Source organism: Opitutia bacterium ISCC 52, assembly GCA_014529675.2.
Classification (GTDB): Bacteria; Verrucomicrobiota; Verrucomicrobiia; order Opitutales; family UBA2995; genus UBA2995.
In genome coordinates this window covers 2,249,186-3,171,931 of the sequence record CP076040.1, presented here as the reverse complement: position 1 = coordinate 3,171,931, position 922,746 = coordinate 2,249,186, and the positions used below count along the sequence as shown (strand labels likewise).

At 47.9% G+C, this 922,746-nt stretch carries 776 protein-coding genes, 4 tRNA genes, 1 other RNA gene and 16 pseudogenes (1 of these 797 running past the window's edge); 391 read left to right on the top strand and 406 right to left on the bottom strand.

Translation table 11 applies throughout. From position 1 onward, the window contains the following. From hemE to xseB, 5 genes are all read right to left on the bottom strand, one after another. A protein-coding gene (gene hemE / locus GA003_13515; protein ID QXD30434.1) for a uroporphyrinogen decarboxylase crosses the window boundary here: on the bottom strand, window positions 1–999 show its 5' portion. 27 nt of this gene lie to the left of the window's left edge; the window shows 999 of its 1,026 coding nt (coding positions 1–999); the start codon lies at window positions 997–999; its stop codon lies off the left edge, out of view. 70 nt (window positions 1,000–1,069) lie between these two features. Continuing rightward, on the bottom strand, window positions 1,070–1,999 hold the full coding sequence (gene hemF, locus GA003_13510; protein QXD27041.1) for an oxygen-dependent coproporphyrinogen oxidase: 930 nt from the start codon (window positions 1,997–1,999) through the stop codon (window positions 1,070–1,072). 136 nt (window positions 2,000–2,135) lie between these two features. Next, window positions 2,136–2,597: a helix-turn-helix transcriptional regulator gene (locus tag GA003_13505; GenBank protein ID QXD27040.1), complete on the bottom strand. Its 462-nt coding sequence runs from the start codon at window positions 2,595–2,597 to the stop codon at window positions 2,136–2,138. Between the two features lie 186 nt (window positions 2,598–2,783). Next, the gene (gene dxs / locus GA003_13500) at window positions 2,784–4,721 is read right to left on the bottom strand and encodes a 1-deoxy-D-xylulose-5-phosphate synthase (protein QXD27039.1); all 1,938 of its coding nucleotides are present in this window, start codon (window positions 4,719–4,721) and stop codon (window positions 2,784–2,786) included. Between the two features lie 44 nt (window positions 4,722–4,765). After that, entirely contained in the window at window positions 4,766–5,002 is a 237-nt protein-coding gene (xseB, locus tag GA003_13495) for an exodeoxyribonuclease VII small subunit (GenBank protein ID QXD27038.1), read from the bottom strand. Window positions 5,003–5,151: 149 nt separating this feature from the next. Here xseB and GA003_13490 point away from each other — a divergent pair, with 149 nt between their 5' ends. The 4 genes from GA003_13490 (at window position 5,152) to GA003_13475 (ending at window position 9,758) form a co-directional block, all read left to right on the top strand. Next, window positions 5,152–6,399, top strand: coding sequence for a M48 family metallopeptidase (locus GA003_13490; protein ID QXD27037.1), 1,248 nt, complete (start codon window positions 5,152–5,154; stop codon window positions 6,397–6,399). A gap of 6 nt (window positions 6,400–6,405) precedes the next feature. After that, window positions 6,406–7,305, top strand: a complete 900-nt coding sequence (locus GA003_13485; protein ID QXD27036.1) for an endonuclease/exonuclease/phosphatase family protein — start codon at window positions 6,406–6,408, stop codon at window positions 7,303–7,305. Further along, a complete protein-coding gene (gene hemW / locus GA003_13480) occupies window positions 7,302–8,447 on the top strand; it encodes a radical SAM family heme chaperone HemW (GenBank protein ID QXD27035.1) in 1,146 nt (381 codons plus the stop codon). Before GA003_13485 ends, hemW begins: the two co-directional genes overlap by 4 nt. A gap of 66 nt (window positions 8,448–8,513) precedes the next feature. Further along, entirely contained in the window at window positions 8,514–9,758 is a 1,245-nt protein-coding gene (locus GA003_13475) for a mechanosensitive ion channel family protein (protein QXD27034.1), read from the top strand. A gap of 8 nt (window positions 9,759–9,766) precedes the next feature. Here the strand turns inward: GA003_13475 and GA003_13470 are convergent. Then, a pseudogene (locus GA003_13470) lies at window positions 9,767–10,426 on the bottom strand (YceH family protein). A gap of 110 nt (window positions 10,427–10,536) precedes the next feature. Here GA003_13470 and GA003_13465 point away from each other — a divergent pair. Beyond that, a complete protein-coding gene (locus GA003_13465) occupies window positions 10,537–11,154 on the top strand; it encodes a DUF445 family protein (protein ID QXD27033.1) in 618 nt (205 codons plus the stop codon). Between the two features lie 7 nt (window positions 11,155–11,161). Here GA003_13465 and GA003_13460 read toward each other — a convergent pair whose 3' ends face one another. Then, window positions 11,162–11,596 (bottom strand): hypothetical protein, encoded by a 435-nt coding sequence (locus GA003_13460; GenBank protein QXD27032.1) that lies wholly within the window; start codon window positions 11,594–11,596, stop codon window positions 11,162–11,164. Between the two features lie 4 nt (window positions 11,597–11,600). Continuing rightward, window positions 11,601–12,158 carry a DUF456 domain-containing protein gene (locus GA003_13455; GenBank protein ID QXD27031.1) on the bottom strand — a complete coding sequence of 186 codons (558 nt, stop codon included), beginning with the start codon at window positions 12,156–12,158 and terminating at the stop codon, window positions 11,601–11,603. A 90-nt stretch (window positions 12,159–12,248) separates the two neighbouring features. On the opposite strand from GA003_13455, the gene GA003_13450 reads away from it, so the two are divergent. Continuing rightward, complete coding sequence (locus GA003_13450; GenBank protein ID QXD27030.1) at window positions 12,249–13,655, top strand: DUF839 domain-containing protein; 1,407 nt, start codon at window positions 12,249–12,251, stop codon at window positions 13,653–13,655. 7 nt (window positions 13,656–13,662) lie between these two features. Here GA003_13450 and GA003_13445 read toward each other — a convergent pair whose 3' ends face one another. Next, window positions 13,663–14,541: a polyprenyl synthetase family protein gene (locus GA003_13445; protein QXD27029.1), complete on the bottom strand. Its 879-nt coding sequence runs from the start codon at window positions 14,539–14,541 to the stop codon at window positions 13,663–13,665. A 36-nt stretch (window positions 14,542–14,577) separates the two neighbouring features. On the opposite strand from GA003_13445, the gene GA003_13440 reads away from it, so the two are divergent. Genes GA003_13440 through GA003_13420 form a run of 5 tightly spaced genes read left to right on the top strand, consistent with a single transcriptional unit; the run spans window position 14,578 to window position 17,251 of the window. Next, window positions 14,578–15,165 (top strand): DUF4013 domain-containing protein, encoded by a 588-nt coding sequence (locus tag GA003_13440; protein ID QXD27028.1) that lies wholly within the window; start codon window positions 14,578–14,580, stop codon window positions 15,163–15,165. Window positions 15,166–15,213: 48 nt separating this feature from the next. Then, on the top strand, window positions 15,214–15,498 hold the full coding sequence (locus GA003_13435; GenBank protein ID QXD27027.1) for a zinc ribbon domain-containing protein: 285 nt from the start codon (window positions 15,214–15,216) through the stop codon (window positions 15,496–15,498). A gap of 11 nt (window positions 15,499–15,509) precedes the next feature. Continuing rightward, complete coding sequence (locus GA003_13430; GenBank protein QXD27026.1) at window positions 15,510–16,151, top strand: hypothetical protein; 642 nt, start codon at window positions 15,510–15,512, stop codon at window positions 16,149–16,151. Window positions 16,152–16,180: 29 nt separating this feature from the next. Beyond that, window positions 16,181–16,771: a hypothetical protein gene (locus GA003_13425; GenBank protein QXD27025.1), complete on the top strand. Its 591-nt coding sequence runs from the start codon at window positions 16,181–16,183 to the stop codon at window positions 16,769–16,771. 30 nt (window positions 16,772–16,801) lie between these two features. After that, window positions 16,802–17,251 (top strand): hypothetical protein, encoded by a 450-nt coding sequence (locus GA003_13420; protein QXD27024.1) that lies wholly within the window; start codon window positions 16,802–16,804, stop codon window positions 17,249–17,251. Here GA003_13420 and GA003_13415 read toward each other — a convergent pair. Both GA003_13415 and GA003_13410 read right to left on the bottom strand, forming a co-directional pair. Further along, window positions 17,248–18,420 carry an AAA family ATPase gene (locus GA003_13415; protein ID QXD27023.1) on the bottom strand — a complete coding sequence of 391 codons (1,173 nt, stop codon included), beginning with the start codon at window positions 18,418–18,420 and terminating at the stop codon, window positions 17,248–17,250. The genes GA003_13420 and GA003_13415 overlap by 4 nt on opposite strands. A 4-nt stretch (window positions 18,421–18,424) precedes the next feature. Beyond that, entirely contained in the window at window positions 18,425–19,456 is a 1,032-nt protein-coding gene (locus GA003_13410) for a phosphate acetyltransferase (protein ID QXD30433.1), read from the bottom strand. Between the two features lie 137 nt (window positions 19,457–19,593). Here GA003_13410 and murJ point away from each other — a divergent pair, with 137 nt between their 5' ends. Both murJ and GA003_13400 read left to right on the top strand, forming a co-directional pair. Next, a complete protein-coding gene (gene murJ / locus GA003_13405) occupies window positions 19,594–21,159 on the top strand; it encodes a murein biosynthesis integral membrane protein MurJ (GenBank protein ID QXD27022.1) in 1,566 nt (521 codons plus the stop codon). Beyond that, window positions 21,159–22,145, top strand: coding sequence for a bile acid:sodium symporter (locus GA003_13400; GenBank protein ID QXD27021.1), 987 nt, complete (start codon window positions 21,159–21,161; stop codon window positions 22,143–22,145). Before murJ ends, GA003_13400 begins: the two co-directional genes overlap by 1 nt. A gap of 72 nt (window positions 22,146–22,217) precedes the next feature. Here GA003_13400 and rpmB read toward each other — a convergent pair whose 3' ends face one another. The 5 genes from rpmB to GA003_13375 form a co-directional block, all read right to left on the bottom strand. Further along, on the bottom strand, window positions 22,218–22,448 hold the full coding sequence (gene rpmB, locus GA003_13395; GenBank protein QXD27020.1) for a 50S ribosomal protein L28: 231 nt from the start codon (window positions 22,446–22,448) through the stop codon (window positions 22,218–22,220). A 101-nt stretch (window positions 22,449–22,549) separates the two neighbouring features. Further along, window positions 22,550–22,912: a cupin domain-containing protein gene (locus GA003_13390; GenBank protein QXD27019.1), complete on the bottom strand. Its 363-nt coding sequence runs from the start codon at window positions 22,910–22,912 to the stop codon at window positions 22,550–22,552. 10 nt (window positions 22,913–22,922) lie between these two features. Then, on the bottom strand, window positions 22,923–23,252 hold the full coding sequence (locus GA003_13385; protein QXD27018.1) for a rhodanese-like domain-containing protein: 330 nt from the start codon (window positions 23,250–23,252) through the stop codon (window positions 22,923–22,925). A gap of 9 nt (window positions 23,253–23,261) precedes the next feature. Further along, entirely contained in the window at window positions 23,262–24,059 is a 798-nt protein-coding gene (locus GA003_13380; GenBank protein ID QXD27017.1) for an ABC transporter permease, read from the bottom strand. Beyond that, on the bottom strand, window positions 24,056–24,817 hold the full coding sequence (locus GA003_13375) for an ABC transporter ATP-binding protein (GenBank protein ID QXD27016.1): 762 nt from the start codon (window positions 24,815–24,817) through the stop codon (window positions 24,056–24,058). The genes GA003_13380 and GA003_13375 overlap by 4 nt, the downstream gene beginning before the upstream one ends. Before the next feature lie 147 nt (window positions 24,818–24,964). On the opposite strand from GA003_13375, the gene GA003_13370 reads away from it, so the two are divergent. Together GA003_13370 and GA003_13365 are read left to right on the top strand one after the other, a co-directional pair. Beyond that, window positions 24,965–25,237, top strand: coding sequence for an HU family DNA-binding protein (locus GA003_13370; GenBank protein ID QXD27015.1), 273 nt, complete (start codon window positions 24,965–24,967; stop codon window positions 25,235–25,237). Between the two features lie 62 nt (window positions 25,238–25,299). After that, window positions 25,300–25,800, top strand: coding sequence for a hypothetical protein (locus GA003_13365; GenBank protein ID QXD27014.1), 501 nt, complete (start codon window positions 25,300–25,302; stop codon window positions 25,798–25,800). A 50-nt stretch (window positions 25,801–25,850) separates the two neighbouring features. Here GA003_13365 and GA003_13360 read toward each other — a convergent pair whose 3' ends face one another. From GA003_13360 to GA003_13330, 7 genes are all read right to left on the bottom strand, one after another. Beyond that, window positions 25,851–26,765: a glycosyltransferase gene (locus GA003_13360; GenBank protein QXD27013.1), complete on the bottom strand. Its 915-nt coding sequence runs from the start codon at window positions 26,763–26,765 to the stop codon at window positions 25,851–25,853. A gap of 231 nt (window positions 26,766–26,996) precedes the next feature. Continuing rightward, the gene (locus tag GA003_13355; protein QXD27012.1) at window positions 26,997–27,434 is read right to left on the bottom strand and encodes a transposase; all 438 of its coding nucleotides are present in this window, start codon (window positions 27,432–27,434) and stop codon (window positions 26,997–26,999) included. Window positions 27,435–27,597: 163 nt separating this feature from the next. Next, window positions 27,598–28,317, bottom strand: coding sequence for a class I SAM-dependent methyltransferase (locus tag GA003_13350; protein ID QXD27011.1), 720 nt, complete (start codon window positions 28,315–28,317; stop codon window positions 27,598–27,600). A 94-nt stretch (window positions 28,318–28,411) separates the two neighbouring features. Continuing rightward, window positions 28,412–30,280, bottom strand: coding sequence for a hypothetical protein (locus tag GA003_13345; protein QXD27010.1), 1,869 nt, complete (start codon window positions 30,278–30,280; stop codon window positions 28,412–28,414). After that, a complete protein-coding gene (locus GA003_13340) occupies window positions 30,277–33,450 on the bottom strand; it encodes a glycosyltransferase family 2 protein (GenBank protein ID QXD27009.1) in 3,174 nt (1,057 codons plus the stop codon). Before GA003_13340 ends, GA003_13345 begins: the two co-directional genes overlap by 4 nt. Further along, window positions 33,447–35,639 (bottom strand): glycosyltransferase family 2 protein, encoded by a 2,193-nt coding sequence (locus tag GA003_13335; GenBank protein QXD27008.1) that lies wholly within the window; start codon window positions 35,637–35,639, stop codon window positions 33,447–33,449. The genes GA003_13340 and GA003_13335 overlap by 4 nt, the downstream gene beginning before the upstream one ends. 313 nt (window positions 35,640–35,952) lie before the next feature. Further along, entirely contained in the window at window positions 35,953–37,815 is a 1,863-nt protein-coding gene (locus GA003_13330; GenBank protein QXD27007.1) for a glycosyltransferase family 4 protein, read from the bottom strand. A 212-nt stretch (window positions 37,816–38,027) separates the two neighbouring features. On the opposite strand from GA003_13330, the gene cysC reads away from it, so the two are divergent. The 16 genes from cysC to GA003_13250 all read left to right on the top strand — a co-directional run bounded on the left by cysC (window position 38,028) and on the right by GA003_13250 (window position 56,309). Continuing rightward, on the top strand, window positions 38,028–38,639 hold the full coding sequence (gene cysC / locus GA003_13325; protein ID QXD27006.1) for an adenylyl-sulfate kinase: 612 nt from the start codon (window positions 38,028–38,030) through the stop codon (window positions 38,637–38,639). A 22-nt stretch (window positions 38,640–38,661) separates the two neighbouring features. Continuing rightward, entirely contained in the window at window positions 38,662–39,564 is a 903-nt protein-coding gene (gene cysD, locus GA003_13320) for a sulfate adenylyltransferase subunit CysD (protein QXD27005.1), read from the top strand. Between the two features lie 137 nt (window positions 39,565–39,701). After that, the gene (gene cysN / locus GA003_13315) at window positions 39,702–40,946 is read left to right on the top strand and encodes a sulfate adenylyltransferase subunit CysN (GenBank protein QXD30432.1); all 1,245 of its coding nucleotides are present in this window, start codon (window positions 39,702–39,704) and stop codon (window positions 40,944–40,946) included. A gap of 90 nt (window positions 40,947–41,036) precedes the next feature. Then, entirely contained in the window at window positions 41,037–41,807 is a 771-nt protein-coding gene (locus GA003_13310; GenBank protein QXD27004.1) for a 2,4-dihydroxyhept-2-ene-1,7-dioic acid aldolase, read from the top strand. A gap of 59 nt (window positions 41,808–41,866) precedes the next feature. Further along, complete coding sequence (locus GA003_13305) at window positions 41,867–42,541, top strand: acylneuraminate cytidylyltransferase family protein (GenBank protein QXD30431.1); 675 nt, start codon at window positions 41,867–41,869, stop codon at window positions 42,539–42,541. 8 nt (window positions 42,542–42,549) lie between these two features. Beyond that, window positions 42,550–43,389 carry a DUF115 domain-containing protein gene (locus tag GA003_13300; GenBank protein ID QXD27003.1) on the top strand — a complete coding sequence of 280 codons (840 nt, stop codon included), beginning with the start codon at window positions 42,550–42,552 and terminating at the stop codon, window positions 43,387–43,389. 382 nt (window positions 43,390–43,771) lie between these two features. Then, window positions 43,772–44,617, top strand: coding sequence for an ABC transporter permease (locus tag GA003_13295; GenBank protein QXD27002.1), 846 nt, complete (start codon window positions 43,772–43,774; stop codon window positions 44,615–44,617). 7 nt (window positions 44,618–44,624) lie between these two features. Then, complete coding sequence (locus tag GA003_13290) at window positions 44,625–46,016, top strand: ATP-binding cassette domain-containing protein (GenBank protein QXD27001.1); 1,392 nt, start codon at window positions 44,625–44,627, stop codon at window positions 46,014–46,016. Next, complete coding sequence (locus GA003_13285; protein ID QXD27000.1) at window positions 46,013–49,180, top strand: DUF115 domain-containing protein; 3,168 nt, start codon at window positions 46,013–46,015, stop codon at window positions 49,178–49,180. Before GA003_13290 ends, GA003_13285 begins: the two co-directional genes overlap by 4 nt. Window position 49,181: 1 nt before the next feature. Continuing rightward, window positions 49,182–51,395, top strand: coding sequence for a class I SAM-dependent methyltransferase (locus GA003_13280; GenBank protein ID QXD26999.1), 2,214 nt, complete (start codon window positions 49,182–49,184; stop codon window positions 51,393–51,395). Further along, window positions 51,392–52,054 carry a class I SAM-dependent methyltransferase gene (locus tag GA003_13275; protein ID QXD26998.1) on the top strand — a complete coding sequence of 221 codons (663 nt, stop codon included), beginning with the start codon at window positions 51,392–51,394 and terminating at the stop codon, window positions 52,052–52,054. The genes GA003_13280 and GA003_13275 overlap by 4 nt, the downstream gene beginning before the upstream one ends. Before the next feature lie 240 nt (window positions 52,055–52,294). Then, a complete protein-coding gene (locus GA003_13270) occupies window positions 52,295–53,206 on the top strand; it encodes an SUMF1/EgtB/PvdO family nonheme iron enzyme (protein ID QXD26997.1) in 912 nt (303 codons plus the stop codon). A gap of 45 nt (window positions 53,207–53,251) precedes the next feature. Further along, on the top strand, window positions 53,252–53,578 hold the full coding sequence (locus GA003_13265; protein QXD26996.1) for an SUMF1/EgtB/PvdO family nonheme iron enzyme: 327 nt from the start codon (window positions 53,252–53,254) through the stop codon (window positions 53,576–53,578). A 220-nt stretch (window positions 53,579–53,798) separates the two neighbouring features. After that, window positions 53,799–54,755, top strand: a complete 957-nt coding sequence (locus GA003_13260; protein ID QXD26995.1) for a glycosyltransferase family 2 protein — start codon at window positions 53,799–53,801, stop codon at window positions 54,753–54,755. Between the two features lie 3 nt (window positions 54,756–54,758). Beyond that, the gene (locus GA003_13255) at window positions 54,759–55,682 is read left to right on the top strand and encodes a flippase-like domain-containing protein (GenBank protein QXD26994.1); all 924 of its coding nucleotides are present in this window, start codon (window positions 54,759–54,761) and stop codon (window positions 55,680–55,682) included. Further along, on the top strand, window positions 55,683–56,309 hold the full coding sequence (locus GA003_13250; protein ID QXD26993.1) for a class I SAM-dependent methyltransferase: 627 nt from the start codon (window positions 55,683–55,685) through the stop codon (window positions 56,307–56,309). On the opposite strand, the gene GA003_13245 is transcribed toward GA003_13250, so the two are convergent. From GA003_13245 to GA003_13235, 3 genes are read right to left on the bottom strand one after another with little or no spacing between them, the layout of a single operon-like run. Next, window positions 56,295–57,098: a glycosyltransferase family 2 protein gene (locus GA003_13245; GenBank protein QXD26992.1), complete on the bottom strand. Its 804-nt coding sequence runs from the start codon at window positions 57,096–57,098 to the stop codon at window positions 56,295–56,297. The two genes, GA003_13250 and GA003_13245, sit on opposite strands and share 15 nt — an antisense overlap. 43 nt (window positions 57,099–57,141) lie before the next feature. After that, window positions 57,142–58,161 (bottom strand): dTDP-glucose 4,6-dehydratase, encoded by a 1,020-nt coding sequence (gene rfbB / locus GA003_13240; protein QXD26991.1) that lies wholly within the window; start codon window positions 58,159–58,161, stop codon window positions 57,142–57,144. A 12-nt stretch (window positions 58,162–58,173) separates the two neighbouring features. Beyond that, window positions 58,174–59,046 (bottom strand): sugar nucleotide-binding protein, encoded by an 873-nt coding sequence (locus GA003_13235; GenBank protein ID QXD26990.1) that lies wholly within the window; start codon window positions 59,044–59,046, stop codon window positions 58,174–58,176. Window positions 59,047–59,288: 242 nt separating this feature from the next. Here GA003_13235 and GA003_13230 point away from each other — a divergent pair, with 242 nt between their 5' ends. The 14 genes from GA003_13230 to GA003_13165 all read left to right on the top strand — a co-directional run bounded on the left by GA003_13230 (window position 59,289) and on the right by GA003_13165 (window position 74,971). Beyond that, window positions 59,289–60,560 carry a TolC family protein gene (locus GA003_13230; protein QXD26989.1) on the top strand — a complete coding sequence of 424 codons (1,272 nt, stop codon included), beginning with the start codon at window positions 59,289–59,291 and terminating at the stop codon, window positions 60,558–60,560. Then, a complete protein-coding gene (locus GA003_13225; protein ID QXD26988.1) occupies window positions 60,557–61,684 on the top strand; it encodes an efflux RND transporter periplasmic adaptor subunit in 1,128 nt (375 codons plus the stop codon). Before GA003_13230 ends, GA003_13225 begins: the two co-directional genes overlap by 4 nt. Before the next feature lie 27 nt (window positions 61,685–61,711). After that, on the top strand, window positions 61,712–62,968 hold the full coding sequence (locus tag GA003_13220; protein QXD26987.1) for an ABC transporter permease: 1,257 nt from the start codon (window positions 61,712–61,714) through the stop codon (window positions 62,966–62,968). Further along, the gene (locus GA003_13215; GenBank protein ID QXD26986.1) at window positions 62,965–63,675 is read left to right on the top strand and encodes an ABC transporter ATP-binding protein; all 711 of its coding nucleotides are present in this window, start codon (window positions 62,965–62,967) and stop codon (window positions 63,673–63,675) included. The genes GA003_13220 and GA003_13215 overlap by 4 nt, the downstream gene beginning before the upstream one ends. 407 nt (window positions 63,676–64,082) lie before the next feature. Then, window positions 64,083–64,736: a cytochrome c family protein gene (locus GA003_13210; GenBank protein QXD26985.1), complete on the top strand. Its 654-nt coding sequence runs from the start codon at window positions 64,083–64,085 to the stop codon at window positions 64,734–64,736. After that, the gene (locus GA003_13205; GenBank protein QXD26984.1) at window positions 64,733–68,086 is read left to right on the top strand and encodes a TAT-variant-translocated molybdopterin oxidoreductase; all 3,354 of its coding nucleotides are present in this window, start codon (window positions 64,733–64,735) and stop codon (window positions 68,084–68,086) included. Before GA003_13210 ends, GA003_13205 begins: the two co-directional genes overlap by 4 nt. A 19-nt stretch (window positions 68,087–68,105) precedes the next feature. Next, entirely contained in the window at window positions 68,106–69,545 is a 1,440-nt protein-coding gene (gene nrfD / locus GA003_13200) for a polysulfide reductase NrfD (protein QXD26983.1), read from the top strand. Between the two features lie 15 nt (window positions 69,546–69,560). Continuing rightward, window positions 69,561–70,097 carry a DUF3341 domain-containing protein gene (locus GA003_13195; GenBank protein QXD26982.1) on the top strand — a complete coding sequence of 179 codons (537 nt, stop codon included), beginning with the start codon at window positions 69,561–69,563 and terminating at the stop codon, window positions 70,095–70,097. A 2-nt stretch (window positions 70,098–70,099) separates the two neighbouring features. Beyond that, window positions 70,100–70,708 carry a cytochrome c gene (locus tag GA003_13190; GenBank protein QXD26981.1) on the top strand — a complete coding sequence of 203 codons (609 nt, stop codon included), beginning with the start codon at window positions 70,100–70,102 and terminating at the stop codon, window positions 70,706–70,708. Beyond that, on the top strand, window positions 70,705–71,952 hold the full coding sequence (locus GA003_13185) for a hypothetical protein (GenBank protein QXD26980.1): 1,248 nt from the start codon (window positions 70,705–70,707) through the stop codon (window positions 71,950–71,952). The genes GA003_13190 and GA003_13185 overlap by 4 nt, the downstream gene beginning before the upstream one ends. Beyond that, a complete protein-coding gene (locus GA003_13180) occupies window positions 71,942–72,235 on the top strand; it encodes a hypothetical protein (protein QXD26979.1) in 294 nt (97 codons plus the stop codon). The genes GA003_13185 and GA003_13180 overlap by 11 nt, the downstream gene beginning before the upstream one ends. Window positions 72,236–72,243: 8 nt before the next feature. Beyond that, window positions 72,244–73,686 (top strand): cbb3-type cytochrome c oxidase subunit I, encoded by a 1,443-nt coding sequence (locus GA003_13175; protein ID QXD26978.1) that lies wholly within the window; start codon window positions 72,244–72,246, stop codon window positions 73,684–73,686. Then, window positions 73,683–74,315 carry a cbb3-type cytochrome c oxidase subunit II gene (locus tag GA003_13170; GenBank protein QXD26977.1) on the top strand — a complete coding sequence of 211 codons (633 nt, stop codon included), beginning with the start codon at window positions 73,683–73,685 and terminating at the stop codon, window positions 74,313–74,315. The genes GA003_13175 and GA003_13170 overlap by 4 nt, the downstream gene beginning before the upstream one ends. Next, complete coding sequence (locus GA003_13165) at window positions 74,315–74,971, top strand: cytochrome c (protein QXD26976.1); 657 nt, start codon at window positions 74,315–74,317, stop codon at window positions 74,969–74,971. Before GA003_13170 ends, GA003_13165 begins: the two co-directional genes overlap by 1 nt. 53 nt (window positions 74,972–75,024) lie before the next feature. Here GA003_13165 and GA003_13160 read toward each other — a convergent pair whose 3' ends face one another. From GA003_13160 to GA003_13135, 6 genes and pseudogenes are all read right to left on the bottom strand, one after another. Beyond that, window positions 75,025–75,837, bottom strand: a complete 813-nt coding sequence (locus GA003_13160; protein ID QXD26975.1) for a pyrroline-5-carboxylate reductase — start codon at window positions 75,835–75,837, stop codon at window positions 75,025–75,027. Then, a pseudogene (locus GA003_13155) lies at window positions 75,821–76,924 on the bottom strand (hybrid sensor histidine kinase/response regulator). The gene GA003_13160 and the pseudogene GA003_13155 overlap by 17 nt, the downstream one beginning before the upstream one ends. A 120-nt stretch (window positions 76,925–77,044) precedes the next feature. After that, entirely contained in the window at window positions 77,045–77,554 is a 510-nt protein-coding gene (locus GA003_13150; GenBank protein ID QXD26974.1) for an RDD family protein, read from the bottom strand. A gap of 61 nt (window positions 77,555–77,615) precedes the next feature. Further along, complete coding sequence (gene folD / locus GA003_13145; GenBank protein QXD26973.1) at window positions 77,616–78,488, bottom strand: bifunctional methylenetetrahydrofolate dehydrogenase/methenyltetrahydrofolate cyclohydrolase FolD; 873 nt, start codon at window positions 78,486–78,488, stop codon at window positions 77,616–77,618. Window positions 78,489–78,494: 6 nt separating this feature from the next. After that, complete coding sequence (locus GA003_13140) at window positions 78,495–79,328, bottom strand: hypothetical protein (GenBank protein ID QXD26972.1); 834 nt, start codon at window positions 79,326–79,328, stop codon at window positions 78,495–78,497. Window positions 79,329–79,365: 37 nt separating this feature from the next. Then, complete coding sequence (locus tag GA003_13135; GenBank protein QXD26971.1) at window positions 79,366–80,091, bottom strand: rRNA pseudouridine synthase; 726 nt, start codon at window positions 80,089–80,091, stop codon at window positions 79,366–79,368. A gap of 88 nt (window positions 80,092–80,179) precedes the next feature. On the opposite strand from GA003_13135, the pseudogene GA003_13130 reads away from it, so the two are divergent. From GA003_13130 to fabF, 4 genes and pseudogenes are all read left to right on the top strand, one after another. Beyond that, a pseudogene (locus GA003_13130) lies at window positions 80,180–81,340 on the top strand (sulfite reductase subunit alpha). A 91-nt stretch (window positions 81,341–81,431) separates the two neighbouring features. Further along, window positions 81,432–82,181 (top strand): 3-oxoacyl-[acyl-carrier-protein] reductase, encoded by a 750-nt coding sequence (gene fabG, locus GA003_13125; GenBank protein QXD26970.1) that lies wholly within the window; start codon window positions 81,432–81,434, stop codon window positions 82,179–82,181. Between the two features lie 34 nt (window positions 82,182–82,215). Beyond that, window positions 82,216–82,470, top strand: a complete 255-nt coding sequence (locus tag GA003_13120) for an acyl carrier protein (protein ID QXD26969.1) — start codon at window positions 82,216–82,218, stop codon at window positions 82,468–82,470. A gap of 39 nt (window positions 82,471–82,509) precedes the next feature. Continuing rightward, a complete protein-coding gene (fabF, locus tag GA003_13115; protein QXD26968.1) occupies window positions 82,510–83,766 on the top strand; it encodes a beta-ketoacyl-ACP synthase II in 1,257 nt (418 codons plus the stop codon). Window positions 83,767–83,854: 88 nt separating this feature from the next. On the opposite strand, the gene lpdA is transcribed toward fabF, so the two are convergent. Genes lpdA through GA003_13100 form a run of 3 tightly spaced genes read right to left on the bottom strand, consistent with a single transcriptional unit; the run spans window position 83,855 to window position 89,217 of the window. Next, window positions 83,855–85,255: a dihydrolipoyl dehydrogenase gene (gene lpdA / locus GA003_13110; protein QXD26967.1), complete on the bottom strand. Its 1,401-nt coding sequence runs from the start codon at window positions 85,253–85,255 to the stop codon at window positions 83,855–83,857. 2 nt (window positions 85,256–85,257) lie between these two features. Then, a complete protein-coding gene (gene odhB, locus GA003_13105) occupies window positions 85,258–86,445 on the bottom strand; it encodes a 2-oxoglutarate dehydrogenase complex dihydrolipoyllysine-residue succinyltransferase (GenBank protein ID QXD26966.1) in 1,188 nt (395 codons plus the stop codon). A gap of 18 nt (window positions 86,446–86,463) precedes the next feature. Continuing rightward, complete coding sequence (locus tag GA003_13100; protein QXD26965.1) at window positions 86,464–89,217, bottom strand: 2-oxoglutarate dehydrogenase E1 component; 2,754 nt, start codon at window positions 89,215–89,217, stop codon at window positions 86,464–86,466. Between the two features lie 128 nt (window positions 89,218–89,345). Between GA003_13100 and GA003_13095 the strand changes: the two genes are divergently transcribed. Both GA003_13095 and GA003_13090 read left to right on the top strand, forming a co-directional pair. Then, a complete protein-coding gene (locus GA003_13095) occupies window positions 89,346–89,552 on the top strand; it encodes a hypothetical protein (protein ID QXD26964.1) in 207 nt (68 codons plus the stop codon). A gap of 10 nt (window positions 89,553–89,562) precedes the next feature. Further along, complete coding sequence (locus GA003_13090; GenBank protein QXD26963.1) at window positions 89,563–89,955, top strand: translation initiation factor; 393 nt, start codon at window positions 89,563–89,565, stop codon at window positions 89,953–89,955. Window positions 89,956–90,055: 100 nt separating this feature from the next. Here GA003_13090 and metF read toward each other — a convergent pair whose 3' ends face one another. Continuing rightward, window positions 90,056–90,937 (bottom strand): methylenetetrahydrofolate reductase [NAD(P)H], encoded by an 882-nt coding sequence (gene metF, locus GA003_13085; protein ID QXD26962.1) that lies wholly within the window; start codon window positions 90,935–90,937, stop codon window positions 90,056–90,058. Window positions 90,938–90,990: 53 nt separating this feature from the next. Continuing rightward, window positions 90,991–92,121: a 23S rRNA (adenine(2503)-C(2))-methyltransferase RlmN gene (gene rlmN / locus GA003_13080; GenBank protein QXD26961.1), complete on the bottom strand. Its 1,131-nt coding sequence runs from the start codon at window positions 92,119–92,121 to the stop codon at window positions 90,991–90,993. A gap of 168 nt (window positions 92,122–92,289) precedes the next feature. Here rlmN and GA003_13075 point away from each other — a divergent pair, with 168 nt between their 5' ends. From GA003_13075 to GA003_13035, 9 genes are all read left to right on the top strand, one after another. Next, on the top strand, window positions 92,290–93,375 hold the full coding sequence (locus tag GA003_13075) for an LptF/LptG family permease (protein QXD26960.1): 1,086 nt from the start codon (window positions 92,290–92,292) through the stop codon (window positions 93,373–93,375). Window positions 93,376–93,452: 77 nt separating this feature from the next. Next, window positions 93,453–97,181, top strand: coding sequence for a chromosome segregation protein SMC (smc, locus tag GA003_13070; GenBank protein QXD26959.1), 3,729 nt, complete (start codon window positions 93,453–93,455; stop codon window positions 97,179–97,181). Window positions 97,182–97,773: 592 nt separating this feature from the next. Next, window positions 97,774–97,995 (top strand): hypothetical protein, encoded by a 222-nt coding sequence (locus GA003_13065; GenBank protein ID QXD26958.1) that lies wholly within the window; start codon window positions 97,774–97,776, stop codon window positions 97,993–97,995. Next, window positions 97,992–98,618 (top strand): ankyrin repeat domain-containing protein, encoded by a 627-nt coding sequence (locus tag GA003_13060; GenBank protein ID QXD26957.1) that lies wholly within the window; start codon window positions 97,992–97,994, stop codon window positions 98,616–98,618. The genes GA003_13065 and GA003_13060 overlap by 4 nt, the downstream gene beginning before the upstream one ends. Window positions 98,619–98,661: 43 nt before the next feature. Next, the gene (locus tag GA003_13055) at window positions 98,662–99,705 is read left to right on the top strand and encodes a TonB family protein (protein QXD26956.1); all 1,044 of its coding nucleotides are present in this window, start codon (window positions 98,662–98,664) and stop codon (window positions 99,703–99,705) included. A gap of 5 nt (window positions 99,706–99,710) precedes the next feature. Continuing rightward, on the top strand, window positions 99,711–100,121 hold the full coding sequence (locus GA003_13050; protein ID QXD26955.1) for a YccF domain-containing protein: 411 nt from the start codon (window positions 99,711–99,713) through the stop codon (window positions 100,119–100,121). An 8-nt stretch (window positions 100,122–100,129) separates the two neighbouring features. Beyond that, entirely contained in the window at window positions 100,130–100,354 is a 225-nt protein-coding gene (locus GA003_13045) for a YraN family protein (protein QXD26954.1), read from the top strand. 291 nt (window positions 100,355–100,645) lie between these two features. Further along, a complete protein-coding gene (zwf, locus tag GA003_13040; protein QXD26953.1) occupies window positions 100,646–102,193 on the top strand; it encodes a glucose-6-phosphate dehydrogenase in 1,548 nt (515 codons plus the stop codon). Further along, the gene (locus tag GA003_13035; GenBank protein ID QXD26952.1) at window positions 102,193–103,194 is read left to right on the top strand and encodes a glucose-6-phosphate dehydrogenase assembly protein OpcA; all 1,002 of its coding nucleotides are present in this window, start codon (window positions 102,193–102,195) and stop codon (window positions 103,192–103,194) included. Before zwf ends, GA003_13035 begins: the two co-directional genes overlap by 1 nt. 322 nt (window positions 103,195–103,516) lie before the next feature. On the opposite strand, the gene GA003_13030 is transcribed toward GA003_13035, so the two are convergent. Further along, complete coding sequence (locus GA003_13030) at window positions 103,517–104,695, bottom strand: tyrosine--tRNA ligase (GenBank protein QXD26951.1); 1,179 nt, start codon at window positions 104,693–104,695, stop codon at window positions 103,517–103,519. Between the two features lie 179 nt (window positions 104,696–104,874). Between GA003_13030 and GA003_13025 the strand changes: the two genes are divergently transcribed. The 5 genes from GA003_13025 to GA003_13005 all read left to right on the top strand — a co-directional run bounded on the left by GA003_13025 (window position 104,875) and on the right by GA003_13005 (window position 110,831). Next, window positions 104,875–105,345, top strand: coding sequence for a redoxin domain-containing protein (locus GA003_13025; GenBank protein ID QXD26950.1), 471 nt, complete (start codon window positions 104,875–104,877; stop codon window positions 105,343–105,345). A gap of 56 nt (window positions 105,346–105,401) precedes the next feature. Further along, window positions 105,402–108,128 carry an aconitate hydratase AcnA gene (acnA, locus tag GA003_13020; protein ID QXD26949.1) on the top strand — a complete coding sequence of 909 codons (2,727 nt, stop codon included), beginning with the start codon at window positions 105,402–105,404 and terminating at the stop codon, window positions 108,126–108,128. Between the two features lie 11 nt (window positions 108,129–108,139). Beyond that, entirely contained in the window at window positions 108,140–108,646 is a 507-nt protein-coding gene (locus tag GA003_13015) for an STAS domain-containing protein (protein ID QXD26948.1), read from the top strand. A gap of 92 nt (window positions 108,647–108,738) precedes the next feature. Continuing rightward, window positions 108,739–109,959: a tryptophan synthase subunit beta gene (trpB, locus tag GA003_13010; GenBank protein QXD26947.1), complete on the top strand. Its 1,221-nt coding sequence runs from the start codon at window positions 108,739–108,741 to the stop codon at window positions 109,957–109,959. Between the two features lie 8 nt (window positions 109,960–109,967). Then, window positions 109,968–110,831, top strand: coding sequence for a YicC family protein (locus GA003_13005; protein QXD26946.1), 864 nt, complete (start codon window positions 109,968–109,970; stop codon window positions 110,829–110,831). 11 nt (window positions 110,832–110,842) lie between these two features. Here the strand turns inward: GA003_13005 and lspA are convergent, their stop codons facing one another. From lspA to ileS, 3 genes are read right to left on the bottom strand one after another with little or no spacing between them, the layout of a single operon-like run. Next, entirely contained in the window at window positions 110,843–111,391 is a 549-nt protein-coding gene (gene lspA / locus GA003_13000; protein ID QXD26945.1) for a signal peptidase II, read from the bottom strand. Then, the gene (locus GA003_12995; protein QXD26944.1) at window positions 111,381–112,157 is read right to left on the bottom strand and encodes a TraR/DksA C4-type zinc finger protein; all 777 of its coding nucleotides are present in this window, start codon (window positions 112,155–112,157) and stop codon (window positions 111,381–111,383) included. The genes lspA and GA003_12995 overlap by 11 nt, the downstream gene beginning before the upstream one ends. A 21-nt stretch (window positions 112,158–112,178) precedes the next feature. Continuing rightward, a complete protein-coding gene (ileS, locus tag GA003_12990) occupies window positions 112,179–114,974 on the bottom strand; it encodes an isoleucine--tRNA ligase (protein QXD26943.1) in 2,796 nt (931 codons plus the stop codon). A 296-nt stretch (window positions 114,975–115,270) separates the two neighbouring features. Between ileS and gpmI the strand changes: the two genes are divergently transcribed. From gpmI to GA003_12960, 6 genes are all read left to right on the top strand, one after another. Further along, complete coding sequence (gene gpmI / locus GA003_12985; GenBank protein QXD26942.1) at window positions 115,271–116,848, top strand: 2,3-bisphosphoglycerate-independent phosphoglycerate mutase; 1,578 nt, start codon at window positions 115,271–115,273, stop codon at window positions 116,846–116,848. Window positions 116,849–116,856: 8 nt separating this feature from the next. Beyond that, window positions 116,857–118,611 (top strand): hypothetical protein, encoded by a 1,755-nt coding sequence (locus tag GA003_12980; protein QXD26941.1) that lies wholly within the window; start codon window positions 116,857–116,859, stop codon window positions 118,609–118,611. Between the two features lies 1 nt (window position 118,612). Next, window positions 118,613–120,823, top strand: a complete 2,211-nt coding sequence (locus tag GA003_12975) for a hypothetical protein (protein QXD26940.1) — start codon at window positions 118,613–118,615, stop codon at window positions 120,821–120,823. A 158-nt stretch (window positions 120,824–120,981) separates the two neighbouring features. Next, entirely contained in the window at window positions 120,982–122,778 is a 1,797-nt protein-coding gene (aspS, locus tag GA003_12970; protein ID QXD26939.1) for an aspartate--tRNA ligase, read from the top strand. 373 nt (window positions 122,779–123,151) lie between these two features. Continuing rightward, the gene (locus GA003_12965; protein QXD26938.1) at window positions 123,152–124,552 is read left to right on the top strand and encodes an ammonium transporter; all 1,401 of its coding nucleotides are present in this window, start codon (window positions 123,152–123,154) and stop codon (window positions 124,550–124,552) included. Between the two features lie 50 nt (window positions 124,553–124,602). Then, entirely contained in the window at window positions 124,603–124,941 is a 339-nt protein-coding gene (locus GA003_12960) for a P-II family nitrogen regulator (protein QXD26937.1), read from the top strand. Window positions 124,942–125,202: 261 nt separating this feature from the next. On the opposite strand, the gene thrS is transcribed toward GA003_12960, so the two are convergent. Together thrS and cysS are read right to left on the bottom strand one after the other, a co-directional pair. Beyond that, window positions 125,203–127,032, bottom strand: coding sequence for a threonine--tRNA ligase (gene thrS, locus GA003_12955; GenBank protein QXD26936.1), 1,830 nt, complete (start codon window positions 127,030–127,032; stop codon window positions 125,203–125,205). Window positions 127,033–127,066: 34 nt separating this feature from the next. After that, window positions 127,067–128,506: a cysteine--tRNA ligase gene (gene cysS, locus GA003_12950; GenBank protein ID QXD30430.1), complete on the bottom strand. Its 1,440-nt coding sequence runs from the start codon at window positions 128,504–128,506 to the stop codon at window positions 127,067–127,069. Between the two features lie 110 nt (window positions 128,507–128,616). Between cysS and hemB the strand changes: the two genes are divergently transcribed. Together hemB and GA003_12940 are read left to right on the top strand one after the other, a co-directional pair. Continuing rightward, window positions 128,617–129,624: a porphobilinogen synthase gene (gene hemB, locus GA003_12945; GenBank protein QXD30429.1), complete on the top strand. Its 1,008-nt coding sequence runs from the start codon at window positions 128,617–128,619 to the stop codon at window positions 129,622–129,624. Between the two features lie 103 nt (window positions 129,625–129,727). Continuing rightward, window positions 129,728–130,162, top strand: a complete 435-nt coding sequence (locus tag GA003_12940; protein QXD26935.1) for a four helix bundle protein — start codon at window positions 129,728–129,730, stop codon at window positions 130,160–130,162. 46 nt (window positions 130,163–130,208) lie between these two features. Here the strand turns inward: GA003_12940 and GA003_12935 are convergent, their stop codons facing one another. Continuing rightward, the gene (locus tag GA003_12935; protein QXD26934.1) at window positions 130,209–130,955 is read right to left on the bottom strand and encodes a hypothetical protein; all 747 of its coding nucleotides are present in this window, start codon (window positions 130,953–130,955) and stop codon (window positions 130,209–130,211) included. A gap of 187 nt (window positions 130,956–131,142) precedes the next feature. On the opposite strand from GA003_12935, the gene GA003_12930 reads away from it, so the two are divergent. Then, on the top strand, window positions 131,143–132,210 hold the full coding sequence (locus GA003_12930) for a quinone-dependent dihydroorotate dehydrogenase (protein ID QXD26933.1): 1,068 nt from the start codon (window positions 131,143–131,145) through the stop codon (window positions 132,208–132,210). A gap of 194 nt (window positions 132,211–132,404) precedes the next feature. Here GA003_12930 and dapF read toward each other — a convergent pair whose 3' ends face one another. After that, window positions 132,405–133,217 carry a diaminopimelate epimerase gene (dapF, locus tag GA003_12925; protein ID QXD26932.1) on the bottom strand — a complete coding sequence of 271 codons (813 nt, stop codon included), beginning with the start codon at window positions 133,215–133,217 and terminating at the stop codon, window positions 132,405–132,407. A gap of 232 nt (window positions 133,218–133,449) precedes the next feature. On the opposite strand from dapF, the gene GA003_12920 reads away from it, so the two are divergent. From GA003_12920 to GA003_12890, 7 genes are all read left to right on the top strand, one after another. Further along, window positions 133,450–134,484, top strand: coding sequence for a sugar phosphate isomerase/epimerase (locus GA003_12920; protein ID QXD26931.1), 1,035 nt, complete (start codon window positions 133,450–133,452; stop codon window positions 134,482–134,484). Window positions 134,485–134,562: 78 nt separating this feature from the next. Further along, window positions 134,563–135,339, top strand: coding sequence for a sugar phosphate isomerase/epimerase (locus GA003_12915; GenBank protein ID QXD30428.1), 777 nt, complete (start codon window positions 134,563–134,565; stop codon window positions 135,337–135,339). Window positions 135,340–135,375: 36 nt separating this feature from the next. Beyond that, entirely contained in the window at window positions 135,376–136,371 is a 996-nt protein-coding gene (locus tag GA003_12910; protein QXD26930.1) for a dihydroxyacetone kinase subunit DhaK, read from the top strand. 142 nt (window positions 136,372–136,513) lie between these two features. Continuing rightward, a complete protein-coding gene (gene dhaL, locus GA003_12905) occupies window positions 136,514–137,140 on the top strand; it encodes a dihydroxyacetone kinase subunit L (protein ID QXD26929.1) in 627 nt (208 codons plus the stop codon). Between the two features lie 201 nt (window positions 137,141–137,341). Beyond that, on the top strand, window positions 137,342–138,379 hold the full coding sequence (locus GA003_12900) for an NAD-dependent epimerase/dehydratase family protein (GenBank protein ID QXD26928.1): 1,038 nt from the start codon (window positions 137,342–137,344) through the stop codon (window positions 138,377–138,379). Between the two features lie 250 nt (window positions 138,380–138,629). Then, entirely contained in the window at window positions 138,630–139,694 is a 1,065-nt protein-coding gene (locus GA003_12895; protein ID QXD26927.1) for a dihydrodipicolinate synthase family protein, read from the top strand. Window positions 139,695–139,823: 129 nt separating this feature from the next. Continuing rightward, window positions 139,824–140,678: a GNAT family N-acetyltransferase gene (locus tag GA003_12890; protein QXD26926.1), complete on the top strand. Its 855-nt coding sequence runs from the start codon at window positions 139,824–139,826 to the stop codon at window positions 140,676–140,678. Window positions 140,679–140,757: 79 nt separating this feature from the next. Here GA003_12890 and GA003_12885 read toward each other — a convergent pair whose 3' ends face one another. Both GA003_12885 and GA003_12880 read right to left on the bottom strand, forming a co-directional pair. Further along, window positions 140,758–142,131, bottom strand: a complete 1,374-nt coding sequence (locus tag GA003_12885) for a Gfo/Idh/MocA family oxidoreductase (GenBank protein QXD26925.1) — start codon at window positions 142,129–142,131, stop codon at window positions 140,758–140,760. Between the two features lie 205 nt (window positions 142,132–142,336). Beyond that, entirely contained in the window at window positions 142,337–143,410 is a 1,074-nt protein-coding gene (locus GA003_12880; protein ID QXD26924.1) for a LacI family transcriptional regulator, read from the bottom strand. A gap of 335 nt (window positions 143,411–143,745) precedes the next feature. Between GA003_12880 and GA003_12875 the strand changes: the two genes are divergently transcribed. The 7 genes from GA003_12875 (at window position 143,746) to GA003_12845 (ending at window position 158,695) form a co-directional block, all read left to right on the top strand. After that, window positions 143,746–147,177 (top strand): TonB-dependent receptor plug domain-containing protein, encoded by a 3,432-nt coding sequence (locus GA003_12875; protein ID QXD26923.1) that lies wholly within the window; start codon window positions 143,746–143,748, stop codon window positions 147,175–147,177. Between the two features lie 56 nt (window positions 147,178–147,233). After that, the gene (locus GA003_12870; protein ID QXD26922.1) at window positions 147,234–150,137 is read left to right on the top strand and encodes a hypothetical protein; all 2,904 of its coding nucleotides are present in this window, start codon (window positions 147,234–147,236) and stop codon (window positions 150,135–150,137) included. A 148-nt stretch (window positions 150,138–150,285) separates the two neighbouring features. Further along, on the top strand, window positions 150,286–152,142 hold the full coding sequence (locus GA003_12865) for a PQQ-dependent sugar dehydrogenase (GenBank protein ID QXD26921.1): 1,857 nt from the start codon (window positions 150,286–150,288) through the stop codon (window positions 152,140–152,142). 6 nt (window positions 152,143–152,148) lie between these two features. Beyond that, window positions 152,149–153,270 carry a class I mannose-6-phosphate isomerase gene (locus GA003_12860; GenBank protein ID QXD26920.1) on the top strand — a complete coding sequence of 374 codons (1,122 nt, stop codon included), beginning with the start codon at window positions 152,149–152,151 and terminating at the stop codon, window positions 153,268–153,270. Between the two features lie 22 nt (window positions 153,271–153,292). Further along, on the top strand, window positions 153,293–154,300 hold the full coding sequence (locus GA003_12855) for a hydroxyacid dehydrogenase (GenBank protein QXD26919.1): 1,008 nt from the start codon (window positions 153,293–153,295) through the stop codon (window positions 154,298–154,300). Window position 154,301: 1 nt separating this feature from the next. Beyond that, window positions 154,302–156,218, top strand: coding sequence for a DUF2264 domain-containing protein (locus tag GA003_12850; protein ID QXD26918.1), 1,917 nt, complete (start codon window positions 154,302–154,304; stop codon window positions 156,216–156,218). Window positions 156,219–156,229: 11 nt separating this feature from the next. After that, complete coding sequence (locus GA003_12845; protein QXD26917.1) at window positions 156,230–158,695, top strand: right-handed parallel beta-helix repeat-containing protein; 2,466 nt, start codon at window positions 156,230–156,232, stop codon at window positions 158,693–158,695. 84 nt (window positions 158,696–158,779) lie between these two features. Here GA003_12845 and GA003_12840 read toward each other — a convergent pair whose 3' ends face one another. From GA003_12840 to GA003_12825, 4 genes are all read right to left on the bottom strand, one after another. Further along, entirely contained in the window at window positions 158,780–160,324 is a 1,545-nt protein-coding gene (locus tag GA003_12840; protein ID QXD26916.1) for a glycoside hydrolase family 88 protein, read from the bottom strand. Between the two features lie 81 nt (window positions 160,325–160,405). Then, window positions 160,406–162,826: a heparinase II/III-family protein gene (locus GA003_12835; GenBank protein ID QXD26915.1), complete on the bottom strand. Its 2,421-nt coding sequence runs from the start codon at window positions 162,824–162,826 to the stop codon at window positions 160,406–160,408. A 5-nt stretch (window positions 162,827–162,831) separates the two neighbouring features. Further along, on the bottom strand, window positions 162,832–163,596 hold the full coding sequence (locus GA003_12830) for an SDR family oxidoreductase (protein ID QXD26914.1): 765 nt from the start codon (window positions 163,594–163,596) through the stop codon (window positions 162,832–162,834). An 11-nt stretch (window positions 163,597–163,607) separates the two neighbouring features. Continuing rightward, window positions 163,608–164,441 carry a sugar phosphate isomerase/epimerase gene (locus GA003_12825; protein ID QXD26913.1) on the bottom strand — a complete coding sequence of 278 codons (834 nt, stop codon included), beginning with the start codon at window positions 164,439–164,441 and terminating at the stop codon, window positions 163,608–163,610. Between the two features lie 296 nt (window positions 164,442–164,737). On the opposite strand from GA003_12825, the gene GA003_12820 reads away from it, so the two are divergent. From GA003_12820 to GA003_12795, 6 genes are all read left to right on the top strand, one after another. Continuing rightward, a complete protein-coding gene (locus GA003_12820) occupies window positions 164,738–168,859 on the top strand; it encodes a hypothetical protein (protein ID QXD26912.1) in 4,122 nt (1,373 codons plus the stop codon). Window positions 168,860–168,881: 22 nt separating this feature from the next. Then, window positions 168,882–169,712 (top strand): sugar phosphate isomerase/epimerase, encoded by an 831-nt coding sequence (locus tag GA003_12815; GenBank protein ID QXD26911.1) that lies wholly within the window; start codon window positions 168,882–168,884, stop codon window positions 169,710–169,712. A gap of 26 nt (window positions 169,713–169,738) precedes the next feature. Further along, the gene (locus GA003_12810) at window positions 169,739–170,836 is read left to right on the top strand and encodes a zinc-binding alcohol dehydrogenase (protein ID QXD26910.1); all 1,098 of its coding nucleotides are present in this window, start codon (window positions 169,739–169,741) and stop codon (window positions 170,834–170,836) included. Between the two features lie 92 nt (window positions 170,837–170,928). Further along, on the top strand, window positions 170,929–172,005 hold the full coding sequence (locus GA003_12805) for a substrate-binding domain-containing protein (protein QXD26909.1): 1,077 nt from the start codon (window positions 170,929–170,931) through the stop codon (window positions 172,003–172,005). Window positions 172,006–172,027: 22 nt separating this feature from the next. Next, complete coding sequence (locus tag GA003_12800; GenBank protein ID QXD26908.1) at window positions 172,028–173,131, top strand: hypothetical protein; 1,104 nt, start codon at window positions 172,028–172,030, stop codon at window positions 173,129–173,131. A 65-nt stretch (window positions 173,132–173,196) separates the two neighbouring features. Next, window positions 173,197–174,960 carry a transporter gene (locus GA003_12795; GenBank protein ID QXD26907.1) on the top strand — a complete coding sequence of 588 codons (1,764 nt, stop codon included), beginning with the start codon at window positions 173,197–173,199 and terminating at the stop codon, window positions 174,958–174,960. Between the two features lie 17 nt (window positions 174,961–174,977). On the opposite strand, the gene GA003_12790 is transcribed toward GA003_12795, so the two are convergent. From GA003_12790 to GA003_12780, 3 genes are all read right to left on the bottom strand, one after another. Continuing rightward, window positions 174,978–178,640, bottom strand: coding sequence for a hypothetical protein (locus tag GA003_12790; protein ID QXD26906.1), 3,663 nt, complete (start codon window positions 178,638–178,640; stop codon window positions 174,978–174,980). Between the two features lie 107 nt (window positions 178,641–178,747). After that, window positions 178,748–178,837: transfer RNA gene (locus tag GA003_12785), tRNA-Ser, on the bottom strand. Between the two features lie 67 nt (window positions 178,838–178,904). Then, window positions 178,905–180,506, bottom strand: coding sequence for a solute:sodium symporter family transporter (locus GA003_12780; protein QXD26905.1), 1,602 nt, complete (start codon window positions 180,504–180,506; stop codon window positions 178,905–178,907). A 337-nt stretch (window positions 180,507–180,843) separates the two neighbouring features. Between GA003_12780 and GA003_12775 the strand changes: the two genes are divergently transcribed. Next, entirely contained in the window at window positions 180,844–181,170 is a 327-nt protein-coding gene (locus GA003_12775) for an efflux RND transporter permease subunit (protein QXD26904.1), read from the top strand. A gap of 19 nt (window positions 181,171–181,189) precedes the next feature. Here the strand turns inward: GA003_12775 and GA003_12770 are convergent, their stop codons facing one another. Then, window positions 181,190–181,837, bottom strand: coding sequence for a hypothetical protein (locus GA003_12770; protein QXD26903.1), 648 nt, complete (start codon window positions 181,835–181,837; stop codon window positions 181,190–181,192). Between the two features lie 351 nt (window positions 181,838–182,188). Here GA003_12770 and GA003_12765 point away from each other — a divergent pair, with 351 nt between their 5' ends. Further along, window positions 182,189–182,596: a DUF393 domain-containing protein gene (locus GA003_12765; GenBank protein QXD26902.1), complete on the top strand. Its 408-nt coding sequence runs from the start codon at window positions 182,189–182,191 to the stop codon at window positions 182,594–182,596. Window positions 182,597–182,598: 2 nt separating this feature from the next. Here the strand turns inward: GA003_12765 and GA003_12760 are convergent, their stop codons facing one another. From GA003_12760 to GA003_12735, 6 genes are all read right to left on the bottom strand, one after another. After that, the gene (locus GA003_12760) at window positions 182,599–183,873 is read right to left on the bottom strand and encodes a hypothetical protein (protein ID QXD26901.1); all 1,275 of its coding nucleotides are present in this window, start codon (window positions 183,871–183,873) and stop codon (window positions 182,599–182,601) included. 431 nt (window positions 183,874–184,304) lie between these two features. Continuing rightward, window positions 184,305–185,108 carry an alpha/beta hydrolase gene (locus GA003_12755; protein ID QXD26900.1) on the bottom strand — a complete coding sequence of 268 codons (804 nt, stop codon included), beginning with the start codon at window positions 185,106–185,108 and terminating at the stop codon, window positions 184,305–184,307. Window positions 185,109–185,156: 48 nt separating this feature from the next. Beyond that, window positions 185,157–185,966 (bottom strand): alpha/beta hydrolase, encoded by an 810-nt coding sequence (locus GA003_12750; protein ID QXD26899.1) that lies wholly within the window; start codon window positions 185,964–185,966, stop codon window positions 185,157–185,159. A gap of 83 nt (window positions 185,967–186,049) precedes the next feature. Next, on the bottom strand, window positions 186,050–186,673 hold the full coding sequence (locus GA003_12745) for a hypothetical protein (protein QXD26898.1): 624 nt from the start codon (window positions 186,671–186,673) through the stop codon (window positions 186,050–186,052). Window positions 186,674–186,986: 313 nt separating this feature from the next. Then, window positions 186,987–187,922 (bottom strand): DUF5050 domain-containing protein, encoded by a 936-nt coding sequence (locus GA003_12740; GenBank protein QXD26897.1) that lies wholly within the window; start codon window positions 187,920–187,922, stop codon window positions 186,987–186,989. Window positions 187,923–187,924: 2 nt separating this feature from the next. Further along, window positions 187,925–188,257 (bottom strand): hypothetical protein, encoded by a 333-nt coding sequence (locus GA003_12735; GenBank protein ID QXD26896.1) that lies wholly within the window; start codon window positions 188,255–188,257, stop codon window positions 187,925–187,927. Between the two features lie 71 nt (window positions 188,258–188,328). On the opposite strand from GA003_12735, the gene GA003_12730 reads away from it, so the two are divergent. The 6 genes and pseudogenes from GA003_12730 (at window position 188,329) to GA003_12705 (ending at window position 195,677) form a co-directional block, all read left to right on the top strand. Continuing rightward, on the top strand, window positions 188,329–189,174 hold the full coding sequence (locus GA003_12730) for an alpha/beta hydrolase (GenBank protein ID QXD26895.1): 846 nt from the start codon (window positions 188,329–188,331) through the stop codon (window positions 189,172–189,174). A gap of 132 nt (window positions 189,175–189,306) precedes the next feature. Then, window positions 189,307–190,611, top strand: a complete 1,305-nt coding sequence (locus GA003_12725) for an ammonium transporter (GenBank protein ID QXD26894.1) — start codon at window positions 189,307–189,309, stop codon at window positions 190,609–190,611. 55 nt (window positions 190,612–190,666) lie between these two features. Further along, window positions 190,667–191,005, top strand: coding sequence for a P-II family nitrogen regulator (locus GA003_12720; protein ID QXD26893.1), 339 nt, complete (start codon window positions 190,667–190,669; stop codon window positions 191,003–191,005). Between the two features lie 498 nt (window positions 191,006–191,503). After that, window positions 191,504–193,863: pseudogene (locus GA003_12715) on the top strand (CehA/McbA family metallohydrolase). A gap of 323 nt (window positions 193,864–194,186) precedes the next feature. After that, a complete protein-coding gene (locus GA003_12710) occupies window positions 194,187–194,648 on the top strand; it encodes a hypothetical protein (protein QXD26892.1) in 462 nt (153 codons plus the stop codon). Between the two features lie 258 nt (window positions 194,649–194,906). Beyond that, window positions 194,907–195,677, top strand: a complete 771-nt coding sequence (locus tag GA003_12705) for an NIPSNAP family protein (protein ID QXD26891.1) — start codon at window positions 194,907–194,909, stop codon at window positions 195,675–195,677. A 14-nt stretch (window positions 195,678–195,691) separates the two neighbouring features. Here GA003_12705 and GA003_12700 read toward each other — a convergent pair whose 3' ends face one another. Next, on the bottom strand, window positions 195,692–196,981 hold the full coding sequence (locus tag GA003_12700) for an amidohydrolase (protein ID QXD26890.1): 1,290 nt from the start codon (window positions 196,979–196,981) through the stop codon (window positions 195,692–195,694). 134 nt (window positions 196,982–197,115) lie between these two features. Here GA003_12700 and GA003_12695 point away from each other — a divergent pair, with 134 nt between their 5' ends. Next, entirely contained in the window at window positions 197,116–198,456 is a 1,341-nt protein-coding gene (locus tag GA003_12695) for an arylsulfatase (protein ID QXD26889.1), read from the top strand. A gap of 4 nt (window positions 198,457–198,460) precedes the next feature. Here the strand turns inward: GA003_12695 and GA003_12690 are convergent, their stop codons facing one another. The 3 genes from GA003_12690 to GA003_12680 all read right to left on the bottom strand — a co-directional run bounded on the left by GA003_12690 (window position 198,461) and on the right by GA003_12680 (window position 201,088). Next, a complete protein-coding gene (locus GA003_12690) occupies window positions 198,461–199,174 on the bottom strand; it encodes a hypothetical protein (protein ID QXD26888.1) in 714 nt (237 codons plus the stop codon). Window positions 199,175–199,204: 30 nt separating this feature from the next. Further along, complete coding sequence (locus GA003_12685; protein ID QXD26887.1) at window positions 199,205–199,831, bottom strand: DUF1080 domain-containing protein; 627 nt, start codon at window positions 199,829–199,831, stop codon at window positions 199,205–199,207. 390 nt (window positions 199,832–200,221) lie between these two features. Beyond that, a complete protein-coding gene (locus tag GA003_12680; protein ID QXD30427.1) occupies window positions 200,222–201,088 on the bottom strand; it encodes a DUF4097 domain-containing protein in 867 nt (288 codons plus the stop codon). A 263-nt stretch (window positions 201,089–201,351) separates the two neighbouring features. On the opposite strand from GA003_12680, the gene GA003_12675 reads away from it, so the two are divergent. Beyond that, on the top strand, window positions 201,352–201,885 hold the full coding sequence (locus GA003_12675) for an SRPBCC family protein (GenBank protein ID QXD26886.1): 534 nt from the start codon (window positions 201,352–201,354) through the stop codon (window positions 201,883–201,885). Here GA003_12675 and GA003_12670 read toward each other — a convergent pair whose 3' ends face one another. From GA003_12670 to pyrF, 5 genes are all read right to left on the bottom strand, one after another. Further along, window positions 201,886–202,269: a hypothetical protein gene (locus GA003_12670; protein ID QXD26885.1), complete on the bottom strand. Its 384-nt coding sequence runs from the start codon at window positions 202,267–202,269 to the stop codon at window positions 201,886–201,888. Window positions 202,270–202,596: 327 nt separating this feature from the next. Beyond that, window positions 202,597–204,327, bottom strand: coding sequence for an ABC transporter ATP-binding protein/permease (locus tag GA003_12665; GenBank protein ID QXD26884.1), 1,731 nt, complete (start codon window positions 204,325–204,327; stop codon window positions 202,597–202,599). Window positions 204,328–204,392: 65 nt separating this feature from the next. Next, window positions 204,393–204,881 (bottom strand): 2-C-methyl-D-erythritol 2,4-cyclodiphosphate synthase, encoded by a 489-nt coding sequence (gene ispF, locus GA003_12660; GenBank protein QXD26883.1) that lies wholly within the window; start codon window positions 204,879–204,881, stop codon window positions 204,393–204,395. 71 nt (window positions 204,882–204,952) lie between these two features. Next, a complete protein-coding gene (ispD, locus tag GA003_12655; protein QXD26882.1) occupies window positions 204,953–205,666 on the bottom strand; it encodes a 2-C-methyl-D-erythritol 4-phosphate cytidylyltransferase in 714 nt (237 codons plus the stop codon). 5 nt (window positions 205,667–205,671) lie between these two features. Beyond that, on the bottom strand, window positions 205,672–206,367 hold the full coding sequence (pyrF, locus tag GA003_12650) for an orotidine-5'-phosphate decarboxylase (GenBank protein QXD26881.1): 696 nt from the start codon (window positions 206,365–206,367) through the stop codon (window positions 205,672–205,674). 86 nt (window positions 206,368–206,453) lie between these two features. On the opposite strand from pyrF, the gene ispE reads away from it, so the two are divergent. Both ispE and ptsP read left to right on the top strand, forming a co-directional pair. Continuing rightward, window positions 206,454–207,338 carry a 4-(cytidine 5'-diphospho)-2-C-methyl-D-erythritol kinase gene (gene ispE / locus GA003_12645; GenBank protein QXD26880.1) on the top strand — a complete coding sequence of 295 codons (885 nt, stop codon included), beginning with the start codon at window positions 206,454–206,456 and terminating at the stop codon, window positions 207,336–207,338. Window positions 207,339–207,452: 114 nt separating this feature from the next. Beyond that, the gene (ptsP, locus tag GA003_12640) at window positions 207,453–209,204 is read left to right on the top strand and encodes a phosphoenolpyruvate--protein phosphotransferase (protein ID QXD26879.1); all 1,752 of its coding nucleotides are present in this window, start codon (window positions 207,453–207,455) and stop codon (window positions 209,202–209,204) included. 1 nt (window position 209,205) lies between these two features. Here ptsP and GA003_12635 read toward each other — a convergent pair whose 3' ends face one another. The 4 genes and pseudogenes from GA003_12635 to GA003_12620 form a co-directional block, all read right to left on the bottom strand. After that, window positions 209,206–209,676, bottom strand: coding sequence for an MEKHLA domain-containing protein (locus GA003_12635; protein QXD26878.1), 471 nt, complete (start codon window positions 209,674–209,676; stop codon window positions 209,206–209,208). A gap of 73 nt (window positions 209,677–209,749) precedes the next feature. After that, window positions 209,750–209,977, bottom strand: a pseudogene (locus GA003_12630) (DUF3303 domain-containing protein). Between the two features lie 128 nt (window positions 209,978–210,105). After that, window positions 210,106–211,311, bottom strand: coding sequence for a DUF3500 domain-containing protein (locus tag GA003_12625; GenBank protein ID QXD26877.1), 1,206 nt, complete (start codon window positions 211,309–211,311; stop codon window positions 210,106–210,108). Window positions 211,312–211,327: 16 nt separating this feature from the next. Continuing rightward, window positions 211,328–212,527 (bottom strand): aldo/keto reductase, encoded by a 1,200-nt coding sequence (locus GA003_12620; protein ID QXD26876.1) that lies wholly within the window; start codon window positions 212,525–212,527, stop codon window positions 211,328–211,330. On the opposite strand from GA003_12620, the gene GA003_12615 reads away from it, so the two are divergent. Beyond that, complete coding sequence (locus tag GA003_12615; protein QXD26875.1) at window positions 212,508–213,260, top strand: hypothetical protein; 753 nt, start codon at window positions 212,508–212,510, stop codon at window positions 213,258–213,260. The two genes, GA003_12620 and GA003_12615, sit on opposite strands and share 20 nt — an antisense overlap. Window positions 213,261–213,281: 21 nt before the next feature. On the opposite strand, the gene GA003_12610 is transcribed toward GA003_12615, so the two are convergent. Beyond that, on the bottom strand, window positions 213,282–214,001 hold the full coding sequence (locus GA003_12610) for a hypothetical protein (protein ID QXD26874.1): 720 nt from the start codon (window positions 213,999–214,001) through the stop codon (window positions 213,282–213,284). Between the two features lie 347 nt (window positions 214,002–214,348). Here GA003_12610 and GA003_12605 point away from each other — a divergent pair, with 347 nt between their 5' ends. Then, window positions 214,349–215,014 carry a hypothetical protein gene (locus GA003_12605; GenBank protein ID QXD26873.1) on the top strand — a complete coding sequence of 222 codons (666 nt, stop codon included), beginning with the start codon at window positions 214,349–214,351 and terminating at the stop codon, window positions 215,012–215,014. On the opposite strand, the gene ubiE is transcribed toward GA003_12605, so the two are convergent. After that, window positions 214,993–215,691, bottom strand: a complete 699-nt coding sequence (gene ubiE / locus GA003_12600) for a bifunctional demethylmenaquinone methyltransferase/2-methoxy-6-polyprenyl-1,4-benzoquinol methylase UbiE (GenBank protein QXD26872.1) — start codon at window positions 215,689–215,691, stop codon at window positions 214,993–214,995. The two genes, GA003_12605 and ubiE, sit on opposite strands and share 22 nt — an antisense overlap. A gap of 2 nt (window positions 215,692–215,693) precedes the next feature. Beyond that, window positions 215,694–217,319: an AAA family ATPase gene (locus GA003_12595; GenBank protein ID QXD26871.1), complete on the bottom strand. Its 1,626-nt coding sequence runs from the start codon at window positions 217,317–217,319 to the stop codon at window positions 215,694–215,696. A gap of 103 nt (window positions 217,320–217,422) precedes the next feature. On the opposite strand from GA003_12595, the gene GA003_12590 reads away from it, so the two are divergent. The 10 genes from GA003_12590 (at window position 217,423) to GA003_12545 (ending at window position 229,945) form a co-directional block, all read left to right on the top strand. Beyond that, window positions 217,423–217,734 carry an integration host factor subunit beta gene (locus GA003_12590; GenBank protein ID QXD26870.1) on the top strand — a complete coding sequence of 104 codons (312 nt, stop codon included), beginning with the start codon at window positions 217,423–217,425 and terminating at the stop codon, window positions 217,732–217,734. Between the two features lie 36 nt (window positions 217,735–217,770). After that, window positions 217,771–219,093, top strand: a complete 1,323-nt coding sequence (hisS, locus tag GA003_12585; GenBank protein ID QXD26869.1) for a histidine--tRNA ligase — start codon at window positions 217,771–217,773, stop codon at window positions 219,091–219,093. A gap of 94 nt (window positions 219,094–219,187) precedes the next feature. Beyond that, the gene (gene serA, locus GA003_12580; protein ID QXD26868.1) at window positions 219,188–220,777 is read left to right on the top strand and encodes a phosphoglycerate dehydrogenase; all 1,590 of its coding nucleotides are present in this window, start codon (window positions 219,188–219,190) and stop codon (window positions 220,775–220,777) included. 30 nt (window positions 220,778–220,807) lie between these two features. Beyond that, complete coding sequence (plsY, locus tag GA003_12575; protein QXD26867.1) at window positions 220,808–221,413, top strand: glycerol-3-phosphate 1-O-acyltransferase PlsY; 606 nt, start codon at window positions 220,808–220,810, stop codon at window positions 221,411–221,413. Between the two features lie 16 nt (window positions 221,414–221,429). Then, window positions 221,430–222,779: a homoserine dehydrogenase gene (locus tag GA003_12570; GenBank protein QXD26866.1), complete on the top strand. Its 1,350-nt coding sequence runs from the start codon at window positions 221,430–221,432 to the stop codon at window positions 222,777–222,779. Window positions 222,780–222,784: 5 nt separating this feature from the next. Then, entirely contained in the window at window positions 222,785–224,002 is a 1,218-nt protein-coding gene (locus GA003_12565; protein QXD26865.1) for an aspartate kinase, read from the top strand. Further along, window positions 224,002–225,357, top strand: coding sequence for a threonine synthase (locus GA003_12560; protein ID QXD26864.1), 1,356 nt, complete (start codon window positions 224,002–224,004; stop codon window positions 225,355–225,357). Before GA003_12565 ends, GA003_12560 begins: the two co-directional genes overlap by 1 nt. Window positions 225,358–225,374: 17 nt before the next feature. Then, window positions 225,375–226,958, top strand: a complete 1,584-nt coding sequence (gene cimA / locus GA003_12555; GenBank protein QXD26863.1) for a citramalate synthase — start codon at window positions 225,375–225,377, stop codon at window positions 226,956–226,958. A 212-nt stretch (window positions 226,959–227,170) separates the two neighbouring features. Then, window positions 227,171–228,202, top strand: a complete 1,032-nt coding sequence (locus GA003_12550) for a TIGR02597 family protein (protein QXD26862.1) — start codon at window positions 227,171–227,173, stop codon at window positions 228,200–228,202. A gap of 60 nt (window positions 228,203–228,262) precedes the next feature. Then, complete coding sequence (locus tag GA003_12545) at window positions 228,263–229,945, top strand: fibronectin type III domain-containing protein (GenBank protein ID QXD26861.1); 1,683 nt, start codon at window positions 228,263–228,265, stop codon at window positions 229,943–229,945. Window positions 229,946–230,016: 71 nt separating this feature from the next. Here GA003_12545 and GA003_12540 read toward each other — a convergent pair whose 3' ends face one another. From GA003_12540 to GA003_12530, 3 genes are read right to left on the bottom strand one after another with little or no spacing between them, the layout of a single operon-like run. Then, window positions 230,017–230,811, bottom strand: a complete 795-nt coding sequence (locus GA003_12540; protein QXD26860.1) for a class I SAM-dependent methyltransferase — start codon at window positions 230,809–230,811, stop codon at window positions 230,017–230,019. An 18-nt stretch (window positions 230,812–230,829) separates the two neighbouring features. After that, complete coding sequence (locus tag GA003_12535) at window positions 230,830–232,011, bottom strand: hypothetical protein (protein QXD26859.1); 1,182 nt, start codon at window positions 232,009–232,011, stop codon at window positions 230,830–230,832. Between the two features lie 37 nt (window positions 232,012–232,048). After that, the gene (locus tag GA003_12530; GenBank protein QXD26858.1) at window positions 232,049–232,849 is read right to left on the bottom strand and encodes a 1-acyl-sn-glycerol-3-phosphate acyltransferase; all 801 of its coding nucleotides are present in this window, start codon (window positions 232,847–232,849) and stop codon (window positions 232,049–232,051) included. 135 nt (window positions 232,850–232,984) lie between these two features. Here GA003_12530 and GA003_12525 point away from each other — a divergent pair, with 135 nt between their 5' ends. Together GA003_12525 and GA003_12520 are read left to right on the top strand one after the other, a co-directional pair. Then, the gene (locus GA003_12525) at window positions 232,985–234,196 is read left to right on the top strand and encodes a peptide ABC transporter substrate-binding protein (protein QXD26857.1); all 1,212 of its coding nucleotides are present in this window, start codon (window positions 232,985–232,987) and stop codon (window positions 234,194–234,196) included. Next, window positions 234,183–234,530 carry a hypothetical protein gene (locus tag GA003_12520; protein ID QXD26856.1) on the top strand — a complete coding sequence of 116 codons (348 nt, stop codon included), beginning with the start codon at window positions 234,183–234,185 and terminating at the stop codon, window positions 234,528–234,530. The genes GA003_12525 and GA003_12520 overlap by 14 nt, the downstream gene beginning before the upstream one ends. 520 nt (window positions 234,531–235,050) lie before the next feature. Here GA003_12520 and rph read toward each other — a convergent pair. From rph to uppS, 6 genes are read right to left on the bottom strand one after another with little or no spacing between them, the layout of a single operon-like run. Then, the gene (rph, locus tag GA003_12515; GenBank protein ID QXD26855.1) at window positions 235,051–235,794 is read right to left on the bottom strand and encodes a ribonuclease PH; all 744 of its coding nucleotides are present in this window, start codon (window positions 235,792–235,794) and stop codon (window positions 235,051–235,053) included. A gap of 50 nt (window positions 235,795–235,844) precedes the next feature. Continuing rightward, on the bottom strand, window positions 235,845–237,878 hold the full coding sequence (ispG, locus tag GA003_12510) for a (E)-4-hydroxy-3-methylbut-2-enyl-diphosphate synthase (GenBank protein ID QXD26854.1): 2,034 nt from the start codon (window positions 237,876–237,878) through the stop codon (window positions 235,845–235,847). Then, the gene (locus GA003_12505; protein ID QXD26853.1) at window positions 237,875–239,338 is read right to left on the bottom strand and encodes a site-2 protease family protein; all 1,464 of its coding nucleotides are present in this window, start codon (window positions 239,336–239,338) and stop codon (window positions 237,875–237,877) included. The genes ispG and GA003_12505 overlap by 4 nt, the downstream gene beginning before the upstream one ends. 6 nt (window positions 239,339–239,344) lie before the next feature. Further along, the gene (locus tag GA003_12500; protein QXD26852.1) at window positions 239,345–240,511 is read right to left on the bottom strand and encodes a 1-deoxy-D-xylulose-5-phosphate reductoisomerase; all 1,167 of its coding nucleotides are present in this window, start codon (window positions 240,509–240,511) and stop codon (window positions 239,345–239,347) included. Continuing rightward, window positions 240,511–241,353 carry a phosphatidate cytidylyltransferase gene (locus GA003_12495; protein QXD26851.1) on the bottom strand — a complete coding sequence of 281 codons (843 nt, stop codon included), beginning with the start codon at window positions 241,351–241,353 and terminating at the stop codon, window positions 240,511–240,513. Before GA003_12495 ends, GA003_12500 begins: the two co-directional genes overlap by 1 nt. 6 nt (window positions 241,354–241,359) lie before the next feature. Then, window positions 241,360–242,079 carry a di-trans,poly-cis-decaprenylcistransferase gene (gene uppS / locus GA003_12490; protein QXD26850.1) on the bottom strand — a complete coding sequence of 240 codons (720 nt, stop codon included), beginning with the start codon at window positions 242,077–242,079 and terminating at the stop codon, window positions 241,360–241,362. 274 nt (window positions 242,080–242,353) lie between these two features. Between uppS and GA003_12485 the strand changes: the two genes are divergently transcribed. Then, window positions 242,354–242,629 carry a SelT/SelW/SelH family protein gene (locus tag GA003_12485; GenBank protein ID QXD26849.1) on the top strand — a complete coding sequence of 92 codons (276 nt, stop codon included), beginning with the start codon at window positions 242,354–242,356 and terminating at the stop codon, window positions 242,627–242,629. Here GA003_12485 and metA read toward each other — a convergent pair. The 4 genes from metA to upp form a co-directional block, all read right to left on the bottom strand. Next, window positions 242,626–243,543, bottom strand: a complete 918-nt coding sequence (metA, locus tag GA003_12480) for a homoserine O-succinyltransferase (GenBank protein ID QXD26848.1) — start codon at window positions 243,541–243,543, stop codon at window positions 242,626–242,628. The genes GA003_12485 and metA overlap by 4 nt on opposite strands. 192 nt (window positions 243,544–243,735) lie before the next feature. Then, a complete protein-coding gene (locus GA003_12475; protein QXD26847.1) occupies window positions 243,736–244,458 on the bottom strand; it encodes an energy transducer TonB in 723 nt (240 codons plus the stop codon). 155 nt (window positions 244,459–244,613) lie between these two features. Beyond that, entirely contained in the window at window positions 244,614–246,146 is a 1,533-nt protein-coding gene (locus GA003_12470; protein ID QXD26846.1) for a hypothetical protein, read from the bottom strand. A 42-nt stretch (window positions 246,147–246,188) separates the two neighbouring features. After that, window positions 246,189–246,806, bottom strand: a complete 618-nt coding sequence (upp, locus tag GA003_12465; protein QXD26845.1) for a uracil phosphoribosyltransferase — start codon at window positions 246,804–246,806, stop codon at window positions 246,189–246,191. Between the two features lie 216 nt (window positions 246,807–247,022). Here upp and GA003_12460 point away from each other — a divergent pair, with 216 nt between their 5' ends. Next, window positions 247,023–247,922: a response regulator gene (locus GA003_12460; GenBank protein QXD26844.1), complete on the top strand. Its 900-nt coding sequence runs from the start codon at window positions 247,023–247,025 to the stop codon at window positions 247,920–247,922. Here GA003_12460 and GA003_12455 read toward each other — a convergent pair. Both GA003_12455 and GA003_12450 read right to left on the bottom strand, forming a co-directional pair. Continuing rightward, the gene (locus GA003_12455; protein ID QXD26843.1) at window positions 247,869–248,489 is read right to left on the bottom strand and encodes a LysE family translocator; all 621 of its coding nucleotides are present in this window, start codon (window positions 248,487–248,489) and stop codon (window positions 247,869–247,871) included. The genes GA003_12460 and GA003_12455 overlap by 54 nt on opposite strands. Window positions 248,490–248,665: 176 nt before the next feature. Further along, window positions 248,666–248,965: a Dabb family protein gene (locus tag GA003_12450; protein QXD26842.1), complete on the bottom strand. Its 300-nt coding sequence runs from the start codon at window positions 248,963–248,965 to the stop codon at window positions 248,666–248,668. A gap of 180 nt (window positions 248,966–249,145) precedes the next feature. On the opposite strand from GA003_12450, the gene GA003_12445 reads away from it, so the two are divergent. From GA003_12445 to GA003_12430, 4 genes are all read left to right on the top strand, one after another. Beyond that, entirely contained in the window at window positions 249,146–250,309 is a 1,164-nt protein-coding gene (locus tag GA003_12445) for a hypothetical protein (protein ID QXD26841.1), read from the top strand. A gap of 21 nt (window positions 250,310–250,330) precedes the next feature. Continuing rightward, window positions 250,331–251,113 carry an RluA family pseudouridine synthase gene (locus GA003_12440; protein QXD26840.1) on the top strand — a complete coding sequence of 261 codons (783 nt, stop codon included), beginning with the start codon at window positions 250,331–250,333 and terminating at the stop codon, window positions 251,111–251,113. 182 nt (window positions 251,114–251,295) lie between these two features. After that, complete coding sequence (locus tag GA003_12435) at window positions 251,296–251,835, top strand: transglycosylase SLT domain-containing protein (protein QXD26839.1); 540 nt, start codon at window positions 251,296–251,298, stop codon at window positions 251,833–251,835. A gap of 17 nt (window positions 251,836–251,852) precedes the next feature. Then, a complete protein-coding gene (locus GA003_12430) occupies window positions 251,853–253,091 on the top strand; it encodes a VCBS repeat-containing protein (protein ID QXD26838.1) in 1,239 nt (412 codons plus the stop codon). A 79-nt stretch (window positions 253,092–253,170) separates the two neighbouring features. On the opposite strand, the gene GA003_12425 is transcribed toward GA003_12430, so the two are convergent. Then, window positions 253,171–254,121, bottom strand: coding sequence for a PmoA family protein (locus GA003_12425; GenBank protein QXD26837.1), 951 nt, complete (start codon window positions 254,119–254,121; stop codon window positions 253,171–253,173). A gap of 121 nt (window positions 254,122–254,242) precedes the next feature. On the opposite strand from GA003_12425, the gene GA003_12420 reads away from it, so the two are divergent. Next, window positions 254,243–255,328: a DUF21 domain-containing protein gene (locus GA003_12420; protein ID QXD26836.1), complete on the top strand. Its 1,086-nt coding sequence runs from the start codon at window positions 254,243–254,245 to the stop codon at window positions 255,326–255,328. An 11-nt stretch (window positions 255,329–255,339) separates the two neighbouring features. Here the strand turns inward: GA003_12420 and GA003_12415 are convergent, their stop codons facing one another. Continuing rightward, on the bottom strand, window positions 255,340–255,543 hold the full coding sequence (locus GA003_12415; GenBank protein ID QXD26835.1) for a 4-oxalocrotonate tautomerase family protein: 204 nt from the start codon (window positions 255,541–255,543) through the stop codon (window positions 255,340–255,342). Between the two features lie 78 nt (window positions 255,544–255,621). On the opposite strand from GA003_12415, the gene GA003_12410 reads away from it, so the two are divergent. From GA003_12410 to GA003_12380, 7 genes are all read left to right on the top strand, one after another. Then, the gene (locus GA003_12410) at window positions 255,622–256,620 is read left to right on the top strand and encodes a zinc-binding dehydrogenase (GenBank protein ID QXD26834.1); all 999 of its coding nucleotides are present in this window, start codon (window positions 255,622–255,624) and stop codon (window positions 256,618–256,620) included. Between the two features lie 51 nt (window positions 256,621–256,671). Further along, window positions 256,672–257,268, top strand: a complete 597-nt coding sequence (locus GA003_12405) for a DUF1552 domain-containing protein (protein ID QXD26833.1) — start codon at window positions 256,672–256,674, stop codon at window positions 257,266–257,268. Between the two features lie 173 nt (window positions 257,269–257,441). Then, window positions 257,442–259,316 carry a sulfatase gene (locus tag GA003_12400; protein QXD26832.1) on the top strand — a complete coding sequence of 625 codons (1,875 nt, stop codon included), beginning with the start codon at window positions 257,442–257,444 and terminating at the stop codon, window positions 259,314–259,316. 28 nt (window positions 259,317–259,344) lie between these two features. Beyond that, the gene (locus tag GA003_12395; GenBank protein QXD26831.1) at window positions 259,345–260,835 is read left to right on the top strand and encodes a sulfatase; all 1,491 of its coding nucleotides are present in this window, start codon (window positions 259,345–259,347) and stop codon (window positions 260,833–260,835) included. A 102-nt stretch (window positions 260,836–260,937) separates the two neighbouring features. After that, window positions 260,938–262,587 carry a sialate O-acetylesterase gene (locus GA003_12390; protein ID QXD26830.1) on the top strand — a complete coding sequence of 550 codons (1,650 nt, stop codon included), beginning with the start codon at window positions 260,938–260,940 and terminating at the stop codon, window positions 262,585–262,587. Between the two features lie 51 nt (window positions 262,588–262,638). Beyond that, window positions 262,639–263,559, top strand: a complete 921-nt coding sequence (locus GA003_12385) for an SRPBCC family protein (GenBank protein QXD26829.1) — start codon at window positions 262,639–262,641, stop codon at window positions 263,557–263,559. A 55-nt stretch (window positions 263,560–263,614) separates the two neighbouring features. Next, window positions 263,615–264,436 (top strand): alpha/beta hydrolase, encoded by an 822-nt coding sequence (locus GA003_12380; GenBank protein ID QXD26828.1) that lies wholly within the window; start codon window positions 263,615–263,617, stop codon window positions 264,434–264,436. A gap of 182 nt (window positions 264,437–264,618) precedes the next feature. On the opposite strand, the gene GA003_12375 is transcribed toward GA003_12380, so the two are convergent. The 4 genes from GA003_12375 to GA003_12360 form a co-directional block, all read right to left on the bottom strand. Beyond that, window positions 264,619–266,058 carry a DUF1501 domain-containing protein gene (locus tag GA003_12375; GenBank protein ID QXD26827.1) on the bottom strand — a complete coding sequence of 480 codons (1,440 nt, stop codon included), beginning with the start codon at window positions 266,056–266,058 and terminating at the stop codon, window positions 264,619–264,621. A gap of 5 nt (window positions 266,059–266,063) precedes the next feature. After that, window positions 266,064–269,327, bottom strand: coding sequence for a DUF1553 domain-containing protein (locus tag GA003_12370; protein QXD26826.1), 3,264 nt, complete (start codon window positions 269,325–269,327; stop codon window positions 266,064–266,066). Between the two features lie 19 nt (window positions 269,328–269,346). Further along, window positions 269,347–270,321: a ThuA domain-containing protein gene (locus GA003_12365; protein ID QXD26825.1), complete on the bottom strand. Its 975-nt coding sequence runs from the start codon at window positions 270,319–270,321 to the stop codon at window positions 269,347–269,349. A gap of 281 nt (window positions 270,322–270,602) precedes the next feature. Next, on the bottom strand, window positions 270,603–272,117 hold the full coding sequence (locus tag GA003_12360; protein QXD26824.1) for an SLC13 family permease: 1,515 nt from the start codon (window positions 272,115–272,117) through the stop codon (window positions 270,603–270,605). 252 nt (window positions 272,118–272,369) lie between these two features. Between GA003_12360 and GA003_12355 the strand changes: the two are divergent. Beyond that, window positions 272,370–272,756, top strand: a pseudogene (locus GA003_12355) (GxxExxY protein). A gap of 41 nt (window positions 272,757–272,797) precedes the next feature. Here GA003_12355 and GA003_12350 read toward each other — a convergent pair. The 6 genes from GA003_12350 to GA003_12325 all read right to left on the bottom strand — a co-directional run bounded on the left by GA003_12350 (window position 272,798) and on the right by GA003_12325 (window position 276,984). Further along, window positions 272,798–273,685 (bottom strand): sugar phosphate isomerase/epimerase, encoded by an 888-nt coding sequence (locus tag GA003_12350; protein ID QXD26823.1) that lies wholly within the window; start codon window positions 273,683–273,685, stop codon window positions 272,798–272,800. Window positions 273,686–273,699: 14 nt separating this feature from the next. Further along, window positions 273,700–274,503 (bottom strand): SDR family oxidoreductase, encoded by an 804-nt coding sequence (locus GA003_12345; GenBank protein ID QXD26822.1) that lies wholly within the window; start codon window positions 274,501–274,503, stop codon window positions 273,700–273,702. A gap of 3 nt (window positions 274,504–274,506) precedes the next feature. Beyond that, complete coding sequence (locus GA003_12340) at window positions 274,507–275,535, bottom strand: zinc-binding dehydrogenase (GenBank protein ID QXD26821.1); 1,029 nt, start codon at window positions 275,533–275,535, stop codon at window positions 274,507–274,509. A gap of 39 nt (window positions 275,536–275,574) precedes the next feature. Continuing rightward, window positions 275,575–276,276 carry an orotidine 5'-phosphate decarboxylase gene (locus GA003_12335; GenBank protein QXD26820.1) on the bottom strand — a complete coding sequence of 234 codons (702 nt, stop codon included), beginning with the start codon at window positions 276,274–276,276 and terminating at the stop codon, window positions 275,575–275,577. Window positions 276,277–276,281: 5 nt separating this feature from the next. Beyond that, on the bottom strand, window positions 276,282–276,650 hold the full coding sequence (locus GA003_12330; GenBank protein ID QXD26819.1) for a hypothetical protein: 369 nt from the start codon (window positions 276,648–276,650) through the stop codon (window positions 276,282–276,284). A gap of 115 nt (window positions 276,651–276,765) precedes the next feature. Further along, the gene (locus GA003_12325; GenBank protein ID QXD26818.1) at window positions 276,766–276,984 is read right to left on the bottom strand and encodes a type II secretion system GspH family protein; all 219 of its coding nucleotides are present in this window, start codon (window positions 276,982–276,984) and stop codon (window positions 276,766–276,768) included. A gap of 303 nt (window positions 276,985–277,287) precedes the next feature. Here GA003_12325 and metG point away from each other — a divergent pair, with 303 nt between their 5' ends. Genes metG through menB form a run of 4 tightly spaced genes read left to right on the top strand, consistent with a single transcriptional unit; the run spans window position 277,288 to window position 282,801 of the window. Beyond that, window positions 277,288–278,820 (top strand): methionine--tRNA ligase, encoded by a 1,533-nt coding sequence (gene metG, locus GA003_12320; protein QXD26817.1) that lies wholly within the window; start codon window positions 277,288–277,290, stop codon window positions 278,818–278,820. Between the two features lie 7 nt (window positions 278,821–278,827). Beyond that, window positions 278,828–280,252 carry an isochorismate synthase gene (locus tag GA003_12315; protein ID QXD26816.1) on the top strand — a complete coding sequence of 475 codons (1,425 nt, stop codon included), beginning with the start codon at window positions 278,828–278,830 and terminating at the stop codon, window positions 280,250–280,252. Between the two features lie 3 nt (window positions 280,253–280,255). Next, a complete protein-coding gene (menD, locus tag GA003_12310) occupies window positions 280,256–281,977 on the top strand; it encodes a 2-succinyl-5-enolpyruvyl-6-hydroxy-3-cyclohexene-1-carboxylic-acid synthase (protein ID QXD26815.1) in 1,722 nt (573 codons plus the stop codon). Further along, entirely contained in the window at window positions 281,974–282,801 is an 828-nt protein-coding gene (gene menB, locus GA003_12305) for a 1,4-dihydroxy-2-naphthoyl-CoA synthase (GenBank protein QXD26814.1), read from the top strand. The genes menD and menB overlap by 4 nt, the downstream gene beginning before the upstream one ends. A gap of 163 nt (window positions 282,802–282,964) precedes the next feature. On the opposite strand, the gene GA003_12300 is transcribed toward menB, so the two are convergent. After that, on the bottom strand, window positions 282,965–283,126 hold the full coding sequence (locus GA003_12300; GenBank protein QXD26813.1) for a prepilin-type N-terminal cleavage/methylation domain-containing protein: 162 nt from the start codon (window positions 283,124–283,126) through the stop codon (window positions 282,965–282,967). 287 nt (window positions 283,127–283,413) lie between these two features. Here GA003_12300 and GA003_12295 point away from each other — a divergent pair, with 287 nt between their 5' ends. Together GA003_12295 and GA003_12290 are read left to right on the top strand one after the other, a co-directional pair. Continuing rightward, complete coding sequence (locus GA003_12295; GenBank protein ID QXD26812.1) at window positions 283,414–283,920, top strand: hypothetical protein; 507 nt, start codon at window positions 283,414–283,416, stop codon at window positions 283,918–283,920. 12 nt (window positions 283,921–283,932) lie between these two features. Then, entirely contained in the window at window positions 283,933–285,684 is a 1,752-nt protein-coding gene (locus GA003_12290) for a GspE/PulE family protein (GenBank protein QXD26811.1), read from the top strand. Here GA003_12290 and mnmA read toward each other — a convergent pair. The 3 genes from mnmA to GA003_12275 all read right to left on the bottom strand — a co-directional run bounded on the left by mnmA (window position 285,681) and on the right by GA003_12275 (window position 288,740). Beyond that, window positions 285,681–286,757, bottom strand: coding sequence for a tRNA 2-thiouridine(34) synthase MnmA (mnmA, locus tag GA003_12285; protein ID QXD26810.1), 1,077 nt, complete (start codon window positions 286,755–286,757; stop codon window positions 285,681–285,683). The genes GA003_12290 and mnmA overlap by 4 nt on opposite strands. Window positions 286,758–287,085: 328 nt before the next feature. Beyond that, a complete protein-coding gene (locus GA003_12280; protein QXD26809.1) occupies window positions 287,086–287,841 on the bottom strand; it encodes a hypothetical protein in 756 nt (251 codons plus the stop codon). A 104-nt stretch (window positions 287,842–287,945) separates the two neighbouring features. Beyond that, window positions 287,946–288,740: a hypothetical protein gene (locus GA003_12275; GenBank protein QXD26808.1), complete on the bottom strand. Its 795-nt coding sequence runs from the start codon at window positions 288,738–288,740 to the stop codon at window positions 287,946–287,948. 133 nt (window positions 288,741–288,873) lie between these two features. Between GA003_12275 and GA003_12270 the strand changes: the two genes are divergently transcribed. The 4 genes from GA003_12270 to tpiA all read left to right on the top strand — a co-directional run bounded on the left by GA003_12270 (window position 288,874) and on the right by tpiA (window position 294,678). After that, window positions 288,874–291,324 carry a glycoside hydrolase family 1 gene (locus GA003_12270; protein ID QXD26807.1) on the top strand — a complete coding sequence of 817 codons (2,451 nt, stop codon included), beginning with the start codon at window positions 288,874–288,876 and terminating at the stop codon, window positions 291,322–291,324. 213 nt (window positions 291,325–291,537) lie between these two features. Then, window positions 291,538–292,557 carry a type I glyceraldehyde-3-phosphate dehydrogenase gene (gene gap, locus GA003_12265; GenBank protein QXD26806.1) on the top strand — a complete coding sequence of 340 codons (1,020 nt, stop codon included), beginning with the start codon at window positions 291,538–291,540 and terminating at the stop codon, window positions 292,555–292,557. Between the two features lie 114 nt (window positions 292,558–292,671). Beyond that, window positions 292,672–293,874 carry a phosphoglycerate kinase gene (locus GA003_12260; GenBank protein QXD26805.1) on the top strand — a complete coding sequence of 401 codons (1,203 nt, stop codon included), beginning with the start codon at window positions 292,672–292,674 and terminating at the stop codon, window positions 293,872–293,874. 21 nt (window positions 293,875–293,895) lie between these two features. After that, window positions 293,896–294,678, top strand: a complete 783-nt coding sequence (tpiA, locus tag GA003_12255; protein ID QXD26804.1) for a triose-phosphate isomerase — start codon at window positions 293,896–293,898, stop codon at window positions 294,676–294,678. 98 nt (window positions 294,679–294,776) lie between these two features. On the opposite strand, the gene GA003_12250 is transcribed toward tpiA, so the two are convergent. Beyond that, a complete protein-coding gene (locus GA003_12250) occupies window positions 294,777–295,580 on the bottom strand; it encodes an AraC family transcriptional regulator (GenBank protein ID QXD26803.1) in 804 nt (267 codons plus the stop codon). A 292-nt stretch (window positions 295,581–295,872) separates the two neighbouring features. Between GA003_12250 and GA003_12245 the strand changes: the two genes are divergently transcribed. The 4 genes and pseudogenes from GA003_12245 to GA003_12230 all read left to right on the top strand — a co-directional run bounded on the left by GA003_12245 (window position 295,873) and on the right by GA003_12230 (window position 300,515). After that, window positions 295,873–297,423 carry an alpha-glucosidase/alpha-galactosidase gene (locus GA003_12245; protein QXD30426.1) on the top strand — a complete coding sequence of 517 codons (1,551 nt, stop codon included), beginning with the start codon at window positions 295,873–295,875 and terminating at the stop codon, window positions 297,421–297,423. Window positions 297,424–297,490: 67 nt separating this feature from the next. Further along, a pseudogene (locus GA003_12240) lies at window positions 297,491–298,005 on the top strand (shikimate kinase). Between the two features lie 63 nt (window positions 298,006–298,068). Next, window positions 298,069–299,442, top strand: coding sequence for a sulfatase-like hydrolase/transferase (locus GA003_12235; GenBank protein QXD26802.1), 1,374 nt, complete (start codon window positions 298,069–298,071; stop codon window positions 299,440–299,442). A 29-nt stretch (window positions 299,443–299,471) separates the two neighbouring features. Continuing rightward, entirely contained in the window at window positions 299,472–300,515 is a 1,044-nt protein-coding gene (locus GA003_12230; GenBank protein ID QXD26801.1) for a beta/gamma crystallin family protein, read from the top strand. Between the two features lie 11 nt (window positions 300,516–300,526). On the opposite strand, the gene GA003_12225 is transcribed toward GA003_12230, so the two are convergent. Further along, on the bottom strand, window positions 300,527–301,444 hold the full coding sequence (locus GA003_12225) for a sugar phosphate isomerase/epimerase (protein ID QXD26800.1): 918 nt from the start codon (window positions 301,442–301,444) through the stop codon (window positions 300,527–300,529). 62 nt (window positions 301,445–301,506) lie between these two features. On the opposite strand from GA003_12225, the gene GA003_12220 reads away from it, so the two are divergent. The 4 genes from GA003_12220 to GA003_12205 all read left to right on the top strand — a co-directional run bounded on the left by GA003_12220 (window position 301,507) and on the right by GA003_12205 (window position 307,271). Then, on the top strand, window positions 301,507–302,889 hold the full coding sequence (locus tag GA003_12220) for a sulfatase-like hydrolase/transferase (protein ID QXD26799.1): 1,383 nt from the start codon (window positions 301,507–301,509) through the stop codon (window positions 302,887–302,889). A 211-nt stretch (window positions 302,890–303,100) separates the two neighbouring features. After that, window positions 303,101–304,033 carry a U32 family peptidase gene (locus tag GA003_12215; protein ID QXD26798.1) on the top strand — a complete coding sequence of 311 codons (933 nt, stop codon included), beginning with the start codon at window positions 303,101–303,103 and terminating at the stop codon, window positions 304,031–304,033. A 25-nt stretch (window positions 304,034–304,058) separates the two neighbouring features. Then, complete coding sequence (locus GA003_12210; protein QXD26797.1) at window positions 304,059–305,636, top strand: aldehyde dehydrogenase (NADP(+)); 1,578 nt, start codon at window positions 304,059–304,061, stop codon at window positions 305,634–305,636. A 114-nt stretch (window positions 305,637–305,750) separates the two neighbouring features. Further along, on the top strand, window positions 305,751–307,271 hold the full coding sequence (locus tag GA003_12205; protein ID QXD26796.1) for a sulfatase: 1,521 nt from the start codon (window positions 305,751–305,753) through the stop codon (window positions 307,269–307,271). 11 nt (window positions 307,272–307,282) lie between these two features. On the opposite strand, the gene GA003_12200 is transcribed toward GA003_12205, so the two are convergent. From GA003_12200 to GA003_12170, 7 genes are all read right to left on the bottom strand, one after another. Then, window positions 307,283–307,429, bottom strand: coding sequence for a DUF2141 domain-containing protein (locus GA003_12200; protein QXD30425.1), 147 nt, complete (start codon window positions 307,427–307,429; stop codon window positions 307,283–307,285). A 9-nt stretch (window positions 307,430–307,438) separates the two neighbouring features. After that, window positions 307,439–307,723: a DUF2141 domain-containing protein gene (locus GA003_12195; GenBank protein ID QXD26795.1), complete on the bottom strand. Its 285-nt coding sequence runs from the start codon at window positions 307,721–307,723 to the stop codon at window positions 307,439–307,441. Beyond that, a complete protein-coding gene (locus GA003_12190; protein QXD26794.1) occupies window positions 307,710–307,955 on the bottom strand; it encodes a hypothetical protein in 246 nt (81 codons plus the stop codon). Before GA003_12190 ends, GA003_12195 begins: the two co-directional genes overlap by 14 nt. A gap of 19 nt (window positions 307,956–307,974) precedes the next feature. Beyond that, window positions 307,975–309,009 carry an aldo/keto reductase gene (locus tag GA003_12185; protein QXD26793.1) on the bottom strand — a complete coding sequence of 345 codons (1,035 nt, stop codon included), beginning with the start codon at window positions 309,007–309,009 and terminating at the stop codon, window positions 307,975–307,977. 138 nt (window positions 309,010–309,147) lie between these two features. Further along, the gene (locus GA003_12180; GenBank protein QXD26792.1) at window positions 309,148–310,803 is read right to left on the bottom strand and encodes a fumarate hydratase; all 1,656 of its coding nucleotides are present in this window, start codon (window positions 310,801–310,803) and stop codon (window positions 309,148–309,150) included. Window positions 310,804–311,086: 283 nt separating this feature from the next. Beyond that, window positions 311,087–312,517, bottom strand: coding sequence for an alkaline phosphatase D family protein (locus GA003_12175; GenBank protein ID QXD26791.1), 1,431 nt, complete (start codon window positions 312,515–312,517; stop codon window positions 311,087–311,089). A 7-nt stretch (window positions 312,518–312,524) separates the two neighbouring features. Beyond that, window positions 312,525–312,974 (bottom strand): nucleoside deaminase, encoded by a 450-nt coding sequence (locus tag GA003_12170; GenBank protein QXD26790.1) that lies wholly within the window; start codon window positions 312,972–312,974, stop codon window positions 312,525–312,527. Window positions 312,975–313,096: 122 nt separating this feature from the next. On the opposite strand from GA003_12170, the gene GA003_12165 reads away from it, so the two are divergent. From GA003_12165 to GA003_12145, 5 genes are read left to right on the top strand one after another with little or no spacing between them, the layout of a single operon-like run. Further along, window positions 313,097–313,729: a TetR family transcriptional regulator gene (locus GA003_12165; protein ID QXD26789.1), complete on the top strand. Its 633-nt coding sequence runs from the start codon at window positions 313,097–313,099 to the stop codon at window positions 313,727–313,729. Beyond that, window positions 313,726–315,126, top strand: a complete 1,401-nt coding sequence (locus GA003_12160; GenBank protein QXD26788.1) for an efflux transporter outer membrane subunit — start codon at window positions 313,726–313,728, stop codon at window positions 315,124–315,126. Before GA003_12165 ends, GA003_12160 begins: the two co-directional genes overlap by 4 nt. Window positions 315,127–315,129: 3 nt before the next feature. Further along, window positions 315,130–316,344 carry an efflux RND transporter periplasmic adaptor subunit gene (locus GA003_12155; GenBank protein QXD26787.1) on the top strand — a complete coding sequence of 405 codons (1,215 nt, stop codon included), beginning with the start codon at window positions 315,130–315,132 and terminating at the stop codon, window positions 316,342–316,344. Then, window positions 316,341–319,619, top strand: a complete 3,279-nt coding sequence (locus tag GA003_12150) for an efflux RND transporter permease subunit (protein QXD26786.1) — start codon at window positions 316,341–316,343, stop codon at window positions 319,617–319,619. The genes GA003_12155 and GA003_12150 overlap by 4 nt, the downstream gene beginning before the upstream one ends. Continuing rightward, complete coding sequence (locus tag GA003_12145; protein ID QXD26785.1) at window positions 319,612–320,316, top strand: SDR family NAD(P)-dependent oxidoreductase; 705 nt, start codon at window positions 319,612–319,614, stop codon at window positions 320,314–320,316. The genes GA003_12150 and GA003_12145 overlap by 8 nt, the downstream gene beginning before the upstream one ends. 69 nt (window positions 320,317–320,385) lie before the next feature. Here the strand turns inward: GA003_12145 and GA003_12140 are convergent, their stop codons facing one another. Together GA003_12140 and GA003_12135 are read right to left on the bottom strand one after the other, a co-directional pair. Further along, window positions 320,386–321,105 carry a PEGA domain-containing protein gene (locus tag GA003_12140; protein QXD26784.1) on the bottom strand — a complete coding sequence of 240 codons (720 nt, stop codon included), beginning with the start codon at window positions 321,103–321,105 and terminating at the stop codon, window positions 320,386–320,388. Window positions 321,106–321,190: 85 nt separating this feature from the next. Beyond that, the gene (locus tag GA003_12135; GenBank protein ID QXD26783.1) at window positions 321,191–321,676 is read right to left on the bottom strand and encodes a cupin domain-containing protein; all 486 of its coding nucleotides are present in this window, start codon (window positions 321,674–321,676) and stop codon (window positions 321,191–321,193) included. Between the two features lie 83 nt (window positions 321,677–321,759). Here GA003_12135 and GA003_12130 point away from each other — a divergent pair, with 83 nt between their 5' ends. Further along, window positions 321,760–322,470 carry a hypothetical protein gene (locus GA003_12130; GenBank protein QXD26782.1) on the top strand — a complete coding sequence of 237 codons (711 nt, stop codon included), beginning with the start codon at window positions 321,760–321,762 and terminating at the stop codon, window positions 322,468–322,470. A gap of 117 nt (window positions 322,471–322,587) precedes the next feature. On the opposite strand, the gene GA003_12125 is transcribed toward GA003_12130, so the two are convergent. Then, entirely contained in the window at window positions 322,588–323,604 is a 1,017-nt protein-coding gene (locus GA003_12125) for an SMP-30/gluconolactonase/LRE family protein (protein ID QXD26781.1), read from the bottom strand. A 127-nt stretch (window positions 323,605–323,731) separates the two neighbouring features. Between GA003_12125 and nhaC the strand changes: the two genes are divergently transcribed. Together nhaC and GA003_12115 are read left to right on the top strand one after the other, a co-directional pair. Further along, on the top strand, window positions 323,732–325,156 hold the full coding sequence (nhaC, locus tag GA003_12120) for a Na+/H+ antiporter NhaC (GenBank protein ID QXD26780.1): 1,425 nt from the start codon (window positions 323,732–323,734) through the stop codon (window positions 325,154–325,156). Between the two features lie 80 nt (window positions 325,157–325,236). Beyond that, window positions 325,237–325,671, top strand: coding sequence for a universal stress protein (locus GA003_12115; protein QXD26779.1), 435 nt, complete (start codon window positions 325,237–325,239; stop codon window positions 325,669–325,671). On the opposite strand, the gene GA003_12110 is transcribed toward GA003_12115, so the two are convergent. Then, entirely contained in the window at window positions 325,622–326,269 is a 648-nt protein-coding gene (locus tag GA003_12110) for a hypothetical protein (protein ID QXD26778.1), read from the bottom strand. The genes GA003_12115 and GA003_12110 overlap by 50 nt on opposite strands. Between GA003_12110 and GA003_12105 the strand changes: the two genes are divergently transcribed. Further along, entirely contained in the window at window positions 326,209–326,445 is a 237-nt protein-coding gene (locus GA003_12105; GenBank protein QXD30424.1) for a hypothetical protein, read from the top strand. The two genes, GA003_12110 and GA003_12105, sit on opposite strands and share 61 nt — an antisense overlap. On the opposite strand, the gene GA003_12100 is transcribed toward GA003_12105, so the two are convergent. After that, a complete protein-coding gene (locus tag GA003_12100) occupies window positions 326,378–326,683 on the bottom strand; it encodes a gamma-glutamyltransferase (protein QXD30423.1) in 306 nt (101 codons plus the stop codon). The genes GA003_12105 and GA003_12100 overlap by 68 nt on opposite strands. A 166-nt stretch (window positions 326,684–326,849) precedes the next feature. Between GA003_12100 and GA003_12095 the strand changes: the two genes are divergently transcribed. Both GA003_12095 and GA003_12090 read left to right on the top strand, forming a co-directional pair. Beyond that, a complete protein-coding gene (locus tag GA003_12095; GenBank protein QXD26777.1) occupies window positions 326,850–327,806 on the top strand; it encodes a hypothetical protein in 957 nt (318 codons plus the stop codon). A 187-nt stretch (window positions 327,807–327,993) separates the two neighbouring features. Then, window positions 327,994–328,857, top strand: coding sequence for a hypothetical protein (locus GA003_12090; GenBank protein ID QXD26776.1), 864 nt, complete (start codon window positions 327,994–327,996; stop codon window positions 328,855–328,857). A gap of 39 nt (window positions 328,858–328,896) precedes the next feature. Here GA003_12090 and GA003_12085 read toward each other — a convergent pair whose 3' ends face one another. Both GA003_12085 and GA003_12080 read right to left on the bottom strand, forming a co-directional pair. Beyond that, window positions 328,897–330,390, bottom strand: a complete 1,494-nt coding sequence (locus GA003_12085; protein ID QXD26775.1) for a sulfatase-like hydrolase/transferase — start codon at window positions 330,388–330,390, stop codon at window positions 328,897–328,899. Between the two features lie 300 nt (window positions 330,391–330,690). Continuing rightward, window positions 330,691–332,652 (bottom strand): hypothetical protein, encoded by a 1,962-nt coding sequence (locus GA003_12080; protein QXD26774.1) that lies wholly within the window; start codon window positions 332,650–332,652, stop codon window positions 330,691–330,693. A 242-nt stretch (window positions 332,653–332,894) separates the two neighbouring features. Here GA003_12080 and GA003_12075 point away from each other — a divergent pair, with 242 nt between their 5' ends. From GA003_12075 to GA003_12065, 3 genes are all read left to right on the top strand, one after another. Beyond that, the gene (locus tag GA003_12075; protein QXD26773.1) at window positions 332,895–335,321 is read left to right on the top strand and encodes a DUF1592 domain-containing protein; all 2,427 of its coding nucleotides are present in this window, start codon (window positions 332,895–332,897) and stop codon (window positions 335,319–335,321) included. Window positions 335,322–335,593: 272 nt separating this feature from the next. Next, window positions 335,594–336,946 carry a DUF1552 domain-containing protein gene (locus GA003_12070; protein QXD26772.1) on the top strand — a complete coding sequence of 451 codons (1,353 nt, stop codon included), beginning with the start codon at window positions 335,594–335,596 and terminating at the stop codon, window positions 336,944–336,946. A 317-nt stretch (window positions 336,947–337,263) separates the two neighbouring features. Further along, window positions 337,264–339,894, top strand: coding sequence for a HEAT repeat domain-containing protein (locus GA003_12065; GenBank protein ID QXD26771.1), 2,631 nt, complete (start codon window positions 337,264–337,266; stop codon window positions 339,892–339,894). Window positions 339,895–340,571: 677 nt separating this feature from the next. Here the strand turns inward: GA003_12065 and GA003_12060 are convergent. From GA003_12060 to GA003_12040, 5 genes and pseudogenes are all read right to left on the bottom strand, one after another. After that, window positions 340,572–340,886: a hypothetical protein gene (locus tag GA003_12060; protein ID QXD26770.1), complete on the bottom strand. Its 315-nt coding sequence runs from the start codon at window positions 340,884–340,886 to the stop codon at window positions 340,572–340,574. Window positions 340,887–340,955: 69 nt separating this feature from the next. Next, complete coding sequence (locus GA003_12055) at window positions 340,956–342,041, bottom strand: beta-lactamase family protein (GenBank protein ID QXD26769.1); 1,086 nt, start codon at window positions 342,039–342,041, stop codon at window positions 340,956–340,958. A gap of 86 nt (window positions 342,042–342,127) precedes the next feature. Then, window positions 342,128–342,456 (bottom strand): annotated as a pseudogene (locus tag GA003_12050) (hypothetical protein). A gap of 11 nt (window positions 342,457–342,467) precedes the next feature. After that, window positions 342,468–343,373 carry a prolyl oligopeptidase family serine peptidase gene (locus GA003_12045; GenBank protein ID QXD26768.1) on the bottom strand — a complete coding sequence of 302 codons (906 nt, stop codon included), beginning with the start codon at window positions 343,371–343,373 and terminating at the stop codon, window positions 342,468–342,470. 10 nt (window positions 343,374–343,383) lie between these two features. Beyond that, window positions 343,384–343,545, bottom strand: coding sequence for a hypothetical protein (locus tag GA003_12040; GenBank protein ID QXD26767.1), 162 nt, complete (start codon window positions 343,543–343,545; stop codon window positions 343,384–343,386). Between the two features lie 174 nt (window positions 343,546–343,719). Between GA003_12040 and GA003_12035 the strand changes: the two genes are divergently transcribed. From GA003_12035 to GA003_12025, 3 genes are read left to right on the top strand one after another with little or no spacing between them, the layout of a single operon-like run. Further along, window positions 343,720–344,727, top strand: coding sequence for an SMP-30/gluconolactonase/LRE family protein (locus GA003_12035; protein ID QXD26766.1), 1,008 nt, complete (start codon window positions 343,720–343,722; stop codon window positions 344,725–344,727). A 44-nt stretch (window positions 344,728–344,771) separates the two neighbouring features. Next, entirely contained in the window at window positions 344,772–345,674 is a 903-nt protein-coding gene (locus tag GA003_12030; GenBank protein ID QXD26765.1) for an NAD(P)-dependent oxidoreductase, read from the top strand. Window positions 345,675–345,728: 54 nt separating this feature from the next. Further along, window positions 345,729–346,037, top strand: a complete 309-nt coding sequence (locus GA003_12025; protein QXD26764.1) for a hypothetical protein — start codon at window positions 345,729–345,731, stop codon at window positions 346,035–346,037. A 106-nt stretch (window positions 346,038–346,143) separates the two neighbouring features. On the opposite strand, the gene GA003_12020 is transcribed toward GA003_12025, so the two are convergent. Beyond that, a complete protein-coding gene (locus GA003_12020; protein ID QXD26763.1) occupies window positions 346,144–347,586 on the bottom strand; it encodes a Gfo/Idh/MocA family oxidoreductase in 1,443 nt (480 codons plus the stop codon). Between the two features lie 364 nt (window positions 347,587–347,950). On the opposite strand from GA003_12020, the gene GA003_12015 reads away from it, so the two are divergent. Next, window positions 347,951–349,684: a SpoIIE family protein phosphatase gene (locus GA003_12015; protein QXD26762.1), complete on the top strand. Its 1,734-nt coding sequence runs from the start codon at window positions 347,951–347,953 to the stop codon at window positions 349,682–349,684. 71 nt (window positions 349,685–349,755) lie between these two features. Then, entirely contained in the window at window positions 349,756–351,246 is a 1,491-nt protein-coding gene (locus GA003_12010) for an aldehyde dehydrogenase family protein (protein QXD26761.1), read from the top strand. Window positions 351,247–351,275: 29 nt separating this feature from the next. Here GA003_12010 and GA003_12005 read toward each other — a convergent pair whose 3' ends face one another. After that, window positions 351,276–353,609 carry a serine protease gene (locus GA003_12005; protein ID QXD26760.1) on the bottom strand — a complete coding sequence of 778 codons (2,334 nt, stop codon included), beginning with the start codon at window positions 353,607–353,609 and terminating at the stop codon, window positions 351,276–351,278. 193 nt (window positions 353,610–353,802) lie between these two features. Between GA003_12005 and GA003_12000 the strand changes: the two genes are divergently transcribed. Both GA003_12000 and GA003_11995 read left to right on the top strand, forming a co-directional pair. Continuing rightward, window positions 353,803–355,536 (top strand): SMP-30/gluconolactonase/LRE family protein, encoded by a 1,734-nt coding sequence (locus GA003_12000; GenBank protein QXD26759.1) that lies wholly within the window; start codon window positions 353,803–353,805, stop codon window positions 355,534–355,536. Between the two features lie 374 nt (window positions 355,537–355,910). Beyond that, a complete protein-coding gene (locus GA003_11995) occupies window positions 355,911–356,879 on the top strand; it encodes an aldo/keto reductase (GenBank protein QXD26758.1) in 969 nt (322 codons plus the stop codon). A gap of 53 nt (window positions 356,880–356,932) precedes the next feature. Here the strand turns inward: GA003_11995 and GA003_11990 are convergent, their stop codons facing one another. From GA003_11990 to GA003_11970, 5 genes are all read right to left on the bottom strand, one after another. Next, window positions 356,933–357,697 (bottom strand): class I SAM-dependent methyltransferase, encoded by a 765-nt coding sequence (locus tag GA003_11990; protein ID QXD26757.1) that lies wholly within the window; start codon window positions 357,695–357,697, stop codon window positions 356,933–356,935. Next, on the bottom strand, window positions 357,664–358,650 hold the full coding sequence (locus GA003_11985) for a hypothetical protein (GenBank protein ID QXD26756.1): 987 nt from the start codon (window positions 358,648–358,650) through the stop codon (window positions 357,664–357,666). The genes GA003_11990 and GA003_11985 overlap by 34 nt, the downstream gene beginning before the upstream one ends. 15 nt (window positions 358,651–358,665) lie before the next feature. Then, the gene (locus tag GA003_11980; GenBank protein ID QXD26755.1) at window positions 358,666–359,451 is read right to left on the bottom strand and encodes a zinc-dependent peptidase; all 786 of its coding nucleotides are present in this window, start codon (window positions 359,449–359,451) and stop codon (window positions 358,666–358,668) included. Between the two features lie 112 nt (window positions 359,452–359,563). Next, window positions 359,564–359,809: a hypothetical protein gene (locus GA003_11975; protein ID QXD26754.1), complete on the bottom strand. Its 246-nt coding sequence runs from the start codon at window positions 359,807–359,809 to the stop codon at window positions 359,564–359,566. A 49-nt stretch (window positions 359,810–359,858) separates the two neighbouring features. After that, window positions 359,859–360,035 (bottom strand): hypothetical protein, encoded by a 177-nt coding sequence (locus GA003_11970; protein ID QXD26753.1) that lies wholly within the window; start codon window positions 360,033–360,035, stop codon window positions 359,859–359,861. A 157-nt stretch (window positions 360,036–360,192) separates the two neighbouring features. Between GA003_11970 and GA003_11965 the strand changes: the two genes are divergently transcribed. Next, window positions 360,193–361,746 carry a sulfatase gene (locus GA003_11965; GenBank protein QXD26752.1) on the top strand — a complete coding sequence of 518 codons (1,554 nt, stop codon included), beginning with the start codon at window positions 360,193–360,195 and terminating at the stop codon, window positions 361,744–361,746. Window positions 361,747–361,764: 18 nt separating this feature from the next. Then, window positions 361,765–362,550 carry a class I SAM-dependent methyltransferase gene (locus GA003_11960; GenBank protein QXD26751.1) on the top strand — a complete coding sequence of 262 codons (786 nt, stop codon included), beginning with the start codon at window positions 361,765–361,767 and terminating at the stop codon, window positions 362,548–362,550. A gap of 66 nt (window positions 362,551–362,616) precedes the next feature. Here GA003_11960 and GA003_11955 read toward each other — a convergent pair whose 3' ends face one another. From GA003_11955 to GA003_11935, 5 genes are all read right to left on the bottom strand, one after another. Further along, window positions 362,617–363,123, bottom strand: a complete 507-nt coding sequence (locus tag GA003_11955; GenBank protein ID QXD26750.1) for a DUF4197 domain-containing protein — start codon at window positions 363,121–363,123, stop codon at window positions 362,617–362,619. An 84-nt stretch (window positions 363,124–363,207) separates the two neighbouring features. After that, window positions 363,208–363,405: a hypothetical protein gene (locus GA003_11950; protein QXD26749.1), complete on the bottom strand. Its 198-nt coding sequence runs from the start codon at window positions 363,403–363,405 to the stop codon at window positions 363,208–363,210. A 72-nt stretch (window positions 363,406–363,477) separates the two neighbouring features. Then, window positions 363,478–365,037: an arylsulfatase gene (locus tag GA003_11945; protein ID QXD26748.1), complete on the bottom strand. Its 1,560-nt coding sequence runs from the start codon at window positions 365,035–365,037 to the stop codon at window positions 363,478–363,480. A 49-nt stretch (window positions 365,038–365,086) separates the two neighbouring features. Then, window positions 365,087–366,157 carry a sugar phosphate isomerase/epimerase gene (locus tag GA003_11940; protein QXD26747.1) on the bottom strand — a complete coding sequence of 357 codons (1,071 nt, stop codon included), beginning with the start codon at window positions 366,155–366,157 and terminating at the stop codon, window positions 365,087–365,089. Window positions 366,158–367,602: 1,445 nt separating this feature from the next. After that, complete coding sequence (locus GA003_11935; protein ID QXD26746.1) at window positions 367,603–368,775, bottom strand: VCBS repeat-containing protein; 1,173 nt, start codon at window positions 368,773–368,775, stop codon at window positions 367,603–367,605. Window positions 368,776–368,913: 138 nt separating this feature from the next. Here GA003_11935 and GA003_11930 point away from each other — a divergent pair, with 138 nt between their 5' ends. Together GA003_11930 and GA003_11925 are read left to right on the top strand one after the other, a co-directional pair. After that, a complete protein-coding gene (locus GA003_11930; protein ID QXD26745.1) occupies window positions 368,914–369,501 on the top strand; it encodes a carbonic anhydrase in 588 nt (195 codons plus the stop codon). 4 nt (window positions 369,502–369,505) lie between these two features. Next, window positions 369,506–370,054 (top strand): hypothetical protein, encoded by a 549-nt coding sequence (locus GA003_11925; protein QXD26744.1) that lies wholly within the window; start codon window positions 369,506–369,508, stop codon window positions 370,052–370,054. 1 nt (window position 370,055) lies between these two features. On the opposite strand, the gene GA003_11920 is transcribed toward GA003_11925, so the two are convergent. The 3 genes and pseudogenes from GA003_11920 to mutS form a co-directional block, all read right to left on the bottom strand. After that, window positions 370,056–371,693, bottom strand: coding sequence for an aryl-sulfate sulfotransferase (locus GA003_11920; GenBank protein QXD26743.1), 1,638 nt, complete (start codon window positions 371,691–371,693; stop codon window positions 370,056–370,058). Window positions 371,694–371,968: 275 nt separating this feature from the next. Continuing rightward, a pseudogene (locus GA003_11915) lies at window positions 371,969–373,531 on the bottom strand (hypothetical protein). A gap of 243 nt (window positions 373,532–373,774) precedes the next feature. Continuing rightward, window positions 373,775–376,357: a DNA mismatch repair protein MutS gene (gene mutS / locus GA003_11910; protein QXD26742.1), complete on the bottom strand. Its 2,583-nt coding sequence runs from the start codon at window positions 376,355–376,357 to the stop codon at window positions 373,775–373,777. A gap of 311 nt (window positions 376,358–376,668) precedes the next feature. Between mutS and GA003_11905 the strand changes: the two genes are divergently transcribed. The 7 genes from GA003_11905 to GA003_11875 all read left to right on the top strand — a co-directional run bounded on the left by GA003_11905 (window position 376,669) and on the right by GA003_11875 (window position 385,572). Continuing rightward, the gene (locus GA003_11905; protein ID QXD26741.1) at window positions 376,669–377,442 is read left to right on the top strand and encodes an alpha/beta fold hydrolase; all 774 of its coding nucleotides are present in this window, start codon (window positions 376,669–376,671) and stop codon (window positions 377,440–377,442) included. Between the two features lie 214 nt (window positions 377,443–377,656). Beyond that, window positions 377,657–378,979 carry an amidohydrolase family protein gene (locus tag GA003_11900; protein ID QXD26740.1) on the top strand — a complete coding sequence of 441 codons (1,323 nt, stop codon included), beginning with the start codon at window positions 377,657–377,659 and terminating at the stop codon, window positions 378,977–378,979. Continuing rightward, window positions 378,973–379,935: an XdhC family protein gene (locus tag GA003_11895; GenBank protein ID QXD26739.1), complete on the top strand. Its 963-nt coding sequence runs from the start codon at window positions 378,973–378,975 to the stop codon at window positions 379,933–379,935. The genes GA003_11900 and GA003_11895 overlap by 7 nt, the downstream gene beginning before the upstream one ends. Continuing rightward, entirely contained in the window at window positions 379,932–381,371 is a 1,440-nt protein-coding gene (locus tag GA003_11890) for an FAD binding domain-containing protein (protein QXD26738.1), read from the top strand. The genes GA003_11895 and GA003_11890 overlap by 4 nt, the downstream gene beginning before the upstream one ends. Then, window positions 381,358–383,643, top strand: a complete 2,286-nt coding sequence (locus GA003_11885; GenBank protein ID QXD26737.1) for a molybdopterin-dependent oxidoreductase — start codon at window positions 381,358–381,360, stop codon at window positions 383,641–383,643. Before GA003_11890 ends, GA003_11885 begins: the two co-directional genes overlap by 14 nt. 116 nt (window positions 383,644–383,759) lie before the next feature. Continuing rightward, window positions 383,760–384,986, top strand: a complete 1,227-nt coding sequence (locus GA003_11880) for a urate hydroxylase PuuD (GenBank protein ID QXD26736.1) — start codon at window positions 383,760–383,762, stop codon at window positions 384,984–384,986. Between the two features lie 25 nt (window positions 384,987–385,011). Continuing rightward, window positions 385,012–385,572, top strand: coding sequence for a hypothetical protein (locus tag GA003_11875; GenBank protein ID QXD26735.1), 561 nt, complete (start codon window positions 385,012–385,014; stop codon window positions 385,570–385,572). 121 nt (window positions 385,573–385,693) lie between these two features. Here the strand turns inward: GA003_11875 and GA003_11870 are convergent, their stop codons facing one another. The 4 genes from GA003_11870 to GA003_11855 all read right to left on the bottom strand — a co-directional run bounded on the left by GA003_11870 (window position 385,694) and on the right by GA003_11855 (window position 389,076). After that, the gene (locus GA003_11870) at window positions 385,694–386,236 is read right to left on the bottom strand and encodes an MOSC domain-containing protein (protein ID QXD26734.1); all 543 of its coding nucleotides are present in this window, start codon (window positions 386,234–386,236) and stop codon (window positions 385,694–385,696) included. Window positions 386,237–386,358: 122 nt separating this feature from the next. Continuing rightward, window positions 386,359–387,342: a DNA polymerase III subunit gamma/tau gene (locus GA003_11865; GenBank protein QXD26733.1), complete on the bottom strand. Its 984-nt coding sequence runs from the start codon at window positions 387,340–387,342 to the stop codon at window positions 386,359–386,361. Further along, the gene (gene tmk, locus GA003_11860; protein QXD26732.1) at window positions 387,317–387,958 is read right to left on the bottom strand and encodes a dTMP kinase; all 642 of its coding nucleotides are present in this window, start codon (window positions 387,956–387,958) and stop codon (window positions 387,317–387,319) included. Before tmk ends, GA003_11865 begins: the two co-directional genes overlap by 26 nt. Further along, window positions 387,958–389,076 carry a carbohydrate kinase family protein gene (locus GA003_11855; GenBank protein QXD26731.1) on the bottom strand — a complete coding sequence of 373 codons (1,119 nt, stop codon included), beginning with the start codon at window positions 389,074–389,076 and terminating at the stop codon, window positions 387,958–387,960. Before GA003_11855 ends, tmk begins: the two co-directional genes overlap by 1 nt. A gap of 187 nt (window positions 389,077–389,263) precedes the next feature. Here GA003_11855 and GA003_11850 point away from each other — a divergent pair, with 187 nt between their 5' ends. The 4 genes from GA003_11850 to GA003_11835 all read left to right on the top strand — a co-directional run bounded on the left by GA003_11850 (window position 389,264) and on the right by GA003_11835 (window position 392,766). Next, window positions 389,264–389,959 (top strand): MotA/TolQ/ExbB proton channel family protein, encoded by a 696-nt coding sequence (locus GA003_11850; GenBank protein QXD26730.1) that lies wholly within the window; start codon window positions 389,264–389,266, stop codon window positions 389,957–389,959. Between the two features lie 2 nt (window positions 389,960–389,961). Continuing rightward, window positions 389,962–390,378, top strand: a complete 417-nt coding sequence (locus GA003_11845; protein ID QXD26729.1) for a biopolymer transporter ExbD — start codon at window positions 389,962–389,964, stop codon at window positions 390,376–390,378. Between the two features lie 4 nt (window positions 390,379–390,382). Further along, complete coding sequence (locus tag GA003_11840; GenBank protein QXD26728.1) at window positions 390,383–391,249, top strand: TonB family protein; 867 nt, start codon at window positions 390,383–390,385, stop codon at window positions 391,247–391,249. An 86-nt stretch (window positions 391,250–391,335) separates the two neighbouring features. Further along, complete coding sequence (locus GA003_11835; protein ID QXD26727.1) at window positions 391,336–392,766, top strand: sulfatase; 1,431 nt, start codon at window positions 391,336–391,338, stop codon at window positions 392,764–392,766. A gap of 100 nt (window positions 392,767–392,866) precedes the next feature. Here GA003_11835 and GA003_11830 read toward each other — a convergent pair whose 3' ends face one another. Next, window positions 392,867–393,838: a DUF3500 domain-containing protein gene (locus tag GA003_11830; GenBank protein ID QXD30422.1), complete on the bottom strand. Its 972-nt coding sequence runs from the start codon at window positions 393,836–393,838 to the stop codon at window positions 392,867–392,869. Between the two features lie 423 nt (window positions 393,839–394,261). Here GA003_11830 and GA003_11825 point away from each other — a divergent pair, with 423 nt between their 5' ends. The 4 genes from GA003_11825 to GA003_11810 all read left to right on the top strand — a co-directional run bounded on the left by GA003_11825 (window position 394,262) and on the right by GA003_11810 (window position 399,216). Beyond that, window positions 394,262–394,432, top strand: coding sequence for a hypothetical protein (locus tag GA003_11825; protein ID QXD26726.1), 171 nt, complete (start codon window positions 394,262–394,264; stop codon window positions 394,430–394,432). 227 nt (window positions 394,433–394,659) lie between these two features. Next, window positions 394,660–395,919, top strand: a complete 1,260-nt coding sequence (locus GA003_11820; GenBank protein ID QXD26725.1) for a DUF1552 domain-containing protein — start codon at window positions 394,660–394,662, stop codon at window positions 395,917–395,919. Window positions 395,920–395,923: 4 nt separating this feature from the next. After that, window positions 395,924–398,395, top strand: coding sequence for a DUF1592 domain-containing protein (locus tag GA003_11815; GenBank protein ID QXD26724.1), 2,472 nt, complete (start codon window positions 395,924–395,926; stop codon window positions 398,393–398,395). A gap of 14 nt (window positions 398,396–398,409) precedes the next feature. Continuing rightward, window positions 398,410–399,216 carry a hypothetical protein gene (locus GA003_11810; GenBank protein QXD26723.1) on the top strand — a complete coding sequence of 269 codons (807 nt, stop codon included), beginning with the start codon at window positions 398,410–398,412 and terminating at the stop codon, window positions 399,214–399,216. Between the two features lie 53 nt (window positions 399,217–399,269). Here GA003_11810 and GA003_11805 read toward each other — a convergent pair whose 3' ends face one another. Then, window positions 399,270–400,604: a sulfatase-like hydrolase/transferase gene (locus tag GA003_11805; protein QXD26722.1), complete on the bottom strand. Its 1,335-nt coding sequence runs from the start codon at window positions 400,602–400,604 to the stop codon at window positions 399,270–399,272. 116 nt (window positions 400,605–400,720) lie between these two features. Here GA003_11805 and GA003_11800 point away from each other — a divergent pair. Beyond that, window positions 400,721–401,261: pseudogene (locus tag GA003_11800) on the top strand (hypothetical protein). A gap of 508 nt (window positions 401,262–401,769) precedes the next feature. Here GA003_11800 and GA003_11795 read toward each other — a convergent pair. The 6 genes from GA003_11795 to GA003_11770 form a co-directional block, all read right to left on the bottom strand. Beyond that, the gene (locus GA003_11795) at window positions 401,770–404,259 is read right to left on the bottom strand and encodes a DUF1592 domain-containing protein (protein QXD26721.1); all 2,490 of its coding nucleotides are present in this window, start codon (window positions 404,257–404,259) and stop codon (window positions 401,770–401,772) included. Next, the gene (locus GA003_11790; GenBank protein QXD26720.1) at window positions 404,256–405,539 is read right to left on the bottom strand and encodes a DUF1552 domain-containing protein; all 1,284 of its coding nucleotides are present in this window, start codon (window positions 405,537–405,539) and stop codon (window positions 404,256–404,258) included. Before GA003_11790 ends, GA003_11795 begins: the two co-directional genes overlap by 4 nt. Window positions 405,540–405,851: 312 nt before the next feature. Further along, window positions 405,852–406,916 carry a putative sulfate exporter family transporter gene (locus GA003_11785; protein ID QXD26719.1) on the bottom strand — a complete coding sequence of 355 codons (1,065 nt, stop codon included), beginning with the start codon at window positions 406,914–406,916 and terminating at the stop codon, window positions 405,852–405,854. An 11-nt stretch (window positions 406,917–406,927) separates the two neighbouring features. Continuing rightward, complete coding sequence (locus tag GA003_11780) at window positions 406,928–408,184, bottom strand: threonine synthase (GenBank protein ID QXD26718.1); 1,257 nt, start codon at window positions 408,182–408,184, stop codon at window positions 406,928–406,930. A 43-nt stretch (window positions 408,185–408,227) separates the two neighbouring features. Further along, window positions 408,228–409,595, bottom strand: coding sequence for an L-fucose/L-arabinose isomerase family protein (locus GA003_11775; protein ID QXD26717.1), 1,368 nt, complete (start codon window positions 409,593–409,595; stop codon window positions 408,228–408,230). 36 nt (window positions 409,596–409,631) lie between these two features. After that, window positions 409,632–410,294 (bottom strand): transaldolase, encoded by a 663-nt coding sequence (locus GA003_11770; GenBank protein ID QXD26716.1) that lies wholly within the window; start codon window positions 410,292–410,294, stop codon window positions 409,632–409,634. A gap of 127 nt (window positions 410,295–410,421) precedes the next feature. Here GA003_11770 and GA003_11765 point away from each other — a divergent pair, with 127 nt between their 5' ends. The 4 genes from GA003_11765 to GA003_11750 are packed head-to-tail and all read left to right on the top strand — an operon-like array spanning window position 410,422 to window position 415,969. Continuing rightward, window positions 410,422–411,846, top strand: a complete 1,425-nt coding sequence (locus GA003_11765) for an NAD-dependent succinate-semialdehyde dehydrogenase (protein QXD26715.1) — start codon at window positions 410,422–410,424, stop codon at window positions 411,844–411,846. Between the two features lie 21 nt (window positions 411,847–411,867). Beyond that, window positions 411,868–413,040, top strand: coding sequence for a pyridoxal phosphate-dependent aminotransferase (locus GA003_11760; GenBank protein QXD26714.1), 1,173 nt, complete (start codon window positions 411,868–411,870; stop codon window positions 413,038–413,040). A gap of 51 nt (window positions 413,041–413,091) precedes the next feature. Further along, a complete protein-coding gene (locus GA003_11755; GenBank protein ID QXD26713.1) occupies window positions 413,092–414,303 on the top strand; it encodes a hypothetical protein in 1,212 nt (403 codons plus the stop codon). 19 nt (window positions 414,304–414,322) lie between these two features. After that, on the top strand, window positions 414,323–415,969 hold the full coding sequence (locus tag GA003_11750) for an arylsulfatase (GenBank protein ID QXD26712.1): 1,647 nt from the start codon (window positions 414,323–414,325) through the stop codon (window positions 415,967–415,969). A gap of 26 nt (window positions 415,970–415,995) precedes the next feature. Here GA003_11750 and GA003_11745 read toward each other — a convergent pair whose 3' ends face one another. The 3 genes from GA003_11745 to GA003_11735 all read right to left on the bottom strand — a co-directional run bounded on the left by GA003_11745 (window position 415,996) and on the right by GA003_11735 (window position 419,016). After that, a complete protein-coding gene (locus GA003_11745) occupies window positions 415,996–417,501 on the bottom strand; it encodes a sulfatase-like hydrolase/transferase (GenBank protein QXD26711.1) in 1,506 nt (501 codons plus the stop codon). 45 nt (window positions 417,502–417,546) lie between these two features. Beyond that, window positions 417,547–417,903: a hypothetical protein gene (locus GA003_11740; protein ID QXD26710.1), complete on the bottom strand. Its 357-nt coding sequence runs from the start codon at window positions 417,901–417,903 to the stop codon at window positions 417,547–417,549. A gap of 306 nt (window positions 417,904–418,209) precedes the next feature. Beyond that, window positions 418,210–419,016, bottom strand: coding sequence for a class II aldolase/adducin family protein (locus GA003_11735; GenBank protein ID QXD26709.1), 807 nt, complete (start codon window positions 419,014–419,016; stop codon window positions 418,210–418,212). Window positions 419,017–419,152: 136 nt separating this feature from the next. Here GA003_11735 and GA003_11730 point away from each other — a divergent pair, with 136 nt between their 5' ends. The 3 genes from GA003_11730 to GA003_11720 all read left to right on the top strand — a co-directional run bounded on the left by GA003_11730 (window position 419,153) and on the right by GA003_11720 (window position 423,328). Further along, window positions 419,153–420,289 (top strand): hypothetical protein, encoded by a 1,137-nt coding sequence (locus tag GA003_11730; protein ID QXD26708.1) that lies wholly within the window; start codon window positions 419,153–419,155, stop codon window positions 420,287–420,289. A 250-nt stretch (window positions 420,290–420,539) separates the two neighbouring features. Then, window positions 420,540–421,211 (top strand): hypothetical protein, encoded by a 672-nt coding sequence (locus GA003_11725; protein ID QXD26707.1) that lies wholly within the window; start codon window positions 420,540–420,542, stop codon window positions 421,209–421,211. 104 nt (window positions 421,212–421,315) lie between these two features. Further along, on the top strand, window positions 421,316–423,328 hold the full coding sequence (locus GA003_11720; GenBank protein ID QXD26706.1) for a sulfatase-like hydrolase/transferase: 2,013 nt from the start codon (window positions 421,316–421,318) through the stop codon (window positions 423,326–423,328). Here the strand turns inward: GA003_11720 and GA003_11715 are convergent. The 3 genes from GA003_11715 to GA003_11705 are packed head-to-tail and all read right to left on the bottom strand — an operon-like array spanning window position 423,315 to window position 425,852. Next, entirely contained in the window at window positions 423,315–424,817 is a 1,503-nt protein-coding gene (locus GA003_11715) for a sulfatase-like hydrolase/transferase (protein QXD26705.1), read from the bottom strand. The genes GA003_11720 and GA003_11715 overlap by 14 nt on opposite strands. Window positions 424,818–424,848: 31 nt before the next feature. After that, the gene (locus GA003_11710) at window positions 424,849–425,373 is read right to left on the bottom strand and encodes a CBS domain-containing protein (protein ID QXD26704.1); all 525 of its coding nucleotides are present in this window, start codon (window positions 425,371–425,373) and stop codon (window positions 424,849–424,851) included. 11 nt (window positions 425,374–425,384) lie between these two features. Continuing rightward, entirely contained in the window at window positions 425,385–425,852 is a 468-nt protein-coding gene (locus GA003_11705) for a CBS domain-containing protein (GenBank protein QXD26703.1), read from the bottom strand. A gap of 118 nt (window positions 425,853–425,970) precedes the next feature. Here GA003_11705 and GA003_11700 point away from each other — a divergent pair, with 118 nt between their 5' ends. Then, complete coding sequence (locus tag GA003_11700) at window positions 425,971–427,128, top strand: mandelate racemase/muconate lactonizing enzyme family protein (GenBank protein QXD26702.1); 1,158 nt, start codon at window positions 425,971–425,973, stop codon at window positions 427,126–427,128. Window positions 427,129–427,180: 52 nt separating this feature from the next. On the opposite strand, the gene GA003_11695 is transcribed toward GA003_11700, so the two are convergent. Beyond that, window positions 427,181–428,677, bottom strand: a complete 1,497-nt coding sequence (locus GA003_11695; GenBank protein QXD26701.1) for a PQQ-binding-like beta-propeller repeat protein — start codon at window positions 428,675–428,677, stop codon at window positions 427,181–427,183. 154 nt (window positions 428,678–428,831) lie between these two features. On the opposite strand from GA003_11695, the gene GA003_11690 reads away from it, so the two are divergent. Continuing rightward, window positions 428,832–431,744, top strand: a complete 2,913-nt coding sequence (locus GA003_11690; protein QXD26700.1) for a HEAT repeat domain-containing protein — start codon at window positions 428,832–428,834, stop codon at window positions 431,742–431,744. 107 nt (window positions 431,745–431,851) lie between these two features. Beyond that, window positions 431,852–431,927, top strand: a tRNA-Ala gene (locus GA003_11685). A gap of 37 nt (window positions 431,928–431,964) precedes the next feature. Here the strand turns inward: GA003_11685 and GA003_11680 are convergent. Continuing rightward, entirely contained in the window at window positions 431,965–432,591 is a 627-nt protein-coding gene (locus GA003_11680) for a VTT domain-containing protein (GenBank protein QXD26699.1), read from the bottom strand. 81 nt (window positions 432,592–432,672) lie between these two features. Here GA003_11680 and GA003_11675 point away from each other — a divergent pair, with 81 nt between their 5' ends. Next, window positions 432,673–433,122 (top strand): pyridoxamine 5'-phosphate oxidase family protein, encoded by a 450-nt coding sequence (locus GA003_11675; protein ID QXD26698.1) that lies wholly within the window; start codon window positions 432,673–432,675, stop codon window positions 433,120–433,122. 224 nt (window positions 433,123–433,346) lie between these two features. Here GA003_11675 and GA003_11670 read toward each other — a convergent pair whose 3' ends face one another. Both GA003_11670 and GA003_11665 read right to left on the bottom strand, forming a co-directional pair. After that, complete coding sequence (locus GA003_11670) at window positions 433,347–434,162, bottom strand: hypothetical protein (protein ID QXD26697.1); 816 nt, start codon at window positions 434,160–434,162, stop codon at window positions 433,347–433,349. 32 nt (window positions 434,163–434,194) lie between these two features. Beyond that, window positions 434,195–434,902: a hypothetical protein gene (locus GA003_11665; GenBank protein QXD26696.1), complete on the bottom strand. Its 708-nt coding sequence runs from the start codon at window positions 434,900–434,902 to the stop codon at window positions 434,195–434,197. Window positions 434,903–435,078: 176 nt separating this feature from the next. On the opposite strand from GA003_11665, the gene GA003_11660 reads away from it, so the two are divergent. The 5 genes from GA003_11660 to GA003_11640 all read left to right on the top strand — a co-directional run bounded on the left by GA003_11660 (window position 435,079) and on the right by GA003_11640 (window position 438,420). Then, window positions 435,079–435,357 carry an acylphosphatase gene (locus GA003_11660; protein ID QXD26695.1) on the top strand — a complete coding sequence of 93 codons (279 nt, stop codon included), beginning with the start codon at window positions 435,079–435,081 and terminating at the stop codon, window positions 435,355–435,357. Between the two features lie 8 nt (window positions 435,358–435,365). Beyond that, a complete protein-coding gene (locus GA003_11655) occupies window positions 435,366–436,100 on the top strand; it encodes an ABC transporter ATP-binding protein (protein ID QXD26694.1) in 735 nt (244 codons plus the stop codon). After that, entirely contained in the window at window positions 436,093–436,908 is an 816-nt protein-coding gene (locus tag GA003_11650; GenBank protein ID QXD26693.1) for a hypothetical protein, read from the top strand. The genes GA003_11655 and GA003_11650 overlap by 8 nt, the downstream gene beginning before the upstream one ends. Before the next feature lie 110 nt (window positions 436,909–437,018). After that, entirely contained in the window at window positions 437,019–437,546 is a 528-nt protein-coding gene (locus GA003_11645) for a hypothetical protein (protein ID QXD26692.1), read from the top strand. 1 nt (window position 437,547) lies between these two features. Beyond that, window positions 437,548–438,420 carry a 1,4-dihydroxy-2-naphthoate polyprenyltransferase gene (locus GA003_11640; GenBank protein ID QXD26691.1) on the top strand — a complete coding sequence of 291 codons (873 nt, stop codon included), beginning with the start codon at window positions 437,548–437,550 and terminating at the stop codon, window positions 438,418–438,420. 52 nt (window positions 438,421–438,472) lie between these two features. Here the strand turns inward: GA003_11640 and trxA are convergent, their stop codons facing one another. The 5 genes from trxA to GA003_11615 are packed head-to-tail and all read right to left on the bottom strand — an operon-like array spanning window position 438,473 to window position 442,425. Further along, window positions 438,473–438,787 (bottom strand): thioredoxin, encoded by a 315-nt coding sequence (gene trxA / locus GA003_11635; GenBank protein ID QXD26690.1) that lies wholly within the window; start codon window positions 438,785–438,787, stop codon window positions 438,473–438,475. A 2-nt stretch (window positions 438,788–438,789) separates the two neighbouring features. After that, the gene (locus GA003_11630) at window positions 438,790–439,062 is read right to left on the bottom strand and encodes a hypothetical protein (protein ID QXD26689.1); all 273 of its coding nucleotides are present in this window, start codon (window positions 439,060–439,062) and stop codon (window positions 438,790–438,792) included. Between the two features lie 9 nt (window positions 439,063–439,071). Further along, on the bottom strand, window positions 439,072–439,317 hold the full coding sequence (locus GA003_11625; protein ID QXD26688.1) for a hypothetical protein: 246 nt from the start codon (window positions 439,315–439,317) through the stop codon (window positions 439,072–439,074). Further along, on the bottom strand, window positions 439,304–440,098 hold the full coding sequence (locus GA003_11620; GenBank protein QXD30421.1) for a segregation/condensation protein A: 795 nt from the start codon (window positions 440,096–440,098) through the stop codon (window positions 439,304–439,306). Before GA003_11620 ends, GA003_11625 begins: the two co-directional genes overlap by 14 nt. A 20-nt stretch (window positions 440,099–440,118) precedes the next feature. Beyond that, the gene (locus tag GA003_11615; GenBank protein ID QXD26687.1) at window positions 440,119–442,425 is read right to left on the bottom strand and encodes a hypothetical protein; all 2,307 of its coding nucleotides are present in this window, start codon (window positions 442,423–442,425) and stop codon (window positions 440,119–440,121) included. Between the two features lie 200 nt (window positions 442,426–442,625). Between GA003_11615 and glgB the strand changes: the two genes are divergently transcribed. Next, window positions 442,626–444,845: a 1,4-alpha-glucan branching protein GlgB gene (gene glgB / locus GA003_11610; GenBank protein ID QXD26686.1), complete on the top strand. Its 2,220-nt coding sequence runs from the start codon at window positions 442,626–442,628 to the stop codon at window positions 444,843–444,845. A 162-nt stretch (window positions 444,846–445,007) separates the two neighbouring features. On the opposite strand, the gene GA003_11605 is transcribed toward glgB, so the two are convergent. The 3 genes from GA003_11605 to GA003_11595 form a co-directional block, all read right to left on the bottom strand. Next, the gene (locus tag GA003_11605; protein QXD26685.1) at window positions 445,008–445,622 is read right to left on the bottom strand and encodes a hypothetical protein; all 615 of its coding nucleotides are present in this window, start codon (window positions 445,620–445,622) and stop codon (window positions 445,008–445,010) included. 157 nt (window positions 445,623–445,779) lie between these two features. Next, a complete protein-coding gene (locus tag GA003_11600; protein ID QXD26684.1) occupies window positions 445,780–446,289 on the bottom strand; it encodes a hypothetical protein in 510 nt (169 codons plus the stop codon). Between the two features lie 45 nt (window positions 446,290–446,334). After that, window positions 446,335–446,559: a hypothetical protein gene (locus GA003_11595; protein QXD26683.1), complete on the bottom strand. Its 225-nt coding sequence runs from the start codon at window positions 446,557–446,559 to the stop codon at window positions 446,335–446,337. A gap of 123 nt (window positions 446,560–446,682) precedes the next feature. On the opposite strand from GA003_11595, the gene GA003_11590 reads away from it, so the two are divergent. Further along, complete coding sequence (locus tag GA003_11590) at window positions 446,683–448,056, top strand: glutamate--tRNA ligase (protein QXD26682.1); 1,374 nt, start codon at window positions 446,683–446,685, stop codon at window positions 448,054–448,056. 3 nt (window positions 448,057–448,059) lie between these two features. Here GA003_11590 and GA003_11585 read toward each other — a convergent pair whose 3' ends face one another. After that, window positions 448,060–448,614 carry a DUF4136 domain-containing protein gene (locus tag GA003_11585; protein QXD26681.1) on the bottom strand — a complete coding sequence of 185 codons (555 nt, stop codon included), beginning with the start codon at window positions 448,612–448,614 and terminating at the stop codon, window positions 448,060–448,062. Window positions 448,615–448,738: 124 nt separating this feature from the next. Between GA003_11585 and GA003_11580 the strand changes: the two genes are divergently transcribed. Beyond that, window positions 448,739–450,415 carry a glutamine--tRNA ligase/YqeY domain fusion protein gene (locus GA003_11580; GenBank protein ID QXD26680.1) on the top strand — a complete coding sequence of 559 codons (1,677 nt, stop codon included), beginning with the start codon at window positions 448,739–448,741 and terminating at the stop codon, window positions 450,413–450,415. A gap of 226 nt (window positions 450,416–450,641) precedes the next feature. Here the strand turns inward: GA003_11580 and GA003_11575 are convergent. After that, window positions 450,642–451,625 (bottom strand): annotated as a pseudogene (locus tag GA003_11575) (aldo/keto reductase). A 154-nt stretch (window positions 451,626–451,779) separates the two neighbouring features. Between GA003_11575 and leuC the strand changes: the two are divergent. From leuC to GA003_11555, 4 genes are all read left to right on the top strand, one after another. Then, window positions 451,780–453,204, top strand: a complete 1,425-nt coding sequence (gene leuC / locus GA003_11570; GenBank protein QXD26679.1) for a 3-isopropylmalate dehydratase large subunit — start codon at window positions 451,780–451,782, stop codon at window positions 453,202–453,204. 20 nt (window positions 453,205–453,224) lie between these two features. Continuing rightward, window positions 453,225–453,821 carry a 3-isopropylmalate dehydratase small subunit gene (gene leuD / locus GA003_11565; GenBank protein ID QXD26678.1) on the top strand — a complete coding sequence of 199 codons (597 nt, stop codon included), beginning with the start codon at window positions 453,225–453,227 and terminating at the stop codon, window positions 453,819–453,821. A gap of 39 nt (window positions 453,822–453,860) precedes the next feature. After that, window positions 453,861–454,436 carry a MotA/TolQ/ExbB proton channel family protein gene (locus GA003_11560; protein QXD26677.1) on the top strand — a complete coding sequence of 192 codons (576 nt, stop codon included), beginning with the start codon at window positions 453,861–453,863 and terminating at the stop codon, window positions 454,434–454,436. A 120-nt stretch (window positions 454,437–454,556) separates the two neighbouring features. Then, window positions 454,557–454,955 carry a biopolymer transporter ExbD gene (locus tag GA003_11555; protein ID QXD26676.1) on the top strand — a complete coding sequence of 133 codons (399 nt, stop codon included), beginning with the start codon at window positions 454,557–454,559 and terminating at the stop codon, window positions 454,953–454,955. 40 nt (window positions 454,956–454,995) lie between these two features. On the opposite strand, the gene GA003_11550 is transcribed toward GA003_11555, so the two are convergent. The 8 genes from GA003_11550 to GA003_11515 form a co-directional block, all read right to left on the bottom strand. Further along, entirely contained in the window at window positions 454,996–455,820 is an 825-nt protein-coding gene (locus GA003_11550) for a hypothetical protein (GenBank protein ID QXD26675.1), read from the bottom strand. Between the two features lie 107 nt (window positions 455,821–455,927). Continuing rightward, on the bottom strand, window positions 455,928–458,111 hold the full coding sequence (locus GA003_11545; protein ID QXD26674.1) for a malate synthase G: 2,184 nt from the start codon (window positions 458,109–458,111) through the stop codon (window positions 455,928–455,930). Between the two features lie 122 nt (window positions 458,112–458,233). Next, window positions 458,234–459,514 carry a hypothetical protein gene (locus GA003_11540; protein ID QXD26673.1) on the bottom strand — a complete coding sequence of 427 codons (1,281 nt, stop codon included), beginning with the start codon at window positions 459,512–459,514 and terminating at the stop codon, window positions 458,234–458,236. 130 nt (window positions 459,515–459,644) lie between these two features. Continuing rightward, window positions 459,645–459,932 (bottom strand): DUF1330 domain-containing protein, encoded by a 288-nt coding sequence (locus tag GA003_11535; GenBank protein QXD26672.1) that lies wholly within the window; start codon window positions 459,930–459,932, stop codon window positions 459,645–459,647. 17 nt (window positions 459,933–459,949) lie between these two features. Beyond that, window positions 459,950–460,207 carry a GlsB/YeaQ/YmgE family stress response membrane protein gene (locus GA003_11530; GenBank protein QXD26671.1) on the bottom strand — a complete coding sequence of 86 codons (258 nt, stop codon included), beginning with the start codon at window positions 460,205–460,207 and terminating at the stop codon, window positions 459,950–459,952. A 91-nt stretch (window positions 460,208–460,298) separates the two neighbouring features. Beyond that, the gene (locus GA003_11525; protein QXD26670.1) at window positions 460,299–461,201 is read right to left on the bottom strand and encodes an ABC transporter permease subunit; all 903 of its coding nucleotides are present in this window, start codon (window positions 461,199–461,201) and stop codon (window positions 460,299–460,301) included. Between the two features lie 265 nt (window positions 461,202–461,466). Beyond that, a complete protein-coding gene (locus GA003_11520) occupies window positions 461,467–462,465 on the bottom strand; it encodes an ABC transporter permease subunit (GenBank protein ID QXD30420.1) in 999 nt (332 codons plus the stop codon). A gap of 58 nt (window positions 462,466–462,523) precedes the next feature. Beyond that, window positions 462,524–464,185 (bottom strand): peptide ABC transporter substrate-binding protein, encoded by a 1,662-nt coding sequence (locus GA003_11515; protein QXD26669.1) that lies wholly within the window; start codon window positions 464,183–464,185, stop codon window positions 462,524–462,526. Between the two features lie 408 nt (window positions 464,186–464,593). On the opposite strand from GA003_11515, the gene GA003_11510 reads away from it, so the two are divergent. From GA003_11510 to GA003_11490, 5 genes are all read left to right on the top strand, one after another. After that, on the top strand, window positions 464,594–465,364 hold the full coding sequence (locus GA003_11510) for an ATP-binding cassette domain-containing protein (GenBank protein ID QXD26668.1): 771 nt from the start codon (window positions 464,594–464,596) through the stop codon (window positions 465,362–465,364). Next, window positions 465,361–466,551, top strand: coding sequence for an ABC transporter permease (locus tag GA003_11505; protein QXD26667.1), 1,191 nt, complete (start codon window positions 465,361–465,363; stop codon window positions 466,549–466,551). Before GA003_11510 ends, GA003_11505 begins: the two co-directional genes overlap by 4 nt. A gap of 294 nt (window positions 466,552–466,845) precedes the next feature. Further along, window positions 466,846–467,280, top strand: coding sequence for a DUF5069 domain-containing protein (locus GA003_11500; protein ID QXD26666.1), 435 nt, complete (start codon window positions 466,846–466,848; stop codon window positions 467,278–467,280). Window positions 467,281–467,883: 603 nt separating this feature from the next. After that, entirely contained in the window at window positions 467,884–469,683 is a 1,800-nt protein-coding gene (locus GA003_11495; GenBank protein ID QXD26665.1) for a dihydroxy-acid dehydratase, read from the top strand. Between the two features lie 199 nt (window positions 469,684–469,882). After that, complete coding sequence (locus GA003_11490; protein QXD26664.1) at window positions 469,883–470,632, top strand: endonuclease/exonuclease/phosphatase family protein; 750 nt, start codon at window positions 469,883–469,885, stop codon at window positions 470,630–470,632. A gap of 147 nt (window positions 470,633–470,779) precedes the next feature. Here the strand turns inward: GA003_11490 and GA003_11485 are convergent, their stop codons facing one another. Next, the gene (locus tag GA003_11485; protein QXD26663.1) at window positions 470,780–471,274 is read right to left on the bottom strand and encodes a histidine phosphatase family protein; all 495 of its coding nucleotides are present in this window, start codon (window positions 471,272–471,274) and stop codon (window positions 470,780–470,782) included. Window positions 471,275–471,541: 267 nt separating this feature from the next. On the opposite strand from GA003_11485, the gene GA003_11480 reads away from it, so the two are divergent. From GA003_11480 to GA003_11470, 3 genes are all read left to right on the top strand, one after another. Further along, complete coding sequence (locus tag GA003_11480; GenBank protein QXD26662.1) at window positions 471,542–473,272, top strand: hypothetical protein; 1,731 nt, start codon at window positions 471,542–471,544, stop codon at window positions 473,270–473,272. 47 nt (window positions 473,273–473,319) lie between these two features. Then, window positions 473,320–474,483, top strand: coding sequence for a hypothetical protein (locus GA003_11475; protein ID QXD26661.1), 1,164 nt, complete (start codon window positions 473,320–473,322; stop codon window positions 474,481–474,483). A 144-nt stretch (window positions 474,484–474,627) separates the two neighbouring features. After that, window positions 474,628–474,819 (top strand): hypothetical protein, encoded by a 192-nt coding sequence (locus GA003_11470; protein QXD26660.1) that lies wholly within the window; start codon window positions 474,628–474,630, stop codon window positions 474,817–474,819. 114 nt (window positions 474,820–474,933) lie between these two features. Here the strand turns inward: GA003_11470 and GA003_11465 are convergent, their stop codons facing one another. After that, on the bottom strand, window positions 474,934–475,041 hold the full coding sequence (locus tag GA003_11465) for an SWIM zinc finger family protein (GenBank protein ID QXD26659.1): 108 nt from the start codon (window positions 475,039–475,041) through the stop codon (window positions 474,934–474,936). A 38-nt stretch (window positions 475,042–475,079) separates the two neighbouring features. Here GA003_11465 and GA003_11460 point away from each other — a divergent pair, with 38 nt between their 5' ends. Next, window positions 475,080–477,869 carry a hypothetical protein gene (locus GA003_11460; GenBank protein ID QXD26658.1) on the top strand — a complete coding sequence of 930 codons (2,790 nt, stop codon included), beginning with the start codon at window positions 475,080–475,082 and terminating at the stop codon, window positions 477,867–477,869. On the opposite strand, the gene GA003_11455 is transcribed toward GA003_11460, so the two are convergent. The 6 genes from GA003_11455 to GA003_11430 form a co-directional block, all read right to left on the bottom strand. Then, a complete protein-coding gene (locus GA003_11455; protein QXD26657.1) occupies window positions 477,863–478,711 on the bottom strand; it encodes a fructosamine kinase family protein in 849 nt (282 codons plus the stop codon). The two genes, GA003_11460 and GA003_11455, sit on opposite strands and share 7 nt — an antisense overlap. A 28-nt stretch (window positions 478,712–478,739) precedes the next feature. Next, window positions 478,740–479,213, bottom strand: a complete 474-nt coding sequence (locus tag GA003_11450) for a low molecular weight phosphotyrosine protein phosphatase (protein QXD26656.1) — start codon at window positions 479,211–479,213, stop codon at window positions 478,740–478,742. 287 nt (window positions 479,214–479,500) lie between these two features. Next, window positions 479,501–480,382, bottom strand: coding sequence for an alpha/beta hydrolase (locus GA003_11445; protein QXD26655.1), 882 nt, complete (start codon window positions 480,380–480,382; stop codon window positions 479,501–479,503). A 5-nt stretch (window positions 480,383–480,387) separates the two neighbouring features. Continuing rightward, the gene (locus GA003_11440) at window positions 480,388–481,815 is read right to left on the bottom strand and encodes a DUF1501 domain-containing protein (protein ID QXD26654.1); all 1,428 of its coding nucleotides are present in this window, start codon (window positions 481,813–481,815) and stop codon (window positions 480,388–480,390) included. A 5-nt stretch (window positions 481,816–481,820) separates the two neighbouring features. After that, entirely contained in the window at window positions 481,821–484,919 is a 3,099-nt protein-coding gene (locus tag GA003_11435; protein QXD26653.1) for a PSD1 and planctomycete cytochrome C domain-containing protein, read from the bottom strand. A gap of 114 nt (window positions 484,920–485,033) precedes the next feature. Then, window positions 485,034–485,195, bottom strand: a complete 162-nt coding sequence (locus tag GA003_11430) for a DUF1501 domain-containing protein (GenBank protein ID QXD30419.1) — start codon at window positions 485,193–485,195, stop codon at window positions 485,034–485,036. 149 nt (window positions 485,196–485,344) lie between these two features. Here GA003_11430 and GA003_11425 point away from each other — a divergent pair, with 149 nt between their 5' ends. The 6 genes from GA003_11425 (at window position 485,345) to GA003_11400 (ending at window position 494,543) form a co-directional block, all read left to right on the top strand. After that, window positions 485,345–487,225 carry a glycoside hydrolase family 2 gene (locus tag GA003_11425; GenBank protein ID QXD26652.1) on the top strand — a complete coding sequence of 627 codons (1,881 nt, stop codon included), beginning with the start codon at window positions 485,345–485,347 and terminating at the stop codon, window positions 487,223–487,225. Window positions 487,226–487,267: 42 nt separating this feature from the next. Further along, complete coding sequence (locus tag GA003_11420) at window positions 487,268–488,485, top strand: family 43 glycosylhydrolase (GenBank protein QXD26651.1); 1,218 nt, start codon at window positions 487,268–487,270, stop codon at window positions 488,483–488,485. Window positions 488,486–488,502: 17 nt separating this feature from the next. Continuing rightward, complete coding sequence (locus tag GA003_11415; GenBank protein QXD26650.1) at window positions 488,503–489,945, top strand: sulfatase; 1,443 nt, start codon at window positions 488,503–488,505, stop codon at window positions 489,943–489,945. A 4-nt stretch (window positions 489,946–489,949) separates the two neighbouring features. After that, window positions 489,950–491,389, top strand: coding sequence for a sulfatase (locus GA003_11410; GenBank protein QXD26649.1), 1,440 nt, complete (start codon window positions 489,950–489,952; stop codon window positions 491,387–491,389). A gap of 127 nt (window positions 491,390–491,516) precedes the next feature. After that, window positions 491,517–492,917: a sulfatase gene (locus GA003_11405; GenBank protein ID QXD26648.1), complete on the top strand. Its 1,401-nt coding sequence runs from the start codon at window positions 491,517–491,519 to the stop codon at window positions 492,915–492,917. An 18-nt stretch (window positions 492,918–492,935) separates the two neighbouring features. After that, window positions 492,936–494,543 carry an arylsulfatase gene (locus GA003_11400; GenBank protein ID QXD30418.1) on the top strand — a complete coding sequence of 536 codons (1,608 nt, stop codon included), beginning with the start codon at window positions 492,936–492,938 and terminating at the stop codon, window positions 494,541–494,543. 9 nt (window positions 494,544–494,552) lie between these two features. On the opposite strand, the gene GA003_11395 is transcribed toward GA003_11400, so the two are convergent. From GA003_11395 to GA003_11385, 3 genes are all read right to left on the bottom strand, one after another. After that, complete coding sequence (locus GA003_11395) at window positions 494,553–495,095, bottom strand: PRC-barrel domain-containing protein (GenBank protein QXD26647.1); 543 nt, start codon at window positions 495,093–495,095, stop codon at window positions 494,553–494,555. A gap of 510 nt (window positions 495,096–495,605) precedes the next feature. Further along, window positions 495,606–496,520 (bottom strand): sialate O-acetylesterase, encoded by a 915-nt coding sequence (locus tag GA003_11390; protein ID QXD26646.1) that lies wholly within the window; start codon window positions 496,518–496,520, stop codon window positions 495,606–495,608. Window positions 496,521–496,686: 166 nt separating this feature from the next. Continuing rightward, window positions 496,687–497,769, bottom strand: a complete 1,083-nt coding sequence (locus GA003_11385; GenBank protein QXD26645.1) for a c-type cytochrome — start codon at window positions 497,767–497,769, stop codon at window positions 496,687–496,689. A 134-nt stretch (window positions 497,770–497,903) separates the two neighbouring features. Here GA003_11385 and GA003_11380 point away from each other — a divergent pair, with 134 nt between their 5' ends. Together GA003_11380 and GA003_11375 are read left to right on the top strand one after the other, a co-directional pair. After that, window positions 497,904–499,394 (top strand): sulfatase, encoded by a 1,491-nt coding sequence (locus GA003_11380; protein QXD26644.1) that lies wholly within the window; start codon window positions 497,904–497,906, stop codon window positions 499,392–499,394. A gap of 16 nt (window positions 499,395–499,410) precedes the next feature. Beyond that, window positions 499,411–501,018, top strand: coding sequence for a sulfatase (locus GA003_11375; protein ID QXD26643.1), 1,608 nt, complete (start codon window positions 499,411–499,413; stop codon window positions 501,016–501,018). 449 nt (window positions 501,019–501,467) lie between these two features. Here the strand turns inward: GA003_11375 and GA003_11370 are convergent, their stop codons facing one another. The 6 genes from GA003_11370 to aroC form a co-directional block, all read right to left on the bottom strand. Continuing rightward, window positions 501,468–501,821 (bottom strand): transposase, encoded by a 354-nt coding sequence (locus GA003_11370; GenBank protein QXD26642.1) that lies wholly within the window; start codon window positions 501,819–501,821, stop codon window positions 501,468–501,470. Window positions 501,822–501,963: 142 nt separating this feature from the next. After that, complete coding sequence (locus GA003_11365) at window positions 501,964–502,848, bottom strand: sugar phosphate isomerase/epimerase (protein QXD26641.1); 885 nt, start codon at window positions 502,846–502,848, stop codon at window positions 501,964–501,966. 81 nt (window positions 502,849–502,929) lie between these two features. Continuing rightward, a complete protein-coding gene (locus GA003_11360) occupies window positions 502,930–504,366 on the bottom strand; it encodes an MFS transporter (GenBank protein QXD26640.1) in 1,437 nt (478 codons plus the stop codon). A gap of 828 nt (window positions 504,367–505,194) precedes the next feature. Next, a tRNA-Leu gene (locus GA003_11355) sits at window positions 505,195–505,279 on the bottom strand. Between the two features lie 170 nt (window positions 505,280–505,449). After that, window positions 505,450–506,178, bottom strand: a complete 729-nt coding sequence (locus GA003_11350) for a hypothetical protein (protein ID QXD26639.1) — start codon at window positions 506,176–506,178, stop codon at window positions 505,450–505,452. Next, window positions 506,178–507,278, bottom strand: coding sequence for a chorismate synthase (gene aroC, locus GA003_11345; protein QXD26638.1), 1,101 nt, complete (start codon window positions 507,276–507,278; stop codon window positions 506,178–506,180). The genes GA003_11350 and aroC overlap by 1 nt, the downstream gene beginning before the upstream one ends. A gap of 109 nt (window positions 507,279–507,387) precedes the next feature. Between aroC and GA003_11340 the strand changes: the two genes are divergently transcribed. From GA003_11340 to GA003_11330, 3 genes are all read left to right on the top strand, one after another. Then, on the top strand, window positions 507,388–508,152 hold the full coding sequence (locus GA003_11340; protein ID QXD26637.1) for an RNA methyltransferase: 765 nt from the start codon (window positions 507,388–507,390) through the stop codon (window positions 508,150–508,152). Between the two features lie 147 nt (window positions 508,153–508,299). Then, a complete protein-coding gene (locus GA003_11335) occupies window positions 508,300–509,886 on the top strand; it encodes a PAS domain-containing protein (protein ID QXD26636.1) in 1,587 nt (528 codons plus the stop codon). A 135-nt stretch (window positions 509,887–510,021) separates the two neighbouring features. Next, window positions 510,022–510,423: a GxxExxY protein gene (locus tag GA003_11330; GenBank protein ID QXD26635.1), complete on the top strand. Its 402-nt coding sequence runs from the start codon at window positions 510,022–510,024 to the stop codon at window positions 510,421–510,423. A 93-nt stretch (window positions 510,424–510,516) separates the two neighbouring features. On the opposite strand, the gene GA003_11325 is transcribed toward GA003_11330, so the two are convergent. Together GA003_11325 and GA003_11320 are read right to left on the bottom strand one after the other, a co-directional pair. Beyond that, window positions 510,517–511,308, bottom strand: a complete 792-nt coding sequence (locus tag GA003_11325) for a glycerophosphodiester phosphodiesterase (protein ID QXD26634.1) — start codon at window positions 511,306–511,308, stop codon at window positions 510,517–510,519. Between the two features lie 619 nt (window positions 511,309–511,927). After that, window positions 511,928–512,003, bottom strand: a tRNA-Arg gene (locus tag GA003_11320). A 196-nt stretch (window positions 512,004–512,199) separates the two neighbouring features. Here GA003_11320 and GA003_11315 point away from each other — a divergent pair. Together GA003_11315 and GA003_11310 are read left to right on the top strand one after the other, a co-directional pair. Beyond that, window positions 512,200–513,153, top strand: coding sequence for a lipoate--protein ligase (locus GA003_11315; GenBank protein QXD26633.1), 954 nt, complete (start codon window positions 512,200–512,202; stop codon window positions 513,151–513,153). After that, the gene (locus GA003_11310) at window positions 513,154–513,564 is read left to right on the top strand and encodes an RNA-binding S4 domain-containing protein (protein ID QXD26632.1); all 411 of its coding nucleotides are present in this window, start codon (window positions 513,154–513,156) and stop codon (window positions 513,562–513,564) included. A gap of 133 nt (window positions 513,565–513,697) precedes the next feature. Here the strand turns inward: GA003_11310 and GA003_11305 are convergent, their stop codons facing one another. Then, the gene (locus GA003_11305; protein QXD26631.1) at window positions 513,698–514,228 is read right to left on the bottom strand and encodes a hypothetical protein; all 531 of its coding nucleotides are present in this window, start codon (window positions 514,226–514,228) and stop codon (window positions 513,698–513,700) included. Between the two features lie 93 nt (window positions 514,229–514,321). Further along, window positions 514,322–514,660 (bottom strand): MmcQ/YjbR family DNA-binding protein, encoded by a 339-nt coding sequence (locus GA003_11300; protein QXD26630.1) that lies wholly within the window; start codon window positions 514,658–514,660, stop codon window positions 514,322–514,324. Between the two features lie 286 nt (window positions 514,661–514,946). Here GA003_11300 and GA003_11295 point away from each other — a divergent pair, with 286 nt between their 5' ends. Beyond that, on the top strand, window positions 514,947–515,678 hold the full coding sequence (locus tag GA003_11295) for an ROK family protein (protein ID QXD26629.1): 732 nt from the start codon (window positions 514,947–514,949) through the stop codon (window positions 515,676–515,678). A gap of 18 nt (window positions 515,679–515,696) precedes the next feature. Here the strand turns inward: GA003_11295 and GA003_11290 are convergent, their stop codons facing one another. The 4 genes from GA003_11290 to GA003_11275 form a co-directional block, all read right to left on the bottom strand. Beyond that, on the bottom strand, window positions 515,697–516,824 hold the full coding sequence (locus tag GA003_11290; GenBank protein ID QXD26628.1) for a PAS domain-containing protein: 1,128 nt from the start codon (window positions 516,822–516,824) through the stop codon (window positions 515,697–515,699). Window positions 516,825–516,907: 83 nt separating this feature from the next. Further along, entirely contained in the window at window positions 516,908–518,464 is a 1,557-nt protein-coding gene (locus tag GA003_11285) for a response regulator (GenBank protein ID QXD26627.1), read from the bottom strand. A 61-nt stretch (window positions 518,465–518,525) separates the two neighbouring features. Next, window positions 518,526–519,374 carry an LOG family protein gene (locus GA003_11280; protein ID QXD26626.1) on the bottom strand — a complete coding sequence of 283 codons (849 nt, stop codon included), beginning with the start codon at window positions 519,372–519,374 and terminating at the stop codon, window positions 518,526–518,528. A 101-nt stretch (window positions 519,375–519,475) separates the two neighbouring features. Further along, the gene (locus GA003_11275; protein ID QXD26625.1) at window positions 519,476–519,679 is read right to left on the bottom strand and encodes a hypothetical protein; all 204 of its coding nucleotides are present in this window, start codon (window positions 519,677–519,679) and stop codon (window positions 519,476–519,478) included. Window positions 519,680–520,142: 463 nt separating this feature from the next. Between GA003_11275 and GA003_11270 the strand changes: the two genes are divergently transcribed. The 4 genes from GA003_11270 (at window position 520,143) to GA003_11255 (ending at window position 522,337) form a co-directional block, all read left to right on the top strand. Beyond that, window positions 520,143–520,658, top strand: a complete 516-nt coding sequence (locus GA003_11270; GenBank protein QXD26624.1) for an NAD(P)-binding domain-containing protein — start codon at window positions 520,143–520,145, stop codon at window positions 520,656–520,658. 135 nt (window positions 520,659–520,793) lie between these two features. Further along, window positions 520,794–521,351, top strand: a complete 558-nt coding sequence (locus GA003_11265; GenBank protein ID QXD26623.1) for an SET domain-containing protein-lysine N-methyltransferase — start codon at window positions 520,794–520,796, stop codon at window positions 521,349–521,351. Then, window positions 521,351–521,806, top strand: coding sequence for a D-tyrosyl-tRNA(Tyr) deacylase (gene dtd / locus GA003_11260; GenBank protein QXD26622.1), 456 nt, complete (start codon window positions 521,351–521,353; stop codon window positions 521,804–521,806). Before GA003_11265 ends, dtd begins: the two co-directional genes overlap by 1 nt. A gap of 72 nt (window positions 521,807–521,878) precedes the next feature. Continuing rightward, on the top strand, window positions 521,879–522,337 hold the full coding sequence (locus tag GA003_11255; protein ID QXD30417.1) for a DNA-3-methyladenine glycosylase: 459 nt from the start codon (window positions 521,879–521,881) through the stop codon (window positions 522,335–522,337). 190 nt (window positions 522,338–522,527) lie between these two features. Here the strand turns inward: GA003_11255 and GA003_11250 are convergent, their stop codons facing one another. From GA003_11250 to GA003_11235, 4 genes are read right to left on the bottom strand one after another with little or no spacing between them, the layout of a single operon-like run. Beyond that, complete coding sequence (locus GA003_11250) at window positions 522,528–523,763, bottom strand: DUF1501 domain-containing protein (protein ID QXD26621.1); 1,236 nt, start codon at window positions 523,761–523,763, stop codon at window positions 522,528–522,530. Between the two features lie 10 nt (window positions 523,764–523,773). Beyond that, a complete protein-coding gene (locus GA003_11245) occupies window positions 523,774–525,264 on the bottom strand; it encodes a DUF1800 domain-containing protein (GenBank protein QXD26620.1) in 1,491 nt (496 codons plus the stop codon). A gap of 60 nt (window positions 525,265–525,324) precedes the next feature. Beyond that, complete coding sequence (alr, locus tag GA003_11240; GenBank protein QXD26619.1) at window positions 525,325–526,464, bottom strand: alanine racemase; 1,140 nt, start codon at window positions 526,462–526,464, stop codon at window positions 525,325–525,327. Between the two features lie 9 nt (window positions 526,465–526,473). Further along, a complete protein-coding gene (locus GA003_11235; protein QXD26618.1) occupies window positions 526,474–527,142 on the bottom strand; it encodes a hypothetical protein in 669 nt (222 codons plus the stop codon). 164 nt (window positions 527,143–527,306) lie between these two features. Here GA003_11235 and tig point away from each other — a divergent pair, with 164 nt between their 5' ends. Genes tig through clpX form a run of 3 tightly spaced genes read left to right on the top strand, consistent with a single transcriptional unit; the run spans window position 527,307 to window position 530,582 of the window. Continuing rightward, window positions 527,307–528,638, top strand: a complete 1,332-nt coding sequence (gene tig, locus GA003_11230; protein ID QXD26617.1) for a trigger factor — start codon at window positions 527,307–527,309, stop codon at window positions 528,636–528,638. Further along, on the top strand, window positions 528,639–529,244 hold the full coding sequence (locus tag GA003_11225; GenBank protein QXD26616.1) for an ATP-dependent Clp protease proteolytic subunit: 606 nt from the start codon (window positions 528,639–528,641) through the stop codon (window positions 529,242–529,244). 6 nt (window positions 529,245–529,250) lie between these two features. Continuing rightward, window positions 529,251–530,582, top strand: a complete 1,332-nt coding sequence (gene clpX, locus GA003_11220) for an ATP-dependent Clp protease ATP-binding subunit ClpX (protein ID QXD26615.1) — start codon at window positions 529,251–529,253, stop codon at window positions 530,580–530,582. A gap of 11 nt (window positions 530,583–530,593) precedes the next feature. Here the strand turns inward: clpX and GA003_11215 are convergent, their stop codons facing one another. Beyond that, on the bottom strand, window positions 530,594–531,664 hold the full coding sequence (locus tag GA003_11215) for a M20/M25/M40 family metallo-hydrolase (GenBank protein QXD26614.1): 1,071 nt from the start codon (window positions 531,662–531,664) through the stop codon (window positions 530,594–530,596). Between the two features lie 174 nt (window positions 531,665–531,838). On the opposite strand from GA003_11215, the gene hisA reads away from it, so the two are divergent. The 3 genes from hisA to GA003_11200 all read left to right on the top strand — a co-directional run bounded on the left by hisA (window position 531,839) and on the right by GA003_11200 (window position 536,839). Further along, complete coding sequence (gene hisA, locus GA003_11210; GenBank protein ID QXD26613.1) at window positions 531,839–532,573, top strand: 1-(5-phosphoribosyl)-5-[(5-phosphoribosylamino)methylideneamino]imidazole-4-carboxamide isomerase; 735 nt, start codon at window positions 531,839–531,841, stop codon at window positions 532,571–532,573. 50 nt (window positions 532,574–532,623) lie between these two features. Then, window positions 532,624–534,270 carry a peptide ABC transporter substrate-binding protein gene (locus GA003_11205; GenBank protein ID QXD26612.1) on the top strand — a complete coding sequence of 549 codons (1,647 nt, stop codon included), beginning with the start codon at window positions 532,624–532,626 and terminating at the stop codon, window positions 534,268–534,270. Window positions 534,271–534,364: 94 nt separating this feature from the next. Next, window positions 534,365–536,839, top strand: coding sequence for a hypothetical protein (locus tag GA003_11200; protein QXD26611.1), 2,475 nt, complete (start codon window positions 534,365–534,367; stop codon window positions 536,837–536,839). 9 nt (window positions 536,840–536,848) lie between these two features. Here the strand turns inward: GA003_11200 and GA003_11195 are convergent, their stop codons facing one another. The 4 genes from GA003_11195 to GA003_11180 form a co-directional block, all read right to left on the bottom strand. Continuing rightward, window positions 536,849–538,243, bottom strand: a complete 1,395-nt coding sequence (locus tag GA003_11195) for an FAD-dependent oxidoreductase (protein QXD26610.1) — start codon at window positions 538,241–538,243, stop codon at window positions 536,849–536,851. 184 nt (window positions 538,244–538,427) lie between these two features. Next, window positions 538,428–538,931 (bottom strand): hypothetical protein, encoded by a 504-nt coding sequence (locus GA003_11190; GenBank protein QXD26609.1) that lies wholly within the window; start codon window positions 538,929–538,931, stop codon window positions 538,428–538,430. Window positions 538,932–539,361: 430 nt separating this feature from the next. Continuing rightward, entirely contained in the window at window positions 539,362–539,928 is a 567-nt protein-coding gene (locus tag GA003_11185) for a prepilin-type N-terminal cleavage/methylation domain-containing protein (GenBank protein ID QXD26608.1), read from the bottom strand. Next, complete coding sequence (locus GA003_11180) at window positions 539,925–540,488, bottom strand: DJ-1/PfpI family protein (GenBank protein QXD26607.1); 564 nt, start codon at window positions 540,486–540,488, stop codon at window positions 539,925–539,927. Before GA003_11180 ends, GA003_11185 begins: the two co-directional genes overlap by 4 nt. Before the next feature lie 94 nt (window positions 540,489–540,582). Here GA003_11180 and GA003_11175 point away from each other — a divergent pair, with 94 nt between their 5' ends. Then, window positions 540,583–541,479: an NAD-dependent epimerase/dehydratase family protein gene (locus tag GA003_11175; GenBank protein ID QXD26606.1), complete on the top strand. Its 897-nt coding sequence runs from the start codon at window positions 540,583–540,585 to the stop codon at window positions 541,477–541,479. 28 nt (window positions 541,480–541,507) lie between these two features. Here the strand turns inward: GA003_11175 and GA003_11170 are convergent, their stop codons facing one another. The 4 genes from GA003_11170 to pap are packed head-to-tail and all read right to left on the bottom strand — an operon-like array spanning window position 541,508 to window position 548,060. Beyond that, the gene (locus tag GA003_11170) at window positions 541,508–543,796 is read right to left on the bottom strand and encodes a VCBS repeat-containing protein (GenBank protein ID QXD26605.1); all 2,289 of its coding nucleotides are present in this window, start codon (window positions 543,794–543,796) and stop codon (window positions 541,508–541,510) included. A 1-nt stretch (window position 543,797) separates the two neighbouring features. Beyond that, window positions 543,798–545,594 carry a hypothetical protein gene (locus GA003_11165; GenBank protein QXD26604.1) on the bottom strand — a complete coding sequence of 599 codons (1,797 nt, stop codon included), beginning with the start codon at window positions 545,592–545,594 and terminating at the stop codon, window positions 543,798–543,800. Then, window positions 545,581–546,534 carry a trypsin-like peptidase domain-containing protein gene (locus GA003_11160; protein QXD26603.1) on the bottom strand — a complete coding sequence of 318 codons (954 nt, stop codon included), beginning with the start codon at window positions 546,532–546,534 and terminating at the stop codon, window positions 545,581–545,583. The genes GA003_11165 and GA003_11160 overlap by 14 nt, the downstream gene beginning before the upstream one ends. Before the next feature lie 59 nt (window positions 546,535–546,593). Continuing rightward, entirely contained in the window at window positions 546,594–548,060 is a 1,467-nt protein-coding gene (pap, locus tag GA003_11155; GenBank protein QXD26602.1) for a polyphosphate:AMP phosphotransferase, read from the bottom strand. Window positions 548,061–548,630: 570 nt separating this feature from the next. Here pap and GA003_11150 point away from each other — a divergent pair. Continuing rightward, window positions 548,631–548,969 (top strand): DnaJ domain-containing protein, encoded by a 339-nt coding sequence (locus tag GA003_11150; protein ID QXD30416.1) that lies wholly within the window; start codon window positions 548,631–548,633, stop codon window positions 548,967–548,969. Here the strand turns inward: GA003_11150 and GA003_11145 are convergent. The 4 genes from GA003_11145 to lpxI form a co-directional block, all read right to left on the bottom strand. Then, complete coding sequence (locus tag GA003_11145; GenBank protein ID QXD26601.1) at window positions 548,964–549,302, bottom strand: tRNA-binding protein; 339 nt, start codon at window positions 549,300–549,302, stop codon at window positions 548,964–548,966. The genes GA003_11150 and GA003_11145 overlap by 6 nt on opposite strands. Before the next feature lie 9 nt (window positions 549,303–549,311). Further along, the gene (locus GA003_11140) at window positions 549,312–551,072 is read right to left on the bottom strand and encodes a DUF5060 domain-containing protein (GenBank protein ID QXD26600.1); all 1,761 of its coding nucleotides are present in this window, start codon (window positions 551,070–551,072) and stop codon (window positions 549,312–549,314) included. 104 nt (window positions 551,073–551,176) lie between these two features. Beyond that, complete coding sequence (locus GA003_11135; protein QXD26599.1) at window positions 551,177–551,389, bottom strand: DUF1272 domain-containing protein; 213 nt, start codon at window positions 551,387–551,389, stop codon at window positions 551,177–551,179. A gap of 89 nt (window positions 551,390–551,478) precedes the next feature. Continuing rightward, complete coding sequence (lpxI, locus tag GA003_11130; protein ID QXD30415.1) at window positions 551,479–552,327, bottom strand: UDP-2,3-diacylglucosamine diphosphatase LpxI; 849 nt, start codon at window positions 552,325–552,327, stop codon at window positions 551,479–551,481. 110 nt (window positions 552,328–552,437) lie between these two features. On the opposite strand from lpxI, the gene GA003_11125 reads away from it, so the two are divergent. Beyond that, window positions 552,438–553,232, top strand: coding sequence for a TatD family hydrolase (locus tag GA003_11125; protein QXD26598.1), 795 nt, complete (start codon window positions 552,438–552,440; stop codon window positions 553,230–553,232). Between the two features lie 21 nt (window positions 553,233–553,253). Here the strand turns inward: GA003_11125 and tcdA are convergent, their stop codons facing one another. Continuing rightward, a complete protein-coding gene (gene tcdA / locus GA003_11120) occupies window positions 553,254–554,042 on the bottom strand; it encodes a tRNA cyclic N6-threonylcarbamoyladenosine(37) synthase TcdA (GenBank protein ID QXD26597.1) in 789 nt (262 codons plus the stop codon). Between the two features lie 570 nt (window positions 554,043–554,612). Between tcdA and rmuC the strand changes: the two genes are divergently transcribed. Then, window positions 554,613–555,998, top strand: coding sequence for a DNA recombination protein RmuC (rmuC, locus tag GA003_11115; GenBank protein QXD26596.1), 1,386 nt, complete (start codon window positions 554,613–554,615; stop codon window positions 555,996–555,998). A 142-nt stretch (window positions 555,999–556,140) separates the two neighbouring features. Further along, window positions 556,141–558,615 (top strand): prolyl oligopeptidase family serine peptidase, encoded by a 2,475-nt coding sequence (locus tag GA003_11110; protein ID QXD26595.1) that lies wholly within the window; start codon window positions 556,141–556,143, stop codon window positions 558,613–558,615. 10 nt (window positions 558,616–558,625) lie between these two features. Here the strand turns inward: GA003_11110 and GA003_11105 are convergent, their stop codons facing one another. From GA003_11105 to ilvD, 6 genes are all read right to left on the bottom strand, one after another. Next, window positions 558,626–559,054 carry a SufE family protein gene (locus tag GA003_11105; GenBank protein QXD26594.1) on the bottom strand — a complete coding sequence of 143 codons (429 nt, stop codon included), beginning with the start codon at window positions 559,052–559,054 and terminating at the stop codon, window positions 558,626–558,628. Window positions 559,055–559,152: 98 nt separating this feature from the next. After that, on the bottom strand, window positions 559,153–560,112 hold the full coding sequence (locus GA003_11100; protein ID QXD26593.1) for a hypothetical protein: 960 nt from the start codon (window positions 560,110–560,112) through the stop codon (window positions 559,153–559,155). 1 nt (window position 560,113) lies between these two features. Continuing rightward, window positions 560,114–560,830: a 16S rRNA (cytidine(1402)-2'-O)-methyltransferase gene (rsmI, locus tag GA003_11095; GenBank protein ID QXD26592.1), complete on the bottom strand. Its 717-nt coding sequence runs from the start codon at window positions 560,828–560,830 to the stop codon at window positions 560,114–560,116. A 181-nt stretch (window positions 560,831–561,011) separates the two neighbouring features. Continuing rightward, window positions 561,012–561,800 (bottom strand): hypothetical protein, encoded by a 789-nt coding sequence (locus GA003_11090; protein ID QXD26591.1) that lies wholly within the window; start codon window positions 561,798–561,800, stop codon window positions 561,012–561,014. Window positions 561,801–561,825: 25 nt separating this feature from the next. Then, a complete protein-coding gene (locus GA003_11085) occupies window positions 561,826–563,397 on the bottom strand; it encodes a glucose-6-phosphate isomerase (protein QXD26590.1) in 1,572 nt (523 codons plus the stop codon). Between the two features lie 45 nt (window positions 563,398–563,442). Next, entirely contained in the window at window positions 563,443–565,194 is a 1,752-nt protein-coding gene (gene ilvD / locus GA003_11080; protein QXD26589.1) for a dihydroxy-acid dehydratase, read from the bottom strand. 81 nt (window positions 565,195–565,275) lie between these two features. Here ilvD and scpB point away from each other — a divergent pair, with 81 nt between their 5' ends. Genes scpB through GA003_11060 form a run of 4 tightly spaced genes read left to right on the top strand, consistent with a single transcriptional unit; the run spans window position 565,276 to window position 568,598 of the window. Further along, window positions 565,276–566,181: an SMC-Scp complex subunit ScpB gene (gene scpB, locus GA003_11075; protein QXD26588.1), complete on the top strand. Its 906-nt coding sequence runs from the start codon at window positions 565,276–565,278 to the stop codon at window positions 566,179–566,181. 14 nt (window positions 566,182–566,195) lie between these two features. Next, the gene (gene pheA / locus GA003_11070; GenBank protein ID QXD26587.1) at window positions 566,196–567,278 is read left to right on the top strand and encodes a prephenate dehydratase; all 1,083 of its coding nucleotides are present in this window, start codon (window positions 566,196–566,198) and stop codon (window positions 567,276–567,278) included. Further along, entirely contained in the window at window positions 567,248–567,562 is a 315-nt protein-coding gene (locus GA003_11065) for a YggU family protein (GenBank protein QXD26586.1), read from the top strand. Before pheA ends, GA003_11065 begins: the two co-directional genes overlap by 31 nt. Further along, complete coding sequence (locus tag GA003_11060) at window positions 567,555–568,598, top strand: Gfo/Idh/MocA family oxidoreductase (GenBank protein QXD26585.1); 1,044 nt, start codon at window positions 567,555–567,557, stop codon at window positions 568,596–568,598. Before GA003_11065 ends, GA003_11060 begins: the two co-directional genes overlap by 8 nt. 67 nt (window positions 568,599–568,665) lie before the next feature. Here the strand turns inward: GA003_11060 and GA003_11055 are convergent, their stop codons facing one another. The 3 genes from GA003_11055 to rplU form a co-directional block, all read right to left on the bottom strand. Beyond that, entirely contained in the window at window positions 568,666–568,983 is a 318-nt protein-coding gene (locus GA003_11055; protein ID QXD26584.1) for a hypothetical protein, read from the bottom strand. 130 nt (window positions 568,984–569,113) lie between these two features. Beyond that, window positions 569,114–569,365: a 50S ribosomal protein L27 gene (gene rpmA / locus GA003_11050; GenBank protein QXD26583.1), complete on the bottom strand. Its 252-nt coding sequence runs from the start codon at window positions 569,363–569,365 to the stop codon at window positions 569,114–569,116. A 2-nt stretch (window positions 569,366–569,367) separates the two neighbouring features. Further along, complete coding sequence (gene rplU / locus GA003_11045; protein QXD30414.1) at window positions 569,368–569,685, bottom strand: 50S ribosomal protein L21; 318 nt, start codon at window positions 569,683–569,685, stop codon at window positions 569,368–569,370. A gap of 88 nt (window positions 569,686–569,773) precedes the next feature. Here rplU and GA003_11040 point away from each other — a divergent pair, with 88 nt between their 5' ends. Further along, complete coding sequence (locus tag GA003_11040; GenBank protein ID QXD26582.1) at window positions 569,774–570,526, top strand: class I SAM-dependent methyltransferase; 753 nt, start codon at window positions 569,774–569,776, stop codon at window positions 570,524–570,526. A 70-nt stretch (window positions 570,527–570,596) separates the two neighbouring features. Here the strand turns inward: GA003_11040 and GA003_11035 are convergent, their stop codons facing one another. Next, entirely contained in the window at window positions 570,597–570,917 is a 321-nt protein-coding gene (locus GA003_11035; GenBank protein ID QXD30413.1) for a DUF4870 domain-containing protein, read from the bottom strand. A 399-nt stretch (window positions 570,918–571,316) separates the two neighbouring features. On the opposite strand from GA003_11035, the gene GA003_11030 reads away from it, so the two are divergent. Further along, window positions 571,317–571,856: a cyclic nucleotide-binding domain-containing protein gene (locus GA003_11030; GenBank protein QXD26581.1), complete on the top strand. Its 540-nt coding sequence runs from the start codon at window positions 571,317–571,319 to the stop codon at window positions 571,854–571,856. A 569-nt stretch (window positions 571,857–572,425) separates the two neighbouring features. Beyond that, complete coding sequence (locus tag GA003_11025; protein ID QXD26580.1) at window positions 572,426–573,013, top strand: hypothetical protein; 588 nt, start codon at window positions 572,426–572,428, stop codon at window positions 573,011–573,013. Between the two features lie 57 nt (window positions 573,014–573,070). Here the strand turns inward: GA003_11025 and GA003_11020 are convergent, their stop codons facing one another. Beyond that, window positions 573,071–573,685 (bottom strand): YceI family protein, encoded by a 615-nt coding sequence (locus GA003_11020; GenBank protein QXD26579.1) that lies wholly within the window; start codon window positions 573,683–573,685, stop codon window positions 573,071–573,073. Further along, entirely contained in the window at window positions 573,682–573,954 is a 273-nt protein-coding gene (locus GA003_11015; protein QXD26578.1) for a hypothetical protein, read from the bottom strand. Before GA003_11015 ends, GA003_11020 begins: the two co-directional genes overlap by 4 nt. A gap of 92 nt (window positions 573,955–574,046) precedes the next feature. Between GA003_11015 and GA003_11010 the strand changes: the two genes are divergently transcribed. Next, window positions 574,047–574,442, top strand: coding sequence for a VOC family protein (locus GA003_11010; protein QXD26577.1), 396 nt, complete (start codon window positions 574,047–574,049; stop codon window positions 574,440–574,442). A 76-nt stretch (window positions 574,443–574,518) separates the two neighbouring features. Here the strand turns inward: GA003_11010 and sucD are convergent, their stop codons facing one another. Then, complete coding sequence (gene sucD / locus GA003_11005) at window positions 574,519–575,394, bottom strand: succinate--CoA ligase subunit alpha (GenBank protein ID QXD26576.1); 876 nt, start codon at window positions 575,392–575,394, stop codon at window positions 574,519–574,521. 2 nt (window positions 575,395–575,396) lie between these two features. After that, window positions 575,397–576,587, bottom strand: coding sequence for an ADP-forming succinate--CoA ligase subunit beta (gene sucC / locus GA003_11000; GenBank protein ID QXD26575.1), 1,191 nt, complete (start codon window positions 576,585–576,587; stop codon window positions 575,397–575,399). A gap of 176 nt (window positions 576,588–576,763) precedes the next feature. On the opposite strand from sucC, the gene GA003_10995 reads away from it, so the two are divergent. Further along, window positions 576,764–577,465 carry a YjjG family noncanonical pyrimidine nucleotidase gene (locus GA003_10995; protein QXD26574.1) on the top strand — a complete coding sequence of 234 codons (702 nt, stop codon included), beginning with the start codon at window positions 576,764–576,766 and terminating at the stop codon, window positions 577,463–577,465. Here GA003_10995 and GA003_10990 read toward each other — a convergent pair. Together GA003_10990 and GA003_10985 are read right to left on the bottom strand one after the other, a co-directional pair. After that, window positions 577,454–578,392 carry a rhomboid family intramembrane serine protease gene (locus tag GA003_10990; GenBank protein ID QXD26573.1) on the bottom strand — a complete coding sequence of 313 codons (939 nt, stop codon included), beginning with the start codon at window positions 578,390–578,392 and terminating at the stop codon, window positions 577,454–577,456. The genes GA003_10995 and GA003_10990 overlap by 12 nt on opposite strands. After that, on the bottom strand, window positions 578,367–579,260 hold the full coding sequence (locus GA003_10985) for an amidohydrolase family protein (GenBank protein ID QXD26572.1): 894 nt from the start codon (window positions 579,258–579,260) through the stop codon (window positions 578,367–578,369). The genes GA003_10990 and GA003_10985 overlap by 26 nt, the downstream gene beginning before the upstream one ends. Before the next feature lie 137 nt (window positions 579,261–579,397). Between GA003_10985 and GA003_10980 the strand changes: the two genes are divergently transcribed. Both GA003_10980 and GA003_10975 read left to right on the top strand, forming a co-directional pair. Next, window positions 579,398–580,489 (top strand): cyclic nucleotide-binding domain-containing protein, encoded by a 1,092-nt coding sequence (locus GA003_10980; protein ID QXD26571.1) that lies wholly within the window; start codon window positions 579,398–579,400, stop codon window positions 580,487–580,489. A gap of 133 nt (window positions 580,490–580,622) precedes the next feature. After that, window positions 580,623–581,843: a pyrophosphate--fructose-6-phosphate 1-phosphotransferase gene (locus GA003_10975; GenBank protein QXD26570.1), complete on the top strand. Its 1,221-nt coding sequence runs from the start codon at window positions 580,623–580,625 to the stop codon at window positions 581,841–581,843. Window positions 581,844–581,850: 7 nt separating this feature from the next. On the opposite strand, the gene GA003_10970 is transcribed toward GA003_10975, so the two are convergent. Beyond that, entirely contained in the window at window positions 581,851–582,351 is a 501-nt protein-coding gene (locus tag GA003_10970; protein ID QXD26569.1) for a GNAT family N-acetyltransferase, read from the bottom strand. Window positions 582,352–582,650: 299 nt separating this feature from the next. On the opposite strand from GA003_10970, the gene GA003_10965 reads away from it, so the two are divergent. Further along, window positions 582,651–583,001 carry a hypothetical protein gene (locus GA003_10965; GenBank protein ID QXD26568.1) on the top strand — a complete coding sequence of 117 codons (351 nt, stop codon included), beginning with the start codon at window positions 582,651–582,653 and terminating at the stop codon, window positions 582,999–583,001. A 2-nt stretch (window positions 583,002–583,003) separates the two neighbouring features. Here the strand turns inward: GA003_10965 and recD are convergent, their stop codons facing one another. Genes recD through recC form a run of 3 tightly spaced genes read right to left on the bottom strand, consistent with a single transcriptional unit; the run spans window position 583,004 to window position 591,426 of the window. Beyond that, window positions 583,004–584,707, bottom strand: coding sequence for an exodeoxyribonuclease V subunit alpha (gene recD / locus GA003_10960; GenBank protein ID QXD26567.1), 1,704 nt, complete (start codon window positions 584,705–584,707; stop codon window positions 583,004–583,006). A 3-nt stretch (window positions 584,708–584,710) separates the two neighbouring features. Further along, window positions 584,711–588,199, bottom strand: a complete 3,489-nt coding sequence (gene recB, locus GA003_10955) for an exodeoxyribonuclease V subunit beta (GenBank protein QXD26566.1) — start codon at window positions 588,197–588,199, stop codon at window positions 584,711–584,713. After that, the gene (recC, locus tag GA003_10950) at window positions 588,196–591,426 is read right to left on the bottom strand and encodes an exodeoxyribonuclease V subunit gamma (GenBank protein QXD26565.1); all 3,231 of its coding nucleotides are present in this window, start codon (window positions 591,424–591,426) and stop codon (window positions 588,196–588,198) included. Before recC ends, recB begins: the two co-directional genes overlap by 4 nt. 212 nt (window positions 591,427–591,638) lie before the next feature. Between recC and GA003_10945 the strand changes: the two genes are divergently transcribed. After that, window positions 591,639–592,022 carry an Hpt domain-containing protein gene (locus GA003_10945; GenBank protein ID QXD26564.1) on the top strand — a complete coding sequence of 128 codons (384 nt, stop codon included), beginning with the start codon at window positions 591,639–591,641 and terminating at the stop codon, window positions 592,020–592,022. Window positions 592,023–592,053: 31 nt separating this feature from the next. Here GA003_10945 and GA003_10940 read toward each other — a convergent pair whose 3' ends face one another. The 12 genes from GA003_10940 to ffh all read right to left on the bottom strand — a co-directional run bounded on the left by GA003_10940 (window position 592,054) and on the right by ffh (window position 607,540). Further along, window positions 592,054–592,821, bottom strand: a complete 768-nt coding sequence (locus GA003_10940) for an AsmA family protein (protein ID QXD26563.1) — start codon at window positions 592,819–592,821, stop codon at window positions 592,054–592,056. Window positions 592,822–592,934: 113 nt separating this feature from the next. Beyond that, the gene (locus tag GA003_10935) at window positions 592,935–595,325 is read right to left on the bottom strand and encodes a hypothetical protein (protein ID QXD26562.1); all 2,391 of its coding nucleotides are present in this window, start codon (window positions 595,323–595,325) and stop codon (window positions 592,935–592,937) included. Continuing rightward, window positions 595,322–595,801, bottom strand: coding sequence for a GNAT family N-acetyltransferase (locus GA003_10930; protein QXD26561.1), 480 nt, complete (start codon window positions 595,799–595,801; stop codon window positions 595,322–595,324). The genes GA003_10935 and GA003_10930 overlap by 4 nt, the downstream gene beginning before the upstream one ends. A 54-nt stretch (window positions 595,802–595,855) precedes the next feature. Continuing rightward, window positions 595,856–596,476: a phosphoribosylglycinamide formyltransferase gene (gene purN / locus GA003_10925; protein ID QXD26560.1), complete on the bottom strand. Its 621-nt coding sequence runs from the start codon at window positions 596,474–596,476 to the stop codon at window positions 595,856–595,858. Then, window positions 596,477–597,802, bottom strand: coding sequence for a phosphoribosylamine--glycine ligase (gene purD / locus GA003_10920; GenBank protein ID QXD26559.1), 1,326 nt, complete (start codon window positions 597,800–597,802; stop codon window positions 596,477–596,479). Window positions 597,803–597,807: 5 nt separating this feature from the next. Continuing rightward, the gene (locus GA003_10915) at window positions 597,808–599,724 is read right to left on the bottom strand and encodes an amidophosphoribosyltransferase (GenBank protein ID QXD26558.1); all 1,917 of its coding nucleotides are present in this window, start codon (window positions 599,722–599,724) and stop codon (window positions 597,808–597,810) included. Beyond that, window positions 599,721–600,686: a phosphoribosylaminoimidazolesuccinocarboxamide synthase gene (locus GA003_10910; GenBank protein QXD26557.1), complete on the bottom strand. Its 966-nt coding sequence runs from the start codon at window positions 600,684–600,686 to the stop codon at window positions 599,721–599,723. Before GA003_10910 ends, GA003_10915 begins: the two co-directional genes overlap by 4 nt. A gap of 4 nt (window positions 600,687–600,690) precedes the next feature. Further along, entirely contained in the window at window positions 600,691–601,947 is a 1,257-nt protein-coding gene (gene purQ / locus GA003_10905; GenBank protein ID QXD30412.1) for a phosphoribosylformylglycinamidine synthase I, read from the bottom strand. After that, entirely contained in the window at window positions 601,947–602,993 is a 1,047-nt protein-coding gene (purM, locus tag GA003_10900; GenBank protein QXD26556.1) for a phosphoribosylformylglycinamidine cyclo-ligase, read from the bottom strand. The genes purQ and purM overlap by 1 nt, the downstream gene beginning before the upstream one ends. Further along, window positions 602,990–605,329 carry a phosphoribosylformylglycinamidine synthase subunit PurL gene (gene purL / locus GA003_10895; protein ID QXD26555.1) on the bottom strand — a complete coding sequence of 780 codons (2,340 nt, stop codon included), beginning with the start codon at window positions 605,327–605,329 and terminating at the stop codon, window positions 602,990–602,992. The genes purM and purL overlap by 4 nt, the downstream gene beginning before the upstream one ends. Window positions 605,330–605,462: 133 nt before the next feature. Further along, complete coding sequence (locus GA003_10890) at window positions 605,463–606,149, bottom strand: HAD family hydrolase (GenBank protein ID QXD26554.1); 687 nt, start codon at window positions 606,147–606,149, stop codon at window positions 605,463–605,465. Window positions 606,150–606,178: 29 nt separating this feature from the next. Beyond that, window positions 606,179–607,540: a signal recognition particle protein gene (gene ffh, locus GA003_10885; GenBank protein QXD26553.1), complete on the bottom strand. Its 1,362-nt coding sequence runs from the start codon at window positions 607,538–607,540 to the stop codon at window positions 606,179–606,181. A 125-nt stretch (window positions 607,541–607,665) separates the two neighbouring features. On the opposite strand from ffh, the gene tsaD reads away from it, so the two are divergent. Together tsaD and GA003_10875 are read left to right on the top strand one after the other, a co-directional pair. Beyond that, complete coding sequence (gene tsaD / locus GA003_10880) at window positions 607,666–608,694, top strand: tRNA (adenosine(37)-N6)-threonylcarbamoyltransferase complex transferase subunit TsaD (protein QXD26552.1); 1,029 nt, start codon at window positions 607,666–607,668, stop codon at window positions 608,692–608,694. A gap of 125 nt (window positions 608,695–608,819) precedes the next feature. Beyond that, window positions 608,820–609,623 carry a transglutaminase-like domain-containing protein gene (locus GA003_10875; GenBank protein ID QXD30411.1) on the top strand — a complete coding sequence of 268 codons (804 nt, stop codon included), beginning with the start codon at window positions 608,820–608,822 and terminating at the stop codon, window positions 609,621–609,623. Here GA003_10875 and mrdA read toward each other — a convergent pair. The 8 genes from mrdA to GA003_10835 form a co-directional block, all read right to left on the bottom strand. Further along, window positions 609,620–611,506 (bottom strand): penicillin-binding protein 2, encoded by a 1,887-nt coding sequence (gene mrdA / locus GA003_10870; GenBank protein QXD26551.1) that lies wholly within the window; start codon window positions 611,504–611,506, stop codon window positions 609,620–609,622. The genes GA003_10875 and mrdA overlap by 4 nt on opposite strands. After that, complete coding sequence (locus GA003_10865) at window positions 611,503–612,042, bottom strand: hypothetical protein (GenBank protein QXD26550.1); 540 nt, start codon at window positions 612,040–612,042, stop codon at window positions 611,503–611,505. Before GA003_10865 ends, mrdA begins: the two co-directional genes overlap by 4 nt. Next, window positions 612,035–612,685 carry a rod shape-determining protein MreC gene (locus tag GA003_10860; GenBank protein ID QXD26549.1) on the bottom strand — a complete coding sequence of 217 codons (651 nt, stop codon included), beginning with the start codon at window positions 612,683–612,685 and terminating at the stop codon, window positions 612,035–612,037. Before GA003_10860 ends, GA003_10865 begins: the two co-directional genes overlap by 8 nt. A 212-nt stretch (window positions 612,686–612,897) precedes the next feature. Continuing rightward, window positions 612,898–613,926 carry a rod shape-determining protein gene (locus tag GA003_10855; GenBank protein QXD26548.1) on the bottom strand — a complete coding sequence of 343 codons (1,029 nt, stop codon included), beginning with the start codon at window positions 613,924–613,926 and terminating at the stop codon, window positions 612,898–612,900. Between the two features lie 60 nt (window positions 613,927–613,986). After that, window positions 613,987–614,256 carry a twin-arginine translocase TatA/TatE family subunit gene (locus GA003_10850; protein QXD26547.1) on the bottom strand — a complete coding sequence of 90 codons (270 nt, stop codon included), beginning with the start codon at window positions 614,254–614,256 and terminating at the stop codon, window positions 613,987–613,989. Between the two features lie 509 nt (window positions 614,257–614,765). Next, window positions 614,766–616,808 carry an RNA polymerase sigma factor RpoD gene (rpoD, locus tag GA003_10845; GenBank protein ID QXD26546.1) on the bottom strand — a complete coding sequence of 681 codons (2,043 nt, stop codon included), beginning with the start codon at window positions 616,806–616,808 and terminating at the stop codon, window positions 614,766–614,768. An 11-nt stretch (window positions 616,809–616,819) separates the two neighbouring features. Beyond that, window positions 616,820–618,685: a DNA primase gene (dnaG, locus tag GA003_10840; protein QXD26545.1), complete on the bottom strand. Its 1,866-nt coding sequence runs from the start codon at window positions 618,683–618,685 to the stop codon at window positions 616,820–616,822. A gap of 32 nt (window positions 618,686–618,717) precedes the next feature. Beyond that, entirely contained in the window at window positions 618,718–620,217 is a 1,500-nt protein-coding gene (locus GA003_10835; GenBank protein QXD26544.1) for a hypothetical protein, read from the bottom strand. Between the two features lie 30 nt (window positions 620,218–620,247). Here GA003_10835 and GA003_10830 point away from each other — a divergent pair, with 30 nt between their 5' ends. The 4 genes from GA003_10830 (at window position 620,248) to rpmG (ending at window position 623,346) form a co-directional block, all read left to right on the top strand. Continuing rightward, window positions 620,248–621,243, top strand: coding sequence for a DUF362 domain-containing protein (locus tag GA003_10830; protein ID QXD26543.1), 996 nt, complete (start codon window positions 620,248–620,250; stop codon window positions 621,241–621,243). A gap of 81 nt (window positions 621,244–621,324) precedes the next feature. After that, the gene (locus tag GA003_10825; protein QXD26542.1) at window positions 621,325–621,702 is read left to right on the top strand and encodes an NADH-quinone oxidoreductase subunit A; all 378 of its coding nucleotides are present in this window, start codon (window positions 621,325–621,327) and stop codon (window positions 621,700–621,702) included. Between the two features lie 59 nt (window positions 621,703–621,761). After that, a complete protein-coding gene (locus tag GA003_10820) occupies window positions 621,762–623,114 on the top strand; it encodes a PTS sugar transporter subunit IIA (protein ID QXD26541.1) in 1,353 nt (450 codons plus the stop codon). Window positions 623,115–623,178: 64 nt separating this feature from the next. After that, window positions 623,179–623,346 carry a 50S ribosomal protein L33 gene (gene rpmG / locus GA003_10815; protein ID QXD26540.1) on the top strand — a complete coding sequence of 56 codons (168 nt, stop codon included), beginning with the start codon at window positions 623,179–623,181 and terminating at the stop codon, window positions 623,344–623,346. 54 nt (window positions 623,347–623,400) lie between these two features. On the opposite strand, the gene GA003_10810 is transcribed toward rpmG, so the two are convergent. Beyond that, the gene (locus GA003_10810) at window positions 623,401–623,589 is read right to left on the bottom strand and encodes a DUF4032 domain-containing protein (GenBank protein ID QXD30410.1); all 189 of its coding nucleotides are present in this window, start codon (window positions 623,587–623,589) and stop codon (window positions 623,401–623,403) included. A 156-nt stretch (window positions 623,590–623,745) separates the two neighbouring features. Next, a complete protein-coding gene (locus GA003_10805; protein QXD26539.1) occupies window positions 623,746–624,822 on the bottom strand; it encodes an Mrp/NBP35 family ATP-binding protein in 1,077 nt (358 codons plus the stop codon). A 138-nt stretch (window positions 624,823–624,960) separates the two neighbouring features. Here GA003_10805 and GA003_10800 point away from each other — a divergent pair, with 138 nt between their 5' ends. Further along, window positions 624,961–626,154, top strand: coding sequence for a PD40 domain-containing protein (locus GA003_10800; protein QXD26538.1), 1,194 nt, complete (start codon window positions 624,961–624,963; stop codon window positions 626,152–626,154). 250 nt (window positions 626,155–626,404) lie between these two features. Here the strand turns inward: GA003_10800 and GA003_10795 are convergent, their stop codons facing one another. Then, complete coding sequence (locus tag GA003_10795) at window positions 626,405–627,016, bottom strand: superoxide dismutase (GenBank protein ID QXD26537.1); 612 nt, start codon at window positions 627,014–627,016, stop codon at window positions 626,405–626,407. Between the two features lie 112 nt (window positions 627,017–627,128). Next, complete coding sequence (locus tag GA003_10790) at window positions 627,129–627,563, bottom strand: nucleoside deaminase (protein QXD30409.1); 435 nt, start codon at window positions 627,561–627,563, stop codon at window positions 627,129–627,131. A 200-nt stretch (window positions 627,564–627,763) separates the two neighbouring features. Here GA003_10790 and infA point away from each other — a divergent pair, with 200 nt between their 5' ends. From infA to GA003_10760, 6 genes are all read left to right on the top strand, one after another. Further along, entirely contained in the window at window positions 627,764–628,039 is a 276-nt protein-coding gene (gene infA / locus GA003_10785) for a translation initiation factor IF-1 (GenBank protein QXD26536.1), read from the top strand. A 111-nt stretch (window positions 628,040–628,150) separates the two neighbouring features. Continuing rightward, window positions 628,151–629,098 carry a cysteine synthase A gene (gene cysK, locus GA003_10780; GenBank protein ID QXD26535.1) on the top strand — a complete coding sequence of 316 codons (948 nt, stop codon included), beginning with the start codon at window positions 628,151–628,153 and terminating at the stop codon, window positions 629,096–629,098. A gap of 93 nt (window positions 629,099–629,191) precedes the next feature. Beyond that, complete coding sequence (locus tag GA003_10775; GenBank protein ID QXD26534.1) at window positions 629,192–630,571, top strand: TIGR01777 family oxidoreductase; 1,380 nt, start codon at window positions 629,192–629,194, stop codon at window positions 630,569–630,571. Between the two features lie 82 nt (window positions 630,572–630,653). Next, window positions 630,654–631,727 (top strand): TRAP transporter substrate-binding protein, encoded by a 1,074-nt coding sequence (locus tag GA003_10770; GenBank protein ID QXD26533.1) that lies wholly within the window; start codon window positions 630,654–630,656, stop codon window positions 631,725–631,727. Window positions 631,728–631,755: 28 nt separating this feature from the next. Beyond that, on the top strand, window positions 631,756–632,274 hold the full coding sequence (locus GA003_10765) for a TRAP transporter small permease subunit (GenBank protein ID QXD26532.1): 519 nt from the start codon (window positions 631,756–631,758) through the stop codon (window positions 632,272–632,274). Next, window positions 632,264–633,658: a TRAP transporter large permease subunit gene (locus GA003_10760; protein ID QXD26531.1), complete on the top strand. Its 1,395-nt coding sequence runs from the start codon at window positions 632,264–632,266 to the stop codon at window positions 633,656–633,658. The genes GA003_10765 and GA003_10760 overlap by 11 nt, the downstream gene beginning before the upstream one ends. 14 nt (window positions 633,659–633,672) lie before the next feature. Here GA003_10760 and GA003_10755 read toward each other — a convergent pair whose 3' ends face one another. The 3 genes from GA003_10755 to GA003_10745 all read right to left on the bottom strand — a co-directional run bounded on the left by GA003_10755 (window position 633,673) and on the right by GA003_10745 (window position 638,349). Continuing rightward, window positions 633,673–635,055: a DUF1501 domain-containing protein gene (locus tag GA003_10755; protein QXD26530.1), complete on the bottom strand. Its 1,383-nt coding sequence runs from the start codon at window positions 635,053–635,055 to the stop codon at window positions 633,673–633,675. An 8-nt stretch (window positions 635,056–635,063) separates the two neighbouring features. Beyond that, complete coding sequence (locus GA003_10750; GenBank protein QXD26529.1) at window positions 635,064–637,022, bottom strand: DUF1800 domain-containing protein; 1,959 nt, start codon at window positions 637,020–637,022, stop codon at window positions 635,064–635,066. Window positions 637,023–637,554: 532 nt separating this feature from the next. Then, the gene (locus tag GA003_10745) at window positions 637,555–638,349 is read right to left on the bottom strand and encodes a methyltransferase domain-containing protein (protein ID QXD26528.1); all 795 of its coding nucleotides are present in this window, start codon (window positions 638,347–638,349) and stop codon (window positions 637,555–637,557) included. Between the two features lie 307 nt (window positions 638,350–638,656). On the opposite strand from GA003_10745, the gene GA003_10740 reads away from it, so the two are divergent. Both GA003_10740 and GA003_10735 read left to right on the top strand, forming a co-directional pair. Beyond that, the gene (locus tag GA003_10740; GenBank protein ID QXD26527.1) at window positions 638,657–640,432 is read left to right on the top strand and encodes an L-lactate permease; all 1,776 of its coding nucleotides are present in this window, start codon (window positions 638,657–638,659) and stop codon (window positions 640,430–640,432) included. 300 nt (window positions 640,433–640,732) lie between these two features. After that, on the top strand, window positions 640,733–641,686 hold the full coding sequence (locus GA003_10735; protein QXD26526.1) for an immunoglobulin domain-containing protein: 954 nt from the start codon (window positions 640,733–640,735) through the stop codon (window positions 641,684–641,686). A 15-nt stretch (window positions 641,687–641,701) separates the two neighbouring features. Here the strand turns inward: GA003_10735 and GA003_10730 are convergent, their stop codons facing one another. Genes GA003_10730 through GA003_10715 form a run of 4 tightly spaced genes read right to left on the bottom strand, consistent with a single transcriptional unit; the run spans window position 641,702 to window position 645,466 of the window. Beyond that, window positions 641,702–642,745, bottom strand: a complete 1,044-nt coding sequence (locus GA003_10730; GenBank protein ID QXD26525.1) for an HD domain-containing protein — start codon at window positions 642,743–642,745, stop codon at window positions 641,702–641,704. Window positions 642,746–642,752: 7 nt separating this feature from the next. Further along, window positions 642,753–644,129: a magnesium transporter gene (gene mgtE / locus GA003_10725; GenBank protein ID QXD26524.1), complete on the bottom strand. Its 1,377-nt coding sequence runs from the start codon at window positions 644,127–644,129 to the stop codon at window positions 642,753–642,755. Between the two features lie 41 nt (window positions 644,130–644,170). Continuing rightward, window positions 644,171–644,740 carry an isochorismatase family protein gene (locus GA003_10720; protein ID QXD26523.1) on the bottom strand — a complete coding sequence of 190 codons (570 nt, stop codon included), beginning with the start codon at window positions 644,738–644,740 and terminating at the stop codon, window positions 644,171–644,173. Window positions 644,741–644,761: 21 nt separating this feature from the next. Further along, complete coding sequence (locus GA003_10715; GenBank protein QXD30408.1) at window positions 644,762–645,466, bottom strand: metallophosphoesterase; 705 nt, start codon at window positions 645,464–645,466, stop codon at window positions 644,762–644,764. A gap of 42 nt (window positions 645,467–645,508) precedes the next feature. Here GA003_10715 and GA003_10710 point away from each other — a divergent pair, with 42 nt between their 5' ends. Further along, window positions 645,509–646,003, top strand: a complete 495-nt coding sequence (locus GA003_10710) for a hypothetical protein (GenBank protein QXD26522.1) — start codon at window positions 645,509–645,511, stop codon at window positions 646,001–646,003. A 30-nt stretch (window positions 646,004–646,033) separates the two neighbouring features. Here the strand turns inward: GA003_10710 and rpoN are convergent, their stop codons facing one another. Both rpoN and GA003_10700 read right to left on the bottom strand, forming a co-directional pair. Beyond that, the gene (gene rpoN / locus GA003_10705; protein ID QXD26521.1) at window positions 646,034–647,479 is read right to left on the bottom strand and encodes an RNA polymerase factor sigma-54; all 1,446 of its coding nucleotides are present in this window, start codon (window positions 647,477–647,479) and stop codon (window positions 646,034–646,036) included. Between the two features lie 13 nt (window positions 647,480–647,492). After that, complete coding sequence (locus GA003_10700; protein QXD26520.1) at window positions 647,493–648,503, bottom strand: serine/threonine protein kinase; 1,011 nt, start codon at window positions 648,501–648,503, stop codon at window positions 647,493–647,495. Between the two features lie 136 nt (window positions 648,504–648,639). Here GA003_10700 and erpA point away from each other — a divergent pair, with 136 nt between their 5' ends. Then, window positions 648,640–648,957, top strand: a complete 318-nt coding sequence (gene erpA / locus GA003_10695) for an iron-sulfur cluster insertion protein ErpA (GenBank protein QXD26519.1) — start codon at window positions 648,640–648,642, stop codon at window positions 648,955–648,957. 13 nt (window positions 648,958–648,970) lie between these two features. On the opposite strand, the gene GA003_10690 is transcribed toward erpA, so the two are convergent. The 3 genes from GA003_10690 to GA003_10680 all read right to left on the bottom strand — a co-directional run bounded on the left by GA003_10690 (window position 648,971) and on the right by GA003_10680 (window position 653,224). Further along, window positions 648,971–650,155: a trans-2-enoyl-CoA reductase family protein gene (locus GA003_10690; protein QXD26518.1), complete on the bottom strand. Its 1,185-nt coding sequence runs from the start codon at window positions 650,153–650,155 to the stop codon at window positions 648,971–648,973. A gap of 85 nt (window positions 650,156–650,240) precedes the next feature. After that, window positions 650,241–652,064 carry a translational GTPase TypA gene (gene typA / locus GA003_10685; protein QXD26517.1) on the bottom strand — a complete coding sequence of 608 codons (1,824 nt, stop codon included), beginning with the start codon at window positions 652,062–652,064 and terminating at the stop codon, window positions 650,241–650,243. Between the two features lie 137 nt (window positions 652,065–652,201). After that, window positions 652,202–653,224, bottom strand: coding sequence for an energy transducer TonB (locus GA003_10680; GenBank protein ID QXD26516.1), 1,023 nt, complete (start codon window positions 653,222–653,224; stop codon window positions 652,202–652,204). 282 nt (window positions 653,225–653,506) lie between these two features. On the opposite strand from GA003_10680, the gene GA003_10675 reads away from it, so the two are divergent. The 3 genes from GA003_10675 to GA003_10665 are packed head-to-tail and all read left to right on the top strand — an operon-like array spanning window position 653,507 to window position 659,079. Further along, window positions 653,507–654,619: an efflux RND transporter periplasmic adaptor subunit gene (locus tag GA003_10675; protein QXD26515.1), complete on the top strand. Its 1,113-nt coding sequence runs from the start codon at window positions 653,507–653,509 to the stop codon at window positions 654,617–654,619. 27 nt (window positions 654,620–654,646) lie between these two features. Then, window positions 654,647–657,751, top strand: coding sequence for an efflux RND transporter permease subunit (locus GA003_10670; GenBank protein QXD26514.1), 3,105 nt, complete (start codon window positions 654,647–654,649; stop codon window positions 657,749–657,751). Continuing rightward, the gene (locus GA003_10665) at window positions 657,748–659,079 is read left to right on the top strand and encodes a TolC family protein (GenBank protein ID QXD26513.1); all 1,332 of its coding nucleotides are present in this window, start codon (window positions 657,748–657,750) and stop codon (window positions 659,077–659,079) included. The genes GA003_10670 and GA003_10665 overlap by 4 nt, the downstream gene beginning before the upstream one ends. A 2-nt stretch (window positions 659,080–659,081) precedes the next feature. Here GA003_10665 and GA003_10660 read toward each other — a convergent pair whose 3' ends face one another. From GA003_10660 to GA003_10625, 8 genes are all read right to left on the bottom strand, one after another. After that, the gene (locus GA003_10660) at window positions 659,082–660,626 is read right to left on the bottom strand and encodes a DUF4173 domain-containing protein (protein ID QXD26512.1); all 1,545 of its coding nucleotides are present in this window, start codon (window positions 660,624–660,626) and stop codon (window positions 659,082–659,084) included. 133 nt (window positions 660,627–660,759) lie between these two features. Beyond that, window positions 660,760–661,482, bottom strand: coding sequence for a hypothetical protein (locus GA003_10655; GenBank protein QXD26511.1), 723 nt, complete (start codon window positions 661,480–661,482; stop codon window positions 660,760–660,762). Beyond that, window positions 661,479–663,035 carry an arylsulfatase gene (locus GA003_10650; GenBank protein QXD26510.1) on the bottom strand — a complete coding sequence of 519 codons (1,557 nt, stop codon included), beginning with the start codon at window positions 663,033–663,035 and terminating at the stop codon, window positions 661,479–661,481. Before GA003_10650 ends, GA003_10655 begins: the two co-directional genes overlap by 4 nt. Window positions 663,036–663,109: 74 nt before the next feature. After that, the gene (locus tag GA003_10645; GenBank protein QXD26509.1) at window positions 663,110–664,006 is read right to left on the bottom strand and encodes an NERD domain-containing protein; all 897 of its coding nucleotides are present in this window, start codon (window positions 664,004–664,006) and stop codon (window positions 663,110–663,112) included. A 148-nt stretch (window positions 664,007–664,154) separates the two neighbouring features. Then, on the bottom strand, window positions 664,155–667,343 hold the full coding sequence (locus GA003_10640; GenBank protein ID QXD26508.1) for an efflux RND transporter permease subunit: 3,189 nt from the start codon (window positions 667,341–667,343) through the stop codon (window positions 664,155–664,157). A 1-nt stretch (window position 667,344) separates the two neighbouring features. After that, window positions 667,345–668,442 carry an efflux RND transporter periplasmic adaptor subunit gene (locus GA003_10635; protein QXD26507.1) on the bottom strand — a complete coding sequence of 366 codons (1,098 nt, stop codon included), beginning with the start codon at window positions 668,440–668,442 and terminating at the stop codon, window positions 667,345–667,347. Between the two features lie 21 nt (window positions 668,443–668,463). Then, window positions 668,464–669,873, bottom strand: a complete 1,410-nt coding sequence (locus tag GA003_10630) for an efflux transporter outer membrane subunit (GenBank protein QXD26506.1) — start codon at window positions 669,871–669,873, stop codon at window positions 668,464–668,466. Between the two features lie 366 nt (window positions 669,874–670,239). Further along, window positions 670,240–670,548, bottom strand: a complete 309-nt coding sequence (locus GA003_10625; protein ID QXD26505.1) for a metalloregulator ArsR/SmtB family transcription factor — start codon at window positions 670,546–670,548, stop codon at window positions 670,240–670,242. Window positions 670,549–670,640: 92 nt separating this feature from the next. On the opposite strand from GA003_10625, the gene GA003_10620 reads away from it, so the two are divergent. Beyond that, on the top strand, window positions 670,641–671,198 hold the full coding sequence (locus GA003_10620) for a peroxidase-related enzyme (protein ID QXD26504.1): 558 nt from the start codon (window positions 670,641–670,643) through the stop codon (window positions 671,196–671,198). A 21-nt stretch (window positions 671,199–671,219) separates the two neighbouring features. Here GA003_10620 and GA003_10615 read toward each other — a convergent pair whose 3' ends face one another. Continuing rightward, window positions 671,220–671,768, bottom strand: a complete 549-nt coding sequence (locus GA003_10615; GenBank protein ID QXD26503.1) for a hypothetical protein — start codon at window positions 671,766–671,768, stop codon at window positions 671,220–671,222. A 224-nt stretch (window positions 671,769–671,992) separates the two neighbouring features. Here GA003_10615 and GA003_10610 point away from each other — a divergent pair, with 224 nt between their 5' ends. From GA003_10610 to GA003_10600, 3 genes are all read left to right on the top strand, one after another. After that, window positions 671,993–672,484 carry a DUF4440 domain-containing protein gene (locus GA003_10610; GenBank protein ID QXD26502.1) on the top strand — a complete coding sequence of 164 codons (492 nt, stop codon included), beginning with the start codon at window positions 671,993–671,995 and terminating at the stop codon, window positions 672,482–672,484. 120 nt (window positions 672,485–672,604) lie between these two features. Further along, window positions 672,605–674,266 carry a sulfatase gene (locus GA003_10605; protein ID QXD26501.1) on the top strand — a complete coding sequence of 554 codons (1,662 nt, stop codon included), beginning with the start codon at window positions 672,605–672,607 and terminating at the stop codon, window positions 674,264–674,266. Between the two features lie 77 nt (window positions 674,267–674,343). Beyond that, window positions 674,344–675,108 (top strand): SDR family oxidoreductase, encoded by a 765-nt coding sequence (locus GA003_10600; protein QXD26500.1) that lies wholly within the window; start codon window positions 674,344–674,346, stop codon window positions 675,106–675,108. Window positions 675,109–675,274: 166 nt separating this feature from the next. On the opposite strand, the gene GA003_10595 is transcribed toward GA003_10600, so the two are convergent. The 6 genes from GA003_10595 to rnr form a co-directional block, all read right to left on the bottom strand. After that, entirely contained in the window at window positions 675,275–676,285 is a 1,011-nt protein-coding gene (locus GA003_10595) for a hypothetical protein (protein ID QXD26499.1), read from the bottom strand. Window positions 676,286–676,370: 85 nt separating this feature from the next. Continuing rightward, the gene (locus GA003_10590; protein QXD26498.1) at window positions 676,371–677,045 is read right to left on the bottom strand and encodes a rhomboid family intramembrane serine protease; all 675 of its coding nucleotides are present in this window, start codon (window positions 677,043–677,045) and stop codon (window positions 676,371–676,373) included. A gap of 24 nt (window positions 677,046–677,069) precedes the next feature. Then, window positions 677,070–678,077 carry a tRNA-dihydrouridine synthase family protein gene (locus GA003_10585; protein QXD30407.1) on the bottom strand — a complete coding sequence of 336 codons (1,008 nt, stop codon included), beginning with the start codon at window positions 678,075–678,077 and terminating at the stop codon, window positions 677,070–677,072. Window positions 678,078–678,151: 74 nt separating this feature from the next. Then, on the bottom strand, window positions 678,152–678,622 hold the full coding sequence (locus GA003_10580) for a bifunctional nuclease family protein (GenBank protein ID QXD26497.1): 471 nt from the start codon (window positions 678,620–678,622) through the stop codon (window positions 678,152–678,154). A gap of 42 nt (window positions 678,623–678,664) precedes the next feature. Beyond that, complete coding sequence (locus GA003_10575) at window positions 678,665–679,201, bottom strand: hypothetical protein (GenBank protein QXD26496.1); 537 nt, start codon at window positions 679,199–679,201, stop codon at window positions 678,665–678,667. A 266-nt stretch (window positions 679,202–679,467) separates the two neighbouring features. Then, window positions 679,468–681,891, bottom strand: a complete 2,424-nt coding sequence (gene rnr / locus GA003_10570) for a ribonuclease R (protein ID QXD26495.1) — start codon at window positions 681,889–681,891, stop codon at window positions 679,468–679,470. Between the two features lie 55 nt (window positions 681,892–681,946). Between rnr and glgA the strand changes: the two genes are divergently transcribed. Further along, window positions 681,947–683,425 carry a glycogen synthase GlgA gene (glgA, locus tag GA003_10565; GenBank protein ID QXD26494.1) on the top strand — a complete coding sequence of 493 codons (1,479 nt, stop codon included), beginning with the start codon at window positions 681,947–681,949 and terminating at the stop codon, window positions 683,423–683,425. 32 nt (window positions 683,426–683,457) lie between these two features. On the opposite strand, the gene GA003_10560 is transcribed toward glgA, so the two are convergent. From GA003_10560 to GA003_10545, 4 genes are all read right to left on the bottom strand, one after another. Continuing rightward, window positions 683,458–685,125 carry a putative manganese-dependent inorganic diphosphatase gene (locus GA003_10560; protein ID QXD26493.1) on the bottom strand — a complete coding sequence of 556 codons (1,668 nt, stop codon included), beginning with the start codon at window positions 685,123–685,125 and terminating at the stop codon, window positions 683,458–683,460. Window positions 685,126–685,173: 48 nt separating this feature from the next. Beyond that, the gene (locus tag GA003_10555; protein ID QXD26492.1) at window positions 685,174–685,944 is read right to left on the bottom strand and encodes a prepilin-type N-terminal cleavage/methylation domain-containing protein; all 771 of its coding nucleotides are present in this window, start codon (window positions 685,942–685,944) and stop codon (window positions 685,174–685,176) included. Window positions 685,945–686,030: 86 nt separating this feature from the next. Next, window positions 686,031–686,477, bottom strand: a complete 447-nt coding sequence (rpiB, locus tag GA003_10550; GenBank protein QXD26491.1) for a ribose 5-phosphate isomerase B — start codon at window positions 686,475–686,477, stop codon at window positions 686,031–686,033. Beyond that, window positions 686,474–686,959, bottom strand: coding sequence for a low molecular weight protein arginine phosphatase (locus tag GA003_10545; protein QXD26490.1), 486 nt, complete (start codon window positions 686,957–686,959; stop codon window positions 686,474–686,476). The genes rpiB and GA003_10545 overlap by 4 nt, the downstream gene beginning before the upstream one ends. 168 nt (window positions 686,960–687,127) lie before the next feature. Between GA003_10545 and GA003_10540 the strand changes: the two genes are divergently transcribed. Continuing rightward, window positions 687,128–688,549, top strand: a complete 1,422-nt coding sequence (locus GA003_10540; protein ID QXD26489.1) for a Mur ligase — start codon at window positions 687,128–687,130, stop codon at window positions 688,547–688,549. Window positions 688,550–688,686: 137 nt separating this feature from the next. On the opposite strand, the gene argA is transcribed toward GA003_10540, so the two are convergent. Both argA and GA003_10530 read right to left on the bottom strand, forming a co-directional pair. Then, window positions 688,687–690,000 (bottom strand): amino-acid N-acetyltransferase, encoded by a 1,314-nt coding sequence (argA, locus tag GA003_10535; GenBank protein ID QXD26488.1) that lies wholly within the window; start codon window positions 689,998–690,000, stop codon window positions 688,687–688,689. Window position 690,001: 1 nt separating this feature from the next. After that, window positions 690,002–690,142 carry a hypothetical protein gene (locus tag GA003_10530; GenBank protein QXD26487.1) on the bottom strand — a complete coding sequence of 47 codons (141 nt, stop codon included), beginning with the start codon at window positions 690,140–690,142 and terminating at the stop codon, window positions 690,002–690,004. A gap of 165 nt (window positions 690,143–690,307) precedes the next feature. Between GA003_10530 and ssrS the strand changes: the two genes are divergently transcribed. Then, a non-coding RNA gene (gene ssrS, locus GA003_10525) (6S RNA) lies at window positions 690,308–690,490 on the top strand. A 355-nt stretch (window positions 690,491–690,845) separates the two neighbouring features. Here the strand turns inward: ssrS and GA003_10520 are convergent. After that, window positions 690,846–691,409 (bottom strand): annotated as a pseudogene (locus tag GA003_10520) (GNAT family N-acetyltransferase). A 164-nt stretch (window positions 691,410–691,573) separates the two neighbouring features. Here GA003_10520 and rapA point away from each other — a divergent pair. From rapA to GA003_10500, 4 genes are all read left to right on the top strand, one after another. Then, window positions 691,574–694,429: an RNA polymerase-associated protein RapA gene (rapA, locus tag GA003_10515; GenBank protein QXD26486.1), complete on the top strand. Its 2,856-nt coding sequence runs from the start codon at window positions 691,574–691,576 to the stop codon at window positions 694,427–694,429. Between the two features lie 72 nt (window positions 694,430–694,501). Then, window positions 694,502–695,968, top strand: coding sequence for a sulfatase-like hydrolase/transferase (locus GA003_10510; GenBank protein QXD26485.1), 1,467 nt, complete (start codon window positions 694,502–694,504; stop codon window positions 695,966–695,968). Between the two features lie 97 nt (window positions 695,969–696,065). Further along, a complete protein-coding gene (locus GA003_10505) occupies window positions 696,066–696,938 on the top strand; it encodes an MYG1 family protein (protein QXD26484.1) in 873 nt (290 codons plus the stop codon). A 25-nt stretch (window positions 696,939–696,963) separates the two neighbouring features. Continuing rightward, window positions 696,964–698,568 carry a sulfatase gene (locus GA003_10500; GenBank protein ID QXD26483.1) on the top strand — a complete coding sequence of 535 codons (1,605 nt, stop codon included), beginning with the start codon at window positions 696,964–696,966 and terminating at the stop codon, window positions 698,566–698,568. Window positions 698,569–698,738: 170 nt separating this feature from the next. Here GA003_10500 and GA003_10495 read toward each other — a convergent pair whose 3' ends face one another. Then, complete coding sequence (locus GA003_10495; protein ID QXD26482.1) at window positions 698,739–699,428, bottom strand: DUF1080 domain-containing protein; 690 nt, start codon at window positions 699,426–699,428, stop codon at window positions 698,739–698,741. 162 nt (window positions 699,429–699,590) lie between these two features. On the opposite strand from GA003_10495, the gene GA003_10490 reads away from it, so the two are divergent. From GA003_10490 to GA003_10475, 4 genes are all read left to right on the top strand, one after another. Then, window positions 699,591–701,786: a tetratricopeptide repeat protein gene (locus GA003_10490; GenBank protein ID QXD26481.1), complete on the top strand. Its 2,196-nt coding sequence runs from the start codon at window positions 699,591–699,593 to the stop codon at window positions 701,784–701,786. A gap of 116 nt (window positions 701,787–701,902) precedes the next feature. Continuing rightward, on the top strand, window positions 701,903–702,655 hold the full coding sequence (locus GA003_10485; protein ID QXD26480.1) for an SDR family oxidoreductase: 753 nt from the start codon (window positions 701,903–701,905) through the stop codon (window positions 702,653–702,655). A 38-nt stretch (window positions 702,656–702,693) separates the two neighbouring features. Beyond that, entirely contained in the window at window positions 702,694–703,494 is an 801-nt protein-coding gene (locus GA003_10480) for an alpha/beta hydrolase (protein QXD26479.1), read from the top strand. A 73-nt stretch (window positions 703,495–703,567) separates the two neighbouring features. Beyond that, complete coding sequence (locus tag GA003_10475) at window positions 703,568–705,022, top strand: sulfatase-like hydrolase/transferase (GenBank protein ID QXD26478.1); 1,455 nt, start codon at window positions 703,568–703,570, stop codon at window positions 705,020–705,022. 436 nt (window positions 705,023–705,458) lie between these two features. On the opposite strand, the gene GA003_10470 is transcribed toward GA003_10475, so the two are convergent. Continuing rightward, window positions 705,459–705,905: a sulfatase-like hydrolase/transferase gene (locus GA003_10470; protein ID QXD26477.1), complete on the bottom strand. Its 447-nt coding sequence runs from the start codon at window positions 705,903–705,905 to the stop codon at window positions 705,459–705,461. 96 nt (window positions 705,906–706,001) lie between these two features. On the opposite strand from GA003_10470, the gene GA003_10465 reads away from it, so the two are divergent. The 3 genes from GA003_10465 (at window position 706,002) to GA003_10455 (ending at window position 709,632) form a co-directional block, all read left to right on the top strand. Beyond that, window positions 706,002–707,021, top strand: a complete 1,020-nt coding sequence (locus GA003_10465; protein ID QXD26476.1) for a hypothetical protein — start codon at window positions 706,002–706,004, stop codon at window positions 707,019–707,021. 75 nt (window positions 707,022–707,096) lie between these two features. Continuing rightward, on the top strand, window positions 707,097–708,110 hold the full coding sequence (locus GA003_10460; protein ID QXD26475.1) for a transposase: 1,014 nt from the start codon (window positions 707,097–707,099) through the stop codon (window positions 708,108–708,110). Window positions 708,111–708,648: 538 nt separating this feature from the next. Next, window positions 708,649–709,632 (top strand): ankyrin repeat domain-containing protein, encoded by a 984-nt coding sequence (locus GA003_10455; GenBank protein ID QXD26474.1) that lies wholly within the window; start codon window positions 708,649–708,651, stop codon window positions 709,630–709,632. Window positions 709,633–710,251: 619 nt separating this feature from the next. On the opposite strand, the gene GA003_10450 is transcribed toward GA003_10455, so the two are convergent. The 8 genes from GA003_10450 to GA003_10415 all read right to left on the bottom strand — a co-directional run bounded on the left by GA003_10450 (window position 710,252) and on the right by GA003_10415 (window position 715,979). Next, window positions 710,252–710,623, bottom strand: a complete 372-nt coding sequence (locus GA003_10450) for a nuclear transport factor 2 family protein (protein QXD30406.1) — start codon at window positions 710,621–710,623, stop codon at window positions 710,252–710,254. A gap of 544 nt (window positions 710,624–711,167) precedes the next feature. Then, entirely contained in the window at window positions 711,168–711,392 is a 225-nt protein-coding gene (locus tag GA003_10445; GenBank protein QXD26473.1) for a hypothetical protein, read from the bottom strand. Window positions 711,393–712,211: 819 nt separating this feature from the next. Continuing rightward, window positions 712,212–712,844, bottom strand: a complete 633-nt coding sequence (locus GA003_10440; protein ID QXD30405.1) for an SDR family NAD(P)-dependent oxidoreductase — start codon at window positions 712,842–712,844, stop codon at window positions 712,212–712,214. Beyond that, a complete protein-coding gene (locus tag GA003_10435; protein ID QXD26472.1) occupies window positions 712,845–713,009 on the bottom strand; it encodes an SDR family NAD(P)-dependent oxidoreductase in 165 nt (54 codons plus the stop codon). Window positions 713,010–713,195: 186 nt separating this feature from the next. Next, entirely contained in the window at window positions 713,196–713,387 is a 192-nt protein-coding gene (locus GA003_10430; protein ID QXD26471.1) for a hypothetical protein, read from the bottom strand. A 56-nt stretch (window positions 713,388–713,443) separates the two neighbouring features. After that, the gene (locus GA003_10425) at window positions 713,444–714,496 is read right to left on the bottom strand and encodes an SMP-30/gluconolactonase/LRE family protein (GenBank protein QXD26470.1); all 1,053 of its coding nucleotides are present in this window, start codon (window positions 714,494–714,496) and stop codon (window positions 713,444–713,446) included. A 28-nt stretch (window positions 714,497–714,524) separates the two neighbouring features. Then, window positions 714,525–714,830 (bottom strand): antibiotic biosynthesis monooxygenase, encoded by a 306-nt coding sequence (locus GA003_10420; protein ID QXD26469.1) that lies wholly within the window; start codon window positions 714,828–714,830, stop codon window positions 714,525–714,527. A gap of 9 nt (window positions 714,831–714,839) precedes the next feature. Then, on the bottom strand, window positions 714,840–715,979 hold the full coding sequence (locus GA003_10415; GenBank protein QXD26468.1) for a hypothetical protein: 1,140 nt from the start codon (window positions 715,977–715,979) through the stop codon (window positions 714,840–714,842). Between the two features lie 688 nt (window positions 715,980–716,667). On the opposite strand from GA003_10415, the gene GA003_10410 reads away from it, so the two are divergent. Further along, complete coding sequence (locus GA003_10410) at window positions 716,668–717,726, top strand: alcohol dehydrogenase catalytic domain-containing protein (protein QXD30404.1); 1,059 nt, start codon at window positions 716,668–716,670, stop codon at window positions 717,724–717,726. A gap of 64 nt (window positions 717,727–717,790) precedes the next feature. Here GA003_10410 and GA003_10405 read toward each other — a convergent pair whose 3' ends face one another. Then, a complete protein-coding gene (locus GA003_10405; protein QXD26467.1) occupies window positions 717,791–717,949 on the bottom strand; it encodes a small basic protein in 159 nt (52 codons plus the stop codon). A 65-nt stretch (window positions 717,950–718,014) separates the two neighbouring features. Continuing rightward, window positions 718,015–718,323: a divalent-cation tolerance protein CutA gene (locus GA003_10400; GenBank protein QXD26466.1), complete on the bottom strand. Its 309-nt coding sequence runs from the start codon at window positions 718,321–718,323 to the stop codon at window positions 718,015–718,017. 163 nt (window positions 718,324–718,486) lie between these two features. Between GA003_10400 and GA003_10395 the strand changes: the two genes are divergently transcribed. The 4 genes from GA003_10395 to GA003_10380 all read left to right on the top strand — a co-directional run bounded on the left by GA003_10395 (window position 718,487) and on the right by GA003_10380 (window position 720,616). Further along, a complete protein-coding gene (locus tag GA003_10395; protein ID QXD26465.1) occupies window positions 718,487–718,687 on the top strand; it encodes a DNA-directed RNA polymerase subunit omega in 201 nt (66 codons plus the stop codon). Between the two features lie 69 nt (window positions 718,688–718,756). Further along, window positions 718,757–719,227, top strand: coding sequence for an SsrA-binding protein SmpB (gene smpB, locus GA003_10390; protein QXD26464.1), 471 nt, complete (start codon window positions 718,757–718,759; stop codon window positions 719,225–719,227). Between the two features lie 15 nt (window positions 719,228–719,242). Next, window positions 719,243–720,154 carry a homoserine kinase gene (thrB, locus tag GA003_10385; GenBank protein QXD26463.1) on the top strand — a complete coding sequence of 304 codons (912 nt, stop codon included), beginning with the start codon at window positions 719,243–719,245 and terminating at the stop codon, window positions 720,152–720,154. A gap of 6 nt (window positions 720,155–720,160) precedes the next feature. Continuing rightward, the gene (locus GA003_10380) at window positions 720,161–720,616 is read left to right on the top strand and encodes a tRNA (cytidine(34)-2'-O)-methyltransferase (GenBank protein QXD26462.1); all 456 of its coding nucleotides are present in this window, start codon (window positions 720,161–720,163) and stop codon (window positions 720,614–720,616) included. A 12-nt stretch (window positions 720,617–720,628) separates the two neighbouring features. Here GA003_10380 and GA003_10375 read toward each other — a convergent pair whose 3' ends face one another. After that, on the bottom strand, window positions 720,629–722,248 hold the full coding sequence (locus tag GA003_10375; protein QXD26461.1) for a peptide ABC transporter substrate-binding protein: 1,620 nt from the start codon (window positions 722,246–722,248) through the stop codon (window positions 720,629–720,631). A gap of 65 nt (window positions 722,249–722,313) precedes the next feature. Then, a complete protein-coding gene (locus tag GA003_10370) occupies window positions 722,314–722,865 on the bottom strand; it encodes an ATP-binding protein (protein QXD30403.1) in 552 nt (183 codons plus the stop codon). Between the two features lie 324 nt (window positions 722,866–723,189). Here GA003_10370 and GA003_10365 point away from each other — a divergent pair, with 324 nt between their 5' ends. The 5 genes from GA003_10365 (at window position 723,190) to GA003_10345 (ending at window position 730,194) form a co-directional block, all read left to right on the top strand. Next, window positions 723,190–723,366 (top strand): hypothetical protein, encoded by a 177-nt coding sequence (locus GA003_10365; GenBank protein QXD26460.1) that lies wholly within the window; start codon window positions 723,190–723,192, stop codon window positions 723,364–723,366. Between the two features lie 294 nt (window positions 723,367–723,660). Then, the gene (locus tag GA003_10360; protein QXD26459.1) at window positions 723,661–724,947 is read left to right on the top strand and encodes a TolC family protein; all 1,287 of its coding nucleotides are present in this window, start codon (window positions 723,661–723,663) and stop codon (window positions 724,945–724,947) included. 19 nt (window positions 724,948–724,966) lie between these two features. Further along, window positions 724,967–726,562 (top strand): efflux RND transporter periplasmic adaptor subunit, encoded by a 1,596-nt coding sequence (locus tag GA003_10355; GenBank protein ID QXD26458.1) that lies wholly within the window; start codon window positions 724,967–724,969, stop codon window positions 726,560–726,562. A gap of 11 nt (window positions 726,563–726,573) precedes the next feature. Beyond that, window positions 726,574–729,678: a CusA/CzcA family heavy metal efflux RND transporter gene (locus tag GA003_10350; protein QXD26457.1), complete on the top strand. Its 3,105-nt coding sequence runs from the start codon at window positions 726,574–726,576 to the stop codon at window positions 729,676–729,678. Window positions 729,679–729,732: 54 nt separating this feature from the next. Continuing rightward, window positions 729,733–730,194 (top strand): hypothetical protein, encoded by a 462-nt coding sequence (locus GA003_10345; protein QXD26456.1) that lies wholly within the window; start codon window positions 729,733–729,735, stop codon window positions 730,192–730,194. A 214-nt stretch (window positions 730,195–730,408) separates the two neighbouring features. On the opposite strand, the gene GA003_10340 is transcribed toward GA003_10345, so the two are convergent. Next, window positions 730,409–731,524, bottom strand: a complete 1,116-nt coding sequence (locus GA003_10340) for a YifB family Mg chelatase-like AAA ATPase (GenBank protein ID QXD26455.1) — start codon at window positions 731,522–731,524, stop codon at window positions 730,409–730,411. Window positions 731,525–731,628: 104 nt separating this feature from the next. Between GA003_10340 and coaE the strand changes: the two genes are divergently transcribed. From coaE to tadA, 4 genes and pseudogenes are all read left to right on the top strand, one after another. Next, on the top strand, window positions 731,629–732,207 hold the full coding sequence (gene coaE, locus GA003_10335) for a dephospho-CoA kinase (protein QXD26454.1): 579 nt from the start codon (window positions 731,629–731,631) through the stop codon (window positions 732,205–732,207). A gap of 129 nt (window positions 732,208–732,336) precedes the next feature. Next, the gene (gene rho, locus GA003_10330) at window positions 732,337–734,199 is read left to right on the top strand and encodes a transcription termination factor Rho (GenBank protein QXD26453.1); all 1,863 of its coding nucleotides are present in this window, start codon (window positions 732,337–732,339) and stop codon (window positions 734,197–734,199) included. Window positions 734,200–734,331: 132 nt separating this feature from the next. Further along, window positions 734,332–734,646: pseudogene (locus tag GA003_10325) on the top strand (hypothetical protein). A 51-nt stretch (window positions 734,647–734,697) separates the two neighbouring features. After that, window positions 734,698–736,050 carry a Flp pilus assembly complex ATPase component TadA gene (gene tadA, locus GA003_10320; GenBank protein QXD26452.1) on the top strand — a complete coding sequence of 451 codons (1,353 nt, stop codon included), beginning with the start codon at window positions 734,698–734,700 and terminating at the stop codon, window positions 736,048–736,050. A gap of 16 nt (window positions 736,051–736,066) precedes the next feature. Here tadA and GA003_10315 read toward each other — a convergent pair whose 3' ends face one another. The 4 genes from GA003_10315 to GA003_10300 all read right to left on the bottom strand — a co-directional run bounded on the left by GA003_10315 (window position 736,067) and on the right by GA003_10300 (window position 741,650). Beyond that, entirely contained in the window at window positions 736,067–736,858 is a 792-nt protein-coding gene (locus GA003_10315) for an ABC transporter ATP-binding protein (protein ID QXD26451.1), read from the bottom strand. A gap of 90 nt (window positions 736,859–736,948) precedes the next feature. Continuing rightward, entirely contained in the window at window positions 736,949–737,983 is a 1,035-nt protein-coding gene (gene fbaA, locus GA003_10310) for a class II fructose-bisphosphate aldolase (GenBank protein QXD26450.1), read from the bottom strand. Between the two features lie 122 nt (window positions 737,984–738,105). After that, complete coding sequence (locus GA003_10305) at window positions 738,106–740,607, bottom strand: DNA topoisomerase III (GenBank protein ID QXD26449.1); 2,502 nt, start codon at window positions 740,605–740,607, stop codon at window positions 738,106–738,108. A 20-nt stretch (window positions 740,608–740,627) separates the two neighbouring features. Next, window positions 740,628–741,650, bottom strand: coding sequence for an alanine--glyoxylate aminotransferase family protein (locus GA003_10300; GenBank protein QXD30402.1), 1,023 nt, complete (start codon window positions 741,648–741,650; stop codon window positions 740,628–740,630). Window positions 741,651–741,976: 326 nt separating this feature from the next. On the opposite strand from GA003_10300, the gene lpxK reads away from it, so the two are divergent. The 5 genes from lpxK (at window position 741,977) to GA003_10275 (ending at window position 747,585) form a co-directional block, all read left to right on the top strand. Next, window positions 741,977–743,206 (top strand): tetraacyldisaccharide 4'-kinase, encoded by a 1,230-nt coding sequence (gene lpxK / locus GA003_10295; protein ID QXD26448.1) that lies wholly within the window; start codon window positions 741,977–741,979, stop codon window positions 743,204–743,206. Window positions 743,207–743,285: 79 nt separating this feature from the next. Then, on the top strand, window positions 743,286–744,479 hold the full coding sequence (locus GA003_10290; protein QXD26447.1) for a nucleoside monophosphate kinase: 1,194 nt from the start codon (window positions 743,286–743,288) through the stop codon (window positions 744,477–744,479). 26 nt (window positions 744,480–744,505) lie between these two features. Beyond that, window positions 744,506–745,621, top strand: coding sequence for an aminopeptidase (locus tag GA003_10285; protein ID QXD26446.1), 1,116 nt, complete (start codon window positions 744,506–744,508; stop codon window positions 745,619–745,621). Window positions 745,622–745,627: 6 nt separating this feature from the next. Beyond that, window positions 745,628–746,632, top strand: coding sequence for an adenosine deaminase (locus tag GA003_10280; protein QXD26445.1), 1,005 nt, complete (start codon window positions 745,628–745,630; stop codon window positions 746,630–746,632). An 11-nt stretch (window positions 746,633–746,643) separates the two neighbouring features. Further along, on the top strand, window positions 746,644–747,585 hold the full coding sequence (locus GA003_10275; GenBank protein QXD26444.1) for an RluA family pseudouridine synthase: 942 nt from the start codon (window positions 746,644–746,646) through the stop codon (window positions 747,583–747,585). A 421-nt stretch (window positions 747,586–748,006) separates the two neighbouring features. Here the strand turns inward: GA003_10275 and GA003_10270 are convergent, their stop codons facing one another. The 3 genes from GA003_10270 to GA003_10260 form a co-directional block, all read right to left on the bottom strand. Then, entirely contained in the window at window positions 748,007–748,432 is a 426-nt protein-coding gene (locus tag GA003_10270) for a hypothetical protein (protein QXD26443.1), read from the bottom strand. A gap of 240 nt (window positions 748,433–748,672) precedes the next feature. After that, window positions 748,673–750,370, bottom strand: coding sequence for a divalent metal cation transporter (locus GA003_10265; protein ID QXD26442.1), 1,698 nt, complete (start codon window positions 750,368–750,370; stop codon window positions 748,673–748,675). Between the two features lie 93 nt (window positions 750,371–750,463). Beyond that, the gene (locus GA003_10260; GenBank protein QXD26441.1) at window positions 750,464–751,855 is read right to left on the bottom strand and encodes a sulfatase; all 1,392 of its coding nucleotides are present in this window, start codon (window positions 751,853–751,855) and stop codon (window positions 750,464–750,466) included. A gap of 238 nt (window positions 751,856–752,093) precedes the next feature. On the opposite strand from GA003_10260, the gene GA003_10255 reads away from it, so the two are divergent. Both GA003_10255 and GA003_10250 read left to right on the top strand, forming a co-directional pair. Further along, complete coding sequence (locus GA003_10255) at window positions 752,094–753,779, top strand: CehA/McbA family metallohydrolase (GenBank protein QXD26440.1); 1,686 nt, start codon at window positions 752,094–752,096, stop codon at window positions 753,777–753,779. A gap of 73 nt (window positions 753,780–753,852) precedes the next feature. Beyond that, window positions 753,853–754,257: pseudogene (locus GA003_10250) on the top strand (group III truncated hemoglobin). 99 nt (window positions 754,258–754,356) lie between these two features. Here the strand turns inward: GA003_10250 and GA003_10245 are convergent. The 6 genes and pseudogenes from GA003_10245 to GA003_10220 all read right to left on the bottom strand — a co-directional run bounded on the left by GA003_10245 (window position 754,357) and on the right by GA003_10220 (window position 764,174). Further along, a pseudogene (locus GA003_10245) lies at window positions 754,357–754,773 on the bottom strand (DoxX family protein). Between the two features lie 687 nt (window positions 754,774–755,460). After that, window positions 755,461–756,930, bottom strand: a complete 1,470-nt coding sequence (locus tag GA003_10240) for a sulfatase (GenBank protein QXD26439.1) — start codon at window positions 756,928–756,930, stop codon at window positions 755,461–755,463. A 78-nt stretch (window positions 756,931–757,008) separates the two neighbouring features. Then, window positions 757,009–759,096, bottom strand: coding sequence for a prolyl oligopeptidase family serine peptidase (locus tag GA003_10235; protein ID QXD26438.1), 2,088 nt, complete (start codon window positions 759,094–759,096; stop codon window positions 757,009–757,011). Between the two features lie 62 nt (window positions 759,097–759,158). Further along, entirely contained in the window at window positions 759,159–759,521 is a 363-nt protein-coding gene (locus GA003_10230; protein ID QXD26437.1) for a DUF2237 domain-containing protein, read from the bottom strand. Between the two features lie 80 nt (window positions 759,522–759,601). Beyond that, window positions 759,602–761,878 (bottom strand): PQQ-dependent sugar dehydrogenase, encoded by a 2,277-nt coding sequence (locus GA003_10225; GenBank protein QXD26436.1) that lies wholly within the window; start codon window positions 761,876–761,878, stop codon window positions 759,602–759,604. 10 nt (window positions 761,879–761,888) lie between these two features. Beyond that, window positions 761,889–764,174, bottom strand: a complete 2,286-nt coding sequence (locus GA003_10220) for a PQQ-dependent sugar dehydrogenase (GenBank protein ID QXD30299.1) — start codon at window positions 764,172–764,174, stop codon at window positions 761,889–761,891. A 55-nt stretch (window positions 764,175–764,229) separates the two neighbouring features. Between GA003_10220 and GA003_10215 the strand changes: the two genes are divergently transcribed. Further along, entirely contained in the window at window positions 764,230–765,471 is a 1,242-nt protein-coding gene (locus GA003_10215; protein QXD30298.1) for an NAD(P)-binding domain-containing protein, read from the top strand. A gap of 3 nt (window positions 765,472–765,474) precedes the next feature. On the opposite strand, the gene GA003_10210 is transcribed toward GA003_10215, so the two are convergent. The 3 genes from GA003_10210 to GA003_10200 all read right to left on the bottom strand — a co-directional run bounded on the left by GA003_10210 (window position 765,475) and on the right by GA003_10200 (window position 770,139). Then, window positions 765,475–767,094 carry a hypothetical protein gene (locus GA003_10210; GenBank protein QXD30297.1) on the bottom strand — a complete coding sequence of 540 codons (1,620 nt, stop codon included), beginning with the start codon at window positions 767,092–767,094 and terminating at the stop codon, window positions 765,475–765,477. Window positions 767,095–767,138: 44 nt separating this feature from the next. Continuing rightward, window positions 767,139–768,620: a hypothetical protein gene (locus tag GA003_10205; protein QXD30296.1), complete on the bottom strand. Its 1,482-nt coding sequence runs from the start codon at window positions 768,618–768,620 to the stop codon at window positions 767,139–767,141. 409 nt (window positions 768,621–769,029) lie between these two features. Continuing rightward, window positions 769,030–770,139 (bottom strand): lactonase family protein, encoded by a 1,110-nt coding sequence (locus GA003_10200; protein ID QXD30295.1) that lies wholly within the window; start codon window positions 770,137–770,139, stop codon window positions 769,030–769,032. Window positions 770,140–770,255: 116 nt separating this feature from the next. Here GA003_10200 and GA003_10195 point away from each other — a divergent pair, with 116 nt between their 5' ends. The 3 genes from GA003_10195 to GA003_10185 are packed head-to-tail and all read left to right on the top strand — an operon-like array spanning window position 770,256 to window position 772,941. Beyond that, entirely contained in the window at window positions 770,256–771,086 is an 831-nt protein-coding gene (locus GA003_10195; GenBank protein QXD30294.1) for an ADP-ribosylglycohydrolase family protein, read from the top strand. Between the two features lie 6 nt (window positions 771,087–771,092). Beyond that, entirely contained in the window at window positions 771,093–771,569 is a 477-nt protein-coding gene (locus GA003_10190) for an ADP-ribosylglycohydrolase family protein (GenBank protein ID QXD30293.1), read from the top strand. A gap of 19 nt (window positions 771,570–771,588) precedes the next feature. Next, on the top strand, window positions 771,589–772,941 hold the full coding sequence (locus GA003_10185; protein ID QXD30292.1) for a sulfatase: 1,353 nt from the start codon (window positions 771,589–771,591) through the stop codon (window positions 772,939–772,941). Window positions 772,942–773,207: 266 nt separating this feature from the next. On the opposite strand, the gene GA003_10180 is transcribed toward GA003_10185, so the two are convergent. After that, window positions 773,208–773,396 carry a putative zinc-binding protein gene (locus tag GA003_10180; protein QXD30291.1) on the bottom strand — a complete coding sequence of 63 codons (189 nt, stop codon included), beginning with the start codon at window positions 773,394–773,396 and terminating at the stop codon, window positions 773,208–773,210. Between the two features lie 9 nt (window positions 773,397–773,405). Beyond that, window positions 773,406–773,579 (bottom strand): hypothetical protein, encoded by a 174-nt coding sequence (locus GA003_10175; GenBank protein QXD30290.1) that lies wholly within the window; start codon window positions 773,577–773,579, stop codon window positions 773,406–773,408. 146 nt (window positions 773,580–773,725) lie between these two features. On the opposite strand from GA003_10175, the gene GA003_10170 reads away from it, so the two are divergent. The 7 genes and pseudogenes from GA003_10170 to GA003_10140 all read left to right on the top strand — a co-directional run bounded on the left by GA003_10170 (window position 773,726) and on the right by GA003_10140 (window position 781,411). Then, entirely contained in the window at window positions 773,726–775,231 is a 1,506-nt protein-coding gene (locus GA003_10170; GenBank protein QXD30289.1) for a sugar ABC transporter ATP-binding protein, read from the top strand. Window positions 775,232–775,236: 5 nt separating this feature from the next. Further along, on the top strand, window positions 775,237–777,342 hold the full coding sequence (locus GA003_10165; protein ID QXD30288.1) for a substrate-binding domain-containing protein: 2,106 nt from the start codon (window positions 775,237–775,239) through the stop codon (window positions 777,340–777,342). Window positions 777,343–777,603: 261 nt separating this feature from the next. Next, entirely contained in the window at window positions 777,604–778,533 is a 930-nt protein-coding gene (locus GA003_10160) for a glycosyltransferase (GenBank protein ID QXD30287.1), read from the top strand. A 297-nt stretch (window positions 778,534–778,830) separates the two neighbouring features. Further along, window positions 778,831–779,580 (top strand): SMP-30/gluconolactonase/LRE family protein, encoded by a 750-nt coding sequence (locus GA003_10155; GenBank protein ID QXD30401.1) that lies wholly within the window; start codon window positions 778,831–778,833, stop codon window positions 779,578–779,580. A gap of 21 nt (window positions 779,581–779,601) precedes the next feature. Continuing rightward, window positions 779,602–780,480, top strand: a pseudogene (locus GA003_10150) (esterase family protein). A gap of 9 nt (window positions 780,481–780,489) precedes the next feature. Further along, entirely contained in the window at window positions 780,490–781,134 is a 645-nt protein-coding gene (locus tag GA003_10145) for a hypothetical protein (protein ID QXD30286.1), read from the top strand. Window positions 781,135–781,183: 49 nt separating this feature from the next. Continuing rightward, entirely contained in the window at window positions 781,184–781,411 is a 228-nt protein-coding gene (locus tag GA003_10140) for a hypothetical protein (GenBank protein QXD30285.1), read from the top strand. A 15-nt stretch (window positions 781,412–781,426) separates the two neighbouring features. On the opposite strand, the gene GA003_10135 is transcribed toward GA003_10140, so the two are convergent. Then, window positions 781,427–783,661: an NADP-dependent isocitrate dehydrogenase gene (locus GA003_10135; GenBank protein QXD30284.1), complete on the bottom strand. Its 2,235-nt coding sequence runs from the start codon at window positions 783,659–783,661 to the stop codon at window positions 781,427–781,429. Between the two features lie 110 nt (window positions 783,662–783,771). Further along, window positions 783,772–784,707 (bottom strand): esterase family protein, encoded by a 936-nt coding sequence (locus GA003_10130; protein ID QXD30283.1) that lies wholly within the window; start codon window positions 784,705–784,707, stop codon window positions 783,772–783,774. A 94-nt stretch (window positions 784,708–784,801) separates the two neighbouring features. Between GA003_10130 and GA003_10125 the strand changes: the two genes are divergently transcribed. Next, the gene (locus tag GA003_10125; protein QXD30282.1) at window positions 784,802–785,167 is read left to right on the top strand and encodes a hypothetical protein; all 366 of its coding nucleotides are present in this window, start codon (window positions 784,802–784,804) and stop codon (window positions 785,165–785,167) included. Between the two features lie 128 nt (window positions 785,168–785,295). Beyond that, window positions 785,296–786,102, top strand: coding sequence for a hypothetical protein (locus GA003_10120; GenBank protein QXD30281.1), 807 nt, complete (start codon window positions 785,296–785,298; stop codon window positions 786,100–786,102). A 65-nt stretch (window positions 786,103–786,167) separates the two neighbouring features. Here the strand turns inward: GA003_10120 and GA003_10115 are convergent, their stop codons facing one another. The 5 genes from GA003_10115 to GA003_10095 all read right to left on the bottom strand — a co-directional run bounded on the left by GA003_10115 (window position 786,168) and on the right by GA003_10095 (window position 795,982). Next, entirely contained in the window at window positions 786,168–787,646 is a 1,479-nt protein-coding gene (locus tag GA003_10115; GenBank protein ID QXD30280.1) for a sodium/solute symporter, read from the bottom strand. Window positions 787,647–787,779: 133 nt separating this feature from the next. Beyond that, window positions 787,780–788,937, bottom strand: a complete 1,158-nt coding sequence (locus GA003_10110) for a beta-lactamase family protein (protein ID QXD30279.1) — start codon at window positions 788,935–788,937, stop codon at window positions 787,780–787,782. Between the two features lie 373 nt (window positions 788,938–789,310). Beyond that, window positions 789,311–791,890, bottom strand: coding sequence for a c-type cytochrome (locus GA003_10105; protein QXD30400.1), 2,580 nt, complete (start codon window positions 791,888–791,890; stop codon window positions 789,311–789,313). Window positions 791,891–792,101: 211 nt separating this feature from the next. Beyond that, window positions 792,102–794,684 carry a DUF1592 domain-containing protein gene (locus GA003_10100; protein QXD30278.1) on the bottom strand — a complete coding sequence of 861 codons (2,583 nt, stop codon included), beginning with the start codon at window positions 794,682–794,684 and terminating at the stop codon, window positions 792,102–792,104. After that, window positions 794,681–795,982: a DUF1552 domain-containing protein gene (locus tag GA003_10095; protein ID QXD30277.1), complete on the bottom strand. Its 1,302-nt coding sequence runs from the start codon at window positions 795,980–795,982 to the stop codon at window positions 794,681–794,683. Before GA003_10095 ends, GA003_10100 begins: the two co-directional genes overlap by 4 nt. A gap of 161 nt (window positions 795,983–796,143) precedes the next feature. Between GA003_10095 and GA003_10090 the strand changes: the two genes are divergently transcribed. Next, on the top strand, window positions 796,144–797,307 hold the full coding sequence (locus tag GA003_10090) for a pyridoxal phosphate-dependent aminotransferase (GenBank protein ID QXD30276.1): 1,164 nt from the start codon (window positions 796,144–796,146) through the stop codon (window positions 797,305–797,307). 120 nt (window positions 797,308–797,427) lie between these two features. Further along, window positions 797,428–797,670 (top strand): hypothetical protein, encoded by a 243-nt coding sequence (locus GA003_10085; protein ID QXD30275.1) that lies wholly within the window; start codon window positions 797,428–797,430, stop codon window positions 797,668–797,670. 33 nt (window positions 797,671–797,703) lie between these two features. Here the strand turns inward: GA003_10085 and GA003_10080 are convergent, their stop codons facing one another. The 4 genes from GA003_10080 to GA003_10065 form a co-directional block, all read right to left on the bottom strand. Next, the gene (locus GA003_10080) at window positions 797,704–798,504 is read right to left on the bottom strand and encodes a GNAT family N-acetyltransferase (GenBank protein QXD30274.1); all 801 of its coding nucleotides are present in this window, start codon (window positions 798,502–798,504) and stop codon (window positions 797,704–797,706) included. 23 nt (window positions 798,505–798,527) lie between these two features. Then, window positions 798,528–799,001 (bottom strand): GreA/GreB family elongation factor, encoded by a 474-nt coding sequence (locus GA003_10075; GenBank protein QXD30273.1) that lies wholly within the window; start codon window positions 798,999–799,001, stop codon window positions 798,528–798,530. Between the two features lie 165 nt (window positions 799,002–799,166). Continuing rightward, entirely contained in the window at window positions 799,167–800,522 is a 1,356-nt protein-coding gene (locus GA003_10070) for an MBL fold metallo-hydrolase (protein QXD30272.1), read from the bottom strand. Then, window positions 800,519–800,926 (bottom strand): ApaG domain, encoded by a 408-nt coding sequence (locus GA003_10065; protein ID QXD30271.1) that lies wholly within the window; start codon window positions 800,924–800,926, stop codon window positions 800,519–800,521. Before GA003_10065 ends, GA003_10070 begins: the two co-directional genes overlap by 4 nt. A 54-nt stretch (window positions 800,927–800,980) precedes the next feature. On the opposite strand from GA003_10065, the gene GA003_10060 reads away from it, so the two are divergent. Further along, entirely contained in the window at window positions 800,981–801,649 is a 669-nt protein-coding gene (locus GA003_10060) for a class I SAM-dependent methyltransferase (protein QXD30270.1), read from the top strand. A 52-nt stretch (window positions 801,650–801,701) separates the two neighbouring features. Beyond that, window positions 801,702–802,412 (top strand): sulfite exporter TauE/SafE family protein, encoded by a 711-nt coding sequence (locus GA003_10055; GenBank protein ID QXD30269.1) that lies wholly within the window; start codon window positions 801,702–801,704, stop codon window positions 802,410–802,412. A 42-nt stretch (window positions 802,413–802,454) separates the two neighbouring features. Here GA003_10055 and GA003_10050 read toward each other — a convergent pair whose 3' ends face one another. Next, the gene (locus tag GA003_10050) at window positions 802,455–803,816 is read right to left on the bottom strand and encodes a PQQ-binding-like beta-propeller repeat protein (protein QXD30268.1); all 1,362 of its coding nucleotides are present in this window, start codon (window positions 803,814–803,816) and stop codon (window positions 802,455–802,457) included. A 123-nt stretch (window positions 803,817–803,939) separates the two neighbouring features. Further along, window positions 803,940–804,767 (bottom strand): aldolase, encoded by an 828-nt coding sequence (locus GA003_10045; GenBank protein QXD30267.1) that lies wholly within the window; start codon window positions 804,765–804,767, stop codon window positions 803,940–803,942. A 140-nt stretch (window positions 804,768–804,907) separates the two neighbouring features. Here GA003_10045 and GA003_10040 point away from each other — a divergent pair, with 140 nt between their 5' ends. Together GA003_10040 and GA003_10035 are read left to right on the top strand one after the other, a co-directional pair. After that, window positions 804,908–805,657, top strand: coding sequence for an RraA family protein (locus GA003_10040; protein ID QXD30266.1), 750 nt, complete (start codon window positions 804,908–804,910; stop codon window positions 805,655–805,657). Window positions 805,658–805,659: 2 nt separating this feature from the next. After that, on the top strand, window positions 805,660–806,613 hold the full coding sequence (locus GA003_10035; protein QXD30265.1) for a D-2-hydroxyacid dehydrogenase: 954 nt from the start codon (window positions 805,660–805,662) through the stop codon (window positions 806,611–806,613). Here the strand turns inward: GA003_10035 and GA003_10030 are convergent. The 4 genes from GA003_10030 to GA003_10015 are packed head-to-tail and all read right to left on the bottom strand — an operon-like array spanning window position 806,610 to window position 810,702. Then, entirely contained in the window at window positions 806,610–807,209 is a 600-nt protein-coding gene (locus tag GA003_10030) for a c-type cytochrome (protein QXD30264.1), read from the bottom strand. The two genes, GA003_10035 and GA003_10030, sit on opposite strands and share 4 nt — an antisense overlap. Beyond that, window positions 807,206–807,604, bottom strand: a complete 399-nt coding sequence (locus GA003_10025) for a HEAT repeat domain-containing protein (protein QXD30263.1) — start codon at window positions 807,602–807,604, stop codon at window positions 807,206–807,208. Before GA003_10025 ends, GA003_10030 begins: the two co-directional genes overlap by 4 nt. A 57-nt stretch (window positions 807,605–807,661) precedes the next feature. Beyond that, window positions 807,662–809,164 carry a hypothetical protein gene (locus GA003_10020; GenBank protein ID QXD30262.1) on the bottom strand — a complete coding sequence of 501 codons (1,503 nt, stop codon included), beginning with the start codon at window positions 809,162–809,164 and terminating at the stop codon, window positions 807,662–807,664. Between the two features lie 8 nt (window positions 809,165–809,172). After that, window positions 809,173–810,702, bottom strand: coding sequence for an MFS transporter (locus tag GA003_10015; GenBank protein ID QXD30261.1), 1,530 nt, complete (start codon window positions 810,700–810,702; stop codon window positions 809,173–809,175). A gap of 214 nt (window positions 810,703–810,916) precedes the next feature. Here GA003_10015 and GA003_10010 point away from each other — a divergent pair, with 214 nt between their 5' ends. The 3 genes from GA003_10010 to GA003_10000 all read left to right on the top strand — a co-directional run bounded on the left by GA003_10010 (window position 810,917) and on the right by GA003_10000 (window position 814,553). Beyond that, the gene (locus GA003_10010; GenBank protein ID QXD30260.1) at window positions 810,917–811,930 is read left to right on the top strand and encodes a substrate-binding domain-containing protein; all 1,014 of its coding nucleotides are present in this window, start codon (window positions 810,917–810,919) and stop codon (window positions 811,928–811,930) included. Window positions 811,931–811,995: 65 nt separating this feature from the next. Beyond that, window positions 811,996–813,483, top strand: a complete 1,488-nt coding sequence (locus GA003_10005; protein ID QXD30399.1) for a sugar ABC transporter ATP-binding protein — start codon at window positions 811,996–811,998, stop codon at window positions 813,481–813,483. Window positions 813,484–813,497: 14 nt separating this feature from the next. Next, window positions 813,498–814,553, top strand: a complete 1,056-nt coding sequence (locus GA003_10000) for an ABC transporter permease (GenBank protein QXD30259.1) — start codon at window positions 813,498–813,500, stop codon at window positions 814,551–814,553. A 12-nt stretch (window positions 814,554–814,565) separates the two neighbouring features. On the opposite strand, the gene GA003_09995 is transcribed toward GA003_10000, so the two are convergent. Continuing rightward, window positions 814,566–815,948 (bottom strand): sulfatase-like hydrolase/transferase, encoded by a 1,383-nt coding sequence (locus GA003_09995; GenBank protein ID QXD30258.1) that lies wholly within the window; start codon window positions 815,946–815,948, stop codon window positions 814,566–814,568. A 133-nt stretch (window positions 815,949–816,081) separates the two neighbouring features. Between GA003_09995 and GA003_09990 the strand changes: the two genes are divergently transcribed. The 15 genes from GA003_09990 to GA003_09920 all read left to right on the top strand — a co-directional run bounded on the left by GA003_09990 (window position 816,082) and on the right by GA003_09920 (window position 831,524). Next, window positions 816,082–816,825: an alpha/beta fold hydrolase gene (locus GA003_09990; protein ID QXD30257.1), complete on the top strand. Its 744-nt coding sequence runs from the start codon at window positions 816,082–816,084 to the stop codon at window positions 816,823–816,825. Window positions 816,826–816,833: 8 nt separating this feature from the next. Beyond that, complete coding sequence (gene rhaM / locus GA003_09985) at window positions 816,834–817,148, top strand: L-rhamnose mutarotase (protein ID QXD30256.1); 315 nt, start codon at window positions 816,834–816,836, stop codon at window positions 817,146–817,148. A 12-nt stretch (window positions 817,149–817,160) separates the two neighbouring features. Continuing rightward, window positions 817,161–818,795, top strand: coding sequence for a sodium/solute symporter (locus GA003_09980; protein ID QXD30255.1), 1,635 nt, complete (start codon window positions 817,161–817,163; stop codon window positions 818,793–818,795). Between the two features lie 146 nt (window positions 818,796–818,941). Beyond that, window positions 818,942–819,391 carry a hypothetical protein gene (locus GA003_09975; GenBank protein ID QXD30254.1) on the top strand — a complete coding sequence of 150 codons (450 nt, stop codon included), beginning with the start codon at window positions 818,942–818,944 and terminating at the stop codon, window positions 819,389–819,391. Between the two features lie 140 nt (window positions 819,392–819,531). Next, on the top strand, window positions 819,532–820,218 hold the full coding sequence (locus GA003_09970; GenBank protein QXD30253.1) for a DUF4956 domain-containing protein: 687 nt from the start codon (window positions 819,532–819,534) through the stop codon (window positions 820,216–820,218). Between the two features lie 11 nt (window positions 820,219–820,229). Continuing rightward, a complete protein-coding gene (locus tag GA003_09965; GenBank protein ID QXD30252.1) occupies window positions 820,230–820,928 on the top strand; it encodes a VTC domain-containing protein in 699 nt (232 codons plus the stop codon). A gap of 26 nt (window positions 820,929–820,954) precedes the next feature. After that, window positions 820,955–823,192: a CotH kinase family protein gene (locus tag GA003_09960; protein QXD30251.1), complete on the top strand. Its 2,238-nt coding sequence runs from the start codon at window positions 820,955–820,957 to the stop codon at window positions 823,190–823,192. Between the two features lie 257 nt (window positions 823,193–823,449). Next, window positions 823,450–825,036, top strand: a complete 1,587-nt coding sequence (locus GA003_09955) for an arylsulfatase (GenBank protein ID QXD30250.1) — start codon at window positions 823,450–823,452, stop codon at window positions 825,034–825,036. Between the two features lie 221 nt (window positions 825,037–825,257). Continuing rightward, window positions 825,258–826,331 (top strand): C4-dicarboxylate TRAP transporter substrate-binding protein, encoded by a 1,074-nt coding sequence (locus GA003_09950; protein ID QXD30249.1) that lies wholly within the window; start codon window positions 825,258–825,260, stop codon window positions 826,329–826,331. A gap of 6 nt (window positions 826,332–826,337) precedes the next feature. Then, the gene (locus GA003_09945; GenBank protein QXD30248.1) at window positions 826,338–826,895 is read left to right on the top strand and encodes a TRAP transporter small permease; all 558 of its coding nucleotides are present in this window, start codon (window positions 826,338–826,340) and stop codon (window positions 826,893–826,895) included. A 4-nt stretch (window positions 826,896–826,899) separates the two neighbouring features. Continuing rightward, window positions 826,900–828,216, top strand: a complete 1,317-nt coding sequence (locus tag GA003_09940; GenBank protein QXD30247.1) for a TRAP transporter large permease — start codon at window positions 826,900–826,902, stop codon at window positions 828,214–828,216. 31 nt (window positions 828,217–828,247) lie between these two features. Next, window positions 828,248–829,105, top strand: coding sequence for a hydroxyquinol 1,2-dioxygenase (locus tag GA003_09935; protein QXD30246.1), 858 nt, complete (start codon window positions 828,248–828,250; stop codon window positions 829,103–829,105). 118 nt (window positions 829,106–829,223) lie between these two features. Beyond that, window positions 829,224–829,517, top strand: coding sequence for a hypothetical protein (locus tag GA003_09930; protein ID QXD30398.1), 294 nt, complete (start codon window positions 829,224–829,226; stop codon window positions 829,515–829,517). Between the two features lie 80 nt (window positions 829,518–829,597). Continuing rightward, window positions 829,598–830,809 carry a 2-isopropylmalate synthase gene (locus GA003_09925; GenBank protein QXD30245.1) on the top strand — a complete coding sequence of 404 codons (1,212 nt, stop codon included), beginning with the start codon at window positions 829,598–829,600 and terminating at the stop codon, window positions 830,807–830,809. Between the two features lie 76 nt (window positions 830,810–830,885). Further along, complete coding sequence (locus GA003_09920) at window positions 830,886–831,524, top strand: malonic semialdehyde reductase (GenBank protein ID QXD30244.1); 639 nt, start codon at window positions 830,886–830,888, stop codon at window positions 831,522–831,524. Window positions 831,525–831,541: 17 nt separating this feature from the next. On the opposite strand, the gene GA003_09915 is transcribed toward GA003_09920, so the two are convergent. Further along, a complete protein-coding gene (locus GA003_09915; GenBank protein QXD30243.1) occupies window positions 831,542–833,317 on the bottom strand; it encodes an arylsulfatase in 1,776 nt (591 codons plus the stop codon). A 485-nt stretch (window positions 833,318–833,802) separates the two neighbouring features. Between GA003_09915 and GA003_09910 the strand changes: the two genes are divergently transcribed. From GA003_09910 to GA003_09875, 8 genes are all read left to right on the top strand, one after another. Next, window positions 833,803–835,014 (top strand): hypothetical protein, encoded by a 1,212-nt coding sequence (locus GA003_09910; protein QXD30242.1) that lies wholly within the window; start codon window positions 833,803–833,805, stop codon window positions 835,012–835,014. A 100-nt stretch (window positions 835,015–835,114) separates the two neighbouring features. Then, window positions 835,115–836,356 (top strand): hypothetical protein, encoded by a 1,242-nt coding sequence (locus GA003_09905; protein ID QXD30241.1) that lies wholly within the window; start codon window positions 835,115–835,117, stop codon window positions 836,354–836,356. A 43-nt stretch (window positions 836,357–836,399) separates the two neighbouring features. Then, a complete protein-coding gene (locus GA003_09900) occupies window positions 836,400–837,563 on the top strand; it encodes a hypothetical protein (protein QXD30240.1) in 1,164 nt (387 codons plus the stop codon). A 64-nt stretch (window positions 837,564–837,627) separates the two neighbouring features. Further along, window positions 837,628–838,089 carry a hypothetical protein gene (locus GA003_09895; protein ID QXD30239.1) on the top strand — a complete coding sequence of 154 codons (462 nt, stop codon included), beginning with the start codon at window positions 837,628–837,630 and terminating at the stop codon, window positions 838,087–838,089. Window positions 838,090–838,100: 11 nt separating this feature from the next. Continuing rightward, on the top strand, window positions 838,101–838,583 hold the full coding sequence (locus tag GA003_09890) for a hypothetical protein (GenBank protein ID QXD30238.1): 483 nt from the start codon (window positions 838,101–838,103) through the stop codon (window positions 838,581–838,583). Continuing rightward, the gene (locus GA003_09885; GenBank protein ID QXD30237.1) at window positions 838,570–839,265 is read left to right on the top strand and encodes a HupE/UreJ family protein; all 696 of its coding nucleotides are present in this window, start codon (window positions 838,570–838,572) and stop codon (window positions 839,263–839,265) included. Before GA003_09890 ends, GA003_09885 begins: the two co-directional genes overlap by 14 nt. Before the next feature lie 9 nt (window positions 839,266–839,274). Then, window positions 839,275–839,937, top strand: coding sequence for a hypothetical protein (locus tag GA003_09880; protein ID QXD30236.1), 663 nt, complete (start codon window positions 839,275–839,277; stop codon window positions 839,935–839,937). Between the two features lie 60 nt (window positions 839,938–839,997). Beyond that, window positions 839,998–841,590: a sulfatase gene (locus GA003_09875; GenBank protein ID QXD30235.1), complete on the top strand. Its 1,593-nt coding sequence runs from the start codon at window positions 839,998–840,000 to the stop codon at window positions 841,588–841,590. Here the strand turns inward: GA003_09875 and GA003_09870 are convergent. From GA003_09870 to GA003_09860, 3 genes are all read right to left on the bottom strand, one after another. Continuing rightward, a complete protein-coding gene (locus tag GA003_09870) occupies window positions 841,587–843,074 on the bottom strand; it encodes an acyl-CoA synthetase (protein QXD30234.1) in 1,488 nt (495 codons plus the stop codon). The two genes, GA003_09875 and GA003_09870, sit on opposite strands and share 4 nt — an antisense overlap. A 63-nt stretch (window positions 843,075–843,137) precedes the next feature. Then, window positions 843,138–844,688: a sulfatase-like hydrolase/transferase gene (locus GA003_09865; protein QXD30233.1), complete on the bottom strand. Its 1,551-nt coding sequence runs from the start codon at window positions 844,686–844,688 to the stop codon at window positions 843,138–843,140. Window positions 844,689–844,758: 70 nt separating this feature from the next. Further along, window positions 844,759–846,114: a sulfatase-like hydrolase/transferase gene (locus tag GA003_09860; GenBank protein ID QXD30232.1), complete on the bottom strand. Its 1,356-nt coding sequence runs from the start codon at window positions 846,112–846,114 to the stop codon at window positions 844,759–844,761. Window positions 846,115–846,271: 157 nt separating this feature from the next. Between GA003_09860 and GA003_09855 the strand changes: the two genes are divergently transcribed. Then, window positions 846,272–847,219 (top strand): nitrilase family protein, encoded by a 948-nt coding sequence (locus tag GA003_09855; GenBank protein QXD30231.1) that lies wholly within the window; start codon window positions 846,272–846,274, stop codon window positions 847,217–847,219. Here GA003_09855 and GA003_09850 read toward each other — a convergent pair. After that, window positions 847,178–847,498: a hypothetical protein gene (locus GA003_09850; protein ID QXD30230.1), complete on the bottom strand. Its 321-nt coding sequence runs from the start codon at window positions 847,496–847,498 to the stop codon at window positions 847,178–847,180. The two genes, GA003_09855 and GA003_09850, sit on opposite strands and share 42 nt — an antisense overlap. Before the next feature lie 65 nt (window positions 847,499–847,563). Next, a complete protein-coding gene (locus GA003_09845; GenBank protein ID QXD30229.1) occupies window positions 847,564–848,997 on the bottom strand; it encodes a sulfatase in 1,434 nt (477 codons plus the stop codon). 65 nt (window positions 848,998–849,062) lie between these two features. Here GA003_09845 and GA003_09840 point away from each other — a divergent pair, with 65 nt between their 5' ends. Continuing rightward, the gene (locus GA003_09840; protein QXD30228.1) at window positions 849,063–849,551 is read left to right on the top strand and encodes a hypothetical protein; all 489 of its coding nucleotides are present in this window, start codon (window positions 849,063–849,065) and stop codon (window positions 849,549–849,551) included. A 270-nt stretch (window positions 849,552–849,821) separates the two neighbouring features. Here the strand turns inward: GA003_09840 and GA003_09835 are convergent, their stop codons facing one another. From GA003_09835 to GA003_09820, 4 genes are read right to left on the bottom strand one after another with little or no spacing between them, the layout of a single operon-like run. Then, on the bottom strand, window positions 849,822–850,706 hold the full coding sequence (locus GA003_09835; protein ID QXD30227.1) for an alpha/beta hydrolase: 885 nt from the start codon (window positions 850,704–850,706) through the stop codon (window positions 849,822–849,824). After that, the gene (locus GA003_09830; protein QXD30226.1) at window positions 850,703–851,956 is read right to left on the bottom strand and encodes a hypothetical protein; all 1,254 of its coding nucleotides are present in this window, start codon (window positions 851,954–851,956) and stop codon (window positions 850,703–850,705) included. Before GA003_09830 ends, GA003_09835 begins: the two co-directional genes overlap by 4 nt. After that, the gene (locus tag GA003_09825) at window positions 851,953–853,317 is read right to left on the bottom strand and encodes a sulfatase-like hydrolase/transferase (GenBank protein ID QXD30225.1); all 1,365 of its coding nucleotides are present in this window, start codon (window positions 853,315–853,317) and stop codon (window positions 851,953–851,955) included. Before GA003_09825 ends, GA003_09830 begins: the two co-directional genes overlap by 4 nt. Before the next feature lie 10 nt (window positions 853,318–853,327). Beyond that, window positions 853,328–854,680 carry a sulfatase gene (locus tag GA003_09820; GenBank protein ID QXD30224.1) on the bottom strand — a complete coding sequence of 451 codons (1,353 nt, stop codon included), beginning with the start codon at window positions 854,678–854,680 and terminating at the stop codon, window positions 853,328–853,330. 123 nt (window positions 854,681–854,803) lie between these two features. Here GA003_09820 and GA003_09815 point away from each other — a divergent pair, with 123 nt between their 5' ends. Next, window positions 854,804–856,219: a sulfatase gene (locus GA003_09815; protein ID QXD30223.1), complete on the top strand. Its 1,416-nt coding sequence runs from the start codon at window positions 854,804–854,806 to the stop codon at window positions 856,217–856,219. A 41-nt stretch (window positions 856,220–856,260) separates the two neighbouring features. Then, window positions 856,261–857,499, top strand: coding sequence for a glycoside hydrolase (locus tag GA003_09810; protein ID QXD30397.1), 1,239 nt, complete (start codon window positions 856,261–856,263; stop codon window positions 857,497–857,499). 132 nt (window positions 857,500–857,631) lie between these two features. Here GA003_09810 and GA003_09805 read toward each other — a convergent pair whose 3' ends face one another. Beyond that, complete coding sequence (locus GA003_09805) at window positions 857,632–858,660, bottom strand: DUF1080 domain-containing protein (GenBank protein ID QXD30222.1); 1,029 nt, start codon at window positions 858,658–858,660, stop codon at window positions 857,632–857,634. Window positions 858,661–858,771: 111 nt separating this feature from the next. Here GA003_09805 and GA003_09800 point away from each other — a divergent pair, with 111 nt between their 5' ends. Continuing rightward, window positions 858,772–860,100, top strand: a complete 1,329-nt coding sequence (locus GA003_09800) for a Gfo/Idh/MocA family oxidoreductase (GenBank protein ID QXD30221.1) — start codon at window positions 858,772–858,774, stop codon at window positions 860,098–860,100. Between the two features lie 323 nt (window positions 860,101–860,423). On the opposite strand, the gene GA003_09795 is transcribed toward GA003_09800, so the two are convergent. The 11 genes from GA003_09795 to GA003_09745 form a co-directional block, all read right to left on the bottom strand. Continuing rightward, entirely contained in the window at window positions 860,424–861,767 is a 1,344-nt protein-coding gene (locus tag GA003_09795) for an MATE family efflux transporter (GenBank protein ID QXD30220.1), read from the bottom strand. A gap of 17 nt (window positions 861,768–861,784) precedes the next feature. Continuing rightward, window positions 861,785–863,875: a fused MFS/spermidine synthase gene (locus GA003_09790; GenBank protein QXD30219.1), complete on the bottom strand. Its 2,091-nt coding sequence runs from the start codon at window positions 863,873–863,875 to the stop codon at window positions 861,785–861,787. Between the two features lie 144 nt (window positions 863,876–864,019). Continuing rightward, window positions 864,020–864,472 (bottom strand): cupin domain-containing protein, encoded by a 453-nt coding sequence (locus tag GA003_09785; GenBank protein QXD30218.1) that lies wholly within the window; start codon window positions 864,470–864,472, stop codon window positions 864,020–864,022. Between the two features lie 30 nt (window positions 864,473–864,502). Continuing rightward, window positions 864,503–865,426, bottom strand: a complete 924-nt coding sequence (locus tag GA003_09780; protein QXD30217.1) for a lysophospholipase — start codon at window positions 865,424–865,426, stop codon at window positions 864,503–864,505. A gap of 267 nt (window positions 865,427–865,693) precedes the next feature. Continuing rightward, a complete protein-coding gene (gene gpt / locus GA003_09775) occupies window positions 865,694–866,167 on the bottom strand; it encodes a xanthine phosphoribosyltransferase (GenBank protein ID QXD30216.1) in 474 nt (157 codons plus the stop codon). A gap of 85 nt (window positions 866,168–866,252) precedes the next feature. Continuing rightward, window positions 866,253–866,558, bottom strand: a complete 306-nt coding sequence (locus GA003_09770; GenBank protein ID QXD30215.1) for a pyrimidine/purine nucleoside phosphorylase — start codon at window positions 866,556–866,558, stop codon at window positions 866,253–866,255. Window positions 866,559–866,643: 85 nt separating this feature from the next. Beyond that, window positions 866,644–867,720, bottom strand: coding sequence for a hypothetical protein (locus tag GA003_09765; protein QXD30214.1), 1,077 nt, complete (start codon window positions 867,718–867,720; stop codon window positions 866,644–866,646). Window positions 867,721–867,753: 33 nt separating this feature from the next. Then, window positions 867,754–868,500 (bottom strand): ribonuclease activity regulator RraA, encoded by a 747-nt coding sequence (locus tag GA003_09760; GenBank protein QXD30213.1) that lies wholly within the window; start codon window positions 868,498–868,500, stop codon window positions 867,754–867,756. A 31-nt stretch (window positions 868,501–868,531) separates the two neighbouring features. Then, window positions 868,532–869,188, bottom strand: coding sequence for a cytochrome c (locus tag GA003_09755; protein ID QXD30212.1), 657 nt, complete (start codon window positions 869,186–869,188; stop codon window positions 868,532–868,534). A 6-nt stretch (window positions 869,189–869,194) separates the two neighbouring features. Further along, complete coding sequence (locus GA003_09750; GenBank protein ID QXD30211.1) at window positions 869,195–869,566, bottom strand: hypothetical protein; 372 nt, start codon at window positions 869,564–869,566, stop codon at window positions 869,195–869,197. Between the two features lie 90 nt (window positions 869,567–869,656). Further along, a complete protein-coding gene (locus tag GA003_09745; GenBank protein QXD30210.1) occupies window positions 869,657–869,983 on the bottom strand; it encodes a hypothetical protein in 327 nt (108 codons plus the stop codon). Window positions 869,984–870,158: 175 nt separating this feature from the next. Here GA003_09745 and GA003_09740 point away from each other — a divergent pair, with 175 nt between their 5' ends. Continuing rightward, window positions 870,159–870,545 carry a Dabb family protein gene (locus tag GA003_09740; GenBank protein ID QXD30209.1) on the top strand — a complete coding sequence of 129 codons (387 nt, stop codon included), beginning with the start codon at window positions 870,159–870,161 and terminating at the stop codon, window positions 870,543–870,545. Between the two features lie 353 nt (window positions 870,546–870,898). Beyond that, the gene (locus GA003_09735) at window positions 870,899–871,981 is read left to right on the top strand and encodes an amidohydrolase family protein (GenBank protein ID QXD30208.1); all 1,083 of its coding nucleotides are present in this window, start codon (window positions 870,899–870,901) and stop codon (window positions 871,979–871,981) included. Between the two features lie 3 nt (window positions 871,982–871,984). Here GA003_09735 and GA003_09730 read toward each other — a convergent pair whose 3' ends face one another. Together GA003_09730 and GA003_09725 are read right to left on the bottom strand one after the other, a co-directional pair. Beyond that, the gene (locus GA003_09730; GenBank protein QXD30207.1) at window positions 871,985–872,749 is read right to left on the bottom strand and encodes a rhomboid family intramembrane serine protease; all 765 of its coding nucleotides are present in this window, start codon (window positions 872,747–872,749) and stop codon (window positions 871,985–871,987) included. A 90-nt stretch (window positions 872,750–872,839) separates the two neighbouring features. After that, window positions 872,840–873,949, bottom strand: coding sequence for a sugar phosphate isomerase/epimerase (locus tag GA003_09725; protein QXD30206.1), 1,110 nt, complete (start codon window positions 873,947–873,949; stop codon window positions 872,840–872,842). Between the two features lie 174 nt (window positions 873,950–874,123). Here GA003_09725 and GA003_09720 point away from each other — a divergent pair, with 174 nt between their 5' ends. Then, window positions 874,124–875,203 carry a hypothetical protein gene (locus GA003_09720; GenBank protein ID QXD30205.1) on the top strand — a complete coding sequence of 360 codons (1,080 nt, stop codon included), beginning with the start codon at window positions 874,124–874,126 and terminating at the stop codon, window positions 875,201–875,203. Between the two features lie 156 nt (window positions 875,204–875,359). Further along, window positions 875,360–875,869 (top strand): hypothetical protein, encoded by a 510-nt coding sequence (locus GA003_09715; protein QXD30204.1) that lies wholly within the window; start codon window positions 875,360–875,362, stop codon window positions 875,867–875,869. A 32-nt stretch (window positions 875,870–875,901) separates the two neighbouring features. Here the strand turns inward: GA003_09715 and GA003_09710 are convergent, their stop codons facing one another. From GA003_09710 to GA003_09645, 14 genes are all read right to left on the bottom strand, one after another. Next, window positions 875,902–877,365: a sulfatase gene (locus GA003_09710; GenBank protein ID QXD30203.1), complete on the bottom strand. Its 1,464-nt coding sequence runs from the start codon at window positions 877,363–877,365 to the stop codon at window positions 875,902–875,904. A gap of 75 nt (window positions 877,366–877,440) precedes the next feature. Beyond that, entirely contained in the window at window positions 877,441–878,544 is a 1,104-nt protein-coding gene (locus GA003_09705) for a glycoside hydrolase (protein ID QXD30202.1), read from the bottom strand. An 81-nt stretch (window positions 878,545–878,625) separates the two neighbouring features. Next, a complete protein-coding gene (locus GA003_09700; protein QXD30201.1) occupies window positions 878,626–880,083 on the bottom strand; it encodes a sulfatase in 1,458 nt (485 codons plus the stop codon). An 88-nt stretch (window positions 880,084–880,171) separates the two neighbouring features. Further along, window positions 880,172–881,629, bottom strand: a complete 1,458-nt coding sequence (locus GA003_09695; protein ID QXD30200.1) for a sulfatase — start codon at window positions 881,627–881,629, stop codon at window positions 880,172–880,174. 109 nt (window positions 881,630–881,738) lie between these two features. Next, entirely contained in the window at window positions 881,739–883,166 is a 1,428-nt protein-coding gene (locus GA003_09690; GenBank protein QXD30199.1) for a sulfatase, read from the bottom strand. After that, window positions 883,159–885,675: a sodium/solute symporter gene (locus tag GA003_09685; GenBank protein QXD30198.1), complete on the bottom strand. Its 2,517-nt coding sequence runs from the start codon at window positions 885,673–885,675 to the stop codon at window positions 883,159–883,161. The genes GA003_09690 and GA003_09685 overlap by 8 nt, the downstream gene beginning before the upstream one ends. Continuing rightward, window positions 885,676–886,443: an aldolase gene (locus GA003_09680; protein QXD30197.1), complete on the bottom strand. Its 768-nt coding sequence runs from the start codon at window positions 886,441–886,443 to the stop codon at window positions 885,676–885,678. 88 nt (window positions 886,444–886,531) lie between these two features. After that, entirely contained in the window at window positions 886,532–887,611 is a 1,080-nt protein-coding gene (locus tag GA003_09675; GenBank protein ID QXD30196.1) for a substrate-binding domain-containing protein, read from the bottom strand. A gap of 92 nt (window positions 887,612–887,703) precedes the next feature. Continuing rightward, on the bottom strand, window positions 887,704–888,279 hold the full coding sequence (locus GA003_09670; protein QXD30195.1) for an FAD-dependent oxidoreductase: 576 nt from the start codon (window positions 888,277–888,279) through the stop codon (window positions 887,704–887,706). A 15-nt stretch (window positions 888,280–888,294) separates the two neighbouring features. Then, window positions 888,295–889,233, bottom strand: a complete 939-nt coding sequence (locus GA003_09665) for an FAD-dependent oxidoreductase (protein QXD30194.1) — start codon at window positions 889,231–889,233, stop codon at window positions 888,295–888,297. Between the two features lie 45 nt (window positions 889,234–889,278). Continuing rightward, window positions 889,279–889,434, bottom strand: coding sequence for a hypothetical protein (locus GA003_09660; protein QXD30193.1), 156 nt, complete (start codon window positions 889,432–889,434; stop codon window positions 889,279–889,281). Further along, complete coding sequence (locus tag GA003_09655; GenBank protein ID QXD30192.1) at window positions 889,431–890,954, bottom strand: sulfatase; 1,524 nt, start codon at window positions 890,952–890,954, stop codon at window positions 889,431–889,433. The genes GA003_09660 and GA003_09655 overlap by 4 nt, the downstream gene beginning before the upstream one ends. A gap of 186 nt (window positions 890,955–891,140) precedes the next feature. Continuing rightward, window positions 891,141–891,479 carry a cupin domain-containing protein gene (locus GA003_09650; protein ID QXD30191.1) on the bottom strand — a complete coding sequence of 113 codons (339 nt, stop codon included), beginning with the start codon at window positions 891,477–891,479 and terminating at the stop codon, window positions 891,141–891,143. After that, the gene (locus GA003_09645; GenBank protein QXD30190.1) at window positions 891,463–892,710 is read right to left on the bottom strand and encodes a glycosyltransferase; all 1,248 of its coding nucleotides are present in this window, start codon (window positions 892,708–892,710) and stop codon (window positions 891,463–891,465) included. The genes GA003_09650 and GA003_09645 overlap by 17 nt, the downstream gene beginning before the upstream one ends. 491 nt (window positions 892,711–893,201) lie before the next feature. Between GA003_09645 and GA003_09640 the strand changes: the two genes are divergently transcribed. Next, window positions 893,202–893,639, top strand: coding sequence for a DUF5069 domain-containing protein (locus GA003_09640; protein QXD30189.1), 438 nt, complete (start codon window positions 893,202–893,204; stop codon window positions 893,637–893,639). A 160-nt stretch (window positions 893,640–893,799) separates the two neighbouring features. Then, complete coding sequence (locus GA003_09635; GenBank protein ID QXD30188.1) at window positions 893,800–895,110, top strand: Gfo/Idh/MocA family oxidoreductase; 1,311 nt, start codon at window positions 893,800–893,802, stop codon at window positions 895,108–895,110. Window positions 895,111–895,155: 45 nt separating this feature from the next. On the opposite strand, the gene GA003_09630 is transcribed toward GA003_09635, so the two are convergent. Next, on the bottom strand, window positions 895,156–895,689 hold the full coding sequence (locus GA003_09630; GenBank protein QXD30187.1) for a dihydrofolate reductase family protein: 534 nt from the start codon (window positions 895,687–895,689) through the stop codon (window positions 895,156–895,158). A 115-nt stretch (window positions 895,690–895,804) separates the two neighbouring features. Between GA003_09630 and GA003_09625 the strand changes: the two genes are divergently transcribed. Then, window positions 895,805–897,340 carry a sulfatase gene (locus GA003_09625; protein ID QXD30186.1) on the top strand — a complete coding sequence of 512 codons (1,536 nt, stop codon included), beginning with the start codon at window positions 895,805–895,807 and terminating at the stop codon, window positions 897,338–897,340. A 108-nt stretch (window positions 897,341–897,448) separates the two neighbouring features. Next, complete coding sequence (locus GA003_09620) at window positions 897,449–898,702, top strand: starvation-sensing protein RspA (GenBank protein QXD30185.1); 1,254 nt, start codon at window positions 897,449–897,451, stop codon at window positions 898,700–898,702. Here GA003_09620 and GA003_09615 read toward each other — a convergent pair. Together GA003_09615 and GA003_09610 are read right to left on the bottom strand one after the other, a co-directional pair. After that, window positions 898,692–899,126 (bottom strand): VOC family protein, encoded by a 435-nt coding sequence (locus GA003_09615; protein QXD30184.1) that lies wholly within the window; start codon window positions 899,124–899,126, stop codon window positions 898,692–898,694. The genes GA003_09620 and GA003_09615 overlap by 11 nt on opposite strands. Before the next feature lie 103 nt (window positions 899,127–899,229). Beyond that, window positions 899,230–900,993: a CehA/McbA family metallohydrolase gene (locus GA003_09610; protein ID QXD30183.1), complete on the bottom strand. Its 1,764-nt coding sequence runs from the start codon at window positions 900,991–900,993 to the stop codon at window positions 899,230–899,232. 108 nt (window positions 900,994–901,101) lie between these two features. Between GA003_09610 and GA003_09605 the strand changes: the two genes are divergently transcribed. Both GA003_09605 and GA003_09600 read left to right on the top strand, forming a co-directional pair. Continuing rightward, window positions 901,102–902,337 (top strand): glycoside hydrolase, encoded by a 1,236-nt coding sequence (locus tag GA003_09605; GenBank protein ID QXD30182.1) that lies wholly within the window; start codon window positions 901,102–901,104, stop codon window positions 902,335–902,337. Between the two features lies 1 nt (window position 902,338). Further along, window positions 902,339–903,268 carry a DUF4350 domain-containing protein gene (locus tag GA003_09600; protein ID QXD30181.1) on the top strand — a complete coding sequence of 310 codons (930 nt, stop codon included), beginning with the start codon at window positions 902,339–902,341 and terminating at the stop codon, window positions 903,266–903,268. Between the two features lie 20 nt (window positions 903,269–903,288). Here the strand turns inward: GA003_09600 and GA003_09595 are convergent, their stop codons facing one another. Next, window positions 903,289–904,299, bottom strand: coding sequence for a DUF1152 domain-containing protein (locus GA003_09595; GenBank protein ID QXD30180.1), 1,011 nt, complete (start codon window positions 904,297–904,299; stop codon window positions 903,289–903,291). A gap of 111 nt (window positions 904,300–904,410) precedes the next feature. Between GA003_09595 and GA003_09590 the strand changes: the two genes are divergently transcribed. Further along, the gene (locus GA003_09590) at window positions 904,411–905,424 is read left to right on the top strand and encodes an aldo/keto reductase (protein ID QXD30179.1); all 1,014 of its coding nucleotides are present in this window, start codon (window positions 904,411–904,413) and stop codon (window positions 905,422–905,424) included. Between the two features lie 399 nt (window positions 905,425–905,823). Here the strand turns inward: GA003_09590 and GA003_09585 are convergent, their stop codons facing one another. The 6 genes from GA003_09585 to GA003_09560 all read right to left on the bottom strand — a co-directional run bounded on the left by GA003_09585 (window position 905,824) and on the right by GA003_09560 (window position 912,065). Beyond that, window positions 905,824–906,072 (bottom strand): hypothetical protein, encoded by a 249-nt coding sequence (locus GA003_09585; protein QXD30178.1) that lies wholly within the window; start codon window positions 906,070–906,072, stop codon window positions 905,824–905,826. Between the two features lie 130 nt (window positions 906,073–906,202). Further along, a complete protein-coding gene (locus GA003_09580; GenBank protein ID QXD30177.1) occupies window positions 906,203–907,546 on the bottom strand; it encodes a glycosyltransferase family 39 protein in 1,344 nt (447 codons plus the stop codon). Window positions 907,547–907,732: 186 nt separating this feature from the next. After that, entirely contained in the window at window positions 907,733–908,092 is a 360-nt protein-coding gene (locus GA003_09575) for a class I SAM-dependent methyltransferase (protein QXD30176.1), read from the bottom strand. Between the two features lie 3 nt (window positions 908,093–908,095). Then, window positions 908,096–909,409 carry a cytochrome P450 gene (locus GA003_09570; GenBank protein QXD30175.1) on the bottom strand — a complete coding sequence of 438 codons (1,314 nt, stop codon included), beginning with the start codon at window positions 909,407–909,409 and terminating at the stop codon, window positions 908,096–908,098. 5 nt (window positions 909,410–909,414) lie between these two features. Continuing rightward, the gene (locus GA003_09565) at window positions 909,415–910,464 is read right to left on the bottom strand and encodes an adenosine deaminase (protein ID QXD30174.1); all 1,050 of its coding nucleotides are present in this window, start codon (window positions 910,462–910,464) and stop codon (window positions 909,415–909,417) included. A gap of 11 nt (window positions 910,465–910,475) precedes the next feature. After that, window positions 910,476–912,065: an NCS2 family permease gene (locus tag GA003_09560; protein QXD30173.1), complete on the bottom strand. Its 1,590-nt coding sequence runs from the start codon at window positions 912,063–912,065 to the stop codon at window positions 910,476–910,478. A 90-nt stretch (window positions 912,066–912,155) separates the two neighbouring features. Between GA003_09560 and GA003_09555 the strand changes: the two genes are divergently transcribed. The 3 genes from GA003_09555 (at window position 912,156) to GA003_09545 (ending at window position 920,526) form a co-directional block, all read left to right on the top strand. Further along, a complete protein-coding gene (locus GA003_09555) occupies window positions 912,156–913,769 on the top strand; it encodes an NCS2 family permease (GenBank protein QXD30172.1) in 1,614 nt (537 codons plus the stop codon). 625 nt (window positions 913,770–914,394) lie between these two features. After that, complete coding sequence (gltB, locus tag GA003_09550) at window positions 914,395–918,999, top strand: glutamate synthase large subunit (GenBank protein ID QXD30171.1); 4,605 nt, start codon at window positions 914,395–914,397, stop codon at window positions 918,997–918,999. A 36-nt stretch (window positions 919,000–919,035) separates the two neighbouring features. Next, the gene (locus tag GA003_09545; GenBank protein QXD30170.1) at window positions 919,036–920,526 is read left to right on the top strand and encodes a glutamate synthase subunit beta; all 1,491 of its coding nucleotides are present in this window, start codon (window positions 919,036–919,038) and stop codon (window positions 920,524–920,526) included. Between the two features lie 55 nt (window positions 920,527–920,581). Here GA003_09545 and GA003_09540 read toward each other — a convergent pair whose 3' ends face one another. Both GA003_09540 and GA003_09535 read right to left on the bottom strand, forming a co-directional pair. Continuing rightward, on the bottom strand, window positions 920,582–921,217 hold the full coding sequence (locus GA003_09540) for a PepSY-associated TM helix domain-containing protein (protein QXD30169.1): 636 nt from the start codon (window positions 921,215–921,217) through the stop codon (window positions 920,582–920,584). Window positions 921,218–921,332: 115 nt separating this feature from the next. Continuing rightward, window positions 921,333–922,715, bottom strand: a complete 1,383-nt coding sequence (locus tag GA003_09535) for a DUF2271 domain-containing protein (GenBank protein QXD30168.1) — start codon at window positions 922,713–922,715, stop codon at window positions 921,333–921,335. Window positions 922,716–922,746: the final 31 nt, after the last annotated feature.

The window sequence follows — 922,746 nt, the reverse complement described above, 5'->3', positions numbered from 1 at the left end:
GAGAGCTTCTACACAATCCAACTTTGCGTCTTTATCAATCCCATGCCCCAAATTAAAAATGTGGCCGGGGCGATCTCTCATTCCATCCAGGATTTTTTGTGCCTCGATCCGTGTTTTATCGGGTGAGCTATTTAGGATCATGGGATCCAGGTTTCCTTGTATGGCGATGTTTGCCGGGATGGTTTTTCCCATAGCGCCAATGTCTACGGTCCAGTCTAGACCAATGATTTGAGCGCCTGTATCGCACAGGGCTGTCATTTCGTCTGCACAGCCTTTTGCAAATAGAATTACCGGGATATCATCTTTTATGGCATCGATGATTTTTCTCATCCATTTGAGAGATCCTTCATGATAATACTTCCCTTTCAGGATGCCACCCCATGAATCGAATAGCTGGACCGCATCTACTCCGGCCTCAATTTGCATTTTGAAATAGGCGACTAAGGCGTCCGTTACTTTTTCCATGAGCAGTTCAAAATCCGCTCGGTTATGGTTAAACAGATCCAGCACCAATTGATAATCATTGGAGGAGCCTCCCTCGATCATATAGGTTCCCAAGGTCCATGGTGATCCCGCAAATCCGAGTAGCGCTCGTTCGTCGGAAAGCTCTTTGCGCAATAGTTCAAGCGCTTTTCTGACATAATCCAATCGATCTATGACCGACTCCGAGGAGAGCTTTTGAATGTCGGCCCGGTTTTGGATAGCGAACTCCATTTGAATACCACCCTTTTCTCGAAAGGAGTAGGGTTGTCCCATGGCTTCTGGAATGACCAAAATGTCGCTAAACAGGATGGCCGCATCATAATCGAATCTTTGAATGGGCTGAAGGGTCACTTCAACCGCGAGCTCGGGAGTCTGGGCAAGCTCGAGGAAAGAGTATTTCTCCTTCAAAGCTCTATACTCAGGTAGAGATCGACCTGCTTGCCGCATAAGCCACACGGGAGTGCGATCCACGGTTTGGCAATGGGCCGCTGCTAGAAATCGTTGCCGGTAGTTCATGCTGTTTGCTTGCTTCATGGTAGCGAGTCAGGAAAGGACGCTATAATCCTTATGCCAAACAAATTGTTATCTAGGAATCCAAATTCAACCAGTCACGTGGTTTTAGATAATAATCGTAAAGCTCGGCTTCTGCTGTTCCTGGATCCGGCTGCCAGTTGTATTTCCAACTTACAAGCGGTGGGAGTGACATGAGAATAGATTCCGTCCGTCCGCCTGACTGAATCCCAAACTTGGTTCCTCGATCCCATAGTAGATTAAATTCCACGTATCGCCCACGCCGATATAATTGAAATTCCCGCTGAGCTTCCGTCCAGGGATCATTCAAACGTCTCTTTACGATCGGAAGGTATGCGGGGATAAAGTGGTCACCTACGCTGCGCATTAATTCGAAGCTGAAACTGAAATCTTGCTCAGAAAAGTCATCAAAGAAGAGCCCTCCGATTCCCCGTTGTTCCTCCCTGTGGGGCAGTGAGAAATACTTGTCACACCAATGCTTGAATTTCGAGTAATATACTTCTCCAAACGGATCGCAGGCCGCTTTAGCCGTTTGGTGCCAGTGAATAGCATCTTCTTTTCTGCCGTAGTAAGGGGTGAGATCAAAGCCTCCTCCAAACCACCAGATAGGCTCGGCGTCTTTCTTTTCTGCGTGAAAAAAGCGCACGTTGGCATGGGTGGTTGGTATGTGTGGATTGGTAGGATGAATAACCAGGCTGACTCCCATCGCCCTAAACTTTCTGCCGGCTAGCTCGGGTCGACTGGCCGTTGCTGATTTGGGCAATTCAGAACCCTGTACATCGGAGAAATTTACACCTGCTTTTTCGAAGATCTTTCCCCCCATTGCCCGGCTTCGCCCTCCACCACCTTCGCTTCGGCTCCAACTATCCTCGTGAATGGACAGGTCCGGGTCCTCTTGCTTCAAAGCTTCGCAAATACCATCCTGCAGACCCAAGAGATAAGTCTTCACTGAGCTGGGATTGGGTGCGTCTTTGGCCATGGTCATGATTTATAGATTGAGCGAATGATTTCCCACAAAATCCATACCATCGCCAAATGCAATCCTTCGCTCTGATTGTTTTTGGGCAAAAAAACGGAGTGACTACTAAGCCACACCGCTTTTTGACAAAATAGATCTTAGGTTAGCCCTTTACCTTTCTATTGGGTAGATATTGGGGCTTATTTTGTAGAACGGCCAAGCTCGAAGTGAAGTCCTTCGTGAAGTCCCTCGCTTGAGCAGATTCGGCACACATTTTGTAGAGCTTTTCAAATTCCTGCTTAAAACCAGCAGGAAGTCGCTCCATCTCAAAAAACCAATCATCATTTTTGTTCGGTTTTTCAAGCGGCGTAATTTCGAGATAATTACGAACAGAATCAGGTATTACATCTAATAAGTAGCACTTTGCCAATTCAGCTCTTTCTGCGATATCTTCCGAACATTCTTGGATAATAGCAGCCAAATGATCTTTTGTGATAGCTCGAAAGTTCTGATGGAGATAATTGTGTACTTGCGAGGGCGTTAAGTTGGTGCGCTTGGCCAACTCAACCTGATTGATACGATTCTTTTCGAGAATGATGCGCAGACGAGTAGAGAATAGACTCATTTACGGTGCAGTTTATATTTCCCAGTATATATTAGGTAACCCACTCACATTAAGTGATATAGGAATGTATTCTTTATTTGTACATTTGAATACGTTTTCTGACAATTACAAATTACAGATAAAAGAACACTAAAATCTGCATCGTCAAAAATACAGTATATCTGAATTACCCTTAGGGTATTCCCTTTAGACCTGTGGCAGCTGTTTATGAGTCGCTAAACCGAAAATGGGGCGTAATTTGGCCATTATACGCTCTTTAATCGCCTCATTGCTTAACTCATTTTCCAAGCGGAGTTGATCAACCGAGGAGCCATGCTCAACGAACTGATCAGGCCAGCCGATTCTTAAAACGGACGTTTCCAGGCTGTAGTCGCTGACAAATTCAAGAACTCCGCTACCAAAACCACCTTGGACTACGTTGTCTTCAAAAGTGACAATTAGTCGGCTTTTTGAGGCTTGTTCGGTGAGTAGAGCTTCATCCAGAGGTTTGGCAAAGCGTGCATTAACTATTCCGATGGTGATTCCGGTCTCCTTTGAAATTTCATCGGCCAGCACTTGGCAGTCAGCTACCCAGGGGCCCAGTGCCCAAAACTGAACATCGTCACCGGATTTCACAACTTCCGCTTTTCCAAGCTCCAATAGTGCAGGATTTTTCTTAATCGGTGTTCCTTGAGCAGCACCTCGTGGCCAGCGGATGAATACGGGACGATTATATTCGACTGCAGAATAAAGCATATCAACTTGCTCATCCTCGTTTGCTGGTTGCATCACTACGGCTTCAGGCACACATCGCAGATACGATAGATCAAATAAGCCGTGGTGGGTGGGTCCGTCATTCGGTGAAAGACCGGCACGGTCCATCGTAAATACGACTGGCAACTTTTGGAGGCAAACGTCGTGAATGATTGGATCGTAGGCGCGTTGTAGGAACGTTGAGTAGATGGCGACGACAGGCTTTTTGCCTTTTGTAGCCAGACCTGCGGCAAACAGCACTGCATGCTCTTCCGCAATTCCAACATCGAAAAACTGATCCGGCAACTCGTCATGGAATACACTCAATCCAGTCCCAGACGGCATAGCTGCGGTAATCGCGATAATATCTTTATCTCTTTTCGCCAGCTTGGTCAGGTGTTTGCCGAAAACATCCTGATAGTTGGGAGGAGTATCGGGTTTTGACGGAAGTGGCTTTCCTGTATCGGGATCAAACGGGCTGGCTCCGTGAAAGCGTTCTGGTTGTTTGATGGCGATATCATAACCGCGTCCCTTTTGAGTAATTACGTGAAGAATTACAGATTCCGGAGATGTTTGGGCAAACTTTAGATATTTTTCCAGGAGCTCAAAGTCGTGACCATCGATAGGACCCAAATAACGGAGTCCTAGTTTTTCAAAGAGAGAGGAGGGGACAAAGAAATCTTTGGCCTCCTTTTTCATCTTCCCTCCGAGCTGGATAATCGAATCTCCCCCGGGAATTTTTTTCAGAAAACCTTCTAGGTCGTTATGGAGACGGTTGTAAGTCGGATTGGTGATTAATTCTCCGAGGTATTTCGAGATAGCCCCCACGTTCTTGGCAATGGACCATTCGTTGTCATTTAGAATGACCACCATTTTCTTGGTGGATTGCACAATATTGTTAAGTGCTTCGAGCGATATACCACAGGTGAGTGTGGCATCTCCAATCACGGCGACCACATTTTCGTCGCCGTCATCCTGGTCTCGTGCGGCTGCCATGCCCAGTGCAGCGGAAAGGGCGGTGCCTGCGTGGCCGGCTCCGTAGCTGTCGTATTCACTTTCTGCTCGATTGAGGAAACCGCTCAAGCCTCCCGTTTTGCGAAGCTTTTCAAATGCTGGACCTTGGCGCCCAGTGAGTAATTTGTGGACGTATCCTTGGTGAGCTACATCAAATACAAAGGGATCTTTTGGACTATTAAAGACTCTGTGGAGCATGATTGTCAGCTCAACTACGCCCAGATTGGGGCCGATATGACCACCGTTGACTGCTGTAACTTCGATGATCTGGTCCCTGATTTCCTGAGCCAGTTGACTCAATTGATCGGGCGTAAGTGCCTTTACATCGGCCGGACTCTTAATGGTCGGCAATAATGGATTTTCTTGAGAATTGGACATTCGGTGGACGATACAGGAGGGAATGAGTGTCGATCTAAGGGTGCTTACTCGTCTGGGTCAAAGTTTTCGAACAGTGGTTGGTCGGACTTTTCCCGTAGTTTTTCAATCTTCAGTTCTGCTTCATTTAGCCGTTCGTGGCAAATTTTTAAGAGCTTTGTTCCTTGCTCATATTGTTCAACCAGATCTGACAACGGAACCTCACCGGTCTCCAGGTTTTCAATGATTCCCTCGAGATCTTTGAGAGCTCCTTCAAATGACTGTTCCTTCTTAGATTTACTCACAAAAACCAAACTTGGTGGTTCTGCCGCGTATTTCAATGAATTCCTTCAACTCTTTTGCATGTAGAACGAATGTAGGAACAGGGTGTCAGGAAGGGAATTTGAAACCTTGCCTAGTGGGCAGGCGTCACCTACAACGGCGGTTTTCCATCATGCATTGGCTACTTACCATTTTTATTATTCTGCTGGTTCTCAACAGCATTAAAGCACTCGTTCTGGATATCCTTAATGCCAAGAATATTCGAGCCAACAAGACTCGTATTCCTGAAGCCTACCGTGGGGTGATGGACGACGAGACTTATGCGAAGAGCGTGGACTACTCATTGGAGAAATTGCGTTTCAGTATTATTACCTCTGTTTATGGTGCGATTGTCTTGGCTGTAGTTGTTCTCTGCGGTTTTCTTCCATGGCTTTGGTATGCCTTGGAAGGTTTCTGGGGAAGCTCATTGTGGGCTCAGGCTGGCTATCTCATGGCTGTCACCATTATTCTTAGTATTCCAGACTTACCTTTCGACTGGTACAGTACCTTCAAGTTAGAGGAGAAATATGGATTCAACAAGAGTACGCTTGGCCTTTGGATCTCCGATAAATTTAAAGGTGGGCTGGTTGGGTTTATCATCGGGTTCCCCATTATCTGTCTTTTACTTAAACTCGTCGATTGGCTTGGGGCTTATTGGTGGGTTTGGGGGTTCGTGATCGTGTTTGTATTTCAATTGGCCATCATGGTTTTATATCCGAAGTTGATCATGCCCTTGTTTAACAAGTTGGAACCGTTGGAAGCTGGCGAGCTGAAGGATGAGCTTATGTCTCTGTCTGATAAATCAGGTTTTGCAGCAAAGACCATCGAGGTGATGGATGGGAGTAAGCGCTCAGGGCACTCAAACGCTTTCTTTACTGGGTTCGGGAAATTCCGCCGGATCGTTCTATACGATACCTTGATGGAGCAATTGGAAGTTAATGAATTGAAGGCGGTGTTGGCCCATGAGATTGGCCATTACAAGAAGGGGCACATCCCGAAGATGATTGCTATCTCGGCCGGAGGAATGTTGTTGGCCTTTTGGATGATCGCGTTCCTTGCCAACAGCCCTTGGTTTTATGAGGGTTTCGGTTTTTCTGGAGTGGCAAGTATTGCTCCGGCATTTCTACTGTTTTCGATTCTTAGTGGATTAGTGACCTCTTGGTTGACTCCTGTTTTTAGCATCCTGTCGCGAAAACATGAATACGAGGCGGATGCGTTTGCTCGAGATGCCATGGAGGAGCCAGATTCATTGATCGCCTCATTACGGAAGCTCAATGAGAAGAATTTAAGTAATCTGACACCACATCCCCTTTACAGTGCTTTTTACTATTCACATCCGACACTGCTTGAGCGTGAGTCGGCGTTGAGGGGAGAGTCCTAGTTTCAAATGCCGCTTAAGTCGCTTGGCTTGCTTCTCCTATTCATGGGGATCTCTGAAGTTCTCCAAGCGGAGGTTCTTCGGGTTGCGACTTACAATGTTCAGAATTACCTGGAAGTCGATCGATGGGTGGATGGGCGTTATCGTCCCCAATTTCCAAAGCCAGAAAAAGAGAAAACGGCTTTGCGAAATATCCTTATCGAAGTTCAACCGGATGTTTTGATTCTGCAGGAAATGGGATCGGGTCCTTATTTGGGAGAACTGCAAGCGGATCTGAAGGAAGAAGGATTGGATTTTTCTTACAGGTATGTGGCCGAAGGTTCTGATGAGGAAAGGCACGTAGCATTGCTGAGTCGTATTCAGCCCATGGAAGTACTAACCCATAGCGATTTGGAGTTTGAATATTTTGAACAAACGATACCAGTGAAGCGTGGCATGCTTGAAGCTGTTTTTGAAACCGGTGGTCGCCAGTGGAAGGTGTATGGTCTACATCTGAAAAGTAAGTGGAGCGATTTCAAAGAAGACCCTTCCTCGAATGATCGTCGGAGGTCCGAGGCCTTGGCATGTCGGAAACGTATTCTTGAGCGTCAAAAAAAGGATGAGTTGCCCTCTTTAGTTTTGGGTGATCTGAACGATACCAAATCGACCGCACCTGTACGGTTATTGCAGTTTCGAGGTAAGCAGGGAGTTGCAGCCGCCATAGAGGCTTTTGACTCAAGAGGCGATCGATGGACTCATTTTTATAAAAAAGAAGATAGCTATTCCAGGATTGATTACATTCTTAAGAGCCCTGATTTCCCGGCTGAAGTCGTAGGTGAACAGGCTCACATTTACGAAGGCTCTGATACCTTAAAAGCAAGCGACCATCGACTTCTGTGGGTTGATTTTAACTGGGTGATTAACGAATGAATGCTCTGGAAACAGGTCTAGGTTTATACCTGCATGTCCCATTTTGTGCGAGCACCTGTGATTTCTGTGCCTTCTATCAGGCAAAGCCCCATAGGAAAGATTTGGATCGCTACTTCGATGGTATCGAAAAGGAGCTTGAGTGGATACGGATGGATCGTCCCGTTGATACCGTTTTCTGGGGGGGAGGCACACCGGGTCTTTTGCTGGCAGGTGATTTACAGCGCCTGGGGGAAGCCGTTTTAACTGCAGCTGGTCAGCCACCGATCGAGTGGACGGTCGAAATGGCGCCCAGCTCGGTGAAGGATGATAAGCTTCAGGTTTTAAAAGACTTGGGGGTGAACCGAATTTCGATGGGTCTGCAAAGTTTTGATGAGAAGTCTCTGGAGGGGTTGGGACGATTGCACAGGCCCAACCAGATTTACCAGGCGTACGACCGGATTCGTGATGCAGGATTTGACAACGTAAACCTGGATCTGATGATTGCCCTTCCTGGCCAAGAGAAAAAAGAGCTGGAGAAAGACTTGAGAGAAGCCTGCCGTTTAGATCCCGAACATCTATCTACTTACTGCCTCACCTTTGAAGAAGATACCGCACTCTGGGTGAAGTTGTCTGAGGGGAAGATCAAGCAGGACCTGGAACTGGATGCCGAGTTGTATGAATCAACCTGGGACCAACTTACTGCTGCCGGTTACGAACACTACGAGATCAGTAATTTCTCTAAGGCCGGTAGAGAATGCCTTCACAATATTAATACCTGGAAGATGAAAGAATGGATCGGAGTAGGCCCGTCCGCCGCCTCTCAGTTTCAAAATATTCGCTACAGCAATGCGGCCGACATGGATACCTGGTTAGAGCAGGTTGATTCCAAAGTAGAAAGTCGCTGTGACGTCGTTAAGCTCTCTGATGAGGATTTATTAGAAGATGCGGTGATTTTCGGACTGCGAATGGGGCAGGGGATTTCCATTGAATCCCTGTCGCGTCGGTTCAGTAGCGAGTCCTTGGGTAGTCTCACTTCGTTTTTCGATTCCTTGAATGAGGAGGGGCTTGTGACTATTTCCCATGGCGATAAGGTTTGCCTGACGATGAAGGGGAAACTGTTGGCTGATCGCATCGCGATTGAGCTGCTGAAAGCCGCCTTTTAAGCCGCCTAAATTGTGCATTGCAACTATCGAGTTCTGACACAAAGTGCATAACTTTCAAATATAGCTATGATAGGAAATCTCAAAACTTGGTTGTTGAATGCCGGAGTTGAATCAACCTGGGTCGATGCGCTTGTGATCAGTATTGGTGTGATATCGATCATACTTGTCGCCATCTTGTTCCATTTTATAGCCAAGCAGATTATTCTGCGGACGGTCATAGCTGTCATTCGTAGAAGTAAGACTCATTGGGATGACGTATTGATCGAGCAAAAAGTATTGGCCCGTTTCGCACACTTTGCTCCGGCGATTGTGGTCAATTGGTTGGCCCCGGTCTTTTTCGCTGAGATGGAAGAAGTTCTTCTCGTGATGAAGATGGGTGTGAATATCTACCTCATTCTGATTTTTCTCTGGGTCATTGATTCATTTCTCAATGCCGTTCTCAGCCTTTACAATCGAACGGAAAAGACGCGCCGGATTCCGCTCAAAGGATTTCTTCAAGCGGTTAAGCTGGTCGTTAATCTGATCGGATTGATTATCATTCTTTCAATCGCATTCGGCAAATCGCCCATCTACTTTTTCTCAGGCCTGGGAGCTGTGACGGCAGTTCTGTTGTTGGTGTTTAAAGATGCCATCCTCGGTTTTGTCGCCGGTATTCAGATATCCGTAAACAACATGGTGCAGGTCGGTGATTGGATTGAGATGCCCAAATACAGTGCCGATGGAGATGTGCTTGATGTCACCCTAACGACGGTAAAAGTTCAGAATTGGGATAAGACCATCACTACGATTCCAACCTATGCTTTGATATCTGATTCGTTTAAGAATTGGCGAGGCATGTCTGATGCAGGAGGACGCAGAATCAAACGCTCTATCAATATCGATATGAGTAGTGTGCAGTTTGCGGATGAGGCTTTGCTGGAAAAATTTAAGCGCTTTGAAATCCTGAAGCCTTATATCGAAGCGAAGCTAAAGGATGTGCATGAGCATAATTCCAGCCGGGAAGCCGATATGTCGGAGCTCATAAATGGTCGTCACTTGACCAACGTGGGAACCTTCCGTGCCTATTGTCTCGCCTATCTTCGTAGCCACGAACTTTTGCATCAGGATATGACACTATTGGTCAGGCAGCTTCAGCCTAGCCCAGAGGGGCTACCCATTCAGATATACGTATTTACAAAAGATACACGTTGGGCTTATTATGAGGATATCCAGGCAGATATCTTCGATCACCTATTGGCTGTCATTCCTCAGTTTAATCTCAAGGTTTTTCAAAAACCGAGCGGTAAGGATTTAGAGGGTCTTAAAGGCTGATTTTGAGTTTACTCAAATTGCTCTTTAAATTGAGCCAAGGCAGACTTCAAGGATTCGACTTCTGCTCTTAGGAAAGCCACTTCTTCTTCAAGTTCTGAAACCCGATCATTTCGTGAAGGGCCAGAAGAAATAACCACCGGTTGAGATTCGGTGGGCTCAACAATTTCTAATTCCCCTCCGAGTAGTTGCGCAAAACGCGCCTCCTTTTTTCCAGGAAGTATAGGCAGCTTCTGCACAAACAGTCCTTCCTCCTGTTCCTTTAGAAATTCCAGTGCAACATCGACTTCATTCAAATCCAGGAAGGAATACATGCGTTCGCCTCGAGTTCGCAATTCACCAGGCGTTTGAGGGCCTCGAATCAGTAGCTCGCATACAATCGCGAGATGCTTGCCTGTGAATTCCCATTTCTCTGGCAAATTTTAACTGAATTTGGGTACGCGTGAGCCGGTGACATCTACGCGGAAGCAGAGGTGCTGATTACGAAGTTCATCCAAGGCCTCCAATACCTCTGATTCGTCAATGTCCATGACTGGTAATCGATTGGACTTCTGATTACAGGCATTGGTCAGGCTGTTGAGGGAGAGAGGATAATTTTCAGGAGTGGTAATCGACTTCTCAATCAAGCATCCGAGAACACGACATTCGATAGGAGTGAGTTCAATATCCATAGACCTCGTCACACTTCAGGCTTTTCATGGGCTGTCAAAGCCTGGGTAGCAGGTTCCGTACTTTTGATCTCGCCCCAACTCAGTAATCTTTCTTTAAAGCTCTCTCTTTCATGGATAAGCTCGTTGTATATTCTCTTCCCTTGGTAACCGCTCTTATCGGTTGGTTTACAAACAAGGTGGCCGTTTGGATGCTATTTCACCCCAAACAGCCTGTGTCGATTTTAGGGTTTCGCTGGCAGGGGCTTATTCCACGAAGGCAGAATGAAATAGCCGAGCAAACGGGTGAAGTCATTGAACAGGAGATCCTACAAAAGCACCTGCTCTCCCAATCGTTGAAGGAGATGGATTTGCAGCCTCACTTTTATGAGTTTATCGACGAACTCATCGGAAAAGCGCTCGTCACCAAGCTGAAAGCCATGCCGTTTATCGGTAATTTCTTAAACGACGGGATGGTTCAGCAGTTTACTGATATGGCAAAAGCAGAGGTAGATACCCACGCAGTTCCCTTCGTCGAAAAAGTGGCGGCCGATGTAGAGCACAAGATTCACGTGAAAGAGCTCGTAGAGAAACGTATCAAGAGCCTGGATCTCGATGATCTTGAACGCCTGGTCCACAAAATCGCTTCCAAAGAGTTTCGGCGTATTGAGCTTCTTGGTGGAGTCCTGGGATTTATAATAGGGCTGATCCAGTTACTTTTGCTCTACTGGACCGGTCATATTGTTCTCTAGACCTGTTTTAGTCCGTCGGTATTTTATTATCCGTTGTCATCATTAACACAGGCTCCTTGGTTTTTATCCAAGTGTTGTGCTCTTTGAAGATGCGCGCTTGAACCACTTCGCACGCCTCGCCAATGGTCTGAACAGGAATGCGGCGACCCTTTGGAGTAACATTGTAATCGTAGGCTGCCTTGATGATCCGCTCTTGCACGGTAGCGGGTGAATCTTCTTCCGGGATCTGGACTACCCAACCGGTGTGGTCTTTCCCCTGTAGATTCCCTTGAGGATCTGAAATTAGAATACACCATTGTTTTTTCACCGGAGGGGGGCGTTCCTCCTCAACGAGGTTTTTCATCTCGATCTGGATATCATCCATGATGCGGGATACGACTCGAAGATCGAGTTCATTGCGTTGAAGAATCATTTTTACCAACTCTGTGTCTACTTTTGCCATTTGCTTAATTGTATGAAAAGTATGAGATTAGAACGTTAGCCATGAAGAAACCAATCACCAAAAAACAAATGGTGAGTTTTGATACATACGCGGCGATGGTTCCGAGAAAGCTGCCCCAGCCAACTCGACTCGCTCGCTGCAGGGTTTCGCCGCTTATGAGCTCGCCAATCAATGCTCCCACAAACGGTCCAACAATGAGCCATATTAGGAATGGAGGGATGATAAACCCGATGAAACCTCCGGCAATGGCGCCAATGGCTCCGGCTCTCGAAGCACCAAACTTTTTTGCTCCCAACATGGCCAGAATATAATCGAGTAAGAAGGTAAGCGCGACAAAGACCCCGGCAACCAGTATAAGCCACCAGCTTGCAGAGGAATCAGGAACCCAAAGCTTATGAATGACCATGCCTGACCAGACAATTACTGGCCCTGGCACGATGGGGAGTATACACCCGACCAGTCCTACTCCGAAAAATAGGAATAGGACAGTGAAAGCGATGATGGGCTGTGAAGTGCCCCACCAGTCGCCGGCTTGGGAAATAAATGATGACCACCAATCCATGGATAAACTATTTGCGTGACGAAATGGCTAATACCTTTACCAATCTTAAGTAAACCCGCAGGCTTCACCCTAAGTCGCAACTATCTTTTTATGAGTACAGTCCATTCAACCCGTCGTTCCTTTCTCAAATCTGCCGGTCTTGTTTCTGCAGGATTTCTTACGATGCGAAATGCGGTCGCAGCGGCTGAGTCTGGTGAGGAGGCCCTGCCGCTTGAAACTGCTTATGGCCCGCTCATTCCTGATCGAGCGAATGTATTGGATCTGCCCCGAGGTTTTAAATACCAGGTGCTTTCTCGTGCGGGACGCAAGATGAGTGACGGTTTTTACACTCCTGGCGCTCACGACGGTATGGCGGTCTTTCCCGGATCTTGGGGGAGATTGATCTTGGTATGTAACCACGAGATCAATCCAGATCAGGGTATCTGGAGTCCTTTTGGTATTCAGAATCAACTTTTAGACAAAATCCCGAAGAGCAAATTATATGACTACGGTCGCGGCGTTTTTCCAGGGCTTGGTGGAACGACTACACTTGTTTACAATCCCAATACCCAAAAGGTGGAGCGCGAGTTCTTGAGCTTGGCCGGAACGATCCGAAATTGTGCGGGCGGGCCCACACCTTGGAATTCCTGGGTGACTTGTGAAGAAACTTTGGTTCGGGCTGGCGAGGAACTTGAACAGGATCACGGTTACAATTTCGAAGTCCCTGCTTCAAAACGCGTAGGACTGGTCGATCCAGTCCCATTGAAGGAGATGGGGCGCTTTAATCATGAAGCTGTGGCAGTTGATCCTGCCTCTGGAGCTGTTTATGAAACCGAGGACCGACCAGATGGATTGATTTATCGTTACCTGCCTCATGTTCCAGGCAAGTTAGAGAAAGGTGGAAAACTACAAGCCTTGGCTATCAAAGGGTGGAAGGGCTGTGATACACGCAATTGGAAGGACCTCGCTTCTCAGCGATTTGAGCTAGGCCAATCTTATGACGTGGAGTGGATCGATGTGAACGATGTTGAGTCTCCCTTGGACGACCTTCGTTACCGTGGATTCGAATCGGGCGCCGCACGTTTTGCCAGAGGTGAAGGCATGTTCTTCAGTCACGACAGAATTTATTGGGCTTGCACCAATGGAGGGACGATTCTTAAGGGGCAAGTATTTGCTTACAAGCCGAGTCCTTATGAAGGCACGGACCGTGAGTCGGAAGCTCCCGGAAAGCTGGAACTCTATCTAGAGCCCAATAACTCTGAATTGGTTGAAATGTGCGACAATCTTGATGTGACTCCCGATGGTGGCTTACTCCTCTGCGAGGATGGAGCCGAAGATCAGTATTTGGTCGGAGTGACTCCGGAAGGAAAATATTTCAAATTAGCACGCAATGCCACTGGCCCTACGGAATTGGCTGGAGTGTGTCACTCTCCTGACGGAAAAATTATCTTTGTCAATTTGCAGAAACCGGGACTGATGTTGGCCATCACCGGGCCTTTCCAGTGGTTGAATTCCTAGGTGTAGCCTAGTTGATTCTGTGCTCAAGGTATTCGATCAGGGCTTCTAGAAATGCTGTGTCTTGGTTGAGACTTGCGCAGATTTCCGAAGCTAGTGCCGTGTGTTTGCGTGCTTCTTGCCGCGCACCCTCCAAACCAAATAGTTTGATGTAAGTCGTTTTTTCGTTCTCGGCGTCAGCCCCTGTTGGTTTGCCCATGGTGTCGGAGTCAGATGTAGCATCCAAAATATCATCCGTAATTTGGAAAGCTAACCCGACTTCCGTCCCGATAGTGCGGATATTCTTAAGCTCCTCTTCGCTCGCTTGCCCGAGATGGGCACCCATGGTCATGGCGACAGCTATTAAAGCAGCCGTCTTATTCAGATGAATATAATCCAATTGCTCTTTGGAGTAATCGGAGTTTTCGCCTAAAATGTCTTCCATCTGACCGCCGATTAACTTTTGGCTGCCTGAGGCAGTACTCAGCTCCAGGACCAACTGATTTGCGAGAACTGGATGTTTCTGATAGGCACGGGATAGGATCTCAAACGCAATGGTGAGCAGTGCGTCTCCTGCCAGGAGTGCAGTCGGTTCGTCGAATTGCTTATGACAAGTGGGTTTCCCGCGACGCAAATCGCTGTTGTCGATGCTCGGGAGATCGTCGTGAATGAGCGAGTAAGTGTGGATGCACTCTATGGCTATTGCTGCGGGTAGGGGATCCAACTCAACTTCAAAAAGTTCTGCAACCGCGAGAATAAGTACCGGTCGAAGCCTTTTACCTCCCGCTTCCAAACTATAAAGCATGGCTTCATGCAGGTGGGGGGGAGCCGTTTCCGATGACGGCACCCATTGTTTTATTCCGTCTTCTATACGGCCCTGATAAGACTTGAGCGTTGCTTTAAAATCCATACAGATCAAATTCCTGAAAATCAGATAACATGCATTATGGCCTCTATTGAGCAAGTTTGGCGTAAAGTTTTCAACACTCCAGGGTGTTGGCCTAAATTATTGGTGGGTACGGCACTCAGTTTGATACCTATTGTGCATATTTTTGCTATGGGGTATCTTTATAGAGCTACCGTCTTGGTAAAGTCAGGAGCGCCAGCTTTGTATCCTGAGTGGGACGACTGGCGAGACCTGTTTCTAGATGGCCTGAAGTTTTTCGTCTTATCCCTTATCTGGATAGCCATTCCTGTTTTCTTTGGATGGTTTATCTCTTTGCTGGTTGGGGTTGTCTGGGACGAATTGGCAAGAATCCCTCTTATGATTAGCTTCCCAATTGGCTTGCAGCTCTTTTCTGCCAGTTTGTACCGCTACCAGAACTTTGAATCATTTAAGGATGCTCTAGATTTACCTTTGATTCTCCGAGTTTACCTAAGAACTGTTGGATATGGTTTATTGCCGTTGCTTGGATTCTGCGGAATAATTTGGATTTTGGGGCCGTTTTCCATCCTCGTGGTTTTCATCATAAGTCTTGTCATCTTGGTGTATTTCACCTCCCTATACCGCGCTATCGAGTACGGAAACCTTTAAAAAGGAACCTCACTTGGGGAATATCCAGTAAAAAATATTTTAAGAATTATGCCTAATTACGATTATGTGTGTGCCTCCTGCGAAGGGGAATTTGAGTTCTTTCAGTCAATGAAAGACGCTCCACTCGAGCAATGTCCTTCTTGTGAAGAGCTTACGCTGAAACGCAAAATTGGAACGGGTGCTGGAATTATCTTCAAAGGCAGCGGTTTCTATGAGACCGACTACAAAAAGTCTGCGAAGGAGCCTGCTAAATCTGAGCCAAAGAAAGAATCAAGCGAAAGTGCTTCGAAAGGAGGATCTAGTCATTCGGGTGGGTGCGGTTGTGCATCTTAACCCAATTATCTATGTCCTCTGAAGAAACTCCCGATATCAAAACTTCCCTCAACCTTTTGCTAGGTGCCTTTGTCGGTATCCTGATAGGAGCTTTCTTAGGTGCTATATACCTGATTACTCATCCGGTGAAACTGGTGACGGATGTGCCTGATAAATTCGAACCGGAGATGCATTACGTTCTGAAGGGCCGTATTAATGGTGGTGATGCTTGGAAATTTAAAGCAACTGAACTTCAGGATGGGAATGGAGAGGTCACTTTCCTGGAGACGGAGCTTAATCGTTGGGCTGCCTCGTTTAAGACTAATTATCCTGCCGAGAAGGCATCCCTTTACATGGAACCGCAACGTCCAGTCTTCCGCTTGGAAGGTGATAAGTTGTTGGTTTCTGCTCCCGCTGAAACAGCTTTTGGCGCTTGGAAGAAAACGATTACCTTATCCTTGGAAGGGGAGTTTGTTCCTGATCAATCCACACTTCGAATTGAGCCTGAAAAACTTTATATTGGCTCCTTTCGAGTTCCTGGACCAGCTAAAGATTTCATTTGGAAACACATCTCAGCATCCTATACGGTAGATGAAGAATTTGAGTCTTTGTGGTCTACAGTAGGAACAGCCAATATTCACGAATCGCAATTAGTACTTACCGCCAAACGGTAAGAGCCATTTGTTTTAGTGGGCTTTTAGGCTTGGTCCTGATTGCCTCTAGTTTTTCCCGGGTACTCGCTCAGGAGAAAACGAAGCTCCAATGGATTAAAAGTCCATTCATTGACTTTTTCGGGACTGATGTTGCACAACTACAATCCCTGGAGCTCAGCAGTCAGGAGTTAGTTGATGGCTGCATATCCAGTTTAGATTGGCCGGATTCTTTTCCGAAGCCTCTGACTGTAATCCTCTCGGGTGTTACAGATCCGCTAGTCAGTACAGGTGTCTCAGGAATTGTTAGGGTAGAACTCAATCCAGCATTTAGTGAAGAAATTAAAGCCGAATGGATGGTCCGTGGATTACTTGCACATTTTGCAGCCTGGAAAGGAATTAGGACAACGCCTCCAGATTGGTTGATTCGTTCGATTCGCTTAAGGGGAGCCATACGTTATAAACCTCAGGTGAGGGTATTGCTATTGCGCCAATTGCAACAAAAGCCCCCGCCTCCGTTATCAGAGATTATCCAAGGCAATGATAGGTCCTTGCATGTTGGATGGAACTATCTCATCTATCAGTTTCTTGAGTCTGGTGGATTAGAAAAAAAACAATTCGAACAAAGACTCGAGCAGTACTAGAGCAACGGCTACGATTGGACTCAGTTGGCGTTGTTTTTTAATGACCGATATCCAGGACTGAATGGAGCAGAGTTGGAGTTACTCTGGAAGACGTTCTGTTCGGAAAGTCTATATACTGACTCCAGTGTATGTTTGTCTGAAGCTGAGTCGTTGAACTCACTTGAACGGATCGCTCGATTGGAGATTTTAAAAAATAGGGAACTTGCAGCCTTAAATACAGATGTCTGGTTCTTGCACCGTTCAGATCCGGTAGCGCTGAGGGAGTTCTCGAAAAAGCAGTCCGAGTTAGAGATTTTGGCCGTATCTATACACCCTTATTACTTCAATGCCTGTCATTCACTCGATCGGATTTTCTTGGCTATTGAGAGCAATGACTTGGAAGGGTTCCGTACGGCTGCCCGTCAATTCAGCCAGGATATGCTCGATGCCCAACAACTGAGTTTTGAGACGGATAAGCTAATGGAGCGACTTTGCTCCTAAAAGGCATTGATGATTTGTTCGATATCTACGCTGTCCATGACCATCTCCTTGATCAGAGGGATTTTATCCAAATCTTGAGGCTCAGTTTTTACCGTCATGTTGTTGATCATAGAGGCGACTTCGTAGCTGTCTTTTTCCACCGTCATAATGGGGATATCGGTTTCAGAAAGCATACTGAGGATTTTGGAGTGTGGCTTTAGATCGCGTGTTAGTATGATTCCCGCTATGGAACGTGCACCTGGCATACCTGCACTGGCGATAGCCCATAGAAGTATATCCTCCCGGTCTCCTGGGGTAATGATCAGAGTCCCAGTCGAAAGATAGTCGATTATATGCTTTGCTGTCATGGCTCCAATTACTACGCGAGTGATTCGTTGCTTCATTCCATGAAGCTGACCATTGATCCACTTAGCTTTAATCTCCTTGCCAATTTGAGACAAATTTGGAGCGCTTAATACTTTCTCTTTTGGAAGCACTCCCAATAAGGGGACGCCAAGTTTTTTAAGACCTTTACCAGCGTACTCTTTGACCATCTCTGCTTTGGAGGGTTCGACTTTATTAAGAATCGCGCCCACAACTTCTAGTCCCGCTTTGTCAAAGAGCGCTTTGTTGAGTGAGATTTCATCGATAGGTCGACCAATACCCCCTTGAGCTACTATGACGACCTTGGCATCTAATAGTTTGGCTACCTGGGCATTCGATAAATCGAATACTGAACCAACTCCTGCATGACCCGTACCCTCAATGAGGATACAATCCTTTTCCCAAGCTGCTCTATCGAATGCTACGCAAATATCATTAACGATTTGATCAAGTGCCGGTTTTGGGTTGTCTAAATAACGTCGCGTAAATTCTCCATCGACCGCAATAGGGGACATTGCTGAGATGGGTGTTGAAACATTAAATATGGAGTCGAGGAGGAATGAGTCTTCATCGATATCCAATCCCTCAACTTTCAGAAATCGCTGCCCAATGGGTTTAATAAATCCTACGTTTGAGAATCGAGCGAGGAGGGACGCAAACAATCCGAGGCAAGTCGTCGTTTTGCCATCGTTCATTCTCGTGGCTGCCACGAAGATACGTTTGGTTTCCTTATTGGTCGGGCGAGTCAACAAAGCTTCCTTAGAAGTATTGTTTTTCGATGGTTTTGTTGGAGATGATTTGCTCATACGCTTAAGACATCAACAAATGACGATCTGTGGCTTGTGCTCCCACAATGACCGCTGTGGCATAAATATCATGTGCACTGGCTCCTCGGCTTACCTGTGCTGCTGGTTTACTTAGACCCGTCATGATCTGCCCATAACCGTCACCGCCGGCGAGAATCGTAATCATTTTGGCCGCTATATTACTGCTGTGAAGATTCGGGAAAATGAGGACATTTGCGCCGCCCGCAACATCGCCGCTTACATCTTTTTGTTTGGCGGCATATTTATCCAAAGCAACGTCGGCTTGAATTTCCCCATCTATTTGGATTGGGAAATCAAGAAGCTTTGCCTTTCCCGAAGCAATCTTAGCTGCTTCAGCCATTTTGTTTACGGAGGAATCAGATGAGATTTCACTGTGAGTTGTGTAACTCAACAATGCGACCTTGGGAGTTTGCCCGGTCAAATGATAGGCAAGAGATGCGGTTGTCATGGCAATGTCTGCCAATTGTTCTGCATTAGGATCCGGAAGCACTGCGCAATCCGAGAGAAAGAGGCTGCCATCTATACCGAATTCTGGTTTTTCTTCCAGATCTACGACTAAAACACTAGAAGCTGTTTGGACTGATTCACGCATTGGTATGCAGCGAAAGAGGGATGGTAAGGCTTCGCTAGCTGGTGTCCCCGCACCAAATACCAGGCCATCTGCCTGTGAATTGGCTAACATCATGGAAGCAAAGTAGTTCGGTTTGCTGACGGTGGCCAATGACTCCTTTTCGCTAATCCCTTTGCTTTTTCTGGCTTCGTAGTATTGAGAGGCGAAGGACTCCAGCTCCTCACTTCTTAGAGGATTGATCAAACGAATTTTATCCAGGCTGATATCGAGTCGGAAGGCGGTTTCTTTGATTTTCTGGCGTTCACCGATCAAAATAGGAGCTCCCAATCGCTTGGTCGCTAACTGCCGTGCCGCCTGCATTACTCGGTGGTCCATACCGTCGGGAAACAGGATGCGCTTGGGGTGGCGTTGTAGTTGGCCAGCCAATTTGTTGATGAGTTTCATCATGGGTGAATTAAAATGGAATGGATAGAACTAGGTTTAAAAGCGCTAAGCTCAATAAAAATGGGATCGAAAGGGTTCACGAACCATTTTTGGGTTCAACTCGACCGAGCTTTGTTCCATAGTGGTGTTATATTTATATGCCTTCTCGTTTCTTGAATGTACTCACCGTATCTTTGTCCACAGTAGGATCGCGTATACTTGGATTGTTCCGGGACATTCTGGTGTTCTCCATCTTTGGCAGCTCGGTGTTGAATTCGGCTTTTATCCTGGCAAATACGTTTCCAAATCTATTCCGACGACTTCTTGGTGAAGGGGCGTTGACCGCGGCTCTGTTACCTCTTCTGACCGAGGAAAAAGAAAAACACGGAAAGGAGCGATTGTTTTGGCTCTACAACAAAATACTCTGCCGGGTCATGACCCTGTTGTTTGCCCTCGTTGCCCTCGTGAGTTTTGTCATGATTGTGGTAGGGCAATTTCCTGGAATTTCCCAACGTTGGGATCTAGCGCTGCTCCTTGGGGTGTTATTATTTCCCTATATGGCCCTGATTTGTTTGGCGGCCACTTTTGCTGCTGCCTTGAATGCTCTGCAACGATTTGCAATTCCAGCTTTGACGGCCGTGTGGCTCAACCTATCGATCATTCTTTTTCTTGGAGGGTTGGGCTATTTCGCAACGGAAGTTCCGCTCTATCGGATGTATTGGTTGTGTTGTGGAGTACTGGTTGGAGGTATTTTTCAATTAATGATCCCTTGGATGGCCTTGCGCCGGGAAGGGTGGCGTTTCGACCTTGATTTTAAGCCAAGTAATGAAGTGAAAGAGTTTGGGCGCTTGTTACTTCCCGGTATTCTAGGCGCTTCTGTTATTCAAATTAATATTTTGGTCTCCCGCTCATTAGCGCACTTCATCGACGAATCAGCGGTCTCCATTTATTATTTAGCCAATCGATTGGTCGAGTTGCCTCTAGGTATTTTTACCATTGCGATTGCTACGGTATATTTCCCCACCTTTTCGGAATGTGCTTCCCGCGGTGACAAAAAAGAATTTGGTAATACATTCCGACAATCTATCCGGCTCATGTTTGCGATTACGGTTCCGGCAATGGTTGGATTCCTGGTGATGGGCGAGCCGATTATCGCCTTTCTGTTTGAGTGGGGAGCTTTTCGGGCGACGGATACTGCACTGACGATACCACTATTGTGGACGTTTGCCCTAGGGCTACCATTTTACTCAATGGTCGTTTTATTGGTCCGTGGTTTTTATGCCTTCAAGGATACTCAGACTCCGATGAAAATTTCGATTTTCGCTTTTGTACTAAACCTTATCTTAAGTTTAGTGCTCATGCAAATTTTGGGTGTGGTCGGGTTGGCCTTGGCTAATGTTTTGGCAATCCTTGGGCAGACCATTCTATTAACGGGCATGCTGTCGAGTAAGTTGAAGTTAAGTTTGGTTAAAGACCTTACGATCGATGTGCTGAAGATTGCCATTTCTTCTGTTGTAATGGTATTGGCCATTCTAGGCTGTCGCCCCTTAGTAGAAGCGATGCCACTGACAGCCAAGGGGGAAGTAGCTGTTCTGGTACTAATCGTAATTCCGGTTGTCGTCGTGGTTTACTTCGGGACTCTTTGGCTTTTTAGGTTCAGCGAGATGGAACAGTTACGGCAATTGCTTCAGCGTTTTGTCAGGAGGAACTCCTCCGTAGATTGATGATATCACTCATTAAAAAGCAGTGGTTTGTCATTGGATTGTTTGTCGCGGTTTTGTTTGCGTTCCAATTCCCTGAGGTCGGCGCCAACGGAGGACCTCTTCGTCCAGAAATAACAACAAACCTTGCCATCATTCTGGTGTTTTTAATCCAGGGATGGATGTTGCCCACGGAAGTGCTGGCAAAGGGTATGTTAAGAATGCGTGCCCATGTTTTTACTCAGTTATTCATTTTTTTCCTCTTCCCGATGGTCATCGTTTTGGGTGATTTATTTTGGGGGGAATTTATGAGTACACCTTTACGTTATGGGTTCTTTTTTCTGGGAGCTTTGCCCACAACCGTGACTTCGGCGATAATCTATACTTCTCAATCGAATGGAAGTGTTCCGGTTTCGCTAATCAACACGACTGTATCAAATATGGTCGGTATTCTAATAACCCCAATATGGATGCTGTTGCTTACTATAGCGGGAGGTGGGGAAATGGGGGATTTGAGCGCCGTACTCCTGAAACTCTCTAAGCTGATTCTAGCTCCACTCGTCATCGGCCAGATTTGCCATATCTTATGGAAAGACCTGGTGAAGCATCTCAAAGGGTTCTTTGGCTATTTCAATCAATCCGTTATCATTTTTATTGTACTCGCGGTATTCTCGAACTCGGTAGTAGGTGGAGCCTGGGTAGGGCAGGGGCGAAGTATTATTCTAATGACCTTGGGACTGTGTGTAGTCCTGTTCTTAATTCTTACTGTTATCTGCGGTGGATTGCTATTCTTAACAAAAATTCCTCGAGATGAGCAGGTAGCCGTTTACTTTTGTAGTACTCAGAAAACCCTGGCAGCTGGAATTCCATTAGGAATCTCATTGTTCGGCTCAGATCCATCCTTTGGGGTCATCTTATTGCCCGTAATGCTGTTCCACCCAGTACAGCTAATTCTGGGTGCCTTTCTTATTGTACCGCTCAGAAAATATCAGTCTGAGGGAGCCTCCTAAATTCCGACTTGTTTAGATAACAAAAAACCCGGCCGTATGAGCCGGGTTTTGAAAATTTTCTGAGTAAGGTCTCTAAACGATCTCAACCTTACCGGATTTCATAGCTTTTACTGAAATCCAGATACGCTTTACGCTGCCATCGGGCATACGAACGCGTTTGCGTTGCAGATTGGGGCGGAATACGCGTTTGTTGGACTTGGTCACGTGAGTACCAATACCGCCGCTTTTCTTACTTTGACCCTTGCGAGAAATAGATCCTCCGGTGACGGGTCGTTTACCTGTAATTGCACAAATTCTGGACATTGCTCTTCTCGAGTTTTGAAGTGAAGGGCACGAAGGTAGGTCTGAAAGACCCAATTGCAAGCGTTATTTCGGCCACAAATGGCAGAAAAATGACCCCTCTCCTAATCGAACCATTCGTCCTCTGGATCGAAGGCCGGAACCGCGAAATTGACGATTTTCATTTTTCCAACCGCCCGATGGCGGCAACCGGGCTTAATCATGACCGTACTCATTGGTTTTATGGGATATTGATGGCCGTCCAGCTCCATGTAAGCGTCAGCTTCACACTCCAAGATGAGGTAAAACTCAGTCAGTTTCTTGTGATAATGCGTTTTCGCATTCACTGAAATGTCTACCCGATGAACCGTCGCAGTTTGGTTTTCGGGAGAAAAAAATGCACGCTTGGAGGTGCCACAGGGGCAGGGGACTCCGTCGATTTCACTGAAATCTTCTATTTCGAAGTTTTGTTCTTTTACGATGCTCATAAGTATCAGCCTAATTTTCCTGCCTGCTCTTTACGATATCTTCGTAGCCCCCATCATTCATTACATTCTTGAATCCGATGGCTTCCAGCGCGGATTTGGCTCTTCCTGCACGTCCACCACTTCTGCAGTATAAGTGGATCGTGGCATCCTTATTAGATGTTATCTCACTGATTCTAGCGGCAATTTCCTCGTGTGGGATATGAATAGCTTCTTCCAAGTGTCCGGAATCCCATTCCTCCTGTGTTCTTACATCGATCCAAATGTCTTCAGTGGATTCTGTGCATGCTGAAAAAAACAGGCTACAGAATGCCAGTATGATTATAGGGCTTAATTGTTTCATGATCATTTTCTACTGAGTTGCTATTTTGGTCAGTAAACCGAGCTTTCTAGCTTTGGCAAACATCCAGATGAATATGGCAGCTGCCATGGCCAAGTATACCACATTTAAGGCAGCGGATATAACGATGGCGTTCCAATCCATGACCCCGGTACGGATAAATTCTCGCATGCCTTCAAAAATATAAGTGCTGGGAAAACACCAGGCCACTGTCTGCATAAACGATGGTAGAGTATCTACGGAGTAGAAAACTGCCGAGAAGGGCTGAATCATAAATGGAATCGCCCAGGCGAGTGATTCTGCTGCCTGACCCCATCGGAGTATGAGAGCTACTGATAGGATTCCCAAGCTGAACCCAAAAACCATCAGCATTATAAAGAAGGGAATTAAATTCCAACTGAAGGCATAGAGATTGAAGGCATATAGTACCCAAGCCATCAAAGACATGACGAGGACTACGATACTTACCCTCAAGACGCCCATACAAAACATCGCTGCCAGGTATTCCCGAATTCGTATAGGTGCTACGAAGATGTTTAACAGGTTGCGGGTCCACATATCTTCAAGGAAGGAAATAGATACGCCCATTTGTGACCTGAATAATACATCCCAAAAAATAGTGGCTCCTATGAGGAAACGAATGAAAGTAGAAAAATCTCCAGAGGTTTGCTTCTGGATATACATAGAAAGAAATCCCCAAAGTAACAATTCCATCGCTGGCCAAAACACAAGTTCCAGGCCGCGGATGGGGTTGCGGGTGTAGAGAAAACTATAACGCTTTATCAGCGCAATGATGACTCTGAAATTCATGAGCTGGCCTCCTGGTCGGCATCAATCACTTCACCATCCCGAGCAATATGTATGAATACATCTTCAAGTGACTTCTCTTTGAAATGTTCTTTTATTTCATCTCGGGTTCCCTCCACGATAATCTTTCCTTTGTGCAGAAATATGATTTGGTCGCAGATGGTCTCAATATCGCGCATGTTGTGTGAGGTATAGAGAATCGACAAATTGCGCTCATGCCGAAGTCGATTGATTTGATTACGAACTTTGTCGGCTATATCTGGATCAAGACTCGCAGTCGGTTCGTCGAGCAGGAGGAGCGAAGGATCATTTAAAAAGGCTTTGCAAAGATTGAGACGCGTGGATTCGCCGGAAGAAAGTTGACCCGTCACGCGTTTCTTCAAGTCAGCGATCTCGAATAGCTCCAGTAGATCGGTGATCTTTTGCTTCGGATTTTTAAACTGATAAAGTCCCGCAAAAACTTTCAGGTTTTGTTCCACCGTTAAGTTGGAAGGTAGATTGGCATAGGTGGAACAAAAGTTCATGCGTTTGAGAATCTCGATGCGATCTTTCTCGAGATCCTTGCCGAAGACCTCGATGACGCCGGAGGTCGGTTTGATTAGGCCCAAGAGCATTTGCATCGTGGTTGATTTTCCTGCCCCATTTGCACCCAACAATCCCAAGATTTCCCCTGTGTTTATCGACAATGATACGCGATCGACAGCCGTGGTCTCTCCGAAGGTTTTAGTGAGGTTTTTGATGTTTAGGGCTGGATTCGGCATAAAAATAGGTATTTTTCAGCATTTTTTGCCTCCAACAAGCCGAAACCCCTTAAATACCGCTTGTAATCAGGGAAAAATGGGTCTTTGCTCAACCCCTTAGCTTACCATTAAACAATCCAAACCTCAAATAATCGAAAGGTACCAAAAATGAATAAAGCTGAACTTGTAGACGCTATCTCCGAAGGCGCTGGAATATCAAAAGCCGACGCCGGCAAAGCCCTGGACACTACTCTTGAAGCAGTGACCAAATCGCTCTCAGGGGGAAATGCTGTCTCCTTAGTTGGATTCGGTAACTTTTCTGTGTCTCGCCGCAATGCGCGCACAGGCCGTAATCCACAAACAGGCGCTGAAATTCAGATTCCTGCTCGCAACGCGGTTAAATTCTCCGCTGGCAAAGCCCTTAAAGATGCGGTCCAATAGACCCCACTTAAGATAAACTTTGAAAAGGCCGGCTTGTCCGGCCTTTTTTATTTCCTGCGCTTGTGAAAATTACCCCAATTGGCTTTGAGGATGACGGATCCATTCCGAATAATTCGCTGCCCCTGTTAATCTACTCTCAGGTATTTGATTTAAATGGATCTGATCCAGGAGGAACCATTGAGGATCGGTTTGCTTCAAATGGTTGGGCAAATATGTGGCGTAATGGTATCTACACCTTTCATCATTATCACAGTACTGCGCATGAGGTCCTTGGATGTTTTCGAGGATCCGCCAAAGTCTTGTTTGGTGGGCAGCAAGGTAAGCTTCTCACTTTAAAGGCCGGTGATGTGGTTCTAATTCCAGCTGGAGTCGGTCATTTCAATAAAGGTTCAAGTTCGGACTTTGGAGTGATTGGAGCTTATCCGCGCGGATTCGATTGGGATATGCAATATGGCCGCCCGGGTGAAAGGCCAAAAGTGTTGGAGAATATTGCGGCACTGCCAATACCGCCAGTGGATCCTCTTTTAGGAGATGATGATGGATTAAAGAAGTATTGGACTTAAGGGTTTCACTGAACCTGTAATCCATCATTGAGTTGCCTGAGGAATTTAGATCACATTGAAGGCGTATTCAGGATCTTATTACGCTTATCTTTAGCCCATTGCGAGTCGCCGCCCTTGAGTCTCATGATTCTGAAAATCGCATCCAGAAACTTGGTCCCATTATAAAGCCAGGGTGTTTTCCAATACCGCATGAGGTATTGGAATGGCCAGTTTCGTTGTCCATGTCGTTGCATCGATTCCCCCCAAGTCTTTAACAACTTTTGATTGTTTCGAGTATCATTATCCCGCCGACCTGGAGATGCACTTACATGATGAAAAATCTGACTTCGTCCAGCGACGAAATTTCGGTAGCCTTTCTCGCCCAATCGTAGGCAAAGATCGACATCTTCACATCCGTTTAAATAGCCCTCATCGAATCCATTCATATCATTGAACAAATCTCGTTTTATAAGCATGCAGGCTGCTGTAACCGCGGGGAATTCTTTGTAATCAAATGGAAAGATGAAGGGGTAGTTCTTCCCGTAGTGATCGGGCAATCCCAGGAGGTCAAAAATAATGCCAGCATGATCGATGCGTTTGGTTTCAATATTGCGTTGTATATTGCCAATTGCTCCGACCTTTAAACGTTCATTATAGCATTCTAGCATAGGCTCCAACCATCCATCTGTTAGACCCAGATCATTGTTGAGTAAGCCCAAGATGTTACCTCGAGATTGTTGAATTCCTCGATTGACTGATATCGCGTACCCCGACCAGGTATCATTGTGTATGACTTTGATCCTGGGATCCGTGAGTCCATCCAGGAACTCACGTGTGCCATCCTCGCTTTTGTCATTTACTAGGATGAGTTCAAAGTTCTGAGAGCTGGCAGTTTGAAGGAGGCTCGGTACGATGGTTTCCGTGCAGTCGAGCCGGTTGTGTAATGGGACTATGAAGGATATATCGGGCGAGTCAGAATTGGGCATTTTTCGTATGCTCTTTGACTGGGATACAGGCGCAATCCTTTTATCTGTGTGCTTCCTGGTTTTAGGGGTAACGAAAGTGTCAAAATATTTTATTGATTTGAGAGAGTTACCAGCACATTCCAAGGTACTCTCTTTCTCTGCGGATCCGTTGAAAGATTTCCTCCATGCATTAAGACTCATTGTTCCGGTTGGCCTTACCCTTTTGGCCTCCGGCCTTTCCCTTTGATCGAGTTACCCAAACTGGGCCACCTGCTTTGTTAGTCTGGAGGTTATAATCATGTGGTTCAGGTTGTAGAGGAAGTTAAGGTTCTGGAGGAAGGAGGCCGTAGGCCGAGTGGAGCCAGAGCCTTGTTCAGAGTTCTCTTGAGTTAATTGTTGAGCGAACTTGATTGGACTGATGTAGCCAAGGGACCTGTGCGGTCGGATGTGATTATACTTCCAACGCCAGTCACCGATTACCACTCGTGCTTCGGTCAAGGTCCATAGTTGTTCGCGGTTTAGGCACTCTTCACGCAAGCGGGCATGGAAGCTCTCGATGTATCCATTCTGCCAGGGGCTGCCCAGCTCGATGTAGAGCGTCTTGATCTTCTCACGAGTGAGCCATTCACGAAAGATTCTTTTCGATAAACTCCGATCCATTATCGCTGCGGATGTGTTCAGGAGCGCCATACTCTTCGAACAGGCGGGCCATCACCCGCTGGACCTTCCCGGCATTGCTTTGATTGAAATCTACGAAGTCAACTAATAGAACTTCTTCACTTAATTTAGCAAAGCGGGGTAATCCTTTGAAGGGTACCCCGCTTTTTGTAAAAGTGATTCCGGTTGTTTCAGGCTATGCTTTTGAGAGTACGCAGACTCCTTGGCCGAGTGAACCCAGATCTCGGAAATGGGCTCCGCTTTCCAGGATAATTTCTTTTTCAAGTGGTATAAAGGGCGTGGATCCCGTTTCAAGCCGGTCAATTTTGAACCCTAATTTATCAGCCCAGATTTCAATCTGGCTATTGGTCATGAACTGGTTGTGATGTGTGGGTTTCTCGTATTCGACCATGCGATCAAACAGCGCCCAATGTTCATCTTCATCAAAGGTTAGAAATGAAAATGCGATCTTCCCCGTTTCCTTGAGGATTGATTTAGCGCTGATTAGGTACTTGTAAGAGTCCTCGTGAAACAGGTGAGTAAATACTGAGAAAAAGCAGACTAAGTCCACAGAGTTTTCAGGAAGAGGAATGTGAGTGTCCTCGATTTTTTTGAACTTAAAGCTGGATTTAGAACATTGGCTTTTAGCAAAGGAAAGCAGGTCTGGGACAACATCGAAGCCGGTGTAGTCAGAGAATCCATTCTTGGCTAATTGGTGTGCTAAGCGTCCTGATCCGCACCCCACGTCCACGATGCGCTGGTCGGGTTGAATACCGATCATCTTCAAGAGTTGCATCTGAATATACCCCATCTCTTCGTAGTCACCGCCGACAGCATCAGAATAGACCTTGTTTTTGGAGCCCTTATTCTTTTTCAGTTTCTTGAAGAACTTGTTGTAGCTGGCTGAGTAGTCCATGGTGTCGATGGGTCGCTTGAGGAGGCTGAGGAATCCGATGGAAGAAAATGAAGAGGGGAGTGGATGCCGATTTTAGTTCTTGTTTCTTTTTAGCCTATTGATGAGTGGATAATTCCAATAGCTCGATACTAATCTCTTTTGTCGGGAATGGGTTCATGCCGGCGTCTGAATGAATGCTGAACTGGCTGACCTTCTCATCCAATTGACCAGTCTTAAGGAATGATTCCATGGACTCTATTGAATTCAAGGTAGGATTAAGTAAGAATCCATGTTTCAGGTTTTGTCCGATTAAGCGATAGTGCTTTGTCTCGTTCGAGGGAGTGGTTATTTTGATGATCAGGATTTCTGGTTTGTAGAGAAATGAGGCGGCTTTGTGTAGGAGGCTGGGATTGTACCCAATCTTTAACCACAGTGCTTTGTTTGTGTGATCAGAGAGATCGACTTCCTCTCCCATAATAATCTTCTTATCATCGATAATAGTTATATCGGTGAAAGGGGTTGGCTCGTTGTTTCTTTCTAGTAGCAACCAATCCTCCTCTTTTAGTACAGGTGAGTAGTTTTCGAAAACCTCCCTTAGGAAAAGGTTGTCTGCGGTCGTTGGGTATCGAGCATCAATTTCGCCATCCTTACATAATATGAACTGAGGAGGGGTGTCTCTCAAATGCTGCAAATTCCATTGGGTCAAATGTTCGTTGTAGGCGGCATAGTTTTGAATGGTCGGTCGGGGAACATAGTTTAACTCATTCAATAGTAAGATTCCATGGTGATAATATAAGACGTCCACTGTCTCCTCGCCAATGCGTTCTTTGATCTGGTGCAACGTATGACTCATCTTCACGTAAGGGACCAACTCTGAAAACTTCTTTACCTCGTTCCCTGCTGAGATAATGAACTTCAGTCCGAACGTTCCCTGTGCTTTTGCCCGTTGTATCAATGTGTTCGAATTGGTTGGAAGGAGCCAGAAATTTGACCAAAAGAACAAGGCCGAGCAACAAGCGATCCATAAATAGCCATTTCGTTTGTTCTCAACAAAGGTCAAAACAAGGACAGGTATTAATATCGCCACCTGAATGAAGTAGAAGACATGGGTGCCGTATCTTGTAATGCCTGTCTTCCAGGATACAAACATACCAAGCGCGGCCACTAGTAGAATAGCCCAGGCTTTGCGGTCTTTGCGAATCAACGTCCAAATAAAAATGGGGATGCTTGAACTCAGGAGGATTAGCATCAGGAATTTGAAGATTCCTCCTGGTTCGTGGAGATGCATGCCCCAGGCATACCCCTGGGATAGATTCCATGAATGGTAGATGTAAGCCGGTAAATTCAAAATCGATTGTCCGATAACCATCCATAGGATGATTACCGTGCCCAGATATGTGCCAAGAATTTGGAGAGCCTCACTTGTTTTTCTGTCCCAGAGTTTGAGGCCGACGACTACGAGGAGTGAGGTGAACCCGAGCATTCCGATGGTAAATTTCATCAGACCCAAACAAGCTGCCAACGAAACACAGGCTAATAACTTTGGTTTTGATATCGAGTTTTGGAGGGCGAGAAAAGCAATGGCCGTTGCAGATATCAGGTAGACACCATCCCTTGAAGTAGCAGCACCACATGCGAGGACTGCAAAGGTGAGTATGCGGATGACGATGTGCTCTTTCCTGACGGCTAGTTGAACAACAAAGATAGTTGCAAAGAGAAGACTCGCTTCCAGAAGCACCTGAAGTTTTGGTATATATCCTATGGATGTAGGACCATACAAAAAACTAAGAGGGCCTCCTGTGAAGATAATGTCTTTCCCGAATTGCCAGTTGTTAAAGAGTCCAAACTCCAAAACCGCCTGCCAAGTTGCATCCAATTCAGCCACGGTATGGTAGGGATTCGGAAACATCGCTAGAAGCGCCAGGAAGGAAAGACTGATGTCTATCCAATTAAACTTCTTAATGGCATTCAGGATAGTCTTCATTCTTTAGGTAATCGAGGAGGCCAAGCCAAAGAGAAATCTTCAAACTCTAGAGTCAAGTTCGGGTTGTAGGTGGGGTCGGATTGAAGCAGGTCTCCCCAGCGCTTGCGCATATATTCGATTTCAGAATCGACCCTCACTTTGCGAGACTGATCATTGTCATCTCCGCGTGAGACTGACTCATGGTGGTAGAGTTGTGCATGGGGTGTCCAAATGTTTGCATAACCCGCTTCCTTAATACGAAGGCAGAGATCAATGTCGTTAAATGCAACTCCCAGGTTGTCCTCTTCGAAGCCTTCGACTTCTTCAAATATGGTTTTCCTTACTACCAGACATGCAGCCGTGACAGCCGAAAACTGTTGCACCAAGTTAAGCCGATTGCGTTGGCCCGGCTCACCTCTCACGGCATATTTAAAGCAATGTCCGGCCACACCGTTAATACCCAGGATGACGCCCGCATGTTGGATGCAATCTTCAGGGAAGTAAAGTTTTGCACCCACGGCCCCGACGTGGTCCTTACAGGCGTGGCTGATCATTTCTTCAAGCCACTCTCCGTTAATGATGGTTACGTCGTTATTCACGAAGGCCAGGAATTCGCCATTGGCATGCTCCGCTGCAAAATTGTTTATCGCAGAAAAGTTAAATGGTTTCGGGTAGTCGAGAACTTGGATGTTTCGTTCCTTTAGCTCTTCGAAGAGTTCCTGAGTCTCGGCTTCTTCAGACTGGTTATCAACGACGATAATTTCGTAATTGGGGTAAATGGTACTATTGGAAATACTGTCTATACAGGCCCTGAGGATAGGGGCTTGGTCTTTGGTCGGGATGATAATAGAAACTAACGGTGCAGGTTGGGGGACGTTGTATTTCAGGCGCCAATGTCCATGAGCGATCGGCATGATCTCGACTCCCGGTCGGGCTCGTTCGCAATGTCCCTCCAGAGTCTTGTGAGATGATTCACGAATGTAGCCCTTTTCTTCCAATGCCAGTGCAGTGGAACCCGCAATCGCTCGCCAATGGTAGAGGAGATATGGGATGTGGACGACTTGGTGAGTTTCAAGAAGCTCTGTGATTTTAAGAAACAGATCCCAATCTTGGCTGCCCTCCAGTCCCGGTTGGAACTTCCCGACTTTCTCCACCAGATTGCGTTTCGTAACTGTCAGGTGGCAGAGGTAGTTCTGCCCTTCCAATAATTCCGGATTCCACTCCGGTTTAAAGTATGGATCATGTCGGTTATCATCCTCATCCAGTTTGTCTTCGTCGGAGTAAAATAAACCTGCATCCGGATATTTATTTATAAACTGCACCGCACGCTGCAGTGCGTCTTTTGGGTAGGCATCGTCGTGGTCGAGAAAGGCACACCACTCGCCGGTAGACAATTCAAGCGCTGAATTCGAAGCTGCGCAAATGTGTCCGTTTTGTTCTCTCCGAACGATTTTTATCCGCTCATCTTTCTGGGCAAATGATTCCAGGAGTTCCCAAACGGAATCGTCAGGAGATGCATCGTCAGCAATGCAAAGTTCCCAATGCGGGTAGTATTGGTCGATGACTGAATCGATGGCTCGTTTTAAGTAATTCCCCGGAGTATTATAGACCGGCATTATGACCGATATGAGTGGCTTGTTTTCTAGAGAATCTAAAAGTGCAGTGGCTTTGTCTTTGGGTATGGATAATTGACCATCGTATTTTTTAAGCCACTTCTTGTAGTCGCGCTTTTCTTCTGATTGCGAAGCGAAATGTGAGACAGGAAATCGTGAGAATTCTTCGAGAGCGAAAAGCTTCCACTTTCCTTTTGGGCTTTTGTATTCGAATTTTAACTTCGCTATTTTTGGGATATCGTCGAGCGGGATCTCGAAACCAGAATTCAGGCTGTTGGGGTAGCTTTCTCGGTTCTCCTCATAAACGTCCTTTCGTTTTAAACCAGCCTTTCCAATAAAGGTCTGTTTACCTGTACGTATTCGGACTTCTTCAACCGGTTCACCACTGATACTGAAGCACCAACCTACAAACATGAATTGGTGGCCGTATCGTCTGCCAATCTGTGCGTTTTCTACATTTCCTTGAACGCCACTTTTGCTAGAAGAGATTTTCCTGTCCGTATAGTAGGTCTTCGAGATTTGTGAGGGTTTCCGTTGGTCAAATTCAATCCAGGAACCGCCTTCGGGTTTGAATTGAAATACCAGATTGGGATTCCCTGGGATATCTTCTGTTTTAACTTCGAAGCCGCAATTACTTGCATTCTTATGTCCTGGGAACTCACCTTGCACGTCTCCTCTCATCAGACCGTAGCGGCACAGGAGCTCCTTATCTCTATATAGGATTTGGACGTCCGAAATGGGAGGGCCGTCTTCAAGGAATATCCAGCCAAGGACCTTCGTCTTTATCTTCTTTTGCTGCTCTATGAAAATCGTGTCTACATTGTAAACAGGCCGGGCGGTTCGTATGGGAGTTTCGTTTTTCTCCACAGCCTCCACGCGAGCGGTTTTTACTTCATAGGTGGATAATGTGGTCTGGCTCAACTCAATCAAGGCATCGTTGTTGAGTTGGCATTCGAGTGTGAGGATTCCATCGGGCTTATCATTAGGTACCTCAAATTCGAAGCCACATTTGGCGGCGTCCTTCTCATATTCAAAAGATGCGGCGACATCTTTCCTCGGCAGAGGAAATTCGACATTGAGTGGGATGTGATCGAGGCGCGCTTGCACTTTCTTGACCACCATTGGATCGAGTGCAAAGCACCAGCCGTAGAGAATGTGTGTGTCCGTGTTCTCGGCTTCTAAGATACCATCAATGGAATGAATGATGGGAAGTTTCAGGTTGGTCGCCTGAATCTCTCCTACCGGGATTTGGAATACCGGGATTTCATAATTTTTGTCGGGGGGAGAAAACAGCACCGTAAATGTGGCTGCCTTATCTATGGATTCGAAAGTGGTTTCCAGAAAGTGAGTTTCCTCTTTCGGGCTGCATTCATAGATCTCTTCTTCATCAGGCAGCGGATTATGAGCCAGCTCGGTTTTGTTAATCCGGATGATCGGTCTACCGTTTTGTGGGATTCGGATGGCGACTGTTATGGTGAGTCGTTCCACTTGAAGCCACTTGCTGGCTTCTACAATTTCCCCGGCTATCTTGGCTGTCCAAGGGAGCTTATAATAGAGCTCTGCTAGTTTGGCCATCATAAGTCTCTACCCCCTTCATCCTGTTTCTCCCATGGCTTTTCGTACCGTGGAGGTTTTGCCAAACTGAAATCTTCACTGACTAACGAAAGAGCAGGGTTGTAGTAAGGATCCCGTTCAATAACGGAGCTCCATTTGTCTTTCATGGTGTCCGCTTCTTTATTCCAACGGGCCTTCTTCTCGGAATTGTTTTCCAACCCTCTGGATGCAGATTCGTGATGATAGAGTAGGGCGTGGGGAGTGTATACGGTACGATATCCAAGCTCCCATGCTCTGAGGCAAAGATCAGCATCATTATAGGCAGTTGCAAAGCTTACTGCATCGAAACCTCCAAGCTCGTTAAACACAGATCGTTTTATGGCCAGGCATGCTGCCGTTACAGCGGAGTAGTTTTGAATAATGCCTGCCCGACCAATGTGCCCCGGATTTTGTCTATGAAGAAATTTGAATGCATGCCCCGCCAATCCGGCAATTCCCATGATCATGCCTGCATGTTGTATGTAATCATCGGGATACAGAAGCTTTGTGCCAACCGGCCCGACTTTTTCGCGAAGTGCATGGCTAACCAGTTCTCTCAGCCAGTCTTCTTCAATGATCTCCATGTCATTGTTTAGGAAGATTAACACTTCTCCCTTGGCCGATTCGGCGGCACGATTGTTTAACTCCGAAAAGTTAAAGGGTATTGGATGATTCAATACTTGGATGCCTTTTTGGTTACTTAGGTCTTTTAGATATTCGATGGCTTCCGTTTCGTCGCTCCCGTTGTCTACAATAATGAGTTCAAAATTGGAGTACCCCGTTTTTTTCAGTATCGAATCTACACAGCGTCGAAGTAGCTCCGCGTTGTTTTTCGTAAGAATGATAATCGATGCGAGTGGATCCTCTGGAGTACTATAACGAATACGAAAGGATCCCACGGTTGGACCATCTTCGACTTGTCCGCTTGGCTCATGTTTATCCAAATATTCCTGCAAGGCTTTTCGTCCTGCTGTGACTGCGTAGTCCTTATTGCCCACACTAGCGCTAGTGGACTCATTCGAGAGTCGCCAATGGTAAAGAATTCGAGGGATGTGCCTGATCTCGTCGGCCGAAATATGATCCAGGCAGCGGAGGACCAGATCCCAGTCTTGGGATCCTACAAAATCTTTGCGAAAGCCATTGATCTTTTCGAGCAATGATTTCCGGTAGACGCCTAGATGAGATACAAAATTGTGTGAGCAAAGAAGGTCATATCCAAAATCGGGTTTGAAGTAAGGATCGGTTCGATAGCCATCGGGAGTGATTTTGTCTTCGTCGGAAAAAATAATCTGAGCTGAAGGATGCTCCCTTATTTCATTCACCACATAATATAGTGCGTGAGCCGGTAGCTCGTCATCGTGGTCTACCAGTGCGATGTAGTCGCCCTGTGTTGTCTCAATGGCTGTGTTTGTGCACTCTGAAATATGACCATTTTCCGTTCTGAAGGAAACGTGGATCCGTTCGTCTTTCTCCTGCCAATACTCCAGGCGCTTGCGGGTCTTCTTGTTGGTGGAATTGTCGTCGGCGATACAGAGTTCCCAATTTTCGTAGAGCTGTCCGCGGATACTCTGAATCATCTCATCCAACAGTTTGACAGATGTATTGTAAGTTGGAACTACGACTGAGATGAGCGGCTGGGATTCCCAGGATTGAATATGGGATCTGATTTTTTGGTGATCCTCTTTACTGAGTGTATCGTACTCTTTTACCCATTGAGAGTAGGGGTGTTTGGCTTTGATCGAGTTTTCCGGGTCGAAAGTCTTTAGCCTCGGGCGGACCAAATGCTCGGTCACCAACGGTAGCCATTCGCCATTGGCATACTTGTACTCTAACTGAAACTTTGTAGAACCTCGTGGAACCTTCAAAGGAACTTCAAATCCAGAATAGAGCACGTTTTCATTGCGCGTGTTAAACGCCTCCAATAGATCATGTCGCTCGATGCCAAAGCGTGCAAGCTGAGTTCCTTTTCGGGTGGTGATCCTTATGGATTCAATGGGCTTTCTTTCGTTGAAACACCAGCCACGGAGTAGGAATTCGCGTTGTTTAGGGCTTAGCCACCGTGGACCATCGATTGAGAATCGAACTCCATCTTTTGTTTCGGAGATGTCGTGTCGGTACGTGATGATCGGCACGTACTCACTAAACACTCGAAGAAACGATTTCAGCAGCGGCATCTAAGTATACCCAAGTGTTTCAAAAAATCGACCTGTGATGAAGAGCAAGGCGCAGTTTTGAAATAAGCGAGGGAGCGTAGATAGCTACGTGACCAAGTTCTTTGCTGGCTGCAACGCAGCTATGCGTGCATGTCGGTTTTAGCCTTCGGAAGTGCATCGTTGAACTTAACTGTTAGTGAGAATATTAAAGTCTAAACTCATTTTCATTCCTTGCTATTTCCACCTATTTTAAATCCTGTGCTTATGAAGGCGGTTGAAAAGTTTGGGAAGAAAAGATCGTATTGAGAGTTCTTCGTTGGGAATGATCAACCCTTTATCTGTTTCGAATTCTATCTATAAACCTAAGCACTAGTGAGTGCCTTCTTTCTAGCTTGTTTAGAAGTATGTCCATGCGAGCGTTTCTCTTGGCTTCTTCTTCGCCTTGTTGGTCGATTGATTTGCGCCGCAATTTGAGCTGGGTGGTGAGGGGGGATTCCACTTCCTTGGCTGAAAACTCCAGACGAAGCCAGCGGATTTTTGCCGTTTCAATCTTAGGTAACGGAGCAAACAAAAGCTGAGGGTCGTGGGTGAGACTCCAGATTTCTTGTCCTTCATCGGAAATGGGTCCAAGGGTGGCACCATTGGCTTGGCAGAGAATCTTATAAGCCGATTGGGGTGTCCAAACCAAGAGGGGCTTCTGATGTTCGTCCAACAAAGCCCAGGATTTAATCAGATAAGTTCCAGGATATTGGCCCGGGTCGATTCTCAGCCAATCCATGCTTTCTTTGGGGCTGAAAGGGATCATGCAATGTTGCTCCGTTTTCAGACCATGCGATCGCCGAATAGATGAAAACTCCAATTTGTCGGGGTCGTGAGGGTAATATACCTGCAGCTCTATGGTAATGGGCGGAGGCTTTGAGAGCTTCAGTTGCTTGGTATCGCGGTTCAGGCATACCTCTTGGAGGTAGCCTCGTATCTGTAGTACCTCTTCACTCGGCTTTTGGATGGTCGATAATTCGCTTTCCAAGAGTTCGAGTGCCTTATCAATCTGATTCCCTGGAGGTTCCGAGAGTGGATTTTGAGGGGTTTCCAAAATCCGTTGATAATACTCCACCAAAGATTCCGTGTTCTTACTGAGGTTGAACCAATCGCGCCCTTTCTCCTTACCTCCTTTGGCGAGGTTCTGAGCTAGGTCTGGATTGGAAAACAATTCCTGGCAACGAGCTGCAATCTCTTCGGCGGTGGATTCTTCCAGGAGGAGGGCTTCCTCGCCGTCCTTCAATTTGCGGCCAAGGTTTGTGGTACTCGTGACGAGGGGTTTTCCGATACAAAGGAAATCAGGCAATTTTGAAGGGAGCCGGTATTCGTTGTAATCATTTTGCCTGCCGGGCTGAACCACGACATCTGCGAGTTCAATCAGACGCCACATTTGTTCACGCGGGAGATAGCCTACATCCCGAATCCAGTTCTCAGCTCCCTCAGGTAGTTGTTTGCGGACGCGAATGTCTGGAAACCCTGTCTTTAATAAAACACAGGGCGTACCATGTTCGTTGAGCAGATGAATTGCCGTGAAAAGATCTAGCAGGTCCTCGCTATTGGCACCTGAGGCTGCACCAGGGTAGGAAATGATTTTAAAGTTGTCCGGGATTGAAAAAGTTTCGCGCGAAAGTGCTGGTTCAGGATTACGGCGGAAGGCCTGAAGGTCGAAGCCTGGGTATAGCGTCTGAAACAGTTTTTCAGGAGGTAGATCGCGTGCCAGGCGATCTAGAATAAGGGTGTAGCCATCTGCAAACTCCATGAACCAGGGACCGTGGAGTGGGTCGGTGCGGTGAAGTACGTCCTCGCGGCTCATCTCAGTTGCTTCTCGGACCGCGGACTCGTCGTCCTCGAGATGGATAATCCAACGCGATTCGATACGTTGCCACAATTGTTCACAGAATTGCCTGACAATTTCTCTGGGCGTCCAGGCATGAACGATATCCGGCGGTGACCCTTCGAAACAACAGGGGCTTTTTAGCAGTTCTTCGAAGGATTGAAGTTTGATCCGAGGATAGGGAAAAAACTTCAGGGTAGGGTCCAGTTCTGGAACGGCCACAATCGTTTGGTGCCCCTGTTTGTCTAATTCGTCGGCAAAGGGACCGATGTGGTTCATGCTATTGGCAGTTATGGCGCCGTGGTGGACAAACAGGATATTCATGCAGGTAGCTAAACGGTGGGAAGGAAATCCGCTGGCACAATGGAAAAATCGAGTCTGGTCATCAAATTAAAGATGTGTTTCTGGTAAATCCTTTCTGTGCCGGACCTACAGTTTTTGGTTTATCAATCTCTTGATCACCATTTTTATGCTGGGCGGTCTCATTTATGGCTGGATTAATTTGAAAAGGCACTCAACGTCCTTAATTTAGGTTTATGACCCAAGAAACTAAAGAAATACATCCGGATTTCTCCGGACTACTTCCACGAGAAGTGAAGGAAGGCCGCTTAAACCAGCGCGGGCACGTGTTTTGGTTCTACGGATTATCGGGTTCGGGGAAGAGCACTTTGGCCTATGCATTGGAGAAAAGGCTCTTTGCTGAAGGGTATTTTGTGCAAATTTTGGACGGAGATAACGTTCGCACCGGACTGAATAGCAATTTGGGGTTCTCCGACGAAGATCGATCCGAAAACATTCGGAGGATTTCTGAGGTGGCCAAGCTGTTCGCTCAATCGGGTATTGTGACCCTGGTTTCCTTTATTACTCCCAAAATAGAACTGCGAGAGCAGGCCCGCTCTATTATTGGTACTGACGATTTCACGGAGATTTATGTGGAAGCCTCCTTCGAGACTTGTGCGGAGCGCGACGTTAAGGGCTTGTATGCCAAAGCAAAAGCGGGAGAGCTAAAACAATTCACCGGTAAGGATTCTGCATTCGAACCACCGGAAGGTGATTCTGCGATAATTGTAAATACCGAAGCAAAAACTGTCCTGGAATGCTCAAACAGCCTTTACGATCAGCTCTCAGGCTCCATAAAGAGCACCTGAAATTTTAATTTCAAAAAAACGAATGGACTATCGATTAAGCCATATCAAACAACTGGAATCCGAAGCGATCTTCGTCATGCGCGAAGTAGCCGCTCAATTTGAGAATCCAGTTTTACTATTTTCGGGCGGTAAAGACTCGATCGTGATGCTTCACCTCGCGCTCAAGGCCTTTCACCCTGCCAAATTGCCTTTCCCGCTTATGCACGTGGATACGGGGCACAATTTCCCGGAGACGATTCAGTTCCGCGATGAGCTGGTGGAGCGTTTGGGTGAACGATTGATCGTACGACTCGTCCAGGATTCGATCGACCAGGGCAAGGTTGCGGAAGAGAAGGGGATCAATGCCAGCAGAAATCGTCTGCAGATCACGACCTTACTGGATGCGATTGAGGAGCACAACTTCGACGCCTGCTTGGGTGGAGCTCGACGAGATGAGGAAAAGGCGCGAGCTAAAGAACGTTTCTTTTCTCATCGGGATGAATTTGGACAATGGGATCCAAAGAACCAACGCCCTGAGCTTTGGAATATATTTAATGGCAATAAGCATTTTGGCGAAAATTTCCGCGTGTTCCCTTTGAGCAACTGGACGGAATTGGATATCTGGCAATACATCCTCTGGGAGAATATTGAGCTGCCGCCCATTTACTTTTCTCACAAAAGAAATGTCTTTAGCAGGCAGGGAGTTTTACTGGCCGAGTCAGAATTCGTTACCTTGTCAGATGATGAAGCATCGGAAGAACGCGTGGTTCGCTTCCGCACCGTAGGGGATATGACCAATACTGGTGCTGTTGAGTCTCCGGCCAACTCCGTTGAGGACATCGTCCGAGAAGTGGCCGCTGCTCGTGTGACCGAACGCGGAGCCCGTGCGGATGACAAACGTTCCGAAACAGCGATGGAAGATCGGAAGAAGGAAGGGTACTTTTAAGTTATAAGGTCGGGGTCATTCCTTGCAATCTTGACGAAGCTTTGCCTAGTCAACGGATTCAAGGTTTGACCTCTTAAACGAGTAACCGAAAAACGAAATTTGCATTTAGGATGGAATCAGAAATAAAAGAAAACGAAATGGACCTGCTTCGCTTCACTACGGCGGGGAGTGTCGATGATGGAAAAAGCACCCTGATTGGGCGCCTTCTTTATGATAGTAAATCCATCTTTGAGGATCAATGGGATGCTGTTGAAACCTCCTCCAAAAAACGAGGCGATGAAAACGTAAACCTCGCTTTGCTGACTGACGGACTGAAAGCCGAACGAGAGCAGGGAATTACCATTGATGTAGCCTACCGCTACCATGCTACTCCTCGACGGAAATTTATCATCGCGGATACTCCGGGGCATATTCAATACACCCGGAATATGGTGACTGGAGCGTCTACCGCCAACTTGGCTATTCTATTGGTAGACGCTCGTAACGGGGTAGTGGAGCAAACCTGCCGCCACGCATTTATCGCCACCTTACTGAAGATTCAGCACTTGGTCGTCTGTGTAAACAAGATGGACTTGGTGGACTACGATGAAGCGGCCTTCCGCAAAGTAGAAGCCGATTTCCGAAGCTTTGCCTCACGCTTGGATGTCGCGGACGTTCGGTTCATTCCTATCAGTGCATTATTGGGGGACAATGTAGTCGATTGCTCCGAAAATATGCCTTGGTACGGAGGAGCACCTCTTCTGGAAACCCTGGAAACAGTTTATATAGGAGATGCCCAAAATCATGTAGATGCTCGATTCCCCGTGCAATGGGTTATCCGGCCTCAATCGTCAGAGCACCATGATTTCCGTGGTTATGCGGGACGAGTTGCCAGTGGCGTTTTTAAGCCAGGTGATGAAGTCACGGTATTGCCTTCCGGATTTACCAGTCGCATCAAAGCTATCCACACCATGGATGGTGAGCTTGACGAAGCCTTTGCTCCACAGTCGGTATCCATGACTCTCTACGACGAGATTGATATCAGTCGTGGAGACATGATCGTGAAGCCCAACAACAAACCGAAAGTGGGGCAGGATATTGAAGCTATGATCTGTTGGTTCTCTGAAAGCTCATCGCTCAGAGTTGGAGGCCGCTACCTCCTCAAGCACACCACCAAGGAAGTTAAAGCCATCGTTCGGGAAACTCGTTACAAGGTAAACGTCAACACCCTCCACAAAATCGAAGGTGAACCCGAAATTAGTCTCAACGAGATTGGCCGCATCTGCCTCCGTGTTTCAGCTCCACTTTTTCACGATAGCTACAAAAATAATCGTAGCACCGGTAGCTTCATTTTAGTCGATCCAAATACCAATGTAACCGTTGGAGCAGGGATGATTATTTAGGCTGTTAGACGGTATTATTGCTTCGTCAACTTAATCGCTTGATTTCTTCTTCTGCTTGGTCATGGGTAAGTGCTCGACTTACTTATCCTTATGGAAGCTATCAGAAAACGGCTGAAAGCCGGAGAAACGCTTATTGGCAGTTGGATTAATTCGGGTAGCCCGGCGATAGCCGAGCTCATGGCCACGACAGGATTTGATTTCCTGTGCATTGATGCAGAACATTCGGCTGTGGATTTGCCGCAAGTTCAGCAAATGTTCCAGGCCATGCACTCTGGAAATCCCAACTGCGCTAATGTCATCCGATTACATGGAGTAGACTACTCACTGGTTAAACGATACCTAGATGCTGGAGCTCAGGGGATTATCGCACCCTTGGTGATGAACCGCGCCGATGCGGAATTGCTAATACAGGCTACCAAGTATCCTCCCATGGGCAATCGAGGAGTCGGGTTTTGCCGAGCAAATCAATATGGTGCGAATCTCGAGACCAACGTGGCATCGGCCAATGATGACATCTTTGTGGCTGTTCAAATTGAACATATAGATGCGGTCGAATGCATTGATGACATTCTGGAAGTGGAAGGAATTGATGCGGTGTTTGTTGGGCCTTATGACCTTTCTGCGTCCATGGGATTGACGGCTCAGTTTGACCATCCTGACTACATCGAGGCCAGGACTCGGGTGCTGAATGCATGCAAAGCAAAGGGCATTGCCCCTGGGATTCATGTGGTGCCACCCGATGCGGATTTATTCATTGAACAGAATCAAGAGGGCTACCAACTCATGGCCTACAGTTTGGATATTACCATGGTGCTGGAATCTTGTCGGAATGCCTTGTCTAAGATTCGATCTTCACTTTAGCGCAACGTTCTAAATCTGATATTATGTCTGAATCCTACAAAACGGTGGCCTTGCTACCCATGAAAGCCCATAGTGCTCGCGTCAAAGGAAAGAACTTTCGGATCTTTGCTGGTAAGCCGCTATTTCGCTGGATCCTGGATACGCTTCTCTTTGTTGAGGAAATTGAGAAAATTGTAATCAACACGGATGCTCGCGAGATTCTAAAAGAGAATGGTCTTGTGGACACCGATCGAGTTCTTATCCGAGACCGTAAGCCTGAGATTTGTGGTGATCATGTGAGTATGAACCTTGTCATTGAAGACGATCTTGAAGCCATCGATGCTGAGACGTTCGTCATGACTCATACCACGAATCCTCTCCTAAGTGGACCTACTCTTCAGGAAGCTCTCCAGGCCTATAACAAAGGTGTGGCGGAGGATGGAAAAGATAGCCTTTTTACCGTCAACGAGTACCAAACTCGGTTCTATCGCGATGATGGTTCGGCAGTGAATCATGATCCAAATGTGTTGCTCCCCACTCAGGAGTTGGAGCCTTGGTATGAGGAAAACTCGAACCTATACATATTCACTAAGAATTCGTTCAAAGCGACGAATGCACGGATAGGGGAAGCACCCATTCTTTTTCCTACCCCCACTTTAGAGTCAGCGGATATCGATAATGCAACCCAATGGCGTATAGCTGAAATAATTGCATTGGCTGAGATGTTGGTGCAGACAGCACACCCACCTGCTTAGTCCTTGGGATGAGTTTCTTTGAGTCGATTAAGTCCTTATGGGGGAGCGAAGGCTCACTGTCTCAGTCACGGCCGAATCTCAAGAAGTTTAAACGATTTAGAAATAGATACAAAGGGCAGCGCTGTTTTGTAATGGGAAATGGTCCCAGTCTGAATCAGACGCCGTTGGAGAAACTGAAGGATGAAGTAGTCTGGGGGGTTAACCGGTGTCATTTATTTTATGACCGTATCGATTGGCGTCCTAAGTTTTATTGCGCCGTCGACCATCGGGTGACTCCGAGTATCTCTCCCGAAATTGACGCTCAGACCTTGGAGCTAACTGATACAACCTTTTTTATGCCGGAACAGTATGCCGGATTGCGAGACTGGGAAGACCGTGAGAATATTGTATGGACCAGGGAACAATTGCAGGACCCATCCCTGGGACCAGATGGCTACTTTGCCACCAACCCACCTGATTTCCTGAGAACCCCCAATACGGTTACTATCACCTGTATTCAGTTAGCTGTATTTATGGGCTTTAATCCTATCTATTTGATTGGTACCGATGCCAAGTGGATGATGCCCGAAGGGCTGGCCAAAGGTGCTGGCGAGGTACGTGATCCAGGCACTGGGGAGCTTATAAAAAACTTTGCTCTCACAATGGAAGGGGAGTCTGATCCCAATCATTTTCATCCGGATTACTTTAAGAAGGGGGATCCCTGGACAGCGCCAAACGTCGGAGGGCAGCTTTATGGTTACGGCAGGGTTAAGGAAAAATGTGATGAGCTCGGGGTCCAGCTGTTAAATGCGACTGTAGGTGGTGAGTTAGAGGTCTTTCCGCGAGTTACCTTTACCGGGTTGTTTTAGCCTTGGATCCAGGTTGAAGAACCAAAGGATCTGATTGCCCAATCTCGGTAGGAAAAAGTTTGCGTTGATTACCATTCTCGTCGCATCTTTCGTCATCCTTTAACCTATCAACCAAACCTGTCAAAACACTGCCGCTGAGACTGATTGTTCACCGGCTACCTTCTAAGATGACAATTAGCTCTGCTGTTTGCCACCCGTTCTTCAATTTAGGGTGTCTCGCTTTGTTCCTATCAGGATTTCTTCGTTTCTTCGTCTGTGCAGAGAATTCAATCCATTTCCGTCTTATTCAACTTGAGTTGAAGCATATGCGGATCCGGTTTGGCGACCAACCTATCTCAGGCCGCTTTCGATTGGCCCCCAGCTCTCCACCTGTCTTTCTTTAATGAAAGTAAACGAAATGGCGGCCGGAAAGCAAAAGCAGAAAAGGGTAGGGCCGCTGGCTTCGTTCGGCCGATTTTTCTTTGAGTGGAAAAATGGGAGGATCGTGATTCTGAGTCTTTATTCAAAGAATTACCTTCATAAATATGAAGATACTGCATTGGGTAAGGTCTGGGTCATTGTAACACCTATAGTTCCGGTTGTTCTCTATAACTTTTTGCAGTTAGCTGGCTTATTCGGCGATCCACAAGGAGGGATTCCGCGGTCTGTTTTTCTAACCTATGGACTGACTCTCTACTACAGTTTCTCGGAAGCACTCGTTACTACAACTGGTATTATTACGAACAACCGGAGTGTCATCATTTCTAGTGGTACGTCCAAGATATTACTGAGTTTATCTGAGATTCTTGGGACGCTTACTAATTTTGTAGTTCGAAGTATTCTATTCTGGATTATTGTTCAAAGCATGGGTGTGGAAATCGGAATAAGAGGAGTTAGTATTCTTTTTTGGTCTGCGATGATGATGAGCCTTGGCTGGGTTGTAGGGCTTATGCTTAGCCTCTTTGCTGTTATTTATAAGGACATTACTAACCTGGTACAGATCATTTCTTTTTATTTGTTATTTGCATCTGGTGTATTCAGGCAGATCGAGGCAGAGGGGAAAGTATGGGACTTATTGAGAGCGAGCCCATTATACCAGATAATTGGAAGAACAAGAGATTACGTATTTGGTGGCGTGGATGCCATCGCTCCCTTTACTGCCACATCCTGTATTGTTATTTTCCTGTTGTTTGTTTTTTCCATAACCATCTTTTATCGAGGGGAGCGTTACGTAGATAAGATTTTGTAGGATGTCTTTGGACTTTGCCATTCGGGTCAGTAGCGTCTCCAAAAAGTATACCATCGACGCAGAGGAGGGAAGAAAGCGTCGGCTTGTACGTTTATTGAGAGAGATTATCGGTATGCCCGCTCCCGAGCGAGAAGCCCGCTCTGGAGAATTTTGGGCGCTTCGTGATATCAGCTTTGAAATAAAGCCTGGAAAGTCTCTTGGGATTGTTGGTTTGAATGGTGCTGGGAAAAGTACCTTGCTCAAAGTGATATTGGGGCGGATTGCACAAAATCACGGTGAGGTAGAAATTAATGGTCAAGCGGGAGGACTCATAGAGCTTAACGCAGGTTTTCATCCTGAATTGGATGGTGTTCGGAATATATATAATAAGGGTGTCTTGTTGGGTAAAAGCAAAGCCGAGATTGATTCCAAACTGGAGGAAATTGTGAAGTTTGCGGACTTGGGTGATTTTATAAATTCACCGGTTAAAACTTACAGTAGTGGCATGCAGGTGAGACTCGGTTTTTCGATTGTGGTACATTTCTTACCTGAGATAATTATCTGCGACGAGATACTTGCAGTAGGTGATTTTGATTTTAGACAAAAGTGCTTTGAAAAGATCATCGAATTAAAAAATCAAAGCAGCTTCATTCTGGTATCCCATAGCAACGCAAACATTCTGCAGTTTTGCGATGTGGCTATTCTTCTGCATAAGGGGGAAATGATAAGTATCGGTGATCCTAAACAGGTCCTGAAGCACTATTCTTTTTGTAATGCAAAGCTGAATACGTTCGAGGTGAGGGAGAAGATAAGGGGCTCTGAAGAGGAGTCACCGGAAACGGTGGTTGTTTCAAAGGAAAAGGAATCCGATGAAAAAGCCAAAGTGGTTGAGACTGATTTTTCAAAGTATGGTCTCGATGCGAAAACCATTGAAAGCCTTTTTGGCCCCGAATACCAAGCAGAGGAAACTATAACAGACGTTGAGTTCTTTTTGAATATGGAACGCGATGAAAATGGATTCTATATGCATTTTGCGGGTGAGCCTCTCGTTGGTTTTCTAAGTTTTAGGCTGCTAAAGGAGTGCAAGAATCTGCGAATTGGTCTCCCTTTTTTTGATGATACGGGTAAAATGGTCATGGGCCCTGATAGTCGAGATTTTGAACCCGCATGGTCAATTAAAGGTGTTGGGCATCACGTGATGAAGATTGAATTGAAGGCTCTTCCTGTAAACTCGGGAAGATACTGGCTTACAGTTGCAATAAAGAATGATCCTGCCTTTGTATACCGAAGACATTGCGGATTTGTCTCCGTTAAGAATCACCTAGGATACTACGGTGAAGTGTTTGTTGGGTCCACATGGTCCAAAATCAAAAGTTTGAACAAAATGGAAAAGAAATTTTATCAAGTGTTTTCTAAATGAATGTATTAGTATTTACCGATAGTCGTGGGCAACACACCGCTCAGGGGACTGAGCACCTTGTTTTCGGAGACATGCTTGCCAAATTAGATGGGCTCAAAGTGGATGGCTTTTACTGTCCCTATAAGTGGACCACTACTCTAGATTTCTTATCTTCTTTTGATCGGGATCAATTGAAAGCTTACGACTTGATTGTGTTGCAGACTGGTATTGTGGATTTCTCTCCGCGACCTTTCAGTAACGCCGTTCATGATTTGTACGATTGTAAGACGGAAGAGAATTCTGAAAATCTTTCATTAAATACCAGGGATTATTCTCGCAAAGTCCGTAATTGGAAAAAGCCGATCTTCGACCGAATCTTCGGTGAGGAGACCATGAGTGAACATTTTGATGCTCCGTTTGATTCATTCTACAACGGAGAGAAAACCATTAATATGTATGGATTGGATATGGCCAGGCTCCGGTTGATCCCACTTTTGAATGATCTCCCAAATTTGCTCTATATTAATACCAATCGAATGGCAGCGGATTGGAATGGCGATTACCCGCGTGAACGCCCACGGAACATGCCTATTATCCACGATTTTTCTGAGCTCTACAGTAAGGAGATTAAGCAACAGGTGGATTTGTCTTCGTGGACAGATCGAGAAATAAAACTTTATACCACAGACAACATACATCTTACCGAAGAGGGAAATAATTTTATCTTCAACCGAGTCTTGGACCACATCGATCGTAAGGAAGATCAAGTTGAAGAGAAGTGTGTTACTCGCTATTTTCCTGGATTCTGGAAAATTGACACACCGGTCAGCCCCTTTACTCCACCGGAGGTAATCACAGCTGAAAAACGAGATAAAATTCTTCAATCCTATGGCTTAGGAGAGGGACCAGTTGCTTCGCTTGTGATCGGTTTCCGGCTCAAGGAAGGAGATCCTAGTCGATTGGACAATATGGTGTGTCTGCTGGATTGGGTGAACAAATATTTTCCGAATCTATTTGAGGTCATTTTGTTAGAGCAAGATTCGGAAAAGAGGTTTGATCAGAGCCTTCTCAAGCATGGGGAGCGCTATGAATTCATTTTTAATCCCGATAGCTACAACCGTGGATGGGCATACAATGTTGCTGTTAAGCATTTTGTAACGACTCCAGTGGTGGCCACTTGTGATACAGATGTGCTGCTTGGGAATTCATTTCTTTCTTCCGTGCTTCAATGTTACAAGGGAAAAGAGTTCGTTTCACCCTATCGAAATGTTGTCTATACTTCAGAGGAAGAGGCTAGTGATATCAGGGCTTCGCTTTCTTTGAAAAAGTTGAATTTTGATGAGAACAGCCTGAAAAATCCGGTATCAATTACGGGGGGTATATTCATTGCTACCTGTGAAGCTTACGAGCGTCTCGCTGGGTATGAACAGTATATGGGATATGCCTGTGAAGATCGTGCATTTGATGCCACTATTTGTGAATTAGCTGACCCTGAAACCGTTCTGATTCAGAATGAATCATACATCCATCTCTGGCATCCTCTCGATAATGTGGAAAAGAAGAATTTCGATGAAATCTACCAACATTTAGTAGCCAACTATGGCTGTAAATACCATTCCGAACTGACCTATCGAAGTTACATTCACCAGTATTGCCATCACGAGAATGCTCCCAAAATTAGAGAGTTAGTTCAATTTAGGAGGCAGAGTGAGGAATGGGGAGATGCCTGTTTATACAACAAGGAAAGCCTGGAAATAAACGGACTGAAACCGAAGCCAGAATGCGTTGGAAGCTTCCCCGCAGTAGTGGACTCGAAGGATACAATCTACCCGGATGAGTTTACTAATTTGGATGAATACTCTGCTCGCGAAGAATATGCGGATACGAGGGAGCCATCTGCGGAGTTGAAACACTTTTACAACAAGTACAAAGGAGAACGGTGTGTCATAATCGGCAACGGTCCCAGCCTTAACAATATTGACCTGGGTAAAATTCAAAGTGAGTACACCTTTGGAGTTAATTCACTTTACTACAAAACGAGAGAAAGTGGCTTCATGCCCACATTCTTTGTGGTAGAAGATTCTTCGGTTATGAAAGAAAACTTGGCCGCGATTAAAAAGTACCGCCCTCAATATAAGTTTTTTCCGACCATTTACCGCAATCTGCATGGAGATGCCCACAATACTTTCTTTTTCAAGATGAACCGTGGCTTTTATGAGAAATCGAGTCCCAATTATTGTGTCCCTCGGTTTTCTACAGATTTCTCCAAAATTGCCTACTGTGGACAGTCTGTAACACACATTAATTTGCAGCTAGCTTTTTTCATGGGTTTCTCGGAAGTCTATTTGGTCGGTATGGATTTTTCTTATATCATCCCCGAGAGTCACAGTCGGAAAGGGGACGTGTTGGTCTCTGATACCGATGATCCTAACCACTTCCATAAAGATTATTTTGGTAAGGGGAAATCATGGAAAGATCCCAAGCTTGACCGAGTACTGATGAACTACAAGCAGGCCAAACTTGCCTATGAAGGATGTGGCCGAAAGGTCTACAATGCTACTCATGGTGGTAAACTTGAAATATTTCCAAGAGTGAATTTTGACTCTGTCTTCCGATATCAATTACCTCCGGCATACAGTGAAGTTGAACCGAACACTGATCCCGCCGTCACGGCCCAAAACAACAATCACGAATCCTTGGTCTATCTTCCCAACCATGGTTTGGTGAATTTGGGAGAAAATTCATTTCAATTCGGCTTGGATCATCGGATCAAAGCTGTGCGCTTAAGATCGTTAAACACGGATGTACCCATGAAGTCCATCGATGTGGATATTGAAACACAGCAGGTTAATGTGAATGAATTAATGGACTTTTCCGGAAGTGAAAAACAATTTCTTCTCGATGTAATGCCGGAAGGTGAAAATTGGATCTCTCTCGGGAAGCTTGGCCAAAGCCGTAAGCATATCTTTGGTAAGTCCGCTTACCAGATCTCTGGTGGATTCCCTTGTCGATCTTGTCAGCCCAATGCCAATCATGTCGCCGCTGTATTTAGAAATGGGAACAAACGGATCATGCTGAATCTCCTAACAAACAATAGATCAATTGAAGTTCAGAATAATGGACATAAATTGATTTCCCCTATTCAAGTCGGATCATTGAATGTGATCGGATATAACAACGGATAAAATGATAGTTGATATAATCATTGTAGCTGCCTTGTTGGTGTTAGCTGCTTCTCACATCATTCTTTTAACGAAGCCAAAAGAGGAAGATCACTCTGACGAGTTATGGTTAAGCACAAACGTAGCTATCAAAGATCTCGAAAAGCATCTGATCACAATTGATCAAACCATAAACGCTCGCATGGGAGCTTTGGATTCACGATTGGATATTCAAAACCGTGTGACTGGTGATATCGGGAAACAGGTGATTTATGTGGAAGAAGAATTGATGAAATCACTCGAGGAGTATTCTTCTACGTTAGTTAATCGAGTCGATTTGTTTGAGCAGCACTTGGTGAATGAGCTCTCGAAAGCTAATGAAAATCATGCGGCATCGCTAAAGAAGTTGTCTGAAGAAACTTGGTCTGCGTTTCTTTCCACGGACAAACGTATTAAGGAGGCTGATTCGGCAAGGAAGGACTTGAAGCGCTCACTTGATCGCTTTGAAACGAAGTATGGGAAGCAAACTTTAAAGTTTCAAACGCTCATCGATGCAAATGTAGATGCGTTCAAAAAAGCAAATAAAGAATTTACTGGCCGATTCAAGGAACTGACTTCTTTGATGGAGTCCTCACGAAAGACGATCGAAAAGGATTTACAGAAAACAAACTCTCAGGTGGAAAAGGTCGGTAACAAGTTAGCTACTTCATCTGGATCATTGAATGAGAAATTATTATCCAGTAATCAGAAGAGTAAGAAGCTGATTGCCGAGACTAAGCAGAGTCTTCAAAAGTCTATTTCAGATAATCGAACTCGCTTAGAAAAGAAAACGGCTCAAGACCTTGAGAAGGTCGATTCCCATTTGGAGAAAATGGCGGATAAATTTAGTAAAGACGCTGAATCATTGAATGAGAAATTATTATCCAGTAATCAGAAGAGTAAGAAGCTGATTGCCGAGACTAAGCAGAGTCTTCAAAAGTCTATTTCAGATAATCGAACTCGCTTAGAAAAGAAAACGGCTCAAGACCTTGAGAAGGTCGATTCCCATTTGGAGAAAATGGCGGATAAATTTAGTAAAGACGCTGAATCATTGAATGAGAAATTATTATCCAGTAATCAGAAGAGTAAGAAGCTGATTGCCGAGACTAAGCAGAGTCTTCAAAAGTCTATTTCAGATAATCGAACTCGCTTAGAAAAGAAAACGGCTCAAGACCTTGAGAAGGTCGATTCCCATTTGGAGAAAATGGCGGATAAATTTAGTAAAGACGCTGAAAAGATTAACTCTCGTCTAGATAAGGAAGCGGCAAGGATTGACCAGGAGTTGATGGATCTTTTGAAAAACGATAAAGGTCTTCAGTCTGACCAAGAGCAAAGCGGGGATAGGATTAATACGATTCAAACTGATCTTGTGAGTATCAAGGAAAACGAGGACTCCTTCATGCGTCATGTCCAAAGACAGAATCAAATTACCAAAAACATAGAAAACCTCGTTAACCGTAGTAACACTTTTAACTACAATACATTTCAAGTTTTTGATCGCCGATTCGTTCGTAAAGACTACGAGGAAACGCTTAAGCCCATGTTGGAACTATTTGGGCTTAGTATGTCCTTTAATACCATGGGATATCTTGCGCACAAGATTTGCAAAATTGAAGAGGATTGCGTGGGGCGTTTAGCTACTAATATTCAAGATGCACTCATCCGATTGATCAGTGTATTTGGCCTTAAAAGAAAGCAGTGTAGAATTTTAGAAATTGGAACACTATTTGGGATCAATTTGTGTATCGTCGAAGAGTTAAGTGCTGCATATGGAAAAGAGCTGAAATACCAAGTTATTGATCCTCTGGATGGCTATTATAAACACGGCCAGCTCGACATTGTTACTAAGCAGGAAGTAAACAGTCGCAACTTTTGGTACAACATAAATAAGTGCGGATTGGATGCCGAAAAATTTGAATTAATCAAGGGGTTTAGCCACCACAAGCGTATCGTTAGGCAGGTAAAGAAACGTTCAGTAGATTTAATTTTTGTGGATGGAGATCATACTCGGAAAGGAGTTGCTTTAGATATTCGGAATTATGCCGACACTTTGAAGAAAGGTGGATTGTTTATGTTTGACGATTATGGGTCACGACAGTGGCCAGAAGTTAAAGAAGCGGTAGATGCCAGTCGCATTATCAAGAGCCAATTTACATTTATCGGGCATGCTTTTCGCACAGCTATTTACGCTAAAAAATGACCCCACGATTCTACAGAAAATTTGATTACGACAAGATGCTGCTTCCCAACCCTCTTCTTCGGCAAAGAGAAGAGGAGGTAGTAGATTTGGCTTCCGCCCAGAAACGTACTGGAAAAACCGTGGGATATCCCGGTTGGAATTTATTGTATTATTGCTGTTTGTGTTCCTTGGATCCAGACCAAGAGCACACTATAATTGAAACGGGTACCAACTGGGGTTATTCTACCATTATTCTGGCCCAGGCATTAAGAGATTCCGGCGCAAAAGGAAAGGTTCATACGATTGAGCTGGAAGAGGAGAATCTACAAATTGCTCGAAAGAATTTTGAGGAAGCTGGAGTATCTGATTTGATAAATACCTATCAGGGAGATAGCTTAAGATTGTTAGCAGAAGTCCTGGAAGGCAAAACGCCATCGTTCGTGTTTTTAGATGGCAATCACTCTATGCCTCATGTGTTACACGAATTTGGGTTGGTCGAACCTACTCTTGTTGTTGGCGGCAAGGTCTATTTTGATAATACCGAGGACATTGGCCAAAAAGAGGATCTCCTCGTTTTTGGTGCGTTGAAAGAGATTGAAAAAGAATATCAAGGCAACCTCGTCAGATTTCCTTTTTGCTCTTGGTATACTCCGGGGCAGGCAATTTGGGAAAAGTCTTAACGGATTTTCCTCATCCATTCGAGATCGGTTTGGTTCGTGCCTTAACGCCTCATTTGAGCCATAAATCTTTATGGGAGCAATTTACGGGCTCCCTACATTGATACTGCGTTACATTCATTAGAGATAAAACAAGCCTCCCTATGTGTGATTCCATCAAGTCAATTTGACGCTCATGATTAATATAGTTAGATTTTTCATGGCATTAGCATCATCAATTTTGATTTAAGGTAACGATTTTAAATGAAGGATTTTGGTAAATTATTTCGGCTATCCTTCTTTATCTTTCTTCTTTGTCCTGCCCTAAGCTTGGGCGGAGAAAGTTGGCCGGAGTGGCTTGAGATGCATTTTAGTGCAGAACATCGCAATATCGCCAATTATGTTGCTGATACTGCTGACCCTGATGGAGATGGTTTTTCCAACCGATTTGAGTTCATCGCTAAGTTGGATCCCACCGATCCGAAATCGCGCGTTCTTTTTTCTGTAGAGGATAACTCCCCCAATAGGTTGCTAATTGGACCGATTACCGAAGGAGTGCGCTATGAAATTGATTCTAGTACTGACCTTCTTGTTTGGAAACCATTGCAGACAGAGAATTTCCAATTCGAAGGTAGCAATTTGATTTTCGAAATGGGTTCGACTCCGGATAAACGATTCTACAGACTTTCCATCTCTTCAGAAGTGCTAGTTTCCGATGAATTTTCTGAAATACCGTCTGATACTTTTTGGATGGGTCCGTTGCCAACTGAGAAGGGGAAGTACTCCAATGAGGTTCGACGTGAAATTACTCTTACAAGAAGTTTCTTTATGGGAAGGACTGAAGTCAGTAAGGCAGAATGGGATCGTGTCCGCTCATGGGGTATGGAGCATGGCTATTCGGATTTAGCTGAAGGGAGAAGAGGTTTTAAGGAGGACTCCACGGATCAGCACCCTGTTGCAGAAGTCAATTGGTATGATGTGGTTAAGTGGCTGAATGCCAGAAGTGAAATGGAGGAGGGATTAGTGCCTTGCTACTCGGTGGATGGTTTAGTGTATCGTACCGGAGAATTAGAACCAGATTGTAACTTCTTGAATAATGGTTACCGGCTTCCGACCGAGGCAGAATGGGAGTACAGTTGTAGGGCTGGCTCCATCTATGCATTCTACTCCGGATAGATATTATTCATTGATGCAGATCCTCCAGACCCAAGTCTAGATAAGGTGGGTTGGTATGTCGCCAATAGCAAATGGCCAGGTGGAGGTTGGAACACGAGGCCTGTGGGTGATCCGCGGAAGGATTCAAATGCATGGGGATTAAGAGATACTCATGGCAATGTGATGGAGTGGTGCTGGGATTGGTGGCAAAACAACATCATTAAAGCAACCGATCCGCTGGGACCATCTGTAGGCTCCTATCGAGTAGTGCGTGGCGGTCACTTCTATGCAACTGCAAGAGACTGTCGATCTAGTAGTCGGGGATCTTCAATTCCGAATGGCGATCCGCATTGGTTAGCCTACACAGGGTTTAGAATGGCACGCAGCCGGTGAGGGTGGTTCGACGAGTTATTTAAGGTAAATGCAAGGTTGGAAGCTCTGAACTTATTCCCATTTTATGTTCAAATTAGTCATAAGGCTAAATTGTCTAGCCATTCAGTTGGCGATTTCGGTATCAATTGCTTGGTTCACTTAATTAGAACTGAACCTTAGGTCGAATCTTTCTATTGTGCTTGGTTACTAAACAGGTGCTTATTCGTTTATAAAAATATTTTTGAAACTAATTATCCAAATCCCCTGCTTCAATGAAGCGGATTATATCACAGCAGTAGTTCAATCTCTACCTCGGGCTGTGGAGGGATTCGATGTGGTTGAGTGGCTCGTGATTGACGATGGGAGTTGGGACCGAACCGTCGATGTCGCGCGGAAGGGTGGTGTAGACCACATCGTGCGGCTTTCGCAAAACCAAGGCCTTGCCAAAGCATTTTCAGCTGGACTGGAAGCGTGTTTGAAATTGGGCGCTGATGTGATTGTGAACACCGATGCCGATAACCAATACAACGCGGACGACATTCCCTTGTTGGTGGCACCTATTCTTGAAGGGCAGGCAGAAATGGTTGTGGGCGAGCGTCCCATATCGAGCATCAAACATTTCTCTTTTATCAAGAAGCTGTTGCAAAAGTGGGGGAGTGCTGTGGTTCGATCGATTAGTCGGACGGACGTTCGGGATGCGCCGAGCGGATTCAGGGCTTATAGTCGGGAGGCGGCAATGAGGCTCAATGTCTTCAGTAATTACACTTACACGCTCGAGACGATCATTCAGGCGGGCCAGATGGGGATGGCTGTCAAATCAGTCCCGATTCGGGTGAATGGAGAAACACGGCCATCCCGCCTTGTGAAGAGCATTCCTTCCTATGTGAAACGGTCCATCGTGACCATGTTCAGGGTCTTTGTTGTTTATCGTCCGATGCGTTTTTTTGGCTATTTAGCTGCTTTGGCCTTTGTGCCTGGATTTGCTCTGGCCCTTCGTTTTTTGTACTTCTACTTAAATGGTCTTGGGGATGGACATATCCAGTCTGTGATTTTATCTGCCTTGCTGATGGGGTCGGGGCTGTTACTTGCCATTGTAGCCGTAATTACGGACCTAATCTCAGTGAATCGACGGCTGTTGCAAAAGATTCAATGGCAGGTTCGAAAACTTGAAGACGAGCTCTCTCGAGAAGACTCCTAGCCTGTGCTTAATATACAGACAGGACTATCTAAGGGGAAGCGTTCAAATTCCATACCGCGTGCATTGGGATTCTCGCTAAGCCTCGTTTGCTGTCTTTATGTGTTTCGAGAACTGATTTACGATGATTCCAAGTTGACCCATGGTGTACCCATTCAGTTTCTGTGGCCTCTTGTTGGGGCTACCGGTTGTTGGGTTTTGGTGAACACGGTCCTTGGAGTTGGTTGGGCTTTGATGGTTCGCGCTTTGGGAAGTGAGGTCGGATTCATGGCTTCAATCATTTTATCATTTCGCACACAGTTTGCTAAGTACTTACCTGGAAATGTGTTTCATCATATCGGGCGGGTCGTCCTGGCAAAACAACTCGGAATAAAAGCTGCCATTGCGGGAACCGCTACGATTATGGAGTCCATTGCATTGGTGCTTGTCGCTGGACTCATTGGACTCTCTTTTTTGTTCACACAAGGCTATGGGATTCCTGCTTTGGTTGTTGTTGGGAGCGGGGTGTTTGTTCTGGTGATTGCACTCATAAACCCAACGCTGAGGAGGAAAATTGGGATCACCGAGTCTCTGAAAGCTCAACATTTGCATTGGGGCTTAATCGGATCTTTGTCCTATGTTTGTGTGTTTTTTCTACAGGCAGCCATGTTCGCCCTGTATGCAGGTGTGTTAGCAGAGCCACTTCAGTTGGGCTTCGTTCGAATCCTTGAAATGGTTTCGGTGACTTGGGCTGCCGGCTTTTTAGTGATTGGAGCACCCGGCGGGCTAGGGGTCAGGGAGGCAACCTATGCATTATTTTCTATGTCACCTGAGATGAATGTGAACTTGCTATTTGTCGCTTCCTGGATGCGCATTAGCTCAGTTTTGGGCGATCTATTTTGTTTTGGACTCAGTGTGATTTTTCTGAAACGTCCCCAGAAGAGTAACTGAATGGACAATCACGATAAGCAATTAGAAGAGGGCATTTACATCGGAAATCAGGTGGATAAATCCAACCTGAATAACCCCATTTCCAGAAAGCTTGTTTCTGGATTCGATAGTAAGTTGTTCCGGGTATTGGATGCCCTCCAACCGAAAACCTTGCATGAAGTGGGTTGTGGAGAGGGGCGGCTTACGCGGCTTATTCGTGATCGCTACAAGATCCAGATATTGGCGAGTGATTTCTCAGAGGCGCTTATCGACGAGAATCTTAAACGCGATTGTGACTCGATCGACTTCAAGCACCTTAGCATCTACGATATAAATCCCGAAGAACATGCCAGATCGGTGGTGGTGTGCTGCGAGGTGTTGGAGCATTTGGAGGATCCGGTGCGTGGGCTTCAGGCTCTTAGGAGTCTAAATGCTGACCACTATGTCTTCTCTGTTCCTCGTGAACCCATCTGGCGTATTTTGAATATGGCTCGCTTCAAGTATCTTGGTGATTGGGGAAACACGCCGGGGCATCTCAATCATTGGAGCCCGAACTCCTTTACTAAAGCTGTAACTGAAAACGGATTTGAAATCGTTGAGGTCTTAAATCCATTTCCATGGATTATGGTAAGCCTAAGGGCTGTCTGAGACCTCAGTGGTTTCAACCTCATCCTTATCTGTTTTATAGTCGCCTCTGCTGAAGGACTTTTCGAGCCACACGTAAGCGCAGATAAAGAAATAACGGCTCCCCATTTCTTTTATCTTCAACTTGGCTTGTCCGGTGCGTCGATTGGTCCAGGTGATGGGCATTACCGTCCAAGAGAAACCTCGAACGATTGCTTTTAAAGGAATCTCCACTGTTAGATTGAAATGAGGAGATAAGAAGGGCTGACAGCCATCGATAACCGTTTTGCGGTAGGCTTTGAAAGCGTTGGTTGTATCGTTAAGTTTGATCTTAAAAAGGATACGTATAAAGAAGTTGGCCAATCGATTTACGCGGAGTTTTAGCCAGGGGTAGTCGATTACGCCTCCACCTTTGGAAAAACGACTGCCAAAGACACAATCCCAGCCTTCGTTCAGTAGCTCCCAATATCTGACAACGTCTCTGACGTCATCCGATTGGTCTGCCATCATGATAACAACGGCATCCCCTTTCATTTTGTTGAGACCCAAAATTATGGCGCGACCAAATCCGTTTTCTCCCTTATTCTTAATTGGTCTAAGAGTTGAAACTTTTTCTTTGGTTTCGTTTAGAATGTCCCAGGTCTTGTCAGTGCTTCCGTCGTCTACGACGAGGATCTCGTGGGGGACTTTTTGAAGCTCTAATTCCAGGTGCAAGTGTTCAACAGTTGCGGCGATGCAACCTTCCTCATCCCTCGCCGGGACGACGATACTGAGCAGTGTCAGGTCGTTGGGTGCATTATCGGAGCTGTCCATAGAGGTTGATCGTTGTTTTAAATGTATCGCGAATCAATCCTGATTAATTGCTTCGATTGATTTGAGTTAAATACCATCGGATGGTTTTTTGTATCCCTGTCTCGAAGGTCTCTGCTGGAGTCCAGCCTAACTCACTCTCGATTTTTCGGCAATCAATGGCGTAGCGTCGGTCGTGTCCCTTCCGATCGGTAACAAACGTTTTCTGGCTTAAGTAACTGCTGTCGTTTGTCTTCGGCTGCTGGTTGTCAAGAATGGAGCATATGGTATCTACGATCTGGATATTCGTTTTCTCGCAGTTGCCTCCTATATTATAGGTCTCTCCCAATCTTCCGATTTTCAATACCTTGTGTATGCCAGCGCAGTGATCCGTCACATAGAGCCAATCTCGAACGTTTAAACCGTCTCCATATATAGGGAGGCTTTTGCCATCCAACGCATTGTGGATCATTAGCGGGATCAGTTTTTCCGGAAACTGTCTTGGCCCATAGTTGTTGGAGCAATTGGTAATGAGCGTCGGCAAACCAAAGGTGTGGTGATAAGCTCGAACCAGGTGGTCACTTGCCGCCTTTGAAGCAGAGTAGGGGCTATTCGGCAGGTATTGGTTTTCTTCTGTAAAGGCTGCCTCATCGGATGTAAGCGTTCCATACACTTCATCGGTGGATACGTGTAAGAATCGAAAGTTACTTTTTTGCTCGGGGTTCAACTCGGAGAAATACGCAAGACTTGCCTTCAGCAGCTCGTGAGTGCCAACCACATTGGTTTGAATAAACGCGTCAGGACCTTCGATGGAGCGATCCACATGGGTTTCTGCCGCAAAGTTGACTACCCAGTCGATCTGATGACTATTTAATAACTGGCCTACCAATCCCTGGTCTCCAATGTCACCTATGATAAAGCTGAAGTTTGGCTTATCTTCATGGTGAGCAAAATTCTCTTCGCGACCAGCATAAGTGAGCAGGTCGAGGCAGATGATCTTGTTTGTTGAGCTGTCTGCTTCTGCAAGTAACAGATCTAGAAAATGAGAACCAATAAATCCGGCTCCTCCGGTGACTAATACGTTCATCTTGGTATGTATCTATTCAATCCAATTTTTGCAGGCTCTATCCACAGCTTCATGAACCTCGGTTAATTGGATATCATGACAGCTAAGTTTTTCTGAAGACATGATGCAATTGGAGCGTGGAGCTCGCACAACCTTAGACATGAAGGCTTCCTCGCTTTCAAAAAATTTGAGCTCCTTCTTCACCAGACCATGTGTTTTCATGATTTCGGTGATCTCTCTCGCAGAAATCGCTCCAGGGTTGGTCACATTGTAAACACCACTGGGTATACCTTTTTCAAAACATTTGAGGCAGGCATCGATAAATTCGAATCGTTGTGAGACTGAGTTTTCAGCATCCAAGAGCCATTCATAGGTGAGTAGCTTGGTTAGATAGTTTCTCGGATTGTTTCTTTCATCGAATGGAATCCGAAGTCGCCAGATGTAGCAATCCTCAGCTCCTTTCAGAGTTTCTTCCCCTAGTGCTTTAGTTCCACTGTAGAAACTACAGTTATTGTGCCTGAAATCGAAATTAGGAGTATCGTCTTCAATGAAGCCCGTACCATCCGGGCGGTTCCCGGTGTAAATACAGCCGGAGGATACATGCCCCCAAGGAAGTTTAAGTGACTCGCAGACCTCACGGATGATTCCCGGTAACACGGCGTTTCCCATCAAGCAGTTTGCTTTGTCATCTTCGCAAGCATCCACATTGGGTTTTCCTGTGTAGCCGGCCGCATTGATCAGGCAATCAGGCGCTTCTGCCTGAAGGGCTTCTTTGAGCTTGGCTGGATTATAGTAATTTAAATCTGCCCGGGAAAAGTTCCGGAAAGAAATGTTTCGATTGCTGAGGACCTCTTGGAACGTTTTGCCAACGTACCCGCTGCCGCCTAGTAGAACTACGTGCTTCATTTTCAAAGATCGTTATGAAGGCTGCAAAATTACTTTCTGACAAGAAGGAACCTTATCCATGAATTTTTGCTCGATAAGTGTTAACAAGCTCCCATGCTCTGCCTTTTAAAATCGACCACAACTGCTCATCCCAACTCGTGACACCGCTACGCTTTATTCCAAAAACGTTAAGCTTTCTGGTTTCAGCTATTCTGCTGTTAGGGAATTTTTCACGCCTGTCGGCTCAAACGAACCCAACCGGAGTGTTACCAAATCCACTTGACGAAATTAATCCGGCACTACGACCGCTCATACAATCTGCGGCGGCTAATTCCTGGAAGATGGACATGCAGGATATCTTGCTCAGGCGAGCGGAAGCAGTGTCCATGCGGTACTCGTCTTCAAATGCAGTCAAGGTAAGTGCATCTGCTAACGTTGGATTCCAAATCCAGGACACCGGGGCAGAAACTTCCGATGGATGGAAATACAAATTTGATGTTTATGCACGGAAGCCACTTTATACTTGGGGCGCTGCCGAAGCAGATCATCGGTACGGATTGCTCGAAGTCGAACGAGTTAAGCAGGACCGACAACTGGCATTTCTGGCGATTTACCGGGATGTGGTGAATCGCTTTATCGATTACGCGATTCTAAAGCAGCGGGTACTATATAGTAGTCTTGCTGAAGAAATTTATCGAGCGGACATTGAGCTAAGACGCGAGCAGCTGGAACGAGGTGAGTTTCCCGCCACTCAATTCGCAACCATGGAATTAAACTATAAAACTGAGCTCTTAAAGCACGAGGCCTTGGAAAATAGTCTTCAGCGAGCAGCCGATGATTTGCATGAAGTGATTGGCTCGGAAGAGACCACCTCGATTAATATGGGCGGAGGTATTCCTGCTGTTGCCGACGATTTGTCGATTGTGGAAGCAAAAATGCAGAGTTTCTTCTCTTCCATGGATGCAACATCTTTGAAGGTAGCCTCTAAGCAGACTCGACTGACCCAGGAACTGGAGCGCTTGAATAATTATGAGGTAAACCAGAAGCCCAAGCTCAATGGATTGGTCCAGTTAAGACGGGATTCCGACAACGTAATTACAGGTAATCGTCAAAATTTGGAATACACCGAGGGTTTTGCGGGTCTTGAAGTTAGGTGGAATGTCTACGACGGTAAGTATTCAGCCGCTTTTATTAAAGACGCTTTGCAAACGCGTCGACAATTGGAAAGAGAACTGGCCGACATTAAGAAAAATCTGAAAGACGATATTGGCTTCTACTTCAAGGACCTAGAAATTAAACGGGAGCAAAGCCTGCTTAGCGATCAGACATTTTATTGGGAAGAAGGTCGTTATCGCCAGATGGAGGAAGATGTAAAGGCGGGGCGTTCGCCCGAGAAAGATTTGAAAGCAGTCAAGCGGGACTTGGAGCGTGCGCGGATTGTCCTGCTTGATACGCGGGGTCGCTATTATAAGTCATTGACCAATCTTTATGTGATGTTGGAGTACCCCTCAATCTTGGCTTATCTCGAAGAATGATTCGTTATATATTTCTCATCTTATTTCTAGCAGTCGTTGGTTTTGCCGGCTGGATTTTCAGCAAAAAAATCATCAGTCGCGAAGTGGTGGTCCAACCGGTTGTCATTGATACGGCTCGCTCGGTTGTCCTTGGTACCGTCACTGTGAATGCGGATTATTCGACCGAAATTCGAGCCGGTGAAGGGGGAAGGCTTTTGGATGTGCTCATCGAGGAAGGTGATGAAGTCATTGAAGGCGATGTGGTTGCTCAAGTCGATCCAAGGGATCTCGAGTTGGAATTGGAAGCTCGTCAGATAGATCTAGATCTTGCGCAAAGGCAGCTCGAAGTTGTTAATCCCAAGCAATTTAGTGTGGAGGTGGCCGAGGAGAGCCTGGATGAGATGAAGCGACTGTTCGATTTGGGACAGAGATCAGACCGCCAAGTTAAGGAGGCCGAAAGAAACCTCAGAAAGGCACAGGGAGATCTTGAGCTCTCAGAGTTGACTGCGAATACGAATATCAAGCGTCTGGAAAATGGGATCCAAGTGATGAAACGACGCATGGAAAAGATGAATATTCGCAGTTCCATCGACGGTATTATTGAAGACGTTCTTTCTGAAAAAGGAGACCTGATTGGATCCGGTGCTCCCATTGCTTCCATCATTTCCAAAAAACGAGTGGTCGTAGCTGAAGTGAGTGAAGAACAATTTGCAGGCATCCGGCTAGGGCAGAAAGCCGTCGTTCGATTTCTCTCGTTGGGCGGGGAGCTTTATGATGCCGAGGTGGCCAAGATTTTTCCTTCTGCGGATCCAGATACTCAACGCTATTCGGTTCAGCTCGAAGTTGAGATTTCCCAGGATCTGCTGGTTCCAGGTCTTACCGGTGAAGTCACGATCACGATTGGTGAACGTGCCAATGCCCGCATCATCCCGACTCGAGCCTTAGTAGGAGATTATGTTTTCGTCTTTAATGATGGACGTCTCGATTTCCGCCAGATTGTTTACGGTTACCGGAGTTTGATCCAAGTTGAGATTCTTGAAGGCCTCGAAGAAGGAGACCTCGTGGTTACTGAAGGTCTTGATATTTTAAAGCCTGGAGATCGGGTTACGATCAAGGAAAAGGATGACAAGCTTTCGATTCGTTAGCGAGCGAGCTGTGGCAGATTCATAGTTATGTCCCCAAACATCCGTATAGCGCTGCGATTTCTGACCGCCAATAAACGGGCGATGGCAATGAGCCTGACGGGTATCATCTTTGGAGTCGGATTCTTCATTTTTGGACAGGCGCAAACGACGGGATTCCAACAGTTTTTCGTAAAGACCATTTTAGGGACTGATGGTGCCATTCGTGTACAGGACCGCATTCGAATTACCTTCAAGACCATGGAGCTCGCAGATGAGGAGGACGATAGCGACTCACCTTGGGTGATTGAGAACACTGAAAACTACAAATATATTGAAGGAATTGAGCAGCCACTCGAAGTGATTGATGCGCTCAAGGAATTTGAAAGTGTCACCGGAATTGCGGAGGTACTCACCGGTAGCGTCCTGGTCAGTAGTAATTATCGAAGCTACACCGGACGGTTGTTTGGGGTTGATATCGATGATTACATTGCCGTGTCTGATCTGGAGAAACAGATAATCTTTGGATCCTTAGAGGACTTTCGGTCAAAACCCACTGGGATTTTGATCGGTTCCAAATTTGCTCGCCTGCTTCAAGTGAGTATCGGCGACACCGTGGTTATTAAGTCTTTAGATAAAAACTCCAGATACACGGTGGCTGGCATTTTTGAAACTGGAGTCTCTGATATCGACCGGGAACGTATCTATATGAAGTTGTCAGAGACCCGCAGTGTGCTTCAGCGGGCTCATGGTGCATCTTTCCTTCAAGTCAATCTGATCGACCCCCACCGGGCCAGAGAAGAGGCCTTCCACATGATGAATACTATCTATTACCATGTGGCCAGTTGGCAGGAGAGGCAGAAATCCTGGCTGGATGCCTTTTTAGTTTTAAGCGTTTCGACCGGGCTCACGGTATCGACCATCATTCTTTTATCGGGCCTCGGTATGTTTAATACGCTCGCCATGATGGTCATGGAAAAAACCAAAGAAATAGCGATTCTCAGGTCAATGGGCTATACACGACGCGACATCACCAGCATCTTTCTCTGGCAAGGTGTGTTTGTACTGGTGGCAGGAAATGTCCTTGGTTGGATAGTCGCGGTACTTATGACCTACGGTGTCTCAAAGCTGCCGTTTCGCGTTACTGGAATTTTTACTACTGACTCGTTTGTCGTGAATTGGTCCATCTGGCACTACGTCTCAGCCACGATTATTGCCTCTGTGATTGTAATGATCGCCTCCTACATCCCAGCTCGTCGTGCGGCTAAACTCGAACCCGGCGATGTCATTCGCGGAACTTCCCAATGAGTGTGCCTAATTCCAGTTCATCTAATAGTGATCGCATCGCTCTGCGCTGTGAGAACATTCATCGCCACCTAGGCGAAGGAGAGGGTAGGGTTCACGTACTTCGGGGTGTCTCGCTTGAGTTGGAGCGTGGCAAGGTATACGCCGTGGTGGGTCCTTCAGGTTGTGGGAAATCTACTTTGCTATACCTACTGGGGTTACTTGACCAACCAGACGAGGGAGAAATTTACCTGAGCGGTGAGCCAATGACCCAAATGGGAGATCAGGAACGTACAGCTGCACGCAACCAGCATTTGGGCTTCGTGTTCCAGTTTCATTTCCTTCTTAAGGAATTCAGCGCCCTGGATAATGTGATGATTCCCATGCGCAAGCAGGGAGTGCTGTCTTCTGAAGAAATGGAGGAGCGAGCTACCTCCTACCTCAAGGATGTGGGCCTCGGCGACAAACTGCACCGCTTGGCCACTCAATTATCAGGAGGCGAGCAACAACGTGTGGCCATTGCACGGTCATTGTCTAATATACCCTCAGTCATTTTGGCAGATGAGCCCACAGGTAATTTGGACGTCCATAACTCCAATATCGTTTTCGATCTACTGACTCGTTTGGCACGCGAAAATGACCAGGCTGTGCTCATCGTGACGCACAACCCAGACATCGCTCAAAAGTGCGACCATATTTTGCAAATGGAAGATGGCGAATTTATCAACTGAGACCCCCTCACGTATAAGTTTTTCGCATAAGTCAAATTGCAGCCTCTAATTTTTAGAAAAAGTTATTGCCATAGGAAATCGGGCACATTCTATAGCGTAGTTTTTGCAACCGTCCGTATAATCTCTTTTCTCCACCATCCATGGCAGACAACAAGGAAAACCTTTCACGTCCGAGATTTTTGAAAGGCTTTTTGGGCGCCGGGTTTGCGTCGATTCTCCTAGGAAAATCCGCAACCGGCTCAACGAAAGATAACCAGGATGCATCGTCTAAGAACGTGCGCCTCAAAGTTCGCCAGGATCCTCGCGCTATTTCGCGCGATAGCTAATCAGGGTGCAATCGAACAATGCTACTCAACCGCTTTCCTGCTCCTTCTAACTAACGAGCGGCTCAAAGGGATACTTTTACTATGTCTACAATCTTTCCGAAAGAAGCTAACAAAGCCCCGCTTCAGGTAGTCATCGCACTACTGATCGTCATCGGGACCATCACGGCCGGAGCGACCTATTATCTTACTCCCAAGTATTCTAGAGTAGGTTATCAGCCAGTTCAGCCTGTTCCTTTTGAACACTCACTCCACGTAGGTGAGTTGGGCCTGGATTGCCGCTACTGCCACAATCAGGTGGAGAAATCCGGACATTCCAACGTTCCGGCCACCAGCACCTGTATGAACTGCCACAACCAGGTTCAGGTCCTGAGTGAGAAGCTAGAGCCGGTTCGTGACAGTTTTGCGAGTGGGGAATCCATTCCCTGGGTGCAGGTACATAAGGTGCCTGACTATGTATATTTCAATCACTCTGTTCACGTGAATCGCGGCATCAGTTGTTTCGAATGCCACGGCCAAGTGAATGAAATGGATGAAGTCCGCCATGAAAAATCCTTTAGCATGGGCTTCTGCTTGGAATGTCACCGCAATCCAGAAGAAAAACTTCGCCCTCTCGATCAAATTACCAACCTCGATTGGCGTCCTGAGAGCAAGGAAGCGCAACTTGAGTTTGGAAATGAAATGAAAGAGCACTGGAAAATCAATCCGCCAACCAGCTGCTCAGGATGTCACCGATGAATAAATTCTTAAAACATCCCGAACCTTCCGAGTCGGATCTTAAGGGACCTCACTACTGGAGAAGCCTCGACGAACTGGCCGAGACCGAAGGTTTCAAAGACTATTTGCACCGGGAATTTCCCGAAGGGGCTTCTGAGTTGGACGGCGTAAATCGCCGCCAGTTCATGAAAGTCATGTCAGCTTCTTTTGCCTTTGCAGGCGTTGGATTGACGGGTTGCCGTCGTCCGGAGAAGCATGTCATGCCTTACAGCAAGCAGCCCGAGGAGATCGTGCACGGTAAGCCACTGTTCTATGCAACGGCCATGCCACACCGCAATGATCCGGTAGCTTTGGTGGCTGAGACCCATGAAGGTCGTCCCACCAAGCTTGAAGGCAATGCCCTGGTCCCAGGAAGCAATGGTAGCACCAACCAATATGCTCAAGCTTCTATTCTAGACCTCTATGATCCCGATCGTTCAAAGAAAACCGTCCAAGGCGGTCGCACCCTGACCGAGGATCAGCGTGCGGATTATCTGGCTTCTGTTTCTAAGCAGTATGCTGAAAATGGTGGAGAAGGCCTTGCCTTCCTCGCTGAGGGAACTCCTTCTGTGACTCGCCAAGCTCAGTTGAAGCAGCTCAAAGCCAAACTCCCCAATGCAGTTTGGGCCGAGTATGATGCGATCGACACTTCCAATTTCGAAAAGGCGGCTGCCCAAGTATTAGGTAAAAGCGTTCGCGCCATTTATGACTATTCTAAGGCGGAACGAGTTCTGTCCCTGGAAGCTGACTTCCTATACAGCGACCCGAATCACCTGGCTGATACCCTGGCGTTCTCAAAAGCACGCAAGGTGGACGACGATCATCCTGAAATGAACCGCCTCTATGCGGCTGAGTCTTACTACTCCATCACGGGTGGTATGGCTGATCACCGTTTACGCATCGCTTCAGGTGATATCCCAGCGTTTACTGCGTTAGTTGCTGCAGCTGTTTTAGAACAAGCTGGCATCACTGGAGGGCAGGCCATTCTATTCTTGAAGTCTGCTGGTGAAGGCCTGGACGTAGATCCTCATTGGATTGAAGAATGCGCCAAGGATCTTGTCAGTCATCGCGGAAAAGCGCTCGTGGTTGCAGGACCACACCAGTCCCAAAGTGTTCATGCGCTTACCATCGCCTTAAACGAAGTTTTACAGGCTCAAGGTAATACCGTGAATTACGTGAGCATTCCTGAAAATACAGCGAGCGCCATTTCTGAACTGGCCGAATCCATCAACGGAGGCTCTGTGAAGACCCTTTTCGTTCTCGGTGGAAATCCGGTTTACAACGCTCCAGCTGACCTGAACTGGTCGGACGTTCAAGCTAAGGTAGACGAGGTGATTCGCCTCGGAGCCACCTTTGACGAGACGTCAGAGATTTCAGATTGCCACATCAACGCGGCTCACTTCCTCGAAAGCTGGGGAGATGCGATCGCTTATAACGGCACTGTCTTGGCCATCCAGCCAATGATTCTCCCACTTTTCCAAGGACTTACTGAAAGTGAAATCTTGGAGATCATCATCAACGGAGCAGCAAAGGATGGTTACCAGATCGTATCCGAAGCTTTGATCGGTTCTTTGAGCGGAGGTCAAAAAGCATTCGAAAAATTCCTGCACGATGGATACTGGAGTGGCACAGCTAGCCAAACGACTTCGGTAAGTTTCAACCAAGGTGCCGCTCAGCAATTGCTGACATCAGAAGGAATCGGGCTCGCCAATACCTCGTCTAGCAACCTCGAAATTCGTTTCCTCCAAGACCCAAGTCTCGACGACGGTCGGTTTAATAATAACGGATGGCTGCAAGAATGTCCGGACCCTGTCACCAAATTGACCTGGGACAATGCGTTCCTCGTTTCTCCAAAATTGGGCGCAGAGCTTGGCGTGATTGCAGGTAATACTTTAGTGAAGGTGGTTCGCAAAAACCCGAACGCCCACAAACGTGGAAAAGAGCAAGGTCATATCATTGAAGTTACCGTCGACGGTAAAACATTGACCGGACCTGCTCACGTGCAGCCAGGTCTGCCAGACTACACGGTTGTTGTTTCTCTAGGTTACGGTCGCACAGTGACCGGAAACGTAGGAGAGGGTAGTGGCTTTAATGCTTACACACTGCGAACGGTGGCTGGATGTTCTTCCGTTACCGGTGCTTCAGCGAAAAACGTTGGTGGTGTTCAGCAACTTGCTGATACGCAAGAGCACTGGTCCATGGAAGGCCGTGCGATTATTCGCGAAGCCAACCTCGACTTTTATAAAGAGCACTCCGACTTCGTGGACCATATGGGAATGGAGTCGCATTCACCTGCGATTCTCGGCCTGGATGGAAACGGTGGTAATCGCCGCGATACGGTCGCTCTCCAAGAGCTGGTCAAATCGGGTGATAACAACCGTGGTAACTCGGCTTACGTATCACCAGAGTTCACTGGCACCCACCAATGGGGAATGTCCATCGACTTGAATACCTGCACGGGTTGTAACGCCTGTGTGATTGCGTGTCAGTCTGAGAATAACATTCCAGTGGTCGGTCGCGAACAAGTGCTTCGTGGACGTGAGATGCACTGGATCCGCCTCGATCGTTACTATTCTGCAGGTCCAGGAAAAGACACCAATGAGATCCCCACCGATCCACAGGTTTCTTTGCAACCGATGACTTGTCAGCACTGCGAAACGGCACCTTGTGAGTCTGTTTGTCCAGTGAACGCAACCGTTCACGATGATGAAGGTCTGAACGTGATGGCTTACAATCGTTGTGTAGGAACGCGTTATTGCGCCAACAACTGCCCATACAAAGTGCGCCGGTTTAACTTTTTCGATTGGAACGACCGCGAAATGGGTCGTGACTACGAAGGCCCTCTTGGCCCCAAGGGAATGGATGAGCTTAAGAAGATGAGCAAGAATCCCGAGGTTTCCATTCGTATGCGTGGAGTTATGGAGAAGTGCACCTACTGTCTCCAGAGAATCCAGGCAGCGAAGATCGACCAGAAGGTTGAAGCCCGCGATTCCGACAACATCAAAGTTCCTGATGGCACTATCAAAACCGCTTGCGAGCAAGTGTGCCCGGCTGACGCGATTGTATTCGGAGACGTTTCCGATCCTGAATCTCGCGTTTCCAAGCTCAAGGAATCCAACCGCGATTACGGTGTGTTGGCTTACTTGAACACACGTCCGCGCACCACTTACCTCGCCAAGTTGCGTAACCCGAATCCGCTCATGCCGGACTTCTACGATAACCCACTCAGTCATTTGGAATACAATGAGGCGAGTGGACACGGAGATGGCCATGGAGATTCCCACGGCGATGAAGCACACGCTACAGAGGATAGCGGCCACAACGGTCATTAATTAATAGCATTTCGAGATTATGACATTTTCTGATCAATTCTCTCTAGATGGAAAAGCGGCAGCTTCTCCAGAAGTGCTGGCCGAAGTAAAGCCCGCGCACAAACCAAGACCCAAGCTCGTTGAAAACGATCGCAGCTTCAGTTGGATTACCAACAAAGTGTGTGGCATCGTTGAGGAGAAGACACCGACCTGGTGGTGGGTAGCATTTAGTTGTGCGGTTTTCCTAGCATCCTTTACCGCAATCGGTCTGACCTACCTGGTATCAACCGGGGTAGGTGTTTGGGGCCTGGCCAATCCGATCAACTGGGGTTGGGCGATTGTAAACTTCGTATTCTGGATTGGTATCGGTCACGCCGGTACCCTGATTTCCGCGATTCTCTGTTTATTAAAACAGCCGTGGCGGACCACCATAAACCGTGCAGCTGAGGCGATGACTATTTTCGCGGTGGCTTGTGCGGGTATCTTCCCGGTGTTTCACGTGGGTCGTGTCTGGTTTGCCTGGTGGTTGTTCCCACTTCCAAACGCCAATGCGATCTGGCCTAACTTCCGCAGTCCGCTCCTCTGGGACGTGTTTGCGGTATCCACTTACGCTACGGTTTCTGTCGCGTTCTGGTATGTCGGACTACTTCCTGACTTGGCCACAGTTCGAGATCGTGCGAAGACCAAGATTCGCAAGTTTGCCTATGGCTTTTTTGCTATGGGTTGGCGCGGATCGAATCGCAACTGGAGCAACTACGAGATGGCCTACCTGCTGCTCGCGGGTCTGTCTACGCCGCTGGTTCTTTCGGTTCATACGATCGTATCCTTCGACTTCGCCGTGTCTCTGGTTCCCGGATGGCACACCACCATTTTTCCACCTTACTTCGTTGCCGGTGCTATCTTTTCCGGATTCGGGATGGTGCTTACCTTGATGTTGCCGCTTCGCGCGATCTACGGTCTGCACGATCTGATTACCCAGCACCACATCGACTGTATGTGTAAGATCACCTTAGCGACTGGAACCATTGTCGGCTACGCCTACACGATGGAGTTCTTCATCGCAGCTTATGGAGCCAATCCGTTTGAGATTTTTGCGTTTATCAACCGTGCGTTCGGAATCTACGCCTGGTCCTACATTGCCATGTTCTCTTGTAACGTGATTTGCCCGCAGCTGTTCTGGTTCAAGGCCATCCGTGAACGTCCTCACGTCGTTTGGATCATTTCGATCTTCGTGAACGTAGGTATGTGGTTCGAGCGTTTCGTTATTACGGTTACTTCTTTGGCTCGTGACTTCCTGCCATCCAGTTGGGGTTACTACTCACCGACTTGGGTCGATATTTTCACTTTCTTCGGAACCTTTGGAGTGTTCTCCACGCTGTTCCTTCTATTCCTGCGCTTTCTGCCACTTATTGCTATTGCCGAGGTAAAAGCAGTGACACCACAAGCGGATCCGCATCACTACGAAGGAGGGCACCATTAATCGGAGGAATTAAGTATGTCTGATAACACCACATACGGCCTTGCAGCCGATTTTGAAAATCCACTGGCCTTGATGAAGGCAGCGGAAAAGTGCCGCGACGAAGGATTTAAGTCCTGGGACTGCATCACTCCCTTTCCCGTTCACGGATTGGACGATGCCATGGGACTCAAACGTTCCAAAGTTCCCTTCTTTACCTTTATCGGCGGAAGTATCGGTTTTTGCACCGGAACGTTCATCGCCTGGTATATGAATGCCTTTGACTACCCATTGATTGTTGGAGGTAAGCCTTTCTTCAGTCCGGTCTTTCCATTCCCGGTCATGTATGAGCTGACCATTCTTTTGGCCGCTCTTTCGACGATTGCTGGAATGTTCATTCTGAATGGCCTGCCTCGTCACTATCATCCTGTGATGAAAGCCAAGAATTTTGCCGGCACCACCGATGATATCTTGCGTATCACGATCGAAGCTTCGGATCCATTATACGACTCCGATAAAACCAAGGCCTTCCTTCAGGAAATTGGCGGAATCAACATCCAGGAGCTCGAAGACTGATCATGAAATATTTTCTCTTCATATACGCCTTGGCGGTTATTTCCGTTGTTTCCATTCTTGGATTCCGTGGGACGACCTTTACCGAGCCACCTCTGGAAGTATTCCCAGACATGGATGACCAATCCAAATACAAGCCTCAAGGAACGTCTGCATTCTTTGCGGATGGTCGCACCGATCGCATTCCAGTTACTGGAACGATCGCTCGGGGTAACCTTAAGGACGACGAGTTTCTTCACTTCGGAAAAGACGGCGACGCTTGGGCAAAAGGATTTCCAATGCCTGTTACGAGTGAGCTGATAGAACTAGGTGCTGCTAAATACCAAATTTATTGCACCCCTTGTCACGGAGGAACCGGAGATGGTAACGGCGTGACTAAGTTCCGCGGCATGGTTGTCACTCCCACTTACCACGACGATCGTCTGCGCGATATGCCAGAAGGTGAGATTTTTAACACTGTGAGCAATGGCATCCGTCTTATGGGAGGATATGCAGATAAGTTGTCTACGGAAGAACGATGGGCAGTCATTGCCTACATGCGTGTATTACAACGCGCACAAAATGCTTCCGTCGAAGACGTGCCTCAGGCCAACAGAAAGGATTTGGGACTATGAGCAGCGAAGTAACAACTCCAGGAGCGGTAGCCGCTTCTTTAGGTAAAAAGAACTGGTCGAATATCTGTCTTATTGGCGGTGTGATTTTTCTTTTAGTCGCCATCTTCGGAGCCGTCTCCGGTGCTATGGACCATAACGCACGTCCGGCTTACGGATTGCTTATCATGTTCACCTTCTACCTGAGCATCGGTTTGGGGATGTTGTTGTTGAACTTGATTCACCATGTATTTGGTGCCGGTTGGTCAACGGTTCCTCGGCGTCAAGTTGAGCATGCTACTTCTATCTTCCCGGTACTAGCGGGAGTCTTTGCAGTTTTTCTAATCATGACCTATTTCATAGACAATGGTCTGATCTGGAAATGGATTGATTTTGAAAAAGTCAAAGACGATGTGCTTTATACCAAAAAGAGTTGGTATCTCAACGATGCTCGTTTTCTGATTGGTGTGATTGTCTGTTTCGGCGGGTGGATTTTTCTTTCTCACAAGATGCGCAGCTACAGTGCTGCTCAGGACAAGGACGGCGATGTCAAGTGGACGAACAAGCTGGTATGGTGGTCTGCCGTTGGAGTGATCTTCACTGCATTGACCCTGTCCATGGCTGCGATTGACTGGATCAAATCTATCGAATTCCACTGGTTCTCTACCATGTTTGGCGTCTGGTTCTTTGCCGCCAGTATGCGGGCTGCTCTGGCGGTAACGGCTTTAGTTTGTTTGTATCAGGTTTATAAGAACGGACCCCTAACCGGTCTGTTCAAACGGGGCCACCTCTACGACCTTGGCTGCCTTATGTTGGCCTTCACCGTATTCTGGGCTTACATCAGCTTCTCCCAATATTTCCTGATCTATAACGCCAATATTCCCGAAGAAACCTTCTGGTACAACATGCGTGAGCAGGGAGCCTGGTGGTGGGTCAGCATGGGCCTCATTTTTGGCCACTTCCTGTTTACCTTCATCTACTTGCTGTTTTACGGAAACAAGGTGAAGGCGAGCCGCATGATCTTTATTTCCGTGTGGATCCTTTGTTTCCACATGTTGGATCTCTATTTCAACATTCTACCGTCCAAGCGGGAAAACTATGAGATGTTTATCTCATATCCCTTCTACATCTCTCTTTGGGATATCGCTGCGTTCCTCGGAATCGGTGGACTCTGCGCCTGGTCTTTCATGAGAAGCTGGGCAAAAACACAAGTCATCCCAGTGAAGGATCCAAGAATCTCAGAATCTTTGCATCACCATGGCCGCTAATTCATCCCAATCAAACGGATCTTCGATCTTGCCTTCAGTTTTTGTAGGCCTCGTTACCATTGTCGTATTCGCTTTGCTCGTTCTCTTAGTAAGTAAACTAAGCGATGGGGGTAAAGTTGAGGTAGCACAACAATCGGGTGATCAACCACCATCAGCAGCTGACTTGCGTGTGCAAGAAGCGGAAACACTTAGCACTTACGGTTGGGTCGACCAGGAAAAGGGTACGGTTCGTATCCCTGTCGAGCGGGCGACCGAGTTGGTAATCGAAGAACTGAACCAGTAATTTACACCATGTCTGATACGGATACATCGCTCAATCCTTCGGGAATTTCGGCCATCGATCAGTCGCTGAAAGCTCCGGTATTGGTCTTTTTGCTCTCAAGTGCCAAGTGGTTGGTTTTTGCAACCATCTTCGGATACCTGGCTGCATGGAAATCACATAACCAAGCTTTTCTCGATTCATTTTCCTTCTTAACAACCGGTCTTGTCCAAGCCGCTTACACCGCGATATTGGTTTACGGTTTTGCCTGTAACCTGGCATTTGGTGTCGCTATCTGGATGATGGCTCGACTCAGTGGTTCAGAAGTGCGCGCAGGATTAACACTTATTATAGCCGGCGCTTTCTGGAACATCGCTCTGACCGTAGGAGTTGTTGGGATTTTGATAGGTGACTTAAGAGCCTTTGAGTTCCTTGAACTTCCCGCATACATTGCAGCACCTATGGCTATGGCCTCCACCCTCATTTCCATTTGGGGAATTATGTTATTTACGAACCGCACGAACAAGGACGTTTATGCCTCTCAGTGGTTCATCATTGCAGCCCTCTTTGTGTTTCCCTGGATCCAGATCGTGGCGAAAATCATGCTCGGTTCGGATGCGAGCTCTGGAGTCAGTCAAGCTTTGGTAGCTAGCTGGTTCGCAGGGAATTTGACCTGGCTCTGGTTTGGCGCGATTGCAGTTGCGGGCCTCTACTATCTGATTCCAAAGCTGTCGGGATCACGTCTCCTGTCATACAGTCTGTCCCATATTGGGTTCTTTGCGCTGATATTTGCAGGTAGCTGGGCAGGAGTTGCTCGCCTTGTCGGTGGACCTTTCCCTTCCTGGATTATCACTGCTGGCATCGTAGCTAGCATCCTGATGCTTATCTTTTTTGCCATCACAGGTATCAATTTCGTGGGTACCCTCTGGCAGAGTGGAGCGAATAGTGAAAACAACGATGTGTTGCTTTTCGCAAAATTTGCTTCCTATGCATTATTGATCTCTGGAATTGGGGCCACGCTACTATCCTTGCGTGGCATAGCTGAAGTGACACAATTCACAATACTCCTGGATGCTCACCGCTTCCTGGTTATTTATGGTGTGTTCAGCATGACTGCGTTTGGCTTGGTCTATTATCTTGTCCCTCAATTCATGGGGAGAGACTGGCCGATGCGCTTTCTCATATCATCACACTTCTGGATATCCTTTATCGGAATCCTTCTGATTGTTGTTCCATTAGCCATTGGTGGTTGGAAACAGGGTTCTGCCATGATGGATGCTTCCATTCCATTCTCAGAAGTCGTCCGTAAAACGTCCTACTACATGGCTGCCCGTTCTATGGGTTGGATCTTCCTGGGGGTCGGTCATTGTGCCTTTATTCTTAATTTGTTTTCTATTCTCAAACCGGACTGCGACAGCTGCATCGAAGAGTTGACCCGAACCGAAACCGAACCGGTGGGAGGAGTTGAATCATGAAAAATTTCGCATCTTTATTCGCCTTTATTTTTTGTGCCATGGCCGTCTCTTGGCTGTGCCTACTCGTTGTTGGCGCCAGCGATGTTAACAACGAGGCTATAAAATCGCTTCAAGCTGAAGCCGATGCTGGAAAGATCATCATTGGTTCTGAAGGTCTGGCCGCAGCTGGAGCTGATGTTTATCGGGAAATGGCCTGTGCTGCTTGCCACACTCAACAAGTCCGTCGCCCGGGATACGGAGGAGACTTTGATCGCGATTGGGGAGGACGTCAGTCCGTAGCTCCTGATTATGCGTTGCATGATAATGCAATGATCGGCTCTCGTCGTTTGGGTCCCGATCTTTCCAATGTCGGTGCTCGCCGCGAAGCGGACTGGTTATTCATGCATCTCTACAAGCCTAGCTTACATGCAGATGCTACGACCATGCCGGCTTATCCCCATCTCTTCCAAGAGAAAGAATTTAGTGGTACTCCTGCGGTGAATGCCCTTGATCTGCCAGGTAACGATACACCTGCGGAAGGAACCGAAGTGGTTCCTACAGCTAAAGGTGTGGCTTTAGTTGCTTATTTGCAGAGCCTCAACCTCGACTACGATCTAACTGAATCAACTGTATCGAAACGGTTAAAGTAATGAGTGACGATCCATCAATTTCTAATAACTCCGGAACTGTAGAAGATGCAGATCTGGTTTCGCTAAACGATAAAAAGTCACTGGGGCTTCCCCAGATGATTGGATACTTTTGTATAGTCATTTCTGTTGCCCTGGCAGGACTCTATATCTCCAAATTTTCTGGTGGTTTTGATTCCAGTGAATATCTGGAGAAAGATTCCATAAATGCTGAGTTTGAGACTATCGCTGCAGAATTGAAAGAGCAGGGTGGAGGAATCGTTGAAGTGGCTACGGATGATCCTATTGCGCTAGGTGAAAAAATCTATATGTCTAATTGCATGGCTTGTCACCAAGTGACGGGTCAAGGAATGCCGGGTGCATTTCCACCTTTGGCTGGATCAGACTGGACAGGAAAAGATCCAGATATGTTGGCCCGTATAGTCATCGCAGGTATGCAAGGTCCTATCATGGTTAATGGTACTGAATATAACTCTATCATGGCGCCACTGGGAGCCGTTTTATCTGACGAAGACATCGCCAATGTGCTGACCTATGTTCGCCAAACTTGGGGTAACGATTATCCTGCGGTTGACGCTTCAGTCGTTGCCGAAGCCCGTGCCGCTACAGGTGCACGAAGCATGTGGACAGTTCCAGAGCTTGAAGCCTCGATGGAGTAGTAAAAGCTACTCCCATTAACTTTCATTCTAAAGGCCGGACGATGTTCCGGCCTTTAATCTTTCCCCATCTCGATGGAACGCTCTTTAGCGGCCCGAACAGTGTTGTGAATGAGAGTACGAAAGTTTTCTGCAGCCATGGTTTCCAGGCCAGCTTGTGTAGTGCCGCCTTTGGATGTGACTTGGTTTCGCAGTTCTTCCGGATGTTCATCGGCTTGCTTTGCGAGTGCGGCTGAACCGAAAACGGTTTGCTTGGCGATTTGTAGGGCCATGTCTTCTGAGAGCCCTTCGGCCTGACCTGCTTCTGCCAGGGCAGCGATAAATTCGAATACATAGGCGGGACCACTTCCGGCGACTGCGGTATGGACATCCATAAGTGTTTCGTTGATCTCAACGACTTCGCCCAGACTACCTAAGACAGCATGGAGGATTGTTTTATGGTCTTCTGAAAGTTCGTTGTCCGAACAAAACCCCGTCATGCCTTCGCCGATACGACCGGGAGTATTGGGCATGGTGCGTACGATCGTCCCGGCATTGGGGATCGAAGTATTCAGTTTTTTCAGATTCGTGCCGGCCAGGATTGAAAGCACTAGTCGGTTGTTGATGGAGGCAACGGCTTCCGCCTGGGTGTCCAATTGTTGAGGCTTAAATGCGAGAACGAGTATGTCGCTGGCTTCAATCAGGTCCTCATAAGAGTTACCGCATGAATGGGCTCCCGTTTCCTTGGCAAAGGCTCCGGCGCCTCGGCCGAATTCGCTGATGCAGTAAATTTGTTCTGGTGGGACAACGTTTTTCGAAATGAGGCCGCGCATCATGGCACTGGCCATGTTACCGCTGCCCCAGAAACCGATCCTAAAACTGTGAGTCATTGGGCGCGTGAATAGGGTGGTACAAAGTGGATACAGTTCCCTGACCATCTGGGTTGGGCTGTACGTCAATTTCGCCGCGCAAAGATCGAGCCGAGTGTCTGGCCACGGTCAATCCCATGCCACAACCTATCCCAGCTTTTATGGTTACGAATGGTTCGAAGATGTTATCCCGAATATTATCGGGAACACCTTTGCCATTATCGGTAACTCTTAAGCGCAACATTTCTACACGTTCACGGATTATTTCGTCTGTTTCAACCCGTATAATGGGGTCGTCGCAATCAAATCGATGGTAACTCTCCATGGCATTTTCCATAAGTCTGGAAACGACATCCTCAAATGTTTCACGGTTGGCCTGGAGTTTGAGTTCTGGATTGCTCATGTGGAGTTCCACATACTCAATCTCGTGTTCTTCTTTGAACCGGTCGACCGCTCTTTCGAGAAGCTCGTCGAGAATCAACTCCCCAACAGCGATTTGTGTCTCACTGTCAAGGCGGCTGAGTTGTTTTACAATACCGGTCATTTTGGCCACCGTTTTGTCGATGACTCCTATGCCCCGATGAACAAGTTCTTCGTTGGTAAGATCGGTTTTGATCAGATCCAAGTAACCTACGACTACTCCCAGCATATTGTTTACATTGTGGGCGATCCCCTGGGTAATTGCTCCTATGGCTGCATTACGGCGAGCTTCTCCCAAGCGTTTGGTTTCGCGGTTCACTTCAAGGAAGCGGAGCTGCGTATTTACCCGAGCCACGGTTTCCTCTAGATCTATGGGTTTTGTGATATAATCAACTGCGCCGGCACTTAGGCCTTCCAGCTTTCCCTCTTTTGAGGAGTTAGCCGTAATAAAAATAATAGGAATCGAACGAGTATCCTCGCTTTCTTGCAGTCGTTCGCACACCTCACGGCCATCCATATTGGGCATCATGACGTCCAGAAGGATGACATCGGGTTGATGCTCTTTCACCAGCGACAGGCATGTTTCACCATCGTTGGCAGTCCACACATCCATATCTTCGCGGATGAGCTTCTTTTCTAGGAGCTTTACGTTCACGGGTTGATCATCAACCACTAAAATTTTAGGTTTTATCTTCACCTTGGATGCAGAGTTTTTATAAAGGAGGCCTAAGGGTAAACCTTAGGGTATGGTTTTTGTCTAACAAAAAACCGAAGTTTAAAAGACTACTTACATTCTAGGGAATTTTTCCTAATCAATTACCCAGGTACCCGTAATTAAATCGTGTACCGATCGCCTATCCTTCTGGAATACCGCCCAAATAAAGGTGATCCAAAGAATTGGGTGAAAAAGTAAAAATAGTGTTTTGAGCCAGGCTCTTAGAAACAAGGTGTTGGGCGATAGTGCCTCTTCCGGGTTCCGTCTGACTGTTTTGATTCCAAATATCTTTTTGCCAAATGAGCTTCCTCGAAGGATCCATTCATTGAGGAGGTAATAAAAGAAGAAGAGCGAATAATTGATAATCTGGCTCGCGAACACCATGTTTCGAACGGCGGTGTTCTCAAGTAGTTGTCGAGCAAGCTCAGTATTTCCGGTGAGTGATTCGGTGGCTTGTTCGGTATATTCGTACAGTATGGTCTGAGTCTCTGGGTAAAACACGGGAATCAGGAAAAAGATGATGATAGCCAGAGAAAACAAACCTGCCACAATGGCATCTGCTGCTCCGGCAAGTAACCGTACCCACGCCGGGGCTGGTTTCATGCTTATTCCTATTTCAATCTCTGCCGATGATGGAAGCTCCGGTGGCTGATCCATACCGTGTCTATGAGTGCAATGTCTTAAACGCGCTCAACGTGTTTTGCATTAGCATAGCAACTGTCATGGGTCCAACTCCGCCAGGTACCGGCGTAATAGCGGACACAATTGCGCTAGCCGCTTCAAAATCCACATCTCCAACCAATCGATATCCACTTTTGCGTGAGCTATCTTCAATTCGGTTGATACCCACATCAATAACGACTGCTCCTGGTTTCAGCATATCAGCTGTTACAAAATGAGCACGGCCGATGGCAGCAACTACGATGTCTGCTTGCTTTATCACAGAAGCAATATCCTGAGTACGTGAATGGCACACCGTAACGGTGGCATTGCCAAAAGCACCTTTCTGCAAGAAGAGCAGGGCGGCGGGTTTTCCGACGATCAAACTGCGACCCAGCACAACGACATGTTTGCCTTCAGCTGGAATGTCCGAACGTCTCAAAAGCTCTATGATCCCTGCTGGAGTGCAGGCAACGGAACCGGTGGGATCTTCCTGGCAAAGTTTTCCAATGTTCACCGTATGAAATCCATCTACATCTTTCTCTGGAAGCACGGCTCTGAAGATGGTGCCTTCATCTATATGCTTTGGGAGAGGCGCCTGCACGAGTATCCCATGAACGGATGCATCGTTATTGAGAGCTTCGACTTCTGCCAGAAGTTCATCCTGGGTAATAGATTCAGGAAAAACTTTCAGTTCACTTCGGATGCCGGTCTTGGCAGCAGCTCGTTCTTTGTTTCGGACATAGGAAACGGAGGCTGGATCTTCTCCAACTCGGATAAACGTGACGGCTGGTTTTTCTTCACCCAGTTGGGCGACTTCTTCAGCTATTTCTTCAAGGATAGTGGCGGCGATTTGCTTGCCGTCGATCAGCTTCATAGAATGTTACTGCAGGGTCAGTTGGTTAGCTACTATTACCAGGTCGCGGCCTTTGTTGATTTGGTAGATACTTCCGGAAAGGCTCACTTGTCTGCCTTCATAGGATTCAAGGGGGCGATCCACGATCAGGTTCCGCGGGTCAACGAAAGCAATCCGTTTTTTCCGTCGGTTTAAAATCTCCCACTGATAGCCTTCTTGTTTGAAGGGGTTGGAGAAGACAGGTTTGTAGGCGGCTAATTTACCTTCAAGGATGCGGTCAATAGGCTCACCTGGGTAGGGAGCTCCATTATCTACGTCTGCGGGAACGGCGGCTGCCAAGTCGTCTTCTACGACAGCCGATTGGGGTTCAAAATCATCGATAGGGGCTGCCGCGATGGGTTCTTCCGGAATAGGAGGAGCTGCAGCGGGTGTATCAGATTCAAAAAATACCGGGATGGATGCGGATATGGAGACTTTCATATAGTCCCCAGCTGCTTCAATCACTTCAGCGGTTCCATTTTCCTGATGGATTGCTAGAAAGGTATTTTCATTTCCTGCAACCAAGTAGACGGGCGCACCTACTTGAAGGGTGAGTCCCTTGGTAACATAAGACTTACGCACGTAACCTTCGAAAGTGTCTTCGAACTCGATGAACTTCCATAGGTTTGCGTTACCGGGCTCTGCTGGAAGATCGACCGCGGATGCGAGTCGAGCATCGTCAGATGGAATATTGGTCACCAGGTGGGAGGTGGGATCGGCTTGTAAATATAGCGAAATGACGCCTTGTGCTTCTGCTCCTCGAATACCTGTAATTAGAAAAAGGGAGAGAAGGGCAGTTCTCAAAATTTTGGATCGGATCATGATTTTTTTGCGTGTGAACGGTGAAGCTAAGGTCTCTTTAGGACAACAACAACTCCTTTTCTGCTTCTGTGAGCCTTTTTACGGACCCAGAACGTAGGCCTTGGATCCCGTATTTTCCAATTTTGAAACGTTCTAGCTGGAGAACGTCAAACCCAAGTTGCTTTAGAAGCCGTCGGATCTCTCGTTTTTTGCCATGATTAAGGGTGACATCCAACTCCCGGGGCTTGCCGGGGTTAGGCAACACCGCTTCCGCTCGGAGAAGTTCGCCCTCATCTCGAACACCCTTGATCATGTCTCCTACTAGGTGGAATGGAAACTCCTTATCAACGACTACCCGGTAGTGTTTCAGGACTTTCTGGGAAGGGTGAGTGAGTGAATAGGTGAGATCGCCATCATTCGTGATAACAATCAGGCCTTGGCTGTCACGATCCAAGCGACCCGCGCAGTGAAGGGTACTATCTGCCTGAAAGTTTTTCGGCAGCAACTCATAAATAGTCCTCTTTGCATAGGGATCCGCATGGGTACAGGTGTATCCCGTTGGTTTGTTTAGAACCAAAACGACTTTGGGTGTCCCAGACTTTTGTATACGGCGACCGTCGAAGAAGATATGATCTACCTCACCATTCACCTTTTGACCGATCTGGGCGACCTGTCCGTTCACGGTTACGCGGCCTTCTTCTATGAGCCTTTCGGCTTTACGTCGAGAAGCCACGCCAGCCTGGGCAAGGAATTTTTGAAGTCTTTCTGTATTGTGCTCAGACATTCTGAAGGTGGTGTGATTATTAAATTTTCTAATTTCGAGATTGAAATTGGTGTGTATGGCCTAGTGATTAGGCGCGACTATTAAAAGTATGGCTTCTGAAGTAGAATCTCAATACAACAAAAATAATCCGTTTTTGGCTCGGCTCACCGAAAACACCCAACTTAACAAAGTCGGCTCTGCCAAGAATACTCGTCATTTCGTCGTGAGTATTGATGGGAGTGACTTGGGGTATAGCTGTGGAGATTCACTGGGAGTTTTCCCTTCGAATTCGAAGGAGGAGGTAGATGCTATCCTTCGCGCACTCCACGCCAGTGGCGATGAGTCGGTCATTCTCCCACGCACCGAGAATGAAATTCGATTAGAAGAAGCGCTGACCCGGAAGCTATCCCTGGCATCTCCCACTCGCAAATCCCTTCGGGCGTTTGCCGAACGAGCTGAAGATGCTGCTGAGAAAGCTCAGCTACTTAAACTCCTGGAGGATGAGAATAAGGAAAGTACAGCCCTCTTTTTGTCAGAACGGGAATTTATTGACCTGTTAGAGGAGTTTCCGTCGGTTCGATTTTCTCCACAAGACTTTGTCCAATGATTGAGGAAGTTGATGCCCCGGTTATACTCAATAGCGTCCTCATCTGTGGTCCATGCGCGCGAGATTCACTTAACGGTAGCTGTCGTTCGTTATGAAACCAATCACCGCGAGCGTAGTGGAGTATGTAGTACCTATCTCTCAGACCGTGTTGCCTTAAACGAAGCGATTCTGCCTGTATTCGTCACCAAGTCCCATTTTGGGTTACCTGAAGATAATTCGACTCCGATTATTATGGTGGGGCCAGGGACAGGAATTGCACCTTTTAGAGCATTTCTTCAAGAGCGCATCGCAACCAAGGCAAGTGGTAAAAACTGGTTGTTTTTTGGAGATCAGCATGCAGCAACCGATTACCTCTATGGTGAGCAATTTGAGGCAATGAAAGAGGCTAACCATCTCGAGCGCCTCGATTTGGCATGGTCGCGTGACCAAGACGAGAAAGTATATGTACAGGACAAAATGATCGAATCCGGGGCTACACTGTGGGAATGGCTCGAATCGGGAGCTTCATTTTATGTCTGTGGAGATGCAAAGCGTATGGCAAAGGATGTAGATGCCGCTCTGCACCAGATTGCGCAGGAGCATGGTGGACTGAGCGAGGAGGCCGCGGTCGCATTTTTTAAGCAATTAAAGAAAGATAAACGCTACCAGCGTGATGTTTATTGAGGTTGCTAACTATTTTGACTGAAATACTCGTCTAATTCGCTGTTTAATTTCACTTGATAGGGCATAGAAATTGTGTCCCACTTTCCGTTTTATGAACCTGACTTTTAATGATCGAATAGCGGTTGTAACCGGTGCCGGAAGAGGCATCGGAAAAGCAATTGCTGAATCCTTGGCCGCTGAAGGAGTTCATGTGGTTTGTGTGAGTGTGAATCCCGCGAGTTGTGGATCCGCTGCAGAGGCCATTCTGGCCAATGGTGGCAAAGCCTCTTCTCTGGCCGTGGATGTGGGGGACTCCAGTGCTGTTGGGGAAGCCTGCAAACAACTGATCGAGGAACATGGTGGGATCGATATCCTGGTAAATAACGCCGGAATCACAAAAGATAATCTTCTGATACGTATGTCCGAGGAGGACTGGCAGGCTGTCATTGATACCAACCTCAGTAGCTGTTTTTACTGGGCTAAAGGCCTGGTTCGTCCCATGACCCGCAAGCGGTGGGGTCGCATTATTAATGTGTCCTCTGTAAGTGGTATCATTGGAAATCCCGGGCAGCTCAATTATGCGAGCGCTAAAGCGGGCATGATTGCCTTTGCTAAGACTTTGGCGAAAGAGTTGGCCACTCGCTCCATTACCTCGAATGTGGTTGCTCCTGGTTTTATTGCGACCGACATGACCAGCTCTTTTCAGGAAGGGGATTTATCAGAGCAGGTTTTGGCGCAAATTCCTTTAAAACGATTCGGAGACCCCAAAGACATCGCCAATATGGTAACCTACCTGGCTTCTGAGGAAGCGAATTATATTACTGGTCAGGTTTTTACTGTTGACGGCGGTATGACGATTTAAACTCTCAAATAATCTTAAACATCTAGTTCCTACCATGGCAGATAAAACAACTGAAGAACGCGTTACTGAAATCATCGTTAATCAGCTCAACGTAAACGAAGAGCAAGTTACTCCTGAGGCATCCTTCTTGGATGATTTAGGTGCCGACTCTCTCGACACCGTAGAGCTGATCATGGCGTTTGAAGAAGAGTTCAAAGACGAGATCGATGGGGAGATTCCTGAGTCCGACGCTGAAAAGCTACAGACTGTAGGAAATGTAATTTCCTACATCAAAGAAGAGTCTCAATAGCTCAACCTTTGAGTAGTCACGCGTACTACTCATCTTTCTATGACTAGCTTCCTAAATGACAGACGGGTCGTTGTTACCGGTATGGGTGTACTCACATCTTTGGGTGACACTCCGGATGCCTTTTACGACAATCTGTTGAATGGAGTCAGTGGGATCGATTCGGTTAAGGCATTTGATACCACCGATTACCCCTGTAAGATTGGGGCGGAGATACAAGATTGGGACCCGACCAGGGTCATGGACATAAAAGAGTCCCGCCGTAACGATCGATATACTCAATTTGCACTCTATGCTGCTTTGGAAGCCTTTAAGGATTCCGGCATCGATATCAGCCAGGAAGATCCTTACCGTGTAGGTGTCTTCGTGGGTTCTGGAATCGGAGGGATGGACACGATTGAGAAACAATCGTTTACCCTTTTCGACCGTGGGCCTCGTAGAGTTTCTCCATTTATGATTCCTATGCTCATTGCGAACATGGGTTGCGGTAAGGTTGCGATCGATCTTGGCGCAAAAGGACCCAACTTCGGAATCGTCAGTGCCTGCACAACAGGAACCAATTCCATTGGAGAAGCACTACGACATATACGTTATGGTGATGCCGATGTGATGGTCGCTGGGGGCAGTGAAGCCAGTGTCACAAAGTTGGCTTATGCGGGCTTTTGTCAGATGAAGGCCATGAGTACTCAGAATGATAATCCTCAGAAAGCGAGCCAACCTTTCAATGCTGGCCGTGATGGATTTGTCATGGGTGAGGGAGCTGGCGTGATTGTGATTGAATCATTGGAGCACGCTCTAAACCGTGGAGCCAATATTTTGTGTGAGATTTCCGGATACGGGGGCACTTGTGATGCTTATCATATTACAGCTCCTGATACTTCAGGTGAAGGTTTGGAGAATGCGATGCGTATCGCATTGAAGGATGCTGGAATTGCTCCGGAAGAAGTAGACTATGTAAATGCTCATGGCACTTCTACTCCCTACAACGACAAGATTGAGACTCAATCGATTAAAAATTGCCTGGGTGATCACGCTAAGAAAGTTGCGATCAGTTCCACCAAATCAATGACCGGACACTTGTTGGGTGCTGCGGGAGGGATTGAAGCAGTTGCTTGTGTGAAATCAATTATGACTGGGGAAATTCCACCTACGATTAACTTGGACGATCAAGATCCGGAGTGCGACCTCGACTACACCCCCAACACCAAAGAAACGTTAGATGTTCGGGTAGCCATGAGTAACAATCTTGGGTTTGGCGGCCATAACGGATCGCTCGTATTCAAGCGTTACGAAGCCTAGTTGGTTTCCAGAGGGGTTGCCCCTGACTTCGGAATTTGGCTCTATCCAAAATCTTGGTTCGGCAAATCAACACCCATCGGTATCTGTTTTAAATGCTATGAATTCCCCGCCCATCGGCTGAGAGGGCTGCTTCTTTGAGTGATTCCGATAGCGTAGGGTGAGCATGAATGGTTCGAGCTAAATCCTCCGCGCTTCCCCCATATTCCATGTGCGTCACTGCGGCTGCAATGAGCTCAGATGCGTTGTGGGCGAGAATCTGCACGCCAAGAAGCTTATCGCTTTTTGCATCGGCAATGACTTTTACCATGCCTTCTGTTACGTCCGATGCTATGGCACGTCCATTGGCAGATAAATTGAACTTGCCGGTATTCACTTCAATTCCGGATTCCTGTGCTTGTTGCTCTGTTATGCCAACCGAAGCGATTTCCGGGTCAGTGTAGATGACTCCAGGAATCACGTCGTAATTAACGTGACCCGCTTTGCCAGCGATGATTTCGGCAACTGCGACGCCTTCTTCTTCTGCCTTGTGTGCGAGCATGGGGCCGGCAACGACGTCCCCAATTGCATAGATACCCGGTATGTTGGATTGAAAGTGATGATCGATTTCAATGCGTCCCTTTTCATCCGTCTTCACTCCAGCTTCTTCAACGCCAGTGTTCAGGGTGTTGGGTTTTCTGCCTACCGCTACGAGGACTTTGTCTGCTTCAATGCTGACTTCTTTTCCTTTTCTCTGGGCTTTTAGAACGACTTTGTCCTCGGAGGTATCTGCGCTCGTTACTTTTGTGGCGGTAAGAAATTTAAGTCCTTGTCGTTTAAATACGCGTTCAGAGAGTTTGCGTAGGTCGTCGTCAAATCCAGGAGCAATTTTTGGCAAGTATTCAACGATGGTCACTTCAGATCCGAGGCGTGCCCATACCGAGCCCAGTTCGAGCCCGATGGCACTCGCACCAATCACCGCCAATTTTTCTGGAATTGAATCAAACGCGATCGCCTGATCACTCGAAACGATTTTTTCACTATCGTATGGGAGGAAGGGGAGCTCGATCGGCGTCGAGCCGGTTGCTATAATTATGTGCTTTGTCTGAAGCGTTGTTTCACCGTCCTCCTGTTTTACCAATACGGTATTAGGAGATTGGATAACACCCAATCCTTTAAAGATCGTGCCTCCCTTTTTAATGACGAGCATTTCTACGCCACCCTTGAGCGTATTCACCACGGTGTCTTTGCGTTTCATGAGCTGGCTCAGATCCACAGAAACACCGTCCACTTGAATCCCATGATTGGCGGCTTTGTCTTTTGTGAAATGAAGCATCTCGGTTGAGTGCAGTAACGCCTTGCTTGGAATGCAGCCGACATTCAGGCAAGTGCCTCCTGGATTTCCTTTTTCAATCAAGGCCGTTTTCAAGCCTAATTGAGACGCTCTTATGGCTGCGACATAACCGCCAGGGCCTGACCCAATGACTACGACATCAAAATTGTCTGCGCTCATAACTAAATTTCGAAAAGGAGTGTGGTGGGATCTTCAATCGCTTCCTTCACTTTAATAAGGAAGGTAACGGCTTCTTTTCCATCGACCAAGCGGTGGTCGTATGAGAGCGCCAAATACATCATCGGCTTTATAACGACTTCACCATTAACAGCCATGGGGCGCTCCTGGATGGAATGCATTCCGAGGATTCCACTTTGCGGTCGATTCAAAATGGGAGTTGATAACATGGAGCCATAAATACCGCCGTTAGTGATTGTAAATACGCCACCTTGAAGATCTTCAATGGCCAGTTTTCCATCGCGCGCTTTACCGGCATATTGAAGGATGTCTGCCTCGATACCTGAGAATGATTTTTTGTCGCAATCTCTCACGACCGGAACAATCAGACCTTTTTCAGTCCCAACCGCGATACCGATGTCGTAGTAGTGGTTGGTGACGATCTCGTTTCCGTCTATCTGGGCATTTACCCCGGGGACTTCCTTCAAGGCAATCACAACCGCTTTAACGAAAAAAGACATGAAACCGAGTTTATGACCGTACTTGGCTACAAACTTTTCCTGATGCTGTTTTCTCAACTGCATGACCGCACTCATATCAACTTCGTTGAAGGTCGTGAGTATAGCCGCTTCCTGTTGTGCTTGGACTAGTCGATCAGCAATTTTGCTGCGCAGTCCCGACATTTTTTTCCGCGAAGTTCTTTCTAGGTTTTGCGTAGGAGCTGCTGCCGGTGCTTCTTGTTTTTCAGTAGAGTCCGCGCTGGCTTCGAGCATGTCGCCTTTGGTGACACGGCCTCCTTTTCCAGAGCCTTCAATATTGGCTGGGTCGACCCCTGTTTCTGCAGCTATTCGTCGAACAGCAGGTGAAACGGGTGCATCTTCTTGTGCCTCAGCTTGGGCTGCAGTTTCGGACGTCGTGGTAGGTTCAGGCGCTTCAGTTTCTCCTTCGTCCTCCGCTTCTGATTCTTCGATGACCGCTACCACCTGGCCTATATCTACTTCTTCACCTTCCTCTGTCTTGATGGAAATAATACCGCTTACTTCCGCCAAGCCTTCTGATGTAATCTTGTCGGTTTCTAACTCAAACAGTAATTGGTCTCGTTTGACGTGATCACCTTCTTTGACATGCCAGACAGCCAGGATACCTGAGCTGATCGATTCTCCAACGGGTGGAACTTTTACTTCTGTGGCCATAATAAATTCGGTTTCTTTTTAAAGGCTGAATGCTTGGGAAATGAGTTCGCTTTGTTCGTATTTATGAAGTGCCAAGGAACCTACCGCGGTACTGGCACTGCTGCTTCGTCCGGCATAAGCTGGCGTTTTCCCAAATAAGGTTTCCAGTCGAGGCGCAATGAAGGTCCAGGCTCCCATGTTTTGAGGCTCTTCCTGACACCAAACGATAGACGACGCATCACTATGCTTGTCGGCCAGTTCTTTCAACCGTTCCTTATTCAATGGGTATAGTTGTTCCACTCGCAGAATTACGGTGTCGTCGATGGCGTTATCTTTGCGATGATTGTATAGATCCCAATACACCTTGCCTGAACAAAGAACGATGCGCTTTGGTTTCTTGGGGGCTTCATCGTCTTCCATTATTTCATGGAATCGCCCGGTCTCTAATTCGCTGAATGGGCTTACCGCATCTTTATTTCGCAGCATACTTTTTGGAGCCATGATCACCAGCGGTTTGCGAAAGTCGCGTCGCATTTGTCTGCGGAGAACATGGAAATATTGAGCCGGTGTGGACAGGTTGCAGACCTGGATATTATTTTCCGCACAGGCTTGAAGAAAGCGTTCAAGGCGCGCTGAGGAGTGTTCCGGACCCTGTCCTTCGTAGCCGTGAGGCAGAAGCATCACGATTCCGGATATTCGTTGCCACTTGGTTTCACTGCTTGAAATAAACTGGTCGATGATGACCTGGGCACCGTTCACAAAATCACCAAATTGTGCCTCCCAGAGACAAAGCATCTTTGGGTAATCCAAGGAGTAACCATAATCGAATCCGAGTATGGCTGCTTCGGAGAGCGTTGAGTTGTAAACGCAGAATTGTGCCTGCTCATCGTCGATGTTCTTAAGCGGGATGTAGCGGTCTCGATCCTGGATGTCGTAGAATACCGAATGCCGTTGGCTGAACGTTCCGCGGCGCGAGTCCTGTCCACTCAAACGAACCGGAGTGCCCTCCGCTAGTAAGGTTCCAAAGGCGAGCGATTCGGCATAAGCCCAATCAATCGGCAGGTTATCGTCGAAGGCTTTTTTACGGCCGGCTATGAGGCGCTTGATCTTAGGGTTGGCGTTGAAGCCGTCTGGAGTCGTCGTGAGTTTAGTGATGACTTTCTCTAATAGGTTTCGATCTACGGCTGTCGTTATCGGATCAAAAGAGTAGTGCGTACCTTGTTGCTTCAGCCGTTTGCGTTCCGACTTCATCGCGTTCAGCTCAGCTTCCTTATCTGGATCCTGCTCCAGTTTTTCCTGTTTGCTCTTAACGGATGTGAATGCGGCCTCCAGCGTTGCCTTAAATTTTTTCTCAATCTGTTGATATGTTTCCCGGTTCAACGTACCTGCTTCTACCAGTTGCTCCGATAGGATTTGAGAAATACTCTTATGGTTGCGGATCTCTTTGTAGAGTGTGGGTTGGGTAAACGCTGGTTCATCCGTCTCGTTGTGTCCTTGTTTGCGATAGCAATACATATCAATCACCACGTCTCTTTGAAACTTCTGTCGAAATTCAAGAGCGAGCTCTGTGATCATCACAACTGAAAGTGGGTCGTCTCCATTTACATGGAAGATAGGAGCCTCGATCATCTTCGCTACATCAGTGGCATACTGACTGGAACGTGCATCGTGTGGTAGTGTGGTGAAGCCAATCTGGTTATTCACAATGATGTGAACGGTTCCTCCAGTGCGATAGCCTTGCAATTGTGAGAAATTTAAGGTCTCTGCCACCACTCCTTGTCCGGCAAATGCCGCATCTCCGTGTATCAAGATTGGCAATACTCGCCTTCTTTCTTTATCTCCACGAATCCGTTGTCTTGCTCTGACTTTTCCTTGCACGACCGGATCCACCGCTTCCAGGTGGCTGGGATTGGCAGCGATCTGTAGCTCGACTTGTGGCCCGGCATTGGTAGTGATCATGGAGTGAAATCCGAGGTGGTATTTCACATCTCCATCTCCAAATGCCGTGTTGGGCATGTAGTTCTCGGAGAACTCCTGAAATACAAATTCATAGGACTTTCGTAGGATATTCGCCAATACGTTTAGGCGTCCTCTATGAGCCATGCCCACTACTGCCTCCTCAACACCTGCTTCCGGGGCATGTTGGATGATGCCGTCCAAGGCAGCGATCAACGTTTCAGCTCCTTCAAGCGAGAAACGCTTTTGTCCTAAATACCGAGTATGGAGAAATTGTTCGAACGTTTCGGCTTCGAGAATCTTGGTAAGGATGCGGATTTTTTTCTCGTTATCGAATTGCGGCGTATTTTCGGAAGGTTCTATCCGATTCTGTATCCAGCGGCGAACTTCTGTCTCTTGAATGTGAACATACTCGACTCCGATTGATCCGCAATAGATGCGCTTCAGCAGGGCGATGATGTCCTTGAGCTTCATCGTTTGTTGTTTGAGCAAGTGGCCGGTCTGGAATGTGTCCTCTAAATCTGCTTCGGTGAGATCGAAATGTTCGATATCCAATCGCGGTTGGTCATCCCTCGGGCGCCCTAAAGGATCCAAATTGGCCAGAGTGTGGCCCAGCGAACGATACGCGTAGATCAAACTGTCGACATTGGTCTGTTTGACCCCCTGCTGGTTATTCCCTGTGTTGGCCGTGCTTGGAGCACGATTTTCACCCAGCTCGAACCCTTCAAAGAAGGCCTGCCAATGCGAATCCACGGAATTGGCATCCTTTTGCCAATCCTGGTAATATTGTTCTATGAGCTCGGCATTCCACTGCGTCGCAAAGGTCGGTGTTTTCATTTCTATAGAAACGGAGATAAAAAGGTTTGAAAGCTATGTAGAAGGGAGTGACCCTGCAAGCCCACCTCCATTAATGGCTCGGATATAAGATTCGATTCATTAATACCCACATCAGATAATTAGAGATAATGATCGAAGAAGAAATTGCCTCCCATATTAGGGATCTTTTATCAGCGACTGAAAATGCTGACTCAGAAGGAATCCTTAACGCGACCTTGGCTCTGGATACCCTCCATAAGGAGCGCGCTTCAGACATTAAAGGTCACTTGAATCACTACCTCGAAAATCGAAGCTATCAAAAGGCACTGGCATTTATTGAAGGTCAACCCGAGTAACGTCTGAGCAATGGGCAAAAGAAAAGAACGCATGTCGACCAGTGGAGGTGATTCCTTGGGACAAAATCCCTTCGACGCACTCTCATCAGACGGTCTCCGCTCCGCTCCTGAGCCAGAACCGGTTTCCTCAGCTCCTACTCCAGCAGTGAAAAAGAAGTCACGAGGTCGGGTAGATGTGAAACGGGAGAAGGCCGGTCGAGGTGGCAAAACCGTAACCGTGGTCAACGGCATGCAAAATATTGAAATGCGTGAACGGGAGCAACTACTCAAAAAGATGAAGAGTTCCTGTGGAGTCGGGGGAACTATCAAAGGTGGTAATCTTGAAGTCCAGGGAGACAACCGGGACGCCGTAAAACGTATTTTGGAAGAGGCGAGATTTCAGGTGGTTTTCGCCGGTGGCTGATAGCTAGGGTCAGGTCGCCCAGCTGACCGAATGCAGTGGAAGAGCCGAACTCAATGAGCGGTTCACGGTAAGGTCACTCTACCCATTTAGCGAATCCAGCTTAATCGAGGAAATAACCTCTGGCTTGCAGTCGCTCGAGAATTCCGAGGGCGGACTTACTCATGTTCATAATGTAGAGATGGACACCGGGTGCACCTCGATCGATAAGATCGGCAATTTGATCGGTGGCCCAATCGACTCCCACTTCCCGTTGAGCTGCTTTGTCTTCACCGGCCGCTTCCAATTGCTTGGTAAGTGCTTCTGGCAATACGGTTCCGAAGCGTTGGACCTGAGCGATACTTAATACTGGAAGGATTCCAGGGAGAACCGGAACGGTGATGTCCATGGCTCGAAGGCGATCCACGTAGTCGAAATAAAGCTGGTTGTCGTAAAACAACTGCGTGGTGATGAAATCTCCACCTTGATCGACCTTGTACTTCAGGTTTTTAAGATCTTCCTCCATCGAGGGAGCTTCTGGGTGTTTTTCGGGATAACCGGCTACGCCCATGCCGATATCGGGAAAGTTTTCACGAATGAATCCAACTAGATCACTCGCGTATCGAAATCCCTCCTGAGTCGCGACAAATTTATTCGATCCCTTTGGCGGATCGCCACGCAACGTCATGATGTTGCGGAATCCTTCGTCGTGAAATCCTTGAATAATCTCCCCCAATTCATCGCGGGTAGAGCCTACACAGGTGAGATGCGGCATCATGAGCCATCCCAACTCAATTTGCAGGCGCGCGGTGATCTCCTGTGTAAAGTGACGCGTGGATCCACCGGCTCCGTAAGTGACCGAGACAAAATCGGGTGCGAATGCCTGTAGGCGAGAGGCAGCTAAAAATAGACGCCGACTGGCATTTTCGTCCTTAGGAGGAAAGAACTCGAGGGATTTTATCGGTTTGCCCGATTGGAGAAGGGCTGAAATAGGCTGGCTTTTCATTTAATATATCAACGTATCATGATATGATGATATGTAAAGTGTATTTTGAGGGCTTAATTCTCGAAAAGCCGCTCTCCATCCAGGTTTTCTGGGGTTTCTTCTTTAAGGCGCAGTTGACCGCATGCCGCGTCTATATCGTGACCTTTCTCCCTCCGGATGGTGTAGGAAACCTTCGCTTTTTTCAAAATATCACCAAACCGGTTCTGCCGCATATGCCCTGGTCGTTTCCAGTCCAGGCCTTCGACCCGATTGTAAGGAATCAAATTTACGTGTGCGTGAAGTTGGCGGGCGATTTCCACAAGCGCGGTGGCTTGATCCAATGAATCATTGACCTCCTGAATTAAGATGTACTCCAGGGTGAGCATACGACCATGTGTTTTCGCAAACGTCTTGGCTGCTGGCACCAGCTCTTCCAGTGGGTATTTCCTGTTAACTGGCATTATTTTGGTGCGCACATGATTGGTGGCTCCATGCAAGCTGATAGCCAATCGAAATTGAATGGGCTCTTCCGCCAGTTTTTTAATCTGAGGGACAAGTCCCGACGTCGATACGGTGATTCGGCGCGCACCAAACTTGAGACCCCAATCAGCATTCACAATCCGGAGTGCTTTCATCAGGTGGTCGTAGTTGGCCAGTGGTTCTCCCATGCCCATAATCACAATATTATCGAATGAGGGTATTTCCGGTTTAGCTCTCTCAGTTCGGCCGTCCTCAATTTGGCACACCTGCATCAACTGCGCCACTATTTCTCCTGCCAACAAGTCTCGTCTCCATCCCATGAGGCCCGATGCACAAAACTTGCAGCCATAGGCACAGCCCACTTGCGTAGAAATACAGACGGTGGTGCGCGAGGACTTCTGCCCCACGCCTTCCATGGGAGCTCGGATCAATACCGTCTCGATCATGGTGTCATCTCCCAGCTTCATCAGCACTTTATTGGTCACATCTTGGGACTGCTGGTTGAAGAGTGGGGTGGCGGGGCTGAGGATGAACTGCTCTTCGAGTTGCTCTCGCCACTTGGCCGGAAGATTGCTCATTTCCTCCCAAGACTGGACCCTTTTCTTATAAAGCCACTCAGTCAGCTGCTTCGCCCGAAATTTCGGTTGCCCGCTTTCTTTGGCGAATGCTTCCAGCTCCTCCAGTGTTTGACCGTAGATGAGCTCCTGGTTGGGTTCGTATTTCATAGGTTAGAAAAGAGCGAGAAGTGGAAACCGTTGTGGATTGTCGTTGTCAAGTTGAAGCAGTGTGGTTTTTGGTGGGGTTCTATTTGGTTAATAACTGACTGATCGCAACAGGATAGGGTGAAAACGCTTAATTTTTATATATTCCGCCGGGTATCCATATCCTGTATCATGGCGCTGACGCTTTTCACGCTGGTTCTTTTGTCAGGACGAGTCGTTAAGGACGTCTTAGTTCTCTTGAGCTTGGGATATCTGAGTTGGAGCCAATTCTTGACCATGCTGGTCACCCTCATTCCTTTGGTGGTTTCTTGGGCCCTCCCTTTAGGTATGCTTACTGGGATTCTCTTGGTTCTGGGCAAACTCTCTGCTCAAAACGAAATCACGGCCATGCGCTGCGCAGGCATTGGTATCTGGCGGATTGCCGCTCCTATCCTGGCGATTTCAGTCGTCGGTGTAGCTGGCTCGGCCATGATCAATAATTACTATGCGCCGAACTCCAAGGCCAAGAACCGTGCCCAGATGCGAGACGCGATCAGTAACGATCCGATGCGGCTCATCGTGCCCAAAACCTTCATCCGAGAATTTCCCCGCCGGGTACTCTTTATAGGAGAGGAAACAGAAACCGAGTTGCGCGACTTCTGGATTTGGGAATTGGATGAGAACCGCAATGTCAATCAACTGGTACGGGCACAGCGGGGTGAGTTTCACTATGACCAGGAAGAGGATGCCATGATGCTTACCATTTACGATGGCTATGCTGAAAACAGGAATTCCAAAGATCCGGATGGCCTAGACAAGCCGCTCATGGCGGGTTCTTTCAAAAAGGCCGGGATCAAGCTCCCTCTGAATCGTTTCCTCGGACGTTCCACCGTGAATCGCAAATTGTCTGCCTTGAATTTTAATGAGTTGTTGAGAGAGCGGAAACGCATTCAAAATGATCCAGAGATCGATCCTGACGAAAAAAAGATGCAGGTCGTTCGAGTGCAGACCCAGGTTCAGAAGAATTTTGCGATGGCCTACTCGGTGCTGGCTTTCGCCTTCTTGGCGATCCCCCTTGGAATCAAAGTGGGGCGTGGAGAAAATTACGCCAACATACTCGTAGCTCTTGGATTGGCCTTCGTTTGGTACTTTGCCACGGTGATCGTAGAGTGGCTGGAAAAGACGCCGGAGTTGAGACCCGACCTTCTCATCTGGGTGCCCAATATTGCTTTTCAAGTGCTGGGAATTATTCTCTTCAAGCGCATTTCTGGGCGCTAATTCGGAGGGATGTTTTTTTCCTGAAATTAAGGGTTGCTGAAACGTCAGTCGCTTACAAATCTTCCCGTCTTCTATCCATGTACCTGAAGGAAGTCAGAATTAACGGCTTCAAGAGTTTCGCCGATTTTACCCAACTATCGCTCGAACCTGGAGTAACCGCTATCGTAGGCCCGAATGGCTGCGGCAAAAGTAATATTGCCGACTGCATTCGCTGGGTTCTTGGTGAGCAGAGTGCTAAGGCTTTGCGTGGGGGTAAGATGCAGGACGTCATTTTTGAAGGTACGGATAAGCGCAAGCCGCACTCCATTTGCGAAGTCAGCCTCATCTTCTCTGATTGCGAAAAAGAACTGGGTGAAGGATTCCACGAAGTGGAAATTAAGCGGAGTGTAGTAAGGGATGGTGGAAGCAGTTATTTTATCAATGGGAAGTCCTGTCGCTTAAAGGATATTGGTAAGCTCTTCATGGACACGGGGGTCGGGCAAGTTTCCTACTCGTTCATGGTGCAAGGGCAGATTGACCAGATCCTATCTTCAAATCCTTCAGAACGTCGGACGATCTTTGAGGAGGCCGCAGGCATCACCCGTTACAAAGCGCAACGTAAGGAAGCGCTTAATAAGCTCTCTCACGTGGACGCCAACCTGGCTCGGGTAACCGACGTGATCGAGGAAGTAACGCGGCAAATCGGATCCCTGCGCCGCCAAGCCAGTAAAGCATTAAGATACAAACGGATCTCTCATCGCTTGAAGCACCTGGATCTGGCTCTGAGCAGTCATCAATTTTCGCAAATCGAATCCAACCTGAACTCCGCCAGTCAGCACAGTAAGGAATTTACCAGTAAGGTTGAAGAGCTACGAAGCTCCGTGTCTTCCAAGGAAGAAGCACTCGAAGCTCAGCGAGAATCTCGGACGCAGCTTTACACAAATCTGGAATTATCCCAGCAAGGGATTTTTGATCTGCGATCCAAGCGTGATCAGGCAGAAAACCAAGCCAAGTTTGCCAAGTCGCGGATTGAAGATGTGACTCATCGCCTGGAGCAAATCGATCAAGAGCTCCAGAACATGGCCAAGCGTCAGGATGATGTGAAGAATCGGTCCGAGGATGATGTTGAAGTTCGTCAACAACAGCTCGATCTGGTTGGCAACTCTGATGAAATTCATCAGGAAAAGTCGGATCAACTTACTGAAGTTCAAACACTCATCGCTACTGCTGAGGCAAATTTGCTAAATGAACGTCGCTTAATTGGTGAGCAGGAAGTTTCGATCACACGCTTACGTACAGACGTATCTCACCTCGAGGTAGCTTTGAAGACCGATGAGGTGAAGCAGTCTTCCATGAACGAAGATATTCATTGTTTAACGGAAGAGACCACGCATTTGGAGAAGGACCTCGTCGATATTGAAAAACGGTCCACGATTTTTGAGACAGAAAAGGAAGAGGTAAAGAAAGGCTTGGAAGTTGGAGAGGCATCTTCTGATAAATTGCTATCTCATTTCCGTGACTTACAGGTGGAAATCCAAGACATGGATCGCCAGTTGGCTCGCATGGCCGCTCACCTGAATGTGCTGAACGACCTCAATAAGAAATTCGAAGGTTTCAGTGAAGGAGCCAAGGCACTCATGCAGGGGCGAATTGATGCCATCGTTGATGCCAGCGAATTCAGTCTCTTGGCTAAGAGCATCGAGGTGAGTACTAAAAACACACGAGCGATTGAAGCTTTGCTCGGTGCCTCTTTGGATGCGCTCCTTGTCGATTCAGCTGAGGTGGCCCAAACGGTGGTTAAGCAGTTGGAAATCCGTAAGCTGGGAAAAGCATGCCTCCAATTTCCCGTTGAACCACTCAAGGTAGGTGACGTTAAGGATGTAGCTGAATTTTTGACACCTGCAGATTCAGTAGTGGATTCCGATGAGTTTAGAACCTCTGAAGCGCTCAAGCGTGTGCTTGCTGGTTGCTACGTCTGCGACGACTTGGATGCCTTCTTGGCTTTTTGGAAAGACAACCCAAATTTTGCATTCTCTCGTATTGCTTCTCGATCTGGTGATTTAGTGGACCGACGCGGCTGGTTTGTCGGCGGTCATAGTAAGAATGAACCTGATAGTATCCTGGAGCGCAGTAATCAAATACGTGAACTCAAATCCAAGATTGAGAAATGCGAAACTGAATTAGAGGCCAAACGTGCTACTGCTCGCGGTGTCGATGAAGAATTAACCAAGGCCAAGGAGGGCATTGAATCCCTCAAAGGCCGCATGCAGGAAATTCAGCGTGAGGAGTCTGTTCTCGCATCTGAGCAACGTGCTGCCGCAGCGTCACTTGAGAAAGGGCGTGAGCGATTGGAGCTCATGCAGTCGAATATCAAGGAGATTGAAGCGACGCACGGTCAGTACGCAGAGCAGCTGAAGCAGGCGAATGAGCAGTTGGGTGAGGCGGAAAGCACAATGGATGCTAAGCGCAGTACAGTCACTCAACTGGAAGAGTCTTTACAGTCATTACGTGAAGAGCGTGAACAGAAACGAGAAGCGCTTTCTGAAGTGCGAGTAGAGTTAGCCGCTAAAAAGCAGCAACTGGAAAGTCTGGAACGTAGCCTTCAGGAAATGAAGGATCAGCTGGTTGAAATTGAAAGTGCTCGACTGCAGCGCACCGAAGAAAAGGAATCTCTCCACGCTCAGAGCAATCAACTGCTAAAGCAAGTTGAGGAAAATGAAGCGGCTATGGTCGAAGTTTCTGAAGAACTAGAAACTGCTCAGGCTGCGTCGAATGAAGTGCGCGAGACTCTGATGGCTCAAGAGAAAGAAATTGCTGCCCAGGAAAGTAGTTTGGGTGAAGTTCGCAAAGAACTTCAGACGTATGAGGCTTCTCTTAATAAAGAGGCAATCGTCCTGGCAGAAAAGAAGTCACAGATGCGCTACCTCTCAGAAGAGATCATGCGCGAATACGATCTCGAACTCGGCGATATCGAATGGCGGCGTGAGTATTTCTTAGCCAATCAGAAACTGGTTGAGAAACTGGCATTGGATTTGGAAGAAGAGGATGCTGAGGCACCCGACCCGGATTCAGCCCCTCAGATCCAGGAACCAAGTGCTGAAGATCTGGAAGGATTGGAAGAACCCGATTGGGAACCCATCAAAAGCGAAGTCGATAAGTTGCGGAAGCGACTGCACTCGATGGGACCTGTTAACTTGGTGGCGATCGAAGAATACGGTGAATTAAAGGAACGTGACGAGTTCCTGAAAACGCAAAGCCAGGATCTTTGGAATTCCAAAGAAGAATTGTTGGCTGCCATCGACGACATCAATCAGACTTCACTGGCGCAATTCAAGGAGACCTTCAAGCAGGTCCGTGAGAATTTCATTTTCACCTTCGATAAGTTGTTTGGAGGAGGAAAGGCAGACCTCGCTTTGCAAGACGCTGAAGATCCCCTCGAATCAGGTATTGAGATTGTAGCGCAACCCCCTGGAACCCGTTTGAAGTCCATCTCACTTCTGTCAGGTGGACAAAAGACTATGACCGCCGTGGCTCTGCTATTTGCGATCTACATGGTTAAGCCGAGTCCATTCTGTCTTCTTGATGAGCTGGATGCTCCATTGGATGAAGCCAACATTGGTCGTTTCGTGGACATCCTCCGTCAGTTCACCAAGCATTCACAGTTCCTGATCATCACTCACAACAAGCGCACCATCTCTAGCGCTGATACCATTTATGGTGTGACTATGCAGGAACGGGGTGTGAGTAAGGTGCTTTCTATGCGCTTCAATCGTGAGTCTGGCTCTACGGAAGAGGTTGAGTTGGCTACTGCCGGAGTAAACACTTAGGTTTTAATACACGCATTTGCGGTTGAGCAATGGGTGGAGGGAAAAGGAGTTTGCCTTGGTCGAACGATTGTAATTAGCATAACCGTTCTTCCAATCTCGGTGAAACCCTGTTGAATCCCTCATGAAAAGTGGTTGGTCCATTGCCCTTCTTTTTTTTCTACCCTTTCAGTTCTCTGTGGTCAGGCTCGCTTGGTTTACCATCACGAGGGTAATTCCTTCGCGGTAGATGGGTTTGATTTTACTCGTCCCTATTATCAAGAGGATGGCGAAAATCGATATTTACCTATCGAAGGAGAGTGGGGGTTGGAGATCGAAAATGAGTCGTTCTGGGAAAACTGCCATTTTCCACGATCTTACTTCCTCAACAAAATTCACCGTGTCCATGCTGTGCGGGAAGGGGAAGGTCTGCTGTCCATTGGATTAGATGGGGATACTTTGCCGGTTGTAGCTAGTCTGAGTTCCAAGGAGAAAAGCAGTTAGCTGGAGTTCTTCCGGTTTCAAGTCAACGGTCGTTGTGCTCGGCTGGTACTATGACGGTGAGGTTACATCGGTCGAATTATTCAGAACGAATAAACCTATCCACGCCGGGCTTATGGATTCTCTGTTTAAGGATTTTCGGATCAAGGAAAGTCATATGGATGGATTTCCATTTTTCTGTGTAATTGGACAGGATGATTTGGAGGTGAGAATCCCCCAAAAGGATTTTGCGAACGACAATCCAGATTATCTCTATCGCTTAGCTTGCACAGGAACTGCTGAGGATTTCAAAGGACTGGAAATTTCGGCAAAAATCTGGCTCGAATACAAGTTATGAATAAATACTCACTCATGCATGGTGCCGCATTGTATGGGAACGTGGGTGTCCTACAGTATTTGAATCAGATCAAAGCGGATAAGATTAAGCGCAACAAAGAAGCCTCGATCATAAGGCAGGCTATATACGGCGGTAGACTAAATTCGGTAAAAGAACTGATCGAGCAGGGCCACGATCCTTTAGAAAAATCGAAACTGATTTATACCCAGTATCAATATGTCATACAGCGGGGAGACTTTCGAATGGTGGACTACCTCAGTGGTATGAATCGATACTTGAAGCATGAGAGCCCGAAGGGTGGAAATTCCTTAGATGTAGCAGTTAGTTCATTACGCCCTGCCATCTTCGATATGATTGCTCAGAAAACAAAGGATGCTGGAGTGAAGTTGAAGGTAGATAAGATTCGGCCGAAGACTGGTACCTACGCAAATTTGTTTTATTCAAATTGTGCTATGGGAAACTTGGAGTTGGCCCGTGCGATGTTGAGGGAAGATTTAAATATCAACACAAGCATAAGAGGAAACGCTGCCATCAAAGCGGCTGTTCAATCAGGCAATGCGGAGCTGGTTCAGTTCTTAATCGAACAGGGGGGCAAATTTTCCAAAAATATTTGGGAGCAATAAATACACCTGCCTTCACTACGCAGCCCAAAGCGGTCATGCTTCTGTGATAAAAGTCTTGGTCGAGGCTGGACTGGACATTAACAGCTTGGATGCCAGAGGGAATACTCCCTTTTACCTCGCGGTATTGGCGAAGAAGGTGAGTTCGGTTCATGAGCTGCTAGGTCTGGGGGCGGATCCCAATGTTCGTCCTGAGAAGAGGCCGGCAGCTGTGTGGATGGCGGTTGTTCAGGATGAACGAGAGAGTATTCAATCCTTAATCCAGTATGGAGCTGAATGTGAGTTGGATGACAAACTGGCTATGCAACTTATGGACTACGCATTGGCCTTTGACATTCCAGAGGTTGTGCAGATTTCCTTGGAGCAATGTTTGACCTCTGACTGCAGCTTTCGTGGGCATGTGCCGGGAACTTGGGTGGCTGATTATTACAATGCTGAACTTTGCAAAGAGGTTTTTCTCAAGGATGGGACTGACCTGTCAAAACGACCTAACTGGAAATTTGAAAAGCCTTCAGAATCGTTTGTAGAGTCGATGACCAAGGAGCATTTGTCGGTTCAGTACCCTAAGCACTTACGAGAGAAATATGGAGATCTGAAGGTAAAGATCGAAATGGTGATTGATCCTGTGGGGAAAGTCAGGTTTCCAAAGTTCCTGGAACCTCTTCCATGGGATTTGAGATTATTTTTGAGAGAGAGCATTCGGAGTTGGACTGTGGATTTGCCTCATTCCGATGAATTGAATACTGCTTATAAGGTAAGGCTTCCGATAGAACTTAAATCTAAAGATTTTGGAGTTAAGGTCTTTGAGGTCGGTGAACTTGATCAGGCACCTGTTCCAGTAAAAAGATACGCACCTGTTTATCCTCCTGAATTAAAGAAAAAATGGGTTCAGGGATTTGCTGACGTTGTATTTGTTGTCAACGAGCAAGGCAAAGTAGTGGATGCCAAAATCGAGAAATCCTCTCATTCGGAATTTGGAAAGAACGCCTTGTCTGCTGTAAAACAATGGGAGTTTAAGCCTGGATTTATGGATGGCTCTCCGGTAAAAACCCGGGTTCGTATTCCATTATCATTTACTTTGAAGAGGTAATAACAGTGACCACGCTTTTAAATATTCTTTGGTTTATTTTTCTTGGACTAGTGACCGGGCTCGGATGGTTCCTTGTGGGGCTCATTATGTATGTATCCATTATCGGGATACCTTGGGGACGTGCTTGTTTTACTACAGGGGTGTTTGTACTGTGGCCGTTTGGTCGTGAGGCAGTTGATAGGCGAGTGTCTCAAGGCAAGTCGGATATTGGAACGGGCACCTTGTGCACAATCGGTAATATTATTTGGTTTGTCTTTGGAGGCATATGGTTAGCGATCGGGCATTTCACCTCAGCCATACTGTGCTTCATTACGATCATTGGGATACCATTTGGCGTACAGCATTTGAAAATTGCTAGTCTGGCGCTTTTTCCCATCGGGAAAGAGATTGTGAACGTCAACGCGGCTACCAAATAAGAGCTCGGATGTTTGATGGCTTAAAACGGCTAATCGGGGTGCAGGCGCCGTCTACCGGTGCTGCTGGTGAAAAAGCTGCAGAACAGTTTCTCAAAAAAGAAAAGGACTTTAAGATTCTCGAACGCAACTGGAGACATGGAAGAGACGAAATCGATTTGATTACCACCGAGGATGATATACTCGTCTTTGTGGAAGTGAAGACGCGTCGAGCGGGTGGCCTGGTTCCTGGGTAATACTCAGTTGATAAACGAAAAAAACGAGCACTCAAACGCGCCCTCAGGCCTACATGAAAACGCTCAAAAAGAAGCCACTGACCTTTCGCTTGGACGTGGTGGAAGTAAACCATCAGGAGGAAAAAGAATGGGAGATTCTCCATTTTTCAAATGTCGAGTGGTTTTCATGAGGTGTATTGAGTATTTTTAGCGATAATCATTTTGATGAAATGAATTATTTCTTCGTGCTACTAATGGTATTGCATTCGGGTCTCTAGTGAGGCCATCTAATCACTGCTTTCCTTTTTCATTATGTCATCAGAAAACAGACATCCATTTCTCAACGGTCTCAGTAAGCATCGAGGCGCCCCGCCTACGGTTGTGGTCATCTTTGGCGCTTCGGGGGATCTAACCAAGCGGAAGCTTGTTCCTGCGATCTATAATTTGGGTCTCGATAACTTGCTTCCTTCTGACTTTTTTCTCATTGGATTTGGGCGAAACCCCATCCCGAATGACGAGTTTCGTCAGCTTGCACACGATTCACTGGTTGAGTTTTCCCGCCGTGATCTGGATGAGAAGATCTGGAAGCGGTTTGAGGCTAATACTTGCTATGTCGATGGACCTTATGACGATTCAGCCGGTTACAAGAAGCTGAAAGATCAAATTGACTCCTATGAGAAACAGGTGGGGCGTGATCTTCAGGTGATGTTCTATATTTCTACTCCACCCAGTGTCTTTACTGCCGTTGTGTCCGAGCTTGGGGCATGTGGGCTAGCCTCAAGAAATATAGGTACACCCTTGGCCTCCAAAGTCGTAGTTGAAAAACCTTTCGGTAAAGATTTGGAGTCGGCTCGTTCGCTCAATGCCACGATCAATCAACATTTTGAAGAAAACCAGATTTATCGCATCGATCATTATTTAGGGAAAGAGACCGTTCAGGATCTTCTGGTGCAGCGGTTTGCTAACTCCATATTTGAACCACTCTGGAACCGTAATTTTGTCGAATGTGTTCAAATTACTGTTTCTGAGGATTTGGGTGTGGGTTCTCGTGGTGGTTACTACGATCAAAGTGGTGCTCTCCGGGATATTATCCAGAATCATACGATGCAACTGCTCAGTTTGACCGCTATGGAGCCTCCGGTATCGCTGGATCCGGAATCGATTCGCGATGAGAAGGTAAAGCTCCTGAAGGCCATTCAACCGCTGGAATTGAGTTCGCCCAGGGGTGATGTTGTTCGTGCGCGCTATGGGGAAGGCCTGATTGATGGAAATAAAGTGCCAGCTTACATGGAAGAGTCTGGGATTCCGGAGGATTCTTCTACCGAGACGTACGCTGCTCTCCGGCTTTCCATCAACAACTGGCGTTGGGAAGGCGTTCCGTTTTATCTAAGATCGGGTAAACGTATGGCACGTCGAGTGAGTGAGATCGCCATTCAATTTAAAACTCCCCCAGGAATTTTATTCAGTAGCAGTAACGTTTTCGATCTCTCTCCGAATACCATGGTCATTCAAATTCAACCAGATGAGGGAGTCTCGCTGGTCATGAATTCCAAAATCCCTGGATTAGAAACACGGACTCAACCGGTTCGTATGAATTTCCGCTATAAAACCACTTATGGCTCGAATACGCCTGAGGCATACGAACGTTTGATTCTCGATGCCATGATTGGGGACAGTACGCTCTTTATTCGTGGAGATGAAACGGAAGCTTCCTGGAAGATTGTGACTCCGATCCTCGAATTCTGGAAATCTTGTGGAAATCAGGGCATGGCCGAGTATCAATCTGGATCATGGGGGCCTCTTGAGGCGGATCAGCTTGCTTGGGAAAATAATCATCAATGGAGAAAGCCGGGACCGTAATGGCTTCTGTATTCAGCGTAATCCCTGGAATTGAGCTTCCAGTATCTGAGGTGGTCGACACCATGGCTAAGCTATGGGAAGCGGACGAACCGAAGCGCGGACACGCCGCCCCTTCGGAGTTTCGCGCTTCGCAGATGAATCTTATTTTGCATCTCGGTTACGGAACCACCAATGAGGAAGCAAAGCAGTTGTTCAAAACAGCCAACGAGTTTGCGCATGCGTATCCCAGTCGAATTATCATTCTTTGCCCAACGCCGGCTGAAGATGCAAATACGCTACTGACCGGAAAGCTCTATTCTGGGTGTTATATCGGTTCGAGTCGGCGAGATATGAGATGCTTCGAGATATTGACCCTCGGGTATGATGTAAATGCACCCAAATACCTGGAAAACCAGGTTTCCGTATGGCTCGAGAGTGATTTACCCACCTATTATTGGACCCATCGACTTCCGCCTGACCGAATCAATACCATCTACAAAAGCTTTATTAGTTTCTGCAAACAGAAGGTCTACGACTCATCGATTGAGGGTAGGGAGTTTCGGAGTAAATTAGATGAGCCAAATGCATTCCGAAATCTTAGTTATGCACGGCTATTACCAATGCGGCAGTCAATTGGGCAGGGGCTCAGTGGTTTTGAGCCATCGCTCCTGACTGATAAGCTCGAAATCGCCGCTTTGATCTGCTCCCCGGACTTTTTCTTGGAGGGGGGAGCCCTTTCTCATTGGATTTTCAACTGCTTGAAGGCTTGCGCGGAAGTGTCTGGTATCAAGTTGCCCTTTGACCTTCTCGATGTTGAAACGTCGGAAACGGAGGGGGGGAGCGACTTTGATCTCCAATTTAACTATTCCGATGGCAAAACGCTAAGATTTCAGGCTGATATTGCGACAGGCACGGCTTCCTTAGTCGGAAATATGGGACGCGCAGATTTTAATTACTCTCTGCGAGCCGGACTATTGTCTCCTGAAAATACCTTGGCTGAAGCGATTTTCTTCAATAGCTAGGCGGCTTAAGCACGGTTTTCCCAAAAAACCGTTAGGTCTGTACGGAAGCAGAGGGCATGAAACCTTCTTCATACCCTCTACAATCCCAACTTATCCTTTTAACCTGCTACCAAAAGTCTGGAAAGTGATGAGCGCTAGGGTTAAACGCGGGGTTTTGAGTTAAAAGGAGAGTTTTCGCTAACTAGAGCTGACTTCTTAACAATTACTAAAAGACCTCTTGATGAGGAAGTAAATAAAAATTCTTAGATTTTTGTTATGAGTGTATCTTTTTACCAAATACACGGGCTTCAGCCCTGAAATATCGTTCTTTAGAGGCCGAATACTAAGGTAACACCTTGAAAAACAAGCGTTTGCCAGCCTGAACTACGAGTTCTCCTTCAGGCTTTTGCAGCTCCAGGTCGAAGCCCGCTTTTTCACCATCTACCTTAACTGCGCCTTGTTGAAGCATACGCTTGGCTTCTTTTCGGCTAGGGAATTTCCCGGAATTCCCTAGTAAATTCAGGATGCCTACGGAATCTGCGCCTTCTGAGACAGTTTCCCAGGCAACTTCGTCCATGGTTTCTGGCAGTTTACCCTTCGAGAACACCTGTTCGAACTGTTGGAGCTCATATTCTCCGGCTTTTGGGTCGTGCAACCGGGCGGTGACTGCGACTGCAAGGGTCTTCTTGATCGACATTGGGTGATCCTGCTTCATCGCCTCGATCTCCTCATCGGACTTGTAGAAAAGCACGGTCCAGTAATTCCACATCAAATCGTCGCTGATGGACATGACTTTACCGAACACCTCTTTGGCTGAGTCATTGAGGCCTATGTAGTTGCCTAAGCTCTTGGACATCTTGTTTACCCCATCCAAGCCTACCAATAGGGGTAGGGTGATGACGACCTGTTCTTCCTGGCCATCATCTTTTTGGAGCTGTCGACCTACCAGAAGGTTAAATAGTTGATCGGTTCCTCCCAATTCTACGTCTGACTTCAATACGACTGAATCATAGCCTTGGGAGAGGGGGTAAACGAATTCCACCACTGAGATGGGTGTCTGAGACTTGAATCGCTTGGAAAAATCGTCTCGCTCCAGCATTCTTGCCACGGTCATTTTGCGCAGCAGTCCCAAAGTGTCTTCGAAGCTCATCGAAGCCAGCCACTTACTATTGTAATGAATTTCGGTTTTTTCTGGATCCAGGATCTTGTAGACTTGGTCGATGTAGGTTTTTGCGTTTTCGGCTATTTCTTCTTTAGATAACTCGGGTCGAGTAGCGGATTTTCCGGAGGGATCACCAATACGGGCCGTGAAATCACCAATAATCAGTACCGCAGTGTGCCCCAGGTCCTGGAATTGTCGCAATTTCTGCAAGACTACGGTATGACCCAGCGTGAGATCAGGTTTTGTAGGGTCAGCTCCTAGCTTTATGCGGAGCGGCCTGTTCTTCTGTAGCTTTTTTTCGAGCTCCTCTTCACTTAAAATGGTGTCGGTTCCCCGGCGGATCTGTTCAATGACGTTCATAGGAAAAGGCTTATAAATTCCGTGTTCCTCTTCTAGTTTCAATAGAAAAGCTCATAATCTCTTATAGGAACGAAAATTGTCTTTTTTGCGAAGGGAAAGCATTGCCATGGTTGATTTTCCCTCCATTGTTTTAACTCTTTCTGTCTCAATAAAATTAAAAACTTAAAAATACACCATCCATGGCCTTAGAAGTTGGAACCAAAGCACCCGATTTTACCTTGAAAACCAAGACTGCAGGCGGTCTTGAAGACGTCACTCTGAGTGACCATTTTGCAAAGGGAAAAACTATCCTTCTCTTTTTCCCTCTCTCCTTTGCTCCCCCTTGCACGAACGAAATGTGTTCTATGCGTGACAGCATTCAGGAATTTAATGACCTCAATGCCAATGTCATCGGAGTGAGCGTAGATAGTCCGTTTACTCAGGAAGCATTCGCTGAGAAGAATGAGCTTAATTTTACCTTGGTAAGCGATTTTAACAAGGAAACCGCTACCGCTTACGACGTTCTCTACGAAGACCTTCTAGGTCTAAAAGGCGTGGCCAAGCGATCTGTTTTCATCATCGATTCTGATGGAGTTATTCAATACAGCACCAGCAACGACGATCCTATGGTGATACCAGATTTTGAAGCGGTCAAAGCAGCACTTAACTAAATTTCATTTTTAACAGGAGCCCTCCCAATAGGGGGCTCCTTTTTGTAAACCCTATAATGAGTGATTTGAACAATCCACTTAACACCTTAACTGCACTTAACGAAGCAGAAGGAAAATATTACTATTCCCTCCCGTCCTTAGAATCCGCTGGTATCGGACCTGTATCCAAATTGCCCATTAGTATTCGGGTCGTACTCGAATCTGTTCTTCGCAATTGCGATGGGAAGAATATTACCGAGGACGAGGTGAAGACCTTAGCCAATTGGAATGCCAAGTCTCCTTCCAAAAGTGAGATCCCTTTTGTGGTATCTCGCATTGTCTTACAGGACTTTACGGGCGTTCCGTTGTTAGTAGATCTTGCTGCTATGCGCTCAGCCGTGGATCGTCTCGGTCAGGATGCCAAATGCATCGAGCCTCTTGTACCAGTAGACTTGGTTGTCGATCACTCGGTACAAGTCGACCGAAGTGGCACGGTAGATGCCTTTAAAGAAAACTTGTCCATTGAGTTCGAGCGGAACCGTGAGCGCTATGAATTCCTCAAATGGGGGCAGCAGGCCTTTGATACCTTTCAAGTCGTGCCACCTAGTATTGGGATTGTTCACCAGGTGAACTTGGAGTATCTGGCAAGAGTCGTTTTTGAGAAGGCTGAAGTTGATTCCACCGTTCTTTATCCGGACACCTTAGTGGGAACGGATTCCCACACGACCATGATCAATGGCCTCGGCGTTGTAGGTTGGGGTGTAGGTGGTATCGAAGCGGAGGCAGGAATGCTTGGCCAACCGGTTTACTTTCAGACTCCTGAGGTCATTGGAGTTAACTTGTCTGGCAGTTTGCGCGAAGGTGTGACGGCTACAGACCTCGCTCTCCACGTCACGGAATTGCTGCGTAAAGAGCAGGTAGTGGGAAAGTTCGTCGAGTTTTATGGCGATGGAGCTGAGAAACTTACTTTAGCAGACCGCGCTACCGTCGCAAATATGGCTCCCGAGTACGGAGCAACCATGGGATTCTTCCCCATTGATGATAAGACGCTCGATTACCTGCGTCTAACCGGACGTGACGAAGCTTCTATCAACCAGGTCCGTGACTACTACGTGGCTCAAGGAATGTTTGGAATTCCTAAGGCTGGTGAAGTTGAATACACCAAGTCTTTAGACCTAGATTTGGCAGATGTCGTACCTGGTGTTGCCGGACCTAAGCGACCACAAGATCGCATCAATGTACCTGATCTCAAGGAACGATTTCGTTCCTTGTTCGAGATGCCCGTAGCTGAAGGTGGTTTTGGAAAATCTGTTGAAGACTTTTCTACTACCGTAGCCGTTCGATCTGGAGATGGAGCCGTTGCAGTTGCCGAACCTGAGATTGGACATGGTAGTGTGTTAATTGCCGCTATCACTAGTTGCACCAATACGTCGAATCCGAACGTCATGATTGCTGCTGGCTTGGTAGCCAAGAAAGCGGTTGAGAAAGGTCTGACGATTGACCCAACTGTCAAAACAAGTTTGGCCCCTGGGTCTCGCGTTGTTACCGAGTATCTAGAAGCAACAGGACTTCAGGTATACCTCGATAAAATTGGCTTCAACCTAGTGGGTTACGGATGCACTACTTGTATCGGTAATAGTGGCCCATTGGCAGATCCTATCGAAAATGCTATCCGCGAAGGTGATTTAGTCGCTGCAAGTGTGCTGTCTGGTAACCGGAATTTTGAAGCTCGTGTTCATGGATCCATTCGCTCCAATTTCTTGATGTCACCTCCTTTAGTAGTTGCTTATGCCTTAGCAGGTACGGTGGATATTAATCTCGATACCGATGTGATCGGCAATGATTCGGATGGAAATCCCGTTTATCTGAAAGACATCTGGCCAAGTCAGGAAGAAGTTCAAGAAAACGTAGCATCCGGCATCACATCCTCCATGTTCACCGAACAATATGCCAAGATCATGGACGCATCACCTGAATGGCAATCAGTGGAATCATCAACGGGTGACATATACAACTGGAAGGACGAAAGTACTTATATTCAGGAACCACCCTTTTTTGACGGATTCGGAATGGATCCTAACCAAATTAACAATCTGAATGATTTGCGCCCATTGGCGATCTTGGGAGATTCCGTAACTACGGACCACATTTCCCCTGCAGGTGCGTTCAAATCCGAAACGCCAGCTGGAAAATTCCTGATCTCAAAAGGAGTAGAGCAAAAGGATTTCAATTCCTATGGCTCTCGTCGTGGTAATGATCGAATCATGACCCGGGGAACCTTTGCCAATGTGCGAATCAAGAACCGCATGGCGGATGGTAAAGAAGGTGGATATACCCAACTGATGCCAGAAGGTGAGCTCATGGCTATTCATGACGCGTGCCAGGAATACAAAAAACGTGGCATTGGAACTATCGTGTTCGGCGGCGTTGACTACGGTATGGGAAGTTCTCGTGACTGGGCCGCCAAAGGCACCAATCTATTAGGTGTGAAGGCCGTAGTTGCCAAAAGCTTTGAGAGAATTCACCGCAGTAATTTGATTGGAATGGGTGTGCTTCCGCTGGAGTTCGTAGAGGGCGAGAGTGTTGATTCTCTCCAGTTGGATGGTTCAGAAGAAGTTTCAATTAGTGGTCTTTCCAATGATCTACAGCCAGGGATTCTCCTGGATATGGAAGTCAAACGGGCAGACGGAAGCAGCTTTAACACTCAGGTAAGATTGCGCATCGATACTGGGATTGAAGTAGAATACTATCGTCATGGAGGTATTCTTCCCTACGTTCTTCGCAATATTATCGCATCACAATAATTCCCTAAAATATGGCTGATGATACCGAGCCTACCTTCCGGGTAGAAGTGTCGAGCCGACCCATTCTGGTTCATATTTGTGCCCGGGCCAATTTTCTGAATTGCAGCCCCTTACGCACCTTTTTTCGAAATATGGTAGCGAAGGGAAACCATGAGTTCTCCTTGGACTTTGCCCAATGTGAAGGAATGGACAGTACGTTCTTGGGGATTTTGGCTGGACTGGCGATTGATACGCAACGGTCTGAACCACAAGGCTCTGTTACTTTGACAGGGCTTGGGGAAAGAAATCTAGAATTGGTCAAAAATTTGGGTCTGCACCGTATCGTCAACATTGTTGAGAACAGCTCTGATCAGACAGAGAAAATCTCTGATGGTGCTGAAGGGCTCTCTTGCGAGGCTCAGACTGAAGAGGAAAAGAAGGAGATGCTTATTGGTGCTCATGAGGATCTGGTGAAGATCGATGAGACTAACCTGGCCAAATTCCAGGATCTGCTAACTTTCCTGAAAAACGAAGAATGATTAAGCTTTGGCGCAGGTCGGCTAGGAATATTCATTCAGTCGACTCGACATTTTTCTGGTGCAATTCTACTGAGTAAGTCTTTTATAGCGAAATGAGTACAGATACATCCGTTAATCCGTCAATGTTGCCCGACGAGGCTGGACACTTCGGTCCCTATGGTGGCGTTTATGTGCCGGAAACACTCATGACTGCCTTGCAGGAAATAGGAGAAGTATATGCCGAAGCCCGCAAGGATCCTGAATATGAGAAGCAGCTCAAATGGCATCTTAAAGAATTTGCCGGCCGTCCGACGGAATTGTATTTTGCCGAACGTCTAACCGAGGAGCTCGGTGGCGCCAAAATTTATTTCAAACGCGAAGATTTGCTTCATACCGGAGCTCACAAGATCAATAATGTGATCGGTCAGGCCCTCCTTGCATTGCGAATGGGCAAGAAGCGTATTATCGCTGAAACAGGTGCAGGGCAGCATGGTATAGCGACTGCTGCAGCCTGTGCGAAGTTTGGTTTGGAATGCGTCATCTACATGGGGCGTGTGGATATGGAGCGCCAAGCGCTTAACGTCTATCGCATGCGCTTGTGTGGCGCGGAGGTTGTTCCCGTAGATGCTGGACAAAAGACCCTGAAAGAAGCGGTGAGCGAGGCCATGCGCGATTGGGTGACTAATGTGCGAAGTACGCACTACATCCTTGGTTCTGCTTTGGGTTCCCACCCATACCCGATGATGGTGCGCGATTTCCACCGAGTGATTGGTCAGGAAGCCAAGGAACAAATCCTCGAAAGGGAAGGGCGCTTGCCCGATGAGCTGTGTGCCTGTGTCGGTGGAGGTAGTAATGCGATAGGACTCTTTTACGATTTCCTGGAAGATGAATCCGTTCGCATGGTCGGCGTCGAAGCAGGGGGGCATGGTATTCAGCAAGGTGAACATGCAGCCCGTTTCCAGGGAGGAAAGCTGGGAGTTCTTCAGGGAACCAAGACCTACGTACTTCAGGATCCTGACGGCCAAATCGAACTGACTCATTCTGTTTCAGCTGGATTAGACTACGCTGCTATCGGACCAGAGCATGCATACTATCGTGATGAAGGTCGTATTGATTACACCTATGCTACCGACGAAGACGTGCTGGAAGCATTTCAGAAATGTAGCCAGACCGAAGGTATTATTCCTGCTTTGGAATCCTCGCATGCTATAGCTTATGCTTTGAAACGTGCCCCTGAAATGCCCAAGGGTTCGATCTTATTAGTCAACTTGAGTGGCCGTGGAGATAAGGATGTTCAGCAGGCCGCACGCATACTTGGAGAGGGAGAACTTTAATGTATTCAATGACTGGATATGGGGGTGGATCTGCGCTCTATGAGAATCTGGAGATTTCTATAGAAGTTCATTCTGTGAATCGCAAGGCGTTCGATGCCAATGTTTTGATTCCTCGGGAATGGCAGCTTCTTGAGGGAAGCCTTTTGTCAATCCTGAAGGAGCACATTCAACGCGGCCGTGTCGTTGTTAATATCCAAGCTCAGTTTTCGAGCGAAGGAGGTAGTGGGGATTTTGATACGAAAGGTGTTTCGGAAATCTTTGGTCAGTTCAAAAAATTATCGAAGGACCTGGAGGTCCCATTTGAATCAACCCCGGATCTGTTATTCCAGCTAGCCCTCTATGCAAAAAAAAATCAGGTGCTTCCTGATGCCGAGGATGTGAAAGAGAGCGTTTGCGATGCGTTTACTGAAGCAGTAAAAGCATTGGTTGCCATGCGCCAAAGCGAAGGGGTGAAGTTGAAGGAAGACTTGCAGGATCGCCTTGAATTGCTGGGATCGAGTGTTAAGGAGGTCGAGCGGTATGCTGGGGATAGTGTCTCGCATTACCGGGACTTGCTCTTTCAACGTCTACGCCAGGCTGACCTCGAATTGGACCTTGATGACGAACGTGTTTTGAAAGAGATCTCTTTGTTCGCCGATCGAAGTGATATCTCAGAAGAGATTACCCGTCTTGGAAGTCACATGGATCAGTTGGCAGAATTTTTAGATGCTTCTGGACCGGTTGGACGCAAGATCGACTTCCTGCTTCAGGAAATGAATCGAGAGATCAATACGATTGGTAGTAAGTCAAATGACATTCGCATTTCGCGACATGTGATTGACTTCAAAAACGAGCTTGAACGCTTCCGCGAACAGATCGCGAATATCGAGTAAGCGTTTGGAGCTTATTGCTGTTCCTGCACCTTGCGGGTCGCTTCTTCTTTGAAACTGTAATAACAGAAGAGTAGGACACCAATCAATATGGCTGAGTCTGCGACATTGAAAGCCGGCCACCTGTAGAACCCTAGATGAACATCCAGGAAATCTACCACGTGGTTGAAGACTAAGCGGTCGTACAGGTTTCCCAGTATTCCCCCTGTTACCAGGCCTAGGGAGAACTGAACGAAAATGTTTCTCAGCCCCAGGCTGTTCCGGAAGAAGTAGAGTAGGGCGAGAGCGACTAAGGAAAACAAGGCTAGCAGAAAGCTTTTGCCGTGAAACATTCCCCAGGCCGCACCTGTATTGCCGATATGGCAAATGTAGAAAAAATTGGGGATGACCTCAATCATCGAGGAGGGATCATAGGTACCATAAGGAATCGTCTTTTGAACAATCCATTTGGAACCACGATCCAGAACCGTGGCTGTTGCCGCGACTATGAAAAACAAGCGGTAGTAGATTATGCGATCAAACCGAGATACTTTATCTTCTACGGATAAAGGTTTAATCGCCATCGTCGTTTGCTAGAAACTGAGTCGAATCTTCTATACCAGTGCTATAAACTCCACCGGAATTTTGCACCGAATGGCGTTTGTTCTTTTCGAGCTTTTTTTGTCCTTCCAATGAATGTTTGGTGAATGGGACAGCAAGAAGGCGTTCCTTGTTGATGGGTTCACCTGTGATTTCACAAACCCCGTAGGTTCCATCAAAAATGCGTCCAATCGCATCTTCAATTTCGGCCAGTGCTTCTTGCTCGTTTGATACCAGGCTCAACGCAAAATCGCGGTCAAAGTTGTCTGTGCCTTCATCAGCCATGTGCTGGCTGTAGCTTGCGATGTCGCCGAAATCTTCCTTGTTGGATTTTTTCAGTGTTTCTCGGGTATGAAGGTCGAGCTCGTCATTTACGTGATTCCGCAACTCAATGAGCAGGTCGTAATAGCGCTTAAACTTCTTGGGCACTTTCGTTTCGTCCTTCTGTTGGGGGCTTGAAGCAGCTGGGTCGAAGCCCAGGATATCAGCTAGAGAAGCAGCGCCCAAGCTTTGAGCTTCATGGGGAACGTCTTCGACTTCTTCTACGACCTTTTTCTTAGCCGCTTTCTTGGCTACTTTCTTTTCGGTGGCGGTGTCGTCCTTCTTTTTGGTTTTTAGAAGGCTTTGCACATCATCCAAAGTGAAGGCAGCAACTTTTCCATTGCTGGCTTTTGATTTGGCGTGTGTTTTTTTCTCAGCAGCAGGTTTCGCTTTGGTAGCTTTTTTTGCGGCGGTTTTTTTAGGAGGCATGACAATTGGAATAGTTTGGTATTAAGCGTTCAATGCCTCCTTACAGCGGGGGCATAAGTTGTCTTGGATAGTGGTTTCTAAAAGTGATTCTACAGTTCTCCAGCATCTTGGGCAGCGTTCCCCGTTTGCTGGTTGGATGGTTACAGATACAGCTTCAATTTCAGTTGGTTCCAAAGAGACTTGGGAAGTAATAAATATTTCCGGTAGCTTGGGTTCGTATTTTTGAAGAGTTTGAAAGAGAGGATCGTTGTTTGAACCTGTAATGCTGACGACGGCGTCGAGAGATTTTCCAATTTCTTTGCCTTGTCGAGCCTTTTCAAGAAGTTCATTCACCCTGGTTCTGAATTTTAATATATTTTCAAATTCTTCAACATTCTCAGGCCATTTCCAGCTCTCGGGAGCTTCTGGCCAATCCTCTAGATGTATTGAACTTGAGCTGTATTCCTCGCCATTTTTGAAGTAACTCCAGGCCTCATCGGTCGTAAACGCCACAATGGGGGCCAATAAGCGAGAAACGGTCTTAAATATTTGATAAATAGCGGTTTGAGAGGATCGGCGTAAGGCTGAATCGGGCGCCAGTGTATAAAGGCGATCCTTCAGCATGTCGTGATACATCGCAGACAATGTAACCGAGAAAAATTGATTAATCAGCTGATAGACGCGGTGGAATTCGTATTTATCGTAGGCCTCGGTAACAGGACCGATTAGTTCAGCTGTTTTACTTAAGGCCCAGCGGTCGATGACGTCCAGATCCTCAATGGCAACTGCATCTGATTCAGCGTTAAAGTCGAACAAGTTGGATAGCTGGAACCGAAGGGTATTTCTAACTAGACGATAGCTATCAACAATACGTTTGATGATGTCGTCGGATACGGGGATGTCGTTGCGATAATCCTGAGATGCAATCCACAGTCGGATCACATCTGCGCCATATTGTTTGATGTAGGCGTCTGATGTTTGAGGTTTTCCTCCCTTATTATCACTTTTGCTAATCTTCGTGCCGTCACCCCGCACAATAAATCCGTGGGTTACGATTTCCTTGTAAGGTGGTTTTCCCTCTGCCGCCATGGAAGTCCATAGAGACGATTGAAACCATCCGCGATGTTGGTCACTACCTTCGAGATAGAGATCTGCTGGAAATTGTAATGCATCTCTTCGCTTAAGAACCGCTTGGTGGCTGGATCCTGAATCGATCCAAACATCCAGAGTGTCTTTCCCACAGCTTAAGGATTTGCCCTGCCAGGATTCTGGGAGATCAATACCGTCTAAAATGGTCGCAGCATCATTTTCGAACCAGTAATTGGTTCCTTCTTTTTCAATTTTTGCAGCAATGGCTCTCACCACCTCTGCATCGACGTAGGCTTCGCCTTCTTCGTCGTAGAATGCGGGAATCGGAACTCCCCAGCTCCGTTGACGACTGACGCACCAATCCGGTCGACCCTCTACTGCGCCGCGGATTCGGTTTTCGCCCCAGCTTGGAACAAAGTCCACTTTGCTGATAGCTTCCAGGGCTTGTTCACGGAACCCGTTTGTATCCATGGAAACAAACCACTGGGGCGTAGCACGGAAAATTACGGGAGTCTTTGAGCGCCAGCAGTGTGGGTAGCTGTGCTCAAATTTTTCGAATTTAAGCAGATTACCCGAGTCTTCAAGTAACTTTAAGACTTCGACGTTGGCCTGGCTTCGTCCTTTCTTTTCCAGGACGGATACTCCGACCAATTCAGCTGGAATCTGCCCGTCGTCGATGTACTTACTTTCGTTGTCCAGCGGACAGTAAATTTCCAAACCGTATTTCAGCCCGGACATATAATCCTCCAAACCATGACCCGGCGCGGTGTGAACTGCGCCGGTTCCAGTTTCCGTGGTTACATAGTCAGCCAAAAGAATGGGGCTATCGCGGTCGATGAACGGGTGTTTACTGATTAGACCGTCCAGTGCTTCGCCTTTGAACTCCTTCTCAATCGTGTATTCACCGAGCTCTACATTTTTGGCTACGGATTCAGCCAAGTCCTTGGCCACAATCAGTTTTTGGTCCCCGGCGACCATGACCACGTAGTGTACTCGTGGATGAAGCGCTAAGGCCAAGTTGGCAGGGATGGTCCAGGGAGTCGTGGTCCATATAACGATGGATACATCCCCTTCAATCGCGAGTGCACCCGTGTCGGGTAGTTTGAATTTTACCCAGATGGAAGGACTAACGTGGTCCTTATACTCAATTTCCGCTTCGGCCAGGGCCGTTCTGTAGGGGATGGACCAGTAAACCGGCTTTTTGCTGCGATAGACGAGGCCTTTATCGATAAAGGAGGAAAAGGTGCGCAGAATGTCTGCCTCATACTCGGGGTCGAGAGTCCGGTATTCTTGTTCCCAGTCGGCGAGAATTCCCAGGCGGACAAACTGTTCCCGCTGGATATCCATGAATCTCATGGAAAATTCGGAGCAGGCATTGCGGATTTCTGAGGAAGGCAGGTCTTTTCCCTGCTCCCGCATTTCGCGGGTTACGCGTTGCTCAATGGGTAGGCCGTGACAGTCCCAGCCAGGAATGTAAGGTGCGCGAAATCCCTTCATCGACTTGTAGCGGATGATGGATTCCTTGAGGCATTTGTTTAAAGCTGTGCCAATGTGCACATCCCCACTCGTGAAGGGAGGCCCGTCATGCAGGATGAAAGATGGATTATCGGCGTTTTTCTCCTGAATTTTCTCATACAATCCTTCCTTTTCCCAATGCTTAATGCGCTCGGGCTCACGTTGAACGAGATTCGCCCGCATGGGGAACTCGGTCGATGGAAGCGTAAGAGTATCTTTCAGTTTGGTGGGCATAACAGTAAAAGGATTCTAGGTTTCCTAGTAAACAGGTCGCCGATAAGCGCCGGAAGAAACCTATATAATCCCTTCAAGTCAAGCGTTCAGGTAGGTAATTTATTTGGCGTTTCTTCGTCAGTTCTTGGTCGAGCAGAAACCGTTGGATTTGCAGGCTTTCCCGTGACTAAGGGTACAGTGCGCGGAGTCGCAGATTTTTTAGATAAGTTCTAGACTTGGGACGGTTATTTCCCGATTCTTTGCGATTCTCTGTCCCGGGATGGGGCAGCATTTGGACCTAAGATATTTGCCAATTTATGAAAGAGGGAAAACGCCCGGTACTTCTGGTTATTCGTGACGGTTGGGGAGCCAACCACAACTCGGACCAGGATTCCTTTAATGCCATTAAACGCGCTCCAACGGCCGTTTCTGACAATTTGACGGAGAATTGGCCCCGAACGGAGCTTGCAGCCTGTGGGCTCGATGTAGGAGTGCCGGTCGGTGTGATGGGAAACAGTGAGGTGGGCCATCAGAATATCGGTGCTGGACGGATCGTTGATCAGGAAGTTGTTCGGATCACCAAGGCCTTCGATACGGGCACAATCCGCAGCAATGAAACGCTTCAGGGAGCATTTAACCGAGCCAAGAGTGGGGGAAAGCTCCATTTGTTGGGCATCGTGTCGGATGCAGGAGTCCATGGATTGCTGGAGCATCTTTATGGGGTGTTGATCGAAGCGAAAGCGGCTGGAGTAGAAGAGGCCTATATCCATGCATTCACGGATGGTCGGGACACCTCGCCCAAAAGCGGACTGGGCTACATTCAACAAGTCGAAGCCAAATGTGCCGAGCTTGGTATCGGAAAAATTGCCTCTGTATGTGGACGATTTTGGAGTATGGACCGTGACAACCGATGGGAGCGCGTTTCCAAAGGCTACAATCTGTTGACAGGCAAAGAAGCGGATCATTCCGCCAGTTCTGCCGCAGAGGCCGTCCAGCATTACTATGACCATCCCCTCGATAGTTCCCGGCAGGGTGATGAGTTCGTCGTGCCTACCTGGATTACTGGAGAAAGTGGTGAGCCCATTGCCACGATTGGAAATGGCGATGCGGTTGTCTTCTACAATTATCGGGGGGACCGGCCTCGTGAAATTACCCGCGCTTTTATTGAAGACGATTTTGATGACTTCGATCGCGGAGAGAAGTTGGATCTCTATTACGCCGGTATGACGGAATACAAGAAGGGCATGCTCGATCACATCGTTTTTCCACGGGCTGAGAAAATGGCCAATATTCTAGGAGGCTATTTGGCCGATCAGGGCAAGACTCAGTTCAGGTGTGCCGAAACTGAAAAGTATCCGCATGTGACTTTTTTCTTTAACGACTACCGAGAAGAACCGTTTCCTGGTGAGGACTGGGCCATGGCACCCAGTCCGAAAGTAAACACCTACGATCTCGCTCCCGAAATGTCGGCTGAGGAGGTAAAGGAATTTACCAAAGACGCCATTCTTTCCGGGAAGTATGATTTTATCTTAGTCAATTTCGCCAATCCCGATATGGTTGGGCACACCGGTTCGATGGAAGCAGTTGAGAAAGCTTGTATCAAAGTAGACGCTTGTTTGGGTGAATTACTGAATGCGATCGATGAAGTAGACGGCGTTGCCTTGGTAACTGCCGACCATGGAAATTGCGATCAGATGTGGGATCCCGCAGTGGATGGTCCCCATACCGCGCATACTTTGAATCCGGTTGAACTGGCCATTTATGGAAAAGGGTGCGAAAGTTTTAAACTAAATCAGTCAGATAGACGTCTAGCTGATATAGCCCCGACCGTTCTTCATTTGTTAGGCTTGGAACAGCCCGAAGAAATGACCGGACAAAACCTAATTATCGAATAGTTACTTCAATGCGCCTCGCTTTAAACACAGCCCTCACCCTGGTGAGCTTCTTCATAGCAGGAGGTCTGTGTGCTCAATTAAACAGTGCTTACGAACTGATGCCCCTTGAGGAAGTAAAGCCGGGCATGGAAGGGGAGTGGCGTACTGTAATGTCTGGTACGGAGGTGGAGACGTTTCCGCTTCGGGTAATCGGCATTGCTGAGCACTTTATTGGGCCGAACGAATCGGTGATCATCTGCGAAGCCATCGACGATCGAAACATTCTATCTGGCCCTGTTGCTGGAATGAGCGGTAGTCCGGTCTTCATTGATGGAAAATTGGTGGGTGCTTATGCATACGGATACACCTGGCCCAAGGAACAGGCTATCATTGGAGTAACTCCCATTCACAACATGTTGCCGGTGTTGGAGGATCGCGGTGGAGAAGTAGCCGCAAGTGGTTCTATCAATTCCTATTGGAAGTCCGTTGAGCCTGCCAGTCGTAGTCGACTGAATGATTTTCAAACGGTTCTTCAGCCATTACCCGCACCTTTGATTGCTGCTGGTATATCTGACCGCACCCTCGAGGCATTTAGCGAAACATTAGATGAGCTGGGCGTGAAGGTCATGAATGGTCCCGGTGGATCTGCTTCATCTGAGCTTACCGGTGAGATCGAGGCGGGCTCAGCAGTGGCTGCGGTTTTGATGCATGGAGATTTCAGTTTTGGTGCTACCGGAACAGTGACCTATGTTGAAGGCGATCAGCTGCTGGCTTTTGGCCATCCTTTCTTTCAGTGGGGATCTGTAGAGATGCCCCTGGCTCAGGCTGAAGTGTTAACCATTGTTCGCTCCATGCCTTCTTCCTTTAAGTTATCCAATACAGGTGATTTCGTCGGACGCGTTTACCAGGATCGATTGACCGGCATTGCGGCCGAATTGGGTCCGATCTCTCCCATGTCGGATTTGTCCATTTTAGTAACGTATACGGATTTCGAATACAAAGCGTTCTCAGCTAAAATGTTTCGCCATCCACGTTTAAGTCCAGTGGTGGGCGCCATGGCTACTATGGAGGCACTTCAAGGTGGAATTGAATATTCGGAAGAGCAGACGCTTCGTATAAAAACCAAAATCCATTTGGATGGTTACGATCCCGTCGAGGTGAGAGACATTTTTTCAGGAGCCGGAGTGGCTGCGTCGGCGGCCTTTCAACAAATGGCAATCCACCAATTGCTGACAGATAATACCTTCGAATCGCCCGTCGTTGAATCCTTGGAGGTAGAGATTGAAGCGCGACCGGTGACGGACATCACCTACCTTGAAGCGGTTTATTTGCATGAAGAGAAAGTGAGCGCTGGAGGTTCGGTTAACCTGACGCTCCAGATGAAGACTCACCAGGGAGAGCGATTTTCAAAACAAGTATCCTTTGTGTTGCCGGAAGAAATACGCAAAGAGCGTGTTGAAGTATTAGTAGCTGATGCGATAGCGGTTGATAAGGTTGAGTTTGAAGGCTTTTACACAGCCACTAAATTCGAGCATCTATTGAAGCGTATTGAGGAGCTTAAGAGCCGAGATCACATTTACATCAAACTGATGAGGCGCTCTCCCGGGATCAGTCTGGAGGGGCAGCACCTGGCAGGACTACCTCCTTCCACGCTTATGCTACTTAAGAACGCAAAGGGCTTAAAAATTGATAAGGATACCAGCAAGCAAAGCGGATTTGAGATGCGCATACCTGTGGACTCGGAATTTAGAGGCAGTGCTTTGCTACCCCTAACTGTTGAATGATATGAGACTTTTTTCTACCGCACTGGTTTTTGTTATTACTACCGCCTTCTTGGGGGCGCGAACTCACGAGACGACTCATCAATCATTTGATGACTTCAGTAAGGGTGAGATGAATGAGATATCCCTGCACACCGACGGATATCTTTTAGCTGCTCCAGCTTTGGAAACCTTGGCTGAGTTGGATGCTCCCATCCTCTGGGATGCGGTAGTCGATTCAAAGGGAAACCTTTACGTTGGCACGGGGAATCAAGGTGCCGTCTTTAAAGTGACACCGGAAGGTGAGAGTGAAACCGTTTTTGAACCTAACCGTCTCATGACGCGGGCGATTGCTCTCGATAGTCGTGACCAATTGTATGTGGCTGTGTCTCCGGACGGAACCTTATACCGAGTCAATCGGGATGGAGGCGTAGAAATATTTCTGAAGCTTGAGGACGAATATGTTTGGGACATGGTTTTTGGCGAAGACGGAAATCTCTACCTTGCAACCGGGTCGAAAGGTAAAATTTATCGGATCGATACCGGAGATAAAGATCCCGAGGCAGAAGTGTTCTTTGACTCTGAGGAAACACATATTACGGCGCTCGCATTTGAGGCCGATGGAAACTTGTTGGCGGGAAGTGCAACGCATGGCCTCCTGTATCGTATTGATTCTGAGGGAGAGGGGAATGTGATTTATTCTACCGGAGAACGGGAAGTTCGCTCTATTCTTCCTCAGGAAGACGGAACCATCTTTTTCAGCTCCTTTAATCAGCCGGGTCGTTCCTCCAGTTTGAAGAAGCCGACTTCTTCCTCTTCTTCCAGTAGCCAATCGAGCAATTCCTCTGGTAGTTCATTTTTTGCCGATACAGACACACCGAGTAACGGTGACCAGAAACCGACCCCTTTTTACGCAATGACAGTTTCTGCCCGAGGAAGTGATTCAGGATCCTTATATTGGATGGACACCGAAGGCTTCGTTACCAATTGGTGGCTGGAGAATAACATTTCAATCTACTCACTGGCTCAAATGCCGAATGGTCATATGATTCTGGGCACCGGCAGCAAAGGGCATTTATACGAAGTTTCAAATCCTGGCGATTGGTCGCTGCTTCACACGCTAGAAGCGGGTAGTGAAATAACAGGCGTTATTCCGGCTGGAGATGAGGGAGTATACTATCTTATCTGTAGCAATCCAGGACGCATCCTGAAACTTGATACTAACGAATCATCGGAAGGCTATTTTCAATCTGAGGTTGTAGATTTCGACCACGTCTCGAAATTTGGAAGTTTCCAGGTTTACAGCAATCCCGGCGAAGGGTCGCAGATCGGAGTTGAAGTTCGTGGAGGAAACCTTGAAAGCCCAGACCGCACGTGGACTGAGTGGACCGAGCTGGCAGGAGAAAATGGTGTATTCCTGAATTCACTTCCACCTTCGCGTTTCATGCAATATCGCTTACTTTTTGGGGATGGGGCTGTGCCACCCGTTCATCAGGTCCGCTTTTTCTCAAGGACCCAAAATCTGGCCCCGCTCATTACCACTATCAAAATTCTCGATTCAGGATACGAAACGCGCACCTTTACGACTCAGTCGACCAATCCGAGCGTAGATCTTGCCCGGAGCCTGAATAGCGGGGTGGAAGCAGAATTTGCCAAACTGGCAAACAAACCGCGGCAGGTTAAATTGTTTCCTAAGCCTGGCTCTCAAACGGTTGCGTGGCGATCGATTGACGGGAATGGGGATGACCTCAGCTACTCGGTGAAACTATCAGCTCTCGGAGAGGATACCTGGGTCACCTTGGCTGAAGATCTTGAAGAAACCTATTTGTCTTATACCACTCAGGGATTCGCGGACGGCTATTACCGGTTGAAAGTTACTGTGACTGACGACCCCTCAAATCCCGCTTCTGAAGCAAAAACCGGTGAACAGGTGAGTGAAGTGTTTCTCATTGATAATACACCTCCAGTTATTCTCTTAAGCAGCTACGATCGTGATGGAGATGAAGTGACCCTTGAGATAACTGCATCTGATAGCACGAGTCTCATTCGTTCGGCGACTTATCGGCTCAATGGCAACGATATGGATTCTATTCATCCAGAAGACGGGATCTTGGACGAAAGCCTGGAAACCTTTATCCTAAAGCTGGATTCGCCCAAGGATTCTGGGCAAAGTCTGCTCATGGAAGTGGAAGATGAAGTGGGGAATGTGACTGCTTTGACCCGTCGGATGGACTAGGCCATCGAGGCTGACAGTCCTCTGTTGAGAATACCTACTTATAATATTACCTGCAGAGAGCGCAAAATTGGTGTTGATTTCTGGTCTCTTCTATCGGTTTATAGCCAGCTTTTCATTTTCCCACTGAGGAAAAACCATTCGAAACGAAAGATTATCACATGAAACGTACGCATCATTGCGGAGAACTCAGAACATCTGACGTTGGTACACAAGCAGTTCTGACTGGCTGGATTGACAACGTTCGTGACCTAGGAGGCGTATTATTCGTCGACTTGCGCGATCGTGAAGGCATTACACAAGTTGTTTTCAATCCCAATACCAATGATGAAGTCTCGAAGATTCTTCATCACCTAAAGTCTGAAAGTGTGATCGCTGTCGCCGGTGAAGTTTTGAACCGGGAAGATGAAACGGTCAACGAGCGGTTGGCGACTGGTAAAGTGGAAGTTCACGGTGCTGAATTTGAGATTCTCAATGCGTCTGAGACGCCTCCATTTCCAATCGATGATGAAAAAGGTGATAAGGTGAATGAAGACCTGCGTCTTACCTATCGCTATCTCGATCTTCGCCGCCCCAAGAATTTAAACACTCTGAAAACCCGACACCGTGCATCCAAGGTCATCCGCGACTATCTGGATGACGAAGGCTTTCTTGAAGTAGAAACGCCCATGCTCTTTAAAAGTACTCCCGAGGGAGCGCGTGAGTATCTGGTGCCGAGTAGAGTGAATCCAGGTGAGTTCTATGCCCTGGCTCAATCACCTCAGCAGTACAAGCAAATGCTGATGGTCGCCGGAGTGGAGCGTTATTTCCAATTGGCTCGTTGTTTTCGCGATGAAGATGGACGTGCTGATCGTCAGCCCGAGTTTACTCAGGTTGATCTGGAGATGTCCTTCATTGATCGGGAAGACATGTATGCTCTGATCGAAGGCATGATGAAGCGCCTCTGGAAGGAAACACTCGATGTCGACATTCAGACTCCTTTCGAGCGCATGCCCTATGAGGATGCCATGAATAACTTCGGAAGTGACCGGCCTGACCGTCGCTTTGACATGAAGTTGAACGACCTGAATGACTTATTCGAAAATTCGGAGTTCAAGGTATTCAATTCCGTCATCAAAGGCGGCGGTAGTGTAAAGGCCATTAACGCCAAAGGGCTATCCGACCTCACTGAAGGTGAGCTGAAATACTTGACCGATATGGCCGTGGCGATGGGAGCCAAAGGGCTTGCTTTCATTCGTGCCCGTGAAAGTGGAGAATGGAAGTCACCTATTTTGAAGTTCTTTAGTGACGAAGAGAAGGCTGCGATCAAAGAGCGCCTCAATGTTGAGGACGGAGATATCGTTTTCTTCATGGCGGCTGAGTGGGAGCGTAGCTGCTCTATCCTCGGTAAGGTTCGCCTCGAAGCGGCAGAGCTTTTGAAAAAGCGTGGACGTCTCGCAATTGACAAAGATCAGTGGGACTTCTTTTGGGTAATCGAATTTCCACTCATGGTCTATGATGATGAGGAAGGTCGTTTTGTATCAGCTCACCACCCATTTACCGCACCGGTAGTCGAAGATGCCAAATACCTGGATGAAGATCCTCGTAAGGTTCGGGGTCAGCATTACGACCTCGTATTGAACGGGATGGAACTTGGTGGTGGAAGTATTCGTATTCACCAACCCGAACTTCAGCAGAAAGTATTCGAAGAAGTCCTCAAGTTACCCAAGGAGGTGATCGAAGATCGCTTTGGGTATATGGTACAGGCATTTCGTTACGGTGCACCCCCGCATGGTGGTATTGCTTTGGGACTTGATCGTATTGTAGGTCTCCTCACAGGGTCGCCCAGTATTCGCGATGTCATAGCTTTTCCAAAGACTCAGAAGGGACAATGTTTGATGTCTCAGAGTCCGGGCCCAGCCACCGAGCGTCAGCTGCTTGACTTGCATATCCAGACCATTGTTGTGGATAAGCAGTAGTAGATTTTAAATTCTAATATCAGGCCTCACCTTGAACGGGTGGGGCCTTTTTGTTATCCGCCTTATAAAGGGCATTGTACATTTTTGTACAGGGCCCGGTCTAGGACCAAAAGGGATCGGTCAATTCGAATACTATTTAGCACAGGGATGCTTCATTCATTGAATTCGAAGAGGGGATTTTTTCACTATCCGCTTGGAAGGGATTTTTACCTTATATCTTTTTTAGAATCTTAAGTGATTGAAGAATAAAGGATTAGGGGAACGCAGATGGAGTTTTCCGCAAATTCATCCAGCCATTGGCACACCGGTTGCTTAAAGAGGGCTAAATATCGGCATATAACCACTCTTATCTCGATAGCTAACCGATCTAATTATGAAGTTAAAAAAATCACTATTATTCACCGCTCTTGTGTTGTTGGGGGTCTTCGGACCTGCAATTCACGGATTTGCTCAGGAAGAGGCTGTTGCTGCCGCCGTTGAGGCCGCTGCTCCCGACGAAGATTACTTGGCGCTCAAAGCGCAGTATGGAGAAACCTTTGATTTCTTCACTACTAGTGTGCTTTGGACATTAATTGCAGCTGGCCTCGTGTTTATCATGCACTTGGGATTTGCTACTCTTGAAGCGGGTCTGACCCAGTCTAAAAATACTGTCAACATACTCTTCAAGAACGTCTTTATTATTTGTATGGGTCTCTTGACCTATGCGGTTTGGGGATTCAATGCCATGTATCCGGGCTGGGATGGCTCTGGTTTTTTTGCAATGGGTTCGCCACTCACCATGGAGGCCTATGGAAATACGGACTTTTCTTATGGTGGAACTGCACTGGCCATGACCGGTTGGGCTGACTTTATTTTCCAAGCCATGTTTGCTGCTACCGCTGCGACTATCGTTTCTGGTGCTGTTGCTGAGCGTATCAAGCTCGGTAGTTTTATGGTCGTTGGAACGCTTTTGGTATTGTTCTTATATCCAATATCCGGTTCCTGGAAATGGGGAGCAGGCTGGTTGGACGGCATGGGTTTCTATGACTTTGCCGGTTCTACACTTGTTCATGCATTTGGTGGTTTTGCTGCCTTGGCCGCGGTCATAGTTTTAGGGCCACGTAGGGGTAAATATTTGGAAGGAGGACGCATCCGTCCAATCCTGGGGCACAGCATGCCTCTCGCTACGATTGGTGTATTCTTACTTTTCCTCGGATGGTTCGGATTTAACGGTGGTTCGGTCTTAAGTGCTGCTCCTGAAGGAGTATCCTTTGTCTTTGTAACAACTGCACTCGCAGCCGCTGCTGGTGGATTCTCTTCCATCTTCTTTTCCTGGATGCTGCTTAAAAAGCCTGATCTTTCCATGGCCCTCAATGGTATTTTGGCCGGTCTCGTTGGTATCACCGCTGGAGCCGACTCGGTAACACTTTGGTCCTCCGTTGTCATTGGTCTTATTGCAGGTATCCTGGTAGTTGTTTCGATTCTGTTCTTCGACAAAATCAAAATTGACGATCCCGTAGGTGCCATCTCTGTGCATGGTATTTGTGGAATCTGGGGAACCTTGGCTGTTGGACTTCCATTCTTTAATGGTGGAAACGAAGACCTCAGTTTCTTCACACAGTTGATTGGAACCCTCTCGGTTGCCATATTCGCTTTCGTTGGAACTTTCATTATTTGCCTGATTGTGAAGGCAGCCATGGGAATCCGCGTTTCTGCTGAAGAAGAAGACGAAGGTCTGGACATTGGTGAACATGGTCAGGAAGCTTATCCCGACTTCGCCCCTGCCAGTCGTTGAATCTAGTTCACATAAACAATCACTAAATAATTTAAAATAAAGGTATTACAATGAAGCTCATTTCAGCCATCATTAAGCCCTTCAAATTGGAGGAAGTTAAAGAAGCCCTTGCCGAGATCGGCATCGAAGGTATGACCGTCACCGAAGTGAAAGGCTTCGGTCGTCAAAAAGGCCACACCGAGATCTATCGCGGCAGTGAATATACCGTAGACTTTCTACCGAAAGTTAAAGTCGAGATCGCTGTAGGCGGTGAGATTGCAGAAAAGGTAGTCGAGACCATCGTCAACGCAGCCAAGACGGGTAAGATCGGAGATGGAAAAATCTTCGTCCTGCCAATCGAAGAGGCAGTTCGTATCCGCACTGATGAGCGCGGTGAAGGTGCCATCTGATTGATCGCTTAATATCAAAGCATTTAAAGAGCCCTGCCTCTCGAGGCAGGGCTTTTTTGTGTCCAGGGAACGCCCGAGCCCCAGCTCGCCAAAGGTAGGAAGGGAGCTTGCTCCCAAACTGGAACTGCTCATCACCTACAGTTAGGTTTCGATAGTTATTCTGTAGGAGCAACTTTCGTGTCCTCCATAGCCTTTCGGCGAAGGACGGAAGTCGCGACTGAATCCACTTGGAGTAAAAGCAGGCTGGAAGCCTGTTCTGCTTTACCCCTCAGGCAGGGTCTTGTTCGCAATTTCGCTGAGTATAAGATCCAAGTATTCGGCGACCGGGTACGTGCCTTCCTTGCTCTTGGCTACACGCGAGCGAACCGTTACATTGCCTTCTTCTGCTTCGCGCCCTCCGATGACTCCGACGAAAGGAACCTTATCGATTTCAGCACGGCGGATCTTGGCTCCCAGCTTTTCGGAAGCGCCATCAATCGTTACGCGGACCTTGGCTACCTTGAGTTTTGAAGCAACTTCTTCGGCAAACGGTAGAACCGCATCATTGATAGGAAGTAGACGAACCTGTTCAGGAGCCAACCAGGTTGGAAAGTTGCCGGCAAAGTGTTCAATCAATACACCACAAAAACGTTCCATGGATCCGAAGGGAGCGCGGTGGACCATCACAGGTCGGTGTGGTTTGTTGTCAGAGCCGATGTAGCTAAGGTCGAAGCGCTCAGGTAGATTGTAGTCCACTTGAACGGTTCCCAATTGCCATTCGCGGCCGATGACGTCTTTTACAACAAAGTCGATCTTTGGGCCATAGAAGGCGGCTTCTCCTTCCTCTTCTGAGAAGGGGACACCTAACGTTTCTGCGGCGACTCGTAGTGCGGCTTCTGCTTTCTCCCAGTTCTCGGGTGATCCGACATACTTGTCCGAATTGGGATCACGCAAGCTTACTCGAACTCGGTAGTCTTCTATGCCAAGTACGCTGAACACAGTTTTCACAAGGCCTAGGCATCCGTTGATCTCATCCTGAAGTTGCTCGTCGGTGCAAAAGAGGTGGGCATCATCTTGAGTGAACCCACGCACGCGAGTCATGCCACTCAGTTCTCCTGATTGTTCCCAACGATAAACCGTTCCAAACTCTGCAAAGCGAACCGGCAGGTCACGGTAAGAGTGATGTTGCGAGTCGAAGAGTTTGATGTGCATGGGGCAATTCATTGGCTTGAGCAAGTAGCCTTCGATTTGTCCTTCTTCGAGCAGGTTCGTAAGGTCGGAGCAGGTCTTGTCCTCCTCCGCCAGATCAGCTAATGACTGGCGATCGATTACAGGTGGATACTGAGAATCCTGGTAGTAGGGGAAGTGACCAGAAGTCTTGTAGAGATCCAACTTGCCGATGTGCGGAGTGTAGACCTGGTCGTAGCCTTGTTTACGAAGTTCTTCTGAAATGAAATTCTGTAGCTCGTTACGAATGATCGAACCTTTGGCTGTCCAGAGAACGAGGCCTTGTCCCACATGCTCATCGATATGGAAAAGCTCCATGTCCTTGCCGATTTTGCGGTGATCACGTTTCCGGGCTTCCTCCTGCTGATCAAGATACTGCTGTAGCTCATCTTTGGTAGCGAAGGCGGTACCGTAGATACGTTGTAGTTGCTTATTGTTCTCGTCACCACGGTGATAGGCACCAGCCACACTCAACAGCTTAAACGCTTTGATCTTCTTACTGTAGTTTACATGCGTGCCTGCACACAGGTCTACAAACTCACCGTTTCGGTAAAAGCTGATGGTGTCACCTTCGGGAATATCCTCCAAGCGGCCCAACTTGTACTCGTCCTGACCGATTTCCTTGACCAATTCGATGGCTTCTTCCCGTGTCTTCTCGAAACGTTCGAACCGTTGATTCTCATTAATGACCTTCTTCATCTCCGCCTCGATGGCTTCCAGGTCATCCGCGGTGAACTTGTGTGCGATATCAAAATCGTAATAAAAGCCGGTATCCGTCGGAGGGCCAATGTCGAGTTTGGCTTCTGGGAATAACCGCAATACGGCTGTCGCGAGTATATGAGCCGACGAATGTCGGATTTCTTCGAGTGGAGACATGTCTTTCATCGTCTAATAAAGCGTGGTGTCAGCAAGATAAGTTCTAATAGATGGGAGTCAGATCGTAGCCGTCCTTCCGGTCAAGGCTTTGCCATCCTGCTTCCTGAAGCTGGTTGCGGAGAGCATCCGCTTTTTCCCAGTCGCGGGCTTGTTTGGCCTGCCAACGTTCCTGGCCCAGGACTTGTACCTCATCCGGGATTTCAATGATAGTTTCTTCAACCTTCTGGAAAAGTTGAATACCAATGGCATAAAGCACGTTCGCTAGCGCCTTGAGTTCTTTTAGAATCGAGTCCGCATCGAGTTTTACTTTTTCCAACTGGGCGAAACCTGCAAATATGCCGCCGGTAGCCTGGGAAACATTGAGGTCATTGGCGATTCCGTCCCAAGCTCGTTGGAAGTAACCAAACTCTGTAGGGTAGGGGGCCTGAGCGAATGCGAGGAAATCTTCTTCGGTCAGTCCAGCCTGTTCCAGATACTTCGTGACCGCCTTCTCCATTTTCTTCATGGCGCTTCTGCCGGCCTTTAAGGACGCAAAGGTGAAATTTAACTGCTGCTTGTAATGGCCGGAAATGAGTGTGTAACGCACCTCCATAGGTGTGAACCCTTTGTCCTTTAAGTCTTCTAAGGTATAAAGGTTGCCAAGGCTCTTACTCATCTTTTGTCCTTCGACCATCAGGTGAGCATTGTGAAACCAGTGCCGGGCGAATGGTTTGCCGGTTGCACCCTCACTTTGTGCGATCTCGTTTTCGTGATGCGGGAAGCAAAGGTCGATGCCTCCGCCGTGGAGGTCGAAGCTGTCACCCAGGTATTCCTGACTCATGGCCGAGCATTCGAGGTGCCAGCCAGGACGGCCTTCACCCCAGGGGCTTTCCCAGAAATTATCACCATCATCCGGCTTGCGAGATTTCCACAAAGCGAAGTCCGCTACGGATTCGCGATCATACTCGTCCGCATCGTTTTGTTCACCGGAACTGGTGGTGGACTGAGTGGAAATCTCCCGTTCTTTGAGGCGACTCAGTTTCCCATAGGGTTCGTAGGCTGAAACTTTGAAGTAGACGGAGCCATCATTGGCCGCATAGGCCAGACCCTTTGCAGCCAGTCGCTCCACAAGCAGGATCTGTTGTGGGATGTGTTCCGTGGCCTTGGGTTCTTTGTGAGGAGGGAGAATATTGAGGGCCTCCGAGTCTTCATGGAATTTTTCTGTCCAGAAGCGGGTAAATTCGCCCAGGGATTTTCCTTCCGCTTGGGACGTCCGAATGGTCTTATCGTCTACATCGGTAAGATTGCGGACGTGGTAGGGGTTCAATCCAGCTACCTCGAGAGCTCTCCGGAGGACATCTTGCACCAGAAACGCGCGAAAGTTTCCGATATGTGCCGGTCCATAAACGGTAGGCCCGCAACAATAGAATCTAAATTGTTTTCCGTCTTCAGCTTTTAAAGGCTGAATACTGCGGGTCATAGTGTCGTGAAGATGAAGTGATATTTCCATGCTTGGGAATGAGTCCTGAGCAGATTTTCAATTGCGGCGATTTAGAAAACGGAGCACTATCAGGATTTGCATTCTGTGAATCAATCCCATTGTTTAGCGATCGAATGGAAACCGAATTTGAATTAAACCTGCAACGCAGACCTCGTCGACTACGCCGTTCTGCTGGAATCCGCAATATGATCCAGGAGACCACTCTGGGTGTGAACGACCTAATCGCCCCACTTTTTGTCAAAGAAGGGGTAGGAGAGCCCGAGCCGGTTGAATCTATGCCAGGCGTGTTTCGTCACAATTTGTCCGACTTGGTCAGGGAGTGCGAAGAATTACTCAAGTTGGGCGTACCCGCGGTGGCCCTGTTTCCTCAGGTGGATCCCTCTTTTAAAAATGATCAGGCCACGGAAGCTACACAGGAAAACAATTTGGTGCTTCGTACCGTTCGGAAGCTGAAGGAAGCTCTGCCTGAGCTCATCGTCATCACGGATGTAGCCCTCGATCCTTATACGACCCATGGTCATGATGGACTTCTAGATGAATCAGGGCAGGTAATTCTTAACGATCCCACCGTTGAGGTGCTTTGTCGCATGGCACAACAGCAAGCCGAAGCAGGGGTAGACTTGGTCGCTCCTTCCGATATGATGGATGGTCGAGTGGGGGCTATGCGTGAGGCTCTGGATGAAACAGGATTTTCCGAAACCGGAATCATGGCTTACTCCGCGAAGTTTGCATCGGCTTACTATGGTCCTTTCCGTGAAGCGGTGGGCAGTGCCCAAGCTGCTGGAACCACTGGCTTGGACAAGAAGACCTATCAACTGAACCCCGCCAATCGGAATGAGGCTTCTATGGAAGCTCAGCTGGATGTGGTTGAAGGGGCAGACATCTTGATGGTCAAACCCGCCGGACCCTACCTCGATATAATCCGGGATTTACGAAACAATACAGAGCTTCCCATCGCAGCATACCAGGTTTCCGGAGAATACGCACAGATCCATGCCGCCGCCCAGTTAGGTTGGCTCGATCTCGAAAAGACGCGGGACGAGTCCCTCCTCGGCATCAAACGCGCCGGAGCTGACATGATCCTGACCTATTTCGCCAAGGACATCGCGAAGGCTCTTTGAGAGTGGTCAGTAATCGGTGGCCAGTATTCAGTGTCGGTAATTAGTAGTTGGCGACCAGTAATTGGTGACAAAGGGTGTTACTGGCTGCTAGTAATAAGTTACCATGAGCAGTTATGTGGAGCACTTTCGAGATTTAGAGGTTTATAAAAAGCAACGGGAGGTCTCAATAGAAGTCTTTCGGCTTTCAAAGAATTTTCCTTATGAGGAGAAATTCGCTCTTATAGATCAAATCCGTCGGTCTTCGAGATCTGTCGGTGCACAAATTGCGGAAGCGTGGGCGAAGCGTCTTTATCCAAAGCACTTCATTAGCAAACTCACGGATGCTGATGGCGAGCAACTTGAAACTCAACATTGGCTCAATGAAGCCCTTGATTGCAATTACCTTTCCCGAAATGAATCCGAAGATCTGACTAAAAAATGTGAAGAAATTGGCCGGATGCTAGGTGCTATGATTCGAAGGGCCGATACATTCGCATCCCCGGGCTACCGAATAAAGGAGGATTCAATAGAATACACGGCAACCATCACCGACGACTAACTACAGATCACTGATCACCGACCACTCAGGTTTTGGCACTGCGTGCCTAAACCTTAGGGTCCATATCCTCTTCCGCTAGATCAGGCGGAGCAGTGGGTTCCTCAAGGTCTTCTTCCTCTTCCTCCTCTTCCCACTTCATGGTATCATCTTCTTTGATGACTTCATTGGCTTCTTCGAGGTCCGGAATGTCTTCTACCACTTCCTCATCATTGTCAGATGATTTTTCGTCGTCGTCATCGACATCATCGTCCAGGCTGTAGCCAGCGGGAGTGTAATCCAGGATGGAGGTAATTTCGGTGAAGTAGTGAAGGTTTTTACCTTCGAAATGCATATTGTTCAACTCGTCTCGCAAGTCTTCTTCCAGTTCGCTGGTAGACATGCTTTGCTCAAAATCGATTAGATCGTTCAGCAACTTCACGCGGAGAGTCGTGATGTGGTCTAGGAAATCGGCATAGGGTCCGGTTTCATCATCATCCAGAACATCTGGGAGTACGAATATGATTTCTTCTGTTTCAAAGAGCGACTCAGTGTTTGGGACCATGCGGATCTTTTGGTCACCGAGATCCTTATCGATTCCATAAGAAACAAATGCATCCTCTACTATATCAATGTCTAATCCGTATTCTCGGAGTGGATCCAGGAGGTCGACTAAAAAGGACCATTGTTTGGGATCGATAATGCCTAGGCCGTCGAGGTCCCAAGGGATGTCTTTACTAACTTCGATCACCCACCAGTTCATATCGTCTTGGAGGGAAGCGACGAGCCATTCTAACTTACTGGATTTGGATGCCATGAGCTTTGGATGAGTGGAATCTGGTTGTATATGAGGTGGAGGATTTTTACCTTTGTATTATTAAGTATCTTTCAATTTGTTCGTCCCCCAATAAAGACAAGTTTTTTTTGAAACTTTCTTCCATATTTTGCAAAAACATTCTCCGCGGTAAAGTGCTGAGAGTATTATGATCATGAATCAATATTAGATGGGTAAGTTCTACGAGTCGGTAATTCGGCCGACATTATTTCGACAAGATGCCGAAACTGCACATGAACAAGGTGTAGCTTTCATGCGGTTTATGGGTAGGTTGCCCTGGTTTTGCCGTTTGATGGAATCACGCAATTTGCGACCTCCACATTCAGAGCCTATCAAATTGTTTGGTTTAGAGTTTCCAAACCGTGTGGGTCTAGCCGCAGGAATGGATAAGAACGCAGCCTGTTGGCCTGCAGCAGCAGCCTTTGGTTTTGGCCATGTAGAGATCGGGACTATCACTTATCATCGCCAACCTGGAAATCCTCGACCTCGAGTCTTTCGATACCCAGAGCATGAAGCGGTCATCAATCGGATGGGTTTCAATAATGAAGGGGCCGAGTTTGTTGCCGCCCGATTGGCAAAACAAAACAAAGGCCTCAAGCGGAGAATCCCTTTAGGTATTAATATCGGAAAGTCGAAGAAGACTTCGATTGAAGATGCGGCCGACGATTATTTGAAATCATTTAACTTACTCGCCGAGTATGCGGACTATTTCACGATCAATGTAAGTAGTCCAAATACTCCTGACTTAAGAAAGCTTCAGGGATCGGAGCATTTGCCGACTTTACTCAAGGTTTTGGCCGATGCCAACAATGACCGCAGTGAAAGGCTGGGGGTTGGTCGACTGCCGATTCTATTAAAGATCGCACCTGACCTGAGCTACCGCGAGATTGATGGCATTTTAGAAACCATGTTGGCGCTAGGTTACGATGGTATCATTGCAACGAATACAACTCTCGCTCGTCCTGGACCATTTGCAGATGTAGATCAGGCTGGCGGGCTTAGCGGAAGGCCAGTGGATAAGAAGTCGACCGACATCATTCGATACATCAGCCGATCTACCGAATCTAAATTACCCATCATTGGAGTAGGAGGAATCATGGATGCTAAATCGGCAGGCGACAAAATCGCAGCTGGAGCATCACTCGTCCAGATTTACACCGGCTTCATATATAGAGGGCCCTTGTTTCCACGTGATGTCGCCATGGCACTGTCCCATGGTCACCGTGAGTGGTTCTGATTTTGGAGTGTTCAGGTTTCAGCGTTCGGTGTTCAGCTACCTATGCGATGATCGAACACCCTTGGTGATAGTAGGACACTCTTACTCTTCCTCTGCCATTCATGTTCCTTGGCCTCCAGGCCCATAAATCGGGGCCAAGCTCCCATTCTGCCATTATTATTCGAATGTGTACTGTAGGAAGAACGGCGAAACACTTACGGCAGCTCAATACTTCCGGTATAAACAACCTTCGCGGGCCCTGTCAGGGTTACTTGGTCTATCTCATCTCCGTCGACATTGAAGTCCACGCCGAGCGTATCTCCACCTGCTACCTTAAGGTTGATCGGCTTTTCTACACCGTTAACCAAATGAGATAGGATGGCAACCGCTGTGACTCCGGTGCCACAGGCCAGGGTTTCATCTTCAACACCGCGTTCGTAGGTGCGGACCAAAACTTGATCCCCATCTAGCTGGGCAAAATTGACGTTCGCTCCTCGAGGTTGGAACGCATCGTGGAAACGCAGCTCGGAACCTTCTGGTTTGATATCAACAGTCGAGATGTCGTCGACGAACTTTACGACGTGTGGAACTCCCGTATCGGTATAGTGAACAGTAGAAGGTCCATCGTTCAGATTGACTCGCAAACTCAATTGGGTGTCCAAGGCAGGAGTCATTTGTACGGTTATATGACCGTTTTCTGCAACGCCTTCCATATCCCCAGCGTCGGTGCGGAACTTGAGGCGACCATCCAGACCCAATTGATGGGCGAGAGCAAAAGAGATAAAGCAGCGTGCACCATTACCGCACATTTCCGCGCGTGATCCATCGGCGTTGTAATAGAGCATTTGTGCATCCAGGTTCTCCGTGGGACCTTTTTCGAGAAGTAAAAGCCCGTCCGCTCCGACTCCAAATCGGCGGTCACATAAATAGGCGATTTGCTCGGTGGTCAGGTCATATTGTCCGTCGAGATTATCTATCACTACAAAGTCGTTTCCGGCTCCGTGCATCTTTGTAAATGGAATGGTCATTTGGATGGACGATAAAAATGGAATCCCGATTAATTTCAAGGAGATCCTTCGATTCGCTATTCCTTAGTAGGATTATTGTGAGGAAACATACAACCAGACGGAAAATGATCACAAAAAAATGCCTGAATTGTCATTTTAGTCTGGGCCATTCTGCGAAAAGTAAAATACTACATATCTTCTGCGCCCCTGACGGCGTTTCGCATAATCCATTAACCCTTCTCATTTTCCTTCTATGAGCAATTCTTACCCTAAACTTCACAACGCAATGTGGCCCGGTCTCGTCGGCAAAGGAACCGACGAAGGTCAGGAACCGCCCATCAGCCTTGAAAAGATGCTCGACCTCACCGCTGCTGCGGAAGTGAACGGTCAGAAATTCGACGGCATCGACTACTTTCTCTTCCTGCCCCACACGAATCCAGAGGCCAGTGACAATGAATTGAAAGAGATCGCCGATCTGATCGCTAGCAAAGGATTCGATGTTGGATCTTTGGTGGCCCCCGTTTGGCCAGGCACCATTGGTGATTCCGCTATGGGCACCGACGAGCAGGTGGAAAAATTCCTCAGCGCCGTCAAGATGGCCTGCCGTGTCGCTAAAGTCTTTAACGAGCACGGTGTTCGCAAATATGGCGCCATTCGTATCGATTCAGCTGAATTCGGTGTGGAAAAGTGGCGTGAAGACAAGAGCGCAGGCACCGCCCGTATTGTAGACACTTTCAAAAAGGCCTCCCAGATCGCTGCTGACCACGGCGAACGGCTGGCTGCAGAGGGTGAAATCTGTTGGGCGGGCATGCATTCCTGGAAGGACATGCTGGACTTACTTGAAGGTGTTGGTATGCCAGAAACTTTCGGGTTTCAAGCTGACCTTGCCCACACCTATCTTTACACCCTCGGTTATAACGCTCCGGAACACGCCCTGCTCAAGGAGGGCTATTCCGAAGACGAGTTCTGGGCCGCCTACGAGCAAATGACTGACAAACTACGCCCCTGGACCATCGATTTCCACGTCGCCCAAAACGATGGCGAAGTGCATGGCGCCGGTTCGCACGATAAGACGGGCAAACATTGTCCCGCAGACGATCCCAACGGCAAACTGGACATCACCCGTTGTTCGGGCTACTGGCTGAAGGATTACCAAAGCCGCGGCATCAAGCACATCTGCTGGGATGGTTGCATGTTTCCGAATGCTACGCTGGAAAACCCGGACACTTGGAACACGATTCTAAGTTCCATGATCGATGTTCAACAAGCACACGGCGCGTCTGAATAATTACTTTCAACCCTTAATCATTCAATAGTTACCACCATGGCAAATATATCCCTAGGAGCAGAAGTTTACACCTGGTTCATGCGCGAATCAGGAGCCGCTTACGAAAATCAACTCGGTCACATGATTGAGATGTGCAACAAATCTGGATTCACCGGCATTGAGCCGATGCATTTCTGGATGGGCGACCTCACCGATCCTGGCCTCTTGAAAGAGAGTTTAGATAAAAACAATGTTCAGCTGTCCGGCATCGCGCTGGTTCATGACTGGAATAATCCTGAGGAAACCGTCGAGGAAGTCGCGGGAGCAAATGCATGTATTGAACTCCTGACGCAATTTCCAGGGTCCAAGCTCTGCACCGTGCAAATGCCAACCGGACGTCACGATCTCGAGCAACGTCGCTTGAATTTGGTCTCTTGCGTCAATGCCGTTTCTAAGCGCGCAGTCGATGCAGGTGTGGAATGTTCGTTTCACCCCAATTCTCCCCATGAGTCGATCAACCGCACCGCTGAAGATTATGATGTCATCCTAAACGGTCTGGACGCATCCGTCACTGGTTGGACTCCTGATGTGGGTCACATCCGCAACGGGGGTATGAATATCTTGGAAAAGATGGCTGAGTTCCGTCCGCTTATTAATCACATTCACTATAAAGATTGGGATGGAAATCCAGAGTGGGCACTTATGGGCGAAGGTAAAATTGATTTCATTGAGATCACTCAATGGCTGGTCGACGAAGGTTTCGAAGGTTGGATCATGTGCGAAGACGAAGCCGATGCCGCGATTGAAGATCCAGATGGTGTGACTCTACACGATGGAGAATACTGCAAAGAGAAGTTGGTCCCTATTATTTCATAACTAAGCTTTTCTGACCGGATGCTTCCGGAACATTCTATGAAGAAAATTATAAACGATCCCAATACGGTAGCTACAGAGCTATTGGGTGGATTGGTGGATTACTATAACGGTGATGCTTCTTTGGTATCTCCTGGTGTAATCGCCATGAATGACATTCCTGACGATAAAGTGACACTGCTCGTTGCCGGTGGCGCGGGCCATGAACCCATTTATCATGGGTTGGTTGGTAAGAACTTTGCTGATGGTGCTGCCTGTGGAGATATCTTTGCTGCTCCGCCGCCCAACATTATGTTGGATGCCACTCGTGCTGTAAATAAAGGCAATGGAGTTATGTATCTCTACGGCAATTACGCAGGTGATGTGATGAACTTCAATATCGCCGAGCAATTGGCTCGTGCAGAAGGAATCAATGTTGAGACCGTTTTGATCTATGATGATGTGGCTTCCGCGCCGCCCGACGAAAAAGAAAAGCGTCGTGGTATTGCTGGGCTCATTCCTATCGTAAAGCTAGCTGGTGCTGCTTCGAATGCGGTTGATACGCTCGAGGAGCTTGTTCGTCTTACAACCAAGGCTCGTGATAACACACGCTCTATTGGTGTGGCATTGGCTCCCGGTTCGATTCCTGCCTCAGGGCTACCTACATTCGAGCTCGATGAAGATTCCATCGGAATTGGTATGGGTATTCATGGTGAGCAGGGCGTCGGTGTTGAGCCAATGATGTCTGCCGACGATTTGACCGTCAAAATGATGGATCTGATTTTCGGTGATGATCTTTCTTTCGAATCGGGCGATGAAGTTGTCGTCTTGGTCAATAGTCTTGGATCTACCACATTGATGGAATGCCTCATCGTACTGAAGAAAGTGAAGCAGATCCTCAGTGAGCGTGGCGTAAAAATTCACGACATCATCGCCGGTAATTTAGTGACCTGTCAGGAAATGGCCGGGCTCTCAATCAGTCTTACGAAATTGGACGACGAATTAAAACCCCTCTGGGACATGCCTTGTTCATCCTTGGGATACACCAAGCTATAGTTTTATTGAATCTCATTTTCTAATTGATCCAAACCAACGAACGGCAGAGTAGGGATGCTCTTGCCCTACCATTTCTGATTAGAGGGTAGGGCTACTGCGTCCTCGCAGTGCCGCAATGATACTCAAGTTTTAAGAAAGAATTATGCTAAACGCAGAAGAAGTTAAAGCTATGCTTATTGCCGTAGCAGATACGGTGATTGCAAATGAAGATATTCTTGGTGAAGCCGATCGCCAACTCGGTGATGGAGATCATGGTATTGGAATGACCAAAGGATTCACTGCCGCCAAAGCGCAATTGGAAGCACTTGAGCCCACATCGGTGAGCCAGGTATTCACCACGACGGGTATGGCGCTTATGAGTACCATGGGTGGTGCCTCGGGTGCGGTCTTTGGTATGATGTTTCAGAGTGGAGGCATGGCCATCGCTTCAGCTGAAGGATTGGCCGCTGCCTCGCTTGCTACATTCCTGGAAGCTTCTGCTCAAGGGGTAATGAATATCGGCAAAGCAAAACCAGGTGACAAAACCATGGTGGATGCGCTTGTTCCGGCCCAGGAAGCTGCTGCCAATGCCAAAGATGGAACCATAGCAGAAGCGCTTGCCGCAGCTGCGGAAGGAGCCCGCGTAGGCATGGAAAAGAGCAAAGACATGATTGCTCAACATGGCCGTGCCCGAACCTTAGGTGAAAAGTGTATTGGTCATCCCGATGCCGGAGCGGTATCTGTTTCCATCATCTTTAAAAGGATGAGCGAGTTTGCGACTGGGAAGTAGGCTTGATCGCTGACTTCCACGGTCTCACGACCGTGGCTACAAAAAAGTAGCGACGCTGGTGACAGCGTCGACTCCAACCAAGCTCCCTCTCTGCCTCTGTTCTCTAGTCTCTCGCCTGTAGAATTCTACCTGTTTACAGTAGAGCCGATTCTCAATTGTCTTGGTGTTGCGCTTTGGTAGAAGCCATAGCAATTTATCGTTATGGAGTCGTACCCTACAGCTTTTGAAAATGAGGAAACGCTTGAGGAAGCGTTGTCTCGACCTACTCCTGAGCTTGTTGAATTCATGGAGCGCTTGGATGGTGATATTCTATTTCTGGGTGTATCCGGGAAGATGGGTATCTCTATGGCTAGTATGGCCAAACGAGCCTGCCAGCAAGCTGGGGTAGAGAAACGAGTGATCGGTGTGTCCAGGTTCAGTAATGCTGCGAATCGTGAATACCTCGAAGGTCTCGAAATCGAGACGATCGCTGGCGATCTACTGGACCAGCAATTCTTATCTTCGCTTCCGGAATGTGAGAATATGGTTTATTTAGCTGGAACGAAATTTGGAACTCAGGGGAATGAAGCCTACACCTGGGCTATGAATGCCTATCTGCCGGGTCTGATAGCGGAACGGTTCAAGTCCGCTCGGATAGTCGCTTTGTCTACAGGATGTGTGTATCCGCTCGTGAATATGGAATCTGGAGGATCTGTCGAAAGTGATGAGGTGGGACCGATAGGAGAGTATGCCCAGTCTTGTTTAGGCCGTGAGCGCATGTTCGAATTCGGAAGTACCTCTCATGATGCTCCCGTGGTTTTAATCAGGCTAAACTACGCTGTGGAAATGCGTTATGGGGTGCTGGCCGACATAGCTACGAAAGTTTGGGGGGACGAAACCATCGACGTAACAATGGGTTACGCGAATGTCATTTGGCAGGGAGATGCGAATGCACTCATCCTAAGAGCTTTCGATTTATGCAGGAGTCCTGCCCGGCATCTGAATGTGACGGGACCGGAAACTCTATCCATCCGATCTGTAGCTGAACGGTTTGGTCGGCTTCTCGGGAAAGAGCCAAAGCTTGTTGGAGAAGAAGCTCCCTCTGCGCTGCTTTCTAATGCTTCTCTTATGTTTGAGAGAATGGGAAAGCCATCCATCCCCGTTGAGCAAGTCATAGAGTGGACCGCTCAATGGATTCGCGATGGAGGTAGGCAGTTGGGAAAGCCCACGCATTTTGAAGTGAGGGACGGACAATACTAATCTGCATTTTCAACAGATGGGTGCTAAGAAGGAGATTTTTAAAAGTAGAATGTTACAATATGCGATTAGATCATTGCTGGTGCATATGGGTATGCATCAAGCCTTTGAATATCTAAGAGCACCCATCTTCGGGCTGACATGCCGAGTGTTCCTCCTTCTTGTTTCGGTTACGCACAGACGTGCGTGCCCTCACCATTCGTTCGTCATCCTCAACATCTCAACTCCGTGAAAATGCAGATTGGCACATTAAATGAGTAAAATCTTAACATACAAAATTCGAACACATCTGAATGACGGAACCGTTATTCCTGCGCACCCGTTGGCGGTGGATCAAAACCGCAAGCTCGACGAAAGACGACAACGCGCACTCTCTCGCTATTATCTGGACTCTGGAGTGGGTGGATTAGCTGTGGGTGTGCACACCACACAGTTTGAGATTCGGAAACCTGAGATCGGGCTCTATAAGCCAGTCCTAACTCTGGCAAAGGAAGAGCTTGATGCCTACCATGAAACCAATGGCCGTCCAGTTGTGCGCGTAGCCGGGGTGGTTGGTCAAACTGCACAAGCCGTTTCCGAGGCAGAGGTCGCAGCTGAGCTTGGATACGATGTTGTGCTACTGAGTTTAACAGCGTTGAAAGATGCAACGAACAAAGAGCTCATCCAGCATTGTCGTGCGGTGGCCGAGGTGATGCCGATCTTTGGCTTCTATCTTCAGACGGTTATTGGTGGCCCAAATCTCGATGTGGATTTCTGGCGTGAGTTTGCTCAGATCGAAAATGTGGTCGCCATAAAAACGGCTCCCTTTGATCGTTACAAAACCTTGGATGTGGTTCGTGGAGTTGTGGAGTCGGGACGAGCTTCCGAAATCGCTTTGTACACTGGGAACGATGATAATATCCTGGTCGATCTACTGAGTGAATATAGAATCGAACACGAGGGCGACTATGTTACCAAGCGCATTGCGGGTGGATTGCTCGGGCATTGGGCTGTTTGGGCTAAGAGTGCGGTTGAATTGGTTGAGCAGGTAAAATCTGGAGCATTCGCATCCAACACCGTTGAGGCACTCGCCGTGGCCAACCAAATTACCGACTCCAACGCTGCATTCTTTGATGCGGCCAACAACTTTGCTGGTTGCATTGTTGGTCTGCACGAAGTCCTGAGAAGGCAAGGATTGCTAGAAGGGGTTTGGACCTTGAATGAAAAGGAAGTGCTTAAACCGCAGCAAAGAGCTGAGATCGATCGTGTTTACCAAGCCTATCCAGAATTGAACGATGATTCGTTTGTTAGTGAAAACCTCCACCGGTGGTTGAGCTAAGCAGGACTTTTAAACGAATTCGAAAAACGGCACTGCGAGGACGCTGTAGCCCTACCATCTAAGATATTGTGTCAACGGTAGGGCGAGAGCATCCTTGCTCCGCCGCCTAAAAACTCTCAAAAACACCTTATGGATTTCTCAATCAGGCAAATGCGCGAGACAGATCTTCCGGCTGCTATGCGCCTGAAGAATGCCGAGGGCTGGAATCAAAAGGTGGCCGATTGGGCCTTCTACTTAAAGCACGATCCTGGTCTTTGTCTAGTTGCCGAAGTAGATGACCAAGTGGTGGGTACGGTCATGGCGATCAACTACAACAACCAAGTCGCTTGGATTGGTATGATGATTGTGGAGAAACCGTACCGTAAATACGGAGTCAGCACTGCTTTGTTGAATGAAGTCATCACTCGATTAAAAGACTGCCAATCCATCAAACTCGATGCTTCCCCCGCCGGAAGTCATGTATATGAGAAACTCGGGTTTGTTGTGGAGTTGGAACTCCAACGGATGATTGCAACTTCGCTCAGTGCGCCCGTCGGGTCTCCTTCCAAGGATTTAATCCAGCGTATCCAGGAATCGGATATACCGGATCTCATTGAATTTGATTCGCAAACGTTTGGAGCGAGTAGGGTAGGCCTGATTCATTATTTGGCCGGAAGTCGCCTGGATGTTGGATGGATTGCCAGATGCCAGGGTGAGGTCACAGGCTTCTTACTCATTCGTGAAGGAACGCTCTATCACCAAGTTGGGCCGCTCTTTGCTCAATCGGAGGCGCTCGCGTGCCAGCTCTTTTCACTGACAGCTAAACACCTGGAGGATAACCCGGTAACAGTGGATATCCACACCAGTAAATCGGCGTTCAGGGAATTCCTCCTGTCACTCGGTTTCGAAACTCAGCGTCCGTTCTATCGGATGTATTTAAATAAGAATCCATTTCCGGGTTTGCCAGACTGTCAATTCACTCTCGCCAGTCCCGAAGTCGGGTAGGGGATTAGAGTGACTGAATCAACATCGCTGGAAATCAATATTCCGGCAATCACAAGGGTAGTAGACTGAAAGCCACAGCCTACCTTAGGCGCCAATTACCTCGAATCGGTTTGCTTAGGTACTGGCTAGCTTCTTTATCACCAATGATCTTTTCTCGCTTTGGATTCCACTTGAGCGTTTTGCGACCAAGGCGGATAGCGATGTTGGCCAGGTGGCAGATGGAAATGGTGCGGTGAGCAGCTTCCACAGGAGCAACGGTTTGTTTCCCGCTTTTGATACAATCAATGAAATTGCCGACATGATCGCTGCTTTTGTAAGCATGCCATTCATTGTTTTGGATGCGCTCACGACGGAGGACTACCGGATCCATTGTGATGCTTCCACGGCGAACCATGATTTTCTTTCCGTTATCGCCTTCAAAGGTGATTCCATTGGGGTCACCTCGGTTATCTTGGACGATCATTTGAACGCCGCTTTCATAGGTGCAGGTAAACTTGAAGGCAGTTGCGGTATTGTAGAGGTCGTCTTCATCGGGTAGTTTTGCGTGATCAATGTCGATTTGCGTGGGACCACTCTTATCCATGCCCATGGCCCATTGTGAAATGTCCACATGATGAGCACCCCAATCGGTGATCATGCCGCCCGAGTAATCGAAATTGTGACGCCAATTGAGGGGGAGAGTTGCGGGTCGATACTCACGGTGCGGAGCTGGGCCTTCCCATAGGTCGTAGTTGAGGCCAACTGGAATCTCCTCTGGTTTTTTGCGCTTCCCCATCTGATTCCAATTGGAGTGTCCACCTGGGATTTTGATATGGATCTTCTTTAGGTTTCCGATGCGACCATTACGGACAAATTCCACCGCTTCTCTAAATTGGGATTCGGAGCGTTGTTGGCTGCCGGTTTGAAAGGTTACTCCATTTTTAGCAATGGCATTAGCCATGGCGCGCCCTTCTTCAACAGTCACTGATAATGGTTTTTGGCCATATACGTGGATCTTTTTGTTGGCGCAGTAGATAGCCATGACGGCGTGCCAATGATCAGGGGTAGAGATGTTAACCGCATCGACATCCTCATTATCCAGAAGCTCACGAAAATCTTCATAGGCCCGACAACCCTGATAATTAAGCATCCCCGTAGATTTAGCATAGTGCTCATTGACCATCTGCATGCCAGCCAAACGGCCACCCATTTTCTCGCCCTGGTATCCATAATTGCCTGAATGACGGTTGGCATCGGCCATGGCTACGACCTGAACACTGTCGTTATTCAGAAAATTGGGCACCGTCGTATAGGCAATCGTTCCAAAGCCCAAGCAAGCCACATTGATGCGATTAGATGGAGCCAGCTTATCGCCTGCCCCAAGAGCACTAGAAGGGATGATAGTCGGAAAGGCGACTGTGGCTGCGGAAGCAGCCAGGAACTTGCGGCGAGAAAAAATGGCTTTCTTATTCATGGTGGTAACGAGGAAGAATCGTTTGAATCGAATGTCCTATTATAGGCCCGTGGATGTCACTAATACCGCTAAATGGAATCCTTGCCCATGCAAGATTCTTCTCGATTTATGAGAAATATTTCTGCTCTAAGCGTCATGAGCAGAGGAGAAAGGGGGTCGAATTAATACGAATTCGCCTAGAATTGGGGGCTTTTGCCCTAAACTGTTAGGCTTCTTCCTTGACTACCGAATTCGATACTGGGCCGGTCGAGTCGAGCACTCGGAGCTGAGAGGGGAGGGTCACGTCCATTAGAGAACGAACAGATCCATTGATAGAATCTAGTAAGATTCTGGCCGCTTCGGATCCCATGTCCTCTGGGAGAGCACTTGCACTGGTGATTTGTGGATTTTCTTCCGTGCAGACGTTGGTCATATCAATGGCGGCTAGGCTCACATCTTCAGGAATGCGATAACCATGTTGAAAGAGATAGCTGATTGCGCCGCGTGCCATAAGGCTGTTGAGGCAAATCCATGCCGTTGGGAGATTGTCTTTATTGGCTTCAATAATTTGTTTGGCTGCATTCGAGCCCTCCATGCGGTCCGCACCTTTGAGGCGGGCGATTGCATCAGGGTCTATCGAAAGATCGTATCCGGTCAATGCCTCTACAACCCCTTCGAAACGTTCCTTGTGGCGACCCATAAATTTGTTTCCTCCGAGCCAAGCGAATTTTCTATGGCCCAATTCGTAGAGGTGGTCTACGAGCATGGAACCGCTTTCTTGTTCGTTGGAAAGGACTGAATGGCATTTGCCGGTCGCCCTCGCCGAAGTGTAGGTGATGGGAAGATCCAGTTTTCGCACTTCTTCCAGGAAGGCAGGTTGAACTTCTCCCATGATGACGATACCTTTCACGGTATTGGTCATGGCCTTGAACTCAGGAAGTTTATCAATTTCGATGTCATCCTCAGAACCGAGAAACACCATCTTGATTCCATGTTGGTCGAGCTGGTTATACATGCCCTGGTGTACGTGACTGAAAAAGTTACTCTTGGTTGCCAGTTTAAGAGGAGATCTTAAAATGTAGCCAACGGTGGTCGTTGAGGCTGATTCCCGAACGGTATCAATATTCATACCGCGTGGAGAGTAGCCATGGGTAATAGCGTAATCCCAGATGCGCTTATAGGCTTCCTCGGAAATGCCTTGTTTGCGCCCATTGAGAACCATCGATACCAAAGCCTGGGAATAGCCTAATTCCCTAGCAATTTGGGTCTGCGAAATCCGCTTCGAGGGTTGGGAGGACATGTAGAGTTGATCCTATAAAAGAGTAAGTTATAATTTAAAATTTATAATACTTATTAATCAAGTTCGAACTCAGTCTTTAAGGATTATTAATAAGTAGATGTTTACCATTGTTGGTGGCATGATAACTATCAGGAATGACGATGGTTAATAATTGAGAATAATGAAAAATATGCAGATTTTTTTCTTGAGTGCAATTAATAATTATTAATTAATCGTTGTTAATTATTTAATATCAGTACATAAACCCCATTCTAGAACCACTCTCTAAACACTGTCTTCCTATGGTTAGGGAGACGTTTCGAACAGCGTTAAATAAGCGCAACGAAGCATTTTCTATGCAAAATCCTATTCTACCTCCCCGATTCCGAACTACTTGCTTGGCGGCAGTTGGAGCTTATTTGTTGTTTGGACTGACTCACTCCGCATTCGCTCAGAATGAGGATGAAGAAGTTGAAGGTGATATTTACCAGTTATCACCCTTCACAGTGGATGTATCCACGGATGATGGTTACCGGTCCACGAACTCAACTTCTGGAACCAGTCTCAATACCGCTATAAAGGATATACCCATGGCGATTGAGGTTCTTAATGCGGAATTTATTGAGGATACCGGTGCCACAAACTTTGACGAAGCGCTGGCTTATTCAGCAGGTGTTTTCCTACAAGAATTTTCTGCTGGCGATGGTGTGAGCACAGATGGAGCTAACACGCCAGGTGCCAATGAAGTGGATAGTGCTGACCGATCTCCTTCATCTCGTGGGGGCACAGGAGGTCGCTTTGCCAATGTAACAATCATTCGTGGATTTAATGTTCCTTTTCAAAACCGGGATGGTTTTCGCTACGGTGGACTTATTGCGCAGTACGGAACGATCCTTGGGGGAATCATTGATACGGCCAATGTTGAGCGCATGGAAGTGGTCCGCGGCCCGAACTCACTCTTATATGGTATTGGTGTATTGTCCGGTATCGTAAACGTGATTCCGAAGCGTCCCCTTTCTGCACCGGTACAAGAGGTTACCTTTGGGATCGGCAGCGAAGGCTATCTTAGAAGCACGATCGATGTGACCGGTCCGTTGGCAGAAAATTTTCTGGGTGGTCAGCTCAACTACCGATTTGCGACTGCTTATGAAGAACGCGATCATTGGACTGACTGGAGAGGTAAGGAGCTAGAGTACTATGTAGGACAGCTGACCTGGCAGACCGAAAAGCTCTCATTGTTTCTGGAAGGTCAATACGCTGACCAGATTGAGACCGGTATTGGTGACCAGTTTATCTATGATAATGTGAATGCAGCCATCGATCAGAATTTCCGTAACGAATTTGGTGAACAAATCAGCTGGACCAAGAATCAAGCATACGGGGGGTTGCCTCAAACTTATCGTATCACTGGACCGGATACCTATCACCAACGTCGTGAATCGAATTTCATGGCCAACCTCGACATCACTCCGATTGAGAATTTGACGATCTCAGCCGGAATGTTCATGACGGATGCACGTGAAGATCAGTTCGATGTAAACATTTCAACACTGGTTAACACGGAGCGCGCTCTGCAATTAAAAGGTGTGCTTACTGAGCGTCCGAATGATCCCAATACGGAGAATCCGCAGGCGATCATCGACTGGTTAGACGAGAACGTGACAATATTTCAAAACGAGCATGTTCCTTCTCCTGAAGGCGATCGTCGTGATCTAAGGGACTATCGAATGGTTCGCTACTGGTGGGAGAATGATCCTGAGGATACGACCACTGAACAGTATCGTTTGCGTGCAACCTACAATTTCGAAACAGAGTTGTTTGGTAAAAATCACAAACACACCTTCCTGGTTGGTCGGCATGATATTAAAGACGAAGCTGACTTTACGATCGGGAATCCTCGCATTAATTGGCAATACGCGGATAAACTCGAAATTGCTGACAATGACCAATTGCAAGTACGCAACATCAATGACCAAAGCGTAATCCGTTATAATGGCGAGCCACTCGGAATGCCTGGTAGACAGTACCGCAATGCGGAGGTGTGGTTCACAGGCCACTACGCTCTCTATCAAGGGCAAATATGGGACGAAAAAATTGGTATTATCGCCGGTGCTCGGCATGATCGCTTTCACTCTAGAGATCGTTTGTGGGATCGATTCGATGAGTTTGCTGAGTTTGGTCCGGACTACGATGGTCCAGCTTTGGAGATCGCACCTGCCAGTGATATTGTAAGCAATCCAAATAATGAAACATTTGGTTTCTTCCCCTTACCTGATGGTGTGAGTGAATATATTCCAAATGCTGATGAGGCTGAGAAAACGACTACCAAGACATTAGCTCTTAATTACCGTCTTACGGATGATATTACCATTTACGGAGTTCGTGCAGAGGGCCTGACACCCAACACAGGTGCTCGCGATGGAAACCTGCTCGGCCTTCCTTCTGAAACCAGTACAAGTGAAGAGATCGGTATCAAGTTTGATATCAACGACGGAAAATTTAGCGGAACGATATCTGCCTACAGGATTGAGCGTGAAAATGCGGTTTGGAGATTTCAGGGAGCACCAGCCCCTGCTCGCTGGGTTGGTGGCGTCAATGCAATCGACGAAGAAGCCAACGAAGATACAGGGTTTGATCCGAGACTCATCACAGATGATGTGGCGCCGTTGTCTTATTCAATCGATCGTCACTATTTCGACGAAGATGGTATCGAAATTCAAAAGGTCTTACAGTTTATCCGGGATGATGAAGGAAATATTGTTGGTCGTCAGTTTGACTGGCCAGAAGGCTTACTTGGCATTGAAGGAACATTCTCGGATACGACTAATCCCAGAAACGCGGTTTATCTACAGTATGATAAACTGGACATGCCCGCTATTGACAAGAATGGGGATCCTACGGGACAGCCATGGCGCTATTACTTGGAAAAGGCTTTTGCTGATCGCGAAAGAAGTTCCTCAGTTTTTAATGCACAGGCAGGACCGGATGATTTTGACCCCATGCTTTGGGGTAGAACACGAGGAACTCTGCTCGGATTAAATACTTCGATCAATAATTCCAGAGGAGCGAATGTCACCTATACCGATGAGGCAACGGGTTATGACATGCAGTTTATTTATTCTCCTCTTGAAAATTGGCAGTTGATATTTGCTTATGCTCATACGGAGAGGGAAGCCACCGGTTCTTTCAATCTGGTTGATGTCGTTGACCCAGAAACAGGGGTTGCTTTTGGCACTGAGTACGATGTCTGGGTGCGTACCTTTGGTCGTGAAGCATTTGGCTTGGAAGAAACCGATACCAACGGCGATGGAGTGATTGATACCGTGACTAAGGATGGTCAACCCATCTCTATGGGTGATGTGAGTCCTCTTGACCTGATAGGAGGCCTGCAAGGTGCCAGCTTATATACGGGATCCGAGGACGCTGCTTCGATGTGGAGCAATTACCGGTTTACTGAAGGAGTTTTTGATGGGCTGGGTGCGGGGCTCGGAGTTATCTATACAGGACCTGCTGCTACATCCATTCCTATTGGAGGCACTGATTTAGCGGCGAACCGATTTGGTACACCTGAGACGGAAGAACGCTGGAATATGAATGCTTCTCTTCGCTACAGCTGGACTATCAACGACCTCTACCTGACTGCGCGTCTGAATATCTACAATGTATTAGATGATACAGAAGGTCTGAGCATTGCTCACTATGTAGATGATGGCGTTCCTCTCAAACGCCGCACAGAGAACTTCTACGCACCCCGCAGTTACCGACTTTCGTTCGGCATCGATTTCTAATTTTCATCGCAAGGGATATAACTAAGCGAAATCACGAAAAACACATCAGTTACATTATGAAAAAAATACTACTAACATTGAGTTCGATCTTTGTTGTTGGTTCGCTATCCGCGACTTTCCAGAAGATCGATGACTTTGAGTCGGGATTATCCGATTCAATTACGGTCATTCAGGAGGAGGGTAATTTTGCTACTTCCCCGAGTACGACCATTGTTGCCGATCCATTTGATGCTGGCCAAGGAAACGTGCTGGCAATCAACCCTGGAGTTCCTTCTACAACCGATGCATTGAACCAGACGGTTGAATATGCTTTGGCAGAGGGCCTACAAGTTACCGACCCTATTACCGAATCGAAGCCGGTCACTTTTTACTTTAGAATGGCACGACCAACGGTCGAAGGCGTTCCGGGTGAAGCTGACATTACTTGGGGAATGGCTGACTCGACTGCTCGTTCCGAGTCAACTGCACCATTGGGCTATGGCACCTATTCTGTATTAGGTCGTATTGAAACCAATGGTATTCCCGACATCCGTGATGGCGGTGACTATATCGACCTGACGACCGAAGCTATCGAAACACAGACTTGGTATGAGTTCTGGTTCGTTGTCGATCACTTCACCAGTACGTTCACTCAGTACGTCAAAGGTGGAAGCGATTTTCCTACCCAAACCATGGTGTATGAAAATGCCAACTACCGTAATGTAACCGTAAATCCACTTGATACGGTTCTCTTCATTACTTCCGCAGGAACTGTTGATGAAGTTAAAGGAAAAGATGATACCTACATTGATGACCTTTATATCGATTTAGATGGCATCAATTTGGATTCGCCCTCTGCTGGTGATCCTGCTGATTGGGCTGAAATCGTAGACCTCGATAGTGGAACTGAACTTCCTGCTGGATTCACCGTAATCCAAGAAGAAGGTAATTTTGCGACCTCACCAAGCACCACTGTGGTTGCTGATCCATTTGGCGACGGCGGCAATGCATTGGCAATCAATCCTGGTGTTCCTTCTACTACGGATGCTTTGAATCAAACCATTGAGTTTACCATTCCAGAAGCTCTGCAAGTAACGGATCCCATCACGGAATCCATGCCGGTGACCTTCTATTTCCAGTTGGCACGGCCAACGGTTGAAGGCGTTCCTGGTGAAGCCGATATCACTTGGGGCTTGGCAGATTCAACTGCTCGCTCCGAGCCGACTGCTCCTTTGGGCTACGGCACCTATTCTGTATTGGGCCGTATTGAAACAAACGGAATTCCCGACATCCGCGACGGAGGTAATTATATCGACCTCACTACGGAAGCCATCGAAACTCAGACTTGGTATGAGATTTGGTTCGTAGTGGATCATTTCACTAATACCTTTACTCAGTATATCAAAGGTGGATCTGACTTTCCGGGTCAGACTATGGTTTATGAAACGGCGGATTACCGTAACGCGACGGTGAACAATCTTGATACGATGCTGTTTATTACATCAGCTGGTACCGTTGATGAAGTTAAAGGTAAGGATGATACCTTCGTGCGTAATTTCCAAATGTCTCCAGGTGTAAACCTGAGCTCACCACCGCCGCCGGCTGCAGCTGAGTGGGAAGAGATTGTAGACCTCGATAGTGATACGGAACTTCCCGCTGGATTCACCGTAATTCAGGAAGAAGGCAACTTTGCCACTTCACCAAGCACGACTGTAGTTGCTGATCCATTTGGAAGCGGAGGAAATGCACTGGCCATCAATCCTGGTGTTCCATCTACCACCGATGCTTTGAACCAGACAGTTGAATTCGCTATTCCAGAAGCTCTACAGATTAGTGATCCGCTTACGGAATCTGATCCCGTCACCTTCTACTTCCAAATGGCTCGCCCAACGGTTGAAGGTGTTCCTGGAGAAGCTGACATCACTTGGGGCTTGGCTGATTCTACGGCACGTTCTGAGCCTACCGCTCCTTTGGGGTATGGCACTTACTCTGTATTAGGTCGTATTGAAACCAACGGTATCATCGATATTCGTGATGGCGGTGATTACATCGATCTGGCTGCTTCAGCCATCGATACACAAACCTGGTATGAATTCTGGTTTGTAGTGGATCACTTCAACAACACTTTCACACAATACGTCAAAGGTGGTGGAGATTTCCCAACACAGACCATGGTCTATCAGGATGCAAACTACCGTAACCAGACTTTAAACAATCTGGATACGATGCTGTTCATCACTTCTGCCGGAACCATTGATGAAGTAAAAGGTAAGGATGATACTTACCTGCGTTCCTTCTACATAGCACAAGGTGTAAATCTGACTTCACCGGGTGCTCCTATTGTGGATACGACGCCTCGCTCCGAAGCCGCAGATGCTGGAGTTACTATGATTACCATGACTATGGATCCAGGACCTGAAGTTGAAGCTGGAAAACTGGTTTTCCTGAACGATGGAACTGAACTCGGTAAAATCGCCTCTATTGCTGGGCGCGTTATTACTTTTGAAGCTCCAACATCAGCTGCGGTCCCTGCGAATAGTCAGTTGACGTTCGTAGAAGACAATACAGTCGACATCACACTTGGTCAGCTCGTCAACCTATCGACTCGTAGTCAGGTAGGCATTGGAGACGATGTATTGATCGGTGGTTTTGTGGTTGGTAATGCTACGCAAGAAGTGCTTATCCAAGCAGTGGGTCCTGAGTTGGAAAACTCTGGCGTTTCCGGGCCTCTACTCGATCCGCTTCTGACAATTACCAATACCACAGGAGGTGTTAACACCGTTATTATGACCAATGATAATTGGCAGGATTCCCAAGGTCAGTTGATTACTGATTTGTGGGGAGGTGCTCCACCATTGGCTGACCAAAGCTTAAGTGCTGCGGCCGTAGTCACACTGGAACCGGGAACCTACACTGCTACCATTTCAGGTGTCGGTGATACAACCGGTGTAGCACTCATCGAAGTTTACGAGTTAGACTAAGTCTAACCTTTAGCACTCATAGAATTTCAACATTTGTTTGATTTCTAAATGATAGCTGGGTGGGCGGAATCCCGCCCAGCTATTTCATTTTTAGCTATAAAAGGTCCGTTTAATTTGGACGACTTAATTACCTATGCCCACTCATACTATGTCCTCTCCCCTAGCTTTGAACGCATCCAAGCACTCTCTTAAGACCGCTTTTTGGATTTCTATATCTGCACTGATTGCCTCTGTCGGCAATGCTCAGGTCAATAACCCTGTTCCGGATATTCCAGAGCCAAGTGGTATCACGCTTAAGATTGAGTCTTTTGTGCGAATACCCGCGAGTTCAGGTTCAGTTCCTTTGGCGCGAATTAATCACCTGAAGCCAATGCACGATGCTGCAGGTCGACTTATGGTCAATGACTTGAATGGACCTCTCCACGTGATCGATGGTCAGCAAGTCGCCTTGTATCTTGATTTAGATACTGAGGTTCCTGCATTTACTACCACTCCCGGTCTTGGAACCGGTTTTGGTTCTTTTGATTTTCATCCTGACTTTGCCAATAACGGCAAATTTTATACCGCTCACTCAGAAGGTCCAGGTTCGGGCACGGCCGATTTTACTAGACCTGTAAATTCTCCAGTTGCTCTACAGGGTGTTGTTATGGAATGGACAGCGACAGATCCTGCCGCTGCGACCTTTTCAGGAACAAGCCGGGAAATTATGCGGGTGGACCTCGTGCATACGATTCATGGGATGCAAGAAATCTCTTTTAATCCAAACTCAGTTTCTACCGATGATGACTACGGGTACCTTTACATTTGTATTGGCGATGGCGGTACAACGATTGAAGGCTATCCAGGAAATACTCAGTTACTGAACTCTGTTTTAGGAACCATTTTAAGAATCGATACCGCAGGTAATAATAGTCCAAACGGGCAATATGGCGTTCCTGCAGACAACCCATTTGCTGATGATGGCGATCCTGACACTTTCGACGAAATTTGGGCTTACGGTTTTCGTAATCCACACCGTATCAGTTGGGATACAGCAGGTGATGGGAAAATGCTTTCTGGTGATATTGGAGAGAAACAAATTGAAGAGCTCAATTTGATCGAACCTGGAAATAATTACGGTTGGAATGTTCGGGAAGGAACCTTCCGAATTAATCCAAATTTTGAAAATGATCCCAACAGTGGTGATAGAGAAGAGGTCTTTGAGCTACCGGCAAACGATGCAGAATTAGGCTATACTTACCCTGTCGCTCAGTTTGGACGTCACGTAGGTGTGGCCATCGTGAGTGGTTATGTTTACCGAGGATCTGATCTACCTGCGATGGCGGGAAAATTTATTTTTGGCGATATCAAGTTTGGGGATCTTTGGATCGTCGATGCTGATTCTCTATCTCAGGGAACGCAGTCCGACATCGAAGTGCTCAATCTAGAGCTCGATGGTCAACCCACTACGATGTTTGAATTGGCTGGGAATAATGAACGAGCGGACATCCGTTTCGGCATCGATGATGACCAAGAGCTATACTTGTTAGAAAAACGAAAAGGTATGATCTACAAAGTGGTTGAAGCGGTTGATGAGAACAATAACGGAGGAAGGGATCCTGCCACCGGTGGAAAACTCGTTAATCTTTCGACACGTAGTCAAGTTGGAACAGGGGATGATGTTCTGATTGGTGGATTTGTAATTGGGCACAATTCTCAAAAAGTTCTCATACAAGCAATCGGTCCTGAGTTGACGAACAACGGTGTTACAGGAGCTCTTGCTGATCCTGTTCTTGAAGTTTTCGATGCAGGAAATGCTTCTTTGGGAACGAATGATGACTGGGAGGACGATGCTGAATCCGCAACCAAGATTAGGGATTTGTGGGGTGGAGCCTTACCTTTTGCTGACGGAAGCTCGAGCTCTGGAATTATTCTTATGCTCAACCAAGGAAGTTACACGGCTGTAATTTCAGGAAAAGGGGACACGACCGGTGTCGCATTAATTGAAGTTTACGAGGTCGAGTAATGGTGTATGGAATTGGGGACCTTTCAAATTGATCCAAAATCAGTCGTGAACACGAAAACTGGCATACTAAAGTTTGAGCCTAATCGTGTTTGGCGTACTTATCAGGGAGGTAAGGTCCTGGATCAGATTGAAGGAAAAGAAACCGTTGAAGATTCACATTTTCCGGAAGACTGGATTGGTTCTGTTACCGAAGCTAGAAATCCGGGCCGAGAAGAGCAGGATGAAGGCTTGTCTTTGGTGAAGAGCGACTCTGGAGAAGTTTTCACATTCCGCGATATGGTATCAGCATCGCCAGAATTCCATATTGAAGAGGGAGCAAGTTCGGAGGACTTAGACCGACTACCATTGGTCAAATACCTTGATAGTGCTACCCGCTTGCACTTCCAGGTTCATCCCACTGCTGCATTTGCTCGTGAACGTTTGAATGCCAATCGTGGTAAGACGGAAGCGTATGTCATCTTGGCTGTCCGTGAGGGCATTGATAATCCCTACATATACGCCGGATTTCAACGACCACCCGAACGCGAGCAATTGAAGCAATGGATTCTTGATCAGAATATCGAGGCCATTGAACGTTGTTTTACTCCAATCCAAGTAAAGCCTGGAGATGTATTCTTCATTCCTGGAGGTAGACCTCATGCGCTGGGAGAAGGCATTCTCATGCTGGAGATCATGGAAGCATCCGATCTCGCTGTTCGATTTGAGTTTGAACGGGGTGGCTTTGTGATTCCTGAGGAAGCGCGATTCATGGGGAGAGATATCGAAACTTCGCTCGACGTATTTAACTTTGAGGTGGTTGGAGATGACGCTATCGATTCGTGTTTTCGATGTGAGCCGAGCGTGATTCACGATGCGGGTAGCGCGGGACGAGTAGAAGAACTCATTGGTGCTAAGCAGACCTCTTGCTTTAGAGTGGAAAGAAGTATCGCTCATGGGCAGATGAGAAAAACGTTAATCCAAGGATTTATTGGTGTGGTTGCTGCTGGGAAGGGCAGTGTCTCTATCGATGGCCTTGAGGCGCCTTTGGATCAATGGGATCGTTTTTTCTGCCCCGCTGGAGTCAAAGAAATCATTTATGATAGTGAGGATGAGCTTGTCGTCCTCGAATGCTATCCAGGTTCAAACTGAAATTTTAAATCAAATATTTATCATGGAGAATATAGTCTGCTTAACTGAAAGAGAGATAGAGACTTTCTTTCCTAACGGGCAATTGAACGATGCTATGTCGCTCATGCAAACATCTGAGTCGTTCGATCCTCTCGCTTTTGAAAACGAAGACGAATGGTTGAATTTGCTGCGTGATCGAAATCCAGAAGTTTTGATGGCCGGATGGAAAACGCCGCCACTACCTGAGAATTTATCAGAAGTTGCTCCTCGACTAAAGTATGTATGCTACTTGCCGGGATCGATTCGAAAACTCGTGCCTCGAAAAGCCATTGAAGAAGGTCTCTTGGTAACCAGTTGGAGTTCATCAGTGAGTCGCACTATTTCTGAATGTGCATTGTTGCTCGCGCTCACCTGCATGCGTCGTGTGCGCTATTGGACGGAAGAGATGCATTTCAATGGCGGGTGGAAGGATCAAAGTACGGAGACACAGTCTTTGTTCGAGCGCCGAGTAGGACTACATGGTCTGGGGTTAATCTCTCAAAAATTAGTCGATCTGCTAAAACCGTTTACCAATAATATCACTGCCTTTTCTCCCAGCGTTCCTGACTCCATTTATGAATCGTTAGGAGTTGGTCGGAGTAACTCTCTGGAAGAACTGTTTTCCGAGAACGATGTGATCATAGAACTGGCTGCGCTGACTCCCAAGACCACGGGCATGGTTACGGAAGCGCATTTACGCATGATGCCCCAAGGAGCTGCCTTTGTGAACGTAGGTCGTGGGGCCGTGGTTGATGAAGATGCGTTGGCCAGAGTGGCTACTGAGCGAGAAGATATTCAAGTGGCTCTGGATGTGTATGGCATCGAGCCGCTGCCCAAGGATTCTCCATTCAGGGGGATGAAGAATGTGATGCTTTTGCCTCACTTAGGCGGTCCAACCATCGATAGAAGGTGTGATGCCGGAGAGCATGGATTGGCTAATTTGCGGCGCTATCTCGCCGGTGAGGAATTGGTCGATCCTTACGACCTAGGCATGTACGATCGGGCATCTTGATATGAGCCGCTCACCTGTTGTTGAGAATTCGTCGGCACTCGCCGCGTACCGTGGTTGGCAAGATCGTGCCTGGAAATTACTGGCTCCCTTGGAGAATCTTATGGAGTCCGGGCGGGCCGATCTTCCTATCGAAGGCAAAGCCAGTGATCATGATCTGAATGCAGACCGAGTTGAATCCTTTGCTCGTCCTCTGCTTTTATTCGCGCACTGGCGTTACTCATTGAGTCAAAACACGGAAGAAGGAGATCTTGAAAAAGCAGAACGGATGGGGCAATGGTTCCGTCAGGCTCTACTTCTAGGAACTGATAGTAGCTCGGAACACTTTTGGGGATGGTCCTCAAACTTTCATCAGCACTCCGTTGAAATGGGATTGATGGTAATAGGATTGGAGCTGAGTCGCGATTGGTTGTGGGATTCGATTAGTCAGGCTGATCAACAACAAGTGCTATCTTGGTTGGAGTCGGATATTGGGAATGGGCACCATTGGAACAATCATATGTTCTTTGGGATTTTTGTAATGGAATTCTTGGTAAGGGAGGGACGAGGCTTTCCGTCTTACCGAGCTGTGATCGATCGCTATTACGGTGATCTTGAGGATATGTATTCGGGGGAAGGTTGGTTTATGGACGGTATGAATCAATCCGTAGATTTTTATAACGCCTATGCCTGGCACTACTACAGTCTTTGGTGGATTCGTCTCTATGGCGAGGCCAGTCCCGAGCGTTGCGAATGGTGGAAGGACAAAACTAAGCTGTTTCTGGAAAACTATGAATTGTTTTTCAGCTCCCAAGGTGAGCAAGCAGCCTTTGGTCGATCGATTACATATCGTTTCAACGCCACCGCTCCTTTTGGCATGGCTCAGTTGCTTGGGATAAGTCCGACAATGCCTGGGTTGGCTCGAACGATCTGCGAACGGAATATGGATTTCTTTTTGGAGAAACCAATATACCAATCACAGGGCTGCCTTTCTATGGGTTGGTATGATATATTTGAGGATATGGTGGAATCCTACAGTTGTGGTGGTTCTCCTTACTGGGCGGCTAAAGCATTTTCTCCACTTTTAATACCTTTGGACGATCCTTTTTGGACGGCTTCTTCTGAAGCTATTCCGGCGGAATCTTCAGATCAGGTGGTCGCTTTCGCATCTCCAGGGTTGATTGTTCGAACCGTTGGAGGCGAATCGGAGATTATCAACGTTGGTTCACAGATTGCTTCTTGTAATATTCGTTTTGGAACTTGGAAGTGGGGTAAGCTAAGTTACTGCTCCAGTATAGGTTTCTTAATCTCAAGGGATCCAAATCAATATCCTTTGGACGCAGGTCTGACCGCGACGAATTCTAGTGGAAATCTAATTCTTGGGCGTCACTATACCGCACCGGTTAAAATGGAGGAGGATGGAATGGCCTGTTTGTACAGCCTGGGCCACAAAACTGAACAATCACAAGTTTCCGTCGAGACCCGCCTGTGGTGGAAGTCAGGGTGGCAGTTGATTTTACATCGATATATTTCTCATCAAGACTGTCTCTTGCGGCATGGGACATACGCGCTGTCCGTTGATGAGGCGGGTGATCTTGTAGAAAATAAAATCGATGACTTCTATGTGAGCATTTTTGAGTCTGGTAAAGGTATAGCTGTGCAGGCCTTGCATGGATTTCAGGGAATTTTCAGCCATGACCGTTTGTCGGAAGAGGATGGTCCTAGGGAACACATCCAAGGTCCATTCCATGTTCTGCGGACTCTTGATAGGAGCGTGGGCCGCGAACAAGGTTACCTGGCTTGCTTAAGTTGGGCAGGTAGTAATCAATCCGAATCCATCGCATGGGAGGTGATCTCTCTCGAGAGCGGCCGGTGGGAGCTCGAGCATTGTAAATTGGGCGCTTGGGTTATCGAAGATGAATCACTGCCAAAATTAGCATAGAAAGTTATCGGATGTTGAGAGGTCTGTTTAAAGGATGCTTAGTTGCCGCTTTATGGGGTTCGGCTTCTCACTTACTTCTCGGTGAAGCGCTATTTGTCGAACGCTTTGATTATGAAAACGGCGAGTTGAATGAAGCTTCGGATAATCGTTGGTTGCCTACGACATCCGATTCCAGAAATCCCAACCTGTTTGTCGTGGATAATCAGCTAAAGTGGGATTTTACGGGACCGATTCCTGACCCGGTAAATAATGGCTATTATGGTGCCATCTTTGATAACTCGGGTATCAGTTCCGGTGTATTGTTTAGTTACTTTGATTTGGAAGTGATAAAAGCCCCCATTGGCGGGGAGAATACGGCTGGTATCTTTTTCACTATGTGGAATGGTAGCGGCGGTAATCGCTCGCGAACCTTTATTGCTGCGGTTCCAAATGGTAACGGAGGAATTATTCCCGGACGGTTTCGCCTAGGTATAACTAAGCAATCGGGCAGTCGTTTTGATGCGGTCTACTATCCTGAGGATTGGGCAGAGGGAACTAAGCTCACCGTTCTCGTAAAAAGTGATTTTGATGGAGAGACCGTTTCTTTATACATTAATCCGGAAACGGAAGAGGACACGCATGTAGTGGCCGATGACGGAAGTTTTCTCGGAATAAAAGGAGTGGCTGTTCGCCATCGCGATGAATCAGAAGAAGGGGTAAATATCGGGATTTTTCGTATCGATAATATGGCAGTTACCCGAACCTTTGGAGATTTTGAAGCACCTCCTGATTTACCACCCTCCGGATTGACTGTGTCTGGAGTGCCAGGAGCCGGTGTATCCGTCAACTGGGAAGATAATTCGGATAGCGAAACGGGGTTTCGTATCGAACGACGCCTGTCTGGTGGCACGGAGTTCGAAGATCTAGGAACGGTGTCCTCGAATCGTACCCATTTTTTGGATGCTACCGGAACGCTTGCTACGCTTTATGAGTACCGCGTTGTAGCCTTGGGCGGTGATGAACTGCTCTCGGATGTGAGTTCTGCTACTCAAGCTTATGCTGATCCGCTGCCTTTGTCGGCTCCTGCTATTGAATCAAGTCGCCAGGGTAATGCGCTCCGCCTGAGCTTTACTGGTGAGCAAGCGGCGAGCTATGAAGTTCAATCGTCTAACGATCTCGCGGATTGGAAGCATTTCGAGCAGTTTCATCAGACCGAAGCAGGTGACTTGAGTGTCCTGATTGAGCCCGATGAGTCAGGGCGAAATTTCGCTCGTGTGATTGGCAGTCGCTTTTCGCTGCCACCGATACCCATTGGGCTGTCAGAATCGTTCCAGATGCCGGTCAATGGAACGGGAGCTTCTCTAAATTTATCAGACTTTAGTGTGACTCCGGGAAATCCGGACGACAACGATTCGCCAGGTTTGCAAACAGCTATCAATTCCTTGACGGAAGGTGGTATCTTGAATGTGGAAGGCGGGGTTTATCATTTGAAAACGACTATCAGCGTACCTTCAGGAGTAAGCATCCGAGCTGCTGAGGGCGAAGCTGTTGAGTTTGAGACGGTTGGAATAGCAGCAGGATTCCGCTTAGCTCCGGGGGTTACAGATGTGACCTTGGATGGCTTAGCCATTGTTGGTAGTGACACAGCGCTCAACTACGGAGTTGAGGTGGGTGCGACTAATTCTACGAGCCCTGAACGGATTTGGTTGAAGGACCTTAGAATCGAAGGATTTGCGCGTCAGGGAATTCGACTCCGCTCCACGAAATATGTAAAGGTGGAAGGATGTAGAATTCTTAACGCCACTGATCTGGGGGGTGGAGGCCGTGGTTATGCGGTTGAATTACACGGTGCTGCATGCGAACAAAACTGGATTACCGGGAACGTGATTGGTCCAGTCATACGGCATGGAGTGTTATTGCAATTTTCTGCGCACAATAATTTGGTCGAAAAAAACACCTGTTTCGAAACAACGGAGGATGCTTATGACCTGCACGGAGAGGATGAGTATGCCAACGAACTTCGCTTCAACTTGGCTTATTGGGATGACGATTCTGCACCCTTTGGATCTCCATCTGGGTTTGGTGTAGGCAATACCGGAGCGACCCATGATCGCTCAGGTCCAGGAAATTGGATTCATCATAATGAAGTAATGGGTTATCAACTCGGGATAGAAGTCGTTCAACAGTCTCACATTGTGTTCCTCGATGCCAACAAGCTCTACGATAATCCAGTTGCTGGAATCAGGCTGCACAATGGCAGTGGAAACAGTGTTTGGATTCGCTGTAATACGATTTCTGGAAGTGGGGTAGGCGTGGATGCTGAACGAGGATCCGCCGGATTGTTCGTGGATGGAAACTTTATTAATGGAAATGAGATAGGTGTTCGTACGTCGGGTGACTTGTTAGACTATCGGATTATTAATAACGATCTTAGGGGGAACGAATCTCCTGTAGATTTAGGAGATGAATCCGGAGATTACCTGGATAACCGGGAGTAACTTAGTCGACTTCATAGACTTCTACCAACGCAACACCTTGGGTGTTGCTGGACCCATTGATCACTGCGGTGTACCTTCCGGGGGCTAGGGTAATCGCGATAGCCTATTGCTGTCTGGATCCATGGGAGGTGAACCATTCCAAAGGTCACTGATGATGATTACTTGCTTATCATCGTCTTCCCAGTTGTCATTGGTAGCTAATGCTTCCTCGTTTGCATCAAAGATGGTTAGCGCCGGGTCTGATAGAAAGTTATCAATGCCTTCCGTCGAAAGCTCTGGGCCCAATGCCTGAACAATAACTTGTTGTGCTCCTTTTGAGATGACAAAGCCAGCTATGAGAATTTGATCTCCTGTTCCAACGTGACCTCTTGTTGAAATATTGACTGGCTTTCCAGTAGTCGGATCCAAGGGAAACATTTCCAGGTAGCGAAGGCCGGCTTCTACAAAGAAATAGTCGGCGAAAATGGCAGCCGTTTCAGGGTCGCCCCATTTGCTAGATGCCTTTCGGAGAATGGATTCGTAGTTCGTGCCTCTTGAAAGGTATTCCGTGCTGGCTAGTGAATTTAGAATGGCGGAGGCCCGAATTAGGTATTTTTCATCTTCGGTCATATCGTACAGTTCAAGGGCAGCTGATGCGACAATGGCCGCAGCGGATGAATCTCGAGGGTTTTGCGAGTTGAGTGCCGCATCAAAGTCAGAGTAGGGGATAGCATCTGAGCTTTGAATATCAGTTGCAGTAACAAAGTAGTCGAAACAGGCTTCTGCGCGATCCAGCATACGCAGCAATTGTGTATAGCGATAAACCATCGTATAGCCATAGACGGCCCATGCCTGACCCCGTGACCAGGTGGAATCCGTTATCCATCCCTGATGGGTACGTTTGTAGTCCACCGATCCATCAGGTTTGTATCCAACTACGTGGTACGTGCTTCCGTCTTCTCGCACTAGATCCCTCCAGGATATGTCCGCATGAGAAATCGATTCATCAATATAGTTCTGGTTTGAGTCTCGGTATCCAATAAATAGCGGGAGCTCCAAGTTCATCAGCATGTCGATGTTGACCTCAAATACCATGTCGTTCGGATTTGTGGTGCTAGCTGTGATGCTCGGGTTTGTAACAGGATTTGAGGAGTGGTTGGTCCACGCTCTGTAGCAACCGATGATTGGGTTATATCGTTGAGTTGAAAACGTGTTGGTTGCTGTTCGCATAACGTTAAGGTAATCCTCGTTTGACTCTCCCAGAATCAAATACCCGAGTCCAAAACTGTCGAATATTTGGAATCCAGTATCGTTGTCAGCAGCAGTAGACCGGGACCTCACACCATTAGTCCAAAGGCGAGCGCGTTGTGACCAGACCAGTTCTCCGGTGTGGTCGTACATATACCAGAACAGACCCGGAACGAATCCACTGCACCAAGTGCTACTGTTTTTGACATTCCATTGTCCGGCAGTGTTAGAGTAGTCTACGAATTGATTAGTGTTATCGAGGACTTCTTCAGCGAGGCCAGTCAGGGGTTGCTCTGCAAACTCGAGTGCATCGTTTAGTTTTATTGCGAGCTCATCATTTGCCCAGGTGTTTACGGTGATTAGTGCAGCAATCAGTCCAACAGAGAGATGTTTCGTGTTCATCAAAGTAGTATCCTCCAGTTATGCTGGGATAGTACTTCGATTGATTGTTGAAGCAAAGAAGCAGGCAGGAAATAAGGCCCCCTAATTCAGTAAATAATTACCGTCTTCTTCGAATCGAATAATAAGCCCTGAGTCAGTTGATTTGAATGGGACCTTTCTGCCATCAAGCATGACCGACTGAATCTTCTTGGGTAATTTTAAGTGGACTTCGGTTGGCTTTTCAATATCGATAGCGAGGCTGATGGTTTTGCCCATTTCGAGAGCAAAGGTGAGGCGCTCGTCCGCTGTAAGGAAACTCGAATTTTCTATGTTAACTAGTTTGACGGATTGGCCAACCACTTGAGTCAATTTACCTGACTCGTGTCTCGTCCAAGAAAAGTCACCATCAAGCTGAATGCCTTCCTTGGAACTCTTCTTGTCGGAATGTGATTTTAGAAAAAGGTCCGTGGTATTGCCTTGTGTGATTTTTGCTCCCAGGAGTTTCTCACTGGAAATGTCTTCTATGATCGGAGCCTTCTCGCTCTCACCAAGAGGAAAAAGAATTTGTCCAAACAATGCACTGCTGCCGGCCTTTGATGTTTGAAGGGAGGGGAAGGAGTCGCAGTCGGCCTTGATATAAGTGCTCTCGGTGTTGTTGATTATGGTCTCAGATCCTGGAGTGAGTTGATAGCTGATTAATTTTGCTGCATCACCGTACCGATCTTTCTCATACGACCATGTGAATTGATTTCCCTCGCGATGAACCGAGCTGCGTCCACCGTGAAAATAGACGTCGAATTTTCCGTCCAGCTTCTGTCCATTGTCGTGCCCCTTTGCTTCATCCAGAATGAGGAAGTAGTCACCTTGGATAAAGGCTATGGTTCGGTTGGCTGAACCCTGTATCTCTCCGAGGTAGCGACGGAAAGGTGCCGTCTTTTTTTCGAGATCAAAGAAGGACGTGTTTAGTTTATCCTCTGATGGATTGGGTGTGTTTTCCACGAAGTCTCCTAAGGGAATATCGTCAAAAGTGAGGGTGTTGTGCGCCTGTGGGCGACGGTAGTAAGTATAGCGAATGTCTTCTCCGTAGCTAGAGCGCGTATAACCACTATCAGAGGCCATCATCTGATTTTTTGAGTAGAGAATGAAGCTCAGTGTATCATTGTGGTCGTGGTTGTCAGCTTGTGGTACGCTATGAAAAAGCAAGTAAGATTGATTTTTTTCTCCATGAGTCCAGCGATCGCGGAAGAAGGTCTGTCCTCCATCCATAAAAATGGTTGGATCAGTCGTTGGAGCACGCGCTTGGATGTCTGGATCGTAAGAAATCAGTTCGTAGAGTTCCTTCGGATAATCCCAAGTGGCTCCGGTGTAGTTGAAGCCGCTGATCTTTTCAATGTCGCGGTAGGGTTGATAGTCGGTGGTTTGAAAATTCCATTGGAGTATCTGCGAGAATGGAACATCGGGGGCGAGGAAAGAACGATGATCGGCAAAGGCCTTGGCTACCATCTGGGTAGGAACGGGACGAATGAATGAGTCTTCCACGTTCATGATCCAGCCCTTAGCATTTCTTCCTATGACTCCCCACTCAAAAGACTCTTTGAAATCTTCAAAGTAATCTACGCCCGAAACATTTTTGTAGTGATAGAGGAAAGGTACGTAATTCAGCCATGAGAAGATATAATACATGCCGCCTTCACGATAAATTCCATCGGCACTGAAGTGGTAATGCGTGTTCCTGTTGGCTGCCTCCATGGCATTTTGAAACCAATCAGCTGCATCGGGATCGTCTGTAAAGGTCAGCGCATAGGCAGCTAATCCCCAAGCCGGTTTGGACAGATGGTTATGAGGTCCACTCGCCCAAGAATCAAGGTTCTCATGAGTGTAGCGAGCCACTTTGAGTAGGCGTGCTCGGATGATCTTATCTTCCTCCTTACTGAGAAAGGGTTGCACAAAGTCGTAGGCGGCACAGATGGATTGCGACCAGATGCCTTGGTAAATTTCGTCCACCGATTTGTCGACGCCAGAGCCTCTGGGATCGAGATCGAAGAACGGTCCATCGAAGGCTCGCATTAATGCCGCTTTTGCCCGGTCGATGTAGGCTTGTTTCTCTTGCGGATCATCCGTCATCCACGCCATGAACCCAGCGTAGAGTGGGATCTGGGTCATTTCGCCGTAGTACTTGTGAATTCGCTTGTTATTGGCACTTGCGAGTTCGGGGATCCAGAGCTCTTCATCTGGGATAACTTCTGGGAAGGGGGCGGTAAGCAATGGGTGATTCTTAACTTTGGTCCAATATTCGCGAATGGTGGCATCGGCATTCAGTTGGGTTTTAAATGCCGCCAGACCTTCTTCGCTGAACCAAAGGGAAGGATGGATCTCCTTTTCGGGAAGTACGGCTTCAGTGGAGACTCGGAATCCGGAATGGGATTCCCAATTGGCGTTGAGAAAATCCTTGCCAGCCTGGAGAGTGGCGGCACTCGCCAGACTGATCGCAAGGATTGTTACTCTGTGAAAAAGCTGTGTCATTTTATTTAGGCGGAGTAGACTCCACCATTTATGTCTATCGTGGCACCGGTGACAAAACCATCGTATTCTGAAGCCAGGTACTCAACCACTCGAGCTACGTCGTCAGGATTTCCGGCACGTCCCAGAGGTATGCCTTTGATCGTTTCGTTGGCGGATTCCTCGCTTGTGTGTGTGCTGTGAAATGATGTGCCAAGGATGAGTCCCGGGGCAACCGCATTTACGCGAGTGCCTTGTGGAGCGAGTTCAACGGCGAGTGCACGGGTGAAGGTGAGAATGGCTCCTTTGGTAGTCGAATAAACTAAGGATCCTGGGTGTCCGCCTTTGCGACCAGCTAGTGATGCCAGGTTTACCATGCTGCTGGTTTCGTTTTTCGCCAGATGTGCGGCTGCTGCCTGGGAAACAAACATCATGGAGCTCATGTTGATGTCGATGACCTTACGCCAGAATTCGGCGTCGATCTCTCCCACCCATTTTCGGTCTACCAGTGAGCCGGCGTTATTGATCAAGATGTCCAGCCCACCCAAATGGGCGACTGCGTTCTCGACGGTTTCCTTTGCTTTGTCTGCATCGGTCAAGTCACCGCCAAGGGTGTATACCGTTTGACCCTTGCCGTTGGCATCTTCAGCAATTTTTTCAGCATTGGCTGAACTGGAAAAGTAGTGAATGGCTACATGTGCTCCGGCTTCGAGAAGCGTCCTTGAAATGGCTTCGCCAATTCCCTGGGCTCCGGCTGTTACTAGTACGCGTTTGTTTTTTAATTTTTCGTTCATCCGATGGAGATTTAAAACCAGTTGAGTTCTCTGGCTCTTGTGAAAGCTTCTTTAAGTTCAGGTAGGTAGGGATGCCACATGCGTTCCCACTCGATAGTCACAAACCCTTGATAGTGGTTGTCTTTTAAGAGGTCGAGGGTCGTAGCTAGAGGGAACTCTCCATCACCCAGGTTGACATAAGTGAATGGGTGGCGTGCGGACGGTTCCGAAATACTGTCTTTTACGTGAACGCTACAAGTGTTTTGAGAGAGTTGATCCCAACTGGCTTCAACGGCCACATTCCCTTTCTTCCAGGTGTGGTGTGTATCCCAAATGATCTTAAGCTCCGGGTATTTCGCTGCGAGACGTTGATGAGATTCGATATGAACCAGGCAGTCGTGCGTCTCAATGGCGATGTCGGCTTTCCAGCCGCTCTTGTCTCTTTCCTCTAACCACCATTCGATGGTATCGCAGGCGATTCCGTAAGCGATGTCATTGAGCGCCGTATCCACCGTTCCACCATCAAAAACACGTAGAAATTGAGTGCCCGTAGCTTCAGCCCAAGGAAGAAATTCCAGGAAGGCGATTCGATCTTCGGTGGAATTGCCAACCATTTTCAGGGAGGTGTCGAAGCAACTGATACCGATTTTCTGATCCTTGAGATAGCTGGCTAATGATTCCGGTGAATCAAACTGCTCCTGAAAGAGAGTAGGCAAGTCCACTCGTTGCTCCGTGGCGCGGAGTTCCGCATATGGAAGGCCAAAGGTACGAGCTAGTTCACAGATTTCATCCAGCGTCATTTCTGGACAACCGAGCGTAGAAAAAGACCATTTGAATCCCGGATAGAGCAAATTGTTTGATTGCATTGTGGGTAAATTAATAAATATAAATTTATTATCAACCTCATATTTTAGAAAATAGCAGGTGATGTAGGAGAAACTTAGACTTTTGTAGTTAGATACTGTTCCTATCCTTTGCTTCTGACAGCATCTCTAATAATAATGAACGTAAGGGGAAAGTAGGTTTTTCACGAGTGATTATTTAAAGTTTCATTGTGTTGTGAAGCGATTTTTCCATTGACCCGATTAGAAATAAGAACCTGTCTAAAATGACTTATAAATATAAATAAAGCCCGATATATTCCCTTTATACGACTTCGACAATGAGCCCATTTAAAACGTTTGGATTTCTACTATTGCTGTTGAGCTCATGCTGTGTGGTGCATTCAGAAATTTTGGTCAATTTGGACTTTGAAACGGATACGGTTGGCGAACAGCCGGAATTAGCAGGTATCGACAACGTAAAGTTCTCGCCCAGCTCGAATGATTCCACGAATGGAGCCGTTGTGATTGATGGAGGGGCAAATCCAGCTAATCCTTTGGGCGGTAAGAGTCTTTATGTGTATGATTTGAATGGTGATCTCACTAATGGGAATCCCACTCATATGCGATTTCCATTCAATGAGGAAACGAATCGAACTGAAGTTCGCTTGGGGTTTGATTTTCAGCGGGCGTTCGCGTCTGAAGAATTGGATACCGACATGCGTGTGCATGTTGCACTGGGACGTGTTGATGATTCTTTGAATAATTCAGACTTTCGCCCATTCGAGCTTCGGATTCATAACAATGGAGATCTGATTCTGAATTCGCTTAGTGGATCGTCCACAGTTGCTTCTTATGATACCGACAACCGCAACAGAATAGATATTCTGGCAAATTCTCACGACACTAACTCGGTTGCTTATGATCTGCCTGGGTTGGGAGTGGGTGCGATTAGCCCGAATACACTCCATCTCTTTTTGGATGAGGTGAAATTAGGTGAGTATGACTTTCATATTACTCCAGATCCGGCAAACGCACCTCAGGTAAAATTTAACGAGCAGGATGATGACTTGGGGCAAATTGCCTTTTATCAGGATTCCAAGCGTCAAGGCGGTATTGTATTCGATAATATAATACTTGCCCCTATAAATGAAATTTTCGGCCCGTCGGTGGCGCCCAATACATTGGCCTTGGTTGAGGCCTTTCCCTTGTCAGTTGAACTTTCCTGGGTCGATGCTTCGGACGACGAGATCGGTTTCATCATTGAGCGAAAGGCTGGAGCAGAAGGACCATTTGAAATGTTGGTCAACGTGACCTCGAATGTAACTAGCTACTTGGACGAGTCGGTGGAGCCGGAAAATAGCTATACCTACCGGGTGATTGCTGACAACGGGTTCAAGTCAGATCCAAGTAATGAGCTTGAAGTAACGACTCCTGAGCAGGTGCTGCCTATTATTCTAAGTTCAGAGGGAGACTCCATTGCGGTGACTGGGAACACGGCGTCCTTTGCAGTGGAGGCACTGGGACGCGACCCCTTAACCTTCCAGTGGTATGAGGGCAATGCGGGGGATGTTTCAAAACCCATAGCAGGTGCTACCGATACTTCCTATGTGAGCAGTCCTTTAACGGTGGATATCAGTTTTTGGGTTCGAGTTTCCAATAATGAAGGAGAGGTAGACAGTGACAGCTTTGCTGTGGATGTAAGGGATGGAATCACAACGAATGTGACCACTTCCAACGAAGTCGAGGATGCTCTGGAAACAGCCCTGCCTGGCGATACGCTGGTAATTCCAAACGGTATCTATTCAGATTTGGTGATTCGATTGGAGGGCCACGGCCTTGAGAATGCACCCATAACGCTCAAGGCTGAAGCACCAGGGGAGGTCATTCTTACCGAAGAATCCCGAGTGCAGATGGGGGGGAGCTGGCTGATATTGGAAGGATTGATATTTGCCGGACCTTATTCTGGAAACGACGATGAAATTATTCAGTTCAGATCCGGAGGAGAAGATGCGGTCGACTGTAGGGTGACGAATGTATCCATTATCGACTACGTTCCTGAGGACGGTGCCAAGACGATGTGGGTTTCTCTTAGAGGGATGCGCAACCGGGTGGATCATTGTTACTTTTCGGGCCATAATGTGGAAGGAGTCACTTTGGTTGCCTGGTTAGACGGAGAACCGGATTATCACCGAATTGATCACAATCATTTTGCCAATCGTATAGATAGTGGTGGTCAAAATGGTTGGGAAACGATCCGTATCGGGACGAGTGATACGTCTCTCTCGAACTCTCGTACTACCGTAGAGTATAACCTTTTCTCCGAGGTGGATGGAGAGATTGAAATTATTTCTAACAAGTCAGGTGAGAATATCTATCGCTATAACACATTCCTGGAGTGTCGAGGCACCCTCACCCTGCGTCATGGTCACCGCTGTGTGGTTGAGGGGAATTATTTTATTGGCAACTTTCAGGCGGAATCCGGTGGGGTCCGGGTCATTGGTGAGGATCACCGCGTCATAAATAATTATTTTGAGAGTACTACAGCCCGAGATGATGCAGTAATTACACTCTACGCCGGTGTGCCTGGCGCCAAGTTGAACGAGTATGATGCTGCCCACAACGCTGTGGTTGCTTTCAACACTTTTTATAATAACTCGGGGCCACTCATCAGTGTGGGAAGAGGGTTTGGCTCTCGCGACCGAACGATTGTGCCTACGGGAATCACAGTAGCTAACAACATCTTACATGCTGGATCGAAAACCAGCGGCAGCTTTATTTCAGGTGAAAACCCAACGGCTCAAACTTGGGCAGGAAACCTGATTTTTGGTAGGCCTATGGGCGGAGAGGTGACCGAAGGTTTCACGATTCTTAATCCAGAGTTCATGTTCGATCCGGATGCAGGGATCCAAAGGCTTTCTGAAAATAGTCCCGCGGTGAATGCGTCTTCAAATGTAGTGGCTGATGTTCTACTGGATATTGATGGACAAATACGCGAAGGTATTTCCGACACAGGGGCTGATGAGTATTCAGAGGCAGCTGCGTTTACAAATGGTCCACTCGAAGCAGGTGATGTGGGTCCGAGTTATGCCCCGGGACGACGACCCCTAAACTACACTCTGAATGTACCGTTCGCCGTGGATGGGTGGCCGAATTTGTTGAGTGAAACGGGTGCTTTCCAGGATTTGCAGTCCCTACAACCCGAGGGCGGTATTTGGTCTTATGAACCCGCCATCAGTTTTTGGTCAGACTATGCGAAGAAGAGCCGTTGGTTTTATATTCCAATGGGTTCAAATATGGGATTCTCTGATACAGAAAACTGGACGTTTCCTAAGGGTTCAGTGTGGGTAAAGCACTTTGATATTGAGTTGGAGCGTGGTAATCCTGACACAGCTATACGACTTGAAACGCGCTTCTTGGTGAAAACGGAATTCAGTACCTATGGAGTCGCTTATCGTTGGAACGAAGCTGGGACAGAAGCCACCTTGGTTGGTGAAGATGGAGTATCATTCGATTTGAGTATTACCGATGGGGGAGAGCAGAAGACTCAGACTTGGTCGATTCCTAGCCGAGCGGATTGTCTGGCTTGTCACACTATAAGCGGGGGCTTTGCACTCAGCTTCAACACTTATCAATTAAACCACTCGGTCAACGTGGGTGGTGAGGAAGTGAATTATTTGGAATACTTGAGTAAGCACCAGTTCTTCGAAGAAGAAGTTGAAGATGCACGCACCATGCCTCGCTTTGCCAAATTGGATGATCCCAATGCGAGTATTGATTTCAAGGCGCGCTCTTATTTGGCGGCCAATTGCGTGAATTGCCATCAAGCGGGTGGAACCGAAACGGATCCTTTTGATATCCGGCCTAAGCGAATCTTGGGCCGGACGCGATTGATCGATGGTACCTCCTCGGATCCGGAAAAGGATTTGGTGACACGAGGCGACGCAGACAATTCAGTATTACTACTGCGGATGCTTGCAGAAGTAGGGGAGACACGGATGCCTCCGCTGGGCTCCAGTGAAATTGATCCCGAAGGAACTGAGTTGATCCGGCGTTGGATTGAAGAAGGACTCGCTGTATATCTGAGCTACGACGAATGGCAGGAGACGCAATTTGGTGAACTGAAGGATTCGATTGGAGGCAGGGATGATGACCCGGATTTGGATGGGAATACCAATGAGGTCGAATTTATTAATCGAACCAATCCTCTGTCCGGAAATGAAACGGGTCGAGTGCACTTGGCGCACGCAAATGGTGTCTTGAATTTGAAAGTCCCTGGTGGGCCTTTTGCAAATTACTGGATTGAGACCAGTGAAAACTTAGAGAATTGGCGTCCTTTAGCTGGTGAGCACGGACAAATGCTCACCGTCCCGGGAGGGAAGGATACCCTCGATGTATTACTCGATGTGGCTTCAGGGTCCGGAGCGAGCCAATTTTATAGGGTTCTAGGTGAAGAGCGATAATCGAGAATGACCAAAACTATTTATGACCCAAGCTAACGACACTCCACCGATTACGGTATTTACGAAGCCTTGGAAAGATTTAGAAATTTCGGCACTGGCAGACCTGATCGCTGAGCTGGGATTTGATGGTATAGAATTACCGGTTCGTCCGGGGTTCCAGGTTGAGCCGGATACGATTGAGGAAACCTTGGGTCATGCCGTTGATGTTTTCAAAGCTTGTGGGTTGACTATCTACAGCGTGGCTGGAGACATGGATGTAAAAACAGCTCGAGCCTGCGCCCAGGCCGGAGTTCCTGTTCTGAGAACCATGCTTAAGATTACGCCTGAAAAATCTTACCAAGAGCACGTTGAAGAATTTCGTACACTTTGTTTGGAACTGGGAGAAGCTCTTGCTGGGTCAGCAACAACCATTGGTCTGCAAAACCACTGCGATGAGTTTGTTACCAGCTCTATTGGAATGATGCATGCCATCGAGGGGCTTCCCAATGAGGAAGTGACTGCCGTGCTGGACCTGGGGCATACGGGATTGGATGGCGAGGTTGAGGAAATCGCCATCGATATTGCCTGGTCTCGCCTTTCGCTCGTCAATTTGAAGAATGCTATCCGTTACCCCGATGGGAAAGATGATTTTGGAGCGACTATTTGGAACCGTACCTGGGTTCCTGGTAGGGAAGGGTATACCTCCTGGAATAAAGCAATCGCTGAGCTTGGGCGCCGTTCTTACTCATTGCCGATTTGCATTACCTGTGAGTACAAAGATGAGGCGAGGAAAGGACTGTCTGGGAATGACGTCATTCTACATCTAAAAGACGATTTGAAATTCTTAAAGGAGTTGATCGATCAACATTACTAAACGGAAACTATAGCCGTATCAAAATTATGAGTACAAAAATCCCTACTAGTAGGACCGTATTAACTCTTCATGGCGATGGTAGTTTCCGTCGGATGGAAAGCGACATGCCAGAACTCGGTCCGGGCATGGTGTTAATCAAGGCCAAGGCCTCACTGGTTAGTCCGGGGACGGAACTCAAGGGACCCGTTTCCCGTGGAAGCAAAGCTGCAGGTGGTTGGAGAGGGCTTCGTGAACTTCAACTGAATCCTGATGAGTCATTAAAGCCGAAACCGTTCGGCTATGCTAATGCGGGCATAGTTGGAGCTGTAGGTGCAGAGGTGCATGGATTGAAGGAGGGCGATCGAGTAGCTTCGATTGGAGCAGGGTATGCCCAGCATTCGGATTACTCTGTCGTTCCTCAGAATCTGGTCGTATCACTACCTGAGGAAGCCAGCTATGAGCAGGGCGCCTATGGCATGTTGCTTGCGACCGGAATGCAGGCCTTACGCCGGGGAGATCCGAAGATGGGTGAATATGTAGCAGTGGCCGGTATGGGCATTGTGGGTTTTTTGACCGCACGCTTATTTCAGATCGCTGGTTGCTATGCTATAGGTTGGGATACGATCGATAGTCGATTGCAGTTGGCCAAGGATTTGGGAATCGACGAGACAGCTCAAGTCCTTGTCGAAGATGAAATTGAGAGAACGAAGGCGTTTACCCGCGGTCGTGGACTGGATATCAGTGTGGTTGCGTTGGGTGGAGATGCTACCAGACCAGCCCATGCATTGGAGAAGTGCATGAAGGTGACGGGGGATGGCCATGCTATGGGAACGATGGTTATTGTTGGCGGGGCAGAGTTTCCTTTTACCCGATCGCTCACGAATATGGATGTGCGCCGTTCATCAAGAACAGGTGCTGGTTATCATGATAAGGCCTGGGAGCGAGGGAGAAACCATGATGACGTTTTCGTGCGCTGGGACACCAAGAGTAACTTGGAGCTTTGTTTGCGTTTAGTAGCCGAAGGAAAAATTGCTGTGGAGAAACTCACAACTCATCGCGTGCCATTTGGTCAGCTCGAGGAGGAAACCAAGCAAATAACCCAGGATCCGGACTCTATTTTAGGCATGATTTTCGAGTACGAATAATCTCTATCTTCTTGAAGGTTAGTTGTTAGAGAAATAATTTACCGGTGTTAATTGACAACTCCTATATAGGAGTTAATGTGTGCCCTTTCTCAATGAAAGTTACCCTGTCAGATGCTCCGAAATATAAGCAGATCATGCGTATTTTGGTGTCCGAAATGGAGGAGCGCCGTATGGAGCCTCATGCGCGTTTTTACTCCGAAAGTGAGCTGAAAGAGCGGTTTCGCGTCAGTGTTCCTACGATTCGTATGGCGCTTAAGGAGCTCATTCAGGATGGGAGGATTTACCGTGAGCATGGCAAGGGAACCTTTATTTCTCCTCCAACCGTCCGGCATCAGGTATTGATTGTGGGTCGGTTCCAAGAGTCGTTGCCTTCGCGCGAATTCGGAATCGTGAGTTTTGCCCAGAGTCTGATCGGCGACTCAGCAGCCTATGCGCAGCCCTTGATGCCCGTTCCGATGAACTCGCAAAACTTTACTGAAATTGCTGCTGATCTAAAACACTACTACCCAAACGCAAAGGGTGTATTATTCTTTAGGGATTACGGGGTTGTTAGGTCGACTTACCAGTATCTTGAAGATGAAGGCATCCCTTATGTGTTCTATGGCTCTGATTCCATTCGCGATCAAGTCGAAGGAAGACCTTCTTGCTTCTATCCTGAGGCCAAAATAATTGATATTGGGTTAAGGCATCTAAGGGAACTATACGGAGATAATATAGCCTTCGTATTTAATCCTCATATTCGAGTCTTTGAAAATCGGGTACGCCTTTATCGAGAATGGATGGAAGAGCATGAGCTTCATCCTGAAGTTATAGAATTATCTGATGCCAGTAATCTGTACGATGCGACCTTGCATGTGGAAGCTTTCAGTTATGTCCAGCAGATTAAAGGACAAGCAAGATCCATTTTCTGTGTGGATGATAGATTCGCACTGCTGTTTCACAATGCTGCGCTGCGTGCCGGAATTGGAATACCCGACGAATTGGCTATATTGGGGATTAATGATTATCCGTTTTGTAACATGGTGTACCCAAATATATCTTCTATATCCATTCCACTCTTTGAAGACGGTCGCAGGTGTTTGGATGCTCTGTTGAACCAATCTCAATCAGGTGAAGTTACCAATCCTGGCGATAGCCGTGTAAGACTTATCTCAAGACACTCAACTTGATGTCCATTTCGTCCCATACCCTATGAAACATTATACATTTTATCAACTTCTGGACCGTGAGCTGCCTCGGGCGATTGTTGGTGCTTCTCAGCAACTAACTAAGCGTGATATAAGTGAAGATGTGAGCTCACTCTTTAGCGAAGGAGTCGAGCAAAGCTTATCATATCACATGGAGAAGGCTAATCGAAAGTCCTCTGTTCAAAATATTTATCCTATGGCAGGAAGTAGGAGTGGTCACGCCGACAGTTGTTCTCGTACTCATGCTATCAAGGAAGTGAGGGACTCTTTAGGGCAAATGAGTTTGGCTTATGTAATTTCAAATTATGAGCCTTTCGCAGAATTCGCCGAGCAGTTGGTGGGGCAGGAGATCATTGCTAATGGGCTTCTATCTATAGATGAGCTGAATGGCTCATTCAGTCTTCAGGGGATATCTTCCACAGAACATGAAACTCACAGTCTTATGGCTGAAGTTATCCTGGGTCTTGAAATGATTCAAGGACTTGGGTTACTCGGCAGTAAACTAACGAAGGAATTATCTTATGCTCTAAGCAGGCGATTAAGAGCCTTAGAAAGAAAAAGTGTGGGTAGCTTAAGCCTGCTGGAGCAGCTAGGCTGTCTGCTTGAAAGAATCCTAATCTCCCTATTTTTGGCTGAAAACGAAACTTTTGATAAAGCCAGTTACCAATTTCAAAAGGGTCATCTAGCTCATTTGGCAGGAGAAGAATCGATTAGTTGTTTGGAGGTTTACTTTGCTCTTTGTTATTGGATTGACCAAGGCCAGGGGGGTGAAGGTCAACTTCTGACAAATACTTTCAACAAATTACAATCCAAGCTGTGTGATCACAGCTCGGCTAGCATTCCCAGAGGTGCCTGGGTTCAACCCAGAAAAGAGTCTAAATTCGAGACAATACTTAGAGATACCTCCTTATTACTTTTACTGGGAGAGGAAATGGACAAACCCGATATCATTGATTGCTGGATTGAAGGCTTGGAAGGCCGGTCCAATAGCAGACCTTTTGAATCGCATGTTCTTACGCGCCCCTTATTGTGGATTGGTTCCGAAGAGTGGGCCTATAGACCCTTCGTGCGAACTCGAATGAGGACCTCCATCCCTGATCGCTTATAATCGGATTTTATCATCCAGTACTGGGCATCAGTCGGATGCCTGTATTTGCTTAATTACTACAAACTATGGATACTGTATTTGGAACTAACCTGACCATGTGGGATTTGGCCGTTTTGGCCTTCTACGTGGTGTTTATGTTCGCCATCGGATTCGTCTACAAAAGTTTCAGTAGCGACTCGAGTGATTACTTTCGCGGTGGTGGAAGCATGCTCTGGTGGATGGTCGGTGCATCTGCATTCATGACGCAGTTTAGCGCCTGGACTTTCACGGGCGCGGCAGGCAAGGCCTACACGGACGGCGCACTGGTATCGATGATCTTTTTTGGCAATGCCGTCGGGTACTTCCTAAACTACTTGGTGACCAGCTATCGGTTTAGGAGAATGCGTGTGGTAACGCCCATCGATTCTGTCTTGAAGCGGTTTGGGGCTCTGAATGAACAATTGTTTACATGGACGCAGATACCTTCTCGCGTTTTGTATGGGGGCATCTGGTTGAACGGACTGGCTATTGTCGTTTCCAGTATTTTCAAGATCGATCCCGTAATTACCGTTTGGGTCGTTGGCATTTCAGTATTAGTGATGTCTGTGGCAGGAGGAGCTTGGGCCGTAATCGCTTCGGATTTTATTCAAGTGTTACTGCTTATGTGTATCAGTATCGTCACTTGCGTTCTAGCGCTGTCGCATCCAGCCATCGGTGGTTTTAGCGGGTTGATCGATAAAGTTCCTGATCATCATTTCTCTTTTAGTTTGGCGGAGAATTCTCGCTTTGTGTATATTTGGATATTCACGGCGTTTGTGGTGCAGGCATTTAAGCTCAACAACATGTTTGATTCTTACCGTTACCTGTGTGTGAAGGATGATAAACAGGCGAAGAAGGCGAGTTTGATGGCCTGTTTTCTAATGTTTGTCGGTCCCGTCATCTGGTTTATCCCGCCTATGGCTGCGCGTGTTCTTCAACCGGACATGGGTTCTGTATTTCCGGACTTAGCGAACCCAGCCGAGGGTGCCTTTGTTTACATGGGTATGGAAGTGCTTCCGGTTGGAATGATTGGGCTACTTGTCTGTAGTTTATTTGCTGCTACCATGTCTTCCATGGACAGCGGATTGAATGTAAATGCTGGGATCATTGTTAGTAATTTCTACAAACCAATCTTGCGCAAAAATGCAGGGGATAAGGAGCTTCTCCTGGTCGGCAAAATCATGTCCGCTGTTTTTGGGGTTCTCATTATTTTGGCGGGTTTACTTTGGCTGAATCTCAAAGACTGGGATTTGTTCGAGATCATGACTGTATTCGGTTCGATGATCGCCATACCGATTGCTATGCCGCTGGTATGGGGACTGTTTATAAAGGGAGCACCGCGTTGGTCAGCTTGGAGTACCGTATTGGTCGGTTTTGCCTTCTCGATATTTTCCAAGCTTGTTGAACAGTATGGTTGGTTTGGATTAGGAGAACTTGCAGGTCGTGAAAAGTCCGACTTCCTATATTTCTTCTCCGGTCTCGGAAACATAGTCATTTGTAGCATCTGGTTTTTTATTACTGTCTGGATTGGCCGTTTGAATAACTACCAACCCGAGGAACATGTGGAGGAGTTTTTCAGAAATCAGAACCGTCCTGTAGACCACGATGGTGAAGGTGGGAAAGACAGCGACAATAACCAGGGTAAAGCCATGGGCATACTTTGCCTGATCTACGGAATCTTTATCGGACTACTTGGAGTTATTATTCCAAACAGTATGTCGGGTCGAATCAGCTTCCTCTTTTGTGGCTTGGTGATCGGCGGCATCGGCTATTTTCTGCGCCGAATGGGAACGAATAAAACTGCGAGCTAGTTCAATATGTGGTCTACTTATTCCGAAGAGATTCTTATGAACCGAGGGCGTTCGCTGAGGGTAATGACTCTCTCGTTCTCGGGGGGTGTTGACTCGATTCCTGAATCAATAAGATGCCAGCCGTTTTCGTCCAAAGAACTATTTCGGTAGATGCTGTAGGATTTGCCCAGTTTGGATTTCCAGTGCAGTTTGAGCTGATTGGTATCCGTTAGATCGGTACGGATGATCCGTGTGACTGAAGTGCCATCTAGCGGGTTAGTCCCGAACTGGTACTCTTCCCATACGCGGAGTCCATCTCCATCCGAGTCGGAAAGTTCTGCTATTGCGTAATCTTCGTCCGCGTCCAGTCCGCTATAGTATAGCTCTAGGTAGCTGTGCGGTGTTCCTTGAGCCGTGAAAGTGGGTTCTTCGTCAAAGACCTCGGTAATGAGAAGAGTGATTGTCTCTATGGAGAGGATCGCTCCGCCAGCACCGGTGCGGTTCCAACTGAAATCAAGTCCTTCGCCGGGAGAGAATGGAAGCCTTGGCGTTGTGGGATCGTAATTGATTGGGTCGAAATTAGTTTCTTCTACCAGTACCGTCCCTGAACTATCGGTAATCGTGTAGTCACGTTGATCGTTGTTTGTTCTGCCTTTGTAGCTGAAATCGAGCATCTGAAACATGCCGCTGTGCGCGGGCTGTTCACCACGTTTGACTTGCAAGTCAAAGTGAAGACTTTCACCGACGCCGAGATCGTTAAGGTTCCCATCGACAACCACCAGTCCATTGGCTGCAACTCCTGACGGAACTTTACGAATATTGGCTTCGCTACCATCGCTGGATCCCGTGATATGTAATTCGACTGTATGGGCACCGGTTGCTACCAGAATATTGTCCGAAATTGCTGTATGCGAAGAAACGCCTTCCGCCGCCGAAGTGGCGCCAGATCCAAGGTTGAGGGTCACAAGGGTCGCGAGTTCAAAAAATGCGGGTGTGGAGGTCTTGAATCTCCACACATCTCCTAGGGTTGTTCCGGTGGAGTTCTCTGAGTCTACCCGCCAGAAATAGGTGGTGTTGGTCTCCAGGTTGGTTGGAAAAATACGGTTGGTCGTTGATTCCCCGATGTAGCTTGGAGCGTTCGTATCTGCGGTGGCAATTTCTACGGGATCCTTTCCTAGGTAAATGTGATATTTGTCTGCGCCTACAGCGGCCCACCAGGTGAGCTCCTGATTGGTCGGCACGTTGATCGAACCATCAATGAGGGAATCCATGTCCGGCATTGCCCTTAGTTGTGCACGGGAAGGCAATTCTTCAGGCGGATCCATGAATTGAGCTTCAAGGTCCGGAATAGACGCCACCAGGGCAGTGGGCGTGCCGAAAATCCAAAAGAACTCCTGTCGGAGCCTTTCGTATACGTCGATAGGAGTATGGTCCGGGCTTAGAATCCCCCCATAATTTAATCCGAGTTGCCGACGTGTAAATTCTCCTGAAATTTCATCATTTGGGCCTATCCATCCCCCTCGCACGGTTTGGATCGCGCTTGCTACTACTTGGTCGAGTCGATCTTCCTGATAGACAATTTCACCGGTTTGCCGATCAATACCTTGAATGGGGTATTGATTAAGTTCCGACCAGGACGGGTAATACAAGGCGATCGCCTGGGCAGTTTCTGCGTCTGTCGGATTTGGGCTGTTGGCTATTATGCTGAAAAAGGAATCATTGGAGGCTGGAATAGTACCCTCTTCGTTTACCAGGTCGGTCACTGTCCATTGTTGGCTATTGGATTCCCAATTCCAAAGGTACCGGAAATTGGCGGCCAGCACATCCAGGCGATCTGACCAACGGTAAGGAACTTCGGTCATGTCCGTAGCTGTTGTCGCCTGAGCACCCGGTAGAACGGATGAAAGGTCTGCGGATGTACGGTTTTCGTCAATAAGTGGCTCCTCGGTCTCGGGACTGCGCCTCGTGTCAAAGATGATAGCCTCCTCGTTAAACTGCAGTGTGTTATGGGTGAGTCGGGGAAAATTCTGATACAAATTAAACCGGATGGCCAAAACATCTTGGTCTGTAGATGAGGAAACATCTTCAACAAAACCCCCTTGGTCGAAATCGGATATCACTTCGTCTGCCTGGCTTCGATCGCTTTCATCAATAAAGTCATCGTCCGTATAAGACGGTCGGTCTCTCCAGCCAAATATATGGTTGTAGGGACTTCCCAATGTCAGGTCCTCGTTTTCTACAAAATCGAAATGTCCATCTCCATGCCAATTGGACATCGGGGTGGGTCCCCATTCATAGCGGGGGCCGTCACCCAGGCTGGAGATACTTGTTCTTACCGGAGTGGGCATACCATAGAATTCGTCGTAGCCAGCTTGGGTCGGGTTCCAACGTCCGTTGTGATGGAAGGAACGAAAGGCATACTGTGCTTGTCGTCCGTTTTGCGAAGCGATGATGTTGGTATCGGTATTCCAATACATTTCATTGAATGCTGCTCCCGACATATCGGAGAGACCTACCCTCAGGTTGTTCGGGCCCTCGAACCAATGTGACGCCCTGGCGGGGTGGTAGTAAATGAGGGGTTCGTATTCGCTCAGTCGAAGTGCGCTAATAAAAAGGGAATTAATTCCATCGCCTTGAGAAACATAAATTCCGTACCCACTTACCTGCGACAGATCGGGTGTTGCGGACTCTCCCGTTTCCAGAGCGGTTCCGTTTTCGCCAAGTGCATTGAGCGCATCGCCATTGGTTACCAATTGCCAATCATTCCTTGCTGCGGGGAACGCAGTCATATGGCGTTCGTTTTCCGTCGTCGAAAGGGTCGGTTCCCAGGTTTCATCAGATAAGAACCATTTATGGGACTCATCCCTGACCAGCCACCTGAGCTTTTGATTCGATGCGACTTGGGTGGCCCGGATCTTAAACGTAGATTCATGATTGCTAAGATCTATGGCGTCAGTCCCTTCGGGAAATATCGTGTAAATATAGGATCCGGGAGTATTGGCTGCACCCGCGAAAGCAATCTGACCTCCGAGAGTCCTAATGAAGTTGTTTCCTGCCGTATAACCGCCCCATGGATGACCGGTGGTTAAGGAGGATTGGAAGACTTGGCTCCCCGTGTTGGAAGCGATGAGTCCCGCGCTTGGGAAGTTGAAGTCCTCGTAGATGAACTTCTTGGACGGTTGGTAGATGGTTTCTTGGACCAGAGGTACAATAGTCAGTCCGATAGATTGAATGTGAAAAGGTGCCTCGGTGTTTTGGTTGAGTACTGAGAATACTTGATCCGCATAAACCGTGTATGCATTCCAAAGGGATGTGCTCGTTGAGTCTTTGCTGAGTGAAATCTCCGCGAGACCGTCCTTTTCTCCATCGAGGAGTAGGGCGTTGTCAGCTACCTCTGTCTGAATTGAGTGACCCATCTGAAAGAGTTTGAAACCATAACCAGTTAGTATTTCTCCTTGTTGATCTCTCAGGGAAAGCTGAAGCACTAACTTTTCACCCTGATCCAAAGAGTCCTCATTGTTCCCATCGATAGCTAGACCCAGGTTATTTGGATTCCATAATGCCACCGCTTCATCCTCAGCATTTTTCGCCGTTAGGGATACTTGGATACTTGTCGCTCCAGGAGGATAGTTAACGGGAACTAGGAAGCTTTTCTCGAACTCCAATTCGGTCGAAACATTATCAGAATCTGTAAAATCCATTAGGGCCCAATTGGTTACAGCGTTTAGGGACGCATTCAAAAGGACAAAGGCTAAGAAGAGGTAGGGGCCACTTTTAAACTTCCTATATAATGGCACGACTAGGCAAATGGCGGAGAGAGGGGGATTCGAACCCCCGGTAGAGTTTCCCCTACACCTGCTTTCCAAGCAGGCCCGATCGACCACTCTGGCATCTCTCCAATAATAGCAGAAGGCATCGAAGATGCGTTTCTCTAACTCCAGGTCAAGTATTCTGTTTGGCTTGATTTAGAACCAATGCAGAAAGGCATACATGGCTACCACTGACAGCAACACAGCTGAACCGGCAATTTTTGTGCCCGACCAATATTCGGAGGTACCTTCCCCATGAAGCGTGCCCCAGAAAGAGGGAATATCTATCTTGGGCTCTGACGGTTGAGTTTTGCTCATCACCATCATAATGATGATAAGAAGAGCGAAAGTCATACCCGTGACATGGAGCCAGTGAACCAGCTGAACACCCATACCTGGGAGGATCATGTTGAACAGTATATAGAGACTGATGCCTACGAAAATGATGATTTTGGCTCCGAGCGCTGGTGAGCGACGGATCATGATACCTGAGACGACCAGTGCAAAAACCGGCACACTGAAGGTGGCACCAATTTTCTTCATCAGATTAAACAGGCCATCGGGTGCGTGCACGATGAAAGGGGCCACGATCATCGCAAACAAGGCTAAGCAGATACCAAATATCTTGCCCGCTTTTACCACCTGTTTGTCGGTGGCATCCTTGTTTATCAGGTTCTTATAGATATCGAGACCGAAGAGCGTCGTCGAGCTGTGGAGGCAGCTGTTGAATGAGCTCAATATGGCTCCAAACATCACGGCACTAAAGAACCCGACTAACCAGGTCGGAAGTACTGCCTTTACGAGCATAGGGTAGGCGAGGTCGCCGTTTTGTAGCTCAGGTCCAAATAGCTCGAGTGCGATTACCCCGGGAAGCACGAGGTAGAGAGGTCCTAAGAGTTTTAGAAACGCAGCTCCCAATACTCCTTTTTGTCCTTCCTTAAGCGACTTAGCACCGAAGGTCCGTTGAATGATGAATTGGTTGGTGCACCAATAAAACATATTCACCATGAGCATGCCGGTGAAGAGTACTCCAAAGGGAATATCTGAATCGCTGTCACCCACCGGGTCGAGCATGGGGCGTTGATTGTCAACGATGCGATCAATACCTCCCAACATGCTTCCATCACCCAGGGCCATCAAACCCAGGAAGGGGATGAGGAGTCCGCCAATCAGTAATCCTGCTCCGTTGATGGTATCTGAGATCGCGACGGCTTCAAGTCCGCCCAGGATGGCGTAGAGCGCTCCAATGATGCCAATAGCCCAGACCATGATGAACACGGATTGTTGTTCTGAAATTCCGAACACTTCGGAAACGCCGAACAAGCCGTTCATGGCGAGTGCACCTGAGTATAGAATGAAAGGCAGGAAGCTTAGGGCCAGGGCTAAAAGAAACAACACACTCACGTAAGTACGTGTCTGCCTATCGAAGCGTTTTTCCAGGAATTCTGGAATGGTTGTGATTTGACCAGACCAGTAAATGGGGAGGAATTTCCAAGCCATCATAACCAAGGCCGCCGCGGCGATAACCTCCCAGGCGATGACGACAAATCCGTTCATGTAGGCACCACCGTTAAGGCCCACTAATTGTTCGGTAGACAAATTAGTCAGCATTAAGGAACCCGCTACGACAAACCAGGGAAGGCTGCGGCCTGCCAGGAAATAATTGCTTCCAATACTTTGATCATCATTACGGGTTTTCCACCACGAGATGACCGCTACAAAGATGGTAAAAGCAAGGAAGGAGACAAATGCGAACATAGAGAAGCTAGATTGAGTTCAAGAAATTAAGCCTGAATTATATACCAGTCGTAGAGCACTCACAAAATGAATACAAGGTGGAATATTCGCGGTTGATTCCTGTAAGGATTCGAGTGTTGAGATTAAGCGATGTAAGAATCAATTCCCCCTGTCTTTTCTTGACCTTCTTGAAATCGGTTCCTTTTGTTCCAGTTGTCCCTATGAAACTTTTGCTTGCTTGTTTTATTGCTGCATCCCTGGCGGTCCCCGCTGCGGATGTTATTCAGTTATGCAAGCATCAGTCTGGGGATGTTCATTTTTTTGCGGAAAGTTTTTGTGATGGAACCGTCTCGCATCATTGGTGGGCTTCATAACGCTCTTTGGTATCGCCGCTCGAAATGGCATCTTGCTCATTTCTCACATTCGAACACTGATGAATGAAGGAAAGCCGTTGCAGGATGCGGTCAGGCAGGGATCGCTTGAAAGGCTTAATCCTATTCTCATGACGGCCCTGACAGCTGCATTAGCACTCATTCCACTTGCCTTGGGGGTAGGAGAAGCCGGTAAGGAGTTGGAGGCGCCGATGGCGATCGTTATTCTCGGTGGCCTCATTACATCGACCTTCTTGAATATGATAGTTATCCCCAGTCTCTATTCGTGGTTTGGGAAAGCGGACCCGGTATAAATTGGATGGCCGAACTGTCTTAATTTCCCCAGCCGAGATTTACACCGACCCAGAATATATCGTCCAGTGACTCGCCTGCTTTTTCATCCAAACCAATTGTGTAGGCTATATACCCGCCTAATTCTACGCTGTCATTTAACGGGGTTGAGATCTCTAAACCCATCTGAAGGTTGTTTAAGCCATCGTGCTCATCTGCCACGTAACCTTCATTGATACCAATCAGCAGGTAGGGAGTCCAGCTAACGGAGGAGTCTTCGAAGGATCGTGATACTACGAGTTCGATAAAGGTTCCTCCTGCTTCGTCGGAGTAGACAAATGCCGCTCCGAAATCCAGGTCATTAAAAGCAGTGGTTCCCAGCACAAGTACGAATTCGTTATCGGATTCATTGTCTTCAGCAAAATCCAGCCAGGTATAACCAATAGCAATATCCAAATTTTCGAGTGACCATCCGTAGGCTGCAGCGAGATTTAGCTCAGAGTAATCTACGCTCGTTCCTTCTGCATACCACCCGGCGAGAATCATTTCGCCACCGTTTTCGAAATGTTGGTTCCACTCCAGGGCAACAGAGCCAAGGCCTCCATCTTCCAAATTGTCTCGGCCTTCCGAAATGTATTTGCTGTCCCACATGGCAGATGTGAACCAGTTGGAGCTATGTTCGTAGCTCAAATCATGGTGCGTTGGATGCGAAGGGTGCTCCACTTGGGCTATAAGAGCAGACTGAACGCAAGCTACCAAAAATAGGTGCGTTACCCATTTGAAGAATAGACTTTTAGAATGGTTGGCGAGCATCGGAATGTTGATGGTTTGAGGGCGTTGTTGGAATTGGCTGATTGCCTAAAAGTAACTGTGTCTATTAAATGCAATTTTGATTACTCAAAATCAAGTCCTAGCATCAAGGATTGATTCATTTTTACGCCCTAAAATCGAAAGACATTATTCAAAATTCGTCCAAAACATGAATATTGTGAGGAAATAGGGTTTGCCCAAGACGAAGTAGCCAAAGAGAAGACAAGGAGGATGAGAGACAAACCGATACTATTTTACGATGGAGACTGTGGCCTGTGTCACCGGTTTGTGCTGTTTGTACTGAAACGTGAACAAGAGCCACTCTTTAGGTTTGCTCCATTGGGTGGGGAAACATTCCTTGCCTCTTTCAATGAAGGGGAGGCAGAGGCATTTCCAGATAGTTTGATCATCAAGACAAGTGAGGGGGATATTCTGACTCTATCCGATGCAGCTGTATATGCACTCAAGACACTTTCGCCGGGCTGGAGTAGAATGGGTAAGTTTGTCGGAATTCTGCCAAAGTCCGTACGTGATTTTGGCTACCGTTGTGTGGCAGCGGTCCGAAGGAAGTTATTTAAAAAGCCGGAGGGTGTATGTCCCATCGTAAGACCCGAGCTGAGAAATCGATTGCTACCGTAGGTTTACGGTTTGTCGGTTGTTTTGGGAAACACTCCCGCTTGATCGGCTTCATTCAGGATCAATTTAGCATCCCTGGCATTAAGGTATTCTTGGATGGGGTTTCCAGAATGCCACCGCTGTTTGTCAGCGATAAGACGTTGTTTGATCTTGTTGAGGTTGTTGAGGTTCACGAACAGCGAGATGCTATAGAATGAAATCGAACCTGCGAATAGCAGAGGGAGTATCCACGATTTGATTCTCCACTCTTTCCAATACAATTTGGCATAGCCGAGGTAGACGCAACAGAGCAACAGTGTGCTGTAGATGCGATAGCGTGATGCCAGTCCTTGTTTCGCACCCAGGTCAGTCCTTGCCACAGTAGTCATAACCGCTGACAACAATAGATAGACAACAAAGAAAAATAATACCGGGTGTTTTTTTAGTAGGCCGTTCTTGATGAGCAATGCGAGAAGGGCCACCATCAAAACCGCTAGCAGATTTAGCCAAGGTGATCCAAGGAAATGAAAGCAAGAGCCTATGAAATTAGTGAAAAAATGTAGGTATTCAATCGGGGTGTTCCCTTCCATGTTTGCCTGGAGGTGAGTTCGTCCAAGAAAAAACCTAAACGCGATCCAGACGACTGTCAGTGAGATTAGGCTAATGAGGGCTTTTTTTGAATAGCTGGCGGAACCCTTTCGCAGATTCCAATATTTGTAAAGCTCCCAAAGTATCAGTGTTCCCAATACAGCCATCCCGAAGCCGTTTGTGAGGAGAGCCAAGCTCGTAAACAGCAGTGCCAGCCATTTGTCATTCTCGCGTGTCGAGCTCCAGAGACGGATGGTTGCCAAGGAAAACAACAGTCCGGGGAAATTATGTAGGCTCGTGGTGCTCCAAGTGATGGTGCCCCAATAGGATGGCTGAAAGAGTAAGAAGGGTAGAGGAGCAAGCCAGATCCAGGGAATATTCTCGTTGGCCTGAGTCCTTAGAAGCACCCCATAAAATAATAGAAATACAAAACCGCCTAACCATTGGTGCCTCACCAGGTTAACGTCTCCGAATATCCAAAGGTCGAAACTAGCGGTTGCTTTCAGGATGAGATGGATGTGTTCGTTGTGAGGAACAAACCAGCCTTTGAGTTGCTCTGCCGCCGGCTGAAGCGCATGGACTAGCACCGTTGTATAGTCGTCTAGAAACGGAAAGTTGTAGGCATAGATCCAGATGAGGATGAAATAGATGAAGACAGGAAATATGAGGAGGCAGGCAATGCTCCAACTAGGCCTGGACGATTGGGATTCCATAAATACCGATTAAGGACCTTTTGTTTATAGATTCCTCTGCAAATGGAAACAAAACAATGTCCTGTCTTGGGAGCGAGGACTTCTAGCAAGCTACTTACTTGGTGTTATGTTGATCATCAAACATTCGATTCAGGGGGAGGCATAGGTGCTGTCCTCCCTTATATCAGCTTCGGCGTTCAGGTAGTTTTTTGAAATAGCGATTGTGGTTATCGCCAGAAAAATTCTTTGATAGGTTGATTCATTTTAGGGGATGGCTCTAGTCATCAGCCAAAATTCGCCCGTCGACTGTAATGCTGCCCCATTTAACCGCTTTCCTGAAGTTGATGAGGTCTTTGCCCCTTAGATTTATGGGACCGTAATCTACGCGATAAAACAGCTAAAGGAAACTTGCTGGGATGTGGGAGTTTTTCGAAGCCGTAGGGGATTTAGCTCTACGGCCTATTGATATAACCCTGCTGTTCCAAGAAGAGGATCATGTCTCCCACGGTTTTGTAGTAATATGGATTCGATCCCTCGCGGTAGTTGAAGAAGCCGTGCGTCTGGCCTTCATAAGAGAAAATATGGCATTCGCTTCCGGCTTTGTCCAAGGCTCGTTGGTAAGCGTAGGCACCAGCAAGTGGAGTCGTTGTATCTGCAGTGCCCTGAAAAATGACTGCTGGTGGAGCGCCTTCTTTAATGTGTTTAATAGGAGATAGATGTTCTGGGTTATTCAGTCCTAGCCCAGGATTGAATAGGATCTGGAGACTTGGCTTGAGCGGGATATCGGTGTCATCCGTTTCCGCATCGTAGCCGGGAAGGTTCGCAATCACAGTGGATAGGAACCCGCCAGATGATCCGCCGCCCACCGCAATGCGTTCCGGGTCCAATTTGAATTCCTCAGTGTGCGCTCGCACCCAGCGGAAAGCTGATTTCGCATCCTCAATACAACGAATGGCGATGCTCTCGTCTCTTTCTTCTCCTTCAACCCTCCCACGGATGTTGGTATAAACAGAGGTAATTCCCATCTTGGCCAGGATCTTGCCGTGTTCGAAAAATTGGTCCGGCATATCTCGTTTGTTAAGTCCACTTCCATAATACCAGACGATGGCTGGAGATGGGCCATCTGTTTTCTCGGAATGGGTCACATACAATTCGATTTCCGTGTCACCCACGGTTTTGTAGATGAACTTCTCCCGTTCTCCTGCGGCTAGGATAAACGGAATCAAAAGTAGACAAACAGAACTTAGGATTTTCATAGATACTGGGTTTTAATGGCTAAAAAATGTACGTTTCCAGTGGGCAGACTATTTCGAAAAGTAACCGTGCTTTTCCAGGTAGACGAGCATATCTCCAACTGTCTTATAATAATGAGGCATGCTTCCCGGTCGGTGATTAAAGAATCCATGGGATTGGCCTGCGTAGGCAAATAGGGTGCATTCACTTCCCACCTTATCCATGGCGCGTTGATAGTCGTAGGCTTGCGTAATGGGAACGGTGGTGTCGGCTTTGCCGTGGAAAATAACGGCGGGAGAAATACCTTTTTTAACGGTGTGAAGGGGTGAGTATCCATCTCCGGTTACTTTACTTGGATCGACGGCAGGGTTGAATAGAAGTTGAAGGCTTGGATTGATCTCGATACTCAAGTCGTCCTTGGGATCATCGTAGCCTGGGAGGGTAGCTACGGCCGCGGCAAGATGGCCACCAGCAGATCCACCGCCTACCGCAATTCGCGTGGTATCGATATTGAGTTCCTTCGCATGTGCTTTTACCCAACGGAAAGCGGATTTAGCGTCTGCAATACAATTGGAGATGTCCCGGTTTTGGGCAGTGCCTTCATATCCACGGTAGTCGACTGAGACGGATACAACCCCTAATCCTGCGAGTATCTTTCCATGTTCAAAAAACTGACCCGCTCTACCTCTAGGATTCCAACCTCCACCATGATACCAAACTACGGCCGGGGAAGGAGCATCCTGTTTTTCCGGTTTGAAGATATGAACAGCCAGCTCGCGATCTCCGACTTTTTTGTAAATGCGGACCTCGGGGTCATTACCAAGGATGAAGGCTGAAGGAAGAAGAATGAAGACCAGACTCAGGAGTAGTAGTTTTTTCATAGGGTAATGGGTAGGGCGACCTCGCCGACCGTGTCAGGTCGTAGCCTCGTGCGAAGACTGAGGGCGCCGTTTCGTTATAATCATTATTTCAACGTCACTTCCACATCACTGAACCATAGCCCCATACCTTCAGGGTTACGGTGCTCTGTAGAAATAAGGATACCATTAAAGTCCTGGTTTCCCTTCCACACGGTGGGCCGACCTTCGCCTTCACCACCACGGATAAAGCTCCAGGCAGTCACGGTAAAGTCCGCAGTGTAAAACAGCTCGTAGACATCTCCGGGCGTATAGCCATCTTCATTATTATAAATGCACCGCAGTTTATGAACGGTTTCCCCGCTGATCGGATCCTTCACGTTTTCCTCCTCCTCAAAAGTCAGGGTTGGATCCCACACCACCTGAAACGGAAACAAAAGCCAGAACACATCGTTTATGAATCCTTTATCAATCTCCGCATCCATCCCTTCCCCACGTGTGTAGGTCACATCCTTGTCGTGTGCCTTGACCTTATCTTCATGTGGCCACCACGTCCAGGTCCGTCCAAAGGACCGGCGAGGACTCTTCACGTTGAAGGTATAGGTGATCGACTCTACCTTCTCCCAGTTTTGATAACCGTACGTTTCGGCGATCAAGCTGGCTGCGTCGTTAGCGGAGGAAATCGAGGTCGATGCAAAGAGAAGAATGAGGAATGCGAATTTTTGTTTCATATTATAGCTCTGGCTTTCAACTTCGTTTTTGTAAACAAATTATAGCTCTTCTAAATCCTGTGTCAGACCGATAGTTGCGATACAGAGTATCAGCGGTTTCTTCACGGCGTTCAATTTGAAGGCTATGCGAGCTTCCATATAAAATCCCCATTCAGAAAAAATTTGGTGAGTTAAACTCTGGTATGTTTGGAAGCAGGGTAAAGAAGTTGGGATTCTTATGGGTTTAATCTAACTCTCAATCGCTATTAAATTCAAGATTCTATTCTAAACTCTAAAATATTGGTTCGTACGGCTATATTCCAAGTAAGGACTACTACACGACTACCCGGAAGAAACGCCCCGTGATGAGAGTCGATTCCGGAGCATTAACTTCCTCGGTGTAGGAGGTCGTGGTCTCATTTGCCCGAGCAGCGACGGTGGCAAGGACTTCCCAATTGTTCATGTCAATGCTGCGTTCGACCGAGTAACTGTTACCGGGAACCGAATACCATTCAATAGTGAGTGACCAGATTCTATCTGGCCCCTGTGTGCGGAGATCCCAGTCGAATCCGGAAGCAGAACCTTCTTGCGGTGTGTAAGGAATTGGATCTGGAACAATGGCCAGATGAGAGCCTCCGAATACGGTCGACTTGTTTGCATCAAGAGTGATGCCGGATTTATTAGCCCAGTGTAAATCGTCACGGGCTAGCCAATAAATTTTGGTTGAGTCGTGTACGATTCCGGCTGGATCCCAATTGATATTTTGGTCGAAGTTGGCGTGACCATCCACCCATATTTCAGGATTGGATCCGTCTCTGTTGACCCGGTAAATCGCCTCTTGAGCTGCATCCGACCAAAAGAGGTGATCGTCGTCGATCGTCATGCCGAATGCTCGAAAGCCAGCGTCATTTCTAGGGGCGGTTCCTAGGCTATTGGTTGCTGGATCGTATTCTAGGGCCAGAGGCGCAGTGGTAAGATCTAAAAACAGTTCTGGGTTTCCCCCATCCAGGTCGCAGCGATAGATGCCTTCATTGTTGTTGTCACACCAGTAGACCTGTCCATCTGCGGTGGCGATGGTGGAAATGTTCACACTAGATAGCTCAGGAAAAGAGACATTAGGGACTTGGATGATCAGAGGATTTCCTCCATCTATGTCGCAGCGCATGAGGGCTCTATCTATGGCAAAGAAGAAGTATTGCCCATCCGTAACGAGTTCTGAATTGAGCGGAAATCCTTCGTCGCCTGCTTCGAATGTGCTTTCTAAGCGCATGTCTAGGACCCGTTCGATTTCTGCGCTCGCAGTGACGGAATTTCTAGGCGCTCGGCAGATAGCCTTTCCAATCCATCAATCCAGTATATGAAATTGCCCACGATGGTAATTCCACTTGGCAGAAAGGTGCTACTATCAGGAGTAGCGACTGAGCGTTCGTAGATATTCAGGTAGACCTCTTGTGCTATGAGATCCTCTGATTTATAGACGTATGCATTCTGGGAGTTCCCAAATGAAAGATAGATTTCAAGGCTGAATAGCTTTATCGGAAGTAATAAGGCTATAGATACGACGGCTAATTTCTGACACATATAGAGAAGGGTTAGTTTCTCCATACATAAAATCTTATCTGGATACCAGTAAAGTTTGTAGTAATTTCTATTTTCTTAATTCTTTGTTTAAACTTATGAGACTAATTATTTATAGAGCAGTATCGCTCATCATTGTTGTTTTCTTTATCGGATCTTCGAATTCAACTGTCGCTGTGGGAGCCCCAGTAGATTCCACGAGAGTGATTCATGGTCAGCTCAGCAATGGTACTACTGATCCCTCACCCAAAATCGAAGTGTACTTGCCCGTGGAAAAGGGCCGCACGGATATCGGTGTGATCATCTTTCCCGGTGGTGGTTACCGTGGATTAGCCGAACACGAGGGACCAGGTTACGCGCATTTCTTTCAATCAAAAGGGATCGCTGCTTTTGTAGTCGAGTATCGTCTTGCACCGGGTGGGCATAAGCACCCCGCCATGCTGGAGGATGCTTTGGCTGCGATTGAGACCGTGCGTTCGCGAGCCACAGAGTTCGGAATTGATCCAGGCAAAGTGGGAGTGATGGGTTCGTCGGCTGGTGGGCATCTAAGCGCGCACACCGTGACCAGCTACAGCGAATATTCGGATAATCTTCGTCCAGCTTTTGGCATTCTCTGTTATCCGGTGGTTGAGATGGACGGAGCCTACACCCATGCAGGATCACGTAGGAATCTCCTTGGTGAAAATCCGTCTAAGGAATTGCGGCGCTCGGTTTCGCCTGAATTGAAGGTGACTGCTGAGACGCCTCCCTGCTTTATTTGGCATACGGTGGAAGATCCGTTGGTGCCAGTTGAGAACAGCTTACTGTTTGCTTCGGCTCTGCAGGCGAAAGGCGTACCTTTCGAATTGCACGTGTATCCAAAGGGCCGACACGGGTTGGGTCTTATCACGGATTTTGGTTGGGAGGATTCCCTCATTCGGTGGCTCCACGAGTTGTTTGAGTAGTCTCTCGAGAGTAACTTTTAGTATGAATTTTATTCATCAAAATGATAAATAAAATAAAATAGTACTTGTGAGAGAGCTTTGGTGAGGGGTAGAGTTAGATGGTTATCTCTCTAAATCGTTTATTCTCCAATTATGCTCTTCCGATTCGTTAAAAAAATTGTCTCCGCATGTCTGCTGCTCTCGATAGCTCCCGCAATAGCTTCTGCAGCCGGACATGAAAGTTCTGCTCTCAATTCGGGCGATACCGCCTGGATGTTAACCGCCACGGTGCTGGTCTTGTTTATGACCCTGCCCGGTTTGGCTCTTTTCTACGGTGGTCTCGTTCGTTCCAGAAATGTGCTGTCCGTACTCATGCATTGTTTTGCGGTCGCCTGTTTGGCCTCCGTGCTTTGGGTCGTCTGCCTTTACAGCCTGGCATTCTCCGATGGCAATGCCTGGATTGGAAACCTCGACCACATATTCCTCAAAGGAATCACGGTGGGTGAGCTGAACGGGGGCACGTTCCCGGAAACGGTCTTCATTATGTTCCAGATGACTTTCGCCATCATCACCCCTGGTTTGATTGTCGGAGCTTTTGTTGAACGGATGAAATTTTCTGCCATCCTCCTGTTTACTACGCTTTGGTTGTTTCTTGTATATGCTCCAGTCTGTCACTGGGTTTGGAGTGGCAATGGTTGGATGTTCAATAACGGCACGATTGATCTCGCTGGAGGAATCGTCGTTCACGCGACGGCTGGTATTTCCGCTTTAGTCCTTGCCAAAATGTTAGGACCTCGGTCTGACTTCCCCAAACGCATTCGTCCTCCACACCATCCTGCAATGGTCATGATTGGTGCCTCCATGCTCTGGGTGGGATGGTTCGGCTTCAACGCCGGATCCCAGGTGGCCGCCAATGAAGCGGCTGGCATGACTATGCTGGTCACTCACATCTCCGCTGCGGTAGCGAGTTTGACCTGGATGGTCGTAGAATGGCTCAAGACTGGTAAGCCGGGTCTCGTCGGTATCGTTACTGGTATGGTCGCTGGTCTTGCTACGATCACACCTGCTTCAGGTGCGGTTGGCCCTATGGGTGCCGTATGCATCGGCTTCCTGGCCGGTCTCATTTGCTACTTCGCCTGCGGCATTGTGAAGAATTCATTGGGTATCGACGATTCTCTGGATGTGTTTGCTGTTCACGGAGTGGGAGGCATCATGGGCACCATTCTGGTTGCCCTTTTTGGTGTTGCCGCTTTCGGAGGGCTGAGCGACCACGGCATCGGAGCGCAACTGGTCACCCAAGTGAAGGGTGTTGGTGTTACCGTTATTTGGTCCGCTGTGGCTACCGCAATCATCGTATTTATTTGTAAAGCTGTCACAGGATTGCGAGTCTCTGAAGAAGTCGAACACACTGGCCTCGATCAAGAGGAACACGGTGAAACTTCTTACAACTATGAATAAATATGGTTTCTAACTATAATCACTTTATTTTCACCAACAAACTTAAGCTCTTAGCATGAAATTAATTAAAGCTATTATTAAGCCCTTTAAACTCGAAGACGTAAAAGACGCCCTGTCTGAAATCGGGGTCGTAGGAATGACCGTTACGGAAGTAAAAGGCTTCGGTCGCCAAAAAGGTCACACCGAGATTTATCGCGGAAGTGAATACACGGTCGATTTTCTGCCAAAGACTCAGCTTGAGATTGTGGTGGACGAAGGCATTGTTAAACAAGCGGTCGAAGTCATTATCAAAACGGCCAACACCGGTAAGATCGGTGACGGTAAGGTCTTTGTCATTCCGGTTGAAACCGCCGTTCGCATTCGGACGGGTGAGACCGATTCAGAAGCGCTTTAAGTCTACGCTTATTTTTCACGGGGTCCAATTCGTTGGGCCCCGTTTCTTTTGTACGGACCGGCTTGTGCTGGAGTTGGACCCCACTATTACTAGTGACTGCATTATGGAAGAGTCCGAATATGATGAAGATAAGAAGGTAAAGATTACCTCACAGCCCATTTTCTGGGTAGCGATGCTGTTAGTTGTATTTAATGTATGTCTATATTTCTGGTCGGTGAATCGAAGTTCGGAGTCAGAGAACGATCAGGCTGTGGAGCAGTTAGAAAAAGAGTAGGCCAAGAGCGTCCCTGCTCCGCCGTTGCGGATGATAAGGAATCGGCACGGCAGGATGCCGTGTTATTCAGCGCTTCGCTTGTAGATGTGTCCTCCCTTCGTTCATCGGTAGCCCTACCAAAAAGGCCAAGCTGGTGCTTGGCGTTCCCAGGTCCCTAAGCTGCAAGCTTTATCTTTTTTCGCCTTCGGCTTTAGATGGGATTTCCAAACCCCGTCTATTGCCCTATGAAAAAACTTCTTCTCTTCGGTACTCTTTTATTTACGCTGCTCAATCCCTTGTATGCTCAGGATTTTCTTCCGGTGTATGAAGTTGAGCACCAACCCTTAATCTCGGCAACTCAACGCTTATTGGATGCACTGGACTATGTCGGAGCACCGCTTAGTGAAGAGGACGAAGCGCAAATCAAAGCGTTATTTCGAGACGACGATGGAGAGCGTGCTGTAGATGGGATTCAGGAGATCCTAGATCGCTACTGCGTAGCTGGCGTCCATATCAGTGATGAGAGTCGGGTGAAAGTAGACATGGGCTCCGTGGATAAGAAACTGGTCCAGCAAAGGTGGCGGACCTTCCTGGTCAAAGTACACAATGAGGCTGAAATAACACCTACATTGGTCGCCGAAAGTCCGAATGCAGCTCCCCAATACCGTAGAAGCACCGGTTCGAAATCCCCGTCGCTCGATATCACTTTTTCCGACGTGGCGCAACGTTGGCTCGACTTGACCATGTATGATAAGCGGCCGATGAATCCTCGACTTTCCGGACTCGAACTGGAGTATCGCATCATTCAACTCTACAGCCGCGACGTAGGTCGTAGGGAAGCGACCCTGGCTTTCAATGTGGGGCAGGGGACCCAAGATATCGGCTTCAGAAATGGCGTGGGGATTTTATTTCAATGTGTTCCTGCAGTGGATGTAGTGCTGGGAGTGAAGGATCACGATGGTGAACCGACGAGTGCTGCTTTTGTTGTTAAAGATCAAGACGGACGCGTTTACCCAAATCCCGCTCGTCGCTTGGCGCCTGACTTCTTTTTTCACGACCAGGTTTACCGGGCCGATGGAGAATCGATTCTTCTACCACCTGGAAAATACTCGATGACTATTTCTCGTGGCCCTGAATATTATCCGGAAACCCGTGAGCTTGTAGTTGGAACTGGATACGTGAGTCAACGCGTCGACTTTAAACTCAAACGTTGGATTCACCCTGCGGCCATTGGTTGGTATTCAGGTGATCATCATGTGCATGCAGCCGGCTGTGCTCATTACGAAAACCCAACGGAGGGAGTTTCTCCTTCGGATATGATGAGGCATATTCTTGGTGAAGATTTAAATGTAGGCTGCGTGCTTACCTGGGGACCCTGCTGGTATGCGCAAAAGGAGTATTTCGAAGGTAAGGTTTCCGCCTTATCCAGAGAGAACTATGTAATGCGTTACGATGTCGAGGTCAGCGGTTTTCCCTCTTCTCATGCCGGGCACCTCTGTCTTTTGCGCTTAAAAGAAGATGACTCCCAGGAACGACCAAAGTTGAAGAGTGGCCTAGTTGGACGCTTCCCGTTTTGAAATGGGAAAAAAGCAGGGGGGGTGTGGTTGGCTATAGCCATTCTGGTTGGGGGCTTGGATTACCCGATATTGGTCCTAATGGACAACGAATGCAAACCATGCCCTATCGAACCCGATTCAATGCTCGATCAGGACGGGCTGCCGATAAGTTGCCTGACTATGAGATGCCTCCTTTCGATGGTATCGGGGCTAATGAATATGTGGTGGCTGCAGCTCACAATGTGTGCGACTTTATCTCGACGGTTGATACACCTGTTATTTGGGAACTCAATGTCTGGTACTACACATTGAATTGTGGATTTCGTACGCGCATATCTGGCGAAACTGACTTTCCATGCATATACGGAGACAAAGTGGGTCTAGGTCGAGTCTATGTGAAGTTGGACGAAGGCCAGCCGCTCGACTTCGATACCTGGATTCAGGGCGTGAAATTGGGCCGCAGTTACGTAGGCGACGGCATGAGTCACTTAATTGATTTTAAAGTGAATGAGGTAGCTGTGGGAGAAGCAGGTTCGGGTGGCGAAATCAGTCAGCTAGATTTGAAGGCACCAGGAAAAGTAAAAGTGAGTGTGGATGTTGCTGCGATGCTGGAGCCAGAACCTACTGAATGGACCGAGAGCATTAGAAACTCCCGTTTAGATAATAAGCCCTATTGGCATGATGAGCGTAGTCGGATTGGCAATACACGAAAAGTGCCGATTGAACTGATCGTTAATGGAGAAGTGGCGGCGATAAAGGAAGTTTATGCGGATGGAGCTATGAGCCGCATGGAGTTTGATCTGGATATTGAAAAGTCCAGTTGGGTGGCCTTACGGATATTGCCGACTGCGCACACCAATCCCGTTTTTATTGAGGTGGATGGACAACCTATTCGCGCGAATAAACGCAGTGCTCAGTGGTGCATGGACGCGGTGGATACCTGTTGGGAATCAAAGAAAGGGCAAATCGAAGACCGTGATATTGAAGCCGCTAAACTAGCTTACGACCAAGCGAAAGAAATCTACCGGAAAATCCGGGAAGAATCCTGAATTAGCTCCCTCGGTCTAACATACGGCCTTTCGAGGGCTTCCTGGTGAGTGATTTCATGTTATCCGTGTGGCTAAGGGGGATCATTCGTGCGGAAGCGATTGGGAAGAGGGAATCCAAAATACCTTGGGGCAAATGACAGAAATGCAGCCGATTGGACTACAAAGAGGGGTAGATTCAGGGTATTTCTGCTGAAGATTCTGCGTTTTTTGTAACTTTCTGCTATCTTAGGCAGTTAAATCTGTGTTGAATGAAACTTGAACTGTCTCCACTTTTTTGCGTCTCTAGCGGAACACTTTTACATCAAACCAATCAATACACCTTAATGAAAACACGTTTACTCGCTTCAATAATTGCCCTCGTGATCGCATTTGGCGGTCTTAACCTCTCTGTCCTCAATGCCGCGTCTCACGGTGGAGGCGGCCATGACCATACTCCTCTCGGCGAAGAGATGGAAACTATCAGCAAGGCGTTTCGTACATTGCGTCGCCAAGCAAAAGACCCTGCCAAGAACGCTTCTTCAGCCGCACTCGCGGGTAAGATGCTAGCTGCAGCCCAAAAATCTCTCGAATTCGAACCTGCCTGGAAAGAAGACCAGCCTAAGGGTGAACAAGCCGACTTCGTTAAGGGATACAAAAAGGGCATGGAGCAAATGGTTGCTCATTTGACCGCTCTTGAGAAAGCATTCAAAGGTGGCGACAATGCAAAAGCTGAAGCCATCATTGCTAAGTTGCGTGATGCCCAAAAGAAAGGTCACAAGGCTTACAAAAAGCCTGATGAAGATTAATCTTTAGCTTCCAAACAATTTATAAAGGCCAACCCAGATCGGGTTGGCCTTTTTCTTTGTAGATTATGTCTGTGAAATGTATCCACTCCGCTCCAGATTCACGAGCGGCAAGGAACCGGAAGACTCGCTTCATTTTATGGAGCTGAAACCGGCATGCCAGGCTGGTAATTATCAACTTAGGGGGTGACTGAATAATCGGATCTATCAATTTTTGATATTTTGGGTGACTGCCGCCCTGAATTTCCTCAATTTGGGCGAATGAAAATTCGTTCTTCACTGATAGTCACCCTGATTGTTACCCAACTTTTATCATTTGCTGCTACCCAAGCGCACGATACCCGGAGCTTTGAGATCCGTACTTACTACGCTGCTGAAGGGAAGTTAGACGATCTTATCGCCCGATTTCGTGACCACACCTGCGCGTTATTCGAAAAGCACGGGATTGAGAATATCGGTTACTGGGTTCCGAAGGATAATACGGACAACAAATTGGTCTACATCATCGCTTTTCCTGATCGCGTAGAGCAAAAAACCATGTGGCGCGCCTTTCAAGATGACCCAGCTTGGAAAGCAGCAGCAAAGGCTTCTTCTGTGAATGGAAGACTGATTACCAAGATCGACAGCGTATTCCTGGATGCGACCGAATACTCTCCTCGAGTTGTGAGACGCCAGGATTCTCCCAATCGTTTGTTTGAGATCCGCACTTACAAAGCAGCTGAAGGTCGTTTGCCTCATTTGCATGCCCGCTTCCGTGACCACACCATTGGTCTTTTTGAGAAGCATGGTATCGAGAATGTTATCTATATGCAGCCGCAAGCTGATCAGGAAGGAGCGGCCGACACGCTTATTTATCTGATTACTCACGACAGTGAAGAGGCGCGCAAAGCTTCCTTTGGAGCGTTTGGACAGGATCCCGATTGGAAGTCTGCTCGCAAAGCCTCTGAAGAAAGAGCCGGAGGTGGATTGACGGTCAAAGGTGGAGTGACCTACGAGTTTCTTGAGCCGACCGACTTCTCTCGCATGAAGTAAATCTGGGATCGGTCTTACTGATTCTGTAACATATAGTCCACCGCGAGGTGCGACATGGTTCGTATGCCATTGAGCATCGCACCATCATCGACCATAAACAGTGGGGAGTGATTGACCGGTGTGTCCTCTGTGAGTTGGCCATCTGGAGTCACGCCTAGAAAGTAGAACATACCGGGAACTTCTTTTTGAAAGAAGGAGAAATCTTCGGCTCCCGTGGTCATGGTGCTCTCGAATAATTTGTCGGCGCCCACCACTCTTTCGAGGGTTGGAGTCATCGCTTCGGTCAGCTCCGGATGGTTGATGGTCGGTGAATAACCGGTGTCAGCACCGATGTAAACGTCTGCCTTTGCCCCAGCGCTTTCGGCAATCTTTTCAGCGGTTCGTTTAACTTTCTCGTGGTAGGCCGATCGGACATCGTGATCAAAGGTTCGTATGGTACCGGTCATGACCACTTCGTCGGGAATGATGTTGTTTCGTTCTCCAGCTTGTATGGTACCGATGGATACAATCGATGGGCTGCCCAATATCGGCACCTGGCGACTGGCCACGGTTTGAACACCCAGGATGATTTGGGCTGATACGGTGATCGGATCGATGCCCCCCCAAGGTATGGCTGCATGCGTTTGTTTCCCGGTTACCGTGATTCTTAGGAAATCGGAACTCGCCATGAGTGGGCCTGGTTTTACGAGAACCGAACCCGATATACCGGGACGGACGTGCAGACCGAAAATCGCATCTACTTTTGGATGTTCTAAAACCCCTTCCTGGATCATTTGTTGGGCTCCCCAAACCGAGGCCGGCCAGGCACCTTCTTCCGCAGGCTGAAAGATCATCTTAATGGTGCCGGGCAGCTCATCTCTCATCTTGGCAAATACCTCGGCAGCTCCCATGGCGATCGCGACATGAGCGTCATGACCACAAGCGTGCATGACTCCCACTTCTTTGCCTCCATACTCAGCTTTCACTTTCGATGCATAGGGTAGGCCGGTTTCTTCCGTAACGGGTAGGGCATCCATATCGGCTCGCAAGGCCACCACGGGTCCGGGCTTACCGCCTTTGAGAACACCAACTACGCCGGTGACGGCGACTCCGGTTTGCACTTCATACCCCAGGCTGCTGAGGTGATCGGTCACCAGGGCGGCGGTTCTGAACTCCTGGTTCGAAAGTTCAGGGTGCTGGTGGATGTCGTGTCTCCACGCTATCACTTTTGGTTCGACGGTTGAGGCCAGCTTATCGACGGTTTTGCCTAAATCTGCCACCACAAACGTGGGAAGTAGCAAAAGGAGTAAGGAAAGTTTCTTCATGGGTTCTATTGTTGAATTCCAATGATAGACTCACAAACAGAAAATGGATCGAATGCGGTCCATCCCTTTTTAATCGCATGAATCTTTGCAGGCATGACTTGTCAATTCATCCAGCGGTATCTTTATTCAAGCTTATGTCTACCTCTAGCTTCTCAAAACTAATTGTCTTTTTACTGTTAGCTCTGCCTCTGGGTATATGTGGAAAACCCAACTTAATTTACATCATGGTCGATGATCTTGGGTATGGTGACCTGAGTTGCTTCGGTCAGACCGGGTTTGCGACGCCTCACATTGATCGTCTGGCTGCGGAAGGTATGAAGTTTACCGACTACCACTCGGGGAATACCGTTTGCCGTCCATCACGCTTAGCGCTTTGGACAGGCCTTGATCCCAGGCATGCACCCATTACTGGGAATGCGGCCTACGCCTTGCAGGACTCGGATGTCACCGTGGGAGAGTTGTTGCAGGATGCAGGTTATGTAACGGGCGGTGTTGGCAAGTGGGCATTGTTTGACGGTGAGGATGGGCATCCCAATGACCATGGTTACGATTTCTGGATGGGGTTTTTAAACCAAAGTAACGCACACAATTTTTATCCTCCTTATCTTTGGCGCAATCGAGAGCAGGTGCCTCTCAAAGGAAATCTACCTGGGCCAGCGCATGAACCGTATCGTGGGCGCGTGGCTAATGGACGTGAGACCTACTCGCATGATGTGATGACCGATGAGGCGTTGGGTTTCATTCGTCGCAATGCCGAGAACCCGTTCCTGCTTCACGTGCACTGGACCATTCCCCACGCCAACAACGAAGGGGGTCGTGCCTGGATGGATGGTATGGAAGTGCCAAGCTATCGTGAGTTTGCCGATAAAGACTGGCCCAATCCGGAAAAGGGTTTCGCCGCCATGATCACGCACATGGATCGCGATGTTGGAAAGATCATGACCTTGCTTAAGGAGCTGAAAATCGATGATAACACGCTCGTCATTTTCACCTCCGACAACGGCCCTCACCATGAGGGCAATCACGATCATGAATTCTTCAATTCCAATGGTCCTTTGAAAGGCTATAAACGCGACCTCTACGAAGGCGGCATTCGCGTGCCCATGATTGCCCGCTGGCCTGCCAGGATCGAGCAGGGGACCACCTCGGCGTTCACTTCCGCATTCTGGGATTGGTTACCCACGGCTTGCGAACTGGCAGGGATAGAAACGCCCGACCATGTGGATGGCAGTTCCCTCTTACCTGCCTTCCTGGGTAAAGAGGAGAAACGTATGGACCCCCTGTTCTGGTTGTATGAGGAACGTCGTGGTCGCAAAGCGGCCGTCCGCTTGGGTAATTGGAAAGCCATTCAAAACAGCGAGGATGCGGACTGGGAACTCTACGACCTCTCCAAGGACATTGGCGAAGAAAAAAACCTGGCCCCTGATAACCCTGAGCTGCTCGCCGGGCTGGTTCAGTTATTGGAAGCAGAGTAGAGGGCTAACTAGCCCTTCCATCTTCCAGCCGCCCTGCGAAATATTCGCTTACATCCTGATGCAAGGCGGGTTTTTCGGATGCCCATGTCCACACTCCGTTAGCGTCCAGGGCGATATCGTGTTGAGGGGTGTAATCATGCCTGGGAAGAATGTTCAGTCGACTGACGTAGCGTCGGTTTTTGGTCTCTCCATGCCAGAGGTGAACCAGGCTGCCATCGATGTATCCCACCTGTCCCTGGACGGATTGGTGAAAGGCCTGCGCCCAGGCGAAGTAATGATCCCTCCTCGCTCCAAACATTCTGTGGTAATCGGCAGTGAGCTCCAGCCAACCCATGGCAGATCCCAGAATGACACGGTCACCACCCCCGACTATACAGGCATCATACAGACCGTGGGTCTGAAGCAATTCCCGGCGACAACCCCAGGCCAGTCCCGTGGTTGACTTGGCTTCTCCTGATACGCGCTGGTAATCTTCCTGCACTGAGTCACCCAGGACAATGCGGTAGCCGGTTGAAGGCCTCGTGTCTACAGCGGAAGAATGTGCGTCACCCTGTAAAACCATCGCAAGGTCAGCGTCTATGGGTAGGTCTTTGCGCTCTTGAAACAGATGCACCAGATTGAAGCTTTTCAAAGCCTCCATCGCTGCCTCAGCCCAATCCGGTTTTTCAAAGATCACATCGCAATCAATCCAGGCGATGTATTCACATTCATCAGGCAACGAATCGACAGCGAGATTGAGGAGCCGCTCCTACAGTTGAGTCACTTCAATCTTACGAAACTCCAGATGACCGAGTTCACCTTGAATGCCAATATGGCCGGTCAAATTCTTGATGCTTGTGCAAGTGGTGATCACCGTTCCATTGAGTTTTACCTCCATGGTTTCTCCTAGGCAGGTGATTTCGTAAGTGTGCCATTCCAAAGCTGGCTTGTAGACGCTCTTCAATGCATCGAGGCTGGACTCGGATTGAAATTCAGGAGCGCCGTAGGGAATAATAAAGCCAAGTGGATATTGATGTTCGATTTCATCGAGACATTGCACTTGGTAGCCATTATTGGGCCAGCCGTTCTCGTCGTCGTTGCTGGTGGGGCCGGTTCGGACAAAGATACCGCTATTAGCGCCTTTTTCCATAAAACGAAATTCCATGGTCAGCGTAAAATCGCCAAAGGTATCGGCTGACCTGAGCCATCCCGTGCCCTTGTTGATCGTGAGCACTCCGTCAGCAACGGAGAATTGACCCCCATTCTGAATTTCCCAGCCGTCAAGGTTTTCACCATTGAACAGGGAAAGGGTGTTTGAACTTTCTTCGGTGGCTGAGCCGCAGCCAACTAAGAGAGAAGCGATGAGTGAGAGTGTGAGATAGGGGAGTATTTTCATATGATTGAACAAAGAGTCGTTAATGGCCTGACCTTTATTCAAGTGAGAAATGAAAGCAAGCTGATAGAATGGGTGAGCCGATGAAGTGTGAAAGTGTAGGAGCGGATCAAATTTAAACAGAAGGCAACAAAGGGAACGAAGGTTAGGATGTACGTTTGTGTCTTCGTTGCCTTCTGTTCAATGAAACATGAGGATTAGTTTGTCCGCTTTGGTTGTATGGAAGGCACTGGTATCCTTGCCCTGCCACCTAGTGGGGCGTACGATTCGGCATTGCGAGGACGCAATTGCCCTACCATTTTTTGAGTATCGAGTTTATTTGCCGAGCCAGCCTACGCACAAAGCTTCGAGCGGTACAACTGGTGCCCCGCGTTCCCAGGAAAGGGCAGCGTTCTAAATCGAGTTGAGATGGATGCTGCCGCCCGAGGTTCTTGTCTTCAGAAGTGGACCGCCCGCGTTCAAAGTTCCTTTTAAGGAAGAGCGTTTCACATGCGATGTTGAAAGGAGCAGTTGTGTTGACACTCCACCTCCTGATGTGGATGCGTCGATGGCCAAATTGGCTTCTCGGTTGATGGCTACGGTGATACTTCCACCGGAAGTTTTAAGATAGCAGTCTTGGGTTGGCTGACTCGCGATTGAAGCCGTGATACCTCCACCTGAGGTGGTTGCTTCCAAGTTTCCTTGGACAATGCCCAGGCGAATAGAGCCACCGGAGGTCGAGACGTTTGCATCTCCATGAACGTCGTTGATGACAATGTTACCCCCTGAAGTACGTCCCTGCAATTTACCAGTGATCGTCTCTGACTTGATGGATCCTCCAGAGGTTCTCATTTCCACATCTCCGTTCAAATTGTTGGCTCGAATACCTCCACCGGAAGTTCTTGCGATCACATTTCCGTCCACAGACTCCATGACGATTCCCCCACCTGAGGTGCGTAGTTCGGCATCGCCTTCCAGATATGATAGGTTGATCCCGCCGCCAGAGGTTTTGGTAATTACGTCAAATGACTTTGGTAATCGGACCGCAGCCTTGAAATTGAGACGTTTGCTAGATCCAAACAAACTCCACCCTGTAAGCTTGTTGTCGTAGGTCATGATACAACGGATGTCGTTTCCTGATTGCTCGAAAGTAAGATCGAGTTTCTCCAGCTCCTTGTCGAAATCGTCTTGGTCACCCCGTTTGAGAGTGCGAGTAATCTCAATACTCACTTCTGAGCCATTGTAAGTGTCGATATCGACTCCAGCTGATTGGAGCTCCAGGGAGAGTAGCCCTGAGCCACTGGTGGTGAACGTTTCTTTTACAGTGTCTTCGACTTTGGCGGAAAGTTGAGTCGAGGCTACTAGTGAGAGGAGAAAGGGAGCTCAGAGGCCCAGATTTTCGAGTTTTCTGATATTCATATATGAAAGGTTGTTTATCTTATTACCCGGCTGATTGCTATAAGTTACAGTATTTCAAAAAAATGATCCTTGAAGCGATCGCTTGTCAAAGGGGTGTGGATTACTCACAGTCCCAAAGCTTTCCTATGAAGATATTAAAGATCTTATCGGCTGTTGTGGCTGTTGTTTTTTTAGTGGTGTTTGCTGGTTCCCTGGTACTGCCCAAGTCATACCAATACGAGAGGTCTTTTGTTATTAACGCTCCGGCTCAGGCCATCTTTCCCTTAGTCGGGGAGTTACGAAATTGGCCTGAATGGTCTCCCTGGATTGAAATGGATCCGGAAATGAGAGTCACTTATGGCACCACTACCACGGGAATGGGAGGAAACTACCATTGGGCGGGAGAAACAGCAGGCAGCGGAATAATTACCATTTCTGAGTTTGATCCACCGAAGGGCGCTACGTTCGAAATGCAATTTAAGGGGTGGGAGGATAGCCCGTCCTTTGCCTCGTTCACTCTAAGTCCTGAAGAAAATTCGACACACGTCACCTGGAGCTTCGCGGGTGAGTTTCACGGAAACCCCATCAAGCGGTATTATGGTATCCTAATGGAGAAGATGGTGGGCGAAAACTACGAAAAGGGCTTGGCTAATCTCAAGCAGCTCGCCGAAAAGGAGTAGCTACTTTCCGCGCGGTCCTGGTCGGCGTTGGATATTATTGGCTGGTGTCGTATCCAGATCGTATTTGGGAATGTCTTTCATGAGCGACTTTTCGTAAGCACCCAGAATGAAACTTGAAAGTATGCCAAAGGAGACCACGCCCAGGCAGAAGGCGAGTTTGAATTTGGGTCTGAGTTGTAGTTTGGTTTCCTGCTTTGCCAAATAGGTGACAAGGACGATCGAACCGATCCATGCGATGGGCCAGGCAAGTCCAACGCTTCTGAATGTAGAACGGATTTCTCCAAATACCGAGAAGCCAATGAATCCGAGGGCTATAATGAGGGAGAATAACAGGCTGTTCCCTTTTAGGACCTTGATGAGGAATCTGAGGTAAAAGAAGTCCATGAAAAACCTAGCGCAATTTTCTCACAGAGTTGTTCCGAAGAATGGAGTGGTGACATGACCGAACGCGAAGCGAATCGGTCCAATGTTGAGGCTGACGACGGAGAAGCGCGGGCGCACACTTCTGTGCTTAACTAAGCTGTGATGGAGTTCCGAGAAGCGAAGCTTCGACAAGACCGGATGCGGAGCAGACCGGAACAACACTCGGCATGTCGGCCTGAAAATACGTGGAATAGGCATAATGCCGGAGAGAATCCTGATCATTGATTGCAACTCTTCTCCATAATAATTGTTAGCTAATAATTGTGCGTATTTGATGAGAAGTTTGGGCTAGAGTTGTTTTGTGTATAGTGCTGTATACAATGGATCAGTCTGATACAATGTTTCGTGCGATCCGGATGCAACTAGTTCGCCATTTTCAAACACCATGATGTCATCTGCCAGTCGAATGGTGCTGAACCTGTGAGCGATGATGATCACCGTTTTCCCTACCACGAGTGAGGCGAGGGCTTTTTGAATTTCTTCTTCACTGTGCGAATCGAGGGCCGAAGTAGCTTCGTCTAGAATTAGAATAGGAGAGTTACGTAGGAATGCACGTGCAATGGCTATGCGCTGTATTTGGCCACCTGAAAGTTGTCCTCCACGTTCTCCGGCCATGGTATCGTAACCCTTTTCAAACGCATCAATAAATTCGTGAGCGTGAGCGTCTCTAGCAGCTTGGATGACTTCCTCTCGGGTAGCGTCTGGGCGGCCAATCAGGATATTGTTGAACAGGCTGTCGTCGAACAATACGGGATGTTGGGAGACGACCGCAATTTTGTCCCGCAAGTGTTTCTTTGTGAAATGTCGAATGTCCGTACCGTCTATTTGGATACTGCCATTAGTAATCTCATAAAGTCGTGGTATCAGCTTCGCGAAAGTCGATTTGCCTGCTCCACTCGGGCCGACCAAAGCTACCACTGATCCGGGTTCAATAGTGGCTGAAAGGTGTTTTATGACCGGTACGTCTGCATATCCGAAGGACACATCCTCAAAGGTAATTCTTCCTTCCGGAATATCGCATTGCACAGGTCTGTCAGGGTCTTGCATCGAATCAGGCTCCTCGAGGCTTTCGTTGATGCGATTAATGGCGCCCTGGCATTTCTGGATATTCCCATAAAGTCGAAATACTCTTTTTAGCGGATCGTAGGTCATGAACATGACACCGCCCAATGCTAAGAACGTGGAGAGTTTGACTTCATTCAAGTAGCAGAAAATGAAAGTAACCGAGACGAGGGCAGAGGCGAGGAACTCAATCAAGGGTTGGGCCATCCGTTCATATTTGACGACCTTCATTTGCTTTCTGAACAGTTTCTGCAGGAAGCGATCGAAAATGGAAATCTGCTGATCCTGAAGATTGAAGGTTCTTACCTCGGTGGCGCTGTCCAGATTTTCGCTAAGTCCCTCAGTCATTTCTCCTTGGGACTCCTGCATGTCGATACCGTGTTTCTTAAGTCGACGGCCAATCAGAAGAACGGGGACGACTGCTAAGGGTGCGGTTAAAATAATGAAGAGAATAAAAACGACTTCCTTTTGCTGGATGGACAAGAATACCAAGTAGCTGAATGCACCTATCACTTGAAGGGGATAGGCGAAGATGCCGTTGGCGGTTTCCTGTAGGGTATGTTGCAGCAGCGTGGTATCCGAAAGGATTCGTGATAGCAGGTCCCCGCTTTTGGTTCTGTCGTGGTAAGCAAGCGGCAGGTGCTGGATTTTGGCAAAAAGATCAGCGCGGATACCCTTCAGAATAGTCAGTCCGCAGTGGTTCATCCATAGCTGATTAAAATACCCGGAAATGCCCCGGATGAGGAATACTCCAGGCAATTGAGCCGCAATGAAGAAAATTTCGAAACCACTGTATGTTTCAGATGCCGATTCGAACACATTGGCGAATACAACCTGTATGTAATAGGGGACGCCGAATCCACTGCTTACGCCCATGATTAATCCAGCAGCAATTCCTAGGAGGAATCGGCCTTTGCAGGAACGGAGATAACGGCGAAATGCGAAAAATTTATCCAAAGTAGAGAGAGTTTGAGATACTAAAAGAGACTGATGCTAGTTGAAGGCGTTCAAAGATTTCAAAATCAAAGCTTGTACAACATGCATACTGCATGAGCTGCAATGCCTTCTCCTGCGCCCAGAGACCCCAGTTTTTCCTGAGTGGTAGCCTTTATTCCGATGCAATCCCCCGGAAGGTCCAGTGTTTTCCCAATGATCTTCTTTATATCGTCAATATAGGGCGCAATTTTGGGTTTTTCTGCGATGAGGCAGCTGTCGATATTGCCAATTCGATAGCCTTTTTCGGCTGCCAATGCAGCGGATTTCGCCAATATGATTTGAGAATCAATGCCTTCAATCTCTGGATCTGTGTTGGGGAATTGGTGACCAATATCGGGAAGGCTACAGGCGCCCAGGATAGCATCGGCAATGGCATGCGTGAGGCAATCGGCATCTGAATGGCCGTCCAGTCCAAATTCTGAAGGGATTTCTACACCTCCTAATACTAGTTTGCGGTCTGCCACCAGGCGGTGGATGTCATAGCCAAATCCGATTCGGTAGGGAAGGTGGGTCATAAATGAAGTCGGTTAGTATCTATCTCACATTCCAAAATGCGCATTATTTTTTATTTTGAGATAGGTTCCTATTAGGATAGCTGCGACCTTTGTTGCAACATCAGTTCCGCAATGGCCAAATCCTCTGGGTGTGTAATTTTGGGATTAGCCAGATTATTTTCTACAATGGATACAGGATAGCCATATTCAATGACGGCTGCCGTATCGTCAGTGGCTTGAATGTTATCTTCTTTCAATTTACGGTAGGCGCCTAAAATTAATTTCCAGGAAAATGCCTGGGGAGTTTCCATGGCCCAGAGATTTCTACGATCCAGGTTGTTTAGTTTAGCTTGGCGTATTTGGCTCGATTCGGAACTGAGCTGTTTGATGGTGTCTACCACGCGATGAGCAAGTACTGCTGCCTTGTCCTTAACCATGGTTTCATGAAGCTCAATCAGGGCTTCCTTGGTAACCAGAGGGCGAGCGCAATCATGAATCATGACGAAGTTCGTATCTTCGGGAACCGCTTCCAGAGCTTTTAATACGGAGTCCTGCCGTTCAGCACCACCACTTACCCATTGAATGTGTTTTGAGGAGCAGGCTTTGAAATGCTCCTCCAGCTGGGAACGTTGTGCAGCGTCTCGAAACACGCCGATAAAGCTAGAAACAAAGTTTGATTGTTCGAATGCTACTACGCTGTGCTCGAATACAATGCGGCCGTTTAGCTCGGCCAAAATTTTGTCCTCAACCTTGCCCTGCATACGGTTTCCCGATCCAGCGCAAAGCAGTATAGCGACTGTACTCATTTTCCTTAACTTGCCAATTCAGCGTTGATGGCCTGGACGGCCTCGCGAGGTGAGTCGGCTTTGTAAACTGGACGTCCGACGACAATGTAGTTGGAACCATTGACCGCTGCTTGAGCTGGAGTTACAATTCGCTTTTGGTCGTCTGCTGAGCTTCCAACCGGTCGTATGCCGGGTGTAACAAACTGCAAGTCGTTGGAAAATTTGGGTGCAAGTGTGTCGAGCTCTTTAGCGGAGCATACCAATCCCTTGACTCCGGATTCGACTACCGCGCTTGCTAAGTTGTGGACTTGATCGGGTGGGGTGGCTGGAATGCCCACTCGCCGAAGTTGAGTTTCGTCCATTGAGGTGAGCACGGTCACGCCTAATAAAAGAAGCTCTGGTTTTAGTTCCTGTCTGACTTGGTCAGCGGCACGCATCATTTCCACGCCGCCACTACTGTGAATCGTCAGCATTCCAATGGGTAGCTGGCTTAAGCTTTGAACCGTTTTAGCGACCGTATTGGGGATGTCGTGGAGCTTGAGGTCGAGGAATACATTGAAGCCCAGACCTGCAACTTCCTTAACCCACTCAGGTCCGTGAGCAGTAAACATCTGCAAGCCGATTTTGACCCATTTTAGTTCTGGGCCGATGTCATTGAGAAGTTTGCGTGCTTCTTCTCGAGACTCAATGTCGAGCGCTAGTATCATTTCACAGGATTTCATGAATACGGTTCAGGTAGTAGGAAGATTTTTCAGTTGTAGCAATCGGACTGAATGACAGCGTGATGCGTGTGAAAACCAACAGCACAATGCGATTATTTTCCCCTGCCAAGGTTAATCTGCTTTTGGCCGTGACGGGTAAACGAGACGACGGTTTTCATGATTTGGTATCTTTGGTCACTCCCCTTGATGTTGGAGATTTCTTGGAAGTAGCGGTTTCTGGTGAGGCAGGCTCCGTTCAATTCACTTGTAGCGAATCTTCTGTGCCTCTTGGAGCCGAGAACCTCGTCGTGCAGGCGGTTGAGGCTTTCAGGCGAGTTACCGGTTGTAACTGGGGTCTGACTATTCATCTGGAAAAACATATTCCAATGGAAGCTGGACTCGGGGGCGGAAGCAGTAATGCCGCCACTACTTTATTAGCCCTCAATGAGCTGACTGAAAAGCCTCTGGACATGGAGGCTCTTTCTGAACTGGCAGCTACACTGGGGTCAGATTGTCCCCTGTTCCTGCATCGGACGCCCCTGATCATGCGTGGGCGAGGAGAGCAGATAGAGCCTCTTTCTGCTGAAGCTTCCGAATCGTTGAAAGGCCAGGCGATTGCTGTATTCAAGCCAAGTATTGGTATTTCAACCCCTTGGGCATATGGTGTGTTGGCCGAGCACCCCAGCTATTATGCTGATAGTGTGGCAGTTGAGAAACGCCTGGAGTCATGGAAGAAGTGTGAGCTTCCGCTTGAAAAGCTGCTCTATAATAGCTTCGAGCGGCCTGTATTTGAGAAGTTTGTCGCATTTCCGACCCTTTTTGATCGCATTCGTTCAGAATTGGGACTTCGCCCTTTAATGAGCGGTAGCGGGGCGAGTTGTTTCTGTTTATTACCCGATCTGGCCATGCAGGAGTCGTTGGAAGTCCTTGTAAAGGATGCCTTTAGCGATTCGGTGTTCTTCAAGGTCTGCCGATTGGGAGCCCATGTGTAACAAAGGAGTTATAATTCCTGCTGCGGCCCTTCATCAAAGATAAAAACCTTTGCTCTCAGGCACAATTGCTGCTGAAGTTTTGTCTTAATTAGAGCTACTACAGTTAGAAAGTGCATGTCATCGGGTATAGGAAAAGAACAGATATTTAAAGGTATTGCCGCTGCGCCAGGCGTTGCTTTTGGCAAGGCTTTCGTGCACGTCGAAAACGAGCTCTACATCCCTCATTATCTGGTGGATGCCGAAGAGATTGATGGCGAAATAAAGCGATTCGAACTGGCTCTGCTTAAGACCCGCCACGAAATCTCGGAGATTCGCCACCAGGTGGCTGATCGCCTTGGGGAAGAGGAGGCTCAGATTTTTGATGCCCATTTGATGGTTCTTGAGGATCCAGCGTTGATTGATGAGACGATCACTGAGCTGAAAACAAATCGTCAGAATGTTGAGTCCTGTTTTCATAAGATTTCGCAGAAGTACATCGAGGCTTTTCAGAGAATAGACGACGAGTTTATTAAGGAGCGCTTGAATGATATTAAGGACGTCTCTCGAAGAATCCTCTACAATTTATCGGGAGAAACGCTTGAGAGTCTCGAATCGATAGATAAGGAACAGATTGTCGTTTCCCACGATTTCACTCCTTCTGATGCCGCAGCGATTCAAACCGAATATTTGCAAGGATTTATCACTGAAGCAGGTAGTCGTACGAGTCATGTAGTAATTATGGCCAAGGCTGCGAGCGTGCCTGCTGTAGTCGGAGTACACAACATTCTTAAAGTACTGCAGAATGGCGATGATATTATCATCGATGGGTTTGAAGGCGTGGTTATTCTTAATCCAACTGAGGCCACATTGTTCCAGTATGGTGAAAGTAAGAAACTTCGCGACTCTCAGGAACTCGAATTCCTCAAGCATTCAGGCGAACCTGCAATTACGACCGATGGTGTTGAAATCAGCGTCATGGCCAATATTGAAGGGAATAATGAAATACCTCGCGTGCTCGAGACGGGGGCTGATGGAATTGGGCTGTATCGAACGGAATACCTATTTTTGAAGTCAGGCAATTTCCCTACCGAGGAAGTACAGTTTACTGCCTACAAGGAAGTCGTCGAGTCGATGAAGGGAACCCCGGTTATCCTTCGGACCTATGATTTAGGTGGCGATAAAGTACTTCAACGAAAAGACCTTATCGGTAAAGAGGATAATCCTTTCTTGGGGTGTCGGGCGATTCGGTTCAGTTTGCTTTATCCTGAAGTATTCAAAGATCAATTACGTGCGATGCTGCGGGCGAGTGCCTATGGCAATCTAAAGATCATGTTCCCTATGATCAGCAACCTTGAGGAACTCAATCAGGCGAACGCCTTGGTTAAGGAAGTGAAGAAGGAGCTGCAGGCAGACAAGGTGAAGTTTGATAAGTCAACGGAAGTGGGGATTATGATCGAGATTCCCTCCGCTGCTCTGGTAAGTGATATCCTGTCCGACTATTGCGATTTTTTCAGTATAGGAACCAATGACTTGATGCAGTACATGCTTGCAGTCGATCGTGGGAATGAGCGAGTGGCTCATCTTTACGAGCCAGGTCATCCGGCTCTGCATCGTGTCCTTAAATTAGTTGTCGAAAATTCGAAGGAGAAAGAACAACCTGTCAGTATCTGCGGTGAGCTGGCTGGAGATGCCTATTTTATTCCATTACTTATTGGTTTGGGACTTCGCAGTTTGAGCGTCTCGCCTAATTTTGTACCCTCGATTAAGCACTTCTTAAGAAATGTATCATTGGAAGAAGTAGAAGCGGTGGCCGAAGAGGTGTTGGGTATGAGCGATGCCGATGCGATTATAGAACGCTTGAAAGGCTTCTACGATTCCAAGAAATAAGTCATTTGACTCGTACCCAATCGGAGCAGGTGGCGGCTTGACCTCGATAATCTCCGCTTTCATCGATTAAGTTCCACACGGTGGCTTGTTCTATAAAAAAGCGTTTTCCCGTTTTGGATATACGCGTGCCTGAATAGTCGTCGATATATCCGTTTTCAGTGACACGCTTCATCAGGGCCGCTCGTTCCTCACGAAGCATGGCTTCTGCCGTATCGGTCGACGGCATGGATGTCCACTCATCCCAAGTCATCTCAAAGAGCTCTAGCCCAGCCTGATTAGCATAATTGAGGATGGGGTTCGAGGCCGTATCATGGGAAAGCACTGGGAATGGAGCTTCGAATATCAATTGCGCGGTTTCAGTCTCCGGGTGGTTTCCGGGTAGCAGAGGCTTTCCTGTCCAATGTTGATAACTGGAGCAGAGCAATTGCACGTGTTCTTTTTGAAAGTTGTTGGTCGATGAAGGGAATTTCATTTCTGCAACTCTCACAAAAAAGAAAGCTCAGGGATGATGTCCATCCCTGAGCCTATAAAAGTCTGAAATAAATTTACGAAGCTGATAAGACTCGGGCAGCTCCTTCATCTTCGATCACAGGTGAGATATCAAAGCTGATTACATCGGTCCAACCCTGGGTCCATGTCATGAGTGCTTCCGCATTGTCCGATTCGGCCATCATCCATCCCTTTCTGCCAGCGACACTATGCCAACGACCCAACATGGTCACACCTTCGGGTGGAAGTGCTCCGGTAGAGGTAAAACGATCTTGGGCAGTATTTCGCTGGTTGAGATCAACTTCTTAGGTGATATGGAATAACATAAGACTATTATAATTTAAGGTTAGATTGATTGAGTGCCTCTATACTTGCTCAGGTTCCCAGTAGGTCAATACTCTGTGAGATTGAATTAATGGCTGTGGTGCTTTTCGCGATGCTGCCTGAGTAGGTCCTTGCCATAATCGTTTCCGTTGGGGGTTCGGATAACGGCATGCACGTGTTGGCGAATGGGCTTCCGCTCAGGGAACTGTCGTCTTAGACCGACTGGATTCTGATGGTCAAATTCAATTAATGCAACCGGGCTGTGTATCCGGTAATAAAATACCGCATTTTCATCGGTGGGGCCTTTCCATGCAAAATAGGTGTCGTCCCAATGATCTTTAATTTCGCTCATGCGGACTCTTGCATGGCCGTCTTTCATGTAGCCAGCATAGAGGCCGATTACTTCGAGCAGCGCTTGGGTTTGTTTCTTGTTTAACTCCTTAACCGGTATGCCTTGATAAGGCATGACGACATTATCTTTGAATGCCTCCGTTTTATTATCGTTGCCTGGTTTGCTATGTCGAATAATCGCCTTCGATTGTTGCTTTGGAGTCAGGCTTTGGGCAAATGCGAGAGCTTTGTTTTGCTCGTCCTGCATAATGGCGATTCCCTTGAATTTCCCGTCCTCAGCGATCATGGGTTCGGAACCTACAAAAGTTGGAGTGGCGACTACTTGGTCTCCAAGGATGAAGAAATTAATGATCAGATGATGTCCATCGATCTGCCAGCCCCAGGGTTCTGTCTGAGAAGGGGTGCCCATGATTGTTATGTGGTAAGCCCATTCTCCGAGCATGAATTGGTTGCCCTGCATTTCGCCCAGCGTGTGATTGAGCTTCATAATGTTTCTGGCGAGTTCAAAACCGCGGGGACTGAGTGATGCTCGGAGTAAATCAAAGCCAGCTTCCTTTTGCGCCTCGGTCATTTCTTCAAAGCTGATCCCCCAACGGTCATAAAAGTGCTGGTTCATCCACTGTCGCCATTCTGGGCTATCCACCGGATGCAAGGTGTCCTTTTTTTGGCTGTCGCTTAGAGTCGCAATAAAGGCCTCGGCCGCTTGCTGGATGGAGGCGGCTGAAACACCCGTGAATTCAATTTTAAAGAGTCCCTTTTGGACGGAACCATCTTCTGTTATTCCTACAAAGGGATTGTCTTCGAGGGTAGCTTCTTGTTGGCGTGATCGTTCCGCCGCTCGTCTCAATTGCTGTACTTCGGAGCCCCGTTGTGCCTGAAGATGGAAACTCCCAGTTGAAATGATGCCTAAAACTGTGAGTGCGAAGGATAAGGTGATTTTCATAGTGCTATGATTGCGATTAGGCTGGTTTGAGTTCAACTTTCTTCCCCACAATGGCAAAGTTGTCGATCATCATGTCTTGGTCATACATCTCTGAGATGACGGCGGAGATGTGAGGATTCTGAAGAGCCCATAAATAGGCTCTGGCGGGAAGGGAGTAATTGCCGGGAACGGTTGTCTCCAGTTTTTTGATACGCCATTCGGGGATGGGTTTCAGTGGCTCAAAACGGGTTTGAACTGCTGCTGCGACCTTCATGGCGATAAAGCCCATACCATTCTTGTGCGCCCGTTCGATCGGTCCTTCCATGCTGCCCTGGTTTGCAATGTTATAGGTCGACATAGCGAGGTCACGAGAACGTTGAACGACTGCCTTTTCCAAGATTCGAGGCGCATCGGTGTGGCAGGAATAGCTGGTGAAACGTATCTTCCCTTGACGTTTTACGGTTTCAAAAAACTCGTCGATTATTTCATCCTCCAGTTCTTCGGGGAGTCGAATTCCGTGTGGGCAGTGGCAGATATCAACGTGGTCGGTTTTTAATCTTCGAAGGCTCGTTTCCAGCGTTTCGAACATGTCCTTCTTTATCCGCTGCTTCCACGCTCGTTTATAGCCGTATTCCTGTTTAATGACCAATCCTAAGTAATCGCGCTCCACACTTTCGTAGTGCCCACCGAAGTAGGGATAGAAATACCCTGGCTTTCGAACCCCTCGCTCATTCAGCATATCCAGAGCTTTCTTTTTTAGGGCGCTTTGCTTTTCTCCGGGCAGTCCTTTGAAGATTTCATTGCAGATGGTATTCGTTGTAGCGGTGTAACTGGCTACTTTGGTGGAGACGAATACTTTGTCTCTCACGCCCGGCTGGCTGAGGAGCATGCCCAAGACTTCCTCGCTCTTTCCGCCACTGTAACGGGAGCTGGTGTCAAAATAATTGAGTCCCCGTTCGATCGCGTAATTAAAGCGATGATACGTTTCGGGCAACATCGGGCCGCTGCCTCCTTGGATCACTTCAGAAATCATCAAGCCCGTCGAACCCAACTGACGATAGGCCATGTCTGCTTGTTTGTTTCTCCACTCGATGGGATGTTGCTTGCGAGCTATCTTGGCGGTTTCGGTATTTGCTGATGCAGCGGGTCCAGCGGCGGCGAGTACCCCGGCTGAGATTACGGCTCCTTTCAGAAAAGATCTCCTAGAATGTGGAGTTTTGTTAGGGGTAATATCCATACCATCAACCATTGAGTATACGGATATAAGAATCAATGTTGAAGAGAACGAAACTGCATTGACAACGGTCACCGCCTCTGATCCGGACCTTCCAGGTGACACTTTGTCCTTTGCTATTAATGGTGGTGCAGACGCTGCACTTTTCGACATCGTTGCGAGTACCGGTGTTTTGACTTTTAAAACAGCACCGGTTGTTGCGACACCTACTGACGCCAATACGGACAATGTTTATGAAGTTACCGTTGAAGTATCTGATGCAGGTGATCCTGTCGGAATGGACAGTCAGTGTATTTCAGTAACTGTCATCGAACATATCGTAGACGAGCAAGACTATGAGGATTTTGCTAACAGTCCTGGAACATTTCCTTCTACTGCGTCTGCTGATGACAAAAAGGCTGATACCGATTTCGATGGAGATGGCATGACGAATGAGGAAGAATTTGCAGCTGGAACAGATCCAAAAGACCCTTACGACTATTTCTGGTCCTTGGTTAGTTTCGATCCTGTTGAAGGATTTAAAATTGTCTTTTGTCCCTACATTCCAGAATTGAATGATTACACTCTAATGAGTGCTTTTGGAGGGTCCAACAACCATGAGGCTACGAATTTAAATTACTCCGCTCAACCATTTGAAGATGATGCGACTATGGGCTGTTTTATTGTCCCGCCATTATCAGGTGGAGCATTGGAGTCACTCTTCCTAATGGTTAATACATTAAAGCATTCTTTATAGGAATTATCGTTCAACAAACACCTAAAACCTTGCGTCGGGACCGTTGAAGCGCAGATCGTCGTTCTTGTGATTGAAGTTGTACTGCGACTTGGTGTCGTTCAGTAGCGTTTTGATCTCCTTGGACCTAGCTGGGTCCAAGCTCTCCAATCCACTAATGGTAGTTGAAACATCACCAAGGAAACTTTCATACTGCTGCTGTCGATACCGTTCCTGTGCAAGCTGCTCCTGGGACTTTCCGATGAGTGGGATGTGGTAGCGGTTTAGCCAACGGTTTTCAAAATTAGAGAAATACTCATCACTTAAGTAGGCGCCACCTGATGCAGGATCGAGTGTGTCCAGATCCTTTATCTCCGACATACGCATCAAAGGGGAGTAGAGTTCGTTGACCTGGAATTCCCTTAATTCAACGGTATCGAGACCAAGTTCATCCAAAGGAATGTCCTCGGGAGAGTTCTCCTTTGCGGGGTCGTCGATATCCAGGGTGGGTTGAAGCCGTGCTTTTATCTCTTCGTTTCGTTCGGCCAGTCGTTGGTCCAAGGGTTTATAAGGAGTCTTATTATCGACTACACTCTCAGATTCTTCTCCCTCTTTCTTCGGAGCTTCCCAGGTATACTTGGATTTTAGAAAATCTGAAACGGTGGAGGTTTTGAATCCTTCCTCGTTGAGCTCGGCTTCGTCGACTTGAGCGAAAAGCGGGCTTAAAATGAGTGAAAGGAAAAGAGTCAGGTAATACAGTTTCATATAAAAATGATTATCAGGCTTTGCTGGGGAACTTAGAAAAGCAAAAATGTAAGATGTTTCAAGACCATGTTTTCATTCCCGAAATTTTTATGGATGGGAAATATCATCCATTTGAATCAACCTCCGCCTCAGCAAAATGCAGATATCCATCAGATTTGGATGTATTCCGGCATATTTTATTAGGTGTTTATAGTAAATTGGCTCTCCAAAGAGTCTGAGAACGTGGGCCGATTGACATGGGTCAAGTGCGACATCTACAGTTTTAAACTATACTCCTCCATCAATCTCCTCACACATCTCGCAGTCTAAAACAGGTCTGTGGATGGTTCTTAATCCTCAGCTTAGCCATGGGAGGCCTTTCAAGTGCTCTGTCTGGCCAGACGCTTCTCGAGCAGATCTACAACCCCAAGAATAATCAATTCAGCATTCGCTTATCGTTGCCGGTTAGCTTGCAGGATTCCATCGCCAAAGGAGATCAGGATTATAGTATTCAATTTGGGTTTCTCATGCCCGATGGATCTAAAATACTGCCTGGAGGCAGTAGTACGACCATATTACAAAGTAACTGTGGTTTCGTATTGGATGAACAGACCGGAATAAAGACCTACGAGATCTTCTGGCAGTTTCACTTGGGGCTGCTGGTCCCCAGCTTGGTTAATTTGCAGCCATGTCTGACTGTTTCCAATGTTTATGGGAAAACAGTTTGGGATAACCATTTGGGCCAGGTATTCCAGCGGGCTGACGACGGTGTAGCCAATGAAGATCGTCCCAGAGCTGTCATTCAGCCATCCGCCTTAGATCCTTTTGTCGGTGGAGCTGCACTCCTCAATCTCGTTGTAAAAGTCTATAATTATGCGCTTTTAGGATTTGGAGATTACATGGATCTGAGGCGCCGAGGTGGTTCAACGGATTTCGGTTTTAAGCGCTCTTTGATCGCAGCAACCATTATCGCGACGGAGTTGAACTGCATTATCTGGAATACCGAATCAGCTCAAGGAGCTACCGCTTCGTGAATCGCTACGATCCCGAGAGTCATGCGAGTTGCCTTCATGTCCTGGAAGCCAGCAACGTCCAACTCATCGATGAGTTTTTGCGTACTGGGGAAGCCTTCTATTGAGTTCCCTAAGTAATCGTAAGCTTCTGGCTTTTTCGTTACCCAACCGGCGATTGTCGGTAGTATGTATTTCAGGTAACTATAATAGAGAGGGCGAAACCAATTGTAAGGCTGGGAAAACTCGAGAATGAAAAGTTTGCCGCCTGGACGCAGGCAACGGCGGATGTCTTTGAGGCCTTGATTTCGATTTTCCAGGTTTCGAACGCCGAATGCGACCGTGATGGCATCTGCCGAATTATCAGCGAGAGGTAGATTTAATATGTCGCCGATCCCAAATCTGATGTCGGGGGAGGGGGTGCGTTCTAGACGCTTTTTTTCTGCTTCGTCGAGCATGGGCTGGCAGAAGTCGAGCCCTGACACACTCACCTGATCGCCCAATTTGTTTTTCAGTGAGAATGCGACGTCTCCACTTCCGGTTGCTAAATCAACTACGACGGAAGGATTCATTTGCTTCACCTTCTTTACGAGTACTCGTCGCCACCAGTAATCCATACCGCCACTCAGTAGGTGATTAGCTAGATCGTAGCGTTTGGCAATCCCACCAAACATGGAGCGTACTGCTTCCGCTTCTGGCATACTTAGGCTTTCTCTTCCTCAGGTTCTGCTTCCGGCTTTTCCTCGGCTACGGCATCTTTTCCCTTGATGCTTTCAACGACCCATTTGGAAAGTTCACCATCGGGATTGTCGACCGCATCGGCTGTTATGAGGAAGCGAGTCTTCCCTGAGTTTCGGCTGACAATTTTTAAGCCGTGCTCATAGTCCTTGAAAAGCTGTTCGCAGATGGAGCTCGTAGAGCGGTCTTCATTGACGGCAAGTTCGACAATCTTGGCGCAGGCATCTTCGGAGAATTCCAAGTCGAGACCGTGCTTCTCTTTGAAGTCTGATATGAACTCTGCCACGCGCTTGAAAAGAAAATCGTTCAATGCGGCCTGATTGTTTAGCAAAATGTCCTTTAGCGCTTCCTGTGGGTTTTCCACTGTATCGCTGGTTACTTCAAAGTTTTGAATGAGGGTAGAGGAGAGCTCGAACTTAAACTCACGAAAGGTTTTTTCCAAAACCGTCATTAGACCTCGAGCGCCTGTCTTTTCTTTAGAGGCGCGATCAGCGATTGCAAGAATGGCTTCATCGGTGATCGAGAAGTCGATGTCGTAACCTTTGAAATCTCGATGGTATTGATCGAGGATACTGCCTTCAGAGTTTTTTAGAATCTGTGCCAAGTCTTCTTTCGAAAGCGCTTCACAAGCAACTCGGACCGGAAGTCGACCAATGAATTCTGGTTCGAATCCGTAGTCCATAAAATCACGCGTCTCGGTCAACTTGAGGAAGTGAGAATCGTCGGCCTCTTCGCCATTCCGTTGGGATGAGAAACCAATTTGTCCTTGATCGAGACGTTTGCGGACATTTTCGGCCAATTTGTCGAACGCACCGGAAACGATGAAGAGAATATTTTTGGTGCTTAGTGTACGTTTCTGTTTTTTACCGCCTTGCCCCATGCTCATCATGGCCTGCATCTGGCTCATCATGTCCTGTGGGTTGACCAAGTTTACATCGGCGTCCTCCATGAGCTTTAACAAATTGATCTGCACGCCTCGACCAGAGACGTCTTTGCCTCCCATTTCCGAGGAGCCGGCTATCTTGTCGATCTCATCTATGTATATAATACCATATTGTGCTAACTCTGCATTTTGGTCTGACAGTTTGTAGAGATCTCGAACCAAATCCTCGACATCGCTGCCCACATAGCCTGTTTCGCTGAACTTTGTCGCATCCGCTTTGACAAAGGGAACGCCGATCAGTTTGGCGATATTGCGCATCAGGTAAGTTTTACCGACACCGGTCGGGCCGAGGAGGAGGATGTTCTGCTTGTTATACTCTTTCTTCGTCAAGGAAGGATCTTCTATGCACTGCCGTACGTGGTTGTAGTGATCGCAAATAGCAACGGATAGAACTTTCTTGGCCTCATCCTGACGAATTACAAATCGATCCAAATAGTCGCGAATTTCCTTCGGCTTCCTTTTAAACGCCTGAATCTGTTTTAAAACTTCATCTGATTCCTTCGGCTCTTCTGGCGTAGAAGAGGTGGGTGGCGCTTGCTGCGGCGGAACGAAAGGGTTTACCGTGACGTTGGGATTATTGGTTTTTAAAAGTTCCTGAAGTTGTTTCTGGATTTCTTCGAAGGGATTTTTTGTGTCTTTGTCACTCATATACTTGGAAAATTCGGAGGCAAATATTTGTTTGCCATTGACGTAAGGAAATTCGGATTTTTTTGTATGTATTTAATTAAGTCTAAAAGGAGCTACAGACAGTATGTCAGACAATTTAACTAAGCGAGATATCGTTCTGGATATCTACCAGAAAACCAATTATCCGCAAAAGGAAGTCAAGGAGGTTGTTCAACTTACCTTGGACGCCATCGCAAACGCATTGAGCTCCGGTCAAAATGTTGAGTTGAGGAATTTTGGTGTGTTTGAAATTCAGGTTCGAAAGGCCCGGATTGGACGTAACCCTAATAAACCGGAGAAGGATGTAATTATTCCAACTCGTGCAGTGGTAAAGTTCAAAGCCGGAAAAGAATTGAAAGCCAACCTGAAAGACCTGGAGCTGGATAACTTGGCGTAACCCGGTCAGGCCGTAGAATTAACATGGCCACTTCAGATGTTTAAGACCCTTCCAGGCTTTCGGGATTTTTATCCTGAAGATTGTGCCCTACGAAACCACCTCTTCCAGATTTGGCGAAAGACAGCCCAGTCTTTTAGTTTTAAAGAGTATGATGGGCCGATCCTTGAATCGCTCGATTTGTTTAAGCAAAAGTCGGGCGATGAGATTGTAAGCCAACTCTTTGCATTTGAGGATCAAGGTGGACGGGCTGTGGCTCTCCGTCCCGAGATGACTCCCAGCTTGGCTCGTATGATTGGGGCTCGTGCCAATGCACTTAAACGACCCATCAAGTGGTTCACGATCGAAGAAAATTTTCGATACGAGCGGAAGCAGAAGGGCCGCCTCCGTTCATTCTATCAATTTAATGCAGATATCTTTGGCGAGGCGGGAGCCGGTGCTGATGCGGAAATCATAGCCATTCTCATTCACAGCCTCTGCGTGATGGGGCTCAATTCAGATGACTTTGTTATCCGAGTCAGCGATCGCCATCTTTGGGTCCTTTATCTACAGAGCCTCGGTCTAGAGGAAGAGGCGGTGTTTGCCGTTCTTGGTCTGGTGGATAAAATGGAGCGGATGCCGCGCGAAGTTCTCTTGGAGAAGCTGGGGCCTTATTTCAACGAAGCGTCCGAAGACTTCTTGGTAAAAGTAGAGACTTTGACCCAAATTCGTGAGCTCGCTGATCTAAATTCTTTTTTCAAAGCCCATGTTGCGGCTGGAGAATTGGCCGATGCGGTCGTTGAGCGTCTTGATGCTTGGGAGGCACTTATCCAACGACTCGATGGCATGGGCATGAAATCCTTCATTCGCATCGATTTGGGAATTGTCCGTGGTTTAGCTTATTATACTGGATTTGTATTCGAGGCTTTCGATATCCAAGGAGAACACCGGGCAATTGCTGGAGGAGGTCGTTACGATCATCTCGTTAAAAAACTGGGTGGGCCTGATATGCCGGCGGTTGGATTCGCCATGGGTGATGTCGTGATTAAGGATTTGCTCGAAGAAAAAGGCCTTCTACCAACCTACATTCAAGCGCCAGACGTCTATGTTGTCTTAGGGGGTGATGAGGTGCTCACCGCAGCTCTTCAACAAATTCAGGCCCTGCGCTTGGCTGGGTATTCAGTTGATTATCCCATCAAACGGGTTGGTTTCGGTAAGCAATTTAAGTCCGCCAATGAATCTGGAGCTCGTTGGGCTGCCGTTTTTGGCGAGGAGGAAGTATCTCAGGGGCAGGTGAAATTGAAAAACTTGGCCTCTGGAGAGGAGATTGAAATCCCTCTGAATCGACTGGTTGAAGCATTGCGGGAATTGGACGAAAGCTGATTTTTTAGGCTACTCGGTGAATTAGGCCTGATTTCGTCGTTGCAATTAAAAAATCCGGTTCTTGTATTCATCGCTTTTTCCGACATTCCAGCTGATGAAAATACTCGTCGCAGACAAGATCGCCGCTAGTGGCGTCGAATTCCTCAAGAACCAAAATAATTTCGAAGTCATCGAGGCTTACGGATCTTCACCAGAGCAAATTCTGGAACTCGTCAAAGACGTTTCCGGAATCATTGTGCGAAGTGATACTAAGATTACCCGTGAGGTAATTGAAGCAGCACCTCAATTAAAAGCCGTCGGCCGCGCCGGGGTAGGGGTCGACAATATCGACATCGAGGCTGCTACTGAAAACGGAGTTGTGGTGATGAACACCCCTGGCGGAAACACCATCGCGACCGCTGAGCTGACTTTTACCCACTTGCTTTGTACCACGCGTCAGATCGCCCAGGCAAATGCCTCAATGACGGCAGGTCGTTGGGACCGCAAAGTTTACGGGGGTGCTGAAGTGTTTAGAAAAACACTCGGTATTCTTGGCTTGGGTCGAATCGGTGCTGAAGTTGCCTCCCGTGCTCAAGCATTTGGAATGCGTGTGCTGGCTTATGATCCGTTTCTGGTCGAGAGCCGGGCTAAACAAATGGGAGTTGAGGCCATGACATTGGAAGATGTTTTGAAGGAGGCTGACTTTATAACCGTTCACATGCCGCTTACAGATTCGACGCGCAATATGATCGATAAAACGTCGATTGCTACCATGAAGGACGGAGTCCGGTTGGTCAATTGTGCTCGTGGTGGAATCATTAATCAGGACGACCTCGTTGAAGCGATTGAGTCTGGCAAGGTCGCATACGCTGGTCTGGATGTTTATGAAAGCGAGCCACTCGCTGAGGATCACCCCATGCGACAGGTTCATAATCTAGTGCTAACGCCACACTTGGGTGCATCTACTAAAGAAGCGCAGGAAAGTGTGGGGATTGAGATCGCTGAAAACGTAGCAAAAGCCGTTGCGGGTGGAGTCATTCAGAATGCACTCAACATGCCTTCAGTTGATAGCAAGACCTTGGATGCTCTGTCGCCTTACCTTAATTTGGGTGCCAACCTTGGCAACTTTCTCCAGCAGATAACGCCTGACCAGGTGAACAAGCTTAAGATCACTTACTTCGGCAAGATCGTAGATATTGATGCAGATCCTCTTACTCGAAGCATTCTCCAAGGCTACTTGACCAACATCAGTGGAGATAATGTGAATTCGGTCAATGCTCCCATTCTTCTCAAGCAATTGGGCATTGAGAACGAGGTGGTGAAGTCGAGTGAAGAAAGCGACTACAATGAACTGATTGTTTTGGAAGCAACAGCCAGTGATGGAGAAATATATTCCGTCCAAGGCACTTTAATAGGGAAAGCGGGTCATCCTCGTATGGTTCACATCAATGGGCGTGACGTTGAAGCTTCTCCAGAAGGAGTCATGTTGGTTGTAGAGAATCAAGATGTTCCAGGAATTGTCGGAGTTCTTGGAACCACCCTTGCTAAGTCCGGTGTGAATATTGCATCCATGTCTTTAAGTCGAAATCATGTGGGTGGTCTGGCATTGAACGTTGTGAACCTGGATACGGCTCCCAACGATGATGCCTTTCAAGAAATTGTTTCCAGCGAGAACATCAAGTCGGCTATCGTAGTTTCTCTTTAATTCTTCCTTTCTATCTAGCGATTACCATTCATGCATCTGATCTGGAAAATTGTGCTGGCATGTACGCTCGGGTATCTCCTCGGCTCAGTCTCATTTGCTGTCCTAATCGCAAAACAAAACGGCGTAGACATTTTTAAGGAGGGAAGTGGCAACCCTGGAGCTACCAATGTAAAACGTGTCATTGGAAAGAAAGCAGGTAATACCGTTTTCTTTTTTGATTTCCTTAAAGGATTCGTGGCTGCCTTGGTTCCTCTACTGATTGCCTCTGTTGAATACCGTGAGTTGCTTTCCATATGCGCAGTGATAGCAGCCATTGGAGGGCACAGCTTTTCTGTGTTTTTAAAATTCCGAGGAGGAAAGGGAGTTGCGACAACCATGGGTGGTTTTCTAGCGCTTGCTCCTTGGGTACTCTTAATAGGGGCAGTTGTGTGGATTATTACTTTCTACAGCCTGCGGTATGTATCGTTGGCCTCCATGTTATTTGGAGTCAGCTTGCCCATCTCTTCATATTTCCTCGGCATGTCGCAATGGATATTGGGCTTTTGCGCCTTGATTGCGTGCTTGCTGATTGTTCTTCACCGGTCGAACATCATCCGGCTTTTAAATGGAACCGAAAATCGATCTGTCAAAAAATAGATCGGTCAATTTTAGTATGGCTAACAAACCAACAGTAAATTTAGGAATTCTAGGCCTTGGGGTCGTGGGGCAAGGTGTGTTGAAACACCTGAACCGTAATCGAAAGATTCTCGAATCACGATTAGGAGTTCGGCTCAAGGTTTCCAAGATTGCCGTTCGAAACAAACGGCTTAAGCGAAACGTAAAGGTAAATCCGAACTTATTAACTGAAGATGGTTTTGAAGTGGTTAATGATCCTTCCATTCAGGTTGTCTGCGAGCTCATCGGTGGCACCACCTTGGCGAAGCAATTGACCTTACAAGCGCTCAAGAACGGTAAGATTGTTGTTACCGCAAATAAGGCACTATTGTGCGAGCACGGTAATCAGGTGATCAGGGCTGCTAAGAAAAGTGAAGGTCATATCTTTTTTGAAGCGAGTGTGGCTGGAGGAATCCCGATTATTAAATCCATCCGAGAAGGGCTGGTCGCGAATCGCTTCCCTGGGATTCACGGTATACTGAATGGAACCTGTAACTATATCCTAACTAGAATGCAGGCGGAGGGTAAACCTTTCGGTGAAATCCTAGCTGAAGCAAAAGCCCTGGGATATGCCGAAGCGGATGAGAGCTTAGATGTTGATGGAATTGATGCCGCTCACAAGGCGGGTATTCTAGCTTACCTTGCTCATGGAAAATGGATCCCCATGAACAAGATGCTGATTGAAGGTATCCGCGAGATAACTACGTCCGATATTTTGGCCGCTGATGCAATGGGCTACCGGATTAAGCATCTTGCCTCTGTCGTAAGTGATGTGAAGAAAAATTCTCTCTTTGTCGGTGTTTATCCTGCGCTTATTCCGAAAACTCATATCCTGGGTCGGGTCGATGATGTATATAATGCAGTATGCGTCAGTGGTGATGTAGTCGGATCCACCATTCATATCGGGCGAGGGGCAGGGCAAGATGCTACTGCCAGTGCAGTTATCAGTGATATCGCTGATGCCGTATTTACGACTCAAGGTGCTGGGCTCATGAATCTGATTGATGAAAAGAATGATCCCCTAACCTCGACGCTTGAGGAGCTTCAGATCGCTTCCATGGAAGAAGTGAAGTCGAGCTTCTACCTCCGTCTATCTGTAATCGATCAGCCTGGTGTGCTCTCAAAAGTAACGGCTCTTATGGCAAAGGAGAAAATTAGCATTGCTCGGGTCGTCCAACAATTGGATAGCAAGCCATCCCATAAAAAGACGAAGGCTTCTGCTGTTTTAACTTTAACTACTCATCAATGCTCTGAGTCAGCTATTGCACGAGCTTTTCGTTCATTAAAGCGTTCAAGTCCTGTTCTCTCCAAACCCTTCCTTTTGAGGATTGCTAATTTTAACGATTAAGCTCGATGGCAAGGATAGTACAAAAATATGGAGGCACATCTGTTGGCACCGTTGAAAGAATTCAAGCGGTAGCTGAGCGTATCAAGGAGACTTACGACAACGGAAATGAAGTTGTGGTAGTCGTTTCCGCACGTTCCGGGGTTACCAATGAATTAGTTTCAAGGGCTAAAAGTATCAATCCGGAACCTAACGAGCGCGAAATGGACATGCTGCTTGCCGTAGGCGAACAGGAGACGATTGCCCTCATGGCGATGGCTTTGCATGCGTTGGGCATTCCAGCTGAGTCCCGAACTGGGCCTCAAGCTGGCGTGATCACTGACGATTCTCATACTAAGGCTCGAATCGTTCGTGTTGAAGGTGGCGGTATTCCCGATCTTTTAGCCGCTGGCAAGGTGGTGATTGTTGCCGGATTCCAAGGCATAAACAGTGTAGGCCAAATTAGCACTCTTGGTCGGGGTGGGTCGGATTTGAGTGCGGTTGCTATGGCGGCCGGATTAGAGGCTGATCTCTGCCAGATCTTTACGGATGTCGAAGGAGTTTTTACGGCTGATCCGAGGATTGTAAAAGATGCGGTGAAGTTAGATGAAGTCAGTTACGACGAAATGCTCGAGCTCGCCAGTATGGGCACTAAGGTTATGCAAGCTCGTGCTGTTGAATTTGCGAAAAAGTACAAAGTCACCTTTGAGGTGCGATCCAGTTTTAACAATGAACCCGGTACAATTGTGAAAGAAGAAGTTTCCTCGATGGAAGAAGTATTGGTGCGTGGCGTTGCCGTGGACAAAAGCCAAACTCAAGTTGTCGTCAGTGATCTCCCCGATGAACCTGGCACAGCCGGTAAGTTGTTCACTGCGCTTGCTGAGTCAAATATTCTGGTCGATATGATCGTGCAAAATATCGGTCGTGAAGGAAAAGCGAATATGACCTTCACTATTCCCAAAGATGATACCTTGAAGGCTGAGGGAGTAGTGAATCAAGTATTTCAAGACATTGGTGGAACCCTAACCAGCTCAACCGACATTGCGAAATTATCCGTCGTCGGAGTCGGGATGCGGAGTCATTCGGGAGTAGCTGCAAAGTTGTTTAAGACGCTGGCGGATGGTGGTATAAATATTAAGTTGATTGGTACCTCTGAAATTAAAATTTCGGTGGCCATCAATTTGGAGCACGCAGACTTGGCAGCTCAATTAGCTCATACCGCTTTCGATTTGAAAACAGCTGGCTGATGAAGTTTGTTAGTACTAGAGGTCAAACACCGGCTGTTTCATTTTCAGAAGCGGTTGCCCTTGGACTGGCTCCGGATGGTGGACTGTTTGTTCCCGAGGCAATGCCAGATCTAAGTAAGCATTTTTCGAAATGGAAAGATCTAGGATATGAAGAACTCTGTTTCGAATTCCTGAGGCATTTTGCTACGGATATTGAGCCTTCGGTTCTTAGAGAGATCGTCGCCAAATCTTATGGGAAGTTTGATCATGAAGAGATTGCTCCCTTGAAGCAACTGAGCCCAGACTTATTTATTCTAGAGTTGTTTCACGGTCCTACTCTGGCTTTTAAAGATTTCGCCCTTCAGCTTCTGGGGAACCTTTATGAATACCAAATAGAGAAGACCAGACGACCTATCACGGTCCTTGGGGCTACCTCGGGCGATACGGGGGCTGCTGCCATTCATGGACTGCTTGGCAAATCGGGTGTTCGCATTTTTATTTTATATCCAGACGGACGGATCTCTCCGCTGCAGGAAAGGCAGATGGCCTGCACGGGTGAAGGAAACGTTTACCCATTGGCTGTTGAGGGAAGTTTCGATGACACGCAGAAGGTATTAAAAGAAGCTTTTGGTGACCGAGCTTTTCGTGAGGAAGTCAACCTATCGGCTGTTAACTCAATTAACCTGGCCCGTGTTTTGGCTCAATGTGTCTATTATATACATGGATACTGGCGGCTTCCAGAATCTGTACGTGCGTCAACAGAGTTTGTGGTGCCTACCGGAAACTTTGGAAACATACTCGCTGGTTGGATGGTTCAGCAGATGGGATTGCCCATTGGTTCTTTCCGTGTCGCAACCAATCAGAATGACATTTTGCACCGGTTGTTTTCATCTGGAAACTATGTCGTTCATGATGTGAGTCCCAGTTTGGCTCCATCGATGGATATCCAGGTGGCTTCAAATTTTGAACGATTTATCTATTTTGCGGAGGGTGAGAACCCAGAAAAAGTCCGAAACATAATGGATGCTTTTAAGGCGTCCGGTGAATACGAATTCGTTGATTTTGATTCGAGCACCTTCACCAGCAGTCGGACTACGGATACGGAAATTAGAGATATCATTACTAAACTTCATCAGGCACATGGCTATGTAGCTGATCCGCATACTGCATGTGGTCTCACTGGCTTTGATTCTGGGAATCCGAAAGTTGTGCTATCCACTGCACATCCGGCAAAGTTTCCAGAAACAATTATTGAGTGTATAGGTTCTCAGCCGAAGCACCCCTCCTTGGAGGTATTGAAAACTATGCCTCTAGTGAAACATAAGGTTGCATCCGATGTAGATGCCGTAAAAACCTTCATCCGTCAGTCAATCTAGTTAACTAACGATATTTTATGAGTGGAAACAATTCGGTTCTTATCTACGACACGACCCTGAGAGATGGAACTCAGGGAGAAGGCATTTCATTTTCTGCTACTGATAAAATCCTAATTACGCAGAAATTGGATCAATTTGGCGTGGATTATATCGAAGGGGGATGGCCTGGATCTAATCCAAGAGATATGGCATTCTTTGAAGAAATCAAAGGGGTTAAACTCAAGCATGCCAAAGTTGCCGCTTTTGGTTCTACCAGGCGTGCAAAGCTAGAGGCTAAAGATGATCCTCAAATTCAGCTATTATTAGATGCTGAAACTGAGGTTGTGACCATTTTTGGGAAAACCTGGTTACTCCATGTAACTGATGTCTTACGTACCACGGCCGAAGAGAATTTGGCTATGATTGAAGATTCGGTCCGATATCTGAAAGAGTCGGGAAGGGAAGTGATTTATGATGCTGAACACTTCTACGATGGATACGTCGACAGTTCAGACTATGCATTGAAAACGCTCGAAGCTGCTGAACGAGGGGGTGCGGATTTTATTGTTCTGTGCGATACGAATGGCGGAAAGCTGGTATCAGAGGTGGAATCAATCACCAAGGTAGTAGTTGATAAGTTTGGTAGTGAAAAGGTCGGCGTCCATTGCCACAACGATGCTGGGGTTGGCGTAGCTGTAAGTCTCGCTGGAATTGATATCGGTGCTACCATGGTTCAGGGAACTATGAATGGGTATGGTGAGCGTAATGGGAATGCCAACCTGACATCAATCATTCCAAACCTGGTATTGAAGATGGATCGAGATATGAATTGTCGATCCAGATTGAATGAGCTTCGTGACCTTTCTCTCTACATTGATGATCTTGCCAACGTTCGATCTGACAACAGGGCTCCTTTTGTTGGAGCTTCTTCCTTTGCCCATAAAGGTGGAGTTCATGCGAATGCAGCCTTGAAGGTCGCTCGGAGTTACGAGCACATACGTCCGGAGGAAGTGGGGAACCGTCAGCGAATCCTCGTCTCCGACATGTCTGGAAGGAGTAGCCTGATGATGAAGGCAAAAGAGCTCGGGATGGAAGTTGAGGAAAAATCGCCTGAGATGAAGGCATTTCTAGATCAACTGAAAGCACTCGAGCATAAAGGCTATGAGTACGAAGCCGCTGATGCCTCATTTAAACTCCTGCTTTCAAAGTTCTTGAAGCACCACAGTCCCTTCTTCGTTTTGAAAGGATTCCGAGTGATTGAGGGTCACCGCGATGATTCTCAGTCTGTCGTCTCTGAGGCTACGGTGAAAGTCGAAGTTAATGGACAGGTAAATCATTGCGTCGCAGAGTCTACGGGCCCGGTGAGTGCTTTGTATAAAGCCATACGGTCAGCTCTTGCTGTGGATTTCCCGGCCATTATGGAAGTAGAGCTTCGAGATTTCAAAGTGAGAATCCTTGAGTCCGAGAATGGAGTAGACGCTCAAACCCGTGTTTTTATCGAATCCACCGACGGAGACGAGATCTGGGGCACGGTTGGAGCCAGCGATAATATTGTGGCTGCAAGTCTGGAAGCTTTGCTTGATGCCGCCGAATACAAGCTCCTTAAGGACGAAAACGCCTGAAAGGGGTAAAAAGAACGTCAAGATTGTTCTCGCATTCGGCAAAAATCGTGCTGCCTAATGTTTTTTGATTCCTAGGGGTCGTTTATCGAAAACTGACAGGAATATTTTAGAAATTACAGAGTCTAATTCTGACAGAAATTTAATAAAAAAGATTTTGCGCTTATTAAGTAAATTGTTGCACACTAATTATAGTAATTCTAATTAATTAAACTATGAGATTAGCTAAGTTGTCCCGCCTCCCCCTCTTGATCGCAATATTGGGGTCATTTTCTATAAATGCCTTTGCCATTGATGCCACTACGAACCCGGTAGGAGTTATTCAAGTAACTGCTCTTGGAGATTCTGATACGATCCTTTCTATACCTTTGAAGCAGCCAGCTGTATTCAATGGTGTGGTCAATTCCGCTAGTGGTGCTACCCTTACTGCGGAAGGAAGTCCTGGTTGGGATGTCGACGAATGGGCGGGCACTCACTACGGATTTTTCCGTTCGGGAGCAGCAGCAGGCAATTATGCAGGTATCAGTTCAAATACCGCTAACGCAATCACTTTTGACGTTGAGGAGGATATTTCAGACCTGGTTCAAGGCGTCAGCTTCTCAATTCATCCATTCTGGACACTTGATCTTCTTTTTCCTGAAGGAGCAGGAGTTAACGCGTCTACGTCTCATGCAATGCGTGACAGTGAAATCTTTATTCCTTCCTTTGGTGAAGGCATCAATTTGGCTGCGGACTCAACCTATTATTATTATGATGGTAGTTGGCGCAAAATCGGGGGAGACCTTAGCGGTGACTTCGGTGGAACAGTTTTACTCCCTGACTCTTACTTTGTTTTGCGTAATGATTTAACGTCTACGACAGTGACATTTACTGGTGAAGTGGTTATGGGTGATCTCGGTTTGCCTTTGGTTTTCCAAGACTCCTCACAACAAGACAATTTAGTCGGTCTTCAACGTCCTATTGAAATGTCACTAGATGAATCAGGACTAGCTGCTAGTGGTGTATTTGCAACAGGAGATGAGCTTCTTGTATGGGACAATGCCCAAGCTCAGCAGAATCGACTCGCAGCCGATGCTACCGTATACACTTGGGACGGTGCTAAATGGGTAAAAGATGGCGGAAGCGAAGATGTGGGCGCCGAATTAGTGTTTACTCCTGGAACTGGATTCATCATCCGAAAAGCTACTGGAGCAGAGGTTAATGAAGTTAATTGGGTTAATAATCCAAATTACGTCAACCAACCTTGACCCCTCACGATAAAGTTATCTCAAACCTCTGACCAAATTTTGGAAATGATAAGACAGTTTATGAGCCAAAAAATTAGCAAAGTCGCATGCCTCTCGATTCTGGGAATCGGACTTGCAGTAAGTCAGCTTCAGGCAGCTGTTAATATTAATATTTCTGCTGAGAAGTTGAAAGACCCTGGAGGATTTTCAATGGCAGTCGATGGAGTGCTTATTCTCGTAGCAGATGCTGCTGCGGATGGATTTGGCGGTCCTTCTGACACGGCACCTGTTCAGGCTGACGATGTTTTGCTGGCAGCTTGGGATATCTCAACCGGAGGCGGTGGAACTCCAGGAGCTTTCCTGGGATCTACTGGAAGTCTAAGTTTCTCAGGCGACTGGGGAGCGGGGGATCCGCTCGCCATAATGTGGTTTCCAACATCGACGACTGCAGCTGAGACACCTGGTGCTGCAGTTCCTTATGGAATGTATACAGTTACAACAGGTAATCCAAATGGAACAGATGATTGGGCCACGCCTGCTGATGGTGTTTCTGGACACAATTTGATCTTTCTGACAACCGACGCTACTATTTTAAATCCCGGAGGTGAGGCGGATGCCGCTGATGGAATTTCCGCAAACGTAACTCCAGGAGCTGGCCCTGCTGCTCCTTCTGGAATTGCGGGTGTTGCTGATGGCTTGGCGATTACTGTTACTTGGACTGATAACGCTTCAGACGAAACCGGATATCGAGTTGAAAGATCTTTGGATGGATCTGGTAACTGGTCTATCTTGGGTGAAGTTGGAGCCGGAGTGACTTCTTATAATGATGATTCAGTAGAAGGAAGTACTTCATATCAATATAGAGTCCTCGCTCTGAGAGGTCCTTCTCAATCAGATTATGATACTTCTACTGCCGTAGAATCTTCTGCTGCTAGTGCAAGATTCACAAATCTTTCCACGCGTGCTTTGGTTGAAACCGGTGACAATATCCTGATCGCTTCATTCCAGCTTTCTGGAGGTCCACTTCGTGTGTATTCAAGAGTTGCAGGTCCGGACCTTGCGGGTGCGGGTATCACCAATTTCCTATCTGATCCAATTATGGAGTTTAGGAGAGTTAGTGATAATGCTCTTATCGCGTCTAACGATAACTGGAAGGTTAATGCAGTTGACCAGTCCAGCCAGCAAGCAGATATCGAATCAACTTTTATTCCTCCTGCAGATGATGCGGAATCCGCTCTGATTGCTAATTTGGATACTCCAGGCCTATATTCCATTGTGGTTCGAGGAGTAAACGACGTGACCGGATTCGCAAATGTTGAGCTATATGAATTTCCAGATCCAGGTGAAGCAAATCCAGGCAAGCTTACCAATCTTTCAACTCGGGCAAGAGTTGGCACTGGTGATGATATCTTGATTGCTTCATTCCAGGTCTCTGGTGATGCGCCTCAGAGAATCTATTCTCGGGTAGCAGGACCTGCGTTAGAGGGTGCGGGGATTACAGAGTTTTTAGCTGATCCTGATCTGGAGCTAAGACGCTTTAGTGATAATGCACTGCTTTCCTCGAATGATAATTGGAAAGTAAATGCGGCCGACAATTCTAGCCAAGAGGCTGAAATTACAGCTACCTTTATTCCACCTGCCAACGATGTTGAATCAGCATTGGTTGCTACATTAGCACAAAATGCACTCTACTCTCTCATTGTAAGAGGAGTAAGTGACGGGGTAGGTTTCGCAAACGCTGAAGTTTACGACTATCCTGAGTAAATCGACAGCTGCATAAGAAATTTAAAAAGACTCCGGTATTACCGGAGTCTTTTTTTTAATGGAATGCTAGTTTATTGAGGCTTGTTAGCTATTAAAGCTACAGCTGGTCCATTTGGGTGATGGGGATGATCAAATCCGTAGGCTGAAATATTGAATCCATTAGTTTCTAAAACCAATTTAATATCTGATTTTTCAAGCCAGATGCTGTTGGAGGCCAGTCCACCGCAAAATGCATCCTTTGAAGCCTCCTCTTCATAGGAGAACGGATAATGGGTGACTTTTAAATCCTTGTAGTCAATCGAGTATGGTTCCTGAAACCGTTGTAATAGCTCAGCCCCGTGCTTCACAATTGCTTCTTTATCAAAATAGTGAGTCCACAAAATGATCGTGCTGCAGCAGCTGCATATCTGATCCAGCAAGTTTGTTGGATTTGTTGAGTGGTATAGAACCCCACTAGCGAGGCAGATATCAAACTGCTGCTTATTTGTAGACAGGTATTCATCGAAGTTTCCGTGAAGAAACCTAGCCGAGGTAATCTTACCAATTTCCTTAACGACCAGACATTTTAAATAGGCCCTTTCATGCGCTTCAATTGCAAGTATTTCTCGCGCACCTCGTTGGTCCATCATCCAGGTATGGCCCGCTTCTAGCGGTCCTAGCTCGAGAATGGTTTTATCCTCGAAACTGACTCCTTCCTGTTCAGCCCAAATAATCCTTTGGTCATTAAATAGGTCAGCAACGGCGCCTGAATCTATACCGAATGATTCTGGGAATTTTGAGGACCATTCGGATTTGAATATATCGATAGCATGCTGATCCGTTGGATAAGTTTGAATATAGTTTTGAGATGGGCTGCTTTTAGGCATCAATGTAGTGAATCAAATCTAGAACGAGGCCGTTGTCTCTAAGGTTGTATTGGGCTCGATTGTAAGATTTTCTGTGTCTGTCCATTGTTCGTCATTGATCAGGACTTTGCATTGAATGGCAGCGCTTGCGGCGTATGTCTTCCATTCCCATTTGCCTATCCCTACTAATTCCATGGGTGTGCCTTTGTCCCAATCTAGTCCTGGTCCATCTCCGCGTATATAGAGTTTATTGGAAATGCCTATAAAGGCGCCAACAATGAGTCTCGTAGCCCCATCTTCGTTGGGTTGAGAATTAAAGTCTTGGGTGATTTGGGATAGGTCTTCTTCTGTTTGGAGAATAGAATCTTCTGCTTCAGTTGGGTCATCGATTAGATTAATTTCTTCAGATTCGGGGAAATCTTCCTGTTTAGACAGTGACTCGGTCTCAGCTTCCTCTTCTGGAATGCTTTTTATTATTTCTAAATCCTTTTCTTCCGATGTCGTTGATTCGTCAGAGTCATCCTCTGAGTCAATTTCGGTATCTGGGCTGGATTCGGCCTCAACTTCTTCGATTTTTGTCTCGGTTAGTTTGTTGTCCTCAATTTCTGACAGTTTTTCGATTACTTCATTCCGAATTTGTTCAAGCTTTGTCTCCAGGGTTTCCGATATCTCATTATAGTCAGGTGTAGGTATGTTTGAGATGGCCTTATGCAAATTTCTAAATTGCTCCTCAGATTGGTCGGCTTTCTCCGTTTCATCCTGATGGGTGAAGGGTTGGGATTCTAATCTGTTTAGTAGGTCTCCTAGCTCCGTGAGCGAGGCGGCGAGTTTTTCTGAATCTACGATTTCCAGTAGTTCTTCAGTTTTTTCCTCTAGTATCGCTGGGACTTGCTTAACGTTTAATACACCTTTCATTAGCTCCGCATGGATTGATTCGGTGCGATTCAGTAAATCAGAAGCAAGTTCAACGGCCTTTAAGAGAGTCTCTTCTGCTTTGGCTTGTTTGAGCTTGATCCGTTGCTGCTGAGTGAGGTGTTCAATAATGTATGGAGTTACGTATACCAGCATTCCTAATATGACGCTTAGGGCACAGGCGAAGATTCCCATACCTGACATGGGCTTCGGTGAAGCAACTACAATAAAGCATGCAAGTAGGATTAATACGATGTCTCCTGTAAGAAACGGCCATTTGGGTAAATTGGTGTTTGGATTCTCGGACATGAATATATGGCTGTGTTGGTGCGTTGAGCTTTTGGAATTAATCTTTATTGTTTGTCCTCCAACCTTGGAGGCAAATTTCAATATGAGAAATTACGGTTTCATGTTGGTCTCTTCCATTCCCTTGAATTTCTAAGGGTTTTCCGAAGTCGAAATGAATGGCATTGGATGGATCGATGCTTCCAAAATCCTTTATAAGAGTTCCGTTGCCCCAGCAATCGGTTTTAAGGGCTAGTGGAACGACCGGAACTTTGGCTTTCTTAGCTAGTTTAATGCCTATGGAGTTAAATTGAGTCTTATCAAAGTCTATCATGCGAGTTGTTTGGGGGAATACGACAACACTGTATCCATTTTGGATTCTATCCAATCCTTCGTTTAGGACTGTTAGGAAATCCTTTTTGGGATTGCTCCTGCCAACAACGACCGGATTTCTGGAAATCATTATGTGTTTGAATACAGGGTAGGTTGTGAGCGCTTCCTTGATGACGAATGTTAAGCTCTTCTTGGGGCAGATCAGGTAGGGAAGCAGGAATGTTTCCAGGGTGCTCATGTGGTTTCCGATGATTACACATGGCTGCTGGAGCTTGGTCAGATTCTCTAAATGTTGGATGTCTATCTTGGTTCCAAGCCGCTCAAGCGCTTTTAGGATATCGTAGCTGCTTTTACACCAGCTTTGATCATCGTATTGCCCTTTTTTTGCTAATCTGGAGGCCTTCCACACCACTCCCATCATTCTGCGGTAGAACGATAGGGAAGGGAATTTCTTTGAAAACCAAGGTATACTTTTATTTTCAGCCCGGTATTGATCTTCTATTATTGGGAAATCCAGCTCGAATCTCATGATTTATTGCTTAATTGTGTTTGGATGAGTCTTTTTAGGGTCACATCTATTATTGGGAGTCGCTTAGTCGTAATGCTGACTATTGTTGCATTTTCTGTGATACCAATGGGATGTGAAAAATCATCCCGTTCAAGGGTGGATTTATCGACTAAAAAATCTAAGACTCTTTCAATCGGTAATGGACGTGAGCCTGTTACGCTAGATCCGCATAAAGCTTCTTCATGGGCTGATTTGCGGGTGATTGAAGGATTGTTTGAAGGACTCGTTCTATTGGACCCCGTTTCAAAGGAGCCAGTGGGAGGTGTGGCTGATTCTTGGGAATCATGGAGCCAAGGGAGGAACTGGAGATTTAAGATTAGGAAAGGTGCAAATTGGTCTGATGGTTCACGGATTACAGCTCATGATTTTGTGAAGTCTGCTCAGCGTATGCTGGGTCCAAGTTTTGGGTCAGATATTGTCGTGCACTTTCTGTATCCCCTGCGAAATGCCCAAGCTTTTCATCGGGGGCAGATAAATGACTTCGAGCGGGTAGGGATAGTTGCGGAATCCGATGATTCCCTTCTCTTTGAGTTAGAGTATTCGAGTTTGGCCTTCCTTACGCAGTTGAGTTACTTCTTCCCGGTCAAAGAAAAAGGTTCAATTGAAGGTCACTATTTTGATGGCGCGTATCAATGGGGCAGGGGAGATGTGAGGGTTTCGAATGGTCCATATTTGTTGGACTCGTGGACTACAAACGAGCAGGTTGTGCTTCGGAGAAATACAAATTATTGGGATTCTTCGAATGTTTCAGTTGATCGGATTGTTTTTTATCCCATTGAGAATTCACTAGCTGAAGAACGCGCATTTAGAAGTGGTCAGATACAGGTTACTTCCAAGGTTCCTTCTGCCAGAATGCCCTGGTACGTAGAAAATCATCCAGAGCTACTTCGTGTTGAACCTCGTGTGGGGCTATTCTTTATTCAATTAAATCATTCGGTTGCGCCGCTTGATAATATTTATGTTAGGCGGGCACTGGCAAAGTCGATTGATCGAAAGTTGATTGTTGGATCTGTATTGAAGGATGGTAAAAAACTGGCCCCAAGAATTGCTCCGTCTGAGGTGTTGGACCGGTCCGATGATTCAGATCCGCTTGGTTATAATCCTAAGCAAGCGCAAGAATTTCTGCATCTTGCTGGTTTTCCGGATGGGAGCGGATTTCCTCGGTTGCAATTTGCGATCAATACTTCAGTGGCTTATCAGGCCCTGGCTGAGGTTGTTCAGTTTGGCTGGAAAGAGAACCTCGGTATTGAAGTTGAAATTGTAAATCAAGAATGGAAGGCACTTTTTAAGTGCGGTGGAATCGGGTGATTACCAGATCGCTCGTTATGGTTACGTTCCTCTTTATCCTGATCCTTACCCGCTTTTTCAGATATTCACCACAGAAGGTACTGAGAACTTCACTGGGTGGAGTAATCCTAAATACGATCAATTGGTAGAGAGGGCGAAGGTAGAGGTTGATCCCAGGAAAAGGGACAACTTATTTATGGAGGCAGAAGATGTTCTTCTTGGTGATGCGCCCATTATCCCTGTATTTTATTATAATAGCGTATATCTGATTGATTCGAAAGTATCAGGGTGGTTTTCGGATCTGATGGATCGTCATCCCTTCAAATTCTTAGATTATCTTCAGGAGATTAACTAACGATCAAGGGGAGTCATTATAATGTATGAAATATTCACTATAAAGAGTATTAAATAATTAAAAAATAGGAAAATATTACATGAAAAATGCAATCCTATTATTTTTAAGGTTTAGATCTATTTAATTAACCCTATATATTATTGATTATCAGTGGTTTGAGTTTTTACATCTTAGATTGGCACGAGTGTAGCTATTAACTCCATGGAAACAGTTTTGTTTTCCCGACCCAAGCTAACTGCATGGCTCAGAGATGGCGGGTGAGGAATCATGAGGGGGTTCTCGCCCGCCTTTTATTATACAAATACCAAGGATTCCTCGTCCTTAACGCTCAGATTTCCTATGTATCTATATTAGGTATCAGTAGCTAGAAACAATCCGTTTGGTTGTTTCTCAATCTATCGATGAATCAGCCCGTACGTTATCAAATACAGTGAACCTCTAATTTGAGTAAGAATGGTGGTGAAGAAACTCGCTGAGAGTTTCAAGGGCGGCGGCTATTCCTTATTTCTGGCGATATATCCTACGCGTTTAGGACTGCTTGTTGTGATGAAGAAATGTGAGTACAGCCAATTTTGGCTAACTTGAGAAGGTTCTGAAGCTGTTGTTCGCTAAAAACGGCTTCTTCCCCGGTTCCTTGCACTTCGACGAAATTCCCCTTCCCGGTCATAACCACATTAAAATCTACTGAAGCGTCACGGTCTTCTAGATAGTTGAGGTCCAAAATTTCTTGATCTTTGAATACGCCAACGGATACCGCTGCAATGGTATCGTTGAAAGGATCTTCTTGGATGTCTCCGTTAGCCAGTAATTTGGCGATGGCCATCCGACATGCGACATAGGCTCCGGTAATGGAAGCGGTTCGTGTCCCTCCATCTGCTTGTAGTACATCGCAATCAATCCACAGTGTGCGTTCCCCGAGTTTTTGGAGATCGAGTACTGCTCTTAATGACCGACCAATTAATCGTTGAATTTCAACTGTGCGCCCATCTTGTTTTCCTCTGGATATGTCCCGTGATTTTCGGTCAAGAGTTGAATAGGGGAGCATGGAATATTCCGCCGTCGACCAACCTCCTTTTACACCCTGGGCTTTCATCCATCGAGGGACATTATTATCAATGGATGCTGCGCAAATAACCTTAGTATTTCCAAATGCACAAAGCACTGATCCGTCAGCATTTGGAGCAAAATCGGGAGTGAAGGTAAGTTCTCTCAGTTGATCTATCGCCCTTCCGTCAGGCCGTTCAAAATCCTCGTTCGTATCCATAATCACAAGCAAGCGATTGTGAACTTTTAATGCGAGTAAATTATATTGAATTATTTTAGTTCAGGATCGGGGTCGACCCACTTGCCTTCGGTCCGGATTAGATCAATTAAATGACTGACAGCTTTGTCTTCTTGAACATGGTATTCAACGCAATCTTTCCCTATATATAGGTTTACCTTTCCCGGAGCGCCGCCCACATATCCGAAATCAGCATCGGCCATTTCTCCTGGGCCATTTACTATGCAACCCATTACTGCAATTTTGACTCCTTTGAGGTGATCAGTGGCTTCTCTTATTTTTTGTGTCGTTTTCTGAAGATCGAACAAAGTTCTGCCGCAACTAGGGCAGGCAACGTATTCTGTTTTTGAAATGCGTGCACCAGCTCCTTGAAGTGTGTTGTATGCCAGGGAGAGCGCCTTCCTTGGATCTCCTACTGACTCAATGCTGAGAATATCTCCGATCCCATCTGCAAGAAGCCCGCCTGAAATTAAGGATGCTTCGAGTAGATCATTCAGAAAGCCTGCGTCCTGGCTGATATAGGTATCTGATTTGCATCGAATCCAGATAGAGGCTTTAAGATGGATGGATTCCAGTACTGAAGACAGAAGCCGATGTTCCCCTAGATTATGCACTTTCGAGTCTTGGTAATCTGCCCAAACAATGAGGTCTGGTAGATCGTTAGATAAAAATAAGTGACTGTTTTTGGCCAGCAAACCGGCATTTATTCCTAGGGCTAAGGGAATTGAATGTTTGAAGGTCCATTTGATCCACGCCTCTATTGTGGAAACCCTATTGTTGTGGAGTGAAATCGCTGGGATAATAGAAAGGTCTGACTTTAGTAGCGGATCTAGGGACTCTGGGTCAAAAGCCAGCTTGCCTTCTATTTCTAGAATAAGGCCCGTGTTGCTGTCAGGGAGATTCTCTTCGCTTAAAACTGCTTTAATATCTTCTGTATTTTTCAGTTCTATCAGCCAACCTTCTAGGGGAGTGTCTTTGGTGCTTCTTGAGCGAGCTATTTGGCTTAGTTGAACGAATGATTCTGCGATATTTAAGTTACCTGGGGCCTTAATAAATACGCTTGGAGGTATGTTCGAGCCTGTGGAGACAGATTCTGAGATCTTAATGGGTGAAATGGCGCGCCTTGTGAAATCAAAAGGATCGATAGTTTCTGTTGCATCGAGCGCGTCTTTAGTGGACCGCCACAATGTTCTGGTTTTTTCGGCAAGTGCCTTTGCAACGGGGATTTCATAGACGGGGTCTTCTGTTAAAGATACCCTTATAGTATCGCCTAGTCCGTCCATGAGTAGGCTTCCTATTCCTATGGCACTTTTAATTCTACCATCCTCACCGTCTCCCGCTTCAGTTACTCCTAGGTGAAGTGGATAGTTCATGTCCTCTTCATCCATCTTTGCTACAACTAATCGATAGGCTTGGATCATCACCTTCGGATTACTGGCCTTCATGGACAGGATGATATCTTTGTAATTGTGAGATTCCGCGATTCGAATGAATTCCAGCGCAGATTCGACCATTCCTAATGGGGAATCTCCAAACCGATTCATGATTCGATCGGATAGTGAGCCGTGGTTGGTTCCAATTCTCATGGATCGCCCCAGCTCTTTGCATCTAAGCACTAAGGGAGTAAATACTTCGTAAAGGCGCTCTATTTCGATATCGTATTCGTTGTCTGAATACTCCCGAATGGCGAACTTCTTTTTGTCTGCATAGTTGCCAGGATTGATTCTGACTTTCTCAACATGTTCGACCGCCTCCATGGCCGCTGAGGGTAGAAAATGAATGTCGGCTACTAAAGGGACTTGGATTTTGTCTTTGCGCAAGGCATCTCGGATAGGGCCCAGCGCTTCTGCTGCGGTTACATTCGGGGCCGTAATTCTGACAATCTCGCAGCCAGCTTCTACAAGTGCTCTGGCTTGTTTTACGGTTGCCGCCACGTCGGTCGTCAATGTTGTAGTCATCGACTGAATCCGTATGGGATTTGATCCGCCTACGCCTACACTACCGACTTTTACCTCTCGGGTGTTTCTTCGTACGGAAGTGAATCTGGAGGAGCAGTACTGGGTCATGGCTGACCAGTCGGAGAATCTTCTTCTGTTACAAGTTGAGGCTGTGTAGAATCAGTCGAGCTTGCTTTCACATCTGCCCGTTCTCGTGATATACGTTTCCCATCAAATACAGTTACATAAAGCATAAGAGAAAGAAGCAGTATTACGAAGGAGCCTTGCAGGCTCATCATAACGTTTTCTGGCAATGCTCGTCCTCGGAATTTCTCAATCGTCGCAAATGTGATATGTCCACCATCCAGTACAGGAATCGGGAGTAGATTAATAATGGCCAAATTTACATTGATGATGATTACGATGAACAGAACCCACCTAAAATCTCGTTTTGCGGTTTGGTAGATGATGTTCCCCATACCGACGGGTCCGCTCATGTGGCTCAACCTTATGTCGGATCTTGGGTTAATTAGTTTTTGCAGTGTTTCTAAGGTCTCACTCACCGCTGATTTGACTAATGCCACCGGCGATTCTTTAACTAGAATGTCTGGAAGTCCCCAGCCCACACCGATCATGGGTGAGGGAGCTTCTCCTTTTCTTGGGACTGCTAGTTTTGGAGTTACTGTTGTGGAAAACGTCTCACCTTCGCGAGAAACTTCAAGTGCGATGGGTTGGTCGAGTCTATCGCGAATATAGCTGGCGATTTGATCTCTGGAGTCTACTGGATTTCCATCGAAGCTAACGATTTCATCTCCAGGAAGAATATTTGCGATATCAGCAGGGAATCCTTCGTAGGTATAGTGTATCAAGGCAGGTAGTTTTTCTGGCAGTTGGGGGCTAATTCCCACCATTCTCATATTCTCAGGACCTCCGACAACTGGATAGACTTCAAATTCAAGAACTTCTGAACCTCTTTGGACTTTAAATTGCGATAGAGGTCTCCCGTCGTCTGAGCGAAGGGTTCCAAAAACGATTCTTTTTGCTACATTCTTCCAAAGTGAAACTGATGTCCCATCAATGGAGAGAATCTTATCGCCCTGGCGAAGTCCGGCTTGGTAGGCAGGATTAGGAACGATTTCATCTTCTGAGATAGCGATGGATTCACTAATTGCCCCCAGTTCTGTGACGTCATAGTAAACGGGTTCTGGTCTACCGCCTAACTGGAACAGCCAGAGTCCTAGGCATAAGGCGAACAGAACGTTGAAAAAGGCACCTGCTACGAGAACGATGACCTTAGAGCTCCAGGAAATTTTAACGGGATCTACTTCTTCAGCCTCTCCTTCGATGATTTCCATGTGGCCGAGCTGGGGGAGCGCGACGTATCCGCCGATCGGAAGTGCGGCGACTATGTATTCGACTCCGTTTCGTGTCCAACTAAAGAGTTTCGGGCCAAAGCCGATTGAAAAGCGGGTTACTTTTAGTCCTCGCCAACGAGCAGCCAGAAAGTGGCCTAATTCATGGACGAATATGGAGGCTCCAAAGAAAAGGAACACCATTGCGAGCGCTTTGAAATTTGTGAGTATTTCCATGTATACTTAAAAGTCGTTCAGATAACGGGTAGCTAGACTGCGAGCTTCCTGGTCAGCTTGAATGACTTCTTGTAAGCTTTCAGGTTCACGGTTTCGCGTTTTTTCTAAAGTTTTCTCAATGATTTTGGAAATTGTAGTGAAGCCAATCTCCTTTTTCAGAAATGCATCAACCCCTATTTCGTTAGCGGCATTAAAGGTAGTAGGTGAAATGCCACTGCTTTCAAGGCTCTCGTATGCCAGGCGAAGGCAGGGGTAGCGTTCGAGGTCAGGTGGGCTTAAATCCAGGTTTATTCGTTCCTCAAAGTCCAAACTCGGCTCTGTCCTATGGGTCCGAAGTGGATAGAGGAGCGCGTGTTGGATGGCGAAAGTCATAGAAGGTGGGCTTAGTTGTGCGAGGATGGAGCCATCCACAAATTCCACCAAGGAGTGAATAATACTTTCTGGGTGGATCATTACCTTGATCTTATTGCCCGGTAAATTGAATAGCCAGTGAGCTTCAATGACTTCCAAGCCTTTGTTGGCCATCGTTGCTGAATCGACGGTAATTTTTCTGCCCATACTCCAATTTGGATGCTGGGTGGCTTCTTCGGGTGTAATGCTATCGAATGATTTTAGATCACGGTCTCGAAACATACCCCCCGAAGCGGTAAGGATGATGCGGTCGAGGGAAGCAGTGGATTCACCATGGAGACATTGAAATATGGCATTGTGTTCACTGTCTACGGGCAGAAGTCGAACATGGGCCTCCTTGACTGCCTCTGTGAAAAATTTCCCGGCCATGACTAGGATTTCCTTGCTTGCAAGTGCCAGGTCTTTCCCGTGTTGAACTGCTTTCAAGGCGGGTTGTAATCCCAGCGTTCCAACGACGGCTACCAGCACGGTATCGACTTCCTTCATGCACGACAGTTGGACTAAGCCTTCAAGACCGCAAAGAAGGTTTTTATTATGAAAACGATCGGATTTCTCTGCTTCGTCGAATGCTTCTTCGTTGAAAATGGCCGCGTTTTGAACATCGAATTCGTCGCAAATGGCCGCTAATTTTTGGTAGGACCGATCGCATGCAACGCCCACAATCTGGATTTTATCTCGGTGCTGTCGAACCACATTGAGTGTATTCTCACCTATGGATCCTGTTGCCCCCAGGATAACAATTTTCTTCAGAGCTTCACTCATCAGTATGCAAAAAACGACAGAAGTATGAACGCGACGGGTGCGCTCAATAGGAGGCTATCTACCAGATCGAAGGCACCTCCGATTCCCGGTATGGATTTCCCGCTGTCTTTGACCTCGGCTTGTCGTTTGATAACGGACTCAATAAGGTCGGAAAGGACTGCCATTGCCGCGATCGGCAATGCGCAAATGGCAGCAATCCAAGGCTTAAATCCTGTGGGGAAATAGTCCGGAAAGAGAAATACGGCTAGAAAGCCTAAAGTCGCGGATGTGAATATTCCGCCGAGGAAGCCTTCCCAGGTTTTGGCAGGACTGATTTTGGGTGCCATTTTGTTTTTTCCCAGCCAACTGCCAAATAACAATCCACCGACATCTGAGAACTTTCCAACTATAACTACCCAGATGCCTGCTGCCAGTCCCATGGATTCGTGAGGAAACAGCTCCACTATCCTTATGAAGAAGGTTAGCATGTAGGGGATTAGTAGGATTCCAAAAAAGGTACCGCCAATTCGTTGAAAGTTGTCCTTGATTTCACGATTCCTGATACTGGCGAGGGCACAAACGGTAAATCCTACTGCCATTACCGTAGCATCATCCACGACCCCCCCCGTGTAATTGTGCAAAAATTCTTCGTAGTAAGTGGCAAGTGGCAAGCAGCCACCGATGATCAGTCCCAAAACTCGGTAGGCCTTCCATCCCAGATTCCTGGCCATATTGTAGACCTCATTTTGAGCAACCACGGCGAGGACGGTAATCAGCCAGACTGCGGCCGTCAGTCTCCAAAAATAGAGAAGGCACGCGAGCAGGCTCCAGAGAGCAACGGTACTGATGATTCTTTTGCCCACGGTTTGTTAAGAGCTCGATTTAGCAGAGAGCAGTTTTTCCTGCTCAATTTGTGCTCCGGTTTTACCAAAGCGGCGTTCTCTGTTTTTGTATTCTAATAGTGCTTCCTCGAACAAATCGGGTCCAAAGTCGGGCCAGCACACGGGGCTAAACAAGTATTCGGAGTATGCGCTCTGCATGAGAAGGAAATTACTTATCCGCTGCTCGCCCGAAGTTCTAATGACAAGCTCGGGGTCAGGAATTCCTGAAGTATCCAAGTATTTGCTGAAGCTCTCCCATTGAAGATCTCCTTCATGGTCTTCGGTGCCGTTTTGGATAGCAGCGGTGTACCGTTCTACTGCATCTAGCACTTCATTCCTTGCACCGTAATTCAAGGCCAGTACGAGGTGATTTTCTTCAAAATGTGAAGTATCAGATTTTACTTGGTTTAATAAATTAACAACTGAAGGTGGTAGCTCTTCTACACGGCCAATGGTATGTAATCGGATTTTCTGCTTCAGAAGCTGTTTTCTTTGTTTTTTCAGAAACGACTCTAGGAGTCCCATGAGAGCGTTGACTTCCGCTTTGGGCCGTTTCCAGTTTTCCGCAGAAAACGCGTATAGTGTGAGGTATCGAATGCCCAGCTCACCCGATTTTTCAACTATCTTTTCAACATTCTCTACGCCTTTTAGGTGCCCCTCATTTCTTGCTAATCCCCGGCGATTGGCCCAGCGGCCATTTCCATCCATGATTACCGCTACATGTTGGATATTTGGTTGATTTTCGGATGCGCTTTCCAAGGTAAAAATGGATGGTGAGTCGAGTAGCCTCTTGCGGCAATAGTTGGGAACTTTATAAAATTCGGTTTATGGGCCAATATTACGGTTTATACAACTGGATTTTTTGAGAATGAGTTCTATTAAAAAGGCTTGTTGGAGAGTAAGTAAAGTTGTTGCTTCAACCTGGGTTGGGTAATCAGCTGGCAAAGACTTCTGGCAGATCGAACCTCATCATTATTGTGCTATGGAATACAAGATTCGCATCCTCTATTGCAGTCAGTGCCGGTTCGTTCTTCGAGCGACTTGGTTGAGTCAGGAAATACTTTTCACTTTTGGGCAGGATTTGAAGGAAGTCTCTCTTGAGCCTGGAAGTGGGGGAGCATTTGTTGTCAGTTTGAACAACGAAGTCATTTTTGATAGATCCGAAGAGGGACGTTTCCCTGAATCCAAAGAGCTCAAGCAGTTAATTCGTGATCGGATTGCTCCAGGAAGAGATTTAGGGCACAGCGATCGGCCTTAATCTATTTCATCAAGGTCAAAGGGCGTCGACTGATAGACGTAATAATTAAGCCAATTATTATAAAGCAAATTGGAGTGTGCTCTCCAGCAGAGTACTGGAGTTTGCGTCGGATCATCGTCAGGGTAGTAGTTTTTGGGAACTTCGATGGGGACATTCTTTGCTACGTCCCTGTCATACTCCTTCTTCAGTGAATCTGCCTCATACTCGGAGTGATTGAATACGTAAAGGCGACGCGTTGATTTATCTCGGACTATGTATAATCCTGATTCATATGATTCTGAGAGCACATCTAAGTCGGAAACTGCTTCAACTTCTTCCTTGCGGACTTCTGTGTGTCGGCTGACTGGAACCATGAATTCTTCGTCGAATCCCCTAAGTAGGATAGAGTCCTTCTTGATGCGTTTGTGGTTAAATACTCCAAACTTTTTCTCAGGAAGGTCATACTTTTCTATCCCATAAAAATGATGAAGAGCTGCTTGGGCCCCCCAGCATATGAAAAAGCAGGACCACACATGGGTTTCACTCCATTCTAAAATACGTGTAAGTTCTTTCCAGTAGGCAACTTCCTCCCAGGGCATTTGCTCAATGGGAGCCCCTGTTACGATCAGGCCGTCAAATTTGCGGTGCTTTATTTGATCCCAGGTGTGATAGAAATTAAGAAGATGTTCCTTGCTGGTATTCTTCGATTCATAAGAAGCCGTTGTCAGCAGGGTAATGTTTATCTGTAAGGGAGTATTGCCCAGTAAGCGCATGAGTTGCGTTTCTGTATCGATCTTGTTCGGCATTAGATTCAACACCACGACCTCCAGGGCACGGATGTCCTGCTGAACAGCCCGATTTTCGGGCATTACAAAAATATTTTCCTGCTCTAAACGTTGTTTGGCGGGCAGGTTGTTGGGGATTCTTATAGGCATCGGAACTCGAAAACGCCTAGGTATATGTAAATCGATTTCTCAGTGAAAGCTTAAATTCTGAAGCTTCTGCGTCCTTACGGCACCAAAAAAGGCAAGCCCCTGGGGGCTTGCCTTTTGTTTGGGTAAGTCCGATCGCTCGGACTTGATGCTCTATGGATAGTTGGTTGGAAATATTTTTTGGAATCCTCGGGATTAGTCCTGATCGGAATCAACCTGGGCTAATTCAACTGATTCGGGCCTCATCGGATTAACCGAAATAGATCTGGCAGCTGCATTTATCACTTGGTTGTCCTTATATTTGGTGTTTTTACCAAATGTGAAGGGCTGTATCTGCTTGGATGCAATAGAGCGACCTTTGCGTCTTGCTGGCTCGTATTGCCACTGGCGAATGGCCTTTAGAACTGGCAGGTTTAGTCTTTGATCGCTTGAATAAAGCACTTTTACGCGTGTCACAAAACCTGCTGAGTCAACGGAGACGGCCACGCCAACTTCACCTTCTACTTCCTGTAGCTTTTTTGCCAGTGCTGGCTTGGGGCTGTATAATGGAACTGCCTTAGTATCGATGGCGGTCAGATGGTATGAACCAAAAGTCAAAGGCTGAATGATTTTGCAAGATACAGGCTTTCCATTCCTGAAGGCTGGTTCGAACTCCCATTTGCGTACCGCTCTCAAGGTCGGTTTTTCAAGATCTGGATGAGAAGAGTTTCTTACAATGGCGTTACTGACATTACCCTTGGCATCGATCTCAATGGCAAGGTTGACATAAGCATCTGAAGTGATGATCTGACCAAAGAAAGTAGGATTCGGCGTTTTAATAGGGCGAGGAGCAATATCGACTGATGCTGCATTCAGGAAAACCTGACTGAGAAGCATGAATGCGCCGAGAATGGCTAAGGTAAGCTTTTTAGAGTTCATGAGTTGCATGGGTTTGAAATTAATCAAAGATCCCAAAACTCTTTCATAGAGTGGGCCTTACATTCCAGTAGACAGGGTTTTAATGGCCTATTTTAACAACCCCGTTACAACTACCCTATAGTCTCTGAAATCCTCAGTGCAGCGGAGTAAATTACCTAGCCGATGTCGAGTTCTTCTAAAAGCCGTAAAACAATGGCTTCATCGTTGGACAACTGGTCTTTCACAGCGAAGAGCTTTCTGGAAACTGCTTCATAGTTCGGTTTTGGTGCTCCTCTCAATTCAGCTAATCTTTGCACATACCGAATGGTTCGGTCGATTAGTTTGAAATTGGTAGGTTTTACGTAGGTCATTAAATTGCTCTCAAACCTGTTCAGTCGCCCCATAATAAGCGTTGAATGAATGTTAAGGATGAGCTTCAGGAGCAAGTTGACTTCGAAAAACTCTAGCTCGGAAGCGCAGATACTCCAATTGTGTCCTCTGTATCTAAGTTCAAATCCCCGGGGCGTATCCTTGATCTCGAAGATGTGGTGAGGAGTTTTTTGGGTCTTCTTGCTACGTTTATTTCGGCAACTTTGGTCGATGTAAAACCCTCTCAGGTAATCGACTTCTGTGTTTGCCTCGATTCCTTTCCAATCGAGGCAGCGAGGCGCCCGTTCCAGGACTTTTTTCCAGGCTGATTGTGAATCAATGGTCGATGGGATAGATAGGTAGCACCAGGCCGGGGGATCGTCAGGATCCGTTTCGTTTTCAAAGGGAGGTAGGCTAAAAGTAGGGGATCGTTCGGTCGTGTCCGTTAAAACGGTTACTGCATAGCTTTCTGTCTCATAAATAACGAATTCATTTTGTGAATACGTGTCGGCTTCAGACTCTATGAAGGAGGTGATTGGAGATAGATCAAGCTGGTCCCAGGTGTTTCGGAATTTCTCAAATTGAGAGGTGAATTGTTCTGCATTGTTTCCAAATCTGATCGCCCAGCCTACAGCAGCCATAAGTACGGTGCTAGCTTGCATGCGTGTACTGCCAGACAGCCCCATAGACCCTACATACAAGCTCAAGTGTTTTATTTTTGGGTTTTCGATTACACGTCTCGACCGCTCTACTTCTTGGACGAGCTGGTCATCAGGGTTGCAATGAATAAACCACGGGCTTCGTTTACTCACTGTTGTTGCTGCCTCTGTTGCGCCTATTACGAAAGGTGTTTCCCCGCCTTCAGTTGTAGATATCAATAAATCGTTTTCAGAATATCCCAACTCCAACAACTGTCGCTTACCGTACTCTGGGAAATCTTCGAAGTTTTCTATCGATTTTATGAGAGCTGCGTCCCCTCCGGCCATAAATCCAATGAAACGTTCCTGGTATTCATCCGGCACCAGTCCTTGTCGGCAAAATACTTCCAATGAAATTGAAAGGCGTCCGGTTGCGCCACATCCGCATAGATATATGTTTCCTCCAGTACTCAAGGCATCCCATAGGTCTGACCCCAGCTGGCCCAATTGAGGAAGATAGTCACGAAGCCGTTGAAGAGCCTCTGAATCCACCGCTTTCAAGCTCGATATCGCTTTTTCCAAGTTTGAGTGAACTTCTTCGGAGAGGGCCTCGGTAAGAGGGTGGGGCTTCTCGGTTTCGAGTGTGCCCAGCTTAAAGTTATCTGCAACGTTAAGAAAGTCTTCGCAGGTGTCGTCTGACATATGTGGTGTGCTGTATTGGAAATTTTATTACTCGTAGCTCCATTAAGTATTGTAAAGGCGATCCCCGAAATCCCCTAAGCCGGGAAGAATGTACTTCTTGTCATTGAGTTCCCTGTCCACTGTAGCTGTATAGAGTTGGATTTCTGGGTGCTGGCTTTGGATCGCTTCGACGCCCTCTGGGCTGGATATGATGGTTACCACACATAGGTCATCTGCTTGGTTCTCCTTACAACTTTCAATTGCCTGGAGAGTGGATCCTCCTGTTGCCAGCATAGGATCAACTATCATCGTCTTTCTGCCTGCTAGTGGAGGCACTTTGGAGTAGTAACTTCTTGCGACAGCGGTTGCTTCGTCACGTTCAAGGCCTACGAACCCGACTACCGCAGAAGGGAATAAGTCTAAGGCTGGTTCGGCCATAGAAATTCCCGCTCTTATGATAGGAACAATCGTTAACTCTTTGGCCCAGGTGTAAGCTTCCGTTTCTTCCAGTGGGGTAGAGACCCTCCCGGTAGCCAATGGCAAATTGCGAGTCGCTTCTATAAGAAGTAATTGGGTTATTTTCCGTGCAGCTAGACGAAAGGCTTCTCCTTCGGAATCTACATTTCTCAATTGAGAGATGAGTACTTTTGCTAGCGGATGATCGATGACGTGAACAGGCATAAATAGTCGTGCAGAGGGTTTGGTTTCGGAAGGGAGTAAAATATGTGATAAAGTGGCGGGGATTCAAAGTAATTGTTTCAGCCCAATAGAGCCTGGGTTCTAATCCTCTATCAACTCACCTATTTGAACTTAAATCAGTCATATTGATATCATGGGGCTCCGATTAAGAAGGTAGTTGATCTGCAGGAGCTCGTAGAACGCTCGGTGAGGTTGTCTTTGACCGGTTCTAATGTTGAAGCGAATTTCACGGTTGGGGATGATGGTCTCTTTGTTGAAGCGGATCCGAGTCAAATGAATCAGGTGATTCAAAACCTCTCGATTAATGCGGTTCAAGCTATGCCGGATGGTGGGAGTTATAATGTTTCCCTTCTCCAGATTGACCTCGAAAATGATTCTCCCTTGCCGCTTGCGCCAGGTAAATATATCTGTATCGATCTTCAGGATACCGGAATGGGTGTCCCCGAAGAGAATATCTCTAAAATTTTTGATCCTTTCTTTTCGACCAAGTCTTTCGGGACAGGCTTAGGTCTCACAACTTCATACTCTATCGTAAAACGCCACTTCGGCCATGTAGAGGTGAACTCGAAGCTGGGTTATGGAACGCGTTTTTCTATTTACATCCCGGCTACGCATAAGACTGTTGAAAAAGAAGAAAAACAAGTGACTGAAGTAATGCATGGAAATGGGAAAATTTTGCTGATGGATGACGATTCCGCTATCCGTGAAGTTGCGAAATTGATTTTGGAACGTCTTGGATACACCGTTACTGGTACGACCAAGGGTGAGGATGCTATTGCGGTTTATAAAGAAGCTATGGGCACCGAACGAGAATTCGATGTGGTCATTATGGATTTAACGATCCCCGGTCACATGGGTGGAAAAGACGCGATTAAGGAGCTACTTAAAATTGATCCCAACGTCTGTGGTATTGTAAGCAGTGGATACTCTACGGATCCCATTATGTCTAATTTTGAATCCTATGGCTTCAGTGGTGTGGTGGAAAAACCTTTCCGCGTTGAGGAATTGAGTCGAGCGATTCAGACGGTGATGGGAAAAACGAAATCACTTTACCAAGACGACGGACAAGGCGATAGCGATCAGCATCAGGCCGAATAGTCGGTCAATCCATAGCGCCCATTCTTGAGTGAGCCTCCGAATGATTGGGATGCCAATGATGGCTGAAAATATAAGCCAGACCGCCATCGCTTCTATTACAAGAACGGATCCATAGATAAGCTTTTGCCAAATGGGGCTGGCAGGAGCTATCAACTGAGTGAATAAGCTCAGAATGTAGAGTGTGACCTTTGGGTTTAGGAGATTTGTGAAAAACCCCTCCCGAAATGCTTCTGAATTGGACTTTTCCAGATCTGTATTCTCTCCACTTTGGATTTTAAATTGAGATCGGTTCAACAGCGATTTCAACCCGATATAGGCCAGGTAAGCTGCACCCAAGTAGCGAACAATGGAGTAGAGGAGGTCGCTTTGTGATAGTACAATTGCCAATCCTGCTATGGATACGGAGATATGGACCGTTAATCCTGCCGCTATTCCTAGAATGGTGAAAAAGGCTGTTTGTTTCCCAGCAGTACCCAAAGTATTGCGGATGATGAGGAGCATATCTGGCCCCGGGCTCATCATCGCAAAAATTTGCGTTACGAGCAGAATTACTAGCGTTTGGGTCATTTTTGATGATTGTACAAAAAATAAAGCGGACTTTTCAGTCCGCTTCAAAACCTTAAGCTGCTGAGTCTAAACTTGGACTCAGGATGACGTGTTTTACATCACCGGGGGTTTTAGTAGGGTGCTGTATATGAGGTATTTAACCCTCTTTTCAAGCACTTTCTGAGCAGCCCATTTGTCTAGTCCACGTCGTAAATAACGACGTTTTCCCAGAGATCCTTGTTATTTTCTATAAAATCCAGATGGGCTTGGGCATCCTGGTAAACGTCGTGTTCTTCGATCGAGTCGAAAATTACAGTCAGTCCGACATCGTAGTTCTTTTGAATGACTGGGCGATCGGGGGTCGCGGCCGGACTTCCTACATGGATCGACTTCACCGTATCGATGGAGCCGAGTGTTTTGACTTGTTCAACGAAGGCCGACTTTTGGTCGTCGGGTAGACCCTCTTTGAGTGTGAAAAATACAGAGTGAACTAACATAAGATCGGTTTTTACTTATTCGCCCCTTAAAAACAAGATCCTTATTCGTCAAATCACAGGAACCGCTTGGGATTTTTGCCGTCCATAGGAATCGGTGATTATTTGTATCCATATCCTTATTTTTCATTCGCCATAAAACGGGGATAGGCTCAAGAAACAGATGCTTTAATAATAGATCCATTGCCCGATAGTCCCCACAGTTCTATACAAAACGAGTTCACCAGAGATGAACGCATTAGGTGGCGTCCCATTTTGTGGGCCGTTGTTGGTTCCATCGCAGCTCACGGATTATTGTATCTTTTTATTCCGGAGACGCTTATGATCATGGCTTCGGACGTTGAGCCCCAGACTTGGCAGGAGTTTGATATCATCCTCGCCGAGGAGGAACCGGAAGTCATGCAACAGTACGTTCCAATCAACAAAGATGACATTCCGAATGCTCCTGATGAGACGGAGAATTTTGCCTCCCAAGATGCGCAGGCGAAAAATACAGAGCTACGTGAAGAGTTGAATGAAGATACGCCTTTTATTGAGGGAGAATCAGAGGAATTTAACAACCTGGTACAAGGGCAGCCTGTGCAGGTGCCTCCTTCGCCCTACATTCCGCCAGTTCAAGCTAGCAATACCCAAGCTCAGCAGCAACAAACGCCTAGTCTTCCGCAAATTCGAATAAACAACCCTATCGGTCAGGATCAGTTGGATGAACGCCAGGCGCGGGCACCGGTAGCCCTGGAAGATGAAGCCTTGGATGAGGATAGTCCTCGGTCATTACCAGAAATTCCAGATCTCCCAGAAGATGAGGAGGCAGATGAAGTCGTGGAAAGTGAAGATGATGCTTTGGAGGACCGCACTCGAATTGACGATGGAGTGGTCCAGGATCAACGGCCATTAACTCCACCAGTTGATCCATCACCGGAGCCAAGTCCAGAAGATCGCCCACAGCGGTTGCCTCAACCTAGAGTTCGTTATGCTAATACCGGGCCTTTGAAAAACCACATGGCCGGAGTTTCGAGGATTGCTCAAATGGCTCAGTATTCAGCTGAGTTCAGTGAATATGGCGATTATCTGGAGCGCATGTTTGAAACCATTGAAATCGAGTGGCACAATCTGCTGAACAAGCAACGCCTTGCTGAAAAACGGTCTAGGGTTTCAATCGCATTTCTAATCAACGAATATGGTGAAATCGAGGACTGGGAAATTGTATCCGCCTCCTCGACCTTACAGGCCCAGGTCATCTGCGCTGCGGCCATCAATAATCGGGCGCCCTTTGGGGATTGGACTGCTGAGATGCGCAGTACCTTGGAAGATCCAGAACGAATCATCGTTAATTTCCTGTTTTACTAATGGGAGCTATCCATCACTGGAATGTCCGTTAATTCTTCTGACATCATTCCGGAAATTCCACTTGGCAAGGGCGTCAAAGTACTCGCTATACACGCCGAAGGATTAGTGGCCTTGGAAAAACCAACCCGTATATTGTCCCATCCTAACGTGGAGGCTGATCGGCGCAAAAGTCTGTTAAACGCATCTTGGAGCAAAGACCGAGAGCGTTACATGTGGAAAGTCGGGGATAAATCCCATCGTTTTTATTTACTCCATCGGTTGGACTCAGCGACCTCGGGTGTGATTCTCGGCTGCATTAACCCAAATTTGTCTCGCGAGCTGAAAAGTCAGTTTTCAAAGCGAAGGGTATCGAAGAGCTATCATGCGGTCGTCATGGGGCTGGCTAGGGAGAACGATACCCACTGGAAAGATCTACTGAGGAAGCGTCGGGTCGGAAGCAATCTGCGTATGGATGCCAATAACAGTCGTGGATCCCCGGCGGAGACTCACGTGAAAATTTTGCAGTTAAAGAAGAGCTTCCCAAAACTCAGTCTGCTTCGACTCCATCCGAGAACGGGACGGACTCACCAGCTTCGGGTGCAGAGTGCCAAGCGCCAGCTACCAATTGTAGGCGATAGCACATACGGCGATTTTTCATTCAATCGTCGAGTTCAAAAGGCCATGGGTAGTCAGCGCTTATTTCTTCACGCCAGTTCCATTCGAATTACTTGGGATTGGCAGAATCGTCAACATGAGTTTCTGGCTGAGTCTCCATTGCCGGGACTGTTTCAGGAGCTTTTGGGGCTCGATTTATCTTCTCGATAAACTGCTTGTTTGCAGTCGAAGAATTGAGTTACCCAACAATCCATCGGACGGCTTGGGTGAGGTTAGGAGCGATCCATCACTCCAGGCATTTTAGACGACCTGAACTTTGAGTAGAGTGAACTTTTTTATTTGAGAAAAAAGTTCCAATTGCCCTGATGGATTGAGCCTGCTTGGGTTGTCGCGTGACTAAACCTCTCTATACCGGTACACGTTTTGAGAGAATCTTGTATTCAATACTTGGATTCATGATTCTTCTTGCACTGCTTGTAACCATTGACCGGTTTTTCTATCGCAATTACACGGTGCCTGCCGAGCTCGTCTGGAAGAAAGTCCGGCAAGAGGCTGCTGTTTATGACCTGGAGCCAGAATTTGTATTTGCGATTGTTTTTGCTGAAAGCTCGTTTCGCCCTCGGGCCAGAAACACGGGCGGCAACGGGATTATGCAGGTAAGCTCTGGAACTTGGGGAGATATGTCGAACCAACCCTACGACATTGTTTGGGATTGGCAGGTGAATATAGAGGTCGGCACGGCTTATCTGGGTTGGTGCAAAGACTATTTAGAGCGGAAAAAGCGCTTTTCCTATCCACTTTTGGCAGCTTGTTACAATAAGGGCCCCGATCATGTGAGGAAAAACCAATTTGACATTGAGAAGGTGGGGAAGACGACGAATCGAACCTACCAACAGCTGTTCAATGGGAACCTGGCTCCCATCAATCGTTAAGCCACTTCGAAAACCAGTTGCCACTTAATCCACTAACGGATAGCGCTAGTTGCGTGAAAAATAGCTTCTTTCTATTATTATTCCTTTGGGTCTCTTCAGTCCTTGCCGCTGCAAACATCCCCGAGTTTCGCACGGTTGAAATCGATGACGGGCTGGAAATTGGATACGGTGTCGTCTTGGCCGATATGAATGGCGATGCCAAACTCGATATTGTCTTGGCCGACAAGAATCAGTTTGCCTGGTATGAGAACCCTTCCTGGCAAAAACACATCATGGTCGAGAATCTGACCGATCGTGACCATGTTTGTATCGATGCGCGCGACATTGATGGAGACGGCAAAGCCGAGGTCGCCGTCGGGGCTCAATGGAATCCGGGGGAGACTTCCGATGAAGCCAAGAGCGGAAGTGTTCATTACTTAATCCCACCTGAGGATAGGACTCAGGGATGGACGCCCGTCCAATTACCACATGAGCCGACCATTCACCGGATGCGCTGGTTTCAGACAAGCTCAGGCGAGTATGAGCTGTTGGTTCTTCCTCTCCATGGCCGGGGAAATAAAGGAGGAGAGGGCGCCGGAGTAAAAGCCATTGCTTATAAGATGCCATCCAATCCACGTGATGAGTGGGAGCAAACTGTGATCGACGATTCCATGCATAAAACGCACAACCTGGACTTGGTGGCCTTCAGGCCTTCAGCGAATGGGCATGAATCGATTTTAATAGCTGGAGCGGAAGGGGTGCTTTTATTTCGACAGAGTAATGGGGCACTAAACAGCCAGAAAATAATCGGTAACGACGAAGGTGACGTTGGCTTTCTTGGGGCAGGAGAAGTTCGTCACGGGAAACTGCCTGGCGGTGGATTATTTATCGCGACTGTGGAACCCATGCATGGGCAAAATTTAGTGAGCTATACGCCTCCGCCTCCTGGTGGTCTTACCCGTATGGGGCTTCGGAATCCCATTTTTGATGGAATGATCGAAGGTCACGCGATCGCTTGTGGAGACGTGCTCGGAGTCGGCTCGGATCAAATCGTGGCCGGATGGCGCGGTAACCGCCAAAATCCCGACCACTTTGGCATCAAACTATTTATACCACAAGATGAGGAAGGTAACAATTGGGAATCTATCGATATCGATCCTGATGGAATGGCTTGTGAAGACTTAAAGCTAGGAGACCTCGATGGTGATGGTCGTTTGGATATCGTGGCCTGCGGTCGCTCGACTAAAAACCTCCGCATATATTTCAACGAAGGCTAAAAGGTAGGGCTCGATGCTTGCATCGACGCCTTTCATCGTTCCAGGGCTTCTTTTAAGGCCGATTTGCAAGCAAATGACTCTACTTCTTTACCGTATACGCCTTATACCAATCCTCAATGGTTTCCGCATCCGGCTCACCATCGAAGGTCACTATTCGGTATTTTGCTTCATAGCTAAACCCGGGCTTGAGAATAAAAGATCCTTTGTAGACCGGCGTGAATACAAAATACGGCATCCTTGGGTGCACGCGAACCGGTTGTGGGTGGCGAAAATTTGACACATGGTCCATCACCACAAACCCAGCCATCTCTCCATCAATGTTTCCATAGACCGCGACCCATCGAGGAGTCGTGTGATTGCTTTCTTCTATGCTTGTGAGTCCATCTCCGGTTAGGACTTTCATTCGGCCCTCATAGTGAGCTTCGTCTTCTTCGCTCCAATGGGCACTTCCCCTAAAACCAAATCCTCCGTAATGATGGGGATGGAAATACACTTCATTTTCAGTGGCGCAGCTTTGTTCAATCTCAATGTCGATGAAGTACGCATCGTCTGATTCTTCTATTTTGACTTCCCATTCTTCATCAATGGCAGGTCCTCCCTTGCGGCTCACTTGTTGGAGTGCCGCTTCGAAGGAGTCGGATTTCACGGATCCGAGTTTTACGTGCTTGGCCGTTCCTCGACCCTGGTGTTGATTCCAGAAATCGACTACTTCGTGTTTGAAAGTAGCTCGCGTCCACGCTGAAAAGACCGCATGCTGATGCACATGTCCGATCGGGAAGGGATCGGTCAGCACTTTGCCAGAAGGTGAATAGAGTGGGTGAATAAAACCGCTGCGTGCGTAGATCTTATTCATGCCCTCCGGGGGTTGTACCGTATTGATTTGATAGCTCAATATGGGTTTTTCGGATGCGAAATAAGTCAATTGATCTTCTGTCTTCTCAAAAGTTACCTCTGCCTGAACCATGATGGAGGAGACGCAGATCAGCGAGAAAACCGAGATACAGGAGCGAAAGAATGAATTTTGTTTCATAGGGTATGTTTTATTCTATGGCTCAATCTACTTCATCTGTCGAGATTACTGATGTCTCCTAAGAAAGCCCGATTTCTCTTGAATCGGTGAGTGGAACGAGGCGAACATCTTTCCATATTCCATGACTTTGCTCATCCTTTACCTTATTCTGGCTCTCGGTGTGTCCTTTTTGTGTTCGATTCTCGAGGCCAGTCTTTTGTCCATGTCGCCTTCTTTCGTAAAGGATACCGAGGGCAAGGGCACCAAAACAGGTGTCATACTTGCTTCCTTAAAAGAGAATATCGACCGTCCCTTGGCAGGTATCCTTTCTCTCAATACGATTGCTCACACGGTCGGTGCTGCCGGTGTGGGCGCTCAAGCAGCTTCGGTTTTTGGCGAAGGATATTTTGGAGTCATCTCCGCGGTGCTAACATTGCTGATTCTGTTTTTCTCAGAAATTATTCCCAAAACGCTTGGGGCCCTTTACTGGAAGCAGTTGGCTGCATTCACCGCCTATACCTGCAAGTTTATCATTGTAGCCCTTTATCCATTAGTCCTTATCTCAGAGAAGCTTACGAAACTGTTGTCTCCCAGAGGTCCTCACGAGGGGCAAATAAGCCGTGACGAAGTGGTGGCGATGGCTCAGCTCGGTCACAGTGAAGGTGTCATTGCTGAACGCGAGAGTAAGATCATTCGTAACTTAATTCGATTTCGAAGAATTCAAGTCGATGATATCATGACCCCCCGTACGGTCGTGAGCAAATTGCCTGAATCCATGGCTTGTGGTGAAGCTGTAAAGCAGGATTCTCTATCGCGGTTTTCCCGCATACCCGTTCATTCTGAGGATGCAGAGCATATTACTGGTTATGTGTTGAAGCAAAAGGTCTTGGAGCAAGTGGCTTTCGATAAGCATGACACTCTGCTTTCTGATATCAAACGTCCCATTCGATTAATTCATGAGGACGAATCGCTTTCCAATCTCTTCAACAGCCTGTTTTCTCATAAAGAGCATATGGCTTTGGTCGTAGATGAGTATGGCGGTATGTCGGGGCTGGTTACTAGCGAAGATTTGATCGAGACACTGCTGGGCTTAGAAATTACGGATGAATCCGATGAAACTGAAGACATGCGTGATCTGGCTCGTAAGCGGTGGGAAGAGCGGGCCCGTAAATTGGGAATTGTAGTGCCCGAACTTCAGAAAGAGCCGGAAGCCGAGCCTGACGCTTAGAACCGAGCGAATTACTCCCCTCGTTTTCGCCGAGTGGATACCGACTCGCCGCCCAGACCCCAGTTATCTGTTTCGACCTCATCGATGATGACCACAGTGGTCTTTGGATTCTTACCCAGAACATCAACAAGTAGTTGAGTGGCTCCGGAAATGAGTTGTTCTTTTTTCTCGGGAGTAACTCCTTCGTTGGTGATTTTTATATTTACGAACGGCATGTTGAATTAGGATGTGAATAATAAGTTCTGGCATATACTTGCTTACACTGTGTATGGCTTGATTAAGAAATTACATTTATGAAAGCACTTGTCATCAACGAACCACATAAACCTCTGGAACTACAGGAACGAGCCGATTTGGAAGCGGGCCCAGGAGAGGCGGTCATCAAGCTCAAATCAGCGGCTCTCAACCGTCGCGATTTTTGGATTACTCAAGGCATGTATCCGGGGATTAAATCCGGAGTGATCCTGGGTTCGGATGGGGCAGGCGTCGTTGCTCAAGTAGGTGAAGGCGTGGATGAAACTTGGCTGGGTAAAGAAGTTATTCTCAACCCGAGCCTTGATTGGGGGAATCGCCAGGCCGCATTTGGAGATGAGTTTTCTATTCTGGGACTCCCCTTAGATGGGACCTTCGCCACGGAAATTAAAATTCCTGTTTCTCAACTCCACGCCAAGCCGGATCATTTGGATTGGCACGAAGCAGCGGCATTGCCTCTGGCCGGTCTCACCGCCTATCGTGCGCTTTTTTCACAAGGCAACCTTGAGGCAGGTGAAACCATGTTAATCACCGGAGTAGGAGGGGGAGTCGCAACCTTTCTACTGCAATTTTCCGTAGCTGCAAAGGCCAAGGTCTGGGTGACTTCATCTTCTCAAAGTAAAATCGATCGAGCCATTAGGATGGGAGCTCAAGGCGGGTTTCTTTATACGAATGACGAGTGGCCGGCCCAGTTTTTGGAAGCTGCAGGTGCACCCAGCATCATTGTCGATAGTGCCGCCGGCCCCATCTATGATACCTTGATTGATTTGGTTGAGATGGGAGGGCGTATTGTGAATTTTGGAGCGACCCTGGGTCCACCTGATATCCTCGAAATGCGGAAGGTCTTCTGGAAGCAACTCTGTCTGCAGGGTTCGACGATGGGGTCACCAGCCGATTTCGAAGCCATGTTGGATTTCGTGAATCAGCAAGCGATCAAGCCGGTGGTCGATGCGACTTATCCTCTTGAAGAAGGTAATGAGGCGATTGCTCAGATGAAAGTTTCTCCCCAGTTTGGGAAGTATGTGCTGAGCATTTCCTGATGAGGATCCTGGTTACAGGTTCAGCCGGCCATCAGGGACGTCGAGAAACGCATGGAGAAGGGTAGTGAGTGGGAACTCAAAGCGAAGCCCTCGGCTCCAGTCGAAATGCCCCTCGATCCAAACTCGCCCAGTGATTATATGGACAAAACAGCCCTGATGTACCAGATGGCACGTTTGGCCTTTGAAACGGATTCGTCACGAAGCGTTACCTTGTTATTGGATAGTAATAATTCCCCGACGATTAATGTAAGGGGCGTAGATATTTCAGACGGTTACCACAATCTATCTCATCACGGGAAGAGTGAGAGAAAGCTGAATCAGCTAAAAGCGATCGATCATGCCCAGATGAAGTTATTGGCTCAGTTGTTAGGGGATTTAAAGTCCTCGACCGAAGGCAATACTGATATGTTAGACAATACCATGATTCTGTTTGGCAGTAACTTTGGAGACGCCAACAAGCACACCACCAACAATATGCCGGTATTGATTGCGGGTGGCGGTTTTAAGCATGGGCAACATCTGGCCTTTGATCGGGATAGGAATTATCCATTGCCCAACTTATTTGTCAGTATGCTGCAGAGCATGGGCATTGAAGCAGATCAGTTTGCCTCTTCCACAGGCACGATGACCGGGCTGGATTTGGCTTAAGGGTAGGTTAAGAGCATCCCTGCTTTGCCTCGAAATTCGATGGTCTCACGACCATCGCTACATTGTAGCCACGGTGGAGACACCGTGGATGATTTCGCTGGTTCTTCTCAAAAGTTTCCTAAACTTTTTGGTGACCTTTCGGAGATCGCCGCTTACAACCGAGGACTACTCTTATGATAAATTCAGTTATTACACGTATACTACTTACACTTATTGTGGTTTCTCTTGGTCTTCAGGCCGCTGATAAACCCAATATTCTCTGGATCACCAGCGAAGACAACAGCCCCTATATCGGCGCGTATGGAGACAAGTTAGCCAAAACGCCCAATATCGACGCGATGGCTCAGGACGGAGTTCTTTATCGTAATGCCTTTTCTACGGCTGCGGTCTGTGCTCCAGCGCGCACTACGCTTCTTACCGGCATGTATCCGCCTGCGTTGGGTGCCGAGCATATGCGAAGTGAGGCTCCGCTTCCTTCCTTTGTGAAAGGCTATCCTAATTATTTGAAGGAGGCTGGCTACTACACCACCAATAATAGCAAAACCGATTACAATGTGGACCATGCCATCGATGGTTGGGATGAGAGCAGCAACAAGGCCCATTGGAAAAATCGACCTGAAGGAAAGCCTTTCTTTGCCATCTTTAATACGAACATCACTCACGAGAGTAACTTGCACCCTTCACGAAAAACTCACCCTTTAGGAGCGGACCCAGCGGACGTGCGAGTGCCTGCCTATCTGGTTGACTCAGAAACAACCCGAAATCGTATTGCTACTTACTACCACTGTATCTCTCTCATGGATACCTTTTTCGGTGAACGCTTGCAAGAGCTTGAGGATGCTGGTTTGGCTGATGACACCATCGTATTTTATTATTCGGATCACGGTGGAGTCATGCCACGGTCTAAGCGTTTTATCTACAATAGTGGAACCAATGTTCCCTTGGTCATTCGCTTTCCTGAAAAATGGGCTCATCTTTCACCCCACAAACCAGGAACAGAAACAAAGGAAGTGGTTGGTTTTGTCGATTTTGCGGCAACCCTGCTGAGTCTAGCTGGAGCAGATATTCCGGATCATATGCATGGACGTCCGTTCCTTGGTGAGAAACGAACTCGGCCTCTGGAGTTTGGTCATACCTTTCGTGCTCGTGCCGATGAGCGAATTGATTTCAAGCGTGGTGTTACAGACGGTCGGTTTAATTACATCCGCAACTACCTCGCCTATCTACCAACGGGGCAGCATGTGAACTATCTGTGGGACAATCCTGCGACGGGTGAAGTTGAAGACTTGTTTAGATCTGGTGAAGCGACAGCAGCCCAAAGCGCCTTCTTCTTGCCTGCCCCTATGGAAGAGCTATTCGATCTCCAAAATGATCCGGATGAAGTAAATAATTTAGCGAAGGATCCCAAGCACCGCAAAACCCTGGAGCGTTTTCGGAAGGCTAATCGCGACCACATGATGAAGATTCGGGATACCGGATTTATTCCCGAGGCCTTATTGATCGAATGGAGTAGAGGATCAGGAAAGACACCCTACGCCATAGGTCATGACGATGTTCAATATCCGCTTGCAGAAATCATGGACGCGGCTGATGCCCTGTTAATTGAAGGGCGGAATGCGCTGCCTAAACTGCAATCACTGCTGAAGTCGTCCAATCCAGTCGTTCAATACTGGGCGCTGGTGAATTGCATGATTCTAGGAAAAAATGCCGCTCGGGCTACCAGGCAGATTAAAGAGTTAACTCACAGTCCTATCGCGGCGATTCGTATAGCAGCTGCCGAGCACCTTGCCCGACTTGGAGAAGCTGATCCACGTCCTGTGTTAAACGAAGTCCTTTTAAACGATTCGAACGTGATGGCTCGTTTGCAGGCGATCAATGCTCTGGATCACGTACAAGAAGATTATCCTTACGACGAAGGTGTCTTTGAGAAATCGGCTGCTATTTGGCCTATCAACCCCAAAGACCTAACTGCTGATTGGATGGGGCGCTACAAGGCTTATGACGTTCGTGTGATGGAATTCCTGAAAGCGCAATCCATGGCTAATTAAGCTGCCCAAATTTCAATCAAGCTGCCTTATGGTACGAGCATTTGCCCCAATCATGCTCCTGGTGAGCTGTCTGTTTTGTTCAACAGCTCTCTTCGGGCAAACGGACAAACCTAACGTCTTGTTCATCGTCATTGACGATCTCAATGACTGGATCGGAAGCATGGATGGCCATCCGCAAGCCAAGACCCCTCATATGGATTCCTTGGCTTCGCGAGGTACCTTGTTCACCAACGCGCATTGTCAGGCGCCCATTTGTGGGCCTTCTCGTGGATCATTTCTCTCCGGGCTGTATCCTCACCAGACTGGCTTGTACAATCAACCGCGGGGCAAACCGGGCTTAAGTTCAGATTCCCATTTTTTTGATGGCCACTTGATGCCTCAGTATTTTGCCAAGCATGGTTACAAAACACTGGGGGTAGGGAAGATCACCCATGGTTATGATTTAAAGGATGCTGTCCAGGTTGCTGGTTCTTCTGGCAATTCGGGTCCGAAGCCTAAAGGACCCAAGCCACCCAACGACGTTCGCTTTCATCACCGCCCCGATTACTCGCTGCCTTTTACCGGAACTCAAACTGACTGGGGAGTATTTCCTGAGAGGAATGAAGAGATGCCCGATTTTGAGACCGCCGAATGGGCGGTTGATCAGTTGAAGAAGAAGCACGACAAACCCTTCTTTATGGCTGTTGGATTTCACCGTCCACACGTGCCTTTCTACGCACCTCAGGAATGGTTTGATATGCATCCCTTGGATGAAGTTGTGCTTACAGAGGTTCGCGATTACGACTTAAATGATGTTCCTGAGACCGGAAGCCGGATACATGAATTACCCAGGTATCCTCAACTCGACTGGCTGCGTGAAAACGATAGCGATGAGCTGAGGCGTTGCACTCAAGCCTATCTGGCCTGCACGAGTTTCGTAGATGCTCAAGTGGGGAAGGTGCTGAATGCCCTGGAAGCTTCGTCCCATGCCGATGACACCATCATCGTTTTGTTTAGCGACCACGGTTATCACCTCGGTGAAAAGTCTCGGGTGTCCAAGCATAGTCTTTGGGAAGAAGCGACTCGTGTTCCTATGATGATCATTACGCTGGATTCGACTAAAGCGCAGCAATCTTCAAAACCAACCGGGTTAATCGATCTGTATCCTACTTTGATCGAACTCTGTGGTTTGCCTGAACGTTCTGCGAACGCGGGTAAGAGCCTCGTTCCATTACTCGAGAATCCAGATTCGGATTGGCGGCACTCCATTCTGACAACTTATGCTCTGGGGAATCATTCCCTACGTTCGGAACAGTACCGATATATTCGATACGATGATGGGACTGAGGAATTATATGATCACAAGACCGATCGCAATGAGTGGCACAATCTGGCTACCAGTGAAGCGCATCGAAATGTGATTGCTGCGTTTCGCAAGCAGCTTCCCAAGTCCGAAGCTGCTTACCATACTTCGGTTGGGGACGGTCCTGTGAATGCGTGGTTTGTAGAGCACTTCAAAAGACATGGAGTCGGGGAATGACTGGAGACCAAATGGATTTCTCTTTATCGCTGGCTAAGGTAGGGCGATCTCGCCGAAAGCGCCGTTTCGTACCCTTCAGCTGTATTTGTCGAGACTGTTGATATGAAATCTTCCACATTTTCTGCTTTCACGCTCCTTCTGGTAGTCTGTTCTTCAATCATCCAGGCAGACGTGTCCATGCCTGCCATATTTGACGACAACATGATACTTCAGCAAAAGACGGGTGCTCCGATCTGGGGATGGGCCGAGTCGGGGGAGAAAGTAACGGTATCTGGTAGTTGGGGAGAGCAGGCTTCGACAGCCGCAGGAAGCGACGGAGCTTGGAAAGTTTTTTTGAGAACGCCATCCTATGGGGGGCCTTACCAAGTTACGGTGGAAGGTCGAAATCGTATTGCGTTCACCAATGTTTTGGTGGGTGAAGTCTGGCTGTGTGCTGGACAATCCAATATGGGTTGGCGATTAACGGCTACCATTGGTGGGCAGGAAGAAGCGAAGACGGCTGATTATCCTGGTATCCGCATTTTTCGTTCTGAACGTTCTCACAGTCACGAGCCACAAACGGATGTGAAGGCAGAGTGGAAAGTCTGCAACCCGGAGTCGGCCGGAACTTGTTCCGCAGTTACCTTCTATTTCGCCAAGAAGCTTCATCAAGAGTTGGGTATTCCCATCGGTGTCGTATTGCAACCTTACGCTGGAACACCCATTGAAGGTTGGACGCCTCGCGACATACAAATGGAAGATCCCAGGACGCTTGCGGATATTGAGGAAATGGATGCCGAATCGGCGAAGTACGATCTGGTAGCTGCACAAAAACAATTGGAGCGCGCCACTCAATTGTGGAAAGACGGCAAACGTCGAGGCGAACCGAAGTTACGGACACCGAGTAATTGGGGTCACCAATATCCAGGCAACATTTTCAATGGCATGATTCATCCCGTACGCCCCTATGGAATCCGCGGTGCTATATGGTATCAGGGCGAACGAAATGCAAAGGACGTTGCTCAAGCGGCTAACTACGTGAATCAGCTGCCCATGATGATTAACTACTACCGATCCTCATGGCATGAGCTGTCCGGTGGAAATGTGTCCGACGATTTCCCGTTCTATTTTGTACAACTTCCTGCCTGGTTACCGGAGCAAACAGAACCGGTAGAGCCTCATGCGGCTTGGGCGGTTAATCGTGAATCAATGCGCTTGGTTGCGAATACGGTTCCTAATACAGGCACTGCGGTTGCCATCGATACCGGTGATGCGGTCTTATTGCACCCTCAAGACAAGAAGCCCATTGGCATTCGTATGGCCTACCTCGCGTTAAAAGGTACTTATGATCAGGATTTTGTCGATTCAGGTCCACGTTATGTATCCCACAAAGTTAAGGGTAATAAAATGATTCTACAGTTCGACTCAGTAGGAAGTGGACTCCGGTCGAGCAGGGAAGGGGAATTGGATAGCTTTGCCATCGCAGGGGACGATCAAGTTTTCGTTTTGGCTAATGCCAAGATTGTCGGTGAAAGCATCGTGGTGTCCGGAAAGGGTATCTCTGAACCCAAAGCCGTGCGCTATGCCTGGGCTGACAATCCATCTCGACGTAATTTGCTCTATAATGAGGAGGGAATACCGGCATCACCATTTCGAACCGATGATTGGCCTCTCTTTGATCCTGAGAACTATGTTCCAGTTGAACAAATCAAGCCGGATAAACCAGATGGATATGTGCAAGTTGAGGTTGATCGCCCGGAGATGACGCAATAAAGTCTGTCAAAATCCTGGAAGAAACCACTGATTCAACCCTCCTGGGGTATCATGCCTAAGTTCAATGCTGAGAAGTCAATTGTCGTCGATGTTCCTTTGGAAAAAGCGTTCTCGGTTGTTCGAGATTTTACTCAAGGGCCTGTTTGGTCACCCTGGGTGATCGCCGAGCCCGAATCCAAGGGAAGCGTATCTCCCGATGGCATGCAAAACTCTTGGGAAGGAGATATTATCGGCTCTGGTAAAATGCTCATTGAGGGCGCCGAAGAAAACCAGGCCATTTACTACACGCTCACTTTCTTAAAACCCTGGAAGGCTATCTCTCCGGTCAGCTTTCTTTTTGAACCTGAGGGAAGTGGAACCAAACTCACTTGGACGATGGAAGGATCAATGCCCTTCTTTCTCTTCTTCTTGACCAAGATGATGGGGGTATTTGTGGGGATGGATTACGAGCGTGGATTGAAGATGCTCAAAGATTATTTAGAAACCGGTGAAGTCCCCTCCAAGTTAGCGTTTAACGGAAATGAATCATTCGAACGCTTTCCTTATGTCGGGATAAAAACGACCACCACGATGGAAGCGGTGGGTCCAGCCATGGCGGATGATTTTGGAAAATTGAAAAACTATTTCCAGGGACAGGAGGTGAATCCCGATTCTATATTTTCAATCTACCACAAGTGGGATCCGATTAAAGGTATGGTGGTGTATACGACGGGTTTGGCTGTGGAGTCTGCGCCGGAATCTTTGCCTGAAGGATTTGTTGCGGGTGAGTTCCCTGCTTGCGAAGCCTATGAGGTCACTCACACAGGACCTTATCGTCATCTTGGCAATGCCTGGTCAAGTGCCATGATGCACGCTCGTGCCAAGGTCTTTAAGCAAAGTAAGAAGATTCACCCCTTCGAGACTTATGCGAACAATCCTGAAACGACTCCGGAAAATGAGCTCATAACGAATGTGTACTTCCCGATTGCCTAAGGATCTCTGTCTTCTTCTATATTTAAAAACGTCTAATCCAACCACTACCCTGAGAATGCTCCGAATCTTCTACCTCTGCCTTATCACCCTTAGTATCTCGGCTCTATCTACATTCGCTAAGGACGACTCCTACGCGCTTAAAGAGAATGTGTCTTACTACACCGATTCTCATTCGGACGCTTATCTTCAAGAACGTTGTAAGCTCGATCTATATTATCCCAAAAATAAAAAGGATTACGCGACCGTCGTTTGGTTTCATGGCGGAGGATTAAAAAACGGAAACAAGAAAATCGCCGACCGCTTGAAAAACCAGGGCATTGCGGTCGCTGCCGTCAACTACCGATTGTTTCCAAAAGCCAAGGCTCCAGCCTACCTGGAAGATACAGCGGCCTCCGTTGCCTGGGTTTTTCAGCATATCGAATCTTTAGGAGGTGATCCCGATAAGATCTTTATTTCCGGAAGCTCAGCTGGTGGCTACCTGACAGCCATGGTAGGTTTGGATAAGCGGTGGCTTGCGGCTCATGATATTGATGCTGATCGGATTGCAGGCCTTATCCCGTTAGCCGGCCAGATGTTTACGCATTTCACCATTCGAGAAGAGCGAGGCATCGGAAAACACCAAGTCCTAGTCGATGACTTGGCTCCCATCTCTCATATACGAAACGACGGTCCGCCGATCTTGTTTGTAACCGGTGATAGGGCGATGGAGATGATCGCGCGATGGGAAGAGAATGCCTACATGTATCGCATGATGCTTGAAGTGGGTCATCCCGACGTGGGACTGCTCGAACTTCAGGGCTACGGTCACGCTCCTGGAGAACCGTTTTATCCATTGCTGCTGAAGGAAATGAATCGCGTGCTGAAGACATATCCCTAGACGGAATTTCCACGGTCTTTCGACCGCGGCTGCATATCCAAAAGGGTAGGGCAATAGCGTCCTCGCTATGCCGTTTCGAACAAGAGCGTGCGGCATTGCTAGAAGCAATAGCCCTACCACCTCAGTCGTTACTCTCAATAGACAAATTTGTGTCTATCTGCGTGCATCTGCGGTTTTTCTAACTACGCCAAAATCCCCTTAACCAACTTGCCATGCACGTCGGTCAATCGGTAGTGGCGTCCCTGGAATTTGTAGGTGAGGCGCTTATGATCGATTCCCAATATGTGCAGGATGGTCGCGTGCAGGTCGTGAACATGAACGGGATCCTCGGTGATGTTGTAGCAATACTCATCCGTTGCGCCATAAGTCATGCCGGGTTTGATGCCAGCCCCCGTTAGGAAAATAGTAAAACACCGAGGGTGGTGATCGCGACCATAGTTCGTTTCTGTTAAAGTGCCTTGGCTATAGATGGTTCGACCAAATTCGCCTCCCCATACAATGAGCGTGTCCTCCAATAAACCACGTTGTTCGAGATCTTCGATGAGTGCTGCGGTGGCCTGGTCTGTATCGTAGCACTGGCCTTTAATTTGATTAGGCAGCGTTTTATGCTGATCCCAACCCATGTGGAACAGTTGCACGAAGCGGACATCGCGTTCGATCAAGCGACGAGCCATGATGCAATTGCTGGCGTAGGTGCCACGCTTGCGCGACTCAGGTCCATAGGCTTCGAAAGTAGAATCCGGTTCATCCGAAGTGTCCGTGAGGTTCGGGATGGATGTTTGCATACGGTAAGCCAATTCGTATTGGGAAATCCGAGTAGCAATCTCGGGATCGCCAGCTTCTTCATACTTGCGCTGATTAATCGCGTTGAGGTCATCGAGCATACGTCGACGGGTGCTATGGTCGATCCCTTGAGGATTTTTTAAATACAATACGGGGTCACCAATGCCGCGAAATTTTACACCTTGGTGAGTTGTAGGGAGAAATCCACTACCCCAGAGCCTGTCATAGAGCGGTTGGCCTCCGGGACGGCCGGTACCGGTGGATATCATGGATACAAAATTCGGAAGGTCTTTATTCATACTACCCAGACCATAGGAAAGCCACGCACCGATACTGGGACGACCTGCAATCTGGGAACCTGTTTGGAAAAAGGTGATGGCAGGGTCGTGGTTGATCGCTTCCGTGTGCATGGATTTGATGAAACACAACTTGTCGGCAATCCTCGCCACTTTGGGCATTAATTCACTTACCCAAGCTCCGCTCTGGCCGTGTTGTTTAAAATCGAAAATGGTGGGTGCCACTGGGAAGCGCTTTTGGCCAACCGTCATTCCTGTCAGCCGTTGACCTTGCCGAATCGAGTCTGGCAAGTCCGTATCGTACATCTTTCGCATCTCCGGTTTCCAATCGAAGAGATCCATCTGAGAAGGAGCGCCGGATTGAAAGAGATAGATGACCCGTTTGGCTTTGGGTGTGAAGTTGGGAAACTGTTGTGCGGGATCAGAGGCAAACAGGCTAGGATTGAGCAGGCTGCCCAATGCCATGGATCCGAGGCCAGTCGCCGTCTTGCTAAAGAAATGACGCCGGTTCATGCGGAGTTGTGCTTCTAAAATGGGATCCATGATGCTTACTCTTTCGTCAGGGTTTCATCCAAGTTCAGTAGGATATTCGCGATAGTAGTCATCGCAGCCAATTGAACAGGGTCGATGGAGATATCAAACCCTGAGGCTCCGACGTTTGCGAGTTTGTTGGCTCGTTCTGGGTGTGCTTGGAAAGTAGTTAAGTAATCCTCGTGGCCCCGAGTGAGTATGCTGAGCACCTCTTCGTCAGGGGGTCTGGCAAGCAGTAAACGGTGTCCGAATGTGATTTGATGTTCAACCGTCTCTCCTCCGTCTTTGATCATGCGTTCTGCCAGTCCACGAGCTGCTTCCACGAACTGCGGATCATTCAATAGGTTAAGCGCCTGAAGGGGAGTGTTGGTGCGATTCGATTTGACCGAACAAATTTCACGGGCGGAGTTATCGAAATTCATCATCGATGGAGGAGGGACCGTTCTTCGCCAGAAGGTGTATAGACTCCTTCGGTACAGGTCATCTCCTTCGCCCACGATGTATTTATAACCCTTCGCGCTTACTTCGTCCCAAAGGCCTTCGGGTTGATAGGGCATGACGGGTGGGCCACCTATTTGCGGAGCCAAAAGGCCGGATACTGCCAGTGCTTGGTCTCTTAAGAATTGTCCGTTGAGGCGGAATCGTGGGCCTCGGGCAAGCAATCGATTGTCGGGATCGATTTCGATTAAATCAGGAGTGACATGGGAAGATTGTTGATAGGTAGAACTCATGACGATGAGCTTCTGCATGGCTTTCACATCCCAACCGCTTGCAATGAAGGTGGCTGCCAAATAGTCCAGAAGTCCTGGATGACTGGGTGATTCTCCCTGTGATCCAAAGTCCTCCGGTGTTTTTACCAACCCGGTGCCAAAGTAAGTTTGCCAATAGCGGTTTACGGTTACCCGGGCCGTTAGCGGATTATTTGGATCGATTATCCACTGAGCGAGCCCGAGCCGGTTCCTCGGTAGGGACGTATCCATTGAGGGCAACACATCTGGTGTAGCAGGAAATAGTTTTCTATCCTCGTTGGGATGATCGTAGGCGCCGCGATCGAGTAGGTAAGTGTCTCGTGGCTCCGGCATTTCTTCCATGATGCTAACGGCTGCTACGTGAGTCTTTTCAAAAGTAGCCAGGGCTCTTTCCTGCTTTGCAATTTGATTTCTAAGGCGCTGGCCTTCTGGATCTTCTTTTAGCCAAGCCGCTTGGAGTACGGCTTTCGAAGCGTTGCTGTTTTGGGCCAGTAATTGGCTTCTGGGATTTGTTTTTGAAATGAATCCCATCTCAGCTTCGCTGAGTTGGACAGGGTAAATTTGCACATCATCGATGATACCTCTATTGAGGGTCGCATCACGCAGACCGTCTTTTGCGTCCTGCTCTGCTCTGGCTCCGATTAAAAGGATCTGGGGTGTCTCATAGTGATTCGGTAGATTTTCTTGTATTACATTTGTAACTACTGCTTCTCCATTCACGTAGAGTCGGATGCCCGATCCCTTGCCACTACCATCCCATGTGACGCCTAACCTTATGGTAGAGCCTGGGATGATGATAGGATCAGATACGACCTCAATGCCAAGATCCTGATTACTGTCGAGTATCAGCCTAAAGGATACGCGGAAATTGGCTTTCAGTCCGGTCGCCTCCAAGATCAGTCGGTAACCTTTTTCTGTTCCATCTTCTACTAATGCCAGGATAGGGCCTTCTGAACCAGAAAAGATTTTAGGAGTGGTTAGTTGGACCATCCATGACTGCGGAACATCGGATTGGAATCCACCTTCATAGGGATCTTTAACCCAAACGTAATTGGTCGTTCCAAATTGGAGGCCGCGATCGTAAGTCGTTTCTTCAACCAGGGTAGGGCGGTTTCTGGCACCACGACCACTTAGTTGCCCTTTGGTCTTTGGGTTGTGGACATTGGGCGTAGTCGCCTCGTCGATGGTGTCTAAGGGGTAGTGGTGGGATGGTGTTGGTAATTTGACCAATTGAGCGATGAGGCTTCCACTGGCTACCTCCTGTTTTTCAATCCATGCAGAGAAGAAGTCTGCTCGGTCTTTAGGAAGAGAGTTTAGTTTCTGATTTGAAAATTCGAGATCGCTTTGAAGTGCTTTGTGCTCCTCTTCCCTGCCGGTTGTATAGACGGTCATGTTGGGGCGGGGCGCGATATTCCCATCTTTGCCATTTTCGTCTATGTTATTGAAAAAAGCGAAGAGCTCGAAGAAGTCCTCTTGGCTAAGCGGATCGTATTTGTGGTCGTGACAGCGCGCACAGCCCATGGTGAGGCCGAGCCATACCGTCGATGTGGTTTCAACCCGGTCAGCTACATATTCGACGAGAAACTCTTCGGGGACGATGCCGCCTTCGTTGTTGATCCTGTGATTTCGGTTAAACGCCGTGGCAAGTATTTGGTCTTTGGTCGGATTGGGCAACATATCCCCAGCCAGTTGTTCGATCGTGAATTGATCGAAGGGCATGTTCTCATTGTAAGCTTGGATGACCCAGTCGCGCCACGGCCATTGGCTTCTCAGTATATCATTCTGATAGCCACCGGAATCTGCATAACGCGAAGCGTCCAACCAGACCAGAGCCATACGCTCACCGTAGCGAGGCGATGCGAGTAGTCGGTCGACTACCTTCTCAAAGGCATTCGGACTCTTATCTTTCAGAAACTGATCTACCTCTTCGGTTGTTGGAGGAAGTCCTGTGAGGTCCAGGGTCACTCTGCGGATGAGGGTTTCTTTCGAGGCCCTTTTTGAGGGGGTTAACTCTTCCTGATCAAGTCGAGCCGCAATGAAATGATCGATATCATTAGTAGCCCATAACTGATTCGTTTTACCGAGATGTGGCGACTTCGGTTTTTCAATAGGCTTAAAGGACCAATGTTGGTCGTAGTGAGCCCCTTCGTTGATCCACTGATCGAGAATGCGTTTCTCTTCGTCTGCCAGGCTTAGCCGTGAATCGGGAGGGGGCATGCGTTCCTCATCGACCACATCCTCCCAGATGCGAAAGTGAATTTCACTGGTTTCTGCGTCTCCGGGAACGATGCCAGCGTAGCCCCCTAAATCAGCGACAGCTTCTTCTCGTGAGTTTAATCGAAAGTCCGATTCTTGATTGTTGGCATCGGGACCGTGACAGCGATAACACTTATCGGAGAGGATAGGGCGAATGTCCTGGTTGAAATCAAGCGTTGGTTCAGACGACCACGCAGTTGATTCAATAAGTAAAACGGCTCCCAACCATAATAGGCAGAAACAATAAATCGGTTTTCTGAAGGGTAGTGAAGGCAAGTGGTAAATTAGCTGACTATTACAAATTCGGGGCCAAAGCAGGGATAAAGTTTTTCGTATCCGCTGTTGGTGTGGCATCGGCTTCGAGATCACCTAGGGCGTACTGAATACCATCCAGCAAATGGCGCATCATGACTGGTTTGGTGTAGGTCGATTCGTTGTGGCCGAAATTGGTGTTGAAAAGACGACCTTTCCCGTGAGTGCTAACCCATGAAACGGGGACTTCGCGCATTCCGGGTTTGAACTTCGCATTGTGCTTGGTATATTTCTCATCGAATAGACGTTCGGATGTAGCAGGTTTGCTCATATCTAGGCTGACAAGGATTCGAAGATTTTCTTCTCCTTGGTAAGTATCCGGATCGTATTGGTAAATTTCATCTTTGTGCCAAAATCCACGACCATGGAAGGCCTCGTTGAGCGTGTGCTCTGGATCATCGAGTTTGAATGCGTAGGTGCCATCGGCTGTCCACGGGTGACCACAAAATTGTCCGCCCATGATGTCAGCGCCTTCTTTCCATTCGTAGAAATTGTCGGTGGCCGCATGGATACCTGCGATGCCCTTTCCACTTTCGATAAAGTCCTTGATCGCAGCTCGATGACTGTCAGAAGGCAATTTAAGATGGGTGGTGTTGTTGAAAACAATAGCGTCGTATTGGCTTAGGTTCTCTGCAGTGAAGACCTCGTAATCTTCTGCTAGGTCGACCGTAAACGCGCTGGATACGCGGCCCATTTCCTTTAGGGCAAAATTGCCACTGGGAATGGAAATATGAATCCATTCTTCGCTCCTCCAAAACACCAAAATCTTGCGTGCTTTCTGAGGCTGGGCGGTCGTTTCCTTAGGAATGGCTCGTGTGATCTGGCGTTTTTGGTCGTCTGTCAGAGGCTTCAAGCGAGCTGCGGCGCGTTCTTCCCAGCTTTCCTTTTGTCCACAGGCATTTGACAAAAGGGAGATTGTGCAAAGCACTGCCAGTGAGATCCATTTTACTTTATTCATAGGGTAAATGTTTGTAGCTCTTCAATCTAGGCAATCCTCCTGCCTGATCGACTATTTTATTTAACAAAAATGATGAGCTAACTGAATAAATATGAGACTGGGGACTGTATCCCTAAAATATCAAATTCTCAGATTACGCCCATCCCGTATTTGCGGGATAGGCCCTGAGAGAGTCTCAGGGCCTATATAAAATCACTCTATTCTGGGATCTAAAACTCTGCTCGCTCAGCTGAGTCCAGTTTCCATACAAAAGGTTACAGCTTAGAGGCTAGCTATATTGGTTATTTTGCCCAGGCTGGGAATTCTCCCATGGGTGTGCCGGTGACATAAGGAAAAAGGAGGTACACCATCAACAAGGTAAATCCTATCGCCACAAAGTTGAGAAACAGACCCGTGCGAGCCATTTCTATGATGCGTATGCGCTCACTACCGAAAACAACCGCGTTGGGCGGTGTTGCCACAGGCATCATGAAAGCCATGGATGAGGAGATGGTTGCTGGTAAGATAAATACCAGTGGATGAGTGTGCAGGCTTACTGCCCAGCTTGCGAGTATGGGCAAGAGCATGGAGAGGGTCGCTACATTGGATGTCAGCTCAGTTAGGAAGGTAACGCTGATGCAAATAATAATCACGAGTACGATCACTGGAACAGGGCCGATCGCTCGGAAGGATTCTCCGATGTAGGTCGAAAGGCCACTGGAGTTAAAGCCTGAAGCCAAGGCAAATCCTCCTCCAAACAAAAGGATGATACCCCATGGAATTCTTGCGAAAATATCTTTCTGCAGAATCCTTGCATAGTTCGGGTCATTTTTTGCAGGAATGAAGAACAGGGTGAGTGCCATGGTTATGGCAACGGTACCATCATCAATTCCTTTGAAGGGCTCCCATAAGTTTGACCAACCGGGAATCGAAAAGGCTCCGAGGTTCAAGTCTCGTCGGAAGGTCCAAAGGAACACGGTCATCACGAATACAATTAAGACCGCTTTCTCTTCATAGCGGATTGGCCCGAGGTCATTGATTTCTTTTCGGATGATGGACCGATCCAGGGTCAGATCCTTGTCGAAGCGACAGAGTACTCGTGTGAGTAGCACCCAAGTTGCACCTAACATAACAAGTGAGTAGGGGATTCCGATAATCATCCAATTCCCAAAGGATATTTGTGGTGCGTTGGGAAATGATTCTTGGAAGATACGGACAAAGGCCAGATTGGTCGGCGTACCGACTAATGTGGCGACGCCCCCGATAGAGCAACCATAGGCGATGCCCAGCATCAAAGCTAACGACAACTTTTTAGATCGTTCCTTTCCAAACTCCTCTTCCATTTTCAAAATGATAGCCAGCCCAATGGGCAGCATCATCACTGCCGTAGCTGTATTGGAGATCCACATCGACAGAAAGCCCGAAGCGGCCATGAAGCCGAGAATCAGGAGGTCGGCCCGTTTGCCTATAGCGTTGATAATGTTGAGCGCGATTCGTCGGTGTAAGTTCCAACGTTCCATGGACAATGCAATTAGGAATCCTCCGATAAAAAGAAAGATGATGGAGTTTACGTAGGCCTTAGTTGTCGAGGGGCCATCTAACACCCCGGTTAAAGGAAATAGAATGATGGGAATCAAGGCTGTGGCCGCCAAAGGAATGGCTTCTGAGATCCATAGGATGGCCATGAGCGCGGCGATGGCAGCCATGTGCCCCACTTCCGGATTATCCGGTCGCGGGTTGAAAAATAAAAGTAATCCCAAAAATACTGCGGCTCCGATAATCGACCCGGTGCTTTTCCAAGGAAGCTTGGTCGTCATATCTTTGTCAGTTCTGAGATTAATAATAGCATGGTGTCGATTGATTGAGTTACCAATGTTTATGGCAACTCGAAGCCACTAGTAACAGAAAAAAGTAATCTGAGTATCCCATTTCTCATGCATGAGATATTATTTCTATTCTGTGACGTATCAATCTGCTGAACAAATTCTGCACATTGATTATAATGAGTATAATGGAAGCTGGAACTGGTGTTGAATAGGAACTACGAAATGCGCTAAAGTACGCGAAAAATGACTGAGAATATATTGTTCAAGCATGAGAGCTATCAAATTATTGGCGCATGCTTTTAAGTATACAAAGACAAGAGTAATGGGTTTTTGGAACCCGTGTATCAGGAGTGTCTTTGTATTGAATTTGAAGAGGTCTCAGTTCCTTTTGTTCAGCAGGAACGATTGAAATTAACTTATAAGGGCAAGCCGTTAAAGCAGGGCTATCATCCCGATTTTTTGTGTTTCGGAAAAATTATTCTGGAAATAAAAGCTGTCAAAAATCTTACTGATGAACATCGAGCGCAAATAATTAATTACCTCAAAGCCACTGGCTTAAAGTTGGGTTTGCTTGTGAATTTTGGTCATTACCCGCGCTTGGAGCATGAAAGATTCATTAACGAAACGTAGTCTTAGCTTTCGCGAAATTTAGCGCATTTCGTAGTTTTAAATCACTCAGGCCAATACTTCGCCATCTTCTTGCGTAAGAAAGTAACGCTTCGCTTCATTTGCTCGAATCCGTCTAAACCGTCTTCGATGCTCACCCAGCCATTGAAACCAACCTCCTTAAGTGTGCTGAAAATCTTATCGTAGTCGTTGAGGCCTTTCCCGATTTCTCCATGGCTGAGACGTTCGGCGTAACCTACACTGTCCATTTCCTCTTTGCGAAGATCCTCAAGATTGCCTTCCAAAAGAAAACGGTCGCTGGCATGCATGCTAATGACTCGATGCTTTACGCGTTCCAGGAGCTCAAGTGGATCTTCTCCAGCCAGGACTGTATTGCTTGGGTCGTAATTAACGCCGAAGTGGGGAGAGTCGATGCGAGCGACCAGATCGCAAAAGACGTCCATGTGTTGGGCAAACTCTGGGTAGGACCAGTAATTGTCTTTGTAGTGATTTTCAATGATCAGCGTGATCCCTTGCTCGGCTGCATGCGGAATACAGGCTTCGATGCATTCTACTGCATAGCCGATGCCTGCTTCTCGAGAAACTTCTGGCCGGCGTTGGCCAGACAAAACTCTGCAGAATTTTCCCCCCAGCTCGCCGCACATATCGATCCAGTTTTTTTCTTTGTCGATTTGTTCCTGGCGAAAAAAAAGTTCCGGGTGTGTGAAGTCAGGAGAGCAGCAAAGCATCGGAATAGAGCGCCCTTGATCTTCGACTCTGGCTCGATAATCCTTCCACTTGGATCGATCCTTGAGGTCCAGGAAGTCTGAGTAAAACTCCAGGCCATCCACGTCGAGTTTGCCCGATAAGTCGATCCATTCATTCAATGTCATGGATCCGTCAATACAGAGTGGATCCATCCATGCTTTAGGAAACGCCGCAAGATTTGCCATAGATTTTGTTCCTACTACATTTTACCTTCCAGGAAGTCTGCATCCAAAGTAGGGATGCGTCCTTTGAAGGGATATTGTTCAAGTTCGAATACGGTTCCGCTAAATGGCTTTCCATCGTCGCTCAACCAGAAGGCGATCACTTTGGCTACTTCTTCGGGGGAAGACATCTTGCCAGTTGGAACCATCATTTGGGGGACATTCTTATCCCAGCCTTCCGGAAATCCATCGGAAATCTTTAGGCTATATTCATTCTCAGTAAGAATCCACCCGAGGTTGATGTGGGTGAATCGAACTGAATCCCGGTCATACAGATTTGCCAGGTGCTTCGACATGGTCAAAAGCGCGCCTTTAGAGATACTGTAGGCAGCCAGCATTCGTTCTCCACCTAATGCGTTGATTGAGCCTATGTTAACCACGCTACCCTTAGATTCTTTAAGATAGGGGAGTGCTGCCTGGCAGATGAGGAAAGGGGCCCGCACATTTACGGCCATCATATTATCGAAAAACTCTACATCCGTCTCTTCAAAGTGCATCCGTGTGGTTAGAGCTGCATTGTTTACAACGCCATCGATACGACCCAGCTTTTCAACGGTTTGCTCCACTACCTTGGCCGGTTCATCGGCTGTATCCAAGCTACCATAAACGCCTACCGCGTTTTCACCGATATCTGCGACTACCTTGTCCACCGCATCAGGTCTACGTCCATGAACGGCGACTTTGGCCCCCAATTTTGCGCAGAGGCGGGCAGTGTGTTCTCCTACACCTGTGTTGGCTCCGGTTACGAGTATGACTTTGTTCGTTAGATCAGCTAGGCTCATAGTTTAACTGTTTGGTACTAATACGGATTTGACGATTTGTGCGGAGTGCATGGTTTCAAAAGCGGTATGCCATTCCTCGAGTGGCCAAACACCCCCGATGATTGGATCGAGATTCAATTGTCCGGATCCAGTAAGTTGCAAAACACGTTCCCAAATGGGCCAGTTGTGACTGAAACTGCCTCGTAGGGTGATGGCTTTTTGGACCAGGGGATCAAGGCTGAAATCAAGAGGTTGCGGCCCCCAGCCAACTTTGCTGATCCATCCTGCCGGACGAGTGATTCGAAGGGCTATTTGGAGGGTCTTTGAAATTCCAGCAGCATCGACGACTCCGTCGACCCCTAATCCGTCGCCCGCGAATGCCCATTCATCCAGGTTATCAACCAAGGCGGTGCAGCCGTATTGTTCGGCCACTGCCAAGCGCTTGCGGTCGGACTCGAGGCCGAGAATGGCGACTTCAGCACCACAGATTTTTGCCATAGCTGCACAGAGAATACCAATGGGGCCAGGACCAATCACCACCACACGGTCACCGGGAGTGATGTCGGATTGATTCATAACTGCATTGTAGGCGACGCAACAAGGCTCCGTGAGAGCCGCCTTTTCAAATGAAAGACCCTGTGGGATATGATGGAGGCAGCGGGCGGGGACTTTGACGTACTCGGTCATGGCTCCATTGACTCCGTAGCCAAAGCCAAGGCGTGTTGGATCAAGGTTGTATAACCCTTGGCGGCTCATCGGATTATTGGGATCAATGACTGCGGCAGTTTCACTGACGACCTGGTCTCCTTCCTGCCATCCTTTGACGCGCTTTCCGGTCTCTGCGATGAGTCCTCCGAACTCATGACCTAGCACTACCGGGTAATTGACTGGCCAGCTATGGCAAGCCTCCCACTGGTGTAAATCACTTCCGCAGACACTAACGGCCTTAACTTGGAGGAGAACATCCTCTTCTCCAATTTGTGGTTTTTCTATTTCACGGAAGTCTACAGCTCCCTTTTTATTCTCAAAATTAACAACGGCTGGTTGAGGCATTGAATGGGATTAAGAAGGCTTCTGGAGGAATATAAAAGTCTAAACTACCGGTATATCACCATAAGCATGCACCGCCTCGCATATCAGACGCAGAGAATCCTCAACATTCCCATCTGCTGTGCGAAATGAATCCGCATCAATCGTCAGGGGCGCTCCCAGAACAACAAGAGGTGCCCCATACTCGGGTGTTTTTATGGCCTGCTCGATGGTGAGTCCTCCAACTGCTTGGACAGGCACATGAACGGCTTCAATAATTTCTCTAAGTTCGTCGAGTGGATTGGGCATTCGCTCACCTCTCGCGGCAATGCCTCGGCGTTCATCGTAGCCAATATGGTGGATAACGTAGTCGCAGCCTAGGTCGGCCAGGCGCTTGGCTCCATCAACCATATTCTCGGCCGCCAGATTGTCACCCATCACCTCAATCCCCAAATCTTTACCAGCCTGCACAACGCAACGAATCGTTTCCTCGTGGGCTTGCGACATGACCACGACTTGGGTCGCGCCAGCCTTTGCCATGAGTTCGGCTTCAAGCCAACCGCCATCCATGGTTTTTAAGTCAGCCACAATGGGTGTATCGGGAAAGCGGTTACGTAGTTCTTTTACGCCATTCATGCCTTCAGCGATTATAAGCGGCGTTCCAGCTTCAAGCCAGTCGACTCCGGCGCGCATGGCCATATCGGCAGTTTCCAGAGCTTCCGGGATGTTAACTATGTCGAGGGAGATTTGAACAATGGGTTTCATAGGTATTAGGGAGTCTTGTAATGGTTGAAGGGAATGAGTTCGATTTGCTTGTTTTCTCTGAATTGTTTATATTTTTCAATGTCGTCCCAGTCTTTTTTACCACTGTATTTGCCGTCCTGAATTTGGTTTCGGTTCGGGTTTATAGGTTTGTGGGGTAATTCAACGATGGGTTCACGATCTAAGAAGCCAATGCTTATTAGAAATTCATTTGCGTTGTGAGTCGTGTATTCGAGGTGTGGAGAATTATTATACCAACTATGAACTTCTCCCTTACAAACGTAATCTTCACAATGTAGATTCAATTCCCTGTTTCGTACAATCCAACGCAGGTCTGAAACGTAGAAGGCGTCTCGTGTTCCGAACTCCGCCTTCATCCTCGATATCTAGTAGAATGCTCTTTTTATTTTCCGTTTTCAGGTAGAGTGGGTCGTCATATTGGATGACCTTTGCTGTTTTCAGAGAATCGATACCTTTGGTTTCGAATGGTACTTATGTCGGATCGGCAAGAACATCCTGGTAGTGACTGAATGGGAGACCTTTCATCTGTTCCATATACCCCTCCAGCACCGTCCGGGCGGTGTTGTGCATGATATTGCTATGAGCCAGCTTTTGAGTTTGCACTATGGCTGAGGATCCAGCCGCCAAGAGCATTACAAAGATAACGGCGCCTACGATGACTTCGACTAAGGTGAAGCCTTTCTCTGACATGGAGCTGGTTTTAGAAGGATAAATCATCGAGGGTGATGGTTTGGGTTACAGATACATCTGGACCTAGTCCACAGAGTTTGAATTTAAACCGAAAACTAATGGGAAGCGCATTCTGATGTTTTACTTCCTTTTACACGAACCCCTACCTATTTCTTTTGAAACGACTGGTTTCATAGTATTTTCATTAGGTATCAAACGGACCAGTCGCATTGAGAAAATGAATTGGTTCCTCCTGAATTCTGAGTGTTTTTTCAGTTTCCTTTCAGGCAGTGACTCCTAATGTGGTCCTCTTTTCCCAATTTTATGAAGTCTTTCTATATAACAACTGCCATCGATTATGCGAATGGCTCTCCGCATTTAGGGCATGCCTATGAGAAGGTTTTGACCGACGTGGTGTCTCGGTTTCGACGCGCACGCGGCGACTCCGTTTACTTTCTCACAGGGTTGGATGAGCATGGACAAAAGGTGCAGCAGAGTGCTGCCAAGGAAGGGGTATCGCCTCAGGAGTTTTGCGACGGTGTAGCCGAGGAGTTCCAGGCGCTTTGCAAGATGTTGACGATCTCCAACGACGATTACATTCGCACCACTGAGCAGCGGCACAAACAAGTCGTTCGCGATATTCAGCAAGCCCTTTTTGACAAAGGTGAAATTTACAAAGGCGAATACAAGGGGTTCTACAGTGCCCGTCAGGAGCAGTTTCTTCAGGAAAAAGATCGTAATGAAGATGGAAGTTGGCCGGAAATCTTTGGTGAAGTGTCTGAGATCTCCGAGGAGAACTACTATTTCAAGCTGAGCCAGTATCAAGATTGGCTGATTGAGTTTCTCCAGGACAATGAGGACTTTGTATTCCCCAGCTTTCGCCAGAAGCAGGTATTGGAGTTTCTCAAAGAGCCCTTAAACGATCTATGCATTTCCCGGCCTAAGTCGCGCTTGGAGTGGGGGATTCCTCTTCCTTTCGATGAGGACTATGTCACCTACGTTTGGTTCGATGCCCTTATCAATTACGTGACGGCCTCTGGCTATATGGATGGGGATAAGTCTCGTTGGCCGGCAGACTACCACGTGATTGGAAAAGACATCATGGTGCCAGCTCACAGTATTTATTGGCCCATTATGTTGAAGACCTGTGACATACCGCTTCCGAAGCATCTTCTGGTGCATGGCTTTTGGGCTATGTCCGGAGTCAAGATGTCCAAGTCTACAGGAAACACCGTTGATCCGCTCGATTTGGCTGAGCAGTTTGGAGTGGATTCGTTTCGCTATTTCGTGACTCGCGAAATGAACGTTGGGCAGGATAGTGATTTTTCAGAGGAGCAGTTTCTAAACCGTTACAATGGTGAGTTGGCCAAGAATCTGGGAAACCTTGTCAGTCGAATTCAGAATATGGTTACCCGTTACAACGAGGGAATCATTCCCGAGGCGGTTATCAACGATCCAGAAGAGAAAGAGGTTCAGGAGTTGTGGGCGAAAACGGCGGAACGAGTCGTCGAATTGGGCGAAGGGTTTCAGTTTCACCGAATGCTTGAAGAAATCTTTCAGTTTTTAACGGGCCTGAACCGCTATACCGATATTCGAGCTCCCTGGATGTTGGCCAAGTCCGAAGAGCCAGCTGACCGAGACCGACTGCTAACGTCTTTAGCTGTGATCGCGGAAGGGCTTCGCCTTGCATCAGTCGTGCTGGGGCCGGTCATGCCACAGGTCAGTGAGAAGATTCTCAATCTTCTGGGATCAGAATCAGTAACTTTGTTTGAAGGGAATCTCGACTGGGACTTTCGAACTAAAGGGAATCAAGTAGGAGATAAGCTCATACTGTTTCCACGACCTGAAAAGAAGTAGGCACTCCATGGAGCATTTTCCCATCAGCCAGTATGGCGGACAAGAAAACCCCGTGGGATTGGTGGCATTTTTAAGCGATTGCAAGAAACGGGCGAAAGAACTGGGAGTTCGTCAATTGGTAAACATATCACTGGATGTATTCCACATTGATCCGTTGGCCATTTTGGAGGCGGTCTACGAACCACAGAACCAGCACTTCTTTTTAGAGAATCCAGGAAAGGAAAACTCTATTTCGGCCATTGAAACCGTGTTGCAGACTACCGCTAACGGATTGAACCGGTTTACTGAGATTAAAGATTGGGCCAATAATTTATTGGAGACCACCATTTATACTGGGAGCACTGATTCGCCCTATTGTGGAATCCATTTCTTCTGCGCCTTTAACTTCTTTGATGAAGGGCAGGAAGTATCGGGGTTTCCCCCGGCTCAAGCATTTGTACCTGTGTGGCAGGTGAGTAAGAAGGATCAATTCAGTCTGGCGATTGCCAACTGTATGGTTGATTCGGATACGTCTATAGAAATACTTGCCAAACGCTTACTTGGAGCCCATCAGCGATTTTCCTCATTTCCCTATAGCACGGAGACGGCTGGCTCTGAAAACTCCAAGCCAGAATGGGTGAGTGAAGACGAATGTGGTGGTGATGTATTTGAAGCAGCGGTTGCCGAGGCAAGTGGTGCTATTCGCGATAAGGAATTTGAAAAGATTGTGCTGGCACGGGCTATCGATATGGAGTCAGACGGTGAGATCAGTCCTCTGGGTATTCTGGATCGATTGCGTAACCGGTTCCCGAGCTGCTATACCTTTTCTTACTCAGCCGGTGCAGATGGCACTTTCCTTGGCTCAACTCCAGAACTGCTTATTCGTGTCAAGGATGGGCGTTTGCAAGCAGATGCGATTGCGGGATCTACAGGGCGTGGAGAATCAGCTGGAGAGGATGCTGCTCTTGGAGCGTCCTTATTGAACAGTGATAAGGATGCACGTGAGCATCAATCGGTAGTTCAATCGATTGTTAATCGCTTAAGTGAGTTGGGGCTTACGGCTCAGGTAGCCAGCAAGCCGCGTTTGCTGAAGCTGCCGAATGTTCAGCACCTTTACACACCGATCGAAGCTGAATTGCCGAGGGACGCTCACATTCTCGATATTATTCAAAACCTTCACCCCACCTCTGCTGTCGGTGGATCTCCTCGGGAGGCTGCTTGTTCAAGGATTGAGCATTATGAATCCTTTGCTCGTGGCCCCTATGCTGGACCAGTCGGTTGGTTTGACGCCAAAGGAGATGGCGAATTCGTGGTGGGAATTCGTTCAGGTATTCTCAATGGCCGCTCGCTTCGACTATTTTCCGGAGCAGGTATTGTAGAAGGATCGGATCCTGCAAAAGAAAAAGAGGAGACGGATTTGAAATTTAAAGCCATGCGTGCAGTTTTGGATTAGTCCATGGACAGTCTCAATAGAGCGAATACGAATTCCTTATGGTCATCCGTTTTGGTGGAATGTCTTTATCAGTGCGGATTACGCCAAGTGGTCATTTCCCCTGGCTCACGTTCCACTCCACTCACGGTGGCCTTTGCTTCACACTCAGGTATTGAAGCCATTCCCGTGTTAGACGAGCGCTCAGCGGGATTCTTTGCTCTGGGCTTGGCTAAACAATCTCACAAACCGGTTGCTTTGGTTTGTACTTCAGGAACCGCCGCTGTTAATTATTTTCCTGCCGTCGTTGAAGCATCGGAAGCCTGCGTTCCTCTTCTCGTGCTGACTGCTGATCGGCCGCACGAACTGCGCAATTGTGGGGCAGGGCAGACTATTGATCAGATACGCCTCTATGGGAACTATCCTGTGTGTCAGGAGGAGATGGCTTTGCCATCTGTATCGGTGGAAGCGCTGGAGGAGATGAGGGATCAGTTAGGCCGAACGTTTGCAGCAGGATTCCGTGGACCTGTCCATTTAAACTGTCCATTTCGTGATCCACTGCCACCAACACCAGATCAATCGGTTCCAGGAGACTTTCAGCTTTCGGATGGATTTTACTCAGATCTTCCCGTTGCATCATCCTGCACGCCCACCGAACCCATTAAAATCGATATTCAATCAGGAAAAGGATTCATTCTATGTGGAACGGAGACACCTGAGAACCCTGCAGCTTATTGCCAAGCTGTCGCAAGATTGGCCGAGAAGACGGATTGGCCTGTTCTGGCAGATGGATTGTCTCCTGCGAGAAACCATGCAATACCGGGTGTTCAGCCGATTACGAGCTACGACCTGATCCTTAGGAATTCCGATTTAAGAAAGTCTCTCAAGCCTGAGTGTGTAATCGCCTTAGGGCCGTTACCTACCAGTAAGGAATTAAGGAAGTGGTTGAGTGAAATCGACGCACAGATTTATCATGTGCACACAATGGGTAAGAATCTCGATCCAACGGGTAAAGTAGTACAAGTATTGGATCAGCCGGTGGAACTATTAGGGAATGTGTTTAAATTTTTAGAGCGAGGGGATAAGCCCTACTGCGAGCGCTGGTCAGTTGCACAGCGCCAAGCCTCAGAGCAAATCGCGGATGCATTTGAAAGTGAGTCCTCGCAGAACTTCGAAGGGCGTATTGCCTGGAAACTCCCGCAGTGGTTGCCGACAAACACACCTTTGTTCGTGGCCAGCAGCATGCCTGTGCGCGATGTGGAGTATTTTTTGCCAAGCAATGAGAGTCAGATTAAGGTCTATGCTTCGCGCGGTGTGAATGGCATCGACGGAACGCTGTCTACTGCTTTGGGCATCGCCCATGATAATCAGTCTTCGGTGCTGCTCACCGGAGATTTGGCCTTTTTGCATGATTCAAATGGCTTGCTCATTCGCCCGAAATTGAAAGGACACCTTACGGTGATACTGATCAATAATCGAGGGGGTGGTATTTTTAACCATTTACCTGTCGCAAGTTTTGAACCTCCTTTTGAAGATTTTTTCGCGACCCCTCAAGAAGTGGATTTCAAAAAATGCGTAGAGGGTATCGGTTGCGAGTATATTCACGTTGAGCAAATAGATGAACTCAAAGAGTACCTCTCCACGATGCCATTAAGCGGAATTCGCGTGATTGAGGTTGAAACTGACCGGCATCGAGATTCTGAATACCGAAAACAACTTTTTAAATCGATCAGCCAAATACTAGTATGAATTGGGAGACAGTTAAGGACTACGAAGATATCATTTATGAAAAGGCAGGCGGTATTGCCAAGGTGACGATCAACCGACCGCATCGTCGCAACGCATTTACTCCTGCTACTGTATTTGAAATGTATGATGCTTTTTCCGATGCGCGTGAAGATCCGGCTGTTGGAGTTGTACTGCTAACGGGTGCTGGACCGCATACCGATGGAAAGTATGCCTTTTGTTCTGGAGGCGACCAGGGTATTCGCGGCAAGGCTGGCTATATTGACAAGGGTGGGGTGCCTCGCTTGAACGTTCTCGATTTGCAACGCCTCATTCGCTCAATGCCCAAAGTCGTCATCGCTTTGGTATCCGGCTATGCGATTGGAGGGGGACATGTACTTCATGTGATCTGTGACCTCTCCATTGCTGCCGACAATGCCATTTTTGGACAAACGGGTCCGAAAGTCGGAAGTTTTGATGGAGGATTTGGATCTTCCTATCTAGCCAGTATTGTGGGACAAAAGAAGGCTCGAGAGATTTGGTATCTATGTCGCCAATACAATGCTCATGAAGCGTTGGATATGGGACTGGTGAATACCGTGGTTCCAGTCGATAAATTGGAAGCCGAGGGAGTTCAATGGGCCAACGAAATTTTAGAAAAGAGTCCTCTGGCGATTCGCTGTTTAAAGTCGGCCTTTAATGCGTCGCTCGATGGGCAGGCAGGGATTCAGGAACTAGCAGGCAATGCTACACTTCTCTACTATATGAACGAAGAAGGTTCAGAAGGGAAACAAGCGTTTCTGGAAAAACGGAAACCGGAGTTTAATAAGTTTCCCTGGTTGCCGTGAGGCGGTTCTAGTCTAGGACAAGGTGTGTTGTAGTGGAATAATATTCTTCTACCAGCTTTTGAGTAAGGTCAAGTTTCACCATCATGATTGCTATCAGTGTTAATGAAAGCATCAGGAAGAAAGGTTTACTATCAGGCTACTGAGACAACTAACTTTCGGATTTTCATAATTGATTCCCTTGTCGAATCAGGTTCAGCATGCCTGCAATAAGCGTCATCATAAGGACTGCTCCGACCATCACTTCTACTACGGTGAAGCCTTTTGAGCTTTTTTGATTACGAGCTCCCAATCGCAATCTAGAATGATCTTTAGTCGGATACTTCATGGATCAGTGGAATTATGGATGCGCCCCGAATTTTGGATCGGTAGAAAAACACCTCCCCATATGATTCAGTTCTTCGAATTGAATGGAGATATTTTCGTTCTCTAGGGAATCTTTATGATCCTTATACATACAATAGGATTGTTAGAGGCGTTGGTTTTTAGGGATTTGAACTCCTCTTATTAGGAATTCTGTAAAATCAATTTGAAATATGATTTTGAGGTTTTGGAGGGTTGAGGATATAGTATCCTGAATCTTGGTTGAGATGAGACTTATAACCGAAAAGTATTATGATCCAACCTATCATCCTTAGATCGAACCGCTTTCTGGGTAATAACCTGGTTAACCATGAATTAATTACCCTGGATCAGCTGGAAGAAGCTAATAACGCATTGCTCGATAAAATTGATGCCCAGAATGTTAAAGAAGCTTCTCTCTTGCGTATTCTAATGTGGGAATTGGATATGCTGAAAGAAAGTGATCTGATCAATTTCCTAGTGGATCAATATGAAATCGGTCTCGCCAATATGGGGTTCTATTCTTATCTCGGAGTTGAAGAAGGAGAAGAGCCCTTGTATTCTCTAGAAGATTGTTGGGCCACCTGGACAGTGCCTTTTGATCAAGAAAATGGATTCTATTTTTTGGCGACTGCTTATTATCTGAGTCAGCCAGTCATTGATATGTGGGAAGAGAAGTTGGCAGGCAAAATACTTTGGTTTGCTACTGAATTAGTTGGGCTCTCGACTCTATTGGAGAACGCAGAAAAAGAGTTAAAAACCACAACCGTAAATGCCTAACTTTTAAATAATATGGCCATAGGTAGAGTCCAATTAAAGATCGTCGCAAAACTCCATGAAATGGAATGGTTGGCAGATGATCAATTTGAAGAACTAAAAGCGACTCCAGCGGAATACACGGGTGAGGAATTGGATAGCGTGCTTCTCTCTGAGTCTAGTGTAAGCGAATTTCAACTACTCATTGCAAAGTCTCAAACCTTTGGTCTGCCTCCGTTTCGAGCAAAAAGGTATCGAGTTACTGAGTACACCTTTGAGAATCTCGATAAAGACTTCTGTGTTGAGAAGAATATACTGCCGCTCGGCACGGTGGGGGATTACATATTGATTGCCTTGTCTAACCCCTTTGAACTTTCGATAACGAGTGAAGTTCAGAGTAAGACCGGAAGAAAAGTAATACGCTTTTTGGCTTCCGACGCGGATATCCAAAAAAATCTTACTGAGGATCCGCAAAAACCGGAGATTGAGTTCGGTGATGTAGTAGATGCTTTGGGCATGGAGTATAATGCCGACGAGGATTTGGATGAAGATGATTTGTCCGCTGAGGAATCAGCTCCTATCATTCAGCTCGCAAATCGAATCATTGAAGATGCGTATTTCTCTGGTGGTAGTGATATTCACATTGAACCTTCGGAAACTGAATGCCGTGTCCGGGTCCGTGTGGATGGAGTCTGTCAGACAAAGTTGACCTTACCTCAGAAAGTTACGGGATCGTTGATTGCTCGCCTTAAAGTGATGGCGGAACTTGATATTGCTGAGAGACGGAAGCCACAGGATGGACGAATCATCTTTAAGCAATTCACGCGCAAACCACTGGATATCGATTTACGTGTTTCAACCGCACCCTTGAATCACGGTGAAGGGGTTGTGATGCGGATTTTGGATAAGCAAAAATCGACTTTGCCACTTCCTGCTCTTGGATTTTCAGAAGCAAACCTTGAAATGTATCGAGGTTTAATTCGTCGACCCTATGGTATGGTCTTGCACTGCGGACCTACGGGTTCTGGTAAGTCCATGACGCTTTATTCAGCACTGAACGAAATTAACAGTCCTGACACGGTTATTCGGACTGCGGAGGGTCCTTTTGAGTATACCCTTGATGGGTTATGTCAAATGCAAATGAACCGGAAAATCGGTCTCACATTTGCGGCTGCTCTTCGCGCCTTTTTACGTCAGGATCCTGACATTATTCTGGTAGGGGAGATTCGGGACACTGAAACCGCTGGCATCGCTGTAGAGGCGGCGCTTACAGGTCACATGCTTTTCAGTACCTTGCACACCAATGATGCTCCAAGTACCGTGGCTCGTCTCACTGAGATGGGAGTGGAACCGTTTATGATTTCTGCGTCCTTAGTCTGTATCTGTGCTCAACGTTTGATGCGTAGAATTTGTAAGACTTGCGGGAAAATTCAGGATCCAACTTCGCGAGAGGAAGAAATTCTTCAAAATGCGATTGGATGGACTGGCCAAATCAAACGGGCTAATGTCGATGGCTGTCCCAACTGTAACAACAGTGGTTACAAAGGCCGTGTAGGTATTCATGAGCTGATGCCGACGAGTAAGCAGCTTATTGAAGGTATCAATGGCCAAGTCGAAACGGCAGTGATCAAGCAGATTGCGATGCGTAACAATATGAAGACGCTTCACCAAGATAGTATGCTGAAGGTTCAGGAAGGTATCACTACGATGGAGGAATCGATCTCCACCGTGCCACCTGATATGGAGCTTGGTAGTCTTACAGAAGAAGAGGCGCCTGTTTCATACTAAACAATCGTCTCGTAAACGCCCCCGCCTAAAAGTCGTTCTCCTTCGTAAAAGGCGATGATCTGACCAGGTGTCAGCGCTCGTTGGGGATCTTTGAATCGTACTCGTAGTTTGTCTGCTTCTGGGATCACTTCGATCTGTTGTGAGGGGTCCCTATAACGCGGTTTTGCGAGCAGCTCCGATGGTTCGCTTATGGCAGTTCCATTCCAGCTCAGGTCTCGGACGACAACTTCCTTTGAGAAAAGCTTGGGTGTGTCGGGTTCATCGAAGGCGACCACGAGCTGATTGCTTTCGTAGTCCTTGGCGATAACCACATAGAATTTATTATCGGTGTTGGAAGGTATACCCAATCCTTTACGCTGTCCCAAAGTGAATCGATGCAAGCCTTGGTGTGTACCGAGGCGTTTGCCCTCCGCATTAACAATGGGGCCGGGATGGTCTGGAATGTATTCCTGCAGAAAATCGCCCATTTTAATTTTTCCAATGAAGCAGATCCCCTGGCTGTCTTTTTTGTCTGCGTTCACTAAATTCGCGTCGTGGGCGATCTGGCGGAGCTCGGGTTTTGGGAGATGACCCACTGGGAAAATTCCCCTCGCTGCCTGTGCTTGATTGAGCATAGCCAGGAAATAGCTCTGGTCCTTGTTTTTATCATTTCCCTCCCAGAGCTCAGTTCGTCCGTCAGAGTTGATTTTGGATTGAACGTAATGACCCGTTGCCACCGCATCGAATCCTTCTTTCTGGGCATATTCCAGGAAGGCTCCAAACTTGATTTCCCGGTTACACATAACATCCGGGTTGGGTGTGATGCCGGATTGGTAACCACTGATCATGTATTCGACCACGCGTTCTCGGTATTCGTCGATGAGATTAACAATCCGAAAGGGGATGCCAAGTTTGTCTGCAACGGCTCGGGCATCGTCAATATCCTTTTGCCAGGGACATTCTCCAAACACGTCTGTTTCCTCCAGCCATATTTTCATGTAGCAACCTTCTATAGTGTGCCTAGCTTCCTTTAACAGGTAAGCGGCAACACTGCTGTCCACTCCTCCGGACATGGCTACTAGGATTCGTTGCATTGAACTGGGTATATGCGGGGAAACATTTGGAACTCAAGACCAGAGTCCAAATTCATTTTTAAAATGGGGGTGGTTTCCCTCGGAGCTGTGCGGATGGAATTGTCCATCTCCAAAATGAGAAAAGGCCGACTCAAGGCCGGCCTTTTCATTGGGTCTAAACCTAGTAGGTTTAGCGTGTCATAGGCAAATATCGATGAGATATTTTGTGAGAACACTCTACCATACCTGGGGATTTCGCTCTACAGGGTCTTGATTGATTTAACCCTAGGGATTTCCATTATCCAAAGGAAGATACCCTAAGGGAGAAGGCTCATAGGAAACAGGTATCCTATTTTTCGCCCAATGTATCCCGAATATGAAAAAAGACGGTTCCGGATTCCTGATTCTGGGCAATGACCCCGTTGATAGCTTCTGGACCTTTTCGATCCTTCAGTTGTTCAACATAGAGACTTCTGGGAGACCGTGGTTTTCCATGATGGCTGATGTGCCCAGTTAGTCCTTGAAAAGATCCAGCGATGCGTCGTCCATGCGAACCGATGGACCAGTTCCATCCATTTATGGGGCTTTGAACCGATATCCAGTCGAAAGCGGTGCTGTTCCAGAACAGTTGATTTATCCCACTCCAACCCCAGCCGTTCCCCTCGTAGCCGCGATTTCGGATCATGAGTGCATTGGCATGCACGTTATCCCAAAGGGTGCCCATGGCCCAATACCTCCACGGACCTATGATGCTTTTTTCACCTTCAGCGTAGCAGTCCAGAAATACATTGGGGCCGCAAGTGCGTCCAGGTATGAAGAATGGAGAGCTGCACTCCTCAGCAAAGGAACGCTGAACCAAGATCTGTTGACCGGCTGAAATGAAGCCATGCTTGCGGCCATATCCGTCCCTGGCGATGGGACTTAGGAAGGCGCAGTCTTCAATCGTGATTCGAATGGCTTCTGGAAGAACCTTGGCGGTCGATTGACCGAAATGGATACTGGTGATTCCTCTTATCCAGCAATCTTGAGCAAAGCCCAGCTCTACTGCATCCCACGCATGGTTTTCATCGTTGGCTGCCTCTGTATTTTGAAACTCAGAAATCAATCGAAGCTGTTCAACACCTGAGTGCTCAATGCGGTCAGGCAGGGTAGGCTTAAATAAACGGTTTTCTCCAAAACGGGCGAAAATGGGATTTACAAGCGCGGCATTCAGATGAACGCGACCTCCATCGATTTGGGTGATTTGCCTCTCGAATTGAAAAAAAAGTCTGAGGGATTCCAGGGCTCGCTGGGCTGTTCGTCAGGTCTAGGGGGAAACGTATTCATGCCGAGCTGATTCACCCACTCCTGATTCATTCGCTGTTCGAGTATGACCACATCTCCCACATTTAAACCGCTGACAGGCGCAACTTGGACGACACTATTTCCTGAGGGGATATACTCATCCACAATCTCCCAAGTGGAGTCTGAACTGGGCTGATAACGAAACACTCCTCCTGCAGCCTTGTTGTAAGCTTCTTGTTCTGGATCAATGCCATTGAGCGTGATGAGGGATCGTCGGACCGCCCCAGTTTCATGAATGACGGTTCCGTCTTCGAATTGACCTTCACCTCTAAGAATTACCCCTGATGTGGAGATCTTTAGCCTGCCATTTACTTGGTAATGCCCTGCTTCTAAAAGGATAGCTCCGCGGATGCCATGGGCATCCGGCGATTGCTTTGAGAGTTCGTCTATTGCTTGCTGAATACGGTCTGTGTCATCCTGATCCGTCGTCGAGGGTTCAAGTGTCAAACGAGTGGGAACGTCCGGGATGGGGGACCCGTTTTTGTAACCTGCTGTTGAGTAATCGGGTATGTGATTTCCGAATTGATCTTGGATGTAGCTGAGCCCTTTCCCTTTCTGGTATTTCACTCCTTGCTCATGTGGGCCTTTACAAGCTGTAAGGAGAATAAGGGTACAGAGAACCATGCCGAAGTGGGGGACGCTGATCTTACGATTAAGCATGCGTGGGATTAGATTTCTTCGGCGACCTGGCATCGGGAAAATGTTCTCCTTTCTTCGAGAATCGGCCGCAATCATGAAATTTCTTTGAATTGTTGCTTTCGCTACTTGCTCTGTTCAATGCAGACGTATTGGTATGTCTGGAATTATCCTTATGGCAGGTATTACTTTATTAAACGCAGTGCTGCAATCTCCTCGGACCATCCAGGCGGAACTATCCGCTGATTGGATGCGTTCTCGGATGCCGAATTTCTATATAGACCCTGGGAAAGGTCCCTTGGATTCCGTCCGTCACGCTGACTTTTGGGAATTTGCTGAGACGAGTGCTTATTTCATTAGCGCTGAGCACGTTCATTTTTACTGCAGCCCTCAAATTCTTTCACAAAGCCAGTTGAGTCAAGGGGATCCTGTTTATCTGGCAGGCGACTTTAACGGTTGGGATGCTGCGATTGGAGACTCTGAATGGCTGCTTGAAGAAGTCACTGAGGATGGTGTTAATGGGCTAACGATTTCTGTCCCGATCCAGAAAATCGATTTCAATTCCGGCAATGGGTTTAAATTTGTGTCTCACGAAGGGCATTGGTTTTCCGTCAGAGCGGAAGCTACCAATGTGTATTTGGATTCAGGAGGGACCTCGAATTACTACATTGATCGGAATCGCTCTGGTCGCCACCTGCTCATAGTCGAAACGGAAGAGCCCATTGATCTGGCACAGGATTATTTCCTGGTTCTCGATGCTCAGCCTGAAAGTGCAGCAGCCATAGCACCTGGTGACTTTTTCCTGAAAATGGGATCTCAGTTAAGCCTCGGGGCCCTTCCGCATCAGAATAATACGCTGTTCCGTATCTTTGCTCCTCGTGCCTCAACCGTAGAATTAATTGTCCTTGAGACTCCATACAACTGGGACGAGGCCACTCGGCATCCACTGATTCCAATTGGTGACGGAGTTTGGGAAGTGGTGGTTGATGCAGATCTCACCGGAAAATTCTATTGGTATCGTATGGATGGGCCGTCTCAGGCCGGCTTTTCGCATTTTGATCCTGAGGAGAACATTCTCGATCCCTACGCATTGGCGGTGGTGAATCGTTTGGGTCCTGCCATTGTTGTTGATACGGACGCATTCGAAGCGCCAAGTCCCTTTAAGATTCCCAAGGAGAAAGACCTGGTCATTGGTGAGGCACATTTACGGGATCTCATTGCGAAGGCACCGATCAAGTTATCTCCTCAAGATCGACTAGGTTATCGTGGATTGATCCAGTGGCTTCAGTCTGATCATTGCTATTTAAAAGAGTGGGGAGTGAATGCCGTCGAGCTTCAGCCTATTCAGGAGAATGACGCGCACACCAAGGAGGAATATCATTGGGGCTACATGACGGTGAATTATTTCTCACCTGAAAGCACTTATGCGAGCGATCCTTTGGGAGCGAGTCAGGTGGGTGAGTTTAAGGAACTCGTTGAAGCTTTTCATGAAGCAGGGTTGGCCGTGATTCTTGATGTGGTTTACAATCATGTGGGTGAGCCGGCTCACCTTCTGTTTGTCGATAAGCTCTACTATTTTGAGCTACAATCTGACGGCACGCTGAGTAACTGGAGTGGATGTGGAAATGACCTTCGTTGCAGCACTCCCATGGGCAAGCGGCTCATCATTGATAGTCTGTTGCATATGATCGAATTCTACGGGGTGGATGGGTTTCGTTTTGATTTAGCGGAGCTGATTGGCCTGGATTCATTGCGCGAGGTGGAGAATGTGGTGAGGGAAAAGCATCCCGATGTGATCCTCATAGCCGAACCTTGGAGCTTTCGAGGCCACCTCGGCTCAGATCTCAAGCATACCCATTATCTGTCCTGGAATGACGGCTATCGTGATTTCCTTAAACACTACATTTTGGGGAAGGGGGATTACCGATCGCTTCGGTATTTCTTGCAAGGTTCACGCGATTCGGTGGCACGCCCTAGCCAAACGGTAAATTATACGGAGTCACATGACGATCGGACCTGGCTGGACGACATTACTCTAAACACCGGGCATAACGGCTACTACCCGACGCCGATAGACCGTCGTCGCACACATCTGATGCTCAGTATATTGATGATGAGTCATGGCACGCCGATGCTTGCTCAAGGGCAGGATTTCCTCCGGAGCAAGTGGGGTGTTAAAAATACCTATCAGCTGGGGGATATCAATGGACTTGATTATCAACGTCAGGTGGATTATGCGGCCACTCACAGCTATTCCCGTGATTGGATTGAATTTCGCAAATCTGAGTCAGGCGAACTCCTGCGACTAGATACATTCCCAGAAGAGGGATTTTTCGAGTTTTACCCGGCAACTTCCGGAGCTGGGCTCGCCGTGTTTTATAATGCAAATAGGACTCAGAATGGCGGACAATTGCTGTTTGTGGTGAATCCGATGACCTATTCCTGCAAATTTAAGCTGGATGATCTGGATTTAGACTCAAACTGGGTTCAAGTCGCTGATTCCGAGCGATTTGATGCTGCTGGCCTGGAGACAGCTCTCATCCCGCTCGAGTCTCGACTCAAAATGCCCTCGGTATCCTGCGCCCTCTGGATTTCATCGAAAAATTGAGCTGAGACGAATTCAGGAGGCCATTTGGGGTAGCTAGCGCCTGAGATGGGCCGTTCTGCCTGTTTTTCTAATGATATGGTAAGCTGTTTCTTATTTGCCCTTTTCGTTACATATAAACACTTGCCATGCAGTGCCCCTGAAGTTCATAAGTATCCGCTTCAGTTTTTCTGATCACTTTTTACACAGACATAGAACCTAAAAAAATAGCTAACCATGGCAGTAAATATAGGAATTAACGGGTTTGGTCGTATCGGCCGCCTGGTATTCAGAGCGCTAGTTGATCAGGGTCTCCTGGGAACAGAATTTAACGTTGTTGCTATCAACGACCTTGTTCCTGCGGAAAACCTTTCCTACCTATTAAAATATGACTCTACTCAAGGTCGTTTTAACGGCTCTGTAGACCATGACGGCGATTCGCTCGTCGTTAACGGTCAAAGCATTAAGGTACTCTCCGTTCGCGAAGGTCCCGCAGCCCTTCCTTGGGGTGAGCTTGGAGTAGATGTTGTGATTGAGTCTACCGGTCTTTTCGTAGCTGACGACAAAGCACAAGGTCACTTGGATGCCGGCGCGAAGAAAGTAATCATTTCAGCACCAGGTAAGGGTAACGTGAAAACCGTTGTTATGGGTGTGAATGACGGAGATCTCTCCGCAGACGATAACTTGATTTCAAATGCTTCCTGCACGACCAACTGTTTGGCTCCTGTCACTAAGGTTATCTTGGAAAACTTCGGAATCGTTGAAGGTCTTATGACCACGGTTCACAGTTATACCGCCACACAAAAAACCGTAGACGGACCTTCTCCAAAGGATATGAAGGGTGGACGTACCGCTGCATTGAACATCATTCCATCTGGAACAGGTGCCGCTAAGGCAGTGGGTCTCGTACTTCCTGAAGTTCAAGGTAAGCTAACAGGTATGGCATTTCGCGTTCCAACTCCAACCGTATCGGTTGTCGATTTGACCGTGAAAACTGAAAAGGCCACTTCCTACGAAGAAATTTGTGCCACCATGAAAGCTGCTGCAGAAGGACCTTTGAAGGGTATTCTAGAATACACCGAAGACCAGGTTGTTTCCAGTGACTTTATTCACTGCCCAGCATCTTCCATCTTTGATGCTGGTTCAGGTATTGGTTTGTCTGATACGTTCTTCAAACTTGTTTCTTGGTACGACAATGAGTGGGGTTACTCCAATCGTTGCGTAGACTTGTTGAAGAAGGTAGCTACTTACCTCTAACATCTTTATGTCATCAGGAAGCCGCGAACCACATCCATGGATCGCGGCTTCTTTTTTGACTCAGGCCAATATAGGCCTTCAAATCCGCATCCTCAAATTTTTTCCTAGTTGGTCATGGCCAAAACGAAAACTATCCGTGATATCGACGTGCAGGACAAACGCGTCTTCGTTCGTGTCGATTTCAATGTTCCTTTAGACGAAAATGGTAAAGTAAGCGACAACACCCGTATCGTTGCTGCACTCCCAACCATAAAGCGTTTAATAGAGGCTGGTGCCAAAGTAATCCTCGCCAGTCACTTGGGACGCCCTAAGGGGCAGCCCAATCCGGCATTCAGCCTCAAGCCTGCCGCCGAAGAGTTGGCCGTGCAGCTGGGTATGCCCGTGCAATTTGCAGAAGACTGCGTTGGCTCCGATGTAGAGGCCGCTGTGAATGCGCTCCAGTCAGGGTCAGTCCTTTTGCTGGAGAACGTTCGCTACCACGCTGGCGAAGAAGGCAACGATCCTGAGTTTGCAAAACAGCTCGGTTCTTTGGCCGATGTATTTGTAAACGATGCTTTTGGAACCGCTCACCGAGCCCATGCATCCACCGCAGGGATCACTGCTCATGTCGATACGAATGTTGCCGGATTGCTTATAGAACGCGAATTAGCATTTCTTGGAGATAAGACTGAAGATCCGGTGAAGCCATTCACGGTCATCCTCGGCGGCGCCAAAGTTTCCGATAAGATCAAGGTCATCGACCGTCTCCTGGAAAAAGCCGACAATATCATCATTGGAGGTGCCATGGCTTACACCTTTGCCTTGGCCAATGGAAAGAAAGTAGGGGATAGCCTTTCAGAGCCGGACAAAGTGGACGTCGCTCAATCAGCCATTGATAAGGCTGCCGAAAAGGGCGTGCGCTTCCTGCTTCCGATCGATACTAAGATCACTAATGCACTTGATTTTGGTTCTCGTTCAGTGGGTGAGATGGACGTTGTTGAAGGCGACATTCCCGATGGTTGGGAAGGGGTCGATATCGGACCCAAAACCGTTGAACTTTATAAACAGGTTGTCGCTGAATCCAAAACGGTTCTCTGGAATGGTCCTATGGGCGTATTCGAAATCGAAGCCTGTTCCATAGGCACATTTGCAGTAGCCGATGCCGTCGCTGCGAATCAGGATGCGATCTCTATTATTGGGGGAGGGGATTCGGTAAAAGCCATCAAGAACAGCGGCAACGACGACAAAGTCTCATTCATTAGCACTGGAGGAGGTGCTAGCTTGAACTTTCTTGAAGGGAAGGAATTGCCCGGCGTCAGCTCACTCGACACCATTTAACTACAACAGACATTTTAGAACATGGAAAAGCACCGTAAATACATCATCGCTGGAAATTGGAAAATGAACAAAACCGCTGGCGAGTCCGTTGAACTCGCTGAAGGCGTGGTAAAAGAAGTAGGAGAACAGACCGTTGTTGAAGCTGTCCTCTGTCCTCCTTTTACTTCCTTGGATTCCGTTGCCACAGTGGTGGAAAATTCCCCAGTAAAGCTGGGTGGTCAAAATATGCACCCTGCTGCCAGTGGAGCCTACACTGGTGAGGTCTCTGCTGAGATGCTGCGCTACTTTTACGCTACCTATGTGATCCTCGGGCACAGTGAGCGTCGTGAATACTTCAAGGAATCAGATGCCTTTATCAATCAGAAGGTCTTGGCTGCATTTGCCAATAACCTGAAACCCATCCTATGCGTGGGTGAATCTCTTGAGGAGCGCGAATCCGGAAGCACATTGCAGGTCGTTGAAACGCAAACACGTGGAGGACTTGCGAATGTCTCAAACGAAGATGCTGAAAGTTTAGTAGTTGCCTATGAACCCGTTTGGGCCATCGGCACTGGCAAAACAGCGACTCCAGAAATGGCTCAGGAAGTACACGCTGCTATTCGTGGGATTTTGACCGATCTGTTCGGCGAGGAAATCGCCCAAAAGATCCGCATCCAATACGGTGGTTCTATGAAGGGTAGTAATGCGAAGGAGCTTCTTTCGCAAACCGACATCGATGGAGGTCTCATCGGAGGCGCATCCTTGGATGCCAAGTCCTTTGCCGAGATCATTAACGAAGCCCGAGAACTCGAAGAAGCTGAGTAGTTTCTGAAGAGTTAATACTTTTAAAAACCATCTCCGTTTGGAGGCGGTTTTTTTATGCCCATGGGGCTCTTTCTCATACTCCTCCTCTTCCTCTATTTCTAAAGACATCGTTGTTGCCTCCGCGTGACGGCTTGCTCGGCGACCTCGCCGAGGGCGCCGTTGCTCAAGGATCCCTGATGAAATTTTACTGGAAATAGAGAAAGGCTAAGGGAAGAACCGATTTCCTGACACCTGAACACTGACACCTTTGCTTTGCTCCGCGAATCAGCTGACCCTTCCGATCCAAACCGTTGCCGCCACTGCGTTGGCGTAAATCCTGTTTGCTTTTTGAAGAAGCGGCAGAAGTAAGCCTGGTCTTTAAATCCGGATAGGGTGGCTATGTCCTTCACTGAGAGCTTGGCTCGCTTCAGAAAACGGATGGCTTCTTTCACACGCTGTTGGTTTCGCACATCTTTTGGGCTCACGCCTGTCTTGGCTTTTACTTGTCGGTAGAGCTGAAAGCGCGGCTGACCTTTTTCTTCCGCCCAACCGCTCTTCGATATGGTGAGTCCCGGATTCTTTACAATTGGATCGAGGATGTCCGGATCGCGGGCTATTCTACGACTCGTGTTCACTCGGTCGTCGCACTGGGCTTCTTCTTTCAATAGTAAGGATAGAATGTCACCTGCTTCAGACATGCACTTCCAACCATCATCCATGCCATCTTGATACTGGTGAATCATATCCAGCACCTTCTTCTGTATTTGTGGATCTATGGAGTGGTTGAAAACGGTTACTGGGCGATTCCGTATACGCTCCAGTAAATGAGGAATAGCAGGGCCTGCCAAGATGATGTAGGCAAATTCCCAATGACTCTCTTGTTTGGAATAGTAGTAGGTGTGGTCGCTGGGGAATTGAGCCATAAAACTCGCACCTTTGGGCAATTTAATGGGCCGATTGTTGGCGATTTTTAGGTGGTCAGTCCCGGATAGGGTAACTTGCCAGAGCAGCTTTAATTACGGACGTTTATGCCCTTCGAACCGGTATTTATATGTCTTTATGTGCTCATGCCCCACCGCCTGCCAGTAAAGGGGTAGCCTGAGGCTAGAGCCGGAAATGAATTGAACATTTCTTATCCGCATTAAACGCACAAAAGTGCAAAAACACATTTTTGCAAATGCATTTTATTCTGAGATCGGTTATGCTGAGTGTATTATGGCGGGAAATGATTTCAAAATAGCTTTTATCGGTGCCGGTAGTGTCGGCTTCACACGCAAGATACTTCGCGATACCCTCGCAGTCCCAGAATTTCGGAACATCCGTATTTCATTCACAGATATATCTGAGCAAAACCTGGACATGGTTACGCAGCTGGCTCAGCGGGATATCGACGCGAATGGATTGGATATTAAGATTTACTCAACCACCGACCGTCGGGAGGTGCTCAAGGATGCCAAATACATTATATGCGTGGTCCGCGTTGGAGGATTGGAGGCCTTTCAGCACGATGTCGACATCCCGTTGAAATATGGGGTGGACCAATGCGTTGGCGATACGCTTTGCACCGGTGGCATCTTTTATGCTCAGCGTGGGATTAATACTTTGTTGGATTTTTGTAAGGATATACACGAAGTGGCGGCACCGAATTGTCTGATGCTCAACTACGCCAATCCCATGGCTATGAACACCTGGGCCTGTAACAAGTATGGCGGCGTACGCACCATTGGTCTTTGTCATGGAGTGCAAAACGACACGAAGCTGATTGCTAAAGCTTTTGATATTCCTCTGGAAGAACTGGATGTGATTTGCGCGGGCATAAATCACCAGACGTGGTTTGTTTCTTTAAAACACAAAGGCGAAGACCTTACCGGAAAATTACTCGATGCGATGGAGAGCCATCCGGTGATCAGTCAGGAGGAAAAACTCCGCATCGATATCTTAAAACGCTTTGGCTATTTCTGCACCGAATCCAACGGACACGTCAGCGAGTATTTGGCTTGGTACCGTAAGCGCCCCGATGAAATTAATAACTGGATCAACATGAATCGTTGGATCTTGGGTGAGACGGGAGGCTATTTGCGTATTTGTACGGAGTCACGAAACTGGTTTGATACGGATTTCCCCAATTGGTTGAAAGAGCCGCCCTTTGATTACAAACAGGAGGCACGCAGTCATGAGCATGGTAGCTGGATCATCGAAGGCTTGGAAACGGGACATGTTTATCGAGGACATTTCAACGTGGTAAATAATGGAGTGATCACCAACTTGCCCGACGATGCCATAATTGAGGCACCCGGTTATGTGGATGCTAACGGCATCAACATGCCTGTTGTTGGTGACCTTCCTCTGGGGCTTGCCGGAATTTGTAACAACAGCATCACCGTTCAACGGATGGCTATGGAAGCTGCGGTTCATGGGGATGTTGAGTTACTGAAGCAGTCCATGCTGCTTGACCCCCTGACGGGTGCGGTTTGCAACCCACCGGAGGTCTGGCAAATGGCGGATGAAATGCTCATCGCTCTTGAACCCTGGATGCCTCAATACAAAGCTGAGATCGCCAAGATAAAAACTCACCGCGCTGAGGTTGGCTGGCCCATTCCTACGAAGGATGATTATGAAGGAGCCGCCCGTCTAAGAACGAAGACGGTGGAAGAAATGGCTGAGAATGCTGAGGAGGCCCGGCGTCTGGCTGGAGAATCCGACCGTGGCGATCTCGACAACGTCAGTGATTCGGTTAAACGCATCATCAAGCATATGCGTGGATAGTCGGAGGGCTTAGGCTCACTTGCTTTTTTGTTTTCTTCCACGGTTGAAAACTGTCTTTCTATTTGTTGTGAATAGAATTCTCATTTTTGGTAATTCGGGCTCTGGCAAATCGACCCTGGAAAAATCAATGGGTCGGCTCCCTTCGTTGCGTACCTGGATTTGGATACAGTGGCGTGGAAAGCGGATCAACCAGGTGTAAGAGAAGATGAAGCTGTCAGTATAGAAAAGATGGATGCTTTTATTGGCTCATCCGAACAATGGGTGGTTGAAGGATGTTACAGCGGCTTAATCAGCCACTTTATGCCTAAAGCAACTCAATTGATTTTTATGAACCCTGGAGTTGAAACCTGCATTGACAATTGCAGGGCTCGACCCTGGGAGTCCCACAAATATGCTTCCAAAGAAGAGCAAGACGAGTGCTTGGATTTTCTTTTAGATTGGGTCAAAGAATACGAAACGAGAGAAGATGAGTTTTCACTAGAGGCGCATCGGAAGTTGTTTGATCAATTTACCTGTTTGAAGTTAGAAGTTCGATCCAATGAAGAGGGTGAGGCGCTGAAACAAGATTTTGAAAAATCTTAAGACTAGGGTCGATTCAGCTTCCTGCTTCTTTTTTTCAGCCAAATCTGCTATGTAATTTTGCTTATGCTTTATGGGAAACGATTTTCTTTTGCTGCGCTGATTCTTATTCTCATTGGGAGTGTGGGTAGCTTTGCTCAAAACCCCAATCCGAACTTGGTTATCATCCTTACGGATGACCAGGGCTACTGGGATGTAGGATTCAATGGCTGCACTGACATCCCGACTCCAAATATCGATCGAGTAGCTAATGAAGGAGTACGGTTCACAAATGGTTATGTGACTTATCCTGTTTGTTCACCGAGTAGAGCAGGGCTGATCACCGGTCGTTATCAAGGTCGATTTGGCTATCAACGGAATCCGACTCTCAATCCATTTGATTCGCAAGCGGGACTCCCTGTCGAAGAGGAGAACATAGCTGAGATTCTAAAGAAGGTGAATTACCACTCGGGGGTTATCGGTAAGTGGCATTTGGGTACGCATCCACGCTTTCGTCCCAATGTGCGCGGTTTTACCGAGTTCTACGGGTTTGTTGCTGGAGGACACCGCTACTTCCCCGAGGACCTAATTTATCCGGACATCGAATCGGTTGATCGAGCAGGTGGTTGGTACAATACGAAGCTCTTGCGAAATGAGACGCGCATCGAGACAGATGAATATTTAACCGATGAGCTGTCGAATGAGGCGGTCGATTTCATTGAGCGAAATTCTACAAAACCCTTCTTTTTGTACCTGAGTTACAACGCCCCGCATACGCCGATGCAGGCGACGGAGAAATACCTGAGTCGATTTGATCATATTGAAGATCCACTCCGTAAGACTTATGCGGCCATGATCAGCGCAGTGGACGACGGGGTAGGGCGGGTGCTCGATAAATTGGACGAGCTGAATCTAGATAAAAACACCCTGGTGTTTTTTCTGTCTGATAACGGAGGAGCGTCCAACAACGGTTCGGTCAATACACCACTGCGTGATCGGAAAGGTTCGATCTACGAAGGTGGTATGCGAGTGCCGTTTGCTTTCCGTTGGGCGGGGAAGGTTCCTGCGGGAATCGATTACGACTATCCGATCAGCTCACTGGATATCCTGGCCACCATGGTCCAGCTGACGGGTGTTGAAATTGCCACTGATCGTCCGCTCGACGGTGTGGACTTGATGCCTTTTGTAACCGGCAAAAATAAAGGAAGGCCCCACGAGTCTCTCTTCTGGCTGAAATGGGATGCCGGTCAAGGAGCCGCACGAGTAGCAGATTACAAACTGGTGGTGTTGGAGAATGAAAATAGTACTTCGATGTATCAACTTTCTAAAGACATTGGTGAAAAAACAGATGTTGCTGCAGGTCATCCAGAGGAGGTAAACCGCTTAAACAAAGCGTTTGAGGCTTGGAAAAGCGAATTGATAGAACCCGCATTTGATCCTTTAGGTACTTGGCAACCTTGATCTAGTATCTTGGCTTTTCGATTCCGCTTATGAATCATTCTCGTCCTATTTATTCCGTTGTTTTGCTGCTTATGCTGTCGTTTCTTACGACCTCAAGCCTAGCGCAAACTAATATCGAGAATGGGTATGCGGTGCTTTATTCGGGGCAAAATTACTCAGGGGCCTCCTACCGCTTAGTGCCGGGCGAAGAAATGGGTGCTATAAGCCAATTGGACAGCACAGGACTCTGGCCGTCTCAGGAATATATGGTCGGTTCTGTGGAAATTTATGGGGACATTGTTTTGCACCTCTACAATGACTCGAGATTTCAAGGAAACTTGATGAAGGTTTCTCAGAGCATCTCTGACATGAGACGCATTCGTAACCGACCTGTTGGATCGCTGCGATTGTTGCGCACGGCGGGGGTGTATGCTTCTCCACCATCTCAGGCTTCTGTTTCTCAAGCGAGACCGACCACAAGTATCAAGGTGGGAGAAGTCAGGATGTATGAAAATGGCGGATTCAGTGGCCAGTCTTTGACTTACGACAAATTGGAAATTGTGGGTGACTTGAATCGAGTCGCACAATCGCGAGGAAGATGGAATGACCGTATCTCTTCCATTTACATCAAGGGTGATTATTCGGTCATCTTATTTCAAGATGCCAACTTTAAGGGACATTCACTGCGGATCGACGAGTCAGTTTCCAATCTTAACGATCTTCGTCGTCGGGATCCTGAGAAGCGGAATTGGAATGACGCTGTTTCCTCTTTTGAGATCATTTCTAAAAATGGGGAAGGTTTGTACTCCAAAGGACAACCGCGCTATGCAGGGACGATTTATGAGGATGCCAATTTTCAAGGAGGATACATGGCACTCTATGATGGGCAGCAAGTTTCCAACTTAAGGGATAAGCGCTGGAACGATAAGTTATCCTCGGTGATGGTGGAGCGTGGCTTTAAAATTATCCTTTATCAGGCCAAGGATTTTGGAGGCGAGTCTATCACCCTCGATATTCATCAACCGACCATGAAGAGCTTTCCTGGGAACTGGAATGACACCGTGTCATCCCTGAGGGTCGTTCGATCTCAGTAGGACCTACATCCCTACAATCCAAAGACGCGATCCATTTGTCCAGAGATCGTCTTTAAGGCTTCGAAATCTCCACCTTTTACTTCGGCAGCGCACCAACCATGGTAGTTGATTTCGTGCAGTGCTTTACGAACGTCTGCGAAGTCGATGTCACCTTCACCGATGGCCATGAACTTACCTTGTGCGCGTGAGAAACCTTTGACGTCGAGCTTGATGATACGTTTGCCAAGTGTGCGAATCCAGTCGCCCATCGATCCGTATTTCCAGTGATTGCCGATATCGAATTGCATCCCGACCCAGGGAGAGTCGAATGCGTCCACATAGCGGACTAGTTCATCTGCTGTTTGATTGGAATCGCCACCATGATCGTAGTGCATCTGATTCCAGACATTCTCGATGCAAATGGATACACCAAGTTCTGCGGCCAAGGGCAGAGCCTTATGGATATTCTCAATTGACCGATCGTTCACCTCCTTGACTGATCCGTCTTCGCCTTTTCCTACCACTAATAAGCAAGTATGCCCCCCGACGGCTCGCGTGTCGCGTAATGCTTGTTTGAGAAGCTTAAGCGCTTCTTTACGCGTCTCTACATCTGGATCGGAATGGCGAATTTTCCAATGTGTGCTGCCCACCGTTCCATCTACCGGAAAATCGCTTTCGCGGATTGCTTTTTTCGTTTCCGCGATGTCCATACCGGGCGAGTTCATCTCAACGCCCATGAATCCGGCCTTTTTGGCTGCTTTAAATTTATCGGTCAAAGATCCCTCCACTTTGATCATGCCAATCTTGAGGGTTTTGTAGAGTCGTCCCGCCATTGGATTCGACGCATTGGCATGACCTGCTCCTTGGAGAATGGATGGGAGCATCGTGCCGGCGCCTAAGGCTGCGGCTGTTTGAATGAAGTGTCTGCGGGTATGTCTTGGGGTGTCCATAGCTTTGATTGTTAGAAAACAGAGGAGTTGATCAACTTCAATTCGACCTTAAGCTTACGCTTATGTTTCTATCCTTAAGTCGTCTCGTTACCCTGTGTCTTCTGATTGGAGGTTTCACTGCATCCAGTTGGGCTGCGCCCAATATCATTCTCATTCTTACCGATGATCAGGGCTGGAGCCAGTTATCTGATCTCATGGACCCCAAGGTGAGTTCCTCCAAGTCCGATTATTTGGAGGCTCCCAATATGGCGCGCATGATGGATGAGGGGCGCCGCTTTACCAGTGGGTACTCACCAGCTCCATTGTGCACACCCACAAGAAGGGCGATTCTCTGCGGCACGACTGCGGTGAGGAGTGGGACGGAGTTCGCCAGCCCCAATTGGATTCCTGCTGAACATTTGACGATTCCGAAGGCACTGAAGGCTGCGAACCCTGATTACAGAGCCGCTCATTTTGGAAAATGGGGTGAGCAGATGATTTCCACGCCTGAGGAATGTGGCTATGATGCCAGCGATGGGATGACTGGGAATATGACAGGAGGCATGCCCAAGTCGTTGGGGATTGCATCGGGGAATCACGCCGAAGGTCCGCCTCACTTTATTGACAACGAAGACCCCAAACGAACCGTTACCGTCACGGATCATGCGATACATTTCATGAATGAGCAGGTTGGAGCCGAAAAGCCATTCTATGTGCAGGTCAGTTATTACGCCCAGCACTTGTCTGTAGTGACTCGTGAAAGCCTCCTGGAGAAATACCAAAAGAAGGGGTCACCGGACCGAGGCTATACTCAGGCCTGGGCAGCGATGCTGGAAGAACTAGACAATGGGGTAGGTCGCTTGCTCGATGCAGTTGACGATATGGGAATCAAGGATAACACCTATGTTTTCTTCACAACTGACAATGGCGGCCGTGGTACTGTGCCAGGAGGAGATAATAAAGCGATGGCTCCCAATCATCCCTTGTCCGGAGCCAAGCACCATTTGTTAGAAGGCGGAATTCGGGTACCATTCTTTGTGGTAGGCCCTGGGGTAGAAGCTGGATCTTTAAGCAGGACTCCGGTTGCTGGATATGATTTTCTACCCACTTTTCATGCTTTGGCTGGTGGAAAACCCGATCAACTCACTCATGAAGTGGATGGCGTGAATATCCAGGCTCTCTTATCCGATAAAACTGCGGGTCAATTTCAACGCCCTCAACAAGCCCTCTTCTTTCACCGTCCGCGTCGAGCTATGTCTGCCATTCGCCAAAACGATTTTAAGCTCATGGTCTACTGGAACAAAGATGGCACACTGGCTAACCATGAGCTCTACAAAGTCTACCCTAATCCCACTGAAGAAGGAAATGAAGTCACGGACAAATATCCGGCCCTCGTTGAGTCTCTTCTCAATCGCTTGTTGGCGCATCTCTACCTGGTGAATGCAGAACGTAGTGTGCCCCGTTGAGGTTTATATAGCATTAGTGTTGCATTTAGTCCCTTTACTGTAATAAATTTATATGGGCTGGCTGGGCTTCTGGAGGATCAAAAGTGCTTGCTCGGCCCATTTCAGCCTCAGATCATTCATCGTAGTTCTGGGGTTTACATATTACTGGCCTCGTAACTTCAGCTTCTAAGTTTCATTACCTTACTAAACACACACTTCCCCTTTTTCAGTTATGAAGTCATCCGAAGACGCTCTTAAGAAACTCAATCTCCCTTTGGTGGATGCTTCCACTCCTTCGTTATCGACCTTTGAAGATGGAGCTCAATACCGTATCGAAATTCCAAGCACGGAAGGTCCTCAGGCTTTTCGAACCGTGCTTGAAGAAGCGGATAAGCTGGATTGTCCTGTCCACCGCATTAGTCAGGGCAGCGGGATTCAGATGCTCAGTGACGATGAGATTCGCGAGATGGCTCAAATCGGTGCCGACCGAAATATTGAAGTTTGTCTTTTTACTACCCCAAGAGCCGGGTTTGATATCGGAGGTGCCTGGAATGCCCCGGTTGGGAAATTTATCCAGTGGCAGGTTCGTGGAGCTGATCAGTTGCGCTACAGTCTTGATGATATTTATCGGGCTGTTGAGCTAGGTATACGAAGTGTCCTGATCGCGGACGTGGGTTTGATCAAAATGATTAAAGACCTGCGCGACAGTGGCGACTTGCCTGCTGATCTTATTGTGAAGTCATCCGCCGTGATGATGCCGGCCAATCCTGCTTCGGCAAAACTGATGGAGGATATTGGCTCTGATACTGTGAATGTATCCACCGATCTTTCGGTGGCTCAGCTCAGTGCCATCCGGCAAGTCGTGACCAAGCCCTTGGATATCTACATTGAAGCACCCGACGGGATTGGTGGATTTCTACGCCACTTTGAAACACCCGATATGATCAAGTTTTCCGCGCCTATTTATGTGAAGCTCGGGCTACGCAATTCGCCCGATATTTATCCATCCGGAAAACACCTCGAAACCACAGCCCTGAACCTCAGTCGAGAGCGAGTTCGTCGCAGTAAACTGGTTTACGACCTCATTCAGCGTGAGTTCCCGGAGGCCGTGATGTCTAAAACAGGAATAAATCACAAAGATCTTGGAGTTCCTGTTGTAAGCTAACACATTTTTATCACACTCAGATACTATGCAAATAAATGGACTATCATTGATTGGATCCTCTACGGGAGCGCTGGGCGATTCGTCCTTCAACGCGATTGATCCTTCCACTGCCAACGAGATTGAGCCGCCTTTTTACGCAGCTTCAGCCGACGAAACCAATAGGGCCGCTGATTTGGCTAACAATGCTTTTCTGTATTACAGCCGTAAGACAGGAGCTGAACGCGCTGATTTTCTAAGAGCAATCGCTGATCAGATTGAAGCCTTAGGCGATACGCTTACTCAGCGTGCCATGGCTGAAACAGGCCTTCCAGAAGGACGCATCCAAGGTGAAACAGGTCGAACCACGGGCCAGTTAAGGCTTTTTGCAACGGTGGCTGAAGAAGGATCCTGGGTGGAAGCTCGGATCGATACCGCCTTACCAGATCGCCAGCCTATTCCAAAGCCGGATATTCGTTCGATGAAACGTCCCTCGGGTCCGGTTGCTGTATTCGCAGCCAGCAATTTTCCTTTAGCCTTTTCGGTAGCCGGAGGTGACACAGCCTCAGCATTAGCCTCAGGTTGTCCTGTCATTGTAAAGGCTCACTCCTCTCATCCAGGTACTTCTGAACTCGTGGGCCAAGCCATTCTGGCCGCCATCGCAGAAACGGGTATGCCAGAAGGCACCTTTAGCTTACTTCATGGTAGTGGAAGAGTGGTGGGTTCAGCTCTGGTAACGCACCCTGCGATTCAGGCAGTAGGATTCACCGGTTCGACTGCTGGTGGAACGGCCTTAATGAAATTGGCTTCCAGCCGTCCTCAGCCGATCCCGGTCTACGCAGAAATGGGAAGTGTAAACCCTGTCTTTATTTTACCGGGTGCTGCCGCTTCTAACGGTCCAGGCTTGGCCAGTGGGCTTCAGGTATCTGCAACCATGGGAGTCGGGCAGTTCTGCACCAATCCAGGGGTCGTGTTAGTCGAGTCTTCCAAGACGGGTAATGCTATTGTCTCTTCCTTTACAGAAGAAATGTCCAAAGCGCCTTCTGCTATCATGCTCAATCCGAGTATTCACAGTGCCTATACAGGTGGAGTCGCTTCCAGGAGTGGCAACGAGAAAGTGAATACCCTGGTCGTGAACGATGACGATGGCGTTGGTTGTCCTGGCGTAGCCGCGGTATTCGAAGTGAGTGCTGATACCTTTCTCGAGGACGAGTCACTCAGTGAGGAGATCTTTGGTCCTGAAACGACCTTGGTTCGTTGGAACACCAAAGAAGATTTGCTGGCCGTAGCCGAAGAGCTCGATGGACAACTAACCGCTACGATCCACGGTACGGAACAGGATTTAGAAAACTATGCCGATTTGGTGGCCATTCTGGAACGCAAGGTTGGCCGGATAGTATACAATGGCTTTCCAACGGGTGTCGAAGTATGCCCATCGATGGTTCATGGCGGGCCATTCCCAGCAACTTCCGATGGACGAAGTACCTCTGTCGGTACCCACGCCATAGAACGTTTTATTCGCTTGGTCGCTTACCAAAGCAGTCCTCAGTCACTGCTGCCTGATGAGCTCAAAGATGGTAATCCATCAGGCATCATGCGCATGGTGAATGGGGAATACACTAAGTAGCCAAGTTCCGTCCTTTTATTTGATATCTGTAGGAGCAATTTTAATCGCGACGCGTACTGCAATGGGTCGCGAATAAATTTGCTCCTACATTTTTTAAAGAAGTACGCTGGAATTATGACTTTCTTTCGGGTTACCCTTTTTTTCTTCATTTCGTGTATTGGATGTTTGTCTATTGCTCAGGACTCTCGTCCCAACGTCCTCCTCATTTCCATTGATGACCTGAACGACTGGGCGGGGAAGTTTAATGGCAATCCCCAGATGTTAACGCCTCACTTGGATCGTTTTGCTGAAAAGGGGGCCGTGGTGTTTCAAAACACGCATTGTGCAGGTCCTGTTTGTGGCCCATCGCGATCCGCCATGATGTCTGGCTTCATGCCCGATCGAACCGGTGCCTACGGTAACAGCCATAATATGCTTAAATCTGCTTTGGTTCAGGAGTATGCCACCTTGCCGGAGTATTTTTCCAAAAACGGATATACCACGATCAATAAAGGAAAGATATTTCATGCTCATGCCAGCGAGCATGGGCTCGATCGTGGCCAGTGGGCGTGGGATACCTGGTTGCCTCGAGAGGGTGGAGCGCCGGTGGATAAAACGAAATATTACTCCCGACGGGAAGGAGTCTATGGAGGGAAAAAGATGAAAGATTCACCTTACGCGGATCCACGAGGATCTGAATTTGGCTGGGGGCCTACTATTGGTGGAAAGGAAGAAATGTCGGACTATCAGACCGCGCAATGGGCTGCAGATCTTTTGCAAGAGCCTAGCGAGAAACCTTTCTTCCTCGCCGTGGGAATTTCCAAACCGCATTTGCCCTGGTATGTTCCTCAAAAGTATTTTGACCGCTATCCTTTGGACCAAGTGATCGCCCCTGTGGTAGACGAGAACGACTTCGACGATGTGCTCAACGCCAAAGGTGAGCCTGCCTACGAAGCATCCCTTGATTATTTGTGGACTTCGCAATCTGATGAACTTTACAAACGCGCTGCCCGAGCTTACATGGCCTCCAGCTCATTTGCCGACGATTGCGTGGGTGTTGTGCTTGATGGACTTGCCAAGAGTCCGCATCGAGACAACACCATCGTCGTGATCTGGGGAGACCATGGTTGGCATTTGGGTGAAAAGCTGCGCTACCGGAAAGGCTCTCTCTGGGCGGAGTCTACTCGTGCTCCTCTAATGATTCGTTTGCCCGGTATGGACAAAGCTCAGGATTGTGAGCATGCGGTTAACCTGCTTGATTTGCATCCTACGGTGATTGATCTCTGTGGCCTTCCTGCTCGACCCGATATTGATGGACGTAGCATTGTTCCCTTGCTGGAGAATCCAACTCAAGACTGGCCTTACCCGACTGTAACAACGCAAGGTTATGGAAACCACTCTGTGGTGTATGAAGATTGGCACTACATTCAACGAAGAGATGGAGTGAATGAACTTTATCATCTCAAGTCTGACCCTTATGAGCATAAAAACCTTATCCGAAGTGATAACCCAGTAGCGGCTCAAGTGCTCGCTCAGCTCAAGAGCTTTGTTCCTACCGACCTTGCTCCTGAGTTGCCGAAGAACGAACCTGGTCTTTCGAAGGAAGGCTTTGATATGACGCTCAAGAAGACGAGGAACTTGGCAAAACTGAAGTAGGTTTTTCAGTCTTATACTTTAGTCAGGTTTACGGTGATCTCGGTCGAATGATCTAGTGGAAAGGATGTTTTCTTAAAAAAGAGAGGTCCGAAGGTTCCTTTTGCGTCGTTGGATATGCCGATGGGCTCTTTGGGGATTTCTAGAAATCCTGTATCCAGTTTTCCATTTCAATTTTTATCGTAGATTGCACTGACTGCATAGGTGCCCGCCTGAAGATCTTTGAAGGACCAAAGAACCTCTCCGGAATCATCGACTTTAATTTCTTTGTACTTCAAGGGTTCCTTGAGGTAGTCATCCTCGGATGCGAAGAGTGAAAGAAATATTTGGCCTGTATCAGGCAAGGCTCCTTTTACCTTAACCGTGAGGATCAAAGTTCCTTCGTCGGCCACACAGGGTACAGAGGTGCACAGTAATGAGAAAACAAATAGGGCTATGAAGCTACTCCGATTCATGAAGCTTGTCCCTGATTTCTGTTAGGCAAAGGTAAGTTTGGTAGCGAAGAATGAAACTCTCAAATATGAGGCGTGTAGCGAGTGGCCCAAAAACCAGTGACATGATCCACGCCCAGTTGTTGTGCGCATATAACCACCAACTTCCGTAAAGGGTTCCTCCAATGCCAGCCCAGAATAAGAATTGAAGAGCCTTCGGCATAATGAATTTTTTGAAGAGAAGGTAGTCTTTCATGCTTATGGGTTTTTGAGAACTATTCGGATTTAGGGTCTGCCAGGCTTGGCATGTCGATGGCATCCTGTCGGCGAGGAAGCATGGGTGTTTCCATGGATTTCGGGTAGCGTACCCGAGGCTCGGATACTTTAGTCAATTTCACCCGAGAAGCATCATCGAGCTTCCATGAGCCAGCGAGGAGATTGTCTTTCAGTTGCTCGCAGTTTCGGGCGCCCACAATGGCGGATGTGATCGCAGGCTGCTCTACCACCCAACGAAGTGCAACCTGAGCTGGGCTGCGACCCAGGTCTTCTTCGACTTCCAGCAAGGTGGTTAAGATGTCTTCTGAATTAGCCGCGTAAAAAGGATCTGGAAAACACCATCCATCGGCTGAACGTGTTCCCTCAAGATTACGTTCTGCACCTGGTCGATACTTTCCCGTGAGAAATCCACCTGCGAGCGGCGCCCAAACCACCACTCCAACGCCTTTGTGTTGGCAAAGAGGAATGAGCTCATCTTCGATGTCCCGAACTAAGAGACTGTATTGAGGTTGGTAGCACTCTATGCGGGACCAGTCGTGGTGGTCGCTGATCCAGAGGGCGTCCATCATGCGCCAGGCTTCAAAGTTACTGCATGCCAGATAGCGGATTTTGCCTTGGCTCACCAGATCGTTCAGTGCGCGAAGTGTTTCCTCAATGGGCGTTTGAATGTCTACGTGGTGAATATAGAAGATATCGATGTAGTCGGTTTTCAATCGCTTGAGACTGTCCTCAATTGATTTCATTAAGTGTGACCGAGACCAGCCGGAATCATTGGGGCCTTTTCCCATCGGGTTAAAGAATTTCGTAGCTAAGACCAGGTCTTCCCTGCGCTTGCCCATGATATTGCCGAGAATGGTTTCCGACTTTCCACCGATATAAGCGTTGGCCGTATCCACGAAATTGACACCGGCATCTATGGAGAGACCGAGCATGCGGTCGGCTTCCGTTTCGTCCGTGTAGAGACCGAAGGTCATTGAGCCTAGGCAAATTTCGGAGACTTTCAGGCCTGTGCGGCCAATATTTCTATATTCCATAACAGGGGGGGTATGACTAAGAGGTTTTTGTCAGCCTGTTATTTTTAACTAAACGGGTCGAGGACTTAATAGGTGTCAGTGTTCAGCTGTCGTAGAGGAAGAATCTTCCTGACGCTTGAAACCAGACAGCTTGGTTTCCTATACGCCTACAGCCGCCACACAGGCTTCGCAACTCTTACGAATACCCTGAAAGAAATCATTTCCTTTATCATCTACCAGAATGAAGGCCGGAAAGTCTTCAACGTCGATTTTCCATACGGCTTCCATGCCTAGCTCTTCGTATTCGACCAGCTCCACTTTCTTGATGTTGTCTTGAGCAAGGATGGCCGCTGGTCCTCCAATGGAGCCCAGGTAAAATCCACCATGCTTTTGACATGCATCGGTGACCTGCTGACTGCGGTTACCTTTGGCCAGCATGATCATGGAGCCTCCAACCGCTTGGAAGGGTTCGACGTAGCTGTCCATACGACCGGCAGTAGTCGGGCCGAATGACCCGGAAGGTAGACCCTCTGGAGTCTTCGCTGGACCCGCATAATAAACAGGGTGATTCTTAAAGTAATCGGGTAGATCCCCGTCTTTCTCCAGGCGCTCTAAGAGCTTGGCGTGAGCGATATCCCGAGCGACGATGATCGTGCCGGTGAGGCTCAACTGGGTTTCAACTTTGAGTTCGCTAAGCTGTGCCAGAATCTCGGTCATCGGACGATTGAGATCGACTTTGACCACACCCTGGTAGTCGGCTTCGCGCAAGTGATCCGGAATGAAGCGGCCAGGATTCGTTTCCAGTTTTTCTAGCCAGATGCCGTCCTTGTTGATCTTAGCCTTCATGTTTCGGTCGGCCGAACAAGAGACACCCATGCCTATGGGGCAGGAAGCTCCATGGCGCGGTAGGCGAATCACGCGAACGTCTAATGCAAAGTATTTACCTCCAAACTGGGCTCCGTAACCGAGCTTTCGTGATTGTTCGAGGAGTTGGTTTTCCAGTTCAACATCGCGAAAAGCCTGACCATGTTCGTTTCCTTCTTTCGGTAGCTCGTCGTAATACTTGGTCGAAGCCAATTTGACGTGCTTCAGGTTCGCTTCTGCGCTGGTCCCGCCAATGACGAATGCTACGTGGTAGGGTGGGCAAGCGGCCGTGCCTAGAGTCCCCATTTGTTCCAGCAGAAACTTTTGCAAGGCAACGGGATTCAATACCGCCCGCGTTTTTTGATAAAAATAGGTTTTGTTAGCCGAGCCTCCGCCTTTTGCCACAAAGAGGAATTTGTACTCCATGCCTTCTGTCGCATAAAGATCGATCTGGGCCGGCAAGTTAGTGCCGGTGTTCTTTTCCTCGTACATCGAGAGTGGGGCATTCTGCGAGTAGCGAAGGTTTTCCTTCGTGTAGGTATTATAGACACCTTTAGAAAGTGCTTCCGCATCATTGCTGTCAGTCCAGACTTGTTGTCCCTTGTTACCCATGATGATCGCGGTGCCGGTATCCTGGCAAAATGGTAGGATGCCGTGGGAGGAAACTTCGGCGTTTTTCAGCAATGTGAGTGCTACGTTGCGGTCGTTATCAGAGGATTCCGGATCCTCCAGAATGGCGGATACCATTTCCAGGTGCTCGGGTCTGAGAAAGAATGCTATGTCACGCATGGCTGCTTGAGCGACCATGGCCAAGGCTTCGGGGTGAACCTTGAGGATGGGTTTTCCTTCAAATTCAGATACTTCGACGTATTCTGAGGAGAGTAAATTATACTCGGTTCTGTCTCCTGTTAAAGGGAATGGGTTTTGGTAATGGAATTCGGGTGTGGCCATGACTTTTTCTATTGATTGCCGATTAATAGACTCACCTTACATGGAGCGGTCAAACCCCTGAGTCAATTCAAGGGACAAAGAAAACGAGACGAGAGGCGGGAGGTGTAAGTGTTTATTGAATTTAGCTCCGTTTCTTCCTATGTCTCTGCAACGTCCCGCTCGGCGATCGGGCCCTACCGAATTTTATAACGATTTAATGGTAGGGTCGCATCGCCGAGGCGACCGTTGCGGATCTGATGTGAGATCTGTTTTCTGACACCTGAACACAGACACCTACTAGAATCTACTCTGCCTTAAAAACTTCCACATTAACCGGGTTTCCATCCACATCGTGATGGGTAAAGGTGACCTGTGGCACACCTTCCTCGCGTTGAACATTCACACTCAAGAATCCTCCTTCGATACGAAGGAATTTATGGGCTTCTGTGCGTAGTGAATATTTAAAACCTCCGGCGTGTAGGTCCGATCCCGATCCAGCCGAGTATTCACGAACTCCCGTCTCTGGATGAACGGTGGCATACTGCCAATGGCGATCCCCGCAAAGTACAAAGGTGTTGTCCAAGGTGCTGAGAAATTCACGGACCTGATCACCTTCCCAGGTGAATCCTTCGTTTGCGTGGTTGTCGTTTTTGCTGCCACGGTCAGGACCTACTATGGGAGTGGGACTAATCAGTATTTTGAAAGAAGCATCCGATGTTTTCATCGAGTTGAATAACCAGGCCTTCTGTTCTTCACCCCAGATGGTTTTCCCTGGACCATCTGGCATGGTATTAGGGCTGCGAAAATCACGGCCCTCAACCATCCAGATTTGAACGTCCTTTCCCCAGCGAATAGTACGATAGGTCTTTTCGCCCATGGGTACTTGTTCACGGTAAATGGCTAATCCCTGTTCCCAAGTGAGGTCGCCGTAGTTCTGTCCGGGCCAGGCATCGTTCTTCAAGGTCTCGTGATCATCCTTGATGAAATAGGAAGCGAACTGACGATAAAAATCAACTTGGTAGGGGAGGGCGAAAAGGCGATTCCATTTGTGGCGTGCTAGTTCGGCGCTACGGGCCCAAGGATCTGGTTTGTCATAATATTCGATGTCTCCGGCATGCACCATAAAGTCGGGCTTCACCATACGGGCCATCGAAGGATAGATGTTGTGTCCATTTACAAGATCGTCCCGACGGATGAAGTCGTGGCAGGTGACCACGGTGAAGGTTACTTCTTCTTCCTGACTAACCGCAGGAGCCGTTTTAAATTCTCCGGTGACAGATGCCTCCAGTTTTCCATCGGTGTTGCGAGACGCTAAAACAATCTCGTATTGAGTATTTGGCTCGAGTCCATCTATCTGGATTTGCGTTGTGTGATCCTGGTTCGGATTAACCGGTGTCCAGTCTTTCTGAACAACGTTGCTGGTATCGTCCTCAGGCCAGTAAATGAGTCTTACTTCGCCTTCGATTCCAGGCATACTGAATGCCATGTCATTGAGGGTGGCTCCTTCTGGCATGCGGCTGGCATATTCCTTTCTGCCCCTTTCTGGGGGCACCTCGTATTCAATCCACATGTGCCCTTGCATGTTGAATTCGGCATCTCGAGTGAGGCGGGTCCAAATAATGGCAGACTCTTGATCGACCTCGCCAATCTTCATGCCGTTTCCAAAGTAAGTGGCGTGGACTGAAGATCCAATTGTCAGTGCTAGGAAAGATAAGAATATGGTCGTTTTATTCATAGGGTTCTCAGGGTGTGGTGCCGATGTCTTCGTTCCACAAGCTTGGATTGTTTTCTACAAAGCTAGTCATAATGTCGATGCATTCCTGGATTTGTATCACGACTGTTTCGACTCTTTTGGAACGAAGAAGATCTTCTTCGCCCATAAAGGTCTGGTTTTCGCCGATGATCACCTTGGGAATCCCATAGAGTAGAATGGCTCCTGTGCACATGGAGCAAGGGGAGAGGGTGGCGTAGAGTGTGCATTCCCTGTAAATGCTTGCCGGTAAGCGTCCCGCATTTTCCAAGGCATCCATTTCTCCATGAAGAATAGCGCTTCCGCTTTGAATACAGCGATTGTGCCCTCGGCCTATAATCTTCCCGTCATGAACAATCACAGAGCCAATGGGTATACCTCCTTCCACGAGTCCTTTGCGGGCTTCTTCAATGGCGGCTTCCATAAATGGATCGTTATTCATGAGTCTTGATGGGAATTTCTTTTTTGGGCATCGCCCTAGAAGGTTAAAGAAAATTCGCGATTTGGGTTGCAATTACAGAAAATCTCCATTTATTCAAATGATCGTTTAAATCAAACGTTTGAATGAATGAGACGCAGATAAAGATCCTGGATGCGGCCGAGTCGGAAGTCGCTGACTGTGGTTTCGCGGGTGCGTCTATTCGGAACATCACGCAACGCGCGGGTGTAAATATTGCCTCCATCAATTACCACTTTGGTTCGAAGGAAGAATTAATTAAGCAGCTCTTCATCTATCGTATAACACCGCTGAATGATCAACGACTCGCGATGTTGCGTCAGGCCCAGGAGAAAACAATCGATGGTCTTGTGCCTGTAAGTGAGTTAGTTGATATCCTGGTAAGGCCTGCGGTATCTAAACTGATGTCAAAGGAAGGGCGTCGTTTTGCTCAGGCAATTGCGCGGTGTATGTCAGAGCCGCTCGATTTTATGTGCGAGTTGGACGAAGAGATTTTTCAGGAAATCTTTCAAACCTTCCTGCTAGCCTTTCAAAAAGCCCTGCCTGAACTTGATATGGCGGCGGTCATGAACAAATTGCACTTCATTATCTGCTCTATGGTCGGATTCATGATGCACTTCCCTCGGTTGCAATTTATTGGGAGAGGCATGAGTGGATCCGATTTCGATCAGTTTCTTGACCAATATATCGATTTTATCGCCACCGGGATTGAATCTGCCCCGGTGCATGTAACTCAATGAACTCCTCACTTCGCAGCTTAAGTCTCTTCGCCTCCCTCGCCATGTTTTCAGGCTGTGTGACTACTAGTCCGGAATCTCAAAATGGACTGCCGCAGATTCAGAAGCATGTTCCGGATAATTGGAGCCAATCTGTCGTTTCCGGAAATCTGGAAGAAGGTTGGTTATCTGACTTTGATGATCCACAATTGATTGCATTGATTGATAATGCATTTCAGCAAAATCCTTCCTTGCAAGCGGCTATGTTCCGTCTTCAACAAGCGGAGGCCAGCGCACAGATTACCGGGGCAATCCGTTATCCGAGTTTAGGGGCGGGTCTTTCTGGGAATAAGCAAAAGCAACTGTTTAATCCCTTTGGTTCATTTGAAACTACGAACTACAATCTGGCTCTATCTTCTCAATGGGAGATCGATGTCTGGGGAAAGGTGCGCGATCAACATAGTGCAACGATCGCCTTGCTTGAAGCATCTGGCTACGATGCTTCCGCGCTCAGACTGACCATCATTTCTCAGATAGCGAAAGCCTGGTATAACGCTAAGGAATTACTGTATCAACGAGACCTGGCTAAGCGAAGCGCGGAGAGCTTTGATTCGAATTTGAAGATCCTGGAAAACCGTTATCAAAGTGGTTTAGTGCAGGCCTTCGATCTCCGCCTTTCAAGATCCCAGGCTGCAGTCGTGCGGTCTCAGGTAAGTATTAGTGAGGGTGCGCTGGATCAAGCTATTCGCCTACTGGAAACTTTGGTAGGCGATTATCCTGGAAGAAATATTGCAGTGACTAAGGAATTACCGGCTGCAGGAAAACCCATTCCTGCTGGAATGCCGGCATCCTTGTTGGAAGCACGTCCTGATCTTCGAGCAGCTGAGCGTCGACTGGCTGCCCTGGGCGCTAACTTTGATTTAGCAAAGAAAAATCGTCTGCCCGACATCACACTGACAGGAACTCTTGGGCAGGCCTCAAGTGACTTGGACGATCTCCTCGATTCCGACCGTTCCGTTTGGTCGATTGCAGGAAATATAACCGCACCCCTATTCAGGGGAGGGCAGTTGAGTGCTCAGCGTCGACAGGCAGAAGCCCAACTCAATGAACAAGTTTCTAATTACGAATCAGCCATTCTAAATGCATTCCGCGAAGTGGAAACTGCCCTGGCCAATCAAGGCTATCTGGTAAATCTGGTAGACGAGTTGAGCGTCGCAGCAGAGCAAAGTAATAAAGCGCTCGAGCAAGCCTGGCTCTTGTATGAGCGCGGGGTGCTCGATATAACAGGTGTGCTCGATGCCGAGCGTCGCTCCTTCGAAACGCAGAGCCAAAGCATTTCATCCATTAACCGTGTCATTCAAAACCGTATCGACCTCTACGTAGCGTTAGGTGGAGGTATCAATTTAGAAGAAGAGGAGTAAACTATGAATACTCGAAGTGATTTCAAAAAAGGTAACATCTTGCTCAAGGCTCTACTGCCGATTGTGTTTATACTCTTTGCGGTCATTTTTACGGTTGTGGTGCTCTTGCTGAAGAGTGAGCCGCCGCAAGCGGAGGTGGTTAAGATTTACCCACGCGTGGAGGTTCAGGCACTTAAGTCTGAGCCTTTGGTTCTGAAGGTGAATTCGCAGGGAACGGTTCAGCCTCGTACGGAAACCATTTTAACCACGGAAGTATCAGGTGTGATTGAACGGATATCACCCAAGCTTCTTCCCGGTAGTTTTTTCAAAGAGGGAGATGTACTTCTGGAGATTGAAAAAATCGAATACGAGGCTGCGATTGCAAATGCCCAAGGGCGTTTAGCTGCAGCGAAATTGGCCTATGCTCAGGAGGAGAACTTGAGTCAACAAGCACTGCTTGACTGGAAAGAAATGGGGCGTGGCGAACCCAATGATTTGGCCTTACGTAAACCGCAGTTGGAAAAAGCGCAGGCCGACAGGCTAGCTGCTGAGGCAGCATTAGAAGTAGCTCAACGCAACTTGTCTAAGACCACGGTGAGAGCACCCTATGACGGTCGAGTTCAGGCAAAAATGGTAGATGTTGGCCAGACTGTGAATGCGAGAATGACACAGCTGGTGCGTATATTCTCAGTGGATGTGGCCGAAGTCAGATTGCCCATTTCCACCAAGCAGGCAGGGTATATTGAAATTCCTGAACGCTATCGAGATGGAGAGTCTCAAACAGCAAAGCCTTCCGTCATTCTTTCAACTACCATGGGTGACAAAACGTGGACCTGGAAGGGCATTATTGATCGAGCAGAAGGAGTCATGGACGCCTCCACTCGGCAGCTGTTCCTGGTCGCCAAGGTGGATGATCCCTACGGTGTCAGCGATGAGCCTTCCAAGCCGCCATTGAAGGTAGGGCAGTTTGTGGCGGCAGAAATCCAAGGCAGGTCTTTAGGAGAAGGATTTGTGATTCCAAGGGCAGCGCTTAAGCCGGGAGATGTTGTTCATGTAATTGATGAGTTTGATCGATTGCAGGTTACTTCAATACAAGTCGCTCAAGCCGGTGTTGAAACGGTCTTTGTAACGGCAGGTCTCGAAGATGGCGACCGACTCTGTTTGACCCAACTGGGAATTGTTGTCGATGGAATGGATGTTGTTGTAGATACTACGAATACCTCGGAGGCAGCCAGATGATCGCCTGGTTTACACGCAACGGCGTTGCTGCCAATTTAACAATGCTCCTGATGGTAGTCGGGGGAGGTATTTCTCTCTTCTTTATGAAGAAGGAGCTATTCCCTCAGTTTTCATTAGATACGGTTGTGATTCGTGTTCCCTATCTGGGTGCTTCTCCTGCGGAAGTGGAAGAAGGAGTGGTTATCCGCATTGAAGAGGCACTTCAGGGGTTGGAGGGAATTAAAGAGCTGCAGTCCAATAGCGTAGAGAATTTTGGATCTGTGTCGGTCTTGGTTGAGAAAGGGTACGATATTCGTAAGCTCAAAGAGGATATTAAGACTCGCGTAGATGCCATCACCACCTTTCCGAATGAAACGGAACGGCCCATCATAGAAGAGTTTCTGATTCAGAAGGACACCATTTGGATCGGTATTTATGGGGACACTGATGAGCATACGCTTAAACGATTGGCTAAGCGAGTACGCGACGATTTGGTACAGCTCGATGGCGTGAGTCAGGTTTTTGTCCGTGGCATGCGTGATTATGAGATGTCCATAGAGGTATCCGAGCAGCAATTACGAGAGTATGGTCTGACATTTGACCACGTGATGCAGGTGGTTCGAGGGAACTCATTGGACCTGCCAGCCGGTCAGATTAAATCGAGCGGCGGTGAAATTTTACTTCGAACGAAGGAGCAGGCTTATCGGGGAAGTGAGTTTGAAGAGCTTGTCCTAATCAGTAGACCGGATGGTACCGATATACGGCTAGGAGATGTGGCTGAGATTGTGGATGGATTCGAAGACGTTAGTGTATCCACAGATTTTAATGGAAGGCCTGCGGCCCTGGTTCTTGTTAGGGAAGTTGGAAATGAAAACCCAATTCATATAAGTGAACAGGTTCAAAAGTATGTCGAAGAATCACGAGAGACTTGGCTGCCGGAGGGGATCAGCATGGAAGGGTGGGGAGACTCGTCTTTTTATTTAGAGGATCGCTTAAGCCTGCTTCTTGAGAACGGAGCGATTGGTTTCGTTCTGGTGTTACTTTCTCTTTCCCTATTTTTGCGTCCGTCTTTGGCTTTCTTTGTGTCTGCAGGAATTCCAGTCAGTTTCTTAGCTACATTTCTTGTCGGACCTACCTTTGGCCTAACCATCAATCTAATCTCCCTCTTTGCCTTTATCCTAGTGCTGGGTATCGTCGTTGATGACGCTATCGTGGTTGGCGAAAGTGTCTTTTCTGAATTTCAACAGAGTGGGCCGGGAGTGCAATCTGCCATCCGGGGAACACATCGAGTTTCTACACCGGTTACCTTTGCCGTTTTAACTACGATCGTTGCTTTTACGCCTGTACTATTTCTTCCAGGATTAATGGGAAAGTTTTTTGCATCCATTCCATTAGTCGTAATTCCGACCCTCTTGTTTTCGTTGGTTCAAAGTAAACTCGTGCTGCCTTATCACTTGTCGCTTTGCCATGTTGGAGATCGTCAGCACCGTGATCAGCTTAACTTCTTTTCCCGGTTTCAGCGTAATTTCTCTGACGGGCTGGAGCGGTTCATAAAAAATGTTTATGATCCTCTTGTTGAGAAAGTCCTAGTGTATCGTTATGCAACCCTAGGCGGATTTATAGCCATCCTGATTGTTAGTATCGGAATTGTCGCAGGTGGTTGGATACGCTTCGTTCAATTTCCCAATGTGCCAAGTGACTTTATCTTGGTTCAATTGATGATGCCCGAAGGTACTTCATCAGAGGAAACGGCACGAGCCATTCGGCGGATTGATGATTCCCTCAATGAAGTGTCGCGAGATGCGTTAGGTCGTGGAGAAATTGATCCTGTCCTTCATAAGAGTGTGTCGATTGGGTATTTTACTATGACGGGTGGTCCAAATCCTGAGAGTACCTCTGTTGGAAGTAATATAGGTTCAGTGATTGTGGAGCTGGCAAAAAGCGAAGTACGCGATTCAGATGCCTTTCAGGTGGTTGATGCGTGGCGTGATAAGGTAGGGCAAATTCCTGGTGCCAGGTTGCTCACCTTCCAGGCGAGTGCTTCCGGTCCCGTTGGGTTGCCTATTAATATTCGCTTAACAGGTTCTGATCTGGATCAAATGAAGGAAGCGTCCATGGCGATTCAGGAGCATCTTCGTCAATACGCTGGCTTGAAAGATATTCGGGATACTAATGGCGAAGGGAAACCAGAGTTGAAAATTCGGTTGAAGGATAACGCTAGAACATTGGGGCTTAATTCAGCGGATCTAGGTCGGCAAGTAAGGCAGGCATTTTATGGAGGGGAAGCTCAACGAATTCAGCGAGACCAGGACGACGTCCGGGTAATGGTGCGTTATCCTAAGAGTGAGCGTGGATCCATTGGTAACTTGGAGAATATGTACGTCCGAACGCCCACTGGAACCTCCGTTCCTATCTCTGAAGTTGCGGACATTGATTTTGGAATTGGTTATTCAAGTGTAACGAGAATTGACCGTAAGCGGGTCATCAATGTGCAGGCCGATGCGGATAAAGAAATTGCAAATCCTACCGACATCAATCGGGCGCTGTATCCAGTTCATCCCATACAAAAGCGATTTATGCAGTTGGCTGGCATGGAAATAGAGCCCTCCATTCTAGATGAAATCTTGGCCGATTATCCTGGCGTTGAGGCGTTAAAGGATGGAGAGGCAAAGGATTTTGAGGAGCTGATTCCTGTTCTAGTTGGCGGAATGATTTTTGTGGTAATCATCATCTACACGCTGCTTGCAATTCCCTTTAAGAGTTATGTGCAACCTATTCTCGTGATATCGGCGATTCCCTTTGGAGTGGCAGGGGCCATTTTTGGCCATCTGCTAAACTTTCAGAATTTGGGCACGTTTCAGGATCTGAACATGCTTTCAATGTTAGGTATTATCGCTCTGTCTGGAGTGGTTGTAAATGACTCGTTGGTCCTTGTAGATTATATCAACAAGCTTCGAGAGAAAGGAGTTCCTCTGATAAAAGCGGTACATCTGGGAGGTATTGCCAGGTTTCGCCCCATTATCCTAACCTCTTTGACGACTTTTGTCGGGTTAGTTCCGATTCTTTTGGAGCGTTCTTTACAGGCTCAATTCTTGATCCCCATGGCAACTTCACTTTCTTTCGGTGTCCTGTTTGCCACATTCATTACACTGCTATTGGTTCCAGCTCTATATTTGATTCTTGAAGACTTAAAACGATTCTTCCGCAAGTTCTTTGGATGGGTGTTTGGTATATATGCACCAAAGCTAACAACGACTACGTCGGAAAGTGACAGGCCAGATCGTAGCTATGAGTGATCGCAACATTGCTTTGGTAACGGGTGGCAATCGAGGTATTGGACTCCAGGTTGTGAAGGAACTGCTACATGCCGATTTCGAGGTAGTTTTAAGCTGCCGGAAAGTAGAACAGGGAAGGGAGGCTACTAGAGCATGGGGTTCTCTTTTGGAGCATCTCAACTTTTTGGAGCTCGATGTATCAGATAGTAACCGGGTTGTTCAAGCTGCGGAGCAGTTTGGTAAGCTTTTTGAGCGTCTTGATGTCTTGGTCAATAATGCCGGTATTCTGCTCGATGCTTCAGAATCCATTTTATCCGTTTCTCAGGAAGTGATTGAGCAAACGATCGATACAAATTCTCTGGGGCCTTTGAGAGTAACTAAGTCGTTCCTTCCGTACCTGAGGAAGAGCCAGGACGCTCGAGTAATAAATGTATCCAGCTTGGCGGGACAATTATCGAGTATGGGAAGTTGGGCACCGGCATACAGCATGTCTAAAACGACGCTCAATGCTGTCACTTGTTTGCTTTCGAATGAACTCTCATCTGAAGGAATTACGGTTAATTCAGTCAGCCCAGGTTGGATCAAGACGGAGATGGGAGGGGCGGATGCAACTGGAACTCTGGAAGAGGGGGCCGATACCATTCTTTGGTTGGCTACGGAAGCATCCCCGGATCTAACAGGACAGTTTCTTCGTGATCGCGAATCAACCGAATGGTAAAAGCAAAACGCCTGCCCGGCGAACCGGACAGACGTTTATAGAACCGCTTTGTGCTTTTAACTATAAAGTTTATTCATCTTCATTGTCGACGCGTGCGAGCTCAACTGTGGGAGGAAGTTTGCTCACTTCGCCCAGAATGATGGGGAGACGAACCCGAGTTTTAACCGCATGGTCTTTTCGCATACCGGGTTCAAAAACCCATTTGGAAATATCTTTTAAAAGGCGATCGTGGGCTCGGAGGTTAGTCGTTTCGAGAACTTCAATTTGTTCAGGAACGCCTTCCTTATTGATTACGAAATCCACCAAGAAGCGATGTGCATTCTTGCCAATCAGACGCTGCGTATTACTCAATCCTCGTTTGGTTTGGGTTGGAGGAATGTCGAGTTGGCTGTAGTTTACTTCTCGATCCCAGCTTAGAAGTTCACCTTCCAGCTTTTTCTCAGATTGAGCGACAACTTCGGTGGCTACTTCCAAGTCTTCGTAGCCTTCCATTCGAAGTGTGTAGTGTTTGGTGCCTTCCTTTAAGCCTTTTAAGCGTAAAGGTGTTTTGCCCATGAAAGTTCCTTTTTCAAAGACAGACGCTTGGTCTGGATTAGAAGTAATCATAACCCAGCCTTCTGGGTATATCATATCAACACGTGAAACTTCCGCATGTCGAACTACTACAGGTTCTGAATAGTCTTCCCAAGTTGCCCGAGTGAATTGAATGTCATATTCACCTTCCAAAACATCTGGGACTGTTGCTGTTTTTAAGCTTCCTAAAGGGCTACCAGTACATAGGGCGTCCACAAGGGGAGCTATGAAACCCCAATCCTTTTTACTAATTTTTGAACTCGACCCGGTAATTTAGAGGGCTTCAGCCTTGTTTGGAGGATTACTCCTCTCCATCGTAATACTCCGCCTCATGCATGAAACCAAGCTTACGTTGCGGTAAAATGAGGACTTTTCCTGTGTCCGGATATTCGGCTATCTCCACTTCTGTATTATTCGCGATGACGTAAAAGGTGAGATCTTCATCCGAGTCGTTCATTATCTGATGAGCTTGTCCGCTGGCACATTGCACGTGGTCACCGGCTTTGACTTCATGCCACTCATTGTTTTCATCTCTAAACTTACCCGTTCCGGATAGAAAAATGTAGTACTCCCAAGCGCATGCGTGGACGTGATAGGGATAGTTCTTTTTTCCTGGAGGTAGTGTGGTTAGTTCCACATCGAAAGGGGGACCACCTTCCCAGGGGCCAGTCGGATAAGATTCTCCGCCTCGCATCTCAACGGAGATGTGCTTCCGATTCATTTCAAATGCTCCTTTAGGGGAGGATCGATGCTCTTCCGGGACTTGTGACTCGTTGATTTTATCCATGTTTATCTTTACAATGAAAAATAATTGTTAGGGCAAACCGGGAAATGACTATCCGGTTTACAGGTCTTCATTGAATCTCCTAAATGAACGGCTTAAAGGTCTCATCTATGGATATTCACTGCAAACGCTGTAACGAACCCATTCCTTCTGAAAACGTTCATTTGGACAACCACATGGCCAAGTGCTCCAGTTGCGATGCGGTCTTTGATTTCCGTGATCAGGTCACGCGAGTGGAGGCTCACAAACGTTGGGTATTGGAAGCACCCAAAGGAATCGAGCTTCAGACAACCATGGACGGATTAGAAATCGTACGAAAATGGTTTTCTGGCAAGACGATCGGACTACTTATTTTCTGCCTCTTTTGGGATGGCTTTATGGTCGTATGGTTTGGCATCGCAATCTCGCAAAAACAATGGGCCATGGCGGCCTTTGGAACGATCCATGCATCGGTTGGAATTGGCCTCACTTATTTGTGTGTCGCTGGCTTCATCAACCGGACCTACATCAAAATATCTTTCAAGGACATAGCCATCAGTCATAGACCATTACCTTGGTTTGGAGGAAAGAGCATTGCACTGGGTGATATAATACAAATTTTCACCAAGGAAAAGATGCATCGAAACAAGAATGGTACTTCCTATACCTATGAAGTTCATTTTCAGGATCACGAAGGGAATGAAACTAAAATGGTATCCGGGCTCGGGAATCCAGATCAGGCTCTTTACATCGAGCAGGAGATTGAATCCACCATGGGAATCAAGGATGCTCCTGTCAGTGTTGAACTGCCCAGGTAGAAAGGCAAGGACTACAGTTGTCAGGTTTCGGAACCTTTAACAGTTAGACCTGACACCTGACCTCTGAAACCCGCTTGCCCCACGCAGCCTGCAAGCTGGCGAAGTTGGGAAACCTTTTTAAAACCCCAACCCTTGCACTTTCGTCTGAACACGAAGCAGATAAGTATCGGCTGTCATATATAGGATCGATCCATCCGAACCTCCAAATGCACAGTTACTGGTTTGCTCGCCGGTTAGGATATGGCCCAAGAGCGTTCCTTCAGGATTGATTATCATGATACCGCCCGGACCGGATGCCCAGAGATTCCCTTGCTTGTCGACTTTGAGGCCATCGGGATTTCCTTTTCTACCAGGTCCTTTTAATTCAGTGGCGTCGTAGAGGGTTTTGCCTTTGCCAACGGTGCCGTTCGATTTGATTGGAAAGGCTGTAATGGTCGGTTCGTCCGGGTGGGACTGTGCTACATAGAGCGTCTTTTCGTCAGGTGAAAGTGCTATGCCATTGGGGCGTTCGATTTCCTTTGTCAGGAGATCTACTTCACCAGATGGACGGAGCAGGTATACGCCACAGTAATCCATATCTCTGCGGGGATCTGTGAATCGATCAGGAAGCCCGTAAGGAGGATCGGTGAAGTAGTAATTTCCATTGGAGGCACGGGTAACATCATTGGGGCTATTGAAGCGTTTGCCGTTATAGTTATCAGCCAGGGTTTTCTTTCCACCGTTCTTTAGCATGACTGAAACGCGACGGTCACCATGTTCGCAGGAAATGAGCCGTCCTTCCGGATCAAACATCAATCCATTGCTGCCAGGTTCGCGCCCATAGTCGGTGACCCCAGTGTAACCTGATGGAGAGAACCACTTGCCAGCTCCTTCGCCCTCGACCCATTTGTAAACCGTGTTGCTGGGGATTTCGGAGAATACGAGAAACTGTCCCTCCTGATTCCAGGCTGGACCCTCTGTCCAAACGTATCCCGATGTGATCACCTGAATGGGCGCGTTGTGATCGAGCAATTTTGCCAGATCCGGATGATGTTGTTTGATCTGACCCAGAGCAGGGAAGTTCGTTGAATCCTGTGCACTCAGGCTAAGGGTAATGATCAGGCTGAGAAAAGTGATGAAGAAACGGGTCTGCATAATTGAATCTTGAGTTTTTATTGAACTAGAAGGGTAGAAAAAGATTTACCAATGGGTCAAAGCCTAAGCGCTGGTAAGGGCCGAGCCTCGACAATAGCTAGCTGACCCGCATGGTAGTCCATTAAGCATGTCTACTCCCGAAAGTAAAACTCCTTCACTTGGTCTTTCACTCGTTCCAGTTATCTCCATGATTGTGCTACTTTTTGTGGGCATCAAGGTGTTTGGAGCAGACCCTCATATTCCGCTCATTCTGGCCGCCGCGATTACGGCTATCATTGGTTATTCGATTGGAGTCCCATGGAAGAAATTACAGAATTCGATTGTTCATAGTATTTCGATCGCCATGCCGGCAGTTCTTATCTTGGTAGCCATCGGGATTTTGATCGGAACCTGGGTAGCCAGCGGCGTTGTTCCGCTGCTTATAGTTTATGGATTAAAGATACTCACTCCAGGGATCTTTCTGATCGCTACCTGTTTGATATGCAGCGTTGTTTCTTTTGCCACCGGCAGTTCCTGGTCAACGGCTGGAACAGCGGGTGTGGCTTTGATTGCGGTTGGGCAGGGCTTGCAGCTACCATTACCCATGGTGGCAGGAGCCATTGTATCGGGTGCCTATTTCGGGGACAAACTTTCGCCTCTTTCAGATACCACGAATCTGGCTCCGGCTGTTGCGGGTGCTGAGTTGTTTGAACATATCAAGCACATGCTGTTTACCACAGTTCCTAGTTTACTGATTTCTCTCATCCTTTATGGCCTTCTTGGGCTTCGCTTAAAAGAAGGATCTGCTAGCATGGAAGAAGTCGAAGCCCTCAGTACGTCCATGGCAGGATTGTTCAATTTTTCACCTCTATTGCTTTTGGCGCCCGCTGTTGTTTTGGCTCTTATTATCATGCGCGTTCCCGCTTTACCCGCGCTACTTGGAGGAGGATTTGCTGGAGCGCTTTTAGGTGTGTTGCTTCAAGGGGCTTCGATTAATGACATGATATCGGTTATGCAATCCGGCTATGCTTCGGAGACGGGAACAGCTCAAATCGACGAACTTCTTTCGCGGGGTGGTATTGAAAGCATGATGTGGACGGTGTCGTTGATTTTATGTGCCATGGCTTTTGGTGGAATGCTGGAAGGCACTGGGATGTTGGCTGCCATTTCGAATGCTGTCCTAAGGTTTGCTACAACTACTGGGCGCTTGGTTTCCTCAACGGTGGCAACCTGTATCGGTATGAACGTCCTGGCGCCGGATCAATATCTCTCTGTCATTGTCCCGGGGAGAATGTACAAGGATGCTTTTGAACAATCTGGCCTAGCGGCAAAGAACCTCTCTCGCTGTCTTGAAGATGCGGGTACGCTCACTTCGCCACTCATTCCCTGGAACACTTGTGGTGCTACGATGATGGCGGCATTGATGGTTAACCCGCTCGCCTATCTTCCTTTCGCATTTCTTAATCTAATAAATCCTGTTATCTCTATCATTTATGGATTTACTGGATGGACTATGGATAAGAAAAAAACGGAAGAAGCATCGGTGAAAAATCCAAGCTCAGATCTTGATTAGGATAAGGGTTATTAATCGCGGTAATAGCCTAGCTAATGACCCGGTAGATCGGTTGCGGCATTCGGTTAGCAGTGTACCTTATGGGTACCATCAAAACAATACTCGTAGCCGTTGACTTCTCAGATGTAACTAATACGGTTGTTGAGGCCGCATACGACCAAGCGACTGCTTCTCGTGGTGTAATGAAAATTATCCATGTTTGTTCGCCAGAGCCTGACTTTGTAGGTTACGGCTCAACACCGGTCTACAACGTGGATGTGTGTGAAAAAACAATGGTTCTTGAAACCAAAAAATTGGAAAAACTCGCCGAGCGAATTGAAGAACGGGGAGTGGAAGCCAGTACCTTGCTTTTAGAAGGTCCTATTGTTGATTCGCTGTTGAGCGAGATTGAAGAAAATGATTACGACATGATCGTAACAGGTTCCCATGGACATGGGGCACTCTTCAATCTGGTAGTTGGTAGTGTTACCAGCGCGCTGCTTCATCACGCCATAGTGCCCATTGCTTTTGGTTGATGAGGCCTTGGAGGGAAGCCAAAGCGGAATCTTCAACTGGCTTCTCCATTTTGTCGGGGTTCTTGTCATAAGCCTGTAGGACCTTTTCATACCATTGAGCATCATAAAGTGTCTGTCGGACTTGGGCTATACTTCCCATCAAAGACACTGGATAGATCCAGGAATCATTGGGGCGTTCCGTCCTGGATTGATTCCAGGTATCAAACCAAATGTGCTGCGATATTTGGCTTTTGATCGTGGCATCCTTGATGGATGAGCCATCCGCATGAACCAGGAGGCCTTGCCCACGGAAAATACCTCTTGCAGGGTAGGTAGCCACGGTTGTGAATCCGGCATCGTTCAAGCTTTCAGCATCTTTCGCATTAGGTTTAAAAACCTCGAAGGCATCTCGTTCTGGTGTTACTAAAGGATTCCAGGCATAGGCACCCTGAGTAGAAGGCGTTGGATTCATCCTTCTAGCGGGTCCTTCGGATCCACCCCCGGACTTGAAAGTCTTCAAGCCTTCCGGCATGCCGTATTGAGAGTATGCGTCAATAAATCCAGCATAGACTATCTTGTCCGTTAGATCCCATCTTCGGGCATCCTCTGGCACTTCCACATTGCTGCCAACGGCTTCGGCAGGCGATTCGGCATGGCGGCGACCATCAGCGGGCAGAATTTGATGATTTGGTGGGATTACCTGAATCGATGAATAATGATGAGCATGTCATTGATCTGAATGAGGCTTTGGACAAGTTGGCTTCTGAAGATCTCCTCCGATGCCATTGCTGTTAGGTCGCATAAGGCCCATGGCTGCATTGGCCGCGATAGCCGCGTCCACGGCGGTGCCACCCTTTTTCAAAATATCCAAGCCTATCTGTGTTGCGAGCGGTTGACTGGTGGCGACCATGCCATGCTGTGCGATCACTTCCGACCGGGTGGCAAAGAGCTCTCCGATTGTTCGATCTGCAGCTTTAAAAGCTGCGGGTAGTAGAACTAACAAGCTAATAATCGTAATCCTTACCATGGTCATTATCATGTATTCAGGCTCCAGATAGGCGATACAAAATTCCTTCTTTGAATCTTTACCCATCTGTTTGGAATAAATGGCACCGCAACGTTTCTTGTTCACACATGGATAGAGCGAAGTAGCTTGTTTAATCTCTTTTTATTAGTAGGGTGCAGCAAACGTCCTTCACATGAAGTTTGCTCAAATTGAAAAGATCTTGGCTATCATTTTCGCCTTTATTCTAACTAGCTTTGCCGCTGCCAATGGCGCCAATCAGGTAGTGGTAAATGCCGAAGCACTAGGTGAATATTTAACTGAACGTGCCCGCAATCTGGAGGAGAAGGTGCAGACCTATCTCTTCATGAAGGGTAAATATTATGGGGGAGGCATAGCGGATCCCAGCATGAGTGATGTGAGCTTTGAGGAGCTGGTCGAAGACTTGGCGGCAAATCTAAAGTATCAGCAATTCTTTCCAGAGAGTGAAGGCGATGAAGATCAAAGCGATTTACTTATTGTGGTCCATTACGGGGTGACGGGCGGTCGACCTGATTCGCTGACCGAGAGCATGGGCTACAACTCGATCGAGGAGATGAACGATCCCTTTGGAAATACTGGATACATTTGGGAAGATACAACGGATGTGGATCGATTGGACGGAAACCACTCCAACGAACTCTTTGATGAGCCAAACGACACGGGACCTGTATTCGATGTCCCGAATACCGTCGATCCGGGGGTAGAGTTTAACTACAACGCCAGTCTGTCTGTGGAGGAAGCGCACAACGCAGCCTCGTTCAAGAAAGCGCAGTTGCTGGGTATGGAGCAGGCATTTGAATTCCATGGGTCTCCCAGGCAGCAGTGGGAACTTAACACACTGATCAATCAGGAGCGGTATTTCGTGGTCCTCAATGTCTACGACTTTCAAAAACTCCGAAAAGGGGAAAAGGTTCTGCTTTGGCGGACGCGCTACAATATTCGCTCCACCGGGCAACCATTTGATGAAGCGATTCGGAGTATGAACCAGATTGCTGGTGACTATTTCGGCACCAATCAAAAGGAATTGGTTATGAAACGCGCTACCGACGATTCACGAGTCAAGGTGGGTGAGATTGAAGTTCTTGATGAACCTGAAGCAGGTCTGAATTAATTTAGATCAGTCCATACACAGCTAAATCTTGTATATGAATGGCCGTGGGATGTGATTCAATCAGAGCTTGAGAATAGGCCAGTTTTGTTTAGATTCCTTTTGAAAATTGTGGAGGGATCCTGAAGTCCTTGGTGTTGTCTCTCTTGTATGTAACCCTCTTTTACAAACCTCCGTTATTTTTATTATCATGTCCCTTAATATAAGAACTGCCTTCACTTATTTCCTGTTCCTATGCCTCGCCACCACCGGTTTGTTGGCCGTCAATCGCGTCTCTGTTCGAGCTGAAGCCTGGGATGAGTTCACCAAAGAGCGTGCTAGAGATCCGGATAAGAAAATCCTGACTTATAGGTTTTTGAAGGGTAATTATCACCCAGGGTCAGTATCAGATCCATCGATGGAAGATCTTTCCTTTAATGATATCGTCCAGGACGTCGCTCTAAACCTGGGCAAAAACAATTTTATCCCGGACCCTGACCCTGAGAATACGGATCTGCTTATCGTTGTTCACTGGGGAAGAACGCGACCAGCTGAGGATTCCCTGCAGGACCTGCACGGTTACACTTCACTCGATGATATGGGTGGCCTCACACCTGACAAAAGCATCGCATTTGATAATCCCAGTAATATCTCCTCCGAGTTGGAGTTTAACTACAACGCCTCGCTTTCTATTTCTGAGGCCAATGAAGGAAACGCTTACTACAAATCTCAACTACTTGGGATGGAAGAAGCTTTTGATTTGATTGGAAGTCGCTACGAGGAAGAGCAGCTAAAACGCATGATCGATGAGGAACGCTATTTCATTATCCTCATGGCCTATGATTATCAGAAGCTTAAGGAAGGTGAGACGGTTATGCTATGGAGAACACGGTACAGCATGCGAGCGTTAGGACAGTCATTTACCGCAGCCATTGGGCAGATGAATGAAGTAGCAGGCGATTATTACGGCCAAAACATGAAGGGCCTCATCACAAAACGCTTTAATGAAGAAGCGAATGTGAAGATAGGCGAGGTTGAAGTGATCGATAGCGAAGATCCGGATAGTGTGAATTAACCATCCCATTAGTGAGTTCTTCTCGCTTCCTCCTTCTCCTTAATAGTCAGCCGCTGTCAGGCTGTTGATTACCGAGTCCTGCCAGTTCTTCATTTGATCCTGTAAGCTAGCGGTGATGGCCGGTAATTCTTCTGCCAGATTGGTAGTCTCATAGGGATCTCTGACTACATCGAAGAGTTCAACTCCATTGTCCTTCTCTCCATCGATCACCAGTTTGTAGCGCTCATGAAGGAGAGTGCGGGATCCATTGTAATCGGTGTCCTTTATTTCTGAATGATGATAGTTACGGAAGGTGCGCGTGTATTTGCCGGCCATCATTTTTATGAGTGGGGTAGTGCCTTCCTGGAGCTTGGGATCAATGTAGGGTTTGTCGCTGTTGGCCTCTTCCGGGCCTGTGTCGAAATTCCAAAACATGATTGGTGACGGGCGTTCCTTCATTTCGCCGCTTAGCAGCGGAGTTAGGCTTACGCCATCTATAGGTCGATCGGGTAAGGGTTGGCCAACTAGCTCTGCCAGGGTAGGGAGTAGGTCACTGGTAACGGTATTCAGATCAGAACTACGAGGTTGGGATATCATGGCCGGCCACTCGAGTACGCCGGGTACGCGGACGCCACCTTCATAGACCGAGCCCTTGAGTGCTCGGAAAGGATTGGTTGCACCATTGCCGCTTGAAGGTACACCATTGTCGCCGCAATAAAATACGATGGTGTTGTCGCGTAGACCTTCATTCTCGAGGTGATCCCGAAGTTTGCCAATAGCCCGGTCCATGGCTGTTATCTCGGCATAACGCACTTGCAGCACATCGCGTAAAATCTGAGTCGACGATTGGCCCGTTTCGACGCTGGTTAGTTTGACCTTCTTTTTCGCGTATTTTTGCGGTAGGTCATCATACAATGCCAGGTCCTCTGGAAGCCCCATGTAGGGTTCATGTGGAGAACCAAACCATACCACGGCCATGAATGGTTGTTTCTTCTTTTGCGCATCCCCGATGAAGCGAATGGTTTCATCGATCACGATCTCCGAGCTTTCTCCCGGATACTTCTTAGGCTTTCCACCGTTGCGAACCAAGACTGGATCCAGTTCGAAAAAATTGTCGTGCGACAACCACTCATCGAATCCCATCGCTCCGGGACTCGTGGGGGACGCTTTCTTTACTGGTCCCACGTGCCACTTCCCAAAATGTCCGGTCCGATACCCGGCTTGTTTCATGAGATGGCCAATGGTGATCTCCTCCGGTCTCATCGACCAGTTTGGGCTAAAGGTACCATAACGATTCGGATGACGCCCGGTTAAGAAACTGCCACGTGTCGGTGAACAGGAAGGGTGTCCTGAGTAAAACCGATCCAGACGTAGCCCCGTTGCTGCCATTTCATCCAGAACCGGAGTTTTCAAATGTGGATGCCCATTATAAGCTACCTCATCCCAGCCGTGATCATCACCCATCATTAGGATGATATTGGGCGCTTCAGCCTGGGACCAGGATGCAACAAATAGAAAACAAAGGAACAATAGGGTAGATCGAATAGAATTCATTGGCCCCAGTGTGGAAAGAGCGTGAAGACAGATCAACCAGCAAATACCTGGGAACGCCAATCAACAGCTTTGCAACTCTTACGTCGAAACTGCGCTTGGCTTGTAGATGTGTCTTCGCTTTGCTCATCGGTAACGCCGCGATCGCTCGTTGCAGGGCAATCTCAGTAGAATCCCATTTAATACGTAGGGCTCGATGCTTGCATCGATGCCTTTTTATTCGTTTCCGGATCTCATCGAGGCTGAGTTGCTATCAACTAGTCCTACAAAATTTCTAATAACCTATACGGTAATTACTACTCCTTACTTCGGCAGGTCCAGCGCCGGATTTTTATCAAAAAAGTCAAACGGACGAATCTCAAACGAGTGCCAGGCAACCGGCATGACCGGCCAATCTTCGGAGCGGACGACATGATGCATGCCAACGGTATACCAGGCCACAATATCGGTGTTGGCTATCGCACGGTCGTCCATAGTCCACATAGAAAGGCCCATCCCTGGAGTGCTCAGGGTAGGGAACTCACCTGCGGCGTACAATTCGTCCTGTTCATAGGGTGTTACCCACAAATGATGATTGATAAAGCCTGCTCGTTTCCGGGGGGAATCGTCTTCACTAATCAAAGCTGCACCGGTCATACCCGGTTTGATGCGATAACTGGTAGGGTGTCCCACCTTGTTTTCGCGTGTGGCACTCATGAAGCGCCACATGGCTGGCTTCTCCAGATTGATATTCATCTTGGCTTGCGATTCCGTTTGGGCGATGTGGGATTGAGCGGTCCACACACTGCGTCGAGAATGATCATCCGGCAGGCGTTGGATTCTCAGTTTGTCAACGGAAAGGCTGTTGTCCGTACCGTCCACGTCCAGATCGAGCCGGAAATTAAAGTAATGATCGTGATTCACCCCAACCACCCGTTCATCAATTATGCGACCGTAGGCATCGGGATCTCCATTGATCGATTCATGAACTGTCTTCTCAGCCACTTGCTTAACAGCTACCATCCCAGTAGCCCCCACCTTTACAACGATTGAACCATCCTGCTGGAAGACCCAATCAAAGATATAGTCGTAGTTTGCCAACACCGCTGCAGTTCGGACAACCAAGTCTCTTTTGACTCGTCCAACCGGACCCCCTTCTTCAGGGCCTTTATAATGTCGCCAGGAAGGATCTCCCGGTTCGCGTTCGAAGATACCAATCATCCGGTTGTGTAACTGGGGACGTCCCTGATTGTCCGCAAATGTGGCGTCCATGTAATGGGTGTGAGGCGGGCAGTCGACATCGGCAATCATAGGCTTTACGAGCCCCGAGTCTGTGTATTCGCCGGAGTCGATATAGTTCTTGTTATACCATCCTATCGCGGGATCCATGTAAGGAACAAAGATCTCGGACAAACTCCCCTGATACATGACCTTTCGCATATCATCCCCGTCTTGGTAAGTGACATCGGATAGGATCATACCCAGGCGTACATCGGGCCTTACGTGAAATCTCCAGTTCTGCCATTCGATAATGTGACCATCGATTTTAAATCCAGGCCCAAGCGGTTGCTGAATAAAGATTGGCCCCGGAACTTCCCTGGCCTTACCGATGCTGCCTCGGTCATAATCCATGGATATATCGGGTGTCGGTACCGCTCCCTCGTCATCCACGCGAAGTATCTCTTCAGAATTTAAATCAACCACTGCGACCAGACCATCGATCTCACGATGCCAGCCAGTACGTTCCCCGCGATATTCAAAAAACACAGCGTGACCAATACGGCGACCTTCCTCCTCCTTAATGCCCATGGGCCCCAAGGGCAGGGTCGACGAGCTGATGAAAGTTAAGTCGCTGTATCCCCGTCTTTCCAGGGCGGCAACAACTTCTGGGTGTTCCATCAGTTTATCCTCCATCGAACCGTAGTCCGACCCATTCCACATGGGTTGGATACGTTCCAATAAAGTCCATTCGGTAACGGCTGCCTTATTAAGATCAACAATGGCTCTATAGGTTTTCTCCTCTTTGCGTACGATGACCATGGCTGATCGAGGAATCGATTTGCCAGGTTTCCACTTCAATACAACGTCCTTTTTCGGTTCCAGCAAATTGATCGAGGATAGGATGGTATCTTTGTCATAGTGTCCCGCTTCATGGAGCGATTTTGATACGGTCCAATACTCCTCCCAGCGAAGTGGGTCCAGCGGATGCTGGGCTTTTTGCGCATACGCCGATGCAGATAGAATTAACAACAGCGTTGTGAGAGAATGACGTACCCAATGGTTCATGACGATATGTATGGAAAGAATTGATCTTAAAAGAATCAGAAAAAGACCTGCCTGAAAACCAGAGAATGAAAGAAGTGCGGGTTATTTGCATTTCCCTCGAGGGTGCCATTTACGAATGCCTGAACCTCTGAGGTGGAAAAATCATTTGTTTTCCAATCCCGCCAATTCTGGGTATTCTTCATTGACCCAAGCGCTGAAACGTAGAGAAGTGAAGGGGTATTTACCCAAAGTCTACCCGACTGATGAAAGTTATATCCCTAAGTTGTCTTATTTCCCTTACTGCAGTTGCATTGTTGGAGGCACGTACGATTACCTATGAAAAGGAAGTGGCTCCTTTATTGACCAAGTACTGTGTGGATTGCCACGGACCGGACAAACAGAAGAACGATGTGCGGGTGGATAACCTGGACCTGGATTTTGTAGGCGGTCGCGATCGGGAAACCTGGCACGATATTCTGGATCTGCTCCACCTCGGAGATATGCCGCCTGAGGATGAGGCTCAACCGAGTGATGAGGAACGTCGAACGCTAGTTGACTGGATTACGGAAGAAATGACCGAAGCTTCCGAGATTCGTCGTTCTACCAATGGGCTCGGTGTGCTTCGTAGAATGACACGTTATGAATACAACAACACCATGTCCGACCTGCTCGGGGTAGAGTTGGATTACGCGACCAACCTCCCGCCGGAAACCGCCAGTCACGATGGCTTTCAAAATAACGGTTCCGTTATGGGCATGTCGTCGATGCAACTGGAGTATTACCTCAAGGCCGCCCAATATGGTCTGAGTGTTGCCCTGGTCGATGGCGAGCAACCCAAACGTTACGAAGCTTTCACTACGACCAATGCGCCCCGCCGTGCCGATCGACCTGATCCGGTAGTTAATACCAGCAACATTCAGCCGGGTAACAGCTTCTGGCTGCGCATGATGGATTACCCGACCACAGGACCTGTGACGGTTAAGGTAAAGGCCCACGCGGTGATTCCTGAGGGGAAAGGTCCTCCGAGGATGCGTGTCCGGGTAGGTCTGCGGCCGGACACTTATGTGACAGGTGGTTCAGTCGGGGAGGACATCGACATCTGGGATACAGCCGAGGAACCAGGACTCTACACGTTCCATGGCCGGCTCGAACATTATCCCATGCTGAGCGTGACTCCCAACTTTCCAGGCTTCCTGGTGAATGTGCATAACATCTACGACGATGGCGGTGAAGCCATGGACATCTTTCGCCTGCGTATCAATGAGCAGTATCGAGAATTGAACGATCCTGATCCTGAACAACCCTGGTTGGTCGTTGAGTCCGTCAGTTTGGTCGTGAACGAATTTGATAGTTGGCCACCCAAGCATCACACCGACATTTTGTATAAAGGGCTCGAGGTTCCAAAGAACGAAACCGCCTACGCGAAGGAAGTGCTGAAGCGTTTTATGACCCGGGCCTATCGTCGACCTCCAACCAAAGGTGAAGTGAACGACATTCTGTCTTTCTACAAAGAAGTGCGTCCTGTGTATCCAATTTTCATTGACGCTATGCGACAGGCATTGTCCATGGTGCTCATCTCGCCTCAGTTTATTTATCTGGTCGAGCCTCTTGAGGAAGGAGAGGGGAGTAGGAAGTTGGATGGTTATGAAGTAGCTTCACGTCTTTCTTATTTCTTGTGGAGTTCGATGCCTGACGATGAGCTTCTATCGTTGGCCAAAAATAAAAAGATCCTTCGTGCCTCGGTATTGAGGAAGCAGGTACAGCGCATGTTAGGAGCTCCTCAGGCCAAACGCTTCATTGAGCAGTTTACCGATCAATGGTTGGATCTGCAGGCCTTGGAACGGGTGGCGGTGAATCCGCAGTTTTACCCCGACTTCAATGAGCGAGTGGTGCCAGCTATGCGGAAAGAATCGCAGGCCTTCTTTTCCGAGATTCTCTACAATGATCTCTCGGCACTTAACTTCCTTGATTCTGACTTTACCATGCTCAACGAGATCCTGGCTAACCACTATGGCATCGAGGGCGTTACGGGGAATGCTATGATTCGGGTACCTTTGCTTCCCGAGCATCGTCGCGGTGGTTTAATTACTCAGGCGAGTATGTTGGTCGGCAATTCCACCGGTGAGGATTCGCATCCGATTGATCGAGCGGTGTGGATCTTGGAACGTTTACTCGATGATCCTCCTTCTCCACCGCCAGCCAATGTGCCATCGCTGGATCCTGAGACTCCGGGATTCGCTCAGATGACATTGAAGGAGCAATTGGAGATTCACCGTTTAGATCCTGCCTGCGGTGATTGCCATAAAAACATTGATCCCTGGGGTATCCCGCTGGAGAATTTTGATGCTGTGGGGCTCTTCCGTTCAGAAGCCATTCGCTTGGTGGCTGAGAAGAAGGGGCAAACGCGTGACAAGAAAGAGTTAGCTGCCGTTGAAGCCTCGGATGTGATGCCGGACGGACATGAAATTCAAGGTCCTGAAGCTTTAAAGGCCTATCTTTTATCTGAGAAAGAAGACCAATTTGCAGAGGCTCTCGTGCGGAAATTAACCACCTACGCCCTCGGCAGGTCGCTTGAATTTACGGATCGCGAGCAAATTGATCACCTGACAAAAGACTTTAAAAAGGATGACTATCGGCTGGACGACTTGATCGATTCGATAGTAACGTCCAAGTTGTTTCTTACCCGCTAACCTCTATTGTCTCAATCACCGTCGAATGGACAGAATATTTAAATTTAGAAATTGGATCGTATGAATCTTTCTAGAAATAAGGTTAGTTCGTTAGCAATACTTGGCTGTTCTCGAGAGTCCATTCGAAGGTTAAAAGCGACATGCGCGATTAGCTGCGTTCCAAACGACATCTTGTTTGGTCACGTAGGAATCTACGCTCCCTCACAAGACTGTCGTTTGCGCCTTGCTACTCATCACATCTCAATTTTTAGAAACAATAGCTAATAAAAGACATGAAACCCAAATCCTGGCATATGAATCGCCGTACCTTCCTGCGTAGTGCAACGGGTGTGGCCATGAGTTTACCCTTTCTCGATTGCATGCGTGGAAGCGCTTTGGCATCGACCGCAAAGAGCACCCTACCAAAACGCTTGTGCACTATTTTCTTTCCTTATGGAGCGAGTGTTCCGGCTAACGATCACGAAGATCGCGATTGGGGTTGGTTTCCAGTGATCGAAGGAGACAGTTTCCGCTGCACCAAGGTGATGGAAGCGTTAAACCCGCTTCGCGAACACATTTCTGTTATTGGTGGTCTATCTCACCCAGCGGGTCGCGATATCGGTGGACACGATACCGGAGACATCTTTTTGACCGGCGCCAGCTTTGGTGGAGCGAATTTCAAAAACACGGTTTCCATGGATCAGCTGGCGGCTGAGAAGCATGGAGACCTGACTCGCTTTTCTTCTCTAGTGCTTTCCAGTGATGGAGGTATCGGAATGCCCACTCGTTCCAAGACCTTATCGTTTTCTCAGTCCGGTCAGCCGATTCCAGGGCTGGATAAACCTCAGCAGATTTTTGATCGCCTTTTTGGAGACGGAACGGACACGGTTGAAGAAAATCGCCGACGCTTGGGAACCGAAGCCAGCATGCTCGATCAGGTCATGGATCAGTCTCAGAGCCTGAGAAAGAAATTGGGTAAACAAGACCGGGAAAAATACGACGAGTATTTAACCTCCGTCCGCGATATTGAGCAGCGTGTGGCTCGTAGCCAGGAATGGTTGGATATTCCCAAGCCCAAAGTCCAAGAGGGGAGTGTGGATCTAGATGTTTCTACCGATGCACCGATCGAATATATCGATACGATGTACGATCTCATGTATCTGGCTTTCCAGACCGACTCGACCCGGATTGCTACTTACATGCTGAGTGCTATGAACGGCAACGTCTCCAATCAATTTTCAAAAGCCCTCGGTCTAGGCTCTCAACACGAGCTGGCTCACGGAGCTGGTAAACCCGGTGGATTCCCGCGTCAAGGTGAGTGGAATAAATGCCTGATCGATGGTCTGGCCCGATTCCTTGGCAAGATGGCTCATACACCAGAAGGAGAAGGCTGCATGTTGGACAACACCATGGTTCTCATGGGCACGTCCAACAGCCGCACCCACAACAATCACAATTACCCACTCGTTTTTGCGGGCGGATCCAATATGGGCTTCAAACACGATCAGTATCACATCTTCAACGAAGGCGATGACGATAAAGACAAACCCATGTCGAACCTCCTCTTCACCATGCTCAACCGCATGGATGTAACCGATAGAGGCTTCAACGACAGCACCGGGGACTTGTCGGAGCTTTACGGATAACCGTTCGTCCTCCTACTTCTCCTCGTCCTCTTACTTCCCGGATTTTCAGTAATCGGCAAGCAGTGATCTGTAATCAGTTTCCCAGAACAGCGATAAGGTAAACTGCGTCTTTGGCGGGGTGCCCTTTCTCGGTAGTAGTTCTCTCCTCACGTTGTTGTACGCATCTGCTCACTGCTCACTGATTACTGCTTGCCCTGCGAAGCCTTGGCGAAGTAGCGACCACTGCGTGCCCTTCGAAGCTTTGGCGAAGTAGGGATCACTGCTAGTCCCATCTCCACCATTGCACTCACCGTTTCTACCCCTTTGAGTTCTTTCCTATGAACAAGCTAATTCTCCCCTTGTTGGCCTTCGCGTCTTTACTCAGTTCCACATCCGCCGTTCAGGCCTATGTATCCCAAGGGCATTATTGCCGATTGGATTCACATGAACATGGCGATATCAGCACGATTCGTCACTACGCTCCCAGCAGAGAAATCGATGTCCTGCATTTGAAATTGAATGTGACTCCTCACTTCGACGAGCGCACGGTGAGTGGAACGGTACGGATCAACTTTTCTCCCATTGCTAAGCCGTTGGAAGAACTGAGTCTCGATGCGGTGGACCTTTATATCGATTCCGTCAAATCCAGCGCCTCGATTGAGGATCATCAAAACACCGGTGAGAAGTTAATCATCACGTTTAAGAAACCTATTCCAGCTGGAAAGGAAAGTTATGTGGAAGTGAGCTATTCGGCAGAGCCAGAAATTGGGCTCTACTTCCGTACCGAGGAGATGGGGTACAAAGAGGGCGAAGATCATATCTGGACACAGGGTGAGATGCACGAGCATCGTCACTGGTTCCCCTGTTACGATTATCCCAATGAGCAATTCACTTCCGAAGTCATCGCCCACGTGCCTGAAGGCATGGTGGCACTCTCCAGTGGTGTAAAAGTATCCGAGGAAAAAAACTCCAGAACAGGTCTGGTCGCGTGGCATTGGAAACAGAATCAACCGCACGTCAATTACCTCATCACGCTCTGTGCCGGTTACTTTGAAAAGATCGAGGATACCTACCGCGATATACCCATGGCCTTTTGGACGCCGCCGGGACGTATCCAGCACGCCGAGATCTATTTTGATGGAACGAAGAGGATGATGAAGTTTTTCGAAGACTACATCGGAGTTGAGTACCCGTGGGACAAATACGATCAGGTCGTGGTCGAAGATTTCAACTGGGGAGGCATGGAGAATGTTAGCCAATCCACGATGACTACGCGTGCGATTCAGGATGCAGAAACGCGCAAGATCCGTTCCGCTGAAGGTTTAGTCGCTCACGAGCTGGCACACCAATGGTTTGGTGATTTGATTACTTGTAAGGACTGGAGCCATATCTGGCTCAATGAAGGGTTTGCTACCTACTATGATGCTTTGTATCATGAGCACGAATACGGCCGTGATCGCTTCTTGTGGGAGATGCGAGGTAATGCCAGCTCGGTGCTCCGTCAGAAGAATGATATCAAACCCATGGTCTACAAAGAATACGAAGATGCGGTAGAGCAGTTTGATTACCGGGCCTATCCCAAAGGCAGTTGGATTCTCCACATGCTGCGTAGCCAATTGGGTGATGAGCTTTATCGCAAGGTAGTGAAAACTTATCTCGATCGTTTTTCCTTCGACGTAGCCCGCACTGAGGACTTGATGGGGATCATTGAAGAGTTGTCCGGCCGTGACTGGGATCAATTTTTCGATCAATATGTCTTTCACGCCCAACAGCCAAATCTGTCAGTGGGCTACAACTGGGACGCGAAGACCAAGCTGGCCAAGATCAGTGTGGAGCAGAAACAGAAGCTATCGGATTCGGTGCTTACATTTTCTGTGCCTTTGAAGGTCCGTTTCATTTCCGGAAATACGGTTAAGACCGAGACGCTTCAGGTTTCTCAAACCAAAGAAGACTTCTATGTGCCGCTCTCCAAGAAACCGGAGATCATTCGCGTCGATCCCGACTTCGAACTCCTGGTCAGGCTGGACGTGAAAACACCCCGCCCGATGTTGCTTGCTCAGTTGGAGAACGAGGACGACATGATGGGCCGTGTGGTAGCCATCGAGTCTCTGCAGAAGAATGCGGACAAGAAGGTCATCGAAGCGATTGATGAGGTCTTAAATGGAGACTCCTTCTGGGGAGTCCGCACGGTCGCGGCCGATGCGCTTAAAGAAATCGGAACGGCAGAAGCGCGGGAAACTTTATTGGCTTCTTTAGATCAGGAAGATGCACGAGCTCGTGATGCGGTGGTGGAAGCTCTGGGAGCCTATTTTCACGAGAGTGTGCCATCTCAATTAACCGCTTTATTGGCCAACGAACCCAATGCCTTGATTGCCAGCTCTGCGATCGGTGGCCTGGCACCTTATTACTCTGATGAGGTCGAGAGTGCTTTGCTCCGGGAGCTAGGAACGGACTCGCTGTTTCAATACCGGTCGGTCGCTGCCATGCGTGCGATGCAGAAGCAAAGAGATCCTGCTTATATCGAGCCCATCATGGCTCGTCTTCAAAGCGATGGGGACAAATATGAGAGCCGCGAATTTGGTGGCGGATTGGCTACTCTTGCGACTCTGGCATCTGAGGAAGATAATAAAGAAGACGTTCGCTCCTTTATTGTGAACCACCTGAGCAATCCCAAGGACCGCATTATGATTGGGGCAGTGAATGCCTTAGCGATTTTAAATGATCCCAAAGCCATTGCAGCCCTGGAAGCCGTCCAGGGAGGCAAGCCTGGCAGTGATAAACGCAAAGCCGTGCAAAAAGCGCTCACCTCGCTCAAGAGCAGCGATAAGCAAGACGCTAACATCAAGTCTCTCCGTGAAGATTTTCTCAAAATCCAGGAATCAAACGAAAAAATGCAGCAGGAATTCGAGGAAATGAAGAAACGCCTCGACGCCCAGGACGAAGCCGAAGACGAGGAAGCAGCAGAGTAGCACAGGCATCTTGCCTGTGTATGGATCGACCAAGCTACTTCCGCCTAATGGTTAGGAAGGGAAGTTCTAGCAACGACGTGTTTCATTAAACCGCTAATTGACGCTTATTCGCGCAAAAATGTAGCCACGGTGGATACACCGTTGACCGAGACTTGAGTTCTTTTAAGGGCAAAAATAGGGGGGCAAAAAAGCTGATTCTCCGCTGCCTGTGTTCTGTTGAAGAATTGATTTTAAACAGGAGATAACGGAGGTAACGGAGAGGCTGGCAACGACGTTTATTTCTAACCGCTAATATGCTCTAAATTGTAGCCACTGTGGTGACACCGTGGAATTTATACAATCGCCTGTTTCTTTTCCTGACACCGCCGAGCCAGAAACAGCGCATGTAGTACTGATGCTATTCGTATTATCTGAATCCAATGATTGCTTTGGATTGGGAGCTTCACTGTAATGCTTCCGATTCTGGCCTCTAATCTTCTCTGTTAATATCCGACCCGTTCTCCTATGCGTATATTCGCCTTCTTGTTGTTGAGTCTCTTTTTCGTGTACCAAAGTCAGGCCGCAGATTGGTCCCAGTTTCGTGGTCCTAATGGCAGTGGGGTAGGCAAAGATGGAACTCCACCCTTGGCGTTTATTCAGGATTCCAATCTAAAATGGAAGACGGCTTTGGCTGCAGGTCATTCGTCCTCATTAGATTCGGTCTGCTCAAGAGATATTGGGATGTAGCTTACTCTTGCTCGGAAAGCCTCCATCGTAGCTTTGGACTTTTCTACATTCACGATTGCTGTCCGAACATCCGCTTCCAGCTGATCCGCATAAACCTCAAACTCTACCTGAGCCTTCCGGTCTTCATTCCAGTTGTTCAGCTCAAGCGCAAGCATGATACCGATGATGATGAGGGCGATTTCACCGATGGCGTAACCCAGATAGCGGATGAGTTTACCTTCGTTGAAGAGTTTTTGGCGGATGGAGCGGAAAGGGGACTGGGACATGGATTGAGGAAAAGAAAAGTATGAGATTAAGTAGGAGGACGAGGATGGTTTATTTCGGCGCGGCAGCCATCAAGCGTTTCCAGAATTGGTTATTGAAGTCGCCACTGGGGGGTTGGTGCCGAGGCGAGTGACAACGAGGTTCATGGAGGGGACGACATAGAGTTTTCTTTGCAGGGCACCTTGGGCGGCAAATAGATCTGCAGGGGCTTCTTTGATGAGTGGTCCCTTTCGTGGCTTGAGGCCGGCACCTCCATTTACGATGGATTGTCCGTTGAGCCACCAGAGGTATCCATAGGATGGATTCATTTTCTGAGATGGGTGTGTGGTATCGTGTAGGAATTGTTTGTCTGCTATGATGTTTTTTCCATCCCAAATACCGTTGTTCAATACCATCATGCCTACACGAGCCAGGTCTCGGGTGGTCGTGGCCAATCCGAAAATATTGCTATTCTTAATATTAGCGTGTTCCTGGCCCTCGCGAAAGATCCATTCGGAGTCAGTCATGCTCAGTGGATCGAACAGCCATGCTTTTACCATTTCTTTGGCTTTCATTCCGGATGCAGCTGACGCCACGTGCATACAATGCGAATAGGCGGTTGTATTGTAGCGCCAACGAGTTCCTGCTGGAGCTTCAAAGGTGAGATCGTCCTTTAGGCCAGAGCTCATGGAAATCAAATGACGGACAGTTATCTTGGATTCTTGTGCTTGAGTGGCACGTGACCAGCCCACGCCCAGGTGTTTATGTAACGGGTCCTCTAGTGTTAGTAGTCCTTTTTCTTGGGCAATACCCACGATGAGTACTGCAATCGATTTTTGGGCTGATGCTACATCTTCAATGGTGCTCCCGTATGCCGCTTTACCGTGAAGGCGTCTGGAGAATTTTCCCCCATCTGTATCGTACATCTCCGATGGATAGTATTTCTCAACCAGGATTTTTCCATTCTGAAGTATGAGCAGGCCTGAGGACTTTTGCTCTCCAATGGCTTTTACCAATTGGTTGAGCTTTGCTTTATTCCATCCAGCTTCTGCAGGATCTATGGTTTCCCATTCGCCCGATTCGGGAGGCAAGTAAGGGATTTCTTTTGCACTACAGATCGAACTTAGGGTCAAAACGCTAATGAAAGTGATAGTCTTGGAGAAGGGATATGTTTTCATTAGTGCTAGAGGGTTTTACTCTGCCGATGCTGTGCTAAACATTGTCATTCAGGTCACCGTCGGAAGCCGTATTCGAGGGTATAATACTAAACGGGAAGATCTTTCATTGGCTCCTTCAGTTTGGCCAGCTCTTCTGCTGGGCCGTGAACTTCCAAACGAACGAGATCAACGATTTCCAAGGCCTTACCTAGAAGTTCGCCTACGTTTTCTAGGTGAGCCAGCGCACCTTCCGCGTCGGCATAGCCTTCACGGCAGTGAATCAGATCGTCGGTGAAGGAGAATCCATAGAAGATTGCCTTCTCTTTGTTTTGGGTGAGGGCAACGAACTGGGGCACATGGCCTTAAATTCTTCATATTTTCCTTCGTGTGGTTTGAAGTAGGGGACGATAGTGCAGCAAGTATCTGTGGTAGCCATGGTGAGTTTATTTATTTTGTGGTTAATCCTGATTTTAAAAAATTAAAGATGCGCGTATCGGTGTTTTCGATACTCCAATCGATTCCGTGGCCTGTGCCTGGGACTACTACGAGTTCGTGCTTGATGCCGAGCTCCTGTAGGTGAATCGACCATTGCAGGTTGCCGACGTAGTTGTCGTCTTTGGTGCCAATGACTGCCATAAGGTTGATCGGTGGGGCATTTTTTCGAGCAGCGTATAAACTCGAGTTATTAAAGGCATTGTTGCCGGCATCGGGAATGGTGAGGTAATCGCTCTCGTAACCGTCATTCTCGTGGATCCGTTTTTCATGCTGATGACCTGATGCGAGTGCCACAGCTGTTTGGAACAGTTCTGGATGGCTAAAAATATAACGGCTGGTGCCTCGTCCGCCCTGGGAGCTTCCAATGATGGCGCGGCCTGAGCGATCCGCGATGGTGGGGTAAGTGTTGTCTATATGTTCAATCAGCTCGAGAAATGCAGAGATACCTTGGTATCCCTTGTATTGATAATGGCTAAGTTTTCCGCCATTGATGCCGATCATGAAGGCCGCCGGATAATCCTCGGATTTCAGCATGGGCAGCATGTTTTTGAACCCGTTCCTTGATTTGACCTCACTGCCGGGACGTCCTCCGTGAAGATAGTAAATGACAGGGTAGCGTTTTCCGCGGTTTTCGGTGGCATCGTAGCCACGAGGCAGGCGCATGTAGAAACCAATGTCCGTTTTATTTGCCTTCGAGTAGAAGGTCATATGAATCACGGACGGATGCATTTGTTCTGGAGCTTCATTGATCCATTGGAAACTCTCCATGCTTTTGAGCCAGGACGGCTCCTCTAGAGCATTCAGTCCGCCAACGGCAATCAAACTAATGAGTAGGGTAATAGGGGATTTAAGATTCATAGGGTATTGGTTAGGCAAAGAGTGCCATCAGGGTGCATACGATGACCACAAGGCCGATAAAAAGGAAATGGACACGCATGAGACCGGACTTTCGGTGGGCTTCCAGATCTTCGACGTTTCCACCGAATCCTGACCAGGCATAACGAAGCCAAATTAGCGAACCGATCGCCATTAAGGCACAGAATATTTTAACTCCAAGAGGCATAAGATGAAGTTGTAGGTAGAAGGTCGCTTTGTGAAGTTTTAATTCACGTGGCTAATCGGATGGGGATAAAATAGTGGTTCGTTACTCGTGGGTGTATTTTTTAATTTGTGGCAGAAGGAATCTTCGCTCAATGATTTGGATATGAAGAAATTGTTACCCCTGCTTATTGCACTATACTCAATCAGTATGCTTTCTGCTCAGGATTCGTTGAACTTTGCCACGATCGGTGAGGTGAAGCGTTTGGATTCGCGGCTGGATGGTTTAATTTCACCAAATGCGGAAATTGAAGTGCTTACGGCGGGCTTCCTTTGGTCGGAGGGACCCACCTGGGACAAGGAGAATCACTGCCTTTTATTCTCGGACGTGCATGCCAATCGGATTTATAAATGGGAAGAGGGAGTGGGTAAGAGCGTATGGATGGAACCGTCTGGCTACACTGGCGTGGCTCATCATCCCCGAGGGATGGGGAGTAATGGTCTTACTTTTGACAACGATGGCCAATTGCTGCTGTGTGAGCACGGAGATCGACGCATTTCCAGGCTCACGGAAGTCGGAGGAAAAAAGACGGTGGTCGATGAGTACAAGGGAAAGCGCTTCAACAGCCCCAATGATCTCTGCGTAGCGAGCAACGGAGATATATATTTCACCGATCCGGCCTATGGCATGCCGCAAGGTTTTGACGATCCGAATCGAGATATGGATTACTGCGGTGTTTTCCTGCTACGCAAATCTGGGGAGCTGGTCCTCCTTCTAGATAACTTGCGGGCTCCTAATGGTATCTGTCTGTCGCCTGATGAGAAAACCCTTTATGTAGCAGTTGCGGATCATAACTGGGTTGGGTACATGTCTTACCCGGTGAAGGAAGACGGATTGCTTGGAACGGGAAAACGTTTCTACGACGCGACAGCGGACAGCAAGAAACAACCCGGAGGGCCTGATGGCATTCGTTGCGATACGGACGGCAACTTGTGGGCTACAGGTCCAGGTGGCGTCTATGTATTTTCGCCGGAAGGGGATGTGCTTGGAAAAATTGAGACGGGTGAGCGAATTGCCAATTGCGCCTTTGGGGATGACGGAAGTGTGCTCTACCTGACAAGCGACATGTATCTCTGCCGCATCCAGACCTCAGTTACTGGAGTGGGGTTCTGAACTTTTTACCACCTTAAGCTTAGTCCACATTCTTTATCAATACTATGGCACAGGAACTACGAGCAGGCATCATTGGCTTGGGGCAAATGGGAAGCCCTATAGCAGAGAGATTATTGGAGCAGGGCGTTTCTCTTATTGCCTATGATATTGATCCAGCGGCGTTAAATAAATTTGTAGAACGGGGAGCCGTTGCGGCTGATTCTCCTGCTGAGGTGGCGAAGCAATGCGATGTTCTTCTGACTATTCTACCTAATGGTCCTCATGTAGAATCTGTAGCTGAGGGTGAGCAGGGGATTCTCGCTTCGGGAAGTAGGAATCTGATGTGGCTCGAGATGAGTACAATCAATCCCGAAGTGACTAAAAAGATGTCTGCTCAATGTGAGGGCGTAGGTATCCAAATGATTGATACTGCGATTGGTGGACTTACCGTGGACGCAGTCGCAGGAAAGCTTCTGTTTATGGTTGGGGCGTCGGATGCCGTTTATGAAGCCGCTAAAGATTTCCTAAGTCACCTAGGCCGATGTGTTCATTGTGGTCCGGTGGGTGCGGGGGTAACCATGAAGTTGATTAATAATCAACTGGCAGGTGTGAATTTAGTGGCTGCGATTGAAGCCTTGCTGATGGGTAGAAAAGCAGGGCTAAGATTTAAAGACATGCGAGAAGTGCTTTCCGGGACGGCTGCCGATAACGCCCACCTGCATCGGAGTGTCCCTGGACGTATAATCAAACGAGATTTCGACGATGGATTTGGTATGACTCTGATGATTAAAGACGCGGGGCTGGCCTTGGATCTGGCTGAACGGTTAGGCGTGCCGCAATCGCTTGCGCCACGGGTCCAGGAGCTACGTCAACTTGCACTCGATAAAGGTTGGGAAAGCATGGATACGACCATTATTGCCAAAGTGCTCGAAGAATTGGCTGATACTGACTTGGCGTTCGAAGAGTAAGATTCTTTCTTGTTTCTTTTGCGATAGCCTACTTTGCTGGAATCGGGTAATGTTTTGGGGACTATTGAGATCGTTGACAATTTTTGGAATCCTACGATCAAGGAAATACTTGAGGAGTGTGAGTTTCAAAATCCAGAAGAAGTGCTGAGCTTGGAGGAAATATTGCAAGTATTCCTTGAGGATGGTGTTCTCAATAAAGGCCAGGTTAATTCATTGACCAAGCAGGCTACCAAATCCCTAAAAGTTCTTTCCAAGCATCTAGCCGCTTTCGTCCGTGCGGGTATTATGACCAAAAACGAGGTAGCCATGATTTTCAATGCTGCTGAATCGGAATTCGTTGGTAAAGGTCGTGGCAAAGGATAAAAGATACAATCATTGGTCTTCTATTACTGCGATTTAAAGTAAACAAACTTTATCAAAAAAGCCTCCCTGAATCGGGAGGCTTTTTTGGTTGAATGAAAATATTGATCTAGACCGCTGTAGGAACAGAAAATTTGCTCCGGTAGTTGTCTTTAATCATAGAGTTGGCGGATTTGGCCAACTCGTTATTGCCTTTGAATTGTTCTTTATTGGCATCGAAGCGGAGCTTCTTGCCCATGTTCCATTTCTCTGATTTGAAATCGACGTTCCAGTCACCGAGGTGCTTGTTAAAGCGCTCGTAAGTTTCCTGCAATGTGTCGTCTTTGGATACGAAGTTTTCAACCCGCTTTGGAGCTACTTCCTGACCGGCGCGGTAGGAAATGTTACACATGTGTGGAAGCACACTGGACATGTATCCGGTTTCGATTGGGCAACGGAGTGAATCCTGTTTTCTGGATTTCACAGCACGCACAAAGTTCGGATAGTGGTCAAATCCAGCATCACCTTTCCAGGTCTTAACCTTCTTGTTGTTTTCGTCGTAAATAGAACCGCCACCGCGGCCACCGCGGAATTCGCCTCCTTCACAAGTGATGACTACACCGATGCGGTGACCTTTGTAATTCGAGGCCGCAGGAGTGTCTGGATTGATGTAAAGATCGCGCACTTCGAAGAGCACCGGGATGTCACCGAACTTCAAAGAAGCGATGTGCATATTGGGGGTTACGCCTGCGTCTTTCCAACCAAAGCGTCCGCCAAAACTGACCACTTCACTTGGGTGTCCTGGATCTCCGAGTACCCAACGGATCAGGTCAAACTCATGAGGCCCTTGGTTACCGATATCACCGTTACCGGTGTTCCAGCTCCAGTGCCAGTCATAGTGAAGTTTATCACGATAAATGGGTTCATCCTTAGCAGGTCCAAGCCACAAATCGTAATCCACGTTTTTACCTGGGATGAGTGGGGTTGAGCGTTTGCCAATGCCTTTTCTGTTTTTATAGCAGAGGCCGCGAGCCATTTGGATCTTACCAAACTCGCCACTCATAATGGCAGGAAATGCTTCTAGAAGCCCATCGTCGGAGCGATTCTGAAGACCACTCTGTACGATGCGGCCGTATTTCTTTTGCGCTTCAATGATGCGGCGACCTTCCCAGATGTTGTGGCAAACAGGTTTTTCGCAATAAATGTCCTTACCAGCCTGACATCCCTGGATAGCCATAAGGGCGTGCCAGTGATTCGGGGTGGTGATGGTGATAGCGTCGATGTTTGGATCATCCAGCACGCGGCGGTAGTCCTGCACTTGCTGAACCTTGACTCCATGGTCCTTTTCGATTTCGGCAGCACGTTTAGCCATCACATCGGTATCTGCGTCACAAATGGTTACGAGGCTTGCGCCGTCTGTGCGGAACACATCCTTGATGGCGGACTTTCCTTTTCCGTTTAGTCCGATTACGGCAATTCGGAGTTCATCGCTGGCGGCATAAGCTCTGGACGAGCCAATATAAAAGGCACTGGCCGCGAGGGCTGAGGTTTTAATGAAGGTTCTTCTTTTCATTTGGGTAAGCTTTTTGGGTTAAACTAAATTCTGATCAATGGGTATTTCGAAGATATAATGGATCTCTTAGACCTAGTATATGATTCGGTCAATGAAACTTGGGTGACTTTTACAAGCTAGAAGTCTGCTTAGGAATAGGCAAAAGTAAAACTTATTTCCAACACGAGTTAGAAAATGACGTCTGAATGGGTATTAGGCTTGAAGAAAAAGGGTCTTTTGTGAACGATTCTCTCGATATTTACCTTACCAATTCCTTGCCCAAAAAATCCTGAATATGGTCGCATCTGCTAGCGCAATCCCTCTTGTGCTCGCGGCATTCCGCTATGACAACGCCTGAACCGCTACCTGAAGATATCAGGTCCATTTGCTTGGAGACGCTGAATGTGGATCTCCAGCACTCCGAAGACGAAGCGATAACTCTGATCCAAGTCAGTTGAAGGCCGCTCTTTCCGCGGCCTATGCTGCTGGCAAAGCGAGTGATACGCACTCTCCACTTGAACCGGGATATCATTCCTCCCATTTGTTTTGGCGCTTGATGGAGTCCTTGCCCGACCATGTGTATTTCAAGGATCTGGATAGCAAATTTATTTGTGTGAACCGTGCGCATGCCCTTTTTAATGGCTTTGCAAATGCTGAAGAGGTCATTGGGAAATCTGACTTTGACATTTTTCAGGAACGTTTTGCCCAAGTGAAATTTGAGTCGGAAAAGGAGATTATTCGTTCGGGTGAAGGATGGAGCTTTCGAGAGGAGCGAGATCGACAAAGCGACGGGAGTGAAAAATGGGTTTTGTCCACCAAGCTCCCCCTGAAAGATGCGTCGGGAAAAATTGTAGGCACCTTTGGCCTGTCGCGCGATATCACGGAAAGTAAGAAAGTGGAGATCGAGCTGGAGCATCAACGTCATCTGCTTCAGACGATTGTACGAATCCTTCCTTGTCGGGTGTTTGTTCGCGATACCGAGCAACGCTTCCTTTTGGTCAATGAAGAATACCGAAAAGGAATTGGGGTCGAGTCGGATCAAGCGTTGATTGGGAAGAGAATCTCTGAAATCAAGCCGGGTGAGCGTGCTGAGTTACTGGAAGCGCGCGATATAGAAATCATTCAAAAGGACCAGGCGATCAATAATCAGATGGATTTCAATAAAAGTCTGATGGGGGACAAACGATGGGTGCTGACTTCCAAGGTTCCTCTTCATGACGCGGAAGGGAAAGTAGAGGGTGTTGTTGGAATGACGCTGGATATTACCGAGCAAAAAGAAGCGGAAGAAGAAGCGCGTCGGGCGAATGCCCAGTTGCAAAAGCAGAACCAGCAATTGGAAACGGAGTTGCAGGTAGCCAGGCAGTTGCAAGAGACCCTCATGGCGAGTGGCTTCGATGGCGAACCCAAGTATTCAGTCAGTTGTGACGAATGGTCTTTTGAGGCGAGCTATCTGTATTCGCCCAGCCACCACCTAGCTGGTGATTTCTTTTACATTATTCCGATCACCAAAGACAAAGTGGGCATCCTCGTGTGCGATGTCATGGGGCACGGCGTTAAGGCTTCTCTAGTTACGATGTTAATTCGAGGGTTGTTACTCGAGATTCCAACTGCGCTTTCCAGTCCGGCACGGGTATTAAAGCATTTGAATGATAAGATCATTCCTCTGGCCGACGATGCCAACTTCCCCAGATTCGTAACCGCCGTTTATACGGTTTTCAATCTGTCCAAGGGAGAGATCTTGATTGCAAATGCGGGGCATCCTGAACCTCTTTGGTATGTTCGTGATGAACATGGAAATCATTTTGAAGGGTGCCCGGTTCGTGAAATGGGGCCGGCTTTGGGAATGTTTCCTGATGAGAAGTTCAAGGCGACTCGGCTTAAGTTGGACCAAATGACGGAGTTGCTGTTTTTTACAGACGGTCTGATTGAACAAAAGCAGTGTGATGGCCAGGAGTGGGGAGTAGACAATTTGGTGAAAACGGTGGAGCGCGTGAAGGACGAGCCTCTCTCGGACCAGCTCAAGCTGGTCACCGAAGCGCTGCATTCTGCTTGTGAGAGCGATCACCTGGATGATGACGTGTGTCTGGTGGCCATTCGACTGCAGCCCAATAACTCGTAATTCGTTCCTCGACTAACTTAGAAGCTGACTTGCCTTTTTGGAGATGCCCTTAAACCTTGTGGGTTCGATTTATGAGCGCAATTGAGCAATTTAGTAAACTGGAGGCCGGAATGCCGGTCTTTCTGGGTGGTGACAAATGGGTCCGGGTGGATCAGTCCTTGGCTGAAGCATTTCAACCGGGCGATTCACTTGCTGTGGCTCCCAAGACAGGACAGCTTTTGCATATTCCAGCCAACGAACAGAACATTGCCACCCATGCCGTTTCTCTAGCTTTGGATGCGTTTGGCAAAATGGGTTCTGTGACGGACCAACAGATTAGTCAGTTTTTTGCCTCTTTTGCCGATGCCTTGGATGATGATGATACCTGGGCGAAAATTCAGAAGATCAATGAAGACGATGTTGCAGCTGCCAAGGCTCGTGGTCGATCAACGACTCGGTTAGAAGCTACGGAAAAGCTACGTCGTGGTATGATTGATGGGCTCCGGGTTTGGATCCTAGCACCATCGCGAAGAGGGCAAATCATCGAGACAGTGCAGCACGAAGGATTCCGCGTGGAATTAGTGGGCGCCGCCCTGGGAGTTGTCGCTTTCGTTTTTGAAGGTCGGCCCAATGTCTTAGCGGATGCATGCGGTGTGCTACGCGGAGGAAACACCGTTGTATTTCGAATCGGCAGCGACGCGCTTAAGACGGCTAAAGCCATTATGGATTTGGCGCTGAACCCCGCTCTGGAAAAATCCGGATTACCGGTGGGCGCAGCCAGTTTGGTCGAAAGTGCCGCTCATGCAGCTGGATGGGCGATGTTCTCCGACGATCGATTATCGTTAGCGGTTGCGCGCGGATCAGGACAGGCGGTTGACACGCTTGGAAGCCTGGCGCGTCGCGCTGGCGTTTCCACAAGTTTGCATGGAACAGGTGGGGCTTGGATTATGGCATCGAAGCATGCAGATAAGGAGCAATTTGCCGAAGCTATCTTTAAGTCTCTGGATCGGAAAGTCTGCAATACCTTGAACACTTGTTGTATCGAACGGAGCCAGGCGGAGGAGTTAGTGCCAGTCTTTCTGGAGAGTTTAGAAAAAGCGGGCCAGCAACGCGGCCACCATTTTAAGCTCCATGTCGTTGAGGGCGACGAGTCGCACTTGCCTGCTGAACTCTTCGATGAGACGGTTTCCATCGGTCGTGCCGAAGGCCTGGTTGAAGAAAAGCAAGCTCAGTCTATTGCTCGTGATCAACTCGGTCATGAATGGGAGTGGGAAGATTCGCCCGAAGTGACTCTGGTGCTCGTTGGTTCAATAGACGAAGCAGTGTCGTTGTTCAATGAATACAGCCCACATTTTGTTGGGTCGTTGATCAGTGGCGATGCCTCGGAGCAGGAGAGATTTTATTCAACCCTGAACGCGCCCTTTATCGGAAATGATTTCACCCGGTGGGTAGATGGACAGTATGCGCTTAAGAAGCCTGAGCTTGGTCTTTCAAGTTGGGAGAGCGGGCGCCTTTTTGGTCGTGGATCGATATTGAGTGGCGACAGTGTATTCACGGTACGGACACGTCACGTGAAAGAGTAGTCGTTGGTCAGGTATTCATACTGCGGGACTTAGGGGGTCTGGTAGACTTGGTGAATCACATGCCATTCTAAATCACCTTCAGTTGGAAGATCTTGTTCCTGTTTTGAACTTAAAATAGCTGCTTCTGTATCAACTTCGTTCTGAATATCTCCTTTGACTATTTCCAGTTCGTAATTATCTCCAAGTCTGCTTTTGGAAGCGAGTATGACAACTCGGTAGTTGTTCGATGTAACTGGATTGAAGTAGTAGGATCGATCGTCACAACGAGCTACCGCACTGTGGATGGTTTCACCAGTTGTCAGGTTGTATATCAAGTAAGAAGGATAATAACTGCCATATCCCGTGATCTTCACTGTGATTCCCGCCGGGTTATGGACGTTAAGTAGGTCAATTTCCTCTAAGTAATACTCAATGCCGCCGAGTTCTGTTGTTTTATCGGCACTGTGAATGAGCCCAATGGTTTTTTCGTCTGCTTGAATAAACTTTTTTTCTGTAAAGTGACTCAATTGATACTCATAAGCGCCAGTATCATTACTTTCGAAAGAGGCGATGGTGACAAAGAGTTTTCGGTTTTTGTCAAAACGCACTAGCACGGACTCAGTCTCGCCTGAAGGCTTTTGATCTATTTCTTCAATTAGCTCCCCAGTAGCCGCGTCTTGCAAAAAGATGAGCTGATCTAGATCATCCGTTCTTACTTCGATTTTGAAAATAGAATTTGCAGCAAAATCAGATATGAATGTATCTCCATAATGATTCAAGCGCTTGAAACTGAAGTCATCAGCTGTGAGTTCGCCCATGCAGATTTCAAATGAACTAGAATTGATGAGGCCCTCAACATGATCCAGATGGATTACAAAGCTTTGAGGCAGGGTGTAGTCGATGGATGAAACCCTAAGCAGGTATTGGTTTCCTTCCTCTGGCCAGAAACCTTCGCCGAAGGGGTATGGCGAGCTATCAGGGTTACTGGCCCCCGACCAATCGATCATGAGCCTACCAGTTTCAATTTCCACCACTTTGATTGAGATCGGTTGATCAATATCCGACTCTGCTGCTACTCGAATGGATCTAAGTGAGCCCATGGTATCGATTAAGTAATCGAAATGGGTCGGTCCGGCAGCATCGATTCCTCGGTTGAAAAGCCCTTTCAGAGAAGAGCCCACTCGTATGGTATGGGGACCGTGTATAATGCCGCCATTGTCTTCGTGAGAAATTCTGTAGAAACCGGGGTCGGAATTGCTTATGATAATGGGGATCTTGTATCGGCTTAAATTTGAGCCCTGAACGGGTTCTTTGGAGATTTCGTCATGGTCATGCTGTAGCGTTTCCCAGTTCTGTAAGTCGCTCGACCATTCCCGGTTTACGTTAATGAGAGGAACCGTGTTCCGGAGACGGAGAGTGCCTGCTGCCAAACTCTCTCCATGGGATCTTGTAATAGCCAATTCAGTCTTGGGTTGATCAATCACCGTTGGATCGAGATCAAAAATATATTCCAGGAGCGGGCTATTATCATCACCCTCATTGTAGCCGAGTTCAGTCAGCTCAAATCGGTTCGTCCAGCTCAGGAAATCATTATTCAGGATATTGTTTATCCATTCCATGTGGGTAGAGATTCTAGCATAGGCTGAAATTGGATTTTCAGGTTTGGCACATCCGGCACCGTAGTTGGAAATACCTATTTGTTCCCATCGATCCAATGTATCATTGAAGGAGAGTAATGGTCCACCACTGTCACCAGAGCCGCTCGAATGATAAGGTTCGATATCCCCCGCGGGTATCACGTTTTCACGTACTCGTCCGTCGTAGTACTCAGGGAGGTTTGCAAACTCCTGGCTAACGATTGTCATATCTACTTGCTGTAGAATCAAGGTGTCCTGACGGTCTCGGAAATCGGAATTTGTAATTCCCCAGCCTACCAGCCGGGCTGTGACTCCTGGCATTTCTAAAGATAGATCGGAGGAAAGTGGTACTTTGGGAATCGATTCGGGTAGAGGTTCTCTCAGTTGGATCAGAGCAATATCATTATCCTTCGTGTAGCTATTGATGTAGTCGGAGTGAATGAGAATGGATTTGGGGTAAAATACCTGGGCCGTCTCCTCGTTTTCGAGGTCGGCTGTTCCAAATACTATTTTGAAGCTCTCCGGCGATGCGGCTTTATCCACACAATGTCCTGCCGTTAAAACCCAATAAGGGGCGATAGCAGTCGCGCCGCAAAATTGTCGCGTGTTTCCTTCAATACTTGTCGAAACGAGGGCAGCCATCCAGGGGTATTCCTCGATTGCGGCATCGACTCCTCCCACAACGTGTTGGGTCGAGTCAGAAAAGTTTTCAATATCATTTGCTGACCAGACAAGAGAGTATGCCAAACAAACTAATGAGGCGAATAAAAGGGTGTTTTTTTTCTGCATCAAAGAGGGTGAAAACCCAAGGCTCTTTGAACGATTGAATTCCTTCAAGGCTTTTAATGGTTCACGGGTATTCGTATTTTTGAGTCTCTCCGTTTGATTTGTTGGGATTCCCTTTTTGACTTTGCCGATTGGAGCTTTCACAAAGCTAGTCATGCAAATCTTACCCCTGTGCTTACGATTGTTAATTCTCCTTGTTCTTTCGCTGGTTTATGTGTCCGCAGCGGATGATTACGTTCTTGGGCCGGACTCGATGCCGCAAGCTGGCGTACCAGAAGGTTCGGTTGAAAAACTGTTTTTTAATGACAGCAAGATCTACCCTGGAACTGAACGAGATTGGTGGATCTACGTGCCAGCCCAGTATGATCCTTCGAAGCCTGCTTGTTTGATGGTCTGGCAGGATGGGGGTAGTCGAGTGACTCGGAATGGGCAGTGGCGTGTGCCCGTTGTCTTTGATAATTTGATTCATAAAGGGGAGATGCCGGTGACGATGGGTGTGTTTATTAACCCGGGTGTGGTTCCGGCTCCCCATGAGAATGCAACTGCCCGCTACAATCGAAGTTTTGAATACGACAGCATGGGGGATCGCTATGCTCGCTTTCTCATTGAAGAGATGATTCCTCAGGTCGAGGCCAAGTATAATATCAGTGATGATCCTAACGATCGTGCGATTGCGGGAGCGAGTTCAGGAGCCATTGCTGCATTCGGAGTAGCCTGGAATAGACCGGATGCTTTTCGTCGCGTTTTTAGCACGATTGGCACCTATGTCGGATTACGAGGCGGAGACGGTTATCCGACCTTAATTCGCAAAACGGAACCCAAGCCCTTGCGTGTGTTTCTTCAAGATGGATCCAATGACTTGAATCTCTATGGCGGGGGTTGGTGGGAAGCGAACTTGGATATGTTCGCTTCACTCAAATTCTCCAACTACGAAGTGAAGAATGCCTGGGGAGATGGAGGTCATAACTCTAAACATGGCGGATCCATTCTTCCGGATGCGCTCCGCTGGTTGTGGAAACCGAAGACGATCAAGGTTGGATCCATGGACAATCGGCGCACTCAAATTCTAATCGAAGGTGAAGACTGGGAGTTGGTCAGCGAAGGGCATAAGTTTACCGAAGGTCCGGCAGTGAATACGAAGGGTGAACTGTTCTTTACGGATCTTCGGACTAGCGAAATCTTCAAAGTCGATCTAAATGGCAAGGTGAGTCTTTTTGCGAAGGACACAGCAAAAGCCAATGGGTTGATGTTTGGCGCAGATGGAAGACTGTATGCCTGTGCCAACGGGGATAAAGAGATTGTCGCCTATGAAATGGACGGCACAAAAACAACGATTGTTAACGGACATCCGAGTAATGATTTAGTCATACTTCCTACGGGGGGATATTTTACATCCCCAGGAGAAGGAAAGGTCTATTACTTCACGTTCGATGGTAAAGTGAAGGTTGTAGATGAAGGTCTGGAGCAGCCGAATGGAGTGATGGTATCCCCTGACCAAACCTTGCTGATCATTTTGGATACTTCCGATCGGTACGGATATTCCTATCAAATTCAGCCGGATGGGTCGTTGGCCTATAAACAGAAATACTATCACCTCCACCGGGATGACAATCAGACTAAGAGTGGTGGGGATGGTCTAACCGTCGATGTTGAAGGACGCGTATATTTTACCACCCATGCGGGGCTCCAGGTTAGCGATCAACCGGGGCGTGTTCATCAAATCTGGGAGAAGCCACAATCTGGCTGGTTGTCCAATGCGGTATTCGGCGGACCGGAGATGAATTACATCTACATCACCATCACGGATAAAGTGTATCGTAGAAAGACATCCACGAGTGGTTTTTTGCCGTTTCTGGATCCTATCAAACCGCCGAGACCCCGCCTTTGATCCGAACTTTCAACAGATGAGTGGAATAAGTGTTGGTTTTCTTAAGTGATCTGGTGTCTTGGAATAGGAGGGCTATTATTGGTAATTGAATTGCAATCATCTTTGGTCCGATCTGCCGTGTGTTCCTCTTTCATTCTTCAGTCACGCACCTATGTGCGCTTCCTCGTCTATCACTCGTCAAGCACGACACCTCGACTCCATGAAAGCACCGGATCAGTCGCAGGCGAAATTGGCTCCTAGGATGGTAATATCATGAGAGGTCCTAACAGAACGCACCCAGAACACAAAAAATATTCGTGTCCATTGGGCTCTAGAGGTCAGGTCGCAATTGAATTGCTCGGTAGTGTCCATTCGTGGTTAACTCCTTCTAAATTATGAAACAAAGAATTTTACGAGGAACGGGTGCCACGGTATCTCAGGTTTGTTTGGGAACGATGACCTTTGGTCAGCAAGTGGACGAGAAAGAGGCTGATCGCATTTTGGGAATTGCCATGGATGGCGGTGTTAACTTTGTCGATACGGCTGATGTTTATGTAAACGGCGAGTCCGAAACAATCACTGGCAATATCTTGCAGGGAAAACGAGACCAGGTTGTTTTGGCGAGCAAGGTTGGCTCTCCCAGTGAAGATGAAAATCCCCGAACCAGCGGTTTGAACAAGTGGCATATTTTAAAAGGGGTGGAGGAGTCGTTGAAACGATTGAAGACCGACTGTTTGGATATCCTATATCTGCATCGTCCCGATCGAAGCACACCCGTTGAAGAAGCACTCGAAGCCTGCGACTTGTTGGTGCAACAAGGTAAGGTTCATTATATGGCCACTTCTAATCATTCCTCTTGGAAGATGATGGAACTAGATTTGAAGAGCGGCCAGCACGGCTATTCCAGACCGTGTATCACTCAATTACCTTATAACTTGATTACACGTGGTATAGAGGATGAGTGTCTTGAGTATTGTGACACTCACAAGGTTGGGCTTATTGTATACAACGCGTTGGCTGCGGGACTTTTGACAGGCAAACATCAGGCGGAAAAGCCAGTCGAGGGATCGCGCTTCGATTACTCGCAAATGTATTTCGATCGTTATTTCAACGATACTAACTTTCAGGCAATTGCGGCCTTGTCCCAAGTGGCAGACCATGCAGGCATCAGCCTTGCCGAGCTGGCGCTTCGGTGGCTCGCTGCACAACCCTTAGTAGATTCGATTCTCCTGGGAGCAAGTCGCGGCGAGCAAATGGAACAAAACCTCAAGTCGCTCGAGGGTGGTTTAGATGCGGAAGTTCTCAAAGCCTGTGATCAGGTCTGGGAGCGCATTCGCGGTGGGCATTTCCGCTACTATCGTTGAGAGGTGACTTAGTGCCCTCTGAAACCGTGTATTGGGCTTACAGTTTCAGTCCATTAAGACTTCTCAAATTTCTTTGCATCGTCTCTAAGCCCTTTCGGGCCGAATATGGATTTTAGGCGTGTACCCAAATGCTTATACACTTTAGCCACGATGAGAAATCCCATGTGATCGGGGAAGGGGAATTTTTCCTGGATCTCCAATGCTTCAATTCGACCCTGCCAGGCGGGCTCTTGGTTGCCGGCATTGATCAGCTCAACTGCAGTATGACTTTCGTAGGTGTGAAAATGAATGTTGATTTCGCCCTGGGTCTCTATCTTTTTGTGGCACATGGCGGCGTAAGCTTCGCGTTCCTTTTGGTAATTCTCAGGATCAGAGTCGGGTGAAAACTCTTTCCAATCCACGCCCATGGCAAAGTCCTCAATGTGGGTGGGATCAGCCATGGTGGTGCCGTTGCGAAAGTCTTCAACCATATGCGCCACTTCGGTCAGTGGTCTGGGTCGATCGAAGGTGCAATTGCGATCGGGAATTACTGCATAGATGATGCCTCCATGTTTGAGTACACGAAACCATTCTGCCAGCGCTTGAAGCGGATTTGCTGAGTGTTCCAAAAGGTGCGAGGAAGCTACGTAATCCAGTGATGAATCGTGAAAGGGTAAATCACACGCGTCTCCAAAATATTCCGCGCCCGTATATTCGCCTGCATAGTGTGAATAGCGATCCACGTAGATGGGTTTGATACATGGAATGGGCCGGATGTAGGCACCGATTTCTACACCGTCGCCTTTCAAGTATTTGGGAGCTGTATCTGTGTTGTCCAAGTTAGCTTTAGGAGAAGGAGGCAAATCGCTGCCGTCGAGATTAATTCAATAGAATTCCAGGTTGAACCATGTCGTATCTGGATCTGTGAATTGTTTGCGAAGCTGTCGGTTTTTCCAATCGCGGATGAATTGGGCCCCTTATGGGTTTTTTGAAAGCAGAACTTCTTCGGCAAAGCCGTGTAGAGTGATCTTGGAGGAGGAGTCCATTCTATATGCTTCATTTTCACGCCGGTGTCTGCGGTGTGGTAGAAGATTTGCCTTATACCAAGCTCGTTTAACAGGAACCACAGTTTAGCGGTGAGCATCGTTTCCGGCCAACGCCTCGTTTTGGGGTGCATGACCTCTTCGTAGTAACGCTTCCAGTCGTTGTGGTTATCATACCATCGCTTTTCGGCATAGTCTTTTACATCCCGTACCCAATCGGATTGGATCTCCTCGATCAACGCTTCACCGGTTTCTAGATCCAAATCGGTGCGTGCCCAAGCCAGCGTAATTTCACTTTCTTTGTTTATGGGGTGGGGTGACCATTCCAACGGCCGTTGCCAATTCCCCACGGTTTTTTGTAGTTCCCGGTTATGTGAAAACGAAAAGTTTAATTGGAGAACGAGGTTCCATCCGCTTCGGGTTATCTGATGCCAATTTAGCTGCGGCTTTTCGTCGAGCGCAGGCCAGGTTCCCAAGGTTAATCGATAACCATCCTGAATCTGTGGCCAGGCCTTCATTAGGTCCCACGCCTTCAGGTGTTTTCCTCCTAAGTCTGCAAGGACTTCTTTTACACATGGCTTGTTGAGCAATGAAGCGAAGGGGGAGCTTTTAACTTCGCTGATGGGTTTCCCGGATTCGCCTACAAATTGTTCGAGGAGTAAAAGTGCGTATCGGTCTGGAAAGTGGTAGTAAACCGTTCGTCCCTTGGGTAGGGCTTCCATTACCAGTTCAATGGTTTCTTTGTCCATGTTGAGCGGGGTCGATTAACCTTTGCTAAACCATTCTGCAGGATCCAGTTGGTAATACTCTTTTAACTCCTCGTACAGGTCGACTCGTTTTCGCTGCATCTGCCTGGGCTTTTCAAAGAATGCTTCTGTCGCGACCGCAAAATACTCTGCCAAATTCGTGGCCCCATACTTATCAAGAACTGTCTTTTCTCGACGCTCGGTTCGGTCGACTAATTTTGAATACCCATCGCCTAAAACGGAACCCCAGGTACGGTAGGCTTCGTGGGATTCCAAGAAAGGAACACCGTCAGTATTTCCGTTTTCCTGATCTAACTGGTGTGCAAATTCGTGCATAGTCACGTTATGTCCGTCTTGAATATTACGGGCTCCGTGTTGCACGGAATCCCAAGCCAGAATGACAGTGCCGTTGCTCCAGGATTCTCCAAGACGTCTCACTTGTCGTTCTGTGACGACGCCCAAAGGATCTCTTTCTCGGACTACGGATTGAAAGGTACTCGGGTAGAGTAGGACGGTTTTCAGATTAGGGTAGGGCGGTCCATCATGATTGAGAATGAGTATGCAAGCTTGGCCAGCGACAGAAATGATCATCTCATCGGTCAGCTCTAATTCCCCACAACCTTCAAAATAAGTAGTGGCCACAAATTGTCCGATTTTTTCATGAAGCCTGAGTTGCAAAGCGGGAGGTAGCTTGGCGTACAAGGGCAAGTTGTGTTCAAGAAAGGAGATCCACTCATCCTTGAATACGACTTCGATAGGATCGTTTCGTAGAAACAGATCTTTGAGGGTATCCCAAATACTCATAGATCGAACTCAACCTCAGCGTCATTTATCGGGCAACGGGAAAAGCTGCTTTGGCATATCTAACAGTTTACCCTGGTTTTTCCGAAAACGAGTTGCTGCATTTCCAACTGAATTAGTAATTGAGTAAATGAGTATTCTTTTTCAGGCTAGTTTCTAATGATGGCTTTGAATGGTCGGGGTCAATCCAACCTTCATGGACCACATCCCGAATGCCCCGGATATTAGCATACTGACTATGCTCATTTAGAAGGGACTCGATATCATCAGCTGAAAAATCTGCCTGCGCTACTATTCCATGGGGTTTTCCATGGCTTTCTTTCGAATCGGCAATCGCCTGAACCCAAGCGGTTTCTTCCACGGCTTGTGGGGGATCAATGACTGCTTCGATGTGAACGTTATGTGTGATATTAAGTTCCCCGATGTCGCGATAGAGCCTCCAATAGGTAATCCTTGCGAATGGCTGTGTAGTCCCCGCAAACGCGTGGTTTGAAAGAATCGGTCAGCCAGGGGTAGTATTGAGCTGACAAATCCCATAGATGGTGGTGGGGATCAGTGATTTGCAGATCAAAAATGGATATAGGCATGGGGGGTAATTCTGAAATCTTCGTAGACGATATTACGCCAAAACCGTGGGGACTGTAAGATTTTTATCTAGAGTTTTGGCTTAGATCGCGTTTTAACAATCGTAATTTAGAACTAATATATAGAACACACTACTTCTTCCAACCCATTAGAATCACTATGATCCGTCGTTTAACCCTGTTGTTGGTGCTGGCTTTCTTGCCCGCCTATGTTTTTGGAACCGTATTTCCTACCAGTATTGAGATTGAAAAACAACGTGGGGAAAAACCTCGCAATGTGATTTTCATCCTTACCGATGATCACCGTTATGATGCCATGGGCTTTATGGGACATCCGTTCCTGAAAACTCCAGGACTCGATTCCATGGCTGAGAACGGCGTCCACTTGAAGAACGCCTTCGTGACGACCTCGCTTTGTTCTCCTAGTCGTGCGTCCATTCTGACAGGTTTATATACCCACAAGCACCGGGTGATTGATAACAACCGAGACGCACCAAGTAACATTGTTTATTTTTCTCAGTATTTGCAAAAGGCTGGTTACAACACCGCTTACATGGGGAAATGGCACATGGGCGGTGGAAACGATGAACCGCGTCCAGGGTTCGACCACTGGATCAGCTTTAAAGGCCAAGGTCACTACTTGCCTCCGAGTCCTGATTACACGCTCAATATAAACGGTGAGCGAGTGAAGCAAAAGGGATATATCACTGACGAGTTGAATGACTATGCGATCGATTGGCTGAAGGAGCAGGACTCTGAGGATAAACCATTTTTCCTCTACCTGTCTCACAAGGCGGTGCATGCTAACTTCACCCCGGCTGATAGGCACGAAGGTTCCTACACAGACGAACCCTGGGAAGTGCCTGATAGTGGCAATCTTTCACGCGAGCTAGCTGAGAAGACGCCTCGCTGGTTGCGCGATCAGCGTAACAGCTGGCATGGCATTGACTTTCCATATCACAGTGAGCTCGACGTGGAGCTTTACTACAAACGCTACTGCGAAGCCTTTCGGGCGGTGGATGAGGGGGTCGTTCGGATCATGGATCAGCTCAAGGACATGGGGATCTATGATGATACTCTCGTAGTTTATATGGGGGACAACGGATTCATGTTTGGTGAGCACGGGCTCATCGATAAGCGAGTGGCCTATGAAACATCCATTCGAGTGCCTATGCTCATGCAATGCCCGGATTTATTTAAAGGTGGATCCGTCGTGGAAGACGTCGTTGCGAATATCGACATTGGCCCAACGATCATGGATGCGATGGGTCTGGAAACACCGGCGCACATGGATGGCAAAAGTTTTATCGCTCTTGGACAGAAGAAGGAGATCAAGTGGCGCGACTACTTTCTCTACGTTTACTATTGGGAAAAAGCGTTTCCCCAATCGCCGACTGTATTTTGCCTGCGAGGGGATCGCTACAAGTATATCACCTACTATGGACTTTGGGATACGGACGAGTTGTTCGACTTACAGGAAGATCCCGGTGAAACCAACAACCTGATCAATAGTCCAGAGCATAAGGAAATTGTCCGTGAAATGGAGGATCAGCTCTACGCAATGATGGATGATGCCGGAGGCATGGCTATTCCGTTGAACCAGCCGGGTGCATTCAAGGCGGACAAGCGGTATAGTCGTCGGAGTGGTTGGAATGCTTCTGATTTTCCTTCATCCCATGTGGTTGATGAACCTATCAATCGAAACGCACATTGATCGATTTTCGAAGGCGTAATGAATTATCATGACGCCAACCGCCTCGCTTGGAATGCAAGTGAACCCTATCACAGGGAAGCCGTATTCGAGAAAGTCTTATATGAATTAAAGACCCTTGGATTGTCGTGCTTGGATGAATACGAATTAGCGACCTTTAACCATCTGGGAATTGAAGGTAAACATATCGCTCAGCTCTGTTGCAATAATGGCCGGGAAGTGATGTCTCTGGTGAAGTTGGGTGCCGCGAGGGGTGTTGGCTTTGATATTTCGGACACCTTTATTCAGCAGGGGAAGGAGTTGGCTGAGAAGAGTGGGATTGCCTGTGAATTACATGCATGCGACGTAGCTGATATTGGGTCCGAATTCCGAGAGCAATTTGATATTGTTTATGTCTCGGTAGGTGCGGTCGGTTGGTTTCAGGATCTGACTCCCTTTTTTTGCAAGGTTGCAGAATTGCTCAAGCCGGGCGGGCATCTGTTTGTCTACGAGCAGCATCCCTTTCAGGAAATGTTGGATTTGAAGGCCTCGGTCGAAGCGCCTCGACTAACCTGCGATTACTTTAAATCCGAGCCCTACCGGGATACAGGAGGATTAGATTACTATTCTGGCAAATTCTACGACTCACCACCCGCTTACTGGTTTGTGCATACTTTTTCCACGATTCTTCAAACCATCATTGATCAAGGAATGACGATTACTCAGGTGGAAGAGTTCGAGCACGATATCAGCAACAACTGGCCCGAGTTGGCTGCGGCTGAATTAAAGATACCGCTCTGTTTCCAGCTGGTAGCTAAGAAAGAGTAGCACAGGCATCTTGCCTGTGTTTTCTCTGAGAATATTCGAAACCATAAAGGATCAGGTTGATAACGCCTACTGCGCCGTCGCTTCCATGACTTTCTTGAATAGGTCAGTGGAACGTCCTTTGGGATCTTGCCGGAACAGTTTCTCTTGGGTGGCCATGACGCCGAAGAACTTAGGCATCAGCTCGTCAGTCACATAACCTTCCACATCGAAATTCGTGGGCAACTTAACGCCGGTCATGGCTGAAACCTGGCCTAACAATCCACCGGTGTCTTCTGGAAGCGCGCCTTTGATCTTGTTGATCCATTCTTGGGCGCCTGCATCCTTGACTGCACTTTTAACAAAGGGGATTAAACTATTCTTGAGCTGTGATCCGGCCGCAGATTCTACGTAACGTGTCAGAGAATCGTCTCCCCCTGTCATAATCGATTCAACGGCGGGAATGTCCAAAGCGCCGATCTTGTCTTTCAAAACACTTTTATAATCGCCAAGGGCACTGACAGCTGAATCGTTCAATGACGAAGAGAAACCTTTAAATAGAACCGATTGGCCTGCTGATTCGAGTGCACTTTGCACCTTTTCAAACGAATCTGGAATTTCGATTACCTCCTGGTTCTTAGCGAGATTAGTGATCTCAGCGACCGTATCGGTGGAAATGGTCTAGATGGCATCCACAATGGCGCTTTTCATGTTTGCCACCGTGGGTTCTGATGAAGTGGCGACTTGCTCGACTTGGGAACTGGATGGCGCGCTACTTGAACTACTGGATTCGCTAGAGCCTCCACAGCCTTGAAAGGCAAGTGCTGCAGTAAGCGTTGAAAAAGTGATGATGGTGTTCGTAGATACGGTTACTTTCATAATGAGCTTAGTTCTATATGGAAACGAGTGTTACTAGGGCTTGCTGACAAAGTCAAAGCTTCGTGGGTTCCCTTAGAGGTTCAATTTCGCGTCTTCTTCACAGCGAGCCAACCAATCAGCATGCATTTTGAGTAGTCGTTTAACGACCTCTGGATTTTTTGCGGCCAGGTTGGTGGTCTCCGTGCGGTCTTCATAGGTATCGAAAAGCTCGATGGTTTTACTGGCATCGGAGGAGACAAGCTTCCACGGGCCATCAGTGACCGCCCAACCTTTGGACCATTTCCAAAAGAGGGGTTCTTCTCGGACTTCTTTTCTTTCTTGGAAGACGGGGTTCAGTGAAACGCCCTGCATTGGAACGATATTATTTCCGTCGAAAGTTTTTGGATACGTCGCTCCACTGACATCGACGAGAGTTGCCATGATGTCGATGAGGTGACCACGGAAAGTGCTTATACGACCGGGGTTTTTAATGCCTGCTGGCCAATGAGCAACGAGCGGCGTGCAAATGCCCCCTTCATGGCTGTTGTTTTTAAAGAGTCGATAGGGTGTGTTAGATACATTGGCCCAATCTTTGCCAAGCGAAGCCCAGTAACCGAAACCACCGAGTGGGCCGGATTGAATTTGTGCATTCCGTTCAGCGTCTTCGCCTGAGGAACCATTATCGGAAGCAAAGAGGATCAGGGTGTTGTCCGTCTCTCCCATGGCTTCAATTTTTTCCAGAATGCGACCGATGCTTTGATCAACCCGGTCAATCATCGCGGCATAGATGGCCATGCGTTTGATTTCTTTCTCTTTTTCTTCCGCATCGACCTCGGCCCAGGGCACATGCGTTGGTTCAGACCGGGGAAATGTTTCGTCGATGAGTCCCAGCCTCAATTGTTTCTCATAGCGAGCTTTCGCAATGGCTTCATAGCCCACCCGGTAGTGGTCGGCGTATTTGGCAATATCTTCCGGCCAGGCGTGAAGCGGATCGTGCGGAGCCTGGTAGGAGAGATACATAAAGTAGGGTTTCTCTTCCTGACGGTAGCGTTCCATGAATCCGAGAGCCCAATCCGTGTAGGCATCGGTGGAGTAATAATCCTCATTGGGTGGAGTGTAGGGCTTCATCACCTTATCGTCGAAGGCATAGACACGCCAGGGTTTGCTTTCTGATTTGTTGCCGGGGCGTGGTTCGCCTTTCCGCTGATTGCCGGGGTTCCAATGGTTTGAGGCCCCATCCAGTAATCCGTAATAGTGATCGAATCCACGGTCGAAGGCATTCTCCGTGCTATGATGCTTACCTACCCATAAGGTGCGGTAGCCGGCTGTTTGCAGAACCTCTCCAATCGTTACCGAATTTAGGAAGGGCCCAAATTTCCGATGCGTTCCGTTTTGTTGAGCATATACACCGGTCATTAATATGGAACGCGAAGGGAAGCACTTGGATGTATTATGAAACTGCGTAAAGCGCAGGCCATTCTCGGCAAGCTTGTCCAAATGAGGCGTCTCAACCTCACCGCCATAACAACCGATATCCGACCATCCCATGTCGTCGACGAGGATCATGAGGATGTTGGGTTGCTTGGCGTTTAATCCTGAGCCGAGTAAGGAAAATACAATTAGGGTAAAAGAAAGGGTAGTTATTCTTTTCATTATGGATGAAGGAATTAGACCGAGGGCTAAACTTATTCAATCCCGCAGTCTAGCCCTTTAGCCCCAATGCCTTCTCCGCGTACATCACAGACAGCTTATTATTCTGCTCCTCGTACTCGATCTTCTCGTCAAGAGTCTTGCCTTCCACGCTGGGGAGCTTGTCCTGCGAGTTGGATCGGATCCACTTGAGGGCGTTCGCCAGTTTTGTGGCATTCTGGCTTTCGAAGCTTTCCCAATAGCCTTTGGTTTTGCAGGGGACTTTGAGGGGGTTGCGAGTGATCATCTCCAGGCAGAATTGAATCTTTGGATTATGCTTTTCAAGCGTGTCGAAAATGGAGTCCATACTAAGAAACCCTTGCCCAACGGGTACCTCGGAAAGAAGGAAACCGTCTTCATACTCCTGAACGCCCATGTCTTTGATGTGGGTAGTGGCAGCGTACTTGGCAAGGCGTCTTACGGTTTCGTCTGGATGCTCGAGGAGGGATATGGAATTGCCCGTATCAATCGTCACTCCCAGAAACTCGCTGCCGATGCCTTCCATAAACTCGATCAAATCATCTGCTTCCCAGTCTTTGTGGTTTTCCACCGCCAGTTGAACTTTGTGTTTCTTTACAATGGGCTCGGCCAAGCGAATGCGTTTCCAGGACCTGTCTTTTAGCTCGAGCCATTCGTGGCGGGTATGGAAGTCCTCGTAACGGCGTCCTCCCATGGCTGTGCGGAAGACCTTCACGCCAGCTTCCTTCGCCATGGCAATTTCGTTCTCGAATCGATCCAGATCATTTTCGGTTCGAGGGGCAGAGACAGTCCCTTCAATAAACAGTCCGAGTTTGTCGCAGGTATTGCGAATCTGGCGTGTCAGCGATTTATACCAGCCACTGGTTCTGGTTTGAACACCGCCGGCTCCGTAGCTGCTAACGTGCTCAAGTAGTTCTGCGGCGTCTTTGAAGGGAGGGTATTTCTTGCTCTTTTGATTTCTGGATCCACGGAAGGCATAGGAGTGAATCACGATCCCCAAACGTTTGCCACGACTCGCCGCGTGGCTGAGTGCAGGTAGAGAAGGTGCAAGTCCGAGGAAAGTAGCGGTCGATGCCAGCTTGGCAACGGCAGTGCGACGGTCCATTCGGCGAGAAAAATCTAACATCAGGATTTGGGGTAGTGGGGTGAGTGACTAACCAAGCGCAAATGAAGTCGCCTCTCAAGTAGAATAGAAGGTCATGACAGGATTCTCTAAATCCATATTGATTTGCTTCGGAACGCCTCCACACTCCCTGAAGTTTAATGTCTGATTTGAAGAGGATAGTCTATTTTGCCTGGGCGTGTGTGTTGGGGATGCTGGTTGCTGCTTGTAAACCGGCGTCTGAACCTATCAAGCCCATCCTTAAACCCATGTTCTCTTTCTTGATAGCAGGTTTCCAAGGGAAAGCCGCAGAAAGCAAAGTGCCGATACCCTTTTTCTACAAAATACTCGGCCCCAGAGTGAGCAATGGAGCGGTTGTCGGGACGAATTTTTGGGACGTTTGGGTTGAAGATAGGTCCATCTGAAAGGTCCACGATCGGAATCGAGCTTTCTACACAACCTTGAATGAGTTCAGGCGTGGAATGGCAGTTAATGATTCCATCCCAGTTGAGTTTTAATTACCAAGCCGGGTTCCTTTGTGATATCGCCTGATCATCCACAAACGCCGTCCAGTTTTCGTGGAAACGGTTGTAATTGGAAATGGCACTTAAGATGCGTTGGTTTTCTTCCAGGCGCGTTTTGAAACCGAGGGCCACTTTGCTAGATTGAGGCTTTGCAAATGAGTGTCAGGAGATTGCGGTTATCTCGCAAGGCCCGACATCTTGCTAACATTTTACATGTTGTGTGAACAAATAGCGACATTGGGTATTACATGCAAATTAGGGTAATTATTCTCCGGTTTTATGGATTCATCAGGCCATTTGAACTGTTTTTGGATAAAATTCTTACTTTTTTGGGAAGAATTCTCAGATATTTTCTAAAAAAATCTGGTAGTGTATTCGAATTAAAGTTTATGCGATTGATTTCTCACCATCCTTGTTTTTTAAAACGAACCAGATTTCAGGATTGGAAAAGGCACCTGTCTCAGACCCTAATCCAAGCAAAAGCACCTGACAAAAAATTTAGGGGTATCTAGTATCACCTGATACTTAGATTCAATTGCCGGTTAGTTAGGGGACTAACCGGCATTTTTTTGTACTCAGGCCCTCGCCTACGACACTTTGGCGTCCGACTTTCAACTTTGCCGGAATGGGGTTGGCGATATTTGGTGCCTGGTATTCTCGGCAGCCACCATGTCTCAGGAATTCGGATGGGCCTTTGGAGTCGCTGTTGCTGGGTGGTTTTTATCAAGGGCAGGTTATGTTCAAGACATGGTTCCAACCGATGAGGTTAAAAACGTATTGGTATGATTCATGAGCCTCATACCGGCTTTTGTCGGCCTGATACCTCTAGGGATTATGTGTTTTTATCCCTTAAACGAAGAGCGCGTTTCCGAGATTGAACGAGAGCTCAAGCAGCGTAAAGAGTCTGCCAACTCCATCGTTTGATCAACCCCCTTGGTTGATATACCAAACGGCATTATTGGTATTGCGTCCTGCAAGAATGAGATCCAATCGACCATCCTTATTTAAATCAACGGCCTTCAGGTCATAGGCTTCCTGTCCTGAGCCTACATCGATATCGTGGGTGGTGAAAAGACCACTGCCATTGTTCTCATACCAATGAACCTGTTTTGCGCTGAATGAGGCCGAGGCCGCATCCATATCTCCATCCAGGTCAAAGTCTCCAATGGCTAATGTATGGCAGTCGGGTAAATCTGCATCTACGGTCGTCTGTTGCCAGCGTGGACCCTTGAACCAGAAGACGCCTTTGCCATGTCCAGCACTAGCCATTACATCAGGACGGTTATCTCCATCGAAGTCGGCAATCATGGCATTGGTCGCACCGTTTAACTCAGTGATGGTGTTCAATTTCCAGATGCCACTCATGGTCGGTGGATTTTGATACCAGGCTAATGAGTTCCCGCCTGAGTGTCCGACTACGATATCAGGTTTTCCGTCACCGTTTATGTCTCCTGCATCCATATAGTGAGGACGGACAGGGGCATTACTCTGAACGATGGTATGCCTCACAAATTTTCCCGCAAAGTTGTCAAACCAGGCGACGCTATCTTTCCAGTCGCCTTTGATACTGTTTCCTACCACATCGAGATTTCCATCCCCATTGATATCGACTAATTCCAGCCCATGGCAGCCGTGCATATCCTTTTCAATCAGATTAAACTCTGTGCGCTTTGGATTGATCGTTCCGGTGTTTTCTATCCAGGCGACTGAGAAGTCGGGGACATTCTTTTTAGGTTTCTTCACTTTTTCGCGGCGAGCCCGTTTCTCGCGGTAATCAATCCAGGGGGATGTTTCTCGGGCGACGACAAAATCGAGATCTCCGTCTCCGTCCATATCTCCAGATGCTCCATATAACAACTTGCCATCTACAACATCCGCTATGACTTCTGCTTGCTTGTTATTGAGGGGATTGCGCACGACAAAGACCCGATTTACTCCGGTCGAAACAAGGTCAAGTTGGCCATCGCCATCAAGATCCGCAACATCGATGCCGCGGGTTTGTTCACCAAGATCAGCTGAGGATTTCTGCCAACTAAGAGCTGCACCGAGTGGTGAGGCACATATGAATAATAAGGCGAGCAAATGTGGAAACTTCATAATAGGGATATGGAAATAGCGTTTGGGGTCTGGATCCTAGGAATCAAATGGTTCACGGCTAGAACAAATTGCGAAAAAGTCCTTTTTGTGACCAATCCGAGCTTGCAGGGTTTCAAATTCTCTAAGCATATTTGGCTCATGATTACACCAGTAGAGGCGCTCCAACGTTTAAAAGAAGGGAATCAGCGTTTTGTATCTGGAGCTCGGCAAGCCTTGGATCTGAGCGATAGTGCTCGACTGGCCGAAGTCGCCTTAGGACAAAATCCATTTGCCGCCATCTTGTGCTGTGCGGATTCCAGGGTGCCGTCAGAGTTGATTTTCGATCAAGGCTTGGGAGACTTATTCGTTGTCCGTGTGGCGGGTAACGTAGCCGAGGACACGCAAGTCGGAAGTCTGGAATTTGCCGTCGAGCAATTGGGTGCCCAATTGATAGTTGTTATGGGGCATTCCCATTGTGGAGCCGTCAACGCGGCATTAGCTGGAGCCGTTGGCCTTTCGCCCTCATTGTCCAAGGTCGTGGCTCCTATTTCTCGCGCCATTGACTCCATGCCGAAAACGGATTCGACACCCACTCTGGAGCAGGCAGTCGAGGCTAACGTTCATCAATCGATTGAAGATCTTAAGCGCAAATCAGAAATTCTGGCTCAGCGTTTAGAGGAAGGGGCCATCGAGGTTTTGGGGTCCAAGTATGATCTTCAAACGGGACTGGTTCAATTTCTCGATTAAATGAATGCTTAGGCTCTCTATTAAGTTGCTCATACGAATTCGGTTTTTCTTAACCAGTCGAAACAGAGCCCGCTATCAAATCACCCGGGCATTTGAAGAATACCAACTGTTGGGGAATGAAATCAGTTCTGTCTTAGGAAGAGAGGCGTTCCGGGTTCCCCATATGAGAGGGGTGGATGAATATATGCGTGATTGGTCTTTTTTTATGATCCTGGAACATAATGTGATCGTGAACACTATGATGGAGACGATTGTCGAGAGCCTCGCCTTCCACAACATCCCAAAAGATCTTCCTGTGAAGGATACCAAAAAAGACGTAATGCCGTCCGATAATCCAGGGCAGGAACAAATGACTGCCTTTTGCCAATCTGTCCAACAGTACCTCCGCAATACGAAAAAGCTGAAGTCACTTCGAGGAACCCCACGTTATCGGCACCCCATTTTTGGTATGCTCAATGCCCACGGCTGGCATTGCATGATGGCCTTACATTTGGAAATCCATCTTCCGCAAGCTAAGTGCGTCTTTGAGGGGCTTAAAGCGGAAGCTCAATAAATTATTCCGAATAACCGGTTGGTGGCCAGTTGGGTACACGTAGTCCCCCATAAATAGTCCAACCAATTTTGGTGTGCTCTGTCAGAGGTAGCAAAGTTAAGCTCCAGACCAGAGATGCAGGATCCGTCTTCGTGTATTCCCTGATCTGCGTCCATGCAGGGTGCTGGAGGCGCTCCACCCAGGTGATCTTTTCGATATCCTCATCTACAAGCAGAGATCCATAGCCAACCAACACGTTTTCATTCTCGAGTGGTTGCACGCTACCCATAGCCCAGCTGCGCATAGGACGTTCTCTGGGAAAGCGCGATTGCCAGACCTTTTTCAAAGTCCGGTTTTCCTCATCCATTTCATATTCTTCTGCCCTGCTACGGATGGCACTGGGTGGCAGAGAAGGAGTGAAAGGGCGGGCGCCAAAATTGTCGTTGTTAAAAATAAGCAGATTTCCTTCTTCTGTTATCCACGGTGCATGCGGCATCCAGAACCATTCGCCTCCACCTTTTAATTCGAAGGTCTTATCCTGTAGATCCTTTTTCATGTCCTCTGGATCTGTAATGACGAGCCACTCAATTTCCTGTGATGCGGCATCGATTTTCGCGATCCCTGAAATCAGGCGAAAGTTTACCAGAAACGCATCGCCATTATCTACGATCCTGACGGCGTTGGCGTGGCTCCAATCTGCTGTATTGGGGAATCCTCTACGTACCCAATAATTTGAGAAGGTGAGGTAACCAATTTGGTAAGGATCCAAATGATCAAAGGCTTTCCATTTCCAAAGGATCTCTCCCTGACGGTTCATACGTATCACTACATCGCCCACAACCTGCACGGATCCTCGAGCAGCGTTTTTCTTCGTTTCACTTGTGAAATATCCAGGCAAAATACGGATCTCAGTACTCAAGACGAGCAGATCTCCATTGGGATACTCTTGGAACGAATGATGGAAGGTAAGTACGTCCACCGGGATCGCGCCGGTTGTATCCGGTCCATCAGGACGTTGAGAAGCTACCCAGCTTGCGACTGTATTTCCCAAGGCGTCGATCTCGATCAGTCGGTTATCTGACGTTATGAACATGATGTTCCCATTGGCGATTGGGCGATAGTCGGTGATCCGTGAATCAGCATGGTAGTACCAAATAACTTCTCCCTGAGCATCCACGACGGCCAACATACCAAACTCCATATTGAAACGAGATTCATCTGAGATAGCGTCAGCCACTGCCAGGGGTACGCGACGTCTTGGATTAAATAAAGTATAGCCATCAGCCATGGCTTTCCCGTCCTTAATTTCGGTGACGATCCGCGGCATGAGTTCTGGGCGATCGGGAAGGGGCGGTGTTTTCAGAAGCATTGGTTTTGTGTAAGAAGTCGTTCCAGTTGTATCTGAGATCTGGACTTTTATCCTATATTCTCGGTCTGCATACATTCCCACCACTGGAAGACCCTTTTGTGGATTCTTTTCCGGGCCGTAATGGATTACAAATTGATGGTTTCCAGAAGTTCCGGTAATCGTTGTATTTACGGGTCCAGAAGCTTCGAAGCTTAGAATCCCAGCTAATGGTGCAGCGGGATTCTTATTTGGCTGAAGGCTTAGATCAGTCTGAAAGCTGGGCTTTGCAGCTAAGTGTGATAGGATCAGCACTACCCATCCAGTTAGAAATAAATGGAATATTCTTTGTTTTACCATGATCTGAAAACTAGCATCTTGCATCGCATTTTACAGCTCGTCGAGTCTTTCACAACCAATTGTCTTCGATAGGTGGAAGGGATTCTTCAAAAATAAACCCCAGCCAAAAATGACTGGGGTTTTGAAATTGAATCGCAACCGGGTTCATTCCTCGAAGCTTGCTTCGTTCTTACTCTTGCGATTCATCAAGCCCCGAAGCGTCTCGCTCCGTTGAATCCGTTAAAGTGTACCTATTTGGTAATGCTCATCTTCACACCCTTGAACATGAATGCGTTGTCGCTCACTCGAAGTCCTTTGCCACTGGCTGTGGTGACGTTGTTGAGGACGACTTCTTTTGTTTTCACATAAGGAAATTGTTCAACGTAAGAATCGTCGGTCATCTGTGAGTTGAAATTGGCGAAGAGGGCTGGGCCTTCATAGTCCTCCGGATAAGCGGAATCATCGATGTGCAGGTTTTCGATGGTGATGTGTTCCGGCATGTAGCAGGTGTAGCCGAAATCGTGTTGCCCGGAATAGGATCCTGTTACAAGAGAGATATTGCTGCCGCGGTCGAAAGTGGGAACAAAGACACAATCTCGGATGATCAGGTCTCCCTGCCAAGTGCTTCCGTAGTCGGAGCGAAGGTTAAAGAATCGACGGCTGTAAATGGTGGTATTCTCCACGGTGAAGGTTCCGGTGCCGATGGCGTTGATTCCCATGTGACCTAGGGTGGAGTTTTTGATGGTAGCGTTGGCGACTCCCTTATGAGCATCGAAGCGTGAAAAAGTGCAATTATCCAGGAGCAGGTTTTTGCAATAGTTGGAGCCCATGATACCCCAATAGCGAGTGTCCGTGATGTCGTTGGTTTGCTTGCAATTGATAAACGATACATTGAGTGCCCGTCCAAGTGAGATATCATAGGTGCCCATGGAAACAGGAAGATTGGCTCGACCGATCGTTCCATACGTTTTATGTCCGGTCAGGAGGGTGTCTTTTACGGTAATGTTGGCGCAGTCGCTGACCGAGATGAATCCGCCATAGGGGGCTCCATGGTCACCTTCGCCAGTGATGTGATGCTCGAGTCCTTCCAGGTTTACATTAGAGCGTGTGATTCCAAATCCGCGTTTATAATAGTTATACTTTGATTCGGCCTGATTGGCGATGGTCGTGAAATGGCCTCCCTTGATGGTTAAGGTCTTCTCATCCATCGGCAACGCCAAGATATCTGTGATCTGTTCAAAGTCCCAGATTATGGGCGTATTGGGATCGACGACGCCTTTCTTGGAAACAAGAAACACGTCGGTTTGGGAAGATCCATTGTTTTGGTTTCGTCCATAGCGGATGTAGTGTTTACGTTCGGAGTTGCTAACTGTAATCAGGCAAGCTTGGGGTAGGGATAGGTCAATGGTCTTCTGATTCTTCTAAAGGGTGGTTATCCCTTGCGGCTTGAAGGGCTTAAGCTCGGAATCGACCAGGAAAACAAAGGCTGTACGGTCCTCGACTTTCCTGTCATCGATGATGAATGCGGCTGACCCAAAGTCCGTATCGGTTCGGATGGTTGCTGTGCGATTCTTTCCGCCGATGTAGTAAGTGGCATCCCCATCGGCTTTAACTGGAAGGTTTTGCTGATTGGCTAGATTGTGAGTTGCGGCAATCGCATCACTATCGTTCGTCGTTCCATCGCCTTTGGCGCCAAAGTCACTGTAGCGGATGTAGTCTTTTGCTTTAAATGACGCGATGTCGATTTCTGAAACGCCCTGAGCGATAACGACAATACTTGAGAAAAGGAAGCACAATAGGGGTAGCTTTTTCATGATGAAGTTCTTTGATACAAAACAAAGTAGGGTAATTTAGTCAAAAGCTCTCGAAGCTCTTTTTATGGGTAGGGCTCGATCGCCGAGCGAGCCGATGTAGAAACGGCGGTTTGCGGCGTACTGAAGCCGATAGGCGACAGCGAAGCGGACAACAACCGCCCCACCCATTATCAGTGACAAAATTAAGTTTAGGTATCGCTTCCGATTTTTCAATCACCTGATTTCGATTTACCGGATGTATTATTAGAAAAACTCCAATTGATCCGTATCTGGCTTTTTGGATTCAGGCAGAGTCTTCTTAGAGGCCTTCTCTTTACTCACCTGTTTGGCTGACTCTGTGACCTCGTCCTCGACGGTTTGGTCGTTTTCCAAATGATCCAGGATGGTCTTCGCGCGATCAATCACGGATCCAGGTAGACCTGCCAGTCTCGCCACATGAATTCCATAACTGCGGTCAGCGGCACCCGGGATGACCTGACGGACAAAGATGATGTCATCGTTCCATTCCTTGACGGCGACGCTGTAGTTGGAGAGCCGAGCCAGGCTCTCATCAAGTTTGGTTAATTCGTGGTAGTGAGTGGCAAAAAGAGTCTTAGGGCCTTTCTCGGAATCTTCATGCAGATGTTCTACAACCGACCAGGCGATGCTCAATCCGTCGTAGGTGCTTGTGCCGCGCCCAATCTCATCGAGGATGATAAGGCTTTTGTCGGTCGCGTTGTTGAGGATGTTGGCGGTCTCGTTCATCTCCACCATGAAGGTGGAATTGCCTCGAGCTAGTTCGTCGCTGGCTCCCACGCGAGAAAAGATCCGATCAACCAATCCGAGTTTGCAGCTCTTGGCTGGAACCCAACAACCAACTTGGGCCATCAGAGTAATCAAAGATACTTGTCGAATGTAGGTCGACTTACCGGCCATGTTAGGACCGGTGATGAGCATGATTTGCTGCTCAGAAGAGCTCAATGTGGTGTCGTTGGGCACAAAGGCATAGGTGCCGGCTAGTCCCAGGGCCTCCTCCCGCATCGTTTGCTCCACGACTGGGTGACGGCCCTCTATGATTTCCATGTCGTCGGACTCACTCAACTCGGGTTTGCAATAATCCCACTCACGAGAAAGCTGTGCCCAGCCGACGAAGAGGTCGGCTTCAGATAAGGTGTCCGCCGCATGATTGAGTTCGTTGGCTTCGTCTAAAACTTTCTGTACCAGGTCGCGGAAGAGTGATTCCTCGTGAGAGCTGCTGGTTTCCTCGGCATGTAGGATTTCTTTTTCTTTTTCTTTCAGCTCTTCGGTCACATAACGCTCGGCATTTACGAGAGTTGACTTGCGTATGTAATGCTCGGGTACGAGGGAGAGATTCGATTTGGAGACTTCGATAAAATAACCAAATGCGTTGTTGTATTTGATTTTCAGATTCTTGATCCCGGTTGCTTCTTTTTCCCGTGCTTCCAGATCACTAATCCAGGTCTTGTTGTTGCGCATGAGGTCACGCATTTTGTCCAGCTCATCGTCGTAGCCATCTTTGATGTAGCCGCCATCTTCGATTTTGCTGGGTAGCTCCTCATCGATTGCGCGGTCGAGTAGACCCTGTAGATTGGAGAAGTCGCCCAGACGATCGACCAGCTCTTGAATGTTTTCTCCGTCGAATTGCAACAGGATAGCTTTTAATGCCGGTAACGCATTCAGCGTGTCACGAATGCCACCGATTTCTCTTGGATTGCGGATACGGTTTTGCAGTCGAGAGAGGATGCGTTTGATGTCGCGGGTGAGACGGAGGGTTTCGGCGAACTCGGCCATCAGTCCCGGCGACTCGAGAAATTCTCCCACACAATTCTGCCGCCGTTGAAGCTCTTTAAGCTCAAGTGAGGGAGAGGCCAAGTAATCTTCCAGTTTGCGAGCGCCAGCTGCAGTTGCCGTTCGATCCATGGACTCAATCAGCGATCCTTCACGGCTGCCGCGTGCGGATTGAAAGATCTCGAGATTGCGCAAGGTGGAGGGATCGAGTAGTAGTGCCTCATCCGAACGATACAGTTGGATGGTGCTCAGGTTTTTAGGCTCTTCACAGAGGCTTTCGGCCACGTAGTAAACAAGTGCTCCGGCTGTTCCAATCGCCTCATGCTCTTTGCTAAGACCAAAGCCTTCCAGGTTCAAGACCTCCAGTGCGTCCATAACGGTCTTGGCTCCTGAAACGGCATCGAAATGATAGCCAGGGATTTCTGACCAGGCATATTCGCGACAGAAGATGACAAACTGTTCAGCGGGAGAGTGGGGTTCGGCTTTAGCTTTCAGGTCATCCAATCCATCCTCGGGTAAGACAATCTCGCGTGGATTGATCGAGGTGAGGATCGGCATTACCCGGTCGAAACTCTTCTCCGTTGCGACCCGAAACTCACCCGTCGTCAAATCCATCCAGGAAGCATGGACACCCGCTTTGTCCCAGTATACGGCCAGTATAAAGTGGTTTTCCTTCTCCGTCAGCTGGTTCTCGTTGAGGGTGGTTCCTGGAGTGATGATCCGGGTGAGAGCGCGCTTCACCAATTTCCCGGTTTGTGGAGTCTCAACCTGATCGCAGATCGCGACCTTCATACCCGCCTTTAGCACCTTTCCAATGTAGCCGTCCGCTGCATGAAAGGGAATTCCTGCCATTGGGTAGTCGTGTCGTTTGGTCAGTGTAATGCCCAGCAACTTGGCTCCGACTTCTGCATCCTGATTAAATAGTTCGTAGAAGTCACCCAGACGAAAGAGCAGCAGTGTATTCTTGGGAAGCTGGTTTCGCACCTCCCAGTACTGCTGCATCATCGGGGTCAGACTTTTAGACTTCTTGGTAGCCATTCGGGAAAACAAGTAATCCCAAGCGAGCACTGGTAAATTGCAAGGGCGATTTGGCAAAAGAAGAGTGGAACAGGCATCTTGCCTGTTTTTGTGTCACCAATCTGACACATAATCTCTCTGCGGTGCCAGTGTTCTTTCCACAAAGATTAGGATCTTGAAGCCAGTTCGGGAGTGGATAGCAGGCTTACATCTAGAAGGTTGTGAAACCACAAAAAGCGCAAAAGGCACAAAAGAGGTTCAGTTTTTGTCCTTCTTGTGCTTCTTGTGGTTCCTGAAATGAAAACAGGCAGGATGCCTGTTCTACTTTAAAAATGATCCTCCACTACAACGAGGCAGGCGAAGCGGATGCACCCGCCATGATCTGCTTGCATGGTCTGCTGGGTTCTTCGCGCAACTGGCGAGGGGCGGCTCGGTTTCTGTCGGAACATTTTCGGATGATCACAGTCGATGCGCGGAATCACGGCGAGTCCTTCCATACCACGACCATTACTTTTGATGATATGGTTCAGGATCTACAGGAGTTGATGGATCATATGGGTTTGGATACGGCGACGCTTGTTAGTCATAGTATGGGCGGAAAAGTTGCCATGTTATTTGCCTGTCGTTATCCTGAACGCGTCGATCGTCTGTTTGTCGTAGATACGGCTCCCAAGGATTATCCTCCCTACCATGAAACCGAATTTGCGGCCATGAATGCTCTCGACCTCAGTCGCTTGGAAACGCGCAATGATGCGGATGCCTTGATCGCCACCTACATAGACGATTGGGCCTTTCGCCAGTTTCTGATTTCCAACATCGTTCGCGATGAGGCTGGCCAATTCAAGTGGATGATCAATTTGCCGATTATCGAAGCTCACTTGGGGGTGCTTGCCAAAAACGCAATCGACCTAATGGATACCTATGAGGGCCCGGCGCACTTCTTGATCGGAGGTTTATCGAAATACGTGACTGAGGACGACCATACCGATATTCGTTATCATTTTCCGAATGTAACCATCGAGACCTGGGATGATTCCGGTCATAACCCACACTTCGAACACCGAGACCGTTTTGTGGAGTGGGTGATTCAAAAGGTTAAGGGTTGAAGGCTAAAGGCGGAAGGTTGAAGGACTCTCCTGATCTTCTTCCCTCTCTGACTTTTATTAACCGCAGATGGACGCAAATGAACTCAGATCTTTGCGCGCAAGTACGCGGTTCATTTCGGGTTGTTTTAATTATCTGCGTTAATCTGAGTCCATCTGCGGTTGAGTTTTCCACTTATTGACTTGAATTCACCGACTCATCTGCTCGAACTAAATTATGCCCAATTTATCCAGCTCCTCAGAGATTAGAGCTATTCGTGGAGCGTGGTTGAATCCTCTCTCGGACGATCGGTGTGATTATTTACCTGATGGATTACTGCTTTCAGAGAAGCAATCGGGCTCCTGGAAGATTATTGAGCTGGGGGACGCAGAGACATTAATTACGAAGCATGGATTGGAGCCGCGCCAGATCGAAGGTGAGGTCGGTCTTCTAATGCCTCCTTTTTTCGATATGCATTTTCATTGGGTGCAGGATGAAGTTCGGGATATGCCCAAAGCGTCACTCCTCGAATGGCTGGAGAAATATACCTTCCCGAAGGAAGCTGCGTTTGCTGATCCTGACTTTGCAGAAGAAAAAGCGGCCTTCTTTTGGAAACGAATTCTGTCCACCGGTACGATCGGCGGATTGTGTTACAGTTCAATTCACCAAACGGCTTTGGAGTCAGCAATGCGACATGCTCCGGAGTATTTCAAGATCGGCAATGTGTTGATGACGATGAATTCGCCGGAAGCACTCACACAATCGGATCGTGAGGCCATGGAGTTAAACAGCTGGGCCTCGAAAACGTTTGGCCAGAGGCATGTGGCCAGTCCACGATTTGCCCCAACGACTGGACCGGATGTGATCGCTGCTGCCAGTTTCGCTGCCGATGGCATTGATGGGTTTGCCCAAACGCATATGTGTGAGACCCAACAGGAGATCGATTGGGTGTTTTCTATTTATAAAGAGATACCGGGCTTTGAAGATATCGATTCCTATATCCAAGTGTATGAGCGCACGGGTTTTCTCGGTCCCAAAACGGTATTGGGTCATTGTATCCACCTATCGGATGGTGAATGGAAACTCATGGCTGAAACGGATACGGTAGTAGCGAGTTGCCCGACCTCGAACGGTCCGTTGGAAGAACGAGGATTGGGATCTGGGCTATTTGATTTTCAACGGGCTGATCAGGAAGGCGTTCGTTGGGCCTTGGCTTCCGACATTGGCGGAGGACCCTTTCTCTCGATGTTGGATGTGATGGGCTCCTTTGTTCGTCAGAATGCAGCCTTCGGAAATAAAGCGGCTACTTTTTCCCGGGCTTTGTATCGCAGTACTCAAATGGGAGCCAATGTGCTCGGCTCGGGTGAAGGCAAGGGCTCCTTTGGTGTGGGGAAGGACCTGGATTTCATTTCTGTGGAAGCTTCGGAAGAGCAACTCAGGGCTGGGAATGCCGATGCGGTCTTGTCCGCAGTCATTTCTCCTCATGAAAGCAATCGGGATATTTACGATGGTCTTGTCAGGAAGACCGTTATTGAGGGAGAATCGGTCTTCGAATGCTAGGATTTTGGAACAAGGTCGTTTATGAGTTGGATTGTTTTTCCAAGGTATTCGTTGCGATTGTTGTAGAGCACAAGAAGGGAACACCCGGAACGGCCAGAGCAATGATACTCCGCACTGAAGCCGGTGAAGTGCTAGGGACCATTGGAGGAGGAGTTATGGAGTCCCGACTTTTGGATGAAGCTAAGGGAGCTCTAGAAAGTGGCTCATTCGAACCTCAGTTGAAGACGTTGGTGCATCGGCAATCAAAGGATCATGTGGAATCGGGACTTATATGTGGCGGTTCACAAACGGTGGTGACTTTGGTTCTCAATCCGGACCATCGACGCGTGCTCTATGAAGTTTGTAGCTGTCTGCGCCAAGGAAACGCCGGGCGATTAACTATTTCTCCTGCCGGTATATCACTTGAGAGTGAGTCGACAGAAGATCCTTCTTGTAGCCTTCGAGTGCTTGGGGAGGATTGGGAGGCTGCGATTGGGTTGCTCAATCGTCGGCGGGTATTAATCGTTGGCTGTGGTCACTGTGGGGCTGCGCTTGCTCGACAAATGGACCTGTTAGGGTTTCAGGTTACAGTTGTGGAACCCCGTATCGGACTTCCAAGCACAGAGAATCTGCCTAAGCGTGTTCAAGTTTTGAATAAACCTTACGCGGAAGCGGCCAAGGACCTCGAGTATGCAATATTGACCTTTGCAGTCGTGATGACACCCTCTTATCCAGATGACTTGGATACATTGGCAAGTCTCCTGCTTGAAGCGTTACCTTTTATAGGTGTTATGGGAAGTCCTTCCAAATTAAAAAAAATCAAAGAAAAGTTGTACGCACGTGGCTTCAGAGCTTCGGATTGGGATCGATTGACTGCTCCTGTGGGCCTCCCGGTCAATAGCGATACACCCGAGGAAATCGGTGTGAGCGTGGCTGCACAAATTCTTCAACTGACCAACCCATCAAGCGATAAATGAATTTGAAGAAATCCATCCGATTTATCCTGAACGATCAGGAGGTGAATGCCTGGGAGTCGCCCGGCCGTTTAGCCTTGGACTTTTTACGAGATACGAAGCGTCTGACGGGAACCAAGGAGGGTTGTAAAGAAGGTGACTGTGGAGCTTGTGCCATCATCCTTGGTTCATTGCAGGGGGATGGCGTTGCTTACACGCCCATGACTTCTTGCCTAATCCCGGTGGGTGAGCTGGAAGGGAAACACCTGGTTACTATTGAGGGGCTCAACATGAAATCTCTCTCACCGGTTCAGGCCGCAATGGTTGATACAGGAGGTACGCAATGTGGCTACTGCACTCCAGGTTTTGTCGTGGCAATGACTGCCTGGTTGATGGACGAGTCCCGTAGTGTGGATTTGGAAGGAGCCAAGTCGGCCATGTCTGGAAATCTGTGTCGATGCACCGGATACCGATCTATCAAAGAAGCAGGTAGTAATGTGGCTGAATCTTTATCCTCTAAGCTGGACGACCGCGATCGTGTTGCTCAGCTGTGTGAGATTAAAGCCTTGCCCGATTATTTTATAGACATACCTAAACGACTCGCAGCTTTGCAGGCTTTCGAATCCGAATCAGCTACTTCAACTGAACGACCTTTGATAATCGGTGGGGGAACCGATCTTTATGTGCAACGTGGGGAAGACATTCCTGACCAGGAACTGGCTTTGCTGAATCTTGGAAACGAGATACCGGCCGCAACCGAATCCAACGATCGGCTCATCGTGGATGCTCGCATGACCTTTCAGACATTCGGTGATGATCCGCTTATTCAAAAAGCCATTCCCGAGATCCAGGCCTACAATGAGCTAATTGCCAGCTGGCCGATTCGTACTCGTGCAACTCTGGGAGGAAATATCTGCAATGCCTCGCCGATCGCCGATATGACCTGTCTGCTGCTCGCTCTCGATTCTGAGTTGCAGTTGGGAGAAGGAGACGCTGCTCGGAGCTTGGCACTCAAAGAATTTTTCCAGGGCTATAAACAACTGGCCAAGACAGAAGACGAAGTCATTGAGAGTATATCCTTTTCAAAGCCCACTGCGAACACCCGCGTTAATTGGGAAAAGGTATCCAAACGTGCGATACTCGATATCGCTACGGTTAATTCGGCGGCTCGATTTGAAGTGGAAGAGAATAGGATTCTGGAAGGGCATTTGGCTTTGGGTGGTGTAGCTGCAATTCCTCTTTATTTAAAAGAAGCTAGTGCCGCTCTTGTTGGCAAGGAGGTGACTCCTGATCTCATGCATGCTGTGGTAGAACTCGCGCAATCAGAATTTGATCCAATCAGCGATGTGCGTGGATCGGCAGGTTATAAACGCCTACTTGCCCGGCAATTGCTGCTGGCGCATTTCCTGAAATGTTTTCCTGAAGTCATTAGCGAGGAGGTGATCTATGCGGCATTGTGATAGCGAACTACATGTAACCGGCAGGTCACAATACACCGACGATGTCCCTCCGCCAGCTGGTATGCTTCATGGGGTTCCTTTCGGGTCTCCCATTGCTCATGGAAAGATTCAGAGCCTCGATATTTCGGAAGCTGAAACGATGGAAGGTGTTCGTACCATCATCACTTATGATGATCTTCCTGCTACAAGGATTATTGGTGCAGTCGTCGCAGACGAACCTTTGTTTGCTCATGATGAAGTGATGTACCAAGGGCAACCAATTGCTTTAGTCGTTGCCGATTCGGTCGAAAACGCGCGGAAAGCCGTGAAGGCGTGTAAAGTCGAAATGGATCCCTTACCTGTTACCGTGTGTCCCAGGGAAGCTTACGAAGCTGGAGATGTGCTTATGCCCCCACGCACCTTTGAAAAGGGTGATGTTGAATCTGTCTGGGACCAATGTGAATTTGTCATTGAGGGAAAAGTTGATCTTGCAGGGCAGGATCACCTCTATCTTGAGACAAATCGGGCACGTGCGGTGCCCGTTGAAGATGGGCAGGTAAAAGTGTTTTCATCCACCCAAAGCCCTTCGGCTGCCCAGAAATGGATCGCGCAGGTCTTAGGTATACCGATGCACAAGGTGGAGATTGATGTGAAACGCCTGGGCGGTGGTTTCGGTGGCAAAGAAGATCAGGCGACTCATTGGGCCTGTATGGCCTCGGTGGCCGCGGTTTCATTGCAGACTCCTGTGCAGATTGTTCTCAATCGGGTTGAGGATATGAAGATGACCGGTAAACGGCATCCTTATAAACAGGACTTCAAGATCGGTCTCAACAAAGAGGGAAAGATACTGGCCTTCGATGTAGCGCATTTTCAAAACTCTGGTGCCTATGTGGATCTTTCACCCCCTGTACTCGAACGGACGGTTTTGCATTCCACCAATTGTTACGACATTCCCAATGTTAAAATCCTGGCTGCTGCTTGCCGGACGCATATTACACCTCACACTGCCTACCGTGGGTTCGGCGGACCACAGGGGATGTTTCCTTTAGAGGCTGCCATTTATAAAGCGGCGACCGTAATGGGTGTAGCACCTGAATCGATACAGAAGAAGAATCTCTTCGAAGATGGATATCAGTTTCACTATGGACAAACGGTGAGTGCTTGTCGCATGCAGCGTACCTGGGACGAAGCTGAAGAGGCATTCGACTTTGCCGGCGTAAAGGCCAGGGCGGAAGCTCACAATCAGAGTCACCAGGGTAGCAAAAAAGGCTACGCCATGATGCCGGTGTGTTTCGGAATCAGTTTTACGAAAACCTTTCTAAATCAAGGAAGTAGTTTGGTTCATATTTACACTGACGGTTCGGTCAGTGTGACCACAGGTGGTATCGAAATGGGGCAGGGGATTAGCTCCAACATGATTGCGATTGTATCTAGAACCTTGGGTGTGCCTCACGAGCGTATCCGTTGTAATAGTACGAATACTTCACGTATCGCAAACATTTCGCCCAGTGCAGCCAGTGCCACTTCGGATCTTAATGGCAACGCAACTATCAATGCCTGTGAGGAGCTTTTAGTCGGGCTAGAGGAGATTGCCGCACAAGAGCTGGAAGCGAATCCGGAAGAGATCACCATTCAAGACGGCGTGGTGCATTGTTCAGGCGAGGCGACTGACCTGGATTGGAATCAACTGGTCCTCAAAACCTACTTTGCCCGCGTGCAATTGATGGCTCACGGCTTTTACTCCCCTCCCGGGCTTCACTACGATTTTACCAAGGAGAATAACCATCCCTTTCATTACTACACCTACGGAACATGTCTAATTGAAACGACGGTCGATTGCTTGCGTGGCACCTATACCATCGATTCAGCCAAAGTGGTACATGATCTGGGTCGCGGAATTATTCGTTCGGTCGACTTGGGGCAAGTAGAAGGAGGAATGGCCCAGGGAATCGGCTGGGTAACTCTGGAGGAGCTGGCCTATGGGGATGACGGGCGTTTACTATCCCACGCACTTTCTACTTACAAGGCACCGGATGGCGACTTCCTGCCCGATGACATGGAAGTGAAGTTCTTGGAAAATGCTGACAATCCGGGTGGACCACTTGGCAGTAAGGCAGTGGGTGAACCTCCTTTTATGTATGGCATCGGCGCCTTTTACGCCATTCAACGCGCCATCGATGCGTTTCGTCCTCAGGAACTGAATGAAATTATTTCTCCGATGACACCCGAGCAGGTACTACTTTCCTTGTATGATGCAGACCGAGTGAAACCCAAGAAACCTGCGACTGTTTAATGATTTGCCATTCAAATGTAGGAAGGGAGCTTGCTTCCGAATTGAACGTTCACGAGCAAATCGAATCGGGAGCAAGCTCCACTCCTACACGCTGCACTCTCACTCTCTAACCACCTATGGAAGCCGGCCTGATAGAATTTTTTAATATCGTTTTTCGTTTCATCCACATTGTCGCAGCCATCATGTGGATCGGAAATTCCCTTCTGTTTACCTGGATGGAAATCAACCTCCTGGAAGAGAAGGAGAATGATGAATCACTCGGTTACATGAATATGCTACATGGCGGTGGTATATTTTTCCTTCAGAAGCGGGTCATTGATCCGGATGAGATGCCGTCGCGGCTACACATTTTCAAATGGCAGTCCTATACAACCTGGATCAGTGGGTTTATATTGCTCGTATCCGTTTTCTACACACGTGGCGGAACCTTGCTGCTCGATCCCTCTAAAACGGACTTGCCGGCCTACATGGGGTTGGTGATTAGCCTGAGTTCGTTGATTCTTGGCTGGTTCATTTATGACCTATTATGGAGAAGTCCGATTGGTGACCAAGCCTGGTTGGGATTACTGATAACCTTTGGCGGTATTCTTTTGTATGCCTCCTGGCTGGAAACCGTGTTCAATGGACGAGCTGTATATCTCCAGATGGGAGCTATTATGGGAACCTGGATGAGTGCCAATGTGCGTTTCCACATCATGGTCAATCAGGATAAGATGATGGCGGCTCTCCGTGCTGGGAAACCCCACGACTTAAAGGCCGGTAAACAAGCCAAGATCCGTTCCTGGCATAATCATTACATCACTTTTCCTGTCATCTTTTTGATGCTGAGTGCTCACTTCCCATCCACTTATGGCAGCGATCGCAATATTGCCATCGCTGCCGTGGTGATTGTTTGCCTGATCATCATCAAGTACATGATGAACAGCTACCGCACGATTGCGCGCTGGAAAGAAATTATCTATGCTACTTTTATTGGAGGTTCGGTGGCCGTTTACGGACTGATGAATGTACCGCCGATGTTTGGTGAATCTACCGAAGTCGTTCAACTGAGCGCCGAAGCCGAAGCTGGAAAACAGTTTTTCAATGCCATGGGTTGCACAGCTTGTCATCAGCCACAGCCAACGACCATTGCTCCCAGTCTGGTTGGATTGATCGGACGTGAGCGCGAATTTTCCGATGGTAGTAAGTTGATTGCAGATGAGGCCTATATACGAGAGTCCATTACGAACTCGCCGGTCAAAGTCGTGAAAGGCTTTGCTCCTGCGATGCCTCCTTATGCAACGGTCATACAAGAGGAGCAATTGGATCAATTGGTTGCCTATATACAATCGCTGAGTCAGTGATGAAACTCAAATCATTTCACTTGCTATGACCTTGTTTGACTACCTTGTGATAGGGTTCGGTCTCCTGTTTACGGGAACTGCCATGCGTCTAATCGGAGGATTAGGTCCGGCCTTACATCCGGAACGCCGTTACTGGGTTCATGCGCTACATACATTCCTTACGCTCTTGGCGGTTGCGGGTAGCTTTTGGAATTTTTGGGGTCTTAAGGAGGTGAATTGGTCGCTTTCGATATTTCTGTTGGTTCTGCTCATTCCAGGTCTTTGGTATTACTGTTCTTGCGTCCTGATTCCGGAGAATCCTAATGAAATAAACGATTGGCAGGCATATTACTATTCTGTTCGTGTTCGTTTCTACTTGGGGTTGGCTGGGTTGACCCTGGTAATTATTATTACCTCCTTTCTGGTATTGGAGTTACCGCTTGGTCATCCAGCTCGAATTGGGCAAGTCGTTATCCTTGCGATATCTGTAATGGGAGCACTGTCTGCTAACCCACGGGTCCATATGGGGTTGGTTATTGCAATGTGCGTGATCGTGATTGTTGCCTCCATCACGATTGCATCTCAACCTGCATGGCTGATTGAGTAAGGAATTTGCAGAGGTGTCAGTTTTATCCACTGATAGTAGAATTCCTAACGCGAGGATAGGACTCCATCGCCGAGAGAGCTGACACAGATTCGGTCTTATCAGTGGTTGTTGCAAATACTGATTAAACTCGTTCGAGCTTATGGTGCGGCTTTTGTGGTAGCTCGATTTGAATCTCATCGCCTGCCTGCACGGTGCCGCTCTTGAGTACAATGCCCATGATCCCTACTTTCTTTTCTGTTTCTCCATCACCCATGTCTTTTACTACTTCGGCTAAGAGTCCGTTCCGAAAATCTTCGATTTGATGACAAGGATTGTGGAGACCTTTTACCTGGATGCCTGTTTCGTTCCCCAACTTCAGGAGGGTATCTCTGGGAAGGGCCAGCAGGTCGATGTCCTGGGGAAGAATGTTTTCGCCCAGATCGCCTGGGTTTAAATCAAAGCCTTTGCTTTTTAGCTCTTTCAACAACTCATTGTGAATGAGGTGAACTTGCCTGAGATTCGGCTGAGTAGGGTCGGCCGCTACACGTGAACGATGCTTGACCGTTTCGCCGCAATGGGCGTCCCCTTTAACTCCCAATCCATGAAGCAGATGAATCGAAAGTTTCGTCTGTTTGCTGTACGTATGAGATCCGCTGGAGCTGACAGAGATGACTTTTGGGTGCATGGGGTGTTAAATCAGAACGAGGAAGATTAGCATTTTGGTTTCAACCTGAACGCTGACACCTGCGTGCCCTGCGAAGCTTAGGCGAAGTGGGGACACCCATTCTTTTCCTGCCTCAAGGTGGCCTACCTCGTCCAAATCCGCATGCAGGAGAGAAAATAATCTTCCAAGGCAGTTTCTTCTTTGAGGTTTACATTCAGGAGACCGATGACTTGTTCGAATTGCTGAACGCTATCCGTAAACTTAAGAGTGATATCTCCTTCTTTTTCACCTTTGAGATAGGGAGCCGCGGTTTCGCGTGTTTGATGCTCGATCTCTTTGAGCAGCTTGGCACGGATGCCTTTTGCGGACCCTTCTTTGGTGGCGTCCTTTTCTTCGTCGGACATGTCCTCAGGAAGTTTCTCTCGCTCAGTCTTCCAGTTTTCCGCAACCAACTCCGTGAGGATGGCACTAAAGCGAGCGATGAGTCCGTAGATCATCATGAAGCTGGCCGTGATTTTTTCCTTATCGGATTTCAAGTCGGTAAGTCTGTTAAGAAAATGGGAGTAGTCGTCGAGCCACTGTTTCCACGAAGCTGCGGAGGTGGGTTCGAAGGGGGCGGGGACGCGAAAATTGAAACAGCGACTGCGGATCGTATCGAGAAGCGAGTAGGGGCGAGTCGAAATCAGGACGATGGTCGTATCAAGCGGTGGCTCCTCTAAGGTTTTTAAAATGATATTGGCGCTCGCTGATTGAGAAGACGCTCCGAGTCGATCCGCTTCATAAACCACCACTACCTTGCGCTCAGCCTGGTGAGGCGATTGTTGAACTTGCCGAATGATTTCACGGGTATCTTCCGCGCGAATAGACCGGGCTTTTTTGGAAGGACGAAGCGGAAAGAAGTCGGGATGTTTTTCAACTTTATCAAAACGCTCGGGACCGCTTTGTGCATCGGCATTGATATCAAGGAGAACAGACGCCAATCCCAGTGCCAGCTCTTCCAGTAACGGATAGTGATCTCCGTGCAGAAGCATGGCATGGGGGAGTCGACCTTTTTCTAAAGAGCGTTCCAGTACTTCCGCGGGATTCGAGGAACGAAGGGGCTCAGTTAACGCGTTCTTTAATGCCATTCCAAATTGCTAGTTCGACTTCGTCGATCGATTGTTGTCCGTCGATAACGAGGAATCGATCCGTGTTTCGGGCTGCCAGGTCGAGGTAACCTTGGCGCACTGCTTTGTAGAAATCCATATGCTCCTGCTCCATTCGGTCGGGCGGCTCTGTGTTGCGCGACTGAATGCGACGAAATCCTTCCTCCGGGTCCAAGTCGATCAATACCGTGATATCGGGTAGGGTAGAGGCGATCGCAATCTTGTTGATGGCTTCAACGGTGTCCCCGTCAATAGCTCGTGCGATACCTTGGTAAACCGCAGTGGAGTCTAAGAAACGATCGCATATGACGACTTGCCCCTGCTCCAGCTTTGGTCTGATGAGTTCATCGACATGTTGAGCGCGGCTGGCAGCAAAGAGTAACAGTTCAGCGCGCGGCACCATGTTCTGGCCGCTTTCCGCATGTTTGAGCAGGTGCCGAATATCTTCACCAAGCGGCGTTCCTCCCGGCTCTCGACTGATGACTACCTTGCGATTGTTACTCTCCAATTTGGAGGTCAGCCGCTGAATCTGGGTTGTTTTCCCGGTGCCCTCGGAGCCTTCAAATGTAATGAACAATCCGTGTTCCGGGGCTGCCATTAATCGTCTTTCCAGTTTTGGATAAAGGTCTGAACCTTGGTCAGGCTGGGGCTTTCTCCGGTGCGGACGTAATGCCCACTAAAACTCACACCTACAGTCAGGCAGGCAAGCGGTGGGAAGCCAAGTAGCTGAGCGGTTGAGAATCCTGCGTTGAAATGGTCTCCGGCTCCGGTCGTAATTTTTGGTTTTTCCACATAAGGGCCAGCAATCCAGCAAGTATCTTCTTTGGTTGCGCAGGCTGCAGATTCTTTCGGGTGAATAACAACACAGCCTAAATTCAGCTCTTTACGAATATAGCTGGCCATCGACTTCAAGCCATCGGGATCGGCTTCGATCTCGGATTGACCGAGAATGCCGTAAACCTGATTTCCTTCCGCCAAATTTAATCCCAGAGTCACATCACCGTAATTTTGGAAGCGGGCAATCGTACGTAGGGCCGTTTCGATTTCAGCTTCCGGACGTTTTTCCGGATCCGCCAGATCGAAGAAATAGTGTTTGGTGTCACGGGGGGGGAGATTGGGAATGACATGGTCCAGCAGATCGCTGAACAGCTCTGTCATATTCGGAATCATCGTCCAGTTGACCATAGAGATTAGATCCTGTCTTGAAAGCAGATCGAAGAAGTCTCCTTCACTGATGTTCTTCAGGATGGCGTCGTAGGTGATGTCGTCCAGAGAGGTCATGGTTCCCAGCATGATTTTCCCATCAGAAAATTCGAGTGCATGGGTAATTCCGGGATCGGCTACGGTTACGGCATCGGTTTTTTGTGCGAATTCTGAAAAGACAGGACGTATGGCCTGTTCACCTAAAGCACCGATATAGCGGGTATTTGCTCCTCCATTCAAAAGCGCGTTGGCCATGATTGGGCCATTGCCACCCAATTTCTCATAATTGATGAAGAGTTCGACATTTCCGCTTTGTCCGGCAGCAGCGAGGATGCGATTGCCGAAATCTTCAATCGTTTCCATGCGCTCAAATTGGTCTCCCTGGCCATAGCGTTTATCTACCACCGAGGTGATGCGGTCGACGAATCCGTCAAAACCGACCAGGGCATTTTTGTGCTTAATTTCTGATCCGTGTTTGCTAAGCTGTTCTAACGTTAGAGCTTTGTGATCCATATGAATGGCTATTATTCGTAAGTTCTGTTCTGATGTCGTTGTACCATAAAACGGAAAATAATGGTCGTCGGCGAGCAAACGATAAAGAAAAAACTACCTTCGGTCGCATTTTACCTTTGAAGCCCGCGCATAATAGGTAAAAAGATAGTTGATCCTATTATTCAAAAAATAGTCCTCCCAACTGACTATGTTTCTAATCCTTGCCCAATCCAACGATTCAGGCCTCCTAACTTATTTTTTCCAGTCCAACGTGGCTGGGCGCTTGATCATCCTCGCTCTCGGGGTCTTCAGTGCCCTCGCCTGGACGGTCATGATCGGTAAGGCCATGGAGCTAAACCAGCTCTTCAAGCTAAACCAACGCTTCGAGGCGACCATCAACCAGGCACCGTCCTTGTTGCAATTGGCTCAGAAAAAGGCCTTCAACGAATCGATTCCCTATTCCGCATTGGTCAAGGCTGCGACGCAGTCCTACTTTCGAGCCGTCGAGCTTGAGTCCGATAAGAAGAATGCAGTCTCCCACGCCGAGAACGCGCTTCAGCGAGCGGTGGCCAACCAGAGCCTGAATTATGAGCGCAAAATGGTGTTGCTCGCCTCTATCGTGACGGGGGCTCCCTTCATGGGACTACTCGGAACCGTTTGGGGGGTGATGGACGCATTTGGTGCGATTGGCCTTGGGGCCAGCGCCAGTATTGCAAGTTTGGCACCTGGAGTTTCCGGAGCCTTACTCACTACCGTAGCCGGGTTGCTTGTGGCGATTCCCTCTGTATTCGGTTACAATTTCCTGCTCTCGCTCACCAAGAAGCGAGTCATTGAAATTGAAAATTTTGCCAGTACCGTCGCCGATCGAATTGAATTGGAAGACGCCGCTTCACGGAGCTACTGATTATGGCACGAAGTTTTCATAAGCGTGAGCGCATGACCGCATTGTCGGAGATCAATGTGACTCCGATGATCGATATGGCTTTCGCGTTGTTGATTATTTTCATGATCACCACGCCGCTGCTCGAGCAGTCCATTCAAGTAGATCTACCAATTGAGTCCGCCACAAGGACGCCTGCTGCTCCAGAGTCGAAATTTCAAACCATCTCGATTGATAAGGACGGCATTTATTACTGGAGCCAGGAACAGGTGACTTTCGAAGAATTGGAAAATCGTATCAAGTTGATGGCCCAGCAAAACGATCCTCCGGTGGTTCATTTGCGTGGCGATTTTAGCCTCCAATACCAAAAAATCATCGAAGTGATGGATTTAGTGAAACAAAGTAACCTTACGAAGATCAGTTTAGATACACGTGTGAAGTAAAACGATGACCCGATCGACATTCGACCCAACCACCAAGAAGGCAGCCCTGTTCTCAGGTCTGTTGCATATGTTTATGCTTCTTTTCCTGGTCTTGGGTGTGATCTTTTCCAGTCTGTTTGCCAAGGAAGAGAAGCCACATATCTTTGAAATGGTTGCGCTCCCGCCATCGACACAGATGACGGAGGAGATCAGCTTGGAGCCACTCCCGGAACTTTCTGTGGATATTCCCGAACCAGAGCCCATCGAGCTTCCGGAGCCTCCACCGCCCGAGCCCGAGCCCGAGCCGGTTCAGGAAACCCCTCCACCACCCAAACCTCAGCCAGTCATTAAGGAAACTCCTCCTCCGCCGGTGCCGGTTGAAGAGCCAAAGATAGAACCAAAGCCAGAGCCTAAACCAAAGCCTAAGCCCAAAATCATCTCTTTCGATGATTACGAAAAAGAGCATGGCAAAATCGAGGCACCTGACCTGAAAGAAATCCAGAAAGCTACACCGAAACCTCGACCGACCATTGATACTTCAGAATTTGAGAAGAAAATCCGCGATGCCGTGGGCAGTGTGCCAGAATTGGATGTGCTGACTACTGCGACCGCGAAGGATACTGATATCATGAAAGCTTGGCGTGCCATGTTGGCCGCAAGCCTGGACAAGTTGTGGAAGCAGATTGATACCAAGGGCCTGGGAGGAAAGGAAGTTACCGTAACCTTTTTTATCTCAGCAGGCGGTTCGATTTCTTCTGTCAAAGTGGTCCGATCTTCGGGCTTACCAAGATTAGATAGCCTGGCCGTTCAAACGGTTCAGCGTCTAGGCAGTTTTCAACGTCCTCCAAGTGGGAAGGGCGAGGCGGTTAATGTGCCTTTCAGGATAGATTAGGCACCATTCGATTTTGCTCTATGGAGATCCATAGTTGATCCCCGTGGAGAAGACTGATTAATACTCAGGTAACAAATCACCCAGCTATGAATCGAATTAAACTCTCTTGTCTTCTTCTCTTTGCGTTTAGCTTCACGTCTCTCTTTGGGGCGCAGCATGAAAACGAACGGCCAAATATCTTTTTTGCGATCGCCGATGATTGGGGTTGGCCCCATTCCAGCTCTTACGGAGATGCCGTTGTCAAAACACCGACCTTTGATAGTATTGCTGCCAACGGGGTGTTGTTTACCAACGCCTATATCTCATCTCCTTCCTGCACTCCGTCTCGGAATGCAATACTGACAGGGCAATACCATTGGCGATTGAAGTCGGGTGGCAATTTGTGGAGCCATTATCCGGAGGGATTTCAAAGCTATGTGCAGGCGTTGAAGGACGAGGGCTACTTTGTGGGTTCTTATCGCAAAGCCTTCGGCCCTGGGTCAGATGGTGGAAAAGAAGTAGCAGGTAAAAAGTTTGAGAGCCTGGATACTTTCCTGAAAGAACGTCCCAAAGATCAGCCCTTCTGTTTCTGGTTTGGAGCTTCGGATCCGCATCGGTCTTATATCTGGGAATCGGGTCTTCGCTCAGGCATGAAATTGGAAGATGTCGAGCTGCCTCCCTTTTACCCGGAGTCGGATATCATTCGTACCGATATTTTAGATTATTATTGGGAGGTACAACGTTTCGATCGCCAAGTAGGAGAGGCCTTGGCGCTGCTCGAGACCAAGGGATTGTCTGACAATACCATCGTAGTGATGACCGGGGATCACGGATTTCCCTTCCCGCGTGGTAAATCGAACCTGTACGATTACGGAGCGCGTGTGCCTCTAGCTATCAAGTGGCATGCCCAGGTACCCAAGAATCGGGTTGTGACAGATTTTGTAAGCACCACTGACCTGGCTCCTACCTTCCTTGAGGCAACGGGAATCGATATTCTCCCTGGCACGACCGGGCGTTCATTACTTCCTATCTTGCGCTCGAATGCCGAGGGTCGCGTTTCTGGAGATCGGGAGTTTGTCCTTACGGGAAAAGAAAGACATACCCTGGCTCAAAAAGATCATCCAGGGGGCACGCCTATGCGGGCTATTCGCACGGATGACTTTCTATATATCCACAACTTCAAGCCAGAACGATGGCCGGCAGGGCATCCGGAAGGAAGTTATCATGGGAAAAGCTTTATGGATATCGATGCCAGCCCGACCAAGAGCTACCTGGCAGATCACAAAGACGATCCGGATATGAAGATATACTGGCAATTGTCCATGGGGCTTCGTCCTGCTGATGAGCTTTATGATCTTCGCCTGGATCCTGGTCAATTGCACAATGTTGCTGACCGTACCGAATACGCGGATACGTTGAAGCGGTTGAAGGAGAAATTATTTTCAGAACTGAAGAGATATGATGATCCAAGAATGATCGGCGGTGCCGATGCTTTTGATGAGTATGAATATCTGGGCCGTTTGGTAAGGCAACCTTAGCTGACAAAGGGTAGGGGCGACCTCGCCGAGGGCGCCGTTTAGAATGATCACTTATCAATTCCCATAATCCACGGTCTATTCGACTGCGGCTACTTTATACTTACACGTGGTCTTTAATATGCATCCACGTATGGACATGTGGATCACCTCGGAAGAGCCAGATCATATTGGGGCCTTCGATTTGGAAAGTATCCCACACGCCGTCCTGGCCGATATCTTCGTCTTTGTAGAAACTTAAGTGCAGGTGAGCGAAGCCACTTTTCTCAATGAGTTTGAGTGACTCTTCACGATCTTCTTTGCGGAAAGGCGCGAGCATGTCGTCGAGGACCTTCCTCATCTCGGTTTTTTGATCGAAAGTAAGATCAGCCATACGTATTCCATCCAGTCCTTCTGTCTTGCCGGTGAGCTGCACGGTCTTCTTTCCGCGTTCGTTGCGTGAGAAATCGTTGAGTGCCTGTTTACGTTGTTTGCCATCCATCATCTGGTAAACGTCATTCACGCGTTTAGCCTGAAACCAATACGCATTTCCTGGATGGTGTGGTTTCTCGTTAAAGGATTGGGCGGCATGTCCATAAAAGATGGGGCCACCGAAGGCTGTCCCAGCTTCCGAGTCACCATCGCAACGACGAGTCGTATGACGACCGGTTAATACAAATTCAAATTTCCCGGTATTTGGCTCGCCGAAAATAGCAACCGAAGTTTCACCAAATCCTTGTCGACCGGCGTCATCCTCTACCTGCTTAAAGACATCTTTAGCGTATTCCTCGCTATGCATCTTCATGAAGATCTCTTTGATCATAGCCTGCTGGTCTTTGGTAAAGTCGTCCCCAACGCGGCTCTTTTTAACAATGAACCAATTATTCTCCACTTCGTGCTGAAGTTTGTGAGCATAAGGAAAGCACATGGCTTTGCGCTGTTTACTTGAGAGGGTATCGTAGAGTGTCTTAACTAAGGTTTCCGACTGGGGTAGGGGATTTTCGGCTCCCTGCAGCTGAGTCGTGATGGCTCCTATGGGAAGCAGAGAACCAGCCGCCGAGATGGTTGATTTTTTTAAAAACGAACGGCGTGACAATGGAGTACAGAGACCGCAAAATTCTGGGGCAGCTTTTTTCTTCATGAATTCAGGGTTTGGAGGAAATGATGACGTCAGTAAAATTACGACGGTTACTAAGTGTAACGACTAGATATCCCGTTTGGTTTCAGAATAGTATGCGAAATGACCTCTTGATTGCCAAGTGAAACAATATCTGACAGAGTTTGTTCTATAAACAAGGCAAGCCCTTCATTTAACCCTTATTCGTATGAACATGGTCTCATTTTTTCGTTTCGGACCGAAACCCTCTCTGTTGGCCTGTTTAGCCCTTTTGTGGATCGCCGGTTCTTTGAGTGCTGAATCCTTTCGGGTTAAAAACAAAATCGTCATCACCGGGATGAGCAAAGGGAAGGTGTATATGATCACTGGGAACCCAGACTGGAAAGACACAGTTTGGTTGATGTGTTGAACGATTCAGAGGCGGAAGGGCAGAAAGAAGCTTTTGGCTATCATCGTCCCTGGAAGTATTTAGATAACCCCTATAAAAAGGGTCCCTGGGCCAAGACCATGAGGACGAATCGATATCGTTTTACTCTTTGGACCACTGGAATTGAATCGGGCGAGCTTTTGTAATATGAACTCTATGACCACCACACGGATCCGGGAGAACAGCATAATATTGCACAGGATAGACCTGAACTGGTTCAGGTCCTGAGTCAGAGGATTAAGAAAGATGACTGATTAGACCTCATTTTGGAGCGCATCCTTAATTCCAGTCTTTCTGAACTATTACTCTTACCGAGGGACCATTTTAAAGTTGGTTTCTACCTGCATTTCATGGGATAGTTGAGAATTACCCTATGAAACATATTGACACATCTACCCTAAGTCGTCGGCATTTTCTTCGTGGTCTTGGTTTTGCTTTGGCGCTTCCTGCGTTCGAAAGTCTGAACACGGGGAGTTTGTCTGCATCATTGAATAAGCAACCTCGCAAGATGTTGTGCGTGGGCAGTCATTTGGGTTTTTGGCCAGGCGGTTTTTTTCCTAAGACAGCTGGCTTGGATTATGAGACGAGTTTGACACTGGGTGCTATTGATGAGCATCGAAGAGATTTCACCGTGTTTTCTCACCTGGATCATGATTTGAATGGAGGACACAAAGCGGTGCACGGCTTTTTGAGTGGGGTGAAAAAGAGTGAGGCGTCTGGCTTTGCTGAGAAGAATATGACCATCGACCAGGCTGCCGCCGAGTTTGTGGGAAGTGCAGCCCGTTATCCATCCATTACGGCTGGGCTAGGTGGGGGAACCGATATGTGTTGGACCCGTTCAGGGGTAAACATTCCTCCGGTCAATAATCCTGCCCGTCTTTTTGAAGCCCTGTTCGTGGATTCTAGCAAAGCGAGTCTTGCCAAAGAGCGCAGTCGACTGACCCATCGTTCAAGTGTACTGGATGCCCTGCGTGAATCCGCTCACAGCATGTCTCGAAAATTGAACGCACAGGATCGTGACAAACTCGACCAATATTTGACTTCGGTGCGTGACGTGGAACAACGGCTGCAGATGTCCAAGGAATGGCTCGATCGGCCCAAGCCGAAATCACCCATTGATCCGGTGCTCGATGAAGCACGGATGCATATTGAGGAATTGCCGCTCATGTACGATCTTTTGGTCCTGGCACTTCAGACGGACTCGACCCGCGTGGCTACTATGGAAATTCCCATGGGTTTCCAAACCAGTGAACTGGAGGTGAGTAGTTATCACGGCCTTTCGCATCATGGAAAAGGAGAGGAGCGCCTGGCGGAATTACAAATCGTGGAAGCCTATTTGATGGAGCAGTTCGGTTACCTCCTTAATCAACTTAAGGAGGCGCAGCTGTTTGACGAGACCTTGGTGGTTCTTGGGAGCGGTATGGGAAATGCCCATACGCACAGTAACAAAGACATTCCATTAATTCTGGCTGGAGGAGGCATCCAGCATCAAGGGCACCTGGTATGTCCGGAGGAGAAGGGGAAGCGTATCCCGTTATGCAATCTTTGGCTTTCTTCCCTACAGTGGTTTGGCTTGGAGATCGAGCGTTTCGGTCGAAGCACTGGAACCTTTTCGCCCATGAAACTCGTTTGATTCGATGAGGGCTTTTCGACATTTTGTTTTTTGTGTACTTCTGGTAGGCGCTTTTTCGGGGAGTTCCTTATTGGGCTATGAGCGGATCGAGTTTCTCGAGGAACACTGCATTTCCTGCCATGGGCCGAAAAAGCAAAAAGGCGACAGACGGTTTGATGATTTATCGGTTTCTGTTTCCGGCCTGGATGAGTTGGAGCGCTGGCAGGAAATCCTCGATATGCTGAATTTGGAGGACATGCCGCCTGAGGAAGAACCGCAACCCTCGGAGGATGATCGGGCCTCTATGATCGCGTCGACCACTGAGTTCGTGGCCACCGAGTTGGCCAAACTGGATGACGCCGGAGGCCACAGTGTTTTAAGAAGGCTCAACGCCTGGGAGTATCAGCAAACCATAGGTGATTTATTGGGGCTTAATGTGACAGCCTGGAATCCTGCAGCAGATTTTCCAGCTGAGGTAGTCGTCGATGGTTTCGATAACAATGGAGCTGAGCTGGTGACTTCGGGTATGTTGTTGGATAAATACTTCGTGGCTGCTGAAGAAGCGATCCGTCGAGCGACTCAATTCGGTAAGCGTCCAAAGACCAAACAATGGGCGCAATCGTCGCCTTTCTATTTTCAGGGAAAAGAAAATTCCGATTTGCCAAAGTTGTTTCAGGTAGACCGGTTTCGATTTATTCCAGAGGTGCCCTATACGGATTTGTACGGTCGCCACTATCGGGGCGGTCACATTGGATTTGAGCCCCTGACAAGAGGGGGTGTAGCTCATAGTGGTCTATACACCGTTCGGGTGAAGGCGGCTGCGGTAGATCGCTTTCATCCCTATGGCGATGCTTTGGATGATTTTCGCAATGGCGACCCCTTGGTGTTGGAGCTTATGGCTGTCGACCGGGAAGGAAGTGTAGAAAGTACTGGTAGTATTACGGAAGAGCGTTCGTTGGCTCGCGTGGAATTGACGAGTGCAGAGCCTGAGTGGCTTGAGTGGGATGTGTATTTGGAAGAAGGTTTCGAGCCGGAGGTCCGATTCCGTAATGGCACATTAGCCACAAAACGTTTAGTCAGAATTATTACTCAAAACGCCAGTGAACACCCAGAGGTGAAACCCTTCGCGGGCATGCCTGGGGGGAATGAAAAATCTCATGGTTTGTTGAAGGTATATCGCGGTCCCAAGTTACGCATTTGGGAAATACAAGTGGAGGGACCGCATATTGAAGAATGGCCGCGAAAGGGGCATAAGGTTTTGTACGGTGATTTTAAAGCCAATGAATTGAACAGTAACTCAATTGTTCATCGACTGCGGGTATTTGCCGAAACCGCCTTTCGACGACCCTTGGACGGCAACGAGATATTGCCGATCGAGTCGATGGTGTTGGCGAAGTTGAATGACGGACTGAAACCGTTGGAGGCATTGCAGTTAGGATTTCAAACCATTCTTTGTTCTCCCAGATTTATTTATCTTTCCGAGGGAGAAGGGGAATTGGATGAGTATGCCCTGGCTTCACGATTGTCTTACTTTCTTTGGTCTTCGGCTCCGGATGAGGAGCTGCTTGCTCAGGCGAGATCAGGACGCTTGAGTAATCCGAAAGCATTGCTGCGACAGACACGTCGAATGCTGAAGGATGATAAGTCTGATCGTTTTGTATCCGATTTTATAGGACGCTGGTTAGATTTGGACAATATTGGGGAGATGCCGGTCTCGGAAGATTTCCGAGTGTATCACCGGGACAATATTGAAGCCGCCATGATTGGAGAAACGGAAATGTTTTTCCGTAACGTGTTGGATGAGAACCTTCGCCCAAAGGAATTTCTTTCCGCAGATTATTCGTATCTTAATCGGGAGCTTGGATTACATTATGGCATTGAAGGGATCGAAGGTCATGAATTGCGCCGGACATCCTTAAAGGGGACTTCCCGAGGTGGTTTGCTGGGTCAGGGGCTCTTTCTCGTAGCTTCAGCCAATGGAGTGGATACCTCACCCGTTGTTCGTGGTATCTATGTATTGGAGAAGTTGTTGGGCTATTCTCCACCACCGCCGCCACCGGATGTGCCGGCTATCGAATCAGACATCCGAGGCGCCAGGACCATTCGCGAAGAACTTGCCAAACACCGTGAAGTTGCGACCTGTGCGGAGTGTCATCGTAAGATCGACCCGCTTGGCTTTGCCTTGGAAAATTATGATGCGGTAGGAGCCTGGCGTTCACACTATGAGAAACAATTAGAAATCGATGCTTCAGGTATGCTTCCGGATGGCAGTTCCTTCGATACCGTTTCTGAATTCAGAGCCTTGATGATTGAACGGGAAGATGAGTTTACCCGCGGTCTCGCTGAGAAGTTGCTAACCTACGCATTGGGTCGAAAATTGGATCTTGGCGACCGGCCCGTTCTCGATCGTATGCTAACAACTCTCAAGGAAGAACAAGGTGGGCTTAGGGATTTGGTAGAAGCCGTCGTGCTAAGTGAATCCTTTTCAAAGAACTGATGGTTATTCGTGGCATGAGATGGATTAGTTGTTGGATCATTGCTTGTTTGATTGTTGGAACTGCGGCTACAGGAAATGAAATAGGAGATCCTGTATTCCGGGAGACATTTGAAGTTCCCCAGGAAAATGGTCTTTATGAGCTTCTTATCAGCAAGGATCAGTTGGAGGTCGTTGAGAATCAAGGAGTCCACCATAGTCGAGCTTTGAAAACGACCTATGCAGGGTACGAACGAGGAAGCAAGCGTGTGACTGCCAGGTATAGGATGGGCGAGAGAGGGTTGGAATATACACTGAATTACGACGTGAAGTTTGATGCTGACTTTCAGTTCGTGAAAGGTGGCAAGCTCCATGGTTTGGGACCTGATGTGCCGATAACAGGTGGCAAGACCATGGAACCGGAAGGTTGGAGTGCACGAGTGACTTTTAAGGAAGAAGGGACAGTCAAATCCTACGTGTATTGTCAGAATAAGGACAGACAATATGGGGTCAGTGTTTACGCTCCGGATTTCAATTTTGAGAAGGATCGATACTATGCCATTTCGTTACACGTTAAATTAAATGAGGATCCTACTGAGGACGAAGGCTTCGCCCATGTTTATATAGATGGAAAATCCGTTATTCAGCATGATGATGTGCAGTTTCGAGCCGACGATGGAGAAGCGTCTTTAATAAGTACCTTTCTCTTCAGTACCTTCCATGGCGGTCATGAGCCTCATTGGGCGCCCCGTGATTCCCAAGGCAATTATACGGACGTGCATGCCTACTTTGATAATATTGCTGTTTATCGGGGAAAGCGGGTTCGGTCTAAGCTTGGAGAATAAGAAAACCGTTCCTGTTAAAATGAATCCTGCTATTGAGTCGCTTCGCTCCCGAATTAGCGTTTGACGTTTTGCATACCCGGCTTGGTTGCGATTACGGTGGTTGCGTTTCCGGCAAATTCATCTCCAGCTGGAATTTGACTCTTCAGATCTTCCAAAACAGCACTCAATTTCTTATAAGAGGCTTTGGCTTTATTTCCAGCTGACTTGAGGTCAATCGGATAAGCGTGCTGGGGATCTTGTACAAAATCGTAGAAGTATCCTCCTTCATACAGCTTAAATCGGATGTCTCTCGCAAAGTGCGACATATTCCCGCGTTTCTTGCCGTAGTAGCCCACATAGGCCCACGGATGAGGAGTGTAATTTTTATCGCCGGTTAAGCGTCCAGCGAAACTATGACCATCGAGTTGAAGCGTTTTGGGGAGTTTGGCTTGTCCTAGTTCTGTGAAGGTTGGAAGAAAGTCGGACAAATCAACGGGATCATTATAAACGGCTCCACTGACCCCACCTGCCGGATAACTCACTATCAGTGGGACTCGCATTCCCATTTCTACAAAGTTGCTTCCCTTTGCACCGGGCCAGTCTTGTTTACCCACACGGCCTCCAAGTATTTGTTTATTCGTTCCGTTATCCCCAATAAACAAAATGACCGTGTTGTCGCGAATTCCTAACGTTTCCAGGTGATCTACGACGCGACCCATAATTTTATCGGTATAAGCTACCATGCCCGCCATGCGGTCGAGTTCGGGTGACTCCATGGTCATGCCCGGGGGAGAATCGGGTGTCAGCTCAAAGGGATTATGAGTTAGAATCATCGGGTAGTAGCAGAAGAACGGCTCGTCTTTGTGGCGGGTGATAAAATCGAGCATAAAATTACTCACCACATCCGGTCCATATTCGCCATTTCCACCCGGAAGCACTTCTCCGTTTTGGATGAGCTCACCCACGTTGTTGTAGCGAGCTGATTTGTTTTCCAACCACCAGAGACAGTATTCATCAAAGCCAAAACCATCGATTAACTTACGATCACGTCCGAGCTGCCACTTGCCCGTGATGCAGGTCGCATAACCCGCGTCGCGCATTAAGTTTCCAAAGGTAGTTTCTCGAGGATCCAAAATACCAAAGCCTACATAATTGCGAAAACTATAGCGTCCGGTCATTACTTTCACACGTGTGGGTGTGCAGAGAGGCTGGGCAACACAATTAGTAAATCGAAGTCCCTCGGCGGCCAGTTTGTCTAGGACAGGTGTCTTGTAGGGAGCCCCTCCATTCGCACTGACGGTTTCATAACCCAGATCATCTGCCATCATCAGGATGATGTTCGGGCGCTCTGTAGCGGAAAATAAGCTGTTCAGGGCAAGCAGCAAGAGAATGAGAATTAGCTTTTTCATAGATAAACAGTTCCGGCGAAATCAGTGAAGGAATCTGACGGAGTAACTCTTAGATATCAATCCCTTATAGGCACTTGCTTGATCTCAGACTCGCAATCAGTTCAACTTCATCTTCTATGATCAAAACCTTCGAAGAAGCCTGTGAATTTGTATTCGAAAACAAGATCGTTTCAATTTTTGGAAGCAAAGGTTCTCCCCATCCTTCTCTCTGGGACAATGTAGATCTGTCGGAGGAAAAGCCCAAAGAGGGAGGTTGGAGTCCGAAGATCATTGCTGTGTGGACCTGGAAGAATGAGATTCCAAACACATTTCCAGATGAGTTCTTTTACGGCAAAATTCCAGGTGGCGACGCGGTGATAATGGATATGGAGTATCTGTGTGAGGAGCACTACCCAAACAATCATGTTCCAGTCTCCGAGCTGGATCCTTTGGTTCAAAGTATCTATGAATACATTCGGGTGGAGCCGTATTTCACTGGACCGCTTAGGAAGTTAGTGATGGCTGAGTATGGGTGCACAAAAAGTCGTTTCGACACGGCTCTTAAAAAAACTTCAGATCAGCTTGAATATCGCGCGATCCAATGACCCCAACTTGAAGAATGATCAATGGTTGATGTTCAGTGAGCTTTATTCGGAGATTGTGGAGCAGCATGGGTAGTTTAATTGAAGTAGCACAGGCATCTTGCTGAGCCTTATACATAACTTTTTATTGTTGTTTTGCCTCAGCTGTAGGAGGGGCTTTACGCCCCGATTGCTCGGACAGCTACCCAATAATCGCGGGATAAACCCGCTCCTACAGTGCAGAAACTTATAAATTGTAGGATGGGAGCTTGCTCCCGATTCAACTAACCCAAAAACAGCTAACTCGGGAGCAAACTCCCATCCTACATAGAATTTCGGCACTTAAAATTTAACGTGTCTATAAAAGCCAGATAGTTGTGTATAAGGATTTGGCATCTTGCCTGTGTTTGATGCAAAATGGTTATGAAACCACAAAATCCACAAAAGTAGTTAAAATCACGTTGATCTGATATCTATAGATTTCTTCCTGAAATTATAATTCTTGGTTCGAACATGAACCAGCGGTAGCGACATTTTGTGCCTTCTGTGCTTTTTGCGGTTCCTGAAAAATACAACTACAGTGAGGCCAGCGTCACTTTATTCCATCAAGGGCTCCCAAACGCTTCACTCGTGATCACTAGATAAACAAGGTCCCTGAATCCGTTTCCCTCTTCCGCTAAGGTATCGAGGATACGATCTACTTCTGGACGATCCGTAATTTCCAATCGTCGACCCAGTGCATAGGACAGCATTTTATTGGTGAGTGCCCGACTGAATAACTCCTGTTTGCCTAATATCGCGTTTTTGAATTCTACGATATTATTAAAAGATTCACCACTTGGGAGTTCTCCCGATGAATCAATTTCCAGCTTGTCTTCATATTGGTCGCGCCATTGTCCTACGGCATCAAAATTTTCCAGTGCGAATCCCAGTGGATCAATCTTACGGTGACAATCATAGCAGGTGGCCGTTTCACGATGCTTACTCAATTGCTCTCGAATGGAAGTCGCTCCGCGAACATCTGGATCCAAGGGTTCTACATCAGGAGGTGGTGGAGAGGGAGGTGTGCCGAGTAGATTTTCCAATAGCCAAACTCCACGAAGGACAGGTGAAGTATCTACTCCGTTCGCGGTGACGGTTAGTATGCTAGCCTGCCCCAGCAATCCTCCTCGTTTAGGATCACTAACTTCGACTTTTCGGAACTCGTCACCCTCAATGTCATCCCAGTCGTAAATGGTGGCCAATGCTTCGTTGGCGAAGGTGAAGTTGGAGTCGAGGAAGTGGGTGAGGCTCAAGTTCTCCTCCAGCATGTGCCTTGTATAGAGCTCGGTTTCCTTGCGCATAGCATCTTCCAGGTTCTCCGTATAGTAGAACTCAAACTTCCCTCTGTCGGGTGGGGCATCGCCTAGACTGCGCAAGGTCAACCAACTATCGAGAAACCCTGTAATAAATCGGTCTGAGCGTGAATCGGCCAACATGCGATCCATTTGCTCACGCAGAACGGAGGGACGGTTGATACGTTTTCGACGAGCTAAGTTGAGTAGCTCCTCGTCCGGCATGGATCCCCATAGGAAGTAGGAGAGTCTGGAAGCTAAACCGTAATTCGAGATTTGGTCAGCTTTTCTAGATTGAGTTTCCTCTTCCAGGTAAAGAAAGGCGGGTGAACATAGAACAGCTTTTAATCCATCCTTCATTGCTTCAAAGGGAGCGTGTCCTTTTGAGAGTCGGGCATCCACCACTCGTATCAAGCGATTGACTTCATCTTTTCGAGCTGGGCGTCTGTATGCACGTGTGGCAAATTCCTGGATTATATGGCAGGTATATTTCTTATTGAACGCGCGCTTCCCAATAATGGTCTTCCAGGTCTTGGTGGGCCATTCAGGGTAGAACGGTCCTTCCACCTGGACTTCATGGATTCTTATGTGGGGAATGCCACCATGCTTAACCGCAACTGCCATGTAATCCTCTTCCAGCTCTTCAGGGGGAACTCCGGGCGGAGGGTTCTTTTTGATCAGACCGGTTACCTCACGGAATGCAGGTCGGATATTCATCGATCCATTCAAATAGATAAACCGTGGTGCGAATCCCTTATCGAGCCAGGCGTCCGTTTCATACCAGGCAGGCCCATCGTCCGAGAGTGCGAATGTTCCCAGGTCTGGCGCAAAGGGTTGAGGGAGGTGAAGACTGCCGAAGCGCTGATGTGAAGGAATTACCTGGAGCATCATGGGCTCCTCCGGATCATTGATGACTTTCTTGCGGTCGAAGTTGTGAAAGCGGTTTACGGCTTCTGCCTGTATCCTGATTCTGTAAACGCCGCCTTCTGGAACCCCTTCAATAAAGTCGTATAGAGGTGCATAAGCTCCAAAGCGCCGAACTGTATTGGGAGCTTCGTAGATATTTAAATAGCGCTGACCGTGAGCAGTCATGTGGCGCTTGTTTAATTCGGACTGTTGTTCAAAGTCTTTATTGAAGACCCAGGACTGGGGTTCGGGTTTCTCTTGGAAAGGGAATGCTTTTTCTACAATTTTATCAGCCGCCTCAATGTATCGATTTAATAAATACCCGGAGGTGACGAGGGTGTCGCCCACATTGTCTTGATGTTCGACGAGTCGTTCTCCCGGGAAAGCTTCCGTGGGATCGAACATACTCATATCCATCTGGAATAGATCGGTTATGGTATTGAGGTACTCCCTGTGGTTGAGGCGACGCAGGACGGTTTCACCTCCCGTAAACGATTTGGATTCGAACGCATCTTTCACGGCCTCAGAGAGCCAATTAATAATGGCTTTTCTGTCGTCTGCGCTCGGTTGTGCCTCTTCTTCCGGTGGCATGTCACCCAGATTCATCAGATCCAGAATGTCCTGGAAATCTATGAGGGCATTGTCGTCAGCTATCGGATACGCCAACGAGTCAAAACGTCGGTCTCCTTTTTGCTTATCCGGTCCATGGCATTGGATGCAGTATTCTTTCAGGAAGGGTTGGATGTGAGCATTGAAGGAAGCTGCATCCAGCTTCGGCTCGTCTTCACGACCTTCAGCAAGCGGTAAGAAACTGCCGATCAGGCAGCCTAGTAGTAAACCAACTCTCAAGTTCATGCGACTTCCAGATCCGGAATGGTTCCGGTGCTTGTGCCAAAGAAATCCGTTTTAACTCCAAAGCGTTGCAGCATGGACAGGTAGAGGTTGCACAATGGAACCCGTTTGCTTCTTTCTTTCGGATAGCTCTTGTGTTCTCCCAGCTTGAATCCGCCGCCGGCCAGCATGATAGGGAGGTCTACGTTTACATGGGAATTGGCATTACCCATGCCACTTCCAAAAAGGATCATGCTATTATCAAACAGGCTTCCATTCGAGTCGGGCTCTTTAATCGATTTAAGCGTGTCGAAAAAGCGCGCCAGTTGTTGCATCTGGTAATACTCGATCTCTATCAGTTTTTCAATCTTGTCCGGCTTTTGGCCGTGATGCGACAGGAAGTGATATCCTGAAATGTAGCCGAAGAAAGAGGTGTCAAAACCCGTGCCGGCCATTTCGAAGGAAGCGACACGTGTGGAGTCCGTTTTGAGGGCAATGGCAATTAAATCGTAAAGCACTGGGATGTCTTCCACGAGGCTACGGTCTTCAGGAATTGAAAACGGAGCATCGGGTTTGGGGACTTTCGACCAGCGCTTGTCGAGTTCCAGGTTGGTCTCCACATCACGAACGGATGTGAAATATTCATCGAGTTTCTCTCGATCCTGGCCACTCAGGCGGTGTTCCAGGCTTTTTGCCTCTTCTCCAATGGCATCGAGGATTGAACCCCGAAGGTCGAAAGTGTCAGCGGCCTGCTCCTGTGCATGAGCACCTTCGTTGATAAACAATTTTCGAAATAGTTCTCGTGGGCCCGTAATCGGTGGCACGCGAACGCCAGTGCGTGTCCAGCACATGTGGCATCCTCCATGAAGTCCGTCTTCGGAGCCAATGGTCAGAGAGGGGAAGCGAGTTTCGGCCCCAACGTATTCAGCCGCTCGTTGATCGATGCTGATATTGCCTTCAGGCATACCCTTCGCATCTCCCATTTTGACGCCACTCAGGAATGAGTGAACCGAGAAGTGCCCGCCTTTGATATCGTGATCGAGGTGTGAGAATACCGTTAAGTCTTTCCGGTGCTTTTCCAGTGGAGAAAGCAGGTGGGTCATCTGGTAGTTCTTACCGGTTTCTTTCGGAAAGAATTTCTTCGGATACATGCCAAATGAGTTGCCCACACACACCATGCGCATGGGCGCTCCGGTGGAAGCCGTTGTTTTAGCGTTAGCTGCAGGTAAAGCAGATGAAACGGACTCCAGGGCAGGGAGCGCCAGAGTCGCAAATGAGGATTTTAGAAAAACGCGTCTATTCATAACGCTTACAGGTGTTTGTGGGTAGGTGCTGTAGGGTTATCTCCACGACGATATAAGTCTTCAAATAGGGTCCTCGTCAAGCGAAAGGGATATCGCTAAAGACTCTGCAGGGAATGTTATGTTCCTTTAGTAAAGAAGTATAACAAGGGCGTAGCTAACTAAGCCGACTAATATTGCGGCTGAAAAACCAATGCTCAAAGGTCTCCATCCAAGTACCTTCAGTTTGGATACGTTCGTGCCGAGACCTACTGCCGCAATGGCGGTTGAGAGGAGGAATATGGAAGTCGTGCTGCTGATATCAATAAAGGCAGTTCAGGTTTCTGGATGAAGAAGCCCAAATGGTTTCGAGCCCAGGTCACCAATCGACCGGAATGCTGCCAGGGCTATGAAACCGATGAGAAAGGTTGGAATCCACTGGCTCCACTTAAGCCAGGGGATCGGTACTTTTGCAGTTGAGACAACGGCTTGTCGTTTATAATGGACTAATGCCATGATTGGAATAACCAGTCCCATGAATAGATTGCGTACCAGTTTTGTGGTGGCGGCAATCTCAAGCGTTACGGGTGAATCGTAGTAGAGCTGATACATCAGAGCCACGCCGGCAACTTGTGAAGTATCATGAATGGCGGTTCCAAGAAAGAGGCCAATTTGTTCGGGATTACCGTTAAACAACCAATGGGCAAGAAAAGGGTAGGTAAATAACGCTGTCACACCAAAGAGGGTTATAACGGCTACTGAGTAACTGATCTCATCTTCGTCGGCCCGGGTCGCAGTTCCCGCCGCTATCACTGCAGATACACCACAAATACTGGTTCCAACTGCGATCAGGTTTCCCAGTCTCGATGGAACGTTTACCAGCTTGCTCAACCACGACACTGCAACAATGGCCACCAGAATACAGACAACGACGATGGGGAGAGCATTCAGTCCAATTTTTCCGACTGCCGAAATACTTAATTTCAGACCTAGCAGAGCGACCCCGAATCTCAGGATGAAGCGCAAGCAAAGTCGGAGCCCTTTTTCGTAGGCTTTGGGAAGACCAGCCAGGTTTCTAATGATAAGGCCTAGGACGACGGCTAGTAGCACTGGGCTCAATGGACTTCTTTCAAAACCCAAAGCTTGTTTGCCAATCCAATTCGCGAGAAAACTACCTGCTACCGCGAGCATCATGACCAGCACGACTCCAGGTGCCATAGTGCCGACCCAATGCAAGCTTCGATGCAGTGATCGTTGCCAATGCGTGGATAGAAACTGCTCTCCTGGTAGAGCCTCTACTGCCGCTGGGTCGTAGGCCGGTACTCCTTCCATGCTATCCAGAGATTGAATCTCCTCCGGGTCGAGAAAGATGTTGAATGGGCGGTTGGACTCGTTGCTCATGGCATAGATGGTTACGTTTGAGCAGTATTATTATCTAGAGCTTGGTAGTCAATGGGTTGATTACAATCGAGGGTGGCTTCTGCGGGAGGCATTTCGTATTTTAGTCCTGTAGCACAGTTGAATAGTACCGCTGAGTCATCGGGAGAAATGAGTCCTTTTTCAATGGATTGTTTGTAGGCTGCATAGGTCGCAGCTCCTTCTGGACAAAGGAGGAGTCCTTCTTCTTTGGAGACCTCTTCCAAACCTGCGGATATTGATTCGTCATCGACTGCGATGGCAAAACCTCCGCTTTCTCGAACAGCTCGCAGTATCAGGAAATCGCCTACGGCGACGGGCACACGTATGCCTGCAGCGACTGTGTGTGCGTCTTGCCAGAGCTCTGCATGTTCAGTCCCATCTTCATACGCTTTGACAATGGGGGCACAACCCGTTGCTTGCACCGCTACCATGCGTGGCAGCTTTCCTTTCAGCCAGCCAATCTCTTTAAGTTCATTGAAGGCTTTCCACATGCCGATGAGACCCGTGCCTCCTCCGGTTGGATAAAAAATGACATCCGGGACTTTCCAGCCTAACTGGTCTGCGAGTTCTAGCCCCATGGTTTTCTTCCCTTCAATCCGGTAAGGTTCCTTGAGCGTTGAAAAGTCAAACCAGCCCATGGCTTCTTTGCCTTCACCTACTATGCGCCCACAGTCGTTAATGAGGCCATTTACACTCCATACTTTGGCTCCCTGGACGGCGATCTCACGAACGTTTACCGTCGGTGTATCGTCAGGGCAGAAAATATAGTAGTCCATGCCAGCCCGACTTCCATAGGCGGCAAGAGCGGCCCCGGCGTTACCGTTGGTAGGCATGGCTACTTTTTTGAGGCCAAATTCTTTGGCCATGGAAACTGCCATGCAGAGGCCACGCGCTTTGAAGGAACCTGTTGGTAATCGTCCTTCGTCTTTAACCAACAGTTCACCGCTTCCGGTCGCCAACTTTTGGATGGGGATTATGGGAGTGTGGATTTCGCCCAGGCTGACAATATTCTCCTTCTTGCGCACAGGTAGAAACTCACGGTAACGCCAGAGGTCTGCTGGTCGTGTAGCGAGGTCCTCCTTCGTAACCGCATTCTGAATACCATTCAGATCGTATTTTACGAGAAGCGGTTTTCCGGCTTTGGAAAGGCCGTGAATGGTGTCGGCCTCATAGTGATCGCCTTCCATTCCACATTCGAGGTGCGAGACGAAGGTAGGGTGTTCGGTGGTAAGATTATCGTTGGTGGGCATGTAGGGGAGCTTTTGAGTCTAAGTGTTATCCTTGTAGATGGTTTCAGTCGTGCCAATGAATGCCAGCCACTCGGGCGAAACGTTTCAATTTGGCGGAGTGATTTCCAAAAAATACATTCAGGTGATGGGGCATGCCTGCATAACACATGTCTTCGAACCACTCATTGGGGTTTCGATTGAGCAGGCGTGCCTGGCCATTACTCATCATCAGCTTACGACGAGGTTTCTCGCTTATCGCATCACAGGAGCTTAGGTGATACTCGCCTTCGTATCTCCAAAGACGAAATAGGGTAAGAGGCCTATCAGCTTTGATTTCACCTTCCAGCACCGTGGGTTTTTGAATGTTAAAGTGCTTGGCGAGTTTTGCTGCACCCGGTTCGCCGGTGGGGGGGCAAAGTGAAGGGGGTGCAGCACCGACGTGCCAGAGAGTGATCGTTTCTTCATCGTGCTCAAGCCAGTCCGAAAGATAGCAGCGACCCATACCAAACATTTCTCCTATGAGAGCTCCGATCGCTCCATCGGCATCGCCCTCACAGGCAATGGCAAATCCTTCATCAGCCAAACGTGCCATTCCCAGATAGGGCCATTGACCAAATGTGTTGGGCATTTCGGGCCAGCAACGTACGCCCAGTGCGTCCAGGTTTTCCGTCTCAATGAAATGACACATAGCCAAGTAAAGACGGGAGGCCATGGGCAGGTCATCTTCCGAGGCGTCCTTGTATTCAAGCCCCAGTGCCTTCGCTTTTTCGACGTCCGCATTGACTGCTTCTTCAGGAATCTCCTTCACTACATTTTCGAATTCAATCAAACTGTAGGTTTGTAGTTGGACTCCCAGACTGCGATGCATGACGAAAGGATCGGTCGTCATTGAAAGAAAACCCGGAGCTTGTCCGCCGATTACACCGACTCGAGTATGACGAAGTTTATGGATGATCCCGGTAATTCGAACCGAGGTGTCCAACTTTTCCAGTGTCTCTTCAACCTCGGGGTCTCCTTTTAAAATTTCGAACGAGCGGCCCATTTGCCTGAGCGAGGTGGCCCAAACATGCGCTCCTACCAAAGAACAGGAGCTGATCATGTCTCCATTCTGGTTCTCTGGGGTTGCCCAAAATATGGGTGGATCTGGCCAGATCTGTGCCAGGGTTGGAGCCATGCGGCCGTCAGCCATTGTGGTTTGTAATAGAACGAGTGCTTGAACACCTGCTTCCTTACACTCGCCGACTACTTTTCTCAGAGATGCGTCATCTACTGCTTTCTCGGAAGGCTCAAAAACTTCAAAGGCCGATTGATTGACCGCTTCACGAACCTTCAGCTCCATAGCGGCACCCCATTCCATATCGAATCCCGGGCGTTTGCGTCCCAAAAAGAGAAGACCCAGCTTGATCGGGCTATCTGGTGTGTGAGCGCTCATGGTAGAGATGTCTATGCAGGTATTCAGATGATGGATTCAAGTTTCAGGTGTCTGATCCCAGGCGTTTTGAAAAACACCCTCGCCAAAAGTCGTATAGGGATTGCTGAAGCTTTCCTGGTAAACGCTTAATCCGGCGGTGACGCAATGGGCTCCGGCGATCGCCACATCTCCAATCTGCTTCGCATTGCGGACAGCGGCGGCAATGATTTCTGATTCGTAACCGAATTTATCAAGCATCGTCCTAACGTCCGCAATAAAGGTATCGGGTGAATCGCCGAACTGGTCCTTCCAGCCTATGAATGGACTGATGAACGCTGCTCCTGCTCGGGCAGCATGCCAGGCTTGTGCCACGGACATGATTAGAGTGGCATTGGTTCGAATTCCGTCATTGGCAAGTTCCCGAATGGCGGTGAACCCACCTTCGCACGCACCGACCTTGATGACGAAATTCGGAGAGAGTGCTGCAAGCTCACGCCCTTGCTCAACGATGTCCTTGCAATCGGTAAAGTGTGGGTTCACTTCCACGCTCACCGGCTTGTCTGTGCCTTTCACTATTTCGGCGATTTCAGCGATGACGGTTCGAAACGGTTTTCCGGAAACCATTACATGCCTCGGGTTGGTTGTGAGTCCGTCCATGTCCCACGCTTCAAGTGCGTGGGCGATTTCCTCTGTTATGGCGCTATCAAGAAATAATTTCATAATGGATGGGGAATGATTGATTCGCTCGTCTTGGAGGATTTGAGCAGCTCAATTATCTTAGAGTTAACTTGCACGAAGAATTAAAGTTGAATTGGCTTTAGCGGAGTTACGACAAAAAAGAAAAACTATGGATACTTACGGCTTGTTTTTAAACGGAGAATGGATCGAGAGTGATGAAAAGCTGACCGTCCGTGACAAAGGAAACGGAACTGTGATTGCCGAGGTATCCACGGTCGATCGTGCTGGAGTCCGCAAAGCAATAGAAGACGCGGAAGCCGTCCGATTGGAATGGGCTGCGACCACAGGAATGTCGCGCGGAGATCTCCTTCTGAAATTGGCGGAAGAGCTGAGTCGTCGAGCGGATGAGATCGCCCATGATATCACTCTGGAGAACGGCAAGCCGCTCCCGCAGAGTAAAGGCGAGGTTGGTATGGCGATCGACCATATCCGCTGGTTTGCTGAAGAAGCTAGAAGAAGCTATGGGAGGAACGTGCCTCACCAGGCTCCTGGGAGAAGACACATGATACTCAAACAACCAATAGGCGTAGTCGGTGCCATTGCGCCCTGGAATTTTCCTCTGGTGCTATCCCTTCGCAAGGTAGCTGCGGCGCTTGCGGTGGGTTGTCCTGTGATTTTGAAACCTGCCTCTGTTACGCCCATCTGCGCAGTTAAATTAGCAGAGTGCATCGAAGCGGCTGGATTTCCTAAAGGTGTTTTTCAGTTAGTAGCCGGGAAGGCGTCTGAGATTGCCGGTGAAATGTTGGAGAATCCACTTTGTCGAAAAATCTCTTTCACAGGCTCTACTGAGGTGGGTAAAAAGCTGATCCAAGGTGCTTCCACCACATGTACTAAGTTGTCATTAGAGCTGGGAGGCAATGCGCCTTTGATCGTGTTTGAGGATGCCGATCTGGACAAAGCGGTTGAAGGAGCCTTGATCACAAAGTTTCGCAACACCGGCCAATCTTGCATCGGATCCAATCGCATTTACGTCCAACGATCGATTTTTGATGCCTTCGTCGAAAAATTTGTTGCTGGCACAAAATCCTTAAAGGTCGGTTACGGTTTAGAGGAAGGCGTGGAAATCGGACCCTTGATCGATGAGGCAGGCAGGTCAGGAGCGTTGGAGTTTATCCAGGATGCGGTTGAGAAAGGAGCCCAGCTGCTTTGTGGTGGCGAGGTGGTCGATGGCCAAGGGGTGTTTATGACGCCCGCAGTCCTGTCTGATATTCCTGTCGAAGCGCGCTGTATGTCAGAGGAAATTTTTGCACCCGTTGCACCGGTATTGTCTTTCGATACGGAAGAGGAAGTGATCAAGAAGGCAAACGACACGGAATATGGTCTGGCCGCCTATGCTTTCACCAATGACTTGAATCGAAGCATGAGATTGGCCGAGCAGCTTGAAGCCGGAACCATCGGTATCAATGAATCGGTTCCCGCAACCAGCAATTGTCCTTTTGGAGGATTTAAGCAAAGTGGTTGGGGTCGCGAATTAGGATCAGAAGGTGTTGAAGCTTATCTGGAAACCAAACACGTTTCTTTTGGAGGTATTTAGTTACTAAATAGAATAATAATTATGAAACCACATTTTTCACAACGCTCTGAGTCGATTGCTCCTTCCGTCACGCTGGCGATAGATGCCAAAGCCAAGGAAATGAAAGCCGAAGGCATTGATGTCGTTGGCTTTGGAACTGGGCAGCCCGATTTCGATACGCCCGACTTTATTAAGGAAGCCGCCAAGCAGGCGCTTGATGACGGGTTTACTAAGTACACAGCAGCAGCCGGCATACCCGAATTGCGGCAGGCGATTGCCGACAAGTTCAAACGAGAAAATGATCTAGATTATAAGGCTAGTCAGATCGTGGTGAACTGTGGCGGTAAGCATTCTGTCTTTAACGTAATGATGGTGTTGTGTGAGGAAGGGGACGAAGTGATCGTGCCTGCTCCTTACTGGTTGAGCTATCCGGAGATTGTGAAGATTGCTGGAGCTACTCCGGTGGTCATTGAGGCGGGTGACGAGACGGACTTTAAAGTTACACCCGATCAATTGCGGGATGCTATCACAGATAAAACCCGATTGTTTATTCTCAATTCTCCAAGCAATCCTACCGGGGCCGTTTATACGCCTGATGAGATTAAAGCTCTTGGCGATATTTCCGTGGAGAAAAATGTCCTCATCATGAGCGATGAGATCTACGAGCACCTGCTTTATGACGGTGCAGTCCACAAGAGCGTGGCTTCCTTTTCACCGGAGCACCAGGAGAACACGATCATTGTTCACGGCTTGGCCAAGGCGTGGAGTATGACGGGTTGGCGATTGGGTTTTATTGCTGCGCCCGAGGCGATCGCTAAGAAAATCTCAGCTCTGCAAAGCCACAGCACGAGCAATCCCACCTCCTTTGCGCAAAAGGGCGGGGTAGTCGCGTTAAATGAACCCATGGATCATCTGCAAGGCTGGATGAAAGCATTTGCCGAACGACGGGCCTATGCACACGACAGGCTTACTGCTATGGCGGGAATAACCTGTTATAAGAGTCAGGGGGCATTCTATCTTTTCCCCAATATTTCCGGTACTGGACTCAAGTCTTCTGAATTCTGCGAGCGGCTGCTTGAGGAGGAAAATGTAGCTGCGGTTCCTGGACTGGCTTTCGGAGCAGACGATTACGTTCGGATCAGTTATGCGACGAGCATGGAACAGATTGTGAAAGGCCTCGATCGAATGGAACGATTCTTTAGCCAATTAGCATGATTTAAGGCGAACAGCCCAAAAATTTAGACATACCTTATAGCCCAAAGTCTCATGAGTATTCCAAGTGATAAGCTTAAGCCTAATCTCATCAAAGCCATTGAAGCCTTTACGCTTCCTCCGCGGTTTGCCGTGGTTCGAGTCATAACGGATGAAGGAGAAAGCTACGGCGATATAACCTTGGAGAGTCATGTGGAAACACAGATGGCCTGTGCCCGCGATATGGCGTCCTTTTTTATCGGGAAAGATGCCAATCGGATTTCTGTGGTGCAGGACTTTTTGAGTCACGATTTTTACAGTAATAGCCCTGTTCAACGCAGTATGGCAGCTGGAATCGAGACGGCTCTATGGGATATCCTCGGTAAGAACTTGGGAGTTCCGATTAACCAATTATTTGGAGGGCTGCTTCACCCGAACGGTCTGCCTTACTATCGCTGGGTGGGTGGAGATGTTCCGAATCCCGATACCGCCGTAGAGATGGCGTTGAACGTAATCAAAGAAAGCAATGTCTGCGCGTTGAAGCTAAATGCATGTCCCGTGATGGGGCCGATTGATGTGCATGGTGGTATTCAGCATGCCACTACGGTTGCCAAGGCGCTGCACGAATCACTGCCTTCAAATGTTTCAGTCGCCTACGATGGTCATGGTCGGTTGAAGCCGGCAACTGCTCGCAAATTTATCGATGCCATCCGTCCCTACAATCCGTTGTTCGTCGAAGAACCAGTAGAGCCTGCTTACGAACATGAGCTGCCGTTTATCCGTCAGGCAGCAGGAGGTATTTCCATCGCCACGGGGGAACGCATGTTTGGGGCTCCGGACTTCTTCCGCTTGGCGGCCAATCGGGGGGTAGATATTTTTCAGCCTGATATGGTCCATGTAGGTGGGCTGACGAATTTGAAACGAATTGCGGCCATCGCAGAATCAGCTGGATTAGCGGTTGCTCCACACTGTCCATTGTCGGCCATCGCTTTCATGGGGATTTACCAGACTATGGTTACAAGTCGAAGTGGCTTTCTGTTGGAATGTGCCGATGGAATTCACTACAACGATGCTGCGGCTCAGGAGCTTGGTGAGAACCCCTGGCTGTTTTATGTGAAGAACAAAGAGATTTTTAACCTGGATGATGATGGGTTGATGGCTCCTCCTTCTGGACCAGGACTGGGGATCGAGTTCGACACAGACGCGCTCCAGCGCGGAAGCAAGATTCCTATTAAATGGGAACGTAAATCTCATTACCTCAAGACCGGTCTACTCGCTCGGTCGTAGGCTGTTATATATCTATACCATGAAGAAACCTAACATAATCCTCATTCTAGCCGATGATATGGGCTATTCTGACATTGGCTGTTATGGCGGCGAAATGGATACCCCGAACCTCGATCGATTAGCGGCACAAGGGCTTCGCTACACACAGTTTTATAATACGGCTCGTTGTTGCCCGACTCGCGCCAGTTTGCTGACCGGAATGAACCCCCATCAGGTAGACATCGGCCACATGGCTCATTTTGACGATGATCTCGATGGCTATCGGGGTGACCTATCTAAACAGTGTGTGACTATTGCCGAGGTGTTGAAGCAAGGTGGATACAATACCTACCTTTCGGGCAAGTGGCATGTTTGTAAGCAATTGTTGGAGGAACACGGTGACGGATCCAACTGGCCCTGTGAACGTGGCTTTGATCGCTTTTACGGAATTACGGGTGGAGCTGCCAGTTACTACGATCCGCCAACATTGACTCAAGATCGCAAAAATATCGATCCACCTCAAGACAGCGACTACTACTTTACGGACGATGTCTCGGATCATGCATGCCAATTTATCCGTGAGCACAAGGAAAACGATTCGGATAAACCTTTCTTTTTATATACAGCTTACACGGCTCCGCATTGGCCTCTGCATGCAAAGAAGGAAGATATTGAAAAATACAAAGGCCGGTTCAGCGAAGGCTGGGACGTATTGCGTGAGCAGCGTTTAAAACGCATGGAGGACATAGGTATCGTGAAACCGGATACTGAATTGACCAAGAGAGATTCAACTCAACCGGATTGGGGAGATACTAAGGATAAAGCGTGGCAGGAGCGCCGGATGGAAGTGTATGCGGCTCAGGTTGATTCTATGGATCAAGGGATTGGAAGAATGCTGGATGCCTTGGAAGAACAGGGAGAACTCGAGAACACCCTGATTCTGTTTCTATCTGACAACGGTGCCTGTGCAGAGGAGATATTTGATACGTTCTTTCCTTACGAAAAACCTTCAGGTGAGGGGAGGGCTAAACCTCTTTCGTGTCGGGCGCATACACGCGATGGAAGAGTGATGCAGCATGGGAATGATCCTCAAGTAATGCCTGGAGATGAAACCAATTTTCAAAGCTATGGCGTGGCCTGGGCGAACCTTTCAAATACTCCATTCCGTGAGTATAAACATTTTGTGCACGAGGGAGGGATTGCGACTCCATTGGTCGCTCATTGGCCCAAAGGATTTGAAAGTCGTGGGGAGCTGCGGCACCAGACCGGCCAGTTGATGGACATCATGGCTACAATTGTAGATGTGAGTGGTGCTGAATGGCCGAAGGAAAGGGATGGATTGTCCATTCAGCCTCAGGAGGGAAGTAGTCTTCGTACGACCTTTGACTCTCAGATATCTGATCGCCCGCCCTTAGCCTGGGAGCACGAAGGAAACTGTGCTTACCGTGATGGTAAATGGAAACTGGTTAAGCGCTGGGATCGTGAGAGTTGGGAGCTCTATGACATGGAGGTCGACCGAACGGAATTAAATGATCTATCGGCGGATCAACCTGAGCTCCACAAAGAGTTACTGGATAAATACCACACTTGGGCAAAACGAGTGGGGGTGATTCCTTGGGACAAAATTGAGGCCGGGCGAAATGCTCAGGGTATCTATACCGATTGGATGCCGCATCCGCACGATTAGTTTGATTGGGAATTGCTCCTGATGAACTAAAACCCTTTCACCGTAGGTAGCGAATCTACAAATTGTGCATTGGTTCGTTTAAGTTCCGAAACCAACAGCTTCTGGTGTTTTTTGACCTGAGTACGATACTGTGGCATCAGCGCCAGATTGTGCAGTTCGTGCGGATCGTTGTCGATATGGTAGAGTTCCGGGATTTCTCCTTCGATGAACGTTTGGATGTACTTGAGGCGATCTTTTATCACAAATCCATACCAGGGAACCTGGCCAGGAAGTTCCTCTTTCTTTTGAATAGTATGAGTATCTGGACGATATGAACGCGCTGTGTATGTCAGGAATAGTGGGTGATCCCATTTTCGATTTGGTCGTCTAAATAGTGGGGTAAGATCACGGCCGTGCATGTTCCAGGGCAGATCAATGCCAGCAAATTTGTAGAAGGTAGGAATGAGGTCTATGCCTCCGACAGGTGAGGTGCAGACTTCACCCTCGGTGACCGTTCCTGGCATCGATACGATAAAGGGAACACGGATATTGGCGGCATAGGGAGCTAGTTTGTGGCGAAAGCCATGTTGTCCCCAGGCAAATCCTTGATCGGCTGTATAGACGACCAGGGTGTTCTCCAGTTGTCCGGTGGATTTTAGGGTGCGAATGAGACGGCCTACGTTCTCATCGATTCCAATGACTGCCTGGTGGTATTGCCTAGTTCCATCGTAGAGAGACTCGCCGTATCTTCCGTTTGAATACAAACGAGCGATTCCTTTATCGTCGGCTTTGTATCGGCTGGTTGTTCCGGAATATTCAGGTTTTCCGGGACGTGGTGGGTAGAGGTCGGCGGGTTCTGGGATGTCGACACCGTCGTATTCTTCCAAATGTCGATCAGCCGGAGTAAAGGGTCCATGAACCGCGGTATAGCAAAGCCATAGATACCAGGGTTTATCATCGTCTCGATGGTCACCTTTGATGAACTCAATGGCGCGATCGGTATAGTTGTCGGTCGCGTAAGCATCGACTGGACCAATTTTTTTACCGTTCTCAATGATGGTTTGGTCTACGTAATACTCGCGTGAATTTCCTGGAGTGGGGACGGGCCGGACCCAGGCATATTGGTAGTCCCAGGCGCGGCCATAGGCAGTGTCGTTCGCTGTGTGCCATTTGCCAACATGACCGGTCGTGTAGCCGTTTTCTTTTAAATGCTTGGGCCAAAACTGCATCTCGTCGGGGTCGTAGGCCGCACCGGGATAGGGTCCTTCCATGTGAAGGCTTGGTATATCGTGCTGCTGCAATCCGGTGAGCATCATGGCTCGGGCTGGCATGCACCACGAACTCATGTAAGCATGCTCAAAGCGAATGCCGGTTTCCGCCAGGCGGTCGATGTTGGGGGTATGCGACCACTCGTAGGATTCTGGATAACTACTAATCGTTCGCGAGCTCTGATCGTCTGCGAATATAAATAGAATGTTAGGCTGCTTGGCTGCCGGTAGTAGACAGGCAGTAAGAGCCGACAAGAGAATAGGAAGAAGAAGTCTTTTGTTCATATATTTCGGGGTATTGGATAAATATAGCAAAGGGGCTAAACTTGTCTACTCTTGTTTGAGGGCTGTCATGCGGAAGGTGTTGCCCTCGGCGTCAATCATGCCTTCGAAGTTGTTACCCTCAAAGCTTCCCTTTACGTCCACATAGTATCCGCTTGCTGTAAAGTTACCACTTACCAGTGCATCGCCTTCAAAAGCCACATCTTTGAGAATGTTATCGTTCATTGTTACGGAATAGCCATTTGCTGTTTTGCTGATGGTCATGATACCAAGTGGCTCTCCTTGTGGTAAGTAATGCAACTCATAATCCCAGACGCCAACAAACGGATCCGGAGTTGAGCTAGTAGTTGCGCAAGCAGAAATCAATGAAGCGATACAAAGGTAAAATAAGAGCTTTTGATACATGTTTGTAAGTATTGTAGGTTGGTTAACGAGGATCCGCCCGTAGGCGAGGGATGCATACCAACGCTCAAGGCGTATCCAACCAATGCAAAATGCATGCTAGATTCGACTTGTGACAAAATTTCGGTACACTTCTTTGTTGATAAAGGAAAAAATATTAGTGTGGAGGTAAACTATGGAAAATCTTATTCCCATTGGGATTTTTCTTGCTGGATTGGGGATTTTCTTTGTTGGCATCGCGTTGCTTTGGGTTGGTTCGATGTACGAAGACAAAAGCAAGCAAAAATCCAATAAGCTAAAGGAATGATCTTAGTCGAATAGATCAGGTTGGGTTGTTGAAACCTCGTCAAATATCGTCTGAAAATGAAGCCAGCCGATATACTCGCTGCCTATGTGCTCGTGCGAGTATTGTGCTTTTTCGTGAGGGACCATTTTGGGTCTTATACCGGATGCCTCGATCAGCAGTTGCTGTTGGCAGCATCGTTCGAGGGCCGAGAACCAGAAGGCAGCTGAATCGATGCTGTGACGACTGGCGGTCAGGAGTCCGTGATTTTGATGAATGGCGGCCTTATTATTTCCGAAGGCTGCAGAAACTTCGTAACCTGCTTTTGCTTCGACGGCGACCTTTCCACCTTCGTCGGTAATGACTACATGGTCTTCGTAAAAAGCAGCTGCGTCCTGGCTAATAGGATCGAGGTGGCGTCTGGTAGCAGCCCAAGCCGTACCGTAAATTGTGTGTGCATGGCACATGGCTATTATCTCGGGATGATCTTCATGAACCGCTCCGTGAAGGACGAAGCCAGCCTGATTTACCGCATAGTCGCCTTCGATTACTTTGCCTGAGTGGTCGACCAGAATGAGGTTCGAAACACAGACTTTCGAGAAGGGAACGGCCATGGGATTTGTCCAATAAAGCTCCGGGCGCTCCGGATCACGAATTGTTAAATGTCCGGCAAAGCCAAAATCAAATCTGCATTTATGGAAGAACCGACAGGCGGCTGCCAAGTGTTCCTTGAGGTGGCGGCGATGGTCATCAAAATTGTAGAACTCAGGCTCCACTGGAAAAATGCGACCTTCCTGGTCGGGTTGATAGAGTGACACTTTTTCCTTAATCATAAACACATCTTAGGAAATGAGGGTCTGTTACACGATCAAAAACCTCGGAGGCTTCAAGATGCAGATTAAGCTTAGATCTATTCAGTTGCCTCGTATTATCCCCACATATTGACTTGAGAGAAATCCGATATCCGAAATGAAATACCCCATAACTCCGTTGGTCTTTTTTCTAACTAGCTTCTCGATGCTTTGGTCGGTTGATCAAGTTGCTTTGGATACGATAACTTTACCCATCCGTGTGCTGCGCCTGCAGTCGGATGCTGATGAGCGGCTGAATTGCTCCATGTCGGATGAGGAGATTCGGGAGCAATTTACGATTGTGAACCAAACCTGGGATCAGGCAAAAATCGTTTGGGAGATTGAATCGATCGTGGATGTGACAGTGGCGAAACCAAAAGCCTTCACGCAAGCGATCAAAAACCCGCGCGGACGATTGGCAAACGCCCTTGCTTCCAATGTGCCTAAGAAGCATCTGCTCAAGGGGGGCTTCAATGCGGTGATCGCGGAGGACTATGAAAAAAGTATGGGGGGTGTATTCATCCCGCAACAACAGGGAATAGTTTTTTATGCCAAGAAAGGCCCCAAAGGGATTCAAACGCCGGCCGTGCTCGCACATGAACTCGGGCATGCCTTAGGACTGCCTCATACCGTTTTTGAAAAGAACAACAATCTGATGATGGGGTCTGGAGCTGGAAGAGTTCCAACGCCGACAAAGCCGATTACCGAGTCGCAGATCAAAATTGCTCGGGCGATCGCGAAAACCGAAAAACCTTTTTCACCCAAACAAATTCGCACGCCATCCAATGATTCTGAAAAATTGTGGAAGCTATTCGACGTAAACGGAGATGGAGTCATGACTATTTCGGAAGTGGCTAAGAAGCATCAGCTCTTTGTCGTCGATTTTTTGAGGAAAGCATCTCGAGCACCAGATGATGAGCTTACACGAAAAGATTACGACTTCATCCAAGGACGGCAGCAAGGTCAGGGGCAGCAACGAGTTTCTGGGCAAGGTCAAAGGAAGACCGCGCGACAAACCGGTGGGCGTGCCTGGGGACCTCAGATCGTGCCGCAGATATTTTCCAGATTCGATAAGAATGGCGATGATATCATTACTCGGAAAGAAGCCAGTAATCCTGGTTCACTGGTCAACGAATACTTTGATAAGTGGGATAAGGAAACCGATCAGGATGGTCAATTAACTAAAAATGAAATTACCGCGCGACTAACTGAGGAACCAGCAGTTCAAGGAGCGTTGAGGCGGCAAGGCAGATAGGTTCGATATTAAGTGTAGTGTACCGATGGCAGTCTTTTCCAATTGGGAGACCTTAACTGACGTTTCGTTTTCTCCGTAAAGTGTGAGTTGCTTGGGCAGTTTAGGTGCAATGAAGTAATGAACAAAATGTCCCCTTGCTTCGACTGGTTTCCTCCTGCTTAATGGCTGTCTACATAATCAGGCAATACTGGCTGGTTCACCTATTCAAGGGTACTGGTGGTATTTCAATGATCTACCTTACATCTATACTATGAAACCCTTCTTCTCCTTAATTGCGTCGATTTTCCTTTTTGTCGGATTGCAGCTGAATGCTGAAATTACCAAATCCCTTCCGGATGAGATTGATCCAGATCGTCACTACTTGTTCTACTTGCATGGTGCGATTGTAGAAGGTTCCGATGGCCGTCCTCACCATCCTGATCTAGGGACTTACGACTACTTGGAAATTGTTGATGTGCTCGAAAGCAAAGGCTTCTGGGTGATCAGCGAGATCCGCAGAAAGGGCACTACCGAAAGTGGTTATGCGGGGCTGGTTTCGTTTTATGTAGATCAATTAAAAAAGGCCGGAGTTCCTTCCTCGAATATTACTGTCGTGGGTGCGAGTAAGGGAGGAATCATGGCCTGCTACATCTCGAACAAGCAAAAGGACCCTTATATAAACTACGTTGTATTAGCAGGTTTCTTTTACCGCCTCAAAGATGATCCCAAAATGGTGGTTACGGGGCGTGTGCTTTCTGTTCATGATTCCTCGGACCAGAACAACATCAACCCCAAGCACTTCTTCAGAAAATCCAAAGAGTTGACCGAATCTAAAGTGAAGGTCCTTCGCACTGGGCGTGGTCACTCACTCATTTATCAACCTGAGTATCAATGGGTGAATGCGGTGGTCGACTGGAGTGGAATTCAAAAGAATAAGAAATAATTGACTGGTTGATGGTTGGTAGAGTTTTTCTATCTGGTTTGCTTTCTGCTACAAAGCCTGGGTTTTAGTAGACCCTTCATTCTTGGACTATTGATTGATCAAATATGTATAGATTTCTTCTGATTCTTTTAACACTTTGTACTAGCATAGCATTTGGGACAGAGAAACCCAACGTCGTCTTCATCATCGTTGATGATTTGAACGACATGCCGTTGCAACCGGACGGGAAACCTCTGGTTCCAACGCCGAATATCGATCGACTGAAGGCTCAGGGTGTTGCCTTTACCAACGCCCATACAAACGATCCGCTTTGTGCTCCCTCGCGAGCCAGCATGTTATTTGGACTCTATCCTCAAACAACGAGTCTATATTGGTTTGAGGAGTGGAGACAGAATGGTATCTACAAGGAATCGGTATCTTTGCACGACAACCTACGTGACGGCGGATACTCGGTTTATGGTACGGGAAAGATTTATCATGGTGGTCAGAATGGCTTGTTTGATGAATTTGGGCACTATGGTGATGTCGGTCCCTGGCCGTGGGATGGGCAATCCACCAACTTTCGTTTGGCGCATCCGCAACAGATGTATCTATACGAAGGTCCGGATTCAGATATGGATTACCAGTGGGAACATGTGTTTGGCCCGCTTTCCCAAACACCCGTATGGGAAGCCGATCCGCCCAAAAACATTCCTGGTTACATCGGGTGGCGATTGTTTGGTAAACCCTACAAATACAACGGGCCGGATGATCGCGATCTCATGGCAGACGAACTAGGTGCGCAATGGTCGGCTGAAGTTATAAGTCGTGAGCATGATAAACCATTCGCTTTGTTTACTGGGTTGATTCGTACGCACACGCCTCTTTACGCGCCGGACGACTATTTTGATCGTTTTCCATTAGACTCGATCGAACTACCAAAGGTGGATCCAAATGATTTGGATGATGTTTCCTCTGCCTTGGGGAATGAAGAACTATATGGGTTTCGCAGGTACAAGATGCTGTTCCGTCATGAAGATAAAGATCTGTTTCGAAAATGGCTGCAGGCTTACATGGCCTGTGTGTCCTTCGTGGATGATCAGGTCGGAACGATTCTGGACGCGATTGAAGCGAGTCCGCATCGTGATAACACAATCGTATTCTTCACCAGTGATCATGGGTTTCATGTGGGTGAAAAAAACTTTTTATACAAAGGAAGTCTGTGGGAGCCGGGAACGCGTATTCCTTTGGTGGTCGCGGGTGTTCCGGGAATGGCGCAAGGGGTGGAGTGTGATCGTCCTGTATCCTTGATTGATATCTATCCCACTTTCAATGAGTTGCTCAGTCTCAACGCTCATCCCAATGCATACGGCAACGGATACGAATTAGAGGGACACAGTTTGATGCCCTTTCTCAAGAATCCGGAAAACGGTTCTTGGAGTGGGCCCGATGTGGCGATCACAACGATTCCGGGTAAAAACCACATGCTCCATCAGGTTTACGAAGGCTCGCTATATCCGCACTTTTCAGTGCGCAGTAAGGATTGGCGTTATTCATTGGCCTCCACGGGTGAGGAGGAACTTTACCACCACGTTAACGATCCCTTTGAATGGAAGAATTTGGCTCACGATCCAGCGCATGCTGTGATCAAGGCCTCGCTCAAATCTCAATTAGTCGAGCTTCGAGATGGTGAACGGTGGAACTCGCTTGAGCAGCTCAATACGTGGACCATGCCGTCAGGGATCGGTGAATACAGTCAGCGTCGTGGAGAAATTCGTTTGTCAGGGGCTGCTAGTTTTGAACTGGCAACGATGGATGATTACGAACACTTCGAGTTTGAAGCCGGTGTACGAACGTCTTCAGACAACGCCTTTCGCATCGCTTACCGAGGTGGTTCTGGAGATGGCATATCAACACCGGTTGCAGGATCGGACGAAGCCTCCTGGTCCAAATTTCAAAATGGTGAGTGGAACCGCTATCGCATTCGCGTCCACAACGGACGGCATCAACTGTGGATCAATAATCGCTACGTAAGTGATTATGTTGAAGAAAGCTCGGCTAGTGAAGGTCCCATTCGAATACTCTTTAATGGTGGGGCAGACGTTCAAATTCGATCTGCAAGAGTCAGGGCTTTGTAGAGTAGGATGCTTGAGTCTCATCGCGGAATTTCTTGAATGCCGCATTTGCTTCCGCACCTGTTAGGCCGGATTCAACCCAGTCACCCTCTTGGGGTGTTTGAGTTGCCTCTGTTTCCTTCAACCAAGCGTATAGTTGCTGAAGCATACGAGCAGCTTGTTTAGGTTGTCTGCTTAGTAGATTCGTCGTTTCACCAAGATCTTTCTCCAAGTTGTAGAGTTCTGCTACTTGATTGAGGTAGGTGCCTTCGGGCGCTCCGGGATGTTGAAGAACTAGTTTCCAGGATCCATGGCGCATAGCCTCGGAACGGGCACCACCGTTGGATAGGTAGGACCAGAAGAGTGGTCGGTCCGGTAGCGGCCCATGTTCAAATAGAACAGGTGAAATATCGATTCCGTCCATGGGGCGATCACTGTCTGTATCGATGCCGGCGATGGACAGTATCGTCGGCATGACATCAATGGTGATAGCCTGTGCGTCTGTGCGTGTGCCGGCTTCAATTCGTCCGGGCCACCAGGCGATAGCCGGAACTCTGTGGCCTCCTTCGTAAACCGACCCTTTGTGAGCACGAAGAAGCGGACTGCCGCTCGCTGTGTTGGGCGCATCCCCATTGTCAGAAAAGAACAGAATCAATGTGTTCTTCTCCAAACCCAGCTCCACCACCTTTTCGCGAACCTGCGTTACACCTATATCCATTTCCAGCATCATCTGTTTCATGGCTTCTTCCATGGGTGTTTCCCGTTCTTCCAGTCCGGGGCCACGCTGAATGGGGTCATTGGGTCCCTGAATCGGTGCATGGGGAGACTCATGGGCGATATAGAGGCAGAAAGGCTGGTCTTTGTTATCTTCGATGAATTCCAAGGCGTACTTATTGATCAAATGAGTCGTGTATCCTTCTTCTACGGTCTCGGTGCGACCATGCCACCAGTCATGCTCGTAGTGGTCTCCCCAATGATTGATGTAATCAATATTTCCACTGTGGTAACCGCGAAAGTAATCGAAGCCGTGGTTGTCTGGGTGATATTCAGGATTCTTTTCCGGATATCCCATATGCCACTTACCCACGATACCTGTTTTGTAGCCGGCTGCTCCGAACAGCTCCGCAAAGGTTTTTTCTGTTTTTTTCAATCCCTTCCGATGTTCTGGATGACCCGAGTAGGGGTGAATGACGGCCTCAATACCAGCCCGTCGTTGGTAACGCCCTGTCAGTAGGCCTGTGCGGGTAGGGGAGCAGACGGGACTCGAACTGTGGAAGTCGGTAAACAACAGACCTTCCCGTGCTAGTTGGTCCATGCCTGGTGTTTCGTAATGCGGATTGCTGTAGGGGTCGATGCTCGGTCCTGCGTATCCCATGTCATCGGTCATGATGACGATAATGTTCGGTTGGCTCGTATCGGCGGCATCAATACCGCTAGCTGCAAATAAGTAGAATGCAGCAAAATACAGTATGAAATGCTGGATATAGTGTAAATTGGATGGGTAAATCTTCATCTCTAGAAAATGGAATTTTTGTAGGAGAGGGTTAAGAGGCGTGAATGAGATCAGGGAATTTCGAGCTTAGGAATTGCAGCATGTCTCTGATGGAGATGACACCCTCAAGTTTTCCTTTGTAGGTAACTGGCAAATGACGAAAGTGCCCGACGGACATTTCGTTGATGGCAAATGCAATGGGAGTGTTCGCATCGAGCGTTTCAGGATCGGATGTCATGAAGCGCGAGATAGGTTGTGGAGCTACTTCTTTGAAGCGTCTTGCCACTTTATTGAGTGCATCTCGCTCACTGAAAATACCTACTATCCGGTCGGAGCTGCCTACCAATACGCAACCGATGTGGTTTTCCTGAAGGATCGAAATTACATTTTCAACACTGATAGTTGGGGAGACGATGACTGGAATCTTCGGTCCCAGATGGGCCAGTGAAGTGACCAGGATACTTTGCTCCATATCTGACTGTGGACCGTGGTTTTCCAGGCTGGTCAGATCTTGGCTGCAGCCTTCGCAGGTGTCAGCACCAACGATGTTTTCGAAACCACAGTAGGGACAAAGCATTGGAGTGTGAATCAGCCGCCTCCGCGGGCGGTTGGCACTTGGTTGTGAGTAGGAGGAAGATTATACAGGGTATCTGATGTGTGATCGGAAAGGAAATGTACGGCACGCCTAACGGATAAGGTACCCACAGGACGGTCGGCCGAATCGAGCACAGGAAGGTGGCGCATGCCTTTTTGCATGAATCGAGAAAGCACCACTTTGATGGGCTCATCGGTCCGTGCGACCTCAGGCTTCGGTGTCATCAATTCCGAAACTGCCAGGTCCATTGTTCCACGTTGTCCTAGTACCCGGGTAATCAGATCCCGTTCGGTAAAAATACCCACCAGGCTTTCTCCGCTCAGTATTAGAATACAGCCTACGCGACGCCTTTTCATGCGCTCGACTGCCCTTCGAACTGGCTGATCTTGTTGGATGGTGACGGGCGCAGGAAACCCAACGTGGGATACGGTTTCGTTTTCGAGCGCTTTACGGAGGTTCATGAGAATTTTTATGTTTGAGATCATTGACATCGAAGTCAACGGTCTAGGTGTTTGGCCTGTAAATTCAGGGAAACATTCCCATTGAAAGCATTCTCTCTTTATAGAAGTATGTAGCTTCGTGAAAATTGATTGTATAGAAACTTTCTACCTGGAGAGTCCCATTGATGAACCGTTTGGATGGTCACAAGGGTGGGCTGAGAAACGAACTGCGCTTATCTGCAAAATTTCGACAGATGAGGGAATTGTAGGATGGGGGGAAGGTGGAGGATTGCCTTCTCAATCAGTTATTCACGATATCTTCGCTCCCTTGCTTTTAGGTAAGGATCCAGGATCCATTAATGCACACTGGCATCGTTTATTTCATAGCCTGCATAATGACAATCTAGCCGGTGGCTTCGGGGGTGGTGCGCTTAGCGCTGTCGACATAGCACTTTGGGATATTGCTGGGAAAGTTTCCGGTAAGAGTGTTTCTGAGCTTTTAGGAGGGCCGGTTCGTGAAAAAGTGCCGGTGTATGCAACAGGGCTTTACTATCAGGATGATCCTGACTACGAAAAATTGAAAGCCGAGGCGCAATCGTATGTAGATGCTGGGTACGCTGGGATGAAAACCAAAGTGGGGGGTCTCAGTGTGAAGGAAGACCTAGAGCGAGTGGCTGCCATTCGGGAAGCGATCGGTCCCGAACAATACTTGATGGTCGATGCCAACAAAGCCTACAATGTTTCAACTGCCATTGATGCCGGAAATCAATTAGCTGATTTGGATATCCATTGGTTTGAAGAACCAGTAATGGCCAACGATGTGGATGGCTATCTTGAGGTAAAAGCCGGTCAGCCTATCACCGTAGCTGGCGGTGAAGTTTGGTACAATCGTTTTGATGCCCGAGATTTCCTGTCACAAAGAGCTCTGGATATCGCCCAGCCCGATGTTCGGTTTGTGGGTGGTATATCTGAATTTCGCAATGTGGCTACTACAGCCAATGCCATGGGGATTCAGGTGAATCCGCATGTGTGGGGATCGGCGATCATGATTTCAGCCAGTATTAGCCTGACCTCAACGTTTCCACCTTGTCCTTATGCACGAACACCGAGGCCCTACGAACAGGAGCCTGTTATGGAGTTCGATCAAACGCCAAATCCGATTCGCAACGATTTGGCGTCCGTGACTTTCGAACAAAAGGATGGATTTGTGGAGCTGCCTGCAGGACCCGGTCTCGGATTGGAGATCGATGAATCTGTGCTTAACCAGTTTTGCTCAAGAAAGAATCTGAGTAAATAAGAGACCAAGCGTCATTAGGTGAGCTCAATACAAGTTGAACTTCCTACCCATGTTAATCCGCTCCTGTTCTATGCTCCTTAAAAGCCCAGAGTGAATGGAGAGATCGAATGTAGAGCGTATTGTCTGATACTGCTGGAGTGGAAATGATTTCTTCCTCTAGAGAGTTCGTGGCAAGGATTTCAAATGCTTCACTGTCCTTTATTATAAATACGGTGCCGTAGTTGGAGCAGATCACTAGTTTGCCATCAGCAAGGATGGGAGATGAAAAATACTCACATTTTTCACCCGTTCGCAGGCCTGAGTAAAAAGAAGTTCCTGTTTCTGTGTTTAAGCAGCTGATCAATCCCATCGACTTAACGAGGTAGACTCGGTTTTCGCTAACTAATGGGCTGGCAACGTATGGCAGGTGCTTGCTTGATTCCCAGCTGATGTAATCTGTTCCATTGAGGATGCCTGATCCGCCGGGATTGACCGCCACCATGATATTGCGGCCTCGACCGGCGGGGCGGGTGAGTATCTCAAATTCATCCTGCTCCCAGATCTCGTTGTCATCTTGGTCCAACCATTTGAATACATCTTTGGCTCGGCTCTTGGGCAATTCATCGCGGACAAGGGCTCCATCGCCATTCTTATCAAATCGATTGAAGAACAACTCAGGGTCATTCATCTCTTCGTCGGTGATTTCCAATTCATCGTCGAAATGCGCCTCCAGCTTTTCCCGACTATTGGCATTGGCCGCCGACCAGGATGCGAAGAATAAGCGGTCGGGTGTTCCAACCGGTGAGGTGCATGGGAATCCATTGGTGTCTTCGACTTTCCAAATGAGCTTTCCAGTTGTTGGCTCCAGCGAGACCAAAGAACGTGTACCTGCTACTACCAACTCGGTGCGCAGCTTGTTTTTCCAAATGAATGGGGAGGCATGGCTGGAATTATATCCTATTCTTGGATGCTTCCAAATTTCTTCGCCATTCTCGGTATCCAGAGCTAGAATACACGGATCATTGGTGCTGTCGCGGTTTAGAATAAGAAGTCCTTTGTGTAGAATGGGGGATGTTCCTGTGCCCATGCCGGTTCGTGGTTTGGGTAGGATCTTTTCCCAGGCCAAGGACCCGTCGAAGTTCAAAGCCACCAGGCCATAATTTCCAAAATAAAAATACACATGCTTCCCATCCGTGCAAGGTGTCGACTCCGCAGGGCCGGAGAGACGGTGTGTGAAGCTTTCCTTCTCCTGGGCCTGAACAGTCTTTTTCCAGAGGACTGAACCGGTTCTTCGATCAATGGCCATCATGATACGGCTTTCCCCTTCAAATGCGGTCAGGAAGATTTGGTCACCCCAGATGATGGGAGATGCATTCCCCTTTGGGACCTTCACCTTCCAGAGAAGGTTTTTGTCTGCGTTAAACTCAAGGGGGATTGATTGATCGCCTGCGTTGCCCAAACCTTCCGGACCCAGGAATTGAGGCCAGTTCGAAGCGCTTGCAAGCAGACCTTGGCTCCCAATGGCCAGACACAGTAGGAGGAACGAAAGTGTCTTAGAGGTGAGTTGCATGTTGATTCACATCAAACTGTGAGTCGCATCAATGCAAGATCATCGCGGTCGTAGAAATCGAGTAGGGTATCCCTAAAAACGGCATTGCCTCATAGAGTCTCCTCACATTGCTTTGTTTTCTATCCACAATTCCCTGGCCCTAATTTGCTGCCCAATGAATTATTCTCGACTGGCTATCCTGTTATTCTCCGTTTTGTCCCTTCCCTCGATCTTGAGTGCGAACGATCCAACCCCGGTTGATCGCTTTTATATTGCGGATGGACTCGAAGCCACCGTTTGGGCCCAAGCACCCATGGTTTATAATCCTTCTAACATGGACGCGGATGCGAAAGGACGGATTTGGGTGACTGAAGCCGTTAACTACCGTTCCTTTCGGAATGAGACAGAGGTGAATCTCTGGCATGAAGGCGGCGATCGCTTGATGGTCCTGGAAGATACCAATGGAGATGGGCTGGCCGACTCATCGCATGTGTTTGTTCAGGACAAAGACCTCGTGGCGCCCATGGGGATTTCTGTTTTGGACAATCGGATCTTTGTGACCTGCTCACCCAATGTGATTGTATATACGGATGTGGATCGCGACGCGAAATTTGATAGCGCGGTTGATAAGAAAGAGATTCTTCTTACCGGGTTTGGCGGGTTTGACCATGATCACTCCTTGCACACCGTGAAGGCAGGAGCCGATGGTGACCTCTATTTTACTACAGGTAATGCCGGACCTCACATGGTAACTGACAAGTCGGGTTGGACGCTTCGATCGGGAAGTAGTTATAGAGGTGGTTCACCATCGAACCAGACGAATGTTCCCGGGCTCGTTTCAGATGATGGACAAGTTTATGTGGGGGGACTGGCCATTCGTATGTCGGACGATGGTTCGGGTATGCGGGTGATCGGACAAAACTTTCGGAATCCTTATGAGCTCTGCCTCGATTCGTTTGGCAACGTATTTCAAAATGACAACGACGATACCATCTCCTGCAGAACTACCTGGGTCATGGAATACGGAAGCCTTGGGTTCTCCTCCGCGGATGGAAAACGAACCTGGAGAGCTGGCCAACGTCCTGGACAACCCACACCGGTAGCTCATTGGCGACAAGAAGACCCTGGGATTATTCCTGCGGGAGATATTTATGGCCCAGGATCGCCAACGGGAATCGAGTATTACGAAAACGGAGCTCTCGGGCCTGAGTATGTAAACATGCTTCTTTCCTGCGAGGCGGGGCGGAATAGCATTTGGAGTTACTTCCCAAAATCAAAAGGCGCTGGCTTCGAGTTACGTCGATCCACCTTGTTTTCTACCTCCAATCCGAATGCTACACCGTTGCCCTTGGACCAGGAAGATACGCGTAAATGGTTCAGGCCCTCCGATGTGCTCGTCGGTTCCGACGGTGCGGTATACGTGGCTGACTTTTATGATCCCTTTATTGGAGGTCACCGGATGTTGGAGCCCGACGGTCACGGCACTATTTATCGAATCACTCGCACGGGAGATAATCCTCAGCCTCCTCAGTTAAATTTCGATTTGGCGATGGGACAGCTTTCCGCGCTCAAGAATCCTGCACACTCCGTCCGCTACACCGGTTTCAAACGATTGACCGACGAACCCACCCGAAGGGGAGTTGAAGCATTGCTTGAGCTGAGTAAGGACGAGAATCCGCGTTTTGTGGCTCGGGCCCTATATGCCTTGGCTGAGATCGGTTCGCCTTCCAAGGCCGCTAGTTCAATTGGGAAAATGGCCTGGGATCAGGTTGAGCAATTGCTTGGTCACGAGGACCAGGATGTGCGGATTGCTGCATACCGCGCGATTCGGAAACAAAATCCGAATAGTTTACTCGTTCAAGCTGCGCAGTTGGCCAGTGATTCTTCGGCCGCGGTGCGACGAGAAGTGGCGTTATCCTTACGTAATTTTCCATTGAGTGAATCCTTAGCCATCCTTTTGCAATTGGCTGAAGGCTTCGACGGTTACGACCGTTGGTATCTTGAAGCATTGGGTTATGCGTCTGCAGGAGAGGAATCAGCCATTTGGAAGCATCTAAAAGCGAAGGCAATCAAGGATCCTCTTAATTGGTCGGACGCATTTGCAGCGCTTACCTGGAGGCTTCACCCGGAATCGGCTGTGGAAGCTTTGGCTCAGCGAACCCTGTCTGAAAAGTTAGACTATGCTAAGAGGAAGCAAGCCATCGATGCCTTGGCATTTATAGGAGCCAAAAGTGCAGGACTGGCGATGCTACTCGTAGCGACAGAAGGTCCTAAGGATCTCCGGAGTTATGCCGCCTGGTGGGTGAAAGCCCGTGATAGTAATGAATGGAAAGAGTTCGCCCTGGCTAAACAACTACCAGTCGATCCTGCTGCTCTAGCCGCCGACGCTGAAGCCAAACGTATGAATGCCGGTAGGAATAAGCTCAAGGGTGCGACTGAGCTGACGGAAGAACTTGCTCAGTTGGCAAAGGAGATGGCGCTCTCACCCGATGGGGGTCCAATCATTCTTCACTTGGCGGGTAGAAACGAACTCCCGAAATTCTTTTATCCGATCATGGTAGAACATATTCATGGCAATTCGGATATATCCGTCCGTACCTTGGCCTCGCGCTTCTTTCCAAAGGCAGATGGACCTGGGCAAGCTTTGCCACCGATTGGTGATATCGCCAACCTCGACGGAGATTCGGCCAAGGGCAAAGAACTCTTTTTCGGACGAGGTGTATGCTTCACCTGTCACCTATATGGCGAGGTGGGTAGGGACATTGGCCCCAACCTGACTACGGTCGGTCAACGTTTCGATCGTGCGGCGCTTCTCGATTCGATTATCAATCCTTCTGCCGCGATCGCATTCGGCTATGAATCAGTTCTTTTGCAAACGAAGGAAGGTCAAACGCTTTCTGGTTTCATTGTCGGCGATGGAGATACTGTCATCGTTAAAGATATTGCCGGTCAGATTCATTCAGTCGCCCGAAGCAGCATCAGCTCTCAGCAAACTATGGATCAATCAATCATGCCGGCTGGGCCATCACTGGGCTTAGCCTCACAGGATCTGGCCGATGTGGTAGCTTTCCTGACAGAGGTGCAGTAATTCGTAGCATTAGCCAGTAAGTATTGATGGAAAGACATGAGGGATTTCGCTATAAAATGCAGTTGACCTGAAACAAATACTAACTTTCTTTCCTTCACTTAGTTTAGGGGGCCATAGCTCAGTTGGAAGAGCGCCTGGATGGCATTCAGGAGGTCGTCGGTTCGATCCCGTCTGGCTCCACCATTTCTAAGCCTCCGTCAATCGCGGAGACTTTTTTGATTTAATCTGATCGGATCATCCTCTGTGCAAAAAACCATAGCGCAGGTGGGATGCCTACACTCAGTAATATAGCCATTGTCGGGTTGTTTTCGCCGGTTGAGCCTATGTAGGCGAAGACGAATCCGAGGGAGATGGAGCCGCAGGCGAGGGCGAGGGTAAATTTGAGTGGTGGCATCCTTGTCAGGCCGGCCATGCAGGCGACGATCTCTGGAATGAGTGGGAGCCACCGGGAAATGGCCACGATCCAACCTCCAGCTTCGGAGAACAGCGTGACTCCTCTTTGATAATCTTTTTGTCCCAGTAATTTAACTGCGGCTCCGGGGCCAAGGAGACGACAGAGTCCGTAGGCGAACCAGCCAGCCATTATAGATCCGCCGCTGGCGATCAGGCCTCCTGTGATGGGGCCATAGACGTAGCCGAGGGCAGACATGACCGCAGTTCCCGGAACGGGGAGTATAAAATCAAGGAAGAGAAGTCCAATAGCCGCTGCCCAAGCCCAGCTTTCAAAGCCTTGTAACCAGGTGATGGCGGCCTCCGATGAAAATGCGAGTTCCATGGCATCTCCCCATAGGAGAAAGGGAATGGTGAACAGCACTCCCAGGCCGATGAATATCCAAAGCAATCGCATGAGAGATTAGCTTCAAGAAAATTTTGAGAAATTTAAATCAGATTTTGATTTGGGGAGGACTTGGCGTAATCTTTCTTTTCTATGTCCAAACCGACCCATGATCCCATTGAGCCAGAAGCTCTCATTGACCTGGCTCAGGCAACCATTCGCTCAGCCCGTTTTCCGCAACTTGCATCACTGGATGCAGACCAGCCACGGCTTCGGCCGGTGTCGCCCGTCAGGGTTGATGGATTTACCGTCTATGTGGCGAATCTGAAACAGTATCACAAGACGGGTGAGATCGCAGCCAATCCCAAGGTAGAGTTGTGTTACCTGGATGGAGATCATAACCAAGTGCGAATCACGGGAATGGCTGAGATTCTAGATGATTCTGAATTACTCACTGAAATCTGGGAGTCGAATCCGCTACTTAGGAATTACCTGGGTTCGATCGATAACCCGAATCTAATCATTTATAAGATCGTTCCGAATCATGTGCGCTACATGAAGGAGTGGGCGTTGGAATATTATGATGTGCCAATCGAAATTTGAGGGAGTAGTGTTCAGGTGTCGGGTGTCAGGCTATAAAATTGACGTCAGTTCGTGTTGTTACTATTATCTGGATCATTGAAACGGCGAGGCGGCGTTACACGACGCAAGTAGGAGTAAGAGATCAAATTTCTGACACCTGACATCTTAATTACTAGAACCTAGGCTCACCCTAGTGACTCTCGTAAAGGGCCCGTTTCTGTCTGCTAAGATAATCTGCCTCTGAACTAGCTTCCGTTCGTTTCCAAGTGGAGGCACTGAAATGAAACCTGATTCTTCAGGCGTTCGCCCAGCTCTGGCTTCCATTGCATGATCATAGCAATATCTTCTCTCAGGTCCTTGAAAAACTGACTTCTGGCTTCTTGCTCCCAGCGAGCGTTTTGTCTAAGCTCGACTAACTCGCAGCGCAGGTTCAAACAGTCGGCCTTAAATTGTGAGGCCATCGCGTTTTCCTTCACTTTCTTGCACAGTCGACGTTGTTGGATATGATCCAAGGCGCCTTCCATGTTTTCTACCACTTTTTCCATACACTCGTTGGTGTTGAAATCGAGGTCTGAAAGTCTGAAGCCAACCAATGTCTTCCAGGCATCGTAAAGGGGTTTCCTCAATTCGTATTTTGGGACGCGCATGGCGAGAGACAGGTTTTTGCTGCTCCAGGATTCGAGATCACGGCCAACTAGTAGGAAGCGCTGCAGCGAGTTGAGCATTACCAGTCGCTGAGTCAACAGGTTCTGGAAGGGTGCTACATTGATCGGAATCTGTTTAAGGAAGATAAACAGCTGCCTTTCGAAGTCGGAGACGCGACGGATGTAAGCACTACGAAGCCAAATATTGTGCAGTACTTCGCGGCAATAGCCCTGAATTCGGTCTTCTTCGTGATAGCCGGAAATGACCAGGAACTCAGTAATGAAGTTCAGATACTGATCAGTAACGACTTCAAACGCTTGGGTATTCCCCCTAGCGGCTTTGCGAAGTTGTTTACGAAGTTTGCCGCGCGAAGCGACCTGAGTGTGATTGAATGTGCGGATAGATAGCCAGCCCATGATGGGATTGGTTTTGTAGAAAGAGTGGAGAGTTACTCGCCGTCTTTTATTCGACGATCAAGTTCTTCTCGGCAGTCTTTCATGACTCTTAGCCAGATTTCGCGGATATCGAACAGGCGACTGATCGATTCCGTCTCAAAGGCGTAGAGCTTTGGATTTTTTGCGGAATGAATGGATTCCAGAATTTTAAAACTCTGGTTCAATGATTTGAGTGCTCTTTTCAGCTCACTCACGGTAAGGGCATAATCTGCCAAGTCCAGTGATTGTAGTGCAAGTAGTGACTCTAGCTTCCCTTCGCTGATCGACTTTACGAGGTCGAAGCAGAGTTTGGGAGACAAGTTGTCGTTTGTTGTTTCATTAAGCAAAGATTCACAGAGATGAAGTACGGAGTCGAACAGGCCGTGCACCGCAACATACACCGGATGGCGGTGGAGGGTGTATGGATCTAGGTCCGTATCATCTTCTTCTCCAAAGCCCTCGGTCTTCCAGGTGCTTTCTTCGAGAAGTTCATCGAAATTCAAATCGTTCATGGACCAATCGGAGGAGTCCCAGCCCATGAGTCGTGCAGTTTCGTCGATCCGATTTGATTGAGGGGACAGACTATTGTAGGTGCGGATAAAGCGTTTCGCTTCTTTGTCTTGTCTCTGGAGGAATAATTCCCAATCGAATTCGTTCCAGGCTAGCTCGCCTTTTTCCTCCCAGTCGCCCTCTGAAAATTGATCGTGATCGAAGTTTTTCATTCGTTATACCTAGCGGCAAACAGATGCACCTTAAGTCTCACCCACCCTTAGCATTAATCTAAAAGTAGCAAGTCATTTTTCGTAATCTTAGCAAATTGAGCAGAGTTATTGAAAGTCAGGTTTGATTGCATATGGTTAACATGGTTGTCTAAGCTATTGATTCTTATAATTTAACTATGGAAGACAGCGTATCTCACTTCAAAGTCTACTTCGAAGGACACGTCCAAGGCGTGGGTTTTCGCTTTACCACATTTAATTTGGCCAAGGGATACGAAGTGACTGGGTTTGTGAAAAATCTGGCTGATGCCCGTGTTCAGTTAGAGCTGGAAGGAGACCGGGAAGAATGCGTGGCCTTTATCAAGGCTCTCAACGAGGAGATGGCCAGTTTCATCCGGGATAAGACACAATCTGAAGTTGAGCGCACCCGCCAACACAAGGCCTTTACGATCCGATAACGGGTTAGATGGATCCGGTAATCAGCATCGACGGATTGTCGAAAGAGTATTCTGAAGGGTGGGGACGACAAGGCAGGCTGGCCTTGGATCACCTTGACTTGGAAGTGAAATCGGGAACCTTGCTGGGAGTGATCGGTGGCAACGGGTCCGGTAAAACCACGCTACTCAAGATTCTCTGTGGGTTATTGCCCGACTATGATGGCCGAGTGAAACTATTCGGAAAAACGCCCAGGGAGCTGGCACAGCAAAACCAAGTGGCTTACATTCCGGAGCGGCCAAGGTTTCCAACGCATCACACTCCACGAAGCTTCCTCTATCTCTGTGGGAAATTAGGCGGTCTAAGTGGCAAGCGCTTAGACACTCGCGTGGAAGATTGTTTGGCCCTTTCGTCCCTTCCGGATCAAGCGACTCGACGAATCGGGCAGCTTTCCAAGGGGGGAATTCAACGTCTGGCCCTGGCTCAGGCACTGATTCATGAACCGCAGGTCATTGTGGCCGACGAGCCGATGGATGGTCTGGATCCATTAGCTCGCCAAAAAACGGAGCAGCTGTTGCGGGAGTTGGTCGAAGCAGGCAAGACGGTGCTACTAGCCACGCATTTGTTGGATGGGGCAGATTCCTTGTTCGAGCAGATAGTGGTGCTTCATCGCGGCCAATCGATTTTTGAAGGACCACCCAGATTTGATTCCAGTTTAAAACAGTGGTTCCTGGAATCATTGAGGAAGGAGCAGGAGGATGTTTGATACCTTAAAGCGTATACGATTGGTCGCGACCGATACCTTGTTGGAAGTCGTGTTGCACAATCGGTGGTATCAGGTCTGCTTGCTCGGACTTGTTTTTCTGATTCTTGGAGTTCAATCGCTGGCCCAACTTCCTTTAGGGGCTTCTGCACCCAAGTTGATCTATGATTTTGGTCTTGGGACCGTCCTTCTGAGTTTGGGGGTCGTTCTCGTGATTCTGATCGCTCTTCAGCTATATGCTGATTTCGAATCAGGTGTTCTCTGCACCCACTTGGTCCGCGGCCTTCAGCGTAGCGAGTATCTAGCCGGTAAGCTGATTGGGAGTTGGTTGGCCTTGGCATTCGCAGGCTGTGTTGCCATCGTTGTCTTGAACCTGCTGGTTTGGGACAACGCAGGAGGTCTCGCAATTGAGGGAATCGATACGTTAACGCCGACCATTGGGGTGTGGGTCCAATTGTGCCTGTTTATATTATTCCAATGGTTAGTGTTGGGGGCGTTGGTCGTTCTATTGTCTGTGCTTTCCAGGACGTTCCTGTTCTCCATCGTTTTGTCGCTGTTGGTGTGGTCTGTGTCGGTATTTGCCAGTGCTGCCGAAGGGATGTACGAAGGTGCGAAGGGGATTGCGGCTGCTTTTTCCCAAGTACTTCGCTACCTCTTGCCGCGATTTGACCTATCCATCGTTCCGGGAATTTTTTGGTACGATGGTGCGTTGGCGGCTGGTAAATTTATAAGTTTCATGGGTGGCGAGATCCTTTACGCGATTCTATTTTTCGTGGCTTCCGCATGGGTGTTTAGGAGGAGAGAGCTGTGAGAAATTGGACCATCATAGTACTAACGTTGTTAGGTATCGTTTTTCTTAATCTGTTTAGTTCTCGATTGGATTTAGAGAACCAGAGGCCAGGTTCGACGGGAGCTAGCTTAGTGAGTTCTTGGTTCTGGGTGCAGGGTTACGGCGCTTGGTTGAACAAAGATGAACCCCGGCTTATTGACAGTTACCGCTTTGCAACTGCACTGAATCCTTCGAATTTAGCCTACTGGCGATTGGCCTCTCAGACGATCGCTTTCGATCTACCCGTATGGAATGCTGATCGCTCGCGAAATGATTATGGTCGGGATGCTCTAGATTTTTTTGAGAATTCGAGACCTTACTTTGTAGATGATCCAGAGTGCTTTCAAACGGGTGCCTTTATCGCAGAAACGGTCGTTGAAGATCCATCGCTGGCTCTGGGTTATTTAGGGGAGGGTGTCGCGATTGAAGGGTTTCCGTATTTGTTGGGAAAGAGTTACGCACGTTTGTTGACAGAATCGGGTAAGCGTTTTGCGGCCCTTACTTTTTTGAGGTCCTGGCAACCGCGATTGGAAGGGGATGCCTATCCTGAACGGCCTCAAGAAATAGCTGATTGGATATTGTCCCTTGAAAAGGAAATGAAACCTCCACATTCCCAATAGCATGGCTTTGAAACCCTGGATCCTGGCGTCCCGTCCGAAAACCTTACCGGCTGCGATTGCACCCGTTATGGTAGGGACGGCACTTGCCCACCACGCTCAGGTGTTTCGGTGGGAGCCCGCTTTGATTTGTTTGCTCTTTGCGTTGCTGATCCAGATCGGGACGAATTTTGCGAATGACTATTATGACTTCAAAAAAGGAGCTGATACAAAAGATCGGGTGGGGCCTACTCGAGCGGTGGCCGCTGGGCTTGTGAAGCCGGAAGCGATGAAGCGTGTGACTGCCATCACCTTCATTATCGCATTTTGTGTAGGACTAGGTCTCATTCCCTATGGCGGTTGGTGGTTATTGGCGGTTGGAATTTCGAGTATCCTTTGTGGCTATGCTTATACCGCTGGTCCCATTCCTTTCGCTTACGTTGGGTTGGGAGATCTGTTTGTGATGTTGTTCTTCGGGATCGTGGCGGTGTGTTGTACGTTTTACGTACAGGCAGGCTTTGTTCCATTTGAAGTCTTTCTTAGTGCAACTGCTTTGGGAGGGTTGAGCACCAACCTGCTGGTGGTTAATAATCTTCGTGATGTGGATACTGACTGCTTGGCCAATAAACGAACGCTGGCTGTTCGCCTGGGTGCCACCTTTAGCATCTGGGAATATCGACTGCTGTTGTTGTGGTCGCAGGTGGTCGTGGTCTGGTTGGCTTTCCGCTTCAACGATTCATGGGTCCAACTTCCGCTCCTTACATTGCCACTGGGATTTATTCTTTGGATAGGTCTTTGCCGCGCAAAGAAGGGACCGGAGTTCAATGCTCTGTTGGCAAAGACAGTTCTTATGCTCGCGCTCTATTCTGTAACTCTCAGTATCGGACTGGTGGTATAAAAAAAGCGACTCCCGAAGGAATCGCTTTCTTGGAAATGGGCTGGTGGCTCGCTTAGCCGAGTTTTGTTTTCAACTCATCCTTCTGAGTGATACCCACCATAGTCTCAGCGAGTTCGCCGTTTTTGAAAATTAAAAGCGTCGGTATGGAACGCACACCGTATTGACCGGCAAGAGGTCCATTCTCATCCACGTCTACTTTAAAGATCTTGGTGTTATCATCCACCTCCTCGGCCAGTTCCTCGAGAATGGCTCCCATCGTTCGGCAAGGGCCACACCAGGGTGCCCAGAAGTCTACGAGTGCGGTGGGTGCTCCGGCGATCGCGTCGTTAAAAGAATCAGTAGATAGTGCAGTTATTTTATCGGACATGATTACAACTCTGAATAGTATAATAAGCAAAAGGCAACTGAAACTAATGCTAAAAATGCATCGAACAGCAGGATGTAGGGAGTGTTGTTGGAAAACCGTGCAGATTGTGCGATCGGACGATCCGGTAGCTTGGGGTAGACAGGCACTGAAACACCGCTTCGGTTAGCTGACGGTTGTGGGACGGCTGCTTTCCCTGCAGAAGGAGGAGGGATACGGTGCTCTGAATCGGGACCTGATACCCTGGGTTCTTTATCCGATGAAGCAGAGGCGCACATGACGGCGGCTTATTGGGGCGTATTTTTTTTCAGAAGGTCTTTTAACTCATCCGGTTCAACAGACTCGAGAGACTTACCTTTGCGGTCCATGTCCTCAAAGGTTTTCATTACGGTCTCAGTCATTTTCTCATGAGTTTCCTGAGATCCTCCCAGAATGGCAAATTTCTCTGCGGATGTAACGCGCTTGTGTCTGTCCTCATTATCGAGGCCGACACCAAACAACATTGCGTCTTTTGACTTTTTATTCTTCTCCATCAACAGGTGATACGATTAGGGACTCTTCTTCGGATTCAAGCTCATTTTCCGGGACGCCTTCAAAGAAGATCTCTGAGAAACTCTCATCCTGCCATATTTTGACGCGGTTTAAACGCGTAAGTTCCAGGCAGGCAAGAAAGGTATACACGACCAGCGTTAAGGTGGTTTTGCCTTTGAATAATCCGCTCAGGGTGTGTTTCCCCGATTTGGCTGTCAGATCCAGAATATACTCCATCCGATCTGAAACAGTGATGTTTTCATCCTCAATTTCTCCAACCACCAGTCGGTCAGATAATCGCCGTAGTACTTGGTTGAGAGCACCCCAAAGCTGCATTTTGTCGGACTTCTTTAATGGGCGAGGTCCTAAATCACTCTGTCTGCCATTTACTTCGCGTGGCACCAGGTTTTGTTGGTGCTTAATCATGAAGTCTAGGTCGCTGGCTGCCTCCTTAAATTTTTTGTATTCTAATAGCTGGTGAACCAATTCCCAACGTGGATCCAGCTCCTCTTCCTCCTCATCGGTTGCTGCAAGCTGCTCGCTCTTAGGCAGGAGCATACGGCTTTTTATCTCCATCAGCGTTGCCGCCATGACAAAGAATTCTCCGGCCAGTTCGAGGTTGAGCTTCTCCATTTCGTAAATCACCGCCAGATATTGTTTGGTCACTTGCGAGACCGGAATATCGTAAATGTCTATCTCGTGCTTGCGGATCAAAAATAGAAGAAGGTCCAACGGGCCCTCGAACACCTGAAGTTTGATCGGGTGATCCAAGCCTTTTAGCAGCGTGTCATCCATAGCCATAATTAGAAGGAAACGAGCTCCATGCCGATACGGAAGGCCCAATCGTCCTCGCGTCTTGCACTCTCGCGAAGGGTCAGTCGATATTCTAATTCAACCGATCGGCCAAATTTTTGAAAGAGTGAGTAATGTTGTTCAGTGAATTCTCTAAGGACGACGTCATAGCGTAAAATGACGCGGCCACGAAAATTGTTGTTGATGCGGGCTCCGATTTCCAAGGAGTGTTGATCGACGTCGAGGAGAGGGAAGAGGTCTCCCGATTTTGGGAATACAGCAGATCCCAGATAACCAAACCCTTGGTTTAGTTTAGCAAGTGAGTTTCGGTACTCTACATACCAAATGTCGGCATCGGTGATGCGGATGCGTGAATTCCATTCCCACAATTTGAAGTGCTCGAGGGAGAATCTCTGGAACATGCCAACTTGAAGCCAGTGCGCTGGGTTCGCCGAGATATCGGAATACAGGAAGCTGAGATCGTCCTCAAAGGGCCCATCAAAGAAATAGTCGCCTGCTAGATTCCAACTGAGTAACTGGCGCGAGCCGTAGTCTTTTTGCTTCGTGTAGAGTTCGTTTTTAATGCCGATGCGTGCCAGGGCTTGGTCCTGCGCAAACACGGCATCTCGACGCGTTGCCAGGTCCCAGTTGGGCAGATTGGTATCGAGCACGTACAGGTGGTCTGATCCTGACCCAGGACCATTGTTCTCATTCGTGGGATTGTGGCGGACCTGTACATAAGTTTTTACGACGTGCTTCAGGCCGTCGATCTTCCACGTGCTATTCTGCCTGTCCCAGGTTCTGAAAAATTCACCTTCCAGGTTGAAACCGAAATCTCCGATCACTTGTGAGAAGTCATTGTCTTCGACATCGACCAAGGTCATGGGCAAGGATGCATACATGCCAGGGTGATACTGAGGGTAGGGGATGCGAAACGTTCCACCTTCTCCGGCACTAAACACAGCGGTGGGAACATCGTTGAGCTCGAGGGCTCTTACCCCCGCAAAGAAATTGAAGCTTCCACCTTCGCCAAAGCGACTTGTGTTTTGTATGCGATAAAATCCATCCAGGCTCGTGAAGGTTTCCTGTTCATGGTCGTCGGTAAGGTAGAAGCTATGACTATTCTGAGCTGCGCTGGCTGAGAACTCGTGATAGAAGCCTCCGCCAAGATGCTGAGGATGGAGATCAAACCGTACCTCTGGGAGTTTTTCCTCAAACACAAATGCGCGGGTAGACGTTTGATCTACAAAAGGAAAGTGATCGCTGGAGAAAAAGTCATTCAGATCAGCTCGGACGAATGCACTCAACGACCAGTCCTGTTCCTGGTATTGATATTCCAGGAAGTTGTCTGGTTGTTGATTGTGGTTGAAATTATCGAAATGGAGATCTCGTTGGATTTCAGGATCGCTGTAGATGTGATAGACCCCATTAAATTGGTGTTTGCCGCCCCAGGTGTTCTGCAAAAAGCCTTCTACAAAATAACGATCTTTTGGGACGGACTCTCCAAATATATCGACTCCTCTATCTCCGCTATCGTGAATCCATCCGGTAGAGGTGAAAAAGTCAGAGTTACTATCTTCCGTTTCCGCCAAATAGCGAAATGCGGGACCAATCAAGATTCCACGATCGGTGTAGACGTCCAGATTGCCACCCGCGAACCAGGTTTCATTTAAAGGAAAGAGGATTTGAGTCTGGGCAAATACGCCAAGGTTACCCCGTGTTCCGAGTTTAGCTCTAACGCGAAAGGGCTCTACGTCAGTCGGGATTTTTAGGCTGGGCAGATACCAGATAGGTAGCCCAAGGACTTCGAATAGCACCTTCTCGCTGTCCACAATCTCACCATTCTCGACCACAAATTTATCAATCGACATGGTGGGGGTAAATTGATCGGGCTCCCGGTAGTAAACTTTGGCGTTTTGAAGCTCAATTCGGGTGTTTGATCCGGTAGCAGTTGAGGCTTCGGCATAGATCGGGGGAGATCCAAAGCGCACATCAAAGGCTTCGACTTGCTGAGTCTGAATATTGACCTTCAAGCGTTCGGCTAAAAAGCGGTACCCCTCCTGACTGATCCGGATATTTCCAATCGCGTCGGCGAGACCTGACTCTTGATCGTACTCAATACGATTCGCCCGCAAAATGAGGTCGCCGTAGGTGAGTGAGGCTTCACCGGTAGCGATCATCTTTTTGTTGGCTTCGTCGAACTCAATTGGCTGATCCGACTCCAGTTGAAACTCTTGCGCGAAGAGTGGGAAAACCGGGATCAGTAGCAGACAGAAAGTTTGGGCGAAAAAGGATTTTAGACGCACGGTGGGAGACATTTATGATTGGGTGGTTTAGGCACAAGACATATTTCGATGAATAGCACCTTCTCTCTGCCTCCGACCTCAAGCACTGCTTTTGCTTTCTTGTCCTGACTTGTGTCGGTCGAAAAATATCTTCTTATTTAAGTCGACAGATGTGCACCAAATCTTTTGGTGGTGCGCTTTTAGTAAATTAACTCTCTGAAAAGGAATCCAGCGTGATCATTTCAAAAGAGGAGCTGGACTCCTTATTGACCGGCCGTAACAGCCACCCTCATACCTACTTGGGACTGCATCCCTGTGAACTGGATGGTAAGACCGGATTAGTCGCCAGAACCTTTGTTCGTGATGCCGTGACTTGTGAAGTGGTGCGCATCCAAAAAACCGCCGAAAAGCGCTTCCCCCTGAAACAGCTTGATGGGGCGGGATTCTTTGAAGGATTTATTCCCAGCTTAAAGAAGCCATTCAAGTATCGTGTGCGCGTTACTTATGCGAATGGCGAAGTGCGGCAATTTTATGATCCTTACTCGTTCCTGCCGACTTTAGGTGACCAGGATCTTTATTTATTTTCTGAAGGCAACGATCTCAAAATCCACGATAAAATGGGGGGACACCTTCGTGAGATTGATGGCGTCAAGGGAGCCAGCTTTGCTGTCTGGGCACCCAATGCACGACGCGTTTCTGTGGTAGGAGATTTCAATCACTGGGATGGTCGTTTTCATTCCATGCGAAGTATGGGCTCTTCTGGAGTCTGGGAGATTTTCATTCCCGGCCTAGAAGCGGGGGCCAAATACAAATACGAGATTGTTACCCAGAAAGAACATTTGCTTCTGAAGACTGACCCTTACGGTGTCTATTTCGAACCTCCACCACACAACAGCACCGTTCTTTACGATCTGTACCAATATAAGTGGAAGGATGATGCGTGGATTGAGAAGCGCGCACAGTCGGAAGGGGCGGCCGTCGAGCCAATCTCGATTTATGAAGTTCATTTAGGCTCTTGGAAGAAAGTGATCGAGGATGGGGGACGCCCACTGAGTTATCGCGAAATGGGTGAACAACTGGGTGACTATGCCAAGGAGATGGGGTTTACTCACATCGAGTTTATGCCTTTGGCTGAACACCCCTTTACAGGATCCTGGGGCTACCAGGTCACTGGATTTTTTGCACCCACCCATCGTTACGGACACCCGGATGAGTTTCGTGAGTTGGTGGATGTCCTGCACGAAAAAGGAATCGGGGTTATCATGGACTGGGTTCCAGCTCACTTTCCCAAAGATGCTTTCGCCTTGGCTGAATTCGATGGCACGCATCTGTATGAACATGCAGATCCGCGACAAGGACATCACAAGGATTGGGGTACTCTAATCTTTAACTACGGTCGAAATGAGATCGTGCAGTTCTTGCTCGGGAGTGCCTTGCTGTGGTTTGAGCGCTATCACATCGATGGTCTGCGGGTAGACGCCGTAGCCTCCATGCTCTACCTGGATTACTCACGTGAAGAAGGAGAGTGGGTGCCCAACGAACACGGTGGACGCGAGAATATCGAGGCCATTCACTTTTTGCGGAAAGTAAATTCTGTAGTTCACCAGGAATTTCCCGGAAGTTTGATGATCGCTGAAGAATCCACTTCCTTTGGCGGAGTGACCAAAGCACCGGAAGAGGGTGGCTTGGGCTTCGACTTCAAATGGAACATGGGTTGGATGCACGACACCTTGCTCTACTTCGGCAAAGATGCGCTTTATCGTAAGTGGCATCACGACAACCTGACCTTTGGAATGCTTTACCAGTTCTCCGAGGATTTTGTGTCGGTCTTTTCGCACGATGAAGTGGTCCATGGTAAAGGCTCCATGATTCAAAAAATGGCAGGAGCTTCGATTACTGAAAAATCTCAGACTCTTCGTTCACTCTATGCATACATGTGGGCCTACCCTGGTAAGAAGTGCCTCTTCATGGGAACAGAGTTTGGGCAATCTTCGGAGTGGCGCTATGATGGATCTCTAGATTGGCATTTGTGTCAGTACAAGGATCATGAAGGCATTCGCAAGATGGTCGGTGACTTGAACCATCTCTATACAGACAACAAAGCGCTTTTCGAAAGGGATAACTCTTCAGAAGGATTTCAATGGATTGACTGTAACGATACAGAAAGCGGAATTCTTTCATTCATTCGTCGAGGTCATAACAAAGCGGACACCTTGGTGGTAGTTTGCCATTTTACTCCCGTTCCTCGATCTCAATACCGAGTGGGTATGCCTTTCAAAGGAAAATGGAAGGAAGTCCTCAACTCCAATGCGGGCGAGTATGGAGGTACCGGTGTCGGGAACTTCGGAGAAGTGTTTACGCAAGATCATCCCTTCCACCATCAACCTGCTTCGGTTGAATTGACTATTCCCGGTTTGACCACCTTGTGGTTTAAGTGGGAAGGCGAAGAGTAGGGAAGGAATTCTCTTACTCGTGTTTTGCTGGCTTCTGGTAGGGCCATTTGCTTGCAAATCGGCTTCCAGGGTATCCATTTTTCTGAACAATTGATAGCTCAGAGAGGTGTTGAGAAACACAGAGGAAGAGGAAGAGGAAGAGGGAGAGGAAGACCCGTTTCTCTACGATGCACCCAGTCCGGAAATCAATCGGCTGAAGTCTTCCATAAACGCGTCGAATACCTGGGTATTCAATTTGGCATCCGTTGTCAGGCGAACTTTCAGAAAATTGCCATCGTAACCGGTGAGCATGAGATAGGACGATTTCGTATCCAATCCGTTTTCAAAGGTATAGTTGAAATATAGGAAAGGTTGTCCTCCTACCTGGATCCAATCATCGGTCACTACACTGATGATTTTATAGAAGCCTTGTCGTTCCACAGCCACGATTTGCTTTTTGGCTTCCTCATACTGCAGATGAACATTTTCAGAATAAATGCCTTCAACAATCTCGTTTATGCCGCCGTCGTAGACTGAGATATCCAGTTGTGTATCTTCATTCTCATACAAATAACCGACTCCGTAACCTGGATGTTCAGCTTCGTATACTTCTAAATTGCGAAAGGGAATACCTGCGAGTGCCTTGGGAAAAACCAGACTTTTTCGTTCCACAGACTCTTCTTCTCCAGGCACCAGTCGAGGTTCCGGATTCTGGTAAGCTTGTTCACTGGGCGTCGTCGAACAGCCCGCCCAAAATAGAAGGGCGCCAAGGAGGGCTGAGACGATCAGGTTTCTCATGTGAATGTTAGAGTTTGAACTTACAGGTAAGGGTTTAGAGTCCCAAACCGCAAAGAACGTTCAAAGAGAGATGATTTTCTCTCTTTATAAGTATATAACGCACTAAACCGGCCATTTGTTTCTGGCTTCAGTCATTTTCCCGAAAATATCGAAAAAATTACCTTCCGGAAGCGAGTAGCAGGTCTACGGAAGCCAATATGGCCGCTTTGTGTGCCTGAACACGGGTAATGAGATCGAAACTCGAAGGCGCCTCCAAGGTGTAATTACCCCGGATCTTATCTTCCAGGTGCATATAAATGGCTTCCGGACAGTGGCCCATGAGTTTGGGCTCCGTATCGATGTCCTCGAGTCGTGGAGCAATAATTCCATCCTTGGCTGACATTTCGTCGATGGTTTCGCTGAGATCAATGGGGCAAACCCGACTGACTGCTTCAATTATCCTGGGTGCCCAAGCATCGGTTAATTCCGTTGGGAGATCGTAGAGGTAGTAGCCTTCGGATTCCCAATCTTCGTGGACGATCAAAGCCAGGTCCCACGGATCTGATTGCTCGATGACTGCTACATGGGCCTGAACTTCTTTTGTTGAAGGCTCTTTGTAGTCGCGATTGAGATCAACGCCCTGGTGATTCTCCCTCTTGTTTCTTCTCAAGCCGGCCGGATTGAGCATTGGAAAAATCGTCCAATCAATATCCAGGCAGAGTAGGTCACTTTCTCAAAGATCGAGGACGGCCAGCGGACCCGCAGGTTCATCACCGTGCATACATGTAGAAATATAGATCCGAGGTGCTGAAGCAGATGTTGCAGCTCGAGTGAAATAAGGGAGCACGGTGCCGTCTTGTTCGATCAGTGGAAAACAATCAAAGCCTCGCTCGCTTGCCGCCTTGTTGAGTCGCTGCAAAGTTGCATCCACATCTATCGTTTCTCCGGTATAGGCCATCGCTGGTGAGGGTTTCGGGCAGGCGGCGAATTTCAAATCCCTTTACAGATAGGCGTTGACTTTGGAACCCTGGCACAAGTGACTCCTTGGCCTTTTTCAAAGCCAAATAATCCACTGTTTGTTATGTCTCAGGTTCGAGTTCGATTTGCACCCAGTCCCACTGGTACTTTTCACATAGGGAGTGCCCGCACCGCCTTATTCAATTGGCTCTACGCGCGCCACACAGGTGGAATATTTGTGCTTCGGGTGGAAGACACAGACCATGAGCGCAATACCCAGGAAGCACTGGAAGTACTTTTGTCAGGCATGCGGTGGTTGGGTCTCGATTGGGATGAAGGCCCGGAAGTCGGGGGTGATTTTGGCCCTTATTTTCAAAGCCAGCGTGGCGAGCTTTACAAAGAGTACATCCAAAAACTCTTTGATGCGGGTCGAGCCTACGAAAAAGACGGCGCAGTATTTTTTAAGTTAGAAGGAGAGCGCTATACAGAATACGACGAATACCATAAGGCGGAGATTGAAAAAGTCCGAACTGCGCCTCAGGAGATCGACGATGCCATCCGAGGGAAGGTTGTTCGAGCGGAAGAGCGCGATTTTGTAATTGTTCGTTCCAATGGGGAGCCTGTCTTCCATTTGGTAAACGTAGTCGATGATATCACCATGGGAATCACGCATGTGATTCGTGGAGAAGACCACCTCTCCAATACGACCAAGCATTGTGAGTTGTTTAAGGCGTTTGGTGCACCCTTGCCGCAGTTTGCGCACATTCCGATGATCCTGAATAGTTCGGGTCCTGGCAAAATGAGTAAACGGGGCGATGGGGTACATGTCGAAGATTACGAAAAACGCCATTTCCTGCCGCACGGTCTGGTCAACTTCCTGGCCTTGCTCGGTTGGAATGCCAAAGACGATCAGGAACTATTTTCATTGGATGAACTGGTTGAGAAATTCGATCTCTCAGGTATTCAAAAAGGCAACGCTCGCTTTGACGAAAAGAAATTGGCTCATATCAACACCGAGCAAATTCGTCGCTTGCCGATGGATTCATTTCGAGAAATGGCAATCCCGGTACTCCAGGAATCTGGGGTCACATCTGAGGATGCTTCCTATGTCGATGCCGTTCTTAAGCTGTGTCAGGAAAAGACGCGGTCGATGGTAGAGTTGCCGGGCTTTGTTGCCTACTTCTTTGACGATGCCTTCACCTTTGATCCAAAAGCAGGCGACCGACTTTTCAAAAAAGGCGAGCCTCTGGAGCGTTTGAAGGAAGTTCAAGCAGCATTAGCAGCTGTGGAAAGCTGGGATGTTGATTCCCTCAACCAAGCCTTCACAGACCTGGCTGCCAGCCAAGGTCAGGAAAAACCCTTCGCTTGGTTCCCGGTTACCCGATACTCCGTATCCGGAACCAGCGGCGGCCCGGACCTGATCCCGATGCTCGAGGTCATGGGTAAGGACTTAGTCTTGTCGCGAATGGAAGCGTTTCCTGCTCGCTATCAGTCCTAGCGGCTATTGGGCCGGAAACCGGTCCATGATTTCGCGAACTTTGCTGGTAAACTCTTCATGGTTGAATTTGTTGTTTTCCAGTTTGTCGATCCAACCAACCCAGAGAAGCTCTTCGTTATCAGGCTCAGTTACTCGAATGGAAAGTGTGCTTTGTTCAATGTATCCAGCTCCGATGGGGCCAGAGCTGACTCCGACACTGCTTCCGCCAGATCGACTGTAACTGCCTCCTCCGATGCCAATCGAGAAACCGCCTTTCTCACGACCACCGGTTACTTCGGTTTCGATGGAGATGAGCATATCTGCCTCTGCTTCCGGAACTTCGCGGTAACCCAAGGCTTGTAGCTTCTCCTTCACGATCGGTGGGATCCACATCAGTTCAGCCGGATTTACACCCGGAACTGTTCGGGCACGGCTTTTATTGATGAAGGCATAGGTGGAAAATTGAGAAAAATCTTCACCGTCTCGGGCCACGCTTTGAATCGAAGAGGTTGTTTTGCAACCAAATGCAAGAAACAGTGGGGCTAAGAACAGCAGGCTATTGCGAATAAGCATCTTCATAATATCAGTGCGGTTTGCATTGTATGAGACATTAACAACAGCCAAAACTGCTTTGTTTCATCTGTTTGACAAATTTCTGAACATTGACCTGCCAAAATAAAGACTCACTATCCCAACCTTTTATATGAGCGAGGAAGAATCCAAACCTACCAACTTTATCCGAGACATCATCGACGAGGAACTGGCTGCTGGCAAACACGAGAAGATTGTCACACGTTTTCCTCCTGAGCCCAATGGGTATCTTCATATCGGCCATTCCAAGGCCATCCTGACCAATTATTCGATCGCCCAGGACTATCAGGGCCGTTTTCACCTGAGGATGGACGATACCAATCCGAGCAAGGAAGATATGTCCTATGTGGATGCGATCATCGCAGACTTGAAGTGGTTGGGCGTGGAGTGGGGCGAAAACTTGTTCTTTGCCTCCGATTATTATCAGCAGCTCTACGATTGGGCGGTGGTTCTCATCAAGGACGGCAAAGCCTATGTGGACGACTTGAGCTTGGAAGAGATGAAGGAGTACCGAGGCAATTTAACTGAGCCTGGGAAAGAGAGTTCTTACCGGAACCGTAGTGCTGAGGAAAACCTTGAGCTCTTCGAACTCATGAAGAGCGGTGACTTGGAGGATGGAGCGAAAGTACTCCGTGCGAAAATCGATATGGCGCATCCGAATCTGAACATGCGCGATCCTGTTCTTTACCGGATTCTGCATCATAACCATTACCGGACCGGTGACGCGTGGTGCATTTACCCGATGTATGACTTTGCACATGGTCAAGGGGATGCGATCGAAGGAATTACTCACAGCCTCTGTTCGCTTGAGTTCGAAAACCATCGCCCCCTGTACAACTGGTTTATCGAAAACCTGCCCGTACCCAGTCATCCACGACAGATCGAATTCTCCCGGCTCAATCTGACTCATACGGTCATGAGTAAACGCAAGTTGCTCCGATTGGTAGATGAAGGATTTGTGAATGGATGGGATGATCCACGGATGCCTACTTTGAGTGGCTTCAGGAGAAGAGGGTATACCTCCGCGGCAATCCATGAGTTCGCCAACCGAGCTGGAGTGACTAAACAAAGCCAACTGATTGATATTTCACTCTTGGAGTTTTGTCTGCGTCAGGACCTTGAAGTTAAGGCAGCCCGTCGAATGGCTGTCCTCGATCCTTTGAAGGTAACCATCACCAATTTTCCTGAGGGCGAAGTTGAGTGGTATGAAGGACCTAATCATCCAGGCGATGAATCTTTTGGAAAACGAAAGGTGCCCCTCACTCGCGAGATATATATTGAGCGCGATGACTTTATGGAAGAGGCGCCACGAAAGTATTTCCGCTTAACGGTGGGGCGCGAGGTGCGCTTGCGCTATGCCTGTTATATTACCGCTACTGAGATCATCAAAGATGACGAGGGTAATATTATCGAGATCCTTGCTACATTCGATCCAGAATCTCGTGGTGCCAATACCGAGGATGGGCGTAAGGTAAAAGGAACGATTCACTTTGTGAGCGCTACCGAGAACGTGCCTTTAGAAGTTCGTTTGTATGATCATCTGTTCCTTAACGAAGATCCTGAAGAAGGTGGGGATTTTATCCAAAACATAAACCCTGACTCCTTGCAGGTGATCACTGCCTACGGTGAACCTGAACTCAAAAACGCCCAACTTGGTGATCCCATTCAGTTTGAGCGTAAAGGCTACTTCAGTATCGATCCCGATAGCTCAGAGGAAACGATGGTATTCAATCGTACCGTGGGCCTTCGTGACTCCTGGGGTAAAAAGCAGCAACAGAAGAAGAAGTAGAAGTAAGCCTCTTGCTCTTAAAATTCATTAGAGGGTATGGTGCCGCTGCTCTGTTCTCGGTCAGCTCGGCGATCTGACCCTACCTATACTCTGGGTGACTGGTTCGCTCTCTTTCTCTTCTACATAAAACTGCGCCTTCAGGCTTTGCCCTCGGCTACGACCATACGGGACCTGCGGTTTCGCCCTACCTTTATTCCAGATTAGTTCGGCCGTAGGAAGTTGAGGATTAATAGGGGCCGCGAATGTGGTCCTTGATCGAGTGTTCGTAGAATTTCTGAAGTTCCTGATGGGTGTCTTCGCTGAGTGAATCCAGAGAAGAGGCGGCTGCATTGTTTTCGACCTGGCTGACTTTGGATGCGCCAGGAATCACGGTGGAGACAGCCTCAAAATCGAGTATCCAACGAAGCGCCCATTGAGCCATAGGTATGGAAGGCTCTTTCATCGTTTTGAGTTGGTTTGCCAGTTCGACTCCTTTGAGGAATGGAAGGCCGGCAAACGTTTCACCCACATTGAAGGCTTCTCCATCTTTATTGAATGTCCGATGGTCACCTTCCCAAAATGTTGACTCAGGGGTGAACTTTCCGGTCAGCAGTCCACTTGCGAGTGGCACACGGGCTAGAATACCAACCTGTTTGGCCTTGGCCTGGTCGAAGAGATCGGATATGGGTTTCTGTCGAAAAACGTTGAATATTATTTGCAGGGAATAGAAGTCAGGAATGTTGTCTATGGCCCAGTTGGCTTCCTCCATCGTTTCCACGCTCGCGCCAAACCGAAGGATTTTACCTTCCTTCTGTAAATCACGAAGGACCTCATAAGCTGACCCTTCCTCCATCGCCTCGAGCGGGATGCAATGAGTTTGCACGAGGTCCAGAGCTTCGACCCTTAGCCGTCGCAGAGAATCCTCGATGCGAGGGCGAATCGTATCGGCTGTATAGTTATCCGGATAGATGCCTTCGCCTCGGCCCACCTTGGTCGCAATGAAAAGATCGTCTGTTTTCCCTCACAGATAGCTGCCGATGATGGTCTCACTGCGACCGGCCCCGTACACATCGGCTGTGTCTAACAAGTTAATTCCCCTGTCGAGTGAAGTCCTAAGAATTTCACGGGCGGTCGATTCTTCGACTTCTGCCCAATTGCCGCCAATCTGCCAGCATCCCAGTCCTACTTCAGAGATTTCGATTCGTTCTCTTCCAAATGTTCGATAGTGCATACTTGAAGTCTAAATCTGGAGCCGCATATGCAATCAAAAATCCACAATTTTTTTCACGGGTAGCTTAATTCCAAAGGGGTTCTAAAATAGATTGCTCTGTCAGATGCTTTTGCTCTTAATCTCCCGGTTTCGAAAATAATCACACGTTTGACCCATGGCTAAAAGTCTATTTGAGAAAGTTTGGGATGCTCACACCGTTCGCACATTGTCCAGTGGAGAGACCCAATTGTTCATAGGAACGCACCTCATTCACGAGGTCACCAGTCCGCAAGCATTTGGTATGCTTCGCGAAATGGGGCTCGGTGTGAAATTCCCAGATCGCACATTTGCAACGGTGGATCACATTGTCCCGACCAACGAAACTGTTGAGCCATTCTCCGATGCTTTGGCCGATGCAATGATCAAAGAGCTCCGCAAGAATTGTGCTGAGAGCGATATCACATTTTTTGATTTAGATTCTGGAAAACAAGGAGTCGTTCACATCGTGGGTCCAGAGCAGGGGATTACCCAGCCCGGCACAACGATTGCCTGTGGTGATTCTCACACCTCCACGCATGGAGCTTTTGGAGCCATTGCTTTTGGAGTTGGAACCAGCCAAGTGCGTAACATTTTAGCTACGCAGACCATGGCCATGAGTAAACTCAAAGTGCGTCGTATCAACGTGAATGGCGTATTGAGCCCTGGCGTTTATGCAAAGGACGTAGCCCTGCATATCATCCGTATGCTGGGTGTGAATGGTGGAACCGGATTTGCCTACGAATATGGCGGCGAAGTCTTTGACTCCATGACTATGGAGGAACGGATGACTGTGTGTAACATGTCCATTGAAGGAGGCGCTCGTTGTGGATACGTCAATCCTGACGAAACCACGTTCGACTATTTGAAAGGCCGTCCTTATTCACCTGAAGGTGAAGCCTTGGATGCCGCAGTAGAGACTTGGAAGTCCTACGCGTCCGATGCGGATTGTGATTACGACGACGTCGTTGAGATCAATGCTGCAGACATCGCACCCACCGTAACTTGGGGGATCAATCCAGGGCAGGGGATCTCAATCGATGAGAACATTCCTTCTCCTGATTCAGTTCCAGAGGATCAGGTAGCTGGTATAGAAGAGGCCTTGGAGTTTATGCAATTTGAAGGAGGGTCGCCTATTAAAGGCACCAAGATCGATGTCGCATTCATCGGTTCCTGCACCAACGGTCGCCTGAGCGATTTTGAGGAAGTAGCCAAACACATTGAAGGCAGACTGGTCGCAGATGGTGTTCAGGCCATCGTGGTTCCTGGATCCCAAGTCGTCGCTTCCATTGCCGAGGAAAAAGGTCTGGATAAGATTTTCATCTCTGCTGGATTCGAATGGCGAGCCGCAGGTTGTTCCATGTGTCTGGCCATGAATCCCGACAAGTTGGTCGGCGATCAGATTTGTGCCAGCTCCAGTAATCGTAACTTCAAAGGACGCCAGGGTAGTCCCACTGGCAGGACTTTGCTGATGAGTCCTCTCATGGTTGCGGCGGCGGCCATTACTGGGCAAGTTTCCGATGTTCGGGAAGTGTTCGGCGTGTCAGAAACTGCATCTGTGTAATCCACTTAAACTTTATTTCCATGCCTTTAGAAAAAATTACTCAAGTATCCGGGACGGCTGTTTCTGTCCCTGGCAACGATATCGATACCGACCGGATCATTCCTGCACGGTTCATGAAGTGCATTACCTTTGATGGACTGGGTGAGTTTATGTTTTACGACGTTCGGAAGAACGAAGATGGATCGAACAAGGAACATCCGTTAAATGATCCTCGCTTCGCCGGAGCTTCAATTCTGTTGAGCGGAAACAATTTTGGTTGTGGCAGTTCACGGGAGCATGCACCTCAGGCGATTGCCAAGGCTGGCTTCTCTGGAGTTATTGCAGAAGGGTTCGCTGAGATCTTTTTTGGTAACAGCACCACTTTGGGGTTACCTCTTGCAGTGGCTACCAAAGAAGATATCCAAACCATTGCTGCTGCTGTGGAAGCAGATCCTACCACCGTCGTTACCATCGATGTTGAAAATCAACGCATTCGCTTTGGCGATCAGGAGGTCACTTGCTTCATTCGTGAGTCTGCCCGTGAAAGTTTGGTGGAAGGCAAGTGGGATCCCATTGCTGAGTTACTTGAAGGCGATGAGCAAATTAATGCCACCGCAAAGGAACTTCCTTACGTTTAAGCAGTATCTAATAAACAAGTTCCTTATTTCCTATACCCTATGATTCAAATTATCGAAGGCTCCGGCGTCTTTATTTATCCTCTCGGTCTATGTTCTATTCTTGGCATCTTTGTGATTTTCGAGCGGGGTATTACCCTTCGCATCGAGAACATACTGCCAAAAGCTTTGGTCGACAAAGTTATTGCCGGGCAAATTGATGATCCGCATGAAAAGGAATCGGTTCTAAGTAGAATATTGGATTTCTTTAACCACCGCTCACAGGAGCCGGATAAGATCAGAGCATTCACGAACCTCGAGGTGAATCGTATGGAACGGGGATTGGTCATACTGGAAATTGTTACGGGTGCGGCTCCGCTGCTTGGACTTCTTGGAACGGTTACCGGTTTGGTTCAAGTATTTGCCAACACGTCCTTTGAAACCGGAATTCCGGATCAAACAGCCTTTATTGGCGGTGTGGCTCTTGCGCTTACGACAACCATGATCGGTCTCAGTGTGGCGATTCCCAGCTTGGTGGCCTACAACATCTTCCAGCGTCGTATCGATACTTACACCGTGCAGTTGGATGCGATGATCGAGCGTTTGCATACGCTAAGTCAGCCCAACTCCAAACTCTAGTCCGCGAGTTTTTAGCGAATGGCAGGAAACCCTTTAATCAGGCAATCAACGGTCTCACGACCGTCGCTACAATGTAGCCATGCTCGTGAGAGCATGGACCAAACGGTTCTTTAGTCTACAATGCCCACTACACTCACCAGGAAGTCACGCAAAGTAGTTATCAACATCGTCCCTTTGGTTGATGTATTGATTGTATTGATCTTCTTTTTCCTGATGACGATGCAGTTTAAGAATGTGACGACCTTGAACCTGACCATGCCGAAAATCGAAACGGCCGGTAAGAATAAGTTCGATAAGAACATTATCATCGAGATTGCTCAGGATGGGCATTTCCTGGTGAACGGAACATCCATGGAGAAGGAACAATTGGAACCAGCTCTGCGACAACTCAAACCTGTAGCGGATGATATTACCGTTCTCATCCGAGCTGACGAAGACACACTGTTGAAGAATCTTACTTATATCATGGATTCCTGCAGAAAGTCGGGGCTCGATAAAATTCGGCTCCAGTCTCGATAGCGATTCCAGCTTGTTTCAGCTGGAATTCTTTGCGCTCAAGTTAGTTCTTGAGAATGCAGTTTATTGACCGTGCAAGATTCCGGCCAACGGGTTTGTCTGCAAAATTATGATGAGTTCCGAATGCAGGAATAACACAAAGTTTTCCAGATACTCGGCCACCCCATCCTGCACAAGGATCACCGGTTTGGTTAATTGCGTTTCCATCTAATGGGCAGAATGCGTAGACATCTACATCCAGAGTCTCGTACTGGTATTCTTTAAAAAGTGGTCGGATTTCGTTTTCTATCTGAGGATCCTTGTTGAATGGTCGTTTGAGCATACCACGATTCTTCTGATAAGTTGAAGGAAGTCTAGACAGGCGGTCGGAGGAATATTTCGTACAATCGATGTTAGACTTACGGCTAATCGTTGGGGAAGAAGGTTTTTTTTTAATTTCCTGGTCAGAAAATGATTCACCGTATGAATCGAGAAGAATGAGGAATTCAACTGTCCTCCCTCTACTTTTCAGTTCTTTGGCAAGGTCCCAGGCCAAATTTCCCCCAAATGAAAATCCGCACAATCTAACGGGCGAATCTCCCAATTGAGAATCCACCAAATCCACGATTTTGGCCGTTAGTTCTTCAACGGAAGAATACCTACATTCCTTTGAATCTGTAATTGGCTCGACGATGTAGATCGGTTGGTCGGGATCCAGCATGTCTTTAAGATCACTAAAATAGCAGCCTCCACCCAAGTGCGGAGCGACCAAGATGAGAGGCGAAAACGATCCTTCTGTTCGGACTGAATGCCAAACGGGAGTCAAAGCGTCGTTAGCCTCCTTGGTTGGTTTCTTCGGTTGAATTGGCTTTTGGGTTTCTAAATTCACTGGTTAAAAGCTCCTAGTTTTCTTTTAGGCAAATCATTAAAAATAAAGCCTTAAATTGCAGGATTTGCAGCTACTTCGCAAAAGTTCGAAGGCCATTTAAGTCATCTTTAGCGTCTGTTTAACGCTTTTGCCTCCTTACGCCGACGATGAAGCACGGGTTCGGTATAACCGTTGGCCTCGCTTACACCTTTAAACACCAGATCCAAGGCTGCTTGGAATGCGATGCTATTATCGAAGTTTCCTGCCATGGAGATGTAGGCGGAGTCTCCTTCATTCTGCTCGTCCACGACTCCGGCCATTCTCTGAAATGTTTCCATCACTTGCTCTTTTTTGACCAAGCCGTGGTGAAGCCAATTAGCAATGTGTTGGCTGGATATGCGTAAGGTCGCTCGATCTTCCATCAGACCCACATTATGGATATCTGGGACTTTTGAGCAACCGACACCCTGATCTATCCAGCGAACGACATAGCCCAGAATCCCTTGTGCGTTATTATCCAAATCACTCTGGATCTCTTCTGGGCTCAGCTGGCGATCTAGTAGAGGCGGGGTCAATAAGTCGTCTAAGCTCGCTCGTGCTCGAGAGGCTAATTTATCCTGAATTTCGAAAACGTTAACCGAGTGGTAGTGTAATGCATGGAGCGTGGCTGCCGTGGGCGAGGGGACCCAAGCGGTATTGGCTCCCGCTTCAGGATGAGCCTCTTTGGTCTCCATCATCGTTTTAAGATCGTCGGGTGCGGTCCACATGCCCTTACCAATTTGCGCTTTTCCTTGAAGACCCGTCTCAAGGCCCAGGTCTACATTCCAGTCTTCGTAAGCTAATATCCAAGGAGTACTCTTGATCTCCATTTTAGGAAGCATGAGACCTGCGTTCATACTCGTGTGGATCTCGTCTCCAGTTCGGTCAAGAAAGCCTGTGTTTATGAAAACGATACGCTCTTTGGCTTCACGGATACAGGCCTTCAAATTGATGCTGGTGCTTCGCTCTTCGTCCATGATGCCCATCTTGATCGAATTGCGTTCGAGTCCCAGAGCCTCTTCAACGCGGCTAAAGAGGGTGGCTGTAAACGCGACTTCTTCTGGGCCGTGTTGTTTGGGTTTAACTACATAAAAACTACCTTCCTGACTGTTAACATGTTTTCCCAGGCCCTTGATATCATGTATCGTCGCCAAGCTTGAAACCATGGCGTCCAGAATTCCTTCCGGGATTTCTGAACCGTCGCCCAGCATCACGGCGTTGGTAAACATGTGGATGCCCACATTCCTGGCCAAAAGAAGGCTGCGACCTTTCAGAACCAATGAGTCTCCTGACGGTGTAGTAAACTCACGGTCTGGTTTCATGGCACGTTGAACCACTTTATCGCCCTTACTAAACTCTGCGTTGAGAGTGCCTTTCATCAGCCCGGTCCAATTGCGGTAAACTTCAACTTTATCCTCTGTATCTACGGCGCTTACTGAGTCTTCGAAGTCTTGGATAGTCGTAATGGCTGATTCCAGAATGACATCTTTGATTCCGGCCGAACTGGCTTTTCCAATCGGGTGCTCGCGATCTATTTGGAGGATGACATGTAAGCCGTTGTGCTTGAGGCAAAGCTCAGTCAGCTGATCTCCCTCGCTGTTGAAGCCCGCAAATTGTGCGGCGTCGGCTAGCATGGTGTTTCCACTACTGGTTTCAAGCGAGAGCGATTGTCCTGTGCCGTCCTCGATAAGAGCTATATGGGTAACTGAATTCCAAATGCCCCCAGCCAAAGGGAAGTTTTGGTCGAGTAGCTTGCAACTTTCTTCAATGACGGCTGAACCTCTTGCGGGATTGTATTCGGAGCTTGTTTCCAAGCCATTCTTATGCGGAATCACATTGGTTCCGTAAAGAGCGTCATACAAACTTCCCCAACGTGCATTGGTCGCATTTAAGGCATAGCGAGCATTGTTTACAGGAACTACCAGTTGCGGTCCGGGTACTATGGAAATCTCTGCGTCCACGTTTGTGGTTTCGATCTGAAAGTCATCTCCCTCTGGAAGTAGATAGCCAATCGAGGTGAGGAACGATTTGTATTCCTCGTTCGGGAAAGTAGCGCCTGGATGATCTGCATGCCACTGATCTATTTGTGCTTGAAGGGCGTCTCGTTTTTCCAGCAGTGAAAGGTTGATCGGGAGGAGGTCCTGGACGATGTCATCCAAAGATTTCCAAAATGCTTCCGGTTCGACTCCGGTTCCGGGAGCAATCTCATTTTCAACAAGCTCGTACAGCTCTTTTCCAATTTTTAGTCCACCGATCTCGATTCTATTGCTCATGCTGTATTCTTGTATTCAAAGGGCCCAATGCTCGGAAATGCCCAAGCCGTTACGATCAACTAAACCCTATGTGAAGTGGGTTGACCTTGGAAAGCAGATTGTTGCTCCTGACACAGATTGCTTTAGCCCTTTGAATGCAGATCTACGAATTCCTGGAGGGTGGGTTCCAGTTCGTCTCCCGTCACTCGTTTGAAAATCAAAGCATCGTTGGGGGGAGATTTGCCGGTGCTCTTTTTGATTTCTTCGCACATGCTAAAGACGAAACGGTCTCCGTATCGATCAGCCAAAAATTGAACCAATAGAGTGGACCAGTATATGTTTCTTAGATTAAAGGATTCTTTATAATTCCCAAATCCATTTGCAGGTGCTGATTCCTCCTCCCAAATAATAGGGTTATAACGAGAGCCGATCTTTCTAATGTGCCAGGTCGTCCAATCATTTTTTTGAAGCTCACGCACGGCTGTTTTTCCCAGTGATTCTTCGAAAGCTTGAAAGACGACATTGGCTGCTAGTCCGCGTTGCAGGGCTGTGGATTGGTATTGCCCCCATTCATCTGCAAAGATCTCCCCACGTGCCAATATATAGAGTGCGTGAACATCGGCCAGGTCAGAGAAAAAATACTCCTGCAAGATATGATAGAAGCTATCCATCGTGGTGCGGTAGGCACTGAGGTAAGCTGGGAGTTCAGCATCCAGGTTGTTTTGTAGTTCTTCAGATAGGATGACCGGGTAGGTGACCTCGAAGGGCTTTAAATCTCGTCTATCGATTTCAGTCAGATGCAAAAAGCCCTTTGGGTTGTAGAATCCGGTCTGCTCTTGAAGTTGGATTCCCATTTCGAAGTCTAACCGAAGATCTCGGGCCTTGGGTCGATCTTGAAATATCAGATTCCAATTAAAAAACAGGCGGGATTCAACCTCGTCGGTCTCAGGATTTATGCGAACATTCTCGAGCGGCTTTCTGGCAAGCCGGTATCTTAGGTCCGACTCTTTCCAAACGTTGATGCGTTTTAACTGAATGGGTTGTTGTCGTTCCATCCATTTCAAGAGTGTGTCCAATACATCCAATCGATCTTGGTATCCGTCAATCAAGCCAGCAGGTGTGTAGGAGAGTCCCGCCAGTGCGGAGAGTCGGCTTAACTTACGGTCCTTGTCTCGCTTCGCTTTCTGCAGATAGCTCCGCATAGCGTGGATGTTCTCATCGTAAATTTGATTATTGATGCTTGGAAGTGCATGGAAGAAGGCTTCAACGACCTCGTTCTTTTTTGAATACGGACGATTGCGAAGGGCATCCATCACTTCCGGTTCGGCGTAAATGATAAAATCCTCCAAGTCCATCAGCGTATTTTCAGAATCAGAAGTCTTGGCCCATGACTCTGAGAAAATCAATACGCCTAGGCCAACCATCAGCCATGTTGTCGTTCTTTGCGTCGTGAGCCTTCTCATTCTCTCTCCAAAATGTGCATACTACTCCCCTGAATAGTATTCCTAGTAAAAGGCCGATAAATGACTAAACCCTTCACTTCTTTTTGCAGTTCTAAAGTCCGTCGAAGATTATGAGGTTGGTATTCGATGTTCTATGACGAATGGCCATTACAGGGGCATACTCGGGGTCGTCGTAAAACGCTTCAGCAGATGCCCGGTCGGGGAATTCTAGAAGAACGGTTCGTTTGGGCTGCCAGGATCCTTCCCTGACGGTGCATTCTCCGCCGCGGGCTCTATAGACACCCCCATGTTTTGCTACAAGCGCTGGTACTTGTTTAATATATTCCTGATAGTCTTCCGGATTCTGGACTTCGATGTAAGCAAGAATAAATGCAGCCATAATAGTCTGGAAAAGCGTTATTTCTTTTTCGTGACCAGGCCGACCACAAAAATCAACACCAAGGCACCTACGCTCGCAGTGATAATGGGTCCGATCCATTCCCCTCCGATGCTAATTCCAATCAGGCCAAACAAGCAGCCGCCAACTACAGCTCCGACGATTCCAAGGATGATGTTCTTTATGATGCCGAATCCACCGCCTTTGGTGAGTTGACCGGCGAGCCAGCCGGCAATGGCTCCAATGAGGAGTGTAACAAAGAGTTGTTCTAGTTCCATTCGGTTACTTTCTGATTGAGATTTACTTCTTTAAGAAACCAAGACCCTAGCTAAAAGGGGTCCGTCTGGCAATCCGGTAGTCTGCCTGGATTTAGCGCCTGCTATCTTTGGGATCTAGTGCATCACGCAATCCATCCCCAAAGAAATTGAGCGAGAATAAGGTCATGGAAAACAAAAGGGCGGGGAATATAAGCTGCCAGGGATAGATTTCCATACGCTCTGCACCATCCTTAATCAATGAACCCCATGAGCTCATGGGAGGTTGCACACCCATGCCAAGGAAACTGAGTGCCGATTCGAGCAGCATGACGCTGGGCACCGTTAAGGTGGAGTATACGATCACCGGACCCAGCACATTGGGAATGAGGTGCTTTTTAATAATGGACGATTTCTTGGAGCCTAAAGTAAGTGCTACTTCGACAAATTGTTGGACCTTGAGGTGAAGCACCTGGCCTCGAACGATACGGGAGAGGGTCAACCATTCGACGCAACCAATCGCTACGAAGAGCAGGATAATGTTCCTTCCAAAATAGACGGTGAGCAGAATCACAAAAATGAGAAAGGGCAGTGAGTAGAGGATGTCCACGATACGCATCATGACCATGTCCGTCTTCTTTCCCAGGTATCCGGCGATGGCTCCGTAGGTGACGCCAATGGCGATCGATACACAGGTGGCCGCAAATCCTACTCCAATGGATACACGACCTCCATACAGGATGCGGATAAATAAATCCCGTCCCAGATCATCTGTGCCCAACCAATGGCTCCAACTGGGAGCGCTGGCGCCCAATTGCAGGTTTTGCTCATCGTATTGCAAACCTGTGATGAGCGATATAACCGGGGCCAGGAAACAAAGCAAACCCACCACCGTAAAGAACAGCATCCCGAAAAACGCCAAACGATTCTCTTTCAATCGATGCCACGCATCCCCCCACAAGGAATAGGTTTCCTCCTCAAGCGGCATAGCTGCTGTATCTGTAATTTCGGTACTCATGTTAGTTCGGGCTGGCCCAAAAAAGATATTCCGGTCGGCAGCAAGCCACCTCCTTCGACCCTAACACTCACACATCGAAATGTAGGAGGTAGCTTGCTGCCGATTTGTTTGCTTTCTGAAAATTCATCAACATATGAGCCGCGCACTAACCTGTAGGCCCGAGAATGAGCACGGTCATAAGTCCCACGAGGTTCATCTCCCCAGATTCTTCCCATCCATATTCCCATTTTTAAATCTTCCGTGCTCATTCGTTTCGATCTCCAAATCAATTGAATTTGAGTTTCGGGTTCATGAGCACAATCACGATATCCACGATTAAATTGAGGATAATGATCAGCACGGCGTAGAAGAGCACCGTTCCGAGAACCAGCGTGTAATCCCTATTCAACGCCGCATTGATAAAATGACGTCCCAGGCCCGGAATCTGAAAGATAGTTTCGATGATAAAAGATCCGGATAGAACCCCTGCCATGACCGGCCCCAGGTAGGAAATCACGGGCATCAGTCCTGCGCGTAGGGCGTGTTTGGTTGTCACAATGAAGGTGCTCAAGCCTTTCGCTCGTGCGGTCCGAATGTAATCTTGGTTTAAGACTTCGAGCATCCCTCCTCGGGTGAGACGAGCCATTCCAGCAGCGTAGTATAGTCCCAGTGTCACGATGGGTAATACCCGGTAAGGAATATCATCCATCCAGTGGAAACTGCCGATTGATCTCCAGCCGATTACTGGAAACCATTCCAGCCACAGCCCAAATACCAGGGCGAATATGGGCCCGAGGACAAAGGAGGGTAGGCAGATGCCGGCCATCGCCATCGACATGGGTAAATAATCTAAGAGGGTATTCTTATTCAGCGCGGCCACGGTGCCTGCGGGAATCCCGATCAGAAGGGCCAGCAGGATGGCAAACATTCCCAATTGGAAGGATACGGGAAATGATTCTGCAATCAGCTCGTTCACGGTGCGGCCTTCATAGCGGGTCGATGGTCCCAGATCGCTTCCCAGCCCCTCTTTGAGGTCAAACTTCATCAGCGCCGGGATATTCAGCTTCTTCGGGCAAATTTTGACCATGTAGTTCCAATACTGAACAGGCAGCGGGTCGTTGAGCCCATAGTGCTCATTCAGGGCTGCTAGTATATGCTCGGGAATCTTACGTTCAGCGCTGAACGGTCCTCCGGGGGCCAGGCGTAGCATGAAAAATGTCAGCGTAATGATTACGATCAGTACCGGAATGGCCTGGAGCAATCGTATGAGCGTAAACTTTAGCATAGATGGATAAGCAGCGTGGGTGGTCAGGCGTGATTTCTGAACCAAGGTTTAGCTTTATCTACTCTCCGCTCGGCTCAAGCCAAATATATTTCATATTCCGATTATCCAGTAGTTTCGGATTCCAGTTCTTCAGAGTGGGGTGAATCAGGTAGGGACGGGTATAAATGTAGATGGGCAAGATCGGTAGTTCGTCCATAAGGAGGTCCTCCGCTTCCCGGAGCATCGCATAGCGTTTTTCGTCGGTTCCCGCCATGGGTGCGGTTGCGATTAATTCGTCGTATCGGGCGCTCGACCAGCCTGTATCATTATTCCCATTACCCTTGGTGAACATTTCGAGGAAGGTGTAGGGGTCTACGTAATCGCCGATCCAGCCTGCTCGGCTGATGTCGTAGTCTAGATTCGATTGGGCATCGAGGTAGACCTTCCACTCCTGATTGTGAATGCCCACTTCAATTCCGAGTGAGGTCTTCCACATCTGCTGAATGGTTTCGGCGATGATTTTGTGTTGTTCGAAGGTGTTGTAGAGAATGTCGAACACGGGGAATCCTTCACCGTTGGGATACCCGGCCTCTGTGAGTAGACGCTTCGCTTCTTCGGGATCGTATTGGAAATACTGTTTGCTGGTGTAGCCGCTGATGCCCATGGGCACGTAGTGGTAGGCGGGAATCTGGCCTCCTCGCAGAACGTTTTCGGTGATCTTTTCACGGTCGATGGAAAGGAGTAAGGCTCGCCGCACTCGTTTGTCGGAGAGAGCATCCCCGCGCGATACGTTGATTCGGTAGAAATAGGAGCCTAGGTAGGGATCGGTTCTCACTTTCTCCGGCAGGTTTTTTTGGTAGTCCTGGATCTTAGAGAGTTGTATGTCGTGCGTTTTGTGCAGGCCGTCTGAAACGAAGAGGCGATTTTCTGTATCCGTGCTTTCGATTGGGAAAAAGCGGATACCGTTCAGTTTGACGGTATCGGCGTCCCAATACTCGGGATTTCTTTCTACCTCTAGTACTTGATTCGTGACCCAGCTTTTCAGGCGGAAAGGACCATTGCCTACATGGTTATTGAGTTGGAACCAGCGTCCATTTCGGCTGGTTTTCCCTCCATGCGCTTCGATTGTGGGGGGATGAACGGGAAACCAGGAGTAATGCTTCAGCATCAGAGGGAAATAAGGCATCGGTGCTATTAAACTGATCTCAAGAGTCTTCTCATCGATCGCCTTGAATCCCACTTCATCCCAGGACATCGGTGTGTGATTGGGATCTTCAACGCTTAGGGATTCGTGATAATCTTTGGCGTTTTTCACCACGAACAGCATCGTTACGTACTGCGCGGCCAGATTCGGGTCGAGCATACGCTGGTAGCTATAGATGAAATCCTGGGCGGTGATGGGGTCGCCGTTGGACCATTTACCATTGGGTTGCAGGTAGAAAGTGTAGACGTCGCCGGCCTCGTTCGTCTCGAAACGCTCTGCTAAGCCAGGCTCGATCGCAGTATCATCGGAAGGGTGGTAGGCAATCAGGCCTTCCATGATCGAGGTAATGACATGGTTTTCCGGCACTCCAGTGGCCACCTGTGGGTCGAGGGATTGCGGTTCGGCGTGATTTCCCAAGAGCAGGATGCCTGCTTCAGCAGCCTGTTCGACTCCCGATTTTCTGGGTCCACACCCGCTGATAAAAAGGAGGCCGAGAAGGAAAGTCAGATTTGCTATGAATAAGTGGGTAAACTTCATGGTTTGGTATTAAGTGTGGAGAATTAGATATAACTTAGATAAATGCCATAGCGATTTTTGTACCTAACCAAGGCGGGTTGTGTTGAATGGCTCAGTAGACCCTTGCAACACGAGTCAACGCTGGTTGACACAAAAAGCGCATGGCCCACCGGGCGAGGCGGCGAAAGGTGGCTGGCAGCGTTTGCTACAAAGTATTTGGGCCGTTAGGCCCTAATGCGAGTAGCAGCCTCTCCAGAAGCCCAACGGCGCTCTCGCATTTATTCAAGGAATTTCTAAGTCACCACACCAAACAAGCGCCAGAGCTCTAATCCAGTAAAAAGCTTCTTTAACTTTTTTATCATCCAGCATGGGTAAATTTCCTCATTGCATTTTGATTTGTTACCTCAACCCTCTTTCCCTTCATCCCAAATGATCCAAGTAGAAGGTATTTCCAAAGTCTTTAAAAAGGCTGAGACGAATAAGCAAAAAGTCTACCGCACTGCACCGAAGACCACTTTCTCTGCAGTAGACAATGTGTCCTTCACTTGCCAGCCGGGTAGGATCTATACGCTGCTTGGCCCCAATGGAGCGGGCAAGACGACCGCATTGCGGATTGTCGCCAGTATGCTCCAACCCACCACTGGCACGGTAAAGATCTGTGGCGTAGACGTAACCCAGGACGCTCGGGCGGCCCGGGCCAAACTGGGATTTCTTACTGGGTCGACAGGTCTTTACGATCGGCTGACGCCTCGGGAGACGCTCAAGTACTTTGCGGCCCTGCACCAAGTCGAAGACAGCGTGACTCAGGAACGCATGGAGCAATTGATCGATCGCTTGGCCATCGGAGAGTTTGCCGATCGTCGTGTGGGAAAATTGTCGATGGGGCAAAAGCAACGCGTGTCTATTGCACGGACGCTCATGCATGATCCAGAAGTTATTATCTTTGATGAGCCAACCAACGGTCTGGATGTGCTTACCTCCCGTACGATCATCGAATGGATCCGCGAGTGCAAACAAGCGGGGAAGACGGTGATCTTTTCAACCCACATCATGGGTGAGGTGAGTTTGCTCAGTGACGATCTTGGAATCATTCACAACGGCAAACTTTGTTACGACGACAGCTTTGAGAATTTTAAGAGTCAGTTCGGTCAGCACTCATTGGAAGATGCCTTCATCTCGATCCTGGAGGACGCGTCATGAAGATTATCTGGGCTGTATTCAAAAAAGAAGGACTGGACACTTTGCGTGACCGCCGGGCCATCATCGCGATGATTGTCATCCCGATGGTCATCTTCCCGGTGATCTTCGGAGGTCTTGGTTTTTTTGCCATCAAGGAGGTTAAGAAAGCCCAGGAGAAAGTATTAAAGATTGGATTGGTGCAGGCACCAGAAAGTCCACTTGTTGATTCGCTGACCGACCAAGAGGGATTTGAAATAAGCGAATTGCCGTCAGGTAGCGATGCCGAGGATCAGGTCGATAATAACGGCTTGGATGCCGTGATTGTTTTTAGCGCATCTTTTGCTGATGAGTTGATGGGAACCGGAGCAGGGGAGTTATCGCTTCACTACCGATCCACAGGCAATGGAGGCATATCGCGCAATCGTATCATGGATGTGATCCGCGACTATCAAACCTCAGTTAGAGAGACACGGATCAAGGATCTGGGGTATACGCTCGATTTTATTAATCCCGTTAAAGTGGACTTTCAGGATACGGCTACACAGCAGGAACAAATTGGTGAAGCGATCGGTGGGTTTATTCCATACCTCTTCATCATCCTTTGTTTCACGGGTGCCATGTATCCGGCTATCGATCTGGGGGCAGGGGAGAAAGAACGCGGAACCTTGGAGACGCTGCTTACTTCGTCCGCTCCGTTGATTCAGATCATCTTGGGAAAGCTGGCGCTCATTGTTTGCTCAGGCTTGTTCGCCGCCAGTTTGTCTATGACCAGTATGGGGCTGGCTATGATGTCCATGGGATCGCGTATCGGTGAATTTGCTTCGCAGATCGGGCCTATGTTGCAGCCCTTGAATATACTTTTGTTTTTCTCGCTCCTGTTTCCACTCACCATTTTCTTCGCCTCCTTTTTGATGACGCTTTCCTTCTTTGCCAAAAGTTTCAAAGAAGCGCAGAGCATCATTTCTCCTATAATGGCCTTGATCTTTATTCCCCTCATTTTCGGAATGATGCCTTGGGTGAAGCTCACTTATGTCACCGCCGCAGTTCCAATTCTCAACATCTCGCTGGCGAGTAAGGCCATTTTCTCAGGAAATGTGGAATGGGGTCCCGTGGCTGTCGTTTATGTTTCGCTGATCGCCTTGGCTGGAATTGGATTTGTGGCTTGCACTAAGCTGGCTGCTAAAGAAAACATCTTATTTCGCTCATAATCTAAGAATTTTAGCAGACGGACTCGGTAGAAATTAGAAATGTTAGTGAAGAATATGCCGCTATTTGATTTCGAGCCTCCTTACTATACGAACCGAGTCCATCCTCAGGCTGACGTGTCGTTTTATCCTCCCTCTTTATTCAGTCACGCACTTATGTGCGCTCTTTCGCACTGTTCCGGTTCTCTTCGAGCCGGTCTTGTCGTTGCTCCAGGAATCGGAACAGTCGTCAAATACAACATCGCAACTCTGTTAAAACCTTAGATTAAAAAGTTTCTACCTGCTTGGTTTATCCCAATGAGAGATCCTAACGATACCGCTGACCTACCTTCACCTTATTATCCACATCCTGCGTTTGGGTTGCTTCACCTGCCGCGCTTCATCGCAAAGATTCGGCTGCACTTGAAAGACGAACTGCCAAAAGGATACCAACGCAACTTCACGCGGGGCTTTGACGGTTTTCTCTGTTTGCACTTAGGAATCGAACCTAAAGCGGTTATCGAATTGGTTAAGACCGCCGCGGACGATGATGAAGTGACTGAGCGCCTGAAGGGCATACTTCCTGAAGACACCCAGCGACACATCTGGAATCGTAAAGTCGTCCAGATGGGGATGAGTGAGGAAGGTCAGATTGCCTTGCAGAAATCTCGCGATCATATGGGGGTGTCCGACCGAATGGATATTCGGTCGTTTGCGGATATGATTGAGTACGATGAGGGTCGTATCGACTAACTCCCTCCAGCTCCTTCACCAGAGGTGCTCAATGTGGAATTGGATTAGAATATTATTGGATATCGTCGAAGATGCGAATTACGCAGACGTGTGTATTGAGCCCCTCTTCGGTCCAATATGCCATTTTAGTATCCCTCCCTTCTCAGTCACGCACAGCAGTGCGCTCCTTCGTCTCTCGGTCTTCAAATCTGACATCTTGAATCCGTGAAGAAGCTGGAGGGCCTCGTCGAAACCATCGGGTCTCTGACTTTTCTGCAGGAGGTAGCTTGCTGCCGAATCCAGCGCGCTCGGCGGTCTTGCAAGGTCGCCCTGCCATTTCTGTATGCCAGGTAGGGCAAGAGCGCGTGCCTTGCCATAGCCGGAAGGCGACGGTTGGTCTCGCTCTGCCGTTTTCAGTTTGTTCAAATCACTTATATAATTGGCAAACAAAAGAGGGCAAAAATAGCGTGGCTTAATTTCTTTTCCGTCTAACTGTCTTTATATCAAAATCTTTTTTCTCGGCGCCCTCGGCGAGATGCTCTAACATTTCTGTATGACAGATAGGTCAAGAGCGTCCTCGCTCTGCCGCTTTCAACTGATCAAGTATCCCAATTATTCCCCAACATGAAAAAGAAACAACGTAGCGACTTCTTACGTGATATCGGTGGCTGTCCGGCAGCTATGTGGCATGGCTGGATGCGGCAGGCGGTCAAGGCTGACTTCCGTGACGGACCTGGCTCTGAATACGCGTCCGACTACACGGGCCCCACTATCCTGATTATGTATGGGGGCGGTGAAACGAATCTGTGTAATCTGCATCATCGGAAACTGGCTGAGGAGGCTGCGGGTCATTTATGGAAGATCCACCATAAGATGGCTGCTGTTGAGCCCGTGGCTGCTGTGACGGATGCCATCTCTATGGGTCATGCTTACGAGGACGAGCCTCGGCTTGGAGCCATGGGGTATTCGCTATTCTCGCGGGAGATGTTTGCTTCCTCCATCGTGCAGCAGGTGGAGATTAATTGTGCGGACGCCGTGATCATTATCACCGGCTGCGACAAAACGGTGGCGGGAGGATTACTAGCGGCTTCCTGGTTAAAAGACTTACCGGTTGTGGTGGTTCATGGTGGAACCATTCGTGCGGGTTGTTCCTTGAGTGGTCGCAGTATTGAAATCGAAACGGCCAATGAGGTGGCCGGTATGCTCGCTGCAGGCAAAGTGGATCAGGCCGAACACGACGACATTCTTATTCGCTCGCTTCCATCACCGGGCGGTTGTGGCATTATGGCTACTTCCAATACCATGGCCTGCATTGGTTCCGCATTGGGGATTTCTATTTTTAATAGTGCCAGTACCCCTGCCATGGATACGGATCATGTGTCCGTATTTCCAAAGAAACTGGAGGAGGCTCGCGAAGCAGGCGACTGCCTGGTAAAGATGATGGAAGAGGGGCGAACCGTCGGTGATTGTGTCGATGAACGTTCCTTTCGCAATGCAGCGGTTATGTTGCACGCCGTCGGGGGCAGCACCAATGCGGTTATTCATCTCCCAGCGATTGCCGAAGGGTTTGGGATTCCGTTTGGATTAGAAAATATCCGTGAGACGTCCGATACCCCAGTGCTCCTCAACTTGTTGCCAGCGGGCCGATATGTGATGGTTGACTTATTCGAGAGGGCCGACGGCATAGCCCCGCTGGCCAAGTACATGGTCGAGCAAGGATTATTAGACGGCGAAGCGCAAACGATCACAGGTTCAAGTCTGGCGTCCGAACTCAGCGAGACGCCATTGCCGGAATTTTTGAATCCTCAAACCGATGTGATTCGTTCACTTGAAGCACCTTTGAAAACCAAGTCTTCCCTCTGTGTGGTGACCGGTGATAACTCAACGGAAGACAAGTCCAGTATCGCAACTCTGGGTTCAGTTTTTAAACTCAATGCCAACGTTCGCCAGTTCGATGGAACGGCTCGGGTGTTTGATCATGAAGGCAAAGCCGTCGAGGCAGTCCTCAGTGGAACCATCGTTCCCGGAGATGTCATCGTACTTCGTTATCAGGGAGTATCTGTGGGATGTCCTGAACTGCTTCGCCTGACCGCTGCATTGAGCGGCATGGGGACCGATTCCGAAATCGCTGTGGTTACGGACGGACGCCTTTCCGGAGTGTCACGCGGGACCTTGGTCGTACACGTGGAGCCCGAAGCCTGGAGCGGGGGACCCATCGCCTTGATCGAAGAAGGAGATCGCATCACACTTAATGGTGATGCTGAAAGTTTGTTTGTCCATATTCCAGCCGACGAAATGAAGCAACGGGCCGACGCCTGGGAAAAGCCATCCATCGATCTTCCACGCGGCCCCATGCGCATCGCCGCCCAGATTGTTCGCCCTCTCGCTGAAGGTGCTATTTGGTGGTCGAAGGATCCAAACTAGAAATCTAATGACCAATACCTAGCTGAATTCGAAGTAGTTTCTGCCACCTCTCTATTGGACAGGTCGGCGTTCTAGAATAGAAATGAAAATTAAAGCTGAGAATCAATCTGGCCGCTTTACCCTAGAAAGATCAAAGCAGGTGTGGCTCTGCCTTCTCAGTCTCTTCGTGATGATCCTTGTTGGGGGTTGTAGAACGAGCATGGACTACTGGCAAAAAGAACAACACACCCTTCGGGTAGTTTCCTACAACATCAAACATGGTCGTGGGATGGATGGTGTGGTTGATTTGAACAGGATCGCTGACGTTATACGGAAGCTGGACCCAGATTTGTTAGCCCTGCAGGAAGTGGATAAGTTTTGTGAGAGGAGTGGGTCGAGAGACATTGCCAAAGAACTTGGCGAAATGCTGAACATGGAGCACAGCTTCGGCAAATTCATGGACTATCAGGGAGGTGAGTATGGAATGGCGGTACTATCACGTTTTCCAATCAAGGAGTCCTATCGCCACCCTCTGCCTGATGGAGCTGAACCACGTTGCGCTTTGGAAGTTGAGGTGCAGGTCGATGGTATGCGATCCCCCCTCTCGTTCGTCGGCATTCATAACGACTGGACGAATGAAGCAATTCGGGTCAAACAAATTGACGCGCTACTCACAGCGATCCAAGATCGACAGCATCCGATTATTCTTGCAGGTGACTTCAATGGTGAAAGGTCAGACCAATCCATGCAGCCCCTTCAAATGGCTCCATGGACCATCCTGGGTAAAGGAGATGAAAAGACCTTTCCTTCGGACGATCCTAGGGTAGAGATTGATTTTATCGTCCTTCGCGGTTTTCCAGAATCGTCCATCGAACATGATGTGATCGATGAAAAGGTCGCCTCTGATCATAGGCCCATCTTAGCTTCCATTACTTTCACAGAACCAGTTTCTGAAAATATACCGCTCTAGACACCAGGTATCCTGTGAAGGAGGAGGCGTTCATTGAAGCCATGATAGTAAGAGTCTAGATGAACAGCGTTTGAAACCGCACTTCTAAACCTCGGGATGCAAAAGATTTTTGATTATTTACACCCAGTTTGCAATGGATGCGGTGGCCTAACGAAACATTTTGGGCGTCAAAATGGCCTTAGTCGTTCCAGTCTCAGGAGTGATCTCCTTCCAAGACTCGGTGGGCAGCTCAATTTGCACGTATCCGCAGGTGGGCAAGTTGTCGATCGATTGATCACCCATGCCGTTGGCGAACCCGGTCATCGCGGGATTGTGGCCCACCAGGACGATCGATGTTATTCCATTATCCAAGTCCAGACAGTAGTCAAAAAGGTCTTGACTGCTAAAGGTGTAGAGCTTGCGTTCGGTTGACCAGGTGATGCTTCGATCCGGCAAGGCGGCTGCGAGACCCTCGATGGTATTTTGAGCCCGGATAGCAATGCTGCAGTGGATGGTTTCAAAGTCGCACCCTGCATCAAGGATTTGAGCTGCCATGACCGCGCAGACTTCGCGACCTCGATTGTTCAAAGGTCGTTCAACATCGGATAATCCTGGGTGGTTCCAACTGGATTTGGCGTGGCGAATGAGGTGAACCGTTTTCATAGACTTTTCTGGAACTTACGTATTCTTACGGAGGATACAGTGCTATAAAAAGCCCGGTCGTTCCGGGTCGCAAGTGAGTTTATTTATAAATAGGGGGTGCCCGGAACGCTTTTGGCGAACCTCCTCACGGGTACCCCCTTACAGCTCGGCTTAAGTAACCTATAGTAATAAGATGGATGACCTCGGATCTTATTTCGTGAAGAGCTTGAAATATTCAGTGGACCTGCCTTTTCTCTTGTTGAATCCTTCGTCCCGTCCTGCTCATCTATGGAAGAAACGTTAAAGCTACTTAGACAACCCAAGCGTCAGATTGGATTTATCGTTACCTTGGGCCTGGCCTGCCTCTTTTTCTATTCTTTACCCCAACGGCCCTTTGAAGGGCAGGAATTAAATGGACAGTGGTACAGTGTTCTCCCTCCGATCATGGCGGTCGCTTGTGCCTTGTTTTTTAGAAACCTGGTCATTGCCCTGCTAGCGGCCTTTTTTGCCGGGACCTTTCTCAGTTATGGCTTCAATCCATTTGTCGCCATCCCCAAGGGAGTGGATACCTTCCTCATCGAGAACCTAAGGAACGCATTTAACATTTTCATATTTGTGTTTCTGTTCGCGCTGGTAGGCATGATTCACGTGACCTACCGGAGTGGTGGGATTCACGGACTGGCCGAAAAGCTCATCGTCCTCGCTCGCGGTCGGCGGAGTACCAAATTGGCCGCCTTTTTTGCCGGAATGATCATCTTCTTTGACGACTATTCCAATACCGTGGTGGTGGGGTCGACCATGCGGGCGCTGACAGACAAGTGGAAGATTTCGCGGGAGAAGTTGGCTTACCTGGTGGATTCTACGACGGCCCCGATTGCAGGATTGGCGATATTGTCCACCTGGATTGCTTTTGAGGTCTACCTGTTCTCCCAAATGTCCCAGACCATAGGACTGGAAGAAGGAGGCTATGCCATATTTGTGAAGAGTGTCCCGTATCGCTTCTATTGCTGGGGAACGCTGATATTTCTGTTTATCTCCTCCGTCAGCGATCGCGATTACGGTCCTATGTATGAGGCTGAAAAACGAGCCGCCGAGACCGGGAAGGTGCTGCGAGATGGGGCAAAACTGATAATTTCAGAAAAAAATGAAATCTTGGAGCCTGAATCAGGACAGCGGCGCTTGGCCCGGAATGCAGCGCTGCCCATCATTTGGGTGATATTGGCCATTTTCTCCGGCATATTGCTCATTGGCCGCTACCGAATGCTGGGGGAGGGCGTATCGTTTTCCTTTGGATCGATGGAGGATTGGCGGGAGGCGTTTGGTTACGCTACTAATCCTGCCTATGGCGAATCGGGGTCCATGAAGATCTTGGCAATTGCTGCCCTCACCGGAGGGTTTTGGGCCATTCTGTTGGCTTCCTTGAGTAAAGTGCTCAAGCCGCGCAAAGCGTTTAAAGCCTACCTCCAAGCATTTCCGACCTTATGGATGGCGGCCTTCATTTTAATCATGGCCTGGGGAATGAAGGAGATTTGTACCACGGGCCTCCATACGGATAAATACCTTTTCTCCTTATTGGGTGACCGGTTGCCGGTTTGGACACTGCCGCTTCTCACATTCTGCATTGCCTCCGGAATGGCTTTTGCCACGGGAACAAGTTTTGGGACCATGGGGATTCTCATTCCTGTGATTTTACCGCTGGCCTACAGCTTGGGTGCTTATGACGGTGAGACCAATCTCTACTTCTGGCTAACTTCTGCCGCTATTCTCGACGGTGCTATATTCGGTGATCATTGTAGTCCGATCAGTGACACCACCGTACTTTCCTCGATTGCCTCCGGCTGTGATCATATTGATCACGTGAGTACGCAAGTGGTCTATGCTGTTTCTGTCATGCTTATGGCGGCGGTGACCGGTTATTTGTCCATGGGTATAGGCTTTCCGTTGTGGTCATTTTTCATCTTATTTCCTTTGCTCACCTTGATACTACTTTTCCTGATTGGGAAAAAAGTCGTCAATTAATGAGCGCAAATTGAATTAATCGAAGTTTGAAGCTTCCTATCTTTCACATGCTAAGCAAAAGGAGGACATTGACCCTGCTTCCAGCCGTTATCCTGGCTCTGGCAGCGTGGCTTTGGTTGAGGAACGGGTCTGAGGAGAACCATCGTGAAGTCGGTGAATCGATTGAAACGTTTGAGAAGAGCGAAGTGTCCCAGTCTTCTATTGATTCAAGAGTCAAAGAGGCGAATACTCCCGCCACGGTTGATCAGATTGTTACCGAATTAAACGGCTCCCTTGAACTGCTAAAGCAAGCGCATGGAGCTGCTGAGGGGCAGGAGATTATCTCTCAAATGTTTGACTCCTTGAATGAATACACTGTCGGTGATGCCAGTCGTGCGATCGTCCAAGTTCTCAATACCAAAGAGGATGCCTTGGCTTTTGGACGATTTGCTCCTGGTCCAAACGGTTTTCTGAATGCCTGTCCTTCTTATAGAACTGCCTTGCTCGATCAGTTGGAGAAATTGGATCCGGTGGCAGCTCTGAAAATGGGGAAATCTATTCTGACTGAATCGGAAAATGCGGATGAATGGGCTCTCTCCTTGCGGATGGTTTCCCGAAATGCTCGCTCCACTGAGGATCTCGAATTTTTGCAGGGTAAAGTGCAGGAATTACTGCATAAAGAAGCGTGGCTAGATGATCCGACTTTTTCGTTCCTTCATGCCTTCGATGCTACGGTAGATGACGGACGGGAAATTACTATTCAGCGCTTGGGAGAGTTACTTGATTCTAAAGATGATCGTGCCGTGGCTCATGCGGCCACTGTTTCTCTAGACCGTTTATTTCAAAATCAAACTCTCGCAGGAGTAGAGTTTGTGAACTCGCATCCAGAGTTCTTAAATGAAGCCAAAGGCTTTCGGGCCTCTTTGATGGCGCGTATTGATCCGTCCGATACGCAGGAAGTAACCTTGGTTGAATCATATTTGGGGAATAGCTCATTCTCGAATGAAGAGAAACGGACGTTTTTTCAGCTGTTTCCCAACTTTAATTCTACTTTTTCCTATAATTTGATTCATGAGTCTAAGATTCCTACACGCTCTGAAATGCGTGAAGCCAGCATAGCAGCTGTTGGGCAATTGTCTATATGGGCAAATGAAAATCGGTACCCAGAATACCAAAACGATATTTATCAGGCCATGGATCGTCTGGCCAAAGCGTGGAAGCTAAAACTATGAGGATTCTTCTTATTAGATTAACCTGGCTCTGCTGTTTGTTTATGGCGGTGGAAGTGGTTGCTGAGTCAGAACCCATCGAATCCTCGGATGTGAGTGAAGCTCCCTATGCATATGTAGGCCGCTTGTTTGCCTCAAGCTCTGAAAATGGAGCGAAGCAATCGGGTAGTGGAACCGCTGTGGGTCCCGGAGTGGTGCTCACTGCTGCGCATGTGTATTGGACAGAAGCCTGGGGGATGGATGATGAGTCATTACCAGATGGCGCTTCGCCCTGGTTGGCGTATCAAGAGTGGGTTCCTCAAGCAAGTGCCTCCTCGGATGAAAGCTATGACAATGTAGTCTCAGTCGTGAGCTTGGCCGGTTACGATGATGCCTTACATGAATACGATGAGAATCGGAATGATGGCACATCTCCGTTCGAAGCATTTAATAGGGATTCTCTTCTTCTGATCTTTAGTGACGATGAAGCCACGCCCTATGGCTACATGGCCATGCATCCGCGTGCGTTGGAATCTGGCTTGTTGGGCAATCGCAATTTCTACGAAGTAATCGGGTATCCATCTGCCAAATACTCGGGGGGAGATTCACGCAAATGGGTGATGCATAAAACGACGGAAACCGAACCGATTGTTTTGAGTGGGGTTCCCTCTTCGGTTTACGACGGCGGCTACTCATTTGCGAATAGTCTCTTCTTTGGTGGGGAGCCATTAGATAGCTATGCAGGTAATAGCGGTGGCCCTACTGTATTCCGAGCCCGTGCAACTGAGCCTTGGTACATGATGGGAGTCTATGTGGGGTCGAATGCTCTGATTAGAGCTGCAGATCAAGAGTTATCGGATATGGTGGACATGGCAGTTGTCGCGCAGTTTGACGAGGCGGATCCTCGTTTTCGTTTCATGGCTGCTTCGGTTACTGTTGGGGAAGGGGATGGCACCCTAACGCTAGGCGTTGAACGATTAGGTGATGCAGCGGCTGGCGCTATCGTGGCGATAGAAACGGCTAATTTTATGGCAGAGCAATCTAGCGACTATGGAGACTTGAATTCTCTGTTCTGGGCTGAAGGAGAATCGGGGATCAAGGAAATCGAAATAAGTATTTTAGAGGATGAACTTCGTGAAGGGCCCGAATCTTTTCTACTATCATTAAATGTCGTAGATGCAGATGTGGAGGGTCCAAGCAGCTTACATGTGACTATCGAAGATAATGATCTTAATCAGCCACTCGATATGTGGACCACCATTGATGAAGTAGGCTCAGTCAATTACAGCGAGGTTGTTTTTGGCAAAGGAGTATTTGTTAGCGTGGGCTTGGATAATGCAGTTTATTGGACTCCTGGTTATGAAGAGGTGGGAGTTTATGAATTCCCCAATATCAACCGTTTGTTCCAGGTGATCTATGGAAGAGGGTTATTTGTCGGGTCTGGTGATGGTCCTGAAATCATTGTATCGGACAATGGAAAGGATTGGGAGATAGTCACGCTTCCTACTTCTATAAGTCTTATGTCTGTCCAATATGGAAATGGGCGGTTCGTTGGAGTCGGTGGAATTAGTGCGCTATCTTCAAGCCAGGGCGAAGTCTGGGTGTCGGAAGATGCACGTAGCTGGACGAAGACCTACGATGAGCAGCATGATCGATTCGAAGACATCGAGTTTGGAAACGGAATCTTCCTGGCCTTAGCGGGGGAAGACTTTTACCGGAGTCCTGATGGCTTGGCCTGGGAGAAAATTGAGACGGTGGGCCTTGGCGGAGAACCCGGAGATTTTGAGTTTGGCGCGGGGCGGTTTGTGAATGCCGGGCGTCAGGGGAGAATTCACTATTCGATCGACGGTGAAATTTGGACTCAGGTTCGTGAAGAGGATAAAGAAGCTTGGTATGGGGTTGGCTACCGTAATGGTTATTTCCTTACAACAGGTATTGGGGGTAAGCTTTCTACCTCTGAGGACGGAGGTGTAACCTGGGTGGATCGATATCCAGATACAAGCCAAAGCCTTTGGCATGGAATCACTGCTATGGGGAAAATGGTAGTGATTGGAGACAACGGCCACTTGATGGAGGCCTTGTTGCCTGAGTATTTCGATTATCGCCTTGAGCCATATGATCAATCAGTGGGTGAAGTAGATCCGGTTACTTTTATGGCTGAATTTGTGAGTTCCGATCCAGGCCCCTATAGTTTTCAATGGCAGAAAGACGGAGTCGATATTCCCGGAGAGAATACTGAGATCCTAGTGATAAATTCTGTGACCACGAGCGAAGCAGGAGAGTATCAGTTAATAACTTCTCTGGCTGGAAAGGATTACCCCAGCTCGATTGCCACACTTGATATAAAATTAAAAATTAATCCTCCGGTCAATCTGGTTGCTGCGACTGCGACGAGTAGGGGAGTTTCGCTTTTGTGGGAGGATGATTCTTTTGGTGAGTCTCAGTACCGCGTGGATCGTCGGATCTTAAGTGAAAATAGCTGGGAGTTCGTCATAGACCTAGAACCTAACACTACCAGGTTTATTGATCTGCGGTTACTGCCCGATACCGAATATGAATACAGGGTAAGCACCTTGGCCGAAGGTAATACGGACGTTTCTGCTGTCACGACTGTGAAGACGCTTTCTGCTACGAATTTTATAAATTTATCAACTCGCGGATTAGTGGGTAGCGGTGCTGATGTTATGATCGGAGGCTTTACTATACCACCTGGCCCGGACATGACTTTGTATATCCGAGGGCTTGGGCCGAGTCTTCAGAGTAGTGGAATATCTAATACGATTCTAAATCCGACTCTAAGGTTGGTTCGCTCACAGCAATCAAATCCGTTTGAGTTGGTGAATGATGACTGGATGGTTGCATCCAATGCTGCGGAGATTTTGGATGCTGGCTTGCCGCCTACGGATGGTAGTGAAAGTGCTATATTGGCTACGTTGCCACCTGGCGGTTATACGGTGATTTTGAGTGCGGGTGAAAATGAACCACAAGCAGTAGGTATGGTGGAGATCTATGATATAACTACAGATTGTTCGAGCTGCCGGATCACCAACCTATCCACTCGTGCTTTGGTCTCTTCGGGTGAGGCACTTATGATTGGTGGACTGGTCATTTCAGGAATCGCTGAGAAAGAAGTTTATGTGCGCGCTCTTGGCCCTAGTTTAACTGATATTTCGGCACGGCTTCAAGATCCCGGCTTGAAAATGGTTCCAGCTGACGGTGGTGAAATGATATTGGAGGACTGGATGGATTCCTCGCAGGCAGACCGAATTATTGACCTTGGTCTACCTCCTCCCGATGAAAAAGAAGCCGCTGAACTGTACCGTTTAACCAGTGGGATATACACCTTTCAGGTGTCCAGTGAAGATTCTGTTCCAGGAGTGGCCTTGCTGGAGTTTTTCGAAGTTCAATGATCTAAGAGACTTAGGAGGAAACTGACGGTTTCCTTGGCTTGGTTCCCATACCCACCACCAAAGAGGTAGAAGTGGTTCAACTCGTGGTAGATGTTGTAGAGTCGTTTCCGATGGGAGTACCCTTCGTGGATGGGGTATGACTCCTCGTAGGCTTTATAGAATTCCCCACTAAAGCCTCCAAACATCTCTGTGAATGCCAGGTCTGCTTCGCGGTCTCCAAAATAGCAGCCCGGGTCAAAAAGTATTGGATGCCCATCCTCGTCAAAACCGACATTTCCTCCCCAGAGGTCCCCATGAAGGAGGGAGGGGTGTGGGGCATAGTCCTCGAAGAATTCTCCCAGGTGTTTCAAGAGCGTTTCTTTCCCTGGAATGCAAAGTCCTTTCAGCTCGCACAGATTCATTTGGAACTCGAGCCGGTGTTTCCTGAAAAATGTTATCCAATCAGTTTCGCGACTGTTTTTTTGTGAAGTGAGTCCGATGTTGTTGTCGATTGACCAGCCAAAATATTCCATTTCAGCTTGGTGCATAGTCGCAAGTTGTGCTCCGAGCTCTTGCATACTTCCGGGTTGAGCACTTTCCATCGGAATATATTCCATGACGAGAACGGCTTGATCATCTATCAAGTCATGAAAGTAGACTTCAGGGCAGCGGATGGTATCAGTCGCACGGATGGCTTCCAGTCCCTGTGCTTCTGCTGAAAACATGGTAAGCCTGTCTGCCTGATTAGCTTTAATAAAGAAATAGCCGTCGCTGGTTTCTAAAGCACTGGCAGTGTGAATGCATCCGCCTGACACGGATCGGTGAGACCTATACGCGATTGGCTTGTTGAGTTGATCTGACAATTTCTGGCAAATCGAATTCCACATGTCTCTAGCGGTTCAAAATATGCTCGATCAGTTGATCGCAACCCTCCTCGACCATATCCAGTACGATATCAAACCCTTGGCTACCTCCATAATAGGGGTCAGGGACTTCCGGTGGCGATTTGGCATTTACGAAATGTCCGAAGAGTTTCAGTTCTGCTCGGCAATCATCGGATGGCCAGGCGGATTGGAGATCCGCAAGGTTGCTGTGATCCATAGCAAGAATGAGATCAAATTCATGGAAGTCACTGGTTTGATACTTTCTCGAATGACCAAAAAAGGGAATTGAGCGGCGTGCACCTGCTTTTTGCATTCGGGAATCGGGTGAATTTCCGGCATGGGCATTGATCGTACCAGCTGAATCGCAGGCGATTTGGTCTTCGAGGCCTCGCTCGAAAATCTTCTTCTGGAAAACACAATGAGCTGCTGGTGAGCGGCATATATTGCCCCAGCAGACAAATAACACTTTGTAAGGGTCCATAATTGAGAAGGGCTTGTTTTGGCGTGATTGCGTTCTTGAGTCGAGTTTTCAGTTGCCCTAAATCCTACACAGATCGAACGCATTTCAAACTCGGATATAGAGTCGATCGTTCCGTTAGCTGTGTCCAGTATGCCGCCTGGTTTACTTACACCTCTCAATGAAGAAGAGGTCCTAGACCTACTTGCCTATATCATGGCAGGTGGGCACTACGAACATCCTGTGTATTCTGAATAGTGGAGAATCTTAAGGTACGGCGACCTCGCCGAGGGCGTCGTCCCCATTAATAATTACTTCACCATTCCAATCTGTTTCATCCACGCTGCCATATCGTGATTCCAACCGGTGACTGGTTTACCAGTTGGACGCAGCCCATAGCCATGGCCTCCATTTTCATAGATGTGCAGTTCAGAGGGTACATCGACCTTCTTAAGTTCGACAAATAATTGGGCGCACAAAATGCCCCGATCACTGTCGTCCTGTGATACGGCCATGAAGAAAGGTGGTAAATCTGGGGAGAACTCTACGCCGGGTTCGTCGTGTAGGTTATAACCAAGATAGATGAGTCCCGTGAAATTGGGTTTGTAGGAAAACTGGTCATGTCCGTCAACCCAGGGGTATTGACGGGTATTTAGTAGTGTTGCCATTCCAGATGCATGGGCACCTGCGGAGAATCCCATGAGACCAATTTTATTTGGATCAATGCCCAAATCTTTGGCGCGACTGCGGACTACGCTTACAGCTCGTTGAGCATCTTGTACGCCAGCCTTCCACTTCATGTGTTGTTCAGGGTGCCGTCTGGGAACGCGGTATTTTAGAAGAATTGCTGTTACCCCTACTGAGTTGAGCCATTGGACAACTTCGGTCCCTTCTAAATCGTAAGCGAGAATGTTGTAGCCACCTCCTGGCGCAACGATGACAGCTGTTTCACTATTTTTTCCTGCTGCAGGTTTATAGACAGCGATTTGAGGCGTGGAAACATTGCCTAAACGAATGACACTTTTTCCGGCAACCTTTCTACCGTCTTCTCCAGTTGTATCGCCTTCTGGAGGTAGGTCTTTTATTTCTCCGGGGGCTTCGCCTGGCCAAAGATCAAATACATCCGGGTCGGCTGCTTGCGTTGTCAATGGAGCTCCGAGGAGAGCGATAAATAGTAGTAGGGTAGATCTCATAAAGTTTAAGCTAAGATATCATGAACCACGTGCCCATCAACATCGGTAAGTCGGAAGTCTCTTCCTTGAAAGCGGTAGGTCAATCGTTCGTGATCGAAGCCGAGTATATGGAGAAGGGTAGCGTTAAGGTCATGAACATGTACCGGTTTTTCAGTTATATTAAATCCGAACTCATCCGTAGCTCCATGAACATGGCCACCCTTTACTCCTCCACCTGCCAGCCACATGGTGAATGCCTTATTATGGTGGTCTCGGCCATCTTTGTCTCCCTGGCTTTGGGTCATCGGAGTCCGTCCGAATTCACCACCCCATACGACCAGTGTGTCCTTCAACATATCGCGGTCCTTGAGGTCCTGTAGAAGCGCTGCCACAGGTTGGTCGGTATCTTTACAGTTTTTGGTATGTCCATCCACCAGGTTGCCGTGCTGATCCCAGGCTTCGTGAAAGAGCTGAACAAAACGAACGTCTCGTTCTAGAAGTCGTCGGGCGAGTAGGCAATTGCGCGCAAAATTCGACTCTTTGACATCTTTGATCATATACGAATCAAGTGTCGTCTGAGACTCTTGCCTCAGGTCCATAAGCTCGGGTGCACTCGTCTGCAAACGATAGGCTGTTTCGTAGGCTTGAATTCGCGCTGCTGTTTCTGGATCCGCTGTGGTATCCAATGTTTGTTGATTGAGCCTCTTTAGGGTGTCGAGAGAAGCGCGCTGGGCCTGTCGGTCGTAGCCTATAGGGTTAGACAAGTAAAGTATGGGATCTCCAGTTCCACGAAAAGGAACACCGTTATAGATGGTCGGCAGGAATCCGCATCCATAGTTACTTGCCCCGCCGCTGGTTCCTTTGGCACTGGTTAAAACGACGTATCCGGGAAGTTCTTCTGTTTCGCTTCCCAGTCCGTAGAGGCTCCAAGCCCCAAGGCTCGGTCGGCCAAACTGTTGATGGCCTGTGCTCATAAATATTTGAGCAGGAGCATGGTTTACTGCATCAGTATGCATCGAGCGAATAAAGCATATGTCGTCTACATGTTTTCCTATGTGGGGTAATAATTCGCTAATTTCAAATCCACTTTGGCCTTGGTGGCTAAATTTAAACTCGGAGCCGTATAGGGCGGAGTTTGGCTTAATAAAAGCGGCACGATAATCTTTTAGCAACTCTGCAGGTGGCAGTTGCCCGTTACGTTTTACTAATTCGGGCTTAGGATCAAAAAGGTCAATGTGGCTCGGTCCACCTGCCTGGAAAATATAGATTACCCTTTTCGCCGTAGGCGTAAAATGAGATGCTTTTGGGGCTAGCGGATTTGGCGAATATGCTCCGGTTCCGTCACGCGCTAACATTGAATTAAGCGCCAGACCAGCCATGCCGACTCCGCAGTTCTTAAGAAACCAACGGCGTGTTTGAAAAGTTGCGAATTCCTTTTGTATTTCTTTTTCCATGACGCTTAGTTTTTAGTCAGCGTTTCATCGAGATTCAATAGCACGCGTGAGGCGATGGTCCATGAGGCGACATCGAGTGGGCTGATTCCTTTCGGTAATTCCTGAGGGGTGTCGGGGGTCCGAAAAGCGATTTTACGAATGTCCAACCATCCTTCTGCAAGGCGATCTTTTTGTGAATTAATTAGGTTTAGAATTTCCTTGGTTTCGTAACGTGATGCTGGTCTGCCGGTCGTCAGAAGATAACCGTAGTTGACGCGATCTGAATCATTGGTGCCGCCTTCTCTCAATATTCTGAGTGCAAGGCCCTGGGATGCTTCTACGAAAATAGTTTCATTGAGTGAGGTCAGTGCGGAAAGAGGGGTATTTGACCGAACGCGACGTGCGCATGAAACATCAGCATTCGGGGCATCAAATGATGACAACACCGGATCGGGCATAGATCGTTTTCGAAATAGATACAATGAACGACGATAGCGGTTATCATCGGTTGCTGGATCCCAGTAATCGGGCTTTACGTAATTATAGTCCAAGACCGATTGAGGCACAGGAGGATAAATGCTTGGTCCTCCCAACTTATGGGTGAGTAAGCCGGAGGCTGCTAATGCTATATCGCGAACCACCTCCGCCTCTGCTCTAAATCGGGGGCCACGCGCCAGCAGCACATTACGCGGATCACGTTTATTCAACTCCTCGGATAATTGTGAGCTTTGTTGGTAGGTTTCACTAACGAGAATTGTTTTTATGAGCGTTTTCAGGCTCCAGTTGTTTTCCATGAAATCAACCGCTAGCCAGTCGAGAATTTCTAGGTATTCTGGTTTTGGCGCTCGGGTTCCAAAATCTTCAGATGTGGTTACTAGCCCGGTACCAAAAAATGCCTGCCATACTCGGTTTACTTGAACTCTAGCTGTGAGTGGAGCTTCGTCGCTTGTTACCCAATTTGCCAGGTCGAGGCGTGTAGGATCTTTCTCCAGCATCGGGTTAAGGACAGCTGGAGTGTTTCTTTTGATTTCGTGTTTAGGGCTGTCCCATGTGCCACGATCTAATAGGCGGGTTACTCTGGCTAATTCTTCAGTTGTATCCTTGGAATGAAGCACACTCGTTCTTGCCTCTGGATAGTTGGCCTCAAGCTCGGCGATTTCCTTATTTTCCAATTCCAGTTCGTCTACACTTTGTCGCCATGCTCGAAATAGTGTTTTCTCCTCAGTGTCCGACAAGCCAGATTGAATTTTTTGCAATGCGAGGGTTACTGCATGGTCGTAAGTAGGAGCTTGAGGGGCTGCTGCTGTGCTTAACGAAAAACGATATCGCCCCAGTTGTTGATTTTCCCGGTCATTTCCATCGCCACCATGATTTTGAATGAGGTGGATTTTTAACTGACTTCCCTCCGGTAAACTTAGGCTGCCGTCAAATTGAATGACGGCCACTGATTCAGTATGTCGCAATACCGGACCACGGTCTGGGGCCCAAGCTGTCGTTTCGTCTCCATCAATCATGAACTCAACTGGGCCAACAAGTCGCTCGTTATTCGGATCTTTTACTTTGTGTCGGAAGTACTTCTTCAAAGGAACTCTTTTAGTTTCAAAATCAGCGGATGCGTTTTTCAACTCTACCTTTGTCCATTCTTCCTCTCCTGGAGATTTGCGGTAAACTTCCATTTCACTGATGGCAAACGTGCCCCAATAGCTTCTTCCTGGTCCATTAAAAGGTTGGTCTCCGTGAAGGAGGGCTTCCAAGCGGATACCCGTAATTGTGGGCAATTTGATTTCGCCTTCAATAATGGAATACCCCGTTACAGTTGGATGGCCCAAGGTGAGTATACTGTGATCATCCAATTCTTCGGGATGGTTGAGGCCGCCTTTCCAATCTTGAACATGAGTGTCCCAGACTTCCCAAATAGAATCCGTTTGAATCTGCTCTTTCTTCCATTGCGCTAACTCTTCAGCCCATAGTGGCCTTTGTTTGCGGATTTGGTTTTCAAGATTAACAATCTCGCTTTTTATATTCTGGATTTTGGACAATTGTTTATCGCTATAAATCCAGGATTTGGCCTCGTGAGTTTCGTTAAAAAAAGCAAACAATTGAAAGTATTCGTCATGGGTGATAGGATCAAATTTATGGGTGTGGCATTGTGCACATTGAAGTGTCAATCCAATGGTGGCTTTCCCAAAAGTATCCATTCGATCAAAGATACCTTCCAGTCTAAATTGCTCTGGGACGATAGCTCCTTCCTCATTAACCATGCCATTGCGCATAAAACCGCTTGCGATGAGTTGGTCCTGAGTACGATTGGGAATTAGATCACCCGCAAGTTGCTCAATCAGGAATTGGTCATAGGGCAAATCATCGTTGATGGCATTGATTACCCAATCCCGGTAAGCCCATTGGTCGCGGGGTTTATCTTTTTCGAATCCGTTGGTATCTGAATATCGTGCTATGTCTAACCAGTGCCTGGCCCATTTTTCACCAAAAGTGGGGCGCGCCATCAAGTCATCTATCAAAGCTTCGGTGGCTCTTTTTGAGTTCTTCTTATAGGCTCTGAGGTAGGCCTCTATTTCTTGAGGGCTCGGTGGAAGTCCAGTCAGGTCGAGAGAGATTCGCCGGATTAAAGTGTTTGGATTTGCAGGGTTTGAGGGATCGAGACTTTCCTCGCTAAGTCGCGCACGAACCCAGAAATCTACCGGGTGTTTTGCTCCATTTGGGATATCTGCTTTCTTGGGAATTTGAAAGGCCCAGTGAGAGTCGTATTGACCACCTTCCTTTATCCAGGTGTGAAGCAGCTCTTTTTCTTCAGTGGAGAGAGTTTTTTTGGAATCGGGTGGTGGCATCATGTCATCCTTATCCTTCACCTCGATTCGATATATCAGTTCACTGTCCTCAGGGTAGCCTGGTTTAACCGCAACGGCTCCAAATATATCTGCATAAGCACCATCCGGCGTATCGAGGCGGAGGTCGGCTTCTCTGGTCCCCTCGTCTGGGCCGTGACATTCGAAACAGTTTTGCGACAAAATGGGAAGAATATCGCGGCTGTAATCAATAGATTCTGTCTTCGAATAGAGTAGGTAGGGTATAAGGCCAAGGAGGACTAATGGGAAACTACGGTTCATTGTATGGGTAGATGCTCAACCTGATTGGCAGAGGTATTCTTAGACCTCCTATTTAAAGAAGCTTCAGTGCTTGTAAAGATAGGACGGTTCGACCGTAACATTTTCCTAAGAGAATTAAATAATATCTTCGATCAATCCACCTTCGAGAAAGGTGAGTCGCTCATCTCTTCCCAGGTGCGGGTAGGTCAACTGGTTTTGATCAATACCCAGCTGATGTAAGATCGTGTTGTGAATGTCTCGGAAGTGATAGGGCTTTTCTTTAACGCAACTTTCCAGAAAGAAACGCTTGTGGAGTTGTAAATCTTGTTCGCCTGATCTTCAACTCAAATCGGTTGGCTGGATAATAGGGGGTGTGACGGTCAAGAAAGTACTGGATTGATGCTCAATACCAATTTGTGCACCCTTTCATTTCACTGATCTTACCTATGAAACTACGATTCTTATTGTTGATACTGGCATGTGCTTCTTTGTCATCTTTTGCCAGCGACTGGAAACCAGCAGAAAACACGATGCTAACACCCTGGGGTGAAAAAGTTACTCCAGATAATGCGTGGCGTGATTACCCCAGACCTCAGATGGTTCGAGAGAATTGGACGAATCTGAATGGGCTGTGGAAGTTTGCCGTGACTAAGAATACCGCGGCTCGACCTTCTGAGTGGGAAAGTGAGATTTTAGTGCCGTTCGCTTTGGAAACCCCGCTTTCAGGTGTGGGCCGACGCTTGGAGCCCAGCGAAGTCATTTGGTACCATCATGAGTTCAATCTGAAGGCAGCTCCAAAAGACAGATTGTTGCTTAACTTTGAAGGGGTCGATTACAAATGTATGGTGTGGGTCAATGGCGAGATGGTTGGTGATCACATTGGAGGGAACTTGCCATTTGGTTTTGATATCACCGATGCAGCCAAGAGAGGAAAGAACTCTATTGAGCTTCGAGTCGTCGACGGCACGGACGATCCGGACCTTTACCAACTGCGTGGTAAACAGAAGCGCAACAATAGCGGGATATGGTATACGCCTTCTTCCGGCATCTGGGCCACGGTCTGGCTCGAAGAAGTTGCAAATACTTATATCGATCGCCTGGAAGTGCTGGCCGACATGCATGGGCAATTGAAAGCTAAGGCTCACTTGGATGGAGCTGATCAGGATGTGCAGCTAAAGGTGACGGTTTCAGACGATGGCAAAGTCGTAAAGAAACAGGATGGATTTCAAAACACTGTTTCGTTGAGTATTCCTAATGCGAAGCTCTGGTCACCGGATTCGCCGAACCTCTATGACTTGGAATTCGAGCTGTTCGATAAAGATGGCAACCTGCTCGACACCGTTACGTCTTACACAGGATTGCGCTCCGTCGGCAAAGCTGTCGATGCCAATGGCAACTGGCAGTTTACCCTGAACGGGAAAAAGATCTTTCATTGGGGACCGCTTGACCAAGGTTGGTGGCCAGGCAGTTTTCTTAACCCTCCGGCTGACGAAGCCATCGTTTGGGAGATGGAGTATTTGAAGGCCGCTGGCTTCAACATGATCCGCAAACACAAGAAGGCTGAACCGCGTCGCTATTACTATCATGCCGACAAAATTGGCATGCTCGTTTGGCAGGACCAGACCTCCGGTGGGGCAGGACCGAATGAATGGCCCAAGTGGAAAAAGCTACGGGGTGACGCGGACGACTACGAGCCCAGGAACGAGCGTTGGTGGTCGTCGAAAGACGATGCGCTCGAGGCCGACTGGCCAGATTGGGCGCACGAACAATACATGGCTGAGCTTAAGTCTATGATCGATTTACTTTATAGCCATCCATCCATCGTGGTGTGGACCACCTTTAATGAACGATGGGGGCAACACCGCAGCACGGAGGTAGGGGAGTGGACTAAAGCTTATGATTCAAGTCGCCATCTTAACATCGCCAGTGGAGGAAACTTTTTTCCGGTGACGGACATCGCCGATGAGCACGACTATCCGGATCCGACCTTTCCTTTGGAGTCTCCCGTTTACGATGACTTTATCAAAGTCATCGGTGAATTCGGCGGCCATGGTTGGCCGGTTGAAGGACACCTGTGGGATACCTCATTTAATAATTGGGGTTACGGTGGATTGCCACAGTCCATCGAAGAATGGATGGAACGCTACGAGCGCACCGCAAACTTTCTCGGCGAATTTAAAAAGAAGGGCATCACCGCTGGCGTTTACACCCAGACCACCGATGTAGAGGGCGAGCTAAATGGACTGATCACTTACGACCGAAAAGTCATGAAAATGACGCCTGAGCAACTCGCTGAGATACATAGAGACGCTGGTCTGATTGACTGAGAGGGCTCTCAAGTCCAATAACAAAATCTACCTAAGAAAAAGATGAAGAAATTAGCCGTAGTTTTTCAGATTATCTGTTCGACCTATCTAGCATTGCTAGTGGGAGCTTGTGGAAAAGGAGAAGTTCGTTCTGCCGTAAATGAAGACAATGCGGATCAGTTTCCGAATTCGGCCTTCGTGGAAGTTCCAACGGACCGCAAACCAGGTCCTGTCATGGACAGGGAAACGATTTTGGCTGGGTTGGAATCACATGATAAAGCTCTCTATATCAAGGACGGTTGGATTCGTGATCCTTACATCGTATTAGGGCCTGATGATTATTATTACCTCACCGGGACGCAGCCACGTGAGGGTGATCCTCGTGAGGCGGTGAATCCTTATAATGTAGGCTTGGGTGATGAGAGTATTGTTGGAAATCAAGTGCGGGCCTGGCGGAGTAAGGATCTTATCGAGTGGGAAAACTTGGGCGTTATATTTACGATTGATGACACCTGGCTTGCGCAGTCAGGAGGAAAGGTTGCCCGCCCTTACATCTGGGCTCCAGAAGTTCACTGGATGGGGGATCGCTGGGCGTTGGTTCATTGCCCACGAAGGCATTCGAGTCTGGTGTTGTCTGAAGGTGCTGAACTCAAAGGGCCCTGGACCCATCCTATGGAAGGACGAATGGGGGAGCGCCATGACCCGTCACTTTATCAGGATGACGATGGTATCGTCTATATGCTTTGGCAGAACACCTATGTGGCCCCGTTGAATGGCGACCTTTCTGACTATACGGCTGAAGGTGTTCGTATTGATCCTGCCGGTACGCGCCCTGGCCCCGATGGAGAGCCGATTCGTCGAATTGGTCATGAAGGTGCCACGATGATGAAAGTGGGTGGGAAATACGTTCATCTAGGTACGGCGTGGTCGACGGATCAAGGTCGCAAAGGGTCTTACAATCTTTATTACAGCGAGGCTGAACAAATTACCGGTCCCTATGGACCCAGAAAATTTGCCGGTCGTTTTCTGGGGCATGGCACTCCTTTTCAAGACCGGGAAGGGAATTGGTGGTGCACCGCATTCTTCAATGCCAACGTGCCACCGGTTTCGAAGGACGGCATTGGTGATCGCGACTTGAGTGAAAATGCACAGACCATCAACGAACAAGGAGTCACTATTGTGCCCCTGGATGTGCGAATGCTAGAAAACGGCGAGGTTTACATTCGTGCAAAAGATTCTGATTATGCTCATCCAGGGCCGGATGAAGCTCAGCAATTTTAATCCTTCCTGCTTATTTTATGAGGATCTTTTTCAATCTAGTTTGTTTTTTTACTCTCTCGCTAACTTGGGTTTTCGCAGAGAGGCCTGATCATATTATCGTAGTCATTGCGGATGACCATAGTGCTCATGACTCAACTCCCTACGGCAGCTCGTTCGTTGATACGCCCAACCTGCAACGCTTGGCGGATGAAGGCATGGTATTTGACCGTGCTTACGTAGCCTCCCCATCTTGTGCTCCTAGTAGAGCAGCACTGCTGACGGGGCTGATGTCGGCCCGCAATGGAGCGATGCGCAATCATACTTACCCCAGTTCCGGGACGCAATATATGACGAAAGATCTTCAGGCTGCGGGTTATCATGTGGCTGCTTTTGGGAAAGTGGCGCACGGACGGAAAGGAGCGGAACTGGCAGATTTTGATTACTTCGATACCAAGTTCCTTGCTGATCCGGAATTCCGCAACCTCGCCAATGGTGAGCTTTATGATGGAAAGCATTTGGAGGCAGTTCGTGATTACATGAAAGAGAAAAGCCAGTCCGAGTCGTTGTGTTTGTTCTTAGGAATCAATGACCCTCACAAACCATGGACGAGCACGCGCGATCTCTACGACCCTAATGAGAAGAATTTCGACGTGCCTTATTTTATAGATGGTAAGATCTTTAGGAACGAACTTGTTTCTTATTACAACGAAGTCGACCACGTTGACCAATTGGTCGGTGAGTTTCGATCGATGGCTCTGGAGATTCTTGGTGAAAACGTTCTGTTTGTTTACACCGCGGACCATGGAGCGGCGGTGCCATTTGGGAAATGGACTTTGTTCGAAGCGGGGATTCGTTCACCGTTTATTTTTGCTTGGCCTGGAAAGATCGCGGCGGGACAGAGAACAGATGCGATGGTCTCCTGGGTAGACCTATTGCCAACGTTGGTTGATCTTGGAGGTGGAACTAACCGCAAAGGAATCGATGGGGGATCCTTCTTGCCTGTTTTGTTGGGTAACAAAGATTATCACCGGAAGTTCATTTTTGCATCCCATGTTGGAGACGGAAAACAGAACTACTCGCCCAGTCGCTCAGTGAGCGACGGTCGATGGAAGTATATTCGGTATTTGGATGACGAGTACATGTTTACTACACACCAGGACCTGAATAATAACCGAAGCTTCGCGCCATTTCATCCGGAATGGTTGGCAATTGCTGAGGCCGGTCACGCGGGAGCTCAGGAAATTATACGCCGCTACTATTTGCCCGCCGAGGAACATCTGTACGACTTGGAGTCTGATCCCTTCGAGCAACATAATTTGGCCAAGGATAAACAGTACGCAGGCGTAAGATCCCATCTAAGTGGAGTGTTGAATGACTGGATGCGGTCGCAAGGCGACGATGGCATTGATGAAGGATCCAGTTTCTTTAAGCGAGAGGGGGCAATTCACTCTTGGGGAACGCATCATTTTGAAGCCTTTTAGTTGCATGACCTCTGTCCGATTCCTACGCCTCTTGAAAACGTTTAGTACCCTTAATATGAATGGAGCTTTGTTGGTTCTGAGTTTCCTCTCGGTCTGTTGGATAGCAGATGCAAACAGTCACCTGCCTGAAGAAGGGGACGGTAAGCCTGACATCGTTTTCATTATTGCTGATGACCTGGGTCCGAATGATACCAGCTTTATGGGGAATACTGAAGTGCGGACGCCCGCATTGGCCAGGTTAGCTGAGCGCAGTGCGGTTCTCGAGCGCATGTATGTTGCATCTCCCAGTTGTGCGCCCTCGCGTGGTGCTATGTTGTCAGGGCTGATGCCATTCCGTAACGGTGCCGAGCCGAATCACACTTATGTCCGCGATGACGTGAAACAGTTGCCGCACTATATGAAGGAGTTGGGCTATGAAGTCGTCAGTATCGGCAAAATCTCTCACGGGAATGACAAACGAGTCGGTTTTGATTTTGATGACAGGGATATTTCATTGGAGAAAATCGGAATTGTATCCGATTATTTGGGACAGCGGAATAGTGGTAAACCGCTGCTTTTGATGGTAGGGATTAAGGATCCACACGTTCCATGGCCGGATGAGTATTATTCACATTATGAAACAGATTCGCTGACGTTGCCGCCACAGTTAATCGATACACCCGATACGCGCTTGGAGTTTGCCCGTTACTATACCGATGTTGAGCGGATGGATAAGCAGGTAGCAGCAACGCTTGATGCGGTGGAAGAGCATCTCGGGCCTGAGACCCTCATTTTCTTTACGAGCGATCACGGAGCCCAATTGCCCTACGGGAAGTGGAATAATTACGAAACCAGTGTAAAGGCCCCTATGCTTGTGTGTTGGCCCGGAGTCGTTGAGCCTCAAAAGCGATATTCATCCCTGTTGTCCTTTGTTGATATTTTGCCGACGCTCATCGAAATCGCCGGAGCTGAAGCGCCACCATCTGGCCTCGGAAGCGACGAGATTGATGGTATGTCATTTCTTCCCTTGCTCAAGGGGGAGAAGGATAAGCACCGAGATTACGTTTTCAGCACCAATTCTTCAGCGGCTCATCACACGTATCCTTTGAGATCGGTTGTGAGTGAGCGGTTTCGCTATATTCGCAATGTGTTTCCGGAGCTGAATTTTACGAACCAAACCGATCACAATCCCACAGCGCAAAGTCACAATCTATGGGTTTCCTGGGTTGAGAAAGCGAAGGATGATCCGGCCATCGCACGTAAGGTTAAAGGCTATCATCAGCGTCCAGCGGAGGAGCTTTACGACCTGCAAGCAGACCCTGACGAACAACGAAACCTGGCAGGAGACCCGAACTATGTGCAGACACTGAGAAAGCTTCGCGCCATCACGGATAGTTGGATTCGCCAGAGTGGCGATACCTTGCAGATGCATGGAAAACCGATGGAGGTTTTGCTGCCCCTTTGATTGGAACCAGTTTTTAATATTTAACATTAGGTAACCACAAAAGGCACATAATACGCAAAATCCTTGTTCCTTACCCAGCTGTTAAGCTTATGTGTTTTTTGTGCTTCTTGTGGTTTCAAAACAAGCTATGAAAAAATCAATTCTCTTTCTTTTCTTAGGTCTCCTGCTTTCTCTTTCCGCTGCTGACAGGCCCAATGTGCTTATCATCATCGGCGATGATTGCACTTACAATGACCTGCCGCTCTATGGTGGGCAAAATGCCAAGACGCCCAATATCGATCGATTAGCTGGTGAGGGCTTGACCTTCAATCACGCATACTTGAGCGAGGCTATGTGCCAACCATGCCGCTCAGAGTTGTACTCGGGGCAGCACCCCATGCGCAATGGGGCCGCTTGGAATCATTCGGGTAGTCGTCCTGACACGAAGAGCTTGCCACATTATTTGGGAGATCTTGGGTATCGAGTAGGACTTTCCGGGAAGGTACATGTGACGCCAAAGAAAGCGTTTCCATTTGAGAAGGTAGAAGGATTCGATCCCAGTTGTGTGCGTGACCCGACATTGGCTCACGAAGTGAACTCCATGCGCAACTTCATAACTCGGAATGAGGAAGAACCCTTTTGCCTGGTTGTGGCGTTGGTGGAACCGCATGTGCCTTGGGTGATGGGGGATCGGACTCAGTATCCGGATGATAAAATAAAACTACCTCCGAATTTGGTAGATACCGAGGTGACGCGCGATGCGTTTGCACGATACCTGGCGGAAATCACTTACATGGATGCTCAGGTAGGAGAGATTCTGGATGTCCTAAAGGAAACTGGAAATGAAGACGACACGTTGGTCTTTTTTACCTCAGAGCAAGGTGCACAGTTTCCCGGCTGCAAATGGACCAATTGGGATACCGGTTTACACACGGCATTGATAGCTCGTTGGCCGGGGAAAATAAAAGCCGGAGAGAGGACCGATGCGATGGTGCAATATGCGGATGTGGCTCCCACCTTGGTCGAGCTCGCTGGCGGAGATCCTAATAGGTATCCGTTTGATGGGGACAGTTTTGTGGCTTCATTGTTGGATTCTAAAAAGTCTCACCGGGAATATGCTTATGGGGTGCACAATAATATTCCTGAAGGGCCTGCTTATCCCATTCGTACGGTAACCAATGGTGAGTTTCGCTATCTCCGAAACTTGCTCCCGGACGAAATCTACATCGAAAAGCACCTGATGGGAATGAGAGGAGATGGTGCATTGAATAATCCTTACTGGAGCACCTGGGTATTTGAAAGCGGGCAGACGGAAGATGCGGCCTGGTTGGTAAAACGTTACATGAAACGGCCGGCGGAGGAGCTATATAGAACTTCAGACGATTCCTATGAGCTCGTGAATGTGGCGGGGGACCCTCGGTATGCAGTAGTTAAAAACGAGCTTAGTCGAGAGCTGGACCGCTGGTTGCATGACCAGAATGATCCTGGATTACCTGTCGATACCAGGGAAGCTCATGCCGCTGCGAAGAATGGTAAACACATCTATTAGATTGTGAGATTATTTTCAATGAATGACATCAAGCGATTTTTCCTGCTTTGCTCCCTATGGTTTTCGGTCTCGGCCGTTGCCGATGATCGTCCTAACATTGTTTTGGTCATGGTCGATGACATGGGCTACTCGGACATCGGCTGTTATGGAGGCGAAATTCCTACACCCAATATCGATCGATTGGCCGCGGACGGGGTACGCTTCTCTCAGTTTTATAATGCCGCTCGCTGTTGTCCTACCCGTGCATCTCTTTTGACTGGCCTTTATCAGCATCAAACAGGGATCGGGCATATGATGTCGGAAGGACGGTTCAATTTCGATTACGGCGTCGATGGTTACAAAGGGCAGTTGAATCGGAGCTGTGTAACGCTTGCTGACGTGTTAGGCTCGGCTGGGTACGATACTTGGATGACTGGCAAATGGCACCTGGGCGATGAGATGGATGACCGTCCACTGCAACGAGGCTGGGACAAGTTTTATGGCAGCTTAAGTGGAGCCTTCAGTTATTTTATGCCACACGGTGACAGGCACCTGATGGAGGGTAACACGCCACTTCCTCCTCCGGATCCGGATAACTATTACACAACCGATGCGTTTACGGATAAAGCGATCGATTGGATTGAAGGTCAGCAGGATGATAAACCTTTCTTTCTTTACTTGTCGCATAACGCGCCGCATTGGCCACTCCATGCAAAACAGGAGGACATCCAGCAGTTTGTTGGCAAATACATGAAGGGGTGGGACGCCATTCGAAAGGAGCGTTTTGAGAGGCAGGTCGAGATGGGCTTGTTTGATGAGTCACTGGGTGTTTCACCTCGTGACCCTACGGTACGACCTTGGTCCGAAGTTCCGGAAGATCAGAAGCAACGCTCCGACTACCGAATGGCCGTTTATGCAGCGCAGGTTTACTCCATTGATGAAAACATGGGCAAGTTGATCCAGGCATTGGAAAGCGAAGATAAGCTTGATAACACCCTGATCTTCTTCCTGGCAGATAATGGAGCCTGTGCGGAGCCTTACAACGAGTTTGGTGGCGGTGATTTCGATCGGATCAATGATCCCACTACTGGCGGCATGGTTTCAGTCGGGAGCGGCTGGGCCAATATGCAGAATACACCGTTTCGCCAGTACAAGAACAAGCCCTATGAAGGAGGTATGGCGACGCCGTTCATCGCTCATTGGCCAGGGGGTATTCCAGGAAAAATGGAAGGCAAAATACTGCCCGACCTCGCGCATATTCTCGATGTCATGCCCACCTTTATTGATCTCTCCGGAGCTAAGTATCCGGCGGTGATCGATCAGGAACTTATTCCTGAACCGGAAGGGCAGAGTCTATTATCTATCTTGGAAGGAAACGGCCGGGAAGAACCCGAGTATCTGTTTTTTGAGCATCAAATGAATTGCGTGGTTCGCTCAGGTGACTGGAAGGCGATTTCACAATTTGGAGAGTGGAAGTGGGAGCTTTACAACATCCGGAACGATCGCAACGAGTTGAAGGATGTTTCGGGTGAGCACCCGGAAATTGTCGATCGGCTCGATCGTGCCTGGCGCAATTGGGCACTGCGTGTCAAAGCAGCTCCGAAAGGTCACTGGCAGGATCGAGGTTACAATACGCCCAGAAATTGATAAATCGGTTTATTTGCTGGAAACCAGCTTTCTGCCGTTGGCTTCTTGATTACTTGTTTCTTCCTTAGCTTCGGTAGAGGTAGGTTGATCACTCGTCTCCAAGTCTTCTGGTATTTGAATTTTTGCAGCCATACCCCATAGGTTCTTAATGGATTCTGTTACAGTTAAGGAAGCCTTACCTCTATGAATTACAAATCCGGTCTCGGCCGTTGTATCGATATTTATGATGCGTTTTTGGTATTCAGCCGGAACAATAATCGCATCGGGCCCTATGCTAAGTCCGTCTCTCTTGACGTCTATTTTTAGTTTCTTGGGTCCATAGAGTAAAATCTCGGAGATCACACCGCTCTTTGAAAATACATTGACGTCCAGGAGTTCTCCCAGGTGTTTACCATCCTCAGTTACGATCTTGATGCCTTTCAGGTTCCTCAAGCTGTTGCCTCCTGTTTTCTGGGCGAGTTCTTCGAGGCTTTCCTTGCCGGAAACAATCACGACATGCTTTCCCAGTCTTTGAATAGAATCGAGAGAAACGAACGATTCTTCCTCGCTCATACTGAATCGCGGGGCAACCGATACTCCTTGTATCCTGCAGGTGGATCTATCGAAAAAGATGTTGGTGATGTTGCCTAGTTTTTCACCTTCGTCGTAGGAGATAACAAGTTGCGGTGAAGGGTGGACAGTTTCTCTCGAATGTTCATGTGTCAGAAGTGCTAAAAAATAATTGTTATGGATGGAAAACAGACTGTTTTTCCGAATCGGTATTACATCTAATTAGCTGTCTTGAAGACTAGTGGAAAGGTACCTTGGAGGATTTATTTTCAAGGATTTTCAAGCTAAGCTATACGCTTCTTCCTTCGTGTGGAGTTAGCTTGAGAATTCGGCTTATGGCTGAAGAGGACTTTTATTCAAAAAACCCTCTAACGATTCGATCCATAGATCTGCCGCGAGCAGATTACCTTCACGGCTGAAGTGAACGTTGTAGACGGTCTCTCGGAATTCCATTCCAATCACGTCGGTATTAGGGCCGGGAAAAATTTTGGCTGAAGGATCTATGATCTCAGCTTATGCCTGTCTCACTGATTCATTGAGTTTGTGATCATTCAGAGTCGCAGTCGAAACTAACCACGGAATTTCATTCCAACCAGTCTCAGATCTTGATTGATCAATGATACTTCGAAGTCCCGATTTGTAGTCCTCTGTAGAAATAGTATGATCGCTTTCGCCTTGATGCAAAAGGACAGCGGTTAGACCGGAGGCTTGTGTTTGATTGAGAGCGGAAATGAGGCGCTCATAGAACGGTTCTCCCGGCATCCAATGGGCCAATTGAGTTCCACCCGCAGCAAGATTGATAAACCCAATTGCGATTCCGTGTTTATCTTGAAGTGTGTTTCCCACTAGCGGCCAGACGGAACCTTTTCCGTGAAGGATTCCTGGATCGTGTGCAGGTCTCCAATTTATTCCCTTATCTCCCAATGCGCCATAATACACATTATCGGTAGGTGATACAGATACGTGCTCGGAAGCACCCGATGCGTTGGATTGACCAGTTACGATGAATATTAGGGCAGGGCGCATTAGAATGGGGTCTACCATGCGGGAGGAATGCCAATTGATGGATTGGGCGAAAAACAATTCTTGCTCATCGGGAACCGTTATTTCCCATCGAAAACGCGTTGGGTATCCTTCAATAAGTTCGAACTCTTCCCATTCAATTGGAGCGTAATTAGAGTTTCTTGGAACCATTGATCCTTTTATCAAATCTGCTCGTCTCCCAACTACACCGGTGATTTCAAATGGTTCACCGACCTTACTTTTATCAAACAGAACAACTCCTCCTGGGATATTGAAACTGCTGATACGAACTCCAAGCTTCAGCGTATGAATGATTTCCCCCTTAAATACATATGCGAAGCTCATGCCCAGTATGCCAAGGGCCACAACTAAGCCGAAGAGCTTGATTTTGGTTTTGAGCTGCATGAAGGAAATTAGGCCACTGTAAACTTAGCTGCAGTATTTGGTCTTAGAGAGAGGTTGGTAATTTCTTATGAGCCTTGGAGTGAAATGGCTCAGGGCAACATTCAGAAAGATCGTGTTGTTTCTAATAAACTCTTTTTTGACTGCCTAAATGGAGAAATTTCCTTTTCTAGTTCTGTTCCCATGAGGGTGGTGGAGCAGGGAGTGACGCCAGGTAGGCCACCATATTCAGGATGTCTTCCGATGAGATATTTTGTAGCACCGGCTTCATGAGTGCGGCCATTTCGCCTTTTCGGGTGCCTTGTTTCATATCGTTGAGCTGACGAGCCATGTAGCTGGGTGAACGGGCAGCAATTCCGGGGATGTTCCCGATGCCGTTGAGGTCAGGGCCATGGCAGAGGGTGCATTGAATGGTTTTACCCCTTCCACCTGCCAGAACGAGCTCGGCGCCCTTTTGTATAGAACCAGGTGGTACGTAAGCGACAAAACCTGACCTTGGATTTCTTAAAAATTCTGTGCCGTAGGAATCGACAGGGGATTCGATGATTCGTTTACCAATGGGTTCGGTTCCGGCTTGGTCACCTTCGATAGGAATGTGAAGACCGCCTCGAAGATAGGTTTTAGGCACGGTGTCAGTTTCGATCACTTCAATCCATTTTGTCCATGGCATGGAGGCCATGTATTCGGATACGTCCATCATTTCCTCCTCAGTCATACCTTTGGCGGTATCGATCATGAGCTGGTAGTTTGATTTTCGTGGGTCCGCTCCCTGACGCACATCATTTTTGAAATCCATCAATTGTTGGAAGAGATATAGCTCATCCTGTCCGGCAGGGGGTGCGTTCTCGGCTTTTCCTTTTCCATTCGGATAGTGGCAGAGTGCGCAAGCAATGATGTTTCTTGAAGGATCTCCTTTGGCATAAATGTCCGGCATCTTTGGATGATCTTGCGGATACCAATCGGCAGGAGCGTTTTGAAACTGAACGCCATTCTCTTTGCCGGTAATTTCTTCCCGCGTAAACGTCAGAGGCGTGTCGGGTAGACTATGTTTAACCGTGTCTTCCGGAAGAGGAGGCGGAGGAGTGATGGTGATAGCGTAAGCCCAGGCGAGTTCTACCAGGTGGTCAGGTAGTTCGTCCTCTGCTGCGTCCATCGAGGGGAGACTCCCAAGAAGTAGGGTTATAATTGTAGAAGGTAGATAGCGTTTTCTAATTCGCATGAATGGGCTAGGGTATTGGATCAAGGGTTTCATTTAATCTGTGTGCAAAATCTCGGTTGGCAATCTTGCATTTTGTCTGAACCTAACGGTCAAACCACCTTTTGGAATAATTAGGTTTGAATGTGACGCTTGGGTCGTAGATTTTTTATGCTTACTCCCGTACTTCTATGCGCTTGAACAACCATTCACTGTTTCTTCTTTTTCTCTGTTTTATTGGCACTCTGCTTCGCGGTGCCGATCGGCCCAATGTATTGTTGATTTTGGTCGATGATCTGAAGCCGACGATCGGGGCCTATGGTGATTCGGTTGCGGTTACTCCACAGATAGATCGACTCGCCTCGGAGGGGATGCGTTTTGAGAGTGCTTATTGCAATCAATCCGTCTGTATGGCTTCCCGGTACAATCTGATGCTGGGGAGTCGTTCTTCCTCCACTGGCTTTTACAGCTTCGGCACTCAGTTTCGGGAAGTGTATCCGGATGCGATTACGTTGCCACAGCACTTCATGAATAACGGCTACGTGGCTCACTCCATGGGGAAGGTATTTCACATCGGGCATGGCAATACCAACGACGATGCTTCCTGGAGTGTACCTCACTATAAGGACAAAGTGATCGAATACGTAGATCCTGAAAGCAATCATCGTGAACTGACTCGCGAAGAAGGGCTCTTTACGAACCAGGGATCTCGTGACGAAAATGGTAAGTTACGTCCGCGTGGTGCTGCCTGGGAGTCACCTGATGTTTTGGATTATGCCTATGCCGATGCTCGTGTGGCTGAGACGGCCGTAGATCGCCTGCGATGGTTGAAGGAAAATGAGGACAAGCCCTTCTTTATGGCGGTGGGTTTTGTGAGGCCTCATTTACCATTCTCGGCACCGAAGAAATATTGGGATCTGTATGACCGTTACGAGTTGCCCATGCCCGAGTTTGAAGATGCGCCTGCTGGAGCACCCAAATTTGCTGTAAAACGGGGCGGAGAGATAAACGCGTTTAAACCTGTTCCTATTGTTGAGCCCTTCCCTGAAGACATGACCCGTCAACTGATTCATGGCTATTATGCCAGTGTGAGCTACATGGACGCTCAAGTTGGTAAGGTGCTAGATGGCTTGGAAGCGCATGGTTTCTCTGATGATACGATTGTGGTGCTTTGGGGCGACCATGGTTGGCACTTGGGGGATCATGGATCCTGGACAAAGCACAGTAACTATGAGCAGTCGAATCGGATTCCGATTATCGTAAAGGCTCCAGGGGTAACGAAAGCTGGCAGTATGACTCAGCAATTGGCGGAGACAGTGGATATTTATCCTACGCTTGCTTCGCTCGCTGGGTTACCTGCCCCGAGAACATCACAACCCATTGACGGGTTGGATATGACGCCCGTGTTGAAAGACGGTGGTAAGCGTATCCGTGAGTATGCCTACCATGCCTACAATAAACGAACTCACCTGGGACGTGCATTGCGTGATGAGCGTTACCGGATCGTTGAATGGACAAACCATGAAAACGGGAACATCCTGTATGAACTCTACGATTACGAAAAAGACTATCTTGAAACAGTGAATATTGCTGCTTCTGATCTTAAGGCATTGAACTACATGAAAGCTCTTCTCGAGAAAGAACCTCCTGCCAAAGCTCAGGTTCGAAGACGAGGGCGATAATTTTATCCTAAGAACCATGAAAAACCACCTGATCCGCATCGTTGCCTTCTGCTTGCCAGTATGGGCCCTTTTATCTGGCTGTCAGCCCAAAGAAGAAACTGCCTCCAAGGATACTCGGCCCAATATCGTTTTCATCATGAGTGATGACCATGCCTATCAGGCGGTGAGTGCCTATGGTTTTGGACTGAATGAGACGCCCAACATTGATCGTATCGCTAACGAGGGTGTCTTGTTTACCCGGAGTTCCATAACCAATTCAATTTGCGCTCCCAGTCGTGCGGTGATGCTCACCGGCAAGCACAGCATCATGAACGGGAAGGTAGATAACATTCAGCCGTTTAACTGGGACCAGGACAACTTTGCCAAGAGCTTGCAGGCGGCAGGTTACACCACAGCGATGGTTGGGAAAATCCATTTGAATGGGCTTCCTCAAGGATTTGACTACTCGAACGTTCTTCCGGGGCAGGGGAGTTATTACAATCCTGACTTCATCGAGAATGGTGAAAAGATTCAGATTCATGGCTATGTGACTCAGGTCACCACCGACATCGCGCTCGATTGGTTGGAGAATAAACGGGATAAGGAAAAACCCTTCCTCATGCTCTACCATCAGAAGGCTCCGCACCGTACCTGGATGCCCGAGGAAAAATACTTCACTTTATTTGATGATCGTGAATTCGAGTTGCCGGATAATTTCTTCGATGATTACGAAGGACGCCCCGCTGCTGCAAATCACGAGATGGGCATCTTCGAACACATGGACGTTGTCTACGACCTGAAGATGTTGGACGATGAAGGGGAGCTTCAGACCAAGTACCGTGAATATGCTCAACGTAATTACGATCGAATGGATGAAGAGCAGAAGGCCGCCTGGGATGCGTACTATGATCCGTTGATTGAGGAATTTAAAGCAGCTAATCTCGAAGGGGAGGCATTAGCGAAATGGAAGTTTAATCGTTACATCAAAGACTACCTGCGCAGTATTCAGTCAGTCGACGATGGAGTCGGGGAAGTATTAGATTACCTAGAAGAAAATGGCTTATCTGAAAACACCATTGTCGTTTATACTTCTGATCAAGGATTCTATCTGGGTGAGCATGGATGGTTTGATAAACGCTTCATGTATGATGAGTCATTTCGAACCCCGATGCTGATCAAATACCCTAAAGAAATTAAGGCCGGCCAAAAGCTGGATCATTTGGTTCAGAATTTGGACTTTGCCGCTACGTTTTTGGATTACGCCGGCATTGACATTCCGGAGGACAATCAAGGGCAATCATTTCGTCGTGTGGTGAGTGGCGAGACGGATAACTTCCGTGATCATGCTTATTATACCTATTACGAATATCCAGCGGAACACAGCGTAATGCGCCACTACGGAGTTCGGACTGATAAATACAAACTCATTCATTTTTACCACGATAAAGACTACTGGGAACTCTACGACATGGAAGAGGATCCTTCAGAGATGAACAATGTGTATAATCAGCCTGGATACGCTGTCGTGCAGGCAGCGCTACATAAGAAGCTCGAAGAAGTTAGGGCCAGTTACGGCGATAGCGACGAACTCGATCAAGAGCACTTGAACCGGTATCTGGAGTTCATGGAGAACCGAAGAAGGTAGTCAGAGGCTCTCACCAGATGGGAGCAAAGGAATTCATTTTTTCTGATGAAAGCTTAATCTGAGTGGATTCTTAATCCTTCTTGGCTAAATGTTTGCTCCCATCTTTGGAGCGACATGCTGCGTGTTCGAATTTCTTGATTCAGTTACGCACCAAAAGTGCGCGCCTTCATCTCTCCATTCTCAAGCGCAACATCTCATCTCCATGAGAGCCTCTGACTGAAAAACGCCACAGTCTTTCGGCTGTGGCTAATAGAATAGTGAAGTAGCGACGCTGGATACAGCGTCGACTATGAGTTCCGAGTTACTAGGGTGTTGTGAATTTTCTAGAACACAGCCCAATAATTCTCGTCTCGAGGGTCTAATCTGAAGCAACCCGGCAACATACAACTAGTGAACTCGTAGTTCTTCCATTCCTTATACAACCCTTTACGCACAGGATTCTCCTGGATTTAAAATGCAACTCCTTGGAACGCAGATTGTTCAAGCTCTTCTTTTCTTAATAGATGATCGTGCGCTTGATGTTGGAGTTTGATCGGTTTTATTAGAGTATTGGTTTCTTTCCGAAGTTGCCTAGTGAACTTCAGCTGATCAGTTCTTGCGCTGACTCCTGTAGTCAGCAGGTGAATATGATCCGGCATCAAACGGTAGATGGGACAGATGCAGTCGTATCGAGAAAGGAGATGCCATAGCAATTCGCGAAACTGGGAATGAAAGTTTGCTGTTAGCCAGTCGGTCTTCCGTTCTTCAATCGAGTGAGTCCAGAAAATAGATGCAAATCCTCGATAGGCTTCTTTGCGTTTCACGAGGAAGAGAGCGTTTATGAACGGTGGACATACTTTGATTCCACCTTCTTTCGAACGTGGCTACAAACTAAAATGTAGCGACGCTGGATACAGCGTCGAACGTAGCTTTAAGATTTCCTCGGTCTATTAACCGTGGCTAATCCTACAGTTTCGCCAAGTACTTCATGCTCGTCTGAATACTGGCGAGTGGATCCGGTGATTGATCTTGTTCAACATGGCAGTGGTCAACACCAGCCACCCATGCAGCCTCAATGACAGGAGCCATATCAATGATTCCATTGCCGAGCTCTTTGAATGCATCTTTGGGAATCTTGCCATTGTCATACTCAGGCATCTTTAAGCCTCCTTTTAAGTCTTTCAGGTGCAATTGAGAAATGCGTCCTTCCAGCTTTTGCATCATCTTTACCGGATCGATACCCCCTAGCTTTACCCAGAAGATATCGAGCTCGAATTGCATGTCGTCTGAAAATTCTTCGATAAGGATATCGTAGCCTGACTTACCTCCTTTTTGAGGAGCATATTCGAAGGAGTGGTTGTGGTAGGAAAGCTGAATACCTGCTGATTTAGATTTAGCAGCGGCTGTATTCATCAGATTGGCCATCCGCTTATAGTCATCCAAATCTTCCCGTTCGTGATTGTGCAGGTAAGGGATTACCAGGTGGGATAAACCGTGGTTTTTTGCTTTTTCTAAAATATCGTCGAAAGGAATAACGCCATCCTTATTGGGATCAGTAACCGAATCCCAGGCAAAGTGTGAAGAATTGACCTTCATGCCATTATCCTTGGAGGCATTGATCATGTCGTCGGCATTGGGAAAGCCATAAGGCTCAACTTGTTTATAACCGGCTTCGGCAACTGCTTTGATGGTTCCAGCTGTATCTTCAGCAATCTGATTGCGCAGCGTATAAAGTTGGATCCCTATTTGTTGGCGGTATGGATTATTCTCAGCCAGTGCGAAAGCTTTCATCGTAGCGGATGAGGCAAGTGAGGCTGCCAAGGTAGATTTGAGAAAAGTACGTCTATGCATGATGGTTGGTAAACGGGTTTAGTGTGTTCTATTAGAACATTCATTGACCGAAAAAGTGCCAACTTCGAGTCTTTTTATTAACTACGCCTCAGGAATACTTTCAGTCTTTTCACGGCGCTCCCTTAGCTCAGCCTGGATTTCGGTAGCTTTCTTTTCATTCATTGGATAGTAAAATAAGGCTATTATGCCCAGCACGGCCAATAAAGTTGGAAGGAATGCATAGACGAAACGCATCCAAAAAATCGTCGATTCTGTTTGGTTGCCACCCAGGGCCGCGTCGAACGCTATGAGCGACAGAATAAAACTGGCCCCACCGAATGTAACGGCCTGACTCATCTTCTGGAACCAACCGGTGGATGCACCGTACATGCCCTCTCGTCGAAGCCCGGTTTTCCATTCGTCCCAATCGCAGATATCGGCTTTCATGGACGTGACGAACAACCAGAAGCCCATGTCGCCCATCACCAAAAATGGGTAGGTTACCAATTGTAGATACGGGTGATTCGGAGTGAAGCACCACCATGCGAGCAAGGAGCCAATTCCCTGCATTGCGATGCAGAAGCCCAGCATTTTTATTTTCCCAATTCGGGTAGATAAAATAGTAAGTAGTGGGATGGAGATGAAGGAGACTATGGTTCCGACCGTAGTTCCAAGGCCTACCAGATATGCGCCATCTTCTTTCACCCCATCAAAGACATAGTAGATGTTTACATAGAAGCCGAGGGCCATACCGAAGTTGTTTCCAAAGATAGTTACGAATGTTAGAAACACCAAGATCTTGAAAGGCTTGTTTTTAAACGTCATACCAATTGCTTTAAGCAGATTGATACGGGCCTGGTTTTTGGCTTTTTCGATACTCCCTTCTTTGACCTTTGTAAGGGCTGGTAGAATGGTAATCAGTATTAAGATTCCTGAAGCGGCTCCAACCCATTTCACGCCTACTGCGGCATCTCCGCCAAAAATGGGATGCAGGCTGAGCCAGAATAGCCATGGGAGGATCAACTTCGCGATGGCTGCAAAAAATGCCCGGTAAGCGAAGACGCGAGTACGCTCATGGTAACCGGTGGTCATCTCATAGCCCAAGGCATTGTAAGGAACCTGAAAACAGGTCACGAATGCGTAGTGAATGACTGCCATGATCAGGAAATACCAGAACAGCGGCCAGGCGGTGCCATAGAGGCTCTTGGGAACCCACCAGATAAATGTGAAGGTCAAGGCGGACCCTGCCGCACCAAATAGAATGAAGGGCTTCCGGCGACCCCATTTCGAACGCCAATTGTCACTGAGATTTCCTATAAAAGGATCCGTAAAAGCGTCGAAAATCCGAATGATGATGAAGACTGCCCCGAGGAAATTGGTATGGAGCAAAAACGTGATGTTAAAGATCGGATTTCCCAGGTGTTTGATGCCCGTGACTACGAACTCATGAGGTAAGGCTCCTAAACCAAAGGATAGCTTTTGCTCAACGGAGACTTTTTCTGAATTTGAGTTGGCTACAGATTCATTGTCAGAGGACATGGAGTAAGAAGGCGCGGTTAATACAGTTGGTAATTGAGATGAGGACTAGTTCAACGTACGTCCTAAGTCCTGGCCATGCAAAAAGTATGTATCCGTTGCATGACGTACGGATATCCAACCCGTCTTGAAGGAAACGGTAGGCGGTTGCCCAGGAAGTTCTGTCGCCTCCTTCAGCAACTTTGAAGGAGCAGGCTCGTGAATCTTTCCAGATTCAAATCAAGGAGTTGACCGACTCACTTTCCGAGAAATCCTCAGCGCTCAAATCTGCCAATGACAAAGAGCTGGCTCTATTAAAGCAGCAGCGCGAGCTCAAGGAAGCTCCGTCTGTTCATAAAAAACAGTATTTAACCCCGATCCCTGAGTTCAAATTCTAAATGCCTCAAAACGGCTAAAAGTAGCGCCAAATGAGAAGACGTCAGACGAACCGAAAGGGGACGGTCCTCCCACGTTGCTCCAAGAGCTCCCGACGTCGCCTACAAAGAGCAGGCTATGAAGGGCATGAGGAGGGACGCACTAGTATTTAAGTATTGTACGGGGGAGGAAATGACATCAGGTCTTCCTGCTTCGCGCTTCTCTTTTGGAGATTACTCAGTACTTAAATCTGCTATTCGGATAATTTTTTCTTTTAATGGTCCTCCATTTTACATTTCAACACTTCGTTTTAGATGCAACTCAGTTGAGGCAGCTGATCGATTGGTCAAAGCATTCAACCATTATCAAAACCTGATTCGGAGTAATTCAGTAAACCCGAACCTTTTTTAGGGGATTTGTATTAAAGAAAAACTCATTTATGTAAGTAATTTTAAATGAGTCGATTATAGATTTAAATGGTGCCCAAGGGGGGATTCGAACCCCCACACCTCGCGGCACATGAACCTGAATCATGCGTGTCTACCAATTTCACCACCTGGGCATATCGTACCTCGAATGAGGATTAAAGAACCGAGAATTGAAGGTAGCTTGCTTAGCTTTGCCAAGTCCAAAATGAGCTTAACGGGACGAGGGGCGTGGGACAGGGGACGAGGGTGAAAATATTAATCCCTTCGACCCTGAGAAGCCACCTTACGGTCCTAACTATAGGCTCTATTCGTTCTCCAAAATAGCCGCCACATCTGGTACCCACTTTTCGCGACTTCCACTGGCAATGCGTACCATGTAAGGATCTTCTGTAGGGCCTTCCCAATCTTCGTCGTCTTCATCGTCAAGCCAGGCATCTTCCTCTGGTTCGAAGTAGAGAGAGATGCGGCGTGCTTGGGGTTCTAGAATGAGTCCGGGATTCTTAATGCCTTTTTTGAAAACTTGTTCGAAGAGGCAGGGGAATTGCTGCTCTTTGTACCGGTCGATCACGTCCTGCACGAATTGGTTGGTCGTATCGGCGCCTCGATTGATCAGGCAGACGTCTGAGAAATGGATGCAGGCGTCATACCAGGACTGCAATTTTTTGTGAGCTTCCAGCTGATCGCATTGAACAACCGAGATTACCCGCCCGAGCTCGCAGCTACTTTGTTCTACTAGCGTTTTAAGGGCTTCAAACTGATCGACGGGGTTTGCTAGTCCGGGAGCAATAATGAGGTTGGTGTGCTGAGGATTTATTTGATCGGTAGTAATCTGACTGACTCCACTTTTGTAAGGTTCAATTGTTACGTGATTGAGGGCTGAAAGTTTGTCATCCCACTCGTTGGGCTTTTCCTGCTCTTCGATGTGCAGCGTGAACGGATCCGATTCGGTAGCCAGATCTTTGATCAGATCATAAACATTATAGCGTCGACCTGAGGATTGGCACCCCAGGATTAAATAGACGTATTCCGCCACTATTCGTCGAAATTAAAGGTTTTATTCTGGGCAGAGTCGCGCATCCAATGATCCACCAAGACTAAGGCAGTCATGGCTTCGACGATAGGAACTGCACGTGGCAGTACGCAGGGGTCATGGCGGCCACGACCAATGAGCTCGGTGTCCTGACCTTCTTGGTCGACCGTTGTCTGTTGCTGGAGAATGGTCGCTGTTGGTTTGAATGCTACCCGGAAAATTAATTCTTCGCCGTTGCTAATGCCTCCTTGGACTCCACCGGAGTGATTTGTCTGGGTACGGACTTGGCCATCCCGGTTTTCAAATGGGTCGTTGTGTTCACTTCCCTTGAGTAGCGTACCTGAAAATCCACTACCTACTTCAAATCCTTTGGTTGCCGGAAGGGAAAGCATGGCCTTGGCAAGGTCTGCTTCCAGGCGATCAAATACGGGCTCGCCGAGTCCGACAGGAAGGTTGCGCACTCGAGTTTCGATGATGCCTCCAATCGAATCGCCTTCGCTTCGAACGGCTTTGATCAATGCGATCATTTTTTCAGCCGTGTTCCCTTGAGGACAACGGACCGCATTGGCTTCGACGTCCTCAAGGCTAGGGAAGCTATCGTTGTCCGACATTGAGATATCCTGTACGGTCTGAACATAGGATCGCAGCTCAATATTGCCGGTCAGGGAAAGAATCTTTTTGGCTATGGCTCCGGCGGCTACACGACCGATGGTTTCGCGTGCCGAGCTTCGGCCTCCACCTTCATGGTTACGAATACCATACTTGGTTTGGTAGGTGTAATCGGCGTGTGAAGGGCGAAATTTCTCCTTCATTTCCGCATAGGCTTCGGGGCGGTGGTCGCCATTGGGCACGTACATGGCGATGGGGGTGCCCAGCGTTTTGCCTTCGTAGGTGCCAGATACGATAGACACCGCATCGGTTTCTTTGCGCGGGGTAGTGATGTCACTTTGTCCAGGACGCCGTCTATCCAACTCGAATTGTATCTCTTCCTCTGTGATGGGTAGATTGGGCGGGCAGCCGTCCAAAACCACGCCGATGCCGCCACCGTGGCTCTCGCCCCAGGTGGATATTGTAAACAGTTTGCCGAATGAATTTGAACTCATGTTGGGAAAATTATTCGGGATTTAAGGGAGCCTGAAGCCAAGCGTCAATGCCTGGATTTGCGAAGTAGAAGCCTTTGACCTGCTAGAATATTTTTACCTGAATGGTGAAATGGGTGCTAGAGACGATCCGAAATTCCAATCCTTTGTAGATGGGCTCACAGCTGAGCAGAAGGAAGCTCTCAAAGAGTTTTTGGAATCCTATGTTACGGCAGAGAAACGAAAGCAGATGGAAGAGGTGTTGAGCCATAGAACTCGGCATGTGGCGCTCGTTCTGGAAAATGTATTTCAACCACACAATGCCGCAGCGGCTGTTCGTTCCTTTGAGTGCTTTGGCTTTCAGGACCTGCATGTGATCGAGTTGCACAACGACTACCATATTAATCCGGACGTGACTGTCGGTGGCTGCAAGTGGGTGAGTCTGCATCATCATAATAAAAAGGCCGGTGAGACAACCCGTCTGCTGACTTCCATGAAGGAGCAGGGCTACAAGGTGGCAGCAACTTCCCTGCGACCGGGTTGTATCCCGCTTGAAGAATTGGATCTCTCACAACCAGTAGCCATTTGTTTTGGAACTGAGGAGCAGGGGTTGAGTGAGGAAGCGCACGATCTTGCCGATGTGTTTGTGCAAATTCCTTCCTATGGATTTACGCAAAGCTTCAATGTCTCGGTGAGCGTAGCTTTAACCTTGAGCTCTATTCGCAATCGATTGGAGGGGAGTGAGATTCCCTGGCAATTGAGTCAGGCTGATCATGAGGACTTATACCTGACGTGGATGATGAAAACGGCTAATCGGGGGCACTTGTTAGCCAAGCGATTTCTTGAGGACATGGATGCGCCGAAGGGTGGATACGAGGAAGCATCTCAGGATTCTTAGATCGTTGAGTCGCAGCGATAACCATGGGGCATCGGTAGCGTTGTGCTGTTCTACAATTGGTAATCCAATTAAATGCAGCCGACATCCATTTTGTCTTTGCCTGATGATTGCAATGATTTCACTTTAGACAAATCCTACATTTCTTGCATGGCGACCAGTTCTGACAATTCCGACTCAACAGAATACATTTCGGTGGATTCTCCGCTGTTTTGCGATTTGGATACCCATCGGGCAATGCTCCAATCGATCATCGATCATTCACCTGCGGATATTTATCTGAAAGATCTCGAAGGAAAATACCTGCTGGTAAATCGAAACTTTGGAAAACGGGTCGGTATGGATCCCACCCAGGTGATAGGCAAGACGGCTCACCACTGCTTCAATCAAGAGGAGGCCGAACAAAAGTCAGCCAATGATGAAGTGGTTGTCAAAGAAGGAGCAGCCAAGCAGTTCGAAGAGATTGTGACCATGTCCGATGGTCCGCATACCTTGCTTTCCGAGAAATTTCCTGTTCGCGACGAGCAGGGTGTGGTGAATGCCGTTTGCGGGATTTCCACGGACATCACTTCTCGTAAAACCTACGAGAAGAAGCTGCGACAGCTCAGTAGTCAAATTCAGCAACAAGGCAGAACACTGGAGACGGTGCTGTCGGCATCTCCGAACATTGTGTATATGTTTGATAGCCAAGGTCGCTTTCTTTATGCGAATCAGGCTGGGGCAACCAACTTTGGTGTGCGACCTGTTGATATTATAGGCAAAACCTGGAAAAATTTAAAACTCTCAGAAGAGGTGTTTGGTCCTTTCATGGCTGATACGTCCAGGGTCTTTAAAACGGGGAAGACGAATCGAGGATCGATGAGCTTTCCCACACCGGATGGAAATCAAGAGTATGCTTACACCTTGATTCCTATCATGGATGTCAGGGGACGTGTGGTAAACGTGATCGCTTATGTAAACGATGTTACCATGGATCGTGAAAAAGACCGGATCCTGAAAGAACAATCGCGTGAGCTGGAGCGTTCGAATCAGGAATTGGAGGAGTTTGCACGTATTGCCTCGCAGGACTTAAACGATCCTCTCCGTAAAGTGCAGCGACACTTGAGCGCCTTGGAGGATACACTTGGAGCCGAACTCCAGGGGGATTCGAAAAATCATCTGGCGGGTGCCATGGAAGGTGCTGGTCGGATGAAAGTGCTGATTAGTGATTTATTGGAATATTCGCGAGTAGGGGTTCGCTCCGAACCTATCCGTAAGTTGAAAATGGATGAACTGGTTGAGCTCGTTCAGAAGGACCTTAAATTGAGTCTGCAGAAAACGGGTGCGTCCATTACGGTAGATAGATTGCCAATTGTTTGGGGTAATGACGATCGTTTGCGTCAGCTACTACAGAATTTGATATCCAACGGGATCTTGTATAACGACCATGCCGAGCCGACCATTCACATCTCAGTCGAACAACGAAATGATCAATGGGTATTTGAGGTGAAGGACAATGGTATTGGGATCGAGGCTAGAGACTTTGAAGCTGTGTTTCAAATATTTCACCGAATTGATCGACGTAGTGAAAACTCAGGTACGGGTGTGGGCTTGGCAATCTGCAAAAAAATCGTCGCCCAGCACGGTGGCGATATCTGGGTGCGTTCCATGCCCGGTGCCGGGTCTTCTTTCTTCTTCAGCATGCCGATCCGTTACAAGGGTGGCCACCAAATGACAATCGATTTGTTTGGGGAGTAGAGGAAGAGCAGAGGGAGTTTTGAACAGTACCGAGCAATGCGACACATCTCCAAGCGAAGCGCAGAATAACAGTTAACGAAGGAAACGAAGAATTTGGTTCTTCATCTTTGTCGCGTTATCCATCATTATTCTTGCATGCATCCCTTATTTCAAAAAGCAGATAAGCTGTCTCGAGAAGTCATTTCAGGGGCTATTGAAGTTCATCGAGACAAAGGACCTGGGTTGATTGAAAGTATTTATGAGCGTTGCCTGATGAGGGAGTTGGAGCTTCGAGATATTGATGCTACGAACCAAAAGGATATTAAGGTTGAGTACAAAGGACTCATTTTTGATGAGCCACTGCGTTTCGATATACTTGTGGAAGATTGCCTCTTGATCGAAGTTAAGGCGGTCAGAGAATTACTGCCCATTCATCAAGCCCAGTTACTCAGCTACATGAAGTTGCTAGATGTCCGAGTCGGGCTACTCATAAATTTTCACCAAATAAAACTCATTGATGGGGTAAGGAGATTAATTTTACCAGGTTCCAATCAGTGACATAAATTGAAAAGATACCAAACCTGCTTCTTCGTTTCCTTCGTTACCTTTTGTTCAAAAAACCATCACCAAAGCTTTTGTTCAAAAATCCGATCATAGGTGCTCCCTTATCACCCCCGGCACATTGGTCGTGATCGACATCGTTCCCCAGTCTTTGAAGCGCTCTGCCTCGCTGGGATCATCGACGGTCCATACATGGTATTCGTAGCCGGCATCGAGTATGGTTTTTATATAGCCGCCAGTAATGTGCTTGTTACTCGAGCTGAATCCATCTGCTCCAATATCCTTGAGCACTTCCAACACTTCGGAAGGAGTAGGCTTTATGCTGCCCACTAGTGGTTGTTCGAATCCTGAAAGCCAGCAGGCCTTGAATTGGGGGGCTTTAAGTTTTACTTCCCGGATGACTTCGGCATCAAAGGCTATGACGACTATCTGATTCTCTTGCAGACCAGAGGCAGTGATCTCCTCTAAAAGGGTAGGCGCAATCTCTGGGCCACATTTCACTTCAATGTAGATTTTTTTTCCTTCAGGAACCGTCGCAAAAACGTCTGAGATTAATGGGATGGGTGTGCCTTTGTATTTGGGACTATGCCAGGCGCCGACGTCTAATGCCTGGAGCTCTGAGAAAGTAGATTCAGCAACGATCAATTCTGTGCCAGCGAGTTTCTTCGTGTTCTTGTCGTGAATGCATACGATATGGCCATCTCGAGTCAGAAAGAAATCACCTTCAATGGCATCCGCTCCTTGTTCCCAGGCCAGTTTGAAAGCGGGTAAGGTATTTTCAGGAGCATCTTTAGACGCGCCTCGGTGGGCGACGATGAGAGGTTCCAATGCTTGAGAGGAGGATACAGTCATAAGAAAAAGAGCTAGTAGTAGACGATTCATAATCGGGACAAGAGTGGATACTTTACCCCATAGTTTCAAACGCCATCGTAATCACGGGTTTTAAGTGATTAAAAAAGAGTGAGTTATGGATTTCTATTCAACAAAAATTAATCCCAGAAAGAGTGAGTATCTATGGACGTGCTTCCGAAGGCTAACACCGACATGCGCGAAAAGCTGCGTTCCAGTTCGCAACTCGCTTGGTCACGTAGTTGTCTACGCTCCCGCGCCGACTTGCGATCTGCGCCTTGCTCTTCATCGCATCTCGATTTTTTGATACGTTTGGGTTTTCACTCATGAGACTGTCCTATTCTGGCATTGGGTAAACGAGAAACATTTCTCCTGCTCTAGAAAGTGATACAGGGGTAATCATTTCTCTGTCGTGCGGTACGTATCCCTGGATCCCGGTCATGGTTCGTTCAAAAGGTTTCCAATTCAGATCGCCTATGGTTTCAATCTCTCCCAGAGTGACTAAAAATTAATTCTGCTAGCTGTTCTGGTGGCGGATGGTTCGCCATCTACCGAGACATGACCGGGCAGCGCAGCTGAACCGGAATACCGTCGGTGAGAGTCCAACGGTCGTGAGATGAAATGGTATGCCATCCATAGTCTTGGCGAAGGATGGCACGGGCGGCAGGACTTGAACCTGCGACCTACGGTTTAGAAAACCGCAGCTCTATCCACTGAGCTACGCCCGCATCATTAAAAAAAGGCAAAATAGGTTGAGATACTCGCTCGTCAACGATTGTTTGAGCTGCGGAACCGCAGTGGGTGATGTCGGCTTACGCCTCGGTACTATCCACTGAGCTACGCCCGCATCATTAAAGTGTCGGAAATTAGGAAAATTGCTTGGACGGTCAATCATCGTTTTCACAGATTCAGATCTTGATTCCAGTGAATCCCTCAGCTCCAATTCGGCCCATGGAGGTGTTTGTCAGTCCGGTAACGGATTCCTGGGTGAATCTGGGGCTGGAATCTTTCTTTTTGAATCAGTGCGAAGGGGAGGGGTGTCTTGTATATCGGAATGCTCCCTGTGTGATCATTGGAAAGAATCAGAATCCTTATAAGGAAGTCGATGTGACTTATTGCAAAAGCAATGGGATCGATGTCATTCGTCGAGAGAGTGGAGGTGGAGCGGTTTACCACGACCTTGGTAATATCAATACCGCATTCTTTGGGAAACGCAGAGGTGTGGCGGATGACTTATTCTGTCGTTGGACGAAACCACCGATTGCTTTCCTGGAATCTTTGGGAGTAGATGCGGAACGGGATGGGCGCAATGGATTGGAGGTCGATGGCAGAAAGGTATCGGGTTCTGCTCAGACCTTGAAAAGGGATCGCTTCCTTCATCATGCCACGCTGCTCTGTGCGAGCGATCTGGTAAAACTGGAGGAATCTTTATCTTCCGAACGAATCCGGGTGAGTGGACAGAGTGTGGAGTCCTATCGAAGTCCGGTTGAGAATTTGATGGAGCATGTGGATGAAGCCGGACAGGTGGAACGTTTCCTCGAACAATGGGTCGATTTTCTCTGCGCTCGTTTCGAGGGAGTGCGATCCTCAATTCCTTCTCAGTCAGGACCTGTGGTTCAATCCCTGGTGGAAGAGCAGTTTTCTCGATGGGAATGGAATGTCGGGCGATCGCCCAAGTATAAATTTCGACTGCCGATTGAGGATGACTGTCTCGTTTTCTCGGTGGTTAAGGGGAATGTGGAAGCAGTGCATTGGGAGGAGAGCGGCGAAGATTCCGCGTTGTCAAAAACACTTGCCGGAAGGCCGTTTTCATTGGAAAGCTTGAAGCTGACTTCTGTAATATCGGTGTGCCCGAAGTTGGAGGAGATTATTTTTTAGATGCCTGAGGTAGTTCCAAAAGAAACCATGCGTATCGACAAATGGCTTTGGTGTATCCGCGCTTATCGTACAAGGTCCAAGGCTGCGGCGGCCTGCAAGGCAGGTCATGTTCATTTGAATGGGCAAGTGATCAAGCCGGCTTCGCCCGTCCGTATAGATGACACACTCGTCGTCGAATATCCTAGACTGAATAGAACACTCAAGGTTGTTGCTTTATTGCCTCGGCGTGTGGGTGCGCCCAAGGCTATTCAACACTACGAAGATCTGACACCAGAATCTGAATACGATAAGCTCAAGACTCAAACCATGGCACAGTCTTTGATTATGCGTGATCGAGGAACGGGGCGTCCAACGAAGAAGCAACGACGCGAGTTGGAAAAGTGGTTGCTTGATTGGACGGATGAGTTCTGAGCGAAGAGCTGGGAGTTAGGAGACAAGAGCTTGGAGCAGAGAGCAGAGAGCTTGGAGCTGAGAGTGAAGGGAAGGCTGAGAGCCAGGGTGAGTAGGAGAGGGGGTGAAAGGGGAGACTGGTGGGTCTGGCTTTTTAGCCGTAAGCCAGACCCCAGATTTCCATGCGACCGGCGAACCAATGTTTCAATCGCTTTACCGTCGTGTTGGTCTGACTGAAGTTACCTTTATCCATAAGGTCTTTCAATTGATTGAGGGATAGCTCCTCGATTGCGATTTTGGTTTCTATGGGGAAAAGTCCGGATGCAGTTTCTGTCAGCAGTTTTAGGTCGTAGTCTTGACCGTGATTGATGAGACAAAGGCTTAGGTTTTCTCTCTGGCCTGTTTCGTCGCAGCTCAAGAAGGATTGAGTGAAGTCTAGATCCAGTGAAATTTGGTTTTCGTCTTCGATCCGTTTGAGTAGGCGAGCGTGAGCTGAACCGTTGGTCGCACGGGCTTGGCCACCTAGAACCAATCCGATTATGTCCACAGTCGTGATAGATTCTTCGCTGGGTTGCTGTCGAATCCACTCCTGACCAATGTCATTGAGCTCAAAATGGATGTATTGAACGCCTACACGTGCTATGACAGAGAGTCGCCCGTCCTTAGTTTTACTGGTTTGGATCATCGTTTGCGGATTCGGATAGATAGAATGGATGTAGAGGATAGTGAGTAAGAAAACCTGAACTGGAAAGAAAAATTCCTGTATCGGATTTTTGGATTATTCGGAGATATCCCTTAGGAATTGAGCATGCCAATCATTCTCCTGGTTTCTTGGCTTAGTTGATGCTTCTTTTACTTTCTTTTGGTCCTTTTTGCTGAGCCCTTGGACGACAAGATCATAGGAGTGCTGAATCAGCTCAGTTACGAGTGAGTGGGGAAACGATCCATCCAGGGTCAGGGTATTCCAATGTTTTTTGTTCATGTGGTAACCAGATTGAACGGAATCATACTGTCTCCTAAGCTCCAATGAGCGATCAGGGTTGCACTTTAGGTTAACCGTGAGCGGTGTTTCGTATGCGGAGAACGCATACATCTTTCCCATGACCTTATAAACCACTACCTCAGGACCGAAGGGTTGTTCTTCGGTGGCTGATGGGAATGGGCTTCACAAATCCACAAGGTATCTCAGCGCTCAGTGACGCGCATCTAATTACAGGATTTTATATTTTAATCTTTGCGGGTCTGGCGAGTGTCGGGTTGGTCGATTTGTTCGACAAAAACGACAGTGTTTCCCACACCTGATTCGAATCGCCGTTTTCGTACGGCGGTTTTTCTTTTTACCAGAGAATAATGGTTGCTCATGCGAGGGTCTGATCACATAAGTTTGCCCTTAAGTATAGGAAATGAAAGTGTTGGGCATCGATGTAGGAGGATCTGGTATTAAGGGAGCGATTGTTGATCTCAATCGTGGCCAACTGGTAACCGATCGAATTCGTTATGTGACTCCAAAATACGCTCGACCGAGAGCCGTCGCCTTGAAGATTGCCAAGATTGCTTCAAAGCTGGAATGGACGGGGAAGATTGGTGTCGGTTTTCCAGCGGCGATTAAAAATAACGTAGCCTTGTCGGCATCCAATATTGCTCAGGCATGGATGGGTAAGGATGCTGGAGAATTGATCTCCCATGCAACAGGCTCAAAGGTGACTTTGCTGAATGATGCGGATGCCGCCGCCATAGCTGAATTCGAATATGGCGGTCAAAAAATGAACCAGGGCTTGGTTATTTTTATAACGATTGGAACAGGGTTGGGGACCGCGTTTATAAATAAGGGAGTGCTGGTGCCTAATCTGGAGCTGGGGCATTTATACCTTAAGAATAAAGGCGATGGTGAGTGGTATGCGTCCAATGCTGCGCGCGAACGAAACAATCTTTCGTGGAAAGTGTGGGCCCGGCGATTTAATCACTACCTGGATGCCATGGAATCCCTCTTTCAGCCGGATCAATTTGTGATTGGCGGAGGTATTTCCAAGCGACCGGAACTCTTCATGGAGTACATTAGTATTAAAACGCCCATTCGAATGGCTACGCTGAAAAATGAAGCGGGAATTATAGGTGCCGCTTTGGCCGCCCGTTGATTCAAGGGACGCTAGGCCCTACATTCCGATGCCAGTGCAGAGAATGTAGCTGATCTCATCCGAATCCTCACGGATCGCTGAGTTGCACCAACGGATTTTTATATCTCCATCGGATTTTGTATTCCAGCTGCAATCGAAACTCATTTCGTCATCCGTGCCGTTCAAGCTCTTGAACGACTCTGATGTTTTTGCTGAATCTTTCTCGTTGCTACAGAGTTCCCAGAAATACTTGTCGACTGCTTCCCCTTTTTCGAGGCCGGTAACGCTGAGTGCCTTTGAGTTAAGGCGAATGATTCTGCCTTCCGCGTCCGTGACCACCAACAGAGCCGCCAGAGAATCTAATACTGCGGGAACCACATCGTCCCGGTAATCTGTCTCCGTTTCGATACGATCGCTCGCATCCCGAAAGACCATGACTGCTCCTTGTACGCCTTTGATTTCGTCGAGAATGAGTGAAGCCGTTTCGTCTACCGTAAAAACTTTTCCGCCACGTGCCACCAAAACAGCTTCTCCATGACGCCGGACGGTTTCGCAGGTTTCCAAAGCCATATGGATGGGAGTTGGGAGGTCTTCGCCTGTATGAGCATCACAGGTGGTATAAACTTGGGTGTAAATTCTACCGGTAGCATCTGAGGCCTTCCACCCGGTCAGGCGCTCGGCGGCCTGATTCATAGTCAAAATTCGGTAGGAAGAATCTACAGCGATCAAAGCTTCATGCACGCTCGCTACTGTAGTGGACAGCCAGCGCTGACTCTCCTGGATTTTGCTAAGCATGGAGTGCTTATGAAGGGCTATTTCAACGGCAATCTGCAGGTCACGTTGATCAAAGGGTTTGAGCACATAGCCATAGGGTTCCGTGATCTTGGCTCGTTCCAGGGTTTGTGGGTCGGAGTAGGCGGTCAGGTAGACGACGGGGATGCCATATTGTTCTCTAACAATCTCGGCCGCTTGAATGCCATCCACAACGCCAGCCAGCATGATATCCATCAAAACCAGATCGGGTGTAAGCTCACGGGCCTTCTCTATGGCGTCTTCTCCTGTACTGCATATTGCGAGCACGTCATAATCCAGGCTTTTTAGGTAGTCCTTGATGTCTTCGGCTGTGATGCCTTCGTCTTCAACGATCAGTATTTTTGCTTTCGTCATGAGAAAAGTGAAAGTGCTAAGCTGGGGAACATATTTGATTGTACCAGATTTAAACCGTATCCGGAGTCGGGTTTCAACTCTAATCAAGGTTCGAAAACCAGTTTAAATTGAGCTCCATTGTCGCAATTGATTTCCAGTTGGCCACCAATCTGTCGAGTGAGAGTTCTGACGATTTTCAGGCCCAGGGTTTCGCTCGCATCGATGTCAATGTCTTCACTGAAACCACAGCCATTGTCGCGGACGATCAATGTAAGCTTATCATCCTTGGTCTCCGCTAAAATGCGGATCTCGCCATCTTCTGAGTTTTCGAACGCATATTTAATAGAATTGGTAACCAGCTCATTCACAATCAGCGCGCAGGGAATGGCTTTGGTGAGGCTCAAGTAAATGTCCTTAAACTCTACCTGGCTGGAAATGCGTTTGGGGCCGAACTCAAACGTTCGAAATACCTGACGGAGCAATAGTTTCAGGTAATCGGCCAGATCGATTTCCGAGACATCATCCTGTTTATAGAGCTGCTCATGGATCAGGGCGATCGAACGGATGCGGTTCTGGCTCTCTCGAAGCATCGGGACCAACGCGGCGCTTTGTGATTCTCGCCCTTGCATGCGTAGGAGGCTTTGAATCACTTGCAGGTTATTTTTTACCCGATGGTGAACTTCCCGGAGGAGGATCTGTTTTTCGTCCAAAGAACGCTGTATGTAATCCTCGTTGTGTTTCTGGCGAGTGACATCCATGCCCACGATAAAGTAACCGAGCATCTTTCCGAAGGCGCCCGTATGTGGAGTTAGCATGATGTGATACCATTCTGTGTGGCCGTCCTCATCGGTGCGGTGGTGCTCAAAGTCTTGAGCTTCACCGTTCAGTGCCGCTTCTCGTTGCTCCCGGAAAGCATCCCCCAAGTGCTCCTTCATCGACTTACCCAGCAAATCTTCCTCTGTGCATTGAAAAATTTTCTGGTAGTATTGATTGGCAAAGCGATAGCAATCCTCCTCGTCCATGTAGGCGATAAAGGCTGGGTTGGCGTCCATGATCATTCGATTGAAACGGGCACTTTCTCGAACTTGTCTCTCCGCCTTGCGCCGTTCTTCAATCTCAACGAGTAGTCGCTCGTTAGTAATGATGAGATTGCGGGTGCGTTCTTCCACCAGTTTTTCCAACTGGTCGGTCATGACCTGCAGTTGGGTATTCTTAACTTCCAGGTCAATGCGCTGATTCTCCAATCGTTTGTGGAGGTTTACCTTATCGATCGCATTTTCCAAAGCGCGGTTGAGGTTTTCCGCGGTCAAATCTGATTTGGAGAGGTAATCGTGAGCACCTGCTTGAAGGGCTTTTACGGCATCTGCCTCGCTGCCGCGGCCGGTTAACATAATGATGGGGCAGACGTCTCGGCCATGTGCCTTATGAAACCGTTTGAGGAATTCCAAACCATCCATGTCGGGTAAATGCAGGTCGAGGAGGATGCAATCAATCGGCTCTTGTCCGTAGCGCTTTAGGCCGGCCTCACCTGATTCCTCTTCCAAGAAGCGTTTATTAAACGCTGTCATTTCTCCGATAAATTTGCGGTAGCGCGATCGGTCGGCGTCGCTGTCTTCGACGATGAGGACAGTTCTTGTTTCGGGATCCGTGGAGATTTCCATGGTTTCTTACTGAAATAGATACGGCCAAGTTATCAACCCCAGCCTTGAAAAAGGTCGAGGGTTAGGAATTTGGTAATAATCGGTCTTGGTCTATAGAGGCTTTCAAATGCGCTTCGGCCTCATCGACAGAATCGACGATTTTGAAAAGATCCAAGTCACCTGGCGAGATGTAGCCCCATTCTTCCAGGGCCTCAAAATCAAATAAGCGAGTCCAGTAGTCTTTTCCGTAGAGGACAACCGGGGCTCCTTCTTCGAGCTTATTGGTTTGAGTGAGGGTGAGGAGCTCGAATAATTCATCCATAGTCCCAAACCCTCCAGGAAATGCTACCAGGGCTTTTGCCAAGAAAAGGAACCAGTATTTCCGGACAAAGAAGTAGTGGAATTCAAAATTCAGTTCCGGTGAGATATATGGATTGTGGTGTTGCTCGAAGGGGAGGGAGATATTCAGGCCGATATTTTTGGCGCCTGCATCGAACGCTCCACGGTTGGCAGCTTCCATGATGCCTGGACCTCCGCCAGAGCAAATGTGCAGGCTCTTACCATCGGAGAGACTCTCAGACCACGTGGCCATACGTTTTGCGAGCTCTCGGCAATCTCCGTAGTATTTGGACTGAGCGAGGTCCCTCTTCGCAAGCTTGAGCTCCTGCTCTTCCTCATGATTCAGTGACTCTCGATCCGCCAGTGTTGCCTCCAGATTCTCCAAGTTTTTCTGAGCGACTTCGGGGGCTTTGGTGCGAGCGGAACCGAAAATGACGATGGTATTTTGCACGCCATGTTCCTGAAACCGGTACTTGGGTTCCAGCAATTCGCAGTTAACACGGATAGTTCGAGCTTCAGGGCCATGGAGAAACTCATGATTGTCATAAGCTTTAAAGGGCCAGCCTTCGGGAAACGAGTCTGAGGAATTCATGGGCGATATGGATTGAGAATAGGACGTTGTATTCTCCTAGTCTGGGTGCACCTCATTCCTTTGTCAAAGACGAGTATCGATTTTGAAGCGCCTGGGGGCTCTTAGAAAAGTGTGAAGGCTTGCGCGCTTTCGATGACTATCCAGCCGAAGATCAATCCGGCGATGAGTAGGGACATGCGAGCCCAGACTGCTTTGCGACGCATCTTCCGTTCGTGCTTATCCAAACTGACACGGCGAAACTTACTCGTTTCCAGGAACGTAACAAACTGCGGGTTGATGAGTTTGCTGCGAAGATTGGTACGCATAAATGAGACCGGCCCTCGCCGTTTGCGGCGCAGGAAAAAAGGTTTCAATATGACGTGCAGTATGGGTTTCACTTTCCGTTGTTTGAGTAACTCGTTAAGTAGGGAATTTTATACGTGCAGATATCCCTTGCAGCAAAGCCTTAAACGGAAAGTTATTAACATTTGGAGCTTTCCCTGATGGTCACTTGGGGTTCCCCCTGATGGGTCTATCTTCCACTTACCTGAATCGCAGCTGTTTCATCTCCTCGCCGCTTGTGGCGTTGCTGTTTTCTGCGGTGTATGTGTCGTTCCTCGGTACATCGAGCCCAAAGCCCGAAAGGTTGATTTCCGTGATAACTCACTGCGGTGATCCTCAGGCGACGGCTTTCCCTGAGGTGGCGATCTTAAGGCGAAGATATTCATTTCGATCCTTTTAACTTAGGAAAGAGTTCATTTAGTCTACGGATTAAATAAATTTATACATATGAACTTCTGTGTTTTGGGTGCAGATGCCTGGGGAACCGCCCTGGCTATTAAGCTTATTCAACAAGGTCATTCGGTTACCTTGGTGCCGGATCAAATGGATGCCGCCATGGAGCTAGCCTCCTCGCGCGTAAATAGCGTTCATCTCCTGGGATGCACTTTACCGCTGCAATTGCAGATCGGCTTTGAAGTGAAGCCGGTACTCATGGAGGCCGATGTGGTTGTTCTTGCTGTCCCAAGTGAGCAATTGAGAAGTCAGTGCGAAGCAGTCGCTAGTTATATGGATTCATCCGTCGCTTTGAAATTGGCAATTGTCTTGGGTCCTGGGTTCGAGGATGAGCTGTTTGTGCAGTTGGGTGAATTGGTGGAAACGTTTCTACCCGGAGTTCCTTATGCTGAACTTACGACCACGGGAACTCCTGAAGAGATTGTGCAGGGCAAGGCGGACGTCGTTCGTCTGAGTGGCTCGGGTGACGAGAATTTTCTCACTCAAGTGAAAGAGGCGATTGCCCAATGATGCATCTCATGGAGCGTATAGAGTGGTTGAACTCCGCGCAACCAATTCAAGAATCTTAGACCCCGATACCCGTGGAAACCCTAAAAAAGATTGCCACTGTAATGCGGACTCCCAGAGTCCTTTTTTGACCGAAGAATGGCTAAGACAAAAGATAAGGAAAACAAGTGGGTGTATGTGAAGGATTCAGGGATCCACGGCCGTGGTGTTTTTGCCAAGCGCAAGATTCCCAAAGAGACTAAGATCATGGAATACTTTGGGGAGCGCATCTCCAAAGAAGAGTCTACACGCCGTGGGACTGAGCAGATGGAAATGGCCGCTAATGATGACTCAGTCGGCGCGGTCTATATTTTTGATTTGAATAAGAAGTGGGATATTGATGGCAATGTGCCCGAAAATATTGCCCGCTTCGCAAATCACAGCTGCGAAGAGAATTGCGAGGCATTCAATATAGATGACCGGATTTTCTATTACACCTCTCGTTCTATAAAAAAGAACGAGGAAATCCTTATCGATTATGGCTATGCGCTGGAGCACTTTTTGGATCATCCCTGCTGTTGTGGGACCAAGAAATGTGTCGGATACATCGTTGCCAAAGATGATCGCAAGAAGCTGAAGAAGATGCGCAATGGTAAAAAGGCGAAATCCGTTGTTAAGGATAAAAAGGAAAAGAAGAAAAAGATGAAGGCTGATTAATGCGGGCTGTTGTTCAGCGTGTGTCCAGAGCCTCGGTTACTGTTGAAGGCGAGCCTAGGGGAACTATCAGTCAGGGATTCGTAGTGTTACTTGGTATCGAGCGGTCGGATACAGAAGCTGATTTGGATTGGCTTGCGAATAAGGTGCCTCAATTGAGAGTGTTTGAGGACGAAGAGGGGAAAATGAACCTCGATCTACTTGTCGTAGATGGTGAGATGATCGTAGTGAGCCAGTTTACACTTTTTGGGAATGTCAGGAAGGGGACTCGACCCTCTTTCAATCGGTCAGCTGCACCTGATCATGCGATTCCCCTGTATGAGGCTTTTATCTCCAAGATGGAAGCTCGATTGGGGAAGATGGTGGTTACTGGAGAATTTGGAGCCATGATGGAAGTTGATCTTGTAAACGACGGCCCCGTGACGCTGGTGATCGATACTCAGGATAAACGATTTTAGAAAGTGTCCTCAAGTAACGTCATTCCTCATTCCTTTTTTGAACGACCTGTTTTGGATATATGCCCAGAGTTGATGGGCCATCATCTTGTTGTTCGGACAGCTGAGGGAGACATTCTAAGAAGTGAGATCAATGAGATCGAAGCCTATGATGGACCTCTGGATAAGGCGTGTCATGCATCCAAAGGTAGAACAGCAAGGACGGAGGTTCTCTATGGCCCAGCAGGTCACTGGTACGTTTACCTGTGTTATGGTGTTCATTGGCTTTTGAATGTGGTTACGGGCCCCAAGGAATATCCAGCAGCCATCCTTATTCGAGGGGTTGGTGATTGGAGTGGTCCGGGAATACTAACTCGGGAGATGAAGATCGATAAGTCTTATCATACTAAACCAGCCATCGAATCGACTGGGCTTTGGTTGGAATTCAATCCGGATCGCACAGAGGAATATACATTTTCTACAGGACCGCGAATCGGAGTGGATTACGCGGGAGAATGGGCGGTAAAACCGTATCGATATCTAGTACCGCGTTAGAATAGAAATGACAAAAGCCTAAGCTAATTTCCTTGAGGCGATGGGGCTCCTGAGAGAAATTATACCTATGCCCCTCGGATTAACTAAGCAGGAGAAACGAGCCTTATCGATTCTGGCTCTGGTGCTTTTACTTTGTTTGGTTGGATTGATCTTATTCTAGCCAACCCTGAGCAAAGTCCACTGGTTGCACCTAGATGAAGGAGAGATGGTCAAACTGACGTCCCAGGACAGATCGGCTGTCGCATTCCAACCACCTATCGAGGACTGTTGAGTAGATGCTTCGGAAGTCGGTTGAGAATTGAAGGTCTTTGTTGTGCTTTAAGTTCAAGTCAGGTGCTTGTCCAACCAGGGTATTCTTGAGTTGTGGCCCCATAACAAAGAGGGGTGCAGCTGTTCCGTGGTCGGTGCCTCCGCTTTCATTTTGGCTAGGCCGACGTCCGAACTCAGAGAAAGTCATGGTGAGCACTTGGTCGTCCAGGCCTCGCTGCTGTAGGTCCTTTTGGAAAGCAGCTAAACTGCTGGAAAGTTCCGTTAGGAGCCTCGCATGGTTGGCTGCCTGACCTTGGTGGGTATCGAAGCCTCCGAGGGATACATAATAGACGCGAGTTGGTAAACTTGACGCAATCAATGAGGCTACATTCTTCAACGAAGTACCGAGGCGATTACCTGGATAGTTCACGGTGGATGAGAATTTGGTGAAGAGCTTCTGGATACGCTCTTCGGTAACCAGCGTGTCCATCATTGTTTGCTTCAGAAAACTGGAGTTGTCTATGACATCCATTTCTCCGGACATCTTATCTAGCAAACCGTAATCCGCGCGGTTGATCCTGCCGGGGCGATTATTGATGCTGAACAGATTATGATTGGTGTCTCCCTGGATGGTGAGGGGTAGTTCATTGCCAAAGCTGATAGCTTCAGGGTCGCCTAAAGCAGGAGTACCGCTGCAATTATTATCCAGGTATCGACCGACCCAACCAGAATCACCAAATTCATGCGCATCCGTTGCGCCTTCCCAGATCTCAGTTGAGCGGAAGTGACTGCGGTTGGGGTTAGGGTAACCGACATTTTGAATGATGGAGAGATTGCCCTCTTTATAGAGCCCCAACATGGACTCACAACTTGGGTGCAGGCCATGATCGTCTGTCAGTTTTAAAGCCGCAGATTTTTTAATGCCCAGGGTGGGGCGTAGTCGGTAGTAATTGGCATCCTCGTAAGGAATGACGGTATTCAACCCATCATTCCCGCCAGCTAGCTGAACAAGAACCAAGATGCGACGATCCGATTCGGGTGATGGAGCGCCCGCTGCTATGGAGTCGCGGAGGAAGCCTGGAATAAACTGGCTGAATGCGAGCAAGCCAGTCCCTTTGGCAGAAGTGCTTAGAAATTCTCTACGAGTGGCCGGAAAATTGAGTGCGTCGTTTTTCATGTCTCTTAAGTTAAGCCAGCTGATAGGCAGGCGATTGCAAAAGGGTGATTGCTACGGTGCGTGTTGCAGGTAGTCCGCGGTTTTGGTTTTGGTTTAGGAACTGAACGAGATCTTTTTCGACCTGCGGGTTCAGTGGATTGACCAGCCATTCGTTGGCTAATGCGGCGACTCGATTCTTCGGATCCAGGTTAAGCCAAGCTTCACCTTGTCTCTTGGTCACAAAGAACTTTCCTTTGCCAGATTCTTTGGCTTTTTCAATCGCCCGTTTTTCATCCCCGTTCATACGACGTTCAGTGGGAGGGTTAAAGAAACTCTCTACGATTTGGCGTCTTTGAATGAGTGTCGCACTATTAATCCAGTGACGGCCTCCGACCCAGCCTCGAACATTGGGTGGGTTAAGCCAGCTCTGTCCCATGCTCCTCAGTGCGTTGATATAAGTTCTTGGAAGCGGAGGAATATCGACATTCAAATCCTGGACCAAGCCGAGGAGAAATTCAAAGGGACTCTTGATTTTGTTTCCTCTAAATTGTGCGCTGAAGAACAAACGTGAAGAAAAGAAGGTGCTCGCCAACCAGGTCAGATCAAAGTCATTGGCTGCCCAGCCATCCCCGAGGCCTTGTAAATATTCGTCAGGGATTACCTCGTCGCTTAGGTAGTGTTTGCAAAGTTCTCTTGGAGTAAAGAGTCGTGCGGCAGGCTGCTGTAATGCCAACTCTATGATGTCGTCACCCGTCCAGTTTCCGGTTTGGCCGAATACCGTTTTTTTCGATGCGTCGTGTTGTGCGTTTACAAACCTGAATTGTCCATCGACTTGCCGATAGCCCGTGAATGCACGAGCGGCTTCTTTGATGTCCTCTTCTGTATAGTTGCCTTCTCCGAGCATGAAGAGTTCGAAGAGCTCTCTCGCAAAATTCTCATTCGGCTTCCCCTTTTTGTTCTGCTGGAGATCCAGGAATTGAACCATGGCGGGAGATTTGCTGATCGCCTTACTAAGAGATCCGAAATCTTTAAACGAGTTCTTCCGGATCGCCATTTGGTACTGATAGAGCATGGCCGGGTTTTTCACCTTCTGTGAGGTGACCACGAACATGTTTTCCCAAAACAGGCCCCATTTCTCAAACGCAGAGTTTTGAGGTTCCGCCGCGTTTTGCAGCCAATTCATCGTCATATCGACGATGGTTTCACGCGATTTTCGTGCGAGTGCCTGGCGTAATTTGCGGCGCTCGGGCTCTTGGAGTCCTTTCTGGCGATCGCGTTGTGTCCGGTAAGCTTCAATGACTTCTATGAGCTTTTCAGGCGGTTGCATGACATGGGCTCCCGCAAATGCATCCCGGATAGAGTTCTTCAAGCCGGATTGCATACATGCTTGAATGGCCTCCTCTGAGGCTGAAAAGCCAATCCTCATCAACAAATGTTTGGCGGCAGCTTCATCCCATGCTGACCTCGGGAGAGGTTTCCAGACGTTCTCTGGCTGAATATTTTTTATCTTAAGGGTATTCATAACAAAGGGTTATTAGGTAACGTCAGAAACAGGTAGCAGGTTTCAAAGGGAAAAATCAAATCACTCTCTGAACGTTTTGTAAACTCTAGTCACGCGTTTGGAAATTGAGCAAAAGCACTCCCAGGGAATAGAATCGCCCCAACCGCAGAATTCAGCGACCGAAATGGTTTCGTCACCTTGTGAGCCGATGAAGGTGGCCTGATCTCCGGCTTCAGGCGCTTCTGGCAGGTCCGTCACATCTACGATTAATTGATCCATGGTTACCCGCCCCAATACCGGGCAGCGCTGGCCAGCGACCAAAACCTCAGCGCGTTTTGTGAAAGGCATGGGTATACCGTCTGCGTATCCTGCCGAGAGGACGGCTAGCTTTGTCGGTCTGCTTAGGGTCGTCAGTCGGCCATAGCTTACAGGACAACCTTTGGGCAGGCTTTTTAGGAGTGAAACGCGGCCGTGGAAGCTGAGAACGGGTTCTGTAGAGACTTGGGCAAAGAGTGAATCGGGGTAGGGGGCGGCTCCGAATTGAAGTAAACCAACGCGGATTGCATTAATAGGGCTACTTCTAACGAAGCTTCGCAGGCTGGCACTATTGTCTGCGTGGATCATGCAGTCGCTTAGATCAAACTGATCCTCGATCACTTTGAGCGTATCTATAAAGCGGTTACGCTGAAGCTCGGTGAAGTCAGGGTCGGTTGGGGCAGAGCTAAAATGGGTAAATACGCCGTCGAGTTGCAGGTTCTGGGCAACACGGATTGCATCAAGCATGGGTTGAAGGTCTTCGTGCCAGACTCCAAGTCGCCCCATGCCAGTGTCGATCTTGAGGTGTACTTTGAGGAGTTTGTTTCTTTCGGCAGCCTTCGTATTTAGACGCTCTACCTCCTCCAGGTTGGAAAGGGTGGGAATCAATGCATGATTGAAAAGCTGATCGTCTTCCTGGGGGAGGACGGCTGATAAAACCAGAATGGGCCAGCCCGAACCGATTTCCCTGAGTTGGGCCGCCTCCGTTACGTTGGCCACGGCAAACATGTCTGCACCGCATTGCATCAAACGAGTAGCGGTCTGAGCAATTCCATGACCATAGGCATCAGCCTTCACGACAGCCACATACCGGATGTGGTCAGGAAGAGCAGCGCGGATTTTGTGCAAATTGCGTTCAAGAGCCGCTAGATCAATTTCTGCCCAACTTCGGGCCTGGTCTTGCATACTCACGATTCAGCGGTGCCGGTTGGGAGTCCATTTCTGGAACTCCGTTGTCGTGGTTTGAAAGATCTCGGGCTTTTCTACCTTTCTCAGGGACGCAAGAAAATGGGGCTGTGAGCCTAAAGCCTCCAAATCATAGTCGATCAACTCTGCGCCGGGAGGCATTCCGGGAGAATGAATGCGTTGCTTAATAAAGTACCGTTTCTCCGGCCTATCGCTCAGTTCCTCCGCAGAAGCGACTCGAATCTCATCAGAATCAGTTTCCTGGTCGAACCGTAAGGCATTCCAGCTGTTCTTTCTAAGATCCGAAAGAACGGTAAATGTATTTTCATCCTTTCGCTCCAATGCGATCAGCATGCCAGTTGCTTCCAAGCTCCGGTAGGTATAAATGGTCTGAACATTAGGGCTAATACTTACCCAGGTTCTCAGTGCCATGGAGTTGATCCGAATACCCAGTGTGGACCCAGGTCCTTCGCAATATACGAACGATTGGAGCTCTTCTAATTGTAGGTTTGTTTCCGCCAGTAACTGCTTAACCGCCTCAAAAAGCTTGGTTCCAGTCTCTCCTTCCAGCTTCACGTAAGCTAACCACCCGTGTTCTCCGAGGATTCCGGCTCGTACCCCGGGAGCGCTACAATCCGTTAGTAACAACGGATAGGCTATGGTTTGTGGTTCAATCATCTGTATTTCGAAAAATGAGAAAAGGGAGCCGCCTCCTTGAAATCAACGTCAAAGCGAACGGCTTAAAAATCAAGTGTTTAACGACCTATTTAGTCATTGACCCAGTCATTTAGGAAATAATCATAAAGCGCTTTTTTATCCATATTGAACCGTAGAAATTTACCGTGAGCATACAAGTAGAGGAAGTAAGCGAATCCAGAAAGAAAGTCATCGTCTCCGTTGACTCCAAGGATATCGCAATTGAGCAAAAGAAACTACTGGGACAGTTTTCCCAACAGGTCCGCATTCCCGGCTTTCGCCCAGGTAAAGCGCCGGAGGCCATGATCCTGAAAAAATACGGAAAAGATGTGGCCGAAGAGCTAAAGCGTAAGGTCGTCTCTGAGGCTTATGAGAAGGTGACAAAGCACGATGATTTCAAGGTCTTCAATATTGTGGACATGAAAGAAGGGGATATCGAGTCCGGTAAGGATGCCTCCATCGAATTCACCGTAGATGTAGATCCCGAGTTCGATCTTCCGGAATATAAAGGTATCGCGGTTACAGTCCCTGAATTTGAGGTCACGGAGAAGGACATTGAAGAAACCGTATACACCATGCGTTCCCAACGGGCTGACTTTGTTGAAAAGGAAGACGGCGCGGCTGCAACAGACTATGTTCAGCTTGGCTATGAAGGATTTCTCGACGACAAACCGCTAGCGGAAACGCTGACCGATCAACCCTTGCTGACCAAACAGGCTTCTACTTGGGAAGAAGCAGGCACCGATCGTGCCGATTTTCCTGGATTGGCTGAGGGGCTTGTAGGGCTTAAGAAAGGCGACGAGAAGGAAATCACTGTAAACTTCCCAGACGACTTTCGCGTGGAAGATCTCCAGGGAAAGACGGTAGTTTATAAAGTGAATATTTCGGAAGTGAGAGAAAAGAAGCTCCCGGAATTGGATGAAGAGTTCCTCAAGGCTAACAACGCCGAGTCTGAGGAGCAGTTGCGCGAAAATGTGGAGAGAGACCTTACAAACCGTAAGCAGCAAGAGTCCGATCAGATCAAGCGCGAGCAGATCATCAATTTCCTGAGTGAAAACTCAGAAGTGGCATTGCCTCAATCTGCGGTGGAAAGTGAAGCCATGCGCATCCTCCAAGGCATGCTCCAGCAGCAAGCTCAGTCTCAACAGGCTGATGAGAACCCCGAGGCTACTCAGGCTGCGATGAAAGAGGAGGCGAGCAAACAGGCTGAGCGCCGGGTCAAGGTCAACCTGATCCTCAATAGGGTAGCTGAAGCCGAGAGTATTCAACCGGAAGACCAGGATTTTCAAATGCAGATCTTCCAAGAAGCGATGTATACGCAGCAAAAACCTGAGCAAATTGCTAAAGAGTTAAGAAAAGACCAGGCCCGCTTGCGTTCGATGCATGAATCCATACTGATAAACAAGACACTTGATTTTCTAGTCGAACAATCTAGCGTCTCTGAAACCATCGACCAACCCGAAGAGGAGAAGAAATAAGTGAGTTTTTACGTACCCAACGTTATCGAAAATACCGGCCGTGGCGAACGTGCCATGGATATTTATAGCCGGCTGTTGAAGGACCGTATCGTGTTTATTGGTACACCCATCGACGACACTATTGCCAACTTGGTGATCGCCCAATTGCTCTTCCTTGAAATGGAAGACCCGAAAAAGGATATCAATCTCTACATCAACTCCCCTGGAGGAGTAGTTACCGGAGGCATGGCCGTATACGATACGATCAACCTTCTGAGCTGCGATGTGGTTACTTACTGTGTCGGAATGGCCGCCAGTATGGCGACTGTGCTTTTGGCTGCCGGAACTCCCGGTAAGCGTTATGCCCTGCCAAACAGTCGTGTGATGATTCACCAACCTTCCGGTGGAGCAGGTGGACAAACTTCGGATATCACCATTGCCGCTCGCGAGATCAATCGCTGGAAACAAACTTTGAATCAGGTTATTTCCAAGCACACTGGAAAAACCGAAGAGCAAGTTGAAAAAGACTCTGACCGCGATTACTACATGACCGCTGATGAAGCCAAGGAATATGGCATCGTCGACAACGTCATAGAAGTAAGGGAAGAAGTCGAAAAAGCATCTTAATCGTTTATGGCCAAATCTACCAAGTTAACCTTTTGTTCTTTCTGCGGTAAGTCGCAGAATGAAGTCCGCAAGATGATTGCGGGACCTGGTGGAGTGTACATTTGTGATTCCTGCGTGAATGTGTGTAAGACCGTAATTGATCGCGAGGTCAAAGCGGCACAACCTCAGGAGTCTGTTCCCTTCAAGCTGCTCAAGCCTCAGCAAATTAATTCTGAGCTTAACTTGCACGTCGTTGGTCAGGAACACGCGAAGAAGGTGTTATCGGTTGCGGTATACAATCACTACAAGCGGTTGATGCACCGTAACCAATCTCACGATCGTAAGATCGATGAGTCGTTGATTGATGTTGAGATTGAGAAGAGCAACATTCTAATGATTGGTCCGACAGGAAGTGGTAAAACCTACCTGGCTCGGACGTTGGCGAAACTTTTAGATGTGCCTTTCGCGATCGCGGATGCCACCACTCTTACAGAAGCTGGTTACGTAGGTGAGGACGTTGAGAATATTGTTCTTCGCCTCCTTCAGTCTGCAAACTACGACGTTAAGAAAGCTGAGTGCGGTATTATCTATGTAGATGAAATCGATAAGATTGGCCGTAAGACGGACAATGTATCGATCACTCGGGATGTATCCGGTGAAGGGGTACAGCAGGCATTGCTTAAAATCCTGGAAGGAACGATTTGTAATGTTCCGCCTCAAGGTGGACGCAAGCACCCCAATCAGGAATACGTTCAGGTCAACACGGAGAACATCTTGTTTGTGTGTGGTGGGGCGTATGTCGGCTTGGAAGAAATTATCAACAAGCGGGTCGGGCAGCGATTCCTCGGCTACAACCAAGCCCATGTGGTGGAAGAAGACAATTCCGCCGAAAGCACGGTTAGTAAACTAGAGCCTGAAGACCTGGTGAAGTTCGGAATGATTCCGGAGTTTATTGGTCGTCTCCCTGTGACTACCGTTCTTGAAGAGCTTTCAGCTGAAGACCTGCAAAAGATTTTAAAAGACACCAAGAACGCACTTGTGAAGCAGTATGAAAAATTGTTCGTACTAGATGGTGTTCAGCTCCGGTTCAATAACGACGCTCTTAAAGGTATCGCTGAGCAGGCCAAAAAACTCAAGACGGGTGCGCGTGCTCTTCGCTCCATTATGGAGAAGATCATGCTGGATGTCATGTATGAGTTACCTCACTTCGAAGATGTCGAAGAAGTCGTCATTACTGCCGGCGTTGTAGACGGCAAACGGAAGCCACAGATCAATCGTAAGCCCAAAGAGGCAAAAAAGAAAGCTGCTACCAAGGCTGCAGAGTCCGAATCTGAGACGGAGCCGAAGGACGCAGCTTAAGTTCTGCTTTTCTAAACGATGCCTCGGTCGCCTTTTTTCAGCGTCTTTATCCAGGCTACAAGTAGTTGGATGCAGGCTTCGAGATCTTCGAGATCAACCATCTCGCTGGGTGTGTGCATGTAGCGCAGAGGAATGCCGATTGCACCTGTGGCTACTCCGGGACCGGCGACCTGAATAGAGCGCGAGTCGTTTCCGATAAGGCCTCGTTCAGCTTCAATTTGATAGGGGATGTTCTCTTGCTCAGCCACATCGATCAGAGATTCGCAAACGAGTGGATTGAGTTGTGGTCCGCGCGAAATGATTGCGCCACCTCCCATTTTGAATGCTCCGAACTGTTTATTGTCGGCGTCTGGAAAATCAGTTGCGTGGCTCACATCGATAGCGATCCCATAGTTTGGAGCTACGGCAAAGGTAGAGGTAGCGGCACCCCGAACTCCTATTTCTTCTTGAGCGGTGCCCACAGAAACCACCTTGGCCGCGAGGGATGATTCCTCTGCCAATCGTCTTAAAACTTCTCCGGCGATGTAGGCTCCCGTCTTGTTGTCGAAGGCACGAGCTGAGCCGACTGAGCCATTGATCATTTCAAACTCGTGGTCGTAGGTGACTGTGTCTCCCACACGAACGAGTGCTTCGGCCTCCTTCTTATTGGCGACGCCAAGATCGATCCACATGTTGTGGATTTTTGGTACTTTCTCGCGCTCACTGGTATCCATGAGGTGAACGGCACGCTTTCCGGTTACTCCCTTTACAATGCCGTTCTTGGTTTTGATGCGAACGCGACGACCCGAGATCATGATGCGGTCGTGGCCGCCGATAGTGTCGAAGAACAGGTAGCCGCAGTCATCAATGTATTTGATGATAAAGCCCAGCTCGTCCAGGTGCCCGGCAAGCAGGACAGACGGATCGCCCTCAGGGTTGAGGGTGGCGATGCGGTTGCCTAACACGTCTTTTTCATAAAGATCAGACTTAGGCTCCATGAATTTATCAAAAACAACTTGGGCTTCTGCTTCATTCCCGGAAGGAGAGCGGCTGGCGAGTAGTTCTCTTAGAAAGTCTGGTACTTGATAATCGGAATTGGACATGCAGAGGAGTGTGGAGTTGTTGCGAGTGGGGACAAGTCAGGATTTAGCTTTGGGAATACAAGTCTCGTTAATGTTGAAGTCCAAAATTGTGGTAGGGTGTCCGTGTTCAGGTGTCAGAGAATACATTCCCATATTTCGATTGCATGTACCGATAATCCACCTAACCCCTTAGGTGTGATTATTTATCCTGCCATCGATATCAAAAACGGGAAGGCCGTACGCCTTCTTCAAGGAAAAGCGGACCAGGAAACGGTCTATTACGATCGTCCAGCTGACGCTGCCAAAGTATGGATGGAGTCAGGGACGACATGGATGCACATGGTAGATCTTGATGGGGCATTTACCGGAACTGGCAGCAACCTTAAGCATGTTGAGGAGGTGGCCGCCCTGGGACTTAACGTTCAGTTGGGTGGAGGATTGCGGGACAGAGCTTCTGTGAAGGCTGCGTTCGACGCTGGCGTTTCCCGAGCGGTTATTGGTACACGTGCTTGTTCGGAGCCCGAATTCGTAAGAGAGCTCGTGCAAGAATTTGGTGATAAAATTGCCGTTGGCATTGATGCTAAAGACGGGCTTGTCGCGGTTAAGGGCTGGGTAGATACCTCTGACGTAACAGCATTGGGTTTGGCCAAACAGGTCTCTGACTTTGGGGTTCGAACTATCATTTACACCGATATCAGTACTGATGGCATGATGACGGGACCCAATCTGGAAGCGCAGGAAGAAATGCTTAATAACTGTTCAGCCAATATTATTGCAAGCGGAGGGGTTTCCCGCATGGAAGACCTGGATAATCTTGCCGTGTTGGATGGTCGCCACAGCAATCTGGATGGAGTGATCACCGGGAAAGCTATTTACGAAGGAGCCATCGACCTTTCCACAGCTTTGTCAAAATATCCTCAAGTCAGCTAGGCTGGTTGTCTGGACTTGATCGTTGGTCTGTTGGGCCTAGGATCGAGCCAATGATATCACCCCATCTTCGACTTGATCGGCGCCTGACTAAAGGCGGTTTCTCAATACTTATCCTCTTATCCGGTTTTCTGTTTACCGCCTGTGGGCCTCGTGAACGTGTGGTTGATAGGGCTGTAAAGAATCAGGAGCTTTACATTGCGAACGGAGCTGAGCCTCAGTCTCTGGATCCTCACATCGTGACCGGGGTTCCAGAGATGCAGATTGTGAGAAATTTGTTTGAGGGGCTTGTTGTGTTCAACTACCAGACGCTTGATATGATTCCGGCTGCGGCCGAAAGTTGGGAAGTGAGTGAGGATGGCAAGACCTACACTTTTTTTCTACGCAAGGACCTGAAATGGTCGAATGGAGATTCACTTACTGCTCATGATTTTCACTACAGCTTCAAACGAAGCATATCTCCAAAAATGGCCTCCCCTTATATTACTTTCATGACAAGTATTTCTAATTGCCTGCCATACAACAAAGGAGAGGTAACCGATTTCGACCAGGTAGGTTGTAAAGTGGTGGATGATTATACTCTGGAGTTTCACTTAGATCATCCAAATCCGCCATTTCTGCTATACATGGCAAGCGGGCAGTATTTTTACCCCGTGCACAAGGCTACGGTGGAGGCGCATGGAGAGATGGATCAACGTGGGACCGCTTGGATTCGACCGGGCAATATCGTGACTAATGGCCCCTTTCAGTTGGGTGAATGGTCCACCAATACGGTACTTTCGGTTGAGCCCAATCCGCATTACTGGGACCGAGAAGCTGTTCTCCTCAATAAAGCACATTTCTTCCCCATCGAAAATTTGGATACACAATATCGATCTTATCTGAATGGCGAAGTGCATATTGCTCGTCATATTCCTCTTCACGCCATTCAAGAGCTTGAGAAAACGAAACCTGCTGATTACAGGAGTCATTTATATTTGGGAACTTACTATTATGGCTTCAATACACGCAAAGCTCCCTTGAATGATGCACGAGTGCGTAAGGCACTTTCTTTGGCGTTGGACCGTGAGTTAATCGTCAATGAAGTTACGCAAGGGGGGCAGCAATCGGCCTATTCCTTTGTTCCTCCAGGGGCTAACAAGTATCAACCGGACTACACGTTCTCAAAAAATGTGGAAGAGGCTAAAAACCTATTAGCTGAAGCTGGCTATCCAAACGGAGAGGGATTCCCCACATTGGAAATCCTGTTTAATACTTCTGAACAACATAAAGCCATTGCTGAAACAGCCCAGCAAATGTGGAAAAATACCTTGGGTATTGAAATCCGATTGGTGAATATGGAATGGAAGGTATACCTCGACGCTCGCGATAATGGCGATTTCGATATCGTGAGGGCTGGATGGGTCGGAGGACTCGATTACCAAGGGTACTTGGATCTTTTTAATAGCGATTCAGGCAATAATGATACCGGATGGACAAATCCGGAGTTTGATAAGCTCTATAAAGCGGCCGCAGAAATCATGGATCCTGAACTACGAATAAAAACGGTTCAGCAAGCCGAGAAGATTCTTCTCAGTGAAATGCCCATTGCTCCCGTCTATCATTACACCGTTAACTATATGATAGATACTCGGGTGAAAAACTATTACTCAAACAGCATCGACGAGCGTAACTACAAGCACGTCTATTTGGAAGAGTAGCTTCCTCGATTGGTTATTTATTAAGGCGGTTTGAAACATTGCTTGCTGTTGCAGTGTTTAAAGCAGCAGTATGTCCGTTTTTGCCTGAATAATTATGCGATTTTCTTTCTCCCTCAAACCGGCGCTGGCTCTAGTCCTTGTTCTTCAAGTCTTCTTAGGGGCACTATCAAGCTACGGACAAATTTTCGAACAACCTACCAGTGGGTTTCTCGATGAAGGTGCCGGTACCTTGTTTGGCATAGGATCTAAAGAAATGGGTGAATTAGGTGATTCGACGGGAGGGGATGCCTACACTCCAGAGTTACTTAGATACGGGGTTGATTCAATCGAAGCGGGCGCTTTTGCAAGTTTGATCCTATTGCAAAATGGGAAATTGCTGGGCCCTTCTGTTGACGAGAACCAGAACGTCCATGTCGAAATCGATACCGAGGTCGTATCTATGGCTAGGGGTTTTAGTTATACGCTCTACATAAAAGAAGATGGCAAGCTATACGGAGTGGGCGCGAATCAGGATGGGCAGCTCGGAGATGGGACCACTGAGGATCGCGATTCTCCAGTAGAAATAGCGAGTGAAGTGGCGGCCGTTAGCACCGTATTCAGGCACACGCTTTTCTTGAAGAATGACGGATCCCTTTGGTCTATGGGTTACAATGAGTTTGGTGCTTTGGGCGATGGTACGAGTGATAAGCGATTGAATCCGTTTATGGTAGACACAGGGGTCGCTGCTATCAGTGCCGGAGCCGATTTCAGCTTCTATATCAAGTCCGATAATACTCTGTGGGCAATGGGTGATAACATTATTGGTCAATTAGGAAATGGAACCTTGGTTGACCAATTCAATCCCGTGCAGATCTCCGAGGATGTGCTGATGGTGTCGGCCGATGGTGGAGGATCTTTCGCTCATTTTATTAAAGACGACAATACGCTTTGGGCGATGGGCGACAACGGAGCAGGACAGTTCGGAGATGGAACATTTGCCGATAGCTCAAATCCAATGCCCATCGATTCGGAAGTCGCATTTGTGGGAGGCGGTCAATCTGATGCCTACTATATAAAATTGGATGGTACGCTTCTTGGGATGGGAGCAAACCTAAGAGGTGAGCTTGGGGATGGTACTGCCAATGAGCGTCCAACTCCAATCATCATCGATAGCGACGTGAAGCAAGTAAGCGGAGGATCCCTTTATGCTATGTATGTGAAGGAAGATGGGTTGGTCTATGGTTTAGGAAAACGTTCGAGTTTCGGAACGGGAGAAAACTTCACTACAGCGCCACTACAAACCCTGGATGGAATCAAAGCTGTTTCATCAACCTTCTATAGTTTATTTCTGCGCGAAGATGGTGTGTTGCTCGGAACAGGTGACAACTTCTTTGATCAAATGGGCGACCAATACTCATTGTCCTTAAATGCTCCTGTCGAAGTCGCAAACGATGTGATCTTTATGGATACAGGTTGGGGGCACACACTCTATATAACTGCTGATGGCACTTTATGGGGAATCGGCCTGAATGAGGATGGTCAACTCGGGGCAGGGGATTCTGTGGTCGAGGGCGCTCCTGTTGAAGTTGCCAGCAATGTCGTGTCTGTATCTGCCGGTGGAGGGCATTCTTTGTATATAACCTCCGATGGTAATTTATGGGGTATGGGGAACAATCTAAGTGGCCAGCTAGGTGATGTCACCAATTTGAGTCGTACAATTCCAGTGATGTTAGATAGCAATGTCATCGCTGCTTCTGCGGGTTTTGGACATAGTCTATATTTAAAGGCAGATGGGGTGCTTCTTGGTATGGGAACTAACGACGATGGAGAATTGGGTACCGATGAGTTTGCCGTTACAAACAGTCCTTTCGAGATCGATACCAATGTGGCAGCGATATCTGCCGGAGAGTATTCGAGTCTATACATTAAGGAAGATGGTTCGTTGATGGGCATGGGATGGAATGAGTTGGGCCAATTGGGAGATGGAACCAAGGCAGACCGATCCACGCCTGTTTCGATAGCTTCCGATGTGGTTGCCATTAGCTCCGGGGGAGGTCACTCGCTTTTCTTAACCGAAGATGGTATCTTGCATGGCATGGGGCTCAACGAAAGTGGACAACTGGGGACAACGAATTTTGGTAGTCATGTGTTAAGCCCCATCGAACTGGCTAGCAACGTGGATGCATTTCATGCCGGAGTGGATCATACCTTTTTCATTCGTTTAGAAAGCTTTGAAGATTGGGCGGAAGCTCACTTCACGGCCGAAGAATTGGCTGACCCGAATGTGTCATCGATGGAGGCCGATCCAGACGGAGACAGCTATAATAACTATTTCGAATACCGAGCAGGCCTGGATCCCAAGGATGCCAAATCGCGTTTATATTATACGTATACAAATGGACCCAATCCTAGTTTAAGTATGGGGCCCATTGATCAGAGCGCGAAACCGATTGTGCAAACGAGTGATGGGTTGACCGTCTGGATCCCTCTTGATCCTCAGCTGTATACTTTGGAAAACGATCAGTTGGTGGTGGATCTTGGAAGCTTGTTACCCAGCGGATTCTTCCGTGTCGTTATTTTTGAAGAGTAGCAGCAGCTATTAATACTCCAGTCCGAGCTCGTCGGCTATATCTTCGAGTGGGTAGGTAACCATCTCAGCCAAGGTTGGGTGATACCAAGGAGCATTCAGAAGATCCACGACTGTTGCCTTGAGACTGACCGCAACGGAAAATGCGTGAATGAGTTCACCGGCGTCCTTGCCCACAATCTCTGCACCGAGAATCTTGCCCGTTCGATCGGCGAATACTCGGACATAGCCGTGCTTCGCCTCCATCAAAATGGATTTTCCATGATCATCCCAGGGATAATCTGCGGATAGATATTCGATGCCTTCCCGCTTAAGCATATTTTCATCCATTCCAGCCAATGCTATCTGTGGATCTGTAAATATCACTCCCAGGAAGTCCCAGTCCGACGGCTCTCTAACTTTTCTGCCTGTAGCGTGCTTCGCTACTGCTTCACCTTGAATGATTGCCACGTGGACAATTTCAACGGGACCCGCAACATCACCTGCCGCATATACATGGGGGTTCTCTGTCTGATTGTAGGAACCCGTTTTGATGTGGCCGCTTCGGTTGGTTGAAATACCGGCCGCTTCCAAATTGAGACCGACCGTATTGGGAACACGTCCCAGAGCGTTGAACAGGTATTTGGCTTTTTGAATGATCTGCTCGCCGTTTTGTTCGAATTGGACCTCAAATTCATCTTCATTCTTGGATATCTTGCTAATGCTTGTGTTGGTATAGAGCTCAACCCCTTCTTCACGAAACACCTTTTCCACGACTTCTGCCGCTTCCGTTGATACCTCTTTTAGGATGTGAGGGCTTCTCTGGATTTGGATGACTTTGCTGCCCACGCGATTCAGGAATTGGGTGAGCTCACTGGCAACGATTCCACCGCCCAATACAATGACCGATTCCGGTAAAAAGTCTAAATCAAGTACCTCATCGCTGGTCCATACGCCTTCCAGGTCGCGAAGACCCGGTATGTTGGGGACCTGAACGATCGAACCCGTTGAGATCAGAATCTTATCGGCCGTTAACTCGGTACCGTCATCCAACTTTATGGAATTAGGGCCGGTGAACTCAGCTCGGTTTCGGTAAAGAGTAAATTTATCACTTTCGAGGCCTTCGACTCGATAATCTGAAAACTCTTTGATCGTATCTACTTTCCTTTGATGAATGAGCGACATGTCTGCTCGCGCTTCCGGAATATCCAATCCAAAGAGTTTTCCGTTTTTAGCGTGATGAAGCACTTCAGCTGAGTAGATCAGCGTCTTAGATGGCATACAGCCTCGCAGAATGCAGAGACCACCAAGCTGTTCACTTCCATCTACGATAGCAACTCGATCGAGTACCTCACGGGCGGTTCGAGCTGCAGCATAGCCGGCACTGCCACCGCCTATAACAAGAAAATCAAAATGATTGGGATTCATGAAGCCTTAGTGTTGGGGTGAAGAGATTCCTTTCAATGGTAGAGTAGCTCTAGCTTCCAGCCTGTGTTTTGCAAACGCCGAGGTTTCGTAATCAAGGCAGTGCGGTTTCGGTTTATACAAACGAATCGCCTCAACGGGTTATAGGCGTTCTTGAACTATAAACAGGCAAGATGCCTATTCTACTTCACTCAACTCGTTCAATCAGGTTGGTTGCCTGAATCTTATAGGAGCCACGTCGCCTTGGAGGTTCAAGCAGCAGAATGACTCTACGGTTTTCTGCGTACTCCAAGTCCTTTTCAAAAACAAATTTAGGGCCTTCATTGGTTTCTACTAAAAAGGCGACAGGAATGCCTTCATCTATAAAGGGGTTCAAGCTGAACGAATCAGAGATGCCCGGTTCGAAATATCTATTTTGCGTGCCCACTTTTCCTGCTAAGCGAACCCCTGTGGCATTGAACACGCGAATGCTGTTGATGGGAAAATTGGATGGATCAGCGTCAACAAAATGAACATTGAATTTGTTACTCGAGTCTGAGGGTGCGGTCGTCAGAATCAGAATGGCTTTTTCGACACCACCAGGGATCAAGGTTCTAGCAATAGGAATGCGCTTGGTGTTTTCTGGATCAGTTGGGTAGCGGGTCAGGCTCTTCTCGAAAGAAGGTAAGAGTTGCTGGTCCTTGGTATTCATGAACGCGACCTTTCATGAACTTTCCTAGGCTCAAGGTATCGACTTCTTCTGTACGTGCCTCAAATCGAATGCCAGCCCAGTCCCCTCTGCCGACCCGATAGGCCCAAAACTGGATCTCTCTGGTAGGTTCTTGAGGTGCTTGTGCATCTCCGAGGGGCGGGATGATTAATGTTAGGAATGCAATTACTAGGATGTAGCAAACGGCAGAGCGGGGACCAGCCGACGCCTGAAGGCTGAGGCAAGGCACGCGCTCTAGCCCTGCCCTTCTAATTCTAAGAGTTAGGGCCATTGCATCCTTGCAATGCCGCAGCAGAGCACAATGCAACCCCCTTATATTTGTGATTCGTCGAGCCATTTAAAGTGTAGGATTTTGAATTTTCGACCGAACCCGTTTGCCGAGGCACTCACATCACCCGATTCATCAAATAGGTCAGGGAACCTTTGAACCCAGGCTTCGCACCACTTTGTTGTTCAAGCCGGTCATTCTACCTGTGCTCTTAAACTCGTAGTAATTCCAATCTGAGCCCGAGCCTTCTGTCTCCGGATTCAGGGAAGGGAAATTGAGCTTCATCGTTTGCCCATTATTATTGGATGTTGGCCTGTCTTCATTCCAAGTAACCTGCGCAGCTCCTGATTCTGGGATGAAGAAAATTCCCTCCGGTAAATATTCTCCTTTTAGGGCGTTTTCCCATTGTCCGGAATCGAGTCCCGTTTCTACCACCACGCCAAAGTAGCGAAGAAATTTGTCAGATTCTTCCTGGTTGCTCGGTTCTGTCGAATAGAGGATTAAGCGGCTGCGATTCCGTTTTAGAATGGCTTGAGATCGGGCGTTGGCAAACGCCTGGCTAAGGAGCATCTGAGCGGTATCGAGACGAGGAGCATTCTCGTTATGGTTAAGAGCGCTGAACAGAATGCCTGTTAGAATAGCAATCACCGTAATGGCGACGAGTAGTTCAACGACCGTGAAGCCCGCTCTCTTTTTGCGTCGAGTTATCAAGTGCGTTGGCCTGCCTTAGAAAAGTGAATGCTTTCTGCAACGTTTTGCGAGGTTTCTGAACTGGTCATTCGCTTTGCTAGTTCCAGACCAAATTCAATCGCGGTACCCGCTCCACGCGAAGTGATGATGTGGCCATCGGTAACGACGGTGCTTGTTTCATCGATATCTGGAAGTTCATCCGCCACCGAGAAGTGGGCCGTATAGGCCCGGCCCTCCAATACTTCTGCATCATTTAGGATCAATGGAGCGGCACAGATAGCTGCAGTGGGTTTACCAATCTCCGCATGGTTGCGGACAAATTCTATGACTCTCGAATTCTCTCGAAGAGGATACACGCCCGGTCCTCCGGGAATTACCACGAGGTTGTAACTGTTTTCAGCAATGTCCTCAAAGAGCTCATCCGCTTTCACGGTGATTCCATTCTTTCCAGTGACTTCCAACTGTGGGCCTGTAGATGCGGTGGTGCATTCAACACCCGCTCGTCTTAATATATCGAGTGGGGCGATGGCTTCGAGTTCTTCCAGCCCTTCATGAAAAATAAATAAAGCAGTGCTACTCATGCCAAAGATTTTCACCTAATTGTGGCCCGGATTTCAAGCTTGAGGAGGTAGGACTTGATGATTTTTAAAAACTGATACTTATTCCTCTGTTTTGATGGAGGAGAATGAATTTAAAGGAAAGCACCTGTTGGTGTGCGGAATGGGCTACCTTGGTAAACGAGTAGCTCGCCAGGCTCTTGATAGAGGGATGCGTGTGACAGCATTGACACGCTCCGCTGAGAAAGCAGAAGCCCTGCGCAAAGAAGGCTATGAGATGATCGTGGCAGATTTAGTGCAGCAAGCCTGGTATCAGGATGTGACTGAGCCGGTTGACTACATCCTCAATTGCGTGAGTGCAGGAGGTGGAGGTGTTGATGGCTATGTGCGAGCCTACATCGAGGGGATGCACTCGCTGCTGCACTACTGTACTGGCGACTTTAATGGGAGGCTTATCTACACCAGTTCTACAGGTGTTTATCCTTTCAGTGATGGTGAGATTGTAACTGAAGACACTCCCTTTGATCCTCAGTCGGAAACTTCCGAGATACTTAAAACCTCAGAAGGATTCCTTCAGCGTAGTGGTCCAGATCACTGGGCGATTTTACGCTTAGCAGGGATCTATGGGCCTGATCGTCACTATTTATTGAACCAGATCAGGTCTGGAGAAATCGAGCTATCTGGAGAAGGGGGCAACTACCTCAACTTAATACACGTGGATGACATCTGCTCTGCCATTTGGAGCGTATGGGAGGCTGATGAGTCTGCCCTCAACACCATTTACAATGTGAGTGATGATCAACCTGCATTAAAAGAGGAGGTCGTTTCTTGGTTGGCAGAAAAGACAGGGAATCCTATGCCACAGTTTAATCCAAAGAAATCAATCCGTCAGCGTCATCTGCCAAATGGAAAACTTCCTAATCGGATTATATCCAATAAAAAGTTAAAAGCAGCGACTGGTTGGCAGCCGGAGTATCCGACTTACCGTGAGGGGTTTGCAGGACTGATCGGGTAGCAAATGCTATCAGTCTGGGACAGACCGCCTAGTAATAGATCAACAACCGATCGTGGACTAGGAGAACCAGATCATCTTTACCATCGTTGTTGAGGTCTCGGACTCCAACATCTTTGGGTTGGTAGTTGATCTGCTGATTTCCACGCTGTGTGTTTTGATCGAACAAAGTGAACTCCAGGTTCTGTGACCATGTTCCTTCGTCGGATTTGGAAAATAATTCAAGGATATGTTGGTTGGGGTCGATACCGACAAGCTGTATGGAATCCCCGTCCGAGCGATTGGTTGCATAGAGGAAGGAGTAGCGCACGTCCTCTGTTTCCGGTTCGAAAAAATCATTGTGGATATCGAGCTTCCATCGTTCTCCTTCGTCCGGGAGGAGGTAAAAGCGTTTTTCGCCACCGATAAGCAATGCCTGGCGTCCCTTCCCAAGGTCAATGTGTCTTCCAAGAACTGGTTTTATGGGAGGCAATTCTTTTTGATTGTTACCCTGGAGGCTGGAACGGTTGTCCTGGCCAGCCCAATACAGGTGATCATCCTTGGGGTCGAAGTAGACCATTCCTCCGGAATCGTCACGGTTGTAGGGAATCGGCAGGTGAGCATCCTGTTTTCGCTTAGGTGTATTGAACTGTTCGCTTATTATGAAATCGTCCTTCTCGGCGTCATATTTTATTTTGCGCAAAAATCCCGTGTCTGCGATGAAGATCTCGTCGACCCCATCCTTGTCCATATCGGAAAAGTTAATGCGGTCAGAAGAGAGGTCATAGAGAAGGGTCTTCCGGAGGGCGGCCTCTTTCGCTACCTCTACGTAGGCTCCTTCTTCATATTTGAAAAATCGTGAGGCTTCACGTTGTCCAAGTATAACCAGGAAGGGCTTTGATTTCTCAAGGTAGGCGAGGGCAAGTCCTCGAGGCTCGTTTTTTAAGTCCTTCAGCTCTTGGCGATTTGCTTCCCATTCGTTCTCTTTATTGAGAACAAACTCTGTCAGGTGATAGTCTCGGCTGATTTTTTCGATAATCACGATGCCCTTGAATCCACCAGCAGCTTTGTGAGCACTTATCAGCTTCACGGGTTCGCCCTCAAGAGGCAGTAAGCTTGGAAAGGGCAATTCCCCGTCCTTGCTCAGTTGGGAGATGCCGGCCATTCTTTCATTTTGGCTGATTTGAACAATGATTGGCTTTTGTGTCTTGGGATGCTGGAGAATAGAAACGCCATCCAAATAGGCGAAGGCTGGAAAGTTTTGCTGAGTGGAGAATAGACCGTTTTTCTCCTGCATGAATACCTGGATCTGAGCACCTTCGGCATCCCCAATGATCAGGTCGGTCCGTTTGTCTCCATTGAGATCACCCCACGTGTAAAGGGCCGCACTGCGGATGTTGGAGTTTACCGGGTAGGTGAATGATTGGATGTCTTTGAAGGCATCTCCCGAATTGAAGCTTTCTTGAGTTACGCTGAATTCTTTTACCTGTCCGGTTCGGCCATCGGAGTAAATAAATGCAGGAGATGCGTCCTTTGCCGTTTGTAGTTGCGAGTAAATGGCTGAACTGAATTCAATCGGAATCTCTGGGCCAAATTCTCCAGCTTCGATCTGCATTCGCAAGGCGAGGAACTGTGCGTTTTGATTCGAATGGTAATACATCAAATCCGGCAATTCGTCGTTATCGAGGTCTGGGGTGATTAGATTCCAGGCCGCATTCTCTTCAACGTAGAATTCCGAAATAGTAAAATCCAGTTCGCCTTTACTCTTTAGGAAAATGAGAATCTTGTCGCTTCCAAGCGCAATGATGTCTTCCTGCTTATCTTGGTTAAGGTCGGTTAGTACCAATGTCCGGCCACGTTGCTTGGGTGTGAATTCATCGAAGGTCCAGGATTGCTCAAATTCGCCTTCCTTGTCTTGCAGATAGACGGAGATGGCATCTCGGTTTCCCGTAATGGCCAGATCGATACGGCCATCTTTATTGAAATCAGCGAGGCCCAAATCGTAGGCCGATTGCTCAAGGACCATAAACCGTTTCTCAAACCAGCCGTCTTCCAACTCTGGTTCCCATTTTGCCTTGGAGGCTTCTTTGCCAATACTCCGCTTTTGCTTCTTATCGCTTTGCCGTATTAAGAACTCAATCTTGCCCTCAGAGTTATTGATAAGCGCGAGGTCATCCAGACCGTCATTGTTCAGGTCTGCAAATCGTGGGGCTCTTAGGTTCCAATCAAGTTGGGTTATATTGGGGCCTTGAAGAATTGTCTTACCTTCGTCTGCTAGGGATGAATTATAGCCAGCAGCGAGGCTGAGAAGGCCGAGTGTAATGGAAGCTAGTTTTCGCACGTTAATTGGATTTAGGTCGCATGATGATTTCCTGGTGGAGTCCTTCTTCTTCTTTGTAACCAGTTGCTAGGGTAAAATACTCGAAATCGTCGATGACAGGAATCTCCAGGTTGGCGAGTGGGTTATCTTCTTCCTCTTCTGGAGTCCTGTCGGGTATGGCCGATCCGAATCCCTTGAACAGCTTTGTCATGAATTCCATGAACTTCTCAGCATCATTGTATACCAAGCTCATAGGGTCATGTGGAAGCTCATTCAATGCATCTTGCACATCTTGCCGTTCGAAAATGGGGTTGGTGTTATCCTGCATGGAGGCAACCACCAGTTTGGCGAAGTCGGGATTGGTTTGTTCGAAAAAGATATGTTGATCGCTAATGAAAATGGAAGGTCCAGGCGTTGGCTCAGGAGTCTTCATGGCATAATTACTGATGCCGAGGTAATCCTGTTTGCCGATCATGCCCATTCGATCGAAGTTGCCGAGCAGAGCGTCTACTAAGGCCTCGAAAGATAAGCGGTCATTGATGCCGAGGATGATCGTATTACCTTGGTCGAAATAGGACTCCATGCCCGGGAGAATTTCAGCTATGCCTTGAGCGGAAGTGTTGGGGGTTTCACCTGCTGCCACGTAGAGGCTTCCTGAAAAGTTATCGATTAAGGCTTCGTTAATCTGGATGCTCAGGGTTTGTTCGATTTGCCTCTTTTGGCCCAGATATATTTGGCCTGCCATAGGGGAGATGGTAACGACCGTTTCTTCCAGGTCATGTAGCATTCCGCTGATGTCAAAACTGGATACAGAAACTTGTCGAAGATCGTCGCTTAGGAAATTGGCATCCGGTAATGAGTGCCCATAGTGGCCAAGGAGCTTACCAAAAAATCCGTCATTTTCTTCATAGTGAAAAAAGGAGCGCGTTCTTAGCTCGGAAGGGTCGAGGTCGATTGAACCTGACAAGCCTTGAAGCGCGTCCAGTCCCAAGGCATCCAGAATGATGTCGTTAGGGGCGATTTGTCCGCTTTGAACCATGGCATTGGACATTTCGCCATACTGTTCGGCTGCTGCTTCGGCGACCTCACTGATGACGGAGAGATCTGCAAAGTAGAATATCTCGCTGTTTTCATACATGCGAGAAAAGCCATTTTGGAAGGTCTCATTGTCCGCAAGGGTAGGTTGGGAATCATTTCCAAGATACCGTTCGATGAACTTGATGGCCGATTCTTCATCCTTGCACATGGCAGCAATATCTTCGTTGAAAAGAATGATGAACTCCTGGTCTAGAACAAAATAGAAGTCCTCGTATTCTCTATATTCGTTTTCATCGTCTTCCAATGATTGGACCAATAAATCAAAGAGTGACTCATCATCGTAGTCGAAGACTACCCAGAAATTCGGAATGGGTTTTCCCCGGCTTTGATTGTCTTCTAGAGAGAGAGTTGGGTCTGGGAAAAAAGAGAGGAAATCTAAGTTAGAGACTCCTATAGCCAACTGACCTGTGAAAAGGCCTTCCATCATTTCCTGGTCCTGTTCATCCCATTCGTTCTCTTCGTTCTTGGGGAATGTATCCGAACTAAGGTTTGCGATGGTTTGATCGACGAGCGCCTTTACTTCCTCTCTTTGATAGAGCTCATACAAAGGATTGGCTTCCCAGTCCTCTTTCAATTGTGGGATGCTGGGGATTTCCAAATAGAGCAGTGTATCCTCGTCAAACAGGGTCGGAAGATCTTCACGGGCAGCATGGCTGACATTGAAGTTTAATGAGAGGGAGAGAAGGGTGGCCGCACGTACGAACCCTTTAATTATCTTCATCTAAAGTGACTGAGGCGTTGGGAGGTTTGTTGTATCTGAATCCGTTGTTGGGATTGCGAGGGTCGAAAGCAAATGCGTCGCGGTTGTCTATGAATAATTTCACCATTTCAGCTGGGATGGCAAAACCCAAACCCTCGGCTCCGAAAGCAACGATTTTTAAATTGTTAACACCGACGACTTCTCCGTAAAGGTTGAGGAGAGGACCGCCTGAGTTTCCTGGATTAATCTCGGCTGTTGTTTGAATCAAGAGACGTCCCTGCATGACTCGGTTTTTCAAACTGACGATGCCTTCCGATACTGAGCGCTCAAATCCAAGAGGGCTCCCCAAGGCAAATACACGCTGTCCTTGATCGAGTTCTCCGCCCGATCCAATGGGAAGGGCTTTAAAGGACTTTTCGCTATCGTTAATTTTGATGAGTGCTAAATCCCACTCTTGTGATACTGCGATGATCTCCACGTCTTCGTAGAGGGTGCGGCTGAGCTCTTTACCATCGGATTCACCTTCTTCAAATACGGTGACTTTTAATTCTACATCTCCAGAGATGACATGTTCGTTGGTGATGAGGTAACCATCTTCATGGATGAAAAATCCGGAACCGAGACCGGTGGCAGTCTCAATCAGAACGACACCTTCTCCATATTCTGATACCAGCTCCGTAACCGATTGTGTGGAGTCAATCCCACTTTCGATAAACAGCTGACCGGTGTTCATTTCGGTGATTTCGGTTTCTCCTCTGACGTCGATGACCTGTAATACTGAGGACTCAGGGATTTGAACGATGTCGTATCCAAGGTCCACATAGTAGGTATCGCGCTTTTTCTGCAGGATCTCTCCTTTGATCGAGTAGCCTTCCGACAACTCGAGGATGACCAGTTCAGCATGACCAGGAATGAGGGAACCCAGCAGAATGGCTAGGAAAGTGATAAATAGGCGTCGCATGGAATAGGGTATTGGTTGCTTGAGCGAGAAAGTTGTTCCGAGTGATATGCAAATAAAATCTATAACACCTGTTCAAGGGCTTTTACAGTCGTTTCAAGAACCTTGATGCGCGCATAGGGCTTATTATTTCCTTCAACAATAATCCAGGGGGCATTGGGCTTATTGGTAAGGTGGATCATGTCGTTGATGGCGACATTGTAATCATCCCATTTGTCGCGGTTTCGCCAGTCCTCGTCGGTGATTTTCCACTGTTTGTGTGGGTTTTGCTCGCGAGCTTTGAATCGGCGCAATTGTTCTTCTTTATCAATATGTATCCAGAACTTCAGTATGATGGCTCCGCCGTTGGACCAGTGTTCTTCTGTTTCATTGATTTCGTCGTAGGCGCGTTTCCACTCTTTTTCGGAGCAAAAACCTTCCAAGCGTTCGACCATCACTCGTCCATACCAACTGCGATCATAGATGCCGATATGGCCGCCCTTGGGAAAATCATTCCAGAATCGCCACATATAGTGGTGACTGAGCTCCAAGTCATTCGGTGCGGCTGTTGGGAAAACATCATAGCCACGGGGATCCAGGCTTTTGGTTAATCTTCGGATGGCGCCCCCTTTACCTGCAGCATCCCAACCTTCAAAGGCCAGCACGGCAGGGCGACGACTTTTGTATAATTGGTGTTCCAATTCATGCAAACTCTCCTGGAGCTGTTTTCGTTTCTCCTTATAGATCGTCGGTTCCATGGTCTGGGAGAGATCGACTTTTTCGAGCGGTGCCGGGAACCCCTTTTTGGTGCCCCATTTTAGCTTAGGATTCGATACGGGCTTTTCGGCAGTTTCCTTGGCCTGAAGTGCACTTTTTAGTTCGTCGGTTACCGTCTGGAGGAGCTCCAGGTTTGCTGACTTTAAATTGGTAGAATCGATGCGGACCCAGGGAGCACGCTTCTGATGAGTTAGATGGATCATTTCCTCCATCTTCTCCCGATACTCGTCATACAACTTATGGCGTTTCCAATCTTTCTCGGTGACGCGCCAGGAGGTCGAAGCATTTTTTGAGAGCTTGTTCAGCCTTTGATCCTGCTTTTCCTCAGAGATCGTCAGGTAGACCTTTATCAGGACGACTCCGTCATTCGTTAGCTGTTGCTCGAAATTTTTAATCTCACGAACGACTTTTGGCACCTGTTTGTCAGATATCTCCTCATTGACCCGATCGTCCAACAGCAGGCGGTACCAGGATCGATCGAAGATTGCCATGCGGTCTCTTGCCGGGGTTCTTATCCAAAATCGCCAGAGAAAAGGGCGGTAGATGGCTTCTTCACTGGGCGAGTGCATGGTGTGCACTTTAAATCCGCGCGGATCCAAGGATTGAAGGAGACGATTGATGAGCGCGCCTTTTCCTGCTCCGTCCGCACCTTCGAATAGGATGACGACTGGAATCTTTTTTAGGATGGCTTGCCGTTGAAGCCGTCCAAGATCCTGGATGAGGTTTGAAAGCTGGGATTTAAGGTCGCTGTCTGCAGGTTGGGTTACAGGCATTGGATAAAGCCTCGAAGGTCTCTGGTCTCTTTTCAACGGTTTTTTAAGCCTGATTGAGGAAAAGAATCGCGTTGGAACTGAAATTGATAGAACTCGTCATATTCATAAACAGAAGTAACTCTTATGTCTTGGATAGGTAAAATACTCGGAGGAGGAATGGGGATGCTCATGGGGGGACCCATAGGCGCAGTCATTGGAGGTGCTATTGGGCATTTATTTGTCGATAGCCAGGTGGAGGCTGTTGCTGATTCTCAGCGGCAATCAGGCACGGGCCGACCGGTTCCTGAGGCAGGATTCACCAATCAGGAGCAAAAACAGGCCGTATTCTTCGCCTCTACGTTTGCGATGCTGGGTAAGATGGCTAAAGCCGATGGAAAGGTAACTCAAGCGGAGATCAAAATCGTAGAGGGATTCATGCGTGATCACCTGCGATTGGATAAGCAGGCAAGGATGTTTGCTGTTAATATATTCAATCGAGCTAAGGATGATGCGTACCCGTATAGTCAGTACGCTACAGAGTTTTCCCGGCATTTTCAGTATGATCAGAATATGCGTATGGTTTTGTTCGAAATGCTATTCCAAGTGGCAGCTGCAGATGGTACGGTCCACCATGCAGAAGAGCACTTACTGGAAGAAACGGTTCGCTACCTCAATATACCGCGCCATTTATTTGAAGAGCTCAAGGCGCGTCTTGCCCCTTCAGCGGACCCTGCTTACACCGTGCTTGGTCTGACAGCAGATGCGACGGATGCTGAAGTTAAAAAAGCCTATCGAGCCAAGGTCATGGAATATCACCCAGACAAGATTGTGTCTAAAGGCCTACCCGAAGAATTCCTGAAGTTTGCCGAAGAGAAATTCAAGGAAGTCAACGAAGCCTACGAGACGATTAAGAAGTCACGAGGATTATAAGAGCTTTGTGCCTAAAGGTATCTGCTTGTCGGGTACGCAAAGAGCGACTTGACCTTCCTGGTTATGAAAGCCGGTGACCAGGCACTCGGACATAATGGGTCCGATCTGCTTCTTGGGGAAGTTTACGACGGCAACTACTTGCTGACCAATCAGCTCCTCCCGTGAGTATAGTTCGGTGATTTGAGCACTCGATTTGCGAATGCCAATCTCTTCGCCAAAGTCGACTTTAAGAATGTAAGCAGGTTTTTGCGCCTCCGGAAATGGATCGACTGAAATGATTGCTCCTACCCGCAGCTCAACTCCCAAGAAGTCATCAAATGAAATGGTTTTCATGTTTTGTTCTCAATTTTTCCTTATCAGGCATACCCAATCATCATCACTTGAATTGGGTGGATTGCCGATGGAAGTGCTGTTTCCGCCGGACAGGCTTTTCTTGGAGCTACGCTGAAGATCGCCCCCGTTTCTGGGGTCAAACCAATGAGCCGAGTATTCACCTTCAGGAAGTTTAACTTCAGTGGTTCCTCCATCGGCCAGGTAAAGCAAGTATGTCTCTCCTTCTTTCGAGAGCGTCCAAGCGTTGTCTGCGAAATCTTCATGTGGTTCGAGTGCTTTAAATGTCGTGTGATCACTGAGAAAACGAATGGCCCTCACCGCTGTCTGGTAGTGTTTCTCAAAAGGGCGATAATCCTGCACCCTCAAGTCATCCCCTTTGCCAATATAAAGTTCAACGCCTGCACTTCCGGCCATGAATGTGCCCCATACTACATTTTTCCTCCAAACCTCCATGGGGACCTTCGTTTCTTTGATAAAGGGTTCATCCAGACCGAAGACCCAAGGTTGACCCGCTGCTGCAGATTTGTTGCGCCATTCCAGGGTTTTTCCGTAAATGTCTTCTTCGTAGTTCCACTGGAACGCCGGACCTGTGAGATTCTTGTTTCCTAATAGAGGCGTAAAAATCCAGTCTTCGTATGAGGGGCCATTGTGAATGACGATGTGGTCATCGTAAGGAACGAGCTTTCTTAAGTGTGCGGAAAAGAGGATGCGCTGTTCGTCCGTATTGGCAGTGTGGTAGCCATCTCCCTGGGCCCAACCGTTTTCCTCTCCAATATTCCAGGTGATGGCTGGGTGGTGTCCGAAACGTGCGACCATTTCTCGATAATAGACTTTGCGGCTTTTGGCGAAGCCACCCGTACGTCCGGTTTCGCGAATTTCGAAGAATGCTTCATTCTCAGTTTCACTTAAGACGAAGTGAGGCATGACTCCTTTATGAGTCATATGAGAGAAAAGGACTTCCCATTGATCGAGTTTAGAGCAGTCGTAGGTCAAGATGGCGTCGCCATCAATCCACGGCCAAGCCTGCTTGCCATCACCATAAGAATTCATGGGTAGGAAGTAGAGCGCATTGACGCCCAGGGAAGAGAGGTAGTTGATGACACCGATGATGCCTTTGCCCTTACCATTCTTCCAGGTAGGGTCGTCTTGGTTCCAATCTTGAATGTGGTCTGGGTAGGTACGTTTCGATGGTGTGTTGTCGAAGCCTTTGTACTCTAGAAATACCTCCGGACTATTAGCACCTGCTTTCAGGAAATACGCTTTGGATCTTTGAAATTGAAGAAAGTGTTTTCCCACGTAGGCAAGACGACCCTGGGTGCGAAAATCTTTGCCTGGGGCTTTGTCAGAATCGCTTACTTCGAATGTCCCTCTCGTATCATCGAAATAGCCTGCGCTTTTTCCGCCTTTTAAGTTAGCGGCAACCATCTTGCCTTTTACGAAGCTGGCTTGGTATTTCCAGCTTCCTGATTCATCAGGACAAAAGTGAACTCGCCATATGTTTCCGGATTCCGCACTGCTTTCGCCGGCATTCCCGTCTGCAGCAAAATATCCTGGGATAGAAAAACGCTGGCCTGAAGGTCCTGTGAATTCTACATCCAGGCGGTAGTCAGTGAATGGATTTATATCACCGGTTTCTGAACTATTCGGTCCTTCGAAATCGATGGTGGCTTTGTGCCAGGTCACTAGATCACCATGAATGGTGTCAGCAAAGGAAGCGTGTACACTTAGCAAGGCGAATACTGTCAGGAGTAGAATTCGTATTTTTGTCATGGTATTAAATTATCGGTCTGAGGGGTCGATGGTATTGAGAGAGTCTGAAAAGGCACTGATGTCTTTAAACTGAGCCTGGTGTGGACCCGATCTGTAGAGGCTGGTTAATCCTTCAAACTAGTAGTGGGTCGATGGGCGATTACAGGTCGAATCGGGCGAAGAGTGAATCCACCTCCGCAATTTGGGCAGACATTGTTTAGCACTTCTTCAATACAGGAAGAACAAAAGGTGCATTCGTAGGAGCAGATATAGGCTTTCTTTGAATCTGGCGGAAGATCTTTGTCGCAAAGTTCACAGTTTGGGCGGAGTTCTAGCATTTGGACTATTTATTTAGCGGATTTCCGATCGTGTGTTTGCATGGCTTGGGGGATACAAAATTACGGCTTTCAATGAACTCTGAGCAGGATTAATAACCTACCAGCTGGATGCCCCATTGTGAGGCCTGTTTTAAGACCTTCTCCTTTTCGAGGATGATGATCTTGTTTGCTTCAAGATAGGCATGATGAATGCCGGATTCCTTCATCACCTCCAAAGTCTTCATTCCAAATACAGGGACATCGAACCGGTAATCCTGGCCGGGTTTCACTGTTTTAATAAACACGAGTTGGTTGGTTTGAAAACTTCCTGCACGGCCGAGCATGCGATCGGTTCCTTCAAAGGCTTCAACGGCAACGACCGTTCCTTTGCGAATGACGACGCCTTGACCAATATCCAAACGGGCAACTTCTTTGGCTATTTCTATGCCATGCTCGATGAATTCGGGCCGGACCTTGTCTTTGCCCTGAGTCATAGGGCCTTCATCAGCCATTTGATTATCTAGAAAGGCACGAGCGTCTACCAATTCTATGCCAAGCTTCGAGATTTCGTCCGATATGGCTCCAAAGATGGTTTCGGCGTTCTTTTGTTTGAGCTTCGCTAACAAGGTGACTGCGCGCAGATCAGGATAAAGGTCCTTGAAAAGACGCCCCGGCGTAATTTGACCAGCCATCAAGGCCCATTTCACATTATAGGACTTCAAGGCTTTGAGCATTTTGCCTAATTTTCCTACTTTGATGCGGATCCTGTCCTCCTCACTAAATGATTCGTAGAGGCTTTCCCGCGTCTCGCCTTCATAGGCAATGATCTTTCTGCGAACTCCGGACTCACGCATTCGATTTGCAACGAGTTCGGGGTAGAGCTCTTTACCTGCGATTAAGCAGATTCCATCCTCGGGCTGGAAATCGTCTGGGAGAAATTGGGATAGGGTGTGAGCCATATGATAGGGCATGTTTAGGATTTCTGCGGCTCTGTCCAAAGAATTTATGGATTTCATTTTAAAATGAAAAATAGGCTTCCAGTTAGCTGTACTTGTTTTCTACTACACTCGTGTCACTCTATGACAGTCATCTTCACCTTCAGGATCCCCGCCTCAAGTCCGTTCTTAATGATCTTTCCAATACCTATGCTTCCCTCGGAGTAAAACGCGTAGTAGTCAATGGAACTGAAGAAGCTGACTGGGAGAGAGTCGGGCAGTTATCAGAGCTATTTCCGTTTGTGAAACCTGCATTTGGACTGCATCCTTGGCATATATTTAATCGCTCTGCCCATTGGTTGGGTAATCTGGAATACTGTATTGATCACTATAATGGATTTGTCGGTGAGATTGGTCTCGATCGTTGGATTCAGAATCATGATTTCGATGATCAGGTCGAAGTGTTCAAAAAGCAGTTACAGCTTGCTGCCCGGAAGAACGTGCCTGCCAGCATTCATTGTTTGAATGCGTGGGGAAGAATGCTGGATTTGTTGGGGGAAGAAGCGCTGCCGAAAGTAGGCGTGCTCCTTCATAGTTATGGCGGAGCGCAAGAAATGGTTCCTCAGTTGGCTGAGTTGGGATGCTACTTTTCATTCAGTGGCTACTTTCTGCTGGATCGTAAATCGAAAGCCAGGGCTACTTTCAAAACAATACCTATTGATCGGATCCTAGTAGAAACAGATGCTCCCGATCAGCATTTGCCAGAAGACCGTGATGAACATCCCTTGCCACTGGATGATGAAGGAAAGTCAGTGAATCATCCGGGTAACATTGGTGCTGTTTATTCAGGTTTGGCCCAAGTGCTGGATATGCCAGTTGAGAGGCTGGTCGATCAAGTAGAGGAAAATTACCAGCGAATCTTCGGGTAGGTCTAGTCAGTTGCTAGCTACTCAGACCGGCTCAGCAGATTTTCGCAAGACCAGCTCAATCGCTTTGGCGGCTGCTTGAAAACCGAATGTTCCTGTGAGGAAGCTGGCTGTTCCATACCCGCTAGCGCAATCGAGTTTCAGTTCGGTATCTTTGGGTTTCTTCTCGCACACTGATCCGTCGTTGTCTGGAAAAACGACTGGCTCGGCAGAGAAGACGCAGGGGATACCCCAATTGCGTTTTGGATTTCGGGAAAACCCGTAATCTTGTCTAAGCTCTTTCCTGACATTGGCCATCAGGGCATCATTATAAGCCTTATTAATATCGCGCACTTGAACCAGAGAAGGATCCCGACGTCCACCCGCTGCTCCGGTTGTTACCAATCGTATTTTTCGACGCTTACATCGGGCAATGAGCAGGCACTTGTTTTTGCGGTCATCAATAGCGTCCACTACACAATCAAACTTCTGATCGAGCAATGATTCACAGGAGGCAGCGGTAAAGAATCGATTCTGTTCCGTCACCTTGCAGTCCGGGTTGATGGACTGAATACGCTTAGTCATCGCAGCTGTTTTCATATGACCCACGGTGTCTGTTGCCGCATGAACCTGCCGATTGGTGTTGGTTACGCAGACTTCATCCATGTCAATAAGCGTAATATGCCCAATGCCAGAGCGGGCTAGGGCTTCTGCGGTCCAGGAGCCCACTCCTCCAATTCCCACAACAGCAATGTGGGCCTGGGCAAGTCTCTGGGCGTTTTCAGAACCATAGAGGCGCTGGATTCCGCCGAAACGTTCTTTGTTTAATGTCATGGATGGGCTTAACATTTGGGTTAAGAAGCCCCCTTATTCATAAGGTCCCAGTCACTTGGCAATTAAAAATAACAGAGAAGGCCCATGACTGAATTTCCAACGGCTGCTTTTCATGAAGGATATGTGGATCGTTTCTATGAAACTCCTCTGGCTTTATTTTCAGTTTTTGCGAGAAAACCTCAGTTGGTACTAGGGGAATTTCGTACATGGACTAAAGAGAAAAACTATGAACCCCTAAACCAAGTCACTTAACGAATAAGGTGCTGGCCGGATTCTAATCTAAGAGGAATTTCTCTATTCTAAAAACCAAGCACCGCTCACTCGGTGTGTTGGAATCTCATACTTCCTTTCAATGACAACGTTTCCTCATGATCTGAATCCGCAATCAGATCGCTAAAGTAGGTTACGTGGCCGGGAAGTTATCCGATCCAACATTTTAGGGGCGCTCGTCGAAAGACGAGCGCTTCTTGTTTTTAACGGATGAGGCTCTCTGTGGGCTATCCTGACTGACAGAACTTCTCAGGTCTTTACCGTTTACAAGCGAAGAACGCGCAGGGATAGTCTTCGAGTATGGACTGGCTGCTACCAATGGTGACTTTTGTTTCGGGTGTTCTTTTGAGTGGCGTGGTTGTTTTCTTGATACAACGTTCTCAAAAATTGCTTTTGGCTGCGCGCGTACAGCAGCAAGAGGCGGACATTCATAAACTTGATGAGGCCTATGAAGAGGCTCGTCGAAGACTGGAGGCATCCGTTCAGGAGATTTCAGGGTTACGCACTCAAGTCACGACTTTGGAGACAAAGCTTGAAAGCGACCAAGAGCATTTTACTGAGAAAGAGCAGGTCTATAAGGAATTGGAGAAGCGGTTCTCGGATGTCTTTAAGGCTCTATCAGGGGAGGCCTTGAAAGAGAATAATCGATCGTTTTTGGAATTAGCAAAGGAGCACCTGAATTCTCAGCAGGTAAAATCCAAGGGAGAGCTGGAAAAGCGCAAACAGGCGATTGAAGGGCTGCTTAAACCAATCAATGAGTCTCTCAAGAACTTTGGCGAAAAAGTAGGGGACATTGAAAAAGCCCGTGTAGGAACCTATGAAGCATTGAAGGAGCAGGTATTGTCCCTGGCAGAAGGACAAACGCGCTTGCGAACCGAAACGGGTAATCTTGCCCGAGCGCTGAATACGCCTCGTGTGCGAGGCAGTTGGGGAGAAATTCAGCTTAAGAAAGTGGTCGAACTAGCGGGAATGTTGGAGCACTGCGATTTCGAAGAGCAGCAAAGTAAGGACAGGGACGATGGTTCGCGTGCTCGCCCTGACATGATCGTTCACCTGCCGGGTGACAAGCAGATCATCATTGATGCCAAAGCTCCGCTTGAGGGTTTTCTGGCCGCCCTGGAAGCCGATGATAAGAAGGACAAGGAAGCTCGAATGAAGGACCATGCCCGTCACATACGGATGCACATCAAGGAACTTGGCGGGAAGTCATATTGGGAACAATTTGAGAACACGCCCGAGTTTGTCGTGCTGTTCCTGCCAGGCGAAAGTTTCTTTAGCGCTGCCTTGGAAGTGGAGCCGGGATTGATCGATGAAGGAGTTCAGCAGAAAGTAATTTTGGCGACTCCAACCACGCTCATAGCCTTGCTTAAAGTGGTTGCTTACGGATGGCGCCAGGAGAATCTTGCTCAGCAATCCCGTGAGATTAGCAAACTAGGAAAAGAGATTTATGATCGGGTGTCTGATGTTGCCAAAAACTGGATGTCTGTTGGCAAAGGTCTGCGCAATGCGGTTGAAAGCTACAACAAAGCTGTAAACAACCTGGAATCGCGCGTTTTGGTTTCGGCACGCAAAATGAAGGAACTTCCCATCGATCTCTCGAAAAAGGAGATTGATGGCAGCACTTTAGTAGAAGCGGTGCCGCGGGAGCTTCAAGCGGCTGAGTTGAAGGACGAAGAATCCGAATAAATCCGACTTAGATTTAAAATCTATTCTGGCATGAAAGCCCTATAAATGGGAATATGTATGGAATAAGCTGTGTTTCTCCCAGTCTGAAACTATGTAACTTTCTTTTAGATAGATGCTATCTTCCCTGACCAGATTCTTATGTTTGCTAGTATTGATAGGCTGGCATCCGGTATTTGGGCAGCCCGAGATTGATTATGAAAGACCATCGGAGTCATTGAGAAATCTGGTTGAGCGACCGCTGCCATCTGTTTACCATCCTTCTCCGAATAGAGAGCAGATGCTCAAGTTGAACTTGGTTTCTCTAATACCGGAAGCGTATCTTCGTCGTGAAGAGGTTTCATTGGCGGGATTTAAAATGTACCGAGATACCAGTGCAAAGAGTCGTCGTGTATATGCCGAAGGGTTGTCGTTGGTTGACGTAGCCAGTGGCACTGAAAACACAATTACAGGATTACCGACGGACTTGGTGGTTTTGCACGTGCTGTGGTCACCGGATAGTAAACGTGTTGCGACGCTTTTTGAACGTGAGAATCAGGTCGAGTTATGGGTCATAGAAACCACAGGTTTTACCGCCAGGAAGCTGAGTGACTTGGCGGTGCATGCGGCAATGGATGAACTGCTATTCTGGTCAAGCGATAGCCAACATATTTGGGTCAAAACCATTCCAGCGGATAGAAAAGCTTTTGTAGAAGATTCCAGTGTCGAGAGACTTGCTTTAGTCAGGGAGACAAGCGGGCAGTCAATTCCGGCTCAAACACATCAAGGCACGTTGCGAACTCAGAAAGATGTTGAGCTCTTTAAACACTATTTCAAGACTTCGATCGCAAAGATCAGTTTAACCGGTTCTCATGAGATGGTCGGCGAGCCCGGAGTCTACGGTTACTTTCGTGAGTCTCCGGATCAGCAATATTTACTCGTCGAAAGACTGGTCGAGCCCTGGTCCTATTGGGTGAATGCGGAGCAATTTGCCTACGATGTCGAAGTGTGGGATATCGAGACAGAAGGCCTAACGCGAATTGCTGGTGCGCCTTTGGCGGAAACGCTTCCTTATGGAGGGGGTATTGTTCGTTTGGGTGCCCGTAAATTTAGTTGGAGATCTGATAAACCCTCTACCGTTGTTTGGGTGGAAGCCTTGGATAACGGAAGTCCCTATGAGATCGCTCGTTATCGTGATCAAATCCTGAGCCTTCAAGCACCTTTCGACTCAGCTCCGAACCAACTAGTTAAAGCCACAGGTCGAGTGGGGGACATCATGTGGAACGAGTCGGACCGTGCCCTCATCTTTAGCTGGGATTGGGTTGAGCGGGATCTTGAATTGTCATCCTTTAATCCCAATAAGAACCAAAAAGATACTCGAACCTTGCTCAGCTTTGATATGGGAGATCGATATCGTCATCCCGGATTCCCTCTCATGAAGCTTAATGAGAGCGGTTTTCCAATGGTTCATACAGATGAATCAGGGGAGCATATGTTCTTGGTAGGAGAAGGAGGCTCGTTGGAAGGAGATCGTCCATTTCTCGACAGATTCAATTTTGATTCGCGACGTAAGAAGCGATTATTTCGTTCCAAGAAACCCTACTTTGAAACACCTATTACGGTATTGGATGGCGAAGGTGAGGAGCTGTTAGTGCGACGGGAATCGCCAACGATGCCTCCCACTTATTTTAGTTGGAGCAAAAGAAAGCGATTTCATTCTCAGCTGACTTTCGATGAAAATCCCTACCCAGAACTTGAAGAAGTTCAGCAAACACTCGTGAAATATAAACGTAGGGATGGTGTGCAATTAATGGCTAACTTGTATCTTCCAGATGGATACAATGCTAAAAAGAATGGGCCGCTTCCGACACTTGTTTGGGCCTATCCCAAGGCCTATCAAAATGCGCAGAATGCAAGCCAGTTAAAGAAATCTCCCTATCAGTTTCTTTATGGGCGTTGGAACCGGCCTATCATTTGGGCAACTCAAGGGTATGCTGTATTGGATGATCCTACTATGCCCATTATTGCCCAATCCGGCTCAAATGCCAATGACACCTTTATCCCTCAATTGGTTGATTCAGCGAATGCTGTAGTAAGGGAGCTCATCCGTAGAGGGGTGAGCGAAAAAGACAAAATTGCCTTGGGAGGTCACAGCTACGGTGCATTTATGACTGCAAACTTGCTTGCGCACACAGATCTCTTTTGTGCAGGAATTGCTCGTGGGGGAGCCTATAATAGAACGCTGACTCCTTTTGGCTTTCAGTCTGAGGAACGAATCCTTTGGCAATCTCCGAGGGTTTATCTGGAGATGTCACCCTTTCTGAATGCTAGTTACATAAATGAGCCGCTTCTGCTGCTTCATGGTGAAGAGGATCAAAATCCCGGTACGCATCCGATGCAAAGCGAGAGGCTTTTTCACGCTTTGAATGGCATGGGTAAGCACGCTCGATTGGTTATGTTGCCCTATGAAGGCCATACCTTCCGCGGTGAGAAGGGAGTACTGCATAATCTATGGGAAATGGAACGCTGGCTGGAGACTCATGTGAAAGGGGATTCTCCGATTTCGTCTACCTCGATTTCTCAAAGTGATCCATCAGGGCCTTCTCTCAATGATTCCTCAGCCGAAGGTGCCGAGAAATAGTCGTAATCAATCAGGCAGACTTTGATTTTTGAAGTTCCGCGTATCCGAGGATTTTGGAAGTCACATTCGACAGACCATTTCTGCGATTACTGGACAAGTGCTGGGTAATGCCCACTTCGGATAGGAATATTGGATCCACGCTCAGGACATCCTCGGGGGTGTGGCCGCTATAGAGATTGCAAAGTAGGTGAGCCACTCCGCGGGTGATCGGTGAGTCAGAATCAGAACGATACTGACAAAGCCCATCGGTAAACTCCGGAACCAGCCACAAGTTTGACATACATCCCTCGATACGGAAGGCGTCTATCTTATACTCGTCGGGTAATGTCTCTGCCTTTTTGCCTTTTTCAATCACATAGGCAAAGCGCTCATAGGAGTCGTCAAAAAGTGACATTTCCTCCACGATGCGGTCTCGTTTTTCCTCAATACTCGTAGCCATAGAATCGAATGTAGGGAATGGATCTTTTTCTAAAGCGCAATGCTGCATTTAAAAAAATAGATCCATTTATTGGTACTATTCTATGAAAGGACCCAACTTTAGTTTTGGGTTGTTTCTGGATTCAGCAGTTCATCCGCTACCCCATAGCGTAAACTACGAAAACAGTGATAGAACTGGGAAACGCCGACCCATTTCCCCAGTTGGATGAGTGCCAAGAGGGTGACGGGAAATACATCTGCCCGATTGCCAGGCAGCTTGGGGATTTGCAGGCGTTGTTGCAGATCGTAGGACGAAGCTTCATCAAAAACTGAAACCAGGTCGCTCATGCTCAGATGGGGACTGCTTTCTTCGAGTGTTTTACCTGCTCTGTGAGCAATAATTGCGCGTGAGGTCACCCAGGTGCCTCCGGCGCCAACTACTATGGCCTCGTCTGGATTTTCTAAATTAATGGGAAGCTGAGAAACCTGTTGTTGGACGGCTTCGATGACGGCCATCTTTTCCTCTTCTTTCAGGGGGAGATTAGGATTCTGGACATGATGTTCAAGTAAGCGAACACCTCCTAGAGGGAGGCTCTCGGCCATCTTGATTTCGCGGTCTTTGATATAAATGCATTCAACGCTGCCGCCGCCCATATCAAAAATCATGATCTCTTTCTGATTCCTCAAATTAGGATCAGTGAGTACGCCTTTGCCAATTAATCGTGCTTCTTCTTCTCCTGCGATAACGTCAACCTCCTGTCCTGTTTCTTCGAATACACGGCGTTTAAATTCTTCTCGATTGTTGGCATCGCGAACAGCACTGGTTGCCACAATTCTTGAGTAGTCTGGCTGAAGGCTCTGCATTTCCTGGTAGAGCTCTCCAATCACTTGCACTCCTTTTTGCATACTCGCTTCGGTGAGCTCCGGATGATCTTTGCTGATCCCTTCGCTGATGCGCGTTTCGCTCGTACGCTCGCCAAGTGCTTTAAGGCCTTCGGGTCTATTTTCGACGACCAGCATCTTAAGTGTATTACTACCAATATCGAGTGCGGCCGCCCTTGGGTGGTAAGGACTATTCATTTTAGAGAGTGAAATCTGTTGGAGCGATCAGAACTACGAATTCGCCTTTTTGCGATCTAGCCCGGACATTGTTTGATACTTCTTCAGCTGAACCTGTGAAAATGGTCTCGTGAAGTTTTGTAAGCTCACGAGCAACGCACATCACTCGGTTGGGTCCAAGGACTTCCAGGAAGTTGTCTAGGAACTTTAAGATGCGGTGATTGGATTCGAACACGATGTGTGTCTGGTCCGCGTTTTGAATGCTTTCAAAGAATCGTTTTCTTGCGGCCGATTTCGCAGGGAGAAATCCACGGTAAAAAAATCGATCACTTGGGAGACCTGAGGCGGATAGGGCGGCTAGCGCAGCGGAAGGTCCTGGGATAGGAGAAACCAGAAGGCCTCTATTGCGGCATTCGCGAACCACTCTAAAGCCAGGATCACTAAGCGTTGGAGTGCCTGCATCGGATATCAGGGCCACGGATTGCCCAGCTTCTATTTTGTCTGCCAATAGCACGGCCTGCTTTTTCTCATTGTGCTCGTGGTAACTGGCCAGGCTTTTCTTAATCGAAAAATGTGAAAGTAGTTTGCCAGAAGTGCGCGTATCTTCGCAGGCAATCAGGTCACAGCTATTCAGGATATCAAGCGCACGCTGTGTGATATCACCCAAGTTGCCAATCGGTGTGGCAACTATGTACAGTCCAGGAGTAAGGAGGGGAGTCTCCCCGTCGCATTCACTCATCGTTGGTCTATTACCCAGGATTACCTACTCCAGGCAACTGTTGCTCCCAATCAGCTGGGCGGCTCCAGGGAATAGAAGTATCATATGGGCTTGTTTTCTCGCATCCGGAGAAAAGCAACAATCCGGAGCCTACCGCGAGCAAAGCTAAAATGGTGCGAACAATTTTCATGGGTTTTATGACTTATTCCAAATGAGCGGCGTCTCCAACTTGAATTTCCGCAACACTTAAATTATCGTTAGTGTTAGTAGCTGATAGTATCTGGGCAACACTGAAATCGTTGGTAATGTTGGTTAAGCTCACCAGCGCAATTTCTTGTTGTTCTCTGCGTAGGCTGAGAGTCTGGCCTTCTGCCGCTCCGTGTTGCCGACCGTAGTTGATGATGGCAAACGATCCATCCGGGCCAATCCGCACGACTTCTCCTACTGATTGGGTTGGCAGAGGATCCGTCTGGAAACTGCTAGCAGGAGGTGGCAGAGCCGGATTTTGGTTCACTGAGGACAGGGAGCGTCGAAGGGAGGTGTTTTCTGCACTCAGCTCCAGATTGCGTGATTGAAGGTCGTTAAGTTGTTCGCGCCAGTTTTGAGGAGGGATGGAGGCCTCAAGGTTATTGTTTTCACGCTGAAGGTCACGATTGGCTGCATTTACGTTCTGCAGTTCCTCCTCCAGCTGCTTTTGAGCAGCTTCTGCGGCTTCAGCTCTTTGTTTCAGCTGGTCAAACTGCTCTTTAAATCCTGTGGCCTTTGCCCGTTCTTCTTCGGTGATTGCCTGTAGTTGTTTACTCGATTCTTCAGCGTAAAGGGTTCGGGATTTCAGCTTCGCCGACTGAGAGAGTTCTTCCTGAAGGGCCAACCGAGAAATGTTCAGGTTCTCGTCCAATCTCAGCTTTTGCTTCTTAACCTGGAGGTAGAGGAAGCCCGAAACTAATACTCCAACCAGGCAAATAATGCGGAGTAGGAGAGAGCCATTCATAGATTAAAACTACCAAATGGGATAATTATGGACAGCCAAATTCTGAATCAGTGCCCGTGCCGTTTCTATCAATTCCACGACTTGGATTGGCTGCGAGGTGTTCCAGTAGCTTAAAGATCTGTTCAGTGTTGGACTGATTCCCGAGAGCCTCGGAAATGGCATCCGGAGTAAAATAGGCTCCGATGTGATCATTCAAATAATCAACAACTGAATGTTGCAGGTCTAATACCTCGGACGCGGCTTTCTTGCCTGCTTCGACACCGGGTTGATGGTAGGCATTGATATTGACCAAGGAAGCATAAAGCCCAACCGCGCGTTCATAGAGGGCAATCAGCATGCCGACGGTATGAGGTGTCACCTCGTTCACTGTAATGGTGATGGATTGTCGGCCATTGTCGTGGAGTGCCTTTCGAGTTCCCAATAAGAACCCTTTCAAGTAATCACCAGCGGTTATACCCGGCTCGACTTCAAGCTCAGGTTCATTTCGGTCTTTTAAGACTTCAATGAAGGTCACGAAGAAGTTGTGCACTCCTTCTCTGAGCTGCTGGATATAGGCGTGTTGGTCTGTGGATCCTTTGTTGCCGTATACGGCGATTCCTTGATTTACCACAGCTCCGTCCAGATCGGTTTCTTTACCGAGGGACTCCATAATCAATTGCTGCAGGTATTTTGAAAACAATTGTAGGCGATCTTTGTAAGGGAGAATGACCATATCCTTTTCACCTACACCATTAGTTGCATAGTACCACATGAGTGAAAGGAGGGCTGCAGGATTCTTTGCTGTATTGGTTTCACGTGTGCACGCGTCCATGGCTTTTGCACCAGCCAAGAGAGAATCAATGTCCAAGCCTTGCAGCGCTGCTGGAATCAATCCGACGGCAGCCAGCTCACTGGTTCTGCCACCCACCCAATCCCACATGGGGAATCGTTGGATCCAATTTTCTTCTGTGGCTACTTTATCGAGCTTAGACTCAGCACCTGTAATGGCTATGGCATGTTTGGAAAAATCCAATTCTGCTTCCCGGTAAGCCCGTTGGGCCTCAAGCATGCCGTTTCTCGTTTCTGGAGTGCCACCTGATTTGGAAATCACGACGCAGAGGGTTTGTCCTAGCTCAGTTCCAAGATTGGCTAAGGTACGATCTATGCCATCCGGATCCGTATTGTCGAAAAAGAAGAGGGCTAATTGGTCTCCATCGGGATCGCCCAATGCCTCAGCCACAAATTGAGGTCCAAGGGCAGAACCGCCAATGCCAATGACAAGGCAATTTTGAAATGCCCCGGTTTGACCTTCGATGGTCCCATCGTGAACTTTTCCTGCAAAGAATTTGATACTCTCCAAGGTAGAACTGATTTCTTCGGAGATGTCCTCAAAAGGAGCCAGTTCTGGTGCCCGGAGCCAATAGTGGCCGACCATACGGTCTTCGTCTGGATTGGCGATGGAGCCTTTTTCCAATGCATCCATGTCGGCATAGGCCTTTTGAATGCGCGACTCCATGGATTCAAAGAAGTCGTCTGAAAAGTCCATACGACTGATATCCAGCGCCAGGCCGAGATCCGTATTGTGATAGTAATGCTGCTTAAAACGTGACCAACTCATGGTGCGCGTAGGTTCGATGGTTTAATTTGTGGAAAGAGCGGCGAGTTACAGATCCTTATCTGTAACCGCTCCAAAGGACGCAGAAGTCACGGTTTTGGCATATTTTGCCAGAATGCCACGCTTCTCCGGGCAACCGGAGGGTTGGTAGTTTTCCATGCGGGATTCGTAATCATCATCCGAGATGAGCAACTGTATCGTGTTTTTCTTGGCATCGATTTCGATTTCGTCGCCATCTTTCACAATGCCAATGGGCCCGCCTAGTGCGGCTTCAGGTGTTATGTGTCCCACATCAAATCCGTGGCTGCCACCAGAGAATCGACCATCAGTTATCAATGCGACATCCATTATGAGTCCTCTACCAGCTACGGCCGAAGTGGGGGAAAGCATCTCGCGCATGCCAGGTCCTCCAACCGGGCCCTCGTTGCGGATAACGACGATGTTTCCTTTGACAACGTCACCACGAAGAATGCCTTGCAGGGCATCTTCTTCGCCTTCGTAAACTTTGGCAGTTCCTTTAAAATGGAGCCCTTCCTTGCCTGTGATTTTACCGACAGCCCCGGTGGGTGCCAGATTACCTTTTAGAATGCGCAAGTGAGTTTCTGTTTTTATGGGGTTATCCCATTCACGAACGATATCCTGTCCTTCTGCGTAAGGCTCAACATCCTTTAGCGATTCAGCCATAGTTAGTCCGGAAACAGTCATGCAATCCCCATGCAAAAGGCCGCGATCCAAGAGCATTTTCATGAGCGGACGAATGCCACCAATCTTAATGAGCTCGGACATCGTATAACGTCCAAAAGGTTTCACATCGCAGAGTAAGGGAACCCCTTCACCGATTTTTGCGAAGTCATCGATGGATAAATCGATTTCTGCTGAGTGGGCGATTGCTAGAAGGTGGAGAACCAAATTGGTTGAACCACCGAGCGCTGTGCAAGTGATGATAGCATTCTCAAAAGACTTCCGCGTTAGAATGTCTCGAGGTTTGACCCCTTTATTAACCAGATTTACCACGGCAACTCCGGCATCGTAACAATCCATTTTTTTGGCGTCGGATATAGCTGCCTGAGCAGAACTGTTTGGTAAACTCATACCCAGAGCTTCAATGGCAGATGCCATGGTATTGGCCGTATACATGCCACCGCAGGATCCGGGACCAGGAATTGCATTACATTCAATCTGCTTTAATTCGGCATCATCGATTTCTTTGCGGGCATGTTTTCCTACTGCTTCGAAAATGCTGACGATGTCGATCGGCTCCTCTTTATGGAAACCCGGCATAATAGTACCGCCGTAAACAAAGACTGCAGGTCGGTTGATACGTGCAATAGCCATCATGCAAGCCGGCATATTCTTATCACAGCCTCCAATAGCGACAAAGCCATCCATGCCTTCAGCGCAAACCACGGTTTCGATGGAGTCGGCAATGACCTCTCTAGATACGAGAGAGTAACGCATGCCCTTCGTTCCCATGGAAATACCGTCAGATACAGTGATAGTATTAAACTCCACTCCTTTTCCGCCCGCATCGTTCGAACCTCGCAGTGCTTCTTTGGCGAGATCGTTAATGTGCATGTTGCACGGAGTGACCATACTCCAGGTGGAAGCGATGCCTACTTGAGGTTTCTTGAAATCTTCATCTCCGAAACCTACTGCCCGTAGCATGGAGCGATTTGGAGCGCGGTGATCCCCATCTACTACTTGAGAGGAAAAAGGGCGACTTGTGTTATCTGAACTGGACTGATTCAAAGCTAGTACTAAGTTAAGGTTCGAAATGCTTTTGACCTGCGATTCTGGCATCGCTAGGAATCAGTACTTTTCCACAAATTATTATTAAACTACAACCTAAAAGGCGAAACTGATCTGCTGTTTGCAAGCATTATGACTGAAGTCGTAACCCAGTTCAATCTAGGCAACGTTTTAGATGCGCTGCTCTTTTCTACCTCCGAGCCGCTGAGCATCAAAGATATCCAAGCGGTGATCTCTCGATTTCACGATCAGGCAGAGAAAATCCGAGGCAAGGTACCTGAAGGAGGGGACTCAACATTGGAGAGTCATCTGCCATTTCCGTTAGAGTTAATCGATGATGTTCCGGCATTGATCACGAGCACTCAAATTCGGGAGGCGATTGACCAGCTGAATCAGCAATTATCTGACCGGGAAGGGGTCTATAAAATTCAGGAGACAAATCAAGGGTTTCGGCTGGTTGTAAAATCGGATCACGGATTTTGGGTACGCCTTTTGCGTGAAGACCCGAAACCAATGCGGCTAAGCCAACCTGCGATGGAAACCTTATCCATCATCGCCTACCGCCAACCGGTAGTGCGCTCAGAAATGGAATCGATCCGTGGGGTGTCTGTGGACAGCTCTTTGCAGAAGCTGGTTGAGTATGAGTTGGTCTACGTGGTTGGCCGTGCCGAGTTACCTGGCAGACCCGTTCAGTATGGGACGACGGATAAGTTCCTGGAATTTGTAGGTGTAACAAGCCTGGATGAGCTACCCAGTACGGACGTCCTTTCTACTCAGCAGTTGGATGCCTGGATAAATCAAGCGGAAGAACCTGAACATCTTGGAGATGCGGATGTAGGTCTGCCATCCAATGATGAAGATAATGTTGAAAACCAGGAAGCCCATTTGACCACCGACGAAGATCAGGAAGAGCTTGATTTGAATTCTCCTGATGATCCCATCTACGAATTCGAATCGAACACACCTGAAGCATCTGCACTTGAAGAAGATCCTCCTGAAGAATCTGACGACGAAGAAACAAAACCGGCAGAACGCTAAGACGCCTAAACACTATGAGTCTTGAAGAACACAGAAAGCGTATTGATGAGTTGGATCAGCAGATCATCAAGTTGATCAACGAACGTACTGGTGAAGCGGTAAAGATAGGCAAAGAGAAGGCTGCCTCTGGAAAAGCAGTCTTCGATGCCAAGCGCGAGGCTCAGGTATTCGAAAAGGTGGTCTCCTTAAATGAAGGTCCGATTGGTAATGCCGCTTTGAGAGGGATTTACCGAGAGATCATGTCGGGAAATTATGCGCTTCAACAATCTGTTCGTATCGCATATCTCGGTCCGAAAGCCACTTTCACGCACCAGGCTGCGGTTAAGCAGTTTGGCAACAGCATGGAGTATCGACCCATGACGACGATCAATGACGTATTTGCTGAGGTCGATAAGGGGGAAGCTGATTATGGCGTGATTCCCATTGAGAACTCAGCGGAAGGCGTTGTGTTTCATTCACTCCATTCATTCGACATTCTGGTTGGATCAGATCTGAAGATAGTCGCACAGACGTTTCTCCCCATAACGCACCATCTGATTTCGAATTCGAAATTGGAGGATATCAAAAAAGTTTACTCCAAAGACCAGGCCATCGCTCAGTGCCGTGGCTGGTTGCGTCGCCATGTTCCTCATGCTGAGACCATGGATGTTTCGTCTACCTCAGAAGCAGTTGCCATTGCTGCTGAAGAAGAAGGAGCTGCTGCAATCGCAAGTGAATTAGCTGCTCAAGAGCACGGAGTGCCTATTGTGGGTGAAGGGATTCAGGACATGAACAATAATGAGACGCGCTTCTTGGTTATTGGTCGCGAGAGTGCTTGCCCTGGACCGGTGGGCGACGGGAAGGATAAAACGAGTCTTGTTCTTTCAATTCCGGACAAGGCAGGGAATTTGCAGCGTTGTTTGGAGCCATTTAGCCGGCGGAACATAAACCTGGTAAAAATCGAGTCGCGTCCGTCGCGAGTGAAGGCGTGGGAGTATTGGTTTTTTGTAGATGTCTTGGGGCATATTGAAGACGAACCCATTCAGCAGGTCATTGCAGAGTTGGAAAAGGTTTGTCCTGTCGTCAAATGGTTGGGGAGTTATCCCAACGAAGTATGACGCGACCGAGCGTTTCGCTGAGTATCAAGGTGGTTCCTAACGCTTCGCGGACCGAAATAACGGGTTGGTTGGGAGACGATTTAAAAGTTCGTGTTCAAGCTCCTCCGGAAGACGGAAAGGCAAATGCGATGCTTTTGAAGCATCTCGCGAAACAATTAAAGTGTCCCCGTAAGCAAATTTTTCTGGAATCCGGAGAGTTTTCGCCTCAGAAACGCATACGAATAGAGGGCTTAGATCGAGCCCACATATTATCAACCCTAGGTATCTCAGATCATCATGGCTAATTCATCCTTACGCATTGGTATTATTGGAGCCGGTGGAAATACGCGGCTTCGTCACATTCCCGGATTTCAAGCAATCGACAACGTGGATGTTGTCTCTGTTTGCAACCGAAGTGAGGCCTCGGGCAAGCAAGTGGCAGACGAATTTGGGATTCCCAAAGTTCTCACCGACTGGCGAGAAATAATTGATGATCCTGAGATCGATGCTGTTATGATTGGCACCTGGCCCAATATGCACATGGAGGCGACCGTGGCAGCTCTACAAGCAGGGAAACATGTACTCACTGAAGCTCGCATGGCGCGGAACCTGGAAGAGGCAGAAAGTATGCTGGCCGTCTCGAAGGATTATCCTGAATTAGTAGCTCAGGTGGTACCCTCTCCCTTTACCTTGGCTTTCGACAAGACCATTACACGGATGATCGAGGATGGCGACCTCGGTTTGCTGTATGAGGTATTCGTGGAATTTAGCAATGGTACGCTGGCTGATCCGCGTGCTGCATTTAGTTGGCGGCTTGATCACGAGTTAAGTGGAGTAAATACGCTTTTTTCGGGAATCATGCACGAGGCTGTTCTCCGTTGGGTGCAAACGGATCCTGAGTGGGTAATTGCCGATGGCTTGATTAGCACCATGGCTCGTAAGGACCCTGGCACGGATCAGCTTAAGACGGTTCTGATCCCTGACAATATTTCGGTCATGGCACGCTACCCTCAGGGGTTCAAGGCCACTTACCTGTTTTCTGCGATCAGTTCGAGCGTACAGCGTAGTGAAGTTCGTATTGCTGGTACGGCCGGAGCATTACATTTGGATTTATCCTCTAATAAGCTCTTCTTCTCAGCTACTGACAGCAACCAGTATGACGAAGTGGAAATTAAGGATGAGGATCGGGATGACTGGAAAGTGGAGCAGGATTTTGTCGATTCCATCAGGGATGGGAAACCCGTTACTCTGACCGACTTTGAGACAGGACTCCGCTATATGAAATTCAGCCAAGCTGCCTGGGATTCTTGGACAGATGGATCGAAGAAGGTCTGGCTTTAATTCGATTACTGAATTTCAGTCCGCTCGCAATGGGAGCCCTATTGCTGAAACCTGTCCTCAGGCTGTCCTACCTGTAGCCGAACCAGTAGAAGAGAAATATCACAAATCCTAGGAAACCCAAAACGCCACCGAAGAATAAGACAAGCCCGAGTCTTGGGTCCATTTCATGTCGAGCAGCCGCATTTCCATATTGAGAAATGAGTTGGTCAGAAATCTCTTCAATGTTTGTAGTTTCAGAATCTTCCTTCTCGTATGCAGCAACGGGAGTTGGGTCGCTCTTGTTCGATTGTGGCTCCGGGTGAGCAGTAGGAAAGGGTGCAATGGAAGCAGGATTCTTTGAATCGTTGGGCTTTTCAGATTCCCAGCTCACTCCCGTTTCAGCCACGATTTCAGCATCCAATCAACGAAGATGTTCTTCGATTAATTGTTTCTGCCGTTTAAGGTTGGTAAGACGTTGTGACATAAAAAACCCGTGAACGCTGTCACGGGTTTTTGAAAGTGTCAGGACTGAAGGCTTAGGCAGCCTCAGTTATTATACTTATTTTACGATGCGCTTTATCGAACTTCACTTTTCCTTCTTTCAAAGCAAAGAGTGTGAAGTCTTTGCCCATTCCGATGTTACGGCCTGGGTGATATTTAGTTCCGCGTTGGCGCATGATGATGTTTCCAGCAAGCACGTGTTCACCATCGTACTTTTTGACCCCAAGCATCTTGGGGTTGCTGTCGCGTCCGTTTCTGGAAGTTCCTTGTCCTTTTTTGTGTGCCATGATTAAGCAGTTTTAATGGATTCGATCTGGATGACAGAAAGTTCTTGGCGGTGGCCACGTTTCTTTTCGAAACCCTTACGGCGTTTCTTTTTGTAAACGGTGACTTTTTTGCCGCGCTTGTTTTCAAGCACCTTAGCCGATACGGAAGCTCCGTCTACGAGAGGGGCGCCGAAAACGGCGTTTTCGCCTTCGCCTACGGCCAAAACTTCATTGATTTCGACATCGGAGCCGGCTTCAGTATCGCGATACTGGTTCACAGTGAGGATGTCTCCTTCAGTAACAGTGAACTGTCTGCCTTGTGTGCGTATGGTTGCCTTCATTTTGAAAAAACGCATAAGAGTCCACTTCCTCCTGAAAAAATCAAGTGTTTTTCGAGGAAAATTAAAATCTATCGTCTAACACTAATCCATGGCCAAAAACCCCGTCGAATCTATTGCTAGAAGCTACTTTGAAAGCAAACAGGTGGTTGATCATTATTTTATGGAAAGTCATCGGGTGGGGCTTTGGCAATCTGAGAGCAGACTCTTTCAGTCTAGCTTCGGAAAAAATGACCAGATTCTTGATCTTGGATGTGGAACAGGCCTGATTGCTTTTGGTTTAGAAAACCTCGGATTTACTTCTGTGTCCGGAGCCGATTATTCCTCAGGAATGGTCGCAGGTGCGAAACAGATTGGGGATAGTCTCGGATCGAAACTCTCGTTTATAGAGGCAGATGCCCGCTGTCTACCGTGGCAAGCTGGTGAATTCGATGGAGTGATTTTCGGATTCAATGGCTTTTTTATGATTCCTGGGCACGAAGAACGTCTGAAAGCTTTGCAAGAGATTCATCGAGTTTTGAAGCCCGGTGGACACTTCTTGTTTACGGGCCATGATCGAGAGTTGAGCAACCAACGAGATCATTGGCTGGGTAAGGAGGTCGAGCTCCCAGCGGCTGGAGGGCACAGTGGAGATACAGAATTTGGTGACGTTGTATCCAAGACAGAGCTGGGAACTATGTATATTCATTCCACTTCGACGGAAATCGTTGAGCGCATGCTGCTGGAGCACGGATTTGAAAAAGTAGATACCTGGCTTCGGTCTGAGTTGGGTAATGAATCTGCGTTGGTTCGAAACTTTTCTGATGAATGCCGTTTTTGGGCGGCATCAAAGATGACCCACTGACACTTTCCAATCGTACAACAAATGAGCGCACTATCTGCGCGCTCATTCTAAAGTTGATTGACGAATCGAGTTATTTGATAAGGCGGATTGTAAGCGGATATTGCCACACTTCACCTTTGCTGGCTTTAACCGTCCCAAAGATGGTGAGAATGAGCCACCCTAAGGCGATTAATGGAAGTAAGAATATTCCAATGGCTGCAAAAATAAGAAGCCCTGCAACGATTGAGTATATGGCTACTGAAATTTGAAAGTTGAGAGATTCCTTTCCCTGTTGATCTACATAGGGATCACTGTCTTTTTTGATGAGCCAAATAACCAGAGGACCAACGATTGCTCCAGCGCCTGCTGTAAGAAATGCTGTGAGAGCTAATAAATGACAGAGCATTCCCATGTTCAGGGAATCTTTGCTTAGCCCAGAACCGCTCGACTCCACAGTTTCAGTGGGTGGAGGTGAACTCGCTTCAGCTTGAGGGTTTTCTGTTTCAGTTGAGTCTTCTGGTTCTTGGTCAGTATTCATATGAGTATTTTAGTAGTATGAATTAGAACAAACGAAAAGTCTCGTACAATTTTTGCAGTAAAAGTCACCTAGCCTATACTTTCTTTACTCTACTGCTATGAGGGATTCCCCCAGGCGACCTCTAGGATAAAGAATGGGGTTCTTCAAATAGTCTGAAAAAAGGGGTATTTTTACGGCGATTGAGAGATGTTTGTCTGGAGTTGCTCAGTGCCCCACCTATGATTTCGAAACCCTAAAGAATGAGTACATGCTCTTTTCTTATTCCAGAAAACGATGGCAAAATCTCCCTCTAATGACGTCCAAAGTGATCCTAAGGTAAAGACAGAAAACAAGCTGTCGGACCTTAGGAAGCTTCCTGCATTCAAAGGAATCACGGTAGATGCTATGAATAAGCTGCTGGAGACAGCTTCCAAACGCTTGGTTTCTGGAGGTGATTATGTATTTCGGGAGAATGAACCGGCCTCCAGTCTGGTCATTTTTAGTGAAGGACTGGCTGTTGAGTTTAAGCGGGCAGGGGAAGTCGATTGTCTGCTGACTTATTACGCGGCTCCGGCTGTTTTGGGTGAATCGAGTTTTTTGGAAAGCAGCTGTAGAAGTAGATCGCTATACGCAAATGAAGATTGTTGGGTAACGGAGATTGATAATCATCATCTTCAAGCTCTCATGGAATTATCTCCTGAACAATATGAAGTGCTATTTGCGAACTTGGGCAAAGAACTTGGGCGCAAATTATCGACGATGAATGAGAAGCTCAACCAGGCTGAAGAATCCTTTTTGATTCGAGAGTCATCGCTTAATTGGGACCAGTATTAGTTCACTGAGTAGGCTGTCGAATACTCGTTGATGGGTTGCTAAATGAATAGGTTTAGATTGCTTCGATGAGTCGGTCATTTACGCTACTTGCTATTCTAATCTTACCTCTATCTGCGGTATACTTTGGTTCGGGAGACGTTGCTTTCCTTATAGCATTTCCTCCTGAATTTGAACGAATTGAGCATTTGCCGTTTCGTCCGACTCTAACCCTTTTAGCTTTGGGATCTTGTTTCCTAGTTCCCGTTTTGTGGGTTTTGTTGAAGAGGAAAGATCGTATTTATCGGCACAACTTATTGGTGCAGCGCAGACATTTCCCAAAGTGGGGCTATCTTGGATATAGTCTGTTAGGGGTCTCTTGGTTGATTGCTTGGACTAGGCTACCGCTGTTTTCAGCTGTTCAAATATACACTTTTACTCCGCTTTGGCTTGGATTCATTGTAGTTGTGAATGCGCATGTGCATCAGCGATCCAATAAAGCTCCTCTTTACAAGTCTCCCGGCAAGTTCGCTGCTCTGTTTTTATTAAGTGCACTGTTTTGGTGGGGATTCGAATATCTTAATCGATTTACAGTGAATTGGATTTACGTCGGAGCGGAAGGGCTTTCGGCATATCACTATTATATTCACGGTAGTCTTTGCTTCTCAACCGTCCTGCCAGCGGTGTACTCCGTATTCTTGTGGCTTCATAGTTACAACCACCTGCATCGCACCTTCTACATTAGTCCACGGTTTGGGTTTCTCAAGAATCGTGGTGTAGGGCTGGTCTCCTTGATTCTTGGGCTGTTAGGAATGCTCGGCGTTGGTTGGATACCTCAATTCAGCTATCCTTTTTTATGGTTTGGACCTCTTCTTATATGTGGAGGGCTTCAACTGTTGATAGGACAAAATGCTGGTATTTATTCTTGGGCACGCGGTGATTGGCGGTGGGTCGCATTTTGGGCCTTGGCTGGATTGATCTGTGGTTTCTTTTGGGAGCTTTGGAATTTCTATAGCCAATTGAAATGGGAATATCAGTTATCCTTCTTTAATGGCTGGCCTGTGTTTGAAATGCCCATTCTCGGGTATCTAGGATATCTGCCATTTGGAATCTTTTGTGGACTCGTAACCAAATGGCTTTTCAAAAACCGGGCCCAAATTGAATTTTCTCCAAATAATTAAGCGTCTTGCTTATTCGGAGACTTATCTGAGGCGCCTGACCCTTTGCTCTAGAGCACTTCAGTAGGGTGCTTGTCCAGCAATGCTCAGTGAAACTTCGATTTCGTCTGAGACCCGGTCTATGAGCTGGCCAGAATTAATTCCATAATCAGAACGGTTAATGGAAAATTTTGTGCGAATGACTAGTATATCTCCATTCGGGCCACGGGGTCCCATACGGGCTTTGAGTTTTCCTTTTAAATAGGTAAGTATCGCCTTAGCCGAAACGGGACGGGTAACCCCCTTGACTGTAAGTTCCCCATTCACATCAGCGGTGGTTATGTTTCCGGTCGTATCTATGTTCCTCAGCGATCCGACCGTGAATAAGATGTCTGGGTGTTTGGCTACATCCATCCAGGTGGGGCCATGCAAGTGTTCCCGCATTCTTGGGTTAGCGACGTAGAGAGAGTTGGTATCGATTTGCAACGTGCCGGTGGTATTACCGGGATGTTGGGGATCGTATTGTATGAGACCGGACACGCCTTTCGCATTCCCGCTTGTCGATTCAAGCAACGCATCCAAGTGGAAATTGATAGTGTTGACCCCTTTGGGATCCGCAAAATCGAAGGTAATAGAATCTGCTGAAAGTTGTGTGGCAGCTCCTACAAGAGGCAAAATCAAGAGAAGTAGCTTCATGGTCGTGTAACTGAGTTAGACATCAAAGGCTTTGGGAATAGAAACGAAACGAGATAAAAAGATCCTCCTAAAATGACTCCTCCCAGCAGAAAATCAATACCTGGTAGAAACTTGTCGTGACGTTCCGAATACTCGATTTCTGTGACGGGATCCAGTTTGGGGATTTCCTCAGAAATGACATAGAATCCTTTTCTGGCTCCACCGAGTAGCCAAACCAGCGCTCCGGCAAGGGTAAGGTAAAGGGCGATTTTTTGAATGGCTGGTCTCATAGGTCTTATCTGGGGAATAGTTTGACTATCCCTTATGCTGGGTCAACGAGTTTGCCCTTGGCGCAGTTACAGAAATTGGTAATGAAAGAACTATGACAAAATTCATGCATACTCGAATCCGTGTCAGTGACCTGGATGCCACGATTAATTGGTACTGTGACAATCTAGGATTTGTTTGCACTCGCCGGACTGACAAGTCTCCAGCTGGAAATGAATTAGCCTTTCTCGAATTAGAAGGGAATGAGCATTTTTTGGAGCTTTGCTACTCACCGGATTATTACGTTAAAGTCCCGGAAGATTTGATGCATACGTGCATTGGAGTAGAGGACATCATCAGCTTCTGTGATGACCTGGAAAAGAAAGGACTCGATGTTTGGCCCGGTGATTGGCGGGAGAAGTTCCCCGCAGGTCACAAGATGGCTTTCCTTACGGATCCAGATGGCTACGAGGTTGAGATTCTTGAACGCAAGAATTTGCCCGACGTATAGAACCAGTTCCATTCCTTTAAAGAAAAACGGCTACCTTTATGGTTAGCCGTTTTTTTATTCAAGAATTCTATCAGACTTAAGGTTGGTAGATCCTAAGTAGGGCGTCTGCCATCTCCGAAGGAGTATCTGCCACTTCTATACCTGCAGCTTTCAATGCCGAGATCTTACCTTCAGCCGTTCCGCTGTTTCCGGAAACAATTGCACCGGCATGCCCCATACGGCGACCCGGAGGAGCTGTGGTGCCTGCGATAAATGCTGCAACCGGTTTTTTCACGTTGTCTTTGATATAGGCAGCAGCTTCTTCCTCAGCTGATCCGCCGATTTCTCCAATCATAATGATCGCATCGGTGTCAGGATCTTCGTTGAAGAGCTGTATGGCATCGAGATGGCTGGTTCCATTGATGGGGTCGCCGCCAATACCAATACAGGTAGATTGACCATGACCGCGCACGGTGAGCTGCCATACGGCTTCGTATGTCAGTGTGCCGGAGCGTGAAAGAACGCCGACGCGACCTGGTTTATGTATATACCCTGGCATGATGCCGATGCGGCATTCGTCAGGTGTAATAATACCTGGGCAGTTGGGGCCTATCAAACGGCAGTTACTGTCTTTAAGAGCAGCTTTTACTTGCGCCATGTCGCGAACAGGCACTCCTTCTGTGATAGCTACAATTAACGGAACCTCTGCATCAATGGCCTCCAAAATGGAATCAGCTGCAAATGGGGGAGGAACGAAAATGGCGGTCGCATTGACGCCTTCATTTTCGACTGCCTCTTTAACCGTGTTAAAGACAGGTACTTTATCTTCCCAGATAAGTCCACCTTTGCCTGGAGTCACTCCAGCGGCGACGGTGGTACCGTACTCGATCGAGAGACCTGCGTGAAAACCACCGAATCTTCCGGTGATACCTTGTACTAATAAACGTGTATTTTTATCAACGAGAACACTCATGTTTAGGCCTCTTTTTCTAAATTGACGATTTTCTCAGCTGCATCTGAAAGTGAGTCTGCTGAGGTAAGCGCCAGTCCGCTTTCATCAAGCAACTTTTTACCCAATTCTACGTTAGTGCCTTCCAGTCGAACGACCAAAGGAACCGTGATTTCAACATTCTTGGCTGCTTCGATGATTCCTTCTGCGATGGTATCGCATTTCATGATGCCACCAAAGATATTCACGAGAATGCCTTCTACATTTGGATCGCTTAAGATGATTTTAAAGGCAGCAGTCACTTGCTCTACTTGAGCCCCTCCACCTACGTCGAGGAAGTTGGCTGGATCACCTCCAAAGTGTTTGATGATGTCCATGGTGGACATGGCCAGACCGGCTCCGTTCACGAGGCAGGCAATGTTTCCGTCCAGAGCGATGTAGCTTAGTCCGAATTTGGAAGCCTCGATCTCCTTCTCATCTTCTTCATTCATGTCGCGGAGTTCCACGATGTCCGGATGGCGGAAGAGGGCGTTATCGTCGAATCCCACTTTGGCATCCAGTGCGATTACGTTTCCTTCTTCTGTTAGAATGAGTGGGTTGACTTCCACCATAGAAGCATCCTTTTCCCAAAAGAATTTGTAGAGACCATCGAGTGCCTTGACCATGTCTTTGAAGGGCTGGCCCGAAAACCCGAGTCCAAACGCGACTTCACGCATATGGTATGGCTGAAGGCCAATCGCAGGATCCACAAATACTTTGGTGATCTTTTCAGGTGTCGATTCAGCAACTTGCTCAATATCTACGCCCCCTTCTGTAGAGGCAATGATGACTGGCATGGATGTCTCTCTGTCCATCAGGATTGCCAGGTAGTATTCGTGCTCGATCGTTGCGGCTTCAGTGAAGTATATCGTTTGAACCTTGCGGCCGACCGGTCCGGTTTGGTGAGTCACCAATGTGTTCCCCAACATTTTTCCAGCCAGTTCTTTGGCTTCTGCCCGGTTTGGAGCCAACTTGACGCCTCCCTGGAAGCCATCGGTAAATGTTCCTTTGCCACGTCCTCCGGCGTGAATTTGGGATTTGACGACGACCATTTCATTTTCAGGAAAATGGCTGAGTGCATCGTCGAAATCGCCTTCAGATTGTACGGCCACGCCTTTCGAGACGGGAACGCCATAGGCGGCAAATAGTTCTTTTGCCTGGTATTCGTGGATATTCATTAATGGATTCTCTTTGAGAGCGAAGGAAGCAACTAAACGAGTCCATTTCTTAAAAGCAAGTGCTTATGAAACTCTCTTTCCCAATTACTTATCCACTCTGTTTTCGGTTATTTCCCTGCGCCGGGTTTATGGAAAATTCTTGCTGTGTCATCGGAGGGCCAATCAAGGTTCTGGCAATGGCAGAACTTCCCTATGAGCTCATCCTTTTTGACGTAGATCATACCTTGCTCGATTTCGAGGCTTCAGAGGAGAATGCGCTGGAAATCTGCTGGGAGGAGTATTTTCGCCAGGCAGTTGATTATGAAACCTACGCCGCCGCATTTCGGAAAATCAATTTGAGTATTTGGCATGAAGTTGAAGCGGGAAAGCTCAAGCCTGGCCACGTGAGCCAAGAGCGAGCCAGACGGGTGCTCAGACATTTTGGTTTAAGAGGAGGGGATGCTGCCAAGTTGGGTAAACGTTTCGCGGAAGGTCTGGCTGCGGTTGCCAAATGGTTGCCGGGTGCAGAAACGACATTTCGAACCTTGCTCAAACGGTATAAGGTTGGCTTGGTAACCAACGGATTAACCTCGGTCCAACATCCGCGAGCAGATGCGTTAGAGATAAAACCCTTGTTGAGCACCTTTCAGATTTCAGAAGAGGCGGGGGTTATGAAGCCGCGGATAGGAATATTTGAAAAAGCGTTGGAGGAGTCTGGTTGCTCTGCAGATAAGACTTTAATGGTAGGGGATTCGGTGAGCTCCGACTTTCAAGGGGCCATCAATGCCGAGATTGATTTTTGTTGGGTTCGACCGATCCATGCCACCATGCCGTTTCAATTTCCGAAACCTGCCTATGCTATCGAGTCCGTTGAAGAGTTGAATGCTCTATTGCCCTGAATTAGATAGGGCAAGTAGCCAACAGGCTGCCAAAAGCACCCAAGTGAAGCTAAGGAGGATAGATTGTCCTGTTTTCTTTAAAGCAGCTTGAGTTCCCATTTTACCCATAGCCGCCGCCGCTAATAAACCCCAGAGAAAACTCCAAAGGTGTCCGGCTACATCGGTCAGATAATTTCCGCCCCCCATCCATGCCAGAAGCATCAATCCGCCAGATAAGGGAATGAGCCATTGGCGACGATCAATCTTTCCTCCGGATTTGAAATAATTGCCAATTGGAAAACCGGTTACGATTCCCAGGGCTGAGAATACGGCGGTGGATGCGCCCAACGATAAAAATGCATGGTCCCAATGTATGAAGACGTTGGTCAGATTTGAGAGTGCGGCTGTAGTAAGTATGCTTAACCACCCTAATCCATTTCCCAAATAACGCGCTGCAAAGTAGCCAAACAATCCGAGGCCGAACAAATTTCCGACTAAGTGGCCTAAGTCAGCGTGCAAGGTAGCAGCTGTAAATATCCTCCACCACTGAGCGCTTTCCTGAAATGCGGTACTGCTATTCATTCCTAGATCCTTCAGCTGGGGAAAGGTGCCTTGCAGGTAGAATATGCAGCTCAGGAAAAATAGAAATGCCCAGGTGGGTAATGCGCTAATCCTCTTCTCCGCCAGATCAGGTGAAACAGTAGGCCAAAAGCGATTCTTGTTCTGGAAAATCGATATTTCCCTTTTCAGTTGGACGGCCTCTTCATTTTTAACGACGAGCGCATATTGGCCTTCATAAGGATAAACCCAGTAGACACTTCCAGCGGCTAGAATAGCAAGGCCCGCTTCATCAGCTTTTTGAACGTTGGGGAATAGTTCGATGATGGCTCTGGGTCCGTCCTCGGCCCAAAGCTCTGAGTCCTCAAATTCTGAAGAGCCGTTTTGCATTGAGGGACAACACGAGCCGGAGTTGCTCATCTGTCAATCCCGACTCACAAACAAAATCAATACTTCGGGTGAATTCCGGCACCTTCTGCAATCTTGGAAAAACTCGCAGCGGATAGTCTGATCCAAATAGGAGTCGTTGAGCTCCTACTTTTTCCGATATCTTCTTTATGGTGCGCTTTTCGTAGAGAAGCGGGATGGCAGCGCAGTCGTAGTATAGATTGTTTAGGGATTCGATTTGATGAGAAAATTCACTGCGCAAGGGGATGAGTGCACCCAGGTGGGATAATATAAATGTTAGGTCAGGCCAATTAGATGCCAAGCTGACATAATCTTGCAGCGGCGTTTCTATTTTCCCTGGATGTTCTGGTACATCAGGATCGGTTACGTGAAAGTTAATTGGAAAATTCCAGTCACGAATGAGGTCTAGTAGCTTTAGCCAACTTTCATCCTGCAGTGTAAATCCCTGGGCTTGTGGGTGAAGTTCACCGATTCCTATAAATCCGTTCTCTTGTATCCACTTCAGTTCATCCTCCAGGTTTTCAGCGGTTGGGAGTAGGGTAGCGAACGCTTGAATGCGATCTGGGTATTGTCGAATTAGCTCTGCGTAAAATCGGTTTTGCAGGCGGCAGCTACTCATGGTTTCCCAATACCAACCTTGAAGAACAATCGTTTCGACACCTGCTTCGTCCATATCGCTTATCAACTGGTCAGGTGTGGACCACCCTTGAATCGAAGGGCGATTGGGTGGGGCAACGCATGCGCTCCAAACCGCTTCCTGGTGCTGTTTTGCCCAGTTGGAGGGATTCGCTGCCATCTCCTCGGTAAAGAGATGGACGTGACTATCCCAAGTATTTGGTACTATTTTCAAAAAAAATAAATTATTAGCTTTAAAGAAATGTCTCGGAATTTACAACAATGTCCTAATTAGTATTCACCCAACCAGGCAACCTGGTTTTCCTACATAAATTCATCCCATCAAACACCTTAGAGTAACCTGTAGACCGCATGGAAATCCGTAAGCATCCCTTCGTTACCAAGTTTCCTAAATCCGGTGCTGAGCAAGTCGTCGCTTCTTCAAAAATCCAAGTCTACAAGGCTGGAACCGTAATCTTCGAAGAAGACAGCGTTTCGAATCTCTTGTATCTATTATTGGAAGGCGATGTCGATTTTCTGAAAAAGACAAATACCGGAAAATACAGTCCGGTGAGTTCCGCTGAAGCAGGATCTTTCTTTGGTGAACTTGGTATCCTCACTGGCGAGGGCCGCAAATTACGCGCGAAAGCACGCAACGACGTTCGAGTTGGAGAAGTCCCTGGAGCACTACTGATGGATTTTCTGAAGAAATCCTCACCGTTCCTGTTGGAGGTCCTCAATAATGTGACTACTCACCTGAAGACGACGACTGATCATTATCTTCAGGAACGTATCCAAAAGGAAAAGTTACAAGCCGTTGGCCAAATGACCCGATCCATCGTCCACGATTTACGCAATCCTTTTTCCATTATCTCACTAGCTACCTATATGATTAGCGAGCAGCACGACGATGAGAAAACACAAGAGCAGTGTGACCTGATTAAGAGCCAAACGAATTACGTCATGGCTTTAGCTGAGGACATCACTGCGTTTTCTGACGGTTACAAGAGCCTGAAGAAGATCATGGTTCCTCTCAAAGATGTCTTTGATAAATTTCAGGTGAAGCACGAACAGATGCTATCGACCGCAACGTGTCCGATTGAATACATCGATAACGATCTCTCTGCCACCATGGATCAGGACAAGATGATCCGAGTGCTCAAGAATCTCGTCGAAAATGCGATTGAATCTGTTGATACCAAGACCAATGGTCGGATTCGAGTACTTGCACGTGCCAAAGATGACGAACTTGCTCTCTCGGTTGCTGATAATGGTCGAGGAATTCCAGAGGATGTTCGCGAGTTTCTTTTCGAACCTTTTGCTGCTCCTCCAGGGGGCAAAGAGGGATCAGGTCTTGGCGCAGCGATTGCCAAGTCAGTGGTGGAAGCTCACAATGGTCGCCTGACCTACGCATCCGAAGTCGGAAAGGGAACTACCTTTACGATTCGTATTCCTATCGAATAAAGATCTTTGGATCCTATTCCACTTGTTTTCTTTCATGAGGGCACCCAATTGCTAGCCAGAGTTTAACAAACTGTGCTTTCCGATTTCCTCTGCTTGTTTTTTATCCACTTTTAGATTTAGAACTTCATTTCTTATGTCAGTAAAAAAAGTCGCACTACTTACCGCCGGAGGTCTTGCACCTTGCCTATCATCATCCGTGGGTGGATTGATTGAACGTTATACAGAGTTAGCACCAGACATTGAGATTCTATGCTACCGATCAGGCTATAAGGGATTACTTCTCGGTGATAGCTTTATCGTTACACCTGATATTCGCAAAAACGCGGGCATCCTGCATCGTCACGGAGGAAGTCCTATTGGCAATAGCCGTGTTAAATTGACGAATGTGGAAGATTGTTTGAAACGTGGATTGATCCAGGAAGGCCAGAACCCACTTGAAGTGGCTGCCCAGCAATTGGAGAAAGACGGCGTCGATGTGCTGCATACCATTGGAGGAGATGATACCAATACAACAGCTGCTGATTTAGCCGCATTCTTAGCGAAGCATGATTATGACCTGACCGTAGTTGGGCTTCCCAAGACGATCGACAACGACGTAATTCCTATACGTCAGAGTCTCGGTGCTTGGACAGCTGCAGAGGAAGGCGCGCGGTTTTTTGAAAACGTAGTTGCAGAGCACAATGCAAACCCTCGCATGCTGATCATTCACGAAGTCATGGGGCGCCATTGTGGGTGGTTAACCGCAGCAACGGCGGTCGACTACCGCAAAGGGTTGGAACGGATGGACTTTGTTCCTGATGTAGGACTCTCCTCAGAACGAAAAGATGTTCACGCGGTCTTCGTCCCAGAAATGGATTTGGATATTGATGCCGAGGTGAAGCGACTGGGTGAGATCATGGATCGCATCGACAATGTTAATATATTTATCAGCGAAGGGGCTGGTGTGGATTCTATCATTGCTGAGATGGAAGCACGTGGAGAAGAGGTACCGCGCGATGCTTTCGGTCATCCCAAACTCGATGCTGTGAATCCCGGTCAGTGGTTTGCCAAGCAATTTGCTGCCAAGCTCAATGTCGAAAAAGTGCTAGTGCAAAAAAGCGGGTACTACAGTCGAGCAGCAGCAGCCAATGCTGAGGATCTTCGTCTCATCAAATCATGCACCGACCTGGCTGTTGATTGTGCCATCCGTCGGGATGGTGGTGTGATTGGGCACGATGAGGATCAAAACGACATTCTGAGGGCCATTGAATTCGATCGTATCGCAGGTGGAAAACCCTTTGATATTGATCAAGCTTGGTTTGAAGAGCTTCTGGCTTCCATCGGGCAAGCTAAGGGAGCCCAGGTAAGTCACTAATTTGACTCTAGATTCTCTCTACTCGCTTGCCCAGATAAGTGTGACCGCATTCGGCTCCGTCGAAATCAGCGACTCCAGGCATGTAAGCCCATTCTTCAAATCCGAACTTCTTTAAGAGGGATATACTCCCTTGGTTCGTATCGAGGATGATTGCAAAGAGTGTTTTAATATTCAGTCGTGAGCAATCTTGCATGGCGTGTTCAATCATGCGTGATGCAATGCCCTGTCTTTGGCATTGGTTGTCTACGTAATAGCTGATCTCCGCTGTATATCGAAGAGCTTTTCTGCCTGCTCGATACGGACTTAAACTACACCAGCCCCGAACAACCCCTTCTGATTCTTCTACATAAACCGGATGTTGGTCTACTGAATGTGCGGCCAGCCATCTTCGCTTGGACTCAATGTTCGTCGGTTCAGTATCTGCAGTTGCGTTGCCCAAGCTAACTGCCTGGTTGTAGATATCTACAATCGCTTGGAGATCGGTTTCAAGTGCTGTGCGAATTGTCATGGCTCAACAAGTGGTATGCATAAGTCGGCTTTGATCAGACGGTGATCGGAGAGAATTGAGGATTCAACCTCGAAGCTGTTAAAGGTCCAATTTTTTGGTATGAAGATCCAATCGAAGTTCCTTTTGTTACACCAACCGTATCGGGCTCATTAGCCGCTAAAGAAGTAAGGTGCAAATAAGACACAAAGAACGATGACTGTTTTGATCATGATCGATTGCAGCCTATCTAATTTACTCATCTGCCTTTAGGTCCGCCTGAATGAGGGCTGCAACTTTTCTTTCAAAGGGAGAATCGCTCTTTGAGAGTTGGTCAACTACGGCCAGGCGATCGGGTTCCCGATGCTACAGAAATTGAGAATTGCGCTCAGTGGTTGAAGGAAGAACTCAAGCTAATGAAACCTAGTTTGTTAATTCCGGTGGGTAAATTGGCTATTCAGCAATTTCTTGATTTTGGGAAATTAACAGAGGTTATCGGTCAATCATTCCAGGCCGAATTATACGGAGCTTCATTCACTCTAATTCCATTACCTCATCCATCGGGTGCATCGACATGGCACCGAATGGAGCCAGGAAAAACACTTACTCAAAAGGCTCTCAAGAAGATAAGGGATCACTCGGATTTTGCTCAGATACTAAAGCAAGTTTCCTGAGCTTAGTGAGCGGTTAAGTAGTCTAGAATGCCAGAGGTTCGTCTGGTCGGATTATTAATCGCCATTTTTAATGACTCTGTCTCTCCCCAAATCTCTGCTCTGTTTCGACTGCGAGAAATGGCCGTGTAAATCAGTTCCTGGCTGAGGATTGGAGATTCAATTGAAGGAAGTATGAGGACTACATTTTTATACTCCGACCCTTGGGATTTGTGAACGGTAAAAGCGTAAGCGGATTCAAAAGCCGGCAGGGCTGAAAGTGGGTGCCGTTTGGTTTCTTCGTTTTCGTCCGGGAAGTAAGCGAATAAAGAGTCAGGCTCGTCTTCTGCCTGCATTATGATCCCAAGATCCCCATTGAAAAGGCCCTGGGTGTAACTGTTTGCCGTTACCAGAATCGGCTGTCCATTGAAGTGTCGCTGCTTATCCAACGTTTGGAGGCGGTTCCTAACGAGGGTCTCCATGGCTTGGTTTAATCCTTCCACGCCGTAAGGTCCCTTCCTTAGAGGTGTAAGGAGACAGGTGTTCGACAAAGCATTTAATGCTATTTGAGGATCAGTTAATTGCGTAAGGGATACAAAGTGATCTGCAAAAGACTGCTCTAATTCAGATATTAATCGATTGTTCGATGGGAGTGTCTTCGATGTTAGATTCTCAGAGCCTTCCTCTAAGAGTGCCAAGGTCTGTTCGCTTTTACCATGCTTAATGTATTCGCAGGCTTGGTACAGTTTGCTGTCATTTCCGAATCGAAAATTTTCTTTCAATTCTACGGTGTGCTTTCCAAGGTTTTGATTGGAATGACTGGCTACCATGAGATCTCCGAAGATCGATCCTGCTTCTACGCTGGAAAGTTGATGGCTGTCTCCCAATAGAATAAGACGAGTCTCAGTTTTAAGGGCGCCCAATAGTTTTGTGAACAGTAGAAGGTCGAGCATCGATGCCTCGTCTACAATGACTACATCAAAGGGGAGGGGATTGTTTTCATTGTGTTGGAACTGGGAGGAGTTTCTTTTGTAGCCAAGTAGCCGATGAATGGTAGAGGCGCTTGTCGTGATCTGATCCTTGGAAGCTTCTGATAGGGGCAGTTTCTCTAATCCTGATTCGAGCGATTCTTGTATTCGCTGAGCGGCTTTTCCTGTGGGGGCAGCCAAAGCGATCTTTAAGGGTTCGTCCTTATTTCTTTCTTGGAGGGATGCGAGGACGTACAGGACGGTCGTAGTTTTACCTGTGCCTGGACCGCCGGAGATTAGAGTGAGCAGGGATTGGGTTGCTAACCTGACTGCACGCTTTTGATCATTTCCTAACGAATCCGTAATGGCTATCTCTTTTGAATCCTTGTCTGGTGTGCATTGGATTCTATCCTGTATGGCTTTGATGAGCTTTTGTTCGTAGTGCCAGTAACGATGAAAATAAAGTTTGTTAGCTTTGGATAATATAAGGGGACGTGTGGTGTGGCTTTCGCTTCCGACGGAAGTATGACTTCGGAGCTTGGGGGATATATCTTTTAAGCTATCTGATTTAGAATATTCTAGGGGGATGGAATTCTGTAGCTCATCTAGATCCAAGCAGACGTGGCCTTGCCGGAGCGCATGGCTTGTAAGTGATCCTGCTAACTCGACTATTTCAGAATCATCTTTTGAACGTGCTCTGAGTAAACGTCCCACTGACAGGTCAAGCGTATTTAGTGATGGATTATGATCAAAAGTAGCCACGGTTTAATTCTTTTGGAAAAGAGTATCCAGTTCTTGAATAGCCCTGAGTTCTGGTCGATCAAAGTATACACCTGACCCTGGGTGGTTTGGATCTATTCCTCTTACGAATAGATAAAAGACGCCTCCAAAGTCCTTCTCGTAATCGAATTTAGGAAGGCGGAGTTGGAGATACCTTACTGTCGCGAGGGTATAGAGGTAATACTGTAGGAAATAAGCATGATGGGCGATGGCATGAGTCATGGCCTCTTGGTCGTAGTCCTCTGCCTGGTTGCCCAACCAATTCGATTTCCAGTCGAGTATGTAGTATTTTCCTTCCCATTCGAACAGGAGATCAATGAAGCCTCTGAGAAAGCCATTCAGACGGTATTCGTTCCAGTTTTCTATTTCGGGAAGTGCAGATCCAAAGTTATCTCCAGCTTTCGATTTAAAGTAGTTAAGTAGTTCCCGAGTAGAGGTAGTTCGAGTAGGAAAATGAAATTCGCTTTCCTTCAAACATTGCTTAGGTTCTATTTTGGATAATTGAATATTGCCCTGCGGATGGGGAAGGGGAGTTCTAAGAAGTTGCTCAAGGTGTGTCTCCATAATGGGCAGCCATGGGTCCTTTATTAAGGAGGATTGCCCCACCTTTTTTATAGCCGAATTTAACGTATCAGGATCCGTGAAGTCACAAAGTTCCAATACATCGTGCACTAAATTCCCAGCTACGGTTCCTTTAGGTAAGGAATATATGGAAGGAGTGCTCTCTTCATCTTCCGTCAATTTGATGCCTTCTTCATCCTCTGTGACACTCTCGTCAATCGCTTCTCTAAAGCCGGTTGCCAAGGAGGAGAAGCTGGAGATCTGAAAACCTCGATCAATAGTCCTGCTGAGCTTATTGCATTTCAGCTTACCCACTTCTTCGTAGCGACTGAAGCTTGAGGATGACGGTTCTGCCATTACTTTCGTGTCCAGTATCTCCAAACCGGGGAGCGATTTTGATTTTAAGGCCTCAAGAGCTTCTTCGGTGCTCCCATATTGTGGTTCAGTTGTTAGATTACCTAAACCCAACAAGTGGCCAATCGATGAGTTTTCCTGGTTCTTGAAATGTCCCCAGAACAGGTAGCAGCAGTTTTCAGCTCGTGTAAGAGCTACGTAGAGCAATCGAACTCCATCTGAGAGCTCTTCTTTCCTATATTGAATTTCATCCTCATGATCGGGGTCTGACCTGTTGTCGTAGACCAGTCGGCCCTCATGCTTTTGTTTGTGGTATATCCAAGCATCATTACTGCGACTGAATGGGGCATTCCATGCGAAAGGTACGAACACGATTGGGTATTGAAGTCCCTTGCTTTTATGAATGGTTACAATTTGTACCGCTTGGTCATCGCTTTCTAAACGAGTGATGAAGTCATCTCGTTCTTTGTCTGGATCCGTCATGGATTTGGAAACCCATTCTAGAAGTGGCATTGGGCTGAGCTTCATGTCCAATTCGGCCTTGCTCACCAGTTCGACCAAATGTAAAAGATTAGTCAGGTTTCTTTCCCCTCCAACCTGACTTAGTAGGGCGGTCTTGATGTCACTCCAACTGATCCATTCATCTAGCGCTTTCAATATGCCGACCTCTTGCCAGCGCCTATGAAGTGCAAAAAAGTGTTCTTGGATTTCCGTCCAATTGTGCTCCGATACGGTCTTTGCTGACCAGTTAAACCATGACGTTACATAGAGGCCTCTGATCCAATCCATACGACTGGGTTCTAAAAGGCAGTTGAGTAATATTTGAAAGATGGAAGCGTCCTCCGTTTCAAATACCGTCTGATCCGAGTAAATAACAGAAGGTATTCCATTTTCCGATAATACCATTCTCAGTTCATGCGCTTCACGATTGGATCGGGAAAGTATAGCGATATCTGATGGCTCTACATTCTTTCCTTTTAATTGGGCTGATCCACCAAGCAATCTGAGTATTTCTTGGGTGACCGCAGTGCGAATGGTTTCCTTTGCGGAAACATTGTTGATGGCTTTGGCATCTTTGGATTCAAGGTAACAAAATTTTAAGGGTAATTCTGGTAATTGCTCCTTGATGGTGAAATTGCCTCCCTCCAGCGCTGCTGAAGATTTTAAGAATGCAATTTCTTCGAAGAGAAAAGGCATTCCTGAAAGAGAGAATAATCCATTTACCGCCTCGATGAGTTTGGGGTCGGATCGCCAATTCTTTGACAGTGTATAATTGTCTTTTGCTAGAGACCTGGCATTCAGGTAGCTAAAGATATCCGCTCCGCGAAATTTGTATATGGCTTGTTTGGGGTCACCGATAAGAAAGAGGAAGTGTTCAGGTGAAACGAATAGTCTTCTGAACATCTCTGTCTGCCGAGGATCAGTGTCTTGGAATTCATCGATCAAGGCCGCTTGGTAGGTTCCCTGAATGCGTCCTTGTAAGCGACTACCATTTTCTGTTTCCAGATTGCTAAGGATAGCTGGTAGCAGGTCATCGAAGGTTAGCAAGTTCTCGGTTTCTTTTGTATGAGCAAATGATTCCCGAACTTGACCGATAGAATGAAAGAGATGCTGGTGGAGGAATTGTATAACCAGGGCATTCCATGTTTCGCATATTTCAAAAAACGTCGCGGTTAAGGGCGTATCTTGGTGCCGCTGCATGAACTGCGATTGAAGATTCGACGTCGCAAGTGCCTGGATAGTGTTGAGCCAACTTGGATTAGGGCTGGCAGGGAAATGATCTTGAATGGTCCTTTGGATCTCGGGAATTGAATCGCGCAGGGATTTTTTGAATACAGCACCTTGTTCTAGAACTTCCTGAACAACTGTTCGTTCTTTTTCGAGACAGACTTTGAGATCAGCCCAGGTATCGCGCAGGGCTTCAATTGTGTTCTGATACTCCGCATTACTAGTAGTCGGTAGAACTTCAATCAGAGGATGCCTATTGGTTGTTAGTAGGTCACTAAGAACCGTTTCAGGAGTTTGTCTATGGTGTTGAAGCACGGAAGAAATGAATCCATCACTTTCGTAAAAGCTTTTCCTCCAGTAGTCATGAACCGATTCTCTCCATAGTGGAGTAGGTTCCTTAATCAGGGTAGCTTCGAATAATCGGTTTCCTTCGAAGGCAAACTCGCTCAAGGTTCGATGGCAAAACCCGTGGATCGTAAAAATGGCTGCCTCATCAAAGGTCGCTAAGGCTGTCCTTAACCGTTTAGCGATTTCGATCAGCTCATCCGGCGTTTCCTGGTATTGTTTAGCGAGCAGATCGGTTGTTTCAGGTTGAGTCAGTCCTTGAAGGGTTTCCTGAACCGCTTTCCGAATCCTGTCTTTTAGCTCCTTGGTTGCCGCTTCAGTGAAAGTCATTACCAGTATGTTGGAAATCGTCAGATTCTTTTCTGCGATGAGCCGAACCACCAACCTAGAAATGGTATAGGTCTTTCCTGTTCCAGCACTTGCTTCAAGGAATGTAATTCCTGGGATTACCGGAGTCGAAGTGATTTGGAATTCTCGATCTATCATGGAAGACCTCCTTCCATGTGTTCGATTGCTGGGCCAAAAACCTTGAGTGCAATGTCTTCAAAATCCGCTGCTAATGCTTCTGTGGGATCGGGAAAGCACAATTGGTTATATCGATTGTAGGCCTCTCCTTGAATTAGGAAGGGAAGCTCCACCCACTTGGTGAATTCTCCATAGGCAAGGTCTATGGGTGTCTTCCTCGCCCGCGGAGAAGGGCGTAGGCTGGCTTTGGAAAAAGTATAAGCTGCTTGTACAAAGAATGGGAGTGGGGTTGAGTGGCCCTGGAAGAATAATCTTTTGAGATCCAGAAGATGCTTTTCTGGCTCCTGGGCTCGCTCAAAGGAATAGGTGGCCTCCTTACCGATCAGATGCGTTTTAAATTCGGTCGCCTCCAAATGCTGACAAAGAAACAGGTGTCGGATCCATCCGGATAAAATATCTGCGCTGCGGATCTTACCAAATCGCATGTGCTTGTAATTACGATTTGTCGCGCCAGCAATCGCTCCAGAAATATGTAATTCTTCGAGTTGTTGGTCTAGTTGAACTGTCACCGGTTCTCCGGAAGGAAGAGCCTTCCATTGCTCCAAAAGTTTACTCAACTGTGGGGCTAGCCGTTCATAGGCCAGTTTGCCTAGTGCACCGACGGGTAGTAATGACTCTAACTTATACTCACTCTTGCCTGAAAGAATGTCAGGATCATTGAGGATGGCTTCACCCCATTGGTATACCTCCAGGCTGTTTGGTTCGATAGGCTCACTATCCTCCAAGCTTTGAGTATTATACGGGAAATTGGTTTCTAATATTTCGGAGAGCCAATACTGGCTAGGATTCAAAAAGAACTTTTTTAATTGATCGATTGAGACTGAATCTGGGTAGTTGGGTGCCTCTGAAGAGGATTGGATATTCAAACCTTCACTCACTGAATGGGGTTGAATCATGGTTTGAGCTGCTCTCAGGTTTTCTTCTGAAAAGCTTTGAGAAGCATCCTCTTCAAAATTACTTGGACTGAATGCTTGAAGAGGTTCCGTTTTTACCAGGGCTTGGCGTGCTGATTCCTCATTGGGAAAACGATAGTAATCATCCAGGGTATCTAATAATTCTTCAACTATAATGGATGCGGGCTCTTCATTGAGCGTCTGACTATCGATTCCAGTATATGAAATATATAACTGACTTCTTGCTGCGAGAATGGATTCGAGAAACAAATACCGGTCGTCTTCTCTTTGTGATCGATCTCCATTTCTCGGTCCGTCAGGGCATTGACTGAATTCCGTTTTTATTTCCTGCCGAGGATACGCATCTTCCCGCATTCCCAGTAGTCCAATAAATTTAGCTGGGACATTTCTCATCGGCATCATGCTGCAAAAGGTGATGCTGCCGGTGAAAAAGCTGCCGGCCTGAATATCCTTTGCTAAACGATCTTCCAGGATGTTTTGAATGACTTTGAGGTCGCAGGAGTCGTCCGCCTTGGCGACTTCAATTTCTTGGCTCAGTGTTGAAAGTAAATCCAAGAGGGACTGACATTCTTCATAGTGTGCATCCAGGCGAGTAAACAGGAAGGTGATCATTTCCTTGATCGTTTCCAACCAGCTTGAAATGCGTTGTACTTGCGTGGCTAATGTCTGGTTTCGTTCTAAGAATTGCCACAATTCGAGAAAACGGTTCAACAACTCCAGTGAGCTTCCTTCGATATGAGGATGTGGAAGAAGTGGATCCCAGTCAGATGTTTCATCGGGGTGAATACAACTGCCGGAAATGAGACGGTCTATACCTGGTTGCCAGGCATACTGTTCAAAGAAAGTGCCGGATGCAGATACTCGATGCTTCCCGTCTATTCCCCATCTGATGCTCGTATCCTCAATCCAGGTACGAAGTATGTGTATATCCTTTCGGCCAATCTCAAAACTATCGCTGACTGCGGGAAGATTAACAAAGGTCATTACATCGTTTGCAGTAAATCGGCCTTGTAGAAGTTCGAGTAAGGCTAGGACTGCGTGGGCTACTGAGCTTGAAGATCGAGAACTGTAATCAGCAATAGAGTAGGGGAGTGTGACTTTGGAATTCCGATCCGCGCCAAACACCGAGCGAATAGAAGCTGCATAGTCCTCTATATTGGGAGCCATGATGACGATTTGATCAGGCTTAAGTTCTTTGTCTTCTTGGAATCTTTGCAGAAGTACATCTTTGAGTACCTCGATCTCGCGCCTTTCGGAGTGGCAATTTTTTATCTGAATTCCGATTCCGTCAGTTTCCTGTTTGGAGGTACTGGGAGGTGCTAGCTGGTAAAGGTCGGTTTGCAATTGCTGCAATAAATGAGTTCGCCCAGGGGCTTCAAAAAATTCGGAGTCATCATGAGCAAAGACTTCTGCATCGATCAAGGTATTCAGGAAATCTTGTCCTTGCCGGCCCAGGTTACCCAATAGCCCGTGCCCGGTTTTTTCGGGTGTTTGCGTGGCATTTAAAAGTTTCTTTTTGGATAGCTGATCCCCCCAATAGAGAGGTGACGGTTGGGTCAGGTAAATATTAACCGGTAGCCACTGAGCTACTGTTTTAATGAGATCGATGTAGGTTGGGGGTAATGACGAAACTGCAAAGATGTGAATTTGATCCGGCCACTTCGATGGTCGTTTATCCAGCTTTTCTGCTTCTCTTGAAAATTCTTGGTAAAGCTGTGCTGGGGGTCTTTCCCCAGCTTTGTCGGTCAGGTTCTTCCAGATGACAGCTCTCCAATCTTCAGGCTCCTTCTGTTTCATCCAGCTTCGCACCAGGTCAGGGCGGTAATTTTGTAGCTGGTCAAAATGTTGGGCAATCTTGGCTGCCAATTGGTAACGTCGGAGAAAGGACGTCTCTTCGGTGTTGGAGGCCAAGTAACGTTTTAATAAGAAAGATTTTGGGTGCTTCGACCACCGAGGTAAGGAATGATAAATTTTCCAGAATAGCACCTCTTGCGAAAACTGACTCTGAGTATCATTAGCCTCTACTCGAAAGGCTCCATTCAGAAGATCTTCTATTAAGGATCTTGGATATACGAACCGAGTATTCATCTGAATACCTGTTTGATCTGCAATCCGAAGGTTTAACCATCTAGCCATCCCACGATTCTGAATCAATAGGGTGTCTGGCCTCATCGGATGGCCTGGGTTCTCGCCCATTTGAGTGACTAAGGCATCTGCCAGATTCTCCAAACGATTGGAAAGAAAAAGCTGGATACCAGGGTGCTTAGAAGCCATCGGGTTATTAGAATCGCTAGTGGGTCAAGGATTGAGCTTTCATTCTTTGGAATTCTTCAGGGAAGAGAACGCTAAAATGCCCTCATTATCTCGAAAATAGGATTCGTAAAATTCCTATAAACTTATCTATCGGAGTTGTTACACGAAGCTTCTTATGGTTTTAGATTGAGCACTATTCGCATAAACCTCCTCTAAAGAAAAACATTCATACCATGATTACCAGCAACTCTACCGAGATACTTAACCGTCCAGAATTCGAACAATTTTACGAAGAAGTCTGTGTTGGAGAGGTAGACATATTAGAAGAACTCGTCGCCGATATTCACAGTGAAGGTCAAGCGTTGGTAGACGCCATCATCAGTTCCTTTCGTTCAGAGGACTTGGCTCTGCTGCAACGTTCAGCTCACACACTGAAGTCATCCACCCGTATTTTCGGTGGGGCATTAATCAGTCAACAGTCAGCTGAAATTGAGCATCTGGCAAATCCCGACGCACCCGGAGATTTCGGAACTCTTTCCAATGCATTGGCCAATGTTCAGGAGAATTTCTCCCACTTTTTGGTCCATTTGGACATGGTTGTAGATTCGAAGCGCTAAGCTTTGATACTACAAGGTTTGAGGGGTTGATTTATTTGTCTTCCTCTTTGTCTTCGTCAGAAGATCCACCACCGAATAGGCCGACCAGTTGTTTAAGGGCATTGCCACCAGAGTCACCGACTCCTTTGAGGAGGTCACCCCCTGTTTGAAGTAAGAATTCCGGATTCTTGGCTATTTCAGCAATGATTTGAGTGGTTACTTCTGTCATCATTACACCGATGACTTCTCCGGCTGTAATTCCTTCTTCTCCGCTTCCGAGATCTGTCAGTTCAATTGTGGGAATTGTAATGCTGATAGGCTTAGTTCCAACTCCTACGCCAACTTTGGCATCTTGGAGGACGAAGCGCTTAATTTCCAATTTCTTTCCTCCAGCCTCCTCAGCCTCTTGTGCTTCGGACGATCCGAGGGACTCCTGCACATTGGCTTGAATCTGATTCAGGTTACTTGATTTGAGGCGCTGTTCAAATTGGATGTCTGGACCGATAATTAATATTTCATCGATCACAATCTTATCGGACAAGACGGACATGGGTTGTACGTCTAATGATAAATGATCTGCATAAAAGGCGTGATCTCCGTCATAACCTTCCGGATTGTGCACTTTGAGTCCTCTAAGTTCTCCTGCCCCCGAAAGGAAGGAGATGTCAGCTCCGGCTAGTTCTATATCTACTTGGGCAATTTCCGGACCCACTGTTACGACTCCTTTCTGAATGATTTTTCCAGCGGACTTAGAGAGTATAAATAAGCCAACGGCTCCAATAATGATGAGGACTGCTAATGCACCGAGTAGTTTTTTCATATAATGAACAGGTTTGGATCGTGAAATGTATGTGGTTTAAGAACGAAGCTCCCAATTAAGGTTGGAATACAAATGTAACCTTTTAGCTTAACGTGTAAATCTCTACCTTATGTCTAACTATTTTTAGACTTAAATAGATTTCTATTGTCTAGAATCGCCTCGAGGAAGGCAGTTGGCGTCATCGGTTCCTCTTCAGCCAAGGCTTGGTGATAAATGACGGTCGAAGGAGTCAGTCCAGGAATTGAATTGGCTTCGATAACAAGAATATTGCCCGTTTCTATCTGCAGAAAAGCATCAATACGTGCGAAGCCATTGATACCAAGCTTTTGAGCCACGAATTCAATCTTCGCCTGTGCTTTTTGCCAGGTTTCCTGAGATACCCACGGTTCAGGTGGGGGAGTGATATTTACGCCTGTGCCTCCTTGGAACTTTTCTTCAAGGGAGAGGATTTCTCCGCTGGCCACGGTGATACTGGGTTTGAGGGCTCTCATTTGGCCTCGGGCTCCGAGGACTCCGACGGTAACTTCAACCCATCCGGAATGACTCTCCCATTTTAGTTCATCCTTTTGAATGAGTGGTCGATCACTTCGCACAAAAGTTTCAAAGAGAAGAAACTCAGGCAGGGTCTGTGGTAGTTCTACGGGAGATCTGACATGTTTCAGCTCTCCAGGGCCAATTCTTGGAAGCCCTTTATCAATTAGATTCAGGTAGATCTTAAGATCCTCGCAACTATCCAGACGTACAATACCGGAGGAGCAACCATCGGAAAGTGGTTTCACGATCAAGCTCTTGCTGTGCAAATCCTCCTCCATCGTGTTCCAAATCTTTTTTAGACTTTCTTCTTTGAGTTTAATTAGAGTTCGCGTATCGAGCTTCTTCTTGGCGGCGATTAAAATTCCGTATTTCCCATATTTCTCAAGTGCCTTTCCGGTTTCGTATTTGTCCATACAAAGGCGCGCTGAGGCCGTTAAGGATCCAGTGAATGGAATCTTTTCTTTTGTCAGGGCTGATTGGAGTTCACCGTTTTCTCCGATGCCTCCATGAATGACCAGAAAGACGGTTGTTTTATCCTGCAGGAAATCTTCCATGGTCATGCAGGATGGAGATGGTAATGGCTCAAACTTGTCTCCAGATCCATCCATGGATTGAAAAATCTTTTTTCTATAGGATTCGAGTCGGTGACCTTCCTCTAACATTTGTCTGCAGGCGGCCCCGACTTCTTCAACGGTGTGGCGAAGAGTAGCCGCGTAGGGCAGGCTCCAAATAAATCCATCCTGATCGAGGAGGTAAGGGGAGGGTGCAAAACGATCGGACTTTCTTAGTTTGAGCCAGACATTGGAGCCACTCATTAGAGAAACTTGTCGCTCTGAACTATCTCCTCCAAACAACACTCGCACCTTTTCCTTTGAGGTCTCGGTGTTCGATGTAAGCTGGGGAGGGGAAGTCAGGTTTTTTCTGTAGCAAGTGCTCTTTAAAATGTAGTGAAGGACTTCAGCATGGCTCCAACCTAAGTAGGCGGCTTGAAGGAAGAAGAAACTATTTTGTTCAAGTCCACTCGCCAGGTTGATATCCGAGAACCATACATTTCCGTCTCCCATGACCCAGCCATCAATTCGAACGACATCAGAGAGCTTCAAAGTCGTAAATATTGACTCAGCCTGAGTGCGAATAGTTTCCACGGTTTCATCTGAAAAACGCGGTGGCATATGGTAGGCCACTTGGCGGGTGGGTAAGTATTTTAAACGGTAGTCGAACAGTGATTGGCTTTTGTCAGTGATCTCAATTTCCGTGGGCAGCAGTGCTACGGGTTGTTCATCTTCATTCTGAAGAACGATAATCGTAAACTCTTTTCCCTGAGCAAACGGTTCTAATACGAAACGTTGATCGATGCCTTCGGATAGCATGCCTTTAAACGCCACCAGGCATTGTTCGGGAGATGCGACTTCTGTGACACCGATACTCGAACCTGATCGAGCTGGTTTCAGGATCGCGCGCGCGAGTTGATTGTTATCAAAAAAGGACTCAACTCGGGCAAGGTTGTCATCATCTTCGGCAGCTTCGAGTAAGAGACTGGGTGGGGAGAAATATCCTTCACGTTCCAATAACCAGGCAGCATCAAATTTGTCGAAGGCTACCTTAGCCGAGTCACTGCTGCTTCCGACAAACGGGATCTTATGTGTTTCGAGGAACTCGGCTAACTCTCCACCTTCACCAAATGCACCATGAATCACGGGGAAGGTGATGGAAGCCGATTGTAGAAGTTCTATCAATTCAGACTCAGTTAGAGCTTTGCCTAGCTCTTTGATTTTAAAATCGAAGTCGGAAGGCGTATTTGAATAAAGCTGTTTGCGATCAATGAGAAACGCTTGTTTGAGGAGATTGTAGTAGATGGGAATGATCTCCAGATCTTCCAAGTGATCGACTACCGACCGTGCGGAGTTGAGTGATATGCCACGCTCTGCAGACGGTCCTCCAAAAAGGACAGCAACGCTGAATTTGCTCATAAGCTTGCCAACTTATCCAAGGATTCTCCCGTGGCTCTAAATAGCTTCCATTCTTCAAGCATTTTAGCACCCAGGTTCAAATAAAAATCATGTGCTCGTGTATTCCAATCCAAGGCCATCCATTCCATGCGGCCACAATTCCGATCTTTGGCTTCTCGAGCGAGTGAAAGCAGTAGTTCTTTCCCAATGCCATTGCCTCTATTTTCTGGGACTACAAAAAGATCTTCTAAGTAGAGCCCCGGTTGAGCCAGGAAGGTGGAGTAATTGAAAAAGTAGAGAGCGTAGCCAACGGGCTCACCATTCCAGAATGCGAGTTGGCAATGAGCGTAGGGCTGCTCGCAAAACATGGTTTCCTGTAGTTGCTCTTCCGTTGCGGTAACCATGTCCGTGAGCTTTTCATACTCAGCTAATTTATAGATGAGACCGAGAATGGTTCCCACGTCATCGGGAGTGGATTTTCTTATCTCTAAAGACATGCCACAATCTTCACTTTGGCTTTCGTAGATGCAATAGGATTGTTCTCGCAATCGCTACTTCTGTTGCTGGACGTACTCCTCTTGTGGAATACCTTCCAGGGGCCATTTGTGAATGAGTTCAATAAATGCCATGCCTTCCAGAGGTTGAACTTTCGCCTTCAGGGTCTCTGCCGTGTCGTTGGCCTCTACTGGAATACGCTTTTGAATGAGAATGGGTCCGGAGTCTACACCTTCATCGATGAGATGAACGGTACAACCCGTTTCCTTGTCGTTGGCATCAATCACTGCCTGGTGAACATCAAGGTCCATCAATCCGGGATGCTTGGGAAGAAGGGACGGGTGAACATTGGCCACTTTGCCGAACCAATGGTGCACAAAATCGGCCGACAGGAAACGCATGTAGCCGATGCAGAGGACTAATTCAGCATTCACCTCGTGCAGGAGTTGAGTGACTTCTTTATCAAAGTCCTCCCGCTCCTTGTCTTTGGCCGAAATAAAATGATCAGGCAAGTTATGGCATCTCGCTCGCTCCAGGATGCCGGATTTTTTTCGGTTACTGATCACAGCGACGATGGTGGCGCTGAGTTCCCCGGATTCAATCGCATCGATAACAGGTTGGAGGGAAGACCCACGGGTCGATCCCAGGACAGCAACCTTTACTGTTTTTTCTGCCATTTATCCGCGAAGCTGGTTCATGTGTTGAACACGCTTGTTGATCAATGCTTCCGTTCCAATATCGGGCCTGTGAAATAGCTTTCCACTTACCTGATTGACCAAGCGCTCTGCTTCTTCCTCGGCTTGCGTAATCGTATCAGCCAGTCCAACTACAGCTGCGGTACGAGAACCGGTTGCAACCAGTTGCCCATCTTGCATATCGACCGCACCGAGAAAGAGTTGGTCTGGTTTTTCAATGGTACTTATGTCTACCGGGAAATTCTTTTCAGGGCTGTCAGGGTATCCTTCTGGGACGCTGTATTTGCAGACCGAAGCTTGTTGTTTAAAATCGACGTCGACGGAATCCAGCGTTTCGTTCCCGATGGCTAGACAGATTTCAATAAGATCGGCGTTCAGTAACGAAAGCAGATTCATGACTTCTGGATCTCCGAATCGTGCATTAAATTCAATGACACGGACACCTTGATTAGTCGCCATGTAGCCTCCGTAGAGTATGCCTTTGTATCCCTCGCCGGTTTTTTTTCTTAATGCTTCAACTACCAGGCGGTTAATCTCTTGGGATTCCGCAATGTCCTTTTGATTGATGAAAGGAAGACTATGATTCGCATCACTATAGGATCCCATTCCGCCTGTGTTGGGTCCCTTGTCATCCACGTATGCGCGCTTGTGGTCCTGAACCGGTGGCATGTGTTTGAGGGTAATTCCGTCGCAGAAGCTGAACATGGAGAACTCTTCTCCAATGCACTTTTCCTCAATTACAAAAGTGGAATTCGCATCAACAAGTTCCTGGCAATACTCATGGGCCTCTGCATGGGAATGTAAGTGATCCCCGGAAACTTTCACCCCTTTGCCTCCCATCAATCCATCTGCTTTCACCACATAATTTTCGCCGAGGGATTGAAGGAATTGCTCTACACCATCGACACTATCAAAATGCTTAAATGCCGGACATCCTGGAATGTTGTAATCGGCCATTAAATTGCGGGTGAACTGCTTACTTGTTTCGAGCATTGCCAGTTCTCGCTTGGGTCCCACTACAGGAATTCCAATGTCCCACAGTTTGTCGGCGACGCCGGTTTCCAGGGGTGCTTCGGGGCCAACGATAGCCAAGGTCGCTTTTTGTTCCTGCGCAAAACGGGCCACGGCTTCCGGATCTGTGATCGAGCCGCTCATGTAAGTGGCAGACAACTCTGCGATGCCTGGATTTTGGCTGGATCCAAATGTAACCAGTGTGTGGGAACGGTTGGAGCATGCGATGGACTTTGCGTATGCGTGTTCGCGTGCACCCGAACCAATGAGCAGAATAATGGGGTCTTGATCACTCATGAGGATTAGTAGCTTCTGCCACCTCGGTTTTCAAAATAGTTAATGAATGCCTGATTCAAAGCACGGTATCCACCTGGGGTAGGATACTCTCCCGTGAAATACCAGTCTCCTTTATGTTCAGGCAGGGCTTTTCGGAGGTTCTTAATGCTCTGGTAAATGATGGTGAGATTGCCATTCCAGAAATCCAGATCTGGTTGAACTTTTTGGCTGATCTTTGCAGAAATCTCCTCATCAGTGAAACAGTCATAAATACGCTTCACTTTATTCGTCAGTAGTTCTACCGGCTTTTTCGACTGTTCAAGGCAGTCCATATAAACATCGCGAATAAGCCCATCCCGTCCTTGGTCGATCAGGAGCTCAATCGCCGCTTCAAAGGCGATAAACTTATGCAACTGAGACATGTCGATACCATAGCAATCGGGATATCGGATCTGTGGCGCTGTCGAAACGATGATAATTTGTTTGGGCCGAAGTCGGGCCAAGATCTTGACGATCGATTGTTTTAGAGTGGTGCCTCGAACGATCGAGTCATCAAGACAAATCAAATTGTCAGTTTCTGCTACCGAGCCATAGGAAATATCATAAACGTGAGACGCTAAGTCCGTTCGTGCCTTTTCCTGGCTGATAAAGGTGCGGAGTTTGATGTCCTTCAGTGCCACCTTTTCTGATCGTGGCCAGTTGCTCATGATGACCTTGTCCAGGAACCCCTCGTCAATACCTCCATTTTGTGCCTGTTCAAGAATCTCCTGTTTAACCGCTTTTCGCCGTTTTTCATGAAGCCCGTCCATGAGACCGTAGTAGGCCACTTCAGCCGTATTCGGAATGAAGCTGAATACCGAATTCTCGAGGTCTTTATTAATGGTTTTGAGAATCGGTTTTACCAAAGCTTTTCCCAGGGCTTTGCGTTCCTGGTAAATATCATGGTCGTTACCACGAGAGAAATAGATGCGCTCGAAGGTGCAGGACACTCGTTCTTGCTGATCACGAATCTGGCATTTCTCAAGCTTGCCGTTGCGCTTTACGATGATGGCTTCGCCCGGGTTGATTTCATGGATGTCTTCAACTGACTTGGAAAAGACCGTCATTAGCGGGGCGCGCTCTGAAGCGATGGCTATGACTTCGTCATCTTCGAAGTAGTGAAAAGGCCGAATGCCCCAAGGATCCCGGGTAGCAAAACAATCACCATTGCCGATCATGCCTGCGATGGCGTAACCGCCGTCCCATTCTTTACTCGATTCCTTAAGGATCTCCGCTACGTCCAGTTTCTCCGAAATGGCTTTGGAATTATCCATGCCGGAGAGTCCTTTAACATCTCTGTTCTCATGGTAGAGTCGCCGGTGCTCTTCATCCAAGTGGTAACCGATTTCTTCGAGTATGGTTTGAGTATCCGTGTCGAAGATGGGGTGTTGCCCGCGGTCGATCAGGCGTTCGTTTAGTTCGCCTGTATTCGTCATGTTGAAATTGCCGGCAACCATCAGGTTACGTGTCGGCCAATTGTTACGACGAAAGTATGGATGGCAGCTGGTCTCAGTATAACCTCCTGAAGTCCCATACCTTAGATGACCAAGGAAAATCTCTGCTCCAAAATCAAAGTTTCCTTTTACGCTGGCCGGGAATTCGGGATGAATAATACCCGCATCGACCTTTTTGTTAAAGTCCTCCAGTAGTCGCCCAAATATCCGGTTCATGGAATTGGCCTCTACGCTCCGCTCACGGAACATGTAAGGTTTACCAGGATCGACATCGAGCTTTAGAGCACCCACGCCGGAGCCATCCTGTCCGCGATTGTGCTGCTTCTCCATAAGAAGAAAAAGTTGGAAGAAACCCCAGAGTGCGGAGTCGTATTTCCTTTGGTAGTGAGAAAGAGGCTTCTTAAGCCGAACGAGTGCGATGCCGCATTCGTGTTTGATCGGGTCGCTCATTGACTTACGTTCGTTTGCAGGTTTTTTGCGATACGTTCCATAGCAGGGGTTTCAAGGTCACCCATTCGAAAGGATTGTCCCGTGATCATTTCGTAGAGTTGCATGTAGCGGCTGGAGAGCTCAACGATCAGATCGTTGGGGGCTTGAGGAAGAACTTCGTCATGATAGGGATCGCAATGATCACTGAACCAGAGACGAATAAATTCTTTATCGATGTTCTCAGGATTCTCACCGGCTTGGAAACGCGCTTCATAAGAATCAGCGAGCCAGTATCTGCTGGAATCGGGCGTGTGGATTTCGTCAATGAGGCGAATCACACCATCCGCATCCTTGCCGAATTCGTATTTGGTATCGACTAAGATGAGGCCATGCTCTTTCGCCACTTCTTGGCCATAGGCGAACAATTCCAACGCCGCCTTCGAGCAAACTTCGAGATCCTCTTCGTTCATGATTCCCCGAGCTATGATCTCCTCCAGGCTTACTGGTTCGTCGTGTTCGGATTTGGTGGTTGGAGTGAGGATATTCGTTTCGAGTTTCTGACTCTTCACCATTCCATCTGGCAGGTCGTTGCCACAATAGTTTCGACTGCCATTTTTGTAATGAGACCAAATGGAAGTGCTGGTGGATCCAGTTATGTATCCACGAACAACAAACTCTACCATGAACACTTCACATTTCTTCCCAATGGTAACGGCTGGATCGGGGGCAGCCACAAAGTGATTGAGGATGATGTGGCTTGTCTTCTCAAACCACCACTTGCTTGTAAGATTGAGAACTTGGCCTTTAAAAGGGATCGCTGCCAATACGCGATCGAAGGCACTCAAGCGATCAGTGCTGACAAAGGTGACCTCTTTCTCTCCAGGATAAATATCTCGAACCTTCCCCTGGATCTTTTCACCCGGAAGGTTCGTTTCGGTGAGGCAGTTACTGATTTGGGAGCGGATAATTTCTAGGCGTTCCATGACATTAGGCAGAGTAGTAAACTGCGTCTTGGTAGAACGGATTAAACAAAATGTGGGTGTCCAAAATTTGTTGAAGCGTTTCTTGATCGTCTGAGTTTTCCAATTCGATTTCCCAGAGGGTCGAACGTTTGATCTCCTTAATTCCTTCTATGTGAAAGCGATCTTCCAAGGTCTCGAGTTTCTGCTTTCCGACTAAGTCTTCCTTATCGTGGACAAGGATGCGGATTTTCGAGTCACTTTCAGGAATTTCAGTGATGTATTCTTTGTTAGAGTTGAAGAGCTCACCGGTTTCGATGATTTGGTCTCGAATGCTTTCCGCAGCTTCGTTCAGTTGAACTTCCCAATGAGTCTTTCTGGTAATCCCAACTTTTATGCCCGCAACTTCAAGTGCCTTATGCACGGAGTGAGCAGTGTTGTCGGTAATGACGAGATTGATCGGTAGCTCAAACGCACTTTCTTTAGCCTGATACTGGCCCACTTCGATCTTAGGTGCCTTGAAGGTGCATGCGCTTTGATCAATTTGTTGATTTTCTTCAATATACTCCCGCATAGAAGAAAATATGGGATCGCCTGCTGCCACACGTTCCGGGTGGGGCATGATGGCCATGACGTTCCCGACTGGATTGGAAATAGCGGCCAAATTGTGAACGGAACCATTTGGATTGGTAGGGAAGCTGTTTACGATTTCTCCTGCAGCATCGCTGTAGCGAAACGGCGTTTGACCGTTGGCAATCATCTCCTGGAGGAGTTCGTCCGGAATGATGTACCGACCTTCTGCGTGAGCGAGAGGGATATGAATGGTTTCTCCTTCTTTCAGATGGCGGGTGAAAGCAGTGCGGTTGGAATCTATACTGGCTTTCAAATGGGCAAATACATTGTAGAAACCAGTGCCCAAAATGTGTCCGTCCTTTTCACGTCGGTTGGGGGCCAGTGCGAGACCGATACGGTAGTTTTTTAATCCAGGCACCATTCCGGTTTCTACGAGAATCTGTGCGCCATTGCATATGCCGAGCACAGGTTTTCCAGATTCGGATTGTTCGCGGATAATCTTCATGACCGGATCCAAAGAAGCAATGACTCCTGCTCGAGAGCGGTCTTCGTAGGAAAATCCTCCTACGATTACATAACCATCGAATACTTTAAGAAGCTCGTAGGATTGATTCCAGAGAAACTCTACGGGTTCCATTCCCGCACGTCTGACGGCAGCGATTGACTCTGTTTCGCAGTTGCTACCGGGAAACTGAATAATGGCGATTTTGATCATTTGTGTAAATGCACGTCGCAGGGGCCTTCAATGACTTGTCCGATTTCATAGGCAGGAATGTCCTCATAGTTACTGAGGATTTTCATGGCCGCATCTTTATCGCTTTCTCGAACTACGATGATGTAACCAATGCCCATATTGAATGTGCGAAACATCTCGTGGACTTCCACATTGCCAATTTGCTGGATGACTTCGAAGACCGGGAGGTTGGGCCACTTGCGAATATCAATCTCTGCACGGCAGTTATTGGGAAGAATACGAGGTACGTTTTCAAAAAATCCTCCCCCTGTGAGGTGGGCCATGCCGTGAACTTCTACTTCCGATTCGATGAGTTCGAATACGGGGCGCTTGTAGTTTACATGAGGAGCAAGCAGGGCTTCTCCTACGGTTGTTCCCAATTCAGGAATATTGCTTTCGGTTGTGTATCCTCCTACTTCGAAAAAGGCTTTGCGTGCCAGTGAGTAACCATTGGTCTGCAATCCTGAAGAGGCCAAGCCGATGATCACGTCTCCGGGCTGAATGGTGGATCCATTGATGAGTTTGTCTCGCTCAACGATTCCAGTCACACAACCTACGATATCGTGTTCATTTCTTTGGTACGTGCCTGGCATCTCAGCTGTTTCACCACCTACGAGGGATATCCCATTCTCCTTACATGTGTCGGTCATCCCTCGGACGATTTCCTCAACGATGGAAGGAACCAGTTTTGAGTTTGCGATGTAGTCAAGAAAGGTGAGGGGAGTCGCTCCGTGCACTATGATGTCGTTGCTAGTAGCGCTAACCACATCGATACCTAATCCATAGAACTTGCCGGCCATTTTACCGACTGAAACTTTTGTTCCGACTCCGTCGATGCTCTGGATCATGACGGGCTTTTCATAGCCTTGGACAATCTCGGTCAGATCGAACATTGAACCGAAACTACCGAGTCCGGTGAGCACGTGTGGAGAGAACGTACTTTTGACGTGATCTTTGATGCGGTCTACCGCTTCGTTTCCAGCATCGATGTCAACGCCAGCTGATTTGTAGTCGATTTTGCTCATAGTAATTTTTCACGAAGACCGTTTTGCCAGCGATCTTTCGCTTGGGTCAAAGTCAGGTCTATGGAGTCGTTGATTTTTAGTCGTTGGTTTGGGGTCGTTGTGCCAATGCGTTGGTGATTGAGGTCACGTTCGTTGAGAAGTTGAAGAACTGAGGATTCATGTTCAGGTGCCACTTCTATCAAGAAACCACCTGTTTCTGCAAAAAGGACACGGGACTGGGGGAGGTCGGAGTCGATGGAAACTTCGAAACCTATTTCGTTAGAAAAACTCATTTCGGCAAGGGCGACTGCTGTTCCTCCTTCGGATATATCGTGGGAGGCACGAACCCATTCAGCATCAATGAGGTCGATCATAGCGTAGATCTGCGCCTGCACTTCAACTAGATCCGGTTCAGGAACGTTGGCTCCGAGCTCGTTGTGTAAATCGTAGTAAATAGATCCACCGAGTTCGTCTTTGCGTGCTCCGATGAGGATGATTGAAGACCCGGATTCCTTGAAAGCTGCATCCACTGCTTTCGACGCATCCTCCAAGCGACCCAGACAACCGATGACCGGGCTAGGAGGAATACTGCCAGCTTTCGATTCATTGTATAAAGATACATTGCCGGCCACAATGGGGACCGCGTTACCTGGATGTTCTTTTAAGTGAATCGCTTTGCAGGCATCAGCCACGCCATGAATGCCTTCCACGAAGGCTCCCATTTGGCTTTCCTTTTCAGGATTTCCAAAACAGAGGCAGTCGGTAACCGCTTGTGGTGAACCGCCAACGGCGGCCACATTGCGGAAAGATTCTACCACCGCGTTGATGGCTCCAAATCTTGCATCGATCAGGCCGTAGCGTGGGTTTTGGTCGAGTGAGACAGCGATACCGGTATTTTGGATTTCTTCCGGGTATTCTATACCTTGAAAGGGTTTGATGACGCCTGCGTCGGCCTGCCCAGCTTCAAGAACGGTATTACCCTGAACTTGCTTGTCGTAGGTTTCGAAGACCGGAGCTCTTGAAGCAATATTCTCGTGGGCCAGTAGGTCCAAGAGTGTTTGAGAGTAATCCGAGGGTTCTGCCACCTCAGGTTCAGTCAGCTCTGGCTTGGTATATTTGTAAGGTCGATCGTAGACGAGACCTTCCGTAACTTCCTTCGCTTTAGCGTCGACAAGGATCTGTCCCTTATAGGTGACCTTGAATTGGCCGTCGTCGCGAATTTTACCTACCACGCAGGCGGCAGCTCCTTCGGAGATGTTGGGAAAGTCGAAGGTTTTGTTATAATGATCGAGAATGAGGGGTGTGACTTCAGACGGTGTGGCCCACATGAACCGTTCCTGGGTTTCGGAACATAGGATCACGGCCGGAGCCAGGTTTTCCATCCCTAGATGGACATCGTCTAGAAACACATCCGCGCCATAGCCGGCCGCATCTGCGATTTCCACACTGGCACAGGCAATTCCTCCCGCTCCCAGGTCTTTAAATCCAACGCGGTCGATGAGATTCTTTTCTTTGAGGATCTTTACCAACTCGTAGGTGGACTTCAAAATATGACGTTCAAGAAAGGCATTTGGATCCTGAACCGCGCCTTTGTTCTTTTCTTTTTCTTCTTCCTCTAGTTCAAGCGATGCAAATGAGGCTCCGCCAAATCCACTGATGTCTGTTGGCTTTCCAATGAGAATCAAATCGTAGCCATTAGCATTCTCAGGAGCAAAAGAGTGGATGATGTCTTCTTCGGCTATAGCCCCCAGTGTAAGGACGGTGACCAAACAGTTTTCATTGTATCCTGGGTGGTAGTAGAGGTCACCACAGACGTTGGGTATTCCGAGTGGGTTACCATAGCCGGCAATACCTGCTACTACTCCTTCATGAATCCACTTTGACTTGGGCTGCTTGATGTCGCCAAACCGAAGGCCATCACCGATCGCGATCACTTTGGCACCCATGCAACAGACGTCCCTTACATTGCCTCCCACTCCAGTGGCCGCTCCTTCGTAGGGAACGATCTGGCTAGGATGGTTGTGGGACTCATGGGAGAGGGCTATGCCGTACCGCTTGCCTGCATGGTCCGTCGCCACTCCAACAATGCCCGCATCTTCTTTGGGGCCGAGAATGACATTGGGTCCATCGGTAACAAATTTCCCAAGATGTACACGGCTACTTTTATAGGAGCAGTGTTCAGATCCTTGGATCGACCAAAGAACGCATTCAGCGAGAGTCGGGGGACGTTCAAGAATCTCATTCTGAATCTTCAGTGCTTCGTCTGGAGTCAGTGCGAGATTGTAATCCTTCAGCAATTGCTGAATCTCTTCGTTTGTCTTCTCGTTAAAGTCCAGGTGCTCGTCAGTTTGGGACATTTATGCGGAATGGATAGTAGGGTGGACGAGTAAAAGAAGTCATATTCCTAAAAGGTATGTCCAGTGCAAGGCAGATATTTAACATTGTGGTGTTTTGTGAATAACTGCCATTTTTCAATACTGGATTTTGTCTCTAGGTGGCTTGAAAGGCTCGGTTGATTCGTCCTTCAACCAGCCGAATGTCGATGAAGTCTTTGATACCCTCAACTCCCCAGATGTTGGGGCTCATGTACTCCTCGCCACGTCCCAGAAACTCATAATCTAGTTCGTTGGCAAATCGAAGGTCCGACCTGGAATCGCCAATATAAAGAATGTTTTCGAAGTCGCCTCCATATTCCTGTCTCGCGGCCATATGGGAGAACTTCATTGCTTCCTTCTTATATTCGTGTTCGCTGCAGGTGTAGAGAATCCAATCGCTAAAATCGAATCCTGCTGTAGTAAGCTTTAGCTCTGCAGACTCACGCCAGGCACCTGTGTTCACTGCAAACTTATGCTGTTTATGCGAAGCCAGGTATTCGACAAATTCTATGGCACCGGGAATGGGGGATAGGGCTCGTGGATTATTTTCAATTTGGGATCCTAAGAGTTTGAGGAAACTCTCTTTGCATTTCTCAACATGCTCCGGGTGGCATAGTTGACTGAGCTCTTCGCGCATGACTTCCCTGAGGATGCCGCTGTCAGTAGTATTGGTGTAAGCTGACCAATCACTTTTGATCTCTTTAATTCCTAGAGTTTCACAGACGGCCTTGGGATAGAGTTCGTTCTCCAGAGGCATGGAGTCCACCAGTGTGCCGTCTATGTCGAGTTGGATGAGGTTCATTAAACAGCTTTTGGTTTTCTTGGAAGAGTTTAGAATTTCCCAGGGAATCCTCCGCCTGGGAAGCCTCCCATCCCGCCTTTTTTCCCCATTATCTTCTGAATGCGCTTCATCTTACCACTCTTCATCATCTTCATCATTTTCTTCATCTGGGTGAATTGCTTGAGGAGTGCATTGACGTCGGCGACTTTCGTTCCCGAACCATTGGCAATTCGCATGCGGCGGCTGCCATTTAGAATCCCTGGCTTGGTTCGCTCGTAGGGAGTCATGGAAAGAATGATAGCTTCCGTTTGCCCCATTTGGCGGGTTTCTTTATCGCCTACTTCGATGCCGCTCATCCCAGGCATCATGCCCATGACTTTGTCTAAGGGCCCCATCTTCTTCACCTGCCGAATCTGTGACAGAAAGTCATTTAGATCGAATTCGGCACGCCGCATTTTTTCGGCCATGCGCTCAGCTTCGTCCTGATCAATTTTTTCCTGGGCTTGCTCAACCAGGGTCACCACATCACCCATGCCAAGAATGCGACCGGCCATACGGTCTGGGTGGAAGACCTCAAAGTCGTCCATCTTTTCCCCGGTGCCTGCAAACTTGATCGGCACATGGGTGATGGATTTCATGGAAAGTGCGGCTCCACCTCGGGCATCACCATCTAATTTCGTTAGAATGATACCGGTTAAACCGACTTCTTCATGGAAGTGGCTTGCTACATTCACAGCCTCCTGTCCAAGTGCCGAATCGCCTACGAGTAAGACTTCGTCGGGTTGGATGGTTTTGTGGAGCTTCTTTAGCTCCTCAACGAGATCCCCATCGATTTGTAAACGTCCGGCGGTGTCGAAAATGATAGCATTTGCTTGTTTTTCGCTTCCGTAACGAACGGCCTTCATGCCGATGGAGGGTACGTCCTTAGGATTTCGGTCAGCAAAGAACAGCAGTTCCTCCTGTTTAGCTAGGGTTTCCAATTGGTCGATAGCAGCAGGTCGGTAAACGTCGCAACCAACCACGAGCGTTTTCATGCCTCGTTTTTTGAGGTGGCGGGCGAGCTTGGCTGATGAAGTCGTTTTTCCGGCGCCGTGCAGTCCGATCATCATGATCTTGAGTGGGCGGTTTTCGGAAAGTTCAGCCGTACCTTCACCCAGGAGCTTAACGAGCTCGTCGTTGATGATTTTTACAACTTGCTGCCCTGGAGTTACTGATGCCAGGACGTCTTGTCCCATGCAGGCTTCTCTTACTTGGTCTACAAACTGACGAGCGACCTTGAAGTGGACGTCTGCAGAGAGCAGGGCAGTGCGGACCTCTTTCAAGGCCTCAGTCATGTTGTCCTCGGAAAGTTTTCCAACCCCGCGGAGATCGCGGATGGTCTTTCCAATTCTATCGGTCAGGTTATCGAACATGGTAGCTAGGTAGCAAAGGTCGGGAATTAAGAGGATGCTTTCCCGCGTTTCAAATTATTTCGACGAAAAAGAATGAGTCTTAGTTTTTTCGTTGCTCGTTGGGGGAAGGAGCCAATGGTTGCGCTATGATTTTGGGAATAGAAAGTTCCTGCGACGAGTCGGCCCTGGCAGTGTTTGATCCGCAGAAAGGATTGCTGGCTGATCTTGTATATTCTCAGATTGAAACTCACCAGGAATATGGCGGGATTGTTCCTGAACTTGCGAGTAGGGAGCACTTGGAGGCATTCGTGCCTTTGTTAGAGCAGCTTGAGCAGACCGTGCCACTTTCGAAGCTGACCATGATTGCCGTAACTTCGGGGCCTGGTTTGGCGAGTTGCCTAGCGCTGGGAATTGCTCTGGGCAGGAGTTTGTCTTTGGCGTTGGATTTACCCTTAGTCGGTGTGAATCATTTGAGAGGGCATGTCTTTTCTCCGTTTGTAGCCATGCATGCAGATAACCCAAGTGGCTTTGATGAGACCTTTGGTAAGTTGTTACCCCATCTGGGCCTCATTGTATCGGGTGGAAATACGGTGCTTTTCGAGATCGATGAGGACAGAAAGCTGACGGTGCTTGGTGAGACGATAGATGATGCTGCCGGCGAAGCACTCGATAAGGGGGCGAAACTACTCGGCATGCCTTATCCGGGAGGTCCCTTGATTGAGAAGTCCGCCCTGAATGGCGACGCAACACGATTCGAATTCCCTCGAGGGATGGTTCAATCTCCTGAAGTGAAATTCAGTTTCTCTGGATTGAAAACGAGTCTGCGCTATCGGCTTGAAAAGATGTCTGATGCCGACCTCGAAGAGGCCATGAGTGATATCTGCGCTAGTTATCAGCAAGCCGTGGTCGATGCCTTGGCGCTTAAGACAAAATCCGTCCTGAAGAGGGGACGTTTTAAGAGTCTGGGGTTATCTGGAGGAGTTGCCAACAATAGGATATTGCAGTCGGCATTTGAGAAAGTGGCTGAAAAGACGCGGGTTCCCTTGTTGGTTGCAGAACCCAAGCAAACGGGCGATAATGCCGGAATGATCTGTTTTGCGGCCTTTATGGATCCTTTGGGAATTGTGGAGGATGGCAATGGATTGGAAGTAAATCCCAGCTGGAAAGTGGGTTGAATTTTGCTTGCTCGTGGACCGTTTGTAAAAACTTTAAGTTGACCCTTCTATCTGGTTAAAAACCCCTATGAAAAATCTGTTAAAGCCCTGCCGTAACCTGAAAACCCTTTAGGCAGTCGGTTTGAATTTCAAGTTTAGGAACCAGAGGGCATTGTGAATATTTTTCAGCTGCTTTGGTGTTGTTGTGCAGAACTGCTGGAATTCCTGCCCGAGTGGTTACCGGGTTCCATGGAGGAACATGGAATGGGTTTGAGAATTACTTCATGGTGAAGAATGCGGAAGCGCATGCATGGGTAGAAGTATTCGATGGTGACAATTACTGGGTACGAATAGACCCCACGCCTGGTGGCACTCAAGATATAATCAATTTGAATCAAGCGACGACAGAGGTGGAGTCTTTTGTAGATTCGAGTATTACTGCTTACGTGGACAGTTTGCGCATACTCTGGTACCGCCGTGTAGTAAATTTCGACAACCAGGACCAAATTGAGATGGTGAATGTATTTTCCATCACGATGGAAGCATTGATGGAAAACATTCGCGCCAAGCTTAAGGCAATTAGTGGTGAGTTTAAGGCCATGCTCCAGGATCCTTTTAATAAGGAAAGGATGACTTTATTTGGATTAACCTTCGGCTTCTTGTTTTTGATCTATCTCCTGGTTCGCATACTTTTAAGCCGTTTACGAGCGAGAGCTTATTTTAAGTTCTTTGGTACACGAAAGCGAAAACGAGTCATTCAACTGAAAGATCGTGTATTGGCTGGAAAACTTTTGATGAAATACCATCTACGCTTGGAGAGTAATCAGCCCTCCGATGACATTCTTCAATCGATGAGTGATCTACACATTATTCGATTTGGATCGGTCGATCGATGGCCTACGGTAAGTCCAGTTCTTAAGCGTGCTCGTAAACTGATCAAAACTATCTAGCGAGACGCTACATGTCCCATCTTTTCAAAAAATCTTTGTAAGATGGGCTGAGCAATAGGAACTGAGGTCGATCCGCCACCTAAAGAGTCTCCGAATTGTCCATCAATCATGACCGCGATGGCAATTTCAGGATCTTCAATTGGAGCAAAGCAAATGGACCAAGCCAAGTGACGCATCCCATCAGGAGTTTGCACCTGAGCCGTTCCCGTTTTCGCTGCGATACGGACGCCAGGTACCTTAATGAGCTTTGCCGTGCCGTCTGTTGCTGCTGCTTCCATGCCATCGAGAATCAAGTTATAGTCGCTTTCGGATACTTTAATGTCTCGCTTGCTTGGAATGGCTTGACGGTAGGGGTCGTAAAGGATGGTGGGCTTAAACTCTGTTTCCCTCCTTGCAAACGCGGCTGTAAAGCAAGCCATTTGAAGCGGCGTTACTCGGAGGTCTCCTTGTCCTATAGAGAAATTGGCGGTATCACCTGGATACCAGGCGTCATTGCGAGTTTCCCGTTTCCACTCTCGCGAAGGAACAATCATCTTTGTCGCCTCAAAGGGTAATTCGACACCGGTGGGTTGATCTAAGTGGAACCTCCTCGCTTCAGCGCTGATGTAATTCACGCCTATGTCCTGACCGTGCTGGTAGAAGTATACATTGCAGCTGTGTTGGATAGCTTCGTGGATGGTAACATCCCCATGGCCGAGCCTGTTCCAGCAGCGAAAATTCCGACGGCCGACCGTGTAGCTACCTGTGCAGTGAGACATGGTTTCGCCATCAATAAATCCATTTCTTAACCCAGCCAGGCTAGTGACGATTTTGAAGGTTGAGCCAGGGGAGTAAAGTCCCTGGAAGGCGAGATTGATCCAGGCGCCTCGGTCGTTGATATCTCTGGCGACCGTGTTGGACATGTAGGGGCTAAGATCATTTAAATCATAATCCGGCTTACTGGCCATGACCAATATATCACCTCGTTTTGTATCCAGTGCGATCGCGGCACCTTTTTGGTCTCCCAGAGCCATTTCCGCAATATCCTGCAATTCAGAATCCAAGGTGATCTGAAGGTCTTTCCCCTGAATAGGAGTATTCGTAACTTTAGGTTCAAACTGGAAACCCGAGGGATCTACGACCCAAATCTCCAAACCACTTTCTCCCTGAAGTTCCTCGTCAAATTGTTTTTCAATGCCGGATTTTCCTTCATAACCTCGTTCCTGAAAGGTCATGAGTTTATCCCCAGGCAAATTATCTGTGTCCATTTCTTGGGTATTGCCTGCCCAGCCCAAAGTATGTGCTGCAAGTGACCCATAAGGGTAGTAGCGAGCGTTTGACGCAAAAATTTGAATGGGCGACTGAACCGGGATCTGTTCCAGAAGAAGAGCATACTCCTCCGGATCCATGTCGTTGATGAGAGGGAAGCGGAGTAAAAGTTGTTGCCCGAAGTGTCGCTCGATTTCCTTCGAATCAATTTCCAGGCTTCTACCAAGGATTTTCCCGACTTGATTGATGTATCGCTGTACAACATTGCGCCGTGCTTCGATATTGATATCTCCAGTTTTGGTTACCTGTTCTTCGGGCAGGGTATCGTAGTGATCTCTGAGTTTCTTGAATTCTGCCCGGAACTCTGGTCGTAGCTCGTTAAGAAACACATCGGCTGAATACCGAGGACGATTGCCGACTAAGAGCCTGCCGTCACGATCATAGATGTTGCCTCGCGGTCCTGGGACGATAATTCTTCGAAGACTCTGGCGTTCACCTTTTTCGGAGTATTCCGAGTATCTGAAAAGCTGTCTGTAGGCGAGTCCGCCAGAGAGAACGATGAGCATCACAAGCAACAAATAAGTAACCAGCCTTAACCGGGCATTATAGTTGCGAAATATTTCTATGATATTCATTTGGCAGCGCGCAGAGATGCATCCACGTCGATGTTGAACATGCGCAAGACATCCTTCTGGTAACTAATGAGTAATCCTGCGACAAGGAACAATACCAATTCTGACACAAGCAAGTGAAGAAGGTTCAAGAAAACAAACTGTGAAGTTACTCCATAGGTGCTTCCTGCCAATATGGTGTAGTAAAGGTATAGGATCAGGTTTACGACTAGTACCACCATTTTGTATGCGCTGCGGTTATCGTACTGAATTCTGTCTCTTAGGTAATAGAGTGCTGTGAATGTGACTAAATTGGGCACAAGGCTAACCCCGATGTTCCAGGATTCACCAGAGTCGTAAAAGATACTAAATAGAAAGACTGCTGTTATGCCTTGCCCCAAGGGCAGAAAGAGCGCCGGAAATGAAACCAGCAGGCCATTCATAAACAGAAACAGTGAAACGGTTGCCAGGGATTGGTTTAGTTGGCTCAGTAGTATGAGAACGATACCGTAGAGGATGAAAAGAATGAGCCACTGGTACGATTCGGGATTCTTATCCATCGCTTTCAAGTGTTCTCAGGATGGCAACTTCTCGTATTGTATTCAGTTCGTCTGAAAGGATGACTTCGCCGCTTTGGAATAAACCATCACTGGAAGCTTCCAAGCTTTGGACCCAACCAATTGTGAGGCCTTCAGGAAATACCCCTCCCAAGCCAGAAGTCATGAGTCGGCGAGGATGATCTTTGTTGATTTGGATGTCTGTAGGAACGTTTTGCACGGTTCCTTTAGGTGGGGTGAAGGGTGTCGAAATTGAGCCTTGGTACAGGACAGGTCGTTTGTCTCCCTCAAACACAGCAGCTAATCGGATATTGGGGGAGGTAATCAAATCGATGATTGAGGTGGTCATGTTTACCTTTCGAACTTTGCCAACCACGCCTCCAGAATATACGACAGGCGCGCCCTCAGGAATCTCAAAATTCATACCCTTTTGGATGGTAATCTCCTGCCACCAGCCGTTTGTATCTCTTCTAGCTATGCGACCCACTTCGGCCTGATAGGTTGGAAGGGAAGGGAGGTTGAATAGTTCTTCGTATCTATCAACTTGAGCGGCCAGGGAGTCTTGTTGCTGGATCTGATATTGAAGTGTCGCATTAAGCCTGGCTAGGTCTCGCCCTTCTTCGATCAAACTTTTTTTAGACTCCATTCGTCCCGTCCAGAATTTTTGAACGTTTCGCACTAAGGTGCCACCGATCCAGGAAGGTGCCTGGAATTCATAGAAAAAGTCCTCTGTGACCTTTTTGAAAAAAGTCGGAATAAGTATCCAGGCGAACAGTACCAGACCTAAAGCGATCAGTGGTCTTAATCTTTGGTTACGTTCCTTGGACAACGGAGGAAACGGTTTGCTTTATTAAAGGCTCAACGAGGGCTGGATACTTCACCGAGTAGGGATGCTAAATCTTCTAAGACTGCACCCGTACCATGTGCAACCGCACTCAGTGGATCGTCGGCGATAATTACGGGCAGTCCCGTCGCATCACTTAAGAGCTGGTCGAAGTTTTTGAGCATGGCGCCACCTCCGGCTAAAACGAATCCCCGGTCAACCAGGTCAGCCGAGAGTTCCGGTGGGCAGCGTTCCAGCGCATTTCTTACCAAATCCACAATTGCATTGATGGTATCGGTCAGAGCTTCGCGGATTTCTTGCGAACTAATGTGAAGTGTTTTGGGTAGGCCTGCAACGGAGTCACGGCCTTTTACTTCTAAAGATAATTCTTCGTCGAGTGGAGCTGCTGATCCGACCTTTACTTTAATCTCCTCTGCGGTTCGTTCACCGATGAGAAGATTATACGCTCGTTTCATGTAGTTGATGATAGCCGCATCCAGTTCATCTCCTCCCACACGAATACTCTTTGAGTAAACAATTCCTGCTAAGGATATGATAGCAACTTCCGTGGTACCTCCACCGATATCGACAATCATGTTGGCTGCTGGTTCATCAATAGGAAGTCCTACGCCTATAGCTGCAGCCATGGGCTCTTCCAATAACAATACATCGCGTGCTCCGGCATGAATGGCCGACTCACGAACTGCTCTTCTCTCTACTTCTGTGATTCCGGAAGGTACTGCAACTACTACTCTGGGAGGAACAACACTCATGTTACTGTGCACCTTCTTGATGAAGTAACGCAGCATGGCCTCGGTGATTTCGAAGTCGGCGATCACACCATCTCTCATGGGGCGAAGTGCCGTAATGTTGCCAGGTGTTCTTCCCAGCATCTTTTTGGCATCCAAGCCTACTGCGTGCACTTTTCGAGTCCCTGTGTGGATAGCGACCACGCTGGGTTCTCGCAGGACGATTCCTTTATCTTTGGCAAATACAAGCGTATTGGCTGTTCCTAAATCGATTCCAATATCGCTTGAAAGAAATCCAAAGAAGCGTCCTATCATAGGGAGTGAGTGTGAATCAGATTAGTGCGAGTTGAGATAGATGGGAGACGAAGGAAGCTATTATTTGTCGGATTCCGGTGAGACTGGTTCCGATTGAACAGGCTTGGTTTGGCGCGGAGCGGGTTCTGGCTCTTCTTCCATGGCTGTCCGTATATCATCTTCGACATCTTTGGTAGCCTTTTTAAATTCTTTCATCGCTTTTCCCATTCCACGAGCTAATTCAGGCAATTTCTTTGCCCCGAATAGCAGTAAGATGATGAAAACCACGACAAAGATTTCCATGGGTCCCAGGGATTGTAAAAACGCGAGTGATTGGGTGGGTAGTGTCATAATAATTAAAAGGTAATGGTGATTATTGAGCTATGCCCGTAGATTGTGCAAGACAAGAGCTAGGGAGAGGCATAAATGATTTTTTGGGTTTTATTTGAAGTGAGAACTCTGTTTTTTCAAACTCTTTACTATACACAGTTTTGGGAAAAATGGGGTTATGGCTGTATTTTTTGCACAACTTCTAGACCGATCGCTGGCTCGCCGCTCAAAATTATCATTCCAACGCTCCTTTGAGTGCGTATACCAGTTGGCCTTAAAACGGCCATAATTTCCAAGCTTGTGCTGCGCACGAAGAGTTCGTTGTTAAGTTGAATGTTTTGTGTGTCTTGCCGAACGACAACGGTAGCCGATCCAGGATCAACTTGAGTAATTGAACCAATGCGAGTGTAGGGTGAAGGAGTTATGGCCGGTTCAGATAGAATCCCTCGCGATTGGGTGGATTCACAACCTGAGAGAAGGACTACGGACAGGCAGGCCATCCATGATAGCTGCCTACTAAGATCCATTGATTAGCTGTTCGGTTGGTTTTCGTTTTTGGCGATCCCCAGATTAGATTCAACATGATCTCCATCAAAGAAGCCGTAAAGCTGACGAATACGCGTTGGGTGACGCATCTTCCGCAAGGCTTTCGCTTCAATTTGTCGAATCCGTTCCCGGGTCACATTAAATTGTCTGCCAACTTCCTCAAGAGTGCGGCTGTAGCCATCGACCAAACCAAAACGTAAGGACAGCACTCTGCGTTCACGTTCTGTCAAACTATCAAGAACGTCTACGATTTTTTCCCGCAGCAGGCTGTATGCAGTCATATCGTATGGGTTTTCTGCACCTTTATCTTCGATAAAGTCTCCAAAATTTGTGTCGTCGCTATCGCCAACAGGGCTTTGCAAGCTGATCGGTTGCTGAGCCATCTTCATGATAGACTGCACCCGTTCTACCGGAAGCAGCATTTCATCTGCTACCTCTTCGGCGGTCGGTTCGTGTCCAAGTTCTTGATACAGTTGCTTCTGTACCTGCATAACCTTGTTTAGCGTCTCAATCATGTGGACCGGAATCCGGATAGTCCGAGCTTGGTCCGCAATGGATCGAGTAATGGCCTGGCGAATCCACCAAGTTGCATAGGTGGAGAATTTATAGCCCCGACGGTATTCAAATTTTTCAACTGCCTTCATGAGGCCCATATTGCCCTCTTGAATGAGATCGAGGAAGGAGAGGCCACGATTGGTGTATTTTTTGGCGATTGAAATTACCAGGCGAAGGTTGGCTTCAACCATTTCTGTCTTAGCGCGGTGGGCACGTCGCATTGCGATACGAACATCTCGAACCAGGTTCACCAATTCGGTCGCATCTATACGATTATCGCTACGGAAGATCGCTAGCTCTTCGAGCATCGCGTTTTTGATCTTGGTAGGAATCTTCTTCGTTTTGGAGCGCTCATCCATGGAGAGCTCCTGATTGATTTCATCAATACGCTTGATGAGGGGCCCCAAGTTGTTGAGGAACTCTTCAAAGACCTTCAGTTTGAAGCAGAACTTTTTGAATTTCGAACTCAGCTGTGCCTCATACTTTTTAAACCGCGTGTTTGCCCGTTTGGCGTTGGTGGAATTAGTGGCACTAAGATGACCATCCCACGCCTTTTGACTGCGGGCTTCCAGATCTTCAACCGTTTCCAGGAGCTTTGGCAGCATCTTGAAGTAGTTTTCCCGGCTATCGACTTTTTTGTCCAGGACTACTCGGTCGAATCGTTCATCTCGATTGATCAGCTTGGTAGCCAGATTGATATGAAACTCACTTGTGATTCCCACTGAAAATATAATGCTCTGCGCTTTCAGTTCGGCCCGCTCAATTCGCTTCGAAATCTCAACTTCTTGTTCACGCGTCAGCAGCGGCACTTGACCCATCTGCTTCAGATACATGCGGACAGGATCATCCAGGATATCGTACTGGGAGGCTTTTACTTCCTCCTCTTCGGATTCTTCCAGGCGTTGCTTATAGGTTTCGACCTCTTCAGAGTCGATAATATCGATCTCAAGATTTTCGAGGATGGAAATGACGTTTTCAATCTCGTCCGGACTATCGATCGTTGTCGGGAGAGCATCGTTGATGTTGGCGAAAGTCAGGTAGCCTTGCTCTTTTGACTGCCGAATCAACAACCTGATCTTTTCGTTGAGATCTGCTTCGACGGCCTTTTCTTTTTCAGTTTTTTCGCCTTCAGGTTTCGCTGCAGCTTTCTTTGCTGCTTCTTTGCGAAGTGCCTCAACAGCTTGTTTTACAGCTTCCTCTTCTCTTTCTTTGGTCGTCTTCTTGGCTGCTTTTTTCGCAGGGGCTTTCTTAGCGGCCGTCTTCTTGGCTGGGGTAGCTTTTTTCGCAGGGGCTTTCTTAGCGGCCGTCTTCTTGGCTGGGGTAGCTTTTTTCGCAGCCACTTTTTTCACTGCCGCCTTTTTTGCGGGAGCTTTCTTTGCTACTTTTTTCACCGCTTTCTTAGCAGCGGTTTTGGTGGCCGTTTTCTTTACTGCTTTTTTGGCAGCTTTCTTAGCGGTAGTTTTTGTTGGCATGGTGTAATAGCTTAAAATTCGGTTGGCAGGTGAACCTCAGGTGGGTTCGAAATGGAACGGTTTAAATCCGTTCTTTCTTTTTGTAGTTTAAATTGTTCCTGAAGTGGCAGGGATTGGGCGTTTGCCAGTTCAACGTCTAAGGATTGAATTCGTTTGTGGAAGAAGCGCTTATAAAGTTTGACGATGGAATCTTCTACTCCTCGGAGTAGGTTTTCAGTCTGAATATCTTTCGAACGGAGATTGTAATAATAGTTCCTCTCTTGGTCTGTTTCTACGATCTCTTCCATCTGGCTGATGCCTTGCCAGGAACCCTGTTCTGCTTCAGCCAAGATCCTGTTAAGGATACGGCCGCTTGGTTGGGAATCATCAATCCATTCATTATCAACAACTTGGAAGAGGTGTGCGCCCAGGCCTGGGAACTCAAAAAGAGCCAAAATTAGGTCTTCCTCTGCGTTTGTCAACTTCGACTTTGAATTGGCTGAATCCCTTAAGTTTTCGCGCTCTCCAGCCTCATTGCTTATGTAGGATTGTCTGCTTTTAGTCGCCAGGTAATTTTTATAGTCAGTAGATAGAATATCCTCACGAATTCCTAGGAGCTTTGAAAGTTCTCCGAGATACTCTACGCGCATCAATTCTGAATCGAGGTGCGTCAGAAGTTCGAATATGGCATTTGCAGTTCGGTTCTTCTCTCGAGCTTCAGCTTGGAGCGCATTTGGCAATAGTGATCTGACAGCGAAGGGGAGGGCAGATTCAGATCCTTCAATTATCTGATTTGCGAATTCATCTCCCGATTCTATAATCACATCATCGGGGTCGCTTCCGTCTGGCAATGGGTAGTATCTAATGTCGAGTCCGGCTTTCCATGCCATTGGGAGTGCTCGCAAGGCCGCTTTTCTACCTGCATCATCGCCGTCAAGAAGGCAGATGATCTTTTCGTTGAAACGCTTGAGGAGCAAAAGTTGATTTTCCGTTATAGAAGTTCCTTGCGGGGCAACAGCTGGTAATCCGATGGTCCAGCAGCGAATGGCGTCGAGTTGTCCTTCGACTAAGATGAAGGGCAAATCCTCAGTGACCTCCTTCTTCGCTTTGTGTAAACCGAACAGAACGCTGCTTTTATTGAAGAGGGGTGTCTCAGGTGAGTTGACGTATTTGGCTTCGTGGGAGCGATCGTCTGTCGGGGTTATAGATAATTGGCGAGCGGTGAATGCAATTACCCGCTGATTGGCGTGTTCCCGGATTGGAATCATTAATCGCCCCCGGAAGCGCGGATAAAGAGCTTCATTAGATTCCGGGTGCCGGGAGGGATAAAAAATTCCGCACTTGTTGAGCGCCTCGGAAGAGTAGTTTTTCTTTTGCAGGCTTGAGAACAGCTTTGGATCGTTTGGAAGCGCTAATCCTACTTTGTATTCCTCAGCTACTTGTAATTGGAATTTTCGATCCTTTTCCCAATATTCACGGATGAACTGACCGTCCTCCGTGTCTGCCATAAAATTTCGATGGTAGTGCTCCGTGGCGAAATCGTGGATTTCGAGAATCTCTTTTCTCAGCGATGGCTTAAATCCTGACGGTGCTTTGCCTTGCTCGTATTCAATAGGTATATTGAAACGAGCAGCAATTGATTCGACTGCTTCCTGGAAATTTAAACGTTCGGTCAGCTGGATGAATTTATAGATGTCTCCTGCTTCTCCGCTGGAGAAGTCTTTGAAGATGTTTTTGTCGGGTAGCACATAGAAGGAGGGGGTTTTCTCATTTGTGAATGGGCTGAGTCCTCGATAATTAGCTCCTACCTTTCTTAGTCCTACTACGGGTGAAACAAGGTCGTATATATTTACCTTGCTGCGTATGTCTTCAATGCAGGAACGAGAAATGATAGGCATATACTACAACGTGATGGCAGAAGTTGTTAGGATTATATACCCCGGGCTTCATAGCGGGCCCGTTCAATATCCGGATGATTTGGAGCCATCTGGAAGAATAAATTGTAGAGGCTACGAGCTGCAACAGGATCACCACTTGGTTCCGCATACAGACGAGCTAAGAGCAATACCAAGTCAGGGTTTTTCGGATAGAGCTGTCGATACTTGCGAATTTCTGCAACCACATTGGGCTTGGCCTTGGTCTTTCGAATGATTTGAAGGTAAGTCATCAAGAACCGATTGCTCTCGGGTTGCCTCCGCATCGCTTCCAATGAAGTCATCTCTGCTTCGCTGAATTCCCCTCTATTGTAATAAACACGGGCGAGCTCGTAATAGGCTACTCCCGTGTCTTCTCCCAAATTAATAGCATCCCAGTATTTTGCTACGACGGTATTAGAGTTGGTTGAAGCAATTCTTCTCGCGTCTTCAAGAGCCACATCGACCGGAGATTTTTCCTTTGGAGGGGCAACCACAGGTGGGGGAGCGATTGTCTGCGGATTCTCTTCTGTCTGTTCCTCCTCGTTGACCGCGAGTTGGCTGGGGGGAACCACTTCCGGTTGTGCTTGCTGGGTCAATGCAGCTCTTCTGGCCGCCGTGATCTGCTCGGCTCGAGCCTGTTGCTGCTCAATAAGTTGCTGGCGGCGCTCTTCCTCTTCTTTGATCTTTGCCTCTTCTTCTTCCGCAGCTTTTTTAAATTCGTCGTGTGCAGATTTTACTTCTGCGAGTTCAGGGGCTTTTGCTGCGTCGGGAAATCGTTTCTCAACCTGTTTCATCAGTCGATCCACTTCATCCCACTGCCTACGTTTGTGTTTAATTTGAAGGAGTCCAATATGAGCTTGTTCGGCCACTGAATCGTCCTCGACGATCAGGAGGCGCTCAAAACCAGCTTCTGCTTCTCTCAGGTTTCCACTCTCTGTTGCCAAAAGGGATGCTTTCAGGTCCAGCTCTGGATTAAAACGGATTTGGCTACTATTAGAGTAAGCATGAATAGCCTTGGCTGTCTGATCAGTTTGCAAATACAGATCCCCAATTTGCTGCCAGGTGTTCCAATCCGTTTGGTATTCCAATAGATAGGCTTCGTAATCGCGGATCGCAGATTCCAGATCTTGGGCCTTAATCCACGATTGGGCTGCGTATAAATAGTAGTCGACATTCTCCGGAAATGTTTTTGCTAGCTCATTAAAATAAAAAGCTGAGGTGAAATAGTCTTCATCCTGAGTAAATGCAAAAGCAAGATTCTCCAAGACCTGGGGGTTCTTGGGATTATCGGTTTTTAGTTTATCGAGTATTGCTATGGCTTTATCGACCTCTCCATTATCCAAGTTTTCGTTTGCCTGAGCCATTTTTTCGGCAAACCTTTCTTCTGGTGAGGAACATCCAACCAATAATAGAAATCCTAACAGTAGAATTCCTCTAATACCAACAATAGCTTCATGAAGTTTACGAGCCACCGTGCAAATGTCTTGAGCAGCATCTTTAGTGTCAAGACCCATAACATACGATTAAGAGCACTATTCCTGATTTTGGGGCTATCACACCTTCCGGCAATTTCTCAGGTGGATCCTGTGTGGGAATACTCACTGGATAATTTTGAGCTTCGAACCTACAAAGGGGCAGTTGATTCTTTATTCGAAGCTTGGGAGGAACAAAAGGGGCAGGAGATTAAGCCTGGAGAGAAACAGCGGGTTGGCTTGAAAGTATACACTGCTGCCGGACCTGGGTTGATGACCTCCAAGAATTTAGTGCGTGCAGTCATTGGTAGTCTGGTCGACCGAGGCTATTCTCCTAAGGATGTTTTTATCATCGATATAAACAAAGAATGGTTGAGGGCTTGTGGATATCTACCACCCCTCAGTGAAGGAGGAGTCACCTTTCATGGACACGAAGTTATGGTTATTAACTCCGGGGACTATTTTGAGGATCTCTGGTACTATGACAGCCCAGTTCCTCCAAGAGAGCACTATTTGCCTGGGATAACACCCATGGTTCAGGAATTTGTTGAGCCGGATCCTGATGAGAAAGCCAAGCTTCCTGAGGATCGAAAAAGCTTTTTGCCATCGCCTCTCATTGAGGAAGTAGATTTCTGGATTAACTTACCGGCCGTGAGTGATCATGAGGTGCTCGAGTTGAATGGAGCGTTGGTAAATGCAACACTCTGGAATGCCAGCAACACACTTCGATTTTTTCACTCTCCATCAAATGCTCCAGCGGCCGTAGCCGAGATGGCTGCGATTCCTGAATTTCTCGAGACCTGGAATATGAACATCGTAAGCCTGGAGAAGTATCAGTTTATCGGTGGGCCTCAGTTTAATAGTCTGTATGCGGTATCCGAGAAATTACTGGTGATGAGTTCGGACCCGGTGTCCATTGACGCTTATATGATAGGTAAGATGAATACCTGGCGTGAAAGATACCGCTTTCCCTTAATTCGGAAGGACGTATCCATGTTAGTTTATGCAGATCAATTGGGAGTTGGGATGGCTCATCTGGATCCTTCAAGGATTATTGCTCTGGAGTAGTTTTTACAACGGCTTCAAAAAGTGATTTAGAAGTGAGAAACGTCTTGTAAATCAAGGGTATCCCATTTCTAACTTGTTCCGATGACCCTTGAATCTTTCTTTCCCTTACTTGTTCAAGTAACGCTTGCTTTGGCAATCGCCATTGGCGTGATTGCGGCTAGTCATTTGTTTGGTCAGCGGATCCGTAAGCATTCGCGATTTAAAGGCACACCTTATGAGTGTGGGGTTCCTTCAGAAGGAATCACTCATACGCGATTTTCGGTGAAGTTCTATGTCACCGCCATGCTTTTTATCCTCTTCGATATTGAGATCGTATTTCTCATCCCTTGGGCTGTGATCTATCGCGATTTTATTTCCCAGAGTATCCCTATTTTACTACCCATATTGTTCTTCCTCGCCGTGCTCATTGTAGGCCTCTTTTATGAAATGAAAAAAGGTGCCTTAGAGTGGGAAAAGTAGGCCCGTCTTATTTGCCCTCTCTTAATTAATGTCGCACTGGAAGAATCTTAAATTCTCCAATGCAGCTGGACCGTTACATCTCTGAAGATCGAATCCTGGACCTAGAAGGCCAGGATCTGAAATCCGTATTGGTGGAACTATTGGACTCTATATGTTTCAAAAATCAGAAGCTTAACAAGCGGAGCTTATTTAAAGACCTGATCAACCGTGAGAATGCGATGACCACTTATCTGGGGCGAGGGGTTATTCTTCCCCACATCAGGGTTAATATGCGGTCCCGATTTGTTTTCGCGGTTGGGCGTTCGAAGGAGGGATTTGATTATGACGGATCCTCGGAAACCAAAAAGGTTCATTTAGTCGTCGTTTTATTGGCAAGTGAGAAGGAGCGCAATTACCTGCAAGCTTTAGCGTCTGTGGCTCGCGTATTTCGCGATGAAGGATTTGTGGAGCGCCTGTTGCAGGCTCCTTCATATGATGAATACAAAGCTGAATTACTTTCTGGTTTTTCAGGTGTTCAGACGCGCTTGAGTGCCCAGCAGAGCAAAACCAATCGTTTACTCTTCAGGGAAGCTCAACGCTTGGCGAAAGGGGTGGATGCTTCGGCCATCCTGTTCTTTGCGGATACGATGATAGGAGGAGTAGATGTGATCCCCGACTTTGGGGAAATTCCTGCTGTCGTGATATCGTCCCGTATGATTGATTCGCCGGTATTGGCTCAGAATACACCGACGCTTCATATTCAAGCTTTTTCCAGTAAACGCTTTTCCCAATTGCGGAGCGCGGCTCTGATCGGGTTGGGAAAGGGGTTGTTCAAGTTTACCGATAAAATTTGCTGTGTTGGAGGAATCGCCGATAGCAATCAATTTGATAGTGTTGTCATTATCGATATCCAGCAGGAGTTTCGATCGGTATTATCCAATAAGGGGAGTATTTTACCGGCTAATGTTAAGCCCGAGGTTCTGGAGCGTATTATCGCTATTGCGACAGAACTGACTGTAGAAGGGCGTGAAGGACAAAAAATAGGCGCCCTTTTTGTGATCGGTGATTCGAAAAAGGTAGAGGCATTGACCAAGCCATTGGTTCTTAATCCTTTCTACGGCTACAAGCACGAAGACCGAAATATTCTTAATCCATTCATGGATGAGACGATTAAGGAATTCTCCAGTATAGATGGCGCATTTATTATTCGAGGAGACGGGGTCATTCTTTCAGCAGGCTCACTCATTCACGTTCCCGACTACGAGCACAAGTTGCCTTCAGGGTTGGGAGCCAGACACGCTGCCGCATTTGCCATCTCTTTAGCGACCCAGTGCGTATCGATTGTGATTTCTTCGAGCACCGGGCAAGTAACTCTGTTCAGGAAAGGTGTTATGCTCCCACTGATTGAAAAAGGAATCAGTGGAGGATTTTAATTGATATTGCCCAAAAAATCGTTCTTTCTCCTCCGCTTAATTCTAAAATTGTACTTTTATTACCATGGCTAGAGATACCGTTATCCTCGAATGCACAGAAGCAAAAGCCGAAGGCAAACCACCTTCTCGCTATATGACCACACGCAATAAGAAGCTCCAAACTGAGCGCGTGGAAAAAAAGAAATACAATCCTTGGCTGAAGCGTCATACCGTGCACCGGGAAAAGAAATAGACTTTCTTATAGATACTAAAAAGGCGTCCCCAAATCGGAGCGCCTTTTTCTTTTCTAGTCTTTACTGCGGCTGGCCCGCCATTTGTCACGGTGCTTGCGGATCCAATCCAGCAATGCCCGCTCAAATCCGATATCGTATCCAGCTTTTTCTGATTCCAGCCACTTGTGGCGCAATATTTCCTCCCGTTCAGCGAGAAACTCCTGGTATAGGCTGGAACGGGTTATAATTTCAGATTGCGACATCTCTTCGGGCTGCCTGTCGGTAGTCATTTTGGTTAGGAAAGCTAGAAACTGGGAGAACTAAGACGTATATTCACGGACTTGGGAAAATCAAAAATTAAATGAATCTACACATATAAATAGGGGATTCTATTAACGATTTTGGGAGAAACATCTCAATTATGACAAAGATTCTAAGATTTGGCGTGCTATTTTAAAAAATGATTGTGCAGCTTCAGAGCTAGGCGCGCTTTTGACAATGGGTATTCCGGCGTCTCCTCCCTGACGAATTGCAGCATCTAAGGGGATCTTGCCAAGGAGAGTCGTGTTGAGTTCTTCGGCTGCCTTTTCTCCACCTCCGGTTCCGAAGAGGTATTCTTTCTCTCCATTAGCTGGGTTGAGGAAATAGCTCATGTTTTCTGAAACGCCCAGGATAGGAATGTTTACTTTTTCAAACATTTTCGCGCCTCGTGTGGTTACTGATACAGCTGCTTCCTGTGGTGTGGTAACAATAACCGCTCCATCGAGTGGAATGTTTTGAGCCAGAGACAACTGGGCATCACCGGTTCCAGGTGGTAAATCGACTACGAGAATATCCAAGTCACCCCAGTTTACGTTTTGGGCAAATTGCTGAATCGTTTTATTCACCATGGGGCCACGCCAGATAACGGGCGTGTCTGCATCTACCAGAAGCCCCATGGACATCGTTTTGATTCCCAGGTTTTCTAACGGGACCAAGGATTCTTCTTCGATGGTGGGTCTGCCTCGAACTCCCATCATTAATGGGATACTTGGACCGTACACATCGCAATCCATTATGCCTACGGCGCTCGAGCCCTTCATCTCGTTGATAACGTAGTCGAATGCGCAGGCCAGATTCACTGAAAAGGTCGATTTTCCTACACCCCCTTTACCGCTTGCGACCGCGATGATCTTTTTCACTCCTTTGATGAGGGCTGCGCTTTGCTGATTGCTAGCGGCGGGTGCACCCTGTGGGGGAGGTGTGGACTTGGGTTTAGTAACTGCGATCTCCACTTGTACATCTTCCACTCCATTTACTTCGCCTAGGACGAGCTCCGCATCTTTTTTGAGCGAAGCAGGGATTTGTGGATCTGAAGTGGTGATCGCCAATTTGACATTGGCGGTGCCATTTTCGAACGCAGCGGACCGCACGAGACCGAAGGATACGATGTCCCGACTGAAGCCCGGATAATTGATTGTAGCTAGCGCGTCTAAAAGAGATTGTTCTGATGACATAAAAGGAAATTTCCCGAATTTGGTGAGGACTTGTGATTTCTTAAAAAATTTTAGTTGTCGATAGTGAAAGTGTAACCGTTTATTAGACGAGACAAATAGATGAACTTTTGCGGTCTTTTAGTTTCTGACATTCCAACCATGCGTATCCTTAAATTTATCCTCCTTCTTTTTATAACACTATTTAAGCTGAATGCTCCCGGTCAGACTGATCTCGGCCCGATCGTCACCCATGCTAAATCTATCACGGTTTCGATCGATTCGAGCGATGCTCAAGACAAAGCACTACTGAACACAGCCTTCAATGCACACGGTGGCTATAAGGTAGTGGCCGCCAATCAATCACAGTTCCATCTTCAATTTACTCGCAGGAGTGCCAATGAAGTAGAGTGTGCGATACTGTCAGGTCGGCCTGCTAAAGAGTTAAAACGATTCTCTGAACGTGGTACTTCCAATAGCAGCAGTCTTTTCAGGACTGCCGATCGAGTGGTTAGGTTAACCTCAGGTAAACCAGGATTCTTTGCTTCACGCCTGGTGTTTATCGGTGAACGCGGAAATAATAATCAGGAGGTCTATTCTTCCGATATGTTTTTTGGAGAAGTCAAATATCACACGGCTGACCAATCCCAGTCGGTAAATCCTCGTTGGTCCCCGGATGGTAACAAAATAATCTACACCGGATATTTTCGCTCCGGATTCCCGGATATCTTTATTATTGATTCTAAGTCCTCTCATCGCAGTCCCTTTGCTACCTACGAAGGAACCAACTCGGGTGCTCGTTTCAGTCCGAATGGCTCGGCGGTAGCTATGGTTCTTTCAGCTACAGGCAATTCTGAGCTCTACATAGCCAACTCGATGGGGGCTAATGCGACTCGTTTAACACGTAACAATAGCCTGGAAGCTTCTCCTTCCTGGAAGCCAGATGGCACGGAGCTCGTATTTACGTCAGACTCAATGGGGAAGCCTCAGCTTTATCGTATTCCTTCCAAGGGTGGTAAAATGACCCGGATTGCGACGCAGATTAGTAATTATTGTGCAGAACCGGATTGGAATCCGTTGGATCCGAGCAAGATTGTATTCACCGCAGTGTTTCGGGAGGGCTTTCAATTGGTTCTCTGGGATTTTAAGGCAAATAAAAGCACCATTCTTACTCGTGGAGCCCGTGATTCAATTGAGCCCTGTTGGCTAGATGATGGACGTCATATTGTATTTACCAGAAGAATTGGATCCAAGAAGCAACTGATGGTTATTGATTCAGAGAGTTTACAAGAGCGACCTATCAGTAGTCCCCGGTTTGGTAATACGTCACAGGCGGACGCGGTTTACTTACGTTAAAACGCGAACGCCGGTTTGGGGTTACCGAACCGGCGCACTTATAATTATACACTCAGTATAGGATGTATTATTGGGAGTCAGTTGATAGGAAAGTTGGGCTATGACTGATCAATAAATCCTCCCCAACCCTGATGCCTCCAGTTGATAGACTCTAGCCTGTGTTAAGTACAAAATTCTATTTAACAGATCCTTTACAAAAGAAAGGCCACCCCGAATGGGATGGCCTTGGAAATTGACTTAAGATGACAGCTTAACCCTTGGCAGCGTTGAAATTCTCTTCTGCCTGGCTCCAGTTAACCACATTCCAGAATGCGCCAATGTAAGCCGGGCGGAGATTCTGGTAGTTGAGGTAATACGCATGTTCCCATACGTCCAAACCGATGATCGGTGTGGCTCCTTCCATCAGGGGAGAGTCTTGGTTGGCGGTAGAATGAACCACGAGGCTTCCGTCTTTTACGCTTAACCATGCCCAGCCACTTCCGAAACGAGTCGCTCCGGCTTTAGCAAATGCATCCTTGAAGGCATCGAGTCCTCCGAGTTCTGCGTCGATAGCAGCGGCAAGATTTCCTGTCGGTTCACTACTGCCTCCTGGAGCAATGATTTTCCAAAAGAAAGAGTGATTACTGTGTCCACCCGCATTGTTACGAAGCGCTGTTCGAGCTGCTTCTGGAACTGAATCGAGATCTGAAATCAGCTCATCTGAAGATTTGGATGCGAGGTCAGGGTTATTTTCCAATACACCGTTGGCATTGGTGATATAAGTTTGGTGGTGTTTGCTGTGATGGATTTCCATCGTGCGTGCGTCAATATGAGGCTCGAGAGCGTCATAAGCGTATCCAAGATCGGGAAGTTCGTATGCCATAACTATACTAAGTGTTTTCTGTTGATTTTGATTAGATGTGAAATACCTCAAGGGGAGGGACTTTATAAAGAAATATCTTTAGTAAATGCCTGAAGTCGTCAATCCCATATGCTCAGGAGGTTCTTTTTTCTGAAAAGAACTGCGTTAAGAGGGCCTTGCATTCATCCTCCAGGATGCCGCGGCTAACTGCAATCTGGTGATTGAGTGATTGAACTTTAGAAATATCGAGTGCTCCTCCCAGAAATCCCATCTTGGGATCAGGTACGCCAAATACGACTCGATCTAATCGTGCCATAAACACTGCGCCTGAGCACATCGGACAAGGTTCCTTAGTCACATATAAGGTGCAGTCTTTGAGTCGCCAATCTTCTACCTTCTGAGTGGCTTGAGTAATGGCTAGAATCTCTGCATGGGCCGTGGCGTCTCGGGTGAACTCCACCTGGTTGTGTGAAGTGGCGATGACATCCCCTTGATATTCGATGACGGCGCCCACAGGAACTTCATTCTGTTTATAGGCATCGATTGCGGCATTGTAGGCGAGTCGCATGAAGAAGGTATCATCTCTATTGAGCTGAGAAGGGTATACCTTCTCAAATGGGCATGAAATTGGGCTTTCTTGCTTAATTTTCACGTGATTTCGCTAGTTTCTTAAACCTTGACTCGGAGGTGTCGATAGAGCTTCCTACACCCTTCTTTTTTGCAAAAAGATACAAGCTCAAACGAACTGGAATATATTGAATTTCCCTTATGGCGAATGATGAAGTAATTGAAGTTGAAGGTAAGATCGCGGCGGTTCTCCCGGGAACTATGTTTCGGGTTGAACTTGCAAACGGTCACCAAGTGCTTGCGCACATCTCTGGGAAGTTGAGAAAAAACTTCATTAAAATTACCACGGGCGACATGGTGAAAATGGAAATGAGCCCTTACGATATTGATAAAGCGCGCATTGTTTATCGATTGAGAAATAATCAAATTCGCCGAAACGCGCCCATTAGAAGTTTTGGCCCACGCCGTAGACGCTAGCTTGCTGGTTCAATTCCTGTTTAGCTTTTTGGTTTTCACCTTGTGGAGTGAAGGCTTTAGGTGTTTCTTTTTTTATAAGATAACGCTCAAACTGTCACCCAGAAAATCACTATGTCTTTACTCGTCGGAAATGTAACCCAATCCATTGGGAATACTCCTCTCATTAAGCTCAATCGCATCGCCGCCGATATACCGGCAAATATATATGTGAAGTGTGAGTTCTTTAATCCCTTGTCGAGCGTCAAGGACCGCATTGGCTACTCCATGATAAAAGCGGGCGAGGATTCTGGACATTTGAAGGAGAGTTCAGTTATTGTGGAGCCTACTTCAGGAAATACCGGTATTGCTTTGGCTTTTGTTGCCGCTGCAAAAGGCTACCGCCTGATACTGACCATGCCTGAGACGATGTCCATGGAGAGACGTGTTCTGCTTCGGATGCTTGGTTCAGAATTGGTGCTCACTCCAGGGCCCAAAGGAATGGGAGGCGCCATTGCGAAAGCGAAGGAGTTGCTCGAAGACTTGGGTGATGAAGGATGGATGCCTCAGCAATTTGAAAATCCAGCAAATCCGGAGATCCATCGGCTGACCACAGCTGAGGAGATTTGGAACGCAACCGAGGGTAAGATCGACGCATTTGTGACCGGAGTTGGAACGGGAGGTACGATCACTGGCGTATCTGAGGTTATTAAAAGCCGAAAAGAGCTATTCACGGTCGCGGTAGAACCTTCTGCATCGCCGGTTATTTCTGGTGGCCAGCCGGGGCCTCACAAGATTCAGGGGATTGGTGCTGGCTTTATTCCTTCTAATTGCAATACGGATATTATCGATGATGTTGTTCAGGTTTCTAACGATGACGCCTTCAATACCGCACGACAACTTTCTCTTCAGGAAGGATTGTTGGTGGGCATTTCATCAGGTGCCACGGTATGGTCTGCTATGGAAGTTGGGAAGCGTCCGGAAATGGAAGGGAAGAATATTGTCGTGATCGCCGCCAGTGCTGGTGAGCGCTACATATCGACCCCACTCGGCGAGAAAGCTCGGGAAGAAGTTGCGGGATAATGTCCCTAAATCAATTTTGAAGCCCTTTGAATGCGTTTTGTTGGGGTTTTCATTTTCATGTGTTCACAGGTGGTTTAAGGTCTCCGGTTTATAATGGCTTCTTCGTTCACACATGAGACACGCATTCCAGGACCTGTAGTTGATGTCTTTGATTATCATCGTAGGCCTACTGCTCTCCAGCGCTTAACTCCTCCCTGGGAAGGGGCTCAAATTATTGAGAAAGTAGACGGAATTGAAGATAATGGGACGACACTGCTCCGGGTCGGTGCGGGCCCTTTCAAAACAAACTGGAAAGCCGTTCATCAGGATTATATTGAAAATAGGCAGTTTTCCGATAGCCAGCTGAGTGGCCCCTTTAAGTTCTGGAACCATGTCCACTCGTTTCGTCCGGTTTCTGCAAATGAGACCGTATTGAATGACAGTATAAAATACCAACTGCCCATGGGGGCCTTAGGTCGGTTGTTCGGAGCTCGAGCTGTTCGAAACAAATTAGAGCGGATGTTCAGTTATCGGCATACCGTTACTCAAAACGATTTGCGACATTTTGTACGATTTAAGAAGACTTCGAGGCTCCATGTTGCGATCACGGGTGGGAATGGTTTAATTGGCTCCGCATTGGCTGTTTTTCTTAGTGTTCAAGGACACCGTGTTTCAATTCTCAGTCGATCTGGAAGAAGCAAGGTATTTGGTTTGAGAGGCGTCCAATGGGATCCAAGCAAGGGATACATAGATCCAAATTTGGGAGCTGTGGATGCATGGATCCATTTGGCAGGTGAAAATTTGTCAGATGGTCGGTGGACGAAAAATCGGATGCAAGCTATCAGGGCAAGTCGAACTGAAGTTACCCGATTTCTTTCTGAGTACATTCTTAGCCAAAAAAAGGCTCCTGAGGTATTTATTAGTGCTTCTGGTACTGGCTTTTATGGATCTACTAAAACAGACACTGCAGAGTCTGCATCTAGGGGCAAGGGATTCTTGGCTGAGGTTTGTGAGTCCTGGGAGAATGCTTCGGATGGACTTAGAGCTGCTGGAATTCGTCGGGTCATTCTTAGGACAGGAGTGGTGTTGGATCGGAATGGTGGAGCCCTGGAAAAATTACTTCCGGTGTTTGCGGCAGGCTTAGGAGGTCGAGTAGGGAAGGGCGACCAGTTCTGGGGATGGATTGCGATGGACGATCTTCTTAGAATCTACGATACAGCCATTTGCGATCAAGCAATGGACGGAGTCTTTAATACGGTTGCCCCTGAGGTGGTTACAAATGCGGAATTTTCTAAGACGCTCGGAGGTGTATTGAAACGTCCTGCTTTACTGCCTGTTCCCGCAATAGTTCTGAAAGCAATGATTGGCCGCATGGCTGAGGAAGCATTGCTGACAGGGCAAAAAGCCATTCCTGAGCGACTGGAGGAAATAGGCTTTAAATTCGATTTTCCGGAACTGGATTTAGCGCTCAGGCATTGCTTGGGGAAATACTAAAACCGGTCTTCCACTTGTCAGACCAGTTACTTCTTGCCAGCGTTTAATTTCCTTTCCACGCTGGCTCGATCATTTCCATACAATGAAATATAAACCTCTTCTATTGATCCCCCTCATACTTAGTTTCTCTGGCTGTTCTAACAGTCAAAGCAACGGCGGTAATGACGGCCAAGCTCAAGTCAAAAAACGGAATCTTCGCTTGGTCTCTCTTCAAAATACATCGACCCCCATTGTTGGTGAGCAACTCATTTGGCTCGCAGACAGCATTAACGAAATGGCGTCCGATAGTATCCAGGTGAAGGTGTATGATCCGGATAAATTAGTAGGGGCCATGGAAGTTTTAGATGCCGTATCATCTGGAAAGGTTGAGGCAGGTTACTCGTCATCTGGGTTCTGGATGGGAAAAATCCCAGCGGCTCCTTTGTTCTGCTCGGTTCCTTTTGGGCCTGACGCTGCTGAATATCTGTCCTGGTTCTATTACGGAAATGGGATGAAGTTGTATCAGGAAATGTATGACCAGCATAACTTCAATGTTAAGGTATTGTTATGCGGCATTATTCCTCCAGAGACCAGCGGATGGTTTGCCAACGAAATAAAAAGTTTGGATGAACTGCAGGGGCTAAAAATGCGATTCTTTGGTCTTGGTGGAGATATCATGAAGAAATTTGGTGTAGCTGTTCGTTTGCTTCCTCCAGGTGAAATTTACCCGGCATTAGAAAAGGGAGTTATTGATGCTACCGAGTTTGCCATGCCTAGTATCGATGAGCAGCTTGGTTTCTATAAGATTGCAAAGTATAATTATTTTCCAGGTTGGCATCAACAGGCAACGACCTTCGAGTTATTGATCAACAAGGACGTCTGGAATGAGCTAGCGCCCAGTCAGCAGGCCATTATTGAAAATGCTGCTCGAGCGAATATCATAAAAGGAATAGCCGTGGGAGAAGGAAGTCAGGGGCCCGCGATGAGGCGCAATGTTGAGCGAGGTGTTCACCAAGTTACTTGGCCTCCTGAAATTATTGAGCAGCTCCGCTCTGCATGGGAAGAGGTTGTGGGAGAGAAGGTCACAGAAGATCCTTATTTTAAGAAGGTCTGGGAAGATCTATCCGCTTTTCGTGCAGAATACAAAGAGTGGAGTTCGCGTGCTTACACACGTTAATCCATTTCTGAGTGTGTAGAGAAAATCGATGCCCTTTATCGAAAAAATTGAAGCCATTTTGGAGTCTATTGGCCGTGCGAGTGCATGGATATTGTTGGTCTTGCTCGCATCCATAGTTCTTCAGGTTGGGCTGAACGCAATCAGTAGTTCTATAACCTGGATGGAGGAACTTCAGTGGTACCTGTATGGAATTTCTTCTATGGTTGCTCTCTCTTATACCATGACTGGAAATGGGCATGTTCGCGTCGATGTCCTGCATCGTCGTTTTGGGGTACGAACAAAGCAAGTATTGGAAACAGTTTGGATCATCATTGCTCTGATTCCTCTTTATATTGTTACGCTTGTGTATGGGTGGGATTTTGCCATCAAATCCTTTTCCATAATGGAAGGAAGTCCGGATCCGGGAGGTATGCCGTATCGTTGGATTGTGAAGGCATTTATTCCAATTGCTAGCGTACTTCTTATGGTGACCGCAATTTTGAGAGCGATTTTGATTTGGTCAAAACCTGAACTTTTGGAAGAAACGGAGATCATTCATGGGGATTGAAAATATTCTCCTAATCATTCTTTGCTTTCTTTTTTTGGGATTCCTTCTTTTGGGAGTTCCAGTTGGTTTTTCTCTTGGTGGAGCGTCGGTTATCACCACTGCGATCGCAGTATTTTCAGATCAGACCTTCGGGACCTTTTCTGGAATTGATTTCAATGTGTTTTCATTGGTGGTGAATCGGATTTATGGTGTCATGGGGAATTGGGCACTAGTTGCTCTTCCCATGTTTATCTTAATGGGAAATTTCCTCGGTAAATCTGGGTTGGCTGAAAAATTAATGCACTCATTAGGCTATATGAGTCGGCGGTTTCCAGGAGGACTAGCACTCAGCGTGACTTTGATTGGAGTGCTTTTGGCAGCCTCAACTGGAATTATAGGAGCCAGCGTCGTTTTATTGGGAATGGTTTCGCTTCCGGTTATGATGAGGGCGAAATATCAAAAAGCCTTAGCGGTAGGTACTGTTTGTGGTGCAGGCACTTTAGGGATATTGATTCCTCCTAGCATTATGCTGATTATTATGGCGGATCGTTTGCAGCTTTCTGTTGGCGATTTGTTTTTGGGTGCAGTGGTTCCGGGTATGCTGTTGGCCGGCCTCTATTTCGCTTTTATTATTGGATACTCGTTGCTTAAACCCGGTGTTGCTCCAGCCGTGGAGCTAGAAGAAGGTGAGGAAGGTCAAGGAGGCTTAGGTGCTTTGTTTATGGCGATTGTGCCGACCTTGGCATTAATACTCCTGGTTCTGGGTAGTATTTTTTACGGATTTGCCACACCAACGGAAGCGAGTGGGTTAGGGGCTGCTGGTGCTATGTTGCTCGCTGCTTCGAATAAGAGGTTGAATATGAAAGTGATTCGAGAATCCCTTGAAGGTACTCTTCATACCATGGGATTCTTGTTTGCCATCTTTATTGGAGCTACCTGCTTTTCATTGGTGCTTCGGTTATTAGGCGGAGACGATTTGATCGCTAACTTGGTTCAGAATTGGGATGTTGGAGACTATACGAAAATTGCGGCCATATTGTTTGTTGTATTTCTTCTAGGGTTCTTTCTCGAATGGATTGAGATTACTCTCATTATTTTGCCTATTGTGGGCATGGTTATCCTTAAAATGGATTTCTCATGGGTGGCTGAAGCTGGGATGGATCCGACAGCACGTCCTTCGTTGGTCTGGTTTTGTATCCTGTTTGCCATGACGCTCCAGACTTCGTTCCTGACCCCACCGGTCGGATTTGCGCTTTTCTATGTAAAGGGAGTTGCTCCAAAGGAAATTACCATTGGCGATGTTTATCGAGGAGCCGTGCCCTTTATCATTCTCCAACTGATCGCCTTGGCTTTGCTTATGATGTTTCCAAAGCTTGTGATCTGGCTTCCAAGTATCAGCTATTAAATGGCTTGTGCCCTTTAGGATAAGAAACCAAGGGGATGACTTATTAACGCTGGATCGTAGAAGTTCTTGATGTTTGGAAACACGGTTTCCATCTCACCGGAAGATACGCCGAACCAACGTGCCAGCTCGGAGCTATACTCATCAACTGAAGTGGTTGGTATCAGTCGTGCTCGATTGAGCATTAGACTGTTATTAAGTTGAAGGGAGGGATATTGACCAAAGATACGACCGCCTGTGACGGGTCCTCCCATGACAAAATGATTTCCTCCCCAGGCATGGTCTGAGCCTACCCCATTGGAAGTAAGCGTTCTTCCAAAATCTGAAGCGGTAAATGTTACGACCTTGTCCTTCATCCCAATTTCTTCGAGCGCGTCATTGAAGTACTTTACCGCTTGGCTGACTTCAGCAAGCATGACTGTTTGTGCATCGTTTACTTCACTGTGGTGGTCCCATCCTCCAGCTCTTACAAAGAAGGTTTGGCGTTTCTGATTTAATGATCCTTGTGCTGCAATTGAGCGAGCGACCATGCGAAAGCGTTCGGCCAATCGCGAAGGAGGCATCGGTGTAGATATGTCAATAGGCTCAATGGCTTCTTTGAATACAATGGATGAGTCAATGAAGCGTCGAGTGTTTTGGGCAAAGGTTCTTGTAAACAGATTGTGGTATTCTTGGCTCAAGAGGTCGTCCACGGCATCTTTGAAATACTTTTGGTTATAGTTAACCATCTCGGTTCCACCATTGAGGCCACTGATATAAGCGAAGGCTTCATTTCCTGTTTGGAAGATGTTTACCCCGCTTAGTGAAATATTCATGGAGACTTGTGAGTCTTCATTCATCGCCATGAGTAGGTCAGCTGTTCTGCCGCCCCAACCACCGGGGCTGGCACCTTTTACTTGTGGCACTGAGGTTTGCCAATGAATCTGCTGATCTGAGTGCGAGAATAGTCCACTTGGCAAAGCGATCTTGTTGTTGTAATCCTGTTTCGTTGTCGGTTGAACCAGAGTTCCAACGTTGGATACAAATGAAACGTCCCCGGTGTCGTAAAGATCCTTCAACTCCGGCATACTCGGGTGGATTCCAAATTCAGAATAATTCTGGCCGCCAGTAGTGATTGGTAGGAGATCGCTTTGATCAATCGCTATGTTATCCCTGGTAGCCTTATATTCCGAGTAGGCGTCGTCATTATTAGGAACGAGCATATTGAAGGAATCATTACCTCCGGCCAGGAATAAGCAGACCAAGGCCTTGTAATCATCATCGCCTCCTGCTTCTTGCGCCGCTGCCGTACTGGTCATGCGAAGCTGAAGAAGACTTGAAAGTAATGCGGTTGAACCTACTGCGGCGCAACTGGCCTCACCGAGAAAACGTCGTCTTGAAATAAATTTATCGTTGTTCATAGGTCTTCTTATTCGAGGATAGCAAATTCAGGGCTTATGGATACCAACAGGACTGCGGTTTCTACTCTTGTTTCAGGGAAAATATCTGGAATGGCTTCGAGAGCGTTCGCAATAATTTCCTTAGTGGAATCTCTCATTGTATCATGAGTTAAAAGCAAATCCAAGCGATCGATCAAAGCGGGGATGTCATTGGCTAAAGCTAGCTCATTGGTATAGTTCAACTGCGGACGCGGGTTGAGCCCGTTTGCCACACCTCCGACCAAGCCTTGTTCGATAAGTCTCCGAAACACATCAAATGTCTTCATTCCGGTTGAGTCATCCAGAATCTGAAATTCAGGTCCTACCTTCTGTACCTCACTGACTTCTCCATAAGGAACATAATCCGGGTAGTAGAAATTGAATACTGAGGGATATTTATAAGGGGACATTCCAAATTCGACATCCATTGCCTGCATCCAGAAATGCCCGTGGTCTCTCCGGCTTGGATCGTCGACAGGGCGCAGGTAAAACCCACGGCAGAGTTGCGTGAATTTAAGTAGCGGTTCGCGCAATTTCCCTCGCCCGGCGTTGATCATATAACCGGCATCTCTGGCTTCCGGATCCAGGAGAATAGCACGCAACACGGCAGCTAGATCTCCGCGTTCGCCTTCTCCATTGTCGATAAAAACATTGGCAACTCTTTCTATATACTCAGGACTTGGGTTAGAAGAAGTAAACCGTTGGATGAGCTTGTGGGAGATAAAGGGTGGGGTATTGGAGTGGTTGAAAAGGACATCGAGAGCGTGAGTGATGTCGACGATCGTATCACGCCCAGCTGGAATAATAGTGCCGTCGAACATCTCCTTCGCAGTTTTGTCATGACGATTGTTGTTTTCCCTCATGGGAGTCACTCGATTGGGGTTCCAGTACTTATCTGGTTGGTTTGCCGAGCGTACTAGACCTGTGAATACTTTTGCCAATTCAGTGATGTGGTAGTTGGTGTAGGTGGGAATGGGCTCTCCCTGCTCGTCTAATTGTAAGGTCCCATCATTGTTCAACATCCAGAGCCCGATCGTGAAAAGCTGCATCACTTCGCGAGCGTAATTCTCGTCAGGTAGTTGAGCCCCGTTTGCCTTTTGGTTATTCCAGTAGGTTAGATAATCTCCCATCTTTGGGTTCAGAGTTACTTCCTGAAGGAGTTCTCGGAAATTGCCAAAAGAGTTGCGGATTAGAATGTCGTACCAGTTCATCCATTGAATGGGGTATTGGTTCGCTTTACTTCCCGCTTCTCCCATCACAAAGATTTGTGAGAGCGCCCAAGCCATGCGTTGTCGCAGTTGATCTTCACCTAGCAGAGCTTTGTCCCACCAAACTGTGACCTTAAGGGTTGCGGGGCCTCCCAAGTATTGAGCTCTTACATCATCACCTCTTGGATCAATATGATTGAGCAGGTCGAAAGTGTAATAATGATCGAGGTGATAGCCCGGAGCCAAAGCCATTTGATCGTCAATCCAACCGGCAAAGTTCAAATCTGAATCTGACAGCTCATCGATTTCCTCGATGGTTGGACCGAAGGTTGCCTGTTTTAAGAAGCGAGCGGCTAGTCCTTCGTTAGACAGGCTGCTCTCATTGGCATCTGCGCGGAGACGAATGAATTTAGCGGTGGGATCGTCATTAAAGCTTAATCTCACGCCCCCTTTGATTTCTTGGACCTCTATTCCATTGATAAAGGGAATCCATTCGCCATTTCCAATTTTTATGGCTATGGTTGTCCAACTTTCCTCTGATAAATCATCATTTCCTTCCAGGTAAAAAATTAGTTCCCTGGATCCTGGCATTGGAAACAAATATGGAGGATCTATTGAGATGGTTGTTAGGATTGAAACCGTGGGTATTTGATCTTCTTCCTGAGCTGATGCTGATGAGAAGCCTATGAATACAGGCCCGAAAATTGCCAGAAAGGTGGCTAACACTGCGGGATATTTCATTGATTATTGGGTAAATTTAGATAATCCATAAGTGGTCAAAATTAGGATAAAGACTCTAAATGGAAAGCCTTATTGTGTAGTTCAATAAAGCAAATTGATTAAATTACACTCTCTTTACCATCAAAAATTCTCTTTAATTTGAGAAAATAGGAACCCATGTGACAGAGAAAACACTATGGAACTCATGATTGGTTAGTAGCTAAATTTTCCAATGTCCAACGCATCGCTTAATCTTTAAATGTTTTGTCTCTATTTCCTGAAAATGTTGAAGTTTTCTGGGCTCTGCTGGAGGTTTTACCTACAATAAATATTTTCAAGAAACAGTCTTTGACAATCGTCTGAGGCTTGTAGAGTATCCGCCTATTTTCTTCTACTTTTGAAGATTTTGACCCTAAGAATCTATCAAACACTTTTAAGCTTTCATATTTCTTAGGGTAGACGCCTTAGGCCTAAGGTCTAGACGCTCCCGGATGGATCCAACCGGGAGCGTTTATTTTTAAAACTCCAAGGTGAGAATTCATCCTAACTATTCCTAGCATTCGTAGAGGAGGAAAAGATAACGTTTCTGATCTGTGAAAGCGGCAGAATCGATAAGATCACGATCTCGATTTATTTTATCCCACTTCTTTCTGAATATACGAAACAATAGCTTGGAGAGAATAGGATGTTTTTGCCGTGGCTTTTCTGAAAAAATTTCAGCTGCTTTGAGAATCCGTTCAGCCAAGAGAAGCGCCAAGTCCAATGTTTTGGCTGTCTCTTCTGTTATGTCACGTTCATCAATTAGTCTAAATCCCTGCTTCTCTGATTCCGCTTTAAAATTATTCAGGTTGTGTCCGCTTTTTGCTAATACCCCATCGGAGTGATCGAGCACAAAATAGTCACAGATCATCAAATGTCCTCCTGGGGTTAGGTGTTTTCTTACTTTTTCGAAGAGCTGGACAAAGGGTATATACTGAGCTGACTCGCTCATTACTACACAATCGAAACGTTCTTCAGAATCAAAGTCTTCAAACAAACAGTGGTAAAAGGGGACGTTTAGGTTCTGTGTGAAGTTTTCTTTTTGAGTCTTATCTGGGGACAGGCCATGTACTTCGAGTCCCATGGAAAGCATACGCTGAGTCATGGCTGAAGTTCCGCAGCCTACGTCCAGGACTTTTTTGGCTGTGGAAGGTAACTTGCTGATCAGGAAATTTTCGTAGCGCAGCTGAGCTTCTTTTAAATTGGCAATCGTTAGCTCTTCATTGCCCTCCCATATTCCGTAATGGAGATGGTCCAGTCCAAGGACTTCGTTGTAGAAGCGGAGTGATCTATCGTCTTCGCGAGACATATCTGAGTGTGTAGGCGATTCGTAACAGTGGCTAAGATGAGATTGGTCTTTGCCTAAGGAATTATTCGAATCAATTTAATGGTTGATACGATGTTCGAACTTAAAGTCTCTTGTAGATGATGGGTATGTCCAATCCTTAAATTATCAAATTTCAAAGGTAATCTGGATGAAACTATTTATAATACCCCCATCCTATAGAAAGAATTTATCCAAAGCTTGATCACCTAGTCTTTTCTCTGTGTAGTTTATCGAAGAAGAGCCGAGGCTCCTCGATCATCAACTGTCTCAATTCTCCCAGGTCTTTATTATGTCTGATTTACCCCTGTCTTTGCTTTCGTTGTTGGCTCTTACGCCCATTCTAGTGGTGTTCATCTTTTTGGTGATCTTAAGGTGGCCTGCAAAGAAAGCCATGCCGGTAGCCTATTTCTTTACTGCTCTGATTGCGTTTACGGTATGGAAAACTTCGGCTCCCCAAATCGGTGCTGCATCGGTTCATGGATTGGTCACGGCCTTAAATTTACTGTTCATTGTTTTCGGAGCCATATTGCTTCTGAATACTCTAAAGGCTTGCGGAGATATACATGCGATTCGGCAGGGGTTTGTGGATATTTCTCCCGACAGGCGAGTGCAGGTAATAATCATTGCTTGGCTATTTGGATCCTTCATTGAAGGAGCAGCTGGATTTGGAACTCCTGCTGCCATCGCTGCTCCATTGCTTGTGGCTATTGGCTTTCCTGCAATGGCTGCCGTTGTAGTGGCTTTAATTATACAAAGTACACCTGTTTCGTTTGGCGCTGTCGGAACTCCTATTCTCGTGGGTGTGAATACAGGGCTTTCTGAACAACCGCAAGTGCAGCAGTTGCTGACTGAGTTGGGCGTATCTCATGAAGTTTATTTGCATACGATTGGAGCGACTGTTTCTCTGTTTCATGGAATTGTTGGCACTTTTATTCCATTGATTATGGTAGCCATAATGACGCGATTTTTTGGAAGCAAAAAGTCATTTCGTGAAGGCCTTGCTATTTGGAAGTTTGCTCTTTTTGCAGGCGTATCATTTACTGTTCCATATATGCTTTTAGGGCGATTATTAGGTCCTGAGTTTCCTTCTCTGTTAGGTTCGTTGGTAGGGCTTGTGATTGTTGTGAGTGCTACCAAGGCAGGCTTTCTTCAGCCAAAAAATATTTGGAGTTTCCCGCGTGAAGAAGATTGGGAAGATGAGTGGAGAGGAGATTTTCATGTGGACGCACACGATGCTGAAATGAAAGTCTCGCGGGGGCACTTCTTTAAGGCCTGGTCTCCATACATTATTGTCGCCGTTCTCCTAGTCATAACGCGAACGATTCCGGCGGTTAAAGGCTTTATAACTCAATCTGGTTTAACGCTATCTTGGAGTAATATCTTTGGAACGGCCATTTCGACCAAATCTCAGCCATTATACCTGCCAGGATTTTTATTTATTATCACAGTGCTATGCGCCTACGGCATATTCAGGATGAACGGAGAGCAAATTAAACGATCCTGGAAAGAGTCCGGGCACACGCTGCTTGGTGCCGCCTCAGCCTTGATTTTTGCAGTACCTATGGTTCAGGTGTTTTTGAATACCCAGTCGGCAACTTTGGAAGCGATGCCACGAGTTCTTGCACAAGGTGTATCTGAACTATTCGGGACGATGTGGCCTTTGGTTGCTCCAACCATTGGTGCTTTGGGTGCGTTTATCGCGGGAAGTAATACCATAAGTAATATGATGTTTTCGCTGTTCCAGTTTGAGATGGCTCAAAATATCGGAGTCACAGAATATATTGTAGTATCGCTTCAGGCAGTTGGAGGTGCGGCAGGGAATATGATTTGTGTTCACAATGTAGTAGCAGCTTCTGCAACAGTCGGCCTACTTGGTAAGGAAGGAAGCGTAATTCGAAAGACCCTTATCCCTATGGCTTGGTATGTGATCTTTGCAGGTGGACTTGGGTTGATATTCTTAAATGGCTTAGGTCTAAATCTGGGCACGCTTATTCTTGCTGGTATGACCGTCTTAATTCTCTGGCTAATTGTACAAGGGGCGAAATCGGAATCGTCTTCAGGATAAAAAACTTTTAAAAAAGCCACAGCTCCTTCCGCTAAGAAACCAGACTTCTTAGTTTCCTTATTTGTTTTAAGATTAAAAGCGTCCTGAATTATGGATGCAGGGGGTCAATGAATGGATAGGGATTTAAAGAAAGAATTCGCGGCGTTTTGTGTGAGGTTTCAAGTGCCGGTATATGCACTCGTAATCCTTTTAAGCCGTGCACCGGTTATTAAAGTGCTTTTGGAAAGAAACGCCAATCTTTTACCACGGGCATCATTTTTGCTTAAATGGGTGAGTGGCTCTGCTAGCGTTGTAGGTGGTATGAATACTGTAACTGGAGCTACGGCTTCAGTTAAACTATTAGAAGGATATGACGATACTACCGCATATGTGGGAGAATATTTTCGTCTGAGTTTTGCATCCTCTGACTACGTTGTGAAATCCTACAGGTTGGGAGGAGCCGCTCCTGATGGTCTTTCTCTTAATCCTAATGTTTCTGAGTTCGGAGTTGGTACGATAGATGGGATTCCAACAAAAAAGGGGGTCCACAATCTTGATATCTGGGCTTTCGAGGAGGAGGGGCTGAAGGGAGATTCCACGCTTTTGGCTATTACAGTTTATATTCGTGAGAAGGGCCCGACTATTTCGACGCAGCCTCAAGGTGTATCCACCGCTTGGGGTGCGGCATTTGATTTGGAGGTTGAGCTTCAGGATGACAACGGCGCCAGTTTCCAGTGGCGCAAAGATGGAATTGAAATTCCTGGAGCAAGCTCAACGACCTTGGCTATTTCTCAAGCTACCAGTATGGATGAGGGAGTGTATGACGTTCTGGTTACTAAAGACGGAGACACCGTCACTTCAGATTCAGCTTCTGTGACATCCAGTGGCGTAGAGCGGTGGAAAGAAGTGGCTTTCGAAGATCCTTTTTCTGAATTAACGGATGCGCAGTTGGATCCAGACTTGGATGGATTGATCAACCTAATCGAATACGCCATTGGTTCAGATCCTACCTCTCCTACGGCTATTCAGTTACCTCAAGTGGGCTTTAAACAGATTCTTTCGAACCAGTATGTAATCTACAGCTATTTGAAAAATCCTAATGCAGTCGATATTTCTATATCGGCAGAATACACGGATGATTTAGCAAGCCCCACTTGGATTCCTATATCGGATTTTCTCAATGGTATCCGAATTGAAGATTCAGGAGACGCATTCCTGGTAAAGGTGCCTCGTGAAACAGCTTGTTTTATCAGATTTATAATTGCTGAAACTTGATTGGAGATAAGCAGCTTATTCCAGCTCCAGCGAGTTTTCTAAGTCTTCTGCGCTTAGGTCTAACTCAGGCAAAGGTTCTTTGACCGGGGTGGTTAGCAATGGCGCTTTGAGTCCCGGTAAATAGTCGCTAAACGGTTTATCATCACTTCGATGACGTAGCGCATATTGAACCATTCCCATGCGCGCGTCTAGGTTGTCGATCATGGATACAAAAACGGCTTCAGGAGTAGCCGCCATAGCTGCAGCTCCCCATTCTAATTCACCCTGGTGGGAAAGGATAATGTGTTCCAATCTTTCGAGAAGATCAGGCTCAAGCTTGGCTAGCATGCCCGCTTTTCGTGCCATTCGATAGCCTAGTACGACGTGCCCTTGCAGAATGCCGGTTCGGCTTTTGCTCACACTTAATTCGCCTTCATACTCGATGACTTTACCGATGTCGTGTAATAAAAGGCCTGCCATGGCTAGACTCGGATCTACTTCCTTATAGAGAGGCAATAGCGCCTTGCAGGCTCGAGCCATATGAATCGTGTGCTCAATCAATCCATGCCGGTAAGCATGGTGCATGGCGATGGCTGCCGGGGTTGAGCGAAATCCCAATTCTATTTCATCAATGGCCAGGCGGACTGTTTCTCTTAGTTTTTCGTGTTCGATATCTGCGACAAAAGTTTGAAACTCTTCCCACAGCTCATCGGCATTTTCCAGCGATGTTTCTACTAAGCGCGAAGACAGATCTGGATTTGCGAGTTCTTCTTCAGTGAGTGCTCGTGTTTCTGTTAGGCGAGGTGAAAATCGCCCTTGATAGATCCCGGTAGTTAATCCGACGAATACGGGTGAACCTTCTTTTATCGATTCGATTCTCGAATAGATTGGGTTGTCGCCGAAGCAGAATGCGTGGAAGTTTCCTGTGCGATCTCCGTATTCCAGGCTAAGGTAGTTCGAGTCATTCTTCGCCTTCTTGTTGGCTTTCTTTTTAAGAACGAATACGCCTTGGACGGGTACGCCCTGGGTATGGTCCATTTTCTTAATGTCATTAATGGTGCTTATAGTATCCAAATTCATAGTACGATTATAATAGTAGCCAGGAGCCTAAGCTTAAGAAGATAAAGAAACCGGTTATGTCGGTTATAGTTGTAAGGAAGATGGACGAGCTTTGTGCGGGGTCGAGACCAATGCGTTTCAAGAACAGGGGAATAAACGCTCCACTGAAACCGGATATTCCCATGGTCAAAACCATCGCTACAAATACGACCAGGGAAGTCATGGCATCTCTTTCAAGTGCATAGGCCAAGCCTCCGCCGATGAGACCGACTCCAAGTCCATTTATGATCCCTTTGAAGAGCTCGTTGAGATAGATTTTGAATTTATCGGTGTCATGAACATCTTCTAGTGCTAAGCTCCGAATGACTACAGCAAGAGTCTGGGCTCCAGTGTTACCCCCAGTCGCAGCGATAATGGGCATAAAAACTGCCAAGAAGGTAAGGGTGGCGATTTGTTCTTCAAAGAACCATACCACGCCAGCCGCTAATGCGACGGTGAATAGATTTACCTGTAGCCAGAAGTGTCTCTTTTTTAGACTGTAACCAACGCTATGATGGATGGTTTCATCGGCACCTGCACCTACTAGCTTTTGAATGTCCTCAGTTGCCTCAGCCTGGATAATGTCGATGACATCATCGTGGGTCACGATTCCAAGCAGCTTGCTGTTGCTGTCCACGACGGGTAGGGCAATCAGGTTGTATTCAGCCATCATGTTTGCAGCTTGCTCTTTGTCAGTGTCTGGCTCCAGCATGCCAAGCATGTGAGTTTCCATAAGCTTTGTCACCTTGGTTTCAGGTGATGAAAGTAGCAGATCCTTCATGGAGACTACCCCGAGCAATTTTTCCTCCGCATCCACCACGTATACGTAGTAAATAGTTTCTAATTCCGACGCCTGATCACGGATCGCTTGAATTGCTTCGTCGGCGGTAAAAAAATCGCGGATCGAACACACGTCTGGGGTCATTGCCCCTCCTGCGGAATCGGGATCGTATTCAAGGAGTTCCTTAATCTCTTGGGCAGATTCAGGCTCCATTTTGTTGAGGAGGTCTTCTCTTTTCTGATCCTCAAGCTCAGCTACCAAGTCAGTGGCATCATCTGGGTCTAGCTCCTCGAGCAGTTTCGCCGCACGCGGTTCCTGCATGTTTTCGAACACTTCGGCGCTGGCCTCCACGTCCATTTCTGCAATGATTTCCGTCGCCACTTCATCTGAAACCATGCGCAACAACTCCCTGCGATGCTCTAAATCGAGCCTATCAATGAAGTGGGCTAACTCGACGGGAGGAGTCTCAGACAATTGCGATTGCTTGAGGGAACCAATATCATCCGGGTCGAGGCTGAGTAGGTACTTCAGATCGTATCCGGACGTTTCCGGTGTGTTTTCGGAGGATGTGTTCGCCGCAGTCATTGCCAGATTATGAGAAACTCTTCCTAGCAAACAGGGAAACTTTATTTATCCGAGTATTTTTTTACTAAAGCAGTAAATTCTTTAAATCGTGGGTGCATTGAATCTCGGAGTATGCTGTAAAAGATGGATTCGCTTGGTAGTAGGTGTGCTCCGTGAATGCGTAAGGATGCCAGCGCTGCCTCACTGTCCTGTTCTCGTCTGCAGCCGATAGCGTCACTGAGGAGAGTAACTTCTATATCCGCATTGATGGCATCCAGAGCCGTTTGGTAAACGCAAATGGAGGTCTCGAGTCCGGCAATAAGAATGTGTTGGAGGTCATTTTCTTGGATCCATTCTTCGATTGCGGGCTCTGTAAATGCTGACAAACCGGTTTTTGCGATCCGGGGCGCATGGGGGAGTAATTCGCTCAATTCTTCTACGGTGGATTGAAGGACCTCGGGGCGTTGCTCCGTAAAAAGAGTAGGGAGGCCAAATAGCCGAGCTGTTTCAACTGCGAATGCGCTTCGACCTAGGAGTGAATCAGCAGTCCCAATGACTTTTAGGAATGGAGGCTGAATATCGAGGATTAGTAGTCCAAGATGCGGAATGAGGGGCTCTGAATGTTCGTTCATGATAGTTGGAAAGTTCTTTGTTTATCCCCTGATATGATTTTTTGCTGAATTCACCTGAATGATTTCATTCTCAGGAAGGATCAATGCAGTCAGTTTTCCACCCCATACGCAGCCAGTGTCTATGCCTAGCGAGTAGCGGCGTTTGAATACGTTTTTTCGAGGCGTATGGCCGTAGACGACGAACGGTTTCTGCTTCCAGGATTGGGCCCAGAACTTCCCAGGGGTTCTTTCATTCCTCTTTCTGGGCTGGCCGTTGTTATCAATCTTCTGAATGTGAGTGACTACTTGGGCAGATTGTTTTCTCCATGGGATGTCGGGAAGAAAGCCCCCATGAACAAACACCATGTCTTTGGCGGGCAATTCCTGCCAAATGACCATGTTTGAGATATAGTTCCAGTCCTCTGCCTCCAAGGATTTAAGAGTGTCTTTTTCGTAATCCCTTAGTTGTGATGAATCCAGATCGTGGTAGAATTGCAGTAAGCGATATTCATGATTACCTAATAGAGAACCGGCTTTTAGCTCTCGTGCGAGTTGAAGGACCGCTTTGGAATCTGGGCCACGATTGACCAGATCTCCCAAAAATAGGATCCGATCCTTTTTCTTGGGTCGGATTTTCTTAAGGAGCTTTTCAAGCTCGCGAATACAGCCGTGTACGTCACCAATGACAATTAACCGGCCATTGACCGGAAAACTTTCTGAACCCTTTTCTTGATGAAAGGGAAACAATCTGTTTTTCAATTCAGGTTCCACAACGAATGTTACTTATCTATGGAATGGGAAATTAAGCCCTTTGGTAAAGAATCCGCCTTCTCTGGCAATCCCTTTCAGGACGGAGAAGAAGTTAATTGCTTTTTAGTTCGAACTGAAGAGGGAGCTGTCGCGCGTATAGATGTGCATGAGAATGACATTGAGAGTATCGATGCGAAAACCCCTATTCTTGGTCGGTGGACGAGAACTTATGAGGCTAGCCCCGATAAGCGGGAGGAGACTCTCAATCAGCAAAGAACATTGGAAGAATTGTTTTTTAGCCTTTTCGAAGTGGAGGATGCGGTTGCCGGTGAAGAAACGGAGACACTCAAGCAGATCGTGAGTCTGATGCTGGAGCGCAAAAGAATTCTCCGCAGGTTACCCGCTAAATCGACTAACGAGCTTACTACTTATATACACGTAAAAAGTAAGCGTGAGTTTACAGTTCCTGTTACAGATATTACTGCGAAAGTAGTCATGGGTGTTCAGGAGCAATTACAGGTACTGGTCCGGTAATTCAACCGGTAGTAATGTGAGCGGGGTGCTCTAGTTATACCGTCGTCTCAGGTTTGTGGGGAGGATGCCTAATTCTTCCCGGTATTTAGCCACGGTTCTACGTGCAATTTTAATATCTTTTTCTGCCAGCAAGTTGACTACTGCTTGGTCGCTCAAGGGCTTCGCTGGATTCTCGCTCTCAATGATATTTGCAATCATATCCTTGATTGTGGTGTTCGACAGTGACTCTCCTCCAGATGAATTGTAACCAGGAGTGAAAAAGTACTTCAGAGCAAATAGCCCGTGTGGGGTTTTAACATACTTGCCTGCAATGGCACGACTTACCGTCGTTTCATGTACGCCCACTTCGTGTGCTACTTGAGTCATTGTCAGTGGGCGCAGTTTTGATAAGCCTTCTTCAAAAAAATCGATTTGGAAATCGAGGATCGATCGACTTATTTTTTCGATCGTTTGCTGGCGCTGTTCGATGGAGCTTATCAGGAATTTCCCAGAGCGCATTTTTTCCTGAATATATTCTTTCTCCTGTTTGCTTAGTTTTCCTCGTGCAATAATCTCCTTGTAAACATTGCTGATTCGAAGACGGGGGATGTATTCGTTGTTAAGATGAATGACCCAATTGCCTTCATCTTTTTCAATATATACATCGGGGGTGATAACTTGATTGGTATCTTCTCCGTATTTCCTTCCCGGAGAAGGATCCAGCTTAGATATTTCTTCGATCGCTTCTTGGACCTCGTCTATGTCTGCGTTTAGTCGTTTGGAGATATCCGGAATCCGTCGGCGCAATAATAGCTTGAATTGGTCTTTAACAATACGCCATGCGAGACTCTTCGTTCGATCATTTGCTTGCAATTGAATGAGCAAGCAATCTTGCAGATCCACTGCGCCAATGCCAGGAGGGTCCAATGATTTGAGAATAGTGTGAGCTTGTTGTATAGTCTTGAGAGATTGACGACAAAGCAGGGAGAGGTCCGACAGGGACGTTGTGAGAAAGCCACGATCGTCCAGGCTCCCAATCAGGTAGTTGATTGCCTCTTTTTGATTCCCATCAAGATCGACCAAGTCTGCCTGTTGGATTAAATGCTCCTGTAAGCTGGTGCTGGTTACCAGGCTATCGAAGAAGTGTTGTCTGCGTTCTGCATCCTGGGAGGTATAAGTGCTTGCCGAGCTTTCCTGAGCGAAGTGGTCCCTCCAGTCTTCATCCAGTTTGCTTAGGATTTCGAAGTCCTTATCGAAATCCATTTCATCGGATTGGTCCGGAGTATTATCTTCAGCTCCGCTTTCCAGGGTAGATTCAAGGCTCGCGCCTTCAATTGGTAATTCTTCGAGCGCTGGGTTGCTTTGCAGTTCACCGAGAATTTCATTGCGAAGCTCCATTGTGGGCGCCTGCAATATCTTCAGGGATTGGCGAAGCTGAGGCGCCAGAACCAGGGATTGGGTCTGCTTTTGTAGTTGTTGGAAACCTTGTGAGGGCACCGCTTAGTTTGTTCTAGAATTTTGTAGGTTGGGTGGGTTCTTGGTCTAAGGGCGAAAAGAAATATTCCAGGGTAGGATCCTTTTCGAAGAATCCCGCTTCATTAAAGATGTGTCCCAGGTAAAGGGATAGTTTCTCATTCGTAGGACCGTATCCCTCACCGTACATGTAGAATTCGAGGTCGGTTAGCACTTCTACTGCTTCCTGGTATCGTTGGTCACGATCTCTTGTGAGAAGCTTTTGCAAAATGTTATTCAGGTGTGAGTCGATCCCCTCTCGTTGTTCTTCGTAGTTGGGAATCTCCATTTCCAGAATGTTTTCTATCGATGCGTCATCATCGATTCCAAGAAATCGATTATAACCTTCCAGCATTTCTGCCAGGACGACTCCGATTGAGAACAGGTCGGCCCGCGCATCGGTCACTTCTTTGCGCGCCTGCTCAGGGGAAATATACTCATAACGACCTGCGATGATTCTGCCTTCTTGATTATACATCAGGTTGCGTGCTTTCGCTATGCCGAAGTCGGTGAGCTTCACGTCACCTTCGCAGGCGAGCATGACATTTCTTGGATTGATATCTCTGTGTACGATGCCGAGTTCTCGACCTCGGCGATCCCGCTTGCGATGAGCGTAGGAAGCGCCTCTGGCAAGACGACTGGCGATAAAAACGGCTAAATCAACCGGGATTTTCTTTCGGAGGCCGCGGTGTATGTTAATGAACTCGCTGAGATTGATGCCACGCACCAGCTCCATGGTGATAAAGTACTGTCCATTGACCTCACCGAGATGATAAGTCTGCACAATATTGGTGTGGATTAAATCGGCTACGAGTTGAGCTTCTCCAAAAAAATTGCTCCGAAAATCCCTAACCTGGGAGTATTCTTCACGAATGAGTTTCACCGCGATGGATTTTTCAAAACCTCCTGCGCCATTTTGCACTGCTTCATGAACAATTCCCATGCCGCCTTCTGCGATTTTACGCACAAGGTCGATCTTAAGCTGGTCTGAAATTTCGTTTAGCTGCATTACGATGAAACAACTAGAGGCTATTTATTCGCAACTTTCAAGCGATCAATTGTAAAACTAGCATGAAATATGCTGTGTTAACCAGAAAGGGCAGATGGGGTTGACAATAGTGGCCTCCTCAACATCTGTATTCGCCATGATTTCACTGACTGAATCTGCTGCTCGAAAAATTGAATCACTCCAGAAAGAAAAGGCTGATGAGTCCAAGCGCTTGCGCATATTTGTCGAAGCCGGTGGATGCTCTGGATTAGAATATGGAATGAGCTTCGATATGGAGAAAGACGGGGACAATGTCTTGGAGAGTTATGGTGTCTCTTTCCTGATGGACGCGACCAGTCTTGCCTATTTGGATGGATCTATCGTCGACTTTGATGATGGCTTAAACGGCAAGGGATTCGAAATAAAAAATCCCAATGCCAAGACGACCTGCGGTTGCGGTCGCTCCTTTAACTAAGTCAGCCAGCAAATTAGCTGAAGTCTCTTTCTGGCTCGGTTTCCGCTTCGTAATCAACGGAGTCGTATCCAAAGCCAAAGAGCTTCAAAAACTCGGATTTGTAACCAGCGTAGTCAGAAATTTCTTGGAAGTTCTCGTTGGTTGCTTGGTCCCATAATTCGGCAACGGCTTCCTGGATCTCGGGCTTCATTTCCCAATCGTCGATCCTGGCGCGACCCTCTTCATCGAAATCAATGGCGTTGTCATTATACATTTGAGAAGCATACAAACGATAAAGCTGCTCGATGCAGCCTTCGTGGAGTCCCTTTTCTTTCATCACCTTGAAAAGAATCGAGATATAAAGTGGAACTACTGGAATGGCGGAACTGGCTTGAGTAACGACCGCCTTATTCACGCTTACGAATGCTGAGCCTCTTTTGACTTTAAGCATGGCGTCGATGCGTTTGGCGGTGGCATCAAGGTCAGTTTTTGCCTGACCAATGGTTCCGTTCCAATAAATGGGCCAGGTTACTTTGGGTCCAATGTAAGAGAATGCGACACTCCGGCAGCCATCTGCCAAAAGGTTGTTTTCTTCCAGGGCATTCATCCACATTTCCCAGTCTTCGCCACCCATGACTGCTACGGTGTCTGCAATATCCTGATCGGTTGCGGGATCGAGAGTCACTTCTTTGATAATGTCTTTGTCTGTATCCAGGGTGGGGCCAACGAATGCCTCACCTAGAGGCTTCAAAGTGCTCTTATGAATCGCTCCCGTTTTGGGGTGTTCGCGTCTTGGGGCTGCCAAGCTATAGACGACTAGGTCGACCGGACCCACATCATTTTTCAAAATTTCAATGACTTCGTCTTTTATTGAGTCTGAAAATGCATCGCCGTTCACGCTCTTCGCATAGAGGCCAGCTGCTTTGGCTTTTTCTTCGAAAGAAACAGAGTTGTACCAACCAGCTGATGCCGTTCGGCCATTAGTGGAGGGACGCTCGAAGAATACTCCGACGGTCGATGCATTACTCCCAAAAGCTGCTGCGATCCGTGCAGAGAGGCCATAACCTGTCGACGAGCCGATGACTAAGACTTTCTTTGGGCCACCTTCAAAAGTGCCTTGTGACTGAACGTAATCGATTTGTTCCTGAACGTTGGCTGCACATCCTTCAGGATGAGCTGTAATACAAATAAATCCGCGAACTTTGGGTTTAATGATCATGGGCTGGGAGTCGGGTTAAAGGCGCCAAGGCTGAAATCTCACTCTGCCTCTTTCAAGGCGATAATTTGAATAGGCCTAGCTTTGTCTAGGTAGTTGCCACCGCACGCTTCTTTTCTTCTTTGCGACGTTGACCTGCATCGAGAATCCGTTTCCTGAGCCTTAGGTGCTTCGGGGTCGCTTCTACTAGCTCATCCTGTTCGATGTATTCGATGGCTCTTTCTAGGCTGAATTGGATGGGAGGTGTGAGAGCTACGGTGTTGTCCTTGCCGCTCGAACGCATGTTATCCAATTGCTTTTCCTTGGTAGGGTTGACTGGCAAGCTATGATTTCGTGGATTCTCCCCCACGACTTGGCCTCCATATACTTCATCTCCAGGTCCTACAAAAAGTTTACCTCGAGTTTGTAAGGCTTCCAACGCATAGGTAGCTGCTTTCCCTTGGTCCATGGAGACAAGAGTGCCCGTGAGACGTGTAGTGATTTCACCGGCAAATGGACGATACTCGTGGAACAGGTGACTCATCACCCCGTGCCCGCTAGTCAGGTTTACCAACTCACTTTCAAAGCCGATCAGGCCGCGCGTGGAAATTTCTGCTTCCACGGTTACACCCGTGTGATGGTGTTCCAGGTTGGTGATGGTTGCTTTCCGGTTGCTCAACGCTTCCATAACGCCTCCGAGCATATCGGACGGTGCTTCCACCCAAACGCGTTCGAAAGGTTCACAGTTTTGGCCATCGATCTCTTTATAGAGTACGTTCGGGCGGGAAACAAGAAGCTCAAATCCTTCACGGCGCATCGTTTCTACCAAGACCGCAATCTGCATGGCACCACGTGCGTTCACCTTGAAAGTTGTGGATTTGTCCGTGTCTTCCAGGCTTATTGATATGTTTGATTGGGTTTCGCGGATGAGGCGTTCGCGGATTTGTCGGGAAGTTACTTTTTTCCCATCGCGGCCAGCCAACGGTCCGTCGTTCACAGCAAACTCCATCTGAATGGTTGCGGGATCAATCTCAACGAATGGAAGGGTTTCCGCATCAGGAGTCGCTGCTAAAGTGTCTCCGATATCGATGTCCTCAAAACCTGCCAATCCAATGATGTCGCCAGCAATTCCTTCAGCCGAATCCGAGGTCTTCACTCCACTATAAGTAAAAAGCTTGGTGATTTTTACGCGCTGCTTGGAGCCGTCTTTTCTAAGAGCATGCACGGTTTCGCCTTGTTTGATGGATCCGCTTAGGATTCTACCCACTGCAACACGTCCAACAAAATCATTCCAATCGATGTTACTGACGAGCATGCGGAAAGGGGCATCTTCGACTACAGGAGCTGGAATGTTTTCAACCACCGTTTCAAAGAGGGCGTCCATGTTGGCTCTGGGACCATCAAGGTCCTTGTCCGCCCAACCGTCCTTGGCACTTCCGTAAAGGAAAGGGGCGTTAAATTGTTCTTCGTTGGCTTCCAGATCCAGGAACAGCTCCAACACCTTGTCGTGAATGACCTCAGGTTGGGCAGTGTCGCGGTCGACTTTGTTTACGACTACGATTGGTTTTAGACCATGTCCGAGTGCTTTCTTGAGTACCCAGCGGGTCTGAGCCTGTGGACCTTCAGCCGCATCCACTAATAAGAGCACACCATCGACCATTTTCATGACTCGTTCCACTTCAGCGCCGAAATCGGCGTGACCCGGTGTATCAACGATGTTGATGGTAGTACCATTCCAGATAACGGCCGTGTTCTTGGCCTTGATGGTGATACCTTTTTCGCGCTCCAGATCCATGGAATCCATGACCCGTTCTTCAACGGCCTGGTTTTCGCGAAAGGTGCCGCTTTGCTGTAAGAGCTTGTCCACTAGGGTGGTCTTACCGTGATCAACGTGCGCAATGATTGCGATGTTTCTGATGGTGCTGGATTCCATGATGAAAATTGTGAAGCCGCACAAGTTGACACCGCCGCACCGGATGGCCAGCTAAAAAACATAGGCCGAATGGGCCTCCCTAAGCCCCTGAAGAGCGATCATAAAATGATCTGTGACAAGCGGATATTGATTTTCTGCTAAATCGGTTCGCCATTCTTTAGCGTGGGGAAAAACTGGACTTGCCGAGCGAGTTCACAGATTTCCTTTTGAACTTCAGTCAATCCTGATTTTATAATGACATCCTTTGCATTACCCACCTCATCAATGAGGACGGTCAAAATGACCTGGTTAATTTGCTCTTCTTTCAGGTACTTTGAAATAGATGCTTTGTCCAAGGGTTCGTAGAGGCTTGGGCCCCGTGTTCTGCCCTCATTAGCAGCCATGTATTGAAGCATGAAAAACTGGTAGGTCTCTTCTTCATTCAACAATCGGCGTTTTTCGGACAGATTATTGGGGATTTCTTCGCCTTTGGAATAGAAATGATAGGAGACTTTACTCAGTTCAAACCCCTCAGGCATTCCTCGGATATCAAAGTTTACGGTTTGAGTGTCATCGGGAATCAGATCATTTAATTCAACCATTCGGCCTTTGATCCCTTTTTTGACTTCATTATTTTCTTGGTTTGAGAAATGAACTAACCCGAAGAGATATGCATTTTCGTGAATCCAGTTCGGTGTGAAGGTCAGGTTTACTCGAACCGTGTCGGGAAATGCCAATGCATCTGCCATTTCCATATCGAGCTCCATCAGTCGATCCTCGTAGTCAAATAGAGTTTCGGTGTTGTCTATGCTTAGATTCGAAGAAGACATCTGCAGGCTTTGCAGTTCGTTATATTCATCAGAAAGCCTTTGGTAGTATCGGTTCTCGGTCGTGTAAGCCGAGTTTTCGATGGTTATGAACTGGGTGCTAAACTTCAGGCTTCCTTGAACCTGAATGATGGATGTTTGGGGCAAGGTCTTCTTTTTGCCGTTAACAAAAATGAGGTATCTTTTGTTTTGAAGATCAGCTAAGGGAAATGAGTCGCCTTCATAAGCAACAAGCACATTCGCACCGTAATACAGGCTGGGTTGTTCTTCGGCGGAGAACACTTTCACTTGAAAGTCAATAACTAGACTGATTGCTATTGTTGAAAGGAGAGTAAAGAGGTTTCGATATCTCATATTTGCCGGGGTTAGGTGGTTACAATGCTCCTCTTAAAAGGTAGCTCAATTTCAGGTACTTTCCAAAGCTGCCCATCAGGTATTTTGTCTGATGATACACCTGATCAGTGAGGGTAATGCCCCATTGATCCATAGCTTGTGCAGCTGCTGTAATTTTATGTTACTGAGGATTGCCAGAGTAGTGAAAAGGTCCATCATCCCTGCTCATTGTACCATAAACCCAGTTGTTACTCTGTAATCACTTGGGGCATCGGATACGTTTAGAACCGTTTTATACTGGAAATGTTTAAGAAGATCCTCGTTACCCTCATTGTCCTGATTGTGATCATTGGCAGTCTCGTAGCCATTAAGTCTTCTCAGTTCAAAGCTATGGGCGAAGCGGGTGCTGATTTTCAGCTCCCCCCAGAGTTTGTGACGAGTGCACCTGTAACGGAGAGTCGTTGGGTGCAAACATTGGATGCAGTTGGATCGCTTGCCGCCGTTCAAGGTGTGACTGTTACGACTGAGGCTGCGGGAAAGATTTCGACACTACATTTTGAATCAGGCGAGGTGGTTACCCAGGGCCAATTGCTTGTCGAACTGGATACATCGACAGAAGAAGCTCAGTTGGCAGCTGCTAAAGCCGAAGCAAAGCTCGCAGAAACAAACCTTGTGCGGGCGCGGAAGTTATTTAAAAGCAGAACGGTGCCTGAGGCAGAGTTTGATGCCGCGGATGCCGCACAACTGGCTGCAGCTGCCCAAGTTGAAAATCTCCAAGCTATCATAGAGAAAAAGAAAATACTGGCTCCTTTTGACGGTCGGCTTGGAATTCGGCAAGTTGATCTTGGGCAATTCCTAAACAATGGAAACCCCATTGTATCTCTGCAATCGCTTGATCCTATTTTTGTTAATTTTTCGCTTCCTCAACAATCGATTTCAAAAGTGAAGGAGGGGCTGACGGTTGAGCTCCGAGTGGATGCTTATCCAGAAGAGGTATTTACTGGAAAGCTAACCGCCGTTGATCCGAGTGTGAGTGCCGAGACGAGGACGATTAGTCTGCAAGCTACCTTGGATAATACGGACGAAAAGTTATTACCTGGGATGTTTGCCACGGTGTCGGTCATATTACCTGATACCCAACTTAAGAAGATCGTGCCCGCTACCAGTATTCTTTACGCGTCCTATGGTAATTCGGTCTTTGTGATAAACGAAAAAGATGGAGCAATGATCGTAGACCAGACCTTTGTTCAGGTGGGTGAAGCGAGAGGGGATTTTGTTTCCATCGTTTCTGACATCGAGCCTGGAAGCATTGTGGTTTCAACGGGTGCATTTAAACTGAGGCAAGGAGCGAAAGTGGCGTTGAATAACGAGCTCAATACCGATCCTCAACTCAAGCCTGATCCGGAAGACGCATAAAGCCTGTCTGGCATCAATGATCATTTGATGAAGTCCTTTACAGAGATATTTATTAGGCGCCCAGTATTGGCCATAGTCGTAAACCTGGTGATTATCATTGCCGGTATACAGGCTGTGAGCTCCCTGAATTTGCGGGAGTATCCCAAGAACGAAAATGCGGTTGTTACTGTTAATACGGTATATCTAGGGGCTAGTGCGGAGTTGGTCAGAGGTTTTATAACGACTCCACTCGAACAGGCCATCGCCGAGGCTGGCGGTATTGACTACATCGAGTCGATTAGTGCTCAAGGAATTTCAACGATAACGATTCGCTTGGAGTTAAATTACGATGGCAATGACGCTTTGGCAGAAATTAGCTCGAAGATAGACCGCGTCAGGAATGATCTGCCTCCGTCTGCTGAAGTTCCGATTATCAACATGACTACCGCTGATAGTCAGTTTGCTTCCTGTTATCTTTCGTTCACTTCAGAGTACATGGCTCAAAACGAGATCACGGATTATCTTATCCGTGTGGTTCAACCTCGTTTGTCAGCGATCGTCGGTGTTCAACGCGCACAAATCCTTGGAGCCAGAACCTTTGCCGCTCGTATCTGGCTCAAGCCTGACCGGCTGGCTGCATTTGATCTTAGTCCTGCACAAGTTAGGCAAGCAGTTGCTGTCAACAATATCTTGGCAGCTCCCGGTTCGACCAAAGGTGCATTGATCTCCATCGATCTGACCACCAATACCGATCTGCAAACGATTGAGGAATTTCAAAAGCTAGTGGTTAAACAAGAGGGGAACACAATCGTAAGGTTAGAGGATATCGCAGACGTGGTGCTTGGTTCCGAAAATTATGATTCGGACGCGCGCTTTTCTGGAAACCGAGCAACCTCTATGGGGATCTATGTTTTACCGGATGCTAATTCGCTTGATGTGATCGCTGATGTCATTGATGAGATGGAAGCGCTGCAGAACGATTTGCCGGTGGGGATGGAAGCGTTGGTGAATTACGATTCGACGAAATACATTCGCAATGCGATCTCCGAAGTGGTGACAACCCTGGTTGAGACATTGGTGATTGTTGTCCTCGTTATATTTCTGTTTCTCGGTTCTCTGCGCTCTGTTCTAGTCCCGGTGGTTGCGATTCCGGTTTCATTAATCGGCTCCGTATTTCTGATGCAGGTTTTTGGATTCTCTATTAACCTGCTCACATTACTGGCTATCGTGCTTTCTGTGGGACTTGTGGTTGATGATGCCATTGTTGTCGTTGAGAATGTCGACCGAAACTTGCGGCGTGGAAAATCTCCATTGGATGCTGCCATTGATGGCGTGCGAGAACTGGTTGGTCCCATCATAGCGATGACACTCACATTGGGGGCTGTCTATGCGCCCATCGGTTTCCAGGGTGGTCTGACCGGATCCCTCTTTAAGGAATTTGCGTTTACACTTACCGGGGCAATTCTGATTTCTGGCTTTGTGGCATTAACTCTCTCTCCGGTGATGGCTTCAGGATTACTTAAGCCAAGTTCAGAGGATAGATGGCTAAAGCGTAAGATTAACTATGGGTTTGAAAAGGTTACTCGATTCTACTCTGGCGTTCTTAATAGCACCTTGGCTTCACGGCCGTTCGTCTACGTTGTTTGGATCTCTTTGTCTCTATTTACGATTCCTATGTTTCTAGTTTTGGCCAAGGAGTTAGCGCCATCTGAAGATATTGGTGTCATTTTTGGCATCTTGGATACGCCTTCCAATTCGACTATCGAGCAAACAAATATTTCCGCTGATGAAGTGAACCGCATCTGGCTAACTTTCCCCGAAACGGATTTTACCTTTCAGCAAACTCAACCCAATGCTGGGTTTGGAGGCATGATTTTGAAGCCTTGGGATGAGAGAGCTCGATCTGTCTTTGAAATCCTTCCTGAAGTTCAGCAGAAAATGTCGAGCATTCCCGGAGTAAGGGTCCTGAGTATAACTCCAGGTGCGTTACCAGGGGGGAGCCAATTTCCTGTCGAATTCGTTATCACATCTACTGCGGACACAGAGGTTATCTTGGGATTTGCTCAGGAAATTGCACAGAAGGCGGCTCAGAGTGGAAAGTTCGCATTTCCTCCTCTCATTGACCTTAAGATAGATAAACCTGAGGCAGAGCTCATTATAGATCGTGATAAGGTTGCAGCGCTCGGCTTGAATTTGGCTGACGTCGGCAATGATCTCTCAGCGATGTTTGGTGGAAACTACGTGAACCGGTTCAATATCGATGGAAGAAGTTATAAGGTGATTCCTCAAATCAAACGATCCGAAAGACTCACATCAGAACAGTTGCTTTCTATCTATGTTACGGGTCCGAATGGAACTACAATTCCGCTAAGTTCAATCGCAACTATCGAGCACAATACGATTCCCCGAACTTTAAACCGTTTTCAGCAATTCAATGCCGTTAAGATTAGCGGTGTGGCTATTACTACTGTGGATGATGCGCTCACATTTCTTGAAACCGAAGCTGCCAAAATACTACCTCAAGGCTACAATATCGACTACACCGGTGAATCAAGGCAGCTGAGGGTCGAAGGAAGCAAGTTTTTCTCTAGTTTTGGTCTAGCGATTGTATTGATATTCCTGTTACTGGCTGCTCAGTTTAATAGTTTTAGGGATCCGTTCATCATTCTGCTCGGCTCGGTTCCATTGGCTATGTTTGGTGCTGTTATTTTTATGTTTCTTAAAATGCTCAATCCGGGCTTGGCGCATTGGACGGATCCATTTACCACGACCTTTAATATTTATTCTCAAGTTGGTTTGGTAACGCTAATTGGAATCGTCGCTAAGAACGGAATTCTTATTGTGGAATTTGCCAATGAGCTTCAGCGAGAAGGGCTAGATAAGTTGTCAGCAATCAAAGAAGGAGCGCTTACTAGACTCAGGCCCGTGCTCATGACGAGCACCGCAACCATCTTTGGTCACTTTCCATTAGTTCTTGTAACTGGGCCAGGTGCAGAAGCACGAAATAGTATTGGCCTTGTTTTGGTTGGTGGAATGGCAATTGGTACCTTCTTTACCCTGCTCGTCATTCCTAGTGTTTATATGCTTCTTGCAAAAGACCATCACGGTAAGGCTCGCTTTAGCATCCATGAGGAAGGAGCGCCTGTATCATGAAGTGGATTATAAGAGTAACAGCCATTCTCTTTGTTGGCTCACTGCCGGCTCAAACGCCTGTTGCCATTCCGGATACCTTGGATCTGCCAACAGCATTGTCTTATGCCTTGGAGAATAACTTTGCTATTCGGCAGGCACAGCAGCGTATCAAGGAACAGGATGGCCTGATCGTGGAAGTACGGTCACGCGCTCTACCAAACGTAAGTGTGAATGCCAGCTATACGGAGTTGGACTCAGGTCTCTCTGAGTCCAGTCAGTTTTTTTCTCCTACTAATAATGACTGGCGAGTTTCGCTCGATGTTAAGCAAGCGCTTTATACGGGTGGGGGAGTGAGAGCTGCGTTGCGCGCCCAAGACTATTTAGAACAGGCAGTGATCTCTGATCTCAAGGCTACGATTAATCAAGCGGTGTTCCTCGTTTCGGCTGGATTCTACGATGTCTTGCTAGCTCGTGAGAAAATTTCAGTGCAGGAGCAGAATATCCAGTTGCTCGAAGATCAACTTCAGGACTCCAACAATCGGTATGAAGCAGGAGCGGTGTCTCAGTTTGAAGTACTGCGGTCCGAAGTAGAATTGGCCAATGCGCAACCCGAACTGATTCGGGCCCGCAATGGATTCAAAATTGCCATTGAAGAACTACGTCAACTACTCGGTTTCACTGGAGTCCACCTTGATGACTTGGACAAGGTGCCGACTTTTGTTGGGACTTTAGACTTCGAACCAAATTCAGTTAATTTAATGACGGCTATCGAAACGGCAAAAGCCAGCCGTCCAGAATTGCAGCAATTAGAGCTGATATCCAGCGCGCGGGAAGAAGGGGTCATAATTGAAAGAGCTGGAAAGCGACCCTCCCTAGATTTGGTCGGTTCTTATCAGTTTAATAAATCTGTAACTTCCAGTAGTTTCAACGATTCCCGCGATGGATGGACCATTGGAGTTCAATCCAGTTGGGATATCTGGGATGGTAAGGCCACAGATGGACGGGTTCAACAAGCGCAAGCACAGCTAGAGCAAGCCCGTCTGGATCTGGGGGAAGCTTCTTTGGCCATCGAAGTCGATGTCCGCCGTTCCATGCACGACCTTCGTCAGGCGGCTGAGCTTTCGAATGCGGCCGAGAAAGTCATAGAGCAAGCCGAAGAATCACTTCGGCTCGCTAATGAACTTTATTCAGCAGGGCAAGGAACCCAACTTGATGTGCTTCAATCTCAAGTAGCATTAACCGAGTCGCGCTTAAATCAGCTGGAAGCCTTCCACAGTTACAAGATTGCACAGGCAGCTCTGTCGCGATCGTTTGGAAATGCGATCCCATACGAAGAGCCGGAACAGTAGGCTTAGGGATAATAGGTTGCTTTCGACTGATTGAACTCTGAAAGTAACTGATAGTTCTTATGGTGTCTCTTTTGGAATCCACGCCAGCCTGATAGCTTGTAGGCGTCACGGTTATGAGGCTGTTTTTTTAATTCTATCAGTGCCTGCTGTTGATCCTTTGCGTTTTGAGGGTGATCAATAATTCCAAGCAAATAAGGAATGCTGTGAGAGCTCACTTGTTTAAAGAATAGCTCCTCCGGGTATTGAATTTCATCTGCCTGATACAGAGCAATATTCTGATGGGTTACCCATTTCGGAGTATCCACGAATTGGAGACCACTGAAATATGAGAATACGAGAATCAGGTTAGTCACGGTTAACCATTTGATGTTTTGGTTCCGCAAAATGGCCCAACCCAGTAGCCCATAGCCAAGGATGACTAAGGCCAGAAACAGCGCTACGTAAACTCGCTTGGGTGTATAACCATAGGCATCTACATAGATCCAGAGTCGGAAAAATACTCCACTGATAAGGATCAGGTTTTGGACCATCCAAACCAGAGCGAGTATTCGGATCCCGTGGTTTTGCGAAACGACTGCATGGTGCTGAGTTAGCAAGGCCATGATCATGGCCGAAAGAATCGTCGTTGCGATGAGAGCATAAACGCCTTGGTGAACGTAGTCGCTGTGATAGATGCCCGGTGGCAGTTCTCTGGAAAACCAAAGAAAGATCACATCAGTGACGTTAGAAAGTAGGAATAGTAAATTAAGCGCTCCCAGGCAGGCTAACCATTGATGCAGTCTTAAAGAACCTTCAGCGACTCCGAATTGCCTCCAGGATAAGTCCAGTTTTGCAGAGAGTGAGCTGGCTTTAGGCGGACACACCAGAATCAGAGTTAGGGTTGCAAATAGTGACCACCAAACGAAACGCCTGAATGTTGGAAATTGAATGCCAGCAAGGTAGTCGAAGAAAGCGCTAAAAAAGTCGCCCGTCCATTTTCCCAGCACGGCATTCCCTGAACCGAGTAGCCAACCAAATATAAATAGAAGGCAGAGAGCGGGTAAGAGGATTGCGAAGGCGTATTTGATTCGTTCGGGATTCATACTTTTTGCCGATTGCTTTTGCTGGATGAGCGTTTGGAAGGTGAACATGGCTCCAAATGGTCGGACAATAGATAGTAGGCCTTCGCACCAACGTAACCACGCTTTGGGTAGCTTACTATGGGCACTGAATCCGCTTAAACAGAACAGTAGAATGGTTATGGCCAAGATATTAGATAGACTCAGGAATCGGGCGCTTTGGGCGCAGCTGAGCCCCAGAAGCAGGAAGGTGGCCCAATGCCAGGCTTTCTTAGGTTGCTCAGTCCTGTTTGTGAGAACTAGAAGGCCTAGAAAAGCACCGAATACTCCAACGGACAATCCAGGCATGTAGTCCAGGAACAGAAAGTCCGCCAAAAAGACAGTGCTTATGACCGAGGCAATGGGTCGAATGATTCCCTTGGGAATGTCGACAGTGGGAGCGGGCAGCGGAATGGGCCGCTTTTGTGGTAGTGGTGGAGGGGTGTTCATGTTATTGAGTTATTTGATTAATAAATAGCTCAATAACGGAGACGGTTTAGTCGCTCCCAGCTCGGATATTGAATCCGGCTTAAAGCAACTGACTCATAAAGTTTAGAAAAAGGGCTTCCTTGATAAGGAAATCTTACTTTTCAGCCAGAACCCTTGCGTGAACCTTGGCAACCATTCCCATGTAGTTATTCGCCGAATACTCGGTGGCCGCGAGGTCTATATGCTTCTTGGCAAGTTCATCCTGACCTAAGGCTTCATAGTAGAGGCCCAAGTATAAGTGTGCGTAGTTGAGTTGCTGTCGGGAGTAGGGGGAGTTTTGTTTCGCGGCTTTAAGAACTCCTTCCGGCTCAATTTCTCCAGCAAATAGTTGCCAGACTTGCTTCATCGGAATCCTGGAATCATGATGAATGGGAATGAGTGATTCGCGTGCAGCTTTTAGTCCATCCGCTCTGGTCTTACAGATGAAGTGCCACACGGCATTTTCAACATCTTGCGTGTTGTAGGTTTGGTGCAGCTCAAATTGTTCGACGCCTTTTTGATACTCGCCCGCATAGTAAAGAGATATTCCTCGCTGCCAATGGCGAGGAGCCATACGTGGGTTCAGCTCGATCACTTTGTCAAAGGCCTCGACCGATTCGGCGAAATGCCCAGCAACGAAATGTTCGACGCCTTGTTGCTGATATTCGCCCGAGGAGAATTCGGATTCTTGGGCGTTGACGAAATGCCCCCCCAAGGCCACGCACATAAGAAGTAGCCACGTTCGTAAGAGCGTGGAAAGTACGTCTTTTAACCTTATCACTGAACCCACGCTGTCACCAGTGTGGCCAAAATGAAGCTTATCCCATTCCGTATTCATTTCGCTACGGGCACTTCGTCGATGCCGCCTGTCATTTTGCTGGCAACAGCTCCTTGAGGAGCTTTGGGCCAGGGAGTTTCCCCAGGTGCCCAGCTTTGTGGCTGCTTGGCTCTTATTGCATCTACGTGATCTTTTAACCACTGAGGAGGATTCTTGTTTTCCTCCATTCCATAAACATAGGGCAGGGGAGGATCCATGAGAAGTGGCTTATTACCCATGGGAGGACGCTCAGCACCCACGGCTGCTACTCTGGCCTTGAGCTTCTCAACCAGTTCTGGATTTTCGGCTGCGATGTCTTTTGTTTCGTAGGGATCTTCTTTAATGTTGAAGAGCATATCACCCATCAGCTTGTGGTCACCTTTGCGTATCGTTGGTAGACGGACGCTGCCGACCACGTCGTAGACCACTTCGTCCCGTGGGCTTTCCTTACCTTCGAAGAGCATCGCGCGCATATCGAGCGCATCTACTTTGCTCACCTGTTCATGTGAGGCTCCACCGATTGAAATAAATGTGCTGAACCAGTCGGCAACGAACATCATGCCATCCGTACTCGTACCTGCCTCGGTATGGCCTGGCCAGCGAACGATGGCCGGTGATCTCACTCCGCCTTCAAAGGTTGTGTTTTTAGTACCCCGATAAGGTTTACTCATCTCCTCCAGTACCGGGCCATTGTCGTTGGTGAAGACAAGTAAGGTGTTTTCTTTTAATCCGTGGATGTCGAGTGCGTGAACGATTTCGCCGACACCATCATCAAGTGCTTTGAGCATAGCGTCTCGCGCATCGAGATGTTTGTAGCGATCAGGAACATTGAGTGGTCCGTGGACCGCGTTGTAGGCGACGTAAAAAAAGAAGGGATGCCCCATCTTTGAACGATCTGCCTGGTTGGCGATCAGCTTGACGGTTTCCTGGGTGAAAAGATCGGTCGCGTAGCCGAATTCTTGCACGGGTTTTTGCTTTCGATGCCAATCATAGACTGCGAAGGTGGCTGGTGCATTGTGAACGATTGATTTATTGAAGTAATCGATTCCCCAGGCGTAATGACCATACTGATACATAAAGCCTTGTCCCATGGGCAGGTGTTCGGGGAGCCACTCGCCTGCGTGCCATTTTCCTATCAGGGCTGTGAAGTAACCGGCCTCTTTTAAGGCTTCAGCAATCGTTCGTTCATTCGTGTCTAGTCCATGAATGCGTCGCGTCGCTTCTCCGCGATCATTGTGGGCCAGCGTTAGTCCTAGCTTGGCCAGGTAACTGGGTTTCCCAAAGTCTTCTGTGCGCCAGTCACTCCAAGTTCTGAATGAATACTTGCCGGTTAAGAAAGCGGCTCGGGTAGGCGCACAAACGGAGTGGGTGTAATACTGTGTGAGCCGCATGCCTTCTCCAGCCAGCTTGTCAATGTGGGGGGTAAGCTCCGAATTGCCTCCGTTGAATCCGGGCTGAGCCCAACCCATGTCGTCTGACATGATGAATATGATGTTGGGTCTATCCTGCGCAACTACAGACAAGAATCCCGTGAGCAGTAGGAAACTGGTGGTGTGAAAAAAACGACGAAACATAAGGAAGAAGGATATATTTCTTCCTAGCTTTTGCCTAAAATTCAACTGAGGCGATAATTAAAAAGGTAGCAGTTCTAACTTGCCTTCTGAGCAGTTGCTAATTCCTCAATTCGGTTGCCGGTCAATGCTTGTTCGATTTCATCCATCAAACGTTCTGGCATAGGAAAATCTGGAAAGTAAAATAATCCTGCGGGTAATTCTCTTGGATTTACCACATTGACGGGACCTTTGCTTGTCCGATTGATCTTCCAACCCGGTAAAATGATAAGCGGGTAGACAGGAATCGCCTCCCCCGTGTGTTCACGCAGAATCCTTGCCAGGGTAGAGGCGTTTTTTTGTACGGTTCGAATACAGGAAGCATCGTTTCCCCATGGGTATTGAAGCTCCCGAACGTTGTAATTGAGCTCACGCTCTTTCATTCGTCTATAAGTCTTTGGAGTTTCGGGCGTTTCTGTTTCCAGGCAAAATACGCCGCTGTCATTTATTAGCAAATGGTCGATTTTTAATCCCTCCAGATCCAGGTCATGGAAAATCCGATACCCCATGAGAGACAGCGGCTGAAGTATTTGAGAAACAAACAATTCTCCGCGGTAACCCATCTTATATTTTTCCAGCTCTTTCAGGAGTCGCCATAATTTAAACCCAAGCAGGGCAATGATTCCCGTTTCTACACCAAAGAGAAACACAAAAGTCATTTCGTCACCGGTACGACTTTCGAAAAACATGTAGAAGACGCAGGCGTGGAGAATGGTCGGGAATATAAGAAATACGATTTTTTCGGTTACCTTTTCGTGTGTCTGCTCGATCTTTTCCAGCACACTGTGCCCCGGTAATTTTACTGGCTCCTCATCGTCCATCGACTCGCGGAGTCGGGCTCGATTCTGCTGTATCTTTTTGATGAAGATATAGCAGGCTATTATTCCAGGACCGAACAATACGATCATGAGTACAAACTGAGGGGGAATCGTCATAATTTTTCCAGCGAGCGGTTTCTTTGGCTGCTCAAGGAAAAGAATAAAATGTGGCTCTAGAGGCTAGGTAATTGCCGCTTTTAACAAGCTTGTTACAAGATCCGACACTTTAATTTTTAAGATCCGTAAGTCTCCTAAGGACTATGCCTTAGTTTACGAGTCCTGGATCGGGTAGATCGACTGCTATGGGATTTCTTTGAGGCCGCAATTTCTCTACGAGCTTTAAACTGAGGACTAGAAATGAGGGTAAGAAAATCAATGTTACAAAGGTCGAAAAGAGTAGACCAAACAATACAATGGCGCCGACTCCCCGATACAGTTCGGTACCTGCTCCAGGAAAGAGAACGAGTGGTGCAATTCCGAACACGGTGGTCGTAGTCGACATGAGGATGGGGCGGATACGCGCCAGAGTTGCTTCTTTTACAGATTCGGGAGCCTCCATACCTGCTCTGAGACGATCGATCGTTCCACTGACAATGAGAATGGGGTTATTGACCACCGTTCCTAGTAGTATCAGGAATCCCAGCATCGTAATCATATCGAATGGCTGACTGATCGGCTCTAAGCCCAACAAGCCAAGCACCGCGCCGCTGGCATTTATAATCCAAAGACCACCGATTCCTCCGGCGATCCCGATCGGGACGGTCGCCAAAATGACCCAGGAAAATCCCCAGTGAGAAAATACCGCACTTAGCAGTAAGTAGGATAAAATGACAGCGATGGCAAAGTTACCGATAAGCGCTTCTCTCGTTTTTTGTAATTGATCACCGGCACCCGTTACATCAACAACCACTCCACCAGGAATAGCATTTTGGTCGCGCAAATAGTTTACGATGTCTTTTCGAACTACCTCCACCGCATCTTCAAGAGCCACCGATTTGGGTGGTATAATGTTTAAGGTAACCGTTCGGTCGCCATTCAATCTTCGAAGGGAATCAGTATCCACTTTTTCAACAAGCCTCGCAACGGAATCTACTGAAACAACGCCTCCGGTTGGTGCATAAAGAGGCAGGTTTGCCAAGGTATCCAAGCTGTCGACTTCTCCTAACTGGTTGTAGAGAAACATGTCGACTCGTCGACCATCCAGGAGGAATTCATCTACATAGGCTCCATCGGTCAGGGCGCGTACGGTAAATCCAAAAGAGGAATTCGTAAAACCCAATTCTGCGACGCGATTCCAATTGGGTTGTATCTCGACCATAGGTTGCTGTAGGCTGAGAGCCGAAGGAGTAGAATTGACCGAAGGTCCGTCAAAGACTTCGAATGCTCTTCTGTAAGCCGCTTCTGCAACACCGTAAATTTCATTCAGGTCGTCGCCTCCGACATTTAAATTCACACTGCGCGAACCACCATCGTTACTAGAGATAATGGATCCTTTGCTAATGAATGTACGTATCCCCGGGAATTGTTTAAAATACTCCGAAAATGCGCCTCTTAACTCATTGATTCGCTTCGGATCGTAGGTTTCGGCAACCACCAAGCTCCTGGAGCTACTCATGGTTACTCTGAGGCGAATAATGGGAGGAATCGACTTATCAAGGGAAACGTTTTCCAAAGATCCATTCTGTGTCAGGTAGGGACTAAACTTGTTATTTATCGCCTGAGCGATGGATTCCATTGTTTCAATATTGTAGCCCGGTGGAGGCAGGATTCGGCAAAAAATCTTAGCCTCTTCGCCTTCAGGTAAGTACTCAGCTGAGGGCGTTAAAAGAAAAATGATAAGCGCACTGATTCCGACGGTAGAGGCGAGTCCGATAAGGGCTCCTGTCGTCGAAGTGACAATTTTGTCTACCATCCAATCAAACAGCTGGAACAAACGAGGTCGGTTCATGCCCACTTTAGCCGTTTTTCCCAAGCGTTTAAAATGCACGCTGGCGGTTGGGATAATGGCGATAGAAACCAGCATCGAAGCAAGGATGGCTCCGGAGATGGCAATGGAGATGTCGGAGAATAATTGGCCTGCTTCTTCTTTAATTAACCAGATCGGAGTAAACACGATGACCGTCGTCATGGTGGACGCCAGTACAGAAGACCAGACTTCTTTAACCCCTTTTAAAGCTGCCTCGGATCGTCCGAGCCCTTCCCGACGTTTCTTTTCAATACTCTCCAAAACGACAATGGCGTTGTCGACCGTCATGCCTATGGCGAACGCCACGCCTGCCAGTGAAATGACGTTGATCGTGCGTCCGGCCGCTTGCAGTCCGATAAAAGCAGCAATGGTGCAAATGGGGATACCAGCCACACAGAGTAGCGTACCTGACTTGGATCGTAGAAACAGCCAAAGCACAATCGTGGCGGCAATCGCACCGAGTATCAGGTTTCTCCATACGTTTTTGATGGAGGCTTCCACGTAGCGTACATCATCACTCGTTTTAAACAAAACGAGGTCCACTGGAGCCAGGACGTCTTCATTGATTTCATCCACCACCTCCATCATGGCATCACGAATATCGATTACGTTAGATCCTATCTCGCGAGATACACCTGCAAGGATACTAGGCATAGTGTTCAGGTAGGCAACGGATCGGGTTTCATATAAACCGAGTTCGATTTCCGCAACATCACCCAGAGTGGTAACGGAATCTCCTTGGCGACGTAATATGATCGACGATAGATCTTCGGGAGATTCGATTCTTCCAATGGTGCGAACGAGGTAACGTCGTTTGCCACTGCTAATGTCTCCTGCAGAAATGTCGCGGTTGCGATCCCGGATCGCATTGCGCACATCGAACATCGTGATGCCTACGGCAGCCAGTCGGGCCAGGTCGACATTGATATGTATCTGTCTTTCAGGAGCACCCTGTACCCGGACACTCGATACTCCCTGGACACGTTCCATGCGTGGCTTTACCCGTTGGACAATAAAGTCGAACATGTTGAGTACATCCTCAGGTGTCCGTTTACCCGAGGTGTCCTGAATAGCAAAGAACATGAAATTGTTTGAGGAGAAGGAGGAAGCCAGGACCCTGGGTTCATCCACGTTTTCGGGGTAGCTGGGAACCTGGCTCAGCGCATTGAGGACCCGGATGAGGGCATCGTTGACGTCAATCGTGGCGGGGAATTCCAACTCGATTTCTGAGGATCCCATATTGGCGGATGAGACCATACGCTGAAGTCCCGGCACGTTTTGCAGGTAATCTTCCTGTTCGATAAGAATCTCTTTTTCTACATCCTGAGGCGTGGCTCCTGGCCATCCGGTTACTACTGATATAGTCCGGACATCCAGGTCTGGAATCATTTGCACGGGTATACGAACCGCAGCGACCACACCCAGCACGCAAATGAGCAGCGCGATTACCGCAACTTGGGTGGGATGTTTCAGGCACCATTCAAACATATCAACGACCTCTGGAAGGGATTATGGAATCAACGATCTGGATTTGCTGACCCTCTTGTAGAGACTCATTACCTTGGTAAATGACATCGTCCGCAGCTTCCAGTCCTTTCGTAATCTCAATATATTGGCCGCTTGATCCTCCCAATTCAACGGTTCGTCCCGAGGCTACGGTTGATGGTCCGTCTTTTTTTGCGACCCAGACCATAACCTTCGCATCTGCGGTTCGAAGAATCGCATCCCGGGAGATGAATAAATGTGAACCTTTAGAGGAGGGGTTAAGGAGAGCCTCAGCTGACATGCCGGGTTTTACGTAAGATGGAGGATTGTTAATTTGGATCCTGACCTGAAAGGTTCGGTTCTGGGGGTCCACCTTGGGCGACCGCGCTTCAATTTGAGCTTCGAAAGGCTGACCATTCGTTCCCGCAATATCTACCATGACGGTTTGGGATGTTAAGATGAGATTCAATTGCTCTTGTGGAACCTGAATATCCAGGCGCAGGTTGCGGGTGTCGACAAAACTCAAAACGGGGTTGCCGGTTTGGACCCATTCTCCGACTTCGGCATTTTTTTCCACCACCACTCCCTCAAAGGGAGCAATGATACGGTGTCGTTCCACGATTTCCCGTTGGGTTTCGATCATGGTTTGCGAGCGACTGACCGCAATCTCAGCCGTGCGGTAGGTCGTTTCACGGTTTTCTCTTTCTGAGCGTGGAAAATTGGCATCTCCGAGTTCCACCGCTTCTTCGTAGCGTCGTTTGGCATTGGCCAATTCAATTTTGGCTGCGTCCAAGTTGAGCACTCTTTCCCGAAGGTCCATTGTGGCCAAGGTGTCGTCGAGGCTTACGAGCAAATCGCCTTCCTTGGCGGAATGTCCCATTTCCTTATCGGCCTTGGCTACGAGCCCGGCCACGCGTGGAGAGATTTCGGCTTCCCGTTCCGAGGTGATTGTTCCGGTAAACCGAAAGCGAGATTGTCCGGTCTCGATCACTGGTTTTGCCACAGATACGGGAGTTTGTCCTGAACTGGGTAAGTAGGAAAAGCTCAACAAGCTGATGAAAGCCAAGGTGGATATTCGGCGAACTAAAATTTGGAAAAACATGATAAGAGCATACTTAGTTTATCACCAGGAGCCTCCCAATGCACGAACAAGATGGATGGTGTTTGTAAATTGTGCGCGTCGGATCTGTTCCAATTGTTGCTCGGCATTCAGGGCGGTGCGTTCCGCATCGAGGGCTGTGATAAAATCAGAGACGCCTCGTCGGTATTGAAGCATCGAAATCTCCCGGGCTTGATTGGAGGCGACAACCGAGCGTTCAAGAGCTTCACGCTGAGACTCAAGAAGCCGAACGGATTGAAGAAAATCTTCCACCTCCGTTACCGCGTTGATCACTTGCTGTCTGTAGAGCTCCAGGCTTTCGTTGTAGTTGGCTTGAGCCGCTGCTTCGTTGGCTCTCAACCGTCCCCCTTCGAAAATAGGGACCGATATGCCTGGCCGGATGCTATCCAAGGCAGCATCGGAGCTGAATAGGTCGTCCCAGTTGGGGGACGCGAATCCCGCTGTGCCTCTCAAAGTGATACTGGGGAAGTAAGAGGCTTTGACCGCTCCGATCAATTCGCTATCCGCCGCCAGTTGCCGCTCCGACCGACGAATGTCAGGTCTCCGTTCAATCAATTGTCCTGGCAATCCGTTCGGGACCGAGGGTGGGGCAGTATCCAGGCTTTGCGGTTGAAAGTTGAAGCTAGAGGGTGTTTCACCCAGCAGGGCAGCCAATGAATAAATGAGGCTGTTTTGTATCCGAACGGTGGCAAACAGACGGGACTCTGCATTGGCCAGAAGCGAGGTTGTTTGTGCTACATCCAGTTCGCTTACCGTGCCGGCGCGAAAACGCTGTTGAATCAGTTCGAGTGATTCCTGGCGCGACTGTTTGCCGCGCTCGAGTAGTTCAATCTCAGACTGAAGCGAATTGATTTGGAAATAGTGTTGGGCGATGTCGGCCTGCAGGGTGAAGAGCAGATCTTGGTATAAAGCTTCCTGCGCTTCGGCGGAAGCAGAAGCCGCCTGGACGGTTCTTCGTATTCTTCCAAAAAGGTCTAGTTCCCAGCCAACTTGAATGTCGGCATCGTAACGTTCTCCGCTAGCGCCGCGACCAGTCGTAGAAAGGGCATCGGAGTTGTTGAAATAATCCGCGGTCAATCCGGCGTCGACTTGAGGTCGCCCATCCGCTCGAAAGCGTTGCAATACCGCTCGTGACGCGAGGACCGATTGCCAGGCTGCCTGAAGATTATGGTTATTGGCCTCCGCCTTTCTCAGGAGTGCCTCGAGTTCGGGAGCTTGGAAGATCTCACGCCAGCCACCCATCAGTGGGGGTGCAGTTGCATCGCTGTTCAGAAATGCACTCGGTGTTTCCACTTCAGGTCGTTCGTAATCGGGACCCATCGTGCAACCGTTCAGCAGCAATAAGGAGAAGAGTCCAGCAAAGCATGCAAAAACGAATAGGCAGGGGGGTGGACTCAGGGAACGGATAGACATAAATAAATTCCGCCGAAACGTGCGGAATGACTTATGTTTCTAGGGGTTAATCTGTAACTTTAAAGAAAGAAAAAACACATTTCTTAAATACAACTGTAGGAGCGGCTTTATGCCGCGATCGCATTGAGGCCTATGAAGGTATTCAGAGATTTTCGACATTCGCGGCAATGTGCATCTTAACAAAACGATTGAAACAAATGAGCATCCGGGCGCTGCTCGTTTAAATGTTCAGTGGTTCTATTTACTTGCAGTTACAATCGCAATTGCAGTCACAATCACAGCAACAGTTTTTGATGTCTTCTTTGCTCATGGGTTTCACCTCCTTTCATTATATAGATGATTGTCTATGTGAATTGGCAAATTTTTTTAGCAGCAATCACACACAGCCTGCGTAGCTTTTTGGTCAGGCGCTAATGCTAGGAGCAATTGCCCACAGCAATTGACTACGGCTTCCTGATTCACCCTATAGTAAACTTGTTTTCCTTCCTGTTCGCGGGTGACCAGTCCGGCTTCGGTAAGAATGCTCATGTGATGAGTGACAGTCGGTTGACGCAATTTCACATGCTCCGCGATATCACCTACGGAGCGCTTCTCAGAGCAACAATTCCTTAGGATCGCATAGCGAGTCACATCGCCCACGGCTTTTCCAAACGCAGCTGCTTGTTTTGAATTCATGCTCGTTTACATATAGATAAACATCTATATGTAAACGAGTGAAATGATTTTAATCTAGAAATCAAGGGTTAGCTAGGTCATGTAAGTGTAATATGAGTTTCCTAAAAGACGAAGGCCCGATCGAGGAAGTCCGAGATATCTTACTACTAAACAATACTGCGGGTATCGCCTTGGTTGAATACCATACGGCCGTTATGCGGCAAACATCTGAACTATCCGTCAAAGATCGAGAACTCATTGCAGCCTACGTGTCAGGCCTGAACAACTGTCAGTATTGCCACGGTGTTCATTCAGTGACTGCCCAATCTTTTGGCGTGGAAGAGGATTTGCTGAACGCCTTGTTGGAGGATGTGGATTCATCTCCCATTGAAGAGCGTCTTAAACCGATACTTCACTACGGCAAACAATTGACTCTGGAACCGGCAAAAACAACGGAGGCTCAAGCCCAAGCTATATTGAAAGCCGGCTGGAATGAACAGACCCTGCACGATACGGTGAATGTGGTGTGTCTCTTCAACTTTATGAATCGCCTGGTCGAAGGGCATGGCGTAAAGGGACATTCTTCTCTCTACGATGAACGCGGAAAAGCCCTTCAGGAAAACGGCTACGATCCTCTGTTGACCGTGCTTTCAAAGGGAGAGGGGATTTAAGGATTTGGCTTTGCTCCGACTCTATATCTTTAGCTTGATTCCTAAGCGGTTTATCAAGCCAGTCACCCAAACAATCGCGAAGGCGAAGCACAGGGATTTGAGTAGACCTACGGTCTCTGTTCTCAGGCTTTCAGGTAAGGTAATTGAAAGAGCGATCACTCCCGCATAAACAATGTAGGGAATTAAGTAGCAGGTGAGGGTAGCCGTTCCCGCTGGTTGAATGCTCCTGCGCTCCTCTGGCTGAGGTGTTGAAGCAGGAGGGGCTGTCTGTGGAGCAGGTCGTTGAGGTTCAGGCGTAGAGACCGATGCACTGGGCTGTGAGGATGGGGCCGCTGCATCACCGGCATTGAAAGCTCCTTTATAGGAACTGACTATTCCTCCAACGAGAACGATTTGTCCCTGTGGGTAGTTCAGGATTTCCCTTTTCGAGCTATTGAGCGCACTGATGGGTTTTCCAAAGGAAGCCAGGATCTCATCTTTGCTTTTACCGCTTATGTCGCCCATGAGCGGAAACTGGACTGATAGAACTGCAGTCCAGAAAACGAAGCGTATGACCGTGAAAATGCGCATAATCCTTGAAGAATTAGGACTACGGATAGTGTATCCATGGTCTGTCAGCACGTCCTTATCATTTTTTGAGGTGATTTGATAAACCGTTTACGTTGGTCGATGGATTCGGGAGCAGTCTCCTCTCCTACATAATAGTTCCGGCTCTCTAATGTAGGAAGGTAGCTTGCTGCCGATTTTCAATTTTTGATATGGGCGAGGGATAGGAATTCTGCTTCGATGAATGTATGGAACGACCGCGACGAACCTACTGGAGAAAGTTTCTGCTATTTTGCTCGATTGTCAGTTGCACGGCTGCTCTTTCATTTATTCAAGGCTGCGGAGCTAAAATGTCTGCTGATGACACCGAAGCTGCCATCGTTTCCGTGCTTACGGCTCAGGTGGATGCCTGGAATCGTGCTGATATCCCTGCTTTTATGGAAACCTACGTCAAAGGCGAGGCGCTGCGATTTTCTGCAGGAGGGAACGTGCGACGTGGATGGCAGGCCACGATGGATCGCTATTTAACGTCTTATCCTACTCCGGAAGCTATGGGACACTTGGATTTCGAAGACCTGGAAGTGTTGGTTTTGACGGACCAATGGGCGCAGGTCCATGGTCGCTACCGGCTTAAACGAGAAGGGGAGTATGGAAATGCGACCGGGCTCTTTACGCTTCTGCTGCAGCACGGCGAGGATGGCTGGAAGATTCTGCACGATCATACTTCGGCCGGAGAATAAACCTTGCTTCGCTTAAGTCAGGATATTCCATCAATAGCTGAAAGTCTCAGCATTGTTAGCTGCAGAGGCATTTGCTAGGATGCTTCCATACACTTGAACTATTACTACCGTCTTACCCTTATGAAATTTACCCGAATTGTATCCTTATTGGCTTTAGTCATGCTTTCAGCCGTTTTTGCCAAGGCAGCAGACAGACCGAATATTCTCTTCATCATGTCAGATGACCATACGGCGCAAGCGGTAGGTGCCTATGCTACCTTGCTCAAGGATTTGGATCCGACACCAACCATTGATAGCCTGGCTGAAGAGGGCATACTTTTTGAAAACGCATTTGTGACGAACTCCATTTGCACGCCGTCTCGCGCCTGTATTATGACTGGGCAATACAATCACATCAACGGCGTGTTTGATTTGGGGGGCAATGTTGCTCCAGAAAAACAGATGCTGCCGATTCAGATGAAAAAGGCTGGTTATCAGACCGCGATGATCGGGAAGTGGCATTTGAAGGTAGAGCCAAACTTTGACTACTACAAAGTGCTACCGGGTCAGGGGAAATACTTTGATACGGAATTGCGCACTCAAGGGAACAAGCCTTGGCCACAGAATGTAGAAGTGCATAAGGGTGAGCACTCAACGGATGTGATTACCGATGCGACCTTGGACTGGATGGAGAATGAACGCGACCCGGACAAGCCCTTCTTTATTTGCCACCAATACAAAGCGCCACACGACTACTTTGAAAACGCTCCTCGTTATCAGTCTTATTTGGCCAACGTTGAAATACCCGAACCACAAACCCTCTACGATGTACCCGACACCTGGGGCTCTATTGGCACGCGTGGTCACAATGACGAGCTGACCCCACACATCGGCACCTCCATTGGTAAACGGAATCCTCGTCGTTCCTATGCGACTCACCTCTACGACTTTTTCCCTGAAGAATATCCGGATGATTATGATCCGGCTAAATTAAGTGAAGTGGAGACTACCCGTATCTCTTATCAGGCTTACCTGAAAAAATACCTACGTTGTGTAAAAGGGGTGGATGACAATTTGAAGCGCCTGTTCGACTACATGAAGGCAGAGGGTATTTACGATAACACCATCATCATTTACACCGGTGACCAAGGTTTCTGGTTGGGAGAAAAAGATTTTCAGGACAAACGATGGGCCTACGATGAGTCACAACGCATGCCCTTCATCCTTCGCTATCCGAAGGCCATTCCTTCAGGTATTCGCACGGATGCGATCATTGAGAACGTAGACTATCCGGCTCTCATGCTTGATTACGCGGGTGCAGATATTCCTGCCAGCGTCCAAGGAAAATCATTTCGTCAGATTTGCGAAACAGGAAAAGAACCGGTTGGTTGGAAAGATGCAGCCTACTACCGCTACTGGATGCATATGGCGCACCATGACAACCCCGGTGAAATGGCGATGCGGACAAAGACGCATAAGCTGATTTATTTCTATGGTACCAATTATAAGGGGGACTATCGCACGCCACCCGGCTGGGAGCTCTATGACCTTCAGCGAGATCCTCATGAGTTAAATAACGTTTACGATGTTCCGGCTTATCGAGAAGTTCGTGATGCACTCAAAGCAAAATTCGCTCAATTGCGTAAAGATATCGGAGACGACGGTTCTCACTATCCTGCAACGGAACGGGTCGTCCAGGAATTCTGGGATTATAATGATGAAGACCGTCAAAGGGCGATTCAGATCTCCCATCAGTTTAAGAAGATTCGTGAAGCTGAGCTGGTGAAAGCTGGAAAGCTTTAGACACTCCCGGAGAGAGATTCACTCTTGAGGGAATTATTTAATCGATTTTCTTAACTGAAGTTCGATGATCTATCGTCATGGATCTCAAGCTTAAGGATAAGAAGGCATTTGTTACGGGCGCTGGATCGGGAATCGGTCAGGCCATCTCTCTGCGTTTCGGAGAAGAAGGAGCAGAAGTATTTGTTTTAGATGTCAACGAAGCCGGAGGGCAGGAGACGGTTTCATTAATCACCGATGCTGGTGGCACCGCCAGTTACCATCACTTGGACGTTACCGATGCTGAGGCCGTTACATCGCTATTCCTGGCACTCGGTCCTGCTGATATTTTAGTAAACAACGCTGGTATCGCTTCCATTGGGAACGTCGAGGCTACGTCTTCTGAGGAGATGGATAAGATCTATGCAGTAAACATTAAGGGACCCTATAATTGTTTGCATGCTGCCATGCCTGGAATGAAAGCCAACGGGGGTGGTGCCGTTTTGAATTTGGCATCTATCGCCAGTAAAATTGGTATTTCTGATCGATTCGCCTATTCGGCCAGTAAAGGAGCTGTCTTTGCCATGACCTTATCCGTAGCCAAGGATTATCTGAAAGATGGCATTCGATCGAATTGCCTCTGTCCAGGGCGTGTTCATACCGCTTTTGTCGATTCTTATTTGGATAAAAATTACCCGGATAACAGGGAGGAGATGTTTGAAAAACTCTCGACCTTTCAACCTATCGGTAGAATGGGGAGGCCAGAAGAGATCGGAGCGTTGGCTGTTTTCCTATGTAGCGACGAGGCTTCTTTTATTACGGGTAGTGCCTACGACATCGATGGCGGATCCACGCTGTTGAGGTAGTTTCAATCAAACTTTATCTTCCTCAGGAGGATTCCAAGTAGCGACGGTGGATACACCGTCGACCCGTAAAAAAGCAAACATCCACGTTCTGTCGAACGTGGCTTCATTGGAGGTAGAATTGAGCCCTACCTTTTATGCAACCACAGGTAACTTGTAGGAGAGGAGCTTACAGCTTTCCTCGCGTAACCAGGTTGTTCATGCGGCGAGCCACGTCGACCAATCCATCGATCGTGCACTGAGAGTAACTGCGGCCGTCTGTGGTATCAATACCGTGCCCAGGGTCCGCTTCGCGCAAGCCTGCTAATGCCGCATCCTCATGGTGGAACAGTTCAACCAGAACGATTTCCAGGTTCCCTGTTTCCGCGCAGGCCGTTAGGAGGTGGCCGATCCAGCCATCATCTGTTGAAAGACAACCGCGAGTGGTTTTAGCAGATGCATGAAACATCGAAATCCCGCCTTCGGCACCAATCTCTTTAATGGCTTCAGCGTTCTCGACCATGTTCAAAGCGGAGTCTCCGCAGTGAGCAGCGTCGACGATGATTTTGAAGAAACTTCCGCCAAGTTCTGCGTTCATCGCTTTCACTGCTGCCCAGCCTTTGCGGACATCGGTAAAGGTTTGAAATTCAATGCCTCTGAGAAATTCGATGTGCCAGTGTTTGATACAACTATTGAGAGCGTTCGCCTCGCGAACGGCACGGGCATGTAGTTTACCAAGCTGCGCCACAGCGGCATCAAAAGCATCACCAGTCAGTTCAGTTGCCCCTTGTTTCATCCACTCTTCAAGTGTGGTAGAGGATACATGCTCGATTCCATGACGTTTGGCTGCTTCAAGACCTTCAACCAAACCGGGGATTACAGAATCTTCATCGGCTGGGTCCATAGGGTTACCACCTCCGACCATCATAATTAGAAGGGGCTTAACGCCTGTGCTCTTAATGGCTTCGAACATCTCATCGACTTCCGTTTGGTCAAGGCCGGGGAAAAACGGTACCTGAATCGTTGAAATCGGCGCTGGAGAGTTCGCTAGTAAATGCTCTGCTTCCGCTACCAGGCGAAGCTTACCGTCTTCATTACGAGGTAGCTTACCGGATTCGTCGGGAACAAGTCCGCCAACGAATTTGATGTGTGTGGGGACAATCCCGAGATCGACTGATGTTTTTAGGGAAATGGATGACATGGTTACCACGTTGAGGAACTGAGCCTCACACTTCCAGCTTGATTTACAGGAAAATGAGCTTGGGTTTAAGTGATATCTGCAATGCTCAGCCTGGGTAGGGGCTTTCTTTACGTTTGCGGTATAATTCTGCAATGACGATGCCTGCTGAAATCAGCAGCACCAACCCGAGAAGTTCCGGCAGAGCCAGCACTTTTTGCGGAAACATAAGAAAGGTAACGGCTAGACCAATGAGTGCTCCACCCAAGTGGGCCACATGGCCTACGTTGGTGCGAGCGGACCGCATGCCATAAGCGGAGATGAGTAGAAACAGAATGGCATAGACCCAAGAGGGGATGGGAAGTGGGAGTGGAAAAATCATAATGTTTCCGCCAGGGAGTAAGAAGATAGCAGCGTAAATGACTCCGCACACTCCGCCGGATGCGCCGATAGCTCGGTAGGGTTTATTTCTATAGATGAGCATCGATAGAAGGTTACCACCGAGGATGGATGTAATATAAATGAAGAGTAGGACTGAGGGGGAATAGGAGAGTTCGAGGTAGGTTCCAAATGAATACAGACTGAACATGTTGAACGCGAAGTGCATCCAGTCGGCGTGAAGCAATCCTGAAGTAAGCAGGCGTTCGTATTCCTTGTTTCGAACGATGAGTTCATTGTCGAACATGTAGCGCGCAAATAGAGACTGATTCTTAAAGCCCTGAAAGGTCATAATGGCCGATAGCCCGATAATGATGAGCGTAACGAGTGCGGTAGTTTCGTTCATATGATTCTGCCTGGTTTTGGAGGCCTAAGTTTTCGATGGAACGAGTGGCGTCACTCGTGTTTCCCGATTGGGGCGAGCGACTAATCCTTCATAGGGTTCGTTGCTGAAAGGCTCATCCGCTTTATCTTTAAGATGACGTTGAAGTACGTCGTTCATGGCTTCAAGCGAACGGACTCTACGTATCTCATATAGAAATTGTCCTTCAGGATCTGCGCTGAGACCGATAAAGTTGAAAAACTTTTTCAGCTTATTGACCCGATTGATTTCAGGTACCTTGGGATTGTAGTAGGTATCAATAAGTAGCTGCGCATATTGATACACATCACCCAAACTGGGTTGGAAGATTGGCTGTCCTGAAAAGTGTTCTCGGATCTGACGAAAAATCCAGGGATTGCGAATCGCTGATCGACCAATCATCAGCCCATGGCATCCGGTGCTTTTGAAAACGTCCTCTGCTTTCAAGTAGCTGGTTACATTGCCATTAGCCAAGACCGGGCAGTTGGCTCGTTTAACTGCTTCTGCGATGTAGTCGTAATGCACATCCGCCCAATACATTTCTTTCACGGTGCGACCGTGTAAACTAAGCATATCGACGCCATGCTTATTGATCAGGTCCAGGAGTCCTTGGAAGGGTTCAGTATCTTCAAATCCGATACGTGTTTTGACGGTGAAACGGTGTGGCGAAATCTCTTTCAGGAGACCGAAGATTTTATCCACTTGATCGAGGTCACGCAGCAGACCACCACCCACATTCTTCTTGTACACTTTTGGAGCAGGACAACCGAGATTGATATCGATGCCTGCAATCGGGTGCGAAGCCAAGTCCTCAACGGTGCGTTTTAGATAATCGAGATTTTCGCCAATCAGCTGAGCAAATACCGGGCGGTCTGTCGGATTATCAGTGATGGAAAACAGGATATGCTTTTCCAGCTTTGAGGTTTCGTGAACCCGGAAATATTCAGTGACGTAATAATCAGGTGAGCCAAATTGATGAACCACTTTCATGAACTCCCAAGTGGTGACATCCTGCATGGGAGCGAGGGCGGTACAGGGTTGATCTGGGAGGATCGGTTCTGGCAGCGGCCGAGACATCGAAATAGGAGGACTTAAATTTCCGGACTCGGATTGTCGCTTTCTTCGTTTCGATTCTTAATATCTTCGAAGACTTGAGTCATGTCATCTACTGAGTCGTAGACTTTTTGTGAGACGTAGATGGGGCGTTTGTTTTGCACCGCAAGGACTAATGAATCACTGGGACGAGCATCGATTTCCATAATCTTTTTCCCCAGCTCGTTTTCCATATTCAAGATGAGGCGCGCAAAGAATTTATCCGCATCGACATCATTGATTATGATACGGTCGAGCTTCGCTTCCAATCCCATCAGTATGTGACTGATCAGATCGTGGGTAAGGGGTCTGCTTCGTTTGACTTCATTGATGGCCAACGACAGTGACTGTCCCACCGCCGGGTCGATATAAATGACAAAGGTCTTATCCTCTGTGCCCAAGAAAACAGCCACACCTGTGCTGGTGGGAATGAGCCCTTTGATGGTAACCGGTAAAACCTCGTTCTCCATGATTTGAACTAAAAATAACTCCCGAAGTGTCGGCAAGTGCCTTTACGCTTTTTGTAGAATAGGGGAGTGTTCTTCCAGGTAGCTGGCTATGGTTTGTGGATCATCGAAGTTGTTCCAGACGAGTTGCAGGAATTCTGCCGCATGGAGATTATGCTTCTGGAAGAAATCGCGGTCGCCTCCACAGCCATACATGACGTCGGGTTCGAGCTCACCACGTAGTTTGTGCTGCGCCTTTTCGATGATACGAGGAAGCCAGGGGATGCCGTTGATTTCACTTTGTTTAGGCGTGTATTCGTCAATGGGGCGAACATAGGTTCCAGGCTCGCCCTTCATTACCAGTTTGAAGTAGTTAAAGCGCAGGACCTGTACTGCCAGAAAGGTTTCCCAGTCGGGGCCGCCATAGCGGATCCAATCATCGGTGGCGTCATAAACATCCTGTTGATTTGCGCCAATTTCGGCCAGGAATGCCTGGTCGTCTTCTGTTAAATAGGCACCCGGCTCGCGACCACCTGCTTGATAGTCGTCATAACCCTTTTGCCAGATTTCCTTAAGTCTTTTATGAAAGGTGTAATGATCCATACAGATTGTTTTGTGGAGTTGGTCGGATGTTGCAACCCAAAGCTTAACTAGGCCTGCTTCGAATTATGCAAAATATAGCCAAGGTTAAAAGACCTGGACGGGCTTTCATAGCTGAGAGACGGTCATTGGTGTTTCCAACGATGCCATATTGATCATTCAACTAAGCTGCGAAACGCCTTGGAAAGTTCCCGCCGCGTCTTGCTATAGCCTTTGGCCAAAAGGCAAGAAGGATGGGAGCAATTGACTAGCCGTTTATAGCCGTATTGTTAACGATTCCTTCTTTTCTTCTTCGGGTAGTTACCTTTATTCCCATCCGCCCGAGGCTTGGTTCGTTTCTTTTGGCTCTTTTGTCCATCCGTTCGAGGCTTGCTTCGTTTCTCCTGTCTCTTTTGCTCATCCGCTGATTCACCTCCATTTTGGTTTGAGATGTTGAAGTCTATGAGGCGTTTGAATCTGTCTACTTTCGACACAACCACCTGGATGGTTTCTCCCACTCGAATGCGCTTCTTGGTCCTTCGTCCATAAAGTTCGATTCCGTCTTGCGATACATGGTAAAGGTCATCCTTCAAACTGGAGGTCGGTAGCAGTCCGAAGACCAATGACTCCTTCAACTCAACAAACAATCCGTGGTTTTTGATTTCCAACACCGCGGCGTCAAAAATGGTTTTGTCCTTTTTATTGGCTTCTCGCTCAAAGAATTCGAGTTGCTTGATTTTGACCGATTCTCTTTCAGCTTCCGTGCTGTTTTGTTCTCGCAAGGTGACTTGTTGGGCAATCTCAAGGAGTCTAGATTGTTTGTATCTGATCTGTTGTCTCGGTAGCTCGGGTTGGCCACGATGGCGAACCAAGTAATTCTCAAAGATGCGATGAACGATGAGATCTGAGTAGCGTCGGATAGGAGAAGTAAAATGCGTGTAGTTGCTTTTGTGCAGGCCATAGTGTCCCAATGGTTCTGCCATGTAACAGGCTTGCCTTAATGACCTTAAAAACTGGATGCGGAGTGTGTAGCCATAAGAGTGGGACTTGATCGCTGCCAGCAACTTTACTACTTCGCGTTTGCTGTTTAAATCGCCGGTATCTAGTCCATGAGTGAGCATCGTTTCGGAGAGCTCATACAACTTTTGTTCATCGGGTTTTTCGTGAACGCGATAGATGGCTGGGAAGTTGTTCTTACGGAGCTCACGGGCTACTCCTTCATTGGCGGCGAGCATGAACTCTTCAATTAGCTGATGGCTTTCATCATTCTCTACTCGTTCCATGCGATCGGCGTAGCCCTTTTCGTCGACGTAGATTTTTACCTCCGGCATATCCAGATCGAGACTGCCTCGTTCGAACCGTTTTTTGCGGAGCACGGTAGCGATCGACCAACAGCTGCGTATGGCTTTTTGTAAATCAGTGAGTTCTTTATTCGACAATTCCTTCAAGGCGCGGCCGGTCGATCCCGTTTGGTGTTTCGGGGGTAGGGGAAGCTCGCGAGCGGCCTGGATGTTATCTTCTTTCATCAGGACATAGGCCTGTTTGTAGGTAAGACGCTTACGGCTGCGAATATAGGAATTCGCATAGTTAACGCGGCGAATCTTGCCCTCCGGAGAAAAGGTAAATACGACGCTCTTGGTCAGGCGGATGACATCCTCTTTCAGGCTGCAAAGGCCATTGGAGAGTTGCTCGGGTAGCATGGGGATCACGGTGCCTACGAGGTAGGTTGAGTTCCCGCGTTTGGTGGCTTCGCTATCTAAACGAGTGCCAGGTTTTACGTAAGCTCCTACATCGGCGATATGAACCCCGATTCGAATATTTCCATTATCCACATACTCTACGGATAGCGCATCATCGAAATCTTTCGCGTCATCCGGATCGATGGTGAAGGTAAAAATCTTGGTGAAGTCTTGCCGTCCCACGAGGTCCTCTTCTTGAACGGTTTTGGCGAGGTTTTTGACTTCCGCAAGTACATCAGCCGGAAACTCGGGCTGTAGATTAAACTTTCTTAGGACCCCTTTGTATTCCGCTCCTGGAGAGAAGGTTTTTCCTAAGACCTCGATAATGGTACCTTCTGGGCTCATATTGCGGTCTTCCCAGGCTTCCATCTTTACGGTGACCTTATCTCCCACCGAAGGGATGGGATCTAATCCCGATTTCTTGGGAGCCTTGACCACGATGTCCTTATGGATTTGCGGACTGTCTGGTACGACATACCAGAAATACTGAGCTCGCCGTAGCGTCCCGACCATATTGGGGTTCTTTCGGGTCGTTATTTCTATGACTCTCCCAGTTGTTTCCTTTTCCTTGGACAAGCGTCTTCCGCCTTTTCTCTTTCCATATAGGCGCTTGGGGGTTGTCATCTTTCGCACGACCACCCGATCTCCGTGAAGAGCTACTCCTGTGTCCTCTGACCGAATGGGTAGTGGAGTCGGAAGTTTTCCTCCTAGTACAGGATCGGGTAGCAAAATGGCGCTTCCGCTCTGGCGGAATCGAATGATACCGCTGAGCAAGTCAGCATCTGTCGGGATAATATAGCGCCCGTTCTTAATGCGGACGATCTGGCCCCCTGATAATAATTGCTTCAGTGCCTGGTCCAATTCCTTCTGCATAAACTTGTTTTTTATGCTCAGTGCCGAGGCAATGGCCTTGGCGGAAAGGGGAATATAGTCAGGTGAACTGAGGAGTTCTAAAATGGGTTTCTTAAATTTCATAAATTTGATTTCGTTTTGCTTGGCTAATAACTCTCGATGACTCAACGTAGCCAATATGAAAATAGTTCACATAAGCAGTGAACAGGTACCCTTCGTTAAGACGGGTGGACTGGCTGACGTAGTCGGAGCTCTCACACATCATACTGCCAAGCAGGGGCATGATGTAGTTAGTTTTCTCCCTCTTTATCGGACGATCAAGGAGTCTGATGCTTTCAAAAAAGCTCAACAACTCCATTCGTTGGCCATAAAGGTAGGAGACGACGTCTTGGTAGGTGAGGTTTATAAACTAAAGTTGGGTAAGCACTTGGATCTGTATCTGATCGGTCGAGATGAATTTTTTGACCGAAGCTTTCCCTACGGACCCAAGGGCCGAGATTACAGCGACAACGATGCGCGATTCATTTTCTTTTGCAAGGCTGTAGTTGACACTTTGGTACATGAGAATTTTCATGCCGATATTCTGCATTGTCATGATTGGCAATCGGCTTTGGTCCCTTTGTTTGCAAGGGTTGCGGAAGCTCAGAAAGGTACGCAAGTAGGGGCACGTAGTGTGCTTACCATCCATAATCTGGCTTTTCAGGGAGTATTTCCTGAGAAGAGTTTTCAATTAACGAACTTGCCTGCGCCCTTCTACGGAATAGATAGCCTGGAGTTTTATGGGCAGATAAATTTCCTCAAAGGAGGTATCTTCTTTTCAGACGCGGTGACCACCGTGAGCCCCACGTATGCAAAGGAAATCCTGGATCCTGAGTTTGGTTGTGGATTGGAAGGCGTTCTTGCCCGTCGCAAAAAGGAACTTTACGCAATCCTTAATGGAATTGATACCGCGGTTTGGAATCCAGCCAAGGACCCACTGATTGAAGAACATTACTCGATTCGCAAGATGGCCGGAAAAGCTAAGAATAAAGCTGCTCTTTTGAAACGTGCGGGGCTTAAGGGAGGTAAAGAAGTTCCCGTTTATGGCTGTGTCTCGAGGCTAACTGATCAAAAGGGAGTCGATTTCATTTTGAAGCAAAAGGCGTTCTTTTCAGACAATGATGTTCGTTTTGTCGTACTGGGAAAAGGCGATCCCAAATTGGAGCAGGGCTTGAAAAAGCTACAGGCCCAGCTTCCGGATAAGGTGTATGTGTCTTTTGATTACGACGAATCTTTGAGTCATATGATCGAGGCGGGGTCTGATTTTTTTCTCATGCCTTCACGATTTGAGCCTTGTGGCTTGAATCAGATGTACAGCCAGCGCTATGGCACAGTCCCTATTGTCAGCAAAGTCGGAGGATTAGCCGATACGGTCATCGATGCAGAAGAGCATCCCGAAGGTGGTACCGGAGTCGTTGTGACTCCTGACGAGACTGGATTGAAAGAGGGATTAGCAAGCTCCTTCAAACTTCACAAAGACCAAACTCGATATAAGGCCGTACAAAAAGAAGGCATGGAAAGAGATTTCTCCTGGAAAGTATCCGCTATGGATTACGAAGACTTGTACAAGAAAGTTTTATTTGGAGAATCTCAGACTCACAATCCTTGGGGCCGTTAATCAGGAATGGGTCTAGTCAGTCTCTTTGGGCCTTACGCCGGTGCAGCTTCCAAAATTCCTGTAAGGTAAGGAATCAACTGTTTCTTCCGCGATACGATTCCAGGAAGGTCGAAAATGCAGTTCGATTCCACAATTGGATAGGAAATGCGTTCGAGAAACTCTCTTTCTCCTGCAACAAGGAGTAAAGAATTCTGAGAATTAATATCGGTTACCAGCAGGGTTGCCATATAAAGATCTTCCTGCTTCCGGAAGTCTTTGAGGGCTTGCAATAGAATATCTTTTTTCTCCCAGAAATTTTCCATGCCGAGTTCTTCAACTTGGGAAACAGAGTAGCTTATCTCTCCTTCGCAATACATCTTTTGGTCGGCTGTAATGACTTCTTCGGGAGTATTAGATACAATGATGGATCCTGCATTGAAGATCGTTTGGGAAAGCTCATTCGATTCCACATCGGCAATGCCTGCCAACCAGCTTAGTATTTCTTTGTCCTTTGCGGTAGAGGTAGGACTATTCAAATGAAGAGTGTCGGAAATGATACCCGACATCATGATGCCTGCGATCTCTGGGGAGGGTTGAATACTGAAACGCTGATATTGATCAGCGACAATCGTGCAGGATGAGCCCACCGGTTCGTTGATGAAAAGTATGGGCTGAGAAGTAGGTGTGTTCCCCAAGCGGTGATGATCGATGATCTCCAGAATGTTTACCTCTGATGCCCCGTTTACGGCTTGGCCAACTTCATTGTGATCCACCAGGATGATTTTGGATTTGGTAGGGCGTAACAGATCGGTTTTGGAAAATATCCCCAACATCCGGTCTTTATCATCCATTACAAAATAAATAGGGCTGTTGATCATGGCCGTTCGGCGACGGACATCCTTCACCGTCTCTTCAGGTCCGAATTTTGTAAACTTGGTATCGACCATGTCTTTCACCAAGGTTGCAGAGCGAATCGTCCATGCCGTTGTTGCAGAATCATAGGGGCTGATGATAAGGTTGACGCCTTTCTCTTTGGCCAGTTCTACAATTTCTGGATCAACATCGAGGCCACCTGTAATGACGAGCAGTCGCACGCCACTGTAAATGGACTTGGATTGAATGTCGTACCGATCTCCGACGACAATAATACTTTGCTCGGCTGGAATTTTTTCCTCTTCGGTGAATGTTCCGAATGAGCGAATATCCATTGCACCTACTCGGACAAACATCTCTTCCACCTCGTCTGGCTTATTCGAATTAAGTATCTTGGCGTCGATTGAATTTATAATGGCCTGAACAGAGGAAACAACTCTTCGCATGGAGAACGGTTCTCTGATTTTCGGTATGAAAAATTCCCCCATTTGGAAAATGGATAGTAGGCCTTTTACGGAACCGTCTTCCTCAACCACAGGTACCGAACGTACATCAAATTCATCAATGACTTCTAGTGCCTCAATGCAAGTTGCGCCTGTTTTCACGGACCGCACATCTGAGATCATAATGTCCCGCAATCGAGGAGTGACGTCCCCAATGAATAAGGGCAGTGACATGTTGAAATAGTCGAGGATGGCATCGATCCGTGCATTGGAATTACCACACCTGGCAGCAACGTAATCGGATGACTGGGTAAGCTTGTTTTTAAAATCAGCGTAGGCAATGGCTGCGCAGATAGAATCCGCATCGGGATTCTTGTGACCAATTACATATATTGGATCAGACATGATGGGAGCATGTTTCTGGGAAATGGATGAAGGGCGGTATTAAGGATATCAGGTGGAAGATATTCCCTCTTTCCCATCGAGTAGACTTTGATCAGGATCGCCGAAGATTCGGGCACCTTGAGATATCGATTGAAGGAAATTGGTAGTCGGCCTGCGAGTTATGGGATTGGTTAGCTCACCATTGGTGCTGCTATACCACTCAACATTTCCGTCTAAAAAGGCGATGTGGCCAACATCTGCACCATAAGGGGACACGATTTCATCGCTGTCCCATTTCCCAGTCTGAGAATCGAGACCTCTGGTAAAAGCAACCGGTGGAGACGAGGGTGCGTTGGAAGAGAGTCCGGCTACCAGATCAAAGCTGACAGCTGACTGTGAAAAGATCTGAGATAAAACCCAAGGGGAACCTGCTGAATCCCGCTCCGCTACTGCCTGAGGTTTTACGCCTTTTAGTTCAACATACCGGTCCGTTGAAATCTGGTAGATGGCTCCTTCGTATAAGTAACCACGCCAAGCAAGTTCATATGCCAGGTGGTAAACGGTGGTTGCCTCGAAAACGGCGTCTTGGCCTGAGTTCGGGTTCTTGGCAATCCGGATGGGAACGTTTCGCCCGTTATTGTCAGAACGGTATTGTTGGTAAGCGTTGGCAATCTGTTTTAGATTGTTGGACGATTCCGCACGCTTGGCCCGATTTAAAATTCCGGTAATGGTGGGGTAGAGGAGCCCGGCCAAAATACCCACAATGGTGATCACCGTTATCAACTCAATAAGCGTAAATCCCTGTTTTGGGGAGCGCTCTCGACGGGTCTCTGCTTTCATGTTCCTAGAATAGATCGTGTCCTGGACCTTAGTTTCAATGCTAAAATGAGCATCCGGGAGTGATTATCTGTCCCTCTAGGTTCCTATTAGCAGCAGGTCTCTCCTTGAACTTCCATTTTATCGACACGACGAGCATGACGGCCGCCTTCGAATTCGGTGGAAATGAAATCCTTGATTCGGTCATAGGCTTGCTGGTCCGTCGTGTGCTTTCCGGGCAATACCAAAACATTGGAATTATTGTGTTTGCGAGTCATAGCCGCGTCTTCATCGAAAGCGACAAGCGCGGCTCTGATACCTTGCGCTTTGTTGGCGCTGATGCTCATGCCTATCCCAGATTTGCAAATAAGAAGGCCGTAGTCAGCTCTTCCGTCCGTGATGTCGCCACAAACCAGCTTTGCGTAGTCGGGATAATCGACCGAATCTTCATTGAAGGCTCCATGGTCTAACACGGTGTGTCCTTCTTCTTTAAGGTAAGCGGCGACTTTTTCTCTCAAGTCGACGCCGCCGTGGTCGGTGCCTAGGCTTATATTCATGTTGCGGCTGGAAATTTAGTTTTTAGAAATGCGATGAGACTTGGGATCGCTTCTACCATGGAATCTCGGGTGTATTCGTAATCTGCAAAACCACCCCCGAAAGGATCTGGAATTTGTTGGTCGGAAGTATTGTTCATGAATTCCCGCATTAGGTGGATTCGGCCTTCGGCTTGGTCTCCCAGATGATAGCGCACCGAATCCAAGTGTGAATCGGTCATGGCAAAAATGAGATCTGCCTCCAGGAGAGTCTCCTCTGTTGCCTGAGTGGAGGCATGGTCATTCAAGTCGATGCCCACCTTCTTGAGTGCGGCAATTGAGTTCGATGAGGCTGGACAGCCGTTCCCTGCAGCGATGCCAGCCGACCTTACTTTGAGCTGATTCAACGGTGGGGCTTCAACCGACAATGCGTGCTGAACCAGTCGCTCAGCCATGGGGCTTCGGCAAGTGTTGCCTGTGCAGATAAATAGGAGTCTTCCTGACACGGATTAGATAATTAAGATACGCTGGCCCACATTCAGAGAGTCCGAGGGTTGAGTGTCAGCCTCAAAAATTAAAAAATGACTCTTTTTCGTCATTCTCAAGCAATGCTTCCCAGGTTTCAAAATCTGTTCTTGATTCTTTAGACAGGACTTGGCCTTGTTTTACTCAAAATGAGAATCTATTTCATCGGGATCTGTGGCACGGCCATGGGCAATGTTGCGGTGCTGATGCAGCGTGCGGGTCACACAATCGCTGGTTCCGATCAGGGGATTTACACTCCCATGAGTACCGTTCTAGAAGAGGCGGGTGTTCAATGCTTCGCCGGTTGGGATGAAAGCAATCTGGAAACGTTTCAGCCAGACTTAGTAGTGGTAGGAAACGCCGTGACGCGCGGAAATCCTGAGGTGGAATTTATTCTTAGGCGCAAACAGTTTTCTTTTACGAGTCTTCCAGCGCTCATCGATAATCAACTTTTAGGTGATCGATCTCGAATCGTGATCACCGGCACGCATGGGAAAACCACGACTACCGCTTTGACCGCGTGGCTTTTGAAACAAGGGGACCAAGATCCTGGTTGGTTGATTGGAGGAGTGCCCAATTCCCTCTCTTCAGGTTCGGAATTAGGAAATGGGACAAGTCCTTTTGTTTTGGAAGGGGACGAATATGATTCCGCCTTTTTCGACAAGCGCAGCAAATTTATCCATTATCGCCCCGATGTTTTGGTGATTAATAATATTGAATTCGATCACGCTGACATCTTTCGGGATCTAGCGGATGTGAAGCGGACCTTTAATCATCTTATAAGGATTGTGCCAGGCAATGGAGTTATTCTGGCCAATGGGGATGATCCGGTGATTCGCGAGCTTCTTCCTGTATCCTGGACCCAAGTTTGTTTCGTGGGAGTAGAAGATAATAACGACTTCATTATTCAGGATTTTAATGAGGGGCCTAGTGGCAGTGCCTTTAGGTTGGTCGACTCTAAGGCAGGCAAGTCCTTGGAAGTTTCGACTCAGCTAAACGGCATTTTCAATGCAAGGAATACGGCTATGGCCATGCTCGCGTCTGGTTTTGCGGTTAACAGGGAACATCCAATGGATTTCTGTTCACATCATTCATTGGATGGCTACAGAGGTGTTGCACGTCGGCAAGACGTGTTGTTTGAATCGGAACAGCTATTCGTGATCGAAGACTTTGCTCATCATCCGACTGCGATTCGACTGTGCATTGAATCATTCAAAAACTGTTATCCAGAGCGTGAAGTGGTAGCCGTATTTGAACCACGAAGTAATACTTCTGCTACGAATGTGTTGCAGGAGGAATTTATGGGAGCCTTAGGCACTGCTCATCGTGTGCTGATATCTCCTGTCCACCGCGCTGAAATATATTCTGATGACTCTCGTATGGATACGAATGCGATGGTCGAGACGTTGAGTGAACAATGCCTTTCGGCTAAAGCCTGCCTCAGCAAAGAAAGTTTGTTTGCGGATTTAGAGGAATTACCTGGGGACGTTGGACGCTTGGTGATTATCTTTACCAATGGATCTTTTGGGAAGCCCTTGGCTGATTATCTGGCAAAGCTTCGAGGTGAGTGAAGTAGAACAGGTATCTTGTCTGTTTATTTTCAGATAACGTCGGTAATTATCTTGCTGAAAAAATGGATTCGGGATCACACTTATATAATCCTTGGAAATCTCTGTTAGCAGCAAACAGGCAAGATGCCTGTTCTACTCTATGCCAGCTCCTTAACAAGTACCTTAGAGTTTCGTTGGCTAGCTTCTAGCTTATCTGCTCGGGAACTTGGCAGGTTCTCTCTGCCTCCTTCCGTGAATCCACATTTCTGTGTGAAGAATCGAAAGGTTTGGGTGCTGAGTGCGAAGAGGCGAGTGCCTCCTTTGCTTGCGGCTTGTTTTTCCGCGAATGCGACCAGCTTCTGTCCCAGACCTTTGCCAGCTTGGGTCTTTTTGACGATCAGAGAGGCGATCTCAAAGCTTTGATTGTCTGGGTAGGCTACGAGTGAACCACAACCGAGAATGTAACCGTCGATTTCATATACAAAATACGAATCAATGCGCTCTTCTATTTGTTTGAGAGAGCGTTGTTCCAGCACTTCGTTTTCAGTAGATTCGCGAGTAAGTTCAAAAAGAGCTTGGGCGTCGGCCGGGCGAGCAGCGCGAACTTTCTGGTAGTCGTGGTTATAAAAGAGAGTTCCAACACCAACGGATGAGAACACCTCATTGAGGAGGCTGTCCGCTTCAAGTCCGTCCAATATATGTACCCGCGAAACTCCTCCATCGAGAGCTTGCAATGCATGGCGACATTTTCTCTGTATGGTTTCATCGAGTTCCTCAGCATGCGCCCTGAACAAAGTACGCAACTGCTCAGTTTCAAGGGCTCGGTGAAATTGACCATCGATGGTCAGCCCGCTGTGCGAGGTAATAAATAAAATCTTCGAGGCGGCGATAGATACAGCCACTTCCGTAGCCAAATGATCAGAGTCGAGCCTCAAGCTTTCGCCATTTCGATCGAAAGCGATCGGGGAGATCAAGGGCACCATATGGTTGCTCAGGATCTGTTGAAGAGATTCAGTATCCACCCGATCCACCTTGCCCAGATGGAGCTGGTTTTCTCCTTTTATAATACCGACTGGAGTCGCTCGCACTGCGTTGGTGGCAGCGCACTTGATTCCCATTTTTGTGAGACCCTGCATAATGTTGTGCGATACATTCCCTGCGGCCTTGGTTGCCAGTTTCAGAGTCGTGTCATCCACCTTGCCGGTTCCATGGATGTCACTGGCAGTTTCCCCATTACTTTCCGTCAATTGACGCAAGGGTTGGCCAATCCCGAAAACCAGAATGACTTTGATTTGCAGGTTCCTGAGGACGGCAATGTCTAGCAGCAGGCTGTTAAACTGAGGATCTTCGACAATGCGGCCATCAACCGATATGACGAAGGTCTGATTCTGAAACATCGGTACATATTTAAGAATACCCCTCAGGTCAGTCGGCTTAATGTCGGAAATAGAATCTGTGACTGGATCGGTCATGTTACTTTAGGCGCCAGAAAGTATAAATGGCAATGTAGACGGCTACAAATGCGATCACCCACCACATGGGCCAGGGCTTGCTTGGCTTCTTGGGTGATTCTGTTTGTTCATGAGAACCAGTAGGTTGAGGATCCTTGTCCATTTGGGGTGCCATTAAGTGTCCCGGCGTCGGAGGAGCAACTCATTTCTTTGGTTTCAACCGAAGCAAACTCCCAAGCCATACAGAAGAATCAACTACAAGTAAAATACTTTGGAAAGGAAACGTTCGCCGTTGACGGACCCCTTTGCGCTCCTACGCTTTATCGTGTGTATTCTGCTGTGCTCGAAGTGCAACGAACGCCTTAATCCTTTAGTTCCTTTATTCGGGAGCTTGACCCGCTCAGATGGCTGTCAGGCCGTAAATCGGAAGGCAAAAGTCTGAGAGGAAAGCACCCACCTTATTTTCAAAGGTTTGGGGCAACTGAAGCATACGACACAATGGTGGATACGCCATTGCCCCTTCGGGGGCTTTTTGTTGTACGGATAGTGCGCTCATATCGCACCTTACTGGGCGAAATGTAAAAAAAGGATGAAGCGAACGATGGCATTCGTCCTAAAAAAAATCCCCCTAATACTTTGCCACAGTTGGAGCTATTAATGATACGAGGTATTTGCCCATATTGCTAACTAGCAAGTGGCGCTGCCTCCCAAACCTACTTGTCAGGTGGGTAGTATGTTACGATCAATATACGTTCAGGGAGGCATTGTCACCCTGCTCCAACAGGAAAGCGTCGGCTTCAGTCAAGTTACTCGAGCGGTCAGCATGTTCCAGTGGTGCCTTTTTGCCGACTCGCTCTGTTTACTTCTTAATTCCAGATCTTCTTCCTCAAACCTTCAACTACCTCAGTCGAATTCTTTAGTCTGTATAGGCAATGGGGCTTCAATGGATGCCCTGCTGGGACATCGGGATGCATGAAGTCGTCCTCAGTTGTGTGTGTCATACCCAGCTTCTGCATCACCCGCCAGGAAGGTTTGTTTTGATAAGTGGTCAGGGCTACGATTTCAGCCCAGTTCAATTCCTCAAATGCATAGAGAGTTGCGACACGTGCTGCCTCGGTGGCGTATCCATGTCCCCATTAGTCCTTTCTTAATCGCCAGGCGATTTCCTTGGCCGGAGTAAAGTGAGCGTCATAAGATTGGGTCATGAATCCCGTGCAACCAGCAAAGACGCCTCCAATATCGACCGCCCATAATCCCCAACCGTAGTCGTCTATGTGAGTTCGAATTCGTTGAGCCCAATTATAGCTTTCCTCATGGATGGCAGTCTTAGGAAAGAAACGCATGATCTCCGGATCGGCGATTAGTTCCGCAAATAAATTAAAATCAGAATCCTTCCATTGGCGGAGGCTGATACGTGGACCTTGGATCATGATTTAGGGTGTTTGAGAGAAGTCGATGATGAGGTGAACTTGTAGTCTGAATGCTGGAATCTATACAACATGGATTTTATAGGGGCGAAAGATTGTCTAATGTATAGTGATTTGGGTGAGAATTTTCTTTTCACCGTGACGACGAATGTGTCACACAGTCAGCCATGGATTTATTTGTTGTTGGTCAGCGATGCCTAAGTGAGCCGGAGCCCGAGTTGGGGCTGGGGACGGTTACCAGTGTGGATCGCTATCAAGTAGGAGTTAATTTTCCAACCAGTGGGGAGAAACGTATTTATGCAGTGGGTGCGCCTGTTTTAAAGCGCGTGCAATTTCGTGAAGGCGAAACGGTGATGACTCAGGATGAGCAAACGCTCGTGATTGAGGAGGTTGAAGAAGAGGAAGGATTACTTTATTACACGGGTGGAGGACAACGGGTCCGCGAGGATGAAGTATCAGATGTCACGAACTTCAATTTGCCTCAGGAGCGCCTGATGAAGGGCAAAGTAGATTCCGGTGAAGTGTTTGAACTTCGGGCGCGCACTTTGGATGCTCAACTCAAGTCTCGCCAATCTTCCGTGCGAGGATTTCTGGGGGGACGTGTCGATCTTATCCCGCACCAGATCTATATCTTAAGTGAAGTTGCAAATCGTCAGATTCCGCGTGTATTGCTTGCGGATGAAGTGGGACTGGGAAAAACGATTGAAGCCTGTTTGATTCTTCAGCGACTACTTGCTGTAGGAAAAGCCAGCCGCGTGTTAATCTTAGTACCCGAATCACTAGTACATCAGTGGTTTGTGGAGCTACTGCGTCGCTTCAATCTGTGGTTCAGCATTTTTGACGAAGAACGGTGCCGGTCGGTTGAGCATGGAGATCCCGGAGCAAATCCATTTTTGGATGAGCAATTGGCACTTTGTAGTGTGTCTTTCCTGACTGAGAATGAAGTGAGGCGTCAGCAAGCGATCGAGGGAGAGTGGGACATGGTCGTCGTCGATGAAGCCCATCACCTGGAATGGAGTCCCGATGAAGTGAGCGACGATTATACCTTGGCCGAAGAATTGGCTATACGCTCAGAAGGACTACTGCTTCTTACTGCGACTCCTACGCAACTGGGACTCGAAGGGCACTTTGCACGTCTCCGGCTTTTAGACCACGACCGCTACGATGATTTCCAGAGCTTCATGGAAGAAGCAGAAGATTTTGGCACGGTGGCTGAAATTGCTGGGAAGATCATAGACGACGAATCTTTGGACGCGAAGGACAAGGAGCAACTGATTCGCATATTCGACAAGGATCCCGAAGGGCTAGAGGAGCATTTGACTTCATTGGCCTCAAAACTACCGGGGGCAAAAGAGAACCTCCTCAATTCACTGCTAGATCAACATGGCACCGGTCGCGTGATGTTTCGAAATACGCGTTCCAACATGACCGGCTTCCCGGTTAGAAAGTATTGCCCGGAACCCATTCAGGATGGTGGAAAAACCTTGATCAATCGCATTCGTCGTGAGCTTGAAGCCGAGGAAACTGAGCATGAAGATTCCGTCCGCTATTCTTTTAAGGAAGATCCTCGTATTGATTGGTTGGTGGATTTTCTTAAATCGAATCGCGATGAAAAGCTGCTCTTGATCTGTAAGTCACAAAGGAAGGCCTTGGCGATCGAGGCGGCACTGAAGGAAAAAATAAATGCGAAGGTTGGACTGTTCCACGAAGGATTGCCCCTGGTAAAACGCGATCGCAACGCAGCATGGTTTGCTGAGAAAGATGGAGCGCAATTACTCATCTGTTCAGAGATTGGTAGTGAAGGGCGGAACTTTCAGTTCGCTCACCATTTAGTCCTCTTTGATTTGCCCTTAAATCCTGGTTTACTTGAGCAGCGTATCGGTAGGCTCGACCGAATCGGACAGACGGAAACGATTCAGGTTCATATCCCCTATGTGGAGGGAAGTTGTTACCAGTTTATTGCTGACTGGTACCACTCAGGATTGAATTCGATCGAATCATCCTTGCACGGTGGGACGGAATATCGGGATAAATTCAAATCCCGTCTGTTGGATCTGGCGCTCAAGTTTGACGCCGCCAGTCTGGCCGTGAAGCGCAACCCTTGGACGGATTTTATTTCTGAAACAGCTACCTTCCGCGAAACATTGCAGGAGAAGTTGCGTAAGGGGCGCGATCGCTTGTTGGAGCTTAATTCTTTTGATGCGAAGGGAGCGCAAGCAGTCATCGAGGAGATTCAGGAAGTCGATGCGGATCCCGGATTCAAAGAATGCTTAGGGGATATATTCGACCACTATGGCGTTCGTATGGTGGAGCATGAAGTAGGGGATGTATTTCTCGATCCATCGCATGCTTACATCGAAGCTTATCCGTCTATTCCGCAGGATGGTTTGATGGGAACCTTTGATCGTGCTCGTGCCATTCACCGAGAAGACATGGCTTTTATTTCCCCTGATCATCCGGTCTATTGGGATTCCATGGACTTGCTTGTGAATTCAAAAACGGGTACGACAGCGCTGGGACTTATCGAAGCGGATTCTCCGAATATACTGCTCGAGGCTATCTTTGTTCTGGAGACCGTCGCGCAATCAAAATGGCATGTTGAGCAATACTTGGCTCCTACTCCGATTCGACTACTCGTAGATATTCGAGGGAACGATCTCACGCTTGAGCGTGACCATACTTCGATTTCAGAGGAAGCCGAGGATGGAAATATTTTCCGTTTTCTCGAGCAACCCGGGTTTAATGATACCTTGCTCAAGACCATGATCGAAGGCGCTACTGAGATGGCGGAATCGCAGGCAACTCATATCAAGAAGGAAGCAGAAGCATTTGCCGAAAAGACACTCGAAGCGGCTCTCAAGCGATTAATCCAGCTCCGTAAGATTAATGATCATGTGCGATTGGAGGAAATTGAACACGCTCAGCTCCAGCTGGAAAACACCTTGGATGCGATTGAGCACGCCCGTTTACGCTTGGATTCGATTCGCTTGATTGTGGAGGGCTCTACGGAGGCCCTCATGTAGGGGGCCCATTCTCTTCGTTTTTCTTGCTTACAGTGTTGATTTCGACAAAGTGGCCATAATGATAGGCAGCTTATGTCTACGAATACTGACCCCGAAACTAAACGCCCTAACATCGTATTTATAATCACGGATCAGCAGCGCTTTGATACTATTAATGCGCTAGGTTTCGATTATATGGAGACGCCAAACCTCGACCGTATGGTCAATGAGGGAGTCACGTTTACCAACTGTCACATCACTGCGGCCAGTTGCGCACCGTCTCGGGCAAGCCTTTTCACCGGCTATTACGCTCACTCCTATGGCGTCCTGAAGAATGCCGACCTGTGGCGCCACAGTTGGATCGAAGACCTCTCTGAATCGGGTTACCGCTGCGTGAATGTCGGTAAGATGCATACATACCCTTACCATACGCCAAACGGTTTTGATGAGCGCTACGTGGTAGAGAACAAGGACCGTTACCTGGAAGAACGCTACTATTTCGATGAGTGGGACAAAGCCCTTCGGTTTAAGGGGATGGTCAAGCAACAGCGTGAAGGCTATCGCGAACGCGACGATTATGGGGAACGTTTAGGAGCCTTTGAATGGGAACTTCCGCCCGAGACTCATTCCGATAATTTCGTTGGGGATACCGCGACTTGGTGGTTGAACGCCTATCCAACACGCGAGCCACTTTTCCTTCAGATTGGTTTTCCAGGACCTCACCCACCATACGATCCGGTCCCTGGCTATGCCGATTCCTATATGGAAAAGGATCTCCAGCTTCAGGAGCTAAAAGACTCCGACCTTGAAGGTCAGCCTGAGGCCTACAAAGAGCTCCGTCAGCACAACGTCGACGTCGACCACGATTCCGTTCAGTGGGATCTCAATCCAAGCGAAGAACAGCGCCAGCTCCAACGCGCCTACTACTGTGGCAATATGACCATGATCGATGAAAAGGTGGGTGAAATCATGAACTCGCTCGAAGAGGAAGGTTACATTGACAATACCATCATCATTTTCACTTCCGATCATGGGGACTGTCTAACCGATCATGGACACAGTCAAAAGTGGACCATGTATGAACAGATTACTAAAGTGCCGACCATTGTCTGGGCTAAACCTGGAACTTCGGCCTCCAAACTTGTGAAGGGTGGACGCAAAGTCGATGGTCTCTGTCAGCTGATGGATCTTGGACCGCTTATCCTGGATTTGGCTGGTGTTGATAAACCTGACAATATGGAAGCCGAGAGTTTGCTACCGGCTGTTAAGGGAGAAGACTGGCAACCACGGGAATACGTTTATTGTGAACAGGTCAAAGACGGTATCTTTACTGGAAACCTTCATCAGACGATGATCCGCAACGACAAATGGAAACTCGTTCATTTCTGTGATGCGGACTATGGGCTCCTCATTGATTTGGAGAATGATCCCGACGAATTCAACAATCTATGGAACGATCCGGAGCATGCCTCGATCAAGAATGAGCTGTTAATTACCTTACTCAACTGGCGAGTGAGTAGTGGTGTTAAGACGCAGAACCTTTGGGAAGAGCATCGGTAAAGGTTGGGGTAGAGACCTCGTTTTAGCCAGGAGGCTAATATAAGCAACCGATACAGCTTGCGCTTTGGGTCTTCAATTCTAGCGTGCTCAGACTTTTATGAGCGCTATTGAATTAATTGTTACCCATCCGGGTGGAGCACACAAAGACGATTTTCTTGCCTGCAGTGCATTGTTGGCGCACTTCGACGCGCCGATCGAACGGCGTGATCCGACACCTGAGGATCTCTCGAATCCAAACGTGGCGGTCGTTGATGTGGGGCACTTGCATGAGCCAGAGAACCATAATTTTGATCACCATCAGTTTCCACGCGAGCATGAGCCGGTATGCGCTTTGTCTTTGGTCATGCAATTTCTTGGGGTCTACGAAGATGCCAAACGTTTTTGCGATTGGCTGGAAACCGCTGAATGGCTCGATTGTAGAGGACCCAAGGATACAGCCGTACATGTGGGAGTTCATCCGCAAATCTTTAATCAGCTAAATTCCCCGATAGATCACACCTTACTTCGTCGATTTGGACTCAGCCAAAAGCTTGCGCCAGGAGAAGGGCTCTGGGAGATGATGAAACTCATTGGTGAGGATATGCTGGGCTTTATAAAGACCATTCGTGAGCGCGTTGATTTTGTCGCTGCCAATGCTGAGCATTGGGAAATCGAAAATGGCAGCGGAAACTTTAAGGTCGTATTCCTGCCTCGAACTGAGCCACTTCCGCAAGAACCTTCCATGGGAATCGTTCGTTACGTTATCGAAGCTGGGTTGGACTCCGAGGTGGTAGGGCTTGTTTACCCTGATCGTCGCGGTTCCGGGTATGGGCTTTCTCGATACAAAGATCATCCCAATCTGGATTTTGTGAGAATTGAAACAGAGCTGGATGTGCACTTTGCTCACAAAAAAGGCTTTGTGGCCAAAAGCTCTGCTACCGATCCCGTTCGCCTGCGAGAGCTGATCCAAATAGCTTGGCAAGTGGAGTAGTAGGACTAAGGTTTTCATTACAAGTATGAAAACTCTACGCTTCCTTTTTCTTCTTATTATGTCTTCAAGTGGTTTTGTTTCAGGGGATGATCGTCCCAATATTGTATTTTTGTTTGCAGATGACTGGGGGCGTTACGCCAGTGCTTACGAGCAAGTCGAAGGTCCTGATTCGATCAATGCTTTGATCGATACTCCAAACTTCGATCGCGTGGCTAATGAAGGTGCGCTCTTTTCCAATGCCTTTGTTCCTGTGCCATCCTGCACACCTTGCCGAAGTTCGCTCCTTTCAGGGCGTTATTTTTGGCAAGCGGAGCGTGGTGCGATTCTGCAATCGGCTGTCTGGGATGAAAGCATTCCGTCTTATCCTCTAGAGCTCGAAAAATCCGGGTACCATATCGGCTATTCCTACAAGGTATGGAGTCCGGGTACTCCCGCCCATGCACCCTATGGTGCGAAGCGAACGGTGTATCACCAAGGGGGGACTAACTTTAATCGGTTCTCGCAGTTTGTGACCGCTAAAGCACCAGAGATGGGTGTGGATGTAGCCAAGGAGCAACTCTATGATGAAGTGCGCCAGAACTGGGATGCATTTATTGCTGATCGTGAGGAAGGCGATCCATTCTGTTTTTGGTGGGGCCCGACCAACACGCACCGCAAATGGACCAAAGGGTCAGGGAAAGATCTTTGGGGATTGGATCCTGATAAGCTTGAGGGGCGATTACCAAAATTTCTTCCTGACACGCATGAGGTCCGTCAGGACGTAAATGACTACCTGGGCGAGTGTTTGGCCGTCGATGCGGGTATTGGAATCATCTTAAAGAAGCTCGAAGAAATGGGAGAGCTGGATAACACCTTGATTGTTATTAGTGGAGATCATGGCATTCCAGGAATTCCTCGGGCGAAATGTAATCTATATGACTTGGGGACCGAAGTGACATTGGCCGCTCGTTGGCCAGGGAAAATAAAACCCGGGCGTGTCATCTCTGATTTTGTAAATCTGCGGGAGCTGGCCCCCACATTCCTAAAAGCCGGTCAAACGGATGTTCCTGCCGGTATGTCCGAGCGAGACCTGATGCCGTTGTTTTTATCCAAAGAGTCAGGGCAAATCGATGAGGCTCGTGATTCTGTGATCGTTGGTCGTGAACGTCATGTAGCTGAAGCGCGGGAGGATAGGTTACCTTATCCCCAGCGTGCCATCCGGACAAAAGATTTTATATACATCCGCAATTTTGAACCCGATAGGTGGCCGATGGGGTCACCTGGGGTTGTGGTGGGAGATGATGCTGTGGATTGGGATCTTATGGAGAATAACACTTTCGCCGCATTCGGAGATCTGGACGCGAGTCCTACCAAGGCATGGATCATCGAGCACCGTAATGAGCCGGAAAATCGAATCTATTTCGATTTCGCTTTTGATAAACGTCCTTTCGAAGAGCTGTACGATTTGCGCAACGATCCCGACTACATGACCAATGTGGCGGAGCATCTTGATTATCAGGAGATCAAAGAAAAGCTTAGTAAGGAGCTTATGGATACGTTGGTAAAAGAGAAAGATCCACGCGTGGTAGAAGATCCGGTACGTTTTGAACATCCGCCTTATACGAACACGCACGTCTGGCAGACGGATTAAGGGCCTTCGGCCCGTATTTAGTGATCGGTGTTCGGTAAACAGTTACCGGATGGGGTAGCCACGGTCGTGTTCACGAATGAAACCACAAGGACTGACAATCGTGGATTGTTCTGTAAGGTAGCAAAAACCAGCAACAACTGATTACTGACAACCGTTTACTGATTACTAAACTACTCCAGCGGTGCAATTTGCTCGGGAGCCGTCACTCCTGGAGGTAGCTCCATGATTCGCATATTGCGAAAGTGAATTTCTGCCCCTTCAGATTCCAGGCATAGGTAACCTTTCTTGACCGAGGCTTTTTGTACCCCGTTTACAAACTTGCCGTTAATCGAAAGCTTCACGGTCCCATCCACGGCGACGACGACATATTTGTTCCATTCACCAGCAGGTTTACAGCGATACTCGAGTGACATGCTGCGCGGACCACGGGGATTGTCGGGTACCACGGTCAGACCATTGGCGCCAAACAGTTCTCCACTTACGTACCCTGGATGACGATTATGCATTTTCGAATAGGAGAGCTCCAGCATCTGTACCTCCATGCCTTTCGGTAGCTCCTTGTCTGGAGCAGGTCTTCCTTCACTCCAAATAAACACCCCGGAGTTGCCGCCATTTTCCATATGCCGCCACTCAATTTCCAAGACGAAATTCTCATACTGCTTCTCAGAGCGCATCACGCCAATGGGCAGTCCTTTACATTTCAAGAGACCATCCTCAAACCACCAAGTCTCCGGGCTCGTGTTCACATCCACCCAGTTAGAAAGATCTTTCCCGTTAAACAGGTCCTTCCAGACCAGTGGCTCAGCTTGGCTAGAAATCAGTGAAAGACTGAAAATAGTAAATAGAACGGTTAGTTTCATTAAATGATAAACTACATCCGGTCTAGTGATGGGCAAGCCTGGTAACTGTATTATCTTTGAAGAGAATTGATTTGGCCCCTAAAGTATACATTTTCCTTTTCAGGGAGAGAGGAGTCTGTTGAAGTTTTGAGCTTGGGGGGTGGTGAACACTCCCATTTCTCTATGCTACGACTATCCTATATCCTGAGAATTGTTGTTTTGTTGTGCTGTGCTGCGCCTTTGGTTTGGCAGGCGGGGTGTTCTTCGAAGAAGAGTGAAGACGCACCGCTGGTTCTGAAAACGGATGAAGAGCTGCACGAATTGTTTCCTCTGAGTCACCGTCCAGCCGATTTGGCCTGGGCCTCACCGCAGGTGTGTGCGGAGTGCCATACGAGTGCTCATTCGGATTGGTTGAGGAGTCACCATGCGATCGCGAATCGTCTGATTGATCCAGAAAAGGATGCGGAAGCCTTCTTGATGCAAACCGTGACTGATGAGGGTGGGGTAACCTACGATCTTAAAGCGGAGGGCGATTCCTTTGTTATCTCGCAACAGGAAGTTCCGGATACGATGCCGGAAGGCCACGATGCACCCATTGCTGGCGTGATTGGTGAAACTCCCTTGGTGCAATACCTGGTTCCTACAGGGAAGGGGCGTTTGCAAACGCAGGCATTGACTTGGGATCCGCACAATAAGGAGTGGTTTAACGTATTTGAAGACGAGAATCGTCGGCCGACTGAGTGGGGGCATTGGTCTCAACAGGGTATGAATTGGAATACTAATTGTGCTTTCTGTCACATGACGCATTTTGAGAAGAACTACTCGATGGAGACGGACGAGTATAAAAGTACCTGGCTTCTTCAGACGGTCAGTTGTGTACAATGTCACTCAGGAATGAAGGAGCACGTCGAGGCGGCCAAAGAGGGAAACTATGTCGCAGCCACGACCCAAGCGGATCTCCAGCTCAGCATGCAAAATTGCGCGACTTGCCACGCTCGTAGGGAAGAAATTACGCAAAACGGCTTTCATGCCGGAGAGAAGTTTTTTGATCATTACAGGCTTACTTTACCCGATGCGCCGGGTGCCTATTTTGCTGACGGTCAGGCCTTGGAAGAGGATTATGTTTACGCTTCGTTCATGATGAGTCGTATGGGGCATAAGGGAGTAACCTGCATGGATTGCCACAATCCTCATTCAGGTGAACCGATACTAGATGTGCCTAGTAATGCGCTGTGTATGCGCTGTCACGGAACCGGTCTGAATGAATCGATTGTGATCGATCCTATAAAGCACAGCCGCCACGCCGCAGGTAGTACGGGCAATCAGTGTATTTCCTGTCACATGCCAGAACGTACTTATATGGTGCGTGATCCACGTCGGGATCATGGGTTTACCAGTCCCGATCCTAAACTGACCATCGATCATGGCGTGCCCAATGCCTGTAATACCTGTCATGATGATCAAACAGCCGAATGGGCGCTCAAGCATGTCGACGAATGGTATGGAGATTCTGATCGCCGAAAGCATGTGCAAAAGCGTGCCAAGGCACTAACCGATGCGCATGCAGGATCGCCTGAGGCGCTTAAACAAATTGAGGCGCTGTATCAGGAGGAAGAAAATGTATATTGGAAAACGACCTGGATGCGTCTGATGGCCCCGAATGTGCAAGACCAGCATGTATTTGCCTTTGCTCAGGAAGGGTTGAAGCACGAATCACCGATGCTCAGGGAAGCGTCTTTGACGGCGATGACTCAGCGGCAGGATCAGCTGGCTACGGTTCAAACGGCTTTGAATGATGAATCTCGCCTGGTTCGGAATCGGGCAGCGGAGGCGTTGCTGCCTCAGTTTAATCCTGACCAGTTAGCCTTTCAGGAGTGGCAGGAGTATGCCGAGATGAACGCTGACCGCCCAGGAGGTGCGCTGCGGAGGGCTGAGCTTGCACTGGTGCAAGGAGACTTTTCATTAGCCAAAAAGCTCGTTCGCCAAGCGGTGTCTTTCGATAAGGAAAATCCATACCTGTATTACGATGCGGCCATTCTGCTTTCACGTGCGGGCGACATTAACGGTGCGCTGAATTTATTAAGAGACGCTCGTGCAATCGATAACTCGATTGGGCTGCTTGCCTACTCACAGGGGCTATTACTTGCAGAGCAAGGCGATTACAATGGAGCTCAAAATGCCTTTGTCGAAGCCGTGGGACTGGATCCCGATCAAGCTCGTTGGTGGTATAACTTGGCGATGATTTATGCTTATCTGGGGGATCCTCAGAAAGCGATGGGTTGTATCTCACGCGCCATTGAGCTTGAACCAGCCAATACCGATTTCCTGATTTACCAACAGCAGTTGGGGGCTCAACTGCAACGTCAGGCGCCTCAATAAGGTTTTATGATGTAGGAAGGGAGCTTGCTCTCGATCAATTTGGTAGGAAATATAGAAAATCGGGAGCAAGCTCCCTTCCTACATTTTTGTTAACCCTTATTATTGATGTTAATCTAATGAGTGAAGAATCCCTGGAAGGAAAAGTCGCGATCGTAACGGGTTCCGGTAAAGGCATTGGCCGAGCTATTGTCGAAGCTTATGCTGAAAAAGGTGCCCGCGTGTGTGTGACTGCACGGACAGCGGATCAGATTGATGAGGTGGCAGATGGAATTAACGCTTCGGGAGGTGAAGCGATTGCGATTCCCTGTGATGTGACCGATGCAGATGCGGTTAAAGGCATGGTCGATCAAGCGGCTGAGGCTTTCGGTGGGCTCGATATTCTTTTTGCGAATGCGGGAGGAAATACCGTTTGGAGAACGCCAACCGAAGAAATCACGCCTGAGCAGTGGCAGGTTTGTGTCGACGTCAATTTGACCAGTGCATTTTACACGGCCCGTGCGGCCATTCCGCATCTCAAGAAGCGAGGGGCTGGAAAGATTATCTTTACTGGCTCAGGGCTTGGGCACCGTGGTGTGGTAGACTTATCTGTCTACAGTGTAGCGAAGGCTGGCCTGTGGCACTTTATTCGATCCTTAGCAGAAGAGTTGCTTCCCTTTGATATTACGGTGAATGAACTGGTTCCAGGAATCGTTCACACCAAACCGAAAGAAGGAGAAGTGCCTGAAAGGAAATTGGTAGAACAATTGGGCGGCAGTTTGGAGTGGAGAAAATTACCAGAAGATGTTGTTCCGCTTGCCATGTATCTTGCGACGACGCCCAAGTATGGACCGACGGGACAGTCCTTTAGTTTAACACGTCGGTGGTTGTAAGTATCTGGATTTCTACTACATCGTAGAAAAGTTCATGCATGAAAGTCATATTGATCATTCTCGGCCTCTGTTTGTTCTGCTTCTTGGGTATGGTTTTATACCTCTATTTGAATCAGAGAAAGATGCTCTATTTTCCACAGTCGTTGGATCGTGATTGGGCTCATGTGAAGGAAAACGCTCCATTCGAATACCGATTAGAAAGGGACGGTGTTAAGTTACACGGATGGCTGATGCATCCTAATAGGAAAAAGCTCCTTATTTACTATGGAGGAAATGGTGAGGAAGCTTCACAGCTCATTGGGCTGTTTGAAGAACTGAGTGATGTTGCTGTGTTATTAGTAAATTATCGTGGGTATGGAGAAAGTGAGGGAGAGCCAAGCGAGAAAGGACTTGTTGGAGATGCGTTGGCCATTTTCGATGATGTAAAGGATCACTTCGATTCAATCGTTCTATTAGGAAGAAGTCTGGGGAGCGGGATTGCCGTCCAGGTTGCCGCACAGAGAAATATTGATCAGCTAATCCTGGTCACGCCTTATGACAGCATAGCAAATGTAGGGCAGGGTATGTATCCTTGGGCGCCTGTTAGACTGCTGCTTAAAGATCCATTTGATTCCCTGGCCGCTTCTCAACCAATGGACCAATCAGCGCTCTTTCTAATTGCTGAATCAGACCACATCATACCCCGCAAGCATTCTCAGAATCTCTACAACCATTGGAAGGGACTGAAAGACTGGGTGGTCGTTCCAGGCTCTGATCATAATTCCATTATCGAATTTCCCATGTATTGGAATTCTTTGAAGCGATACCTTGATGAAACTGTATCTTTTGAAAATCCGTAAGATCTATTCTTGGCCATTGCCTATCTTGCATAAATCCTAAGACACTAATTTAAATCATTCCTCCAATTATAAAGTGAGCGACCAACCCAATAATTTCCTGTTCATTTTTTCCGATCAGCACAATAACGCTTTTGTTGGCCGGAAGAATCCACTGTTTCAAACGCCGAATCTGGATGCTCTGGCAGCTCGAGGGACGGCCTTTGAACGAGCCTATACTAATTGCCCCATTTGTGTGCCCGTGCGTGCGAGCCTGGCAACCGGTCGCTTTGTCCATCAGATCGGTAATTGGGACAATGCGCATCCCTATCATGGTGAAAATGAAAGCTGGCATCACAAACTGCGTGAAAACGGAGTAGATGTTACAGTGATCGGAAAACTGCATTTCCGTAGCGCAGAGGACGACAACGGATTTTCGGAGGAGATCGATACGCTGCACGTATACGGCCCAGGAGATATTCACGGCTGTATTCGGGATGAACGGGCACAGCCACGCAACAAACGCAAAGAGATTCAAGATGCGGGACCCGGTGATTCTACTTACCTGGAATACGATGAACGGATTGCCTCACAGGCGGTGGATTGGCTGAAGAAAAGGATTATGGCTCAGGAGGGGAAACCATGGACCCTTATGGTTTCCTTTGTCTGCCCGCATCCTCCCTATATCGCTCCCCAAAAATGGTTCGATTACTACGCGAACAAAGACATTCCGGAACCACCCCAAATGAAGAAGGATGACTGGAATCAACATCCAGCCTTACAGGTCTTGCGCCATCTGCATGGCCAGGAAGAGCCCTTTACCGAAGAAGAGGTGATTCAAATGAATCGCGCCTATGCGGCTAGCATTTCTAATCTCGATGAAAACATCGGTCGGGTGTTAAACGCCATCAAAGAACTTGGCCTGGAGGAGAACACAAACGTGGTTTATTCAACCGACCATGGAGAGAGTAGAGGGTCACGTGGGTTGTTTGGGAAATTCACAATGTATGAGGAGTCTGCTCGTCTGCCATTCCTTGCTGCAGGTCCAGGTTTTCCTTCGGGCGAAGTGTCCAATATACCCGTCTCGCTAGTGGATCTTTACCCGACCTTCGTGAAGAATTTCGACATCGAATCGGATCCTGAGGATGGTCGTCCGGGAGAAGCCTTGCAGGACTTGCTGGCTGACCCTCCAGAAGAGCGGTATGTGTTTTCCGAATACCACGCCTTACACTTTCCGAATGCCGTGTTCATGCTGAACGATGGACGTTACAAGTATATTCACTATCATAAAGATCCACCGGAGCTCTACGATTTAGAAACAGATCCTCTTGAGAATAAAGATCTCCACGGGCAAGCAGACTATGAATCTATCGAGACTCGCATGCGCGAACAACTTCTAAAGATGGTGGACCCCGAAGCCATCAATCAGGAGGCCAAAGCTTCTCAAGCCGCCGTGATCGAGGCCAATGGAGGTATTGAAGCTATTTATAAACGTGGCAGTTTCAATAACTCTCCCATCCCGGGTGAGGAACCAGCTTTTAAGACTCACTAAACACTATGGTTAAAAGGTTTATTTCCGGCCTCATCTTTTGTTCAACTGTTTTGGGCTTATTTGCTACTGAGCAATGGCAATTTGTCGATACGCAAGGAGAATTAAATAAGCGCCATGAAGCGGCCTTTGTTGAAAACGAGGGTAAGTTTTACCTCATGGACGGACGCCGGATTCAATCGGTGGATATCCTGGACCCGGAAACCAATACTTGGAGTCATGGATCTGAGCCTCCGGTTGAGATTCATCATTTTCAGCCGGTTTCTTGCAAGGGTTTAATCTATTTTATCTGTGCGATGACGGGGCCTTTCCCCAATGAAAAAGGACTGCCCTACATTTATACATACAATCCCAAGACTGACACATGGGCAAAAGGAGATCCCATTCCAGAGGACCGAATTCTAGGATCGGCTGGTGTGGTATTGTATCAAGACAAATTCTACATTGTGGCAGGTATTTTAAATGGCCATATAGACGGATGGGTCAATTGGGTGGATGAGTATGATCCCAATACTTCGGCCAGGGTCAGGCTATTGCGGTTCAAGTATCCACGGTAACCATACACACCATGGTCTCCAATCAGTCCGCGTGGTGAGTTGGTCGCAGCTCCGATACCTGTCTGATGTGGATGAAGGCCGGTCAGCAGACTGGCGCGGGTCGGGTAGCAGCGTGCGGTGTTATAAAATTGGGAAAAGCGTACTCCATTGGCGGCTAAAGAATCGATATGGGGCGTGGGAATTTCTCCCCCATAACTCCCAACGTCCGACCATCCCATATCATCCACCATGATGAGAACAATGTTGGGGCGTTCGTTGCTCGCAGTGAGGTACAGGGATAGGAAACTTATAACAATGCTGAGACCAAGGAGTCGTTTGAGTGTCTTCATAGTGGGTAATGACTTTTTTGGGGAGTTTGGGTAGATTCTAACTAAACTTGGTATTATCTTATTTACCTGTCTGTTCGCTTCTTCAAACTTTTCCGTATGCGCACCCCTAGACTATTTCTCTATACCGTAATGCTAGGGGCTGTACCCCTTTGTTTGATGGCCGATCATCCTGGTGCTCGATTGATTGAATATTTTGGTTACGACGATGCTATCGAACTGACGAATAGTGAATGCACTGCCATTTTGACTCCCTCGATAGGCGGAAAAATCATGTCCTATCAGCTTCATGGGAAAGAGGCCTTGGAGATCATTCCCGGTGAAGAAGGCTATCGCTACGACCCTGACAATCCAGGCGAACGCATTTTCAGTGGAGCGGGGCGCTTCGATTTTGGATTGGAACGCCGGATTGCCTCGCGTGATGAGATTTGGCTAGGGGCCTGGGAATCAGAGATTACCGGTCCTCGGCAGGCTACACTTACCAGTGTGAAGCACAAAGCTACTGGGATACAAGTAGTCAGGACATTTACGCTTGCGGCCAAGGGGTCGCATCTCAGCTGCAATCAGACTCTCATCAATATCGGCAAAAAAACCAAACAGCATAATCATTGGAGCCGTACTTTTGGAAAGGGTGGTGGTATTGTTGTGATTCCGACCTCTGATTGGTCGCGCTACATCAACCACTATGCCATGTACGAGCCGGATAATCGGATCAACATGCTACCTGAGAATGAAGGCATTTATCTTAAAGACAATTGCTTGGTCATCAGTCAGGCACCTGAGTACCCAAAGTTAGGTATGGACTCAATGGAAGGTTGGTTCAGTTACCTGATTCCGAACGATCTCCTATTCGTGAAGAAATATCCGGTCTTTCCTGAGAAAAACTACGCGGAGCGTATCCCCATGACTATCTCGATCTGGTATGTGGAAAATTTTCGGGAAACCCTTACCACGGCTGAGTTGGAACCCATAGGTCCATTGGAAACTATTGCTCCAGGAGAGCGTGTTTCGTTCACCGAGGATTGGTACCTGGTTGAACATGGTTTTCCATTGCATAAAGAGAACTTGGACGTCAAAGGAATCGTAGAAGCTTCGAAAGAAGTAATGGGTGTTCAGTAGGCGATATTGACTGGGACCCAATAAACTAGCCCATTTCTTTTGAGATGTTTTCCTGCTATGAAAGGAAAATCATCCATGAAAAAGAAACGTCGTACCGTAGAACAAATCATCCGCATCCTTCGAGAAGCCGATAGCGGTCTTCGTAACGATGAGGTCTGCCTGAAGCACAACATCAGTCAGCAGACCTTCTACCGCTGGAAGCGCAAATACGAGGGCATGGACCTGAAAGAGGCCCAGCGCTTGCGTGATCTTCAAAAGGAAAACAGCGAACTGAAGAAGCTGTTGGCCGAACAACTGCTCAAAACGAAAGCCCTTGAGATCGCTCTGGAAAAAACCTATGAGCCCGGAGCGTCAGCGCGGGATTGCGGCGAAGGTGCAGTCCGCGCTGTCGTGTTCCGGGAGAGCCGTTTGCCGGTGGCTGGGGATCAACCGCTTGACGCTTCGCTATCGCCCGAAGCCCAAGCCCGATGGGAAGCGCTTGCTGGAGTCGGAGATCGTCCGCCTTTCGCGCGAGCATCCTACGCTTGGATACAAGAAGATCGCGGGCAAGCTGAGGTCTCTGGGCTACCTAGCGAACAAGAAACTGGTCCAGCGCGTCCGCCGGTAGGAAGGGCTGCAAGTGACGCCTCGCCGCCCTCGCAGGCGGCGACAGGGCCTCTCCACGGGCCTTCCGCAAAAGGGGATTCGCCGCAATCACGTCTGGGCGTGGGACTTCGTCTCGGACTACACCCAGCGAGGGGGCAAGCTGCGAGCGTTCAATCTGATAGACGAATACACCCGCCAGTGCCATTGCATCCATGCCGACCGGGCGATCAAAGCATCCGACGTGCTGGCCCTTCTGCAGGAGGCGATCCTCGAGCACGGGGCTCCCTAATGCATCCGCTCGGACAACGGGCCCGAGTTCATCGCAAAGGCCATCCAGGGCTGGCTTTCCGAGAACGGGATCAAGACTCTATATATCGATCCGGGCTGTCCTTTGCAGAACGGATACGCCGAAAGCGTAAACAGCCGCTTTCGCGAGGAATGCCTCGACCGGGAAAGCTTAACCCATGTAGGAAGTTTTTCGGGCGAAAGGACTTTGAATACTGACGGTGTATGGCTAAGCCAGAAGTCCCTGCCTCGCTTCCCGCATGGTGTATTCTACGCGTGCGATAATGATCGTGCAGTATCAGCCTTCGACTTGGGAGATATCTTGACTGGATTGGGACTAAGGCTGGCGGAGTGAGGTAGCGAATAGATCTTTAATCCAGGCGGATCGTCCGCCTCCGCGTCATGGGAGAACCCCAAGTCCTCAATGGGCGTGAGCATTAGCTCGTCCACCTTTGGCTCCGTTGAGGGTTTTGAGCAGCCGACTGACAGAAAGGAAATAAGCAGGGCGGCGTACAAACATCTCATGCGATTCTATCAGGTAGCACAGTGAGCTAAGCAGAACAAATTCTAAAACTAGGAGTACCTGAATTGAGCCAATATTGACTTGTTCTGGTCAGGGCATCTTCCACACCATTCGCCCTTGCCAGACTGTGCGAGGTTGAACTGAAGTCCCGCGAAAAATACTTGAATTACTAAATACGGTAGCTAATCTGACGATATGCATTTTTTTAGAACAGTCCTTATTGTCCTCTCCGCTATGTCTTTCGCTAAGGCAGACAACCACGATGAGAGTCTAAGTAACTCCTCTAACACCCCAGATCTGGAAGAAGTATGGGCTGATTGGTCAGGCGAATGGGTTAGATACCAATGGGACAACATTCTTACAAAGACAATATCAGCGGGCCATGAGACTTTTAGGCGAAGATCGCAGTATGGCGAGCCTATCGGTGGTTTTTCTAACCAAATGAAGATTTCGCTAGAGAACGGCATATATTGGTACACGAAGCTGCATAACCGTACTGGCAAAGTTCAATACAAGGGAGCGTTCAAGCTCCACAGAGACCACTACTACGAGTACAATAGAGGTATCCTGCATGACACTGATAATAAACCAGAGATCTGGCAGTGGTTCCGGAAATCCAATCCTATATTTAGGCTTCATGAAGCCTCTAGGCAAGGTGACCTTGAGTCGGTAAAAGGCATATTAACCGGCGAGAACGTAGGGGTAGATAGCACTTTAGATGATTCATACACTGCTCTTGCTTACGCAGCAGCTGGAGGTCATCTATCCTTAGTAAAAGAGCTTTTGGCCAATGGTGCAGATGTAAATTTACAAACCCGATTTAGCAAGTCGCCTCTCAATCATGCAATCGGCGGTGGAAACCAAGAGGCCTGCGAACTCCTCATAGATGCAGGAGCGAGGCTGGATTTGCGGAACGATAATGGATCATCTCTATTGCATGAGGCAGCTTTCTGGGGGCAAACTAACATGATACCTTTTCTGATCAGCAAGGGTCTAAACGTGAACGATAAGGGACAGCGTTATGGAGCGACTCCACTGATTTACGCTATTAATAGAGCCAACGGTGCCGCTGATATCGAAGCCGCGAGTAAGTTTATAAATTGCGCCAAGACACTGCTCAAACATGGGGCAGATGCAGATTTGGCGAACAACGCCGGCAATTCTGCGCGGTCAATTGCTTCTGAGTCGAAGTTCGATTCTGTTAAGGATCTTTTCTAAAAATACTGTACCTCCTAAAAAGTAATTTAAGATTCCTCGTTGATTTCGAATGGTCGCTTGTGCTGGCACGGCCAATTTGGCCTCGAGCGGCGTGCGACGGCCAGAGATCTCGTCGCCAAAGAAATGACCTCCGATCAAATCGCCGAAGCACAGAAAATGGCCCGCGAGATGGTAGCCTCTAACCCCAAGCTGATGGGTGAGTAAAATATGGTGATTCGTTCGATAGTTTTATTTATTTTCTGTATTCTAATAAAAGATACAGTTTTATTTGGGGAAGAGCTTTCTTCTGGGGAAGAGGCCAAGATTGTTCCACAGAAATTTCTCGGCTCATGGACTGCATACAGCAGAAATCACATGGCAATTTCTGGAGATATGGTTCTGTCTCAAAATCAAATTGAGTTTAGCAAGAAGGGGCGAAGATCCTTCCGAACCGGAGGACCTATGGAGAGACTCGGGCTGTGGTTCTTTGGGATGACGACTACCGTTACGCCCGGGGACATACGATAGTTAGCGAGCCGTAGAGAGCGAAGCGAGCTTGGGCGGGGAAGATGGTAAACGAATAGCTCTTAGGCTATCTCATGGTCTTGGCCCGAACTAAACGCCCGACCAATAAATTAAATCAAACGGCTTTCATTGCATGCGCCATTTTTTGGCTATCATCGTAAGCCCAAAACTCTTTTATTTTGCCCCCTTCAATTTTATGGAAATGCCCAAATTTAGCTTCCATACCGTCAGCAGATGCATCTAGTTGAGTCGCGACTTGATCTCCTTCAGAGATCATGTTCGTCACGGTTAGAGAAAAATCATGATAGTGAGATGGTATCAATGCCAATAAGCCCATAAACTCGTTTATCCCATTACAAGTTCCAGAGAACTTGTGCATGCCGTTAATAGTGACGGTGCAATCCTCATGGAAAAGTTTGACGAAAGTTTCCATATCGCCCGATGCAAAACAATCGTATCCTTTTTGAACCACTTCTTTAGGTGTCATTTCATTTTTCCTCATTTTATGTTCTTAGGCCATCTTTCCGCTATCTATTTTTCAGGAATGTATTTGCGATGGCATGATTCAGATAGACGGGTATGCATATTATGTGCCAATCATGCTCAAAAACATCGGTTGATTAAAATTAATCTCTAGGCGAGGGGATAGCAACAATCTCACAGCATTGAGGAGCGTAAGAAAGAGACGAGTTACACGAGGCATATTGTAACTCAGGAAGAGTATGAGGGGATACTAGCTAAAGCTAGGGAGAGGATGGGGCAAGTCCTCTACCATAGAGACTTTTAGCGACTAAAAAGTCGCTATTGAACTCCTCAATGGATAAAATTTTACCATCCTTGAACTTAAACAGCCATGAGTAATCATTATTGTACTGACCGTACTTTCCCTTGGCTTCTCCTTTTTGCCGCACGGCAACTCCATTTTCATCCGCAATGATGTCAGTCGTTTTAAGTTCTATCCCAAAGGGTAAAACCTTGGGGATATGAGCAAGCCATTCTGTAAAAAGCGATTCACTGTCATACGGTATTCCTTAGGGGGCTAAGGTGTCTGGAATTTTCCCCATGTAGGTAAATGTAAAGTCCTTATGGAATATCGGTTTTAATGCCTCTGGATCAGCAAGCAATTTCTCAAAGAACATTAGAGCCATTTGCTTATTTTCCTCTACCTTTTCAAACCGAAGCTGATTATCGGCATTCAAAGTTAAAGCAGAAGTATTGCTGATTAAAAAGAGACAGACTAATTTAACTAATTTCATGAAGCAATCATTTCAGGATCTGTGCCACAGACAATAACTTCTTTGGGCGGGAAGCAGCTAGCTAATCACTACTACGTTTTTGTCTCGTTCTCGGTGGCTGGGAGCTCTTAAACTAGCGATTTGCTGAGGCGATTCTTGACGGAATCGCATGCAGGCTGGAGGCGACGGTTGAGTTGGGTGGCTTGGGCGGTTGCGAGCCGTGCCCTCGCTTAGCAAAGAGTCCTTTTCCGGGGCGCTATAGCGCTGTTCTTTATTTGGCTGATCACTCCCTAGATATTGTTCGGCGCCTCTCAATTGATCCTACTATATAGAGTGATCTGCGAGAGGCAATTAACACTTGTCGTCTTGTGTGCTTCGTGTTCCGAAAAGGGCTTCGTAAACTTCTCTTAGGCTATCGCACTTTCGGAACTCGGATTTGTTTAACTCTCGGATATTTGGACGGTTGGCTTTGTAACCATGTTGGTCGCCTTTTGTGTGTCGGGCGACCTTCTCAATACGGAAATGTTCCTGAGCCTGTATGGAGCTCTCAAAAAGCTCGAAAATTGAGTCGAGTTAACAACTTCAGGCCACACGGCTCGTTGGGGAAGCCGGACTCCGGATGAGGCGGCCTCGAGACCCCTAGAGGGCTTGTGTAGACACAACAACCTCAACCCAAGAGCAGACCGTGAAGCACTAACAATCGTCGGAAACTAACACCGCAGGTGAACTGATAAACGGGAGAGGGCCAACTCTTCGTAAGGGGTGCTAAACACTGAGTTTGACGCTCATTCCAAAGTCTTTTGCCAACGACTCGCACCACTCTTCGTCTGTTACGTTATGTCAATTCGCCCACTCTGAGTCTGACTTGCTCTCTCTCCATTCAAGAAACGGGATAGCATCTGGTCCAACTGGATGCCGTAGACCTTCCCTTTTACCAACCACGATCTCAACTATAGCGTCAGCCACAATTTGAGTCGATGCTGGGCTTTTGAGAGATTCTACGAACATAGCCGCCATCCTACTTTGCTGTGGGTAGTCAGGATCGTAATTCGCCCTGCTTATGTCAGCAGCCATGTCTGTCGCGATTATCCCGGGCTCGATTATCGCTACTTTGACGCCATGCGGCAATACCTCCTGAGCGAGGCATTCTGAGAGTGCCTCCAACGCGAATTTAGATGCTGTGTAAGGTGCAAGGGGCGAAGCGGCCACCTTGCCAGCTACAGAAGTGATATTCACTATCAATCCTGTATCACTCACTTTCATATTCGGTAAAGCTGCCTGAATGCAACGAATGGGGCCCAAATAATTGGTATTCATTACTTCCTCGAAAGTTGCGATAGGACATTTTTCAACAGATCCTCGTCTCTCGATTCCAGCATTGTTAATTAAAATGTCCACTTTTTCTCCTGAGGACTCAATTTCAGCAAAACAGCGTTTGACCGATGCTCCATCATTAACATCGAGTTCTACAATTTATACATCTAAGTCATCCTCTGAGATAGAACCAAGAAGGTTTTTTGAGTTGGTCTCCGGCTCGCGCATACCTGCAAATACCTTAAGCCCGTGGCGAGCGAGCTTGATAACGGTAGCTAGGCCGATTCCTCGATTGGATCCTGTGACAAGTGCTGTTTTTTTCATTTAATTAAAATTTCAGTTTTTCGACGTAAGGTGAATGGAGGCTTGGAAGTAAAAATCAAAACTCTAGAAATTACTTTTCATGCCAAAAAGGTGGCCAACGGAACTTATAAGGCTTCGTCCAGGTTTATGATTTCGGAATGCGTTTTTCCCATGCTTTTTTATTCGGATCCAAGCGGCTGGCGAGAATCAAAAGTGTAAGCTGGCCTTTTGAGCAACTTCTATCTTTCCAGAATCTAGACTTCCAATTCTAGATCCATGAAACCTGAAATGTAGACCATTCATAGACAACCCGTCGGCTCGGGGTTGGCTAACATTTGCACCGCCTTCCAGGAGTGCATCAATCATATCGATACTTCCGATAGCACTTGCTATATGCAAAGCAGTTAACCCATTCCAATTTGATCCGATGTTGGGGTTTTGTCTTTTCGAAAACCTCAGTTGTCCAGGCTAATTCGAACTACTGACTCAAACGATGTGACGTACATATTTTCCTCCGCAGCATCGAAACATAGGTTGGTCGCGGGGCTTGGCAATGGAATCGTGGCGAAGAGTTTTCCTTCTGGAGAGATTACTAATATTCCGCCTGGGCCTGTTGTGAAAATGTTGCCACTAGAATGCATTTTCATTCCATCAAACCAGCCTACAGCGTCTTCAGGAAACGGACCGTCGAAGAATAATTCTTCGCTTCCGGTAGCTAAATCAATACGCATCATTTTCGGTTCAGCCATGTTAGAGCTATTGACATATAAAAATGACTCATCCACTGAAAGTGCGAGACCGTTGGGAAAGTCTATACCCGACGATATAAGATTCACACTTTTTGCGATTGGATCTAAAACGTAAACACCATTAAAATTCTTTTCGCGTAGCTGAAAATCGAATACGATCCGCTTCGCTGCCGGGTCACTTCGAGGTAAATCCGCGAAACCGTAGGGCGGATCCGAGAAATAAATTAGTCCGTCCTCAGAAATCGCCAAGTCGTTGGGGCTATTATATCGCGATCCTGCGTAATCAGAGGTTAAAGTGGTGTAATTTTCCGGCAGAGGAGCGTCGAGCGGCACAGAAACTAATCGCCTATCGCCATGTTGACAGAGTATCATTTCGCCATCAGTGATCGCCAAACCGTTCGCACCTAGGAGCAAACCGTCAGGATACGAAGGCGAAAAGCCCGTTTCGCCACTTTTAGGGAGGAAGAAGCTAAACCCGTCTGATTCAGACCAAGAGTAGACAGAGTTCGCCATTATATCCGAAAAGAATAATCGTTCGCCTTCAGAATCCCAGACCGGTCCTTCTCCCAAGCCCAAGCCGTCCCGTAGCGTCGACAACACAACAACATCTGGAAGAAATGCTGCTCCACTTTGATCGTTAAACTCTATGTCAAGAAGCAGTGCATCTGAATTATGATCGCTTCCGATGGTGAGTTTTAAGGGACAGGTCGCAGCAATTAGAGCGACTTTGATCATCCAAAAATGCTTAAAATTAATCATGATATTTTGTTCTAAGGACAGCTGCAAATTAGATATCAACCTTTTCAACCTTCCGAACTACAAGGCCTTCTTGAAAGCCGCCTTCTAGCATGGGGCCAAGCAAGTCACCTATTCCCTGTTCGGTTCTCCATGCTAGATACTTATCGTAATCCGAATGCGAACTCCAGTTAGATAAGGCATAGAAAACCGATTTTTCTTGGTCTTCAAAAATGTCAACGCCCTTGCAGCCCTCGAAGGACCGCGTTTCAACAAGAGCGGCGGCCAGCATTGATTTGAATGCTTCGGCTTGGTCTTCTTTAACCACGAACTCGGCTATTATTTTAATTTCTATCATATGGATGTTCTAATTTCCGCCGTCTATTCCACCGAGCACAGTCATGAAAGCTATTTTCCATTGACCGTCTTCTTTCACTAACGTCCTGTGCTCCTTGCTTTTGCCCATTAACTCGTCTTTGCCATTAAACACGAGTTGATCGTATATGATGGAAGCAACACTTTGCCCTACGTGAAGAACCTCATTCTCCATCTTTACATACCAGCCAGTATCTTCACCCCAATTTTTGGCCCAGTCCCTGTAGCGGTTTTCGATAAACCAAACTCCTTTAGTTTCCGAATAATTTCCGTTTTTCCCTCTCATGTTACGCAGGGCATTCGGATTCGGGCTTGATACCCAACTGCTCAAAACAGTATCCAAATCCTTATCATGGCCCGCGTTTGTTTGGCGGAGAACAGTCGCCTTTACCACTTCCTCCTCATTGATATGATCCAGCAATGGATAAGTAGAGTAACCAGCCTTGCTAACTCCCATGACTAGGCCGAGTTGGTTGCTTCTCATATCCCTAAGCTCCCCCATCTTCATTTCTTCTCGGTAGCCCGACTTTGTAGCTGCTTCCATTAAAGGAGTCGATGGAGGTGCTTTGTTCTTATCTATTAGGTGAACGGTTGCATAGGGGGCGGTCTTTTCTGGCCCGCTTACACCCGTTAGCTTCAGCAGAGACCAGTTCGATAAAGACCTCTTCTCATTGACCAGTAATTGATGTGCGTCTCCAAAGATGCCTGACTCGATTCTAAGATATTCATTCTCTGAATCTTCTCGAGGTGTCATCGCATCCCATTTGATCGCTATCGAATCAGAGATAGAAAGCAATTTCTCCCAACCCTTGTCTCCTTTTGTGTCCGTCTCGATTTTCCATAATGACGTTTCGACTATTTCCCGTACAGTACTAGCATTAACATCATGCTTGCTCTGAAAATTTTGTATTCTTTTTTCTGGATACAGATTTTGGAGAACTGCATCCAGATCTATAGTATCCTCAGCCTCAATCTTCAAAACCTTGAGGGTCGCAAAGTCGTAGGACTGCTGGCTGGATCGCCAAACGCTCCAGCTCTCGATTTGCCGCTCGCGGATTAACGTTTTGTGGTAGTTCGACCAAGTTTCCTCAACCTCCAAATACTCACCGATCTTTCCATCCTTGACCTTCATCTTGTCCAATAGGACGTAAAGGCTTTCTGCTCCTAAGGTGAAAGGGGCAAGGCAACCCACTACAATCAATGTTAGTGATTTTCTGATTAAAAGGCAGTATTTCATAGATGTGTTAACTTGATTCGAGAAGATCCAAAGAAGCACTAGCATATTATGTGCCAATCATGCGCCATAAAGATCGCTCGTTTAAAATTAATCACTAGGCTAGGGAGCTCGCAGCAAGCTCACCGCATTGAAGAGCGTAAGAAGGAGACAACGTTTACAAGGAACGTCGTTACTCAGGAGGACAACCCCCACCACCGCGGCTTCGCCGCTAAAAAGCAAATTCCTATCAGTAAGATTTGCTTCACGAGCCATTGAAAGTCTGAAACGGTATGGCTTCTGTCGCTACATCAGGTTCCGGGTCAGCAGTTCGCTGGGACTAGAGAAGCGGAGAATTGAACTCGATATTGCTCAAAACTGGGATCACTAGAGAAGCAAATAGTGGAGTAAAACTCCTTTTACCCAAAAAAATCTAACCGTTCGGACCAATACGTATTGTGAGCGCGGGTGGAAATGGCGGACCACCCCGACCCCCAGATCAGTATTGTCTAATTATTGTCAATATGCGTGTATCTCAGTGCCTATTCCATGCAATGGGATGCCAGTTATCAGGCCCTTGTTAGTCTGTAAGTCACTTTTTATGAGTATCTTAGCCGCTCATCTTACGGCTCCAAAGAACTTGGAGGTCGTTGACAAGCCTGAGCCAGAATCGCCTGCGGAGGAGGAGGTCCTCGTCCGTGTTAAAGCGGTGGGCATCTGTGGTTCAGATCTCCTCATTTATGCCACCGGTGCGATTGGCTATACCAAAATTGAAGGTCCCTTCACGCTCGGACATGAGTTCATGGGTGAAGTTGTGGCTTGGGGAGACAAGGCACAGAGTGGCCTTCATGGACCTTTGTCTGCAGGGCAACGGGTAGCTGTCGAACCTGCGGTTCCTTGTCTGACATGTGAACTTTGCGAAGCCGGTCATCCAAACCTTTGCCCCAATCATTATTTCTATGGCCTATATCCGACCCACGGTGCTCTCTGCGAAGAATTGATAGTGCCAGCCCGGAATTGTTTTCCGATTTCTGACGAAATCATTGATGGCGGTGGCACTTTGCTGGAGACTTTAGGAGTGGCTATTCATGCTTTGGATCTGGCAAAACTGAAAGTTGCCAAATCAGTCGCCGTGATCGGTTGTGGTCCGGTCGGACTACTTATCCAGCGATTGGCAGTACTTTGCGGTGCGAGTGCCGTTTACGCCATGGATCCTTTAGCTTGGCGAACCGAATTAGCCAAAAGCTGGGGCGCTACTGAGGCCTGGCCAGTTAAAAGTGGTGAGGCGCTCTCAAAACTTCAGGACGCAACAGTGGGCAGAGGAGTCGACGTGGTTATCGAAGCTGCTTGGGCCGACGACTCAGTTGATCATGCCATGGAAATGGCGGCTTACGGTGGACGGGTGGTATTAGTCGGAATCCCGCCCGATGATAAAGCTGGTTTTTCTCACTCTATTGCCCGGCGGAAGGGGTTAACGATCATGATGGCTCGCCGGATGAAGCATACCTACCCGCGAGCCATACAATTGGCTTCGGGGGATTGTCCCGATGTTCCGCTCGACGAATTGATCTCAGAATATGTTTCCTTATCCAATACGGGAGACGCTTTTGCCAAGAACTATGCGTATGCCGAAGGAGTGAATAAACTGGTTATTCGGTGCTCTTGAAAGTGGTACGAGGAAAAACCCTTCCGGATCCGAAAGGGTTTTTAGAAAAACGATAAGTGGTGGCTTATTCTTCGGGCTTGGTCTTTTTCAGACCGATGACGCGTTCGCCATCCTTCCATTCGCCGCGTTTCTTGAGCAGCTCTACGCGCTCGAAACGTTTGAGAACCGTTCTGTTTTTGGATCCTGCACCACCGGCAGGTTTAAAGGAATTGTGCTGAGACATATCTCTAATTTGGCTTTTAAGGCCGGAAAGTTGAGTTCTTTTGGGTGAGCTTTCAAGGAGAAACTTTAAGAAATTCCTTCTTCGGCCCAGGCTAGATAACTCACTGAAACTTCTGACAACTCCGTTGCTACCCATTGGGGCGTGTCGTAGGGGTGATTTTTAAGAACTAACTGCTGGAGTTCCTCAAACTTGGAATCGACGCATTTTAAGGTAATTCGATACTCTTTTGATTCCTCAAACGCGTCATTCCAGCGATAAATGGAAGTAATGGGAGCGCTGATTTGCACGCAGACGGCCAATTTGGCTTCCACGCATTGTTTGGCTAGAGTCTTTGCTTGTTCGAGGGTCTCGGTGGTAGTCCAGGCTATCTTCATTTTCGGGTGGTTAAAATTCAAACAGTATTCATGAAAAAACCCATTGCCAAAGGTCAAATTACCAACCAAGTTAGCTCGTTTTTATGAGGACTCAGCCCGTCTGAAAGGGATGTAGCCCCATCAAAATCCGCTTTAAGCCCATTTATCAAACCTGAGACCTCCTGTGAGAGACGATTACCTAAAAGAAGCCAATAAACTAATTCCGGATCCGAATATCCTGGTTAATCTGGTATCACGCCGCGTTAAACAGCTGAAATTCGGTCAAAAACCCCTCATCGAATCTCTCGAGAGATTGGATCCTGAGGATATTGCGCTCAGGGAGATCATTGAAGGAAAGATCAGCTACGAGTTAGCTGAGGATTAATCCTTCTTAGACTGATCTACCCAAAGTCGAACGTCGGGAGGCACCCGTTTGTGTGCTGGGTATCCCGCTATGGCCAAAAAAAAGAAAGGCAAAGAACGACTTACTGAGATTCGAAATGCGAAAGCGTTTCGAAACTACGAGATTGGTGAGAAGTTCGAGGCTGGGATTGCCCTTCGAGGAACGGAGGTAAAATCGATCCGCAACAGCAAGGCGCAGATCAATGAAGCTTTTTGTCGTGTCGAAAACAACGAGGTGTTCCTTTATCATGCTCACATTGCGGAGTACGATTTCGGGAACTTAAATAATCATGCACCGCGTCGTCCTCGAAAGCTCTTGCTCAAACGTCGCGAAATTAACCGCATCCGAGGCGCCCTTGAAGCCCAAGGAAAATCACTTATTCCTTTGCGAATGTATATGACACACGGATTAGTGAAAATTGAAATTGCACTTTGTCTGGGAAAAAAGCTTTACGACAAACGGCACGATCTAAAGAAAAAGGTGCAAATGCGCGAAATGGAACGCGCCATTAGACATCGATAATTATCCGAACTATTTATGAGCGAATCCGTTGTTGTTAAGATCCCAGCCAGCACATCCAATTGCGGAGCTGGATTCGATACTCTTGGAATGGCGCTCGGTCTATATGGATCTGTAAAGGTTACTTTGCGGTGCGATGACAAAGTGACTTACTTGGGGGAATTAGCCGACTTTCCACAAGCAGCTGTAGATATGGTCAGTGAAGTAAGGCAACGGTTCGCTTCACGTATCGGAAAAGCTGCGACTGGATTTGATTTTAATATCGAATCAGAAGTGCCCATTGCTCGAGGGCTCGGTTCCAGCGTAATTCTCCGTGGTGGTGTATTAGCGGGGTTAAATCATCTTGCAGACTCGCCACTCAGCAAGGACGACCAAGTCGCATTGATCTCAGATATTGAAGGTCATCCCGATAATGCATCGGCTGCCATCCTAGGTGGATTTACGGTTGCTCGGTACTGTCCTGAATCGAAGCAGTATATGGGGACCCAAAAATTTGACGTCTCAGAGGCGCTTGATTTTGTTGTGATATCTCCCGATCTGGAAATCAAAACTGATGATTCTAGAACGGCATTGCCTACTGAGATTGCATTTCCAAAAGTCATCAGCAGCTTGAATAGTCTATCCTGCTTGGTGGCTGCTTTTGCTTCAGGCAACTATGAGGCGCTTTCTGCATCCCGCGTAGATCATATCCATGAACCGTATCGTTTGCCGAACATTCTGCATGCGAGCGAATCGATCCAGGCAGGAATGGATGCCGGAGCCTACACGGGTTGGCTCAGTGGTAGTGGTAGCAGCTTGTTGTGTGTGACAGATGCTTCCAGGTCTTCTGATGTTCTTCGTGCTATGGAAAGCGTTTTTGTGGGAGGAGAGCAGACTTTCAGCGCACGTGTTCTAAAAGCCTGCAATCAAGGTGTCTCGATTCAGGAGTAAGTTGCTGTGCTTCACATCGTTTTATATTGTCCTGAGATTCCACAAAATACGGGGAACATTGGTCGTACTGCGGCGATAACCCGATCCAGGCTTCATTTAATTAAGCCCTTAGGTTTCACCATTTCCGAGAAACACCTCAAGCGAAGCGGAATGGATTATTGGGTTGATCTGGACCTTCATATTCACGAAGATTGGCAGGTGTTTCGTAAGAGTGCCTTTGCGCCTAAACGGCTTTGGCTTTTTACGACAAAAGCAGATCATTCATTCTGGGACGTATCCTATGAAAAAGACGATGGTCTGTTGTTTGGAAATGAGGGGCATGGAGCACCTGAATGGTTGCACCAAGAAGTGGGAGAGGCATTTCGGGTCACGATTCCTCATGCCAACCCCGATCTCCGATCCTTGAATTTGGCAACGTCTGCAGGCATTGCCACCTTCGAGGCATTGCGTCATTTGCAATAATCGATAAGGGTACTAGTTCTCTGTTCCCAGGTAAACGTGCTTCCAGGGATGGTGGTTTAGCAGAGTAGGGTAATAATTTTTAACTGCAGGGTGTTTCAGATAAACACTCGTGTAGAAATAGAGAGGAATGATGGGCTGTTCTTCTACCAGCAGTTCCTCTGCCTTTCCCAGCAGATCATACCTGACTGCTTGATTCGCAGAACTGTGTGATTGTTCTAGCAACTGATCGTAATTTGGTGAGGTCCAGCCCGTAAAATTGTTACCCGATTTGGACGACATTACATCGAGGAAGGAAATGGGATCCTCATAATCAGCCACCCAGGATGCTCGCAGAATATCAAACTCTCCTGATTCACGTGATTGCGTGTACACCTTCCATTCTTGGTTGATGAGTTCAATTTGAATACCGAGTGAACTCTGCCAGGTATGCTGAATCGCTTCAGCGATCGCTTTATGATTTTCAGAAGTGTTGTAGAGATAGGTGAGTTTTGGAAAGTTTTCTCCGTTTGGAAACCCTGCTTCATTGAGTAGCCGTTTCGCTTGAGCTTCGTTTTCGGATCCAGACATGGGCACAGTGTAACCTGCAGTTTCAGGTGGAGTGAAATGCCAGGCTGGTTGTTGTCCTCCTTGAGTTATTTTTTCCGTAATCAGATTCCGATTTATCACCAGGCTCAGTGCTCTTCTTACTCGGGGATCGTCTAGAGGTTTTGTGCGAGTATTGAGCTGCAGATAATAAGTGCCCAAGTAGGGATCGATCTGAAGTGCTGGGTCTTCTTTATCGCGGTAATGTTTCACCTGCGATGTAGGCATAGCTTCAGTTATATGCAATTGGCCTCCACGATAGGCACGTTCCTCCGCCTCGCGGTTTTCCGTAGGATAGAAGTAAATCTCCTCCAAGCGGGTGGTGTCATTGTCCCAGTAATGAGGATTTCGCACCAATTGCAAGCGTTCATTGATTCGCCAATCAACGAGTTGGAATGCTCCACTTGAGACCAGATTACCTGCTCGGGTCCAGCCAGTGGCACGACCCAAAGGATCTCCGAATTGACTAAGCACTTTTTCAGGAACGGGATACCAGGCAGGATGGGAGAGTAGTCGCAAAAAGTAGGGAGTAGGATTTTCTAATTCCAAGATAAGCTTGCGGTCATTTTCGACTCTTACCCCGACTTCTGACCAAGCTACTTTCCCTTCGAAGTAGGATCGGGCGTTTTTTAACACAAACAAAAGGTAGGCGTTTGCCGCTCCCAGCTTTGGGTTGAGCATGCGCTTAAAGCTGAAAGAAAAGTCTCTGGCGCTTAACGGAGTTTGGTTATTCCATGTTAATCCTTCCCGAAGATGAAAGGTGTAGGTTTTTCCGTCATCAGAAACTTCCCATGAGCTAGCCAAGCCTGATACCGGACTCAGGTCTTCAGGAGCCTGCCCGACTAATCCCTCAAATAACGCACTTAAGGTTTTTATCTCGCTGATTCCTGTAATGATGTGGGGGTCGAGCTCTTGAAGTTCAAGACCGTTGCCCACGTGCAGGATTTGTTGAGCGATCCCGTTCTCAACGGGTGTTGTTTTCTTTTTGCAAGCCGTCGAAAGTGCCAAGGACAAACTGGCAAATACCAGAATTGTAGGTCTACGAAACAAAATTGGAAAAAGCTTAGTAATAATACCGCTACGATTCGCTCAGTCTGAGCATACTTCAATCTCTTTTAGTAACCAATATCTCTATCGAGACTTCTATATTGGATGGCTTCCAAAAGATGATTCATCCCAATTTTCTTTTCTTTTGAGATATCTGCGATGGTTCGGGCTACTTTTAGGATCCGGTCGTAGGCACGTGCACTGAGCTTTAGTTGCTCCATCGCTTGTTGTAGCGTGTCGCCCATGGCTTGGTCGAGTTGGCAGAACTCCCGGATATGCTTTTGAGACATACGTGAGTTGCTGGAGGTTCTTTCACCTTTGAATCGCTCTCGTTGAATTTGCCTTGCTGCTGCGATGCGCTCACGAATGGTCTTCGAGTCTTCACCAGGCTTGGCATTTCTAAGCTCATCGATCGATAAAGCAGGCGCTTTTATATGCAGATCTATTCGATCAAGAAGTGGGCCGCTGATCTTCGATCGATAACGCTGAATCTGGGCGGGTGTGTCGGTGCAATCTTCTCCGATATAGCCACAGGGAGTCGGATTCCTGAATCCTGACCTGGTTATCAAGTATTTGCGGAAGTAGGGGACTAAAAAGGGACTTTTTCTGGTAACCGCGATGAATCCACTTCACTTGAAGGTTCTTTTGCAGAATTGATGCATATGATTCCAATGACACTGTTCTGGTCTAGGTAAGGAGGAAATCCTCGCGATACGGATTCAGGTGGCGGGTAAGGCTTCCGTGTCCCGGTAATTGATAATAGATCAAAAGAACGAGTGCGATCTCAACACCTTCGCCAGTGCCCCTGTCGTATAGGGATCTCCCTTAAGCTTGACTGGATACTTTGGATCTTGCTACGGCTCTGATGATGAAAACTTATGCGGCTGCGTTTTTAGCGTTGCTCCTTGCGATACCAGCGGGAGGGCAAGTGCAGCTGTGCAAGCATGAATCAGGACCCTTTCATGTTCAGACCGAGCCAGATTGTGATGGTATGCGAAAACATAGCGACCATCATGATCATCACCATGAAGATGACCATAGCCAGCACCATTCTGCTGGGGAACATCATGAGCCCTGTTCACACGACATTGTCTCGACGGATAATGAGTATGCGTCCGTAAATTCAGATGTCAGCGGTGCCCTTTTGACATGGGTAGCAGCTCTACCATCCGAAGATTTTTGCTCACTAGATCGCTTTGAAAACAAGGAAGCCAAGTATCTGAGTTCTTTGACGCGGGGACCACCGGTCAAGAATTGTCCTTTAGGATACTTCGCGTTAAGTATCCGTCTTTTGATCTGAAGCTTCGTTTCGTAACTGAAACTGTCTTGTCCTGTACGTGTGTGCAGGATGTAGGCCCAAGTCGCCATGCCGTGCGACTTTTTCGACCCTTAATCCCTACGAAACATGCTTCATTATGCAACAGATACAACTTTCGATATGTCGTCTGACCTCTTGGAATCGGACGGATCTACGATCTAAATTCATTCCGCTTTGTTCAATCCTGATCCCCTTTTTGTTTGTTCACTCTGAGGAGGTTCCAATAGGCATTGCAGTTAATCGCGCTGTTAAATTTGCGCAGATTGATATACTTGAACAAGCGGCTGCAGATGAAGCCAAGGGATTTCAGGAATCAGCGGCTCTCATCTCTAATCCTTCGTTCTTTTATGAGCGGGAAAATTTGCGAGGGTCGAACAGGGCTGATGACTCCCGAGAAACAACCACAGGAATTTCAGCACCGCTCGATTTTATTTGGAAGCGATCAACCCGTATCGACTCCGCCCAGTTAAAAGGCGAAGTGACTGCTTACCAGATTGAGGATCAGCGCAGGCATACGGTTCGTGAAGTTTCTCTGGTGTTTGCGCAATATGCAGCAAATCGCCTGGAGCATGAACGCCATGAAGCTGCCCATGTAGCCCTGGATAGAGCGCGGGAATTTGCGAAAGCAGCCGTAGACAGCGGGGATGTTTCTCCAAGCTTGTTCCAACGTGTTAACTTGGCTGTTTCCCGCCATGCTTTTCATGAGAATCGGATCACTAGCCAGCAATTGGATATACTCTCCCGCTTCAGTCAACTGACCGGCGTTGAGGGCAGTATCCCTTCAATTTCCGATATGGATTGGATGGTACATTCATTTTCAGAGAGGGATAACGTTCGCGAAATAGCTTTGCTAAATCGACCCGACCTCAAGGCTGCTAAAGCGATGCATGAGTGGAAACGAAGTGAACGCAAACTTAGCCAAAAAGAGGGCCTGCCAGAACTATCGTTGGAAGCCGCCCACATGGAGGACAATAGAGGGAGAGACGGCCTCTTTCTTGGACTCGCAGTGGAAATCCCCTTGTTTGACCGGAATCAAGGAGCAGTATCACGAGCACATGCAGAAGCTGTTCGGGCAGAAGTAGCCTACCACCAAGCGGTTCGACTCATTAAAGGTCAGGCCGTTTTCGCCTATGATCGCTGGCAACAAGTAAGTAAAGCTTGGCAGGACATTAACGAGCTTGGTGCCGCTTCTGACAATGCTGCAACGCTTCTAAACATCACAGCGGTGAGATTTGAAGCAGGAGAGACTAGCCTGCTTGAATACCTCGATACTGTTGAAGCTTACTTAGAGATTTCTGAAGAAGAAATTGAACTACAAAAGTCACTGCGGATAGCAGCCATCGATCTAGCCTACGTCACCGCAACTTCAACCACTCATCCCTAATTTATCAGCCCATTTAATTATGAAACGCTTTGGAACATTCAAATCACCTTTTCATCCCATTTTTGCTTCTTTCAGTTTGAGTCTGACTTGGTTACTTTACGGTTGTGGTGAGTCAGCCTCTCTCCACAGCCACGATGACGATGATCATAACCATTCGCAGCATGTGGAAGTCGATGATCATGGACACGACCATGTCGAAGTAATTTCAATCACTCAATTTACTGAGAAATCAGAACTGTTCATGGAACACGGTCAGTTAGTTCAAGGCAGATCTGAGCAGCTTATTATTCACCTTACCCGTATCCCTGAATTCGCTCCGGTTACAGAAGGCACACTCGAAATTCGCCTTGTGCATCCATCGGGCGAAACCTATACCGTGTCAGCCGACGCGCCGGTAAGAGACGGAATCTATTTACCCACCATTACCCCCACCTTTTTCGGGGAGGTTAGCATGGAACTTCACCTTCGAGGCTCGCAGCTGGAGGATGTACACGTCCTTGATTTTGTAGAGGTGTTTCCGTCAGTCGATAAGTTGCCTCATGATCACCCGGAAGACTCAGAGAATCCGAATGAAATAGCCTTTCTAAAAGAACAGCAGTGGAAAATCGATTACGAGACTGTGGTAGCCACGCGTCGACCCATTCAAAATGCGGTATCTTCAATAGCCCATTTGCGGCTGCCGATTAATGGACAAGCTTTGGTACCAGCGCCCGTAGGAGGAATCGTAAGTTTTAAAAACAGTGAAACCAATATGGAGCTGGGCTCCGGAGTAAGAAAGGGACAGGTCTTGCTGACAATAGAACCTGATGCTTCTTGGACAGGAGGACTTTCCAAGCTAGTTGAGGAATATCAATTGGCGAAAGCGGAGTTGAGCCGTGTTGAAAGTCTGAAAGAAAGCAACGCCGTATCAGATAAGCGGGTACTTGAAGCTCAAATAAAGTACCAAACCCTCCGAACAGCGGTAGACAAAACAGGTTGGCAGAGTGATTTGGACGACTTCTCTAATCTTCATACCAAAACGAATTCACCCCTTGATGGCATCCTTACTGAAGTATACGTGAAACCTGGTGAACGGGTCGAAGCAGGTGATCCTCTTGCTCTAATAACCAATACTTCTCAGCTGATTCTCGAAGCTCATGTGGTGCTCGCACGATTGAGTCCAGATTCGCCGGTTACTGACGCGAGCTTTAAACCCGCCGGAAGGGAAAACATTTATAAGCTATCTTCGCATGGTGGCCAGTTACTCACACAAACACCTCTCATTAAGGATGGTAGCGGTGTGGCGCTACTACGGTTCATGTTCGATAATTCAACCCTAGGACTCTATCCTGGAACAAAAGGTACGGCCAACCTTCTTAGTGGTGATTCTGAAGAGATGCAGTTAACCGTGCCAATGACCTCGATTCATGAAGAAGAAGGAATCCCCATCGTCTACGTTCAAACAGCCGGAGAAACGATAGAGAAAAGATACCCGAAGCTGGGAGTAAATGACGGGTATTACGTTCAGGTTTTTTCTGGGATATTCCCGGGTGAACGTATTGTGACGAAAGGTGCTCCATTCATTAGGATCGCTTCACTTTCGACGAGTGAAATGGGCCACGGCCATGCTCACTAAGGAGGTATTCTATGTTTGATGCGATCATTGGATTTTCCTTAAAGAACCGCGCGTTGGTTCTCTTTTCTGCTCTCGGTTTGTTGGCCGGTGGATTTTACACGGCTTTGCGTCTACCTATTGATGTTTTTCCGGACTTAAACGCACCCACCGTAACTCTACTCACCGAAGCACACGGTATGGCTCCAGAGCAGGTGGAGGCTCTTGTTACCTTTCCCCTTGAATCCGCTGTGAATGGCGCTACCGGCGTCCGACGAGTCCGTTCGTTTTCTGCGCCAGGTATCAGTATTGTGCATGTCGAGTTTGATTGGGACATGGATGTCTATGCCGCCCGGCAAATTGTTTCGGAGAAACTTCAGGCAGCTCTCGGATCCTTACCTCCCGATATTCCGGAACCGGTTATGGCACCGATGGCGTCCATCATGGGGGAGATCATGTTGGTTGGTCTGTATGCAGAAAGGACAGATGAGGATGAAGTTGTATCTCCCATGGAATTGCGGACCATCGCCGATTGGACCATGCGTCGCCGACTACTCGCTGTACCGGGTGTTGCTCAAGTAGTTCCTATCGGAGGTGAGTTGAAGGAGTACCAAATCAATGTGTATCCAGACCGCCTGGCAGCCTTTGGGATGTCCTTGGAAGAAGTCTATGAAGCTGCCGAGGAGGCTAGTAAAAACACCTCGGGAGGGCTATTGCGCACTAAGGGGAAAGAATACCAGATTCGTGGATTGGGTCGTGCTTATACCGTTGAACATCTTGCGCGATCTGTGGTGGGTCGTCGTGGTGAAGCATCGATACTCCTTGAAGACATAGCAGAAGTACAGATTGGTCCTGCAGTCAGCTTAGGTACTGCCTCGGCTAACGGTAATGCGGCGGTGGTATTGTCGGTCACAAAACAACCAGGATTTAATACACTAGCTCTGACTGAAGGCATTGATGCTGCATTGGCTGACATACAAATCAACTTACCTCCAGGAGTTATTGTTCAAAAGGATTCCTTCCGGCAGGCCGATTTCATCAATGTGGCGGTCAAAAACGTTTTGATTGCACTGCGTGACGGAGCCCTTCTGGTAATTGTCATTCTTTTTCTGTTTCTGGGAAACTTCAGAATCACATTCATCTCAGTGTTGGCAATTCCCCTGTCAATTGCTGCGACTTTTCTGATTTTTCGGTGGATGGGATTTACTCTCAATACCATGTCGCTTGGAGGAATCGGCATCGCAATTGGGGCTCTTGTGGATGATGCCATCATCGACGTTGAAAATGTATTTCGACGGCTCAGAGAAAACCACAGAAAGCCAGCTGATTTAAAGCAAGCAGTCAACACGGTGGTGCTGCTGGCTTCTAAAGAAATCCGTAAGCCAATGGTGAGCGCTACGCTGATTATCACGGTTGTATTTCTCCCTTTGTTTTTCCTGAGCGGGGTGGAAGGCAGGTTGCTCCGGCCTATGGGCGTTGCCTATATCTTATCTATTTTTGCCAGCCTGGTGATTGCTCTGACGGTGACCCCTGTCTTAGCGGCTTTGCTGTTACCTAGGGCTCGGAACATTGGAAAAGAAAAAGAAGGTTGGATGGCCGGATTGCTGAAGCCTGTTTATAGGGTGACTTTAAATTTGGCTCTGGCTTATCCCTGGATGTCAATTGCGGGTGCTTTGGTCCTGTTAGGCAGTGCCTTGGCTGTTGCTCCCTCATTGGGAAGATCATTTTTGCCAGAATTTAATGAAGGCGCATTAACCATCAGTTACCTAACAGCTCCAGGAACTTCGTTGGACGAATCGGATGCAATGGGGCGTATGACGGAACAGCAAATTCTTGGAGTTCCCGGAGTTCTTAGTGTTCAGCGGAGAACGGGTCGTGCGGAACTGGATGAGCATGCCCAGCCAGTAAATGCGGGTGAGCTTGAAGTAGTATTAGATATTGAGGCAGTAGACCGTGAGATGGCGATGGAAGAAGCGAGAGCGGCCTTGGGCAGGATTGCTGGAGCTCAATTTACAGTTGGTCAGCCGATTAGCCATCGAATTGACCATATGCTGTCAGGCACTCGTGCGAGTATTGCGGTAAAAATCTTTGGACCAGACCTTGATCAGCTTCGTGTCATCGCCAGTGAAATCGAATCGCAAATGCAAGGGATTCCTGGAATCGTTGATTTGGCGGTGGAGCCGATGGTAAATATTCCTCAGATTTCCATCCAATTCAATCGTGAAGCGATGGCCTTGTATGGTATTACTGCTGGTCAATTGGCGGACACAGTGGACGTTGCATTCAATGGTGAAAAAGCTGGCCGAGTGCTCGAAGGTCAGAACGCCTTTGACATTGTGGTGCGTTATCATTCGAGCAGTCGTGATAGTTTGGAGGCAATTCGAAATGCTTTAGTGAATACTCCAACCGGCCAAATGGTCCCTTTGTCGGAGTTTGCTTCAGTAAACTATAACATGGGCCCCAATCAAATTGGCCGTGAGAACGCTCAAAGGAAGCTGGTCGTCCAGGCGAATGTAGCCGGTCGAGATTTGGGCGGAGTAATCGCGGACATTCAACGCCAAGTAAAAGAGAACGTGGACTTCCCCTCAGGCTATTACGTCGAATACGGCGGACAATTCGAGAGTGAGCAATCCGCTTCGAGAGCCATTACCATTCTATCGCTCGTTTCATTAGCCATCATTATCCTGATTCTATATTACCAATTCGGCAACATGTGGGATACTCTGTTTGCTTTGGTTAATCTTCCACTGGCACTAATAGGCGGTGTTTGGGCGGTTCGCCTCACCGATGGTATTGTAAGCGTGGCATCGCTGGTGGGATTCATCACCCTCTTTGGTATCGCAGCCCGAAATGGAATCCTACTGATTTCCCATTACCAAACACTGATGAGGGAAGGTGTGCCTTTAGCCGGGGCGGTAAGGCAGGGTTCTATGGAACGATTGAATCCGATCCTTATGACGGCCCTTACCGCTGCGCTGGCTCTTATTCCTCTAGCCCTTGGAATGGGTGAACCAGGAAAAGAAATAGAAGCCCCTATGGCTATTGTCATCCTCGGCGGGCTTATCACGTCCACATTTCTCAACATGATCGTTGTTCCAAGCCTGTATTCCAGATTTGGAAGGGAATATAAGGCTCACTGAATTGCCTGGGTGCCTTTACAAAGAAATCTTTCAAACAATATTTAATATACTTAAATGAATAAGTTTCTGCTCTTGATTCTAGCTACTACGTTTATCACCTTGTGCGGTTGTCTCTCAGTCGCAGAAAATTCGGAATTAGAAGATCGTGAATATTCATCACTTGGATCAACCGTTCAATTTTCGGATCGCTCGACCAATATTCAGTTCAAAGTAAATAACGACTCGGAAGCCGTTTTGATTGAGGACGCGTTCACAAAGCAAGTGGGCGATGATGTTCTATTGTATGTGAATCTAAAACTTACAAGAATCAGCAGGCTTCCGTTTGATACCCATGTTCACTTTGAAGTGTTTAATAAGAACGGGAAGCGCTTAGATTCCTCCTACCAGTACATTCGTCATCGACATTTAATCAGTAGATATTTGGGGCACAGGCACCGTGCGAGGTTTGCCCCTGAGGCAATCGTTGGTGATCTGGCCGAGATCGGACGCATTGAGTTATTTATACATTCTAGCTAAGTTTAATTGAATAGGAGTGGGCTATCCAATTTGAGGCAGATTGATCGAAATATCTTGGATAATGTCGGCTGTCTAAGGAGAGAATTTATTGTCGAATTTAGATGTTTTTGATCTTTTTAAAGCAAGATTCAGGGGACAAAAAAGGGGCAAAAAAACGTGATTTAGGGGCATTTTGCGGTATTTTACGGTTTTTGGGGATTTATCCGGGAATTCTCTAAGCCGCTTTCCTGCAATTATTTAAAGAAAACCTAGAAATTAACCTTGCACGAGTTGGGTTCATGGCTGCAACCAGCATGAAGCGGCAAGGAAGGGTTATTTTACCGGCACTACGGGAGATCGTTACATCTCCATCCTCCAAAGGTTGTCGAAGCACTTCCAGTGCGGATCGCTTGAATTCGGGTAATTCATCCAGAAATAAAACTCCGTTGTGAGCGAGAGATACTTCTCCGGGGCCAGGGATGGATCCGCCTCCTAATAGACCTACGTCGCTGATTGTATGGTGGGGCGACCGGTAGGGCCGCTGGAATCGATTTACTGGACCCTTCAGAGTATTTCCTGCAACTGAGTGAACACTCAATATTTCCAGGAATTCATCCAGGGTCGGTTCGGGCATGATGGTTGGAATGCGTTTAGCCATCATTGACTTTCCTGAGCCAGGTGGACCTATGAGCAAAATGTTATGGCCTCCGGCTACAGCCACTTCGATCGCTCTTCTCACCGTGTGCTGGCCTTTTATCTCTGAGAAATCCCCTTCATGCTCATCTTGGCTTTCCAGGGTCGCTAGAACCGACTCGGTGCTTTGAGCTGTAAGTATGGTTTGGCCCTGCAAAAACCTCACCGTTTCATCTAAGGATGATATTTCAATCACCTCAATGCCTTCGACTAAAGCGGCTTCCTGGCTCGAGGGATAGGGCAGAATGATTCCCTTTTTATTCAGTTTTCTGGCCAATAGCGCTATTGCCAGGCCGCCCTTGATGGGGCGTGTTGCACCTGAGAGGCTGAGTTCTCCTGCAATCAAGTAATCACTGACGGTATTCGTTTCTATTTGCCGCGTGGCTAAAAGGAGTCCTATGGCGATTGGCAAATCGTAAAGCGGACCTTCCTTCCTGACGTCTCCGGGAGCAAGATTGATCGTGGTCCTGGTTCTGCTCATATTAAAACCGGAGTTGGTCAGAGCAGAAAATACACGGTTTTGTGACTCTTTTACGGCGGCATCGGGCAATCCTACCATAAAAGCTTTGGGCTCTCCTTCTTCGCCTGTGTTGACCTCTACTTGGACAAGTTCGGCGTCGATGCCTAGAAGGGTGGAGGAGCTGACGGTGGCTAACATAGAGAAGGAATAACTGAGAGCTTTTCTACACGCTAGGGATATTGACCTATTTTGAAACTGAAAAGTGACTGGACCCACCGAGAACTCACTGTAAGGCTTTCCTCATGCTTGTCGGCCTTACTGGCAGTTTTGGTAGTGGAAAATCCTCAGTGCTCGAATGTTTTAGAGAACTGGGTGCTTCGGTGGTAGATTCAGATGTCGCGGTTGCTGAGGCGTATTCGAAAAATGAGCTATTTCGGTCTGAATTGAGGAATCGATTCGGAAACGAGATCTTCGATTCTGAGGGAAAGGTGGACCGCAAGGCTTTAGGAAAAAGGGTTTTTAATAATGCCGAGGAGCTTCAATGGCTTGAATCGGCCCTTCATCCCTTGGTTCGAAAACACAGAAGCCAGCAAATGGTTGAAAAGCCTGAGGCCTTGTGGATAGCAGAAATCCCACTGTTATTTGAAAAAAACCTTGAAAAAGAGGTAGAACGTTCGATATCCGTTGTATCTAGTTATTCATTACGAGTAAGCCGACTGAAGAATCGTGGATTCAGTCCCGAAGAAGTTGAAGCTCGAAGGCAGAAACAACTTCCTCAAACCCAAAAAATCTCCCGGGCGGATTTTGTGATTCTAAATGACGGTTCTATTGAGTTCCTCAAAAGGCAAGTGAAGCGCCTGTTTGAACAGCTTCATTCTTAATTACTTACGTTTCTCCCGTTCTGGTTATAGAAATTTGTAGGCCCGAGGCGCCTCAGAATTCATTTTTATCCAATATAATAAGCCCTTAATCTATTTATTCGTTAGCCCAACAGAGTTTGACCTTTTATTATGTCCGAAGACGAATCTCCCATCCAAGACAGTAGCCAGGTGAGCTCAGATAATACTGAGAAAGCTGCAAAACCGGCTCGCAAACGTGCCGCCAGGAAAACGGCCCGGAAACGCAGCCCCAAGGCTGAGTCCTCCTCAAATTCTAATGAATCTTCGAAGGCGGAAAAATCTGAGAAGCCAGCTAAGGATGATTCCTTTGATCCTGGAAATGAAGTCTCCTTCTCATTTGACCCCAACGATGTAAGCGAACCGGGACAACCGGCTGATGAAAAGCCTTCGAAGGAGCAAGCACCTGTCAAAGAGCAGAACCAAAAGCCTCAGGACAATACCAATAATAATAACAATAATCAACAGGGCGGCAGGCACCAGAACCGTAGGCAAAAGTACCAGAAGGGAAATTTTAAGAAAAAGCACGGGAAGCACAACCACCAGAACCAGCCCAAGAAGCAGGCAAAGAAGAGGCATCAACCACAGAAGGGTAGAAGAAAAGCCGTTGATTCGATCGTACTGCCACCTCTCGGCAATCTTTTGGAAGATGAGACCATCAAAAGCATAAAGGATCTTAAGTTCTTAGCTGACGAAGGATCAGGTGGTGGAGATCCCATTAAGCTCAATGATTTTTATAAACTACCGCTATTGGAATTTGTAACTGCTGTTGAGGAAGTTGGCGTAACTTTTGAAACCGCGCCCAACAAGCGGATGCTCCTGGATCTTCTGATCAAGTATGGAGTGGAGCACAAACGCCCCATCTTGGATACAGGTCTTTTATGGGTAACAGAAGATGAAGGTGCTTTCATCGTTCACGAGCATAATAATTATGTTCCTCATGCCCAGGATTTCTACGTTCCAGATCTTTTTATCAAGCAACACGGATTGAAATCAGGGCATATGATAGATGTGCAGGTATTGCCCCAGGTAGGGAATGGCTGCGGCTATGTTGTGGATTTGATTTCTGCTTCTGGTGTGGCGCCTGAAGAGATTCAACACATTACACCTTTTGAAGATTTGATTCCTTATTACCCAACAGAGCGCATCATTTTGGAGACTCCTGTTGAGGATATTAAGAATCAGGATGTCTCAATGCGGGTTGTGGATGCATTGACCCCTATCGGATTTGGTCAACGTGGATTGATTGTGGCTCCACCTAGAACGGGTAAGACGATCATTCTTCAAGGGCTGGCCAATTCGTTGGCAGCCAATAATCCAGATGCGGACTTAATCGTTCTGCTCATTGATGAGCGCCCCGAAGAAGTAACTGATTTTCGTCGTATGGTAAAAGGTGAGGTCATTGCTTCAACGTTTGACGAAGCCGCTGATAATCACGTGCACGTATCTGAGATGGTTATCGAGAAAGCCCGTCGTATGGTGGAAATGGGTAGGAATGTCATTATTCTACTCGACTCAATTACTCGTCTTGCTCGTGCCTACAATACCATGATGCCCAATAGTGGTAAGATCTTATCGGGTGGTGTGGAAGCGGGTGCTTTGCAGAAGCCCAAACGGTTCTTCGGATCAGCTCGAAATATTGAAGGAGGCGGAAGTCTTACGATTATGGGTACTGCTCTGGTCGAGACCGGTAGTAAGATGGACGAAGTTGTTTTTGAAGAGTTTAAGGGAACGGGTAATATGGAGCTCGATCTGGACCGATCTCTCTCCGACAAACGCATATTCCCAGCCATTAATTTGGAAAAGAGTGGAACGAGGAAAGAGGAGCTCTTATATCATAAGGATGAGCTACCTCGCATCTATGCTCTAAGGAGAGCTATGAAGGGTGTCCCCGGCACCGAAGCTATGGAGATGCTTATCACTCGGATGAAAAAGACCTCTACCAATATTGAGTTCTTGATGCAGGTGAATCGATAGGCTTCACTCGAGAGTCGTGAAGAGCTGTGATGAGATTTCTCTACAACTATTAGTCGAGAAGTCGATCGTTGCTCCCGAGGCGCTCGATTCGCTTAAAGACGTTTTAAAGCCGGGGCAGACCCTGATCGAGGGATTGATCTCCGAAGGTTTTCCACCGAACAGCAGATCCTCGAGCTCCTGGCTGAGGAGTTCAGTTTATCCATCGTTGATCTTTCATTTTTAGATTCAGCTCAGATTGAGCATAAATACCAGGATCGTAGTTCTATTCTTGAATCTCAAACCCTGATTTATGATCTAGGAGCAGGATCCGCAAAGGCAGCCATCATCAATCCACTGCATTTTGAACATGTAGATGAGTTGGCGCAGCAATTCGGATTGGATTTAGAACCCGTTTTGAGCGCAAATAGTGGGTTTCAAAATGCTGTACTTCGATTTTTTCCGGAGCACTCGGAAGGCCTTAAACCCCTTTATCAGGAAATTTCTGAGAAACAGGCTGAGATGACTCCGAACCTACCCAAAGGGGATTCCGACAGCCAAGATGACGGTGCAATCGTTCAATTTGTCCATTTGATTATCAAAGAAGCGTTAAAACGGGGTGCCTCCGACATTCACCTTGAGCCAATGGAAAAAAGCTTTCGAATTCGTTTTAGGGTTGATGGTGTGCTTCAGGAGACTGAAAGCCCCCCGAAGCGCCTCCAACCTGCTATTATCTCCCGAATCAAACTGATGTCCCAAATGAACATTGCGGAAAGAAGGCTGCCCCAAGACGGGCGCATCCAGCTGGACTTGCAAGACCGGCTGCTAGACTTCCGTGTGTCCTCTATTCCCAGTGCCCACGGCGAGACCATCGTTATGCGTGTGCTCGAAAAAGAAAGCCTGCAGCTGGGCCTCGGAGAACTCGGATTCTGGGAGTACGACCAGGAACAGATAGAGAAACTTATTTCCAATCCGGATGGCATTGTTTTGGTCACAGGACCAACCGGTTCCGGCAAATCGACCACTTTGTATTCTTGTCTCAACTATTTAAATAAGCCTGATCGCAAAATAATCACTGTCGAAGATCCTGTTGAGTATCAAATCTCTGGGATAAACCAAGCTCAGGCTCGCAGCGAAATCGGTATGACATTTTCAGCTGGCCTAAGAGCTATGCTTCGTCAGGCACCCTACATAATCATGGTGGGTGAGATTCGAGATCTGGAAGCGGTTGAAATTGCAATCAATGCATCCTTAACCGGGCATCTCGTTTTTAGCACCCTTCACACCAATGATGCTCCCAGTGCAGTATCGCGTCTTCGTGATCTAGGTGTTGAGCCATTTTTAATTTCAAGTTCTGTCCGTGCGATCATGGCGCAGCGTCTGGTGCGCCGTGTGTGTGCCGAATTCAGTGAGCCTGTTTCTCTGAGCGACCTGGATCTTTCTGTCATAAAAAGTGATTTGGATGCGGAGCAGAAACATGACTGGCGTGCAGGAACCGGCTGCCCAGCTTGCAACGGTACTGGCTATCGAGGTCGGATCGGAATCTTTGAAATCATGAATATAACTCCTGAAATGGAATCCCTAATCTACTCTCGTGTCAGGGATGGAGACCCAATCTCCAAGCCGCTGATACATGCCAAGCAAATTCCTGACATACTGTGTAGCTTGGTTGAGGTGGGCGAAGAAACCGGAACGGTTCCTGAAATGTTGAATCAGGTGGCCGACGATTATGAAGATGAACTCGATACAACTATATCGGGACTTACTTCCATACTGGAGCCTTTCATGATCGTATTTTTGGCCATCGTAGTCGGGTTTATTGTCATCGCCTTGTTGCTGCCCTTGATTGGGATTTTCGAGCAGCTAGGGACTTGATCGATCGTGGTATCGATTACGTTTTTTCTATCTTTAGCTGGTAGCGGTTCGAAGATTTTCGAAGACGCAGAGGAGCTGAGAAGGCAGTAGATAGATTCTTTGATGTCAGTGATTTTTTCAGTCTTCCCTGGCTTACCACTTGGCCATGACTTAATAGAAGCGCATGAGTAAATGCTGGCGTGATTTCTTCAACATGGTGAGTCACTAAAATGATAGGGAGGTCGGGCCGGCTTTTAGCTAGGCCATATACTGTCTCAAGAAAGTGCTCTCGTGAGACTGGGTCCAACCCAGCGCAGGGTTCATCCAGAATGAGGATTTCTAGTTTTGCCATCATGGATCGGGCGATGAGCAATCGCTGCTTTTCTCCTTGGGAACACGTAATCCAGGTTTTTCCTTCCAGGTTTTCGCAGCCTAGTAACTTCATATAGGTGCGAGCCCGTTCTTTGTCCTTTTTGAACATACGACCCCAGTAATTGATCTGGGCGTATTTACCCGAAACGACCACGTCGATAGCTGGCTCATTTTCTTCAATTCGCTGCTGTAGAGAACTCGACACAAGACCAATTCTCAATCGAAGGTCGTTCCAATTACTGCGCCCGAAGGTTTTGCCTAAGACAGAAATTTTGCCACTCGTGGGAGGAAAATATCCAACCAGGGTTTTTAAAAGAGAGGTTTTTCCGGAGCCATTAGGACCTAGGATTACCCAATTCTGTCCACGTTCAATGATCCAGTTTACATGGTCCAGAATCGCTTTGTCGCGCTCAATGGTTAAGTCTGTCACAGACAAAATGGTCTCCGGAGTAGGCATGCTGTGAATGACAGAGAGCTCTAGAGAAAAGACCAGAAAAAAACCGATCTCTTTTCAGGGACCGGTTTTGAAAGTACTATTGAGTATGACTTAAACTTGGCCGAACAGAGTCTTTCCGTCAGAAAGCAAATCCGTTACTGCAACAGCAATACGATCAGCCATAGCTTGTTCACCTGCCTTGAGGTAGGAACGTGGGTCATATACCTTTTTGTTTCCTATCTCACCATCTACTTTAACTACACCATCGTAGTTCTTCAGCATGTGATCTGCGATCGGACGAGTGAATGCATATTGAGTGTCGGTATCGACATTCATTTTAACTACGCCGTAGTCCAGTGTCTCACGAATCTCAGAGAGGAGAGAGCCGGAACCACCGTGAAAGACCAGGTCGAACTCTGCATCTGAACCGTATTTCTCGGTTACAGCGGCTTGACCGTCTTTAAGGATTTGTGGGCGGAGTTTAACAGCGCCTGGTTTGTAGTGTCCATGCACGTTACCGAAAGTAGCTGCAAAGGTGAAACGACCAAGACCGCTCAGCGCTTCATGAACAGCGACCATATCTTCTGGAGTCGTGTAAAGAAGATCATCTGGCATGTCTTCCGTGCCTGCAGCGCCATCTTCTTCTCCACCGACTACACCTGCTTCTACTTCGAGAATGATTTCATTCTCAGCACAAAGCTTCAGGTACTCTTGGGAAATTGCCATATTCTCTTCCAGCGGCAGAATGGAGGCATCGAGCATGTGGTTTTGGAAGAGATTGTTTTCTCCCTTAGCGCGACGCTTTGCAGTCGCTTCAATCAATGGTTTTAGGAAGTCCGCTGCAGCGCCTGGCTGACAGTGGTCGGTGTTCAGAGCGATGAGAACGTCGTACTGCTCAGCAAGAGCATGCGCTGCTTCGGCTAGAACGATCGTTCCGTAAGCGGAATTCTTGTTGTTGAGACCAGAGGCAAATTGACCAGCGCCGGTAGAGAATTGGATGATACCATCCGATTTTGTGTCGGCGAAGGCCTTCATGGCCGCGTTCAAAGTGATAATGGAAGTACAGTTAATCGCTGGGTATGCGTAGCTGCCTTCTTGGGCGGCATCCAGCATGGCTGCGAATTGTTTAGGTGTAGCTATGGGCATGAGTTAACCTATTCTTTGAGTTCTAATTGGTTCTTAACATGAACGTTGTTTGTAAATGTAGCTTTGATTGAAATAGCTTCAAAGGGACAAGAGACTCTTTTTTCAGGCGGAACGAAACAAGATTATTCTTTTGCTTCCGGTTTCTTTTCTGCGGTCTTTTTAGCTGCTTGTTTCTTCTTGGGGGGTCTCGGTGGAAATTCGAATCCGACAGAACCATTCTTTTTTAGAATTAAAAACGCTGCAAAAGGCTTCTTGGTTCTCTTGGAAATAAACTTATCCATTTTGTCAGTCTTACCTTCTGTCAGCAGCTTTTTGACCTGATCAACGGTAATGGGCTGTCCGAGAATCGCCTTACTCATCCGAAAGCCCTTTCCGCTGTTGCCAGCTTCCAATCGTTCGCGGCAGCCGAAGGCATTTTCCGTTTCGAAAACAGGTGTATCGTTTACAGGACAAGTGCCCACAATTGGAAGTTCATCGAAATTGAGAGGTTTGGCATCCTCGCCACCTTCTCCATTGTTATCGAATTGGAATTTCACCTTCCACTCGTCATTGAGTGTTAATGTGGCTTCAAAGGGGCGTCCCGCTTTTGATCGGAAGCCTTCAAGCGGGCCAATCTTTTTCTCCTTCAGAAGAACGTCCAGTTCTTCCAACGCTAGCTTTCTATTGCCGATAACTTTGTAGATCGTAACCAATCCGTCCTTCGATTTGTAGGCACGGAAGTTTTCGAGCATCTTCTCGTTGTCAGTGGGGCTGACGATGTCGATTTCTTTGGAAGTCTCTTCGTCTTCTCCAAAGTTTTTCACCTTGTCGACGATCTCCTTGGTTTGGTCGGCGATGGCTTTCATGAACTCTTCTCTGGAAAGCTCACCTTCTTCGATTTGGTGGAGCCTGTGCTCCCAATCGCCTGTGAGGGTTGGGCTGGTTAAAGCTTCAGCTTTCAGAGCGGCAAGAAAGTTCAACAGGTTCTCGGCCTTACCGGTGGGTATGATCTCTCGGCGATCACGTTCCATGTATTTGAGCGCGTAGAGGTGCTCAATCGTCTGCGCTCGGGTAGCGGGTGTGCCCAGGCCTTTTTCCTTCATGGCCTCAGCCAATTCCTCGTCATCAACCAGTTTACCGGCACCTTCCATTGCGGAAAGCAAGGTGGCTTCCGAATAGCGCGCCGGTGGTTTGGTCGTTTCTTTTTTAAGATCTACAGAAACCACTTTTCCATTCGCTGGATCGCCATCTGCATCACTTAAGGCAGGTAATGTTTCTCCCGCTGCATCTCCTTTACCGTATACGGCTAACCATCCAGGAACTGCCAGAACCTTACCTTCAGTTTTGAAGGTGTGTTCCGCTACGATCGACATACGGGTGGTTACGTCGAATTCAGCAGATGGAAAAAACACGGCGATGAAGCGACGTGTAATCATATCATACAGCTTCGCTTCCTCCGCATTCAGGCTTTTCGCAGGCGCGTTGGTTGGGATGATCGCAAAGTGATCGCTGATCTGCTTATTATTAAAGATACGTTTGTTGGGCTTAACCCAATCGTTCTGCAAAACTTTGCCGGCGTGCTCCTGATATTCGTCACCGAGATTGGCTAGCGTTTCATTGCAGGTACCCAAGTAGTCTTCTGGTAATGCCCGAGAATCTGTTCTCGGATAGGTGACCATCTTGTGCCTTTCGTAGAGAGCTTGAGCCAGTGAGAGGGTTCGGGCCGCTGCGAAACCAAATCGATTATTCGCTTCCCGCTGGAGTGAAGTCAGGTCGTAGAGCCGGGGGGCAATCTGCTTCGAGCGCTTTTTCTTTTCCTGGATTTCAGCGCTAGGGGCTTGTTTGACTGCTTCTACAACTTGCTCAGCCGTTTCTGCGTCCCAGATGCGATCGATCTTGTCTTGGTCGTCATCACCTTTTTTCCATTCAGGCTTTTGGTAAGCACCTTCGTACTGACCTTCGGCGATCCCAAAGTTTGCAGTGATTCTCCAGTAGTCTCGTGGCTTGAAATTCCGAATTTCCAACTCCCGCTCCATGACAATCGCCAAGGTAGGAGTCTGCACTCGACCTACGGTGGCCACTTGCCCGGCACGGGATCCAAACATACGCTTGGTAATTGCGCGGGTGCCATTGATTCCAATCAGCCAGTCAGATTCACTTCGGCAACGTGCGGCCTCTTGAAGCGGTTGCATCGAGGCTCCATCACGTAGGTTTTGAAAAGCATCTTTAATCGCTCCCTGCGTCATGGAAGAAAGCCACAAGCGTTGAGTCGGCTTTTTCGATTTGGCCAGCTCTACTATATAAGTAAAAATCAACTCACCTTCGCGCCCGGCATCACAGGCATTAATGATGTTATCAACATCCTTGCGAGCTATGAGCTTCTTGAGTTCTTGAAACTTCGCCTTGGTCCGAGTGATGGGTTTGAGGTCAAACTTGTCGGGAACAATGGGAAGACTGCCTAGGCTCCAGAACTTGAGCTTTTTATCGATGTCTTCTGGCATGAATAACTCCACCAAGTGACCGACGGCAGAACTGATGACATACTCATCGTTTTCAAACCAATCGCCTTTTTTAGGCACTTTCCCAAGAGCTGTAGCCAGGTCCCGGGCTACACTGGGTTTCTCCGCGATGATCAGGCTTTTCATGTCTTCTTACTATTGAGCTATTAGAGGTTACCGGTGGCTTCAATGGCTCGGTCTAGCATTCCCAGATATTCTCGGATGCTGTCCTCCGTTTCGTTGCCCATGTTGTTAATTCTAAATGTTTTTCCTTTTATCTTTCCGTAGCCTTGATCCATCTGTGCGTTACAATTTTCACGCAGGTAGGTACTCATAGCTGGTATGTCGAGGGAACCGTCGTTGGCAACACAACTAAGTGAAACAGACGCATAACCTTCTTCGGCAAACAGCTTAAGGCCTTTTTCGTTCAGCCACTTATGGACCATACCATTTAGGTCTCTATGGCGCTGGTAGCGATTCTCCAAACCTTCGGCGTTAATTTGTGCCAGTTGCTGTTTAAGAGCATAGATATGAGAGATTACCGGAGTACTTGGGGTCATGCCTTTATCATGATTCTTCTTAAATTCGTGGAAATCAAAGTAGTAGCCACGGTCATCCAGCTCTTTGGCCCGATCCAGTGCCCGCTCGCTTACGGATAGAAGTGCCATGCCAGGAGGGAGAGCCAGGGCTTTTTGTGAACCTGTCAGGATGACATCGACGCCCAATTCATCCTTTTCGATGGGAAAAACTGTAAATGAGCTAACCGTGTCGACGATGGATATGACGTCTGGAAATTCCCTGAGCACTTCCATGATCTCCTCGAGTGGATTCATGGTTCCGGTAGACGTTTCGTTGTGAATCAGAGTGATGGCATCAAACTCACCGGTGGACAATTCTCTCCGGATATCTTCCGGTTTGATGGCTACTCCCCAGTCATATTGGAGTGCCTTGGCGTGTTTCCCGCAGCGTTTGCTTACGTCGAACCATTTGTCTGAGAACGCGCCGGACATGCAGTTTAGAACGCCTTTCTTGACCACATTTCGCAGTGAACCTTCCATGACTCCCCAGGCGCTACTGGTACTGATGAATACCGGATCTTCTGTATATAATAGCTTCTGCAAGTCGGGTTGAATCGACTGATAGAGCTCTACGAACTCTGGGCTTCGGTGCCCGATCATGGGCGTGCCCATGGCTTTAAGGGTTTCCTCGGACACCTCGACTGGTCCTGGAATATATAGTCTAAAACTCACTTTGGTTCGGTTTTGGGTTCAACCGGCAGTTGTCTCTGCAGGAAATTTGGGACAGAAAAATTACTTAAAAAGGGTAGTCGGCAATGCTTCGTCAATCTCGGATTGCTGCCCTGGCTGAAAAATCTCTCTTTTTGCGGAAATGAGGCTCAGAATGCTTCTACAACTCCAATCTGGGGGAAATCCGATTTAGATCTTGAGATTTTCTGGCATCAGCAAAGCCTGATTTTTCCCATTAACCATTCTTTAACTGCTTCCGGTTTACCTTTATGCTGAAACGCTTGACCACGCGTGTGAATCAATCTTTGGAACGCTTTGCGCTGTTCGCCGAAGATGTGATCATGGATCGACGCACGGGCCGGGACGTAGCGTTGTTCGCAGCATTTCTTCGAGCCTGGTCTTATATATTTTCTGGCGCCGTGCAGTTGCGGCTCTGGCTATACGAGAAGCGCATCTTCCGAACTCGGCACCTGGGGTGTCTGGTGGTCGTAGTGGGCAATTTAACGGTGGGTGGAACCGGTAAAACTCCAGTGGTCGAGAAATTCGCGCGTTCTTTGGCTGCGAAAGGTCGGAAAGTGGCCATTTTAAGCCGAGGTTATAAAAGTAAGAAAGTTCCTCTCTACAAGCGGTTGTTCAGGCAACTGACTCACAAAGGTGATCCTCCTCCGAAAGTAGTTTCTGACGGAGAGAGAGTCCTCCTGGACTCAGAGGAAGCTGGTGATGAGCCCTTTATGCTGGCGAGTAATCTGCCTGGAGTAATGGTCTTCGTAGACAAGAATCGAGTGAATGCCGGTTCCTATGCGATTCGCAAATACGGAGTCGACACCCTTATTCTAGATGATGGATTTCAATATCTGCCTCTCAAAGGACGCTTGAATCTCTTGCTTGTCGATAAAACCAATCCATTTGGCAACCGCCGAATGCTTCCCCGTGGGATACTTCGAGAGCCTGTGAAGCACCTCAAGCGGGCATCCTATGTATTTATCACCAAATCCGATGGGATATCAGATCCGGTCCTGGAAGATACCATTCGGCAGCACAACCCCGAGGCCGACATTATTGAGTGTGCCCACCGTCCTCAGTATTTGCAGCATCTGGATACAGGTGAAAAAAGGCCACTCAGTGACTTGGAGGGAAAGCGAATTGGGGCCTTCAGCGCGATTGCTGACCATTTTAGTTTTGAGCGATTTCTTCGGGAATTTGGGGCGAACGTTCTTTATTCTAGAAGGTTTCTCGATCACCATCGGTTTACTGACTCCGAGCTAAAGCATCTCTTTGATCAGGCTGGGAAAGAGAAACTGGATTTCATGGTGACGACTGAGAAAGATGCCGTTCGCATCTCCAAGGATTTTCCTAAAACCATTCCTTTATATTATCTGCGATTAGAAATTGATATACTGTCCGGAGACAAAGATTTCGAAAAGGCGGTTGATCGCATCTGCTTTCCAGAAAACAAAACTGAACTTCCTTTTCAGGCCAATGGTGATGGAAACGCTTAGTAAGAAAAAGTTAAACTGCTCTAATCCAACCTTTTGGTTGCACTATCCCCGAACAATCATTCAAAAAGAGTCCTTTTAGATGGCTACCATACCCAATCCCTCCAAAACACAGGATCTGGAGATTAAAGATGCTCAACTCATCTTCAACTCTGTCTGGCAACAACTGGAACTTCAGCACGGTCGCGAAAATCTCCGTTTTCCCAAGGAGTTGATCTGGCTAAATGGAGCACCTGGATCTGGAAAAGGAACTCAAACTCAGTTCATCATGAACTTTAGAGACCTTACGGATGGTCCGGTTGTGGTGAGTGATCTGCTGACGAGCTCAGAGGCTCAGCAGATGAAAGATGCAGGCAATATGGTTGGCGATGCAGAGGTTTTAACTCTCGTCTTCAATGAGTTGCTTAAACCTCGCTACGAAAGCGGAACGGTCGTGGACGGCTTTCCCAGAACCAAAGTACAAGTTGAGTGTTTGAAATTGCTCTACCAAAAGCTTCGTGGGTTACGGGCTCAGTTTTATCATACCGATCTTCAGGAATTTTTCCCAAAGTCCATTTTTCATATCACGGTTCTGTTTGTGGACGAACGCGAGAGTGTCGCCCGGCAAATTCGTCGAGGACGCCAAACGCGGGAGCACAACGAGAAGGTTAGGGCATCAGGAGTAGGGAAACTGAAGGAAGAACGTCTTACAGACTTTGATGAGAACACAGCCCGGCGACGTTACCGGACATTTAAAGAAGGTACCTACGAGGCTTTCAAAGATTTACGGCAGATCTTTCACTACCATTATATCAATGCGCATGGTTCGATTGAAGAAGTTAAGGAGCGCATAGTTGGGGAAATGCGCTACCAGAGTTCACTAGAACTCGATGAACGAACCTTCGACCGCTTACGGAGCATCCCTATCTCTGAAGAAATCGTGCGACATGCTCGTCAGGATCTGGTGAAACGCTTGGATGACTATGCTGAGCATCATGAAGAGCTATTCGCCGGCATGTGTGAACATATCAATGAGAAATTCATGCCGATCATCATTCGCCATGCCATCTCGGGTATGGCTTTGATCAATTCAGAAGATCCACGTTTTCACGATCCACTAGCTCTGCAAATCCTCTTAGATATTTTCTCAGAGCGGGGTTATCATACCTCAATTGATATTAAGAAGAAAAATATCCCAGCGAAAGTAAACCTTGAGACAGGGGAAATCGAATTGCTCAAGAAACGCATTTATTCCTTCCGGGTGCGCTTCGAGGGGAGCGAGATTCGTCGAGGCTAGATTATTTCATCACAGATTATTCATTTATGGATTCAAGGTATTTTGATTTGGCGAATGTCCTTACTGGTCATTCTACGATTGTAAAAGCAGGCGATAAGGTGCTTATTGAAGCCTTTGATGTGCCCGATAATATGGTGATCGCACTCATACGCACAGTTCGCGAACGAGGTGGTATTCCTTTCGCTTCCAACTATCACGCGTCGGTTACCCGAGAGCTGTTGATGGGAGCCAGTGACGAACAATATGCCTATGACTCAGATATCAAACTTAAGCAAATGCAGGGTATTGATGTCTATATCGCATTGCGAGGCGCGCATAACATTTTCGAAACCTCCGATGTGCCTGGTGAACGTATGCAGACAGCCATGACTAATTATCGGCCCGTCCAGGATTATCGGGTACAAAAGACGCGTTGGGTGGTTCTTCGGTGGCCAACTTCTGCGATGGCACAGCAAGCGCAAATGAGCACGGAAGCCTTCGAGGACTTCTATTTCCGCGTTTGTACCATGGATTACGGTCGTATGACAGAGGGTATGGAAGCTCTCAAGGAGCTCATGGAAAGCACGGATAAAGTTGAGATCAAAGGGGAGGGGACCGACCTTCGTTTTTCAATTAAGGATATCGGGGCTGTTACTTGTGGAGGGCTTCGTAATATCCCTGATGGAGAAGTCTTTTCGTGCCCGATTAAAAATAGTGTGGAGGGTGTTATTCAGTTTAATGCACCTACTGTCTATCAAGGTTCATCTTTTGATAATATCCGTCTTGTCTTTGAGCAAGGGAAGGTAGTTGAAGCTACAGGCTCCGATACACGTCGATTGAATGAGATTCTCGATACGGATGCCGGGTCTCGGTTTATCGGAGAATTTGCAATTGGATTTAATCCCTACATTACGCACGCCATGCGTGATATTCTCTTTGATGAAAAAATCGCCGGTTCATTTCATTTTACTCCTGGTCAGGCTTACCAAGAGGCAAACAATGGGAATCGTTCGCAGGTGCACTGGGATATGGTCTGTATTCAAACCCCTGAGTTCGGTGGAGGTGAAATTTACTTTGATGGAGAGTTAATTCGCAAAGACGGATTGTTCCTCTCAGAGAGCTTACAAAAGCTCAACCCCGACTATCTAATGGGGAATTCCTAGAGGAGTATGAGTCGTGCAAAAGTAGAGCCTTGGATTTCTGAATTTATTCAGTCACTTCCTAAAACGGAGACGCACTTGCATATCGAAGGGGCGGTACCCTGGGAATTGCTTCAGAAGACATTCCCAGGAGAATTTGATTATACTCCTGAAGCATGGGCGGCAGATTTTCGTTACCACAACTTCACTCAATTCGAGGACGAAATCCTGAGTTATGCAGGGCATTATTACACCTCTCCTGAACGATATCATGAATCCGCCAAGCACGTATTTCAGAGACACCTGGATCAAAACGTCCGTTACGTTGAAACGAGTTTTCATTTAGGTATTGTTGAAGCCCTTGGTGCCACGGGTCCTGACATTTTAGATGCCATCAAATCCGCTGTTCCTGAAGGATTGGAAGTCAGAGTATTTTTGGGGATGCTTCGGGATCATTACCGCGATGATATGGCGAAATTACTGGATGCTGTTCATACCTGGGAGGGATTGGATGGGATTGATATGCACGGGCACGAAACAATCCCTTGGGGGGATTGGACCGAAGACATTTGGAGGAACGTTCAGGAAGCTGGTAAGTGCGCTAAAGCGCATGCCGGTGAATTTGAAGGCCCCGCTGATGTGAATCGGGCTCTTGATCTCACAAAAAGCCAACGTATCCAGCATGGAATTGGTGCCATTCAGGATGAATCTACGTTTCAGCGCCTCCTGGAAGAAGAGGTGGTCCTCGATATGTGTCCGGTGTCCAATGTTAAGCTCAAATCCGTTCTCGACGTAAAAAAGCATCCTATTCGCGAGTTTTTTGATGCTGGTGCAAAGGTTACTGTTAGTACTGACGATCCCACTGTATTTGGAAATGACTTGGTTCACGAATTCGATCTTTTGATGACTCATCTGGATTTCACAAAACAGGAAGTTATGCAGGTTGTTCGGAACGGTTTTGATGCTGCCCTCGTTGATGACCAGACTCGGAGAGTGTGGTTGGATGAGTTGGCTGCCATAGAAAGCCAGCTCTAGCATCGGCGATTATGTCTCAAGTCTTGGAAGTAGAAATTGGAGTAGGGAAGATCCGTGCTGATAAGTGGTTGAGTAATCAATTGGTTGATACGACTCGAAGCCATGTTCAGCGAGCTTTTGAAGAAGGAATGGTGAAAGTAAACGGGGTAGTTGCGAGCAAATCGACGAAGCTTCTTGAAGGTGATTCTGTTGAATTTGAACTACCGGAGGAAAAGACCTTCGACCTTACGCCTGTCGACTTGTCATTGAATATTCTATTTGAGGATGAACATCTTCTAGCTATGAACAAACCAGCAGGCCTTGTCGTGCACCCTGGAGCAGGGACGAAAGGTCTCACTTTAGTAAATGGCTTGCTTCATCATTGTAAGGGAAATCTGAGTCAGTTGGGTGGTCCTGAACGTCAAGGAATCGTTCACCGTCTTGATCGTGGTACTTCGGGTGTCATGGTTGTGGCAAAGACGGATAAAGCTTACGAGGCCCTGGTAGGAGCCTTCTCAAGAAGAGAAGTCATTAAGGAATACCTTGCTCTTGTTGCAGGTATCCCCGACCGACTGTCTGGTACGATTAAAAAGCCGATTGGCCGCAATCCCACGCATAGGCACAAAATGACTATTCGAGAAGATGGAAAACCTGCTCATACGGACTGGGAGTTTCTGGGTTCAAGTGAGAACGGCATTTCCCTTATTCGCTGCCATCTTCATACGGGCCGCACTCATCAAATTCGTGTCCATCTTTCTGATTTCGGTTTTCCTATTCTCGGTGATGAAGTTTATGGGTATCGTCCAAATCGGATGAAATTGGCGGGTCCCGTAGAAAGAGTTTTACTGCACGCTCATAAGTTAGAACTTACACATCCCATCTCGGCAGAGCGTTTGAAATTTGATACGGATCTTCCCGAGGCCTTTCAAGTTCAGTTTCCGTATTGGAAGTCATCTATTGATTCCCAAGCCTAGTGGCTAGTATTAACCTAACCTGATGTTAGGGAGCAAAAGATACAACGACTCTAAAGAATTTAGCTTTGGTAAAATTGGGCAGAAAAAATGGTTAGGGAACACTGACCAGGTCAATTGTTCCGTTGGTGTCCAGATAGGTTGGAATTTCCGCGCTATCGTACCAAGTGGTCAAATCGCTGCTGAATTGAACCTTATACTCCAAGTCTTGATTGTCCCAATCGATCAGCCTTCCGAATACCGCACGAAAATCTACTCCGGTTGATATAGATGCGGGGTAAACGACTGGCAGGTCTGGGGTGGTCAGTCCAAGCCCGACCAATTCAAGTCCACTAGTGTTAGCGTCATTTGGGTTTAGTCCATAAGCCCATTCCTGAAGGTTGCTTATAAGGTCTGCATCTGGATCCGCTGAGAAGCCAATGACTTATTGACTGGTTGCGTCCAGGTAGAAAGAGGCCATCCAATCGTAATAATCCTCGTAGGTTTCACAGAGTCCTCGGGCAAGTATATCTGCTGTGGTTGGATTGGCAATATTACCGGATATGAAACTGTTTCCATCAATGCTACCTGTATCGTAAAGTGGATACAGTCCACAGAAGCTGGCAAGAGCAGCGTTATTTTCAATGATGAAGTCTCCCCCGACATAGTTGAGTGCACTTAATCCGTCCAGGTCGACGATGGGATCAGATTCGTCGTCGTCATCCAGGATGGTAAGATTTCCATTCACAGCGCCCGTCCCGTGGGTGACTGAAAAATTATCAACCTCGGTCTGTGTTTTAAAATAGCTTCCTTTGGAGATGGTGAAATTGTCTCTAGTACTGGAATTTGTGCCTACGTAGTAGACGTCCATGGTGTAGCGATTTGCTTTAATGTAGAGTGAGCCAAGCAGTTTTAAGTTAACAAGGTGGACCGGGTGAGGCGCGGGATTTACAAGCGCATTTGATCCATTATCCCATGCCCTCAGGCTACATTGTGAGTATCTACTAGTATGAAGTGTTTGAGCAGTTTTCAAAAAGCTATGGACCAGCAAGGTCCAAGACTTTGCTGGTTAACGTCCAATTAACTGGGTATGGAGAAGTTTCTTGAGCGGCTATGCCGAGGATGGAGAATCTCCACTACCTTTTCGCTTGAAATGGATGATCAAAGCCCAGGCCGCAAGTAGGGCCAGGAGCACAAAAGCTATACTTTTGATTGAGATACCTGTGCCCGGAATCATCGCCTTGTCATTCAGGAGCGAAATGGTGGCGCCTGTGAGAGCCAAAAGTACTGCGATACCCATCATGATATTCCACCAGATCCTGGATGTTCCTTGAGGCATAGCTTCTCCAAGAAGCTTCTTGTTGTTCATCAGGAAGAAGAAGGCGATGTAAGCGATCGGTAGAAGAACCATGCCGAATCGACTGGTTGGAACGGCCAGGTAAAACTGCGCCTTGCCACTCCAGAGGAAGAGAGCACCGAGTGCACCGGCGATTCCCGCCAGTAGGCAACCAATGAAGTAGAGTTTCCCTTTGGTGGGCTTACCTGCCAGTTCGCAGATCACAAAACCATTGATGAGCATCAGAATGATAATGGTAGAGATAGCCATGCCAACTACACCGATGCCAAAGACGATTTGGGCGATCCCTGGACCAGCCAGGTTTTCCAACGAGTTGGCCAGGGCGAAAGCATCACGTTGAATAAGTGTTGCGGCCAAAAGACGATCGGCTTCGGGTAGAGCCCCCATAATGGAAGCTGTTGCGTCTCCACCTCCTGTGGCTGAAAGCATGCTCGAAAGATTGCCTTCATAGGCTGCTTGAAGTTTGGGTGATACTTCAACGGTGCTTCCACTGTGAACCTCAATTAATCCTGGCTCAGGATTAGCGTGAAACTGAGAAGCTGCTGCAATGACCACACAACTGGTGGCTAGCAGGAAAGGTATGAATAGTGCGGTTGCCAGGTCGAAACGAGCCAATCCGCGGAAATCTTTGTCCCAGCCTCGTTTGAGCAGTGAGTAGGGAAGCAGGAAGGTCATGTTGATACCTACCGCGGTTGCGGCAGCAGCCACCATGCGGTCACGTTGTTGTGAGACCAGTAGGTCGGACCAATATTCTGGAGCCGAAGACGCTGCTACTAATGGGCTTAAGGATGAAGCAGGCTCAAACAGCATGCTTGGCTTAGGTATAAATCCAGCGAAGATTCTTCCCCAAGGCAGGCCTTGGTCACTGAACGTCAGAGCAAATACAACAAGAAAGAAACTAAGGACCACAATCCCCACCATGATTTTCAGTGCATAGTCGAAGATTTTATAACCTTTAGCGCTGGCATCGTAGAGCCACACAACAAATACCCCAATCACGAACAAGATGATGGCGCAGATGTATTCCCCTCCATCGCCGGAGAAAAGTCCGAGATTTTGCCGCATGGCAGCCGTTCCCAGAGAGAACTGTGGCATGGCCCAAACCATATTGGCCATGAGTGTAGCCACAGCCCATCCGTAACCCAAAACTGGGTTCACGTGGTTATTTAAAGCAGCCAGTGGGCGTTCGCCGGTCGAAAGAGATACATAGGCGATGGCACTCAACATCACGATGCCGAATATCATCATCAAGGGTTGCAACCACATCAGTTCATAGCCACCGATGATACCCAGGTATAAACTACCGGCCAAAGAGCCTCCTCCCAGGGTGATCGCACTCTGCAGCCAACCAGGGCCTGAGAGCTTCATGTAAGTTTTTACTGATGCGCCTTTGCCTTCTTTGGCGGCCGAGACAAGCATCTCCCTTTGTTTTTCGATGATGGGGTCAGGCATATGATTGATTGAGTTTCAGTAGGAAACTGTGAATACAGCAAAATTGCAGCTCCGATGAAAGCTTTAATCGAACGATTCAGGCCGAATCTGCCACTAGCCTTTCTTATTTGCGTTTAACATTTTAGCGCTGTGGAGGTCAGCTTCGAGTTCAGATTGCTGACCCTTGTCTCCCGTTTTCTCCATCCACTTAAGGAGCTCAGCACGCAGCTGGTTCTTTGCCGCTGCATATTCGGGGACCTCGGCTAGATTGCGCCATTCGTTAGGATCTTGATCGATATTGTAAAGCTCTTCACTGGGGCGGAAGTGGTAACGGTGTACTTTTTCGGCTGCATCAGGATCGGTTTTGGCTGCTCGCTTCCAGGAGTTAAAGACGGTGCTTTCCCCCCATTTGGTGTCCTCGCGAATCGTGACCACGTTCTCATACTGAACCTCTGGCGTAAAATTCCAGATGTATTTGAATTGCTGTGACCGAATGGACCTTATACCAAAATACTCGGGTGCATTGATGATTCCTCGGGTGGTTGCTTGTGAAAATACGTAGTCTTTGTGCTCAGTGGTCTGCTGTTTGAGCAAAGGGATCAGGCTCTTCCCGTCCAGAATGGATGCAGGTTTCCCGCCAGCAGCTTCTACGAATGTCGGAACGACATCTGAATATTCAATAAGTGCATCGCAGGTGGTTCCTGGATCAACCATGCCCGGCCATCTCACTATGAATCCTGTGTGAAGACCCGCATCGTAGAGGGTCCACTTTGCAAAAGGTAAGCTTGATCCTTGCTCGGTGGTTGCGATGAACATCGTGTTATCCGACAAGCCGTATTCGTCCAGGAGGCTTAGTGCTTGCCCGACTTGATCATCGAAATAAGTAATCTCCGCCAGGTAGCGGGTCATGGCATCTCGTGTTTCTGGCGTATCAACAAAGGTGTAGGGGAGATCAATGGTTTTCGCATCGTAGCGACTGGCGTCTCCTTTATCCCAGGGGGCATGGGGCTCGTTTGATGTAAGGAACAAGCAGAAGGGTGTGTCACTTGATTCACACTCCTTGATGAAGTTTTCAACTGCATCGAAGTCCGGGTTGTTGCCTTTGCTGAGATATTCGAATGGGAAAACGGATTCTGGTTTGATGTGCGTCTTTCCACTCAGAGCCACTCGGTAGCCTAAGGGTTTCAGGTATTGAACGATGCTGTTTGTTCCTGGAGCAGCAAAGGTGTGGTTCGGGTAGGCACCCGTTTTGAACGGGTATTGTCCGGTGTAGATATTATGGCGGGTAGGAGAACAAGTGGGTGACGATTGAAAGCATTGGGTAAATCGCATACCCTGATTCGCCAAGGCGTCCATATGGGGTGTATAGGCCTGACCACCATAACAGCCGACATCAAAGTGGCTGGCATCATCCGCAATAATGAAGACGAAGTTGGGTTTCGCTGCCTTTGTACTGCAACAGATGGCAAAGATGAGAGATAGAAGGAGGAATCTTGAGTAGTTCATTCTAGAGAAGAATGTATGAATCTGAAGTATGCTTAATAGAATCTCAATGGTTTTATGCTATGCAAACAATTGTAGAATGGGAGGGCAAGAGCGTCCTCGCTCTGTCGCAGCGTACGCCCCGGGAAACGGCAGAGCGAGGACGCTCTTGCCCTAACTTGGTTAGATTCTCCATAGTAAAAGATTCTGTTACCTATATTATGATTCCTTGGGTCCTGTATCATTTACACAATAGAGCTTGATGCCCAAATCTCCTCAATGGATAATCTCTGGTATGCGCTTCACCGCTCCAGTAACCAAATTAAATCATTATTTACCTGGGTTAGCTTTGGCCACTTTTCTGATTTTGCTTACTGGAGTTACCTTGGCACATGAGCACTCTCCCGTAACGCACAGCTTTAACGAGATTGCAGAACCGGATGGGCTAAAACTCTTCATCGACATTCTGGATAGAAACACTGGTCGTCCAACGCCAGCTCGTTTCAGCATTCAAGTGGATGGTGAACCCCACTTTCCTGGCTGGGTCGGCGACAACGGCATCTCTTTTACTTCGATTCATCTGAGAAGTAATCATCGCTCAACCATGCAGTTCTCAAAAGGTCTGGGTCCGGTCGCGGTCAGTCTGCCTGCCGGAACCAAGGAAGTAACGGTGTCGGTTGCCAAAGGGTTTGAATACTTCGCTGAGTCCGTATCGGTAGCGGTAAGCGGTCAGGAAACGAATGCTTCTATTGAGCTCGAGCGGTGGGTGAACCTCAAAGCAGACGGTTGGATCGCCATTGATGAGCATTTGCATTTCGATCGTTTGACTGCTGAGGACGACGAAAAATGGTTCTCCATGTTTGAAGCCGATGGGCTTGAGACAGGGCACTTCATGGTTCTCAAGGGCGGGATGACACCCGGTGTCTGGTCGAGTCAGTTTGCTTATGGTTCAGCAGGCGAGGGGACGGATGGTGATCACATGTTGATTCCCGGGCAGGAGTACCGTGATAACCAACAAGGTCATATCAACCTGCTTGGTCTGGATGAGGTTATTCTGCCTTATTCTACGGGAGGATTGGGAACGCCAGCGGTGAATGAAAACTATCCTCCATTGTATGACGTGCTCGAAGAAGCGCGGAATCGAAACGGGTTTGCCGGAGTAGCGCATGGCGGAACTTTGGGCCGGCATTCGGTTTCATTGGCCGATGCCATTATGGGAGCAGTCGACTTCTGGGAAGTAAGCAACGGATTTATTTACGATACTGAGAACTGGTACCGACTCATGAACTGTGGCATCTTTCTTCCCATGGCGGCCGGGACTGACTTGCCGAACTCACCATACAGGGACGATTGGCAACCTATGTTCGGAGCAATTCGCACTTACGTGAATACGGGAGGTGACTTGAGTTTTGACGGATTTAAAGAAGCCATGAGGGCAGGACGATCATTCATATCGGGAGGACCGATGATCGACTTTCAGGTTGAAGGCCAAAGTATGGGAGGAACGCTTTACTTACCTGAAGGTGGAGGAACGGTTACTGTTCGGGCAGCCCTGCACTCGCCCTTACGCTTGCGCAAATTAATGATTGTTAAGGATGGTGAGGACTTGGCCGCCAATGTGAGGAAACGTAAGATTGACGGTGTCAATCGTTGGTCGATTGAGACGGATATCGAAATTACGGAAAGTGGGTGGATTTCAGCCTGGGGGCAAGGGGCGGCAATTGAAGCTCAGGGTTTCGATGCCATGGCTCATGCTGGAGTTATTCGAGTGATTGTAGGGGATCAACCAGTACACTCGGCTGAAGATGCTGAGATCATGGTTCGCTCATTTGAGGCGCTTGCCGACTTTTATCAAAGCTCCGGGGTTTATCAGTCGAATGAGGATCGAGAGAGAGCGGTCGGCTTATTTCAGCAAGCGATTCGGAAACTGCGACCTCAAATAGATTAGTGCTTATTTACCTCCCTCTCTTGCAGTATGGAGGAATGCGTACAAGCTGTTCCAAAACCAACTTACGTTCCCTATGTCAAGTGATCAAACACCTGTTGCCGACATAACTGGCGACGATGATATCAAGCAGTTAGTCGACACTTTCTATGAAACCATCCGGGAGGACGATCTCTAGGGCCCGGTTTTTAATGAAAGGGTGGAGGATTGGTCGAAGCACTTACCAACCATGTATGCCTTTTGGGGTAATATGTTATTTGGCAAAAGAGATTATCACGGGAATCCCATGGCGAAGCACATAAATCTACCTGTCGATCGCGAACATTTTGAGCGCTGGGTCGGATTATTCATCGCGAACGTCGATGAGCTGTTTGTTGGGGAAAAAGCGAATCAAGCGAAAGGGGCGGCCAAGAGCATTGCTCACACCTTTCAGATTCGCATGGGGATTAATCCGTTTGGGAATTCTCAGTCGCTGATCTAGTCGCAGGACGTCTTTATGGTTTGAACTGAAGATACCTGGAACCCTAGCTTCTCTGGATGCTTATGACTCTTCATCGACTATTTGTTATTGTGTTGGCTTTTATGATTTTTTTCGTCGGGTCTTACGGTTCGGTTGCAGAAGACCTTCAGCAACTGTTCGACGATTATTGGGCTGCCCAAATGAAGGAGAATCCGTTTTCGGCAACCGGTTCTGGAGTGGGTCTTCGATTTTCATGTGCATGGTTATAGCCCCAAGCATGAGCAGTCCTAAACCTATTGCTGCAGGTTTTGTAAGATAGGGTAGCCATACACCCGCTATGAGTAGTTATGCTAAGGGGATTATTGTCCACCTAACTACTTTCATAAACCAGAATGGTAGGCCGTAAGCTTCGAATTCTTGTTGCATTGAGGTTGATTCGCCGCCTCGCCATGCTGTGGGACGATTGGTTCTCCGAGTCCAGACGTTCAGCACACACAGTCCAGCAATGATTTGGGTTATTGATAATAAAATATTCATTTCAGTTTGAGTTGAATGTTAGTCGTCAGAGTTCTTGTCGGATCCTGATTGAGTGGTATCTTTGAAAAATCCAATCAACACACCGTAAGCACCCCCCAGAAAGAGAAAGGAGATTACGCAGCCAGCTACTAGAATAACTTGATCATCCATGTCTTCGTCCGGCTAAGATTAGTGCTCCTGCAGAGCAAATGGACGGCACCCAGATGCCTACGAATAGTCCTTCTTCTCTATACCCTTTAAACCATAAGCTCACGGAAAAGACAAAGGAGAGAAAGGCAGCCGTAAGAAAAAATGCCTTAGCCAGCCCATCGCCTTTCAAAAGGCTTCGCAGCGCCGAACCGTTCCGTTGTGATGTGTTAGTGTTCATACGAGATATCTCTTTTGGTTGATATTGAATTCATAATGTTTTCTATCTGCGATTCATTTCAGGGTAATCACAAACTTTAAACAATATTAGAATCACTTTTTATGTTTCAAAAGTGTTTCATTAAGGTGATTTATATTGCAATATATAATTCAATTATATAGCAGATAGTAGTTAGCTGTGTTCAGTATTCGAGTCCTAACGGCCAGGATATGTAATTTATCATTCTGGGCGCATTGATTTCTCAATGACTCGAAAAAGCTTCCTTATTCTGAGAATCAATTGCTCTCTTAGCGTTCTTGCAGAGAAGCTGGGCTATATACCTACTTCTCTTCGGCCGCCCACTTTTTCATGAGGGCGATGTTTCGGGTAAGCGTTTCATTCGCTCCTGGGTCTGAGCTTTTTGAATTCATGTAAACGGCCATGTCGCTATCATATCTGGCTTCTGATTCGGGGCCTTTATCTCCAGTCTTTTTGATCCATGTATCGAGCCGTTTACTGAATCGATCCAGTTGCTTCTTGTATTTGGGATCGTTTGCCAGGTTGTTAATTTCGTAAGGATCATTTTTCAAATCGTAGAGCTCTTCTTTGGGTCTGGGTGCGTTGAAAATCATTTCCTGGGCTTCGTTCAAGGAGCCTGCCTTGTGCGCAGCACGCAGCGCAATTATGATATCCTTTTTGTCCTTGTAGCGATTAGGCTGCAGGTGAGGGCGCTCATACAGGTAGTTGCGGATATACTTGAAACGCTGAGTGCGTAATCCACGCATGTGTTCCACGGTCTCGTCACAGCGGTCACGAGCTGCATAGATGGTATTCCGTTTCTTGTAGCCGTCAGCCAAAATGTCTTTGGCCTGCATTTTCTTGGGAATATCGATTCCGGCCAATCCCAATGAGAGGGCAGCGATGTCGATATGCTCAACCAGGTCATCTCGCTTTTGTCCGGCTTCTAGACCCGGACCTGCAATGATGAGCGGTACGTGTAACCCTTCGTCGTAAAGAAACTGCTTTCCCCGTGCATGACTGATGCCATGATCGGTCATGAAGAGCACCACGGTGTTCTCATAGTCGCCTTCATCCTTTAATCGTTGAATGATGTCTCCAGTAAATTTGTCAGTCAGTCGCACTGAGTCGAGGTAGGCGGCCCAGTCATCAACTAAGACAGGATCGTTTGGATAGTAGGGTGGGAGTTTGACCTGGGATAAGTCCGTAACGCTTCCTAAGTCCCTTTTGATGCGTTCGCGAAAGTTTTTGTTACCCTCCATAGTGCTTGAGCGGTGCTTGCCACCTGGCAAATGGATCTGTGCGAAAAAGGGCTGACCATCCTTCCGTTTACTCCAGTCAGGACCATCATATATATCGCGATCCCATTCGAAGTTGTAGTCTGTTTTACCCAAGGTGTCTCTACTACGATTGGGCCAACCGGTAATCGTGGTGTAGTAACCGGCTTCCTGAAATAACTCGGGGACGGGGCGCACGCCCTTGGGTAAATGAATCTTAATCTCACCACGTCCACTTCGGTGATGATGCGAGCCAATCGACGTTTGATACATGCCTGTAATAAATGCTGATCGATTGGTCGAACAGACCGGAGCCGTTACGTAGGCCTGAGAAAAGAGAACGCCATTCTGGGCCAGTTTGTCCAAGTGTGGCGTCTCAATAGCCGTTTCCCCATAGCAGGAAAGGTTCGCCGACATATCATCAATGATGATCCAGAGGATGTTGGGACGACTATCGGCAAAAAGAAATGTTACCGTAAAGAGGAGGAATAGAAGGGATCGATTTAGAAGTTTCATGGGAATATTCTTAAGGTGAATTTTGTAGGAGATGCTTAGGCTGCGGATAGGATTTTTGCCAAGCCCCAGTTTGGCCTGTTAGCGCAGCATCTTCCAAAGGTAAGCGTAAGACAAGGCTGCAGTGTAGGCACGCTGGTTGAGGTTGGCGCCGCCTCCATGACCGCCTTCGGTGTTCTCGTAGTAATAGACGGGTTTTCCGTATTCCTGAAGACGAGCTACCATCTTACGAGCGTGGGCGGGATGAACGCGGTCATCGCGTGTGTTGGTCCAGTAGTAAACTTTTGGATACTCTTTGTCCGGGCTGAGATTTTGATAAGGCGACCAGAGCTTCATGTATTCCCAATCGTCTGTATCCGGATTTCCATACTCGGCCATCCAGCTGGCCCCAGCCAGGAGCTTGTTGAAGCGTTTCATGTCGGCTAAGGGGACGGCGCTCACGACTGCGTTAAATAATTCCGGTCTTTGTGTGAAAGCACCGCTGACCAATAATCCGCCTTGGGATCCACCCTGAATACCAAGGTGATCTGGGGATGTTACCTTTCTAGCAATGAGATCCTCGGCTACTGCGATAAGATCGTCGAAATTGTTTTGGTGCTTTTCCTGCATGGCCGCCCGGTGCCATTTGGGTCCGAACTCTCCGCCGCCGCGGATATTTGCAACGACATAGACGCCGCCTTTGTTTAACCAGGAGGTTCCTGCGGATCCTGAATATTGAGGTTTTTGAGAGATTTCAAAACCTCCATAAGCGTAGAGTAGGGTCGGGTTGTTGCCATCGGCTTCGAAGCCTTCCGGAGTGACCAGGAAATAGGGGATCTTAGTTCCGTCCTTGGAAGTAGCTTCGTTCTGGACGACGTCCACGCCGCTTGAATCAAACCAAGAAGGTGAAGACTTAATCTTTTGTGGAGCTCCTCCATCTTCCACAAGGTAGAGGCTCGAGGGAGTCCGGAAATCCGTGTAGGTGAAAAAGAAGCTGTTATCCGTTTCACTTGTGCTTCCCAGGCTCACTGTGCCCAATCCAGGCATCGCAATCTCTTCTTTTATCCAAAGGCCGCGACTCAGGTAAGCTCTATAGAGTCGGCTTCGAACATTATCCAAGGTTGAGAATATGAGATGGTCCTTCGTGCTGGTAACTTGATTGAAAGCCACGCGTTCTTCCGGTTCAAAGAGTATGCTGAATGTTCGCTCTCCCTGTAAGAAGGCGGAGAGGTCAATCGACAGCAATGCATCTTGCGGATAAGTACTACCACCGACTTCCCAATCGGATCGAAGATAGACGAGTAGCCTCTTCTTAAATATCCCTTCGAACTCCGCATCTTCCGGAATATCCAGTTTGACCAGCTCTTTTCCCAATTTGATATAGCTTCGCCCTGTAAAGAATTCGGGAGAAACCTGCACCATGTCGTAACGTCCCCCAGGTGTATGCGTGCTGTAACTGCCTACGGCAACATCTTCAACGGAGCCTTCGAAGAGGGTGGATGCCTTCGTGATGGGCTTACCGCGTTTCCATATGCGGGCTGTTCTTGGATAGCCAGAATCCGTCAACGAGCCTTCACCGAAATCAGTGCCTACATGCAACGTGTTTTCATTGAGCCAGGACACGCGTGATTTGGCTTCTTCTAAGTAAAATCCATCTTCTACAAACGCTTTCTTTTCAGCATCGAATTCGCGACTGACGACTGCATCCGCTCCTCCTCGCGATAGATGAATCATTCCATGTCGGCCCTCAGGCTTCAGGAAACTGGTACCTTTCCATACCCAATTTTCGCCTTCGCTCTCAGCGAGAGCATCGATGTCCAGCACCGTCTCCCAGTCAGGATCCTCTGTTTTGAAACTCTCTAAGGACGTCCTTCTCCAGATACCTCGCACGTGATCGGGATCCTGCCAGAAATTGTAAATATACTCGCCACGTAAAGCGGGTGATGGAATGCGGTCCTTCGAGTTATAGATCTCAAGGAGCTTTTCCTGGATAGCTGGAAACTCCGGAACCGCTTCAAACTCGGCTGTGGTCCGATCGCTAATCTCTTTCGCCCAGGCTAGAGCCTTTTCACTTTCGACCTCTTCCATCCAAAGGTAAGGGTCGTCTTCAGCTGCAAAAGTCACAGTGAGGGAAACGCAGAGAAACAAGGCTGTATTTCGAAGAAAATTGATTCTTGGGGAGGTATGCATAGAGTACGACTGTAGTCATCCAATCCATTTTGAAAAGCGAAGATTATTATTGATCTCCTGAATCACGACTTGGCCGCAAATTCTCTGAGCACTTCGATATCTACAAACTCAGACACGGATATATGGGTAGCCTCCAGTTTGACTCGTGGCGCAACGCCTTCCTTGTAAGCTTCGATCCATCGCTGCAGGCAGAGGCACCAGAAGTCGCCTTCGACCAGACCAGGAAAGTGGTACTCCGGCATAGGCGTGATAAGGTCGTTTCCTTTTTCTCGGCTGAAGTCCAAAAACTCATCGTTCACCTGAACGCAGATGGTATGCATACCTCGATCATCCGCACAGGTATCACATTTCCCATTCCGGAAATATCCGGTCATGGGTGATTCGCTGCAGGCGATGAGTTCTTCTCCTAGGACATTGAGGGCCATGGGTTCACGATTAGGAATCCAGAGCGTGAGTCAATGCAGCTAATAATTTATTGCTCCCGCTCGGTAAAATTTAAATGGAGTCAATCTAAGGTGAACCCGGCAAAAAGATTTATAACGAACGGTAGAGACGACTTCATGCAATTCGCAATCGCCTGCTCGGCATCAGCTTTGTTCAATTCACCTGACTGGATGGCGTTGTAAAGTGCAAGTGCTTCGCCGACGGATTGCGGATTTTTTGACGGTTTAGGGATCTCTTTCTCCGGATCCATGGAACGTATCCAATCGTGAACGAGCTGAATGCCTGCTTTATCCATGGTCTTTGGACCGATCATGGGCATGTGGCCTGCGCCTTTGGTGGCGATGCGGTAATAGAAAATCGAATTGTAAGGATTGCCGGGGTCAATGAGGAAGCCTTCGTCCAGGCCTAGGGTTCCTTTTTCGGGGGAGGTGCTTACCAGGCGCATACGATCTGTCGGAACCGCTGCATTGAACATGGATGTGACACCGGCTCCTCCTGAGGTTCTGTGGCAATAGGAGCAGTTGGAATGAATCCAGGATCTTGCTCTTTGATCAATAGGTGCATCCTCATCGTAAGGGTCGGCCAGGTTTTCCATATGAGCCATGGTTTTGAATTCCTTGTCAATGAGCCCTAGTTCAAGAAGCTGATTTAATTGGTCTCCTTTGTCTAATTGACTGGGCAGGAATGCTTGAAGGCTGTAAAAATTACTACCGTGACACCGAAGGCATTCGTCGCGACTTGGAAAGCGGTAGCGGCTACCATCGATTACCGTATCGAGGCCTTCCTTGTGAACCAGCTTTGCGTCCGTTTGTTCCTCGTTCCATTGGTAACTATAGCCGTTCCAAAAACCATCAAAGTGTAATAGTTGGGTTTCTATGCGTTTGCCATTCTTGTGTATGGTTTTTGCAAGTACGGTGTTGTTAGGCTTTTTTAAGCGAAGTAATGGGAGCTCGTCCCGGTAGGCGATAGCTGCTTCCATGCGACCTTTTCCAGGAATACCCACCCAGTAGCTGGAATCGTTTCCGTCCTGCCATGTGGGTGATGTAATGCTAAATGGATATACTCCGGTAGAGGGTAATTCCGATTTAACATCCTTGAAAAGGCCAGTGTTGCTTAATCGTGTAGGGAAGTTACTGACTTGTTTTGTGCCTTCGTTAGCTATGAGGCGGTACAGTTGCCCTTTGTCTGGATGGTCAATAAATAGGAGGTCTCCATTTATATCCTGGCCGAAGCTGACAATGCGTTTTCGAGTATCAGCAATAAGGCGATTGCTACTAACCTGTTTTCCGTCCCATTTCAATGCCCACACTTTTCCGCTATTGTAGTCACCGTAGATGTAGGCGCCTTGCAAATCTGGAAGTCGTGAGCTGTTTAAGAAATAACCTCCGGTTATCGATGCACCGACCGTATGACCGTAATAAGTTACCGGCGGAATGATAGGTGTCGGGCCTTGTTTCTGGTTCGGCTTCAATGGCACTGGCCCTTCCATGATTGACCAACCATAATTTCCACCTTTTTTAACGCGGTAAACCATTTCCCACATTTCCCAGCCGACATCTCCTAGCCAAATTTCATTGGTTCCAGGACGGAAACACATCTTCCAGGGATTACGAAAGCCATAGGCCCAAATTTCGGGGCGTGCTCCTGCAGTATCAACGAAGGGATTATCCTTGGGGATGGCGTAAGGGAGGTCTGGGTCTTTGCTATCTACATCGATGCGACCAACCGTTGAGGCGAGATTACTCAGGTCTTGGCCGACATTGTACTTATCCGGTGGTGACGGGGCGTCTAAATCGCCCACTGTAAAGTAAAGCATACCATCGGGCCCAAAGTGCATGTCACCGCCATTGTGGCCGCTGCCTGGAAACTCTAAGAGATTCTCTTTGCTGCCTGGGACCAGTTGGAGCTGATCATTCATTTTAAAGCGGCTGATCCGAATGTTATTTTCCTCACCCGGGCGTCGTATCTGGAAATAAAAATAGAGCTCCCGGTTTTCTTGAAAGTCAGGATGGAAGACCAGGCCATATAGATTAGCGAGGTGCGGAGCAAGCTCGCTTAGGTCTCCAGCTGGAATTGCTCTCTCGGGTTGTGCATTCAGGTCGGCTGGTAGTATCCAGAGCTTACCTTTTTGTTCACTTATAAAAAGTTTCTCTTCTGATCTGAGAAGGGTGATGTCCAGCGCGTCTTCGAATTCGATATGTGGCCATATCTCTTCGGTTTGATAGGGCAGCGGTGGTTCGGGGGAGCCTTGTATATTTGAATTCGTCCATGGCTCGCGTTCGTTCGACCAAGCTTGAATGGTCAGTAGGGGAAATAATAGAAAAAGGATCCGAGGCATAGATGGGGAATTAGTTGTATTCAAACAGGGCAAACAAATTGATGACAAAAGGATCTTTGGATTGCATGCATTCAGCAACGGCTTTTTTCGCTTTGGATTCGCTCAACTCACCCGATTGTATGGCGTGGTAGAGCGCCAACGCTTCCTGGACGTTCTTGGGTTCGGTAGAAGCATTGGCGATCGGTTTTTCTGGATCCATGGAGCGAATCCAATCATGAATCAATTTAACGCCTTCCTTATCAATCGTTCTTACTCCCACCATGGGCATGTGTCCGGCGCCACGGGTCGCAATACGATAGTAGAGTATAGAGTTGTATGGGTTACCCGGGTCGATCTGGGGAGCGCCTTCCAAGCCAAAATACCCTTTGGTGGGTGGGTAGTTGATCAGTTCCAATTTCGAATTTGGAACGGCGGCGTTCATCTGTGCGGTTAAGCCGGAGCCTCCGGATACCTTGTGGCAATGAGAGCAATTGGAGTGGAGCCAGGAACGGGCACGGAGATCAATCGGCTGCGACTCGTCGTAGGGATTGGTCAGCGGTATTTTGTCAGCAATCTCCACAAATTTATCATCGATGATTCCTAGCTTATTAAAGTTTTGCAGTTGTTTACCCAGATTCATCTGCCCCGGAAAGAAGGCAAGGGGGCGATTGAAGTTACTGCCATGGCAGCGAACACATTCATCGCGCGCCGGGAAGCGATAAGCTTTGCCATCGATCATTGTATCCAAACCACCCTTATCTACGAGGGTGGCGTCTGTTTGCTCCTCGTTCCACTGGTAACTGTAACCTTTCCAGTAACCATCATGATGGAGGATTTGGGTTTCTACCTTGTTGCCATTCTTATGAATGGTTTTCGCCAGGACCATGTCCTTCGGATTATCGTATTGCATGACGGGAGATCCTCGACGTTGGTCAGGCCGTATTTCCAGTCCCGTTTTGTTGGGCATACCCACCCAGTAGTCGGCTTCGTAACCATCATGCCAGATAGGAGCATGGATATCGAATCCGTAAACGCCGTCCGCAGCATCCTGTGAAGATGCGTTGGTGAAAATACCGGTCTCACTCAGTCGGTGGGGAAACTCATCAGAGCGGTCACTGGCGGGATTAGGAATGAGACGTTGCAGGCTGGTATTGTTTAGAAGTTCTGCAAAAAGCAAGTCCCCCTGATTGTCCTGGCCGAATGTAACGATAGCCTGCCGTGTATCGGCGATCACCACATTGCTGGCAACCTTTTCACCATCCCAGTCCAATGCCCACACCTTACCCGTTACATAGTCACCGTAGATATACTTTTCTTGTAGATCTGGTATCCGTGGACTGGTTACAAAGTATCCACCGGTCACCGAAGCACCTTGGATATGATCGTAGGCAGCGGTGGGAGGGCTGATGGGTGAAGGTCCAGAGTCCTGACCGCTATTGGTCGGCATCGGGCCTTCCATGATAGACCATCCATAGTTGCCGCCTTTCTCGACGCGGTAAACCATCTCCCAAATTTCCCAGCCGACGTCACCGGTCCAGACCTCGCCGGATTCAGGATGAAAGCACAGCTTCCAGGGGTTACGAAATCCATAGGCCCAGATCTCAGGGCGAGCGCCTTCCAGGTTTATGAAGGGATTGTCCTTGGGAACTGCGTAGGGCAGTCCGGGATCCTGCTTATCGATATCAATCCGCAAAATCTTACCAGCCAGGTGACTCATGTTCTGACCTGACAAATTGCCGTCGGGTGGGGAAGGAGGCGTCAGGTCACCGATGGGAAGGTAGAGCATGCCGTCAGGTCCAAATTGGATATCCCCTCCGGTGTGACCATTCCCGGTGTAGCGAAGGAATGATTTCTGACTACTGGGGACCAAGCCTCCCTCTGCATCCATTTGAAACTCACTCAGCTCTAATTCGAACTTGTTATTGGTGGTCGTTTTCAGGGCATAGTAGAGGAACATCCTTCGGTTATTCTCAAAATCCGGATGAAACTCGAGCCCCAGCAGACGGAGTAGACCTTGTATTGTGTCCCGGGCGTCAAACTCCAATTCCGCTTTTTCCGGACGTTCGCTGAGATCAGCCGGCAGTGAATAGACATTTCCATCGTGCTCAGTGATAAACAGTCGGTCCTGCGATTCCAGCAGGGTCATGTCCAGGGGACGATCAAAAGTGATATTTGGCCAAACAGTTTCCGCTACATAGGGTGGGGGTGGCTCTGGTGATCCCGTCACTTTGGAGCTGGTCCAGGGCACACGCTCCTGCGCGCACAAGATAGTGGGGAGAAATAAACAGAGTATGATTCTAAGTAGATACTGGGGCATTAGGATAGTGAAGGGCTTGATTAATTAGCGGGATGCCCCAACTTGTCGAACTGTTTTGACTGAACCCACGCAGAGTCCTCCTAAAAAGCGCGTCGCCGTGATCGGTGCCGGTGCCGCTGGGCTGGTAGCCGCTCGGGAGTGTCTGCGGCAAGGATTGGAAGTCCGCGTATTCGAAAAATCGGACAAGGTCGGAGGAGTATGGCAATACACGGACGATGTTGAAGACGACCTCCTTGGGCAAAATCCAGAGCAACCTCTCCACGGCTCACTTTATAAAAGCCTGCGAACCAACTTGCCTAGGAAGCTTATGGCTTATCGTGACTTTCCGTTCGAAACGGAGGAAGGCGTGTCCCAGTTCGTAAGCCATGAACGGGTGCGTAAATATCTGGAAGACTTCGCGGATCATTTTGAACTCAGACCCGTCATCGACTTTGGCAATGGAGTCACTTCCGTTCAGTCTGCCGGAGCAGGGAAATGGTTGGTCGCATCTGAAAAGTGCCCTGAGGAAACCTTCGAAGCAGTCATCGTCTGTAATGGTCACTACGCCAAACCACGGATTCCTGATATCTCGGGCATGGATGAGTTCAATGGGCTCCTGATGCACAGTCACAACTATCGTGTGGCTGATCCGTTTGCAGGGAAACGAGTTGCCCTTTTTGGAGCTGCAGCCTCAGTGCTGGATTTATCTTTGGAAATCAATAAAGTAGCCAAAGAGGTATACTGGTGTGCGGAGGAACATTCGGACATAGATGTGGGGGAGGGTATTCAGAGGTGCGGCGCCCCAGTTGAATTGACAAATGGAAATTTGAAATTGGAGAACGGAAATTTGATCAATCACTTGGATGCCTTCATTTTCTGTACCGGCTATCACTACTCTTTTCCATTCCTTAAAGATGGAATTATTGACGTCGTGGATAATTGGGTACATCCGCTCTACAAAGAATTAATCCCTCCAACGCACCCCACCATTGCATTCGTCGGACTACCCTATGCAGTGATCCCCTTTCCTTTATTTGAGATACAGGCGAAGTGGTTCGCCCGAATGCTTGCGGGAGGTTTTGAGCTACCCTCCCAATCTCGCATGAAAACCTGGTGCGAAGAAAAATCGGAGTGGTTGAAATCCAACAAACCCAAGCAACGCAACTTCCACAAGAAAGGGGAAGAGCTGTATCCACAAATGAACGAGTTGGCCCTTGAGTGTAGTGCTGCCCCGTTACCGGATTGGTTTGTGCCACTTGCAAATCAGGTCCGCTTGGCCCGCCTAAACGATCCTGTAAATTATCGAGATCATCTTTAGGCTCTAAGGGATTACCAATGAGCTTCTAACATCGCCCAGTATACTTTTGACGTATTTCGGTTTCCTAACTACCGGCCTGTAAACAACCGGTCTGAGGACCAGTTCTGGCGGATTCTCAAAATTGTATTCGGTGATTGAGATAAACGCCAGTTCAGCCAAAGACAGTAGCGGATCATTAGAGATTAAATCCGCTGAGAATGCAAAGTTGTTCTCGATTGGAAACCTTTCGGTGATTAGATCTGCCGAAAACGCCAGGTTGTTTCGGATAGGCAGGCGTGGGATTTCCGGTTCTATCGGATTATAAAAATTGAAATCAATAACCAGTGCTGATCCCACCTCCTTAAGGATAGAGCTTACAACTGGTCGATCACTGTAACCGGGTGGTCGAAAGTAGGTCGGACGGGCGGGACGGTCATCGTCGTCAAAATCATCGTCATCATCGAAGCGTGGATGCGGGCGCGGGGCTGTATAAGTTCGTCGAGGTAGACTTAACCCAGGCGGATTGATGGCATCTGTGGTTCGGCTGCTCATGAAATTATCCAGTCGTGCTCGTGGATCCAGTGGATTGACTTCGATCGGAATCGGCACGGGAGCTGTCAATGAGAACAAGCCTCCAGCGGAATACAAGAAATGTAACTGTGGCTGTGAACCGATCACCGGGTTGACCATCGAGTTTTGAATGGTTCGTCTGGTTTTTGGATTATAGTCACGGCCATTCACAAAACTGAATCCGGTTGTTGGATCCACACACCAGCTTTGGTAACCGAATTCGAAGGGTTCTCCTTGCTCGACCGTGCGATTGCCAAAAGCATCAATGCTTTGTTTGGTGGTAACTTCGCTCGTTTCGTTGGTGACCGCTACGACATGTCCTTGAGGATCGGTGTGAATGTAGTAAGTTCCTGTTGAGTCTGTTTTGGAAATAAGTTGTCCATCTAGGTATGTATACCTGGTTACTAACTCATCTGAATCCGCGTCCCATACCTCGATGAGATTACCTCCATCGTAGATATAGCGGTGATTGGAAACCGGCGTGCCATCTGCCTCGGTTTTAATACGCTGAATGCGACGGTCGTATGCATCGTAAGTATACTGAATCAACAAGTTGCCTTCCTGGTCACGCACTTCGACCAAACGGTTGAATGCATCGTAGCTGTAACGGAAAGTTCCATCGTCTGTGAGATTACGATTAGCATCCAGGGTCAATACCTGCGAGCCGATCTTTGTGCAGCTGTTTAGTTCGTCGACGGAGTAGTCTTTGGTTTCAGGAGGGCTTTCTCCTAGCTGAAAAGTTACTGCGGTTCGATTATTCGCATCGTCGTAATCGTAAGTGATTTTCTCCTTAGTGCTTCCGTCGGAATTCACGGTTTCTTCCTCAATTACACGATAAGCGGAGTCATAGAAGTAGTTGGTTACATCTTCATTCTCATTGGTTACGGTACTATGATAGCCGATTGGGGTATAGGTAATCTGTCGGTTGAGCAGATCGTCATTCCCTGTGTCCGAGACTCTCCATTGATCGACTCGGCCCAGCTGATTTCGGTTGCTGGAGGAACTTAATCCATTGCCATACCGGGCCTCGATGGGGAGATACCCCTGGTAGGCTATGTCGGTAATCAGATCCACTGCCTCGCCAATGTTTGGGTTTACACTCAGTTGAATGGCTCTCCCTAATAGATCTCTTGGAATTTCAACATGAGTCTCGTCAGATCCTGTAATTTTAACTGGTCGCCCCGCGGGCCCAGAAGGTAGTTTAGGATGCCTGTTACCGTGCCGACTCCATTTACATTGGCCAGTCCATCCACGTAGAAGACTGGTTCACTGGGACTGGCTTCTCTTAAGTTAGTACGATAGAGAGCGTATTGCGGCAAAAAGCTGCCTTCTGTTCCTGGATAATAGGCAGAGTAAGTAGTGTAGTCGCTCGCAGTTTCTACGGCTTCGAGGCGGTTAATAATGCCTCGGTCTCCATCGAACGGTAGGCCCTCGGCTACATCACCGGTGACGGCGATGAGGTTGGGTTCCAACTCCAGGGCATCCGCATCGTAGTGGAGAATCGCAAACTGATCCGTAGGGTAGATGGGTGTGTCGCCATCGAAGACGCCAAGCCTGGCACTTACGAGAATGTCCTTTCCTTCGTTTAAACTATAATCGGAAAATCCGCTGATAAAATGGGTAGGATCTCCGGGGAGTGAGTCCCATGATTTGGCCACGGAAACAAAATTTTGTCCAACTGAGGGGCGATACCGAAGGGCATCGACAAATCGGCTGCCGTTAATCTCGGCATTTATTTTGGTGGTGCCACTGATTAAATAAGCAAGTGCTCCGTTGCTGTTCAGGCCAAGGGATCCAATACTGCTAACCCTGATCTCACCTTGAGTGGGATCCATATAAGCATTGGGGTTGAATCCCGGGGAGAGGAAGAGCGGGTTCAAGCTGCCTCCGGCATATTCGAAGACGCCGATTCCGGTGAACTGGGAACCAGCTAGAAATACCATGCGGCTATTGATGTACTGAAGGGCAAAAAACCTTCTTAGCACAAAAGACTCATCGGATGAACCGAAGTCGGAGCTGATCGTTACGGTGAACTCTTCGTTTTCTTTGGCCACCAATCGAATGCCCGAATCGCTGGCTATAAATACAGCCGGGTCGCCTGAGGAACCTTTTCCCACCGTTTCCTGGGTGTTTAGGCGGGCTATAAATGCTACGTTGCGTCCTTCGGGATCCAGGGCGATGGGCGGAAGGTTGCGGGTGTTGTCGAGGTCGAAAGGGCTGATAGTACCCAGGTTCAGCACCTTGCCTTCGTCCTCGGCGCTCAAGCCTTGCACTGGCATGCCGGTGGCGGCTGCTTGCTTGAGGTCGTGGTAGCCGTCCTCCTGCAGGTCGGCAAACCAGATGGTTTTGCGGTTCTCTGTGTTGTTGATGCCGCTGGTCAGGCTGGCGACAAAGGCAGCCCGTCGCCCATTGGCTGTCACGGCGGGTGCGGATAGCGCATTGAATATCAGGTCGGAGGTGCCGTTGGGCAATTGACTGCCGGGTGCTTCGTCACCGCGCTTGGCAATCACGAGTGGTAAATTTTCAAAGCTCTGCGACCAAATGGACTGAAAGCCGAGGCAAACTAATAAGGCAAAAGAGAAAAAGAGACTGCGTTTCACGATATGAAGAAATAACTGGCTGGTACACCGAAAACTGTGTCGTGGATAGCCTGGAATTTCGAGAGGATAGAACTTACTTCAGGGAATCCCTTAATGAGTCTCCGTAGAATAACCTCAATTGAGCCTTATCCAGCTTCGATCAGGCGAAAAGGTAGCTCAGGAAAAAAAGCTAGTGTGAGATATCAGAAAATAGGTAGGGATGGAACGCCGGTTCAAGGAAGGTAGAGACAACACCAAAACCGTCCGGGATTTTTTGACGAGCGACTCGTGGTTGATGTCGGCTTTGCCTCGACACGGCATCGAGCCCTAGCACCAAAAGGCATATTAAACTTATAGGCTATACTGATCTCCTATCGTTTTTTTCGACCCAATAGTTGTGCATATGGCTTTAGCAACAACATCTGTTCGCCTATTCCTTAAACAAAATACAAATGGGTCCAGGTACGTTGATCGTATTATTTACCTGATGGCTCATCTGACCAGTCTTTTGATCAATGGCGAAAACGGTAACGGTGTTCGAATGCTGTCCGGCGGTGAGAAGCCAGTTGCCCTCGGGGTCCAGATTGATGTTCCGAGGAAATGCTCCACGGACGTTCTCGACATCTTTGGCAGCCAGGTGCCCTGATTTTTGATTGGCCCAATAAAGAGTGACGGAATCGTCCCCGCGGTTGGAGGAGTAAACAAATTTGCCATTCGGGTGCACCAGGATCTGAGCCGATGAATTGAATTCCTGACGAGCCTTGGCGTCTTCGCTGAGTGCGGGAGTCGTGGTGCGTCGTTCTGTGGTGCCGGCCTTGGCATTGTAGGCAAAGGTGGTTACGGATAGGGTGAGCTCGTTGAGGAGGTAGATGTATTTTCCATCGGTAGAAAACTTCATGTGACGTGGACCACCACCTGGAACAGATTGGGCGTGCCCGTGATGACTGATGGATCCTTTGCGCTCATCCACTTTGTAAATGACGATTTGGTCGAGACCGAGGTCCGGCACAAAAGCAAACTTCCCATCGGGCGAGTAACCGGTCCAGTGAGGGTGGGGAGATTTTTGTCGGCTTTCGACCACGCCTGAGCCGCCTTCGTGTTCAATCAACTGAGAACGTTTGCCCACCGAGCCATCCTTGTTGATGGGAAAGACAGCAACTGAGCCTCCACCATATTGAGCGGTCAAAAGAAACTTTTTGGAAGGATAGACGGAAATATGGGCACCGCCGCCATCGCCAATAGGTTCTGTGTTCAGCGCAGTGAGTTTTCCGCCTTCGCCAACCTTATAAGCAGCGACGCAGGGTTCACCATCGTTACCTACGGTGTAGAGAAACTCCTTATCTGGACCAAACGCGAGGAAACCGGGCGAACCGATTTCTGCTGCCAGAGAGGGCTGTCCTAGTTTTCCGGTTTCAGTGTCAAAGGTGGAATGGTAGATGCCTTTGGTTTGGTTTCCGGCAGTTCCAAAAAATACGTCAATCGAATCGGCCATAAGGAGAGGAGAAATGAGAAGAGAGATTAAAGGGAGAAGTTTATTCATACTCGAAATTGAAACGATGTCGGTGCGCTTGTCCAAGAATTATCAGACTAAGTTTATAAAGTCTGGAGGAATCTGGGGGATAACCCTAGCTTGTTTGGGTGAAATATAGGTTGTTTTTGCGATTTTGGGTAGGAGGCATCTCGTTAGCATTTCTAATGGGCTGTGCTCTTATCCGTGAAGATGACCGTCCGCATCGGGCAGATCGCATCTTCGGTATGCTCATGGGATCGGCCGTGGCTGATGCACTTGCGGGGCCTCATGAGGGTCGTAGTACTGAAGCATCGCAGACTTTTCTTGAGGAGGGAGGATGGGTTGATGCGTTTGATACGCCGTACAGTCGTTGGTATCAGTCGCATTGGAATGTCTACGAACAAGGGGCTAGTTCTGGTACCTATACCGATGATTCAAGGCTGCGCCTTTTTGTTGCCGAGAGCATGTTGGACTTCAGGGGAGAAGGAGTGATGGACCAGTTGTTCCTGGCAGAACAAATATTTCATAAGTACCGTCAATCGCGTACCCGTTTTGTGGATGCTGATAAAGATGTGCTCAAAGAATGCTTTTTAGATATGTGGTTTTGGTGGGAGCTAACCAAGCTGTCTACTTCCGTGCGGATTCCCGAAACTGAACTCTTAAGTCCACCTGCGCGGAGAGAGGAATTGCTGGATGAAAACGAAGAGCCAACTGGCTACTGGAAGTTGGTTGATCGGGAAGCTCAACCGTTAGACAAAAATCTTAAAGCGGAGTGGCATGATGGATCCTATCAGGAAGGGAAAGAGTGGCCGATTGGGCAGATTACATTGCTGCCCTTGGCGACCTACTTTCCAGGAGAACCCGATAAAGCATTTCGGTACCTTCTGGGCATGAACTTTTTAGATATTGGCAACGCTCCGGTTTACCCGGCCTTTATATCTGCACTGCTGGCTGATGGACTAGGAGGTCGTGAGTGAGATAGCGTGCGAAAGAATCTATTGAGTGGTGGTTTGGTGGACTATTTATATGACCAAGGAGCTTACACTGTCGAGATTCTGAAGCCTCAGGTAGTGGAAGCGCTTCAGTTGCCGGATCGCTTTCAGCGACGTGATGACTATCCATCTCGGACCAATTACATCGATTTTGTTAAAGCCCTTCATGAAACTTTTGCGGTGGGAACCGGTTATGAGATGTGTACTTGTGAAGAAATGCTGAGCGTGCCACTAGCCATAGCGGATTATTCCATGAAGCTGGGCCTCCAGACTGCCGTAGAAAACGGAGTCAACTACGGTCGGGACAACGACACGGTGGCTTCCTTTGTGGCTACCCTGGTTGGGGCTTATCGTGGTATGGATGATTTGAGGCCGGAATGGATCGCTTTAGTCCAAAACCAAAATCCAAGTGTCTATACAGCTGAGCTATCAGAAAAACTATCGCTTCTATCCTCACGGATCCGCTAAATCCTGTCGTATTAATTTTATGAACAAGTCTCTCCTCCCATTCTACATTGCTCTTTGCTCTCTTCTCTCCGCTCTTTGCTCGGCTGCCACGCCGCCGAACGTAATCTTCATCTCCATTGATGATTTAAACAACTGGCCGGCGGTACTCAAAGGCCATCCCCAAGCCAAAACTCCTAACATCGATCGCCTGGCTGCACGTGGAACCTTATTTACAGATGCCCATTGCCAGTTCCCGCTCTGTGGCCCATCGCGAGCAAGTCTGATGTCGGGCATGCATTCCACTTCTCTGGAATTCTATACCCACATGAAGGATGAGGAGCTGCAGCAACGGGCTCATGAGAAAGGCACGCTTCTTCTACACGAATATTTCGCTGAGCATGGCTACAAAACCATGGCGGTGGGAAAGATCTGTCATAACCACGTTCCGGAAGGCAGCGTCGATATGAGTGGTGGTCGAGAGCCATTTGGACCTCGACCCAAACCTGGCTTTAAATGGAAAAGCGACAAGACGAGCACAGACTGGGCAGCCCATCCGGAAACAGATGAAGAAACCGCTGATTATCGGTCGGCCACTTGGGCTATCGATCGTTTAGAGGAAGAGCACGACAAACCCTTTCTCCTGATGACTGGATTTCTGCGGCCTCACGTTCCCTGGTTTGTGCCGCAAAAGTGGTTTGATAAACAAGTGGATACCAAGTCGCTGATTCTCCCGCCTTATAAGGCCGACGACTGGGAAGACATTCCTCCCTTTGCTCCAAGTGTGGCTCAAGAACCTCAATATCCGACGACTGAGTGGGCGATCGAAAACAAAGAGTGGGAGAACATCGTTCAGGCATATCTTGCCTGTGTCACTTTTGTTGACGCTCAGGTGGGTCGTGTCCTCGACGCTTTGGAAGATTCCGAGTACGCCGATAATACCATTGTATATTTGTGGACGGATCATGGCTATCACTTGGGTGAAAAGGGTCTCTTTAAGAAAGTAACCCTGTGGGATCGGTCTACGCGTGTACCAATGATGGTCGCCGGACCCGGGCTTCCTCAGGGGCAGGTAAGCGATCGTGTGGTTAGCCTGATCGATATGTATCCTACCTTGCTGGATCTCTGCGGACTCCCTGCTAATCCAAAGAATGAAGGTAGTAGTTTGGTTCCTCTTCTGAAGCGTCCCGAGGGATTCTGGAATCACCCAGCTTTAACAACTTTGTTCCGCTACAATCATTCCGTGACTACCCAAGAGTACCGATATATCCGGTACGAAGATGGCAGTGAAGAGCTCTATGATCGGAAAGCTGATCCGAATGAGTGGAATAACATAGTCGGGGATAAGTCGCTTCATCCTGTAAAACAGCGCCTGGGCAAATACCTGCCGAACTGAGATCGATTATTGGGAACCACATAAAGCACAAAAGGCGTAAAGATTTGGCGGAATTAACTTTCGAGCAAATTAATATCTTTGGCCTCTTAAAGGCATGTCATTTAAAAGCCTGGATTGTCGGTAACAGCAAAGTCTGTTTTTTTTAAGCTGCTATATTTGTAAGGCAGTTATTTTAGAAAGATTACCCTCGTGAACCCGAGATTATCTTAATTACCTTTTTGTGATTCTTGTGTCTTTTGTGGTTCCTACAAAATCTAATTAATAATTTAGACCCCCAAGCGTTTCTTAACCTGCTCCAGGGCTTCTTCGAGATCTTCCTCAGTGTAATCTCGATCATCCAGATCGATGTGTTCTCGAATATCCCAGACATCAAAGCCCGAATAACCCATGTCTTTTAGGCATTCGCTGGCGCAACCTGAGTGACAACCATCGATGACTAATACTTTAGGGGTCATCGCGAGTCGTTAAGACGCCGAGATTTTGGCGCGGATTTGTGCGATACTGTAAATTTCGGCCAACCCCTCTTTCTGGAGGCGACGTGCCAGCTTATCTCCTAGCTCTCCATTATTGCCTGTTCCTGCGCAGGCTAAAACGGCAGTACATGGGAGAGAGGGATTGGATTGTTCGGCGTTAGACATAGTGTGGTGTGGAGACAGGTTAAAGGAGCTAGTAGCAATCGATTGTTCTGCCAACTCTTTTGCGATTTTAAAGAGATATATTGGAGTTCGGTCATTTATGGGCTTGTCCCAAGTCCTGCCTAATCGCTTTAGTAACAGATTCTTCTATGGCTGATCTCTCTACTCCAGTTCGTCCCCAATTATTGTCTGTGGATGGTGTTTCTAAGTCGTTTCCCGGTGTACGAGCATTGGATAATGTCTCTTTGGAGCTTCAGGAGGGCGAGGTGCTGGCTTTGGTAGGGGAGAACGGTGCCGGAAAAAGCACCTTGATTAAAATTCTGGGAGGAGCCCATGAGGCTGATGATGGAACGCTCACTATGAACGATTCACGGGTCACCATTCAGTCACCGGTCGAATCTCAAGCATTGGGCATCTCCATCATCTATCAGGAATTCAATTTGATTCCGGACCTGAGTGTGCGTGAAAACATATTTCTGGGCCGTGAAAAGATGAATGGCTTCTTTATCGATGAGAGATCCGAGATGGAAGGGGTCACGCAGCTATTTGAGCGTTTAGGTCTTCCTATCGATCCCGACATTCCTTGCGGAGATCTTTCTATTGCGGAGCAACAATTGGTGGAGATTGCCAAAGCGCTTTCCGTGGAAGCCAAAATCCTGGTGATGGATGAACCTTCGGCCACGCTTACTCGGCAGGAGGTGGATCGGCTGTTTGAAATTATCAAGGACCTGAAGAAGCAGGGGATAGGGATTATTTATATCAGTCATCGACTGGAGGAAGTTTTTGAGATCGGTGACCGAGTGATGGTGTTACGGGATGGTCAAAATGTGAGTACCAAACAGGTGGCCGAAGTGGATCGACAAGGTTTGATTGAATCTATGGTAGGGCGATCTCTGGAATCGGAATTCCCGCCGAGGCAAAGTCAGCCTGGTGAAGAATGTCTTCGAGTGGAAGGGCTCAGTCGGGGTTCTATCGTGCAAGATGTTAGCTTCCATCTTCGCAAAGGAGAGATTTTAGGATTTGCAGGATTGGTGGGTGCGGGACGGACAGAAACGATGCGGCTGATTTTTGGGGCGGATGAAAAGGACGGTGGGAAGATCATGCTTCACGGAGAGGAAGTGGAAATTCAATCACCGCGAGAAGCGATTGCCAAAGGCATTTGCTTGTTAACGGAGGATCGCAAAAACCAAGGCCTGGTTTTGATTCACTCAGTCGTTGAGAACTTTGGACTGCCAAACTTGAAGGGCTATTCCGGGAAATGGTTTCTCGATGAAGAAACAGAGAGAAAACAATTTCAGGTTTTTAAGGATGATATTCAGATCAAAGTATCAAGTCCTGACCAGGATGCGGGCCACTTGTCAGGCGGAAATCAACAGAAAGTGGTTTTGGCCAAATGGTTAGAGCGAAACGCGGATATTCTTATCTTTGATGAACCGACTCGAGGGATTGATGTGGGAGCGAAATACGAGATCTATCAGTTGATAAATCGCTTGGCGTTTGCAGGAAAGGCGATTATCATGATCAGTAGTGAGCTTCTCGAAATTCTCGGGATGAGTGATCGGGTCATCGTGATGCGAAACGGACGTATTCAAGGAGAGATTACAGATGTGGGCGAAGCTAGCCAGGAAGAGATAATGAAGCATGCTATAAACTAAAGCGTATGAAAAAACTGTTGGACAATTACGGGATTTTTTGGGTGCTCATAGGGCTTTGTGCTTTTTTCAGTGTCTTAACTCTGAAGAAGCAAACACCTGCGGGTGCGGCTGCAGTCACGGAAGCCTTTGACACCATTCTAACTGACCTGGAAAAAGATGCGGGCATCGTGGTGGTGGGAGCTCAGAACCAAGGATCTTCAGATTTTGCCGCACGTCTATCCTCGCAACTAATAGAGGCGGGCTATACTCAAGTGGAAAGTATTGTGGGATTGCCAAAAGATTTTAGGGAGTGGGTGGAAACGCAGAAATCTTCAGGTCGTCGGATCGAGGCAGTGGCCACTACTGGGGATTTACTTAAGTGGACCATTGTGAGTTCTCTTGGAGATTACTATCCGGAATTTGCTGATGCGCGCGTCATAACCCCTGAATCCTATTGGTGGCCTGATTTTCTAAAACGCTCCAACCTATTGGCGATTGTGGATCGAATCGTGGTCATAGCCGTGATAGCCATTGGGATGACCATGGTGATTATAACGGGTGGTATCGACTTGTCGGTTGGCAGTTTAATCGCTCTCTCCGCCGTGGTGGCTACTGTGATTATGCAAGGCTTGGGCGGGCTTGAGGCGGCGGCGTGGACCATTCCATTTGGTTTCTTAATTGGTATTCTTTGCTGTGGGTTGGTAGGAGGATTTGGCGGCTATCTTGTACATCGTTTTAAGGTCGCGCCTTTTATCACGACCTTGGGAGTGATGATGATGGCAAGAGGGTTGGCGTTTATGATAACCGGTGGCTTTTCTGTCTATCAAGTGCCCGAAGGTTTAACCTGGCTGGGCAGGGGGACGATGCTGGGGATTCCGAATACGGTAATTCTTTTACTGGTACTCTATATTAGCGCTCATATCTTTATGAGTAAAACCCGGTATGGTCGGTATATATATGCTGTGGGAGGTAATGAAGAATCTGCCAGACTATCGGGAGTACCCATCCGATTGATACTTATTCTTGTGTATGTTGCCAGTGGAATGGTTGCTGGTCTTGGTGGTTGTATTCAAGCTTCCCAACTTAACACAGGCACTCCCAACCTAGGTGTCATGTATGAGCTGTATGTGATTGCTGCAGTCGTGGTCGGAGGGACCAGCCTCTCAGGTGGCAAGGGCAGGATATTTGGAACGCTCATTGGTGCATTTATTATTTCAGTTCTTCAGAATGGAATGAACCTGTTGGGCGTCGAAAGCTATACGCAACAGGTTGTGCTGGGTGGAGTCATTCTGGCTGCTGTCCTTATTGATAAGTTGCGAGCTTCGGAACCGAAGGTCGGGCAGAAGTCTTTAATGCAGCGGGTTCCAGTTTGGGGATGGGCGACGATTGTAGTTACAGTCTTTATGGGCGCCTTATTTGTCTCGGCTCAGAACCGTGGCTCTGGTGGTAAAGGCAAAATCGGTATGACCTGTATGGATCTGACGAATCCGTTTTTTAAACTCATCGCTGACAAGATGGAAGCGGCGGCTGCTGAGCAGGGGTATGACTTTGTTGCATTGAGTGGTGAATTGGATCCTGCAAAGCAGAACAATCAATTAGCCGATTTTGCTGCACAGGGATTTGACGCCATCTTTATTAATCCCACCGACTCAATGGCGGTATCGGAAGGGGTGAAGAGTGCCTGGGATGTTGGGATTCCGGTTTTTACCTTTGATGTTCAGGTGACCGAGCCAGAGGCTAACTCGAAACTGATATCTCACATCGGAAGCGATAATTATCAGGGAGGCTTACTCGCAGGTGAAAGCATGATGAAGGCGACAGGTGATCGCGGCGATATCGCCATTCTTAGTTTTCCCGAAGCTTCATCGTGCATCTATCGGGTACAAGGCTTTCGTGACTACCTGAAAGAGAACAACAGTCGTTTGCGCATTGTGACTGAACTAAATGCAAAGGGGAATCGTAGTGACGGTTATTCTGTCGCTACTGATGTGTTGCAAGCGCATCCCGATATCGTGGGTTTGTTTGCTATAAATGATCCGTCTGCCTTAGGTGCGTATGCGGCCATTGAAAAAGCGAATAAGTTGGAGCAGATTACGGTGGTTGGTTTTGATGGATCTCCTGCAGGTAAGTAGGCCGTATTTGAAAAGAAACTACTGGACACCCCTCAGCAATTTCCTGCGCGCATGGCAACTGGCACTGTAGATGCTTTTATGAAATACCTGGCTGGTGAGGTGCTTCCGAAAGACATTTTTATCCCTTGTGAGCACTATTTTTATGAACATTCTGTAAATGATGAGAGTCGAATTAATGAGCAATGGTGAGCTATCACGGCCATTTAGCATAGTCTGCGCTGACTAGTTCTTATATCTCTCTATTAACCTACAAATCTAATAATGCCGGAGGAGAAACCTGCTGTAAGTGTTGTTACGCCGTTTTATAACGCAGAAGACACTTTAAAACAACTTTTGCTCTGCTACTCTAAGCAGGACATTCAGTTGTCGTGGGAAGTTATCTTTGTGGATAATCGTAGTAGCGATAATTCATGTCAGATGATTCATGATTTTGCAGGTGAGCTGCCACCATACAAAATCTTGAAAGCTGAAGAAATGCCTGGTGCAGGTTATGCAAGGAATATGGGGGTGAAGGGCTGCTCTTCTGAGATCATCGTCTTTTGCGATGCAGACGATGAAATACCCGACCATCATATTTCGAAAATGGCAGAGGGAGTTGAAAGGCACGGTTGGGTTGGCTGTGGTATCGACGACAAAAAACTTAACTCTTCCCATATCGTAAAGGCACTAGAGTTTGGAGTGATGGATCTTCTTTTTGCCGGCTACCTACCATTCACCGGAACGGGAGTGATGGCCATCCGGAAGCACTTGTTTGAAAAAGCAGGTGGATTTGATACCGCTTTTCGAGTCTGCGAAGATGCAGACTTTTGTTATCGTCTGCAATTATTAGGACACACTCTTCATTACCAACCAGACACGTCCATTTTTGTCAGGCTGCGGCCCAACCTGAAAGAAATATGCAAGCAACGTTTTCAGTGGGGACGGTACGAGAGGACGTTGGCGAAACGTTATACGCCTTATGGGCATACCCAACCTGATTCCCGTATAAAAGGGTTCGTTTACGCAGTTAAGACATCTTTATTTTTTCTGCTACGTTATTATGATCAGGAGAAACGAATTCGCTATGGTCGACTTACCTCTCATCATTTGGGCGTTATAATGCCTTTGCAGAAAGAGGCTCATATACCTGTCATGCTAGATGAGAAGGAGATTGATCAAGCGGTACTTAAAAAGTTGAAAGAAGGAAGTTGAATCAGTCCTCCCGTTTACTGACTGGTTATCTTGTGCGATTTTTCTCTTCTTAAGATTTTTCCTCGACAGGCGAGCTCTTCACTCCTTAATTGAGAGTGATTAAACACCTCTGATATTATGACTATACCTTCAATGTTTGTTCGCAGTTTAACCCTTCTATTATCAGCTACAGTCTTAGCCTTCTATATTGGCTGCTCCTCTGAGTCTGAAGGACCCAGTGTGAAATTCCCAGTAGACGTAGGTGAGCGGCCTGAGAGCATCACCAAAGGCTTTGGCGACAACTACTTTGTTACAGTTATGAATGGCCGAGAGGATGGCGACGGTGTCATTAAGGTAATTCAAGGTGAGGGCGTATCGGTCTTTGCAAAAGGTCTTAGTGAGCCTAAGGGAATAGCCTATGTAGATGGTTTTCTTGTTGCTTCCGATTTGCAACGAGTGGTGAAGGTAGATGCAGAAGGTCAGGTATCTGTCTTGGCAGGCCCTGAAGATTTTCCGCATCCACCCAGCTATCTCAATGATGTTGCCGTAGACGGGGATGGAAAAGGCGTCTATGTAACAGATATGGGGGCAAATACTAAGATGCGTGGTCCAGATGGGCTTTGGCCATTAGATAGTGCAGAGGGGAAGGCGATGCCAATGATAGGGCGAGTGTATCACATAACTTTGGAGGGTGATGTCACCGAAGTTATCAAACCGAATTCAAAAATGACTAACCCTAATGGAGTAGGTGTTGGTAAGGACGGACAGCTGTTGGTCGGTGCATTTTTTCAGGGACATTTTCTTGTGAAAGACGGTGATAATTTGAATATCCTAACTAGTGATTTGCGGGGAGCAGATGCCGTTGAGCAAGATAGTCATGGAAATTACTATGCTTCCAGCTGGTCCCAGGCTAAAGTATGGAAAATTTCAGAGGACGGAAGTTCTGTAGAGGTGTTGCAGGATGGGTTTCAATCTGCTGCCGACTTTTATTTGGAAGAAGAAAATAATCGGCTATTGCTCCCAGATATGTTGGCTGGGAAAGTTTATGAAGTGTCATTAGGAAACTAAGTGGATTCTTTTAGTCAACTTATGCGCGCTCTCTCAGGTCTCGTTTTTCTTTCTTTATTCATTTCCAAACTATTTGCTGCGCCAAGTCCTGAAGATTTGTTGTGCCCGGATTCCCAGCGTCAGCCTGGAGTTCCTCAGGGGACTGTTACAAAATATACATGGGATGAAAGTAAGGTTTTTCGCGGAACATTTCGTGAATACCTTGTGTATGTGCCGGAACAATACGATGCAACTAAGCCTGCTGCCTTGATGATGTTTCAAGACGGTACGAAGTACGCAGACGAAAAGAACTGGTTTCGTATTCCTGTAGTTTTCGATAATCTAATCCATAAGGGAAATATACCGGTTACCATCGCGATCTTGATAGATCCTGGGTCTAAGGTGACTGGAGCAGGTGAGAAGCCGGATCGTGCAAATCGAAGCAGAGAATACGATGCGGTTACAGATGCTTATTCCCGTTTCTTAATTGAAGAAATTATTCCGGAAGTAGCTAAGGATTATAATCTGACTGAAAATCCGGAATACCGCGCCATTTGTGGCACCAGCTCTGGAGCTATTTGTGCATTTACGGCGGCTTGGATGCGTCCCGATTATTTTCTAAAAGTTCTGAGTGGGCATGGCACCTTTTTTAATATTCTGGGGGCATCAGTATCCTGCTCTGATACGATCTACTCCTGATAAGCCGATCCGGGTTTTTATTCAAGATGGTGCGAATGATTTGAATAACCAGTATGGGGATTGGTTTTTAGCGAATCAGCAGATGGTGTCGGCGCTCAAAAATAAGAACTATGACGTCAAAGCTGTCTGGGGGTTGAGGGGCATAATCCTATGGAGTTTGGCCCTTACTTGCCGCACTCGCTCCGTTGGTTGTGGCGCGATCATGCTGAAGGCAGTCCTTAACAAATAAACATGAGATACTCTCTTTTCTTCTTTCTGAGCTTCAGCTTGGTTTTGTTACTCTCTGGCTGCATGCATAAGCCTGCGCCAAACTTGCCAAGTGACTGGCAAGGAAAAGCTATTCCACTATCCTCATTGCAGGATGCTCCTTTGGATAAACTCTATGTGTTTATCATGTATGATAAAACCATGTGTGCGCACACAGTGTTGAGAGTTAATTCACCGCAGCATGGCACTGTTTTTTGGGATCCTGCCGGCGGCTATGGGAAGCCAGAGTATCCGGTTGTTGCTATGCGTCGAAATGACCTGGTGATAGATCCTATTCCTTCGATTCCTGATTACCTGGCCTTTCGTGATCATCTCCCAACTTCCAAGGTGGAGATATTCGAATTCGATATTCAACCCGAGCAATCGAAACGGCTCATCAATTTGCTTAGGCCTCAGATGGGAGAAAGGCGTGCTCCCTATAAAACGGAAGCCAAGCCGCTCTATTGCTCCACTGCGATATCTTCCTTTCTCAGTGAGCATGCCACCGACATACTTGCGGTGAATAAAAATTTCTTTCCGCATGCTTTATCTGCGGAACTTTACGAAGCGAATCCAGCGCGTATTGTTTTGTGGGATTACAACTCCATTGTTCAGTACGAAGTACAATAAATCGTTTCTAAGGATTGCTTCCTGAAATTAATTTCACATGCTCTTAATTATGGCTTTAGATCCCGAGTTTATCAAAAAGGTTCAAGAACGGAAAGCAAAGCGTGAGGCTCGCGAAGCACGCTACAAGCATGTGCAGGCTCAGCCTAAAACAAGAAGCAGCGGTCCGCGTAAAAGTGATCCTGTTTTTAAGTCCACTTCTATGCTCACAGGTGAATCCACATTCATCACCGGTGAGGATGCGAAGGAGCGTGTTAAGAAAGCCAGTTACAAGGGTTAGTCCTCAAGAAGCTATTTAGCTTCCCAGTCCAGCAAGTGCTTCATTGAACGTAGAGCTTGGACGCATAGCAGCGGACGCTTGAGCGACAACTGGCTGGTAATAACCACCAATGTCTACGGGATCACCTTGGGCGCCATTCAGTTCTGCCACGATCGTTTGCTCTTTCTCAGCTAATTCCTGAGCAAAAGGCGCAAACAAAGCCGCGAGCTCTGCATCTTCAGATTGTGTGGCTAATGCCTCTGCCCAATACAGTGCCAGGTAGAAATGGCTGCCTCGATTATCCAGCTCGTTCACTTTACGAGAAGGAGCTTTGTTGTTGAGCAAAAACTTGCCGGTTGCCTGGTCGAGTGTGCTGCCAAGAAGCTTGGCTTTGGGATTGTCGAAACTATCGGACAAATGTTCCAAGGATACGGCCAGAGCTAAGAATTCTCCTAAAGAATCCCAGCGAAGGTGACCTTCCTGATTGAACTGTTGAACGTGTTTGGGAGCGGATCCACCGGCTCCTGTTTCAAAGAGACCGCCACCATTCATGAGTGGTACGATAGAGAGCATCTTTGCGCTGGTTCCCACCTCAAGAATAGGAAACAGGTCTGTCAGGTAGTCACGAAGCACGTTGCCTGTGACAGAGATGGTGTCTTCGCCGTTTTTGATGCGCTCAAGAGAAACTTGCGTAGCTTCAATCGGAGGCAGGATACGAATGTCGAGTCCATCGGTGTCGTGGTTAGGGAGGTACGCGTTTACCTTTTTAATGATCTCTGCATCGTGCCCGCGATTTTCGTCGAGCCAGAAAATGGCCGGTGAGCCTGTTGCCCGTGCCCGGTTAACCGCCAATTTTACCCAATCCTGAATCGGAGCATCCTTGGTCTGGCACATGCGGAAGATGTCATCTTTTTGAACGGCTTGCTCAAGAAGTAGCTGATCGTTGCTATCGACGACGCGAATGGTTCCACTTTCCGAGGCTTGGAAAGTTTTGTCATGTGATCCATACTCTTCGGCTTTTTGAGCCATGAGGCCAACGTTGGGAACCGTACCCATAGTCGTTGGATCGAATGCACCGTGTTGTTTGCAAAAATCTACTGTCGCTTTGTAGACACCGGCATAAGAACGATCAGGGATTACGTACTTCGTATCCTTCTGGTTTCCATCTGGTCCCCACATCTGTCCTGATGCGCGAATCGCAGCAGGCATGGATGCATCAATAATGATGTCACTTGGCACATGGAGGTTGGTGATGCCTTTATCGGAATTCACCATGGCCATTCCAGGGCGAGTGGCGTAACAGTCCTTGATGTCTGCTTCAATCTCACTGCGGTGATCTTCTGGAAGAGAAGCAATTTTGTTTTCGACGTCTCCAAATCCGTTGCTTGGGTCGATTCCCAGCTCTTCAAACACTGCAGCATGTTTTTCAAAAACATCTTTGTAGAAGGCGGATACCGCGTGGCCAAAAATGATCGGATCGGAGACCTTCATCATAGTTGCCTTCATGTGTAAGGAGAGCAGAACGTCCTGGGATTTCGCATCCTCAATTTGTTCTTCTAGAAAACTGCGTAAGGCAGATCCGCTCATAACGGACGAATCAATGACCTCTCCTGCTTGTAGTGGAGCAGAGGACTTCAAGCTTGTGACCGATCCAGATTCAGAATGAAATTCAATGCGGAAATCGGTTGCCTCGCTAATGGTGGTAGATTTTTCAGAACCGTAAAAATCTCCGCCTCCCATGCTGGATACGTGCGACTTAGAGTCTGCTGACCATGCGCCCATCGAGTGGGGATTGTTTTTAGCATATTGTTTTACTGAGCCAGGAGCGCGGCGATCGGAATTCCCTTCGCGGAGGACAGGATTTACCGCACTACCAAGCACCTTTGCATAACGAGTCTTGATGGACTGCTCCTCGTCGTTTTGTGGATCTTCAGGATAGTCGGGCAAATCATAACCGTGATCCTTTAGTTCTTTGATGGCGGCAGTCAGTTGAGGGATACTGGCGCTGATATTGGGAAGTTTTATGATATTGGCCTCGGGTGTCTTCGCAAGCTCGCCCAATTCGCTTAAGTGGTCGCCTTGCTTTTGCTCGTCGGTAAGCTTATCTGGGAAATTTGCTATTATTCGACCAGCCAATGAAATATCACGCGTTTCAATTGTGACACCTGCTGGTGCTGCATAGGCCTCAACGATTGGAAGCAATGAGTGAGTGGCCAAGGCAGGTGCCTCATCCGTGATTGTGTAAATGATTTTAGGTGTTTCGGCTGACATGTTTCGTTATCAATAATCGGTCGATTTCCTATTCTTAAGGAATGCGAAGTCGTTAAGACCTAAAGGCTTCCTTAGCTCCGTCAATACTTGAGTGAGTGCCAAATCTGAGGCTAAGGCGATTCTGCCTGAGGCTGTGGGTTGGGTTTGTAATCGCGCCAGAGCCATCGCAATGATTCTGGCAAGATAGCGCCGCCGTGGTTGCCGTTGTGAGCTCCTTCTCCGTAGACGAATTTCACATCGTAGTCCCGGAACTTGAGCGCAGCGTAAAGTTGCTGGTTTCCAAGTGGCCAATTGCCATGTGAATTATCCAGGTCATTGCTGCCGTCCTGCATGAATATCCGAATGGGTTTTTTATCCGAGCCTTTGCGAATGAGGGCAGGGTAGTTGTGACCTCCACGAATGTTGGTGAAGCTGCCAATATGACTGAGCACCTTTCTGAACTGATTCGGTCTTTCCCAGGCTACGGTCCAGGCACAAATACCTCCACTACTGATGCCGCATATGGCCCGACCTTCTGGATCGTAGGTAATATTATATTTCTTCCTTACTTCTGGCAGGATTTCTTCCAACAGAAACCGAGCGTAGTTATCACTGAGGGAATCATACTCAAAGCTTCGGTTGTCGGGCCTCGGTCTCCAGCCTGGTTGAGGAGGCAATTCTGGAGTCAAATGACCAGGGTCTACAAACACACCAATGGTTACCGGCATGTCTCCTTGGTGAATTAAATTGTCGAAGACGGTAGGTACACGAAAGTCTCCGTCTTCCCTGATGTAGGTATGTCCGTCCTGAAATACCATCAGAGCAGCCGGTATCCCAGGCTGGTACTGAGTGGGGACGTAAATATAATAGCGACGAATAGTTCCTGGGAAAACGTCTGAGCTATTCCAGATGTATTCAGTGACTTTTCCCCTTGGAACGTCGGTTTTTCGATGTGAATCAGGTCCCAAAGGGTAAGTTCGTTCGATGTGAGGCTGCTGTGCCTGGCTGCTGGCGATGCACAAAATTAGAAGGGAGAAGATTCTGATTAGGGGTCGTTTTAAATCCATAGGATTCGAAAAGAACGAATGGAGGGCTTAAATTCGAGGAATCAGAATAGAGCCCAAAGAAGTTGAAAGTAGTATCGAGAATCATCCATAGGAGATGAACTGTCGCGTTCTCGGCATGGATGATCCAGTCGAAGGAAAATGGTTGATCGCTTACATCGTTAAGGAAGGTGATCTTACTCGCAGTCAACTTAGTGCATTTCTTTCCGAAAATCTACCGCAAGCAATGGTTCCAAGATCCTTCGTTTTTCTAGATGAGATTCCACTTACAGTGAATGGGAAGTTGGATCGGGCAAAGCTTCCCAAACTTGAACTAATTGAAGAGGATACTCAGCAAAATTATGTGGCTCCTAGGTCGCCTATTGAAGAACGTTTGGCACAGATATTTGAAGAGCTGCTCAAAGTAAAAAGAGTGAGTATTTACGACAATTTTTTCACTTGGGAGGCAACTCTTTATTGGTAGTGCGTTTATGCTACAGTGTTTTTAAGGTCCTAAATGAGAAGCTGCAGGTTGCTTCCGTATTTAAGTATCCGACTGTGGCTTTGCTCGCAAAACACTTGTGCGACTCTGTATCGGAAAAGAACTATTTAATGCGTTTAAATAGCGAAGAGGATGGAGATCCCATATTCTTTATTCCGGGTATTTCCAGGACAGCCATGGTTCACGCTGAAATGAGTAAACGCTTAGATGTAGCCAGGCCTTGTTATGGCCTTGAGCTTCCGGTTCCAGAGAACGGCGTCGAACCCTTGAAGACTATGGAAGAGCTGGCGAATCATTGCGTTCAGGAGATCAAGAAAGTCCAACCAGTAGGTTCTTACACCTTGGGCGGATTTTCGTTCGCTGGAGTCTTGGCCTATGAAGTTGCTGCCCAACTCCACAGCTTAGATGGTCAGGTCCACCGGGTATTCATGTTTGATTCAAGGAATCGGATTGAGGAGTCAAAAGAACCTCCACCTTTTTCTGGTCGCTTAGAATGGTTTGGGGAAATGTTTACGTCCTACAAGTTTAACTTCTTACGCTTTTTCATAAAGAGTTTTTGCCAACATCATATTTTGTGGCGCCTGGGACTCTGGGATGGGTATAACCAAAAAGGCGGGGATTTCGCAGCCATGTTAGACAGTGGCCTTGCTTTCCTGTTTAGCGATCCCTACCACTATAATTATAAGCCGAAATCTGTGCCTCTCAGGTTGACGGTGTTTACCGTCCGACAGTTTCTTTTCACGCGCAAAGGTCAGAGTGAATTAATGCGGTGGGATAAGTTTGTTGAGAATCAAGTAGATTATGTTCTGGTAAAGACGGATAATCATCTTCGCATTTTGGATGATGAAAATCTAGACCTCATGTGTGAGCGCATGCGGGAAGACATGGAGAAAGACGACCTAAGTAATCGGAGATAGTCTTAGTGGGTTTGAACTGAGCTACGTAACCGCTAGAGATGAAAGAGACTACAGAAGTACGAATGCTAAATGGACTGAATTCCTTCGCCTCGTGGGATAATTCCTAACAGATAAGTGAGGGCCACGCCAAATAGCATGGGATACTGCCAGGCTAATTCAAGATGGCCATTCTCCGACAATAACAGGAGTATAGCCGTGCATGCGCTGCCTGAAATCATGGCCACCAAATTCCAACGGTCATCGCCGCGATTGCTAAGAAGCCCCACCAAAAATATACCGAGAAGGCCGCTGTAGGTAATTCCGGAAATTTTGAAAGCCAGCCAGAGGAATTCATCACTATTCCGAATGCCCCAGGCAAAAGTAACGAGGACTATGGCGACAATCGCCATGAATATACGAGCAATCCAGACTTGTTTCTTTGTGTCTGTTGGATCTTTGAGAAAGGGACCATAGAGATCTACAACGATTGAAGAGCTGAGTGCTGCCATCGCGCTATCCAGACTCGACATGGCTGCTGCTAAGACACCACAGAGCAGAAATCCTCGCAGGCCAGCAGGTAGCACTGTTGAAATGAAATGGGGAAACACTTTGTCCGAAGCAACCTCGCCTGTTTCGCCAAGCGGAAGTGCTACGCCGGTAGCTACTTGATTGTAATATACAAAAAGGCCTACACCGATCATCAGGAACAGGCTCGCAACGGGTAGGGCAACAAAGCCACTTAGGATGATGCTACGCCGCGAGTCTTCAACTTTTTTACAAGTTAGGAGACGTTGTGTAAAGTCATGGTCGGTTCCGAGGGAAGCAAGGGTACTTACAAATCCAAAAGCCAGGGCCAGGACAAACCAGTTACTATCCTTCAGAAGGCCGTCCGTAGCTGTCCATTGAAAGACTTCAAGTCGCCCTGTATCTCCTCCTACTTCCAGAATGGTTCCCCAGCCGACGAGGTTTTGTAATACAAAAAGCATGACGACTCCGGCGACGAGGAAGACCAAAGCTTGAATGCAATCCGTCCAGATGACAGCGCGGATACCGCCAATGCCGGCGTAGACAAGACAGAGCAGCGCAAAGCCAATCATTGCCCACACAAAGGGAACTCCCAGTATGATGTGTAGACCCGTTGATGCGATCATGAGTCGTACGGCCGATGCCAATACTCTGGAGAGGAGAAAAAAGACAGCGGAGGAGTAATGGCTTCTCCCACCAAAACGGTTTTTCAGGTATTGATAGATGGAAAGGTAGCGAGCCTTGTAAAACGCGCTCAGGAAAACGAATGCAATAGCGAAGCGAGCGAGGAGGGAGCCGATGGTAATTTGTAAATAACCAAGATTGCTTGAGTAACCCACGCCTGGTGTTCCTAGAAAGGTAGCAGCGCTTATTTCGGTTGCCACCAGCGATCCTAATACTGCCAGCCAAGGAACATTTCTATCTCCGGCTACATAGCCTTCCATGCTCTCGTCTTTTCGACCGAAGCGGATGCCCACAAACAGCACGGCTGCAAAGTAGGCCAGAACTATAAGGATGTCGGGAAGTGTTAGAGAAGCCATGGGAGTGCTAGGAACATATCATTCGGGAGCAAGCTCCTCTCCTACAATCCAATTTTTAAGAAATGTAGGAAGGCAGCTTGCTGCCGATCGCGAAAGATTCTAAGGCATCGCCGATTTTAACTCAAAGCGCTCATTACTCCAGACCCTGAAACGTATCAAAAATAGTCTTCAGCATAGGACCTCGCCATTTGTTGGTTTGAGCCTGAGGAAGTTGAGTGAGGGCAATCACTACCAGGTCGAGATCAAAGTCGATGATGCCGATGGTTCCCGCTGCACCCGTATGTTGGATACGGCTTGTGCTGCCGTCGGGACGTTGAGCCAGGATATTGAAACCAAAACCGTATTTGGCCTTACCTCGGCCGGGTTGTGACTGATACATCTGTTTTAGTATCGATTCGGACACGACTTGTTTTCCATCCACGTGTCCGCGGTTTCGATGAAGCAAGAGCATCCGTGCTACATTGTCTGAAGTAGCGATCAGACTACCGCCGGGATTTATCACCGTGCCCATGGGGTCTCCGGTGCGTTCTGTAAACCCCGATTTAGTCCTCATGTAGGGAGTCGGAATTTGGTCAATCTTGGACTCATAATCAAAAGTGGATTCGGTTGAACCTACGGTGGAAAATAATTCATCTGCCATAACTTCTTCAAACGGCTTACCAGTGACTATCTCAGCAACTCGAGCCGCAGCCATGTATCCAAGGCGACCATACCCGTAGGCTGTTGCCGGTTCATAAAACAAGTCATGAGTAGCCAGTTCGTTTACTACCTCTTCCAGAGTTCCGTTCCAATCGAGGTTAAGCTTACCCGCTTTCAGTTGGTTGTTGCTCGCAAATCCTGCTGTATGAGAAAGACACATAGCCAAGGTGATGGGTTTGGCATATCCATCTTTGCCACGTACCTTCAGCTTCTTGAAAGCAGGTATATATTTGTCGAGCGGATCTGAGAACGACAAATTCCCTTTTTCAGCCAGTAGCGCGAGCGTTGTCGTGGTGTGAGGTTTTGTGAGCGAAGCAATTCGGCAGGGTGCATTGGCATCGAACGGCTCTTTGCTGTCCAAATCAGCCACACCAAATCCCTCTTTCAGAATGATCTCACCCTTGTGAATGATGGTCAGTGAACCTCCCGGAATAAATTTGTCATCGATTCCTTTTTGGAATGCGGCTCGGATTTGTTCTCTCTGATGTTTCGTCAGGTCATGGTCTTCCCAGTCACCTGAGGGGATAGGGGAAGCAGCGTATACGGATAAAGAAACAATTGAAAGAGATAGAACGACAATCAGTGGTTTCATGGGTATTGAGAAGGATAGAAATTCAACACTCAGTATGAGCTTGGGATCCTCATCATGGAAGGTTTAATTCGTTCTAGGAAAATTAATATAGATAAGCCTAATCTAGGAGACTCATATTTCCTTAGATGGTAGGGCTCGATCGTCGAGCGAGCCGCTTGTCATAGAGTATCGGACGGCTCGGCGATCCGTCCCTACCATTCTTCTGACATTTAAAGTTTATAGCCCCATGTGTATCGCTTTTTTATAGAAAGAGATGTGCATAAGGCTCAAGCATCCTACATAGAAATACAGTCACGTAAGCTGAACAGGCTAGTATCCCGTTCGACTCTATTGTAGCTGCAGTGGTGACACTGCAGATTTCTCATGCTCGAGTCTAATTCGCCTTTAAATAAGCCACCACATCGGCCACGTCTTGGGCTGTGAGTCCCAGCTGGGCAGCAGACATCATTAAGCTATGCCGCAGACGTCGAACTTGCTTTACCTGATCTCCCGGAACGATCTGCTGTACTCCGCCCATTGACAGGATGATTGCAGGGTCGCCTTCCTTGAGAAGCATACCGTCGATGGTGCGTCCATCATTGAGAACGATTTGGTTTCCACGGTATCCATGAGCAATGTCTGCGTTTGGATCGATAATGGAGCGGAAAATGACGTCTCGGGTCTGAGTTTGTCCCCAGCCGTTTAGAGAGGGGCCGAATTCAACTCCGACGTCGCCTACTAGGTGGCACATAATGCACCGTTGGGCGGCAGCCTTTCCTCGAACTGGGTCGCCTTTCATGGCCAGCAACTCTTCCATGGGAGGGTAGTTGCTGGGAATCGTGGCTGAATCAATGGATCCAATGTCTTGTAATGTGATTTTTGAAGGGTCGTAGATATCACGTTGTGCCAATTGTGGAAGAAGGTTTAGATCCTTCCAGGGACCAGTCGAACGATTGAGCAACCACCAAACCGCGTCTTCTTGGATCGAGGAGTCTCCTTCAGCAAGATCCATCATGGCATTGGCCGCCGTGCGTTTATCGGTAAAGGCCAAGGCATCCATAGCTTGCTTGCAAGCCTCATGGCCCAGGCTGGAAGTCATGGCTCTGGTGGCTAAGTCTCCAATCGAAGACGCAGGATGAAGACGCCAAGCGATATCCGCAAATGCTTCCGTCCATTTCAGTGGATCCTTATTCCCGGAAACAGCTTTTACAGCATGGTAAACTTGAGCCTCTTTTCCCGTTGAACCAATGCCGAAAGCTTCGAGATAAGTGCGATCATTTCCTGGGTAAAGTTGGCCGATTTCCCGAAGGATAGGGCGGCTTTGTTTGACCGGGACGTTGCGCATAGAAAGAGCGACTTCGCGACGTACGGCTGGTGATGGATCTTTAGCCAATTTTTGAGCCCGTCTGATTAATGCGTACTTATTTTCGCGTAGGGCTCGGTAAGCTACGATACGCGTATTCTCATCTTTGGAGTCTAAAAGCTTTTCGACCACGTTCTCACCTGCTTCTCCCAATTGACCCAAGAGGTGAATGGCGCGAGCAGCAATGTAGGGATTGTCATCTTTTAGTACCTCAGAGAGAGCTGGAAGCGCTTTGGCGCCTTGTTCCTTCAATCCAACAAACCCTAGATTACGCACATTGGGCGCTGGGCTTTTGAGTGCTGCAATTTGACCTTCGATTGTCGAAAGGTCGAGTTGGGGAACCTCTGGTTTGAATCCTTTAGGAGCGATGCGATAAATCGTGCCGGAGCAAGTTTCGTCCAAGTCCTGGTGACCACCCACGCGACCATCATACCAGTCAGTTATGTAAATGGCTCCATCGGGACCAATCGCTACATCAGAAGGGCGAAACAACGTTTTTACTTCGTCGGATATATTGTTGCTTCCTCCGATAAAATCAGAGCCGGCAAATTCACCTTCTTCATTAGTTGTGATAAAGTTGAAACGTTCGAGGTCGAAGCCTGCTCCGTTCAATTCTGGCTGGTAACCGAAAACCACGTTTTTGCCGGCTTCACAAGACAGGAAGGTTCCGATCCATTCGTCACCCAAAGCACCGTTCTCATAGAAGACATTTCCGGTAGGGGAACCGCCGCCGTAGACATCTCCGGCAGGCATAGTTCCTGGATCTTCTTGGCGCCACTCAGCGATTTCTGTGGTTTGCCCCGGACGTTTGTCTGCTCTCCAACTTCGTTGGCCATCGGCAGACGCAAATCCGGCATTCCCGTATTCGAGGATATGCGTTACGCGGCAGGCTGGGGGATCGTCGTTATCGTTTTGAAACAAGTCTCCCATGGAGGTCACTGACTGCTCGTAACTGTTGCGGTAGTTGTAGCCAATAATTTCCACATCGGTTCCATCTGGATTCATGCGAGCCGTAAAACCACCCACGTAAACGTGTCCATCGTCACTGGGCTTTCCTGCTACGTCTTTAACGTCGAATGGGTATTCGTAGGGGCCAATCACTCCAGGATTATAGGGGCTCGCGATACGAAATGTTTTTCCAGACTTATCGGTAAAGAGCGCCCCGCAGTTACCTTGGTTAAAATACCATTTCCCATTGGGGCCCACCGTCACTGAGTGAAGACTATGGTCATGGTTGATACCGCTAAATCCTTCGAGAAGTGTCTCACGGGTATCGATTCCAGGTTCGAAGACCAGGTTGCGGTTCACGTCCGTGTAGACGATCAGCTCGGGTGGTTGAGATACCACGATCTTATTGTCGATCACTGCCACTCCCAGGGGAGCAATCAGTGCTTCTTCCTGAACAAAGGTATGACTTGAATCGGCCTTTCCATCCTTGTCTGTATCTTCCAGTATAACGATGCGATCTCCCTCGGGCTGCCGGTCCCAATGACGGCGATAACGCACGCCTTCTGCCACCCAGATGCGGCCATCCTTATCGATATCCATATTGGTCGGGTTAAACAACATCGGTGACGAAGCCCAGATGGTGACTTCCAAGCCGTCTGGCACTTTCATCAACTCCAGAGGAACGCTTTCAGGCTGAACCTTGGATGGGTCGAATCTCTCGACTGCGTTTTGGGCAATGAGTGAAATTCCAACAAAGCTGGAAATCAGGCATAGAATCAGGAGTGATTTTTTCATAGGGTAAAGGCGTTTAGTTCAATCGGATTGCCCCTTGAGTCAATTCAAAGGAAGAAGTGTTTCTGTGACCGTTCGGTGCTTATTTCGTTCGAAAGGCTTCGCTCTCGACAATGAGTAACACAAGGTCCTGGAGGCCTTGGCCTCTTTCATCTAATAGCTCAATGATTCCGTCTACTTCGGGTCGATCGGTGAATTCAAGGGTTCTTCCCATAGAGTAGGCCAACAATTTTTCGGTTAAGCAGCGGGTAAACTGATCCTGCCTTCCCATTAGTACCGATTTAAAGTCATCAAAGCCTGTGAACTGTTGTCCGTTTGGCATCTGTCCAGAGGCGTCAATTTCAGGACCCTCCTGACTCCCGCGTGGATAATGATCACGCCAACCACCGATGGGATTGTAATTCTCGAGGGCGAACCCGAGTGGATCGATTTTTCGGTGGCATTCGTAGCAGGTCTCTACCTCACGGTGTTTGTCGAGCTGATCGCGAATGGTGGTGGCTCCACGAATGTCAGGTTCGAGGGGCTCGACATCGGGTGGCGGCGGTGCAGGTGGAGTCCCTAAAATATTTTCCAACACCCATATGCCGCGAATGACCGGTGAAGTATCAATGCCGTTGGCGCTGGCTGTGAGTATACTGGCATGCCCGAGCAGACCACCTCGGTGAGGGTCGGACTTGAGGGATACTTTCTGCATCTCCGGACCGTTAACTCCTTCGATTCCATAGAGACGAGCCAAGCCACCATCCACGAAGGTGAAATCTGAATCGAGAAACTCGGTTATGGGTAGATTCTTCTCAAGCAGATAACGGAAGAAGGTTTGCGTCTCTCTTCTCATGGAATGCTCCAGGCCATCCACGTAATAGGTCTTAAACTCCTTATCACTCGGTGGCATGGTTCCTATCTTGTAGAGTTCCAGCCAGCGTGAAGTGAATTGCTCTGTAAAGGCTTTGGATCGATCGTCCCGAAGGAGTCTAAGAGTCTGCTTTCTCAGGACCTTAGGATTGGAGAGCTGTCCTTTCTCGGCTAGCTTGATTAATTCCGCATCTGGAGTGGTAGACCAAAGGAAATAGCTCAAACGGGTTGCGAGTGCGTAGTCATCGAGCAGGCCGTCTCCTTCTTGCAGGTAAAGAAAGTCGGGAGAACAAAGGACAGCACGGAAACCAATCTTCAATGCTTCAAATGTACTGGTTCCAGATTCGAATTTTTTAGATACCAAGTCTAAGAGGATGTCTACTTTCTCTTCGCTTGCTGGTTTACGAAATGCAGCAGATGCAAACCGTTTCAGGATCGCGCGCGCATTTTGCATGGTCGGTTCGTATTCACCAAAGAGGGCCTTGTAGCTCGGAGTAGGCCAGCTGTTATAGTAGGGGCCGTCCAACTTGATTTCATGGACTCGGATACGTGGTCCATGATACCCACGGAAGAAAGCGGCCCAACCTTCGCTTTTGTTGAAGAGGTTTCCGGTTCCTTCTGTGTTGAGCACTCCGCCAACCGTGGTAGCTATCCGGTTTTTTTCTGCTTCGATGCGGCGAGCTTCAGCCTCCTCAATTGGGTAGGGGTAAAGCCCATCCCCGGGAACGGTCCAGTTGTGAATCATCTCCTGGAAGTCTTCCGAATAACGGTGGACTAGGGTTTTCCGCATCGGTTTTACCCGATTCGGACCATTCGGAAAAGTCAGGCGTGGTTGGTAGCCTTTATCGAGCCAGATACGTGCTTCATACCATTCGGGCTTGTTATCGGCTATGACGAAGCCGGCCACTTTGCGGTCAGATGAGGTACGAAACTCCAACTCCCCGTATGCTCTGGAACCAGCAATGACGTCCACTCGCAAGGGTTCATTCTTGTTCGTTCCTACGATGCTCTCTGGGTAGGGGTAGTCCCGCCCAATGGCCTCGGCTTTGAAACGCAGCTTATAGTAGCCGCTTTCCGGAACGCCTTCTTCCAGTTTGCTCAACCACATGAAACCATCCTGGTCGGTAGTGTTCTTGCGTATGTGCTGATACTTGCCGGCTACATCTTTTCCATCCCGCCGATTACGTGCCGGATAAAAGGGAGCTTCGAAACGGTAGTGCTTGGTTTCTGGCTTTGGACCCACGCGTGAGGCTTGCTCAACGTATGCCTCAGCTGCATCTAGATAGCCTTGTAGTAAAAAGTCTGACGTTATGAGTGCCGAACCGATGTTGTTGAAATTCTCTTCCACCTCGTCGGGCGGAAATGATTCCGTCGGATCCATGAGGATCGGTTCCAGCTTGAGAAGGTCACGGACGCTTCGATTGTACTCAAGCTTGTTCAGACGCCGAAGGACCGTTCTGCGGTCGTTGCTTTTGTGGTTAGCATAGGCAACTTCCAGATTCTCCGTGATCCATTCTATGACTTCCAGGCGTTCAGATGGGTCTGGTTGTTTTTCTTCCTCGGGCGGCATGTCACCCAGGTTCATGAGGTCAACAATGTCCTGCCAAAGAATGAGTGAATCAGGATCCAGTAAATCATTGTTTAAAGTATCGTAACGGCGATCTCCTTTTTGTTTATCGGCACCATGGCATTGGATGCAGTACGTCTCAAGAAATGGTTCGACTGTCTTCTGGTAGGTATTTGCCGATAGGATACAGCTGAATGCACTAAGCAGAATCAGCGTCGTGACAAAACGATATCTGATGTGCTTCATGCGATTTCGAGTCCAGTCAAAGTTCCGGATCCTTTGTTGAATTGATCAATCTCCAATCCGAAGCGTTGAAGCATAGAGCTGTAGAGATTGCACAAAGGAATTCGCTTATGACTCTCAGTAGGAAGAATCTTATGCTCCCCATGCTTGAATCCGCCTCCTGCCAGTAGCACTGGTAGATTCTTGTTTGAGTGAGAGCTTCCATTACCCATGCCACTTCCCATTAGAACCATGGTTCGATCGAAGAGGGATTGTCCGTCGGGTTCCTTGATTGCTTTTAGGCGGTCTAAGAATCGTCCCATTTGTTCTACCTGGAATTTTTCTATGACAAAGAGTCCGCGTCGGAGTTTCTCCGCTTTACCATGGTGTGAAAAACCATGGTAACTACCCACGAGCCCCAGGTCAGCGGTAGAGATGTTCCCTGGCACACCTAGAGTTGCAACACGCGTAGAGTCAGTTTCCAGGGCGAGGGCAAGCAGGTCGTAGAAGGCGGGCACCGTATAGGTAAGATCGCCTTCACCCGGCTCGTCTATATCAACCGTGGGTTTGGGCTTATGCAGCCACTCGCGAGACATGCCCAGTTTCTTTTCCACTTCACGAACCGAGTTCAGGTATTCGTCTAACTTTTCCTGATCCGTTTTCCCCAGTTGGCGACTCAGGATTTTAGCCTGACTGTTCACGGCATCGAGGATGCTTTCATTTACGTCGTAGGCGGCTTGGCGTTTGGCGAGTGATTTTGGATCGTCACTCACGAACAACGCTCGAAAAAGATCTCTGGCTCGGGTCACTGGCGGTACGTTGACCCCATTTCTAGTCCAGGAGAGTTTGCAGCGTAGATCACCGTCCCCTGAGCCCGTTGAAATAACCAAGGATGAATAGCGAGTTCGAGTACCCACGAATTCGGCTGCTCGTTGATCGACCGATATGTTTCCTTCCGGCCAGTCCGAGGCATCTGAATCTTTAATGCCGCTCAAGAAGGCATGTACGGCACTGTGACCGCCCGAGATGTCATGATCCAAATTGGAGAAAATGGTGAAGTCATCACGATGTCGGGCAATAGGTTGGAGCAGGGGAGATAGCTCATAGTCCCGGCCATTCCCTTTGGGGAAGAAACTGTCCGGCATCAGCCCCAGGGGATTGCCGATGCAGACCATTCGCATGGGTGATCCGGCTGCACTGGTCTTGGCGGCCGCTCCAACCGCTTCCACGCTCATAGGGCCCATGCTTTCAAAAAATGGCAGAGCCATCGCGACACCGGTGCCTTTTAAAAAGGTCCGACGATCGATTCGTCTCGTATTCATAGGGTTTTCTTAGGGTTTATGAAGCAGGGTATTGAAAATTGAATTGGGGCTTAATGTAGTCGAAAGTCCTCGATATACGAGTGTTTTATTTTTAACGGAAAATACGTTTGTAAAATGGAATTTTACTTGTTGGTAGAATTTTAGATCCCTAGTTTTCCGCGATGCAATTGACTCATGCTGTTCAGCAACTTGGAACGGAAACGGCCTTCAAAGTCTTAGCCAAAGCGAAAGACCTTGAAGCACAAGGTAAGGATATCGTTCACCTCGAGATTGGGCAGCCAGATTTCCCTACGCCGTCCAACATTGTTGAGGCAGGTAAACGGGCTATTGATGAAGGATGGACGAGCTATGGCCCTACCTGTGGGCAGCCTGATTTCCGCGAGCTCATTGCTGGTCATATTTCGAAAACCCGAAACATCGAGGTGAATGGCTCGCAGGTGGTTGTGACGCCTGGAGGTAAACCGGTGATGTTCTACACCATGCTTAGTTTGGTAGAACCTGGCGATGAGGTGGTTTATCCGGATCCGGGATTTCCCATCTATAAATCGTTGATTGATTATGCCGGTGGTAAAGCGGTGCCGCTGCCATTGCTGGAAGAAAATGATTTTAGTTTCGATGTAGAAAAATTGGAGCAGCTTGTTTCTGGCAAAACTAAATTGCTCATCCTGAATTCACCTCAGAATCCGACAGGTGGTGTTCTCGGGAAGGATGATCTGCAGAAGATCGCCGAACTTTGTGTTAACCACGATGTAGTGATTTTGACCGACGAAATTTATTCCGAGTTGCTCTATGAAGATGAGTTTGAATCGATTACTCAATTTGAGGGCGTGCTCGATCGGGCTGTTATCCTCGATGGCTTTTCAAAGAGTTACTCGATGACAGGTTGGCGTCTTGGCTACGGGATTTTCCCCGATTGGATGGTCGATTCGATTGAGCGACTCATGGTCAATAGTAACTCCTGTACCGCATCCTTTTCTCAGCGTGCAGGCATGGAGGCGTTGAATGGACCGCAGGATGCGTTGGCTGAAATGCGGGCAGAATTCTTAAAGCGTCGTGATTTCTTCATTGATGGTCTAAACAGAATTCCCGGTATCTCTTGTCGGGTGCCCAAGGGCGCGTTTTACGCCTTTGCTAATGTTTCAGAGCTCCCTCTAAGTTCGAAGGAGTTGGAGGGACGCTTGCTAGAAGAGGCAGGTGTTGCTTGCTTGGCAGGTGATGGCTTCGGTCAGCAAGGTGAGGGGTTTATTCGTTTTTCCTATGCCAATTCGATTGAGAACATTGGTGAAGCACTGAGGCGGATTGAGGGATTCTTAAGCACTCTTTGAGCGGGGAATGTGCTGAGAAAATCTACCTTCTTTGAGGTACTTTGCGTTTTCAGGCTCATTTCGCGTTTTTTGGAATAATATCCCCAGAAAGCCGTCTTGGTTTAAAATCACTTATCTTCTATGCGTGCCCAAATCAGCCGTAGTTCCATCTTCGCAGTCTCAGTTGTTATCCTGACAGCATCCGTTTTTTTAGGCGGATGTGCCAATGTTCCAGTCTATGAGCAGGAGCTTGTCTCGAAAATTGGTATGACTCGAACCGATTCCATGGTCGAGGGTGACCAAGTAAATCTCATATCTCAAATTGAACCAGGTAGTGCTGTGTCAGGTGGGGCTGTTGCCGCAGGATGCACGGCCTGCAGGTAATCTATTTCAGGTTTCAAAACAGCTCCTATATCTCTAGCCATGTTCCTTCCAGTATGGCTTTGGAAGGCATACTCCACATTGTTTTGAGTGGTCGGCAAAGCCGCAGGATCGATATACATGCCTGGTGTGATTGTCGGATTCGGTGACAATCACGAGATTCGAAATGCCTCTTGCTTCGATTGCATGGGTTATGACTGATTTAAGTAAGGTTTTGCAGAACCTGCGATTCTGAAAGTCCGGGTGGGTCTCCACGCTTTGAAATCGGCCAATTCCATTTTCGTCATCAAAAAACAACCCCATGTCGCCTACTAATTTTCCATTGAGGAATGCGCCCCACCAAGAGCCGTATCCCTGCTCCTGATTGTTTCGAATAGTGGCAAATGCTTTTTCCTTAAATTCTATAAAGCCAGGTGTTTTCTCCTGATCATTCATTTGAATCTGTAGATCTATCACAGCCCGCCAATCTTCCTCTGTTGAAATAGGTCGAACATCAACGTCCTTGTTTAACTCGGAATCTAATTGCGGTTCCTCCGCTTGGAGAACGATTTGTTCGTCCCAATCGAAGCCGGCGGCTAGGAAATCCTTTATCTCACCTTTAGCTTCTTCATCCCAAGCGAAGGTGACATGACTGCAGCTCTCTCCAAACTCCTTTTTGAAATACTCCATCCACCTTGCAAAACTGCTTTCTTTGGGAGCCTTCTGGAAATGTAGCAAATTCCCCCAGTGATAAGTCGGATTCGAAGGCGTTTTGATGAGGATGTAAGCTTCCTTCTTCTCAATAACACCATTGAGCTTATGGAAGATACAATCGGTTAGGTAGCCTAGGTTTTGCATTCAGACCACCTCGCTCAATAAGGTTATAGAACTTGCATCACCGTTGCGGTGCTCTCTGGCATTTCTACTTCGTCTCCTTCTCTTTTGGAGGCGAGAGACAATCCAAGGGGTGAGTGAAGGGTCAAAACGGTAATGGCGGTTCCATTGACTTCGATGTCCATTCCGCCTCCGCCCGGGCCCACTATATACCAGGTGTTTGAATTGGATCCTTTTATCTCTACCAATGATCCTAGCCCGATTTGCTGGGATGGAGGAGTGATGAAGTGTTGGGCTTTCATTAAGTTAAAACCCTGAAGCGCATCTCCTAGTTCTTTAACGATCTGCGCCTGACCGCCAGCTAGGTAAGAGGCTTCCAGGCTGCGGGTATCGTATTTGCCATCCGAATACGAATCTTCATCGGTCGCGGCTTCGAAAGCCTCTCGCGAAGCTTTGCTACCGATATCGATTTCGTGCTGAAGGGCTTTGATGACTTCGTCTATGACCGCTAGCTTGTCCATGGGAGAAAAATTACAAACTTAGGATTAAGATCTGGGTTTTCAGTTGTAGCAATGAAGATTATTCCACCACTGCGAGGACGCAGTAGCCCTACCATTTTCTGGTAGTTCTGCGCGGTAGGGCAAGAGCGTCCCGCTCTGCCGTACGATTGCGCTAGGAGACTCAAATTACACCAGGCAAGGCTCAAAGGACTTAGGAATGGTCACCTTGGGTTGGATCACTGAATTGGCGAATGCCTCGGCAAACCAGTTACGCGCATCCGGGTCGCCGTGTGTGAGAACGACGCTTCGAGGTTCACGATCCAAAGCAAACGACATGAGCTCGTCTCGATTTGCGTGGCCGCTCAGGTCAAACTTTCTAACACGTGCTCGCAGGGGTAAATCCATATTGAGTTGCTCAAACAAAAACTTCTCTCCGGGTTTAGTTTGTTGAAGTTTCCCGCCTTGAGTATCCGGATCGCAGTATCCCACGAAGCAGATGGTGTTTTCGTGGAAGGGCAGAAGGCTGGCTGCTACTCGCCAAGATGGAGTGTGTTGAACCATCATGCCGCTACTGCAGATATAGAGGCCTGGCATGGATACACGCTTTCCTGGGCGAAGGTTCTTCACTGGTTTAACGCGCATCTCTCGAATCACCTTAGTCGAAAAGGTGCAGAGCTCGGTTCGTTTGGTGATTTTGTCTATGTAGTCGGCCAGATCCATTCCTAAGCCGGAAGAAAATACAGGAGAGATCGGAATGTCTCCACGCAGTCGTGCCTGATGAACCAGATTCATGATCTCCTGCATGCGGCCAAATGCAAACACCGGGATCAATACGGAACCTCCTCCTTTAAGCGAATTATTGATACATTCGAGGAGCGACTTTACCTCTTCATTTCGATTGTAGTAAGGATCGGCTTCGTTTGCACCTCGAGTCGTCTCCATGACCAAGGTGTCAACTGGATGCTTCGGGAATTTGGCTCCGTTTAAGATACTTTGCTGAGTAAATAAAACATCCCCGGTAAAGAAAATCCGTCGATGTTTGTAAACGAGTTCTATTCCGGCTGCCCCAACCACATGACCGGACGAATAGAGAGTAATTTCCAGTTCTTCGCCCTTTTTTTGAAGTCGTTTGGTTTTGCCAAACATCATTGGGTACACCTGTTTGGCGAGGAGATCTATATCGTCATGTGAATACAGCGGATACTCTTTGATGTAATGCTCCTCACGCTGTCGCTTCATCACATTGACCGAATTGTGCAGCATGCGGCTAAAGATCATCTGACTTGGGATGCTCATGGCGATTTCCACGTCGGGGGCATGTTTCAATAGCACTGGAAGCGCTCCCAAATGATCGAGGTGGCAATGGGTCACGATGGCCAGTTCGATACGATGGTCTTCCAGACGGTGCAGTTCCGGCATCGCTTTCATTCCCATCTCCTTGGGATTGATACCGCAATCGATGACGAGCTTAAACGGTCCAAGTTCAACCAGGAAGCAGTTGGCCCCCATGCCATTGGCCGGATTTAAATCAGTTAAAATCATGCCTGGGCGTCACCCGGTATGTCCGGAGGTAGATGTAGGTCCATGGGAGGAATGCGGGTAAAGATGCGTCGGTCATTTTCATCGCGACCAAAAAAACTACCCATGGCAAGTGCGCTTTGATCAGACAAGTGGAAACTATTATAGGAGAAGCTTTCTCCCGGGGGCAAAGAGGGTTTCTTGCCTACGATGCCATCGCCTTCAATGACCCGAGTAGATCCGTCGTGGTATTCGAGTATCCATTTTCGCCCAAAGAGGTGAACGGTGTTAGTCGATTCATTCTGTATGGTTAAGAAATATACAAAAGCGTGGGGCGTTTTTTCAGGAAAGTGCTCAGGGTCATTCTGATAAATCAACTGGTCCAGATGCACTGTAAGTCCCGGTAGCTCGATGGCATCATTCGACATATTCGTTCAGTAGATGTTGATTGTTTGTATGAAATGAGAAACCTTCGTAGTTCAATGACCTTGGCGAAAACCACAAAAGAATATTTCGAAGAGTGGCATCCTTATGACCTGCTCATCAAGCACAACTACATGCGCTATGTGGAAATGATTGATTGTCTGAGAACAGAGTGGAAGACGTCCAACAATCAGATGCAGGATATATTCGAACTGGGTTGTGGAAATGCCTTTGCGGTGGCTAAGGCATTTAAGGGATTCAAAACCATTCAATATACCGGCGTAGACTTGTCGAAAACGGCGCTTGAAGACGCCGCTCAAAACCTTGCACAACTGGATGGGGGATTTGAGCTGATTGAAAGTGACATTCGCACTGCAGGTACTGATTCTAATAAGGATTACGATCTGATTGTCGCAGGTTTTTGCCTACATCATTTTTCGTCGGATGAGAATCTGCAGATTCTAAAAGATGCCAAGCAGCGTCTACGTGAGGGTGGCCGCTGTATTGTGTATGATATCGTGACTCGCGAAGGTGAAGAAAGGGATCGTTATATCGAGCGACTCGTAGACGGTGTTAAAACGCGAGAAATGAACATGAATGATGACCAATTGGAGTCCATCGTGCATCACATCACGCATTATGATTTTCCTGCCTCACAGGAAGCATGGAAAGAACTGGCCTTGGCCGCCGGCTTTCATTCAGTGGAGTGTAAATACCGATACCCGTAAAAATACTACGCCTTCCTGCGGTTCTCTTGAGTTTGACCTTTGATTTAAGAACGTGAATTGGACCCCATACATCACTTTGTTCCTGATTGGCTTTTGGGGGAGTGGACATTGCCTGGCAATGTGCGGCGGATTTTCAATGCTTTTGGGGCAGGGTGCGCAAAGTCGGGGGAATCTCCTCTTAAGGTATACGCTGTATCAATGCGGGAAGGCGCTCACTTACATGTTTCTGGGAGCGCTGGTCAGTATTGCTAGTGGTGCTTTGGGAGGTTCAATAGGCTTTGAACGGCTCCAGATTATCCTCGGTGTATTGGCTGGGATCTTTATGGTTCTATTTGGGCTGGGTTATGTAACTGATTGGCGTTTCAAGATTCCCAGTTTCTTAGGCGGAAGGTTGGCTCAGACTTGCAGTCCCATCTTGAAGTTACTTCAAATGCGCACAGCAAGTGGTGCATTTCTTTTTGGCTGGTTTAATGGATTTCTGCCCTGTGGCTTAGTCTGGGTCGCTCTCGGGTATCTGGCCAGTTTTACCTCGGTGACCGTTGGCATTGTCGGGGCCTTCTTTTTCGGTTTGGGAACCTTTCCTGCATTACTAGGCCTGGCCCTGACTCAGCACCAACTTGGAATGCAAAAGCGTAAGTGGATCATGCGAATGGCAGGGCTAATCCTGATCCTATTCGGATTGATATCGGCCATGCGTTGGCATCCGACTGTCCATCATTGGTTCCACCAGAATTTGGTAGTAGAGTTCGAAGAGTCGAACTGAGAGGAGAACAGTTAAGAGCCTGGGCTTCGGCAGAAATCTGCTTTATCCCTGCTCCAGGCAATAGAGGTGTTCAGCCGTTCGGATAAAGAGCTGGTTTCCAGCAACAGCCGGGGTAGATAAGGTGAAACTGCCATCGAGTTTGTTTTTGCCTAGCAGCTCAAATTCCGATCCGGCTTTCACTACGGCGGTCTCACCGTCCTCATCTGAAAAATAGATTTTTCCGTCGGCCATGACGGGCGATGAGCTTACTCGACCCAGTCCGGTACTTTCAGGACCCCAAATGACGTCTCCGGTTTTGGCATCGAGACAGGTGATCTGACCAAAGTCCTCCACCATGTAAAAGAACATACCATCGCAAATGGGGGTTGGAACGTCAGGAGCACCTGCGGGTTTGTCATATTTCCAGACGAGGTGGGAATCCGTTACGTCGCCTTTGCCTTCAAAGCGTAATGCCAGGAGTGGCTTCTTGCGTGTCGGGGCATAAATCATGCCGTCGACAGCTACGGGTGATGGGACGATGCGGTAGTTGCTTGCTTTCTTTGGATTCAATCCACCGGCACGCCAAATCTCTTCTCCGTCTCTTGGGTTGTGGCCCGTTACATAGTCGCCGCCAAGAATGATCAATTGAACGCCCGAGTGTGTTTGGGAAAGGGTAGGAGTGGCATAAGAATCGGGTGACTCTTTGATCGCATCGGTTTCTCTCTCTTGATACCAACGTTGTTTGCCGGTATTTTTATCCAAGGCTAAAAGGTAGGAAGGATCATCGGTGTACATCCCATGAAGCACCTGAATGATTAGCAGATCCTCAAAGAGAACGGGAGAAGACGCATAGCCTGCCTGAATACCAAAATCCCAATGGTGGTCCTGGATGGCATATTCCCATATAATCTTGCCGGATGTATTGATTGCTGTGGCGATTCCGTTACCAGTCACTGTGTAGATTATTTCCCCGTCTGTTACAGGGGAAGGTGAACTGGAGTTTTGTTTAAAAGAAATTTTGTTCCCGCTATCCAGTTCGGTTGTCCAATTGATCGAACCATCTTTGCGAGCTACCGAGTAGAGTGAGATCGTTTGTCCTCCAGGACCCATGATACCGGAAGGTGGAGCGGGTCGACGGGACCGTCTGCCGGTCGGGGCTGGTTCTTCGGGCTCCTCCTTTACTTCCTCTTTGGAGGGGGAAATGAAATAGATAGAATCTCCAGAGATGATGGGCGAGGATCCGCTCCAGGCTGGGAGTGCGAGTTTCCAGGCCACATTCTCTTCAGTGGTCCATTCGACGGGCAGATTTTCAGCTTTTCCAATTCCCGTTCCGTCGGGACCACGCCAGGCCGGCCATTCCATGGCAGCGGAGGAGAGAAGAGTAGATGCTACTAAAGTGCTAGCGATGGGTGATGTTAATTTCATAACAGGAAGGCTCTTAGGGTTTGGTATGCTAATTAGTATCAATTCAGAGTCTAAAATGAAAACAACCAATTGTGGCGACTAGAAAAGTAGCCCTCGTGTGTATTTGGATCAAGCAAGCTAGGCTTATATGTTAATTGGGTCCGTTGAATCGGCTTGTTGTTCGCATTCACCTGTAGCTCCAGCTTTCAGGGTCTTGAATTCCGAGTTTAGCGAATCAACGGCAGCTATAATGTCAGCGCTGTGTAGAATGAAATTGGCTCCCGCCTCAATCCAACTTTGCTCCAGGTCAAGTCCCTTGGCTCCCATGATGGCGTGAATACCGGCTCCGCGACTTTTCTCCCTGGCTGTTTGAATGATTTTGCAGACTGATTTATCGAATTCCGGATGACGGTAGTCTTCAGGGATCTCTAGGCTAGAGCTAAGGTCATGCGGTCCGATCAACACGCCATCTACTCCTTCGACTTCCAGTATCTCATCCAGGTTTTGGATGCCTTCCGCGCTCTCTATATTGAGAATAAGGGAGTTTTCTTTGGTGCCCTCCTTCATGTATTCTTGGAGGCAGTCGGAAGCGGTCTCCGATTTATGCAACAGTTGATTTAGTTTTTTACCTTTAATGGGACGAAGTTTTACGGCGCCCATCAAATCACGAGCCTGATCTGCTGTTTCGACATAGGGAGCGACGATGCCACAGGCGCCTCCGTCCAGAGCTGCGGTCGCCAGAAAGGGGTCGGGAGATAAAATCCGAACAATGGGATACATTCCCAGCGCCTTGTAAGTCTGGCACATCCAGGAAAGTTCAGCCCGATCAATTGCAATATGCTCCGTATCGATGAACACAAAATCCAAACCCAATTTTGCTATTTGCTCCGGCCATCTTGGAGAGGGAGAAACGATGAGTGTGCCGTAGAGTTTTTCTCCTTGGCGAAGTCGGTCGGAAAATGTGCCTGTCATGATTTTAATTGATGTTCTTTAAGTTGTTTTTGAATCCACATTTTGACAAACCGAGTCAACTGGTCCATTGAAGGTGCAGATTTAGTTCGCTGGTTACATGGCTAAACCCTTCACTAGTATTTGCACTTCTAAATTTTACTATGCCCTTATCATACGCAACACTCCTTCAGCTAAAACGCTGGAATACCCCCACTATCTACAATGGTTGGGAACAAATCACCAAGCACGACCGTACGAAAGACGCGTTTAATTTGGAGCCGGTTACGGACTATATGCCCGAGATGGGGCCTATGGTTGGACATGCGGTCACGGTGAAGTTTGAGCCGTCGGTCAAAGCGCATACGCAAAACAAAGGAAATAAAGTAGATGAATACAGACGCTATGTGGCCAGTGTGCCGGGCCCCAAAATCGTGATCGTTCAGGATTTGGACAAGCCGGTGATGATCGGTTCGTATTGGGGGGAAGTGAATAGCAATATTCACCGAGCTTTGGGCTGTGTCGGAACCATTACGGATGGAGCCATCCGCGATGTAGATGAAATGAAGAATGCCGGATTTAAAGCACTCTGTCGCGGTCTTTGCGTGGGTCATGCCTATTCGACTCCAGTCGAATGGGGCTGTGACGTAGAAGTATTTGGACAGCAAATACAGTCCGGTCAGTTGGTTCACGCGGACAAACACGGTTTTATGGCGATACCTCCTGAAGATGAAGAAGCCCTTTTAGATGCCTCGGTCTTTATGGATCAAAACGAGTGCAACACGGTGATCGCAGCGGCCCGCTCCACGCATGGGAAATCCACTGAAGAAATTTTGGAGAGTTTTAAGCAGGCGGGATCGGAATTTGGAAAGGCTGCGAAGGAAAAGTTTAATCAAGGAGGAGAGTGGTCCTAAAAATGAAGATTGTAGTATTAGATGGATATGCCCTGAACCCCGGGGATCTGAATTGGGATGCTCTGGAGGCGCTTGGAGATTTGACGGTTTACGATCGCTCCTCTCCTGAGGAAGTCCAGGAACGAGCAAAAGACTGCGACGTATTGATTACTAACAAAGCCATTGTTTCGGCCGAAACGATTGCTAGCACCGAATCCTTAAAATACATCGGTGTTCTGGCAACCGGAGTAAACATCGTTGATGTAGATGCCGCGGCCGAGAAAGACATTCCCGTGTGTAATGTTGTAGGTTACGGTCCCGATTCGGTCGCCCAAATGGTGTTCGCTCATATCCTGAATTTTACTCACCGGCTAGCGGATCAGGCTCGTGATGCCATGGCGGGTGGTTGGTCGCTTAATCCGGATTTCTGCTACTGGAACTTCCCGCTGATTGAGTTAAAAGACCAGACGATAGGTATTGTCGGGCTTGGCCAGATTGGCAGTGCCACGGCTCGTATTGCTCAAGGATTTGGGATGCGGGTCATTGCCACAACTCGAGATACCAGTCGTCCAGCTCCGAATGGAGTCACTTGGGCTACTTTGGATGAGCTCTTTGCTGAGAGTGATTATATATCGCTTCACTGTCCGCTTACGGATGAAACAGAAAACATGATCAATACGGACCGTCTCGAGCAGATGAAAGATTCCGCTATCTTGATAAACACCGGTCGTGGTCAGCTCGTAGATGAGAGTGCCCTTGCTTTGGCCCTTAATGCAGGGCAAATTGCTGGCGCCGGATTGGACGTCTTGTCTTCAGAACCTCCCAGCCAAGACAACCCCTTGTTTTTAGCAAAAAACTGCTTTATAACACCTCATATTGCCTGGGCGACCAAGGCCGCCCGAAGCCGTTTGATGGATATGGCGGTTGAAAATCTTCGTAGTTTTCAGCGTGGTGAGGCGATCAATCGGGTTAATTAAAGTTGGCTATTTATCCAACCCAACAGATTCGCCATATCCTTGGGTGGCATCATTGAGGCGTAACGGCGTTCGATACGTTCAATATCTTTCCTCAAGAGGGTTTGTTGGATCCCGCCGGGAATGGTCAGCGTAATACCTGTGGGTCCATCTTCCTTGAGCAAGCAAGTTACCAGGCTGCCATCTTTCATGATCACGTAGGTCGTTCCGAACTCAGGGCGTATTCGAGCATTGGGAATGATAACATGTCGAAGCAGGGATTCTTCGGCCACGCCGGCTTCGCCTAATACGTCGGGCCCTACCTCGTTACCCTCTTCGCCAACTTTGTGGCAAAGCGCGCAGTGCAGTTTGAAGACTTGGTGTCCGGCTGATAAATCACGTTCTTCACTGAGAGCTTCGGTGAATGTCTGAAAGGTCTCATCACTAACTTCGTATGCTGCTGAGGAGCCATTTGGAATTTCAGGGGCTGGTGTACTGCTAAAGCTAGTCGGCTGGTTTAAACTGTTTTCCAGAGTAGCTGCAAAATTTGAAACGACGTCATCCTGGTTGTTCTTGAGCACTTCCAGGGCAGCTTTTGCTCGAGGATCAGTCAGTTTCAATCCGGGGGCATAAATTGAATAAAGGGATCTGCTTCGTGACCCTCCTTAAGAAGGATATCGAGTAACTTTGCACTTCTTCCATGGACAGAACTCAGAATCGCGTCTGCCATCCAAGGCGTCTCAATTGACTTCCTCGCATAGTCCGCCAGAACAGGAAGGCTGGCCGGTGATTGGGTTTCGCCAAGGACCAATGCAAACTCGATTTGAACCCGTGCATTCGATTCCTTATTGGCTGCTTGAATGACTGCTTCTAAGAGGTCTGAATCGCTTAACCTGGAAGCGCACAATTGAATCGTGTGGATGCGGACATCAGCACTGAGGTGAGTTAAATAGGGAATCAGTTGAACGGCTCTTAGTTTGTTTAAACGATTCAATACATGGAGGGCAGGAATCACAGCTGCTTCATTATCGGAATGATTCTCCAGTAGTTGAATCAGTTCCTTGCTTGTGCTCTAACTGTTTCTTTCAATCAATAATCGCTGGGCAGTTTGCCGATGCCAGTAGATGGGACTGAGTAATTTCTTTGCTAGGCCTGCCGTGGATAAATTGCTGAGGTTCGCAGAAGGTGCTTTTTTGATTTCCTTGTGAGTCAGTCTATAAATACGACCGTGGTCGGCTCCATTGTAGAGTTCGTATTGCTGCTGCAGGTGACGGGGGATGGCGGAGTAGTCTTCGATGATTTCGCGATAGTAGTCGACGACCCAGATCGCTCCGTCCGGACCATGAAGCAAGTTTATGGGATGACTCCATTGGTCAGTCGTGGCAGCGAACTCTGAGTTACTTTCTTCTGCTAAACGATGAAGGCTCAGAGCAGATCCATCTTGGCGAACCTCCGCTCTGTGAATGAGATTTACGGATGGCTCGCAAGCGAACAGTTGTCCCTGCGGATCTGGCAGTACGTTGTCTCGATATATAAAGTTTCCACAGGCAGCGGTGAACCAGCCATTGGGATCAATTTCCGGTGCGCCGAAGCGAGAGTTATAGAAGCTAAAGTAGCCAGGGTGATCGGCCCGCTTGCTTCGCCAGGGATGTGCAGGAGCCAAGGAGTAGGCTCGGGCATCTCCCGTTCGAACTTCAATATTGCTAGCCGCGATATTGGGATTTCTCAGTTGATACTGATAGGGAAGTGGGGCGATGAAAATACCGGGCACTGTGGTTCCAATGACAAAGCGATCTCCGCCCTGTGTCATGGTAAATCCAAGGGTATGGGTTCCACCTGTTACAGGTTCAATGGCAGATCCGTCTGCCCGTATCCGAAAATCGGAGTCAGGCAATTCTATGCTCCCATCAAAATTCGGTCCGGTAATAGTTCCTCCCGGCCAACCGCGCCCAAAGTAGATCCATCCGTCGTCTCCCCACAGTGGAGCATTGATGCCTCGCTCGAGCATGCCGGTGGCAAAACCAGTGAATAATGTCTCCCGTGTTTCAGCTGTCCCATCTCCATCGAGGTCTGCCAGATAAACGATATCCGGAGCGCAGGCTACAATCACGCCTTTTCGGGCCGCTACCAATCCATAAGCTGGAGGCAAATCATCTGCCCAGATATTGGCCTGGTCCATGCGGCCATCGCCATCCGTGTCGCTGTGTAGTTTGATAACCCCATAGCTACCTTCCTCTGCTTCTTTCTTATGCTCCTCACTCGCTTGCACACGACGAACCTGAGTATCGAGCATTCCAGACTTGTCTAGCTCTTCGATATCGAGGTGACCCTCCAGATTGTACCCATGGAGCTCGCTTACAAGCATACGCCCCTGTTCGTCCCAGCAAATACCAGAGGGGGAAACAATCAACGGCTCACTGGCCAGCACTTGCATTTGAAAACCTGGAGGCAGCTTAAATGAAGCCGCACTTTCTTCTGGCGAGCGTGGTTGAGGTGCATCGTCAGGTCTTGGGATTTGTGCAGAGAGGTTGTAGGCGAAGAGCGCGCAAACTGAAACGGATTTCCAGAGTTTCATTTTTAAAATTACTCTGATTCTTGTTTGGTCTCGGATTGGATGGTTTTGGTGCAATCAATGAATAGCCAGGTGATTGAACTTACCAAATAGAGACAGGCAACGAGTATGAACATGGGGACGTAGTCGGTGTTTCGGATTAATTCGCCTCCGACTGTTTCCATAGTCGAATAATGATCGAGCAGGGGGCCAACGACCAACGGCATTACCAAGGCTCCTATGTTCCCCATCATATTTACGCCACTGAATACGGTTCCGGCATTGGGTCCTCCTATATCGGTGCAGGCTCCCCAAACGGTAGGTTGGGACCAATCACTAAAGAATTTTACTACAAACAATCCCCATGCCAGGGCCTCTGCGCTTGTTTGTGATATAGCAATAAGCAGGCAACCTGCGGCGATGGCTTTTCCCAGGGCCCCCATGATGCGACGTGACCAGAGCCTGTTTCCCAGAATCCTGAATAGTACATCGTTCAGGTAACCACCGACATAGCCGCCAATGGCGCCTCCAATGAGGGGAAGACTGGCAAACATGCCTAATTCAGTCCATGATACACCTTTGGCGACAAATACACTTCCCAATACTGATGTATATACGACGTCCGCACCGGCATTCGCGGTTTGTTGAAATAGAAGCAACTGATAGCTGCGATGTTTGATCGCATTGGAAAGCTTGAGGATCTTTCGTTCGGGCTTCTTGGCTGAGTCCTTCGATGATTCGGAGTTAGTATCATCGCTATGCTTGAATTTTTTCCTGCCGAAGATGGCTGAGACCATGGGATTAAGAAAAAATGCGAGTGCGACGACGAGAAATGTGACCGTGACCCAGTTATAGTAGAGGATGGTTAAAGGTAATGCAATGACGAGGGGAGTGAGAGTTCTCACGGTGAGCCCTTTCGGTTCCGTGCCTTCTTGAATGAGTTTCAACTCCTCATCATTCACGCGGCCATCTATTTGCGGGGAGTTGCGATATAAAATGAAGAATACAGCCGCAAACAGTATGCCGACTCCCGACATGATGACCAGTGTCATCCGCCAGGAATAACCGAAGTGTCCGATTAGAACGGTAGCCATAATGACCGGGGCCAAGGCACCGCCCATTCTGCCTGCGAAGCTTGAGATAAATCCCTGCAGTGTGGTTCTGCTAGATGGAACGAACCACCTGCCGGAAATGCCACTTAGGCTAGGATAGGCTCCCGCTTGTGCGGCTCCGAACAGAACCCGCGCTCCTGCAAAAGCCCAGATGCTACCAACGCTCGCAAAGAGGACCAGGCAAAGGGACCACACCGCGATGCTAGAACTTAGAAAGATATGCGCTCCAAAAAAGTCAGAGACAATGCCACTGGGGATTTGTCCTAAGGCGTAACTGAACTGGAACGATGTGAATATCCACTCCAATTGCGTATTTGAGAATCCATACTCTTGTTCCAGCTGCGGCCGTATAATTGTCCAAGTGTAACGGTGGACATAGAGGATCAAGGAGATCATCGAACTAAGGCCTAGGACCAGCCAGCGTACATTCGTAGGTTTATGGGAGCTCATGAATTGGGATAGATGGGGAAACTGAAACATCTATCTTTAGAGGATTCAAGGATGCTGCAATGCCCTTTCTCTAGTATGAGGACTTTTAAGGAAAAGAAGGGTTATCCTGTAAATGGGGGATGGCCTTATTTCTTGCTTAGCTATAGAATGCGCTTTTTCCTCCTTGAAGGTCCTGTTTATCCATAAATAAATGAGGCGATTTAATTCCATATCGATGACTAATTCAAAAAAATCTAGCCTTCTCACTTTTATCTCAGCCCTTTCTTTACTGGTTCTAATTTCCGGATGTTCCTCATCTGAGGACGGTGGTTCAGGATCTTCCAGTAGTGATAGAACCACCATAGCCGCTATCCCCAAAGCAACCGGTGGTGACTTCTGGGAAACCGTCGAAGCCGGAGCTCGTAGAGCCGCTACAGAGTTGGATATTGATTTAAAATGGGAAGGCACAGTGACCGAAACTGAAATCGCCGAGCAGACCAAAATCATTGAGAATATGATCAATCTGGGAGTAGATGCCATCGCATTGGCACCTCTCAATAATCAGGCTCAAAGAAAACCGGTTCAATCGGCCGTTGATAACGGAATTCCCGTGGTCGTTTTTGACTCGGGTGTCGACGGGAATGCTCACTCCAGTTTTGTGGCTACCGACAATGAACTGGGAGGCAAGCTCGGCGCTGATTATCTATCTGAGCAGCTTTCCGGTAAGGGGAAGATCATCGTATTTCGTTATGTCCAAGGAACGGCGAGCACCACCAAACGCTCGGATGGATTTATTGAGGCTGCCAAAGCAGCGGGTCATGAGATCGTTGCTGACCCATTTTCTGAATCCGGAACGCTTGAAGGTTCCAAGAGTGTGGTTGCCAATACGTTCGAACGTTTCATTCAAAACGGCAAACTGGATATCGACGGCGTATTTGCCGCGAACCTGACCGCCACATTGGGTGTGTCTTCGGCCATGGATGATTTAAGAGATAGCGGAATTGAAGTGGATATAACCTTTGTTGGTTTTGATAGCTCCAAAAAACTGGTTGAAGAAGTCCAGTCTGGGAAAATCGATGCGCTCATTGTTCAGAGTCCTGAGAAGATGGGCTACCTTGCTGTAAAAACGGCACTGGCAGTTTCCAGGGGTGAAACGGTGGATGCCTTAATTGATACTGGCGTTGAAGTGGTCACCGCGGAACGCCTGAAAAATGAGGCCGACATTCGCACGCTAGTAGGCTTAAAATAGATCGACGGATCAATTAACTCATCAACCAGATTGACCGAATTGTGAGCGATACACCTCGGCTGGAAATGCACGGTATCGAAAAGAGTTTCGGTGCTACGCGTGCACTGAAAGGTGTGGATCTTTCTGTAAATCCGGGAGAAATATTAGCACTGGTCGGTGAAAATGGTGCTGGTAAAAGCACTTTAATGAAGGTGCTTTCCGGGGCTCATTCACCTGATAGTGGAACGCTGCTTCTAGATGGTGAGCCCTATACTCCGATGAACCCGCTACACGCCAGAGAGTCGGGTGTGGCAATGATTTATCAGGAGCTGTCTTTGGCGCCGCACCTTTCAACCATGGAGAATATTCTTCTTGGGATCGAACCTGCGAATAAGGGATTGGTGAAATGGAAGGAAATGAAACGCCTGGCCAGTGAGGCTATGGCAACGGTGGGATTAGAATCCGTGAACCCAGAAACGCCGGTCAGTCATTTGTCTATCGCTCAACAGCAACTCGTAGAGATTGCCCGTGCGGTGGCTCTGGATAGTCGTGTCCTCGTTTTGGATGAACCAACGAGCTCATTAACGGCTCAAGATATACAAAAGCTTTTCGATCTGGTTCGTTCGCTTTCAGCAAAGGGGATCGCGGTCATTTATATCTCTCACTTTCTTGAAGAGGTGCAGACCTTGAGTGATCATTTTACTGTATTGCGAGACGGTGAAAGTGTCGGAGGTGGAATTACAGCAGAGGCTCGTAATGAAGAAATCATCGAACTCATGGTTGGGCGCAATGTGGATAACCTGTACCCAAGAAATGAACACGTTCATGGCTCGGTTAAATTGGAAGTGGAAAACTTGTGCGGTCATGCCAAGTCGGGATCATCCAGTTTTCAATTGCATGAAGGTGAAGTGTTTGGCGTTGCCGGATTAGTTGGTGCGGGACGGACGGAGCTTCTGGAGTCTATATTTGGGCTGGAGCCGGTTGCGCAGGGAACGGTTAAGGTCGGCGCTTACTCAGGATTAAAAACACCTGCCCTCAGTTGGGACCAAAGCGTCGGTATGGTCAGTGAGGATCGCAAGACGCAGGGGCTCGCGTTGGGCCTGAGTATTGCTGACAACATCACCTTACCTAAACTGGACGATCTGGGACCAGGGCGTTTGGTGATGCCAGCAAAGCAACGAACGGTCTGTGATCCCTGGATCGAGAAAATTCCGATCAAATGTGAGTCGGCTGGACAAATGACAAGTGACCTTTCTGGAGGCAATCAACAGAAGGTGGCCATTGCTCGATTGCTTCATGCCGATGTGGATATTTTATTACTCGATGAGCCAACCCGAGGAATTGACGTTGGGTCGAAGGCTCAGATTTACCGTCTGATTGATTCGCTCGCCCGCGGAGACGAATCGCAGGGCCGCAAACCCAAAGCCATACTCGTTGTGAGCAGCTATCTGCCAGAACTACTCGGCATATGCGATCGCATCGCTGTCATGTGTCGAGGCGTGCTGAGTGAGGCACGTCCGGTAAGCAAGTGGAATGAACACCAATTGATGGCAGCCGCCATTGGTGAGAACTAACGATTATTTTTCCTATGAGCATCTCTGCAATTAATAAGCTTTTCAGTTCTTCCGGATCTAAGACCTGGATTAATATCGCTGCCCGGTTTCTCGCACTGGTCATCGTCTTTATGTTTTTTGCCATCTTCGTCGAAGACGGAAAATTTTATACCTTAAGAAACCTGGAAAACATTGTTCGTCAAAGTTCGGTTTATGCAACGGCAGCCCTTGGGATGACTTTTGTGATCATCGCTGCAGGTATTGATTTGTCCGTCGGATCCATAATCGCATTGGCGGTGGTGGTGGTAGCTTGGACTTTGAATATTCAAGTCGATGGCCCTGCAGGGGAAATGGTGTATTTAGTTCACCAGTACCCTTTCATGACTCCTATCGCGGCTTGCCTGCTCGCCATCGGTGCATCGACTGCCGTGGGGTTACTCAATGGTGCTATCATCGTCAGGCTGCGGATGGTGCCGTTTATTGTAACCCTGGGCTCGATGGGAATTATTCGTGGATTGGCGAAAGGGATTGCCAGCGAAAGAGACATTTATCCCCCCGAAGAAACCTGGATAGGTGGGCTGATGGATCCGACGCTCACTAATCAGGCAAAGAGTTGGATGATATTTCCTGCTGGCGTTTGGATCTTGATCGTCTGTATCGCGGTAGCGTCCTTTATTTTGAAATACACGCGCTTTGGACGTCACGTCTATGCAGTGGGATCCAATGAAGAAACAGCTCGCTTGTGTGGTGTGCCTGTTGGGCGAACCAAGCTTATCGTTTATGGATTAACTGGGTTCTTTTGCGCATTGGCTGGCTTCATGCAATTTTCCTACATTGGTGGAGTGGGGCAACCGACGACGGGCGTCATGTATGAGCTCTTTGTCATCGCCGCTGTGATTATCGGGGGTGCCAGCTTTTCTGGGGGTGAAGGCTCCATTCTCGGAACCATCATTGGCGCACTGATTATTACCATCCTTTATATGGGTGGACAGCAAATGGGCTGGCCCAAATGGGTGCAGGAAATGGTAATCGGAGTAATTATTATTCTGGCTGTGGCCGTCGATCGATTACACCACCGGAAATTAGTTTAAGTGATGGGGAAATTATAGAGGCTTCGCGTTTTCATAGACCTCAGCTTTGGATCCGACTTTCCTCGTTTCGGCTCCGACCTCTTTTAGGAAGTTTACCATGTGCCGATGGAGTTCCTCTGCCTTCTTGGGATTCTTTTTAGAAAGGTCTTTCGATTCACCGATGTCCTTGGATATGTCGAAGAGCTCAAGGCGATCCCTATCCCAGGTTTTGACTAATTTATAGTCGCCGAGAATTAGGGATGTCTCGGCATCGCGAGCAACTGCCTGGTGAAAGATGAAAAAGGGATTATTGCGCTGAACCTTTCCACGTCCCCCATTGTGAATCATTGGGCTCAGGCTACCACCGTCTAGGGCCTTGGGTAGAGCCTTCTTATAACCTGCAAGCTCAGCCAGAGTCGGGAGGATGTCCAGACCGGTAACAACAACATCGCTGATAGCGTTTTTATCAACGCCGGGTCCGGAAATGATAAAAGGCACACGAACTCCACCTTCGTAAACAGTACCTTTTCCTTCGCGCAATGGGTCGTTTCGGTGAACTTCAGGATCATCCTGACCAGGAATACCGTTTCTTCCACCGTTATCGGAAAGGAAGAAAATGTAAGTCGAATCTGTCAGCCCGAGTGAATCGATCTTGTCGATTAATAGTCCAATGCCCGTATCCACGTCGGATGTCATAGCTGCAAATTCCGGCATAGAGTGTTTCTGTCCTTTTCGCCAGTTACTCGTTTTCTTGAGCGTTTGCTCCCGGTAGAAAATATCCAAATGCACAGCATAGTGAGAAACCTGTAGGTAGAAGGGGTGTCCCGCTTGCGACTGTGTCTCCATAAATTCACTCGCGCGTTCCGTGATGCCCCAAATCAATTTCGGATCTTCCTGAGGTGATGGACCTCCACTGCCTTTGCCGCCTCCGGTGCCATTGGTCGTAACCCCATCACTGATATCGTAACCCATTTCCTCGGGTGTGACATCATCGAAACGAAAGTCCCATTTGCCGAAGTGTGCAGCGCGATAGTCGGGATTCGCTGACTTGAGCATCTGTGGAATACTCAGCTGCTTTCGATAATTCACGGTCCAGTTCCGCTGATCTTTTTGATAAATGTGGCGAGCCGGTGTTTGCCCAATCAGAATGCTGCGTCGGGTAGGACAACAAAATGGAGCCGGCGAATAGCCTTGAGTGAATCTGATTCCTGTCGAGGCCAGCCGTTCGATGTGGGGCGTCCGGTAGTAATCGCTTTTGGTATGTTCATCTCCTGGAATAATTTCAAGAGAGCTGCCCACCCAGCTTTGATCGTCTGTGAGGATGACCACAAAATTGGGAGATTCGGCTACGGAGTGTATCGTCATGACCAGGTAGGTTAGTAGTGTGATAATGATACATGAAGGTGCGCGACTCATAAACTTGGATCTCAGGGTTAGAGCAAAGATTTTGTATGTATCTCAATTCCTCCGATTGCAATGAACATTTCTGAGGAGACGATTGACGCGTTGAAGAAACTCATGAGTCTTGTTGAAAAATTGAAGAATAGAAATGATCGATACGATAAAGAACAAGGAAGGGGAGGGGCTGGATTTCGAATTTTCCAAAGGCGACCACGACTCCGAACAAAGCGAATGGATTGCCGTTCTTGGACACGGAGTCACGGGGAATAAGGATCGACCCATAGTTGCCGATACCGCTGATGCTTTGAATAAAGCAGGGATTGATACCCTCCGTTTTTCTTTTTCTGGCAATGGTGATTCTGAAGGTAGATTTGTGGATTCAAACATTTCCAAGGAAGTCGAAGATCTAGCTGTTGCGTTGAACGCTGTATCTGGATCTTATTCTAAGGTGTGCTACCTCGGTCATAGCATGGGTGCAGCGGTAGGTGTTATTCGGGCAGCAGAGGACAAGCGTATCAACGCTCTGGTATCTATGGCTGGAATGGTCGATACCAAAGCGTTTGCTCAAACAGAGTTTGGAGAAGAGGTCCCCGATGCAGGACTCATGTGGGAAGAAACGGATTGTCCACTGTCCTCCTTGTTTATGAACGATCTGTGTACTACCGTTGGCAATGTCGAATCTTGGATTTGCAAGGTCGAGGTGCCCTGGTTGCTGGTGCACGGTACGGGTGACGATGTCGTGCTTCCTCAGGACAGCGAAACTGTCAAAAGACTCAAAGGTGATTCGGTCGATTTACTATCCGTAGAGGGTGCAGACCACAGTTTTAACGAACCCTCCCACAAAGCAGCGCTTTTAGAAGCTGTCGTTTCGTGGCTTAGAAGCCTGGCATAGATTGGAAGATGATACGCAACGCATTTAAAATGAAACTCAAAGCCGGCTTTGAGGAAGAATACAAAAAACGGCATGACGAGATTTGGCCGGAATTGTCAGAAGAGTTATCTGCAGCCGGTGTATCCGATTATTCGATATTCCTCGATGAGGAAACCCTGACTCTCTTTGCGGTTCAAAAACTCTCAGATAATCACACGGCCGATCAGTTGCCGGATACAGAAATTGTTAAAAAGTGGTGGGCCTATATGTCCGATATTATGGAGTGCAATCCGGATAACTCTCCGGTGGCAATCCCCTTGAAGGAAGTATTTCACGCTGAATAGTTAGTATTACCTATGAATATCTCCTGGCTCGATTTCTCCATCATTGCCTGTTACTTTGTCTTTATCTTCATCATAACTGTTCGGATTGGTCGCAAGGTTTCCGATTCAGACGATTACTTCCTCGCCGGTCGCTCTATGCGATGGCCAATGATTGGGGCATCTCTCTTTGCCACCAACATTTCGGCTGAGCAATTCGTGGGGCAGGCTGGTTTGGCTGTTGCGGTGGGGATTGCCGTGGCTAACTACCAATTGGCTGGAGTGTTGGGTTTTGCTTTGATGGGCCTCATATTTCTGCCGACCTTCATTCGATTGGGGATAAAAACAGCCCCACAGTTCCTGGAGATTCGTTACGGTCTCGAGTCGCGGAAGTTTCTTTCGATTATAACGATTCTATTCATCGGTTTAAATGCGGTGCCCCTTTCGCTTTATGCGGGTGGTCAGGTCATGCGGGATATGTTCGGTTGGGACTCCATTTTGCCTGGGATTTTAATTCTTTGTGCGACCACAGGAGTGTATGCCGTGATTGGTGGATTGAAAGCCGTGGTGGTCACCGATTTTCTCCAAATGTTCATTTTGGTTATAGGAGGTTTTTTAGTGCTCGGTTTTGGGCTTCATGCTGCGGGTGGCATTGATAGCTTCCTTGTCAAGATGGAGTCATTGAAAGCGAGTGGGGGTGAGGATATGCTGTCTTTATTTCGCCCGGCCAATCATCCGGTTATTCCTTGGACAGGTGTAGTATTCGGATTAACGGTACATGCGTTTTATTACTGCTCAATGAACCATACGATCGTGCAACGTGCGATGGCCGCAAAAAGTATTCATCAGGGCCGCATGGGAGGATTGTTTGCAGGTTTACTGAAAGCACTCACGGTGTTTATTATCGTGCTTCCGGGAATCGTCGGGTTGGTATTGCTCAAAGACGGCTTCTTTACCACGCCTCCTGAGACTGAGGACCAGATTTACTCAGCTATGGTGCGCTCTTTATTGCCGAGCGGATTAATTGGCCTCACGCTTTCCGGATTGGTAGCCGCATTGATGAGCTCGGTGGATTCCAATATCTGTTCCGCATCTAGTCTGATCACCATTGATTGGTATCAGCCTGCCAGGCCCAATGCTTCAGAGAAGGAGCTCGTGAAAGTCGGTAGAGTCGTGGGGGCTGTTATTATCATAATGGGAATGATCTGGGCGATATTTGTCATTCCACATTTTAAGTTCCTTTTCGATTATCTGGCCAAGTTTAATTCCTATTCGGTTGGGGGCTTGCTTGCCTGCTTTATAGGAGGACTACTTTCACCTTATCCAAATCGTAAAGCTGGGTTTTGGACCCTCATTATTGGGTCCGTTCTTGGGCTTGTTATGTGGCTGATCGCCGATAACAATGCGCTCAATGCCTTGGCACATTCAATGGGTTTAGGATTCTTGGATATGCATTTTCTCCATGGGGCTGTGTTTCTCACTGTCAGCGGTTTTGTTCTGCTCTTTGGTATTTCTTTCCTTACGAAAGGCGACGGTTCGGAATCCTTTGCCGAAATGAAAAGCACCCGTTTGACCGGTATGGAGCCCACCGCTGCTGAGAATAAGCAATTCAAACTGTGGCTTGGCATTGTGGGAGTTGTTTACGTGGGTATCTACTTGTTGTTTATGTAGGGTTTGTTTTAATACAATTCTCCGTAGTTTTAAAACCATGATAATCTTGAAACCCATTCTGTTGATCTTATCTGTAATCAGTGGATTTGTCTATGTTGAGGCACAAACAAGGGAGATTCTTTTGAGCACAGGTACCCCAGTTCCAGATGAAGAACGTTCAGGTTCAGGCCTTGTCATCAGCTCTAATGGTGAGGCTTTTCTTTTTGATGCCGGCGGAGGCTTTTATTGTCAGTCATGGCTCCATTCATCCTGCCTATGGCTACAAAATTGTGACTTCGGACAAATCGATCGTATTCTCCGGTGATACAAGCTATAGTGAGAAGCTCCTAGAAAAGGCAAAAGGAGTCGATATTCTCATTCATGAGGTCATCAGTGAGGAGGGTTGGAAAGCGCTGCCGCCTGATTGGCAGGCTTATCATCGATCCGCGCATACGCTGACCAGCGAGCTTGCTGAAATTGCGAACAAGACAAAGCCCGGGGTGCTTGTGCTGACTCATATTCTTCATTACGGTGCTCCGATTGAAACAGCGAAGACTGAAGTTGAGGCTCTCTATTCCGGTAAGGTCATACTCGGAAACGATCTTGATGAATTCTGAGGTGCATTCGTCGATTGGATACAGGTATAAGGTCCAGCGATTTTTTATGGATTAAATTCATCGTAACCTTTTTACTGATCCATTAGTTATCCAATTGAGGAATCTGTAGCAGATAGCCTACGAAATATTACGCCAAGTTTATGGAACTAAAAAATAGCTTCAATGAATTGTTCATGAACCCCGTGACTATCGAGTCACTGCCGACTTTCGCCATTAGCCTGCTAACGGCTGCTCTGCTAGGTTGGATTTTGGGCCTCGCCTACATTCGCTTTGGCACCGCTCTTTCCAATCGACGACAGTTTGCCCGAAACTTCCTGTTACTGACGGTGACAACGACGCTGATTATCAGCATTGTGAAATCATCGCTCGCTTTATCACTTGGCTTGGTAGGGGCGCTTTCGATTGTTCGTTTCAGGGCGGCCATTAAGGAACCCGAGGAGCTGGCCTTTCTATTCCTGGCAATTTCCGTTGGGTTAGGTTTGGGAGCAGGCCAGGGATTAGTAACGGTAGTCGCCTTTGTTTTGATCCTTGGGCTCGTAGCATTGAGAAGCCTATCCCGTCCAAAGACCGATTCGGGAAATCTATTTCTTACCATTAACAGTTCCGCTCCTGATAAACTGAATACTCAGCAGATTCTGGATGCGCTCGCCAGTGTTGGAGCCACGGCCAGTTTGAGGCGAATGGATGATGGGCCTGAGCTCATGCGAGCTTCGTTCCGCGTCGGTTTTACGGATGCCCAAGGTATTGAATCGTTTAGCGAGAGTGTCCGTAAACTCAGCCCGTCGGTTGAGATAAGTTGCGTTGAGGATGGCGGCTTAAATCATTAATCCCATCCTCGATGCCTGTTGTGATTACGGCAAGTGAAGAATTTCGCCACGAGCGCAAGCTGGTTCCGGCTGGTTATGCTCTAGCGGAGGTGTTAGCCTTGGTTCGTCAGCATCCTTGTGGATTTCATGAGGCCTTTCCGCCACGTTGGGTGAATAATGTTTATCTCGATTCGGAAGGATTGAACGATTATCACGACCACGTCACAGGCCTGGCTATTAGAAGCAAGAGCCGGATCCGTTGGTACGGTGAGCTGCGAGGATCGATCCCTAAACCTGTTTTTGAAATTAAACATAAACGGGGTATTGTGAATGGGAAGCGCTCAAGCGTATTAACTCCCATGTCCCTGAATGGAAGTCTGACGGAGTCTACTTTAAGGGATATGTTGAGAGATCTCGAAAAAGAGAATTTATTGTGGTCCTGTCTCGATTATCGGCAACCCAGCCTGATTAATCGCTATCATCGTCATTACTACCTCAGTGGGGATGGCCGAGTACGCCTGACGGTGGATTCCAATCTATCTTTCTACGAGCCTGACAACACAACTGAATCCCTGGCGAGTCAGTCGCCCGAAGAATACTCGGTCGTTATTGAACTTAAATACATGCCGGCCGATCCGGATGATGCCGCTGACATTGCGGGTTGGTTTCCCTGCCGCGTAGTACGCTGCTCCAAATACTTGCTAGGTATTGAAGCGACTCGTCGTGCCTGAGCTAAATTTAAAATTTTAAAGTTCTCATGAAACGCCCACTTTCCCATCTTCCTCGTTCTTCGGTGCTCGACTTGATCTTGGGTGTTGGGGCCTTGGGAGTGGTAGCCGTTGTCCTGATTTTGGTCGTCCGGTCAAACGCTTTACCAGATGAAGAGGCTGCTTCTTTGGAGAATGATGCACTTTCAGATATAGCGGACTTACCTGCTTTCGGAGGACCAGGAGCCGGAGGTCCGGGAGGACAAGCAGGTCCAGGTGGAGCTAGGCGTCAGACCACCAAAGTTCTTGAGCAGTTCGATGAGGATAACAACGGCTGGCTCAATGCGACCGAACGAGAAGCAGCGCTTGTGCATTTGGAAACCGAGCGAGCCAATGGAGGTCCAGGCGGTGGCCGTGGTGGCTTTCGTGGAGGAGGAAGATTTGGTGGCGGTGGAGGTGATCAAGGAGAGCCAGAAACGGGTCCACAAATGACACCTTCAGATGTGGCTTCCTATCCCGATGCGCCACTCTATGATCCATTTACTTTACGTAGTTTGTTCCTCGAGTTCGAAAGTGATGATTGGGAGGACGAGCTTGAGAAGTTTCATGATACCGATGTTGATGTGCCGGCAAGCCTGGAGGTCGATGGCCAGAAACTTCGTCATGTAGGTGTTCGGTTCCGCGGTAACACGTCCTATAGCTCAATCGGGAGTGGTCGGAAGCGCCCTCTAAATCTGACACTCGATATGGTATATCCGAAACAGGAAATCGGCGGCTACAATACACTGAATCTACTTAATTCTCACAGTGATCCGACCTTCCTTCGAAACGTGCTATACTACGAAATTGCTCGGCAGTACATTCCGGCATTTAAAGCGAATTTTGTCCGCTTGGTGATTAATGGTGAAAGCTGGGGACTGTATATCAATGTGCAGCAGTTTGATTCCAACTTCACCAGGGACTTCTTTGGCACTCCTATGGGTGCCCGTTGGAAGGTACCTGGAAGTCCGCTAGGTCAAGGTGGCTTTAGCTATTTGGGAGACGATATTGATTCCTACCGCTCGACCTTCGAGCTTAAGACCAGAGAGGATCCAAAAAGTTGGGTTGGGCTCATGCTTCTTTTTGATACCTTAAACAATGCGCCAAGCGAATTACTCGAAAGTGCACTTGCTCAAATTCTCAATGTGGATGGTGTTCTTAAGTTTCTTGCTCTGGACAATGTTTTTGTAAACGGGGACGGCTTCTGGACTCGAGCAAGTGACTATAACCTTTATCAGGACCCACATGGAAAATTCCATATTTTCCCTTACGATGCCAACGAGACCTTTTCGGTCGGACGTGGAGGTGGTGGCCCAGGTGGCGCTCGCGGAGGTCGTGGCCAAGGAGGAAGAGGCCGCGGTGGACCGGGAGGCTTTTCGCCTGGTACATTTTTGGCGCCTGGCCTTATTGCTCAGGCTGATGTAAACAACGATCGCCAAATTGATCGTGACGAGTTTGTGGGTATCGCCGATGTCTGGTTTACGGAATCTGAGATGGATATCTCGGCGAGTATGACTGCTGAACAATTCATTTCTACCTTGAGTCAATGGGGCAATGAAGGTGGTCAGCCTTTTCAAGGACGTGGGGGATTCTCACCGATTGGGTTTACGGGCCGCTACTTATTTAGATCAATCGATGCGGATGGAGATGGTTTTGTGATGCATTCTGATCTCCTGAAGCTTTTGGGGGATTGGTACGCGGAGTGGGATGAAGATCAAAACAACGAACTCGCCGTGGATCAATTAACTGAAGGATTGGACCAAACCTTGTCGAGGCTCCGTCAGAGAGCTGCGGGTGGACAAAATCCTGGTGGATTCAGAGGAGTGGGCGGCCGCGGAGGACCTGCAGGAGGAAGAGGTGCCGGTGGTGCTCCAGGAGGAGGTCGACCCGGCGGTGGCGGCGTCGATTTGGATCCACTGGTGCTGGCGAACGACGAAAGTAAGCCGCTTGCTTCGAAGCTATTGTTGGTTCCTGAACTACGCGCCCGGTATTTAAGCTATGTCCGCGATATTGCTGAGAACTGGCTCGATTGGGAAAAGAGCGGGCCGAGGATCCTTCGTTATCAGGCTTTGATCGAAGAAGTGGTCGAAGAGGATACCCGCAAGCTGGATACCACAGAGGCATTCTACGCGGCTTTTGATAATGGTGGGGTAGATGAGGAGCGGACATTGCGAGGGTTTATGGAGCGGCGCCAGGCGTATCTTCTAGGCAATGAAGACGTGGCAGGAGCTAAAAAGATTAGTCCTTGATTTGACTACTAGAGGTGGGAGGAAAGGCGCTTTGTTTGTTTTCTCATTCTAATCGTATTTATAAGATAACTGCAGCGGATATCTGAAAAAAATATATTCCTGTAACCTCAGGGGTCCAAAAATGCGTTACTTCTAGGACCTACACAAATTCTTATCAGACTCTACCGCATTTTCTCTAACTACTAATTGAGGTAATGGTTGCTCGGATTGCACTTGCTACCAATGCTTCCTTGGATTTCTTGATTCTCAAACCTACTATGCAAACTGCTCTCTTTACCCCGAGGCATTGGCCGCACTACTACTCGTTCAAGTGGCTGACCCTATATTTAATGCTTGGACTCATCGCTTCGATCTCCGTTTCCATTTTATCTGCCGCAGACACCAAGCCAAATGTGATTCTTCTTGTTTCTGATGATCAGGGATGGGGAGATGTGGGCTACCATGGTGGCGAAATGGCGACGCCGAATATCGATCAGCTTGTCAAAGATGGAATGGAACTGAATCGATTTTATACCTACCCGATTTGCTCGCCTACGCGAACCTCGCTCTTAACTGGGCATATTTCCATGCGTCACAAAGTCTTTATGCCTTTCGATTCTGATTCGGGGGACCATACACTGACTCATGACGACCAGCTCATGAACCAGGCTTTTAAAAATGCGGGCTATGTGACCATGACTGCTGGTAAGTGGCATCTTGGCCATACTCACGTGCGAGACTTTCCAATCAATCGCGGCTTCGATCATACGTATGGTTCGCTTGAGGCCTTTCCGGACTACTGGACACACCATGGCCGTGGGGGTTCAAAGGATTGGGCCCGGGATGGGAAAACCGTCTTCGAGAATGGCTACATGACTTATTTGTTTGGCAACGAAGTCAGCCGGCTGATTCGCGACCGAGATCCTTCGAAACCGTTTTTTTCATACGTGGCGTTCACAGCTCCTCATACTCCCTTTCAAGCGCCTCAGGCGTATGTAGATAAGTATGCCCATGTCGAGGATGAGAGTCGCCGTACTTATTGTGCCATGGTTGAGGTACTGGATGTGGCTATTGGTAATATCCTCAAAACAATCGATGACGAAGGCATGCGGGATAATACGATTGTGATGTTCTTTTCAGACAACGGCGCGGGGCCTGTCGGTGATAATGGTGGCTTCAGAGGGCAGAAAGGCCAGCTTTACGAAGGAGGTACACGCATGCCCGCAGTCATTCGCTGGCCAGGTAAAATTCCCGCTGGTATTCGGAGTGAGCAGCCCATGGTTGTTTACGACTTGTTTCCCACTCTTGTTGATGCCATTGGGCTGGAGACCAATTTGAGATCACCGTTCGATGGGGAGAGCGTGTGGGACACATTGCAATCAGGGAAGACTCGTCCCCGCAACACGGATATCGTCATAGGAACCGGAACTGGCTATTCAGTTCATTCAGGCGATTTTAAATTGGTTCATAGTAATATTAATAAGAACGCACCTCAAAATGGCCCTCTGGAATTGGTAGAGCTCTTCAAAATTTATGAAGACCCCAATGAAACTAGCAATGTTGCAGACGCACATCCTGAGGTGATTAAGCAGCTGATGGCTGAAAATGCAGAATGGGCCGCTTTGATAAGTGAAGCTCCCTTCCGCGCACGAGGTGGAGGTCGCGGAGGACGTGGTGGCGGTCGTCAGGCCGCTGGCCAGGGAGGCCCCGGTGGAAGACCCGGAGTTGAAGCTACAGGTGGAAGACCGGGCGGTCGTCAAGGTGGACCTGCTGGTGGTCGGCGTGGAGGCCCTCCTCGTTCAGCCCCGCCAGTTGATGCAGAGGGTAATATCATTCACTTGCACGAGACCGTGCCGGGAAGCTAATCGATCATAGAATTTGAGAAGAAAAAAGGTGATGATTAGATGTAAGGGTGGGCTGTGACAATCAAACGTATGCTTGCCAGACCCTATGTATTTGCTTTTCCATACCTTTCGTAGACGCGGTACATGATCCTCTTCTCAAGCAACGAACGCTTGTAGGAATTTTATATCTCAAGGCTTTTATGCCGCGTAGTTTTACTAAAAAAAAGAAGGAATTTATTTAGGTGCCTAAAAAGATAATTACCCAAGTCTCCATATTAATTGCATTGGTATCTCTGCTAGGATGTTCCAAGTCTGATCAATCAACGATCCGATTGACCGTCGTAGATGGCTATCCCACCCAGTCACTGTGGGTGAAGGAGTTTATCGATTACTATATTCCGGAGGTAGAAAAGCGCCTAGAATCCGCTGGGACCTACCAGATCAAGTGGAACCAGGCTTGGGGTGGGCAGATTGTTAAAACTAGGAATGTGCTACCTGGACTCCAGAAAGGCTTAGGGGATATCGGAGTAGTGACTACTGTTTTTCATCAGGATAAAGTGCCGATCCAAGCCATCGCTTATGTCACGCCTTTTGTGACAACCGATCCGGAATTAGTGGCACGCACAGTAGATGAAATTGCTGGAAAATTCCCTGAAATGAAGGAGGCTTGGGATACCTACAACCAGGTTTACTTAACCAACATGGTAGTGCTTGATAGCTATCAGGTATTTTCCAAAGAACCGATTCAAAGCTTATCCGACTTTAAAGGTCTAAAGATAAACGGGGCTGGTACCAACTTGCGTTATCTGCACGGCCTGGGTTCGGCTGGGGTAGCTGGGAGCCTCGTGACCTATTTTCAGAATATTAACACGGGTGTTGTGGATGCGGCTATGATCTGGCCTGAAGCTGCCGTTTCTTTTAAGATGCATGAGGTTGCTCCTTATATGCTTCAAACGGACATGGGGACCGTGAATTCCAAGGCCATCACGGTCAATAAGCGGTCTTGGGAAAAGCTACCTCCAGAAGTTCAGAATATCCTGGCTGAGACAGCTATCGATTATCGGGACCATGTGGCGAAGTTGGCCGTATCCAAAGGCTCTGAAAGTGTTAAGATTTTTCAGGAGAATGGTGGGACGATTGCCGCAATGTCGGCTGAAGAGCGCAAGCAATGGGCGATCAATATGCCCAATATTGCGAAAGAGTGGGCTGACGGTCTTGAAGAAAAAGGACTGCCTGGCCATGAGATCTTGAAGTTCTACATGGATACCATGCGGGCCAACGGGCAGGATATTTCCCGACATTGGGATCGAGAGTAATTATTTATGGAAGACGTAAGTTCTACAGGATCAAACGGTAAGTTTGATCGGGTCCTGGAAATTGTCCTATCGAATCTAAATAGTATCGGTTCGGTCTGGATTTTTGTGCTGACCATTCTGATCAATATGGATGCTTTTGGTCGGAAGCTTTTCCATTCACCCATTGATGGGGTGAACGAAATCGTCGAGCTCTCCATTGTTGGTATTGTGTTTCTGCAGTTGGGCGATGCGACACGCAAGGGACGCTTACCTCGGTCGGACGGACTCTTTCATATCATTGGAAGGAAATGGCCCACCTTTGGTAAATTTCATGCAGCTCTGTTCGACCTACTAGGTGCAGTATTCATGGGGCTGATACTCTGGGGGAGTGTGCCGCTCTTTTTCGAAGCCTATCGAGCAGATTTCTATGTAGGTGTCGAAGGTGTATTTACTGCACCGGTTTGGCCGATTAAATTGATCATTGTCATCGGCTGTGCGGTTACGCTCCTGCAATTCGTTGTCTTCATTCAGAGAAATTTGAGTAGGCCGAGGGCTGAACCGGCAACCGTAACCAAGATAGATTAGCGGAATGACTGAAATTCAAATAGGTTTACTTTCGGTAGTCTTGATCCTCGTCTTGATTTACTCTGGATTGTACATTCCCGTGGCCTTGGGTTTGGTCTCTTTTGTCGGAGTGTGGATGCTGCGTGGAGATATTGACGTGCCGATTTCCTTACTTTCGTTGGCTGCTGCAGACAGCATTGCAGAGCCTACCTTTGCGGTGGTTCCTTTGTTTGCTTTAATGGGGCTGTTGATCAGTCATGCGGGGGTGGGTCGAGATATCTATGAGGTCTCCAATTATATTTTTCGCAGACTCCGAGGCGGATTGGGAATAGCAACCGTTGCGGCCAATGCCATCTTTGCATCGATTACTGGCTCATCTATTGCCTCAGCATCGGTGTTTACCAAAGTGTCGATTCCGGAAATGAAGCGATTCGGATATACTCCGCGATTCACAGTGGGAGTAGTAGCCGGTAGCTCTGTTCTTGGCATGTTAATCCCTCCAAGTGTGATGCTCATTCTCTATGCCATAATCACCGAACAATCGGTGGGGCATATGTTCATCGCTGGTGTGATTCCGGGAATACTGCTTTCCGTCGCCTTTGGAGTGGCGATTCTTTCTATGGCCACATTCTTCCCGAAGATGGTCATGAAAAGCGGGAGTGAGAAAGTCGAAGAACAAGGCCAGTCGCTGAACGGCTTGCAGATTCTACGTATGGTTTTTCCTATCGTTCTATTGGTAGGTATTGTGTTGGGCGGCATTTACACCGGCTGGTTTACCGCTACTGAGGCTGGTGCCGCTGGGGCAGTAGGAGCTCTGATTGTAGCCGTCGCCAAAAGGCGTTTAACATTCAAGGGGTTTTGGAAAGTTCTTATAGAGACCGGTCATATTACCGCCTCTATTCTGCTGCTCTTGATTGCTGCTTCCATGTATAGCCGAATGCTGGGGATAGCTGGATTGCCAACCACCTTTAGTGAATGGATTCAGCACCAGGAATTCGGGTTTGTAGGGATCATGATTATTTACGTGATCCTCCTGGTGCTCATGGGGACCATCTTGGATACGGTGTCCATTATTCTTATCATAGTTCCTCTCTTTTTGCCCATTCTGACACCCTTGGATATCCACTTGGTGTGGTTTGGAATTGTTACAGTCATCGGTGCAGAGATCGGATTACTAACGCCACCATTGGGTGTATCTTGTTTTGTGATTCATAGCTCGCTGAATGATCCGGAGATAAAATTATCAGATGTATTTATCGGAGCCTTTCCATTTGCTCTGATCATGTTGGCAGTTCTCATTTTAATAATCAGTTTTCCCTCTCTTTCCTTGGTCTTTCTTTAAGACCTCTGACCATTATTCAGAATAACACTCTATGAAAAATCTTACAGAAGGTAACATAACCGATGCGGTCCTTAAAGCCATCGATGGGACCAAAGAACCTCGGGCGAAAGAGGTGATGTCGAGCTTGATTCGCCACCTGCACGCCTTTGTTAAGGATGTTCAATTAACTCAAGATGAATGGGAAGCCGCGATTGAATATCTCTACGATACGGGACAAATCACCGGACCCACGCGCAATGAATTTATCCTGACATCTGATACCCTGGGAATTTCGTCCTTGGTGGATATTATCAACAGCAATCCCGATGGAGGTACAGAAGCGAGCGTGTTAGGGCCCTTTTACATTGAGGGCTCGAAGATGGTTGAAATTGGCACCAACTTGATCGGCGACAGTGAAGGGGAGCCTACCGTGGTTTCAGGCACCGTCAGGACACTGGGTGGTGATCCGATCGAAGGCGCAATTATTGACGTATGGCAAACCGCTGCCAACGGGCTCTACGAAAATCAGGATCCCGAACAGCCGGAGAATAACCTGCGTTGCAAAATGCTGACCAACAAAGACGGCTATTACGAATTTACCACTATCAAGCCTGTCAGTTATAAAGTTCCGACCGATGGACCGGTGGGTCGCATGCTCGACTTGCAGGGGAGACATGCCTGGCGTCCGTCCCATCTGCACTACAAAGTGAGCGCGGAAGGGCACCGCAACCTGATAACCGAAGTTTTTTGTGAAGAGGACGAATACATTGAGGAGGATGCTGTGTTCGGTGTCCGTCAATCTCTGGCGGTACCGTATAAGTTGGTCACCTCTGAAGAAGAAGCTGAAAAGTACGGCATTCCATCTCCTTTCTATAAAGTCGATTTCGATTTCGACCTCGAAGCACTCTAATCTCAACCCCATCTAAACAGTGGCACAATCTTCCTGGGAAGCACATCACGAGCACGTCAAAGCAAAGGGTCTCTTAGCCAAAAAACTCTATGTAGTTCTTACCAAGCCAGCTGGTGGTATGGATGCGGTCATGGAGCACTTGCAGGAACATCTCAAATACCAATTGGAATTGGAGGCGAATGGTTCGATATTCGCCGCCGGACCTTTTGCGGATGATGCTGAGCAGGAATGGGAAGGCGAGGGGATGGTTATCCTGCGCGCAAGCTCTATCGATGAGGCCCGGTCCATAGCCGAGAACGATCCCATGCATAAGAGTGGGGCGCGCACATTCCGAGTCAGGCCCTGGATGATGAACGAAGGATCGATCACGCTCAAGGTGACCTATTCCAATGGGCAACGAGAGTTGATATAATTCAGTGCGGTTTGTTAACCGACCGCCTCAATAGAGAGACAATTATCGACATACCAAATTTAAAACATAGATATACAACCATGAGCGAACACGGCAAACATTACAAAGAAGACCAGTATTGGGTCAGCCCATACAACTTTCATCCAGAGGTCACAGGTGAACTCAATTTACCAGAGAAGGTGGAGATTCACGATGCGACCCTTCGAGATGGCGAGCAAACACCTGGGCTAGTTTTTACAGTCGAAGAAAAAGTTGCGATTGCAAAGAAGCTGGACGAAGTCGGTATCGATCGGATCGAAGCTGGAATGCCAGCGGTTTCTCCACAGGATTTTGAAGCGATTAAGCAAATTTCCGCTCTGGGTCTTGACGCCAAAATTTATACCTTCGCTCGTGCTATGAATGCCGATATCGACAGAGCAGTCGAATGTGGAGCCGACGGTGTGATCATCGAAGTACCCATTGGTTATCCGAAGCTCAAATACCAATTTAATTGGACCTGGGAAGACGTCCTAAAAAAGAGTGCGGATGTGATCAATTACGCCAAAGAAAAAGGACTCCACGCTGTCTTCTTTCCCTACGATACGACACGGGCTCGCGAAGATGACCTGACTAATCTGCTCACCGGCATTATGAAGCATTCCTCGCCGGATTCGATTGGCGTGGTAGACACGATGGGCTGTGCGACTCCTGAAGCGATTAAGTACTTGGTGCAAAAGGTCAATGGACTTACGGGGCTTCCCGTTGAGATCCACACGCACAATGATTTCGGAACGGGCGTTGCTACTGAGCTGGCAGCCGTCACGGTTGGCGCCACTTGTGTCCACAGTTGTGTCGGTGGACTCGGTGAACGAACCGGTAATGCTGCCCTTGAGGAGCTAATTCTCTGCCTCGAACTACTCTACGGGTACGAAACAAAATACGATCTGGCGAAATTGCCTGAACTTGGAAATCTTTTGGCAGACATCACCGGCATTCCCTACGCCTTGAATAAACCCATTCTGGGAGACAGGAACTTTACACGCGAATCTGGTATCGGCGTTAACTTGGTTGTCGAGAAGCCGCTGGCTATGTTCGGCACGCACCCGGCACTAACTGGTAGAACCGGCGATATCGTATTGGGTAAGAAAAGTGGTAAGGCATCGATTATCTATAAGCTGAATGAACTCGGTATTGACGGCGTGAGTGATGAGCAGATCACGCAATTGTTGGCCGAGGTCAAACAGGCGGGGATTGCTAAAAAGCGAATTCTGACTAACGACGAGTTCAAAGAAATCTTAGCCAATGTTACTTAGGTTGTTCTTCACTGGTTCAACCCACCAAGTTTCATTTCGGTGGCATTAAGAACACTAGCATTGATTTTTTAAAACTATGTCTGAGAACTCGACGCCTGGCGACGCTATTAAAAACCTGAGAGACCGTATCCAAAATTTGGATCACAATGGTCTGGACTTATTATTTCGAAATGCTCGTTCCTTCAAGAAGTGGCAAGATCGCGAGGTAGAGAATTCTGTTCTTCGGGAATTGTATGAGGTGATGAAGTGGGGACCTACTTCGCAGAATTCCAATCCTGCGCGTTATTTGTTTCTGAAAAGTGAAGAAGCCATCAGTCGTACGATTCCGTCTTTACACGAAGGGAATATTCCCAAGGTAAAAGTATCTCCGGTAGTGGCTATCATTGCTTATGATACTCAATTTTTTGAGTATTTGCCAAAGTTGTTTCCAATAAAGGATGTGAGTGGCTTGTATAGGGATAATCCTGAGAAAGCCGAATCAACTGCCTTCCGTAATAGCTCACTTCAAGGGGCCTACTTCATGCTAGCTGCCCGTGCCCTCGGTTTAGACGTCAATGGCATCTCCGGCTTCCACAATGACATCATCGATAAGGAGTTCTTTGCTGACGGACGTTACAAGTCGAACTTCCTTTGCTGTCTCGGTTACGGAGAAACGGAAGGCTTACATCCGCGCGGCCCGCGAATGGATTTCGATGAGGTAGCGGAAATCTTGTAACAGCAGCTCCTGCAAAACTAGTCTCCTGGGCCACCTGGTGGAGGACCACCCCGAGGTCCACGAGCTCCAGGACCACCGCCGGGCCGAGGACCACCGCCTCCAGGACGTGGAGGAAGGCCGATCGGTAATACAATTCCATTGTCCGCCACGTAAGTATCCCAGGACTTCAGAAGGTCTGCTCTGATTTCCGGCATCGCCTCAGAGAGGTCATTGGTTTCACCCGGATCGACGGAAAGGTCAAAGAGACCCCATTGATCAGCCAACTCAGGTACCTTCTGTCCGCCTTCGGTAGCCTTGGATGTTAACCACACCAATTTATAATCCCCTTTGCGTAATGCTCGATGTCCAAACACTTCCCAACCGTAGGTGAAGTCATCCGGACGGACTGAATCAGCGTCACCAAAAAGGACAGGCAACAGGGAATGTCCTTGCACCTCATGGATAGGTTTTCCGTTGCTACCCGTTTTCAAGTGGCTGCCCCCGGCTAGTTCTACAAAAGTTGGATAGAAATCGACTACGCCCATAAACTTATCGTTCAACTGACCTTTCTTGGTCATGTCCTTATGGTAGAAAAATGCAGGGCCGAGTGATCCTCCTTCAGAGCTATGGGATTTGAAATAGCGCCCGACACCCACGCCGGCTTGAGCCCATTTTTCACCGTAATAAATGTAGGAGTTAATACGCCCCAAATTTTCTAAGCTGTTATCCCAACCACGAGCTGGGCCTCCTCGATCAATACCTTCTGCACCATTGTCAGAGATGAAAATGATCAGGGTGTCTTCATATTCGTCGATCGCCTTCAGGTGATCCAAAAGTCGTCCTACGTTCTGGTCGATGCCGTCGACCATCGCCGCATAAATTTCCATTTCTCTTGAAGCGACTGCTTTTTCTTCTGAGGTGAGATTGTCCCAGGCAGGAACCGATTTTAGACGGGGATACATGACTGCTTCCTCGGGGATCACTCCGAGTTCTTTTCCACGGACAATACGTTGTTCACGTAGTACCTCGTAACCTTTATCATACATGCCCTTGTATTTATCAATATACTCGTCGGGTGCTTGAAGGGGCCAATGAGGTGCGGTGTAAGCCATATAGGCAAACCAGGGCTTCCCGCTATCAGCGTCCTTATCCAGATACTCAATCAATAGGTCCGTATAAAAGTCTGTTGAGAAAAAATCTTTCGGCAGTTCATCGACCTTCTTTCCATCTGCAAAGTAAGTGCCCAGTTGGTCGGGGCGAAAACGACCCATATCATGAAAGTGACTGGCGAAGCCTTCCATCAAGGAATACGATCGGTTAAACCCACGCGCAGTTGGCAGTAGGGCTGGTTCGCTGCCCAAATGCCATTTCCCAAGAAAATAGGTATTGTAGCCGCTCTGTTGCAGTAGGTCTGAGAAAGGCACTACGTCCCGACTTAAATGAGATTCGTATCCTGGCACACCGATTTGATTAGCCGTTTGGTGCATGGCGCCACCCGCATTACGATTGTCGGTTCCTGCCATAATGGAAGCGCGAGTGGGCCCGCAGACCGCTTCGTTGTGGAAATCGGTAAGAATGAGGCCGGCTCGCGCAAGCTGGTCCAAGTGTGGCGTTTCAATTTCTCCACCATATACGCCCAGGTCAGTGTAGCCAAGGTCATCGGCAACGATGAATAGGATATTCGGTTGAGAGCCTTTGATTTCAGCCAAGGTATTGGTGCTCGAGGCGTTGTCCCCGCTTTGTCCGCCATTGCATGCCGAAAAGAAGAAAGTTAGCGCGCATACGAGTGCACAAACAAGCAGATGTTTTTTCATAGAGGTAACCCTGGGTTAATTGGTTTTAAGACGATTGTACAAGTATCTGCGTAATAGTTGAGCTCTATTGCGAAGATGCTATACATTTAGTCTGCTGACAAAAAGTATGGAGTCCAGAAGGAATGCCCAAAGATTCATCAATATCGGTCCAGTTGTAATTCTAAAGCCTCGTCTTTCGGAGGTTTTCTGCTTGCTAAGAGACTTTCCTGAAAAGAGATTAGAGGTGCCGAGGAGAAACCGGTGAATGATATGAGGGAGCAGGAACGAATAGTTGGTAAAGACACGGATTCAGTACCAACATACGCACTACAGACTGTTCAGCCAAATTTTCATTCTCTGGATGTAACCTTTACCAGATCTGGTCGTTTAAAAAGTATCTCTTCAGGTCTCGAAATCGGACTACGCTGACGATCGTTAACGCTAGTGGGGACTTCTCGTCTTCAGATCAGACTCAATCACAGACTATACACCCAAGTACAAACAATATGAGGATCATATATACTCTTATCGCAGCTGCGCTTACCTCTCTTTGCAGTCTATTGGTATTACCCTCAACCGCAGTGGCACACCATGGAGTCACTGGACAATTCGACCTGGAGCAGGTTTTAACCGTGACAGGCAAAGTCAACCGCGTGCGTTTTGTAAACCCACATTCCTATGTCTATTTCAAAGTGAGCAATAGCCAAGGCAAGGAGGAGCAGTGGCGCTGCGAATTACGTTCGGGCAGTTTGCTTAAGCGCAAAGGTTGGACAACAGATATGTTTCCAGTTGGTTCCACCATCAAATTATTTGGTTCACCGGATCGTCGTGATCCAAAGACGGTCTATACTGAAACCATAACCTTTGAAGATGGTTCGGTTCTCGCTCGTTATGATGCACTGGACAAGTCAGGGAATATTATGGTTGGAGAGCGTGATCTCAAACGAGAAGACGGTACACCGAATTTAGCAGGAAATTGGTCAGAAATTGTAAGAGATAGCCCTCCACCTCAAGGTCCACGCCCAAGAGCAGATGGACCGACAGCGGATCTCAACCTCGCTCCAGATGGCTCCCCGGTAAGGGTAGGTTTACCTCCTCCAACTGGTCGACCTCAAGCAGCCGGAGGCGGTGGTGGCGGTGGACGGCCCCGGGGTGGTGGAGGTGGTGGAAGACCTCGCCCTTCACCCTACGTGTTGACCCAGATTGCCATCGATGAGCAGGACGATTATACGGAGGAGCAGAATCCTCAATTCAACTGTCAGCCCACCAACATTATCCTTGATTATGCAAAGGATCAGATGATCAATAAAATAGAGCAAACCGGAGCTGGAATCATCTTTTCCTACGGTTTTATGGACCTGGTGCGGACGATTCATTTAGTTGGTGGCTTTCCCAATGAGATTGAACCCAGTTTGGCAGGCTATTCTCTTGGTAAATGGGAAGGTGATACTCTGGTTGTTACAACCAAAGGATTTAAACCAGGATTCCTTCGAGCTGTTGGTGGCCGTGCCAGAACAGCGGTTCGCCACAGCGATCAGATGGTCATCACCGAGCGCTTCACTATGAGTGAAGATGGCAATGAGTTGACCCGTGACTATACAGTGGTAGATCCCATTTACCTGGCAGAACCCTACAAGGGTTCAAATGCGTCCCAGCACACGACCGAGGCGTTCATCACTTACGAGTGCGTAGAGCTGAAAGATGACATGCAGAACTAGGTATCGAGGTGACTGATACACAACCTGAGAACTAACTGCATTTCAGTTCGTTTAGATTAAACTTGGCTCGACTAACAATGATACCTGAAAAACTATAAACATGACTATAAAGCAAACATCCATAGCCGCCTTACTTGCACTCTCGTGCAGCCTAATATCTCTTCCCTCTACTGCGGTGGCCCACCACGGTGTTTCAGGGCAGTTCGATCTTGAGCAGATATTGACCGTAACAGGTGTGGTGAATCGCGTTCGATTTGTGAACCCGCATGCCTACCTCTATTTCAAAGTCACGAACGATCAAGGGAAGGAGGAGCAATGGCGTTGCGAGTTGCGGGCAGGCAGCTTACTTAAGCGCAAAGGTTGGACCACAGATATGTTCAAGCCAGGAACCAAAATTAAAATTTTTGGATCACCAGATCGTCGTGATCCTAAGACGGTTTATACTGAAACCATTACCTTTGAAGATGGCTCTGTTATCGCACGCTATGACGTATTAGATAAGTCTGGAAACATCGTCATCGGGGAACGTGACCTCACACGTGAAGATGGAACGCCTAATTTAGCTGGTAACTGGTCCACGCCTCAAAGAGATGCCCCAGGACCCCGTGGTGCACTTCCAAGAGCGGATGGACCTCCCAAAGGCATTGAACTGTCAGCTGACGGCACTCCGATAAGAGTTGCCGCTCCTCCGTCTATGAATCGTCCGCAAAGAGGCGGTGGTCCAAGAGCTGAGGGTCAAAGAGGCCAAGGAGGTCCGGGAGGCCGAGGAGGCCCTGGTCGAGGAGCTGGCGGTCCTGCCAGACCAGCACCTTTTGTGATGACACAAATTGGCATAGATGAGTCCGACGATTATTCGGGAGATCAGAATCCTAGGTTCAATTGTCAACCAACTAATATTATCTTTGATTATGACTTCGATCAAATGATCAACAAGATCGAACAAACAGGCTCGGGGATTGTAATAACTTACGGTTTTATGGACATGGTTCGTACCATTCACCTGGTTGGTGACTTTCCTGATCAAATTGAACCCAGTGTCGCAGGTTATTCCGTAGGAAAATGGGAAGGCAATACTTTGGTCGTTCAAACCAAAGGCTTTAAGCCAGGATTTCTTCAAGCACCTGGAGGTAATCGAAATAGCTGCGTTCGACATAGTGACCAGATGGAAATTACTGAACGCTTCACTATGAGTGATGACGGCTCCGAATTAGTTCGCGAATATACTGTGCTAGACCCTGTTTACCTGGCCGAACCCAGCTCACATAGGAATCAATCCGTCTATACCAGTGATCCGTACATTCCAACAGAATGTGAGGAGTTGAAAGACGATATGCAGCAGTAAGGGATTTGCTGAGCACTATTTCCCACCAAACCAGATAATGACCATGAAGCGAATTTTTATCACCGGATTGCTTGCATTCTTGCTGAGCATGTCGTTTTTATCGTCTACCGCGGTAGCGCACCATGGTATCACCGGGCAGTTTGACCTGGAGCAAGTCCTGAGAGTGAAAGGAGTTGTGAACCGGGTTCGCTTTGTGAACCCCCATGCATACGTCTACTTCAAGGTAACCAACGATGCAGGCAAAGAGGAGCAGTGGCGCTGTGAATTGCGTTCTGGCAGCTTGCTCAAACGCAAGGGTTGGACCACTGACATGTTTGCTATTGGTAGCACCATTGAGATATTTGGATCACCAGATCGACGTGATCCAAAAACAGTTTATACCGAGACGATTACTTTTGAAGACGGCACAGTCGTCGCTCGCTACCAGGCATTAGACGCATCAGGAAATGTCGTCCTTGGTGAGCGTGATCTCACGCGTGAAGATGGAACTCCTAATTTGGCGGGAAACTGGTCGGAACCCGTACGAGATGGTCCACCACCATTCGATCCTACGCCCAGAGCTGATGGACCTCCGCCAGAATTGGATCTCTCAATTGACGGATCCACTCAACGCGTGGAGATACTTCCGCCCGTGGGAAACCAGGGAAGGCCCGGAGGCGGAGGTGGCCGGTCGCGAACACGATATGTACCTACGCAGATCGGACAAGATGACGCAGCTAACTACTCTGGAGACGATAATCCGCGATTCAATTGTGAACCGACCAATATCATTTTCGATTATGCCTTTGACCAGATGATGAACAAGATCGAGCAAACGGGATCTACCATCGTGATCAGCTACGGCTTTATGGACCTGGTGCGCACCATTCATTTGGTCGGAGACTTTCCTGATAGCATTGAACCTAGTGCCGCAGGCTACTCCATTGGTAGATGGGAAGGGGATACCCTGGTCGTCCAAACAAAAGGTTTTAAGCCAGGATTTCTGCAAGCTCCTAGAGGATCTAGAGGAGGCGTTCGGCACGGTGACCAGATGGAAATCACAGAACGCTTCACCATGAGTAAGGATGGTAAAGAATTAACACGCGAATACAAGGTCGTTGATCCGGTCTACCTAGCCGAATCCTATTCGGGCTCAAACTCATCCTTGTATACGGCCGACAAGTTCATTCCATACGAATGCGAAGAATTGAAGGACGATACACAATAAATGATGCGCAGTACCTGATAGATGGATACGTCATATGATAAATTAACGGTAGGCTGAATTTCGAATGGAAGAAATATTGTGGTGGATAGAAGATTCTAAAATTGGGATGCTCGTCTCGAGTTCCCAATGGGGATATCCGATTGTGCTGTCCTTGCACGCAGTTGGGATGGCGGTTCTGGTCGGCGTATCGTTGATACTGGCCTTCAGGGCTTTGGGGTTTGGTAGGGAAATTCCGGTTACTGCTTTGGATCCCTATTGGAACGTCGCAGTCTACGGATTCATTTTAAACCTGTTATCAGGCGCGGCTCTTTTTATGGGTAGTGCTTCGACTCTTTTTTACAACACGGCCTTCCATATCAAATTAATTGGGGTGGTGATTGGATTGATGCTAACCTGGTGGTTAGTGAAAGTATGTGTGAAGGGTGACGGTGAGATCTCCGGAGCACATCGCGGAATTGCCGCAGGCTCTGTTGTGGCTTGGGCAGTGGCACTCATTGCGGGACGTCTAATTGGGTATTTTTCATAGAGGACTGAGATATGGAAACACTTATTCAATGGCTGAATAGCACTGCGCTCAATAAATACATTATGTCGGAGGCCTGGCTTTGGCCTACCTTGGAAATATTCCATTTCTTTGGTCTGTGCCTACTACTGGGGTCTGTTATCATCTTTGATCTTCGAGCTTTGGGTGTCGCACGTGCTGTGCCTCTTATCCGAGTCGAAATCTTTATGGTTTCAGCGATGGTTGGGTTCATTATCAATTTGATCACCGGGATTATTTTCATAATCGGAGACCCGGATCGTTATTTACCGAATATTGCCTTTCGTATCAAAATGATCCTGATCGTGATAGCCGGGCTAAATGTCGTCTATTACATGTGGCGAATACGCCCTCAGATCTTACAAGGGCTCGAGGGAAAAGATCTATCTGGCGGGGCTCGTTTCGTTGCAGCTCTTTCGCTGATCCTCTGGACCTGTGTAATCGTATTTGGGCGTATCATTCCCTATGTGGAATATTAAGAACAGCACCAGAGCGATCGATGCGCGATCGATCTTCCTGTCCTTCGTAGGATTGATTTTGCTCAACCAAGCTTTCGCTCATGGGGTAGCTGAAGGAGATCAAAGTTTCCTGGCTAGGGCCGAGGGAGTCTGGGCCGGTCCTTTCATGTATCTCGGTGCCAAACACATGGTCACCGGCTACGATCATCTGCTCTATCTAGCAGGAGTCATTTTCTATCTGGGAAAACTGACCGACGTCGTAAAGTTCGTCAGTCTCTTTGCCATCGGCCATTCTATTACACTCTTGTTCGGAGTATTAGCACACATCCACATCAGTCCTTATTTTATCGATGCGATCATTGGTCTTTCGATTTGTTACAAGGCTCTGGAAAACCTGGGTTCCATTCGTTTCATCGATCCCAAGCTGGCTGTGTTCGGTTTTGGTCTGGTTCACGGTTTCGGTCTTTCGACCAAATTGCAGGATCTGACGCTATCCAGTGATGGATTGGTGCCCAATATGATCTTCTTTAATATCGGTGTCGAAATCGGACAGGTGATTGGACTCGTCTTCCTCTTTATGGGTCTGACCTGGCTGCGTGATCGCTCTGACTTCGAGCCAGTTTCACGCAATGCAAATGTTCTATTGTTCGGCTCTGGCCTCATCTTTTTTGGTCTACAGGCAACCGGCTATTTTATTTATTAAGGTAACATTATGACTGACAAAACATCGTGGTCTATTGGAAAGAAACTGGGATTGGCTGCCCTTGGCGCTGTCATCCTGTTAGTAATGGTCGTTCTGCCCGCTGAGTATGGGATCGATCCTACCGGGTTCGGCCGCTTAACCAGCATTAGCAAATTGTCGGAGAGTGCGCCGGCTGCAGGACAAGACTTCGGGCAAACCATGGAATTCAATATAGCCGAATATGACGTCACGGCTGAGAGAATCGAAGAGTCGATCCAAGGGCTAATAAAACTCGAGGAAGTTCCTTTTAGAACGGAGACCATCGACTTGAAAATCGAGGACTTTGGCGAAATGGAACACAAATTCATCATGCCGGCCGACTCGACCTTGGTCTATTCGTGGGAAGTCTTGGGAGCTAAAAGCGATGGCGTATACTTTGAATTTCATGGCCATCCTTCAACCGCAGATGCTCCTAATTATCCCGAAGGTTTCGAGCAGGCCTACAGCAAAGGTGAAGGCACCTCTCAGAGTGGTTCCTTCACGACTCCCTTTCCTGGCTACCATGGCTGGTACCTTATGAACCTGGAAGAGGCGGAGATTACCGTGCGTTTAAATGTTAGTGGTTACTGGACGGAGCACAAAGAAATGTACCGAGCAGTGGACGGCAAGGTTATCAAAACCGTCGAGTTTTAGTTTTCCTAAATCTCGAACTCTAATTTTCCGCAAAGCAACTTCTCAATCCGGTTACAAACTATGGCAAAATCTAGATTCATACTCGTTGGTGCGATACTCGTTATCGCGTCGTTTCTTAAAGCAAGTGAAAGGCCCCATATATTATTTATATCCATCGATGACTTGAACGATTGGATTGGGCCCTTAGGGCATGAACAAGCCAAGACGCCCAACATGGATCGACTTGCTGAGCGTGGCATAACATTTACCAATGCGCATAGTCCATCCATGATCTGCAACCCAACTCGAACCGCTATTATGTTAGGTCTTCATCCTTCGAGTACAGGTATTTTTGGCAATGGACCGGATTGGAGAACCATAGATGCCACTAAGGATAAAGCGACCATTCCTCGCTTTTTTAGAGAGGCAGGCTACCAGACCGTCGGGGCAGGAAAGTTATTCCACGGCTCAACTTTTGCCCCTGCTGCTTACCTCGGATATAACGATCCAAATGGTTGGGATGCTTTCTGGCCATCCTTGGACCGGCAATTGCCAGATGAAATCGGTCCTCACGAACGGCCAGCGAATGGAGGTCCTGAGCGGAATTTTGACTGGTCACCAGTAGTTGCCCACGATTCAGCTATTGGCGATGGACAGGTGGTAAGCTGGTCTGTTGAAAAAATACTCGAACAAAGTGAGAGTCCCAGGTTTAACGCCGTGGGAATCTACCGGCCACACGAACCCTGGTTCGTTCCGCAATCTTATTTTGATCTATATCCATTGGAAAGTATTCAGCTCCCAGAAGTTTTGGAAGGAGATTTGGATGATGTTTCCCCGGTTGCTACCTCGAGGGGAGGTCCTGCCGGCAGAACGAGTTCTTTTGCTCTCCATGATTGGGTGCTTGAAGATAAATCTCTCAAACGATGGAAGGAAGGCGTTCAGGGGTACCTCGCAAGTATAAGTTTTGCGGATACGATGCTTGGTCTAATCTTGGATGCACTGGATGAAAGCGGCCGAGCAGACGATACCATCATCGTCCTGTGGTCGGACCATGGGTTTCATTTGGGAGAAAAAGGTCGTTGGCGGAAAGGATCTCTCTGGGGTGAGTCGCATCGCGTTCCTTTTATTGTCGTTGCACCAGGAGTTACCACACCCGGTAGTACTTCCCATTCTCCCGTTTCGACCATGGATCTCTATGCCACTCTAACTGAGTTGACTGGACTGAAAGCGCCTGACCACGTTCAAGGAACAAGTTTGGTTCCTTTGTTAAAAGATCCAAATAAGCGTCCTGATCGTGCCGTGGTTTCTTCCTCCGCCTTTAGAACGCATGTGGTATCTGGAGAGCGGTTTCGATATCTGAGTTATCCCGATGGTTCTGAAGAGTTTTACGACATCGAAAATGATCCCCATGAATGGCACAATCTGGCCTCTGATTCCGGCTATGCAGGTCATAAAACCAGACTGGCTAAATGGCTCCCCAAGAAGAATGCACCGCAAATAGGCGGCGCTCGTGGAGGTGGTCGTGGCGGAGCTGGACGGCAGGGGGGTCCTGGAGGGCGTGCTCAGACTGGTCCTCGCGGAGAAGGTCCTCAAACAGGACAGGGTGGTGGTCGCCGGCCTCGTGGCGAGAACTCGGATGGTCCCAATAGAAGGCAAGCTCAGGGGCAGAATTAGAACAACTCCTTTACCGCGGGTTTTGTAAGCTTACCCATGGCATTTCTGGGTAGTGATTCTACGATCAGAAGTTTTTTAGGAAGTTTATAATGAGAGAGTTTGTCGCGACACCAATCCCGGAGGTCATCCAACGCCAGGCTTGAGCCTTCCTCAAGGGCCACGGCTGCTGCAACAACTTCACCCCAGGTGTCATCCAGATGCCCAATCACAGCGCATTCTTTAATCAAAGGGTGTTGTAAGAGCACGGCCTCAATTTCCAAAGCCGATAATTTGTAACCTCCACTCTTGATGATGTCTACGGAGAGTCTCCCCATTATTCGGTAGTAACCGTTTTCTATGACGGCCATGTCTCCGGTGCGGAACCAGCCATTTTCAAATGACTCTGCTGTAACATCAGGACGCTTCCAATATTCATTGAAGACACAGGGGCCGCGCACTTGAATTTCTCCTGGTTCGTTTTCAACCGTCACCCATTCGCCTGATTCGGCCACGAGTCGAACTTCGACCTGTGGTAGGGGTTTGCCAACAGCTCCTGGCCGACGTTCACCATGAAATGGATTGGACAAGGCCATGCCGATTTCGGTCATTCCATAGCGTTCTAAAAGCTTTTGTCCTGTTAATTCAGTCCAGGCTTTATGAACGCTGGCAGGTAGGGCGGCCGATCCTGACACCATCAGTCGCAGGTTTTTGAATCCTCGGACTACTGCTCTTCGTTCCTCTTCCGCCAGTGCTTCCAGTGCTTCAATCAGTTTTACATAGATAGTGGGCACGGCCATGAAAACGGTGTAGGCGTCTTCTTCGACTCGTTTCAAAATGTTAGGACTGTCAAACTTTGGAAAGGCTTCGACGGTTGCACCCATCCATAGGGCGCAGGAAAGCACATTGATGATTCCGTGAATATGGTGGAGTGGTAGAAAAAGCGGAATGCGATCGTTGGTCTGCCACTCCCAGGCTTCGACCAGGGATTCAATTTGTGCCTGAAGATTTGCGTGAGATAAAACCACACCCTTCGGCTTACTAGTGGTACCGCTAGTATAAAGAATCATGGCTCTCCTTGAAGGATCCAGTTTGGGTAGCGGTTTTACGGATACGAGAACCAACTGCTCAAGGACAATTAGCGGTATGTCGAGTTGTTGGCAAAGAGCTGCTATTTTGGCGTTTTGATCTTCAGTCGCCACGACCATGCTCGTTTCTGAATTGAGGAGCGCATACTCCAGTTCCGGTTCGGCTGCGGATAAGCATAAAGGGACGAGAACTCCACCGGCACGCCAGATTCCCCATTGAATGGTTGCATACTCGAAGCCTGCTGGAGCCAGAAAGGCGATCCGTGCTTCCTTTAAGTCGTCTTTTCCGTCTAATAACCTATAAGCCAAGCTAGCTGATTGGGTGAACAAGTCTTTGTAACTGGAATCCTTGGTGCCAGAGCGAATGGCGATCTTTTCGCCATGTCCGCGTGCTCGAGTAAATAAAGGAAGCTCTTGCATGAAGTTTATAGAAAACGCTCTTTGGAATTAGTTTTAGAGAGAGTCGTTACCCGAGCGTACCACTCAATAGAATTTATGAGCTTTTTTCATGTCCGGATTTGCTATGCCTTTGGGCTGATTCCATAAGCGGAAGGGATCATCGTGCTTCTGCATCTGCTCGAGGAGGATTGCTTCCATTTCGGCGAGTTTGTCGGCATAAATGGGATGTTCGGCCAGGTTGGTCTGATGGCTTTGTGGTTCGATTCCGGTTAATGCTACAACCGCAGGGTCGTGGTGTTCGGGGATAAATTCGTTGGGATTGTCTGCCAGGTTAAACAAATGAGTGATCTGATACTTGCCATCGTAGACGTCGTACTTGGTGAGCTTCCAATCGCCCTTGCGAACCGCGCGTAACCCAGGCCGTGTCTCAGCAGCGAATACTCCATAAATGACATCTCGTATCGTTTTCTTTTTACCGGTTAAGACGGGTTTTAAGCTTAGGCCTTCATTTGTATCGGGTGCTTCAATACCGGCTAAATCACAGAGCGTGGCGAGTGCGTCGAGTAGGTAAACGTTTCCTGGCTCGCGGGAACCTGCTTTGATTCCCGGGCCTTTAACGATGAAAGGAACGCGCCAACTGTGTTCATACAGGTTCTGTTTTCCCTGGAGACCATGACGGCCGATGGCTATGCCATGATCGGAGGTATAAATGATGTAGGTGTTTTCCAACTCACCCATTGATTCCAACTTTTCCAATACACGGCCAATTTGAATATCGATGTTTTCACTACAGGCGAATTCTCGACCAAGCTCATTGCGAATGGTTCTTTCGTCGCGGTTGAACCAGACGCCGCTCACTCGTTCTTCATCCCGTGCACCAGGGAGACGAAACGGGAATGGGTGTCCTGGAAGATAATTGGCGGGTAAAGGAGGTTGTTTGGGGTGAGCTTTCGGTAAGGTATCTGGATCGATATGGTTAACGGCGCCATATTTTGCCAGAAGTTCAGGTGTTCCATCACGAGTGTCATGCGGATGAGAGAACCCAAAATATATGAGAAAAGGATCCTGGTCTTTGGCTGCTTCGCGTTCGTTCAGATAGTCTAAAACTTGCTCTCCATGCCATGCGCTGCCCGTCTCGTCTGTTCCACCACGCTTATCGGCATCGCGCCGGACCGTAAACTCCGCATTGGCAGCTTCGTAGCTATTGCCCCGCTTGCAGGTCCGCATGGTATCGTAGCCAGCTCGATTGAATACCGCAGCCAGGGTATTCTTGACCAGATCCGGTGGGACCATGTCAGGATTATTCCAATGAGGGTTGTTATCTCGGCCTGGTCGATTGGGTGTATGCCACAATGTGCGCCCTGACATGATCATATGGCGTGAAGGTGTGCAGACTCCACTGACCCAGGCCCCCATGTGATAGGCTTGATCAATGACCATGCCTTCCCGGGCCAGGCGATCGATATGGGGCGTTTCGAGAATGGAGTCTGGTTCGTAAGTTTTCAGGTCAAAGGGAGCCTGATCGTCCGCAATGATAAAGAGGATGTTGGGTCTGGAGTCAGCGATTACGAAGATACTAACGCACAAAAAAGTCCAAGCATAGAGGAAACAGGTAGCAAGTCGATAGGTAGGCATAGTGACCAGTATGGTCACTGGTCACATGGAGTGGAGACAAAAATACGAACGATCTCCTAATAAGAGTACGTTACCTGTTTCGTCTATCTCTCTTTTGAGACTCTGAAACGGGGGGTGCCATTTCAGATCGCCATGCAGTGTAAAGCGCTTCCATGGCTTTCACGCGTTCAGGCTGCTTCTTCGCAAGATCCTTTGCTTCAGATGGGTCGCTTGCCAAATTATAAAGTTCCAAGCCTTTCGCGTCACCACGGATTTTCCAGTGACCCTTGCGCACTGCCCAACCGGCCTTTGGGCTGGCGGTATCCCAAAAGAGAACGTCGTGATGAGATTTTGTTTTACTTTCGATCAATGGCAGGATGCTTTTCCCGTCGAAGTGTTTGGCTTCGGGGGGAGACAGATCCAGTGCGTCCATCACGGTAGGCAAGATGTCAAAGGAGATCACCGGTGTATCGATTTTTCGACCCCCTTTAAATTGTTTGGGCCAACTAACGATCCACGGGGTGCGGATGCCGCCTTCATAGACCTGCTGCTTGAAACCGCGCAAGATGCCGTTGTCAGCTTCCATGGCTCCGGCGCCACCGTTGTCGGTTAAGAAAAACAAGAGCGTATTGTCCCAGATACCTTCGTCCTTCAATTTGTTGACTACGGAACCGACTCCTTTGTCCAGGTGCTCAAGCATGGCCATAAGTGTCGCTCTTCGCTCTGAGAGGTAAGGATACTTTTTCTTGTAGACATCGATATCTTTTTGCGGGGCCTGAGCTGGGGTATGAACCGCGTTGTAAGCCAGGTAGAGGAAGAAGGGATTGTCCTTCTCGCGATCGATAAAGGCGACCGCTTCTTCGCTAAGCCGCGTGGTGAGATAGCCCTCATACTCATCGGCGGGAATACGAGTCTTATTCCGGTAGATGGGGGCGTAGTCGTCGCCATTGACTCCTTTGGATTCAAAATAGTCGTGTCCTCCACGGCCCATGAACTTGTAGGCTTCGTCAAAGCCACGATTCATGGCGTGCCACTTCAACTCGGGATAATCGTTGTCGAGACCCAGATGCCATTTACCAATGGCCGTACATGTATATTCGTCCGGTAGAAAACCAGGGAACATCCTAAGTTTGGGATCAAAGCCATTGCCACCTTCACCTGCGGTATAGATGCCTACGCGTTGCTGATATTTTCCCAGCATCATGCCTGCTCGGGTGGGAGAGCATACAACACCACTCGTATAGGCTTGTGTGAAGAAAACTCCTTCTTTGGCCAGGCTATCCATATGAGGCGTGTTAACCTCCTTCGGGTGATTCGGATTGAAGCTGATATCCGCGTAACCCTGGTCGTCGGTTAGAATGACTACAATATTGGGACGTTCGGCGGCGAACAGTGCGGTAGCAGTGCAGAGTATTACCAATACTAGGCTGGGGATAAATGGAGGCATTTTCATGGGTATTTCTTTGGGTGAAGATGGGAATGTAAGTTTGAATGAACCAAATGCGAGGATGAACCATGACCTTGGTTGCCGTTGGCGGGTGATAATAGGTTACTTGAGTTCTCTCATATATATGGATCTAATCTTCAATTGGTAACGAAATATTATGATCAAAGTAGCTTCCGTTCAGTTTAACCACGCCCCTGGAAATAAAAGTGCGAACCTAAATACCATAAAAGTATTTTGTGAGCAGGCTTCGATGGAGAAGGTGGAGATCCTTGTTTTTCCTGAAATGTGCATCACGGGCTATTGGCACTTACGAGACTTTCGAAGAACTCAACTTGAAGGTCTGGCCGAGGCGGTGCCGGAAGGGCCATCCACCCAAGCCCTTATCGGGCTGGCTAAACAACATCGACTCATTGTCGGTGCAGGTCTTATTGAAATGGCTCCAGATGGAAAGCTCTACAATTCCTATGTCGTAGTTGAGCCCAATGGTCAGGTTCACTGCCATCGAAAGCTGCATTGTTTCATTAATAAGCATATGTCGAGTGGGGATGAATACACCGTGTTTGAAACGAAACAGGGTTATAAGATCGGTGTGCTTATTTGTTATGATAACAACATCTTTGAGAATGTTCGCATGACTGCTCTTGAAGGTGCGGATATTCTTTTGGCACCTCACCAGACCGGCGGATGCCATTCCGGAAGTCCACACGGCATGAAGCGGATCGATATCCAGCTCTGGGAAAAACGAGACCGGAATCCCGAAGCATTGGAAGAAGCACTCAAAGGTCCGAATGGAAGAGAGTGGCTCATGTGTTGGTTGCCTTCTAGGGCTCACGACAACGGCCTGTTTATTATTTTCAGTAACGGGGTGGGATTAGATGACAATGAGATCAGGACGGGCAACGCCATGGTTATTGATCCTTACGGTCGCATTCTAGCCGAAACCTGCTCGCCCGATAACACCATGGTTCTGGCTGATTTGAATTTGGAGCTATTGGAAAAAAGTTCAGGGCGTCGCTGGATGCGAGGACGTAGACCGGAATTGTATCAAGGTATTGCCAAAACGTCAGGCGATGAAGTGAGTGCCCGTGAAGCTCGGTTTACTTAATTGAATGAGTGTCTTGGGTATGGTTTTAGGTGAGTCAGTCCATTGTACGTTGGAGTAACCGCGTTGATGCTTACTATAATCAACTCCTCGAGTCGGTAACTGGCTAAGCTCTCCAATAATCTGCTCAAAAGTATCGGGTGTCAGCAGATCCGGTAAAACCAAGTAACCTTCCAATTCAATGGACCGGATCTTATCAGCTCGTGTTAGACCTGACCAATTAGTGGCGTCACGCCGGGCCTGAGATATACTTTCCTTGGTATTGGTGAAGGAGGTGTCCATGCCTTATGCTTAGCTCCGTGCTATCAGTCCGTCAAGGAGGACAAACTTCACTCAGCTCTTTGACTCTATGGAAGCATAGCTTTAAGACGCTCGGTGGTCTTTTTGTGGGCTGGATCCGCGGCGAGGTTAAACCATTCATTGGGATCCGTCTGGTGATCGTAGAGTTCAATGCCCTTTGAGCCACCATCCCACTCGGTGTAACGGTAGCGTTCGGTTCGCAAGGATCGACCGTTGATGCCTTCTTTGATGGAGCGGTCCTTACGTCTTACGACCTCAGTGATAGCTGGCTTGCTCCAAGTATGAGAAGGGTTTTCGAGGAGCGGTGCCAGGCTGGCTCCTTCAAGACCTGTGGGAAGGGGAAGTCCGCAGAGTTCGGCCAGGGTAGGGAACAGGTCAATGAGCTCCACTATGCGTAAACTGCTTTGTCCATTTCCTTTAGCCAAAGGATCATAGATGATGAGCGGTACACGAGCCGATTCTTCAAAAAGACTGCGCTTCTGCCACTGGCCTCCGTGTTCGCCCAAAAGCCAACCGTGATCAGAGAAGAAAACAACGATGGTGTTGTCCGTCAGTTCGAGTCGGTCCAGTGCATCGAGCAGCCGACCCACTTGTGCATCCATGAATGAGATAGTTGCCAGGTAAGCCTGGGTAAAAGTCCGAAGTTTCACCGTATCGAGCCCGTAGTTGGGTTCCCAATAATCGTAGCTGGGATCTGGTAATGAAGGTCGATTCTGGGGAGGTGTTTCCGGAAGCTGTACGTCTTCAAGATTATACATATCGAAGTACTTCTCCGTTGCCACGCTTGGCACGTGGGGGCGGAAGAAGCCTGCAGCAATAAAGAAAGGACGGTCCTTATTGGCTTCCATCATTTTGATTGCTTCAGTCGCGACCATGCCGTCGGTTTGTTCTGTGTCCTCACCGCCATCTTTCAAATAGGCCAAGGCGATTCCCAAGTGCATTTCGGGTGTGTAGTTAATTAGCCGATCATGCGATAGACGGTCTCGGCCTTTCGGGTTGGCTGTTTGCTGCCAGGATGGATCATCATCGAAGCCGCTGGTTCCGATTCCCCCGGGAACACCGTAGTGAAAGATCTTCCCAGAACGTGCTACATAATAATCATGCTTCTGAAAGAGCTGTGGTAAGGTTACTACTTGGGGCAAGGCTTCTCGAAAATGGGTTTTGTTTTCTGTTACGTCGGTCGTCCCTGGACGGCGGCCCGTCATGAAGGAAGCTCGGCTGGGATTACAAAGTGGATACTGGCAATATGCTCGCTCGAAGCGGACGCCCTTCTGAGCTAGGCGGTCGATGTTAGGTGATTGAACAATCGGATCACCGTAGCTGCCCAGTCGGTTCGTCAGGTCGTCGGATACGATGAATAGCACATTTTTTTGCGTCTTCGCATCTTGAGCAATCGCCGTACTCAAAAGCACAGTTAGAAAACATAAAATAAGGAATCCGTAATTCAATAATTGGAACGGCGATCGAAGGTCTCTGCTCATCGTTTGTTTTTACCAAGAATAATTCGTTTGTGGCAAATCGTGAATCGTTAGTAGCTTGGGTCTGAATGATTCGTTTTTTCAGCAAGATCAGGATGGGGTTATTAGAAAAAAGCAAAGTGACGCGCTACCTGACTTACGCGGTGGGTGAAATAATTCTCGTGGTAATCGGCATCCTGATCGCCCTCCAGGTGAATAATTGGAACGAATCGAGGAAGGACAGGCAAATTGAGCTCTCGATATTAGCAGAGATACGATCTGACCTGGAAATGGATTTGGAAGAATTCAATCGGAATTTGGCCCACCTCAGGAATCAGCAATTGTCTTCACGTAAATTGTTAGAGATCGCACGGGATGATTTAGCCTACGATGAGTCTTATGGCGTCTACTTATTGTTAGCCGTGCTTTATCCTGGATTCACTCCTAAGACGGCAGGATATGAGCTTTTACAAAACAAAGGACTTGATCTGGTAAATGATGATGAACTTCGCAGAGCAGTTACTAATCTCTACCAATTCGGATATCCCTACATACAGGCTAAGGAAGAGGACCTTTAGCATTTTTACAACTTTTAGATATCTCCTGCGATGAGGAAATATTTTGGTTCGAAGCCCTTTAAAAGAGAGTATATTTCTGCAGACATCATTAATCCCGATTTCATATCCATTCTAAGATTATCCGAAATGAGAAACTTTGATGCCTTTAAAGAGGACGAAAATTTTCTTTCGATTCTTAAAGCATGTCTTGCTGAAGGAGAATCCTACCTCATCTCGCACCAATACAGCCTGCGCGATATCAAAAATCTTATAGAAAAGCTGGATGCTGCTTTAAATTAGGTCGTTGGACTTAAGAAAGCTATCAGTTTGCTCCATAGTTTCCTGGAATAGGTCGAGATCGAAAATGAAGTAGCCGTGCCTGCCGCCTTCGTAGGTGATGAGCTGGCACTTGTTTCCCGCCTCCAGCATTTTTTCTTCAAATCGTTTGGCTCCGGCATAGGGAGTTACTTCATCGCCTGTGCCGTGGAGAACCAGTGTAGGTGGCATGCCACCGCGGACTTGATCGACGGGGGAGAGTTCTTTCCATCGCTCACCAATTTTCTCATTTCCATAACCGTCCACGGAAGTGTCGATGACTGGGTAATAGAGGATTAACACATCCGGGATTGTTGAAATGGAAAAATCATCGCTGGTGTCATTTACCTCATCGAAAAGGGCTGTGCCCGCAGCTAGATGCGCACCGGCAGAGCCGCCGCTGACAATCACCCTATTGGGGTCGATGCCAAGCTCGCTTGCATGCTTACGCACGTAACGGACCGCGGATCTTGCATCTTTTACACAATCGAAGACAGAGACATCTGCGTCTTTGTCATGGAGTCGATACTCGACGCTGACCCCGACTATTCCCTGTTGAGCAAAATGATCGGCGAAGGGATAAAAATACCTGGCGTCCCGGTTTACCCAGCCTCCTCCGTGAAAGGTGATGAATACAGCTCTCTTATCCGAGGTTTTGTGATCGGCTGGATTGAAGATGTGCAGATTTAGTGATCGATCACCGACTGTTTTATAGACCACTTTTGTCGATGGTTCCAGTTGGTCTGCGATGGCATCTAACGGGCGTTTGGGATCAGGTGCATTCATGGACTGTGCGACGCTTAATTGAATGAGGGCAGAGAGTAGAAACGAGCATAAAATAGTTAGGCCCTGCCAACTCATTTTTCAGGTAGACTGATAATGAACAATTGGCGACTGGGTGTTGTGTCGCCGACCAGGCCTGGAACCATGATCTTGGTTCCGCTGCGATTCCAGGTCGGGGAGGGGTCCTGTCGAAGATCACCGGATATCCACTGACCAATGTCGAATCCCTGGGAGCGAAACCACTTATTGGTGGATCGTTGGTAGAAGGTGTAGTAGTTTTTGGCAGCTCCCTTGTCTTTGTGGCCATTGACAAACCAGTCGCCTTGGGGGGAGAGCGTGATGTCACCCTCCGGGTCTGGGAAAATCTCTTGGTTACCCAGGTGTCCGACGACTTGATCTCGATCCACATCGTAGATCACTTGGCGTCCATCTAAGGCACCCATCATTCGCTGTCCGTAATCCCACTCGGGATGCCCTCCAAAAAAGGTTTTCAAACGTTTGAGTCCGGTACCATCGGCGTTGACGACAAAAGGAACGTTTACACGGGGATGTGTTCTGTTTCCGCGCCATCCAGCTCGTGCAAAGAAAAATAGTCGATCTCCCTCACGGTTCCAAAGCGTGTGATTGATGAACAGTGCCAGGTGGTCGATATGGGGCTCGGTTTTACGAATGACCTCGGCCATTTGATGGAATGATACCAGGACCTTGGCTTGTTCGGTTTCGGTATTCACTTTGTAGATACCGTCGTCCTTGGGATGCAAAACACTCTCGGTCCAGTCCCAGGCACCTTTGTAGCCGGTTACCGGACGTAGCCGTGCCATGCGGGCGTAGTTGATGCCGGAAAAGTAACCGCCTTCCTGCATCACTCCTCCATTGCCAATCGGGTGATCCTCGAAACGGTATTCCCGAATGCGTTGTTTCTTTTCAATGTCGTAGAGGACCGTGAAGACTTTCCCTGTCTTTTGATCTCGGTCATTAAAGAAGAACTGGGTATCCGGTTTGAGAGGATTCCAGTAGAACATGGTCCCCTGTTGCGGATTCCAGCCACGAGATTCTTCGATTTTGATTACTTGGTTGTTGTTCTGCGTATCGATCAAGATTACATCTGCCGGCTCATGGCCTTCTGGTAGGTGGTCCTGGAAGGTTGAACGAAGAGCCAGGATGTAACGCTCCGATTCATTCCAGGAAATATTCTGAACATGGCCGATGTAGCCGAAGAAGTGGTGTTCGGGACCTTCAGTGATTTGTTTAACTTCCAGATTCTCAACTGCAACGGCTGAGGTGGAAATCGCAACGAGCAGAAAGGAGATGTAGATAGAGCATTTCATTTTTTCTTGGGATCTTTATAGTCAAGACTACCGGGACCCCAAAGTGGGGTAACTAAATCTTTTTCCCAGGCGTCTAATTTGACTAGAAGGTGTTTCAGGACTTTGGGATGTTCTGTCGCCACGTTTTTGCTTTCGCCTATGTCGGACGCGAGATTGTAGAGCTCAGGTTTCCCATCGGGTGTATTTCGATTGAGCAGTTTCCAATCTCCAACACGTAAGGAAATAGGGCCTTCGATGCCACTGCGGCGCCAGTAAAGAGTGCGGTTTGGAAAGGGTTTTTGAGAAGCACCGAAAAGAGGGAGCAGGCTGTGTCCGTCCAGACCCCATGAAGGATCGATGGGTTCGCCAGCAGCTTCAAACGCAGTCGGCAAAATATCCATCGTACTGACCGGGGTATCGATGACCATGCCAGGCTCAATAACGCCGGGCCAGGCGATGGCCCAGGGCACACGAACACCTCCCTCGTAAAGACCGCCTTTGTAGCCGCGAAGTGGATAGTTGCTGGTCGAGTCCTTGCCTCCAGGGCCGCCGTTGTCGTTGGTGAAAATAACGATGGTGTTATCGTTCAGCCCTGTGTTCTCGAGGGTGCTGAGAACCTTTCCGACATTGTCATCCATAGCTACGATCAATCCTGCGTAGTTCCGACGTGGCTCATGCGCAATGTGTTTTATGCGTTGGGCGTCGTAACTGCTCATGCGTGGCTGGAGTGGCCCATGGGGTGCGGTAAAAGAAAGGAAGAGGTAGAACGGTTTGTCTTTGTTTTTCTTAATGAATTCACAGGCAGCATCTCCCAGCCTGTCGGTTACGTAACTCGACTCGGGAGTATTAACTCCATTATCTTGAATGACCCGATCCTTGGTGGTCTTTTCCATGGGGTAATAAGGACGGGATCCTTGAAGCAAACCATAGAAGTCATCGTAGCCTCTTTTATTGGGGTGAAACGCATCAGGATAGCCAAGATGCCACTTTCCGATGAGTCCCGTTGTATAACCGATTTTCTGTAGTCGTTTAACACCGAACGTTTCAGACAAGGGCAAGCCGTTTTGAGTGCCGGGAGGTAAGTTGGTTTCATGACCGAAGCGCTCCTGATAACGTCCAGTCATCATACCCGCACGAGAGGGTGAACAAACAGCAGCGGTTACATAAGCGTTGGTAAACCGAGCTCCCGCGTCGGCAATGCTGTCAATGTGCGGGGTAAGGTGTTTGAAGTCGTCACGAACACTTTCTTGAAAACCGAAATCGGCATAGCCGGAATCGTCTGCAAAAAGAACAACTATGTTGGGCTGTTCGACTGCTTGAAGGGTGGGGCCAGCTAGGTATAAAGATAACCCGATCGATAAGAAGGCCAATAGAGGTTTCATCTCCCTGGTATTAATTAAATTTTTTGAGAACCTTTCGCTCTTTAACCGGATACCAGTCATCGATCATTTTAACCATGCGAGCGACCACCTTTGGGTTATCCCCGGCGAGGTTGGTGAGTTCATGGGGGTCGGTTCGAAGATTGAAGAACTGTGGGCGTTTTTCTTCGCGAGGATGAGTGGTCTTGTAGCGGTTTACTTCTCCATCATAAGTGAGAAGTAGTTTCCAGTCTCCTTGGATACACCAGCGGAAGATGAGGGAAGTCTCTGGGTTTTCGATATCCGCTACGTCATGGGCAAAGGATTCGCCGAAGATGGCGTCACGCTTGATAGGCGATCCTTCCTCCATCGAGGGAAGCAGATTCAGGCCGGGAATCTCGATCGACGGTTGGCGGGCACCGGTTGCGGCAAGAATAGTAGGTAAAATATCGATACTGCTTACCAAGTCCATGCGATGGGCAGGCTTAAGTTTTTCAGGCCATGAATAAAGGGTGGGTTGTCGGATGCCGCCTTCGTAGGGTGTCTGTTTGGAGCGTGCGTCGTAACCGCGTTTTTCGGGATGCTGAATCCAGCCATTGTCACCGACGTAAACGATGAGGGTATTGTCCCGAATGTTTTTCTTTTCGAGATAGTTGACAATATCGCCACAGGTTTCGTCCCACCATTCGATCATGGCGTAGTATTTGGCGATGGTGAGTGGGTGGTGGTCTTTGTATTTGTTGAGAAGACGGTCAGGCGGATTGTGCGGCGTATGAGGAAGGAATGCAGCATACCACAAGTAAAAGGGCTTATCTTCTTCGACCGACATGTCTACAAAGTCGTAGATCTCCTGAAGTCCTTCGCGGCCGATCTTGAGTCCATCATCACCATGTCGTCCGCCCGGCTCCGGAAAGCCTCGAGTCATGCCGTGGGTGAATCCACCACGTGTGAAATTACCTTCCCACCATTTACCACTCTGGTGGCTGAGATAACCCTGCTCACCGAGTAGCTCAGGCAGGGTATCGAATTCGTCGATGTAGGAAATGAGTTGGGCTCTGCGCTCGTTGTAGAGTGGCGAATCTTTTTCCGCGTATTTGGGTGAAGGGTCATTGCCGGTTACCCCGTGACGGTGAGCATAATGTCCCGTAGCCAGGGTCATTAATGAGGGGCGGCATAAAGCGGTAGGCACATAGCCCCTGGGGAAGGTCACTGATTCACCGGCCAGTTGATCGATGTTCGGGGTCCTAACATCTGGATGCCCTAGAAAGGAATAATCGTTCCAGGCCTGGTCATCACTGAGTAAGAGAATGACATTGGGTTTGTCGGCGGCTTGTATGCCTAGCGTTAGGATTGAAAGAATAAACAGCGCTTTCAGGGTAGTTTTCATAGGGTAGGTGATAGTAAAAACCGAAGCTTTGGTACATTAGAGATACAGGTCAATGTAGAGTGTGGGCTTTGTCTGTATTCTCTACACTTTTCTTTTTTCTCAAATCTGGTTTAATTTATACTTATGCGTCCTAAGAAACTATTTCTTCTTTTTTGTCTAATGGCTGGCATTTGGCCGCTCGCGTCGACGGCAAAGCCCCTCAACGTCGTCTTCTTTCTGATCGATGACCTTGGGTGGAATGACGTAGGGGCAAGTGGCAGCGACTATTATCAGACTCCCAATATCGACCAACTGGCGGCCGACGGCATGCTTTTCACCAACGGTTATGCCGCCTGCAATGTGTGTTCGCCTACTCGAGCAGCGGTGATGACAGGGAAATATCCGGCGCGCCTTCTGTTAACCCAGTGGCTGCCTTCTGGTCGATGGGATGCCAAGAAATACATGAAGCAGGAAGCCCGCTATATTTCGAATCTGCCTTTAGAGGAATTTACGATTGCCGAAGCATTACGTGAGGGCGGCTACAAGACCGCTTTCATGGGAAAGTGGCATCTGGGACCTTTGCCTTATTATTTTCCTGAGCACCAAGGCTTCGATTTAAATGTGGCCGGCCGGGACTATGGCGCACCTGGCAGTTATTGGTATCCGTTTGAGGGAAGTTGGACGATACCAACGGCGGGCGGTCTGAAAGTATTTAAGGATAATCCACTTTCGGGCAAAGACGGGGATTATTTGCCGGACCGCTTAGCCGAGGAAGGGGAGAAGTTTGTCCGGGATAACAAGGACAAGCCGTTCTTTCTCATGATGTCGCATTACGCAGTGCATACTCCACTTCAAGGCAAGCCCGACAAGGTGGCGAAGTATGAGAAGATTCCCAAGGACCAGAGTCAGGGAGACCCACGTTATGCTGCCATGGTTGAAAGCGTGGATGATAGTGTCGGCCGAATCATGAATGCAGTCAGAGATATCGGCGCTGAAGACAATACCTTGGTAATCTTTACCAGCGATAATGGTGGCATGTGGAAAGCGACCAAGAATGCTCCACTAAGGGCTAACAAGGGTTCGAACTATGAAGGAGGTCTGCGTGTCCCAGTCATCATCAAATGGCCCGGGGCTACAAAGCCGGGTTCCGTTTCAGATGTGTTGGTAACCAGTTCCGATTTTTATCCCACTATATTGGCGGCAGCAGAACAGCCCATGCGCCCTTTGCAACACCTCGATGGCGTAGACTTATCGCCGGTATTGAAAAATCAAGGACGGATTGATCGTGATGCTATCTTCTGGCATTATCCTCACTACAATCAGCATCCGGAAAGTTTCCCTTCAGGTGTCATTCGCAAGGGTGACTGGAAGCTCATTGAAAAATATGACACCGGAGAGCTTGAACTCTACAACTTGGCCGATGACGTGAGTGAGCAAAACAACCTGGCTAACAAACGTTCGGCTGTTGCGAAGTCACTCTTGGCCGAATTACAGGCTTGGCGTCTTGAAGTGGGCGCGGATCCGATGAGGTCGAATCCTCTGTATCAGGGTAGCAATTAATCTGTAGGAGCTGCTTTAGCTTCGACCCATTTATGAAGTTCATAGTCTCAATAATTTCCCTAATGCTGTGCGGCCTTGCCCTCACTGCCGCACCTGAGATCAATCGCCAGGTGCTCTACCAAGCTGGCACCCACGGGTATTTCACGTATCGTATCGCTTCCATGGTTGCGACCAAGGAAGGCTCCTTGTTGGCCTTTGCTGCGGCTAGAAAAGGAAAAGGCGGTGACTGGGATCCTATCAATATCGTCATGCGACGTAGCACCGACATGGGCAAAACCTGGGAGCCGCTTCAGGTGGTAGTCGAAGACGGTGATCTACCTTGCGACAACGCGATGCCCATTACCGATTATGAGACGGGTGAGGTGCATCTGCTCTATCAAATCGACTATGCGAAATGTTTCTACACAAAGTCGGACGACGATGGTCTGAGTTGGAGTGATCCCATCGAGATTACGTCCGTTATTGATCAATTCAAAGAGATCTACCCCTGGGTTGTTTTGGCCCCGGGACCGGGTCACGGCATTCAGATGATGAACGGGCGATTGGTGGTTCCGTTTTGGCTATCTGATGGTGGTGGAAAGGAATTCGGACCGAATCATCGTGGGCACCGTCCCTCGATTGTCGTCTCTGTCTACAGTGATGATCATGGGAAAACCTGGAGGGCCGGGGAAGTAGCTGTTCCGGACAACGACGTCTCAGTGATACCTAACGAAACCTCGGTCATTCAATTGGCCGATGGACGAGTGATGTTTAATAGTCGGAATGAATCCATCAACTATCGTCGCTTGATCAGCTATAGTGAAGATGGTGCTACCAACTGGTCGGAACCGTTCTTTCATGACGCTTTCTTCGAACCTATTTGTTTTGCCAGTATGGTTCGCTATTCGATGCAGCCAGCGCAGTCCAAAAACCGTATCCTTTTCTGTAACCCGGACAGTCGTCACGATCCTTGGATGGCCAGTAAACAATCAACACCCCGCTCAGCTCGCAATCGTCATCGTACTAACCTGACCGTTCGTATGAGCTATGACGAGGGTCACACTTGGCCGGTTTCCAAGGTCGTCGATCCGGGTATCTCAGGGTATTCGGATATGGCCGTGACAGAGGATGCCATGGTTCACCTTCTTTACGAAGGTGGCACGATCGAAGGCTTCGAAGGCAATCACTTCAAAAACCAGGCCATGAGTGTCGTATCGTTCAACCTGGAATGGTTAACCGATGGCGAGGATCAATTGGATTCGTCAGACGGACCTCTGAATCAGCTGAAGTTTGACAGGTAAAAATGAAGATTAGGGAGTAAAAGTTAACCACGAATTACACGAATAGACACGAATCAAAAAGGCCGTTACTCAGAACGCTTTTTAGAGTTTCCAAGTATTCGTGTACATTAGTGTCCATTAGTGATTAATTCCTCATTTCTTAACCACCGGTGTCAGTACGATATTTCGATAGCTGGCCTGAGTGTGGTCACCTTGGAGGTAGATAGGGCCAGGTTTCGATTCGTCTGACCAGAGAGCGCCACCAGTGCAGCCTTGTAGAGGCACGTTGTCATGAATCTTTTTTCCGTTCAGGATCACCGTCGCATGTCGATCGACGAGCGTGATGTCGTAGGTTTGCCATTCGCCTGTAGGTTTTTCTGCTAACATGGCTGGAGCAACCCGACTGTAGATGCCGCCCATGAAGTGGGAGTCCAGGCCCTTGCCATAGGTAGCAGCAACCTGGATTTCATAAATGCCTCTCAAGTAGATGCCACTGTTACCTTTCTCAGGAACCATGACTTCTAATTTTAAATTGAAGTCTTCAAATTCTTGCTTGGTGCGAAGGTTGCCGTAGCGAACATGCGGATCGCCTTCCTTGTGCACCGGATTGTTGAACAAGGTGCCATTATTGACGCTCCATCCATTGGGTGCTCTTTCTTCAAGAATTTTCCACTTGTTGAGGCTCTTGCCGTCGAAGAGTGCAATGGGTTTGCCGTATTTAACTTTTTTTAGATTGGGCTTGGGCGGTAGAGGGGGAATGCGTTTGCCAGTGAATTCGGAGACTTTGATGCCTTTGCCATTGATTTGGGGCTCATAAATAGTGAACGCCAGCTCGTCACCGTTTATGGTCGCATAAATGGCGTGGGAAAATCGCTGGGTGCGAACCACCTTGCCGGATGAATCTGTGCGTTTAACTTCCCTCGAACGAGTAATAACCATGGTGTCTGCGTCTTGAAAAACGACGTTATCGACCGGGACAACGCTACCGCCTCCCCATAGAATACTGGCGTCGTAGTAGCCATCCTCCTTGGTTACCTCCAACCAACCAGCTCGGCCATTGGGAATCGTCAGTGCCCAGCGGTCAAAAAAACCGGAGTTGGGAGTGATCGCCTGCAGTGCAGGTTGGCTGGATAAAAAGGTAATAAGGATAATTAGACTTCTTAGGGTAAACTGTTTGTTCATAGATTCTGTATCTTGCATTCGATGAGAGGTCTCAAGGCAATTCTACTTTTGGGGTGGTTCAACTTCCTAGCTTGAATCCAATCCTTCAGCGGTTCAGATTGTAGTTACCCTATGAAAACGTCCCGTCGTCAATTTCTCAAAACTTCAGCCACAGCCTTAGTTGCTGCTCCTGCATTCGTCCGGGGTAGTAACCTGAACTTCAAGCTCCAGATCGCCGCTATTGGTACAGATGGTAAGGGTTATTCGGATATCACCAAGATGGCAGATCATCCCGGTGTCATTCATGTGGCATTGTGTGATGTAGATCTCGCCAGAACCGAGAAGGCGCTGGAAGTTCAGCCAAAAGCCGCGGTGTTTCAGGATTACCGAGAGATGTTTGAATCGATGGGCGATCAGATTGATGCCGTCACGGTTTCCACCCCGGATCATATGCACGCCTATATTGCTTTGGATGCCATGCGGCGTGGTAAACATGTTCATTGCCAAAAACCTTTGACGCATACGGTTTGGGAGACACGGCAAATGACGCTGCAGGCTGCCAAATCGAAGGTGATTACCCGCATGGGAAATCAAATTCACTCTCACACGGCTTATCGCACGGCTGTAAAAGCCATTCAACAAGGCAAGATCGGCAAAGTGAAGCGTGTGCATTCATGGATTAGACGAACCGGACATGGCTACTCAGGTTTAATAGACCGACCCAAGGGAAAGCTTGAAATACCTTCTACCTTGGATTGGGACCTTTGGCTGGGGGTTGCGAAAAAGCGTCCTTATGGTGGCGAGGGTATTTACCATCCATTTGGCTGGCGCGATTTTCAGGATTTCGGAGGAGGCGCTTTGGGTGACTTTGGTTGCCACATTCTGGATCCAGTATTCTCTGCCTTGAACATGAAGGGAGGTCCGTTTGAGATTGTTGCCGACCATACCGGAATGAATGACGAGGTCTGGCCAGCACAGGCGACGGTCAATTATCTATTCCCTGGAACTGAATACACTGAAAAGGAACGCATCCGAATTACTTGGTATAATGGAGGACTGTACCCATCGGTTGCTGGCTCTCATGTTCCAGAAACGACCGCGCTGCCTACGAATGGATCCTTGATCATTGGGACTGAGGGCAGTGTCGCTGTTCCTCATATTGGTGCTCCGATCTTTTACCCCGAGGAAAATTACCCGGAAGGAAGTGTCGAAGTGGCAGAGGACTTGAATCACTACCATGGCTTTGTCGATGGATGCATTTCAGGTAAACAACCTTCAGATGGCTTTGACTATGCAGGTCCTCTTACGGAAGCTGTTAATTTAGGTAACATCGCCCAGCAGTTTAAAGGTGAAACATTGGAGTGGGATTCGGATGCCCTTCGTTTTACCAATCTCGAAGAAGCTAACGCATTTGTATCCAAGAAATACCGCCGTGGGTGGAAGATCAAAGCGGTCGGTTAGGATTTTTTAGGAGCGGCTTGTTATTCTACGCTTCGCTTGTTGAGGTGTCGTCGCATTGCTCCTCGGTAACACCGCGAATTATTGTAAGAAGTTAACCACGAATGGACACTAATGTACACGAATAAAAAGCGCTGAAATAGGTTTAAGGTATCTAACTAATTAAGAAATAGAGTATCAGTGTGAAACAGTGCAATCAGTGGTTGGTTTCCTTCAGTAATTGTTTGTGTTTATCTGCATCCATTGGGCTCTGTTATTTTGCACTTCGTTTATAGATGTGGCGCTCCGCTTGGTAGTGGTCATGTCGGCTTCGCCTCGGTAGCGTTTTAACTTCCCTTAATCGACTGCTTCAGTCTCGGATAGAACACCAACAAGCTTCCTGCTCTCAGCAGAATAAATCCGATGAAGGCTATCCAGAGTCCGGTATTGCCATAGGCATTCACCAAAGGCCAAGCGAGCAATAGAAAGAGTGCCAAAGCTACAAGGCCTGCGTTTCGCATTTCTTGTGTTCGAGTAGTCCCAATGAAGATCCCATCCAACTGGAAAGTCACGAAAGATACGGCTATATAGATACTGGCAAAGGGTAGAATGGAAATGGCGGTTTGCCGAACATCTGGTAAGTCTGTTAGGGCGTGGATGATTGAAGATCCGAAAAGAAAGAATCCTATGGCCAAGATTATGGAAAGAAAACCGGCTAGTTTCATGGTTCGTCGTACTAGGATTGTAAATACATCCACCTTGCGAGCTCCTGCTGCTTTTCCGATTAATGCCTCCGTTGCATAGGCTATGCCATCGAGGAAGAAGGCGCTGAAGGAAACGAACTGAAGCAGTATGTGATTCGCTGCCAACACTATATCTCCAAGTTTCGCTCCCTGCTGAGTAAACCAACCAAAACCCACGAGAAGCGAGAGCGTTCGAATCATGATATTGACCTGTACGCCTAGGGTTCTGATCAGTTGTTTGGTGTCCGAGATACGAGACCAGGACAAAAAGGGCTCCGTGTCATGCTGACGTTGTTTTAATAGGCGAATGACCAAGAATAAAGCGAACAGGCACGCGGTCCATTCGGCGATGAGTGTGCCGAGAGCAATTCCCGCAACCCCCATTCCTAAATAGCCGGCAAAGAGAATATCTAATGCGATATTTATTCCGTTAAGGACCAGTTGGACAAACAGTAAGGTTCTGGACTTTCCAAGACCTATCAAGCCGCCCATCAGAGCGTAGGAAGCCAGGGTAGCGGGTGCTCCCCAGATACGAATGTTAAGATACTCTCCAGCTGATGTCTCTACCGCCTGGCTTCCACTTAGAATGGATAAGGCGATATAGAATATGGGTAATTGAAGGACTACTAATATCAGACCAATGCCCGATCCTGTGAGGACAAAGCGTCCAAGGATGGCTCTTACTTCGGCTTCATTCCCAGAACCATCTGCCTGAGAGATGAGCCCGGTGGTTCCCATACGCAGAAAACCAAATGTCCAGTAAACAAAACTAAAGACCAGTGCCCCAAGCGCAATGGCGCCTAAGGATGCAGTTGTACCAGTTCGTCCAATTACGGCGGTATCCGCCAATCCCAGAAACGGCGCTGCAGAATTGGCCAAAATAATGGGCCAGGTTCTTTGGAGTATCGTTCGGTACGACGTAGCCGAATCTTGGGGTGAGGATGGCATTGCAAGTATGGACCCTATTAATGAAGCACCTTCAGTAAGTTGCTATAATCATCGGTCCAAACGATATAATCAGCGTACTCTGGAAATGGGCTAAGGGCTTTTATAACTTCTTCATCATCGAAGAAACTAGGGTCTTTGGCTATGAGAATCCATTCGGCCTCAAATGCACCATGGGTAGTATCTTCTTCACTCGAAATTCGGCCAATCGCTCGTTTGGCTTGTTGGGTCAGGCCTAAGAGTAGTGGCTTTAGGTCCATGAATTTGTTCGAGATATGGAAGGCCAAAACGCCTTTGTCGTTCAGGTGGCCCAGGTAGAGCTGGAATGCCTCTGCTGTGATGAGGTGAACGGGAATGGCATCGCCACTAAAAGCATCTACGATTAAAACATCAAAGTTTTGCGGAGCTTGATCTTCGAGCAGCGTTCTGGCGTCGCCAAGGTCGTATTCAAGTTGGGCCAGACTATTCTCGAGATAAGTGAAATGCTTTTCGGCCACGGTCTTTACGTCTGGATCGATCTCATAGAAACGCATGACATCTTCCGGTAGACCGTAGATGGCTGCGGTTCCTACTCCCAGTCCGACGGCACCGATTCTCATGGGCGTGAAGTTTGCCCGATCAGCTTCTCGTGCACTCCTCTTGGGGTGGCGTCTAATGGCGTAATTGAGTCCACTTTTTAGACCATAATAAGTAGTAGGGTGATTACGCCTGCTTTTGGCGGTGTACTGCATGCCATGGACAATATCTCCATGAAACAGGATGCGTTTTTCTGTCTCCAAACCTACATTCTCTTCCTTAACACTCAGTGTTCCATAAAAGTTTCTTAGCTGCTCAATATTGGTTTGGGTCCTGTTAGAAAAATCATGCCAGAGAAAAATACTCATGGTTAGAATGGCAATGATCCAAGCGGAAATCGGCAGATAGCTATAGATGCCCTTTTTGCGGCTTTTTTCTCGAAAGAGGAAAAATGTCAACACGATCGCAGTAAATAGGATACCTAGATGAAGTTCCCAAAAATCATTGAATAGCATCGGCGCGATAACGCTTACGCTGAGTCCACCTAGTGCACCCCCAATCGAAATCAGTAAGAAATAATGAGTGAGCTTTTCCGGAGGTGGTTTGATGCGAGCGAGCTCTCCGTGGCATAGCATGCAGACGGAAAAAAGAAATAGTGAATATGTAGTCACTTGCAGGATCATCGGCATGCCTATGATGCGGGCAACTAAGGCAGCGCCAATTGAGATGAGGAACAATGTTCCCCAGATATTACGTTTATACCAACGTGCACGATCAAAACATATAATGAAGCTGATTAAGTAGAGACTTAATGGAAGTATCCAAAGAAAGGGTACTACGGCAATATTTTGAGAAATTTGATTGGTGACGGCCAAGAGCAATAATGAGGCGCAGGCAGGTAGAATGATCCACGGGATCCATTCGCTCGCTGGCGTCGGTGTCGATTTTGTTTGGCTTTCCTCCGTTGGTTGCTTCTTGGCACGTGCCTTGGCTTTTAGTTCTTCCTTCTTAGGCTTGGGCTTTTTTAGGAAGACGGACCCACACCAGGCGAAACAGAGGGCGTAGATTACAAAGCTAAAGGACCAGAAAATGGATTGATGACTTACTGTGAGCGTGGGTTCGAACAAGAACGGGTAGGTTAATAAACCGAGAAGCGATCCAAGATTGGACAGCGCAAATAAACGATAGGGAGTTTTTTTATGCTGTTGGTGAAACCAGGACTGAAGTACCGGGCTCGATGCAGATAAAACCAAGTATGGGAGGCTGATAGTGACTACCAGCAATAGCAGTAACCGGAGGGTGGGCCCTTCGTCTGCTGCAGGTTTCCAAGCTTCTGATGGAGTAATAGGAAGGAAAATCAGTGCGATTGCCAGAAGGCTGAAATGAAGGATTACAAAGTTTCTATCAGAAAGTTTTTTCGAAAGAAAATGAGCGTAGCCATATCCAGCAACCAGCATGACCTGGAAAAACAACATGCAGGTCGTCCAAACCGATGGGCTACCACCGAACCATGGTAGAATAGCTCTACTGATGATGGGTTGGACTTGAAAGATCAGAAATGCACCGAGGAATATGGTGATGCCGTAACGAATCATGAATTAGGAAATTGGGAAAGAGAGATGAGAACACTCCTGTTCTTATTAGTTCAGTAGTAGCTGTGCAGCGGAAAAAGTGAGCTTTGGTAAGCGTGTATAAGGCAGATAAAGACGTAGAGAAAGTTCAAGGATTAATGTGCTTACTTAGTCGAAGATCAGGCAGTCTGGAGTCCAGGCGGGTGTGCAAGTAACAATGAGTCGTAATTCCTCATCGGTGTTATTGTGGATACTGTGCCGTTCGCCGGGCTTGATGACGATGGCGTCACCCTTGACGACTTTCTTCTCTTTGCCGTCCAGCCACATGATGCCGGAGCCCCCGCTAACGAAATAAATTTCCTCTATGACTTCGTGGTAATGAGGTTTCACCTTTACGCCGGCTGGGATGATGATGTCGGCGATGCTGAGTCTTTCAGCGCGTGAATTGCGAGGGCTGGCGATTTCGCGGGCCACGGCTTTGTCATCGGCCTCATACCAGGGCTGATCATCCAGCTTTACGACTTGTATGTCATTATTTTCTGAGCCGTGGTGATTTGCCAGCATGTATCCGCCAATGAGCGACAGGAGAAGTATAGCGAACCAGAAAGTTTTCTTTTGCATACCCCATCCCATAATTGACTCTAGAGAAAGTCAATGCGCCTGGATCGAGATGAATAACGGTGATGACAGGCTCAGCTCTATTAGGTGATTATTTCCGTCTCCAATGATTATGTCTGGTTCTGCCGTCCATGTGGTCGGGGAGGATAATGTGCTACTAGTCAATACGCGGTAGCGCTGATCTTCGAGTGTTGTAAATCCAACTTGTAGGCGATCGTTCGTCAGGGCCCTTAATTCCGTGATCGTCGATTTTTCAGGATTCGGTTGGAATGGTAATTCGTCGAGATAAGCGGCTAGGGTGTTTCTCCAATGATCGGGAGTAAAAATGATTCCTTGTCCGTTGAAACCAGGGAAGGGCGTTATGGTTTTGAACTCACCTATTCCGCCAGCCTGTATGAAGGCATCGAAATTCGACTGACTATGAGAGAATGAATAAAACGGATCATTTAGACCGTATAACCATAGGGTGTTGTGTGGGTATGGGGCTCCACGTCTGAAGCAGACGGTGTTTATCAGTTGAGGATTGTTGCAGGAATCGCTCATCCAGCCTCCTACAAAATTGATGACACCATCAAACACATCCGGGCGAGTTCCTGCATAGACCACTGATAAGATGCCTCCTCGCGATTGGCCACCAATTTGCATGCGACCAGGCAGAACTTCTGGTCTTTGTTTTAGGTGAGCGACGACCTGGTCAATATCAGTCAATGCGCGCTCCATTCCTTGAAGTGAATCGCTCGGATTACAAGTGTAACCCGATCTGTTCTGAGTAAAACTTTCATCGTAAAGTCCGTCCGAACGACCACGACCTCTCCGTTGTGGGAATACGACCATCCAGCCTCGTTCAGTAAAAAACTCAGCAATCTCTGCACTCCACCAGGTAAGTTTAAATAAGTTTGTATCGCTGCCGGTCCCGGGTGGATCCGTGATTGAAAACCAAGGTTGGAAATGGCCCATCGCCAGTGGGCTTTGCGATGACTAATTCAAGACGAATGTTCTGACCATTTTCGATGAGGCTTGTCTGGATAAGTTCTGACGTCTCAGCTTGGGTGAAGGAGTATGACAGTCCCAAGATGCAAAATAAATGAAACGCCCAAGGGGTACTTTTCCGTGCGACTCTAGACTTACGTTGCATGCATATAAACTCCATCTTTGCTATCAGGAGTTATAAGCACTGAATTTATTCAATTGTTTCGTGCAAAACAGATCTTTGCACAAAAATGTTTACTCGCCTTCTTTTGCGATCATCGGGCGAGTAAATTGCATCGCACCATCCCAAGGGAAAAGGATCCAGGTTTCCTGACTGACTTCAGTGATAAATGTATCCACGAAGGGGCGGCCTTTAGGCTTGGAGTATACGGTCGCAATGTGTGCATCGGGTAACATCTTTTTAACGACCTTGGCCGTTTGTCCTGTGTCGACTAGGTCATCAATGACAAGCCAACCTCTGCTATCTATATCCAGCCCTTTGAGTATTTGGGCATCTCCTTGAGATTGATGGTCGTAACTGGCTACACAGATGGTTTCGAGCAGACGTAGATCCAGTTCTCTCGCCACAATAGCGGCCGGTATCAATCCTCCCCGGGTAATGGCAATAACGCCTTGCCATTCTTGGTTCATGAGACGCCAGGCGAGGGCACGTGCGTCGCGGTGAAGTTCGTCCCAGGATACGGGGTAGTCTTTGCGGTAATCGGGCATAGTGAATTGAATTTAAGCGTAGGTGAAACGATGAAAAGAGAATATCGAAAACGAATGAAAGCTATCTTTGTAGTCAGCTTTCAATTTAGGAGCAACAGTAGTCAGCGAATTGTTTAACAACTAAATCGAATTTGGCGTTGGCAGGAACTTCAAATGAGTCTGGCGCTTGGATGGTTTCCCATTGGTCGGTGCCGGGTAAGCGCACGTCCATGGATCCGCCCAGTAACTCCATTATTTCGGCCGCTTCGGTATTGAATGAATACTCGCCGGCTTGCATGAAGCCCAAGGTCTTTTTACTTCCGTCTTCAAATAGGACGGTTCGGCTGGTTACTTTCCCGTCGAAGTATACATTGGCTTCTCGAACTACAGTTACATTTTTGAATTCTGACATAATAGTTTTGTTTTTCTAAAACGTGATTTTAAATTGTTAAATGCGCAAGCTACATTGGGTAAAGGTGGGTCGCATTGTGTATGGCCTAACCTTTTCGTTCAAAGAATAAGGTAAACTCGTGACGATTGTAAGTCAGGTGAGTGCTTGCGAGTAAGGCCAATTCAGAATCCTTCGCAGCACCGACTGCCGTATGAAAGAGCGTATTCATTTCCTGGTAAGCTGTAGTGCCGGGAGTCTTCAAAGTGAATACTACCAGTCCGCCTGCTCGAAGGTATTGGGAAAGCCGAATCACTTGCCCCAGTGAAATTTCTACTTCGCCATTCATGTCGCAAAGAATGGCATCGTACTTCGCTTTGGCCGGAGGGTTGAATCTTGTCACGTCGGCTTTGCTAAAGTGTAGCCCCTTCCGGTTTTTGAGGCGTACATCCAGCGAAGCACGGTCAACCCCAGTGACCTGGTAATTTCGTTCGAGAAGCTCCGACGTCATTCCTCCCGGGCAAGCCCCCAACTCCAACCAATGGCTTCCAGGGTTAGGAAGGGTTCTGTGCAATTTCAAATAATGAAGTGCTTCAGCTATTTTTGCACCGGCACGGCTGATTGTGTGTGGCGCTTTCTGGCTGATGAATTTGGTGCCCCCAGGATAGAATCCGTTGGCTGCCGCGGGGCTTTGGATTCCACAGAATAATCCCTCCCTGCCGAGCAAGCAAAACAGACTTTCTTTAGTTGGCTCCTGACCTTCGACGTCTTTTAGATGTCCACCCGCCTGAGTGAACAAAGGAATGGTTCGTCCGCGGAGGTTTGTTGCTAACGACTTGTAGTATCTTCGAGGCGAGCTGACATCCAAACGCCCCATGAATATGCCTTGAGGATCTTGTTCTGAAAATTTCTTAAGTAAGGTCTGCGCTGCTTTCTCTATGAACCCTTCCATCTTCTCAGGATTGCATGGCCAGGTGTGATCCATGGGAAGGTTCCAGCGGATATAGCGAGCGGCATCGGAGCTTCTGTTGAAACCCGGTGACTGAATGAGGTAATATTCGTCGCCTAAACGTTTGGTTAAAGTAGCTCCGAGATCCGCAATGATTTCAGACGAGAAGTGCTCGAACGTCTTCGATATTCTTATCAACCATGGACGAGGTGCGCTTGATGAAGCTGGATGATTCACGCGGTGTGGATTTGATTGAGTGAATTCAGCCAACTAGCTCTTATCTGCTTTCCACTTTTCAAACCGGACGAGTGTGTCGGGATCGGTTGCCGGGTAGAGTCCGATAATAGGAACCCCTCGTTTAACTTCTTCGAGGGCAAATTCCTCAAACAGCTCCATCGGCTCCGCTTCTTCTAAAACTTGGTCCACCATGTGTGCAGGTATGACCATAACCCCGTCCGTGTCGCCCACCAGCACATCGCCTGGGTAGACAGGAACACTACCACAACTGATGGGGACATTGATATCTACGGCGTGGTGCTTGGTGAGATTGGTCGGCGCAGATGGTTTCGCCGTAAAGACAGGCATATCCAGTGCCATGGCGCCTCGGGCGTCGCGAATCCCTCCATCCGTTACACAGCCGGCTCCGCCACGGACTTGCAGGCGTGTCAAGAGGATGGAACCTGCAGAGGCCGCACTGGCATCCTGGCGACAATCCATGACCAACACGTGTCCTTCTGGACAGGTTTCCACAGCCAGACGTTGTGGGTGATCGGGTTTGCGAAATTCGGTGAGCTCGTCGGTATCTTCTCGGGCTGCTATGTAGCGTAGGGTGAAAGCGGGGCCGACCAACCTGTCTTCTTTTTTGTTGAGCGGAGAAACACCCTGGATGAAGGCATTTTTGAAACCATATTTGTAGAGTAGGGTTGCGATGGTCGGAGTGCTGACCTTTTTCAGGCGGGCACGAGTTTCGTCTGATAGAGATGGAATGTCGGAATCGTTCGAAGAAGAATCGGTCATGAAATGGTTTCATGGCAGAAATTAAATGGGGTCAACTGGAAAGGCTTCTATGAGGTGAATAGTCCTTGCTGCCCAAGCTAATTCTACTGGAAGTCTTCAGCTCGGTAGAGTTTGCCATCTCGCGAGGCGGTGAGCTTGCGTTGTTCAGATACGTATTTCTCTCCAACCCCGATGCATTATTGCCCCATGCGTTTCGGATGTAGGTAACTACATTGGCGAGGTCTTTGTTTGAAATGGTGGGGTTGGCTCCTAGGTCAGGCATAACGGCGGGTGGATTGTAGGTCTTTCCCGCCACTTCAATGGGACCCTCCATTCCGTGAAGCAGAATTTGGATCAGGCGATTGGGATCTCCGGTAACCCATTCAGAGTTGGCCAGTGGTGGCCCCAGATTGAGGAGACCGGCATCGTCCTGGCCGTGGCATGCCATGCAGACGGCTTTGCCTTCATAAATCGTTTTTCCACGAGCGTATGCTTCGAGGACTTTTCCCTTTAAATTATTCGATGCTCCTTTGGTCCGCGCTTCATGGACTCTTTTTGCCTCCAGTAATAGTCCCACAAAATCTCCTACGAAGGATTCGGGTTGGGCTTCTAGAAAATCAATAAGCTCTGGGAGATCCTTGTCAGCCGCCTTGAAGATTGTGTCTCGGAGTAGTTCGCTGTCGATCGGCGCCTGGAGGATTGGCAGCAAGGCCTTTCATCTTTTTGTGAAACCTAGTCGAGTGAGGTTGCGTGCTTTAAATACCTGATGAGTATCTGGGAATTGGATACAAGGGTCGAGCACGTCTTCTGGGTTGCTGGTGAGTGGTGCCAATTCCAGAGCGGTGATGGCAACGTCTGGATGAATTGAGTTTAAAGCTGTGTTGATTGTTTGACTGGTCAGCTCGCCTAAACCTTCCAGGGTCCATAATGCATGAATCTGTCCGAGCGGTTGTGACTGATCCATGGCGACGGAGTTAATAGAAGAAATGACAGAGGTATCTCGAGATTCTACGATCAGGCGCTGGGCCGTGTCGCGCCAAAATCCGTTTGGATGAGCCAGGTAGGGAACCAGTTTACTTACAGCCAATCCTTCGAGTTGTGGAAGCTCGCTTGTTTCTTTGCCGGTCCAACGTACTCGATAGATGCGACCTGCGTGGTTGTTCTGCTTATCCAGGCTTTAGTCGCTTCTTCCTATTGTTGAAAATGGATCATCGAATTCTCCACCGTCCGAATGACCAATGGTTTCTATCGGGATAGTTCCTCTAAAACCATTAATGACAGGCATGATGATTTTGTTCTCTGAATCAATGCCTAATAAGTTCCTCGATACAGCTCTAATAATGCTTCCATCGATGAAAGATTTAGTCACCGATGTTTCAGTCCAGCCAGGCTCCGTTGCAAGGGGGTAGTAGGATTCAATCTGGGCCATCGACTGCGATACGCAGAAGAAAGTGGCTAGGATGAAAACAACAGGTAGTTTGAGGAAATACTTTAAGGCGCTCATTGGATCAGCCTAGACGTTAGATTTCTATGAGGGAAATTACCTATTTTATTGCTTGTTTCTAGCGGACTTTGAGAAGTTTTTGACTCACTTTCCGAACTTATGCCCCGGATATTGGTCGAATAGGCTTTTGTTTTCGGGAATTCTTCCTATCAATCTTCTCAATATTTATACTTATATGAAAAAACTAATCATTACCTTCCTAAGTGCAGTCGTTCTTCTGTTTGCTGCGAATTCCGTTTCTGCCGCAGCTCATGGCGGAAATAAGGCTACTCCTCACTCAGTGATCCACGTCGTAACTGTTTCCTGGAAAGAGGATGCCTCTGAGAAACAAATTAAAGCAGCCCTTGATGGTGTTGTTACCCTTGCTAAAGAATACGACGGTATTTCCCGCGTATGGGTTAAAACAATCAAAGCCCAGGGCAATCGCAGTCACGCCTTTGTTATGGAGTTCAAAAGCCAGAAAGCATTGAAGGACTACGCTGATAGTGATGCTCAAAAGAAGTGGTACGAAGTGTACATTCCTGCCCGCCAAGCGAGCACGACCTTCGATATTACGAATTAGTCTGTTTTGGCTTAACCAATTTTCAAAGCCCCGAGGCAAATTGCCTCGGGGCTTTTCTTTTTTTGAGCTGACTATTTTATCGGCTCGCTAATTACAGCTGGGATTGATGGATTTTAATAAGTGTTTAGTCAGAAATTAACCACTACCAATCAATCGCCATGACCATAAGAGCCTAATGGACACTTCACGAATGAAATGAGAAGGCCTGACAATAGCCACGAATAGTTAATGCTCAGTAACATAGCTTAAATTCTTTTCTTCTAAATTCGTGTTCATTTGTGTCCATTCGTGGTTAACTCATTTTACTCAAAAAATAATTGGTCATTTCCAAATCAGTTAGAGCCTCAAGATAAATGAAAAAAATCCCCATTATTCTCATTCTCCTTTTCTCCGCGACCATCGGATTTGCTCAGAGTCTCGATTGGGAAGATTATGATCCTCCTTCAACCTTGGTCGTTCCTGAGAATCCAGTTAGCCGAGCCAAATTTCCTTTTGTAGATATTCATAGTCACCAATACCGAATGGGCCCCAGCGACCTAGATCGATTGGTCGGCGAGATGGATGAGATGAACATGGCCATCATGGTCAACTTATCTGGACGAGGAGGGGCTAGGCTTAAAGACATGGCCGATAATATTCTTAACGGTCATCCCAATCGTTTTGTGCTTTTTACCAACCTTGATTGGAACAATGTAGATGTTCCGGGTTGGCAGGAGCGAACCGTTCAGCAACTGGTTACTGACTTTGAGAATGGAGCAAAAGGATTGAAAGTGTTCAAGGGACTTGGCATTTCAAATAAAGACTCCAAAGGTAATCGCGTGGCGGTTGATGATCCTCGTCTTGATCCGGTTTGGGCTAAGTGTGGAGAACTCGGTATTCCTGTTCTCATTCATTCGGCTGACCCCCAACCATTTTGGGAACCACACGATAATCAGAATGAACGTTGGTTGGAACTTAAGACGCATTCTCGGCGCAAACGTGGCGATGATAATCCCGCTCCTTGGGAGCAGATCATTGGTGAGCAGCACAACATGTTTAAGAAGCATCCCAATACCCAGTTTATTGCGGCTCATCTGGGATGGTTAGGAAACGACTTAGGGCGTCTGGGTAGAACCATGGACGAGATTCCCAATATGAACGTGGGCATCGCGGCAGTCATCGCCGAGCTCGGTCGTCAGCCTCGCATGGCCAATCGATTCTTTGAAAAATACCAGGACCGTATATTATTCGGCAAAGATTCGTATCAGGTTCACGAATTTCCGACTTACTTCCGTGTCTTGGAAAGCGATGATGAATATTTCCCTTACTACAAACGGTACCACGCCTTCTGGAGAATGTACGGTTTGGATCTCAGCGATGAAGTGCTCAAGAAGGTCTATTACAAGAATGCCGTTCGCCTCATTCCCGGTTTGGATGCGTCTTTGTTTCCGGAGTAATACCTAGTTTTGGTGGAATTGGATCTTCACCGGGTATTTCATTTTCCAATACAGCATAATAGCAAACCCAATAGCTGCACCGCCAACATGAGCGAAGTGTGCGATTCCTCCTCCGAATAGAGAAACTCCTGTGATTCCCGAAAACAGGTCAAGGAGTACAATAGCTGGAATGAAAAACTTGGCAGGGATGGGAATGGGAAGGAAGATCAGGCTGAGCTTGGCATTGGGAAATAACACTCCAAATGCAACTAAGATACCGTAGACAGCTCCAGATGCACCTATCGCGCTCGAGCGGTAATTTGTTATAAGCGCAGTTACAGTATCTTTAGGCACCTTTGCAATCAAAGTTGGATCCGCCTTAGATTCTTGTAGGAGTGTTAGCATATTCTCTGGAGTGAATCCTGCCGCTATGAACGCCTGGTATGCGTTATTGAAATGATAGTAATTGACGCCGAGGTAAACGAGGCCAGCTCCAATACCAGCTGTGAAATAGAATATGAGAAACCGTTTCCATCCCCAAATCATAGTCAGTGGCATGCCAAAAGACGCTAAGGCAAACATGTTACAAAAGATATGTAGTAGGCTACGGCTATCATGAAGAAACATGTGGCTGATCAGCTGAAACACCTGGAATGAATCCGCTTTGGGAAAATATAAGGCGAAGTGATTCAGGATCGTTTGGTAGATATTCGGAGCCACGAGAGCAGGTAGATAGATGATTCCATTGATGGAAATCAGCGCCAGGATAACAGGTGGAATTTGTTTCATTGCTCTAGTAATAATGGTACGACCATAGAACGTATCCCGGAGGAAACTTGTATGGTTTGATAATCAAACGACAATGGCTTTGGGCGGACCTTATCCTTTAAGCCCGAGCCCTATGGATTTGCAGTATCGGATACTCTCTTCGATCTCGGCCTTTTGGTAATCTTGAGTCGCTTTGTCCGCATCGTGAGAGGCGACATCAGATTTTGGACCGACAGGTGCTTTCCAAGGTGCGCGAGGAACGCCGTTTCTGGCCCATCGAATATAGCGAGCCAAGGTGGCTGGTTTTACGTCCGAATAGAATTCCCAAAATTCATCCTGGAGGAAGGGAATCTCTCGGTTAAATCCGGATATGGTTTCAATGTGAACGGGAACACCAGGGCAAAGTTCTTGGAAACGATCAAAGTACTTCTCCCAGTCAACCATACCTTGTCCCATGGCAGTCCATTGGACCGTGGTTCCGTTTTCTGAAGGCCAAATCGCCGAGTCACGTAAGCTGGTTGTTAGAGCGTATTTGCCCATGACTTCGAGATTTTCCAAAGGATCTTCCAACGTCCATGAGGCATTTCCCGCATCGAGATTGGCTCCCATGTAGTCGCTTCCGCCAGCTTCTTCAATGAGCATGACTACTTCGCGCGCTTGCATATCACCTGCATGGTTTTCCATCGCGATTTTGACACCCGCGTCCATGGCTTGCGAGCGGCAAGCACGGCAAACTTTAGCCGTGTCCTGGATACGAGCCATGATGCCACCTTCAGTCTTTCGATCATCGCGATTCCCTAAGACAACCCGAATGACAGGTGAACCGAGATTCTCTGCTACGCGGATGGACAGACGAAGGTGTTCTTCAGCGGTACCCCAGTCGTCCTTGAAAGTCACTGATGTGGGGCAGATACTCCAAGTGCCAACATGAATGTCGATGCCGAGATCATCGGCTTTTTTCCTTACATCCGTTAGGTAGTTTTTGTCGAAACTCTTGAAATGGTTCAGGTCCGACATAAACAAAGAGTCGATCCCTAGCTTCTCCGAATACTTCAAATGATCCTCGACCATCCAATTCATCGCCCGGACAGCAAAATTGTCGTAACCGAGTTTACTACCCTTTTTTTTGTGATGAGCAGCCGGGCTGGCTAGAGGGCTGGCAGCCAAGGTTGCAGCTCCAGCTGCAGTTGCTTTTAAGAAGTGTCTACGAGAATGGGTCATGGCTTGGGTAGTAAATGATTTATGAATTGTATCTTTACTAACCAAAAAAATCGGACTCTGAGCTGCCTTGAAAGCAAAAACGCATGAGATTAGGCACTTTCACCCTCGGGATTGTTACTGGATCAACTTGGGTAATTGTGCAGAGTCGAAAAGTCATCTAGCGAAACCCACCTCATGAAATCTATCATAAAACTGTTAGCCATCAACCTAGCTGTCCTTAGTGCGATGTTTTTTACAGTAGAGGTAGCGGGACAGATACTATTCTACCTATTGAAAGGGCACACCATTTATAGTGATCTCCCCTACGGTGAGGATGACAAGCATCATCAGGACCTCTTTGAATATCATCCTTACCAGGTAGGTCGTATGCAAAAAAACGTAGTGGTCGAATTCAATGGTATTACCATGAGTTCAACAGACTATCACACGCGTACTACTGGGTCGCCCGAGAACGATGATGATTGCATTCGAATTGCGGCACGGGGTGGATCCACAACCTTTGGCACGAAGGTCACGGATAGCGATTCCTGGCCAGCACAGCTTCAAACGAAACTCGGAGATGGATACAGTGTGCGGAATTATGGTGGACCTGGGTTTTCAACCGCGGAAGCCATTGTTCAATTAGCGATGACAGTTCCTGAGTGGAAACCACACTACGTGATCGTTTATCAAGGATGGAATGATATCCGGAATTATCATGATCCTGCCTTCACGCCTGACTATTACAGTCATGGGGTTACACAAGTGAGCAACCTGCGGCTGCCTTTTTATTGGAAAAGGGGTTTCCTGGTGGAAGCTGCAGAGATATCTTTCATCTTTAAGGTAATCGGTTTTTTGAATTATAAATTCTTTCCATATAAACCAAGACATTTAGAAACTGTACCTGATCCAGATCCTAGGGTGGATGCTGCCTATGAGCGAAATTTGAAAACCTTGAAAGTTTTATCAGAGTACCTTTCAGCAGAAGTTATCTTTGTTCCGCAGATTCTAAACGATGCGTTTCTTCTGACGACTGGGATTGAGAACTTAGGTTGGGCGAATTATATCCGACTATCTGATATGCCTAGATTAATGTCCCACTTTAATGAAATTACGGCAGGTATTTGTGAGTCAGGTGACCAGGACTGCTTCTTTGTTGAATCAGTGTTAAACGTAGATTGGCAAGAAAGCGATTTTGTGGATCGTGGACACTTTTCTGCTCAGGGAGGAGACAATTTTTCTGACGAGCTAGTTAAGCTCTTTGAAACCCTGTAAATATCCACGGATGTCACCAAGACTCTGAATCGTGGTGTCTGATGGTTGTTAATATTAGGTGCTTTGCTAAACGAAGCGCTTGCTTTTTGCAGACAATGACCCGATGTATTATTGCGTCGAGATTGCCGAATAGAAGTTTTCTCAACGATCCGATCCGTGAAAAGTCTAATCCAATTTCTATTAATTGCCTGCTGTGTACTTGGACCCGTTCAGGCAACTCCTGTTTCTTGCGCTGATAATACAAGAAGCGTAAACATAGCCTCAACCTTTACTCAGGTTGAGCAAAAGATCCTCTTCGGGACCATCAAAACAAGGGTAGATCTAGATATTGGTCGCCTGACCTTGATTGACGGGTTTCTCGAGGGTACTTATCGAGTAAAGATAGATGAAGACACCGTTCCTGCTCCATTTAGGTTTGATGCCAAGAGCAAAAATGAAATGGGTCAGATCTCCTTGCCCTTCAATGATTCTTTTACGGAGTTTTCGACTACAGGCGGAATTCTAAAGGGCCAAGGCTACTGTATCGAAAAAGATAAATCCCGAGATATTACATGTGAGGTAATTCAAGATGCCGATAGCACAGAAACAGGAACCATTAAATTGACCATCAATACAGGGGATCGAATTATGGATTTTGTTTCAGAGTATTCGGTAGTCGGAGAATGAGTCTTGGGACGATTGGCCTGATAGGCGGTTTCCTATTTTAAGCGCCACTCGTATTTATCGGAATCAAAATGGTAAGCCCCTTTTGTGGGAACTTCTTCTGGATAGCGGCTTGGAAGCCAGGCCTTAAATTGTTTTGTGAGCTCACTGTGAGTCGATACCAGATTGGTCCACTCATGAGGATCACTCAGAGTATCATACAGTTCCTCACCTTTCCGTCCTTCATCGTAGCTTATGTAACGCCAGTCTTTGGTTCGAATGGCGGTATTACCTTTGAGGTAGTCAATGATCGCAGGGTGTTCCCAGGAGATGTCTGGGGTTTTTAGTAAGGGGATAATATTGACGCCATCCAGATCTGACGGGGTTGGTAGATCACACAAGCTTGTCAGAGTCGGGTAGAGGCAGGTCAAGTCGACTGGAGCGTCTGTTTTGGTGCCAGCTTCCGTTACTTCTGGAACAACCATGATGAAAGGCACATGGGTAGAACGTTCCCAAAGCGTGTTCTTTGCGTAGTGATCTTTTTCGCCAAATGCATATCCATGATCCGACCAAAGAACAATGATGGTGTTTTCCGTGTATGCGCTTTTGTCGAAGGCTTTCATAAGCTCCCCAATCATCGTATCCGCATGGGCAATACTCGCTAAATAGGAGCGTACGCAATTCTCGAGTTCCTTGTGCTCTTCAATCATGCGCAAATCGTTGCGCCGGTACTCAGCCATGATTTGACCACCTTCGGGTACGTCATCGAGGTCACCTGGCTTATTGATGGGAAGTTCGACCTCGTTTTCAGGAAGCGCATCAAAGTATTGTTTGGGAGCGTAAAATGGCAGGTGAGGCTGGAATATGCCTACTGCCAGAAAGAATGGCTTCTCATGTTTTCGAGAGAGGAATTCACTGGCCCAGTTTACCGTCTTTCCGTCACCCATCTCCATGGGCTTTACCTCCATAGATCCCCAGTCTAGGGAATCATTGGGGTGCCGGGGCATCTGGTCGGTTAAGTAACGGCGATCTTCTCCACGGCGTTTGAAGTAATCGACGATCAGGTCTTTATCCTGAACGAGGTCGAAGTATTCATCCCATTGATCAGGTGGATTGAAACCGTCGGTATGATGATGCACCTTGCCGCCGCCAGCTGAGTAATAGCCGTTTTGTTTGAAATGATGGGGTAGTGTAAGCAGATCCGGATACGCGGGTCGCCACCAATGTCCATTGCTATAGAGCCCGGTCGTTGAAGCCCGTTTACCGGTTAATATCGCTGCGCGACTGGGGCCACATTTGGGGCTAGGCGCATGGGCATTAGTGAAGAGTAAACCTCTGGCCGCCAATGCATCGATGTTTGGCGTAGGTACTCGGTCCGACCCCAGGCAACCAACCCAGTCGTTCATATCGTCTACCGAGATGAAGAGGACATTCGGGGAACGTGACGTTCCATCCATTTTCTTAGTGGCGTAAGCTAAAAGCGGAGTGCTTAGAGCGAGGAGTAGGATAAGTTGCTTCATAAGGGTAGGGCCCGATCGCCGAGCGGGCCGTTTGTATCTGAGTTTCGGACGGCTCGGCGATCCGTCCCTACCTGATTACCTTGCAATTTCATCGATAGTCAAAGTCGCAAACACGATATCCTTATCCTTTTCGTAAAGTAAGGCCACCTTGCCATCGGCTTTCTTTGCTAACGACGAATAGGCAGAAGGTCCTTCATAGATAAGGAGTTCGTGGGGCCAGGTTTTGCCGTCATCCTTACTTGCCTGAACCGTCATGCGGATGCGTTGGCCACGTTCGGCTTGAATGGGAGGATTGGGATTGGAGAAGAGCAAGGTATCCTCGTCGAAGCGAATGATGCTGGCTTGCACACGTGGATCGCCCAGATGTTTGTCGAAGCGTGGTTGGGTCCAGGATTCCCCGCCATTGGTGCTGAATGCAATCGAGCGGTAACCGTTTCTAGGGCGTTTAGTTTCAGCTACGCCTTGCGATCTCATATTCATCATCAAACGACCGTCTGAGAGCTCAACCACCTGACTCTCGTTAACGGTGGGTTTTATGATATTGCTGACCGACCAGCTATCTCCACCGTCATCACTGTAAAGTGTATGGGCGCCATAGAAATCTGCGGTTGAGTGATTTGCTGGAATAACCAAACGGCCTTTATTGGGACCGGTTTCTAATTGAATTCCGACACCAGGGCCCGTGGCGTACCAAAACCATGAGGCGTCTTTTACATCGGAGGTGATTTCTTTCGGTTCTGTCCAGGTCAGGCCATCATCATCGGAGTGCGTTTGGAAAACGCGTCGGGTATCTTTGGAGGTTCCGGCATGAAGATCTCTTCCATGATCACTCGCAAGATTCCAGCAAATGACGTTGATGATGCGTCCGGTTCGTTGGTCAACCACAGGGCAAGGGTTACCTGCTGTTTCATCACCGGCGTCCCAAACAACAATCGGGGCTGACCAGGTTCGGCCATTGTCGGTTGAGCGTTTGAGAATCATGTCGATATTGCCACTATCGCCGCGATCGTCTTTACGCGCTTCACAGAAGGCTAAAAGGGATCCGTCTTTGGTAGTGATCAGAGCTGGGATCCGGTAGTTCGAGTAGCCACCTTCTCCGGATTTGAAGATCATCTTCTCGGTTACAGCAAAGAGCGGGGAGCCGAGAGCAAAGAGTAAAAGAATTGAAATGGTTTTCATTTGGGTAGGGCCCGATCGCCGTTTCGAGCGAAGCGACACTAACACGGGCCATGGATTATTTAAGTTTTAAGTTTGATAAGATTATTTTAAAGGCAGAGCTCCCTGCCAGCCAAGTTCGAGTATCTTTCGGTGTTGGTAAAGCGAGGCAGCTTTATTGAGTTCCTTGGCGATATTGGTCATTTCATTGGGATCTGACCGGTGGTCGTAAAGTTCTTCTTCGAGAATCGCGCCGCTCTTCCAATCTTTCCATTGAACGTAGCGATAGTTTTCTGTGCGAACGGCATAACCCATGACGTCTCCGTGTTGCTTGTGTTTTATCTCAGCGTAATCACGTGGGTATTGGTTAAAGGCAGCTGTCTTCCAGGGACGGTTCGGACGACTAAGTAAAGGTTCCATGCTTAAACCTTCCAGGTTATTGGGAGCTTTTAGATCACAGAGTTCTGTCAGGGTTGGATAGAGATCGACGAGTTCCACAAAGGCTTTGGAAATGGCTCCCTGTTCTTTTTGGTCAGGAACGGAGAGGATGAGTGGTACGCGAGCTGACAGTTCAAAATTGTTGGCCTTGGTCCATAGCCCTTGCTCGCCCAGGTGGAAGCCGTGGTCTCCCCAAAGGCAGATGATGGTATCGTCGGCGAGATCGAGTGTTTCGAGTTTGTCCATCAATCGACCGAGGAGGGCATCGATATAACTGATACATGCATAGTAGCCATGGCGAACTTCCTGGACCTTGGCGGGTGGAATATCTGCCAGGTTCTTCGGGATATCGGTGTAGCCCTCTATTTCATTCCAGGTACGGGTTGCGTATTCGGGGGCACCTTTGGGGTGAAATTTTGAAATAGGGTCAGGAATCTCGGAACGATCGTACATATCCCAATATTTCTTGGGAGCTACGACCGGCAAGTGTGGTTTTCGAAAACCTACCGCCAGAAAGAATGATTCGTCACCTCTTGCAAATCGTTCTAAGGCCTCTTCGGCGGCATCGCATACCATGCCGTCCACAAAAGTGTTGTCGGGTGTATCGTAACCTTCTGTGGCGGATCGTTTGTGTGCATTGACTGCCAGGTTTTCTGGTGACGCGTAGCGCCAGGTATGAGGTCGACCGTAGTCGAATAGCGGATCCTCCGACCAGGAAGGCTCGTCGTACATGGAGACTCCACTGCCGTGGAGAATTTTGCCGATTGAGATACTTTGATAGCCATTTTGTTTGAACAACTGGGGAAGGGTGACCAGATCGGGTAGCGTTTCCCTGAAATGGGTCTTAAGGTCCCAAACCTTGATACTGTCAGGTCGCAGTCCAGTTATGAGCGACAGGCGAGAGGGGCCGCACACGGCGAGTTGGCAATAGGCTTTGCTAAAAAGCGTGCCTTTGGATGCCAGTCGGTCAAAATTCGGTGTGATAGCTATGGGATCACCATAACATGCTAAATCAGGCCGCAAATCATCGATGGCTATGAAGAGGACGTTCTTCTTTGGAGTTGATTCAGCTCCAAGAGCAAAGAGCGTGGAGCTTAGAGCGCAGAGTAGAAGGAGTTTCTTCATTGAGGTTAGACAACTGTAGGAGCGGGTTTACCCCGCGATCGCTCGGACAGGAATCGAATATCGGGGCATTAAGCCCTTACCAATCCAGCTATTCAAAAAAATAATCGGTGTAAGTTAAAGTCAGTTTCGATTTATCAGGCTGCCCGTCTACGAAACAGGCGTCGACTTCGGCTTTGAGACGCAGGACGTTGTTGTAATTGAGCATCGGATCGTTTGTTTCTTCACGCCATTGTTGTAGACGAGCCTGTAGGTCCGCCAGGATGCGACTATGCTTTGGGTCGTTGGCGAGGTTGTTAAATTCGTGCGGATCGTTTTTCAAGTCGTAGAGCTGAAGCTTGGCCGGCTTTTCCATCTGGTAGTAAGCGGATCGAATCGGTTCCGGAGCCAGGTTTATTGTATCCATTAAACTATCGAAGAAACGATTGTTGGTAAATTGGTAACCCGGATTCGTGATTCCAGGCATTAAATTTAAAATGAGTTTGTAACGATCGTTCTGAATGGTTCGTTGGGGGTAGTAATTGTGAGCCGAGTGAATATGGAATTCGGTAAACAGGTGAGTGCGCCATTCCGTGTGTTCCCCTTTGAGAAGGGGAATCAACGAGCGACCGGGGAGATTGGGGATGGGAGCTGTTCCTGTGGCTTCAAGGACGGTGGGAGCCAGATCGATGAGAGAAACCAGTTCGGTTGATATAAGGTTGGTTTTCGTTTGTCCCGGCCAGCGAACGATGAAGGGAATGCGTGTCCCGCCTTCATAGGAGGTGCGTTTGCCGCGCAGCATGTCTGCGCCGTGATCTCCGATATACACCACTAGGGTATCTTCGGCTTTCCCGCTTTTCTCCAGAACCTGAAGGAGATCGCCAATAAGCGTATCCAAACGCATCATACAGTTGTAATGATCCGCCGTGTTTTGGCGAAGCTGTTTATTATCGAGACCGAAATAGTCCAGAGGTGTTACGTCCTCACCGGTCAACGGTTTGCTTGGAATGCCGTCCACCTGAGGTATAAATGGCCGGTGTGCGTCCGGGTAATTGATACTCAGGAAGAACGGTGCATCGCCAGCATTTATAAAGGTCTTCGCTTCTCTCTCGTATCCAGGCAGGTCATCCCGGTTGAAATTCGACTTGCTGATGGCCTCAAAATCCCAGCGGAAGGCTGACTCTGGATTGACGTGGAGCTTACCAATGATTCCCGTTCGATAGCCGGCTTCTTTAAAACTGCGGGACAAGTTCGGTGTGTTCTCATCATACATGCGGAATTTCCAGGTGGCTAATCCGATTTGCCCGTTCTGATGAGGATAGAGTCCGGTGAGAAAAGAGGCCCGCGACTGACTACATCCGGCTTGTGCTACGTAGGCGTTTTTGAACAGGACGCCTTCACTGGCCAACTTATCCAGGTTCGGAGTTCGTACATAAGGTTCGCCATAGCTACTCAGTTCCTGGCCGTTGTCTTCCGAGACGATGAGTAGGACGTTTGGGCGCTGTGCGTTCAAAGCAGAGAGCAAAGCACTGAGAGCGAAGAGAAGAAGAGCTTTTATTTGGAAAGTCATAGGGTAGGGCCCGATCGCCGAGCGGGCCGTGTGCCTTTGGGTTGCGGCCCGCTCGGCGATCGGGCCCTACCTTCAATTGTCTTAAGACCATTGCTGTTTTTATATAAACTCATTGTTTTGCACTCCCGATTTCTCCGACATTCATTTCTGGAATCCATTTGCCAAGTTCATCCATAATTTTTCGGCTACCAGTTTTATTGGCCAGATTATTCCATTCATGAGGATCGTTCTCAGTATCATACAATTCTTCATCTCCCTCGGCGTACCGAATATACCGATATCGGTCATTGCGTATCGCATGGTTATCCTGGCCGTAAGTGATGATGACCGGATCTTTTGTCGCATTTGGGTTCTTTAGGAGCGGGGTCAGGCTATCTCCTTCCAGGTGTTCTGGTGCTGGTAAGCCGCACAGCTCCACCAAGGTGGGGTAGAGGTCAATGAGTGATACGGGTCGAAGGCTGACCTGGCCTTCCTTAAACCCGGGTGCGACGATGATGTAAGGGATGCGAGTCGCCTTTTCGTAAAGAACGAACTTCTCCCAATTTTCCTTTTCGCCTACATGGAAGCCGTGGTCTGACCATAGGACGATGATGGTATTGTCAGCATGTCCACTGGCATCCAAGGCATCGATCAGTCGACCGACATTATGATCCGCAAAACTGGATGCCGCCTGATAACCCCGAACGGCCTCGTCAAAGATGTTTGGATTGCGGGCTTTTTCCGCGGCGAACGTACTCATGAAACTGCGGGCTCGCAACATTGCGATCGCGGGTTCGGGTAAGTCGTCCAAATCGTCTTCTTTGATGATTGGTGGTTGAAATGAATCCATGGGGTATTGGTCAAACCAAGCCTGAGGTGCATAGAAGGGCATGTGTGGGCGGTAGATCCCGGTGGCTATAAAGAAGGGCCCCTCCGCGTTCTTGATTTTATCAATGGCCCAATTCACCGTTCGGTTGTCGATATGAAAATCTTCATCAGGTGGGTAGATCCCCCAGTCAAAATTCCGACTCACAGATCCTTTTCTTCCGTCCTGACGAGTCCATTGTTTGATATCGTTTAAATTGCCACTGGCCGGCATGGGCCGATCAGGTTGTTTAGTGGGGAATTCGACATATTCATCAAAGGCTTCGTAGCGATAGAACGCCGTGCCGTGATGATGGAAAATCTTGCCCGAGGCGTAGGTTCTGTATCCGTTGTCTTTAAAATGTTGAGGCAGGATGGTGACATCCGGCATCGCCTTGTTCCAGTTACTGCTGTTGTTGTAGACACCACTGGAAGAGGGACGCACACCGCTTAGAATAGATGCACGAGAAGGATTGCAGGCAGGTGAGTTTGTGTAGCCTCTCGCAAAGAAGGTGCCGCGTTCTGCCAGTCGTTCGAGATTAGGAGTTTGGATGGGATTGGATTTATCAAACAACGTTGTCCAATCGTTCATGTCATCGATGGCGATGAACAATACGTTCATGCGAGCTGAATCAGCTCGCAGAGCAAAGAGCAGAGAGCAAAGGGCGAGGAAAAAGTATGTACTCCTATGCATTTTGTTTCTGAGGAATGATTAAGGAAGTTAGGAATCCTATTCCAACACATACACCAATACCGACCAATCCGTATAAGAGTCCATTGAGATCAGTGAAGTATTTGCTGTAGAGGATGGCTAATAAACTGCAGGATACACCCATCCAGGCATGGATGTGGCTGGCTCGTTTTATGAAGAGTCCGAGTAGAAATAATCCTGCTAAAGGACTGCCGATGAGGCCCAGGATACTTACTAATAAATCGAATATATGTCCGGTGTCCATTGAGGAGAGCACAAGGGCAAATACAGTTCCGAGGATTCCAAGGAAGCCTACGAGTTTGCGGGCAAATATCAGTTGGTCTTTGTCGCTCCAATGGTCGCGGAATCGTTTGATAAAATCGTTGGAGACGGCAGTGCAGATAGAGTGCATACTGCTATCCAGGCTGGACATGGCCGCGGCAAATACTCCTGCTATGACAAGCCCGGCTAATCCTGCTGGCATTTGGTTTGCGACAAACCAAGGCAGGATTTGATCGTTCTTTTGCAGAGGACCGAGTAAATCAGGATTGGTTTTATAAAAGACGAACAGTGCGATCCCCATGAGTGAGAAAATGAATGAAGCTGGAATAGCCAGTAGCGCATTGGTCCAAACCGCTTTTTGCGCTTCCTTTTCGGTGCTCGTGGTCAGGTAGCGTTGAACGACTGCCTGATCGGACGTGTAGGGGACTAAGGCATTTGAGAAGATGGCTCCCAGAATTAATACCATGAATGAGTCTGTAGCCCAGGACCATTCAATCGCCGGCATCTCAAACTTTCCGGATTCTTTTCCTAAAGATACCAGAGCCGAAAAGCCACCGTCTAACTGAGTGACGATTAACCCCAGTGCGAGCAGGGCGCCGCCGATTAGAACTACCACCTGAATCACGTCGGTCCAGATGACGGCCTTGATGCCACCGAAGGCAGTGTAGACGGTGGCGATCAACCCCATCAAGACGATGCAGAGGGTGAGGTTGAATCCAGTAACCGCTGAAAGCGCGAGCGCTGGAAGAAACACCACAATGCCCATGCGAAACAGTTGAAAAACGATGAACGAAGCGCTTCCAAACAATCGAAGGCCCAGATCAAAACGATCTTCAAGGAATTGATACGCCGTAACGGCGTTGAGTTGTCTTAAACGAGGTATGTAAATGTATACGATCAGTGGAGCGACTATGATGATGCCGGCATTTAGCAAGATGGCGGACCAACTTGTACCATAGACTCTGGCTGGAAGGGCGAGGTAGGTAATGGCACTAAGGGTTGTACCGAAAATACTCATACCAGCTGCCCACCAGGGGATGGACCGTCCGCCCACATAGAAGTCGTCCGTTGTTTTAGTCGTTCTTGCGCAATAATAACCGATTAGGATCAAAGCGCACATGTAGACTATGAGGGTTATCCAGTTTAGAGTACCGAAAGAAGAAGAGGCAAATGGAGTTGAGACTTTCCATATATTTGGCGTTCGAACACGAGGGCGAATTTCTCCCGAGGCAATGATGTAATCATCTCCCCATTTGGCTACCTGGGTGGTGACGTGATTCTGAGGAATGTCACCGCCCTCTTGCCATGTATCCGTAAGGGCGTTGTAAGCCCATGCTTTTTCGGGAAAACCGGGATGATCGTCTTTTAAGTCGTCGGCTTGATGAAAGAGTGAGCCGTCGGCCCCACCGACTACGAAAATATGATTTTCTCCAACGGGAAAGGCTTCGCCAGCCATGAGGCAGGCAGGGGAGTCGGCCAACTGCTTCCACTCATTGCTTCTGGGGCTATAGGCGTAGGCGTCTTTGAGGAATTCGAGTTCTCCATTTTCTTTCTCCAGGCGACCGCTAAACATGAAGATTTGTTCTTCTCTCCCATTGTGTTGGGCAGTGACGAGGTTGAGTCCACGGGCGGGACCTGGCCATGAGGGAAGCACTTGCCAGCCTGTGGCAAGATTGTCCATGTCGAGCATCCAGAGATTGTTAAGAGCGGACGATAGGGCGTTTGTTTCGGTGCCACCCGCTACGTAGACTTTATTGCCGATGGTAGCCGCCATGGAAAAGGCGAGTCTCTTGGGTAGGCTGGGGAGGGACTCCTGGCTGATAGATTTACTGGATGGGTCCCATTTGAGAATGAAAACGTCTGTGTAGGTTTGAGCCGCGTCGTTGCCGCCCATGCAAACCACGCCATCAGGCAGGGAAACAGACGCGCCGTAACCGAGTGGAAGTGGTAGACTGCCACCTTTGGTCCATTCACCTGAACGTTCCAGTACCCAGATATCATCGTGCCATACTTTGTCTTCTCCCCAGTAGGGCTTCGGAAAGTTGGCTCCACCGGCCACGATGAGGGCGTCGTTATGAACGCCCACGTAGGGACCCGCTACACCCAGTGCATCTGTCTGGTTACCAACGGGAGGTAGGTCAGCTAGTTGCTCCCAATCGAGAAATTCTGACGCGTTTATGAAGCACGATGTTAGAGAAAGGAGGACAAAGATGAGTAAGTTGCGTTTCATTTATGGTCTTCCGTATTCCTCCAAAAGCTGGGTGTAGGCACTCTTATAGTATAGAATATCTGCACCGTGAATGATCAACTTCGCGCCGGCATCTTGCATGAATTGGGAGTGCTCGGCATCAAAAACCAGAGTCCCAAATATTTTTCCAGCAGCCAGTGTGTCATCAGCGATTTGTTTGGCGGCTTGGAGAACGTCATCATGTTTGATCTGGCCCGGCTTCCCGGAAAGTAGTGAGAAGTCTCCAGGTCCGAAAAAGATGCCATCGACTCCTTCGACTTCTGCGATTTCCCGGACATGGGGTAGGGCGGCTGGTGATTCGATCTGGATAAGGAGCCAGTTTTCCTGGTTCGCTCTTTCAGTGTAATCGTCTGCCGGATACGCTCCGAAATTATTGTCCGCACTCCCACCGTCAAATCCACGTTCGCCTAGCGGAGCAAATTTGGACCAGCGGACAACTTCTCTGGCTTCCTCGGCTGATTCGCAGCGAGGGTACATGATTCCATGGGCACCTGCTTCAAGCATGCGACCCATGCGCATGGTTTCCCAGCGTGCAGGACGTGCGAGGACATCTACATCGCCAACCCTCGCGGCTCGACAGAGGTTTGCGAATGTTTCGACGCTCTTGTCATTGTGTTCCAAGTCGTACCAAAGGAAATCGAAGCCCATCTGGCATAGCGCTTCGGTGTGAACCGGGTCGGTTGATTTTACGAGAGTTCCAAGAGCCAATCCCCCGTCATTCCAGATTTGTTTTACCTTACTTGATCGCATAGTGGTGGATTGAAATTTAGTTTTAGCTGCAGGCTTATCGCTAGTCAGATCGATTGGTACACTCAAGGTACCAAACGAGAGATTAGGTTTAGGTTTTAGTTCTTTTGATGCTTTTTCCGGTTCTGAATTCTGGAATCAATAAGGTTCGATGATTTCTTAAGGTATCCCCTTGTATGCGCTCTTCCAGGATTTGATGGATCTTTACCGCTCGTTTTCTGGGATTGAATTCATAGCAAGCAGGCTTGGGGCTCAGGTGATGGAGAAAATCACATTCGTGACGACTGATTAGGGATAGGTCGGAGGGAATTTTAATTCCCATTTCAAGGGCCTGGGTAAAGATTCTTAAATACTGAAAGGGGGAATCAATGAACAGGGCGGTTATTGGATTGTTTCCTGATATCACTTGTTCGAGGGTCGCTCTGTAATCATGAGCTTCGACCGCATGACGGACGATTTTTAATGAAGGCTTCGCGCTGCTATTGAGTAGCGTGGATTTGAAACTGGCCAAGCATTCCTGGTCGCCGGGAAACACCGTTCTGCTGCGCACGTATCCAATACGTTGATGACCTTTGGATGCAAGTAGGCCTGCTGCATGTCGTCCGATCGCTTCGTAATTTAAATCAATGCTTGGAAGATCAATTCCTCTAAAAGGAGATCCGCAAATGATAGCTGGAATGCTCTGGTTCCTGAATTGGCTTTGTATGTTCTTAGAGCAACGGATTAGTAGCCAGCATTTGTGGTTGGTTGATTTGATCAGTTTCTTTAACCCAGTGGCAGGTGAACGACTGATTTCTGGGATGCTGTCATGGATAAACACATTCCAGCCGCGTTTGGCTACGCGGTGCTGTAATGCGGGAATCCAGGTCAGACTTCTGGCTTCTTCGTTCTCCTCCTGAGCTCCAATAAGGATACCGATGGATACGGCTTCGGTTTGGGGGAATTCTTGCTTAATCCGTTTCTTTATGAGGTAGCCTGATCCCGGGATGGATGCAATGATGCCTTCCTCCTGCAGTATTCTGAGAGCGTACCGAAGGGTCCCTCGACTCACCTGGAATTGGTCGGTCAGTTGACGTTCACTCGGCAATGTATTTCGCCAATTCTTATTGGCGATGTTTGATTTTAGCTCTGCTAGAACGTCATTACGGAGCAATTGCCTGGTTAAGGTCATCTTGGGTGCTGATCAATAGGAGTGGGTAACTGAATTGGTACACAATGTGGACAGATGCCGACAAAGTAAATCAGGAACCGATAAACGTCTTCCTACTCTGGAGCAGGTAGTGAAAGTATTTGGCCGTCCTCGAGTATCTTTTGGCGCAGCCGAGCGTAGTCTACTTCTTGGATAGTAGAGTGATGATCGATCATCTGACAAGCCGCAGTAGCTGCGGAGTGGGACAACATCATGAAGGTGGGTTCTATACGGACGGAGCCAAAAGCGACATGGCTGGCGGAGACGGCAAAGGTAACAAGAAGATTGGTGCACTCACTCGTTTTCGGAACAATCGCATCGTAGCCAATGCCGTAGGGTTTGACCCGAACGCTGGCCGGGCTCTTGCCTTCTCGAAATACCAGGTCTTGGCAGGCGATTCTTTGAATCTCGTGAATGTCGATACCGTAGGAAGCCATGGCTACAGGTTTGTCATCAACGACCGCTCCTTTGCAGTGATGTTCTGTTAATACTAAGTCGGAGACCATGTGGCGTGCTTCTCGTATATACAATTGGTAAGGCCAACCACCATTGTCGGTAAACTCGTCTTTGCAAAGTCCGAAGGAGCGAACTTGTTCCTTTAGCTTTTGCGGAACCACCGGATCGCTGCCCAGGAAGTAGAGAAGGCCCATATGGTAGTCCCGCTGCTAGTCGTAAAGCTCCTGTCTCTGATCCCAATCGGCATCGGGCCAGTCCCAGCTCAGCCCTGGGATATTTGATCCAAAGGTGGCTGTATTAAAATCCCATTTATCATTCACCAAGGGATCGAGCTTGGTGAACCAGCGTATGTGCATGTCGTCTCCTTGTAGGAGACAGGCCTGGATGAAACGACGTTGTATCTCGTAATTCCAGGGATCGTAGTTGTCTGGTTTGGTGATAGGGATGCGGTTGTTGGGATTATCCGTCATGCAAAGGCGGAAACAATAGGCCTGAACGCCTTCTGCTTCTTCTCCATTCTTTTCTCCGTTGTAGGGCTTTATGGTTGGAAGCAATCCGCTGTTTTTGTCCGTGGGATCGATGTAAGGTGAAATCGGGATATCGCGGTCCCAGATACCTTTTCGGTCGGCTCTTCGGCCGTTCTTTCCGGGCACTCCCCAGTAGATGGAGGGATTGTATTTTTTCAGACTAAATCCATTTCCCGTCTCATTGTAGACCGCATTGGCTTCTCGAGTGGTCGTATAACTCACTCCTGCTACCGCCATCAGGTCGCCTTCATAGGTGGCATCGATGAATACCTTGGCTTGGTAGTAGGAGCCGTCAGTCATGGTTATGGAGAGTATCCTGGTGCCGTCCATTTGGGCGGACCTGATTCGTTTATCAAAGCGAAGAGTAATGTTACTGTCCTCAATATACTCCATGAACAGTTTTTCCGCTCCACTGGGTTCAATGACAAGGTCGCCGCCGGTATGGGCGAAGTAATTATCGAACTTGAGATCTTTACCGTAGCGTGCAGCGAGTTTTAAGAAGTATTCGCGGGCAATGCCACCGATGGTAGCGGGGTTTCCGACGTCGAGGACACTCAGGCCACTCGAAGTCATGCCACCTACGTGCTGGTAGGGTTCCAGCAGAACAACGGATTTTCCCATACGGTCTGCTTGTATAGCTGCTGCTACTCCTCCCGAGGTCGCGCCTTAGATACATAGGTCGTAGTCCTTGGCCTGAATAAGTTGAGGCAAGAAGATGACCCATAGGAGTGCAATGATGTAGCGATGGTGGTGACACCATTGAAAAAAATACGGAAGCTCCATGGTCTTGCGACCATGGCTACTTTTTGAGCTAGAGATCATTTTTTGTTTCCGTGGATAACCCGCCCGGTTTTCTTGTTGGTGAATGTCCAATTATCGGGATCGAAGATAAAGCCATCCTTGCTGGGAACATCCTCTGCATAAAATGTTGGCAAGTGTTTTGCCAGTTCGCCCTTGATTGATTGATACGCCTGATCGGCAGCCAGATTCTTCCATTCGTTTGGGTCAGTCTGGTGGTCGTACAATTCCTCCGTGCCGTCGTTATAACGAATGTAGCGCCAGTGCTCGTCTCGAACTGCCGTGTTGCCGTAGCCGAAGTCAATGAGGCTGGCGTGCGGCCAGGCAGCGTTTGGATTGTCCAGTAGGGGAGCCAGGTCGGGTCCGTCAAAATCAATGTCGCTTTCCAGGTCGAGTAATCCGACAAGTGTTGGATAAATGGATACGAGGTTTACAGGGCGACTCGAGCTCTGACCGGCCTGTTTCATTCCGGGAGTTGCTATAATGAAGGGCACGCGAGTGGCTTCTTCCCACAGGGTTGATTTATGCCAATGATTCTTTTCTCCCAGATGCCAGCCGTGGTCTGACCAGAGAATAATTATCGTGTTGTCGGCGTGAGGAGATTCGGCGAGAGCCCCAATTACCCGACCGATTTGGGCATCCGCAAACGAGATACTCGCTAAGTAGCATCGAACAGCTTCTTCCCATTCGCCAGCTTCCTTGGCAGCATCCATTTCGTCGCGCCGTCGTTCTGCCCAATTTTGCGGGATAGGTGGTAGGTCATCCAGGTCATTTTCCGGGGCTTCGGGCAAGTGGATTTCCGAGCCTGCATAGAGATCGTTAAAGCGTTTCGGAATATACCATGGTAGGTGGGGATGAAAAGTCCCGACTGAGAGAAAAAATGGCTTTTCGCCTTCGTACTGGTTCAGGAAATCTACGGCATAGTCGACTACGACTACATCGTCATAGTCTTCTTCCTTTTTTGGTAAAATACCCCAGTCCCGCTCTTCCTTTCCCCGGAGATACTCCACTTTACTAAAAGGATAGCCTTCGGGTGGTGGCATCCATTTTGTCCACGGGTAAGCCAGCTTGTTCGACCGGGTCCAGGGAAAGTCCACCCAGGAAAACCGATGGTAGGCATGCCATTGATCCGGAGGATTGTTTCCTGCGGTGTGGTGAAAGCTTTTTCCCGTCCCTACGACCTGATATCCCTGATTCATAAAATACCTCGGTAAGGTCGCTTTGTCGGGGTAGTTAGCGCGCAACCACTGGCCGTTGTTATAAATTCCGGTCGTCGAAGGCATAAGCCCTGTCATAACCGCATTCCGGCTCGGATTACATACGGGAGACGGGCAGTGGGCGTTGGTAAAATTAATGCCCCGCTCGGCTAGTCTATCCATATGCGGTGTGAAGACCTCGCCTTCATAGCCTCCAAGAAAATTGGTCCAGTCCCTCATATCGTCGACGGAGATCATGAGGACGTTCTTTGGGGCTTGTTCAGTTCCATACGCCAAGAACGGAAAGCTAAAAGTGAAGATCAGGAATGCAATTCGTGCGGTATTCATTTGCACATGGGGTAGTGTTCGATCGCTGAACGAGCTGTTGGATCTTGAGTGTCTTAGATGTTAGTTAAGGAATCTCAGCAGGAAACTGGGATTCTTTTATGCAGGTTCATCAGCATTAGGAAACCAATGTATTCTGACAAGAGCGTCTTTTTCGACCGTAAACTCTCTGATATTTTACTGAGCAGCTTAGAGCGTCTCAAGCAAGGTGTAGACCATGCGACACGGTTTACTTGTTTTATTGTGAAACGAATGGATTTCGCCTGGATCGATGACTAGAACATCTCCTTCGGAAAGACTGCTTGTTTTTCCATCAATAATGGCTTCAACGGTTCCCGACAGTATCTGAAATACTTCGCGCGCATCTTTATGGGAGTGCTCACTGACCGTTACACCCGATTCTAGTGTCACAGTGGCCCATTGAAGAATTCCTCGAACGTCGTTCTTTTTTAAGAAGACCTTCTTTTGAAGGTGCGTGTCGTGAGAAACCGGTGACAGGATCGCGCTATCGTTAGTAACCTTCTTCATGGCCTTTGCCATTCCAGAGGCAATGAAGGTATTTCTCAGTAGAATGACATTCTAAAGCTAAGGGGCGTCGGGCCTCTGCTTCTTTTTTAAGCTGTTTCTGATGATTGATCGCGTAGAGCAGTTTGTTGTATAGATCATCCACGTCAGCTTCCTTTGCAGTTAAGCCAACTCCATACTCTTTCATTGCCCAGGAAAGCCATGTGTTTTCAGTTACGATAACAGGTATCCCTGAGCAGGCAGCTTCAACCATGACTCCTGATGTGCGGTTGAAATAGGTTTTTAATCGGTAAGGTAGAACAATAAAATCGGAATTTTTAAAGTAGGAGTTATAATCTTGCTCGCTGAGTATTTCCCTAAGAACGGTCACCTTGTCAGAATTTATCAGACGCTCATCGGGGTATATTCTTTCGCCTTCGTAGCTAATTGTAGGTTGTGCCCATTGAAAAACGAATTTAACATTTTCAGATGAGTTTCTTTCCAGGAATCGTATAACTACTTCCTGCCAGGCATCAATTCCTTTGTCGTATACCGATAATCCTAAAATTGAAAACACCAACTCATTGTTCCCGGGCCGTGGTTCATTGGACGAAAGTAATGCCTGAGATAATGCCATACCTGGACTCGGAAACAGTTTGAAGGGGACATTTGACAGTGTTTTGTACTCTTCACTGGTGATTTGACTGTCACCGGCAAAAACGACTTCACCGCTAGCGATCTCATCTTTGAAACTTCTCAGGACGTGCTTAATTAGATTGGAAGACTTCTTAAAGCTGTATTGGGTATAGTCCTCGTTGTAGACGGCCTCGCTGGTGATGATAAATATCACCAAACGCTTAAATTTTTTGCCTAAGAATTTTTTACACAATCGGCGCCAGGCAATTAGATGGTGGATACGCGCAGCAGGAACTAAAACACAATCTGCTGGATCTATTGATTCTAAGAAGGTTTTAGTCTCTTTATAAATTAAGCGGTTGTGTTTAATCACTCCCAGGTAGCGTTTCCAGGGTTGTGGGCAATGGTAGATATTGTCCCAGCTATTCTTAGAATAAACACGTTTAGCGGACAGGTCTTTTTCGATGGTTTCATTTATGAACTTACTGCCTGCAGTCTCAACCTTAACGCCCGCTTGTTCGTTGATGTGTTTGATAGACTTAACCCAGGCATGAAAATGCCCATCATAGTGCATCAATGCTTCTTCGCAAATGAGGAGGCGTTTACCGGCGAGATTCATGAAAATTGAGGAGGAAAATGAGCATCGTTCAACTCGAGCGGGAAACTCCGACTATTCGATGGCTGTTCGGTTTGGCTCGCTCGCTGCTTGATTGAACAAACCTGTGTGAGAGATGCATTGTGAGAGTGCTCTGTCTGCCCATTCATGACTGCGTTGAAGGGCTTGTCCTATCAGCTTTATGCCCTAGGTCGTTGGTTGATTCCTCAAAGATAATATAGACATTATCAATCAAAATCATAGTAGGGACAGAATGTTGAATGAGTGTGACAGGTGTTTTGATGCGGTAATGACTATTCAGAAAAATATGAAACAAAAGCGATCTGTTCGGGGCCTTGAAAGGGTTACACTTTTTTTATGAGTAAAAGGCCCATAAACCCTTAAAATCTTTGGTCTTGGCCTTTTTTATTAAATAGACTAATTTTATAATACTATTCGTTCAGTCTCTGGAATGGCCAGTTATCTTAACAAATTCGAATCCTCAATCAATCATTATGAGTAATATCGTTCCTACAATTAGCTCCGGAGTTGCCGGACCTCTTGGCGTTCTCCATCTACCTCGTTTCTGGCAAAAAGCCTCCTTAGGAGCAGCCGGAAAACTACACAATGAATACCCAGCCTGTGGAGATGGCTATGATCAAATGACCTTGGATGCCTTGGGCTTAGATAAAGATGCTACCTTGGCCCAGATTGCTGAGAGTAAGCCCAGCTACGTGGAGTTTGAAGCATGGGTTAAATCGAATATGAAAGCCGACGCAGATATTGCTGCTCACAATGCAGCTGTTGAGGGTTACATTCATGACGATGGAACTCGGGCAGAAATTTTTGAATGTGCCAGTTTGAGTGATGACAGTTGCGCCGCACGGGATGCCGTGAATCTAAACAATTTAGATGACTGGGCAATCTTCCATAAAGAGGAAATTGCCGGGTAGTACCCGAAACTAACCATTTCTTAATTCAAAACCTGTTTCTTGGGCTCGGCTTGACAAACAGGTTTTTTAGTCTGGTGCGCACAAAGATTCATGCCAATTCTCGACAAATGCCGCCATTTCGATATTCTAATGATGATAAATAAAATAGCCCCATAATTGTATGAATAGAAGACAGTTTTCAAAGCTTACTGCTCTGAGCGCGGTTGGAGCCACCTCCTCAAGTTTAATCTCAACGGTTGCTGCCAGTGCCAATAAAGTCAGTCAGCGATCTGCTAATGATCGCATTCAATTGGCCTTGATAGGTGCCAAAAATCAAGGAGGTCGTATCCATCTTCCGACCTTGGTTAGTTCTGAAGACTGTCAACTTGTTTCGATTTGCGATGTGGATGGTCAGGTTCAGAGTGAAGCGATCGAAACGGCTTCCGTGCAATATGCCCAGCAGTATGGGAAATATGAATACAATGGTATTTCGGGTGTGCCAGATTTTCGAGAAGTCATGGAAAATGACGAGATCGATGGGGTGGTCATTGCAACGCCCGATCATTGGCATGTTCCGATCGCCAAGGCTGCCATCCTTTCTGGGAAAGATGTTTATGTAGAAAAACCGCTTTCATTGCATATTAATGAGGGAAGGGAATTGGTCGAATTGGCAAACAAACACCAAAAGATTGTTCAGGTAGGTAGTCAGCAACGATCAGACGAGCGTTTTGTCATTGCATCAGAAATTGTGCGCAATGGCTTGATCGGTGAGGTTAAGCATGTAGAGGTCTCTATAAAGACGCGCTCTGGAAACGCTGAAGTATGGGAAGCAGAACCCATACCTCCCGAGTTGGATTACAACATGTGGCTTGGTCCAGCTCCCTGGAGTGACTACCATTCTGAACGAGTGCACTACAATTTTCGTTTTGTTCCTGAAATATCTGGGGGAGAAATTGCTAATTGGGGAGCTCATTTTTTGGATACGGCTCAATCCGGGCTCGGGACCGATGATACCGGTCCTGTTATGATTCGCGGAATGGGTGAGAGGAACCCTTTTGGTTCACGTCATACGTCATTCTTTGATATTGATGTGGATTTCGAATACGCGAGCGGAGTAACCATGCATCTCAAAACTGGCAAGAACGGAGTAACGTTCTATGGAACAGAAGGGCAGCTCTATGTAAATCGTGGCGAGTTGTATACGACTCCCAAGGAGTTGATTCGTCGTTACTCCAAGGATTTAGCTATCAAAATGAGGCATACCAAGGGAGGGCACTTTCGAAACTGGTTTGATTGTGTGCGTTCAAGAATGGCCGAGCATTTACATGCCGGGGTAGAATTAGGTCATCGATCGGCCACCTTGTGTCACCTTTCCAATATCGCTATCGAGTTGAAGCGACCCTTGCGATGGGATCCTGTGAAGGAGAGTTTCTTACAGGATGCTCACGCCAATGCATTACGGAACCGACCGTCACGGACGGATTGGGCTTAGTTTTGGTCGTAACTTTATTTGGAAGCTTGCGGTTATTCCGGGCATTCACCCGACCTGATACCTCACGCTCACAAATCCATTGGAGTAACTCTTGGATTCCTTGAGTGTTAGCTTTGGATCTTTAGTGGTTGTTGAGATAAGCGGTACTCCTTGTCCCAGGAAGACAGGGACGATTGTCAGGTTGATTTCATCGATCTGGCCAGCTTCCAGGAATGATGCAGCCAGTTTTCCCCCACCCATCAGCCAAATACGATCAAGCTTTGTAGCCCTGATTTCGTCCATGATAGCAGTTGGAGTGTCGGTGGATAGTTGAATGCATGGGTCTAAAATGGGAAGATCTCTGAATGAAACAACCCAAGTGGGTGTTCCCGGTGACATCCATTTACCATGATCCAATACAAAGTCGTAAGTTCCACCACCTAGAAGAATCCCATCGAAGGAGCTCATTTGTCTCTGAAAATCTTCCATTACTTCTTTGTCATCAAAAGCATTGAAGCTATTCAACCAATTTACTTTTCCGTCCTTGTCTGCAATGAATCCATCCAAGCTGGATGCGACATGGTAAATGACTTGGGGCATGTCCTCAGGCTTTGGGTCGATTCACTGCTCTACAAGTCAATAAAACGTGTTTTCCAAATACCTTGCAAATTACACTCGCACAATCGAACGCCGGACAGTTAGTTTTTAATGAGTTATGCTCTTCTATCTATCCCCGCGATTTCTCTTACCTATATTCACGCTGAGTTTGGCACTCTGTTTCGGTTGCTCCAAATCCGAGACCCACACCAAAGAGGCTAAGCGTCCCAATATCATCTTCGTGATGACGGATGATCATACGCATCAGCAAATGAGTTTGACTGGTAACTCGTTTGTGCAGACGCCGAATCTGGATCGTTTAGCAGCGGAGGGAGTATGGTTTAAAAACGCCTTTTGCACAAATTCGCTTTGTGCTCCGGCTAGAGCAACCATTCTTACCGGGTGCTTGTCCAATATGAACGGGATCATGGGTAACTCGGAGTCCAAGGATAAGATTGAACGACTCGATCCCGACCTTCCAACTTTTCCGTTGCTGCTGAAGGCGGCAGGCTATCAGACAGGTATCGTGGGAAAATGGCACCTTCCGCACGATCCTCGTGGATTTGATTACTCATGTATTCTGCCGGGGCAGGGGCTCTATTTTGACCCTGAAATGATCGAGAACGGAGAACGCAAAAATTTTAAGGGTTACGTAACAGATATCATCACCGATAAAGCGCTGGAATACCTAAAAGGCCTCGACGGTGACGATCCATTTTGTCTGATCTACCAACACAAAGGACCGCATCGTCCGTTTACGCCGGCTCCTCGCCACGAGGATCTCCTGTCTGAGGATTTACCACATCCCGAAACTTTTAATGACGATTACGCCACTCGTCTGGTTGCTGGGAAAGCCGCTGATATGAAGTTCGAGCAGAGTATTGCCCGTGATTATGGTGACGTTTTCGGTGATATGACGGAAGCCGAGAAGAAAGAGTGGATTTTTCAGCGATTCGTAAAGGACCACAATCGTGCCGTCGTGAGTATCGATGAGGGACTCGGGCGTGTGCTCGATTATTTGGATGACAACGGGTTAACCGAAAATACTTTGGTCATTTATACGACCGACAATGGATTCTATCTCGGTGAATATGGATGGTACGACAAACGCTTCATGTACGAGCCTTCGCTTAGAATTCCTTTTCTTATGCGATATCCTGCAAAGGTAAAAGCGGGTCAGGAAGAAGAACGGATGATCATGAACGTGGATGTGGCTCCAACTATTCTGGACTTTGCCGGAATTGATGTGCCTGAGGTGATGCAGGGTGAGAGCCTGAAGCCTCTGGTTTTGGATCAAGAGTTCGATTGGCGGGACCACGTTTACTATTCCTATTATGAAAACACCTGGGCGATGAGCGGGTTTAGTCAGGCTGATCTCAGTGATCCCAGCTTTAACTTTTTCACTGCCCACCGGGTGGGTCCTCACCGAGGTATCCGCAACGATCGCTACAAATTAATCGAATACTACAGTGAGAATGAATACTGGGAATTCTTTGATCTTCAGGAAGATCCTCATGAACTTCGAAACGCGTATGACGATCCCCAGTATGCCATGCAGATTGCGCAGATGACAGGCCAGCTGCGCCAAACGCAAACCATGTATCAAGATGTGGGTACGTGGGAGAATCTATCTTTACCGAATTATACAGACTAAAATGCCCCATCCCTCAAATACCCTAAGAATAGACGCGAAGCCCTATCTCTTCTAACAACTGGAGGCGCTGCTGGTCTCCTCGGAAATGCGCTCAGCAGCAACTCAGTTGTGGCCCAGAACTTCAATGATCGCACTCCAGCCATGGAGCCGATAAAAATTACCAAGGTTAAGATTATTCACACCTATCCGAATGGAACCGGATACGGCGTCGTGAAGGTTGAGACCAGCGAACCGGGTCTCTGGGGAATTGGTTGTGCAACCGGTATTCGACGTTACGCTACGCTTACCGCCGCTGTCGATGAATACCTTGATCCTCTTCTGAAGGGAAAGGATCCTGATAATATTGAGGATATCTGGCAGACGGTGAACGTCAGCACTTATTGGCGGAATGGTCCCATCCTGAACACGGTTTTGGCAGGGCTCGACCAAGCGCTTTGGGATATCAAGGGGAAGCGAGCAGGTCTTCCCGTGTATCAGCTTTTAGGCGGCAAATGCCGGTTCGCAGTGGACTGCTATGGTCATGCTTCTGGCAACGATATGTCAGAGCTCAAAGATAGTATCACTAAATTTAAAGAGCAAGGATTTCGTCACATTCGAATTCAATTTGGTCTTTATGGGGCGCCTCATCTCGCGAAGGGAGAACCGGATTTTCGTAAAGCTGGATTCGGAGTACCCTCGGATACTGAAATTCAAATTCGTCCATACATGAAGATTGTGCCGCAGATTTTTGAAATGGCGCGCAATGAATTTGGTGAAAACCTGGAATTTCTGCACGATATCCATGAATTGCTTCCGCCTATTGAAGCCGTCAATCTGGTCAAAGAGCTCGAGCAGTACCGACCTTTCTTTATTGAGGATGCATTTGCTCCTGAGGATATCGGATACTTCAAAATTCTTCGTGAGCAAAGCTCATGTGCTCTTGCCATGGGAGAACTGTTTAACAATCCGCACGAATGGGTTAGTCTCAACACTGATCGACTCATTGACTTCGTGCGTATCCACATTTCTCAAATCGGTGGCATCACGCCGGCGATGAAAGTGGCACGTCTCGCAGAGTGGTTCAATGTCCGTACTGCCTGGCATGGCCCAGGAAACACTTCACCGATCGGACACGTTGGAAACGCCCATATCGATCTTGCCATTTGGAACTTTGGAATTCAGGAACAAACCTACTTCGGTCCTGAAACTCAGGAAGTATTTTCAAACTACCCCAAATTTGAGAACGGCTACATGATCATCAACGAAGCTCCCGGGTTCGGAATGGATATCGATGAAGAAAAGGCCGCCAAATATCCTCTGCCAAAAGAACCCTGGTATCGACCCATTATGCGAAGACCAGACGGGACACCAGTCAGGCCTTAAAGAGTTCCTCTTCGATATTGCGAAAGCCTTTAAACTCTAGGGCATTCCCTGAGGGGTCGGCAAAGAACAGAGTGCCTTGCTCCCCGGAAAGTCCCTTGAAGCGAATGTAAGGCTCGATGATGTACTCGGTGATGACACCTTCCAGGTTTTTGGCGAATCGATCCCAATCTTCGAATTGCATGATGACGCCGCAGTGAGGAATGGGCACGCCGTGGTTGTCCACCGGATTGTAGAGTGCTGGCACTTTTCCATCAGGACCCAACTCCGGATTAAGGTGCGTGACAAACTGATGCCCGAACATATTCCAGTCGATCCAGTTCTCCGCACTGCGGCCTTCAGGGAAACCGAGTTTGTTTCCATAAAAATCTCTGGTTTCTGCGATGTCGCGGACCGCAACGGCGATGTGAAAGGGTGTCAGGTTCATAAGAGGAGACTGTAAGGGATGGGTTGTATTTTTCCAAGTTCGAATGCATCTGCTGAGAACTCCACAGAATAAGATTTGTTGTTCGGCAAGAATTGAGATGGTTCTACTCTTTTTTGAATAATCTAATGCCTTGACCCTGCTTTGCTTCCTCGTAGAAACTTCGGGCTTTCTTAAACGACTCGATCGCTTCTCGCTTGGTCTTGGAGTTAGACCAAATGGCTTCCGTTTCTACCCATTCGAGCGTCTTGTCTAATCGAGCTAGAAGGTATTCCGCGTCTTCGGCGTTTGAAGGTGATTCGTCACTCACCGTGATATAGATCGGACTGGTGTGCGCCGCCATGGTGTAGTTCCACCAATCTTCGGGATCGGGTTGGTCAGCACCGGCACGCAGAGCGATCCAGCCGGATTCTGTTACATTGAGTTCAAGGAAGAGCTTCAAGCGAAGCTGGTAGTCTTCCGTGCGCACCTCGTGTATGACTTTGCCGTTGTGGACGACCTGCAGGTAGTTGACGGGGCGTTGAGTAATGCAACGTCCGCGAATCTCTATCATGAAGGGCCCTTCGCCAGAGAATTTAAGTTCACCGCCCATAGAAGCGCGGTTGGCTGAAAAGAAGAGCAGCGGACCATTGCTTACAAAGGTATTTCCTTCCCGAATACCGTTCATGAGTCCGTCGTGCGTCCATTCATCGACCTTGGCATAAGTTCTTGCCACCGAACCGACTGGTCGTGCGGCAGACATCTTATCCGTGCCACCTATGAGAGGAAGTCGCACCCCGCAATTGAGCATACGGTAATAAAGTTGTCCTGAATCAAATCCGGTGGGTTTGGTTTCGTAACCGGGGATGACCAAACCTTGTCTCGTGCGTCGACGATTGTTGACGATGTCCGTGCTAGTCCACTCCAAGCCGTCCAGAAGGGACAGTGCTCCTCCGACTGCTGAACCATAGCCCGGCCAGAAAAGGTAATGAGCGTGAAAAGCCAGTCCTTTCTGAGAATGCATGCGCTCAGTCACCTGCCAGTTGAGCGGTTCATTGGAGCGAGGCTCAGGTTCGTTCTTACCCGTGCCGGTATATACAAGCACGGGCTCGATAGGCTCCTGCATCCCCATCAAAGTCATATGTCCTTGCTCCATGTCTCGCACTTCCTGGGACACGTAGACAATGCGATCTTTAGTCGAAACAGGATTTGGCTTTCCAGTTACCATTCCCCGTGTGTAGAGCGGATGCTTGGGGCCGATAAACATGAGGTTGGTATAATCGACATCTTCCACAGCCATCTGTCGCATGGCTCCTTCAGGTGAAAGTGAATGCACATGAGAATCAGCACTCATCCAACCTCGGGCTTGCATATCTATGTGTTGTTTGAGCTCAAATGTCCGTTCCATCGTTTGCCCGGCTTTGCCGGATAAATTCATTTCGTAAACTGGTTGGGTGAATTCAAACCCATGAAACAAACGCACCGAATAACCATCGATAGCTCGCAGGCGGACGGTAAACTTCCCATCTTCAATCATCGCCCAACTTTTGTTGCCACGGTTTATCAGATCGGGTTCCAGAGTGACATTATCTGCATGTCCTTCGAGCTCGCCGAGTTCTGTATGACCAATGGGAGGGTAGTATCGATCTTGCGAATCTGTAATGCGTATACGGTGGGGTAGAAGGACCCCGGAATGGGCATTGACGACTTTCGCTTTCATGATGACGAGCTCTTCCTCAGGAATGGTCGGAATGGTACCAATGTCCAAAGGCACCGTTTGATTGTTCGGAGCGATTCTCTGAGTTCCATGGGCTCCGGGGTGAGCTTGAAGAATCAGCGCGGAGAGCAAAAAAAGAAAGGTAGTTACGATTACCGATCGATAAATGAGCATAGTAATGGTTTAGTGAACTTGTGGAGTATTTGGCAATCTCGTTACAGAATTGAATCACTGATTCTTTTCTCTTTCCTGATATTGCTGCAACTGTAAGATTCTGTCTTCGTGTTCTACCCCAAGCTAATTCTCCGATTTTCCTCCGGCATTTTTCTTTTAGTATTAGGCTGTGGAATTTCTTTTGGAACCCCAATCCAAATCCCCTTTATCGATCTTGCGGATGACTACTACCGACAAACCTTAGTCGATCGAGAAGCAGGCCAATATCTGGGGCACCCGAGTACTTGTTTGTTAGATGACGGGAAAACAATTCTTGTGGTTTATCCTAAAGGGCATGGAAAGGGCGGGCTCGTCTACAAGCGATCAACCGATGGCGGACTGACTTGGTCGGAACGATTACCGACACCAAGTTCGTGGGTGAGCTCACGAGAGGTGCCCACATTGCACCGCGTTACCGATGCGAAGGGCAAGAAACGTATCATCATGTCCTCCGGTTTGTATCCCATCCGTATGGCAGTCACTGAAGACGACGGACTCAACTGGTCTGAATTAAATCCCATTGGAGACTTTGGTGGTATTGTCACGATGGGCAGTTACTTCCCAATCGCCAACAAGCCTGGTCATTACACGAGTCTATTTCACGACGACCGTCGTTTCATTAGGGAGAACAGTAAACGCCAGGATCCCACGATGATGACTCTCTACCAGACGTCATCCACCGATGGTGGAATTACTTGGGGACAACCAAAAACGATCTACAAAGATACCGAGATCCATCTTTGTGAACCTGGAACGATCAGATCACCCGATGGCAAGCAACTCGCGGTCCTGCTTCGTGAAAATCGACGGGTTAAAAACTCACACATCATTTTCTCAAACGACGAAGGAAAGACCTGGTCAGAACCATGGGAACTTCCCATTAGTCTGACTGGAGATCGTCATACGGGAAAGTATGGTCCCGATGGCCGGCTCTTCATTTCATTTCGCGGAGTCACCCCGACCAAGGGATTTAAATTCCAAGACAGTTCGAAAGACCGGAAGAAAATGCCAACAAACGGTAATTGGGCCGGCTGGGTTGGAACTTATGATGATTTGGTTAACGGAACGCCTGGCCAGTATGTCGTTCGGCTTATGGATAACAAGAAAGGCTATGATACCACATGCCCAGGAGTTGAAATTTTGCCCGACGGGACTTTCGTTGTAGTTACTTACGGTCATTGGACGGAGCACGAGCAACCGTATATAATGAGTGTCCGATTCAAGCTCGCTGATCTGGACAAGAAGGCAAAAATATCAACCGCCATTTCTTTGAGTTCTGATCTCAAGCAACTCACATCTCAATAGAATGAAGCTTTCGAAAATAGTTTGGTTAAGTTTTGCTGGTTTGATGATGGTGAACATTGTGTTCGCTCAACAGGTTCCCTACTTGGATTACAATCCACCGATAGGAAATCCGGCCTACCAAAAAGGTGAGGGACCCAGGGTGGGGATTGACGAGGCCCATACCAATTTCCACACGGCTACTGGTCGTTATGCTGCGTTTGCTAATCTAGTGATGCGAGACGGCTATCGAGTTGCACGTATTGGGAAGGCTTTCTCCACAAAGCAACTAAGTGTTCTCGATATTCTTGTCATTGCGAATCCGATACATGAAAGCAATGACCGCAATTGGAAGTTACCAACTCCATCTGCCTATACCAATAAAGAGATTGAAGCAGTCAAGGAATGGGTGGAGCAGGGTGGGTCATTGTTTCTCATTCTGGATCACATGCCCTTCCCGGGAGGCGGTGGAAAACTTGCGGAGGCCTTTGGCTTCAAATTCAGCAACGGTTTTGCTTATTTGGGACACAGTCTAGGGCGAGAACCTGATGAATTTAAACCCGGTAGCGGGTTAATGGATTGTGTGATTACTAAAGGGCGAAATGAAACTGAGCGTATCACCAAAATGGTTACCTTCACAGGATCCGCCTTTCAGCCACCCGAGGAAGCCACTCAAGTTCTGGTCTTTCCAGACAAGTCCGTTTCCAAAGAGCCCAAACAGGCTTGGAGGTTTGTTAAAGGCACTAAAGAGATAGATATCTCTGGCTGGTGCCAGGGAGCCATCATGAAAGTGGGAGAAGGGCGCATAGCTGTATTTGGAGAAGCAGCTTCCTTTACAGCTCAGCTTGCCGGTCCCCAAAAACGTCCCATGGGTATGGCTGCCTTACATGCCGATCAAAATTATAAATTACTCCTCAATGTCATGCACTGGCTCAGCGACTTGGAAGGTCTCTGAGATTTTGCGATCTCCCGCAGCTAGCCTTCCTCCGGGAAAAATTCGATCGTCGGATGCAACTTCGATTCGGGATACTGGTTTAGCTCTTCCTTAAAGATCGCTTCTGCTTCGGCTAAACTGGTGGATTTTTGAATCGCCAGAATTCCGGTTGAATTCACCTGGGCCATAGTCCGTGGATCGAAGAAGAGCATGACGGCAGCTATAGGTGTGACTTTGACCGCCGTGCCCCAGGGACCGTGGGTCCAGACATTCTTCCAGCCGTGTTCGCCCTTGGCCGCCCGCCAGGATATCGGTTCCACGGGATCACCGTAGAGATCGCAAGCGGCTTCCATGGCTGCCACGTCGCCTTGTGTGAGTCCATGAGCGCCCACGTATCCTCCGGCGGCCATCACCCGTTGCACGCGTTCGTCCAGTTCTTCCAACGGCATCTCGCCATCGGCACCGTATCCGGCCACCCCATAAAAGATAGGACAGTCCAATTCGAGCATCGCACCCATGCTAATGAAATCTACCAGCGAAGTCTTGGCCGGCATGGCGTTCTTGCCATCATAGAAAGTGTCCGAGCCGATATCGACCCCTACGACAAGATCGATGCCTTCACGTTCGACCAGGTCCTTCAAGCTGTCTGCTAATCCTTGGGATCCGCCTGTGAGTCCGGCTATAAAAATCACGTCGCCAGGAAGCGTATCTGCCAGAGCAGCTTCGCAAGGCACACGTCCATCCAAAGTGGTTTCTGCCTTCACCTGAACGATTTGTGGTTCGAGTGACTCGATCGGGCTCAAATCTTGGACCTGATAGACCGTCGGACCCATCACTGCAGTGCCCCAGGTTTCGGAGAGAGGATTGCCATCCGGTGTCCACCAGGAGCATCCGACTCCTCCCAAATAAATTTTCTCCAGTCCGAGTTGTTTTAAAAGCCGTGCAACTGGTATGCCTTGGATGACATCGCCACCACCGCCGATCCCCAGGATGAGTGCTGACTGTTTGCCTAAAGCGGCTTCGATGAGTGATGGTTTTGCTTCGCTTCCCATAAATATGTTCCCAAAAGTTATTCAATCATTCGAAAATGATGCAAGCTTGTCGTTTCTTTGTGAAATGCACTTGCCGGATCACAACTAATAGAAACAGTCTGATTACCTGATATGGCAAGCGTATTGAAAAAAGCTTTAGGAGATTCTGGAATCGAGGCATCCGTCGTGGCGTTGGGCACATGGGCCATCGGCGGTGATGGTTGGGGAAAAGCCGACAACGCTCAGGCCATTGAAGCGATTCATGAGTCGATTGATTCAGGTATCAATTTTATAGATACGGCTCCCATATATGGCTTTGGGCATGCGGAAGAATTGGTTGGGGAAGTGCTCACAAGTCGGCGAGATGAAGTGGTTCTGAGTTCCAAATGCGGCCTCCGCTGGAATGTCGAAGTAGGGGAGTTCAACTTCGAAGATGGCGCCGGAAACAAAATTTACAAATGTCTCAGTCCGGAAAGCATTCGTTTCGAACTGGAAGAATCACTCCGTCGGCTGCGCACCGACTACATCGATCTTTATCATACTCATTGGCAGACCCAAACCGCCGCGATCGAAGACACTATGGCCGAGCTCCTTAAACAAAAGGAGGCGGGCAAGATTCGAGCCATCGGTGTGAGCAATGTTTCGCAGCAAGAACTCGATAACTACCAGGCCTCAGGTTCAATCAGTTGCGTCCAGGAAATGTTCAGTATGATCGATCGTCAGCATGAAACTGGACTGTTCCCCAAGGCACGGGAGACTAACGTGGCCGTGCTCGCATACTCACCCTTGGCTATGGGTTTACTCAGCGGAGCCCTCGGACCGGATCGCACGTTTGACGCCAATGACAATCGTTCCTGGAGTCCTCGCTTCACCGTAGAGAATCGTCGCAAGGTATCTTTCATGCTCGACGAACTGGGCCGCGTCGCGGCCAATCTCAATATGACTTTACCTCAGCTCGTCATCAGCTGGACCGTTGCCCAACCAACCATCACCCACGTTCTCTGCGGTGCCCGCACCGCCCAATACGCCAAAGAAAATGCCGTAGGCGGTTACGGCTGGGTGAACGACTCCACCCTCGAAATAGTCGACGCCATTCTCGACCGTCATAAGCTAAAGGTACCTCATCCCTTCCTTCCGGAAGAGTAGGAAACGGCGCGAGTGACGAAGAGCGCGGGACGAGTGACTTAAACGACGTGGTTTCTGGCAAAAAAGCTAGCAGCGGCGTGTTTTAAACCGCTTATCTACGCTTATTTAACGCTAATAAAAGAGAGTACTAATGATGAGTACGTCCTTAAAGTTTAGCGAACATTTAGCGTGATTGAGCGGTAAGAGAAAACTCTTTGTCCTTGTTATTCTTGCTACGCTACGTTGAGGTGTCCCTCCGGTTAGTGCCTCCGTACGAGACTTAGTACGCTGTTGCCAGCTCCCTGCGCCTCCACGCGAGAATAACTAGGACATCAATTAGGAATACGAGGAACCAGGGGCTAAAAATTAATTTCCTTTTCCCAGGGTTTCTTCGGTTGGAAGTCAGTCGGTGGCGGTCGTTTATGGTTGTTCGGGTAAATCAGCCTGGTCGATCCAACGCTCTGCCAGTGCTGAAAGTCCAAGTTTTTCAGCTTCTTTTTCTATCGATGCATTCCAATTGTAATGTTGAGTCGTATCGGAAGACCGCTGGGACAGTGCGTAGCCTGCCAATCGGGGCATGATCGAGGTGTCAGGGCGCACGTATTCCGCTATCGTCCACAATGCTTGTTCGCGATCAGCGTCAGACAGCAGCGGGGGTGTGGTTGCCACTGTAAACTCATAAAACTTATTTTGGCTCCATGATGCGGGCAGGTTTGCTCCTTCGGCGAGAAGCGGTTTAAATATTACAAATTGATACCGCTTGGCTGACTCGGCGGGGCCACCTGAGGTAAGAATTATTTCATCGGGTCTGAGATGCGGTGCGATACCGTTGTAGTAACGTGGTGATGATCTGAAATCCTTGTTGTAGGCACCCATGCGGAAGGGCCGAGTGTCGATCAGCATGATGACATCGCCGGCAATCGCATTCTGAGTCATGTAACGGCCCACTCCGGGCCAATCGGGAGTATTGTATTCGTTGAGTGACTTGAAGGTGGATTGGAGATTGGTAGAAGTCGCTGCAAGAAACATCAGCGCTGCCAGCCGCAACCCATCTGGTAGAACCCGTTTGACGAGTCAGCAGCGCCGATGAAATAGCTGCTCCAGCGGCGATTTCAAAGTAGATGGCGAGGGCCAAGGGAAGGAAAATCAAATAGCGGACCGTGAAGAACTGATCCGTGCGTGTCGTCAGGGAATGTGCGAGTGTAAACAAGGGTCCAGTCGCGAAGAGGGGCAGCCAAAAGTAGAGGGTCGAAATGAGCGCCCGTCGAGCGGATGGTATAAGCCAGACCAAAGGCAAAAGAAGCGCGGTGATCAAAAGAGGTATCGGATTCATCGCCTGATCCCCGTATTCAATCAGGTGCCCGATGGCGATTGCTACTCTCTCACCGAGGTCATAATCGCTACTCGCCAGGAAGCCTCTGCCAAATTTTCTCAGATAAAAGAAACTGGGTCCCCATACGAAAATTGCCACCAGAGGGAGCAGGACCTTGGTCAGAGGATCGTTTCGAACAGCCCGTTCGACTCTCCAGTTGTTTGCCTGTAGTGTTTGAATAGATCCAATAAGTCCGAGTGTGGCCATTGCCAACAGAGGCATCAAAGCCCGGGACAGGACCGCCATGGAAGCAAATGCGGCAAATGCGATGGCAGTTAAGATAGAACGATTTCCAAGACGCCAGTGCTGATAAATGCCCAAGGTCACAACTACTAGTCCAACGGGAAGGCCATAGGGACGCAGGTATTGAGAATATTGAACAAGAAGGGGATTTGTGGCTGCCAATAAACCGGCGATCAAGGCAGCCATCGGCATCCCGAAACGAATCAGCATGAGAACCAAAACTGCAATCGCGATGATACCCGATATTGCTGCCGGTAATCGTTGCCAGAAATCAGTTGCCGGGAAGAGCATCACTATACCCTTTCCTATGAGATAATCTAAAGGGGGTTGCTGGTGTTTGAATGACAGGGGTATGATTTCCGTAAGTGGTGACAGAATCTCCTGAGCCTGTTTGATTTCGTCTTCGTGCAGCGGCTCAAAATCTAGGTGATAAAGGCGCAATCCTGCAGCAAGTATCGTTACTCCCAATATCAGAAACAGCGACCGTCCCCAGGGAAACAGGAACATACGTTTGAGAAGGTTTGCCATTGGGTGTGGAGCGTTCGGTGATTCTAAAGATGTATGTGATCTGGAGTAAGCTTGGCTATAACAGAGCGGCTACAATCATTATTTAGTGAATACGGGAAGGACATGAGGCATTCAAGAGCGAGCTGAATTAAAAGAATATTTAACCACTTACTGGTCTCAAATGGGGCATTGGTAATGATTTTTATTTTAACGCTTGATCAGTCGGAAGAGTAGTTGGTTCTTTGCATAGTAGAGGGAACCGGCAAAGGTAACCACATCGAAGGAGTTAGAGTCGAAATCTTTGAGCTTTGCTTCGTTGCCATGGACATAGGTGATGGAAGGTTGCTCTTCTGCCTGCTCGATCATCGATTTGCTCGGATCCAGTCTCACGACTTGATTGCAATAGTCGCTCAAGGCGATGGATGAGTATCCAGTGCCACAGCCAATATCGAGTCCCGTCTCAAGTCGCTCACCATCTGTGAGGAGTTTTTCGAGAATCAGGCGATGGAGGGGTGGCCTGAAAGCTGCATAGTGCTCGGCTACCTTTACATTGTAATCTTCCTGCACGAATTACTTTTTCGGGATAAACCGAACCATCAAATTCTCCCTTGGAGCGGTAACGGATAAATACTGTTCCTTGCCGGAAGGTTCGGGTGTGAATTCAAGATCGTAGTGTTTGAGAATATTGGCGACCGCGAGGGGCGGGGCGACGCGGGCCAGATTGAGACCGACGCATTTGTGCTGCCCACCACCGTAGGTGCCGTGGATGTCGCGACCTGGAAGGTCGGGATTGTCGAGAAAACGTTGGGGGTTGAAGGTGAGTGGATCTTCGTAGTGCTCTTCGAGGAAATGGCAAAGTGTGTGAAGGTGAAGGACCGATTCACCGCGCTTTATTGGGTGGCCTTCCCATTCAAAATCTTTCTTGGCGAAACGAGGAAAAACCGGAACACCCGGGCGCAGGCGTTCAATCTCTAAGCAGGTGGCCTTGAGTTTCTGGAACGGCGCCATATTGATGAAGTTGCTACCGTCCCATTCTTTCAACTCTTCTTGTAGTGCTTCCATCCACTTGGGATGACGAAGCGGTTCGATGAGTCCCCAGCCGATGATCATGGATGAGGTCGTCGACCCGCCCATGAAGAGTTGTGATAAATCGTGGATCAACTCGTAGCGAGGAATCGGTGGCTCGTCTTTGGGGTGGGCGGCCAGAATAAGTGACAGGATATCGTCCTTTTCCACGCCACTCTTTTCACGTCGATCAATAACATCGCCCAGGTAATCGAAAATAACACGTCGTTTGTACCGCTTGGGTGGATACCAGTACCAAAGCCAGCGTTTCCACCCTATGCTGCTGGCCTTTAGCATTTCCTGATTACTCACCGCCATGATGCGGTCCATGCCATCGGGCAGGTCTTCCTGAAGTAGCACCTGGCTGACCATGGAGATGACCAGGGACATACAAAACAAGCGGAAGTCGGTGGGCTCGCCTTTGAGTTTATCAATCTCGCGAAACACCACCTCACTCATTCCTCCGACGTGGGTCATGAGCATGCTGGGTTTGAAACCCTGATTGATGCGTCGCCGCTTCATCAGGTAGGTCTCACCCTCAAGCTGATTCAGGTAGCGATCGCTGAACTGTTCGCGAAAGATGCGGTTGGACTTATAGTAATCCCAGAGCTCGGGGTCGCCCCAAGCAAATTTGTTCGCTTCCGGACCTCCGAGGGCAACCTGTTCGTTACCAAAGAAGTTACAGCGGAAGATGGAACCCAGTTTGCGATAAGGCTCGATGAAAGTACGCGTTGGATCCTTGAAATACAATGGGTCGACTTTGTTGCCCGGTGTGTCCGGGGAAAAACGTGGGATATCTGTTGTAGTGGAAGAAACCATACGAATTAGTCAATGGTGTGTTCACTCAGGACGGCATCGATATCCTGGCAGGCTGCGTTGATACTTTCCTCGTCCCAATCGGCAGTAGTAAAACTGTTCTTGGCGAATTGAGCAAGTTGCGCAGGAGTTGCTCCAAGCACATCGGCGACGATCTTGTAATCGTCGCGCAGGTCATTACCAAAGATCAAAGGATCGTCGGAATTAATGGTGCAGATGACACCGGCTGCTTCCAGTTGCATGATGGGATGCTCCTCCATTGAGGGTACGGCCTTGAGTTTTACATTGCTGACCGGGCATACATCGAAGCTGGCACCGGCCTCTGCAGCTAATTTAACCACAGCGGGATCGAGGGCAGCTTGAACGCCATGCTGAATCTTTGTGACACCCAGGTCTTCGATTGCTTCACGGACACCGGTTGGGCCGGTTAATTCACTTGCATGAGCTTTGATGAGTTTGCCGGCATTCTTGGCATCGGCCCAAAATTGTTTAATCCAGGGACGCAGGGGGAATTCTTCTGGTCCATGTAGGTCGATACCGTCGATTTCATCGCTATCGAGGATCTGACGCAGGTAGTCATTATGATCACTTTCAAATTCCTTGTGATGGAGGCCTATGTAGAGCCGGGTTTCCATGTCAGCTGGAAACGCATCCTGGATGGCCTTGGCCGTTTCTTGAATATCGATCCCGGATCGTTCCACCGCGAGGGCGGCAAAACTCACTTCGGCATAACGCACGTTTTCTTTGGCTCTGGTTTGCAGAACTTCATGAGCGGTGTGGGCAAAGCGCTCGGCACTGGTCAACCAGGGAACGGCGTAGGCGCGGATGTACCCTTCGAAGGCCTCAAAATTTACGAAGCGAAAATCGGCTTCCCAGGACGGAGGTGGCTTGGGAAAGCGGTCCGGATCTATCGCGTGCATGGTATGCCAATTGGGGCTACCATCCAGGTGCAGGTGATGCTCGGCTTTGGGCAGGGCATCGATGAAAGTGATGAGTTGTTCTTCTGTCATGCGTGATGAAATTTCGACGGTGTCACCACCGTCCCTACAAGTGGTCATAGAAGTATTGGTCAGTGAAAATCTACGATTTCTTTCTTATTGGTAAGCCAGGGTGTGGCATAGAGTATCGCTGCCACAATCAGGTAACTCCAGAACCAGTCGTTGAGTTCGAATCTTAGAACCGAAATGGTGTCGGCTGGTGTGAAGGTGTATTGATGCATGAGGCCAACCATGGAAAGAATCGCGGCTGCAAAAAACCAGGCGGCTGCGGCACGGAATTGTTGTTCGATGATACACACGGTCGATGCAGCCAAAATCATGGAGGTGTAAACATAACCTTGCTCCATAGCGAAGACACCTTGGGCAAAAAAGGTTCGTGCTTCGATCATGGTCTGAAGAATTGAGGGATCGAATAGGGTAGTGCCACTTTGGATACTACCGGCCGAAAGCGCATGTTTAATACACAGAGCAACATAGGCTCCAACGGGTGGCACGATTCCTAGAACGACCGCCGGGATATGTTTCTTTGGGCTGGCGCCAAATGACTGAGTCATCATGGACACACCGATCCAAATCAGGATCGCCATGCCGGCTTCAACCGGAATGTAGTAAAAGAAGACGGTGGCTAATCCGGTCAGGCAGATGATGGCCATAAAAATGGCATTGAGAACGGAGTAACCGGCGCGAGCTCCGAGTGCTTTCCATCCCGGATGACCAATATAAAGCGTGGTAGGGAACGGAGAACCGAGCATAGCGGCGACCAAGGTGCCGGCTCCGTTTACCGCTAATGCAGATTTGGGTTCGTATTTGTCGCCAGCCGCTTCGGCGGATTCAATAAGCTGTAATGAGAGGACCAAATGAATGATGCCGATGGGTGCCACAACAGGAAGCAGGAGTGGCAAATGTCCGAACGCTGCAAAGAGATCACCGATGACAGGAATGGGAATATTGAAGCCAATGACGTCAGCCTGAAGGACGCCTCCTGGAACGATGGCAACGCCTTGGAAATGGTAGAGGGCCCAGGCAATGCAGGTTCCTAAAACTAAAATGACCAGTCCTACCGGAACTCCGAATTTAAATTTCACACCACCGAAATACATCAGCATAGTGATGCCCAACGTTACAATTCCGACCAACGGATAGGCATAACTGCGGAAGACAAAGTCCAAAGCGATGAAGGTAAATCCGATACCGCCGAGTGTCGCAAGAAGTGCAGCTCGCGGCGTAAATTTGCGAATATGGTAAACAACAAAGGATCCGAAGAACTCGATCAGGCCCGAGGCAAAGCAGGCCAGTAGACCGGCGCGCCAGGCCATTAAGTCGGCTTCCTCTTTACTCAAACTGTTCGCCAACGAAAGTTGCTGGACGGGATACATGGCCAGGAAGACAAATACCACGACCGTCAGAATACTCGTGCCGTAAGGAAGAGCGCAGACGTCGGTGCGGTTTTCTCGTCGGGCCAGTTTTAAGGCTTCGCGTGCGTAATAGATGTTACCGATGATCAGACCGATTGCCGTAGCTGGCAGAATCTTCCCGTAGAAGAGCTCTCCTGAGAATCCCAAAAAGCCCTGGCAGAGTCCGCTCATCAAAATGAGCATCAGCATGTTGTCGAGTCCCAGGGCGAAGAAGCCGTCGATGTCGCCCTTAACAAATAGTTTCATGGTGGGCTATAAGCACAAAGCGTGCACAATGGAGAATGATGAGTGGAAGCATTGATTTGAAATTGGTGCAAACTCTGCTCACTGTCCAGCGTGCTTAAAATAACAAAAGGTGATTGGGACGGTTTTTTCGGACTAGCTCTGAACAATTTCGTCAATCTGTTACTCATTATTAGCCTCAGCCAATCAGTGCTGGGTTTTTCCGAGGAGATGATTGTTAAACGAGTTCTGCCGGGAATGGGTTTTGGTCTTCTTTTTGGAAACCTGTTTTACTCCTGGCAGGCGAAACGTAAATCGAGAGAGGAAGGGCGGATGTATACGGCCTTGCCCTATGGCATTAATATCATGCCGATCTTCTTTTATACCTTTTATGTGTTATTGCCGGCGCAGCAGATTGCCCTTTCTGCTGGAGCAAGCAAGGATGAGGCGGATACGATTGCCTGGATGGGCGGAGTGCTGGCTTGCCTGGGATCCGGATTGATTGAGCTGTTTGGCTCCTGGATTGCACCTACGATACGGAAGCTGACTCCTAGAGCAGCCCTGTTATCCGCGCTGGCAGCGGTCGGTTTGTTTTTTATCGCCGCTGACTATACTTTCCGAGCATACGCTTACCCGGCGATTGGTCTCCCGACTTTATTTCTCACCATGTATTTACTCTATGGGGCGGTCAGAGTGCGGTGGAATCTGTCCGGCGGACTCTTGGTTCTGATGGTAGGATCCGTCATCGCCTGGGTCACTTATGCGATTGGCATGCCAAGCCCGGTCGCTCATCTGGTTCCGTCCACCTTATCGCTGGGAGTATATGTACCTTTGCCATATGGACTGGAAGCTTTGTTGGAGCTCAAACAAATGCTCGCCTTCGCTGCTGTGATCTTGCCGATGGGGCTCATTAATTTGTTGGGATCTTTGCAGGCCTTGGAATCAGCGGCTGCGGCAGGCGACGATTACGATACCAAGTCTTCCTTGGCCATGAATGGGGCAGGTTCGATCTTGGCCGGTTTATTTGGCTCTCCTTATCCGACGACGATTTATATCGGTCATCCGGGTTGGAAAGAACTGGGTGCCGAATCATCCTATTCACTCATGAATGGTATTCTGATGGCACTGCTTTGCTTCACGGGGAGTTTAGGGTTTTTAGCTCAAGTGATTCCGATCGAAGCGGGTATGGCTATTCTGGTATGGATCGGATTTACGATTGGTTCCCAGGCATTTCAAGCGGTGCCGAGATCACATGCCCCTGCAGTTATCGCGGGTCTGGTTCCTGGAGTGGGGGCTTTTACGGCCTTAATCGTGAAGCGAGTGCTGGGTTCAGTGGGCTATGGTTCGGAAGCCCAGCCCTATACGGAAGAACTGCTTGAAACGTTGACTACTAAGGGAACCTTATTTGCCAAAGGCGTCTTTGCGCTGGAGCAGGGATGGCTGTATGCCTCGGTTATTCTCGCGGCGGCGATGGTCGCTATTATCGAACGCAAATTCTTTGTGTTCTTAGTCTGGCTCGGAGTCGGGGGATTGTTAGCCATGGTTGGAATCGTTCACCATTATGAGGTGCTTACCACAGATATTACTACTGGGGTTGGTGCTGCCTGGCCTTGGGTGCTAGGCTATGCCCTGACGATTGGCGTGATACTTCTGGTTCGATATACGCTTGTGACGGGGACAGTTGACGAAGAGTCAGCTAGTAATACTGAGGATGGATCAGTGAATTAGTTCATTAACAAAAGACAGGTAAGGTCGCCCATAAATTAGTGGGACTACGCTATTTTTGCCCGAAAATCATGCTGGAAATGGTTGGGATTACCTTCAACCATCTTAAATTGAACAGAAGGTAACAAAGGCTACGAAGAATTAAGTGTATTTGCTCTCAGCAGTTTTGGTTTCGTTATTTAATAAATGGACTGGAGAACAGGATTCTCTCCTGTGGATTAGATTTGAAAATTATTCATATGGTAAATTTGCCCATCCTTGAGCCACTTGTAATTTCTGGATTCGGCGGCAAGCCACTTCCTGCATCTTCGCCAAATCTCATTAATGGTAGAGCTGGATGCCGAGCCCGCCATTGTTAGTAGAGTTCTGGGTCGTTTAGACTTTGTGTGTGACCAGGTAGAGCAACTGCGTCCTCGCAGTGTCAGATTCATGAACGTTAGACTTGACTTTAACACATAGAGGAAACTCTTAATTTAAACTGCTTGTTTTTTGAAACAGAAGCTGTGTAAATAGGCCCAATTATCGAATTCTATAAATGCGGCGGCGGTGGTGTCGTTGATACCCCCATTTTAGAAGAGGTAATTGATCTCCTGAGACCTGGGAGAGCGAACCGCCAACTCTTTTAATTATGATAGACAATAAAAATAAGCCGGAAGGATTGTACCGGTCTGAGTTTGAACACGATAGCTGTGGAATCGGATTCGTGGCGAATTTGAAGGGCAAGAAATCGCACGAGATCGTGGAGAATGCCCTGAGTATGCTTTGCAACATGGAGCACCGTGGTGGCACAGGTTACGACGTAGCCAGTGGTGATGGAGCCGGAATCCTGATTCAGATTCCTCACGACTTTTTCGCAGAAGATTGCGCAATCCGAGGGTTCGAGCTGCCTGCTCCCGGTGACTACGGAGTAGGCATGGTATTTTTTCCGGCCGATAAAGATATACGTAAGAAGTGTCGTGAGATGCTTTCTGCTCACATCAACGACCTGGGGCTTTCTTTGGTAGGCTACCGGGTGGTGCCTAAGGACAATTCCATGATTGGGCAGGCAGCGCTGGATACCGAGCCGGAAATCGAGCAGGTATTTATTGGTAAGCCCGACTCTATGAGCAACGAGGTGTTCGAGCGGAAATTATACGTTCTGAGAAACTACACGATTCATACCGCTCACAAGAAGATCAAGAGCTCCAAAAAGGATTTCTACATCACTTCGATGTCTTCGAGCACCATTAGCTACAAGGGCCAGTTTACCACGGATCAGGTGCGTCAGTATTTCCTTGAGTTGCAAGATGAGAGAACCGTTTCGGCGCTTGCGATGTTCCACTCCCGGTTTTCTACCAATACCTTTCCTGCTTGGAAACTGGCTCAGCCTTTCCGCTACCTGTCTCACAACGGTGAAATTAACACCGTGATGGGTAATATCAATTGGATGCGGGCGCGTGAAGCGATGTTTGAATCCATCAACTTCACTCCAGAGGAGCTGAAGATGCTGCACCCGATCTGCGATCGGAAAATGTCTGACTCAGCAAATCTGGATATGGTGATTGAACTGTTGGTTCTCAGTGGTCGTCCGATTGCCCAGGTGATGATGATGGTCGTCCCCGAAGCGTGGCAGAGCCAGGTAGATATGGATCCTGTGAAGCGGGCATTTTACGAGTATTATTCTTGTATCATGGAGCCTTGGGATGGTCCCGCCTCTATTTCGTTTACCGACGGTAAAGTGATTGGAGCAACTTTGGACAGAAATGGCCTTCGTCCTTCTCGTTTCTTGGTCACCGATGACGATATGGTGATCATGGGATCCGAGACAGGTTCATTGACTGTCGATCCAGCCAAGGTTGTTCGGAAGGGTCGCTTGCGCCCAGGAAGGATCTTTATCGCTGACCTCGAACAAGGGCGGATTATTTCTGATGCTGAAGTGAAAGCCGATATCTGTTCTCGCCAGCCTTATGGCGAGTGGTTGGAAAAGCACAAAATCAAGCTGGGTGACCTGGCGGTTCCTGAACAGGCACGGCCGCTCTCGAAGGAACAATCCCTGAAGGTTCGCCAAAAGGCATTTGGTTATACGCAGGAAGATCTGACGATCATTTTGAAGCAAATGGTTGGCACCGGAAAAGAACCACTGGGTTCTATGGGTGCTGATAATCCATTGGCTATTTTGTCTGACCGGCCTCAGCAGCTGTCTAACTATTTCAAGCAACTCTTTGCCCAGGTTACTAATCCGCCGATCGATCCGATCCGTGAAGAAATGGTGATGTCTCTGCGCAGCTATATGGGAGGTTCACTAAATTTGTTGGATGAAACGCCACGGCATTGTCATAAGGTTGAGATAACCCAGCCGGTTCTCTCCAACGAAGAACTGCAAAAGATTCGTTACATCGATCACGACCACTTCCAGGCAAAGACCATTGATTGTGTATTCCGTGCCACCGGAGAACCGGGTGCGCTTAAGGATGCACTCGATAGAATTTGCCGATACGCCAAGGATGCGGTTAATGATGGATTTTCAATCATAATCCTGACCGACCGTGCGATGGATAGCGATCATGCGCCTATTCCATCTTTATTGTCCACGGGAGCCGTTCACCACTATTTGATTCGGAAGGGGCTGCGTGCCAAGGCGGATCTCATTGTGGAGGCAGGTGATATTCGTGAGACCCATCATTTTACAACCGTGCTTGGATACGGTGCGTCTGCGGTTAATCCTTACTTGGCGATCCGAACGCTTCATGATCTCAAGGAGCAGGGGATTATTGACCCACTGCAAAGCGATGAAGAGGTCTTTAAGAAATTCAAGAAGGCTGTGAACAGCGGTCTGCTGAAGATCTTTTCCAAGATGGGCATCTCAACGCTTCAATCCTATCAGGGAGCTCAGGTTTTTGAGGCCCTGGGTATTGGCAGTGAAGTGATCAACAAGTATTTCACTGGCACAGTGAGTCGAGTGGAAGGCCTGGGCTTGGACGAGATCGCTCAAGAAGCACTTATGAAGCACCGAGAAGGTTTCCCATTGGAAGACAATCTGGTGAAAGACAATGTGCTCGATTCAGGAGGCGACTATGCATGGCGTCTCGGTGGTGAGCGCCATCTTTTTAATCCGACAACCATTCGCCTTCTTCAGCACTCCTCTGCAGCTAACGATCGTAAAATGTTCGATCAATACGCTAAAACAGTGAATGACCAATCTCGGGATGCATACACGCTCCGTGGTTTGATGGAGTTTGCATCCGATCGGGAATCGATTCCGCTCGAAGAAGTCGAACCAGCTGAGAATATTTTCAAACGTTTTGCTACCGGTGCGATGTCCTTTGGGTCGATCTCCTGGGAAGCACACACGACCCTGGCGATCGCCATGAATCGTTTGGGTGGTAAGAGTAATAGTGGAGAAGGTGGAGAAGATCCCATCCGCTTCGAGCCTGATGAAAATGGTGACTTGAAGAAGTCGCGGATTAAGCAGGTGGCCTCTGGTCGTTTCGGAGTCACTTCTTACTATCTGGCTAACGCCGATGAGCTACAGATTAAAATGGCTCAAGGTGCAAAGCCGGGTGAAGGTGGGCAATTGCCTGGTCATAAGGTGGATGCCTGGATTGGCCGCGTAAGAGGTTCAACACCGGGTGTAGGACTTATTTCTCCGCCGCCTCACCATGATATTTACTCGATCGAAGATTTGGCTCAGCTCATTTATGATCTGAAAAATGCGAATTGGAAGGCACGCGTGAATGTGAAGCTCGTTTCTGAAGCGGGTGTTGGAACCATTGCTGCCGGAGTTTGTAAAGGCTACGCTGATGTTGTTCTTATCGCGGGTCACGATGGTGGCACCGGAGCTTCACCGTTGAGTTCTATCAAGCACGCAGGACTCCCTTGGGAGCTTGGGCTCGCTGAGACGCACCAGACTTTGGTTCGCAACCGCTTGAGAGATCGTATTGTCGTTCAGACAGACGGTCAGCTAAAGACGCCACGTGATTTGGCGATTGCCACTTTATTGGGTGCTGAAGAGTGGGGTGTTGCTACGGCTGCTCTGGTTGTTGAGGGATGTATCATGATGCGTAAGTGTCATTTGAATACCTGTCCCGTTGGTATTGCGACTCAGGATAAGAAGTTGCGCGACCGCTATAATGGTAAGGTCGAGAACGTCATTAATTTCTTCACCATGATGGTTGAAGGCTTGCGGGAAATTATGGCCGAACTCGGCTTCCGCACCATCAACGAAATGGTGGGGCAAACTCAGGTTCTGAAGTTCCGTGACGAACTGGATCATTGGAAATACAAGAACCTCGATCTGAATCCGATTCTTTATCGTGAGGATGCGCGCGAAGGAGATGGTCTGCATCAGGCCACTGATCAGGAGCACCTGATTAACGATATCGTGGATCGGAAGCTGATCAAAGACGCTGCGCCTTCGCTCGATAATCAAGAGCCGGTTAAGCTGGAATATGATATTGTTAATACCGATCGGACGGTCGGTGCGATGCTCTCGAATGAGATTTCCAAGAAATATAAAGGAGAAGGACTTCCTGAGGGAACCGTGGATGTGAAGTTCCGCGGTGCAGCTGGACAGAGTTTTGGTTGCTTCACCGCTAAGGGAGTTCGTTTCGAGCTCGAAGGTGATTCGAATGATTACTTTGGAAAAGGCCTCTCTGGCGGAACGCTTGTAGTCTATCCTGACCGCACGGCTCCATTCAAAGCACGGGACAATATTATCATTGGTAACGTAGCCTTCTTTGGGGGAACCGGAGGAGAAGCCTTTATTCGTGGTATCGCGGGTGAACGTTTCTGCGTAAGAAATTCTGGAGTCACCGCCGTTGTTGAAGGAGTAGGCGACCATGGTTGCGAATACATGACGGGAGGTAAGGCAGTAATCCTCGGCGAAACGGGTCGTAATTTTGCTGCAGGTATGTCCGGTGGAGTTGCTTACGTAATGGATCGTGATGGCGATTTTGCATCTCGTTGTAACATGGAAATGGTTAAGCTGGGTCCTGTCGAAAACGACGAAGATATCGCTGATTTGAAATCATTGATTGAGAAACATCAGGCTAACACGAAGTCGGATGTCGCTCAGGAGATACTTGATGATTGGGACACTATGCTTGGTAAGTTTGTCCGTGTCATGCCTGTCGATTATGAGCGCATGCTCAAATACATGGATGAGGCACGAGCTACCGGCAAATTTGAAAAGGATGAAGAAATTGCCGAAGAGGCATTCGACATGCATATGCGTCAGCTTGCTGCTGTTAAGTAATCACCTTAATCGGAGAACTAATAAACTATTTTAGATATGGGAAACCCTACTGGATTTTTAAACATCAATAGAAACCTGCCTGAGGACCGGCATCCGATAATCAGAGTGGGCGACTGGAAAGAAGTTCACACCGAGATGGCGGTGAGTGATATTCAATCACAAGCCTCTCGTTGTATGGATTGTGGCGTGCCATTTTGTATGGCAGCTGAATCTGATCAAGGTCCTGGCATTGCTGGTTGTCCGGTTAACAACTTGATTCCGGAATGGAATGATTTGGTTTACCGCGGTCTCTGGAAAGATGCTTTGGCTCGCTTGTTGAAGACCAATAACTTTCCTGAGTTCACCGGACGTGTATGTCCTGCACCTTGTGAAAGTTCCTGTGTGTTGGGGATCAATGCTCCCCCGGTAACCATCAAACACCACGAGGTATCTATCATTGATCGTGGTTTTGAAATGGGTTGGGTAACTCCTAATCCTCCAGAAGAGCGGACGGGTAAAATGGTGGCCGTAATTGGATCAGGTCCCGCGGGTCTTGCTTGTGCAGCTCAGTTGAATTCTGCCGGGCACACAGTAACCGTCTACGAGCGTGCGGATCGCCCGGGTGGATTGCTTATGTATGGCATTCCTAATATGAAATTGGAGAAGCACGTTGTAGAGCGCCGCATCAAGTTGATGGAAGACGAGGGCGTGACCTTTGTTTGTAATACAACGATCGGGAAAGACATCGCTGCCGACAAACTGAAAGAAGGTTTTGATACGGTTGTGATCTGCACGGGTGCCACGGTGCCACGCGACCTCCCAGTTGAGGGTCGTGAGCTTAAAGGTGTTCATTTCGCGATGGAGTTCCTGGGGGCGAATACAAAAAGCCTCATGGATAGTGAGCTTGAGGACGGAAACTATATTTCAGCCAATGGAAAACATGTCGTCGTAATTGGCGGCGGTGATACCGGTACCGACTGCGTGGGTACATCTTTGCGCCATGGTTGCGAGCATGTCCAACAGCTCGAGATCATGCCTCAACCGGCCAATTCCAGAACAGCTGGAAACCCTTGGCCGCAGTACTCGCGGGTATTGAAAGTCGACTATGGACAAGAAGAAGCGATCGCCATCCAAGGTGACGATCCTCGTTCTTATCTGGTGACTACCAAGAAGTTTGTCGGTGATGAAGATGGGAACGTGAAGGAACTTCACACCTGTCAGATCGAGTGGCAAAAACAGGATGACGGTCGGATGATTCCGGTGGATGTTCCTGGCTCAGAGAAGGTCATCGAAGCTGACCTTGTTCTTTTGGCGATGGGTTTTCTAGGACCTGAAGGCGGTGTGCTGGATCAACTCGGTGTTGAGAAAGATCCACGCTCCAATGCACAAGCTGAATACGGAAAGTATGCTACCAATGTAGAGGGTGTATTTGCTGCTGGTGATGCACGACGTGGGCAAAGCCTGATCGTCTGGGCCATCAATGAAGGTCGTGGAGCTGCACAAGCTGTAGATGCATACTTGATGGGTAAGAGCTATCTTCCTCGCTAAGTATTGATTTAATAATTTTGAGAGCTGGTATCTTTTAAAGGTAACAGCTTTTTTTTTATGGTACAAAGAGTAAATAGAATAGCAGGAAGGCGATACCTCCAGCTAATCCAGCGAGCATTCTCATGTGTTTGCGTCTCTTGAGTCCAAACAAGGGGTAAAGTCCTGTAAGTGAAGCGATAATCATTACCAGGGCAGATGTATCAATGACGGCTGACCAAACTACACCTGTATCTCGCCCCTTGTGCAGATCATTCATCAGGCTCATGAATCCCAAAGTTGATTCGGTAAGTTCATAGCTTCCGTTTTCGCGTTCAACTGTCCCGTATGTAGTATAGGCAAGACCATTGAACCCTATCATTAGCTGGCATTCGTCTCCACTGAATTCACTCACTAATCCCCTTATTTTATGGGTGCTTCTAAAGTATTCTACGATCTCCAGTTTGTTAACGCCCTTAGTGTAGTCATCCAGTTCTGTTGGGTCGTTAGGACTTATCCATTCCTCGGGAAGTGTTCCGCTATATTCATTTATGGTTTCATGGTCGAAGAATAACCAATCCGGATGATTTACGGTGATGCCGGTGATTGAAAAAAATAACAGTGCCACCAATCCAAGCATGGAAAGATACACATGAAGCCAGCGTGCCAGCCATGACAAATGGTGAGTTGAGCGTTTGCGTGGATCTGATTGCATGGTATGCTCCTTCATTCTCATTTGATACCTACTCCTTACTTGGGCCGTATTTCAAATGAAGGTTGGTGATCTCTATATTTCCTTTTAATGGTCTTTCAAAGGCAGTTTCACTCGCTTAAAAGGTTTCGCGAATTAGTTGGTGGGTCCCATGTTCTCGGACCGCTGCAATAAGGAGTGTGTAGTTGCCTGGTGGTGACCGGTCTCCATAATCATTTGTACCATCCCAGGTGAGCCTATAGTTTCCTGGCCTTCTGGTGACTCGTGTGAGCGTGTGGACCGTTTTTTGCTCAAGACCTTGGGTTCGATTCCAGCGAGTCAGTTTTGATATCCATTTTGAGACTCTTTCCATCCATAAACAGAGTGTTTTTTCAACCTGGCCCGTTTCGTTTTCTATCCAAACAGCCACGTAGGGTCGGAGGTATCTTCGGCCGCCGGGACGGTTGATTTCAAAGTTCAGTTCAAGGGGATATAGGCCATCCCATGATTCTTTTGCAGCCGTCTCGTCTTTTACGATTTGGAAGCGGCTAAACCCTGAGCTTTTTCGAACTTGTTCATCTCTGCAGACGAGCAGGCATTCTGTGTCTGGAAGGCTTTCGATGAGTTGGATTCCTTCTTCAGGTGTTAAAACCATGAGCGAAGTGGAAAGAACATCGGCTTGTATTGCTGAATCAGATAGAACAGTTGTGCTGAGGATTTCATTCGAAGCCGGATAACCTGTCCTTGGATCTAAGATGTGAGAATAATGAGTGTCTTGAATGTTATACCCACGTTCATAGTTGGCACTGGTAGCGACGGCATGATCCCAAAGGATGAGTTGAGTCAGAGGTGGGGCATTTTCGGCTGATGCAAGAGGATCTGTAATGCCGACAGTCTTTTCGATGGTTCCCATAATGCGTAAATCTCCACCAATAGACAGTAGAACTCCTTCGATGTCTTCTGAAGATTCCAGAGCTGCTTCGCAGGATTTGTCTATGATGTAGCCTTTGGCAATCGCGTTTAGATTCAAGTCAATCGCTCTGTTCAGTGTCACCATTTCATAGGCTCCATCAATCTCCCAGGCAGAGCTCTGTATCTTTGAATGAGCCCTTTGAAGGACTAAAGGATCGGGCATTTTCTCATTCAGAGCAGCGGTTTCCCAGATCTTTGAAAGGGTTCCTATTTGTGGATTAAATACACCGTTTGTTCTTATTGACCACCAGTCGCAAGCCACGAGTAATTCGATAATTTCTTTAGGTATATGCCAGGGGGAACCTTTGGGCATATTGAGCCACCGGTTGATTTCACTTTGAGGATCGTAGGTACTCAATATCGACAACAGGCGATCGATTTCAGCGAGAGTTGAATTCTTTGCATTCTCCGCATCCGCTTTGAGTTTAGTTTCGACAATGAGCTCACAGGAGGTACCTAAAACGTCTTCATAGTGAAAGGTGTAAGTTCCTGCTCCAGATGGTGTATTCCATCCTATTGCTAACCCGGTTAAATAGAGAAAGAAGGGCACGCTTCTTCAGCGTGGGAGCCTTGTGTTCATA

What these genes read in the sequence shown, in the direction of transcription:
- GA003_10710 (QXD26522.1), top strand. Translation starts at nt 645,509, where the DNA reads ATGGAATGGGAAATTAAGCCCTTTGGTAAAGAATCCGCCTTCTCTGGC.
- fbaA (QXD26450.1), bottom strand. Translation starts at nt 737,983, where the DNA reads ATGCCCATAGCTACACCTAAACAATTCGCAGCCATGCTGGATGCCGCC.
- GA003_12380 (QXD26828.1), top strand. Translation starts at nt 263,615, where the DNA reads ATGCTCCGAATCTTCTACCTCTGCCTTATCACCCTTAGTATCTCGGCT.
- GA003_09795 (QXD30220.1), bottom strand. Translation starts at nt 861,767, where the DNA reads ATGCCATCCTCACCCCAAGATTCGGCTACGTCGTACCGAACGATACTC.
- GA003_11970 (QXD26753.1), bottom strand. Translation starts at nt 360,035, where the DNA reads ATGCCTATATCCATTTTTGATCTGCAAATCACTGATCCCCACCACCAT.
- GA003_10690 (QXD26518.1), bottom strand. Translation starts at nt 650,155, where the DNA reads ATGATCATTAAACCCAAAGTTCGCGGATTTATTTGTATTACAGCTCAT.
- GA003_13330 (QXD27007.1), bottom strand. Translation starts at nt 37,815, where the DNA reads ATGAATATCCTGTTTGTCCACCACGGCGCCATAACTGCCAATAGCATG.
- GA003_12215 (QXD26798.1), top strand. Translation starts at nt 303,101, where the DNA reads ATGAAGTCATCCGAAGACGCTCTTAAGAAACTCAATCTCCCTTTGGTG.
- GA003_12440 (QXD26840.1), top strand. Translation starts at nt 250,331, where the DNA reads ATGTCCGTTAATTCTTCTGACATCATTCCGGAAATTCCACTTGGCAAG.
- GA003_09865 (QXD30233.1), bottom strand. Translation starts at nt 844,688, where the DNA reads ATGCCTACCTATCGACTTGCTACCTGTTTCCTCTATGCTTGGACTTTT.
- trpB (QXD26947.1), top strand. Translation starts at nt 108,739, where the DNA reads ATGAGTACAGATACATCCGTTAATCCGTCAATGTTGCCCGACGAGGCT.
- GA003_09610 (QXD30183.1), bottom strand. Translation starts at nt 900,993, where the DNA reads ATGCTCATTTATCGATCGGTAATCGTAACTACCTTTCTTTTTTTGCTC.
- GA003_13430 (QXD27026.1), top strand. Translation starts at nt 15,510, where the DNA reads ATGTCCTCTGAAGAAACTCCCGATATCAAAACTTCCCTCAACCTTTTG.
- GA003_10060 (QXD30270.1), top strand. Translation starts at nt 800,981, where the DNA reads ATGACCTTGGCGAAAACCACAAAAGAATATTTCGAAGAGTGGCATCCT.
- GA003_11695 (QXD26701.1), bottom strand. Translation starts at nt 428,677, where the DNA reads ATGCAACTCACCTCTAAGACACTTTCGTTCCTCCTACTGTGTCTGGCC.
- GA003_10240 (QXD26439.1), bottom strand. Translation starts at nt 756,930, where the DNA reads ATGAAACTTCTAAATCGATCCCTTCTATTCCTCCTCTTTACGGTAACA.
- GA003_12340 (QXD26821.1), bottom strand. Translation starts at nt 275,535, where the DNA reads ATGCCTCAACCAGCCGTTGTTAATTTTGAGAATAAAAAGGGAGCTGTA.
- GA003_09700 (QXD30201.1), bottom strand. Translation starts at nt 880,083, where the DNA reads ATGAAGAAACTCCTTCTACTCTGCGCTCTAAGCTCCACGCTCTTTGCT.
- GA003_12220 (QXD26799.1), top strand. Translation starts at nt 301,507, where the DNA reads ATGTTTCTATCCTTAAGTCGTCTCGTTACCCTGTGTCTTCTGATTGGA.
- GA003_11270 (QXD26624.1), top strand. Translation starts at nt 520,143, where the DNA reads ATGAACTTCTGTGTTTTGGGTGCAGATGCCTGGGGAACCGCCCTGGCT.
- GA003_12590 (QXD26870.1), top strand. Translation starts at nt 217,423, where the DNA reads ATGTCAGACAATTTAACTAAGCGAGATATCGTTCTGGATATCTACCAG.
- GA003_13345 (QXD27010.1), bottom strand. Translation starts at nt 30,280, where the DNA reads ATGAAGACTATCCTGAATGCCATTAAGAAGTTTAATTGGATAGACATC.
- GA003_11720 (QXD26706.1), top strand. Translation starts at nt 421,316, where the DNA reads ATGTATAGATTTCTTCTGATTCTTTTAACACTTTGTACTAGCATAGCA.
- GA003_10175 (QXD30290.1), bottom strand. Translation starts at nt 773,579, where the DNA reads ATGTCTAACGCCGAACAATCCAATCCCTCTCTCCCATGTACTGCCGTT.
- GA003_10655 (QXD26511.1), bottom strand. Translation starts at nt 661,482, where the DNA reads ATGAATACGGAATGGGATAAGCTTCATTTTGGCCACACTGGTGACAGC.
- GA003_12145 (QXD26785.1), top strand. Translation starts at nt 319,612, where the DNA reads ATGAGTGATCGCAACATTGCTTTGGTAACGGGTGGCAATCGAGGTATT.
- GA003_11665 (QXD26696.1), bottom strand. Translation starts at nt 434,902, where the DNA reads ATGAAAAACTTCGATCACGATCAATTTTCAGAGGGCGACTGGGAGGAA.
- GA003_11265 (QXD26623.1), top strand. Translation starts at nt 520,794, where the DNA reads ATGGCTAAGACAAAAGATAAGGAAAACAAGTGGGTGTATGTGAAGGAT.
- GA003_09960 (QXD30251.1), top strand. Translation starts at nt 820,955, where the DNA reads ATGAAACGCCCACTTTCCCATCTTCCTCGTTCTTCGGTGCTCGACTTG.
- GA003_10365 (QXD26460.1), top strand. Translation starts at nt 723,190, where the DNA reads ATGAATCAGGACCCTTTCATGTTCAGACCGAGCCAGATTGTGATGGTA.
- GA003_12940 (QXD26935.1), top strand. Translation starts at nt 129,728, where the DNA reads ATGAGCAGTTATGTGGAGCACTTTCGAGATTTAGAGGTTTATAAAAAG.
- GA003_09615 (QXD30184.1), bottom strand. Translation starts at nt 899,126, where the DNA reads ATGAACCTGACACCCTTTCACATCGCCGTTGCGGTCCGCGACATCGCA.
- GA003_11560 (QXD26677.1), top strand. Translation starts at nt 453,861, where the DNA reads ATGATTCAAATTATCGAAGGCTCCGGCGTCTTTATTTATCCTCTCGGT.
- GA003_11985 (QXD26756.1), bottom strand. Translation starts at nt 358,650, where the DNA reads ATGGACAAAGAAACCATTGAACTGGTAATGGAAGCCCTACCCAAGGGA.
- GA003_11105 (QXD26594.1), bottom strand. Translation starts at nt 559,054, where the DNA reads ATGGCTACGAGTATTGAGGAAAAACGAGACCGCATCGTGGAGGAAATG.
- GA003_10315 (QXD26451.1), bottom strand. Translation starts at nt 736,858, where the DNA reads ATGCCTACTCCGGAGACCATTTTGTCTGTGACAGACTTAACCATTGAG.
- ispG (QXD26854.1), bottom strand. Translation starts at nt 237,878, where the DNA reads ATGACCCAGTACTGCTCCTCCAGATTCACTTCCGTACGAAGAAACACC.
- GA003_12935 (QXD26934.1), bottom strand. Translation starts at nt 130,955, where the DNA reads ATGGCATCCAAATCCAGTAAGTTAGAATGGCTCGTCGCTTCCCTCCAA.
- GA003_13340 (QXD27009.1), bottom strand. Translation starts at nt 33,450, where the DNA reads ATGATGGCCAAACTAGCAGAGCTCTATTATAAGCTCCCTTGGACAGCC.
- GA003_10400 (QXD26466.1), bottom strand. Translation starts at nt 718,323, where the DNA reads ATGAAGATAGCCTGGACTACCACCGAGACCCTCGAACAAGCAAAGACT.
- GA003_11375 (QXD26643.1), top strand. Translation starts at nt 499,411, where the DNA reads ATGAAAAACCACCTGATCCGCATCGTTGCCTTCTGCTTGCCAGTATGG.
- GA003_10665 (QXD26513.1), top strand. Translation starts at nt 657,748, where the DNA reads ATGAAGTGGATTATAAGAGTAACAGCCATTCTCTTTGTTGGCTCACTG.
- GA003_11790 (QXD26720.1), bottom strand. Translation starts at nt 405,539, where the DNA reads ATGAATAGACGCGTTTTTCTAAAATCCTCATTTGCGACTCTGGCGCTC.
- rph (QXD26855.1), bottom strand. Translation starts at nt 235,794, where the DNA reads ATGGATACGAACGAGGATTTTGAACGGCCTGACGGAAGGGCGATAGAT.
- GA003_12115 (QXD26779.1), top strand. Translation starts at nt 325,237, where the DNA reads ATGGGTACCATCAAAACAATACTCGTAGCCGTTGACTTCTCAGATGTA.
- GA003_12060 (QXD26770.1), bottom strand. Translation starts at nt 340,886, where the DNA reads ATGTCCCAGTCCCCTTTCCGCTCCATCCGCCAAAAACTCTTCAACGAA.
- GA003_09625 (QXD30186.1), top strand. Translation starts at nt 895,805, where the DNA reads ATGCTCTTCTATCTATCCCCGCGATTTCTCTTACCTATATTCACGCTG.
- GA003_09580 (QXD30177.1), bottom strand. Translation starts at nt 907,546, where the DNA reads ATGGCAAACCTTCTCAAACGTATGTTCCTGTTTCCCTGGGGACGGTCG.
- purD (QXD26559.1), bottom strand. Translation starts at nt 597,802, where the DNA reads ATGAGTGATCAAGACCCCATTATTCTGCTCATTGGTTCGGGTGCACGC.
- GA003_12855 (QXD26919.1), top strand. Translation starts at nt 153,293, where the DNA reads ATGGAGAATATAGTCTGCTTAACTGAAAGAGAGATAGAGACTTTCTTT.
- GA003_13465 (QXD27033.1), top strand. Translation starts at nt 10,537, where the DNA reads ATGGATAAGCTCGTTGTATATTCTCTTCCCTTGGTAACCGCTCTTATC.
- GA003_10935 (QXD26562.1), bottom strand. Translation starts at nt 595,325, where the DNA reads ATGAGCAAATTCAGCGTTGCTGTCCTTTTTGGAGGACCGTCTGCAGAG.
- typA (QXD26517.1), bottom strand. Translation starts at nt 652,064, where the DNA reads ATGGAATCCAGCACCATCAGAAACATCGCAATCATTGCGCACGTTGAT.
- GA003_12745 (QXD26898.1), bottom strand. Translation starts at nt 186,673, where the DNA reads ATGAAACAAAAATTCGCATTCCTCATTCTTCTCTTTGCATCGACCTCG.
- GA003_12165 (QXD26789.1), top strand. Translation starts at nt 313,097, where the DNA reads ATGAATGAGACGCAGATAAAGATCCTGGATGCGGCCGAGTCGGAAGTC.
- GA003_12760 (QXD26901.1), bottom strand. Translation starts at nt 183,873, where the DNA reads ATGGAATCCCAATCGTCCAGGCCTAGTTGGAGCATTGCCTGCCTCCTC.
- GA003_11275 (QXD26625.1), bottom strand. Translation starts at nt 519,679, where the DNA reads ATGCGTACCAATCTTCGCAGCAAACTCATCAACCCGCAGTTTGTTACG.
- GA003_10795 (QXD26537.1), bottom strand. Translation starts at nt 627,016, where the DNA reads ATGGCATACGAACTTCCCGATCTTGGATACGCTTATGACGCTCTCGAG.
- GA003_10650 (QXD26510.1), bottom strand. Translation starts at nt 663,035, where the DNA reads ATGTTTCGTCGTTTTTTTCACACCACCAGTTTCCTACTGCTCACGGGA.
- GA003_13205 (QXD26984.1), top strand. Translation starts at nt 64,733, where the DNA reads ATGAATAAATTCTTAAAACATCCCGAACCTTCCGAGTCGGATCTTAAG.
- sucC (QXD26575.1), bottom strand. Translation starts at nt 576,587, where the DNA reads ATGAATATCCACGAATACCAGGCAAAAGAACTATTTGCCGCCTATGGC.
- rplU (QXD30414.1), bottom strand. Translation starts at nt 569,685, where the DNA reads ATGAAGGCAACCATACGCACACAAGGCAGACAGTTCACTGTTACTGAA.
- GA003_11650 (QXD26693.1), top strand. Translation starts at nt 436,093, where the DNA reads ATGTTTGATACCTTAAAGCGTATACGATTGGTCGCGACCGATACCTTG.
- purL (QXD26555.1), bottom strand. Translation starts at nt 605,329, where the DNA reads ATGTCCCAAACTGACGAGCACCTGGACTTTAACGAGAAGACAAACGAA.
- GA003_10810 (QXD30410.1), bottom strand. Translation starts at nt 623,589, where the DNA reads ATGTCGCAATCTGAAATTATAACCCGTTCCAGCCTATACCAGGAGTTT.
- nhaC (QXD26780.1), top strand. Translation starts at nt 323,732, where the DNA reads ATGTCTACTCCCGAAAGTAAAACTCCTTCACTTGGTCTTTCACTCGTT.
- GA003_10270 (QXD26443.1), bottom strand. Translation starts at nt 748,432, where the DNA reads ATGGACGTCTACTACGTAGGCACAAATTCCAGTACTAGAGACAATTTC.
- menD (QXD26815.1), top strand. Translation starts at nt 280,256, where the DNA reads ATGGACAGTCTCAATAGAGCGAATACGAATTCCTTATGGTCATCCGTT.
- GA003_11675 (QXD26698.1), top strand. Translation starts at nt 432,673, where the DNA reads ATGTCCAAACCGACCCATGATCCCATTGAGCCAGAAGCTCTCATTGAC.
- GA003_12390 (QXD26830.1), top strand. Translation starts at nt 260,938, where the DNA reads ATGAAATCTTCCACATTTTCTGCTTTCACGCTCCTTCTGGTAGTCTGT.
- GA003_11280 (QXD26626.1), bottom strand. Translation starts at nt 519,374, where the DNA reads ATGAATTCCTCAGACTCGTTTCCCGAAGGCTGGCCCTTTAAAGCTTAT.
- GA003_10495 (QXD26482.1), bottom strand. Translation starts at nt 699,428, where the DNA reads ATGAAACTAACCGTTCTATTTACTATTTTCAGTCTTTCACTGATTTCT.
- GA003_11750 (QXD26712.1), top strand. Translation starts at nt 414,323, where the DNA reads ATGAAGAAACCTAACATAATCCTCATTCTAGCCGATGATATGGGCTAT.
- GA003_10155 (QXD30401.1), top strand. Translation starts at nt 778,831, where the DNA reads ATGAATGGCCGAGAGGATGGCGACGGTGTCATTAAGGTAATTCAAGGT.
- GA003_12135 (QXD26783.1), bottom strand. Translation starts at nt 321,676, where the DNA reads ATGGATAAAATCAACGAGTCACAAGTCCCGGAAGAGCATCGATCCTCC.
- GA003_13300 (QXD27003.1), top strand. Translation starts at nt 42,550, where the DNA reads ATGAGTTTCTTTGAGTCGATTAAGTCCTTATGGGGGAGCGAAGGCTCA.
- GA003_11580 (QXD26680.1), top strand. Translation starts at nt 448,739, where the DNA reads ATGAGCGAGGAAGAATCCAAACCTACCAACTTTATCCGAGACATCATC.
- GA003_11235 (QXD26618.1), bottom strand. Translation starts at nt 527,142, where the DNA reads ATGATTGAACCACAAACCATAGCCTATCCGTTGTTACTAACGGATTGT.
- tsaD (QXD26552.1), top strand. Translation starts at nt 607,666, where the DNA reads ATGATTTTGGGAATAGAAAGTTCCTGCGACGAGTCGGCCCTGGCAGTG.
- GA003_10915 (QXD26558.1), bottom strand. Translation starts at nt 599,724, where the DNA reads ATGAGCGACCCGATCAAACACGAATGCGGCATCGCACTCGTTCGGCTT.
- GA003_10445 (QXD26473.1), bottom strand. Translation starts at nt 711,392, where the DNA reads ATGAAATTAGTTAAATTAGTCTGTCTCTTTTTAATCAGCAATACTTCT.
- GA003_11520 (QXD30420.1), bottom strand. Translation starts at nt 462,465, where the DNA reads ATGCTAAAGTTTACGCTCATACGATTGCTCCAGGCCATTCCGGTACTG.
- GA003_10805 (QXD26539.1), bottom strand. Translation starts at nt 624,822, where the DNA reads ATGTCATCAGAACAATCTCTTTTAGACGCGCTAGCTACAATCAATTAT.
- GA003_13195 (QXD26982.1), top strand. Translation starts at nt 69,561, where the DNA reads ATGTCTGATAACACCACATACGGCCTTGCAGCCGATTTTGAAAATCCA.
- GA003_11805 (QXD26722.1), bottom strand. Translation starts at nt 400,604, where the DNA reads ATGAAAAAGCTAATTCTCATTCTCTTGCTGCTTGCCCTGAACAGCTTA.
- GA003_12475 (QXD26847.1), bottom strand. Translation starts at nt 244,458, where the DNA reads ATGAACTCTAAAAAGCTTACCTTAGCCATTCTCGGCGCATTCATGCTT.
- GA003_11515 (QXD26669.1), bottom strand. Translation starts at nt 464,185, where the DNA reads ATGAAGTTTACCCACTTATTCATAGCAAATCTGACTTTCCTTCTCGGC.
- GA003_11940 (QXD26747.1), bottom strand. Translation starts at nt 366,157, where the DNA reads ATGGACCGTCGCACTGCCGTTGCCAAGCTGGCATCGACCGCTACTTTC.
- GA003_13385 (QXD27018.1), bottom strand. Translation starts at nt 23,252, where the DNA reads ATGAAACAATTAAGCCCTATAATCATACTGGCATTCTGTAGCCTGTTT.
- GA003_13490 (QXD27037.1), top strand. Translation starts at nt 5,152, where the DNA reads ATGCATTGGCTACTTACCATTTTTATTATTCTGCTGGTTCTCAACAGC.
- GA003_13045 (QXD26954.1), top strand. Translation starts at nt 100,130, where the DNA reads ATGTTTGATGGCTTAAAACGGCTAATCGGGGTGCAGGCGCCGTCTACC.
- GA003_12235 (QXD26802.1), top strand. Translation starts at nt 298,069, where the DNA reads ATGCTTTATGGGAAACGATTTTCTTTTGCTGCGCTGATTCTTATTCTC.
- GA003_11840 (QXD26728.1), top strand. Translation starts at nt 390,383, where the DNA reads ATGACCCGATCGACATTCGACCCAACCACCAAGAAGGCAGCCCTGTTC.
- GA003_13415 (QXD27023.1), bottom strand. Translation starts at nt 18,420, where the DNA reads ATGAGCAAATCATCTCCAACAAAACCATCGAAAAACAATACTTCTAAG.
- GA003_11850 (QXD26730.1), top strand. Translation starts at nt 389,264, where the DNA reads ATGTTTCTAATCCTTGCCCAATCCAACGATTCAGGCCTCCTAACTTAT.
- GA003_11730 (QXD26708.1), top strand. Translation starts at nt 419,153, where the DNA reads ATGAAATACCCCATAACTCCGTTGGTCTTTTTTCTAACTAGCTTCTCG.
- GA003_12815 (QXD26911.1), top strand. Translation starts at nt 168,882, where the DNA reads ATGACCCAAGCTAACGACACTCCACCGATTACGGTATTTACGAAGCCT.
- GA003_10980 (QXD26571.1), top strand. Translation starts at nt 579,398, where the DNA reads ATGGAAATCCGTAAGCATCCCTTCGTTACCAAGTTTCCTAAATCCGGT.
- GA003_09855 (QXD30231.1), top strand. Translation starts at nt 846,272, where the DNA reads ATGATCAAAGTAGCTTCCGTTCAGTTTAACCACGCCCCTGGAAATAAA.
- GA003_11590 (QXD26682.1), top strand. Translation starts at nt 446,683, where the DNA reads ATGTCTCAGGTTCGAGTTCGATTTGCACCCAGTCCCACTGGTACTTTT.
- cysC (QXD27006.1), top strand. Translation starts at nt 38,028, where the DNA reads ATGACCCAAGAAACTAAAGAAATACATCCGGATTTCTCCGGACTACTT.
- GA003_11885 (QXD26737.1), top strand. Translation starts at nt 381,358, where the DNA reads ATGCGGCATTGTGATAGCGAACTACATGTAACCGGCAGGTCACAATAC.
- GA003_12890 (QXD26926.1), top strand. Translation starts at nt 139,824, where the DNA reads ATGGATTTCTCAATCAGGCAAATGCGCGAGACAGATCTTCCGGCTGCT.
- hisS (QXD26869.1), top strand. Translation starts at nt 217,771, where the DNA reads ATGTTTAAGACCCTTCCAGGCTTTCGGGATTTTTATCCTGAAGATTGT.
- cysD (QXD27005.1), top strand. Translation starts at nt 38,662, where the DNA reads ATGGACTATCGATTAAGCCATATCAAACAACTGGAATCCGAAGCGATC.
- GA003_10180 (QXD30291.1), bottom strand. Translation starts at nt 773,396, where the DNA reads ATGACCCCTAAAGTATTAGTCATCGATGGTTGTCACTCAGGTTGCGCC.
- GA003_09830 (QXD30226.1), bottom strand. Translation starts at nt 851,956, where the DNA reads ATGAAATGCTCTATCTACATCTCCTTTCTGCTCGTTGCGATTTCCACC.
- GA003_12260 (QXD26805.1), top strand. Translation starts at nt 292,672, where the DNA reads ATGGCCAAAACGAAAACTATCCGTGATATCGACGTGCAGGACAAACGC.
- GA003_11165 (QXD26604.1), bottom strand. Translation starts at nt 545,594, where the DNA reads ATGAAGATAATTAAAGGGTTCGTACGTGCGGCCACCCTTCTCTCCCTC.
- GA003_12550 (QXD26862.1), top strand. Translation starts at nt 227,171, where the DNA reads ATGAGATTAGCTAAGTTGTCCCGCCTCCCCCTCTTGATCGCAATATTG.
- GA003_09635 (QXD30188.1), top strand. Translation starts at nt 893,800, where the DNA reads ATGAATAGAAGACAGTTTTCAAAGCTTACTGCTCTGAGCGCGGTTGGA.
- GA003_11770 (QXD26716.1), bottom strand. Translation starts at nt 410,294, where the DNA reads ATGAAATTATTTCTTGATAGCGCCATAACAGAGGAAATCGCCCACGCA.
- ispF (QXD26883.1), bottom strand. Translation starts at nt 204,881, where the DNA reads ATGACCCACCTTCCCTACCGAATCGGATTTGGCTATGACATCCACCGC.
- GA003_11630 (QXD26689.1), bottom strand. Translation starts at nt 439,062, where the DNA reads ATGTGCGCCTCTGCTTCATCGGATAAAGAACCCAGGGTATCAGGTCCC.
- GA003_11740 (QXD26710.1), bottom strand. Translation starts at nt 417,903, where the DNA reads ATGTATCAAAAGCTCTTATTTTACCTTTGTATCGCTTCATTGATTTCT.
- thrB (QXD26463.1), top strand. Translation starts at nt 719,243, where the DNA reads ATGAGCGAATCCGTTGTTGTTAAGATCCCAGCCAGCACATCCAATTGC.
- GA003_09780 (QXD30217.1), bottom strand. Translation starts at nt 865,426, where the DNA reads ATGGGCCATTTCCAACCTTGGTTTTCAATCACGGATCCACCCGGGACC.
- GA003_12685 (QXD26887.1), bottom strand. Translation starts at nt 199,831, where the DNA reads ATGAAAATACTCCCCTATCTCACACTCTCACTCATCGCTTCTCTCTTA.
- GA003_11745 (QXD26711.1), bottom strand. Translation starts at nt 417,501, where the DNA reads ATGAACAAAAGACTTCTTCTTCCTATTCTCTTGTCGGCTCTTACTGCC.
- rnr (QXD26495.1), bottom strand. Translation starts at nt 681,891, where the DNA reads ATGAAATTTAAGAAACCCATTTTAGAACTCCTCAGTTCACCTGACTAT.
- GA003_12605 (QXD26873.1), top strand. Translation starts at nt 214,349, where the DNA reads ATGGGAGGCCTTTCAAGTGCTCTGTCTGGCCAGACGCTTCTCGAGCAG.
- GA003_10125 (QXD30282.1), top strand. Translation starts at nt 784,802, where the DNA reads ATGAACTGTCGCGTTCTCGGCATGGATGATCCAGTCGAAGGAAAATGG.
- GA003_09640 (QXD30189.1), top strand. Translation starts at nt 893,202, where the DNA reads ATGAGTAATATCGTTCCTACAATTAGCTCCGGAGTTGCCGGACCTCTT.
- GA003_13175 (QXD26978.1), top strand. Translation starts at nt 72,244, where the DNA reads ATGTCTGATACGGATACATCGCTCAATCCTTCGGGAATTTCGGCCATC.
- GA003_10540 (QXD26489.1), top strand. Translation starts at nt 687,128, where the DNA reads ATGAGAATCTATTTCATCGGGATCTGTGGCACGGCCATGGGCAATGTT.
- GA003_10230 (QXD26437.1), bottom strand. Translation starts at nt 759,521, where the DNA reads ATGGCCCTCAATGTCCTAGGAGAAGAACTCATCGCCTGCAGCGAATCA.
- GA003_12710 (QXD26892.1), top strand. Translation starts at nt 194,187, where the DNA reads ATGAAAACACGTTTACTCGCTTCAATAATTGCCCTCGTGATCGCATTT.
- GA003_10930 (QXD26561.1), bottom strand. Translation starts at nt 595,801, where the DNA reads ATGTCTTTAGAGATAAGAAAATCCACTCCCGATGACGTGGGAACCATT.
- GA003_11780 (QXD26718.1), bottom strand. Translation starts at nt 408,184, where the DNA reads ATGCCCACCAACGATAATCTTACCACCGAACACCCTACCTTCGTCTCG.
- GA003_12155 (QXD26787.1), top strand. Translation starts at nt 315,130, where the DNA reads ATGAATACTCGAAGTGATTTCAAAAAAGGTAACATCTTGCTCAAGGCT.
- GA003_12765 (QXD26902.1), top strand. Translation starts at nt 182,189, where the DNA reads ATGAGAGACAAACCGATACTATTTTACGATGGAGACTGTGGCCTGTGT.
- GA003_12085 (QXD26775.1), bottom strand. Translation starts at nt 330,390, where the DNA reads ATGAATTCTATTCGATCTACCCTATTGTTCCTTTGTTTTCTATTTGTT.
- GA003_11865 (QXD26733.1), bottom strand. Translation starts at nt 387,342, where the DNA reads ATGGCATTAAAGAACGCGTTAACTGAGCCCCTTCGTTCCTCGAATCCC.
- GA003_10035 (QXD30265.1), top strand. Translation starts at nt 805,660, where the DNA reads ATGAAGATTGTAGTATTAGATGGATATGCCCTGAACCCCGGGGATCTG.
- GA003_10015 (QXD30261.1), bottom strand. Translation starts at nt 810,702, where the DNA reads ATGAGCTCCCATAAACCTACGAATGTACGCTGGCTGGTCCTAGGCCTT.
- nrfD (QXD26983.1), top strand. Translation starts at nt 68,106, where the DNA reads ATGACATTTTCTGATCAATTCTCTCTAGATGGAAAAGCGGCAGCTTCT.
- GA003_09920 (QXD30244.1), top strand. Translation starts at nt 830,886, where the DNA reads ATGTCTGAGAACTCGACGCCTGGCGACGCTATTAAAAACCTGAGAGAC.
- GA003_12805 (QXD26909.1), top strand. Translation starts at nt 170,929, where the DNA reads ATGAAAGTTACCCTGTCAGATGCTCCGAAATATAAGCAGATCATGCGT.
- GA003_11715 (QXD26705.1), bottom strand. Translation starts at nt 424,817, where the DNA reads ATGAAGATTTACCCATCCAATTTACACTATATCCAGCATTTCATACTG.
- GA003_09930 (QXD30398.1), top strand. Translation starts at nt 829,224, where the DNA reads ATGGATGCGGTCATGGAGCACTTGCAGGAACATCTCAAATACCAATTG.
- tpiA (QXD26804.1), top strand. Translation starts at nt 293,896, where the DNA reads ATGGAAAAGCACCGTAAATACATCATCGCTGGAAATTGGAAAATGAAC.
- GA003_09825 (QXD30225.1), bottom strand. Translation starts at nt 853,317, where the DNA reads ATGAAACCTCTATTGGCCTTCTTATCGATCGGGTTATCTTTATACCTA.
- GA003_09570 (QXD30175.1), bottom strand. Translation starts at nt 909,409, where the DNA reads ATGGTTTCTTCCACTACAACAGATATCCCACGTTTTTCCCCGGACACA.
- GA003_11555 (QXD26676.1), top strand. Translation starts at nt 454,557, where the DNA reads ATGCCCACTACACTCACCAGGAAGTCACGCAAAGTAGTTATCAACATC.
- GA003_12270 (QXD26807.1), top strand. Translation starts at nt 288,874, where the DNA reads ATGTCTGGAATTATCCTTATGGCAGGTATTACTTTATTAAACGCAGTG.
- GA003_11250 (QXD26621.1), bottom strand. Translation starts at nt 523,763, where the DNA reads ATGAAAAACGACGCACTCAATTTTCCGGCCACTCGTAGAGAATTTCTA.
- GA003_11330 (QXD26635.1), top strand. Translation starts at nt 510,022, where the DNA reads ATGCATCCCTTATTTCAAAAAGCAGATAAGCTGTCTCGAGAAGTCATT.
- GA003_11395 (QXD26647.1), bottom strand. Translation starts at nt 495,095, where the DNA reads ATGAGCGAGGAAGAATCGTTCGTTTCTCTCGATTCTATTCAAAGACTG.
- GA003_13350 (QXD27011.1), bottom strand. Translation starts at nt 28,317, where the DNA reads ATGGACTACTCAGCCAGCTACAACAAGTTCTTCAAGAAACTGAAAAAG.
- GA003_11290 (QXD26628.1), bottom strand. Translation starts at nt 516,824, where the DNA reads ATGACGAAAGCAAAAATACTGATCGTTGAAGACGAAGGCATCACAGCC.
- GA003_10305 (QXD26449.1), bottom strand. Translation starts at nt 740,607, where the DNA reads ATGAAAAGCCTGATCATCGCGGAGAAACCCAGTGTAGCCCGGGACCTG.
- GA003_09545 (QXD30170.1), top strand. Translation starts at nt 919,036, where the DNA reads ATGGGAAACCCTACTGGATTTTTAAACATCAATAGAAACCTGCCTGAG.
- GA003_10625 (QXD26505.1), bottom strand. Translation starts at nt 670,548, where the DNA reads ATGAATTCAAAACAAGCAGCTGCGTTTGGAAAAGCCGTGGGCGATGTG.
- acnA (QXD26949.1), top strand. Translation starts at nt 105,402, where the DNA reads ATGAGTGATTTGAACAATCCACTTAACACCTTAACTGCACTTAACGAA.
- GA003_11760 (QXD26714.1), top strand. Translation starts at nt 411,868, where the DNA reads ATGAAACCACATTTTTCACAACGCTCTGAGTCGATTGCTCCTTCCGTC.
- GA003_10160 (QXD30287.1), top strand. Translation starts at nt 777,604, where the DNA reads ATGCCGGAGGAGAAACCTGCTGTAAGTGTTGTTACGCCGTTTTATAAC.
- GA003_11140 (QXD26600.1), bottom strand. Translation starts at nt 551,072, where the DNA reads ATGACAAAAATACGAATTCTACTCCTGACAGTATTCGCCTTGCTAAGT.
- GA003_09760 (QXD30213.1), bottom strand. Translation starts at nt 868,500, where the DNA reads ATGACCGATTCTTCTTCGAACGATTCCGACATTCCATCTCTATCAGAC.
- GA003_12245 (QXD30426.1), top strand. Translation starts at nt 295,873, where the DNA reads ATGGCGGGAAATGATTTCAAAATAGCTTTTATCGGTGCCGGTAGTGTC.
- GA003_10615 (QXD26503.1), bottom strand. Translation starts at nt 671,768, where the DNA reads ATGCGCATTTTCACGGTCATACGCTTCGTTTTCTGGACTGCAGTTCTA.
- GA003_13030 (QXD26951.1), bottom strand. Translation starts at nt 104,695, where the DNA reads ATGAACGTCATTGAACAGATCCGCCGGGGAACCGACACCATTTTAAGT.
- GA003_11525 (QXD26670.1), bottom strand. Translation starts at nt 461,201, where the DNA reads ATGAGTACCGAAATTACAGATACAGCAGCTATGCCGCTTGAGGAGGAA.
- GA003_12100 (QXD30423.1), bottom strand. Translation starts at nt 326,683, where the DNA reads ATGACCATGGTAAGGATTACGATTATTAGCTTGTTAGTTCTACTACCC.
- GA003_10755 (QXD26530.1), bottom strand. Translation starts at nt 635,055, where the DNA reads ATGAACAACGATAAATTTATTTCAAGACGACGTTTTCTCGGTGAGGCC.
- GA003_10860 (QXD26549.1), bottom strand. Translation starts at nt 612,685, where the DNA reads ATGGAGTCTAAAAAAAGTTTGATCGAAGAAGGGCGAGACCTAGCCAGG.
- GA003_12620 (QXD26876.1), bottom strand. Translation starts at nt 212,527, where the DNA reads ATGGATATTACCCCTAACAAAACTCCACATTCTAGGAGATCTTTTCTG.
- GA003_12205 (QXD26796.1), top strand. Translation starts at nt 305,751, where the DNA reads ATGACTTTCTTTCGGGTTACCCTTTTTTTCTTCATTTCGTGTATTGGA.
- GA003_12965 (QXD26938.1), top strand. Translation starts at nt 123,152, where the DNA reads ATGAAGTTAAAAAAATCACTATTATTCACCGCTCTTGTGTTGTTGGGG.
- rpiB (QXD26491.1), bottom strand. Translation starts at nt 686,477, where the DNA reads ATGAATATAAGCCTAGGCACCGACCACGGCGGCGTCGACTTGAGAGAA.
- GA003_11960 (QXD26751.1), top strand. Translation starts at nt 361,765, where the DNA reads ATGAATTATCATGACGCCAACCGCCTCGCTTGGAATGCAAGTGAACCC.
- GA003_12035 (QXD26766.1), top strand. Translation starts at nt 343,720, where the DNA reads ATGAAGAAATTGTTACCCCTGCTTATTGCACTATACTCAATCAGTATG.
- GA003_13165 (QXD26976.1), top strand. Translation starts at nt 74,315, where the DNA reads ATGAGTGACGATCCATCAATTTCTAATAACTCCGGAACTGTAGAAGAT.
- GA003_11195 (QXD26610.1), bottom strand. Translation starts at nt 538,243, where the DNA reads ATGAATCCCAATCATTTTGATTTTCTTGTTATAGGCGGTGGCAGTGCC.
- GA003_09880 (QXD30236.1), top strand. Translation starts at nt 839,275, where the DNA reads ATGACTGACAAAACATCGTGGTCTATTGGAAAGAAACTGGGATTGGCT.
- GA003_10300 (QXD30402.1), bottom strand. Translation starts at nt 741,650, where the DNA reads ATGGGCACGCCCATGATCGGGCACCGAAGCCCAGAGTTCGTAGAGCTC.
- GA003_09975 (QXD30254.1), top strand. Translation starts at nt 818,942, where the DNA reads ATGAAGAACGTTCAGGTTCAGGCCTTGTCATCAGCTCTAATGGTGAGG.
- pyrF (QXD26881.1), bottom strand. Translation starts at nt 206,367, where the DNA reads ATGAAATCCTGTGAAATGATACTAGCGCTCGACATTGAGTCTCGAGAA.
- GA003_11680 (QXD26699.1), bottom strand. Translation starts at nt 432,591, where the DNA reads ATGCGATTGCTTTGGATATTCATCGGCCTGGGAGTGCTGTTCACCATT.
- GA003_13485 (QXD27036.1), top strand. Translation starts at nt 6,406, where the DNA reads ATGCCGCTTAAGTCGCTTGGCTTGCTTCTCCTATTCATGGGGATCTCT.
- GA003_10255 (QXD26440.1), top strand. Translation starts at nt 752,094, where the DNA reads ATGCCCAAATCTCCTCAATGGATAATCTCTGGTATGCGCTTCACCGCT.
- GA003_09785 (QXD30218.1), bottom strand. Translation starts at nt 864,472, where the DNA reads ATGCAAAAGAAAACTTTCTGGTTCGCTATACTTCTCCTGTCGCTCATT.
- GA003_13370 (QXD27015.1), top strand. Translation starts at nt 24,965, where the DNA reads ATGAATAAAGCTGAACTTGTAGACGCTATCTCCGAAGGCGCTGGAATA.
- rapA (QXD26486.1), top strand. Translation starts at nt 691,574, where the DNA reads ATGGATTTATTTGTTGTTGGTCAGCGATGCCTAAGTGAGCCGGAGCCC.
- GA003_13060 (QXD26957.1), top strand. Translation starts at nt 97,992, where the DNA reads ATGAATAAATACTCACTCATGCATGGTGCCGCATTGTATGGGAACGTG.
- GA003_11765 (QXD26715.1), top strand. Translation starts at nt 410,422, where the DNA reads ATGGATACTTACGGCTTGTTTTTAAACGGAGAATGGATCGAGAGTGAT.
- GA003_13215 (QXD26986.1), top strand. Translation starts at nt 62,965, where the DNA reads ATGAGTGTGCCTAATTCCAGTTCATCTAATAGTGATCGCATCGCTCTG.
- GA003_12960 (QXD26937.1), top strand. Translation starts at nt 124,603, where the DNA reads ATGAAGCTCATTTCAGCCATCATTAAGCCCTTCAAATTGGAGGAAGTT.
- GA003_11200 (QXD26611.1), top strand. Translation starts at nt 534,365, where the DNA reads ATGCGATTTTCTTTCTCCCTCAAACCGGCGCTGGCTCTAGTCCTTGTT.
- GA003_12230 (QXD26801.1), top strand. Translation starts at nt 299,472, where the DNA reads ATGAATCATTCTCGTCCTATTTATTCCGTTGTTTTGCTGCTTATGCTG.
- pheA (QXD26587.1), top strand. Translation starts at nt 566,196, where the DNA reads ATGAGTCTTGAAGAACACAGAAAGCGTATTGATGAGTTGGATCAGCAG.
- GA003_13380 (QXD27017.1), bottom strand. Translation starts at nt 24,059, where the DNA reads ATGAATTTCAGAGTCATCATTGCGCTGATAAAGCGTTATAGTTTTCTC.
- GA003_13295 (QXD27002.1), top strand. Translation starts at nt 43,772, where the DNA reads ATGAAAGTAAACGAAATGGCGGCCGGAAAGCAAAAGCAGAAAAGGGTA.
- GA003_11820 (QXD26725.1), top strand. Translation starts at nt 394,660, where the DNA reads ATGAAACATATTGACACATCTACCCTAAGTCGTCGGCATTTTCTTCGT.
- alr (QXD26619.1), bottom strand. Translation starts at nt 526,464, where the DNA reads ATGCAAGACCAGGCCCGAAGTTGGGCAGAAATTGATCTAGCGGCTCTT.
- GA003_12195 (QXD26795.1), bottom strand. Translation starts at nt 307,723, where the DNA reads ATGAATCGGAGTAGCTTCATAGCCCTATTTGTTTTCTCATTACTGTGC.
- GA003_12835 (QXD26915.1), bottom strand. Translation starts at nt 162,826, where the DNA reads ATGACACAGCTTTTTCACAGAGTAACAATCCTTGCGATCAGTCTGGCG.
- GA003_12335 (QXD26820.1), bottom strand. Translation starts at nt 276,276, where the DNA reads ATGAAACCCATTGTTCAAATCTCCCTCGACATAGTTAACATCCCGGAA.
- GA003_11925 (QXD26744.1), top strand. Translation starts at nt 369,506, where the DNA reads ATGCTTAGGCTCTCTATTAAGTTGCTCATACGAATTCGGTTTTTCTTA.
- GA003_10235 (QXD26438.1), bottom strand. Translation starts at nt 759,096, where the DNA reads ATGCATACCTCCCCAAGAATCAATTTTCTTCGAAATACAGCCTTGTTT.
- GA003_12915 (QXD30428.1), top strand. Translation starts at nt 134,563, where the DNA reads ATGCGCGAATCAGGAGCCGCTTACGAAAATCAACTCGGTCACATGATT.
- GA003_11425 (QXD26652.1), top strand. Translation starts at nt 485,345, where the DNA reads ATGAAACTACGATTCTTATTGTTGATACTGGCATGTGCTTCTTTGTCA.
- rho (QXD26453.1), top strand. Translation starts at nt 732,337, where the DNA reads ATGTCCGAAGACGAATCTCCCATCCAAGACAGTAGCCAGGTGAGCTCA.
- GA003_10170 (QXD30289.1), top strand. Translation starts at nt 773,726, where the DNA reads ATGGCTGATCTCTCTACTCCAGTTCGTCCCCAATTATTGTCTGTGGAT.
- GA003_13460 (QXD27032.1), bottom strand. Translation starts at nt 11,596, where the DNA reads ATGGCAAAAGTAGACACAGAGTTGGTAAAAATGATTCTTCAACGCAAT.
- GA003_11600 (QXD26684.1), bottom strand. Translation starts at nt 446,289, where the DNA reads ATGCTCAATCCGGCCGGCTTGAGAAGAAACAAGAGGGAGAATCACCAG.
- GA003_09905 (QXD30241.1), top strand. Translation starts at nt 835,115, where the DNA reads ATGACTATAAAGCAAACATCCATAGCCGCCTTACTTGCACTCTCGTGC.
- GA003_12485 (QXD26849.1), top strand. Translation starts at nt 242,354, where the DNA reads ATGGAATACAAGATTCGCATCCTCTATTGCAGTCAGTGCCGGTTCGTT.
- GA003_10290 (QXD26447.1), top strand. Translation starts at nt 743,286, where the DNA reads ATGGCTACCATACCCAATCCCTCCAAAACACAGGATCTGGAGATTAAA.
- GA003_10085 (QXD30275.1), top strand. Translation starts at nt 797,428, where the DNA reads ATGCGTGCCCAAATCAGCCGTAGTTCCATCTTCGCAGTCTCAGTTGTT.
- GA003_11475 (QXD26661.1), top strand. Translation starts at nt 473,320, where the DNA reads ATGCTAAGCAAAAGGAGGACATTGACCCTGCTTCCAGCCGTTATCCTG.
- GA003_09600 (QXD30181.1), top strand. Translation starts at nt 902,339, where the DNA reads ATGAAGCTTTCGAAAATAGTTTGGTTAAGTTTTGCTGGTTTGATGATG.
- GA003_11935 (QXD26746.1), bottom strand. Translation starts at nt 368,775, where the DNA reads ATGAAGTTTCCACATTTGCTCGCCTTATTATTCATATGTGCCTCACCA.
- GA003_11340 (QXD26637.1), top strand. Translation starts at nt 507,388, where the DNA reads ATGGGTGCTAGAGACGATCCGAAATTCCAATCCTTTGTAGATGGGCTC.
- GA003_12500 (QXD26852.1), bottom strand. Translation starts at nt 240,511, where the DNA reads ATGAGTGAAGCTCTGAAGAAAATTGTTATCCTGGGGGCAACAGGATCC.
- GA003_12045 (QXD26768.1), bottom strand. Translation starts at nt 343,373, where the DNA reads ATGAATCTTAAATCCCCTATTACCCTACTCATTAGTTTGATTGCCGTT.
- GA003_13475 (QXD27034.1), top strand. Translation starts at nt 8,514, where the DNA reads ATGATAGGAAATCTCAAAACTTGGTTGTTGAATGCCGGAGTTGAATCA.
- GA003_09800 (QXD30221.1), top strand. Translation starts at nt 858,772, where the DNA reads ATGAAAACGTCCCGTCGTCAATTTCTCAAAACTTCAGCCACAGCCTTA.
- GA003_11245 (QXD26620.1), bottom strand. Translation starts at nt 525,264, where the DNA reads ATGAATACCCTTAAGATAAAAAATATTCAGCCAGAGAACGTCTGGAAA.
- GA003_11150 (QXD30416.1), top strand. Translation starts at nt 548,631, where the DNA reads ATGCTATTCCAAGTGGCAGCTGCAGATGGTACGGTCCACCATGCAGAA.
- GA003_11785 (QXD26719.1), bottom strand. Translation starts at nt 406,916, where the DNA reads ATGAGCAACGAGTCCAACCGCCCATTCAACATCTTTCTCGACCCGGAG.
- rlmN (QXD26961.1), bottom strand. Translation starts at nt 92,121, where the DNA reads ATGAAATACGAACCCAACCAGGAGCTCATCTACGGTCAAACACTGGAG.
- GA003_12695 (QXD26889.1), top strand. Translation starts at nt 197,116, where the DNA reads ATGTCTACCTCTAGCTTCTCAAAACTAATTGTCTTTTTACTGTTAGCT.
- GA003_12885 (QXD26925.1), bottom strand. Translation starts at nt 142,131, where the DNA reads ATGAATAAGAAAGCCATTTTTTCTCGCCGCAAGTTCCTGGCTGCTTCC.
- GA003_11285 (QXD26627.1), bottom strand. Translation starts at nt 518,464, where the DNA reads ATGGAAATCTCCACGGATCCCGAAACAAGAACTGTCCTCATCGTCGAA.
- GA003_09710 (QXD30203.1), bottom strand. Translation starts at nt 877,365, where the DNA reads ATGAAGCAACTTATCCTACTCCTCGCTCTAAGCACTCCGCTTTTAGCT.
- GA003_13505 (QXD27040.1), bottom strand. Translation starts at nt 2,597, where the DNA reads ATGAGTCTATTCTCTACTCGTCTGCGCATCATTCTCGAAAAGAATCGT.
- GA003_13160 (QXD26975.1), bottom strand. Translation starts at nt 75,837, where the DNA reads ATGACTCACAGTTTTAGGATCGGTTTCTGGGGCAGCGGTAACATGGCC.
- GA003_09980 (QXD30255.1), top strand. Translation starts at nt 817,161, where the DNA reads ATGAATATCTCCTGGCTCGATTTCTCCATCATTGCCTGTTACTTTGTC.
- GA003_12975 (QXD26940.1), top strand. Translation starts at nt 118,613, where the DNA reads ATGAGACTTTTTTCTACCGCACTGGTTTTTGTTATTACTACCGCCTTC.
- GA003_12055 (QXD26769.1), bottom strand. Translation starts at nt 342,041, where the DNA reads ATGAAAACATATCCCTTCTCCAAGACTATCACTTTCATTAGCGTTTTG.
- GA003_11460 (QXD26658.1), top strand. Translation starts at nt 475,080, where the DNA reads ATGCATAAAACGACGGAAACCGAACCGATTGTTTTGAGTGGGGTTCCC.
- clpX (QXD26615.1), top strand. Translation starts at nt 529,251, where the DNA reads ATGGCCAAATCTACCAAGTTAACCTTTTGTTCTTTCTGCGGTAAGTCG.
- GA003_13025 (QXD26950.1), top strand. Translation starts at nt 104,875, where the DNA reads ATGGCCTTAGAAGTTGGAACCAAAGCACCCGATTTTACCTTGAAAACC.
- GA003_11965 (QXD26752.1), top strand. Translation starts at nt 360,193, where the DNA reads ATGATCCGTCGTTTAACCCTGTTGTTGGTGCTGGCTTTCTTGCCCGCC.
- rsmI (QXD26592.1), bottom strand. Translation starts at nt 560,830, where the DNA reads ATGAGTGAATGCGACGGGGAGACTCCCCTCCTTACTCCTGGACTGTAC.
- GA003_10050 (QXD30268.1), bottom strand. Translation starts at nt 803,816, where the DNA reads ATGAAATTAACATCACCCATCGCTAGCACTTTAGTAGCATCTACTCTT.
- GA003_10135 (QXD30284.1), bottom strand. Translation starts at nt 783,661, where the DNA reads ATGTCAGCCGAAACACCTAAAATCATTTACACAATCACGGATGAGGCA.
- GA003_09630 (QXD30187.1), bottom strand. Translation starts at nt 895,689, where the DNA reads ATGCCCCAAGTCATTTACCATGTCGCATCCAGCTTGGATGGATTCATT.
- GA003_10680 (QXD26516.1), bottom strand. Translation starts at nt 653,224, where the DNA reads ATGAGATATCGAAACCTCTTTACTCTCCTTTCAACAATAGCAATCAGT.
- GA003_10345 (QXD26456.1), top strand. Translation starts at nt 729,733, where the DNA reads ATGAATAAGTTTCTGCTCTTGATTCTAGCTACTACGTTTATCACCTTG.
- GA003_11030 (QXD26581.1), top strand. Translation starts at nt 571,317, where the DNA reads ATGGCAAAATCTCCCTCTAATGACGTCCAAAGTGATCCTAAGGTAAAG.
- GA003_09740 (QXD30209.1), top strand. Translation starts at nt 870,159, where the DNA reads ATGAAAAAACTAATCATTACCTTCCTAAGTGCAGTCGTTCTTCTGTTT.
- GA003_11090 (QXD26591.1), bottom strand. Translation starts at nt 561,800, where the DNA reads ATGAATGGCTCTCTCCTACTCCGCATTATTTGCCTGGTTGGAGTATTA.
- GA003_12670 (QXD26885.1), bottom strand. Translation starts at nt 202,269, where the DNA reads ATGGACTTCTTTTACCTCAGATTCCTCATCAAGGTCCTAAAAGGGAAC.
- tcdA (QXD26597.1), bottom strand. Translation starts at nt 554,042, where the DNA reads ATGACATTAAACAAAGAACGTTTCGGCGGAATCCAGCGCCTCTATGGT.
- GA003_10775 (QXD26534.1), top strand. Translation starts at nt 629,192, where the DNA reads ATGGCTTCTTCGTTCACACATGAGACACGCATTCCAGGACCTGTAGTT.
- GA003_12820 (QXD26912.1), top strand. Translation starts at nt 164,738, where the DNA reads ATGAGCCCATTTAAAACGTTTGGATTTCTACTATTGCTGTTGAGCTCA.
- GA003_09730 (QXD30207.1), bottom strand. Translation starts at nt 872,749, where the DNA reads ATGAAACAAATTCCACCTGTTATCCTGGCGCTGATTTCCATCAATGGA.
- GA003_11310 (QXD26632.1), top strand. Translation starts at nt 513,154, where the DNA reads ATGCCTGAGGTAGTTCCAAAAGAAACCATGCGTATCGACAAATGGCTT.
- metA (QXD26848.1), bottom strand. Translation starts at nt 243,543, where the DNA reads ATGCCTATAAGAATCCCCAACAACCTGCCCGCCAAACAACGTTTAGAG.
- GA003_10605 (QXD26501.1), top strand. Translation starts at nt 672,605, where the DNA reads ATGAAATTTACCCGAATTGTATCCTTATTGGCTTTAGTCATGCTTTCA.
- GA003_13005 (QXD26946.1), top strand. Translation starts at nt 109,968, where the DNA reads ATGACTGGATATGGGGGTGGATCTGCGCTCTATGAGAATCTGGAGATT.
- glgA (QXD26494.1), top strand. Translation starts at nt 681,947, where the DNA reads ATGAAAATAGTTCACATAAGCAGTGAACAGGTACCCTTCGTTAAGACG.
- GA003_12875 (QXD26923.1), top strand. Translation starts at nt 143,746, where the DNA reads ATGCAAAATCCTATTCTACCTCCCCGATTCCGAACTACTTGCTTGGCG.
- GA003_10360 (QXD26459.1), top strand. Translation starts at nt 723,661, where the DNA reads ATGCAACAGATACAACTTTCGATATGTCGTCTGACCTCTTGGAATCGG.
- GA003_10970 (QXD26569.1), bottom strand. Translation starts at nt 582,351, where the DNA reads ATGACAATTCGCACAGCACTTGAAACCGATCTCCAAGCGATTGTAGAT.
- GA003_10285 (QXD26446.1), top strand. Translation starts at nt 744,506, where the DNA reads ATGGATTCAAGGTATTTTGATTTGGCGAATGTCCTTACTGGTCATTCT.
- GA003_12040 (QXD26767.1), bottom strand. Translation starts at nt 343,545, where the DNA reads ATGGCGATCGGTTCGCTAATTTGGCTTCGTTATGCCTGGTCAGGATTC.
- GA003_10580 (QXD26497.1), bottom strand. Translation starts at nt 678,622, where the DNA reads ATGGAGAACGAGGTTTTACCGGTTACCATCAAAGGGCTCATTCCCACC.
- GA003_09890 (QXD30238.1), top strand. Translation starts at nt 838,101, where the DNA reads ATGGAAACACTTATTCAATGGCTGAATAGCACTGCGCTCAATAAATAC.
- GA003_11205 (QXD26612.1), top strand. Translation starts at nt 532,624, where the DNA reads ATGATATCACCCCATCTTCGACTTGATCGGCGCCTGACTAAAGGCGGT.
- GA003_10995 (QXD26574.1), top strand. Translation starts at nt 576,764, where the DNA reads ATGGCAGAACTTCCCTATGAGCTCATCCTTTTTGACGTAGATCATACC.
- GA003_11655 (QXD26694.1), top strand. Translation starts at nt 435,366, where the DNA reads ATGGATCCGGTAATCAGCATCGACGGATTGTCGAAAGAGTATTCTGAA.
- GA003_10080 (QXD30274.1), bottom strand. Translation starts at nt 798,504, where the DNA reads ATGCAAAACCTAGGCTACCTAACCGATTGTATCTTCCATAAGCTCAAT.
- GA003_12535 (QXD26859.1), bottom strand. Translation starts at nt 232,011, where the DNA reads ATGTCCGAGAATCCAAACACCAATTTACCCAAATGGCCGTTTCTTACA.
- GA003_11450 (QXD26656.1), bottom strand. Translation starts at nt 479,213, where the DNA reads ATGGACCCTTACAAAGTGTTATTTGTCTGCTGGGGCAATATATGCCGC.
- GA003_11365 (QXD26641.1), bottom strand. Translation starts at nt 502,848, where the DNA reads ATGCATAGACGTACTTTTCTCAAATCTACCTTGGCAGCCTCACTTGCC.
- recB (QXD26566.1), bottom strand. Translation starts at nt 588,199, where the DNA reads ATGATAGATCGAGAATTCCAAATCACTTCGACTCCGGTAATCCCAGGA.
- GA003_12330 (QXD26819.1), bottom strand. Translation starts at nt 276,650, where the DNA reads ATGAAGGCGGAGTTCGGAACACGAGACGCCTTCTACGTTTCAGACCTG.
- GA003_10275 (QXD26444.1), top strand. Translation starts at nt 746,644, where the DNA reads ATGTCTCAAGTCTTGGAAGTAGAAATTGGAGTAGGGAAGATCCGTGCT.
- GA003_11535 (QXD26672.1), bottom strand. Translation starts at nt 459,932, where the DNA reads ATGGCTGCATTTATTCTTGCTTACATCGAAGTCCAGAATCCGGAAGAC.
- GA003_11010 (QXD26577.1), top strand. Translation starts at nt 574,047, where the DNA reads ATGACAAAATTCATGCATACTCGAATCCGTGTCAGTGACCTGGATGCC.
- smc (QXD26959.1), top strand. Translation starts at nt 93,453, where the DNA reads ATGTACCTGAAGGAAGTCAGAATTAACGGCTTCAAGAGTTTCGCCGAT.
- GA003_10110 (QXD30279.1), bottom strand. Translation starts at nt 788,937, where the DNA reads ATGAAACCACTGATTGTCGTTCTATCTCTTTCAATTGTTTCTTTATCC.
- GA003_09895 (QXD30239.1), top strand. Translation starts at nt 837,628, where the DNA reads ATGGAAGAAATATTGTGGTGGATAGAAGATTCTAAAATTGGGATGCTC.
- GA003_10435 (QXD26472.1), bottom strand. Translation starts at nt 713,009, where the DNA reads ATGAAAAAAACAGCACTTGTCACAGGATCCAATCGAGGAATCGGCCTA.
- GA003_09845 (QXD30229.1), bottom strand. Translation starts at nt 848,997, where the DNA reads ATGAGCAGAGACCTTCGATCGCCGTTCCAATTATTGAATTACGGATTC.
- GA003_13090 (QXD26963.1), top strand. Translation starts at nt 89,563, where the DNA reads ATGGGCAAAAGAAAAGAACGCATGTCGACCAGTGGAGGTGATTCCTTG.
- GA003_09840 (QXD30228.1), top strand. Translation starts at nt 849,063, where the DNA reads ATGATTCGTTTTTTCAGCAAGATCAGGATGGGGTTATTAGAAAAAAGC.
- GA003_09860 (QXD30232.1), bottom strand. Translation starts at nt 846,114, where the DNA reads ATGCCTCCATTTATCCCCAGCCTAGTATTGGTAATACTCTGCACTGCT.
- GA003_12090 (QXD26776.1), top strand. Translation starts at nt 327,994, where the DNA reads ATGTCCCTTAATATAAGAACTGCCTTCACTTATTTCCTGTTCCTATGC.
- ispD (QXD26882.1), bottom strand. Translation starts at nt 205,666, where the DNA reads ATGAGTACAGTCGCTATACTGCTTTGCGCTGGATCGGGAAACCGTATG.
- GA003_10660 (QXD26512.1), bottom strand. Translation starts at nt 660,626, where the DNA reads ATGAACACCCCTCCACCACTACCACAAAAGCGGCCCATTCCGCTGCCC.
- scpB (QXD26588.1), top strand. Translation starts at nt 565,276, where the DNA reads ATGACTGAAGTCGTAACCCAGTTCAATCTAGGCAACGTTTTAGATGCG.
- GA003_10640 (QXD26508.1), bottom strand. Translation starts at nt 667,343, where the DNA reads ATGTTTGAATGGTGCCTGAAACATCCCACCCAAGTTGCGGTAATCGCG.
- GA003_11405 (QXD26648.1), top strand. Translation starts at nt 491,517, where the DNA reads ATGAAAAAATCAATTCTCTTTCTTTTCTTAGGTCTCCTGCTTTCTCTT.
- GA003_09660 (QXD30193.1), bottom strand. Translation starts at nt 889,434, where the DNA reads ATGATCTCTAGCTCAAAAAGTAGCCATGGTCGCAAGACCATGGAGCTT.
- GA003_13140 (QXD26972.1), bottom strand. Translation starts at nt 79,328, where the DNA reads ATGATCCGATCCAAAATTTTGAGAACTGCCCTTCTCTCCCTTTTTCTA.
- GA003_11385 (QXD26645.1), bottom strand. Translation starts at nt 497,769, where the DNA reads ATGAAACCCTTGATCCAATACCCTAGCCCATTCATGCGAATTAGAAAA.
- GA003_12290 (QXD26811.1), top strand. Translation starts at nt 283,933, where the DNA reads ATGGCCATAGGTAGAGTCCAATTAAAGATCGTCGCAAAACTCCATGAA.
- GA003_11435 (QXD26653.1), bottom strand. Translation starts at nt 484,919, where the DNA reads ATGAACCGTAGTTTCCCATTAGTCCTCCTTGGCCTTATACCCTACCTA.
- GA003_11835 (QXD26727.1), top strand. Translation starts at nt 391,336, where the DNA reads ATGAATCGAATTAAACTCTCTTGTCTTCTTCTCTTTGCGTTTAGCTTC.
- GA003_10595 (QXD26499.1), bottom strand. Translation starts at nt 676,285, where the DNA reads ATGTCATCCATTTCCCTAAAAACATCAGTCGATCTCGGGATTGTCCCC.
- GA003_10200 (QXD30295.1), bottom strand. Translation starts at nt 770,139, where the DNA reads ATGAATAAACTTCTCCCTTTAATCTCTCTTCTCATTTCTCCTCTCCTT.
- GA003_11495 (QXD26665.1), top strand. Translation starts at nt 467,884, where the DNA reads ATGAAAAAGAAACAACGTAGCGACTTCTTACGTGATATCGGTGGCTGT.
- GA003_09690 (QXD30199.1), bottom strand. Translation starts at nt 883,166, where the DNA reads ATGCATAGGAGTACATACTTTTTCCTCGCCCTTTGCTCTCTGCTCTTT.
- GA003_09745 (QXD30210.1), bottom strand. Translation starts at nt 869,983, where the DNA reads ATGAGCGCCTTAAAGTATTTCCTCAAACTACCTGTTGTTTTCATCCTA.
- GA003_12250 (QXD26803.1), bottom strand. Translation starts at nt 295,580, where the DNA reads ATGGCTCAATTCCCCAGCGACCACACCTACTACTATTCCAAACAAGAG.
- GA003_10510 (QXD26485.1), top strand. Translation starts at nt 694,502, where the DNA reads ATGTCTACGAATACTGACCCCGAAACTAAACGCCCTAACATCGTATTT.
- GA003_09870 (QXD30234.1), bottom strand. Translation starts at nt 843,074, where the DNA reads ATGCAAGAGCTTCCTTTATTTACTCGAGCACGCGGACATGGCGAAAAG.
- GA003_10865 (QXD26550.1), bottom strand. Translation starts at nt 612,042, where the DNA reads ATGGATAAGAATCCCGAATCGTACCAGTGGCTCATTCTTTTCATCCTC.
- GA003_12020 (QXD26763.1), bottom strand. Translation starts at nt 347,586, where the DNA reads ATGAAAAGAAGAACCTTCATTAAAACCTCAGCCCTCGCGGCCAGTGCC.
- GA003_10750 (QXD26529.1), bottom strand. Translation starts at nt 637,022, where the DNA reads ATGAAATATCCCGCAGTGTTAGCCACCTTTCTGGCAATTTTCGGGCCT.
- infA (QXD26536.1), top strand. Translation starts at nt 627,764, where the DNA reads ATGGCGAATGATGAAGTAATTGAAGTTGAAGGTAAGATCGCGGCGGTT.
- GA003_12900 (QXD26928.1), top strand. Translation starts at nt 137,342, where the DNA reads ATGGAGTCGTACCCTACAGCTTTTGAAAATGAGGAAACGCTTGAGGAA.
- GA003_12190 (QXD26794.1), bottom strand. Translation starts at nt 307,955, where the DNA reads ATGAAAGACTACCTTCTCTTCAAAAAATTCATTATGCCGAAGGCTCTT.
- GA003_10355 (QXD26458.1), top strand. Translation starts at nt 724,967, where the DNA reads ATGAAACGCTTTGGAACATTCAAATCACCTTTTCATCCCATTTTTGCT.
- aspS (QXD26939.1), top strand. Translation starts at nt 120,982, where the DNA reads ATGAAACGTACGCATCATTGCGGAGAACTCAGAACATCTGACGTTGGT.
- coaE (QXD26454.1), top strand. Translation starts at nt 731,629, where the DNA reads ATGCTTGTCGGCCTTACTGGCAGTTTTGGTAGTGGAAAATCCTCAGTG.
- GA003_12070 (QXD26772.1), top strand. Translation starts at nt 335,594, where the DNA reads ATGAAACCCAAATCCTGGCATATGAATCGCCGTACCTTCCTGCGTAGT.
- GA003_11690 (QXD26700.1), top strand. Translation starts at nt 428,832, where the DNA reads ATGAATTATTCTCGACTGGCTATCCTGTTATTCTCCGTTTTGTCCCTT.
- GA003_10020 (QXD30262.1), bottom strand. Translation starts at nt 809,164, where the DNA reads ATGAAACTCTGGAAATCCGTTTCAGTTTGCGCGCTCTTCGCCTACAAC.
- GA003_09655 (QXD30192.1), bottom strand. Translation starts at nt 890,954, where the DNA reads ATGAATACCGCACGAATTGCATTCCTGATCTTCACTTTTAGCTTTCCG.
- GA003_12530 (QXD26858.1), bottom strand. Translation starts at nt 232,849, where the DNA reads ATGAGATTCGAGCTGGATTTCCCAATAATAGAAGATCAATACCGGGCT.
- GA003_12545 (QXD26861.1), top strand. Translation starts at nt 228,263, where the DNA reads ATGAGCCAAAAAATTAGCAAAGTCGCATGCCTCTCGATTCTGGGAATC.
- GA003_13120 (QXD26969.1), top strand. Translation starts at nt 82,216, where the DNA reads ATGGCAGATAAAACAACTGAAGAACGCGTTACTGAAATCATCGTTAAT.
- GA003_10720 (QXD26523.1), bottom strand. Translation starts at nt 644,740, where the DNA reads ATGAACGAACATTCAGAGCCCCTCATTCCGCATCTTGGACTACTAATC.
- GA003_12795 (QXD26907.1), top strand. Translation starts at nt 173,197, where the DNA reads ATGGATACTGTATTTGGAACTAACCTGACCATGTGGGATTTGGCCGTT.
- fabF (QXD26968.1), top strand. Translation starts at nt 82,510, where the DNA reads ATGACTAGCTTCCTAAATGACAGACGGGTCGTTGTTACCGGTATGGGT.
- GA003_12610 (QXD26874.1), bottom strand. Translation starts at nt 214,001, where the DNA reads ATGAAACTGTATTACCTGACTCTTTTCCTTTCACTCATTTTAAGCCCG.
- GA003_12000 (QXD26759.1), top strand. Translation starts at nt 353,803, where the DNA reads ATGCAAATCTTACCCCTGTGCTTACGATTGTTAATTCTCCTTGTTCTT.
- GA003_09560 (QXD30173.1), bottom strand. Translation starts at nt 912,065, where the DNA reads ATGAAACTATTTGTTAAGGGCGACATCGACGGCTTCTTCGCCCTGGGA.
- GA003_13355 (QXD27012.1), bottom strand. Translation starts at nt 27,434, where the DNA reads ATGGCGCTCCTGAACACATCCGCAGCGATAATGGATCGGAGTTTATCG.
- GA003_12225 (QXD26800.1), bottom strand. Translation starts at nt 301,444, where the DNA reads ATGGACACCCCAAGACATACCCGCAGACACTTCATTCAAACAGCCGCA.
- GA003_10260 (QXD26441.1), bottom strand. Translation starts at nt 751,855, where the DNA reads ATGAACTACTCAAGATTCCTCCTTCTATCTCTCATCTTTGCCATCTGT.
- GA003_10945 (QXD26564.1), top strand. Translation starts at nt 591,639, where the DNA reads ATGATTACCAGCAACTCTACCGAGATACTTAACCGTCCAGAATTCGAA.
- GA003_13280 (QXD26999.1), top strand. Translation starts at nt 49,182, where the DNA reads ATGATAGTTGATATAATCATTGTAGCTGCCTTGTTGGTGTTAGCTGCT.
- dhaL (QXD26929.1), top strand. Translation starts at nt 136,514, where the DNA reads ATGCTAAACGCAGAAGAAGTTAAAGCTATGCTTATTGCCGTAGCAGAT.
- GA003_12850 (QXD26918.1), top strand. Translation starts at nt 154,302, where the DNA reads ATGAGCCGCTCACCTGTTGTTGAGAATTCGTCGGCACTCGCCGCGTAC.
- GA003_10070 (QXD30272.1), bottom strand. Translation starts at nt 800,522, where the DNA reads ATGATTTTAACTGATTTAAATCCGGCCAATGGCATGGGGGCCAACTGC.
- lpxI (QXD30415.1), bottom strand. Translation starts at nt 552,327, where the DNA reads ATGGCTCACACCCTATCCCAATTTCTCCCAGACGATTTCCAGCCCGAG.
- GA003_12625 (QXD26877.1), bottom strand. Translation starts at nt 211,311, where the DNA reads ATGAAAATCACCTTATCCTTCGCACTCACAGTTTTAGGCATCATTTCA.
- GA003_09695 (QXD30200.1), bottom strand. Translation starts at nt 881,629, where the DNA reads ATGACTTTCCAAATAAAAGCTCTTCTTCTCTTCGCTCTCAGTGCTTTG.
- GA003_13170 (QXD26977.1), top strand. Translation starts at nt 73,683, where the DNA reads ATGAAAAATTTCGCATCTTTATTCGCCTTTATTTTTTGTGCCATGGCC.
- GA003_11775 (QXD26717.1), bottom strand. Translation starts at nt 409,595, where the DNA reads ATGAGCGCTCACACACCAGATAGCCCGATCAAGCTGGGTCTTCTCTTT.
- GA003_13305 (QXD30431.1), top strand. Translation starts at nt 41,867, where the DNA reads ATGAAAGCCCATAGTGCTCGCGTCAAAGGAAAGAACTTTCGGATCTTT.
- GA003_10130 (QXD30283.1), bottom strand. Translation starts at nt 784,707, where the DNA reads ATGGATTTAAAACGACCCCTAATCAGAATCTTCTCCCTTCTAATTTTG.
- leuC (QXD26679.1), top strand. Translation starts at nt 451,780, where the DNA reads ATGGCTAAAAGTCTATTTGAGAAAGTTTGGGATGCTCACACCGTTCGC.
- gap (QXD26806.1), top strand. Translation starts at nt 291,538, where the DNA reads ATGGCAGTAAATATAGGAATTAACGGGTTTGGTCGTATCGGCCGCCTG.
- GA003_12980 (QXD26941.1), top strand. Translation starts at nt 116,857, where the DNA reads ATGCGCCTCGCTTTAAACACAGCCCTCACCCTGGTGAGCTTCTTCATA.
- GA003_10590 (QXD26498.1), bottom strand. Translation starts at nt 677,045, where the DNA reads ATGAACGAAACTACCGCACTCGTTACGCTCATCATTATCGGGCTATCG.
- GA003_11980 (QXD26755.1), bottom strand. Translation starts at nt 359,451, where the DNA reads ATGAGTATTTGGGATACCCTCAAAGATCTGTTTCTACGAAACGATCCT.
- hemW (QXD27035.1), top strand. Translation starts at nt 7,302, where the DNA reads ATGAATGCTCTGGAAACAGGTCTAGGTTTATACCTGCATGTCCCATTT.
- GA003_10220 (QXD30299.1), bottom strand. Translation starts at nt 764,174, where the DNA reads ATGCCCCAGTATCTACTTAGAATCATACTCTGTTTATTTCTCCCCACT.
- GA003_11530 (QXD26671.1), bottom strand. Translation starts at nt 460,207, where the DNA reads ATGGAACTAGAACAACTCTTTGTTACACTCCTCATTGGAGCCATTGCC.
- GA003_10480 (QXD26479.1), top strand. Translation starts at nt 702,694, where the DNA reads ATGAAAGTCATATTGATCATTCTCGGCCTCTGTTTGTTCTGCTTCTTG.
- erpA (QXD26519.1), top strand. Translation starts at nt 648,640, where the DNA reads ATGATTTCACTGACTGAATCTGCTGCTCGAAAAATTGAATCACTCCAG.
- GA003_10820 (QXD26541.1), top strand. Translation starts at nt 621,762, where the DNA reads ATGCAGCTGGACCGTTACATCTCTGAAGATCGAATCCTGGACCTAGAA.
- GA003_11180 (QXD26607.1), bottom strand. Translation starts at nt 540,488, where the DNA reads ATGAGTAGCACTGCTTTATTTATTTTTCATGAAGGGCTGGAAGAACTC.
- GA003_10165 (QXD30288.1), top strand. Translation starts at nt 775,237, where the DNA reads ATGAAAAAACTGTTGGACAATTACGGGATTTTTTGGGTGCTCATAGGG.
- GA003_09670 (QXD30195.1), bottom strand. Translation starts at nt 888,279, where the DNA reads ATGGGCCTTCTCTACTTCCTGGGCAGCGATCCGGTGGTTCCGCAAAAG.
- GA003_11020 (QXD26579.1), bottom strand. Translation starts at nt 573,685, where the DNA reads ATGAAGCTACTTCTCTTGATTTTGCCTCTTGTAGGAGCTGCCACACAA.
- GA003_10850 (QXD26547.1), bottom strand. Translation starts at nt 614,256, where the DNA reads ATGACACTACCCACCCAATCACTCGCGTTTTTACAATCCCTGGGACCC.
- GA003_10505 (QXD26484.1), top strand. Translation starts at nt 696,066, where the DNA reads ATGAGCGCTATTGAATTAATTGTTACCCATCCGGGTGGAGCACACAAA.
- GA003_13015 (QXD26948.1), top strand. Translation starts at nt 108,140, where the DNA reads ATGGCTGATGATACCGAGCCTACCTTCCGGGTAGAAGTGTCGAGCCGA.
- GA003_10910 (QXD26557.1), bottom strand. Translation starts at nt 600,686, where the DNA reads ATGGAACGCCTAGAAATTATCCGCTCCCAAATCAGTAACTGCCTCACC.
- GA003_13455 (QXD27031.1), bottom strand. Translation starts at nt 12,158, where the DNA reads ATGGATTGGTGGTCATCATTTATTTCCCAAGCCGGCGACTGGTGGGGC.
- GA003_09935 (QXD30246.1), top strand. Translation starts at nt 828,248, where the DNA reads ATGAAAAATCTTACAGAAGGTAACATAACCGATGCGGTCCTTAAAGCC.
- GA003_11325 (QXD26634.1), bottom strand. Translation starts at nt 511,308, where the DNA reads ATGAATCGTCTACTACTAGCTCTTTTTCTTATGACTGTATCCTCCTCT.
- GA003_13360 (QXD27013.1), bottom strand. Translation starts at nt 26,765, where the DNA reads ATGCCCAATTCTGACTCGCCCGATATATCCTTCATAGTCCCATTACAC.
- GA003_10645 (QXD26509.1), bottom strand. Translation starts at nt 664,006, where the DNA reads ATGACGATTCCCCCTCAGTTTGTACTCATGATCGTATTGTTCGGTCCT.
- GA003_09595 (QXD30180.1), bottom strand. Translation starts at nt 904,299, where the DNA reads ATGGGAAGCGAAGCAAAACCATCACTCATCGAAGCCGCTTTAGGCAAA.
- GA003_12160 (QXD26788.1), top strand. Translation starts at nt 313,726, where the DNA reads ATGAACTCCTCACTTCGCAGCTTAAGTCTCTTCGCCTCCCTCGCCATG.
- GA003_11845 (QXD26729.1), top strand. Translation starts at nt 389,962, where the DNA reads ATGGCACGAAGTTTTCATAAGCGTGAGCGCATGACCGCATTGTCGGAG.
- GA003_11995 (QXD26758.1), top strand. Translation starts at nt 355,911, where the DNA reads ATGAAACAAAGAATTTTACGAGGAACGGGTGCCACGGTATCTCAGGTT.
- GA003_12095 (QXD26777.1), top strand. Translation starts at nt 326,850, where the DNA reads ATGAAGTTTGCTCAAATTGAAAAGATCTTGGCTATCATTTTCGCCTTT.
- GA003_10140 (QXD30285.1), top strand. Translation starts at nt 781,184, where the DNA reads ATGGCTTTAGATCCCGAGTTTATCAAAAAGGTTCAAGAACGGAAAGCA.
- GA003_09820 (QXD30224.1), bottom strand. Translation starts at nt 854,680, where the DNA reads ATGAAAACTACCCTGAAAGCGCTGTTTATTCTTTCAATCCTAACGCTA.
- GA003_12325 (QXD26818.1), bottom strand. Translation starts at nt 276,984, where the DNA reads ATGTCAGAGAAAGGCTTCACCTTAGTCGAAGTCATCGTAGGCGCCGTT.
- ilvD (QXD26589.1), bottom strand. Translation starts at nt 565,194, where the DNA reads ATGCCAGAATCGCAGGTCAAAAGCATTTCGAACCTTAACTTAGTACTA.
- GA003_11100 (QXD26593.1), bottom strand. Translation starts at nt 560,112, where the DNA reads ATGAATAGTCCTTACCACCCAAGGGCGGCCGCACTCGATATTGGTAGT.
- GA003_13335 (QXD27008.1), bottom strand. Translation starts at nt 35,639, where the DNA reads ATGCCGCTGCTGAAATCGTTTCTTCGAGTGTTTAGTGAGTACGTGCCG.
- GA003_12895 (QXD26927.1), top strand. Translation starts at nt 138,630, where the DNA reads ATGAGTAAAATCTTAACATACAAAATTCGAACACATCTGAATGACGGA.
- GA003_10090 (QXD30276.1), top strand. Translation starts at nt 796,144, where the DNA reads ATGCAATTGACTCATGCTGTTCAGCAACTTGGAACGGAAACGGCCTTC.
- GA003_10630 (QXD26506.1), bottom strand. Translation starts at nt 669,873, where the DNA reads ATGTCTATCCGTTCCCTGAGTCCACCCCCCTGCCTATTCGTTTTTGCA.
- GA003_13375 (QXD27016.1), bottom strand. Translation starts at nt 24,817, where the DNA reads ATGCCGAATCCAGCCCTAAACATCAAAAACCTCACTAAAACCTTCGGA.
- GA003_12300 (QXD26813.1), bottom strand. Translation starts at nt 283,126, where the DNA reads ATGAAGTATCCGACTAAAGATCATTCTAGATTGCGATTGGGAGCTCGT.
- GA003_10455 (QXD26474.1), top strand. Translation starts at nt 708,649, where the DNA reads ATGTCTTTCGCTAAGGCAGACAACCACGATGAGAGTCTAAGTAACTCC.
- GA003_12420 (QXD26836.1), top strand. Translation starts at nt 254,243, where the DNA reads ATGACTTTGCTCATCCTTTACCTTATTCTGGCTCTCGGTGTGTCCTTT.
- GA003_09735 (QXD30208.1), top strand. Translation starts at nt 870,899, where the DNA reads ATGAAAAAAATCCCCATTATTCTCATTCTCCTTTTCTCCGCGACCATC.
- GA003_12800 (QXD26908.1), top strand. Translation starts at nt 172,028, where the DNA reads ATGAAACATTATACATTTTATCAACTTCTGGACCGTGAGCTGCCTCGG.
- recC (QXD26565.1), bottom strand. Translation starts at nt 591,426, where the DNA reads ATGGCTTCTAAGCACCCTGGTATCCAGCTTTTTCTTTCCAATCGTTTG.
- ffh (QXD26553.1), bottom strand. Translation starts at nt 607,540, where the DNA reads ATGTTCGATAACCTGACCGATAGAATTGGAAAGACCATCCGCGATCTC.
- GA003_12425 (QXD26837.1), bottom strand. Translation starts at nt 254,121, where the DNA reads ATGAAACAAAATTCATTCTTTCGCTCCTGTATCTCGGTTTTCTCGCTG.
- GA003_09885 (QXD30237.1), top strand. Translation starts at nt 838,570, where the DNA reads ATGTGGAATATTAAGAACAGCACCAGAGCGATCGATGCGCGATCGATC.
- GA003_13210 (QXD26985.1), top strand. Translation starts at nt 64,083, where the DNA reads ATGTCTACAATCTTTCCGAAAGAAGCTAACAAAGCCCCGCTTCAGGTA.
- GA003_12415 (QXD26835.1), bottom strand. Translation starts at nt 255,543, where the DNA reads ATGCCGTTCGTAAATATAAAAATCACCAACGAAGGAGTTACTCCCGAG.
- rmuC (QXD26596.1), top strand. Translation starts at nt 554,613, where the DNA reads ATGGACTGGCTGCTACCAATGGTGACTTTTGTTTCGGGTGTTCTTTTG.
- GA003_12700 (QXD26890.1), bottom strand. Translation starts at nt 196,981, where the DNA reads ATGAAGAAACTTTCCTTACTCCTTTTGCTACTTCCCACGTTTGTGGTG.
- GA003_13390 (QXD27019.1), bottom strand. Translation starts at nt 22,912, where the DNA reads ATGAGCATCGTAAAAGAACAAAACTTCGAAATAGAAGATTTCAGTGAA.
- GA003_12870 (QXD26922.1), top strand. Translation starts at nt 147,234, where the DNA reads ATGAAAAAAATACTACTAACATTGAGTTCGATCTTTGTTGTTGGTTCG.
- GA003_13250 (QXD26993.1), top strand. Translation starts at nt 55,683, where the DNA reads ATGGACAATCACGATAAGCAATTAGAAGAGGGCATTTACATCGGAAAT.
- GA003_10415 (QXD26468.1), bottom strand. Translation starts at nt 715,979, where the DNA reads ATGAAGGTCAAGGATGGAAAGATCGGTGAGTATTTGGAGGTTGAGGAA.
- GA003_11510 (QXD26668.1), top strand. Translation starts at nt 464,594, where the DNA reads ATGATCCAAGTAGAAGGTATTTCCAAAGTCTTTAAAAAGGCTGAGACG.
- GA003_11900 (QXD26740.1), top strand. Translation starts at nt 377,657, where the DNA reads ATGCCCAATTTATCCAGCTCCTCAGAGATTAGAGCTATTCGTGGAGCG.
- GA003_12030 (QXD26765.1), top strand. Translation starts at nt 344,772, where the DNA reads ATGGCACAGGAACTACGAGCAGGCATCATTGGCTTGGGGCAAATGGGA.
- GA003_11585 (QXD26681.1), bottom strand. Translation starts at nt 448,614, where the DNA reads ATGAAGATGCTTATTCGCAATAGCCTGCTGTTCTTAGCCCCACTGTTT.
- GA003_09815 (QXD30223.1), top strand. Translation starts at nt 854,804, where the DNA reads ATGCGTCCTAAGAAACTATTTCTTCTTTTTTGTCTAATGGCTGGCATT.
- GA003_11440 (QXD26654.1), bottom strand. Translation starts at nt 481,815, where the DNA reads ATGGAAAAAGAAATACAAAAGGAATTCGCAACTTTTCAAACACGCCGT.
- GA003_12730 (QXD26895.1), top strand. Translation starts at nt 188,329, where the DNA reads ATGAGACTAATTATTTATAGAGCAGTATCGCTCATCATTGTTGTTTTC.
- GA003_12410 (QXD26834.1), top strand. Translation starts at nt 255,622, where the DNA reads ATGAAAGCACTTGTCATCAACGAACCACATAAACCTCTGGAACTACAG.
- GA003_12125 (QXD26781.1), bottom strand. Translation starts at nt 323,604, where the DNA reads ATGCAGACCCGTTTCTTCATCACTTTTCTCAGCCTGATCATTACCCTT.
- mnmA (QXD26810.1), bottom strand. Translation starts at nt 286,757, where the DNA reads ATGCAACGAATCCTAGTAGCCATGTCCGGAGGAGTGGACAGCAGTGTT.
- GA003_09925 (QXD30245.1), top strand. Translation starts at nt 829,598, where the DNA reads ATGAGCGAACACGGCAAACATTACAAAGAAGACCAGTATTGGGTCAGC.
- GA003_12595 (QXD26871.1), bottom strand. Translation starts at nt 217,319, where the DNA reads ATGAGTGACAAAGACACAAAAAATCCCTTCGAAGAAATCCAGAAACAA.
- GA003_11465 (QXD26659.1), bottom strand. Translation starts at nt 475,041, where the DNA reads ATGGATACCCGATTACTTCGTAGAAATTGCGATTGCCCAACAAGCCAG.
- gltB (QXD30171.1), top strand. Translation starts at nt 914,395, where the DNA reads ATGATAGACAATAAAAATAAGCCGGAAGGATTGTACCGGTCTGAGTTT.
- GA003_12180 (QXD26792.1), bottom strand. Translation starts at nt 310,803, where the DNA reads ATGGCCACACCCGAATTCCATTACCAAAACCCATTCCCTTTAACAGGA.
- GA003_10460 (QXD26475.1), top strand. Translation starts at nt 707,097, where the DNA reads ATGAAAAAGAAACGTCGTACCGTAGAACAAATCATCCGCATCCTTCGA.
- gpt (QXD30216.1), bottom strand. Translation starts at nt 866,167, where the DNA reads ATGCCCGATTACCGCAAAGACTACCCCGTATCCTGGGACGAACTTCAC.
- smpB (QXD26464.1), top strand. Translation starts at nt 718,757, where the DNA reads ATGGCCAAAAAAAAGAAAGGCAAAGAACGACTTACTGAGATTCGAAAT.
- GA003_13150 (QXD26974.1), bottom strand. Translation starts at nt 77,554, where the DNA reads ATGAAACCAGCCCCGGCGTGGGTACGGTTACTTGCCGGAGCAGCAGAT.
- GA003_09995 (QXD30258.1), bottom strand. Translation starts at nt 815,948, where the DNA reads ATGAGTCGCGCACCTTCATGTATCATTATCACACTACTAACCTACCTG.
- GA003_09685 (QXD30198.1), bottom strand. Translation starts at nt 885,675, where the DNA reads ATGAAACGCAACTTACTCATCTTTGTCCTCCTTTCTCTAACATCGTGC.
- dnaG (QXD26545.1), bottom strand. Translation starts at nt 618,685, where the DNA reads ATGCCTATCATTTCTCGTTCCTGCATTGAAGACATACGCAGCAAGGTA.
- trxA (QXD26690.1), bottom strand. Translation starts at nt 438,787, where the DNA reads ATGTCCGATAAAATAACTGCACTATCTACTGATTCTTTTAACGACGCG.
- GA003_11810 (QXD26723.1), top strand. Translation starts at nt 398,410, where the DNA reads ATGAGATGGATTAGTTGTTGGATCATTGCTTGTTTGATTGTTGGAACT.
- GA003_11505 (QXD26667.1), top strand. Translation starts at nt 465,361, where the DNA reads ATGAAGATTATCTGGGCTGTATTCAAAAAAGAAGGACTGGACACTTTG.
- GA003_12275 (QXD26808.1), bottom strand. Translation starts at nt 288,740, where the DNA reads ATGCTTAATCGTAAGATCAGCGTCCCCCACTTCGGCATGGTTCTCTGT.
- mgtE (QXD26524.1), bottom strand. Translation starts at nt 644,129, where the DNA reads ATGACTGCGGCGAACACATCCTCCGAAAACACACCGGAAACGTCCGGA.
- GA003_13100 (QXD26965.1), bottom strand. Translation starts at nt 89,217, where the DNA reads ATGAAAACACCGACCTTTGCGACGCAGTGGAATGCCGAGCTCATAGAA.
- GA003_11065 (QXD26586.1), top strand. Translation starts at nt 567,248, where the DNA reads ATGGTTGGGGAGTTATCCCAACGAAGTATGACGCGACCGAGCGTTTCG.
- GA003_10890 (QXD26554.1), bottom strand. Translation starts at nt 606,149, where the DNA reads ATGAACCTCATCCAACTCGACATAGACGGCACACTGGTGGACTCCATG.
- GA003_12350 (QXD26823.1), bottom strand. Translation starts at nt 273,685, where the DNA reads ATGGCAAATCTTGCGGCGTTTCCTAAAGCATGGATGGATCCACTCTGT.
- GA003_11145 (QXD26601.1), bottom strand. Translation starts at nt 549,302, where the DNA reads ATGAAAACCATTTCATTTGATGACTTCTTGGGAGTTGAGCTGCGGGTA.
- GA003_10350 (QXD26457.1), top strand. Translation starts at nt 726,574, where the DNA reads ATGTTTGATGCGATCATTGGATTTTCCTTAAAGAACCGCGCGTTGGTT.
- GA003_13065 (QXD26958.1), top strand. Translation starts at nt 97,774, where the DNA reads ATGGATTCTCTGTTTAAGGATTTTCGGATCAAGGAAAGTCATATGGAT.
- GA003_11880 (QXD26736.1), top strand. Translation starts at nt 383,760, where the DNA reads ATGGAAGCCGGCCTGATAGAATTTTTTAATATCGTTTTTCGTTTCATC.
- GA003_10745 (QXD26528.1), bottom strand. Translation starts at nt 638,349, where the DNA reads ATGTCTCGCGAAGACGATAGATCACTCCGCTTCTACAACGAAGTCCTT.
- GA003_09680 (QXD30197.1), bottom strand. Translation starts at nt 886,443, where the DNA reads ATGCGATCAAGTAAGGTAAAACAAATCTGGAATGACGGGGGATTGGCT.
- GA003_10555 (QXD26492.1), bottom strand. Translation starts at nt 685,944, where the DNA reads ATGAAAGCAGAGACCCGTCGAGAGCGCTCCCCAAAACAGGGATTTACG.
- GA003_12385 (QXD26829.1), top strand. Translation starts at nt 262,639, where the DNA reads ATGCCTAAGTTCAATGCTGAGAAGTCAATTGTCGTCGATGTTCCTTTG.
- GA003_12080 (QXD26774.1), bottom strand. Translation starts at nt 332,652, where the DNA reads ATGAACCATTGGGTACGTCATTCTCTCACAACGCTGTTGTTAATTCTA.
- GA003_09955 (QXD30250.1), top strand. Translation starts at nt 823,450, where the DNA reads ATGCAAACTGCTCTCTTTACCCCGAGGCATTGGCCGCACTACTACTCG.
- GA003_13235 (QXD26990.1), bottom strand. Translation starts at nt 59,046, where the DNA reads ATGAAGCACGTAGTTCTACTAGGCGGCAGCGGGTACGTTGGCAAAACG.
- GA003_09970 (QXD30253.1), top strand. Translation starts at nt 819,532, where the DNA reads ATGGAACTAAAAAATAGCTTCAATGAATTGTTCATGAACCCCGTGACT.
- GA003_11335 (QXD26636.1), top strand. Translation starts at nt 508,300, where the DNA reads ATGGCGACCAGTTCTGACAATTCCGACTCAACAGAATACATTTCGGTG.
- GA003_11445 (QXD26655.1), bottom strand. Translation starts at nt 480,382, where the DNA reads ATGAGATCTACCCTACTACTATTTATCGCTCTCCTCGGAGCTCCATTG.
- GA003_09805 (QXD30222.1), bottom strand. Translation starts at nt 858,660, where the DNA reads ATGAACAAACAGTTTACCCTAAGAAGTCTAATTATCCTTATTACCTTT.
- GA003_11705 (QXD26703.1), bottom strand. Translation starts at nt 425,852, where the DNA reads ATGAACCTCCGTAAAGCGCTCGAAAACGAAACCGTATCCCACGTTGGG.
- lspA (QXD26945.1), bottom strand. Translation starts at nt 111,391, where the DNA reads ATGGCGATTAAACCTTTATCCGTAGAAGATAAAGTATCTCGGTTTGAT.
- GA003_10280 (QXD26445.1), top strand. Translation starts at nt 745,628, where the DNA reads ATGAGTCGTGCAAAAGTAGAGCCTTGGATTTCTGAATTTATTCAGTCA.
- GA003_09705 (QXD30202.1), bottom strand. Translation starts at nt 878,544, where the DNA reads ATGAAAACCATTTCAATTCTTTTACTCTTTGCTCTCGGCTCCCCGCTC.
- GA003_11390 (QXD26646.1), bottom strand. Translation starts at nt 496,520, where the DNA reads ATGCAGCTCAAAACCAAAATCAAGCTCTTCGGCTTAGTTGTGGCCCTT.
- GA003_12675 (QXD26886.1), top strand. Translation starts at nt 201,352, where the DNA reads ATGAAGATATTAAAGATCTTATCGGCTGTTGTGGCTGTTGTTTTTTTA.
- GA003_12740 (QXD26897.1), bottom strand. Translation starts at nt 187,922, where the DNA reads ATGCGCTTAGAAAGCACATTCGAAGCAGGCGACGAAGGATTTCCGCTC.
- GA003_09900 (QXD30240.1), top strand. Translation starts at nt 836,400, where the DNA reads ATGAAGCGAATTTTTATCACCGGATTGCTTGCATTCTTGCTGAGCATG.
- GA003_10575 (QXD26496.1), bottom strand. Translation starts at nt 679,201, where the DNA reads ATGGATCATTACACCTTTCATAAAAGACTTAAGGAAATCTGGCAAAAG.
- metF (QXD26962.1), bottom strand. Translation starts at nt 90,937, where the DNA reads ATGAAAAGCCAGCCTATTTCAGCCCTTCTCCAATCGGGCAAACCGATA.
- GA003_10485 (QXD26480.1), top strand. Translation starts at nt 701,903, where the DNA reads ATGAGTGAAGAATCCCTGGAAGGAAAAGTCGCGATCGTAACGGGTTCC.
- GA003_10500 (QXD26483.1), top strand. Translation starts at nt 696,964, where the DNA reads ATGAAAACTCTACGCTTCCTTTTTCTTCTTATTATGTCTTCAAGTGGT.
- GA003_10470 (QXD26477.1), bottom strand. Translation starts at nt 705,905, where the DNA reads ATGAAGACACTCAAACGACTCCTTGGTCTCAGCATTGTTATAAGTTTC.
- GA003_12845 (QXD26917.1), top strand. Translation starts at nt 156,230, where the DNA reads ATGTTGAGAGGTCTGTTTAAAGGATGCTTAGTTGCCGCTTTATGGGGT.
- folD (QXD26973.1), bottom strand. Translation starts at nt 78,488, where the DNA reads ATGAAGCTGATCGACGGCAAGCAAATCGCCGCCACTATCCTTGAAGAA.
- GA003_12505 (QXD26853.1), bottom strand. Translation starts at nt 239,338, where the DNA reads ATGGAAATACTCACAAATTTCAAAGCGCTCGCAATGGTGTTCCTTTTC.
- mutS (QXD26742.1), bottom strand. Translation starts at nt 376,357, where the DNA reads ATGGCTACCAAGAAGTCTAAAAGTCTGACCCCGATGATGCAGCAGTAC.
- menB (QXD26814.1), top strand. Translation starts at nt 281,974, where the DNA reads ATGAATTGGGAGACAGTTAAGGACTACGAAGATATCATTTATGAAAAG.
- GA003_12705 (QXD26891.1), top strand. Translation starts at nt 194,907, where the DNA reads ATGAAAATTCGTTCTTCACTGATAGTCACCCTGATTGTTACCCAACTT.
- GA003_10835 (QXD26544.1), bottom strand. Translation starts at nt 620,217, where the DNA reads ATGGGTCTTGACACTAAAGATGCTGCTCAAGACATTTGCACGGTGGCT.
- GA003_10340 (QXD26455.1), bottom strand. Translation starts at nt 731,524, where the DNA reads ATGTTAGCCACCGTCAGCTCCTCCACCCTTCTAGGCATCGACGCCGAA.
- GA003_10145 (QXD30286.1), top strand. Translation starts at nt 780,490, where the DNA reads ATGAGATACTCTCTTTTCTTCTTTCTGAGCTTCAGCTTGGTTTTGTTA.
- GA003_10610 (QXD26502.1), top strand. Translation starts at nt 671,993, where the DNA reads ATGGAACGACCGCGACGAACCTACTGGAGAAAGTTTCTGCTATTTTGC.
- GA003_10465 (QXD26476.1), top strand. Translation starts at nt 706,002, where the DNA reads ATGCGCACCCCTAGACTATTTCTCTATACCGTAATGCTAGGGGCTGTA.
- GA003_10760 (QXD26531.1), top strand. Translation starts at nt 632,264, where the DNA reads ATGGGGATTGAAAATATTCTCCTAATCATTCTTTGCTTTCTTTTTTTG.
- GA003_10730 (QXD26525.1), bottom strand. Translation starts at nt 642,745, where the DNA reads ATGAATTTGGATACTATAAGCACCATTAATGACATTAAGAAAATGGAC.
- GA003_12210 (QXD26797.1), top strand. Translation starts at nt 304,059, where the DNA reads ATGCAAATAAATGGACTATCATTGATTGGATCCTCTACGGGAGCGCTG.
- fabG (QXD26970.1), top strand. Translation starts at nt 81,432, where the DNA reads ATGAACCTGACTTTTAATGATCGAATAGCGGTTGTAACCGGTGCCGGA.
- GA003_12825 (QXD26913.1), bottom strand. Translation starts at nt 164,441, where the DNA reads ATGCAATCAAACAATTTGCTCTATCCGGGATTCAAATGGTCTTTTTCT.
- GA003_11945 (QXD26748.1), bottom strand. Translation starts at nt 365,037, where the DNA reads ATGAAAAGAATAACTACCCTTTCTTTTACCCTAATTGTATTTTCCTTA.
- GA003_11950 (QXD26749.1), bottom strand. Translation starts at nt 363,405, where the DNA reads ATGAAAGTAACCGTATCTACGAACACCATCATCACTTTTTCAACGCTT.
- GA003_12920 (QXD26931.1), top strand. Translation starts at nt 133,450, where the DNA reads ATGAGCAATTCTTACCCTAAACTTCACAACGCAATGTGGCCCGGTCTC.
- GA003_12790 (QXD26906.1), bottom strand. Translation starts at nt 178,640, where the DNA reads ATGGATTTTACAGATTCTGATAATGTTTCGACCGAATTGGAGTTCGAG.
- GA003_09945 (QXD30248.1), top strand. Translation starts at nt 826,338, where the DNA reads ATGGAAGACGTAAGTTCTACAGGATCAAACGGTAAGTTTGATCGGGTC.
- GA003_12065 (QXD26771.1), top strand. Translation starts at nt 337,264, where the DNA reads ATGAACAAGCTAATTCTCCCCTTGTTGGCCTTCGCGTCTTTACTCAGT.
- GA003_11485 (QXD26663.1), bottom strand. Translation starts at nt 471,274, where the DNA reads ATGAAAACGGTTCACCTCATTCGCCACGCCAAATCCAGTTGGAACCAC.
- GA003_10620 (QXD26504.1), top strand. Translation starts at nt 670,641, where the DNA reads ATGAGTTTCCTAAAAGACGAAGGCCCGATCGAGGAAGTCCGAGATATC.
- GA003_13410 (QXD30433.1), bottom strand. Translation starts at nt 19,456, where the DNA reads ATGAAACTCATCAACAAATTGGCTGGCCAACTACAACGCCACCCCAAG.
- GA003_11870 (QXD26734.1), bottom strand. Translation starts at nt 386,236, where the DNA reads ATGCACCCAAAAGTCATCTCTGTCAGCTCCAGCGGATCTCATACGTAC.
- GA003_09875 (QXD30235.1), top strand. Translation starts at nt 839,998, where the DNA reads ATGGCAAAATCTAGATTCATACTCGTTGGTGCGATACTCGTTATCGCG.
- GA003_10675 (QXD26515.1), top strand. Translation starts at nt 653,507, where the DNA reads ATGTTTAAGAAGATCCTCGTTACCCTCATTGTCCTGATTGTGATCATT.
- zwf (QXD26953.1), top strand. Translation starts at nt 100,646, where the DNA reads ATGTCATCAGAAAACAGACATCCATTTCTCAACGGTCTCAGTAAGCAT.
- GA003_13180 (QXD26979.1), top strand. Translation starts at nt 71,942, where the DNA reads ATGGCCGCTAATTCATCCCAATCAAACGGATCTTCGATCTTGCCTTCA.
- purN (QXD26560.1), bottom strand. Translation starts at nt 596,476, where the DNA reads ATGGCAGAAAAAACAGTAAAGGTTGCTGTCCTGGGATCGACCCGTGGG.
- GA003_13095 (QXD26964.1), top strand. Translation starts at nt 89,346, where the DNA reads ATGATCGAAGAAGAAATTGCCTCCCATATTAGGGATCTTTTATCAGCG.
- GA003_12725 (QXD26894.1), top strand. Translation starts at nt 189,307, where the DNA reads ATGCTCTTCCGATTCGTTAAAAAAATTGTCTCCGCATGTCTGCTGCTC.
- GA003_13185 (QXD26980.1), top strand. Translation starts at nt 70,705, where the DNA reads ATGAGCAGCGAAGTAACAACTCCAGGAGCGGTAGCCGCTTCTTTAGGT.
- GA003_09720 (QXD30205.1), top strand. Translation starts at nt 874,124, where the DNA reads ATGAAATCTATCATAAAACTGTTAGCCATCAACCTAGCTGTCCTTAGT.
- GA003_13310 (QXD27004.1), top strand. Translation starts at nt 41,037, where the DNA reads ATGGAAGCTATCAGAAAACGGCTGAAAGCCGGAGAAACGCTTATTGGC.
- GA003_09650 (QXD30191.1), bottom strand. Translation starts at nt 891,479, where the DNA reads ATGAAGAAGGTTACTAACGATAGCGCGATCCTGTCACCGGTTTCTCAC.
- GA003_12995 (QXD26944.1), bottom strand. Translation starts at nt 112,157, where the DNA reads ATGCCTCCTAAAAAAACCGCCGCAAAAAAAGCTACCAAAGCGAAACCT.
- GA003_11540 (QXD26673.1), bottom strand. Translation starts at nt 459,514, where the DNA reads ATGGTTGGCCTAGGCGTATTGATTTTCTCAGAGTCATGGGCCAAGACT.
- GA003_11625 (QXD26688.1), bottom strand. Translation starts at nt 439,317, where the DNA reads ATGGAGAAGAATAAAAAGTCAAAAGACGCAATGTTGTTTGGTGTCGGC.
- mrdA (QXD26551.1), bottom strand. Translation starts at nt 611,506, where the DNA reads ATGAATATCATAGAAATATTTCGCAACTATAATGCCCGGTTAAGGCTG.
- ispE (QXD26880.1), top strand. Translation starts at nt 206,454, where the DNA reads ATGCGATTATTTTCCCCTGCCAAGGTTAATCTGCTTTTGGCCGTGACG.
- cimA (QXD26863.1), top strand. Translation starts at nt 225,375, where the DNA reads ATGAGTGGAAACAATTCGGTTCTTATCTACGACACGACCCTGAGAGAT.
- GA003_12780 (QXD26905.1), bottom strand. Translation starts at nt 180,506, where the DNA reads ATGTTCGCATTTGTCTCCTTCCTTGCTTTTACCATCTTTGTAGCGGTC.
- GA003_10115 (QXD30280.1), bottom strand. Translation starts at nt 787,646, where the DNA reads ATGGCTTCTCTAACACTTCCCGACATCCTTATAGTTCTGGCCTACTTT.
- GA003_11040 (QXD26582.1), top strand. Translation starts at nt 569,774, where the DNA reads ATGGCCAAAAACCCCGTCGAATCTATTGCTAGAAGCTACTTTGAAAGC.
- argA (QXD26488.1), bottom strand. Translation starts at nt 690,000, where the DNA reads ATGACCGATCCAGTCACAGATTCTATTTCCGACATTAAGCCGACTGAC.
- GA003_09790 (QXD30219.1), bottom strand. Translation starts at nt 863,875, where the DNA reads ATGATTCGTTACGGCATCACCATATTCCTCGGTGCATTTCTGATCTTT.
- tadA (QXD26452.1), top strand. Translation starts at nt 734,698, where the DNA reads ATGACTCCGAACCTACCCAAAGGGGATTCCGACAGCCAAGATGACGGT.
- GA003_13135 (QXD26971.1), bottom strand. Translation starts at nt 80,091, where the DNA reads ATGTCTGAGCACAATACAGAAAGACTTCAAAAATTCCTTGCCCAGGCT.
- GA003_13245 (QXD26992.1), bottom strand. Translation starts at nt 57,098, where the DNA reads ATGGACAGCTCCGATAATGCACCCAACGACCTGACACTGCTCAGTATC.
- GA003_09835 (QXD30227.1), bottom strand. Translation starts at nt 850,706, where the DNA reads ATGAGTTGGCAGGGCCTAACTATTTTATGCTCGTTTCTACTCTCTGCC.
- GA003_11895 (QXD26739.1), top strand. Translation starts at nt 378,973, where the DNA reads ATGCTAGGATTTTGGAACAAGGTCGTTTATGAGTTGGATTGTTTTTCC.
- GA003_13270 (QXD26997.1), top strand. Translation starts at nt 52,295, where the DNA reads ATGAAGGATTTTGGTAAATTATTTCGGCTATCCTTCTTTATCTTTCTT.
- GA003_10120 (QXD30281.1), top strand. Translation starts at nt 785,296, where the DNA reads ATGCGTTTAAATAGCGAAGAGGATGGAGATCCCATATTCTTTATTCCG.
- GA003_12755 (QXD26900.1), bottom strand. Translation starts at nt 185,108, where the DNA reads ATGAAAATCCTAAGTTCTGTTTGTCTACTTTTGATTCCGTTTATCCTA.
- GA003_10855 (QXD26548.1), bottom strand. Translation starts at nt 613,926, where the DNA reads ATGATAGGACGCTTCTTTGGATTTCTTTCAAGCGATATTGGAATCGAT.
- GA003_09565 (QXD30174.1), bottom strand. Translation starts at nt 910,464, where the DNA reads ATGACCACTTGTAGGGACGGTGGTGACACCGTCGAAATTTCATCACGC.
- rhaM (QXD30256.1), top strand. Translation starts at nt 816,834, where the DNA reads ATGATACGCAACGCATTTAAAATGAAACTCAAAGCCGGCTTTGAGGAA.
- GA003_11255 (QXD30417.1), top strand. Translation starts at nt 521,879, where the DNA reads ATGGGCCATCATCTTGTTGTTCGGACAGCTGAGGGAGACATTCTAAGA.
- GA003_10010 (QXD30260.1), top strand. Translation starts at nt 810,917, where the DNA reads ATGACTAATTCAAAAAAATCTAGCCTTCTCACTTTTATCTCAGCCCTT.
- GA003_13075 (QXD26960.1), top strand. Translation starts at nt 92,290, where the DNA reads ATGGCGCTGACGCTTTTCACGCTGGTTCTTTTGTCAGGACGAGTCGTT.
- GA003_10600 (QXD26500.1), top strand. Translation starts at nt 674,344, where the DNA reads ATGGATCTCAAGCTTAAGGATAAGAAGGCATTTGTTACGGGCGCTGGA.
- leuD (QXD26678.1), top strand. Translation starts at nt 453,225, where the DNA reads ATGCCTTTAGAAAAAATTACTCAAGTATCCGGGACGGCTGTTTCTGTC.
- GA003_10735 (QXD26526.1), top strand. Translation starts at nt 640,733, where the DNA reads ATGAATACTGTAACTGGAGCTACGGCTTCAGTTAAACTATTAGAAGGA.
- GA003_11360 (QXD26640.1), bottom strand. Translation starts at nt 504,366, where the DNA reads ATGTCCTCTGACAATGAATCTGTAGCCAACTCAAATTCAGAAAAAGTC.
- plsY (QXD26867.1), top strand. Translation starts at nt 220,808, where the DNA reads ATGCATCTGATCTGGAAAATTGTGCTGGCATGTACGCTCGGGTATCTC.
- GA003_12395 (QXD26831.1), top strand. Translation starts at nt 259,345, where the DNA reads ATGGTACGAGCATTTGCCCCAATCATGCTCCTGGTGAGCTGTCTGTTT.
- dapF (QXD26932.1), bottom strand. Translation starts at nt 133,217, where the DNA reads ATGACCATTCCATTTACAAAGATGCACGGAGCCGGAAACGACTTTGTA.
- GA003_09770 (QXD30215.1), bottom strand. Translation starts at nt 866,558, where the DNA reads ATGTCAGAATTCAAAAATGTAACTGTAGTTCGAGAAGCCAATGTATAC.
- GA003_12345 (QXD26822.1), bottom strand. Translation starts at nt 274,503, where the DNA reads ATGAGCCTAGCTGATCTAACGAACAAAGTCATACTCGTAACCGGAGCC.
- GA003_12880 (QXD26924.1), bottom strand. Translation starts at nt 143,410, where the DNA reads ATGTCCTCCCAACCCTCGAAGCGGATTTCGCAGACCCAAATTGCTAGG.
- GA003_11710 (QXD26704.1), bottom strand. Translation starts at nt 425,373, where the DNA reads ATGCTTTGTCCCTACTGTGGTTTCGAAAACATCGTTGGTGCTGACACC.
- odhB (QXD26966.1), bottom strand. Translation starts at nt 86,445, where the DNA reads ATGGCCACAGAAGTAAAAGTTCCACCCGTTGGAGAATCGATCAGCTCA.
- gpmI (QXD26942.1), top strand. Translation starts at nt 115,271, where the DNA reads ATGAAAGAGGGAAAACGCCCGGTACTTCTGGTTATTCGTGACGGTTGG.
- GA003_10005 (QXD30399.1), top strand. Translation starts at nt 811,996, where the DNA reads ATGCACGGTATCGAAAAGAGTTTCGGTGCTACGCGTGCACTGAAAGGT.
- GA003_10770 (QXD26533.1), top strand. Translation starts at nt 630,654, where the DNA reads ATGAAATATAAACCTCTTCTATTGATCCCCCTCATACTTAGTTTCTCT.
- GA003_10450 (QXD30406.1), bottom strand. Translation starts at nt 710,623, where the DNA reads ATGACACCTAAAGAAGTGGTTCAAAAAGGATACGATTGTTTTGCATCG.
- GA003_09590 (QXD30179.1), top strand. Translation starts at nt 904,411, where the DNA reads ATGGCAAGCGTATTGAAAAAAGCTTTAGGAGATTCTGGAATCGAGGCA.
- GA003_13190 (QXD26981.1), top strand. Translation starts at nt 70,100, where the DNA reads ATGAAATATTTTCTCTTCATATACGCCTTGGCGGTTATTTCCGTTGTT.
- ubiE (QXD26872.1), bottom strand. Translation starts at nt 215,691, where the DNA reads ATGCCAGAAGCGGAAGCAGTACGCTCCATGTTTGGTGGGATTGCCAAA.
- GA003_12810 (QXD26910.1), top strand. Translation starts at nt 169,739, where the DNA reads ATGAGTACAAAAATCCCTACTAGTAGGACCGTATTAACTCTTCATGGC.
- GA003_10585 (QXD30407.1), bottom strand. Translation starts at nt 678,077, where the DNA reads ATGCAGGATGTCACCACTTGGGAGTTCATGAAAGTGGTTCATCAATTT.
- GA003_11605 (QXD26685.1), bottom strand. Translation starts at nt 445,622, where the DNA reads ATGAGAAACCTGATCGTCTCAGCCCTCCTTGGCGCCCTTCTATTTTGG.
- GA003_13445 (QXD27029.1), bottom strand. Translation starts at nt 14,541, where the DNA reads ATGGATTTTAAAGCAACGCTCAAGTCTTATCAGGGCCGTATAGAAGAC.
- cysN (QXD30432.1), top strand. Translation starts at nt 39,702, where the DNA reads ATGGACCTGCTTCGCTTCACTACGGCGGGGAGTGTCGATGATGGAAAA.
- GA003_12860 (QXD26920.1), top strand. Translation starts at nt 152,149, where the DNA reads ATGGAATTGGGGACCTTTCAAATTGATCCAAAATCAGTCGTGAACACG.
- GA003_11890 (QXD26738.1), top strand. Translation starts at nt 379,932, where the DNA reads ATGAATTTGAAGAAATCCATCCGATTTATCCTGAACGATCAGGAGGTG.
- GA003_09540 (QXD30169.1), bottom strand. Translation starts at nt 921,217, where the DNA reads ATGCAATCAGATCCACGCAAACGCTCAACTCACCATTTGTCATGGCTG.
- dtd (QXD26622.1), top strand. Translation starts at nt 521,351, where the DNA reads ATGCGGGCTGTTGTTCAGCGTGTGTCCAGAGCCTCGGTTACTGTTGAA.
- hemB (QXD30429.1), top strand. Translation starts at nt 128,617, where the DNA reads ATGGAAACCGAATTTGAATTAAACCTGCAACGCAGACCTCGTCGACTA.
- GA003_11855 (QXD26731.1), bottom strand. Translation starts at nt 389,076, where the DNA reads ATGGATCACAAAGCTCTAACGTTAGAACAGCTTAGCAAACACGGATCA.
- GA003_12360 (QXD26824.1), bottom strand. Translation starts at nt 272,117, where the DNA reads ATGACGACCAAGCTTCCTTGGAAAAGCACCGGGTCGATTATCGGAGCC.
- GA003_13035 (QXD26952.1), top strand. Translation starts at nt 102,193, where the DNA reads ATGGCTTCTGTATTCAGCGTAATCCCTGGAATTGAGCTTCCAGTATCT.
- GA003_12720 (QXD26893.1), top strand. Translation starts at nt 190,667, where the DNA reads ATGAAATTAATTAAAGCTATTATTAAGCCCTTTAAACTCGAAGACGTA.
- GA003_11930 (QXD26745.1), top strand. Translation starts at nt 368,914, where the DNA reads ATGATTACACCAGTAGAGGCGCTCCAACGTTTAAAAGAAGGGAATCAG.
- GA003_12405 (QXD26833.1), top strand. Translation starts at nt 256,672, where the DNA reads ATGGAGAAGGGTAGTGAGTGGGAACTCAAAGCGAAGCCCTCGGCTCCA.
- GA003_11815 (QXD26724.1), top strand. Translation starts at nt 395,924, where the DNA reads ATGAGGGCTTTTCGACATTTTGTTTTTTGTGTACTTCTGGTAGGCGCT.
- cysK (QXD26535.1), top strand. Translation starts at nt 628,151, where the DNA reads ATGTCTTTACTCGTCGGAAATGTAACCCAATCCATTGGGAATACTCCT.
- GA003_12175 (QXD26791.1), bottom strand. Translation starts at nt 312,517, where the DNA reads ATGAATAAAACGACCATATTCTTATCTTTCCTAGCACTGACAATTGGA.
- GA003_12635 (QXD26878.1), bottom strand. Translation starts at nt 209,676, where the DNA reads ATGAAATTCCCTTCATCGACCAACAACTTTCAAAAAGAACACGTGCAA.
- pap (QXD26602.1), bottom strand. Translation starts at nt 548,060, where the DNA reads ATGCCTGTAACCCAACCTGCAGACAGCGACCTTAAATCCCAGCTTTCA.
- GA003_10740 (QXD26527.1), top strand. Translation starts at nt 638,657, where the DNA reads ATGTCTGATTTACCCCTGTCTTTGCTTTCGTTGTTGGCTCTTACGCCC.
- GA003_11060 (QXD26585.1), top strand. Translation starts at nt 567,555, where the DNA reads ATGGCTAATTCATCCTTACGCATTGGTATTATTGGAGCCGGTGGAAAT.
- GA003_11500 (QXD26666.1), top strand. Translation starts at nt 466,846, where the DNA reads ATGAGAGATCCTAACGATACCGCTGACCTACCTTCACCTTATTATCCA.
- GA003_12830 (QXD26914.1), bottom strand. Translation starts at nt 163,596, where the DNA reads ATGAACGAAAAATTAAAAAACAAACGCGTACTAGTAACAGCCGGAGCC.
- serA (QXD26868.1), top strand. Translation starts at nt 219,188, where the DNA reads ATGAAAATACTCGTCGCAGACAAGATCGCCGCTAGTGGCGTCGAATTC.
- GA003_13220 (QXD26987.1), top strand. Translation starts at nt 61,712, where the DNA reads ATGTCCCCAAACATCCGTATAGCGCTGCGATTTCTGACCGCCAATAAA.
- GA003_09725 (QXD30206.1), bottom strand. Translation starts at nt 873,949, where the DNA reads ATGACCCATTCTCGTAGACACTTCTTAAAAGCAACTGCAGCTGGAGCT.
- GA003_11545 (QXD26674.1), bottom strand. Translation starts at nt 458,111, where the DNA reads ATGAGCAATAGAATCGAGATCGGTGGACTAAAAATTGGAAAAGAGCTG.
- GA003_10265 (QXD26442.1), bottom strand. Translation starts at nt 750,370, where the DNA reads ATGCCTGACCCCATCATCGAAAAACAAAGGGAGATGCTTGTCTCGGCC.
- GA003_10530 (QXD26487.1), bottom strand. Translation starts at nt 690,142, where the DNA reads ATGGACAAGGATCCTCAACCTACTGGTTCTCATGAACAAACAGAATCA.
- GA003_10405 (QXD26467.1), bottom strand. Translation starts at nt 717,949, where the DNA reads ATGTCTCAGCACAATTCCTTTAAACCTGCCGGTGGTGCAGGATCCAAA.
- GA003_12365 (QXD26825.1), bottom strand. Translation starts at nt 270,321, where the DNA reads ATGAATAAAGTAAAATGGATCTCACTGGCAGTGCTTTGCACAATCTCC.
- GA003_12930 (QXD26933.1), top strand. Translation starts at nt 131,143, where the DNA reads ATGGGTAAGTTCTACGAGTCGGTAATTCGGCCGACATTATTTCGACAA.
- GA003_11380 (QXD26644.1), top strand. Translation starts at nt 497,904, where the DNA reads ATGCGCTTGAACAACCATTCACTGTTTCTTCTTTTTCTCTGTTTTATT.
- GA003_12840 (QXD26916.1), bottom strand. Translation starts at nt 160,324, where the DNA reads ATGAACACGAAACATCTCTCTGTTGGACTGATTGCTGCACTAATCACC.
- GA003_11640 (QXD26691.1), top strand. Translation starts at nt 437,548, where the DNA reads ATGGCTTTGAAACCCTGGATCCTGGCGTCCCGTCCGAAAACCTTACCG.
- dxs (QXD27039.1), bottom strand. Translation starts at nt 4,721, where the DNA reads ATGTCCAATTCTCAAGAAAATCCATTATTGCCGACCATTAAGAGTCCG.
- GA003_11400 (QXD30418.1), top strand. Translation starts at nt 492,936, where the DNA reads ATGAATGACATCAAGCGATTTTTCCTGCTTTGCTCCCTATGGTTTTCG.
- GA003_13275 (QXD26998.1), top strand. Translation starts at nt 51,392, where the DNA reads ATGACCCCACGATTCTACAGAAAATTTGATTACGACAAGATGCTGCTT.
- GA003_12375 (QXD26827.1), bottom strand. Translation starts at nt 266,058, where the DNA reads ATGGATCCCATTTTAGAAGCACAACTCCGCATGAACCGGCGTCATTTC.
- GA003_11085 (QXD26590.1), bottom strand. Translation starts at nt 563,397, where the DNA reads ATGAGTTGGTCACGTTTTAAGCAGCATTACTATCACAATACGGATCTC.
- GA003_12075 (QXD26773.1), top strand. Translation starts at nt 332,895, where the DNA reads ATGAAAGTTATATCCCTAAGTTGTCTTATTTCCCTTACTGCAGTTGCA.
- GA003_12540 (QXD26860.1), bottom strand. Translation starts at nt 230,811, where the DNA reads ATGCCTAAAAGCAGCCCATCTCAAAACTATATTCAAACTTATCCAACG.
- GA003_13285 (QXD27000.1), top strand. Translation starts at nt 46,013, where the DNA reads ATGAATGTATTAGTATTTACCGATAGTCGTGGGCAACACACCGCTCAG.
- GA003_12470 (QXD26846.1), bottom strand. Translation starts at nt 246,146, where the DNA reads ATGTCAGACGACACCTGCGAAGACTTTCTTAACGTTGCAGATAACTTT.
- GA003_10800 (QXD26538.1), top strand. Translation starts at nt 624,961, where the DNA reads ATGCGTATCCTTAAATTTATCCTCCTTCTTTTTATAACACTATTTAAG.
- GA003_09645 (QXD30190.1), bottom strand. Translation starts at nt 892,710, where the DNA reads ATGAATCTCGCCGGTAAACGCCTCCTCATTTGCGAAGAAGCATTGATG.
- GA003_10040 (QXD30266.1), top strand. Translation starts at nt 804,908, where the DNA reads ATGCCCTTATCATACGCAACACTCCTTCAGCTAAAACGCTGGAATACC.
- GA003_12735 (QXD26896.1), bottom strand. Translation starts at nt 188,257, where the DNA reads ATGGAGAAACTAACCCTTCTCTATATGTGTCAGAAATTAGCCGTCGTA.
- lpdA (QXD26967.1), bottom strand. Translation starts at nt 85,255, where the DNA reads ATGAGCGCAGACAATTTTGATGTCGTAGTCATTGGGTCAGGCCCTGGC.
- GA003_10975 (QXD26570.1), top strand. Translation starts at nt 580,623, where the DNA reads ATGTCAGTAAAAAAAGTCGCACTACTTACCGCCGGAGGTCTTGCACCT.
- GA003_11670 (QXD26697.1), bottom strand. Translation starts at nt 434,162, where the DNA reads ATGGGCTGGCTATCTATCCGCACATTCAATCACACTCAGGTCGCTTCG.
- GA003_12750 (QXD26899.1), bottom strand. Translation starts at nt 185,966, where the DNA reads ATGAAAAAACTACTACTCCTGAGTCTGGTCTTCATTCTTCTTCCTTCA.
- GA003_09940 (QXD30247.1), top strand. Translation starts at nt 826,900, where the DNA reads ATGACTGAAATTCAAATAGGTTTACTTTCGGTAGTCTTGATCCTCGTC.
- GA003_10635 (QXD26507.1), bottom strand. Translation starts at nt 668,442, where the DNA reads ATGTTTTTCCAAATTTTAGTTCGCCGAATATCCACCTTGGCTTTCATC.
- GA003_10790 (QXD30409.1), bottom strand. Translation starts at nt 627,563, where the DNA reads ATGCGACTCGCCTACAATGCCGCAATCGATGCCTATAAACAGAATGAA.
- GA003_10425 (QXD26470.1), bottom strand. Translation starts at nt 714,496, where the DNA reads ATGATTAATTTTAAGCATTTTTGGATGATCAAAGTCGCTCTAATTGCT.
- GA003_11305 (QXD26631.1), bottom strand. Translation starts at nt 514,228, where the DNA reads ATGATCCAAACCAGTAAAACTAAGGACGGGCGACTCTCTGTCATAGCA.
- GA003_13450 (QXD27030.1), top strand. Translation starts at nt 12,249, where the DNA reads ATGAGTACAGTCCATTCAACCCGTCGTTCCTTTCTCAAATCTGCCGGT.
- GA003_09990 (QXD30257.1), top strand. Translation starts at nt 816,082, where the DNA reads ATGATCGATACGATAAAGAACAAGGAAGGGGAGGGGCTGGATTTCGAA.
- GA003_11480 (QXD26662.1), top strand. Translation starts at nt 471,542, where the DNA reads ATGGAAGAAACGTTAAAGCTACTTAGACAACCCAAGCGTCAGATTGGA.
- GA003_12910 (QXD26930.1), top strand. Translation starts at nt 135,376, where the DNA reads ATGAAGAAAATTATAAACGATCCCAATACGGTAGCTACAGAGCTATTG.
- GA003_10560 (QXD26493.1), bottom strand. Translation starts at nt 685,125, where the DNA reads ATGTCTGATCCAATATATGTAATTGGTCACAAGAATCCCGATGCGGAT.
- thrS (QXD26936.1), bottom strand. Translation starts at nt 127,032, where the DNA reads ATGAAAGACATGTCTCCACTCGAAGAAATCCGACATTCGTCGGCTCAT.
- GA003_10185 (QXD30292.1), top strand. Translation starts at nt 771,589, where the DNA reads ATGAACAAGTCTCTCCTCCCATTCTACATTGCTCTTTGCTCTCTTCTC.
- GA003_12450 (QXD26842.1), bottom strand. Translation starts at nt 248,965, where the DNA reads ATGTTAGTTCACTCTGTATTTTTCACACTCAAAGAGGGTCTACCCGAC.
- GA003_12295 (QXD26812.1), top strand. Translation starts at nt 283,414, where the DNA reads ATGATCCAACCTATCATCCTTAGATCGAACCGCTTTCTGGGTAATAAC.
- GA003_12010 (QXD26761.1), top strand. Translation starts at nt 349,756, where the DNA reads ATGAGCGCAATTGAGCAATTTAGTAAACTGGAGGCCGGAATGCCGGTC.
- lpxK (QXD26448.1), top strand. Translation starts at nt 741,977, where the DNA reads ATGCTGAAACGCTTGACCACGCGTGTGAATCAATCTTTGGAACGCTTT.
- GA003_12185 (QXD26793.1), bottom strand. Translation starts at nt 309,009, where the DNA reads ATGGAATATAGAAATATTGGCCGCACAGGCCTGAAAGTCTCCGAAATT.
- GA003_11420 (QXD26651.1), top strand. Translation starts at nt 487,268, where the DNA reads ATGAAGAAATTAGCCGTAGTTTTTCAGATTATCTGTTCGACCTATCTA.
- purM (QXD26556.1), bottom strand. Translation starts at nt 602,993, where the DNA reads ATGAGCAAAATCGACTACAAATCAGCTGGCGTTGACATCGATGCTGGA.
- GA003_12400 (QXD26832.1), top strand. Translation starts at nt 257,442, where the DNA reads ATGATAAATTCAGTTATTACACGTATACTACTTACACTTATTGTGGTT.
- GA003_12560 (QXD26864.1), top strand. Translation starts at nt 224,002, where the DNA reads ATGAAGTTTGTTAGTACTAGAGGTCAAACACCGGCTGTTTCATTTTCA.
- GA003_11015 (QXD26578.1), bottom strand. Translation starts at nt 573,954, where the DNA reads ATGAGACCAGCCATTCAAAAAATCGCCCTTTACCTTACCCTTGCCGGA.
- sucD (QXD26576.1), bottom strand. Translation starts at nt 575,394, where the DNA reads ATGAGTGTTCTCGTTGATAAAAATACACGTTTATTAGTACAAGGTATC.
- metG (QXD26817.1), top strand. Translation starts at nt 277,288, where the DNA reads ATGAAGTCTTTCTATATAACAACTGCCATCGATTATGCGAATGGCTCT.
- upp (QXD26845.1), bottom strand. Translation starts at nt 246,806, where the DNA reads ATGCCTGTTCACGTCATCGATCATCCGCTAGCAAAAGTACTCATCTCT.
- aroC (QXD26638.1), bottom strand. Translation starts at nt 507,278, where the DNA reads ATGAGTTCAAATTCATTCGGCAAACTGTTTACAATATCCACCTGGGGC.
- GA003_13440 (QXD27028.1), top strand. Translation starts at nt 14,578, where the DNA reads ATGGCCTCTATTGAGCAAGTTTGGCGTAAAGTTTTCAACACTCCAGGG.
- GA003_11735 (QXD26709.1), bottom strand. Translation starts at nt 419,016, where the DNA reads ATGATTAAGGAAAAAGTGTCACTCTATCAACCCGACCAGGAAGGTCGC.
- GA003_11595 (QXD26683.1), bottom strand. Translation starts at nt 446,559, where the DNA reads ATGGCCTATACCGGAGAAACGATAGATGTGGATGCAACTTTGCAGCGA.
- rpoD (QXD26546.1), bottom strand. Translation starts at nt 616,808, where the DNA reads ATGCCAACAAAAACTACCGCTAAGAAAGCTGCCAAAAAAGCAGTAAAG.
- GA003_10670 (QXD26514.1), top strand. Translation starts at nt 654,647, where the DNA reads ATGAAGTCCTTTACAGAGATATTTATTAGGCGCCCAGTATTGGCCATA.
- GA003_13225 (QXD26988.1), top strand. Translation starts at nt 60,557, where the DNA reads ATGATTCGTTATATATTTCTCATCTTATTTCTAGCAGTCGTTGGTTTT.
- GA003_12130 (QXD26782.1), top strand. Translation starts at nt 321,760, where the DNA reads ATGAACGGCTTAAAGGTCTCATCTATGGATATTCACTGCAAACGCTGT.
- GA003_11215 (QXD26614.1), bottom strand. Translation starts at nt 531,664, where the DNA reads ATGTCCAATTCCGATTATCAAGTACCAGACTTTCTAAGAGAACTACTC.
- GA003_12865 (QXD26921.1), top strand. Translation starts at nt 150,286, where the DNA reads ATGTCCTCTCCCCTAGCTTTGAACGCATCCAAGCACTCTCTTAAGACC.
- GA003_11490 (QXD26664.1), top strand. Translation starts at nt 469,883, where the DNA reads ATGGACTACTGGCAAAAAGAACAACACACCCTTCGGGTAGTTTCCTAC.
- GA003_09915 (QXD30243.1), bottom strand. Translation starts at nt 833,317, where the DNA reads ATGAAAAAACATCTGCTTGTTTGTGCACTCGTATGCGCGCTAACTTTC.
- GA003_11135 (QXD26599.1), bottom strand. Translation starts at nt 551,389, where the DNA reads ATGCTAGAACTCCGCCCAAACTGTGAACTTTGCGACAAAGATCTTCCG.
- GA003_10095 (QXD30277.1), bottom strand. Translation starts at nt 795,982, where the DNA reads ATGAATACGAGACGAATCGATCGTCGGACCTTTTTAAAAGGCACCGGT.
- GA003_09675 (QXD30196.1), bottom strand. Translation starts at nt 887,611, where the DNA reads ATGACCTTAACCAGGCAATTGCTCCGTAATGACGTTCTAGCAGAGCTA.
- GA003_11035 (QXD30413.1), bottom strand. Translation starts at nt 570,917, where the DNA reads ATGGGAATGCTCTGTCATTTATTAGCTCTCACAGCATTTCTTACAGCA.
- GA003_09850 (QXD30230.1), bottom strand. Translation starts at nt 847,498, where the DNA reads ATGGACACCTCCTTCACCAATACCAAGGAAAGTATATCTCAGGCCCGG.
- GA003_10490 (QXD26481.1), top strand. Translation starts at nt 699,591, where the DNA reads ATGCTACGACTATCCTATATCCTGAGAATTGTTGTTTTGTTGTGCTGT.
- GA003_12570 (QXD26866.1), top strand. Translation starts at nt 221,430, where the DNA reads ATGGCTAACAAACCAACAGTAAATTTAGGAATTCTAGGCCTTGGGGTC.
- GA003_10225 (QXD26436.1), bottom strand. Translation starts at nt 761,878, where the DNA reads ATGCCTCGGATCCTTTTTCTATTATTTCCCCTACTGACCATTCAAGCT.
- GA003_12150 (QXD26786.1), top strand. Translation starts at nt 316,341, where the DNA reads ATGATCGCCTGGTTTACACGCAACGGCGTTGCTGCCAATTTAACAATG.
- GA003_11160 (QXD26603.1), bottom strand. Translation starts at nt 546,534, where the DNA reads ATGCGACGCCTATTTATCACTTTCCTAGCCATTCTGCTGGGTTCCCTC.
- tmk (QXD26732.1), bottom strand. Translation starts at nt 387,958, where the DNA reads ATGGCAGCCCCGGAACACGGATTGTTCATTACATTTGAAGGCTCCGAG.
- GA003_10765 (QXD26532.1), top strand. Translation starts at nt 631,756, where the DNA reads ATGCCCTTTATCGAAAAAATTGAAGCCATTTTGGAGTCTATTGGCCGT.
- GA003_09965 (QXD30252.1), top strand. Translation starts at nt 820,230, where the DNA reads ATGCCTGTTGTGATTACGGCAAGTGAAGAATTTCGCCACGAGCGCAAG.
- GA003_10065 (QXD30271.1), bottom strand. Translation starts at nt 800,926, where the DNA reads ATGTCGAATGATGCCATCGAGCTACCGGGACTTACAGTGCATCTGGAC.
- ileS (QXD26943.1), bottom strand. Translation starts at nt 114,974, where the DNA reads ATGCCCACCAAACTGAAAGATACTCTTACGCTTCCATCGACCGAGTTC.
- GA003_11795 (QXD26721.1), bottom strand. Translation starts at nt 404,259, where the DNA reads ATGAACTTGAGAGTTGGTTTACTACTAGGCTGCCTGATCGGCAGTTTC.
- rpmB (QXD27020.1), bottom strand. Translation starts at nt 22,448, where the DNA reads ATGTCCAGAATTTGTGCAATTACAGGTAAACGACCCGTCACCGGAGGA.
- GA003_10100 (QXD30278.1), bottom strand. Translation starts at nt 794,684, where the DNA reads ATGAAGCACATCAGATATCGTTTTGTCACGACGCTGATTCTGCTTAGT.
- rfbB (QXD26991.1), bottom strand. Translation starts at nt 58,161, where the DNA reads ATGAACGTATTAGTCACCGGAGGAGCCGGATTTATTGGTTCTCATTTT.
- GA003_10990 (QXD26573.1), bottom strand. Translation starts at nt 578,392, where the DNA reads ATGCAAAACGGCTCTTCAGAATTTGAGGACTCAGAGCTTTGGGCCGAG.
- GA003_11410 (QXD26649.1), top strand. Translation starts at nt 489,950, where the DNA reads ATGACCTCTGTCCGATTCCTACGCCTCTTGAAAACGTTTAGTACCCTT.
- GA003_10075 (QXD30273.1), bottom strand. Translation starts at nt 799,001, where the DNA reads ATGGACAAGCTAGCGGTCATAGACGAAGTCATCAAAGCCCTTCAGCAC.
- GA003_10940 (QXD26563.1), bottom strand. Translation starts at nt 592,821, where the DNA reads ATGAAAAAACTACTCGGTGCATTAGCAGTCCTCATCATTATTGGAGCC.
- GA003_10420 (QXD26469.1), bottom strand. Translation starts at nt 714,830, where the DNA reads ATGATAGAAATTAAAATAATAGCCGAGTTCGTGGTTAAAGAAGACCAA.
- GA003_10000 (QXD30259.1), top strand. Translation starts at nt 813,498, where the DNA reads ATGAGCATCTCTGCAATTAATAAGCTTTTCAGTTCTTCCGGATCTAAG.
- GA003_12170 (QXD26790.1), bottom strand. Translation starts at nt 312,974, where the DNA reads ATGAATAACGATCCATTTATGGAAGCCGCCATTGAAGAAGCCCGCAAA.
- rpmA (QXD26583.1), bottom strand. Translation starts at nt 569,365, where the DNA reads ATGGCACACAAAAAAGGACAAGGAACTTCCAGAAACGGACGCGACAGC.
- uppS (QXD26850.1), bottom strand. Translation starts at nt 242,079, where the DNA reads ATGGATGGAAATGGCCGCTGGGCCAATCGCCGGGGATTAGCAAGAAAT.
- GA003_12455 (QXD26843.1), bottom strand. Translation starts at nt 248,489, where the DNA reads ATGACCCAAACGCTAGTAATTCTGCTCGTAACGCAAATTTTTGCGATG.
- hemF (QXD27041.1), bottom strand. Translation starts at nt 1,999, where the DNA reads ATGACCATGGCCAAAGACGCACCCAATCCCAGCTCAGTGAAGACTTAT.
- GA003_09665 (QXD30194.1), bottom strand. Translation starts at nt 889,233, where the DNA reads ATGGGAAAATCCGTTGTTCTGCTGGAACCCTACCAGCACGTAGGTGGC.
- GA003_13435 (QXD27027.1), top strand. Translation starts at nt 15,214, where the DNA reads ATGCCTAATTACGATTATGTGTGTGCCTCCTGCGAAGGGGAATTTGAG.
- GA003_11615 (QXD26687.1), bottom strand. Translation starts at nt 442,425, where the DNA reads ATGTCTCCCACCGTGCGTCTAAAATCCTTTTTCGCCCAAACTTTCTGT.
- GA003_11725 (QXD26707.1), top strand. Translation starts at nt 420,540, where the DNA reads ATGAAACCCTTCTTCTCCTTAATTGCGTCGATTTTCCTTTTTGTCGGA.
- GA003_13400 (QXD27021.1), top strand. Translation starts at nt 21,159, where the DNA reads ATGATATCACTCATTAAAAAGCAGTGGTTTGTCATTGGATTGTTTGTC.
- murJ (QXD27022.1), top strand. Translation starts at nt 19,594, where the DNA reads ATGCCTTCTCGTTTCTTGAATGTACTCACCGTATCTTTGTCCACAGTA.
- GA003_11660 (QXD26695.1), top strand. Translation starts at nt 435,079, where the DNA reads ATGGAAGACAGCGTATCTCACTTCAAAGTCTACTTCGAAGGACACGTC.
- GA003_10045 (QXD30267.1), bottom strand. Translation starts at nt 804,767, where the DNA reads ATGACAGGCACATTTTCCGACCGACTTCGCCAAGGAGAAAAACTCTAC.
- GA003_11175 (QXD26606.1), top strand. Translation starts at nt 540,583, where the DNA reads ATGGAGGAGAATGAATTTAAAGGAAAGCACCTGTTGGTGTGCGGAATG.
- GA003_12565 (QXD26865.1), top strand. Translation starts at nt 222,785, where the DNA reads ATGGCAAGGATAGTACAAAAATATGGAGGCACATCTGTTGGCACCGTT.
- GA003_11755 (QXD26713.1), top strand. Translation starts at nt 413,092, where the DNA reads ATGAGTATTCCAAGTGATAAGCTTAAGCCTAATCTCATCAAAGCCATT.
- GA003_09910 (QXD30242.1), top strand. Translation starts at nt 833,803, where the DNA reads ATGAGGATCATATATACTCTTATCGCAGCTGCGCTTACCTCTCTTTGC.
- rpmG (QXD26540.1), top strand. Translation starts at nt 623,179, where the DNA reads ATGGCTAGAGATACCGTTATCCTCGAATGCACAGAAGCAAAAGCCGAA.
- GA003_10700 (QXD26520.1), bottom strand. Translation starts at nt 648,503, where the DNA reads ATGCAGCTAAACGAAATTTCAGACCAGCTTAAGATCGACCTTGTGCGT.
- GA003_11295 (QXD26629.1), top strand. Translation starts at nt 514,947, where the DNA reads ATGAAAGTGTTGGGCATCGATGTAGGAGGATCTGGTATTAAGGGAGCG.
- GA003_11190 (QXD26609.1), bottom strand. Translation starts at nt 538,931, where the DNA reads ATGAATACCAAGGACCAGCAACTCTTACCTTCTTTCGAGAAGAGCCTG.
- ptsP (QXD26879.1), top strand. Translation starts at nt 207,453, where the DNA reads ATGTCATCGGGTATAGGAAAAGAACAGATATTTAAAGGTATTGCCGCT.
- GA003_11905 (QXD26741.1), top strand. Translation starts at nt 376,669, where the DNA reads ATGATCCTCCACTACAACGAGGCAGGCGAAGCGGATGCACCCGCCATG.
- GA003_12315 (QXD26816.1), top strand. Translation starts at nt 278,828, where the DNA reads ATGGAGCATTTTCCCATCAGCCAGTATGGCGGACAAGAAAACCCCGTG.
- GA003_11470 (QXD26660.1), top strand. Translation starts at nt 474,628, where the DNA reads ATGGAGCGAAGCAATCGGGTAGTGGAACCGCTGTGGGTCCCGGAGTGG.
- GA003_11415 (QXD26650.1), top strand. Translation starts at nt 488,503, where the DNA reads ATGAGGATCTTTTTCAATCTAGTTTGTTTTTTTACTCTCTCGCTAACT.
- GA003_11875 (QXD26735.1), top strand. Translation starts at nt 385,012, where the DNA reads ATGACCTTGTTTGACTACCTTGTGATAGGGTTCGGTCTCCTGTTTACG.
- GA003_10825 (QXD26542.1), top strand. Translation starts at nt 621,325, where the DNA reads ATGACCCTTGAATCTTTCTTTCCCTTACTTGTTCAAGTAACGCTTGCT.